The organism is Rhodococcus sp. HNM0563 (assembly GCF_012726195.1).
Classification (GTDB): Bacteria; Actinomycetota; Actinomycetes; order Mycobacteriales; family Mycobacteriaceae; genus Rhodococcus.
Window position 1 is genome coordinate 115,344 of record NZ_JAASAF010000001.1, and the last position, 690,419, is coordinate 805,762.

650 protein-coding genes, 9 tRNA genes, 2 other RNA genes, 5 pseudogenes and 1 riboswitch (1 of these 667 only partly in view) are annotated in these 690,419 nt (G+C 65.7%); of the genes and pseudogenes, 416 read left to right on the forward strand and 250 right to left on the reverse strand.

Translation table 11 applies throughout. The annotated features are described in order from the left end of the window. The 4 genes in view from HCA61_RS00540 to sdhC are tightly spaced (at most 15 nt apart) and all read right to left on the reverse strand, a layout consistent with a single transcriptional unit that may run on beyond the window. Window positions 1–78, reverse strand: partial view of a succinate dehydrogenase iron-sulfur subunit gene (locus tag HCA61_RS00540; RefSeq protein WP_169685677.1) — the 5' portion only. 702 nt of this gene lie to the left of the window's left edge; the window shows 78 of its 780 coding nt (coding positions 1–78); it begins with the start codon at window positions 76–78; the stop codon falls past the left edge of the window. Continuing rightward, window positions 78–1,829, reverse strand: coding sequence for a succinate dehydrogenase flavoprotein subunit (gene sdhA / locus HCA61_RS00545; RefSeq protein ID WP_169685679.1), 1,752 nt, complete (start codon window positions 1,827–1,829; stop codon window positions 78–80). The genes HCA61_RS00540 and sdhA overlap by 1 nt, the downstream gene beginning before the upstream one ends. Before the next feature lie 15 nt (window positions 1,830–1,844). Beyond that, a complete protein-coding gene (locus HCA61_RS00550) occupies window positions 1,845–2,285 on the reverse strand; it encodes a succinate dehydrogenase hydrophobic membrane anchor subunit (protein WP_169685681.1) in 441 nt (146 codons plus the stop codon). Window position 2,286: 1 nt separating this feature from the next. Next, a complete protein-coding gene (gene sdhC, locus HCA61_RS00555; protein ID WP_169685683.1) occupies window positions 2,287–2,694 on the reverse strand; it encodes a succinate dehydrogenase, cytochrome b556 subunit in 408 nt (135 codons plus the stop codon). Between the two features lie 252 nt (window positions 2,695–2,946). Between sdhC and HCA61_RS00560 the strand changes: the two genes are divergently transcribed. From HCA61_RS00560 to HCA61_RS00570, 3 genes are read left to right on the forward strand one after another with little or no spacing between them, the layout of a single operon-like run. Next, window positions 2,947–3,366: a cytidine deaminase gene (locus HCA61_RS00560; protein ID WP_169686780.1), complete on the forward strand. Its 420-nt coding sequence runs from the start codon at window positions 2,947–2,949 to the stop codon at window positions 3,364–3,366. Continuing rightward, window positions 3,359–4,642, forward strand: coding sequence for a thymidine phosphorylase (locus HCA61_RS00565; RefSeq protein WP_169685684.1), 1,284 nt, complete (start codon window positions 3,359–3,361; stop codon window positions 4,640–4,642). The genes HCA61_RS00560 and HCA61_RS00565 overlap by 8 nt, the downstream gene beginning before the upstream one ends. An 18-nt stretch (window positions 4,643–4,660) precedes the next feature. Next, complete coding sequence (locus tag HCA61_RS00570; protein WP_169685686.1) at window positions 4,661–5,749, forward strand: adenosine deaminase; 1,089 nt, start codon at window positions 4,661–4,663, stop codon at window positions 5,747–5,749. 33 nt (window positions 5,750–5,782) lie between these two features. Here the strand turns inward: HCA61_RS00570 and HCA61_RS00575 are convergent, their stop codons facing one another. The 5 genes from HCA61_RS00575 to HCA61_RS00595 all read right to left on the reverse strand — a co-directional run bounded on the left by HCA61_RS00575 (window position 5,783) and on the right by HCA61_RS00595 (window position 9,197). Then, the gene (locus tag HCA61_RS00575; protein ID WP_169685688.1) at window positions 5,783–7,009 is read right to left on the reverse strand and encodes a primosomal protein; all 1,227 of its coding nucleotides are present in this window, start codon (window positions 7,007–7,009) and stop codon (window positions 5,783–5,785) included. Between the two features lie 57 nt (window positions 7,010–7,066). After that, window positions 7,067–7,366 carry a YbaB/EbfC family DNA-binding protein gene (locus tag HCA61_RS00580; RefSeq protein WP_169685690.1) on the reverse strand — a complete coding sequence of 100 codons (300 nt, stop codon included), beginning with the start codon at window positions 7,364–7,366 and terminating at the stop codon, window positions 7,067–7,069. A 40-nt stretch (window positions 7,367–7,406) separates the two neighbouring features. Next, on the reverse strand, window positions 7,407–7,721 hold the full coding sequence (locus HCA61_RS00585) for a hypothetical protein (RefSeq protein WP_247274713.1): 315 nt from the start codon (window positions 7,719–7,721) through the stop codon (window positions 7,407–7,409). A gap of 82 nt (window positions 7,722–7,803) precedes the next feature. Then, window positions 7,804–8,820, reverse strand: coding sequence for a C40 family peptidase (locus HCA61_RS00590; RefSeq protein ID WP_169685693.1), 1,017 nt, complete (start codon window positions 8,818–8,820; stop codon window positions 7,804–7,806). Then, the gene (locus HCA61_RS00595) at window positions 8,820–9,197 is read right to left on the reverse strand and encodes a type VII secretion target (RefSeq protein ID WP_169685695.1); all 378 of its coding nucleotides are present in this window, start codon (window positions 9,195–9,197) and stop codon (window positions 8,820–8,822) included. Before HCA61_RS00595 ends, HCA61_RS00590 begins: the two co-directional genes overlap by 1 nt. Window positions 9,198–9,287: 90 nt before the next feature. Here HCA61_RS00595 and upp point away from each other — a divergent pair, with 90 nt between their 5' ends. Then, entirely contained in the window at window positions 9,288–9,911 is a 624-nt protein-coding gene (gene upp / locus HCA61_RS00600; protein ID WP_169685697.1) for a uracil phosphoribosyltransferase, read from the forward strand. 177 nt (window positions 9,912–10,088) lie between these two features. Beyond that, on the forward strand, window positions 10,089–10,784 hold the full coding sequence (locus tag HCA61_RS00605; RefSeq protein ID WP_169685699.1) for an MspA family porin: 696 nt from the start codon (window positions 10,089–10,091) through the stop codon (window positions 10,782–10,784). A 7-nt stretch (window positions 10,785–10,791) separates the two neighbouring features. Here the strand turns inward: HCA61_RS00605 and HCA61_RS00610 are convergent, their stop codons facing one another. Both HCA61_RS00610 and HCA61_RS00615 read right to left on the reverse strand, forming a co-directional pair. After that, window positions 10,792–12,267, reverse strand: a complete 1,476-nt coding sequence (locus HCA61_RS00610) for a phospho-sugar mutase (RefSeq protein ID WP_169685701.1) — start codon at window positions 12,265–12,267, stop codon at window positions 10,792–10,794. Continuing rightward, on the reverse strand, window positions 12,264–13,103 hold the full coding sequence (locus HCA61_RS00615; RefSeq protein ID WP_169685703.1) for a purine-nucleoside phosphorylase: 840 nt from the start codon (window positions 13,101–13,103) through the stop codon (window positions 12,264–12,266). Before HCA61_RS00615 ends, HCA61_RS00610 begins: the two co-directional genes overlap by 4 nt. A gap of 65 nt (window positions 13,104–13,168) precedes the next feature. Here HCA61_RS00615 and HCA61_RS00620 point away from each other — a divergent pair, with 65 nt between their 5' ends. From HCA61_RS00620 to HCA61_RS00660, 9 genes are all read left to right on the forward strand, one after another. Then, entirely contained in the window at window positions 13,169–13,867 is a 699-nt protein-coding gene (locus HCA61_RS00620) for an enoyl-CoA hydratase/isomerase family protein (RefSeq protein WP_169685704.1), read from the forward strand. A gap of 63 nt (window positions 13,868–13,930) precedes the next feature. Further along, window positions 13,931–15,091 carry a M20 family metallopeptidase gene (locus tag HCA61_RS00625; RefSeq protein ID WP_169685706.1) on the forward strand — a complete coding sequence of 387 codons (1,161 nt, stop codon included), beginning with the start codon at window positions 13,931–13,933 and terminating at the stop codon, window positions 15,089–15,091. Continuing rightward, a complete protein-coding gene (locus HCA61_RS00630; RefSeq protein ID WP_169685708.1) occupies window positions 15,088–16,248 on the forward strand; it encodes a M20 family metallopeptidase in 1,161 nt (386 codons plus the stop codon). The genes HCA61_RS00625 and HCA61_RS00630 overlap by 4 nt, the downstream gene beginning before the upstream one ends. An 80-nt stretch (window positions 16,249–16,328) precedes the next feature. Next, window positions 16,329–17,627 carry a sensor histidine kinase gene (locus HCA61_RS26720; RefSeq protein ID WP_206039462.1) on the forward strand — a complete coding sequence of 433 codons (1,299 nt, stop codon included), beginning with the start codon at window positions 16,329–16,331 and terminating at the stop codon, window positions 17,625–17,627. Next, on the forward strand, window positions 17,624–18,280 hold the full coding sequence (locus HCA61_RS00640; protein ID WP_169685711.1) for a response regulator transcription factor: 657 nt from the start codon (window positions 17,624–17,626) through the stop codon (window positions 18,278–18,280). The genes HCA61_RS26720 and HCA61_RS00640 overlap by 4 nt, the downstream gene beginning before the upstream one ends. 86 nt (window positions 18,281–18,366) lie before the next feature. After that, a complete protein-coding gene (locus HCA61_RS00645) occupies window positions 18,367–19,584 on the forward strand; it encodes a glycosyltransferase 87 family protein (RefSeq protein ID WP_169685713.1) in 1,218 nt (405 codons plus the stop codon). Next, on the forward strand, window positions 19,581–20,687 hold the full coding sequence (locus tag HCA61_RS00650) for a glycosyltransferase family 4 protein (protein ID WP_247274718.1): 1,107 nt from the start codon (window positions 19,581–19,583) through the stop codon (window positions 20,685–20,687). Before HCA61_RS00645 ends, HCA61_RS00650 begins: the two co-directional genes overlap by 4 nt. A 107-nt stretch (window positions 20,688–20,794) precedes the next feature. Further along, window positions 20,795–21,439, forward strand: a complete 645-nt coding sequence (locus HCA61_RS00655) for a hypothetical protein (protein ID WP_346777457.1) — start codon at window positions 20,795–20,797, stop codon at window positions 21,437–21,439. After that, window positions 21,436–22,110, forward strand: coding sequence for a hypothetical protein (locus tag HCA61_RS00660; RefSeq protein WP_169685715.1), 675 nt, complete (start codon window positions 21,436–21,438; stop codon window positions 22,108–22,110). Before HCA61_RS00655 ends, HCA61_RS00660 begins: the two co-directional genes overlap by 4 nt. A gap of 6 nt (window positions 22,111–22,116) precedes the next feature. Here HCA61_RS00660 and HCA61_RS00665 read toward each other — a convergent pair whose 3' ends face one another. The 8 genes from HCA61_RS00665 to HCA61_RS00700 form a co-directional block, all read right to left on the reverse strand. Further along, window positions 22,117–22,329: a DUF4287 domain-containing protein gene (locus tag HCA61_RS00665; RefSeq protein WP_169685717.1), complete on the reverse strand. Its 213-nt coding sequence runs from the start codon at window positions 22,327–22,329 to the stop codon at window positions 22,117–22,119. 209 nt (window positions 22,330–22,538) lie between these two features. Then, window positions 22,539–22,943 (reverse strand): hypothetical protein, encoded by a 405-nt coding sequence (locus tag HCA61_RS00670; protein ID WP_169685719.1) that lies wholly within the window; start codon window positions 22,941–22,943, stop codon window positions 22,539–22,541. Window positions 22,944–22,962: 19 nt separating this feature from the next. Beyond that, on the reverse strand, window positions 22,963–23,469 hold the full coding sequence (locus HCA61_RS00675) for a hypothetical protein (RefSeq protein WP_169685721.1): 507 nt from the start codon (window positions 23,467–23,469) through the stop codon (window positions 22,963–22,965). After that, window positions 23,441–24,250, reverse strand: coding sequence for an ABC transporter ATP-binding protein (locus tag HCA61_RS00680; RefSeq protein WP_169685723.1), 810 nt, complete (start codon window positions 24,248–24,250; stop codon window positions 23,441–23,443). Before HCA61_RS00680 ends, HCA61_RS00675 begins: the two co-directional genes overlap by 29 nt. Beyond that, complete coding sequence (locus tag HCA61_RS00685; RefSeq protein ID WP_169685725.1) at window positions 24,247–25,938, reverse strand: dipeptide/oligopeptide/nickel ABC transporter permease/ATP-binding protein; 1,692 nt, start codon at window positions 25,936–25,938, stop codon at window positions 24,247–24,249. Before HCA61_RS00685 ends, HCA61_RS00680 begins: the two co-directional genes overlap by 4 nt. After that, window positions 25,935–26,945, reverse strand: a complete 1,011-nt coding sequence (locus HCA61_RS00690) for an ABC transporter permease (RefSeq protein ID WP_169685727.1) — start codon at window positions 26,943–26,945, stop codon at window positions 25,935–25,937. Before HCA61_RS00690 ends, HCA61_RS00685 begins: the two co-directional genes overlap by 4 nt. After that, window positions 26,945–27,139, reverse strand: a complete 195-nt coding sequence (locus HCA61_RS00695) for a hypothetical protein (RefSeq protein ID WP_169685729.1) — start codon at window positions 27,137–27,139, stop codon at window positions 26,945–26,947. The genes HCA61_RS00690 and HCA61_RS00695 overlap by 1 nt, the downstream gene beginning before the upstream one ends. 45 nt (window positions 27,140–27,184) lie before the next feature. Further along, complete coding sequence (locus HCA61_RS00700; protein ID WP_169685731.1) at window positions 27,185–28,543, reverse strand: ABC transporter substrate-binding protein; 1,359 nt, start codon at window positions 28,541–28,543, stop codon at window positions 27,185–27,187. A gap of 300 nt (window positions 28,544–28,843) precedes the next feature. Here HCA61_RS00700 and HCA61_RS00705 point away from each other — a divergent pair, with 300 nt between their 5' ends. Together HCA61_RS00705 and tnpB are read left to right on the forward strand one after the other, a co-directional pair. Next, window positions 28,844–29,134 carry a hypothetical protein gene (locus HCA61_RS00705; protein WP_206039465.1) on the forward strand — a complete coding sequence of 97 codons (291 nt, stop codon included), beginning with the start codon at window positions 28,844–28,846 and terminating at the stop codon, window positions 29,132–29,134. Then, window positions 29,134–30,612: an IS607 family element RNA-guided endonuclease TnpB gene (gene tnpB, locus HCA61_RS00710; protein ID WP_169685735.1), complete on the forward strand. Its 1,479-nt coding sequence runs from the start codon at window positions 29,134–29,136 to the stop codon at window positions 30,610–30,612. Before HCA61_RS00705 ends, tnpB begins: the two co-directional genes overlap by 1 nt. A 49-nt stretch (window positions 30,613–30,661) precedes the next feature. On the opposite strand, the gene HCA61_RS00715 is transcribed toward tnpB, so the two are convergent. Further along, on the reverse strand, window positions 30,662–31,132 hold the full coding sequence (locus tag HCA61_RS00715) for a gamma-glutamylcyclotransferase (protein WP_169685737.1): 471 nt from the start codon (window positions 31,130–31,132) through the stop codon (window positions 30,662–30,664). Window positions 31,133–31,330: 198 nt separating this feature from the next. On the opposite strand from HCA61_RS00715, the gene HCA61_RS00720 reads away from it, so the two are divergent. From HCA61_RS00720 to HCA61_RS00735, 4 genes are all read left to right on the forward strand, one after another. Further along, window positions 31,331–32,728 (forward strand): NAD(P)H-quinone dehydrogenase, encoded by a 1,398-nt coding sequence (locus HCA61_RS00720; protein ID WP_169685739.1) that lies wholly within the window; start codon window positions 31,331–31,333, stop codon window positions 32,726–32,728. 71 nt (window positions 32,729–32,799) lie between these two features. Then, a complete protein-coding gene (locus tag HCA61_RS00725; RefSeq protein ID WP_169685741.1) occupies window positions 32,800–33,228 on the forward strand; it encodes a VOC family protein in 429 nt (142 codons plus the stop codon). A gap of 10 nt (window positions 33,229–33,238) precedes the next feature. Next, window positions 33,239–34,060, forward strand: a complete 822-nt coding sequence (locus tag HCA61_RS00730; RefSeq protein ID WP_169685743.1) for a MerR family transcriptional regulator — start codon at window positions 33,239–33,241, stop codon at window positions 34,058–34,060. Window positions 34,061–34,271: 211 nt separating this feature from the next. Then, window positions 34,272–35,720, forward strand: coding sequence for an ABC transporter substrate-binding protein (locus HCA61_RS00735; RefSeq protein ID WP_346777458.1), 1,449 nt, complete (start codon window positions 34,272–34,274; stop codon window positions 35,718–35,720). Window positions 35,721–35,724: 4 nt separating this feature from the next. Here the strand turns inward: HCA61_RS00735 and glpK are convergent, their stop codons facing one another. Then, window positions 35,725–37,239 carry a glycerol kinase GlpK gene (gene glpK / locus HCA61_RS00740; RefSeq protein ID WP_169685745.1) on the reverse strand — a complete coding sequence of 505 codons (1,515 nt, stop codon included), beginning with the start codon at window positions 37,237–37,239 and terminating at the stop codon, window positions 35,725–35,727. A gap of 101 nt (window positions 37,240–37,340) precedes the next feature. Here glpK and HCA61_RS00745 point away from each other — a divergent pair, with 101 nt between their 5' ends. Further along, the gene (locus tag HCA61_RS00745) at window positions 37,341–39,071 is read left to right on the forward strand and encodes a glycerol-3-phosphate dehydrogenase/oxidase (RefSeq protein ID WP_169685747.1); all 1,731 of its coding nucleotides are present in this window, start codon (window positions 37,341–37,343) and stop codon (window positions 39,069–39,071) included. A gap of 53 nt (window positions 39,072–39,124) precedes the next feature. On the opposite strand, the gene HCA61_RS00750 is transcribed toward HCA61_RS00745, so the two are convergent. After that, on the reverse strand, window positions 39,125–39,661 hold the full coding sequence (locus tag HCA61_RS00750; RefSeq protein WP_169685749.1) for a hypothetical protein: 537 nt from the start codon (window positions 39,659–39,661) through the stop codon (window positions 39,125–39,127). 187 nt (window positions 39,662–39,848) lie between these two features. On the opposite strand from HCA61_RS00750, the gene HCA61_RS00755 reads away from it, so the two are divergent. Next, the gene (locus tag HCA61_RS00755) at window positions 39,849–40,430 is read left to right on the forward strand and encodes a TetR/AcrR family transcriptional regulator (RefSeq protein WP_169686789.1); all 582 of its coding nucleotides are present in this window, start codon (window positions 39,849–39,851) and stop codon (window positions 40,428–40,430) included. On the opposite strand, the gene HCA61_RS00760 is transcribed toward HCA61_RS00755, so the two are convergent. From HCA61_RS00760 to HCA61_RS00785, 6 genes are all read right to left on the reverse strand, one after another. After that, window positions 40,415–41,200 (reverse strand): Fpg/Nei family DNA glycosylase, encoded by a 786-nt coding sequence (locus tag HCA61_RS00760; protein ID WP_169685751.1) that lies wholly within the window; start codon window positions 41,198–41,200, stop codon window positions 40,415–40,417. The two genes, HCA61_RS00755 and HCA61_RS00760, sit on opposite strands and share 16 nt — an antisense overlap. A 1-nt stretch (window position 41,201) precedes the next feature. After that, entirely contained in the window at window positions 41,202–45,764 is a 4,563-nt protein-coding gene (locus tag HCA61_RS00765; RefSeq protein ID WP_169685753.1) for an ATP-dependent helicase, read from the reverse strand. Window positions 45,765–45,816: 52 nt separating this feature from the next. Continuing rightward, window positions 45,817–46,371, reverse strand: coding sequence for a hypothetical protein (locus tag HCA61_RS00770; protein ID WP_169686791.1), 555 nt, complete (start codon window positions 46,369–46,371; stop codon window positions 45,817–45,819). An 89-nt stretch (window positions 46,372–46,460) separates the two neighbouring features. Next, entirely contained in the window at window positions 46,461–47,834 is a 1,374-nt protein-coding gene (locus HCA61_RS00775) for an FAD-linked oxidase C-terminal domain-containing protein (protein ID WP_169685755.1), read from the reverse strand. Then, window positions 47,831–49,375, reverse strand: coding sequence for an AMP-binding protein (locus tag HCA61_RS00780; protein WP_169685757.1), 1,545 nt, complete (start codon window positions 49,373–49,375; stop codon window positions 47,831–47,833). Before HCA61_RS00780 ends, HCA61_RS00775 begins: the two co-directional genes overlap by 4 nt. Before the next feature lie 157 nt (window positions 49,376–49,532). Continuing rightward, window positions 49,533–51,038, reverse strand: coding sequence for an aldehyde dehydrogenase family protein (locus HCA61_RS00785; RefSeq protein WP_169685759.1), 1,506 nt, complete (start codon window positions 51,036–51,038; stop codon window positions 49,533–49,535). A 35-nt stretch (window positions 51,039–51,073) separates the two neighbouring features. Between HCA61_RS00785 and HCA61_RS00790 the strand changes: the two genes are divergently transcribed. The 3 genes from HCA61_RS00790 to HCA61_RS00800 all read left to right on the forward strand — a co-directional run bounded on the left by HCA61_RS00790 (window position 51,074) and on the right by HCA61_RS00800 (window position 53,520). Then, window positions 51,074–51,523: an Lrp/AsnC family transcriptional regulator gene (locus HCA61_RS00790; RefSeq protein WP_169685761.1), complete on the forward strand. Its 450-nt coding sequence runs from the start codon at window positions 51,074–51,076 to the stop codon at window positions 51,521–51,523. A gap of 68 nt (window positions 51,524–51,591) precedes the next feature. After that, window positions 51,592–52,929, forward strand: a complete 1,338-nt coding sequence (lat, locus tag HCA61_RS00795; RefSeq protein WP_169685763.1) for an L-lysine 6-transaminase — start codon at window positions 51,592–51,594, stop codon at window positions 52,927–52,929. A gap of 216 nt (window positions 52,930–53,145) precedes the next feature. After that, entirely contained in the window at window positions 53,146–53,520 is a 375-nt protein-coding gene (locus HCA61_RS00800; protein WP_169685764.1) for a pyridoxamine 5'-phosphate oxidase family protein, read from the forward strand. A gap of 90 nt (window positions 53,521–53,610) precedes the next feature. Here HCA61_RS00800 and HCA61_RS00805 read toward each other — a convergent pair whose 3' ends face one another. Next, the gene (locus HCA61_RS00805) at window positions 53,611–54,804 is read right to left on the reverse strand and encodes an HNH endonuclease signature motif containing protein (protein WP_169685766.1); all 1,194 of its coding nucleotides are present in this window, start codon (window positions 54,802–54,804) and stop codon (window positions 53,611–53,613) included. 154 nt (window positions 54,805–54,958) lie between these two features. Here HCA61_RS00805 and HCA61_RS00810 point away from each other — a divergent pair, with 154 nt between their 5' ends. Continuing rightward, complete coding sequence (locus tag HCA61_RS00810; RefSeq protein WP_169685768.1) at window positions 54,959–55,795, forward strand: tyrosine-protein phosphatase; 837 nt, start codon at window positions 54,959–54,961, stop codon at window positions 55,793–55,795. A gap of 10 nt (window positions 55,796–55,805) precedes the next feature. On the opposite strand, the gene HCA61_RS00815 is transcribed toward HCA61_RS00810, so the two are convergent. From HCA61_RS00815 to HCA61_RS00850, 8 genes are all read right to left on the reverse strand, one after another. Next, entirely contained in the window at window positions 55,806–56,102 is a 297-nt protein-coding gene (locus tag HCA61_RS00815; protein WP_169686793.1) for a VanZ family protein, read from the reverse strand. A gap of 99 nt (window positions 56,103–56,201) precedes the next feature. Further along, window positions 56,202–56,606, reverse strand: a complete 405-nt coding sequence (locus HCA61_RS00820; RefSeq protein ID WP_169686795.1) for a DUF1707 domain-containing protein — start codon at window positions 56,604–56,606, stop codon at window positions 56,202–56,204. A 73-nt stretch (window positions 56,607–56,679) separates the two neighbouring features. Continuing rightward, window positions 56,680–57,054, reverse strand: coding sequence for a DUF1707 domain-containing protein (locus HCA61_RS00825; RefSeq protein ID WP_169685770.1), 375 nt, complete (start codon window positions 57,052–57,054; stop codon window positions 56,680–56,682). Window positions 57,055–57,089: 35 nt separating this feature from the next. Further along, the gene (locus HCA61_RS00830; RefSeq protein WP_169685772.1) at window positions 57,090–57,347 is read right to left on the reverse strand and encodes a hypothetical protein; all 258 of its coding nucleotides are present in this window, start codon (window positions 57,345–57,347) and stop codon (window positions 57,090–57,092) included. A gap of 109 nt (window positions 57,348–57,456) precedes the next feature. After that, window positions 57,457–59,247, reverse strand: coding sequence for an acetyl/propionyl/methylcrotonyl-CoA carboxylase subunit alpha (locus HCA61_RS00835; protein WP_169685774.1), 1,791 nt, complete (start codon window positions 59,245–59,247; stop codon window positions 57,457–57,459). Between the two features lie 120 nt (window positions 59,248–59,367). Further along, complete coding sequence (locus HCA61_RS00840) at window positions 59,368–60,837, reverse strand: condensation domain-containing protein (protein ID WP_169685776.1); 1,470 nt, start codon at window positions 60,835–60,837, stop codon at window positions 59,368–59,370. Between the two features lie 6 nt (window positions 60,838–60,843). Further along, on the reverse strand, window positions 60,844–61,257 hold the full coding sequence (locus tag HCA61_RS00845) for a SufE family protein (protein ID WP_169685778.1): 414 nt from the start codon (window positions 61,255–61,257) through the stop codon (window positions 60,844–60,846). Then, on the reverse strand, window positions 61,254–62,147 hold the full coding sequence (locus HCA61_RS00850) for a sulfurtransferase (protein ID WP_169685780.1): 894 nt from the start codon (window positions 62,145–62,147) through the stop codon (window positions 61,254–61,256). The genes HCA61_RS00845 and HCA61_RS00850 overlap by 4 nt, the downstream gene beginning before the upstream one ends. 65 nt (window positions 62,148–62,212) lie before the next feature. On the opposite strand from HCA61_RS00850, the gene HCA61_RS00855 reads away from it, so the two are divergent. Then, window positions 62,213–62,602, forward strand: a complete 390-nt coding sequence (locus tag HCA61_RS00855) for a group III truncated hemoglobin (RefSeq protein ID WP_169685782.1) — start codon at window positions 62,213–62,215, stop codon at window positions 62,600–62,602. 62 nt (window positions 62,603–62,664) lie between these two features. On the opposite strand, the gene HCA61_RS00860 is transcribed toward HCA61_RS00855, so the two are convergent. The 4 genes from HCA61_RS00860 to HCA61_RS00875 are packed head-to-tail and all read right to left on the reverse strand — an operon-like array spanning window position 62,665 to window position 65,856. Further along, entirely contained in the window at window positions 62,665–63,243 is a 579-nt protein-coding gene (locus HCA61_RS00860) for a hypothetical protein (protein WP_169685784.1), read from the reverse strand. Continuing rightward, window positions 63,236–63,898, reverse strand: a complete 663-nt coding sequence (locus tag HCA61_RS00865) for a nucleoside triphosphate pyrophosphatase (RefSeq protein ID WP_169685786.1) — start codon at window positions 63,896–63,898, stop codon at window positions 63,236–63,238. The genes HCA61_RS00860 and HCA61_RS00865 overlap by 8 nt, the downstream gene beginning before the upstream one ends. Before the next feature lie 3 nt (window positions 63,899–63,901). Next, a complete protein-coding gene (locus HCA61_RS00870) occupies window positions 63,902–64,219 on the reverse strand; it encodes an acyl-CoA carboxylase subunit epsilon (protein WP_169685789.1) in 318 nt (105 codons plus the stop codon). Continuing rightward, complete coding sequence (locus HCA61_RS00875) at window positions 64,216–65,856, reverse strand: acyl-CoA carboxylase subunit beta (protein ID WP_169685791.1); 1,641 nt, start codon at window positions 65,854–65,856, stop codon at window positions 64,216–64,218. Before HCA61_RS00875 ends, HCA61_RS00870 begins: the two co-directional genes overlap by 4 nt. 117 nt (window positions 65,857–65,973) lie before the next feature. On the opposite strand from HCA61_RS00875, the gene HCA61_RS00880 reads away from it, so the two are divergent. From HCA61_RS00880 to HCA61_RS00895, 4 genes are read left to right on the forward strand one after another with little or no spacing between them, the layout of a single operon-like run. Then, the gene (locus tag HCA61_RS00880; RefSeq protein ID WP_169685793.1) at window positions 65,974–66,822 is read left to right on the forward strand and encodes a biotin--[acetyl-CoA-carboxylase] ligase; all 849 of its coding nucleotides are present in this window, start codon (window positions 65,974–65,976) and stop codon (window positions 66,820–66,822) included. 23 nt (window positions 66,823–66,845) lie between these two features. Next, window positions 66,846–67,409, forward strand: a complete 564-nt coding sequence (locus HCA61_RS00885) for a PH domain-containing protein (protein WP_169685795.1) — start codon at window positions 66,846–66,848, stop codon at window positions 67,407–67,409. 48 nt (window positions 67,410–67,457) lie between these two features. Next, on the forward strand, window positions 67,458–68,141 hold the full coding sequence (locus HCA61_RS00890) for a response regulator transcription factor (protein WP_169685797.1): 684 nt from the start codon (window positions 67,458–67,460) through the stop codon (window positions 68,139–68,141). A 12-nt stretch (window positions 68,142–68,153) separates the two neighbouring features. Then, window positions 68,154–69,461, forward strand: coding sequence for a HAMP domain-containing sensor histidine kinase (locus HCA61_RS00895; protein ID WP_169685799.1), 1,308 nt, complete (start codon window positions 68,154–68,156; stop codon window positions 69,459–69,461). A 6-nt stretch (window positions 69,462–69,467) separates the two neighbouring features. On the opposite strand, the gene HCA61_RS00900 is transcribed toward HCA61_RS00895, so the two are convergent. Beyond that, the gene (locus HCA61_RS00900) at window positions 69,468–69,953 is read right to left on the reverse strand and encodes a GtrA family protein (protein WP_169686797.1); all 486 of its coding nucleotides are present in this window, start codon (window positions 69,951–69,953) and stop codon (window positions 69,468–69,470) included. A 250-nt stretch (window positions 69,954–70,203) separates the two neighbouring features. Here HCA61_RS00900 and HCA61_RS00905 point away from each other — a divergent pair, with 250 nt between their 5' ends. Next, complete coding sequence (locus HCA61_RS00905) at window positions 70,204–71,475, forward strand: 5-(carboxyamino)imidazole ribonucleotide synthase (RefSeq protein WP_169685801.1); 1,272 nt, start codon at window positions 70,204–70,206, stop codon at window positions 71,473–71,475. 23 nt (window positions 71,476–71,498) lie between these two features. Then, window positions 71,499–72,002, forward strand: coding sequence for a 5-(carboxyamino)imidazole ribonucleotide mutase (gene purE, locus HCA61_RS00910; RefSeq protein ID WP_169686799.1), 504 nt, complete (start codon window positions 71,499–71,501; stop codon window positions 72,000–72,002). A gap of 11 nt (window positions 72,003–72,013) precedes the next feature. On the opposite strand, the gene HCA61_RS00915 is transcribed toward purE, so the two are convergent. After that, the gene (locus HCA61_RS00915; protein WP_169685803.1) at window positions 72,014–72,493 is read right to left on the reverse strand and encodes a MarR family transcriptional regulator; all 480 of its coding nucleotides are present in this window, start codon (window positions 72,491–72,493) and stop codon (window positions 72,014–72,016) included. Between the two features lie 147 nt (window positions 72,494–72,640). On the opposite strand from HCA61_RS00915, the gene HCA61_RS00920 reads away from it, so the two are divergent. Together HCA61_RS00920 and HCA61_RS00925 are read left to right on the forward strand one after the other, a co-directional pair. Continuing rightward, window positions 72,641–74,083, forward strand: coding sequence for an MFS transporter (locus HCA61_RS00920; RefSeq protein WP_169685806.1), 1,443 nt, complete (start codon window positions 72,641–72,643; stop codon window positions 74,081–74,083). Window positions 74,084–74,287: 204 nt separating this feature from the next. After that, window positions 74,288–74,641 carry a hypothetical protein gene (locus HCA61_RS00925; protein WP_169686801.1) on the forward strand — a complete coding sequence of 118 codons (354 nt, stop codon included), beginning with the start codon at window positions 74,288–74,290 and terminating at the stop codon, window positions 74,639–74,641. Between the two features lie 675 nt (window positions 74,642–75,316). On the opposite strand, the gene HCA61_RS00935 is transcribed toward HCA61_RS00925, so the two are convergent. The 6 genes from HCA61_RS00935 to HCA61_RS00960 form a co-directional block, all read right to left on the reverse strand. Next, window positions 75,317–75,976 (reverse strand): hypothetical protein, encoded by a 660-nt coding sequence (locus HCA61_RS00935; protein ID WP_206039469.1) that lies wholly within the window; start codon window positions 75,974–75,976, stop codon window positions 75,317–75,319. An 81-nt stretch (window positions 75,977–76,057) separates the two neighbouring features. Beyond that, complete coding sequence (locus tag HCA61_RS00940) at window positions 76,058–76,690, reverse strand: hypothetical protein (protein ID WP_169685812.1); 633 nt, start codon at window positions 76,688–76,690, stop codon at window positions 76,058–76,060. Beyond that, window positions 76,687–77,937 (reverse strand): putative T7SS-secreted protein, encoded by a 1,251-nt coding sequence (locus HCA61_RS00945; protein WP_169685814.1) that lies wholly within the window; start codon window positions 77,935–77,937, stop codon window positions 76,687–76,689. The genes HCA61_RS00940 and HCA61_RS00945 overlap by 4 nt, the downstream gene beginning before the upstream one ends. Further along, window positions 77,937–78,329, reverse strand: a complete 393-nt coding sequence (locus HCA61_RS00950) for a hypothetical protein (protein WP_169685816.1) — start codon at window positions 78,327–78,329, stop codon at window positions 77,937–77,939. The genes HCA61_RS00945 and HCA61_RS00950 overlap by 1 nt, the downstream gene beginning before the upstream one ends. 83 nt (window positions 78,330–78,412) lie before the next feature. Beyond that, the gene (locus tag HCA61_RS00955; protein WP_169685818.1) at window positions 78,413–79,123 is read right to left on the reverse strand and encodes a TIGR03089 family protein; all 711 of its coding nucleotides are present in this window, start codon (window positions 79,121–79,123) and stop codon (window positions 78,413–78,415) included. Window positions 79,124–79,157: 34 nt separating this feature from the next. Continuing rightward, entirely contained in the window at window positions 79,158–80,684 is a 1,527-nt protein-coding gene (locus HCA61_RS00960) for an LCP family protein (RefSeq protein WP_169685820.1), read from the reverse strand. A gap of 237 nt (window positions 80,685–80,921) precedes the next feature. Here HCA61_RS00960 and rfbD point away from each other — a divergent pair, with 237 nt between their 5' ends. From rfbD to HCA61_RS00980, 4 genes are read left to right on the forward strand one after another with little or no spacing between them, the layout of a single operon-like run. Beyond that, window positions 80,922–81,788, forward strand: coding sequence for a dTDP-4-dehydrorhamnose reductase (gene rfbD, locus HCA61_RS00965; protein ID WP_169685822.1), 867 nt, complete (start codon window positions 80,922–80,924; stop codon window positions 81,786–81,788). Between the two features lie 59 nt (window positions 81,789–81,847). Further along, window positions 81,848–82,765: a glycosyltransferase family 2 protein gene (locus HCA61_RS00970; protein ID WP_169685823.1), complete on the forward strand. Its 918-nt coding sequence runs from the start codon at window positions 81,848–81,850 to the stop codon at window positions 82,763–82,765. Next, window positions 82,762–83,847 (forward strand): NDP-sugar synthase, encoded by a 1,086-nt coding sequence (locus HCA61_RS00975; protein ID WP_169685824.1) that lies wholly within the window; start codon window positions 82,762–82,764, stop codon window positions 83,845–83,847. Before HCA61_RS00970 ends, HCA61_RS00975 begins: the two co-directional genes overlap by 4 nt. After that, window positions 83,840–84,625, forward strand: coding sequence for an SGNH/GDSL hydrolase family protein (locus HCA61_RS00980; RefSeq protein ID WP_169685825.1), 786 nt, complete (start codon window positions 83,840–83,842; stop codon window positions 84,623–84,625). The genes HCA61_RS00975 and HCA61_RS00980 overlap by 8 nt, the downstream gene beginning before the upstream one ends. Window positions 84,626–84,644: 19 nt before the next feature. On the opposite strand, the gene HCA61_RS00985 is transcribed toward HCA61_RS00980, so the two are convergent. The 3 genes from HCA61_RS00985 to cofD are packed head-to-tail and all read right to left on the reverse strand — an operon-like array spanning window position 84,645 to window position 87,558. Next, entirely contained in the window at window positions 84,645–85,196 is a 552-nt protein-coding gene (locus tag HCA61_RS00985) for an NUDIX domain-containing protein (protein ID WP_169685826.1), read from the reverse strand. 2 nt (window positions 85,197–85,198) lie between these two features. Further along, on the reverse strand, window positions 85,199–86,569 hold the full coding sequence (locus tag HCA61_RS00990) for a coenzyme F420-0:L-glutamate ligase (protein ID WP_169685827.1): 1,371 nt from the start codon (window positions 86,567–86,569) through the stop codon (window positions 85,199–85,201). Next, window positions 86,569–87,558, reverse strand: a complete 990-nt coding sequence (gene cofD, locus HCA61_RS00995; RefSeq protein WP_169685828.1) for a 2-phospho-L-lactate transferase — start codon at window positions 87,556–87,558, stop codon at window positions 86,569–86,571. Before cofD ends, HCA61_RS00990 begins: the two co-directional genes overlap by 1 nt. Window positions 87,559–87,903: 345 nt before the next feature. Between cofD and HCA61_RS01000 the strand changes: the two genes are divergently transcribed. Then, on the forward strand, window positions 87,904–88,164 hold the full coding sequence (locus tag HCA61_RS01000) for a WhiB family transcriptional regulator (protein WP_169686803.1): 261 nt from the start codon (window positions 87,904–87,906) through the stop codon (window positions 88,162–88,164). A gap of 128 nt (window positions 88,165–88,292) precedes the next feature. Here HCA61_RS01000 and HCA61_RS01005 read toward each other — a convergent pair whose 3' ends face one another. Next, window positions 88,293–88,790: a metallopeptidase family protein gene (locus HCA61_RS01005; protein WP_169685830.1), complete on the reverse strand. Its 498-nt coding sequence runs from the start codon at window positions 88,788–88,790 to the stop codon at window positions 88,293–88,295. A gap of 104 nt (window positions 88,791–88,894) precedes the next feature. Between HCA61_RS01005 and HCA61_RS01010 the strand changes: the two genes are divergently transcribed. The 14 genes from HCA61_RS01010 to secA all read left to right on the forward strand — a co-directional run bounded on the left by HCA61_RS01010 (window position 88,895) and on the right by secA (window position 106,621). After that, window positions 88,895–89,290 carry a DUF3499 domain-containing protein gene (locus HCA61_RS01010; RefSeq protein ID WP_169685832.1) on the forward strand — a complete coding sequence of 132 codons (396 nt, stop codon included), beginning with the start codon at window positions 88,895–88,897 and terminating at the stop codon, window positions 89,288–89,290. 77 nt (window positions 89,291–89,367) lie between these two features. After that, complete coding sequence (locus HCA61_RS01015; RefSeq protein ID WP_169685834.1) at window positions 89,368–90,738, forward strand: phosphomannomutase/phosphoglucomutase; 1,371 nt, start codon at window positions 89,368–89,370, stop codon at window positions 90,736–90,738. Window positions 90,739–90,832: 94 nt separating this feature from the next. Beyond that, window positions 90,833–91,915: an SIS domain-containing protein gene (locus tag HCA61_RS01020; RefSeq protein WP_169685836.1), complete on the forward strand. Its 1,083-nt coding sequence runs from the start codon at window positions 90,833–90,835 to the stop codon at window positions 91,913–91,915. Then, window positions 91,915–93,153: a mannose-6-phosphate isomerase, class I gene (gene manA / locus HCA61_RS01025; RefSeq protein WP_169685838.1), complete on the forward strand. Its 1,239-nt coding sequence runs from the start codon at window positions 91,915–91,917 to the stop codon at window positions 93,151–93,153. The genes HCA61_RS01020 and manA overlap by 1 nt, the downstream gene beginning before the upstream one ends. Window positions 93,154–93,339: 186 nt before the next feature. Next, window positions 93,340–94,605, forward strand: coding sequence for an alkane 1-monooxygenase (locus HCA61_RS01030; RefSeq protein WP_169685840.1), 1,266 nt, complete (start codon window positions 93,340–93,342; stop codon window positions 94,603–94,605). Beyond that, a complete protein-coding gene (locus HCA61_RS01035) occupies window positions 94,602–94,787 on the forward strand; it encodes a rubredoxin (RefSeq protein ID WP_169685842.1) in 186 nt (61 codons plus the stop codon). The genes HCA61_RS01030 and HCA61_RS01035 overlap by 4 nt, the downstream gene beginning before the upstream one ends. Window positions 94,788–94,833: 46 nt before the next feature. Next, window positions 94,834–95,451: a TetR family transcriptional regulator gene (locus tag HCA61_RS01040; RefSeq protein WP_169685844.1), complete on the forward strand. Its 618-nt coding sequence runs from the start codon at window positions 94,834–94,836 to the stop codon at window positions 95,449–95,451. Window positions 95,452–95,671: 220 nt separating this feature from the next. Next, window positions 95,672–97,141 (forward strand): adenosylhomocysteinase, encoded by a 1,470-nt coding sequence (gene ahcY, locus HCA61_RS01045; RefSeq protein ID WP_169685846.1) that lies wholly within the window; start codon window positions 95,672–95,674, stop codon window positions 97,139–97,141. A gap of 38 nt (window positions 97,142–97,179) precedes the next feature. Further along, window positions 97,180–97,845 (forward strand): dTMP kinase, encoded by a 666-nt coding sequence (locus tag HCA61_RS01050; RefSeq protein ID WP_169685848.1) that lies wholly within the window; start codon window positions 97,180–97,182, stop codon window positions 97,843–97,845. Window positions 97,846–97,850: 5 nt separating this feature from the next. Continuing rightward, window positions 97,851–100,301, forward strand: a complete 2,451-nt coding sequence (mtrB, locus tag HCA61_RS26115) for an MtrAB system histidine kinase MtrB (RefSeq protein WP_240958879.1) — start codon at window positions 97,851–97,853, stop codon at window positions 100,299–100,301. Beyond that, window positions 100,298–102,082 (forward strand): MtrAB system accessory lipoprotein LpqB, encoded by a 1,785-nt coding sequence (gene lpqB / locus HCA61_RS01065; protein WP_169685850.1) that lies wholly within the window; start codon window positions 100,298–100,300, stop codon window positions 102,080–102,082. Before mtrB ends, lpqB begins: the two co-directional genes overlap by 4 nt. A 30-nt stretch (window positions 102,083–102,112) precedes the next feature. Further along, window positions 102,113–102,757, forward strand: a complete 645-nt coding sequence (locus HCA61_RS01070; RefSeq protein ID WP_169685852.1) for a ComF family protein — start codon at window positions 102,113–102,115, stop codon at window positions 102,755–102,757. A 278-nt stretch (window positions 102,758–103,035) separates the two neighbouring features. After that, entirely contained in the window at window positions 103,036–103,641 is a 606-nt protein-coding gene (gene raiA / locus HCA61_RS01075) for a ribosome-associated translation inhibitor RaiA (RefSeq protein ID WP_346777478.1), read from the forward strand. A gap of 142 nt (window positions 103,642–103,783) precedes the next feature. After that, window positions 103,784–106,621 (forward strand): preprotein translocase subunit SecA, encoded by a 2,838-nt coding sequence (gene secA, locus HCA61_RS01080; protein ID WP_308198783.1) that lies wholly within the window; start codon window positions 103,784–103,786, stop codon window positions 106,619–106,621. Between the two features lie 6 nt (window positions 106,622–106,627). On the opposite strand, the gene HCA61_RS01085 is transcribed toward secA, so the two are convergent. After that, window positions 106,628–106,972 carry an Rv3235 family protein gene (locus tag HCA61_RS01085; RefSeq protein ID WP_247273548.1) on the reverse strand — a complete coding sequence of 115 codons (345 nt, stop codon included), beginning with the start codon at window positions 106,970–106,972 and terminating at the stop codon, window positions 106,628–106,630. A gap of 325 nt (window positions 106,973–107,297) precedes the next feature. Between HCA61_RS01085 and HCA61_RS01090 the strand changes: the two genes are divergently transcribed. From HCA61_RS01090 to HCA61_RS01115, 6 genes are all read left to right on the forward strand, one after another. Then, window positions 107,298–107,750: an HAD-IA family hydrolase gene (locus HCA61_RS01090; protein ID WP_169686805.1), complete on the forward strand. Its 453-nt coding sequence runs from the start codon at window positions 107,298–107,300 to the stop codon at window positions 107,748–107,750. Next, a complete protein-coding gene (locus HCA61_RS01095) occupies window positions 107,747–109,159 on the forward strand; it encodes a wax ester/triacylglycerol synthase family O-acyltransferase (RefSeq protein WP_169685860.1) in 1,413 nt (470 codons plus the stop codon). The genes HCA61_RS01090 and HCA61_RS01095 overlap by 4 nt, the downstream gene beginning before the upstream one ends. Window positions 109,160–109,162: 3 nt before the next feature. Beyond that, the gene (locus HCA61_RS01100; RefSeq protein WP_169685861.1) at window positions 109,163–109,666 is read left to right on the forward strand and encodes a hypothetical protein; all 504 of its coding nucleotides are present in this window, start codon (window positions 109,163–109,165) and stop codon (window positions 109,664–109,666) included. Between the two features lie 92 nt (window positions 109,667–109,758). Beyond that, window positions 109,759–110,889 (forward strand): ferredoxin reductase, encoded by a 1,131-nt coding sequence (locus HCA61_RS01105; protein WP_169685863.1) that lies wholly within the window; start codon window positions 109,759–109,761, stop codon window positions 110,887–110,889. A 45-nt stretch (window positions 110,890–110,934) separates the two neighbouring features. Next, window positions 110,935–112,230: a fatty acid desaturase gene (locus HCA61_RS01110; RefSeq protein ID WP_169685865.1), complete on the forward strand. Its 1,296-nt coding sequence runs from the start codon at window positions 110,935–110,937 to the stop codon at window positions 112,228–112,230. A 62-nt stretch (window positions 112,231–112,292) separates the two neighbouring features. Next, the gene (locus HCA61_RS01115) at window positions 112,293–113,528 is read left to right on the forward strand and encodes a fatty acid desaturase (protein WP_169685867.1); all 1,236 of its coding nucleotides are present in this window, start codon (window positions 112,293–112,295) and stop codon (window positions 113,526–113,528) included. A gap of 74 nt (window positions 113,529–113,602) precedes the next feature. Here the strand turns inward: HCA61_RS01115 and rsgA are convergent, their stop codons facing one another. Next, on the reverse strand, window positions 113,603–114,622 hold the full coding sequence (gene rsgA / locus HCA61_RS01120) for a ribosome small subunit-dependent GTPase A (RefSeq protein ID WP_169685870.1): 1,020 nt from the start codon (window positions 114,620–114,622) through the stop codon (window positions 113,603–113,605). Further along, window positions 114,589–115,875 (reverse strand): 3-phosphoshikimate 1-carboxyvinyltransferase, encoded by a 1,287-nt coding sequence (gene aroA, locus HCA61_RS01125; RefSeq protein WP_169685872.1) that lies wholly within the window; start codon window positions 115,873–115,875, stop codon window positions 114,589–114,591. Before aroA ends, rsgA begins: the two co-directional genes overlap by 34 nt. Window positions 115,876–115,954: 79 nt before the next feature. Here aroA and HCA61_RS01130 point away from each other — a divergent pair, with 79 nt between their 5' ends. Further along, window positions 115,955–116,701 (forward strand): SOS response-associated peptidase, encoded by a 747-nt coding sequence (locus tag HCA61_RS01130; protein ID WP_169685874.1) that lies wholly within the window; start codon window positions 115,955–115,957, stop codon window positions 116,699–116,701. Window positions 116,702–116,724: 23 nt separating this feature from the next. Here the strand turns inward: HCA61_RS01130 and ybaK are convergent, their stop codons facing one another. Beyond that, entirely contained in the window at window positions 116,725–117,222 is a 498-nt protein-coding gene (gene ybaK, locus HCA61_RS01135; RefSeq protein WP_169685876.1) for a Cys-tRNA(Pro) deacylase, read from the reverse strand. A 236-nt stretch (window positions 117,223–117,458) separates the two neighbouring features. Between ybaK and HCA61_RS01140 the strand changes: the two genes are divergently transcribed. Together HCA61_RS01140 and rsrA are read left to right on the forward strand one after the other, a co-directional pair. After that, window positions 117,459–118,109 carry a sigma-70 family RNA polymerase sigma factor gene (locus HCA61_RS01140; protein ID WP_169685878.1) on the forward strand — a complete coding sequence of 217 codons (651 nt, stop codon included), beginning with the start codon at window positions 117,459–117,461 and terminating at the stop codon, window positions 118,107–118,109. Then, complete coding sequence (rsrA, locus tag HCA61_RS01145; protein WP_169685880.1) at window positions 118,106–118,384, forward strand: mycothiol system anti-sigma-R factor; 279 nt, start codon at window positions 118,106–118,108, stop codon at window positions 118,382–118,384. Before HCA61_RS01140 ends, rsrA begins: the two co-directional genes overlap by 4 nt. 113 nt (window positions 118,385–118,497) lie before the next feature. On the opposite strand, the gene HCA61_RS01150 is transcribed toward rsrA, so the two are convergent. Continuing rightward, on the reverse strand, window positions 118,498–118,641 hold the full coding sequence (locus tag HCA61_RS01150; protein ID WP_169685499.1) for a hypothetical protein: 144 nt from the start codon (window positions 118,639–118,641) through the stop codon (window positions 118,498–118,500). A gap of 34 nt (window positions 118,642–118,675) precedes the next feature. On the opposite strand from HCA61_RS01150, the gene HCA61_RS01155 reads away from it, so the two are divergent. Together HCA61_RS01155 and HCA61_RS01160 are read left to right on the forward strand one after the other, a co-directional pair. Beyond that, window positions 118,676–118,891, forward strand: coding sequence for a biotin/lipoyl-binding carrier protein (locus HCA61_RS01155; RefSeq protein ID WP_169685882.1), 216 nt, complete (start codon window positions 118,676–118,678; stop codon window positions 118,889–118,891). Window positions 118,892–118,908: 17 nt separating this feature from the next. After that, complete coding sequence (locus HCA61_RS01160; protein ID WP_169685883.1) at window positions 118,909–120,381, forward strand: PAS domain-containing sensor histidine kinase; 1,473 nt, start codon at window positions 118,909–118,911, stop codon at window positions 120,379–120,381. 112 nt (window positions 120,382–120,493) lie between these two features. Here HCA61_RS01160 and HCA61_RS01165 read toward each other — a convergent pair whose 3' ends face one another. Next, window positions 120,494–120,748 (reverse strand): WhiB family transcriptional regulator, encoded by a 255-nt coding sequence (locus HCA61_RS01165; protein WP_132470936.1) that lies wholly within the window; start codon window positions 120,746–120,748, stop codon window positions 120,494–120,496. 17 nt (window positions 120,749–120,765) lie between these two features. Between HCA61_RS01165 and HCA61_RS01170 the strand changes: the two genes are divergently transcribed. Next, entirely contained in the window at window positions 120,766–120,966 is a 201-nt protein-coding gene (locus tag HCA61_RS01170; protein WP_169685885.1) for a hypothetical protein, read from the forward strand. Window positions 120,967–120,972: 6 nt separating this feature from the next. Here the strand turns inward: HCA61_RS01170 and HCA61_RS01175 are convergent, their stop codons facing one another. Continuing rightward, window positions 120,973–121,935: a diacylglycerol kinase family protein gene (locus HCA61_RS01175; protein WP_169685887.1), complete on the reverse strand. Its 963-nt coding sequence runs from the start codon at window positions 121,933–121,935 to the stop codon at window positions 120,973–120,975. Window positions 121,936–121,982: 47 nt separating this feature from the next. Here HCA61_RS01175 and HCA61_RS01180 point away from each other — a divergent pair, with 47 nt between their 5' ends. Beyond that, complete coding sequence (locus HCA61_RS01180; RefSeq protein WP_169685890.1) at window positions 121,983–122,456, forward strand: hypothetical protein; 474 nt, start codon at window positions 121,983–121,985, stop codon at window positions 122,454–122,456. On the opposite strand, the gene HCA61_RS01185 is transcribed toward HCA61_RS01180, so the two are convergent. After that, window positions 122,436–122,906: a GNAT family N-acetyltransferase gene (locus HCA61_RS01185; RefSeq protein ID WP_169685892.1), complete on the reverse strand. Its 471-nt coding sequence runs from the start codon at window positions 122,904–122,906 to the stop codon at window positions 122,436–122,438. The genes HCA61_RS01180 and HCA61_RS01185 overlap by 21 nt on opposite strands. Window positions 122,907–123,016: 110 nt before the next feature. Between HCA61_RS01185 and HCA61_RS01190 the strand changes: the two genes are divergently transcribed. Beyond that, the gene (locus HCA61_RS01190; protein WP_169685894.1) at window positions 123,017–123,817 is read left to right on the forward strand and encodes an AAA family ATPase; all 801 of its coding nucleotides are present in this window, start codon (window positions 123,017–123,019) and stop codon (window positions 123,815–123,817) included. A 35-nt stretch (window positions 123,818–123,852) separates the two neighbouring features. Here the strand turns inward: HCA61_RS01190 and HCA61_RS01195 are convergent, their stop codons facing one another. Together HCA61_RS01195 and HCA61_RS01200 are read right to left on the reverse strand one after the other, a co-directional pair. Continuing rightward, window positions 123,853–125,085: a hypothetical protein gene (locus tag HCA61_RS01195; protein ID WP_169685895.1), complete on the reverse strand. Its 1,233-nt coding sequence runs from the start codon at window positions 125,083–125,085 to the stop codon at window positions 123,853–123,855. 4 nt (window positions 125,086–125,089) lie between these two features. Then, a complete protein-coding gene (locus tag HCA61_RS01200; RefSeq protein WP_169685897.1) occupies window positions 125,090–126,766 on the reverse strand; it encodes a DEAD/DEAH box helicase in 1,677 nt (558 codons plus the stop codon). A gap of 202 nt (window positions 126,767–126,968) precedes the next feature. On the opposite strand from HCA61_RS01200, the gene HCA61_RS01205 reads away from it, so the two are divergent. Further along, window positions 126,969–127,673, forward strand: coding sequence for a ferritin-like fold-containing protein (locus HCA61_RS01205; RefSeq protein WP_169685899.1), 705 nt, complete (start codon window positions 126,969–126,971; stop codon window positions 127,671–127,673). A gap of 46 nt (window positions 127,674–127,719) precedes the next feature. Beyond that, on the forward strand, window positions 127,720–127,950 hold the full coding sequence (locus HCA61_RS01210) for a DUF3107 domain-containing protein (RefSeq protein WP_132470929.1): 231 nt from the start codon (window positions 127,720–127,722) through the stop codon (window positions 127,948–127,950). A gap of 82 nt (window positions 127,951–128,032) precedes the next feature. Here the strand turns inward: HCA61_RS01210 and HCA61_RS01215 are convergent, their stop codons facing one another. Beyond that, complete coding sequence (locus HCA61_RS01215) at window positions 128,033–128,695, reverse strand: TetR/AcrR family transcriptional regulator (RefSeq protein WP_054719363.1); 663 nt, start codon at window positions 128,693–128,695, stop codon at window positions 128,033–128,035. A gap of 307 nt (window positions 128,696–129,002) precedes the next feature. On the opposite strand from HCA61_RS01215, the gene HCA61_RS01220 reads away from it, so the two are divergent. From HCA61_RS01220 to HCA61_RS01255, 8 genes are all read left to right on the forward strand, one after another. After that, window positions 129,003–129,983: a DUF3152 domain-containing protein gene (locus HCA61_RS01220; RefSeq protein WP_240958909.1), complete on the forward strand. Its 981-nt coding sequence runs from the start codon at window positions 129,003–129,005 to the stop codon at window positions 129,981–129,983. Between the two features lie 81 nt (window positions 129,984–130,064). Then, on the forward strand, window positions 130,065–131,249 hold the full coding sequence (moeZ, locus tag HCA61_RS01225; RefSeq protein ID WP_169686807.1) for an adenylyltransferase/sulfurtransferase MoeZ: 1,185 nt from the start codon (window positions 130,065–130,067) through the stop codon (window positions 131,247–131,249). A 139-nt stretch (window positions 131,250–131,388) separates the two neighbouring features. Continuing rightward, complete coding sequence (locus HCA61_RS01230) at window positions 131,389–132,243, forward strand: TIGR02569 family protein (protein ID WP_169685901.1); 855 nt, start codon at window positions 131,389–131,391, stop codon at window positions 132,241–132,243. 143 nt (window positions 132,244–132,386) lie between these two features. Next, entirely contained in the window at window positions 132,387–133,817 is a 1,431-nt protein-coding gene (locus tag HCA61_RS01235; protein WP_169685903.1) for a nitrate/nitrite transporter, read from the forward strand. Window positions 133,818–133,867: 50 nt separating this feature from the next. After that, entirely contained in the window at window positions 133,868–136,402 is a 2,535-nt protein-coding gene (gene nirB, locus HCA61_RS01240) for a nitrite reductase large subunit NirB (protein ID WP_169685905.1), read from the forward strand. A gap of 88 nt (window positions 136,403–136,490) precedes the next feature. Beyond that, window positions 136,491–136,928 carry a nitrite reductase small subunit NirD gene (nirD, locus tag HCA61_RS01245; protein ID WP_169685907.1) on the forward strand — a complete coding sequence of 146 codons (438 nt, stop codon included), beginning with the start codon at window positions 136,491–136,493 and terminating at the stop codon, window positions 136,926–136,928. Then, entirely contained in the window at window positions 136,925–138,058 is a 1,134-nt protein-coding gene (locus HCA61_RS01250) for a uroporphyrinogen-III synthase (RefSeq protein WP_169685909.1), read from the forward strand. Before nirD ends, HCA61_RS01250 begins: the two co-directional genes overlap by 4 nt. Further along, a complete protein-coding gene (locus tag HCA61_RS01255; RefSeq protein ID WP_169685911.1) occupies window positions 138,055–138,789 on the forward strand; it encodes a sirohydrochlorin chelatase in 735 nt (244 codons plus the stop codon). The genes HCA61_RS01250 and HCA61_RS01255 overlap by 4 nt, the downstream gene beginning before the upstream one ends. On the opposite strand, the gene HCA61_RS01260 is transcribed toward HCA61_RS01255, so the two are convergent. Genes HCA61_RS01260 through HCA61_RS01270 form a run of 3 tightly spaced genes read right to left on the reverse strand, consistent with a single transcriptional unit; the run spans window position 138,778 to window position 141,648 of the window. Then, complete coding sequence (locus HCA61_RS01260; protein ID WP_169685913.1) at window positions 138,778–140,520, reverse strand: NTP transferase domain-containing protein; 1,743 nt, start codon at window positions 140,518–140,520, stop codon at window positions 138,778–138,780. The genes HCA61_RS01255 and HCA61_RS01260 overlap by 12 nt on opposite strands. 43 nt (window positions 140,521–140,563) lie before the next feature. Beyond that, on the reverse strand, window positions 140,564–140,857 hold the full coding sequence (locus tag HCA61_RS01265) for an MGMT family protein (protein ID WP_169685915.1): 294 nt from the start codon (window positions 140,855–140,857) through the stop codon (window positions 140,564–140,566). Between the two features lie 2 nt (window positions 140,858–140,859). Next, window positions 140,860–141,648 (reverse strand): alpha/beta fold hydrolase, encoded by a 789-nt coding sequence (locus tag HCA61_RS01270; RefSeq protein ID WP_346777459.1) that lies wholly within the window; start codon window positions 141,646–141,648, stop codon window positions 140,860–140,862. Window positions 141,649–141,733: 85 nt separating this feature from the next. Between HCA61_RS01270 and HCA61_RS01275 the strand changes: the two genes are divergently transcribed. The 3 genes from HCA61_RS01275 to HCA61_RS01285 are packed head-to-tail and all read left to right on the forward strand — an operon-like array spanning window position 141,734 to window position 149,123. Next, window positions 141,734–145,087 carry an ATP-dependent DNA helicase gene (locus tag HCA61_RS01275; RefSeq protein WP_169685918.1) on the forward strand — a complete coding sequence of 1,118 codons (3,354 nt, stop codon included), beginning with the start codon at window positions 141,734–141,736 and terminating at the stop codon, window positions 145,085–145,087. Further along, window positions 145,084–148,434, forward strand: a complete 3,351-nt coding sequence (locus HCA61_RS01280) for a UvrD-helicase domain-containing protein (protein WP_169685920.1) — start codon at window positions 145,084–145,086, stop codon at window positions 148,432–148,434. The genes HCA61_RS01275 and HCA61_RS01280 overlap by 4 nt, the downstream gene beginning before the upstream one ends. Before the next feature lie 5 nt (window positions 148,435–148,439). Further along, window positions 148,440–149,123, forward strand: a complete 684-nt coding sequence (locus HCA61_RS01285) for an alpha/beta fold hydrolase (protein WP_169685922.1) — start codon at window positions 148,440–148,442, stop codon at window positions 149,121–149,123. Between the two features lie 8 nt (window positions 149,124–149,131). Here HCA61_RS01285 and HCA61_RS01290 read toward each other — a convergent pair whose 3' ends face one another. Next, on the reverse strand, window positions 149,132–149,521 hold the full coding sequence (locus HCA61_RS01290) for a hypothetical protein (RefSeq protein ID WP_169685924.1): 390 nt from the start codon (window positions 149,519–149,521) through the stop codon (window positions 149,132–149,134). 74 nt (window positions 149,522–149,595) lie between these two features. On the opposite strand from HCA61_RS01290, the pseudogene HCA61_RS01295 reads away from it, so the two are divergent. Continuing rightward, window positions 149,596–150,291 (forward strand): annotated as a pseudogene (locus HCA61_RS01295) (NAD(P)-binding protein); the annotation flags it as partial. 10 nt (window positions 150,292–150,301) lie between these two features. Continuing rightward, window positions 150,302–151,201, forward strand: coding sequence for an NAD(+) diphosphatase (nudC, locus tag HCA61_RS01300; RefSeq protein ID WP_169685926.1), 900 nt, complete (start codon window positions 150,302–150,304; stop codon window positions 151,199–151,201). On the opposite strand, the gene HCA61_RS01305 is transcribed toward nudC, so the two are convergent. After that, a complete protein-coding gene (locus HCA61_RS01305) occupies window positions 151,191–151,808 on the reverse strand; it encodes a TetR/AcrR family transcriptional regulator (protein WP_169685928.1) in 618 nt (205 codons plus the stop codon). The genes nudC and HCA61_RS01305 overlap by 11 nt on opposite strands. A 118-nt stretch (window positions 151,809–151,926) precedes the next feature. Here HCA61_RS01305 and HCA61_RS01310 point away from each other — a divergent pair, with 118 nt between their 5' ends. Then, window positions 151,927–152,772, forward strand: a complete 846-nt coding sequence (locus HCA61_RS01310) for an SDR family NAD(P)-dependent oxidoreductase (protein WP_169685930.1) — start codon at window positions 151,927–151,929, stop codon at window positions 152,770–152,772. Window positions 152,773–152,837: 65 nt separating this feature from the next. Here the strand turns inward: HCA61_RS01310 and HCA61_RS01315 are convergent, their stop codons facing one another. Further along, window positions 152,838–153,092 (reverse strand): mycoredoxin, encoded by a 255-nt coding sequence (locus tag HCA61_RS01315; RefSeq protein ID WP_277874478.1) that lies wholly within the window; start codon window positions 153,090–153,092, stop codon window positions 152,838–152,840. A 145-nt stretch (window positions 153,093–153,237) separates the two neighbouring features. Here HCA61_RS01315 and HCA61_RS01320 point away from each other — a divergent pair, with 145 nt between their 5' ends. Continuing rightward, window positions 153,238–155,373, forward strand: coding sequence for an ATP-dependent DNA helicase UvrD2 (locus HCA61_RS01320; RefSeq protein WP_169685931.1), 2,136 nt, complete (start codon window positions 153,238–153,240; stop codon window positions 155,371–155,373). Between the two features lie 33 nt (window positions 155,374–155,406). Here HCA61_RS01320 and HCA61_RS01325 read toward each other — a convergent pair whose 3' ends face one another. Further along, window positions 155,407–156,297: an alpha/beta hydrolase family protein gene (locus tag HCA61_RS01325; protein WP_247273541.1), complete on the reverse strand. Its 891-nt coding sequence runs from the start codon at window positions 156,295–156,297 to the stop codon at window positions 155,407–155,409. A 256-nt stretch (window positions 156,298–156,553) separates the two neighbouring features. After that, entirely contained in the window at window positions 156,554–156,913 is a 360-nt protein-coding gene (locus HCA61_RS01330) for a VOC family protein (RefSeq protein WP_169685933.1), read from the reverse strand. A 135-nt stretch (window positions 156,914–157,048) separates the two neighbouring features. Here HCA61_RS01330 and HCA61_RS01335 point away from each other — a divergent pair, with 135 nt between their 5' ends. Then, window positions 157,049–157,189 (forward strand): hypothetical protein, encoded by a 141-nt coding sequence (locus tag HCA61_RS01335; protein ID WP_169685935.1) that lies wholly within the window; start codon window positions 157,049–157,051, stop codon window positions 157,187–157,189. A gap of 173 nt (window positions 157,190–157,362) precedes the next feature. Next, window positions 157,363–157,623: a WhiB family transcriptional regulator gene (locus tag HCA61_RS01340; RefSeq protein WP_308198788.1), complete on the forward strand. Its 261-nt coding sequence runs from the start codon at window positions 157,363–157,365 to the stop codon at window positions 157,621–157,623. A 48-nt stretch (window positions 157,624–157,671) separates the two neighbouring features. On the opposite strand, the gene HCA61_RS01345 is transcribed toward HCA61_RS01340, so the two are convergent. The 3 genes from HCA61_RS01345 to HCA61_RS01355 all read right to left on the reverse strand — a co-directional run bounded on the left by HCA61_RS01345 (window position 157,672) and on the right by HCA61_RS01355 (window position 161,443). Continuing rightward, the gene (locus HCA61_RS01345) at window positions 157,672–158,997 is read right to left on the reverse strand and encodes an AarF/UbiB family protein (protein ID WP_169686811.1); all 1,326 of its coding nucleotides are present in this window, start codon (window positions 158,995–158,997) and stop codon (window positions 157,672–157,674) included. Between the two features lie 38 nt (window positions 158,998–159,035). Continuing rightward, complete coding sequence (locus HCA61_RS01350) at window positions 159,036–159,923, reverse strand: TOMM precursor leader peptide-binding protein (RefSeq protein ID WP_169685939.1); 888 nt, start codon at window positions 159,921–159,923, stop codon at window positions 159,036–159,038. 92 nt (window positions 159,924–160,015) lie between these two features. Next, window positions 160,016–161,443, reverse strand: coding sequence for a zinc-dependent metalloprotease (locus HCA61_RS01355; RefSeq protein WP_169685941.1), 1,428 nt, complete (start codon window positions 161,441–161,443; stop codon window positions 160,016–160,018). An 87-nt stretch (window positions 161,444–161,530) separates the two neighbouring features. Here HCA61_RS01355 and HCA61_RS01360 point away from each other — a divergent pair, with 87 nt between their 5' ends. Continuing rightward, the gene (locus HCA61_RS01360) at window positions 161,531–162,556 is read left to right on the forward strand and encodes a PDZ domain-containing protein (protein WP_169685943.1); all 1,026 of its coding nucleotides are present in this window, start codon (window positions 161,531–161,533) and stop codon (window positions 162,554–162,556) included. 32 nt (window positions 162,557–162,588) lie between these two features. Here HCA61_RS01360 and HCA61_RS01365 read toward each other — a convergent pair whose 3' ends face one another. Then, on the reverse strand, window positions 162,589–163,188 hold the full coding sequence (locus HCA61_RS01365) for a PPA1309 family protein (RefSeq protein ID WP_169685945.1): 600 nt from the start codon (window positions 163,186–163,188) through the stop codon (window positions 162,589–162,591). Window positions 163,189–163,352: 164 nt separating this feature from the next. Between HCA61_RS01365 and HCA61_RS01370 the strand changes: the two genes are divergently transcribed. Continuing rightward, on the forward strand, window positions 163,353–166,364 hold the full coding sequence (locus tag HCA61_RS01370; protein WP_247273586.1) for a UPF0182 family protein: 3,012 nt from the start codon (window positions 163,353–163,355) through the stop codon (window positions 166,362–166,364). Between the two features lie 88 nt (window positions 166,365–166,452). On the opposite strand, the gene HCA61_RS01375 is transcribed toward HCA61_RS01370, so the two are convergent. Next, entirely contained in the window at window positions 166,453–166,971 is a 519-nt protein-coding gene (locus tag HCA61_RS01375; RefSeq protein ID WP_169685949.1) for a transglycosylase family protein, read from the reverse strand. A gap of 424 nt (window positions 166,972–167,395) precedes the next feature. On the opposite strand from HCA61_RS01375, the gene HCA61_RS01380 reads away from it, so the two are divergent. Beyond that, a tRNA-Met gene (locus HCA61_RS01380) sits at window positions 167,396–167,472 on the forward strand. 22 nt (window positions 167,473–167,494) lie between these two features. Here the strand turns inward: HCA61_RS01380 and HCA61_RS01385 are convergent. The 4 genes from HCA61_RS01385 to hisN form a co-directional block, all read right to left on the reverse strand. Beyond that, window positions 167,495–169,150 (reverse strand): acyl-CoA synthetase, encoded by a 1,656-nt coding sequence (locus HCA61_RS01385; protein WP_169686812.1) that lies wholly within the window; start codon window positions 169,148–169,150, stop codon window positions 167,495–167,497. 249 nt (window positions 169,151–169,399) lie between these two features. Continuing rightward, a complete protein-coding gene (locus HCA61_RS01390) occupies window positions 169,400–170,611 on the reverse strand; it encodes an acyl-CoA dehydrogenase family protein (protein ID WP_169685951.1) in 1,212 nt (403 codons plus the stop codon). 29 nt (window positions 170,612–170,640) lie between these two features. Further along, window positions 170,641–172,032: an acyl-CoA dehydrogenase family protein gene (locus HCA61_RS01395; RefSeq protein WP_169685953.1), complete on the reverse strand. Its 1,392-nt coding sequence runs from the start codon at window positions 172,030–172,032 to the stop codon at window positions 170,641–170,643. A 166-nt stretch (window positions 172,033–172,198) separates the two neighbouring features. Further along, the gene (gene hisN / locus HCA61_RS01400; RefSeq protein WP_169685955.1) at window positions 172,199–172,987 is read right to left on the reverse strand and encodes a histidinol-phosphatase; all 789 of its coding nucleotides are present in this window, start codon (window positions 172,985–172,987) and stop codon (window positions 172,199–172,201) included. Window positions 172,988–173,026: 39 nt separating this feature from the next. On the opposite strand from hisN, the gene prfB reads away from it, so the two are divergent. The 14 genes and pseudogenes from prfB to HCA61_RS26540 all read left to right on the forward strand — a co-directional run. After that, window positions 173,027–174,145 (forward strand): peptide chain release factor 2, encoded by a 1,119-nt coding sequence (prfB, locus tag HCA61_RS01405; RefSeq protein ID WP_169685957.1) that lies wholly within the window; start codon window positions 173,027–173,029, stop codon window positions 174,143–174,145. Between the two features lie 103 nt (window positions 174,146–174,248). Then, window positions 174,249–175,085, forward strand: a complete 837-nt coding sequence (locus HCA61_RS01410) for a mechanosensitive ion channel family protein (RefSeq protein ID WP_206039556.1) — start codon at window positions 174,249–174,251, stop codon at window positions 175,083–175,085. Further along, window positions 175,082–175,531, forward strand: coding sequence for a hypothetical protein (locus HCA61_RS01415; protein ID WP_169685959.1), 450 nt, complete (start codon window positions 175,082–175,084; stop codon window positions 175,529–175,531). The genes HCA61_RS01410 and HCA61_RS01415 overlap by 4 nt, the downstream gene beginning before the upstream one ends. 32 nt (window positions 175,532–175,563) lie before the next feature. Further along, complete coding sequence (ftsE, locus tag HCA61_RS01420) at window positions 175,564–176,253, forward strand: cell division ATP-binding protein FtsE (protein WP_169685961.1); 690 nt, start codon at window positions 175,564–175,566, stop codon at window positions 176,251–176,253. Window positions 176,254–176,307: 54 nt separating this feature from the next. After that, complete coding sequence (gene ftsX / locus HCA61_RS01425; protein WP_169685963.1) at window positions 176,308–177,213, forward strand: permease-like cell division protein FtsX; 906 nt, start codon at window positions 176,308–176,310, stop codon at window positions 177,211–177,213. A gap of 68 nt (window positions 177,214–177,281) precedes the next feature. Beyond that, entirely contained in the window at window positions 177,282–177,755 is a 474-nt protein-coding gene (gene smpB / locus HCA61_RS01430) for an SsrA-binding protein SmpB (protein ID WP_169685965.1), read from the forward strand. A gap of 8 nt (window positions 177,756–177,763) precedes the next feature. Further along, the gene (locus HCA61_RS01435) at window positions 177,764–178,606 is read left to right on the forward strand and encodes an EamA family transporter (protein WP_169686815.1); all 843 of its coding nucleotides are present in this window, start codon (window positions 177,764–177,766) and stop codon (window positions 178,604–178,606) included. A gap of 121 nt (window positions 178,607–178,727) precedes the next feature. Then, window positions 178,728–179,098, forward strand: a transfer-messenger RNA (tmRNA) gene (gene ssrA, locus HCA61_RS01440). Between the two features lie 278 nt (window positions 179,099–179,376). Further along, window positions 179,377–181,005, forward strand: coding sequence for a phosphoglucomutase (alpha-D-glucose-1,6-bisphosphate-dependent) (gene pgm, locus HCA61_RS01445; RefSeq protein WP_169685967.1), 1,629 nt, complete (start codon window positions 179,377–179,379; stop codon window positions 181,003–181,005). 62 nt (window positions 181,006–181,067) lie between these two features. After that, a complete protein-coding gene (locus tag HCA61_RS01450) occupies window positions 181,068–182,303 on the forward strand; it encodes an MFS transporter (protein WP_169685969.1) in 1,236 nt (411 codons plus the stop codon). Between the two features lie 25 nt (window positions 182,304–182,328). Continuing rightward, the gene (locus tag HCA61_RS01455; protein WP_169685971.1) at window positions 182,329–182,859 is read left to right on the forward strand and encodes a MauE/DoxX family redox-associated membrane protein; all 531 of its coding nucleotides are present in this window, start codon (window positions 182,329–182,331) and stop codon (window positions 182,857–182,859) included. Beyond that, the gene (locus HCA61_RS01460) at window positions 182,856–183,605 is read left to right on the forward strand and encodes a DsbA family protein (RefSeq protein ID WP_169685973.1); all 750 of its coding nucleotides are present in this window, start codon (window positions 182,856–182,858) and stop codon (window positions 183,603–183,605) included. Before HCA61_RS01455 ends, HCA61_RS01460 begins: the two co-directional genes overlap by 4 nt. 125 nt (window positions 183,606–183,730) lie before the next feature. Beyond that, window positions 183,731–183,803: transfer RNA gene (locus HCA61_RS01465), tRNA-Ala, on the forward strand. Window positions 183,804–183,855: 52 nt separating this feature from the next. Continuing rightward, window positions 183,856–183,963: pseudogene (locus HCA61_RS26540) on the forward strand (helix-turn-helix domain-containing protein); the annotation flags it as partial. A 73-nt stretch (window positions 183,964–184,036) separates the two neighbouring features. Here the strand turns inward: HCA61_RS26540 and HCA61_RS01475 are convergent. Continuing rightward, on the reverse strand, window positions 184,037–185,038 hold the full coding sequence (locus HCA61_RS01475) for an SDR family NAD(P)-dependent oxidoreductase (protein WP_206039477.1): 1,002 nt from the start codon (window positions 185,036–185,038) through the stop codon (window positions 184,037–184,039). 21 nt (window positions 185,039–185,059) lie between these two features. Here HCA61_RS01475 and HCA61_RS01480 point away from each other — a divergent pair, with 21 nt between their 5' ends. Further along, complete coding sequence (locus HCA61_RS01480; RefSeq protein WP_247273535.1) at window positions 185,060–186,067, forward strand: AraC family transcriptional regulator; 1,008 nt, start codon at window positions 185,060–185,062, stop codon at window positions 186,065–186,067. Here the strand turns inward: HCA61_RS01480 and HCA61_RS01485 are convergent. Next, the gene (locus HCA61_RS01485) at window positions 186,062–186,937 is read right to left on the reverse strand and encodes a LysR substrate-binding domain-containing protein (protein ID WP_169685975.1); all 876 of its coding nucleotides are present in this window, start codon (window positions 186,935–186,937) and stop codon (window positions 186,062–186,064) included. The two genes, HCA61_RS01480 and HCA61_RS01485, sit on opposite strands and share 6 nt — an antisense overlap. A 70-nt stretch (window positions 186,938–187,007) precedes the next feature. Between HCA61_RS01485 and HCA61_RS01490 the strand changes: the two genes are divergently transcribed. After that, on the forward strand, window positions 187,008–187,373 hold the full coding sequence (locus HCA61_RS01490; RefSeq protein ID WP_206039478.1) for a nuclear transport factor 2 family protein: 366 nt from the start codon (window positions 187,008–187,010) through the stop codon (window positions 187,371–187,373). On the opposite strand, the gene HCA61_RS01495 is transcribed toward HCA61_RS01490, so the two are convergent. Further along, complete coding sequence (locus HCA61_RS01495; RefSeq protein WP_169685977.1) at window positions 187,352–188,881, reverse strand: AMP-binding protein; 1,530 nt, start codon at window positions 188,879–188,881, stop codon at window positions 187,352–187,354. The two genes, HCA61_RS01490 and HCA61_RS01495, sit on opposite strands and share 22 nt — an antisense overlap. A 64-nt stretch (window positions 188,882–188,945) precedes the next feature. On the opposite strand from HCA61_RS01495, the gene HCA61_RS01500 reads away from it, so the two are divergent. Beyond that, entirely contained in the window at window positions 188,946–190,223 is a 1,278-nt protein-coding gene (locus tag HCA61_RS01500) for a LuxR C-terminal-related transcriptional regulator (protein ID WP_169685979.1), read from the forward strand. Window positions 190,224–190,264: 41 nt separating this feature from the next. Here HCA61_RS01500 and HCA61_RS01505 read toward each other — a convergent pair whose 3' ends face one another. Further along, a complete protein-coding gene (locus tag HCA61_RS01505; RefSeq protein ID WP_169685981.1) occupies window positions 190,265–192,064 on the reverse strand; it encodes a cutinase family protein in 1,800 nt (599 codons plus the stop codon). Window positions 192,065–192,308: 244 nt separating this feature from the next. Between HCA61_RS01505 and HCA61_RS01510 the strand changes: the two genes are divergently transcribed. The 3 genes from HCA61_RS01510 to HCA61_RS01520 all read left to right on the forward strand — a co-directional run bounded on the left by HCA61_RS01510 (window position 192,309) and on the right by HCA61_RS01520 (window position 195,181). After that, window positions 192,309–193,394 carry an S-(hydroxymethyl)mycothiol dehydrogenase gene (locus HCA61_RS01510; RefSeq protein ID WP_169685983.1) on the forward strand — a complete coding sequence of 362 codons (1,086 nt, stop codon included), beginning with the start codon at window positions 192,309–192,311 and terminating at the stop codon, window positions 193,392–193,394. Beyond that, window positions 193,391–194,029 (forward strand): MBL fold metallo-hydrolase, encoded by a 639-nt coding sequence (locus HCA61_RS01515; RefSeq protein WP_169685985.1) that lies wholly within the window; start codon window positions 193,391–193,393, stop codon window positions 194,027–194,029. The genes HCA61_RS01510 and HCA61_RS01515 overlap by 4 nt, the downstream gene beginning before the upstream one ends. 129 nt (window positions 194,030–194,158) lie before the next feature. Continuing rightward, a complete protein-coding gene (locus tag HCA61_RS01520; RefSeq protein WP_169685987.1) occupies window positions 194,159–195,181 on the forward strand; it encodes a GTP-binding protein in 1,023 nt (340 codons plus the stop codon). Between the two features lie 41 nt (window positions 195,182–195,222). On the opposite strand, the gene HCA61_RS01525 is transcribed toward HCA61_RS01520, so the two are convergent. The 4 genes from HCA61_RS01525 to glp all read right to left on the reverse strand — a co-directional run bounded on the left by HCA61_RS01525 (window position 195,223) and on the right by glp (window position 199,529). Then, window positions 195,223–196,662: a DEAD/DEAH box helicase gene (locus HCA61_RS01525; protein WP_169685989.1), complete on the reverse strand. Its 1,440-nt coding sequence runs from the start codon at window positions 196,660–196,662 to the stop codon at window positions 195,223–195,225. Window positions 196,663–196,943: 281 nt separating this feature from the next. Further along, the gene (locus HCA61_RS01530) at window positions 196,944–197,360 is read right to left on the reverse strand and encodes a molybdenum cofactor biosynthesis protein MoaE (RefSeq protein WP_169685991.1); all 417 of its coding nucleotides are present in this window, start codon (window positions 197,358–197,360) and stop codon (window positions 196,944–196,946) included. Next, the gene (gene moaCB / locus HCA61_RS01535; protein ID WP_346777460.1) at window positions 197,353–198,339 is read right to left on the reverse strand and encodes a bifunctional molybdenum cofactor biosynthesis protein MoaC/MoaB; all 987 of its coding nucleotides are present in this window, start codon (window positions 198,337–198,339) and stop codon (window positions 197,353–197,355) included. Before moaCB ends, HCA61_RS01530 begins: the two co-directional genes overlap by 8 nt. Further along, entirely contained in the window at window positions 198,336–199,529 is a 1,194-nt protein-coding gene (glp, locus tag HCA61_RS01540; RefSeq protein ID WP_169685993.1) for a gephyrin-like molybdotransferase Glp, read from the reverse strand. Before glp ends, moaCB begins: the two co-directional genes overlap by 4 nt. An 87-nt stretch (window positions 199,530–199,616) precedes the next feature. Between glp and moaA the strand changes: the two genes are divergently transcribed. Further along, on the forward strand, window positions 199,617–200,675 hold the full coding sequence (moaA, locus tag HCA61_RS01545) for a GTP 3',8-cyclase MoaA (protein ID WP_169685995.1): 1,059 nt from the start codon (window positions 199,617–199,619) through the stop codon (window positions 200,673–200,675). A 4-nt stretch (window positions 200,676–200,679) separates the two neighbouring features. After that, window positions 200,680–200,943, forward strand: coding sequence for a MoaD/ThiS family protein (locus HCA61_RS01550; RefSeq protein WP_169685997.1), 264 nt, complete (start codon window positions 200,680–200,682; stop codon window positions 200,941–200,943). Window positions 200,944–200,946: 3 nt separating this feature from the next. On the opposite strand, the gene nadE is transcribed toward HCA61_RS01550, so the two are convergent. Then, window positions 200,947–201,786, reverse strand: coding sequence for an ammonia-dependent NAD(+) synthetase (gene nadE / locus HCA61_RS01555; RefSeq protein WP_169685999.1), 840 nt, complete (start codon window positions 201,784–201,786; stop codon window positions 200,947–200,949). A gap of 116 nt (window positions 201,787–201,902) precedes the next feature. Here nadE and HCA61_RS01560 point away from each other — a divergent pair, with 116 nt between their 5' ends. After that, window positions 201,903–202,451, forward strand: a complete 549-nt coding sequence (locus HCA61_RS01560; RefSeq protein ID WP_169686001.1) for a nucleosidase — start codon at window positions 201,903–201,905, stop codon at window positions 202,449–202,451. Between the two features lie 27 nt (window positions 202,452–202,478). On the opposite strand, the gene HCA61_RS01565 is transcribed toward HCA61_RS01560, so the two are convergent. Both HCA61_RS01565 and HCA61_RS01570 read right to left on the reverse strand, forming a co-directional pair. Next, complete coding sequence (locus tag HCA61_RS01565) at window positions 202,479–203,273, reverse strand: META domain-containing protein (RefSeq protein ID WP_169686003.1); 795 nt, start codon at window positions 203,271–203,273, stop codon at window positions 202,479–202,481. A 44-nt stretch (window positions 203,274–203,317) separates the two neighbouring features. Beyond that, window positions 203,318–203,914, reverse strand: a complete 597-nt coding sequence (locus HCA61_RS01570) for a TetR/AcrR family transcriptional regulator (protein WP_169686820.1) — start codon at window positions 203,912–203,914, stop codon at window positions 203,318–203,320. A 108-nt stretch (window positions 203,915–204,022) separates the two neighbouring features. Here HCA61_RS01570 and HCA61_RS01575 point away from each other — a divergent pair, with 108 nt between their 5' ends. After that, a complete protein-coding gene (locus tag HCA61_RS01575; RefSeq protein WP_169686005.1) occupies window positions 204,023–204,586 on the forward strand; it encodes an NAD(P)H-dependent oxidoreductase in 564 nt (187 codons plus the stop codon). A 93-nt stretch (window positions 204,587–204,679) separates the two neighbouring features. On the opposite strand, the gene fepB is transcribed toward HCA61_RS01575, so the two are convergent. Further along, complete coding sequence (gene fepB, locus HCA61_RS01580) at window positions 204,680–205,540, reverse strand: Fe2+-enterobactin ABC transporter substrate-binding protein (RefSeq protein WP_346777461.1); 861 nt, start codon at window positions 205,538–205,540, stop codon at window positions 204,680–204,682. Between the two features lie 340 nt (window positions 205,541–205,880). Between fepB and HCA61_RS01585 the strand changes: the two genes are divergently transcribed. The 7 genes from HCA61_RS01585 to nrdF all read left to right on the forward strand — a co-directional run bounded on the left by HCA61_RS01585 (window position 205,881) and on the right by nrdF (window position 213,939). Continuing rightward, a complete protein-coding gene (locus tag HCA61_RS01585; RefSeq protein ID WP_169686007.1) occupies window positions 205,881–206,456 on the forward strand; it encodes a 2Fe-2S iron-sulfur cluster-binding protein in 576 nt (191 codons plus the stop codon). Beyond that, window positions 206,456–207,457, forward strand: a complete 1,002-nt coding sequence (locus HCA61_RS01590; protein WP_169686822.1) for a xanthine dehydrogenase family protein subunit M — start codon at window positions 206,456–206,458, stop codon at window positions 207,455–207,457. Before HCA61_RS01585 ends, HCA61_RS01590 begins: the two co-directional genes overlap by 1 nt. Beyond that, the gene (locus tag HCA61_RS01595) at window positions 207,454–209,544 is read left to right on the forward strand and encodes a xanthine dehydrogenase family protein molybdopterin-binding subunit (RefSeq protein WP_169686009.1); all 2,091 of its coding nucleotides are present in this window, start codon (window positions 207,454–207,456) and stop codon (window positions 209,542–209,544) included. The genes HCA61_RS01590 and HCA61_RS01595 overlap by 4 nt, the downstream gene beginning before the upstream one ends. A gap of 327 nt (window positions 209,545–209,871) precedes the next feature. Continuing rightward, complete coding sequence (locus tag HCA61_RS01600; RefSeq protein WP_169686011.1) at window positions 209,872–210,102, forward strand: redoxin NrdH; 231 nt, start codon at window positions 209,872–209,874, stop codon at window positions 210,100–210,102. Between the two features lie 81 nt (window positions 210,103–210,183). Then, complete coding sequence (gene nrdI / locus HCA61_RS01605; protein WP_169686013.1) at window positions 210,184–210,636, forward strand: class Ib ribonucleoside-diphosphate reductase assembly flavoprotein NrdI; 453 nt, start codon at window positions 210,184–210,186, stop codon at window positions 210,634–210,636. 94 nt (window positions 210,637–210,730) lie between these two features. Further along, complete coding sequence (gene nrdE, locus HCA61_RS01610) at window positions 210,731–212,887, forward strand: class 1b ribonucleoside-diphosphate reductase subunit alpha (RefSeq protein ID WP_169686015.1); 2,157 nt, start codon at window positions 210,731–210,733, stop codon at window positions 212,885–212,887. Between the two features lie 50 nt (window positions 212,888–212,937). Then, complete coding sequence (nrdF, locus tag HCA61_RS01615; RefSeq protein WP_169686017.1) at window positions 212,938–213,939, forward strand: class 1b ribonucleoside-diphosphate reductase subunit beta; 1,002 nt, start codon at window positions 212,938–212,940, stop codon at window positions 213,937–213,939. Window positions 213,940–214,033: 94 nt separating this feature from the next. Here the strand turns inward: nrdF and HCA61_RS01620 are convergent, their stop codons facing one another. Genes HCA61_RS01620 through HCA61_RS01630 form a run of 3 tightly spaced genes read right to left on the reverse strand, consistent with a single transcriptional unit; the run spans window position 214,034 to window position 216,690 of the window. Beyond that, the gene (locus HCA61_RS01620; RefSeq protein WP_169686019.1) at window positions 214,034–214,510 is read right to left on the reverse strand and encodes an NUDIX domain-containing protein; all 477 of its coding nucleotides are present in this window, start codon (window positions 214,508–214,510) and stop codon (window positions 214,034–214,036) included. Window positions 214,511–214,529: 19 nt separating this feature from the next. Beyond that, window positions 214,530–215,648, reverse strand: a complete 1,119-nt coding sequence (locus HCA61_RS01625; RefSeq protein WP_169686021.1) for an HtaA domain-containing protein — start codon at window positions 215,646–215,648, stop codon at window positions 214,530–214,532. Next, complete coding sequence (locus tag HCA61_RS01630; protein WP_346777462.1) at window positions 215,632–216,690, reverse strand: iron-siderophore ABC transporter substrate-binding protein; 1,059 nt, start codon at window positions 216,688–216,690, stop codon at window positions 215,632–215,634. The genes HCA61_RS01625 and HCA61_RS01630 overlap by 17 nt, the downstream gene beginning before the upstream one ends. A 323-nt stretch (window positions 216,691–217,013) precedes the next feature. On the opposite strand from HCA61_RS01630, the gene ctaD reads away from it, so the two are divergent. The 3 genes from ctaD to HCA61_RS01645 all read left to right on the forward strand — a co-directional run bounded on the left by ctaD (window position 217,014) and on the right by HCA61_RS01645 (window position 220,955). Further along, window positions 217,014–218,783 carry a cytochrome c oxidase subunit I gene (ctaD, locus tag HCA61_RS01635; protein WP_169686026.1) on the forward strand — a complete coding sequence of 590 codons (1,770 nt, stop codon included), beginning with the start codon at window positions 217,014–217,016 and terminating at the stop codon, window positions 218,781–218,783. Window positions 218,784–218,908: 125 nt separating this feature from the next. Beyond that, window positions 218,909–220,198 (forward strand): phosphoserine phosphatase SerB, encoded by a 1,290-nt coding sequence (gene serB, locus HCA61_RS01640; protein ID WP_169686028.1) that lies wholly within the window; start codon window positions 218,909–218,911, stop codon window positions 220,196–220,198. Beyond that, entirely contained in the window at window positions 220,191–220,955 is a 765-nt protein-coding gene (locus HCA61_RS01645) for an aminoacyl-tRNA hydrolase (RefSeq protein WP_346777463.1), read from the forward strand. Before serB ends, HCA61_RS01645 begins: the two co-directional genes overlap by 8 nt. Window positions 220,956–220,995: 40 nt before the next feature. On the opposite strand, the gene glgX (HCA61_RS01650) is transcribed toward HCA61_RS01645, so the two are convergent. Further along, window positions 220,996–223,146: a glycogen debranching protein GlgX gene (gene glgX / locus HCA61_RS01650; RefSeq protein ID WP_346777464.1), complete on the reverse strand. Its 2,151-nt coding sequence runs from the start codon at window positions 223,144–223,146 to the stop codon at window positions 220,996–220,998. 42 nt (window positions 223,147–223,188) lie between these two features. On the opposite strand from glgX (HCA61_RS01650), the gene HCA61_RS01655 reads away from it, so the two are divergent. The 5 genes from HCA61_RS01655 to HCA61_RS01675 all read left to right on the forward strand — a co-directional run bounded on the left by HCA61_RS01655 (window position 223,189) and on the right by HCA61_RS01675 (window position 227,944). Then, window positions 223,189–224,022: an ABC transporter ATP-binding protein gene (locus tag HCA61_RS01655; protein WP_169686030.1), complete on the forward strand. Its 834-nt coding sequence runs from the start codon at window positions 223,189–223,191 to the stop codon at window positions 224,020–224,022. A 43-nt stretch (window positions 224,023–224,065) separates the two neighbouring features. Beyond that, the gene (locus HCA61_RS01660) at window positions 224,066–224,902 is read left to right on the forward strand and encodes an NUDIX domain-containing protein (RefSeq protein ID WP_169686032.1); all 837 of its coding nucleotides are present in this window, start codon (window positions 224,066–224,068) and stop codon (window positions 224,900–224,902) included. 73 nt (window positions 224,903–224,975) lie between these two features. After that, window positions 224,976–225,755 carry an enoyl-CoA hydratase-related protein gene (locus HCA61_RS01665; protein WP_169686034.1) on the forward strand — a complete coding sequence of 260 codons (780 nt, stop codon included), beginning with the start codon at window positions 224,976–224,978 and terminating at the stop codon, window positions 225,753–225,755. A 53-nt stretch (window positions 225,756–225,808) separates the two neighbouring features. Beyond that, window positions 225,809–226,786 (forward strand): class I SAM-dependent methyltransferase, encoded by a 978-nt coding sequence (locus tag HCA61_RS01670; protein ID WP_169686036.1) that lies wholly within the window; start codon window positions 225,809–225,811, stop codon window positions 226,784–226,786. Beyond that, window positions 226,787–227,944, forward strand: coding sequence for a class I SAM-dependent methyltransferase (locus HCA61_RS01675; RefSeq protein ID WP_169686038.1), 1,158 nt, complete (start codon window positions 226,787–226,789; stop codon window positions 227,942–227,944). A gap of 25 nt (window positions 227,945–227,969) precedes the next feature. Here the strand turns inward: HCA61_RS01675 and HCA61_RS01680 are convergent, their stop codons facing one another. Next, the gene (locus HCA61_RS01680; protein ID WP_169686040.1) at window positions 227,970–229,277 is read right to left on the reverse strand and encodes a PQQ-binding-like beta-propeller repeat protein; all 1,308 of its coding nucleotides are present in this window, start codon (window positions 229,275–229,277) and stop codon (window positions 227,970–227,972) included. A 117-nt stretch (window positions 229,278–229,394) separates the two neighbouring features. Between HCA61_RS01680 and HCA61_RS01685 the strand changes: the two genes are divergently transcribed. From HCA61_RS01685 to HCA61_RS01695, 3 genes are read left to right on the forward strand one after another with little or no spacing between them, the layout of a single operon-like run. Then, on the forward strand, window positions 229,395–230,159 hold the full coding sequence (locus HCA61_RS01685; RefSeq protein WP_169686042.1) for an acyltransferase: 765 nt from the start codon (window positions 229,395–229,397) through the stop codon (window positions 230,157–230,159). A gap of 23 nt (window positions 230,160–230,182) precedes the next feature. Then, window positions 230,183–231,688 (forward strand): amidase, encoded by a 1,506-nt coding sequence (locus HCA61_RS01690; protein WP_169686044.1) that lies wholly within the window; start codon window positions 230,183–230,185, stop codon window positions 231,686–231,688. Between the two features lie 30 nt (window positions 231,689–231,718). Next, a complete protein-coding gene (locus tag HCA61_RS01695; protein ID WP_346777465.1) occupies window positions 231,719–232,288 on the forward strand; it encodes a GNAT family N-acetyltransferase in 570 nt (189 codons plus the stop codon). Between the two features lies 1 nt (window position 232,289). On the opposite strand, the gene HCA61_RS01700 is transcribed toward HCA61_RS01695, so the two are convergent. From HCA61_RS01700 to HCA61_RS01710, 3 genes are read right to left on the reverse strand one after another with little or no spacing between them, the layout of a single operon-like run. Beyond that, window positions 232,290–233,561 carry a glycosyltransferase family 4 protein gene (locus HCA61_RS01700; RefSeq protein WP_169686046.1) on the reverse strand — a complete coding sequence of 424 codons (1,272 nt, stop codon included), beginning with the start codon at window positions 233,559–233,561 and terminating at the stop codon, window positions 232,290–232,292. After that, a complete protein-coding gene (locus tag HCA61_RS01705) occupies window positions 233,558–235,105 on the reverse strand; it encodes a glycoside hydrolase family 57 protein (protein WP_240958880.1) in 1,548 nt (515 codons plus the stop codon). Before HCA61_RS01705 ends, HCA61_RS01700 begins: the two co-directional genes overlap by 4 nt. Next, window positions 235,102–235,935 carry a class I SAM-dependent methyltransferase gene (locus tag HCA61_RS01710; RefSeq protein ID WP_346777479.1) on the reverse strand — a complete coding sequence of 278 codons (834 nt, stop codon included), beginning with the start codon at window positions 235,933–235,935 and terminating at the stop codon, window positions 235,102–235,104. The genes HCA61_RS01705 and HCA61_RS01710 overlap by 4 nt, the downstream gene beginning before the upstream one ends. A gap of 173 nt (window positions 235,936–236,108) precedes the next feature. Here HCA61_RS01710 and HCA61_RS01715 point away from each other — a divergent pair, with 173 nt between their 5' ends. The 8 genes from HCA61_RS01715 to ligA all read left to right on the forward strand — a co-directional run bounded on the left by HCA61_RS01715 (window position 236,109) and on the right by ligA (window position 245,267). Beyond that, entirely contained in the window at window positions 236,109–236,894 is a 786-nt protein-coding gene (locus HCA61_RS01715) for an electron transfer flavoprotein subunit beta/FixA family protein (protein WP_169686050.1), read from the forward strand. 48 nt (window positions 236,895–236,942) lie between these two features. Further along, window positions 236,943–237,899, forward strand: a complete 957-nt coding sequence (locus tag HCA61_RS01720) for an electron transfer flavoprotein subunit alpha/FixB family protein (protein ID WP_169686052.1) — start codon at window positions 236,943–236,945, stop codon at window positions 237,897–237,899. Between the two features lie 127 nt (window positions 237,900–238,026). After that, entirely contained in the window at window positions 238,027–238,848 is an 822-nt protein-coding gene (locus HCA61_RS01725) for a GNAT family N-acyltransferase (RefSeq protein ID WP_169686053.1), read from the forward strand. Next, entirely contained in the window at window positions 238,845–239,735 is an 891-nt protein-coding gene (locus HCA61_RS01730) for a lysophospholipid acyltransferase family protein (protein ID WP_169686055.1), read from the forward strand. Before HCA61_RS01725 ends, HCA61_RS01730 begins: the two co-directional genes overlap by 4 nt. Window positions 239,736–239,776: 41 nt before the next feature. Further along, complete coding sequence (locus HCA61_RS01735; RefSeq protein ID WP_169686831.1) at window positions 239,777–241,015, forward strand: cysteine desulfurase family protein; 1,239 nt, start codon at window positions 239,777–239,779, stop codon at window positions 241,013–241,015. Further along, window positions 241,012–242,103, forward strand: coding sequence for a tRNA 2-thiouridine(34) synthase MnmA (gene mnmA / locus HCA61_RS01740; protein ID WP_169686057.1), 1,092 nt, complete (start codon window positions 241,012–241,014; stop codon window positions 242,101–242,103). Before HCA61_RS01735 ends, mnmA begins: the two co-directional genes overlap by 4 nt. Then, window positions 242,100–243,128: a methionine synthase gene (locus HCA61_RS01745; protein ID WP_247273512.1), complete on the forward strand. Its 1,029-nt coding sequence runs from the start codon at window positions 242,100–242,102 to the stop codon at window positions 243,126–243,128. Before mnmA ends, HCA61_RS01745 begins: the two co-directional genes overlap by 4 nt. Window positions 243,129–243,164: 36 nt before the next feature. Continuing rightward, window positions 243,165–245,267 (forward strand): NAD-dependent DNA ligase LigA, encoded by a 2,103-nt coding sequence (gene ligA / locus HCA61_RS01750; RefSeq protein ID WP_169686059.1) that lies wholly within the window; start codon window positions 243,165–243,167, stop codon window positions 245,265–245,267. 18 nt (window positions 245,268–245,285) lie between these two features. On the opposite strand, the gene HCA61_RS01755 is transcribed toward ligA, so the two are convergent. Continuing rightward, the gene (locus HCA61_RS01755) at window positions 245,286–245,927 is read right to left on the reverse strand and encodes a hypothetical protein (RefSeq protein ID WP_169686060.1); all 642 of its coding nucleotides are present in this window, start codon (window positions 245,925–245,927) and stop codon (window positions 245,286–245,288) included. A gap of 185 nt (window positions 245,928–246,112) precedes the next feature. Between HCA61_RS01755 and HCA61_RS01760 the strand changes: the two genes are divergently transcribed. From HCA61_RS01760 to HCA61_RS26725, 5 genes are all read left to right on the forward strand, one after another. Then, on the forward strand, window positions 246,113–247,393 hold the full coding sequence (locus HCA61_RS01760) for an amidohydrolase family protein (RefSeq protein ID WP_169686062.1): 1,281 nt from the start codon (window positions 246,113–246,115) through the stop codon (window positions 247,391–247,393). 91 nt (window positions 247,394–247,484) lie between these two features. Next, window positions 247,485–248,267, forward strand: a complete 783-nt coding sequence (locus tag HCA61_RS01765) for an ATP-binding cassette domain-containing protein (protein ID WP_240958881.1) — start codon at window positions 247,485–247,487, stop codon at window positions 248,265–248,267. A gap of 3 nt (window positions 248,268–248,270) precedes the next feature. Beyond that, window positions 248,271–250,256, forward strand: coding sequence for a YhgE/Pip domain-containing protein (locus tag HCA61_RS01770; protein ID WP_169686064.1), 1,986 nt, complete (start codon window positions 248,271–248,273; stop codon window positions 250,254–250,256). A gap of 86 nt (window positions 250,257–250,342) precedes the next feature. Beyond that, a complete protein-coding gene (locus HCA61_RS01775) occupies window positions 250,343–251,725 on the forward strand; it encodes a glutamate decarboxylase (RefSeq protein ID WP_169686066.1) in 1,383 nt (460 codons plus the stop codon). A 248-nt stretch (window positions 251,726–251,973) separates the two neighbouring features. After that, a complete protein-coding gene (locus HCA61_RS26725) occupies window positions 251,974–254,484 on the forward strand; it encodes a helix-turn-helix transcriptional regulator (protein WP_169686068.1) in 2,511 nt (836 codons plus the stop codon). Window positions 254,485–254,488: 4 nt separating this feature from the next. Here the strand turns inward: HCA61_RS26725 and HCA61_RS01785 are convergent, their stop codons facing one another. Next, window positions 254,489–255,139: an amino acid-binding protein gene (locus HCA61_RS01785; protein ID WP_169686070.1), complete on the reverse strand. Its 651-nt coding sequence runs from the start codon at window positions 255,137–255,139 to the stop codon at window positions 254,489–254,491. 344 nt (window positions 255,140–255,483) lie between these two features. On the opposite strand from HCA61_RS01785, the gene gatC reads away from it, so the two are divergent. Both gatC and gatA read left to right on the forward strand, forming a co-directional pair. After that, on the forward strand, window positions 255,484–255,783 hold the full coding sequence (gatC, locus tag HCA61_RS01790) for an Asp-tRNA(Asn)/Glu-tRNA(Gln) amidotransferase subunit GatC (protein ID WP_169686072.1): 300 nt from the start codon (window positions 255,484–255,486) through the stop codon (window positions 255,781–255,783). After that, a complete protein-coding gene (gatA, locus tag HCA61_RS01795; RefSeq protein ID WP_169686074.1) occupies window positions 255,780–257,255 on the forward strand; it encodes an Asp-tRNA(Asn)/Glu-tRNA(Gln) amidotransferase subunit GatA in 1,476 nt (491 codons plus the stop codon). The genes gatC and gatA overlap by 4 nt, the downstream gene beginning before the upstream one ends. Window positions 257,256–257,325: 70 nt before the next feature. On the opposite strand, the gene HCA61_RS01800 is transcribed toward gatA, so the two are convergent. Further along, on the reverse strand, window positions 257,326–258,591 hold the full coding sequence (locus HCA61_RS01800) for an alpha/beta-hydrolase family protein (protein WP_247273508.1): 1,266 nt from the start codon (window positions 258,589–258,591) through the stop codon (window positions 257,326–257,328). 131 nt (window positions 258,592–258,722) lie between these two features. Further along, window positions 258,723–259,487: a hypothetical protein gene (locus tag HCA61_RS01805; protein WP_169686075.1), complete on the reverse strand. Its 765-nt coding sequence runs from the start codon at window positions 259,485–259,487 to the stop codon at window positions 258,723–258,725. A gap of 152 nt (window positions 259,488–259,639) precedes the next feature. On the opposite strand from HCA61_RS01805, the gene HCA61_RS01810 reads away from it, so the two are divergent. Next, complete coding sequence (locus HCA61_RS01810; protein ID WP_169686836.1) at window positions 259,640–260,827, forward strand: histidine kinase; 1,188 nt, start codon at window positions 259,640–259,642, stop codon at window positions 260,825–260,827. An 80-nt stretch (window positions 260,828–260,907) separates the two neighbouring features. After that, on the forward strand, window positions 260,908–261,603 hold the full coding sequence (locus tag HCA61_RS01815) for a response regulator transcription factor (protein ID WP_308198780.1): 696 nt from the start codon (window positions 260,908–260,910) through the stop codon (window positions 261,601–261,603). On the opposite strand, the gene HCA61_RS01820 is transcribed toward HCA61_RS01815, so the two are convergent. After that, window positions 261,590–261,745 carry a hypothetical protein gene (locus tag HCA61_RS01820; protein ID WP_169686077.1) on the reverse strand — a complete coding sequence of 52 codons (156 nt, stop codon included), beginning with the start codon at window positions 261,743–261,745 and terminating at the stop codon, window positions 261,590–261,592. The two genes, HCA61_RS01815 and HCA61_RS01820, sit on opposite strands and share 14 nt — an antisense overlap. A 20-nt stretch (window positions 261,746–261,765) precedes the next feature. Between HCA61_RS01820 and HCA61_RS01825 the strand changes: the two genes are divergently transcribed. From HCA61_RS01825 to HCA61_RS01835, 3 genes are read left to right on the forward strand one after another with little or no spacing between them, the layout of a single operon-like run. Then, a complete protein-coding gene (locus tag HCA61_RS01825; RefSeq protein ID WP_169686079.1) occupies window positions 261,766–262,797 on the forward strand; it encodes a 6-phosphofructokinase in 1,032 nt (343 codons plus the stop codon). Between the two features lie 27 nt (window positions 262,798–262,824). Further along, on the forward strand, window positions 262,825–264,336 hold the full coding sequence (gatB, locus tag HCA61_RS01830) for an Asp-tRNA(Asn)/Glu-tRNA(Gln) amidotransferase subunit GatB (protein ID WP_169686081.1): 1,512 nt from the start codon (window positions 262,825–262,827) through the stop codon (window positions 264,334–264,336). 25 nt (window positions 264,337–264,361) lie between these two features. Beyond that, window positions 264,362–265,591 carry a cation:proton antiporter gene (locus HCA61_RS01835; protein WP_169686082.1) on the forward strand — a complete coding sequence of 410 codons (1,230 nt, stop codon included), beginning with the start codon at window positions 264,362–264,364 and terminating at the stop codon, window positions 265,589–265,591. Here HCA61_RS01835 and HCA61_RS01840 read toward each other — a convergent pair. Continuing rightward, window positions 265,558–266,703, reverse strand: a complete 1,146-nt coding sequence (locus tag HCA61_RS01840) for a PQQ-dependent sugar dehydrogenase (RefSeq protein ID WP_169686084.1) — start codon at window positions 266,701–266,703, stop codon at window positions 265,558–265,560. The genes HCA61_RS01835 and HCA61_RS01840 overlap by 34 nt on opposite strands. Before the next feature lie 76 nt (window positions 266,704–266,779). Here HCA61_RS01840 and HCA61_RS01845 point away from each other — a divergent pair, with 76 nt between their 5' ends. After that, complete coding sequence (locus HCA61_RS01845) at window positions 266,780–267,523, forward strand: DoxX family protein (protein ID WP_346777466.1); 744 nt, start codon at window positions 266,780–266,782, stop codon at window positions 267,521–267,523. Between the two features lie 67 nt (window positions 267,524–267,590). On the opposite strand, the gene ilvD is transcribed toward HCA61_RS01845, so the two are convergent. Further along, window positions 267,591–269,432, reverse strand: a complete 1,842-nt coding sequence (gene ilvD / locus HCA61_RS01850; RefSeq protein WP_169686088.1) for a dihydroxy-acid dehydratase — start codon at window positions 269,430–269,432, stop codon at window positions 267,591–267,593. Between the two features lie 109 nt (window positions 269,433–269,541). Next, on the reverse strand, window positions 269,542–270,060 hold the full coding sequence (locus tag HCA61_RS01855) for a PH domain-containing protein (protein ID WP_169686838.1): 519 nt from the start codon (window positions 270,058–270,060) through the stop codon (window positions 269,542–269,544). Between the two features lie 263 nt (window positions 270,061–270,323). Here HCA61_RS01855 and HCA61_RS01860 point away from each other — a divergent pair, with 263 nt between their 5' ends. The 4 genes from HCA61_RS01860 (at window position 270,324) to sulP (ending at window position 275,725) form a co-directional block, all read left to right on the forward strand. Further along, a complete protein-coding gene (locus HCA61_RS01860) occupies window positions 270,324–272,261 on the forward strand; it encodes an acetolactate synthase large subunit (RefSeq protein ID WP_169686090.1) in 1,938 nt (645 codons plus the stop codon). Then, a complete protein-coding gene (gene ilvN / locus HCA61_RS01865) occupies window positions 272,258–272,761 on the forward strand; it encodes an acetolactate synthase small subunit (RefSeq protein WP_169686092.1) in 504 nt (167 codons plus the stop codon). The genes HCA61_RS01860 and ilvN overlap by 4 nt, the downstream gene beginning before the upstream one ends. Window positions 272,762–272,811: 50 nt before the next feature. Beyond that, window positions 272,812–273,813 carry a ketol-acid reductoisomerase gene (gene ilvC, locus HCA61_RS01870; protein ID WP_206039570.1) on the forward strand — a complete coding sequence of 334 codons (1,002 nt, stop codon included), beginning with the start codon at window positions 272,812–272,814 and terminating at the stop codon, window positions 273,811–273,813. Between the two features lie 118 nt (window positions 273,814–273,931). Continuing rightward, window positions 273,932–275,725, forward strand: a complete 1,794-nt coding sequence (gene sulP, locus HCA61_RS01875) for a sulfate permease (protein ID WP_169686095.1) — start codon at window positions 273,932–273,934, stop codon at window positions 275,723–275,725. A 111-nt stretch (window positions 275,726–275,836) separates the two neighbouring features. Here the strand turns inward: sulP and tnpA are convergent, their stop codons facing one another. Continuing rightward, window positions 275,837–276,238 carry an IS200/IS605 family transposase gene (gene tnpA, locus HCA61_RS01880; protein WP_169686839.1) on the reverse strand — a complete coding sequence of 134 codons (402 nt, stop codon included), beginning with the start codon at window positions 276,236–276,238 and terminating at the stop codon, window positions 275,837–275,839. A 39-nt stretch (window positions 276,239–276,277) separates the two neighbouring features. Between tnpA and HCA61_RS01885 the strand changes: the two genes are divergently transcribed. From HCA61_RS01885 to HCA61_RS01895, 3 genes are all read left to right on the forward strand, one after another. Continuing rightward, window positions 276,278–277,528, forward strand: coding sequence for a transposase (locus tag HCA61_RS01885; protein WP_346777467.1), 1,251 nt, complete (start codon window positions 276,278–276,280; stop codon window positions 277,526–277,528). 257 nt (window positions 277,529–277,785) lie between these two features. After that, on the forward strand, window positions 277,786–279,378 hold the full coding sequence (gene serA / locus HCA61_RS01890; RefSeq protein ID WP_169686097.1) for a phosphoglycerate dehydrogenase: 1,593 nt from the start codon (window positions 277,786–277,788) through the stop codon (window positions 279,376–279,378). Window positions 279,379–279,457: 79 nt separating this feature from the next. Further along, window positions 279,458–280,471 carry a 3-isopropylmalate dehydrogenase gene (locus HCA61_RS01895; RefSeq protein ID WP_169686099.1) on the forward strand — a complete coding sequence of 338 codons (1,014 nt, stop codon included), beginning with the start codon at window positions 279,458–279,460 and terminating at the stop codon, window positions 280,469–280,471. A 50-nt stretch (window positions 280,472–280,521) separates the two neighbouring features. Here the strand turns inward: HCA61_RS01895 and HCA61_RS01900 are convergent, their stop codons facing one another. After that, window positions 280,522–281,697: an MFS transporter gene (locus HCA61_RS01900; RefSeq protein WP_169686101.1), complete on the reverse strand. Its 1,176-nt coding sequence runs from the start codon at window positions 281,695–281,697 to the stop codon at window positions 280,522–280,524. 110 nt (window positions 281,698–281,807) lie between these two features. Here HCA61_RS01900 and HCA61_RS01905 point away from each other — a divergent pair, with 110 nt between their 5' ends. The 5 genes from HCA61_RS01905 (at window position 281,808) to HCA61_RS01925 (ending at window position 284,762) form a co-directional block, all read left to right on the forward strand. Continuing rightward, entirely contained in the window at window positions 281,808–282,584 is a 777-nt protein-coding gene (locus tag HCA61_RS01905) for a fumarylacetoacetate hydrolase family protein (RefSeq protein WP_169686103.1), read from the forward strand. Between the two features lie 85 nt (window positions 282,585–282,669). Further along, window positions 282,670–284,142, forward strand: coding sequence for a glutamate--tRNA ligase (gltX, locus tag HCA61_RS01910; RefSeq protein WP_169686105.1), 1,473 nt, complete (start codon window positions 282,670–282,672; stop codon window positions 284,140–284,142). Window positions 284,143–284,367: 225 nt separating this feature from the next. Further along, window positions 284,368–284,439, forward strand: a tRNA-Gln gene (locus tag HCA61_RS01915). Between the two features lie 85 nt (window positions 284,440–284,524). Continuing rightward, a tRNA-Glu gene (locus tag HCA61_RS01920) sits at window positions 284,525–284,600 on the forward strand. 89 nt (window positions 284,601–284,689) lie between these two features. Next, window positions 284,690–284,762 (forward strand) — tRNA-Glu (locus HCA61_RS01925). Between the two features lie 48 nt (window positions 284,763–284,810). Here HCA61_RS01925 and HCA61_RS01930 read toward each other — a convergent pair. The 3 genes from HCA61_RS01930 to HCA61_RS01940 form a co-directional block, all read right to left on the reverse strand. After that, a complete protein-coding gene (locus HCA61_RS01930; protein ID WP_169686107.1) occupies window positions 284,811–284,978 on the reverse strand; it encodes a DUF5302 domain-containing protein in 168 nt (55 codons plus the stop codon). A 67-nt stretch (window positions 284,979–285,045) separates the two neighbouring features. Next, on the reverse strand, window positions 285,046–285,558 hold the full coding sequence (locus tag HCA61_RS01935) for a PPOX class F420-dependent oxidoreductase (RefSeq protein ID WP_169686109.1): 513 nt from the start codon (window positions 285,556–285,558) through the stop codon (window positions 285,046–285,048). 75 nt (window positions 285,559–285,633) lie between these two features. Continuing rightward, on the reverse strand, window positions 285,634–286,335 hold the full coding sequence (locus tag HCA61_RS01940; protein WP_169686111.1) for an IclR family transcriptional regulator: 702 nt from the start codon (window positions 286,333–286,335) through the stop codon (window positions 285,634–285,636). Window positions 286,336–286,464: 129 nt separating this feature from the next. Between HCA61_RS01940 and leuC the strand changes: the two genes are divergently transcribed. From leuC to HCA61_RS01955, 3 genes are all read left to right on the forward strand, one after another. Next, a complete protein-coding gene (leuC, locus tag HCA61_RS01945) occupies window positions 286,465–287,883 on the forward strand; it encodes a 3-isopropylmalate dehydratase large subunit (protein WP_206039486.1) in 1,419 nt (472 codons plus the stop codon). A 24-nt stretch (window positions 287,884–287,907) separates the two neighbouring features. Beyond that, window positions 287,908–288,504, forward strand: coding sequence for a 3-isopropylmalate dehydratase small subunit (gene leuD, locus HCA61_RS01950; RefSeq protein WP_169686116.1), 597 nt, complete (start codon window positions 287,908–287,910; stop codon window positions 288,502–288,504). A gap of 169 nt (window positions 288,505–288,673) precedes the next feature. Beyond that, window positions 288,674–289,330, forward strand: a complete 657-nt coding sequence (locus HCA61_RS01955; protein WP_169686118.1) for an HU family DNA-binding protein — start codon at window positions 288,674–288,676, stop codon at window positions 289,328–289,330. A gap of 135 nt (window positions 289,331–289,465) precedes the next feature. Here HCA61_RS01955 and HCA61_RS01960 read toward each other — a convergent pair whose 3' ends face one another. Both HCA61_RS01960 and HCA61_RS01965 read right to left on the reverse strand, forming a co-directional pair. After that, window positions 289,466–290,389, reverse strand: a complete 924-nt coding sequence (locus HCA61_RS01960; protein WP_247273498.1) for an NUDIX hydrolase — start codon at window positions 290,387–290,389, stop codon at window positions 289,466–289,468. Window positions 290,390–290,400: 11 nt separating this feature from the next. After that, window positions 290,401–292,593 carry an RNA degradosome polyphosphate kinase gene (locus HCA61_RS01965; protein WP_169686122.1) on the reverse strand — a complete coding sequence of 731 codons (2,193 nt, stop codon included), beginning with the start codon at window positions 292,591–292,593 and terminating at the stop codon, window positions 290,401–290,403. Window positions 292,594–292,624: 31 nt separating this feature from the next. On the opposite strand from HCA61_RS01965, the gene HCA61_RS01970 reads away from it, so the two are divergent. Beyond that, on the forward strand, window positions 292,625–292,810 hold the full coding sequence (locus HCA61_RS01970; RefSeq protein WP_169686124.1) for a hypothetical protein: 186 nt from the start codon (window positions 292,625–292,627) through the stop codon (window positions 292,808–292,810). A gap of 52 nt (window positions 292,811–292,862) precedes the next feature. Here HCA61_RS01970 and cofC read toward each other — a convergent pair whose 3' ends face one another. Further along, window positions 292,863–293,534: a 2-phospho-L-lactate guanylyltransferase gene (gene cofC, locus HCA61_RS01975; RefSeq protein WP_169686126.1), complete on the reverse strand. Its 672-nt coding sequence runs from the start codon at window positions 293,532–293,534 to the stop codon at window positions 292,863–292,865. A 182-nt stretch (window positions 293,535–293,716) separates the two neighbouring features. On the opposite strand from cofC, the gene HCA61_RS01980 reads away from it, so the two are divergent. The 14 genes from HCA61_RS01980 (at window position 293,717) to holA (ending at window position 308,477) form a co-directional block, all read left to right on the forward strand. Then, on the forward strand, window positions 293,717–294,715 hold the full coding sequence (locus HCA61_RS01980; RefSeq protein ID WP_169686128.1) for an NAD(P)H-dependent glycerol-3-phosphate dehydrogenase: 999 nt from the start codon (window positions 293,717–293,719) through the stop codon (window positions 294,713–294,715). Between the two features lie 4 nt (window positions 294,716–294,719). Continuing rightward, complete coding sequence (locus tag HCA61_RS01985; protein ID WP_169686130.1) at window positions 294,720–295,844, forward strand: cystathionine gamma-lyase; 1,125 nt, start codon at window positions 294,720–294,722, stop codon at window positions 295,842–295,844. A gap of 53 nt (window positions 295,845–295,897) precedes the next feature. Then, on the forward strand, window positions 295,898–297,004 hold the full coding sequence (locus HCA61_RS01990) for a D-alanine--D-alanine ligase family protein (protein ID WP_169686133.1): 1,107 nt from the start codon (window positions 295,898–295,900) through the stop codon (window positions 297,002–297,004). A gap of 82 nt (window positions 297,005–297,086) precedes the next feature. Further along, window positions 297,087–298,382: a glutamate-5-semialdehyde dehydrogenase gene (locus HCA61_RS01995; protein WP_169686135.1), complete on the forward strand. Its 1,296-nt coding sequence runs from the start codon at window positions 297,087–297,089 to the stop codon at window positions 298,380–298,382. Window positions 298,383–298,430: 48 nt separating this feature from the next. Next, window positions 298,431–299,327, forward strand: coding sequence for a MoxR family ATPase (locus HCA61_RS02000; RefSeq protein ID WP_169686137.1), 897 nt, complete (start codon window positions 298,431–298,433; stop codon window positions 299,325–299,327). A 1-nt stretch (window position 299,328) separates the two neighbouring features. Beyond that, window positions 299,329–300,777 (forward strand): VWA domain-containing protein, encoded by a 1,449-nt coding sequence (locus HCA61_RS02005; protein ID WP_169686139.1) that lies wholly within the window; start codon window positions 299,329–299,331, stop codon window positions 300,775–300,777. 128 nt (window positions 300,778–300,905) lie between these two features. Continuing rightward, window positions 300,906–301,583 carry a nicotinate-nucleotide adenylyltransferase gene (nadD, locus tag HCA61_RS02010; RefSeq protein WP_308198779.1) on the forward strand — a complete coding sequence of 226 codons (678 nt, stop codon included), beginning with the start codon at window positions 300,906–300,908 and terminating at the stop codon, window positions 301,581–301,583. Continuing rightward, entirely contained in the window at window positions 301,583–301,984 is a 402-nt protein-coding gene (rsfS, locus tag HCA61_RS02015) for a ribosome silencing factor (RefSeq protein ID WP_169686141.1), read from the forward strand. The genes nadD and rsfS overlap by 1 nt, the downstream gene beginning before the upstream one ends. A 29-nt stretch (window positions 301,985–302,013) precedes the next feature. Then, window positions 302,014–302,634 (forward strand): histidine phosphatase family protein, encoded by a 621-nt coding sequence (locus HCA61_RS02020; RefSeq protein WP_169686841.1) that lies wholly within the window; start codon window positions 302,014–302,016, stop codon window positions 302,632–302,634. Next, window positions 302,621–303,388 carry a diglucosylglycerate octanoyltransferase gene (octT, locus tag HCA61_RS02025; protein ID WP_169686143.1) on the forward strand — a complete coding sequence of 256 codons (768 nt, stop codon included), beginning with the start codon at window positions 302,621–302,623 and terminating at the stop codon, window positions 303,386–303,388. Before HCA61_RS02020 ends, octT begins: the two co-directional genes overlap by 14 nt. Before the next feature lie 5 nt (window positions 303,389–303,393). Beyond that, window positions 303,394–304,212 (forward strand): DegV family protein, encoded by an 819-nt coding sequence (locus HCA61_RS02030; protein ID WP_169686145.1) that lies wholly within the window; start codon window positions 303,394–303,396, stop codon window positions 304,210–304,212. Window positions 304,213–304,309: 97 nt separating this feature from the next. Further along, window positions 304,310–305,122, forward strand: a complete 813-nt coding sequence (locus tag HCA61_RS02035; RefSeq protein WP_169686147.1) for a ComEA family DNA-binding protein — start codon at window positions 304,310–304,312, stop codon at window positions 305,120–305,122. Beyond that, window positions 305,119–307,509 (forward strand): DNA internalization-related competence protein ComEC/Rec2, encoded by a 2,391-nt coding sequence (locus HCA61_RS02040; protein WP_169686149.1) that lies wholly within the window; start codon window positions 305,119–305,121, stop codon window positions 307,507–307,509. Before HCA61_RS02035 ends, HCA61_RS02040 begins: the two co-directional genes overlap by 4 nt. Next, on the forward strand, window positions 307,506–308,477 hold the full coding sequence (gene holA, locus HCA61_RS02045) for a DNA polymerase III subunit delta (RefSeq protein WP_169686151.1): 972 nt from the start codon (window positions 307,506–307,508) through the stop codon (window positions 308,475–308,477). The genes HCA61_RS02040 and holA overlap by 4 nt, the downstream gene beginning before the upstream one ends. A 92-nt stretch (window positions 308,478–308,569) precedes the next feature. Here the strand turns inward: holA and rpsT are convergent, their stop codons facing one another. Beyond that, on the reverse strand, window positions 308,570–308,830 hold the full coding sequence (rpsT, locus tag HCA61_RS02050) for a 30S ribosomal protein S20 (protein ID WP_169686152.1): 261 nt from the start codon (window positions 308,828–308,830) through the stop codon (window positions 308,570–308,572). 217 nt (window positions 308,831–309,047) lie between these two features. Here rpsT and HCA61_RS02055 point away from each other — a divergent pair, with 217 nt between their 5' ends. Then, window positions 309,048–309,833, forward strand: a complete 786-nt coding sequence (locus tag HCA61_RS02055; protein ID WP_169686154.1) for an aquaporin — start codon at window positions 309,048–309,050, stop codon at window positions 309,831–309,833. A gap of 53 nt (window positions 309,834–309,886) precedes the next feature. Here the strand turns inward: HCA61_RS02055 and HCA61_RS02060 are convergent, their stop codons facing one another. Beyond that, entirely contained in the window at window positions 309,887–310,453 is a 567-nt protein-coding gene (locus HCA61_RS02060; RefSeq protein WP_169686156.1) for a type II toxin-antitoxin system PemK/MazF family toxin, read from the reverse strand. A 162-nt stretch (window positions 310,454–310,615) separates the two neighbouring features. Here HCA61_RS02060 and lepA point away from each other — a divergent pair, with 162 nt between their 5' ends. The 3 genes from lepA to HCA61_RS02075 all read left to right on the forward strand — a co-directional run bounded on the left by lepA (window position 310,616) and on the right by HCA61_RS02075 (window position 314,476). Next, on the forward strand, window positions 310,616–312,457 hold the full coding sequence (lepA, locus tag HCA61_RS02065) for a translation elongation factor 4 (protein ID WP_169686842.1): 1,842 nt from the start codon (window positions 310,616–310,618) through the stop codon (window positions 312,455–312,457). 23 nt (window positions 312,458–312,480) lie between these two features. Beyond that, window positions 312,481–313,413, forward strand: coding sequence for a nitronate monooxygenase (locus HCA61_RS02070; protein WP_169686158.1), 933 nt, complete (start codon window positions 312,481–312,483; stop codon window positions 313,411–313,413). A 67-nt stretch (window positions 313,414–313,480) separates the two neighbouring features. Beyond that, window positions 313,481–314,476 (forward strand): ABC transporter substrate-binding protein, encoded by a 996-nt coding sequence (locus tag HCA61_RS02075; protein ID WP_169686160.1) that lies wholly within the window; start codon window positions 313,481–313,483, stop codon window positions 314,474–314,476. Window positions 314,477–314,482: 6 nt separating this feature from the next. Here HCA61_RS02075 and HCA61_RS02080 read toward each other — a convergent pair whose 3' ends face one another. Beyond that, window positions 314,483–316,423, reverse strand: a complete 1,941-nt coding sequence (locus tag HCA61_RS02080; RefSeq protein WP_169686162.1) for a glycoside hydrolase family 15 protein — start codon at window positions 316,421–316,423, stop codon at window positions 314,483–314,485. 67 nt (window positions 316,424–316,490) lie between these two features. Between HCA61_RS02080 and HCA61_RS02085 the strand changes: the two genes are divergently transcribed. The 5 genes from HCA61_RS02085 (at window position 316,491) to HCA61_RS02105 (ending at window position 320,906) form a co-directional block, all read left to right on the forward strand. Continuing rightward, window positions 316,491–316,724, forward strand: a complete 234-nt coding sequence (locus HCA61_RS02085) for a hypothetical protein (protein ID WP_169686164.1) — start codon at window positions 316,491–316,493, stop codon at window positions 316,722–316,724. 468 nt (window positions 316,725–317,192) lie between these two features. Continuing rightward, on the forward strand, window positions 317,193–318,227 hold the full coding sequence (locus tag HCA61_RS02090; RefSeq protein ID WP_169686166.1) for a sulfate ABC transporter substrate-binding protein: 1,035 nt from the start codon (window positions 317,193–317,195) through the stop codon (window positions 318,225–318,227). Between the two features lie 20 nt (window positions 318,228–318,247). After that, the gene (cysT, locus tag HCA61_RS02095) at window positions 318,248–319,099 is read left to right on the forward strand and encodes a sulfate ABC transporter permease subunit CysT (protein WP_169686168.1); all 852 of its coding nucleotides are present in this window, start codon (window positions 318,248–318,250) and stop codon (window positions 319,097–319,099) included. Next, window positions 319,096–319,905 (forward strand): sulfate ABC transporter permease subunit CysW, encoded by an 810-nt coding sequence (gene cysW / locus HCA61_RS02100; RefSeq protein ID WP_169686170.1) that lies wholly within the window; start codon window positions 319,096–319,098, stop codon window positions 319,903–319,905. The genes cysT and cysW overlap by 4 nt, the downstream gene beginning before the upstream one ends. Then, window positions 319,902–320,906 carry a sulfate ABC transporter ATP-binding protein gene (locus HCA61_RS02105; protein WP_169686172.1) on the forward strand — a complete coding sequence of 335 codons (1,005 nt, stop codon included), beginning with the start codon at window positions 319,902–319,904 and terminating at the stop codon, window positions 320,904–320,906. The genes cysW and HCA61_RS02105 overlap by 4 nt, the downstream gene beginning before the upstream one ends. Window positions 320,907–320,915: 9 nt before the next feature. Here the strand turns inward: HCA61_RS02105 and HCA61_RS02110 are convergent, their stop codons facing one another. The 7 genes from HCA61_RS02110 to HCA61_RS02140 form a co-directional block, all read right to left on the reverse strand. Then, window positions 320,916–321,773 carry a universal stress protein gene (locus tag HCA61_RS02110; protein ID WP_169686174.1) on the reverse strand — a complete coding sequence of 286 codons (858 nt, stop codon included), beginning with the start codon at window positions 321,771–321,773 and terminating at the stop codon, window positions 320,916–320,918. 100 nt (window positions 321,774–321,873) lie between these two features. Further along, complete coding sequence (gene ppk2 / locus HCA61_RS02115) at window positions 321,874–322,764, reverse strand: polyphosphate kinase 2 (protein WP_169686176.1); 891 nt, start codon at window positions 322,762–322,764, stop codon at window positions 321,874–321,876. A 131-nt stretch (window positions 322,765–322,895) separates the two neighbouring features. After that, the gene (locus HCA61_RS02120) at window positions 322,896–323,642 is read right to left on the reverse strand and encodes a sirohydrochlorin chelatase (protein WP_169686178.1); all 747 of its coding nucleotides are present in this window, start codon (window positions 323,640–323,642) and stop codon (window positions 322,896–322,898) included. Further along, entirely contained in the window at window positions 323,639–324,937 is a 1,299-nt protein-coding gene (locus tag HCA61_RS02125; protein WP_169686180.1) for a GTP-binding protein, read from the reverse strand. Before HCA61_RS02125 ends, HCA61_RS02120 begins: the two co-directional genes overlap by 4 nt. A gap of 2 nt (window positions 324,938–324,939) precedes the next feature. Further along, on the reverse strand, window positions 324,940–325,884 hold the full coding sequence (cysD, locus tag HCA61_RS02130) for a sulfate adenylyltransferase subunit CysD (protein WP_169686182.1): 945 nt from the start codon (window positions 325,882–325,884) through the stop codon (window positions 324,940–324,942). Next, window positions 325,881–326,588, reverse strand: a complete 708-nt coding sequence (locus HCA61_RS02135) for a phosphoadenylyl-sulfate reductase (RefSeq protein WP_169686184.1) — start codon at window positions 326,586–326,588, stop codon at window positions 325,881–325,883. Before HCA61_RS02135 ends, cysD begins: the two co-directional genes overlap by 4 nt. Then, window positions 326,585–328,306, reverse strand: a complete 1,722-nt coding sequence (locus HCA61_RS02140; protein ID WP_169686186.1) for a nitrite/sulfite reductase — start codon at window positions 328,304–328,306, stop codon at window positions 326,585–326,587. Before HCA61_RS02140 ends, HCA61_RS02135 begins: the two co-directional genes overlap by 4 nt. Before the next feature lie 407 nt (window positions 328,307–328,713). On the opposite strand from HCA61_RS02140, the gene hemW reads away from it, so the two are divergent. Further along, on the forward strand, window positions 328,714–329,913 hold the full coding sequence (hemW, locus tag HCA61_RS02145; protein ID WP_240958924.1) for a radical SAM family heme chaperone HemW: 1,200 nt from the start codon (window positions 328,714–328,716) through the stop codon (window positions 329,911–329,913). Here hemW and HCA61_RS02150 read toward each other — a convergent pair. Continuing rightward, on the reverse strand, window positions 329,910–330,287 hold the full coding sequence (locus HCA61_RS02150; protein WP_169686190.1) for a type II toxin-antitoxin system VapB family antitoxin: 378 nt from the start codon (window positions 330,285–330,287) through the stop codon (window positions 329,910–329,912). The two genes, hemW and HCA61_RS02150, sit on opposite strands and share 4 nt — an antisense overlap. A 144-nt stretch (window positions 330,288–330,431) precedes the next feature. Here HCA61_RS02150 and hrcA point away from each other — a divergent pair, with 144 nt between their 5' ends. From hrcA to HCA61_RS02170, 4 genes are read left to right on the forward strand one after another with little or no spacing between them, the layout of a single operon-like run. Further along, on the forward strand, window positions 330,432–331,475 hold the full coding sequence (gene hrcA, locus HCA61_RS02155) for a heat-inducible transcriptional repressor HrcA (RefSeq protein WP_169686192.1): 1,044 nt from the start codon (window positions 330,432–330,434) through the stop codon (window positions 331,473–331,475). Between the two features lie 44 nt (window positions 331,476–331,519). Next, complete coding sequence (gene dnaJ / locus HCA61_RS02160) at window positions 331,520–332,668, forward strand: molecular chaperone DnaJ (RefSeq protein WP_169686194.1); 1,149 nt, start codon at window positions 331,520–331,522, stop codon at window positions 332,666–332,668. A gap of 9 nt (window positions 332,669–332,677) precedes the next feature. Beyond that, a complete protein-coding gene (locus HCA61_RS02165; RefSeq protein WP_169686196.1) occupies window positions 332,678–333,436 on the forward strand; it encodes a 16S rRNA (uracil(1498)-N(3))-methyltransferase in 759 nt (252 codons plus the stop codon). Between the two features lie 15 nt (window positions 333,437–333,451). Further along, the gene (locus HCA61_RS02170) at window positions 333,452–334,234 is read left to right on the forward strand and encodes a prolyl oligopeptidase family serine peptidase (RefSeq protein ID WP_169686198.1); all 783 of its coding nucleotides are present in this window, start codon (window positions 333,452–333,454) and stop codon (window positions 334,232–334,234) included. Window positions 334,235–334,251: 17 nt separating this feature from the next. Here HCA61_RS02170 and HCA61_RS02175 read toward each other — a convergent pair whose 3' ends face one another. Next, window positions 334,252–335,868 (reverse strand): MFS transporter, encoded by a 1,617-nt coding sequence (locus HCA61_RS02175; protein WP_169686200.1) that lies wholly within the window; start codon window positions 335,866–335,868, stop codon window positions 334,252–334,254. Window positions 335,869–335,990: 122 nt separating this feature from the next. On the opposite strand from HCA61_RS02175, the gene HCA61_RS02180 reads away from it, so the two are divergent. The 6 genes from HCA61_RS02180 to HCA61_RS02205 all read left to right on the forward strand — a co-directional run bounded on the left by HCA61_RS02180 (window position 335,991) and on the right by HCA61_RS02205 (window position 341,254). Continuing rightward, on the forward strand, window positions 335,991–336,623 hold the full coding sequence (locus HCA61_RS02180; protein WP_169686843.1) for a TetR/AcrR family transcriptional regulator: 633 nt from the start codon (window positions 335,991–335,993) through the stop codon (window positions 336,621–336,623). A gap of 138 nt (window positions 336,624–336,761) precedes the next feature. Then, window positions 336,762–337,826, forward strand: a complete 1,065-nt coding sequence (locus HCA61_RS02185; protein ID WP_169686202.1) for a PhoH family protein — start codon at window positions 336,762–336,764, stop codon at window positions 337,824–337,826. A 49-nt stretch (window positions 337,827–337,875) separates the two neighbouring features. Next, on the forward strand, window positions 337,876–338,418 hold the full coding sequence (gene ybeY, locus HCA61_RS02190; RefSeq protein ID WP_169686204.1) for an rRNA maturation RNase YbeY: 543 nt from the start codon (window positions 337,876–337,878) through the stop codon (window positions 338,416–338,418). A gap of 65 nt (window positions 338,419–338,483) precedes the next feature. After that, on the forward strand, window positions 338,484–339,803 hold the full coding sequence (locus HCA61_RS02195; RefSeq protein ID WP_169686206.1) for a hemolysin family protein: 1,320 nt from the start codon (window positions 338,484–338,486) through the stop codon (window positions 339,801–339,803). A 43-nt stretch (window positions 339,804–339,846) separates the two neighbouring features. Then, entirely contained in the window at window positions 339,847–340,764 is a 918-nt protein-coding gene (gene era / locus HCA61_RS02200; RefSeq protein WP_169686208.1) for a GTPase Era, read from the forward strand. Window positions 340,765–340,870: 106 nt separating this feature from the next. Continuing rightward, a complete protein-coding gene (locus HCA61_RS02205; protein WP_169686210.1) occupies window positions 340,871–341,254 on the forward strand; it encodes a hypothetical protein in 384 nt (127 codons plus the stop codon). Between the two features lie 25 nt (window positions 341,255–341,279). On the opposite strand, the gene HCA61_RS02210 is transcribed toward HCA61_RS02205, so the two are convergent. Both HCA61_RS02210 and HCA61_RS02215 read right to left on the reverse strand, forming a co-directional pair. Then, a complete protein-coding gene (locus HCA61_RS02210; RefSeq protein ID WP_169686212.1) occupies window positions 341,280–341,837 on the reverse strand; it encodes a TetR/AcrR family transcriptional regulator in 558 nt (185 codons plus the stop codon). Between the two features lie 2 nt (window positions 341,838–341,839). Beyond that, complete coding sequence (locus HCA61_RS02215) at window positions 341,840–343,258, reverse strand: amidase (RefSeq protein WP_169686214.1); 1,419 nt, start codon at window positions 343,256–343,258, stop codon at window positions 341,840–341,842. Between the two features lie 121 nt (window positions 343,259–343,379). On the opposite strand from HCA61_RS02215, the gene recO reads away from it, so the two are divergent. From recO to HCA61_RS02230, 3 genes are read left to right on the forward strand one after another with little or no spacing between them, the layout of a single operon-like run. Further along, window positions 343,380–344,195, forward strand: a complete 816-nt coding sequence (recO, locus tag HCA61_RS02220; protein WP_247273483.1) for a DNA repair protein RecO — start codon at window positions 343,380–343,382, stop codon at window positions 344,193–344,195. Then, window positions 344,152–344,958, forward strand: coding sequence for an isoprenyl transferase (locus HCA61_RS02225; protein ID WP_169686218.1), 807 nt, complete (start codon window positions 344,152–344,154; stop codon window positions 344,956–344,958). The genes recO and HCA61_RS02225 overlap by 44 nt, the downstream gene beginning before the upstream one ends. Beyond that, window positions 344,955–345,377, forward strand: coding sequence for a hypothetical protein (locus HCA61_RS02230; RefSeq protein WP_169686220.1), 423 nt, complete (start codon window positions 344,955–344,957; stop codon window positions 345,375–345,377). Before HCA61_RS02225 ends, HCA61_RS02230 begins: the two co-directional genes overlap by 4 nt. Before the next feature lie 4 nt (window positions 345,378–345,381). Here the strand turns inward: HCA61_RS02230 and HCA61_RS02235 are convergent, their stop codons facing one another. Continuing rightward, complete coding sequence (locus HCA61_RS02235; protein WP_169686844.1) at window positions 345,382–345,798, reverse strand: Fur family transcriptional regulator; 417 nt, start codon at window positions 345,796–345,798, stop codon at window positions 345,382–345,384. Between the two features lie 8 nt (window positions 345,799–345,806). Beyond that, window positions 345,807–346,220: a metalloregulator ArsR/SmtB family transcription factor gene (locus HCA61_RS02240; protein WP_240958882.1), complete on the reverse strand. Its 414-nt coding sequence runs from the start codon at window positions 346,218–346,220 to the stop codon at window positions 345,807–345,809. 164 nt (window positions 346,221–346,384) lie between these two features. Here HCA61_RS02240 and HCA61_RS02245 point away from each other — a divergent pair, with 164 nt between their 5' ends. Beyond that, a complete protein-coding gene (locus tag HCA61_RS02245) occupies window positions 346,385–347,776 on the forward strand; it encodes a glycine--tRNA ligase (protein ID WP_169686224.1) in 1,392 nt (463 codons plus the stop codon). A gap of 84 nt (window positions 347,777–347,860) precedes the next feature. Here the strand turns inward: HCA61_RS02245 and HCA61_RS02250 are convergent, their stop codons facing one another. Further along, window positions 347,861–349,225 carry a cytochrome P450 gene (locus HCA61_RS02250; RefSeq protein ID WP_169686845.1) on the reverse strand — a complete coding sequence of 455 codons (1,365 nt, stop codon included), beginning with the start codon at window positions 349,223–349,225 and terminating at the stop codon, window positions 347,861–347,863. A gap of 126 nt (window positions 349,226–349,351) precedes the next feature. After that, window positions 349,352–351,355 carry a TPM domain-containing protein gene (locus tag HCA61_RS02255; RefSeq protein ID WP_169686226.1) on the reverse strand — a complete coding sequence of 668 codons (2,004 nt, stop codon included), beginning with the start codon at window positions 351,353–351,355 and terminating at the stop codon, window positions 349,352–349,354. A gap of 184 nt (window positions 351,356–351,539) precedes the next feature. Here HCA61_RS02255 and HCA61_RS02260 point away from each other — a divergent pair, with 184 nt between their 5' ends. From HCA61_RS02260 to dnaG, 3 genes are read left to right on the forward strand one after another with little or no spacing between them, the layout of a single operon-like run. Then, window positions 351,540–352,136: a YdcF family protein gene (locus tag HCA61_RS02260; RefSeq protein ID WP_308198787.1), complete on the forward strand. Its 597-nt coding sequence runs from the start codon at window positions 351,540–351,542 to the stop codon at window positions 352,134–352,136. Between the two features lie 29 nt (window positions 352,137–352,165). Beyond that, entirely contained in the window at window positions 352,166–353,437 is a 1,272-nt protein-coding gene (locus tag HCA61_RS02265; RefSeq protein ID WP_169686846.1) for a deoxyguanosinetriphosphate triphosphohydrolase, read from the forward strand. A gap of 48 nt (window positions 353,438–353,485) precedes the next feature. Beyond that, window positions 353,486–355,405: a DNA primase gene (gene dnaG, locus HCA61_RS02270; RefSeq protein ID WP_169686229.1), complete on the forward strand. Its 1,920-nt coding sequence runs from the start codon at window positions 353,486–353,488 to the stop codon at window positions 355,403–355,405. A 2-nt stretch (window positions 355,406–355,407) separates the two neighbouring features. Here dnaG and HCA61_RS02275 read toward each other — a convergent pair whose 3' ends face one another. Next, on the reverse strand, window positions 355,408–355,650 hold the full coding sequence (locus HCA61_RS02275) for a hypothetical protein (protein ID WP_169686231.1): 243 nt from the start codon (window positions 355,648–355,650) through the stop codon (window positions 355,408–355,410). 153 nt (window positions 355,651–355,803) lie between these two features. Between HCA61_RS02275 and HCA61_RS02280 the strand changes: the two genes are divergently transcribed. The 3 genes from HCA61_RS02280 (at window position 355,804) to HCA61_RS02290 (ending at window position 357,193) form a co-directional block, all read left to right on the forward strand. Beyond that, window positions 355,804–355,876 (forward strand) — tRNA-Asn (locus HCA61_RS02280). Window positions 355,877–356,119: 243 nt separating this feature from the next. Beyond that, window positions 356,120–356,193 (forward strand) — tRNA-Ile (locus HCA61_RS02285). A gap of 16 nt (window positions 356,194–356,209) precedes the next feature. Then, window positions 356,210–357,193 carry an endonuclease/exonuclease/phosphatase family protein gene (locus tag HCA61_RS02290; RefSeq protein WP_240958883.1) on the forward strand — a complete coding sequence of 328 codons (984 nt, stop codon included), beginning with the start codon at window positions 356,210–356,212 and terminating at the stop codon, window positions 357,191–357,193. A 10-nt stretch (window positions 357,194–357,203) separates the two neighbouring features. On the opposite strand, the gene HCA61_RS02295 is transcribed toward HCA61_RS02290, so the two are convergent. The 5 genes from HCA61_RS02295 to HCA61_RS02315 form a co-directional block, all read right to left on the reverse strand. Beyond that, window positions 357,204–358,784, reverse strand: coding sequence for an ABC transporter substrate-binding protein (locus HCA61_RS02295; RefSeq protein WP_169686233.1), 1,581 nt, complete (start codon window positions 358,782–358,784; stop codon window positions 357,204–357,206). Between the two features lie 67 nt (window positions 358,785–358,851). After that, window positions 358,852–359,622 (reverse strand): glucose 1-dehydrogenase, encoded by a 771-nt coding sequence (locus HCA61_RS02300; protein WP_169686235.1) that lies wholly within the window; start codon window positions 359,620–359,622, stop codon window positions 358,852–358,854. 52 nt (window positions 359,623–359,674) lie between these two features. Next, a complete protein-coding gene (locus tag HCA61_RS02305; protein WP_169686237.1) occupies window positions 359,675–360,493 on the reverse strand; it encodes an SDR family oxidoreductase in 819 nt (272 codons plus the stop codon). Then, entirely contained in the window at window positions 360,477–361,304 is an 828-nt protein-coding gene (locus HCA61_RS02310) for an SDR family NAD(P)-dependent oxidoreductase (protein ID WP_169686239.1), read from the reverse strand. The genes HCA61_RS02305 and HCA61_RS02310 overlap by 17 nt, the downstream gene beginning before the upstream one ends. 40 nt (window positions 361,305–361,344) lie before the next feature. After that, window positions 361,345–363,315: an NAD(P)/FAD-dependent oxidoreductase gene (locus HCA61_RS02315; RefSeq protein ID WP_169686241.1), complete on the reverse strand. Its 1,971-nt coding sequence runs from the start codon at window positions 363,313–363,315 to the stop codon at window positions 361,345–361,347. A 101-nt stretch (window positions 363,316–363,416) separates the two neighbouring features. Here HCA61_RS02315 and HCA61_RS02320 point away from each other — a divergent pair, with 101 nt between their 5' ends. From HCA61_RS02320 to HCA61_RS02330, 3 genes are all read left to right on the forward strand, one after another. Continuing rightward, the gene (locus tag HCA61_RS02320) at window positions 363,417–364,313 is read left to right on the forward strand and encodes a helix-turn-helix domain-containing protein (protein ID WP_169686244.1); all 897 of its coding nucleotides are present in this window, start codon (window positions 363,417–363,419) and stop codon (window positions 364,311–364,313) included. A gap of 23 nt (window positions 364,314–364,336) precedes the next feature. Continuing rightward, window positions 364,337–365,152 carry an alpha/beta hydrolase gene (locus HCA61_RS02325; RefSeq protein WP_169686246.1) on the forward strand — a complete coding sequence of 272 codons (816 nt, stop codon included), beginning with the start codon at window positions 364,337–364,339 and terminating at the stop codon, window positions 365,150–365,152. 82 nt (window positions 365,153–365,234) lie between these two features. Further along, window positions 365,235–366,170, forward strand: coding sequence for a cyclase family protein (locus HCA61_RS02330; protein ID WP_169686248.1), 936 nt, complete (start codon window positions 365,235–365,237; stop codon window positions 366,168–366,170). 127 nt (window positions 366,171–366,297) lie between these two features. Here the strand turns inward: HCA61_RS02330 and HCA61_RS02335 are convergent, their stop codons facing one another. Both HCA61_RS02335 and HCA61_RS02340 read right to left on the reverse strand, forming a co-directional pair. Next, complete coding sequence (locus HCA61_RS02335; protein ID WP_169686250.1) at window positions 366,298–367,446, reverse strand: thiolase family protein; 1,149 nt, start codon at window positions 367,444–367,446, stop codon at window positions 366,298–366,300. Window positions 367,447–367,480: 34 nt separating this feature from the next. Next, window positions 367,481–367,900 (reverse strand): OB-fold domain-containing protein, encoded by a 420-nt coding sequence (locus HCA61_RS02340; protein WP_169686253.1) that lies wholly within the window; start codon window positions 367,898–367,900, stop codon window positions 367,481–367,483. A 130-nt stretch (window positions 367,901–368,030) separates the two neighbouring features. On the opposite strand from HCA61_RS02340, the gene HCA61_RS02345 reads away from it, so the two are divergent. From HCA61_RS02345 to HCA61_RS02360, 4 genes are all read left to right on the forward strand, one after another. Beyond that, window positions 368,031–368,546, forward strand: a complete 516-nt coding sequence (locus HCA61_RS02345; RefSeq protein ID WP_169686255.1) for a DinB family protein — start codon at window positions 368,031–368,033, stop codon at window positions 368,544–368,546. A 90-nt stretch (window positions 368,547–368,636) separates the two neighbouring features. Further along, window positions 368,637–369,764, forward strand: coding sequence for an NDMA-dependent alcohol dehydrogenase (locus HCA61_RS02350; protein ID WP_169686257.1), 1,128 nt, complete (start codon window positions 368,637–368,639; stop codon window positions 369,762–369,764). 54 nt (window positions 369,765–369,818) lie between these two features. After that, window positions 369,819–370,649 carry a serine hydrolase domain-containing protein gene (locus HCA61_RS02355; protein WP_169686259.1) on the forward strand — a complete coding sequence of 277 codons (831 nt, stop codon included), beginning with the start codon at window positions 369,819–369,821 and terminating at the stop codon, window positions 370,647–370,649. Between the two features lie 101 nt (window positions 370,650–370,750). Beyond that, on the forward strand, window positions 370,751–371,257 hold the full coding sequence (locus tag HCA61_RS02360; protein WP_169686261.1) for a DUF3145 domain-containing protein: 507 nt from the start codon (window positions 370,751–370,753) through the stop codon (window positions 371,255–371,257). Between the two features lie 76 nt (window positions 371,258–371,333). On the opposite strand, the gene HCA61_RS02365 is transcribed toward HCA61_RS02360, so the two are convergent. From HCA61_RS02365 to aceE, 6 genes are all read right to left on the reverse strand, one after another. Beyond that, window positions 371,334–372,767 (reverse strand): carboxyl transferase domain-containing protein, encoded by a 1,434-nt coding sequence (locus HCA61_RS02365; protein WP_169686263.1) that lies wholly within the window; start codon window positions 372,765–372,767, stop codon window positions 371,334–371,336. 94 nt (window positions 372,768–372,861) lie between these two features. Continuing rightward, a complete protein-coding gene (locus HCA61_RS02370; protein ID WP_169686265.1) occupies window positions 372,862–374,115 on the reverse strand; it encodes a KasA/KasB family beta-ketoacyl-ACP synthase in 1,254 nt (417 codons plus the stop codon). After that, a complete protein-coding gene (gene acpM / locus HCA61_RS02375) occupies window positions 374,112–374,390 on the reverse strand; it encodes a meromycolate extension acyl carrier protein AcpM (protein ID WP_169686267.1) in 279 nt (92 codons plus the stop codon). Before acpM ends, HCA61_RS02370 begins: the two co-directional genes overlap by 4 nt. 152 nt (window positions 374,391–374,542) lie before the next feature. Further along, window positions 374,543–375,460, reverse strand: coding sequence for an ACP S-malonyltransferase (locus tag HCA61_RS02380; protein WP_169686269.1), 918 nt, complete (start codon window positions 375,458–375,460; stop codon window positions 374,543–374,545). Between the two features lie 128 nt (window positions 375,461–375,588). After that, a complete protein-coding gene (locus HCA61_RS02385; RefSeq protein WP_169686848.1) occupies window positions 375,589–376,839 on the reverse strand; it encodes a helix-turn-helix domain-containing protein in 1,251 nt (416 codons plus the stop codon). A gap of 133 nt (window positions 376,840–376,972) precedes the next feature. Further along, on the reverse strand, window positions 376,973–379,840 hold the full coding sequence (aceE, locus tag HCA61_RS02390; protein ID WP_169686271.1) for a pyruvate dehydrogenase (acetyl-transferring), homodimeric type: 2,868 nt from the start codon (window positions 379,838–379,840) through the stop codon (window positions 376,973–376,975). 335 nt (window positions 379,841–380,175) lie between these two features. Between aceE and HCA61_RS02395 the strand changes: the two genes are divergently transcribed. The 3 genes from HCA61_RS02395 to HCA61_RS02405 all read left to right on the forward strand — a co-directional run bounded on the left by HCA61_RS02395 (window position 380,176) and on the right by HCA61_RS02405 (window position 381,206). After that, a complete protein-coding gene (locus HCA61_RS02395) occupies window positions 380,176–380,598 on the forward strand; it encodes a DUF3052 domain-containing protein (RefSeq protein WP_169686273.1) in 423 nt (140 codons plus the stop codon). A gap of 35 nt (window positions 380,599–380,633) precedes the next feature. Further along, window positions 380,634–381,098, forward strand: coding sequence for a peroxiredoxin (locus HCA61_RS02400; protein ID WP_169686849.1), 465 nt, complete (start codon window positions 380,634–380,636; stop codon window positions 381,096–381,098). A 33-nt stretch (window positions 381,099–381,131) separates the two neighbouring features. Then, window positions 381,132–381,206, forward strand: a tRNA-Val gene (locus HCA61_RS02405). A gap of 56 nt (window positions 381,207–381,262) precedes the next feature. Here the strand turns inward: HCA61_RS02405 and HCA61_RS02410 are convergent. Together HCA61_RS02410 and HCA61_RS02415 are read right to left on the reverse strand one after the other, a co-directional pair. Continuing rightward, a complete protein-coding gene (locus tag HCA61_RS02410; protein ID WP_169686274.1) occupies window positions 381,263–382,123 on the reverse strand; it encodes an ABC transporter permease in 861 nt (286 codons plus the stop codon). Then, entirely contained in the window at window positions 382,120–383,085 is a 966-nt protein-coding gene (locus HCA61_RS02415; protein ID WP_169686277.1) for an ATP-binding cassette domain-containing protein, read from the reverse strand. The genes HCA61_RS02410 and HCA61_RS02415 overlap by 4 nt, the downstream gene beginning before the upstream one ends. A gap of 106 nt (window positions 383,086–383,191) precedes the next feature. Between HCA61_RS02415 and HCA61_RS02420 the strand changes: the two genes are divergently transcribed. Then, on the forward strand, window positions 383,192–383,926 hold the full coding sequence (locus tag HCA61_RS02420; protein WP_206039492.1) for a TetR/AcrR family transcriptional regulator: 735 nt from the start codon (window positions 383,192–383,194) through the stop codon (window positions 383,924–383,926). A gap of 36 nt (window positions 383,927–383,962) precedes the next feature. On the opposite strand, the gene HCA61_RS02425 is transcribed toward HCA61_RS02420, so the two are convergent. The 3 genes from HCA61_RS02425 to HCA61_RS02435 all read right to left on the reverse strand — a co-directional run bounded on the left by HCA61_RS02425 (window position 383,963) and on the right by HCA61_RS02435 (window position 386,142). Next, complete coding sequence (locus HCA61_RS02425) at window positions 383,963–384,337, reverse strand: DUF5655 domain-containing protein (protein WP_169686850.1); 375 nt, start codon at window positions 384,335–384,337, stop codon at window positions 383,963–383,965. Between the two features lie 53 nt (window positions 384,338–384,390). Next, a complete protein-coding gene (locus HCA61_RS02430) occupies window positions 384,391–385,275 on the reverse strand; it encodes an SURF1 family protein (RefSeq protein ID WP_169686281.1) in 885 nt (294 codons plus the stop codon). Window positions 385,276–385,443: 168 nt separating this feature from the next. Continuing rightward, on the reverse strand, window positions 385,444–386,142 hold the full coding sequence (locus tag HCA61_RS02435; protein ID WP_169686283.1) for an HAD hydrolase-like protein: 699 nt from the start codon (window positions 386,140–386,142) through the stop codon (window positions 385,444–385,446). Window positions 386,143–386,235: 93 nt separating this feature from the next. On the opposite strand from HCA61_RS02435, the gene HCA61_RS02440 reads away from it, so the two are divergent. The 4 genes from HCA61_RS02440 to HCA61_RS02455 all read left to right on the forward strand — a co-directional run bounded on the left by HCA61_RS02440 (window position 386,236) and on the right by HCA61_RS02455 (window position 390,055). Beyond that, window positions 386,236–387,375, forward strand: coding sequence for a Nif3-like dinuclear metal center hexameric protein (locus HCA61_RS02440; protein WP_169686286.1), 1,140 nt, complete (start codon window positions 386,236–386,238; stop codon window positions 387,373–387,375). 93 nt (window positions 387,376–387,468) lie between these two features. After that, complete coding sequence (locus HCA61_RS02445; protein WP_169686288.1) at window positions 387,469–388,206, forward strand: C4-type zinc ribbon domain-containing protein; 738 nt, start codon at window positions 387,469–387,471, stop codon at window positions 388,204–388,206. Beyond that, entirely contained in the window at window positions 388,164–389,282 is a 1,119-nt protein-coding gene (locus HCA61_RS02450) for a bifunctional RNase H/acid phosphatase (RefSeq protein ID WP_206039494.1), read from the forward strand. The genes HCA61_RS02445 and HCA61_RS02450 overlap by 43 nt, the downstream gene beginning before the upstream one ends. A 257-nt stretch (window positions 389,283–389,539) precedes the next feature. Next, window positions 389,540–390,055, forward strand: a complete 516-nt coding sequence (locus HCA61_RS02455; protein WP_169686292.1) for a hypothetical protein — start codon at window positions 389,540–389,542, stop codon at window positions 390,053–390,055. A gap of 7 nt (window positions 390,056–390,062) precedes the next feature. Here HCA61_RS02455 and HCA61_RS02460 read toward each other — a convergent pair whose 3' ends face one another. After that, entirely contained in the window at window positions 390,063–390,584 is a 522-nt protein-coding gene (locus HCA61_RS02460; RefSeq protein WP_169686294.1) for a DUF1697 domain-containing protein, read from the reverse strand. 57 nt (window positions 390,585–390,641) lie between these two features. Here HCA61_RS02460 and rnpB point away from each other — a divergent pair. The 4 genes from rnpB to HCA61_RS02480 all read left to right on the forward strand — a co-directional run bounded on the left by rnpB (window position 390,642) and on the right by HCA61_RS02480 (window position 393,540). After that, window positions 390,642–391,062, forward strand: an RNA gene (gene rnpB, locus HCA61_RS02465) — RNase P RNA component class A. 231 nt (window positions 391,063–391,293) lie between these two features. Beyond that, window positions 391,294–391,473, forward strand: a complete 180-nt coding sequence (locus HCA61_RS02470) for a hypothetical protein (protein WP_054807486.1) — start codon at window positions 391,294–391,296, stop codon at window positions 391,471–391,473. Between the two features lie 46 nt (window positions 391,474–391,519). After that, complete coding sequence (locus HCA61_RS02475) at window positions 391,520–392,938, forward strand: RNB domain-containing ribonuclease (RefSeq protein WP_169686296.1); 1,419 nt, start codon at window positions 391,520–391,522, stop codon at window positions 392,936–392,938. After that, window positions 392,935–393,540, forward strand: a complete 606-nt coding sequence (locus tag HCA61_RS02480) for a CHAP domain-containing protein (protein ID WP_169686298.1) — start codon at window positions 392,935–392,937, stop codon at window positions 393,538–393,540. The genes HCA61_RS02475 and HCA61_RS02480 overlap by 4 nt, the downstream gene beginning before the upstream one ends. A gap of 7 nt (window positions 393,541–393,547) precedes the next feature. On the opposite strand, the gene pip is transcribed toward HCA61_RS02480, so the two are convergent. From pip to panB, 3 genes are all read right to left on the reverse strand, one after another. Then, window positions 393,548–394,510 carry a prolyl aminopeptidase gene (gene pip / locus HCA61_RS02485; protein ID WP_169686300.1) on the reverse strand — a complete coding sequence of 321 codons (963 nt, stop codon included), beginning with the start codon at window positions 394,508–394,510 and terminating at the stop codon, window positions 393,548–393,550. 3 nt (window positions 394,511–394,513) lie between these two features. Further along, window positions 394,514–394,933, reverse strand: a complete 420-nt coding sequence (locus HCA61_RS02490; protein WP_169686302.1) for a hypothetical protein — start codon at window positions 394,931–394,933, stop codon at window positions 394,514–394,516. Window positions 394,934–395,150: 217 nt separating this feature from the next. Beyond that, window positions 395,151–396,002: a 3-methyl-2-oxobutanoate hydroxymethyltransferase gene (panB, locus tag HCA61_RS02495; RefSeq protein ID WP_169686304.1), complete on the reverse strand. Its 852-nt coding sequence runs from the start codon at window positions 396,000–396,002 to the stop codon at window positions 395,151–395,153. Window positions 396,003–396,175: 173 nt separating this feature from the next. Between panB and HCA61_RS02500 the strand changes: the two genes are divergently transcribed. From HCA61_RS02500 to HCA61_RS02510, 3 genes are all read left to right on the forward strand, one after another. Then, the gene (locus HCA61_RS02500; protein WP_169686306.1) at window positions 396,176–397,726 is read left to right on the forward strand and encodes an alpha/beta hydrolase; all 1,551 of its coding nucleotides are present in this window, start codon (window positions 396,176–396,178) and stop codon (window positions 397,724–397,726) included. Between the two features lie 84 nt (window positions 397,727–397,810). Continuing rightward, on the forward strand, window positions 397,811–399,148 hold the full coding sequence (locus tag HCA61_RS02505; RefSeq protein ID WP_169686308.1) for a glutamine synthetase family protein: 1,338 nt from the start codon (window positions 397,811–397,813) through the stop codon (window positions 399,146–399,148). Window positions 399,149–399,153: 5 nt separating this feature from the next. Continuing rightward, window positions 399,154–402,183 (forward strand): bifunctional [glutamine synthetase] adenylyltransferase/[glutamine synthetase]-adenylyl-L-tyrosine phosphorylase, encoded by a 3,030-nt coding sequence (locus tag HCA61_RS02510; protein WP_169686310.1) that lies wholly within the window; start codon window positions 399,154–399,156, stop codon window positions 402,181–402,183. 18 nt (window positions 402,184–402,201) lie between these two features. On the opposite strand, the gene HCA61_RS02515 is transcribed toward HCA61_RS02510, so the two are convergent. Beyond that, complete coding sequence (locus HCA61_RS02515; protein ID WP_169686311.1) at window positions 402,202–402,891, reverse strand: GntR family transcriptional regulator; 690 nt, start codon at window positions 402,889–402,891, stop codon at window positions 402,202–402,204. Between the two features lie 97 nt (window positions 402,892–402,988). On the opposite strand from HCA61_RS02515, the gene HCA61_RS02520 reads away from it, so the two are divergent. From HCA61_RS02520 to HCA61_RS02530, 3 genes are all read left to right on the forward strand, one after another. Continuing rightward, entirely contained in the window at window positions 402,989–403,936 is a 948-nt protein-coding gene (locus HCA61_RS02520) for a rhodanese-like domain-containing protein (protein WP_169686313.1), read from the forward strand. Between the two features lie 88 nt (window positions 403,937–404,024). Next, the gene (gene thiM, locus HCA61_RS02525; RefSeq protein WP_169686315.1) at window positions 404,025–404,879 is read left to right on the forward strand and encodes a hydroxyethylthiazole kinase; all 855 of its coding nucleotides are present in this window, start codon (window positions 404,025–404,027) and stop codon (window positions 404,877–404,879) included. Continuing rightward, the gene (locus HCA61_RS02530) at window positions 404,879–405,988 is read left to right on the forward strand and encodes an LLM class flavin-dependent oxidoreductase (RefSeq protein WP_169686317.1); all 1,110 of its coding nucleotides are present in this window, start codon (window positions 404,879–404,881) and stop codon (window positions 405,986–405,988) included. The genes thiM and HCA61_RS02530 overlap by 1 nt, the downstream gene beginning before the upstream one ends. 88 nt (window positions 405,989–406,076) lie before the next feature. Here the strand turns inward: HCA61_RS02530 and HCA61_RS02535 are convergent, their stop codons facing one another. The 3 genes from HCA61_RS02535 to glnA all read right to left on the reverse strand — a co-directional run bounded on the left by HCA61_RS02535 (window position 406,077) and on the right by glnA (window position 409,544). Beyond that, window positions 406,077–406,406, reverse strand: a complete 330-nt coding sequence (locus tag HCA61_RS02535) for a PASTA domain-containing protein (RefSeq protein WP_169686319.1) — start codon at window positions 406,404–406,406, stop codon at window positions 406,077–406,079. A 267-nt stretch (window positions 406,407–406,673) separates the two neighbouring features. Further along, window positions 406,674–407,987 carry a ClC family H(+)/Cl(-) exchange transporter gene (locus HCA61_RS02540; protein WP_169686321.1) on the reverse strand — a complete coding sequence of 438 codons (1,314 nt, stop codon included), beginning with the start codon at window positions 407,985–407,987 and terminating at the stop codon, window positions 406,674–406,676. A 120-nt stretch (window positions 407,988–408,107) separates the two neighbouring features. Further along, the gene (glnA, locus tag HCA61_RS02545; protein ID WP_169686323.1) at window positions 408,108–409,544 is read right to left on the reverse strand and encodes a type I glutamate--ammonia ligase; all 1,437 of its coding nucleotides are present in this window, start codon (window positions 409,542–409,544) and stop codon (window positions 408,108–408,110) included. A 213-nt stretch (window positions 409,545–409,757) separates the two neighbouring features. Here glnA and HCA61_RS02550 point away from each other — a divergent pair, with 213 nt between their 5' ends. After that, a complete protein-coding gene (locus HCA61_RS02550; protein ID WP_169686325.1) occupies window positions 409,758–410,234 on the forward strand; it encodes an RDD family protein in 477 nt (158 codons plus the stop codon). 89 nt (window positions 410,235–410,323) lie between these two features. Here the strand turns inward: HCA61_RS02550 and HCA61_RS02555 are convergent, their stop codons facing one another. The 5 genes from HCA61_RS02555 to HCA61_RS02575 all read right to left on the reverse strand — a co-directional run bounded on the left by HCA61_RS02555 (window position 410,324) and on the right by HCA61_RS02575 (window position 416,960). After that, a complete protein-coding gene (locus tag HCA61_RS02555) occupies window positions 410,324–411,064 on the reverse strand; it encodes a DUF4191 domain-containing protein (RefSeq protein WP_169686327.1) in 741 nt (246 codons plus the stop codon). Window positions 411,065–411,124: 60 nt separating this feature from the next. Next, complete coding sequence (gene lipA / locus HCA61_RS02560) at window positions 411,125–412,135, reverse strand: lipoyl synthase (RefSeq protein WP_169686329.1); 1,011 nt, start codon at window positions 412,133–412,135, stop codon at window positions 411,125–411,127. A gap of 54 nt (window positions 412,136–412,189) precedes the next feature. Then, on the reverse strand, window positions 412,190–412,969 hold the full coding sequence (gene lipB / locus HCA61_RS02565; RefSeq protein ID WP_169686331.1) for a lipoyl(octanoyl) transferase LipB: 780 nt from the start codon (window positions 412,967–412,969) through the stop codon (window positions 412,190–412,192). Window positions 412,970–413,078: 109 nt separating this feature from the next. Then, window positions 413,079–415,139: a 2-oxoglutarate dehydrogenase, E2 component, dihydrolipoamide succinyltransferase gene (gene sucB, locus HCA61_RS02570; RefSeq protein ID WP_169686334.1), complete on the reverse strand. Its 2,061-nt coding sequence runs from the start codon at window positions 415,137–415,139 to the stop codon at window positions 413,079–413,081. A 309-nt stretch (window positions 415,140–415,448) separates the two neighbouring features. Next, window positions 415,449–416,960 carry a leucyl aminopeptidase gene (locus HCA61_RS02575; RefSeq protein ID WP_169686336.1) on the reverse strand — a complete coding sequence of 504 codons (1,512 nt, stop codon included), beginning with the start codon at window positions 416,958–416,960 and terminating at the stop codon, window positions 415,449–415,451. A gap of 129 nt (window positions 416,961–417,089) precedes the next feature. Between HCA61_RS02575 and gcvT the strand changes: the two genes are divergently transcribed. Together gcvT and HCA61_RS02585 are read left to right on the forward strand one after the other, a co-directional pair. Then, entirely contained in the window at window positions 417,090–418,190 is a 1,101-nt protein-coding gene (gene gcvT, locus HCA61_RS02580) for a glycine cleavage system aminomethyltransferase GcvT (protein ID WP_169686338.1), read from the forward strand. Window positions 418,191–418,222: 32 nt separating this feature from the next. Beyond that, on the forward strand, window positions 418,223–419,329 hold the full coding sequence (locus HCA61_RS02585) for a branched-chain amino acid aminotransferase (protein ID WP_169686339.1): 1,107 nt from the start codon (window positions 418,223–418,225) through the stop codon (window positions 419,327–419,329). A 57-nt stretch (window positions 419,330–419,386) separates the two neighbouring features. Here HCA61_RS02585 and HCA61_RS02590 read toward each other — a convergent pair whose 3' ends face one another. Both HCA61_RS02590 and cobT read right to left on the reverse strand, forming a co-directional pair. Further along, a complete protein-coding gene (locus HCA61_RS02590; RefSeq protein WP_169686341.1) occupies window positions 419,387–420,148 on the reverse strand; it encodes an adenosylcobinamide-GDP ribazoletransferase in 762 nt (253 codons plus the stop codon). Then, the gene (gene cobT / locus HCA61_RS02595; protein WP_247274539.1) at window positions 420,148–421,218 is read right to left on the reverse strand and encodes a nicotinate-nucleotide--dimethylbenzimidazole phosphoribosyltransferase; all 1,071 of its coding nucleotides are present in this window, start codon (window positions 421,216–421,218) and stop codon (window positions 420,148–420,150) included. The genes HCA61_RS02590 and cobT overlap by 1 nt, the downstream gene beginning before the upstream one ends. A gap of 138 nt (window positions 421,219–421,356) precedes the next feature. On the opposite strand from cobT, the gene HCA61_RS02600 reads away from it, so the two are divergent. After that, window positions 421,357–421,662, forward strand: coding sequence for a hypothetical protein (locus HCA61_RS02600; RefSeq protein WP_169686343.1), 306 nt, complete (start codon window positions 421,357–421,359; stop codon window positions 421,660–421,662). Between the two features lie 28 nt (window positions 421,663–421,690). Here HCA61_RS02600 and HCA61_RS02605 read toward each other — a convergent pair whose 3' ends face one another. Further along, entirely contained in the window at window positions 421,691–422,365 is a 675-nt protein-coding gene (locus HCA61_RS02605) for a DUF3043 domain-containing protein (protein WP_169686345.1), read from the reverse strand. Between the two features lie 155 nt (window positions 422,366–422,520). Between HCA61_RS02605 and HCA61_RS02610 the strand changes: the two genes are divergently transcribed. Together HCA61_RS02610 and HCA61_RS02615 are read left to right on the forward strand one after the other, a co-directional pair. Further along, window positions 422,521–422,871 (forward strand): iron-sulfur cluster assembly accessory protein, encoded by a 351-nt coding sequence (locus tag HCA61_RS02610; RefSeq protein WP_169686347.1) that lies wholly within the window; start codon window positions 422,521–422,523, stop codon window positions 422,869–422,871. A gap of 145 nt (window positions 422,872–423,016) precedes the next feature. Continuing rightward, window positions 423,017–423,985, forward strand: coding sequence for a carbohydrate kinase family protein (locus tag HCA61_RS02615; protein ID WP_169686349.1), 969 nt, complete (start codon window positions 423,017–423,019; stop codon window positions 423,983–423,985). Between the two features lie 105 nt (window positions 423,986–424,090). Here HCA61_RS02615 and asnB read toward each other — a convergent pair whose 3' ends face one another. Then, on the reverse strand, window positions 424,091–426,016 hold the full coding sequence (gene asnB, locus HCA61_RS02620; protein ID WP_169686351.1) for an asparagine synthase (glutamine-hydrolyzing): 1,926 nt from the start codon (window positions 426,014–426,016) through the stop codon (window positions 424,091–424,093). Between the two features lie 310 nt (window positions 426,017–426,326). On the opposite strand from asnB, the gene HCA61_RS02625 reads away from it, so the two are divergent. Further along, on the forward strand, window positions 426,327–427,382 hold the full coding sequence (locus HCA61_RS02625) for a cytochrome c oxidase subunit II (RefSeq protein ID WP_169686353.1): 1,056 nt from the start codon (window positions 426,327–426,329) through the stop codon (window positions 427,380–427,382). Window positions 427,383–427,412: 30 nt separating this feature from the next. Beyond that, window positions 427,413–427,829, forward strand: coding sequence for a cytochrome c oxidase subunit 4 (locus HCA61_RS02630; RefSeq protein WP_169686355.1), 417 nt, complete (start codon window positions 427,413–427,415; stop codon window positions 427,827–427,829). 968 nt (window positions 427,830–428,797) lie between these two features. Here the strand turns inward: HCA61_RS02630 and HCA61_RS02635 are convergent. The 4 genes from HCA61_RS02635 to HCA61_RS02650 form a co-directional block, all read right to left on the reverse strand. Further along, window positions 428,798–430,477: a cytochrome bc complex cytochrome b subunit gene (locus tag HCA61_RS02635; RefSeq protein ID WP_169686357.1), complete on the reverse strand. Its 1,680-nt coding sequence runs from the start codon at window positions 430,475–430,477 to the stop codon at window positions 428,798–428,800. Further along, window positions 430,474–431,601 (reverse strand): ubiquinol-cytochrome c reductase iron-sulfur subunit, encoded by a 1,128-nt coding sequence (locus HCA61_RS02640; protein WP_169686358.1) that lies wholly within the window; start codon window positions 431,599–431,601, stop codon window positions 430,474–430,476. Before HCA61_RS02640 ends, HCA61_RS02635 begins: the two co-directional genes overlap by 4 nt. Further along, the gene (locus tag HCA61_RS02645; RefSeq protein WP_169686360.1) at window positions 431,598–432,434 is read right to left on the reverse strand and encodes a cytochrome c; all 837 of its coding nucleotides are present in this window, start codon (window positions 432,432–432,434) and stop codon (window positions 431,598–431,600) included. The genes HCA61_RS02640 and HCA61_RS02645 overlap by 4 nt, the downstream gene beginning before the upstream one ends. A 104-nt stretch (window positions 432,435–432,538) precedes the next feature. Next, window positions 432,539–433,153 carry a heme-copper oxidase subunit III gene (locus tag HCA61_RS02650; protein WP_169686362.1) on the reverse strand — a complete coding sequence of 205 codons (615 nt, stop codon included), beginning with the start codon at window positions 433,151–433,153 and terminating at the stop codon, window positions 432,539–432,541. A 139-nt stretch (window positions 433,154–433,292) separates the two neighbouring features. Between HCA61_RS02650 and HCA61_RS02655 the strand changes: the two genes are divergently transcribed. Continuing rightward, window positions 433,293–433,739: a hypothetical protein gene (locus HCA61_RS02655; protein WP_169686364.1), complete on the forward strand. Its 447-nt coding sequence runs from the start codon at window positions 433,293–433,295 to the stop codon at window positions 433,737–433,739. 137 nt (window positions 433,740–433,876) lie between these two features. Then, window positions 433,877–434,941 (forward strand): anthranilate phosphoribosyltransferase, encoded by a 1,065-nt coding sequence (gene trpD / locus HCA61_RS02660; protein WP_169686366.1) that lies wholly within the window; start codon window positions 433,877–433,879, stop codon window positions 434,939–434,941. Between the two features lie 90 nt (window positions 434,942–435,031). Here trpD and HCA61_RS02665 read toward each other — a convergent pair whose 3' ends face one another. Together HCA61_RS02665 and HCA61_RS02670 are read right to left on the reverse strand one after the other, a co-directional pair. Next, window positions 435,032–435,307, reverse strand: a complete 276-nt coding sequence (locus tag HCA61_RS02665; RefSeq protein ID WP_169686368.1) for an Lrp/AsnC ligand binding domain-containing protein — start codon at window positions 435,305–435,307, stop codon at window positions 435,032–435,034. Window positions 435,308–435,357: 50 nt separating this feature from the next. Further along, window positions 435,358–437,106: a DEDD exonuclease domain-containing protein gene (locus HCA61_RS02670; protein WP_169686370.1), complete on the reverse strand. Its 1,749-nt coding sequence runs from the start codon at window positions 437,104–437,106 to the stop codon at window positions 435,358–435,360. Window positions 437,107–437,556: 450 nt separating this feature from the next. After that, a riboswitch (cyclic di-AMP (ydaO/yuaA leader) is annotated at window positions 437,557–437,719 on the forward strand. A 15-nt stretch (window positions 437,720–437,734) separates the two neighbouring features. On the opposite strand from HCA61_RS02670, the gene HCA61_RS02675 reads away from it, so the two are divergent. The 12 genes from HCA61_RS02675 (at window position 437,735) to HCA61_RS02730 (ending at window position 448,632) form a co-directional block, all read left to right on the forward strand. Then, on the forward strand, window positions 437,735–438,307 hold the full coding sequence (locus HCA61_RS02675; protein WP_169686372.1) for a C40 family peptidase: 573 nt from the start codon (window positions 437,735–437,737) through the stop codon (window positions 438,305–438,307). 184 nt (window positions 438,308–438,491) lie between these two features. Next, window positions 438,492–439,538: a C40 family peptidase gene (locus HCA61_RS02680; RefSeq protein WP_169686374.1), complete on the forward strand. Its 1,047-nt coding sequence runs from the start codon at window positions 438,492–438,494 to the stop codon at window positions 439,536–439,538. A 72-nt stretch (window positions 439,539–439,610) separates the two neighbouring features. Then, complete coding sequence (locus HCA61_RS02685; RefSeq protein ID WP_169686376.1) at window positions 439,611–440,945, forward strand: hypothetical protein; 1,335 nt, start codon at window positions 439,611–439,613, stop codon at window positions 440,943–440,945. A gap of 64 nt (window positions 440,946–441,009) precedes the next feature. Then, window positions 441,010–442,179 carry a glycosyltransferase family 4 protein gene (locus HCA61_RS02690; RefSeq protein ID WP_169686378.1) on the forward strand — a complete coding sequence of 390 codons (1,170 nt, stop codon included), beginning with the start codon at window positions 441,010–441,012 and terminating at the stop codon, window positions 442,177–442,179. Between the two features lie 37 nt (window positions 442,180–442,216). Then, window positions 442,217–442,612: a polyketide cyclase / dehydrase and lipid transport gene (locus tag HCA61_RS02695; protein ID WP_169686380.1), complete on the forward strand. Its 396-nt coding sequence runs from the start codon at window positions 442,217–442,219 to the stop codon at window positions 442,610–442,612. Window positions 442,613–442,735: 123 nt separating this feature from the next. Further along, window positions 442,736–443,173 carry an SRPBCC family protein gene (locus tag HCA61_RS02700; protein WP_169686382.1) on the forward strand — a complete coding sequence of 146 codons (438 nt, stop codon included), beginning with the start codon at window positions 442,736–442,738 and terminating at the stop codon, window positions 443,171–443,173. A 35-nt stretch (window positions 443,174–443,208) separates the two neighbouring features. Further along, entirely contained in the window at window positions 443,209–444,393 is a 1,185-nt protein-coding gene (locus HCA61_RS02705) for an ArsA-related P-loop ATPase (protein ID WP_277351977.1), read from the forward strand. Further along, entirely contained in the window at window positions 444,390–444,800 is a 411-nt protein-coding gene (locus HCA61_RS02710) for a hypothetical protein (protein WP_346777468.1), read from the forward strand. Before HCA61_RS02705 ends, HCA61_RS02710 begins: the two co-directional genes overlap by 4 nt. 17 nt (window positions 444,801–444,817) lie before the next feature. Then, the gene (locus HCA61_RS02715; RefSeq protein WP_169686386.1) at window positions 444,818–445,798 is read left to right on the forward strand and encodes an ROK family protein; all 981 of its coding nucleotides are present in this window, start codon (window positions 444,818–444,820) and stop codon (window positions 445,796–445,798) included. A 130-nt stretch (window positions 445,799–445,928) separates the two neighbouring features. Then, window positions 445,929–446,678 carry a lysophospholipid acyltransferase family protein gene (locus HCA61_RS02720; RefSeq protein WP_169686388.1) on the forward strand — a complete coding sequence of 250 codons (750 nt, stop codon included), beginning with the start codon at window positions 445,929–445,931 and terminating at the stop codon, window positions 446,676–446,678. 30 nt (window positions 446,679–446,708) lie between these two features. Continuing rightward, entirely contained in the window at window positions 446,709–447,200 is a 492-nt protein-coding gene (locus HCA61_RS02725) for a polyadenylate-specific 3'-exoribonuclease AS (protein ID WP_169686390.1), read from the forward strand. Window positions 447,201–447,246: 46 nt separating this feature from the next. Next, window positions 447,247–448,632 carry a 3-deoxy-7-phosphoheptulonate synthase class II gene (locus tag HCA61_RS02730; protein ID WP_169686393.1) on the forward strand — a complete coding sequence of 462 codons (1,386 nt, stop codon included), beginning with the start codon at window positions 447,247–447,249 and terminating at the stop codon, window positions 448,630–448,632. Window positions 448,633–448,695: 63 nt separating this feature from the next. On the opposite strand, the gene pknB is transcribed toward HCA61_RS02730, so the two are convergent. Beyond that, window positions 448,696–450,735 carry a Stk1 family PASTA domain-containing Ser/Thr kinase gene (pknB, locus tag HCA61_RS02735; RefSeq protein ID WP_169686395.1) on the reverse strand — a complete coding sequence of 680 codons (2,040 nt, stop codon included), beginning with the start codon at window positions 450,733–450,735 and terminating at the stop codon, window positions 448,696–448,698. A gap of 112 nt (window positions 450,736–450,847) precedes the next feature. On the opposite strand from pknB, the gene HCA61_RS02740 reads away from it, so the two are divergent. Next, window positions 450,848–451,219: an Rv2175c family DNA-binding protein gene (locus HCA61_RS02740; RefSeq protein WP_169686397.1), complete on the forward strand. Its 372-nt coding sequence runs from the start codon at window positions 450,848–450,850 to the stop codon at window positions 451,217–451,219. Here HCA61_RS02740 and HCA61_RS02745 read toward each other — a convergent pair. The 4 genes from HCA61_RS02745 to HCA61_RS02760 form a co-directional block, all read right to left on the reverse strand. After that, entirely contained in the window at window positions 451,216–452,175 is a 960-nt protein-coding gene (locus HCA61_RS02745) for a phytoene/squalene synthase family protein (protein ID WP_169686398.1), read from the reverse strand. The two genes, HCA61_RS02740 and HCA61_RS02745, sit on opposite strands and share 4 nt — an antisense overlap. A 44-nt stretch (window positions 452,176–452,219) precedes the next feature. Beyond that, window positions 452,220–453,785 carry an alpha-(1->6)-mannopyranosyltransferase A gene (locus HCA61_RS02750; RefSeq protein WP_169686400.1) on the reverse strand — a complete coding sequence of 522 codons (1,566 nt, stop codon included), beginning with the start codon at window positions 453,783–453,785 and terminating at the stop codon, window positions 452,220–452,222. Window positions 453,786–453,912: 127 nt separating this feature from the next. Next, window positions 453,913–455,448 (reverse strand): phytoene desaturase family protein, encoded by a 1,536-nt coding sequence (gene crtI, locus HCA61_RS02755; protein ID WP_169686402.1) that lies wholly within the window; start codon window positions 455,446–455,448, stop codon window positions 453,913–453,915. Further along, window positions 455,448–456,521, reverse strand: coding sequence for a polyprenyl synthetase family protein (locus HCA61_RS02760; RefSeq protein ID WP_169686404.1), 1,074 nt, complete (start codon window positions 456,519–456,521; stop codon window positions 455,448–455,450). The genes crtI and HCA61_RS02760 overlap by 1 nt, the downstream gene beginning before the upstream one ends. Window positions 456,522–456,763: 242 nt before the next feature. Here HCA61_RS02760 and HCA61_RS02765 point away from each other — a divergent pair, with 242 nt between their 5' ends. Then, entirely contained in the window at window positions 456,764–457,684 is a 921-nt protein-coding gene (locus tag HCA61_RS02765) for a methylenetetrahydrofolate reductase (protein ID WP_169686853.1), read from the forward strand. 28 nt (window positions 457,685–457,712) lie between these two features. Here HCA61_RS02765 and HCA61_RS02770 read toward each other — a convergent pair whose 3' ends face one another. The 3 genes from HCA61_RS02770 to HCA61_RS02780 form a co-directional block, all read right to left on the reverse strand. Next, window positions 457,713–458,348: a DUF3153 domain-containing protein gene (locus tag HCA61_RS02770; protein ID WP_206039607.1), complete on the reverse strand. Its 636-nt coding sequence runs from the start codon at window positions 458,346–458,348 to the stop codon at window positions 457,713–457,715. A 194-nt stretch (window positions 458,349–458,542) separates the two neighbouring features. Further along, window positions 458,543–460,150, reverse strand: coding sequence for an NAD(P)/FAD-dependent oxidoreductase (locus tag HCA61_RS02775; RefSeq protein ID WP_169686406.1), 1,608 nt, complete (start codon window positions 460,148–460,150; stop codon window positions 458,543–458,545). Beyond that, window positions 460,147–460,764, reverse strand: a complete 618-nt coding sequence (locus tag HCA61_RS02780; protein ID WP_169686408.1) for a GNAT family N-acetyltransferase — start codon at window positions 460,762–460,764, stop codon at window positions 460,147–460,149. Before HCA61_RS02780 ends, HCA61_RS02775 begins: the two co-directional genes overlap by 4 nt. A 170-nt stretch (window positions 460,765–460,934) precedes the next feature. On the opposite strand from HCA61_RS02780, the gene HCA61_RS02785 reads away from it, so the two are divergent. From HCA61_RS02785 to HCA61_RS02900, 24 genes are all read left to right on the forward strand, one after another. After that, window positions 460,935–461,417 (forward strand): SAV_6107 family HEPN domain-containing protein, encoded by a 483-nt coding sequence (locus tag HCA61_RS02785; RefSeq protein ID WP_169686409.1) that lies wholly within the window; start codon window positions 460,935–460,937, stop codon window positions 461,415–461,417. 176 nt (window positions 461,418–461,593) lie between these two features. Continuing rightward, entirely contained in the window at window positions 461,594–462,016 is a 423-nt protein-coding gene (locus tag HCA61_RS02790) for a DUF3040 domain-containing protein (RefSeq protein WP_169686410.1), read from the forward strand. Between the two features lie 432 nt (window positions 462,017–462,448). Beyond that, window positions 462,449–462,880, forward strand: coding sequence for a division/cell wall cluster transcriptional repressor MraZ (gene mraZ / locus HCA61_RS02795; protein ID WP_169686855.1), 432 nt, complete (start codon window positions 462,449–462,451; stop codon window positions 462,878–462,880). 240 nt (window positions 462,881–463,120) lie between these two features. Beyond that, window positions 463,121–464,131 carry a 16S rRNA (cytosine(1402)-N(4))-methyltransferase RsmH gene (gene rsmH / locus HCA61_RS02800; RefSeq protein ID WP_169686411.1) on the forward strand — a complete coding sequence of 337 codons (1,011 nt, stop codon included), beginning with the start codon at window positions 463,121–463,123 and terminating at the stop codon, window positions 464,129–464,131. Window positions 464,132–464,134: 3 nt separating this feature from the next. After that, complete coding sequence (locus tag HCA61_RS02805) at window positions 464,135–465,016, forward strand: hypothetical protein (RefSeq protein ID WP_169686412.1); 882 nt, start codon at window positions 464,135–464,137, stop codon at window positions 465,014–465,016. Next, window positions 465,013–466,923 carry a penicillin-binding protein 2 gene (locus HCA61_RS02810; RefSeq protein WP_169686413.1) on the forward strand — a complete coding sequence of 637 codons (1,911 nt, stop codon included), beginning with the start codon at window positions 465,013–465,015 and terminating at the stop codon, window positions 466,921–466,923. The genes HCA61_RS02805 and HCA61_RS02810 overlap by 4 nt, the downstream gene beginning before the upstream one ends. Before the next feature lie 214 nt (window positions 466,924–467,137). Further along, window positions 467,138–468,721 (forward strand): UDP-N-acetylmuramoyl-L-alanyl-D-glutamate--2,6-diaminopimelate ligase, encoded by a 1,584-nt coding sequence (locus tag HCA61_RS02815; protein ID WP_169686414.1) that lies wholly within the window; start codon window positions 467,138–467,140, stop codon window positions 468,719–468,721. Further along, entirely contained in the window at window positions 468,718–470,244 is a 1,527-nt protein-coding gene (murF, locus tag HCA61_RS02820) for a UDP-N-acetylmuramoyl-tripeptide--D-alanyl-D-alanine ligase (RefSeq protein ID WP_169686415.1), read from the forward strand. Before HCA61_RS02815 ends, murF begins: the two co-directional genes overlap by 4 nt. Then, entirely contained in the window at window positions 470,241–471,320 is a 1,080-nt protein-coding gene (mraY, locus tag HCA61_RS02825; protein ID WP_169686417.1) for a phospho-N-acetylmuramoyl-pentapeptide-transferase, read from the forward strand. Before murF ends, mraY begins: the two co-directional genes overlap by 4 nt. Before the next feature lie 4 nt (window positions 471,321–471,324). Then, entirely contained in the window at window positions 471,325–472,863 is a 1,539-nt protein-coding gene (murD, locus tag HCA61_RS02830) for a UDP-N-acetylmuramoyl-L-alanine--D-glutamate ligase (RefSeq protein WP_169686419.1), read from the forward strand. A 56-nt stretch (window positions 472,864–472,919) separates the two neighbouring features. Continuing rightward, complete coding sequence (gene ftsW / locus HCA61_RS02835; RefSeq protein ID WP_169686856.1) at window positions 472,920–474,380, forward strand: putative lipid II flippase FtsW; 1,461 nt, start codon at window positions 472,920–472,922, stop codon at window positions 474,378–474,380. Then, window positions 474,377–475,531 (forward strand): undecaprenyldiphospho-muramoylpentapeptide beta-N-acetylglucosaminyltransferase, encoded by a 1,155-nt coding sequence (murG, locus tag HCA61_RS02840; RefSeq protein WP_169686421.1) that lies wholly within the window; start codon window positions 474,377–474,379, stop codon window positions 475,529–475,531. The genes ftsW and murG overlap by 4 nt, the downstream gene beginning before the upstream one ends. After that, window positions 475,528–477,057: a UDP-N-acetylmuramate--L-alanine ligase gene (murC, locus tag HCA61_RS02845; protein ID WP_169686423.1), complete on the forward strand. Its 1,530-nt coding sequence runs from the start codon at window positions 475,528–475,530 to the stop codon at window positions 477,055–477,057. Before murG ends, murC begins: the two co-directional genes overlap by 4 nt. A gap of 131 nt (window positions 477,058–477,188) precedes the next feature. After that, on the forward strand, window positions 477,189–477,851 hold the full coding sequence (locus tag HCA61_RS02850; RefSeq protein WP_247274534.1) for an FtsQ-type POTRA domain-containing protein: 663 nt from the start codon (window positions 477,189–477,191) through the stop codon (window positions 477,849–477,851). A 185-nt stretch (window positions 477,852–478,036) separates the two neighbouring features. Continuing rightward, window positions 478,037–479,263, forward strand: a complete 1,227-nt coding sequence (gene ftsZ, locus HCA61_RS02855; protein WP_169686425.1) for a cell division protein FtsZ — start codon at window positions 478,037–478,039, stop codon at window positions 479,261–479,263. Then, entirely contained in the window at window positions 479,260–479,994 is a 735-nt protein-coding gene (gene pgeF / locus HCA61_RS02860; protein WP_169686428.1) for a peptidoglycan editing factor PgeF, read from the forward strand. The genes ftsZ and pgeF overlap by 4 nt, the downstream gene beginning before the upstream one ends. Continuing rightward, window positions 479,991–480,728: a YggS family pyridoxal phosphate-dependent enzyme gene (locus HCA61_RS02865; RefSeq protein WP_169686430.1), complete on the forward strand. Its 738-nt coding sequence runs from the start codon at window positions 479,991–479,993 to the stop codon at window positions 480,726–480,728. Before pgeF ends, HCA61_RS02865 begins: the two co-directional genes overlap by 4 nt. 32 nt (window positions 480,729–480,760) lie before the next feature. After that, window positions 480,761–481,417, forward strand: coding sequence for a cell division protein SepF (locus tag HCA61_RS02870; protein WP_169686433.1), 657 nt, complete (start codon window positions 480,761–480,763; stop codon window positions 481,415–481,417). A 134-nt stretch (window positions 481,418–481,551) separates the two neighbouring features. Continuing rightward, complete coding sequence (locus tag HCA61_RS02875) at window positions 481,552–481,842, forward strand: YggT family protein (RefSeq protein WP_169686435.1); 291 nt, start codon at window positions 481,552–481,554, stop codon at window positions 481,840–481,842. Window positions 481,843–481,993: 151 nt separating this feature from the next. Continuing rightward, window positions 481,994–482,848 carry a DivIVA domain-containing protein gene (locus tag HCA61_RS02880; protein WP_169686437.1) on the forward strand — a complete coding sequence of 285 codons (855 nt, stop codon included), beginning with the start codon at window positions 481,994–481,996 and terminating at the stop codon, window positions 482,846–482,848. 44 nt (window positions 482,849–482,892) lie between these two features. Next, window positions 482,893–483,135 carry a hypothetical protein gene (locus tag HCA61_RS02885; protein ID WP_169685500.1) on the forward strand — a complete coding sequence of 81 codons (243 nt, stop codon included), beginning with the start codon at window positions 482,893–482,895 and terminating at the stop codon, window positions 483,133–483,135. Window positions 483,136–483,448: 313 nt separating this feature from the next. Continuing rightward, a complete protein-coding gene (ileS, locus tag HCA61_RS02890) occupies window positions 483,449–486,595 on the forward strand; it encodes an isoleucine--tRNA ligase (RefSeq protein ID WP_169686439.1) in 3,147 nt (1,048 codons plus the stop codon). A gap of 107 nt (window positions 486,596–486,702) precedes the next feature. Beyond that, window positions 486,703–488,040, forward strand: coding sequence for a DNA polymerase IV (locus HCA61_RS02895; RefSeq protein ID WP_169686442.1), 1,338 nt, complete (start codon window positions 486,703–486,705; stop codon window positions 488,038–488,040). A 142-nt stretch (window positions 488,041–488,182) separates the two neighbouring features. Continuing rightward, window positions 488,183–488,683, forward strand: coding sequence for a hypothetical protein (locus tag HCA61_RS02900; RefSeq protein WP_169686444.1), 501 nt, complete (start codon window positions 488,183–488,185; stop codon window positions 488,681–488,683). Window positions 488,684–488,763: 80 nt separating this feature from the next. Here the strand turns inward: HCA61_RS02900 and HCA61_RS02905 are convergent, their stop codons facing one another. Continuing rightward, window positions 488,764–489,738: a hypothetical protein gene (locus tag HCA61_RS02905; protein ID WP_346777469.1), complete on the reverse strand. Its 975-nt coding sequence runs from the start codon at window positions 489,736–489,738 to the stop codon at window positions 488,764–488,766. Between the two features lie 65 nt (window positions 489,739–489,803). Here HCA61_RS02905 and lspA point away from each other — a divergent pair, with 65 nt between their 5' ends. From lspA to dnaE, 9 genes and pseudogenes are all read left to right on the forward strand, one after another. Continuing rightward, on the forward strand, window positions 489,804–490,460 hold the full coding sequence (gene lspA / locus HCA61_RS02910; RefSeq protein ID WP_169686446.1) for a signal peptidase II: 657 nt from the start codon (window positions 489,804–489,806) through the stop codon (window positions 490,458–490,460). A 14-nt stretch (window positions 490,461–490,474) separates the two neighbouring features. Next, entirely contained in the window at window positions 490,475–491,383 is a 909-nt protein-coding gene (locus HCA61_RS02915; protein WP_206039500.1) for an RluA family pseudouridine synthase, read from the forward strand. 3 nt (window positions 491,384–491,386) lie between these two features. Continuing rightward, the gene (locus HCA61_RS02920; protein WP_169686450.1) at window positions 491,387–492,025 is read left to right on the forward strand and encodes a hypothetical protein; all 639 of its coding nucleotides are present in this window, start codon (window positions 491,387–491,389) and stop codon (window positions 492,023–492,025) included. A 145-nt stretch (window positions 492,026–492,170) separates the two neighbouring features. After that, a complete protein-coding gene (locus tag HCA61_RS02925; protein WP_169686452.1) occupies window positions 492,171–492,815 on the forward strand; it encodes a type IV toxin-antitoxin system AbiEi family antitoxin in 645 nt (214 codons plus the stop codon). Then, window positions 492,812–493,591 carry a nucleotidyl transferase AbiEii/AbiGii toxin family protein gene (locus HCA61_RS02930; RefSeq protein WP_169686454.1) on the forward strand — a complete coding sequence of 260 codons (780 nt, stop codon included), beginning with the start codon at window positions 492,812–492,814 and terminating at the stop codon, window positions 493,589–493,591. The genes HCA61_RS02925 and HCA61_RS02930 overlap by 4 nt, the downstream gene beginning before the upstream one ends. Further along, window positions 493,588–494,172: pseudogene (locus HCA61_RS02935) on the forward strand (anti-phage BREX system Lon protease BrxL). The gene HCA61_RS02930 and the pseudogene HCA61_RS02935 overlap by 4 nt, the downstream one beginning before the upstream one ends. Then, window positions 494,169–494,825 (forward strand): ankyrin repeat domain-containing protein, encoded by a 657-nt coding sequence (locus tag HCA61_RS02940; RefSeq protein ID WP_169686456.1) that lies wholly within the window; start codon window positions 494,169–494,171, stop codon window positions 494,823–494,825. Before HCA61_RS02935 ends, HCA61_RS02940 begins: the two are co-directional and overlap by 4 nt. Window positions 494,826–494,988: 163 nt before the next feature. After that, window positions 494,989–495,909, forward strand: a complete 921-nt coding sequence (gene rarD, locus HCA61_RS02945) for an EamA family transporter RarD (RefSeq protein ID WP_346777470.1) — start codon at window positions 494,989–494,991, stop codon at window positions 495,907–495,909. 102 nt (window positions 495,910–496,011) lie between these two features. Further along, on the forward strand, window positions 496,012–499,551 hold the full coding sequence (dnaE, locus tag HCA61_RS02950) for a DNA polymerase III subunit alpha (protein WP_169686460.1): 3,540 nt from the start codon (window positions 496,012–496,014) through the stop codon (window positions 499,549–499,551). Between the two features lie 18 nt (window positions 499,552–499,569). On the opposite strand, the gene HCA61_RS02955 is transcribed toward dnaE, so the two are convergent. Then, window positions 499,570–499,800 carry a hypothetical protein gene (locus HCA61_RS02955; protein WP_169686462.1) on the reverse strand — a complete coding sequence of 77 codons (231 nt, stop codon included), beginning with the start codon at window positions 499,798–499,800 and terminating at the stop codon, window positions 499,570–499,572. Window positions 499,801–499,918: 118 nt separating this feature from the next. Between HCA61_RS02955 and HCA61_RS02960 the strand changes: the two genes are divergently transcribed. The 3 genes from HCA61_RS02960 to ilvA all read left to right on the forward strand — a co-directional run bounded on the left by HCA61_RS02960 (window position 499,919) and on the right by ilvA (window position 503,539). Further along, window positions 499,919–500,353 carry a nitroreductase family deazaflavin-dependent oxidoreductase gene (locus HCA61_RS02960; protein WP_169686464.1) on the forward strand — a complete coding sequence of 145 codons (435 nt, stop codon included), beginning with the start codon at window positions 499,919–499,921 and terminating at the stop codon, window positions 500,351–500,353. 7 nt (window positions 500,354–500,360) lie between these two features. After that, window positions 500,361–502,127, forward strand: coding sequence for a pyruvate dehydrogenase (locus HCA61_RS02965; RefSeq protein ID WP_169686466.1), 1,767 nt, complete (start codon window positions 500,361–500,363; stop codon window positions 502,125–502,127). A gap of 92 nt (window positions 502,128–502,219) precedes the next feature. Further along, window positions 502,220–503,539, forward strand: coding sequence for a threonine ammonia-lyase IlvA (ilvA, locus tag HCA61_RS02970; protein WP_169686468.1), 1,320 nt, complete (start codon window positions 502,220–502,222; stop codon window positions 503,537–503,539). A gap of 16 nt (window positions 503,540–503,555) precedes the next feature. Here ilvA and HCA61_RS02975 read toward each other — a convergent pair whose 3' ends face one another. Both HCA61_RS02975 and treZ read right to left on the reverse strand, forming a co-directional pair. Next, the gene (locus HCA61_RS02975) at window positions 503,556–503,846 is read right to left on the reverse strand and encodes a hypothetical protein (protein ID WP_169686470.1); all 291 of its coding nucleotides are present in this window, start codon (window positions 503,844–503,846) and stop codon (window positions 503,556–503,558) included. A 122-nt stretch (window positions 503,847–503,968) separates the two neighbouring features. Further along, a complete protein-coding gene (gene treZ / locus HCA61_RS02980; protein ID WP_169686471.1) occupies window positions 503,969–505,696 on the reverse strand; it encodes a malto-oligosyltrehalose trehalohydrolase in 1,728 nt (575 codons plus the stop codon). Window positions 505,697–505,782: 86 nt separating this feature from the next. Here treZ and HCA61_RS02985 point away from each other — a divergent pair, with 86 nt between their 5' ends. Further along, window positions 505,783–506,430, forward strand: a complete 648-nt coding sequence (locus HCA61_RS02985) for a helix-turn-helix domain-containing protein (protein WP_169686473.1) — start codon at window positions 505,783–505,785, stop codon at window positions 506,428–506,430. Between the two features lie 28 nt (window positions 506,431–506,458). Here the strand turns inward: HCA61_RS02985 and HCA61_RS02990 are convergent, their stop codons facing one another. Beyond that, a complete protein-coding gene (locus HCA61_RS02990) occupies window positions 506,459–506,833 on the reverse strand; it encodes a YchJ family metal-binding protein (protein WP_169686859.1) in 375 nt (124 codons plus the stop codon). Between the two features lie 132 nt (window positions 506,834–506,965). Here HCA61_RS02990 and HCA61_RS02995 point away from each other — a divergent pair, with 132 nt between their 5' ends. Then, window positions 506,966–507,586 (forward strand): FHA domain-containing protein, encoded by a 621-nt coding sequence (locus tag HCA61_RS02995; protein ID WP_247274493.1) that lies wholly within the window; start codon window positions 506,966–506,968, stop codon window positions 507,584–507,586. Here the strand turns inward: HCA61_RS02995 and HCA61_RS03000 are convergent. Beyond that, window positions 507,567–508,526, reverse strand: a complete 960-nt coding sequence (locus tag HCA61_RS03000) for an alpha/beta hydrolase (RefSeq protein WP_169686477.1) — start codon at window positions 508,524–508,526, stop codon at window positions 507,567–507,569. The genes HCA61_RS02995 and HCA61_RS03000 overlap by 20 nt on opposite strands. A 36-nt stretch (window positions 508,527–508,562) precedes the next feature. Here HCA61_RS03000 and HCA61_RS03005 point away from each other — a divergent pair, with 36 nt between their 5' ends. Continuing rightward, the gene (locus HCA61_RS03005) at window positions 508,563–509,108 is read left to right on the forward strand and encodes a TIGR00725 family protein (RefSeq protein WP_308198829.1); all 546 of its coding nucleotides are present in this window, start codon (window positions 508,563–508,565) and stop codon (window positions 509,106–509,108) included. 19 nt (window positions 509,109–509,127) lie between these two features. Here the strand turns inward: HCA61_RS03005 and HCA61_RS03010 are convergent, their stop codons facing one another. Next, window positions 509,128–510,414, reverse strand: coding sequence for an amidohydrolase family protein (locus HCA61_RS03010; protein ID WP_169686478.1), 1,287 nt, complete (start codon window positions 510,412–510,414; stop codon window positions 509,128–509,130). 328 nt (window positions 510,415–510,742) lie between these two features. Here HCA61_RS03010 and HCA61_RS03015 point away from each other — a divergent pair, with 328 nt between their 5' ends. From HCA61_RS03015 to HCA61_RS03025, 3 genes are all read left to right on the forward strand, one after another. Further along, window positions 510,743–512,335 carry an ABC transporter substrate-binding protein gene (locus HCA61_RS03015; protein ID WP_169686480.1) on the forward strand — a complete coding sequence of 531 codons (1,593 nt, stop codon included), beginning with the start codon at window positions 510,743–510,745 and terminating at the stop codon, window positions 512,333–512,335. Window positions 512,336–512,471: 136 nt separating this feature from the next. After that, window positions 512,472–512,690 (forward strand): helix-turn-helix transcriptional regulator, encoded by a 219-nt coding sequence (locus HCA61_RS03020; RefSeq protein ID WP_169686482.1) that lies wholly within the window; start codon window positions 512,472–512,474, stop codon window positions 512,688–512,690. Then, window positions 512,690–513,193: a DUF2029 domain-containing protein gene (locus HCA61_RS03025; protein ID WP_169686484.1), complete on the forward strand. Its 504-nt coding sequence runs from the start codon at window positions 512,690–512,692 to the stop codon at window positions 513,191–513,193. Before HCA61_RS03020 ends, HCA61_RS03025 begins: the two co-directional genes overlap by 1 nt. Here the strand turns inward: HCA61_RS03025 and treY are convergent. Genes treY through HCA61_RS03040 form a run of 3 tightly spaced genes read right to left on the reverse strand, consistent with a single transcriptional unit; the run spans window position 513,190 to window position 520,021 of the window. Continuing rightward, window positions 513,190–515,610: a malto-oligosyltrehalose synthase gene (gene treY, locus HCA61_RS03030; RefSeq protein ID WP_169686486.1), complete on the reverse strand. Its 2,421-nt coding sequence runs from the start codon at window positions 515,608–515,610 to the stop codon at window positions 513,190–513,192. The genes HCA61_RS03025 and treY overlap by 4 nt on opposite strands. Then, window positions 515,607–517,892: a glycogen debranching protein GlgX gene (glgX, locus tag HCA61_RS03035; RefSeq protein ID WP_169686488.1), complete on the reverse strand. Its 2,286-nt coding sequence runs from the start codon at window positions 517,890–517,892 to the stop codon at window positions 515,607–515,609. Before glgX (HCA61_RS03035) ends, treY begins: the two co-directional genes overlap by 4 nt. Window positions 517,893–517,945: 53 nt before the next feature. Next, window positions 517,946–520,021: an acyltransferase family protein gene (locus HCA61_RS03040; RefSeq protein WP_169686490.1), complete on the reverse strand. Its 2,076-nt coding sequence runs from the start codon at window positions 520,019–520,021 to the stop codon at window positions 517,946–517,948. Between the two features lie 139 nt (window positions 520,022–520,160). Here HCA61_RS03040 and HCA61_RS03045 point away from each other — a divergent pair, with 139 nt between their 5' ends. The 3 genes from HCA61_RS03045 (at window position 520,161) to bioD (ending at window position 523,435) form a co-directional block, all read left to right on the forward strand. Further along, window positions 520,161–521,447 carry an adenosylmethionine--8-amino-7-oxononanoate transaminase gene (locus tag HCA61_RS03045; protein ID WP_169686492.1) on the forward strand — a complete coding sequence of 429 codons (1,287 nt, stop codon included), beginning with the start codon at window positions 520,161–520,163 and terminating at the stop codon, window positions 521,445–521,447. Between the two features lie 66 nt (window positions 521,448–521,513). Further along, window positions 521,514–522,653: an 8-amino-7-oxononanoate synthase gene (locus tag HCA61_RS03050; protein ID WP_169686493.1), complete on the forward strand. Its 1,140-nt coding sequence runs from the start codon at window positions 521,514–521,516 to the stop codon at window positions 522,651–522,653. After that, window positions 522,650–523,435, forward strand: a complete 786-nt coding sequence (bioD, locus tag HCA61_RS03055) for a dethiobiotin synthase (RefSeq protein ID WP_169686495.1) — start codon at window positions 522,650–522,652, stop codon at window positions 523,433–523,435. Before HCA61_RS03050 ends, bioD begins: the two co-directional genes overlap by 4 nt. Here bioD and HCA61_RS03060 read toward each other — a convergent pair. After that, window positions 523,342–523,974 (reverse strand): class I SAM-dependent methyltransferase, encoded by a 633-nt coding sequence (locus tag HCA61_RS03060; protein WP_169686497.1) that lies wholly within the window; start codon window positions 523,972–523,974, stop codon window positions 523,342–523,344. The genes bioD and HCA61_RS03060 overlap by 94 nt on opposite strands. A 118-nt stretch (window positions 523,975–524,092) precedes the next feature. Between HCA61_RS03060 and HCA61_RS03065 the strand changes: the two genes are divergently transcribed. The 5 genes from HCA61_RS03065 to HCA61_RS03085 all read left to right on the forward strand — a co-directional run bounded on the left by HCA61_RS03065 (window position 524,093) and on the right by HCA61_RS03085 (window position 528,648). Further along, window positions 524,093–524,380 (forward strand): hypothetical protein, encoded by a 288-nt coding sequence (locus tag HCA61_RS03065; protein WP_169686860.1) that lies wholly within the window; start codon window positions 524,093–524,095, stop codon window positions 524,378–524,380. Beyond that, complete coding sequence (locus tag HCA61_RS03070; protein ID WP_169686499.1) at window positions 524,377–525,186, forward strand: hypothetical protein; 810 nt, start codon at window positions 524,377–524,379, stop codon at window positions 525,184–525,186. Before HCA61_RS03065 ends, HCA61_RS03070 begins: the two co-directional genes overlap by 4 nt. An 83-nt stretch (window positions 525,187–525,269) precedes the next feature. Further along, complete coding sequence (locus HCA61_RS03075) at window positions 525,270–527,201, forward strand: fumarate reductase/succinate dehydrogenase flavoprotein subunit (protein ID WP_169686501.1); 1,932 nt, start codon at window positions 525,270–525,272, stop codon at window positions 527,199–527,201. 1 nt (window position 527,202) lies between these two features. Then, window positions 527,203–527,949, forward strand: a complete 747-nt coding sequence (locus HCA61_RS03080; RefSeq protein ID WP_169686503.1) for a succinate dehydrogenase/fumarate reductase iron-sulfur subunit — start codon at window positions 527,203–527,205, stop codon at window positions 527,947–527,949. A 60-nt stretch (window positions 527,950–528,009) separates the two neighbouring features. After that, window positions 528,010–528,648, forward strand: coding sequence for an MSMEG_1061 family FMN-dependent PPOX-type flavoprotein (locus HCA61_RS03085; RefSeq protein ID WP_169686505.1), 639 nt, complete (start codon window positions 528,010–528,012; stop codon window positions 528,646–528,648). A gap of 12 nt (window positions 528,649–528,660) precedes the next feature. On the opposite strand, the gene HCA61_RS03090 is transcribed toward HCA61_RS03085, so the two are convergent. From HCA61_RS03090 to HCA61_RS03120, 7 genes are all read right to left on the reverse strand, one after another. Beyond that, window positions 528,661–529,644, reverse strand: coding sequence for an iron-siderophore ABC transporter substrate-binding protein (locus tag HCA61_RS03090; protein ID WP_169686507.1), 984 nt, complete (start codon window positions 529,642–529,644; stop codon window positions 528,661–528,663). 82 nt (window positions 529,645–529,726) lie between these two features. Next, the gene (locus HCA61_RS03095; RefSeq protein ID WP_206039619.1) at window positions 529,727–530,857 is read right to left on the reverse strand and encodes a VWA domain-containing protein; all 1,131 of its coding nucleotides are present in this window, start codon (window positions 530,855–530,857) and stop codon (window positions 529,727–529,729) included. 98 nt (window positions 530,858–530,955) lie between these two features. Beyond that, window positions 530,956–533,145: a DUF5682 family protein gene (locus HCA61_RS03100; RefSeq protein WP_169686512.1), complete on the reverse strand. Its 2,190-nt coding sequence runs from the start codon at window positions 533,143–533,145 to the stop codon at window positions 530,956–530,958. Further along, window positions 533,142–534,245, reverse strand: a complete 1,104-nt coding sequence (locus tag HCA61_RS03105) for an AAA family ATPase (protein ID WP_169686514.1) — start codon at window positions 534,243–534,245, stop codon at window positions 533,142–533,144. Before HCA61_RS03105 ends, HCA61_RS03100 begins: the two co-directional genes overlap by 4 nt. Then, window positions 534,242–535,675 (reverse strand): DUF5691 domain-containing protein, encoded by a 1,434-nt coding sequence (locus HCA61_RS03110; protein ID WP_169686516.1) that lies wholly within the window; start codon window positions 535,673–535,675, stop codon window positions 534,242–534,244. Before HCA61_RS03110 ends, HCA61_RS03105 begins: the two co-directional genes overlap by 4 nt. Beyond that, entirely contained in the window at window positions 535,672–536,988 is a 1,317-nt protein-coding gene (locus HCA61_RS03115) for an SWIM zinc finger family protein (protein ID WP_169686518.1), read from the reverse strand. The genes HCA61_RS03110 and HCA61_RS03115 overlap by 4 nt, the downstream gene beginning before the upstream one ends. 43 nt (window positions 536,989–537,031) lie before the next feature. Further along, window positions 537,032–537,658: a TetR/AcrR family transcriptional regulator C-terminal domain-containing protein gene (locus tag HCA61_RS03120; RefSeq protein WP_169686520.1), complete on the reverse strand. Its 627-nt coding sequence runs from the start codon at window positions 537,656–537,658 to the stop codon at window positions 537,032–537,034. 112 nt (window positions 537,659–537,770) lie between these two features. Between HCA61_RS03120 and bioB the strand changes: the two genes are divergently transcribed. After that, window positions 537,771–538,784, forward strand: a complete 1,014-nt coding sequence (gene bioB, locus HCA61_RS03125) for a biotin synthase BioB (RefSeq protein ID WP_169686522.1) — start codon at window positions 537,771–537,773, stop codon at window positions 538,782–538,784. Between the two features lie 2 nt (window positions 538,785–538,786). Further along, complete coding sequence (locus tag HCA61_RS03130; protein ID WP_169686524.1) at window positions 538,787–538,987, forward strand: hypothetical protein; 201 nt, start codon at window positions 538,787–538,789, stop codon at window positions 538,985–538,987. 48 nt (window positions 538,988–539,035) lie between these two features. On the opposite strand, the gene HCA61_RS03135 is transcribed toward HCA61_RS03130, so the two are convergent. Next, complete coding sequence (locus tag HCA61_RS03135; RefSeq protein WP_169686526.1) at window positions 539,036–539,554, reverse strand: nuclear transport factor 2 family protein; 519 nt, start codon at window positions 539,552–539,554, stop codon at window positions 539,036–539,038. A 148-nt stretch (window positions 539,555–539,702) separates the two neighbouring features. Beyond that, a complete protein-coding gene (locus HCA61_RS03140) occupies window positions 539,703–540,137 on the reverse strand; it encodes a nuclear transport factor 2 family protein (RefSeq protein WP_169686528.1) in 435 nt (144 codons plus the stop codon). 217 nt (window positions 540,138–540,354) lie between these two features. Here HCA61_RS03140 and HCA61_RS03145 point away from each other — a divergent pair, with 217 nt between their 5' ends. From HCA61_RS03145 to HCA61_RS03165, 5 genes are read left to right on the forward strand one after another with little or no spacing between them, the layout of a single operon-like run. Further along, entirely contained in the window at window positions 540,355–541,521 is a 1,167-nt protein-coding gene (locus tag HCA61_RS03145) for an acyl-CoA dehydrogenase family protein (protein WP_169686530.1), read from the forward strand. After that, window positions 541,518–542,531 carry an OB-fold domain-containing protein gene (locus HCA61_RS03150; protein ID WP_169686532.1) on the forward strand — a complete coding sequence of 338 codons (1,014 nt, stop codon included), beginning with the start codon at window positions 541,518–541,520 and terminating at the stop codon, window positions 542,529–542,531. The genes HCA61_RS03145 and HCA61_RS03150 overlap by 4 nt, the downstream gene beginning before the upstream one ends. Next, window positions 542,531–543,643 (forward strand): acyl-CoA dehydrogenase family protein, encoded by a 1,113-nt coding sequence (locus tag HCA61_RS03155; protein WP_169686534.1) that lies wholly within the window; start codon window positions 542,531–542,533, stop codon window positions 543,641–543,643. Before HCA61_RS03150 ends, HCA61_RS03155 begins: the two co-directional genes overlap by 1 nt. After that, window positions 543,640–544,080, forward strand: coding sequence for a MaoC family dehydratase (locus HCA61_RS03160; protein ID WP_169686536.1), 441 nt, complete (start codon window positions 543,640–543,642; stop codon window positions 544,078–544,080). Before HCA61_RS03155 ends, HCA61_RS03160 begins: the two co-directional genes overlap by 4 nt. Next, window positions 544,080–545,258 (forward strand): lipid-transfer protein, encoded by a 1,179-nt coding sequence (locus HCA61_RS03165; protein WP_169686538.1) that lies wholly within the window; start codon window positions 544,080–544,082, stop codon window positions 545,256–545,258. The genes HCA61_RS03160 and HCA61_RS03165 overlap by 1 nt, the downstream gene beginning before the upstream one ends. A 70-nt stretch (window positions 545,259–545,328) precedes the next feature. On the opposite strand, the gene HCA61_RS03170 is transcribed toward HCA61_RS03165, so the two are convergent. Both HCA61_RS03170 and HCA61_RS03175 read right to left on the reverse strand, forming a co-directional pair. Continuing rightward, a complete protein-coding gene (locus HCA61_RS03170) occupies window positions 545,329–546,276 on the reverse strand; it encodes an aldo/keto reductase (protein ID WP_169686540.1) in 948 nt (315 codons plus the stop codon). A 69-nt stretch (window positions 546,277–546,345) separates the two neighbouring features. Continuing rightward, window positions 546,346–547,056, reverse strand: a complete 711-nt coding sequence (locus HCA61_RS03175; RefSeq protein ID WP_169686541.1) for an NUDIX domain-containing protein — start codon at window positions 547,054–547,056, stop codon at window positions 546,346–546,348. An 83-nt stretch (window positions 547,057–547,139) separates the two neighbouring features. Here HCA61_RS03175 and nadA point away from each other — a divergent pair, with 83 nt between their 5' ends. The 4 genes from nadA to HCA61_RS03195 all read left to right on the forward strand — a co-directional run bounded on the left by nadA (window position 547,140) and on the right by HCA61_RS03195 (window position 552,185). Next, entirely contained in the window at window positions 547,140–548,171 is a 1,032-nt protein-coding gene (nadA, locus tag HCA61_RS03180; protein ID WP_169686543.1) for a quinolinate synthase NadA, read from the forward strand. Beyond that, a complete protein-coding gene (locus HCA61_RS03185) occupies window positions 548,168–549,742 on the forward strand; it encodes an L-aspartate oxidase (RefSeq protein ID WP_169686545.1) in 1,575 nt (524 codons plus the stop codon). The genes nadA and HCA61_RS03185 overlap by 4 nt, the downstream gene beginning before the upstream one ends. A gap of 1 nt (window position 549,743) precedes the next feature. After that, entirely contained in the window at window positions 549,744–550,610 is an 867-nt protein-coding gene (nadC, locus tag HCA61_RS03190) for a carboxylating nicotinate-nucleotide diphosphorylase (protein ID WP_169686547.1), read from the forward strand. 156 nt (window positions 550,611–550,766) lie between these two features. Then, on the forward strand, window positions 550,767–552,185 hold the full coding sequence (locus HCA61_RS03195) for a wax ester/triacylglycerol synthase family O-acyltransferase (protein ID WP_206039504.1): 1,419 nt from the start codon (window positions 550,767–550,769) through the stop codon (window positions 552,183–552,185). A 144-nt stretch (window positions 552,186–552,329) separates the two neighbouring features. Here the strand turns inward: HCA61_RS03195 and HCA61_RS03200 are convergent, their stop codons facing one another. The 5 genes from HCA61_RS03200 to HCA61_RS03220 form a co-directional block, all read right to left on the reverse strand. Next, window positions 552,330–553,475, reverse strand: coding sequence for a family 1 glycosylhydrolase (locus tag HCA61_RS03200; RefSeq protein WP_346777480.1), 1,146 nt, complete (start codon window positions 553,473–553,475; stop codon window positions 552,330–552,332). A gap of 52 nt (window positions 553,476–553,527) precedes the next feature. Next, window positions 553,528–554,649 carry an alpha/beta fold hydrolase gene (locus tag HCA61_RS03205; RefSeq protein WP_169686551.1) on the reverse strand — a complete coding sequence of 374 codons (1,122 nt, stop codon included), beginning with the start codon at window positions 554,647–554,649 and terminating at the stop codon, window positions 553,528–553,530. Between the two features lie 67 nt (window positions 554,650–554,716). Further along, window positions 554,717–555,112, reverse strand: coding sequence for a hypothetical protein (locus HCA61_RS03210; protein WP_169686553.1), 396 nt, complete (start codon window positions 555,110–555,112; stop codon window positions 554,717–554,719). 105 nt (window positions 555,113–555,217) lie between these two features. Then, window positions 555,218–556,906 carry an alpha/beta fold hydrolase gene (locus HCA61_RS03215; RefSeq protein WP_169686555.1) on the reverse strand — a complete coding sequence of 563 codons (1,689 nt, stop codon included), beginning with the start codon at window positions 556,904–556,906 and terminating at the stop codon, window positions 555,218–555,220. A 176-nt stretch (window positions 556,907–557,082) separates the two neighbouring features. Further along, window positions 557,083–557,469, reverse strand: coding sequence for a helix-turn-helix transcriptional regulator (locus HCA61_RS03220; protein WP_169686557.1), 387 nt, complete (start codon window positions 557,467–557,469; stop codon window positions 557,083–557,085). 140 nt (window positions 557,470–557,609) lie between these two features. On the opposite strand from HCA61_RS03220, the gene hisD reads away from it, so the two are divergent. The 8 genes from hisD to helR all read left to right on the forward strand — a co-directional run bounded on the left by hisD (window position 557,610) and on the right by helR (window position 565,262). Next, the gene (gene hisD / locus HCA61_RS03225; protein WP_169686559.1) at window positions 557,610–558,932 is read left to right on the forward strand and encodes a histidinol dehydrogenase; all 1,323 of its coding nucleotides are present in this window, start codon (window positions 557,610–557,612) and stop codon (window positions 558,930–558,932) included. Then, window positions 558,929–560,059: a histidinol-phosphate transaminase gene (locus HCA61_RS03230; RefSeq protein WP_169686561.1), complete on the forward strand. Its 1,131-nt coding sequence runs from the start codon at window positions 558,929–558,931 to the stop codon at window positions 560,057–560,059. Before hisD ends, HCA61_RS03230 begins: the two co-directional genes overlap by 4 nt. After that, complete coding sequence (hisB, locus tag HCA61_RS03235; protein WP_169686563.1) at window positions 560,056–560,670, forward strand: imidazoleglycerol-phosphate dehydratase HisB; 615 nt, start codon at window positions 560,056–560,058, stop codon at window positions 560,668–560,670. Before HCA61_RS03230 ends, hisB begins: the two co-directional genes overlap by 4 nt. Window positions 560,671–560,673: 3 nt before the next feature. Next, on the forward strand, window positions 560,674–560,829 hold the full coding sequence (locus HCA61_RS03240; protein WP_169686566.1) for a hypothetical protein: 156 nt from the start codon (window positions 560,674–560,676) through the stop codon (window positions 560,827–560,829). Between the two features lie 31 nt (window positions 560,830–560,860). Further along, window positions 560,861–561,991 (forward strand): MFS transporter, encoded by a 1,131-nt coding sequence (locus tag HCA61_RS03245; RefSeq protein ID WP_169686862.1) that lies wholly within the window; start codon window positions 560,861–560,863, stop codon window positions 561,989–561,991. An 11-nt stretch (window positions 561,992–562,002) separates the two neighbouring features. Further along, a complete protein-coding gene (gene hisH / locus HCA61_RS03250) occupies window positions 562,003–562,638 on the forward strand; it encodes an imidazole glycerol phosphate synthase subunit HisH (RefSeq protein ID WP_169686567.1) in 636 nt (211 codons plus the stop codon). After that, window positions 562,635–562,886 (forward strand): hypothetical protein, encoded by a 252-nt coding sequence (locus HCA61_RS03255; RefSeq protein ID WP_169686569.1) that lies wholly within the window; start codon window positions 562,635–562,637, stop codon window positions 562,884–562,886. The genes hisH and HCA61_RS03255 overlap by 4 nt, the downstream gene beginning before the upstream one ends. 162 nt (window positions 562,887–563,048) lie before the next feature. Continuing rightward, window positions 563,049–565,262: an RNA polymerase recycling motor ATPase HelR gene (helR, locus tag HCA61_RS03260; RefSeq protein WP_169686571.1), complete on the forward strand. Its 2,214-nt coding sequence runs from the start codon at window positions 563,049–563,051 to the stop codon at window positions 565,260–565,262. A 19-nt stretch (window positions 565,263–565,281) separates the two neighbouring features. On the opposite strand, the gene HCA61_RS03265 is transcribed toward helR, so the two are convergent. Genes HCA61_RS03265 through HCA61_RS03275 form a run of 3 tightly spaced genes read right to left on the reverse strand, consistent with a single transcriptional unit; the run spans window position 565,282 to window position 567,181 of the window. After that, complete coding sequence (locus HCA61_RS03265) at window positions 565,282–565,719, reverse strand: MaoC/PaaZ C-terminal domain-containing protein (RefSeq protein ID WP_169686573.1); 438 nt, start codon at window positions 565,717–565,719, stop codon at window positions 565,282–565,284. Then, on the reverse strand, window positions 565,716–566,162 hold the full coding sequence (locus tag HCA61_RS03270) for a MaoC family dehydratase N-terminal domain-containing protein (RefSeq protein ID WP_169686575.1): 447 nt from the start codon (window positions 566,160–566,162) through the stop codon (window positions 565,716–565,718). The genes HCA61_RS03265 and HCA61_RS03270 overlap by 4 nt, the downstream gene beginning before the upstream one ends. Then, complete coding sequence (locus HCA61_RS03275) at window positions 566,150–567,181, reverse strand: WYL domain-containing protein (protein ID WP_169686577.1); 1,032 nt, start codon at window positions 567,179–567,181, stop codon at window positions 566,150–566,152. The genes HCA61_RS03270 and HCA61_RS03275 overlap by 13 nt, the downstream gene beginning before the upstream one ends. A 61-nt stretch (window positions 567,182–567,242) precedes the next feature. On the opposite strand from HCA61_RS03275, the gene HCA61_RS03280 reads away from it, so the two are divergent. From HCA61_RS03280 to HCA61_RS03310, 7 genes are all read left to right on the forward strand, one after another. Further along, window positions 567,243–569,489, forward strand: a complete 2,247-nt coding sequence (locus tag HCA61_RS03280; RefSeq protein WP_169686580.1) for an ATP-binding cassette domain-containing protein — start codon at window positions 567,243–567,245, stop codon at window positions 569,487–569,489. Between the two features lie 108 nt (window positions 569,490–569,597). Further along, complete coding sequence (priA, locus tag HCA61_RS03285; RefSeq protein WP_169686582.1) at window positions 569,598–570,332, forward strand: bifunctional 1-(5-phosphoribosyl)-5-((5-phosphoribosylamino)methylideneamino)imidazole-4-carboxamide isomerase/phosphoribosylanthranilate isomerase PriA; 735 nt, start codon at window positions 569,598–569,600, stop codon at window positions 570,330–570,332. A gap of 5 nt (window positions 570,333–570,337) precedes the next feature. Beyond that, complete coding sequence (locus HCA61_RS03290; RefSeq protein WP_169686584.1) at window positions 570,338–571,165, forward strand: inositol monophosphatase; 828 nt, start codon at window positions 570,338–570,340, stop codon at window positions 571,163–571,165. Further along, the gene (hisF, locus tag HCA61_RS03295; protein WP_169686586.1) at window positions 571,162–571,935 is read left to right on the forward strand and encodes an imidazole glycerol phosphate synthase subunit HisF; all 774 of its coding nucleotides are present in this window, start codon (window positions 571,162–571,164) and stop codon (window positions 571,933–571,935) included. Before HCA61_RS03290 ends, hisF begins: the two co-directional genes overlap by 4 nt. After that, window positions 571,932–572,273: a phosphoribosyl-AMP cyclohydrolase gene (gene hisI / locus HCA61_RS03300; RefSeq protein ID WP_169686588.1), complete on the forward strand. Its 342-nt coding sequence runs from the start codon at window positions 571,932–571,934 to the stop codon at window positions 572,271–572,273. Before hisF ends, hisI begins: the two co-directional genes overlap by 4 nt. Before the next feature lie 626 nt (window positions 572,274–572,899). Beyond that, a complete protein-coding gene (locus HCA61_RS03305; protein WP_169686590.1) occupies window positions 572,900–573,730 on the forward strand; it encodes a glycoside hydrolase family 19 protein in 831 nt (276 codons plus the stop codon). 43 nt (window positions 573,731–573,773) lie between these two features. Continuing rightward, entirely contained in the window at window positions 573,774–574,004 is a 231-nt protein-coding gene (locus HCA61_RS03310) for a 4-oxalocrotonate tautomerase family protein (RefSeq protein WP_308198828.1), read from the forward strand. Between the two features lie 57 nt (window positions 574,005–574,061). On the opposite strand, the gene HCA61_RS03315 is transcribed toward HCA61_RS03310, so the two are convergent. Both HCA61_RS03315 and HCA61_RS03320 read right to left on the reverse strand, forming a co-directional pair. Beyond that, window positions 574,062–574,700 (reverse strand): GNAT family N-acetyltransferase, encoded by a 639-nt coding sequence (locus tag HCA61_RS03315; protein ID WP_169686592.1) that lies wholly within the window; start codon window positions 574,698–574,700, stop codon window positions 574,062–574,064. A 21-nt stretch (window positions 574,701–574,721) separates the two neighbouring features. Further along, entirely contained in the window at window positions 574,722–575,207 is a 486-nt protein-coding gene (locus HCA61_RS03320) for a MarR family transcriptional regulator (protein WP_169686594.1), read from the reverse strand. 150 nt (window positions 575,208–575,357) lie between these two features. On the opposite strand from HCA61_RS03320, the gene HCA61_RS03325 reads away from it, so the two are divergent. The 10 genes from HCA61_RS03325 to HCA61_RS03370 all read left to right on the forward strand — a co-directional run bounded on the left by HCA61_RS03325 (window position 575,358) and on the right by HCA61_RS03370 (window position 585,899). Continuing rightward, window positions 575,358–576,125 (forward strand): class III extradiol ring-cleavage dioxygenase, encoded by a 768-nt coding sequence (locus tag HCA61_RS03325; protein ID WP_169686863.1) that lies wholly within the window; start codon window positions 575,358–575,360, stop codon window positions 576,123–576,125. A gap of 66 nt (window positions 576,126–576,191) precedes the next feature. Next, on the forward strand, window positions 576,192–577,775 hold the full coding sequence (locus HCA61_RS03330; RefSeq protein WP_169686596.1) for an anthranilate synthase component I: 1,584 nt from the start codon (window positions 576,192–576,194) through the stop codon (window positions 577,773–577,775). Then, entirely contained in the window at window positions 577,775–578,491 is a 717-nt protein-coding gene (locus HCA61_RS03335; RefSeq protein ID WP_169686598.1) for a TIGR02234 family membrane protein, read from the forward strand. Before HCA61_RS03330 ends, HCA61_RS03335 begins: the two co-directional genes overlap by 1 nt. A gap of 90 nt (window positions 578,492–578,581) precedes the next feature. Then, entirely contained in the window at window positions 578,582–579,391 is an 810-nt protein-coding gene (gene trpC / locus HCA61_RS03340) for an indole-3-glycerol phosphate synthase TrpC (RefSeq protein WP_169686601.1), read from the forward strand. Window positions 579,392–579,529: 138 nt separating this feature from the next. Continuing rightward, window positions 579,530–580,783 (forward strand): tryptophan synthase subunit beta, encoded by a 1,254-nt coding sequence (gene trpB / locus HCA61_RS03345; RefSeq protein WP_169686864.1) that lies wholly within the window; start codon window positions 579,530–579,532, stop codon window positions 580,781–580,783. Further along, window positions 580,780–581,583, forward strand: coding sequence for a tryptophan synthase subunit alpha (gene trpA / locus HCA61_RS03350; RefSeq protein WP_346777471.1), 804 nt, complete (start codon window positions 580,780–580,782; stop codon window positions 581,581–581,583). Before trpB ends, trpA begins: the two co-directional genes overlap by 4 nt. Continuing rightward, window positions 581,580–582,671 carry a prolipoprotein diacylglyceryl transferase gene (gene lgt / locus HCA61_RS03355; RefSeq protein WP_169686605.1) on the forward strand — a complete coding sequence of 364 codons (1,092 nt, stop codon included), beginning with the start codon at window positions 581,580–581,582 and terminating at the stop codon, window positions 582,669–582,671. Before trpA ends, lgt begins: the two co-directional genes overlap by 4 nt. Before the next feature lie 71 nt (window positions 582,672–582,742). Beyond that, window positions 582,743–583,525: a TM2 domain-containing protein gene (locus tag HCA61_RS03360; RefSeq protein WP_206039629.1), complete on the forward strand. Its 783-nt coding sequence runs from the start codon at window positions 582,743–582,745 to the stop codon at window positions 583,523–583,525. Between the two features lie 68 nt (window positions 583,526–583,593). Further along, window positions 583,594–585,015 carry a pyruvate kinase gene (gene pyk / locus HCA61_RS03365; protein WP_169686610.1) on the forward strand — a complete coding sequence of 474 codons (1,422 nt, stop codon included), beginning with the start codon at window positions 583,594–583,596 and terminating at the stop codon, window positions 585,013–585,015. Continuing rightward, window positions 585,012–585,899, forward strand: a complete 888-nt coding sequence (locus HCA61_RS03370; RefSeq protein ID WP_169686612.1) for an acyl-CoA thioesterase II — start codon at window positions 585,012–585,014, stop codon at window positions 585,897–585,899. The genes pyk and HCA61_RS03370 overlap by 4 nt, the downstream gene beginning before the upstream one ends. A gap of 71 nt (window positions 585,900–585,970) precedes the next feature. Here the strand turns inward: HCA61_RS03370 and HCA61_RS03375 are convergent, their stop codons facing one another. Beyond that, complete coding sequence (locus HCA61_RS03375; protein WP_169686614.1) at window positions 585,971–586,582, reverse strand: DJ-1/PfpI family protein; 612 nt, start codon at window positions 586,580–586,582, stop codon at window positions 585,971–585,973. Window positions 586,583–586,681: 99 nt separating this feature from the next. Here HCA61_RS03375 and HCA61_RS03380 point away from each other — a divergent pair, with 99 nt between their 5' ends. The 3 genes from HCA61_RS03380 (at window position 586,682) to HCA61_RS03390 (ending at window position 588,322) form a co-directional block, all read left to right on the forward strand. Continuing rightward, entirely contained in the window at window positions 586,682–587,245 is a 564-nt protein-coding gene (locus HCA61_RS03380) for a GNAT family N-acetyltransferase (protein WP_346777472.1), read from the forward strand. Window positions 587,246–587,372: 127 nt separating this feature from the next. Further along, a complete protein-coding gene (locus HCA61_RS03385) occupies window positions 587,373–587,789 on the forward strand; it encodes a GNAT family N-acetyltransferase (RefSeq protein ID WP_169686618.1) in 417 nt (138 codons plus the stop codon). Window positions 587,790–587,902: 113 nt separating this feature from the next. Beyond that, window positions 587,903–588,322 carry an NUDIX domain-containing protein gene (locus tag HCA61_RS03390; protein WP_169686620.1) on the forward strand — a complete coding sequence of 140 codons (420 nt, stop codon included), beginning with the start codon at window positions 587,903–587,905 and terminating at the stop codon, window positions 588,320–588,322. Between the two features lie 222 nt (window positions 588,323–588,544). On the opposite strand, the gene HCA61_RS03395 is transcribed toward HCA61_RS03390, so the two are convergent. Next, the gene (locus HCA61_RS03395) at window positions 588,545–588,889 is read right to left on the reverse strand and encodes a hypothetical protein (protein ID WP_169686623.1); all 345 of its coding nucleotides are present in this window, start codon (window positions 588,887–588,889) and stop codon (window positions 588,545–588,547) included. Between the two features lie 155 nt (window positions 588,890–589,044). Next, window positions 589,045–589,788 carry a class I SAM-dependent methyltransferase gene (locus tag HCA61_RS03400; RefSeq protein ID WP_169686865.1) on the reverse strand — a complete coding sequence of 248 codons (744 nt, stop codon included), beginning with the start codon at window positions 589,786–589,788 and terminating at the stop codon, window positions 589,045–589,047. 175 nt (window positions 589,789–589,963) lie between these two features. Between HCA61_RS03400 and HCA61_RS26730 the strand changes: the two genes are divergently transcribed. From HCA61_RS26730 to HCA61_RS03435, 6 genes are all read left to right on the forward strand, one after another. Then, window positions 589,964–590,791 (forward strand): NUDIX domain-containing protein, encoded by an 828-nt coding sequence (locus tag HCA61_RS26730; protein WP_346777473.1) that lies wholly within the window; start codon window positions 589,964–589,966, stop codon window positions 590,789–590,791. Window positions 590,792–591,206: 415 nt separating this feature from the next. Next, complete coding sequence (locus tag HCA61_RS03415; RefSeq protein ID WP_169686625.1) at window positions 591,207–592,229, forward strand: isopenicillin N synthase family oxygenase; 1,023 nt, start codon at window positions 591,207–591,209, stop codon at window positions 592,227–592,229. A gap of 64 nt (window positions 592,230–592,293) precedes the next feature. Beyond that, entirely contained in the window at window positions 592,294–593,130 is an 837-nt protein-coding gene (locus HCA61_RS03420) for a MetQ/NlpA family ABC transporter substrate-binding protein (protein ID WP_169686627.1), read from the forward strand. Continuing rightward, a complete protein-coding gene (locus HCA61_RS03425; protein ID WP_169686629.1) occupies window positions 593,130–594,149 on the forward strand; it encodes a methionine ABC transporter ATP-binding protein in 1,020 nt (339 codons plus the stop codon). The genes HCA61_RS03420 and HCA61_RS03425 overlap by 1 nt, the downstream gene beginning before the upstream one ends. Next, the gene (locus HCA61_RS03430) at window positions 594,146–594,814 is read left to right on the forward strand and encodes a methionine ABC transporter permease (RefSeq protein WP_169686631.1); all 669 of its coding nucleotides are present in this window, start codon (window positions 594,146–594,148) and stop codon (window positions 594,812–594,814) included. Before HCA61_RS03425 ends, HCA61_RS03430 begins: the two co-directional genes overlap by 4 nt. Before the next feature lie 7 nt (window positions 594,815–594,821). After that, window positions 594,822–595,595, forward strand: a complete 774-nt coding sequence (locus HCA61_RS03435; RefSeq protein WP_169686633.1) for a 2-phosphosulfolactate phosphatase — start codon at window positions 594,822–594,824, stop codon at window positions 595,593–595,595. 91 nt (window positions 595,596–595,686) lie between these two features. Here HCA61_RS03435 and HCA61_RS03440 read toward each other — a convergent pair whose 3' ends face one another. After that, window positions 595,687–595,827, reverse strand: a complete 141-nt coding sequence (locus tag HCA61_RS03440) for a hypothetical protein (RefSeq protein ID WP_169686635.1) — start codon at window positions 595,825–595,827, stop codon at window positions 595,687–595,689. Between HCA61_RS03440 and HCA61_RS03445 the strand changes: the two genes are divergently transcribed. Then, the gene (locus HCA61_RS03445) at window positions 595,826–596,275 is read left to right on the forward strand and encodes a hypothetical protein (RefSeq protein WP_240958887.1); all 450 of its coding nucleotides are present in this window, start codon (window positions 595,826–595,828) and stop codon (window positions 596,273–596,275) included. The genes HCA61_RS03440 and HCA61_RS03445 overlap by 2 nt on opposite strands. Here the strand turns inward: HCA61_RS03445 and HCA61_RS03450 are convergent, their stop codons facing one another. Further along, window positions 596,276–596,818 carry a hypothetical protein gene (locus HCA61_RS03450; RefSeq protein ID WP_169686637.1) on the reverse strand — a complete coding sequence of 181 codons (543 nt, stop codon included), beginning with the start codon at window positions 596,816–596,818 and terminating at the stop codon, window positions 596,276–596,278. Window positions 596,819–596,905: 87 nt separating this feature from the next. Between HCA61_RS03450 and HCA61_RS03455 the strand changes: the two genes are divergently transcribed. Further along, window positions 596,906–597,403: a MarR family transcriptional regulator gene (locus tag HCA61_RS03455; RefSeq protein ID WP_169686639.1), complete on the forward strand. Its 498-nt coding sequence runs from the start codon at window positions 596,906–596,908 to the stop codon at window positions 597,401–597,403. 42 nt (window positions 597,404–597,445) lie between these two features. Here HCA61_RS03455 and HCA61_RS03460 read toward each other — a convergent pair whose 3' ends face one another. After that, the gene (locus HCA61_RS03460) at window positions 597,446–598,480 is read right to left on the reverse strand and encodes an iron-siderophore ABC transporter substrate-binding protein (RefSeq protein WP_169686642.1); all 1,035 of its coding nucleotides are present in this window, start codon (window positions 598,478–598,480) and stop codon (window positions 597,446–597,448) included. A 163-nt stretch (window positions 598,481–598,643) separates the two neighbouring features. On the opposite strand from HCA61_RS03460, the gene HCA61_RS03465 reads away from it, so the two are divergent. The 3 genes from HCA61_RS03465 to HCA61_RS03475 all read left to right on the forward strand — a co-directional run bounded on the left by HCA61_RS03465 (window position 598,644) and on the right by HCA61_RS03475 (window position 602,705). Beyond that, complete coding sequence (locus tag HCA61_RS03465; RefSeq protein ID WP_346777474.1) at window positions 598,644–600,365, forward strand: ABC transporter ATP-binding protein; 1,722 nt, start codon at window positions 598,644–598,646, stop codon at window positions 600,363–600,365. A gap of 5 nt (window positions 600,366–600,370) precedes the next feature. Beyond that, the gene (locus tag HCA61_RS03470; RefSeq protein ID WP_169686869.1) at window positions 600,371–602,167 is read left to right on the forward strand and encodes an ABC transporter ATP-binding protein; all 1,797 of its coding nucleotides are present in this window, start codon (window positions 600,371–600,373) and stop codon (window positions 602,165–602,167) included. Between the two features lie 235 nt (window positions 602,168–602,402). Further along, complete coding sequence (locus HCA61_RS03475) at window positions 602,403–602,705, forward strand: hypothetical protein (protein WP_169686644.1); 303 nt, start codon at window positions 602,403–602,405, stop codon at window positions 602,703–602,705. Window positions 602,706–602,766: 61 nt separating this feature from the next. Here the strand turns inward: HCA61_RS03475 and HCA61_RS03480 are convergent, their stop codons facing one another. Further along, window positions 602,767–603,249 carry a hypothetical protein gene (locus HCA61_RS03480; protein ID WP_169686646.1) on the reverse strand — a complete coding sequence of 161 codons (483 nt, stop codon included), beginning with the start codon at window positions 603,247–603,249 and terminating at the stop codon, window positions 602,767–602,769. Between the two features lie 411 nt (window positions 603,250–603,660). On the opposite strand from HCA61_RS03480, the gene HCA61_RS03485 reads away from it, so the two are divergent. The 16 genes from HCA61_RS03485 to nuoN all read left to right on the forward strand — a co-directional run bounded on the left by HCA61_RS03485 (window position 603,661) and on the right by nuoN (window position 624,582). Beyond that, a complete protein-coding gene (locus HCA61_RS03485; protein WP_169686648.1) occupies window positions 603,661–606,018 on the forward strand; it encodes an Hsp70 family protein in 2,358 nt (785 codons plus the stop codon). Between the two features lie 139 nt (window positions 606,019–606,157). After that, window positions 606,158–607,972 (forward strand): Hsp70 family protein, encoded by a 1,815-nt coding sequence (locus tag HCA61_RS03490; protein WP_169686650.1) that lies wholly within the window; start codon window positions 606,158–606,160, stop codon window positions 607,970–607,972. A gap of 84 nt (window positions 607,973–608,056) precedes the next feature. Continuing rightward, on the forward strand, window positions 608,057–608,482 hold the full coding sequence (locus HCA61_RS03495) for a response regulator transcription factor (protein ID WP_169686652.1): 426 nt from the start codon (window positions 608,057–608,059) through the stop codon (window positions 608,480–608,482). A gap of 200 nt (window positions 608,483–608,682) precedes the next feature. Then, the gene (locus HCA61_RS03500) at window positions 608,683–609,042 is read left to right on the forward strand and encodes an NADH-quinone oxidoreductase subunit A (protein WP_169686870.1); all 360 of its coding nucleotides are present in this window, start codon (window positions 608,683–608,685) and stop codon (window positions 609,040–609,042) included. 84 nt (window positions 609,043–609,126) lie between these two features. Next, on the forward strand, window positions 609,127–609,681 hold the full coding sequence (locus tag HCA61_RS03505; RefSeq protein WP_169686654.1) for an NADH-quinone oxidoreductase subunit B: 555 nt from the start codon (window positions 609,127–609,129) through the stop codon (window positions 609,679–609,681). Continuing rightward, on the forward strand, window positions 609,678–610,427 hold the full coding sequence (locus HCA61_RS03510) for an NADH-quinone oxidoreductase subunit C (RefSeq protein ID WP_169686656.1): 750 nt from the start codon (window positions 609,678–609,680) through the stop codon (window positions 610,425–610,427). The genes HCA61_RS03505 and HCA61_RS03510 overlap by 4 nt, the downstream gene beginning before the upstream one ends. Window positions 610,428–610,441: 14 nt before the next feature. Then, window positions 610,442–611,743 (forward strand): NADH dehydrogenase (quinone) subunit D, encoded by a 1,302-nt coding sequence (nuoD, locus tag HCA61_RS03515; RefSeq protein ID WP_169686871.1) that lies wholly within the window; start codon window positions 610,442–610,444, stop codon window positions 611,741–611,743. Further along, on the forward strand, window positions 611,740–613,848 hold the full coding sequence (nuoF, locus tag HCA61_RS03520) for an NADH-quinone oxidoreductase subunit NuoF (protein ID WP_169686658.1): 2,109 nt from the start codon (window positions 611,740–611,742) through the stop codon (window positions 613,846–613,848). The genes nuoD and nuoF overlap by 4 nt, the downstream gene beginning before the upstream one ends. Further along, window positions 613,845–616,295, forward strand: a complete 2,451-nt coding sequence (locus HCA61_RS03525; RefSeq protein ID WP_169686660.1) for an NADH-quinone oxidoreductase subunit G — start codon at window positions 613,845–613,847, stop codon at window positions 616,293–616,295. Before nuoF ends, HCA61_RS03525 begins: the two co-directional genes overlap by 4 nt. After that, the gene (gene nuoH, locus HCA61_RS03530) at window positions 616,292–617,602 is read left to right on the forward strand and encodes an NADH-quinone oxidoreductase subunit NuoH (RefSeq protein WP_169686662.1); all 1,311 of its coding nucleotides are present in this window, start codon (window positions 616,292–616,294) and stop codon (window positions 617,600–617,602) included. The genes HCA61_RS03525 and nuoH overlap by 4 nt, the downstream gene beginning before the upstream one ends. After that, complete coding sequence (gene nuoI / locus HCA61_RS03535) at window positions 617,595–618,149, forward strand: NADH-quinone oxidoreductase subunit NuoI (RefSeq protein WP_169686872.1); 555 nt, start codon at window positions 617,595–617,597, stop codon at window positions 618,147–618,149. Before nuoH ends, nuoI begins: the two co-directional genes overlap by 8 nt. Beyond that, a complete protein-coding gene (locus HCA61_RS03540) occupies window positions 618,146–618,979 on the forward strand; it encodes an NADH-quinone oxidoreductase subunit J (RefSeq protein WP_169686664.1) in 834 nt (277 codons plus the stop codon). The genes nuoI and HCA61_RS03540 overlap by 4 nt, the downstream gene beginning before the upstream one ends. Beyond that, window positions 618,976–619,275, forward strand: coding sequence for an NADH-quinone oxidoreductase subunit NuoK (nuoK, locus tag HCA61_RS03545; protein ID WP_054719375.1), 300 nt, complete (start codon window positions 618,976–618,978; stop codon window positions 619,273–619,275). Before HCA61_RS03540 ends, nuoK begins: the two co-directional genes overlap by 4 nt. 52 nt (window positions 619,276–619,327) lie before the next feature. Next, the gene (nuoL, locus tag HCA61_RS03550; RefSeq protein WP_169686666.1) at window positions 619,328–621,220 is read left to right on the forward strand and encodes an NADH-quinone oxidoreductase subunit L; all 1,893 of its coding nucleotides are present in this window, start codon (window positions 619,328–619,330) and stop codon (window positions 621,218–621,220) included. A gap of 15 nt (window positions 621,221–621,235) precedes the next feature. Further along, window positions 621,236–622,936 (forward strand): NADH-quinone oxidoreductase subunit M, encoded by a 1,701-nt coding sequence (locus HCA61_RS03555; protein WP_169686668.1) that lies wholly within the window; start codon window positions 621,236–621,238, stop codon window positions 622,934–622,936. After that, window positions 622,933–624,582: an NADH-quinone oxidoreductase subunit NuoN gene (gene nuoN / locus HCA61_RS03560; protein WP_169686670.1), complete on the forward strand. Its 1,650-nt coding sequence runs from the start codon at window positions 622,933–622,935 to the stop codon at window positions 624,580–624,582. The genes HCA61_RS03555 and nuoN overlap by 4 nt, the downstream gene beginning before the upstream one ends. A gap of 65 nt (window positions 624,583–624,647) precedes the next feature. Here the strand turns inward: nuoN and HCA61_RS03565 are convergent, their stop codons facing one another. Beyond that, the gene (locus HCA61_RS03565; protein WP_169686672.1) at window positions 624,648–625,319 is read right to left on the reverse strand and encodes a hypothetical protein; all 672 of its coding nucleotides are present in this window, start codon (window positions 625,317–625,319) and stop codon (window positions 624,648–624,650) included. Between the two features lie 336 nt (window positions 625,320–625,655). Continuing rightward, window positions 625,656–625,732: transfer RNA gene (locus HCA61_RS03570), tRNA-Leu, on the reverse strand. Window positions 625,733–625,843: 111 nt separating this feature from the next. Between HCA61_RS03570 and HCA61_RS03575 the strand changes: the two genes are divergently transcribed. Next, the gene (locus tag HCA61_RS03575) at window positions 625,844–626,455 is read left to right on the forward strand and encodes a response regulator (RefSeq protein ID WP_169686674.1); all 612 of its coding nucleotides are present in this window, start codon (window positions 625,844–625,846) and stop codon (window positions 626,453–626,455) included. 66 nt (window positions 626,456–626,521) lie between these two features. Beyond that, entirely contained in the window at window positions 626,522–629,254 is a 2,733-nt protein-coding gene (gene polA, locus HCA61_RS03580) for a DNA polymerase I (protein ID WP_169686873.1), read from the forward strand. An 84-nt stretch (window positions 629,255–629,338) separates the two neighbouring features. Here the strand turns inward: polA and trxA are convergent, their stop codons facing one another. The 3 genes from trxA to HCA61_RS03595 form a co-directional block, all read right to left on the reverse strand. Beyond that, on the reverse strand, window positions 629,339–629,710 hold the full coding sequence (gene trxA / locus HCA61_RS03585) for a thioredoxin (protein WP_169686676.1): 372 nt from the start codon (window positions 629,708–629,710) through the stop codon (window positions 629,339–629,341). A 112-nt stretch (window positions 629,711–629,822) separates the two neighbouring features. Then, on the reverse strand, window positions 629,823–630,836 hold the full coding sequence (locus HCA61_RS03590) for a helix-turn-helix domain-containing protein (protein ID WP_247274431.1): 1,014 nt from the start codon (window positions 630,834–630,836) through the stop codon (window positions 629,823–629,825). A 75-nt stretch (window positions 630,837–630,911) separates the two neighbouring features. Beyond that, window positions 630,912–631,430, reverse strand: a complete 519-nt coding sequence (locus tag HCA61_RS03595; protein ID WP_169686678.1) for a 2'-5' RNA ligase family protein — start codon at window positions 631,428–631,430, stop codon at window positions 630,912–630,914. Between HCA61_RS03595 and HCA61_RS03600 the strand changes: the two genes are divergently transcribed. From HCA61_RS03600 to HCA61_RS03615, 4 genes are all read left to right on the forward strand, one after another. Further along, window positions 631,429–632,562: an isocitrate/isopropylmalate family dehydrogenase gene (locus tag HCA61_RS03600; RefSeq protein ID WP_169686680.1), complete on the forward strand. Its 1,134-nt coding sequence runs from the start codon at window positions 631,429–631,431 to the stop codon at window positions 632,560–632,562. The two genes, HCA61_RS03595 and HCA61_RS03600, sit on opposite strands and share 2 nt — an antisense overlap. Before the next feature lie 101 nt (window positions 632,563–632,663). Next, window positions 632,664–633,578: an ABC transporter substrate-binding protein gene (locus HCA61_RS03605; protein WP_169686682.1), complete on the forward strand. Its 915-nt coding sequence runs from the start codon at window positions 632,664–632,666 to the stop codon at window positions 633,576–633,578. A 12-nt stretch (window positions 633,579–633,590) separates the two neighbouring features. Continuing rightward, window positions 633,591–634,568, forward strand: a complete 978-nt coding sequence (locus HCA61_RS03610) for an amino acid ABC transporter permease (protein ID WP_169686684.1) — start codon at window positions 633,591–633,593, stop codon at window positions 634,566–634,568. Between the two features lie 38 nt (window positions 634,569–634,606). Beyond that, the gene (locus HCA61_RS03615; protein WP_169686875.1) at window positions 634,607–635,362 is read left to right on the forward strand and encodes an amino acid ABC transporter ATP-binding protein; all 756 of its coding nucleotides are present in this window, start codon (window positions 634,607–634,609) and stop codon (window positions 635,360–635,362) included. 16 nt (window positions 635,363–635,378) lie between these two features. Here the strand turns inward: HCA61_RS03615 and HCA61_RS03620 are convergent, their stop codons facing one another. Continuing rightward, the gene (locus HCA61_RS03620) at window positions 635,379–636,275 is read right to left on the reverse strand and encodes a class I SAM-dependent methyltransferase (RefSeq protein WP_169686686.1); all 897 of its coding nucleotides are present in this window, start codon (window positions 636,273–636,275) and stop codon (window positions 635,379–635,381) included. A gap of 340 nt (window positions 636,276–636,615) precedes the next feature. Between HCA61_RS03620 and rpsA the strand changes: the two genes are divergently transcribed. After that, window positions 636,616–638,082 (forward strand): 30S ribosomal protein S1, encoded by a 1,467-nt coding sequence (gene rpsA / locus HCA61_RS03625; protein WP_169686688.1) that lies wholly within the window; start codon window positions 636,616–636,618, stop codon window positions 638,080–638,082. Window positions 638,083–638,271: 189 nt separating this feature from the next. Here the strand turns inward: rpsA and HCA61_RS03630 are convergent, their stop codons facing one another. Continuing rightward, on the reverse strand, window positions 638,272–638,484 hold the full coding sequence (locus HCA61_RS03630) for a hypothetical protein (RefSeq protein WP_169686690.1): 213 nt from the start codon (window positions 638,482–638,484) through the stop codon (window positions 638,272–638,274). A 214-nt stretch (window positions 638,485–638,698) separates the two neighbouring features. Between HCA61_RS03630 and coaE the strand changes: the two genes are divergently transcribed. From coaE to HCA61_RS03645, 3 genes are all read left to right on the forward strand, one after another. Further along, on the forward strand, window positions 638,699–639,916 hold the full coding sequence (gene coaE / locus HCA61_RS03635; RefSeq protein WP_247274430.1) for a dephospho-CoA kinase: 1,218 nt from the start codon (window positions 638,699–638,701) through the stop codon (window positions 639,914–639,916). 117 nt (window positions 639,917–640,033) lie between these two features. After that, window positions 640,034–641,188, forward strand: a complete 1,155-nt coding sequence (locus tag HCA61_RS03640; RefSeq protein ID WP_169686694.1) for an LLM class flavin-dependent oxidoreductase — start codon at window positions 640,034–640,036, stop codon at window positions 641,186–641,188. Then, window positions 641,185–641,808 carry an FMN reductase gene (locus tag HCA61_RS03645; protein WP_169686696.1) on the forward strand — a complete coding sequence of 208 codons (624 nt, stop codon included), beginning with the start codon at window positions 641,185–641,187 and terminating at the stop codon, window positions 641,806–641,808. The genes HCA61_RS03640 and HCA61_RS03645 overlap by 4 nt, the downstream gene beginning before the upstream one ends. A gap of 98 nt (window positions 641,809–641,906) precedes the next feature. Here the strand turns inward: HCA61_RS03645 and HCA61_RS26130 are convergent, their stop codons facing one another. The 3 genes from HCA61_RS26130 to HCA61_RS03655 form a co-directional block, all read right to left on the reverse strand. After that, window positions 641,907–642,038 (reverse strand): putative transporter small subunit, encoded by a 132-nt coding sequence (locus HCA61_RS26130; RefSeq protein ID WP_240958888.1) that lies wholly within the window; start codon window positions 642,036–642,038, stop codon window positions 641,907–641,909. Next, a complete protein-coding gene (locus HCA61_RS03650; protein ID WP_169686698.1) occupies window positions 642,035–643,732 on the reverse strand; it encodes a sodium:solute symporter family protein in 1,698 nt (565 codons plus the stop codon). Before HCA61_RS03650 ends, HCA61_RS26130 begins: the two co-directional genes overlap by 4 nt. A 487-nt stretch (window positions 643,733–644,219) precedes the next feature. Next, window positions 644,220–644,729, reverse strand: coding sequence for a DUF402 domain-containing protein (locus HCA61_RS03655; protein WP_169686700.1), 510 nt, complete (start codon window positions 644,727–644,729; stop codon window positions 644,220–644,222). Between the two features lie 93 nt (window positions 644,730–644,822). Between HCA61_RS03655 and uvrB the strand changes: the two genes are divergently transcribed. The 3 genes from uvrB to HCA61_RS03670 all read left to right on the forward strand — a co-directional run bounded on the left by uvrB (window position 644,823) and on the right by HCA61_RS03670 (window position 648,525). Next, window positions 644,823–646,982 (forward strand): excinuclease ABC subunit UvrB, encoded by a 2,160-nt coding sequence (gene uvrB / locus HCA61_RS03660; RefSeq protein WP_169686702.1) that lies wholly within the window; start codon window positions 644,823–644,825, stop codon window positions 646,980–646,982. A 59-nt stretch (window positions 646,983–647,041) separates the two neighbouring features. Continuing rightward, the gene (locus tag HCA61_RS03665) at window positions 647,042–647,914 is read left to right on the forward strand and encodes a hypothetical protein (protein WP_169686704.1); all 873 of its coding nucleotides are present in this window, start codon (window positions 647,042–647,044) and stop codon (window positions 647,912–647,914) included. Window positions 647,915–648,072: 158 nt separating this feature from the next. Next, a complete protein-coding gene (locus HCA61_RS03670; RefSeq protein ID WP_169686706.1) occupies window positions 648,073–648,525 on the forward strand; it encodes a universal stress protein in 453 nt (150 codons plus the stop codon). A gap of 2 nt (window positions 648,526–648,527) precedes the next feature. On the opposite strand, the gene HCA61_RS03675 is transcribed toward HCA61_RS03670, so the two are convergent. The 4 genes and pseudogenes from HCA61_RS03675 to HCA61_RS03690 all read right to left on the reverse strand — a co-directional run. Then, window positions 648,528–648,902 carry a DUF732 domain-containing protein gene (locus HCA61_RS03675; RefSeq protein WP_346777475.1) on the reverse strand — a complete coding sequence of 125 codons (375 nt, stop codon included), beginning with the start codon at window positions 648,900–648,902 and terminating at the stop codon, window positions 648,528–648,530. A gap of 62 nt (window positions 648,903–648,964) precedes the next feature. Further along, the gene (locus HCA61_RS03680; RefSeq protein ID WP_169686877.1) at window positions 648,965–651,256 is read right to left on the reverse strand and encodes an ATP-binding domain-containing protein; all 2,292 of its coding nucleotides are present in this window, start codon (window positions 651,254–651,256) and stop codon (window positions 648,965–648,967) included. A gap of 178 nt (window positions 651,257–651,434) precedes the next feature. Continuing rightward, a complete protein-coding gene (locus HCA61_RS03685; protein ID WP_206039506.1) occupies window positions 651,435–652,460 on the reverse strand; it encodes a DoxX family protein in 1,026 nt (341 codons plus the stop codon). 404 nt (window positions 652,461–652,864) lie between these two features. Further along, window positions 652,865–653,059, reverse strand: a pseudogene (locus HCA61_RS03690) (MBL fold metallo-hydrolase); the annotation flags it as partial. Between the two features lie 36 nt (window positions 653,060–653,095). Between HCA61_RS03690 and HCA61_RS03695 the strand changes: the two are divergent. Both HCA61_RS03695 and HCA61_RS03700 read left to right on the forward strand, forming a co-directional pair. Further along, window positions 653,096–653,350 (forward strand): recombinase family protein, encoded by a 255-nt coding sequence (locus HCA61_RS03695; RefSeq protein WP_206039507.1) that lies wholly within the window; start codon window positions 653,096–653,098, stop codon window positions 653,348–653,350. A gap of 55 nt (window positions 653,351–653,405) precedes the next feature. Then, window positions 653,406–654,089 carry a recombinase family protein gene (locus HCA61_RS03700; protein ID WP_346777481.1) on the forward strand — a complete coding sequence of 228 codons (684 nt, stop codon included), beginning with the start codon at window positions 653,406–653,408 and terminating at the stop codon, window positions 654,087–654,089. Window positions 654,090–654,316: 227 nt separating this feature from the next. Here HCA61_RS03700 and HCA61_RS03705 read toward each other — a convergent pair whose 3' ends face one another. Continuing rightward, window positions 654,317–655,366, reverse strand: coding sequence for a DNA cytosine methyltransferase (locus HCA61_RS03705; protein ID WP_169686714.1), 1,050 nt, complete (start codon window positions 655,364–655,366; stop codon window positions 654,317–654,319). 113 nt (window positions 655,367–655,479) lie between these two features. On the opposite strand from HCA61_RS03705, the gene HCA61_RS03710 reads away from it, so the two are divergent. After that, window positions 655,480–656,370 carry an NgoMIV family type II restriction endonuclease gene (locus HCA61_RS03710; protein WP_346777476.1) on the forward strand — a complete coding sequence of 297 codons (891 nt, stop codon included), beginning with the start codon at window positions 655,480–655,482 and terminating at the stop codon, window positions 656,368–656,370. Between the two features lie 17 nt (window positions 656,371–656,387). Here the strand turns inward: HCA61_RS03710 and HCA61_RS03715 are convergent, their stop codons facing one another. Beyond that, a complete protein-coding gene (locus HCA61_RS03715; protein ID WP_169686718.1) occupies window positions 656,388–656,717 on the reverse strand; it encodes a hypothetical protein in 330 nt (109 codons plus the stop codon). A gap of 62 nt (window positions 656,718–656,779) precedes the next feature. Next, window positions 656,780–657,016 carry a hypothetical protein gene (locus HCA61_RS03720; RefSeq protein WP_169686720.1) on the reverse strand — a complete coding sequence of 79 codons (237 nt, stop codon included), beginning with the start codon at window positions 657,014–657,016 and terminating at the stop codon, window positions 656,780–656,782. A 117-nt stretch (window positions 657,017–657,133) separates the two neighbouring features. Here HCA61_RS03720 and HCA61_RS03725 point away from each other — a divergent pair, with 117 nt between their 5' ends. Further along, the gene (locus HCA61_RS03725; protein WP_346777477.1) at window positions 657,134–658,165 is read left to right on the forward strand and encodes a NaeI family type II restriction endonuclease; all 1,032 of its coding nucleotides are present in this window, start codon (window positions 657,134–657,136) and stop codon (window positions 658,163–658,165) included. A gap of 162 nt (window positions 658,166–658,327) precedes the next feature. On the opposite strand, the pseudogene HCA61_RS03730 reads toward HCA61_RS03725, so the two are convergent. Beyond that, window positions 658,328–659,748 (reverse strand): annotated as a pseudogene (locus HCA61_RS03730) (IS3 family transposase). 191 nt (window positions 659,749–659,939) lie between these two features. Then, entirely contained in the window at window positions 659,940–660,437 is a 498-nt protein-coding gene (locus tag HCA61_RS03735; RefSeq protein WP_169686722.1) for a hypothetical protein, read from the reverse strand. A gap of 387 nt (window positions 660,438–660,824) precedes the next feature. Here HCA61_RS03735 and HCA61_RS25950 point away from each other — a divergent pair, with 387 nt between their 5' ends. Further along, window positions 660,825–661,337, forward strand: coding sequence for a hypothetical protein (locus HCA61_RS25950; protein ID WP_206039508.1), 513 nt, complete (start codon window positions 660,825–660,827; stop codon window positions 661,335–661,337). Between the two features lie 139 nt (window positions 661,338–661,476). Here the strand turns inward: HCA61_RS25950 and HCA61_RS03745 are convergent, their stop codons facing one another. The 5 genes from HCA61_RS03745 to HCA61_RS03765 all read right to left on the reverse strand — a co-directional run bounded on the left by HCA61_RS03745 (window position 661,477) and on the right by HCA61_RS03765 (window position 665,844). After that, a complete protein-coding gene (locus HCA61_RS03745; RefSeq protein WP_169686724.1) occupies window positions 661,477–661,962 on the reverse strand; it encodes a hypothetical protein in 486 nt (161 codons plus the stop codon). Window positions 661,963–661,998: 36 nt separating this feature from the next. Beyond that, window positions 661,999–662,907 (reverse strand): hypothetical protein, encoded by a 909-nt coding sequence (locus HCA61_RS03750; RefSeq protein ID WP_169686726.1) that lies wholly within the window; start codon window positions 662,905–662,907, stop codon window positions 661,999–662,001. A 306-nt stretch (window positions 662,908–663,213) separates the two neighbouring features. Next, window positions 663,214–664,029: a hypothetical protein gene (locus tag HCA61_RS03755; protein WP_169686728.1), complete on the reverse strand. Its 816-nt coding sequence runs from the start codon at window positions 664,027–664,029 to the stop codon at window positions 663,214–663,216. Window positions 664,030–664,102: 73 nt separating this feature from the next. Beyond that, window positions 664,103–665,023, reverse strand: a complete 921-nt coding sequence (locus tag HCA61_RS03760) for a hypothetical protein (RefSeq protein WP_169686730.1) — start codon at window positions 665,021–665,023, stop codon at window positions 664,103–664,105. A 131-nt stretch (window positions 665,024–665,154) separates the two neighbouring features. After that, a complete protein-coding gene (locus HCA61_RS03765) occupies window positions 665,155–665,844 on the reverse strand; it encodes an MBL fold metallo-hydrolase (protein WP_169686731.1) in 690 nt (229 codons plus the stop codon). A 126-nt stretch (window positions 665,845–665,970) separates the two neighbouring features. On the opposite strand from HCA61_RS03765, the gene uvrA reads away from it, so the two are divergent. Then, window positions 665,971–668,904, forward strand: a complete 2,934-nt coding sequence (gene uvrA, locus HCA61_RS03770) for an excinuclease ABC subunit UvrA (RefSeq protein WP_169686733.1) — start codon at window positions 665,971–665,973, stop codon at window positions 668,902–668,904. A 27-nt stretch (window positions 668,905–668,931) separates the two neighbouring features. Here uvrA and HCA61_RS03775 read toward each other — a convergent pair whose 3' ends face one another. Next, complete coding sequence (locus HCA61_RS03775; RefSeq protein WP_169686735.1) at window positions 668,932–669,297, reverse strand: DUF1844 domain-containing protein; 366 nt, start codon at window positions 669,295–669,297, stop codon at window positions 668,932–668,934. Window positions 669,298–669,693: 396 nt separating this feature from the next. Between HCA61_RS03775 and infC the strand changes: the two genes are divergently transcribed. The 19 genes from infC (at window position 669,694) to tyrS (ending at window position 690,035) form a co-directional block, all read left to right on the forward strand. Then, entirely contained in the window at window positions 669,694–670,347 is a 654-nt protein-coding gene (infC, locus tag HCA61_RS03780; protein ID WP_169686879.1) for a translation initiation factor IF-3, read from the forward strand. Window positions 670,348–670,415: 68 nt separating this feature from the next. Then, entirely contained in the window at window positions 670,416–670,610 is a 195-nt protein-coding gene (rpmI, locus tag HCA61_RS03785; RefSeq protein ID WP_169686737.1) for a 50S ribosomal protein L35, read from the forward strand. 63 nt (window positions 670,611–670,673) lie between these two features. Further along, entirely contained in the window at window positions 670,674–671,054 is a 381-nt protein-coding gene (rplT, locus tag HCA61_RS03790) for a 50S ribosomal protein L20 (RefSeq protein ID WP_169686739.1), read from the forward strand. Window positions 671,055–671,092: 38 nt separating this feature from the next. Further along, complete coding sequence (locus HCA61_RS03795; protein WP_169686741.1) at window positions 671,093–671,905, forward strand: RNA methyltransferase; 813 nt, start codon at window positions 671,093–671,095, stop codon at window positions 671,903–671,905. An 81-nt stretch (window positions 671,906–671,986) separates the two neighbouring features. After that, window positions 671,987–673,057, forward strand: a complete 1,071-nt coding sequence (gene pheS, locus HCA61_RS03800; RefSeq protein ID WP_169686743.1) for a phenylalanine--tRNA ligase subunit alpha — start codon at window positions 671,987–671,989, stop codon at window positions 673,055–673,057. A gap of 79 nt (window positions 673,058–673,136) precedes the next feature. Next, entirely contained in the window at window positions 673,137–675,623 is a 2,487-nt protein-coding gene (gene pheT, locus HCA61_RS03805) for a phenylalanine--tRNA ligase subunit beta (RefSeq protein ID WP_169686745.1), read from the forward strand. A 65-nt stretch (window positions 675,624–675,688) separates the two neighbouring features. Then, on the forward strand, window positions 675,689–676,105 hold the full coding sequence (locus HCA61_RS03810) for a hypothetical protein (RefSeq protein ID WP_169686747.1): 417 nt from the start codon (window positions 675,689–675,691) through the stop codon (window positions 676,103–676,105). Between the two features lie 66 nt (window positions 676,106–676,171). Then, window positions 676,172–677,245, forward strand: a complete 1,074-nt coding sequence (argC, locus tag HCA61_RS03815) for an N-acetyl-gamma-glutamyl-phosphate reductase (RefSeq protein ID WP_169686748.1) — start codon at window positions 676,172–676,174, stop codon at window positions 677,243–677,245. Beyond that, the gene (gene argJ / locus HCA61_RS03820; RefSeq protein WP_169686750.1) at window positions 677,242–678,498 is read left to right on the forward strand and encodes a bifunctional glutamate N-acetyltransferase/amino-acid acetyltransferase ArgJ; all 1,257 of its coding nucleotides are present in this window, start codon (window positions 677,242–677,244) and stop codon (window positions 678,496–678,498) included. Before argC ends, argJ begins: the two co-directional genes overlap by 4 nt. Before the next feature lie 40 nt (window positions 678,499–678,538). Then, window positions 678,539–679,450, forward strand: coding sequence for an acetylglutamate kinase (gene argB, locus HCA61_RS03825; protein WP_169686752.1), 912 nt, complete (start codon window positions 678,539–678,541; stop codon window positions 679,448–679,450). Continuing rightward, complete coding sequence (locus HCA61_RS03830) at window positions 679,447–680,637, forward strand: acetylornithine transaminase (RefSeq protein ID WP_169686754.1); 1,191 nt, start codon at window positions 679,447–679,449, stop codon at window positions 680,635–680,637. Before argB ends, HCA61_RS03830 begins: the two co-directional genes overlap by 4 nt. 2 nt (window positions 680,638–680,639) lie before the next feature. Then, on the forward strand, window positions 680,640–681,569 hold the full coding sequence (gene argF, locus HCA61_RS03835; protein ID WP_169686880.1) for an ornithine carbamoyltransferase: 930 nt from the start codon (window positions 680,640–680,642) through the stop codon (window positions 681,567–681,569). Window positions 681,570–681,571: 2 nt separating this feature from the next. Next, window positions 681,572–682,081 (forward strand): arginine repressor, encoded by a 510-nt coding sequence (locus HCA61_RS03840; protein WP_169686756.1) that lies wholly within the window; start codon window positions 681,572–681,574, stop codon window positions 682,079–682,081. Between the two features lie 48 nt (window positions 682,082–682,129). Then, window positions 682,130–683,329 (forward strand): argininosuccinate synthase, encoded by a 1,200-nt coding sequence (locus HCA61_RS03845; protein WP_169686759.1) that lies wholly within the window; start codon window positions 682,130–682,132, stop codon window positions 683,327–683,329. A gap of 2 nt (window positions 683,330–683,331) precedes the next feature. Further along, the gene (gene argH, locus HCA61_RS03850; protein WP_169686761.1) at window positions 683,332–684,756 is read left to right on the forward strand and encodes an argininosuccinate lyase; all 1,425 of its coding nucleotides are present in this window, start codon (window positions 683,332–683,334) and stop codon (window positions 684,754–684,756) included. A gap of 129 nt (window positions 684,757–684,885) precedes the next feature. Next, window positions 684,886–687,873 carry an alpha/beta fold hydrolase gene (locus tag HCA61_RS03855; protein ID WP_247274422.1) on the forward strand — a complete coding sequence of 996 codons (2,988 nt, stop codon included), beginning with the start codon at window positions 684,886–684,888 and terminating at the stop codon, window positions 687,871–687,873. Between the two features lie 38 nt (window positions 687,874–687,911). Then, window positions 687,912–688,133 (forward strand): Trm112 family protein, encoded by a 222-nt coding sequence (locus HCA61_RS03860; protein WP_169686763.1) that lies wholly within the window; start codon window positions 687,912–687,914, stop codon window positions 688,131–688,133. After that, on the forward strand, window positions 688,130–688,735 hold the full coding sequence (locus HCA61_RS03865) for a DNA-3-methyladenine glycosylase (RefSeq protein WP_206039647.1): 606 nt from the start codon (window positions 688,130–688,132) through the stop codon (window positions 688,733–688,735). The genes HCA61_RS03860 and HCA61_RS03865 overlap by 4 nt, the downstream gene beginning before the upstream one ends. Window positions 688,736–688,757: 22 nt before the next feature. Further along, on the forward strand, window positions 688,758–690,035 hold the full coding sequence (tyrS, locus tag HCA61_RS03870) for a tyrosine--tRNA ligase (RefSeq protein WP_169686768.1): 1,278 nt from the start codon (window positions 688,758–688,760) through the stop codon (window positions 690,033–690,035). 31 nt (window positions 690,036–690,066) lie between these two features. Here tyrS and HCA61_RS25955 read toward each other — a convergent pair. After that, on the reverse strand, window positions 690,067–690,419 hold a 353-nt coding region (locus HCA61_RS25955; protein WP_206039509.1), incomplete at its 5' end, for a hypothetical protein.

Sequence of the window (690,419 nt, forward strand, 5' to 3'; positions counted from 1 at the left end):
CGTGATCATGGTCGCGCCCTCGGGCACGGGAGGCAGCTCGGACGCGGGGGCGTTGTCGTTCTTCTCGATGGTTGTCATCAGTACTTACGCTCCATGGGCTCGTACCGGGTCTGGACCACCGGCTTGTAGTCCAGGCGGATGTCGGAGATCAGGTCCTCGCCCACCTTGTAAGCCATGGTGTGCTTCATGTAGGTCGCGTCGTCCCGGTCCGGGTAGTCCTCGCGGGCGTGACCGCCGCGCGATTCCTTGCGGTTGAGGGCACCGACGACGGTCACCTCGGCCATCTCGAGCAGGAAGCCGAGCTCGAGGGCCTCGAGCAGGTCGCTGTTGTAGCGCTTGCCCTTGTCGTGGACGGTGATCTCCTTGTAGCGCTTCTTCAGCTCATGGACATCATTGAGCGCCTGTGTCAGCGTCTCCTCGGTGCGGAACACCGATGCGTTGTTGTCCATCGACTGCTGGAGGTCGCGGCGGATATCGGCGACGCGCTCACTGCCACCCTGGTGCAGGATGAGGTCGAGCCAGTCGTCGACGTACTTCGTGGGGTTCTCGGGCAGATCCACGTGCTCGGAGCTGTTCGCGTATTCGGCGGCAGCGATTCCGGCGCGACGACCGAACACGTTGATGTCGAGCAGCGAGTTGGTGCCGAGGCGGTTGGCGCCGTGCACCGACACGCATGCGCATTCGCCGGCCGCGTACAGACCCTTGACGATCTCGTCGTTGTTGCGCAGGACCTCGCCCTTGACGTTGGTGGGGATACCACCCATGACGTAGTGGCAGGTCGGGTACACCGGAACGAGCTCGGTGACGGGGTCGACGCCGAGGTAGGTCCGAGCGAACTCGGTGATGTCGGGGAGCTTCTCCTCGAGGACTTCCTCGCCGAGGTGGGTCACGTCGATGTAGACGTAATCCTTGTTCGGTCCGGCACCGCGGCCCTCGAGTACCTCGAGCACCATCGAGCGCGCGACGATGTCGCGAGGTGCGAGGTCCTTGATGGTGGGGGCGTAGCGCTCCATGAAGCGCTCGCCATCGACGTTACGGAGGATGCCGCCTTCACCGCGGACAGCCTCGGAGATCAGGATGCCCAGGCCCGCGAGTCCTGTCGGATGGAACTGGTGGAATTCCATGTCCTCGAGCGGCAGGCCCTTGCGGAAGATGATGCCGAGGCCGTCACCGGTGAGGGTGTGGGCGTTGGACGTCGTCTTGTACATGCGACCCGAACCGCCGGTCGCGAACACGATCGACTTCGCGTGGAAGACGTGGATCTCACCGGTGGCGAGTTCGTACGCAATCACGCCGGTCGCGACGGGCCCGTCCGGGGTCTCCGTCAGAGAGATGTCGAGCGCATAGAACTCGTTGAAGAACTCGACGTCGTGCTTGACGCAGTTCTGGTACAGCGTCTGCAGGATCATGTGTCCTGTGCGGTCGGCTGCGTAGCACGCGCGACGGACCGGGGCCTTGCCGTGGTCACGGGTGTGGCCACCGAATCGACGCTGGTCGATCTTGCCCTCGGGCGTCCGGTTGAACGGAAGGCCCATCTTCTCGAGGTCGAGGACCGCGTCGATGGCTTCCTTCGCCATGATCTCGACAGCATCCTGGTCGGCGAGGTAGTCGCCGCCCTTGACGGTGTCGAATGTGTGCCACTCCCAGTTGTCTTCCTCGACGTTCGCCAGGGCAGCACACATGCCACCCTGTGCGGCGCCGGTGTGGCTGCGAGTGGGATAGAGCTTGGTCAGAACCGCGGTGCGGGCCCGGGGGCCTGCTTCGATCGCGGCGCGCATTCCGGCGCCGCCTGCACCGACGATGACCACGTCGTAACGATGTTCCTGCATGAAGTCTTGGCTCCCCTAGCTCGCAACGATGTTGGGATCGAAGGTGAAGATCACGTAGGTACCCAGACCCATGATCAGGATCATCGACACGACCAGGATCGTGTTGAGCCAGAACCGGGTGGAGTCCTTACGTGCGTAGTCCGCGATGACGGTGCGCAGACCGTTGCCACCGTGCAGCTGTGCGAGCCACAGCATCGACAGGTCCCAGACCTGCCAGAACGGGCTGGACCATCGACCCGCAACGAAGGCGAAGTTGATGCGGTGCACGCCGTCGTCGAGCATCAGCATGATCAGCAGGTGGCCGAGCACCAGGATGATCAGTGCGACGCCGGACAGTCGCATGAACATCCACGCGTACAGCTCGAAGTTGTTCTTCGCCGAGCGGCGCGGAGACCGCGGATTGTCGAGGCTGGCCGGGCGGTCGTACGACGTGCCCAGGGTCTTCGCTTCGGTCATGTCAGTGCCCCGCAAACATGTTGTAGAAGATGCGAATGGTCGCGGGGATCATCACCACGAACCAGATCGCCAGGATCGTCCAGAGCATCACGCGCTGGTACTTCGGGCCCTTGGACCAGAAGTCGATCAGCATGACGCGCAAGCCGTTGAGAGCGTGGTAGAGCACCATGGCCACCAGGCCGAGCTCCATCAGGCCGACGATCGGGTTCTTGTAGGTTTCGATGACCGCGTCATAGGTCTCGGGATTGACCCGGACGAGTGCGGTATCGAGGACGTGGACGAATAGGAAGAAGAACGTCGCCACGCCGGTGATCCGGTGTAGAACCCAGGACCACATGCCGGGGTCCCCCCGGTATAGCGACCGTGTGCGCCCCGCCGGTGCGGGGGCGGCTTCAGTCGTGCTGCTCATCGAGTGCTGTGCCTCCAACGTCAATGGTGGACGCGTCGAGCCGCTCTCGCTGTGGAAATCCGCAGTACCGGGCCCGACGTGAAACCTGAACCGACTTGGCTCGACTCTAAACCCATCGCAAAGCCGGGAACTAATCTCCCGGCTGATTCGTACGGGGGTGAAATCATAAGTTAGGTTTGCCTTTCCAACTGTGATCACGGGCGGTGGGGGTGTCGAAGCGTTGCATGGACCACCATGAAAGGATGGGAAACCGTGCCGGAAATCGACTGGAAGTCCTTGCGCGCCAAAGCACATGAGGTGATGGATCGTGCCTACGCTCCCTACTCGAAGTTCCCGGTGGGGGCTGCGGCTCTCACTGTGGATGGCCGGATTGTGAGCGGGTGCAATGTGGAAAATGTCTCACACGGGTTGGGTCTTTGTGCCGAATGCGTACTCGTCGGTAACTTGATCTCTGGTGGTGGAGGGCGTCTTCGAGCGGTCGCCGTGTGCGACGGCCGCGGGGAAATACTGGTGCCATGCGGCCGATGCAGGCAGGTCCTTCTCGAGCACGGTGGCGCCGGTCTGCTCATCGACACCACCGCCGGTCCCCGGCCGATGTCGGAACTCCTTCCCGATGCCTTCGGTCCCGGGCACCTCGCCGCGGTGGGCCCCGAAGGTGGTGGTCATGCCTGAGATCGCTTCGATCATCCGGAGAAAACGCGACGGCTTCGAGCTGACCGGATCCGAAATCGACTGGGTGATAGAAGCGTTCACTCACGGGATCGTTGCCGACGAGCAGATGTCCGCGCTTGCCATGGCCATCTACTTCCGCGGAATGAGTCGCCCCGAGACTTCACGCTGGACGACGGCGATGATCGACTCGGGCCGGCGGCTCGACTTCACCGGCCTGGGGCTCCGTACCGTCGACAAGCATTCGACCGGTGGCGTGGGGGACAAGATCACCTTGCCGCTCGCTCCGTTGGTGGCCGCGTGCGGCGTAGCGGTGCCCCAGCTGTCGGGTCGCGGTCTCGGACATACCGGGGGCACACTCGACAAGCTCGAATCGATTCGCGGGTGGCGTGCCGAGCTGAGCACCGCCGAGATGGCCGAGATCCTCACCGACCCTGCCGTCGGGGCCGTCGTCTGTGCCGCCGGCGCGGATCTGGCGCCTGCCGACCGGAAGCTCTACGCGCTGCGCGACGTGACCGGCACCGTCGAATCGATCCCACTGATCGCCAGTTCGATCATGAGCAAGAAGATCGCCGAAGGTACCGGAGCGCTCGTTCTCGACGTGAAGGTCGGCAGCGGGGCATTCATGAAGGAACTCGGAGAAGCCCGGGAACTCGCCAGGACGATGGTGGAACTCGGTTCCGATGCCGGTCTGCGTACCACTGCCCTGCTCACTCGGATGGACACACCGCTCGGGCGCACCGCGGGCAATGCCCTCGAAGTGGGCGAGGCGATCGAGGTGCTCGCAGGCGGTGGCCCCGAGGACGTCGTCGAACTGACGCTCGCACTCGCCCGCGACATGCTCGCAGCGGCGGGCGTCGACGATATCGACCCTGCCGATCGGCTTCGCGACGGGTCCGCGATGGACCGCTGGCGTTCGATGATCGTCGCTCAGGGCGGCGACCCCGATGCACCGCTGCCGACTGCGTCCTGCACCGAGACCGTGTACGCCGAGTCGGACGGGGTCCTGGTCGGCCTCGATGCCATGGCCGTCGGACTCTGCGCGTGGCGGCTCGGTGCGGGCCGCACGCATCAGGGCAGCGCTGTGCAGGCAGGCGCGGGTGTCGAACTGCACGTGGTACCCGGCGATCCGGTCCGTGCCGGACAGCCGATCGCGACGCTCCATACCGACACGCCGCAGACCTTCCCGACCGCGCTCACGAGTCTGCGCGACGGAGTGCAGATCGGAACAGAGCCGGCGGAGCAGCGTCCGCTCGTCATCGAGCGGATCACGGAGTAGGCGACTACCGTCCGAGACATGAACGAGCAGCCGGGTGGGGCGCGGCTCCGGATCGCGCCCAAAGTGGTCCTGCACGACCACCTCGACGGCGGGCTGCGGCCCGAATCGATCCTTCAACTCGCCGGGGAGTGTGGTCATCGACTGCCTGCCGATACCGCAGACGGACTCGCCTCGTGGTTTCGTGACTCCGCCGACAGTGGGTCGCTCGAACGCTACCTGGAGACCTTCGAACACACCGTTGCCGTCATGCAGACCCCCGAAGGTCTCGAGCGGGTCGCGCGGGAATGCGTCGTCGACCTCGCAGGGGACGGCGTCGTCTACGCCGAGGTCCGGTTCGCGCCCGAACAGCATCTCGAGCGGGGCCTGAGTCTCGACCGTGTGGTCGAGCATGTCCTCGAAGGATTCCGGGCCGGGGAGTCGGAAGTAGCAGCGGCGAGTGGACGACGCATTCGGGTGGGATGCCTGCTCACCGCGATGCGGCATGCTGCGCGTTCTCGGGAGATCGCCGAACTGGCCGTGCGCTACCGCGACCGCGGGGTCGTCGGATTCGACATCGCGGGGGCCGAGGCCGGAAATCCTCCGAGCAGACATCTCGATGCCTTCGAGTACACCCGCGCCGCGAACGCACACTTCACCATTCACGCCGGTGAGGCGTTCGGCCTGCCGTCGATCCACGAGGCGGTCGCATTCTGCGGTACCGACCGTCTCGGGCACGGCGTACGCATAGTCGACGACATCACCGTCGGCCCGGATGGTGAGGCAACCCTCGGGCTGCTTGCGAACTACGTGCGGGACAAAAGAATTCCGTTGGAGCTGTGCCCCAGCTCCAATGTGCAGACCGGTGCGGTGCGAACGATCGAGGAGCACCCCTTCGACCTGCTCGCCCGCCTGCGCTTCCGCGTGACCGTCAACACCGACAACCGGCTGATGAGCGACACCACGATGACGCGGGAGATGTCTCGGCTCGTCGCGGCGTTCGGCTACGGGTGGTCGGATCTCGAGCGTTTCACCATCAACGCGATGAAATCGGCGTTCCTCCCGTTCGACCAGCGCCTCGAACTGATCGACGAGGTCATCAAGCCCGGATACGCAGTGCTCGTGGGATGAGCACCTGCTAGGCACCGGCCCGCGCGGAGAACCTCATAGCTTGCGCAGGTGGGCCTCGAACTCACGCTCGAGGTCGCGCCACGCGACGGCCTCCGCATCGAACGGGGCGCTCGGCGCGGGCCTGCTCGTATCCGGTTCGATCACGTAGTTGACGAACCAGCCGAGCTCGGTGGACCCGGCCAGGGCGGCGTCGGTTGCGTCCTCGCCGACGTAGTTCGCGGCATCGGTGAACAGCTCGACGGCGAGTTCCATCTGCTCGGGATCGACCGCGGCTACGCCTTCGACGATGTCGTCGGCGATGCCTGTGAGCACGTAGACATTGTCCTCGGTGACCGCGACTTCGAGTGAGCCGTCGGTGGCGGCGTGCCTGATGGTCTCGTAGGTCTCCAGCGGTGCCAGATCATGGTCGTGGTTGTCGGCAAGGTACCGGCCGAGCGCGCGTTCGGACCCGAATACGAGAATCGAGCCTTCGGAGCCGAGGAACACGGCGTCGTCATCGAGATAGCACCGCAGCGTGAACCACGTACCCTCACTGGTGATGATCTTGATGGGATCGATGCCCACGGACGTCCAGAAGTCGTCGCCCGCCTCGTCGTCGACGTACTCGTATTCGTCGTCCTCGGCATCATCGACCGCGTCATCCGCCTCGACATCGTTCTCGTCGACCGCGACCAGTTCGGATTCGATCTCCGAGACGGCTGCCTCGTCCGTGTCGGGGGTCGTGACGACCGCGTCGAGCGCGTCGATCACGTCGTCCCAATCCTTGACCACCGCGGCACCGAGCTCGTTCCACAGATCCGCGCCGGTGCGGTCGTCGAACGCAGCGACACCGTAGCGAAGGACCGTGTCCACTTCGGGTCGTTCGAAGAACTTGGTGACCACGTCGAGCTCGCACACGTCGCCGAGAATGCTGACGATGTCGAAGGTGTCCTGGAGCTCCGAGACGAAGACCGGGTCGAGGTCGCCCGCCACCAGCTCCGGGACTCCCACCAGATCGAATGCATGTGCCTCGTCCGGCTCGAACTCGACGGCGGCGAGCTTCGACACGACGGGCCACGCCGGATGCTCGACGAGATCGTTGTCGTTGTTCGCGCGCACGAACGCGACGAGGTGCGCGACCGACGGGAACCCGTACAGGTCGTCGCCGTGGCCGAGGAAGGCCTCCCACTCGTCGTCACCTTCGCGCCACTTCGGCGCCCACAAGGTGACGAGGTCGCCGTGGGTGAGACCGAGTTCGATCGGGACGATGTCTCCAGCCATGGCGCGAAGCCTAGCCATTGCGGCGTCGAAGATATAGCGGGGGAGGGGAGAAAAGCGTCACGCGAGTGCACTCCGCAGGTCTTGGAGCAGACGGGCACGTTCGGCGCCGGCTCGGCGCGCGGCCTCGTGAGCGGTTGCGAGAATCTCGGATCCGAGCTCGACCGCGTCGCGACGGGTCACCGATTCTGCCAGTTCCAGGCATGTCAGGGCGCCGCGACCGTCGACGTACGCGACGATGCTGCCGTCCACGTTCTTCGCGGAACCCTGCACCGTGCGGAGTCCGTCGAGTGTGTGCTCCAGCGCGCCGAGCTGTGTTCGTACACGGTCGACGATCTGCTCGACCTGTTGTTCACTCATGAGTTGCTGTCCTTCCGGACTCGTGGTGCCGGGTTGCCGGTCACAGAGGGCGGTGGGTGATGGGCGGGTGCGGGACGTGACCTTCGTGGTCGTGTTCGATGTCGGGGAGGTCGGCGCGGGTGGGCATGCCCATCCGGTCGAGAACGTCGCCGTGAACGCCCTGTGCCGAGAGCTGCTCGCGCCGCAGAATCGCCGCTTCGAGCGCTGCCCGGCGATTGAGCGCCACGATGGATTCGGCGAGTTGTGCGGCTGGGAACCGCAGTTCGCGCGGGTCGATCCGCAGATCGATCGGGAGGCCTTCGTCGGTGGAGCGGACCCGGATCGTGCCCGCAGTGTTCTGTGCTGTGGCTGTCACCGGGACTGTCTTGTTGGTGTCCATACACCGTTGGACGCATCAGGCGGCGTATCGGTTCCCTCCGCGGCCAGGAAAGGTTCGGTCACTCGGTGGGCCGATAGAAGCCCTGGAAGCCCATCCCGCCGTTCGTGGTGCGGATCGGGGTCACCGAGACGGGGTCGCCTGCCTCGATCATCATCCCGCCACCGACCACCATCGCGACGTGCCCGTCCCAGACGGCGAGGTCGCCCGGAAGGACGGACCCGGCGTCGACAGGCGTCCCGACATCCTGTTCCTGTGCGAGACGCGGAATCTCGACACCGGCTTCCCCGTACGCCCACTGGGTCAGGCCGCTGCAGTCGAGCCCGCGGCCGGGAGTGGTGCCACCCCATACGTACGGAGTCCCCTGCTGGTCGAGCGCGCGACGAACGGCTTCGGCGGCGGTCGGGTTCGGAGCATGCGCGACAGAGCCGTCGGGCAGCGCCACAGCGACCCCTGCGCGGTCCTCGGCTGCCGAGCCGCTCATCGTGGAGATCTCGCCGTATTCCGTCGACTGTCCTCCTGGTGCGGCCGGTACGGTGCCACTCACCTCCGGAGGCAGAACTCCGGCCGGTGGCTCGGGGAGCAATGCTGTCACCTTCGCGGTGAGTTCGGCGAGCGACGAAGTCACTCGGGTGAGAACGTCCAGACCCTCGACGATGTGCTCGATCGCAGCGGTGATCAGCATCAATTGGCCCTGCGGGAGCGCCAGCGCGGGTGTCGCCTGCTGGGCGAGCGTGACGAACGAATCGATGATGCGCTTCAACTCGGCTGCCCCGGTGGCAACCGTGACGGTCGCCTCGAGCACGCTCTGGGCAAGCACGATGCCTCGGTCGACGGCGTCGACGGTGTCGGCGAGAAGCCGCTCCCCGCTGCCGATTGCCGCTTCGGCGGCGGTGCCGGTCCACCCCCACGAGAGCTCGGCGAGCGCGTTCCGGCAGCCGGCTCGGGCTTCTTCTGCCAGCGCGCATCCCGCGCGCAGGCCGCTGCCCGGGTCGTAGCCTGCCGGCGCCTCGGAACCGAGGGTTCCGAGCAGATCATGAAGGGGCGAGACAAGGGCGTCTGCGCCCACCCCGGCCATCACCGGGCGCCCTCGGTGCTGCCGTGCAGGTCTGTGTTGCCCTGCAGGTCGGTGCTGCCGTGCAGAGCAAGGACCGTTTCGTTTTCGGTGCGTTCGTAGGCGGCTGCGGTCAGCGTCGCCATCGTGCTCATCCCCGAGAAGGCCTCGCGAATCCGATCGAGTTCGCGAGAGTGGCCGTCGTATGCGGCGGTGAAGGCGGCGAGGAAGTCGGCGCCGACCGGGCCGAGCAGGGGTGTGAGCCCGGTCGGGTCGCTCGACCCGGTACGGAGTCCGGCCCGGTCGATCTGTTCGGTGAGTTCCGCGGCGACGCGACCGAAGCCCGCGATCACCCCTGTGTCGGCGTGAAGTGTTCCTGTATCGGTCTGTGGGTGGGGCACCGCTCGTCTCCTCGTTCACCGATGGATCTGTGTCACATTGTTTCGACGCACCGGACGGCACTTCGGTTCCGTCGTTCTATCCTTCGATTCATGGATTCGCTCGTGGTCGACCACCCGCTCGCCGCTTCCCTGCTCACAATTCTTCGGGATGAACGCAGCGACAATGCTGCATTCAGGCATGCTCTGCGCCGACTCACTCAGATGTTGATCTACGAGGCGGTGCGCGATGCCCCGCTCGAGACGTTCGACGTTCGGACTCCCGTCACCGTCACGACCGGCGTCCGGTTGAAGCAACCGCCGCTGCTCGTTCCGGTACTGCGTGCCGGGCTCGGCATGGTCGAGCAAGCGCACGCCCTGATACCGCAGGCGCAGGTCGGGTTCGTGGGGCTTGCCCGCGACGAGGAGACGTTCGAACCGGTGCCGTATCTGGAATCGCTACCCGAGGATCTGTCGGGGCTGCCGGTGTTCGTGCTCGATCCGATGCTCGCGACCGGTGGCTCGATGGTGCAGACGCTGGACATGCTCGCGTCGCGCGGCGCGACCGACATCACCGCGGTGTGCGTGGTGGCTGCGCCGCAGGGAGTCGAGACGCTTGCCGCGTCGGGGCATCCGGTACGTCTGGTGACCGCGTCGATCGACGAGGGGCTCAACGAGGCGAAGTACATCGTGCCGGGGTTGGGAGACGCAGGCGACCGACAGTTCGGACCGCGCTGATACCAGCGGGGGGTATGTTACCAATGTGTTCGGTGGGTCTGGTGTGACGCAAGAGTGTTTCTGATTCGTAATTGAACGGTGATCGGCTTTGCGGTGCCGCGGCTGCGACATCGTTACGCTGCTGGCTGTTCGCAACGTCCGTTGCGACGAATTACCTCTGCGGAACAGGGAAATGCGATGCGCAACAGACTGTCCTACGCATGTAAGAAACCAGCTTTCCGAGTGGCCGTACTCGGTGCGGCCGCGGCCCTCGGAGTGTTCGCCAACCCGGCCGCCGCGAGCGCCGCTGTCGACAATGCGAGGGTCCTTCCGCTCGACGGTGGCCGCGCTATAGAAGTGGCTCAGGCCGACACGTCCATCCAGTGGTACCCCCCACTCGACAGCTCACCGCTCAGCGTCGAATTCTTTGCCGACGGAACGACAACCGTCCGGATCACCGGGTACGAGGCGGCTCGAGCGACGGGGACGAAGCTCACCGTCGGGTATCAGATCGGCTATCCGGCCGCGCTCCCCGGCGCGGTCGCCCACGTCATCACCCCGGGTCTGAACATCGGTGGAGACAATACCGCCGACCTGGGCGTGGAGATCATCCCCGACCTCGCGGTGGGAGTCGATCTCGGTACCGGAACCGGCTGGGATGCCTCGATCATTCCGGAGCAGGAACTGGAGGTCGACCTCCAACCCGGCGGTATCACCGACATACCGATCATCGAAGATCACCAATTCGACGGCGACACGGCCACAGTGCGGTTCGCGGGCATCCACGGTTCGGTCTCCGGTGCGCTCGGTCCGGTCACCTTGCGGCCGTATGCGAAGGCGGTGACCTCTTCCAATGATGTCGTCATCACCTACGGTGCACCGCACCGCTTCTGACGCGCGTCTACTGGGGCATCAGGCCGGCTGCCCAGTGGCGTAGTGCCTCCAGCGAGGTGCTCGCAGCCTCGCGATCGCCGCCCCGGGACACGGCTTCGAGGTAGCACTTGAGCTTCGGCTCGGTGCCCGAGGGCCTGACCACCATGCGGACCGTGCCACCCTCGAAAACGAGTGCGTCGGTGTTCAACGGGCCAGGGGCGGCGGCGAGGTCGGTCACGGTCACCGGTTGCGATGCGAGTTCGGACGGGGGGTGGGCCCTCAATCCGGACATGATCGTGTCGATCTGCGCGGGATCGGCGACACGGATCGACACCTGGTCGCCCACGTGCACCCCGAACTCGCGATGCAGGTCGTCGAGTGCATCGACGAGGGTTCGATCCGATGCTTTCAACTCGGCCGCATAGTCGGCGACCACGACTGCTGTACCGATTCCGTCCTTGTCGCGCACGAACTCGGGATCGACGCAATGCCCGATCGCTTCCTCGTACGCGTAGACCAGTCCTTCACCGGCGCGGGCGAGCCACTTGAAGCCGGTGAGAGTCTGGGCGAATCGGGCTCCGCGCGCGGCAGCCAGTGTGCCGAGCAGGGTCGACGAAACGATGGTCGTCGCCACCAGTGACCCGGCCGGTGCGCTCCCGAGGATGCGGTCGCCGAGCAGCACGCCGGTGTCGTCGCCGCGCAGCATCCGCCACCCGGCAGGGGTGGGTACTGCGACTGCGCACCGGTCGGCGTCCGGATCCAACGCGATCGCGATGTCGGCGTGGACGTCGGCGGCGAGGTCGAGCAGGGCATCGACAGCACCCGGTTCCTCCGGATTCGGGAATGCGACCGTCGGGAACGCGGGATCGGGTTCGAACTGCGTAGCGACGACGTGCACATCGGTGAACCCGGCCGCGTGGAGCGCGGCGACGGCGGTTGTGCCTCCGACGCCGTGCAACGGCGTCAACGCGATTCTCAGGTTCCGGTGCGGCGAGCGCGGCAGTGTCGACACCCGCGCGAGATAGCGGTCGACCACGTCGTCGCCCGAGGTCGTCACTGCTGCACGAGGAACCGAGTCGGCGTCCGGTGCGTCGTCGATCGCTGCCTCGATCTGCCTGTCGGCCGGCGAGACGATCTGGGCTCCTCCCGCTAGGTACACCTTGTAGCCGTTGTCGGATGCCGGGTTGTGTGACGCGGTGATCTGAACTCCTGCAACCGCATTCATCTCGCGAACGGCGTAAGCGGTGACCGGAGTCGGAAGCGGCCGGGGGAGAGCGACGACGTCGAATCCAGCGGCGGCGAGGACTTCGGTGGTCGCGGCGAAGAACTCGGCGGACCCGGTGCGCGCGTCGCGCCCTACGACAACTGTGCCGCCGCGACAGCCCTGCTCGACCAGCCATGCCGCGAGACCTGCTGTCGTGCGCACGACGGTTGCGACGTTCATGCAGTCCGGCCCGTCGCCGACGGGTCCGCGCAGCCCTGCTGTCCCGAACCGCAGGGTCATGACCTGGCTGCCAGGTCGCGCAGCAGATCGCCCATGCGGATCGCGGCGTTTCGTCCTGCTGCGAGGACCTCCTGGTGGTCGAGGGGGGCGCCCGTGATGCCTGCCGCCGCGTTGGTGACCAGCGAAAGCCCGAGGACTCGCGCGCCTGCCGCGCGCGCGGCGATTGTCTCGTGCACCGTCGACATACCCACGAGATCCGCGCCGAGCACACGCAGCATCCGGATCTCGGCGGGGGTTTCGTAATGGGGCCCGGGCAGACCGGCATAGACACCCTCAGGCAGGGTGGGGTCGATCTCGCGGGCGAGTGCGCGCAACTCGGGGCAGTATGCGTCGACGAGATCGACGAACTGGGCTCCGACCAGTGGTGATCGTCCGGTGAGATTGAGGTGGTCGGAGATGAGCACGGGCTGTCCCACCTCGTATTCGGGATCGATGCCACCGGCCGCGTTGGTCAGGATCACAGTGTGGGCTCCCGCCGCAACCGCGGTGCGCACCGGATGGACCACCCTGCTCAGGTCATGGCCCTCATAGGCGTGGGTGCGTCCGGCAAGGACGAGCACTGCCTTGTCCCCGACCGTGAACGAGTGGACGGTACCGGGGTGCCCGGCAGCGGTGGGAGGCGCGAAGCCCGGCAGGTCGCTCATGGGGATGCTCGCGTCGGGTTCGCCGAAGCGGTCGACGGCGGCGCGCCAGCCCGAACCGAGGACGACGGCGATGCTGTGTGCGGTGATGCCGGTGCGTTCGGCGACGACGTCGGCCGCGGTCTTCGCTGCCGAGACAGCATCGGCTGCGGCCTTTGCCGCGGCGGCAGGATCGAGGATCTCGGGGGTTTCCATGAGGTCAGACCCTATCGGCAACGCGGAAGTTACTCGCGAGTAAGGAAGGGGGTATTCTCGTGGTCATGCCATACCTCGAACGCGACGGCGACGTCTTCGTCCTCTATCTCGGCAACCAGGGCGAAGAGATCAACGAGAATCGTTTCCACCCCGACATGCTGATCGAACTGCACCGCAGGCTCGACGAGGTCGAGGAGCACGACGGCCCCACCGCCCTCGTCACCGCTGCAACCGGAAAGTTCTGGAGTAACGGCCTGGACACCGACTGGATCTTCGGCAACCTGGCGGACCTGCCCGGCTATCTGGATTCGGTGCACGAACTCTTCGTGCGGCTCCTGACCTTCCAGGCACCCACGGTCGCGGCCGTACAGGGCCATGCCTTCGGGGCGGGCGCGATGCTCGCCCTCACCCACGACTTCCGGGTGATGCGCGCCGACCGCGGTTTCTGGTGCCTGCCCGAGGTGAACCTGAACATGCCGTTCACCGTCGGCATGTCCGCGCTGATGCGTGAGCGCCTCCCCAGCCGGACCGCGGTCGACGCGATGACAACGGGTCGCCGGTTCGGTGGCGTCGATGCAGTCGCCGCAGGCATCGCCGACCAGCACGTGGACGGCGACGGTGTCCTCGCCGCCGCTGTCGAGAGGGCGGCAGCACTGACCTCGACGCGCGGCAAGAATCTGGGCGGAATCAAGCAAGGACTGCATGCACTGCTGATCGAGGCACTCCGGACGAAGACGGACGAGTCGAACTTCCGCCTGGGCTGACCACCCGACAGGATCGCGTGGCATCGTCGAACACGGCTGTCCGGGCATGACAGACTGGGCAATGTGACGACCGAATCCGACAGTGCGATCGAGACTGTGTCAGACAGCTTGATCGCACTGTCGCATTCGATCCACGCGGAGCCGGAACTGGCGTTCGACGAGCACCGAAGCGCCGCCAAGATCATCGAGGTCCTGCGCGACGCCGGGTTCGAGGTCCGCACCGGCGTTGCCGACCTCCCCACCGCATTCGACGCCCGATACGGCAGCGGTGAGCTCGTGCTCGCTTTCTGTGCCGAATACGACGCGCTCCCCGGCATCGGGCATGCCTGCGGACACAACATCATCGCGGCCTCGTCTGTCGGTGCAGGGATCGGATTGGCCGCGCTCGCGGACGAACTCGGCGTGACAGTCCGTGTGATCGGCACTCCGGCCGAGGAAACCGGTGGCGGCAAGGTCCTCATGCTGGAGCGGGGCGAGTTCGACGGTGTCGGTGCCGCACTGATGGTCCATCCGGGTCCCTTCGACATCACCGGGGCCACGTCGCTCGCGCTCGCCGATATCGCCGTCTCCTACATCGGACGGGAAGCGCATGCCTCCGCGGCACCTGAATACGGGCGCAATGCGGCCGACGCCGCAACCGTCGCGCAGGTCGCGGTAGGTCTCATGCGGCAGCACCTGATGCCGGGGCAGCAGATCCACGGCATCGTCAGCGACGGTGGGGCAGCACCCAACATCGTGCCCGGGCACTCCGAGATGCTCTACTACCTGCGCGCGACCAGCGCAGACCTGCTCGACGATCTCCGCGAACGTGCCGGACGCTGCTTCGAGGCCGGCGCCCTCGCCGCCGGCTGTACCCACAGCATCCGAACCGTGTCACCGACCTACACCGAACTCACTCCCGACCCGTGGCTGGTGCAGGCATATCGTGAAGAGATCATCGGTCTAGGGCGCGCACCGCTGCCCGTCGAAGAGGAAGGGTTCCGCCCGCTGGGCAGCACCGACATGGGAAACGTGACGAACGTCGTGCCAGGAATACACCCCGTCATCGGTCTCGACTCGGGTGGCGCCGTCACACACCAGGAAGCCTTCGCGGCCGCGTGTATCACCGAGTCTGCCGACCGCGCTCTCCTCGATGGTGCTCGTGCACTCGCCGCAACCGCAGCCCGAGTCGCCATCGACCCCGCTCAGCGTGCGCGGCTGCTCGAAGGGGCGGCCCGCCGATGAACCCCTACGTGGAGAAGTGGCTCGACGAGCACGGCGGAGATCTGATCGCGTGGCGCCGCCACATCCACGCGAACCCCGAGCTGGCGCGGCAGGAGTACGCCACCACCGAACTCGTCGCGACCGAGCTGACAGCTGCCGGACTCGCACCCAAGGTGCTCCCACGCGGAACCGGTCTGATCTGCGATCTCGGGCCGACGGACGGGCCACGCATCGCCCTGCGCGCCGACATGGATGCCCTTCCGCTTCAGGAGATGACAGGTCTTACCTTCTCGTCGACTGTTCCCGGCGTCTCGCACGCGTGCGGGCACGACGCACACACCACCGTGTTGCTCGGGACGGGTCTGGCGCTCGCGTCGGTTCCCGAACTCCCCGTCGGTGTCCGGCTGGTGTTCCAGCCCGCGGAGGAGGTCATGCCCGGTGGTGCTCTCGATGTCGTCGCGGCCGGAGGTCTCGACGGGGTGTCCAGAATCTTTGCGTTGCACTGCGACCCGCGGCTCGAAGTGGGAAAGGTGGGAATGCGGGTCGGGGCGATCACCTCGGCGGCCGACACCATCGAACTTGTCCTCGATTCACCCGGCGGGCACACGTCGCGTCCGCATCTGACGGGCGACCTCGTCTACGGGCTCGGCACCGTGATCACCGGACTTCCCGGCATGCTCAGCCGCCGCATCGATCCGCGCACGGGCACCGTCATGGTGTGGGGTGCGGTCAGCGCGGGGAAGGCCCCGAACGCCATCCCACGTACCGGCATGCTCGCGGGTACCGTGCGCACGGGTGACCATGAGACCTGGGAGTTGCTCGAACCGATGGTCCGCGAGATTGTGCACGGTCTTCTTGCGCCCACCGGAGTGAGCTACGAACTCCACTACCGCCGCGGTGTGCCGCCCGTCGTCAACGACGAGGCTTCCGCGCGGATGTTCGAGAATGCCATTCACGCTGCAGGCCCCGGCATGCTCTCCGATACACCGCAATCCGGTGGCGGGGAAGATTTCTCGTGGTACCTCGAACAGATCCCGGGTGCGATGGGGCGGCTCGGCGTGTGGTCGGGGTCGGGCCCGGAACTCGACATCCACCAGCCGACGTTCGATCTCGACGAACGGGCACTTCCGGTGGGTGTGCGGGTACTGACCAACCTTGCGCTCGGGCCGGTCGGATAGCTTCACCGCGCGACGGTGCGGACTCCTCGGCAGGATAAATAGCTCTCCGGGGGGATGTCCGACGACGAACCATCGACCTAGTGTCGGGTGTGCTCCATACGAGACCGAGGGCGAGCGCCCCATCATCACGTGTCCGGGATGTCGCCTCCGGCCAGGTCCGGGCCGTTGTCGAAGCGTGGACACCGGAGACGTCCTACGCCCCACTGCGCCCGCGCGGACGCAGCGGGACACCGGGTCTCGTCTGTGCGGTGCTGTTGCTGACCCTGCTGTTCGGCACGTCGGTCGGACAGCTGACCGACATGGTGCCGTGGGTCGTGGCGGCCTACTTGCTCGGGGCGGTACAAGTGCTTCCGCTGGTGTTCGTATTCGCGAGCCCGCTGGTGACCTGGCAATTGATGACCTTCGGGTTTGCTGCGGGCACGGTCTCGGGGCTGGCCCAGGACGAAGTCGTGCCATGGCCGGTCGCAAGTTGCATCGCGGCCGCGATAGCACTGATCGCACTCGCCTCGGACCGGCCGCTCCGGGTGGTGTCGGCTGCGGCGTCGACGTCGCTGATCCTGGTCGTCCTCCCTGCAATGTGGACGGTCGGTCTGCCGCTGCATGCGGTTGCGATGATTGCCGTTGCCGCCACGGGGATCGTGTCTGCCGGCGCGGTCTTTCGGCGACTGCGCGCGGCCGAGACACATCTGGTCGTGGAACGAGGGCTGCGCCGCGAACAGGAACACCGCGAAGCCATCGCCCGCGAGCGCACTCGCATCGCACGTGAGTTGCACGACGTGGTTGCCCACCATATGTCGATGATCGCGGTTCAGTCACAGGCCGCGACATTCACACATCCGGAACTGCCGGCCGGTGTTCACTCCACATTCGACGACATCCACGCGGCGGCAGCGACCGCGTTGACCGAGATGCGCAGGGTCGTCGACGTCCTCCGAGGCCCCGAAACGGAGGGCGGATCGGAGGCCCCCACACTCGACGCACTCGACGACCTGGTCGCGAGATGGTGCGGTTCATCGGGGCAACAGGTGGACCTGCGAGTACACGGGGATCCGGACACAGTACCGACGGAGATATCGTGCGCGATGTACCGCATCCTCCAGGAAGCGCTGACCAATGCACATCGGCACGGTGCAGGAAACGGCGTGGCCGTCGAGATCCGGATCGGAGCGGGACATTCACGCCTCACGGTGGGTAACGCCATCGTGCCGGGCCACCCGGCGTCCGACGGTGGCGGGCACGGGCTCATCGGAATACGCGAACGGGTCGCCGCGTACGGCGGGACCGCGGAGACGGGCCCCGACGAGAACGGACGGTTCGTCGTCGATGTCGAGTTCGACCATCGTGCTGTGGCACACGCCGGACTCAGGAAGGAGCGGTGATGATTCGCGTGGTGGTGGCCGACGACCAGGCACTCGTCCGCGACGGCATTGCCGCGGTACTGAACACTCAGAGCGACATCGACGTGGTGGGATCTGCGGAGGACGGCGCGGCGGCGGTCGAGCTCATTGCAGCGTCGGATCCCGACGTCGCGGTCCTCGACATCCGCATGCCCAGGCTCGACGGAATCCGCGCTGCGGAGGCGATACTCACCAGGCCGGGCAATCGCACCAGAGTGCTGATGCTGACCACCTTCGACCTCGACGACTACGTGTACGACGCGCTGAGTCTCGGCGCCAGTGGATTCCTCCTGAAACAGTCGCCCGCATCGGATTTCATCAGCGGAGTCCGCGCGGTGGCAGCGGGGGAGCCGATGCTCGCGCCGTCGGTCACCACGCGCCTGATCGCCGAATTCGCCAGGCGCAAGGGCACTGCGGTCGTGGAATCCGGTCGGGCGTCGGTGTTGACGCCGAGGGAACAGGAAGTCCTGCGGGTGATGGCGCGCGGCATGTCGAATCCGGAGATCGCGTCGGAGCTGTCGGTGGCGGAGGAGACGGTGAAAACCCACATCGGGCGAATCCTCGGGAAGCTGGGCCTGCGCGACCGCACTCAGGCGGTCGTCTACTACTTCGAGCATGTCCAGGGCCGGGCCTGAGCGCTCGGGGTAGCTCGCCCGAGCTACCCCGAAAATCGCTGTTGCAGGGGATGTTCGGATGATCATGCGTCCGTAGCGTTTTCCGCATGCTACTCGAGCGCATGCACATTCAGGACCGGGCACGTTTCATCCCGGCCGGTCTGTTCGCCCATCGATGGACCCTGACCTATACGGCCTTTTCCGTGGTCGTTCTCGCCTACGGGGTAGTGACGCAGCTGCATCCGCATCGCGTCTGGGCGCTGTGGGCAGTCGCCGGATATGCGGTGGCAGCTGTGCTTGCAGCGAGGCGGCGCCTCACAGCGGCCGCGGTGTCTGCGGTGATCGGCGCCGTGGTGGCGCCGGGAACGGCGCTGATCACTACACGCACCGCGCAGCTCGAGGTGTCGGTGGTCGCGGAGTCGGCCGCTTCCCTGATCGCCACGGGCAGCCCCTACGTTCCGGGCCCGTCGGTGCTCGCCGAGTACAACCCGTACGGCCCTGCGATGACCCTCTTCGGCGCACCTTCGCAGCTTCTTCCGGAGAACAGGATCGGTGATCCGCGAATCTGGTTCGCACTGATCTTCGTCATGGGTGTCCTGCTGGCGTCGAAGCTGGTCCTGGCGCGGCCGCTTCCGCGACGTTCCCGAACGCAGCTCATGGTTCTGATCGCGTCGCCCGTGGTTGCGCTGCCCATGGTGGTCGGAGGAGTCGATCTTCCGGTTGTCGGTGGAGCACTTCTCGGTCTTGCGGCGGCGACCCGAGGCAAGGTGGTGACGACGGCGGTGTCGTTCGCCTTCGCCTGCGCTCTCAAGCCGCTCGCGGTCCCGGTTCTCGTGGTCGCGTTGGTTCTGATGTGTGCGCGATACGACCGCCGGACGGCCCTGCGGGCAGGGTCGGCATGCACCGCCCTGACGTTCGTGTTCCACATTCCGGTCTTCGCCGATCCGGCGGCCTTCGTCCGGCACACGCTGCTCTTCCCGTTGGGGCGCACGGACGTCGTGACCCCGGCCGGAGAGTCGCTCGTCGGAGGGGCACTGACGCGTCTGGTGCCGTACGGCGCGACGCTCATCTCGGCCGTTCTGGCCGTCGCAGTGGTCTGTGCTGCAGTGGTGCTGGTGCGGAATCCGCCGGACACCTTCGTTCGAGCCGCCTCGTTCGCCGCGGCGGGCCTCACGGTTCTCTTCCTGCTCGCACCCACTTCGCGGTTCGGGTACTTCGTCTATCCCCTGGTGCTCGGTGGAACGGCAGCAGTGTGCGCCTTGGAATCGACCCGTCGCTCCGTGGGGACAAGGGCGCTCCCGGGCCGGATGGAGGTGTCCCGGTGAACTCGAAGAACCGCATCCTGGTCGTGACCAACGATTTCCCTCCCAGACAAGGGGGTATCGAAACGTTCGCGTTCGAAATGGTCCGCCGCTTCGATCCGGCTGACGTGATCGTCTACACCTCAGCGGAACCGGGTGCCTTCAATCATGATGAGCAGATGCCGTTTCGGGTGATCAGGGATCGTTCGCGCATGCTCCTTCCCACTAGGGGTGTGGCACGGACGGTGCAGTCGATCGCGATCGAGTTCGGGTGTGATCGTGTCTGGTTCGCCGCGGCCGCGCCGCTCTCGTCTCTTGCACGTCCCCTCCGCGCGGTCGGTGTGAAGCGCATGATCGCCTCCAGCCACGGGCACGAAACCTGGTGGGCGAAACTGCCGCCGACCCGGGCATGGTTGCGGCACATGGCTGACGGTGTGGATGTGTTCACCTACATCAGCGACCACACCGAGGCAGTGCTGCGGTCTGTCGTACCCGACCGAACGTGCTTCACGAAGCTGTCCCCGGGTGTCGACGTCGGCCTGTTTGCGGCACCGAAACGACACCGTCCCGATCGGGCACACAGGGCACCGGTGATCGTGTGCGTTGCGAGACTCGTGCGCAGAAAAGGACAGGACGCTTTGATCCGGGCTATGCCGATGATCCGCGACCGCCACCCGGGCACCCGTCTCGTGTTGGTCGGCGACGGGCCGCGCCGTCGTGACCTGCAGGCGCTTGCGCAGCGACTCGGCTTGATCGACGCGGTGACCTTCGCCGGCGGTCTTCCTCACTCTCGGATTCCCGCCGTGCTCGCAGCATCGGACATCTTCGCGATGCCCTGCCGAACTCGCCGGGCGGGGTTCGAGGAGGAAGGACTCGGCATCGTGTTCCTGGAGGCGTCCGCGGCAGGACTTCCGGTCATTGCGGGAAACTCGGGTGGTGCGCCGGAAACTGTCCGCGCAGGTGCAACAGGCTTGGTGACGGCGAACGATGCAGAGTTGTCGAGGGCTTTGCTCATGCTGCTCGACGACGCTGACGCTGCGGCCCGAATGGGCAGCGCCGGACGGGAGTGGGCGCAGGGCTGGTCATGGGATGCGACCTGGAGGACGCTCGCCGGTCTCCTGCAGTGAGACCGTTGAGGAGAGGCATGAAAGTTGACCTTCTGTTAAGAAAGCCTTACCTTATGTGTCGTTGCGTCACCTTACGAGCGTCCTGCTCGACCTAACGGAAGAGTCCTGTGTCAGCACCTGAACGCATCGCTCCCGACCCAGGCGAATCCGCCTCCGCCGCAGTCGCTCCGGTCCTACGAATCACCATGGGAAGCGACACTCTCGCGGGGGGCGTCCACGGCGACCCCCGGCTCGGGGAGGTCGACCTCTACCGCCTCCCGAACACGGACCTCTCGTCGGTGCGGGGCCTGATCGTCGGTGGCGGTTCCGACCAGATCTTCCTCGAGCGGAACCGGGAACTGCTCACCCGGTTCGTGACCTCTGGTGGCCGAATCGCGGTCATGGGTCATGTGCTCACCGATTTCCTTCCGGGACTGGGTGTGTGGCGCAAACTGGCCTACACGGGACCGAAGGATCTGGCGATCACCCTCGGCGATCCGCATCCGGTCTGGGACGGGGTCGACCCGGTCGACCTGAGCACGCGCAAAGGCGTCACAGGCTTCTATGCGCGCGGCTATATCGACAAGCTCCCGGAAGATGCGATTGTCACCACCCGGATCGGACGCCACGCCCTCCCTCTCGACTACGTCTACCCACTGGGGGAGGGGCAGGTACTTGCGCACGGCGGCAACGACCTCACCGGCTGGGCGAACGACCCCAACAGCTCCTCGAAACTGACCACGCAACTCATCGATTGGCTGGTGCAGCGGTGACAACCATCGAACCTTTCGCTCGCACCGACCGCGCCTTCCGGAGTGGCAAGCGACTCGCAATCGTCCACGGCGGCACCTACTACCACCTGCAGACGATGAAGGACCCCGCTGTATTGGCATACCAACCGGACTTCCTCTATCTCCCGGAACTCGACGACGGTGATCTGGACGGATACGACACCGTCATCATCGGTGAGCGTCTCCATCCGGAACTTGTCGCGAAGAACGCCGCGCAGTTCAGATCTGTGGCCGAGCGCGGCGCCACCGTTGTCGCCCTCGGTGAAAGCGGCGCCCACAACTGGCTTCCGGGTGTGCAGTGGGAACAGCGACCCACGAATTTCTGGTGGTGGCTCACGAAAGAGGATCCGATGATCCGCACACGCAGCCACGACCACGAATCGTGGCAGTACCTGACCTCGAAGTCGGTCATCTGGCACCACCACGGCATCTACAACACCGATGCCGACGTCGTGCCTTTGCTCGTGTCGGAAGAGCCCGACGCCGAAGGTAATCCGCACGACGCAGGCATGATGCTGTACGAGGACACCGTCACCACCGCGGGCCGCATCATCGCGACCACACTTGATCCGATGTACCACCACGGCAGCAACTTTATGCCGGGCGCGACCCGATTCCTCTACGCGCTCCTGCGTTGGGTCGACAACACCTGAGTGCGGCTACTGAGCTCCGGATTCCTTCAGGGTATGGGCCACAAGCGCATTCGCGTGACCGTGGCCCATACCGTGATGGGCTTTCAGCCAATTCACGAGCTCCATGTGTTTCGTCATATCGGATGAGCGGATCAAGGTCTTCCACTCTTCGATCGGGCGGCCGTATTTCTTCTCGATCGATGGGAAATACGATTCGGGGCCCTTCGTCTTCTCGGTCATGATCGAGAGGTTAGCGGTTGGGGATGACACAGAATCACGGGTTGACCGTATCCGCGCCAGCGCATGCATGGTCGTCGGGGGACGGCGAACGCACGTTGTCGTTCCAGGTGGTCACCTGCTCGCGGTTCTCGACATCGACACCATGGACGGACTCGTCAGCCGGTCCAGATCATCCGAGCGTGAGCGCGCACGCCTGTCGCGATGCCACCTCACCGTCTTGACCGGTACGCGTTCTGCGCGAATCGGGTGAGGACCGCGACGATCGTCAGGCCGGTGATCATGCCGAGGACCAGCAGGGTCAGCCCTATTGCCCACAAGCCGCTCGAATCCGATGATGCCGCATCGCGCGCCCACACTGCTGCGAACCCCGCGGTGACGCATGCGATCACCGCGATGCTGCCCCTGACCGAACAGCGCAGCGCTACGCATCCCGCGACGACGATGCAGGCGATCGTCGCTCCGCACGCGATCACCTGCATCGACGAATAGGGCCCCTCCACACTTCCGTCCGGCAGTTCGCGGTAGCCAGAGTCCCAACCGAGCCACGCGAACCAGGCCGCCGCGGATGCAGCGCTGACGACGAGCAGGGTCAGCGCTGTGCGATTGGTGGGCATGGTCGTACGGTACGGGGACCTACCCGATGATGTCGTAGATCTCATCCGCGGGCGCCGCGAGCAGGCGATCGGCCATCTCCTGCTTGAGGACCGTGAGTCGTGCATTCTCGGTCTCGGTGCGATCCGCCTTGCGTCCGAGGCTGATGAATTCGTCGGTGACGAACCCTTCCCGGATCTCGAGGCGCACGGTGGTGCCGCGGTAGGTCAGCACGAATACGTAGCGTTCGAGGGTCGAACCTCGGTCGGAGCGCTCGAGCGTCGAGTCGACAGCGAACCGTTCCTCCGTGACGGCGCGTGTCACCGCTTCGAACGTGTCGCGCACGCCTTGGCCGCGGTGCGCAGTGGCGACGGTGATCTCGCGACGTTCCGCTGGGGAGTCGGGGCTCAGAACCGGCAGGGCACGCTCGAGCACCTTGACGGCATGCGCGACGCCCCCGGGGAATCCTGGGCCGTGGTACTTCATGACATCGTCGACGGTGAAGTCGATTCTCATGCCGTCATCGACGAGTTGCAGTGGTGCAGACATTTCTTCTCCTGTAGGGCGGTTGGAGCGCGCCGGTCGCGGCGGCCACCAGGGACGCCGTGTACTGGTGCGAGGGGCTGGTGAGAATGTCGGTGGCACTTCCTATTTCGACGACCATCCCATCCTGCATGACCACGAAGGTGTCGCAACTCCGGGCCGCGAGTGCCAGGTCGTGGGTGATGTGGAGGACCGCGAGATCCTGGGTGCGCGCAAGTTCCGACATCAGATCGACGATCTCCACGCGAAGGGACGCGTCGAGTCCGCTGGTGGGTTCATCGGCGAGCAGGAGCCGGGGCCGGGTCACGAGTGCCCGCGCGAACGCGACGCGTTGTCGCTGCCCACCCGACAACTCGTGCGGGTAGCGATCGACGAAATCGGCAGCCGGTGCGAGCCGTACCGACGCGAGTGCATCCAGCACAGCGTCTCGCCGGCCGGCCTTGTCGCCGATGCGGTGGATCACCATCGGTTCCGCGACGATGTCGCCCACCCGCATGCCGGGTGGGAGCGACGCATACGGGTCCTGGAACACCAGGTGCATACCACGGCGAAGCGCCCTGCTCGTGCGCCGTGGTGCGGACACGAGATCGACACCGTCGAAGACGATGCTGCCGGACATCGCGGTCACGAGGCCTGCGATCGCGCGGGCCACCGTGGACTTCCCGGCACCCGAACCGCCCACCAGAGCAATGGATTCCCCGGACTCGATCCGCAGACTCACGTCGGTGACCGCAGGCACCCCACCGAATACCACAGACAAGGAGTCGGCCTCCAGCAACGGGCTCATCGGACCACCTCTTCCCGGAGGAAATCGAGCCTTGGCGCGGACTCGACGAGAGTGCGGGTGTAGGAATGCTGCGGATCGGTGGAGATCTGCGAGGCCGTGCCGATCTCGACGAGATCGCCGTCCTTCATCACCGCGATACGATCGGCGATCCGTTCGATCACCGGCAGATTGTGCGTGACGATGAGCAGTGCGAGCGAATAACGCGTGCGCAGGTCGTCGAGCAGTGCCAGTACCTCCGCCTCACGGAGGACATCGAGGCCGCTGGTCGGTTCGTCGGCGATCACCACATCCGGCTCGTTGGCCAACGCCATCGCGATCACGACCCGCTGTCGCATACCGCCGGAGAGTTGGTGCGGATACGAATCGGCACGATCGGCTCCGAGCCCCACCTGGGTCAGGAGTTCGGCGGTTCGATCCCGAGCTTCACGTCGTGTGCACCTGCGGTGTGTACGAATGGCCTCGTCGAGCTGAGACCCGATGGTGCGCACGGGGTTCAGTGCGCTCAAAGCCTCCTGCGGGATGAGGGAGATCCGGTTCCCGCGTATTTCTCGGAACTCGTCTTTCGACAGTGTTGCGACATCTCGGCCGGACACGAGGATCCGTCCCGAGGTGATCTGTGCGGCGGAAGGCAGCAGTCCGATCGTGGCAGCGGCCACGGTGGACTTGCCGCTGCCCGACTCGCCGACGAGACCGACGAGTTCACCGGGCGCAACGGTGAAGGAGACATTCGTTGCGCCGCGGCCGTTCTCGCCGTACACCACCGTCAAATCGTCGACGATGAGGGGTGCGGTCGGATTCTCCTCGGTCACAGGGATATCGACCGGGCGAGTCTTCCGGCGCAGACGTGACCGCGCACGGGTGAGAACCGGGCGTGACCGCTCTTCGATAGCGTTCCCGAGCAACGCGAACCCGAGTACCGTGACCGCGATGGCGATGCCGGGTGGCAGGACCCACCACACCCACGCGTCGGTGAGAAACGCATTGCGTGCGTGTGCCATCGACAGCATCGAACCCCAGCTCGCCGCCGAGATGTCGCCGAGTCCGAGGAATGCCAGTGACGCTTCGAGCAGGATCGCGGTCTTGACGGTGAGCACGAACTGCGGGATCACGAGCGGGAAGATGGCCGGGAGAATGTGCCGGCGTAGCACATACAGCGGGCCGGCGCCCATTGCCCGTTCCGCCTGGATGTAGTCCCTCTCGCGCAGCGTGAGCACCTGCGACCGCAGTTCCCGGGCCAGGCCCGCCCACAGCACCGCCGAGATCACTGTGATCTGTGTGGTCAGGCCGGGGCCGGCGAAGACTCCGATGACGATGGTCAGCGGCAGTACCGGCAACGACAGGATCACGTCGACGACGCGCATCAGGATTGCATCGGTGGCTCCGCGCAGGTATCCGGCGGCAATGCCCACCACGGTGCCGATCGTCGTTGCGACGAGTGCGGCAACCACGCCGACGAACAGCGAGATCTGGGCGCCGTGGATGAGCATCGACAGCAGATCGTGTCCCACGTCGTCCGCGCCGAGAAGGTGCTCGGCCGACGGCTTGGAGAACGGTCGTGTGACGCGCTCGGTCGGGTCGTACGGCGCGAGCCACGGTGCGGCGACCGCGCACAGCAGAGGGATGCCCAGAATGACGGTGCCCACGAGTGCGAGGCGCTGCGAGCGGGTTTTCGTGCCGAGAAGCGTCATGCCGGTATCCCTTCCGGTGATCGAGCGTCGTGCCGCTTCGCTGCGGTCCGGTCCTTGCGCACCCGCGGGTCCAGCAACGGATACGTCAGGTCCGCGAGCAGATTCGCCGCGATGATGCCGACGGTGGCGAGCAGGAACGCACCCTGAAGCAGCGGATAGTCACGTGCGGTGACAGCGTCGAAGGTGAGCTTGCCCAGACCGGGATAGGCGAAGACGGACTCGACGACGACAGCTCCCGACAGCAGCACACCCACGGTGAGGGTGAGCGTGGTGTACACGGGCAGCAGAGCGTTGCGCAGGGCGTGTCCGACCGCGACACGGAACTCGCCGAGTCCCTTCGCACGGGCGAGCCGGATGAACGGCTCGTCCAGCACGCCCACCATCGACGCACGGGTCATGAGGAAGAACCCGCCGATACCGGCGATGGTGAGCGTCGCGACGGGGAGAGCCATGCGGGACGCGACTTCGGCGAGCCATTCGAATCCGGTGGCATCGAATGAGGCCGCGCCGTACGACGGGAACCACCCGAGGGTCACCGAGAATACCGCGATGAGGATCATGCCGATCCAGAAACCGGGCATCGAGTCGATCGCGAGGACCGTGACGACGGTCCCGGTTTCCTTCGCGGAGCCACGGCGCCATGCCGCCCATGCGCCGAGCAGAGAGCCGATGACGAATGCGAGTAGCGTTCCGATGCCGACCAGTGCGATCGTCCACGGAAGCTTCTCCCACAGCACATCGAGAACGGGACGATTGTGCTGCACGGACATTCCGAGATCTCCGTGCACCAGACCGGACCAGAAGGAGACGTACTGTTCGAGGATCGGCCGGTCGAGCCCGTAGTCTGCGCGCATCTGCGCGATGTACTTCGGGTCGAGCGACTGCTGGTCGCCGCCGTAGAGATAGTTGACGGGATCACCCGGTGCCAGGTGCGGTAGCGCGAAATTCAACGTCACCGCGGCCCACAGAACCAGGGCGTACTGCCCCGCCCGGCGCAGGACGGTCATCAGTCCTGCGGCGCTTCCGCGTTCGCGGCGTCGACGACGTCGAAGGGCAGGAACGACCACTTGTGGACGATGCCGTAGCCGGGGGTCTCGACCCATCCGGCGAATCGGTCGGAGCGGAACGCCCAGGTCTCGTCCGGGTAGTACAGGGCGATGGCGGTGGGCTGGCGGTTGAACAGTTCCTGCATCTCCTGCATTGCTGCGATGCGCGACTCATTGGTCTCGGTGACGCGCCACTTCTCTTACAGCGCATCGAATTCCGGGTAGGCGAGATCGGGATGCTTCCACAGGTTTCCCGAGCGGTGCGACATGATGAACTGTGTGGAGTCGGCCACCGCATGTGGGCTGTTCGTAGTGACGTAGAGGTCGAAGTTCTTCTTCGCAGAGGCGTCCGAGAGCGACCCGGCGTCGAGCGGGCTGACGACGACGTCGATACCGACCTCGGCGAAGTCCTCCGCAATCAATTCGGCGGCGCGGACCTGCGGCGCGTCACCACCGTTGACGATCAACGTGAACGCCGCGGCCTCTCCGGCCGGGTTCTCGCGCGTACCGTCGCCGTCCACGTCCTTCCACCCGAGTGAGTCGAGCAGCGCGGTGGCCTGAGCCGGGTCGTACGGGGTGTTGGCGTCCGGATCGGCGAACGGTGCATCCGGATGGACGTAGCCCTGGGTGCCGGGGCGGCCCTGACCGAGGCCGACGATGTCGAGCATCTGATCGCGATCCACCGCGAAGTTCAGTGCGGCACGGAAGTCGGCCTGTGCGAAGGGTTCACGGGTGAAGTTGAGCTTCAGCTCGGGGTAGGTCAGCGGCGCCACGGTGATGGTGCCGATGTCGTTCGATGCGGTGAACTGATCGACCAACTCCGGGGTGAGCGCGCGATCGACCGCGTCGACCTGGCCGGAGCTGAGAGCGGTGAATGCGGCCGAAGAATCGGCGATCACCGGCATGACCAGTTCGTCGACCGTCGGAGCACCGGGGAAGTAGTCGGCGTTGGCCTCGAACTTGTACCCGGTGGTGGGGCTGTAGTCGACAAGCTTGAACGGCCCGGTGCCGATCGGGAGGTCGGTCACCTCCTTCGCCTTCGAGGGGTCGACCTTCGACCAGATGTGCTCGGGGAGGACGGGAAGATCGGCGAGCGTGACCGTGCCGAGTTCGGGGCAAGCGTAGTCGCACACGAACCGCACCGAGGTCGGGCTCGTCGCTTCCACCGTCGAGATCGACGGTGTGTCGTTGACGTGGTGTGTGAAACGTCCGGTCGGCGCGGCATGCATGTAGTGGAAGCTGAAAGCGACATCGTCGGCGGTGAACGCTTCGCCGTCGTGCCAGTTCACGTCGTCCCGCAGATCCACCTCCCAGGTCGTGGCGTCGACCTGTCGGACCTCGGTGGCCAGCCACGGCTGCGGTTCGGCGACGTACGGCGAGGGGGAGAGCAACTTGTCGTAGACGAGCTCGGTCATCTGGTCGGACGCACCGGCGAAGATGTTGAGGGGTCCCGTGTCCTTCGCGACGGCGACTGTCAGGGACTCGGCTTCGGCCGGCCCGTTCGCGCTGGACGATGACGTGTCGGACGAGCCGCATGCGGCCGCGAGAAGCGCGGGCATCAGGATCAGTGCGGGTACGGCAGAGCGCGCTCCCGCCGATCGGGGCGTGGCGGGTCTACGCCGGTTACTACGAATCACGAGGGGTCCACACTCTTTCTCGATGCCAAGATTGGCTTACCTAAGTTTGGTTAGCGTGACCTTATATCACCGCTCGACAATGCAGAAAGGTGTGGTTCCGAACCCGGTATCCGGGCTCGGAACCACACCTTCGAGAAAGGGGTTACGAACTGCTCGACATTCTGTGAGCAAATGTGAACAAACATGATCGAAGGTGTTCACAATGCGTGTGAAGCCGACCGAATGGGCGCACCCACAGGCTACATGTCGGACCCCTCTGCGAGCATGATCATCGTGACGTACCGCAACCGTCCGGTCCGGCTCGGAGCCCTGCACCCAACGGCGGCCCTGCCGGCGCAGGGCTGCCGCAGGATCGTGGCGGGCGACCATGGCCAGCAACACGATCCGGTGCGGGACCTCATCGAGGATCCGACCTCGAGGTGTCCCCGCCTCTACCGCCACAGCCACGCGCGCACTCGTGCGATGCGGCCGGTCACCACCACGCATCACCGGCCTGTCGAGGCGAGATCCTGATGGCCAGATTCGAGATCCCCGACGGCTGGACCGCGCAGGCCTACACGTTCGCGCTCGACCCCACACCCACCCAGATACGAGCATTCCGCTCGCACGCCGGCGGGGCCCGTAAAGCGCACAACACGATGCTCGCCGCCGTGAAAGCGGTCATGAACCAGCGGCAAGCCGAACGCACCTACGGCCTCGACGAGGACGAGTTGACACCCGCATTGGGGTGGTCACTGCCTGCGTTGCGCAAGCAGTGGAACGCCCGCAAACACGAGGTGGCGCCGTGGTGGGCCGAGAACTCCAAGGAGGCATACAACTCCGGGTTGGACGCGCTCGCTCGGGGATTGGACGCGTGGTCGAAGTCCCGCAAAGGTACGCGGGCCGGGAAAACCATCGGGTTCCCGAGATTCAAGACTGCGAAGTCCCGCAGGTCGGTGCGGTTCACCACCGGCACCATCCGTGTCGAGACCGACCGGCATCATGTCACCCTGCCGAGGTTGGGGCGGATCCACACCTGCGAATCGACCCGGAAACTGGCCCGCCGGATCGAGGCGGGCACCGCCCGGATCCTGTCTGCCACCTTGTCCGAGGATTCGGCGGGTCGGTGGCATGTGGCGTTTCAGGTTCTCGTGCACCGTGCTGTCGCCGTGCCGGGGCATGTCGGTGAGGGTGAGTCGGTGGTCGGTGTCGACGTCGGCGTCAAAGCCGACTCCCTGATCGTTGCAACACCGGACGGACGCGAACTCGACCGGGTTCCGGCACCGAAGTCGCTGACCGCTGCCCAAGCCCGGCTGCGGGTATTGCAGCGCAGGGCCGCGCGGCAGCGTGGTCCGTACGACCCGTCGACCAAGACGAAACGGCGGCCGTCGAAGCGGTGGGTGCGGCAGCAACGCCGGATCGGGCGCACCCATGCGCATGCGGCGGCGGTGCGACGCGACGTGGTGCACAAGCACACCACCGCCCTGGCCCAGCGGCATCGGGTGATCGTGGTGGAGACGTTGAATGCGTCGGGGATGCGTTCGGCAGGTGGTAGCCGGAAGAAGGGCCTGAACCTGGCCCTCGCGGACGCGGCGTTGGCGCAGATCCGCCGGATGCTCGACTACAAAACCCGCTGGTACGGCTCCACGTTGGTGGAAGCCGGCCGGTACTTTCCCTCCAGTAAATTGTGTTCGGGGTGTGGCAGGCGAAAATCAAACCTGACCCTCGCGGACCGAACGTATGTGTGTGACCACTGCGGCCTGACGATCGATCGTGATCATAATGCCGCGATCAACCTCGCCCGCCTCGGCGAGACCCACCGCACGGGTGCAACGGGGACCGGTACCGGGAGTAGTCCGGCCGCCACTGTTTCGGGTGGAGACGGACGTGGAGCCACGCGGGAGTCCGCGACTACGCCAGTGGTCAACGCTGCAGGCGAGGAAGCGTCAACCCGGCACCAGCAGTTGCTGGGTGAGTCCGGGACTGTCTCATCGGAAGGTGAGGCTGCCTGATGAAGAAGCAAACAGAGCGTGCTCACGTTTGCTCACCAGAAGGCAACGGCTAGAAGGAGTCGGGACGCCCCGGGCCGACGTTGCGGCTGTTGCGGGTGCGCAGGTTCATCACATAGTCCGACGGAGCGCCTGCGATCTCTGCGGCGTCGGCCATGACGCCCAGATATCGAGCGGACGGGAGCCCGCCTTCGTATCCGTCGACGACATACAGCCAGGCCAGGGTGGGGCCGTCGGCGGTGTCGATGCGGACGCGGATCTTGCGGTGGAAGCCGAGTTCGGCACCCTCCCAGCGGTCGAGACTGCGCTCGTCGTCCTCGGGGACGTCGTACAACACCACGAACACCTTGGAATCGGCGTCCTCCACAACGGTGGCCAGTGCGCCTTCCCAGCCGATATCGGCGCCCGCGAACGTCAGCCGCCACCCGTGCAGCCAGCCGGTGCCGGACATCGGCGAGTGCGGGCAGCGCGTCAGCATCTGCTCCGGATGCATGTTGGACCCGTAGGCGGCGTAGATCGGCACGTCCACAAGGCTAACGGTTCGGTCTCGATTGCACCGTGCCGGGCGTCGTCAGCGGTGACCGGGTTGTCGACACTGTTGCGTGGTCCGTCTGCGCAGTGCGCCCGCGGTGGCATAGCGTTGTCGCGGGCGTTCGCACACCCCAGCGGATGCCCGAGTACGGCCCGATACCCTGATTCGGAATCGATACAGAGGAGAACAATGACTCGGATTGTCATCATCGGCGGCGGACCCGCCGGTTACGAGGCTGCGCTCGTGGCGGCGCAGTACGGCGCATCGGTGTCTCTGATCGATTCGGATGGCATCGGCGGCGCATGCGTTCTCTTCGACTGCGTCCCATCCAAGACCTTCATCGCCTCCACCGGTATCCGCACCGACATGCGCCGCGCCGCCGACCTCGGCATCGAACTCGAACGCACCTCCGTCGCATTGCCGCAGGTGCATGCGCGTGTCAAGAGCCTTGCGCGTGCACAGTCGGCCGACATCCGCACGAAACTCGAGGCTGCAGGAATCTCGCTGCTGTCCGGGTACGGCGAGCTCATCGATCCCGAGATCGGGATGGCGGCCCACAAGGTCCGCGCCAAGCTGTTCACCGGTGAAGACAAGGTGCTCGACGCCGATGTGGTGCTGATCGCGACCGGCGCGAGTCCGCGCGTTCTTCCCAACGCAGAACCCGACGGCGAGCGCATCCTGACGTGGCGTCACCTCTACGACCTCGACAAACTCCCCGAGCATCTCGTGGTGGTCGGCTCCGGTGTGACCGGCGCGGAGTTCGTCTCGGCATACACCGAGGTCGGGGTCCAGGTCACTGTGGTCTCCAGTCGCGACCGCATCCTTCCTCACGAAGACGAAGACGCGGCGCTCGTACTCGAGGAAGTGCTCACCGAACGCGGCGTCACCCTCGTCAAGCACGCGCGCGCCGATTCGGTCGAACGCACCGGCAACGGTGTCCGGGTGCTCCTCTCGGATGGTCGCGTCGTCGAGGGTAGTCACGCTCTCATGACGGTCGGATCGGTCCCGAACACCCAGGGCCTCGGGCTCGACAAGGTAGGACTAGAACTCGACCGGGGCGGCTACCTGCCCGTCGACCGTGTGTCGCGCACGTCGGTGCCGGGAATCTACGCCGCGGGCGACTGCACCGGCCTCCTGCCGCTCGCCTCGGTCGCCGCGATGCAGGGGCGCATCGCGATGTACCACGCGCTCGGCGAGGGTGTGAGTCCCATCAAACTCAAGACGGTTGCGGCGGCGGTGTTCACCCGCCCCGAGATCGCGGCCGTGGGTGTCAGTCAGGCAACCATCGACAAGGGCGAGATCCCGGCCAGGACAGTGATGTTGCCGCTCAACACCAACCCGCGGGCAAAGATGTCCGGGTTGCGACGCGGCTTCGTCAAGATCTTCTGCCGCCCCGCGACCGGTGTGGTGATCGGCGGTGTGATCGTCGCGCCCAACGCATCCGAACTCATCCTGCCGATCGCATTGGCGGTACAGAACAACCTCAATGTGACAGACCTCGCGCAGACCTTCTCGGTGTACCCGTCGCTGAGCGGCTCGGTGACCGAGGCTGCTCGGCAGCTGATGCGGCACGACGACCTGGGTTGATCGACCGGTCACGCGTGATGGAGGCGCCCGGTGTTGACTCTCCCCTCGGGGGAGGGAAGACGGTGAGATGTATGAGCACCTTCACAACACGGAGTACCTCCGTCACGCAGAGCATCTTTCCCGTCGTCCCGGTCGCCGACATCGGCCGTAGTCGCGACTTCTATGTCGGCCTCCTGGGTCTGACCGTCGTGTACGACAGCGACTGGTACGTCCAGCTGCAATCATCGACCACCGAATCGGTGCAGCTCGGGCTCGTCATACAAGACCACGACACGATCCCGGAGGGTTTCCGCGGACCGCCCGCGGGAGTGCTCGTCTCGGTCGAGGTCGACAACGTCGACGCGGTCCACGACTGTGCGAGGGCGGCAGGACTGCCCATCGCCTCGACTCTGCGCAGTGAGGACTTCGGGCAACGGCACTTCATGACCGTCGACCCCGACGGGCTCCTCGTCGATGTGATCACGGTGATTCCGTTCACGGAAGGCGTCGACGCGACATGACCGATCCGACATGACCGATCCGACGCAGTGGATGAGTATCGGTGAGTTCGCGCGGGCGTGCCGGCTCACTGTGAAAGCCCTGCGTTACTACGACCGCGAGGGACTCCTGCCCCCGGGTCGAGTCGATCCGCACACCGGATACCGGTACTACACGCCCGCCCAGCTCGCGTCGGCGCTGAGGATCGGCCTCCTTCGTCGCGCCGGAGTTTCTGTCGCCGCGATCCGCAGCATCGTCGACGATCCGGAGCGCGGGGCGGATGTGCTGGCCGTCGAGCGTGCCCGTATCGAGCACGAGGCCGAGCGGGCAATGCGTTCGCTCGCCCTCGTCGGGTCGCTCGAAGAGCTTGCCGCAATGGAACTTCCCGTTCGGCTGCGCCACATCGACGATCAGGTCGTACTGTGGCGCGAAGGCAGTGCTGAGGCGGATGATCTCGACAGCACCGTCGCTGCGTCGATCGAAGGCCTCCTCGCGGATGCAGCTGCGCTCGGTGTCGATACGGAGGCGCCGGTGGTCGGTCGATATCCGGTAGTGCTCGAGGGGACCGTCGACTTCGGGGTGGGTATCGAAGTCGCTCCCGAATCCGGCGTCGAGGCACTTCTGATGCCCGGCGGTCTCTTCGCCGCCGTGGACTTCACCGGACCGGCGGCGCTTCTGCCCGTTGCCTATCACGCTCTGTTCGCAGACCTCGCGGACCGCGGAGTCGATGCCGTGGGCCCCGTGCGCGAGTACTACCTCACCGATCCGGCAGAGGTCGGTGCCGAGAACATGCTCACGAGGGTTGTGCACCAGGTGCCCGGACTCGATCCAAAACCGCCGACGCCACCGCAGTAAATCTTATGGTGAGCATTACAGTAATAACGTAGTCTCGGTCTCGTCCAGACGAGGATGCCGGGAGATGCCAATGTTTCGAGGAAGACGGTCATGGAGGCGGCGCAGTATCGGTGCGGCGGCCGCCGCGGTCTGTTCCGTCCTGCTGCTGAGTGCGTGCGGCGGGTCGGATTCCGGTCGCGCAGAAAATGATCCGGCGGAGGTTGGTGAACCGGTGGCGGGCGGGGTCGCGACCGTCATCCAGATGGGCGAGCCGCGCACTCTCGACCCCGCGGCCATGAGCAACACCTATGCGGGATCGTCCCTGCTGGGAAACGCGCTGTACGGCACATTGATGACCACCGACGTCGACACCCTCGAGATCGGATACGGCCTGGCCACCGATTTCTCGAGCGACGACGGCGGCGCCACGATGCTGCTCACGCTCCGGCCCGACGTGACGTTCTCCGACGGAACACCGTTCGATGCCGGGGCGGTCAAGTTCAACTGGGATCGGTTGCGCGACCCCGCCACCGCGTCGGGATCGATCGGTGAAGCATCGCAGATCGCATCGACCGAGGTGCTCGACCCGACGACACTCCAGGTCACGTTGACCGCACCGAACCCGAACTACGCACACAGCGTGATCGTCAGTTCGATGAACTGGATCGCTTCGCCGGCGGCACTGCAACAGGGCGCGGCAGCATTCGACGAGAACCCGATCGGTGCAGGTCCTTTCACGCTCGCAACGTGGTCCCGGCAGAACGTCATCGAGCTCGAGAAGAACCCGCGGTATTGGGACGCGCCCCGCCCTTACCTGGACGGCCTCACGATCCGCACGTCCGCCGACACCACACAACGACTCAATTCGATCACCACCGGCGGCGCCGATCTCGCCTCGGACAGCAATTGGAACACCCTCGCCAAAGCCGAGAGCGCCGGAACGGCCGTCGAGGTCGTGCCGATGGGCGGTGGGCAGTATCTGGGTATGAACAACCGCCGCGCACCCTTCGACGATCCGCGTGCCCGACGGGCGGTGGCGCTCGCCGTGGACCTGGACGCGATGAACACGACCGTCTACAACGGCGAAGGTGTCGTTCCCGAGACCCTCTTCCTGGAAGAGTCTCCGTGGTACTCCGACATCCCGCTCGGTCGCCACGATGCAGACGCCGCACAGCAACTGTTCGATGAACTGGCGGCGGAAGGAAAGCCGGTGTCGTTCACATTCACCACCTTCCCGACCGTGGAGAACAAAGCGGTCGCGGAGACCGCGCAGGCACAGCTGAGAGCATTCGACAACGTCGACGTCGAGGTCGAGGTCCTCGATTTCCCCGCAGCCTTCGCGCGATTCGGTACGCGCGACTTCGACATGATGGTCCACGGGGTGACCATTCAGGACCCCGATCACTCGCTCTGGTCGAGTTTTCACTCGACGTCGAAGGGGAACATCGTGGGAATCGACGATCCCGACCTCGATGCGGCGCTCGATGCCGGTCGTGTCGGCACGACCGTCGAGGAGCGTGCCGCCGCGTACGAGGTCGTGCAGCAGCGCTTGGCGGAGCTGACCCCAGGCGCGTGGTACGTCCGGCCGGCGCCGGCGGTGCTCATCGGCGACCAGGTGCACGGGATCCGCCTCTCCGGTCTCGGTGCGCCGATTCCCGACGGCATGTGGGTCACCGGGTAGGTCGTCACGCCCAGTTGTAGGTGCGTTCGACCGCCTTGTTCCATGCGGCGAAGAGACGCTCACGTTCGGCCGTGGTCATGTGGGGTTCCCACGTCTTGTCGGCGGCCCAGTTCCGTCGGATGTCGTCCTCGCCACTCCAGTAGCCGACGGCGAGACCGGCTGCATAGGCCGCGCCGAGCGCAGTGGTCTCCGGCACGATCGGACGAACCACCGGCACGGCGAGCATGTCGGATTGGAACTGCATGAGCATCTCGTTCGCGACCATTCCGCCGTCGACCTTGAGCGTGCTCAGTTCGACCTGCGAATCGGCGCGCATCGCCTCGAGCACCTCCCGTGTTTGGAATGCCGTGGCCTCCAGGGCGGCTCGGGCCAGGTGGCGCTTGTCGACGAACCGCGTAAGTCCCACGATCACTCCGCGGGCGTCGGGTCGCCAGTGCGGCGCGAACAGTCCGGAGAACGCCGGAACGATGTAGGCGCCGCCGTTGTCGGGCACCGCCGACGCGAGGGTCTCGACCTCGGCAGCGGAGTTGATGATGCCGAGGTTGTCGCGCAGCCATTGCACGAGGGAACCGGTCACCGCGATCGACCCTTCGAGGGCATACACGGCGTCGGCGTCACCGATGCGGTAACACACGGTGGTGAGCAGGCCGTGGGTGCTGTGCACCGGCGTGGTACCGGTGTTGAGAAGCAGGAAGTTGCCGGTGCCGTAGGTGTTCTTGGCCTCCCCGGGCGACAGGCACGCCTGACCGAAGGTTGCGGCCTGCTGGTCGCCGAGGATGCCGGCGACAGGAACCCCGGCGAGCGGGCCCCGCTCGCGCGCATATCCGTAGACCTCCGACGAACTACGAATCTCCGGCAGCATGGACATGGGGATCCCGATGTCGTCACAGATCTGTGGATCCCACTGCAGGGTCTCGAGATCCATCAGCATCGTGCGCGACGCGTTGGTGACGTCCGTGACGTGGACGCCCGGTGGGTTGCCGTCCTGCCCACAGCCGCCGGTGAGGTGCCACAGGATCCAGGTGTCGACCGTGCCGAACGCGAGACGGCCCGCCTCGGCTTTCTCCCGCGCCCCGTCGACGTTGTCGAGGATCCACCGAACTTTCGGGCCGGAGAAGTAGGTGGACAGCGGCAGCCCTGTAGTGGCGCGATACCGATCGGGGCCGGCATCTCCTGCCAGTTGCTCCACCAGCCGATCGGTCCGGGTGTCCTGCCACACGATCGCGTTGTACACCGGCTTCCCGGTGGTGCGATCCCACACGATCGTGGTTTCACGCTGGTTGGTGATCCCGATCGCAGCGATGTCCTTCCTGCGCAGATCAGCCTTCGCGAGAGCCGCAGCACCCACTTCGCGAGTGTTGAGCCACAGTTCCTCGGGGTCGTGCTCGACCCAGCCGGCCTGCGGGAACACCTGCCGATGCTCCTTCTGAGCAACAGATACGACGCGCCCGTCGTGGTCGAAGATGATGCATCGACTGGACGTGGTGCCCTGGTCGATCGCGGCGATGTACTGGTTCACGGGAGTCCTCGAGGTATCGGAAGAGTGTTCACTGCACAGCACTGTGCGGTCGAACCTACTAGCGTTGTACCGGACATGTCGGCGACTGAGGGAGCGGTGTGGTGACCAACCGATCAGGTGTGCAGATTCTCGGTCCGCGGCAGCGCGAGGACGCATGGCGACGCCTCGGCGACGAGCAGTTCGACATCGTGGTGATAGGCGGTGGTGTCGTCGGGGCGGGGACTGCTCTGGACGCCGCGACCCGTGGCCTGCGCGTGGCACTCGTCGAGGCTCGGGACTTCGCGTCCGGCACGTCGAGCCGGTCGTCGAAGATGTTCCACGGGGGCCTGCGGTATCTCGAGCAACTGGAGTTCGGCCTGGTCCGCGAGGCGCTGCGCGAACGCGAACTGTCGCTGTCCACGCTCGCTCCGCACCTGGTCAAGCCACTGAAGTTCCTGTTTCCCCTCACCCATCGCGGTTGGGAGCGCCCGTACATGGCGGCGGGCATCTTCCTCTACGACCGGATGGGTGGAGCGAAATCCGTTCCCGCACAGAAGCATCTGACACGCGCGGGCGCCCTGCGCATGGCGCCGGGACTCAAGCGCAACTCCCTCGTCGGTGGGATCCGCTACTACGACACCGTTGTGGACGACGCCCGCCACACCATGACGGTTGCGCGGACGGCCGCCCACTACGGCGCGGTGGTGCGAACCTCGACCCAGGTCGTCGGATTCCTGCGTGAGGCCGACCGTGTGTCGGGTGTGAGGGTGCGCGACAGCGAGGACGGTTCTGTCACCGAAGTGCGTGCCCACGTGGTCATCAACGCGACCGGCGTGTGGACCGACGAAATCCAGGCGTTGTCGCGTGAACGCGGCCGATTCCGGGTGCGCGCATCGAAGGGCGTGCACATCGTGGTTCCGCGCGACCGCATCGTGAGCGACTCGGCGATCATTCTGCGGACCGAGAAATCGGTGCTGTTCGTCATCCCGTGGGGAAACCACTGGATCATCGGCACCACCGACACTGACTGGAACCTCGATCTGGCGCATCCCGCCGCGACGAAGGCCGATATCGACTACATCCTCGACCACGTCAACAGTGTGCTCGTCGTCCCGCTCACCCACGACGACATCGACGGTGTGTACGCGGGCCTGCGTCCGTTGCTGGCGGGGGAGAGCGACGAGACCTCGAAACTGTCGCGCGAACACGCGGTCGCCCGGGTCTCGCCGGGCCTGGTAGCGATCGCAGGGGGCAAGTACACGACCTACCGGGTGATGGCCGAGGACGCGGTGGATCTCGCGGCCGAGGACATTCCGGCCCGCATTGCGCCGTCGATCACCGAGAAGGTGCCGCTGCTGGGTGCGGACGGATACTTCGCCCTGGTCAATCAGACGATGCACCTTGCTGAGCAGCACAGCCTCCACCCGTACCGGGTCAAGCATCTCCTCGACCGGTACGGCTCACTGGTCGAGGACGTGCTCGCGTGCGCGGAGGGCAGGCCCGAACTGCTCGAGCCGATCACCGATGCTCCGCTGTATCTTCAGGTCGAGGCCGTCTATGCGGCATTCGCCGAGGGCGCGCTGCACCTCGAGGACATTCTTGCCCGCCGGACCCGGATCTCGATCGAGTATCCGCACCGGGGCGTGCATTGCGCGGAACAGGTCGCGCATCTGGTAGCGCCGATCCTCGGCTGGGACGAGGCCGCGATCGACCGGGAGATCGAGACGTATCGGGCCCGGGTGGAGGCAGAGGTCGATTCGCAGAGCCGGATCGACGACGAATCAGCTGATGCGTTGCGCGCGGCCGCTCCGGAGGCGCGCGCCGAAATTCTCGAACCGGTGCCTGTGAAGTGAGCAATGTCCGTGAACCGATCGGTGTCTTCGAACTGATCGGTGTTTCGAACTGATCAGTGCGTGAGCAGTACCTTGACCACCACGACAGTCGCACCCACCAGGGTGAGCGCGGCCGCAGTCATCAGCAGTCGGGTGCTGGGGCGATCACCGTTGAGTCGTCCGATCACGAACGCGATGCCGCCGATTCGCACCAGGACCGCAAGCTCCGCCAGCAACTGAGCGGTACGCGGCTCGATCCAGCCGAGCCAACCGATCGCGAGGACGACGCACGGGACCACTGCCGAGGTGAGAATCGGCACGGAGTCGCGTACTTCGGCCCGCCGTTCGGCGCCGGTGAGGCGGCTGCCCTGCCGGACGCTGTGCCCCACCGATTCCGCGAAGGCGTGCGCCACGAACGTCGACAAGGCGGTGCCGAGGACGATCGCGATTCCGACGTAGTTCGGTCCCGGGACGATCGGGATGAGCGCCGCCAGCACCAGCACGTTCCCGTAGACATACGCGCTGATGCGGCTTGCGGCATTGGTACGGTCGAGTGGCGTACTTCGGGAGAACAACGGCCCGTGGAGTAATGCGTTGGCGTCGAGTCCCATATCGACAGCGTGGCATGTGTCGGCGAAAATCTCAGCGTTGTTCGGAAAGGTCCTGCCGTCGCGGCCGACGTCGGCTCAGCTCCGGGCGACGAGCGCTGACTACGTATGTTGCCAGAGTAGGATCCGATCAGACGTAGTCGACGACGGGAATCGCACAGTGGACACCACGCGCCGAAGCTGGGCGGGAATCGGCCTGGACGAGCGTCGGCGTGTCCGAAGGGAACGTCTCCTAGGCGCAGGGATCGCCCTCATCGGTGCGCCCGACGGATCCGCCGCGAATGTGCGCGCGGTGTGCCGGGCCGCCGAACTCACCGAACGCTACTTCTACGAGAGCTTCACCGACCGCGACGCATTCGTCCGGGAGGTGTATGAACTCGTGGGTGACCGCGCCCGCGACGTGCTCGTCGCAGCAGTGACCTCGGCGGCGCACGCCCGCCGGGCCGAAGCGGCGGTCCGGGCATTCGTTGCGCTGATGGTCGACGAACCGGCGATGGGTCGCGTGCTTCTGCTCGCACCGCTGCGCGAACCCGCAATCAGCGGCAGGGGCGTCGAACTCGCACCGGTGTTCGTCGCACTCGTCAGTGCCCAGCTCACCGAGATCGGAGACGACGCCGTCCGCAACATGGTGGCGGTAGGGCTCGTCGGTGCCTTGACCAGCTTGTTCATGGGGTACCTGGAAGGGGCGATCGCCGTCCCACGGGAAGCGTTCGTGCAACACTGCGTCGCACTTCTCGAGCGCGCCGCGCACGACGCTCAGCGCAGGGGTTGACACCCGGGGCAGTGGTAGACCACGCGATCGAGATCGGATGGACCGGCCAGGCGTCGCGATTCGATGGGCCGCCCACAGCGCAGGCATGGCCTGCCGGCGCGTCCGTACACCCACAGTCCGCGACCACGGCGCGCATCGCCGGTCGTGACCCGCGAGGTCCTGTCCCGGTTGGCGTACAACACACGGTGGGCGAGTTCGGCCCAGCCGGCCGGGTCGCCGGCCTCCCGTACCGGTGTCGCGGGATCCACCCCGCGCAGGAAGCACAGCTCACTACGGTAGACGTTGCCCACTCCGGCCATGATGCGCTGGTCGAGCAGTGCAAGCCCGATCGGGCGGGCAGGCTCACGCACGAGATTGGCGGCCGCAAGCACCGGATCCCAGTCCGGTCCGAGCAGATCCGGTCCGAGGTGCCCCACCGCGTCGCTCTCCTTGTCCCGGGGCAGCACTTCGACGATGCCGAGATCGAACCCCACCGCCTGCACCTGCTCGGTGCCGAGCACCGCACGAGCCTGGAAACCCGGCTTGCGCCAGCGTGTTCCGCGCTCATACACGTGCCACTGGCCGTCCATCATCAAATGTGAGTGAAAAGTGTGATGCGGCAAGCGAACCAGAATGTGCTTGCCTCGTGCGGCCACTTCCTCCACCGTTTCACCGGTGAGATCGACGGTCGCGAAGCGGGGGACCCGAAAATCGCTCTCGGTCAGGATGTTTCCCGCAAGCGCCGCGTGCAGTCGTGCAGCGGTCCGGAACACCGTATCGCCTTCGGGCACGTCAGGACCTCAACCGATATCCGCGCGGTGTCGCGGAGAACCCGGCCTCGCCGAGCAGTTCCGCAAGGGCGTGACCGTGGATCGAGACGCCGTCGATCTTTTCGACGACGATCTTGTCGACGCCACCGCTCTTGACGGTGTGAGCGAGCGATGCGAACGCGGTGCGGAGCCGACCGGGATCGTCGGTGAAGGTGAGCAGAGTGCGCCCACCGCGCTCGACGAACACCACGAGGCTGCCGTCGACCAGCACCACGAGGCCGCCGGCCTTCCGGCCGGGCCGGTGTTTCGACGTGCTCGCCGCCTCTGCCGCTGCCTTGGGCCACGGGAGTGCGGCGCCGTACGGATTGGCGGGATCGCACGCGGCGAGCGTCACCGCCTCGGTGCGGGTATGGCGACCCTCGAGGGAATCGGAGAACGAACGCAGCCGATCCACCACGTCCGGGGTCGAGAACTGTGCGCCGCCGAGAGAATCGACGAAATACCCCCGCCGGCACCGACCTGTTTCCTCGAACCGGCTCAGCACCTTGTACATGAGCGCAAACCCCCCGGGGACGGCCTCGCTCGTCACGGCGCCCCGGGTCACCACGCCGTACCGCTCGAGGAACAGTTCGGCCCTCGTGTGCGCCCGCACCGTCGGGTCGGTCTCACGCTCGGGCAGCAGCGACCACCGGCCCGCCACGGTCGGTGGCCCGGTCCGTGACGGAATGGCCGGACGCGCCCGATACATGCGAGCCCGCGGAGCCCTCCGCGGCACCCGATGTGCGGGCGTGGCCCGTGATGTATCGCCGATGAGGGCGCGGAGCGGTGCGAGCGTGTCGCCTGCGATGTGCCCACTCCAGACCAGATCCCACAGCGCAGCACTCACAGCCGTATCGGTCGCGTCCGGCTCGAGCGCTTTCACTGCCTCCCCGAGTTGCCGTACGAAATATGCGCCCCCACCCGCGAGAGCCTCCAGGATCGCCGAGTGGATCCCCGTCATCTCGATGTCCTCGGCAGGTGCGAGTGTGGCGGGGGCGAGGTCGGCGGGATGCAGCGCGATCCAGCCGTCCTTTCTCGAGATCGAGCCGGCGCCGGACCAGATGATCTCGCCGTTCGACGTCAACTCGTCGAGCATCGCGGGCGAATAGTCGCGCACCCGAGGCGCAAGGATCAGCGGTTCGAGGGCGCTTGCGGGAACGGGCACACCCGCGAGCTGCTCGGCGACGGCTGCGACACCATCGAGACCGTAGAGCGCGCTCGCGCCGGGCCCGCGTCCGAGATGGTGCCAGTCGGGCAGGAAGCGGCCGAGGGTTGCGGTGCTCACCGGTTCGACCTCGTGTCGTGCCGCGGCCAGGGAGCGTCGCCGCAGACGGCGCAGGACCTCGCTGTCGCACCACTCCGCTCCGGTGGCGCCAGGACGGAATTCGCCCGAGGTGACACGCTTGTCGTCGGCCAATCGCTGCAGCACGGATTCGACGACGGCAGCGCCGAGACCGAAGCGCGCCCCCGCTGTTGCCGTGGTGAACGGCCCGTGTGTGCGGGCGTAACGAGCGACGAGGTCGCCGAGCGGATCCGCGACCGGTTCCACGAATGCCGTGGGCACCCCGATCGGTAGCGGTACCCCGAGCGCATCGCGCAAGCGTGACGCGTCTTCGATTGCCGCCCACCACTTCCGGCCTGCGTACGACACCTGCAGAACGCGTCGCTGGGCCGACAGTTCGGCGAGCCACGGAGCACAGTCGTCGGTACTGCGCTCGCGCAGTTCGGCATCGGTCGACGGCCCCAGCAAACGCAACAGATCCGCAACGCCCTCCGCATCCCGAGCACGCCGCTCGGGCACCAGGCGCTGCAACTCGAGCTCCGCCTGCTCGATCACGTCGGCGTCGAGCAAGTCGCGCAACTCGACCCGGCCGAGCAACTCCGCGAGCAACGTCGAATCCAAAGAGAGCGCAGCTGCGCGCCGCTCGGCGAGCGGACTGTCGCCCTCGTAGAGGAACGCACCGACATAGTCGAACAGCAACGACGCGGCGAACGGTGACGCTGTGGGTGTCTCGACCTCGACGAGCCGGATCTGGCGCTGCGCGACACGGCCGAGCAGGTCGCGCAGCGCGGGTAGGTCGTAGACGTCCTGCAGGCATTCGCGCACTGTCTCGAGCAGGATGGGGAAACTCGGGTACCGGCGGGCCACGTCGAGCAGTTGCGCGGAACGCTGACGTTGCTGCCACAGCGGCGCGCGCTTACCGGGGTTGCGCCGCGGCAACAGCAACGCGCGCGCCGAACATTCACGGAACCGGGACGCGAACAGGGACGAGCCACCCACCTGTTCGGTGACCAGATCCTCGATCTCGTCCTGGTCGAAGACGAAGATGTCGGCGCCGGGCGGATCGTCCTCGGTATCGGGTAGCCGGACGATGATGCCGTCGTCGGACGGCGAAGGATGTGCCTCGATGCCCAACCGGTCCAGCAGTCGCGCTCCGACTGCGAGAGCCCACGGTGCGTGGACACGCAGACCGAACGGGGAATGCAGGACGAGACGCCAATCGCCCAGTTCGTCGCGGAAGCGCTCGACGACGAGGGTGCGATCGGTGGGGAGATGACCGGTCGCGGTGCGTTGCTCGTCGAGGAGGCCGATCAGATTCGCGGTCGCGTAGTCGTCGAGTCCGCCGGATCGGCATCGCGCGACGGCGTCGTCGGGTGCAGCGTGGCCGAGCTCGCGGATGAACGCACCGAGCGCCGCGCCGAGTTCCGCAGGACGTCCTTGGTTGTCGCCGTGCCAGAACGGCAGACGCCCGGCGCGCCCGAATGCGGGGGACACGAGCACCCGGTCGAAAGTGATCTCCTCGATTCGCCAGCTGGTCGCGCCGAGCGCGAAGACATCGCCGACCCGGGACTCGTAGACCATCTCCTCGTCGAGCTCTCCCACGCGGGTGTTCTTCTCACCCACCATGTACACGGTGAACAGACCGCGGTCCGGGATGGTGCCGCCGGAGGTGACGGCCAGGCGTTGTGCCCCCGGCCTGCCGGTCAGTGTGCCGTCGGTGCGGTCCCACACCACGCGGGGACGGAGTTCGGCGAACTCGTCCGACGGGTAGCGGCCCGAAAGCAGATCGAGCACCGATTCGTAGACGCCCCGCGACAGCGACGTGAACGATCCGCTCCGCCGGACAGTGTCGAACCAGTCATCGACCCCGATGGGTTCGAGTGCGGCCGCTGCCACCGTCTGCTGTGCGAGGACGTCGAGAGGATTCGCCGGGACCTGCAGGGCCTCGATGTGCCCGGCGACCATCCGCTCGACGGTGACGGCGCAATGGATCAGGTCGGTGCGGTGCTTGGGGAACAGCACTCCGCGCGAGGTCTCACCGACCTGGTGCCCTGCCCGCCCCACTCGTTGCAGCCCGCTCGCCACCGACGGCGGTGCCTCCACCTGGATCACGAGATCGACCGCGCCCATGTCGATACCCAGTTCGAGGCTGGAGGTAGCCACGACGCAGCGCAGCCGACCGGACTTCAGATCATCCTCGATGAGAGCGCGTTGGTCTTTGCTCACCGAACCGTGGTGGGCACGGGCCAGGACCGCTTCGGCGCCGTAGGTCACCTCGGTGGATGCACCGAGGAGCGCGGGCGGTGCGGTCTCGCGGTCGACGGTGCTGCCGAGGCGTTCGGTGTAGATCTCGTTGAGCCGACCGGTCAACCGCTCCGACAGTCGGCGCGAATTCGCGAACACGATCGTCGAACGGTGAGTGGTGACGAGATCGACGATCTGTTCTTCGACGTGCGGCCAGATCGATCCTGCCTTGGGAGCGGACGATTCGGAGTCCTCATTCGGATGGGACCCTCCGAGCTCGGTCATGTCCTCGACCGGAACCTGGACGGTGAGATCCCAGGTCTTCGCCGTGGGCGGGGCCACGATCCGGATGGGTGCTCCGCCGACGAGGAAGCGGCCCACCTCTTCGTGCGGACGCACGGTTGCGGACAGCCCGATCCGCTGCGCGGGCTTCGGCAGCAGCAGGTCGAGACGTTCGAGGGACAGCGCCAGATGCGCGCCACGTTTGGTTCCGGCGACAGCGTGCACCTCGTCGACGATCACCGATTCGACGCCAGCGAGGCTCTCGCGTGTGGCCGAGGTCAGCATGAGGAACAGCGATTCGGGGGTGGTGATGAGGATGTCGGGGGGAGTGCGGGCGAGCTTGCGCCGGTCGGCCTGCGAGGTGTCGCCCGAGCGGACACCCACGGTGATCTCGGGCGGCGCCAGACCGAGCCGCTTCGCGGTCTGAGTGATGCCGACGAGCGGCGACCTGAGGTTGCGCTCGACGTCGACCCCGAGCGCTTTCAGAGGCGAGATGTAGAGGACCCGGGTGTGGTGTTCGCGTGGCGCGTCGGTTGTCTCGGGGCGAGCAGCGAGCCTGTCGAGTGACCACAGGAACGCCGACAGCGTCTTACCCGACCCGGTGGGCGCGACGACGAGAGTATGCGCACCCGACGAGATCGCATCCCACGCGCCGAGCTGGGCGGGTGTAGGTGTGTCGAATGCGCCCGCGAACCACTCCCGGGTGGGAGCGGAGAAGCGGTCGAGGACATCGGTCACCAGTCCATGGTGCACCCGATGTCCGACAGTCTCGGGAATTACGCGTTGCCGGTCACTCCAGTGCGAACATGGCGAGCTGCGGGCAGTGCCAATCCGCCCAGTGGTTCCTGCCGTTCTGCATCAGCCGGCGGACGAGATCGTGCGCCGCAGGCCGCCACGGGAGCGCATCGAACTGCTCGCGACTCGCCGGTATCTCACTCCACCCGATCGACACCTGATCGCCGCGACGGCGGAAACTCAGCGCGGGGGAACTTGCCGTGATCCGATCGAGGTCGGCGCCGCACGACTGCTCGAGGATTCGTATGTCGACTATCACGAAGCCACCGATCTGCCTGTCCTCGCGGACACTGGTGTCGACGTACAGGCACGCGATTTCCTGATCACCGGCATGGACACTGATCATCCGATGTCCCTCGTCCGATGCTCCGACCGACGGCAGACACACGACGGACCAGTACTCGCGTTCGCTGATGCGTGCATTCTCGATCGTGGAGCGGACGTAGTCGCGCAACCACGCGGTGACGAAGTCGAATTCGGGGTAGAGCTCGAGCTCCCGATAGCGGGTATCGCGCAATGGAAGATCGGTAGCGGGTTCTGGTGTACGCATGTTCACGCCCCGATTATGGCGGTTTCTCTGCCACGGTGGCGCCGAGGTGGGGATCGGCATGGTCGCGGGGTCGGGCGGTCGGATATTCGTCACAGGACAGCCCCTGGGTTGAGGATCGAACGGGGGTCGAGGGTGTTCTTGATCAGGCGGGTCAACGCCATCACGTCGGGGCCCACCTGATCGGGTAACCAGGGCTTCTTGAGCCTGCCCACGCCGTGTTCCCCGGTGATGGTGCCACCGAGCTCGATCGCGAGGTCCATGATCTGACCGAACGCAGCGTGTGCTCGCTCCAGCATCTTCTCGTCATCGGGGTCGTAGACGATCAGCGGGTGGGTGTTTCCGTCTCCCGCATGCGCGATCACCGCGACGGTCACCGCATTGCGCTCGGCGATCTCGGCGACGCCGGCGACCAGGACCGGGAGCATCGGCAACGGTACTCCCACATCCTCGAGGAGAAGGCTTCCGAGGCGTTCGACCGCGGGAATCGCCATCCGCCGCGCAGCGGTGAACGCGGCGCCCTCATCAGGATCGGACGTGTCGAAGACGTCGTGAGCCCCGGCGTCCCGGCACGCACGCACCATCACCTCGATTTCGTGCTCCGCGGCCGCACCCGGAGCGTCGGATTGTGCGATCAGCATGGCCTCGGCGCCGCGGTCCAGATCCATCCGCAGTGCGTCCTCGACGGCGTTGATCGTGGTGCGGTCCATGAATTCGAGCATGGCCGGGCGAAGTGTTGCGGTGATCGCGATGACGGCGTCCGCCGCGGACTTCACCGAACCGAAGGTCGCGACCATCGTCGATGCCGGTGGCTGCGGTGGGATCAAGCGGAGCGTCACCTCGGTGATCACTCCGAGAGTGCCCTCACTACCTACGAACAGTTTCGTCAGCGATAGACCCGCGACGTCCTTGAGCCGGGGGCCACCGAGCCGCACCGCGGTGCCGTCGGCGAGAACCACTTCGAGCCCGAGCACGTAGTCGGAGGTCACCCCGTACTTGACGCAGCACAGCCCACCCGCATTGGTCGCGGCGTTGCCGCCGATCGAGCAGATCTCGAACGACGACGGATCCGGCGGATACCACAGGCCGTGTTCGGCTGCGGCTGCCTTGACCTCGGCATTGAGCAGACCCGGCCCCGCGACGGCGGTGCGTGTGGCCGGGTCGATCGTGATATCACGCATCTTCTCGGTGCTGAGAACGATTCCGTCGGCGAGACCGCCGGAGCCTCCGGACAGGCTCGTTCCGGCGCCGCGGGGCACCACCGGGACACGGTTCTCGTACGCCCACCGCAACGTGGTCTGCACATCAGCGGTGGAGGTCGCGCGGACGAGCGCGAGCGGCACGGCCGCGTCCGGGTCGATCGCACGATCGTGCCGGTACCCCGCGAGGATGTCGGGATCGGTGACGAGGACCCCGGCCGGAAGCTGCCCGGCCAGGGCCGTCGGGTCGGCACGCGGTGACGTCACGACACAGCCGGAACGTACCGGGCGCGCAGCTTGTGTTTGACGAGCTTGCCGGTCGGAGTGCGAGGCAGGTCGTCGGAGAAGTCGATGCTGCGCGGGGCCTTGAACTTCGACACCTTGGACCGCACGTACTCGAGTAGTTCCTGCTCGACCTCGGGTCCGGGTTCGACACCTTCAGCGAGTTGCACCACGGCCTTGACCTCTTCGCCGAACTCTTCGTTCGGCACGCCGATGACCGCGACGTCGAACACCTTGGGATGAAGGGTCAGGACGTTCTCCGATTCCTGCGGATAGATGTTCACACCGCCCGAGATGATCATGAATGCAGCGCGGTCGGTGAGATACAGGAACCGATCCTCGTCCAGATATCCGATGTCGCCGCTGGTCGTCCACGTGGGGTGATCGGGATGCGTTGCCTTCTCGGTCTTCTCGGGGTCGTTGTGGTACTCGAACGGACGCTCGTCGCGCTCCCACCACACCGTCCCGATTGATCCCGTGGGTAGTTCCTGGCCGTCCTCACCGCAGATCCGGACGTGGCCCATCACGCCGTCGTGTCCGACCGAACCCGGACGAGCGAGGGCCTGTTCGGAGTTGATGAAGGTCACGCCGGAGCCTTCGGTGGAGGCGTAGTACTCGTTGATCACCGGCCCCCACCACTCGATCATCGCCCGCTTGATCTCGGGTGGGCACGGTGCTGCAGCGTGAATTGCGACCTTCATGCTCGACACGTCGTACTTCAGGCGGGTTTGCTCGGGAAGTTTGAGCATGCGCACGAACATCGTCGGCACCCACTGGCTGGCGGTGACCTCGTACCGATCGATCAGCGCGAGCGCTTCTTCCGCATCGAACCGGTCCATGAGGATCACCGTGCCACCCACCGACTGGATTGTGCCGCAGAACCGCAGTGGCGCAGCGTGGTACAGCGGTGCGGGGCACAGGTACACCGTGTCCGAATCGAAGCCGTACATCGGGGCGAACACAGCTGTGTACGGGTCGGGAATGTCCTGGACCTGCCCGTCCCGCAGCTTCGGCTTGATGCCTTTGGGGCGGCCCGTGGTGCCGGACGAGTACAGCATGTCCTGGCCGCGCGGCTGATCGTCGAGAGGTGTGGTGTCGAAGCGTTCGACGGCCCGTGCGTAATCCTCGAATCCGGGCAGCGTTCCGCCGTACGCGAGCCGGTGCTCCACGTTCGGATATGCGTCGGCAGAGGTGTCCACCGCGTCGGCGGCATTCGCGGAGACGATCAATGCCTTCGCGCCGCAGTCGTCGACCACATATGCGGCTTCGTGAGCGGTGAGGTGCCAGTTCACGACGGTGATGTACAGGCCGGAGCGCAGTGCGGCCCAGTACACCTCCATCACGCGGAGGTCGTTGTCGGAGATGAGGGCGATGTGGTCACCAGGTTTCAGTCCTAGTTCGCGCAGGTACTTCGCGAGCCGGAGCGAGTTCTCGTCGAGTTGTCGGTAGGTCAGTGACTCGCCAGTGGCGGGGCGCACGATAGCGGCCTTGTTCGGTGAGGTGGCGACGAAGTTACCTGGGTACATGCACCCTGGTTTATCACAGGTTGTGGCGCGCGCCACAGTGTCCGTTCCGGTTGGACGATCGAGTGGTACTCCGACATGAAAAAGAGCGAGCTCATCGACGCGCTGGGCAACCGTTGACGCCGCGGGTGGCCACAGAAATTCATCCGAACTCGACTGTTCACCCGAACTCGACGCCCTGGGCGAGCGGAAGCTCGTCGGAGTAGTTCACAGTGTTGGTCGCGCGACGCATGTACGCCTTCCAGGAGTCGGAGCCGGATTCGCGCCCCCCGCCTGTCTCCTTCTCCCCGCCGAACGCGCCGCCGATCTCGGCGCCGGACGTGCCGATGTTCACGTTGGCGATACCGCAGTCCGAACCCGCAAGAAAGCGCTCGGCCTCGCGTTGGTCGGTGGTGAAGATCGACGACGACAATCCCTGGGGAACATCGTTGTGCAGAGCGATCGCTTCGTCGAAGTCGTCGTAGGGGAGCACATACAGGACAGGTGCGAACGTCTCCTCGCGTACGACGTCGGTCTGCGCGGGCATCCGTACGAGCGCTGGAGAGACGTAGATGCCGTCCCCGAGCACCTGCACCCGTTGCCCACCTGCCACGAGGATGCCACCGTCGAGTTCTGCGCGGTCGAGGGCCGATCGCATCGCATCGTACGCGCGTGAGGAAATCAGTGGTCCCACGAGAACGCCGTCGTCGAACGGGTTCCCCACCCGGAGTCCGCGGTATACGGTCGCGAGGCGCTCCACGAGATCGTCGATGACGGAGCGATGCACGATCAGCCGGCGCAGCGTGGTGCAGCGTTGTCCTGCGGTGCCTGCCGCGGCGAACACGACTCCCCGCACCGTGAGTTCCAGATCTGCCGAGGCGGTCACGATCGCGGCGTTGTTGCCACTGAGTTCGAGCAGACAGCGGCCGAACCGTGCGGCGACGCGGGGCGCGACTATCCGTCCCATCGGGACCGAACCGGTGGCGCTGACCAACGCTATCCGTGGATCGTCGACGAGCGCTTCACCTGCGGTAGCGTCGCCGAGCAGCACATGATGCAGGCCGGCGGGCGCATCGACGTCCGCCGCGGCACGACGCAGCAGTGCGTCACACGCGAGAGCGGTCAGCGGAGTGGTCTCCGAGGGCTTCCATACCACGGGGTTGCCACACACCAACGCGATCGCGGTGTTCCACGACCACACCGCCACCGGGAAGTTGAACGCGGATATCACGCCGACCACACCGAGGGGGTGCCACGTCTCCATCAAGCGGTGGCCGGGTCGCTCGGATGGCATCGTGCGTCCGTAGAGCTGCCGCGACAGGCCCACGGCGAAGTCGCACACGTCGATCATTTCCTGGACCTCGCCGAGTGCCTCGGACGGAATCTTTCCGACCTCGAGCGTGACGATCTCGGCGAGATCATGCTTGTGCTCGACGAGTAGATCACCGAACCGGCGGACGAGTCGGCCTCGTACAGGAGCGGGGACGTTGCGCCACTGCTCGAATGTGTCTGCGGCAGAGGTTATGGCCGTGTCGATCCGGGCCGCGGTGTGAGGTTCCAGCTGTGCGAGTTCGGTGCCGTCGATGGGTGTGGCGACCGCCAGAGCACCACCGTCGTCGGGCAGCGTGGCGCCGCACCTCTGCACAGCGGTGCGCGCACGATTACTGAAAGTGTCCGTTGCATTCATCGGTGGGTCCTTGGTCGCTCGGTTAACCTGCGCTGGTGCCGGAATCTTCGAAAGAATCGCTGGACGAGATCGATAGGTTGCTGTTGCGCGAACTGATTGCGGACGGACGCGCCACGTTGTCGGTGCTTGCCGAGAAAGCCGGGTTGTCGATTTCCGCGGTCCAGTCGCGAGTGCGCAGACTGGAATCCCGGAACGTGATTCGCGGCTACACCGCGAAAGTGGACCCGGAAGCGCTCGGCCTCATGCTGTCGGCGTTTGTCGCAATCACCCCTCTCGACCCGTCCCAGCCCGACGACGCGCCCTCTCGTCTACGTCACATCGAGGCAATCGAATCGTGTCACTCGGTGGCGGGCGATGAAAGCTATGTGCTGCTTGTGCGTGTTGCGACGCCGCGGGAACTCGAGTATCTCCTCCAGGAGATCCGCGCGACCGCGAATGTTGCCACTCGAAGCACCGTCGTGCTGCAGACATTTTACGAGAAGTGACGTATCGACGCTTTGTTCTTCAATTGAAACCACGGCTGGACTGAAAATATTCGCGTACCCTCGCGAATATGAGCACTGCATTCCGTGATCGGGACGGTGCCGATGTTGTGGCACCCGACCGGGTACACGCCGTCCTCGGGTCGCACATGCTGACCGACGGGTTTCCCCTTGTCCTGGATCTCGAACGCTCGAGAGGGGTGCGCCTCGTCGACCGCCGCGACCGCACATGCTATCTCGACATGTTCGGCTTCTTCGCGTCATCCGCACTCGGAATGAACCATCCCGACATTGCCGACGATCCCGAGCTTCGGGACGAACTTGCCGCGGTTGCCGCCAACAAACCCAGCAACTCCGATATCTACACAGTGGTGATGGCCCGTTTCGTCGACGCATTCGCGCGAATACTCGGCGATCCGGCACTACCGCACCTGTTCTTCATCGACGGTGGCGCACTCGCGGTCGAGAACGCACTCAAGGCCGCGTTCGACTGGAAGAGCCGGCTGAACGAATCGCACGGTCGCGATCCTGCACTGGGGACCAAGGTTCTGCACCTGACAGAAGCGTTCCACGGGCGCACCGGATACACGATGTCGCTGACCAACACCGACCCCGTCAAGACCGATCGATTCCCGAAATTCGACTGGCCTCGCATCGACGCTCCGTACCTGCGTGACGGTGGCGCCGTCGAGGAGGACGAAGCACGCGCGCTCGCGCAGGCGCGTGCTGCTTTCGCGGACAATCCTCACGACATCGCGTGCTTCATCGCCGAACCCATTCAGGGTGAAGGCGGCGATCACCATTTCCGGCCGGAGTTCTTCCAGGCGATCGCGGCACTCTGCCGCGAGCACGATGCACTGCTGGTCGTCGACGAGGTGCAGACCGGAGTCGGCATCACGGGAACGATGTGGGCGTACCAGCAGTTCGGCATCGAGCCCGACATCGTTGCGTTCGGTAAGAAGACCCAGGTGTGCGGGATCATGGCCGGTGGGCGTCTCGACGAGGTCCCGGACAACGTCTTTGCGGTGTCTTCGCGGCTGAACTCCACCTGGGGTGGCAATCTCACCGACATGGTGCGTGCCCGCCGGATCTTCGAAGTGATCGAGCGCGATCGACTGGTCGATAACGCGCGGACGACCGGCGCGCATCTGCTGGCTGCGCTGCGGCAGCTCGCGGCGCAGCATCCGATCGTCACCGAGCCGCGGGGCCGTGGGCTGATGTGCGCGATCACATTGCCATCACAGGAATTTCGTGATCGAGTACTTGCTCGTCTCTACCGCGAAGAGCAGGTCCTCATGATCGGCTCGGGGTCGCGCGGAATCCGCTTCCGGCCGCCGCTCACCGTCACCTCCGCCGAACTCGACGAGGCGGTTACCGCGCTCGACAGGGTGCTCGCGGCTGTCGTCTGAACAAGAGCTGTCGTCTGAGAAGTGTTGTGCTCGAGGTGTGCTTGCCTCGAGATGTCGTAGCACCCTGGGCCATGAGCGTGAGCACCTCGCGTTCCCCTCGCCGACAGGTCAGTGGTACCCGCGTGACTGTGGAATCGGCAGCGACAAATGCAGCAGTTCAGGGGACGTGTCTCGATGGGATTGACCTCCCGTCAAGCAGAAGGAACGCTTGGCGGTATGAGCATCAAGGTCGACCTCGACGCACTCGACGCCGCGCTCGGTGACTTCGAGTATGCCTACCTGCTGACCACCGGTACCGACGCCAAGCCGCACGCGGTTGCGGTGACTCCGGTCCTCGTCGATGGTGTGTTCCGCATCGGCGAACCGGGTCGCCGGACCGGTACCAACGCGCAGGTGCATCCGGGCGTCTCACTCGTTTACCCACCGGCGATCCCGGGCGGATACTCGTTGATCGTCGACGGGGAGGCGGAACTGGATGGGTCGGTGTTGCATGTCCGGCCGACCTCGGGAGTGCTGCACCGGCCCGCCACCGCCGAGCATCCCGCGATCAACCCTGGGTGTGATGCCGACTGCAGACCACTGGCGAACTAGAAGTTGAGCCGGCCGCCGTTACCAGGACACACGAGTGCCCTGGTAACTGTGGCTGATTCTGTGTTCTGTGGTGGAGGTTCTGTGATGGAGCTAGGCGACCAGATCCGGCCGGTTCCCCGGGATCGGTGCCTGGAACAGATCCACACTCGCCGGCGGGATGAACTGCGGCCGACGCTCGCCGGTCATCTCCACCTCCCACTCGGTGTGATGCATCAACCGATGGTGATGACCACAGAGCAACACCAGATTGTCGAGATCGGTATCACCACCATCGACCCAATGGTGAAGATGATGCGCATCTGCCCATGCCGGGGGTGTCGAACACCCCGGGAAAGCGCATCCACCGTCACGGACTGCCAGGGCTCGACGCTGCTCCCGGCTCGCGGTGCGGCGGGTCTGCCCGTGCGCGAGCAGCACCCCGTGTTCGTCGAGAAGGATCCGGGTGACCTGACAATCACACGCAAGCATCCGGGCAGCGTCGATCGACAACGGCCCGGCCCACGGCTCGGTCGCATATCCAAGCTCGGGACTGTTCGCGAATAGTTCTTTCACCGCAGTGTTGTTCGTCAGGTCGTTGATCGACGCGGTGACCGTCACGTGCGGTTTCACGCCGCCCTCGACGGGGACAAGTCCGGCGGCCTCGACGAACTGCAGGAGTTGATCGAACGCGTCGGCGTTGCGTTTCGACGCCGGCCGGTCATCCTTGACGCCATTTACCTCCGGTCGTGGTGCGGCCAGCGGGGACAGCGGATGCCGCAGACGCGCGCCGGTGACGGCATCGAACTCGCCTTTGATGACGACCCGGCCGTGCCAGGTGGTCGAGACGAACAGTTCGTTGCGGCCCGAGTCCTCACCCGGTGGTGGCCCGTCGCCGGTGCCGTAGAGGTGTTCGAGTCGGCGGATCAATGCCCTCACGGTCGCTGTGGTCGCGACGTTCGTGCCGGCGTGCTCGATCAGGATGTCGCGGGCCTTCTCGAACTCGCAAGGGTTCATGGTGCGGGGATAGTGCTGGCAGAAGTAGGCGATCTGCCGTGCCTTCTGTGCATCGAGCAGGCCGGATGAATAGGCTTCGCGGACTTCCGGTTCCAACCGTAAGAGCCGAGCGAGTGTTTCGATGCGGTGGCATTCGCCGAGTTCGAGATTCGTCGCTGCGCACAACCAGTGGGCGGGGCTGCGGTAACCATGGTCTTTGACGGTTTCGCGTTCGAACATCGCGATCATCAGATCCACTCGCTGCACCTGCACGGTGTGGATCTCGGCGGAGACGGCGAGCGTCTCGGCCATGAGTTTGTGCGTCGTTGTATTTCCAGAGGTCCCCACCCATGATCGAAGCCTATCGAACAAGCGATATACAAGGAAAATCGAACAATTGATCTACTGCAACGAAAGCCGGGACCGTGTGCTGCTGGATCGGATCATGTTGCGTAACTTGGGTGGCATGACCGATGCCGTGGATGCAACCGATGTCACGCCGACCTTTGCGGTTCCGTCGCTGGTCAACCTCCGAGACATCGGTGGCCGAGCGAGCTCGTTCGGTGGTGTCATTCGCACCGGTGTGGTCTTTCGCTCGACAGCGTTGGCCGATCTCACCGACACCGACATCGATGTGCTCACCTCGCTGCAGATTTCGGCTGTGTACGACCTCCGGACGGCTGCGGAACGTGAGCGACGTCCGGACCGGCTACCCGACGGCGCGAAACTCATCGGTCTCGATGTACTCGCGGATCGTCCGACGGGCTCGGTCGCGGGATCCCTCGCCGACGTGGTCGCCGACCCTGTCGCTGCCGCAACTCACTTGGGGGACGGGCGCGCCGAGCAGCATCTGCTCGGCACCTACCGGGAACTCATCACCCTGCCGAGTGCAGTGACCTCGTACCGTCAGCTGTACACCGGTATCGCCCACGGAGATGTTCCGGCGCTCATTCACTGCACCGCAGGCAAGGATCGCACGGGTTGGGCCGCCGCAGCGCTGCTCATGTTCGCCGGCGCGACCGAGCAGGACGTCTTCGACGACTACCTGTTGACGAACGAGATGCTGCTCCCGAAGTTCGAGGAGATGTTCGCCAGGTTCGAAGCCGCCGGCGGCGACCGCGCTCTGTTTCTCCCACTGCTCGGAGTCCAGCGCGCTTATCTCGAGAGTGCCTTCGACGAGGCGCTCCGTCGGTACGGCACGATCGACGAGTATTTCGCAGCCGGTCTCGGACTCGACGACGACAGCCTGCAGGCGTTGCGTACCCGGATGATCGACACCGAGAACGCCCGGCCTGTCGAATAGGGCTTGTGGTCTACGGCGTCCGGCCGGCACGAACTCGCCGCCCGATGCCGGCGGCGATCGCAAGGCCGATGGCGATACCCACCAGATCGGCGCACCAGTCCCACACCGACCCGGACCGCCGCACCGCGACCGTGGCCTGCAGGATCTCGGTGACGATCCCGTAGGCCGCGAGCCACGCCACGGTGATGGCAGGGGAGATGCGGGCGGATCGAGAGCAGTAGGCCAGCACGGCGAACATCAATGCGTGCGTGACCTTGTCGGTATGAGGCGGGCCACTGGGGACGGTGCCACCGGGTGTGAGCAGCATGAAGGTGATGATGACGGTGGCGAGTACCAGCGGGACGACGCGATACGAGACACCCTGGAACGGGGAACGCCAGCGATCCTGGGACACACAGGACACGGGTCAGTTCTTCTTTTTCTTCTCGGGCTTGTCGTCATCGTTGTCTCGTCCCGCATACAGGACGATCGATACGGCCGGAACGAGAAGGAACCAGAGCCACGTGTCGAATACGAAGAACAGTACGAGAGCCAGGAGCGGCGTCAGGCCCATCACGATCTCTCGCCAATGATCGAGGGTGCCCGATGCATTGTCCTTCTCCTGCACGGTCTCCGGCACGTTCGCCGTTACTGCGGGGAGATCGGTGAACAGGATCTCGAGTTCCCCGCGGGTGGTCGCAGACGTAGCCTGCGCGCTTCGTTCCTCGAACTCGGACAGGTTGAGGCGGCCGTGGCTGAAATGCTCGCCCAGCAGATTCAACGCTTCGGCTCGCTCGTTGTCGCCGACGCGGATTTCGGGGGAGTCCATGATCAGAGCCTAGATCACGACATTCTGCTCAGTGCTCGCTGCGGCGACGAAATCGTCCCGTGGGTCGGCCCGACGGTTACCCGGTTCCGGAATCACGCATCAGTCGCAGTCCGCGCCTGACGACCATGAACAGGATTACGAAGCTCAGCAAGATGGCGATCGGATGGCGGACCGCGATCATGATGACCAATGCCACGAGCGCGAACGGCACCAACGTGAGGAGGTCCGTGGCGACGTTTCCCGCTGCGGGTGTGTGCAGGAACGACGGTGCTGACGGTAGGTCCGAGAACAACGGAACGAGATCGGCGCGAGTGACGGCCTGTGTCGCAAGCGCGACTCGATCATCGAACTCGACGAGTGACAGCCGACCGGCCGAGAAGTGTTCACCGAGCAACGCGATCGCTTCTTCGCGCTCCGCGGTGCCGATCCGGATCTCGGGCAGTTCGGCCATACGCCCAGAGTAGTAGGAGCCGGGCGACGGGTGGATCACTCACCGCGCACGGTCAGGCCCAGCGCTCCCGTGGCAAATCTCGTGACCGCGGCGCGGGCAGCGTCGAGCGCGTCGGTGTGTCCGTCGATCGCGGTCCCGCTCAACGCACCGTCGGGCAACAATGTGATGATGGCCTGCACGCCGGCGGTCGTCGACTCACACACCGACCAGCCGTATGCGGTGTCGTCGGCCCACGCGTCGAGCTCACGCGCGAGGAGGTACCAGTTGCCGGCGTTGATCTCGACAGGTTCCATCGAATGCCTTCCGAACTTCTGTGAGGTGGAGAAGCGACGGCGCCCGATCCCCTGTGCGGGGACGGGCGCCGTCGATGGTGTTCAGCGCGCGTGATAACTCAGCGCGTCATCACTTGAGTTCGGCGAGGACCGTCCCCTGGGTGATGGCTGCACCCGGCTCCACCGACAGACCGGTGACGACACCGGCCTTGTGTGCGGTGACCGGGTTCTCCATCTTCATGGCCTCGAGCACTGCGATGAGGTCGCCCTCGGCGACTTCCTGTCCCTCGGCCACCGCGACCTTGACGACGGTGCCCTGCATCGGAGCGGTCACGGCATCACCCGACGCCTTGCCGCCACCGGCGCCGCCGCGCTTGCGTGCCTTCGGCTTCTTGCGGATCGCGCCTGCGGCGCCGCCGTTGCCGCTGAGCGAGAACTGCCCGGGCAGCGACACCTCGACGCGGCGACCGCCGACCTCGACGACCACATTCTGACGCGGCAGGGCCTCGTCCTCGTCATCGGCTGCACCGCCGCCGGTGAACGGCTCGATGGTGTTGTCCCACTCGTTCTCGATCCACTTGGTGTAGACGTCGAAACTCTCGCCGTCGCCCACGAAGGCGGGGTTCTCGACGATGTGGCGGTGGAACGGGATGACCGTGGCGAGGCCGTCGACCTCGAACTCGGCGAGGGCGCGGGCGGCGCGCTGCAGAGCCTGCTCGCGGTTCTCGCCGGTGACGATCAATTTGGCGAGCATCGAGTCGAACTGACCGCCGATGACGTCGCCCTGGACGACACCCGAGTCGACGCGCACGCCCGGGCCCGTCGGCTCCTTGTAGACGGTGATGGGGCCGGGGGCGGGCATGAAGCCACGGCCGGCGTCCTCGCCGTTGATGCGGAACTCGAAGGAGTGGCCGCGCGGCGTCGGGTCCTCGGTCAGCTCGAGCTTCTCGCCGTTGGCGATACGGAACTGCTGGCGAACGAGATCGATGCCTGCGGTCTCCTCGGTGACCGGATGCTCGACCTGCAGGCGGGTGTTGACCTCGAGGAACGAGACCGTGTCGCCCTGAACCAGGTACTCGACGGTGCCCGCGCCGTAGTAGCCGGCTTCCTTGCAGATGGCCTTGGCGGACGCGTGGATGCGACCACGCTGGTCGTCGGTGAGGAACGGTGCGGGAGCCTCCTCGACGAGCTTCTGGAAGCGACGCTGCAGCGAGCAGTCGCGCGTGCCCGCGACGATGACGTTGCCGTGCTGGTCGGCGATGACCTGTGCCTCGACGTGGCGGGCCTTGTCCAGGTACTGCTCGACGAAGCACTCGCCGCGACCGAAGGCGGCAATGGCCTCGCGGGTGGCGGACTCGAACAGCTCGGGGATCTCTTCGATGGTCTGCGCGACCTTCATGCCGCGACCGCCACCACCGAAGGCCGCCTTGATGGCGACGGGCACGCCGTACTGCTTGGCGAACTCGACGACCTCGTCGGCGTCCTTGACCGGGTCCTTGGTGCCTGCTGCCATCGGAGCGTTGGCCCGCTCGGCGATGTGGCGTGCCGTCACCTTGTCGCCCAGGTCGCGGATGGACTGCGGCGACGGGCCGATCCAGATCAGGCCCGCGTCGATGACCGCCTGCGCGAAGTCGGCGTTCTCGGAGAGGAAGCCGTAGCCGGGGTGGATCGCGTCGGCGCCGGACTTGGCCGCGGCGTCGAGGATCTTGTCGAACACCAGGTAGGACTCGGCCGAGGTCTGGCCACCGAGGGCGAACGCCTCGTCTGCGAGCTTCACGAACTGTGCGTCTGCGTCGGGTTCGGCGTAGACCGCGACACTTCCGTAGCCTGCATCCTTGGCGGCTCGGATGACCCGCACAGCGATCTCGCCGCGGTTCGCGACGAGCACCTTCGAGATCTGCGCGCTGGCATGACTGGGCACGGAGCCTCCTGTTGATCGATCGTTAGGTTATTTCAGTCGTCGGCAGTCTAAGCGCCAATCGGATAGACGATGTAACCGGATGGCCTCTACACACTACGGCGCGCACTCGAACGCACAATGCTACTGACCAGTAGCTGGAAGGCCGGCGTGCTCCAGGTCGGGTGCCCACGGTCCGGATGTGTTGAGCCGGTCCATGAGCAGGCGGACACGTTCCAGGAATCGCGGAACGTTCGTCGTCGCCTCGGGATTGTCGGGGAATCTGGCGGAGACATTGATTCCCTCGGGTGTCCGATTGATCCATACATAGACGTCGTGCGTGTAACTGCGGCTACGCAGCGCCCGGGCGTTCGTTTCCGGCCATTGGGCCGCCATGGGCACGAACCGGACGTCCATATACGACACGAGGAACCGAGGGCGGATCGGTACGCCGAGCAGTTCAGCAACCCTGTCGAACGGAATGCGCGCACTCGCGCGAGTTCGGTGCAACTCCCGTGCTGATCGGCTCGCGAGGGTGACGAAACCGGGCGAACCTCCGAGGTTGAGATCGATCGGCCGGAGCCCGACGAACCACCCCAGAGAACCCGCCCACATCGGTCCGGTCCGGGTATGCGAGGGAACGACGGTGCGGAAGTGGCCGGCGTCCGTGAGGTCCGTGGTGGCCTGAGCGAAACACGCCAGCACCCCTGAGAAGAATCCGGCATCGGCGTCACGGCATCGTTCCGAGAACCGGGTCGCATCCTCGCTGTCGAACCATCGCTCGGACAGACGTGCCTGGGGAGAGGTTCTGGTGGTGCGTCGGCCGATCGGCAGCGGGAACTCCGGGATCACGCCTCCGCTCTCTTGCAGGGTGGTGCGCCAGATCCGGACCGCCTCGTGATTGACGTCGAGGTCGCTGGCGTTGGCACGCTCGGACGCTCCGAAATCGATGTAACTGCCGACGGGGAACAGATCGGCCGGTCGGCCGGTCCTTTCCTCCTCGTACAGTGCCGTGATCTCGTGCGCCACGAGCACGATGGAGTAGCCGTCGATGATCGAGTGATCGGCTCCGAAGAACACCGTGAAGGCCCGGTCGGCGTCCCGCTCGCTCTGCCCGCCTGATTCCCCGTGCGAATGGGCGGATTCGTGAGTCAGCGTCGCGAAGACATACGCGGGCCACAGCTGTGGTGTCGTGTAGTCGTCGTACAACGAATGGAGCAGAGTCCGGATGGTGGCGGAATCCGCCGGGTCGTGTTGCACCCGCCGCACCGCAACCTTTCCGGGTGGTGCTGTCCGGCGGATCAGCGCGCTGCCCGGATTGCCCTTCGAGGCGAACGTCGCCTGACTGCGCAGTGGCTCATGACGGTCGATCCACCGTTGGAGGGCGCGACCGAAGACCTCCGGGTCGAGTGGGCCCGCAATCTCGAATGCGGTGCCCAACCACGATTCCCGGCCCTGGCCGGTCCGCGGATCAGCAGACCGGCGCAGGTGCGCCTCGTGGATGTACGACGCTGGACGAGGATCCTGACGCCAAGCGTCTTCCGCGGCGCAAGGCAACCACTCGGTCAAGATCCCCGCCGGGATGGAGTAGTCGGCGAGCTCCGTGAACTCCATGGCCTTTCAGGCTCGCAGATGCCGCTTGATACGTGCGAGCATCGCGCTCATGCCGCGAAGCCGCAGCGGACTGACCGCGTCGGCGAGACCGAGATCGGAGTAGAAGTCGTCAGGGACGTCGAGGATCTCCTGTGCGCTGAGGCCGTCGAGTCCCTGGTGCAGGATCGATGCGAAACCACGCGTGGTGGGTGCCTCGGCGGGCGCACTGAAATGCAGCTTCACGTGCGCCCGGTCGGCGGCATCGACCGAAAGGAACAGGGGCGACTGGCATTCGGGGACCGGCTCCATCGCTGCTTCCTCGAGTTCGGCAGGCAGCGGAGGCAACTCGCGGCTGAACTCGAGGAGCAACTGGAGTTTGTCCTGACCCTCGACGGCGGCGAAGTCGTCCACGATCTCGGCGAGCGGTGCGGGGATGCTCATGACGCCGGGAGGCTTCCGGGCTCCTCGCCCCGGGCGATCGGGACGCGCACGGCGTTGCCCCATTCGGTCCACGAACCGTCGTAGTTCCGCACATTCGGGTAGCCGAGCAGATGGGTCAGGACGAACCAGGTGTGGCTCGACCGCTCACCGATTCGGCAGTACGCGACGGTGTCGTCGTCCTTGCTGATACCTGCATAGATCTCGTCGAGTTCGCCGCGCGAACGGAATCGGCCGTCAGGCGCCGCAGCCTTCGCCCACGGGATCGACACGGCGGTGGGGATGTGGCCACCGCGCAGCGCGCCTTCCTCCGGGTAGTCGGGCATATGGGTGCGCTCACCGGTGTACTCCTGCGGCGACCGGACATCCACCAGCGGACCCTTACCCAGGTGGTCGAGCACGTCGTCTTTGAAAGCCCGGATGGGAGCGTCGTTGCGTTCGACGACGGGGTAGCCGCTGGTCGTCGTGACGGGAATGTCGAGGGTGGTATCGCGGTTCTCGGAGATCCACGCGTCGCGGCCGCCGTCGAGCAGGCGGACGTCCTCGTGACCGAACAGCGTGAACACCCACAGTGCGTATGCGGCCCACCAATTGGACTTGTCGCCGTAGATCACGACCGTGTCGGTGCGCCGGATTCCCTTGCGGTCCATGAGCGCGGCGAACGCAGCACCGTCGATGTAGTCGCGGGTGACCGGATCGTTGAGGTCGAGATGCCAGTCGATCTTCACCGCGCCGGGGATGTGTCCGACGTCGTAGAGAAGCACGTCCTCGTCGGACTCGACGACCTTCACCTCGGGGTGGCCCAGATGAGCGGACAGCCACTCGGAGGACACGAGGCGGCCGGGATCTGCGTAGGCAGCGAAGGAGGGGTGGGGGTCGGGCGCGACGGGCACAGGGGCTCCTGAGGCAGTGGTGGCAGGTGCGTCGTCGATTCTAGGCGGTACCTTCGATCGGTGTGATGTCCAGTCGACCCGGCCCCGCCGAACTGTCCTCGCGTGCTGATATCGACCGCTTGGTCGAGTTCTTCTACGAACGGGCGATGGCCGACCCCCTGCTCGCCCCGGTCTTCGAAGTCCTCGCCATCGTAGGGCTCGACGAGCACCTCGTGGTCGTCGGTGATTTCTGGGAACAGATCCTCTTCCGCACGACCCGTTACGAGGGGGCGTTCACCCCCGTTCACCGTGCATTGCACGGGAAATACGGCCTCACCCCCGAGCATTTCGAGCGCTGGCGCGAGCTGTGGCACGACTCGGTCGACGAACTCTTCATCGGCGTCGACGCCCACCGAGCGAAGTCGAAAGCGGACGCCATGGTCACGGCACTGCGACGCGCGACGATCGGAGTGTGACCGACCACCAGTTCGGCGCAACGGACTCGAAGGACGGCAGCTGTGGGCGCGCGATCGGAAGGTCAGTCGTCGTCTTCCATTGCGTCGAGCACATACTCCGCAAACCACGGGTTGTGAGACCGGGCATGAGAGCGGCCGCCGCTGTCGGCCAGCAGCGCGGCAAGAGGTCCGATCGTGGACTCGTCGAGCGGCAGCGTGAAGAACTGATCGTCGGCACCCTCGTCGGAGAGGAACCAGTCGATCGCCACAGCGTCCCCTTCCGCAGCCGCATTCTCGACCGGCCGGAAACGCAGCAGCGGGTAGCGCGCGGGGAGTTCGTCGAGTCGACGTCCGAGTTGTCGCAGGAGAGCGGAGGTCGAGATGACCATCACGGTGTGGTAGTCGACCGTCTCGCCGTTCTCGGTGTATCGGTCGACGTAGAGCACATCGAGCGACCCGAGGCCGAGTGAGAACAGACGGGTCGCCCCGGACGGTGCGTCGACGGCCGGGAGGCAGCTCAACGTCCACTTCTCGCCCGCGACCGAATCCGGATCGTCGAATGCGGTGGCAAGGTAGCCCGCGACGAGATCGACGACCACCTCGAAGAACGGTTCCGCGCGGAGGCGCTCGAAGCTTCCCTCCGTCGCGCTGCCATCACTCATCGGCGAAGGAGTTCGAGGACCAGAGGTCTGCGATGGAGACCCCGACATCGAGGAGGAGGCGCCGGACGAGCGGCAGGCCGATTCCGATCACCGACGACGGATCGCCTTCGATACCGTCGATGAACCAGCCACCGAGTCCGTCGAGTGTGAACGCTCCGGCGACGCCGAGCGCCTCACCGGTCGCGAGATAGGCTTCGAGGTCGGCATCGGATGGAGTGCCGAAACGCACTGTCGTGCCGGAATGGTCGTCGACCTGCGAGACGATCTGCCCGCCGCGTGCACGCAGCACACTGTGCCCGGTCAGCAATTCTGCGCTGTGCCCGGACATTCGCTTCCATCGGGCCCGGGCCATGTCGACGGTGCCGGGTTTTCCCTGGAGCTTCCCGTCGAACAACAGCATCGAATCGCAGCCGATCACCACGAGATCCTCGAGTTGGTCACGGGCGCGACCGTCCGCGGTGAGTGCACGAAACACGTCGGTTGCCTTGGCGCGGGCCAGTGTGGTGACCACAGCTTCGGGTGCCGCGGTGGGGCTGAGTTCCGCGATGAGTGCGTCCTCGTCGACTTCGGAAACCTGGACGAGCGGGTCGACCCCGGCGCCGCGCAGCACGGACAACCGTGCCGGCGACGCCGAGGCGAGGACCAAGCGGGGCATGGATCAGCCGCGGTTGGGGTAGGAGTACGGCGAGAACGGCGCCCACTGCCGATGCATCCGGGTGGGTGCCCCCCATGTCTCCGGCGGTTTTCCGTCGCCCTCGGGGGCGGCGCCGGCGCTCGCGGCCGCGAGCACTGTGACCAACGCTGCGACATCGGCGTCGGTCGGGTTTCCCTTCACGATCCGGATCGCGGGCGCGTCGGGAGTCGCTGCCGGCTCCGTGTCCGAAGGCGCCGAGGTCTCGGTGCCCTCGAGGGCACCGTCGGTCACGGCGGTCAACTCTGCGTCAGTGATGATCTTTTCCTCGGTCAGCGCGGTCACAGCGGAATGTTCCCATGCTTCTTCGGCGGGAGCGAGACCATCTTGCGTTCGAGGAGTCGCAGTGCGGACACGATCTGGCCGCGGGTATGCGACGGCGGGATGACCGCGTCGACGTAGCCGCGCTCTGCCGCGACGTACGGGTTCACGAGAGTGTCCTCGTACTCGTTCTGCAGTTCGAGGCGCAGTGCGTCGACGTCCTGACCGTTCGCGGCGGCCTCCTTGAGCTTGCCGCGGTACACGAATCCGACGGCACCGGAGGCGCCCATGACGGCGATCTGCGCGGTCGGCCAGGCGAGGTTCACGTCGGCGCCCATGTGCTTCGAACCCATCACGTCGTACGCTCCGCCGTAGGCCTTGCGGGTGATGACGGTGATCTTGCCGACGGTGGCTTCGCCGTATGCGTAGAGGAGCTTCGCGCCGCGGCGGATGATGCCGTTGTACTCCTGCTCGGTGCCGGGGAGGAAGCCCGGGACGTCGACCAGCGTGATGATCGGGACGTTGAACGCGTCGCAGGTGCGGACGAAACGGGCAGCCTTCTCGGAGGCGTCGATGTCGAGGCAGCCGGCGAACTGTGTCGGCTGGTTGGCGACGATGCCGACGCTGCGGCCGTCGACGCGACCGAAGCCCACGATGACGTTCTGGGCGCGCTCTGCCTGGACCTCGAGGAACTCGTCGTCGTCGAGCAGACGACGGATGACCTCGTGCATGTCGTACGGCTGGTTCGCCGAATCCGGGATGATCGTGTCGAGCTCGAGATCCTCGTCGGTGAGCGAGTCCTCGATCGATCCGGAGATCGGGTCGGTCGGCGCCATGCGCGGTGCTGCGGCCTGGTTGTTCGACGGCAGGTAGGAGAGCAGATCCTTGACGTAGTCGAGGGCGTCCTGCTCGTCGCTGCCGACGTAGTGGGCGACACCCGACTTGACCATGTGGGTGTGGGCGCCACCGAGGTCTTCCATGGTGACGTCTTCGCCGGTGACGGTCTTGATGACGTCGGGGCCGGTGACGAACATCTGGCTGGTCTGGTCGACCATCACCACGAAGTCGGTCAGGGCAGGGGAGTAGACGTGCCCACCGGCAGCCGGGCCCATGATCAGCGAGATCTGCGGGATCACGCCGGAGGCCTGCACGTTGCGGTGGAAGATCTCGCCGTAGAGGCCGAGGGAGACGACGCCTTCCTGGATGCGGGCGCCCGCGCCTTCGTTGATACCGATCAGCGGTCGGCCGGTGCGCAGCGCCAGGTCCATCACCTTGACGATCTTCTCGCCGTAGACCTCACCGAGGCTGCCGCCGAAGACGGTCGCATCCTGGGAGAACACACAGACGTCGCGACCGTCGACGGTGCCGTAGCCGGTGACGACGCCGTCACCGACGGGACGGTTGTCGGCGAGGCCGAAGTTGGTGCTGCGGTGGCGGGCAAGCGCGTCGATCTCGACGAACGAGCCTTCGTCGAGGAGCGCAGTGATGCGCTCGCGGGCGGTCATCTTGCCTTTGGCATGGACCTTCTCGATGGCTGCTTCACCGACCGGAGCCTGAGCCTTGGCCTGGCGTTCGCGCAGGTCTGCCAGCTTACCGGCGGTGGTGTGGATATCGGGCGTACTCGCCGCCTCGGGCGCGGACGGCTCCTGGACAGTGGTCATGGGCAGTCAGCTTAGCGATCGTCAATCTGCGCCGCCGCACGGAGGTCCGTGTGCGTTGAATTATTGAACTGGAGCTACCCGCGAGTAGTTGTTTCCGGTCACTTTAGGCTGGGGCGCATGTCCCGCAACCCCGAATTGCCGAATGATTCCGACCTGCGTGTTCCGCTCGACGTGTCGCAGCTGCGACGCGTGCTGGTGGACGGCGCAGGAGGTGGCGAAGGGTTCTACGAACGCGTCGACGTCGTCGACGAAACGGGGTCGACGAACGCCGACCTCCTCGCCGAGGCCGCATCCGGCGACCGTCGCGTTCTGCTCGCCGAGTTCCAGAGCGGAGGGCGCGGACGGCACTCGCGTGCCTGGAACGGAATTCCCCGGGCACAGGTGATCGTGTCGGTGCTGCTGAAGCTGCCCGGTGTCGCCCTTCCGGATCTCGGTTGGCTTCCGCTGCTCACCGGTATCGCGATCGTCGATGCGGTCCGTGAAGTCACCGGTGTTCCGGCAGAGCTCAAGTGGCCCAATGACGTCCTCGTCGACGACCGTAAGCTTGCGGGCATCCTTGTCGAGGTAGCGTCGACAGCCCCGGTTCCCACAGTCGTCGTCGGTGTGGGGCTCAACGTCACGCTCACCGACGACGAACTGCCCGTACCCACTGCGACGTCACTGCTGCTCGCCGGTGCGAACGAACTCGATCGCACGAGGCTCACAGAGGCTCTGCTGGCTTCGTTCGCCGAGCGCATCCGGCAGTGGGAACGGCACGGCTGGGATCCGACGGCCGCCGCGGACGCGTACCGGGATCGGTGCAGCACCATCGGCAGGCGGGTGCGCGCAATCCTGCCCGGCGACACAGAACTGCACGGCAAGGCCGTGAACATCGACGAGCAGGGTCGCATCGTCATCCAACCGGACGGCGAAGGTGAGCCTGTCGCGGTGGCGGCGGGCGACATCACGCACCTGCGGCCGGTGTAGGGCGGTGTGCCATCGTGGTGTCCATGGGATACCCGGAGGATGCTCTCGCACCGGATGAGAATCTGCTGCTGCACCGGCATCCGCACGCGAAGATGCTGATCGTTCCGGTCGTCGTATTCCTACTGGCCACGGCCGTCACGGGGTTCCTGGTCGGGCTTGCGCAGACCCGCCTCGACGGCGGTGCATCCGCAGCTCTGGTGATAGCGGTGCTGGTGTTGTGGGCGATCCTCGTGGGGTGGCGCTGTCTCGTCCCCTTGATTCGGTGGCTGACCACCCATTTCATCGTTACGGATCGGCGAGTGCTCGTGCGCCAGGGCGTGATCACTCATACCGGCATCGACATCCCGATGGGGCGCATCAGCAATGTGCAGTTCCGGCACGGGCTCGTCGACCGGATCCTGCGCACGGGCACGCTCGTGGTGGTCTCTGCCGCTGACGACCCCCTCGAGTTCGACAACATTCCCGACGTCCAGAAGGTGCACGCCCTGCTGTACCGGACGGCGTTCGAGGCACAGGACGGTTCGCCTACCGGCCGTCCCGCGGCGCAACCTTCCGGCGAAGGTGAAGGACATCGCAAGGCATGGTGACTGGCGTGGTGATCCGGTTTCGCGTCGGCCTGTCCGTAGGCTGAGCGAGTGACTGCCGTTCTGCTAGCGGAAGACGATGAAGCAATCGCTGCGCCTCTGTCCCGAGCGCTGGGGCGCGAGGGCTACGACGTGACCGTCGAGGCCACCGGCCCCCGAGCGCTCGAACAAGCGCTTTCCGGGAACTACGAGTTGCTGATCCTGGACCTCGGGTTGCCGGGCATGGACGGCCTCGAAGTGTGCCGTCAGATCAGAGCGAATCGTTCCGACCTGGCGGTGCTGATGCTCACAGCGCGCACCGACGAGGTCGATTTCGTGGTGGGGCTCGACGCAGGCGCCGACGACTATGTCGGTAAGCCGTTCCGGCTCGCCGAACTGATGGCGCGGGTACGCGCGCTGCTGCGCCGCCGCGGGGGCGGTGACGCGGACGAAGTTGTCGAGGTCTCCGGGATCCGCCTCGAACGCGCAGCGCGGCGTGTTCTTGTGGACGGCTCCGAGGTGACTCTTGCGAACAAGGAGTACGAACTCCTGCGTGTCCTGCTCGAGCACGCCGGGCAGGTCGTCTCGCGCGACGCAATCCTCGACGAGGTGTGGGGCGACGCCGATCTCCGAGGTTCGAAGACCCTCGACATGCACATGTCGTGGCTGCGTCGGAAGATCGGCGACGAGGGGCCGGCCGGGGAACGACGCATCGCGACCGTGCGCGGGGTCGGTTTCCGACTGAACACCGACTAGAAGGGGCGGACGGTGCGCAGGCGCATCCTCAACGCCGTCCTGGCTGCGGTGCTGCTCGTCGCCCTTCTGCTCGGGATCCCACTCGCTTTCACCGCTTACCTGTTCGTGGAGGACACCACACGCAGAGACCTCCGAAATCGGCTCGAGCGGATGTCGGACGAGATCATTGCGCAGGAAGGCACGGACGGCCTCGTGGTGGGAGGACTCGATACCGGTTCGTTGCGGCTTCTCGTACCCGACGGCGGGCGCGTGGTCGTGGTCTATCCCACTCCTGAGAACGAGGCAGCGCGTCTCGACATCGGTGACGTCACCCCGGAGTATCCCCTCGTCGAATCCTTGTCGATGGGTACCTCCGGGTCGCTGCGGATCGAGGCCCCCTCCGAGAACATGCGCACGCTGCAACGACAGGTACTCGCCGCGGTCGGCTTCCTTGTCCTGTTGTCCGTTGCAGTAGGGGCGCTGGTGGCGGTGGCTACCGCCAGACGGCTGGCCTTCCCGCTGCGTGATGTGGCCGCGCGCGCAGCCAGGCTCGCCGAGGGAGACTTCAAACCGGTGCCGCAGCGTCATTCCATTGCCGAGCTCGACCGGGTCTCGGATGTGCTGGACTCCGCTGCGGTGGAGATCTCCGGCCGCCTGCAACGCGAGCATGCGCTGGTCGGTGACGTCTCCCATCAACTCCGCTCCCGCATGACCGCGATCCGCCTTCGACTCGACGAGCTGTCCACGCACGAGGATCCGACAGTGGTCGAGGAGGCCGAGGCGGCGATGGCTCAGGTCGACCGCCTGACCACAGCCATCGCCGGGCTCGTGCGTCAGTCTCGGAACAGTGGAGCCGAACTACGGACCGAAGTCTCCGTGGTGGGTGAGCTTGCCGGCGTAATCGCGGACTGGCGCGGTCCGTACCACGATGCAGGTCGCGATCTGGTCCTTCGGGGCGACCCGTCCTTGCGCTCGTCCGTGACGGCATCGCGTCTGCGTGAAGCAGTTGCCGTCCTCGTCGACAACGCTCTTGCTCACGGCGGCGGCACGTGCACGGTATCCGTGCGGCGTGTCGCCATGCGGGGGGATTCGACGGTGTGCGTCGAAGTCAGCGACGAAGGCGAGGGCGTCGGCGACGACCTCGTGCCGCACATCTTCGATCGAGGTTTCTCAGGACGAGGATCGACCGGGGTCGGTCTCGCGCTCGCTCGTGCGCTCGCGGAGGCAGACGGTGGGCGACTCGAATTGCAGCGACGGCGACCAGCCCTGTTCGCGCTGTTCCTCGGCGCGGCGCGCGACTGGACGTCGGTGCACATGGACGGAGTCCGGGAACCGAGGTGAAGGCGGTCAGGTCCGGTCGAGGTCGGACTTGTCCAGTTCGTCCACCGTGCGCACATCCGGGACGGTTTCGTCAGGGAATACGAACCGCTTGAAACAGTAGAAGCGGAAGAACATCTGCAGCAGGTTTCCGATGATGTACGCACTGACGAAGTCGGCGATGTTCTCGACGGCAAGGCTGACCTCGGGTACCCGCAAGTTGAAGACGTAACTCGAGATCCACAGCGGAATGAAGCTGAGAACCACTCCGATCCCGCTGACGAAGAAGAACAGGAACGCCTCGTGCGCCCGTTCTCGTCCCCCGCGGTTTCGGAACGACCATTCGCGGTTGAGGATGTACGAGCAGATCACTGCAACCACACCGGCGATGATCTTCGCGGTGACGGGCTTCTCCGCGAGGACCGTCAGCTTCAAGGTGTAGAAGATCCCGGAGTCGATCAAGAAGGTCGTGCCTCCGACGATCGCGAACTTGATGAGTTCGCGGTGACGCAGCATCAGCTCCCGTAATGGTGCGGGAAAGCGGCTCAGAGCATCATCGACGACGGACACTCGGCCGAGTCTACGAAACATGGAGCGATTTCCACGAACTACATCGAAAATTTTCAGACTTACCACAGGAAAGTGACGATTCGGAATATTCGTCCCGAAATGTTCGCCGGGCCGCGAAAGTGATCGGTCCGGTGACCCGGGGCGGCTTGCTTGCCCTGTCACGACGGCGCTCCGGCCTGTGACACCATTGTCAACCGTGACCGGTAGACCTGACTCGCTCCCCAGATCCGACTCTCCCCGCGCGCTGACTGCGGGGATGCCCGTCGTGACGATGATCGGCGGTGGCCAGCTCGCGCGGATGACGCATCAGGCTGCGATCGCGCTCGGCCAGACGCTGCGTGTACTCTCGGGCAGTGAGGACGAACCGGCCGCTCAGGTGAGCCCCGACGTCGTATTCGGCAGCCACGACGATCTCGACGCGCTGCGGCGCGCCGCCACCGGTGCCCATGCGCTGACCTTCGACCATGAAGGCGTTCCGACCGAACACCTCGAAATTCTGCAGAGCGAGGGCGTCGCAGTACTGCCTCCGCCGCAGGCGCTGATCTTCGCGCAGGACAAGATCGCGATGCGTAAGCGGCTCGGCGCGTTCGGTGCGCCCATGCCGAAGTTCGCGGAGATCACTTCGATCGGCGACCTAGCCTCGGCTCGTGAACACCTCGGATGGCCGTTCGTGCTCAAGGCCGCCCGCGGCGGGTACGACGGCCGCGGGGTGTGGATCGTCGACGAGGTGGCCGAACTCGAGCGGATCGTCTCCGAGCAACTCGACCGCGGTGTGCCGCTGCTAGCGGAGGAGAAGGTCGCATGGCGTCGGGAGCTGTCGGCGATGGTCGCCCGCTCACCGTTCGGGCAGGGCGCAAGCTGGCCGGTCGTGGAGACTGTGCAACGAGACGGCCAGTGCTCCGTCGTGATCGCACCGGCACCGGGTCTGCCCGCCCACCTTGCCGCTGACGCGGAGCAGCTTGCGTTGCGGATCGCAGGTGAGCTCGGGGTGGTCGGTGTGATGGCCGTCGAACTGTTCGAGACTCAGGCCGGCGAGCTGATCGTCAACGAGCTCGCGATGCGCCCACACAACTCGGGACACTGGGGAATGGACGGTGCGCGAACGGGCCAGTTCGAGCAGCATCTGCGCGCGGTGCTCGACTACCCCCTCGGCGACACGACTCCCCTCGCACCCGTCGTGGTGATGGCCAACGTCCTCGGTGCTCCGGAGGCTCCGGCGATGAGCATGGACGAGCGACTCCATCATCTGTTCGCCCGGATGCCCGACGTGCGTGTACACCTCTACGGCAAGGGCGAACGCAAGGACCGCAAGATCGGGCACGTCAACCTGCTCGGCGACCCGTCCGGCTCACTCGACGACCCCGAGTACGTCGCAGCGGTTCGGGAACGCGCCGAACGTGCCGCGCATTGGCTCTCGCACGCACAGTGGACCGACGGCTGGAACGAACACACGGGAGAATCAGAATGACGGACACGGCACAGGGGACCCCGATGACGCAGGGCGCACAGGTCGGCCTGATCATGGGCAGCGATTCGGATTGGCCCACGATGGAAGCCGCTGCCGAGGCGCTGGCCGAGTTCGGTATCCGATTCGAGGTCGGTGTCGTCTCCGCCCATCGCACTCCCCAGCGCATGCTCGACTATGCGAAGGACGCCGCCGGTCGCGGGATCAAAGTCATCATCGCCGGCGCCGGCGGTGCAGCTCACCTGCCGGGAATGGTCGCGTCCGCGACCCCACTGCCCGTGATCGGGGTTCCGGTTCCGTTGAAGTACCTCGACGGAATGGACTCACTGCTGTCGATCGTGCAGATGCCGGCCGGTGTTCCCGTGGCCACCGTGTCGATCGGCGGGGCACGTAACGCCGGCCTGCTCGCGGCCCGCATCCTCGGGGCTGCCGACCCGGCGCTGCGTGAACGCATGGAGCGGTTCCGGGCCGGACTCGAGAGCATGGTGCTCGACAAGGACGAGGCGTTGCGGCAGAAGCTGCTCGGCTGACGGCCGGGTGGTCACGAACTCTTCGGGTGCCCGATATCGGCGCGCCGGGTCCACGGCGAGCCGGACAAGCGTTCGATGTCGGTGTTGAACCGTTCTAGATAGCGCGCGAATTCGGCCACGTCGTCGGCGTCCCAATCGACCAGAACGCGTTCGAGTGATTCGATAGCTCGGGCGCGTTCGTGGTCCAGGCGTCGGGCGCCGTCCTCGGTGATCTGGAACTTGCGTGCGATGCCCCCGTCAGGGTCGGGGATGCGCTCGGCCAACCCTGTCTTCAACAGTGCCGAGGTCTGGCGATTGACCGTGGATGAATCGAGTCCGAATGCGTCGCTCAGCTGGCCGATGCTCATCGGTCCCTGGGCTGAGAGGCGACTGAGCATGGTGTACGCACTGCGGTCCAGACGTCCGGCATCTCGCCGGCGGGGGCCGAAGAAGTTGAGATGCCGCCCGACGAGCATCATTTCGAACTCGATCAGGTGCGTCGGCTTGTCCATCTGTGTGTCTCATCACTCCTAGGTCGCGTTTTCCCAGTATGGGCGAACTCGGTGTTGACCCGTGTATATGCATCATGCATACCATGTGCTCAATACATATTACCCGCTGGTTTGGGTTTTTCTTTACTCGAAGACGGAGTTCGTTTCATGCAAGGTTCTGTCGAGGCGCCGGACGTGCGCCCCTCACTGCTGGTGGGGGTGCTCGCGTTCACTGGAATCGCCGGTGCCCTCACACAGACGCTGGTGGTTCCCCTCATCGGGCAGCTGCCCGTGATGCTGGACACGACCGCGTCCAACGCATCGTGGGTGATCACCATCACCCTGCTCACGGGCGCGGTCGCGACGCCCGTCATCGGACGCCTCGGCGACACGTACGGCAAGCGCCGAATGCTGCTGATCTGCACGGTTCCGTTGATCCTCGGCGCCATCATGTGTGCGCTGTCGTCATCGCTGCTGCCGATGCTTCTCGGTCGCGGACTGCAGGGGCTCGGTGTCGGCCTGATCCCGCTGGGCATCAGCCTGCTACGTGACGTCCTCCCGCCAGAGCGTCTTCACTCGTCGATCGCTCTGATGAGCGCGTCGATGGGTATCGGCGGCGCCCTCGGCCTCCCGGTCGCTGCAGCTGTCGCCGAGAACACGAGCTGGCGGGTGCTCTTCTGGGCAACGGCAGTCCTGAGTGCGGTTGTCTTCGTACTGCTGTGGAACGTGGTGCCCGATCGTCCCGGCAAAGCGAATCCCGGGCGTTTCGACATGGTGGGGGCCATCGGCCTGGGCATTGCGCTGACGGCTTTGCTGGTTGCCGTGTCGAAGGGCGCCGACTGGGGGTGGGGGAGTGCGACGACACTGGAACTGTTCGCTCTCGCTGCGGTCGTGCTGGTGGCATGGGGCTGGTGGGAACTGCGCCGTCCCGAACCCCTCGTCGATCTGAGAATCGCGGCCCGGCCCGCAGTGTTGCTGACCAACGCGGCATCGGTCGTCGTCGGTTTCGGGATGTACGCGCAGTCGCTGATCATTCCCCAGTTGCTTCAGCTGCCCACCGAAACCGGATACGGACTCGGCCAGTCGATGCTGGCGATGGGTCTGTGGATGGCGCCGGGCGGACTGATGATGATGGCGGTCTCGCCGATCGCGGGCAAACTGTCGTCGGCCCGCGGGCCGAAGGTCTCCCTGTTCGTAGGATGCGTGATCATCGCGATCGCGTACGGCTCCTCCCAGCTGCTCATGGGCTCGACGTGGGGCCTGATGATCGTTGCGGCGATCTGCAGCACCGGCGTCGGGTTCGCTTACGGTGCAATGCCCGCGCTGATCATGGCGGCGGTGCCGCAGACCGAGACGGCGTCGGCCAACAGCGTCAACTCCCTGATGCGCGCGATGGGCACGTCGATCTCGGCCGCTGTCGTCGGCGTCGTACTGGCACAGATGAGTGTTCAGGTGGGTGCCTACACCATTCCGACCGAATCGGGCTTCCGGACCGGTCTGCTCATCGGATGCGGTGTCGCACTGGTCGCTGCCGTCATCACGCTCACGATTCCGGTGGCCAAGCGGAAGCAACTCGACAAGGTCGACGAAGCGGTCCCTGTCCGGGTCTGAAACGTGTCGCGGTGGGCGGTCATCGTATGAAGGTCGCCCACCGCACGACACTTTCCTCCCGTTGCCTGGGTTGCCGTAGGTCGTGAGGCAACGGAAACTCGGACAAGTGGGGGAAAGTGTCGAGGTGGGCGGTCCTCGTGGGAGGCCGCCCACTGTCGTCGCTAGGCTCGAGGCGTGTCGAGAACAGGCCGCAGTCCACACCGTATGACGCGAGCGTCGCGGGGAGTCCCCTCCGCTCGTATCCCGACTGCCCTCGCCCTGACCTGGGCACGTCTCTGGGGCGGTGCGGTGACGTTCGACGACGAGTTCGGTCTCTACGTGAGTACCGGTATGCGTGGCGGATTCGCGCGCGGCGGCACCACCATCGGGGGAGTGTTCCTCACCCGCACGATGCCCTCGCGTCGGCTGCTTCGCCACGAGGCCGTCCACGCCGATCAGTGGGCACGTCACGGACTCGGTTTCGCGGTGCGCTATCTGTGGGAGGAAGTACACAACCCCGGTTCGCGCAACAAGTTCGAAATCGAAGCGGGGCTCGAGGACGGCGGCTACCGCACCTGAAGACGCTACGTTTGCGAATTGAATCCGACGCTTCAATTCACACGGCTGGATGCCTGGCCAGGTACTCGTCGATCGCAGCTCGAATGACAGCACTCATCGGCCGCCCAGTCCGTTCGGCGTACTCCGCCAACCGACGCCGATCGGTCTCGGTGAGTCGAACGGCAAGGGCCGGGTTTCTTCGGCAGCATCCCCACTGCGGGGCCGGCCGGGGCGATAGTCCGGACGCACCTCAACCGAGTTGTCGAGCACGTCATACTCGCCGACCTCCACCGCATCAGCGAGACGGGATCCCAATGCGTGCGGAGAATATCGGCATGCTCTGGTGGTAGATATACGGAGGTGTTCGTCCCAGTGGATCCGAAGGGGCGTCCTTTCGCCCAGCGCCGCGGCAGATGCGGTATTCGGGGTGGTGGAGGTTCAGAAAGGCGTTGGAACTCCACTCGTATGCTCCCGAATCTGTTTCCGCACTCATTGACGTAGTGATACCCGAACTCGTTTGCAATGCCATTGATTCGGGCCACTGTGAGGGTGAACTCGCGCGGATCGAGCGTGACGAGGGCCGCGGCCCGTTCTCTGCGACCGTCTTCTTGGAACGGGTGAGTCCGTCACGGCGAGTGGGCCTCGACAGCATGAGTAGCTCACCCTCGAGGTTGGGGCGGCCCCGAAACGAGCGCGTCATTCGGCGGGGTAGAGACGGCGAAAGCAGAAGCACGGTGCGTTTTTCGACGATCGGATTCTGGGCATATACGACCATGCGAAGGCATATCCGCGCTCGTGTGCAATGTCGGCGAGGTATACCGGATCCTCCAAGGGGCCCCGTACGCGTACGAGGTCGCGGCCGTCGAAAAAGTACCTGGTCGCTCTGTATAGATCCGGACGCGGCGAGCTGGTTGCGGCCCGAATTCCGTTATGCGCTGAAAACCCCTGTGGGTAACCGGCGTGCTGCGTGCCGGTGGGGAAGTGCTGGGGGTGCGTCGCGGTCGGAACCTGGGGAAGGGGGGACGGTCGCCAACGAATCGAAACGATAGGGATCCGCGGAGGGGGGCGGCAGGGCAGGAACTGGAACGCGATTCGAGTGCTGCCATAGGCATGGCCGCGTTCTCCTATGTAGTGGTAGCCATAGGTGTTGGCGATACCGTTCATGCGAGCCACTGTGACCGTAAATTCTCTGGGGTCGATTGTGGCAATGGGGCTGCCGTCGAAAATTGCGCGGATCTGTGTTTCTTGAATGTCGATAGCAGGTGCTTTTTTGATACCTCTTCGTACCTTCCAGCGGTGACCGACTCGATAATCGTAGAAGGCAACGTAATACAGAAAGGCCACGAGCAGCGCCACGCTTGCCCACCAGCTGGCGGTGTAAGCGCCGGTATCGCCTGATGCGACTATTGCGGTCAATGGTGTCGGCAGATGCAACGCTCACCTCTCGGCTCGGTCGGAGTGGGCATCGTCGGAGGATCCGATGCGGATGCTGTCGACCATCGTCAGCGCGATGTCCACGAACCGGGGCCACAGTTCGCGCGATGAACTACTGAGATCGAGCACAGCCATCTCGGCACCTCCAGGCAGCGGAACCAGGGCTTGGAACGAATCGGAAGTGATCAGGACCGCTTTGCCGTTGACCGTCATGTCCCCCGGCAGATCGAACAGGGATGCCCTCAGCGCGAGGACGACCGGTCCGCATCCGAGTCGGCGGTATTGAACCACCGCGGCAGGGTTGGCCCGAGCCAGTGTGTCCGCCAATGCTCGTGCGAGTTCATCCCGTGCTTCGGGTCGATTGAAGGGGCCGCGTCTGTCAGGAAGGCGCCGAACGGCCAGCGTCACAGCGGCGAACTCGCTCGGCTCGGAATCAGGCAGGGCGAGGGCGCCGGCCAGCACCAGGTCGCAATGCGACAGGAGTTCGCTTGTTGCGAGAACACTGGAGATGTCGGCCTTCGAGTCTTGTGTAGTGGCTGAGGCGACAAGAGCCTCGGCTGCGGCTGTCCTCAGCGGAATATCCCTTTGGAGCGGAATGAGAGAGAGCCCTGACGGGAGATCGAGTTGCAGTCTCACGACGACTCCCGAACAAGAGTGTTGAAGGCTGAACCGGATATCGGACCGAAAATGAGAGTGCTCAATTGTTCGGAAGGGGTATCAGGGAGTACGTACTTGTTGACGTCCTGAAAGATGTTGGTCACCCCTTCAGCGCCGGTCAGTTGTGCAGCAATCGGGACGGTAAGTGCGGTACCCGCGCCGGTCCTGCCTGCTGCTTTGTCGACCACTTCAAGCTGCGCTTGCCGGACGGCCGCGGCAGCAGCGCCCGGGGCGTCCCCGATGCTGTCGGCGCCTTTGACGACCATCCCGGCGCCGTCTCCCAGCGTCGAAGCAACCTTGCCGATCCCGCCTGTGGCGACCCCGACGATATCGACCACGAATGTTGTTGCGGTCACTTCGGCTCCGGCTGCCTTCGCGAGTGCGTGCCCCGCGAGCGCAGCGACGCCCAATCCGAGAGCCGCCGTTCCGAGCGGTCCGCTGATGGCGGGAAAGTAGAACGTGACCGCTGCCGCAGCGCCGAGGACAGAACTCAAAGTAGCGAGGGTGTTCGACAACTCGTTGATGAGATCGGCATTGTCCTGCACGTAATCCCAGATGTCCTCGAACAGCTCGCCGACGTCGTCGAGGAAGTCGTCGAGGCGACGCCCGAGCCGTTCGAAGAGTCCTTCGTCGGGTGCCTGTTCGGCGGCCTTACGGAGGACACGTGTGGTCTCGTCCACGAGTCCGCGATGTTGCGTTCGGAGCGATTCGGCGCGCGCGATGATGTCGTCGAGTGTGGTGCGGGCGCGGTCCAACTCCGCGACGGCACTGTCGAGCCGGGCCTGTGCAGCTGCCAACCGGTCGGGATCGGAGTACGTGCGATGACGTTCCTGCAGCGCAGGATTGGATTCCGCCGCAGCAACATTGCTGCGTGCGACCCGAGCAAGCTCTTCGAGGCTCACTGCCTTTTTCTGCAGCGAGACAAGGTCGTCGCTCCATGCCTCGAGCGCCCGACCGGCCTGCTGGAGTGAGGAGCCGGCGGTGTCGAGTATCGGTGGAAGTTCGGCGCTTCGAGCGCGGAATGCTGTCGCAGCGGTCGACCGCCAGATGCCGTCGCTGTGCCCCATCCGGGCCAGTGCTCGGTGCGCCTCGTCGAGCGTGCGTGCGGTGGTGCGCAGTTGGGTAGCGACCGAACCGACCGTGGCCGGATTGCCCGGGGCAGGGTCGAAGCCGAGGTTCGGGAACAGCGCGGCATTCGAATCGCCCGACGTGCCGGGTGCCGACATCAGAAGTCTCCCAGCAGTACGACAGGGGGCCGGGCGGGTGGAGGTGCGGCATTCCCGGCGGAGTCGTCCCCGTCGGGCAGTGCCGAACCGACCGCGCCCAATGCTGCAGCGGTGGCATGAACCTGAGCGCTGTAGGCATCGCACGTCTCTGTCAGTGCGACCGCGAGGCCGTCTGTGGCCGACGCGATCTTGCGGATACCGTCCTGCCAGCGGTCACGGAAATCGGCTGCAGCGCGATCCAATTCGGCGCAGCCGAGGTCCTGACCGCTGATCGATCCGAGGACATCGACCGCCGCCGACATGTCGTCCGATGCCGTGTCGAGCGTCGACGCGAGCATGGCAACGGCCACGACGTCGATGAACAGTTCTTCTGATGGTGAGCCCCCCGGCACGAATCCCCCTACGTGTCTTCTCCGGCGAGGAGACTACCGCACGGGGCCGACCTCACTTCCATGGTGCGGAACGAGGGTGTGCGTCATGCGTCCAATCGTGCGGTGATCTTCTCGCTCTCGACGCGACGGCCGATCGCGGCACGGTCGGGATTGCTGACCTGGACCAGGGAAGCTCCGACGGAGAGCACCGAGATCAACCCGTCGACGAGTTCGTCGACGGTGGTCCAGTCGCGACTCGACAACACACGGTCGGTGCCGGTGATCCCGGATCGTGACGCAGACTCCTGTGCTGCCGCAAGGAGATCGGCGACCGTGCGACCGTCGAGCGCGGCATCGCCGGCGCCGGACGGACGGAACTGGTCGCCGTGCAGTCGCACATTGGTGGCGTAGTCGGTGACACCGGGCGGCAGATCGGGGACAGGACGTCCGAAAGCGTCGAGGGACAGCGCGGCCACCTCGGCGACGTCGTCGACCTCGTCGAGTCGGTCCGGGGTGACGAGCGCGAGCTCCGCGTCGGGGTCGGCGTCGAGGACGACCTCCGCACCGGCCCACCACGCGCCGAGCAGAACTGCCGCGCTCTGCCAATGCGCGGGTAGCAGCACCGACACCCGGCCGCCGGGCAGGATCCCGAACTCGTCACGGATCATGTTGGCGGTCTTGGCTGCCCAGTTCGCGAGCGTGATCGCAGACAGTTCGATCCGTGCGCCGGTCGCGTCGTCGTACCACGTGATGCGCGGACCGGCGGGATCGGACGCAAGGATCGGGTCGAGCAGGGCGGCGGTCAAGGTGGTCACGGAAACCTCGTTCTGGGAGTCGTATCGGGATGGATCAATTGACGCAGCGCGGCCCGTCGGACCCGGCGTCGATGGGCGGTGCGGCCGGAGCGGGCGTCGCCGACTCACCTGCAGGCATCACGTCGGATTGCGTCGTCGTGCCCGACGTGTAGGACGAGCTCGACCCGGAGTAGGACGACGAACCGGGTCCGGTGTAGTCGTCGGCGAGCACGAGCTCGACGGTGCCTGCCGGGAGGCTCGGGTCGGAGTCGATGTCGACATCCCCGAGTGCCGCCGCGACGGCCAGCGCCTCGTCGGAGTCGGGGTCGGCTGCATACAGCGTGGTCGAGGACATCGCGGAGCCCGCGTAGTTACCGACCACACCTTCGCGGTAGCCTTCGGAACTCATCGCCAGCGACACCGCGGACGCCAATCCGGACACGTTGCCCGCGTTGGAGACGTTCACGGTCACGGACGACGGATCGATGTCAGGCACAGGCGAGTCGCTGGTGGTCGTCTCCGATCCCTCGTAGTCCCCACCCACCAGAGCAGCGACATACTCGCGCACCTCATCGGGATCGACCTGGACGACGGACTCGCCGTAGTCGGTCATCGCATTGATGTCCTGCACCGGAATCGTCGAGAACTTCACCGCACCACCCGCGAGATCCTGCATCTGGGTCGCGAGTTGCACGATGTCCCAATCCGAATCGAGCACCACCGAGCGTTGCACCGCTGCGGTCAATTGCCCCACCTTCGACGGATTGCTCAATGTCTTCGCGCTGAGAACCTTCTGCACGAGCGACGCCATGAACACCTGCTGACGCACGATCCGATCCAGATCTCCGCGCGGCAGGTCGTGACGCTGGCGGACGAAACTCAGCGCGTCGGACCCCTGAAGGGTCTGCTCGCCTGCTGCGAAGTGGGCGCCCGACAACGGTTCGTCGACCGCGGCGTTCAGACACACATCGACGCCGCCGACCGCATCGGTGAGCAGGACGAACCCGAGCAGACCGACCTCGGCGTAGTGATCGACCGTCACGCCGGTCAGGTCCGCGACCGATTCGATCAGCGCATCCCGGCCTGCCTTCGTGGAGGACTTCTCGACCGCCGCTTCGTCCTCGCCGGATTCGACGGCCTCGAGCCGGGCGAGTTCCTTCGTGGCGCCGTATGCGGCGTTGATCTTGGACATCCCGATGTCCGGCACCTCGACATACGTGTCACGGGGAATGGAGATGGCCGTCGCGGAACTTCCGTCGTTCGGCACCCGGATCAAGATGATGGTATCGGTGTTGTTGGCGACCTCCTCGCCGGCACGCAGTGCATCGAGTTCGCGCTGCGACAGAGGGTTGCCGTGCGCGTCGGTACGGCTGTCGGTACCCACCAAGAGAATGTCGAGCGCGCCGTCCTTGCCGTTTCCGAGGTTCAGGCCGTCGACCGATGCGAGCGAAGATGCGAACGAATCGTAGGTGCGCCATCCGACGCCGGTGGCGATCAAGACGAGGGCGGCTGCGACCGCGGCAGCGAACTGGCGTGGTCGCCCTGTGAACACCCGCGAGACACCCTGGGTGGCCTGGGGCATGGCGCGGTCACCGGCGGCGCGCCGCGAGGTGCTCGGCTCTCGTACGGGCCTGGACGACGAGCGCGTCGGACGCGTCCTGCGCCGCTCATCCGTGCTGGGGCGCCCCCTGGCACTGCGGCGGGGCGGCTCTGACGGCACGTGCGGTCCTCCTTCGGCTTGCGTCCGGGTACTCGATGAAGGTTACTGGTGGAATTCCCCGACGGGCGTGTTCGACACCGGCGTGCCAGACTCGGCCACGTGCGTAACGTTCTCGTGACCGGGGCCCACGGTCAGCTCGGTAGCCATGTGATCGACCTGGGGACGTCTTCGGGAAGTCCTGTTCGTGGCGTGGGCTCGGCCGAACTCGACATCACCGACGAGGCGGCGGTGGCTGCGGCCGTCGCGCCGGGGTCGGTGGTGATCAACTGCGCCGCATACACCGCGGTCGATGCAGCAGAGACCGACGAGGACACGGCCACGGCCGTCAACGGGCACGGTCCGGCCGTGCTTGCCCGGGCGTGCGCCGACGTCGGCGCGGCCCTGATCCATGTCTCCACCGACTACGTGTTCGCCGGCGACGCAACACAGCCGTATCCGGTCGATGCGCGCCCCGATCCGCGTAGCGCGTACGGGCGGTCCAAGCTGCTCGGTGAGCAGGCCGTTCGCGCGATCCTGCCGTCCGCGCACGTCGTGCGGACCGCGTGGGTCTACACCGGTGAGGGAAACGACTTCGTCGCGACGATGCGACGTCTCGAACGTGACCGCGACACCGTGCGGGTCGTCGACGACCAGCTGGGATGCCCCACCTATGCGCGCGATCTCGCTGCCGGCCTGCTCGAACTCGCCTTTCGCGCCGACTCCGATCCGGTGCCCGGGGGGATCCTGCATGCGACCAACGGGGGTGAGGCCACGTGGTACGACCTGGCGTGTGCGGTTTTCGCAGGTGTCGGCGCCGACCCGCACCGGGTCCTGCCCTGCACCAGCGACGAGTTCGTCCGGCCGGCTCCGCGTCCCGCGTACTCGGTGCTGGACGGGCGGGCCTGGTCGGCGGCCGGTCTCACGCCGCTCCGGCCGTGGCGGGAAGCGTTGGAGGCGGCGCTCGGCGCGCTGGATGCGCACGCGTGAGCTTCGCGAAGTCTGCCCGTGAGTCGTCGCACACTGCTTCGGCCGCTATGGTTGCGCGCGTGGATTCGACGCTGGCCGTGGTGACGGTGACCTACTCGCCCGGCGAGCACCTGGAGAACTTCCTGACTTCGCTCACGACGGCGACCTCGCTGCCGACTCGCGTGATCATGGCAGACAACGGCTCGACCGACGGCACGCCGGAAGCGGCGGCGAAGGCGCATTCGAATGCGACCCTGCTGCATACCGGGGGAAACATCGGCTACGGCGGCGCAGTCAACCGTGCGGTTGCCGAGATCGACGAGTCGGCGGAGTTCGTGGTGGTCGCCAATCCCGACGTGCGCTGGGGCCCGGGATCACTGGACACCCTTCTCGATGCGGCGCAGCGGTGGCCGCGCGCCGGTTCGCTGGGGCCGCTGATCCGTGAACCGGACGGGACCATCTATCCGTCCGCGCGTACGGTGCCGACGCTGTCCTCCGGGGCAGGTCACGCATTGCTCGGTACGGTATGGCCCACGAACCCGTGGACGCAGCGTTACCGACAGGAGAACGAAGCGATCAGCGAGCGGCCCGTAGGTTGGCTTTCCGGATCCTGCTTGCTTCTTCGCCGTGCCGCGTTCGACAGCGTCGACGGATTCGATTCCCGATACTTCATGTACATGGAGGATGTGGACCTCGGCGATCGTCTCGGGCGAGCCGGCTGGCACAACGTCTATGTTCCGTCCGCGGAGGTCACTCACGCGAAGGGACATGCCGCAGGACGCCACCCGGAATTGATGCTTCCGGCGCACCATGAGAGTGCGTACCGATTCCAGGCAGATCGGCATCCGCATCCGTGGCAGGCACCGTTGCGCTGGGCGCTGCGTGGTGGCCTCGCGGTGCGATCCAAGATGGTGGTTGCTTCGGCTGTACGCGAGCGCGATGCAGGCAAGGTCGGTCATGAGGGGACCGATCTCGACGAGAAACAGGGGAGACCATGACGAGTGCTGCCGCACCGCATACCGACGCGGTGATTCTGGTCGGGGGCCAGGGAACGCGGCTTCGCCCGCTGACCCTGTCGGCGCCGAAGCCGATGCTGCCCACCGCGGGACTGCCGTTCCTGACACATCTGCTCGCGCGGATTCGTGAGGCCGGAATCAAGCATGTGGTTCTCGGCACGTCGTTCAAGGCGGAGGTTTTCGAGGAACACTTCGCGGACGGATCGGATCTCGGCCTCGAGATCGAGTACGTCACCGAAACCGAGCCGCTCGGGACCGGCGGGGGCATCCGCAACGTGCTGCCGAAGCTTCGCGCAGAGAACGTCATGGTGTTCAACGGCGACGTGCTCGGTGGAACAGATCTCGGGGCCGTACTCGACACCCACGTCCGCACCGAGGCGGATGTCACCTTGCATCTTGTTCGCGTGGGCGACCCCCGCGCGTTCGGCTGCGTGCCGACCGATGCCGACGGCCGGGTCACCGCTTTCCTCGAGAAGACCCAGGATCCGCCGACCGATCAGATCAACGCGGGCTGCTACGTGTTCCGTCGCGAGATCATCGAGGCGATCCCCGAAGGCCGTCCGGTGTCGGTCGAGCGCGAGGTGTTCCCCGCCCTCCTGACGGAGGGCAGGAAGCTTTTCGGCCACGTCGACGCCGCGTACTGGCGCGACATGGGCACCCCGGAGGACTTCGTCCGTGGTTCGGCCGATCTGGTGCGCGGTATCGCTCCGTCACCGGCACTGCCGGGGCAGCGCGGTGAGTCGCTGGTGCATCCCGGTGCGTCCGTTGCGCCGGGGGCGTTGCTCATCGGTGGCACAGTGATCGGCCGCGGCGCCGAGATCGGCGCGGGTGCGCGCCTCGACGGTGCGGTGATCTTCGACGGCGCGCGGGTCGAGGCCGGTGCGGTGATCGAGCGCACGATCGTCGGTTTCGGCGTGCGGGTGGGTCCGCGTGCATTGATTCGAGACGGTGTGATCGGCGACGGTGCCGATATCGGTGCGCGCTGCGAACTGCTACGAGGTGCGCGGGTATGGCCCGGGGTCCAGATCCCGGATGGAGGAATCAGGTTCAGCACAGATGTCTGACTTCGAGACTGCCACGACCTACACGAAGTACGTGGCGTTGGGGGATTCGTTCACCGAGGGCGTGGGAGACGATGATCCGTCCCGCCCGAACGGTGTGCGCGGGTGGGCCGACCGTGTCGCTGAGCAGCTCGCTCGCGGCAACGACGGATTCGGCTATGCCAACCTCGCAATCCGTGGTCGGTTGCTCCGGCAGATCCTCGACGAACAGCTCGATGCTGCACTTGCACTCGAACCCGACCTCGTGACGATCTATGCGGGCGGCAACGACATCATGAGGCCCGGCCTGGATCTCGATGTGCTCGTCGCGCAGTACGAGGAGGCGATCGCCGCGCTCACCGGCTCCGGCGCCCGGGTGCTGATGTGGACGGCGTACGACGTCGGCTGGGCCCCGGTGTTCCGGCATCTGCGGGGACGGGTCGCCATCTACAACGAACTCGTCCGTGAGGTCGCCGACCGCCACGGTGCGACGCTGGTCGACTATTGGCGGTTCTCCGAATACCGGGACTACCGCATGTGGGACTTCGATCGCTTGCACATGTCGCCGGAAGGGCACCGCAACATGGCGATCAGGGTGTTGGACACGCTCGGAGCGCAACACGAGATCGAGCCTGTGGAACTCGGACCGGCAGCGGTCGTGGCTCGCCCGGAGCAGCGTCGAGCCGACGCCAAGTGGGCGCGCGAGTTCTTGATGCCGTGGGTCCGGCGACGCGTCCGCGGCGAATCGTCGGGGGACGGGATCGCTCCGAAGCGTCCGGTCCCCGCGCCCATCGACCTGTAGCGGGCCGTCCGCCGGTAGATCAGCGGCGGGCGGCAGCGAGCCGTACGAGGTGTTCGATCGTCTCGTGTTCGGCATCGGCAGGCAACGCGTCGACCGGCCACCACTGCAGGTCGGTCGACTCGTTGCTGCGGACCGGTACCGAGCCCACCGGTGCGGTGACGAGGAACCTCAGATCGAGGTGTCGTGTGGGCTTGCCGAGTGAGCACGTGATCGGATGCGTATGCGCCGAGAGCAGGTTCGGGTCGATCGTGAGGTTGTCGATCCCCGATTCTTCCGAAGCCTCACGAAGTGCGGCATCGACGACGGTCTCGTCGCTTTGTTCGCAGTGCCCACCGAGCTGGATCCACCTGCCCACCCGCGGATGCAGCGTGAGCAGCACATTGCGATGATCGGCGTCGAGTACGAGCGACGACGCGGTGATGTGCCCGGGAACGTGCGAACGCAGGCAGCCGCCGGGTGCGGAATCGAGGAACGCGAGCATCGTGTGTTTCAAGGACTCTGCGTTCTCCGAATCCGTGCGCCACGCGTCCAGGCGCTCGAGTGCGGATGCGTGCAACGACTCGGCCGACACGGTTACAGCTCCCGCAGGGAGTCGCCGGGCTCCGAGACCTCGCGAGGCCGCGGCTCGTCTTTCGGGTATCCCACCGCGATCGCGCCGAGAGGCGACCAATCGTCGGGAAGATCGAGTTCTCTACGCACGACCTCGGGCGCGAAGATCGTCGATCCGATCCAGCAGCTACCCAGGCCACGTGTGGCGAGTGCGACGAGTAGACCTTGTACGGCAGCGCCCGCGGCGACGGTGAACATCGTGGCTTCGGCGGCGGTGCGGCGCGCATCCGGGTACTCGTGGGCCCCGTCGGGAACCCAGAACGGCACCAGCACTTCGGGCGCGTCGTAGAGGATCGATCCGCGTGCGAGACGGCGTTCGATGGCCACGGGCTCGAGTCCGTCGCCTGCGAGGTCGTCGGCCCAGCGGTCGCGCATGCCGTCGAGAAGACGTCGTCGTACCTGTTCGGTGCGCACCCATACGAACCGAACCGGGCGGGTGTGGTGGGGCGCCGGCGCGGTGAGTGCTTCGGCAACTGCGTCGCGTAGGTCTTCGGGGTCGACGGGGTCGGTGGAGAATTCGCGTACCGACCGGCGCAACAGCAGTGCTTCGCGTCGGCCCCGTTCGAGCGCCTCGGCGGTGCCGAGCCAGAAGAGGTCGTCCTCTCCGCCGCGTAGGAGTGCGCGTGCGGTGGAACCATCGTCGGGAAGGTCGAGGCCGCGAATCACTGCGACCGGGACCCCGCCGAGCTTGCCCTTGACGAGATCACCCGCGGCCGCGATCTCGTCGGCGAGTGCGACCGACGTGACCATGAGTTCGTTGCCCTGCGAGTCGTGGGAGCCCTCGTAGCCGTGGAGCACCGGTAGCCCGGCGGATCCGATCGCAGAGTCGGTCTGGCCGACACGCCACGCGCGGCCCATGGTGTCGGTGACCACCACGCCGACCCGCGCTCCGAGCAGTTCCAGGATCCGAGCACGCAGCGTCGCTGCGCTGGCATCGGGATTCTCGGGCAGCAGCGCGAGTTCCGCGCCGTCGACGTTGGAGCCGTCGATGCCTGACGCGGCCTGCACTATGCCGAGCTTGTTCTCGGTGATCAGTGTGCGGCCCTTCTGGGCGAGCACCCGCACCGCTTCCTGGGTGACGAGGCGTCGCCGCAGTGCGTCGCGTGCGTCGGGGTCGGTGGGGGAGGGCACGATGCGCCCCTCGGTCTTCGACAGGACCTTGCTGGTGACCACCAGGATGTCGCCGTCGACGATCCACGGCGCGGCGGCGGCGAGCGCAGCTGCGAGGTCGTCGCCGGGTCGGAACTCCGGTAGGCCGGTGACCGGTCGGATCTCGACCGGGCCGCCCGGTGCGTGGTCACGCACAGAGGTGCCGGTCGCGCTGTCTGCGGGCATCACAATTGCACTCCGGCGAGTTCCAGTGCGGCGCGGGCCATATCAGCGGTCGCGTCGACGTCGGTCATCAGTAGCGGCACGCTTCGTACCTCGACGCCGGGAACCTCGGCCTCATCGGTCGAATGCACGAGCCAGCCGTCGAGGATTCCGGTGCCACTGCGGGCTCCGTAGTGCCTGCCCACTGCCTCGGCGGTGGTGGCGACTCCGATCACGTCGAGGCACGCGTCGGCCATGCCTCGTAGCGGCTTACCTCCGATCACGGGGGACAGGCCGACGACCTTCGCCTTCGTGGTCCGTAGTGCGCCCCGGATGCCCGGCACGGCGAGGATCGCACCGACGCTCACGACGGGGTTCGACGGCGCAAGAACGACCGCGTCGGCGGACTCGATGGCTTCGAGGACGCCGGGTGCTGGTTTCGCGTCGTCGGCACCGATGTGGGCGAAGCTGTGGGTAGGAACCTGGGCGCGGTGACGCACCCACCATTCCTCGAAGTGGATGGCGCGCTGCATGCCGTCGGCGGGATCGGTGATCACCACGTGGGTCTCGCTGCGGTCGTCGGATGCCGGTAGCAACGTCACGCCGGGCTTCCATCGTGCACACAGCGCTTCGGTGACAGCGGAGAGTGGATATCCCGTGCGCAGCATCCTCGTGCGGATCAGGTGGGTGGCGATATCGCGGTCGCCGAGACCGAACCAGTCGGGGTCTGCGCCGTAGGCTGCGAGTTCTTCCTTGGCATTCCAGGTTTCGGCCTTTCGGCCCCATCCGCGCTCGGAGTCGATGCCGTCGCCGAGCGTGTACATGCATGTATCGAGATCGGGACAGATCCTCAGGCCGTGCATCCACACGTCGTCACCGACGTTGACGACGGCAGTGATCCGATGCGGTGCGTCGGGGTCGATGTCCGAGCCCTGTGCGATGCCGAGGAATTCTCGCAGTCCTGTGAGGAAACGGGCACCGCCGACACCTCCGACCAATACAGTCACATTCACGGGGGCCAGCCTATGCGGTGCGCGTGGTACCCCGGCGAGCGCCGTCCTAAACCAAGAAATTGCAAAGTCGTCGATCGTAAGCGAGAAAATTCGTTCCGCTTGACCGCGACACGCCCGGCGTGTCTAATCACATATGTGTCATTCCGAATTTCCGGATCGGGATCGATTGTGACGACGTCGCATTCGAGCAAGATTCGGGGGGTGGCAGAAAGATCCCGATCCGCGAAAGTTGCGGCGCTGCAGGTGAGGAGGCGGAGGATGGCCGACGAGCGCGAAGTTTTCGAGATCTCTCGGATCGATACTGCAGTCGAGAGTGTCTGCGACGACTCCGACAGTGGCACACCGATTCTGCAATTGATTACAGGATTTGGTGATTCGACGGACGTCGAGGAGCAGTGGCAGGAACGTGCACTGTGCGCACAGACCGACCCGGAGGCGTTCTTCCCTGAAAAGGGTGGTTCGACGCGGGAAGCGAAGCGCATCTGCCTGGGGTGTGAGGTTCGTGACGAATGTCTCGAATACGCCCTTGCTCACGACGAACGTTTCGGAATTTGGGGCGGGCTGTCCGAAAGGGAACGGCGGCGCCTCAAGCGCGGCATCGTCTGACGGTCTGGTCCGGCCCGGTACGGGGAGTACGGGCTTGATTCATCGGTGTCCGGGGACGATCCATGACGAAGGCCGGGTACTCGGGCGACCGAGTACCCGGCCTTCGCTGTATTCGCCTCCCGCCGGCGTCAGTTCTCGTCGCCGAGATCGCCCAGTTCCGGATCGATGACCTCCGGTTCGATGCCGAGATATGTCGCGACCTGATGGACGAGAACGTCGTGCACGAGGTCGGTGAGATCGTCGGGATCCTCGGCGCGGAGCTCGAGCGGGCGGCGGAACAACACGATCCGTGCGCGAGTCGCGGCGCCCCTGCGGTCGATCCCTGCGGGGACGAGCCGCGACAGTGGGACCGGCCCGTCGGCGACGACTTCGTCGGGCCAGTTCACCGAGTCGGGGTCGCGCGCGCGAATCTTGGGGACGTCGTCGACCGCAAGGTCGAGTTTCGTGAGGCGATCGTGCCACTGAGCGTCGATCGGCGCGAACGCGCTGAGGACGAGGAGGTCGAACTTCTCGGCTCGGGACTTGCGCGCAGGCAGGTCGTGGGGAAACAGCGGTCCGCGGATTCCGCGACCGCGTCGCGTCACCGTGCGGGACGACACGGGAGTGGTACGACGTGCTCGGGCCATGCAGTGGAGATTACGACAGGGAGATTGCGGCAGCCGAAATCGGAGGGCTGCTCCCCGGTGTGTCCGAATAGTCCCGGGGCCGGTGACACGCTACGCTCCGAGGCGTGAGATCACTGCGTCGATGCTGCCGGCCTGGGTGCAAGAACCCTGCTGTTGCGACGCTGACCTACGTGTATTCGGACTCGACCGCTGTTGTGGGGCCTCTTGCCACGGTCGCGGAGCCGCACTCGTGGGATCTGTGCGAAACGCACGGCTCGAGAATCACCGCGCCGAAGGGTTGGGAACTCGTCCGGTACGAGGGGGCGTTCGACACCGCCACCCCCGACGAAGACGATCTCACCGCCCTCGCTGAAGCGGTGCGCGAGGCAGGCATGGGCGAACGCAACCGGCCCGAAACGGACCCGGCAGTGGCCGAGGTCGCGCCGCGTGCGGTGGTTCCTTCGGCTGCGCGTACGGGCCGCCGAGGCCACCTGCGAGTGTTGCCAGATCCCACGAGCTGACCTCGTCGCATTAGGCTGATCGCGGACCTGCGCCACGAGGATGGCGTGGCGCAATTCGACGATCAGGAGCGGAAACAGTGGCGAGATCTGCCGAATCGGTTGCAGCCGTGATCAAGGCGTACGACGTTCGCGGCGTGGTGGGGACGCAGATCGACGAGGATTTCGTCCGCGAGGTCGGTGCGTCGTTCGCCCGGCTCGTCCGCAGCGACGGCACTACAACCCGCGTGGTGATCGGTCACGACATGCGTGAATCGTCGCCGGTTCTGTCGAACGCCTTCGCCGAGGGTGTCGTCGCACAGGGGCTCGACGTGGTGCTCATCGGTCTTGCCTCCACCGATCAGCTGTACTTCGCCTCCGGCATCCTCGATGCCCCCGGTGCGATGTTCACCGCAAGCCACAACCCGGCCGAGTACAACGGCATCAAACTGTGCCGGTCCGGCGCGAAGCCGGTCGGTCAGGAGACCGGACTCGGAACAATCTCCGCCGAGGTGATCGAAGGGGTACCGGCCTATGACGGCGCCCCCGGCACGATCAGCGAACAGGACGTGCTCGAGCAGTACGCGTCGTTCGTGCGGGGACTGGTCGACCTGTCGCAGATGCGCCCGCTCAAGGTTGCAGTCGACGCGGGGAACGGGATGGGCGGTCACACCGTCCCGGCCACGTTCGGCGCGCTACCGATCGAGCTGGTCCCGTTGTATTTCGAGCTCGACGGAACGTTCCCCAATCACGAGGCCAATCCGTTGGAGCCTGCGAACCTGGTAGACCTGCAGCGCCTCGTCGTCGAGTCCGGTGCCGATGTCGGCCTCGCCTTCGACGGCGACGCAGACCGTTGCTTCGTCGTCGACGAGCGTGGTGAACCCGTGACCCCGTCTGCCGTTACCGCTCTGGTCGCGGCCCGCGAACTCGGCAAGGAACCGGGCGCGACGATCATCCACAATCTGATCACCTCACGTGTCGTCCCCGAACTGGTCACCGAACTCGGCGGCAAGCCGGTGCGTACTCGGGTCGGCCACTCGTTCATCAAGCAGCAGATGGCCGAGACCGGTGCGGTTTTCGGCGGGGAACACTCCGCTCACTACTACTTCCGCGACTTCTGGGGCGCCGACTCCGGCATGCTCGCCGCCCTGCATGTCCTGGCCGCGCTCGGGGGCCAGGACGGTTCGCTGTCCGACCTCATGGCGTCCTACAACCGGTACGAGGCGTCAGGGGAGATCAACTCCACCGTCAGCGACGCATCGGAACGGACAGAGGCAGTGGTCGCCGCGTTCGCCGACCGTGCTCGGTCGGTCGACCGGCTCGACGGTGTGACCGTCGACCTTCCTGACAATGCGTGGTTCAACCTGCGTGCGTCCAACACCGAACCGTTGCTGCGGTTGAATGTGGAGGCGCCCACCCGCGCAGAGGTCGACGCGCTGGTCGAGGAAATCCTGGCCGTCGTGCGTGCGTGACGGAAGTATTCGTGGCAGCGATAATCGAGGTACCCGGTGCGCATGCCGTATCGTGGCCGACTCGATTCTGTGAGGAGAGAAAGGGGGCACGGTCGTGACGGCTCCCTCGCCGCTGTTCGACTTCGATGACGCGAGTGCACTCATCGAGGCCGATGTCGATGGAATCCTGCGTAGCGCCGCACTCGGGGGTGCGCAGATTCGCGCGAGCGTGGCTGCTGCCGAGGAGGGCGTGCGCGACCGTCTTCATGGTGTCCATCCACGCAGCGTCGTCCTCGTCGGTGGGGACGTCCGCGCCGGTCGCGCTGCAGAACTTGTGGTCGCGCTCTTCTCGGATCGCTGTGCAGTGCCACTCGTTGCCGCTCCTGCCACACCACCGTGGGTGGGTCCACTCGATATCGTCGTCGTCGCAGGGGACGACGCGGGTGATCCAGCGCTCGCCGCGTCCATCGACGGTGCGCTCAGGCGAAGTGCGGAGGTCGTGGTGGACGCCCCCGACGAAGGGCCCGTCCGATCGGTGGCTGCGGGTCGCGCGCTGGTGCTCGCGCCGCGCGTACATGTGCCGACCGCCTATGCATTCACGCGGCACCTCGCTGTGTTCTGCGCGGTGCTGGACTCGCTGGAAGCCTCCCGTCTCGGCAGCGCACTCCCCGATCTCGGGAGGATCGCCGATTCGGTCGACGCAGAGTCTGCGCGTGACCACCCGTCGAACGAGGTCTTCGAGAACCCGGCGAAGTCGCTGGCGACGCGGATGTTGTCGCGCCGCGTGGTGATTGCGGGTGATTCGCAGACCACCGCGGTACTGGCGCGACACGCCACGGATTCGTTGTTGATGGTTGCCGGTGTGATCGCCACCCCGGCGGCGCTACCGGACGCGCTCGTGGCACGAAATCGTCTGCTCGACTCGTCCGCCGGTCCCGACGCGTACGACCCGTTCTTCCACGATGAAGAACTGGACGGGCCCGCACCGGCCGCACCGGTACGGGTGTTCGTGCTCAGCACGGACGAGGACCGACCGGCCGCGCGACGCCGAGCCGCGGCACTACCGGATATGGAATTGGTGTCTGTTGTGGGGGAGTTCGAAGCCCGTGAGGTCCCATCTGCGCTCGAGCAGGTGGCCGTACTGACCGCGAGACTGGAATTGGCTGTGGCCTACCTGCGACTGGCCGGTGGTCGGTAGTGCACCGTCTCGAAGGTGCGGTGCGCTCCTACGCGTGGGGTTCGCGCACTGCCATTGCCACGTTGTGCGGCAGGACCGTGCCGTCCGATCATCCCGAGGCGGAACTGTGGTTCGGCGCGCACCCGGCGGATCCGGCCCGGGTGGTCGACAACGGTCAGGCGCCGGTGTCATTGCTCGAACTGCTCGATGACGACCCTCCCGCGCAGCTCGGTGACGACAGCGTCGAACGGTTCGGGCCGAGGTTGCCGTTCTTGTTGAAACTGCTCGCAGCAGAGGAACCGTTGTCCTTGCAGGCGCATCCCAGTGCTGTGCAGGCCGCCGAGGGCTATGCGCGCGAGGAAGCGCTCGGTGTGCCACTCGATTCGTCGGTGCGCAATTACCGCGACCCGAACCACAAGCCCGAACTGGTTGTGGCGTTGACGCGTTTCGAGGCGCTCGCGGGGTTCCGCGATGCGGCTCGCACCGTCGAGTTGCTCGAGGCGCTGCGCGTGCCCGAACTCGATCCCTATGTGGGCCTGCTTGCGGGACAGCCGGACTCCGACGGCCTCCGTGCTTTGTTCACCACCTGGATCACGTTGCCCGCGCAGGCGCTGTCAGCGCTCGTTCCGCGCGTCCTGGATGGATGCGTGACATATCTCGCGACCGGAGGTGATGATCCCCGCGAGTTCGTCGCAGAGGTGCGGACCGCGTTGCAGCTCGCCGAGATCTATCCCGGTGATGCGGGTGTCCTCGCATCGTTGTTGCTGAACCGGATCACTCTGGAACCGGGGCAGGGACTGTATCTCGATGCAGGGAACTTGCACGCTTATCTGCACGGGATGGGAATCGAGATCATGGCGAACTCGGACAATGTCCTGCGCGGTGGCTTGACTCCCAAGCATGTGGATGTACCGGAACTGTTGAGAGTGCTCGATTTCGGTTCACCGGAGGTCCCTGTCCTCGAGGCCGACCCGGTGGGCACGCATGAATGGCGGTATCGCACGCCGGCGCCGGAGTTCGCTCTGTCACGCCTCGAACTCGAGGCGGGTGAGACGGTGTCGCTGGCGCCGTGCGGACCGCAGATCCTGCTGTGCACGTCAGGGTCGACGACGGTCGAGTGCGGCGGAGAGAGCATCGAATTGGGGCAGGGCCGCTCGGTGTGGCTTCCCGCGTCCGATCCGAAGCTGGATGTCATTGCCGGCGATGTCGATGTGCAGGTGTTCCGTGCCCGTCTCGGGTGGGACCGCGCGGATAGGTGATCTCGCGAGAGCACCGGCTCGGACGAATCGGATCTGTCGAATGAGGGCGCTCCTGCGGGAGCGCCCTCATTCGTGCCTATGACGGGTTACAAACTCCTCAATTTGTCTAGACTACGTACGTCAACGCGGGTAATGTCAACAAGTGAGTGATATAGGTCATTGATCTCCGGCTGAAGGGGAATGGGCATGGCCACGCGCACAGAAGGGGTCCCGAACCCCTCCGCATCGCAATGGCGAGACCGCAAGCGATACCTCTGGCTGCTCGGTCTCGTCCCGCCGACAGCGGTCTTCATGGCCACTGCGTTGGTCTGGGGCGGTAACCGGCTGGGGCTCGACTCGGTCACACCGGTTCTCTGGTGGATCGGGCCGATCCTCGTGTTCGTGCTCGTCCCCGCCCTCGATCTTGTCGTCGGTCCCGATGGTGAGAACCCGCCCGACGAAATCGTCGAGGCGCTCGAGAACGACCGGTTCTACCGGTACTGCACCTACCTCTACCTGCCGTTCCAGTTCGCGACGCTGGTCTGGGCGTGCTACCTGTGGTCGTCCGAGGACCTGTCGTGGCTCGGTATCGACGGTGGCCTCGGCGTCGTCTCGAAGATCGGACTCGCGATCTCGGTGGGTGTAGTCGCCGGCATCGGCATCAACACCGCGCACGAGCTCGGGCACAAGACCGTCCGCCTGGAACGACGGCTGTCGCGGATCGCGCTCGCGCAGTCCTTCTACGGTCACTTCTACGTCGAGCACAACCGCGGCCACCACGTCCGGGTGTCGACACCTGAAGACCCGGCCTCGGCTCGGTTCGGAGAGAGCTTCTGGGAGTTCCTGCCGCGCAGTGTGGTCGGGAGCCTGCGTTCGTCCTGGCGGCTCGAACGTGACCGGCTGGAGCGTCTCGGTCGCCCCGTGTGGTCGCTGCGCAACGAGGTGCTGAGTGCATGGCTGATCTCGGTGGTCCTGTTCGCCGCGCTCATCGCAGCGTTCGGGATCGGGATCGCACCGTATCTCGCGATTCAGGCCGTATTCGGTTTCAGCCTGCTGGAAGTCGTGAACTACCTCGAACACTACGGATTGTTGCGTCAGCGGACGCCAAGCGGCCGGTACGAGCGGTGTACCCCTGCGCACAGCTGGAACAGCGACCACCTCGTGACGAATGTCTTCCTCTATCACCTGCAGCGACACAGCGATCACCACGCGAATCCGACACGGCGTTACCAGACGCTGCGCAGCATGGAGGTCTCCCCTCAGCTGCCTGCGGGCTACGCGACGATGCTCACGCTCGCCTATTTCCCGCCGCTGTGGCGCAAGGTGATGGACCACAGAGTTCTCGAGCACTACTCCGGCGATATCTCCCGGATCAATGTGCACCCCAGGCGCCGGGAAAAGATCCTCGCCCGTCACCGCGCTACATCGAATGCGGATCAGGGCCGCACGCCAGACTTCGGGGAGGAATCATGACCGACGAGTACCGACTGTTCCGCTGCCTCGTCTGCGGATTCGAATACGACGAAGCGCAGGGCTGGCCCGAGGAGGGTATCGATCCGGGCACCCGGTGGGGCGACATCCCTGACGATTGGTCGTGCCCGGACTGCGGCGCGGCGAAGGCCGATTTCGAGATGATCGAGATCGTCCGGCGATGAGCTGTGCGCTTTGACGCACCCGCACGGTCGTGAAATTGTCACGGTCATGGCACCGGTGCGCGGACAGTCCCCTCGTCACTTCCACGAGGCAAGCCGGGTCCTCCTGCGCACGACGATCCTCGACGCCATGCGCGGGCTGCTTCTCGAACGGGACTGGTCTTCGGTCACCATGAGCGAGATTGCCCGCGCAGCCGGGATCAGCCGGCAGACGCTCTACAAGGAATTCTCGTCCCGGAACGGGCTCGCCCAGGGTTACGCGCTGCGCCTCGTGGACGAATTCGCTGATGCGGTGGGGGATTCGGTGTATGCACACGTCGGTGACGTGCGCGCAGCCCTCGTCGACGGCTTCGCGTCGTACTTCGTCGCTTCTGCGGCAGACCCGCTCGTGCGGTCATTGCTCGACGGCGAGGCCAAACCCGACCTGCTGCGCTTGATCACGACCGACGCCGCGCCGATTCTCGAGCGGGGCGCAGGCAGACTCGCCGACACTTTCGCGAACAGCTGGATCGCGGCACCCGCCGAGGACGCCGTGATGCTGGCCCGCGTCGTCGTGCGCGTGGCGCTGAGTTTCATTTCGATGCCCCCGACGTCGGGGTCGGATGTCGCGGCCGAGCTCGCCGACATCCTTGTGCCCTTCGTCGAGAAGGTTGCCGTGACGGACTGAGCACTGCGGTCGGGACGGCTCGTCGATGCTGTGGCCGGACCGGAACGACGGGACGTGACCGGCCTCCGATGTGGCCATGCAATCCTCTCCTCCGGTGTGTCGGGGTGTTCTGCGGTTCGTTGGGACACGGGAAGGTGCTATCGAGTACCTGACGTCCCGTCCGCTGTTGTTAGCCTGGTGGGCATCCACCGATTTGCCGATAGGAAGAGGCATCCGCACAGTGTCTGACACCACGCTTGTCGCAGACCAGATCAACGGGCTCGATTTCAAGGTCGCCGATCTCTCGCTTGCCGAGTTCGGCCGCAAAGAGATCCGCCTGGCCGAGCACGAGATGCCGGGATTGATGGCGCTGCGCCGTGAATACGCCGAGGTCCTGCCGCTGAAGGGCGCGCGTATCTCCGGTTCGCTGCACATGACGGTGCAGACCGCGGTCCTGATCGAGACACTCGTCGCTCTCGGTGCCGACGTCCGGTGGGCATCGTGCAACATCTTCTCCACGCAGGACCATGCTGCGGCAGCCGTGGTGGTGGGCCCGCACGGCACCACCGACGAGCCCAAGGGTGTGCCGGTGTTCGCGTGGAAGGGTGAGACGCTCGAAGAGTACTGGTGGGCGGCCGAGCAGATGCTCACGTGGCCCGGCGACCCGGCCAACATGATTCTCGACGACGGTGGCGACGCCACGATGCTCGTCCTCAAGGGTGCCCAGTTCGAGAAGGCCGGTGTCGTGCCGCCGACGGACGAGGAGCAGGACTCCACCGAGTACCAGGTGTTCCTGCAGTTGCTGCGCGAGTCGCTCGCCGCGGACTCGAAGAAGTGGTCCACCGTCGCCGAGTCCGTGCAGGGCGTCACCGAAGAGACGACGACGGGTGTGCTGCGGCTCTACCAGCTGTCGGCTGCCGGTGAGCTGGCGTTCCCGGCGATCAACGTCAACGATTCGGTCACCAAGAGCAAGTTCGACAACAAGTACGGGACCCGCCACTCCCTGCTCGACGGTATCAACCGCGGCACCGACGTCCTGATCGGCGGCAAGGCCGCACTGGTCTGTGGCTACGGCGACGTCGGCAAGGGCTGCGCCGAAGCGTTGCGTGGCCAGGGTGCACGTGTGTCCGTCACCGAGGTCGACCCCATCAACGCGCTGCAGGCGATGATGGACGGCTTCGACGTTGTCACCGTCGAGGATTTCATCGGCCGGGCCGACATCGTGATCACCTCGACAGGCAACAAGGACATCATCACCTTCGAGCACATGAAGGCGATGAAGCACCAGGCGATCCTGGGCAACATCGGTCACTTCGACAACGAGATCGACATGGCAGGGCTCGAACGTGCCGCCGATGTCACGCGGGTCAACATCAAGCCGCAGGTCGACGAGTTCCGTTTCGCGGACGGCCACACGATCATCGTGCTGTCCGAGGGACGTCTGCTGAACCTCGGCAACGCCACGGGTCACCCGTCGTTCGTCATGTCCAACTCGTTCGCGAACCAGGTGATCGCGCAGATCGAACTGTGGACGAAGCCGGACGAGTACGACAACGAGGTCTACCGCCTGCCCAAGCATCTCGACGAGAAGGTAGCGCGGATCCACGTCGAGGCGCTCGGTGGCACGCTCACCAGGCTCACCAAGGAGCAGGCCGAGTACATCGGCGTCGATGTCGAGGGCCCGTACAAGCCCGAGCACTACCGCTACTGATACGGCTACGGTCCGGAGCTACGAGAAACTCGAACCGCATGGGTGTTCTGATCGTCGTCGAAGGTCTCGACGGGGCGGGTAAGCGGACGCTGTCCGCCGGCCTCGTCGAGACCTGGCGTGCGCACGGTGCGTCGGTGGCGACGCTCGCCTTTCCCAGATACGGGAAATCCGTGCACGCCGACCTCGGGGCCGAGGCCCTGCGAGGCGGGCACGGCGACACCGCCTCGAGCATCGAGGCGATGGCACTGCTGTGGGCGCTGGATCGCCGCGACGCGGGAGGCGAGCTCCGAAAGCTTCTCGCCGACAACGATATTGTGTTGCTCGATCGGTATGTGGCATCGAACGCCGCGTATACCGCTGCCCGGCACCACGAGTCGGCATCGGGGCCGTCCGTCGAGTGGGTGGGCGATCTCGAGTTCGGCAGGTTCGGCCTTCCGAGACCGGATTTGCAAGTGCTGCTGCGGGTCCCCGTCGATCTCGCCGCCGAGCGCGCACGCACGCGCGAGGCCGCCGATTCCACGCGCGAGCGCGATGCCTACGAACGCGACACCGACCTGCAGGCGCGCACCGGTGCGGTATACGACGGGCTTGCGGCGGACCGGTGGGCGTCGGAGTGGATTGTGGCCGGACCTGATTCCGACCCGCGACAACTCGCCGTTCGGATCTCAAATCTGCTTCACAACGGTCGAGGAGTGACACGATAGAGGTCATGAAGCCGAGGATTCTGGTTGTCGACGACGATTCTGCGCTCGCAGAGATGCTCACGATCGTCCTGCGTGGTGAAGGGTTCGAACCCTTCGTGGTGGGCGACGGGACTCAGGCTCTCGGGGCGGTGCGCGAGATCCGCCCCGATCTCGTCCTGCTCGATCTGATGCTCCCAGGCATGAACGGGATCGACGTGTGCAGGGTGCTCCGGTCGGATTCGGGCGTGCCCATCGTCATGCTCACTGCGAAGTCGGACACCGTGGACGTCGTCCTCGGTCTCGAGTCCGGCGCCGATGATTACATCGTCAAGCCGTTCAAGCCGAAGGAACTCGTCGCGCGGGTGCGGGCGCGGTTGCGCCGCACCGAGCAGGAGCCCGCCGAGATGTTGTCCATCGGCGAGATCGCGATCGACGTCCCCGCACACAAGGTGAGTCGCGGTGAGGAGCAGATCTCCCTCACGCCGCTCGAATTCGATCTGCTCGTCGCACTCGCCCGGAAGCCGCGGCAGGTGTTCACACGCGAGGTGTTGCTCGAGCAGGTGTGGGGATACCGTCACGCCGCTGATACCCGACTGGTGAACGTTCACGTGCAGCGTCTGCGCGCGAAGGTGGAGAAGGATCCCGAGAATCCCGAGGTCGTACTGACTGTCCGGGGGGGTCGGCTACAAGGCCGGACCGCCGTGATCCGTGCTTACCGTCTGCGGCGGAGGATCACACGGAGAACTCTGCCGCTGCTGAGGTGGTCACGCACGCTGAGCAGTGGGCTCGCACATACCTGGCGTCGATCACTTCAGCTGAGGGTCGTTGCATCGACCCTTTCCCTCTCACTGATCGTGATGCTCGTGTTGGGGGTCGTCCTCACGAGCCAGATCACCGACCGTCTCCTCGAAGTCAAGATCGATGCGGCTACCGAGGAGATGGAACGCTCTCGCGCGCTGGTGGAAGCCCAGCTCGCGGGAGCCGACGATTCCGGTTCGCTCACGGTCCGGCTCGACGGTGCTGCCGCGAGCCTGACCAACCGGGGAAGTGATGCAGGGCAGGACACCGGGGTCGCCGGGACGTTCGATCCGGTGCTCATCGTCCCCGGTGACGGGCCACGTGCGCCGACGTCGAGCGGGCCGGCCGACCAGATCCCGCAGAATCTGCGCGCGTTCGTGCAGAACGATCAGATCGCCTACCAATTCGCGCCGGTTGACGACCCGGACGGATATTCCGGTCCGGCACTGATCATGGGTAGCCCGACCGAGTCCGACATCTCGACACTCGAGCTCTATCTGGTATTTCCGTTGGCCGGCGAGGAACGCACCCTCGCGTTGGTCCGCGGAACCCTTCTCGTCGGTGCCGGTGTGCTTCTGGTGTTGCTGGCAGCGATATCCATGATCGTCGCCCGACAGGTGGTTCTGCCGATTCGCTCGGCCTCGCGTATCGCGGTGCGCTTCGCGGACGGCCGGCTCAAGGAACGCATGCCGGTGCGCGGTGAGGACGACATCGCTCGCCTGGCGATGTCGTTCAACGAGATGGCGGAGAGCCTGTCGCGGCAGATCACCCAGCTCGAGGAATACGGCAACCTGCAGAAGCGGTTCACATCCGACGTCAGCCACGAGCTCCGCACTCCGTTGACCACTGTCCGGATGGCTGCCGATCTCATCCACGACGGCAGCGACGAGCTGGATCCCTCCCTCAAACGTGCATCAGAACTGCTGGTCGCCGAACTCGATCGGTTCGAGTCGCTGCTGAACGACCTCCTCGAGATCAGCCGCCACGACGCCGGAGTGGCAGAACTCGCGTCCGAACAGCTGGACCTGCGCATGTGTGCGCGGGCGGCGATCGGGACGGTCCGTCATCTCGCGCGCGAGACGGCCACCGAATTGATCGTGGATCTGCCGGACGATGCAGTCAACGCGGACGTCGATCCGCGTCGCGTCGAGCGGATCCTGCGCAATCTCCTCGCCAACGCCATCGACCACGGCGAGGGCAAACCGATCTTGCTGCGCCTACGCGCCGACGACAATGCGGCCGCGTTCGTCGTGCGCGACCAGGGTGTCGGCCTGCGTCCGGGGGAGGAGAAGCTCGTCTTCAACCGGTTCTGGCGCTCCGATCCGTCGCGGGTACGACGCTCTGGTGGCACCGGCCTGGGACTGGCGATCAGTGTGGAGGACGCGAATCTGCACAACGGCAAACTGGAAGCGTGGGGTGAGCCGGGGCGAGGCGCGAGCTTCCGGTTGACGTTGCCACTTGTGCGGGGGCGCAAGGCGGGCCGTAGCCCACTCCCGCTCGTCCCCACTGCGGTTCGTGCGGTCCAAGGCAAGCCCCCGCCGGAACTGCCGGCGGGCGAGAACGCGGGAGTCGTCGAGAATACGGCCGGTCCGGAAAAGGCCGGAACGAGCGAGAACACCGGGCCCAGCGACAGCACCGGAACGAATGAGCCTGCACCATCCGAAGGAGCCGCAACATGAGCCACCGCCGCTCACGTGTGCTCGGTTGCGTGATCGCCCTGTTGTCGGCGCTCGCGTTGGTGGTGCCCGGTTGTGCGAGCCTTCCCGATTCCTCATCGCCCCAGGCCATCGGAACGATCGACCGCGGACCGGCGACGACGGAGGTGCCCGCGCCGGAACCGGGACGCGAGCCCGACCTGCTTTTGAGAGACTTCCTCCAGGCCAGTACCAACCCCGCCAACCGCCACGTCGCGGCTCGCCAGTTCCTCACCTCGGAGATGTCGGCGCGGTGGGACGACGCAGCCAGTGCCACGATCGTTGACAAGGTCGATGTTCTGGCCGAGGAGCGTGACGGCAACACCGCCACGTACGTCGTGCGCGCGAACATCGTCGGGCATCTCGAGGAGGGCGGCCTCTACCGCGCCGACAACGGTGATCTCGAAGCGAAGTTCTCGCTGGTCCGGGACAACGGCGAATGGCGGATCGACGAGACGCCGCCGGGCGTGATCATGGACAAGGCTCGATTCCTCAACAGTTACCAACGTCGATCGTTGTACTTCGTCACTCCAAGCGGCAGCACCGTCGTTCCCGATCCGCGGTGGATATCCGGAACACCCGAGCAAGCGGCGACGCAGCTGATCGGGCTTCTCATCGAAGGACCCAAACCTTCGCTTGCGCCCGCCGTGCACAACGAGCTGGCCGACACGACGATCCTCGGTCCGATCACCAAGGCGGACGGCCGGACCAGTCAGGTCGGCGTGGGCCTCGGCGGGATCCGGGTGGACTTCGGCGGACTAGCGTCGCTGGCGGAACCGGCAAGGGAACTCCTCGCAGCCCAGGTGATATGGACGCTGGCCAACGCCGAGATAGCGGGGCCGTACGTCCTCCTCTCGGACGGACAACCGCTGGACGAGCGCTACCCCAACGGGTGGACCACAGCCGATGTGGCGACGATGAATCCACTGGCGACTTCGGGGACACCGATCGGGTTGCATGCGCTTCTCGGCGGCAGTCTGGTCAGTGTCGCGGAAACCGGCGTCACACCGGTCCAGGGCTTCTTCGGTTCGGTCGACAATCTTCGTTCGGTGGGGATGTCGCGCGACGGAGCCCTTCTTGCGGCCGTAGCGGACACCGGCCGGCCGGCACCCGAGCCTGCCGCGGAGCTCGTGGTCGGTGCGTACAACGACGGATCGCCGGAACCGGCTGTCGAAGGAGCGTCCATCACCCGGCCGTCGTGGGCACCCGACGGCAATTCCGTGTGGGCGGTCGTCAATGGCACTGCCGTGGTGAGGGCGGTCCGAGAACCGGGCAGCGGACGCGTCACGGTCGTGGGGGTCGAGGCCGGAGCGATCCGCGCACTCGGCGGCCGCATCAGCGAATTGCGTCTGTCGCGCGACGGCGTGCGCGCCGCGATGATCATCGACGGACGCGTGTATATCGCGATCGTGGTGCAGACCCCGAACGGTGAGTTCTCGCTGACGAGTCCACGCGAGATAGCGTTCGATCTGGGCGGGCCCGCCTTGTCGCTGGACTGGAGCACTTCCGACACAGTCGTGGTCTCCCGGTCGGCCTCCGACATTCCCGTCGTTCAGATCGCGATCGACGGATCGCGGATGGACGCGCTTCCGAGCCGGAACCTGACACCACCGGTCGTCGCGGTCGAGGCATCGACGACCACCGAGTACGTGGCCGACACGAGAGCGGTCTTCCAACTGAACAACAGCGATCCTGCAGGCGACCGGTACTGGCGGGAAGTACCCGGCCTGGCCGGGTTGACCGCGGAGCCGGTGTTGCCCGGCTGATCTGTCGTACCGGCCCGGCACACTGTGCAGGTGCTCTCAGCGCTCCTCGACCTGGTGCTGCCCGTCCGCTGTGGCGGTTGTGAGACGGCGGGCACTCCGTGGTGCCGGAGGTGCGCTGACACTTTGAACGACTCGCCTGCCCGGGTGCGTGCGCGGGTCGATCCGGGGGTGCCGGTGTGGGCGCTCGGGGCGTACTCCGGTGCTCGGCGCAATGCTGTCGTCGCGGCGAAGGAGCGTGGTCGCCGCGACCTCGCGACACCACTGGGATTGGCGGTGGCGGTCGCGATCGCCCGATTGCGACGCTGGGGTGAGATCCCCAGCGGACCGCTGCTCGTGGTGCCTGCACCGAGCCGAGCCAGGGCAGCGAGAGCGCGCGGCGGAGACCCGGTCACCCGGATGGCCCGGTGCGCGGCTTCTCACGATCGGTCGCTCCACGTGCATCCCGTATTGGTCACCGATGCCGGGGTGCGCGACTCCGTCGGTTTGTCGGCGCGTCAGCGGCAGGCCAATCTTGCCGGACGCATTTCGATTCGGGCGGGTTCGATACCACGAGGACTTCCCGTGCTCGTGATCGACGACATCGTCACCACCGGCGCAACCGCGGCCGAGGCTGTCCGAGTGCTCCGAAAAGAGGGGTTTCGGACGTCCGGAATCCTGGCGATCTCACATGCCTGAACGGGTCTGTGTGATAGGCGGCGAACTGCCGAAAAAGTGAATTCGATCGGAACAGTGGCGGACCTTCCGGTTACGTACTACCGTCGGCGGCAGACCCGGAAACAACAAGGTAGACGGGTAGAAATACTCGATCTTCCCTGTTTCGGGCAGAGCGCCCAAGCGCTCATCGATCCTGCCGGTGCGCGTGCTGCGCCGGCCGTACTCGGGAGGTACGAGTGACGAACCCTTCGAATTCCACCGTCGCGGTCGCCGAGACCGGCGAGTCCGCTCCGCAGACCGTGAACGCCGACGTCGTGGTGAAAGGCCGCAATGTCGAGGTGCCGGATCATTTCCGGATCTACGTGTCGGAGAAGCTAGCTCGGCTCGAACGGTTCGACCCGACGATTTTCCTGTTCGACGTCGAACTACAGCACGAACGCAATCGTCGCCAGATGAAGAGTTGTCAGCGGGTCGAGATCACCGCTAGAGGTAAAGGGCCCGTCGTTCGCGCGGAGGCTGCGGCCGACAGCTTCTATGCCGCCTTCGAGTCGGTGACGGCCAAGCTCGAGTCTCGTCTGCGTCGCACGAAGGACCGCCGTAAGGTCTCCTACGGCGACAAGACCCCGGTTTCGGTTGCAGAGGCAACAGCCGAGCTCGCGCAAGACGACTCGCTCGGAATCTCGCCGGATGTCAGCCTCAACGGATACGAACAGGAGCCGGAGGGTCCCGGCCGGATCGTCCGGACCAAGGAGCACAGGGCAGATCCGATGACGGTCGACGACGCACTGTACGAGATGGAACTCGTAGGCCACGACTTCTACCTTTTCCACGACAAGGAGACCGACAAACCGTCGGTGGTGTACCGCCGCCATGCGTTCGACTACGGGTTGCTCAGACTCGGATGACGTCTGTGTGAGACGGCGATGAGGTAGTCGCCATCGCCGTCCGCTCGAGAGAACGCCTACCATGGAATCCGGCCGGGGTCCGAAAGGCCTCGGCCGGATTTCTTGTCCGTGCAGGTACCCGAGATTGAGGACGAACACACCAGTGCTGTCGCTGACGAAGCTGCTCCGATTCGGTGAAGGTCGCATGGTCAAGCGGCTCAAGCACATCGCAGAGCACGTCGAATCCATCGCCCCGGACTTCGAAAGCCTGACCGATGAGGAGCTGCAGGCCAAGACCGCAGAATTCCGCGGCAGGCTCAGGGACGGGGAAACCCTGGACGACCTGCTGCCCGAGGCGTTCGCAACGGCTCGGGAAGCATCGTGGCGCGTCATCGGTCAGAAGCACTACACCGTGCAGATCATGGGTGGCGCGGCCCTGCACTTCGGCAATATCGCCGAGATGAAGACCGGTGAAGGCAAGACTCTCACCTGTGTTCTTCCGGCCTACCTCAATGCTCTGTCCGGCGACGGCGTCCACGTGGTCACCGTCAACGACTACCTCGCCAAGCGCGACTCCGAGTGGATGGGGCGTGTTCATCGGTTCCTCGGCCTCGAAACGGACGTGATCCTCTCCGGACTCACTCCGGCCCAGCGCCGCGCCGCATATGCGGCCGACATCACATACGGCACGAACAACGAGTTCGGCTTCGACTATCTGCGCGACAACATGACGCATTCCCTCGACGATCTCGTGCAACGCGGGCACAACTTCGCCGTCGTCGACGAGGTCGACTCGATCCTCATCGATGAGGCGCGCACGCCGCTGATCATTTCGGGACCGGCCGATGCGTCGAGCAAGTGGTACGCGGAGTTCGCGCGCATCGTGCCGATGCTCAAGGCCGATGTCCACTATGAGGTGGACATCAAGAAGCGCACGATCGGTGTGCACGAGGCCGGCGTCGAGTTCGTCGAAGACCAGCTCGGCATCGACAACCTCTACGAGGCGGCGAACTCACCGCTGGTCAGTTACCTCAACAACGCGATCAAGGCGAAAGAGCTCTACACCAGGGACAAGGACTACATCGTCCGCGACGGCGAGGTCGTCATCGTCGACGAGTTCACCGGGCGTGTGCTCTCGGGCCGCCGGTACAACGAGGGCATGCACCAGGCGATCGAGGCCAAGGAGAAGGTCGAGATCAAGGCGGAGAACCAGACCCTCGCCACCATCACGCTGCAGAATTACTTCCGGCTCTACGACAAGCTCTCGGGCATGACCGGTACGGCCGAGACCGAAGCCGCCGAACTCCACCAGATCTACGACCTCGGCGTCATCCCGATCCCGACGAACCGCCCGATGATCCGCGTGGATCAGGGCGATCTGATCTACAAGTCCGAGGAGGCGAAGTTCGCCGCCGTGGTGGACGACGTCGTCGAGCGGCACCAGAAGGGCCAGCCCGTTCTGATCGGTACCACCAGCGTCGAACGTTCGGAGTACCTGTCGAAGCAGTTCACCAAGAAGGGCGTGCGCCACAGCGTCCTCAACGCGAAGTTCCATGAGCAGGAGGCTCAGATCATCGCCGAGGCGGGCCGGTCCGGCGCGGTCACTGTGGCGACCAACATGGCCGGCCGTGGCACCGACGTCGTACTCGGTGGCAACCCCGATATCCTTGCCGACATCGCATTGCGTAAGCGCGGTCTCGACCCGGTCAATACACCGGAGGAGTACGAGGCCGCGTGGGACCCTGCCCTCGAACAGATCAAGGCCGAGGTCAAGGCCGACGCCGAGCGGGTGCGCGAGGCGGGCGGGTTGTACGTCCTCGGTACCGAGCGGCACGAGTCACGGCGTATCGACAATCAGCTGCGCGGTCGTTCCGGCCGTCAGGGCGACCCGGGTGAGTCCCGGTTCTATCTGTCGCTCGGCGATGAATTGATGCGACGGTTCAACGGCGCGGCCCTCGAATCGATCATGACACGTCTCAATCTGCCCGACGACGTCCCGATCGAGGCGAAGATGGTCTCGAAGGCGATCAAGAGCGCGCAGACTCAGGTCGAGCAGCAGAACTACGAGATCCGCAAAAATGTTCTCAAGTACGACGAGGTGATGAACCAGCAGCGCACCGTCATCTACGAGGAGCGTCGCCGGATCCTGCGTGGTGAGGATCTCGAAGGCCAGGTCGAGCACATGCTCACGGATGTCGTCACCGCGTACGTGGACGGTGCGGCTGCCGAAGGGTACGTCGAGGACTGGGACCTCGAGCAGCTGTGGACTGCTCTCAAGACGCTCTACCCGGTTGCTGTGGACTACAAGAAGCTCGTCGCGGAGAACGAGGATCTCGATCGCAATGAGCTGCGCGAGATCCTGCTGCAAGACGGACGCGACGCATACGCGCGCCGCGAGACCGAGATCGAGAGCATCGCAGGTGAGGGCGCGATGCGGGAACTCGAGCGCCGTGTCTTGCTCTCCGTGCTGGACCGCAAGTGGCGTGAGCACCTCTATGAGATGGACTACCTGAAAGAGGGCATCGGTCTGCGGGCGATGGCCCAGCGCGACCCGCTCGTCGAGTATCAGCGGGAAGGCTTCGACATGTTCACCGGCATGCTCGAAGGCCTCAAGGAGGAGTCGGTCGGTTTCCTGTTCAACCTGCAGGTCGAGGCGAATGCATCCCAGCCGCAGGCGCCGGGCGGCGGAGTTGCCGTCACCCCCGCGTCCGCGGCCGCGGCTGCCCGCAACGCGCCCTCGTTGACCAAGCCCGCACAGCCCCAGGAGCAGCAGCCCGTGCCACCGAGGCCGCAGCCTGCTCCGGTCGCCCTGCGGGCGAAAGGACTCGACGAGACCGAGCGTCGATTGACCTACACCGGTCCGGCCGAGGACGGCCGTGCCCATGTCGCCCGCAGTACCGGCCCGAGCGAAGGCTCAAACCCCCAACAGGGCGGGACGCGTCGAGAACGCCGTGCCGCTGCACGCAAGGACGCCAAGACCAAGACGAACCGGCAAGGCTGATCCACTTCAGCCGAGCCACAGGGTCGTGATCACCCATCCGTGACGGGTGTGTCCGCGTGCCGGTGCACGTACGACCCGTCCGGCCATCGCGAACACCCGATGCCCGCGCGCGTAGGACCCGAACAGTTCTGCCGTGCGGGCATCGACCGTCTGCAGACGTGCCCGAAGCACGACTGCCGAGTCCGCGTCGCCTCGCACACGACGCGCGGCACCGAAGGTCTGGACCAGCGCCGGCGTGAGGACCGTCGCGAGCTGGGCGTCCGGTCGGCGGCCGTCCACGACTTCCAGAACGAGCCGCACGGCGAAGTCTGCGAACCGGTGCGCGCTCGCATCGACGTTCCTGTTCGGCACCGTCTGCGCGGACCGGTGCGGTCGCCGCCGCTCCGCTGCTGTGCGGGTTCGCCCGGACCGCCCGGAGTGCGGGGTGGTCCGGGGGAACGCATGCGACCGGTGCGCGGCGCAGGGCTCATGAACCGGAGGCTCGAAATGTGGAACGGGCCGGATGAAGCGACCGGACTGTAGAGGTGACATACGCGAGACTCCCGGGCGTCGGCTGGTACCGGCCGGCGGACGCCGGTCGGTGGCAGGCTCCGGGAGAGGGCGGAACCGGGGATATCGTGACATATTGTCGCGCGGTAGGCCCGGGTGTCGCGATCGGAAGCCGAGGAGAAGAGTGCTGCGCGGGTTGATCTTGGATTTCGGAGGGGTCCTCGCCGGACCGGGTACAGAGCCTCGGGCGCTGTGGACGATTGTGGCCGAGTTGCGCAGTCGCGGTGTGCGCACGGCGATCCTGAGTAACGATCCAGGCGGAGCGGGGCCCGGTGCCCGTGCGCTGCGTCGCCTGCGGACAGACCGGATGGTCGACGAGGTCGTCCTGTCGGGCGACGTCGGCGTGGCGAAACCCGATGCAGCCAGTTATCTTCTCGTGGCACAACGGTTGGCACTGGAACCGTCGCAATGTGTGTTCGTCGACGATCTCGTCGTGAACGTGCGCGGGGCCGCCGCGGTGGGGATGGTCGGTGTCCACCACCACGTTCCGCGCGCGGCGAGGGAGGAGTTGGCCGTACTCTTCAATATCGGTGTGGCATCGGAAGATGCCGACGGGATCGAGGGGGGCGCTTCGCAATGACCAGCCGAATGACGGCGCAGGACGCATCGTTCTACTACCTGGAGACGAGCAACACCCCGATGCACATCGGATCGTTGGCGATCCTCGAACCGCAGGAGGGCGGGCTCGACTACGAGAACGTCGTCCGCCTCGTGGAAACGCGTCTCCCGGAGGTCGCGAGATACCGGCAGAAAGTCCGCGAAGTGGCCTTCGGTATGGCACGTCCGGTCTGGGTGGATGATCGGGACTTCGACATCACCTACCACGTGCGACGCTCGGCGCTGCCGCGCCCCGGATCGGACGAACAGCTGTTCGATCTGATCGCGCGTCTGATCTCCCGTCCGCTCGATCGCACGCGCCCGCTGTGGGAGATGTATCTCGTCGAAGGCCTTGCCGATGGCCGGGCAGCGTTGTTCACCAAATCCCACTCGTCACTCGTCGATGGTGAGGACTCCCTCGAGATCGGGCAGGTGCTCTTCGATCGCACGCCCGAGCCGCGCGAGGTCGCCGAAGAACTCTGGATGCCTGAGCGGGAGCCGTCCGACCTCGCGCTGCTTGTGGGTGCGTTTGCGGGTGTGGTGGCGCGGCCGGGGGAGGGCGTGGCAGCGGTGCGCGCCGCGTTGGGTGATGTCGCGTCGACGGTTACCGAAACTGTCGATGTGGTGGGCAGGCTGGCGCGGACTGCTGCGCAGTCCGCGCCGGAATCGCCGCTGAACGCGTCCATCTCGCGCAGCAGGCGGTTCACGGTCGTGCAGTCCGGTCTCGAACCCTATCGAAAGATCCACGCCCGCTACGGATGCACGATCAACGACGTGGTCCTTGCCGTCATCGCGGGCGCGTTACGTTACTGGCTGTTGTCGCGCGGAGAACCGCTCACCGAAGCGACGACAGTCCGCGCGATGGTGCCGATGTCGGTGTACGTACAGAAACCGGAGGAGTCGGCCGCCGCAAGTGACACCATTCAGGTCCATCCGCAGGGCGAGGTGTCGTCGTTCCTGGTGGATCTACCGGTTGGCGAACCGAACGCGGTGGTACGTCTGTCCCACATCTCGCACGCCGGGGAGGCGTATTCGCGGCAGCGTCGCCGGATCGCCGCGCAGACGATGATCAGGCTGTCGGGCTTTGCGCCCGCCACGATGCACGCCGTGGGTGCGCGGGTGGCGACGGGGTTTTCGCAACGAATGTTCAACCTCATGATCACCAACGCGCCAGGACCCCAGCACCCGTTGTATCTCGCGGGAGCCCGCGTCCTCGCGATGTACCCGGTGTCGCCGTTGCTCAAGACGCAAGCGCTCAGCGTTGCCCTCACGTCGTACGACGGCAACATCTATTACGGTTTGAATGCGGACCGCGATGCCATGCCCGACGTGGATGTCCTCGCATCATTGCTGCACGAGTCGCTCGAGGAGTTGTTGGATGCCAGTAGGTGAGAAGTGACGCGCGTCTATGTGCCGGCGACGCTCGCGATGTTGCAGCGGCTCGTGGCCGACGGCCGGCTCGAGGCCGTCAGCGGGACGGCCTTCGCTGTCACTGCTGCGTTGCGTGAGGCGTACACGGCGGGGGACGACGACGAGCTGGCCGAGGTTGCGATGAGAGAGGCAGCCAGAGCCTCGTTGCGCCTGCTCGCAGCAGAGGACGACGAGGGGACGTTCGGACCTCGGCGCGTCGTGATCGCGGCAGACGTCGAAGGCGCGACGCCCCGCCCCGATCTCGACGATGCGGTGATCAGGCTCGACGCGCCGGTTCCGATGTCGGCTCTCGCGTCGGTCCATGTCGATCTGGGCGCGGCCGAGAGCGATGTTGCACGGGCCGTGGCGGTGATCGACGCGGCGGATCTCGGTGACGAGGAAGCGGAGTTCGTGCTCGGCGACGCCGAGGATCACGAACTCGCGTGGTACGCCGCTCAGGAGGTGCCTTTCCTCCTGGAGCTGCTCTGAGATCTGGAGCTGCTCTGCGATCTCGTAACCTACGCTACCGTAGCTTCTGTTAACCTACGGTGGCGTAGGAGTCGGCGAGGAGAAGGTGTCGGATGGGTTTGAAGGAATGGATCGAGAAGCCGGCGGCGCATGTCGTGTCCTCGGAGCGGTCCTTGTCGAATGTGCTGCGCGGTGCCGTCGCACGTGTGACGACGCCATTGCTGCCCGACGACTACCTTCATCTGGTCAATCCGCTCTGGTCGGCACGTGAGCTCCGCGGCCGAATCGTGGAAGTGCGTTCCGAGACGCCCGACTCCGCCACGATCGTCATCCGCCCGGGGTGGGGTTTCGACTTCGAGTACGAGCCGGGCCAGTACGTAGGTATCGGACTGCATATCGAGGGGCGCTGGCACTGGCGGTCGTATTCACTGACCTCCACGCCCGTTCGCGACGACAAGCTCATCTCGATCGCTGTGAAGGCGATGCCGGAAGGTTTTCTCTCCAGTCACCTGGTCAGCGGTGTTCCGGCCGGTACCGTTGTTCGGCTGGCGGCCCCGCAAGGAGACTTCGTCCTTCCGGATCCGCCCCCCGAGAAGATTCTCTTCCTCACGGCGGGTAGTGGTATCACGCCGATCATGTCGATGCTCCGGACGCTCGATCGTCGCGCGACCGAACGAGGTGCTGCGATCTCGGACGTCGTTCATGTCCACTCGGCGCCCACGGCCGACAGCGTGATGTTCCGCTCGGAACTGGAGGGGTTCGACGAAAGCCACGAGCAATTCCGTTCGCACCTGCAGTTCACGCGCGAGCAGGGCAAGTTCGCTCTGTCGAGCCTCGACGAGGTGTGCCCGGATTGGCGCGACCGTACGGTCTGGGCCTGCGGTCCTCAGGCGATGCTCGACGATATCGCTGCGTTCTGGAAGCGCGCGGGTCTCGACGAGAGACTCCACCTCGAGCGTTTCGCAGTATCCCGGGCCGACACGTCGGGATCCGGCGGTACGGTGACCTTCGCCAAGTCGGGCAAGACGGTCGCCGTCGACGGCGCAACAACCCTGCTCGAGGCAGGGGAGAGTGTCGGTGCTCTCATGCCGTTCGGCTGTCGCATGGGAATCTGTCAGACTTGTGTTGTGCCGTTGGCAAAGGGGCACATCGTCGACCTTCGGTCGGGCAAGGAGCATGCAGAGGGCGAACGTGTCCAGACCTGCATCTCTGCGGCCGCGGGCGATTGCACGCTCGACGCCTGACCGCGTCGTTCAACAGGTCGTTCAACACAGGGGGAAGGGCCCCGTTTGGCTATCAGCGATATTCGCGAATTCGCGCATCTGACCGATGCCGATGTCGAGGCGCTCGGACGTGAGTTCGACGCGATTCGAACAGATATCGAGCGGTCGCGCGGTGTGCGCGATGCGCGGTACATCCACAACACCATCCGGCTGCAGCGGACACTCGAGGTCGTCGGTCGCCTGGCGCTGTTCCGGTCCCGAGAGCGGGCGTGGTGGTTGTTGGGCACCGCATCGCTGTCCCTGTCGAAGATCATCGAGAACATGGAGCTCGGGCACAATGTGATGCACGGGCAGTGGGATTGGATGAACGACCCCGAGATCCATTCGACATCCTGGGAATGGGATCAGACGGGTCCGTCCGAACATTGGAAGCGTGCCCACAACTACGCGCACCACACGTACACGAACATCGTGGGGATGGACGACGACGTCGGATTCGGGATCCTCCGGATGACCCGCGACGACAAGTGGCGTCCGATCAACCTCCTGCAGCCGGTGGCGAACGTGATCCTTGCTGCGACCTTCGAGTGGGGCATCGCGCTGCACGATCTGTCGGCAGCCAAGGAGATTTCGGGTGTTCCTCGTATGCAATGGAATTCAGGTCCGAACAAGGAGTTCGCCGTCAAGGCGGGCAAGCAGGTCCTCAAGGACGGCGTGTTGTTCCCCGCAGTCACCGGTCCTGCATGGCGATCGACACTGAAGGCGAATCTCACTGCGAATCTCGTGCGCAATCTCTGGGCGTACGCGGTGATCTTCTGCGGGCATTTCCCCGACGGCGCGGAGAAGTTCACTCCCGGCGAGTTCGAGCGAGAGACGCGCGGGCAGTGGTATCTGCGCCAGTTGCTCGGTAGCGCGAACATCTCGGGCGGCAAGATCATGGGCTTCATGACGGGCAATCTGAGTTACCAGATCGAGCACCATCTGTTCCCGGATCTGCCGAGTAATCGGCTTCCCGAGATCGCGGCCCGGGTTCGTGCGTTGTGTGGCAAGTACGATCTCCCCTACACCACGGGATCGCTGGGGCGTCAGTACTGGCTCGCTCTGCGGACGATTCACAAACTTGCTCTTCCCGACCGGTTCTTGAAGGCGACATCCGACGATGCGCCGGAGACATCGTCCGAGCGCAAGTTCCGGCACGCACGAGCGAATGTGGGATTGCCTGCCATCGCCACAGATCCGATCACGGGCCGGCGACGAGGTCTGCTCACCGCGTTGCGGGCGCACGCGGAGGGCGCCGTGGCGGAACGACGCATGAAGGCTGCTGTGCGACACGGGAAGACGCACGCACACGGCGGCGAGTGATTCCGGTCACAGAGCAGAAATCCGTTAACCTACGGAGTCGTAACCTACGGTAGGGTAAGTGCATGGCGATTTCGGATGTCAAGGAGTATGCGCACCTCACCGAGGCCGACGTCGAGGCTATCGGTCGCGAACTCGACGCGATCAGGCGCGATGTGGAGGACTCGCGCGGTGAGCGCGATGCCCGCTACATCCGCAACACCATCCGGCTGCAACGTGGTCTCGAGATCGGGGGGCGCGTGGTGCTGCTCGGGTCGCGGAAGCGTCCGCTCTGGATTCTCGGGACGACCATGCTGTCCCTGTCGAAGATCATCGAGAACATGGAGCTCGGGCACAATGTGATGCACGGGCAGTGGGATTGGATGAACGATCCGGAGGTGCACTCGGCGAGCTGGGAGTGGGACAACGTCGACCCGTCGGCGCACTGGAAGACAACCCACAATCACCACCACCACAAGTACACCAACATCCTGGGCATGGACGACGATGTCGGATACGGATTGCTCCGCGTCACCCGCGATCAGCGATGGAAGCCGTTCTACCTCGGCAACGTCGCATACAACGCGATCCTCGCCTCACTGTTCCAATACGGCATCGCGATTCAGCTCCTCGAACTCGGCAAGGTCATCCAGGGTCGTGACGATCGTGAACTGACGAAAGCACGTGGCAAGGAAGTGCTCGCCAAGATCGGCAAGCAGAACCTCCGCGACTACGTGGTGTATCCGGCGCTGACCGGCAAGGCATGGAAGTCCACGATCAAGGCCAATGCCACCGCGAACTTCGTCCGCAACGTGTGGACCAACGCCGTGATCTTCTGCGGGCACTTCCCTGACGGAGCCGAGAAGTTCACCAAGCAGGACATCGAGAACGAGACCCACGCCGAGTGGTACCTGCGGCAGATGCTCGGGTCGGCGAACATCTCGGGTGGCAAGGTCATGGATTTCATGACCGGAAACCTGAGCTACCAGATCGAGCATCACATCTACCCGGACCTACCGTCGAACCGGTACGCCGAGATCGCCGTGCGGGTGCGGCAACTCTGCGACAAATACGACCTGCCGTACACGACAGGTCCGCTCGCGGTGCAGTACTGGAAGTCATGGCGGACCATTGCCAAGCTGTCGCTGCCCGACAAGTACCTCAAAGACACCCGCGACGCCGCGCCCGAGACGGCCTCCGAACGTGGTTTCGGCGGGTCTGCCGAGGTGGATCCGGTCACCGGCCGCAGGCTGGGGCTGGCGACCGCCATCGAGAAGACCCGCAAACGTGGTCTCGTCCGCCGTGTGCTCGGGATGCGCTGACCAGAGCACATCGCACGGAAACACCAGAGCCCGGCTTCGTTTCGACGAAGCCGGGCTCTGGTGCGTAGCTCAGCTCACCAGGAGTCGTTGGTGGCGAGCGCGGCCAGCAGTTCCCGCACGGCCATCGCGCGGCGGAACGACTGGCCTTCGAGTTTGTCGAGGGCACATTCGGGATCTGCCGGCGGTCCGAGATGGGTGCACCCGCGGGGGCACTGCTCGACGGCGACCGCAAGATCGGAGAATGCGCCGACGACGTCGTCGGGTTCGATGTGTGCGAGTCCGAACGACCGGATACCCGGTGTGTCGACGACCCATCCGCCGTCGGGGAGCGGCAGTGCAACGGACTGCGTGGATGTATGACGTCCCTTGCCGACCCCGGAGACGACACCGGTGGCGCGTGCGGCGTCGGGGACCAGCCGATTCACCAGGGTCGACTTACCCACCCCGGAATGGCCGATCAGCGCCGTGACACGGCCGTGCAGGAGTGCGGTCAGCTCAGTGAGGTCGTTGTCCTGCCCGACGAGCATCACCGGAACGGCGAGGTCTGCGAAGTGTGCGGCGAACTCGTCGGGATCGGCCAGGTCGCTCTTCGTCAAGCACAGCACCGGCGTCAACCCGCCGGTGAACGCGGCCACCAGTGCGCGCTCCACGAGACCGGTGCGCGGGGGAGGATCGGCAAGCGCGACGACGATCAGCAGATGTGAGGCGTTGGCAACCACTACCCGTTCGTACGGGTCGGTGTCGTCCGCGGTGCGACGTAGCACCGTGGTGCGGTCGTCGACGCGCACGATCCGGGCCAGCGTATCGGGACGGCCCGACAGATCACCGACCACGCCCACTTGATCGCCGACAACGATCGGAGTCCGGCCCAGTTCGCGGGCGCGCATCGTGGTGACAGCGCGTTCGGGGTCGCCGCCGAGGACCACACCCCATCGACCGCGGTCGACGGAGACGACCATTCCGTCCATCGCATCGCGGTGGGCCGGTCGATCCTTGGTACGCGGACGTGAACCTCTGCCCGGGCGGACCCGGACATCGGACTCGTCGTACTGCCGCCGTTTCAGGAGCGCACTCCCGTCAACATCGATCCCCACAGCGCCTCGAAGCCGGGCAGCGTCTTCGCTGTCGTGCCGATGTCCTCGACGTCGACGTCGTCGATCACGAGACCTATGATCGCGCCGGCTGTGGCCATCCGGTGATCCGCGTACGACCGCCACACACCACCGCGGAGCGGCGTCGGCTCGATTCGCAGGCCGTCATCGGTCTCGCTGACAGATCCGCCGAGACCGTTGATCTCGGCGGTGAGAGCGGCGAGCCGGTCGGTTTCGTGGCCACGCAGGTGAGCGATCCCGCGCAGGTGCGACGGGGTGGTCGCGAACGCGGCGAGCGCAGCGACGGTGGGAGTCAACTCTCCGACGTCGTGCAGGTCCACGTCGATGCCGACGAGTTGCTGCGGTCCGCACACGGTGAGGGCACCGTCGGCCAATGACACGTCGGCGCCCATCTGCTCGAGAATGCCGCGGATCGCATCCCCGGCCTGGGTGGTGCTCGTAGGCCACAGCGGCACCGAGACGGTGCCGCCGGTGACTGCCGCGGCGGCGAGGAACGGTGTGGCGTTCGACAGATCGGGTTCGACCGTCACGTCGTGGGCCTTGATCGTGCCCGGCGCGACCCGCCACGTATTCGCCTCGGACGTGTCGACGGAAACCCCTGCCGCCCGAAGCATTTCGACGGTCATCTCGATATGCGGCATCGACGGCACCGGCTTGCCGTCGTGATGCACGACGACACCGGTGTCGAAGGAAGCGGCCGACAGCAGCAGACCCGAGACGAACTGTGAGGACCCGGATGCATCGATGGTGACACTGCCGCCGCGTACTCTGCCCTCGCCTCGTACGGTGAACGGAAGTCCGTCGCCGTCGATGTCGACGCCGAGGCCACGTAACGCGTCGAGGACAGTGCCCATCGGACGGACCCGTGCCTGTTCGTCGCCGTCGAAGTGCACGTCGCCGTCGGCCAGCGCAGCCAACGGCGGTACGAACCGCATGACCGTGCCTGCCAGGCCGCACTCGACCGAACCGCCGTGCAACGTGCCGGGTGTGACCTCGAGTGTCGTGCCCCCGTCGCGTTCGGTGATGGTGGCACCGACCGCGCGCACGGCCTCGATCATCAGGTCGGTGTCGCGGCTGCGCAATGCCCCGGTGATCGTCGACGTCCCGTCGGCCAGTGCAGCCAGGATCAGGGCGCGGTTCGTGATCGACTTCGATCCGGGCAGGGCAACAGACGCGTCGATCGGGTTCACGGCTCGAGGTGCTCTCCACAGGCTCACCCGACCATCTTCGCCCATCGACCGGGCGGACCTCGACTGCGGATGGTCCGGTGCGGCGAAATGGCGAGGTACAGGGTTCGGCTGACACACTCGTGGCATGTGCGGCAGGTATGCGATCACGGCGGATCCGGCGACGTTGGCAACCGAGCTCGACGCGATCGACGAGACGGGTGACGCAGAGATCCTGCCCGAGTACAACGTGGCACCCACGACCGGTGTGCTCACCGTGGTGGCACGACACGATCGTGACGATCCGGAGAGCGCCGCTCGACGCAGAATCCGCCGGATGCGCTGGGGCCTGGTGCCGTCCTTCGCGAAGGAGGTCGGCACGAGTGCGCCGTTGATCAACGCCCGTTCCGAGTCTGTCGCGAGCAAACCGTCGTTCTCACAGTCGCTCCGCTACAAGCGCTGCCTGGTACCGATGGACGGCTGGTACGAATGGCAGCTCGAACCGGCGTCCGGCGGCAAGACCCGCAAGATTCCGTACTTCATGTCGCAGGGAGACGGTTCACGCCTCTACATGGCAGGGGTGTGGGCGGTGTGGCGTGATCCGCGCACCCCCGACGCACCACCATTGCTCAGTACTGCGATCCTCACCGCGGATTCGATCGAGCAGCTGAGCAATGTGCATCGACGGATGCCTCTGATCATGCCTCCCGAACGGTGGGATGCGTGGCTCGACCCCGACAGCCTCGGGCATCCTGACCTGATCGTGCCCAGCACGGAGGTGGTCGCCGGAATCGAGATTCGGCGCGTATCCGACAAGGTGAACCGTGTTCGGAACAAGGGGCCCGAACTGGTGGAACCGTACGACGGCAGCGGTGACCAGCTGGCCTTGCTCTGAACGGCCCGGGTATCGACCGGTCGTCAGCGCCCCGAAGTGACGGGTGCCACCACAGCGTCGGTGAGACGGATCAAATCGGCGGGCGCGAGTTCGATCTCGAGACCCCGTCTGCCTGCACTGCACAGCACGCGCTCCCACTGCGCCGCGGAGGCATCGACAACGGTGCGCAAGCGCTTGCGTTGACCGAGCGGTGAGATTCCACCCAGTACGTACCCGGTAGCGCGTTCGGCCGCCGTGCGTTCGGCCAGGACGGCCTTGCCGCCGCCCAGTGCCCCCGCCGCGGCCTTGAGCGACAACATGTCGGGGACGGGGATGACCGCGACCGCGAGCGACGAGTCGGACAACGAGATCACCAGTGTCTTGAAGATCTGCGCGGGAACGACCCCCAGTCGCTCCCCGAGGACGTCCACCGCTTCCGCGCCGTACGAGCCGGACTTCGGGTCGTGCGAATATTCATGGACCAGATGCTCGACCTTCTCCCGCTTCAGCAGAGTGGTCGCAGGTGTCGACGTCGAGGCCATGAGTATCACCCTAGGAGTGGATGTCGAGAGGACGTCGGGAGGCCCGCGAATCCGGGGTTTCGGGAACAACTCGCCCCGGAGCGTTGTTGATCCCCGTGGGCCGCAGGTCGACGAGTTCGGTCCGGCCGAGCGAACCATATCGAAGCGAGTAGATCGGAGCACCGGTGCCAGTACTGAGTCCTCCCCGCCGTCCCTCCCGCCCGGATCCCGACTGCCCGGTAGCCTTCACCGAGGGGATGAGTGAAGGGATCGGTGTGGTCGAGGAGTCTGCAGAACAACTGGCCGAGCGGTTCGAGCGGGATGCGATGCCCTTGCTCGACCAGCTCTACGGCGCCGCATTGCGGATGACCCGCAATCCTGCAGACGCCGAAGACCTGGTGCAAGAGACCTACATCAAGGCATTCTCGGCGTTCAGATCGTTCCGGGAAGGCACCAATCTCAAAGCCTGGATGTACCGGATTCTGACGAACACGTACATCAACACGTACCGGAAGCGTCAGCGCCAGCCGGCCCAGTACCCGACGGACGAGATCACCGACTGGCAGCTCGCGGCCACCGCCGAGCACTCGTCGACCGGTCTGCGGTCCGCGGAGGTCGAAGCGCTCGATGCACTGCCCGACGACGACATCAAGGCGGCACTGCAGGAGCTTCCGGAAGACTTCCGGATGGCTGTGTACTACGCAGATGTCGAGGGTTTCCCCTACAAGGAGATCGCCGAGATCATGGGTACCCCGATCGGCACCGTGATGTCCAGGCTGCACCGGGGTCGCAAGCAACTGCGGGGACTCCTCGCCGATGTCGCGCGTGAACGCGGGTTCCACCGCGGGCGCGGCTCCGGCGAGGTGACCACCATCGGTACCGAGGGTCAGAAGGGAGTCTCGCAGTGAGCGAGCAGGCAGATTTCGAGCAACTCGACTGCTCAGCGGTCATCGCAGACGTGTACCTGCTCCTCGATTCGGAGTGCGACGAAGCGTCGAGAACGCGACTGCAACGACATCTCGACGACTGTGGTTCGTGCCTGGAGACGTACGGCATCGAGGAGAAGGTCAAGGCCTTGCTCAGCCGCAAGTGCGGGGGTGAACACGCGCCGGAGGGGCTGCGGGAACGCCTGATGATCGAGATCCGGAGAACCGTCGTGGTGAACGTCAGAGAATCCGACTAGAACGGACGACACCTCCGACGCTGTCTACTGCAGCAGTTCTGCTGCAGGCGCAGTTCGACGTCGAGGGGGCCGGAAAGCAGTGCTTTCCGGCCCCCTCGACGTCTGTCTACGTGTCAGGCGTTGGGACGCTTGCCGTGGTTTGCGGCGTTACCCTTACGGCTGCGCTTCTTGCGACCTCGCTTACCCATGGTGGGATCTCCTTTCTGGTTGATTACAGTGTTCCACGTGCGGTCGAGTGGCCCTGTCAGCAGGTCCACCGTCCGGGCTCCGGAGCAGCGAATCGAGGTTTCGATGGCAGAGGATGTGCGCGCCGAAATGGTCTCCACCGTCTTCGAGGTGGTTGTCAGTGAAGGCGATGTGGTGGCAGAGGGAGATACCTTGGTAATCCTGGAGTCGATGAAGATGGAGATTCCGGTGATCGCTGAGAACGCGGGCACCGTGACCTCGGTCGACGTCTCGGTCGGCGACGTCATCCAACAGGGTGACCTCATCGCGGTCATCTCCTGAGCACGGAAATTCGGACGGTGTCGACGCTCAGCGCGCTGCTCGCAACCCATACCGACCTGCCGGGCGCCGCCGTTGACCACCTCCAGCGGGTGGTGGGGGAATGGCAGTTGCTCGCCGACCTGTCGTTCGCCGATGTGCTGTTGTGGGTGAGTGCAGAGCCCGGAGGCATCGTGTGCGTCGCCCAGTGCCGTCCGACCACGACCTCGACGGTGCTGCCGGAGGACGCGGTGGGAACCATCGTCTCGGACGACGAGCACCCGTACGTACGTGAAGCGTTCGAAACGGGGCGGATCGTCACTGCGCAGCCCGGTTCCGGCGATGCGATCAACATGCGGCAGGCCGTTCCGGTGCGATGGGGCGACGACATCGTGGCAGTCCTCAGCCGGGACGCCGCGCGCGTGTCGAGACGGTCGGCGAGCGCACTGGAGACCGCCTATCTGGAATGCGCCGATGCGCTCTACCGGATGATCAGTGAAGGTAGTTTCCCGACTGCCGAGGCACGTTCCGACACGAAGTCGAGTCCCCGCGCCGGTGACGGCTTCATCCGGCTCGATCGGGAAGGGCGCGTGGTCTACGCGAGTCCGAACGCCCTGTCGGCGTATCACCGCATGGGATTCAACGCCGATCTACGCGGGCAGGATCTGATCGAGACGACTCGGGCACTGGTCAGCGACCCCTTCGAGAGTCGTGATGTCTCCGACTATCTGAGGAGCGCGGTGGAGGGCCGCAACGGGCAGCGCATGGAGGTCGAGGCCCGCGGCGCAACGGTCCTGATCCGTGCCCTCGTTCTGACTCCTGGGGGCCGGATCGATGGCGCGGCTGTCGTCATCCGCGACGTCACCGAGGTCAAGCGGCGCGACCGTGCGCTGATGAGCAAAGACGCGACGATCCGGGAAATCCACCACCGGGTCAAGAACAATCTGCAGACCGTCGCAGCGCTTCTGCGACTGCAGGCGCGCCGCACGAGCAACGGGGAAGCTCAGCAGGCACTCGGCGAGGCTGTCCGCCGCGTGACGTCGATTGCGTTGGTGCACGAAGCACTGTCGATGTCGGTCGACGAGGAAGTCGATCTCGACGACGTCTTCGATCGGTTGATTCCGATCGTCGTCGATGTGTCGGCGGTCGGCAGCCAGGTACGAGTGCATCGAGAGGGCGATCTGGGCGTGTTTCCCGCAGATCGGGCGACCCCGCTCGTGATGGTTCTCACCGAACTCGTGCAGAACGCCGTCGAGCACGCGTTCGATCCGGGTACACACGGCACGGTGACCGTGACGGCGCACCGTTCTGCTCGGGTGCTCGATGTGGTGGTGCACGACGAGGGCAAAGGGCTGCCCGACGGTTTCCGCCTCGAGGATTCCGATCGTCTCGGCCTGCAGATCGTCCGGACTCTCGTCGCAGCAGAGTTGGGAGGGTCGATCGAATTGGAAACGAGCAGTTCCGGGGGAACGGAAGCCCGGCTGAGCCTGCCGCTGGGGAAGCGGCCGACGTGACGACCAACTTGTGGAAGCCGACGTAGAACATGACTCAGAGCGCACAAAGGCCCGGCACCCGAAGTGGTGCCGGGCCGTGCGTCGGACTTCGATGCCTCAGGCAGGAGTCAAATCAGACAGCGGTGCGTGCCCGGGTCCGTGCGTTGCGACGCTTGAGCGCGCGGCGCTCGTCCTCGCTCATACCGCCCCACACGCCGGCGTCCTGGCCGGACTCGAGTGCCCACGAGAGACATTCGGTGGTGACCGGGCAGCGGTTGCACACGAGCTTGGCATCAGCGATCTGCGCGAGCGCCGGGCCGCTGTTTCCCACCGGGAAGAACAGTTCCGGATCCTCGTCGCGGCAGATGGCCTTGTGGCGCCAGTCCATGCTTCTACTCTCCTTCGATGGTGCTGCGCGCACCGGATGATGGTCTTGTCGAGTTCATGCTGGAGTCGCGAAGTATTTCCGCGGAGTTACTTGTGAATGCTTTCACGAACGAGCGTGAAGTCAATAGAATCGACCACGACCGTGGGGAAGCTCACGCCGACATTGATGCCGCGTTGTTCTCGAAGTACATTTTTACACCCTGGCCAGCGGTGATGTAAGACGAATCACAGAATTTCCCGCTTGGTTTCAGACGCCGGGGCCACTACGTCCAGTAAGTCCGGAACCGAAACGAATTCGACGTCGGTTCGCATTCCCAAGTAATCGCCGTCGACCTGAAGTCCGATCGGGCGCGTGGATACTGCCCGTACCCGCGGGGTGTCGTCGACACGAATCAGATGCGGGGATTCCGGTTCGCCGCGTGGGGCCAGCAATTGACGTACCACTCTCAGGCTCGCAGCCACCCGAGTGGTGGTCATGGCGAATACACCCAGTCCGGTATCGAAAGACGTGCCGGGATTGGTGTGCACCGGTCGCTTGTCGAGGAAGGTCCACGGACTCGAGTTCGACACGAAGACGTAGTACACACCGTCGACGCGATCACGGCCGGGAATCTCGAGCGCCAGCGCGGGCGCCACCTTCTTCGATTCGAAGAACTGTTTGACGGAGTGCCTCACGTACCGCGCGGACGTGACCTTCTTTCCGGAAGACCGCGACAGGTCGATGGCCTCGCACACCTGAGCGTCGAGTCCCAGGCCCGCGTTGAACACGAACCAGCGGTCCTCGCAGAATCCGAGCCCGATCCGGCGGCGGGACCGCTCGGAGAGCAGCGTCAGCAGTTGCTCGGTGGCCTCCATCGGATCGGCGGCGATCCCCAACGAGCGCGCGAATACATTCGCCGAACCGCCGGGAACCACAGCGAGCAGAGGCATCGAGGGATCTGCGGTCCGAGGGGACGGGTCGCCGAGCATCCCGTTGACGATCTCGTTGACCGTGCCGTCGCCCCCGTGAGCGATGACCACGTCCATACCGTCGGCGTGCGCAGATCGGGCAAGGTCCGCAGCATGCCCGCGGTGTGTCGTATGCGCCACGGTCAGCGCGACCCGGCCTGCCAGAGCGTGAGCGAGTCGGTCGCGACCGGCCGGTGTGGTCGTCGTCGCGTTGGGGTTCACGATCAGCAGTGCACGCACGGAAGATCAGCCTAAGTGGTCCTGGTCGGGTCCACTACGCTGGCCGGGTGACCACCGAATCTTCCCGCAGTGCCATTCCGTCGACGGTCCGTATCGCCGGCATACTCGTCGTTCTCGAGGGTGCAGTGGCGATGGGGTTCGCGGTGTACTCGATCTTCCGCGCTGCATCGGGTGAACACGACCAGTCGGTGACGAACGGCTACGGGTTCGCGATGTGGCTGGGACTGTTGTTCGGTGGTGTCCTGGCCGCCGGCATCGCGTTGTTGCGGGGCGTGCGGTGGGGTCGAGCGGTAGCGGTCGTTGCACAGATCCTTCTGCTGCCGGTGGTGTGGTCGCTGCTCACCGACTCGCATCAGCCCCTGCTCGGAACGTTGATGGCAGTGATCGTGATTCCGGCCTTGGTGTTGCTGTTCGCACCCGCGACAACCGGATGGCTCGCGCAGGACTATGCACCGGACGCACCGCCGGAATCGGACACCGACACAGGTGCCGGCAGCGGTTCAGGTTCCGAGCGCACGTAATGCTTCTCCGCTGAGCCGGAAGGTCGTCCACTCGTCCTGAGGCTCCGCGCCGAGCGATCGGTAGAAACCGATGGACGGCTCGTTCCAGTCCAGCACAGACCAACTCAGACGTGTGTAACCGCGTTCGACGCACTCGCGGGCGAGGGCCGCGAGCAGGCCGCGCCCGTATCCCGCGCCTCGGTGCTCCGGGAGGACGAAGAGATCCTCGAGGTAGATGCCGTGTACGCCGTCCCACGTCGAGAAATTCCGGAACCACAGCGCGACGCCTACCACCGAGCCGCCTGGTTCTTCTGCGACGTGAGCGAATACCGAGGGGTCCGGCCCGAACAGCGCGGTGTGGACCTGCTCCGGAACCACCGTGCACAGTTCCCGCGCGTGTTCGTACTCGGCGAGGGCGTAGATCAGGTCGGTGACAGCGGTGATGTCGTCGGGACGGGCGCGGCGGATCACGGGCGTGGTGCCTCCTGGTGTCGTGTCGAACGGCGCACCGGTGATTCGCCCGGGCAACCGTGGATTCGTCAAGTCTCGCGCGCGGTGCCTCAATGAGCGAGGATCGACGCGTGGCAACAGTACTTGCGGTGGCAAATCAGAAAGGTGGCGTCGCCAAGACGACCACTGTCGCGTCACTCGGCGCTGCCCTGGTGGATCTCGGGCAGCGCGTCCTCGTGGTGGATCTCGACCCGCAGGGATGTCTGACATTTTCCCTGGGACACAACCCGGATCGGCTCGAGCGATCTGTGCACGACGTGCTCATGGGCGACGCCGAGATCGGGCAAGTGCTCCTGGAGACGGGGGAGGGGCTGACACTGCTGCCCGCGACGATCGACCTCGCGGGGGCGGAAGCGCTGCTGCTGATGCGTCCCGGACGCGAGTACGTCCTCAGGCGCGCTCTTGCCGCGACCGAGGACGATTACGACGTCATCATCGTCGACTGTCCGCCGTCCCTCGGCGTCCTCACCCTCAACGGCCTGACCGCCGCCCGCTCGGTCCTGGTACCGCTGCAGTGCGAGACCCTTGCGCACCGAGGCGTCGGGCAGTTACTGCGCACCGTCGACGAGGTGAAGCAGATCACCAACCCGGATCTGGAGATGCTCGGAGCCCTACCGACCTTGTACGACGCGCGGACCACGCACAGCCGTGACGTGCTCGCCGACGTGTCGGATCGGTACGGCCTGCCTGTCCTCGCACCCCCGATTCCGCGGACCGTGCGGTTCGCCGAAGCGTCGGCGTCGGGCGCGACGGTGCTGTCCGGGCGCAAGAACAAGGGTGCGCAGGCATACCGGGAACTCGCCGAGAACCTGCTGGCGTGCTGGACGAGCGGTGCGAAGCCGGCCACGCTCGCCGTCCAGGCCGAGGCGTAGGCCGGAAACCGATCAGCAACGGCGGATCGGCTGCGTCAACGTCGACCGCTTTCGGTCAGCGCGACCACGTCGTCTCCTCGCTGTTCGAGAACCGTCTCGCCCGCGACGGACAACGAGACCGTGGCGTCCGTGTCGCGGTCGACCTCGATGGTCCGGGCGATCTCGCCGCTGACCGGATCGACCACCGCAATCGCGTCGTCGACCGGCAGCAGCACCGATCCGGCCATCTCGGAGCCGTGCCCGAGCGTGCCCTCGACGGTCCAGAGCGGCGTGAAATCCTCGGTGTCGAGCGCGATCGTGTCGGTACCCGTCCACCACAGGAGCAGATCGTCGAACTTGTCCGCCGGACCGGTGTCCACTCCGGATTTCGTCACCTGCGGCAACTCGTATCGGTCGACTGCCGAACCTGAGCCGTCGAACACCTCGAGGCGTGCACCGCCATCGGGGCCGGCAGGGAGATAGACCGCGGTGTGGTCGTCGACCACCGCGACTATCTGCGCGGCGCCGTCCGGCACCGCGGCAGGCAGGATCGAGGATGCGAACTCCTCGGGTTTCTGGCTGTCCTCGGGCGTGGTGTCGAGCAGCGTCAGCCGCGCGGCCGGCTCCTTGGAACACTGCTCGAGAACTGCGAGGTGACTGCTGTCTGCGTCCGCAGAACGGAGCGCGCAGCCGCTGCGAGGCTGTGCGCCGGGGTTCACCGGAGCATCGACCCGGCCGTACTCGACCGTGCGCACCAGATCCGACCGCCACATCTCCAGGCGCGTGTCGCCGAGTGCGATCAAGTGTGTCCCGGTATCGATGAGACGCACCTCGCTGTCGGTATCACTCGAACGTTGTGCTCCACGGGCACCGGTGTCTGCGTCGAGCGCTGTCACTTGGCCGCATCCACGGGGGTCGTTGTAGACCGACACGATGTGCCCCCAGGCTCCGATCGCGGCGCACAGGGGGCGGTCGCGTCGGTAGCTCCATCGTTCGACGCCCGTCTGCAGGTCACGGCCGACAACGGTGTCGCCGTCGGCAGTGGCAGCGGTATCGGCGATCACGACGGCATGTGCCGTCGCAGCACTTCGCGCGCGCCACGACTCTGCGAGGGTGTCAGGCACGAACTTCGCGACAGGAGGGGCGCTGGTCGCCCCGTCCCAGGTGATCGACGTGGTCCCGCGTGCGTCCGACCGCAGCCACACGACACTCGCCGCCGCCAGGACGGCGGCAACGAGTATCGCTGCAATGATCAGGTCGGCCCGCGTGCGACGTTCGGGCGCGAGCACGTGGCTAGCCGGCCGAGTTGCTCGACACTGCGTTCGTCACGTCGTCGGCGTTCGACGGCGTGCTCGCGGAGGCGTCGCCTTCGGCCGGCTTGCGGCGGCGCCTGCGGCGTCTGCGGCCGGCCGAAGCGGAGCCATCGGAAGTGGTTTCACCTGTGCCGGCGTCGGAACCGGCAGGAGTCGCCGTCGGAGCCTCGGCTGCGGCGGTATCCGCCTGTTCGGTGCTCGCGGTGGTGGCAACCTTGCCGCGCACCGTGCGACGACGGGTCCGTGTGCGTTTGGGTCGCGTCGGGCCCTCGCTACGAGCAGGACGGTCGCCCGGGCCGCCCTCGGTCTCGGTGCGGGTGGTCGCAGGCTTACGAATCCGGCCCGTCGATCCCTCGGGGATACCGAGGTCCTCGAACAGGTGCGGAGAGCTCGAGTACGTCTCGACAGGCTCCGGTATGCCGAGGCCGAGGGCCTTGTCGATGAGCTGCCAGCGCGGGACATCGTCCCAGTCGACCAGTGTGACGGCGATGCCCGTGCGACCCGCACGACCCGTGCGGCCGATCCGGTGTACGTACGTCTTCTCGTCTTCGGGGCACTGGTAGTTGATGACGTGGGTGACGTCGTCGATATCGATGCCACGTGCGGCGACGTCGGTGGCGACGAGAACGTCGATCTTGCCGTCCCGGAACCGTCCGAGCGATTTCTCGCGGGCGATCTGACCGAGGTCGCCGTGGACCGCGCCCACCGCGAAACCGCGTTCGGCGAGATCGTCTGCGACCTTCTGCGCTGTCCGTTTGGTGCGGGTGAAGATCATCGTCGCGCCGCGGCCTTCGGCCTGGAGGACGCGAGCGACGAGCTCGGCCTTGTCGAGGGCATGAGCCCGGTAGATGAGCTGGCTTGTGCGCTCGTGCACCGCGGAGGACTGGGGTTCCTCGGCACGGATGTGCGTCGGCCGGGTGAGGAAGGTGCGGGCGAGGGTGATGATCGGCCCGGGCATCGTTGCCGAGAACAACATCGTCTGACGCTTGTCGGGGACCATCCCGAGGATCCGCTCGATGTCGGGGAGAAACCCTAGGTCGAGCATCTCGTCGGCCTCGTCCATCACGAGCACACCGATCTTGCCGAGAATCAGGTGTGACTGGTTGGCGAGGTCGAGCAGACGACCAGGGGTGCCCACGATGACGTCGACACCCTTCTTCAACTGGTCGATCTGCTGCTCGTAGGGGCGGCCACCGTAGATGGCGAGGACCTCGAGGCCCTTCTTGCCGCTGCCGGGCAGATACTTCGATGCGTTCTCGAGGTCTTGTGTGACCTGGATGCACAACTCGCGGGTCGGGACGATGACCAGCGCGCGCGGCGTGCCGTCGAGCGGAGCGGTGCCGGAGGCGGTGGTGGTGACGCGATGCAGCAGGGGTACGCCGAATCCGAACGTCTTGCCCATGCCGGTGCGGGCCTGGCCGATGAGGTCGTCGCCGGCGAGTGCGAGCGGCAGCGTCAGTTCCTGGATGGCGAAGGTACGTTCGATGCCCGTCTCGGACAGCGCCCGGACGATTTCGTCGCGAACACCGAGTTCGGCGAATGTGGGGGCAACGTGAGTGTCGTCGAGTTGTGCGGAGACGGTCTTCTCGCTTGCGTCGTCTTCGTGGTCGATGGTGATCTTGCTCAGGGGTCTGGCCTTCCTGGTCTCGGCACGCACGCACGAGGTGGACAAGGCGACCGGCCTGCGAATTCACGCGAGCTTGTAGACGGGCCCGCGAGCGCGGCAGCGATCCTCAAACGGGTGCGCGCACATTATCGTCGAAGACCGCGGGCCACGGTGAGCGGCTCGATGCGCGGTCTTCTGAGCCCATTGTACCGCGAGGGGCGCGTTCGCCGAGGTAGTACTACGCTTTGTCGTCATGGGAGCCGAAACATCGCCGTCCGCAGCAGAACCTCGCCTGTCTCCGCCTGCGACTCCTCTACCGGCAGATCATCCGGGTGTCTCGGAATTGTTCTCGGTGCTCGCAGCCGGTGAGATCGCAGCGTTCTACCGGCTCGCCGACGAAGCGGCGTTTGCGCCGTCGCTCCAGGGGAAGGTCGCATTCGCGCAGATGGCGACCTCGGAGATGGGTCATTTCGAGATCTTGCGCACAGCGCTCGAAGAGCGAGGTGTGGACATCTACGAGGCGATGGAGCCCTACCATCAAGTGCTCGACGCCTATCACGAGTCGACAACACCATCGACGTGGCTCGAGTCGTTGGTCAAGGCCTATGTCGGTGACCGGATCGCGGCCGACTTCTATTGTGAGATCGCCGACATGCTCGATCCGCAGGTCGCCACCGTGGTGCGCGGAGTACTCGCCGAGACGGGACACTCGGAGTTCGTAGTACATGAGGTCAGGTCGGTCGTCGAACGCAGCAGTACTCAGAAGGACCGGCTCATGTTGTGGGGCAGGCGTCTGCTGGGCGAGGCGATCACGCAGGCTCAGTACGTGCTCGCGCAGCGCGAAGAACTGGCCGAACTCGTCATTCTCGCGTCGGGAGACCTATCCAACATCGCGGCACTCATCGATCGTATGCAGGTCGAGCACGCCAAGCGGATGGCAGTGCTCGGATTGCACTAACCTGACGAGGACAAGCAGTCCAGCCTGAGAATCTCGGAGGTCTTTCGTGGAGGTCAAGATCGGTGTCGCGGACAGCCCGCGCGAAATCGTCATCGTCAGCGAACAGACACCCGACGAGGTGGAGGCGCTCGTGACCGATGCCCTGAACGGCGGAAACAAGGGTGTACTCGCGCTGGTCGACGAGAAGGGCCGCAAGGTCCTCGTGCAGGCCACGAAGGTCACCTACGTCGACATCGGTCCCGGTACCGCCGGCAAGGTCGGATTCGCCGCGAACTGACGTCGATCGCGCCGAAGGGGCCGGAACGCACTCGGGTGCGTCCCGGCCCCTTCCGCGTATCCAGGTATCCGTCGTGCGGGAGTCAGCGCTTCTGCAGCTCGGGCTGCAAGGGGACGTGCTTGAGGCCGCCCCAGGCGAGCGCGACGGTGGTGTCGACTGCGTCGTCCTTGGAAATAGGCCGCGCCGCATCGAGCCAGTAGCGTGCCGTGAACTGGCTCGTACCGACGAGACCCACCGCGAGGATGCGCGCACGATACGGATCGAGACCCGAATCGTGGGCAACGAGGTCGAACACGGCGTCGACACATGCCTCGGTGGCCTGCTCCACGCGATGCGCTACCTGGGGCTCGCCCATCAGATCGGATTCGAAGACCAACCGGAAACCTTGGCTGTCGTTGTCGACGAAATCGAAGAATGCCTGGACCGCGGCACGGACGCGCTGCTTGTTGTCGGTGGTCGAGCGCAGGGCCTGTCGGACCCCGTTGATCAGGATGTCGACGTAATTTTGGAGAACAGCACAGTACAGCTCCAGTTTGCCGGGGAAATGCTGGTACAGGACCGGCTTGCTGACCCCGGCGCAGTCGGCGATCTCGTCCATGCCCGCGGCGTGGTAACCCCGCGTGACGAACACTTCACTGGCAGCCTCGAGCAACTGAGCGCGTCGCTCGTCCCTCGGCATGCGAGAGCCCCGTTTCGTGCCGTTGGTGTTTCCTCGTCCCGAGGCTCGTGCGGCGACTTCGGTCATGCTTGCTCCCAATCTGCACAAGCGACGATCGTGACCATTGCCACGTCGACGCGAATCATCTCTGCAGGTTACAGGTCGGTGTCGATGCAGGCGGACGGCCCTACCGTCGAGTATCCGCCTTTTCGAATCGTGCTGTAGGTGCTTGCGTGAGAAGTGAGGACCCGTCACGGACAGCCCGTCCGATCGACCGCGGTGTGACATTCTGGCAACCGTGATCGACCGAGGAGGAGCACGTACGACCCGCACAGCGCACGGCTCGGCCCTGCCACAGCAGGACTCGCAGCAATCACAGGACTCCCGTCCTCATCTGCGCCGGTCACCCGAGGGTGCAGGTCCGCATCCAGGATCGAGGCAACCGCTCCGGGCGCAGTGGGATCCGGTCGAAGGCGACCGTCGTCCGCCGCGCAGGCCTCGACCGGCGCGAGATGTGCGCAAGCAGAGCCGGCTCGGGCGCTTCGTCGCGCGGTACGGGTGGCGCGCCTACGCAGTACCGGTGCTCACCGCGGTGACCGTGTTCGTGGTGTGGGATGCGGTGCAAGGCGATGCAATGGGTGCGGGCGCGGACGGCGAGGACAGTGCAGAGGTCGTGGCCGACGCCACCGTCGTAGATTCGCCCCTCGCGGACGGAAGCTTCCCGGCCGGCCTGGAATCCGGCGCGCTTCCCGAGGGAGGCGCCTTCACCGAGCGCGGTGCAGGCACCTGGCGGATGGTTCCGGGAGTCACCGAGCAGACCGGATTCGGCGAGCGGCAGGTTTTCACCTACACGGTCGAGATCGAGGACGGTGTCGATACCACCGCGTACGGCGGAGACGATGCGTTCGCGAAGATGGTCGACGAGACGCTTGCCGATCCGAGGAGCTGGACGGCCGACCGCGCGTTCGCATTCAGGCGGGTCGACAGTGAGACGCCGGATTTCCGGATCTCACTCACCTCTCAGATCACCCTCCGGCAGTTCTGCGGATTCGACATCGAACTCGAAGGCTCGTGCTTCAATCCCGGCGTCGAACGTGTTTTCGTGAACGAGCCACGCTGGATTCGTGGAGCAGTGGCGTTCGACGGCGACATCGGTTCCTACCGCCAGTACCTGATCAACCACGAGGTGGGGCACGCGGTGGGTTACGCCGCACACGAAGGGTGCACCACCGACGGTGGGCTCGCGCCGATCATGATGCAGCAGACGTACGGCACCTCGAACGACGATATCTCCCGACTGGACCCCGAAGGGATCGTTCCCGCAGATGGGAAGGTCTGCCGATTCAACCCGTGGCCGTTTCCCCGCGGAGCATGACCACTTCGGAGTGAGGTCGTCGACGGTGGGACAATCGGCGGCGTACCCGCAGAGGAGGAGATCGTGACCACACTGCCGTCGGTGGAACCGAACCTTGCCCTACCGCCATTGGTGGAACCCGCAGGTGAACTGACCCGTGAGGAGATCGCGAGATACAGCAGGCACCTGATCATTCCCGATGTCGGGGTCGCGGGACAGAAACGGCTCAAGAACGCCGAGGTTCTGTTCATCGGTGCCGGAGGTCTCGGTTCGCCAGCGCTGCTCTACCTCGCGGCAGCCGGTGTCGGCACCATCGGCATCGTCGAGGACGACCACGTCGAAACTTCGAACCTGCAGCGGCAGATCATCCATGGGCAGGCGGACGTCGCGCGTTCCAAGGGCGAGAGCGCGCGCGACAGCATCCTTGCCATCAACGACAACATCACGGTGCGCCTGCATCCGGAGCGGCTCGATTCGAGCAACGCCGTGGCGCTGTTCGCGCAGTACGACCTGATCCTGGACGGCACCGACAACTTCGCGACCCGCTACCTCGTCAACGACGCCGCGATCATTGCCGGGAAGCCGTACGTGTGGGGGTCGATCTTCCGGTTCGAAGGGCAGATCTCGGTGTTCTGGGAGGATGCTCCCGGTGGACGCGGACTCAACTACCGCGATCTCTATCCCGAAGCTCCGCCCCCGGGCATGGTGCCGTCGTGCGCAGAAGGTGGTGTGCTGGGTGTCCTTCCCGGGACCGTCGGCACGATCATGGCCACCGAGGCGCTCAAGCTGATCACGGGCATCGGCGACCCCCTGTTGGGCCGGCTGATGATCTACGACGCCCTCGCCATGAACTTCCGAACCGTCACGCTACGCCGTGACCCCGGGCGAGTACCGGTGACCGAACTCGTCGACTACGAGGAGTTCTGCGGGATCGTGCCGGAGGATGCGGTGGCGGCGGGGGTGGATGCGACGATCACCGCGAGCGAGCTGCGGGTGATGATGGATTCGGGGCGAGACGTTGCGCTGATCGACGTCCGCGAACCCGTCGAGTGGGAGATCGTGCGCATCGAGGGGGCGCGACTCGTTCCGAAAGATCGGATCCTGTCCGGCGACGCGCTCGCCGAGCTACCTCAGAACACACCGCTCGTCCTGTACTGCAAAACAGGCATCCGTTCGGCAGAGGCGCTCGCTGTGCTCAAACGGGCCGGATTCGCAGACGCGAGTCACTTGCAGGGCGGTGTGGTGGCCTGGGCCCAGCAGGTGGACACATCCCTTCCGCTGTACTGACGACGGTGGGTGGCGATTCAACCGGCGCCCGGCTCTTGCGCAGAGGCGCAAGATCGCACGGCGGATCGGTGTCAACTTGTGACCTGAGGGTCGGGGCGCCTTCCCTAGGGTGCCGCATGCCGGCGGTACGGTTGGCCACGTGAGTTCGCTCGAACCCCCGCAACACGTGTGCTCCACGTTCGGTCTCCGCGATGTCCAGCCGGTCCCGCTCGGGGCGGACTGGGACGGAGGATACCGATGTGGAGATGTGGTCCTGTCCAGGGTCGCCGACCATGCACGTGCAGCGTGGTCGGCGAAGGTCCGGGAAACCCTCACTGTGGACGGAGTGCGGCTGGCCCGTCCGGTCCGCGCAACCGACGGACGCTACGTGGTTTCCGGCTGGCGTGCCGACACCTACATCGTCGGCACATCCGAACCTCGACACGACGAAGTGGTGTCCCTGTCGCTACGGCTGCACGCAGCCACATCCCAGCTCGAGCGTCCTCGATTCCTGATGCAACCTCCGGTCGCACCGTGGGCGGACGTCGACGTCTTCGTCGCGGCGGACCGCGCCGCGTGGGAGACGGTGCCGCTGCGTTCGGCACGTGCCGCCGGTGCGCCGGAAACGGTCACCCCTGACGGACGTAAGAGTCTCGACCTGATCGCCCAGCTCGCCACGTTTCGCAAGCCCGTCCACCTTCCGGATCAGCTCGTCCATGGCGATCTGTTCGGCACGGTGTTGTTCGCGGGACGGGCTGCTCCGGGGCTGACCGATATCACTCCCTACTGGCGACCGGCGTCGTGGGCCGCGGCGGTGGCCGTCGTCGACGCATTGTCGTGGGGCGGGGCCGACGACGCACTGATCGGCCGGTGGGAGGATCTGCCGGAATGGCCGCAGATGCTCCTGCGCGCGGCGATGTTCCGTCTTGCCGTGCACGCGTTGCACCCGCGGTCCACCGAGGAAGCGTTCCCCGGTCTCGCACACACCACTGACCTCGTGCGCCTGCTCCTCTGACGCCGCCCCACACCGGACACGCCCTCACACCGGACATCGGGGGCCGGTGAGGAACTCTTGACTTTCCAGTCACCGCGGGCAGCACCGCGGCAACACCCGCGCCATACCTTGGGTTCATCAGAAACCTGAGAGAGGTGGCCGGCGTGAGTGTTGCACTCGAAAAAGAGCCGCTGCGAAGCAAGTTCGCGCGCAAACACTACATCGACAAGTGGGACGCCGAGGACGTCGACGCATGGGAGGCCGGCGGCAAGGACGTCGCCAAGCGCAACCTGATCTGGTCGGTGATCGCCGAACACGTCGGTTTCTCGGTGTGGTCGATCTGGTCGGTGATGGTGCTGTTCATGCCCACCGAGATCTACGGCATCGATGCCGCAGGCAAATTCTTCCTTGTCGCGGTGCCCACCCTCGTCGGATCTGTCCTGCGCATCCCGTACACGGTGGCCACCGCCAAGTTCGGAGGACGCAACTGGACGATCTTCAGTGCGCTGGTTCTGCTCGTCCCGACCGTGGCCACGCTGTATCTGATGTTGAACCCCGGCCACTCCTACACCACGTTCATGCTGGTTGCAGCATTGGCGGGCGTAGGCGGCGGAAACTTCGCGTCGTCGATGACGAACATCAACGCGTTCTATCCGCAGCGGCTCAAAGGCTGGGCACTGGGTCTGAACGCGGGCGGCGGCAATATCGGCGTTCCCGTGATCCAGCTGATCGGCCTGCTGGTCATCGCGACGGTCGGAAATACCGCACCGTGGATCGTCTGCGCGATCTACCTCGTTCTCTGCTCGGGTGCAGCGCTCGGCGCAGCGTTGTTCATGGACAATCTCGGCGACCAGCACGCAGATCTCCGTGCGATGGGCGAGTGCTTGAAATTCAGTGACTCGTGGGTCATCGCCTTCCTCTACATCGGCACCTTCGGCTCGTTCATCGGATTCAGCTTCGCGTTCGGGCAGGTACTGCAGATCAACTTCCTCGCCGGGGGCGACACCCCCGCACAGGCAGCCCTTCACGCCGCGCAGATCGCCTTCATCGGCCCCCTGCTCGGCTCGGTGGCCCGCCCGCTCGGCGGAAAACTCGCCGACCGGATCGGTGGGGGACGCATCACCGTCTGGACGTTTTCCGCGATGGCCCTCGCTGCCGGTGTCCTCATCGCCGCGGGAACCGTCGACGACGCCACCGAAGGCGCCGCATCCGGTGGAATCCTGGTCGCATTCGTCCTCGGTTTCGTCGCACTGTTCCTCCTGTCCGGACTCGGCAACGGTTCGGTCTACAAAATGATCCCGTCGATCTTCGAAGCGAAGGCGCAGGGCCTCGAGCATCTCGACCGAGCCGAGAAAGCAGCGTGGTCGCGCAGCATGGCTGGTGCGCTCATCGGCTTCGCCGGTGCCATCGGTGGTCTCGGCGGAGTCGGCATCAACCTGGTCCTCCGGGCCTCGTACTCGGGTGAGGCCCAGTCCGCGACGATGGCCTTCTGGGTGTTCGGAGCCTTCTATCTGGTCTGCATCGTCGTGACCTGGAGCGTCTTCCTGCGTGTGCCGCGGCAGGCCGCAGCACACGAGCCGGCTGCGACCCCCTGACCGGCACCACCAGTACCAGCACCACCTGCACGAAGAGAAAGTGAACAACCATGAGCCGCAAGAACGTACTCGTCGCCGGTCACGGTATGGTCGGCCACCGTTTCGTCGAAGCGCTGCGCGCCCGCGACGATCAGGATGCCTGGTCGATCACGGTGCTGTGCGAGGAAACAGAGCCTGCTTACGACCGTGTCGGTCTGTCGTCGTACGTCGGTTCGTGGGACCGCAAGGAACTTGCTCTTGCCGGCAACGACTACCGCGGTGACGATCTCGTCGATCTCCGGATCGGGACGCGTGCCGCGTCGATCGACCGATCGGCGCGCACGGTCACCACGTGCGACGGAGAAATCCTGCCTTACGACGCGCTCGTCCTCGCTACCGGTTCCTACGCGTTCGTTCCGCCTGTCCCCGGCCACGACCTGACCGGTTGTTTCGTCTACCGGACCCTCGACGACCTCGACGGGATCCGCGAGGCCGCAGCACGGACGGTCGCCGCCGCCGAGGCCACCGGAGGCAGCGCCGACGGGGTGGTGGTCGGGGGCGGCCTGCTCGGGCTCGAAGCGGCGAACGCCCTGCGCGGTATGGGCCTGACCGCACACGTCGTCGAGTACAACGACCGGCTCATGCCTGCCCAGGTCGACGAGGGCGGCGGCAAGGTGCTCGATCGGCTCGTCACGGGCCTCGGTCTCGTTACACACACGGGAGTCGCCACCGAGAAGATCGAGCCGACGACCGCGGGCCTGCGGGTGTCGCTGTCCGACGGCAGCACGATCGACGCAGGCCTGGTCGTGTTCTCGGCGGGCGTTCGTCCCCGTGACGATCTGGCGCGGGAGGCCGGACTCGAGCTCGCAGGCCGTGGCGGTGTGCTCACCGACCTCTCGTGTCGCAGTACCAACGACGAGACCGTGTATGCGATCGGTGAGGTAGCCGCCGTCGACGGCGTCTGCTACGGCCTCGTCGCGCCCGGGTACAGCACCGCCGAGGTCGTCGCCGATCGTTTGCTCGGTGGCGACGCCGAGTTTCCCGGTGCAGACATGTCGACCAAGCTCAAGCTCCTCGGCGTCGACGTCGCGAGCTTCGGCGACGCGCACGCACGGACCCCCGGCGCGCTCGAGGTGGTGCTGTCGGACTCCGCCAAAGGGACCTACGCGAAGCTCGTCGTCTCGGACGATGCCAAGGTCCTTCTGGGTGGCATTCTGGTCGGTGATGCGTCGGCGTACGGATCGTTGCGACCCCTCGTGGGGCGTGAACTACCCGGTGACCCGGCGTCGCTGATCTCACCGGCCGGCGAGAAGCCGGGAGCGGGAGCACTGCCCGATGATGCCGAAGTGTGCTCGTGCAACGGCGTCAGCAAGGGTGCGATCTGCGGGGCGATCGCCGAGGGCGCATGCGATATCGCGCAGATCAAGGCGTGTACCAACGCTGGAACCACCTGCGGCGGGTGTCTTCCCACCGTCAAACAGCTGCTCGCGTCGTCGGGTGTGGAGATGTCGAAGGCGCTGTGCGAGCACTTCGAACAGTCCCGCGCCGAGTTGTTCCAGATCGTGCAGGCCACGGGGATCCGCACGTTCTCGACGCTGATCGAGCGCCACGGTACCGGCCGTGGTTGCGACATCTGCAAGCCGGTCGTCGCCTCGATCCTCGCTTCGACGGACTCCGACCACATCCTGCATCGCAGCCAGGCGGGCCTGCAGGACACCAACGACCATTTCCTCGCGAACATCCAGAGGAACGGCACCTATTCGGTTGTGCCGCGGATGCCCGGCGGTGAATGCACGGCGGAGCAGCTCATCGTGATCGGCGAGGTGGCCCGCGACTTCGGGCTCTACGTGAAGATGACTGGTGGCCAGCGCGTCGACCTGTTCGGCGCCCGCGTCGAGCAGTTGCCGCAGATCTGGAAGCGGCTGGTCGACGCGGGTATGGAGTCCGGTCAGGCCTACGGAAAGTCGCTGCGGACCGTCAAGAGCTGCGTCGGCTCGACCTGGTGTCGCTACGGTGTGCAGGACTCGGTGGGCATGGCCGTCGACCTCGAGAACCGGTACCGGGGATTGCGGTCTCCGCACAAGCTCAAGTTCGGTGTGTCCGGGTGCGCGCGCGAATGTGCCGAGGCCCGAGGAAAGGATGTGGGCATCATCGCCACGGAGGGCGGATGGAACCTCTATGTCTGTGGCAACGGTGGCCAGTCGCCCAAGCACGCTCAGTTGCTCGCCGGTGGTCTCGATGACGAGACGCTCGTCAAGTACATCGACCGGTTCCTCATGTTCTACGTTCGGACCGCTGATCGGCTCCAGCGCACCGCACCGTGGCTCGATGCACTCGACGGTGGGCTCGAACACCTCCAGGCCGTCGTCTGCGAGGACAGTCTCGGCATCGGTGACGAACTCGAGGCGTCGATGGCCAAACACGTCGCCGGTTACAAGGACGAGTGGGCGGGCGTACTCGAGGACCCGGAGAAGCTGGCCCGATTCGTCTCGTTCGTCAATGCTCCCGACGAGGCCGATCCCACCGTGCAGTTCGATGAATCCGGTGCACGTAAGGTCCCTGTTCTGATGGGAATGCCTGCAATCAGGGCCGCGGATGCGGGGTAGGCCGTGATTACCCGGCGGGAACCGCGGGGTAACGCGGTCGAAACACCGCAGGATCAGAATTTCGGGTAACAAGTCTCGAGGAGGACCCATGACTGTCATCGCGATGCCGACCGCGGAGACCACGACACGCGACAGCGTGCTGAACGGCCGGCTGGAATGGACGTCGGCCTGCCCGCTGAGCCACCTCATCCCCGGGCGGGGAGTGGCGGTGTTGCTACGAGGGGGAGAGCAGGTGGCGTTGTTCCTGCTCGACGACGGCACGCTGCGTGCGGTCGGCAACATCGACCCGATCGGTCACGCCGCTGTGATGTCGAGAGGAATCGTCGGTGACCGTGCAGGTGAACCGACCGTCGCGTCGCCGTTGCTCAAGCAGGTCTACTCGCTCGACGACGGTCGCTGCCTCGACGACCCCACCGTGGGCCTTCCGGTCTACAAGGTTCGTGTGTGGGCAGGTGTCGTACAGGTTCACAGCCCACTCCGCGGGCGCAGGAGCGCCGAAGCCGTGGACAGCGGCGTCGTTTCGTGAGCTCCGAGAACACGCCGCTGCGCGGGTTCACCATCGGAGTCACGGCGTCGCGGCGCGCGGACGAGTTCGCGACGCTGCTCACCCGCCGAGGCGCCGACGTCGTCCGCGCTCCCGCGATCCGGATAATCCCACTGTCCGACGATGCCGAACTCGAGCACGCCACGCGTGCCATCGTCACAGATCCGCCGGACGTGACCATCGCGACCACCGCGATCGGCTTCCGCGGATGGATGGGTGCGGCGGAAGGGTGGGGTCTCGCGGACGAGTTGTCGCGGGCACTGAGCGCGAGTCGCATCCTCGCGCGGGGGCCGAAGGTCACGGGCGCGATTCGAGCTGCGGAACTGCGGGAGGAGTGGTCGCCCGAGTCGGAGTCCTCCAGCGAGGTTCTCGAGCATCTCCTTGCCGAAGGCGTCACGGGAAAACGGATTGCCGTGCAACTCCACGGGGAGCGAACCGAGTGGGAACCCGGAGATGACCTGTGCGACGTGCTGTGCGCTGCCGGGGCCGACGTGGTACCGGTTCCCGTCTACCGCTGGACCCCACCCGAGGATTCGACGTTGCTCGACCGGATGATCGAGCAGATAAGCGACCGCGCACTCGACGCCGTCACCTATACCAGCGCTCCAGCGGTCGCGTCGATGCTGATGAGGGCCAAGGCAATCGGAATGCTCGAACCGATGCTCCAGGGGTTGCGTGCCGGAGTGACTGCGGTATGTGTCGGCCCCGTGACCGCTGCGCCGCTGCTCGAACTCGACGTTCCCGTGACGATGCCGACGCGGGCGAGACTCGGATCTCTCGCCCGCCACATCGCGGAGGATCTGCCTCGGCGAGCGGTCCGGATCAACATCGGCGCGCACGTTCTCGGGCTGCAGGGCCGATGCGTTCTCGTCGACGACGAGGTGCGCTGCCTTGCCCCCGCAGGCATGGCGCTGATCCGTGCGCTGGCGACAAAGCCGGGAAACGTGGTCTCCCGTGAGGAACTGCTGACAGCCCTGCCCGGAGGTGGCGGCGACACCCACGCCGTCGAGACCGCGGTGGCACGGCTGCGTTCGGCACTCGGTACGCCCGGGCTCGTACAGACGGTCGTCAAACGTGGATACCGGCTCGCGGTGGAATTGGAGGAACTATGAATTCGACCGCTCCGGCATTGCTCCTCGTCGCCCACGGCACCCGGAATCCTCGGGGGGTCGAGATGATCGCGCGGCTCGCGGGCGAGGTGTCGCGGACTGCTGGACCGACGCGTGTGGCATTCGTCGATGTCCTTGGGCCGTCGCCCGCCGAGATTCTGCGGGACAGCGACCGCCCGACCGTGCTCGTGCCTGCGTTTCTTGCGTCGGGCTATCACGTGCACACCGACGTTCCCCGAGAGGTCGCCGACAGCGGTCACCGCGATGTCGTCGTGACGGATGCTCTCGGCCCGGATCCCGCATTGGCGAGGGTGCTGGTGTCCCGCTTGCGGGATGCAGGATGGTCTCCCGGCGACACAGTGGTGCTTGCGGCGGCAGGATCGTCCGATCCGCGCGCAGTGTGTGACGTCAGGGCGGCAGCGCGGATGCTGGAAGTGCTGACCCGCAGCGCGGTCGGGATCGGTTACGTCGCAACCGGAACTCCTCGGGTGGCCGAGGTCGTGGATGATCTGCGGGCGCAGGGGGCCCGCAGAGTGTTCATCGCGTCGTACCTGCTCGCCGAGGGGTTGTTCCACAGCCGGCTGTTCGAGTGCGGCGCCGACGGAGTCGCCGCACCGCTCGGGGTGACCGACTCGATCGTCGAGCTGGTCGCGCGGCGGTACCGGACCGCGATCACCGCGGTGCTCCCGCCGGACGCCGCAGTCGCGTACCCGCTGACGGTGTCATCGGGGTAGCAGCACGAGTTCCACTGCATCGCCGTCGGCGGTATCCGGCGGTACCAAGGCGATCGCAGGACGCCCGATGAGACCTGCCAGATGTGAGGTTCGAATCATGTTGTCGCATATCCATTTTCCGTCTGCCAGCTGTCGCGCGGGGAGGTAGCGGGTGACGTCTCCCGCAACCTCCGCGGCGTTCGCCAGTGGCGCGGTCAGTGGTGTCGCCGGAATGCGGACCGTGCGACCGTCGATGATCGCGGGCAGCATCACCAACAGAGTTGCCAGTGCCGCAACAGGGTTGCCGGGAAGGCCCAGCACTGCTCGGCCGTCCGGAAGTATCGCGGCAACCTGAGATCCCCCGGGCTTGCACCGGACCCGTTCGACCACCACCGATGCCCCCGCGCGATCGAGAGCACCGCGCAGCTGATCCGCCGCCCCGCGACCGGTTGCGCCGACGATCACGATCGCGTCGGCCTCGGTGCTCGTGCGCAGCAGGACGTCGAAGGCGTCGGCCGTGTCGCGGAGATGGACCTCGCCTGCGACCTCTGCTCCGCACCACGACACGAACTGGGGAAGAACCGGCCCGAGTGAATCACGGGTCTGCCCCTCGCGCAGCGGGCCGCTGCGACGGATCTCGTCGCCGGTGAGTGCGAGATGGACCCGCAGGGGGCCGCGCACGTCGATGTGCGACACTTCGCCACTCGCAGCTGTCGAGACGACCGCGGGCGTCACGGCCGATCCCGCTTCGGCCAGTACGTATCCGGGTTCCCACTCTTCACCGATGCGGCGGAAGTCGTCGCGGATCGGAGCGTCCGGGAGTCGTGTGACGACCCCGTCGTCGACGGTGACGTACTCGTCGCGTACCACGGATGTCGCGCCCCACGGCAGGTGCGCGCCCGTGGCGATGCGGGCGGCCTCTCCAGGACGGAGCGCGAACTCGTCTGCTGCCCCCGCGTATCTGACTTCTGTCCGCAGCGTCCACGGGCTGTCCCCGCACACGGCGTATCCGTCCATCGCGGACGTCGCGGCCGGCGGCAGCGACGCTGCGGCAACCAGCGGGGAGGCAAGCGTGGATCCGACGGCCTCGTCGCGCGCGACACTGCGAACAGGCATCGGACGCTGAGCACTCCGGAGCCGCCGTCGTGCCTCGTCCGGGTCGGCATGGCTGCTCGTGGCCACTCGGGCGCGATGCAGATCATCGGGTGTGTCGCAGTCCTCGGTTCCGGGCACGACGGCCGTGACGTAACGCTCCGGAAGCAGTGCCTTCATCGGCTGATCGGATGGGTCGGCTCCGAGTGCCGACAGGCGCGCAGCAAGCGCGTGCCCACGCCACGCGGCGAGCAGGAACTGCAGATTGCCGCCGTCGTCGACTGCAAACGCCGCGTCCGCGTCGGGGGCGGCGTCGAGCGCACCGACCAGGGTGGCGATCGACTCGGCGCTCACGAACGGAAGGTCGGATGCGAGGGTTACGACGATCTCTGCGGTGGGTCGCGCGGACGCCAACGCGGCGACGGGCCCGCCACCGGGCGGAGACTCCTGAACCTGGACGACCGCGGGGTCGAGGCCGTGGCGGTGGGGGCCCACGACCGTGATGCGGGCGGCACCGGCCACCGCGGCGAGTGCCGTGTCGAGCATCGATCGGCCCGCGACGACGAGCGCGGGCTTGTCGACGCCACCCATCCGGGTCGCTCGCCCTCCCGCAACGATGACGGCCTCGGACCCGGACGCAGATTCGGACAGCGTGGACATGCCCTCATGCTGCCCGAGACCGCGCGAGGACGCGCGTGCGCCTTCAGAAAGTGTGACGCGCTCGGTGCATATCGACCCGGTCATCGGTGACGGGCGCGCCCTCGGCTGCGAGTCGGGACAACTGACGATGGGCGAGGTGGGCGACGGGTTTGCCGGACGCCGGGACCACGCGGTGCCAGGGCAGGTCGGAACTGTCGGTCCGCATGATCCATCCGACGGTGCGAGGGCTGGACATCCCTGCCGCGTCAGCGATGTCGCCGTAAGTTGCCACGAACCCGGGGGGAATCGACGCGACCAGGGCGCGTACGTGCTCGATCTGAGCGTCTGTCGTCACCATGCCTACAACACTTTCCTGACCAGTTCGGCCGTACTCGCGGGCATCGCCTGGTCGATCATGTGGTCGCAGTCGAGTTCGAGCATCGTCAGATGCGGTCCGAGTTGCTCGGCCAGCGCTGTTCGGAACGCGTCCGAGGTGTAGGCGGGACGAACCCTGCCTGCACGTGCAAGGACCGTGGGTAGGTGGCTGGGTGGCAGCACGAACTCACGTGCGAGTTCGCCCCACGACGCCACCAGCGCAGGTACGCAGTAACGCCAGTTCACCCGGCCGGAATCGAGTGCGACCAGGTGTTCCGCGATCTCGGCATCGAGAAGCTCCGGGGCCACCTGGCCCCAGTCGCCGTGTACCTTCTCCGAACGAGCCTCGGCCGCATCCGTGTAATCGGGAAACCGCACGGTGAGATCTGCGATCTCGAGTAGTCGATCGGGTGGCAGTGCGATCGCAGGATCGAGTAGAACGAGCGCCCGGACACGGTCGGGTTCCGCGGCGGCGAGGTGGAGCGCCAGTGCGCCACCGAACGAGTGTCCGACCACCGTGACGGGCTCGCGGGTGTGAGCGTCGAGAACACCCAGCAGATCGTGGACGTGGGATTCGAAACTCCACGGCGGCTCCCACGGCGACCGGCCGTGGCCCCGCAGATCCGGCGCGATCACGCGGAGATCCGGAAGGTGCCGCTCGGCCAGGTTCTGCCAGCGTCTGCCGTGGCCGGTCAGGCCGTGCAGAGCCAGCACCCCAGGGCCGTCGGCGGGGCCGAACAGATGTGTGTGGAGGGGCGATGCGGAGGCGCTCACCTCGTTCACTATGGCACCCCGGATACGGCCACGGGCGACCGAGGCGGTGCGCCGCCCTGTCGGACCCATCTGCTGGGATGTCGATATGACCGACGCCGATCTCCGTACCGGACTGCGTGGAGCGCCCGAGCGCCCGCGCCGCGCGGCCGCGCGGCTCGTCCGGCGGCCGGAGGACACGTCCACGGCCCGGAAGTGGACGCAGGATGTCCAACAGGTCTTCGCCGACGCTCCGCCCGCGTCGCAATGGCGGCCATGGCAGGTCCTCGGTGGTCCGGGTACCGGAAAGACGTCCTTGCTCGTGGATCTTGCGGTGCATCGCATCGCGTCGGGGGCTCAACCCGACTCGGTGCTCGTGCTCACCCACTCTCGGCGTGCCGCCACCGCGGTGCGAGAGGCGATCACCGCGGGACTGCTCAGTGTCGGGGCGGCAACCGACCCACGTGCCACCCGCGAGCCGCTCGTCCGCACGGTCCACTCCTATGCGTTCGCTGTGCTGCGCTTGCAGGCTTCCGCACACGGAAATCCTCCCCCGCGGTTGATCACGGGTGCCGAGCAGGACGCCGTTCTGCGTGAGCTGTTGCGCGGCGACATCGACGACGGCGCGACGATGTGGCCGGAGCGTCTCAGGCCCGCACTCGGCATGACCGGTTTCGCCGTGGAACTGCGCGATCTGATGTTGCGGGCAAACGAGCGCGGTCTCGGCCCCGAAGACCTCGTCGAGCTCGGTGAACGTCGTGAACGCCCAGAATGGGTGGCGGCCGGGTTGTTCGCGCAGCGGTACGAGCAGGTGATGCTCCTGCGCGGAGCAGTAGGGCTCGAAGCTCCTGAAGCCACGGCTCCGGCACTCGACGCCGCAGAACTCGTGGGCGCAGCGCTGGCGGCGTTCGCGACCGATCCCGAGTTGCTTGCGGGGGAGCGCAGCCGCATCCGGCATCTCCTCGTCGACGACGCCCAGCATCTCGATCCGCAGGCCGCGCACCTCGTGCGGGTCATCGGCACGGGTACACGTACGAGCACGATCGCGGGAGACCCGGATCAGAGTGTGTTCACCTTCCGCGGAGCCGACCCGGAGTTCCTCACCGGACTCGCCGAGCACGATCCGCAGCGACGCATCATCCTGGGCACCGATTTCCGTGCAGCAGCGGCCATCGCGTCCGTCACTGGCGCGATAGCCGGACGTCTTCCCGGGCTTCCGCCGCACCGCGGCGCCTCGGTACCCGATGCTGCCGTCCCCGGCGAGAGTGCGCAGCTGCCCGATCCGGCAGGCGCACCGGGACAGGTGCGCGTGGCGGTGATGTCGTCCCAGGCCAAGGAAGCTGCCGTCGTCGCCGACGCTCTGCGACGTGCCCATCTGATCGACGGGGTGCCGTGGTCGAAGATGGCCGTCATCGTCCGATCCGTTCCGCGTGTGCTCGCGCCACTTCGCCGCGCACTTCTCGCAGCCGGTGTGCCGATGACCACTGCTGCATCCGAACTGCCGCTCGCCAGGCAGCACAGCGTCGCGGGGATGCTGCTGGTGTTGAGGGCGGTCTCCGAACGCCGCTTCGGTCCCGAGGAAGCGCTTGCGTTGTTGTCGGGTCCGGTCGGTGGCGCCGAGCCGGTTGCGCTGCGTCGGCTCCGGCGCGGATTGCGTCGGGCCGAACTCGCATCCGAAGGCGACCGGGACTCCGCCGAACTCCTCCGAACCCTGCTCGTCGAGGATTCCGCCGAATCCGACCGTCTGATGCGAGGCCTGACCGACGTGGAGGCCGCTCCGCTGAAACGGGTGCTGTCGGTGGTGGCCGAGGCGCGATCGGCGTTGCTGCGCGGCGGTGGTCTGGAGGACGTGCTGTGGGCGGCGTGGCAGGCGACAGGCCTCGAACGGCGCTGGGTAGCGGCGTCCGCGCGCGGCGGTCCGGTCGGTGCGCAAGCCGACCGCGACCTCGACGCCGTGGTGGCGCTGTTCGACGCGGCAGCAGACTACGTAGACCGGCTTCCGCGCGCCCAGATCTCCGGATTCGTCGACTACCTCACCGAACAGGAGATTCCGGGCACGGTGCGCAGCCGTGCCGCAGCAGAATCCGAGGCCGTCACCATCTCGAGCGCGCACTCTGCGGCGGGACGGGAGTGGGATGTCGTCGCGGTCGCCGGCGTGCAGGAAGGGTTGTGGCCGAGCCTGCGGGCGCGTGGCACCTTGCTCGGTATCGAAGCGCTCATCGACGCGGTGTCCGGGGCCGACGGCGGCGATGGCAGCAGCACCCGGCTCTCGCGTACAGCGCCTCTGCTCGCCGACGAGCGGCGGTTGTTCCTCGTCGCCTGCAGTCGTGCCCGCACGAGCCTACTCGTGACCGCGGTCGATTCGGTCGGCGGCGACACCGAACTCGTGCGGTCGCGGTTCGTCGACGAACTCCTCGGGTCCGACGACCAGAGCACCTCCGATGAGCCGTCGGTGCCCGACGAAGTGCGCACGCGGGTGCTCGCGTTGCCGACGCTCGTCGCGGAATTGCGTTCCGTCGTGTGCGATCCGGTGCTCGCGCTGCACGAACCCGACCGCGTGCATCGTGCTGCCGTTCAACTCGCCAGGCTCGCTCGCGCAGGAGTGCAAGGGGCTCACCCCGAAAAGTGGTACGGCACAGCAGATCCGAGTACCGACTTGTCGCTGTGGGAACCGGACGATGCGGTACGCCTGTCGCCCTCCACCGTCGAACAGCTCGTCACGTGCCCGCTGCGCTGGATGTTCGAACGACACGGCGGATCCGACGGCGAGAATTCGCACGCGGTGACGGGCACTCTCGTGCACACCCTCGTCCAGGCGCTCGCGGGGCGAATCCCTCCGGACCGGATCGATCAGGCGCTCGAGAACGCCTGGAGTTCCGTCGACCTCGGTTCCGACTGGTATGCGCGTCGCGAACTCGAACGCACGCGCAGAATGCTCGACACCTTCTCGACCTGGCTGCAGGGAACCCGCAGCGAACTCGAGGAAGTGGGAGTCGAGGTCACTGTCGACGGCATGATCGAACCTCGTGAGGCAGGCGCGCCCCGCGTCCGGCTTCGCGGGCGCATCGACCGGCTCGAACGCGACCCCGAGGGCCGTCCCGTGGTGGTCGACGTCAAGACCGCGAAGAATCCCGTGTCGAAGGACGCCGCGCGCGACCACGCGCAATTGGCGACCTATCAGGTGGCAGTCGCCGAGGGTGCCGTCGAGGGCGAACCCGCCGCGACACCGGGCGGGGCGCGATTGGTCTTCGTGGCCAAGCCTCACAACAAGGAAGGGGCTACTCAGCGGGTTCAGCCACCCCTCGACCAGGAAGGGCTCGAGCACTGGCGCGGCGTGATCCACGAAGCGGCGGCCGCGACCCGCGGACCGCAATTCCTGGCGCAGGTCAACGACGGGTGCCGGCATTGTCCGGTCCAATCGAGTTGTCCCGCACACGATGAAGGCAGGCAGGTGACCGGATGAGCCCGGACCGGGTGAGCGCGGAGCAACTTGCCGAGGCACTCGGCCAACCACCGCCGACCACCGAACAGACCGCGGTCATCGAGGCGCCGATGGGCCCGGCCCTCGTCGTGGCCGGCGCGGGGGCAGGCAAGACGGAAACCATGGCGGCGCGGGTGGTATGGCTCGTCGCGAACGGCGTCGTGGAGCCCGAACAGGTCCTCGGTCTGACCTTCACACGCAAGGCCGCGCAACAGCTGACCACCAGGATCCGTCGGCGGCTCGCGAAACTGGCCGGGTCACCGCTGGTCCGCGACCTCGACCCCACAGGTGGTCTTCGCAATCGGATCCTGGGCAGCGAGCCAGAGGTCGGGACGTACCACGCATACGCGGGGCGCCTGCTCGGCGAGCACGGGCTGTTGCTGCCGATCGAGCCGTCGGCGGCGTTGCTCTCGGAAACCGAGCTGTGGCAGATCGCGCACCGTGTGGTCAGCGCGTGGGACGGCGAGCTCGACACCGATCGGAACCCCGCGTCGGTCACCGAAACCGTCCTCGCGCTGTCCGGTCAGCTCGCCGAGCACCTCGTCGATCCCGAACAGCTGGCCGAAGCGCATACCGAACTCGGCAAGCTGATCCACACCTTGCCGGGTGGGCCGGGACAACGGGGTGGGCCGTCGAAGACGCTCCTCGGCTACCTCGAGACACAGGACGCCCGCGTGCAACTGCTTCCGCTGGTACAGCGGCTCGCCGAAACCCTGCGCCGTGAAGGTGCGCTCGACTTCGGTAGTCAGATGTCGCTCGCGGCACGCGTTGCCCGCGATCACGCGGAAGTCGGAGCAGGCGAACGCGAGCGATTCCGTGTGGTCCTGCTCGACGAGTATCAGGACACCGGACACGCTCAGCGGATCCTGCTGTCGGCACTGTTCGGCGGTGGCCAGGACGGTGGTCTTGCCGTCACGGCAGTGGGAGATCCGATGCAGTCGATCTACGGGTGGCGCGGAGCCTCTGCCGCGAATCTTCCGCGCTTCGCAACCGATTTCGAACTCCCCGACGGCGAACCCGCACCGAAGCTGGAACTTCTGACCAGCTGGCGCAATCCGCCGGAGGCGCTCGAACTCGCCAACGTGTCGTCCGAGCCGCTGCGCGAGCGCGGCGTAGCCGTGAGCAGGTTGAGGTCGCGTCCCGATGCGGTGCCCGGCGACGTGCGGATCGCCATGCACCGCGACGTCGACGCCGAGCGCAGGTGGGTGGCCGACCGGATCGAAGCCGAGTACGCGGCCGCGCGCGCCGAGAATGTTCCGCCGCCCACAGCTGCGGTTCTGGTGCGCCGCAACGCCGATGCAGCACCGATGGCAGAGGCGCTCCGTGCCCGCGGATTGCCTGTCGAGGTGGTGGGTCTCGGTGGTCTTCTGCACACACCCGAAGTCGCCGACGTGCTTGCGATGCTGCGTCTGGCCGCAGACCCGATGGCAGGCAGTGCCGCCGTACGGGTCCTGACCGGCGCACGGTGGCAGCTGGGCGCCGCAGATCTACGTGCTCTGTGGCGCAGAGCGCAGGAACTGGCGATCACCGGCCGGCACGGCGTCACCGGTGCTGTCACCGATCCTGACGCCCTCGACGACGCTCTCGACTCGGCTCTGCCCGGTGAGTACGCCGATCAGGCCGGGCTGGCGGATGCGATCTCCGACCCCGGGCGGCCGGAGCAGTATTCGAAGTTCGGATTCGCGCGGATCACGGCGCTGGCCCGCGAGCTCGCCTCGTTGCGCGAACGACTGGGGCAACCGCTGACCGAGCTCGTAGCCGAGGTCGAACGCGTCCTCGGCATCGGTATCGAGGCGCAGGCCCGGGTCGGCAGCAACAGCGGAGTGGCAGGTCGCGAACACCTGGACGCCTTCGCAGACGTCGTTGCGTCCTTTGCCGGTCGCGGCCATGCGACATTGCCCGGTCTGCTCGCCTACCTGTCGGCAGCCGAAGAGATCGAACAAGGACTCACCCCGGGGGAGGTCGAGGTCGATCCCGAGCGGGTGCAGATCCTCACGGTGCATTCGGCGAAGGGCCTCGAATGGCAGGTAGTGGCCGTCCCACACGTGAGTACCGGAATCTTCCCGTCGACGACCGGACTGTCGACGTGGCTCGGTGCGCTCGCCGAACTCCCGCCTGCGCTCCGTGGCGACCGTGCTCAACCGGGTGACGAACCGGGCGGGGGTACCGACGGTGTACCGGTGCTCGATCTCGACGACGTCTCGGACCGCAAGATGGTCGAGAATGCGATCGATGCCCACAAGGACGCACTCAAACGGCGTAAGCACGATGAGGACAGGAGACTGTTCTACGTTGCGCTGACCCGGACGGAGCGGGCGCTGTACGTGTCCGGACACCACTGGGCCGACACCGGGTCGGAGCCCAAGGGCCCGTCGGAGTTCCTCACAGAGCTGCATGCGCTGCTGACCGAACGCCCGGAACTCGGCGTGATCGATCAGTGGGACTCCGCACCCGAGCCGGGCACCGCCAATCCGATGACCGAGACGCCGCGCAGCGCTGTGTGGCCACGCGACCCCCTCGGATCGAGGCGCGCCGACGTCGAACGCGGTGCTGCGCTGGTCCTCGACGCCGTTGCCGCCGGCGAACCCGAGCCGCTCGACCAGCCCGAGGACGACCCCGACGAGTGGGCGGCAGACGTCGATGCGCTGCTTGCGGAACGCGACCAGCGCGCTGAACGCGGTGCCGAAGTGGTGATGCCCGCACAGCTGTCGGTCAGCCAGCTCGTGGATCTTGCCGCGGATCCGGACGCTCTCGCGGCACGCCTGCGCCGGCCCCTGCCGTTTCGGCCCAACCCGCTCGCGCGGCGGGGAACGGCGTTCCACGCGTGGCTCGAACGTCGCTTCGGTGCAACCCGGCTGCTCGACCTGGACGAACTGCCCGGCGCCGACGACGAAGGCGGCGACGAATCCGACTTCGACAGGTTGCAGGAAGCGTTCCTGCGGTCGTCCTGGGCCGCCCGGAATCCGATCGAGGTCGAGGTACCTTTCGAAACGTCCTTGGCCGGCACTGTGATCCGCGGGCGGATCGACGCGGTCTTCGAGGATCCGGACGGCGGATGGACGGTCATCGACTGGAAGACCGGCGCCGAACCGGACGCCGACAAGCTCGCCTCGGTGGGGATGCAGCTTGCGGCCTACCGGCTGGCGTGGGCGAGATTGATGGCGGCGAGGACCGCGCGTATCACCGGGCGCCCCGCCGACATTCCTCTCGACAAGGTCCGTGCGGCATTCCATTATGTGAGGACGGGCCGGACGGTGGCGCCCGACGATCTGCCCGGCGCAGACTTCCTCGAACGGCTCGTGCGGTCTGCCGGCGCCGAGAACGGGTGAGAGTGATGTCGACGTTCGTATTGTTGCCCGGCGCGGGCTCCGATTCGTGGTACTGGCATCTGGTGGTGCCGTTGCTTGCGCAGCACGGACACACGGCGATGCCGGTCGACCTTCCGTACGGCGACGATCAGGCCGACCAGCGCACCTATGCCGACATCGTGGTCGCCGCGATCAGAGGTGCCGAGGGACCGCTGATCGTCGTGGGACAGTCGATGTCGGCGTTCACCGCAGTACTCGTCGCCGAGCGTGTTCCCGTCGACGAACTGATCCTGGTGGCACCGATGATCCCCGCACCCGGCGAATCACCCGGACTGTGGTGGGGCAACGTCGGGCACGAGGAGGCCAAGCGCACCCAGGACGTCCTCGACGGACGTGATCCCGACGCGGCACCCGATCCTCTGGAACTGTTCTTCCACGATGTGCCTGCGGAGTTGCGCGACGAAGCATTCGCGCGTGAGGAGAGTCGGTTGTCGGACAAGGCTTTCGAACCGCGGTGGGAGGCGGAGAGTTGGCCCGACGTGCCGGTGAGAGTGGTCGCCGGGCGCCACGACCGGCTCTTTCCGCTTCCGTTCCTCACCAGGTTGGCGAACGACAGGCTCGGCGTCGAACCGGAGACGGTCGACAGCGGACATCTGCCCGCGCTCGTGTGTCCGTCGGAGCTCACCGAACTCCTACTGGCGCGCCGTTAGGGGGAGAGTCACCTCCCGGCGGTACGCCGGACCTTCAACGCTTCGGTGACGAGTGGGATCTGCAGGGGAAGTCGAGCCACCGCGACCGCCTTTGCAGCGGGGGAGACACGGTTGCTTCGAAGCCAGCTCACCGCCATCTGCACGTTCGCAGGAAACACGGCGACGAACAAGAACGCGGCAAGGGTGCCACCGAGCCGGCGGGTGCGGGGGACCGCCAGCGTCGCCGCGACGGCCAGCTCGGCGACGCCCGACGCGTAGGTGTAGTGGCGAGCCTCGCCCGGTAACTGTTTCGGCACGATGCTGTCGAACTGCGCGGGCAGGACGAAGTGCATGACACCGGCGCCGGTGAGGAGCGCGGCAAGCCGCAGCGCGGGGCCACGGGAACGTTGCGTGGACATGCACGTCACACTAGCGCCCGGCGCGTAGGCTGCCGTTCTGGTCGGTGCGACACCCCTGCCGGCCGGTAACTCCCCGACAGGCATTCGAGATTCAGTGATGGAGGCTCCCCGTGCGTAATCACACCGTCGTGATCGGCTACGGCACCAAGGGGCATACTGCCGTCGACGCGATGCTCGGCGACGGGGTTCCCCCGTCCGAGATCGTGGTGGTGGACACCGACCCGCGCGTGCTCGAGGCCGCCGAGCGGCAGGGGCTCGTCACGGTGCAGGGCTCGGCGACCAAGTCCGATGTGCTGCGACTCGCGGGTGTCCAGCACGCCGCCGCAGTTATCGTCGCGGCGAACCGCGACGACACCGCGGTCCTGGTGACTCTCAGCGCGCGGGAGATCGCGCCGAAGGCGAAGATCGTCGCAGCGATCCGCGAATCGGAGAACACCCACCTGATGCGACAGTCGGGCGCTGATTCGGTGGTGATCTCGTCCGAGACCGCGGGCCGGCTTCTCGGGATCGCCACGACCACCCCGAACGTCGTCGAGATGATCGAAGATCTGCTGACACCCGAGGCGGGTTTCGCGATCGCTGAACGTGATGTGGACGAGAGCGAAGTGGGGGGCTCACCCCGTCATCTCAAGGACATCGTCCTGGCGGTGGTGCGCGACGGTCGCATGTGGAGGATCGGGTCTCCGGAGATCGATGCGATCGAGCCCGGCGACAAACTCCTGTACATCCGGCTGGTGTCCGGTTCGGCTTCCGGAGCGATGCGCGGTTAGTGTGCACGGTGTGACGGCTTTCGCATTGGGTGAGACACCGCTGTTGTCGCGCACCGTCGTCGACCGTGCCGAGGAACTGCGATCCGACGTCGACGCGCTTCGTGCCGGATGGGCAACAGCGAAGCTCTTGCGGATCGATCGCCGAGGCCAGGCGCCTGTCGTCGGATCGGTTCTCGTGCTGGCCGAGGCCACCGAACTGGGGCCGGAACCTGTATCCGGAGCAGTGTTCCTCGGGATTCGCGACGGTCTGCACGTGTGGGCGGTCCGTGTGCTCGCACAGACCGGAACGGTCGCCGACCTCCGCCGGGTGGGCGAAGATCTCGGTGATGCCGACGCCGATCTGATGGTCAGTGCAGTGGCGCTGCTGAACTGGCACGACCAGGCCGCGTTCAGCGCTGTCGACGGTTCCCCCAGCGAGCCCACGGTCGCCGGCTGGTCGAGGATCAGCACCGTGACCGGTCACGAGGAATTCCCCCGAACCGATCCGGCCATCATCTGTCTCGTCCACGACGGCGATGGCCGGGTCCTGCTTGCCCGCCAGCCGTCGTGGCCCGAGCGTCGTTTCTCCGTGCTGGCGGGATTCGTCGAGGCAGGGGAGTCGCTCGAAGCCTGCGTGGTTCGTGAGATCCGCGAAGAGGTCGGTGTCGACGTCCACGACGTGCAGTACCTCGGAAGTCAGCCGTGGCCGTTCCCGCGCTCGCTGATGCTCGGGTTCTCCGCAGTGGCGGATCCGGACCAGAGGGTCGAGTTCCTGGACGGAGAGATCGCTGAGGCACGGTGGTTCACGCGCGAGGAAGTGCGCGCTGCCCTCGCCGTAGGCGACTGGGCGTCGCCGGAAGACGCACCGTTGTTGCTGCCCGGCTCGATCTCGATCGCGCGCGGACTGATCTCCGGCTGGGTCAACGGCTGATCACCGTATCGGTACGGCGTATTCCGTCCAGCGCGACTTCGACCATGCGGTCGGCGTAGTCGGCCGTCAGTGGCCCGGTACGGAACAACCATCGCTGGGTCAGAGGCGAGAAGATCGCGTCGAGTGCGGCGTCGAGGTCGAGGTCGTCCGGTAGCTGACCGGATTCCTGTGCCGTTCGGAGTCGTTGCTTCTTCATCTCTCGTGTGGGTGCCTCGAACCGCCGCAGATACTCCTCGGCGAGTGCGTCGTCGGTGAGGACCGCGACGGTCAGTGCGCGGAGGGGTTTCTCGAATGCGGGGTCGTGTAGTTCCTCGATCGACGCGCGCATCACCGTTTTCAGGTCCGCGTCGAGGTCGCCGGTGTCGGGTAAGCCCGGCGAATTCTCGGAATCGCCGGTGTTCTTGCGGAGGAATGCGTCGAGGAGCACCGCCCCCTTGGACGGCCACCACCGGTAGATCGTCTGCTTCCCGACACCGGCGCGTGTGGCGATTGCTTCGATCGAGAGGCGCGCGTAGCCGACTTCGGCCACGAGTTCGACGGCCGCATCGAGTATTGCGGTGTGGGAGGCGGCGCTGCGTCGCGAACGGTCCGGTTCGATGGAGGGCATGGCGCGATCATACGTTCCAGTCGAGACGAGACGGACCGTATTGACTCGCGCAAGGGGCGGGGTTACCATTTCGATCATAACGAGACGGAACGTCTCGTCTTATTTCGAGGAGGTGCAAATGACTCGATCGGATACGCGGGAGCGCGTGTGGTTCGTCACCGGAGCGAGCCGCGGTCTGGGTAGGGCATTCGTCGATGAAGCGCTCGCGGCGGGCGACCGTGTGGTCGCCGTCTCCCGCACGATCGACACCGTCACCGATCTCGACGACGACAGAGTGCTCAGGCTTCCCGTCGACGTCACCGACCGCGCGGCGGTCTTCGGGGCGGTCGATACCGCCGTCGAACGTTTCGGTCGCATCGACATCGCGATCAACAACGCCGGAACCATGTGGTCGGGATTCGTCGAGGAATTCGACGAAGCGCAGGTGCGCGCTCAGATCGAGACGAACTTTTTCGGGGCGCTATGGGTGAGCCAGGCGGTGGCGGGTGTGATGCGGCGCCAGCGAGGTGGCCACCTCGTGCAGATCTCGAGCATCGGCGGTGTCGTCACCGGACCGACCTCCGGAATCTACAGCGCGAGCAAGTTCGCACTGGAAGGCGCGAGTGAGGCACTTGCTGCGGAACTTGCGGGCTTCGGCGTCGACGTCACCATCGTCGAACCCGGCGGATACTGGACCGACCTCTACACCGGGATGGGATTCACCGAGCCGTCCGACGACTACGCGCAGCTCCGCGCCGACATCGCCGAACAGTTCGCCGATGCCAGTATCGACAGCGAGCCGGCCCTTGCTGCAACGGCGATCAGCGCACTCGTGGACAGTGATGCGCCGCCATTGCGTCTCATTCTGGGCAGCGCGGTCCTCGACGCGGCCATCGACGCAGCGAAACAGCGTGTCGACACCTGGTCGGCGTGGCAGGAGGTGAGCCGGGCGGCAGAATCGGCTGTCCCGGCTCCCGGTGGATGAGTGCTCACCGAATGAGTCGGGCGGTGCAGGTCCGTGACCCGCACCGCCCGACCCGACCGGCCGATCTACAGACCCAGCGCCCGCTTGACGGCGGACAGCGGCGGATTGGTTGCGGTCGTCCCGTCCGCGTACTTCACCGTCGGGACGACATGGTTTCCGTCGTTGACGCTGCCGACGAACTCCGCGGCAGCGGGGTCGGACTCGATGTCGATCTCGGCGTAGCCGATGCCGTTCTCGTCGAGTTGCTTCTTGAGGCGCTTGCAGTACCCGCACCATGTGGTCGAGTAGATGGTGAGCGCGTGCGTGTCGGCGGTCGAAATATCGGAGGTCGTCATGACGGCGACAACGTCGCGCAGCCCCCGATCTGTTCCCTTTCCCCTCGAATGTGTTCTCGGGCACAGTTGGCACGCACGGTGATGATGCCGGTAGGTCGCGATGTCGGTCGGCACTGTCATGATGGGGGTCATGCGTGTGGAAGCGGCGGTGGACGGTCTCGACCCGGAACAGGCAGCAGCAGTCCTCGCACCCCGGGGTCCGGTGTGTGTTCTCGCCGGCGCCGGTACCGGCAAGACCCGCACCATCACGCGCCGGATCGCTCACCTCGTCTCCGACGGCCATGTCTCGGCGGGGCAGGTCCTCGCTGTGACCTTCACGGCGCGCGCCGCGGGCGAGATGCGTTCGCGTCTCCGGGAGCTCGGGGTCGGCGGATCGGGTCCGCAGGTTCAGGCCCGCACCTTCCACGCTGCCGCTCTTCGGCAGCTGCGTTACTTCTGGCCGCAGGTCGTCGGCGATATTCCGTGGCATCTGCTCGACCGCAAGTTCGCGGTGGTGTCCCAGGCAGCACATCGCGCAGGTTTCCCGACCGACACCGACACGGTCCGCGACCTGCTGTCCGAGATCGAATGGGCGAAAGGGTCACTCCACGCGCCCGAGGACTACCCTGCGGCCGCCGCCCGGGCACGGCGTGAGCCGCCCGCCGACGCCGAGCGGGTCGCGAAGGTCTACGCGGGATACGAATCCCTGAAGAACCGGGGCGAAGACGGTATCTATCTCGACTTCGACGATCTGCTGCTACAGACTGCCGGCGCTCTCGAAGGAAACCCGACGGTGGCGGAGGAGTTCCGCGACCGGTATCGGTGTTTCGTCGTCGACGAATACCAGGACGTCACACCGCTGCAGCAGCGCGTACTCGATGCGTGGCTCGGCGAACGGGACGATCTGACGGTGGTCGGCGACGCCAACCAGACGATCTACTCGTTCACGGGAGCGTCGCCCAAGTATCTGCTCGACTTCTCCCGCCGGTTTCCCGAGGCCACCATGGTCCGGCTCGAACGCGACTACCGATCCACTCCACAGGTCGTCGACCTCGCGAATCGGGTGATCGGTCAAGCGCGGGGCCGGATCGCCGGCACCAGGCTCCAACTGATCGGGCAGCGTCCCGCGGGGCCCGAACCGGTCTTCGCCGAATACGACGACGAACCCGCCGAAGCGAAAGCCGTCGCGAAGGCCATCGCCAAGCTGCTGCGCGACGGCGTCGCGGCCTCCGAGATCGCCGTGTTGTACCGGATCAACGCTCAGTCCGAGGCCTATGAGCAGGCCTTCACCGAGACCGGCATTCCCTATCAAGTTCGAGGGGGCGAGGGGTTCTTTCAGCGCGCCGAGGTGCGCCAGGCGGTCAACGCCCTGCGCCAGACCGGCTCGCGCGACGACCTGCCCGAGGACGCGGATCGCGGAAGCAACCTCGTCAACCTGGTCCGTGCCACCTTCGTTCCGCTCGGCCTGACCGACACCGAACCTGCCGGTACCCAGGCGCGCGAGCGGTGGGCGTCGCTCACCGCCCTCGTGCAACTCACCGAGGAACTCCTCGAACACGAACCGGATCTGACGCTCGCGAGCCTGCTGCGCGATCTTGCGGCGCGCGCCGAAGCACGGCAGCCACCGACCGTGCAGGGCGTGACCCTCGCGTCGTTGCACGCGGCGAAGGGGCTCGAGTGGGATGCCGTGTTCCTCGTCGGGCTCACCGACGGCATGTTGCCGATCACTCACGTCACCGGCGACAAGGACACCGCACCCGACGAAGCCGGCATCGAGGAGGAACGCCGGCTGCTGTATGTAGGGGTGACACGCGCGCGTGTGCATCTGCAACTCTCGTGGGCGTTGTCGCGCACGGAGGGTGGGCGCAAGACCCGCCGCCGATCACGATTCCTGCTGGGGTTGATCCCCGATAGTTCGCCGGCATCGAAGATCATCGAACCGGCACCGCCGAGGCGGAAGCGGCCGCAATGCCGGGTCTGTGGCAAACCGTTGATGACGTCGACCTCCACGAAACTCGGCCGGTGCGAAGGGTGCCCATCGAACCTCGACGAGGACCTGCTGGTGGCATTGAAGGACTGGCGACGCGACCGGTCCAAGGAACTCTCGGTTCCCGCTTACGTGGTGTTCACCGACAACACGTTGGTCGCGATCGCAGAACAACAACCCGCCGACAATCGGGCGCTCGTCGCCATCCCGGGGATCGGCGCGAGAAAACTCGAACAGTTCGGGGCCGACGTCCTCGCACTCGTGCGCGGTGAGCGAGCAGGCGACACCCTCGATCTGTAAGACCCAGAACAGTAAGACCCAGAACTGAGGGACTCAGCGGGTCTGCAGAGCCGGGGCGATCGTGGTGCTCCACGCTTCGCGCAGCTGATCTTCGAACAAGGCCCAGGTGTGGGCGCCGGTATCACGCATCGACACCGTCGCCGGGACACCCGCTGCTTCGAGCGAATCGACGAACATTGCGGTGCATCGGTGCACGAGTGCTTCGACGACCATGCCGCCGACCGGCGGGATCGCGCCCTCCGGGATCCGGTCCACCGCACCCACAGCCCCGCGGGACGCGCTGACGTACACGGCGGTACCGGCGAGTTTCGCGGCATTGGCAGCGGGGTCGTGCGCTTTCCACCCCCGGCTGCCAGGCGGGCCCCACATGTTGAACGGGTTGTTCAGCCCGCTGGCGATCATGGTCGAGATGCCCACGCTGGCAAGGAGGTTGCTCGGTGCAGGACATCCGCTGAACGATGCAGCAGCCTGGTACAGATCGGGCGCCTGGATCGCGAGATCCAGAGCGGGCCCACCGCTCATCGACAATCCCGCGACTGCGTTCAGTCCGGTCCCGCCGAACTCGCGGTCGATCACACCCGGAAGTTCCCGGGTCAGATACGTCTCCCACATATTGATGCCCAGGATCGGATCTGGGGCGCCCCAATCCGTGTAGAAGCTGAACCGCCCGCCGATCGGCAGTACGACGGTCACGTTCTTGTCGGCGAAGAACGCGGGGGCCTGTGAATTGTTCATCCAGCCGACTCCGTCCTCACCGCCGAGAGCCCCGTTGAGCAGGTACAACGTAGGCAGCGATCCGCCGTGTGCCGGCCGGAGAACGTCGTTGGAGATCACCCGATCCATTGCCGGGGAGTAGACGTCGACGACGGTGTGAGTGGGGGAGATCTCCCGGGTCTCCACCACGTGTGGAGCAATGTCCGACACCGCGCTGGTTCCAGGCGGCTGTGGCTCCGCACTCGGCTGAGCCGCGGCAAGCCCGCCGAACCCGATGCTCGAGGCCAGCACTATAACCGACGACGCAGACAACACACGTAACATTGACCTCACACACAACTTCCGCATCAACCGATCGTCGCATTCGACAAGAGCGCGGGGGTTGCGCGACGGTGTTCGGTCGGTTGCAATACGGTCTCGGTCGGCGTTCGGTCACCGATCTCCGATCCGGCGACGCGAAGTCCTGTCAGCAGGCACAGAGGCAGAAGTAATGGCCCGCTGGGTCGCGGAACACACGAAACGTCGGGGTTGCCGATGGGCCGTGAACGCGGGTGGCGCCGAGGTCGAGTGCAACTCCCTCGGCCTCGTCCAGATTCGGAACGCTGAAGTCGAGGTGGGCGCGAACACCTTCCTCCGGCCATCGCTGCGGAACGAAGTCGGGGGCGAGCTGGAATGCGATCGCGGTGCTGTCGTCGCGGGCAAGCTCGAACCATTCGTCGCGGTCCGTCACGATCCGCCAGCCGAGTAGGTCGCGATAGAAACCGGCGAGCGCTCGCGGGTCGGGGCAATCGAGCACGGGGATGAATCTTGTCGTCGCGAGTGTCATGCGTCCAACGTAACCGCCGCGGAAGTGTGAAACCGCAGGTAGAAAATAACTTGTGTCATCCGCGGGGGCATCACTACTCTGAATGACGATGTCACGGGAGAGCCCGTGCACGAATCACGGTAGGAGGTAGCACCGATGCTCGGCTTCACAGCGCTCGCACTCATCGCTGCCCCCGCCGCCGGGGCAGCCGACGTGGCTGCTCCGCGTGCCCGTCGTGTGCGTGCAGCAGCCGTCTCGTCCGTGGTCAGGATTCTGCCCGAGGTTCGCCTCCGGTAGACGATTCCGATTCCAGGCCACGGACCCCGCCCAGCGGACCGTGGCCTTCTTGCTTTTCGGCCGGGGTTCGCACCGCATTTCATCCGAACCATCGAAAAGGAGCTCTCGTGCCGAGCGACACCCTGTCGACCGCCCCGCACGATTCCGACGGAGATACCGGTGCGCGTGCCGGAATCCTGCCGTGCCACAACTACGACCCGGACCTGTGGTTCGCCGAGACACCCGCCGACCTCGAACGTGCCAAGGAACTGTGTTCCGCATGCCCCGTGCGTTCGCGGTGCCTCGCAGCCGCCCTCGATCGCGAGGAGCCCTGGGGAGTGTGGGGCGGCGAAATCCTCGACCGTGGAACGGTCGTCGCACGCAAGCGCCCCCGGGGGCGTCCGCGCAAGCATCCCGTCGTCACCGATCCCGACAAGGAATTGGTGTGTGCATGATCTACTCAGGCGGCCGGGGGAGGGTCATGCTCCGGCCGCCCGGGGTGGTCACTCGTCGACGAACCCCGGCATCCACTCGGTGAGGATCCGCATGTAGGGCGCGTATGCGTCCAGTTGAGCGCAGATCCCCACCGAACCCAACAGAACCCGGAAGATGCTCAGATACTCGGGCGGAAGATTCAACGTGCGGGCGGTCCGGAACTGAGGACCGGAGAAGTCGGTGGCCACACCCGCGACCTGCTGCAACCACGATCGGGTGAAGTGGAACGACTCTGTCCGGATGGGGTCGGTGAACGGCCGGAGATAATCGGCGATCTCCCGATCCGTGACCGTCCGGCCGGGCAATACGAACTTGTTGTCGTACAGCAGTTGCGTCAGCTCGTCGAACCGCTCGTCGACGGCGAGCCGGACCATCCGGCCCAATACCGGCGGGAAACCGTCCGGCATCGCTGCGGTGGCGCCGAAATCGATGACACCGAGCCGCCCGTCGTCGAGCAGCATGAAGTTGCCCGGGTGCGGATCGCTGTGCAGCATCCCCACTCGCGTCGGGGAGGAGAAGTGGAACTCGGCGAGCAGAGCGCCCGCGCGATTGCGTTGCTCCTGTGTCCCGCCGGTGATGATCGAAGACAAGGGCGTAGCGGAAAGCCATTCGGTGACAGTAACTTTGGGCGCGCTTGCGACCACGCGAGGTACGAGGAACTGCGGATCGTCGGCGAAGGCCTTAGAGAACGCACGCTGATTGTCGGCCTCGATGCGGTAGTCGAGCTCCTCCTCGGTGCGCGCCGAGAGTTCGTCGAGGATTGCGCGGACGTCGGTGCCCGGCATCACGGTCGAGAACAGGCTCGCGAACCGCGACAGGGTCTTGAGATCTGCGCGCAGCGCCTCGTCGGCGCCCGGGTACTGCACCTTCACCGCAACCTCCCGACCGTCGGACCACACCGCCCTATGTACCTGACCGATGCTGGCCGAGGCGGTCGGTACGTCGTCGAACGAGGTGAAGCGTTCGCGCCATTTGGTGCCGAGCTGCTGGTCGAGTACGTGGTGCACGGCCTTTGCGGGCAGCGGCGGCGCCTCCGCCTGGAGTTTGGTGAGAGCCTCTCGATACGGTTCGGCGAATTCCTCGGGGACCGCAGCCTCCATCACGCTGAGCGCTTGCCCGAGCTTCATGGCGCCGCCTTTGAGCTCGCCAAGCACGGTGAACAGCTGCTCGGCGGCTTTCGCTGCCATCTCGGCGTCGATCTCGTCGCGATCGCCCCCTGCCAGACGCCTACCGAAGCCCATCGCGGCGCGTCCCGCGATCCCCAACGGGATACTCGCGAGTTTGGCGGTGCGGGAAGAGCTTTTGCGAGGGATGTCGGCCACGCACACCATCATGCCTGACCGGTCCCACATCATCTTCGACCCGGGGCGGGTCACATCGACATCGAACACTCGCAGTCGGGGTGACGGAACCAGCGGCGTTTCGACAGCCGGAACGACGACAGATCGATCTCCACCGTGTGATCGGCCACAGCGAGCGGCAGGGACCCGGCAAGAATTACATCGAGCTCGGCCAGTGCGAAGGCAGCGGTGGCGAGAACCACCGCGCGCGCGGCGTGGCCGGGCCGGTCCCACAGCTGGGCGGCGAGAACGGGCCATGACGGATCGAGATCCGTGCGGGTCAGGTCGGCGCACCGTAGGCAACTCGTGCTGCCAGGGACGACGAATGGACCGACGATTCCTCGGCCGTCCCGTGTGCGGACCACAAGGTGCGGGACACGGTGCCGCATGAGGTCGCGCACCACGAGCGGATCGGGCACCTGGATATCTGCGAGGACCACGCACGCGAGACCCTCCTGGAGACGTTCGTCGCCGGTGTATCTACCCGCGCGGGACCATTTGGTATCCCGCAACGCCAGCTGCGCGCACAGTGCATCGGCGAGCGGGCCATCGCCGTAGACCCTGATCCGATGCGCGGGCGTCGGGGCGACACGGGTCTTGGTCGATGCCGTCCCTCGGACGAGTCCGGTTGCCACCAGATCGTCGAGCAACAACCGCACGCCGCCGGCATCTGCGCCTCGCTCGACGGCCGTCTCGACGATCTCGTCGTCCGTGTGCGCACCGTCCAGCAACTGCAGGACGGTCCGCACATCGAATTCATCGAGGCCCGCGGGCGGCACGATGACGCGACCGGTCTCGGGTCCCCACCCCACCTGCACGCGACCGTCGGCGCGTCTCAACACCAGTAGTGCGGGATCGAATGAAAGGCCGGTGTCGCTACCGGTGTCAACCTGCGCTTCGGCACGAACGGAACTGGTCATACCGGGAAGCTTCGCAGCCGCGGTGGTCCGGCCGAGGGCAGATCACTGAGTTATCCACAGGGCTGAACGCCTGTGACCAGAGTAAACAGGTCTCAGTTCGATGCGTCGGGATTCTCGTCGTCCGAGTTGTCGTCGCGCTCGGCCTTCTCGCGTTCCATGGTCGCCTTCAGCTGCGCGATGGGGTCGTCGAATGCATCGGTTCCGCCCCCGATCACCCGGTCGACGAATGCCGTGGGATTGTCGAGGTCGGAGGAATCCGGAAGCAGGTCGGGGTGTGCCCAGACCTTGTCGCGTGCGTCGGCACCGGCATCGGTGGTGAGGCGTCGCCACAGCGTCGCGGCCTCCCGCAGCTTCCGTGGCCGGAGCTCGAGGCCCACCAACGACGCAAAGGTCTGTTCCGCGGGACCACCCGTTGCGCGTCGACGGCGGAGAGTCTCACTCAGTGCTGCGACCCCGGGAAGGCGATCACCGAGAGCGTCGGAGACGACGATCTCGACCCAGCCTTCGACCAGCGCGAGCATCGTCTCCAGCCGCTCGAGCGCGGCCTTCTGTTCCGGCGTGGTCTGAGGTTCGAACGCGCCCTGGCCGAGGAGTTCCTGGATCTTCGACGGGTCGGTCAGTGCCGCCGGATCGATGCCCTGCGCAAGATCCTCGATCGCCGAGAAATCCATCTTGATTCCGCGCGCGTACTCCTCGACCGCACCGAGCAGACGCTGCCGCAACCACGGCACATGACTGTAGAGCCGCTGGTGGGCGGATTCGCGCGCCGCAAGGAAGACCAGTACCTCCTGAGCCGGCTGTTCGAGTCCCTCTCCGAAAGTTTCGATTGCCGCGGGCATCAACGCCACGGTGCCTTCGGGGCCGAGCGGGATACCGATGTCGGTCGAGGTCAGCACTTCCTTCGAAAGCTGACCGAGCGCCTGGCCGAGTTGCGAGCCGAACGCGATTCCGCCCATCTGGGCGAACATGCCCATCATCGGCCCGACCATTGCTCGGGCCTCTTCGGGAAGACCCTGTGCCATCATGCCGTTGACCTGCTCCGCGATCGGATCGGCGAGGCGCTTCCACGTGTCGAGCGTGTTGTCGAGCCAGTCGACCGGCGTCCATGCCACGGCCTTCGTGGCGCCGGCGGGGAGCGTTGTCGCTGCGTCGAGCCACAATTCTGCGAGGCGCGCGGCGTCGCGCACAGCGTCGGTCGTGCCCGCCGACACGGGGGTCACCGATCCGATCTGCTGACGGGCCAGCTTGGTGGCCACCTCGTAGTTGACGGGACCGGACTCGCCTGTGCCCATTGCGCTGCCCATGCCGCTGAGCATCTGGCCGAACTGGCTCAGCATCTGCCCGAACTGGGAGGGGTCGAAGCCCTGTGCACCGAACGGGTTGTCGCCGCCGCTGCCGGGAACTCCGAAACCGAACGGGAATCCGCCTTCGGAGCCGCTTGCACCGCCGTCGGACCCCCCGTCCTTCTTGCGGTCGGGATCGTCGTCGGGGTTCGAGAATCCGAAGGGGGTGTCGCTCATACCGTCAACGGTACAAGGGGACGGAGTCGGAAACGGCCGGTGCGGTCACGCTGAACGCGAACAGCGCGCGCCCGCTACCCTGGCCGGGTGAATCGACGCCTCGTGTTGCCCGTTGCCGTTCTGCTCCCGGTATTGGTCCTCGCGGTGCTGGCATTCAATGTGCGTGTGCCCTATGTTGCGCTCGGTCCGGGGCCGACCTTCGACACGCTCGGCGAGGTCGACGGGACACCGGTCATCGAGATCGAGGGCGTCGAATCCGACCCCACCACCGGTGAACTGGTCATGACCACGGTGGGGGTCACCGACAACCTCACGCTCGCTCAGACAGTTCTGGCCTGGTTCAGCGGACGCTACGGTCTGGCGCCGCGCGAACAGGTGTACCCGCCGACGCGCAGCAAGGACGAGGTCAAGGCGGCAGATCACGCACAGTTCGCGCAGTCCGAGCGGAGTGCCGAACTCGCTGCGCTCCACTATCTGGACATGCCCGTCACGCTCCGCGTTGCGCAGGTGGCCGATGATGCCCCGGCAACGGATCTGCTCCGTGAAGGCGACCGGATCCTCGCGGTGGGCGGTGAGGTGGTCAGCACCGCCGGTCAGGTCCAGCGCGTGGTCGGCGACACCGCGCCGGGCAGTGATCTGGAGATCACGGTCGAACGGGACGGCGTCGAGGAGGTTGTTCCCGTCACGGTGGGGGGACGCCCCAGCGACCCCGACAAGGGCTTTCTCGGAATCGGTACGGAGGAACTCCCGGATGTCCCGTTCTCCGTCACGTTCAACCTCGCCGACGTCGGTGGCCCGTCGGCGGGCCTGATGTTCAGCCTCGCGCTCGTCGACAAACTCAGTGAGGGCGAACTCAACGGTGGAAAGCACGTCGCAGGTACCGGGACCATCGATTCGGACGGTGCCGTGGGACCGATCGGCGGTATCACCCACAAGTTGACGGCGGCCGCCGAGGACGGCGCCGAGTTCTTCCTGGTTCCGGCCGACAACTGCGCCGAAGCGCTGTCCGACACGCCCGACGGTATCCGGCTGATCGAGGTGGAAACACTCGAGGGTGCAATCGACGCCCTCGCGGCCATCACCTCAGGAGGCGACGCGCCCACCTGCGGCTGATTCTCGCTGACCGGACACCGCGCGGGTGCCGCTCAGTCGTCCTCGCTAGCCTCGAGCGTCGCATACAACGCCTCGATGACATTCGGCGCGAGGTCGTCGGCGACGCGCAGTTCGGCGCCCGCGAACGGATCGTCGTCCGTGGGACGCAGCTCGAGCAGGCTCATCGACGGGCCGTCGCGTAGCACCGCAGAGATCAATCGCGCCTCGCGGCGATCCGGGTGCGCATGTGCTGCGCCGAGGGCGGCATCGTCGGCAGCATGTCTGTCGGCCAGCAGAGGGACGAGCGCCTCATCCAGGTCGGTTTCCGCGGCAGGGGGGAGCACGACGATCTCTTGCACCAGGGCACACCCGGATACCGAAGCCGGCCAGCTTGTTGTCGCGAGGAACTCCTCCAGTGCGGGACTGCCGCCCTCGATGTCGTCGGGCAGCAGATCCTGCACGATCGGCGTGTACTGGTGGCCGTCGTCGAGTTGGTCGCTGAGGGTCGGTTCCGCGGCTGCGAGCAAGGCCGTGGGGACGAGGGCGAACATCACCGGAGGTCGGTCCCAGCCCTCCGCATCGACGAAATCGATGATCTCGTGGACGGCATGCGAGAGCGCATCGGGGGAAGGAACAGGAAGGTGATCGTTCACATGCCTATCCTGACATTCGACAGTCCCGGATGTGTCCACCGGAGCGGTGGGTGCACCCGCGGCGCGCGGTTTCCGTAGAGTAGGGCGAAACGGTCACCGGATTGTGACACGAGGTGGAGACGGCGCGGATCGCCGCGTCGCCGTACGAGTTGGGAGCGTGGCACGTGGGCATGAGGCCCCCGACCGGAGTACCGAGTCTGTCGAAGCGGAGCAAAGCTCTGTTGATTCTCGCCTTGGTGGTGGCCGTGCTGCTGCTTCTCGGCCCGAGAATCCTGGATACCTATACCAATTGGCTGTGGTTCGGCTCCGTCGATTTCCGCGGCGTGTACGTCAAAGTTCTTCTGACGCGAGTTGTGCTGTTCTTCGTCGTCGGCCTCGTGGTGGCGGCGGTGCTGTGGCTTGCACTGTTCCTCGCCTACCGATCGCGACCGGTGTTCGTGCCGACAGCCGGTCCCGGCGATCCGATCGCGCGGTATCGCACGACCGTCATGACCCGGATGCGTGCCTTCGGGCTCGGTATCCCGATCGGCATCGGCGTGTTGTCCGGCCTGATCGCCCAGTCGAGCTGGGTGACCGTCCAGATGTTCTTCAACGGGGGGTCGTTCGGCACCACCGACCCTCAGTTCGGCTTGGACGTCGGGTTCTACGCGTTCGACCTGCCGTTCTTCCGTTTCGTCCTCAACTGGTTGTTCGTCGCGATCATCCTGTCGTTCTTCGCGAGTCTGGTCACCCACTACATCTTCGGCGGAATCCGCCTCGCGGGGCGGGGCGGTACTGGTGGCCACATCTCCAATGCGGCTCGGATTCAGCTGGCGGTCCTTGCGGGCCTGTTCGTCGCCTTCAAGGCGGTGGCCTACTGGTTGGACCGGTACGAACTGCTGTGGAGCGGCCGGAAGGAACCCACGTTCAGCGGCGCAGGTTTCACCGACATCAATGCGGTTCTGCCCGGCAAGCTGATCCTGATGGCGATCGCCATCATCTGTGCGATCGCGTTCTTCGCGGCGATCGTGTTCCGCGATCTGCGGATCCCTGCTCTTGCAACGGCGCTTCTGGTGCTGTCGTCGATTCTTGTGGGCGCGATCTACCCGCTCATGGTCGAGCAGTTCTCCGTCCGGCCGAACGCTGCCGACAAGGAACGCGAGTACATCGAACGGAACATCGCGGCCACGCGTGAGGCATACGGAATCACCGATGACAAGGTGACGTACAAGGACTATCCCGGAGTAGGCACAGTCTCTCCCGAGGAGGTTCCCGCCGATATCACGACGATCGCGAACACCCGTCTACTCGACCCGAATGTGCTCCCGCGCACCTTTACTCAGCAGACTCAGCTCAAGAACTTCTACGGTTACCCCGAGTCTCTCGATATCGACCGTTACGAGGTCGAGGGGCGTGTCGAGGACTACATCGTCGCCGCACGTGAGTTGTCTCCGACGAGCCTGACCGGCAACCAGACCGACTGGATCAACCGCCACACCGTGTACACCCACGGCAACGGTCTGGTCGCCGCTCCTGCGAATCGAGTCAACGCCGCCGCCAGCACCTCGGCGGAAGAGGCTGCGAACAGCAACAGCGGCTACCCGGTCTATATGATCAGCGACCTCGCCTCTCAGGCGGCAGGCAACCAGGTCATCCCCGTCGAGCAGCCGCGCATCTACTTCGGTGAGGTGATCGCCGAGGCCGACCCGGATTACGCGATCGTCGGTGGCAGTGAGGGCGCAGCACCGCGCGAGTACGACACCGACACCGAGACCTACACCTACACCGGTGAGGGCGGCGTCGATATCGGCAACTGGATCAACCGGTTCGCATTCGCCGCGACCTATGCCGAGCGCAATATCCTCTTCTCCAGCGCGATCGGTGGCGACTCGAAGATTCTGTACAACCGCGACCCCCGCGACCGCGTAACGAAGGTTGCGCCGTGGCTCACCGCCGACGGCGACGCCTACCCGGCAGCAGTGGATGGCCGCATCGTGTGGATCGTCGACGCGTACACCACGCTCGACAACTATCCGTATGCCCAGCGCAGCTCGCTCGAAGGTCTCCTCGAGGACAGCATCGATCAGAACACCGGACGTCTGCTGCCTCGCAAGGAAGTTTCGTACATCCGTAACTCGGTGAAGGCCACCGTCGACGCGTACGACGGCACTGTCACGCTCTACCAGGTCGACGAGCAGGATCCCGTTCTCAATGCCTGGATGGGGGTCTTCCCGGATGCAGTGACTCCGCAGGATCAGGTCTCCGACGAGCTTCGTTCGCACTTCCGTTACCCGGAGGATCTGTTCAAGGTTCAGCGCGAGATGCTCGCGAAGTACCACGTCGACGAGCCACTCGAATTCTTCACGAACAACGCGTTCTGGTCGGTCCCGGCAGACCCGACGGTGGACACCACCGCCAATCAGCCGCCGTACTACCTGTTGATGGGTGATGAGGACACCGCTGACGCCAGATTCCGGTTGACGTCCGCGATGGTGGGCTACAACCGTCAGTTCCTGTCTGCGTACATCTCGGTGGAGGCAGATCCGGAGAATTACGGGCAGTTCACGATCCTGCAATTGCCGACCGACACGCAGACCTTCGGTCCGGAGCAGACACAGAACGCGATGATCTCCGACACTCGTGTCGCCTCCGAGCGGACGTTGCTCGAAAGATCCAACCGGATCCAGTACGGCAACCTGCTCACGTTGCCGATTGCCGAGGGCGGCATCCTGTACGTCCAACCGATGTACACCGAGCGCAATCCGACAGCGGGCAGTACATCGACGTTCCCGCAGCTGTCGCGCGTGCTGGTCAGCTACCGTGAGCCGGGCTCGGGCGGCGGCGTGCGGATCGGATACGCACCGACCCTGGCCGCGGCCTTGGATCAGGTATTCGGTCCCGGTGTCGGCGACGCCGCGACGGCTCCCGGTGGGTCAGCGGTGTCGAGCGCGGAGGTCGAGGACGACACTCGCTCCGAGCCGGTCGAGGGTGCGGTGCCCGACGAAGGTCAGCAGCCGGAACCGGGGTCGCCGCCGGTAGCGGTGCCACCGGCGAGCCGTGAGGCTGCAGTGACCGAACTGGATTCGGCGCTCGATGAGCTCGCGAACGCGCAGCGCAGTGGCGACTTCGACGCTTACGGCAATGCCCTCGCGCGGGTGCAGCGCGCGGTCGAGAGCTACCAGTCGAGTGGCGGCTGAGTAGCAGCTGGGATGTTCGGTGGCCTGGTGCCATATGAGACGACGAGGCCCTGCCGGTGGCATGGCCTCGTCGTTGTTCGCGGCGGGATCAGAGTCCGGCGACGCTGACGAGCTGCGAGAACTGCGCGTCGAAGCCGTGCTGCGCGGCGAGGTCGCCCGCAGCGTCGATCGCCTGCTGGACCTCGGCGGGGAGAGCTGGCACCTCGGCGATCGGGGCATCGGGCACGACCGGGGCGGCAGGTGCCTCGGGTGCGGGTGCTGCCGGTGCGGTCTCGGTGGTCAGGTATTGGCCGCAGGTGGGCCATGCGCCGGGGCCCTGGGTCTGCAGCGTGTTCTCGGCGACCCGGATCTGTTCTTCCTTCGAAGCATTGGCGGGGTTACCGGTGCCGCCGTTGGCTTCCCAGGTGCTCTGGGAGAACTGAAGACCGCCGTAGTAGCCGTTGCCGGTGTTGATCGCCCAGTTGCCGCCGCTTTCGCACTGCGCGACACCGTCCCAGTTGTTCGGAGCGGCGGAGGCGGTGCCCGCAGCAAGGCCGAGCGGGATGGCGGCGAGTGCGCCTGTGACGATGACGGTGCGAAGTGCGTGCTTGTTCAACAGTGTGGTCATGCTGGGTGGTCCTCTCGCGCTCGCAGCAACCGCACGACATCGACAACCGATCGGGTTGCGGTGGTAGTGCGTGTGCCTCTGCCCCTCCGAAGGTCTTCGTAGGCACCGGTTCCCGCGGGCAGATTCGGCGGCTGCGGGCCGGTGGTGGTCCGGCGGATTCGAACCGGGACCGACCGTACAAGTGAATGGGGCGAGGCGTCATCCTGCAGATTTCAACTATCGATGTCCAAAATGTGAGACTCGGGGATGCGTCAGTGCAGGTGAGGCGCGAAGTTTGCGGCCTAGTTGCACACTTGTTATTCATTCGTTATGTGTGGGGGATCACGACAGGAAAGTGGCTCAGGTCACCGAATCCGTGCCAAAGCGCCGGTATCCCAGGCGATTTGCCTTTCGTTTCCCTGCTCGTGTAGCTTTGGACATGCAACGCGGGGTGGAGCAGCTCGGTAGCTCGCTGGGCTCATAACCCAGAGGTCGCAGGTTCAAATCCTGTCCCCGCTACCAACGCGAAGGCCGGTCTTCCGAATCAGGAGACCGGCCTTCGCTTTTCGTCGTCTCCGTGCTCGTCGTCAGGCGCAACCGGATCCATTTCTTCGAGTACTCGACGGAGAAGCTTGCCGGTCGCATTGCGGGGTAGTCGGTCGACGAACACTACGTCGCGCGGAACCTTGTAGCGGGCGAGGTTGGACCTGACGAATGTCTTGATCTCGTCGGCGGCGGGCCGGGAATCTGGGTCCGGCACCACGAAGGCCCGCAGCCGGTGACCGAACTCGGGATCGGGAACACCGACCACAGCCACATCGAGTACATCCTCGCGTTCGGCCAGCACGTTCTCCACCTCGAGTGGGTACACGTTCTCTCCGCCGGAGACGATCATGTCGTCGTCGCGGCCGTCGACGAACAGATAGCCCTGTTCGTCCCAGTGCCCGACGTCGCCGGTGGAGAGCAGGCCGCGGAGGCGTTCCTTGTCGCGGCCGTCGGTGTAACCCGCGAAGCTCAGTCCGCTCTTGACGAAGATCCTGCCGATCACGCCCGGTGTGGTGATGCGGCCACCATCGTCGTCGAACAGTTCGACGTGGCAGGTCACCGGTGCACGACCCGCAGTCCCCGGTGCGCGACGAAGATCCTCGGGCGTTGCGACGGTCGCGACCGCGCATTCGGTCGAGCCGTACAGGTTGTGGAGGACGTCGCCGAACGACTCTCTGGTGCGGCGGCAGATGTCGGGAGACAGTGCCGAGCCGGCCGAGAAAATGATGCGCAGGCTCGCGGTATCGAACTCGGCGATCTTCGGTGCGCCCAGCGCGAGGATGCGCTGGAGCATCGTGGGGACGACGACCAGGATGTCCCCGCTGTGGGTCTCGATCGCTCGCAGGGTGTCGATCGGGGAGAAGCGGCGCACCATCACCACCGTCTGCCCGAGTGCCAGCGCGAGTGCCAGCTGCGAGACCCCGGTTCCGTGGAAGGCCGGTGCCGCCATCACCATCGTCTGTCCTTCACACAACGGGACTCGGTCGACGAATTGCGCGGAGGCCAGTGGTGACGTGCGCGCGCGGGGGGCGCCCTTGGGTGTGCCGGTGGTGCCGCTCGTGAGCAGGACGAAGCCGCCGAAGTTCTCGGGCGGAGGAACAGCGGAGCGGTCGAAACCCGCGGCCGCGGAATCGAGGGTGGGAATCCCCTGAACGGGATCGTCCTGCCACGAGAGATATCTTCGGACATCGGCGGGTAGCGCTGCGGCGACGGCCGCGAACTCCGAATCGAACACGAAGGCCGACACCTGCTCTCGGGCCGCAACCTCGACGAGTTGCCGCGGCGCGAACCCCGTGTTCATCATCACCAGTCGCGCGTCCAGTTTTGCTGCAGCCACCATCGTCAGCACCAGGCCCCGGTGGTTGCGGGCCATCACACCGACAATGGATCCGGGTGTCACCCCGTCGGATATCCATGCGCGGACCAGCGCGTTCGAAGCCGCGTCGAGTTCTATATACGTGACACCACCGCGTTCGTCGGAGATCGCCGTGGCGTCGAGGCCTCGAGTGGCGTGGGCATGCACCGCGCCGGCGAAGGGACCGTACTTCCTGGCGGCGGCCATGGTCGCGAGGCTTCGATCGATGCGCGGGAAATGCAACAGGCCGCAGCGGTGCATGACCGCGAGGGCGCCGAGACTGTCGGTGATCTGACGCATGCTCGCGCGACCACCTGTGAGTCGTTCCAGAACGTCCTGCTCGGGCACGGGACCCCCTCGGCTGCGGTGAACTTCACCACACGCTAGCGGCGCCAGGGACCCTCGTGAGGGGAAATGTCTGGATCTCGAGGAGCCCCGACAAGGCGAAACCCTCGCCGCACTCGAGTGCGGCGAGGGTTTCGCCTGCCTCCCCTGGGGAGCGTCGAGCCGTGTTGCAGGGTCTACGTCGGCTCGGTCACTTCAGCTCGGTCACTTCAGCTCGGAAGACGACTTCCCGAGCACACGGCGGGCCACGATCAGCTGCTGGATCTGCTGTGTGCCTTCGAAGATGTCGAGAATCTTGCTGTCGCGGGCCCACTTCTCGAGCAGCGGGCGCTGCGAGTACCCGTAGGTGCCGGCGAGTTCGACGGCTTTGAGTGAGACCGCGGTACCCGTACGACCGGCCTTCGCCTTCGAAATCGATGCCTCGAGCGAGTTGGGCTTCTTGTTGTCTGCCATCCACGTCGCCCGCAGGGCGAGCAGATAGGAGGCTTCCCAGTCGGCTTCGAGTGCGAGGAACTCGGCGGCCGCGGCGTGCTGGTTGTTCGCAGGAGTGTCGTAACTGACCTCCACCCCCGCCTCAGACAGAATGCCCCTCAGTTCCTCGAGTGCTGCGCGACCGAGACCGATCGCCATGCCTGCGACGATCGGGCGGGTGTTGTCGAAGGTCTGCATGACCCCGGCGAAGCCCTGCTCGACGTTGACCTCGGGCGAACCGAGGATGTTGTCCTTGGGAATGCGGCAGTCCTGCAGCAGCAGTACCGCAGTATCGGAGGCCTTGATACCGAGCTTGTGCTCGAGTCGCGCGACGCTCAATCCGGGCGCATCGCGGGGAACGACGAACGACTTGATCGCGGCCCGGCCCTTCGACTTGTCCACCGATGCCCAGACGACGACGTGCGAGGAGCGCTCGCCGGAAGTGACGAAGATCTTCTCGCCGTTGAGGACCCACTCGTCGCCGTCGAGAACGGCAGTGGTGGTGACTGCGGCCGAGTCCGATCCGAAGCTGGGTTCGGTGATCGCCATCGAGGCCCACACCTTGCCGAATCGTTCGAGTTGCTCGTCGGTGGCGACCGCGGCGATAGCCGAGTTGCCGAGGCCCTGGTAGGGGATGGACAGTGTCAAGCCGACGTCGCCCCAGCAGGTTTCGATGACATTGAGAAGGCCGGCCATGTTTCCGCCGTTGGCGTTGTTGCCGTCGGACTTCTTTTCTTTGCCTTCGCGGCCGAGCGTCGCACCCGCTGCGCCCTGGCCGGAATCGTTGAGCGCCTCGACCATTGCCGCCATCGTGTCGAGCTCGACGGGATACTCGTGTTCCGCGAGGTCGTACTTGCGGGAGACGGGTCGGAAGATCTGGGCGGCGACCTGATGGGCCTGATTCGCGGAAGCCTTGAGCTTCTTGGGAAGTTCGAGATTGATCATCACAGGTTCCTTGTGTGTGTCAGGGCCGCTCAGACGAGGACGACGCCCTCGGCGACGCCGATGGCGCGCAGGTCGCGGTACCAACGCTCGACGGGATGTTCCTTGGTGAAGCCGTGGCCGCCGAGTAGCTGGACGCCGTCGAGACCGATCTGCATTCCCTTGTCCGTCGCCAGTTTGCGAGCGAGCGCTGCTTCGCGAGCGAACGACAGGCCCTGCTCGGCGCGGGCTGCGCCGCGGAGGGTGACGAGACGGAGGCCGTCGAGTTCGATCTTGATGTTCGCGACCATGAACGCGACCGCCTGGCGGTGGCTGATCGGCTCACCGAATGCCTCGCGCTCGTTGACGTACGGGACCACGTAGTCGAGTACGGCCTGCCCGGTGCCGATGGCGAGCGACGCCCAGCCGAGGCGCGACAACCGGACCGCGTCGGCGTACTGCTCCGCACGAACGTCCGGGTTCTCGTCGCCGAGTAGCGCGGATTGCGGCACGGCGACATCCTCGAGCAGGAGGCGGCCGAGGCCGGCGGCGCGCAGGCCCATGCTGGGATCGGCCTCGATGACGACACCTTTGCTCTTCGCTTCGACAATGAAGAACGAGGGCTTACCGTCGAGTTCTGCTGCCACGATGAACAGTTCGGCGCTACCGGCCGCCGGAACGAGGGCCTTGACTCCGTTGAGCCGGTACCCGCTCGGGGATCGGGTGGCCTTCGTGCGCAGCGCGAACGGATCGAACAGTGCGCGGGGCTCCGCGATGACGACGGATGCCTGCGGAACATCCTCGCCGGCGAATGCCGGCAGGTACGTCTTCTGCTGGTCGTCGGTGCCCCACTCGGTCAGTGCTACGGCGACGCCGCTCGGCGCGAGGATCGGCAGCGCAAGACCCATATCGCCATGTGCGAGGGCCTCGGCGACGAGGCTGTTGGTGACCACTCCGCGTTCGGCGGCTGCGCCGTCGAACGCTTCGGGCACGTTGACGAGCGTGATGCCGAGCTCGGCGGCGCGTGCGAGCAGGTCGGCGGGTGCGGCTGCAGCTTCGTCGGCGTCGTGTGCGGCCGGACGCAGGATCTCGGCGGCGAAGTCGCGCACGGTTTCCGAGATCATCTGCTGGTCGTCGGTAGGGGTGAGGTCGAAGTAGTCGGCGTTCTTCGCGGTGGCGAGGCGCTCGGGGCCGTTGCCGCCGGACACCTTCTTGAACGTGCGGGTCGCGGCGCCGAGGGTCTTGAATCCGGTCTTGGTGGACTCGTACGTGACCCGGTCGATCGTCTGCCGGAAGTTGTAGCGGTCGGCGAGTTCGGACCCGGTGATCCGCGTGAGTACGCGCATCGCTGCTCCCATGGCGTCCCGTTTGATCGGGTTGAGGCCGACTGCGGACGTGTCTCGGGGGGTGTTCCGGGCCACACTGTCTTGCTTGCTCATGATCACCAGAAGTTTCTTGTATCGGAGCGGACAGGAGTCAATCTTACTCTTGAGTAAGGTATGTGTCTACTCTCGAGTAAGTTCACAGCTGTCCGGGCAGGACGACACTGCCCGCGCCGCAGGTGAAATGCAGCGCGGGCAGGGCCAGATGGGCATCAGGGTCGGATGGGCATCAGGACCTGAGGCGGCTCAAGACCTCGTCGTGGAGCGCGCCGTTCGTCGCCACCGCACTTCCGCCGTGCGGTCCTGCCGTGCCGTCGAGATTCGTGAACACCCCACCCGCTTCGCGGACGAGCACATCGAGCGCTGCCAGATCCCAGAGCGACACTTCGGGTTCGAGCGCGATCTCGAGCGCGCCTTCCGCCAAGAGGCAGTAGGAGAAGAAGTCGCCGTAAGCGCGTACGCGCCACACCTCGTCAGTCAGGTCGATGAACCGGTCACGAATGTTGCGGTCGTTCCAGCCGGAGAGGCTCGAAAAGCTCAGCGACGCCGACGCGAGCGATCCGACCCCGGACACCGCGATGGCACGAGGTTCGCTGCCGTCGTGCGAGGACCACGCGCCGGCCCCCGAGCACGCCCACCACCGGCGGTGCAGCGCCGGAGCGCTGACCACGCCGACAACCGGGACACCGTCGACGATCAGTGAGATGAGGCTCGCCCACACCGGCACACCCCGCACGAAGTTCTTGGTGCCGTCGATCGGATCGATCACCCATTGGCGGCCTTCGAAGACCGGATCGCCGCCGAATTCCTCCCCGAGAATCGCGTCGTCGGGCCGCTCGGAGGAAAGTGTCTCCCGCACCAGGCGTTCCACCGCGAGATCGGCGTCGGACACCGGTGTCAGGTCGGGTTTGTCGTCGACCTTCAGGTCCAGCGCGCGGAAACGGTCGCGGGTGACGGCGTCTGCGGCGTCGGCGAGACGCAGTGCGAGTTCGAGATCGGCGGTGTAGTCGGTGGCCATGCGTCAGACGCTAGCCCCTAGCCGGTAGCCTAGAGAATCGTGCATCCCGATGTTTCCGCAGACCTGGCCGAGCTCGCGACGACCCTCCGGACGGTGGAGTCGGTTCTCGATGTGGAAGAGCTGCGCCGCCGTATCGACGAGCTCGAACATCAGGCGGCCGATCCCGACCTGTGGAACGACCAGGAGCATGCCCAGCAGGTCACCAGCCAGCTGTCGCACGCGCAGAGCGAACTGCGCCGCGTCGAAGAGTTACGTCAGCGGCTCGAGGACCTTCCCGTGCTCTACGAGCTCGCCGAGGACGAAGAGGGTGAAGCGCAGGCAGCTGCGCTGGCCGACGCCGACTCCGAGCGCGAGACCCTGCGCGCCGACATCGAGGCGATGGAAGTGCGGACGTTGCTGTCGGGCGAGTACGACCAACGTGATGCCCTCGTCAACATCCGTTCCGGTGCCGGCGGCGTCGACGCCGCGGACTGGGCCGAGATGCTCATGCGCATGTACATCCGATGGGCCGACAAGCACGGCTACGGCGTCGAGGTGTACGACACCTCCTACGCCGAAGAAGCAGGCATCAAGTCGGCGACCTTCGCGATCAAGGCCCCTTACACCTACGGCACTCTGTCGGTCGAGATGGGCACGCACCGCCTCGTTCGAATCAGTCCGTTCGACAACCAGGGCCGACGCCAGACCTCGTTCGCCGAGGTCGAGGTGCTGCCGGTGGTCGAGACCACCGACCACATCGATATCGACGAGAACGACGTCCGCGTCGACGTCTACCGGTCGTCCGGCCCCGGCGGGCAGTCGGTCAACACCACCGACTCCGCGGTCCGCCTGACGCACGTGCCAACCGGCATCGTCGTCACCTGCCAGAACGAGAAGTCGCAGTTGCAGAACAAGGTGTCTGCGATGCGTGTCCTCCAGGCCAAACTCCTCGAGCGGAAGCGTCAGGAAGAGCGCGCCGAGATGGATGCCCTCAAGGGTGACGGCGGCAGTTCGTGGGGAAACCAGATGCGCTCCTACGTGCTGCACCCGTACCAGATGGTCAAGGACCTGCGCACCGAGTACGAAGTCAACAACCCGTCCTCGGTTCTCGATGGCGACATCGACGGCTTCCTCGAAGCCGGCATCCGCTGGCGGATGGGCGAGGAACAGAACGCGTGAGCCGGTAGGTTCGGGTCGGGCAGGATCCCGGCCCGGGTCCCTTTCGAAGGAATGAACGCTGTTTCCCACCGATGTCCTGCTGAACTGGGTCACCACCCGCGGACTGCTGATCGCTCTGACGATCCTCGGTGCCGTCATCATCGCCCGGTTCGTTTCGTGGACCGGCGGCCGGGTGACCCGGCGGATCGACGATCGCTACCGGCAGTCCGACGACCTCGTGCGCTCGGAGGCGACCAAGCATCGTCATTCGGTCGCACAGGTCGTGACGTGGATGGTGATCGCGTTCGTCTACATCGTTGCAGCGCTCAAGATCTTCGACTATCTCAACCTGCCGATCGGTTCGCTCGTGGCACCGGCAACCGTGGTGGGTGCTGCGGTCGGTTTCGGCGCGCAGCGCATCGTGCAGGACATTCTCGCCGGCTTCTTCATCATCACCGAACGTCAGTACGGATTCGGTGACACCGTGCAGATCTCGGTGACAGGGTCGTCCGAGGACGCCGTAGGCACCGTCGAGGACGTCACCCTCCGGGTGACTCGGGTCCGCAGCGCGGCCGGCGAAGTGATCACGGTGCCGAACGGTCAGATCAACAAGGCCATCAACCTGTCGAAGGACTGGGCGCGCGCCGTAATCGACGTCCCGATTCCGGTCAGTGCCGATATCGGTGCGGTCAGTGACATCCTCCGAGATGTGGGCGTCGCCGCGTACAACGAGCCGCGCGTGCGAGAACTCCTGCTCGACGAGCCGAGCGTGATGGGTGTCGAGAGCCTCGAGGTCGACCAGGTCAGTATGCGGATCGTCGCCCGAACTCTGCCGGGGAAGCAGTTCCAGGTCGGTCGTCTGCTCCGCGCGCGCATCGCGGGGGCGCTTCGCGCCAAGGGAATCACAGTGAGTCCGCAACTCGACACCGCAAGCGTCGTGGAACGATCGGGGGAACCGTGACCGACGACCAGCGATCGCACCGTATCCGGATCCCGACCCATCTGTTCCGCGGCCGGGTACGCACCAGCACCCTCGTGCTGTGCATCGTGTGGCTCGGGCTGTGGGCGGCATATCTGACTCTCAATCAGGACAAGAGCCAGGCCGACGGAACAGGAACGCCGCCCACCGGAGCAGTCATCATCTCCGAGACACCGTTCGTGCCGTACGTTCCACCCGCGTCGAGCACCGAACAGGCGCCTCCGACCACCACTACCGACGTTGCGCCCTCGTCCGAACCGACGACTGCCACGACGACACCGGGCGACACGCCCGCCCCGATGACCGGGACGCAGCCCCCCGAGACCACTACTGCCGATGCGAATCCCTTCCGATTGCCGCAGATCCCGGGACTCCCAGGATTCGACGGGGAGTCGGGCACAGAACCGACCGGTGAGCCGGGGCAATAGGTCACCATCCGGTAACGGCTAGCATTGCCGTCGTGATCCGCCTGGAAAATGTGTCCAAGTCCTACAAGACGTCGACCAGACCCGCATTGGACGGCGTGTCCGTCGAGGTGGACAAAGGCGAGTTCGTCTTCCTCATCGGCCCGTCCGGCTCCGGGAAGTCGACCTTCATGCGCCTGCTGCTCCGCGAGGACACACCCACGAGCGGCGAGATCCACGTGGCGGATTTCCACGTCAACAAGTTGTCGGCGCGGCGGGTCCCGAAACTGCGCCAGAATCTCGGCTGCGTCTTCCAGGACTTCCGTCTGTTGCAGCGCAAGACCGTGGCGGAGAACATCTCGTTTGCGCTCGAGGTCATCGGCAAGCCCCGTTCCGTGATCGAACGGACCGTGCCCGAAGTCCTCGACCTCGTCGGATTGTCCGGCAAGGCGGGGCGCCTTCCCACCGAACTGTCCGGTGGTGAGCAGCAGCGTGTTGCGATCGCACGCGCGTTCGTGAACCGGCCGCTGGTTCTGCTGGCGGACGAGCCCACCGGCAATCTCGATCCCGAGACCAGCCAGGACATCATGCTGCTGCTCGAACGGATCAACCGCACCGGCACCACGGTGCTCATGGCCACGCACGATCACCACATCGTGGACGCAATGCGGCGCCGCGTCGTCGAACTCGACCTGGGCCGGGTGGTCCGCGACGAAGCACGCGGCGTGTACGGCGTGGGTCGCTGACCCGGTCGCCCGTTCCGAGACCAGTCCATCCGGCAACCGAAGGACCTTGACCCCATGCGCGTCAGCTTCCTGTTCAGCGAGGTCACCACCGGCCTGCGCCGCAACCTCACCATGACCGTTGCGATGATCCTCACCACCGCCATCTCACTTGCGCTGTTCGGTGCGGGTCTGCTCGTCGTCCAGATGGCCGACAAGACGCAGAAGATCTTCCTCGACCGGGTGGAGATCCAGGTGTTCCTCACCGAAGACATCTCGTCACTCGACCCGGAATGTGAACAGGAACTCTGCAGCACCCTGCGCACCGACCTCGAGAACACCGACGACGTGGTGTCCGTCCAGTACCTCAGTCGCGACGATGCGGTGCTCGACGCCACCGAGCGTGTCTTCGCGGACCAACCCGAATTGGCCGAGCTCGTCAGTCCCGAGAGTTTTCCCGCATCGTTCAAGGTGAAGATGTCCGATCCGTCGAGCTTCGCGATCATTCAGACCGAGTTCGCGGAACGGCCGGGTGTGGACAGCATCCTCAACCAGCAAGACCTGGTCGAGCGGTTGTTCGGTGTGCTCGGCGGCATCCGTAACGCGGCCTTCGCGATCGCGACTATCCAGGCCGTCGCGGCGATCCTGCTCATCGCCAACACCGTGCAGATTGCCGCCTTCACCCGCCGCACCGAGGTCGGCATCATGCGCCTCGTCGGTGCGACCCGCTGGTACACCCAACTGCCGTTCCTCCTCGAAGCCGTCGTGGCCGCGATCGTCGGCGCAGCCCTTGCCATCGGCGGATTGTTCGCTGCGAAGTCGCTGTTCGTCGACGACATGCTTGCCGAGGTCTACGGCGCGAACATCGTCGCGCGAATCACCGACAGCGACATCCTGCTCGTCGCTCCGTTCCTCGTACTCGTCGGCGTGGGCATGGCAGCGATCACCGCGTACGCGACACTGCGCCTGTACGTGCGTGAATAACGATTTGTGCGGGTTCCTATGCTGGACTGTGTTCCACTTCGACCGATTTGAACCTGAAAGGCCTGCACGTGAAGGAAAAGGGCCGGAAGGTCATCGCCACGAACCGTAAGGCGCGGCACAACTACGCCATCCTCGATACGTACGAGGCGGGCATTGCGCTTGTCGGTACGGAGGTGAAGGCCCTACGGGAAGGGAAGGCGTCACTCGTCGACGCGTTCGCGACGGTCGACGACGGCGAGGTGTGGCTGCGCGGGCTGCACATCCCGGAGTACGGGCACGGCACCTGGACCAACCACGCTCCGCGTCGAACCCGCAAACTGCTGCTGCACCGGCGTGAGATCGACGCGCTGGTCGGCAAGACCCGTGAGGGCAACCAGACGTTGGTACCGCTCTCAATGTACTTCTCCGACGGCAAGGTCAAGGTCGAGTTGGCACTCGCCAAGGGCAAGCAGGACTACGACAAGCGGCAGGATCTCGCCCGTCGCACTGCCGAACGCGAGGTGACCCGCGAACTCGGCAGGCGGGTGAAAGGTATGCGCTGACCTCGGTCCTGTTGGCTCTCGTGGCCGCGGTCGGCTACGGAGTCAGCGATTTTCTCGGTGGTGTCGCTTCTCGGCGGGCCACCGCACTGTCGTTCGTCGTTGCGTCGTATCCGCTGTCGCTGGTGATCGTCCTTGTGATCGCACCGATCGCGGGCGGCGACGTGACCGCGGAATCGCTGATCTGGGGTGCCGCGTCGGGCCTGTTCGGTGGCTTCGCGGTGTGGTGGTTCTATCGTGCCCTCGCATCCGGCCCGATGTCGGTGGTATCGCCGGTGACTGCGCTGCTCGTAGCTGGAATCCCCGTCCTTGCCGGCCTCGTCACAGGGGAGCGTCCAGGGCCGCTCGCCGGGGTCGGGATCGTCGTCGCGCTCATTGCGGTCGTGCTCGTCAGCAGGGAGTCGAAAGAAACCGTCGGTGGCGACGAGCATCCGGCCTTCACCCTTCGTGTCGCGGGACTCACTGCAGCGGGGGGTGTGGCATTCGCGCTCACCTTCATCTCGCTCGATCAGGTCCCCGACGGAACCGGCCTCTGGCCGCTGGTGTTCCAACGTCTCTCCGCGACCGCCGTCGTGTGGGCCGTTGCCGTGGCCGTACGGCAGTTCACGGGTCCGCCGCGGTTGCTGTACCGGCATGTCGTCGCCGTCGCGCTGCTCGACGTGGTGTCGAACGCCGCGATGATGTTCGCGTTCCAGGGTGGGATGCTCTCGCTGGTGAGCGTCGTCGGGGCTCTCTACCCCGCGGCCACCGTGCTGCTCGCGCTCGTCGTGCTGGGAGAGCGACTCGGTCGCGGCCAATACACGGGCATGATCCTCGCGTGTCTGTCGGTCGCGATGATCACCTTCGGGACTTGAGTGCTCGTCTCGGTCATCGGGGCGTTGTGAGCGGCGTCATCCGACAATCCTGGAAATGGGAATGACATCGGGTGCGGGTGACGTTAATGTAGGTAGTCCTGCGAACGTCGCAGGCGCGTACGGGGCTGAACGGTTTCGACTACGTACGTTGAGTCAAGGGAAGCGTGTCGGTGCAGGCAAGAGACCACCGTAAGCGTCGCTGCAACCAATTAAGCGCCGATTCCAATCAGCGCGACTACGCTCTCGCTGCCTAAGTAGCGAAGCGTGTCTGTCAGTCCGATCTCGCCCTCGGGTCGGGTACTGGCATCAGCTAGAGGGCTTCACCTACCGGCTCGGTCACGGAGTCGGATGGGACATCAAACAGTGACTGGGATCGTCATCACGGCTTGTTCGCGAGACCGGGAGATCCAAGTAGAGACATAGCGGACTGCACACGGAGAAGCCTTGGCGAGGCGGCGGAGGACCCGGGTTCGATTCCCGGCAGCTCCACCGAATACCCCGGGTGAAAGGCCAGACAAGGTCTTTCACCCGGGGTATTTTCATGAGCTCGCGAGGCCGCCGAGCTTTACACCCCGGGTTCATGCATCGATCGGTTCCACGTTGACCAGCGGTTACCTGCACGTTCACGATGTCGGATTCGCCGTTCGGCACCTTTGCCGAATGCGGGTGACGAGCAGCCCCACGGATCCGACGCGAACGACACAGGACGGCCGCGTGGATACAGCACCGCAGGCAAGATGGTCACCACACGCGTTCGACGAGGAGGACCCATGGCGCACGAACGAGCGGGGCAACCGGCAGCACCCGAGGATCTGGTCGACCTCGCGCATCTGGTGACGGCCTATTACACGGTCCGTCCGGATCCCGAGAACCCGCTTCAACAGGTGGCGTTCGGAACGTCAGGGCACCGCGGGTCGAGCCTCGACGCGGCCTTCAACGAGCAGCACATCCTCGCCACCACCCAGGCTATCGTCGAGTACCGCGCAGCACAGGGAACGACCGGGCCGCTGTTCCTCGGCCGCGACACGCACGCATTGTCCGAGCCCGCGTGGACCACCGCGCTCGAGGTTCTGATCGCCAACGACGTCGACGTCGTGATCGATTCGCGTGATCGGTACACACCGACCCCGGCGGTCAGCCACGCGATCCTGCGCCACAATTCCGGCGGCAGTGTGTCCGCCGACGGCATCGTCGTGACGCCGTCCCACAACCCGCCCCGCGACGGGGGCTTCAAATACAATCCGCCGCACGGTGGACCCGCCGGCACCGACGCCACCTCCGTCATCGCGGCCCGCGCCAACGAACTCCTCGCGGCGGGCCTCGCAGGCGTCAAGCGCGTATCAGCGGTCGCCGCACTTGCGGCGGCCGGCCGCTACGATTTCCTCGGCACCTACATCGACGACCTCCCGAACATCGTGGATCTCGACGCGATCCGGGGTGCGGGGGTGCGCATCGGAGCCGATCCGCTCGGTGGTGCGTCCGTCGACTATTGGGGCGAGATCGCCGACCGGCACCGCCTCGACCTCACCGTCGTCAACCCCCTCGTCGACGCCACATGGCGATTCATGACACTCGACACCGACGGCAAGATCCGGATGGACTGCTCGTCACCGAACGCAATGGCATCGCTCATCGGCGCACGCGACAAATACGACCTTGCCACCGGCAACGACGCGGATGCGGACCGCCACGGCATCGTCACCCCCGACGGTGGCCTGCTCAACCCCAACCACTATCTTGCGGTGGCCATCGACTATCTCTTCGGGAACAGGCCGGGCTGGTCGGATGGAAGCAAGGTCGGCAAGACTCTCGTGAGCTCGTCGATGATCGATCGCGTCGCGGCCGGACTGGGACGTGAGTTGCTCGAAGTGCCAGTGGGCTTCAAATGGTTCGTGCCGGGGCTGCTCGACGGGAGCCTCGGGTTCGGGGGCGAGGAAAGCGCGGGGGCTTCCTTCCTGCGTCGCGACGGCGCGGTGTGGTCCACCGACAAGGACGGCATCGTGCTCGCGTTGCTGGCCGCCGAGATCACCGCGGTAACCGGTGCGACGCCCTCGCAGCGTTACGCCCAGCTCGCCGGACGGTACGGGGATCCCGCCTACACGCGGGTCGACGCGCCTGCGACGCGAGAGCAGAAGGCGATCCTCGCGCAGCTGTCGCCCGAGCAGGTAAGTGCCACCGAGCTCGCGGGCGAGACGATCACCGCGACGCTCACGGAGGCGCCAGGAAACGGCGCGGCGATAGGTGGACTGAAGGTGACGACCGAGAACGCGTGGTTCGCGGCGCGTCCGTCCGGCACCGAGGACGTGTACAAGATCTACGCCGAATCGTTCAACGGCCCTGAACATCTCGCTCAGGTCCAGGACGCGGCACGTGAACTGGTGTCGTCGGTATTGGGCTGACCCGCGGCGCACGTCGGGCTCGCACCGAGCACAGTCGTGTGCATCGCTAACATTGCCGCATCATGCGCACACGTGACGTGGCTCTGCCGCGGGAAATCTGGGTACTCGTCGCGGCGAGCTTCGTCATCGCCCTGGGCTTCGGTCTCGTCGCTCCCGCGTTGCCGCAATTCGCACGGAGCTTCGACGTCGGAATCACCGCGGCCACGGTCGTCATCTCGGCGTTCGCGTTCATGCGACTCGCCTTCGCTCCGGCCAGCGGATTGCTCGTCCAGAAACTCGGCGAGCGGCCCATCTACATCACCGGTGTTCTCATCGTCGCGGTGTCCACGGGCGCGGTCGCTTTCGCCCAGACCTATTGGCAGCTCCTGGTCTTCCGGGGGCTCGGCGGCATCGGTTCGACGATGTTCACCGTGGCTGCGCTGGGGCTGCTCGTGCGTATCGCACCGCCCGATGCGCGCGGTCGCGTGTCCGCGCTGTACGCGACGAGTTTCCTGCTCGGCAACATTGGAGGGCCACTGCTCGGCGGAGCCCTCGTCGGCCTCGGCCTGCGAGCACCTTTCCTCATCTACGCGGTCGCGCTGCTCTTGGCGGCCTCCGTGGTCTGGATCAGTCTTCGCAAGTCTCACCTCGCGCAACCGGCATCGGCTGATGGCGCTCCCGTGATGAGGCTGCGCACCGCACTCCGGTCGTCGACCTACCGCGCGGCGCTCACCTCGAACTTCGCCAACGGATGGGTGGTGTTCGGTGTCCGCGTCGCGATGGTGCCGCTGTTCGTCGTCGAAGCCCTGAACCAGAGCGAAGGGATCGCGGGTGTCGCACTGACCGCGTTCGCGGTGGGTAATGCGCTCGTGCTGGTCAAGTCGGGTGCATGGTCCGATAGATACGGGCGGCGACCGTTCGTGCTCACCGGGCTCGTCGTCTGCGGTGTGAGCACCGTCATGATGGGTCTGTCGTCCGACCTCACGGTGTTCCTGATCACGTCCGCCGTGGCCGGCGTGGGATCCGGCCTGATCAACCCGTCGCAGCAGGCTGCGATCGCCGATGTGGTGGGCAGTAAAGCGCGAGGGGGACCGGTACTCGCCACGTTCCAGATGACCTCGGACATCGGGGCAGTGGTCGGCCCGATCGCGGCCGGCATGATCGCTGAGCGCTGGTCCTATTCGGTGGCGTTCGGTGTGACGGGGGCGATCATGCTGGCGGCGGTGATTCCCTGGGCCCTGGCGCGGGCACCGCGTCAGGATGCGCCGGCGACCGAACCCGTCGTCCAGAAGCCTGTGACCGGCGATACGGATCGCTGACGGGCCGAGATGTAAGGTCGTTCCCGTGTGGATTCGTATCGTCTCCGCAGCGGCACGGCTGGGCCTCGCCGCGGTGTGGCTGATCTCCGGATGGATCAAATTCGCCGATCCTACGCAGACCGTGGTTGCAGTGCGGGCCTATCAGCTTCTTCCCGCCGAACTGGTGAGGCCCGTGGCCGCGGTACTCCCGATGGTCGAACTCGTTCTCGGGGTCCTGCTGCTGGTAGGGCTGGCGGTGCGGCCTGCCGCGATGCTGTCCGGAGTGACGCTCGTGGTTCTCATCGGCGCGATCATCTCGGCCTGGAGCCGAGGGCTGTCGATCGACTGCGGATGCTTCGGAGGCGGCGGCGTGGTGGAAGGGATCGACGCCGGAGACTATGTTCGCGAGATCACACGTGATGTCGTCTTCCTCGCCATGTCGGTATGGCTGGCTGTCTTCCCGCGCACACCCCTTGCGCTCGGTCCGCATTCCCGAGTGGCTCTCAGGAGGAACTCAGACCCCGGTGGCAAAGTGGAGCCGGACAATTCACCGATGAACGAAGGACAGCATTCGTGAGTGCGAAGAAGGTCAAGCCGGTCAAATATTCGCCGGAACCTACATCGAACACGTCCACCTACATCCTGGGTGGTATCGCGGTCGTGATCATTGCGGTCCTCGTCATCGGAGGAGTGCTGTGGCAGTCGGGAAGCACCGATTCCCGCAATGACGGGTACGGCACCGTCAGCAACGCTGCGGTCGACGTCACGCTCGACGACGACGGCACGATTCTGCTCGGATTGCCGGACGCCGCTACCACCATCGACATCTTCGAAGACCCGATGTGCCCGTACTGTGCCGAACTCGAGCACGAGCACGGACAGGAACTGGCGCAGGCGATCGACGAAGGTACGGTCGCGGTGCGGTACCACATCCTTGCGTTCCTCGACCGATTGTCGAGCAGCGGCGACTACTCGACCCGCGCGGTCGCAGCCAACCAGTGCGTTGCGGAGACCGGTGACGCGATCGCATTCTCGGCGTTCCATGCCGCGATCTTCTCCCCGGACAATCAACCGGCAGAGGGCGGGGACAGCGATCACAGCAACGAGCAGCTGGCGCAGATCGCCCGTGATGCCGGAGCGTCCGAGGACGCGGTGACGTGCATCGCGGACGGCGCCCGAGTCGAGCGGGCAACGGTGTCTGCGGAGGCCGGTCGGCAGCTTCTTGCCACCACAGGAGCGGCGGGCACTCCCGCCGTCATCCAGAACGGAACTGTCATCGATGCGCTCGGCAACGACAACTGGGTGTCCGAGCTCGCAGGCTGAGGCGACGGGCGGTGACGAGCGCTCGTGCTTGTCACCGCCCTGACCAGGCGATTTGTTGGCTCAGAGAGCAATGGTGTAGTTTTTCTTTCAGCGCAAGGGGGTCGCCCCGGCGCAAAAAAGAATATGGGGCTATGGCGCAGCTGGTAGCGCACCACACTGGCAGTGTGGGGGTCAGGGGTTCGAGTCCCCTTAGCTCCACAATCACGAACCCACTCCGGCCCAGTCGGAGTGGGTTCGTCATCGTCGAGAGGTGCTCGAGCGATACCGCTACCGCGCCTATCCCACAGGGGACCAGCACAGGGCGCTGTCCCGAGTGTTCGGGTGCTGCCGGGTGGTGTTCAACGAGGCCCTCGCCTACCGGGCCGATGCGTCGCACGGGGCACGATGGTCGCGCTCGCCGCTGGGGCTGAACTCCTGCGACGTGAATTGTCCTAGCGACTCGGCAGACCTGGCGTCCCGAGGCTCTGATCGACCGTCAGCCCGACCATCCGCGCACTGTCGTTCCACAACGCGCGCGCCACGTCGTCCCTACGTGCGAGCGTCGACGGATCCGGGAAGCTCAAGCGCCCGCTGCGCAGCGCCGCATAACAGCGGCCGGGTGGAGGTGTCGTCCTGCCGGAGACGAGAGATGCCAGGGCCAGTCCCGCAGCGGCGCGTGTGTTCATCGTGCGGTCGAGCCGCCGCAGTGGAGCGCCGAGGGCCGTCCCGAACACCGACCATGCGATACGTCGTGGACGCGGCAGGCTTCGAACCAATCCGGTGCCGAAGACCTGCCCGGGGTCGTACGCGAGCGCTGTGATGTGCCGGGCACGGATGTCGGGATGTACGCTCAGCGCTCGCACGGTGAGCACGTTGCACAGTTTCGACGCGCTGTAGGCATGCTGTCCGGCCCGCTGCGGTACCAGGTGTCGCTCGGTGTCGCGGTCCGGGTGCGCGAGCAGGTCGGCGTCGGCGTGCCGCGGCGCCTCCAGTCCGGTGCGGAGGGTCGGGTCGTGTGTTCCACTCGTGGTGATCACGATGCGGGCTTCCTCTGCGAATGAAGGCATCAACAGGCGCACCAGCAGATAGTGCGCGAGATGGTTGACGGCGAAGGTCGTCTCGAACCCGTCGTGGGTACGTTCGGCATCGTTGGGGAGAATCAACCCGGCGTTGAGTACCAGTGCGTCGAGAGGCGTGTCGCCGAGACGTTGCCGGACCGTCGCGGCGAACGCGCGGACCGAGTCGAGGCACGCCAGATCCACCGGAATGAAGTTCGTCGACACCGTGCGCGCGCCGGCGAGCACATCTGCGCCCTTTTCACGCGCCAGCCGTGCGGCGATCTCTCCGAATCCTGAACTGCTGCCGGTCATCACGATGATCGCCATGACGGTGCCTCCAGTTCGCTCGGTTGCGGTGATGTGCCCAGTCAACCTGGCCTGCGGAGGGCGATCCATCTCTGTGACTCTCGTACGTATGTGTGCGCGTCCACCGAGTCGACGGACCAGCCGTTCTACGATTGCCACATCGACCTTCTGACCGATCTTCTCGATGGGGTCCGAGCCCGCGGTGCGGTGCTCTACCGGGCCGGGATGGCCCGTGGCTGGTCGATCCGTATCGCCGACGGCGCACCGCTGATGCTCGTCGCGGTGATCGAAGGTCACATGTGGGTGCTCGTCGACGACGCCGAGCCGGTTCGAGTCGGGCCGGGCGACGTCGCGATCGTCAGCCTTCGGTCGCCGTACACGGTGGCCGATGCGCCGGGAATCGCGCCGCAACTCGTCGCACTGCCCGGCGATCGCTACACGACACCCGGCGGGGTCGACGTCACCGAAAAGCTGCGGACCGGTCGGCGAACTGCCTCGGCGACACCGGGCGCCGACACGACGGTCGTAGTGTACGGCACCTACCAAGTTGCAGGCGACGTCGACGACAGATTGCTCGCGGCTCTGCCGGACGTGCTGGTCGTGCCCGCCGGTGAGGTTCCGGACTGGGTGGTGTGTCGACTCGCGGACGAGGTCGTTCAGGACGCGCCGGGCCAGCAGCTCGTGCTCGACCGGCTGCTCGACCTGACGCTCATCGTCGCGTTGCGAGCCTGGTTCGCGCGACCGGACGCCCCCGTCCCAGGGTGGTACCGCGCGCAGACAGACCCGGCCGTCGGACAGGCGTTGACGCTGATCCACGAGCATCCTGGCTACCCGTGGACTGTCACGGACCTCGCTGCCGAAGCGGGGGTGTCACGCGCGTGGTTCGCTCGGCGCTTCACCGAACTGCTCGGCGAATCCCCGATTCGGTATCTGACCGGGCGACGCATGGCAATCGCCGCAGATCGGCTTCGCGGCACCGACCCCACGATTGCCGGTATCGCTCGCGAGGTCGGCTACGCAGACGCGTTCTCCTTCAGTGCGGCCTTCACGCGGACCGCGGGCGTCCGACCCTCGGACTACAGGAACGCGTACCGCACCGGCCATAGCGTGGAGTCATGAGCCGAAGGCGTGCCGGAGATGGGTGAGCAATACTCCCAGCGCGGGACTTGCCGGTACCGACCAGATCAGCGACAACGTCGCAGGGACGTCGACGTCGTCGATGACAGCGATCGAGAGTCCTGGTCGAGGTACCACCATCGACTCGCTCAGAATCGCAACGCCGAGGCCCCGTGCGGCGAGATCGACGACCGCATCGGGTGCACTCGCCTGCATCGCCATGGCCGGTTCGATACCGCGAGCACGGCATGCAATGTCGAGGACCGATCGGATACCGGTACCGATGGGCAGGCACACCAGCGGGTGGGACGTGGCCTCGGCGAGCCTGATGTCCGGCCGCCGCGCCAGCGGATGCTCGTCGGGTATCACCGCGACGAGCCGGTCCTGGATCAGGAGGATCGACTCGAGGTCGTCGGGAGGGCCGTACGGCGTGCCGACGAGCGCAACATCCATCTCGCGTGACCGCACCCGCTCGACGAGGCGATCGGACGAGTCCTCCAGCAAGGCGATCTCGACGCGGGGGTGGGCGCGGTGGAACAGCGACAGCGCGTCGAACAGAGGCGTCACCGTGCACGCGGTGACCATTCCGACAGTCAGCTCGCCTCGGATCACCGCCCCGACCTCATCGACCGCGGTCTTCACCGACTTCGCGGAATTCAGCGCGGCCCGGGCATGTTCGAGCGCGGCCTTGCCTGCCGTGGTGAGGGTGGCGGTGCGCGCGGAACGCTCGAACAGTGGGGCGCCCAGTTCGCGTTCGAGCTGCCGGATCTGCGCGCTCACGCCGGACTGGCTGATGTGAACCCGTTCTGCAGCGCGGGTGAAATTGCATTCCTCGGCGACCGCGACGAAGTACTCGAGCTGCCTCAGTTCCATAACCACAGATTCTAGTTCCGATAAGAACAATCTGTTGGAGTTCTCAATCGGAGTGCTCGATGCTGGAGATATGACGCAGAAGATGCAGTACGAGAAGGCCTACCGGCCAGAGGACCTCACCAGGTTCTTCGTCGAACGGTCCAACGCGGGCGACGCGGACGGCGTGGCAGCGCTCTACGAAGAAAATGCAGTGATGGCGTATCCGCCGGGGCAGACGACCGTCGGACGGGCTGCGATCCGGGAACTGTGGGCTACAGTCCTCGCGAACGCGCCACGATTCGAACCGGAGGCGCCGCTCCCGACACTGGCCAGCGGGGATATTGCGCTGACCAGCACGCCTCCCGGCGACGGTGCCGGGGCGCGAGCCCAGGTGGTGCGTCGACAGTCGGACGGCAGCTGGCTACGCCTGCTCGATCAACCGGAATTCCGGAACTGACCGCGCTCGTACAGGCCGGAAGTGACTGTGGCGTAACGCGTAAGCACCCGCTCGCGGATCGGTCTACCGGCCTTGCTCTGGTCGTGCGTGTCCAGCGGCGTGCGGATCACCGAGAACCGGCGGACCTTCTCCCAGCGGTTCAAGGTTGTATTCAACCGGTCGAGGGCGGCATCCACCACCGGATCGGGGAGTGAGGTGAACACGAGGCCCACACAGTACGGGCGTAATTCACCGTCGACGACGAGTTCGGCACCCGGCAGCACTGCACGAAACCGTTCGGAGATCGCTGCCGGGCACACGTATTTGCCAGTGCTGGTCTTGAAGACCTCCTTCTTGCGCCCGGTGACCGTGACGAACCCGTCGGCATCGATTCGAGCGAGATCACCCGTGTGGAACCAACGTTCGGAGTCGAGCGCTGCGGCCGTCTCTGCCGGGTCGTGGTCGTAGCCGGTCATCACCCCGGGGCTGCGGATGAGCAGTTCGCCGGCCGCGTCGATGCGAATCCGTGTTCCGGGCAACGGAACACCGACCGTACCCACGCGCCGCATGTCGGGACGGTTCGCGCATGCCGGTCCGGCGGTCTCGGTGATCCCGTAGCACTCGAGGACGGGTATCCCGCGACGATCGAAGCGCTCGATCACCTCGCCGCTCAACCGTGCAGAACCCGAGATCGCGAAACGCAATCGACCACCGAGATCCTCACTGTCGAGGGTGCAGACCTTGGTGAGCACGTGAGGAACCGATCCGAGAAACGTCGGCCGGGTGGCCCGCAGATTGTCTGCCACGCGGTCTGCACGACCGTCGACTGCGGTGGGGAAGCCGACCCGGATCCCCATCAGCAGCAATGCACGACCGAACACGTGCGCAAGGGGGAGCCACAGCAGCTGGCGGTCGGCCGGGGAGACGATGCCGGTCTGTGCCACCGCGACGGCGCCGTAGGTCGCGGCGCGGTGGGTCAGGCACACGCCTTTGGTCCGGCCGTCGTCGCACGCCGTATAGATCAGCCACGCCGGATCGTCCGCGGTCAGTGCCGCGATCCGGCGGGACACCGCTCCGGGGTCCGACGCCAGCAGTGCTCGGCCTTCCGCGGCGAGATCGTCGAGACGATCCAGGTGTTGAACGGGACTGCTGAGAACCGGCCGGTCGGCGAACGTGAGCACAGCGCCGGCCCGATGGGTCTGCGTGCGAGTTTCGTCGTCCCGGGTGGCCGGATAGATCGGGACCGCGACACCGCCGGCACAGGCGATGGCGAGATCGGCGAGGATCGCAGAGAAGCTCGTGGCAGCGCATATCGCGACCCGCTCACCGGCGACGACACCGCGGGCGATCAACCCCGCAGCCAGCGGCACGACCGCGGCGTACACATCGGACCACGTGACGGCGTGCCACTCGTCGCGATCCGGATACGTGTATGCCTCTGCGCCGGGAGTCCGACGTACTCGGTCGAGCAGCAGGTGCGGCACAGTTCCGGGCCCGTGGTCGATACTCGGAGTGATTCCGGCGTCCATACCCGAACACCTCCTACCGCGACTGGGGGGTAAATCGGATGATACCGGCCGATATCGTGGGTCCGTGAGTACTGCACGGCCTCGTCCCGACATCCTGATCACCGACACGAGGGACGTACTGGTGGGCCCGTTGACCGAGATCGGCCAGCGCTTCTCGGTGTTGATCGGCGCCCTCGTTCCGCACAGCGCACTCGTGGTGTTCACACGTGAATGCACCGGACGGCCGCGCAAGGTCGCGGGCGATCCCACAATCGTCGATCGGGTCACGATTGCGGAGCTCGACCGGATCCGAACCGAGTTGACGGTAGGGGAGATCCGGCGAGGTCCGGCGCGGGTTGCGGGGCGGGACCGGGACGTATGCGTGATGCTGGATCGCACCGACACCCTTCTCGTCCTGGTACCACGCGGAGCACGCGCTTCCGCTGCGTCTCTCGAGCTCGTGCGGTCGCTGTTCGCGATCGTCGCGACCGGCATCCAGCTACAGGTACACAGTGCGAGCCCCGCGTACCTTGCCGAATCGAGGGCGGCGTCCGCGGAGCGTGCGCGTACCGTCGCCGAACTCACGGAAGCGCACGCGCTCACCCTGGAAACGATCCTGGCGACCCTGCGTTCGAAGGATCTCGACGACAGCCGTGCCCGCGCCACGGCACGCGAAACCGCGACGGGAGCATTGATCGCACTGCGCTCGGCCGTCGACGCGCACCGTGAACTGGCCGAAGAGGCGGTGACGACAGCGTTCGCCCGGATGCACGGCGAATTGCGCTCTCTCGTCCGTCACCGTGACCTCGAATTGGAAATGGTGAGTCCACCCGTCCACGGACGAGCGCTGCCCGGCGAGGTCGCGCACGCTGCCCGCGCGCTGGCTCGCGGAGCGGTCCTCGCCATGTCGGCGCAGAGCGAGGTCACGCGTATCAGGGTTGCGTGGAGCTGCGACGGCGCACAACTCGGCGTCGATATCCGCGACGACGGGCAAGGCGAGGTCGACGCGGCCGACCTCGAACGCCGGCTACGTGACCGGGTCGAAACGATGGGCGGCACCATCGAATCCGAGTCGACGGCCGGATGGGGCTGCCGCGTGAGTGCGACGTTGCCCCTGGACCTCCCGATACCGACACCCGGGGGAGCCGCGGCCGATGCTCTGGCACGACTCGGCGCTCGTGAGATCGAAGTTCTCGAACACCTCGTCGCGGGGCGGCGAAACCGGGTGATCGCAGAGCGGTTGGGAGTCAGCGAATCCACGGTCAAGTTCCACGTCGCGAGCCTCATGAGAAAACTCGACGTCAGTACCCGCGGCGAGGCAGCGGCACTCGGTGCGGAAGCCGGTGTCAAAGCCGCGGGCTGACGTCGAGTTCGTGACTCGGACTTTGTTTCTCGGGTCGTAGGTCAGGCTGCTGCGGGTTCCCGCACCGACGTGGTGGTGGTTGGCTGCGGTGCCTTCGTTGTTGCAGTGGATCCCGGGACCTGCTGGTCGGGGGAGGTCACGCTGCCGTCACCCGCGGGAGGTGCGGGTGTGGTCGCTGTGGGAGCCGGGGTCAGTCCGGGCGCCGGGATGTCGAGCCCCTCGGCCGGTGGGGTCGCACCGGGAGCGGGTACGGCGAGCGGGTCCACCGGTGCGGTGCCATCGACAGGCGCGGTGCCATTGACAGGCGCGGTGCCCTGGACCGGTGCGGGGACGACTGCCCCCGGCGCCGGTGCAATGCCGTCGGTCGGGACGGCGGCGTCGGTCGAGACGGTGGCATCGGTTGCGGGAACCTCGGAAGGTGATGTCGTGGCGGTGGAGGTGGTTTCGACCGCGAGAGCCTCATCGCTCGCGATGCCGAGCTTCGCGGTTTTCGGGTCGACGTCGGTCTTCACCGGCTCACCGTTCTTCGCCTGCTCGGCGAGGTGGGTCAGCCATGCGGCCGCGTACTCGGCGGAGGTCAACGGCTTGCCCTCGCCGTTGTCGCGCCAGTAGTCGAAGTGGTGTCCGGTGTCGGGGCCGAGGGTCTGCTGGTACGGATCACTCAGCGCCACCTGGAGAGTGTTCTGGTTGTCCTCGATGAAACCGACGACCTCCTTGAACAGTTTCTCGGGCAGGTACGCCAGGTTCGCGAGACGGTCGGCGGGAATCGGCTCCTCGGTACCATCGGTCGAAACATTCTTCACCGCAGGATCGTTCGGGACGTACGTGGGATCCGAGACCTTGATCAGCACATCGAGGAAGGTTTCGTCCGATTGCATCCACTCGTCGTTCGCGGAAATGTCGGCGAGGGCGGCCAGTGCCACGCCGCTGAGAACCTGGGCGACGTTCATACCGGTTTCCGGGGTGAGCCCGTCACGCTGCAACGCATCGATGTTGAGTTGCCGTCCGACGTTGATCGCGAGTTGCAGGAGTGCGATGTTCTCGGGCGCCGAGCACGTCAGGTCGCCTTCGGAGCAGAACGATGCGACCTTGCCGTCGAGTGCACCGAATCCGCCGCCGGTGTCGGGCAGTGCACCACTTCCGGATGCGCTGTCCTTGCCGTCCTGGTACTTCCGGTCGAATCCGTCGGGATTGCCGTATTCGTTCTCGGCGCCGGGGAATTGCCCTTCACCTGCAGCGCGTCCGGCGTCGGCGAGAATCACCACGCCCACGACCGAATCAGGATCGATGATGTCGTACGACCCGTCCTCGTTCGGTTTCTGGTTGCCGATTTCCTGGGCGGCCCGGCGCGCGACATCGGCGCCCTGGCTGTAGCCGACGATGGCGAACTTCGTGTCGGGGCACGAAACCTGGATGGCCTGGATGATCGTCTTCGTGTTTTCGACGCCGCCGTTGACGGCCTCCTCATAGGAGTCCATGTGAGCCGGGTAGTCGACATAGACGGCTGCGTAGGACTCGTCGCCGACCGTGTCCCGCGGTGCGTTGACCACCGGGTCCACCCAATGGCTGTGGTAATCGTCCGACAGCGCTGCGGGCAGCGTGGTCCCGTCCGGCGTGACCAGCATCTTGCTCTGGTCATGCGGCGCGTCGCCTCTGCCACCGAGCGAGATGGTCACCATGTCGTAGCAGTCCTGTGTCGACACGACGAGTGCCGGATCTGCGGTGGTGGGCACGTTCGGCTGCGCCACTGTGATCGCGACGATGGCCGCGACGCCGAGAGTGACAGGAGCCATGACGCCGGCCAGAATGCGGCGTCGGGACGACGAGTTATGAGTTGCCATGGGCAATTACCATTCCGATCTCACCATTCGGAAGAATCCGGGCGGGAATTACGAGCGGGTCACCACACACGTCGCGGAAACTTACTGCCGCGTTACATATCGACGGATATTCGCCGAAAGCAGCGGCTGGTCGTTCGGATAGGTGGGTCCCGCCCTTCGATCAGGTTCGGAGAGCTCGGCGGGTCGATATGGTCGTGGCGGAGGCCGATCAGGCTCCGTACACCGTCACGAAGGAGACACCACCATGTCGCAGACAGTCCGGGGAGTTGTTGCACGTGCGAAGGGTGCGCCCGTCGAGGTCGTGCCCATTGTCATTCCGGATCCGGGACCGGGTGAGGTCGTTGTCGCGATCGCCGCGTGCGGCGTGTGCCACACCGACCTGCACTACCGTGAAGGCGGCATCAACGACGAGTTCCCGTTCCTGCTCGGTCACGAGGCGGCGGGTGTCGTCGAATCGGTCGGTGACGGCGTCGACTCGGTGGAGGTGGGCGACTTCGTCGTCCTGAACTGGCGCGCCGTGTGCGGTCGGTGTCGCGCGTGCAAACGAGGCCAACCCCAGTACTGCTTCGATACCTTCAACGCCACTCAGAAGATGACCCTCGAAGACGGAACCGAACTGAGCCCCGCCCTCGGTATCGGCGCGTTCGCCGACAAGACGCTGGTACACGCAGGCCAGTGCACCAAGGTCGACCCGACCGCCGATCCCGCGGTCGTGGGGCTGCTCGGCTGCGGCGTGATGGCCGGTCTGGGTGCTGCAGTCAACACCGGCGGCATCACCCGAGGCCAGTCCGTCGCCGTCATCGGCTGCGGCGGTGTCGGCGACGCCGCCATCATGGGTGCGCGTCTCGCAGGTGCGGGCACGATCATCGCCGTCGACCGCGACGACAAGAAGCTCGAGTGGGCCACCGATCTCGGCGCCACCCACGTGATCAACTCGACGAACGTCGACGCGGTCGAGCGCATCCAGGAGATCACCGGAGGATTCGGCGCCGATGTGGTCATCGATGCGGTCGGCCGCCCCGAGACGTACAAGCAGGCGTTCTACGCCCGCGACCTCGCAGGCACGGTCGTCCTGGTCGGCGTACCGACCCCGGACATGACACTCGAGATGCCGCTGATCGACTTCTTCTCGCACGGCGGGTCGCTCAAGAGTTCGTGGTACGGCGACTGCCTGCCCGAACGCGACTTCCCGACCTACGTCGACCTGTACCAGCAGGGACGGCTTCCGCTCGAGAAGTTCGTCACCGAGCGCATCGGTATCGACGATGTCGAGAAGGCATTCGAGACGATGCATCGCGGTGAGGTTCTGCGTTCGGTGGTGGTGTTGTGAGCGCGACGAGCCCCATCAGGATCGACCGGGTCGTCACGTCCGGTGTGTTCGCGCTCGACGGCGGCCAGTGGCAGGTCGACAACAACATCTGGCTCGTCGGCAACGACGACGAGGTGGTGGTGATCGATGCTGCGCACAGCGCACAGCCCATCATCGACGCCGTCGATGGTCGCAAGGTCGTGGCGATCGTGTGCACACACGCGCACAACGACCACATCACCGTTGCACCGGAGCTCTCGGAGCGCCTCGACGCACCGATCCTGCTGAACCCGGCCGACAACATGCTGTGGGAGATGACCCATCCGGGCGTCGCGCACGGGACGCTGGAGGATGGTCAGCGGATTGCTGTTGCGGGTACCGACATCCAGGCGATCGCGACGCCGGGCCATTCGCCGGGCTCGACCTGCCTGTACGTGCCGGAGGCCGGAGAACTGTTCACCGGCGACACCCTGTTCTCGGGTGGTCCGGGCGCGACCGGACGCTCCTTCTCGGACTTCCCGACGATCATCGGGTCGATTCGCGACAAGCTGTTCGCTCTGCCTGCCGAGACGACAGTGCACACCGGGCACGGCGACGGCACCACCATCGGTACCGAGTCGCCGCACCTGGAGGAGTGGATCAAGCGAGGTAGCTGACTACCACCCGTGCGTGGTTCCGGTAGCGCCTGCTACCGGAACCGCGCACGGCACGTCGAGGGCGGGTGGCCCCCTCGGCCGGGTCACGTCCTAGCATGGGCCGGACGAACGACGGTCGAGGAGGAACACATGGCGAAACGGAAGATTCCGGTCGTCGTTGTCGCCGGTTTCCTCGGGTCGGGTAAGACCACGTTGCTCAACCATCTGCTGCGAAACACCCGGGGTGCACGAATCGGGGTGATAGTCAACGACTTCGGCTCGGTCAATATCGACTCGATGATGGTTGCCGGTCAAGTCGACTCCATGGTGTCGCTCAGCAACGGATGTCTGTGCTGTGCGGTCGACGTCAGCGACATGGACGCGATGCTCGACAGACTCGCACACCCGAAATCCGATCTCGACGTCATCGTCGTCGAAGCGAGTGGGCTGGCCGAACCACGCAACATGGTGCGGCTCGTCGTGAGCTCGGAGAACGAGTACATCACCTACGGTGGCCTGGTCCTCGTGGTCGACGCCTACGAGTTCGACAACACGCGGGAGCGGCATCCCGAACTCGACCAGCACGTTGCAATGGCCGATCTGATTCTGCTCAACAAGACCGATCGCGTCGACGCGGACGCCCACGACGACCTGCTCGGCCGCCTGTGCGGACTCAACGCACGTGCGGCGGTGGTCTCGACCGAGCGTGGTCGGATCGACCCGGGTCTGCTGTTCGATTTCTCCGGGCGTGCCGAACCACGAGCCGGCGAACAGCTCACCCTCGACGACCTCCTCCGCGAAGAGGACGAGCACGATCATCGGCACCTGCACGACGGGTACGACTCCATCACCTTCGAAAGCGACGCACCCTTGCATCCGCGCGCGCTCGTAGATCTCCTGGAGAACCAGCCGGCCGGAGTATTCCGGATCAAGGGCTATGTGACGGTCACCGCGGGCCTGCGCTCGACCCGATACCTGTTGCAGACGGTCGGCGACCATATCCGATTCGAACCACCCGGTCGCGGCGACGACGCCCCGGAAACCACCCGGCTCGTCGTCATCGGGGCCGATCTGGATTCCGACGCCGTTCGCGAGCAGCTGCATCGCTGCGTGGCGGGCGAACCGGTGTCGGCGGACGCGATGTACGCCGTCCACCGGTTCACGCCGCGCTGAGAACCTGTTTACGTACTCGGCGGCGCAACCGCGGGGTGTTTCTAGTGGGCAGCTGTGTTGCGGCGCGGTGCCCGACGTCGGCCGCCGCCCGCTGCGCCCTGGCCTGCTGCTGCGGTACGACGACCCCCCGCCGCGCCCTGGCGTGCGGCGGAACCGTTGCGTGCCCCCGAGCCCTGACGACCCGATCCGCCTTGGCGTGCTCCACCTTCGCTGCGTGTACCGGTGCCCTGGCGAGAGCCGCCGTTGCGGCGAGCACCGGAACGAGCCGGGCGGTTCGACCCGGATGTCGCCGCCTGCTTCGGAGCGGGCGGCACGTGCGGCGCGATCTCGCCGACAAGCGCGAGGACGTGCTCGGAACTGGCGGTGGTCTTCACCGGAGTGACATTGATCGACGCCTTGCGCATGATGGTCGCGAGGTCCTTGCGCTGGTCCGGGAGCACGAGGGTCACCACATCGCCTGCGCTGCCTGCGCGCGCGGTCCGTCCGGACCGGTGCAGGTAGGCCTTGTGTTCGGCAGGCGGATCCACGTGCACGACCAGTTGTACGTCGTCGACATGCACACCACGTGCCGCAACGTCGGTGGCAACGAGCACGCGTGCCTCACCTGATGCGAACGCCGCCAGGTTCCGGTCGCGTGCGTTCTGCGACAGGTTGCCATGCAGATCCACCGAGGGGATACCGGAGTCGGTGAGCTGCTTGGCGAGCTTGCGGGCCTGATGTTTGGTGCGCATGAACAGGATTCGACGACCCGTCCCCGACGCGAGGGTGCGCACGAGGTCCTTCTTCGCATCGACGCCTGCGACGTCGAACACGTGGTGCGTCATCGCGGCAACGGGAGAGTTGGCCTCGTCGACCGAATGGAGGATCGGGTTGCTCAGGAACTTCTTGACGAGCTTGTCGACACCATTGTCCAGCGTCGCCGAGAACAGCAGTCGCTGCCCGTCCTTTGCGGTGGCGTTCAGGATACGGGTGACGCCGGGCAGGAATCCGAGGTCGGCCATGTGATCCGCCTCGTCGAGGACGGTGACCTCGACCGAATCGAGGCTCACGAAACCCTGACGCATCAGGTCCTCGAGGCGGCCCGGGCAGGCGATGACGATGTCGACGCCGCGCCGGAGGGCTTCGACCTGACGGTTCTGGGACACGCCACCGAAGATCGTGGTGACCCGTAGACCCGCGGTGTGGGCGAGGGGCTCGACCACAGCGGCGATCTGGGTGGCGAGTTCGCGGGTGGGGGCGAGCACCAGGCCGCGGGGGCGTCCGGCAGCGCGCGTCGAACCTCCTGAGAGGCGGGCAGTCAGTGGGATCGAGAAGGCGAGGGTCTTGCCGCTGCCCGTGCGGCCGCGGCCGAGGACGTCGCGACCCGCGAGCGAATCGGGAAGGGTATCCGCCTGGATGGGGAACGGACTGGTGATGCCCGAGTCGCTCAGTGCGGCGACGAGGGGACGGGGAACCCCGAGATCGGAAAAGGATGTGGTCATAGAACAGCGCTGCCTTTCACTGCGGCGTGTGTGCACGCATACGGGAGAGATCCCGAGATGGTGCGGTGTGATCGCCGCGAGGAAAGCCGATGAAGTGCGCTTGCGGGCCGGGCACGATCCCGGGCCGCCGGTATCCCACGACGGTGGATGTCGTCGTGACACCCGAACCGGGTCAGCCTACCCCACGCGTCGCCGAACCAGCGTCCCCGCATGCGAGCGAATGGCACCGTCACCGTGTCGGAGGCGGGGACGGTGCCATCCGCTCGGAAGCGGAGGGATGGTCAGCAGACGCCGACCCACTCGGAGAGGCCGTCGGCGAACTGCTGCCGTTTCCAAATGGGCACTTCATGTTTGATGCGTTCGACTAGTTCGGCGCACGTCGCGAACGCCTCTGCTCGGTGCGGTGCGGCGACCGCCGTGACGATCGCGAGGTCGCCGATGGTGAGTTCGCCCACCCGATGGACCGCCGCGACCGGAAGACCGGATTCCGCGGCGACCTCCTCGCAGACGCGCCGCAGGAACGACTCGGCGTCCGGGTGCGACTTGTACTCGAGCGCCGTCACTGCCTTGCCGCCGTCGTGGTTGCGCACCGCGCCGGTGAACACCACCACTGCGCCGTGCTCGGGTCCGGCGACCGCGGCGTCCACCGCGGCAGGATCCAACGGCTCCGACGAAATTCTTGCAAACAGGTCACTCATGGGCTCCGCCTCCGGATACTTGCGCCAACAGGTGATCGAGGATGGGGTCGAGTGCGGCGAGCCCGTCCTTGACCCCGCCCGGCGACCCGGGCAAATTCACCACGACCGTGGATCCGGCGAGGCCGGCGACTCCGCGGGAGAGCACGGCGTGCGGTGTGACGTCGAGGCCGCGCCGTCGGATGGAGTCGGCGACACCGGGCAGTTCGCGGTCGAGGATCGCGAGGGTGGCTTCGGGCGTGCCGTCGGTGGGGGACGCTCCGGTGCCGCCGGTGGTGATGAGCAGGGCGGGGCCGCCGGTGAGGGCGTCGGCCAGGCCCGAGGCGATCTCCGCGTCGGCGTAGATCAGCGGTCCCCGTACGGAGAACCCCCGCTCGGTGAGCCACTTCTCGATCGTCGGGCCGGTCTTGTCCTCGCGGGTACCTGCGGCCACGCCGGTGGAGGACACCACGACGACGGCGGATCGTGCCGCCGCCGGTTCGGCTACCGACGCATCGGATTGCTCGGGTGCGTCGTCACGGAACCACCGCCCCCGCTTGCCGCCTTCCTTCGACACCAGCCGCACACCGTTGAGTACCGCCGCGGGATCGACGGCTTTGACCATGTCGTGGAGAGTGAGGCCGGCGACGGCCACCGCGGTGAGTGCCTCCATCTCGACTCCGGTCGGGCCGGTGGTCTTTGCGACGGCCTCGATCGTGATCGTCGTGTCGGTGAAACCGAACGTCACTTTCACCGTCGACAGGGCAAGCTGGTGGCACAAGGGAATCAATTCCCACGTGCGCTTGGCGGCGCCGATGCCTGCGATGCGGGCGGTGGCCAGTACGTCTGCCTTCGGCATGTCGTCGGCGCGGACGAGCGCGATCACCTCGGCGGTGGTCGCCAACTCGCCTGCAGCGACGGCGACTCGATGCGTATCGCTCTTCGTCGAGACGTCGACCATCCGCGCGCGGCCTTGGTCGTCGAGGTGACTCAATTCGCTCACAGTGGAAGCACTTTCACGAGATCTCCGGATTCGAGGGTGGTGGTGTCGGGGTCGACGTCGATCAGCGCATCCGCGGTGGCCAGTCCCGCAACCAGATGAGAACCGTGTCCGGGCAGCGGCACCACATTGTCACCATCGAGACGGGCGCGCAGGAACTGACGACGGCCCGGGATGGACTTGATGCCATCGGCAAGCGGTCGCGTGCCGGGAACGATCGCAGGTAGTCCCGCGAGGTCGCGCAGGAGCGGACGGGCGAAGACCTCGAACGAGACCAGCGCGCTCACGGGGTTACCGGGGAACGTCAGGATAGGTACGCCGTCGACGACAGCGGTGCCCTGCGGTCCGCCCGGTTGCATTGCCACCGACAAGAAGGTGCCGCCACGCGGCTCGAGGGTGTCCTTGACGACCTCGAAATCGCCCTTCGAGACGCCGCCGGAGGTGAAGACGACATCGGCGACGGCCACGGCGTGGGCGATCATGGCAGCGAACTCCTCGGGATCGTCCTCGCAGTGAGCGATCGAGGCGACCTCGGCGCCGTTCGAGGCGGCACTCGCCGCGAGAGCGGGACCGTTCGAGTTGTAGATCTTCCCGGGCTCGAGTGCTTCGCCGGGGGTGACGAGCTCACTGCCGGTGGAGATCACCGCGACACGGGGACGCCGCCGAACAGGCACGTCGGTCAGGCCCACTGCGGCGAGGACCGAGATGTGCCGGGCCGCGAGAACCGTGCCGGCGGGGAGCAGAAGCTCCCCGGCGTGCACATCGCTGCCGGCCTCGCGCACGTACGTGCCGGAGGTGGCCGTGCGATGCACGGTGACGGTGCCCGCCGCGTCGTCTGTCTCGGTGTCCTCGACCGGAACGACCGCATCGGCACCGTCGGGGATCGGAGCACCGGTCATGATCTTGAGTGCGGCGCCTCCGTTCAGGGTGGAGACTGCGTCGCCGGCAGCGATGACGGCCTGCACGGTCAGCGTGACGGGCACGGAGGCGACCGACGCTGCGTCGACGGCGTAACCATCCATCTGAGAGTTCCGGAACGGAGGAAGCGAGATCGGTGCGTGGACCGGCTCGGCCAGTGTCCGGCCCAGCGACCGTGCAAGCGGCACCTGGACAGAAGGTACCGACCGGAGCGGTTCGAGAAGCTCCGCTACGTGCTGTGCATGTTCCTCCACGGACCGCCTGCCGCCTGCCATGGCGACTACCGTACCGGTGCCTTCCGTGGCATTCGTATCGCCGGGCGCGTTCGATAGGCATACTGGCGGCATGAGGCCGGTGATTCTGTGACTGCCGTGGATGTGGGAATGCCGTCCGTGCGCGGGGGGACCGACGACGTATCGGACCGCCCCGACGTGCCCGACCTGCTCGACCGCTTCGGGCGCGTCGCACGGGACCTGCGCGTCTCCATCACCGAAAAATGCTCCCTGCGCTGCACCTACTGCATGCCCGAAGAAGGCCTACCCCCGATCCCGCGCGAGCAACTGCTCACCACCGCAGAAATCGTGCGCCTGGTCGGAGTCGCCACCGGCCGACTCGGCGTACAGGAAGTGCGGTTCACCGGCGGTGAACCCCTCATGCGCCGCGACCTCGAAGACATCATCGCCGGCTGCCGCCGCATCGCCCCCGACGTGCCCCTGGCGCTGACCAGCAACGCCGTCGGACTCGCCCACCGCGCACAGGGCCTCCGCGACGCCGGACTGTCCCGCATCAACATCTCCCTCGACACCGTCGACCGCGATCATTTCGCCCGGCTGACCCGCCGCGACCGACTCGACTCGGTCCTCGCAGGCATCCGCGCGGCCAAGACCGTCGGATTCACTCGGGTCAAGGTCAACGCGGTCCTCATGCCCGAAACCCTCGACGGCGCCGCCGACCTCCTGCAGTGGTGCCTCGACGAAGGCGTCGAACTGCGGTTCATCGAGGAGATGCCCCTCGACGCCGACCACGAATGGGCGCGGACGAACATGGTCACCGCACAGCGTCTGCTCGAGGTGCTCGGTGCCCGCTTCACTCTCACCGAGACCGCCCGTGAGGACCCGTCGGCTCCCGCGGAACGGTGGTCCGTCGACGGGGGCCCCGCGACGGTGGGGATCATCGCCTCGGTGACCCGGTCGTTCTGTTCGGACTGCGACCGCACGCGTCTGACGGCGGAGGGCACCGTACGGTCGTGCCTGTTCAGTGATCGGGAGACCGATCTGCGGGCGGCGATCCGTGGTGGTGCGACCGACGACGAGCTTGCCGCGTTGTGGCGCGGCGCGATGTGGAACAAGTGGGCCGGACACGGCATCGACGCGGCGGATTTCGTTCCGCCGGAACGCAGTATGGGAGCAATCGGTGGTTGATCAGATGACCGGGATCGAGGTGCGGTACTTCGCGGCGGCAGCCGACGCCGCGGGACGGGAGAAGGAGACGGTCGACCTCGCGGTCGGCTCCGACCTGGCAGCACTGCGCGCGGCTCTGATCGAGCGACACGGCGCCGACATGGAACGGGTCCTGTCGGTCGCCGCGTACCTCGTCGAACCGGGAGCGGGGGGTGGCGAACTCACCCGAGATCTGACCTACCCGGCGGGGGCGAAGGTGGACGTGTTACCGCCCTTCGCCGGCGGGTAGCGCTCAGCGCCACCAGGTGTCGTACGGAGTGACCGGCACCGTCCGCTTGTGCCTCGTCGCGAGGAACATGCGCTCGACCTTTTCTGCCACCTCCGCGGTGACGTCCTTGCCTTCGAGGTAGTCGTCGATCTCGGCGTAGGTCATGCCGAGTGCGACTTCGTCGGGCAGGGCCGGCCGATCGTCCTCGAGGTCTGCGGTCGGAATCTTCTTCCACGTCGTCTCCGGCGCACCCAGTTCGCGTAGGAGCGCCGCGCCCTGTCGCTTCGTCAGACCGGTGAGCGGGGTGATGTCGACCCCGCCGTCCCCGAACTTGGTGAAGAAGCCGGTGACGGCTTCTGCCGCGTGATCTGTGCCGACCACCAGGTAGCCGAGCTGGCCCGCAATCGCGTATTGCAGCATCATGCGCTCGCGGGCTTTGATGTTGCCGCGGACGAAGTCGCGGAGTCCGGTCTCGGGTCCGAGGAGCTCTCGGATGCCCTCTGCAGCTTCGGCCGCCGTCGCGTCGGCACCGGGCTTGACGTTGACGCGGAACTCGCGGTCCGGCCTGATGAAGTCGAGTGCGATCCGCGCATCGTGTTCGTCGGCCTGTTCACCGTAGGGGAGGCGGACAGCGACGAACTCGGCCTCGTGCCCGTCGGAGCGCAGTGACTCCGCCGCGAGCTGCACGAGGCGACCCGCCAGGGTGCTGTCCTGTCCTCCGCTGATTCCGAGCACGAAGCCTCTTGCCGGGGTGCTGCGCAGGTAGTCCGCGAGAAACTGCACGCGCGCGTCGATTTCGGCCCGCGGGTCGAGGGTGGGTCGGACTCCGAGTTCATCGATGATGCGATCGCGAAGATTCTCCATGCGGGAACTCTAGGTCATGTCGCCGACGTGCGATGAGCCGCGATACGGTGCGGGAAACTGGTTGTTGCTGCACCGGGTGGTGCGCGCGCAACCGATCGGACCGGGAAGGGCAGCGTATGAAGGGGATTCTCGTCGTATCCGCGACGAAGGCCGAAGCGGCGCATGTGGCAGACCGGTACGACGTCCTGATCACCGGCATCGGGAAGGTCACCGCGGCAGTTGCGGTCACTGCGGCGCTTGCGCGCTACCCCGAAGACGCACGGCCGCTCGTCGTCAACATCGGTACGGCGGGTGCGCTGCACGGTCATCACGGCGGACTCTACGTGCCGTCGACGGTGATCAATCACGACATCAGCAGCAAGGTGCTGCGCAGTCTCGGGCATCCGGTCGAGGACGAACTCTCGGTCGATGAGGGTGACGGCACCGTCCTCGCGACGGGCGACACGTTCGTCTCCGACGCAGAGGTCCGTGACGCGTTGGCAGCGCGTGCCGATCTCGTCGACATGGAAGGGTTCGCGGTGGCGTCCGCTGCGTGCCATATGGGGACGCGAACGCGGTTGGTGAAGTACGTCAGCGACCACGCCGACGAGTCGGCAATGGACTGGCCGAAGCAGATCGACGTCGCCGGACGGGCCCTCGCACAGTGGCTCGAGGAGCGGTTCTGACGACACTGGTTCCGACGACACTGGGGCCTAGCGGGCGCGGTAGCCCAGCCCATCGACACCGTTCGACGCGGTGAGTGTCATCTCGGCCCCGTCGATCACGTAGGTCGTTTCACCCGAGAGGACCGCGAGGACGTGGTTTTCGATCTCGGTGAGTTCGGGGTCGGTGCACGCGGCGCGGGTGGTCGCCAGCGGACCGAACACGATGGTGCCATCGCTGACTTCGGCGGTTCCGGTGAACCGGTTGCATCCGGTGCTGCCCGAGACCTGTCCGTCCTCCGTGACCACCAGTTCAGGGGCGGTCTCATCCAGCGCGGCCGACGACATGACCGCGTCGGAGGTGCGCACGGTTGTGACGAACCATTCGGTTCCGCTGATCGGCCGGTCGGGGTCGACGACCTTCTTGTCGGTGAGAAACACCGTCGTTCCGTCACCGGTGAGGGTGAGCGCGTCGCCGTCGAGGCTCCACTGCGGAGACTCGGCGACGAGGGAACTCAGCCATCCGTCGGCTCCGTCGCGAGGGGGCGGGCACGCCATCATCGTGCTCGCAAGATCAGGGGAACGCAGGGTGCTGTCAGCGAGATCGACCGCACCGGCGAAGCGGTTGCACCCGGCGGTCGCGGCGAGTCGGCCGGGTTCCGGGAATTCCACGACGAGTGGCCCACCGCCGGGAATCGGACTGCCGTTCACCTCGGTCGAGATGAACGTGCGACCGGTGAGATCGTCGGCAGAACCGGATCCGGAGGGATCGGATGCGCCGGTGCTGCATGCGGAGACAGCGACTGCCACGGAACACAGCGCTAGGAGGCCGGGGATGCGAGTCATCCGCTCACGCTACGTGGAGTGTTCTGCACTCGGGTTCATCTGGACTACTCGGTGCTCGGAATACCGTCGCCGGTGACGACCCTGTGCGCGAGGTCGGCCCAGTTGTCGGCGAGTTCTTTCAGCGAATGGCCGAGCTCGCGCCACTGGTACAGGATCAATCCGGGGTCGAGTGCGGCCAACAGCGAGTGGGCGAGCAGGCCGGACCGGGTGCCCATCCCGATCGTGCGCAGGAGCATTTCGAGGTGGATGAGCGAGACCTGCCTGGGAGCGTTGCCGTGGCGGGTCTCGACGGAGCTCTCCGCCGCGCGGAGGAGTTCGCCCTGGACTTCGACGAGTTCGATGCGCGCCCGGCCGAATGCGATCAGCCGCGCGATCGGCGCGGCGTCGGGCCCGAGCGGGGGAGGACCGTACATGCAGGCGTACTGGAATGCGGACTCGCTGTGATCGAGGAGCGCAGCCATGAGTCCCGCACGTGAGCCGAAGCGACGGAACACCGTTCCCTTGCCGACGCCGGCGCGCGCTGCGAGGGCGTCCATGGTCACCGCGTCAGGTCCGCGTTCGGCGACGAGCATCGCGGCGGCGTCGAGGAGGCGCTGTCGGTTGCGTGCGGCGTCGCACCGTTCGGTGCTTTCGCTGGCCATGGGTAGCGGGGTGTTCACAAGGCCACACTTTATCCGACCCGGAATGGAATCGGACCGCAGTCCGGTTATGCTCGGCGTAGTTGCTTCCCAGATTTTAAGGATCCGATCATGGCCCAGACCCGAGTTCTCGCCCTCGTCGGCAGCCTGCGTACCGCAGCTGTCACCCGCCAGCTTGCGGAGACCGCCGTCGCAGTTTCGCCCGACGAAGTCGAGGTCACCGTGTACGAGGGCCTCGCAGAGGTCCCCTTCTACAACGAAGATCTCGACGGCGAGACCGTTCCGGCCGCTGCTGCTGCGCTGCGCGATGCTGCCGCGGACGCGGACGCGTTTCTGCTCGTCACGCCCGAGTACAACGGCACCATCTCTGCCGTTCTCAAGAACGCCATCGATTGGCTCTCCCGGCCGTACGGTGTGGGCGCGATGACAGGCAAGCCGGTCGCTGTCGTGAGTCAGTCGCCGAGCCAGAACGCAGGCAAATGGGCGCTCGAAGACACGACGAAGGCTGCCGGTATCGCCGGTGGCAAGGTCATCGAGGGTGGATCACTCACCATCGGAGAGACCTTCGGTAAGTTCGGCGAGGCGCATGCCAAGGAGCACGCTCAGACCGCCGAGCAGATCTCTGCCGTGGTGGTCGCGCTCGCCGATGCGAAGGCAGCTCTCGCCAGCGCCTGATCATGACTTTCGCATGGGAACGGGCCGGAAACCTCAGAGGCTTCCGGCCCGTTCCCATGTCGATATCGGAGCGCGTCGCCGCCGGGTGCTGGGTCAGCCGAGCGCGTCGACGATGCGATCGATGACGTTGGTCGCGCTGTAGTAATCGAGACGGAAGCTGTCGTAGCCGAGCGCGTAGACGGCGTCGTTCTGGACCGACTTCGTGTTGGCCAGCGTCGGATCGGTCTTCAAGCGGTCGGCGTCCTCCGGTAGGGCGTTGATGATGAACGTGTTCGCTCCGGTCAGCGCCAGCGACAGGTTCTCGGTCGCCACGGCGATGATGTCCGAGCGTCCCGCAGCGGCTGCTCCTGCCGTCTCGGGAACGGACGCGATCTCGAATCCCAGCCGGGTGGCGAGGCGGCCCTGAGCGGACTCGCCGGTGAAGACCCGGGAATCCTCTGGGGAGTTGTAGGTGAGGATGCTCACCGTGTTCTCCTCGGCGAGTGCGGGTGCGATCGCGGTCTTCGCTTCGTCGACCTTGGTGTCGAACTCGTGAAGAAGCTCGTCCGCCCGCTCCTCTGCGCCGACGGCCTCGGCCATCTGCACCGTCAGGTCCTGCCACGACTTGTCCGAGTAGTCGTAGACGAGGGTCGGTGCAATCCGGGAGAGAAGTTCGACCTGATCGAGGGTGGAATCTGCACCGCTCGACGAGACGACGATGAGATCCGGTGTCGCTGCGGTGATCGCCTCGATATTGGGCTCGCCCTGGTAGAGGGTCTCGACGTCGCGGTCGGCTGCGATATCGGCCCATTGTGTGAACAGGCCGTTCTCGTCGGTGACTGTGCTCGGCGGCTGCGCGGCGGTGCCGTACAGCGGTGCATCGAGGGCGAGCAGGGTACCGGTGAGGGTCACGCTCGTCGACACGATCCGTTCGGGTTGGGCATCGAGGGTGACGGGGCCCTCGGAGGTCTCCACGGTGCGCGGCCATTCCCCGCTCGATTGGGTGGCAGGCTCGAAGCCTCCTCATTCGACTCGGTACCGGACGAGCACGCCGTCATGGTGACTCCGAGTGCCAGGGCGCCGGCGGCCGCCACCAGGCGGGCGCCGCGACTACGGCGGCGGTGCAATGTTGTGGACAAGATCTTCCTCCTGCGTGCTGATGCCGAGACCGGCATTGCAATCCTACGGTTAGGCCAGCGTTACCTAAATCACGGGGTTGCCATGGCTCGATATCTGCGATTCCGCCGGCAAACGATTGGAACGAGTCGCCGACGGGAATGCCCAGTGCACAGCCCACCGTTCGGAAGGTTCGCTCATGGCAACGGAAAACGTATCGGCCTCCGTCTCGAACGGATACGAGCGCGACATAGTGCTCCATGTCGACGGCGCAGAACGGCGCGTCAGGGTCGATGTGCGTACCACTGTTCTCGACGCGCTTCGCGATCGTCTCGACATCATCTCTGCAAAGAAAGGGTGCGATCACGGTCAGTGCGGGTCGTGCACCGTACTGCTCGACGGCCGCCGTGCCGTGGCCTGTCTCGCTCTCGCGGTCTCCCACGAGGGGGCGCATATCGTCACTGCCTCCGGGCTGTCCTCCGAGGGCAAGTTGCATCCACTTCAGCAGCGGTTCATCGACGACGATGCGTTCCAGTGCGGGTACTGCACGCCCGGTCAGATCTGTTCTGCAGTCGGGATGCTCGACGAGGCTGCGCACGGAAGTCCCAGCTACGTCACCGAGGATCTCGACTCGACTGTCGCTCTCGACGGCAACGAGATCCGTGAGCGAATGAGCGGAAATCTGTGCCGGTGCGGGGCATATCCGAACATCGTTGCTGCGATCGCCGAGATCGCGCGAGAAAGACCGGGCGTATCGACCGGAGGGCGCGAGTGATGAAGCTGTTGCGCTACGAACGGGCTACGGACCCAGCCGGTGCGGTCGCGCTCGTCCATGACAACCCCGATGCCACATTTCTTGCAGGAGGGACCAATCTCGTCGACAACCTGAAACTCGGAGTCGAGACACCTGGCCTGCTGGTCGATATCTCGCGACTGTCGCTCGACGACATCGTCGACGCTGCGGACGGTGGCGTCCGCATCGGCGCCAACGTGCGGAACAGCGATCTCGCCGCGCATCGGGTGGTGCGGCGGCGCTATCCGATGCTGGCCCGTGCGTTGCTCTCGGGCGCTTCGCCGCAGCTGAGGAATTCGGCGACCACGGGAGGCAACCTTCTGCAGCGCACCCGGTGTGTGTACTTTCGTGACCTGTCGACGCCGTGCAACAAGCGCGAACCCGGCAGCGGATGTTCGGCCCTCGGCGGCTACACGCGGTATCACGCGCTGTTCGGGGCGTCCGATCGATGCGTCGCGACCCACCCGTCCGACATGGCGGTGGCGATGCTCGCTCTCGATGCCGAAGCCGTCGTCCTCGGTCCGGAAGGGGAACGGGCCATCCCGATCGAAGAGTTGTACCGACTGCCCGGGGACACACCCGAACTCGACACCACTCTTGCCCGCGATGACCTCGTTGTAGGCGTCCATATTCCCGCACCGCAGGGTAGTGCCTCTGACTACCGCAAAGTGAGGGATCGCGCAGCGTTTGCGTTCGCCCTGGTGTCGGTCGCGGCGGAACTGACCGTGAGCGACGGTGCGATCAGTGGTTGCCGACTCGCGTTCGGTGGAGTGTCGCACAGGCCATGGCGTGCACACCGTGCCGAGGAGATGCTGCTCGGGCAGTCCCCGAGTGACGAGGCGTTCACCGCGGCGGCGGACGCCGAACTCGCCGCCGCCCGGCCGGTCGACGGGAACGCCTTCAAGGTGACGTTGCTTCGGCGCACCGTCGTCGCTGTACTGCGCGACCTCGCCCACCGCATCTCTCGGGAGGAGTTCGCATGAGGCGCCTCGAAAACCGTGCCATCGGCACGTCGACTGCACGGGTGGACGGATCGAGAAAGGTGACGGGAACCGCGCCGTATGCATACGAGCATCACGTTTCCGATCCTGCGTATCTCGTACCTGCGACCGCGACGATCGCGCGCGGCCGTGTGCAGACCATCGACACGGTAGCGGCACGGGCGGTTCCCGGAGTGCTGGCTGTGCTCTCTCCCTTCGATGCCCCACGTCTTACCGCCGAAGCGGAAGGCGAGTATTTCGTCCTTCAGAGCCCGGATGTCCTGTATCGGGGGCAGATGGTTGCGGCTGTGATCGCGGAGACGCCCGAAGTGGCCAGGCAGGCTTGCGATCTGTTGATCATCGACTACGCGCCGCAGCCGCATGATGTGGCATTTCGGCACGATCACCCGGCGATGTATGCGCCGGAGAAAGCCAATGGCGGTTATCCCGCAGACAGCGAACGCGGCGACGTCGACGCTGTGTTCGATACTGCTGAGATCGTTGTCGACCAGTGGTATTCGACCCCCGAGGAACACAACAATCCGCTCGAACCACACACGGTGGTGGCGTTGTGGGAACACGACGAGTTGACACTCTACGATTCGACTCAGCACCCGCACGGAGTGGTGGACGCACTCGCGCCCGTTCTGGGTATCGATCCCGCGCAGATCCGCGTGATCTGCCCGTATATCGGTGGGGGATTCGGATCGAAGGGCGCGCCCCATGCGCATGACGTGCTCGCCTCCATGGCCGCACGCATGCTACCGGGACGCGCGGTGAAGTTCGCGGTCTCACGACAGGACATGTTCGGCTACGTCGGATACCGAGCCCCGACGTCGTCACACGTGCGTATCGCGGCCGATCGCAACGGCAGGCTCGAGGGAATGATCCACGAGGCATACACGCAGTCGTCGCACGTCGCGGAGTTCGTCGAGCAGGCCGCGGTGTCGGCCAGAAGCCTGTACCGGGTACCGAACCTGAGGACCGCCCACCGGGCGGTGGCATTGGACGTGCCCGCGCCGTTCTGGATGCGGGCTCCCGGTGAGGCACCCGGGATGTACGCCGGGGAAGTTGCGATGGACGAACTCGCGACCGCGTGCGGAATCGACCCGATCGAACTGCGTATTCGTAACGAACCCGAGGTGGACCCGGAGACCGGGGCGACGTGGTCGTCGCGGAGGCTGGTCGAGTGCCTCCAGGAGGGTGCACGACGGTTCGGCTGGGATCCGGACGATCGCGAACCAGGGCTTCGACGTCACGGGCGGTGGCTCACCGGCACGGGTGTCGCGGTCGCCACATATCCGCATATGGTCAATCCCGGCTCGGGAGCAACGATCCATCACGAAGGCGACGACCGGTTCATTGTGCGGATCGCTGCAGCGGACCTGGGGACAGGTGCGTGGACGGCCTTGACCCTCATTGCCGCGGACGCGCTCGGCTGCAACGTGGAGAACGTGCGCGTCGAGATCGGCGACAGCGCGTTGCCCAACGCGACCGTCGCCGGAGGGTCGTCGGGTACCTCATCGTGGGGCACCGCGATCGTCACGGCTGCCGAGGAATTCCGGAAACGATTCGGAGACCGACCCGAAGCCGGCGCCGAGGTGACAGCGACGGCAGGGGAGAATCGAGAGCTCGAGCATCACCGTGCTCAGTCGTACGGCGCACATTTCGTGGAGGTCCACGTCGATTCCGACACCGGTGAGATCAGGGTGCCGAGAATGCTGGGAATGTTCTCCGTGGGGCGGGTGATCAATCCCCGCACGGCCCGCTCCCAGTTCATCGGGGGAATGTGCTTCGGCATCTCGATGGCGCTGTTCGAGGAAAGCGTTCGTGACGATCGCTTCGGGCACGTCGTGAATCACGATCTGGCCGAGTATCACGTGCCCACCCACGCCGACATCGGCGAGGTCGACGCCGGGTGGCTCGATGAGGACGATATGCGGGCCACACCAACGGGGTCGCGAGGCGTCGGGGAGATCGGCATCGTCGGGAGTGCAGCTGCTGTCGTCAACGCGTTGTGGCACGCGACGGGAGTTCGGGTGAGAGATCTGCCCGCACGCCTCGAGGACGTGTTCCAGGCGCTGCCCTGACCGCAACGGTGACGCGTCCCACCGCACTTGTCGGTGGATCGCGTCACACTGTGTGGAAACGCCCGTGAAAGGCGGTGCCGACACGCCGCTCGAGCACCTGATCCGAAGGCGGGAAAGTCAGGCGACCTGCGAATATCAAGAATGTAACTCACAACATCCTGGGTTCTATGTATCCGTCGGGCACAAGGTGTAGTGTCTAGACCGTTGGAAGCCCACAACGTGATCGATCCCTCGGGGAAGTGGGATCGAGTTGGTTCGATGGGCGTTCCTCCGTCGCGCAGCAGTCAGTCTTCCGGCCGGTCAGGGCCGTGTGAAAGAGGGGTTTTCATGAGCATCACCGTCTACACCAAGCCTGCTTGCGTCCAGTGCAATGCCACCTATCGTGCCCTCGACAAGGCCGGTATCGACTACTCGGTCGTCGACATCTCCGAGGACCCCGAAGCCCGCGATTACGTGATGGCGCTGGGCTACCTCCAGGCGCCCGTTGTGGTGGCCGGCGAGGATCACTGGTCGGGGTTCCGTCCCGATCGCATCAAGGCGCTTGCGGTCGCAGCCTGACCCCACGCGGCCCGCCGCGGCAGTACGACCACCGCAATCCGGACCGGTCTTCACAATCGACCGAAAAGTTGGTGAGTACCGATGACCTCGCAGGGATCAACCCCGGGGACGTCTCTGGTCTACTTCTCGAGCGCATCCGAGAACACCCACCGGTTCGTGCAGAAACTCGGGATCCCGGCAATCCGGATCCCGCTGCACGACCGCGGGGTCGCGTTCGAAGTTCACACTCCGTACGTATTGATCCTGCCTACGTACGGGGGCGGCACCAACATCACGGGTCGCGACACGAATTTCGTGCCCAAACAGGTGATCCGATTCTTGAACAACGAGCACAACCGGAGTCTTATTCGCGGGGTGATCGCGGCAGGAAACACCAATTTCGGTGAATCGTTCTGTTTCGCGGGCGACATCGTCTCGCGAAAGTGCAAGGTGCCGTATCTGTATCGGTTCGAATTGATGGGCACAGCCGACGACGTCGAGCGCGTTCGAGATGGTCTCGCGCAATTCTGGGGGCAGAGCCTCCGGACGGCATAACGCACAGGCGGGCTGCGGCCCGCAGTTCTCGAGTACCGCGCGCCCGCCGGCTGCGCGGCTGATTTCATACCTTCCGATATGTAGGGGCAGCACTGTGACCATTACCGATCCTGCTCGGACGACGAGCGCAGCGGCAGACGAGTCGCTCGACTACCACGCACTCAACGCGATGTTGAACCTGTACGGCCCGAACGGCGAGATCCAGTTCGACAAGGATGTGGCCGCCGCACGCCAGTACTTCCTGCAGCATGTCAACCAGAACACAGTCTTCTTCCACAACCTCGACGAGAAGCTCGACTACCTCGTAGAGGAGAAGTACTACGAGCCCGAGGTTCTGGACAAATACTCGCGCGACTTTGTCAAATCACTGTTCCAGCAGGCGTATTCGAAGAAGTTCCGCTTCCCGACGTTCCTCGGTGCATTCAAGTACTACACCTCGTACACGCTCAAGACGTTCGACGGCAAGCGATACCTCGAGCGTTTCGAGGACCGCGTGTGCATGGTGGCGCTGACCTTGGCCGACGGCGACGAGATCCTCGCCCGGCACCTCGTCGACGAGATCATCTCCGGCCGTTTCCAGCCGGCGACCCCGACCTTCCTCAACTCCGGCAAGATGCAGCGCGGCGAGCCCGTGTCGTGCTTCCTGTTGCGCATCGAGGACAACATGGAGTCGATCGGTCGCTCGATCAACTCGGCGTTGCAGCTGTCGAAGCGCGGTGGTGGAGTTGCCTTGCTGCTCACCAATATCCGTGAGCACGGTGCGCCGATCAAGAAGATCGAGAACCAGTCGTCGGGTGTCATCCCGATCATGAAGCTGCTCGAGGATTCGTTCTCGTACGCCAACCAGCTCGGTGCCCGTCAGGGTGCCGGTGCGGTGTACCTGCATGCGCACCACCCCGACATCTACCGCTTCCTCGACACCAAGCGTGAGAACGCCGACGAGAAGATCCGCATCAAGACGTTGTCGCTCGGTGTCGTGATCCCCGACATCACGTTCGAGCTGGCGAAGCGGAACGAGGACATGTACCTCTTCTCGCCGTACGACGTCGAGCGCGTCTACGGTGTGCCGTTCGCCGACATCGATGTCACTGAGAAGTACTACGAGATGGTCGACGACAAGCGCATCCGCAAGTCGAAGATCAAGGCACGCGAATTCTTCCAGACGGTCGCGGAGCTGCAGTTCGAGTCCGGTTACCCGTACGTCATGTTCGAGGACACTGTCAACCGCGCGAATCCCATCGCGGGCAAGATCACCCATTCGAACCTGTGCTCCGAGATCCTCCAGGTCTCGACGCCGTCGGAGTTCAACGACGACCTGTCCTACAGCCATGTGGGCAAGGACATCTCGTGCAACCTCGGCTCGCTCAACATCGCGAAGACCATGGACTCACCTGACTTCTCGCAGACCATCGAGGTCGCGATCCGTGGCCTGACCGCGGTTTCCGACCAGACGAGCATCGCGTCGGTGCCGTCGATCGAGAAGGGTAACAACGAGTCCCACGCCATCGGCCTCGGCCAGATGAACCTGCACGGCTACCTGGCGCGCGAGCGCATCTTCTACGGCTCGGCCGAGGGTATCGACTTCACGAACATCTACTTCTACACGGTGCTGTTCCACGCGCTGCGCGCATCGAACCGCATCGCCATCGAACGCGGCACCCATTTCAAGGGGTTCCCGGAGTCGAAGTACGCGTCGGGTGAGTTCTTCGACAAGTACACCGAGCAGGCCTGGGAGCCGGAGACGGATCGCGTGCGCGCCCTGTTCGCCGACGCAGGCGTAACCATCCCCACCCAGAGCGATTGGCGCGAGCTGAAGGCGTCCGTGCAGGAGCACGGCATCTACAACCAGAACCTCCAGGCCGTTCCCCCGACCGGATCGATCTCGTACATCAACAACTCCACCAGCTCCATCCACCCGGTGGCGTCGAAGGTCGAGATCCGCAAGGAAGGCAAGATCGGTCGCGTCTACTACCCCGCGCCGTACCTGACCAACGACAATCTGGACTACTACCAGGACGCGTACGAGATCGGGTACGAGAAGATCATCGACACCTACGCGGCGGCCACGCAGCACGTCGACCAGGGCCTGTCGCTGACTCTGTTCTTCAAGGACACGGTCTCCACCCGCGATGTGAACAAGGCCCAGATCTACGCGTGGCGAAAGGGAATCAAGACGTTGTACTACATCCGCCTGCGTCAGATGGCCCTCGAAGGGACCGAGGTGGACAACTGCGTCTCCTGCATGTTGTGACCTCTGTCGAGACAGTCCTTGCACCAGCACACAATTCAGGTAGGTAACCGATGACTGCAGCAGCGCACACGCCGGCCGACGGCACACGCGTCAAGCTGATCGACCGCGTCTCCGCGATCAATTGGAACCGCGTCCCCGACGAGAAGGACGCCGAGGTGTGGGACCGCCTCACCGGTAACTTCTGGCTGCCCGAGAAGGTGCCGGTGTCCAACGACATTCCGTCGTGGGGCACGCTCACCGAATACGAGCAGCAGCTCACCATGCGGGTGTTCACCGGCCTGACTCTGCTCGACACGATCCAGGGCACCGTCGGTGCCGTCTCGCTGATCCCCGACGCGGTCACGCCGCACGAGGAAGCGGTGTTGACGAACATCGCGTTCATGGAGTCGGTGCACGCCAAGAGCTACTCGCAGATCTTCTCCACGCTCTGCTCGACTCGCCAGATCGACGATGCTTTCCGGTGGTCGGAGGAGAACGAGAACCTGCAGCGCAAGGCGCAGATCATTCTCGACTACTACCAGGGCGACGATCCGCTCAAGCGCAAAGCCGCCTCGACGCTGCTCGAGTCCTTCCTGTTCTACTCGGGCTTCTACCTGCCGATGTACTGGTCCTCGCGGGCCAAGCTCACCAACACCGCCGACGTGATCCGCCTGATCATCCGAGACGAGGCGGTGCACGGCTACTACATCGGTTACAAGTACCAGAAGGGCCTCGAAAAGGTTTCGCAGGCAGAGCGTGACGAACTCAAGGAGTGGGTCTTCGATCTGCTGCTGGAGCTGTACGACAACGAGACCCACTACACCTCGGACCTGTACGACGAAGCGGGGCTGACCGAGGACGTCAAGAAGTTCCTGCGCTACAACGCCAACAAGGCGCTGATGAACCTCGGCTACGAGGCGCTGTTCCCGAAGGACGAGGCGGACGTGAACCCGGCGATCCTGTCGGCATTGTCCCCGAACGCCGACGAGAACCACGATTTCTTCTCGGGGTCGGGAAGCTCGTACGTGATCGGCAAAGCTGTCGTCACCGAAGACGAGGACTGGGACTTCTGATTCCCGTGTAGAAGCCCCACATACGGACATGCACCCCCTTCCGCCTGGAAGCGGGTGCATGTCTGTAACGGTTGCAGGAGTCCCGAGGGGGCTGTCAGGGGGAGCGGAACCACGCTTCCCTGCGGTCCGCGAGCGCTTTCTCCAGGCGCAGGGCCGACGTTGTAGCGAGAGGCGTCGGCAACTCGTCCGGCGCGAACCACGCCACCTCGAGATTCTCGTCGTCGGCGACCCGGGCCGACCCACCGGTCGCGCGCATCACGAACGAGACGTCCAGATATTGCGCGACGTCTCCGTTGGGATAGGTGATCGGCTCGGTGACGTCGACGCTCGTGAGCCGGAGAATCTCGGCGTCGACCCCGGTTTCCTCCGCCACTTCGCGGACCGCCGCAGCGGCCGGCTCCTCACCGGGCTCGAGAATGCCCGACACCACCGCCCACTTGCCGTTGTCGGCGCGGCAGGTGAGCAGGACGCGCCCGTCATCGTCGAGGACGATTGCGCTCACCCCGGACAACCACAGCGGGTCATGGCCGACGTGAGTGCGGAGGGCAGCGACGAAATCAGGGATGGGCATGCGTGTCTATCCGAACGCCTCAGAAGTGGAACGACACTGGGGAGGCGGTCTGCCCCGAGTACGGCAGCAGGACGGTCGGCTGCAGCGGCACCGCGAACTGGGCGGGAACATCGCTCCACTGGGTGCGTCCGCCCTCGGCCGGCGTATCGAGGCGGGCCAGCGTGATCCGGCTCATCGAGTCGGTGCCGACCTGATCGCCGGTCGAGGACTCCGCGGTGAGGTAGGTGCCGTCGGTGGTGAACTCGATCCACGGATTCGCGAGCGCGATCTCGAGTAGATGGAAGCGCGTGAACGACACAACGGTGCCGCGGTACTCGATGCGGCCGAGGCCCGTGGCGGTATCGATCCGTGCGTCGGAGAGTTCGAAGGTCATCGTCCCGTCGTCGCGGACCGAGGCGCCGTCGCTGCCGACGACCGAACCCTGCGTGGTTCCGGTGACGAGATCGCTGTATCCGGGTGCGAATCCCCACACGAGATCCGGGGACGGCGCAACCGGGGCATTCGGCCCGGGGGAGGGGTCGAAGTTCACCGGCACCGCAAGCTCCTGCTCGGCGTTGACAGCGTCGGCCGCTCCGAAGGTGTAGATGCCGTACCGGGCGTCGTCGGGAACGGTCTCGGGGGCGTCGATGGTGATCGTGGCCGTGAACGATCCGTCGTCGGCGAGCGGAACCCATTGCTGCCGCACCGTGCGGCGCATGTCGAACGGACGATCCGGGACCTGGTTCAGTGCACGCTCCGACAACACCCACGCGTTGGTGGAGCGCACCGTGGCGCGATTCTCGGTGGGAGCGGCCTCGGACGGCCGCCAGTGCTCGGAGAAACCGCCGAACGAGACGAACGTACCGTGCGGCACACCGGGCGGCACCGGCACCGGCAGCCCGCCGGTGCGGTTGGCCTCGGGGTCGAACCCGATACCGCGAACCACCACCGTGTCGCCCTCGTGGACGGGAGTGTCGCCGAGCGGAGTGATCCCGTCGGCAGCGAATACCTCGATGTCTGCTCGGACGGCAGGCTGGGCTGTTGCCGGCGTGATACCCAGCATGCCGAGGGTCAGTGCGCCCGCCAGGGTGATCCCGATCCGGTGGATACCTGCAGTGTTGTCAGTTCGACCTGCAGTGTTGTCAGTTCGAATAGCCATTGAGTGAGTGCCTCAGATCTGTCAGTACTGCGTGGGCCGCGACCGGACCGGCCGTGGACCACACCTCGTCCGAGACGGAGAACAGCCGGTTGTCGGTGACAGCACCGAGATCGAGCCACTCGTCCCGCTTCATGTATTCCGTACCCCGATCGAGGCCGTCCTGTCCGTCGAATCGGACGAAAATCACATCTCCGTCGGCGGGCGAAGGGTCCTCGGTGTCGACCGGTCGGTATGCGCGGCCGTCCTCGACTCCGAACCGCTGGGGGGCCGGTCTCTCGGCTCCCAGATCGGCAAGGACCTGACCGGGGAAGGATGCGGTGCCGTCGATGGTGGGTCCGTCGCTGGTGAAGCGGACGAGAGATGCTTGTGTCTGCGAGGAAGTGAGTTCGTTGCCGAGTTCACGCGCCGCCACCGAATATTCCTCGAGCACCTGGCGTGCCGCGCCCGACCGGCCGAGTGATTCGCCGACGCGCTCGAACTGTTGCCGCCAGAACACCTGGTCGGCCCCGACTATTACGGTCGGCGCGACGGACGACAACGATTCGTAGAGCCCGGTGTCGGCCGATGCGCCGAGGATGAGATCCGGTTGAGCCTGCTCGACCGCAGCGAGATCGGGGGAGCCGGGCGAACCGACCGCAGGAATCTCCGCGACACCGGTTCCGAGGTAGTCGGGGCGCTCGTCCGGAGCGCTACTCACGCCTACGACACGTTCCCACAGACCCAGCGCGCACACCGCATCGAGCGAAGCCGCATCGAGAACGACGATCCGCTGCGGATCGTTCGGGACCTCGGACACACCGGCCGTGTGGATGACCGCGTGTGTGCCATCGGCGGGCAGGCCCGGATCGGGGGAGCTCGGTAGTGCACACGCCGTCGTCGTGTCGCGTTCGATACCCACCACGGCGGCGCCTGCGATGCGAGTGGTGGTGCGCACGATCTCGGAGGCCGGGTCGTCGGCCGGAGCCGAACAGCCGGCGACCGTGAGGGCAGCCGTGGCGGCGGCGAGAGCGACGATGCGGACACGGTGCGCGGGCAATTCCACCACTTCCTGTAGAGGGGACGAATCAGGCTATCGCTTGTGTAGATCGGCCCCGGCGATCCTGCCACAGCGGGCCGCGTCGAGAACGGCGCTCTACGCGGGCACTTCTCTGGAAAGTGATGTGCGTCACTCGGGGTGCATCGCGTGCTGGACGCGGCGATTCGCTCATGTGCGAATCGCGGGTTCAGCGGTAGTGTGGCGGCCGAGTACGACAGCGAGTAGGACCCGGTTAACGAGTGGTGCGCGCACGGTCTACGATTCGATGAGCGCAAGCCAGAGAGACCGTTCGCCTCCAGCCCGAGTCGAGCGCGCATTCAGGAGGATTAGTGACTGCCGTAGCGCCCCAGCCAGTCCCAGAGATAGCTGCAGCAAGGCCATACCCGCCGCGGCAGGGACCAAAGGGTTCGTTCATCTACAAGATGATCACCACCACAGATCCCAAGGATCTGGGGATCATGTACTTGATCACCTCGGTGTCGTTCTTCCTCATCGGTGGCCTCATGGCCCTCCTGATGCGCACCGAACTCGCGGTTCCGGGGCTGCAGTTCCTGTCGAACGAGCAGTTCAACCAGCTGTTCACCATGCACGGCACGATCATGCTGCTCATGTACGCGACGCCGGTCGTGTTCGCGTTCGCGAACTACATCCTGCCGCTGCAGATCGGTGCGCCGGACGTGGCGTTCCCGCGACTGAACGCGTTCAGCTACTGGCTGTACCTGTTCGGCGCGACGATCGTGATGCTCGGCTTCGTGACCCCCGGCGGCGCTGCCGACTTCGGTTGGACGGCATACACGCCGCTCACCAGTGAGCTGCACTCCCCGGGCGTCGGTGCGGACTTCTGGATCCTCGGCCTCGGTGTCATGGGTCTGGGCACCATCCTCGGTGGCGTCAACTTCATCACCACCGTCGTGTGCCTCCGTGCCCCCGGTATGACGATGTTCCGGATGCCGATCTTCACCTGGAACATCCTGATCACCAGCATCCTGATCCTGCTGGTCTTCCCGCTGCTGACCGCCGCTTTCATGGGCCTGTTCGTCGACCGTCACCTCGGTGGCCACATCTACGACCCGGCCACCGGTGGTGTGCTCCTGTGGCAGCACCTGTTCTGGTTCTTCGGCCACCCCGAGGTCTACGTCATCGCGCTGCCGTTCTTCGGCATCGTGTCCGAGATCTTCCCGGTCTTCAGCCGTAAGCCGATCTTCGGTTACACCGGCCTCGTCTACGCGACGATCGGTATCGCTGCGCTCTCCATCGCCGTGTGGGCTCACCACATGTACGCAACCGGCGCCGTGCTGCTCCCGTACTTCTCGTTCATGACGTTCCTGATTGCTGTGCCGACGGGCGTGAAGTTCTTCAACTGGATCGGCACCATGTGGCGAGGCCAGATGACGTTCGAGACACCGATGTTGTTCTCGGTCGGCTTCCTGATCACCTTCCTGTTCGGCGGTCTGTCCGGCGTCATCCTCGCGAGCCCGCCGCTGGACTTCCACCTGCACGACACCTACTTCGTCGTCGCGCACTTCCACTACGTCGTGTTCGGCACCGTCGTGTTCGCCACCTACGCCGGCATCTACTTCTGGTTCCCGAAGATGACGGGCCGGATGATGGACGAGCGTCTCGGAAAGTGGCACTTCTGGCTGACCTTCGTCGGCTTCCACCTGACGTTCCTGGTGCAGCACTGGCTCGGCAACGAGGGCATGCCCCGTCGCTACGCGGACTACCTCCCGACCGACGGTTTCACCAACCTGAACATCGTGTCGACGATCGGTGCCTTCATCCTCGGCGCCTCGACGCTGCCGTTCATGTGGAACGTCTTCAAGAGCTACCGTTACGGCCAGGTCGTCACGGTCGACGATCCGTGGGGCTACGGCAACTCGCTCGAGTGGGCTACCACCTGCCCGCCGCCGCGCCACAACTTCACGGAACTGCCGCGCATTCGCTCGGAGCGTCCCGCATTCGAACTGCACTACCCGCACATGGTGGAGCGGATGCGCGCCGAAGCGCATGTCGGACCGGGCAGCCACAAGCACAACGTGAACGTGCTCGAAGGTGCGGATCGCACTCCCGGCGACCATCCGCGAGCCGGCGAAGACTAGACACGCCACCCCTGAAGAGCTGTAACGAAGACCCCGCCCCACCGGCGGGGTCTTCGCCTTCTGCGGCCCGAGTCGATTCGCAGGGCCAGAACCCCCGCACGTCAGGGACACACGCGACTGCAACAATGGACGGGCACGTGTTTCGGCCGTGCACGATTCGACTGACGAAGATCGGAGACGTAGTGGCGTCTGAGACCACTGTGCTCGTGACGGTGACGGGCCCGGACCATCCCGGTGTGACCTCGGTGCTGTTCGCCGCGTTGAGCCGCCACGACGTGGACCTGCTCGATGTCGAGCAGGTTGTCATCAAAGGGCGGCTCACGCTCGGCGTCGTCGTGGTGTGCCCCGGCGATCCCGAGGCCCTGCAGGACGAGGTCGAGGCAGCGATGGCCACCATCGGTATGAACGCCGACGTCGAGGTCGGCGCCCGGCCGGTGAACGGCCGCGCTGTCTCCACCCATGCGGTTGTCGTGCTCGGTAGCCCCGTCAGCGCCCGCGCCATGCGCTCTGTCGGCCGTACGCTCGCCTCGCTCGGAGCGAACATCGACTCGATCCGCGGCATCGCCGACTACCCGCTCACCGGCCTCGAGTTGATGGTCACAGCCACCGACCAGGGCGCCGTCGCCGACGAAGCCCTGCGCAAGGCACTCGCAGAACTCGCGGCGGGTCTGGACGTCGACATCGCCGTCGAGCGTGGTGGTCTCGCCCGCCGATCGAAGCGCCTGATCGTGTTCGATGTCGATTCGACGCTCGTCCAGGGTGAGGTCATCGAGATGCTCGCCGCACACGCCGGTGTCGAGGACAAGGTCCGCGCCGTCACCGAGGCCGCGATGCGCGGGGAACTCGATTTCACCGAATCGCTCGAGCAGCGAGTGGCCACCCTCGCGGGCTTGCCCGCCAGCGTGATCGACGAGGTGGCCGAGCAGATCGAACTGACGCCCGGTGCACGCACCACCATCCGGACGCTGCGTCGTCTCGGATTCCGGTGCGGAGTCGTCTCGGGTGGCTTCCGTCAGGTCATCGAAGGCCTCGCGCACGACCTCGAACTCGACTTCGTACGCGCCAACACGCTGGAGATCGTCGACGGAAAGCTCACCGGCAGGGTCGTCGGAGACGTCGTGGACCGCGCGGCGAAAGCACGCGCGCTCCGGGAGTTCGCCGACGACGCCGGCGTCCCGATCGAGCAGACCGTCGCGGTGGGCGACGGCGCCAACGACATCGACATGCTCAGCGCAGCCGGTCTCGGTATCGCCTTCAACGCGAAGCCCGCGCTGCGTGAGGTCGCCGACACCGCGCTGTCCTACCCGTATCTCGACGCCGTCCTGTTCGTCCTGGGCGTGACGCGGGAGGAGATCGAGGCAGCAGACCGCGGCGACGGAACGCTCCGGCGCGTCCCACTCGAGCACGGTGCCTGAGCCGCACCCGGTTTTCGCCGATCCCGGATTCCGATCCAGGCACGGGGTACTCGCGGGCGGCTACGGACACCGCGACGACCCGGACGATCCGTCCGCTGTGCTCGCGATGCCGCTCGTCCTGCACATCCCGAAAGCCGAACCTCCTGCCCGCAGCGCGCTGCTCGAGGCCGCGGCCGTCGCGACAGTGGCGCTGTGTCTGGACCCTCGGGTCGGCGCCGGAGAAGACGGTGGACCAGGCGAGTGGCAGGACGCGTTCCTCGCGTGGAACGACGCCCGGATCCGCAAGGTGAGCCGTCGTGCCCGCGGGGCGCAGTGGCGTGCCGTGCAGGAGATCGATGGGGTGACCGTCGACCGCGGTGGAGCGCAGGCCCGTGCGCTCGTCCCCGGCCCGGTGGGCGACCTCGATCCTCGTATCGCGCGACTGCAGATCGGTGGTACGGATCTGCCTCACGACGATCCTGTCGCTGCTCCCGCCGGCGTGCCGGTGCTGTGGGTGAACGCGGCACTCGGAATGACGGTCGGAAAAGCTGCCGCTCAGGTCGGCCACGCCTCGATGCTGCTGGCAGGGGCCCTCGACGTCGACTCGGCGCGCGCATGGGCGGCGACCGGCTTTCGGTGCGCGGTTCGTGACGCCGACCCCGGCCGGTGGAGTGAGCTCGCAGTCGGAGTCGCCGAAGGTGCGGGCGTCGCAGTGCGTGACGCCGGTTTCACCGAGGTCGAACCGGGCTCGATGACCGTGATCGCCACCGTGTCCTGACCAGGCACCGTCCTGCCCGAAACCCTCGCTGCCTCGCTGGTCAGTTCTCGGCCCGGAACACCAGTACGGTCGGTCCCGTCAGCGAGAACGACGACCCCACGCGGTACGCGGCCGAATCGATCGGACGGCCATCGGACGTGGAGGAATCGAACACACACCGGATGTCGCCGTGGTACCACTCGGGGCTTGCCAACGTCACCGCCATCGAGTCGCCGGCGTGCAGGACGAACAGGCCGCTGGTGTCCGGAAGAGGTCTGCCCGTCGACGACATCGTCGCCAGGCCCGATCCGTCCAGCCACGCCTGCACTGTGTGACGGCCGTCGTCGTGCCAGTCGGCATCCTGTAGTTCGTTGCCATCGCCCCCGAACCACACGAGGTCGGGATAACCGACCGTGCGGGCCCGGCCTTCGAAGAATCGACGTTGCCGGAGCACGGGCACTCTGCGCCGTAGTTCCAACAGGAAACGAACGAACTCGATCCGTTCGTGGTCGGCGCGTTCCCAGTCGAGCGGCCACGCCTCGGACACCGGCGTCCCGGCGGGGACACAGTACGCGTTGTTGTTGCCGCGCTGGGTGTGGCCGAACTCGTCGCCCGCGAGGAGCAGGGGAGTGCCCGCCGACAGCAGCAATGTGGCGAGCAGGGCACGGACGTGTCGAGCGCGCGCGGTGAGGATCGCGACGTTGTCGGTCGGCCCTTCGATGCCGTGGTTCACCGACTCGTTGTGGTCGGAACCGTCCCGGCCCTCCTCACCGTTCGCGGCATTGTGTTTGCGAGTGAACGAGACTGCGTCGGCGACGGTGAACCCGTCGTGGGCGGTGACGAAATTGATCGACGACGACGGCCGGCGGCCGGAATGCCGATACAGGTCCTCCGAGCCCGTCAGGCGAGTGGCGATCTCACGCACTCCGGAACGTCGCGCCCAGAAGCGTCGGGTTGCGTCGCGGTAGCGATCGTTCCACTCGGACCATTGGACACCGAACCGGCCGAGCTGATAGCCCTCGGACGTCGCATCCCACGGTTCCGCGATGAGTTTGCATTCGGTGAGCACCGGGTCGGTGGTGATGGCGGTGAACAATGCGGCGCGGGCGTCGAACGCACCGCCGTGCGGGCGTCCCAGGGCACTCGCGAGATCGAACCGGAAACCGTCCACGCCCATGTCCGCTGCCCAATAGCGAAGGCTGTCGCAGATCATCCGCACCGTGATCGGCGACGTGCCGTCGACTGTGTTGCCGCAGCCGGTCAGATCGATATCGTGGCCGGTGTCGTTCAAAAGGTAGTACCCGGGAGCATCGAGCCCGCGCCACGACAAGTTCGGCCCGGCCACCGACCACTCGCACGTGTGGTTGAAGACGACGTCGAGGATCACCTCGATCCCGGCGTCGTGCAGCGCCGTGACCATCGTGCGGAACTCTGCGATCTCGTTGCCGGGTACCGCGGCGTAGCCGGGGTGCGGCGCGAAGAACGACGCGGTCGAATACCCCCAGTGATTGCGCATTCCCCTGGCCCGCACCAAAGGTTCGGTGACGAATGCATGCACTGGCAGGAGTTCGACCGCGGTGACACCCAGGTGTACGAGGTGGTCGATCACCGTCGGGTGCGCCAACCCGAGATAGGTACCCCGCAGCGCGTTCGGTACGCCGGGATGTGCGGCCGAATACGAACCGACGTGCAATTCGTAGATGACGGTGTCCTCCCACGGGATGCGTGGTCGGCGATGCTGTGCTGCCTCGGGCGAGGCAGCCGAGGTGACGACCGACAAGGGCGTGTGCCCGAGCGAATCGACACAGGACATCGAGCCGAACGGGTCGTCGTCGTACGCGAGCAATCGCCCGGTGTCGCCGACATCGCCTCCGGTGACCTGTCGGCCCCACGGGTCGAGCAGGATCTTGTGCGGATTGGTTCGCAGGCCGGCGCGGGGGTTCCAGGGCCCGTGCGCGCGATAGCCGTACCTGCAGCCCGGACCGACATCGGGGATCGTGCCGTGCCAGATACCGAACGTGCGGTCGGGCAGGTCGACGCGACGTTCCCGACCGTCGTCGCCGATCAGACAGACCTGCACGCGGTCGCACTGCGGAGCGTGGACAGCGAAGTGAGTACCCCCGTCGCCCGGTGCTGCGCCGAGGGGAAACGGTGATCGATCGGCCTCGGCCGTGCGATCGGCAGAGGCGTGCACACGAGTGGATGACGACACGAAGGAGATCCTGCCGTGTCCCGCCCGGGGACGTGAGCGAAGATGGACGGCGTGGCACAACCTGATCCCGATCTGCTCATCGAATTCGAAGATGTTTTGGTGCGGCGAGGAGGAAACGTCCTCGTCGGCCCCGTGACCTGGAAGGTGGAACTCGACGAGCGTTGGGTGGTGCTCGGTCCGAACGGCGCAGGTAAGACATCATTGCTGCGTGTCGCCGCTGCCGAGGACTTCCCGACCTCCGGTACCGCGCACGTGCTGGCCGAGACATTCGGCCGCACCGACCTGTCGGAGCTGCGGCCTCGCATCGGACTGTCGTCGTCGGCACTCGCCAATCGCGTCCCTCGCGACGAGTTGGTGGTCGATCTGGTGATCTCCGCCGGATACGGTGTGCTCGGCCGGTGGCGGGAGAAGTACGACGACATCGACACCTCGCGTGCGGTCGAAATGCTCGAGAGCCTCGGCGCCGAGCATCTGGCTCAGCGCACATACGGAACCCTCTCCGAGGGGGAGCGCAAGCGGGTGCTGATCGCGCGGGCGCTCATGACCGATCCGGAACTGCTGCTGCTCGACGAACCTGCCGCAGGCCTGGACCTCGGCGGACGTGAGGAACTGGTGGCGCGGCTCGCGACACTCGCCGCCGACCCGGACGCGCCTGCGACAGTCCTGATCACCCACCATGTCGAGGAGATCCCGCCGGGCTTCACCCACGCGATGCTGCTCAAGGAGGGCGGTGTGGTCGCGCAGGGCCTGATCGACGATGTGATCACTGCGGAGAATCTGAGCGCTGCCTTCAGCCAGTCGATCACTTTGGACAAGGCCGACGACCGCTTCTTCGCTCGCCGCACGAGCGAACCGGGGCGGCACCGCCGCGGGTGATACAGGGCGGGTTCGTACAGGCCTGATCGATTAGGCTCCGAGCATGGCTAACGAACGCTCGGCAACCACCTTCGACCCCGAATCCGTGCCGGTGAAGGACGCGTCCACCGTCATGCTCGTCCGTGACTCGGCACGGGGGGTCGAAGTCTTCCTCCTGCAGCGTGTCGTGGGAATGGACTTCGCAGGCGGCATGACCGTGTTTCCCGGCGGCGGCGTCGACCGCAGTGACAGCGAGGTGTCGCTGCGGTGGACAGGGCCCGATGTGGACTGGTGGGCGCGACGCTTCGACGTCACGCAGGCACGGGCGCAGGCACTTGTGCTGGCCGCGGTTCGTGAGACCTTCGAAGAGTGCGGTGTTCTCCTGGCAGGCGAGGACCCCGATTCGGTGATCGCCGACACCACCTCCCACGCGCAGGCACGCGCGCAACTCGAAGCACGCGAACTGTCGTTCGGTGATTTCCTCACCCGAGAAGGACTTGTCCTGCGCGCAGACCTGCTGCGCCCGTGGGCGCGCTGGGTCACACCGTTGGGGGAGCGTCGCCGCTACGACACGCACTTCTTCGTGGCTGCCGCGCCGGACGGACAGAACGCCGACGGCCAGACCAGCGAGGCGGAGCGAGTGCTCTGGCAGACTCCCGCTGAGGCGCTGGAGCACTGGAGATCCGGTCGGTCGGTGCTGCTTCCCCCCACCTGGTCTCAGCTCACCGAGCTGTCGAAGTGCGCCTCGGTCGCCGAAATCCTGGCGGCCGAACCGGAGATTCCCACGATCCTGCCTGTCATGAGCCGGACCGACGCCGGAATCCACATCGCGTTCGACGGCGATGAGGGCTACTACGAGGGAGGCGGCCCACACCCCTGGGCGAATCGCAGTGACATCTGACTCGGCTCGCCGAGGACGACATCTGACTCGGCTCGCCGAGACGGCGCCTGCGACGACCTCTAGGCTGGGGCACATGGCTGAATTCGTGACACTCGAGGTTTCCGACGGCATCGGCACGATCCGACTGGACCGCCCCCCGATGAATGCCCTGAACCGGCAGGTCCAGGAGGAGATCCGGGACGCCGCGCGCGAAGCTACCGTGCGCGACGACGTCAAGGCCGTGATCGTGTACGGCGGCGAGAAGGTCTTCGCCGCCGGCGCCGACATCAAGGAGATGGCCGACCTGAGTTACGTGCAGATGAGCAAGATCATCGAGGATCTGCAGTCCGCGCTCGGGGCCGTCGCCGACATCCCCAAACCCACGGTCGCGGCGCTCACCGGGTACGCACTCGGTGGCGGACTCGAGCTGGCACTCGGCGCGGATCGCCGTATCGCCGGCGACAACGTCAAGGTCGGCACCCCCGAGGTGCTGCTCGGAATCATCCCGGGCGGCGGTGGAACCCAGCGACTGGCGCGTCTCGTCGGACCGTCGAAGGCCAAGGACATCGTCTTCACCGGCCGCTTCGTAGGAGCCGACGAGGCCCTCTCGATGGGGCTCGTCGACGAGGTCGTTGCACCCGATGCCGTCTACGATGCCGCACGCACGTGGGCCGCGCAGTTCACCAAGGGCGCAGGCCGCGCGCTTGCTGCAGCGAAAGCTGCGATCGATCAGGGATTGGAGACCGATCTCGACACCGGTCTGAAGATCGAGCAGCACGTCTTCGCGGGCCTGTTCGCCACCGAAGACCGTACGATCGGTATGAAGTCGTTCATCGAGAACGGGCCGGGTAAGGCCGAATTCCTCGGTAAGTAAAGTGCTGGGACGGACCACTTGTCGAGAGCTTACTGCCGGGTAGGATCTGCGTCATGACTGCAAGCAGGACCGACGGGACCGATCCCGCGCCGAACCCGCACGCCACCGCCGAGCAGGTCGCGGCTGCTCTCGAGGACTCCAAGCTCGCTCAGGTGCTCTATCACGACTGGGAAGCCGAGACCTACGACGAGAAATGGTCGATCTCCTACGACGAACGATGCATCGACTACGCTCGCGGTCGCTTCGACCTTGCGGCCGGTGAGCAGCAATTGCCGTACGAGCGCGCACTGGAACTCGGGTGCGGCACCGGCTTCTTCCTGCTCAATCTCATGCAGGGCGGGGTCGCGAAGAGCGGGTCGGTGACCGATCTGTCGCCCGGCATGGTCAAGGTTGCGCTGCGCAACGCGGAGAACCTGGGCCTCGACGTCGACGGCCGCGTTGCCGATGCCGAAACCATTCCCTACGAGGACGACACCTTCGACCTCGTCGTCGGCCACGCGGTGCTGCACCACATCCCCGACGTCGAGCAGTCGCTGCGCGAGGTGCTGCGTGTGCTCAAGCCGGGCGGACGTTTCGTCTTCGCGGGCGAGCCCAGCACCGTCGGCAATTTCTACGCGCGGTGGCTCGGTCGCATCACGTGGGAGGCGACCACGACCATTACCAAGCTGCCGTTCCTGAGCGACTGGCGCCGCCCGCAGACCGAACTCGACGAGTCCTCGCGCGCCGCTGCGCTCGAAGCGGTCGTCGACCTGCACACGTTCGACCCCGCGGATCTCGAGAAACTTGCCACTTCGGCGGGTGCGGTCGAGGTCCAAGCGTCGAGTGAAGAATTCGCGGCTGCACTGCTCGGTTGGCCGGTCCGCACGTTCGAAGCGGCGGTCCCCGAGGAGAAGCTCGGCTGGAATTGGGCCAAGTTCGCATTCGGCGGCTGGAAGACCCTCAGCTGGGTCGACGAGAACGTGCTCAAGCATGTGGTGCCGCGCAACTTCTTCTACAACGTGATGATCACCGGCGTGAAGCCCGGCAAGTAGTTGGGCTACGAGTTCACGCTCACCGACGTCGAGTATCTGACGTCGGGTCCCGGCGTTGCAGCACTGTCCGATGTCGACGCCCGGGAGCTGTCGACGCGTACGCGCCTGTCGGATATCGACTGGGCGCGTACGCGTTTCGGTGACCACGCAGCGCCACTCGTCGAGACGGTGCTGGCGCGTCGCAAGGCCGCAACCAAGCTGTGGGGCGCGCACGTGTGGTTGCTCACCGACGACGCGGCGCAACAGGCGACCCCGTCGCCGGTCGCAGCGCACCGAGCGCGCCGCCTCGCCGGTCGACAGGTTCACGACGTGACCTGTTCGGTGGGCGCAGAACTGGCCGCGTTGGTCGGTGTGGCCGACACCGTCGTCGGGAGCGATCTCGACGAGGTGCGTCTAGCGATGGCGGTCCACAATGTCCCCGGCGCCCACGTGGTTCGGGCCGATGCATTGCGGCCGGTGACACGCGGAACCACGGTGATCGCCGATCCGGCGCGCAGATCCGGTGGCCGGCGTACCCACGATCCGGCCGCGCTGCAGCCTCCGCTTCCGGACCTGCTCGACGTCTACTCCGGTCGCGATCTCGCCGTGAAGTGCGCTCCTGGCCTCGATTTCGACAAACTTGCATGGGACGGCGAGGTCGAGGTCGTCTCGCTCGACTCGGGTGTTCGTGAGGCCTGCCTCTACTCGCCCGGCCTGACCGAGGCGGGAATCCGTCGTCGCGCCACCGTTCTGAGGTCGGACGGGCCGGCTGTCGAGATCACCGATGCGATGGACGACGAGATCCCGGAGCAGGCTCCCGGCGAATGGATCATCGACCCGGATGGCGCGATCGTGCGTGCAGGCCTCGTGCGGCACTACGCCGCGAGACATGGGCTGTGGCAACTCGATCCGCGCATCGCTTATCTCACCGGTGATGTACTTCCCGACGGTGTGCGTGGTTTCCGGATACTCGAGCAGCTGAAGTATTCCGAAAAGAACCTGCGACAGGCCCTCGCTCGACTCGACTGTGGTTCGGCCGAGATCCTGGTGCGCGGGGTCGACGTCGACCCCGCCCGGCTGCGCCCGCGACTGAAACTGCGCGGCACCGACGCCCTGAGCATTGTGCTCACCCGTGTGGGTCGGACGCCCGTGGCTTTCGTGTGCCGCGCGAGCCGCTGACACCCCGCTGCCCGGCAGGTGCGGCTCAGTCCTCGGCGCCGTCCAGCACGTGCAACTCACCGTTCACGGTCGTGGCGACGAGCTGACCGTCCGGACCGACAGCCGTACCTACGGAGAACCCGGTCGTCCCGGGGAGTATCTCCTCGTCGAGAGTCCGTCCGTCGGCCGCGTCGAACACGAGCGCAGTGAGGCCGTCGTCGCCCGAAATGATCGTGTAGCCGCGACCGTTCGCCGTGAGTGCCGGGACACCGGCCTGCCGGAGGTCGTCGCGCTCCCAGGCGGCCTCCGCGGCGTCGCCGGTGTCGCGCAGGGCGATGAGCGCGCCGGGGCCACCGGCCGACAGCACGAGCAGGCCGTCATCGGTGACGGCAGGACCGGTCGCCGGCGTGTATCCGAGGTCGTGACTCCATCGAGCCTGTCCGGTCTCGGCGTCGACTGCCCACAATGCGCCTTCGCCGTCGTGGACGTACACCGTGGTGCCGTCGGCCGAGAGTACCGGACTTGTCGTGGCACCGCCCGGAAGATCGACGTTCGACCATTCCTCGCTGACGACGGGGGCCTCGCCCCCCGGGTATCGCAGGGCGACCAGTGCGGCGCGGTCGGCGGCGGGACGCCACACCGTGGTGAAGATGCGGCCGGTGTCCTGGTCGACGGCGGGGGTGGTCGCGACGGGGCAATCCGGGGAGCCACCGAAGCAACCGGCCAATCCGTGGTCGGGTTGCCGGCGCGGAATATTGCTACCGTCCTCGACCCCGGGGATCGGGACCAGATCGAACAGCGGTGCACGGAGCATTCCGGTCTGTGGATCGACGATGTTGACCTGACCGAAATGGGTGATCACGACCAGGCTTCCGTCACCGGCGAACTGCACGGTGCGGGGAGTGCCGCTCACCGGGATCCGCCAACGGCGCTGGCCGTTCTCGGTGAACGAGAGCAGACCACCGGCCTCACCGACGTACACGTTGGCGACATCGTCAGCGACCGGGCTGATGTCCGCCACTCCCGGGCCGAGTCGTGTACACCAGCGTTTGCGTCCGTTGTCCATCTGGTACGAGAAGATGTTGCATCCTGCGTCGGTAGCCGACGTGATGGTGACCTGACCGTTCGGTGCCACCGTCGCTGGGGACCCGACAGCGCCACCGGTCGCCCGCGACCACGACGACGTGACGTCGTCGAGCCCGTCGCTGACAGTCGTGTTGCTGTTGCGCGCGTCCGAGTGGCGTCCCGGCCACGCGCCCGCCGAGTACGGTCCACCGTTGTCGCCGCCACCGCACCCGCTCAACGCCAGTGCTGCCGTTGCCGTCAGCACTGCAGCTCGCAGGGCACCCCGCATCGCTCAACTCCTTCAGGACTTTCGGATTCGAGTCGCCAGCGTATCGGGCCGGGTGTTTCACGTAACGGGCGAGGCAGACCGCAGACGGCGTGTCTCGACGCCGTAGGCTTGCGTGCTATGACGAGCATGTGGGGTGCACCGTTGAGCACCAGGTGGCGCGGTTCGCGGCGGCGTGATCCGGACCAGGCCCGATTCTTGACACCGTCCTCGCTGCGGTGGGTGATGAGCAACAAGGCGTATACCCCGTGGTACCTCGTACGGTACTACCGGCTGGCGAAGTTCAAGCTGGCGAATCCGCATGTGGTGCTGCGCGGGATGGTCTTCCTGGGGAAGAATGTGGAGATCCACGCGACACCGGAACTGGCGCGGCTCGAGATCGGTAAGTGGGTCCACATCGGCGACGGCAACGCCATCCGGTGCCACGAAGGATCCCTGCGTATCGGCGATAAGGTCGTCTTCGGCAAGGACAATGTGGTGAACACCTACCTCGATATCGAGATCGGCGCGTCGACCCTCGTCGCCGACTGGTGCTACATCTGCGACTTCGACCACCGCACCGAGGACATCACCTATCCGATCAAGGACCAGGGCATCGTGAAGAGCCCCGTCCGGATCGGCCCCGACACCTGGATCGCGGCGAAGGTTTCCGTGCTGCGCGGTACCCGGGTCGGTCGGGGGTGTGTGCTCGGTGCCCACGCTGTCGTCAAGGGTGACGTCCCCGACTACGGCATCGCCGTCGGGTCTCCCGCCCGGGTCGTGAAGAATCGCAAGGACGCCTGGGAGGCCGGCGCGGCCGATCGCGCAGCCTATGTTGCGGCACTCGAGGACATCGCACGCAAGAAGGCAGGCGACCCGCCCGTCGACGCGAACACTGGAACCTGACGGACCTCTGGAAGGAAACGACGGTGGAGTATGCCGAGTATCGCCGCTACGACGCGGTGGGGCTCGCGGGACTCGTGGCCGGGGGCGAGGTGTCGCCGGTCGAGTTGCTCGACGCGGCGCTCGCGCGCCTGGACGCCGTCGACCCGACCCTGAACACGGTCGTGCAGCGACTCGACGATCGGGCCCGGGTGCGCGCGGACGGCCCACTGACGGGGCCGTTCGCGGGCGTGCCGTTCCTGGTCAAGGACCTCCTGCAGGATGTGATCGGAACGCCCACCGGAAGTGGCTCCCGAGCCCTCACTGATCTTCCGGCGGCTCAGAACGCTGTGGTGGTGGACCGCTGGATCGACGCGGGCCTCGTCATCTTCGGCAAGACCAACACACCGGAGTTCGGTGCGAAGGGCATCACCGAGCCGGAATCCGGTGGGGTAACCCGTAATCCGTGGGATCGTGCGCTTACTCCCGGCGGCTCTTCGGGTGGTTCCGCGGCTGCCGTGGCCGCTGGTGTCGTTCCGGTGGCGGGTGCGAACGACGGCGGCGGCTCGATCCGTATCCCAGCGGCCTGCTGTGGTCTCGTCGGTCTCAAACCCGGCCGGGGCGTGGTACCCACGGGGCCGGTCGGGGGCGAACCGTTGCACGGCGCCGTGTCGAACGGTGTGATCAGCCGAACGGTCCGCGACTCGGCCGCGATGCTCGACGTGATGGCCGGGGCATATCCGGCGGCACCGTATACCACCGGTGGTATTCCCGGTTCCTATGCGGCGGCGTTGGAGACACCACCCCGGCGTCTACGGATCGGTTACGCGACAGACTCTCCGATCGGTACCGGCGTCCACACCGAGGCCATCGCCGCAGTCGATCGCGCGGTGGTGCTGCTCGACGAACTCGGACACCACGTGGAACCTGCAGAGACCGGGATCGACGAGCGCCGCCTCGCCGCCGACTTCCTGACCATGTGGTTCGCGTCGCTCGCGCTCGAGGTCGACGAGGCCAGGCGCCGCACCGGTTGTGGGCCGGACGGGTTCGAGTTCGACACCCGTTTTCTCGCCGAACTCGGCCGAACGGTGTCGGCGCCGGATTATCTTGCCGCACATGCCCGCTGGGCGGGCTACGTTCGCGACCTCGCCGCGTTCCACGAACGCTACGACCTGCTGCTCACACCGACACTGGCGTATCCGCCGGCTCGGGTCGGCGAACTGGCAACGCCGAGGTGGATGCGAGCACTCGGCTCAGCCCTCATGGCGACCCGGATGGGACGACTCGCGCGCTGGAGTGGGTTGATCGACAAGGTGATCGACGACAACCTCGGCCGCACCCCCTATACACAGCTGGCCAACATCACCGGCCGTCCGGCCATCTCCGTGCCGCTGCACTGGACGAGTGAGGGAGTGCCGCTGGGGGTGCAGTTCGTGGGCCCGCTCGGCGGCGAGGCACTGTTGCTCGCACTCGCCGGTGAACTCGAGCAGGCCGACCCGTGGTTCGACCGGCAACCTCCGTTGCTGCCCGCGTCGGATGTGTCCCCGAAATAGTCAGTCCGAACGGGCCAGTGGAATCGAGGTGTGGTGGAGAAGGTGACGATGCAGGCGGTGCGGATCACCGAGTTGCACGCCGGTGCGGGTACCGACGTGCAGGCAACGGTCGCGGACCTCGTCAATTCCGTCTACGCGGTCGCGGAAGACGGGATGTGGATGAGCGGGACGACCCGTACGAGTAGCTCGGAGGTCGACGGGATGATCCGGGCCGGTGAGATGGTCGCAGCGTGGCTCGGCGACACGCTCGTCGGGTGCATACGGGTGGTCCGGCTCGACGCTGCGACTGCGGAGTTCGGGATGCTCGCCGCCGCGCCCCGCTTCCGCGGGCACGGCATCGGGCGCAGACTCATCGGTTTCGCCGAGCAGCGTTGTGCAGCAGCGGGTTGCGACGTGATGCAACTCGAGATCATCCGTCCCCGCGACACCGAGTTGCCGTCGAAGCGGCTTCTGGCGCGGTGGTACACCGCGCTCGGATACCGGCCGGTCCACACCGGCCCCGTCGACGCGGCGCACCCGGAACTCGTCGCCATGCTCGCCGTACCCTGCGAGGTCGATACCTACCGCAGGGATCTGCGCCTCGACGAGGACGGCGTGTAGCTCAGCCGCGATCGGGCAGGGGACGCTGCGGGATCGTCGGCCGCGCGATCGGATGCCGGACCCGGCGCTTCGCGGCGGCGTAGACCTCGACGGTCTCCTCGGCGACCACGCCCCAGTCGAAGTCGTCGGTGAGTCGTTCACGTGCTGCACGCGCCCGCTCCTGCGCTGCGACCGGATCGTCGAGGGTCTCACGTACCGCGGACACCAGACCTGCGACATCGCCGGGCTGGAACGACAATCCCGTCGCGCCGTCGACCACCGCTTCACCGAGGCCGCCTGCGGTGGACGCGACGAGCGGAGTGCCCGCTGCTGCCGCTTCGAGGGCGATGATGCCGAACGGCTCGTAGCGGCTCGGCAGGACGATGGCGTCGGCGCCGTGCAACCAGCCGAGCAGTTCGGTGTGGTCGAGGTTGCCGACGAAGGACACCGACCGCGCCACCCGGTGCAGGCGTGCCTGTTCACGCAGCCACTCGAACTGGGTCCCCTCACCGGCGACGACGAGCGTGGTGCCCGGATGTGAGCGCCGGATCTTCGGCAACGCCGCGATCGCGTCCTGCACACCTTTCTCGTACTCGAGTCGGCCGACGTACAACAGTTGTGCCGGAACGGTCCGGGGTTGCCGTTCCCGGTAGGACCAGGTGGTGATATCGATGCCGTTGCGGATCACCGAGATCTTGGGCAGCGAGGGACCGTACAGTTCGGTGACTTCGTCCCGCATCGATGCCGAACACGTGATAAGCGCATCCGATTCGTTGGCCAGCCACCATTCCACCGAGTGCACTTGCCGGTTGATGCGACCCGACAGCCATCCGCTGTGCCGGCCCGCTTCGGTGGCGTGGAGGGTGGAAACCAATGGAACGTCGAAGTATTCGGCAAGGGCGATTGCGGGGTGCGCTACGAGCCAGTCGTGCGCGTGCACGACGTCGGGTTGCCAGCCGTCGCCGATGCCACCGCGGCTGAGCCCGACTCCTGCGCGGACCATCGCGTGGCCCATCGCGAGTGTCCAGGCGAGCATGTCGGTGCCGAACTCGAAGTGCGGCGCGTCCTCGGCCACGGCGACGACGAGGACGCCCTCGGAGATGTGTGTGATCGTCGGATGGGTCGATGCGTCGGTGCCCGTGGGGCGGCGTGACAGCACCACCACCTCGTGTCCGACTGCGGCAAGTTCGGTCGCCAGATGATGCACGTGTCTGCCGAGTCCGCCCACCACGACCGGGGGGTATTCCCATGACACGAGGAGGATCTTGAGCCGGCGAGCGTTCGTCGTTGTCACAGGGGACCTCCGTGTCGTCCGGGAAGGCGCCGCGCGTCGAGTCCGGGAAACAGATTGTCTGCTCTGTTCCATGCGTCGGCGAGTCGGGTCGCGGCGGCAGTACGGCCTTCCGCGACCGCGGCCGCGATCTCACGTGTGGCATGGGCGTGCTTGTGGGCGCGGTCGCGCGCGTAGCCGGCAGCGGTGTCCTTGCTGACCATGAATGCCCAGTCGCTCGAAACGGTCATCAGTGCTTCACGCAGAATCTGGTCGTGCACCCGGTTCCGTAAGGCCGGGGCGTTCGATCCGAGTGCGTCGCGAGACTTGTCGATGGTGTCGAGTGCCGTGGCGACGACCTCGTCGTTGAGGTGGACGAGATCGGAGACCTGATCCCCGGCCCACACCCGCCAGTCCTTTCCCGATCCCCACGACGAGTCCTCGAGATCGACCGGTCCGCCGACGTATCCGCGGTCGCGTGCATCGCCGAGGGTGCCGACGTCGATCCCGGCTTCGGGAAGGGCGCGCAGTAGTCGTTCCAGGAAGATTGGTCCTTCGTACCACCAGTGCCCGAACAGTTCGGTGTCGAACGCGGCGACGACGAGGGCGTCGCGTCCGATTCGGGCAGATTCGCTGCGCAGGCGCTTTCGGATGGTGTCGACGAAATCCGCGACGTGACGATCGAGGGCCGCCGATGCGAGGTCGGGGTCGTAGGGGGCTTTGTCCTCCGATGCGACAGTACGTCCGGTCACGCGTGAGGGCTTGAGACCCGTGTCGTGGCAGTAGGTGTGGAAGTCGCGGTACGCCGAATGCCCGGGGTATCCGGATTTCGGAGACCACACCCGGTAGGAGACCTGCAGATCACGGCCGAAGCACACGACCTCGGACTCGCGGACGGTCCGTCCGAGTGCGGTGTCGCCGTGCAGTGCGGGCCCGTCGACCATGAAGTGCTCGACACCCGCTGCTGCGTAGCCTTCTTCCATGCCGGGGGTGAATCCGCATTCGGGCCCCCAGATTCCGCGTGGGGTGTGTTGCCACCGTCGGCGTGCGTCCTCCAGCCCTTCGGACAACGAGAACGCCCGGAGTCGGGGATCGAGCAGCGGCTGGAACGGATGCGCGAGCGGTCCGCCGAGGAGTTCGATCGTGTCGGCGTCGATGAGGCTGCGGATGACGGGTGATCCGCCGTGGCGCCACTGGGTTTCGAAGGTTTCGAGTGCCTGGTCGGCAGCCCGATGTTCTCGCGCGCCGAGTGCGCGATAGGACTGTTCGGCCATTGCGGCCGCCTCGTGTGCTCGCAGCTTCCAGTTGCCGAGCCAGTGGTGCATTCCGGTGAGGCTGTGTGGATCGTCGAGCTGCGCGGCGAGCACGGGTGTGATGCCGAGGGTCAGCAGCCGCGTGCGTCCCTCGTCGGCGAGGCGGCGCAGGACGTCGACAACGGGAAGGTAGGTCGCTGCCCAGGACTGGTACAGCCATTCTTCGCCGACCGGCCACCGGCCGTGGTTTGCGAGCCAGGGCAGATGAGAGTGGAGGACCAGGGCGAACATCCCGGGTTCGCGTGCGGATCTCATGGGGCGGGATCTTTCACCGCGATCGCGACCAGGTCGAGGCTGTCGTCGATGTTCTCGGAGTAGAGCGCGAAGTCGTCGGAGGTGATGGCCGCGACGTCGGTGGTGAGTTCGTCGGGCCACGGCTCACCGGCGAGGGCGCGTTCGATCTGCGCATCGATGAACGAGCCGCCGTATTTGGCGTCGAGTGCGCGCAGAGTGCTGCCGTGGTGGACCCCGGTGACGAGTTCGACGCGGAAGCCCGCGTCCACGAGGAGTTCGGTGAGCTCGGTGGCGTCGAGTTCGCGGGTGTGGAAGGGGTTGAGCGGGGTGTCGCGCCCGGGGGAGAAGGTGATGCGGTTGGGGGTGCTGATGAGCAGCTCGCCTCCGGGCGTCAGGACGCGGTGGCATTCGCGGAGGAATTGATCCTGGTCCCAAAGGTGTTCGATGACTTGGAAATTCACGATAGTGTCGACGGAGGCGTCGTCGAGGGGGAGGTCCGCGAGGTTGCCCTGGCGGATGTCGACGCGCGGGTAGCGGGCGCGTATGTGCGCGACAGCGCTCTCGTCGTAGTCGAGTCCGATGACACGTGTGGCGACGTCGGCGATCATGTCGGCTCCGTACCCCTCGCCTGCACCGGCTTCGAGGACGGTGCGGCCGGCGCATCGCGGAAGCAGGTCGCGGTAGACCACTTCGTGGCGGCGGAACCAATAGTTCTCTTCGGCGATGCCGGGGACGGTCCGTTCGCCGGTCAGTGGCAGCTGTTGCGCGCCGTCGGCGCGGACGGTGGAGTCGCTCACCGCCCCGAGAGTAGACCCACCGTGTGTGGCGTCGGACTCGGTGGTCCAGATCACAGCCATCTCGCTCCTCGTCTGCAGTTATGGTGAACCGTGAATTCTGCTAAGTTACCACCCGGTAACTTAGCGTTTGGTAACCTGACGCACGCAGCGTGCGACAGGCACGAGTAGTCGGTTCAGGCATCGCCTCTCCGATCCGAAGCAGCTACACAGGAGGTCGACGTAGACCCATGACGAACATCGTCGTTTTGATCAAGCAGGTCCCCGACACGTGGTCCGAGCGCAAGCTCACCGACGGCGACTTCACCCTCGACCGTGAAGCAGCCGATGCCGTGCTCGATGAGATCAACGAGCGGGCCGTCGAAGAAGCCCTGCTCATCAAGGAGCGCGACGGCGGCGAGGTGACCGTCCTCACGGCCGGACCCGACCGCGCCACCGATGCGATCCGCAAGGCGCTGTCGATGGGTGCTGACAAGGCCATCCACCTCAACGATCCCGCTCTCCACGGATCGGACGCCATCCAGACCTCGTACGCGCTTGCTGCTGCGCTCGGTCAGATCGAGGGCGTCGAGCTGGTCATCGCAGGTAACGAAGCCACCGACGGCCGGGCTGGTGCTGTGCCGGCGATCATCGCCGAGTACCTGGGCCTGCCCCACCTCACCCACCTGCGCAAGCTGACCGTCGCCGACGGCAAGGCTTCCGGCGAGCGCGAGACCGACGAGGGCCTCTTCGGCATCGAGGCTCCGCTGCCCGCCATCATCTCGGTCACCGAGAAGATCAACGAGCCGCGCTTCCCGTCCTTCAAGGGCATCATGGCCGCGAAGAAGAAGGAAGTGCAGACCCTCACGCTCGCCGAGATCGGTCTCGACCCGGAGATCTTCGGTGTCGCCAACGCTGCCACCACCGTCACCGGTGTCACGCCGAAGCCCGCGCGCACCGCGGGTGAGCGCGTCGCGGACGAGGGCGAGGGTGGCAACCAGATCGCCACGTACCTGGTCGGCCAGAAGATCATCTGATCGCGCCCCACGGCACACAGCAGACATATCTAGGGAGAGAAGCAAGCAATGGCAGAAGTACTCGTGCTCGTCGAGCACGCCGAGGGTGCACTGAAGAAGGTCAGCGTCGAGCTCATCACCGCCGCACGCGCACTCGGTGAGCCGTCCGCCGTCGTCGCAGGCCCTGCGGGCACCGCAGACAAGCTGCAGGAAGCGCTCGCCGCGGCCGGTGCCGCCAAGGTCTACGCCGCCGAGTCCGACCTCGTCGACGGCTACCTGGTGACCCCGAAGGTCGACGTTCTCGCCGCCCTCGTCGAGTCCACCAGCCCCGCCGCCGTCCTCACCGCAGCATCGGTCGAGGGCAAGGAGGTGTCCGGCCGTCTCGCCGCGCGTATCGGCTCGGGCCTGCTCGTCGATGTCGTCGACGTCAAGGCCGACGGTTCGGCAGTCCACTCGATCTTCGGTGGCGCGTTCACCGTGGACGCCAAGGCCAACGGCGAGGTTCCGGTCATCTCGGTTCGCCCGGGTGCCATCGAGTCCGCTCCGCAGGCCGGTGCCGCAGAGCGCGTCGACGTCGAGGTTCCGGCGCAGGAAGAGAACGCCGTCAAGGTCACCTCGCGTGAGCCCGTCGTCGGTGGCGACCGTCCCGAGCTCACCGAGGCGTCCATCGTCGTCTCCGGTGGCCGCGGCGTCGGCAGTGCCGACAAGTTCTCGGTCGTCGAGGAGCTCGCCGATTCGCTCGGTGCCGCAGTCGGTGCCTCGCGCGCCGCTGTCGACTCCGGCTACTACCCGGGCCAGTTCCAGGTCGGCCAGACGGGCAAGACCGTCTCGCCGCAGCTCTACGTGGCGCTCGGCATCTCCGGTGCCATCCAGCACCGCGCAGGCATGCAGACCTCGAAGACCATCGTCGCGGTCAACAAGGACGAAGAGGCCCCGATCTTCGAGATCGCGGACTACGGCGTCGTGGGCGACCTCTTCAACGTCGCACCGCAGCTGACCGAGGCAATCAAGAAGCACAAGGGCTGAGAAGGTCCTACTCCACGCGGCCCCCTCCCGGACTCCCGGGGCGGGGCCGCGTGGTTGTTCCACCCTGTTCACGAACGAGACACCGCACCGCTGCCGAGGTGCCGCACCGCCGCGCTACACCTGCACCATGACCACAACAGCGGTGCTGTCACACACGCGAGAATCCACGGTTCCGGTGCTGTCCGGTCCGCGATACTCCCTGAGCATTTCCACCGAGGCACACCACCGGGAAGCCGCTCAGCGGCTACGGCGCCGAGTGTTCGCCGCCGAACCCGGTTTCGCACTACCCGCGGACGGCAGCGACCTCGACGCCGACCCGTTCGACGACTTCTGCGACCACCTGCTCGCGCACGAGAACGGCACCGGCGAACTCGTCGGTTGCTACCGGATGCTGCCGCCGCGCGCCGCGTTCGAGGCAGGCGGCTACTACACCGCCACCGAGTTCGACCTCACAGCCCTCGACCCTCACGGTCTGCGTGCTGTCGAGATGGGTCGCGCGTGCGTCGATGCAGCCCACCGTTCCGGATCCGTCCTGACGCTCATGTGGGCCGGGATTCTTCGCTACCTGGAGCTGACGGGCCACGATCGGGTCATCGGCTGCGTCTCGGTGCCGATGCAGCTCCACCCCGGCGAGGCTGTGGGAACAAACGTGCGGGGTGTGCGCGACATGGTGCTCGCACGTCACGGCATCGAGCCCGAACGACGGGTCCGTCCCCTGAACCCGGTGACCGTCGACGGTCGATGCCTGGACGAAGTCGACGAGCCCGCGCGGGTGACCGTTCCGCCGCTCATGCGCGGATATCTACGACTCGGCGCCCGGATCTGTGGTGAACCCGCACACGATCCCGGCTTCGGCGTAGCGGACTTCGTCGCAATGCTGAGCCTGCACGACGCGAACATCCGCTACCTCGAGCGCCTTCGGAGCGCCGCGGAAAGCAGCGAAGCATGACCACACGCGCGCACGCGTGGATGCCGGCGAGCCCCTGCGGCGAGGGTTGTCTTCCCGCGGCGTCACGTCGCGTAGCGTGGCCGATCGTCGTCATGCGTGCGTTCAGCGTCGTGGTGCTCCTGGCCTGCGCCCCGATTCTCGCAGCGACCCGGCTCGCCCCGGCCTCTGCACGAGAGGCGATCCTGCGCGCGGGTGCTCGCGGCCTGCTGCGGTGCGTGGGAATGCGCGTGACCGTCACGGACCAACGCGACAGGCGCGGATACGAGGGGGGACTCCTCGTCGTGGCCCCTCACGTGTCGTGGATCGACGTGCTGGTGATCATGACCGTCTCTCCAGCCGGGTTCGTGGCGCGCGCCGACCTGCTGGACTGGGGCACCCTCGGGTCGCTGGCGCGGCGAATGCGCGTGATTCCCATCGAACGTGAACGCCTGCGTGCTCTGCCCGGTGTCGTCGACGTCGTCCGCACGCGACTGGAAGCCGGTGAGCGTGTCGCGGTCTTCCCCGAGGGGACGACCTGGTGCGGTCGCGCCTACGGAGGGTTTCGCTCAGCGCTCTTCGAAGCCGCGATCGATGCGGAGTGCCCGGTGCAGCCGATCGGGTTCGCGTACCTGGACCACACCGGCGTGCGGACCGCCGCGCCTGCGTTTGTGGGTGAGGAGACGATCGGAGCCTCGATCGCCCGGCTCGTGCGCTCGCGCGGGTTGGTCGCGTCGGTGACGGTGGCACCGCTCGAGTGGCCGGGTTCCGATCGCCGCGACCTCGCTGCCCGGTGTGAACGGGCGGTACGGTCGTCCGGACGGGACGGCGTCCCGCACCTGGTCCGGGCAGCAGTGCCCGAACAGGCGCCGAGCGCGGACACGGAGGTGAGCGCACCGTCACCCAGGTGACCGCAACAGTCGCCCGATCCACCGGCTATCCTGGATCGGTCATGACCTTGCCCGCCGCCGGTCCGTCCGGCACCTCGAAGACCACCGTCTATCTCGACCACGCCGCGACCACGCCCATGCTGCCCGCGGCGATCGAGGCGATGACGGAAGTGTTCGCGACGGTCGGAAACGCATCGTCCCTGCACGGTTCCGGACGTGCCGCCAGGCGCCGTATCGAGGAGGCCCGCGAGTCGATCGCGGCGGATCTCGGTGCGCGTCCGTCCGAGGTGATCTTCGTCTCGGGCGGTACCGAGGGCGACAATCTCGCCGTCAAGGGCATCTACTGGGGCCGGCGTGCGCAGGACGCGCGGCGCCGCCGCATCATCGCGAGCGCCGTGGAGCACCACGCCGTGCTCGACGCCGTCGAATGGCTCGTCGAACACGAGGGTGCGGACGTGACCTGGCTGCCCGTCGACGAAGTCGGGCGCGTGGATCCGCGCACATTACGGGAAGCGCTCGAGGCCCACGCCGACGAGGTCGCGCTCGTCACGGTCATGTGGGCGAACAACGAGGTCGGCACCGTGATGCCGATCGCCGGGCTCGCTGCGGTGGCCGCAGAGTTCGGTGTCCCGATCCACAGCGATGCGGTCCAGGCGGTCGCGCACCTGCCCGTCGACTTCGCAGCGAGCGGGTTGTCGGCCCTGACCGTGGCTGCGCACAAGTTCGGCGGTCCTCAGGGCGTCGGTGCGCTGCTGCTCGGCAGGCAAGTGCCGTGTGTGCCGCTTGCGCACGGTGGCGGCCACGAACGAGACGTGCGGTCCGGGACACAGGACGCCGCGTCGATCGTGGGCATGGCCGCCGCCCTTCGATACGCGACTGCCGAATTATCCTCGCGTACTGCAGAACTCGAATCCCTACGGGATGCGCTCATTTCCGGTGTCGAGCGAGTGGTTCCCGGCGCGGCGCTCAACGGTCCCGTCGGCGCCGATCGGTTGTCGGGTAATGCGCATTTCACCTTCGCCGGGTGTGAAGGCGATTCGCTGTTGATGTTGCTGGACGCCGCCGGGATCGAATGTTCGACGGGTTCGGCATGCACCGCTGGCGTGGCGCGGGCGAGTCATGTGCTGGTAGCGATGGGGTGTGACCCTGTCGTATCGCGCGGATCCTTACGTTTCTCGTTGGGGCACACTACAACCCAAGATGATATCGATGCTCTGCTCGCGGCGCTGCCGCAGGTGGTGGAGCGGGCGCGCGCCGCCGGGATGGCGAGCGTCGGCAGACGAGGAGGTGACCGAGAATGAGGATTCTTGCGGCAATGAGCGGCGGTGTGGATTCGGCGGTTGCCGCGGCCCGTGCTGTCGATGCCGGACACGACGTGGTCGGTGTGCACCTGGCGCTGTCCGCGGCGCCGGGCACGCTGCGTACGGGCTCGCGCGGGTGCTGCTCGAAGGAAGACGCGGGCGATGCGCGCCGCGCTGCTGATGTGCTCGGAATCCCTTTCTACGTATGGGATTTCGCCGATCGCTTCAAAGAGGACGTGATCGACGATTTCGTTGCCGCCTACGCCGCGGGGCAGACCCCGAACCCGTGCCTGCGCTGCAACGAGAAGATCAAGTTCTCGGCTTTGGCGGATCGCGCTGTCGCCCTGGGCTTCGATGCGGTCGCGACCGGTCACTACGCGCAACTCGCCGACGGTGTCCTGCGTCGCGCAGTCGACGCAGACAAGGACCAGTCGTATGTACTGGCAGTGCTGACCGCCGGACAGCTCTCGCGTGCAATGTTCCCCGTCGGAGACACCCCGAAAGAGCAGATCCGTGAAGAGGCCGCGGAGCGTGGCCTGGCGGTGGCGAACAAGCCGGACAGCCACGACATCTGCTTCATTCCCTCCGGCGACACCCGCGCCTTCCTCGGGGCGCGGATCGGTGTCCGACCGGGTGCGGTGGTCGACGCCGACTCGGGCGACGTTCTCGCCGAACACGAAGGGGTGCACGGCTTCACGATCGGCCAGCGTAAGGGCCTCGGGATCGCGGGCCCCGGTGCTGACGGTCGCCCTCGCTACGTCACCGAGATCGAACCCGAGACCGGCACCGTGAAGGTGGGAAGTGCCGAACGCCTGCAGGTGTCGTCGATCCGGGCCGAACGGGCAGTGTGGACAGCGGGTTCCGCGCCGGCCGGGCCGATCGAATGCGTCGTGCAGGTACGTGCGCACGGCGGTCTCGCGGCAGCGGTCGCCGAAGACGTCGCCGGCGGAATCGACATTTCGCTTCGCGAACCCCTGACCGGTGTCGCGGCAGGCCAGGCCGCAGTTCTCTATCGACCGGACCCGGCCGGCGACATCGTCCTCGGGAGCGGCACGATCGCGGCGACCCGAGCGACCGGAGACCAGTGACGACAGAGCGGGAACACGTGAACCCCTGGGCGGGCCTGGCCACCGGAATCGGCTCATGGCCGGGCACCGACGCTCGTGAGGCCGCCGCGGTGATCGTCGGGGAACTCCCTGCACTGCCGCACCTGGTGGAACTGCCCGCGCGGGGACTCGGTGCCGACATGATCGGTCGTGCGAGTGCTCTGCTCGTCGACATGCACCTCGACACCACGACCACTGGCTACCGCCTGCGCGCCGGGCGTGGTGCGGTCGCACGTATCGCCGAAGACCTGCTGAAGCAGGATCTCGACGCGTTCGAAGAAGCATGGGAACTCGCGGGCGCCGGCGCCGATCGCACCGTCAAGGTGCAGTCGATCGGCCCGTGGACTCTTGCCGCGCACGCCGAACTGGCGACAGGTCGACGTGCTCTCGTCGACCGGGGCGCCGTACGAGACCTGTCGGAGTCCTTGGCCGAAGGTATATCGCGGCACTCGGCGGAGCTCCACCGGCGTCTGGGCGTCTCCGTCGTCGTTCAGATCGACGAGCCTGCCTTGCCCGCGGTCCTCGCGGGCACACTGCAGGGGCGCACGATGCTCGAAACCGTACCTGCCGTGCCCGAACCAGAGATTCAGCAGGTTCTCGATACGACACTCGGTGGCCTCGGCTCCCCGGCGGCGGTGCATTGCTGTTCGGGCGGACTTCCCGCAGACCTGTTCCGGCGCAGCGAGGCAGCAGCCGTTTCGTTCGACTTCGCGCAGCTCACACGGGCCGAGCTCGACCCGGTAGGAGAACTGCTCGACTCGGGCACGATTCTGTTGATGGGCCTCGTTCCGACGGTCGCCCCGGAGAAGATTCCGACCTGGAGGGAACTTGCCGAGCCCGCAGTCGCGTTGATCGACCGGCTGGGTTTCTCGCGCACGACGCTGCGGTCGGTGTCGGCGACGCCGGCGTGCGGTCTCGCCGGCGCCGACCCCGCGTGGGCCCGCACGGCGCTCCGGATGGCGAGCGACATCTCCGCAGCATTCTCCGAAGATCCCGAATCGCTCTGACGGGATCGTCGGTCCCCTCGACTAGGCTTACAAGCTGTGAGTGAACCGACGGACGTGGCCCACACAGCTCCACCCGAAGTGCGCGAGCGCTGGCAGCAGCTCGCAGAGGAAGTGCGTGAGCACCAGTTCCGCTACTACGTGCGCGACGCTCCGATCATCTCCGACGGTGCATTCGATCAGCTGCTCGGGCAACTCGACGCGCTCGAAGACGAGTACTCGGACCTGCGCACCCCCGAGTCGCCCACCCAGCTTGTCGGTGGCGGTTTCGCCACCGACTTCACGGCGGTCGATCATCTCGAACGCATGCTCAGCCTCGACAACGTCTTCGACGAGGACGAACTGCGCGCCTGGCTCTCACGCGTCGAATCCGAGGCGGGATCGAATCTGCACTACCTGTGCGAGGTCAAGATCGACGGCGTCGCACTGAACCTCGTCTACGAGGACGGACGGCTCGTTCGTGCAGCCACGCGTGGAGATGGGCGCACCGGCGAACTGGTCACCCTCAACGCCATGACGATCGACTCCGTCCCGGAACGACTCACCGGTACAGACGAATACCCGATTCCTTCGGTCCTCGAAGTGCGCGGCGAGGTGTTCTTCCGGCTCGAGGATTTCCAGGCCCTCAACGCCGGCCTCGTAGCCGAGGGAAAGCCGCCGTTCGCCAACCCCCGGAACTCGGCTGCGGGGTCGTTGCGACAGAAGAACCCGGCGGTGACGGCGAAGCGCCGACTCGGCATGATCTGCCACGGCCTCGGCCGGATCGAAGGGTTCCGTCCCGAATCTCAATCCGATGCCTACGATGCGCTCGCGGCCTGGGGCCTACCTGTTTCACCGCACACCTTGCGGGTCACCGGCGCCGACGCGGTGATCGACCGGATGAAGTACTGGGGCGAGCACCGCCACGACGTCGAACATGAGATCGACGGTCTCGTCGTGAAGATCGACGAGATGGCACTGCACCGTCGCTTCGGGTCGACATCACGTGCTCCACGCTGGGCGATCGCCTACAAGTACCCGCCCGAGGAAGTCACCACCAAATTGCTCGACGTCCGGGTCAGTGTCGGGCGCACCGGCCGCGTGACACCTTTTGCGTATATGGAGCCGGTCACGGTCGCCGGATCCACGGTGTCGCTCGCGACTCTGCACAATGCGTCCGAAGTCCGACGCAAAGGTGTCCTGATCGGCGACACCGTCGTGCTGCGCAAGGCCGGTGATGTGATCCCGGAGGTCCTCGGGCCTGTGGTCGACCTGCGCGACGGCAGCGAACGCCCGTTCGTGATGCCCAGTGAGTGCCCCGAATGCTCGACTCCTCTGGCCCCGGCGAAGGAGGGCGACGTCGACCTTCGCTGCCCGAACCAGCAGTATTGCCCGGCCCAGCTGCGCGAGCGGGTCTTCCATGTGGCCGGCCGCGGTGCCTTCGACATCGAGGCTCTCGGGTACGAAGCGGCAACAGCCTTGCTCGAGTCCGAGGCGATCGGAGACGAAGGCGACCTGTTCTCACTCACCGCCGACGATCTGATGCGCACATCCATCTTCAAGACCGGCAAAGGTGTGTTGTCCAAGAACGGCGAGCGTCTGCTGCAGAACCTCGCCAATGCGAAGCAGAAACCGCTCTGGCGCGTCCTCGTCGCACTGTCGATTCGGCACGTGGGGCCCACCGCGGCCCGAGCCCTGGCCACCGAGTTCGGGAGTCTCGACCGAATCCGGTCGGCGTCCCTCGACGAACTCGCCGCGGTCGAAGGTGTCGGCGGAACCATCGCTGCTGCCGTCGTCGAATGGTTCACCGTCGACTGGCACGTGGCGATCGTCGACAAATGGGCCGACGCCGGTGTCAGCATGGAGGACGAGCGCGACGAATCGATCGAGCGCACCCTGGAGGGAATGTCGATCGTGGTGACGGGCACTCTCGCGGGGCTCTCACGCGACGAGGCCAAGGAAGCGATTCTCGTGCGGGGCGGGAAGGCAGCGGGCTCGGTATCGAAGAAGACCGCCTTCGTCGTGGTCGGTGATAATCCTGGATCCAAGGCCGACAAGGCGTCGGATCTGGGCATCCCGATTCTGGAAGAGGACGCATTCCGTGTCCTGCTCGAGCAAGGGCCAGGGGCAGTCCTCGGTTCGCTCGGCGACGCCGAGGCCTGACTCCGGGGTCGCGAGACTTCAGGTGGCCACTGATCGGGTCGGCTCGGGTGCGTTCCGGCTGCCCAGAAAGACCGCCGACGCAACAAGGAAACACAGGGCACCGACAAACGTTCCGATACTGGCGAGGCTCGGGTCGAGTGTGTTACCGGTATCGAGGACGTACGAGCCGACCGCCGACACACCGAAGGCGATGGACCCGAGCATATTGAGCCATACGCTCTGCCAGTCCTTCGACCGCGGCAACCAGTATCCCTTCTCGCGCCACAGGATCAGTACGGCGAGCGCGCTCGAGACGAGAAAGCACAGTGACCCTTCGAGGTTCGGGTTCCACACCAAATGCTCTTCGCCCTTGACTGTGTGCGCGTGCAGAGCTGCGCCGGTGCTCACATTGAACAGAAGAGTTCCGAGGAACTGGATCATCGCCGAGAGCCACTCGGCGCGAATTCCGACGCCCTGCTTGTCCGACACGGTCGCGGCGCCGCTGAGCATGAGCTGGACGAACGCTGCGCCTGTGAAGAACCACGAGCCGACGAAGAACGAAGTATTTGCACCGGCAGTCCCCAGCGCACTCGAGATTCCCGGCGCGGAACCGAGCGCGAACAGGAAAGCGCCGACAACGAATCCCCATGACTGCACGCGCAATGTCGGGCGGATCAGCATGGCGGCAGTGTAGAACACTGTTCCGCACGACACGCGGGATATCAGGAGGCCGATCCGGGCCGAAAGTCCCTGTTCGGGAAAGGTTCTCCGCGGTGAGGGCGATGAGGGTGAAGTGGTGGGGTGAATTCCGTGTCCGTCGGTTGGATCGGGCGCGCGCCGGGAATATCCGGATTAGCGTCCGGCTCATGACGGCAACCCCCGATTTCGACAATCGTCTGCTATTTCGCAATGTTCGCGTGTTCGACGGTCACTCCGGTGACTTGCTCGGTGGCGATGTGCTGATCGACGGAGACACCATCAGCGCGGTGTCCGACTCGCCGATCGGCGACGAACCGGGTCGCGACACCATCGTCGTCGATGGGGCGAATCGAGTGTTGATGCCGGGGATGAGCGATGCTCATGTCCACCTCGTCGGCAACGCCAACTCCTACGTCGACATGGTGATGGGTTCCGAGGCTCATATCGCCTTGAACGGCCTCGCGGAGGCGAAGAACATGTTGCACCGAGGTTTCACCGCGGTGCGGGACATGGCCGGTGATACCGCCAGCATCAAGTCGGTGATCGACCGCGGTTTGTTCGAAGGGCCGAGGATCTACCCCTCCCAGGCGGCGCTTTCTCAGACCAGCGGGCACGGTGACTTCGGGTTCGTCTACCAATGCCCGACGGTATTCGGTGGTGATCAGAGCCGCGCCGAGCAGATCGGGTTCATGCGGGTCGCGGACGGAGAGGATCAGGTTCTCGCCGGCGTGCGAGAACAACTGAAGAAGGGCGCGTCCCAGATCAAACTGATGGTCGGTGGTGGGGCGGCCTCGATGTACGACCCCCTGTACACGGTTCAGTTCATCGACAAGGAACTTCGGGCCGCGGTGAACGCGGCGACCGACTACGGCACCTACGTAGCGACCCACGTCTACAACGTCACCGGGATCCGGCGGGCGCTCGCGGCGGGCGTCCGTTCCATCGAGCACGGCCACCTCGCGGACGAAGAGACCATCGCGCTCATCGCGGAAAAGGAGGTGTGGTTGTCGATGCAGCCGTTTGCGCTGGGCGACCACCACTATCCCGACCCTGATCGCGCGGAGAAGGATCGGGAGATCTGCACCGGAGTGGACCATGTCTACGAGTGGGCGAAGAAGTACGGTGTCAAGACGGCGTGGGGCACCGACCTGCTGCTCGAGCCGCAGATCGCTCCTCGGCAGAGCGAGATGGCAGCCCGGCTCGGTGACCACTACACCAACCTCGAGTCCCTGAGGATGTTGACGTCGGGGAACGCGGAACTGTTCCGCCTCGCCGGCGAGAGGGACCCGTATCGGCAGGCCCTGTTCGGGGTGATCCGAAAGGGCGCGTGGGCCGACGTTCTGCTCGTGGACGGAAATCCCCTCGATGACCTGACACTGCTGGCGGATCCCGAGAAGAATCTATCCGTGATCGTCAAGAACGGCCGGATCGTCAAGAACCAGCTCTGAAGCGGGGTCTCGGTATATGACGTCCCTTCGTGAGTGCACGGCCGGGGATGTCCGGACATCGATGAACATGACTCGGAATGTGGGATGAGCTTTGGCCGAAACGAATCTCGAAGAATCCGGAGCCGAGGAATACGACGATCCCGGCGCGTTCGACGTGGACCGGTCCGAATGGACGCACATTCCGGGCAGTCTCGTGTCCGCGCGAGCCATCGAACTCCACGGTCCGTGGGGGCACGTGTTCGGCCCCCTCGACCTGGATATCGATCAGGGGGGTGTGACGGTGGTGGCGGGGCAGGCCGGCGCCGCGCGCACGGCGCTGCTGATGGCGTTGTGCGGGAGGATGCGGCTGACGCGGGGATCTCTTACCGTCCTCGGTTTCGAGAACCAGCCGAGGAAGGTGCTCGCCCGTTCTGCCATCGCCTGCATGAACGAACTCGACGAGGTCCAGCCGTCCGTCACCGTGCGTGATCTCGTGACCGAGCAGAAACGTTGGAACTCACCGTGGTACAAGTTCGTTCCGCGCGTCGACGAGGAGGGCGTCGCCGACATGTGCTCGGAGGTCTTCGGGGACGTACCGATTCCACCGCTCAACGCGTTCGTCGACGACCTGCCGGAGATTGCGCAGTTACTGCTGCGCATCGCGGTGGCCAATACCCACCGACCGCCCCTTCTGGTGGTGGGACGGATCGACAAGATCGCCGACGATGCGGAGCGCGAGACCTTGCTGGAGCGACTCGTCGCCCTCGGAGAGCAGCAATCGGTGATCACCGCCGACGTGAACCCGCAGAAGCCGGATTCGGGGGTGCGGGCGGTGGTCGACCTGCACGGACTCCTCGGACCGGGCGACATCGGCGTCATGACCGAAGGTAGGTGACCGATGCTGGCAGGAGTTTCCCTCGGTAGTGATTCGAAACGGTACTTCCGCGGCACCATGCCGCGTATCGCTATTGCAACGATCATCCTCATGCCGCTTCTGTACGGCGCCATGTATCTGTGGGCCTTCTGGAACCCGTTCGGTGCGGTCGACAAGATTCCGGCCGCGATCGTCAACAACGACACCGGGCTTTCCGCAACAGGTCAGCAGGTCGACGCGGGTGATCAGGTCGTCGAGTCGCTCATCGCGTCCGGGCAGCTCGATCTGCACGAGGTGTCGGAGAGCGATGCGACCGACGGTCTGGCGAGCGGAAAGTACTACTACACGATCACCATTCCGGAGAACTTCACTGCGGCGGTGGAGTCGCCGAACGGCAGCAATCCCGAGAAGGCGAATCTGACCTTCACCTTCAACGATGCCAACAACTACCTCGCGACCATCATCGGCCAGGATGCGTCGGAACAGGTGATCAGCCAGGTCAACTCGACGATCGGCGCCCAGGGCGTCGGGCAGGTGCTCACCGGGCTGGAAACTGCGGGCTCGGGCCTGAAGCAGGCGGCCACCGGCGCGGGAACGCTCGCTTCGGGAGTCGACACCGCGACGGAAGGGGCAGATCAGCTCGACGCGGGCGCCACCGAACTCGCCGACAACATGGTCACCGCGCGCGACGGGTCGGCTCAGCTGGCTGCCGGTGCGGATCAGCTCGCCACCGCGATCGACGGTGTCACCGGTCCACTCCTGAACGCTCTCGACAGCGGGCAGTTGTCGAACGTTGGAAGTCAGGCCTCACAGCTTCGAGCATCGATCGTCGCGCTGGAAGACCGGATACCTCAACCGGCGCAGGCCTCAGCGGGGATCGCGGTTCAACAGGTCATCGACATCCTGGGGCAGAGTTCGGACCCGATCGTCCAGCAGGCCATCACCGCATTGACGCCGTTCACTGCACAGGAGGTGGTCTCCGATACCGAGGCGTTGCGCGCCGAGATCGTACGACTGCAGGGGGATGCGCGGGCTCTGGAATATGAGCTGAACGATCCGAACAGTCCCCTCCAGAGCGGTCTGGCGATGCTCCAGGGCGGCGGGCTCGCGGCCGAGGTCGGCGAGCTGCGCAGTGGTGTGAACGAGCTGAATTCGGGTGCGGCAACGCTGCATTCGGGCCTGATTCAGCTGACCGACGGCAGTTTCCAGTTGTCGGACGGTGCCGGACAGCTCTCCTCTGGAATGGTCGAACTGCAGTCCGGCTCGCATGAACTTGCTGATGCGCTCGCCAAGGGGGCGCAGCAGGTACCGAGCTGGACCGATCAACAACGCACCGCGACGGCGGACACATTGTCGACGCCGGTCGCGCTGCAGCAGCACACGACCAACGAAGCATCGACGTTCGGCACCGGGTTTGCTCCGTTCTTCCTCTCGCTGGCGCTGTTCGTCGGCGGTATCATCACCTGGATGCTGCTGACTCCGCTGCAGTCACGGCCGACAGTCGCGGGTGTCGGGCTGTACCGGACGGTTCTGGCGTCGTACTGGCCCGCGTTGCTCGTCGGTGTGCTCCAGGTGGTGGTCATGTACACGGTCGTTCATTTCGGTGTCGGGCTCGACGTGAAGCACGTGGCGGGAACGATCCTGTTCCTGATGTTGGTGTCCGCGACCTACTTGGCGATGATCCAGGCGTTCAACGCGGTATTCGGAGTTGCGGTCGGACGTGTCGTCACCCTGGCATTTCTGATGTTGCAACTCGTGTCCGCCGGTGGCATCTATCCCGTGCCGACCACAGCGACACCGTTCCAGTACATCCATCCCTTCGACCCGATGACATACACGGTCAACGGCTTGCGCCAGCTCACGGTGGCCGACCAGATCGATTCGCGCTTGTGGATCGCGACTGCCGTCCTCATCGGGATCCTGCTCGTGTCCTTGTCCGCGAGTGCGCTCTCCGTTCGACGTAATCGCCGCTACACGATGGAAAGGCTCTACCCGCCGATCGAGGTCTGATCGCAGCGTGACCGGTTCAGACGAAATCCAGTCCACAACAGGCATCGGATCGGACAGAGATTCGATGCCGAGTATCGGAGGAAGAGATGTCAGATCACATTGCCGCCCCTTCGGAGACGCTCGCGCCCGCCTACACAGGTCGTCTCGGAACCGACCCGATTCCGGCGCTTCGACTCCCGAAGATGGAAACCGAGCCCGAGGCGGCCTACCGGTTCATCCACGATGAACTCATGCTCGACGGAAGCTCGCGCCTGAACCTGGCGACGTTCGTGACCACGTGGATGGATCCACAGGCCGACCGCCTCATGGCGGAAACCTTCGACAAGAACATGATCGACAAGGACGAGTACCCGGCTACGGCAGAGATCGAGACCCGGTGCGTGAATATGGTGGCGGCACTCTTTCATGCCGAGGGTCTGTCCCCGACCGATCCGGCTTCGGCGACCGGCGTCTCTACCGTGGGGTCGTCCGAAGCTGTGATGTTGGCGGGCCTCGCGCTCAAATGGCGGTGGCGGCAGAAGCGCGCCGCGGCGGGTCAGGACTCCGCCAGGCCCAATCTGATCATGGGTAGCAACGTTCAGGTCGTCTGGGAGAAGTTCTGCAGGTACTTCGACGTCGAACCCAAGTATCTGCCCATGGAGCAGGGGCGGTATGTCATCACTCCGGAGCAGGTCCGCGATGCCGTCGACGAGAACACCATCGGTGTGGTGGCAATTCTCGGGACGACCTTCACCGGAGAGCTGGAACCGGTTTCGGAAATCGCCGAGACCCTGGACGAGATTGCTGCCGGTGGGGGTCCGGACGTCCCGTTGCATGTGGACGCGGCGAGCGGGGGGTTCGTCGTACCCTTCCTGCACCCGGAGATGGAGTGGGATTTCCGGATTCCTCGGGTCGTCTCGATCAATGTCAGCGGACACAAGTACGGAATGACTTATCCGGGCATCGGATTCGTTGTGTGGCGTTCGAAGGAACACCTCCCCGAGGAACTCGTGTTCCGCGTCAACTATCTCGGCGGGGACATGCCGACCTTCACGCTCAACTTCTCCCGATCCGGTAACCAAGTGGTCGGCCAGTACTACAACTTCATCAGGCTCGGGGTCGCCGGCTACACCCAGATCATGGAGTCGCTGCGGGACACCGCATTGATGCTGTCGCGCGAGATCTCGGGAATCGACGACATGGAGATCATCACGGATGGGTCGGCGATACCCGTTCTCTCGTTCCGGCTGGTGGGTGATCCGGGATTCACGGTCTTCGACATCTCCCACGAACTGCGCGCTCGTGGATTTCAGGTTCCCGCATACACCATGCCCGCCGACGCCGAGGAAATCGCTGTGTTGAGGGTGGTCCTGCGGGAGGGCTTCAGTCGCGACCTCGCGTACAAGTTGTCCGAAGCGATCACGGATGTCGTCGATCGACTGCGCGCAGGTGTGGGCACCGGGCATACCGCGCAGGGTTTCGCGCACTGATCGTCGGCGCGGGGAGGTCGTTCGCCTTGTTGCCTTCCCGCGCGTCGCTGTCCGCTGCGAGGGCTCCGGTGTATCGGCCGGGTGAATATGTTCGACATCGGTCGCGAGCAAAGGGATTTCTGCATTCGCTCCGTATCACGGTAATTCGTCCCCATTGTTGTTACGCTGTGCATAAGCTCGATTACGGGATTGAAGATGCGGGCCTGCGGGGGTGTTGCGCACCTTCTGAGCAGGAGGATTTCGCATAGGTGCCCCAAATACTGCCACTGTTTCGCAGCCGGCTGTTCTCACTGTTGTCGAGTTCGGCGACCTTGATCGTGGTGTACGGCAACCGATTCGCCGGTAAGACCACATTGGTTCGCACATGGCTCATGGCGGATCCCGTTTCCGCTGCAGTCCCGGTCTTCGTGGAGGCGCCATCGGCCGATGTGACGAAGGACGAGTACTGGTCTGGCGTCCTACGCTCCGTGTGCGCATACCTCGGTAGTGCGCCGCTGGACCACTGCGGTGCTGGTTTCGAGGAGCTGCGTTCGTTTCTCGCCGCGCAGCACCGCCCGATTGTGCTGATTCTCGACGGAATAGGTGCCGTCGAGTCGGCCGAGGAACATGTCGGTGATCTGCTCGCCCGGTGCCCGCGGTTGAGAGTTGTTGTCACAACACGAGTTGCGGGACAATGGTGTCGTTACGTCGACAGTGTTCCCGACCGGATGATGCTCACCTCGGATGTACTTGCCTTCACGGATGGGGAGGCCAGCGCTTTTCTGCGCGCATCCGCGGTGCCGCACGGTTCTCGCGTGGTTCGGCGAATCGTGCGACGCACGGGAGGGTCACCGGCGCTCATCGCTGCCGTATGCGAGGTGCTGAAAGCGGACAGTGTGCAGGTGCCGGACGGCGAGAATCGTATCGATCGCCTCATGGACACCGCTGTCGACACCGCAATTCTGCGAGCCATTGCCATCGACCCCCTGCTTGCGTCGCAGTTTCGATCCGTTCTGATGTCGGCCGCCATCGCGACTCCGCTCGCTTCGTCTGCGGGAGTTTCGTCCGCGGGAGTATTGCCTTCGGTGGTGGACCCCGTGGAATTCGTCGACGTACTCGAGTCTGCCGGAATGGTCGAATCGGAACCGGGAACCGACCTGTCGATGCGGACGTACCCCGGCGCCGTTCGAGAATCGCTCTTACGCTCGGCCGAGGCCGAATGCTCCGACGAACTCCGGGGCGCCCGGACCGCTCTGATCCGATTCTGGCTGGAGCACTCGAACGCACACAATGCCCTCGTGCAGGCGGTGGAAAGTGGCAGTTGGGAATGTGCGGTGACGATAGTGGAGGAACATTGGGCCACCCTGTACTCGGGTGGATTCCTTCTCACCGTCAGCGAGGCCCTGGTGAACAGGATTCCTGTCGGAGTCGTCGAGAACAATCCGACAGTGGCGGCAATCCGGCGGCTGCATCGCCGGCTCACCGAACCCCACGACATTCCTGGGTCGATCGGCGACCGGGAGTGTCCTCCCCCCTCCTTGCCGGAGCCTGCCCCAACACTGATGCGAGCGATCGATCTGCGCCTCGGAGGTCACTTCGCCGAGGCGGCCGCGGCATGTGAGGATGTTGCCGGCGAGTTGGTGCGGGCATCCGACGACCCGGATGTCGCCACGCCGAACGCCGGGGCCCTTGATCACCTGCACATCGGGTTCACCTTTCTGCTCGCGGGCCGCATCGATGACGCGCCGGTGTTGTTCCGGCTCGCTCATCGTCTCGGAAGCGCCACCTTCGTGGAGCGAACCGCAGCGGGTGTGCTCGCGCTGACCCACGCGCTACATGGTTCGATCACCGACGCTCGACTCTGGATCGACGAGGAGCATCGGCATGAGCCGCTGCCTGCCGACGAGGAGGCGATCGTGAGGCCACCTGGCCTGGTCGCGTCGGCACTCGTCGCCCTGGACCGACTCGATCCGGATGGCGCGTTCGACATCCTCACGGAGCTGGGATCACCCGATGACAACGAGGAGGGCTGGGCATTCACTCTGTATGCGAACGGGCAGCATGCACTTCTCGCCGGACTGCCCGCCGACGGCCTGCAGTACATCGAGTCCGAGATCAAGCGTTTTTCCCGGTTGTACGGCGGGATGTCCGGCCACTTGCTCGATGCGGTCCGCGCTGACCTCAATCTGGCGATCGGTCGCCCGGACGAGGCTCGGCGAGTCGTGGCGCGGTCGACCGACACGCTCACGGCAGCTGCGCGTGCACGGGTCCGCCTGTTCGCCGGCGATCCCGCAGGCGCCGAGGCCATCGGGCATCACTATCGCGACGACCCGAGTTGCCCACCGCGGGTGTCGATGGAGCTGGCCGTTGTCGGCGCGGCAGCAGCATGCGCGCTGGGCAGGCGAAACGATGCTCGCCGCTGCATGTTCCGTGCCGCCGCGCTGTCGCGACAGACCGGGATGCTGAGGCCGTTCACCGGCCTTGCTCCGTCGATGGTTCGGAACATCACGGATCTCGGTGTCGACCTCCCGGTCGATCTGGAACAGATCGCGCTCGACTTCGGCACCTTTCGCACGACACAGCCGACGGTGCGGCTGACCCCGCGGGAATCGGCAGTTCTCGAAGCACTGGTCGCAGGTGGCAATGCTGGGACGATCGCTGAGGCACAGTTCGTCAGTCTCAATACCGTCAAGACCCAATTGCGGTCGCTCTACCGCAAACTGGGTGTGCACTCCCGTCGGGACGCGATCGCGGTTGCTCGCCGGTTGGTGCTCGACTGAAAAGTCAGCCGAGCACCGTGCCGATGATTCCCGCGAGGTAGCCCATCCGCGCAACCTCCGATGGCCGGAATTCGGGACCGCCCGGCCTTCCCAGCATGAGAACTCGATCCGATCTGCCAAGGGGCGCCGCCGCGAGCATCGTGTCCATGTCCCGCCACAATCGAGGCACCCACTCGGCTTCATGATCGAGCAGTGCCGGCTTCTCGAGAGGCATCCACGGGGTGTCGGCGGGCCGTGTTTCCGGAGCCCCGGGACTTCCGACGATGCGGTACGTGCCGTGCGCCCCGACTCCGAGGACAGTGGCCCAACTCACCCGCAGTACACGAGGCGCGCCATCCACGAGCACCTGCAGGCGGTCGTCGCGTGCCGCCGAAACCTGATCGATGAGCTCGAGCTCGCGGTGAGTGTCGAGGATGCCCGCGTACGGGCGGATCGAGTCGACGGTGACGCCGTCCAAGGCCTCCGCGGCGGTGATCAAAGTGTCGGGCAGCTTCCCCGGTTCCACGTCGACCACGAGGTCGTCGATGGCGAAGCCGGCACCACGATCGACCACGTCGAGCGACAGGATGTCTGCGCCGACCGAACCCAGAGCCAACGCGAGTGCGCCGAGGCTACCGGGACGGTCGGGAAGCTGGACACGTAGCAGGTACGACACGTGCGTCCTTTCCCACATTCTTCGCCGACGCGTGAACACGCCGGCCCAGGGGTGCAGGTCGCACAACCATGACAGCAGTCGGAACCCCCGGCATCGTCCATCTTTTCACTCGCGCAGCGCGCGTAGGAACGCTCGTCGGGGGAATCGTGACCTAGCGCCGGAAAATGCCCGGTCATAGGTGGCGGCGTCACATGAATGAAACAAAGGTTTCCCCCATGTGCAATGCAGCGGGCCGATTCGGGTGGTGCCCGAACCGAGTACACGGCCGCCACGGTGGGGCATTACCCTGGACAGGACGTTCGAACGCCAGATGATCCATCACCACTGGAAAGGGGCCACCTACGGTGCCTGCCATTTCCCGTGACGAGGTTGCGCACCTCGCCCGGTTGTCCCGCCTTGCGCTGACCGATGCGGAACTCGACGAGTTCTCCGGCCAGCTCGATTCCATCCTCAGCCACGTCAAGGCGGTCTCCGAGGTTGCCGCGGACGATGTGGCGCCCATGGCGAACCCGAACGCAGTCACCAACGTGACCCGTGCCGACGTCGTGCTGCCCGGACTCACGCCCGACGAGGCTCTGTCCGGCGCTCCCGCTGTCGAAGAAGGACGCTTCGCCGTCCCGCAGATCCTGGGGGAGGGCGAATGAGCACCGATCTCACCAAACTCGACGCCGCCACGCTCGCGTCACGCATCCACGCCGGCGAGGTGTCCTCCGTGGAGGTCACGAAGGCGCACCTCGACCGGATCGCCGAGGTCGACGGTGAATACAACGCGTTCCTGCACGTCGGCTCCGAGCAGGCACTCGCCGCCGCAGCCGACGTCGACCGTGCGGTGGCTGCAGGCGAGAAGCCGGCGTCGGCCCTCGCGGGCGTTCCGATCGCGCTCAAGGACGTGTTCACCACCACCGACATGCCCACCACGTGCGGCTCGAAAATCCTCGAGAACTGGGTCTCGCCCTACGACGCGACACTGACGACGAAGCTCCGTCAGGCGGGTATCCCGATTCTCGGCAAGACCAACATGGACGAGTTCGCGATGGGATCATCCACCGAGAACTCAGCGTACGGACCCACCCGCAACCCGTGGGACACCACGCGGATCCCCGGCGGATCGGGTGGCGGATCCGCGGCCGCTCTCGCGTCGTATCAGGCGCCGCTCGCCATCGGCACCGACACCGGCGGCTCGATCCGTCAGCCTGCAGCCGTCACTGCGACGGTCGGGACGAAACCCACGTACGGCACGGTGTCGCGTTTCGGTCTCGTTGCGTGCGCATCTTCGCTCGATCAGGGTGGTCCGTGCGGTCGCACCGTTCTCGACACTGCATTGCTGCACGAGGTGATCGCCGGACACGATCCTCGCGACAGCACCTCCGTCGACGCAGCGGTTCGTCCCGTGGTCGAGGCCGCGCGACAGGGTGCAGCCGGCGACCTGTCGGGCATGAAGATCGGCGTCGTCAAGGAACTGCATTCCGACAGCTACCAGCCCGGTGTGATTTCGTCGTTCGACGCTGCCGTGGCGACCCTCACCAAGCTCGGTGCCGAGGTCGTCGAGGTGTCGTGTCCGCACTTCGAGTACGCACTCGCGTCCTACTATCTGATCCTGCCCTCGGAGGTGTCGTCCAACCTCGCTCGTTTCGACGCAATGCGGTACGGCATGCGCGTCGACGACGGTTCGATGAGTGCCGAGCAGGTCATGGCCGCGACCCGCGCCGCCGGATTCGGCAAGGAAGTCAAGCGTCGCATCATGATCGGCACCTACGCACTGTCGTCGGGCTACTACGACGCCTACTACGGTCAGGCGCTTAAGGTGCGTTCGCTCATCGCGCAGGACTTCGACAAGGCCTACGAACAGGTCGACGTCCTGGTCTCGCCCACGAGCCCGTTCACCCCGTGGAAGCTCGGCGAGAAGGTCGACGATCCGCTCGCGATGTATCTGTCCGACCTGTGCACCCTGCCGACCAACCTGGCGGGTCACTGCGCGATGTCGGTGCCATCGGGCCTGTCGGCGGACGACGGACTGCCCGTCGGGCTGCAGATCATGGCTCCCGCGCTGGCCGATGAGCGGCTCTACCGTGTCGGAGCGGCATTCGAAGCTGCCCGCGGACCGATCGTCGCCTGACTTTTCCGATCGACCGACCGGCGGTGCCGTGGGCCTGTGCCTACGACACCGCCGGTTCGCATCGGCGCGGCTACGACACCGCCGGTTCGCACTGCGCCTGTTCGGTTCCGTAGCGATGCCCGTGTCCTGGAGCCGAGTCGAGTGAGGTGAACAGGTCGACGGTGGTCTGCAGGAACCCCACCACCGGCAGCCACGTCGGTACGGGCGCGTCCTGCACCGCACGCGACAGATCCGGTGGCGACCACAACAGCGACGGCTGCCACCACACGACGGGATCCGACGTGTTCGCCAGCACCGTCGCCCCGTCGGTGCGCACCGATCCGGCCGGCGGACCCGCCCACAGTGCGTCGCACAGGCCCGGTTGGATGTCGTCGAACACGGCGCTGCCACCGATCGAGCCGAGGCTCTGTCCGTATACGTGCAGGTCGGGTCGCTGATCGGGAGGCATCGTGGCGATGTGCTCGCGCACGGCAGAGACAAGCGCCCGGGCGGACCGGGAGGCTGCGTCGCGGTCGAAGACGAACGTGACCCAGCTCGGCGTGTCCGAGTACTGCTGTGCCGCGATGGCGACGTCGTCGCCCCAGCGGTCCTCGAATCCCTGCACAGCATTGGCATCGACCCACCCGGACCCGGTGGGAATCGCGACGACAAGGTGCTCCCGTTCGAACCCGCCGGTGCGTTCGAGTTCCCGGACCGCGAGCGCCGCGCGCGACTCATCGTCTGCGGCTGCAGCCAACCCGACGTAGACCCGCACGGGCGACCCCGAGGATTCGATCGAGACGAATCGTCGCCCTTGCGTGCCGAGACTGTTCCAGTTCACCAGTGAGATGGGGGAGCCGGACACCCCAGGGTCGAGCGTGGCTACCGGAGTGGATGCCGATGCCGTATCCGGCGACGGGGAGACGACCGAGGTGATACCCCACGCGAGAAGGATCGCTGCCGTCGCCAATGCCGCGATCGAGCGCGTACGACCGGCCATTCGGACCAGGGTGCGGATGCCTGTGGCGCCTCCCACGAGAATCGATGCCGTCACGACGGCTCCGGCGAGTACTTCGAGCCAGTAGTGCAATCCGATCGGTGCCACCTCCATCGCGGCACGAAGTGCGTTCTGCCAGTGATGCGCCCACGTCGCACTCACCGCGACCATTGCAGTCGCGACTGCTGCTGCGAGCCAGCGAGCCTCCGCCTCGCGTGGACCGTGCTGCGCTCGAACCCGATGGGGCACAAGGCGTCGACTCAACGCCGTGACTGCAAGTGCGACTGCGATGAGGACCCCGGTGAGGACCCCTTGGGTGAGGGAGTCCCTCGGCAACAGCGACGGTGCGAGCGAGACCACAGCCGCGAGGGTCGCGGCCACAGTCGAGCCCAGGCGGGGTCCGAAAGCTTTGTGAGGGAATAGGGTACGAGGGTGTGGGGTATCCCCACCCGGATTATCAGCCGCCGGTGCGGGGTGGGTCAGGTCGATCGTCACCGGTTCGTCCTCCTCAGGAAAGTGCTGCCCGCGACGACCGCCGCACCGGCTGCAGCCAGATAGGGCACCGGCGACTCGGATTCAGGCAGGCGGTAACCCTGGCGCCACGAGTTGATCTGCACCGCCGCAGAGGCGATTCCCGCCATCACGTCGCACCGCGGTTCCACCCCGGCAGTGACATCCCCCGTCGCTTCGCTCGCCTCGGTGACATCCCCCGTCGCTTCGCTCGCCTCGGTGACATCCCCCGTCGCTTCGCTCGCCTCGGTGACATCCCCCGTCGCTTCGCTCGCCTCGGTGACATCCCCCGTCGCTTCGCTCGCCCCGGTCGCGCACGCGGCGTTGAGGTTCCGTTGCAGGTGCGCATCGAGGTCGCGCCGGGCCTGCGGCCCGAGCTCGCCGCCGATGTCGCGTGCATACCGGAGCAGGTCGTACCCGAGATCGTGGCTACGGCACGCAGGTTCGAAATCCGAGGGGAGCGCGACAGGTGACGAGCAGTCACCGTCCGGGTCGGTGAGTACACCGTCGATGGTGTTGCCCGGTTCGATCGACGGGTGGTATCCCATGACCTCGGCGAAGCCGTCCGGGAACGCCGCGAGCGCACCGACAGTATCGTCGGCCACAAGTGCGGCGACGGTAGCCGCAACTGCCGGGTCCGCGGTCGTAGCGGTACTCGCGGGGGATGCGGCACCGACGCAGAGAGCGGCCCCGGCACCGAGTAGTACGGTGGCCGCCGTGCGGCGTGTTGCGGTTCGGTTGATCATGATTCAGACGGTATGAACGACCTCCACCACGCCGGATCACGCGCGGGAGTGGTTCCGGGAAGCCATCCTCATACCGCAGGGTTGCTGCGAACTCACTCTCAGGTATGAGGACAGGCAAGACACGTACTCCTAGCGTGGAGGGCGTGAAAACGATGATGCGTACCGGAGCGACCTCCGCAGTGAAGACCACTGCGAAACTGGGACGCGGTCGCTGGCCGACGGTCATCGCAGTCGTCGTCACGCTGATCCTGTATGCGGTTGCGTGGCCGACACTGCCACTCACCCACGACACGATGCCGCAGCTGATGCCGCTCGTCGCCGGCTTCGCAGTGTTCCCGTTCGTGTTCGTGTTCAGCCGCCCGGCGTTGGGCTGGGCTGTCACCGCACTCGCCGCGCTGGTGATCCCGCTGGCGTTCGAGAGGGTCGGGGACTACACCTACCCTTGGCAGGTAGTGCACATCATCGTGCTCCTCGCGCTCGTCCTCGCCGTGTCCGTTCTGGAAGAGATCCGCGTCGTGCTCGTGGTGTGGATCGCGACGGTGCTGTTGTTCTTCCTGTACATGCCGGGAGACGACGGATGGGGCTGGATGGTGGGGCTCACCGCCCTCGTCGTGTTCGGTCTACTGGTGCGCTGGTTGGTGATCTCGCGGCGGCAACTGGCCCACGAGGAGGAGGTCAGCGAACTCGAGCGCGCGCGCCGCGCGGTACTGGAGGAGAAAGCGCGTATCGCGCGCGATCTCCACGACATCGTCGCCCACCACATGTCGATGGTTGTCGTGCAAGCGCAGAGTGCCCCCTATCGGTTGACCGACGTCACCGACGAGGTTCGAGCCGAATTCGACTCCCTGGGCGCGACCGCCCGCGAAGCACTCAATGAGGTGCGCAGCCTGCTCGGTGTACTGCGCAGTGACGGTTACACCCCGGAGAACGAACCGCAACCCGGCGTCGAGCGAATCGGTGAATTGCTTGCCGCGTCGCAACGTGCCGGTGTGCGGCTGAACACCGAGATCACCGGTGAGCCGGTCGGCGTCAGCGACGGTGTGGGTCTGGCGGTGTACCGGATCCTCCAGGAATCGTTGACCAACAGTGCTCGGCATGCTCCGGGTGCAGCGGTCGACGTCCGCATCCGATGGAGCCCCGGCACAGTGGAGATGGCCGTGACCAACGGCCCGCGTACGGAGGCCGTGGAGGCGGTGGTGCTGTCGGATCGGAACGGGGGCAGTGGCATCAGGGGTATGGGAGAGCGCGCAGCAACGGTCGGTGGCCGGCTCGTTGCGCATCCGCGACCCGACGGCGGATTCGAGGTCCACGCGGTGCTGCCTACGGTCGTCGCAGTATGACGCGTCCGCAGTCCTCCCCGAACCGCACTCGCCGGGGCTGCAACAAGATCAACGCACGAATGCGGTACTAGGCTGTGGCCGTGACCGAGCCGACCTCCCTCGCCCCAGCGTCCGCACCCACCACGGTGTTCATCGCCGACGACCAGGCCATGGTGCGGCAGGGTTTCGGTGCGCTGCTCGCGGCGCAGCACGACATCAGCGTAGTCGGCGATGCGCCCGACGGGCGCACCGCGGTGTCCGAAGTGGCGAGGTTGCGCCCCGACGTCGTGCTGATGGACGTGCGGATGCCCGAAATGAACGGTCTCGACGCGGCACGTCGGATCCTCGCCGACACACGCGAACCGAAGACTCGCGTGCTGATGCTCACGACCTTCGACCTCGACGAGTACGTGTACGAGGCACTTGGAATGGGTGCAAGCGGGTTCATGCTCAAGGATGCGCCGGCCGACGAACTCGTCCGGGCCGTTCGCGTGGTCGCCGAGGGACAGGCGCTGCTCGCGCCGACGGTCACCCGCAGACTCATTGCCGACGTCACCAGTCGGCGTGCGCCTGCGCGTGGTCGCGCCCGTGCGCTCGACGTCCTGACCCCGCGTGAACTCGAGGTTCTCGAACTCATCGCACACGGCCTGTCGAATCAGGAGATCGCCGCGAAACTGTTCGTCGCAGAGCAGACGGTCAAGACCCATGTCGGGAAGGTGCTCGGCAAACTGCACCTCCGCGATCGCGCTCAGGCAGTGGTCCTCGCCTACGAATCCGGTGTCGTCACTCCGGGCTGAACCTTCCCGCGCGGTCGTCGGCTTCCCACATCAGCAGCTGCTGCCGCGGGAAGCGGGCAGGGTCGCGGGAACTGTGGTGATGTCCGATCGACATGCCGTCGGTGCCCTCAGCGGGCAGGATGTCGAGACGGCACGATTCCACGCGGCGGAAGGTTTCGGCGAATGACCAGGATCGGCATTCTCACCAGCGGCGGCGATTGCCCCGGACTCAATGCGGTGATCCGCGGGGCGGTCCTGAAGGGAACCGAGGTGCACGCCCAGGAGTTCGTCGGATTTCTCGACGGCTGGCGGGGGCTTGTCGACGGTGACGTGATCCCCTTGGATCGCAGCCGGGTTCGGGGCCTCGCCCAGCAGGGTGGCACCATCTTGGGTACGAGCAGATTCGGCCCGTATCAGGGACCGAACGGGGGAGCGCAGAACATTCAGGCCACACTCGACCGGCTCGGTATCGACGCGGTCGTCGCCATCGGTGGTGAAGGCACCGCGTCCGCATCGAAACGTCTGTTCGAGGAAGGCATCCGGATCGTGGGGGTTCCCAAGACGATCGACAACGACCTCAGCCGCACCGACTACACATTCGGCTTCGACACTGCTGTCGAGATCGCCACCGTCGCGATCGACAGACTTCGGACCACCGGGAACTCCCACAAGCGTTGCATGGTGCTCGAGGTGATGGGACGGCACGCCGGATGGATTGCATTGCACTCGGGCACTGCCGGGGGAGCGCATGCCATTCTCATTCCCGAACAACCCGAAAGTCTCGAGCAGATCTGCGAATGGGTCACCAGTGTGCGAGACCGGGGTCGCGCACCGATGGTCGTCGTCGCGGAAGGTTTCACCCTGCCCGAAATGACGCATGCCCACTCCACCAAGGGACTCGACGGATTCGACCGGCCCCGCCTCGGTGGCATCGCCGAGGTGCTCGCACCGCTCATCGAGGAACACACCGGGATCGAGACGCGTGCGACGGTGCTCGGGCACATCCAGCGCGGTGGCGTCCCGACCGCGTTCGATCGGGTCCTCGCCACCAGGCTCGGGATGGCCGTCACCGACCTGGTGGCAGACGAAGAATGGGGGCATATGGTCGCCCTGCACGGCACAGACATCGCCCGAGTCGGTTTCGAGGAGGCGCTCGCCGATCCCAAGTACGTCCCGGACGAGCGCTACCAGGAGATGCGGGTCATCTTCGGCTGACACCGGTGGCCGTCTAAAATCGTGAGCATGACTGCCTCCGTGTCTGCTGACCTGCTCGCCTACGACGACGTGCTCGCGAAGTTCGAGCCCGTGATGGGCATGGAGGTGCACGTCGAGCTGCACACCGCCACCAAGATGTTCTGCCCGTGCCCGACCGAGTTCGGCGCCGAGCCGAATACGCAGGTATGCCCGGTCTGCCTCGGCCTTCCCGGTGCCCTGCCGGTGGTGAACCAGCAGGCGGTCGAATCGGCAATCCGAATCGGCCTCGCGCTGAACTGTTCGATCACCCCGTGGGGACGGTTCGCGCGGAAGAACTACTTCTACCCGGATCAGCCGAAGAACTACCAGATCTCGCAGTACGACGAACCGATTGCCACCGACGGCTACCTCGATGTCGTTCTCGACGACGGCACCACCTGGCGAGTCGACATCGAGCGCGCCCACATGGAAGAGGACACCGGCAAGTCGCTGCACGTCGGCGGCGCCACCGGACGTATCCACGGTGCCAGCCATTCGCTGCTCGACTACAACCGCGCCGGTGTTCCGCTCGTCGAGATCGTCACCAAGCCGATCACCGGCGCAGGAGAGCGTGCCCCCGAGGTGGCTCGCGCCTATGTCACGGCCTTGCGTGATCTGCTGAAGGCACTCGATGTGTCCGACGTCCGGATGGATCAGGGCTCGATGCGCTGCGACGCCAACATCTCGCTCATGCCGATCGGTGCGAAGGAATTCGGCACCCGCACCGAGACGAAGAACGTCAACTCGCTCAAGTCCGTCGAGGTCGCTGTCCGCTACGAAATGCGCCGCCAGGCCGCCGTGTTGACCAGTGGCGGCGAGGTCATTCAAGAGACCCGCCACTTCCAGGAGTCCGACGGCACGACGTCTCCCGGTCGCCGTAAGGAAACCGCCGAAGACTACCGGTACTTCCCGGAGCCCGATCTCGAGCCGGTCGCGCCGGACGCCACATGGATCGAGGAGCTGCGCGCAACCCTGCCCGAGCTGCCGTGGCTGCGCCGCGCGCGTATCCAGGCCGACTGGGGTGTCTCGGACGAGGAGATGCGCGATCTCGTCAACGCGGGTGCTCTCGAACTGGTCATCGCGACCACCGAGGCCGGAGCGCCCGCGTCCGAAGCACGGTCGTGGTGGGTTGCCTACCTCGCTCAGCAGGCGAACACCCGCGGCGTCGAACTCGTCGAGCTGCCCATCACCCCGGCGCAACTCGCACAGGTCATCGCGCTGGTCGCCGAGGGCAAGCTGACGAACAAGCTCGCGCGCAAGGTCGTCGACTACGTTCTCGAAGGCGAGGGCGAGCCCGCACAGATCCTCGAGGCGCACCCCGAACTCGTCGTCGTGCGCGACGACAGCAAGCTTCAGGCCGCCGTCGACGAGGCACTTGCCGCGAACCCTGACATCGCCGACAAGATCCGCTCGGGCAAGGTTGCGGCCGCAGGCAAGATCGTGGGCGACGTCATGAAAGCAACTCGTGGACAGGCCGACCCTGCCCGCGTCAAGGAACTCGTGATCGCCGCGTGCAGCTGATCTTGGGTCGCTAATGTAGCGATCCATGGACGCTGCCGTCGCCACCTCGCTCCTCTGGATCACGGTGGCGGCGGTCCTCGCGCCGCTCATTGCCGGTGTGCTGCCGCGTCGACTCGTACCCGAGGTCGTGCTGCTGCTCGCCGCCGGAGTCGTGATCGGGCCGTACGCGCTCGGGATCGCGTCGGTCGACAGCGAGATCGAGATGTTGCGCGAACTCGGACTGGGACTGCTGTTCCTGCTCGCGGGCTACGAGATCGACCCCAAGGAACTGACAGGGCGTGGTGGACGCCGCGCACTCATCACCTGGATGGTGTGTTTCGGTCTCGCCGCCGGTGCGGTCGCGGTGTTGTCTTCGGCAGGTGTCGTACATGCCGGCGTCGCTGTGGCAATCGCACTCACGTCAACGGCATTGGGCACTTTGCTGCCGATCCTCGCCGACCGCGGTCTCGTCGCGACCCGGCTGGGCCGCTCGGTGCTCAACCACGGGGCGGTCGGTGAGCTCCTTCCGGTGATCGCTATGGCAGTGCTGCTGGGGACGCGCGGTGCGCTCGGATCCCTCATCGTCCTGGCCGTGTTCGCCCTTGTAGCCGTGGTCGTCGCGGTCCTGCCCCGATGGGCCCTGCGGGAGGGGTCGCAGTTTCTGCAGTTCGTCCGCAGTACATCGGACACCACCGCACAGACACCGGTCCGGCTGGTGATGCTGCTGCTTGTCGGACTGATTGCGGTGGCCGCAGTGTTCGATCTCGATGTGATCCTCGGCGCGTTCGCTGCCGGCTTCATTCTGCGCCGGGCAGTTCCCAAGGGCGATGAGCAGCTCGAGTCGAAGTTGGACGGCCTCGCATACGGATTCATGATCCCCGTCTTCTTCGTCACCTCCGGAATGGCCATCGACGTAGGCGCGGTCGCGAGCGAACCCGGAGTGCTGATCGCATTCCTCGTGCTCCTGGTGCTCGTGCGCGGGGTGCCGGTGTTCGTCGCGTCGCGATTCGATCGGGGTGAGAACGGAATTCGGTTCGCCACGTCCGAGCAGCTGCAGATCGCGTTGTATTCCACGACAGGTCTGCCGCTCATCGTCGCGGTCACGGGTGTCGCGGTGTCGGCGGGGCACATGTCCACTGCCAGCGCGTCGATCCTGGTCGCCGCTGGAGCGATCACCGTGCTGATCATGCCGACGCTTGCCGGGCTGCTACCCGAGCGTCGGGAAACCGCCGGCGCGGACCGTCAGTCGAATCCGCCACCACCGGCGGGGAACTGAATCCGAATGACGCGGTCGTCGTTGGGCCCGGGTTCGTCGCCCGACTTGTTGACGGTCGAAACCCACAGCAGGCCATCGGGTCCGGCGGACGCACCACGCAGCATGCCGTAGCGGTCTTCGAGCGTGACGGTCGGCGCGGCCGTCACAGCACCCGTTCCGGGATCGATCGGCAGTACTGCCACGGCCTTCCCTCCCGTGAGTGACACCGCGAGACCCTCGGGGGACGCGGCACATCCTGCGACTCCGGGTTTCTCCGGCCAGGTCCACGCGGGCCCGGCTGCTGCCGCGCCGTCCATGCTCACCCGCTGCAACCGGTCCTCGAGCACGGTGCGGTCGGTGATCCACAGGTTGCCGCTCGGGTCACGACACACGTCTCCGGCCTCACCGACACCGGACAGTGTGACGGTCGGTGCCGCGGTTGCGCCGGGCGCGGGCAGCGGAAGCGACAGGAGTTTTCCGGCCAGCGATGAAGGGTTGTCCGCAGCGGCCGGATCCCCCGTATTGCCGGTGAGGACCGCGAGTTCGGTCGGCGAGACGAATTCGAGTGCCCCCGCATTTCCGGTGGCGCCGCGCGGGATCCCGGTCAGGATGTCCTTGGGAACGTCGCCCGCCGCGATTCGCACCACCCGATTGTCGGATGGCGTGGTGATGTAGGCGTAGAGCAGGCGGTCCTCGTTGTACGTGGGCGACAGAACGACGTCGTGCAGCCCGCCGTCTCCCGAGCCGTCGACGGGCACAGTCGCCACTTCGACGGGTTCCTCACCGACGGTGACCCGCAGAATACGGCCCGTGCGCCGTTCGGTCACGAGCGCGGAATTGCCGTCGGGGAGAGCGATCAGACCGCCGGTGGTATCGAGGCAGGTAGCGATCACTGCGGGATCGGGATCGACACACGGTCCAGGAGGGACCGGCGGTGTGCTCGGTGTGGTGGTCGTGCTCGGTGATTGCTCGGGTGCGATGCCCCCCGCGTCGAACGACGGGGCGGAGGTGAACGGGGTGGTGGCTGCGTCGTCGAACTGTGCGCATGACGGAACGAGAAGCACCCCGATTGCGAGGGCCACCGCGCTCGTACGTATCTTCCACGAACCTGCCGACCGCGCGCCCCTCGTCATGCAGCAAACGTTACCGGGACGACGCGCGGCGGCGCGTATGCCGGGTACGGGCGGCTCGGAGACCTACCCTGGAACCGTGGCCGACAAGGAAACCGGCGGCGAGCCGGACACAGGTTCGAGTCCCTTCGACGACCCGACGTTGCAGATGCGCCGGGAACGTCCCTCGATGCTCGAATCCGAGGACGATCTCGGCTTCGACAACTCAGCACTCGACAATTCCGGGTACAGCGCGCCCTACGCGGCGCCGACCGAGCAGATTCACCAGCCTGCTGCGGCGGGTCCGGTGGACACCGGGCAACCGCCCGTCGTCAAAGCCCGTCGCGGAACTCTCGACCTGGGCCTTTTCATCCTGCGGCTCGCGGTCGGCGGAATCCTCATCGTCCACGGGCTGCAGAAGCTGGTGGGCCTGTGGGGAGGTCCCGGCCTGGACGGGTTCGAGGAGACACTCCGAGAGGCCGGATACCAGCAGCCGAACATTCTCGCGATCGTCGCCGCTGCCGGTGAGCTCGCGGCGGGTGCTTTCCTCGTACTGGGTCTGCTGACGCCACTTGCCGCAGCGGCAATAGTCGCGATCATGATCAACGCGGTGTTGTTCAAACACGAACTCGAACCCGGTCTGCAGTTCTTCGCGAGCGAGCAGACGGGATTCGAATTCGAAGCGCTTCTCGTGGCCGCCGCGGTGTCGCTCACCCTCACCGGCCCGGGCCGGATCGCAGTGGACGGCCCCCGCAAGTGGGCGACCCGCCCGTTCCTCGGGTCGTTCGTTGCGCTGCTGCTCGGGGTCGCGGCGGGTGTGTGTCTGTGGATCTTCGGCCGCTGAGCCCGTCCGGACGAGAACAGGCCGCCACGATCGGATGATCGCGGCGGCCTGTTCTTCAGCTGAGGGATTACGGCAGCTGCCGGACCGCTCCCTTGTCTGCGGATGTGGCCAGTGCCGCGTAGGCGCGCAGTGCCTTCGAGACCGTGCGTTCACGGTCGACGGGCTGCCACGGACGCTCCGATGCCTCCATCTTCGCGCGACGCTCGGCGAGCACATCGTCGTCGACGAGCACCTCGAGGGCGCGGGTCGCCACATCGATGCGGATCCGGTCGCCGTTTTCGATCAGGCCGATGACGCCGCCCGACGCTGCCTCGGGGGAGACGTGACCGATGGACAGCCCCGACGTACCGCCGGAGAAGCGTCCGTCGGTGATCAGGGCGCACACCTTGCCGAGTCCGACACCCTTGAGGAACGACGTGGGGTGCAGCATCTCCTGCATGCCCGGGCCGCCGGCAGGTCCCTCGTAGCGCACGACGACGACGTCGCCGGGCTTGATCTTCTTGCCCAGGATCACCGAGACCGCTTCTTCCTGGGATTCGACGACGAAGGCGGGGCCCTCGAAGTGGAAGAGGTCTTCGTCGATGCCTGCGGTCTTGAGGATCGCGCCGTCCGGGGCGATGTTGCCGCGCAGCACGACGAGTCCGCCCTCGACGGTGTAGGCGTGTTCGATGTCGTGAATGCAACCGCCGACGGCGTCGGTGTCGAGCGACGACCAGCGGTTGTCGGTCGAGAACGGTTCGGTGGTGCGCACTCCGCCGGGAGCGGCATGGAAGAGTTCGAGTGCTTCGTCCGTGGCCTTGCCGGAGCGGATGTCCCAGTCGTCGAGCCACTGATCGAAGCTCTCGGTGTGGACGGTGTGCACGTCGGTCTCGAGCAGTCCGCCGCGGCGGAGTTCACCGAGGATCGCGGGGATTCCGCCGGCCCGGTGCACATCCTCCATGTGGTAATCGGAGTTCGGTGACACCTTCGCCAGGCACGGCACCTTGCGGCTGATCGCATCGATCGTGGAGAGATCGAAGTCGACCTCGCCTTCCTGCGCCGCGGCGAGGGTGTGCAGCACCGTATTGGTCGAACCGCCCATGGCGACGTCGAGGGCCATCGCGTTACGGAACGCAGCGGGCGTAGCGATGTTGCGGGGCAGGACCGAGTCGTCCTCGTCGCGGTAGTAACGCAGTGCCGCCTCGACGACGGTGGTGCCCGCCCGCTCGAACAGCGCACGACGCGCCGCGTGGGTCGCGAGAGTCGATCCGTTGCCCGGCAATGCGAGACCGAGTGCCTCGGTGAGGCAGTTCATCGAGTTCGCGGTGAACATGCCCGAGCATGAACCGCACGTGGGGCACGCGCTGCGCTCGACCTCGTCGAGACCGGCATCGTCGACAGCTTCACTCGCGGACGCGGAGATCGCGGTGATCAGGTCGGTGGGTGCCTGCGCCACACCGTTGACGACGACGGCCTTGCCTGCCTCCATCGGCCCGCCGGAGACGAACACCGTCGGGATGTTCAGGCGCATGGCCGCATTGAGCATTCCGGGTGTGATCTTGTCGCAGTTGGAAATACACACGAGTGCGTCGGCGGTGTGTGCGTTGACCATGTATTCGACCGAGTCGGCGATGATCTCGCGGCTCGGAAGCGAGTACAGCATTCCGCCGTGGCCCATGGCGATGCCGTCGTCGACGGCGATCGTGTGGAACTCGCGTGCGACGCCACCCGCGGCCCGTACGGCGTCGGCGACGATCTCACCGACGTCCTTGAGGTGGACGTGGCCGGGAACGAACTGGGTGTACGAGTTCGCGATGGCGACGATCGGCTTGCCGAAATCGGAGTCGGTCAGGCCGGTGGCGCGCCACAGGGAGCGCGCGCCGGCTGCATTACGTCCGACGGTGGTGGTGCGTGACCTCAACGGGGGCATGGGCTGACTTCCTTGACGGGGCTTTGTGGTGCGGCGCATTGACCTGGTGCGCCCCGATTGCCGGGCTGTGACGGGACTGGGGCGCGACGAGTTCGAATCTACTCCCGTGCTATTTGCTACCCGGATCCGACTCGGACTCGGCCGGTGTATCGGATATCACGTCGTCGTCCTCCGGTTCCTTGTCCGCTTCCGCGAGCTCAGCCTCCCGAGCTGCCGCGTACGGGTCGGTGATCCGTCCGCCGCTGGCCTCGGCCAGTTGAGGCAGGCGCCCGAAAGTGACCACGGGAAGGGCGACCTCGGTGTCGTCGGTGAGGGTCGCGCGTGCCCAGCCGCGTTTGGGGAATCGGATGCCTTTCAGTGAATCCCAGCCGATTCTCGTCGTCGAGAACGTCGCGCGCGCGACTATGCCGTCGGGTCCGACGACGGTGCGTACCCGCAGTACCCATGCGACGACGAGGATTGGGATCACCAGCATCCACGAGAAGGCGGCGGGCCACGCCATTGCGGGGGACAGCACCGCGAGGAACAGGAGGCCGCACGCGAGGAAAGAAAGCCGCGAGATCTGGATGACCTGCGTCGTCGGTTCGGTCGTGGGCTCGGGAGTGTGGGAGGATGGGCTCGGTGGCACGGGCTGCTGTGGAGATGACACCTCACCATCTTCTCACCGCAGCCATGGCATCTCACATTCTGGGACAGTGACCGAACCAAGTTGACTGTTCTACTCCACGCGCCTACCGTCGATCGCGTGAATCAGAATGGGTTGCTCGTAATCGGCCGGCGCGTCGTCGCCTGAGCCGCTTATTGCAACTCGCCCACGACGCGCCACCCTCGTACAGCACAATGCTGACGAGGGTTTTTTGTTGCCCGGAGCCAGAATCAGAGGAATTCGTAGTGAGCGCACCAACCGCACGTCCTCAACCCTCGCCGCGGAAGCCGGGGTCTGCAAGCCCGACTCCCGCAGCGGCCGCGACACAGCCCGCCGGCCGACGCTCGGTAGCCCCCGAGCGGGTCACCGGTGCCCAGGCCGTAGTCCGGGCTCTCGAAGAGCTCGAGGTCGACACGGTATTCGGTATTCCCGGTGGTGCGATTCTTCCCGTGTACGACCCGCTCTTCGACTCGAAGGGCGTGCGCCACGTGCTCGTCCGTCACGAGCAGGGCGCAGGCCACGCGGCGACCGGATACGCGCAGGCAACCGGCAAGGTCGGTGTGTGCATGGCGACGTCCGGCCCGGGCGCGACCAACCTGGTCACCCCGCTCGCCGACGCGCAGATGGACTCGGTCCCGGTCGTTGCAATCACCGGCCAGGTCGGGCGTCCGCTGATCGGTACCGATGCGTTCCAAGAGGCCGACATCTCGGGCATCACGATGCCCATCACCAAGCACAATTTCCTCGTCACCGAAGGCACCGACATCCCCCGCATCCTCGCGGAGGCGTTCTACCTGGCGTCCTCGGGTCGGCCGGGCGCTGTGCTCGTCGATATACCGAAGGACATCCTGCAGGCGCAGACCACGTTCAGCTGGCCGCCGGAGATGCATCTGCCCGGCTACCGTCCCGTCACCAAGCCGCACGGCAAACAGGTCCGCGAGGCCGCGCGCCTGATTGCCGATTCCAAGAACCCCGTCCTGTACGTCGGTGGCGGTGTGATCAAGGCCGACGCCTCCGCGGAGCTGCTCGAGCTCGCTGAGCTGACCCGGATCCCCGTGGTCACCACACTCATGGCGCGTGGTGCATTCCCCGACAGTCACGAGCTGCACTGCGGGATGCCCGGCATGCACGGCAACGTCGCAGCCGTGGCGGCGCTCCAGAAGAGCGACCTGCTCATCACTCTCGGTGCCCGGTTCGACGACCGCGTCACCGGTCAGCTCGACACGTTCGCTCCCGACGCCAAGGTCATCCACGCCGACATCGATCCGGCGGAGATCGGCAAGAACAGGCACGCCCACGTGCCGATCGTCGGTGACTGCAAGGAGGTCATCGTCGAGCTGCTCGAAGCGGTCCGTGCCGACCTCGCGACAGGCACGACGCTCGAGTACGGGCAGTGGTGGGTCTACCTCGACGACCTCCGTAGCACGTACCCGCTGTCCTACGACCGGCATACCGACGGCACTCTCTCGCCGCAGTACGTGATCCAGGCCGTCGGCAAGCTCGCCGGACCTGACGCGATCTACTGCGCAGGTGTGGGTCAGCACCAGATGTGGGCTGCGCAGTTCGTCGACTACGAGAAGCCGCGTACCTGGCTGAACTCCGGTGGCCTCGGCACGATGGGCTACGCGGTGCCCGCTGCGATGGGTGCCAAGATGGGTAAGCCCGAGGCCGAGGTCTGGGCGATCGACGGCGACGGCTGCTTCCAGATGACCAACCAGGAGCTCGCAACCTGCGCGGTCGAAGGTGTGCCGATCAAGGTCGCGTTGATCAACAACGGCAACCTGGGCATGGTGCGCCAGTGGCAGACGCTGTTCTACGAGCAGCGGTATTCGAACACCGACCTGTCCACGCATACCCTGCGTATCCCCGATTTCGTGAAGCTGGCCGAGGCGCTCGGCTGCGTGGGCATCCGTGTCGAGCGCGAGGAAGACGTCGAGGACGCGATCCGCCAGGCCCAGGCCATCAACGACCGTCCCGTTGTCATCGACTTCATTGTCGGCAAGGACGCCCAGGTGTGGCCGATGGTGGCTGCGGGAACCAGCAACGACGAGATCATGGCTGCCCGCGACATCCGTCCGTTGTTCGACGACGACTCCGCCGACGACCCCACCGTGATCCACGAGACCATCGAGCGCGACCGTGCGCGCAGTGAGCAGGCTGCCGCCGAGGAGGAAAACAAGTGAGCACGAGCCACACCCTCAGTGTCCTCGTCGAGGACAAGCCGGGCGTGCTGGCCCGAGTCGCATCGTTGTTCTCGCGGCGCGGCTTCAACATCGAATCGCTCGCCGTCGGTGGCACCGAGGTCCCGGAGATCTCCCGGATGACGATCGTGGTGACGGTCGACGAGTTCCCCCTCGAGCAGGTCACCAAGCAGCTCAACAAGCTCGTCAACGTCATCAAGATCGTCGAGCAGGAGGACGAGGCATCTGTCGCCCGCGAACTTCTGCTGATCAAGGTGCGCGCCGATGCCAGCGTGCGCACACAGGTCATCGAGACAGTGAACCTGTTCCGCGCCAAGGTGATCGACGTCTCGCCCGAGTCGCTGACCATCGAAGCCACCGGCACCCGGTCCAAGCTCGATGCGCTGTTGCGCATGCTCGAACCGCACGGCATCCGCGAGATAGTGCAGTCCGGAGTCGTTGCGGTCGGACGCGGTCCGAAGTCCATCACGGCGACCCGTTAGCCTGAACACACCCATATTTTCTGAAAGAGGTAACCACTGTGGCAGTCGAGATGTTCTACGACGACGACGCCGACCTGTCGATCATCCAGGGCCGTAAGGTCGCGGTCATCGGATACGGCAGTCAGGGGCACGCGCACTCGCTGAGCCTGCGCGACTCCGGCGTCGAGGTTCGCATCGGCCTGAAGGAGGGCTCCAAGTCGCGGGCCAAGGCCGAAGAAGCGGGCCTGACCGTCGGCACCCCCGCCGAGGTTTCGGAGTGGGCCGACGTCATCATGGTGCTCGCTCCCGACACCGCGCAGGCGTCGATCTTCAAGGATGACATCGAGCCCAACCTGAAGGACGGCGACGCGCTGTTCTTCGGCCACGGCCTCAACATCCACTTCGACCTGATCACGGCTCCGGCGAACGTCACCGTCGGCATGGTCGCGCCGAAGGGCCCCGGTCACCTCGTGCGTCGCCAGTTCGTCGACGGCAAGGGCGTTCCGGCTCTGATCGCAGTGCACCAGGATCCCAAGGGCGAGGGTCAGGCGCTGGCACTGTCCTACGCCAAGGGCATCGGCGGCACCCGCGCCGGCGTCATCAAGACCACCTTCAAGGAAGAGACCGAAACCGACCTGTTCGGTGAGCAGGCCGTGCTCTGCGGTGGCACCGAAGAGCTCGTCAAGACCGGTTTCGAGGTCATGGTCGAGGCGGGCTACGCCCCCGAGATGGCCTACTTCGAGGTTCTCCACGAGCTCAAGCTCATCGTCGACCTCATGTACGAGGGTGGCATTGCCCGCATGAACTACTCGGTGTCCGACACCGCGGAGTTCGGTGGTTACCTCTCCGGTCCGCGGGTCATCGACGCGGGCACCAAGGAGCGCATGAAGGAGATCCTCGCGGACATCCAGTCCGGTGAGTTCACCCGTCGTCTCGTCGCCAACGTCGAGAACGGCAACACCGAGCTCGAGGGTCTGCGCAAGGCCAACGCCGAGCATCCGATCGAGGTCACCGGCAAGAAGCTGCGCGACCTGATGAGCTGGGTCGATCGCCCCATCACCGAAACCGCATAGTCGGTCCGGGCTTCCGGCGGCCCGGTGCACCACACGGTGCACCGGGCCGCTGCGTTTCTGCAGGGCTGCCGATCCGGTACCGCACTCGCGCATACCGCGCGGAAGAGATACTGAATTGATGTCGTTCTGGACCGCTCCCGGCCGGCTCCCTGGCGTAGCCGTGGCACGCACCTACCAGCGTCGGTGGTTGCGCAGCGACATCACCGCCGGACTGGTCCTGAGCGCACTCCTGGTACCTGCCGGGATGGGATACGCGCAAGCTGCAGGCCTGCCTCCCTACACCGGCCTGTACGCGACGATCGTGCCGATGCTCGTGTACGCGCTCGTGGGGCCGTCCCGAATTCTCGTTCTCGGACCGGATTCCGCGCTCGCCCCATTGATTGCAGCCGCCGTGGTCCCGCTCGCGTCCGGTGGCGATCCGCAACGTGCGATTGCCCTTGCCGGCGTCCTGGCGATTCTTGTCGGCCTGATACTCCTGCTCGCGGGTATCCTGCGTTTCGGGTTCGTCACCGAACTGCTGTCCAATCCGATCCGCATCGGTTTTCTCAACGCGATCGCGGTCATCGTCATCGTGGCCCAACTGCCGTTGCTGCTCGGCACAGGAGACGACGAATCCGGTGTGCTGCCCGAGTTCGCGGATGTCGTCGACGACGTGATCGAGGACGGCCCACAGTGGTACGCGCTGTCGATGGGCCTGGCCTGCATCCTCACGATCCTGGTGGTGCGCAGATTCGTTCCGGTGATACCGGGCGTCCTCATCGCCGTCGTCGGGGCCGGACTGGTGACCGCGGTGTTCTCCCTGACCGACCGGATGGCGATGGTGGGAGAACTACCCGCGGGCTTCCCCGCGCCGGCGCTCGGCGGCGTCGGATGGAACGATGTGGCCGAACTGCTCGGTCCGGCCGTTGCGATCGCGCTCATCGCGTATGCCGACACGGCGGTCCTGTCCCGGACGTTCGCATTGCGGCACGGTGAGGACGTCGACGGAAGTTCGGAGATGCGTGCCCTCGGCGCGGTCAACGTCGCGGCGGGCCTCACGGGCGGCTTCCCCGTGTGCGGGAGTGGCAGCCGAACGCCGGTCGTCGAGGATGCCGGGGGCCGCACACAACTCGTCGGTGCGGTAGGAGCGCTCACGGTTCTGGCATTTCTTCTGATGGCGCCCGGATTGACGGCGTACCTTCCGCAGGCCGCGCTCGGTGCAGTGGTGATCGTGGCGGCGAGCGCTCTGATCGACGTGAGGGCCGTCCGGCATCTGTGGAAGGTCAGCAAGGTCGAATTCGGATTGTCGATCGCGGCGTTCGCCGGCGTCGCATTCGCCGGAGTCCTGCAGGGCGTCCTCGTCGCAATCGGCCTGTCGTTGATCGTCGTCGTCGTGCGGGCTTGGCAGCCCCACCGCACCGAACTCGTGGAACTGCGCGACGTCGCGGGATATCACGACATCGATCGGCACCCCGAGGGCCATCGGATCGAAGGGCTGGTGCTGGTCCGTTTCGATGCGCCGCTGTTCTTTGCCAACGGGGCGATTCTCACGCGATACGTGCGCGAGCGGGTTTCCCGCGCCGAACATCCCGTGAAGTGGGTCATTCTCGCAGCCGAACCCATCACCGATCTCGATACCACCGCAGTGGAGGCCCTCGAGGAACTCGACGAAGATCTCCGGCGCAAAGGGGTCCGACTCGATTTCGCGGCGATGAAGGGACCGGTCAAGGATCGACTGCGGAGAATGGCCACCGGCGGCCGCTTCGGCGACGACCGGTTCCACCCGACGGTCCGGGCCGGAGTCATCGCGTTTCGTCACCGCGATGACGAGGGTATCGGTCGCACTGAAGTCGACGCACCGCCCCGCGATGTTGTCGACGGTAGTGCTGTATCAGGGGACGGCAGCGCCGAATCCGGTGACGGCCAGGAGTGACCCGATGGATCATCGGTGTCCGGATTGTCACCGATGTTGTTGGTGTGGCGACGTTGTTTCTACCTGTTCGGGTGAGAGTGCACCATCGTTCACGGTGGAGGTGAATCACTATCACGCAGGCCGGCGTTGGGACTTCACGTACTCGGCGATCACGGACAGGGGCGCACCACCGGCCGTGCCACGGCAATACGACCGCGACCATAAATGCCCGCCCCACAGATACCGAGACACATGCTCCACATGGTCGCGGCGCAGGTGCCGCGAGGACACCCCCTTGAGCGAGTTCACCAGCTTCGACAACTGCACCGTCGCGGGGAACTCCACCAGCAAGTGCACGTGGTCGTCTTCCCCATTAAACTCCCGCAGCTCGCACCCGAAGTCGGCGCACACCTTCCGCATGATCTGCTCGCAGTCCGTCAAGATCGGACCGGTGAAGGCGCCGCGGCGGTATTTTGTGACGAACACCAAATGTACACGACAGTTCCAAATTGCTTGTCTACCAACTCTGATGATCTCTTACTTACCCATGGCACCAAATGCTATCGTGCTGGCGTGTTGAAGCGATACCGCTACCGCGCCTACCCGAGCGGAGAACAGCAGAAGTCGCTGTCCCAGCTGTTCGGGTGCTGCCGGGTCGTGTTCAACGACGCCCTCGCCGCGAGGGAATCCGCCCGCAAAACGGGCCGGTCGATCCCGAGCAAGAGCGAGTTGTCAGCGGCGCTGACCGCCGCGAAAACAACTCCCGAACGGGCGTGGCTCGCGGAGGTGTCCTCGGTGCCGTTGCAGCAGTCCCTGGCGGACCTGCACCGCGCGTACGCTAACTTCTTCGACTCCCGCACCGGCAAACGCAAGGGCCGCAAGGTCGGCGCTCCCAGGTTCAAGAAGCGGACACACCGGCAGTCTGCTCGTTTCACCCGCAACGCCGGGTTCTCGGTTCTCGAGCCGGGCGGCGGTATCGGGCTGGTGCGCCTGCCGAAGATCGGGCGGATCCGGTATGAGGCGTCGCGACCGTTGCCGGCGGATCCGTCGAGCGTGACGGTGATCCGCGAGGCCGACGGCCGCCACTACGTGTCCTTCGTCGTCGACGAACCCGTGCCCGCTGTGGTTGTCCCGCAGCCGGCTCCGACCCGATGCGCGGGTGTCGACGTCGGGTTGACCGATCTTGCGGCGATCGTCTACGACGATGGGACCCGCGAGAAGATTGCCAATCCCCGCTGGCTGCGATCGAAGGAACGTCGGCTGGTCCGCGCCCAACGGGCCTACTCGCGCACCACGAAAGGATCGAAGAATCGGGACAAGGCGCGCCGAAAGGTTGCCGCGGCGCACCGGAAGGTGCGCGAGACGCGGTTGGATCATCACCACAAACTCGCTCTTCGGCTGATCCGCGAAAACCAAGCGGTCGCTCTCGAGGGGTTGTCGGTGGCGGGTTTGGCGCGTACGAGGGTGGCGAAGTCGGTGCACGATGCCGGTTGGTCGAGCCTGACCTGCCTGATCGGCGAGAAGGCTGCCCAGCACGGCCGGGCGGTGCACACCGTCAGCCAGTGGGAGCCGACTTCGCAGGTGTGCTCTGGGTGTGGGGTGCGGGACGGGAAGAAGCCGTTGAATGTGCGGGTGTGGGTGTGCCCGTCGTGCGGTATGCGGCTGGATCGGGACTATAACGCTGCTGTGAATGTGATGCTCGCCGCCGGGCTGGTGGAGAGGGTAAACGCTTGTGGAGGGAGCGTAAGACGTGTGCTTGCATGCGCGGACCCGGTGAAGCAGGAACCCGCTGAACAGACCTCACCACCTGGTGCGGCTGCGTAGGAATCCTCCGCGTTCACGCGGAGGTGGAAGTCAAGACGAGGATGTGCCCACATTCACACCCGAGCAGACCATGACTGTCGAGCCGAAACCGGTGTTCGTGTCGTTCCAGTGAGTACCGGCGAGTACTGCGGCATCCCCGTGGGCCCGCTGAGACCGCAGGGGCACTAAACTATGGGCGGTCACGGCTTGAACACGCCTACCGTCAGGTACCCGCGCCGTCGACTGTTCACCACCTACACGACACAGGGAGTTTGCACGTGAGCCAGAATGGCCGTCCAGTTGTCCTGATCGCCGACAAGCTTGCGCAATCGACCGTCGATGCCCTCGGTGACGGAGTCGAGGTGCGCTGGGTGGACGGCCCGGACCGCCCGGCCCTGTTGGCTGCGGTGCCCGACGCGGACGCATTGCTGGTGCGGTCGGCCACGACCGTCGACGCCGAAGTCCTCGCCGCAGCTCCGAAGCTGAAGATCGTCGGCCGCGCCGGTGTGGGTCTCGACAACGTCGACATCGCCGCCGCCACCGAGCGAGGCGTGATGGTGGTCAACGCTCCCACTTCGAACATCCACTCCGCCGCCGAGCACGCCGTCGCACTGCTGATGTCTGCAGCACGCCAGGTGCCCGCCGCCGACCGCACGCTGCGTGAGCGCACCTGGAAGCGCTCGAGCTTCAACGGCACCGAGATCCTCGGCAAGACGGTCGGTGTCGTCGGCCTCGGCCGGATCGGTCAGCTGTTTGCACAACGTCTCGCCGCGTTCGAGACCCACGTCATCGCGTACGACCCCTACCTGCCTGCCGCTCGCGCCGCACAACTCGGCATCGAACTCGTCGACATCGACGAGCTCGTCTCGCGCGCCGACTTCATCTCGGTTCACCTGCCGAAGACGAAAGAAACCGCGGGTCTGATCAACGCGGAGCGTCTCGCCACGGCGAAGGACGGCGTGATCATCGTCAACGCTGCGCGCGGTGGGCTCATCGACGAGGACGCACTGTACGACGCGCTCGTGTCGGGCAAGGTTCGTGCAGCCGGTCTCGACGTGTTCAACACCGAGCCGTGCACCGATTCGAAGCTGTTCGACCTCGACAACGTCGTCGTGACCCCGCACCTGGGTGCCTCGACCGCAGAAGCGCAGGACCGCGCAGGCACCGACGTTGCGAAGAGTGTGCTCCTTGCGCTCGCCGGCGAGTTCGTTCCCGACGCGGTCAACGTCTCCGGTGGCCCGGTCGGCGAAGAGGTTGCACCGTGGCTCGAACTCGTCCGCAAGCTCGGTCTGCTCGCAGGCACCCTGTCGCCGGAAGCCGTCCAGAACGTGCAGGTCATCGCGAGCGGCGAGCTGTCGGTGGAGAATGTCGAGATCCTCGGTCTCGCGGCGCTGCGGGGCCTCTTCTCGGCCAGCAGCGACGAGCCGGTCACCTTCGTCAACGCTCCGCAGCTCGCCGAGCAGCGCGGCGTCAGCATCGAGGTCGAGAGCGTCAGCGAGGCCCAGACCCACCGCAGTTCGGTCGAGGTACGCGCTGTGGCCGCCGACGGTGGCGTCACCACCGTCGCGGGCGCCCTCACCGGACTCCAGCAGGTCGAGAAGATCGTGAACATCAACGGCCGCAGCTTCGATCTGCGTGCCGAAGGGCACAACTTCATCGTCCACTACCAGGACCGGCCGGGCGTTCTCGGCACCCTCGGTACCGTGCTGGGTAACGCCGGCATCGATATCCAGGCTGCAGCACTGAGCCAGGACGCCGAAGGCCCCGGCGCAACTGTCATCCTGCGCGTCGCGCAGCTCGTCCCGGAGACAGAGGTCGCGCAGATCGTCGAACAGCTCGACGCGCGCGTGGCGCAGGTCGACCTGTCCTGATCATCGCTTTGCACCGTTCAGTGGCCGCGACCGTCCCGGACGGTCGCGGCCACTGTCGCACAGGAAGAGAGCACATAAAATGAAACTTGCGGTCATCCCCGGTGACGGCATTGGTGTCGAGGTCACGGCCGAGGCGCTGAAGGTCCTGAACAAGCTTGTTCCGGACCTCGAGACCACCGAGTACGATCTCGGTGCGCGCCGGTACAACGAGACCGGTGAGCTTCTGCCCGAGGCCGATCTCGCGGCGATCCGCGAGCACGATGCGATCCTGCTCGGTGCGATCGGCGACCCGCGGCTCGTCGGCCCCGGTATCCTCGAGCGGGGCCTGCTGCTGAACATGCGGTTCGCGCTCGACCACCACGTGAACCTGCGTCCGTCGCGGCTGTACCCGGGTTCGAAGTCTCCGCTCGCGGCAAATCCGGACATCGACTTCGTCGTGGTGCGAGAAGGCACCGAGGGGCCGTATACCGGCAACGGCGGTGCGATCCGCGTCGGGACCCCGCACGAGATCGCCACCGAGGTGTCGGTGAACACCTGGTTCGGTGCTGAGCGCGTCGTGCGTTATGCGTTCGAGCTGGCGCAGACCCGCCGCAAGCACCTCACGCTGATCCACAAGACGAATGTGCTGTCCAACGCCGGCGCGATCTGGACCCGCGCGGTCGAGACGGTCGGCAAGGAGTTCCCGGAGGTGGAGACCGCGTACTGCCACATCGACGCGGCGACCATCTACATGGTCGACGACCCGTCGCGTTTCGATGTCATCGTCACCGACAACCTGTTCGGCGACATCATCACCGATCTCGCGGGTGCGGTCACCGGCGGTATCGGCCTGGCTGCGAGCGCCAACATCGATGCGTCGGGAACGAACCCGTCGATGTTCGAGCCGGTCCACGGCTCGGCGCCGGACATCGCCGGCAAGGGCATCGCCGATCCGACGGCCGCGATCCTGTCCACGGCGCTGCTGCTGCGTCACCTGGGACGTGACGAAGATGCCGCGCGTGTCGAGTCCGCGGTCGAGGCAGATCTGGCCTCACGCGGTGATTCGCCGGTCGTGACCACCGAGATCGGCGACCGTATCACCGCCGCACTCTGAGCGACGGTGCGTGGTTCCGATGGCAGCTGCCATCGGAACCACGCACGACCTCAGTCCCGCTTCGGCACCACCAGAATCGCGGCCGCGGGTGCGATCGCCGACAGAGTGAATGCCAACGGAAAGCCGACCGTCGCGATGAGCGCACCGAATACCGGACCCACGGCGGCGGCGAAGACGAACTGACCGGTGTTCTGGACGCCGAGTGCCCGTCCACCCCAATAAGGTCCCGCTATTTCGGCGACCGCCGTGAACGCGAGGCCGTTCGGACTCGACGATGCGACCGAGGCGAGGAGCAGCACCGCAACAGCTGCGGGGGAGTCTGCGAGTGAGGTTGCTGCGAGTGCCAGCATCGACACCGCGGTGATCGCCGACACGATCCGCAGCGGGCCCAGTCTGCTGCCGACACGGTCCGACCACGCGCCCACCACGACTCGCGCGAGCGCCCCGAGAATCTGTGCCGCGGTGATGACCAGCCCGGCGCCGGTCTCGTCCCATCCGCGGTCGGCGATCAGCCAGACCAACGCGTATGTCCACACGACGTATTGGGGAATCACGAGCAGGATCGATGCGACATGGATACGGGTCAGCTCAGCGCCGGTCCGGTACGGGTTCGTCAACGCTCCGGTGCGCGCTGCCTCGGCCCGGTCGGGACGAGGCGGGTCGACGATCCCCACTGCGCACGCCACGGCGGCGACGCCGCATACGATCGCGGGAAAGGCCAGTGCCCAGGCGGTCCCGTGCTCGCGTGCCAGTTGCGGAATGACGAGTGCGGAGGCGGCGACGCCGAGCGGCACCGACATCTGACGGATACCCATTGCGAGCCCGCGCTGATGTATCGGAAACCAGCCGACCACGACGCGACCGCTCGCAGCGTTGGCACTCACTGCGCCCGCGCCGGCACACGCGAGAAGAACTCCGAGGGCGGCCGGTGACGTGGTGAACGTCGCAGCGGTGACTGCGGTGGCCGTGATCGCCATGCCTGTGGACAGGGCGAGGCGTTCGCCGAAGCGATCGGCGAGGGCACCCCACGCGACGAGGGTGAACATTCCGCCGAACAGTGGTGCGGCAGCAAGGGTTCCCGACTGAGCGAGGGTGTATCCGGCGTCGTCGTGCCAGGTGGGGATGAGGAATGCGGCACCGTTGACCACTGTCGCCTGGGCGGTCTGGGCGAAGACGCCCAGCGCCAGGATCAGCCATCGTCGGTTCCCGATGGTGAGGACACTCATTGTTTCTCACTATCTGAGATAAAAATCCCGTTATTTGAAACCTGGGAGAACTCTATACCTGCGGGGGCCGCGCGTCGATCCAAGGGTCGGGCGACCGATAGACTCCCGGCATGCGCCTTGGTCGAATTGCCAGTCCGGACGGTGTCGCCTTCGTCAGCATCGAAGGCGAGGGAGACTCTGCGATCGCGAAAGAGATCGCCGAGCACCCGTTCGGTACGCCCACGTTCACCGGCCGGAGCTGGCCGCTTGCGGATGTGCGATTACTCGCACCGATCCTGGCGAGCAAGGTCATTGCGGTCGGGCGCAACTACGCGGCCCACGCGGAGGAGATGGGCAACGATGTCCCCGAGGAACCTGTGATCTTCCTCAAGCCCAACACCTCCATCATCGGACCGGGGGCGCCCATCGTGATTCCGCGGAACACGTCGCTCGTGCACCACGAGGCCGAGCTGGCGGTGGTGATCGGTCGCCCGTGCAAGGACGTCACCGCGGCGAAGGCCCGCGAGGCGATCCTCGGCTATACGGTCGCCAACGACGTGTCCGCCCGTGACCATCAGGCGAAGGACGGTCAATGGGGCCGCGCCAAGGGGCACGACACGTTCTGCCCCCTCGGGCCCTGGATCGAAACCGATCTCGACGCCTCGGATCTCGAGATCTCTGCCGAGGTCAACGGACAGCCTCGTCAACGCAGCCGGACTTCGATGATGGTGCACGATATTCCCGCACTCGTGGAATGGGTATCGGCGATCATGACCTTGCTGCCGGGCGACGTGATCCTCACGGGTACGCCGGAGGGCGTCGGGCCGATCGAGGCCGGCGACACCGTCTCGGTCACGGTCGAGAAGATCGGAACGCTCACCAACCCCGTGGTCGGCAAGGGCGCCTGAGCTGTCGGTCCGCCGTTCCCGCGGCGCGGTCGAGGGCTAGCCTGGGAGGGTCTTTGAATTTCCGTCCCTCGACCCGAGTGAGCCGATGACCACCAGCGAAGTTCGCGTCCGTTTCTGTCCGTCCCCGACCGGCACCCCGCATGTCGGCCTTGTGCGCACCGCCTTGTTCAACTGGGCATTCGCGCGGCACCACGGCGGCACGTTCGTCTTTCGTATCGAAGACACCGACGCCGCCCGGGACAGTGAGGAGTCGTACCAGGCAATCCTCGACGCATTGCGTTGGCTCGGTCTCGAATGGGACGAGGGTCCGGAGGTGGGTGGCCCCTACGAGCCCTACCGGCAGTCGCAGCGACGGGATCTGCATCTCGACGTCGTCGCGAAGCTCCTCGCGGCCGGTGAGGCCTACGAGTCGTTCTCGACGCCCGAGGAGGTCGAAGCGCGGCACAAGGCGGCGGGCCGCGATCCCAAGCTGGGATACGACAATTTCGACCGTGACCTGACCGCCGAACAGAGGCAGGCCTACCTCGACGAGGGGCGCAAGCCGGTCGTGCGGCTCCGGATGCCCGCCGAGGATCTGACCTGGAACGACCTCGTGCGCGGTGAGACAACGTTCAAAGCGGGTACCGTGCCCGATTTCGCACTCACCCGAGGCAACGGGATCCCGCTGTACACGCTCGTGAACCCGGTCGACGACGCTCTGATGAAGATCACACATGTGCTGCGGGGCGAGGATCTGCTCTCCTCGACGCCTCGTCAGCTCGCGCTGTACGCAGCACTGCAGCGCATCGGTGTGGCTGATTTCACGCCTGAGTTCGGGCATCTGCCGTTCGTGATGGGCCAGGGCAACAAGAAGCTGTCCAAGCGCGACCCGGAGTCGAACCTCTTCCTTCACCGGGACCGCGGATTCATTCCCGAGGGCCTGCTCAACTACCTCGCACTCCTCGGCTGGGGGCTCGCCGACGACCGTGACGTGTTCTCGCTCGAAGAAATGGTCGCAGCGTTCGACATCTCCAAGGTCAACTCGAATCCGGCCCGTTTCGACCAGAAGAAGGCAGATGCGATCAATGCCGAGCACATCCGGTTGCTTGCGCCCGCCGACTTCGCGACCCGCCTGAAGGCATTCCTTGTCGAGCACGGGCACATCACCGCAGACGTCGACGACAGACTCTTCGCAGTGGCCGCAGACCTCGTCCAGACCCGCATCGTCGTCCTCAGCGATGCGTGGGGCCTGTTGAAGTTCCTGTTCGTCGACGAGGCGGACTTCGAACTGGACGAATCATCCGCGGCGAAGAACCTCAAAGACGATGCCGCGGCGGTGCTCGACGCGACGATTGCGGCCGTCGAGGGCCTCGACGCATGGACCACCCCAGAACTCGAGGGTGCGCTCAAGACGAAACTGATCGACGATCTCGGCCTCAAGCCGCGGAAGGCGTTCGCGCCTGTTCGCGTTGCCGTGACGGGCTCGCATGTGAGCCCGCCGCTCTACGAGTCGATGGAACTGCTCGGCCGCGAGCGGTCGCTCGCGCGTCTGCGGGCGGCCCGCGCCACGATCGTCTGACCGATGCTGAGGTCGGATCGGACCGACCCTCAGGAGAAGGGCAATCGCCGGTACGGGCGGTTGCCCTTCGGGGCTTCCTGGGGGATGGACCCGTTCGGGGAAGGCGAGCAAACTTATGGCTCTGAACAGGCGATTTGTGGTTCCGTACCCCCTTGGTGTTAATCTTCTTCTCGGTTCGGAACGGAGGCCGGAGCGCGAACAGCGCAGGCCGAAGGAACAGACCATTGGGGTATGGTGTAATTGGCAACACAGCTGATTCTGGTTCAGCCATTCTAGGTTCGAGTCCTGGTACCCCAGCTGCGATACGGTGATTTGCTATCGTATCTCTGCCGGTTTAGGCTGGCTGAGCTTCCTCCGGGGAGCGCAAACAGAAGAAGATCCTGGCCCCGTCGTCTAGCGGCCTAGGACGCCGCCCTCTCACGGCGGTAGCGTGGGTTCGAATCCCATCGGGGCTACCATGGATCTCCTCCGACCTCCGGGTCGGAGGGATTCTTCTTCTGTAGGGTTCGATCGCCGGACACGGTCGATCGAGTCCGGGTAAGTTCTCGGCCCCGTCGTCTAGCGGCCTAGGACGCCGCCCTCTCACGGCGGTAGCGTGGGTTCGAATCCCATCGGGGCTACAACGAAGAAGACCCTCCGGATCTCCGGAGGGTCTTCTTTCGTTTCCATCACCCGCTCTTGCGCCGGAACTGCCGATGATGATCGGCGTTCGCGTGCGGCCCGTGCGCCTTCGACGTCGCGTCGAGGTGTGCGGTGCCGCCGTTCTTGTTCTGCTTCTTGCGTTCGAGTGCTGCGAGGAACTCTGCCCTGATGCGTTCTTTTGCCGGGTCGGTCATTGTCCTACCTCCCTCCTGATGGCGAATGTAGCGCGACGGGAGCGGACTTGTCGCGTGAATATTGCAGTCAGCGACCGGCGCGAGGAAGATACGCGGCTGTCGTGCCGCCGAGAGGAACCGCGGGCATTCCGAGCTTGCGGTGGTCCCAGGACCGAACGCGTTGCGGTACCACCCGCACCGCCACCCTCTTGTGCATCATCTGTTCGACGGCTTGGCGCATGGCATCGGTGTACGGGCCGGTGTAGCGTTCCCACACGTCCTTGCAGACGTCGAACAGGATGTCGCGATCGTCGACGATCTCGGCACGGCCTTCGATCGAGACGCCGCGCAATTGGTCGTACGTATCGCCGGCCTCGACGAGTGCCGTGATGCGATGGTCGCGGCGAAGGTTGACGACCTTCTGCGATTTCGCCTTCGTCTCGAACCAGATCTCGCCGTTACGCACGGCGTACCACATGGCCACCAGATGTGGTGCGCCGTGCGGTCCCAGCGACGCCAGTGTGGCAACGCGGCTCTGGTGTAGGAAGTCGCTGATTTCCGGTTCTGTCATCGTGATCTCTGCGCGGCGATTCGTTCCCATGCGCAGAACTGTGGCACACCCCGCTGGGGTGTGCCACCAACGCGTCCAGCGTTGCGGCGACGTGAAACCCGCGGATTACAAGCGCTTGTGCAGAGCGTCTGCGGCGGCGAGCAGGTCGGCGGCCCAGCGGGCCCCCGGCCGGCGGCCCATTCTGTCGATCGGGCCGGAGACCGAGATCGCTGCCACGACTGTGCCATTGCTGTCACGTACCGGCGCAGCCACGGAGGCTACACCTGGCTCGCGTTCGGCTGCGCTCTGCGCCCACCCTCGCCGACGGACTTCGGAGAGCACGCGTTCCCCGAATGCGGCATCGGGGAGGAGGGTGCGCTGGGTGGCCGTATCGGCCCATGCGAGCAGAACTTTGGCGCCGGATCCGGCCGTCATGGGCAGACGCGCGCCGACGAGAACACTGTCGCGTAGGCCGGTCGGAGGTTCGAGCGCGGCGATGCAGATGCGCTGGGTGCCGTCCCGGCGGTACAGCTGCACGCTCTCTCCCGTGATCTCGCGAAGGCGGGGGAGGACCAGTGAGGCGGCTTCGAGGAGCGTATCGCCCGCGCCCGCAGACAGTTCGGCCAGACCGGGCCCCGGGCGCCATTGGCCGTCGCCGTCACGCATGAGCAGGCGATGTACCTCGAGCCCGACCGCGAGGCGGTGGGCAGTTGCGCGCGGTAGACCGGTGCGCGCACACAGCTCGTTGAGGTTGCATGGTTGCTCCGCTACCGCATGGAGCACCGCCATAGCTTTGTCCAGCACGCCGATCCCGCTATGCTGTCTCATAGGTCGATACATCCGTCTCGCATAGTGGGAAGCATAGCGCATCCGATTCGAGACGGACACGGCACCAGGCGCGACTCGGACAGCCCTGAGATCCGGGTTCGCGCACGGCACGTACGACAGGTGGAGAAGATGGCTGGAAAGACTCTGGCAGAGAAGGTGTGGGACCAGCACGTGGTTGTGCGCGGTGAGGGAGAGGGATCGGCGCGTAGACCCGACCTGATCTACATCGACCTGCATCTCGTACACGAGGTAACGAGCCCGCAGGCGTTCGACGGTCTGCGGCTGGCCGGACGAGGCGTGCGTCGTCTCGATCTGACGATTGCGACCGAAGACCACAACGTCCCGACAATCGACATCGACAAGCCGATTGCTGATCCGGTGTCGCGCACGCAGGTCGAGACGCTGCGCCGAAACTGCGAAGAGTTCGGCGTGCGCTTGCATCCCATGGGCGACCTCGAGCAGGGCATCGTCCACGTGGTCGGACCTCAACTCGGACTGACCCAGCCCGGCATGACGGTGGTGTGCGGCGACAGCCACACTGCCACCCACGGTGCGTTCGGCGCGATCGCGATGGGTATCGGCACCAGCGAGGTCGAACACGTTCTGGCGACACAGACCTTGTCGCTGCGCCCGTTCAAGACGATGGCGATCAACGTCGATGGCGAACTGCCACCGGGTGTCACGAGTAAAGACCTGATTCTCGCGATCATCGCTCAGATCGGTACCGGCGGCGGACAAGGTTATGTGCTCGAGTATCGCGGTGAGGCGATCCGCAAGCTGTCGATGGAATCTCGGATGACCATCTGCAACATGTCGATCGAGGCGGGTGCCCGCGCAGGAATGATTGCACCCGACGACATCACCTACGAATTCCTCCAGGGACGTCCGCACGCACCGCAAGGTGCCGAGTGGGACGCTGCGGTGGCCGAGTGGGAACAGCTGAAGACGGACGAGGACGCCGTTTTCGACGCCGAGGTCCACATCGATGCCAACGCATTGACCCCGTTCGTGACGTGGGGAACCAATCCGGGGCAGGGGCTTCCGCTCGGCGGAGCGGTGCCGATTCCGGATGAGATCGCCGACGAGACCGAACGCCTGGCAGCCGAGAAGGCAGTGCGCTACATGGACCTCGAGCCGGGGATGCCTTTGCGCGAGATCAAGATCGACACAGTCTTCGTCGGATCGTGCACCAACGGCCGTATCGAAGATTTGCGGGCAGTTGCGGACGTTCTGAAGGGCCGCAAGGTCGCTGAGGGTGTTCGGATGCTCGTTGTACCCGGATCGATGCGTGTTCGTGCTCAGGCCGAGTCCGAAGGTCTCGGTGAGATCTTCGTTGCGGCAGGCGCGGAATGGCGTCAGGCCGGCTGCTCGATGTGCCTGGGAATGAACCCTGATCAGCTTGCGCCCGGCGAGCGCTCCGCATCCACGTCGAACCGCAATTTCGAAGGCCGCCAGGGCAAGGGTGGGCGAACGCACCTCGTGTCCCCGGCTGTGGCGGCCGCCACAGCCGTTCGCGGCACACTGTCCGCTCCGGCGGATCTGGACTAGAGCACGGGACGAGGAGAGAATTCGATGAAAGCCTTCACCACCGTAAAAGGCATCGGCGTTCCGCTACGCCGGTCCAATGTCGACACCGATCAGATCATCCCTGCCGTCTACCTGAAACGGGTCACCCGCACGGGATTCGAGGACGGACTGTTCGCCGGATGGCGCACCGATCCGGCGTTCGTCCTCAACACGCCACCGTTCGACCGCGGAAGTGTTCTCGTTGCAGGCCCGGATTTCGGAACGGGATCCTCCCGAGAGCATGCCGTCTGGGCCCTGTCCGATTATGGGTTCCGGGTGGTGATCTCGTCGCGTTTCGCCGATATCTTCCGCGGCAACGCCGGAAAGGCCGGATTGCTCGCCGCTCAGGTGAGTCAGGACGATGTCGAATTGCTCTGGAAACTCATCGAACAGCAGCCGGGTCTCGAACTCGAGGTGAGTCTGGAGAACAGGACTGTGACCGCTGGAACAACCGTGGTGCCGTTCACCATTGACGACTACACCCGGTGGCGTCTGATGGAAGGTCTTGACGACATCGGCCTGACATTGCGCCAGGTAGAGGCGATTTCCGAGTACGAGAAGGCAAGGCCTTCTTGGAAACCGCGCACCATCTCAGCGCCCTGATCGAAGGCTTTCGACGCCGCCTGGCAGGCCCGAGCCGAACCGTTGTTCGGCTCGGGCCTGCCGTGTATTTGCATGAGAATTGGCGTGGCACATAGACTCTTGACCGTTTGCGGGGCTACCGTGGACTCGAGTCGGTCTGACGGTGGACCGTGATATGCGGAGGAAATCAATGAACAAGGCAGAATTGATCGATGTTCTGACCGAGAAGCTCGGTTCGGACAGGCGCACCGCGACGGACGCTGTCGAGCACATCGTCGACGCGATCGTTCGCGCCGTACATGCCGGCAACAGCGTCACCATCACCGGTTTCGGTGTCTTCGAGCAGCGTCGTCGCGCGGCTCGTGTTGCTCGCAACCCGCGGACGGGTGAGACCGTCAAGGTCAAGCCGACGTCGGTTCCGGCGTTCCGTCCGGGTGCTCAGTTCAAGGCGGTCATTGCCGGGACACAGAAGCTTCCGGCGAGCGGTCCGGCAGTCAAGCGTGGTGCCGCTGCTGCAGTGAAGAAGGCTGCCGCGGCGAAGAAGGCCGCGAAGAAGACCACGGCGGCCAAGAAGACCACCGCGGCCAAGAAGACCACCGCAGCCAAGACCACGGCGGCCAAGAAGGCCACCGCGGCCAAGACCACGGCAGCCAAGAAGACCACGGCAGCGAAGAAGACCACCGCGGCGAAGAAGGCTCCGGCCAAGACCACGGCGGCAGCGAAGAAGACCACCGCGGCGAAGAAGGCTCCGGCCAAGAAGACCACGGCGGCAGCGAAGAAGACCACCGCGGCGAAGAAGGCTCCGGCCAAGAAGACCACGGCGCGCAAGGCCGCAGGCAAGAAGTAGGCCTGTCCGGTATCTGATCGGCCCGTCCACTGCGGGCTGAGTCCTCCGGCGGCTATCGGGAGATCCGGTAGCCGCCGGAGGTGTATCCGGTGGAAGTCGAGTACCGGGATTCGCGTCGGCGAATTCCAGTAGCGCTCAGGGACGATCGGATGCGAACGGAGTGTCCAGATATTCGGCCGCAACGAGCTTCCCGTCGTGGAACGACAGGACCCACGTGCTCGCCTTACGGGTACGTCCCTCGGGGAGGTCGAATCCCGACTTTTCCGCCCACCACTGGAGCAGGCCCGGAATCACGCCGCCCTGACTGCACAGGACGGGTACCTTCCCGTTCTCGATGACCTCCGCAATCCGTTTGTGAGCGAGCGAGGGATCGGCTGCGTAATCCTCTTCCGAGAGCATCGGCTCCAGAGCGATTTCGAGATCGAGGTGATCAGCGAGCGGCTCGATGGTCTCGATACACCGCGTACGGTCTGCGGAGAAGACGGCATCGGCGCCGAACGCGGACAGCTGGGGTACAAGTGCCGCGGCCTGTCGCAGACCCTTTTCCTCGAGCGGGCGGGCCCGGTCGTCGCCGTCGTAGTCCTTACGACTACCCGCCTTGGCGTGGCGTACCAGGAGCACTGTCCGAGTATCGGGAGGCAACTCCAGGAACCGGCGCAATACAGTGTGATCCATCGAGTACGACAGCTCGTCGAAGGCGATATCGGGCGAAACCCATCGGAGTATGTCCACTTCGTCGTTCGGGACGAACTCGCCCGAGGTGCACCGCGCGGTCCAGTAATCGACCTGCTTGCGCTGATCCGTACCGGGCATCGGATAGGTGACACGTCCGAGGCCACGTCCGAGCTCGGCCCGGAATCCGGTCTCCTCCTCGGTTTCCCTCAGCGCCGCAATGATCGCCGTCTCCCCGGGGTCGAGTTTGCCTTTCGGGAGAGTCCAGTCGTCGTACCTCGGCCGGTGGACCATGGCCAACTCCAGGCCGCTCGCGCTCGGCCTCCAGAGCAGCGTCCCCGCCGCGAAAATGTCCGTGGGTGACGAATTGTCCGATGCCTCGGCCACCTGTCCTCCGTTCACGAGGTGCGAATTCTCATGAGCTCGACCTGATGGTCGCGCGCGGCGGTTCCCGGCGCGGGGCTCGCGGACCAGACACCATCGGATTCCAAAGTCCAGCATCGAGTTGCAGGATCCAGCGCCGAGTCGAAGATCTGACCCAGCTGCAAGCACAGTTGGGGATCCTTCACCTGGACCATGACTTCGACGCGGCGGTCGAGATTTCGGTGCATCATGTCGGCGCTGCCGATCCAGAACTCGTTGCTGCCACGGAAATGAAGGATGCGGGAGTGCTCGAGGAATCGTCCCAGAATGGAGCGTACGGTGATGTTCTCGCTCAACCCCGGCACACCCGGCTGAAGCGCACAGATACCGCGAACGACGATCTCCACGGAGACGCCGGCACGTGAAGCGCGGTACAGCGCGTCGATGACCTGTTCGTCGACGAGCGCGTTGGCCTTGAGGCGGATTCCGGTGGGCTTGCCTGTCGCGTGATGCTCGATCTCGCGCTCGATGCGCTCGATGATGCCCTTCCGAACGCCGTGCGGAGCGACGAGGAGGTTGCGGTACTGCGCCTTTCGGGAGTACCCGGTGAGCGTATTGAACAGATCGGTCAGGTCGGAACCGATCTCGGGTGAGCATGTGAGAAGACCCACATCCTCGTACAGACGAGCAGTTTTCGGATTGTAGTTGCCTGTGCCGATGTGGCAGTAGCGCCGGATCGTCGACCCCTCACGGCGCACCACGAGCGAGGTCTTGCAGTGTGTCTTGAGGCCCACCAGCCCGTACACCACGTGCACGCCTGCCTGCTCGAGCTTGCGAGCCCACTGGATGTTCGCCTGCTCGTCGAACCTCGCTTTGATCTCGACAAGCGCGACGACCTGTTTGCCTGCCTCCGCTGCTGCGATGAGTGCATTGACGATGGGGGAGTCTCCGGAAGTGCGATACAGCGTCTGCTTGATGGCCAGCACCTGGCTGTCGGCAGCCGCCTGTTCGATGAAGCGTTGCACGCTCGTCGAGAACGACTCGTACGGATGATGAACGAGCACGTCGCCCTCACGCAGTGTCGAGAACACGCTCTTCGGGGTTTCGCGTTCACCGAAGGCCGGGTGGGTCGCGGGCACGAACGGAGCATCCTTGAGATCCGGGCGGTCCACAGCGTGCACCTGCCAGAGACTGGACAGATCGAGCAGACCCGGCAGTTGCACTACATCGGACGGATCCACATCGAGCTCTCGCAGCAGCAATTCGAGCATGTGCTCGGTCATGTCGTCGGAGACCTCGAGGCGCACGGGAGACCCGAAGCGCCGGCGCGCGAGTTCACGTTCGAGGGCCTGCAGCAGATCTTCGTCGCGATCCTCCTCGACATCGAAATCCGCGTTACGGGTGACTCGGAAGGCGTGGTGCTCGACGACCTCCATGCCGGGGAACAGAACGTCGAGGTGCGCAGCGATCAGTTCTTCCAGCGGGAGGAAGGCCGGAATCCGGTGTGACGTGTCGACCTGGTCGACCCGGACATAGCGGTCGACGTTGTCGGGGACCTTCACGCGTGCGAAATGCTCGCCCGCTGAATTCAGGTCTTTCACAGTGACAGCAAGATTCAAGCTCAACCCGCTGATATACGGGAACGGGTGGGCCGGGTCCACGGCGAGCGGGGTCAGGACGGGAAAGATCTGCTCGGCGAAATATCGTGTCAACCGCGTCTTCTGGGGCTCGTCCAGATCCGACCAACGGATGATCGAGATGCCTTCGGCGGCAAGAGCGGGAAGCACCGATTCGAGGAAGACCTGGGCCTGGCGGCCGGCGAGCTCCTGTGTGCTCGACGCTATCAATGCGAGTTGTGCCCTCGGCGACAGGCCGTCGGCGGAGCGTACCGACAGCCCTGTTTCCGCGCGCCGTTTGAGGCCTGCGACACGCACCATGTAGAACTCGTCGAGATTGGACGCGAAGATCGCCAGGAACTTGGCTCGCTCGAGCAACGGTATCGATTTGTCCTCGGCGAGTGCGAGTACTCGCGCATTGAAATCGAGCCAGCTCAGTTCGCGGTTGAGGTATCGGTCGGCCGGGAGTCCCTCCGTGCCGAGCGTGCGATGTTCGGCTGCGGCGGGCGGGGCGGCGGGTGTTGCGGTGCCTCGCACTGGTCGGGAAACGGCGCGGGCGGGGACTGCATCTTCGAATCCGACATTCGAGTCGGTGGTATCGCCGTGGGTCACCACCTCATTGTTGCAGGAACACCGTGGATCCGTGACCACACCGTCGTCGGTGCTCGCCGTTCCGTCGATCGTGTGCCGTCGGGGTGGCGGTGCGGTGCGTCGCAAGGACGATCGGCAATCGATCCGGCTCACCCGCAACGGGTTCAGCATCCGAGGCAACCGGAAGCTGTGCTCGGTGGGGAGTGTGACTCGTCGGAACAAGAACTCACTGAGGTGACGTGTAGCGCTGCGGCAGGAATCCCGGTTGTTCGAGGCCGGGAGGACGTCACTCAGTGGACGCCGGGAGATCGCTCCGTGAGCGCGAACCCGATCCGGTCCAGAACTCGGCTCGTGGCATCGCCGGTGCCGAGCCGGACGGCGGCCTCGAGATCGTCGAGGGTATCGACGTCCAAACGCAATCCGTCCAGAGGTTCCGTCAGAGCCCTTGCCCCGGACCGGACGTGTCGTCGTGCGGAGTCGATACCGAACATCGGCTCGAGCGGGCGACCAGGCGTGCATTGGAACAGCGCAGCAGTTCCGTCTCCGGTGTGGTCCGCGACGATCGCTCTGCCGAACCGCCTCGATTCGGTGAGCGCGGCCGCGAGTTCCGATGATCGCAACGCCGGAAGATCCGCATGGAGCGCGACGAGATCGGTTTCGGGTGATTGCGCGCGGATGCGTGCCGCTGCGACCCCGAGCGCCGCGTTGAGGGGATCGGATTCCCCCCGGTAGGCAGGATCGGGCAGGACTCGTGCGCCGTGCGCGAACGCGACCTCGGTCGCGACCGGATCCGACGTCACCACGGTCGCGACGGAACCGGGTAACTCCAGTGCTGAGGCAAGGGTGTCGATGAGCATCGCAACAACCAGGTCGGAGCGCGTGGCCGGGTCGAAGACGTGCGCGAGCCGCGTCTTCGCCAGGCCCAAGGCCTTGACGGGGACGAGCACGTGCACAGCAGTCATGTCGTGGATTCTGCCAGTTCCGCCACCGGATGCATCCCGGCGTCCCGTCTCGCGGTGCACCCATCCCGTTTGGGCGATACTGGACGCACCCGTGGTGGAGACATGCATCCGGCGGGGCCGTGATGCGGTGAGACGACAGCGCGGCGAGACGACTGCGCAACGAGACGAATGAGGGGGACCGTGTGACCAAAGCGGCGATTCTGGGGGCGGGTTCATGGGGGACGGCGTTCGCGAAAGTTCTCGCCGAGGCGGGTACCGACGTGACCGTCTGGGCGCGTCGGGAGGAGATGGCACGTGCGATCGACGAGCGGCACGAGAATCCCGACTACCTCCCCGGTGTCCGTTTGCCCGCGACCCTGTCGGCGACCTCCGATCACCGGGCGGCGCTGGACGGAGCCGACTTCGTCGTCCTCGCAGTCCCGTCCCAGGCGCTGCGCAGCAATCTCGCCGAGTGGCGGGACGACATCGACTCGGGCACGACCCTACTCAGTCTCGCGAAAGGGATCGAGAGCGGCACGCTGATGCGGATGAGCCAGGTGATCGGTCAGGTCACGGGGGCGGAACCGAACCGGATCGCGGTGCTGTCCGGGCCGAATCTCGCGCGTGAGATCGCCGCGGGTCAACCCGCAGCCACGGTGATCGCGTGCCCCGATTCCACCCGCGCAATGCAGATTCAGAAGTCCTCTGCCACAGGTTATTTCCGTCCCTACACGAACACGGACGTCGTCGGGTGCGAGATCGGCGGCGCGTGCAAGAACGTGATCGCACTCGCGTGCGGGATGGCTGCCGGTGTGGGGCTGGGAGACAACACGGTGGCGAGCATCATCACCCGCGGCCTGGCCGAGATCATCCGCCTCGGAACCGCGCTCGGGGCGAAGCCTGCGACGTTGGCGGGTCTGGCGGGGGTGGGTGATCTCGTCGCCACCTGCACCTCGCCGCTCTCGCGCAACCGCACCTTCGGTGAGCGGCTCGGTCGGGGCGGGACCCTCGAGAGTGCGCAGGAGGCGACGCACGGCCAGGTGGCCGAAGGAGTCAAATCCTGCACATCGGTGCGGGAACTCGCCGCCAGTTACGATGTCGAGATGCCTCTCACGGATGCCGTGCACCGCGTCTGCCACGAGGGTATGTCGGTTCAGGACGCGATCGGGTTGCTGCTCGGCCGCCGCATCAAGCCGGAGTGACCCGATGCTCGGAGATTCGACCCGCTGTGTCGAAGCTGTTGCCGTAGAAGGTGTTCCGGGAGATCCGTTGCAACCCGGCCCGGTGCTCGCGGCGCCGTATCGACTCGGTGAGGACGAAAGCGCCGCGTCGGACACCTACGCCCGCGCGTCGAACCCCGGGTGGCGCCACCTCGAACGGGCGCTCGCGAGCCTCGAGGGCGCGTCGTCGGCTCGCGTCGTCGGCTCCGGAATGTCCGCGATCACCGTCGCGCTCCGTTCGCTCGCGTGCCCCGGCGGAGTGGTCGTGGTCCCGTCGGACGGGTACTACCAGGTTCGCAAGTACGCGCGTGACTGTCTCGAACCGTTCGGTGTGGTGGTCCGCGAGCTATCTGTGTCCGAGTTCGGTGACGGCACACTCACCGCAGTGCTCGCGGACGCGCACGCGGGTGCGCTGGTTCTCGTCGAGACTCCGTCCAACCCGGGACTCGACACCGTGGACCTCACTGCGACGGCGGCGACGTGCCGTGCGGTAGGCGCCCTTCTCCTCGTCGACAACACCACCGCCACACCGCTCGGACAACAACCGCTCGGTCTCGGTGCGGACGTCGTGGTCGCGAGCGGTACCAAATCACTCAGCGGACACAGTGATCTCCTGTTCGGATACATCGCGGTGCGTGACGATGCGCTGCTTCCACGGCTCGACCGTGAACGGTTGCTGTCGGGGACGGTGTTGGGGCCGTTCGAGACCTGGCTCGCCCATAGGAGTCTCGGAACGGCAGGTCTGCGCTTCGAGCGACAGTGCGCAAACGCGCAGGCCATCGCGCAGATGTTGGCCGAGCATCCCGCTGTCGCGGACGTGCGCTATCCGGGCCTGCCGACGGATCCGGCCCACCCGGTTGCTGCGGCGCAGATGCGCAGGTTCGGCCCGCTCGTGACCTTCCTACTGGACGACTCCGACTGCTTCCACCGGTTCGTTCGAAGGTCGGAGTTGGTGGTCTCTGCAACCAGCTTCGGAGGCATCCATACAACAGCGGATCGGCGCGCCCGCTGGGGCGATCCGGTACCCCCGGGGTTCGTGCGCCTATCGTGCGGTATCGAGGACACCGAGGATCTGCTCTCCGATCTCGACGTGGCGCTGCGCACCTCGTGAACGACGGGAAACCGGCTGGGGCGAGGACCGGTCCTACCGGTACCGTGTGTGCCGTGAGTAACCCCCGCACCCGGGTGGCTGTCGTGTTCGGCGGCCGCAGCAACGAACATTCCGTCTCCTGCGTCTCGGCAGGCAGCGTCCTCCGCAACCTGGATCCCGACCTCTACGAAGCCGTCCCGGTCGGGATCACCGAGGACGGTGCCTGGGTACTCGCAAGCTCGGATCCGGAGAAGCTCGCGATGGCCGGGCGCGAACTGCCCGTCGTCGACACGACCGGTTCCGCACTTGTGCTCACCGCCGACCCGACCCGAAGCGGCGACCTCGTGGCCCTCGACGAAGGTGACTTCGGCAAGGTGTTCGCATCGGTCGACGTCGTTTTTCCCGTGTTGCACGGCGCCAACGGCGAGGACGGCACCCTCCAAGGTCTGTTGGAGCTTGCAGGAATTCCGTACGTCGGGCCGGGCGTTCTCGCCAGTGCGGCGGGTATGGACAAGGAATTCACCAAGAAGTTGCTCGCAGCCGAAGGTCTGCCGGTGGGCTTTCAGATCGTCCTCCGCCCAGGGGTCGCGACGCTCACCGACGAGCAGAAGGACAGCCTCGGCCTGCCCGTGTTCGTCAAGCCCGCGCGTGGTGGATCATCGATCGGTATCAGCCGAGTAACCGACTGGCCGTCGTTCGACGCCGCAGTGGACAAGGCACGCCTGCACGATCCGAAGGTCATCGTCGAGTCGGCGATCGTCGGCCGCGAGGTCGAATGCGGCGTCCTCGAGTTCCCCGATGGAGAAGTCCGGGCCAGCGTCGTCGCCGAGATCCGCATGCCGGATTCGTCGGGCAACCACGAAGCGTTCTACGACTTCGACACCAAGTACCTCGACGACGTGTGTGAATTCGACGTCCCGGCCAAGCTCGACGATGAGATCTCCGCCGAGATCCGCGACCTGGCGGTGCGTGCCTTCCGCGCACTCGACTGCCAGGGACTCTCCCGGGTGGACTTCTTCGTCACCGAGGACGGTCCGGTGATCAACGAGATCAACACCATGCCCGGATTCACCTCGATCTCGATGTATCCGCGGATGTGGGAGGCTGCAGGCATCGACAACCGCGAACTCGTCTCGACGCTGATCCGCACTGCACTCGCTCGGGGAACCGGGCTGCGCTGACCATCGACCCGGATCCGGTACCGCCGGCGATCCGGTACGGCCGGCCTGTCGGCTCCGTCACCGACGCGACTACGCTGTGGTCATGACTGCCGTGACCCCTGACTCCACCGCATCCGATTCCGCGGAAGCCCAGGCGATCGACACACGCGAAGCGGTACACGCTGCCGCACGCGCCGCCCGTGTCGCCTCCCGGCGTCTCGCCCTCCTCACCACCGCGCAGAAGGACGCTGCGCTCCACGCCGCAGCCGATGCAGTTCTCGCGGCATCGGATGCGGTTCTCGCGGCCAACGCGGTCGACATCGACACGGCGCGTGCGGGCGGTACCGAAGAGTCGCTCCTCGATCGACTGCGCCTGACCGAGGCTCGTATCGAGGGCATCGCATCGGGTCTGCGTCAGGTCGCGGGGCTGCCCGATCCGGTCGGCGAAGTGGTGCGCGGTTCCACGTTGCCCAACGGCCTCGAACTCCGCCAACTCCGTGTGCCACTCGGCGTGGTGGGCATGGTCTACGAGGCGCGGCCGAATGTCACCGTCGACGCGTTCGGTCTAGCTCTCAAGTCGGGCAACGCAGCGTTGTTGCGCGGCTCGTCGTCCGCGGCACACTCGAATGCGGCGCTTGTCGAGGCGCTGCGGAATTCGCTCGCCGCTCAGGGACTCCCCGAGGATGCCGTGCAGTTGCTGCCGAGCGCCGACCGGTCGTCGGTGACGCATCTGATCCAGGCCCGCGGGCTCGTCGACGTGGTCATCCCGCGCGGCGGCGCCGGCCTGATCGCGGCCGTGGTCCGCGACGCGACGGTGCCCACCATCGAAACCGGTGTGGGCAACTGCCACGTGTACATCCACTCTGCCGCCGACCTGGAGATGGCCGAGAAGATCGTCGTCAACGCGAAGACACGGCGTCCGAGTGTGTGCAACACCGTCGAGACGATCCTCGTGGACAAGGCCATCGCCGACACCGCGGTGCCGAAGCTGTTGCAGGTGCTGCAATCCCACAGCGTCACCGTGCACGGCGACCTGCCCGGACTGGTGCCTGCAACCGAGGACGATTGGACCCAGGAGTACCTCACGCTCGATGTGGCGCTCGCGCTCGTCGACGATCTCGAGGCCGCAGTCGGGCATATCGACACGTACGGCACCGGCCACACAGAAGCGATCGTCACGTCGGATCTCGCTGCGGCCCGAGAGTTCACCGCTCGTGTCGATGCGGCGGCCGTGATGGTCAATGCCTCCACCGCGTTCACCGATGGTGAGCAGTTCGGGTTCGGTGCGGAGATCGGCATCTCCACTCAGAAACTGCATGCTCGGGGCCCGATGGGACTGCCCGAACTCACCTCTACGAAATGGGTGGTGTGGGGCGACGGCCACACGCGTCCCGCCTGACCAGCCCGATCAGCACGACGACCGATCAGCACGACGAAAGGACACAGCGTGGATCGTGCGCTGCCGACCACTCCGCCGATCTTCGCGGACGTCCAGGACGTGATCGACCGGCTCGCCGAGACCGGCTACCTCGCCGACAAGGCCACGGCCACGTCGGTGTTCCTCGCCGACCGGCTCGACAAGCCGCTGCTCATCGAAGGCCCCGCCGGCGTCGGCAAGACCGAACTGGCGAGGGCCGTTGCGCAGACCTCCGGTGCCGAACTGGTCCGGCTGCAGTGCTACGAGGGTGTCGACGAATCCCGCGCGCTCTACGAGTGGAACCACGCGAAACAGATTCTCCGTATCCAGTCGGCGGGCGCCGACGCCGCAGCAGACGGATCGTGGGATTCGACGAAGGAGGACGTCTTCTCCGAGGAGTTCCTGCTGTCGCGTCCCCTGCTCACCGCGATCCGGCGCGACGACCCGACGGTGCTACTGATCGACGAGGTCGACAAGGCCGACGTCGAGATCGAGGGCTTGCTCCTCGAGGTACTCAGCGACTTTGCCGTGACGGTCCCCGAACTCGGCACCATCCGGGCGTCCCGTAAGCCGTTCTCGGTCCTGACGTCCAACGCGACCCGCGAATTGTCCGAGGCCCTCAAGCGGCGATGCCTCTTCCTCCACCTCGATTTCCCGGATGCCGATCTGGAACGAAGGATCCTCGCGAGCCGGGTCCCCGAGCTGTCCGAAGCGGTCGCCGAGCAACTCGTCCGCACCGTCCATGTGTTGCGCGGCATGCAGCTCAAGAAAGTGCCATCGGTCGCCGAGACGATCGATTGGGGCCGGACGTTGCTCGCACTGGGGATGGACACCCTCGATGATGCGGCCGTACGCACCACTCTCGGGGTCGTCCTCAAGCATCGGTCCGATCAGGACCGTGCGGCAGCCGAGCTCCGGCTGAACTGACATGGCCGACGCACCGACATCCGGTCCGGGTGCAGCGCTGCGGGCCCCGTACGGCATTCCAGGTCATCTCGTCGGATTCGTCGAGGCACTGCGTCGTCGCGGCATCGCGGTGGGTCCGTCCGAGACTGTCGATGCAGGGCAGGTCATGTCGGTGATAGACCTGCTCGACCGGGAAATCCTCCGTGAAGGGCTGGCGTGCACACTCTTGCGTCGGCCGACCCACCGCCCGACCTTCGACGCGTTGTTCGATCTGTGGTTCCCCGCCGCGACCGGCAGGCGTGGCGCCGACGGTGCAGAGTTCACGTTGCCTCGAACGCCCTCCGGCGAGATCGACCTCGAGGCGGTCCGCGACCTGATCGCCGAACTCCTCGCCGACGATTCCCCGGACGCGCTTGCCGCGACCGAGATGCTCACCGCACAGCTCGTCGAAGCGCTCGGCCAGTACAAATCGTCGAACGGGCCGTCGTTCTCGGCGTACCAGACTCTGCGCGACGTCTCCCCGGAGACTCTGCTCACTCGAATTCTCGAGGGGCTCCTCGGCAACGGGTCCCGCGACGACCGCGACAGCGGTGACTACGAGACCGAGGTCGCGCGGCAGACCGCCGCACGCCGGATCGCCGACTTCCGGGCGATGATCGAACGGGAAACGCGCCGTCGCACCGCCGAACAACTCGGTCGCGAGCGAGTCGAGAAGTACGGGGTTCCGAAACTCGCGGAAGAAGTCGATTTCCTGCGCGCGTCCGACTCGGAGCTCGTTGCGTTGCGCCGACAGGTGATGCCGCTCGCACGTCTGCTCGCGAGCCGGCTCGCCGCGCGGCGCCGCCGGAGTCGCGCCGGTGCCATCGATCTGCGACGCACGCTGCGCAAGTCGATGTCAACAGGTGGTGTGCCTATCGATCTGGTCAATCGCAAGCCCCGCCCCGCGCGACCGGAACTCGTCGTCCTGTGTGATGTCTCAGGCTCGGTCGCGGGGTTCTCGCACTTCACGCTGCTGCTGGTCCACGCACTGCGCGAGCAGTTCTCGCGCGTCCGGGTGTTCGCGTTCATCGACACCACCGACGAGGTGACCCATCATTTCGCCGCAGGCATCGACCTCGGGACAGCGATGTCGCAGATGCTCCGCGAAGCGGAGCTGATCACATACGATGGCCACTCCGACTACGGCAACGCCTTCGCCACCTTCAACGAGAGGCACGCGCACAGCCTCACCAGCCGCAGTTCCCTCCTGATCCTCGGAGACGGGCGGAACAACTACCGCAACCCCAACCTCGATGCCCTCGGGCACATGGTCCAGGTGGCGCGGCACGCGCACTGGCTCAACCCGGAGCCGCGTGGGCAATGGGGCGCCGGGGACTCGGCAGCGCGGGTGTACAGCGAGGTCATCACCATGCACGAATGCCGTTCGGCGAAACAATTGGCCGAGGTGGTGGCTGCTCTGCTGCCGGTCTGATCGGACGGCCCCGCGGGCGCATGCCGGTCGTTCACCGCCGGGGCGCCCGGCCCCTGGCACCGCCGGCTGCGGGAGAAATCCCCGGTCAGTCATAGCGTGACGGACGTCAACCCGTAAGCTGGACAACCGTGCCTCAGCCATCCGACCGACACCCGGGGTCCCCGCGACGCCTGGGCGTGATGGGCGGAACATTCGATCCCATCCACAACGGTCACCTCGTCGCCGCGAGCGAGGTCGCCGCCAGATTCGGTCTCGACGAGGTGATCTTCGTACCGACCGGCCAGCCATGGCAGAAATCGGGTCGGCGAGTCAGCGCCGCCGAAGACCGGTACCTGATGACCGTCGTCGCGACCGCGTCGAACCCCCGATTCACGGTCAGCCGCGTCGATATCGATCGCGGTACTGCGACCTACACCGTCGATACCCTTCGCGACCTGCGAGAACAGTATCCGGACTCGGAACTGTATTTCATCACCGGCGCTGATGCCCTCGCCTCGATCCTGTCATGGCAGGACTGGCCGACGTTGTTCGAGCTCGCACGTTTCGTGGGGGTCTCCCGCCCCGGCTACGACCTCAGCGTGGAACACCTCGCCCCGCACCTCGAGGGACTTCCGGCCGAAGCGGTGAGCCTCGTCGAGATCCCGGCGCTGGCAATCTCCTCGACGGACTGCCGTACCCGAGTCAACAATCACCGTCCGGTCTGGTATCTCGTGCCCGACGGTGTGGTGCAGTACATCAGTAAGCGTCACCTCTATGTGGATGCACCCACATCGAACCACGTGAACACCGAGAGAAAGAGCACCTAGTGAGCGCAACGGCAGAAGCCCTCGAGATGGCCCGGATCGCGGCCCTCGCGGCAGACGAAAAGCTGGCGACCGACGTCGTAGTGCTCGACGTGTCGGAGCAACTGGTGATCACCGATTGCTTCGTCATCGCATCGGCCCCCAATGAGCGTCAGGTCAATGCGATCGTCGACAACGTCGAGGAGAAGCTGCGCGACGCCGGGCACAAGCCGGTCCGTCGCGAGGGCACACGTGAAGGACGCTGGACCCTGCTCGACTACATCGACGTCGTCGTTCACATCCAGCACGAGGAAGAGCGCAACTTCTACGCCCTCGAGCGTCTGTGGAAGGACTGTCCGACGGTCCCGGTCGACGGAATCGGCGGCCCGCGTTCCGCGGCGGACGACGATACGGGGCGTGAGTGAGTGCGCCGGTGCGGGTGCGGCACTTGATCATGCTGCGCCACGGACAGACCGAGTACAACGCAACCAGCCGGATGCAGGGCCAGCTCGACACCGACCTGTCGGACCTCGGTCGTCGCCAAGCGCTGGCGGTGTCCCACACGGTTGCCGCTTTCGATCCGATCACGATCGTCTCGTCGGATCTGCGACGTGCCTACGACACCGCAACGACGATCGGCGATCGCTCAGGGCTGCCGGTCGAGATCGATCCCCGGCTGCGTGAAACACACCTGGGACAGTGGCAGGGGTTGACCCACGCCGAGGTCGATGCGAGCCACCCGGGCGCGCGTGCGCAGTGGAGAGGAGATGCGACGTGGGCGCCGCCGGGCGGTGAGAGCCGCGAGGACGTCGCCCGACGAAGCCGGCCCGTCGTCGATGAGCTGCTCGCCAAGCACGAGCAGTGGAGCGACCGGCCGATCGTGCTCGTCGCACACGGTGGGTTGATCGCCGCGCTGACCGCGTCGTTGCTCGACCTGCCGGTCGAGCGATGGCCGGTTCTCGGGGGGCTGGGGAACACCGGCTGGGTGCAGCTCAGCGGCTACGGTGATTCGCCGACCTGGCGGCTCGATGTATGGAACGCGTCGGCAACGGTGTCGCCCGATGACGCTCTCTGAATCCGGAACGGCCGCGCCGAGGCCCTCGCTGCTGGTGATAGGCGACTCCCTCAGCTATTACGGGCCCAAAGGCGGCCTACCGGCCGACGATCCGCGAATCTGGCCCAATCTCACGGCAGCCGCCCTCGGGTGGGACGTCGACCTCATCGCACGCATCGGCTGGACCACCCGTGACGCATGGTGGGCGATGACACAGGATCCCCGCGTGTGGGCTGCCATTCCACGCGCCGGTGCGGTCGTACTCGCTGTCGGCGGGATGGACACGTTGCCGTCGCCGTTGCCCACGGCCCTGCGGGAAAGCATGCGCTATGTCCGGCCTGCCTCGCTGCGGAGGACCGTGCGTACCGCATACGGCTGGGCCCAACCGCGGTTGTCACCGCTCGGTTGGCCGGTCGCGCTTCCTCCTCGGGTGAGTGTCGAGTATCTCGAAACCATCCGGGAATCCCTCGCGTACATGCGACCGGACCTGCCGGTGATCGGGACATTGCCGTCCGTCCATGACAGCGAGCAGTACCGGTCGGTGCATCGTGGGCGGCGCCCTGCTGCCCGTGCGATTTCACGGTGGGCCGACGAAAAGTCGGTTCCCCTGGTCGATCTCGGCGAAGCCGTACGCGAGAACGTCTTCTCGGACGAGGCGAACCCCGACGGAATCCATTGGGGATGGGACGGGCACCGCAAGGTTGCCGAGGCGATGATCGACGCGGTGCGGATGGCTCGTCCGGATGCGCATCCCGCCTCCGACGGCATACGGTAGGTGCCGTGTCAGTAGTGGTGGTCACCGACTCGTCGTGTTGTCTCGATCCGGAGATGTCGGAGCGATACGACATCCGGATCGTTCCCCTGCACGTGATCTCCGAGGGGCGGGATTTTCGCGAGGGTATCGATGAGCTTCCCGAAGATCTGTCGGGAGTGACCACGTCCGGCCCGTCGCCGGCCGAACTGCTCGAGGTCTACTCGCGTGCACTCGACGACAGCGACGGCGACGGGGTAGTGGCGGTACACCTGTCGCGACTGCTGTCGGGCACCTGGGAGGCTGCGAAGCACGCCGCCGACTCGCTCGGCGATCGGGTGCGGCTGATCGATTCACAGAACACCGCGATGGGTTTGGGATTTGCCGCACTCGAAGCGGCGCGTGCGGCCGAACTCGGCGCCGATCTCGACGAGGTGTACTCGCGTGCAGTCGAGGTGGCAGCATCCGGACGGACTCTGCTGGTGGTCGACCGACTCGACCACCTGCGCCGCGGCGGTCGCATCGGTACGGCCACCGCACTGCTCGGCACGGCTCTTGCGATGAAACCCGTTCTCCATCTCGTCGACGGGAAACTCGTGCTGCGTGAGAAGACTCGGACGATGACGAAGGCGCTTTCGAAACTGGTCGACGGAATCGTCGCCGAGGCCGGGCCCGCCCCACTCCTCGCGGTGCATCATCGTGGAGCACCCGAACGCGCAGATCTGCTGGCGGAGCAACTTTCCGAGCGGATCCCCGACGCGTCCGAACTCCTCATCTGTGAGATCGACGGAGTGCTCGGTGCACACGTCGGTCCGGGGGCGATCGGGATCGTCGTGGCACAGCGCTGACCGGACGGTTATCCACAGCTGCTCCATCCATCCACAGATTTCGCGTCACGGTGGTCCGCGAGCGCTTCACCGCCCGGGCCGGCGTTAGCGTCACGGCATGGGCAGCGACGGAGACCTCGCGAGAACGCGGCTGGATGCCATCGTGCGATCCGAGACGATCGGTCGGGCCGGGAACGGCGACCAGGACGAGCTCGACGACCTGTTCACAGACCGTTCGCGACCTGATGAGGCCGGTGAGTCACTGAGCGTCCTCGAGCGGATGCGTACGGCGCGCTGGGACGCCGGCCGCGGTGGTGGTAAGGCGCTCGCAGCGGTGGCGGTTGTGGCAGTTCTCGTCGCGGTCGTCGTCGTGTGGCGGGACCGTCCGGTACCCGAATCCGTTCCGCCGCTGCCTGCTGTCGAAGTGCTCGCGACGTCGTCGCATGCTCCGGTGTCCGAGCAGCAGGCGGAAATAGTGGTCAGTGTGGTCGGGCTCGTGACCCAGCCGGGATTGGTGCAGCTGAGCCAGGGTGCGCGAGTCGCGGATGCACTAGAAGCGGCGGGCGGCGCCGGTGAAGGCGCAGATCTGCTCGGTCTGAACCTCGCTCGACGGGTGGCCGATGGCGACCAGATCATCGTCGGAGTAGCGCCGCCGCACCCGGTTCCCGAAGGCAGCGCGGTGTCCGGGACGGGCGGTGGCGTTGCGGATGGGGCCGATGGTGAACCTGGTCAGGCCCAGAATCCGTTGAATCTCAACACGTCCGACGAATCCGCCCTCGATGCGCTGCCCGGCGTGGGTCCTGTCACCGCAGCGGCGATCGTCGCGTGGAGACGCGACAACGGACCGTTCACCGACGTAGAGCAGCTCTCCGAGGTGGATGGGATAGGCCCCGCCAGACTGGCCCGGTTACGCGAGTTGGTGGCCGTGTGACCGTACCGGTCTCCGTGGACGCCCGACTCCTGCCGTGCACCCTCGCGGTGTGGGCTGCAACCCTGATCGGTCTCTGTTGGGGTTGGAGGATCTCGGTGCTCGTGGCCGCGCTTGCCGCGGTGGGGGCACTGGTCGTCGCACTATTGGCGGCGGGTACGGGAGCCTCGTGTAGGCGAACGCGCAGGGGGCGTTCGTCGACACGAGGCCCGGTGCTGCGGGGAGTGGTCGTCGTTCTGGTCGTCACTGCAGGATGCGGCAGTGCTGTCGCCGTGCGGATGTGGTTCGTCGAGAACCATCCGCTTGCGACGGCACCGGCCGATGCGTGGACCACCGCAGTGGTGGAACCGACCGACGATCCACGGTTGATTCGGAGTTCACCGTTCGGTGGTGAACCACAGGTGCGTGTTCCTGTCGCGATACGCCACGTGACGTTGGGCGGCGAGTCGATGGCAGTCGGGGGCACAGCGGTGGTATTCGCTCCCGCCGACGGATGGGAACATCTGTTGCCGGGGCAGCGAGTCACCATGCGGGGCAGGGTATCCGAGAACGCGGCCTCGGGAGACATGGATCCGGGGACCTCGGTGGCGGTCCTCCGGGCCGACGGCGCACCGCGCGCGACGGAAGCGCCTTCGGCTCTTGCGGAATGGGCAGGCGGCATCCGGGAGGATCTGGCCGAGGTGTCGGCACGAGCACTGAGTCCTTCTGCGGCCGGACTGTTCCCAGGACTGATCGTCGGTGATACGAGCCGACTCCCGGACGACGTGCGCGAGGACTTCCGAGTGTCGGGTCTGACGCACCTGACGGCGGTGTCCGGCGCGAACGTCAGTATCCTGCTCGGGGCGATTCTGTTGCTGGTCAGGTTCGTCGGAATAGGCCCGCGGACGGGCGCTGTCCTGGCGGGTACGGCACTGGTGCTGTTCGTGATCGTCGTGCGTCCGTCGCCGAGCGTGTTGCGTGCCGCGGCGATGGGAGGGGTCGCGCTCCTGGCGCTCGTCGCGGGGAGGCAGAGGCAGGCACTTCCCGCACTGTGCACGGCAATCGGGCTTCTGGTGCTGGTGTGGCCGGACCTCGCGGTCGACGTGGGATTCGCGTTGTCTGCATCGGCCACCGCCGGACTCGTGCTCATTGCGCCGGTCTGGGTCGCGTCGATGCAGGCGCGTGGATGGCCCCGGGCGGTGGCCGAGGTGTGCGCGGTATCGTGCGCGGCGTACATCGTGACCGCACCGATCCTCGCAGCTGCGACGGGGACCGTCAGTGTCGTGGCGGTGGCCGCGAATATTCTGGTGACGCCGGTGCTTGCGCCGCTGACCGTTCTCGGTTCGCTCGTGGCAGTGTGCGCGCCGGTGGTCCCAGGTGCCGCCGAGTTCCTCGCGCGGGGCGCAGCACCGATGCTGTGGTGGCTCATTGCCGTCGCCGCTCGCGCAGCATCAGTGCCCTCGGCGGAGTTCTCGCTGCCGGACGGGCCTTGGAGGGCGGCGGTGGTCTGCTGCGCGGCTTTTGCTGGCTGTGTCCTCCTGCGTTACAAGAGAATTCGGTATCCTGCCGGTGTCGCGGCGGCCTCGGTGCTCGCGGTGTGGATTCCCGTACGCCTGTTCGCCCCCGGCTGGCCGGCGAACGAGTGGGTGTTCGCGGCCTGCGATGTGGGGCAGGGCGACGCAGTGGTGCTCGCTGCCGGTGACGGTACTGCGGTGGTCGTGGACTCGGGGCCGGAGGCCACACCGGTGGATCGGTGCCTTCGACGATTGCATATCGACTCGGTGCCGGTCGTGATCGTCTCGCACCTGCATGCCGATCACATGGGTGGTGTGCGCGGGGTGTTGCAGGGTCGCAGGGTGGGGGAGGTGATCGTCGGCCCGGGTGCGATGGGCCGAGACACGGTGGCAGACCTGACCGACCAGGCCACCGAGTTCGGAGTGCGAATCCGAGAGGCGGCGGCCGGGGAGGTACTGCGCGTCGGTTCGGTGACGATCCGGATCCTCGGTCCCCCCGCTGAACGCTCCGGCGATTCGGAGAACGACCTTTCGCTGGTGATGGTTGCCGAGACAGCAGTGGGACGCATCCTGCTTCCGGGTGACGCGGAGGCACCCGCACTCGACGCGTTGATGCGCAGCGGGGTCGATGTGCGCGCCGACGTCCTCAAGGTTCCTCACCACGGCTCGCGGACGACGTCGGAAGCCTTCCTGGCCGCGGTACGCCCCCGCGTCGCGGTGATCAGCGCGGGACGCGACAACACGTTCGGGCATCCGCACCTCGAGATCGTCGAGGCCCTGCACGAGGTGGGCTCCCGGATACTGCGTACCGACCTGCACGGAGATATTGCCGTGGTGCGTGCCGGGTCCGGGGCGCTGGCCGTAGTGTCGGACTCACGTGGCACGATCGGTCCGTGAGCGACACACCCCTGCACCTGGTTCTCGGCGACGAAGAACTCCTGGTCGACCGCGCGGTCACGAAGATCATCGCGACGGTACGGGCCCGCAGCGGTGCAGGCGCAAATCTTCCGGTCTCGCGGTTGCGCGCAGGGGATGCGGGCGTTCCGGAACTGGCCGAACTTCTGAGTCCGTCACTGTTCGCCGAAGACCGGGTGGTCATCCTCGAATCCGCCGCCGACGCAGGCAAAGATGCGGTGGCCCTGATTCTCGACGCGGCTGCAGCACCCCCTGACGGGGTCACCCTGGTCATCCTGCACACTGGTGGAGGACGCACGAAGGCGATGGTGGGGGCGCTGCAGAAGTGCGGTGCCGAAGAATATGCGTGCCAGGTCCCCGGCAAGGCAGGGGAGCGCGCGAAATGGGTGCGCGCATTCGTGCACCAGGAGTTCCAGGCGGCCGGCGTGCGGGTTGCGGGAGACGTCGAACAACTCGTGATCGACTCGGTCGGCTCCGATCTCCGCGAACTCGCGGCGGCATGCAGTCAGCTGGTGGCCGATACCGGCGGCAAGATCGACGCGAACGCGGTCCGCCGCTACTACTCGGGCAAAGCGGAAATCACCGGATTCGACGTTGCCGAGAAGGCAGTGGCAGGAGATCTCCCCGGAGCGATGGAAGCGTTGCGATGGGCGATGCACCGGGGCGTCGCACATGTCCTGCTGGCCGATGCCCTCGCCGATGCTGTGCACACCATCGCGAAAGTGGGATCGGCCGGGCGGGGAGATCCGTTCTCCATGGCGTCGGGGCTCGGCATGCCGCCGTGGAAGGTCAAGAAGGCGCAGGGGCAAGCGCGTCGGTGGGCACCGGAATCGATCGGAACCGCACTCGGGGTGGTCGCGGCACTCAACGCCGATGTCAAGGGTGCGGCAGCCGACGCCGACTATGCGGTGGAGTCCGCGGTCCGTACCATCGCGGAATTGGTCGCCTGAAGACCCGCCACCGATACGACCGAAGGCCGCACCTCCGAAAGGTGCGGCCTTGTGTCAGCAGAGCTTGCGTCCTCTACCTCGGAGCTGAGGGCTCAGAGCTTGTTGGCAAGCTTCGCGAGAGCAGACTTCTTGTTCGCAGCCTGGTTGGCGTGGATGACGCCCTTGCTGGCTGCTTTGTCGAGCTGACGGCTGGTGGCGACGAGGAGCTCGTTGGCCTTGTCCTTGTCTCCAGCGGCCGCGGCCTCGCGGAACGAACGGATCGCAGTGCGCAGCGAGGACTTCACCGACTGGTTCCGGAGCCGGTTGCGCTCGTTGGTGCGAATCCGCTTCACCTGGGACTTGATGTTGGCCACGCGTAAAATCCTGTCGTCTTGCTGGTAGTTGATAGGAAAGCTCTGGGTGCGCTAGGGCACGACGGTCGACGATACCAGCGTTGGCCGTCAATGCCCAAACCGATCCGACAGTATCGCCCCGGCGCTCCGGCGATCTGTGGGGCAAAAAATATCGTCTATCTCACAACAAGGGTGCGAGTCGGCCACGCGTCACAGGTATCGGCGTGACACTGACGGCATGACGTCAGAACATGAAACTGCCCAGGAGGCGGCCGGTCCGAACGACTTCTCGGATGTCAGGAAGTACATCGCCGAAGCCATCGGCACATTCGTGCTCGTATTCTCCGCAGTCGGAACTGCAGTGTTCGCCGGAGCGAAAGTCGGCAACCTCGGCGTTGCGCTCGCGTTCGGTCTGACGCTGCTCTTCCTCGTCTACACGATCGGCCCGATCTCGGGATGCCACGTCAATCCGGCGGTCACGTTGGGCCAGCTCATCGTCGGGCATGTCACGCCCGTTCGCGCTGTCGGATATTGGATCGCTCAGGTCGTGGGCGGTCTCATCGCCGGTGTCACGATCTTCGCGGTCGCGTCGTCACTGCCATCCTACGACCGGGCAGCCGACGGACTGGGAGCGAACGGATGGGGCCCGCACAGCCCCTCCGCGATCGAGGGACCACTCGGCGGAGTCATCGAGAACGGATACGGAATCGGCGCCACGATGATCATCGAGATCCTGCTCACCGGCCTGCTGGTCTTCGTGGTGCTCGCCAGCACCGATCAGATCTCCGATGTGCTCAACGCGGGACTCGCGATCGGATTCTCACTTGCGGTGATCCACCTGATCGCCATCCCGATCGACAACACCTCGGTCAACCCGGCACGCAGTCTTGCAGTGGCGTTCTATCAAGACGGTGCGCTTGCGCAGCTGTGGCTGTTCATCGTGTTCCCGCTCATCGGAGGCGCGCTCGGTGCGCTCGTCTACACGTTGTTGTTCGGCCGTAATCAGGGATTGCGCGCCTCGTAGAACAGCAGCCCGCTGTCCTGAACTGTATGTCCGGCTTTCTGGGTCCAGTCTTTCTAGGCCCAGTCGAAATCCGCGCGGAGGCGCGATGCGACCCGATCGAAACGGGAACGCTCGAGGATCGCGCCTTCGCGGCGGATGCCGTCTTCCGGAACATCCAGGATGCGGTCGAGTCGGATCCAGCTCGGTCGGTTCTCGCGATCCCACGGGCCTGTGCCGATCCCGACCCAATCGGGGTGTCCGTCGCGGTCGCCGTTGGACGAGAGCATCAGGCCGAGCAGCGTCGAACCTTCGCGTCCCACGACGAGGACGGGACGGTCCTTGCCTTGGCTCGCATCTTCTTCGTACTCGACCCACGTCCAGACGATCTCGCCGGGATCGGCGTTTCCGTCGAGATCGGGTGAATACTCGATCGTGCGGGCACGCTGCGCCGTCGGGCTGGTACGAGAAGCCACGGGACGACCGGGAGTAGGTGCGGGCGCAGCTCGGCCGGAGTCCTGAGTCAGTGCACCCTTCGCGCGGTCGAGTGCTCCCGACTGCTGCAACTGCTTGTACAGCCGCGGGCCGTGTTCGACCGCAAGACGTCCGAGTTGCTTGCCCATTTGCATCCACTTGCCAGCCACGATCGGCCAGTGTAACCACGCTTCCGAGCATGAGCAGTCGTGCGGGTACACACGAGGTACCTACCTGTCGGCACAGCCGACGACTCGGCGATTGCGACTCTTGGATATTCTTCAAGATGACCGCGGCCCCAGGCCGCTGCCGGCCCGAGTCAGGAGCACGACATCACCACGTTCGCCGACACCACCTTCACGGATCCCGCGAAGATCCGGAACTTCTGCATCATTGCGCACATCGACCACGGCAAGTCGACGTTGGCGGACAGGATGCTGCAGCTCACCGGCGTGGTCGAGGAACGGCAGATGCGCGCCCAGTACCTCGACCGGATGGATATCGAGCGTGAACGCGGTATCACGATCAAGGCGCAGAACGTGCGGCTGCCGTGGAAACTCGACGGCGAAGACTACGTCATGCACCTGATCGACACCCCCGGCCACGTCGACTTCACCTACGAGGTCTCGCGCGCGCTCGAGGCGTGCGAGGGCGCCGTGCTCCTCGTCGATGCCGCGCAGGGAATCGAGGCGCAGACCCTGGCGAATCTCTACCTCGCGCTCGACAAGGACCTCACGATCATTCCGGTTCTCAACAAGATCGATCTGCCCGCCGCCGATCCCGATCGGTATGCGGGTGAGATAGCCAACATCATCGGGTGCGAGCCCTCCGATGTGCTGCGTGTCTCCGGCAAGACCGGCGAGGGAGTCCCCGAGCTGATCGACGAGGTGATCCGGCAGATTCCCGCGCCTGTCGGTGATTCCGATGCACCTGCCCGCGCGATGATCTTCGACTCGGTGTACGACACCTATCGCGGTGTCGTGACCTACGTTCGCGTCGTCGACGGCAAGATCATGCCGCGCGAGAAGATCAAGATGATGTCGACCGGCACCACCCACGAGCTGCTCGAGGTCGGCATCGTGTCACCGGAGCCCAAAGCGGCAACCGGCCTCGGTGTCGGAGAGGTCGGCTACCTGATCACGGGCGTGAAGGACGTGCGTCAGTCGAAGGTGGGCGACACGGTGACGCTCGCGCGCGGTGGAGCCTCGGAGCCGCTCACCGGCTACCGCGAACCGCGGCCCATGGTCTATTCCGGCCTGTACCCCGTGGACGGTTCCGATTACCCGGTGTTGCGCGACGCTCTCGACAAGCTCCAGCTCAACGACGCCGCGCTCACCTATGAACCCGAGACCTCCGTTGCGTTGGGCTTCGGATTCCGGTGTGGATTCCTCGGTCTGCTGCACATGGAGATCTCCCGTGAGCGGCTCGAACGCGAATTCGGCCTCAACCTGATCTCCACCGCCCCGAACGTGGTGTACCGCGTCGTCCTCGAGGGTGGTGAGGAAGTCATCGTGACCAACCCGTCGGTGTGGCCCGAAGGCAAGGCCCGCGAGATCTACGAGCCCATCGTCAAGTGCACGATCATCGCGCCGAGCGAGTTCATCGGCTCGATCATGGAGCTGTGCCAGTCACGGCGCGGTGAGCTCGGAGGCATGGACTATCTGTCCGAGACCCGCGTGGAACTGCGCTACACCCTGCCGATGGCCGAGATCATCTTCGACTTCTTCGACTCCCTCAAGTCGCGCACGCGCGGATACGCGAGCATGGACTACGAGGAAGCCGGAGAACAGGAAGCTGCCCTGGTCAAGGTCGATATCTTGCTGCAGGGAGAAGCGGTCGATGCCTTCAGTGCGATCGTGCACAAGGACGCCGCGGCAGCGTACGGCAACAAGATGACGACCAAGCTCAAGGAACTCATCCCGCGCCAGCAGTTCGAAGTGCCGGTGCAGGCCGCTATCGGCTCGAAGATCATTGCGCGCGAGAACATTCGCGCGATCCGCAAGGACGTGCTTGCCAAGTGCTACGGCGGCGACATCAGTCGTAAGCGCAAACTGCTCGAGAAGCAGAAGGAAGGCAAGAAGCGCATGAAGACGATCGGTCGCGTCGACGTGCCGCAGGAAGCATTCGTTGCGGCCTTGTCGTCGGAGGCGTCCTCGGACAAGCCCAAGAAGTAACCGCTCGGCGAAAGGACCCCATCGTGCTCGAGACCTGGCTGACACGTGAATTCGGAATCACGATTCCGCTCGTGGGGGCGCCGATGGGTGGACGGGCCGGTGGGGCTCTCGCCGGTGAGGTCACCAAGGCCGGGGGCCTGGGGCTGATCGGAGCGGCGAGATACAACAACGCCGAGTGGCTCGAGCAGCAAGCCCGGACGGCACGCGAGATCGGCGGCGGGCTTCTCGGCTTCGGTCTCATGACGTGGTCTCTGTACGACGACGATTCACTTCTGGGTGCGGTCCTCGCGCACCGTCCGCAGGTGGTTGCTCTGTCGTTCGGCGACCCCGCTCCGTATGTCCAACGGGTTCACGATGCCGGTGCCACCGTGATCTCCCAGATCAACACCCTCGAGGATCTTCGAGTGGTCGAGGCCGCGGGAGTCGACGCGGTGGTTGCGCAAGGTCACGAGGCCGGTGGTCACACCGGGAGGATCGGGACATTGCCATTGCTGCAGGAAGTGCTCGAGTCCACCGAACTTCCGGTACTCGCTGCCGGGGGCATTGCGTCGGGTCGCGGGCTTGCCGCCGTGCTCGCGTCCGGGGGAGTCGGTGCTCTGGTGGGGACTGCTCTGCTTGCCAGCCCGGAAACTGTAGGACCGGATTATGCTCGCGCTCGGTTGATCGCGGCCGGAAGTTCCGACACCGTGTACACCGATGTGTTCGACAAGGCCCGCCACCAGCCGTGGCCGGCCCGGTGGGGCGGCCGCGCCCTGGTCAACAGCTTCACCGAGACATGGCATGGCCGTGGGGCGGACGAGCAGACCCTTGCCGATGAATACGCCGGCGACGATCCGGATATCGGAGTCGTCTACGCAGGGGAAGCAGCAGGGCTCGTCCGGGCCGAGCGGCCCGCGGGCGAGGTGATTCGCGGTATCGGCGCGCAGGCGGAGACGTTGCTCGGCCGCTTCCGTTGAAGCAGTTCCCTTTCCGCCGCCCGCAGATTAAGGTATGCCTGACCTAAATCTGAAGGGTGGTTCTGCAATGCGTGTGAGATTCCTGTCGGTGTGTGCCGCAGCCGTTCTGGTCGGTGTCGGGCTGGCCGGGTGCTCGACCACGGACGACGCGGACACCGACTCGGTGGGGGCCAACGAGACCGTTTCGGTGGAGCACGCTTTCGGAACCACCACGATCGAGGGCACCCCGGAGCGCATCGTCGCGACATCGAGCCAGTGGGTCGATGCGCTTCTCGAACTCGGCGTCCAACCCGTCGGCTACCTCAGCGCGGGGTCGGCGGGTGACGAGCGCGGCCTGTACCCCTGGCAGAGTGACGTATCGGCAGACGCCGTCAACCTCACGGCCGGAAACGACGCGACCATGCAGGGGCCACTGCCGATCGAACCGATCGCAGCACTCGAACCAGACCTGATTCTCGGGAACTGGCAGATCACCTCCGCCGATTCGTACGACACTCTGACCGAGGTGGCACCCACGGTCGCTCCGCTCGGTGAGACCGGCGTCGACAACTGGGACGACCAACTCCGCGCCCTGGGGACCCTGCTCGATCGCTCCGGCGACGCCGAGCGGATCATCGCCGAGAGGAACGCCGAGATCGACGAGTATGCCTTCCCTGAGCTCGAGGGCAAGACCGCGGTCCTGTCCCAGTTCATGTTCGCCGATCAGCAGTTCGTCGTCGTCGCCGATCCGTCCGACGGCGCGTCGGCCCTCTTCGAACAACTGGGGATGACGCTTCCGCAGGCGCTGGTCGAGGAGGCCGGTGTCTCCTCCGGTCGCGTGATGCTCAGTCCCGAACGTGTCGACGCGCTGGTCGCCGACCTGCTCGTCATACTTCCCAATGGCGGGACCGAGGAAGATCTGATGGCCCTGCCCGGTTTCGATCGGTTGCCGTCGGTGGCGAACGGTGGGCTGGCTGTGGTCGACTATCCGACCGTTGCCGCATTCAATGTTCCCTCGTCGTTGTCGATCGGGTACGCGCTCGACGAGCTTCGCCCGCAATTGGAGGCCCTCGCGGGTTCGTGACCGGGCTCAGTGCCGCGCATGCGCGGGCTTGAATTCACCTGATTCGGTGCGTTGTTCGGCGCGGATTACGTGCACGATCGCATTGATCTGAGCGAGATGGGTGAAAGCCTGGGGGAAGTTGCCCAGGTGTTGCCCGGTCGCCGGGTCGATCTCCTCGGCATACAGCTTCAGCGGGCTCGCGAAATCGAGCAATCGACCGCACAGCATCGATGCCCGTTCGACCTCGCCGATCTCGACGAGTGCGGACACCAGCCAGAACGAGCAGATGGTGAATGTTCCCTCCTGTCCGGAAAGTCCGTCATCGGTGTCTTCGACCCGATAGCGAAGCACGAGACCGTGCTCGGTCAGTTCGTCCGCGATCGCGAGTACCGTTGCGCGCACCCGCGGATCATCGGACGGGAGGAATCGGAGCAACGGAATCAGCAGGTTCGACGCGTCGAGTGCCGGATCGCCGTACCGCTGAGTGAAAACGCCGCGTTCGTCGACGCCGTGCTCGAGGATGTCCGATTTGATCTCGTCGGCGACTGCCGACCAGCGCGCCGCGTGGTCGGGTTGGCCGTGCATCTCGGCGAGCTTGGCGCCGCGGTCCAGCGCGACCCAGCACATCACCTTCGACGAGGTGAAATGCTGAGGCTCGCCGCGCACTTCCCACATCCCGCGATCGGGTTCCCGCCAGTGCGCGGCCGCCTGCTCGACCTGGTTGCTGAGCAGCGGCCACAGGGATTCCGGTATCTGCTCGCGCGACTTCACGTGTAGATACACCGAGTCGAGGAGGGCGCCCCACACGTCGTGCTGGCGTTGCCGGTATGCATCGTTGCCGATGCGCACGGGTCTGGCATTGTTGTAGCCGCTCAGATGGTCGAGTTGCGATTCTTCCAGTACGCGCTCGCCCCCGACTCCGTACATGACCTGTAGGGGATGGTGGTCCTTGCCGTCGGCGCCCCGGGACACCTCGAGGATGAACGAGAAGAAGTCGTCGGCCTCGCGATCGAGGCCCAGGGTGTACAGGCCCCACAGGGCAAAGGTGGAGTCGCGCACCCAGGCGTATCTGTAGTCCCAATTACGTTCACCTCCAGGTGTTTCCGGGAGAGAGGTGGTGGCGGCTGCGAGGAGAGCGCCGGTCGGGGAATACGTCAGTCCCTTGAGGGTCAGTGCACTGCGTTCGAGATAGGTGCGCCACGGGTGATCAGGGAACCTGCCGGTCGTGACCCACTCGCGCCAGTAGTCCTGAGTCGTGAGCATTTTCGTGGCGGCTTCTTCGAAGGTGCGCGGCGGCGTCTGATCGCCCCACGACAGGGCGACGAAGACGGTGTCACCTTTTCTCATGCGGGTCCGGGCACGCGCTTCCCGGCCCTCGATGCCGAGGCGCATGTTGGAGGTCAGGCGCAGCCGCGGGTGTTCGTCCGGTGCGTCTGCGCACACGGCCGTCGCCTCCTCGTACACGTCGCCGGTGTACTCCCACTGCGTGCCGCCGCGATGGTAATCGAAGGCGGGTTCGCAACTCATGTTCAGTTCGACCGTGCCATTCACGCACCGAACAGTGCGCAGGAGAATATGCTCGGCTTCCCAATCGGACGGAGTCCTGCGTTGGATGGGGGAGCGTCGGTGAAGGTCGTACCACGGTCCCATGGCCAGCGCGTCACGGACGACGATCCAACCGGTCTCGGTCTGCCACGTCGTCTCCAGTACGACTCCTCCCGGAAGATACCGGCGGGCCGCGGGCACCGACCGGTCGTGCGGCCCGATGCGGAAGTGACCTGCGCTGCGATCGAGCAGTGAGCCGAACACACTCGGTGAATCGGGGCGCGGCACGCACAACCATTCGACGGAACCGTCGCGCGCAACCAGACATGACGTCTGGCAGTCCGACAGGAACCCGTAGTCGCCGATCGGAGGGAACGGTGTGCGGTTCGGCAGGGACGACGGTGTGTGTGCGGCGGAGGTCATCTCTCCATGATCGGTCCGGCGCGGGTGTGACGCAGGGCAAACGGGCGGACGCACTACAGTGGGCGGGATGGAACGGGCGGCATCGTGGTGGGACGGGTTCGAACTGTGGCTCACGGGCCTGTCGTTCGTGCCCCAGACCGCTTTGGTGCTGATCGTGATGGTGCCGCTGGGTGGTGCGGTGGCCTGGGTGCTGGACCGCGTCATCGCGACGGGTTTCGCCGCGCTGGGGCGAGGCGAACCCGGACCGTCTCCACGGAACGGAGACACAGCACCATCGGCACCGAACATGGAGGATTGTTGACATGCCACGCTCGCGAGTGACCCTGGCGCTCATCGCGCTTCTCGTTCTCGTAGTCGTCGCGTGGTTGCTGACGCTGTAGAACTCGGGCGTCGAACTTCCTGCTGGACCCCCGTTCAAGCTCTGCTAGAGTCTGCCGAGTGTCTGCAAACGCATTGCCCAGCGCACGCCATGAACTGGCGTTGATTGCTGTGGGCATGCCGTCTGTTGCCGACATCGACTGTTGTTGTCGCTGATCCACCCGCGCCGATGTCAGCGGTTCCACCGCACCGGCAACCGGGTTCGCGACCCCGTGGTATCGCCTGTCGTCGGTTCTCCAATGGACCGGCTTCGGACGAGTGCTGTGCCCTGCCCGATTCTGTGAGGCGGGCGACCGTGGCTGCGGTCTCGTGATGACATCGACCCGGATTTCCCGAATCCCAGATCTGTCCGCTCTGTTCCGTCCGGAACAGCCTGCAGGAGGCACCCACGATGACGATTCGTTCCACATTTCTCGGCCTGGCGGCGCTCGCCGTCGCGACGTCCACATTCTTGACCGCGTGCTCGGGCGGCGGAGCCAGCGATACCGTCGGTGGTGACACGGGCGCCGATGGTTCCGGCGGCACCGTCAACCTGTATGCGTACGCGGTGCCGAAGACCGGTTTCGACCTGTTGATCCCGGCATTCCAGGAGACCGAGGCAGGTGAGGGAGTCGTGTTCCAGCAGTCCTACGGCCCCTCGGGCGACCAGTCGCGCAAGGTACGCGATGGCGCCGCCGCCGATTTCGTGAATTTTTCCGTCGAACCCGACATCACACGACTCGTCGACGCGGGTCTCATCGACGAGGGCTGGAATACCGGCGCAGACAAGGGCGTGCCGTTCGGTTCCGTGGTGACGATCGTCGTGCGTGAGGGCAATCCCAAGAATATCCGGACCTGGGACGACCTTCTGCGTGATGACGTCGAGGTCGTTACACCGAATCCGTTCAGCTCGGGATCGGCGAAGTGGAACCTGCTCGCCCCCTACGCTGCGAAGAGCAACGGTGGGCAGGACCAGCAGGCCGGGCTCGACTACGTGACCGCCCTCGTCCAGGACCACGTGAAAGTGCAGCCCAAGTCCGGTCGCGAGGCCACCGAAACGTTCCTGCAGGGCACCGGAGACGTGCTACTCAGCTACGAGAACGAGGCACTGTTCATCGAGCGCAACGGCGATCCGGTCGAGCATGTGACGCCGCCGGTGACCTTCAAGATCGAGAACCCGGCTGCGGTGATCAGCGATTCAGCGAACGCGGAAAAGGCCCAGGCATTCCTCGACTTCCTCTACACAGAGGACGCCCAGCGCCTGTGGGGTGAAGCCGGATTTCGGCCCGTCGACCCTGCCGTTGCAGAGGAATTCTCTGCGGACTTCCCGGAACCCGAAACGTTGTGGACGATCGACGACCTCGGTGGATGGGGTGCCGTCGATGAGGAGCTCTTTGCCGAAGGCACCGGCGCCATCGCCGTGATCTACGACAACGCAACGAAGTAGAGCCGGAAGCAGAACCGACCGTGAGTACGCCAGTAGAAGCGCCCGCCCCGAAGCAGCGTGGGCGAACCGCCGCGAAAGTAACCGGGGCCGTAGGCCCGCTCGGAATCGGCATCGCCACCCTGTGGCTGAGCATCATCGTCCTGCTACCACTCGCGGCCCTGGCCACCGAAGCCTTCGCGGAAGGCTTCGGTGGATTCTGGGACGCCGTAACTACACCGAACGCGCTGGCCACCCTTCGCATCACGGTCACCGTGTCCGTCGTGGTGGCGTTGATCAACGCGGTGATGGGCACATTGATCGCGTGGGTACTCGTACGGGACGAGTTTCCGGGCAAGAAGATCGTCAACGCACTGATCGACCTGCCGTTCGCTCTTCCCACGATCGTGGCGAGCATCGTGCTGCTCGCGCTGTACGGACCGCAGAGCCCCGTCGGTCTCCAGCTCAACGCGACACAGCCCGGTCTGGTCGTTGCGCTTGCGTTCGTCACGCTGCCGTTCGTGGTGCGGTCGGTCCAACCCGTCCTGATCGAGGCAGACCGAGAGGTCGAGGAGGCCGCGGCATCACTCGGTGCCGACAACTTCACGACTTTCCGGACCGTGGTGCTACCGACCTTGGCGCCCGCGATCCTCGGCGGAGTCGGGCTTGCGTTCGCCCGCGCAATCGGGGAGTACGGCTCGATCGTGCTGATCGGAGGGAACATTCCCGGCCGGACTCAGGTGGCATCACAGTACATTCAGCAGCAGATCGAGATCGACCGGCCCGTCAACGCCGCGGCGGTCTCGGTGGCACTGTTGCTCATCGCGTTCGTGGCACTGTTCGTGCTGCGGCTCGTCGCGAACCGCGGTCGTGTCCGTGAGGAGAGCGACGCGTGAAACTCTCTCCGCTCTCGCGTATCTCGCTGCGTGTGATCGCTCTGGGCTATCTGGTGGCACTGCTGGTCGTACCGATCGGCGTCATCCTCTACCGCACCTTCGAGAACGGTGTGATGGCGTTCGTCGACTCGATCTCGACGCCCGCAGCGATCTCCGCGCTCAACCTGTCGTTGCTCATCGTCGCGATCGTCGTCCCCGTCAATGTCGTGTTCGGCATCGTCGTCGCGCTCGCGCTCGTGCGTGGACGATTTCCGGGACGCGGACTTCTGCAGTCCGTCGTGGATTTGCCGTTCGCGGTGTCGCCGATCGTCGTCGGTGTCGCGCTGATCATGCTGTGGGGTGCGGGCGGCTGGCTCGGCGGGCTCGAATCCTTGGGATTCAGAGTAATTTTCGGACTTCCCGGCATGGTCATTGCGACGATCTTTGTCACCCTGCCGTTCGTGGTGCGCGAGGTCGAACCTGTCCTCTACGAGATCGGAGAGGAACAAGAGCAGGCCGCCGCGACGCTGGGTGCGGGCAAGTGGCAGACGTTCCGGCGAATCACCCTGCCGGCAATTCGCTGGGGGTTGACGTACGGCATCGTCCTCACCGTCGCCCGCGCGCTCGGCGAGTTCGGTGCGGTCATCATGGTTTCGTCCGGGTTTCCCGGGGTATCTCAGACCCTCACGTTGCTCGTTCATGCTCGCTACATCGACGACCACAACACCTTCGGCGCGTACAGCGCGGCCACCCTGCTCATGGCCATCGCAGTGCTGGTCCTGCTGCTGATGACATTGCTCGACCGCAAGAGGAGCACCAAAGCATGATCACCGTTACCGGGGCGTTCAAGAACTACGGCGACTTCTCCGCGCTCGACGACGTCTCCCTCGACATCCCGCCCGGCTCGTTGACGGCCCTTCTCGGTCCGTCCGGCTCGGGTAAATCGACGCTGCTGCGATCGATCGCCGGGCTCGAATCCCTCGACGGCGGCACCGTCCACATCGCGGGCAACGACGTCACGCACGTATCGCCGCAGAAACGTGGGATCGGCTTCGTGTTCCAGCATTACGCTGCCTTCAAGCATATGACGGTTCGTGAGAACGTCGCGTTCGGTCCGAAGATCCGCAAGCTCCCGAAACAGCAGATCAGGGCGAAGGTCGACGAACTCCTCGAGGTCGTCGGCCTGGACGGATTCCAGCATCGGTACCCCGCACAGCTCTCGGGTGGGCAGCGGCAGCGTATGGCGCTCGCCCGAGCTCTGGCGGTGGACCCTCAGGTGCTACTGCTCGACGAGCCGTTCGGCGCGCTCGACGCGAAGGTACGCGCCGACCTGCGGACCTGGTTGCGCCGACTCCATGACGAGGTTCACGTGACCACTGTGCTGGTCACACACGACCAAGAGGAAGCGCTGGATGTCGCCGACCGCATCGCCGTGATGAACCGAGGACGGATCGAGCAGGTCGGGACGCCGGAGGATCTCTACGACCGCCCGGAGAACGACTTCGTGATGTCGTTTCTCGGGAACGTCTCGAAGTTCAACGGCAGGCTCGTGCGGCCGCACGACATCCGGCTCGGTCACGAACCCGGACTCGAGGTCGCGCAGGCGTCGGGTACGGAGGAACTCGGTGTCGCCCGCGCCACCGTCGAACGGGTGGTGCATCTCGGGTTCGAGGTGCGCGTCGAGTTGACGAACGCCGCCACCGGCGAGCCGTTCATCGCGCAGATCACCCGTGGCGATGCGCGTGCACTCGGTCTGAAGGCCGGAGATACGGTGTACGCGCAGGTCACTGCCGCACCCGGTGGGCCCGTTGTGGTGAGCGCCGACTAGGCGGGAGCCTCAGCTACGGCAGATGAGGACCGGGCACATCGAGTGGTGGATCAGATTCTGACTGGTCGAGCCGAGCAGCGCGGACGCGATGGTGCTGCGTCCGTGACTGCCGACGACCACCAGCTGTGCGTGCGCGGAATGTTCGAGAAGCATCACATCGGGTTTGCCGCGCTCGACGCTGTACGAGATCTCGACGTCGGGATGCTTCTCGCGGTAGCCTGCCAGGCTCTCCGCGAGTTCCGCGGTCCGGTGCTCCTGGTAGGCCTCCCAGTCGGTGAATCGTGAGCCTTCGCCGTACGTGAGGGTGGACTGTTCGGTCCAGGTGTGCACCGCGGTGAGCGGCGCGCCCGCCTTGTCCGCGATCTCGAAGGCATGGGCGATGGCTTTCGCGCTCAATGCGCTGCCGTCGACCCCCAGAACGATGGGTTTGCCGTCGAGTTCGGTCGGACCGGGCTCGCCGCGCCATGACACGACCGGACAGTGCGCATGGTTCGCAGTGCGCACGACATCGGACCCCGCGAACATGGACTGCAGCTCACTCGTCGTCGTGTGGCCGAGCACGATCATGCGTGCGGCATCCGACCTCTCGACGAGGGCTTGTGCGGGCTTACCCACTTCGATGGTGCGTTCGACGACGACCTCGGGTTGCGCAGCACGCACCGCGGCCTCCGCCGCGTCGAGCGCATTATCTCCTGCCGGGCCTGCAGCGGCACCGTTGCTCGATGGTCGTTCCGGCACGACGTGTGTCAGCTGAAGAGGTTCGCCGAAGCGGAGCGCGATCGATGCGGCCCAGCGCGCCGCACCGAGCGCACTGTCGGAACCGTCGACGCCCGCCACGATTCCCCGTTTGTTCGGTGTAGTGCCCATGGTGGTCTCTCCTTACTCTGCCACCAGTGTGGTACAGACCACATCGGGCCGCCAGGGATCGAGGATCTCGGTACCTGACGGACACCGCCGCGCACTGTGTTCAGTCGCCGACCGCGTCCTTTCCGCGCTGCACGATCTTGGGGTCGGCCGCGAACACGACCTGGCTGTCCTTGTCGTCGTAGTCGAACTGGTTGAGGAAGAAGCGCATGGAATTGATGCGGGCGCGCTTCTTGTCGTTGGACTTGATGGTGGTCCACGGCGCGTGGTCGGTATCGGTACGCCGGAACATCACTTCCTTCGCAGCGGTGTACTGATCCCACTTGTCGAGGGATTCGAGGTCCATTTCCGACAGCTTCCATCGACGGACAGGATCGAGCTGGCGAATTGCGAAGCGGGTGCGCTGCTCGTTCTGGGTCACCGAGAACCAGAACTTTGTCAGTGAGATTCCCGCGTCGATGATCAGCTGCTCGAACAACGGCACCTGTCGCAGGAACCGCTTGTACTCCTCGTCAGTGCAGAACCCCATCACGCGCTCGACGCCCGCGCGGTTGTACCAGGAGCGATCGAACATCACCAGCTCGCCTGCGGTGGGAAAATGCTCGATGTACCGCTGCATGTACCACTGTCCGGACTCGCGGTCGGACGGCTTGTTCAAAGCGACCACACGCGCATGCCGAACGTTGATGTACTCCTGGAAGCGTTTGATCGTGCCACCTTTGCCGGCGGCGTCACGGCCTTCGAACACGATGATGTGTTTCGACCTGTTTTCCTGCGCCCACGCCTGGAACTTCAGTAGCTCGATCTGAAGGAGGTATTTCTCGACCTCGTAGGTTGCGCGGTCCATCCGCTTCTTGTAGGGGTAGTTCTCACGCCAGGTGTCGACCGCGCGTCCGTGGGTGTCGATGAGGTCGGGATCCTCGCCGTGATCGTCCCGGACCGAATAGCCTTCGGTGCGGAGACGGTCGATGTAGTGCCGTAGCTCGTTCTGCACGCGTTCTCCTCGCGGATCGGGATTCCCGGCGAACGGGTTGCCCACGGACGGATATCTACCGTTCTAGCCGAAGAAGGTGAATACCGCGCGAACACTCGCAGTGGCGGATGCCGTGTCTCGTGTGACCTCCGTCAGGCGGCGACGAGCATGCGGGACGCAGCGACGGCGGCCAGGTAGCGGGCGACGATCACGTCACCGATGGCCGCATGATCGGTGAGGGTCGCCGCGATGTGCACGCCCCGAAGAGATTCGGCTGCGGCGCACGCCCGATCCCACAGCAGTCCGGGCGCCAGCATCCACGGCACGAGCACGAGTGTGCGCGCACCCGCGCGGGAGAGTTCCGTCAGTGCCGTTTCCACGGACGGCTCGGTCGCCGTCGCGAAGCATGTTCGGCCCGAACTCCACTCGGTCCCGGCCAATACGCGTGGTGTGACCATCGCGGTCGACGAATTCGCACCGGCCCGGCGCGAACCGACCGCACAGAGCGCGACTCCGACCGCCGGATCGTCCCGCGACACACCCGCGGCAACAATGTTGTCGCGCGCCGCCGACACGAGCAGTTCGTCGTCGCCCAGGATCTCGGAGGTCACGATGTCGAGGTAGGGGTTGCGGATCGCGGATTCCGCGAGCAGCGCCGGAAGATCGATACGCGCGTGGAACGCGCTGCCGAGCAGCAACGGAACGACAACAGCCTGTCGATGCCCTGCGGCGGCCACCGTATCGAGCACCTGCGGGACCGACGGGCTGTTCAGATCGAGGAACGCGAGCCGGACATCGAGTTCGGGATGCCGGTCGCGGACCGCTGCGAGCGCGGCAGCCACGGCCCGCGCTGAGCGCGGGTCACGGCTGCCGTGCGCGACAGCGATCAGCGGGATCATGCGGGAACGTGATCCCCGAGCTCGATGTCGGAGAGCCCGTTCCCGACCAGACCGGCCGCAAGGGTGTTGCCACCGGCCGGATCGATGAGGAGGAAACTTCCGGTGCGGCGGTTGACCTTGTAGTCGTCGGCAGCGATCGGTTCGGCGACGCGCACCGAGATCCGTGCTATCTCGTTGAGTTCCAACGATTCCGGGTTGGGGACAGAGGTCAGGTTCTGCTCGTCGAAGCGCTCCTCGAGAGTGCCGACGATCGCCTGCGTTGTGCGCGTGCCGTGCTTGAGCAGCAGACGAGCACCCGGACGCAGCGGCTTCTCGGCAAGCCAGCACACGGTCGCCTCGAATTCGCCGATCGGCTCCGGTGCTCCAGGCGCTGCGATCACGTCGCCACGTGAAACGTCGACGTCGTCGGCCAGAATCAACGTCACCGATCGACCGGCATGCGCGACGTCGAGTTCACCGTCGGCGGTGTCGATGCGCTCGACCGTCGTGCGGATACCGGACGGCAGGATCACGACCTGGTCGCCGGGACGGACCGAACCGGCGCCGATCTGACCGGCGTAGCCGCGATAGTCGGGGAACTGAGCAGTGCGGGGCCGGATCACGTATTGGACCGCGAACCGCAGGCCGACATCGTGCCGTCCGTGCGTATCGGCGTCGACCGGGACGGACTCGAGGTGCTCGATGAGGGTCGGGCCGTCGTAATACGGGGTGTTCTGCGAGCGGGTGGCGACGTTGTCCCCGTGCAACGCCGACACGGGAATCTCCTGTACGTCCTCGGCGGCCCAGCCGAGTGAGCGCGTGAGCGAGGTGAATTCGTCCCTGATGTCGGCGAAGACCTGTGCCGGGTCTTCGACGAGGTCGATCTTGTTGACAGCGAGAACAAGTTTGGGCACGCCGAGAAGTGCGAGCACGGCTGCGTGCTTGCGGGTCTGTTCGATCACACCCTTGCGTGCGTCGACGAGCAGCACGACGAGCTGCGCGGTGGAGGCGCCGGACACAGTGTTCCGCGTGTACTGCACGTGACCGGGGGTGTCGGCGAGCACGAAACTGCGCTTCGGGGTGGCGAAGTACCGGTAGGCAACGTCGATGGTGATGCCCTGCTCCCGCTCGGCGCGCAGGCCGTCGACGAGGAGCGACAGGTCGGGTGTATCGAGGCCACGGTCGACGGATGCACGGGTCACGGCATCGATCTGGTCGGCCAGAACGGATTTTGTGTCGTACAGCAGGCGGCCCACGAGGGTGGACTTGCCGTCGTCGACACTCCCGGCGGTAGCCAGGCGAAGGAGGTCGCTCATGATCAGAAGTAGCCCTCTCGCTTGCGGTCTTCCATGGCCGCTTCGGAAACTCGGTCGTCGCCACGAGTAGCGCCGCGTTCGGTCAGGCGCGATGCCGCAACCTCGGCCAGGATGGCCTCGTTGTCGGCGGCGTCGGACAGCACGGCGCCGGTAGTGGAGCCGTCACCCACCGTGCGGTAACGCACCGAGAGAGTCTGCAACTCCTCGTCGTCCTTCGGGCCGCCCCACACACCGGGCGTCATCCACATACCGTCACGCTGATAGACGGGGCGTTCGTGCGCGTAGTAGATGCTTGCGAGTTCTACGTTCTCGCGCGCGATGTAGCGCCAGATGTCCAGCTCGGTGAAATTGCTCAGCGGGAACACACGCACCTGTTCACCGGGGGCATGCTTGCCGTTGTAGAGATTCCACAGCTCGGGGCGCTGGCGCTTGGGATCCCACTGGCCGAATGCGTTGCGCAGCGAAAAGATCCGCTCCTTTGCGCGTGCACGTTCCTCATCGCGACGGGCGCCGCCGAAGACGGCATCGAAGCGGTTCTCCGAGATCGCGTCGAGGAGAGGCACTGTCTGCAGGGGGTTGCGGATTCCGTCGGGCCGCTCGGTGAGGCGGCCGTCGGCGATGTACTCTTCGACGCTCGCGACATGCAGCCGCAGGTTGTACTTCTCGACGACGTGGTCGCGGAATGCGAGCACCTCGGGGAGGTTGTGGCCGGTGTCGACATGCAGCAGCGCGAAGGGCAGTGGTGCAGGCCAGAAGGCCTTGATCGCGAGATGCAGCAGAACGGTCGAATCCTTGCCCCCCGAGAACAGGATCACGGGACGCTCGAACTCGCCCGCAACTTCGCGGAAGATGTGGATCGCTTCGGACTCGAGGGCGTCGAGGGTGTCGAACTTGTTGCCGTCGAGCTTGATTCGTTCTTCGTTGGGCTTCGTATCGATGAGTGTCATGAGGAGTGCAACCCGCATTCGGTCTTGGCTTGGCCGGCCCAGCGTCCGCTGCGCGGATCGGCCCCGGGAAGTGGCTTGTTCGTGCACGGGGCGCACCCGATGGACGGGTAGCCCTCGTCGACGAGGGGATTGACGAGAATCCCGTGCTCGTCGATGTAGTTCTGCATGTCCTCGTCGGACCATGCGGCGATCGGATTGATCTTCACGAGTCCGAACGCTTCGTCGAACGAGATCAACGGTGCGTTCGCTCGCGTCGGCGATTCGACTCGCCGGATGCCGGTGACCCACGCGCGATACCCGCTCAGGGACTCCTTCAGAGGCACCACCTTGCGCAGCCGGCAGCACTCGTTGGGCTCGCGGGCGAACAGATCCTTGCCCAGCAGTGCGTCCTGCTCGGCAACGGTCTGCTTCGCTGCGGCATTGATCACGTTGACCCCGTACACCTGCTCCACGGCGTCACGGGTGCCGAGGGTCTCGGGGAAGTGGTAGCCGGTTTCCAGGAACAGGACGTCGACGCCGGGGTGGATCTGGGCGGCGAGGTGCACCAGCACCCCGTCCTGCATGTTCGACGCGACGATGTACGAGTCACCGAACGTGTCCTCGGTCCAGCGAAGCAATTCCTGAGCCGACGCACCTGCGAGGTTTGCCGCCCCCTGCGCGGCGAGCTCTCGCAGGTCGTCGGTGGTGTGTGTCGATGTGGTCATCGAAGATCCGCCTCATCTGCTCGTACGGTCCACTCGGCGAAGCGTTCGCCTGCGTTCCTGTGCTTGATGAAATTGCGTACGATGCGCTCGATGTAATCGGTCGCCTCGTGCGCGAGGATGCGGTGCTGACGCAGCTTGCGTCCGAATCCGATATCGAACCCGAGGCTGCCACCGAGGTGTACCTGGAACCCCTCGATCTGGTTTCCGTCACCATCGTCGACCAGCATTCCCTTGAACCCGATGTCGGCGATCTGAATGCGCGCGCAGGAGTTGGGGCAGCCGTTGAAGTTGAGCGTGATCGGCACGTCCAGCTGGGAATTGAGCTCGGCGAGGCGCTTCTCGAGTTCCGGCACGAGGTTCTGAGACCGGCTCCGGGTCTCGGTGAACGACAGCTTGCAGTATTCGAGGCCGGTGCAGGCGATCAGGTTGCGGCGCCACCGCGACGGACGCGAGCTCAGACCCACGCCTTCGAGAGCACTGTCGAGGCCGGCGATCTTGTCGTCCGGAACGTTGACGACGATCAGCTTCTGGTACGGGGTCAGCCGCAGCGAGTCCGTGCCCGCCTCGTCCATCGCGTCGGCGATCACGTCGAGCGTCGTGCCGGACACTCGACCCGACACGGCGGAGAATCCGACCGCGTTGAGTCCGTTGGTCTGCTTGGTGAGGCCGACGTGGTCGATCGGATGGAGCGGTGTCTCGGGCGCCGGCCCATCGATCAGCGGCCGCTTCAGGTACTCCGTCTCGAGTACCTCGCGGAACTTCTCGATGCCCCAGTCCTTGATGAGGAACTTCAGACGTGCCTTGGAACGCAGCCGACGGTAGCCGTAATCGCGGAAGATCGCGACGACGCCTTCCCACACATCGGGGACCTCATCCAGCGGAATCCACGCGCCGGTGCGTTCGGCGAGCATCGGATTGGTCGACAGACCGCCGCCGACCCACAAGTCGAAGCCCGGGCCGTGTTCGGGATGAACGACGCCGACGAACGAGACGTCGTTGATCTCGTGTACGACATCGGGCTGTCCGGAGATCGCAGTCTTGAACTTGCGAGGAAGGTTCGAGTATTCGGGGTTGCCGATGTAGCGGCGCTTGATCTCGGCGAGCGCCGGGCTCGCGTCGATCACCTCGTTCGGGGACAGACCGGCGAGGGGGGAGCCGAGCATTCCGCGGGGGCAGTCGCCGCAGGCCTCGGTGGTCTCGAGTCCGACGGCCTCGAGGCGACGCCAGATCTCCGGCACGTTCTCGATCTCGATCCAATGGAACTGGATGTTCTGGCGGTCGGTGATGTCGGCGGTATCGCGCGCGAAATCCTTCGAGATGCCCGCGATCGCGCGCACCTGTGCGGTGTTGAGAACGCCGCCGTCGGTGCGGACCCGCATCATGAAATACGGGGCCTCGAGGAGATCGGCGTTGTCGTCGCCGGTCCACGTACCGTCGTATCCTTCGGCCCGTTGCGTGTACAGGCCCATCCAGCGGAAGCGGCTGCGGAGGTCCGCCTTGTCGATGTTGTCGAATCCGACATGCTGGTAGGTGTCGATGATCCGCTGTCGAACGTTGAGCGGGTTGTCGTCCTTCTTGGTCTGCTCGTTCGGGTTGAGGGGCTCGCGGTAACCGAGCGCCCACTGGCCTTCTGCGCGGCGCTTGGTGGGCTTCGCCGAGCGGCGGCGAGCCGGGGGTGCCGTGTCGGCGGCGGGAGCGACGTCGGTGGTCGACGACATGCAGTTCTCCTGGATTCGAAGGACCGGATCGAAGGCGCGAGGGGGCTGACCTCATGCGAACACGCCTCGACCCGGCGGGATCTGGGATGTGCCGGGGATAGTGCCGAAACTAGCGACAGGCGGCGCAGGGCAGACAGAAAGACGCACAGACACGCTTGAGGTCGACGTGGCGTCGCGCCACGAGTCGCACTCCGAGTCCGGTCATGGCGAACATTGTGCCATGTCACGGGGCTGTTTCCGAATCCGGAAGGCATTTCCACCAAAAATCGGGGAAATGTCGAGGTAGGCGCGCTGCGCCGACGGGAGCTCGCCGGGTCTCTGGAACACTGGAGGCTGTGAGTGAGACGAGAACCGGCAGTGCACTAGGTGCTGAACGCACTGCGCCCGGTGCGGGACACGGGTTCGAACTGCCGGCGAGCGCACTCGACGGCGTCGGCAGCAGACCGTTCGGGGTGTACGTGCATGTGCCGTTCTGCGCGACCCGCTGTGGTTACTGCGACTTCAACACCTACACCGCGGGTGAGCTCGGGTCCGCGGCCTCGCCCGAGTCGTGGCTGGAAGGACTCCGGCGCGAACTCGACGCAGGCGCCGAAATGCTCGACCGCAGCGGCCGCGGTACCTCGGCTGCGGAGACCGTGTTCGTCGGTGGCGGGACGCCGTCCCTGCTCGGCGCCGACGGGCTTGCCGACGTGCTGAGTGCGGTCCGATCGTCGTTCGGGCTCGCACCCGGTGCCGAGGTGACCACCGAATCGAACCCCGAGTCGACGTCGCCCGAGTTCTTCGCTCGGATTCGTGACGCCGGCTACACCCGAATCTCCTTGGGTATGCAGTCGGCGGCCTCCCACGTACTCGCGGTGCTCGACCGCACGCACACTCCGGGGCGTCCCGTCGCCGCGGCGCGTGAAGCTCGCGAGGCCGGATTCGGACACGTCAATCTGGACCTGATCTACGGCACACCGGGCGAGACCGACGCCGATCTCGATGCGTCGCTCGATGCCGTGCTCGACGCCGGCGTGGATCACGTATCGGCCTATGCGCTGATCGTCGAGGACGGAACCGCACTGGCCCGCCGGGTCCGGCGGGGTGAACTCCCTGCGCCCGACGACGACGTACTCGCGTCTCGGTACGAACGCATCGACCGCCGGCTCGCGGAAGCTGGACTCACCTGGTACGAGGTCTCCAATTGGGCTCGCGCCGAGGACCGTTCGGCAAGATGCGGTCACAATCTCGGCTATTGGGAGGGCGGGGACTGGTGGGGGGCAGGTCCGGGGGCACACAGTCACGTCGGCGGAGTGCGCTGGTGGAACGTCAAACACCCCGGGCGCTATGCGGGCGTGCTCGCCGAAGGGCAGCTACCGGTTGCCGGTAGCGAGACCTTGACCGCTGCCGACATCCACACCGAATCGGTGATGCTCACCGTGCGGCTGCGCACCGGACTTCCACTGGCAGAGCTGGACGCCGGTGAACTCGACGCGGCGCGGACGGTCGTCGACGACGGCCTCGCCGTCGTAGCCGATGATCACCTGATCCTCACCGACCGCGGCCGATTGCTCGCGGACGGGGTGGTGCGGACCATCCTGCTCGGCACCGACCCGCGAATGAGCTAGAAAAACCGGGGTTCGCCGAGGATCTCGGGACCGGCCGGATCGGTCTGCTCGGGGGAGGCCGCTCCCGAGAGCGGGGCGAGTGCGTCGTAGTCGAAGACACGAGCGTGGAGTACCGGCCTGTTCCGTAGCGCGGACTGCACGGCCCGGTGCAGCCCGTCCTCGAGGTACAGCACCCCTTTCCACTGCACAGCGTGAGGAAACAGGTCGCCGTAGAACGTCGAGTCCTCCGACAGGAGTCGATCGAGCTCGAGAACCTTCGTGGTGGTGACGATCTCGTCGAGGCGAATCTGACGTGGAGGAATCCTCGACCAGTCGCGCAGCGACAGGCCGTGATCGGGATACGGCTTTCCGTCCCGGACGCCCTTGAAGATCATGCGCCCACACTACGCACGGGGTGGCGGATGGGTCTGTTCGGTTCCCGCACGATTAGACTGATCGGGTACGGCACACTGCGCCCGCGTGCATCGCGCGCGAGGTGCACGTGTTCGGGCATGCACGTGGGGAACGGAGGTGGGCAGATGTCGAGCACCGAGGAACGGAGATTCCAGGTTCTGCGGGCGATCGTGGCGGACTATGTGTCCACCAAGGAACCGATCGGGTCGAAGACACTCGTCGATCGTCACAATCTGGGTGTGTCGAGCGCAACGGTCCGGAACGACATGGCGGTCCTCGAAGCCGAGGGATACATCACGCAGACACACACCAGTTCGGGACGGGTACCCACCGACAAAGGCTACCGGCAGTTCGTCGACCGGATCTCCGAGGTCAAGCCACTGTCTGCGGCCGAGCGTCGCGCAATTCTGCAGTTCCTCGAATCCGGTGTCGATCTCGATGACGTGTTGCGTCGAGGGGTCAGGCTGCTGGCGCAACTGACTCGGCAGGTAGCCGTGGTGCAGTACCCGACCCTGTCGTCGTCGTCCGTGCGACATCTCGAAGTGGTCGCCTTGACCCCGGCGCGTCTGCTCCTCGTACTCATCACCGACTCCGGACGTGTCGATCAGCGGATCGTCGAACTTGGGGACGTCCTCGAAGACGACGACCTCGTGCGGCTACGCGATCTGCTCGGCAACGCGCTGAGCGGAAAGCGGCTCGCCGCTGCATCGATCGCGGTCTCCGAACTTGCGGAGGACGCACCGGAAGACCTTCGTGACGTCGTGATCCGCTGCGCCACCGTGCTGGTGGAAACTCTCGTCGAGCACCCCGAGGACCGGCTCGTGCTCGGCGGTACCGTGAACTTGACTCGCAACGCCGCCGATTTCGAAGACCTGCCCGGCATGCCGGGTTCGTTGCGGAACGTCCTCGAGGCACTCGAGGAGCAGGTGGTGGTCCTCAAACTGCTCGCTGCCAGCCAGGACGCCGGACGGGTCACCGTCCGAATCGGCGAGGAGACCCAAGTCGCCGAGATGCGCAGCACCTCCGTGGTGTCCACCGGTTACGGTGCGGCCGGGACGGTTTTCGGTGGGCTCGGTGTACTCGGCCCCACCCGGATGGATTACCCGGGAACCATCGCGTCGGTCGCAACCGTTGCGAGATATATCGGTGAGGTGCTCGGCGAGCGCTGAGCATGCCCAATTCTGTGTAGACGAAGTAAGGACGAGAACCAAACGTGGACTACTACGGGACGCTCGGCGTGTCCAAGGATGCGACCGACCAGGAGATCAAGCGGGCGTATCGCAAGCTGGCACGCGAGCACCATCCTGACGTCAACCCGGACGAGTCGGCGCAGAAGCGATTCCAGGAGATCTCTGCCGCTTACGAAGTGCTCTCCGACCCGGAGAAGCGGCGCATCGTCGACCTCGGAGGCGACCCGCTCGCGTCGGGTGGCGGCGCGGGCGCCGGCGGATTCGGCGGAGCAGGGTTCGGTGGCCTCGGCGACGTGTTCGAGGCGTTCTTCGGCGGTGGCGGGGGAGGCGGATCCCGCGGGCCTCGCGGCCGTGTCCAGCCGGGTGCGGACTCGTTGCTACGTACGCGGCTGACCCTGGACGAATGCGCCCGGGGGGTCACCAAGAGTGTGACGGTCGACACCGCGATTCTGTGTGACTCGTGCACGGGTTCCGGCACTCACGGCGATTCCAAGCCTGTCCGCTGTGAGACCTGTGGTGGCGCCGGTGAAGTGCAGTCCGTGCAGCGTTCGTTCCTCGGGCAGGTCATGACCTCGCGACCGTGCCCCACATGTCGCGGTGTCGGTGAGACCATCCCCGACCCCTGCCACAAGTGTGGCGGCGACGGCCGCGTGCGCGCCCGCCGCGAGATCACGGTGAAGATCCCCGCCGGGGTCGGCAACGGAATGCGCATCCGTCTCGCGGCGCAGGGAGAGGTCGGTCCGGGCGGCGGTCCGGCAGGCGACCTGTACGTCGAGGTCCAGGAACAACAGCACGACATCTTCGTCCGCGACGGCGACGACCTGCACTGCACCATTCGCGTGCCGATGGTCGACGCCGCCCTGGGAACTTCCGTGAGCCTCGACACGATCCTCGATGGAACCGTCGACATCACCGTCGACGCCGGAACCCAACCAGGCTCGGTGTCGGTCATTCGTGGGCACGGCATGCCGAAACTGCGCTCGGGCGCGCGCGGTGACCTGCACGCACACCTCGAAGTGGTGGTGCCGACCAAGCTCGACCACAAACAGACCAAGATCCTGGGTGAGTACCGGACCGTGAGCGACCGGGACCGTGTCGAGGTCGTGTCGAAGTCGTCTCAGCATTCGTCGGGGCTGTTCTCGCGTCTCCGCGACGCGTTCAACGTCCGCTAGGCGACCACGGTGGCTGCGACGCTGTTCTATCTGGACCCGCTGCCGGAGATCGGGGCGCTTGCAGTCCTCGACGGTAAAGAGGGCAGGCATGCGGCGACGGTGCGTCGCATCCCCGTCGGAGAACGGCTCGTGTTCTCCGACGGAAGGGGTGGCGTCGCCGACGTCGAGGTGACGGCCGTGGCCAAGGACCGGCTCGAAGCCACCGTCCTCCGGCGCGGCATGATCGAACCGCCGCGCCCGGTCGTGACCGTGGTCCAGGCCCTTCCGAAATCCGACAGGTCGGAACTTGCCATAGAACTCGCGACGGAGGCGGGCGCCGACGGGTTCGTGCCGTGGCAGTCGTCACGTTGCGTTGCGCGGTGGGATTCCAAGGCAGACAAGGGTTTGGCGAAGTGGAAGGCGACGGCGACGGCCGCCGCGAAGCAGTCCCGTCGGGCATATGTGCCCGAGGTGGACTCACTACACCGCACCGCCGAAGTCGTTTCCCGGGCGCGGGCGACCGTCGAACGCGGTGGTGTCGTCGCGGTGCTGCACGAATCGGCCACCGTTCCGTTCTCGTCGCTGCCCCTTGCGCAGGCCCCCGAACTCGTTCTCATCGTCGGCCCCGAAGGCGGGCTCGACGATGCGGAGGTCGAAGCGCTCGTCGGAGCAGGCGCGACAGCGGTCTCGCTCGGTCCGACGGTTCTGCGTACCTCGTCGGCCGCTGCCGTCGCGCTCGGTGCAGTGGGTGTGCTCACCGATCGGTGGGGCAGGCAGCCCCTGAGCTGATCGATAATGCTGGGTATGCCACGCCTCCGCATCGACTACGGTTCCGAGCCTGCCCAGTTCGGGCACCTGTACACCCCGCCCGGGGCTGACGGCCCGGTCCCTGTCGTCATGCTGATTCACGGCGGCTATTGGAGCGCCGACTTCCACCTCAATCTGGCGACGACGTTGGGTGCGGAACTCGCTCGGCGAGGGGTGGCGGCGTGGAACGTCGAATACCGTCGGGTCGGTGCCGGTGGGGCCTGGCCGGAAACGAGCGCAGACATCGAGGCGGCGCTCGCCGCGACCCGGACGTTGCTGCCCGCAGCGTCGCCGACTCCGCTCGATACCGGCGATGTCCGGATCGTCGGGCATTCCGCAGGTGCCCAACTTGCGCTGTGGGTGGCGGGGCAGCGGGAATGCCCGGTGCGGCCGAGTCGCGTGATCTCCCAGGCCGGGGCACTCGACCTCGCGTCCCGAGCCGCCACCCGGAGTGGGGGCGCCGCACTCGAAGCCCTCTTCGGAGCGTCTTATGCGGACGACCCGCAGGTCTATCGCGATGCGTCGCCGCTGCATCGGGTACCGAGCGGCGTGCCCACGGTCTGCATCCACGGCAGTGAGGACCTGCAGGTGCCGGTGGCTGCCAGCCGCGCCTACGCGACGGCCGCAGGCGCTGCCGGCGACCGGGTCGTGCTGTGGGAGGTACCTGGGGAAGGCCACAATGCCTTCCTCGACCGCAGCACTCGCAGCTGGGACCTCACGATGAAGGCGGTGCTCGATGAAGACCCGTGGCTCGACGAAGACCTGCCGGTGGGTTCGTGAATCGGTCCGCTGAGCGACTACTTTCTGGAGACGAGCTCGATGTGATCGTGTGGGCTTCGGTCTGCTGAGGGCAGCATCGTCGCGACCAGCAGAGTCCCGACCGCCAGTGCAATACCCCCGACAAGGCTCGCCTGCCCGATGGCGTCGGAGAACGCGGAGCCCGCAGCTTCTCGCAACGGTTCCGCGTGCTGCGAGGCAAACGGATTCGTGGCGAGTTCCTCCGCGACGATGGAGGCACCGCCCACGGAGTCGCCCGCTGCGGCAACGGCCAGTTCTGCCTGTTCGGCCATGGGACCCGTCAGCTGTCCGAACGGCAGCTCCGAGAGGAAGCCTGCGATCGACTGATGGTAGGTGGTGGCGAGAACCGAGCCGAGCAAAGCGATTCCGAGTGAACCACCGAATTCGACAGCGGTGTCGTTGAGTCCGCCGGCTGCACCGAGCTCGTTCTCGGGGAAACCGGCCATGATCAGGTCGGTGGCAGGCGGCGTGGATATGCCGATGCCGATGCCCAGGAGCAGCAGGCACGCAAGGTAGATCCCGTACCCGGAATCGGAGTGGGACTGCGTGAGCACCAGTACCCCGGCCGTAGCCGCAGCCATCCCGGCGGTCACCGTCACCCGTGAGCCGAAGCGGGGTGCGAGGCGAGAGCTTGCGGCCGCGCCCGCGGACACCGCCCCGGCGAGCGGAAGCAGGTGCAGGCCTGTTTCGAGCGGTCCGTAGTCCAGCACGAACTGGAACTGCTGCGCAACGAAGTAGATGACCCCGAAAGTTGCGAAGAACAAGAGCAACACCGCGATACACGCTGCCCCGACCGTCCGATCGGCGACCAGCCTGAGCTCGAGGAGTGGTTGCGGGTGCCGCAATTCCCACACGACGAATGCCACCGCTGCAGCGACGGACACCGCCATGATGCCGAGAGTCGCTGTGCTCCAGCCGAAGTGGAATCCGTTGATGATCGCGTAGACGAGACCGCCGACGGTGAGGATCGACAACAACCCCCCGATCCAGTCGGTGCGGTCGACGTTGTCTGCGCGGGACGGTGGGACGAGGATCAGGGAAGCGATTGCCGCGGCCGCGGCAATCGGCACGTTGATCAGGAATGTCGAGCCCCACTCATGTGATTCGAGTAGCCATCCGGCAAGCAGGGGACCGAGCGCGATGGCGAGTCCGGAGGTTGCGGCCCATGCCGCGATCGCGCGGGTGCGCTCGTGTGCCGGGAACATCGCCACGAGGAGCGAGAGGGTTGCGGGCATGATCACCGCAGCGCCGACCCCCATCACGATGCGGGCGGCGATCACCTCGGTGGCGCTGTCTGCCAGGCTTCCGTACACGGCTCCGGCGGCGAACACCATGAGCCCGACGAGGAGTGCGCGTCGTCGACCGAACCGATCGCCGAGAACGCCGCACAGGAGCATCAGCGCCGCGTACGGAACGGTGTATCCGTCGATGACCCACTGCATGTCGGTGCTTGTGAGCTGCAGATCGCGAAGCATGCCGGGTGCCGCGACGATCAGGGCGGTGTTCGCCATCACCACGATGAGCAAGCTCAGGCAAAGGATTGCCAGGCCGGCCCAACGCCTGGGATAGGGGTCCGGTTCGGCGGTTTTCCGAGCATCCGGGACGGTGTCGGTCATGCGGTTCTCCTCGGGCGAGCCCGGACACCGGGCCGTAATTGCACAGTCATGTGCAATGTAACTAGTTGCACATGAGTGTGCAACTAGACTGGACGGTGAATCACATCTGTGGCGAAGCGAGGATGAGCAGCGTGGAGGAATCGGTCCCCAGTCCGCGGAAGCGTGCCAACGCGAACCGCTCGCGGATCCTCGACGCGGCGATGCGATGTTTTGCAGCGAACTCCGATGCGAGCATGGACGACGTCGCGAAAGCAGCAGGCGTGGTGCGACGCACCGTATACGCGCACTTCCCGAACCGCGACGCGCTCGTCGAAGGGCTCGCGGACGAGGCAGGGACGGCGCTCGCGGCGTCCGTCGAGCAGCCCGAGCCCGAGGATGCTGACGTGGCGCTTGCCGTCGGAGTGCTGCGCCTGAGTCCTGTCGGCGATCGATACCGGGTGTTGCTGTCTTTTGCCAGAAAGGAAGTCGGCGAGGAACGCATCGCCGAGCTGATCGCGCCGGTCCGCACCCACACGTGCGGTGTGGTGGAACGGGGACGCGCAGCGGGGGTGTTCTCCGCCTATCTGCCGACCGTTGTCCTCGTGGGGATGATGGAAGGCCTGACCATGGCCACGCTCGAACAGGCCAATCACGGGGTGGTCGACGATGCGAGCCGTGCCATGGCGCTCGGCGTGCTGGTCCTCGCCGGCGTGACTCCCGATCGCGCCGCCGAAGTGGTCGCATCGGCGCAGCGGTGGCTGCACGCAAGGGCGTGATTCCGGGGTCGCGATGCGGAGCCCGGGCGCCGGCCGCAGCAATGCCGTGAAGCCGCGCACCGTACGGCGCTAGACTGGGCTACGGACACGACGCCCGTCGTGTCCGTATCTGACCCGAAAGCAGGCCGTTCCGTCCACGTGAGTGAACCAGACCGCACACGCGACCCCGACGACGCAGGCCGGATCCCGGTCCGATCGAGCCTGGATCTTCCGCCAGAGGCTGCAGCTCCCCTGGTCGGCACAGCCGACGAGAACCTCATCGCACTCGAAGCGGCCCTTGCCGCCGACATCCATGTGCGAGGCAACACCGTCAGCCTCAGTGGTACGCCCGCTGACGTAGCCCTTGCCGAACGGGTGATCGGTGAACTGGTCACGCTGGTGCGCCGAGGTCAGCAACTGGGGCCCGATGCCGTGCGCCGCACCGTCGGAATGCTCACGAACGGGCTGTCCGAGTCGCCGGCGGAGGTGCTCAGCCTCGACATCCTGTCGCGACGTGGAAAGACGATCCGTCCGAAGACGCTCAATCAGAAGAGGTACGTCGACGCGATCGACGCCAACACGATCGTGTTCGGTATCGGTCCGGCGGGCACCGGCAAGACGTACCTGGCGATGGCGAAGGCAGTGCAGGCTCTGCAGGCCAAGCAGGTCACCCGCATCATCCTCACCCGCCCCGCGGTCGAAGCAGGTGAACGCCTCGGGTTCCTGCCGGGAACTCTCCACGAGAAGATCGACCCGTATCTGCGTCCGCTGCACGATGCCCTGCACGACATGATGGATCCCGAAGCGATTCCGAAGCTCATGCAGGCCGGGGTGATCGAGGTCGCGCCGCTGGCGTACATGCGTGGTCGGAGCCTCAACGACGCCTTCATCATCCTCGACGAAGCGCAGAACACCACTGCTGAGCAGATGAAGATGTTCCTCACCCGTCTGGGCTTCGGGTCGAAGATCGTCGTGACCGGCGACATCACTCAGGTGGACCTGCCCGGGGGCGCCCGGTCGGGTCTCGCCGCTGTTGCCGAAATCCTCGACAACATCGACGACATCCACTTCGCACGGCTCGACAGCAGCGACGTGGTGCGTCACCGGCTCGTCTCCGACATCGTCGACGCCTACGGGCGCTTCGAAGCCGAGCGGGCCGGCGAAACGGGCATCGGCAACCGAGCCCAGCGTCGCGCCGCACAACACCGGATCCAGCGCCGGTGAACATGCCGCACAACCCGAATCCGTCAGAAGTGCAGAAGGAACGACAGACATGAGCATCGAAATCTCGAACGAGTCCGGGATGGAGGTCGTCGAGGAAGAACTGCTCGACGTTGCCCGTTTCGTCATCGCCCGAATGGACGTGCATCCCGCCGCGGAGCTGTCGATGGTGCTCGTGGATTCCGACACCATGGCCGATCTGCACGTGCGTTGGATGGATCTACCCGGACCCACCGACGTGATGTCGTTCCCGATGGACGAACTCGAGCCCGGTGGCCGACCGGACGCACCTGAGCCGGGCCCGTCCATGCTCGGCGACATCGTGTTGTGTCCGGCCTTCGCCGCAGACCAAGCGGAGAAGGCCGGTCATTCCCTGGACCACGAACTTGCTCTGCTCACGGTGCACGGAATGTTGCACCTGCTCGGCTACGACCACGCCGAGCCGGAGGAGGAGAAGGAGATGTTCGGCCTCCAGAACCAGTTGCTCGCCGAGTGGTACGAGGAACTGCGCCTTGCCGAGCGTGACGCACGGCTTGCCGCGCGCGATCAGCAGTTGCTCGGAAAGGCCGGATTCGTCGACAATCCGGAGATCTGAACCGTGTGCTCGGAAGATGGGACGCGATGTGAGCTCCTCGGCATCACTACCGGAGTGAGGTCGGCGTGAGCACCGTGATCTCCTACGTCCTCGCGGTACTGCTCGTCGTGATCGGCGGGCTCTTTGCGGCCGTCGATTCTGCGCTCAACACGGTCTCGCCTGCGCGCGTGGACGACCTCGCGAAGGAAGGCCGCGCGGGTGCCCGCCGGCTCCGCGCAATCCTCGAAGAGCGGCCTCGATACGTCAATCTTGCTGTGCTGCTTCGTATCCTGTGTGAGATCACGGCGACCGTCGTGCTCGCCGGGGAGCTGCTCGGTCATTTGAATCGTACGGCGGCTCTTGCGATCAGTGCCGCGGTCATGGTCGTGATCGACTATGTCGTGATCGGTGTGGGGCCGAGGACGCTCGGCCGGCAGCACGCCTACACGATCGCACTCACCGCTGCTGCGCCGCTGCGCGTGCTGGGTGTGGTCCTCGGCCCCATCAGCAGGGTCCTGATCCTTGTGGGTAACGCCGTCACCCCCGGCCGCGGGTTCCGTAACGGTCCGTTCGCCAACGAGATCGAGCTGCGCGAGCTCGTCGACCTGGCGCAGGAACGCGGAGTGGTGGCCGATGACGAGAGGCGAATGATCCAGTCGGTCTTCGATTTCGGCGACACCACCGCGCGCGAGATCATGGTGCCCCGACCGGAGATGGTCTGGATCGAGAGCACCAAGACCGCAGGGCAGGCGACGTCTCTCGCCGTGCGCAGCGGACATTCCCGCATCCCGGTGATCGGCGAGAACGTCGACGACATCTGCGGGGTCGTCTATCTGAAGGACCTCGTACAACAGACCTACGACGCGAGTGACGGCGGGCACAGTGTCTTGGTCGCCGAGGTGATGCGTCCGCCGGTGTTCGTGCCCGATTCGAAGCGTCTCGACGACCTCTTGTCCGATATGCAGCGCGACCGCAATCATATGGCCGTGCTCGTCGACGAATACGGCGGCATCGCGGGTCTGGTCACGATCGAGGATCTCATCGAGGAAATCGTGGGCGAGATCGCCGACGAGTACGACGTCGGGGAAATCCCCGATATCGAGGCTCTCGGTGATGGCACCTATCGTGTCTCCGCGCGCCTCCCGGTCGAAGATCTCGGCGATCTGTTCGGCATCGAGATCGACGACGCCGAGGTCGACACCGTCGGCGGACTACTCGGCTACGAACTCGGGCGCGTTCCGCTGCCGGGGTCGCAGGTGCACACCCACGGACTCATCCTGCGCGGCGAAGGCGGCCCGGATGTCCGCGGCCGCGTCCGCGTCAATACCGTGTTCGTCCGGCGCGTTCCGGAATCCGACGACTCACCCACCTCACGAAAGGAGGACGGCGCGTGCTCTGCATCGTGAACGAGGACGTAGCAGCGTCGAACACCAGATGGCAGAACACAGTATGAGCGACTCCGAATTCCGTTCCGGATTCATCTGTTTCGTGGGGCGTCCCAATACCGGCAAGTCGACGCTGACGAATGCTCTGGTGGGCAGCAAGATTGCCATCACGTCGTCGCGACCGCAGACCACTCGCCATACGATTCGAGGAATCGTTCACCGTGATCACACGCAGTTGATCCTCGTGGACACGCCGGGACTGCACCGGCCCCGGACCTTGCTCGGTCAGCGGCTCAACGACCTCGTACGCGACACATACTCCGAGGTCGACGCCATCGGCATGTGCTTTCCCGCCGATGAGAAGATCGGCCCAGGCGACCGCTGGATTCTCGAACAGGTCCGCACCGTGGCGCCGCGCACTCCGCTGATCGGCATCGTGACCAAGATCGACAAGGTGGGCAAGGAGCAGGTCGCAGCGCAGCTACTCGCTGTGTCGAAGTTGCTTGGCAGCGAGACCGACGTGGTTCCCGTATCGGCGACCTCGGGGGAGCAGGTCGAAGTCCTCGTCGACGTTGTCGCCTCGCACATGGAGCCGGGGCCTGCCTTCTACCCCGACGGTGAACTCACCGACGAACCCGAAGAAACCCTCATGGCGGAGCTGATTCGAGAGGCGGCACTCGAGGGCCTCGGCGACGAGCTGCCACATTCGCTTGCCGTGGTGATCGAGGAGATCCGAGAGCGTGAGGGGCGCACCGAGAAACAGGGTGAGATGCTCGATGTGCACGCTTTGCTCTACGTGGAACGCCCGAGCCAGAAAGGCATCGTCATCGGTAAAGGTGGCGCGCGTCTGCGCGAGGTCGGCACGGCGGCGCGCACTCAGATCGAGAAGCTGCTCGGGGTGAAGATCTTCCTGGATCTGCATGTCAAGGTCGCCAAGGATTGGCAGCGGGATCCCAAGCAACTCGGTCGCCTCGGATTCTGACCCCCGTCGCTGCCGCGTTCGGATGATCTTCCCGATGGAAGACGTAGATGTCGGATATGTCCGATGGAGCTAGGGTCTCCGCATCGTTGTCGATGCGGAGGTCCGAATGCGTGTATATGCCCCTCTTGCGGTTGCCGCGGCGTCGCTGCTCTTCGTCGCCGGGTGTCTCGCGGAAGACGAAGTCGCGGTGGGTCCGGTCACGTTCCCTGCGGGAGAAGAGATTCTCGTCGACCTGTCGATGAAGCCGAGCAACGTCGGTGGACGCAGCAGCCCATTCTTCTCCGGATATCGCCCACAGGTGTCCTTTGCGTCGGCGGACGCGATCACCTGCACGATCAAGGGGCCTGCGCATGGTGAGCCGTTCGCACCGGGGACGAGGTCGACCGTTCCGATCGTATGCACAGCCGAAGTCACCGTCGATTCGGAGGACGTGGAAGTCGGTGTCCTGGAGGGCGGTAGGGAAGTGGGTAGCGGAACGGTGCAACTCTGAGGAAGACGTAGCGTAACGCGGTGGATCAGGGTTGCGTTGCTCCCTGGAGCAGGAGGAGTGTCGCGGCGGCAAGATCCGCGCCGGACCCGGTCGACAGACGCCGCAGTTGCAGTCCGGCGATCGTCGCGACCAGGATCGGCCCGATCACCTCCGCGTTCGGGACGTCGAGGGCGCGGAGAATCGCCACGGTCAGTGCGTCGTACGCTGACCAGCATTCGTCCGCAGTTGCACGCAGATCCGGATCCCGGCCCGCCTGGATCCACAGTTCGTACGGTGCGATCCGTTCGGCGGTGAATGCGAGATCCTCTGCGACCCGCTCGGTGAGAGCCGCGGCTTCCATGACCGACAGTGTCTGAGAACGATACGTGTCGGCGATCGTGCGCAGTCGTTCGGTCTCTTCATCGACGAAGGTCGTGAGCGCCGCCTTCAGCAGATCGGATTGGCTGGGGAAGTGGTAGGTGATCGACCCCAGCGACACCTCGGCGCGGGACGCGATGCGCCGATTGGTGATTCCCGCGATTCCGTCCGTTCCGACGAGATGCAGTGTTGCCTCGATGATTCGGTGCCGGGCATCGGTGGCCACGACTACCACCACCTGACCGGGCTCTGTTCGTCCCAGCGCAATACCGATTCGAGTTGCGCTGCGAGCGAGACGAGCATCGGCTCGGAGTCGTCGTGCCCGAGAAGTTGTGCACCTACGGGCAATCCTTCGTCGGTGAAACCGGCAGGAACGTTCACTCCGGGCCATCCGAGTACGTTCCAGGGCCACGCATACGGGCACGCTGCGGTGATCACCTTGTCGGTGGCCCAGCCACCGAGGCCGTCGATCGCACCGATCGGCGGCGGCGGTGTCGCGGTAGTAGGTGTGAGGACGACATCGACCCGGTCGAATATCCGGCCGACACGGCGCCGTAGCCTGGGCTCGGCGGCTCTCGCGGCGCGAAGCGGAAATCCGTGCAGGAGTTTGCCGGTGCGGGCATTGCCACGTGTGCGCGGGTCGGTCAGGGACGGGTCGGACAACGCGCTCACCCAGTCGTTGATTCCGGCCATCGACCGCGGAAGAAAATTCAGACCGAACATGATTCCGTAGTCCGGGTCGGCGAGGATCACCTCGTGTCCGAGATCGCGGAGGGTCGCGGCGAGTGCGGTGATGCGGACACGTACCCGAGGATCGAGCTGTCTCGGCGTGGCGGTGAACGGAAGCTTCAGTGACAACGCGATTCTCAGTCGTCCGGGGTCGCGTCCTACCGCGTCGGAGACGGCCATCGGCTCGCGCCGATGGAGATCGCCTGCGCGATTGCCGCTCACCACGTCGAGGAGAAGCGCAGCGTCGGCGACCGTGCGGGCGAGTGGTCCGTGCGTGGTCAGCCCATAGAACGCCTCGGGATGGGGCCACATCGAGATCCGACCGCGCTGCGGCTTGATGCCCACCAGATTGGTCCAGGCGGCCGGGATCCGAACCGAACCGGCGCCGTCGGAGCCGAGTGCTGCGGGGACCAGTCCGGCGGCGACCGCCGCGGCGCTCCCGCCGGATGATCCGCCAGGTGTGTGCCCCCGTGACCAAGGGTTGCGTGTGTATCCGTAGGTGGAGTTCCCGGTCAGGGGCCACTGACCGACCTCGGAGGAATGGGTCTTGCCGACGATCACTGCACCGGCGTCGCGCAGACGGCGGACCACCTCGGCGTCGTCGTTGCGAACCGGGAGTTCGCCCGGGCAGCCGAACGCTGTGGTCTCACCGGTGACGTCGGTGTCGTCCTTGACTGCGATCGGGACGCCGAGCAGGGGACCGCGTTCGCCCGCGGCGCGGCGTCGATCGGCCTCGGCTGCCTCGGTCAGCGCTGCTTCCCGCCGTGCGACGCGGAAAGCGTTGAGTGTGGATCGGCTCGCGTCGATCCGGTCGAGTGCGACGCGGACGAGTTCGACCGAGGTGGCGATGCCGGCGTCGAGTGCGGCAACGGTCTCGGTCAGCCCGGCGGATCGGGTGGTTACGTCGTGCGTGGTCATGCATCCCCCAAGTTGTTCGTTCGAACGAACAGTAACGCGTTTCAGTATCGGTGTCGAGGTTCCCGACGCGGGGTCGCGCACCGCGAAGGCGTTGTCGTTGCGACATGACACACTCGGATGCGTGAAGTTGTACAGGGACAACGCTGTGGTGCTGCGCCAGCACAAGCTGGGTGAGGCCGACCGCATCGTCACCCTGCTCACCCGCCGTCACGGGCTGGTCAGAGCCGTCGCGAAGGGGGTTCGCCGCACCCGCTCGAAGTTCGGTGCGCGCCTCGAACCTTTCGCTCACATCGATGTGCAGTTGCACCCCGGGCGCAATCTCGATGTCGTCACCCAGGTCCAGACACTCGACGCGTTCGCAATCGGCATCGTGGACGACTACGGGCGCTATACCACCGCGTGTGCGATTCTCGAGACGGCCGAACGCCTTGCCGGCGAGGAACGCGCTCCCGTTCCGCGGCTCCACGGGCTGACCGTCGGTGCCCTGCGCGCGGTGTGCGACCGCACGCGTCCTCCGGAGTTGGTGTTCGACGCCTACTTGCTGCGCGCCATGCTCTACGCAGGCTGGGCACCCGCGATCACACACTGTGCCCGTTGTGACCGTCCGGGACCACACACGGCGTTCCATGTAGGAGCGGGCGGTGCCGTCTGTGTCGAATGCAGGCCGCCGGGAGCGGCGACGCCCGCGCCGGGAGTGCTGGAGCTGATGGATGCGCTCAATCGGGGGAACTGGGAGGTCAGCGAATCTGCATCGGCCTCGGTACTGAGTCAGACGAGCGGTCTGATCGCTGCGCATCTGCAATGGCACCTCGAGCGTCAACTACGGACACTGCCGCTCATCGAACGTGGCGGTCCGCACGCGGGCGGGAGCCCGGAAGTCGGCGTCAGGCAGGATGGAGACCGTGATTCGACGACGCGAACCGCACCGACCGGCTGACCGCACCATCCGCCCACCAGACCCGCATCCGTCGGGGGCGCGTGCCCCGATCATCCAGCCCGAGCTGATTCCGCAGCACGTCGCGTTGGTCATGGACGGAAACGGTCGCTGGGCGCAGGAGCGCGGATTGCCGCGCACCGCCGGCCACGAACGAGGCGAAGCAGTTCTCATGGACGCCGTGTGCGGCAGCATCGAGGTGGGCGTCAAGTGGTTGTCCGCGTACGCGTTCTCCACCGAGAACTGGAAGCGCAGCCCCGACGAGGTCCGGTTCCTCATGGGTTTCAACCGTGACGTGATCCGCCGCCGCCGCGACGAGATGCACGAGATGGGTGTGCGCGTCAGGTGGGCCGGGCGTCGCCCGCGCCTGTGGCGCAGCGTGATCAAGGAACTCGAGATCGCCGAGGAGCTCACCAAGGACAACGACGTGATGACTCTCGTCATGTGCGTCAACTACGGTGGCCGAGCCGAGATCGCCGATGCGGCCCGCGAGATCGCACGTCGCGTCGCGGCCGGCGAGATCGATCCCGAGAAAGTGACCGAAGCGACGGTGGCCCGCTATCTCGACGAGCCCGATATGCCCGATGTCGATCTGTTCCTTCGGCCGTCAGGGGAACAGCGGACCTCGAACTTTCTGCTGTGGCAATCGGCTTACGCCGAAATGGTATTCCAGGACAAGAACTTTCCCGACTTCGACCGACGCGACCTCTGGTCGGCCTGCGTCGAGTACGCGTCCCGCGACCGTCGGTTCGGCGGTGTGAAATGACGGTTTTCCGAGAGCGGATTGCCGGTCTGCTCGCCCCGTTCGTCGACCTGCGCACCTCCGGGCCGAATGGCGACGAGGCCCTCGGATTCGATTACGGCGCGGTCCCGTTCGCGGCACAGGTGGTCACCCTCACCGACGGGCTCGATGTCGTGTCGCTCACCGGGGTCCTCGGCTGGGACCTTCCCCTCGACGACGACGTGCGCGCTCGGGTGGTCACGGCTGCCGACGCCGTGCAGTTCGGTTCGGTTCATCTGATCGAACGAGACGCCGAGGCCGACGTCGTCCTGCGTTACTCGTTCCCCATCAGCGGCCTCGAAGACACCGCACTGACGACGATGCTCCTGCTGGTACTCGACGGTGCTGCGAGCGCTCGGGAGGCCGTCGGCGCAGGCGCCGGTTCTACAGACGAAACGCCATGACCGATCAGTCCTCGGCGAATGCGCAATCCTTGCACGTGCCGAAGATCTCGATGGTGTGACTGACGTCGACGAATCCGTTCGCGTCGGCCATCTCGTGTGCCCAGCGCTCGACCTCGGGTCCGTCCACCTCGACGGTGAATCCACAGCGGCGGCACACGAGATGGTGGTGATGACCCGAGGAACAGCGTCGGAACATCGACTCCCCGGTATCGGTGCGGAGCACATCGACGCTGCCCGCCTCGGCGAGCGACTGCAGTGTTCGATACACGGTGGTCAGGCCGATCGCGTCTCCGCGCTTGCGGAGTTCGTCGTGGAGGTCCTGGGCCGTCCGGAACTCTTCGGTGTCGTCGAGCAGGGCGACGATCGCGCTGCGTTGTTTGGTCGAGCGAACCCCGACGAGGGGCTTGCGGGCGGAGGTCAAGGTGGACGTCAACCTTCCTGTTCAGGTGTTCCCAGGGCGATTGTGCCCTGGGCGGTAGGTTCCTGGGCATGGGCGACAGCGTCGACGACGATGTGGGCGAGATGTTCGTCGGAGAGTCGGTAGAGGACTTCACGTCCGGATCGGTCTCCGCGGACGACACCGGCGGTCTTCAGGACACGTAGGTGCTGGCTGATCAGTGGTTGGGTGACGCCGAGTGCGCCGACGAGCTCGTGCACGCATCGCGCGGATTCCCGTAATTGAAGGACGATCGCGATTCTGATCGGCGCGGACAGTGCACGGAGCAATTCGCCCGCGGTGACCAAAGTGTCGGGGGGGATCGGCTGCCGGATCTCGCAGGGTTCGTGCGGTTCGGAAGTGCGAGCGCTCACCGTGCAGTCGTGTTGACCGGAGTCGAGACTCAAGGATGCTCCTTCGGAGGCGGACAGCGCACTATTGCAAACCGATCTCATTTTGATATGCATGGATGTGCATGTCAACCGCCGCGTGTTCGGTGCCCGGCCACCGAACGATAGTCTTGGAGATCGACGCATGCTGCGAACCCGCATCCGAGATGGAGAGAATCCGAGTGGCACCCAAATCCAAGATCGATACCGTTGCCAACCTCGCCAAGCGCCGTGGGCTGGTCTATCCCTGCGGTGAGATCTACGGCGGCACCAAGTCGGCCTGGGACTACGGCCCGCTCGGCGTGGAACTCAAGGACAACATCAAGAAGCAGTGGTGGCGCAACATGGTCACCAGCCGTGACGACGTCGTGGGCCTCGATTCGTCGGTGATCCTGCCTCGTCAGGTGTGGGTCGCCTCCGGCCACGTCGGTGTCTTCAACGACCCGCTCGTCGAGTGCCTGAGCTGTCACAAGCGCCACCGGCAGGACCACTTGCAGGAGGCGTACGCCGAGAAGAACAAGCTCGACGACCCGGACTCCGTCGCGATGACCGAGATCGCGTGCCCCGACTGTGGCACCAAGGGGCAATGGACCGAGCCCCGCGACTTCAACATGATGCTCAAGACGTACCTAGGCCCGATCGAGAGCGAAGAGGGTCTGCATTACCTGCGGCCCGAGACCGCTCAGGGCATTTTCGTGAACTTCGCAAACGTGCTCACCACGTCGCGCAAGAAGCCGCCGTTCGGTATCGGCCAGATCGGCAAGAGCTTCCGCAACGAGATCACCCCGGGCAACTTCATCTTCCGCACGCGTGAGTTCGAGCAGATGGAGATGGAGTTCTTCGTCAAGCCGGGTGAAGACGAACAGTGGCACCAGTACTGGATCGACTACCGGATGGACTGGTACACCGGCCTCGGCATCAACAAGGACAACCTGCGCCTGTACGAGCACCCGCAGGACAAGCTGTCGCACTATTCGAAGCGCACCGTCGACATCGAGTACCGCTTCCACTTCCAAGGCAGCGAATGGGGTGAGCTCGAGGGCGTCGCCAACCGCACCGACTTCGATCTGTCCACCCACGCACAGCATTCGGGTGCCGACCTGAGCTTCTTCGACCAGACCACCAGCGAGCGCTACACGCCGTACGTGATCGAACCGGCTGCAGGCCTCACCCGGTCGCTGATGGCATTCCTCGTCGATGCCTACACCGAGGACGAAGCGCCCAACGCCAAGGGCGGCGTCGACAAGCGCACCGTGCTGCGCCTCGACCGCAGGCTCGCGCCGGTCAAGGCAGCGGTGCTGCCGCTGTCCCGCAACGCGGATTTGAGCCCGAAGGCCAAGGATCTCGCCGCCCGTCTTCGCCAGAACTGGAATATCGAGTTCGACGACGCGGGCGCGATCGGTCGTCGCTACCGTCGCCAGGACGAGATCGGCACGCCGTTCTGCATCACCGTCGACTTCGACACCCTCGACGATCAGGCCGTCACCGTCCGTGAGCGCGACACGATGGCGCAGGAGCGCGTGAGCCTCGATCAGGTCGAGGGCTACCTCGCGCAGCGTCTGATCGGGTGCTGATAGCCGGTACCCGCGCTGGGTGATCCCAGGCACAAAGCAGAAGGCAGGCCCACCGCGTCGACGCGGTGGGCCTGCCTTCTGCGTCTACTGCGACTTTCCGGTCTGCGCTGTGATGGGCTCGGCGAGTCCTTGCTCGTCGCACTCCGTCTGAAGTCGGGCGAGCGTCTCGTCGAGACCGGCGCCCAGTCGGGGGCCGGGAGTGAAGGTTGCGGGAAGGTTCCGCATTCCCTGGATGATCCCGATGGTCTCGTAATGCACGGCCTCGGTGGGGTCGCAGTGGAAGTCCGGCATTCGGTCCAGTACCGCGACGAGCATCCGTTTGAACACTGTCCGCGCGACGTTGGATCCGATGCAGCGATGAATCCCGAGTCCGAAACTGAAGTGGCGATTTCCTTTTCGTTCGAGATCGATGTTGTGAGGATCGTCGAACAGCGCCGGATCACGGTTGGCCATCGCCCACGAGAGCCACAGTCGTTCGCCTTCTTGGAACTGTGCTCCTGCGTATTCGCAGTCGGCCGAGAAGGTACGCCCGTCTCCGGAGGCGGGTGTGAAGAATCGCAGGAATTCCTCGGTTGCGGAGTCGAGTAAGGTCTCCCGCTCGCGGCTCAGCAGTTCTCGCTGGTCCGGGTTGTGTGACAGCCATTCGAGTGAGTGCGCGGTGAGTGCGGTCGTCGTATCGAATCCTCCGCCGATCAACAGCGACAGCATGCCGAGGACTTCCACATCGGGCGGATTCTCGCCGTCGATATCCGCATGCACCACCGCATTCACAAGTCCGGGACGTGGATCCACGCGAGCCTGCGCGACAGCGGCGTAGAGGTCGGCTCCCATCGCGCGTTGCAGGTCTGCGACGCGGGCTCGATCGGGGGAGTCGGGCGGGGTATACACCGACGCGTGCACCGGTTCGTTGTAGATCGCCCATTTTTCGAGCGGGATGCCGAGCATTCCGAGGGTGAGCACCGCAGGCACGATATTTGCGAGATCGTCGACGAAGTCGATCCGTCCGGTGGTGATCTTTTCGTCGAGACACGCGCGGACCACCTCGTCGATGACCGGAATCCATCGTTTGACAGCCGCCGGTGAGAGGTAGGGGTTCAGCGTCTGGCGGTAGTACCGATGCTCGGGCGGGTCCATCTCGAGCATGCCGCCGCGTGCGCCGTTCGGCAGTTCTCCGGTGGGAATCGTGATGCCACGGTATCCGCGCCGGACGCCCTGGACGTCGTTGTCGTTGGAGATGTCTTCGGACCGGGCGAGGTGGAACACCTCGTCGGCCCCGGCCGCGACCCAATGCCCACCGTGGGTGTCGGTCCACGCAATGGGACAACCCGCGTGCATGTCCTTGGTGATCGACTCGAACTGTTCTCGATACGCAGGGGCGTGTCGATCGAAGTGGATGCGATTTCTGCCGGAATCCGTCTGCGTCACGACAAGGAGCTCCTCACGTGGAATGTGGCATTCATCACCTATTCGGCGGTTGACGGGCAAGCTACCAGGGATCTCCGAAACAAGAAAGCAATTCGGTGGTGGCGAGAGTGATGTTCTCGCATCACTGATGGTGTGGGCTCGGCGTGTTCTCTAGAAACGGCCCCCGCTCGACCCGCCGAAACCACCGCCGCCGAAACCGCCACCGCCGCCGAAACCGCCACCACCGCCGAAGCCACCGCCTCCGCGGCCGCTGTTCAGGACGCTGTTGATGAGGATGCCGCCGAGGATCGCGCCGGTCATGTTGCCGCCCGAGGAGCCTCCACCCGGGGGCCGCTGCTGCCGGTCCCACTTCTGCACATCGTTCTGAGCCGACTGCAACGCCTTCGCAGCCAGGTTCGCGGCGGACTGCGCGTGCTGCATCGCGGCGGCGGAATCGGAGTGCTCCAGTTGCTGTGCTGCTTGCAGGTGACGCTCGGCCTCGGACAACCGGGTGCGGGCCTGCGCTCCGACGACACCGCGTCTCGTGCCGATGAAATCCGACGCAGCGGTGACCTGTGCTCGTGCCGCTGCAATGTCCTGTTGCAAGCGTAGCCGGGCCTGCTCCGCGGCTTCTTGCGCCTCACGGGTCCGAGCCCGCAACGCGTCGAGTCGTGCATCGGTTTCCACCACGCGTGTGAAACTGCCCAGCGGGTCGTTGTGCTGCTCGGCCCGCGCACGATCGAGCGCGTCCTGGGCTGCCCTCCGTGCTTCGTCGAGTTCCGGTCCGCCCGCCGCTGCGAGCTGCGCAGCATCTGCGATGCCCTGTGTCGCATCCTCCATCGCGGCGGGGAGCGTTGCGATGGCTCGTCGGATGTCCTCGGCCGCATGATCGAGGGAGTCGAGCAGCGTGGTCGCATGACCCAGGCCGCCCTCGGCTTCGCGGATGGCGCGTACCGCGTCGCCCTGCTCGCCTGCGGGTCGCGCGACCGCGGTCCGGCCCTCGTCGATTGCCTTCTCGGCAAACGAGATTTCCTCCCGCGCGAGTTCGACATTGTCGGCGACCGGGGCCAGCGCACCGGCAGGGAACTCGCCGCGCAGCTGGGTGAGGACCGTCTCGGACCGGGGGAGCCGCGCCCGCAGCCCGATTGCGCGCTGAGTCAGCGCGTCGAGGCGTTTCGGGGCATCGAGAAGCAGATTGCGCATGGTGTCGAACGCCTCGACCTGCGCGTCGAGATCGTTGTTCGCCTTACCGCACGACGAGATCAACTGCACGAGCATGTCGCGCTGCTGCTGCGGGGTATCCGGGATGTCGTCGTCGAGACGCTGCCTGATCTCGAACGCGGAAGTCAGAGCAGCTCTGGCCTGCTCGTAGGCCCGGTCGAACGGTTGCACCGCCGACGGCCCGAACTCGCCGCGCGCCAGCTCGAGAGCTTCAGAACTCGATCGCACCGCGTTGTCGGTCTCGACGAGTACCTCCTGCGCATACAGTTCGAGACCCTCGAGCGGCAGCGAACGCAGACTGCCTACGTCATTGGGGTCGAGCTGGGCCGCCTGCGCGGCACCGGCCTCCGCGCGCTTGCTCTTCGACCGCCGTGAGTACAGGTACACCCCGCCGGCACCTGCGGCGATGACACCACCGCCGACCAGCAGCGTCGTCACGGGTGCGCTCGAGGGGGTCAGGGCGTTGCCGAGGCCTTCGGCGGCGGCCACTGCGGCTCCCGCCCAGTCGCTCGTGCGCAACGCTGGCGTGACGTCGTTCGTCGCGATCCGGTCGCGTTCGGACGAGCTGATCTCGGATCCATTCGGAGTCCACAGTGCGAAGTCGCGATCGTCGGTCGCGACAGCGAGCAGGGCGGTGTCCGAGCCGAATCCGCTGGCTCGCGCAGTTGTCTGGGCCCAGGTATCGCGGTCGTACCCGTCGAACGTCGACACGTACGTGACCCACAGCTGCAGCTGATGCTCGTCGTACAAGACATTCGTCGCGGCCTGGATGCGGGCGGTGTCGTCGTCGCTCAGTACACCCGCTGTGTCGGTGATCGGTTGCGGAAGTCGCGACGGCGGCTCGGCGGAGGCCAGTGCAGGAGCCATCAACCAGGCTGCGACCGCGAGCAGGACGGGAATGAGGGCGAGTGCGGCAGGCGTGAGATGCCGTTGCGCGGCCGGTGGGTGAGCCATGGGACGAATCTATAGGTTTCGTGCGTCCGGATGGTTCCGTGGTGCGTGTCCGCAAGGGTGTCCGGGCGGACACTGGCAGAATCGGGGAGTGAGCACCGCATCCCGCCGCCCCGACATCGCCACGAGCGTCGCCGACGACCAGCGCAGTCTCGGGGCTCGACTCGCTCGGTGGTGCCGTCGACTGATTGCCGGAGTGATCCTCGCTGCGCTCCTGGTGGTGGGCGGCACGGCAGTGCGGGTGTGGCAGGTTGCGCGCATCGATGACTGGACACCGGCCGACGCCATCGTCGTCCTCGGTGCCGCTCAGTACTCGGGAACTCCGTCGCCGGTGTTCGAGGCGCGCCTCGAGCAGGCGCGCAAACTCTACGAACACGGTGTCTCCGACACGATCGTCACGGTCGGTGGCAAGCAGGAGGGCGATCTGTTCACCGAAGCGGCCGCGGGCAAGAACTACCTCATCGAGTCCGGCGTGCCCGCGGACGCCATCGTGGCGGTCGAGGAGGGGTCCGACACCCTCCTGAGCATCAAGGCGGTCAGCGAGGAGATGAGCGAGATGGGTCTGTCTTCCGCCGTCCTGGTGAGCGACCCCTGGCACGGCCTGCGCACGCGGACGATGGCACGCGATGCCGGGCTCGATGCATGGACCGCACCCACTCGGCAGGGTCCGGCAGTATTCACACGCGAGTCGCAGTTCCACGGCATTGCCCGGGAAACCGGGGCGCTCATCTGGTACCAGATCACGCATTACTCGGCGGATTTCGAATACACGGCAGACCAGTGAGCAGAAGCGCAACGACGAAGGGCGGTGGGATGCCGGGATACAGCGAACACGACCTCGCGCGGCGTGCGGAGGAAGCGCCGAAACGATCGGGACTTGCCGGTGCGGAAGCCGCTGCGGCCGATCGCACCGCCTTCGCGCGCGACCGCGCCCGCGTCCAACACTGCGCTGCTCTACGCCGCCTCGCGGACAAAACGCAGGTGGTGGGTCCCCGCGACGGCGACACCCCACGCACCCGGCTCACCCACTCGATGGAGGTAGGCCAGATCGGTCGTAGCATCGCCGAAGGACTCGGGGCCGACCCCGACGTGGTCGACCTGGCAGGACTCGCCCACGACATCGGTCACCCGCCCTACGGCCACAATGGTGAACGCGCGCTCGACGAGGTCGCGGCGCCGTGCGGGGGCTTCGAAGGAAATGCCCAGAACCTGCGGATCCTCACTGCACTCGAACCGAAGATCCTCCATGCGGACGGCACGAGCGCGGGCTTGAATCTCACTCGTACCTCGTTGGACGCGACGCTCAAATATCCGTGGATCCGCCCCGCGCCGGGAGCGAAGTTCGGCGCTTACGACGACGACGCCGACGAACTGGACTGGATCCGCGACGGTGCTCCCGAGCGTCGCCGGTGCCTCGAGGCGCAGATCATGGATTGGTCCGACGACGTCGCCTACTCGGTGCACGACGTCGAAGACGGTGTGATCGACGGTCGCATCGACCTGCGGATCCTCGGCGACGCCGACTCCGTGGCCGGTCTGATCGCACTGGGCATGAAAGAGTTCTCCGGCCTCGACCCGGCCGAGCTCGAGGAGGCCGCGCAGCGCCTGTTCACTCTGCCTGTCGTGGTCGGGGTGGGAACATACGACGGCACGCTCACCAGCTCTGTCGCGCTCAAACGGCTCACCAGTGAACTCGTCGGCCGTTATGCGACGGCCGCGATCAGCGGTACCCGTGCCGCCACCGGCGATGCGCCGATCACCCGCTACGACGCCGACCTGGTGATCCCGTCGATCGTGGCGTCCGAGGTCGCGTTGCTCAAGACCATGGCTCTGCAGTTCGTGATGTCCGACAGCGCTCATCGAACGAGGCAGGCGGGCCAGCGCGAACGAATCCATCGGGTGGCCGAATGGTTGCTGCGTACGGCGCCGGTAGGCCTCGACCCGATCTACGTCGCGGAGTGGGAGGCCGCGCCCGACGAGGCAGCCAAGGTGCGTGTCGTCGTCGATCAGATCGCGTCCTGTACCGAATCGCGACTGGAGCGGATCGACCGCGACAGTCTCGCCGCGCAGGCCAGTTGGGGCTAGCAGCGTCCGCTGCCGGACGTGGTGTGATCACGGCCTAGACTCGTCGTCGTGGCCGGCAGAATTTCAGACAGAGACATCGCGGCCATTCGCGACCGCGTTCGGATCGAAGACATAGTGGGCGACTATGTCGCCCTCAAACGTGGGGGCGCCGACTCGATGAAGGGGCTGTGCCCCTTCCACGACGAGAAGTCGCCGTCGTTCCACGTCCGACCCAACCACGGGCATTTCCACTGCTTCGGTTGCGGTGAGGGTGGCGACGTGTACTCGTTCATCCAGAAGATCGAACACGTCAGCTTCGTGGAGGCGGTCGAGCAGCTCGCCGAACGTGTCGGCTACACCCTCAGCTACGAGGGCGGCGGCCCATCCGTGCAGCGCGATCGCGGTACCCGTGCCCGTCTGGTTGCCGCGAATGCCGCTGCGCAGCAGTTCTACGCCGAACAGCTCCGCAGCCCCGACGCGCAGGCCGCGCGCGACTACCTCACCGAGCGCAGCTTCGACCAGTCTGCCGCCGAGATGTTCGGCTGCGGGTACGCGCCGGCGGGCTGGGATCAGCTCACCAAGCACCTTCTCGGCCGCGGATTCGAGTTTGCGGAACTCGAGGTGGCGGGATTGTCGCGGCAGGGGCGTCGCGGACCGATCGACCGGTTCCACCGCCGGTTGCTCTGGCCCATCCGCAATCTCGCAGGCGATGTCATCGGATTCGGTGCCCGCAGGCTCTACGACGACGACACCATCACCGCCAAGTACATGAATACGCCGGAAACGGTGCTGTACAAGAAGTCTCAGGTGCTGTTCGGTCTCGACCTCGCGAAGCGGGAGATCGCCAAATCGCATCAGGCGGTGATCGTCGAGGGCTATACGGATGTCATGGCCATGCACCTCGCCGGGGTGAGAACCGCTGTTGCCTCGTGCGGTACCGCGTTCGGTGATGAGCACCTCGCGATGCTGCGGCGCCTGCTCATGGACGACAGCTACTTCCGCGGCGAGGTCATCTACACCTTCGACGGTGACGCCGCCGGGCAGGCCGCGGCCATGAAAGCGTTCGAGGGCGACCAGAAGACGGCAGCGAAGACGTACGTGGCGATCGCACCGGAAGGTATGGATCCGTGCGAGCTCCGGCAGGCATCCGGCGACACCGCTGTCCGTGATCTCGTCGCGCGGCGCACCCCGATGTTCGAGTTCGTGGTGAAGTCGATCCTGCTCGAACACGATCTCGACACGGCGGAAGGGCGCGTCGAAGCGCTCCGTCGCTGTGTACCGGTTGTTGCCCAGATCAAGGACCGCTCCCTGCGGGACAATTACGCGGTGCAACTGGCCCACTGGGTGGGCTGGGACGACATCCCCATGGTTCGCCGCCGAGTCCAGGAAGACGCGCGTCGCGGGAGCAGCCGGGCATCAGCGCCCCGATCGCGGGCCGCCGCGGTCGACAAGAGTTCCTCGTCGCAGGAGTCGGCGATGCGCCGTCCACGGCCGGGCGACCCTGCGCTGTGGCCGCAACGAGACGGCCTCAAGGCTGCGCTGCAGTATCCGGGTATCGCGGGCACGGTGTTCGATTCCTTGCCCGCTGAGACGTTCACCGACCCCGCGTATTCTGCCGTGCGGGAGGCGATCGCTCGCGTCGGTGGCGTCGGTTCGGGAATGGGCGGTGCCGAATGGGTCGACGCGGTCGGTCGCGCCGCAACCGACCCGGTTGTGCACTCGCTGGTGACGGAACTCGCAGTCGAGCCGATCCCCGCGGAAGAGGACCGCATGCCCCGCTACATCGGGGGAGTGCTCGCGCGTCTGCAGGAAGTATGGGTAGGCGAGCAGGTCGCAGAGCTCAAATCGAAGCTGCAACGCATCTCGCCGGCCACGGAGTCGGACGAATTCCATGCGCTGCTCGGCGACCTCGTCGCATTGGAACAGTATCGGCGTAGCCTGCTCGACCAGGCCATCGGCGATTCGGGCAGCGATGGCCTGGCCGGCTGACGCTACTTCTTGAGCTGATCTCGCGGGATCATGACCGTCGTCGTCTCGTCGATCGGCTTCATCGGTTCGAGCTTCGGCTGCGGGTTCAATGAGTCCGAGAGCTTCTGGCGTCCCACCTCGATGGCCTTTTTGGTGACCGGACTGGCGGCCACCGCCTTGGCGGTCTTGCTGATCTGTTCGTATCGGGCTCGGCCTGCCCGGGTGCCGAGCACGTATCCCGCGGCAACCCCGACCAACAATCCCATCAATGTGTCGTCCTTCCACCCTGTGTGCGCGTCTGCTCCATCCTGCCCGATGACGCTCCGCATGCCCACATGCAGGCGATTTGGTGCTGCGGTGGGAGGGGCGCTATGGTTTTTCACGCACCGGGGGAAACGCCCCGGAGCACCGCAGGTCAATCCCCTGTAGCTCAATTGGCAGAGCATTCGACTGTTAATCGAAGGGTTGCTGGTTCGAGTCCAGCCGGGGGAGCGCACGAAATCCTCCCACCCCACGCGGGGTGGGAGGATTTCTGGGTTGTAGGCCAGGTTCGCGACTTTCCCCCACGTTCTCGGGTTTCCTCGCGTCGACAACCTGAGGAGACCCGAGTAAGCGGGGGAAGGTTTCTCAGAGGGGTCGCGACCCCCGATGCGTCGGAAGGTATCTGCTGCCGGGTACCATGCGTACGCGCTGTCCGGTACGGGAGAGTGCTCTGCGGCGACGTGTCGCTGCAGAGGGGCGGTAGCTCAGTCGGTTAGAGCCGTGGACTCATAATCCATTGGTCGCGGGTTCGAGCCCCGCCCGCCCCACATCCTCTCTACATCTTTGCGTGCTTTGCTGTCGGGTGTGATGGTGACGGCGTTTCGGTGGGCTGCGGCGGTCGTGGCGGGTCTCGCGACCCTCGTCGGCGCGGTCGGGGTCGGGTTGCACTACAGCACCTCGTCGGCGCGACTTCCTGTCCTCGCGGCATCCGCGGCGTCGTACCTCATGGTGGGTGCTGTGGTCGGCGCGGTGGTCTTCGCGCTGTTGCGGTATCGCGTTGCTACCGCGGTGGCGCTGCTGATCGTCGTCGCCGCAGTGTGGATCCAGGCGCCCCGATACATCGGGGAATCGGCCGGTGGCGGGGGAGAGGTGCTCACCGTGATGCAGGCCAACGTTCTCTTCGGTGAAGCCGATCCGGCAACTGTGGTCTCCGAAGTCGAGGAGCGCCGCGTCGATCTGCTGACCGTGAGTGAGCTGACACCCGAAGCGGTCGAAGCCTATGCGCGCGAAGGCCTCGATCGGATGTTGCCGTATCACTTCGTGTCGCCGGAGCCCGGTGCGGGCGGGACCGGGATCTGGAGCCGGTACCCGCTGTCCGACGAGGTCGAGTACGACGGCTTCGTCATGAACCAGGTTTCGGCGACGGCAGCCGTGCCAGGGGGCGGCCCCGTCGCTGTCTACGCGTTCCATCCGGTGCCGCCGGTCTACGACACCCACGTCTGGGCAGATGAATTGTCACGCCTGCAAGGGATACTCGAATCTGCGCCACCGGCGGTCCCGGTGGTCGTAGGAGCGGACTTCAACGCGACCTATGACCACACGCAGTACCGGGCGATGCTCAGCGGCCGCCTCCGGGACACTGCAGAACAGGTGGGCGCAGGTTTTCTGTTCACCTACCCGACCGACAAGCGGATTCCGCCGCTGGTCGGCATCGACCACATCCTTGTTGCTGGGGGACGTGCGACGTCCGTGGAGACAGTGACGCTGCCAGGGTCGGATCACCGGGCGGTGGTCGCGCAGATTCGGCTCGACCGGCCGCCGCGATGACGGCGTCGGATCACTCCGAGATCCACATGCCGTCGGGTAGTGGTGATCCCATGCCGTAGAGACGGACTCCGTGAATGTCGGTGCCGGAGATCGTGGCGGGAGGGGACTGGATGAACCAGACCCCGGGGACGAGTTCGGTCAGCCGCTTCTGGGCAGCGTCGTACGCGGCCTTTCGCTCCTCTGTTGTGGTGCCGACTCGACCTGCCTCCAGGGCGGCATCGAGCTGATCGTCGTCGATACCTGTGGTGTTTCCCTGCGAACTGCTGTGGAAGGCGGACCAGAGGGGGCCATCCGGATCCTGGATGTTGGCGGACGAGATGGTCATGTCGAAGTCTCGCGAGTTGACTCGTGTTTGCGCTGCGGCGAAGTCGAGGGTTTCCACCGCGACCTCGACGTTGTCGAACGCGCGCAGCTGCGCCTGCAGTGCTTCTGCCGCCGCTCTGGATTCGACCAGGGAGTAGGTCGTGAAGGTGAAGGACAGCGGCTTGCCTTCTGCGGCGAGCTCGTCGAACAAGCGTTGTGCCTCTTCGGCATCGCTCTGCTGGAGCGAGATGTCCTCGTAAAAGGGTGATCCCTCGGGGAAGAGGGTCTGCGGGACGACGCCGGTGCCTTCGAAAGCGACAAGGTTGACGTTTTCCATGTCGGCGGCCAGGTTCACGGCTCGTCGGGCGCGTTCGTCGTCGAACGGAGCGCGGCGGGTGTTCATGGCGAAGTACTGGCCGCCACCCATCGGAACGATCTCCGTGTCGAGGCCGAGGTCGTCCGCTCTGGACAGGTTCAGCCAATTCGATTCCGACGCGAGATCCGTGCCCCCGGTGGACAGTGTGTTGAGGCGTTGATCGGCGGCAGGAACCGTGCGCAGCGTGATTCCATCCAGATAGGGTCGGGGTGCGTCCCAGTATCCGGGGTTCTCGACCAGCTGGATGACGTCCTGACGGGCCCATTCGGTGAGAGTGAACGGACCTGCGCCGACCGGATTCTTGTCGAACGCCTCCCTGCCCTGTTCGAGGGCGGTCGGCGATGCGATCCAGTTGAGGGCGGACACGAGCAGGGAATTCGGGAAGTTCGGGTTCGGCGACACCAGCGTCACGGTCAACGTCTCTGCGTCCACGGCCTGCACGTCGGCGATCTGTTCGGCCTGACGGAACGACGCCGAACCCCTGCTCGGGTCGCGTAGCCGATCCCAGTTGTACTCGACTGCGGCAGCATCGAGCGGAGTCCCGTCAGTGAACATCAGTCCAGGGCGTAGTTTCAGGGTGAACGTCTGCCCGCCATCGTCGGTCGAGAAATCGGTGGCCATCGAATACTCGATTTCCTGCGTCTCGACATTGTTGGTGATCAACGTGCCGTACAGGGCATTGCCCAGCAGCGGGGAGTGTGTCCAGACGTTGGAGATGTCCGACGGATCGAGGCTGATCGGCTCTCTGCCCTGGATCGCCTGCAGTGTGCCGCCGGCGACCGGATCGCCCACCGGAGCATCGCTGCCACCGGAACCGTTTCCGCTCTCGGGAGCACTGCAGGAGGTGAGCGCCAACGTAGCTGAGCACAAGGCGGCGACCGCCGCGGAGATGAGACGCTTGCGTCTGATCATCGGTTACCTCTCGTAGGGCGGGATGCAATGAACGTGGTGGGGGTGCGTGCTCCCTGCGATGCCCGGGTCACATCGGATCCCGGTGCGGACCGGCGAGCTGGCCACCGTCGACGACGAGGGATGTGCCTGTGCAGTACGAGCTCTCGTCCGATGCGAAGAACAGGACGGCGTTCGCGATGTCCTCCGGCGTACCGAATCGGGTGATCGGTTGCTTCTGGATCGCCGATTCGAGCCGGGCTTTCACCGCCCCGGTGTGCTTGGCCGTCATCGGCGTCCGGATGAATCCCGGGTGGACCGAGTTGATGCGCACGTTGTGGGGGCCGCCTTCGAAGGCCACCGTTCTGGTCAGGCCTGTGACCGCGAACTTCGATGCGGCATACGACGTCATCCCTTCGACACCGACGAGTCCGTCGATCGACGAGATGTTGACGATGGACCCGCCACCATGCGCTCCCATGACCGGCAGTGCGGCGCGGGTACCCATCCACACCGACGAGAGATTGAGATCGAGGATCGCGCGGTGCCCCTCGTAGACTTCGTCGACGATCTTGCCGACACCGCGTCCGCCTCCTGCATTGTTGACAAGCACATCGAGTGGCGCGAAATGCGCGCTCGTCGTCGCCAGTAGATGAGTCCAATCGCCTTGGTCGGTGACGTCCGCGTGGACGAACAGCGCAGCCGAGCCCAATTCGTCGGCGACGGTCTTCCCCCGTTGATCGTCGACATCGGCGATGACGACACGCGCTCCCTCACCGATGAACCGCCGCACGGAGGCCTCGCCGATGCCGCTGGCGCCGCCCGTGACCACTGCAACCTTGCCTTGAAGTCTTCCGCTCATGTGAGGCTCTCCTCGTCTGTGGGACCTACGGATACTCGGATCTGCTCGACGCTCACGCCATGAACGATCCGCCGTTGATCCGCACTACCTGGCCGGTGACGAACGAGCCTGCCCCCGAAGCAAGTTGAAGAACGGTCAACGCTATGTCGCGGGTAGTGCCGACGACCCCGAGCGGCGACGCCGCGGCCATCATCTGCACATACGCAGCCCGCTTCTCGTCGTCGACAATGCCGTCGGTGTCGGTCCAGTGCTGGTTGGTCATACCCGTTTCGACCCATCCGGGTGCGATGGAGTTGACTCGGATACCTGCGGGCGCGAGTTCCAAGGCGAAGGTGCGGGTGGCTTGGACGATCGCGCCCTTGGACATCGCATACGTGATTCGTCCGGGGCTGGTGCGGTCGATGATGCTCGAGGCGAGGTTGATGATGCTCCCGCCGGAATTCATGACCCGGCCCGCAGCCTGGCATGCGTAGAAAGTGCCGCCGACATTGATCCGGAGGACGCGGTCGAGCTCATCGGGAGTCACGTCGAGCGCATTTCGCATGACCATGATCCCCGCGGCGTTGACGAGGATGTCGAGGTGCCCGTATTCCGCGACGGTTTCGTCGACGACGCGCGCTACCGCTACGGGGTCGGACACGTCCAGGCGCTGTGTGGCGATCGGGGATTGCTGCTCTTCGCCGTGTGCGCGTGTCTCCGCGAGACCGGCCTCGTTCACGTCGGTCGCGACGACGTGCGCGCCCGCTGCCGCAAGGACGAGCGCAGCCTCCCGGCCTATGCCGCTACCGCCGCCGGTGACGAGCGCGACCTTCCCGGTGACGAGGAATGCGTCGGTGATCGAGGGCATGCCGTCCTCAGTCCTGCGTGGCATTGGAGAAGGCAATGTTCCGGCCGATGTGTTCTTCCTTCATGCCCCACGGGCTCAATGCCAGTGCACCTCCGTCGACGACGAGGGTTTGGCCGGTGACCTTCGCGGACAGTCGCGATGCGAGAAACAGCACGGCGTCGGCGATGTCGCGGCCCCGTGGCGGCGCGAGAGCATTGACGACATCCTCACCGAAGGCAACCTCGGGAAGATCCCAGTTTCCGCCTCCGACGTTGCCCGGTGCGACCGAGTTGACCCGCACGCCGTCCTTGCCGTACTCGTCCGCGAATGTCTTCACGAGCGACATGACGCCGGCTTTGGCGGCGCCGTATGCAGCGTGGAACCGCGACGAGCCGATCCCGTCGACCGAGGTCAGCGCTATGAGCGATCCGCCTCGTTCGTTGGCTGCGAGATGTGGGACGGCCGCTTTGAAGACGTAGAAGACCTGCGTGAGGTTGACCAGGAGCTGCGCGTTCCACTCGTCGTCGGAGAACTCGGCGGCCTTGCTCCACATGGCCTGACCGACTATGTCGACGCACACATCGAGGCCGCCCATCCGGGAGGTGGCCTCGTCGACCGCGCGACGAGCTCGATCGGAGTCGAGCACGTCGGCGACGATCGCAAATGCCTTGCCGCCTTCGTCGTTGATCTCACGGACGATCCGCTCGGCCCGTTCAGCGTTCTTGTCGACACACGCCACGGTGGCGCCGGCGCGGGCCAATTGCAGTGCCGAGCCGCGGCCGTGTCCGGCACGCATCGGCACGAACCCGGCGCCGATGACGATGGCCCGGGCGCCGTCCAAACCTAGATCGATCATGTGGGTGCAACTCTCTTGTCGGTGGAGTGGGTGTGCCGGATCAGGACACCGTGACGAACGATGGCTGTTCTTCTTCGGTGTTCGTGCCGGAATGGATTCGGGTGAACACGAAGTCGTCACGAGAGAAGCCGAGGAAGCGTGTCGCGAGGTCGAGGCCCGGCAGGGGGGTGCTCGTGCTGAGCCTGCCGTGTTCGTTGACGTAGTAGTTCTTCTCCGGGTTCGCGGCGGGATCGAGCCAGATGAGCCTGCTCGCTTCGTCGTCGACCGCGTTGTTGTACTCCCAGAACGCGGCATCGGTCACCTCGGCGCAATGATGGCCGTCCTCGATGACCGCAATCATGACCCGGGCGATGTACCCGACCCACGACTCCATCCACGCGGGAAGGCCGCCGAGTCCTATTCCACCGCCCGTCGCCGGCTGCGCGTTGGGGCCGTAGAGCACGAACATGTTCGGGAACTCCGGGATGGCCAGCCCCTGGAAAGCGCGGGGGCCTCCGTCCAGGTTCCATCGATCCTCGATGTGTACACCGTCGCGGCCGCGGAAATCGATGGGCCAGAGCCACTTCGTGACTTCGAATCCGACGGCGGTCAGAACGAGATCGACCTCGCGGACGGTGCCGTCGGAGGTGACGATGCCGGTGTCGGTGAACTTCACGATGCCGTCCGTCACCAGTTCGACGTTGTCGCGGGTCAGGGACCGGTACCACTTGTTGTCCACGACCGGACGACGTGCTGCCGGCGTGTAGTCGGGGATGAGGCGCTCGACGAGATCCGATCGATCGTCGACCTGAGTTCGGATGTACTGGGTCAGGTTCGCCCGGAGTTTGTCGTTGCTCTCGCTGAACTGACCTCCGGCGGCGCGCCATTCGGGATCGGGCGTGATTGTGCCGCGGGGGTCGGCGGGCTTGAGGGCGGTGGTGCGGGCCCAGTTCCAGTAGTGCGGAATATTGTCGAGCACCCACCGCATTTCCTCGGTCACCGGTTCGCCGTAGCCTTCGCGTGGTGCGATCCACTGCGGAGTTCGCTGGAACACATAGACCTGGTCGGCGCCCTCGGCGATCCGGGCCAGTAGTTGGACGCCGGTGGAGCCGTTGCCGATGATCGCGGCGGTCTTGCCTTCGACGGTGTGCCCTTCGGTCCACTCGGTCGTGTGGAGAATCTCGCCCGTGAAGTCGTCGATACCGTCCGTGTCCAGCTTTTTCGGGGTGGAGAACAGTCCGGTGGCCGTGACGGTGAAATTGCAGGTCACGGTTTCGGTCTTGCCGGTCGCGTCGGTCACGAGTAGAGACCACGTGGCGGTCTCCTGGTCGAAGTCGGCCGACAGAACTTCATGTTCGAAGCGAATGCGGTCGTATACGCCGTAGGTCTTTGCGACCGTCTCGATGTAGCGGCGCACTTCGGGTTGCCGCGCGTACTGCTCCGACCAGGGATAGTTCTTCACGAAGCTGTATTCGTAGGTGGTACTGGCAGTGTCGACGCGCGCATCCGGGTAGGTGTTGATTGCCCAGGTTCCTCCGACATCCGGGCGTCGCTCGTAGATCACGTACGAGATCCCGAGTTGTTCGAGTTGTACGCCCATCGCAATGCCGCAGAGTCCGGCTCCGACGATGACGGCGCTGAAGTCGTCCGCGCGTCGGGGACGCTCACGGCTCCATTGCGAGAAGACCGGAAACTCCTCGAGGGCAGGCATCGTCCGTGCGACGAAGAACTCCTCGTCCGTGAGTTCCTGCCCGAGTGCGAGTTCCATCATCGTGCGTACCCGGTTCTCGTCCAATTGCTCGGGGACATAGTCGGCAGCTTCCGTTGCCACGAACTTCTCGGCCCGTCGGAGTAGTTCTTCGCGGTGTTCCTCCGCGATGGTCATCTCGAATGCGGCGCCGCTGCGAATCGGGACGAGTTCGAGTTTCATCGCGGCGAGGGCCGGGTCGCCGGTGGCGTGAAGCAACGCCAACCGCAAGGCGTGGAGATTAGAACCGGCCAGAGCGCGTCGAATGAATGTATTTTCTTCCACCGGAGTCTCTTTTCAGTATATCGAAAAGTGTTTCAGGACTTGGTGGAATACGCTAGCGTCAGCTGGTATCGACGTCAACGATCTTCGAGAAAAGGATGTGGATGGCTCTCTCGGCGCGTCGCGCACTTCAAGTGCTCGACTTCCTCACCGCGAATCAGCGGGGCACGTTCACGCTGAGCGAGCTCTCCCGGGCGCTGGATGTGAGCCCCGGATCGATGTTCGCGGTGCTCAAGGTGATGAACGATGAGGGATACGTCTCGCGGCATCCGCGTCACAAGACGTACACACTCGGTCCTGCCGCGGCGGCGGTCGGCCATGCGGCAGCCGACGCCCTCCCCGTCATCGACCTCGCTCGTATCGAGATGGTCAACCTGGCCGAGGCCACGGGTCTCGAATGCTCCGGCACGGTCCAAGTGGGACGTGACGTGCTCTGCATTGCGGTGGAGGGAAAGCCGACAGGGCGATCGGTCGAGCTTGCGCCGGGGCAGCGCATTCCGCTTCAGCCACCGATCGGGCAGCCGTTCCTGGCGTGGATGCCGCCGGCGGAAGGGCGCGAATGGATCGCGGAACTACCCGAGGAACTGCAGGAACGCGTCGCCGAGTATCTCCGAGCATACGGTTCGGTGGTTCGGCAGCGGGGTTATTCGATCGGACTCGACGACCTGCGTCCCGGTCGGCCCTCGGTGTCGCAGAAGCTGGCGGAGCGTCCGAACGATCGCGATCTGCGAGAATCCCTGCTGGAGCAGTTCTTCGAGCAGCTGCCCGACTACGCGGTGCTGGAGTTCGAGCCGGACGCCGTGTACAACATAGGAAACATTGCGGTTCCCGTGTTCGATCCCGATGGGCGCGTTGCGTTCTGCCTCACGCTTCTTCACCTCGGTGAGATGGACGGCAGGTCGATTCCCGCTGCCGCGCAACCGGTGATTGCGTCGGCTCAGCTCCTGACCCGGCAGATCGGCGGCCGTGCGCCGAACCATGATTGGGGCGAGCCGCTCTGACGATGTGACAAACGAGGATGGTTATGACCGACACAGAACCCGCGTCGACGAGTGGGCGCCTGGGCGTCGAAATCGAGGCGCTCGATTCCGCGCCGGTGCCGATACTGCGGGTGCGGCCCGTCGACGCTCGACCGGATGCAGCGCTGCTGCATTTCCACGGCGGCGGCTATCGGAAGGGCTCGCCGCAGATCTTTGCCGACAGTATCGCCCGGATTGCGGCGCGGTGCGAGACGCAGGTGTTCGCGGTCGGGTACCGGCTCTCCGGCGAATGTGCGTTCCCAGCAGCCCTGGACGACGCGGTCACGGCGTACCGGTGGGTGGCTGGATCGGTACCGGGCGAACGTCTCGCGCTGTGGGGCGATTCTGCGGGAGGTGGGCTCGCGGCGGCGTTGTCGCTGCGTCTTCGGCAGCTCGAGATCCCACCACCTGCCTGCGCATTTCTCTACTCGCCGTGGGCCGATCTGCGCAACACCGCGAGTAGTTTCCTGGAGAACCAGCACACTGATGAGCGGTTCTCGCTGGAGCAGGCAACGGAGGCGGCGGCCGCGTACCTGGCCGGTCATCCTGCGGTGGATCCGATGGTATCGCCGGTGCTCGGTGACTGGAAAGGTCAGCCGCGCCTCATCGTGCAGTGCAGTGATTCGGAGGTTCTGCAGGATGACACATTGTTGTTGGCGCGCACGGCGGAGGACGCCGGAGTCGATGTGCGCGTGAAGGTGCACGAGGGTGTGCCGCACATCTGGAATCTGTCCTACCCCGCGACGACTGCGTCAGAGGCGGCGATTTCGTACATGGCGGAACAGCTCGACGAGTTGTTCGGATCGAATGCTCGGCGCTGAAGGGTTGCCCACGACCACCGAGAGAATTATGTTCTCCTGGTGCCGGATCTGAATTCTGGTGTGCGACGACGGGGAGGCCGGGTTGGCGACGATCGACATGGACGGGATCCGCGAGCTCGGGCGCGAGCTGAGCAACTGGGGTCGTTGGGGTACCGAAGATCAGCGCGGCACACTCAACCTGCTCACGCCGGCAAAGGTCCAGGCGGCCGCCGCGACGGTCCGGCGTGGGACGTCGTTCTCGTTGTCGATGCCCGCCGATGAGCACGGTCCTCACGACATCCGGACCAGCGGACGCTTCAATCCGATCCACACCATGACGCGATATCGCGGTGATATGCCGAAAGGTCAAGTCCTCGAGGTGTGTTCGTCCGAGGACATGCTGATTCTCGGAACCCATTCGACGACGCATTTCGATGCTCTGGCACACGTCTGGTACGACGATCTGCTCTACAACGGCTTCCATCACGACACCGTCACCGCATGGGGTGCAGAGCGTCTCTCCATTCAGAATCTGGTGGCAGGGGTCGTGTCCCGCGGAATCCTCGTCGACGTACCACGTCACCTCGGTGTCGACTATCTCGAGCCGGGGACCCGGGTCACGCCGGAGACCCTCGACGCCGTACTGGACGACGCACGAATCACCGTGTCCGAGGGCGACATCCTGTTGTTGCGTACCGGCACGTATCCGCAGCATCGGCGCGGAGCCGACGTCGGACTCAGCGGATCGCCGGGCCTCACGTGGGAATGCGCCCGGTGGGTTCGTGACCGTGGCATTGCGGCCGTGTGTGCGGACAACCTCGCAGTGGAGGCGCTCGGCGTGAACTCGGGTGGGCCGATGATTCCGTTCCACATGGTCGCGCTCCGCGACATGGGCCTGCTCTTGGGTGAGATGTTCGACTTCGAAGCCCTTGCCGAGGACTGTGCCGCCGACGGCGTGTACGAGTGCATGTTCGTTGCCTGCCCGCTCAACATCCCGGGCGGTGTCGGCTCCCCGCTCAACCCCATCGCAGTCAAGTAGCGGCGCGCTGCTCACGGCCGGGCCCGCTGTGACGTGCCCTATCGGCCGACTCCGAAACGAGCTGGGCGGGAGGGCCGCCCACGGAACACTCGTGGGTGGCCCTCCCGCTACCGGTCGGTGCTGGTGTTCAGAGCGACAGGATCGACGCGGCCGCGGTACCGGGCGCGCCGTAGACCTGTGCGAGTCCGACGCGCGGGTTGCCGGGAACCTGACGTTCGCCTGCGGTGCCGCGGAGCTGGTGGACGAGCTCATGTACCTGGCGAATGCCCGAGGCGCCGATGGGCTCGCCGTTGGCGATGAGACCGCCATCGGTATTCACAGGCAGCGATCCACCGATCTCGGTGGCGCCCTCGGCAATGAGCTTCTCCTGGTCGCCATCGGCGCACAGACCCGTCTCGGCCATGTGGATGACCTCGGCACCCGCGTCGGTGTCCTGCAGCTGTGCGACATCGACGTCCTCGGGACCGATTCCCGCGGCCTCGTACGCTGCCTTCGCTGCGTACACGGTGGGGGAGACATCCTCTTCGGTGGCGGCCCACGTCGCGTGTACTTCGTAGGCCCCGTATGTGCGGGTGCGGATCGCCGTCGACCGCAGGTATACGGGCTTGTTCGACGAGAACTTCGCCGCGAGATCCCCGCGGCACATGATGACTGCGGCAGCGCCCTCGTCGGGGGCGCAGAACATCTTGGCGGTCAGCGGGTAGTTCAGCATCGGCGACGAGAGGATCTCGTCGAGGCTGAACTCGGTGCGGCGGAACGCCTTCGGGTTCTTGCCCCCGTTGCGGTAGTTCTTCGCGGCGACTCGGGCCAAGGTCTCGTGCGAGATGTTGTGGTCGATGACGTACCGGTTGGCCTTCATGCCGAAGAACTTGGTGGTGACGAACTGGCCGTTCTCGGCGTACCAGGCCGGAAGGCCGAGCATCGCGGGATCGGCGGTGAAGGCGCCGCGGGGATGCTTGTCGGTGCCGACGGCGATACCGATGTCGTACTTGCCGGAGCGGATGCCGTCGGCGGTCTGCTCGATGGCGCTGGCCGATGTGGCGCACGCGTTGAACACGTTGGTGAAGGGGATTCCGGTCAGGCCCACCAGGCGGGTGACGGCATCGGTGTTGTCGACTTCGTAGCTGCCGCCGATGCCGAACTGGATGTCTCTCCACGCCACGCCCGAATCTTCGAGCGCGAGCTGGATCGCGTCAGCGGCCATCTCGATGGCCGACTTGGCGCCGAATCTGCCGAACGGGTGAAGGCCCACACCGATGATGGCAACGTCGTTCATAGTTCTTTGGACTCCTCGATCGGGTGTAGGTAGATCAGATCGGCGCGAACGCCCAAGTGACGATGTCGGTTCCCTCGGCGTCCGTGTAGAAGGGCACGAAGGTGAGTTCGAGTTCCATGCCGGGCTTCAGCTTCGCCGGATCGTTCTCGGTGAGACGTGCCTCGACGCGGACCACGTCGCCGAGCTCGATGAGACCGAACGCGAACGGTTCGAAATTCTCAGCAGTCTCACTGCCGGCATAGGGCTGCTTGGGGACGAATCCCTGAGTGGTCCATGCCACGAGAGTTCCGCGGCGTGGGAGCAGCAGCTCGGAGATGTTGGCGCCGCTGCAGCGGGCACACCGGGGCTGTGCCGGCCACATCGTCGCTGCGCAGTCGTCGCAGCGACTGCCGATCAGCTGCGGGTCTGCCGCCGGCCATGTGGATACGTCGGGCGCGAGCGCCTTCGTCGTCATATGTCGTCCTCCGTTGTCCGATGCCGTCGCGTCGCTTCTTGCCGCATACCGGCATGATGTTCACGTTAGACGGAAATGCCATTCTCTACAATGAGAGTGTGCTGTTCCTATCGGTCTCTACGATCGGAGCATGGTGATCCGACCGGACGGCAAGGACTGGACCTGGGTGGTCGAGCGCGCGTGCGCCGACTGTGGGTTCGACCCGGGTGCGATGCCCTACGACCACATCCCCGGCCTTGTGCGCAGCAGTTCTGAGCGGTGGCCTGCAGTCTTGTCGCGTGACGATGCCGCACTGCGGCCGAATGACGCCTCGTGGTCGGCGCTCGAGTATGCAGCGCACTTGCGTGATGTTGCCCGGGTGTGTCAGGCCCGACTCGAATCGATGCTTGCCCAGGACGATCCGCCGTTCGAGGACTGGGATCAGGATGCCGCCGCGGTCGACGACGCGTACGGAGATCAGGACCCCGCGACCGTCGCTCGCGAGTTGACGGAAGTGAGCGGCCGAGCGGCGCAGGCCTTCGCGGGGGTGCCGGTGGCACTACGTTCGCGGAGCGGACGACGAGGTGACGGGGCGAGGTTCACCGTCGGCACTCTGGCGCTGTATTTCGCCCACGAGCACGTCCATCATCTGTGGGATGTGCGGTAAGAAAGAATTCCGGTAGAACCTGTTCCAATTCTGGCGTTTTGTGGTTAGTGTCACGTGCACAAGCTGCAATGTGATGGAGGGCGTAGCCAGATGAAGACCAAGGGTGCACTGCTGTGGGGGCTCAACGAGCCGTGGTCGGTCGAGGAGATCGAGCTCGGTGATCCGGTTGCGGGGGAAGTGCAGATCCGCATGGAAGCCGCAGGCATGTGCCACTCGGATCACCACATCGTCACCGGCGCGACTCCGATGCCGTCCTATCCGGTGATGGGTGGTCATGAGGGGTCCGGTGTCATCACCAAGGTCGGTGACGGCGTCGTCGGGCTCGAGGTGGGAGACCATGTCGTCCTGTCGTTCATCCCGGCGTGCGGACAGTGTCCGTCGTGTGCCATCGGGCAATCGAACCTCTGCGATCTGGGAGCGGGACTCCTCAGCGGCCAGGCGATCTCCGACGGCAGCTACCGCATGCAGGCGCGCGGCGAGAACGTCATCCCGATGTGCCTCCTCGGCACATTCTCGCCGTATATGACGGTCAATCAGACCCAGGTCGTGAAGATCGGCGAGGACATCCCCTTCGAACTTGCCGCACTCGTGGGTTGCGGCGTTCCCACCGGCTGGGGCTCGGCGACGCACATCGCCGACGTGAAGGCGGGAGACTCCGTCGCAGTGATCGGCATCGGCGGTGTGGGTATGAGCGCCCTGCAGGGGGCCGTGGCTTCCGGTGCGCGCCACGTGTTCGCGATCGATCCGGTGCCGTGGAAGCGCGAACAGGCTCTGAAGTTCGGCGCTACTCACGCATACGCATCCATCGAAGAGGCGATCGTGCCGATCATGGAGATCACGTGGGGCCGGATGTGCCAGAAGACGATCATCACCGTCGGTGAGATGACCGGCGATCTCGTTGATCCCTCGCTGACCCTTACGGCGAAAGGCGGCAAGTGTGTCGTCACCGCGATGGGCTACATGGCGGACATGGACGTCAAGTTGAACTCGTTCTTGTTCTCGATGCTGCAGAAGGACCTCAAGGGCAACATTTTCGGTGGCTGCAACGCACGGGTCGACATCCCGAATCTTTTGGATCTGTATCGCTCCGGTCAGCTCAACCTGGCCGACATGGTCACACGTACGTACAGCCTCGAGCAGATCAACGAAGGCTACAAGGACATGCTCGACGGCAAGAACATCCGCGGCGTCATCCGGTACACCGAAGCCGACTGGTGACGAGGCATACGGGTGATCTCGCAGGTTGATCGGGTGCCCCCGTAGTCTGTTCTGGTGCGCAGCCTCTCTCTGATCCCCGACTGGCCCGTCGATCACGCCGCCGGCGCGGTTCTCACCCGCGACGGCGGCGTTGTCGGGTCCGTGGGTGATCCGGCCGAGGTGTACGCCCTCGCGTCGGTGACCAAGCCGCTGGTCGCGTACGCACTTCTCGTGGCCGTCGAAGAGGGCGCGATCGAGCTTGATCAGCCCGCAGGCCCGCCGGGGTCCACGGTGCGGCACCTGCTCTCGCATGCCTCGGGGCTCGCCTTCGGTGACCGGACCGTCCAGGCCGAGCCGGAACGTAAACGCATCTACTCGAGTGCCGGATTCGAGGTCCTCGCGGATCTCGTCGAGAGTGAGACCGAGATCGGGTTCGCCGACTATCTTCACCAGGCCGTGTTCGAGCCACTCGGCATGCGGTCGTCGACGTTGTCGGGGTCGGCGGGGCATGGTGCCAGTTCGTCGGTGGATGACCTGGTTCGATTCGCCGCGGAGCTGTTGAATCCTGTTCTCGTGTCCCCCCGGACCCTCGGCGAGGCGACTCGGGTGCAGTTTCCCGGACTGAACGGAATCGTGCCGGGATACGGGATGTTCAAGCCGAACGACTGGGGTCTCGGTTTCGAACTGCGAGGGGAGAAGACTCCGCATTGGACCGGCACTGCGCATTCGCCGCGCACTTTCGGTCATTTCGGTCAGTCGGGAACGTTTCTCTGGGTTGACCCCGAAATCGACACAGCGTGCGTAATACTCACAAACCGGGCGTTCGGTGAGTGGGCGAAGCCGCTGTGGGCCGAGTTCAACGACGCCGTACTGGGCGAGATCACAAAAACCTCTGCCGTTCGCTAGCGAAACAGGCGCAACACCGGCACACTGTCGATAGCTGCATTGCATCGCCTTCAGGAAGAGGTCGTTGGGGAAGACGTCCTCGTCTGATCGGAGGTGAATGTATGCGCGCATCGAACCAGTTCGCGGATGCGACGACCGGGGTGGTCTATGTCCATTCGTCGCCTGCTGCGGTGTGTCCACACATCGAATGGGCATTGGCGTCCACGTTGGACAGCCGCCCCGATTTGACGTGGACAGGCCAGCCCGCGGGGGAGGGGCTGCTGCGCACTTCAGTGGATTGGACCGGGCCGGTCGGCACTGCAGCCAGGTTGGTCGAAGCGTTGAGGGTATGGCCCATGCTCAGGTTCGAGATCACCGAGAACCCGAGCGAGGGAGTCGACGGTGAGCGGTACAGCCACGTACCGCATCTGGGACTGTGGCGCGGCAATACCAGTGCGAACGGCGATGTCGTGATCGGCGAGATGCGCCTGCGGGCGATCCTGGCCTCCTCGGACGTCGAGGGCGAGATCCACCGTTGCCTGGGCACCGCATGGGACGATGAACTCGAACCCTTCCGAAGCGGCGACGACGGCGCCGAAGTCACGTGGCTTCGCCGCGACGTCGGCTGATCGAGATCCACCAGCGACACGCGTATGAGTCGGGGCCTGTCATCCACAGATGACAGGCCCCGACTCATACGCGGAGCTACAGCGGAATGTTCTTGTGCCTGCCGCGGCGTGCCGGTGCTGCGGCGAGCGCTGCCGCAAGTGTGCTGCGGGTCTTCGACGGCTCGATCATCTCGTCGACCACCCCGATCGACATCGCCCGGCCGACCCCACCTGCCAGCGCCTCGTGCTCGGCTGCGAGACGGTCGTGCAATGCCTCGCGCTCGTCGTCGGGTGCTGCGGCGAGCGCCTTCTTGTGCAGAATTCCTACCGCAGCCTTCGCTCCCATGACGGCGACCTCCGACTCCGGCCATGCGAACACTGCAGTTGCGCCGAGCGCACGCGAGTTCATGGCGATGTAGGCACCGCCGTAGATCTTGCGGGTCACGAGCGTCACGCGCGGCACGGTGGCTTCAGCGAAGGCATGTAGAAGCTTGGCTCCGCGCCGCACGACGCCCTCCCATTCCTGGCTCACGCCGGGCAGGTAGCCGGGAACATCGACCACGACGACGAGGGGCACGCCGAAGGCATTGCACATACGGACGAATCGGGCAGATTTCTCGGCACTCTCGGAATTGAGGCAGCCACCGAGACGCAAGGGGTTGTTCGCGATGACTCCGACGGTACGACCGCCGAGACGCCCGAACCCTGTGACGATGCTGCGTGCCCAATTGCCCTGAAGCTCTTCGAAGCTCGATTCTCCATCGACGTTGTCGAGCAGTTCGTGGACGATCGGCCGCACGTCGTATGCGCGACGCGCGGACTCGGGCATCAAGGCACGGAGATCGGTGTCGCCGCGTTCGGCGGCTGCAACATCGAATCGACCTTGCTCTGCGAGCATCGACACGAGGCGGCGGGCGCGATGAAGCGCGTCCTCCTGGTCGTGGGCCGCGATGTGGGCCACGCCGGATTTCTTGGTGTGGGTGTCGGGGCCGCCGAGGGCCTCCATGTCGACCTGCTCCCCGGTGACGCTCTTCACCACGTCGGGGCCGGTGACGAAGACACGGCCCTCGGGCGCCATGATGACGATGTCGGTGAGGGCCGGACCGTAGGCAGCGCCGCCCGCGGCGAAGCCGAGAACGACCGAAATCTGGGGGACGTGGCCCGAGGCGCGGACCATTGCTTCGAAGACGAGGCCGACCGCGTGGAGGGCCTCGACGCCCTCGGCGAGACGGGCACCGCCGGAATGGAACAGTCCGACGACGGGATGTTCGTTGTCGATCGCAGTGTCGATCGCGTGGACGATGTGCCGGCATCCTTCGACGCCCATCGCACCGCCCATCACGGTCGCGTCCGAACAGTAGGCGACGGTGCGCACACCGTCGATGCGACCGATCGCAGCGAGGACGCCGGAGTTGTCGCGCGGGTGGAGCAGTTCCACCGATCCCGGATCGAACAGCTTCTCGAGGCGGGCCAGCGGATCGCGGGGGTCCACTGCGCTGTCGCGCTGGTTGACTGGATCCAGAATTGTCATCGGGTGCTCCTCGGGCGAAACGCGGTGAGGGGTGGGTGCGGTGGAGGCTCCGAAACGGAACCTCCACCGCATGTGCGGCGTTGTGCCGGTCGGGTCAGGCCCGACCGAACGCGATAGCGACGTTGTGCCCACCGAAACCGAACGAGTTGTTCAGCGCGAAATCGATCTGTCCGTAGCGCGGTTCACCGTGCACTACGTCCAGGTCGATATCTGGATCCTGGTTTTCGAGATTGAGCGTGGGAGGAATGACTCCGTCACGCAGAGCCAGGACCGTGAGTACTGCCTCGAGTGCACCGACAGCGCCGATCGAGTGACCGAGTGCGGACTTCGGTGCGTAGATTGCGGCTTGATTTCCCACCGCAGCGCCGATGGCCTTGGCCTCGGCGATGTCTCCGATCGGGGTGGACGTCGCATGAGCGTTGACGTGCCCGATGTCGGACTTGGACAACCCGGCGGTCTCGATTGCACGGGTCATCGCACGGGCTGCGCCCGTACCTTCCGGATCGGGTGCCACGATGTGGAACCCGTCCGACGTGATTCCGGAGCCGAGGACGCGAGCGTGAATGGTCGCGCCACGTGCCTTGGCGTGCTCCTCCGACTCGAGGACCATCAGTGCGCCGGCTTCGCCGAAGACGAATCCGTCGCGGTCCTTGTCGAAGGGCCGCGAGGCGCCCTGGGGGTCGTCGTTGCGGGTGCTCAGCGCGCGCATCATGGCGAAGCTGGCGGTGGCTACCGCATCGAGTCGTCCCTCGACACCGCCGGTGACGACGATATCGGCGTCGCCCATGGCGATCATCCGGTGGGCGTTCGCGATGGCCTCGGATCCCGAGGAGCATGCCGAGACGGGGGTAAGGACTCCCGCACGCGCACCGAGTTCGAGGCCCACGGTGGCCGACGGGCCATTGGGCATGACCATCTGCACCACGAACGGGGACACCTTGCGGTATCCGCCGTCGCGGAGCTTGTCGACGGCGTCGATGAGTGCGTCGCCGCCACCGAGGCCGGTGCCGATGACGACACCGAGACGGTCCTGGTCGACCTCCGGGCTACCGGCGTTCGACCAGACCGTGCGGGACAGAGTCAGCGCGAGCCGTTCGACGAAACTCATCCGCCGGATCTCGACCCGCGACAGTGAATCGTCGGGGTCGACCTTCAGCGTGCCGCCGATGCGGACGGGAAGGTCGAAGTCGTCGACGAACCCGCTGAGCGTGCCGATCCCGCTCTCGCCGGCGAGGAGGCCCTTCCATGTGGCATCCACATCACCTGCGATCGACGTCGTGGTCGCGAGAGCCGTGACGACGACGTTTCGTAGCGTCCGAGGAGAAGGGGAGGTCACGGCTGTGCTCATTCGCCGTCGTTGGTGGCCTGAACGCCCTCGGCCTCGAGCTTCTGGATGTACGAGACAGCGTCACCGACGGTGCGCAGGCTTGCGAGGTCCTCGTCGGGGATCTTCACGCCGTACTTGTCCTCGGTCTGGACGGCGATCTCGACCATGGAGAGCGAATCGATGTCGAGATCGTCGACGAAGGACTTCTCGATGGTCACCTCGGAGGGCTCAATACCGGTGACCTCTTCGATGATCTCCGCGAGACCGGTGATGATTTCTTCCTGGGTGGCGGCCACTTCGTGGCTCCCTTCTTGGGTTTGTCGACTGTGTCGTGTGAAACCGGGGGGACGGCGTCCGCCCGGTGCCCGGGTTGTACCGGGAGTCTTCGAGTGCTGGTACTGCGGTGTTGCGCGCGCTGCCTTGTTGCGTGCACAGCGCGCGCAGCAACCTAACCGAGAACCAGCGTTTCGGCCAACGTGTCGATGTCGGCGGGGGTCTTCAGTGCGGTGTTGGGAGTGCCACGCATCTCGCGTTTGGCGATGCCCACCAACGTCCCGGCCGGCGGCAATTCCACCACCGCGGAGACCTGAGCGGACTTCAAGTACGCGGTGCACAGATCCCAGCGGACCGGGCGGGTGACCTGCGCGGCAATTCGCTCGAGGGCATCGGATCCCGAGGTGGCGAGAGCTCCGTCGAAGTTCGACAACAGCGGACGTACCGGATCGCTCGGTGTGATCTTCGCTGCTGCCGCGGTGACTGCATCCTGCGCGGGAGCCATGAAACGGGTGTGGAAGGCACCGGCCACGGGGAGTGACCGAATACGCGCCTTCGCGGGCGGGTTCGCTGCGAGTTCCTCGAGCGCGTCGAGGCGTCCTGCAGCGACGATCTGTCCTGCCGCATTCATGTTGGCGGGTGTCAGGTCGAGTTCTTCGAGTCGGGCGAGCACTTCGTCCTCGGCGCCGCCGAGGACTGCAGACATCCCCGTCGGCTCGAGCGCGCATGCCTTGGCCATTTCCGCGCCGCGGATCGCGGCGAGGGAGACGGCTTCGTCGGCGGTGATGACGCCTGCGACGGCAGCTGCTGCGAGCTCACCGACCGAGTGGCCGGCAGAGATGGTGTCTGCGGCGATCGCGCCGCGTGCCTCCAAGGCCTCGAACGCGAGCAGTGCTGTCGCGACGACCAGTGGCTGGGTGACGGCGGTGTCTGTGATCTCCTCGGCGGTAGCGGTGGTGCCGAGACGCTCGAGGTCGAGCCCCGATGCCTTGGACCAGAGCTCGATTCGATCGCGAGCACCGGCCTGCTCCAACCACGGAGCAAGCATTCCTGGTGTCTGAGACCCCTGACCGGGGGAAAGCAGCGAAATCACGATGATCAGAGAACACCCTGAAGGCGCTCTTCCGAGATGTCGGTGGGAATGAAAGGTGGAAGCAGGATTTGTAGGGTTCCTACAAATTCCCACGTCGGCGTTCTCCATCGGTAGCTTGCCCGTAACCGTTACGTGTCCTGTTCGCGAATTGTGAATCGAGTGACTGGTGGTGTGGGGGATCGGAGTTCGTTATGGCTTTGTGCCAGACGACCAACGGTTGCCGCGATTCGGAGCACGTATGCATCACGCGGATTTGTCGGGTCCCGACCCGTTACTTCGGTGATTCGCCTCAACCTGTACCGGACGGTATTTGGATGAACAAACAGCTTTCGGGAGCAGGACTCGACAGCACCGCCGCTGTCGAGGTATGCGTCCAAGGTGTCGGAGAGGGCCGAACCGGCGGCCGCGAGCGGTGCGACGACTTCGTCTTCGAGCGCCGTGATTGCTCCCGGGTCGCCCAGGAGCGCGCGTTCGGGTAGCAACTCGGTTGCGTGCACCGGACGCGGAGCACCAGGCCAGCCGACGACCGCCTCCATCCCCGCCATCGCCTCGACCGCCGACGCGTGCGCCGACGCGAGCGACGGTGTTGTCGGGCCGATGACGACGGGATCGCCGGAGAAGCTGTACATGAGCTCGTCCCGGAATGCGACGGCCTCGGGGCTGCCGTGTAGCTCCCCGCTGACCACCATCACCAGATGTTCGCCCTGGACTACTGCCAATGCCGCGCGGCCGTGTGCGCGCGCGATCGTGTGCACCGTGGTTACAGCGGACACCCCCTCTTCGGGCGGGGGTGAACCGATGAGCACGGTCGCGGGCGCGGTTGCGTCCCAGTTGAGCGTGGCGGCACGGGACTGCATGTCGGATCCCGTGTCGCCACGAACGACTGCGTCCACCACGAGCGCCTCGAGGCGGGTGTCCCAGGCTCCCCGCGACTCGGCAGCGCTCGCGTACACCGACGCGGCCGCGAATCCGAGTTCACGGCCGTATCGGAGGATCGCCTCGGTCAACGCGATCAGCTGTTCTTCGTTCCGGGCCAAGGCGGGCAGCCACTGCTCGAAGAACTCCATCGCCGCGCGAACCATGTCGACGGTCTGACGGAAGGTGAGCCTGCGCGCCAGATCCTGCGGAATTGCCTGGAATGCGTCGAGACTGAACGAGATGTCGCTCTCGGGGTCGCGCACCCATTCGAGGAAATCCACGACCGATGTCTGGATGATCAGCTGAACGTTCGAACGTTGCGAAGCATCGAGGTCCGCGAAGAACGGCAACTGTTCCTGCATGACGTGCACGGCCTCGGTGGACATCCGCCCCGAAAACTGCTTGACGCGCCGCAACAGAGCATCGGGCAGCGGAGCGCGCTCGGGGCGCTCCGGCGGCATCGGGCGTCCCGCGGGGACACCCGATGCGCGCATCGTTCGGCGCGGTTCCGGCTCGTCGACCATGCGAAGAACCTACCCGGACGGGGCCCGGGCAGGTTCACCGATGCGCGAGACTAGCGCAACCGCGTGAGCGTCAGGCGACGCCCGGATCCGACGTCGGGGTGGGAGCGGCTGCGACATCGTCGATCCCGTACTTTGCCGCTGCCTCGACCGCCCGAGCCGGATCGATTGCACCCTCGCGGCCGAGCGCTGCGAGTACCGCGACGACCGTCGACTCCGCGTCGATGTTGAACACTCGGCGCGCTGCCGGGCGGGTATCGGAGAAGCCGAACCCGTCGGCCCCGAGCACGGTGTAGTCGCCCGGTACCCACTGACGGATCTGGTCCGGGACTGCACGCATCCAGTCGGACACCGCCACGAACGGGCCTGCCGCGTCGTTGAGGACCCGCTGCACGTACGGGACGGCAGGATCCTTACCGGGTTCGAGCAGGGCCTGACGGTCGCACTCGATACCTTCGCGGCGAAGCTCGCCCCACGACGTCACCGACCACACGTCGGCCGAGACGCCCCACTCCTCGGCGAGCATCTGCTGGGCGCGCAGCGCCTCGGGCATGATCACGCCGGAGGTCAGGATCTGCGCCTTCGGACCCGACGCTGCACCACGCTGGTACAGGTAGATGCCTTTGAGCAGGCCCTCGACGTCGAGGTTCTCGGGCTCTGCCGGCTGTGTGTACGGCTCGTTGTAGATGGTGATGTAGTAGAAGATGTTCTCGCCGCCGAAGCCCGGCTCGAGCGTTCCGTCCGCGGCCTTCGTGCCGCCGTACATGCGACGCAGACCATCGCGCACGATGTGGGCGATCTCGTAGGAGAACGCCGGGTCGTACGTGACAGCCGCCGGATTGGTGGAGGCGAGCAGCAGAGAGTGCCCGTCTGCGTGCTGGAGGCCTTCACCGGTCAAGGTGGTGCGTCCTGCGGTGGCACCGAGCACGAAACCGCGTGCCATCTGGTCGGCTGCTGCCCACAGGCCGTCGCCGGTGCGCTGGAAGCCGAACATCGAATAGAAGATGTACACGGGGATCATCGGCTCGCCGTGCGTTGCGTACGAAGTACCGACCGCGGTGAACGACGCCGTCGAACCGGCCTCGTTGATGCCCTCATGAAGGATCTGACCGACCTCGCTCTCCTTGTAGGCGAGCATCAGTTCCGCGTCGACCGAGGTGTACAGCTGGCCGTTGCGGTTGTAGATCTTCAGCGAGGGGAACCACGAGTCCATGCCGAACGTGCGGGCCTCGTCCGGGATGATCGGCACGATGCGCTTGCCGATCTCCTTGTCGCGGAGCAGCTCCTTGAGCACGCGCACGACCGCCATGGTGGTGGCGACCTCTTGCTTGCCCGAGCCCTTCCGGACCACGTCGTACGTCTTCTCCTCGGGCAGCTTCAGCGGCGCTGCCTTCGTGCGGCGCTCGGGAAGGAAGCCGCCGAGATTCCGGCGACGCTCGAGCATGTACTGGATCTCGGGTGCGTCGAAACCGGGGTGGTAGTACGGCGGCGCCTTCGGATCCTTCTCGAGCTCCGCGTCGGAGATCGGAATCCGCTGGACGTCGCGGAAGTACTTGAGGTCTTCGAGAGTGAGCTTCTTCATCTGGTGGGTCGCATTACGACCCTCGAAGTGCTTACCGAGCGTGTACCCCTTGATCGTGTGGGCAAGGATGACCGTCGGCTGGCCCTTGTGCTCCATCGCGGCCTTGTACGCAGCGTGGATCTTGCGGTAATCGTGCCCGCCGCGCTTGAGGTTCCAGATCTGCTGGTCGGTGAGATGCTTGACCAGTTCCTTGGTGCGAGGGTCGCGTCCGAAGAAGTGCTCGCGGACGAACGCGCCGTCGTTGGCCTTGTAGGTCTGGTAGTCGCCGTCCGGGGTGACGTTCATCAGATTGACGAGCGCGCCGTCCTTGTCGGCGTGCAGCAACGCGTCCCACTCGCGACCCCACACCACCTTGATGACATTCCAGCCGGCGCCGCGGAAGAACGATTCCAGTTCCTGGATGATCTTGCCGTTGCCGCGGACCGGACCGTCGAGACGCTGCAGGTTGCAGTTGATGACGAAGGTCAGGTTGTCGAGGCCCTCGGTGGCGGCGACATGTGCGAGGCCGCGCGATTCGGGTTCGTCCATCTCGCCGTCGCCGAGGAACGCCCACACGTGTTGCTGCGAGGTGTCCTTGATGCCGCGATCTTCCAGGTAATGGTTGAAACGTGCCTGGTAGATGGCGTTCATCGGGCCGAGGCCCATCGACACCGTCGGGAACTCCCAGAAGTCGGGGAGAAGTCGCGGGTGCGGATACGACGGCAGTGCGCCGCCCTTGGCCAGGTGGCTGTGTTCCTGACGGAATCCGTCCATCTGCTCCGCGGGTATGCGACCCTCGAGGAAGGCGCGAGCGTAGATGCCGGGTGAGGCGTGGCCCTGGATGAAGATCTGGTCGCCACCACCGGGGTGATCCTTACCGCGGAAGAAGTGGTTGAACCCGACCTCGTACAGGGCAGCGGACGAGGCGTAGGTGGAGATATGGCCACCGACCCCGATCCCGGGCCGCTGCGCGCGGGTCACCATGATCGCGGCGTTCCAGCGGATGTAGGCGCGGAATCGGCGCTCGACCTCTTCGTCACCGGGGAACCACGGTTCGCTCTCGGTGGGAATGGTGTTGACATAGTCGGTCGAGGTCAACGCCGGAATCGACACGTGGCGCTCACCGGCGCGCTCGAGCATGCGCAACATCAGGTAGCGGGCTCGGGAGGGCCCGGCCGCTTCGAGCATGCCGTCGAACGACTCGAGCCACTCGGCGGTTTCCGCCGGATCGATATCCGGCAGGTAGGAAGCCACGCCCTCGCGGATGACCCGAACCCGGTTGCCCGTGGTGGGGGCTGGGGTGTCGGTCGAGGGGCCCGTACCCGAAACGTCTGGTGTGGCGTTCGCACGGGAATCGGGTCCGTGGATCAGGTCTGTCAACGTCAGCTCCTCATCGTGGTGGGGCGCGCAGGTGTAGCGCCCACTCCGTAGGCCGGCCCTTGTGGGGGCCGACTCATCGACATCTGAACATGATGCACCCCTCATCTTCCCCCATCGTGCCGGGTCGGGCACGATGCGGCCCGGCAGATCGGGCCAGGATTGCGGCTGGATGTATGCATTCGGAAGAGTGCGCGTAGCGTCGTTCTCGAAGATTCTCTCGAAAATCGCAGCGTTTCGGGTTGCGTTCAGGCGCCCGACCATGTTCGCTTTGATCAATCGCACGTCACATCGGTCTGCGGAAACCTCCGCGACCACAACCTTGAGGAGGAACCACCGTGGTCGCCGCGGCGGATGCCAAGAACTACGTTTCGAAGCTCGGTATCAAGCACGACCACGTGGTGCAAGAACTTGGCTGGGACGAGGATACCGACGACGAGTTGCGTGCAGCGATCGAAGAGGTCACCGGCACGGAGCTGCTCGACGAGGACTCCGACGAGGTCGTCGACACCGTGCTGTTGTGGTGGCGGGAAAGCGACGGTGATCTCGTGGACGCTCTCATGGACGTCGTGAGCCCTCTCGCCGAGGACGGTGTCGTGTGGGTTCTGACCCCGAAGACGGGTCGTCCCGATCATGTCGAGCCCAGTGAGATCGCCGAGTCGGCGACTACCGCAGGCCTGACTCAGACCTCGGCGACCAATCTCGGCGATTGGATCGGTAGTCGGCTGGTGCAGCCGAAGACCGGCCGTCCGCGCCGCTGAGCCGCCACTACCTCCGAATGAAGGACACCATCCCCATGGCGATCGCCGTGGGCGCCGAGGCGCCCGATTTCACACTCAAGGACCAGAACAACCAGGAAGTGACGCTGTCGAGCTTCCGGGGCGTCAAGAACGTACTGCTGGTGTTCTACCCGCTCGCGTTCACCGGCGTGTGCCAGGGCGAACTGTGCGCGGTGCGCGACGACCTGCCGACGTTCGAGAACGACGACACCGCGATCCTCGCTGTGTCGGTGGGTGCGTCTCCGACCCACAAGATCTGGTCGGCGGAGCAGGGTTACACCTTCCCGCTGCTGTCGGATTTCTGGCCGCACGGTGAGGTGGCCCAGGCGTACGGCGTGTTCAACGACAAGCTCGGCTTCGCGAACCGTGGAACGTTCGTGATCGACAAGGCCGGAATCGTGCAATTCGCGGAGGAGAACGGCCCCGGAGAGCCCCGTGACCAGCAGGCTTGGGTCCGGGCGCTCGCCGCGCTAAAGTCCTGATGTGAAATCGGCAGCCTCCGGTTGCCGATTTTCGGGCGTGTAGCTCAGTGGTAGAGCTCTGGTTTTACACACCAGCGGTCGGGGGTTCGAAACCCTCCGCGCCCACCAGTCAGTGCGGGGGAGGGGCGCTTCCGGGAAACCGTGAGGCACCCTTTTTCGGTGATCTACCTGCTCAGTGCCTTGAACTGGCGGACCGCCAACGGCCCGAAGATCAACATGATCACCACAGGCCAGATGAAGGCCGCAGGCAGAGCGTGGCCGTCGATCCAGTAAGCCGGGTCCAGGTAGTCGATCCCCGGGGTCTGGAACAGTTCACGGATTGCCGTCGCCGTCGACGACACGGGATTCCACGCCGCGATCGCGCCCAGCCAGCCGGGCATCATTTCCGGAGGCGTGAAGACCGACGAGATGAATCCCAAGGGAAACGCCACTGCGAAGAGCATTCCAGCGGTTTCGGTATTGGTGATGCATAGCCCCAGGTAGATGCCCACGAGTATCAATGCCAGTCTCAACCAGAGCAGCAGCACGAAGGCCAGCAGCGTTGCCCCGAGACTGCCGCCCGATCGCCAGCCGATCAGCAAAGCCACCCCGGCGATGATCACCAGGTCCAGGGCCGCTCGGATGACATCGGACACTGCACGCCCGGTCACCGGCGCGGAAGGGGACATCGGCATCGACCGGAATCGATCCATGAAGCCCTTCTCCTTGTTGTGGGTCACCGCATACGCGGTGTCCATGAACCCCAGAGCCATCGTCATGGCAAACATTCCGGGCATGGCGAAATCCACATAGCCTTCACCGGCGCCCTCGCCGGTGACGTCCATCGCCGACCCGAAAACGTAGACGAACATCAGCACCATCACCACCGGGAAGCCGATTTGCCAGGCAAACGTGCTGGGCTGACGGATCAGGTGCGTGAATTCTTGGAGCACAATGGTCCAGCAGTCGCGTGCGGCCCAGATCAGCCGTGAACCGATGGTCTCCGCAGCTGAGGTTTCGGCGAGCGAGTGTGTCGTTGTGGTCATCGCGTCTCCTCGAGAGTGTTCTTCGCGGCGGAGGTCAGGTACAGGAATGCCTCGTCGAGAGTCGGGCGGCGCAGTCCGATGTCGGCGATGTCGATGTCTTCGGCTCGGATGGCGGCAGCCACTGATGTCAGCGCTGCCACGCCGTCCGGCACGGGGATGCTCAGGCGCGCCTCGGCCTCTTCCACGTCCGGCTCGGCGTCGAGGACGCGGACGACGACCGTGGCGGCTCTGGCCAGTTCGATGGGGTCGTGGGCGACCAGTTCCAGCCTTTCGTCCCCGATCTGCCGTTTCAGCCCGGCGGGGGTGTCCTCGATGAAGTTTCGACCCCGGTCGATCACACTGATCCGGTCGCACAGCTTGTCGGCCTCATCCAGATAGTGGGTGGTCAGCAGCACGGTCGTGCCCGCGTCCGCCAGGTTCCGCACTGCCTCCCACACCTCCCGGCGTCCCGCGGGGTCGAGGCCGGTGGTCGGTTCGTCGAGGAACAGGACCTGGGGGGCCAGGATCATCGAGGCTGCGAGGTCGAGTCGGCGGCGCATGCCACCGGAGAACTTCTTGGGGGATCGGCCGGCGGCGTCGCTGAGGCCGAAGACCTCCAGCAGTTCGTCGGCGCGGCGCTGAGCGTCCGTCTTTCCGAGCCGGAAGAGTCTGCCGAACATGGTGAGGTTCTGGCGCGCCGTCATCAGGTCGTCCACGGCGGTCTGCTGGCCTGTCAACCCGATTCTGCGGCGGACTTCACGGGGCTGGTTCGCGACGTCGAATCCCGCCACGCTGGCGGTACCGCCGTCGGGGTCGGTCAGCGTGGCCAGGATTCGCACCGCTGTGGTCTTTCCCGCGCCATTGGGTCCGAGTAGACCGTGGACGGTTCCGCGGGGTACGAGGAGGTCGACTCCGTCGAGCGCGACCTTGTCTTTGTACCGCTTGATCAGGCCGGTGGCCTCGACGGCCGGTCCTGAACTCATCTCTGCATCTCCCCTCGTTGTTGCGTACGGAGTACGCCATACGATGCACGCAGCACGGTAGCGTACGGTGTGCGCAGTAAGCAAGGGTTCAACGCGAGGAGTGTTCGTGACCGATCGGAATCCGCTGGCCAGGAGCCTTCAACTGCTGTGGCAAGGCCTTCCTGAGCGGGCGAAGGGTCCGAAGTCCAGGCTCACGCTGGGGCAGATCGTCACCGCAGGTATCGAACTCGCGGACGCCGACGGGATCGACGCGTTGTCGATGCGGAACCTGGCGCAGAAGCTCGGCGTGGGCACCATGTCGCTGTACCGCTACGTGCCCGCGAAGGCGGAACTGCTGGACCTGATGCTCGATGCAGTGGTCGGTCCTTCGCAAGCCAGGAGGGCTGCCGCTGAGCGGGGGTGGCGGGAGTTCTTGGTCACAACCGCCCGCGAGGCACGGAAGCTCTACCTCACTCACCCGTGGGCGCTGCAAGCGAACTGGAGCCGGCCGGTATTGGGACCCAACAGTGTCGCGGACCTGAATCTCTTCTTCGCCGGAGTGAAGAACTTGTCCTTGAGTGACCAGGAGAGGATGAACCTTGCGACAGCGATCGACTCCTACGTCACCGGCGCCGTGCGGCAGGAACTCCTGTGGCTCAACGCCTCGTCGGAGTCGGGAATGTCGGACGACGAGTTCTGGACCTACCAGCTGCCCACTTTGAATCGAGTGATGAGTTCTGGGCGATTCCCCGAAATGGCAGACCTGTCCGACGACACGTTCGATTCCACCTGGGAGGAGAACTTCGAATTCGGGCTCGAGTTGATCCTGAACGGACTCGAGACGCGGCTGAGGCGACCGTAACAGCGGAGGATGCCCGGCGCACCGGACCGTCCGAAACTAGCCGGCGGTCGTCGTGGCGGCGTTGTATGCCTCGGCCAGCAGGGCGCAGAATGCGTCGTCCAGGTCGTCCGCCGACGCGAGACTCAAGCGATGAGTGGTGACCCTGCCCGTCGTGGGGTACGCCTCACGCAACGTCGGGTGGTGGACGCGCCGGGAGAGATCCAGGGCCACCTCGAGACGGGTTGCGTACAGGAATGCGGCAGCGAACCCCCTCGGCTTCGACGAGGACGCCCGAGCCCACGAGATCTCAGAGGTGTGCACCGTCTCCTCGACGTCGTCGCCGAGTGCGAGGACGAGGGCGCGGAACTTGCGGAACGCATCGACGGCCACAGGGTCCTTGTCGGCCAGGTAGTCGTCGACGGTCGAGTACATCGGGAACTCCTCGTTCGGTGAAACACCGGGCAGAGACATGTCGTAGTGCGTGGTCACCTGCGTCCGCCATAGCGGTCGGCCAGCTTGTCGCTGGTGGTACGAGCTGTCGAGGTGGAACGTACCGAACCGGAACGCACGATCGTGGCCTTGTTCGAGGTGGGCTTCGGCTCCGACGAGATGACCTCATCGGAGTTGCGCGCCTTGGCCTTGCGGCGTTCCCGAATCTCTGCCCAGACGAAGTATGCGAGCCCGAGGGGCGCCATGATGCCGAATGCGAGCCACTGCAATCCGTAGGACAGGTATGGGCCGGCATCGAGCTGAGGCAGTGCCTTCGCCTCGAGGACACCGGGCTGCTCCGGATCGAGCTGAAGGTAGCCGTCCGCGAGATCGAGTCCGGAAGCCTCGGCGATCTGGCCGGAGTCGATGAAGTAGACCTGCAAGTAACCGGCGTCGGTGAACGGGTCCTTACCTTCGACCGTGCCCTCCGACATGCGGATTCTGGCTTCGAGAGTGACCGGCCCGGTCGGAGCAGCGAGAATCTCGGGCACTGCAGTGCCCTCGACCGGACGCACATAGCCCCGGTCGACGAGGATGGTGTTCCCGTCGTCGAGTACGAACGGGGTGAGCACCTCGTAGGCGGGCTTCGACTCGGTGCTCCGCAGCCGCACCAGGACATCCGAATCCGGAAGATAGCTGCCGTCGGCGATCACTCGTCGCCATTCGGTGTCGGTCGTTGCTCCGCCGTTGCCGAACAGGTCGTCCACGGGGAGCGGGTCCTGCGACACCGACTCCGCGATGCGGTCGTTGCGCGCCTCGGTGCTCGTGTTCTTGCCGAGCTGCCACGGCGCCAGCACAGTGAAGCATGCATAGGCGAAACCAACCACTACCAGAGCGAGGACCAGCCAGCTCGGGCGGAGGAGAAACGACAGTCGGCGCACACGTCCACGGTAGACCGTGATGCGTATCTCACTGCTGTCGCACCCGTTCGAGCAGGCCCGGTACACACACTTCGATCTCATCCCGTACCTGCTCGAATGCGTCCGATCCGTCCGTACTACGGGTCGGGCAGCCGAGTGCCGTCGGAGCCGACGCTCGCTTCCGCTGGATCATCGCCCGCCGGTCAGGAGGCGCTGGAGTTCGTCCACGGTGGCGACGGTCTTCGCTGCTACGGCACCTTCGGACCCGGTGCCGTAGCCCCACTCGACGAAGAGGGTGGGAATACCGAACCGGCCGGCTCCGTGGATGTCGTGTTCGCGGTCGCCGACCATCACGACATCGGACGTACCGCCGTGCGCGGCGTCGACGGCTTCGATGCCGAGCGCGGCGAGGCTGTGCGCGACAACGTCGGCCTTCGCGCGCCGGACACCGTCTTCGCTCGCTCCTCCGATGAACTCGAAATGATCCGCGATCCCGAAATGCTCGAGAATCCGCACAGCGGCGGACTCGTTCTTCGATGTCGCCACGGCGAGGCGAGTTCCGGTATCGCGGACGGCGGCGAGCATCGTGCCGACGCCGTCGAACAGGGCGTTTTCGGACCAACCTGTGTCCGTGTAGTACTCGCGGTATGCCGTCAACCCACGCTCGACCTCGTCGTCGCCGAGGCCGAAGGAGCGCAACGTGTCGCGCATCGGAGGGCCGAGGAGCCACTCGAGGTTGCCGTCGGGCACCCCGAAACCGACGACCGCGGCTGCATGGAGGAAGCCGTTGATCACGCCCGTCGCGGAATCGGTCAGGGTGCCGTCGAGATCGAACAGGACGACCGGGGCAGGCAGCGTCAGCGGGTGCGGATCGACGAGAAGAGTCACCCCGACATTGTCCCCGGTCGCCGGAGAACCTCAGCGTAGGGTCGTCGGCGGAGATCGGAACTGTGAGTAGCGCGACCGAGTGCAGGAGGATTCGTGACGGCCACGCTTCGTGAGGTGATCAAGGTGCTCGACACGGCGTATCCGCCGTCGTTGGCGGAGTCGTGGGACTCCGTGGGTCTGGTCGCGGGTGATCCCGACGACCCGGTCAGCAAGGTGTTACTCGCCGTCGACGCTACCGCCGCCGTCGTCGACCAAGCTCTCGAATGGGGTGCCGACCTGCTGCTTGTGCACCATCCGCTGTTGCTCCGCGGTGTCGACACCGTCGGGGTGCACACATCCAAGGGAGCGCTCATCCACCGGTTGATACGGGGCGGCTGCGCACTGTTCACCGCGCACACCAACGCTGACCGCGCAGACCCGGGCGTATCCGACGCGTTGGCGAACGCGCTCGGACTGACCGATTTGAGGCCGATCGAGCCCAAGCCGGAACCGGCCAGCGACAAGTGGGTGGTGATGGTGCCCGCCGAGGCATCCGCCACCGTGCGTGACGCGTTGTTCGAGGCCGGTGCCGGCGCCCTGGGCAACTACCGGCAATGCTGCTGGACGACGTCGGGGACCGGCCAATTCCGTCCTGTCGACGGTGCCGATCCGGCGATCGGAGCGGTCGGTGAACTCGAGCAGGTCACCGAGGACCGCATCGAGGTGATCGCCCCTCGTCGAGCCCGCACCGCGGTGCTGGCGGCGCTTCGCAGCGCCCACCCCTATGAGGAGCCCGCGTTCGACGTGTTCGAGCTCGCCGAACTGCCGAGCAACCGTGGTCTTGGCCGGGTGGGGGAGTTGCCTCGGACTCAGACACTGCGCGAGTTCACCGAGACGGTCGCCGCGGCGCTCCCACCCACCGAGTGGGGTGTACGCGGCGCGGGCGATCCCGAGCGTCCGATCCGGACGGTGGCAGTGTGCGGCGGGTCCGGCGACTCGTTCCTCGGTCGGGTTTCTGCACTCGGCGTCGATGCATATGTGACGGCCGACCTGAGACATCACCCCGCGGACGAGCACTTGCGAACCGGTGGTCCCGCTCTCGTCGACGTCGCGCACTGGGCCAGCGAACAGCCGTGGTGTGCGCAAGCGAGCGCGATCCTCGACGAAGCATTCGGTGATCGCGACGGGTGGCACTCCCGAGTCACCGACCTGCGCACCGACCCCTGGACGACAGCAGCCCGCGCGGTACGGTAATCAGCTACGAGACCGTCGTCGCGGTCCGGCCGCGACCAGTGCCGTCGTACGGCCAACTCCCGAGTCGAGAACCCGAAAGCAGGAACCACCCGAGTGAACGTCGAACCCGCAGTGCAGGCAAGGCTCCTTTCCATCGCCTCAGTGGACAACGAGCTCAACCGTCTCGCGCACCGTCGCCGCACCCTGCCGGAACAGCAGGAAGTGGATCGGCTCCAGGCCGAGCGGGCGTCCCGGAAGGACGCGGCCGTTGCCGTCGAGATCGTGATCGACGACCTCGACCGCGACATCCGCAAGGTCGAAGGCGAGATCGAGGCCGTACGCCAGCGCGCGCAGCGCGACCGCAACCTGCTCGAAGGCGGCACCATCGGCTCGAAGCAGCTGACCGAGCTGCAGCACGAGCTCGGTAGCCTCGAACGCCGCCAGGCCGCACTCGAGGACGACCAGCTCGAGATCATGGAACGGCGCGAGGCGTCGAAGGCCGATCATGATCACGCCGGCGCGCAGGTGTCGCAGATCGACGAGCAGCTCGGCGACGCGACGCGCGCTCGGGACGAGGCTCTCGCCGACATCGAGGTTGCCGAAGACCGGTGCCGAAATGATCGCGACACGCTGGTCGGCTCGTTGCCCGCGGAGTTGGTTGCCGTCTACGAGAAGCAGCGTGAGCGGTCGGGAATCGGCGCGGCACTGCTGCAGGCCCGCCGGTGCGGCGCGTGCCGAATCGAACTGGACCGCGGCGAGATCGCCCGCATCACTGCCGCACCGGCCGACGCGGTCGTCCACTGCCCGGAATGCAACGCGATCATGGTGCGTACCAAGGAATCGGGTCTGTGAGTCGGGTCGTTGTCGAGGCCGACGGCGGTTCGCGCGGAAATCCTGGACCGGCAGGCTACGGTGCCGTCGTCTTCGACTCCGAGCACCGGACCGTGCTGGCCGAACGCAAGGCGAGCATCGGACGCGCCACCAACAACGTCGCGGAGTACCGAGGATTGATCGCGGGGCTGACCGCAGCGGCCGAGCTCGGTGCCGACGAAGTCGATGTGCGGATGGATTCGAAGCTGGTCGTCGAACAGATGTCGGGTCGCTGGAAGGTCAAGCATCCCGACATGATCCCGCTTGCGGCGCAGGTGCAGGCCTTGGCGTCGAAGTTCTCGCATGTGAACTACACCTGGATACCCCGCGCGGAGAACGGTTACGCCGACCGGCTCGCGAACGAAGCCATGGACGCCGCCGCGATCCCGGACACGGGTACGGACAAGGTCGAGGTGCCGAAGGCGCCCGGATGGACCGGTGCGACCGGCGCTCCGACCCGGATGCTGCTTCTACGCCACGGCCAGACCCCGCTGTCGGTGGAACGCCGCTACTCGGGGCGCGGGAATCCTGAGCTCACTGAACTGGGTCGCGGCCAGGCGTCGGCGGCCGCGCGCATGCTCGCGGGCCGTGGTGACATCTCCGCAGTGGTGTCGTCGCCGCTCGGACGGGCACGCGAGACAGCTGCTGCTGCCGCCGCCGCGTTGAATCTCCCGGTGACCGTGCACGACGGCCTGATCGAGACGGACTTCGGCGAGTGGGAGGGGCTCACCTTCGCGGAAGCAGCCGAGCGCGACGTCGATGTGCATGAGAAGTGGCTCTCCGACACCTCGGTACGGCCGCCGGGGGGTGAGAGCTTCGATGACGTGCGCATACGCATCGCGGGCGTCCGGGCAGACCTGACGGCAGAGCATCCGGGCTCGACCGTGCTCGTGGTCTCGCACGTGACACCGATCAAGACGCTGCTGCAGTTCGCACTGGATTCCGGTCCGTCGCTGTTGTACCGCCTACATCTGGATCTGGCGTCGTTGAGCATCGCGGAGTTCTATCCGGACGGTGGATCGTCGGTGCGCTTGGTCAACGACACGTCGTACCTGTGACGTCGCGCCGGGCCTGAAAGCCGGGGTTCTCCAGGGCCGGCCCACCCGAGAGCCGAAAAGTGGCCGCGCAGGCATGTCGGGGGTGTGCCTGCGCGGCCACTCATGAGGTCTATCGGGAACCCGCTCGACTTGTTACACACTTTTCCGAGAATCTTTGTCGTCGGTCCTCGGGCCGGGGTGTGACGACGTCGTTGTGGCAGGAAGCGGACGAATTCTGCAAAAATGTGTTCATCACGCGAGCCCCGGGAGGAACAGCGATGAGCGGATACCGGATCGACGCATATGGGCCGCATCCTGCTGCTGCGGTGTCGTTCGCTGCCGCGCCTGCCCCGGAATTCTTCGTGGATCGGCGGCCCTGGTGGAGGCGCCACCCGATTCTCACCACCTTGGGGGTGCTGTGGCTCGTCGGGTTCGCGCAGGAGGAACCCGCGGTGGCTACGGTGCTGCTCGTTCTCGTACTGGCCGTGATCGGCGCGGGAGTCCGTCGTCGTTCCCGAGATGAGCGTCGCAGGGAGGAAGCGGCCATTGTCGCTCGCGCTGATGCGCAGCATCAGGCGTACCTCAGCGGTGATCCTCGGGGCATCTACGGATTCCCCGCCGAACCTGCGCCCGTGCCGGAGCCGATTCCGTATTACCGTCCCGCTGCCCAACAGCCCTGGGTTGCGCCCTACCCTCAGCAGCAGCCGTACGCGCCGCGTATGCAACCGTGGTCCGCTCATGCCCATCACGGGCAGTACCGTCGATACCACCACTGGAGCAACAACTCACGCTGACTCGACGTCACAACAGTTTGCGCACGGTCCGAAGGTTGCGGTTGGTGGTCACCGTCTTGAATCGTGACGCGCCGACCTTCTTTCCGAAGGCGCTACCGATCGTCTCACCCTTCACGACTTCCCAATAGACGACGCCGTCACCGACAGCGATCTGTTCGACCGCAGGATCCAAGGTGGCGCCGATCCCCGCCAGTTCGTCGAGCACCGAATCGTCGGCTACGAACACGGCATACGCGTGCCGGCCATCGATGTTCTCGTCGAACGGGTACGCATCGACAACAGCAGCCAGGTACGACTGAGGATGGACGAACACGTACGCGTCGTACGCGAAGGTGTCGGAGAGCGCACGTTCGATCCGCGCTTTCAGGTCGGGAGCGGTGCCGTCCGCGTCGAACAGGACATTTCCCGAAGCGAGGACTGTCCGGACATTGTCGAAACCGAGGTCGGTGAACAACGCGCCCAGGTCGGCCATCTTGATCCTGACCCCACCGACATTGATCCCGCGCAGCAGCGCCACAAATCGAGTCATGCTTTCCGACCGTAGTTCGCGTCGGCGGTGTTCGGCGGGCTATTCTGTTCGCGCGGATGAGTCGGCCGGGCGACCGCGGAGCAGGGAACCGGCACCGAACGGTGCCAGGCCCTGAATCGAGGAAAGTCCGGACTCCACAGAGCAGGGCGGTTGCTAACGGCAACCCGAGGTGACTCGCGGGACAGTGCCACAGAGAACAGACTGCCTGCCCTCCGGGGTAGGTGAGGGTGAAACGGTGCGGTAAGAGCGCACCAGCACCCCGGGCGACCGGGGTGGCTAGGTAAACCCCGCCCGGAGCAAGGTCGAAGGCCGCACCGAACCCCTCGGGGAACCGGTGCGGCTGCGCAGGTGTTCGAGGGCTGCTCGCCCGAGCCTGCGGGTGGACCGCTCGAGGCACCCGGCAACGGTGTGTCCAGATGGATGGTCGTCACCCTGTTTCGACGGGGGACAGGATCCGGCTTACAGGCCGACTCGTCCGCACAGCCCCACGTATGGTGATCTGTCGCTCACAAGGGGCCGACGACCAGCAGATGTGCCCAGTACGAGGCAGCTTCCGGCCCGATGTACGGAAGAAGGGTGTCGAAGAGAATGTACGACATGTGCTGCGGCTCCTCATGGATGACGGTCTGTGATGTCGGGCCGACCGTACCAGCCACGCCGGACCGCGTGTAGCGGCAAAAAGTCGACCCTGTTCGGGCACACTTGAACCATGAGCGATGAGGGCTGGTACTACGACGTGAGCACAGGCAAGGTCAGCCAGGGCAAGGATCCGGGTGCCCTCAACCGCATGGGTCCGTACCCGGACAAGGACACCGCCGAGCGCGCTCTGCAGATTGCCGCCGAGCGAACCAAAGCGGCCGACAAGGCCGACGACGAATGGAACAACTGATTCAGCGGCACGCACGACTGCTACGGCGCGCAGGAGAAGTACAACAGTGGTGAGAGCACCCTTCGTCGTTGCACCCGCGATCGACTTCGCTTCAGTACGTTCCGAATTCGGACTCGACGACGGATATCCGGTGGATGCGCTCGCGGAGGCCCGCGCCGGCACGGACCGGTACGGGGGCGATCGTGAGGACCGCACCGATCTGCCTCTGGTGACCATCGACCCACCGGGGTCGATGGACTTGGATCAAGCGCTCCACCTGGAACGCACGACCGAGGGCTTCGTCCTGCACTATGCGATCGCCGACGTGTACGCCGTCGTCGAACTCGGCGGTGCGCTCGAAGCGGAAACCCATCGCCGAGGCCAGACGTTCTACCTACCGGACAGGTCCGTTCCGCTGCATCCGCGGGAACTATCGGAGGGCACGGCCAGCCTCCTCCCCGACACCGTTCGTCCCGCCGTGCTGTGGCGGATCGAGACGGACGAACGCGCTGAGCCCGTGGCAGTCACGGTGCGCCGTGCATCGGTCCGATCCGTCGCGCGACTCGACTACGCAGGCGTGCAACGCGACTTCGATGCCGGGACACTGCATCCGTCCATCGCAGCGCTGCCCGAGTTCGGGCGTTTGCGCGCGGCGGCGGCACTCGACAGGGGAGCTATCGAACTGCGCCTGCCCGAACAGGACGTGGCTCCCCACGGCGACGGGTGGACGCTGACGGTGCAGCCTCGGACAGAGGCCGACGACTGGAACTCTCAGGTGTCGCTGCTGACCGGAATGTGCGCGGCCGAACTCATGCTCGACGCGAAGGTCGGCCTGCTCCGTACGCTGCCGCCTGCGGACGCGGAGGTTGTCGAGGCGCTTCGGAGAAAAGCATCCGCGTTGGGGGTGCCGTGGCCCGATGATGTGCCGGTCGGCGCATTCCTCGCAAGCCTCGACGCGAACGAACCCTCGACGCTCGTACTCATGAGCGAGGCTCCGACCCTGTTGCGCGGTGCGTCGTATACGGCGTTCGACGGTGCGCTGCCCGAGTCGAGTCTGCACGGTGCGATCGGTGCGCCGTATGCGCATGTGACCGCTCCGCTGCGTCGTCTCTCCGACAGGTACACGACCGAGGTGTGTCTGGCGGTGTCGGCAGGCACACCGGTGCCGTCGCACGTCCGCGATACCCTTCCTGCGCTGCCGAAGATCATGTCGGCGTCGGACTCCCTGTCGGGGAAGATCGGGCGCGCCTGCATCGACCTGACCGAGGCCGTCGTGCTCTCACCCCGGGTGGGCGAGCAGTTCGAGGCGACCGTGCTCGAAGGCGCCACCGACCGGCGCGACGCCGAGGTATTCGTGGCTTCCGAAACCGTCATTGCGCCGTGTGAAGGGCGGCCACGCGAAGGGGAACGCATCACGGTCCGTCTCATCCGGGCAGACACTGCCGCTCGCGAAGTGAAGTTCGCCTACGATTCCGGCCGAACATGAGTACCGAGACCCGGAGTGCGGGTAGGGGCAGGCGAGCGACGAGAATGATCGCTGCCGTGGTCGCCTCGGTCGTGCTGTTGTTCGTGGCAGTTGTGTGGTGGTGGGCACCGAGCAGGTATCTGCCCTGGGATACCGCGTCGTTCCCCGCAACCGACACCGCCTCGTTGTCGACGGAACAGGTGGCGGTCGTGGATCTGCTCGAAGTCGAGCACCGGACACAGCGGCCCGGCACCTTCTTCTCGGAAGGTGTCGAAGAGGAGTGGTGTGCAGACTTCGTCAGCTGGATCATGCGGGAAGCCGGTATGCCGCTGTCGAATCCGCACTCGGGACACTGGCGGATCCCCGGTGTGTACACGCTGCAGGAGTACTACGAACAGCAGGATCGCTTCGAGCCAGTGGAGTCGGGCTATCGGCCCGAGGTGGGCGACGTCGTCCTGTATGAGAACACCGCCGGCTTCGGGCAGCACACCAACATCGTCGTCGCGGTCGATGGTGACGAGGCGATCACCGTGGGCGGAAACGAGTTCGGCCGAATCCGTGTCCACACCCTCGAGTGGTCGGACGACTCGGCAGTGGTCGGATTCGGCCGGCTCCCGAAATGACGGGGTTTCATCGGAACAGATCGGTCGCTTCCACAAGATGATGGGTGATGCCGGGTTCGTACGCGGAGTGTCCGGCGTCGTCGACAATGTGCAGCGTCGAGTCGGGCCAGGAGCGATGGAGGTCCCATGCACTCGTCGCGGGGCACACCACGTCGTAACGTCCCTGCACGATCACGCCCGGAATGCCGTGCAGGAGATGCGCGTCCCGCAGCAGCTGTCCTTCGGTGAGGAATCCGCGATGATAGAAGTAGTGGTTCTCGATCCGTGCGAAGGCGAGCGCGAAGCGGGGTTCCGCGGTGTTTGCGACGTGGTCGGGCTGCGGTAGCAGTGAACTGGTTCCGCCCTCCCATGTCGACCACGCGACCGCTGCGCGCAACGCGACGTCCGGGTCGGGGGAGTGCAGCAGCCGGTGATAGGTGTCGACCGGGTGTGCCCCCGGTTCGCTGCTTGCCAGGGGTGCGAGGAAGGCTTCCCACAGGTCGGGGAACAGCGCCCCGGCACCACCGTTGTAATACCAGTCGATCTCGCTGCGGCGCAGCAGGAAGATCCCGCGCAACACCAATTCGGTCACGCGGTCGCGATGACGCTGTGCGTAAGCCAGGGCGAGCGTCGATCCCCACGATCCACCGAAGACCATCCATCGTTCGATGGACAGGAATGTGCGTAGACGTTCGATGTCGGCGAGCAGATGGTCGGTCGTGTTGACGGACAGGTCGGCCCCATCGGCGACGTGCGGCCGCGACCGGCCGCAGCCCCGCTGGTCGAACATCACGATCCGGTAGGCGGAAGGGTCGAAGAATCGACGTTGCTGCGGTGATGTGCCGCCGCCCGGACCGCCGTGCAGGAACACGACGGGTTTACCGTCCGGATTTCCGCTGACCTCCCAGTACACCTCCTGGTCGTCGCCGACGGCGAGAAAGCCGTGGTCGTACGGCGCGATCGGAGGGTAGAGCTCGCGTAGGTTTGCCATTACCTAGAACCCGACCAGGGCCGATGCAAGATCGGGAATCTGCAGGGCCGTCAACGTCTCGTCGCGCACGGATGAGCACTGCTCGGTGGTGATGGTGTCGACGCGTGCGCGATCGCCTGCAAGCGCAATCAGATCGATTCCGTTCGCTGCGCCCCATTCACCGACGAGGATGTTCAGGCCGCCCTTCCCGACCGAAGGCGTGTAGGTGCGCCAACTCTGCAACTGGCCCTCGATGCGGGTGCACAGGTCGGCGGCCTGGGCTTCGGTGACGCCCCCCGGTGCCTGTGTGGATTCCGCTACGGAGGGCGCCGCGGTGTTCGACGGCGTCGGATCCGAGGTGGTTCCGGAGGCGCACGCGCCGAGCAGGCCGATCATGGCTGCAGCTGCGGTAGCAACGACGGGGACGCGTCGGAATCGGGTCATAGGGGGCACCTCGCGGTTCGGTGGTCGTGGTCGCCGTCGAGTGTGCCATCGAATCGTGAAACGCCGACGAGTGCCCTTTCTCGGACCTGAGATGCGGGCGGACGCCTCGGGTCGGGTGGGGGTCCACCCGACCCGAGGGTCTGTCACGACGTGTTCGTCACCTGCATTCGACCGCGGCATCGTCGAAGCCTGCGCTGCCGCGGGTGATGGAGGAACCTCAGAAGGAGTGCTCGGGGCCGGGGAAGCTCCCGCCGGCTACCTCGGAGGCGTATTGTGCTGCGGCATTGCGCAATTCGTCGCCGACAGCCCCGAACTGCTTCACGAACTTCGCGGTCTTGCCGCTCGTGTACCCGGCCATGTCCTGCCAGACGAGGACCTGCGCATCGCATTCGTTTCCGGCGCCGATGCCGACGGTGGGAATGGTCAGCTTACGAGTGACCTGGCCGGCGAGTTCTGCGGGAACCATCTCCATCACGACGGAGAACGCGCCTGCTTCCTGGACGGCGATGGCATCGGCGATGAGTTGCTCGGCGCCGTCGCCGCGTCCCTGTACTCGGAATCCGCCGAGGGTGTTGACGGATTGCGGGGTGAAGCCGATGTGGGCCTGCACGGGAATGCCTGCCGCGGTGAGCGCGGCGATCTGGGGTGCAATGCGTTCGCCGCCTTCGAGTTTGACGGCGTGTGCGCCCCCCTCCTTCATGAACCGGATGGCGGTGGCGAGAGCCTGCTCGGGAGATGCCTCATAGGTACCGAACGGGAGGTCGGCGATCACGAGTGCGTGCGGAGCCCCGCGAACGACGCCGCGGACCAGCGGAAGCAACTCGCCGACGGTGACCGGCACCGTGGTGTCGTAGCCGTAGACGACGTTGGCCGCAGAATCGCCGACCAGGAGCACCGGGATCCCGGCTTCTTCGAAGATGCGGGCAGTGGAGTAGTCGTACGCGGTCAGCTCTGCCCAGCGGACACCTTCGGCCTTCATCGCCTGCAGATGGTGGACCCGCGTCTTACGCTTCGGAGTGTCTGCCGGGGCGGAGCCGCCTCCGTACACGGACGTCATATTTTCCGACATCGTTGTCTCTTTCTTCCTCGAGGCCCTTCTGAGGGTCCCCGGGCGGGTGATGACAGTCTCAGTGTGCCACCGGGCTCGGCCACAGCTAACCCTCGGCGGCGGTGGGGTTGGTCACATGAGGACCCACGTGATCACCCCACGAGGCCGGATAGCGGGCATGGCACGATCCACAGGTGCCGGTTTCCGCGCGTGTGCGCCCCCGTCGTCTGTTCGCTGCCCTTCTCGCTGTGAGCGCTCTGGTGCTGGCAGGGTGTGCCGACACCGCGACAGACGAGCGCGAGCCGTCGACCGTCGCGGTGCCCGAGGAACTGACGCAGTTCTATCGACAGGGCGTCGACTGGGGCGACTGCGGTGGCTACGGCATCGACGGTCCGCTTCTGGCTCGCAGCGGTGCGCAATGCGGCCGGGTCTCGGTCCCGCTCGACTACGACGCCCCGGACGGACAGACGGTGACCCTGGCGGTGTCGCGGATCGAGGCGGACGGCGACCGGATCGGATCGCTTCTGGTCAATCCCGGCGGGCCCGGCGCCTCGGGGCTGTCCACCGTGCTCGCCGCGGCAGGGACCGAACTGGCCGGACGGTTCGACATCGTGGGATTCGATCCGCGCGGCATCGGTTCGTCCGATCCGCAGGTCCGGTGCTTCACCGCCGCGGAGACCGACGCCGATCGCGCCATCGACGATGGAGATCGAAGTCCGGAAGGAATCGAGGCATCCGAGAAGCGCAACCGCGAGTACGCGCAGCTGTGTGCCGAACGCACCGGAGAGGATCTGCTCGCCCATGTCGGCACCGCCGACGTGGTGCGTGACATGGATGTCCTTCGAGGGGTGCTCGGCGACGACGCCCTGAACTTCCTCGGATATTCGTACGGAACCAGGCTCGGCACCGTCTATGCGGAAACCTTCCCGGACCGGGTGCGCGCGATGGTCCTGGACGGCGCCATCGACCCCGAACAGGACCCGGTCGAGGAGATAGTGCTGCAGGCCGAGGGGTTCCAGAAGGCGTTCGACGAGTTCGCGGCCGACTGCGCGACCCGCAGCGACTGTCCGCTGGGCAACGATCCCGCGCAGGCATCGACCCGGTTCCGCGGGCTCGTCGCCCCCTTGATCGAGACGCCCGCCCAGACCACCGATCCGCGCGGCCTGAGCTACCGCGACGCGATCACCGGAGTGCAGCAGGGCCTGTATTCGTCCGCGCTGTGGGGGTCGCTGCGCGGTGGCCTGGCCTCCCTCGCCGACGGCAACGGGGACACCCTGCTTCGCCTTGCCGACCTGTACGAGGGGCGGGAGGAGGACGGCACCTACAGCAACATCAACGACGCGTTCAACGCCGTCCGATGCGTCGATGACCAGCCGATCACCGAACGCGCGGTCGCCGGTGAACTCGATACGCGATTCCGGCTGGCGGCACCGTTCCTCGACGATGGCCGCGGAACCGGTGAGGCGCCCCTCGACGTGTGCGCGTTCTGGCCTGTCCCCGCCACGGGGGAACCGCACACCCCGGTTGTGCCGGGGCTCCCGCCGGTCCTCGTGGTGTCGACGACCGGTGATCCCGCCACGCCGTACCAGGCGGGGGCGGACCTGGCGCGTCAGCTCGGGGGTGCGCTGGTGACCTTCGACGGAAACCAGCACACTGTTGTGCTGGACGGAAATCCCTGTGTCGACGACGCTGTGACCAGGTACTTCATCGATCTCGAGGTGCCCGAGACCGATCCTCATTGTTGACTCGACGCCGGTGTGATCGACACGCCACAGATGGGAACGGCGGATGTAACACGGAATTAACGGATCATGCCTACGCTCGCCGATATGGATCGCCAGAAGGAGTTCGTGCTCCGCACCCTCGAAGAGCGCGACATTCGGTTCGTGCGCCTGTGGTTCACCGACGTCGTCGGGACCCTCAAATCCGTGGCGATCGCCCCGGCCGAACTCGAGGGTGCCTTCGAAGAGGGCATCGGCTTCGACGGTTCGGCCATCGAGGGTTTCTCCCGCATTTCCGAGGCGGACATGGTCGCGCGCCCCGATGCCACGACCTTCCAGGTGCTGCCCTGGACCGACGACCGGGGACACCAGTACTCGGCTCGCATGTTCTGCGACATCACCATGCCGGGTGGCACGCCGAGCTGGGCCGACCCGCGCCACGTGCTGCGTCGTCAGCTCAACAAGGCCGGAGATCTGGGTTTCAGCTGCTACGTGCATCCCGAGATCGAGTTCTTCCTCGTCGAGAACGGCGAACCGGGCGCCCCGCCCGTTCCGGCCGACGACGGCGGCTACTTCGACCAGTCGGTGCACCGTTCCGCGCCGCATTTCCGCCGCCATGCCATCGACGCCCTCGAGTCGATGGGAATCTCCGTCGAGTTCAGTCATCACGAGACCGCGCCCGGGCAACAGGAGATCGACCTGCGGTACGCCGACGCGCTGTCGATGGCCGACAACGTGATGACTTTCCGCTATGTGGTCAAGGAGATCGCCATGGCGGAAGGCGTGCGAGCAACGTTCATGCCCAAGCCTTTCCAACAGCACGCGGGATCGGCCATGCACACCCACATGTCGCTGTTCGAGGGCGAGACCAATGCGTTCCACGATCCCGACGACCCGTTGCAGCTCTCGGCGACGGGCAAGGCGTTCATCGCGGGTATTCTCGAGCATGCTCCCGAGATCAGCGCGGTGACCAATCAGTGGGTCAACTCCTACAAGCGCATCGTGCACGGCGGTGAAGCGCCCACCGCGGCATGCTGGGGGCCATCCAACCGGTCGGCGCTCGTCCGTGTTCCGATGTACACCCCGAACAAGGCGTCATCGCGCCGAGTCGAGATCCGCACTCCCGACTCGGCCTGCAATCCGTACCTTGCGTTCGCCGTGCTCGTCGCGGCAGGTCTGCGTGGTATCGAGAAGGGCTACACGCTCGCTCCCGAGGCCGAGGACGACGTGTGGGCCTTGACCGGTGCCGAACGCCGCGCCATGGGATACAAGGAACTGCCGACCGATCTCGACATCGCGTTGCGCGAGATGGAGAATTCGGAGCTGGTGGCCGAGACCCTCGGTGAGCACGTGTTCGACTACTTCCTGCGCAACAAGTGGCGGGAATGGGAGAACTACCGGAGTCAGGTGACCCCGTTCGAACTCGAGCAGTACCTGGGGTTGTAGGCGCCATGGTGAAGCCGCCCCCTGCGCGCTCTGCCGTACCCGGTCCCGGTCGACTCGGTCTCGTCGAACCCACCGCTGCCGACGAGCTGGCGCAACTGGGATGGACGGACGTCGAGAGCATCGAATTGATGTGGGCGTTGTCCCGGGCGCCCAACGCCGACCTCGCGTTGCGGACGATGAGCCGTCTCGCCGACGTGCTCGGACCTCAGGGATGGGCCGAACTCGACGCGACGTTGCGCACGGACAAGAGCCTGCGGGGTCGACTGCTCGCCCTTTTCGGGTCCTCGGCGGCCTTCGGCGACCACGTGGTCGCGCATCCTGATCGGTGGCGGATGCTTGCCGGTCCGCTCGAGCTGCCGGACCGGCACACCTTCACGGTCCGCATGCTCGACTGTGTCGAGTCGGTCCCCGAGACCGGGGGGCGCGCCAACCGGCTCGTCCACCGAGCGGGAATCACAGGCCCGGACGCGGTTGCTGCACTGCGGACGACGTATCGCGATCAGCTGATGCTCATCGCCGCAGCGGATCTCGCTGCGACGGTCGAGAACGAACCTGTCGTGCCGTATCTCGAGGTGGGGGAGAGGCTCGCCGACCTCGCCGACGCCGCATTGACGGCCGCACTCGCGGTGGCGTTCGCCACTGTCGTCCCGGACGGACCGTGCCCCAATGACATCGCGGTCATCGCGATGGGCAAATGCGGTGCGCGCGAACTCAATTACGTCAGCGACGTCGACGTGATCTTCGTCGCCGAGCCTGCCGACGCGCGAGCCAGCCGTATCGCAGGCGAGATGATGCGTATCGGAACGTCGGCGTTCTTCGAAGTCGATGCTGCGCTGCGGCCGGAGGGTAAACGCGGCGAATTGGTGCGCACCCTCGAATCCCATGTGGCCTACTACAACAGGTGGGCCAAGACATGGGAGTTCCAGGCGCTCCTCAAAGCACGGCCGATGACCGGCGACCTCGACCTGGGCCGCCGTTACGTCGAAGCCTTGAGCCCATTGGTATGGACGGCATCGGAGCGCGACGACTTCGTGCCGGAGGTGCAGGCCATGCGCAGGCGGGTCGAGGCGCTCGTCCCCGCGGATCTGCGGGAGCGCGAACTCAAACTCGGGAAGGGCAGCCTGCGCGACGTCGAATTCGCCGTCCAACTGCTGCAGATGGTCCACGGACGCACCGACGAATCGTTGCGCGTGCCCAACACCGTGGAGGCATTGTCCGCCCTCGCCGACGGCGGATACGTCGGGCGTGATGACGCCGCGAATCTGCGCGCGTCCTACGAGTTCCTCCGATTGCTCGAGCACCGCCTTCAGCTGCAGCGACTCAAGCGCACTCACACGCTGCCCCCTCCCGATGACCGTGAGAACCTGCGCTGGCTCGCGCGGGCGGCGCACATGCGGCCGGACGGACGGAACGATTCGCTCGGCGTCCTCCAATCCGAGATCAAACGCAACTCCGCACGGATCCGCAGGCTCCATGCACGATTGTTCTATCGCCCGCTGCTCGAGTCGGTGACCCGGCTCGACAAGGACGCGGTGCGGTTGTCGCCGGATGCGGCTGTGCGGCAGCTCGCGGCCCTGGGCTACACGGCACCGGAGCACGCCCTCGAACACCTCACCGCGCTGTCCGGCGGGGCTTCACGCAAGGCGAGGATCCAAGCCCTCCTGCTTCCTCAACTGCTCGAATCTCTCGGTGAGACAGTCGATCCGGATGGCGGTCTGCTCGCCTACCGGCGCCTGTCCGACGCGTTGTACGACACAGTGTGGTTCCTGCGGGTGCTGAGAGACGAGCCGTCGGTCGCGGAACGTCTGATGAAGGTGCTGGGTACGTCGGCGTATGTACCCGAGCTGCTCATCAAGTCACCGGACGTCATCCGCCTCTACGCCGACGCCTCCACGGGGCCACGCCTTCTCGAGGCCAAACCCGCCGAGGTGAAGAGAGCGATCGTGACGTCGTCGTCGCGATACGACGATCCGGCGCGGGCGATCGCGGCGGCACGTTCCTTGCGTCGGGCGGAGCTCGCGCGGATCGCGAGCGCCGATCTCCTCGGGATGCTCTCGGTTCCCGAGGTGTGCGAAGCGCTCTCGTCCGTCTGGTCGGCAGTCCTGGAGGCGGCACTGGCCGCGGTGATCCGAGGATCCGTGCGCACGAAGGGACCGGCGCCGGCACGCATCGCGGTGATCGGTATGGGCCGGCTCGGCGGTGCGGAACTCGGCTATGGATCCGATGCCGACGTGCTGTTCGTCTGTGAACCGCTGCCCGATGCCGACGAGACCGTCGCAGTGAAATGGGCGGTCTCCATCGCCGAGCAGGTTCGCAAACTTCTGGGGGCGCCGAGCACCGACCCGCCACTCGAAGTCGATCTGGACCTGCGTCCGGAGGGGCGTAGCGGCGCGCTGGTGCGCACGCTCAAGTCGTACGAGGCCTATTACGCGCAGTGGGCAGAAGCGTGGGAGGTTCAAGCGTTGCTGCGTGCCCACACGGTCGCGGGCGATCCCGATCTCGGGCTGCGATTCCTCCACATGATCGACCGCGTCCGCTACCCCGAAGGCGGGGTCACTCAGGAGGCGGTGCGGGAGATCCGCCGGATCAAGGCTCGGATGGATTCCGAGCGGCTTCCGCGCGGCGCCGACCCTGCGACCCATACGAAACTGGGTCGCGGCGGACTGTCCGACGTCGAATGGACCGTGCAGTTGTTGCAGCTCCAGCATGCGCACGAGATCGGTTCGTTGCGCAACACGTCGACACTCGAGACGCTCGATGCGATCGGTGCGGCCGAACTCATCAGCGCAGCTGACGTCGATCTGCTCCGGGACGCGTGGATCACCGCGACCCGCGCCCGCAATGCTCTCGTCCTGGTGCGGGGAAAGCCGAGCGATCAGCTTCCTGGCCCGGGGCGCCAGCTTGCGGCCGTGGCGAGCGCTGCGGGCGAACACAGCGATGACGCGTCAGAGTTCCTCGACAACTACCTACGGGTCACGCGTCGTGCGCGTGGCGTCGTCGAGCGGGTGTTCGGCGGGGAAACGAACGGGCACTGACTCTTTCGTTCTTCGTCTTCACCCGCTGGCGAACATCTTGATGCGAAGTTCTCGGCTGCGTTCGAGGTGTGCGCGCATGTGCTCGCGGGCGGCCGCCTCGTCGCGCGCTCGCAGCGCGGTCAGGATGAGGTCGTGCTCGTGGTTGAGGACGTCGGGTTCGCCGTAGGTCGAGGGTGGGCCCGAATCGTAGATCCGCAGTTGAGTGGTCAGCCGGATGAGAAGCGCAGTGATGGTGGCATTGTGCGCGGCCTGCCACAGAGCTTCGTGGAATCGGAAGTTACCGGCTCGGACGTCGGTGTCGTCGGAGGCCGAGCAACAGAATGCGTGGAGCTGTTCGAGCCGCGCGAGGTCGAGCTCGGTGTGCCGGGTTGCTGCTGCTCCCGCAGCTTCGGATTCGAGGGCTACGCGGGCGGCGTAGATCTCTATGACGTCCTCGGGGGTACCCGACCGAACCCGGAACCCGCGGGTGGCGCGCTCGAGCAACCCGTCGTGGGCGAGCCAGTTCAGGGCTTCCCGAATCGGGGTGCGCGAGGCGCCGTAGGTCTCACTGAGCTGGGTTTCGTGCAGTGCGGCGCCGCTCGGGAATTTGCCTGCGAGGATGTCGGCGCGCAGCCGTAGGTACTGCTTCGACGTCTGATCGTCGCGTCCGGTGGGAAGCTCGCCGAGCAATGAGCCGATCAGGTCGGTTGTGGTGTCCCGGTCGGGCATCGCACTCCTGTCCTCGGGTTCGGTGTCTTCGGAGATTATGCCATCGTCAACGAGCGAATACTTGCGTATACGTTATTCGTCGTTTAGCGTCGCTGACATGATCGAGGAGAAGCCGGGGGTGATACGGGGCCGCGATTCCCGGGGCGACAATGATTCCTGGGGCGACAATGATTCCTGGGGCGACAATGCAGTGGTCGCCGCCGAGGACCTTGCGCGCGACCTCGCGGCTGTCGTGGTGCTCGATGCCACCGTGTCGTTTCCGAAACCGCGGTTCGACGGCGACTACCGCCCAGAATCCGGGTACGCCACCTGGGCGGATGCGCACATCCCGAACTCCGTGCACATCGATCTACTCGGCGAGTTCAGTGCGTCGGGGGCTCCGCTGCACTTCACGCGACCGGAACCCGAGCATCTGGCTGCCGCACTCGCCCGCATCGGTGTCGGCAAGGGCACCGACATCGTGGTGTACGACGCCGGTGAGATGACCTGGGCGTCACGGGTGTGGTGGATGCTGCGCAACATCGGTGTTCCCGCGCGAGTCCTCGACGGCGGGCTCGCACGCTGGACCGATCTCGGACTTCCGCTCTCCTCGGATCTGTCGGCGCCGCCTGCGGCGGTGAACCCGGTGAACATCACCGACCACGGCCTGTGGCGGGACCGAGACGACGTTCTCGAAGTCAGTGCGGGCCGGGCGGCGGGAACGTTGCTCTGCGCACTCGATCCCGAGCACTTCGCGGGCACCGCAACGACCCGTTATGCGCGACGCGGACGGATTCCCGGCAGTCGGAACCTTCCTGCCAAGAGCCTCCTCGGCGGGGGAGTGCTGCGCCCTCGCGCGGAACTGGCAGTCCTGTCGGAGACTGTGTCGGCCGAGTCGGATAGCCCCCTGATCGTCTACTGCGGCGGTGGTGTGTCTGCGTGCCTGGTGGCGCTCGCTCTGGTGCAGGCAGGTCGCGACGACGTCGCGGTGTACGACGGCTCTCTCGCCGAGTGGACTGCCGATCCGGCGCTGCCGATGATCTCGGATGAGGAAGGAAACACCTGATGCGATATCTCGACTCGCGATGTCCCGCCCAGCGTGCGTGCCCACTCGAACATCCGGCCCTCCCCGACACCTCTGTGACAGGAACCTCATGAGCTCCACGACGAACGCGCCGACACTCGACGACCTCGCTGATGCCCTCGATGCGTTACGTGCACGAACCCCGCTGGTGCAGTCGTTGACCAACATCGTGTCCGCGAACTTCCTGACCAATGTTCTGCTCGCGGCGGGTGCCAGCAACGTGCACATCGACAACGTCCACGAGGCAGGTGGCTTCGCGCGGATCGCGGGCGGAGTACTGGTCAACCTCGGCACACCCGATGACGGAACCGCCGTTGCGTTCACCGCCGCTGCCGAGGCGGCGCACGACGCGGGGACCCCGTGGGTGCTCGACCCGGTCGGTGTCGGAGGGTTGCCATGGCGTACCGGACTCGCCGCGGATCTGCTCACCTACCGACCCACCGCGATCCGTGGCAACGCCTCCGAGATCATCGCGCTCGCAGGCCTCGGCGGCGACACTCGTGGTGTCGACAGCGCAGACGAAACTGCGACAGCGATCCCGGCCGCGCTCGCCCTGCTCGACTACTCCGACGCGGTGTCCGCGTCGGGACCTGTCGACTACCTGGTGGGTCGCGGCAGTGACGGTGCTGCCACCGGACTGCGTGTCGCAGGCGGAAGTGCCATGCTGCCGCGCGTGACGTCCACCGGATGCTCGCTCGGTGGACTCGTCGCCGCCTACCTCGCGATCGCTCCTACTTCGCTGATCGGTCTGGCCGCGGCGCACGCGCACGTTGCCGTCGCAGCCGAGATCGCCGAGCAGAATTCGAGTGGTCCTGGTTCGTTCGCGGTGGCCTACCTCGACGCGCTCTACACCGTCGACGCCGACACATTGCGCCGATGCGCCCGTATCGAGCCATTCGAACTGCCGAAGAAGGACGAGAACTGATGGGCATCAAGACATTCTGGTACCTCACCCAGGCCGACGGCGATTATCCGTGGAGTCCCGGCGGATTGTTTCCCGTCGACGGGCAGCGCCAGATCGAGCTCGCCAGGACCATCGACGACGGCGGCTTCGACGGGGCGCTCGTCGCGACGTGGCCGAACGACCCGTTCATCTCGGCAACCTGGGCGGCCGCGCACACCAGCCGAATGAAATTTCTCGTCGCCGTGTACGCCAACATGACACCCGCTCGGTTGCTCGCCGAGAAGGCGCTCACCTTCGACGCATTCAGCGGTGGCCGTTTGATGATCAACTCCGTGAACGGTCGCGAGAACATTCTGACGAAGTACGACATGCTCGTGGAGCACGATCGGCGCTACGAACTCGGCGAGCAGTACTGGGCCGACTTCCGCCGTTTCTACGCGGAAGGGACAGAATCCAACTTTCCCAACACGCCGTTGCGCATCGACCCGCCCGCCGGTGGGCATACGGTACCGCTGTGGGGGACCGGTGATTCGCAGGCCGGGCTCGAGAACGCCGGTAAGGTTCTCGACGCCTACCTGATCATGTTGCGTGAGACGGCGTTCGTCGATGCGAAGTTCACAGCGGCTCGCGACTCCGCGGCTGCGGAAGGACGTGAATACACAGACTTCGGGGCGCTGTCAGGCGTCATCGTGCGGCCGACGCGGGCCGAAGCGCTCGACAGGTTCCGATCGTTGTTCGTGGATGCCGGGATCGACCGGATCAGTGACGTGCTGAACAACGCGGTTCGTCGACGTACACACGGACAACAGGATCTGAGGACGTTCACCGCCCGCGACGCGCAGCGTCAGGGCTGGGTGGACACTCTCAACGCAGGTAAGCTGCCCGAACCCGAGGACCTGTATCTCGGCGACGGCCTGTACGCAGGTATCACCGCGTGGTCCCCACTCGACATCTTTGCGACAGGGTCATCGGCGGTCTACTACGTGGGCACGCCGGACGAGATCACCGGACACGTCGGTGCTCTACGTGACAAGACCGGACTGACCAGTCTCATCCTTGCGGGCTGGCCGCTCATCGACGAGGCGAAGCAGGTTGCCGAGCAGTTGATTCCGAGGTTTCGCGAACTCTGAGAGCCCTGCGGGCGAAGCCTTGTCGGTTGTTCGTCAGCGGCCCCCGGACGCGCTCGGATTCCAGCGCATACTTCGGGTCGTTCTCGTCTCAGTTGCACACGATGATCAGTCCGACACCGCGCCAGACGTCGACCGTCACGTCCTTCCACTCTTGTTTATCGGAATCCCATTCGCTCTCGGTCTCGGTGTCATAGCCCAGGTCGCGTTGCTCGGTCACTGTGCATTCCTGGAGTGTGCTGCCGGACCGGCTGACGATGTGCCACGGCACGCCTGCCTCGTCCAACGCGGCAGCCGCTTGGTCCTGGGACATTCCGACAGTGTTCGGGGCTGACTGTGCCGTTGCAATTCCCGCCGCGAGGGGACTCAGAAGCAGGGCGCCGGCGGCTGCACACGCCGCGGCCGAGATGGTCGTACGCATGACGGCCTCCTTTCGGAGACAGGTCGGTATGGAGTGCTCTGCCCGGGCATGCCCGGTGATCGGCGGACGGCGGGCGGCTCAGCGCCCGTCGACCGGATGCGCGGCATTCCTCCCGGCACGTTCGTGCCCCGACTCATCGTCCGCGGCAGGCGGGTGATCAGCGCATCGTCGACAGTTGTGTCGCAACGTCGGCCAACTGTGTCGTACATCACCAACTGTACGCGCGTGTGCAAGTCCGGGCCCGGGTGCGACTCTCGCGCAGCGTTCTTACCCGGGCGTTGTAGGGGTTGCGAGCATCCGCTCGCGCAAGCTGTCGTAGATCGGGGCGACACCGGCGAGATGCGCAACGATCACCGCTGCCGCCGACGCGATAAGCATGGGGACGGTGACACTCGTGGTAGCGGTCATCTCGACGACGAGAGCGATTCCGGTGAGCGGTGCCCGCACGGAGGCGCTGAACAGTGCCGACATCCCCACGATCGCCATCGGAATCGCGATCGATGAATCGATCACGGGGACAACCGCTTCCACGATGCGCGCGTACAGGAAGCCCCACAGCGCGCCGAGTGCGAGCAGTGGTGCGAACAGTCCGCCCGGGGTTCCTGCCGCATACGACAGCGGACCGGCGAAGAAACGCATCACGACGTACCAGCAAACGAGCGGAAGTGTGAGGGCGCCGCCGGCCAGCACGTGCTGTGAGATCGCATCGCCGCCGCCTGCAGCGAGCGGTGCGAGTGAGGCGAGCAACCCTATCCCGGCGCCGATCAGTGCGGCCTTCCATGCGGGCGGCAGAGCCTGCACCGCATCGACGAGATCGAGTGATCCGACCACCACGCGGTTGTAAGCCGCTCCGAGTATCCCGGTCAGAAGACCGAAGACCAAGAACACCGGCAGCAGGGTGATCGACGGTGTGCCGAGCGTCTCGACATCGAAATCCGGTCGATCCCCGAGTATCAGACGTGAGCACGCGACTCCGGCGCCGACCGACAGCAGGACGGGGACGACCGTCCGGAACCGGAACACTCGGGTCACCTCTTCGAAGACGAACAAGGCACCCCCGACCGGGGCGTTGAAAGCGACTGCCAGTCCGGCGCCCGCCACCGCGTTGTGCATCGCGCGGATGTGATCGTCATCCATGCGCGCCCGTCGCGCCGTCTCGGAACCGACCGCCGCACCCATGTGCACGATCGGGCCTTCTCGGCCGAGAACGAGTCCGGAACCGATCGAGAGCACACCTCCGACGAATCTGGCGGGCACCACCCGAAGCGGTGGCGGCGTAGCCTCGCCGCGTTCCACTGCCTCCACGTGCTGGATGCCGCTTCCAGAGGCGAGAGGGACACGCCTGACGATGAGCGCGGCGGTCATTGCACACAGAGCGGTGACGGCCATGGGAACCAGCCAATCGGGCCCGGGCAGCGAGGCGGACCAGTCGAGGACGTCGCCCCGCCATCGGTCCGCGACTCGCAGGCACCACCGGAAGGCTCCTCCGACGAACCCGATCACCGCGCCGGCGATCGTCGCCACTGCGCAGATCACGAGCAGTTCGCGGCACGCCGCGGAACGCGCCTCCGGGTTCTCCATCGAGTGCCATTCAACTCGCTCGATCGAGTTGGTGGAGCCGGAATCGGCAGGCCACGAAACGAAACCGGTCCGCTCACCCAATCGAGGGCGCGCGGACCGGTTTCGGAGCAGTGACGAGACTCAGCAGTCGAAGTACAGCTGGAACTCGTAGGGGTGCGGACGCAGGTTGACCGGAGCGATCTCCTGCTCGCGCTTGAGCGAGATCCAGGTCTCGATCAGGTCGGTGGTGAATACGCCGCCCTCGGTGAGGTACTCGTGGTCCGCCTCGAGACGGTCGATGACCGCGGGGAGCGACGTCGGAGCCTGCGGGATGTTCTTGGCCTCCTCCGGCGGAAGCTCGTAGAGATCCTTGTCGACCGGCGCGAGCGGCTCGATCTTGTTCTTGATGCCGTCGAGGCCGGCCATCATCTGCGCTGCGAAGTTCAGGTACGGGTTACCCGAGGAGTCGGGGGCCCGGAACTCGAGACGCTTGGCCTTCGGGTTGTTGCCCGTGATCGGGATACGCACTGCCGCCGAACGGTTGCGCTGGCTGTACACGAGGTTGATGGGGGCTTCGTAGCCCGGCACGAGGCGGTGGTAGGAGTTGATCGTCGGGTTCGTGAACGCGAGCAGCGACGGTGCATGGTGCAGGATGCCGCCGATGTACCAGCGCGCGAGATCCGACAGGCCCGCATAGCCGGCCTCGTCGTGGAACAGGGGCTTGCCGTCCTTCCACAGAGACTGGTGCACGTGCATGCCCGAGCCGTTGTCGCCGAAGAGCGGCTTCGGCATGAAGGTCGCGGTCTTGCCGTGCTGCCACGCGGTGTTCTTGACGATGTACTTGAACAGTTGCAGGTCGTCGGCAGCCGACAGCAGCGTGTTGAACTTGTAGTTGATCTCCGCCTGGCCTCCGGTGCCGACCTCGTGGTGGCCGCGCTCGAGCTCGAAGCCCGCATTGGTCAGGTTGGTGGAGATGGCGTCACGGAGATCGACGTAGTGGTCGTAAGGAGCGACGGGGAAGTAACCACCCTTCGCGCGGACCTTGTAGCCGCGGTTGGCGGAACCGTCGGCGTTGTACTCGGCGCCGGTGTTCCAGCCACCCGAGATGGAGTCCACCTCGTAGAACGAGCCGTTCATCGCGGAGTCGTAGCGGACCGAGTCGAAGATGTAGAACTCCGCCTCGGCTCCGAAGAATGCGGTGTCGGCGATGCCGGTGCTGAGCAGGTACTCCTCGGCCTTCCGGGCGACGTTACGCGGGTCGCGGCTGTAGGACTCGCGGGTGAACGGGTCGTGGACGAAGAAGCTGATGTTCAGCGTCTTGGCTGCGCGGAAGGGGTCCAGGCGCGCAGTGGTCACGTCGGGAAGGAGCAACATGTCGGACTCGTGGATCGACTGAAATCCGCGGACGGACGATCCGTCGAATGCCAATCCGTCTTCGAAAACATCCTGGTTGAATGCCTTCGCCGGAATGGAGAAGTGCTGTTCGATGCCGGGCAGGTCAGTGAAGCGGACATCGACATACTCGACGTTTTCGTCCGCGATGAACTTGATGACCTCTTCGGCCGTGGTGAACGCCACGCTTGTGCTCCTTCAGTCGGTGCGCGCCATTTGGTGCTGGGCGCCTGCGTCGGATCAGACCGTATTGACCCGGTGTTGCCCGGTCGTCAAACCTATGTTTCGCCGGTGTTACACATCAGGTTGCCCTGGTGTGAGGACCCTGGAACGTGGTAGAGGTCACCGACGGGTGCATGGGTCTGCCCTGGTCCGCACGTACCAGACTATCCTGGACCCATGGCGCGGATGACGGGTAGTTGGCTATCGGGCCCCTCGGCGGCCCTTCCTCCGGGACAGGCTGGGGAACAGAAGTATCCCGGGGAGTGGCTCGGACTACCTGAACACGGTCCGGGTTCGCTCGTCTCCTCTGCGAGACGCGTCCTCGCGCTGGCCATCGACTGGTTCTCGTCGATGGCGATCGCGATGGTGCTGGTGGGCGACAACCCGCTCGAGAGCCCATCGCTGTCGGCGTACACGCTTCTCATCTGGTGTGGCGTCGGCATCGTCACAGTGACGTTGTTCTCGTTCACGCCGGGGCAGTTCATCGCCGGGCTCCAGGTGGTGCGCGTGGATGCGCCCGTCCGCGTCGGGTTGATTCGGGCCCTTGCGCGACAGGTCCTGCTCGTCTTCATTGCTCCCGCTCTGGTCAACGACATCGACGGCAGAGGCTTGCAGGACCGCGCGACCGGCACCGCGCTCGTGCGTTCGCGCTGACCTCTTCCTGCAACGGCTGGGTTCCTGCAACGGCTGAGGGCCGTCGTCCCGATCGGGACGACGGCCCTCAGCCGTTCGGACACTGTGGTTCAGCGGCGGCGCATAGTGCGCTGGACGCTCCGCATCTTCGCGCCCGCAGGCAGCGGACCCTTCGGCATCGCCGGACCACTCTTCTTGGTGCTCAGCGCCGACAAACGGCCTTCGATTGCATCCATCCGTTTGGTATCGATGTTGCGCGGAAGCTTGTTCAACTGCTTCTGCAGCTGTGCAAGCGGAACCTGGCCTTCTTCGTTGCCGACGGTGAACTCGTAGATCGGAGTGTCGCCGATGAGGCGCGCAACACGCTTCTTCTCCTGCGCCATCAGGGGCTTGATCCGGCCCGGGTTGCCTTCACCGACGAGGATGACCCCCGGACGGCCGATCACTCGATGCAGTGCGTCGAGCTGGGTGGTACCTGCCACGGCCTGTGAGACACGCCATGCACCCTGGAGATTGTCGAGTGCCCACGCTGCTGCGCCGGCTTGCCCGTCGGCCTTCTTGTAAACGGACTTCTGAACGCGACGGCCGAAGATGATGAACGCTGCGAGCACACCGACGAGGATGCCGATCGGCAGCAGGAACCACTCGATGCCGAAGATCAGCCCGATCACGAAGAATACGACGATCGATGCAACGAGAGCGCCGATCATCCACGGCAGAAGCGCCTTGTCTTCCTTGCGCTGGATCTGGAAGGCCTGCCACAGCTGTGTGCGACGCTCCTTCGATGCCTGCTTGCGAGCGGCTTTCGCCGCTGCCTTCGCTTCCTTGTCGGTCTTGCTGCCCTTCGCCATGCCTACCAGGATACTTTCCCCGCGATGGACCGCTTGCCACCGCGGGTACAGTCCCGGTTTCTAGCTGCCGAAGCGGGCTAGAACCGAGCTGGCTTCCTGGCTTGCCGAGCCCTCCTGAGCCAGATGCGCCTGACCGGCAGGAAGTTCGCGGCCGTGGTGGGCCATCGCCTGGGCATACAGCCGGCCCGCGCGATACGACGACCGCACGAGCGGCCCCGCCATCACGCCGGCGAAGCCGATCCTCTCGGCGGTCTCCGAGTGAGCAACGAACTCCTCGGGCTTGACCCAGCGCTCGACAGGATGATGCCGCGGCGACGGGCGCAGGTACTGCGTGATCGTGATGATGTCGCAGCCTGCGCTGTGCAGGTCGTGCAGGGCTTCGGTGACCTCGTCCGGCGTCTCACCCATACCGAGAATCAGGTTGGACTTGGTGACGAGTCCGAACTCGCGCGCCGCAGTGATCACGTCGAGGGACCGTTGGTAGCGGAATGCGGGACGGATCCGCTTGAAGATGCGCGGGACGGTCTCGACATTGTGTGCGAGAACCTCGGGCCGCGACTCGAAGACTTCCTGCAGCAGTTCGGGCTTGCCGTTGAAGTCCGGAATCAGATTCTCGACGCCGGTTCCGGGGTTGAGCTCGTGAATCTTCCGGACGGTCTCCGCGTACAGCCACGCGCCGCCGTCCGGGAGATCGTCGCGCGCGACGCCGGTGATCGTCGAGTAGCGCAATCCCATCGACTGCACCGATTCGGCGACGCGACGCGGCTCGTCACGGTCGAGGGCGGCAGGCTTGCCCGTATCGATCTGGCAGAAGTCGCAGCGACGGGTGCACTGCTCACCACCGATGAGGAAGGTGGCTTCGCGGTCTTCCCAGCATTCGTAGATGTTGGGACACCCGGCCTCCTCGCAGACCGTGTGCAGGCCTTCACGCCGCACGAGGCCTTTCAGCTCGGTGTACTCCGGACCCATCTTGGCTCGGGTCTTGATCCAATTGGGCTTACGTTCGATGGGCGTCTGCGCGTTCCGGGTCTCGATCCGCAGCAGCTTGCGTCCTTCTGGGGCGACAGTCACGCCATCGATGGTACGCCCGAGCACCTGGTGAAACTTCTTCCGGGTGTGGGCATGTCAGAACCGGTGAGTAGTGAACTCCGGTGTCGTCCGGTTCGGTGCCGTAGTCGATACGGCCTGCTCGAAAGTGACCCGCTGGATAGTGCACTCGGTGACCGGAAGTCGGCCGTCGAGCGCAGCGACGACAGCGTCGGTCACTGCCGGAACGACCTCGCGGACGGTCACATCGCGGCCCAGTTCGCCGGTGAGAGAGGTGACTCCTGCGTCGCGGATGCCGCACGGGACGATCGAGTCGAAGGCGTCGAGCGCCGAGTCGCAATTGAGGGCGAACCCGTGCATCGTGACACCGCGTTGCACACGAATGCCGATAGCCGCGACCTTTCGTTCGGCGAGCCACCGCCCGTCGCGCAGTTCGGCGGGCAACCACACACCGGAACGCCCCTCGACGCGTCCACACGCCAGCCCCAGGTCGGTGCACACCGTGATCAGTGCCTGCTCGATCCGCCGGACGTAGCCGACAACGTCGATCGGCTCGGCGAGCCGGACGATCGGGTAACCCACCAACTGACCGGGTCCGTGCCAGGTGATCTTCCCGCCACGGTCGACGTCGATGACCGGAGTGCCGTCGGAGGGCCGGTCGGAATCCTCGGTCCGCCTCCCCGCGGTGTACACGGGCGGGTGCTCGAGGAGCAGCAATGTGTCCGAACCGAGGCCGTCTGCACGGTCGGCTGCGAGCTCGCGCTGACGCTCCCATGCTTCGAGATAGCCGACCGATCCCAGCCGAGCAACAACGACCGGGGTGGAGTCGAGTCGTGCCGAAGTTGTGGCCTTGCTCATAGGTGCCGACACTACGCCTCGACACAGCGAAAGACGCGGGGGTGCCGCCGAAAGACGACACCCCCGCGCCCGGTCACGCCGGTCCTGCAGCTATCGCTGCACTACCGGTTCACAGTCCGAGATCGGCCTCGAATGCGCCCTCCTCGAGACGGTGCTTGATCGTCTTGAGGAAACGTCCCGCATCGGCGCCGTCGACCAGCCGGTGGTCGTACGTGAGCGGCAGGTAGCACATCGACCGCACACCGATCGACTCGTTGCCGGTCTCGTCCTCGACGACAACCGGACGCTTGACGATCGCACCCGTACCGAGCATGGCCGCCTGCGGCGGAACCAGGATGGGCGTGTCGAACAAGGCGCCCTGGCTACCGATGTTCGTGATCGTGAACGTGCCACCGGAGAGTTCGTCGGGCTTGAGCCCACCGTTGCGCGAACGATCGGCGATATCCGCGATCGCGCGGGCGAGAGCACCCATCGACATGTTGCCGGCGTTGTGGATCACCGGGGAGAGCAGGCCCTGCTCGGTGTCCACTGCGATACCGAGGTGCTCGGCCGCGTGGTAGGTGATCTGCTTGTTCGCCTCGTCGTACGACGCGTTGACATTCGGGTGCAGCCGCAACGCCTCGACAACGGCCTTGGCGAAGAACGGCAGGTACGTCAGATTGACACCCTCGCGCTCAGCGAACGCCTTCTTCGCCTGGGTGCGCAGCTGCGCGATCCGGGTGACGTCGACCTCGAAGGTCTGCGTGAGCTGCGCGGTGGACTGCAGTGACTCGCGGGTCTTCGTGGCAGTGATCTGGCGGATGCGATTGGCCTTCTGCGTGGTACCACGCAGCTTCGCGAGCTCGGGACGCACACCCGGAGCAACTCCGGACGACGCTGCTGCCGCGGGCTTTGCCGCAGGAGCGGGTGCCTTCTCGGTCTCGGCGGCTGCGAGCACATCCTGCTTACGGATACGCCCGCCGACGCCGGTGCCCTTCACCTTCGCCAGGTCGACATTGTGCTGTGAGGCGAGCTTGCGCACGAGAGGGGTGACGTACGGCGTGGCGTCACCCGACGGCGCAGCGGTCTGCTCGGCCTTCGGTGTCGCGGCGGCAGGAGCAGCCTTCGGTGCAGGCGTCGCAGCCGGTGCCGGTGCTGCGGCCGCGGCGGGAGCGGCCTCTGCGGGCTTCTCGGCTGCGGGGGCCGGTGCGGCCGGTGCTGCTGCGGTCTGCTGCGCGGGGGCCTCGGAGCCGATGACAGCGAGTTGGCCGCCGACCTCGACGGTGTCGTCTTCCTGCGCGGAGATCTCGGTGAGGATTCCGGCGACGGGGGACGGGATCTCGGTGTCGACCTTGTCGGTGGAGACCTCGAGGAGGGGTTCGTCGACAGCGACTTCGTCGCCGATGGCTTTGAGCCAGCGGGTGACGGTGCCTTCGGTGACGGATTCGCCGAGTGCGGGCATGGTGACGGGGGTGCCCGAGCCGTTGCTGGTCGACGGGGCGGGGGTTGCTGCGGCGGGAGCGGCCTCGGCGGGCGCGGCCTCTGCGGGCTTCTCGGCTGCGGGGGCCGGTGCGGCCGGTGCTGCTGCGGTCTGCTGCGCGGGGGCCTCGGAGCCGATGACAGCGAGTTGGCCGCCGACCTCGACGGTGTCGTCTTCCTGCGCGGAGATCTCGGTGAGGATTCCGGCGACGGGGGACGGGATCTCGGTGTCGACCTTGTCGGTGGAGACCTCGAGGAGGGGTTCGTCGACAGCGACTTCGTCGCCGATGGCTTTGAGCCAGCGGGTGACGGTGCCTTCGGTGACGGATTCGCCGAGTGCGGGCATGGTGACGGGGGTGCCCGAGCCGTTGCTGGTCGACGGGGCGGGGGTTGCTGCGGCGGGAGCGGCCTCGGCGGGCGCGGCCGCGGCAGGCTCCTCGGCGGCGGGAGCCGGGGCGCTGCCCGCGGACTCACCGGCTTCGCCGATCTGTGCGAGTTCGCCGCCGATCTCGACGGTGTCGTCTTCCTGAGCGACGATCTTGATCAGCACGCCGGCAGCGGGGGACGGGATCTCGGTGTCGACCTTGTCCGTGGAGACTTCGAGCAGCGGTTCATCGACTTCGACCGTGTCTCCTTCCTGCTTGAGCCATCGCGTGACAGTTCCCTCGGTGACGCTCTCACCAAGCGCTGGCATCTGGACGGAGAAGGCCATGTCTGTTGACTCCTCGACGGTTGTGTTCGGGTGTGTTGAGTTGTACCGACTCGTGGGTGTCGACCATTGTGTGGTCGCGCTCCATTGTGCTCGAGGCCGGGGACTCGTGCGGTTGCTTCAGGTGTTCTCGTGGGCCGATACCGGAGGAGGCATGCCCGGAACCATCCTTGCACTCGCCGCGGTCTCATGTTCGACGAGGGGCGGAACTGCTCACAGCGCTTTCGCGATGTGTGCGGCCCCACGCGGCCATCCCTCCCCGTTCGGAGGGGACGGCCGCGTCGAACCCACGACGGTGATGGGCGGCGGTCGTCATCCTTGTTCTGCGACGTCCTCGATCACCGCGAGCATCGTGCGTACCGGCACACCGGTACCACCCTTGCCGACGTAGCCGAACGGGCCGCCGGTGTTGAACGCGGGGCCGGCCACATCGATGTGCACCCACTGGACGCCTTCGGAGACGAACTCTTTCAGGAACAGCCCTGCGGTGAGCATGCCGCCCCAGCGATTCGGGCTCACGTTGGCGAGGTCGGCGACTCGCGACTCGAGATCCGAGCGCATGTACTGCGGCAGCGGCATCGCCCAGCCGTTTTCACCGACCTCCTGTGACAGCGCAGCGACCCGGTCGCGGAACTCCTCGGTGCCCATGACTCCGGGAGTGCGTGTGCCGAGCGCCACCATCTGCGCCCCGGTCAGTGTCGCGGTGTCGATCAGGTAGTCGGGTTCGTCTTCGCATGCGCGCACGATGGCGTCGGCGAGAATCAGACGCCCCTCGGCATCGGTGTTGATCACCTCGACGGTGGTGCCGCCGTACTGGGTCAGGACATCCCCGGGGCGCTGCGCGGTCGAGGACGGCATGTTCTCGGCCATCGGCACCGTGGCGGTGACGTCGGCGGCAACCCCCAGCTTCGCGGCGAGTACCACGGTCGCGACGACGGCTGCGGCGCCTGCCATGTCCGAAGTCATCGCTTCCATGCCGGCGGCCGGCTTGATCGAGATGCCGCCTGTGTCGAACGTTACGCCTTTGCCGACGAGCGCGATCTTCGGAGCCGCGCGCTTCTTGGCGGAGTACGAGAGACGGACGAGCCTCGGCGGCCGCGACGACCCCTTGCCGACTCCCACGATGCCGCCGAAGCCCTTCTTCTCGAGAGCCTTCTCGTCGAGCACCTCGACCTTCAGTCCCGCTGCCTCGCCCAGAGCCTTCGCGCGCTCAGCGAACGACGCCGGATACAGGTGGCTGGGCGGAGTGTTGACGAACTCGCGAGCTGTCGCGACGGCTTCCGCGATCGCTGTGGACCGCGCCAGCGCTGCCTTGGCGGCGCGGTCACGGGTGGAGGTGACGAGCAGTTCGATTCGGGTGGGCGGCTTCTTGTCGGCGCCCGGCGCCGACTTCTCGGAGCGGAACTCGGTGTAGGTGTACGCGCCGAGAGCAAAGCCCTCTGCGGCGGCACCGAGGTCGACGGCCGACAGAGTGGTCGCCACCGTGGTCACACCGGCCAGTGCACGGGACGCGGCACCCGCCGCGCGGCGCACCTGTTCGGCGTCGATGCCGTCGGCGGCGCCGAGGCCGACAGCCACGACGCTCGCCACAGCGAGCCCGGCGGGCGCAGGTACGCGGGTGATCTCCTCGGCGCGACCGGTGGCTCCGACGGCCTGCACCGAGTCGAGAATGCTCCCGAGCACATCTTCGTCGATCACGCCGTCACCGAGAAGGACCTCGGGGTTTCCGTCGGACGAGGTGAGTCCGACGACGAGAACGTCGGCTCGCTTCGATATCGAGCCGGCGAGAACGAGTTCGGGCAACTCCGGGGTCGGTGCGCTCACAGGGCAACTCCTATGCAGACGGGATGACAGACGCGGTGGTCCCGAACGATGCTAGTGATCGTTCAGGGATGTCGCCGGTGAGGCCGCACGGAACCCCGTCGTCCAGCAGGTCGACTAGCCTCATGTGACATGAGCGACCAGGAATTGCAGCGGGGACCCATCCACGCCGTTCACGTCGAACTCGGTGCGACGTTCGCGCCGTTCGGCGGTTGGGAGATGCCTGTCTCCTACGCGGGCACCGTGGCCGAGCACAACGCGGTCCGCGAGAGCGTCGGCCTGTTCGACGTCAGCCATCTCGGCAAGGTGTCGATCGAGGGGACCGGAGCCGCAGAGTTCGTGAACTCGGCTCTGACCAACGACCTGACGAAGATCGGGCCGGGCAAGGCTCAGTACACGTTGTGTTGTACCCAATCCGGCGGTGTAGTAGACGATCTCATCGTCTACTACGTGTCGGACGAGGAACTGTTCCTCGTGCCGAACGCCGCGAATACCGCAGCCGTCGTCGCGGAACTCGCCGCGAAAGCGCCGGACTCGATCACCGTCACCGATCAGCATCGCGACTACGCGGTTCTGGCAGTACAGGGACCGAAGTCCGCCGACATCCTGACCGAACTCGGGCTGCCCACGGACATCGCCTACATGGGGTTCGTCGATGCGGAGTGGCAGGGCACAGTCGTGCGCGTGTGCCGCAGCGGGTACACCGGTGAGCGCGGATTCGAGGTCCTGCCGGTGTGGGACGGCGCCGAGGCCTTGTTCCGTGCGCTGGAAACCGCGGTGAAGGCCGCTGGAGGGCAGGTCGCCGGTCTCGGTGCCCGCGACACCCTGCGAACCGAGATGGGGTACCCCCTGCACGGCCACGAATTGTCGCTCGCGATCTCGCCGCTGCAGGCCCGCACCGGCTGGGCAGTCGGCTGGAAGAAGCCGGAGTTCTGGGGTCGGGAAGCGTTGCTCGCAGAGAAGGAGGCGGGTCCGAAACGCCGCCTGTGGGGTATCAAAGCACTCGATCGCGGAGTGCTCCGGCAAGGCCAGACGGTTCTGAAGGACGGTGTGGCAGTGGGCGAGACCACCTCGGGAACGTTCTCGCCGACCCTCAAGGTCGGAATCGCACTGGCCTTGCTCGAGACAGGCGCAGAGTTGGCGGCGGGCGACGAGGTGAGCGTTGACGTGCGTGGTCGTGCGCTCCGGGCCGAGGTGGTCTCGCCGCCGTTCGTCGAGGACCACACCAAGTAGGCCTCGGAGGCGGTTGGTTAACATTGTCCTTCATGACAGGTGTCCTCGAATTCGCGCGCGTCCCGCATCCCTCACCGACTTCCGCGGAGCGGCGCCAGGAGATCCTGGCCGATCCCGGATTCGGCCGGTACTTCACCGACCACATGGTCTCGATCACCTATACCGAGGGCACCGGCTGGCATGACGCGAAGGTAGAGCCCTACGCGGCCATTTCGCTGGATCCCGCCGCCATGGTGCTGCACTATGGCCAGTCGATCTTCGAGGGCCTCAAGGCGTACCGGCAGAGTGACGGCAGCATCGCGTCGTTCCGCCTCGATGCCAACGCTGCCCGGTTCAACCGGTCGGCCGACCGCATCGCGATGCCACACCTGCCCGAGGAACTGTTCGCCCGGTCGATCACCGAACTGCTCGACGTCGATCATGAATGGGTCCCCGAGGCCGGAGGTGAAGCGTCGCTGTACCTTCGCCCTTATATGTTCGCGACCGAGCCGGCACTCGGGGTTCGTCCGGCAGCCGAGTACAAATACCTGCTCATCGCTTCGCCCGCAGGCGCGTACTTCCCGCGCGGTGTCAAACCGGTGAGCGTGTGGCTCTCGCGTGAGCACGTTCGCGCCGCACCGGGCGGTACCGGGGCCGCCAAGTTCGGGGGAAACTACGCGGCCTCGCTGGTCGCGCAGGCGCATGCCGCAGAGCAGGGTTGCGATCAGGTCGTTTGGCTCGACGCCATCGAACGGAAGTACGTCGAAGAGATGGGCGGCATGAACCTCTACTTCGTGTACGGGTCGGGCCCGGACGCGCGCCTGGTCACCCCGGAGCTGTCGGGGTCGCTGCTTCCGGGTATCACCCGTGATTCGTTGCTCACGCTTGCGATCGATTCGGGCCTGTCGGTCGAGGAACGGCGCATCAGTACCGAGGAATGGCGTGAGAAGGCGGCCTCCGGCGAGATCACCGAGGTGTTCGCGTGCGGTACGGCTGCCGTGATCACACCGGTCGGCAGCGTCAAGGACCGCGACGGTGAGTTCAGCATCTCCGGTGGAGAGCCCGGACCGATCACGATGGCATTGCGCGACACGCTGACCGGAATCCAGCGGGGCACGTTTGCCGATACACACGGCTGGATGACCACTCTGCGCGCATGAGTCGGACATGGGAGGGGCGTGCCCGCCGAAGACGGGCACGCCCCTCCCATGACGAAATCAGACGGCACATGCGGCGACAACCGCGAGCAGAGCCACGCATCCTTCGGCCGTCGCACCGAGAACATCCCCGTTCAGGCCGCCGAATCGTGTCGCGCAGTGCTGCACGAACCACCACGCGAGCGCCAGCGCCACGCCTAATGTCACCGGGCCGAGCCACAGAGGCCCCGGCAGACACATGACCGAGACGGCCATCGCGATGAGGCTCCACGCCCCGATCACCACCGGCCCCTGGGTATCGGCGACGAGCGCACCGAATCGGCTGCCCTCGGCGGCATGGAGTCCTCGTCTACAGGCGGGCACAACCGCCGCGCGGCCGAACGCGACGGCGAACCCGATCGCTGCCCACGAATCCGCGTCGGCGAGGGCACCGATCGCCACCGCTTGCAGGGCGAGCACGACGATCAACGCAGTCACACCGAACGGTCCCGCGCCCCCGGACTTCATCACCTCCCGGGCACGTTCGGGAGGGCCGTAACAACCCAGGCCGTCCGCGGTGTCGGCAAGGCCGTCGATGTGCATACCCCGGGTCGCGACGGCCAGGAATCCGACACAGACGAATCCGATGATCCCCGCGCTCGCCCCAGCAGTGGAGACCACCCACGCCACCGCGGTTGTTGCTGCGCCGAGGAACACCCCTGCGACTGGCGCCGCCCCGATCGCTCTACCCGCAACCGCCCGATCGACTTCGTGCGGACCCGGAACGGGTGCGATTGTCAGCCACGACAGTGCGAGTGCGACACCGCCGAGCGCACGGCGCATCAGCTGTCTGCAGGTTCGGCTGGGGAGGCGGCGGCGTCACGGGTTGTCACGCCTGCTTCGGCGAAGGTCGCCATGTTCGCGAGGACGGAGACAGCACCCCGAAGGATGGGTAGCGCGGTGACGGCGCCGGATCCTTCGCCGAGTCTCATGTCGAACTCGACGATGGGCTCGAGCCGGAGATGACGGAGCGCGACGCTGTGCGACGGCTCCGACGACCGATGTCCCGCAACCCACCAGCGGCGCGCACCCGGTGCGAGTTCTTCTGCGACCATCGCTGCCGCGGTGACGACCACGCCGTCGAGGACAACGGGTGTGCGACGAACCGCCGCCTGTGCGAGGTACCCGGCCATCGCCGCGAGATCGGCACCGCCTGCGGTACGGAGCAGCGCGATCGGATCCTTCACGAAGGGCCGTGCCCGCCGCATCGCATCTCGGATGGCGGAGACCTTGCGCATCCACCCGGCATCGTCGATTCCGGTTCCTCGTCCCACCGCTGCGACCGGTTCGGTGGAGGTCAGGGTGGCGATCAAGACAGTCGCCGGGGTGGTGTTGCCGATGCCCATGTCGCCGGCGATCAAGAGATCCGCGCCTTCGTCCACCTCACGGTCGGCGATCGCGCGACCCGCGGCGATCGCGCGCATCGTCTCTTCGTGGGTCATCGCATCCTCGCGGTCGATGCAGCCGCTCGACCTCCGGATCTTGTAGGCCGACACCTCAGGGGGCGTGTCGCAATCGACCGCGATATCCACAACCCGGACTTGTGCGCCGGCATTGGCAGCCAGCACATTCACTGCGGCGCCGCCTGCGGAGAGATTCGCGACCATCTGTGCAGTCACTTCGGGCGGATACGCCGAGACCCCGGTACGGGCGACACCGTGGTCGCCGGCGAAGACCACCACTCGCGGCTGCCGGAACTGATGGGGTGGGACTTCGCCCTGGCATGAGGACACCCAGCAGCCGAATTCCTCGAGCCGCCCGAGTGATCCGGCCGGTTTGGTGAGATCACGCTGCCGTGCCTCTGCCTGCAGGTAGGTTTCGCGGTCGGGCGTGACGATTGCGGGAAAGTCGATGTCGACGGAATCAGCCGTCTCGTCCGGCCCGGTCGTCTCGTTCGGCCCGGTCGTCTCGTTCGGCACTGGTGTGGAACCGCTGCTCACAGGTCACCTCTCACGTGGGTCTTCACCGGCTAGACGCTATCAACCGTGGAAATGGCAGAAAAACGCCGCAATATGTCGTTTCTGCCACTGTCGACCGGTGGGGTCGGCGCGAAGGATCGAACCATGATGGAACTGGCCTTGATTGCGGTCGTGATGACGGTACTCGCAGGCGGCCTCGAAATCGCCCGGCGCGTGCGCACCACAGCTCCGCGCTGGGTAACCCGAGCGTCGCTGCGCTACAACTACTTCCGTCCTGCTGACGCGACACGGCCGCGGTCTCGTGCGTCGGGTGACGCCGATTCCGCGGCCGAAGTCCTGCCTGTCGTGCTGCAGTCGCGCGCTGCGCCGCACCACTGACGGGCCTGTGACCATCGATAGAGGTCGGTCAGATCGCGTCGCCGGGCTTGACCCGGGGGAGCGGCGCCCGCAACTTCCGGATCTGCGATGCGCGCACGAACGCGTACCAACCCAGCCCGAAGCCACCGTCGGTGGATTCCGGGAATCGCGCTCGGGACTTCTTGTTGACCATCCGCCCGAGATAGATGCCTTCGATGACCATCAGCAGCATCATCACGAACATTGCGAGCGTGACGTACTGCTGGATGACCGGACCCAGGAACATGGTCATGATGAGCACCAGTGCGAGGGGCATGAACAGACCGACGAGATTGCGACGGCTGTCGACGATGTCGCGGACGTATGCGCGCACCGGACCGCGGTCACGCGGGAGAAGGAATTTCTCCTCACCGGCCAGCATCCGATTCCGACGCTCGGATGCGTCGGCGCGCCGCTGCGCGGACTCCGCTTTACGCTCGTCCTTCGACTTGGACTTCCGCGCTGCCTTGCGTCGCGCGCGTGCCTCCTTGGCCGTAAGGGGTGCCGGAGCCACCGGGCCGCGACGCTTGCCTTCGGCATCGCGCCGTTTGGGGGTCGGGCGTCCCTTGCCTTCGGTAAGCTTCGGGGACGCTGCCTGCGGCACGTCCGCTTCGGCGGGCGTCGCGGGTACGGACACCTCGGGCTTGTCGGAGTCGTCGGAACCACCACGGCGTAGCAACTTCACCCTTCCAGGCTATATGGCTACGCGCGGGAACCGGAACGCCGCCCATCGGAGCACGGCCGAGACGTACCGAATGTGAGCAACTCCTGCATGAGGAATAGATTCCCGCGCGGTACCGTTGACACATCCGGGTTGAATTCGAACGACAGGGAGCGCCCATGACTGTCCAGCAAGAGACCGCCGCCCACGGCGTCATCATGACCGAGGCTGCCTCCGCGAAGGCGAAGGCTCTTCTCGACCAGGAGGGTCGCGACGATCTCGCGCTGCGCATCGCTGTGCAGCCGGGTGGTTGCGCCGGCCTTCGTTACCAGTTGTTCTTCGACGATCGTTCGCTCGACGGTGACCTCACCGTCGACTTCGGCGGCGTTGCTCTTGCCGTCGACCGGATGAGCGCCCCCTATGTCGAGGGTGCGTCCATCGACTTCGTCGACACGATCGAGAAGCAGGGCTTCACGATCGACAATCCGCAAGCCACCGGATCCTGCGCCTGCGGCGATTCGTTCAACTGAGCTCGACCCGTCAGGACCCCGGCACGCGACCGTGCCGGGGTCCTGACGTATCCGCCGGGTACCGTGGGAACGCTGCGGCCGCTGCTCGATGCGCCGTATCGACTCTCCACTCCCAGATTTCGACAACGCGGAAAGGCTCTTCCACGTGACCATCGCCGTCACCGGCTCCATCGCCACCGACCACCTCATGCGGTTCCCCGGACGATTCGCGGAGCAGCTGCTCGCGGATCAACTCGCGCACATCTCGCTGAGCTTTCTCGTCGACGACCTTGTCGTCCGGCGCGGCGGTGTGGGAGGCAACATCGCTTTCGCCATGGGCGTCCTCGGCGGTGCGCCGGTGTTGGTGGGTGCCGTCGGCGCCGATTTCGCCGACTACCGCGGCTGGCTCGAGCAGCACGGCGTCGACTGCGATGCCGTCCACACGTCGACGACAGCACACACGGCACGGTTCGTGTGCACCACCGATGAGGACATGGCGCAGATCGCCTCGTTCTACCCGGGAGCGATGTCGGAAGCCCGAGAGATCTCTCTCGCCGAGATCGTCGAGAGTCGTGGTGTCGACCTCGTGCTGGTCGGCGCGAACGACCCCGATGCGATGATCCGTCACACCGAGGAGTGCCGTCGTCTCGGAATCCCGTTCGTGGCCGATCCGTCGCAGCAGCTCGCGCGGCTCGACGGCAAGCAGGCGGAGGCGCTCATCGACGGCGCCGAGTACCTGTTCACGAACGAGTACGAGTGGGGCCTGCTCAAGCAGAAGACCGGTCTGACCGACGACGAGATCCGCGCCAAGGTCGGTATGCGGATCACCACCCTCGGCGGTGACGGTGCCCGCATCGTCGACGCCGACGACAACTGGGTCCAGGTCGGTGTCGTGCCTGAGCGTGCCAAGGTCGATCCCACCGGCGTCGGCGATGCTTTCCGCGCAGGCTTCCTCCTCGGTCACCGCGCCGGACTCAGCGTCGAGCGGGCAGCACAGCTCGGATCGCTCGTTGCCGTGCTCGTGCTCGAAACCACCGGTACGCAGGAATGGGTCTTCGACCGTGCCGATGCGCTCGAGCGCCTCGCCGACGCATACGACTCCACCGCGGCCGAGGAGATCGCCGCGATCCTCTGACGGCCTGCATCCGTATGAACTCCGGACGGGATGACGCCCCTCATCGCACTCGATGAGGGGCGTCGTCCCGTCCAGGAGTCCCGTATTTCAGGACGGCTGCGCGTTCTAGAGTTCGACCGGGTAGGCCGGCTCCTGGATCTGCGGCACGATGCGCTTCTCCACGAAGATGCCGTGCCAGATCATGAATACCAGCAGTGTCCACAGTCGCCGGCTGTGATCGATCGGTCCTTCACGATGGGCCTGCAACATCTTCGTGATCGCGGCCTTGTTCAGGATGTGATCGGTCTGCGACTCGGCGATCACCAGGTGAGCCCAGTCGAACAGCTCCGTGCCTGCGAGCCAGTGGCGCATCGGCACAGGGAAACCGAGCTTCGCGCGATGCAGCACATGCGGCGGGACGATGCCTTCGAGTGCCTGACGCAGCGCGTACTTCGTCGTCTGCTTCGTGATCTTCTGCTCCAGCGGAACCTGTGAAGCCACACGGAAGACCTCGGAGTCGAGGAAGGGCACGCGGAGCTCGAGGGAGTTCGCCATCGTCATCTTGTCGGCCTTGACGAGGATATCGCCGCGCAGCCACGTGAACAGGTCCAGGTGCTGCATCCGTGCAACCGGGTCCCAGCCGGCGGATTGAGCGTAGATGGGGGCGGTCACATCCTGATGGGTCCATTCCGGACGGAACTCACGAAGGACCGACCGCAGTTGTGTGTCGTTGAAGCTGCGAGCATTGCCGTAGTAGCGCTCCTCGAGGGGCATCGACCCTCGATTGAGCAGGCTCTTCCCGCGGGTTCCCTCCGGGATGCGATCTGCCAACTTTCCTGCGGCGCGTCGCAGCATCGACGGCAGATACTCGAACGGCTTCAGCGACAGCGGTTCGCGGTAGATCGTGTAGCCGCCGAACAGTTCGTCGGCGCCCTCGCCGGAGAGCACGACCTTCACGTGCTTGCGGGCTTCTCGCGCGATGAACCACAACGGCACCAGCGCCGGATCGGCGACAGGATCGTCGAGGTACCAGACGATCTCCGGGATCGCTGCGGCGAACTCGGAGGGTGAGACGACCCGAACGATGTGTCGGGCACCGATGGCCTCGGCGGATTCCGCCGCGACGTCCACCTCGGAGTATCCCTCGCGCTCGAAACCTGCGGTGAACGTGATCAGGTTCGGGTTGTGTCGCTTGGCCAGGGCTGCGATGGCCGTCGAGTCGATTCCGCCGGAGAGGAACGAGCCGACAGTCACGTCAGCGCGCATGTGCTTGGCGACCGAGTCCTCGAGGGCTTCGGCAATCTCGCGGTAGCGGTCCTTCTCGCGTCCGACCGCGAACGGACGTACCGGGAAAGTCGGGGAGAAGTAGCGAGTCGTCTGCGGCTCGGAACCTGGTCGCACGCGGGCGTACGAGCCCGATTCGAGACGCGTGATGCGGCGGTGCAGGGTCTCGGGTTCCGGCACGTACTGCAACACCGTGTAGTGCTCGATCGCGCGCGCGTCGAGCTCGGTGTCGATACCGATGACGTCGGCGAGCTCGAGCAGGCTCTTCTTCTCACTGCCGAACGCGGTGCCTGCCGGGCCCGTCGCAAGGAAGAGCGGTTTGATGCCGAACGGGTCGCGCGCGAGGAAGAGCTCGCGAGTCTCGGTATCCCAGATCGCGAACCCGAACATGCCCCGCAGGCGGCGTACCGCGTCGGCGCCCCAATAGTGGTAGGCCGCGACGATCGTTTCGCTGTCGCCTTCGGTTGCGAACTTCGCACCGTGTTCCTCGGCCAGTTCTTTGCGCAACTCGAGATAGTTGTAGATCTCTCCGTTGAAAGTCAGCGCGTATCGATCGGGCTGCTCCGGGGGGCCCCACCGCAGTGGTTGGTGTGAATGGGCGATGTCGATGATCGACAGCCGATTGAAGCCGAGGACGAGGTCGGCGTCGTGCCAGGTGCCGTGTTCGTCCGGTCCGCGGTGACGCAGGCAGTGCAGTGCGTCGCCTACGCGCGAGACGGCGTCATCGCTGGTGCCGTCGTTGGTCAGAAACCCGAGCAATCCGCACACGGAGTTCGGTACCTCGATTCCAATCGGGATGGGGTCGATCCCATGGCGTTCACATCACGCATGGACGCGGGAACTCTGAATCGGGATCCGACGTTGGTCACTGTGGAGTATGCCGCAGATCGCCGATCGGGTTCATCATCGGGATCGCGCAAAACACGTCGTCACCCGCAACTGCATCCGGCCTACCCATCCGGCGCGACACGATCTTCGTGCCCCGAGGATGGATTGCGGTCGGCTTTGGTCTACGCTGCGTAGTAATTGGGTCTGCCCTTCGGGTGTGCCCTAATGGAATTGCGGCGATCAGGAAGGCGTGAACGTGGCGCAAGGTCGGATCCTTCGGCGGTTCGGGCTCGCAGCATCACTCGGCATTGCAGCCTTGGTGTTGACGGGGTGCTCGAGCGAAGAAGTTCTTCGTTTCGGCTGGCCGGAGGGTGTTACTCCCCAGGCCGAGCGTATGCGCGAGTTGTGGACGTGGTCGGTTCTCGCCGCCCTCGTCATGGGCATTCTTATGTGGGCCCTGATGTTCTGGACGATCTTCTTCCATCGGAAGAAGAAGAACTCGCCGGAGTTCCCGCGGCAGACGGCCTACAACGTCCCGCTCGAACTTCTCTACACCGCAGCGCCCTTCGTGGCGGTCTGTGTCCTCTTCTACTTCACGGTCGTGGTCCAGAACTACGTGCTCGAGAAGGAAGACAATCCCAACGTCGTCGTCGACGTCACCGGGTTCCAGTGGAACTGGAAGTTCGGTTACCGCACCATCGACATGGGTGGCTCCGTCTACGACGGTACGGACTACGAAGCGGAAGAAGCCACGGCATCCGAGCCGTTCGATCCGGCCGAAGCCGGCCACGACGCGGAACCGGGTCCCATCCACGGCTCGGGCGTCACGGATCTGTCGTACCTGAACTACGACAAGATCGAGACTGTCGGCACCACCGAGGAAATCCCTGTCCTGGTGCTCCCGACCGGCAACCGGATCGAGTTCAACCTCGCCTCGTCCGATGTCATCCACGCGTTCTGGGTTCCCGAGTTCCTGTTCAAGCGTGATGTGAACCCCAATCCGCTGAACAACAACTCCGACCCGGTGTTCCAGATCTCCGAGATCGAACGAGAAGGTGCATTCGTCGGTCGCTGCGCCGAGATGTGCGGTACCTACCACGCGATGATGAACTTCGAGGTGCGCGCTGTGTCCCCGGAGAAGTTCGCGGAGTACATCGAGTTGCGTAAGCCTGTCGAGGACGGTGGCGAAGGTCTGACCAACGCCCAGGCGCTCGAAGCAATCGGCGAGTCGCCTGTCGCGATCACGACCCACCCGTTCAAGACCGACCGCACGGACCGCTCGGCGAGCGTCGCTGCGGGCGAGTGACACCTCTCATCGACAAGGACAAGTGCTGAAATGAATCTCGAAGCCAAGATCTTCGAACTCGTCACGGTGTTCTTCGTGCTCGTCGCCATCGTGTACGGCACCTTCACAGGGTTGTCGGACAAGGGCATCGAGTGGGCAGGTCTCACCGCGCTCGTGCTGTCCGCAGGGCTGACGCTCATCATCGGAACCTACTTCCGATTCGTTGCACGTCGTCTCGACACGCGTCCCGAGGACTTCGAGGATGCGGAGATCAGCGACGGTGCAGGCGACCTGGGCTTCTTCAGTGCCGGCAGCTACTGGCCGATCCTGCTGGCCGCAGCCGCTGCGTTCGCTGCGATCTCCCTCGCGTTCTTCCAGGGCTGGCTGATCGTGGTCGCGGTCGTGCTGGTCATCGGAGCGTCCGCAGGCCTGGTGTTCGAGTACCACCTGGGCCCCGAGAAGCACTGACCCTTCCTGAGCTGACGACGGCGGGCGCCGCACCCACGACGGGTGCGGCGCCCGCCGTCATTCGTTTTCGCCGATGACGCTGCAAGTGTGGGACGAATCCTCGTCCGATTCGCCGTTCGTCCGCCGACAACGGCAAAGGGCACAGCGGAGGCGCGCGACGAGTGCTGACGGCAACGAGGGGCCGGCCGCAGAGCGACTCGCTGCCGTTCGTGTACGAACGAGGGGAGAGGGGCGCGGTCAGCTCCCGCGGCAGAGTGGTGCGATGTCCTAGACCAGGTGGATGACGGCCCACCCGAGGAGCTGAGCCGGCGTGCCGATACTGCACGGCGGCGATGCGTCCGGCTGCCGCCGACTCGGGCATCGTCCGAATGTCGGGTCCGGTCGAAAAGTGAGCAGATCCTCCGGCCGAAAATGAGCAGGTTCAGGTTTCCGAGTCTGCCTCACCTGCGGCAGCAGCCGAAGGCTGTCGACAGCACCGTCGTCGGCATCGCCGGATAGGTGCTCAGTAGGGTTCGTACGGCTGGTTCGGTCAGCGCCCACGCCGATCTCTGGGAACAGGCGCGGTCGTACTTCGGCGGGGCTTGTGTGCGCAAGACCTTGGCTACGGTGTTGCGCGAGAGCCCCGCTTGCGGGCGATAGCGGTCTGCGTCCTTGGCCCCGAATTGTGCAGCTGACGGATCAACGCCCAGTCCTCCACAGTGATCACTCCTTCGGGCCAGGAGAACACTGATCACCGGCACGCCCCGAGCTGGCGCGCTATCACGCGAAGCGGGTCGGAACCCGTGCTTCACCCGCCGCCGAAAGTCAGCATCCCACTCGGTGCCGTCGTTTGATGCTCGGTGCCGTCGTCCGATCCGATGCCACCGTAGCGGCGCACACGGAATCGATGTGGCAGGTCCGGAAGACGGCCAGAGGGCCCCGAACCGATCCGGTTCGGGGCCCTCTGGGGGTAGAGCAGGTGGAACGTGTCAGTGCACGTCGCCGTCGCTGTCCTTGTCGGACAGCGCCTTGGAACCATTTCCGTCGGCCTCGCTGTGGATACGGTCCTGGTATTCCTTCAGGATCGTACGCAGCTCTGCCTCGCTCTCGTGATGAGCAGCTTCGAGTGCAGCCGACTCGTCGGCCGGATCTGCGCTCCACCAGCTACCAGCGCCGGGCTTACCGGCACTGCCGAGACGGTTCATCCGCTTGGGCACCGTAGCGCCCTGGTAGTCGAGCGGAACCGGGTGGCCATGGTCGTCCACCGGGCCGAGCGGCTGGTGGATCTCGATGTACTCGCCGTGGGGCAGTCGACGGACGATGCCCGTCTCGATGCCGTGCTCGAGCACCTGGCGGTCGCTGCGCTGCAGCCCGAGGCAGAACCGGTAGGCGATGTAGTACGCGAGCGGCGGCAGGATCACCAGTCCGATACGGCCCATCCACGTCGTGGCGTTGATGGAGATATCGAACTTGTACGCGATGATGTCGTTGATGCACATGAGCGTGGCGACGGTGTAGAAGGCGAGAGCCATCGCACCGAGGCCGGTACGGACCGGGACGTCACGCGGACGCTGCAGCAGGTTGTGATGCGCGTCGTCCTTCGAGAACTTCTTCTCGATCCAGGGGTAGACGATCAGGACCGTGAATACCAGGCCCATGAGCAGCGCGATCCAGAACGGCTGCGGGATCGTGTACCGGTCGAACAGGTACAGCTCCCATGCCGGCCAGATTCGAGCCAGACCGTCGGTCCACATCATGTAGAAGTCCGGCTGCGATCCTGCGGAGACCTGTGAGGGATTGTACGGGCCGATGTTCCAGACCGGGTTGATCTGCAACAGGCCGGACATCAGGGCCAGCACCGCAAACGTCATCGCGAAGAATGCGCCGGACTTGACCGCGAACACGGGGAGGATGCGCACACCCACCACGTTCTGTTCGGTGCGGCCGGGGCCGGGGAACTGCGTGTGCTTCTGGTACCAGACCAACGCGAGGTGCGCGGCGATCAGCGCCAGGATGATGCCCGGGACGAGGAGCACGTGCAGGACGTAGAAGCGCGGGATGATCAGCTCGCCGGGGAAGTCTCCGCCGAAGATCATCCAGTGCAGCCACGTACCGACGATCGGAACCGACAGTGTGATGCCGGAGAATGCGGCGCGAAGACCGGTACCGGACAGCAGGTCGTCGGGCAGCGAGTATCCGAAGAAGCCCTCGAACATCGCAAGGATCAGCAGGAGCGAGCCGATGACCCAGTTCGCCTCACGTGGGCGACGGAACGCGCCGGTGAAGAAGATACGAAGCAGGTGGACGATGATCGACGCCGCGAACATCAGCGCGGCCCAGTGGTGGATCTGTCGGACGAACAGTCCGCCGCGAACCTCGAACGAGAGATTCAGTGTCGTCTCGTATGCGCGGGACATGCCGACACCGCGGAGCGGCGTGTAGACACCGTCGTAGGTGACGTGGGCCAGCGACGGGTCGAAGAACAGCGTCAGGAAGACACCTGAGATCAACAGGATGATGAAGCTGTACAGAGCGACTTCGCCGAGAAGGAACGACCAGTGGGTGGGAAACACCTTGTTGATCTGACGGCGAATGCCGGCAGAAAGGTGATACCGCGAGTCGAGGTTCTCGCCTGCTTTTGCAGCGTGTGATTGAGTTGCAGTACTCACGGGCGACGCTCCCAAAATGCCGGGCCGAGAGCTTCGATGAAGTCACCGTTGGCGACGAGGAAGCCCTCTTCATTCACTGTAATAGGAAGCTGCGGAAGAGCGCGAGCAGCGGGACCGAAGATCGGCTTGCCGTACTCGAGTGCATCGAACTGCGACTGGTGGCACGGGCACAGAATCCGGTTGGTCTGCTGCTCGTACAGCGAGGTCGGGCATCCGAGGTGGGTGCAGATCTTCGAGAAGGCGAAGTAGTCGCCGTAGTTGAAGCTCTCCTGACCCTTGCGCTTGATTGCACGCTCCGCGTCATCCGTCCGCAGACGGATGAGCATCACGGCGTTGCGGATCCCGCGAAGGCCGTCGAGCAGCGCGTGGTCATCGCCGCGGTCGGCCTCACGGAACGGGAAGACTGTCTCCATGCCGCCCGCATCGAGATCCTCGGGCCGCACCAGGACGATGTCCTGCGGCCGGCCGGTGTCGCGGCGCAGGTAGATCGTTTCGCCCTGGTAGCGGGGGGTCCAGCCGGACACCCAGAGCGACGAGTCGTCGCCCTCGGCCCACGGATTCTTGATCAGTCCGCCGAGCGGCATGATCAGCCCGACTCCCAGCGCGCCGCCACCGAAGATCGCGGTCCGCTTGACAAGCTTGCGGCGCGTGAACGTCGACGTCTCGAGCGAATCGGTCAACTCAGCGACGATCGTCTTGCGATCGACCTCGGCCGACGGGCCGTCGTGACGATCCTGGATCGACACCTCTTCGGGGATGAACTTCTTAGTGAACTGGACCGCGCCGACACCGACTCCGAGGATCGACAGACCGAGGGTCAGGCCGAGCAGCGGGGTGTAGAGGTTGTACCAACCGTACTGCGGGTCGTCGATGCTCTGGTATTCCCACGGCCAGAACAGGTAAATGCCGATGAAGGCAAGACCGGCGATACCCGCGAGGATGAACCACGCAGCCACATTGCGCTCCGCGCGCTTCTCTGCGCGGGTGCCCTCGACGGGCCACCGATCCTTGCGGAACGCGACATCGACGCCGTCGAGGTTCGTGCCGAGCTCGACGAGATCGTCGCGACTCATCTGATCGAGGTTCTCGATCGAATGCTTGTTCGGCGTGTCGCCGCTACTCATGACCTTGCTCCGATCCACAGTGCAGCACCGACAACCGCGACGATGCCAACGGCGAACATCGTGGGACCTTCAGCACCGGGTCCGAAGCCTCCGAGGCCGTATCCGCCCGGATCCTGGGTCTCGCTGACGGACTTGATGTACGCGATGATGTCTTGCTTCTCCTCGATCGTCAGCTGACGATCGGAGAACTTCGGCATGTTCTGCGGCCCGGTGAGCATGGCAGTGTAGATCTGCTGCTCGTTGGCCGGATCGAGATTGGGTGCGAACTTGCCGGACGAGAGGGCTCCACCGCGGCCGGTGAAGTTGTGGCATGAAGCGCAGTTCTGACGGAACAGTTCGCTACCGCGTCCGATGTCGTTGCCACGAAGCGACGACTGGGCGATCTCCCCGTTCTCGTCGCGGATCACCGTGGGGCCACCACCGTTGGCCTGGATGTACGCGCCGAGAGCGTCGGTCTGCCTGGTGTCGAACTTCGGGTCCTTCCGCACGGCCTGGGCCTCGTTGCGGACGGCCGGCATACGACCGGAGGAGACCTGGAAGTAGACCGCGGCTTCGCCGACGCCGATCAGCGTGGGACCGCGATCCTCGATGCCCTGCAGGTTGACACCGTGACAGGTCACGCAGGAGGTCTCGTAGAGCTGCTGGCCCTCGCGGATCAATGCGCTCTGGTCGTCCTGAGCAGTGGCCACCTGTGGGTCGGGTGTCAGCGCAGAAGCAAGGAAGCCTGCGCTGAGGAGGCCGAGCGCGAGTACCAGGGCACCGGTGACGCGGCGCCTGAGCTTGCGCTGACGGCGGGACGTGGCAGCCGAAGCTGCCGAGGATCGACCGGGCATGTCGTCACCCTCGGGTGCGAGAGGTGGGGATGAACTCATCTGTATCCCTTATATGTAAGTCGGGACTGACTGGACGTCAGGGGGCTGCCTAAGCGTTCAGCTGGCTAACGGATGAAATAGATCGTGGCAAACAGTGCGATCCACACGATGTCGACGAAGTGCCAGTAGTACGACACGACGATTGCTGCGGTGGCCTGCGCGGGGGTGAACTTGCTGACCTTGGTGCGGAACAGCAGGAACACGAATGCGATGAGTCCACCGATCACGTGCAGGCCGTGGAAGCCGGTGGTCATGTAGAACACCGAGCCGTACACACTGCCCGCGATGGTGGTGCCGTGCTGGACCAGGGTGATGTATTCGTAGCCCTGGCCGAGCACGAAGAACGTGCCCATGCCGAGGGTGATGATGTACCACCGCCGGAGGCCGAATACGTCGCCGCGCTCTGCTGCGAACACACCGAGCTGGCAGGTGAAGGACGATGCGATCAGCACCGCCGTGATCGGCACCGCCAGCCACAGGTTCAAATGGGTGGGCGGCGGAGGCCACATGCCCTCCGGAGCCTGTGCCCGCGCCACGAAATACATGGCGAAGAGCCCTGCGAAAAACATGAGCTCACTGGACAACCACACGATGGTGCCGACGCTGACCAGGTTGGGCCGGTTCAACGAGTGCACGCGCTGTGTGATTGCAGATCCTGAAGTCCCTACTGCGCTCGTCACGCTGGCTAGTATGACCCGTCGTAGTACGTGTTGGGCAATCGGGGCCGAAATCGGCGCGTCATTGCTGCTCTCGGGGCGAGAAATGCCGAGTTCCGGGACCCGGACGGGTTGCAGGGGTGACGGATGTGAAGGTGGCGGTATGAGTGAACAACCGGGTGTGCTGGGAAGAATCCGTCGACTCTTTGCGCGCCGTGTCCCCGAGCGTCTCGACATCACCCGATCGGATCTCGCGGTCGTCGTCGAGTCGTTCGACGACTCGGAGGCCTGCTCCACCGCACTGGATCGTGGCGCGCAGGACGCGCCGCATTGGGCCGAATCCGACGACGCAGTACTGAGGCACCATCTGGAACTGCCTGCGGAGGCGGTCGAGGAGGCACTCGCACTGGCCGGTCAGGACGGTTACGTCGCCGCTGCACCTCCCTCCCCGGTACCTTCCGAGGACGGAGTGACCCGAGTCTCCCTGATCTTGCAGCGGGTTCAGCTCCTCGACGCGATGCATTGTGCTCAAGAGAAGTCGCGGATGGCCTCGCTGGCGCAACGGCTCGGTGGCGATGCCCGCGGATGGGACGCTCTTCAGCCCGAATGACGCGGCCTTCGGTCGTGCGGGCAGCGCCGCAGTGGGAATCCCGGTTGTTCACGGCCGGGAGGACGTCAATAAGCTCTCCGAGCGGAGGGCACAACAGTGCTCCGGTAGCGAGTCGGATGTGGTGAAGGGTGGGTGCGATGAACGCGAGGCAGGCGGCGGACGAGGTGGTTGCCAGCTGGCCCGCAGTGCTCGGATCTCTGACCGCAGGTCGTGATCTGACGCGACCCGAGGCCGTCTGGGCCATGGACGAGATCTTCTCCGACAACGCGACCCCCGCGCAGATCGCGGCGTTCGGTGTGGCACTCAAGATGAAGGGCGAGACGTCCGACGAATTGCGGGCGCTCGCGGACACGATGCTCGGTTACGCCAACCTGGTGCCGGTGGACGACGACACGGTGGACATCGTGGGTACCGGCGGCGACCGCGCCAACACGGTGAACATCTCGACGATGTCAGCGCTCGTGGTGGCAGGAGCGGGCGTCCGGGTGGTCAAGCACGGCAACCGCGCCGCCTCGTCCAAGAGCGGCGGCGCCGACGTACTCGAAGCACTCGGGGTCCATATCGATCTGGGTCCGGAACAGGTTGCGCGCTCGCTCGACGAAGCAGGCATCGGATTCTGCTTCGCGCCGGTGTACCACCCGGCGCTGCGGTTCGCGGCTGCGCCACGCAAGCAGATCGGCATCCCGACCGTGTTCAACGTCCTGGGCCCGCTCACCAACCCTGCGCGCCCCCGCGCCGGTCTGATCGGCTGTGCCTTCGAGTCGTTGGCTCCGACCATTGCCGGCGTGCTTGCACAGCGGGGCAATTCGGCGCTGGTCGTTCGGGGCGACGACGGTCTCGACGAGTTGACGACGTCGACGACGTCGACCGTGCACATCGTGCGCGACGGTGCCGTCGAGACCCGCACGCTCGATCCGACGCGGCTCGGGATCCCGCGGGTCCCGCTCGAAGCGCTCCGGGGCGGCGACGCCGCCGAGAATGCGGTGATCGCTCGGGCCTGCCTTGCCGGCGAGACCGGACCCGTCCGGGATGCGGTGCTCCTCAACGCAGCGGGTGCGATCGCTGCGTTCCAGGGCCTTGGTAGTGGGCTCGAAGATGCGCTTGCATCCGGACTCGAAGTGGCTGCGACCTCGATCGACAGCGGTGCGGCCGCGCAGGTGCTCGAGAAATGGGCTGCGGTGACCACCCGACTCGGGGTCTAGGGCCAGCGCTGACCGCGACGACCTCGGTGTGACGGTGGTGCCCGCGCGCCGACCGCGGGCGCCACTCGATCCGTCTGTGCTCGCGGACGATCAGTTCCCGATGGAGAAGCCGGCCTCGATGTCGGAGCTCGAATAGGACTGGAAGGCGATGTGTGTGACCGTCTTGGTCACGCCGTCGACCTTGTTGATGCCCCGCGTGACCACCTCGGCGATCTGCTCGTGGTCGCGGACACGCACGATCGCTACGAGATCGACGTCCCCGGCGCACGAGTACACCGTGTCGACTCCGGCGAGGTCGGCTACCGCCCGAGCGGTTTCCGGTATGCGGTGGGCGTCGGCGTCGATCAGAACGATGGCGTTGATCATGGGGGCTCCTTGTCTGTACTCCGGTGGCGCAGGTCTTCTTCCGGTGACGATCAGCCTATGCGGTGACCATCCGGTTCAGGGACCGCCCCGGACGCCGCTCGTGCCAACTCGGCCCATTCGCTCCACCGACCGGCACCCTCGACAGGTTCGGACCACCCGTGGGAGGTTCGCACGATGCGCACCCCGTCGGAATCCAGCCACCGCGCGACCAGGCCTATCTCTTCCGAGGCCGCACCGCGCAGCGGACCCGGACCGGGCAATACCGTTTCCGCACTGGCAGCGATCGCTTCGACGACCGGCATGGGTCGTACGCCGCGTTCCGCAACACCCGCCGACGCGAGCCGGCCGGAGCGCACCACTGCGAAATCCCACCCGCCTTCGGGGCGCGGGCGGGCAGCGATCAATTCGTCGATGGCTGCGAGTGCCGCGAGGCGCTGCGTGCGTCGTAGCGCACGGATCGCGTCGGCAGTGCGGTCGCGTAGCCGTGCCGCGTTCTCGAACAGTTCCTTGCCTGCCAACTCGTCGATGCGTTCGTGGGCCTGCGCGATAGAGGAGGCATCCTGGCCACGCAGGAGCGCACGTGCCCGCAGAACCTGAGCGGAGTACTCCTCGGGGCTCTGCGGCCCGAAGGAGGCTGCCGAGCAGGCGCCGACGGCGTCGGGTCGGCAGCGGTCGCCGTGGCGAGCGGAACGGCCGATCCGGCGGGTGCAGGTGCGTAGTCCGGTGAATTCGGCAAGGGTCGCCGCCACATCGGCGGCACTGTTCCGGACGGAGAACGGGCCGAGTGCGTCGGGCGAGGGCGTCCGCGAGATCGCCAGGCGTGGAAACGGTTCGTCGGTGAGCGTGATCCACCACCCACGGGTGGGGTATTTGGAACGTCGATTGTATGGGGGCGTGTGGGCGGCGATGAGCCGGAGTTCGCGAACCCCGGCTTCGAGGCCGTGCGCGCATTCGACGTGGTCGATGCGAGTCGTCAGCGCGACCATCTCGCGTAGACGCGGTCGGGTTTCCGAACCCGTGAAGTAGCTGCGGACACGACGACGTAGATCTACGGCCGTGCCGATATAGAGTGCCTCGTCCGAGGGGCCCCGGAACAGGTACACGCCGGGGCGCTGTGGCAGATGTGCGGCGAGGGTGCGTTTGGCACGCTGTTCCGCCGTGACGGCGGGGAGGTAGTCGCGTAGTTCGGTGAGGCTGTGGACCCCCTGGTTGCCGACGCGCTCGATGAGGGCGTGCAGGACGTCGACGGTTGCGCGCGCGTCGTCCAGTGCGCGGTGTGTGGGCCGTGTCGAGACGCGGAACAGTTCGGCGAGTGCAGAGAGTTTCACCGAGGGTGCCTCGTCGCGCCCGAGGACCCGCCGGGCCAGTTTGACGGTGCAGACGACGGGGAACCGCGGCCACGGAACATCGCACTGGGCGGCCGCGGCGCGGAGGAAACCGGTGTCGAACCCGGCGTTGTGCGCTACGAGGACCGAACCGGTGGCGAATTCGAGGAAGGCGGGAAGCACTTCCTCGATGCGTGGCGCCTGATAGACCATCGCCGTGGTGATACCTGTGAGGCGGACGATCTCGGGAGGGATGGACCGGCCTGGGTCGACCAGGGTCGCGAACTCGCCGAGGACTTCACCGCCGCGCACCTTCACTGCGCCGATCTCCGTGATGGCGTCGTCGCCGGAGCGTCCACCGGTGGTCTCGAGATCGACCACGACGAAGGTGGTGTCGCGGAGGGGAGTGTCGAGCTCGTCGAAACTGAGTTGGACACCGTGGACGGTGTCGGAGGCGGTAGGGGACGACGTCATGCGCATGAGGGTAGAAACCGCCTCCGACACCCACGGAAACCGGACTTTCCGGCACCGATGAGACGAGGATCACAGGACGCCTGGAGGGGGTGGATCGGATCGGTGTCTGCGAGGCGCTGCCTTCGGGGCGGGAAGCGGTCGCCGTACTGTGTTCGCGTGGTCGCTTCGGGGGCTGCAAAGAGGTTGCGAGACGCTCTGAGCTGGGATGAGTTACGGCGGTGTGCAGACTGTTCGCGTGGGCCATCCGGATCGGGCCGACACCCGAGGATAGTGACCCTCAGTGCCGTTATCGGGTTGTTATCAATGTGGCCCAATTCGAGTCCCAAACCGCGCGAAACAGACTTAATGCGCATTTTCGGCGAGTTCGGGTTGGCCTCGGTGATGCAGTTTCGTAACCTTCCTGAGACCAAGCGGAATAGTTCGTCCGGCCCACTCCCGAGGGTCGGAGCCGCTAGGTAACCGCCTAATCGGCCGCTCGACATGAGCGTCCGAGCCGGGGACCCACACGTGTTACTGGGGTGAATCCCTTCCGTCGCACTCGCGGCGAGGGGTAGGGCTGATCTTCCGGCCCGAATCCGTCAGCTAACTCGGTCGGCGGGTGAACGGAAGAATTGGAGAACAACCCCTCGTGGTCTCGCAGAACAACAAGCGTGCAGTGCGTCGCGCCCTCGTCGCCGGTGCCCTCGCGCTCGGTGCAATCACCGTCACCGCCGGACCGGCGATGGCAGAGCCCGTCACCATCCCCGGTGTCGGCACTTTCGAACTTCCCGCAGGTGTGACCCTGCCTCCGGAGGTCACCAACCTCATTCCGCCTGCTCCTGAAGCCGCCCCCGCCGCCCCGTTCACCGCGCCGTTCAGTTCGGTCGGTCAGCGGGCAGCCGACGCCGCGCTCAGCAAAGTCGGCTCTCCGTACGTCTACGGCGCCACCGGCCCGAACGCGTTCGACTGCTCGGGTCTTGTGCAGTGGGCGTACCAGCAGGTCGGACTCAGTGTCCCGCGTACGAGCTACCAGCAGGCCACTGCGGGTCAGGCTGTGTCGGTCGGTGCGCTGCAGCCCGGCGACGTCGTCTCCTTCTACGGCGGCAGCCACACCGGTATCTACATCGGCAACGGCAACATCGTGCACGCCTCGACCTCGAGCCAGCCGGTGAAGGTCGCTCCGCTGGACTCGATGCCTGTGGACGGCGCTCGCCGTTTCTGATCGACGAGCAGTGCCTTGTGAGGGTGGATCGGTGGCTACCGGTCCACCCTCACTTCATTGACGGGTGCGGCCTATGGTGGCGAACACCGCAAATAACGAATTGCGATGCGCTACCCGTGGGTAGACACGAAGCTATACGGTTCCGTAACCTGATCGAGATCTTTGCGAAAGGAAGACAAGCGTCGTGTTCTCCGTTCCCGTCAGACGGTCCGTTCGCACTGCTCTCACCGCATGGGTACTTCTCCTCCTTGCTCTGACCTCCGCGCCGGCCGTGGCCGACCCCATCGGCGACAGTCCCACCGCCAAACTCGAGCATCTCGCCGACCTGTCACGTCGGTCCGAGCAGGCCACCGAAGCGCTGCACCACGCAGGGGTCGAACTGGAAGCCCGGCTCGCGGAGCAGCGCGACCTCGATGCTCGTGCCGCCGCCGATCGCGACGCGCTCGCCGTAGCTCAGGCCGAAGTGGCCCGCTTCAAACCCACTGTCGACAAGCTCGCCCAGGCCAACTACCGAGGTTCGCGCACCAATCGTCTCTTCGCCGTGATGGTCAGCGACTCGCCCCAGCAGTTGCTCGACCAGATGGTGATGCTCGACGTCCTCGGCGCGCAGACCGATCGTGAGATCGAAGGGTTCCGCCGGGCGACCGACGCAGCAGTGGCCGCCGCGTCGGCATCTCAGGACTCGGCCGAAGCCGCGCGCGTTGCAGCCGAACAGGCGCAGACGCTGCGCGACGACCTCCAGCGTCAGGAAACCGAACTCGAAGTACAGATCGCCGCTGTTCTCGAGGCCTTCGACAACCTGAGCGACGAGGAGAAGTCGATCCTCGCAGGGACCCCGTTCCCACCCGGTCTCGACGCCGACCGCATCATGCAGCACCTCATCCCCGGCAACGGCGCGGGAGCCCTTCGAGCCGCACTCACCCGGATCGGCGACCCCTATGTGTGGGGAGCCACCGGACCCGACCAGTTCGACTGCTCCGGACTCGTGGTCTGGGCGTACCAGCAGGTCGGAAAGACCGTGCCGCGATCAAGTCAAGCGCAAGCTCAGGGCGGAACGCCGGTCTCGCGCGAGAACCTCCAGCCCGGCGACGTCATCATCTTCTACAACGACGCCTCCCACGTAGGCATCTATGCGGGGGATGGAAACATCGTGCATGCCTCCACGTTCGGTGTCCCCGTCAAGGTGCAGTCGATGGACAGCTTCCCGTTCCACAGTGCGCGGCGCTACTGACCGTCTCCGGAGACCTACCGACACGACAGTCGGCACAGAGCATGGCGGGAGACGCCGCATACACTTGCCGCCGTGCCCGCGCCGGAGACCCTGCCCCGAATCCGTCGTCGACTGCCGTGGGAATGGATCGGGCTCGCCGCCCTCGTGGTTGCGGCGACGACAGTCGGAGTGCTGTTCGTCGACCTCGACGCAGATGAGCAATCCGAATCCGCCGTCCGTGTGGAGTTGCAAGCGCTTCTCGATTCCTGGGCGGAAGCCGTACGTACCGACGACCGTGCAGCATTCGCCGGGATTGTCGACACCGGTACCGGTACCGGTCCCGAGTTGCTCGAGGCGGAGGTCGACCGTGCCCGGGCGCTTCGCAGCGTGCCGTTGGCCGATTTCGGATACGAACTCGGCGCCGAACCGACAGTCGGTGTTCCCGGTGAGGTGAGCGACCGGTTCGGAGGCGACCCCGTACGGTCGCTCACGGCGCTGCTGCGGTACGAGATCGCCGGCGTCGACGAGGCGCCGACGCGTAAGCCCGTCACACTGCTGGTGGTTTCTCGCGACGACGGATGGAAGATCGCGTCCGACCGACCCCTTCCCGATTCGGTGTCCACGACGTGGAGAGGCCCGTGGGATCACGGACCGCTCGACGTGACGACGACCGCGACGGCGGGTGGCACGTCGATGATCCTCGCTCACCCCGACACGGCCGACCTTGCCGCTGACATCGCGGACGAACTGCCCTCCGCTGTCGACGCGGTCTCGAAAGTATGGGGGGCCGACTGGCCGAAACGATCGCTCATCTGGGTTACCTCGAGTCGCGACGAGTTCACCGACCTGGTGGGCACTGCCCACAACGGTGACGAGATCGCAGCGGTCGCGATCTCCGATGCGGTCGACCCCGAGCGCGACAGAGCAACCGGCCAACGCATCGTCTTCAGCCCGGCGGCCGGCAGTCGACTTTCGCGACAGGGTCTGCGCGCGGTGCTCCGGCACGAGTTGACGCACATCGCGGCGCGGCCGCGAACTGTGGATGGATCACCGCTGTGGATCCTCGAGGGATACGCGGACTACATCGGCTACCGGTCCGACGACGGGGTGCCCGTGACCGGCGCAGATCTCCGCCGCATCGCCCCGAACCTCGCCGAGGATGTCGTTCTCCGTGGCGCACCGTCGCAGATCCCCACGGACGACGACTTCGCTGACCCGGACCGATCCCGCACCGCCTACGAGACCGCGTGGAGTCTCGCGGCATTCCTTGCCGAAGAGCACGGCCGAGATCAGCTGACCGCCCTGTACCGTGCACTCGCCGACGGCCCCGCAGGCGACGACCTGAGCCATGACTTCGCCGCTACTGTGGGAGCGAGTGTGGATGAGGTCGTCGACCGGTGGGGCGAGTGGCTCTCGAACCGACTCTGACACGCTCTCCCGTCGACGGGGCCCCCGTACAGCGGGCCCGAACTCCACGCCCTACGGTAGAGCCATGTCGCGAACGCTGCTGGTGACCAACGACTTTCCGCCCCGGCCTGGAGGCATCCAGTCGTACCTGAGGTTGTTCGCGGCGCAGTTGCCCGCCGACGAGATCGTCGTGTATGCACCGCGATGGCGCGGAGACAGCCACGTCCGCTACGACGCGGACCAGCCGTTCGAAGTCGTGCGGCATCCGACCACCCTGATGCTGCCGACTCCCGCGGTCGCGCGTCGCGCGTCTCGTCTGCTCGCCGACACCGGGTGTGACACGGTGTGGTTCGGTGCCGCCGCGCCGCTGGCATTGCTGGCTCCCGTACTGCGGCGCTCCGGCGCCGAACGGATCGTGGCGAGCACACACGGTCACGAAGTGGGTTGGTCGATGGTGCCCGGCGGCCGGCAGGCGCTGCGTCGGATCGGCAACGAGACCGACACCGTTACTTTCGTCAGCCGGTACACCCGAGGCCGGTTTGCGGCGGCGTTCGGTCCCCAGGCCGGCCTCGAACACCTGCCGTCGGGCGTCGACACCGAGGTGTTCCGGCCGGACCCCGCAGCGCGTGCCGAACTCCGCGACCGGTACGGACTCGGGGACAGGCCGACGGTGCTGTGCCTGTCGAGGCTGGTGCCGCGGAAAGGTCAGGACGTTCTGATTCGGGCACTGCCCGAAATCCGACGTCGCATCGACGGCGCCGTGCTTGTGATCGTCGGCGGAGGCCCGTACGAGAACACGCTGCGTGAGCTGGCGCGTAAGAACGGCGTCGAGGACCACGTCGTCATCACCGGCGGTGTGCCCGCCGCAGAGCTTGCAGCACATCACACGATCGCGGACGTGTTCGCGATGCCGTGTCGCACCCGCGGTGCCGGACTCGATGTGGAAGGTCTCGGGATCGTCTACCTCGAAGCTTCCGCCACAGGTGTCCCGGTGGTTGCGGGGAGGTCCGGCGGTGCTCCCGAGACGGTCCGGGACGGGGAGACCGGATTCGTCGTCGACGGCACCTCGGTGTCCGCTGTCGCGACCGCGATAACCGGTGTCCTTGCCGACCCCGACCGGGCAGCGGCGATGGGAGCTGCCGGTCGGCGGTGGGTGTCGACCCAGTGGCGCTGGGATGTTCTCGGTGCCAAGCTGCGGGAGCTGCTGAGCGGAGCGCCGCAACGACCGGGAATCACGCACCGAACTGCGGGGTGACGAACCGACGGGGTGCCGTGTATGTGAAGCTGTCCGCGTGAGCAGCATTCAGGTGTCGGATCAGAGCTTCATCGCGGCGGACCCCGTCCACATCGCTGCGGAGATCGCAGCGCCGGACCGCTGGCGGGTGTGGTGGCCGGACCTCGCGTTGACCGTCCGCGAGGACCGCGCCGAGCAGGGAATCCGATGGGCCGTGTCGGGTTCGCTGACCGGGACGATGGAAGTGTGGCTCGAGCCCTCACTCGACGGTGCGATCATCCACTACTTCCTGCACTGCGAACCGACCGGCATCGCCCCCGAACGGGTGACCGAACTCGACCTGCCGGCCATGAACCGGGAACGCAGGGTCGCGGGGAAGAAGATGACCTTCGAGGTCAAGGCTCGGCTCGAAGCGGGACGCCCCGCCGGGGAGGCTCCCAGCGACCGGTCCTGAGCGGACCGATACCGTGTCGATACGGTATGTGGTAGACAACGGCGTCGGTATCGGCTCCTCCGAACATGGAGGCGGCCGCGCACCTTCAGTACACGGGACGGACTGAGAAGGAGTCTTCGTCGAATGGCCGAGAAGACCAAGAGGTCGATCACCATCGATGCACCGGCAGATCAGGTGATGGCTGTGATCGCGGACTTCGACGCCTACCCCACCTGGGTGGAGTCGGCCAAGACCGTCGAGGTCCTCGAGCGGAGGCCTGACGGTCGCGCGGAAACTGTCCGGTTCGTCCTCGACGCCGGGATCGTCAAGGACACCTATGTCCTGCGATACCGCTGGGCGCCGGACGGCCGCGCAGTCAGCTGGAAGCTCGAGAGCGGCGAGATCCAGAAGGCTCAATCGGGTAGCTACGTCCTCGGGGATGCCCCCGGCGGGGGCACAGTGGTCGACTACGAACTCACCGTCGACCTGACCATCCCGATGATCGGCCTGTTCAAGAGAAAGGCCGAGAAGGTGATCACGGATACCGCACTGAAAGAACTGAAGAAGCAGGTGGAAGGCTGAGCGCCGAGAGCGGGACGGCACCCGCCCGCGTAAGGCTGTTCCTCGGTAAGGGAGGAGCGGGTAAGACCACTCTCGCAGCAGCAACGGCTCTGACCGATGCGCGCGCCGACGGCTCCGTGCTCCTCGTCTCCATAGATCAGGCGCACTCGCTGGCCGATGTTCTCGCGGTCGATGCGGGGTCCGGTCTCACGTCCGTGTGCGACGGTCTCGACATCCTCGAAGTCGATTCACTCGGGTTGCTGGAGCAGCACTATGCGAGCCTGCATCGACTCGCAACCTTCGCGGGGGGACACGAACACGCCGGCCAGTTCGATCTACCGGCCCCCGAGGAACTCATCGGATTGCCTGCAGTGCAAGAGCTTCTCGCGCTCACCGAAGTGGCCCGCCTCGCCGCTGACGGACGATGGCGCACCGTGATCGTCGACGCACCCGCATCTGCCGACGCATTCCGCTCGATCGCATCGCCCCGCACGTTCGCCGACTACATGGATCGAATCTGGCCGCAACACAGTCGGATTGCCGCCGCGACCGGATCCGACCCCCGATTGATGATGGTCGTGGCCCTCTACGACAGGATTCTGGGAGGACTCGGCGCGCTACGCGACCTGCTCGACGATCGCACCCGTACAGGCGCGACACTTGTGACGACTCCGGACCGCGCAGGGTTCGCCGAATTGCGTCGGCTTCGTTCCTGGACCGCGATGGCCACCTTGCGGCTCGACGCCGTGATCGTCAACGGGCTCCTGCCCGACCTCGGCGACGACGGGTCCGCCGCCGAGTGGGTCGCAGCTGTGCGGGCGGCGCAGTCCGCCGTCGTGGACGAGATCCGTGTGCTGGTCACCGAGGCTCCGGTAGTCGTATACGAGCGGCGGAACAACGAACCGATAGGCTTACGGGCGCTCGGCGAGATGGCGCAGGACCACCGAGACGACCGGGATCCGCCGCGGCCGGGGAGAGACGTCGAACCGGTCCGGATCGGTCACGACACTGGAACAGGGGTGGACGCGGTGTACACGATGCGAATGCACCTCCCGGTCGCCGACCCTTCGTCACTCACCCTGGGCAGGGTGGCCGACGACCTCGTCGTGGGCGCCGACGGAATTCGTCGCCGGCTGCGTCTGGCATCCGGCCTGCGTCGGTGCACGGTCTCCGAGGCAGAATTCGACGGAACCGACCTGCTGCTGCGATTCGTCCCTGATCCGGCGGTGTGGCCGAAGTGAGTTCGGATCACGACGACCTCCTGAACGACCTGAGGATCCTCGCCGATACCGTCCTCGACCGTGTCGAGGCCCTGGTCGATCAGGTGACGGCGCAAGACGGTGCGGCGCAGACGGACGCGGCGACGAACAACGATGCGGCCGAGTCGAGTGCACCTGCACCTTCTGCAGGAGGTTGTACCTGGTGCCCGCTTTGCGCGGTCGCAGCTCTCGTCCGGGGTGAGAACCACGAGTTGATCGCCAAGCTGGCATCGCAACTCGCTGCGCTGATCGCGATCGTCCGCGAGCTGCTAGCGCGTTTCCTGCCCCCTCCGCCGACCGAGCCCGGCAGCAGTCCGGACGGTACACCGCCTCCGGAGCCACCCGATCGAGGTGGTTTCGTACCCATCTCCGTCACTATCCGTCCCTGACAGCGGACACTGGCGATATGGCGCAACCCGAACGGCACACCATCGGTATCGACGTGGGCGGCACAAGCATCCGTGCCGCCGTGGTCGATGCGTCCGGTGCGGTGATCGACTCTGCTCGAGCACCGACACCGGGTTCGGTGCCGGTGCTCGAGGACGCGCTGCACAGGGTCGTGCGGCTACTCGGCGACCGCAACGACGTCTCGGCAGTAGGGCTGGCAGTCGCCGGATTCCTCAGCGCGGACTGCCGCACCGTCCGATTCGCCCCACACCTGCCGTGGGTCGATGCCCCGATCGCAGAACGGCTCACCGCCCGGTTCGGACTTCCGGTGATCCTCGAACACGACGGGAATGCGGCGGGCTGGGCCGAGTACAGGTTCGGTGCTGCCGCGGGCAGTCGCATCGCGGTGCTGGTAGCGCTGGGCACCGGCATCGGCGCCGCGTTGATGCTGGACGGCCGAATCTTCCGAGGCGCGCACGGAGTGGCTCCCGAACTCGGCCACCTGCAGGTGGTGCCGGGTGGCAGGCCCTGTCCCTGCGGTAAACGAGGGTGTTGGGAGCGATACTGCAGCGGCACCGCGCTGGTCGACATCGCAGTCGAGATGCTCGCCGCAGATCCGGGGCGTTCGCAATTGGTTGCCGGAACGACTGCGGATCCGGGATCGCTGACCGGTCGCCGGATCGCCGGTGCTGCGCAGGACGGAGATCCTCTCGCGCTGGCAGCCATGGCCGAGTTCGCACGCTGGCTGGGGGTGGGGTTGTCGATCGTCGCCGATGTGTACGACCCGGAACTCATCGTTGTCGGCGGGGGAGTGTCGGGGTCGGCGTCGCTGTTCCTCGACGACGCGCGAGAGCACTACGCGGCGGCGTCGACCGGGGCCGGACACCGACCTCTTGCCAGGGTTCGCGCCGCACAACTCGGGGACGCCGCAGGACTGATCGGTGCTGCTGACCTCGCACGCCGGGCCATGGCGGACGGTCACGAACCCTCGGTGTTCTGAGATTCTCGTCACTTACTGCTCGTTCGCGTGGAGCCGGGCACGTCGGCGGTGTGCGTGTGACCCTCGAATCGACGTAGAGTCGACCGGCGGGCTTTGTGAGCCCGCGTCGACGATCCCGGGAAGGTTTGCCATGTGGTACTGGCTGTTCAAGTACGTCCTGCTGGGCCCACTGCTTTGGCTTATGGGCAGGCCCAAGTTCGAAGGCGGCGAGAACATCCCGACGGGTGGACCCGCCATTCTCGCCAGCAACCATCGCGCCGTGCTCGACTCGTTCTATCTGCCGTTACTGGCGAAACGACGTATCACCTTCCTTGCCAAGAGCGAGTACTTCACCGGCACCGGGCTCAAGGGGCGATTCCAGCGCTGGTTCTTCTCCTCCGTCGGCCAGGTTCCGATCGACAGGACGGGTGCGGATGCCGCGCAGGACGCACTGAACGCCGGCGCGCGGGTTCTCGCGCAAGGCAAGCTACTCGGTATCTACCCGGAAGGCACTCGTTCGCCCGACGGACGTCTGTACAAGGGCAAGACCGGACTGGCGCGTCTCGCACTCGAGACAGGAGTACCCGTCATTCCCGTCGCGATGATCGGTACCGACAAGATGAACCCGATCGGCTCCAAGATGTGGAAGCCGGCCAAGATCACTGTTCGGGTCGGTGAGCCGATCGACTTCTCCCGGTTCGAGGGAATGGGAGGAAACCGCTTCGTCGAGCGCACTGTCACCGACGAAGTGATGTACTCCCTCATGCGGCTGTCCGGTCAGGAGTACGTCGACGTCTATGCCGCCTCGTTGAAGGACGTGTCTCCGAAGGCTACGGCGACACCGACCGACCCTGCCGTCACACCCGAGGCCGACCGCATGCCCGACACCCAGGCGGGGTGACGCACGGCGTCGCGGGCATAATGTGACGACGTGCGCTACTTCTACGACTGCGAGTTCATCGAGGATGGACGCACCATCGAACTCGTATCGATAGGTGTGGTCTGCGAGGACGGGCGCGAGTTCTACGCGGTGTCCACCGAGTTCGACCCGGAGCGTGCAGGCCCGTGGGTTCGTCGCAATGTTCTACCCAAGTTGCCGCCCCAGAACCACCCTGCCTGGAAGTCGCGGAGCCGCATCCGAGACGACCTCCTGAAATTCCTCGTGCCCCGTGTGGGTATTCGGCCCGAGTTGTGGGCGTGGATCGGTGCATACGACCATGTGGCGCTGGTCCAGCTGTGGGGGTCGATGCCGGAGCTTCCCGATGTACTGCCCCGTTTCACACGTGAGCTGCGGCAGCATTGGGAACAACACGGGTCCCCGGTGCTCCCGCCGGTGCCCGACGACAACCACGATGCGCTGACGGATGCGCGTCACAATCTCGCGAAGTTCGACGCAATCGAGGTGGCCCGCCGGACGCGATGAGCCGGGTCTGTGTGACCGGCTGCGGTCGGGGCCATATCCTGGTGGAGTGAACTGGACCGTCGACGTACCGATCGACCGCTTGCCCGAACTTCCGCCGCTGCCCTCGGAACTGCGCGAAAAGCTCGACATCGCGTTGTCCAAGCCTGCGCTGCAGCAGCCGACATGGCCTGAAGACCAGGCCGCGGCAATGCGGACCGTCCTCGAGAGCGTCCCGCCGATCACCGTGCCCCGCGAGGTAGAGGAACTGCAGAATCAACTCGCGGCCGTCGCGAGGGGTGAGGCCTTCCTGCTGCAGGGCGGTGACTGCGCCGAGACGTTCATGGACAACACCGAACCGCACATCAAGGGCAACATCCGCACACTGCTGCAGATGGCTGTCGTCCTGACCTACGGTGCGTCGACCCCGGTCGTCAAGGTCGCGCGTATTGCCGGGCAGTACGCCAAGCCGCGCTCGTCCGACACCGACGCCCTCGGGTTGCCGTCGTACCGCGGCGACATGGTGAACTCCATCGTCGCCGACGCGGCTGTCCGCGGGCACGACCCATCCCGTTTGGTCCGGGCGTACGCCAACGCAAGCGCCGCGATGAACCTGGTGCGTGCAGTCACCTCCGGTGGCGAAGCAGACCTGCATCGCGTCCACGACTGGAATCGCGAATTCGTCGCGTCGTCGCCGGCCGGAGCCCGCTATGAGGCACTGGCCTCGGAGATCGATCGTGGCCTGCGATTCATGGACGCCTGCGGGGTCATCGACCCGAACCTGCGCGCCGCGACCATCTACGCGAGTCATGAAGCGCTCGTGCTCGACTACGAGCGCGCGATGCTGCGCCTCGACACCACCGGAGACGAGCCCCGCCTGTACGACCTGTCGGCCCACTTCCTGTGGATCGGCGACCGGACCAGGCAGCTCGACGGTGCCCACATCGCTTTTGCGGAGCTGCTTTCCAACCCGATCGGTCTGAAGGTCGGTCCCAGCACCACGCCCGAGATGGCCGTGGAGTACGTCGAACGCCTCGACCCCCACAACAAGCCCGGTCGGCTCACCCTGATCTCGCGGATGGGGCACTCGAAGGTCCGCGACCTGCTGCCCGGCATCATCGAGGCCGTCGAGGCCACCGGTCACAAGGTCATCTGGCAGTGCGACCCGATGCACGGCAACACCCACGAGTCGTCGACCGGGTACAAGACCCGCCATTTCGACCGGATCGTCGACGAGGTCCAAGGTTTCTTCGAAGTGCACCGTGCCCTCGGCAGTCACCCGGGCGGGATCCACATCGAGCTGACCGGCGAAGACGTCACCGAATGCCTGGGCGGAGCACAGGACATCTCCGACGTCGACCTGCACGGGCGGTACGAGACCGCGTGTGATCCGCGACTGAACACACAGCAGTCCATCGAGTTGGCGTTCCTCGTCGCCGAGATGCTGCGCGGTTGAGCCGACGGGCGAGCCCGGCCGGTCCATCCGGCCGGCCAACCGAGGACCGTGGAGCAGAACGGATCAGGGCACGGCGGTCAGCACGACCGTAGTGCCCGGTTCGGTTCTGCTCCCGGCAGCGGGACTCTGCCCGATCACCACGGATCGGTCCGAGTCGGCGAGCTGTCGCACTTCCACATCCAGTCCCAACCGCTCCAGTTCTTCTCGTGAAGACCCGACCGAACGCCCCATCATGGACGGCACCTTCACCGCGTTCGACACGAGCAGTGTCACTGTGCCGCCCGCTCCGACCCGGTCACCCTCGGATGGATCGGTTCCGGAGACCCGGCCCGCGTCGACATCGGGATCGAACACCTCTCGTTCGTCCTGGACTGTCAGGCCGGCCTTCTCGAGTGCCGCGCGCGCGGCGTCGACCGTTCGGCCCTCCAGATCGGGAAGTTCCACTGGTGCAGCACCCTTGCTGATGATCACCTCGACCTTCGCGCCGACCGGGAGCACGGTGCCCGGGGCGGGATCGAGCGCCGCCACCGACCCCTCCGGGACCGATGTGCTGAACGCCGTCCCGCCGTCGACCGGTTCGAACGTGCGCCGCCGCAGTTCGTCCTCGACCGTGTTCCGGTCGCCCCCTCCAGGGACCCCCGGCACCGTCGGTCGCCCCAACGATACGAGCAGCGCGACGGTGTCGCCGCGCGGAACCTGCGAGCCCGCCGCCGGATCGGTACCGAGCACCGTGTCGATCGGAACCGCGTCCGAATACTCACCGCGGGTCTCCACCACCGCACCGGCCGTCTCGACGGCTGCGGCAGCCGCGGCAGCATCCATGCCCTGTACCGCAGGAATGTCGATCATCCGCCCCGACCCGAGCCACCATCCGGCCAGGCCCATGAACAGTGCGAGTACGACGATCCCGACGATCCAGCCGGTGGTGGTGCGTCGGGAGGCACGTCGGTTCGCACGGTAATCGACCTGCGTGCTGTCGCCGGCTCCGGGACCATCGTTGTGACGTCCCTGGATTTCGTCTCGGGCGTGCTCTCGCGTGACGACCTTGGTGTGCTGCGGTTGGGCGTGGCCCTGCGGGGTCGGCGAAGCCGCCGCCCGATGGACCACGGTCGGGGCCGCATCCGCGGTAGCCGCAGCCTGCGGCCTGATCGCGGTGGTCTCGGGAACTGCGCTCCCCGTGAGCGACGGCGGTGTGGGGGCCGAGGCAGTCTTCGCCGTGATCGCGGATTTCCGGGGCGCCGGGACCCGGTAGCGAGGAAGATCGAGTGCGTCGCTGAGGTCGGTGAGGGCATCGGCCATCGCACCCGCATCGGCGTATCGTTCGGCCGGCTCACGTTCTGTCGCACGACGTACCAGTGTGTCGAACTCTTCCGGAACACCGTCTATCCAGGTTCCGGGATCGGGTACGTCCTTCTCGACGCGCTGATACGCAACCGACAGCGACGTATCGCCAGTGAAAGGGGTGCGTCCGGTCAGCATCTCGAAGATCAGTACGCCGGTCGAGTACACGTCGCTGCGCGCGTCGGCATTACCGGTTGTGACCTGCTCCGGCGAGAGGTAGGCGGCCGTACCCAAGATCACACTGCGCGAGGTCGTATTCGCGGCCGCCACTGCGCGGACAAGCCCGAAATCGGCGATCTTCACCTCGCCGTTCCGAGAGATGAGGATGTTCTCGGGTTTGACGTCGCGGTGCACGAGGCCGGCCCGATGGGCTACCGCGAGCGCACCGAGCACGGGCGCTGCCACAGCAGCGGCGGCGTGCGGAGGCATGGGTCCGCGCTCGCGAAGTAGCTCGCGAAGTGTGCCTCCTTCGACGAGTTCCATGACGAGGAATACGTCGTCACCATCTTGTCCTTGGTCGTATACCGCGACGAGACCCGGATGGTTGAGTCGCGCCACCGACCGGGCCTCGAACTCGAACCGCGCGAGGAACTGGGGGTCGGCAGCGAACTGGTGGTCCATGACCTTCACCGCGACCGGGCGATCGAGACGTTGGTCGGTAGCGCGGTACACGGTCGACATGCCACCGCGGGCAATCCGTGCTTCGATCAGATAGCGCCGGTCGAGGAGCTTGCCGACCACGTGGTCGCCTCCAGCGGTCACCCGGTGTACCCCCGTTGTCTCTGTGTCCCGATTTCGTCCCTGTCGATCGTAGTCATGGCGCCGACAGGTGGTCGCGTACGTGCCCTCCATTCATCGGCGATACGGTGGAACTGTGAGCACTATTCCGTACTGCGACGATGTCCTCGACCGGACCGTTCCCGTTTTGCAGCTCGTCGACGTGGCCAAGCAACTCGATCTCGCCATCACTCGCGTTCATCAGTTGTTGCGCGACCGCCAGCTGATCGCGTTCAAACGAGACCGCGTTCCCGTCGTTCCCGAGGTGTTCTTCGATGACACCGGGGCGATCGCCAAGGGCCTTCCGGGACTCATCGCGGTGCTCCACGACGGGGGATTCGCCGACACCGAGATTCTGGAATGGATGTTCCGGGAGGACGACAGTCTCCCCGGCGGAAATGCCATCAACGCGATGCACACCGATTCGATGAGGGAAGTGATCAGGCGGGCGCAGTCGTCGGCATTCTAGGACGCTCGGCCTTCCCGCACACCGGGTGAGGTCTTCCGGGGTCGTCCCGCTATCGCGCCCGAGGCTGCCTGCATCGCTGCGACGGACATCCGTGTGCGGCGCGGGACCACCACGCGTCGATCCAGGACCCGGTAACCGCTGTGCTCGACCTCGTCGAGGATTCGGCTGTACAGCACGAACGCGGTGCGGATTCCCGGTCGGACGCGGCGGGGAAGCAGATCCAGTCCGGGTTCGGCTTCGCGGTAGCGGTCCCTCGTCAACGCAACGGCGTGTGCGAGGGCACGTCGTACCCGAGGATCGGGGCGACGGTGGCTCCTGCTCGCGCGGAGCAGGTCGTCGTCGACACCGAATGCCGTCCACAGATCGTTCGGCAGGTACACGCGGTCGCGTTCGAGGTCCTCACCGACATCACGGATAAAATTGGTGAGCTGGAACGCTTCGCCGAGGGCACTCGCATACGGCCCTGCCCTGTCGATGTCATCGACGCCGAACACCGTGAGCAGCTGCAGGCCGATCACAGCGGCCGATCCGTACATGTACTCGCGCAGCTCTGCCATGTCGCGATATCGGACACGGTGTTCGGTGGTGCCGGGGATGTCCATGCGCATCGACCGGAGGAAGGCCTCGAAGTACGTCACAGGGATGTCGTAGCGAGCGATGGTCGCGGCGAGCGCCCGGACCACCAGGCCGGTCGGATCAGGTATCCCAGGATTGCCCTTCAGGGCTTGATGTAGACGTGCGTCCGCGTCATCGACCCCGCGCGCAGCCGCAGCCGGATCATCGACAGCGGTGACGTCGACTATGTCGTCGACGATGCGCGCGAAGCCGTAGAGGGCGTGCACCGCTCGCCGCCGCTCTTTCGGCAGCAACCGAGCGGCGAGGTCGTAGGTGCGACCGTGTGCGGCGGTCAGCGACGCACAGTGCGCGAACGCGTCGTCGAGGTGGCCTGGTGTCACCGGACCATGTTCGTTCCGCGCGCGTGGTGCAGGCACGGCCGTGCTCACCGCGTGGTTGTGCGCAGGTGCAGTGGGTCGGGACTGCGCAACGACAGCGCGGCGACGACTGCAGCGAACACAGCGAGTGCAACGTGTGCGATGTTGTACATCCCGATCGAGCCGTCCGGATTGAAGATCAGCATCAGCCACGTCGACAACGCGACGAGGATCATCAGGGTGCGTGTCGACATCCTGAACGCCGCCGCAACGACGAGCGGCCACGAGTAGTACCAGGGCAACGCAGCCGGCGACAGAAGCGTCACGGCCGTGAGTGCGATGACGATGCCGAGGACGGCGTCGCGTTCGGTGCGGCGGAAACGCCACCATGCGTAGACCAGGATGATGGCGAGAGCGATCATGCAGAGCATCCGGGTCACGTCGAGTACGGAACCCAGACGCCACGGTGTGAACCAGGTGATCGCATGGCCCATCATCGTCGGAAGCGAAAGCCAGTTGATGATCTTCGACGATCCGGACAGTGCTGTCAGCCACCCGATGCCGACTCCGGCGATCAACGAGGTACCACCGAACACGAAGACGAACACCGCGACCCCGATGCCGACTGTCTTGACGAACGATTTGATGGGGGACAGGGGTTCGCGGCCTTCGGCGAGTGCGCGGTCGCGTTCATGGATCATCCACACCCACACCAGGAAGGGCAGCGCGAGTCCGGCAGTGGCCTTGATCGCGGCACCCAGCGATACCAGCGCGAAGCCACTGAGATGGCGTCCTTCGAGCACGAGCACGATCCCGGCGAGCATCAGCCCGACCATCAGCAACTCGTTGTGCACACCCCCGACGAGGTGTACGAGGACGAGGGGGTTGAGGACCGCCAGCCACAACGCCACCGTGGGATTGCCGCCCATCCGGCGTGCGAGCCGGGGCACGCCCCAGGCCATGAGTACCAGACCGGGCAGCATGAGTAGACGCCACAGCCACGTGCCCGTCACGACGTTGTCGCCGGTGACCGATGTGATGCCGGCTCCGAGCAGTAGATGGACCGGACCGTAGGGGGTGGTCGTCGTTGTCCAGACGTTACTCACGTTGTCGAGCAACAGGCCCGGGTTGACGACGGGGCCTTCCGAGTACGGATCGAAACCCTCGCGCAACATGGCGCCCTGAGCAAGATACGAGTAGGCGTCCCGGCTGAACATCGGGGTGGCGACCAGCAGTGGAACGGTCCATGTGGGCAGGACCTTCCAGAGGTCGCGGACCGATGCTCGGTCGGCGAGCACCGCACGCCCCAGCCGGACCCATGCACCGATCATCAGCAGGACACCGATCCAGATGATGATCGTGGAGATCAGATGACCGTGTCCGAATCGCAGCCACGAGAGGTACATGTCTTCGAGCAGCGGGTCGACTCGGCGCACACTTCCTGCGCCGAAGCTGCCGAAGGTTACGAAGGCTGCTCCGCAGGCTCCGAGAATCGCCGCATTGCCGGCAGGGCCACGAAGGAAATCGGCCGCACTACGGCGACGTCCGGGCGGTTCCGGGGACGGAATTTCCGTTGCCGGTTCGATGGCCGACCGATCACCGGGATCGGCTTCGGAAGCGGCAGGGGACGACATGGGTACGATTCCTCCCCCGGAAGTCGCGTTGGTGCTGGGCGCAGCTGACAAGAACGATGACACAGTTTAGTGGAGCCGGAAAAGGCGGCGCGTCCGCCTCGGCGACGGCGTGGCGCGGACCTCAGTGCTACTGCCGGCCGACACCGAGGCGCTCGGCAGCGAGCCGACCCGACAACAGCACCGTAGGGACCCCCACACCCGGCACGGTTCCGGACCCCGCGAGAACGACATTGGGATGCTGCGGGTCCAAATTGCGACGACGGAACGGGCCGGTCTGCCGGAACACGTGGGCACTTCCGAAGGGACTCCCCGCCGACATACCCTGGGCTGCCCACGTCGCGGGTGTGTCGATGTGATCGACGTCGAATCCCGAGGTGATTCCCGCGTATCCGCGGGCGTCCAGAGTGGCGAGCAGTTCCTTGGAGTAAGGACCTGCGAGCGCATCCCACGCCAACGGCGCGCTGTCGAGGTTGGGGCAGGGCGCGAGTACGGACAGTGGTTCGTGCTCGGCCCCGTTGCGGCGGAGCAACAAGTCCGGATCCGATAGTGCAGGCCGCGTGACGAGCAGCGATGGATCGGTCATCAGCCGTCCCCGCCCACGGGGGGCGGTGATCTCGCGGAAGGTGCCGTCCCACCGCGCACCGAACTCGATGACGTGATGGTGCTTTGCCTGCCACGCACTGCTGACTGCGGTAGGTACGGTGCCGTGCAGGACGACCGCCGACGGGGACGCGAGTGTCCTCCGGAACCGTGGGGAAGGCATGAGCGCATCGACTACGGGCAGGTCGGGAGTCAGGACCGTGGCGTCACACGGGTAACAGGTTCCGTCCGCGGTATGAACGCTGCAGACGCGATCACCTGCGAACCGCAGTTCGGTGACCTCGGCTCCGAGCTGCAATCTGCCCCCCGCACGAACGAAGGCATCGGCCATCGCGCGGGCAACGGTGCGCATCCCCCCGTCCACGGCGTAGACACCGAGTGAGGTGTCCATGTGCGGGATCGCGCCGTACACCGCGAGGGCGCGTGCAGGGGTCACTCCCGCATACAGTGCCTGGAAGGTGAACACCTTCCGCAACCGAGGATCGTGTATCCGGCGGTTCACCTGTTTACCGAGCCTGCCGAACCCGCCGAGCCGGACGAGTTTCACCAGGTCGTGCAGGGCCGCCGGTGAGGAAACCAGGTCGAGCGGCGAATCGAAGTTCGCGTTCATGAACCGGTCGAACTCGGTGTCGAAGATGTCCGCGAGCCATCGCCGCAATGTCAGGTATCGGCGCGCCTCCTCAGCGCCGCACACCCGGGTGATCTCGGCGACCATCGAGTCCGGGTCCGAGTGCACGTCGAGCGTGCTGCCATCGGCGAACCGGGCGTGATAGGCGGGGGAGAGCCGAGTGGTGTGCAGCGGCGGGTGCAGGGTGCTGGCGTCGGCGCCGACGGCGGCGAGCGCGTCGTCGATCAGTTCGGGCATCGTCAGGACGGTCGCCCCGTTATCGATCTCGTAGCCGGGACCGGTGTGGACACCGACGCGGCCGCCCACCGCATCGCCACGTTCGAGCACGGTCACATCTCGTCCGGCGCCACGCAGGTGCAGGGCAGCGGACAGCCCCGCCAGGCCGGCGCCCACCACAACCACTCGCTGTGCGTCGGGAACGGTACGGACGGCCATCACGCCGCGCGCCGCGTCGCGGCCAAAGCCGCCTCACGCAGGAGTGCCGCGCCCTCCTCGGTTGCCCCCGAGGACCCAAGGGTGGCGAACGCCCGCTCGGTGAGCTCGGTGATCTGCTGCTCTACCTTGTCGACAGCGCCGACCTCGACGAGCACGTTGCGTACGTGCTCGACCTGCTCATCGCTCAGATCGGTGCCGATCGACTCCCTCAGGGTCGCTGCGGCAACCGGATCGTCGGCATCTGCTGCTTCCAGCGCCAGCGCGTACAGCACCGTCCGTTTGCCCGAGCGCAGATCGTCGCCGGACGGTTTACCGGTGACCGCCGGATCGCCGAAAACGCCGAGAAGGTCGTCGCGCAGTTGGAACGCAAGGCCGATATCGGTGCCGAAACGGCGGTACGCGTCGATCAACGACTCGTCGGCACCAGCCAGAACTGCGCCGAGATGCAGAGGGCGTTCGATCGTGTACGCGGCGGTCTTGAATCGGTTGACGCGGGCTGCGGCCTCGACCGACTCGTCTGCTGCGGCCTCTCCCGCGATATCGAGATACTGGCCGCCGAGGACCTCGGTGCGCATGGCCGACCAGACCGGGCCGAGCCGCGCTGCAGCCCCGCTGGGGAGTCCGGCCTCGCGGACCATGTCGTCCGCCCACACCAACGCGAGATCGCCGAGCAGGATCGCGACGGCCTGACCGAACTCTGCCGGCGCCCCGCGCCACCCGTTGTCGCGGTGCAGCCCGGCGAAGTCGACGTGCACGGTGGGAAAGCCGCGACGCGTGGTGGACGCATCGATGATGTCGTCGTGGACCAGCGCACCCGCCTGCACCAGTTCGAGTGCCGAGCACGCCTGTAGCACCGCGCCGGCGTGCGGCCCGGCCGGGTCCCCGCCGGCACCGAGCCAGCCGGACCACGCGAACGACGGACGAATCCGCTTACCCCCGCGGAGAACGAACGACTCCAGCGCGGCGACCGCCTCTGGGTAACCTCCACCGACGGTCTCCACGATGGGGGCCTTGGAAGCGAAGAACTCCCGCAGCGCGCCTTCGACGAGTTCGGGGAGCGGGACGGGGGGCACGGTTGCGGGTCCGGTGGACAGGGGATTCCTCCTGGTCGAATGCGGCGAGCGTCGCGCGACGGGTCGCGCGGCACCTGCACCGAGCCTATCCGGCGCCTCTCGCCGTCGCCGGTGACCGGTGGCCGGTCGGCGCACCCTATGCTGGACGCGTGGTAGTCGATTTCAGGGGGACCAGTGGGGGCGCGGTGACCGGCGGCGCCGAGCGAGTCGAGCAGGACGGTGACTCGCGCACGCCGTCGATCGTGCATCGACTCGGTGATCCGCGTGGCGGGCGGATCCCGTTCTCTGTCGAATTCTCTCCGCCGCGCGATGCGGACGCCGAGGCACGCCTGTGGCGCGCCGTCCGGGTATTCGAGCGGCTCGGTCCCGCGTTCGTCTCGATGACGTACGGCGCGGGAGGTTCCACGCGCGACCGAACAGTCCGCGTGACCGGGGAACTCGCGGAAGCGACGACGCTGCTGCCGGTGGCGCACCTGACCGCTGTCGGACACAGTGTCGACGAACTTCGGGCGATGGTCGGTGCGTACGCGGATCGCGGTATCACGAATATTCTGGCGTTGCGCGGCGACCCTCCCGGCAACCCGCTCGGCGAGTGGGAACAGCACCCCGAGGGGCTCGCACACGCCGACGAACTGGTGCGACTCGTACGAGACCTCGGTGACTTCCATGTCGGGGTGGCCTCGTTCCCCGAGGGGCATCATCGTTCACCCGACCTCGATCACGACACCCGGTTTCTGGTGCACAAGCTCCGCTCGGGTGCCGAATACTCCATTACCCAGATGTTCTTCGACGTGGAGCACTACCTGAGGTTGCGCGACCGCGTCGCCGCGTTCGACGCAGAGCAGGCCGCCAAGCCGATCATCCCCGAGATCATGCCGATCACGTCGCTGCGATCGGCGCGCCGCAGCTTGGAGTTGTCCGGATCGAAGCTCCCCGCGGCGCTGGAGGAACGTCTCGTGCGGGCAGCTGGTGACGGGCCGGACGAGAACCGGGCAGCTGTGCGCGAGGTCGGCATCGATGTGGCCACCGAGATGTGCGAACGCCTCATCTCCGAGGGCGCTCCCTGTCTGCACTTCATCACGCTGAACTTCGCGCGGGCCACCAGTGAGGTGCTCACGCGCCTCGGCATCGAAATGCCGGCAACTGCGGCGCAACCGGCCTGACCGCCGTATCGCCTGGCGGTTGCGCTGGTCAGGACCGGCTCCGACCGTTCGATGACGGTCGTGCGGCAGAGGGATTGCGAGTGAACCAGGCCAATGCGCCGATCAGGAGCGTGACGGCCGTGGCGCCGCCCGCCACGATCCCGGCCCATCCCGCGAATCCGCGGGTGTTGGGGTCGGAGTAACGCACTTCTGCGCGCAGCGTGCTCACTTCACCTGCGGGGAGTTTCCACGAGACGATCGAATCGGACTCGCGGTCGCCGTTGGTGGTGGCCACGCGCGCGGGGAAGGCGATGGTGAACTGGACGTCGGTGCCGCGTTCAGGAGCCGCTTCGAGATCGACGCGCCCGGTGAGCGACACGAGGTCGCCTGCACGCTGCAGGGAGAGCTGGAAGGATCCGGCGCTCTGATCGGACATGGTCGCGAGTTGCTGCACCTCGCCGAAGGTCAGGTCGCTGAAGAAGACCTGGCTGCCGACGTATCCGTCCTGTGCGTACTCCTGAATGCGTACTTTTCCGGCCAGGGCCGAGGGAACGGTGAGTTCGGGGCCCTTGTCGTTCTCGTCGATCGGGATCGTCGCCGCGACGACCTGGCCGGAGACCCGATCATCGGATGAGATCCCCATCGACGTCTGGACACGAAGACAACCGGTGAGAGCAGGAACCATCAGGATCAGAAGTCCGAGGGCGGCGATGACCCGGCGGGCGGCGGTCTGGCGAGGGGCGGCCTGGCGGGGGGTGGCTGCGGGGCGAACGGATGTGGAGGACGGCGGCACAGGGATATGGTGCCAGGCCGACGTCGTGCGGTCTGACCATCGGGTCGGATCCGGCGCGTCGTCGGGCTCTCGCGTGAACCTCCGGATCACCGTGAGAGCCGGCCGAGTGTTCTGCGCAGCAGGCCGCCACCACTGTCGGCGAGTGCGACGCGTGCGGCGCTGCGGCCGCTCGATCCCGACACGCCGCCTCCGGGATGCATCGATGCACCTGTGAGATACAACCCGGACGCACCCGGCACGCGGTAGCCCGACAGTTCGGGGACAGGACGCCAGAAGAACATCTGATCGAGTGTCATCTCCACGTGCATGACATTGCCGCCGATCAGTCCCATTTCACGTTCGATGTCTTCGGGCGTTTGCGTGTGTACGTGGCGGATACCCGCGGTGAAGCCGGGGGCCCGGTTCTCCATTTCGGCAATGATCCGGTCGGTCTCGGCGGCGGCTTCCGACTGCCAGCTACGTCCATTGCCGAGCCGGTAGGCGTACCACTGGGACCACAGAGTGATCTGGTGTTCTCCAGGCGGTGCGATCGACGGGTCGAGCGCGGAGAAGCTCATCGCCAGGACAGCGGGCGTCGGCGGCAACTCTCCCGCAAGCGCCGCGCCGTGCGCGAGACGAAGCTGAGCGCGGTCGTCGACGAGCAGTTGCAGACCGGTGGTGTCACCACCGTCGTCGGGTGCGCCGCGATAACGGGGAAGCGAATCGGTTCCGAGTCGGAGCACCATGCCTATGCCAGGACCGACGCGAATCCGTCGTCTCCACGCGCCGATTCGCGAGGCGTCGAATCCGCCCTGTTCGAGCATGTCGAGTGTGGTGAGAATGTGGCATCCGGCGATGACGGTTCGGGCCTCGATGATTCGCCCGGACTCTGTGCGGACCGTCCAGAGATCGCCGGACCGACGGATCTCTACTGCGGCGTCGCCGCACGTCACGGTGCCTCCGTCGGAGGCGAGCCTGGACGTCAGGGCGCGTGTGAGGGCACCACTGCCACCAACGGCTCGTCCGGGCGGCAATGTGTGCATCAGTGCGGCGAATCCGACCATCGGTGCGGTGCCCGGCTCGGACATCGGTGGCCCGGACTGTGCTCCGAACCAGGCAAGTGCGGCCTTGAGCGGTTCGTCGTCGAAATACTCGTCGAGGAGGGAATCACCGGAGGTGAGGAATCGCCGTGACAGGTCGAGCGCGCCCCCGCCGAGGTCGAGCCCACGGAACGACGGGACGAGATGACGGGCGGTTGGTGGCGCTGCGAACGATCGCATCACCGCAGCTGTGCGCGGACCCCACTCGCGCACGAAGCGGAGATATGCCTCGGCGTCGCGTCCCCCGCAGGCCGCCTCGATCGACGCGCAGGTGTGATCGAGGTCGCGGCGGAAGACGATGCCGGGTCGGCCGCTCCCTGTCGGAGGCGGGGCGAATGCCCACGGATCGCAATCGATGTAGCGCAGACCGTGCGAAGCAAGATCGAGTTCCTCGAGAATGCCGGAGTGCCGGATCATGATGTGAGCCGACGACCCGCGGTCGACGGCGTATCCGGGGAATCGTTCCACGGTCGAGACTGCGCCGCCGATCACGGTGTCGCGCTCGACGACCTCGATCGACCAGCCTTCGCGTGCCAGGTAGCAGGCCGAGACGAGTGCATTGTGCCCGGAACCGATGACGACGGCGTCGAGCACCGAACTACCTGCGGGGGTCATCCCGGTGCCTCCGAGGGGTCTGCCTCCATCGGGAGCGCGCGACCGAGAACAGCGAAGGGGCGGGCGTCCCCGGTGAATACGAATCGTCGGACCACATCGCGGAAGCCGAAACGCCGGTAGAGACGCCACGCGCGGTTGTCTTCTTCTGCGATCTCGGGTGTCGACAGCATGACGGCCTCCTCTGGGCGATCCCGGAGCAGTCGTCGCAGGAGTGCCTCGCCGATGCGATGGCCCTGAGCGTCGGGCCGAACGTGCAGTTCGGTCAGTTCGAAGTAATCGCGGAGCAGTGCGTCGATCGAGCCCGGGGACATTCCCGAGTGCCGCATTCCTGCGCGTACCTGCTGGTGCCACCACTGATGGGGGTGCCCGTGGTAGCCGTAGGCGATCCCGACGAAAGTGCTGGGGTTGCCCGGCATCATTGCGGCGACGGCGCGCCATCCGTCGCGATCGGCGTGCTCCGACCACATCGGCGCGCGGTGGTGCTCGGTGCCTCGGGGGTATCGCATGGCGGTGACGTAGACGGACAGGAGATCGGGCAGGTGGGTCCGGAACTCCGCGGGGGTGAGGTCGACGAGTACCGGCTTCGGGTCGTGCCGATTCGGGTCAGTGCTCATATGGGGACGGAGACCGCCTTCCCTTGACGACGTGTCGGTGGGTCCAGCTATATTGAATACGTCGAACCTATGTTCGATGCCGGTGATCCGGGGATGTTCGAGGGAAGCGAACATCCCCGGATCGTCCGGGCTGGAGCCGCACTGCGGCAGGGCAGGAAGGTGCACGAGCCATGGCAGCCCCGCACACCTCGAGATCAAGATCACATAGGTTCGCCGGGGAGGCTGTGCACGCGGGTTGTGTGGGGCCGTCCAAGTCGGCCCGTGCTGCGTCGCAGTTGCGCAAGGCAGACGAACTCCTGTCCGGGGCTGCAGGTGCAGACGCGCCCGGCGAACGGTTCCGCTTGTCCTATCTCGCCGCATTGCGCGGCGCAGGCGCGGTGATTGCAGCCGCCGAACTGAGGGCGCCGCAACGACCCAAACGGAGGCCTGCGACCCGAAATGCCTGGGTGATGATGATGCGCGCCGATGAATCGTTCGCCGGCTGGGCAGATTTCTTCGCTGACCGATCGGCTGCACGCGCCGCGGTCGAGGCCGGGGTGCAGCGGGTTGTCGATGCCGAAGACGCATCGGCCTTCTTCGACGAGGTCGGACGTTTCCTGCACGACGTCGAGAGCTACTTGTCCGCTGAGAGCGGAACTGCGTCTCGCATGTGACCTCGGCCCCTGGCCGAACAGTGCTTTTCGACCCGGGAGAGCGAACCAACTTTCGTAGTTGGTGGTCCCGGAGGAAATGTGCTCGTATCATTGACTCAGGCGGCCGTGATGTCGGCGCCCCGCCGGATTCGTCCCACCGGGTCCGGCGGCCACCGTTTAGTGCCGGGGGAGGTACCGTGCCACTCTCCGAGCACGAGCAGCGCATGCTCGATCAGATCGAGAGCGCGCTCTATGCTGAGGATCCCAAGTTCGCCTCGACCGTTCGCGGAAAGCGACTGGGTATGGCGTCCAACAGGCGACGGCTGCAGGCCGGCGCGCTGTTCGTTTTGGGTTTGACGTTGCTTATTGCGGGAGTTGCCCTACCGGTCAAACCGGGTGGGTTCCCGATCATCAGCCTGCTCGGATTTCTCGTGATGTTCGCTGCGGGAGTTCTCGTGCTGGTCGACGGACGGCATCGGTCCGCATCGGGTGCAGCATCCGGCGGAGCGGATTCCGGAAAGCGCGGTAAGACTTCTTCCACTCGTGGTCGGAAGAAGTCTTCGGAGGGCTTCACCCACCGGATGGAGGAGCGGTTCCGGCGTCGCTTCGAACAAGAGTGATCTGACGCGCACAACGCCGCACCTACAGCAAGGGCGCGACCCCCATGGGGGTCGCGCCCTTGCTGTAGGTGGGGGTGTTGCCGCACCGGTGGGCATACGGCCCGACCTGCCTCATCGCCCCACTGCGCCCCACAGCAACTCGTCCTGTGTGTTTCGATGCCGCCCTCCACCATGCGGACCTGCGATTTCCTGCGATTCGCTGTCCTCGGGTGCGCATCACAGGCGGGTGCGAGCGCGGTAACCGTCACAGGCGCGCACGGTGCCCCACCGCCACCACGTCCGCTGACCAGGAATTTCAAGAACAACACGCCCATCGGACGCCGGTTAATCGGATATTCGTGGGGTGAAGTGGGGTACTGTGGGGCGCGGCGGGGAGCGAGAGTGTCTCCGTCGCACGACGCAGAGTCCGTCCGGCAAGGCGGGAGGTACCGGGTGTTTCTCGGCACCTACACGCCGAAGTTGGATGACAAGGGCAGGCTCACCCTGCCTGCGAAGTATCGAGACGAACTGGCGGGAGGGTTGATGATCACCAAAGGGCAGGATCACAGCCTGACCGTGTATCCACGCGATGAGTTCACCTCGCTCGCGGAACGGGCGGCGGCGGCGTCTCGCAGCAACCCCAACATGCGTGCCTATCTGCGAAACCTCGCGGCAAGCACGGATGAACAGCGTCCCGATTCGCAAGGCCGCATCACTTTGTCCATGTCGCATCGGACATACGCGGGGCTCACCAAGGACTGCGTTGTGATCGGTTCTGTCAACTATCTCGAGATCTGGAACGCCGAGTCGTGGGAGGCATACCTGGCCGAGCACGAGGAGGGTTTCTCCGAAGCAAGGGACGAGGTACTTCGCGACATATTGTGACGGATCTTCGGCTCTGCGCGGCGAGTGCCGTGAGGCCTCTGCCCGGGACCGACCCTGACGCACTTCCCCGGCGCCAGGTACGGAACGGAAGCCCTGACACACTTCCCCAGTGTCAGGTCTCCGGGATCGGACAGAGACCTCCTGGCATTCGCCGCCGCCGTATCCAGACCATCCGACCGACCACCAAGATCGAATGGCCCGCGTGGCCCGCATCGAACGAGCAGGATTTCGGAGGACCACATGGTGGACGGCGAGGATGACGCCGAAACGACCGACACTGATGGCTTCGGCCATGTTCCGGTACTGCTCGATCGCGCCGTAGAGCTGCTGGGGCCGGCGATCGAGGCAGCAGGGCCCGGCGGGGCAGGGGCGGTATACGTCGATGCAACTCTCGGTCTGGGTGGTCACTCCGCGCATTTCTTGCGCACCTTTCCCGGGCTGAGGCTGGTAGGGCTCGACCGGGATCCCGACGCCCTGGCTATTGCGCGCGGACGCTTGGCCGAGTTCTCCGGTCGCACCGACTTCGTCCACACCCGTTACGACGGTATTGCCGACGCGCTCGAAAGGGTGGGGCTCGACCGTGTCGGGTCGGTGCACGCAATCCTGTTCGATCTCGGCGTGTCGTCGATGCAGCTCGATGAGGCCGACCGCGGATTTGCCTATTCGAAGGATGCGCCGCTGGACATGCGGATGGATCCCACCACCGGGATCACGGCCGCCGACGTGCTCAATACCTATGGCCACGGTGATCTCGCCCGCATCCTCAGTACCTACGGCGAGGAGCGATTCGCCGGGAAGATCGCGTCCGAGATCCTGCGAGCGCGCGAGAAGTCGCCCTTCCGGAACAGTGGCGAGCTCGTCGAGTTGCTGTACCGGACGATTCCGGCCGCATCGCGCCGCACCGGCGGGCACCCCGCCAAGCGCACCTTCCAGGCCCTTCGGGTGGAGGTCAACGGCGAGCTCGACTCGTTGCGCAGCGCGATTCCGGCGGCACTCGATTCCCTCGCGATCGGGGGGCGAGTGGTGTTCATGTCCTACCAGTCCCTCGAAGACCGTGTCGTCAAGCAGGAGCTCGCACCGCGCTCGAAATCCCGCAGTCCTGAGGGTCTTCCGGTGGAGCTGCCCGGAATGGGTCCGGAACTTCGCATCCTCACACGGGGCGCCGAACGCGCGTCCGACGACGAGATCGACAAGAATCCACGCTCGGCGCCCGTCCGGCTGCGTGCCGCGGAACGAATCGCCAGGAGGTAGAAGATGACCCTGCAGGTGCCATCCCCGCCCCGACCTCGGCAGGCTCGATCGACGGCAGCGCAGCGTGCCTACCAGCGCCGCAATCAGCGGTCTGCACAGCTGGTCTCGCCGGCCGAAACTCGCGGGCGCACCACAGGTGCGCGCCGTGTCGCGACACGCATTCCGTTCGTCGCGAGCATCATCGCGCTGCTCGCGGTCGGGATGATGGTGACCCTGTTTCTGACGACACGGGCTGCAGAGGACTCCTACGAGCTCGGTGCTGCCCGCGCACACAACGAGAGTCTCCTTCAACAGCGAGCAGTGCTGCAGCGTGACGTGGAAGCGGGTCTGACAGCTCCGGTGCTCGCGCAGCATGCCGCCGAACTCGGCATGATCCCCTCTGGACAGGCAGCGAGGCTCGTTGTGGGTGAGGACGGCTCGGTGCGAGTCGTCGGTGAACCGGTGGCCGCGCAGGGTGCACCGCCGGTGCCGTTGAATGCTCCGGAGTCGCGGGGCGATGTGCAACCTCCGCTTGCAGGCAGCGCCGGGCGTGAGAATCCCCGTCCGTTGTCGCCGTCGGGCGAGCAGCATGCACCTCGGGACGCTGTGGAATCGCCTGAAGCAGTGGACCCGGAAAGCCGCGCCGCGGCGGCAGCAGAGGCGCCGCGCGCCTCCGAGCCGGCAGCGCAAACCCCTGTCGGAGAGCCCGCACCGGGCGCTCCCGCCGGTCCTGAGCCCGAGGCCACCGCGGGCGCGGGAAGCCGGGAGGGTGGCGCCGCGCCGCAGCCCGCGAATGTCACGGTTCTTCCCGACGAAGCGGAACAATCGATGCCTGTGAGTGAACTGCCGCAACCCGAGGCTTCCCGGACGGGTGAGCCGTCAGTATCGGAGGCCGGACAACGGTGAGGAACGGCGCCACCCCTCGCCGTGCGGCTCGGCCGCGCGGTAGTGCTCCCCGGCCTCGGCCCGCATCGAGAGGGGCGGGATGGCGACCGAGTCGCCGTCGCACCGACACCACGGCGTTCCAGTTCCGAAACAAGCTCGGTCTCTGGGCGATTTTTGCAATCCTCGGTCTCGCGGGTGCCCAACTGTTGTCGATCCAACTGTTCCAGGCGCCGACATTGTCTGCAGAGGCGGCAAGTCAGCGCACGACCCGACTCGTCGAACCCGCAACTCGCGGAACGATCAGCGACCGCAACGGTAATCCGCTCGCCTACACGATGGAAGCCAAAGCGATCACGTTCCAGCCTGTACGCGTCCGAAAGGAACTTAGCGAGGCCCGGGCCAAGGATCAGACCCAACCAGAGGTCGCCGAGTATCTCGAGGGAGTGGCCGACGCATTGCATGATGCTCTCGGCGCCGCAGCACCCAAGAAAGAGGTGCTCGAGAAACTCGAGAGCGACGAGACGTTCGTCTATCTCGCTCGCGGGGTGGATCCCGGTGTAGCGGCAGCCATCGTCGACGAATACAGCATGGTGGGGCTGGAGCGGCAAGACATCCGGCTGTATCCCGGCGGGTCGCTCGCGGCGAACATCGTGGGTGCTACCGGGTGGGACGGGTACGGACTGATCGGCCTCGAGGCCTCCATGGACTCGGTCCTCGCCGGTACCGACGGATCGTCCACCTACGACCGTGGTTCGGATGGTGTGGTTATTCCGGGAAGTTGGCGCGACCAGCACCCCGCTGTGGACGGTTCGTCCGTCGAACTCACGATCGACAACGACATCCAGTACCACGTGCAGCAGCAGGTGCAACGAGCGAAGGATCTGTCCGGTGCCGACAACGCGTCAGCGGTGGTGCTCGATGCGCACACCGGCGAGGTGCTCGCGATGTCCAACGACAGCACGTTCGACCCCTCCATCGGTGTCGCCAACAATCCGCCTTCGGCAGAGCAAGGCAATCCGGCGGTTGCCTCACCTTTCGAACCCGGATCAGTGAACAAGATCATCACCGCTGCCGCCGCGATCGAGGACGGACTCACGACACCCGACGAGGTCCTGCAGGTCCCAGGCAGCATCGATATGTCGGGTGTCACGGTCAAGGACGCTTGGGACCACGGCGTCGTCCCGTACACCACCACGGGAATCTTCGGGAAGTCCTCCAATGTGGGCACACTCATGCTCGCAGAACGCATCGGTGAAGACAGGTTCGCCGAGATGCTCGACCTGTTCGGCCTCGGTCAGCGCACCGAGGTGGGCCTCCCCGGTGAGTCCGCCGGATTGGTGCCCAGTCGAGAACAGTGGTCGGGTGGTACGTTCGCGAACCTTCCGATCGGGCAGGGTCTGTCGATGACACTGCTGCAGATGACCGGGATCTATCAGGCGATCGCCAACGACGGTGAGCGCATCCCGCCCCGCATCGTCGACGCGACGATCGGGCCCGACGGCACCCGCACCGAAACGGAATCGCCCGATCCGATCCGGGTGGTGAGTCCACAGACAGCAGCTACGGTGCGCGATATGTTCCGGTCGGTCGTCCAATCCGATACGGGAAATCAGCAGGGTACGGGGGCGCAGGCAGCGATCGAGGGATACCAGATCGCAGGTAAGACCGGTACCGCCCAGCAGATCGACCCCAACTGTGGGTGCTACTCGAATTCGGACTACTGGATCACCTTCGCGGGTATCGCGCCGTCGGACGATCCGAAGTACGTGATCGGGATCATGCTCGATGCGCCCACGCGCAGCTCGGACGGTACCGGCGGTCAGTCTGCCGCTCCGCTGTTCCGAGACATCGCCTCGTGGCTGCTGCAGCGCGCCGCAGTGCCATTGTCGCCGGAACCGGGTGGCAAGCTGATTCTCCAGGTCGATTGAATCCTGATGTTCATATCGTCGCCGGGAGCTCGGACGGGTGTCGGTGCAGCTTTGCGGTCTGGGTAACCTGACACGTCGGTAACGTGACACTGCGGTGTAGTCAGGCACCGATCGAGAGCAGCAGCGGGATGCCGCAAGAGAGGAACTTGTACCTGTGCCATCGAGTCCGGATCCGTCTCCCCTCGCGGAGGGCCGCCGACCCGAGAATCCGCCGATGACGTCCCTTCGGGATCTGGCCGCCACCATCGGCGCCGACCTCCTCGCGGTTGGATCCGATGCCGCCTCCGACGGTGCCGCTCAGACAGGCGCGGTCGTGACCGGGATCGACCTGAATGCGCAACGGATCCGACCGGGCGACCTCTTTGCCGCTCTGCCGGGTGCTCGTGCGCACGGGGCGGCCTTCGTCGGCGCCGCACTCGATCGCGGTGCCGTAGCCGTACTCACCGACGCGGCAGGGGTAGAGGCGATCGCGACGGCAGCCCGAGAGGCCGGCCCGGTGCAGGTGCTCGTGCATCCCGAGCCTCGCTCCGTGCTCGGCCTCGCATCGGCCACGGTCTACGGACACCCGTCCGAGCGGATGCAGGTCATCGGGATCACCGGAACGTCGGGCAAGACCACGACGGCGTACCTCGTCGAAGCGGGCCTCGGTGCCGCGGGGCGGGTCACCGGTCTCGTCGGCACCGTCGAAACGCGCATTGCAGGCCAGCGAGTACCGAGCGCACTGACCACCCCCGAAGCCCCGCAGCTTCACGCGTTGTTCGCAACCATGCTCGAACACGGTGTCGACACGGTAGTGATGGAAGTATCGAGCCACGCGCTTGCACTCGGTCGCGTTGCCGCTACCGATTTCGCGGTCGGTGGGTTCACGAACCTGTCGCAGGATCACCTCGACTTCCACAAGGACCTCGACGATTACTTTGCTGCAAAGGCACGCCTGTTCGCGCCCGAGTCGCCTGTTCGAGCACACCGCGCCGTCGTATGCGTCGATGACGACTGGGGCATGCGCATGGCCGAGATCGCGCGCTCTGCAAACAACGGTGATCCCGTCGGCGTACGGACGGTGTCGACCAGCGAGACCCGGGGTGCGGTTGCGGACTGGTCGGTGACCGACGCCGAATCAGATCCTGCAGGCACCCAGGAATTCGGATTGACCGATCCCGAGGGGCGGACCCATCGAGTGAGCGTGCGGTTGCCCGGGCGGTACAACGTCGCCAACGCGGCGCTCGCAGTTGCCCTCTGCTCTGCGGTCGGAGTCGATCCCGACGTGGCCGCTCGTGGAATCGCAAGCGTCGACGTCCCGGGCCGCGTCGAGCGAGTGGATTGCGGACAGAATTTTCTCGCGGTCGTCGATTACGCGCACAAACCGGCGGCGCTCGAAGCTGTCATCTCCACACTGCGGCGCAGTACGACGGGACGTATCGCCGTCGTTGTCGGCGCGGGTGGTGATCGTGACCGAGGAAAACGTCCGCTGATGGGTGCGGTAGCGGCCTCGGCCGAGCTGCTCGTCGTCACTGACGACAACCCCCGCACCGAGGATCCCGCATCGATTCGGGCCGCGGTCCTCGAGGGCGCCCGAGCACTCGAGCACGGGTCTCGCGGTGAGATCCGGGAGATCGGCGACCGGGCCGCCGCGATCGACGCAGCGGTCGCGTGGGCGCGTCCCGGCGACGTCGTGCTCGTCGCAGGCAAGGGCCACGAGCGGGGCCAGGAAATCGACGGAGTCAAGCATCCGTTCGACGATCGCGAGGTACTCGCGGAAGCGATCGAACGGCATCAGCGCAGCGGAGGCACGGAATGATCCCGATGACACTGGCTCGGATCGCGGAGGCAGTCGGGGGCACCCTGCACGACGTCGACGACCCGGCTGTCGAAGTCACCGGCACAGTCGAGTTCGATTCGCGACGGATTGCCGAGGGCGGCCTGTTCCTTGCGCTGCCCGGTGCCAAGACCGACGGCCACGATCATGCAGCGGCCGCGATCGACGCGGGCGCGGTCGCCGTCCTCGCGGCGCGCCCGGTCGGTGTGCCCGCCATCGTCGTCCCATTCATGCCCGCGGCCGAGACCAACGCCCTGGCCCTCGAGCACGACCCGGACGGATCCGGTGCTGCTGTCCTCACCGGCCTTGCGAAACTCGCCAGGACAGTCGTCGACGAACTCGTCGACGACGGACTGACCGTGATCGGAGTGACCGGGTCGTCCGGGAAGACCTCCACGAAAGATCTCATCGCAGCGGTACTCGCACCGCTCGGGCCCGTCGTGGCACCACCGGGTTCCTTCAACAACGAACTCGGTCACCCCTGGACTGCGCTGCGCGCCACCCGCGACACCCGCTTTCTCGTACTCGAGATGTCGGCGCGTGGACCAGGACACATCGCAGCCCTCGCGCAGATCGCCCCGCCGAGAATCGGTGCAGTCCTCAACGTCGGCACAGCCCACCTCGGTGAGTTCGGTTCGCGGGAGGTGATCGCGCAGACCAAGGGGGAACTCGTCGAAGCGCTCCCGGACGAAGCCGACGGTGGCGTCGCCATCCTCAACGCCGACGACACCCTCGTAGCACGTATGGCCGCGCGGACCCACGCGCGGGTGGTCACTGTCGGAAGCTCCGGTAGCGCCCAGGTCGCGGCCACCGACATCACCCTCGACGGCGACGCTCGACCCACCTTCACCCTCGCGATCACCGACCGCGTGACCGGAACCGAGCAGCGCCTGCCCGTCACACTTGCGGTACACGGGGAGCACCAGGTAGGAAACGCACTTACCGCGATCGCAATCGCGCTCGAATGTGGTGCCACACCGGAACAGGCCGGCGCCGCCCTTGCCGGAGCGGCCCCGGTCTCTGCCCATCGGATGGCCGTCACCACCCGCGCCGACGGCGTCACCGTCATCGACGACGCATACAACGCGAACCCGGACTCGATGCGAGCCGCGCTGAAGGCACTCGCAACAGTGGCCCGCAGCGGACCTGCCAGACGACGCACCTTCGCCGTCCTCGGCGAAATGGGAGAACTGGGCGACGAATCCGTCGTCGAACACGACGCGATCGGCCGGTTCGCGGTGCGCCTCGATATCTCCCGCATCATCGCGGTCGGTGCGACGAGACCGGTCCGGGGTCTGTTCCAGGGTGCCGTGATGGAAGGATCCTGGGGCGAGGAAGCAAGCCACGTGCTCGATGCCGACGCAGCAATCGAGCTGCTACGCGACGAGATCGGCCCAGGCGACATCGTATTGGTGAAAGCGTCGCAGTCGGTCGGCCTGTGGTCGATAGCTGAGGCCCTGCTCGGAGATGACAACGCTGTTCTGGAGACGGAGGCTGCACGGTGAGACAGATCCTATTCGCCGCGGGTATCGCACTCGCGGTGTCGATTCTGCTCACGCCGGTGTTGATCAAGGCGTTCTCCCGGCAAGGCTTCGGTCAGGAGATCCGGGTCGAGGGGCCGCAGAGTCATCAGGCGAAGCGCGGCACTCCCACCATGGGTGGTGTGGCAATCCTCGCGGGTCTGTGGGCAGGGTACTGGGGCTCGCACCTGATCGGCCTGGCATACGACGCAGAAGGGCCGTCGGCCTCAGGACTACTGGTACTCGGACTGACCACCGCACTGGGCGGTGTCGGGTTCCTCGACGACTTCATCAAGATCCGCAAACAGCGCAATCTGGGCCTGAACAAGACAGCAAAACTGGTCGGTCAGCTGATCGTCGCGGTGGCGTTCGGTATCCTGGCACTCCAGTTCCGTAATTCCGATGGCCTGTCCCCGGCGAGCACCGATCTGTCGTACGTGCGCGACATCGCGACGGTGTCGATGGGATCGATCGTCTTCATCCTGTTCGTCTACCTACTCGTGAGCGCCTGGTCGAACGCGGTGAACCTCACGGACGGCCTCGATGGCCTCGCCGCGGGGTCGATGGCACTCGTCCTCGGTTCATACGTGATCATCACCTTCTGGCAGTACCGGAACGCATGTGCGGTCGAACCGACGGCCGGCTGCTACGACGTGCGCGACCCGCTCGACCTGGCACTGCTGTGCGCAGCAGGTGGCGCCGCCTGCCTCGGGTTCCTGTGGTGGAACGCAGCTCCCGCGAAGATCTTCATGGGCGACACCGGTTCGCTCGCCCTCGGCGGCATGCTCGCGGGCCTGTCTGTGACCACCCGCACCGAACTCCTCATGGTCGTCATCGGCGCACTGTTCGTCGCCGAGGCAGCCTCGGTGGTCATCCAGGTGGCAGTGTTCAGATCCAGCAGACGCCGCGTCTTCCGGATGGCACCGTTCCATCACCATTTCGAACTCGGCGGATGGGCCGAAACCACGGTGATCATCAGATTCTGGTTGCTTGCCGGAATCGCCTCGGCCATGGGCCTCGCCCTGTTCTACAGCGAGTACCTCGCGGCGATCGGAGACTGACCTCGTGACGGATGAACTGCAGCGACTGCGAGGTGCGCGCGTTCTCGTCGCAGGCGCCGGAATCTCGGGCCGCGCCACCATCAGGCCACTGCTCGACCTCGGGGCTCGCGTGACCGTCACCGACCGCAATCCCGAGGCACTGGCACGCTCGGCCGAGCTCGGTGCAGAGACAGTCGAACTCGACACCCTGCTCGGCGCCGCCGCGCTCGACGATGCTGCGTCCATGCGCGACTACGCCCTCGTCGTGACCAGTCCCGGATTCCCGCCCGACGCGCCACTGCTTTCACGTGCGGCGGGCGCCGCTGTTCCGATCTGGGGCGACATCGAACTCTCGTGGCGGATCGACCAGGCCGAGCTCTACGGCCCCGCCCGGCGATGGCTCGTCGTAACCGGGACGAACGGCAAGACCACCACGACGATGATGCTGCACGCGATCCTCGAATCGGCAGGCATCTCCTCCGCGGCATGCGGCAACATCGGCCTGCCCGTACTGGACGCGCTGCGCCGCGACGACCGGCGGGCCGACGTCCTTGCTGTCGAACTGTCGTCGTTCCAACTCCACTGGGCCCCGTCTGTGCGACCAGCGGCCGGAGTCATCCTCAACATCGCCGAAGACCACCTCGACTGGCACGGCGGCATCGAGAACTACATCGACGCCAAGCTCGGCGCACTCACCGGCGCGGTGGGGATCCTCGGACTCGACGACCCGATCGCCGGTGGACTCCGCGAGCGGTCGCGGTCCGTCCTCACTGTCGGGTTCACCCTCGGATACCCGGACGCAGGCCAACTCGGCATCAGCGGAGACGTGCTCGTCGACCGAGCCTTCGCCGACTCCGCGGTCCTCGCGTCGGTGACCGACGTGACTCCGGCAGGCCCGGCCGGTCTGTCCGACGCGCTGGCGGCTGCAGCATTGGCGCGCGCGATCGACGTACCGGAAGCAGCTGTACACGACGGGCTACGCAGGCACCAGGTCGGTCCTCACCGTGCCGCACCGGTGGGCACCGTCGACGGCGTCGATTACATCGACGACTCGAAGGCCACCAATCCGCACGCGGCCCGAAGCTCCCTTCTCGCGCGCGACGCGGTTGTGTGGATAGCAGGCGGACTCCTCAAGGGCGCGCGCGTCGACGACCTGGTCGCCGACGTTGCCCCGCGGCTGACCGGGGCAGTTCTGCTCGGGCGGGACGCGGGCTCGATCGCAGATGCGCTGGCACGACACGCCCCCGGCATCCCCGTGGTCCTGGTCGACACGCGCGACGATGGGGAAATGAGCAGTCAGGACAGCGGGCTCGAGCCCGGCAGCGAACTCGGACAGGATGGTGGGGCCACACCGGAACCCCGTCGGGTGAGCGCACGCGGCGTCGACGGACCCGAAGCGATGCGCATCGCGGTTCGTGAGGCTGCCGCCCTCGCAGCACCGGGGGACGCCGTCCTGCTGGCGCCCGCGGCCGCGTCACTCGACATGTTCGTCGATTATGCCCAGCGTGGCCGCAGTTTCGCGGCAGCGGTCGACGAAATGCGCGGGGGCGGGACAGTCCGGTGACCTCGCCGAAGGGCAGCGCACCGTCACCGACCGCGCGCGGCCGGATCGGGCAGTGGATGGCGCGACCCCTCGCGTCGTTCCACCTCATCGTCACCATCGCCGTCCTGCTCATGGTGCTGGGGCTGGTGATGGTGCTGTCGTCGTCGAGTGTGGAAGCGGTAGCGGCCGAGGACTCGCCGTACCGAATGTTCACGTCGCAGATCGTGTTCGCCCTTGTCGGCTTCGTCGCGTTCTACGTCGCCTTGCAGATCCCTGTGCGCATGATGCGCCGGTTCGCCTTCCCTGCCTTCGCAATGTCGGTGGTGCTGCTCGTACTCGTACTGATACCCGGTATCGGAACCGAATCGCAGGGCACCCGGGGATGGTTCGTCGTCGGCGGCATATCCCTGCAACCGTCGGAGATCGCGAAGATCACGATCGCCTTGTGGGGCGCCCATTTGCTGGCTGCGAGGCGCGGAGAGAACTCCACCCTCAAAGAGATGATCGTGCCGCTCGTTCCCGCGGCACTGTTGGTGACCATCCTCATCGTCCTGCAGCCCGACCTCGGGACGACCGTCTCCCTCGTCATCGTTGTACTCGCCCTGCTGTGGTTCGCGGGGCTGCCCTTGAAGATCTTCGTCGGAATCGTCGGCACCGCCATCGCCAGTGCCGCCGTCCTTGCATTGACCGCCGGATACCGCTCCGCGCGCGTCCGAGCGTTCTTCAACCCCGGCGACGACCCCCAAGGCGCCGGGTACCAAGCGCGGCAGGCGCGCTTTTCGCTCGCCGACGGAGGAATCTGGGGTCGCGGCCTCGGTCAGAGCCGCGCCAAATGGAGCTACCTCCCGAACGCTCACAACGACTTCATCTTCGCGATCATCGGCGAAGAACTGGGCTTCATCGGCGGTCTCGCGGTCATCGGCCTGTTCGCGCTCTTCGCCTATGTGGGACTGCGTATCGCCATGCGTTCGGTCGATCCGTTCCTCCGCCTGTTCACCGCAACCGCCACCGTGTGGATCATCGGCCAGGCATTCATCAACATCGGCTACGTCGTGGGATTGCTGCCCGTGACCGGTCTGCAGCTTCCGCTCGTCTCGGCAGGTGGCACCTCCACCGCTACCACCCTGCTCATGTTCGGCCTGATCGCCAACGCCGCCAGACACGAACCGGAAGCGATCGCAGCCCTACACGCAGGCCAGGACGGACGACTGGCACGAATCATGAAGATCCGCAAACCTGAGGCCTACCGACCCGGACGTGGTGATGTACATGGTGGATCGCTCCGCGGAGCGAAGCCGCCGCGCCGCCGAGGCAACCCTCGCCCCGGCGGAACCGCGGTTGCGACGCGGGCGCGTCGCGCACCCGCCGCAGCGACGACCGGACGACGCTCGGCCGACAGCGCCCGCGCGCGTGACACCGGAGGCGCTCGCGCGCGTGGCGCCGAACGACAACGAACGAAGAACAGCCGCGCGACTTCGCAGCAACCACGAAAACGCAACGGCAATGGCAGGACCGGAGAGCGAGGAAATCGTCGGTGAGTGGGGACAAGCCAGGACTGTCCGTCGTGGTGGCAGGAGGCGGCACGGCAGGACATATCGAACCGGCGCTCGCGGTAGCGGACGCGATACGTGACCTGATGCCGGATGCCGTGGTGACCGCGCTCGGAACTTCACGTGGCCTGGAGACCACGCTGGTGCCGCGCCGCGGATATCCGCTCGAATTGATCCCGCCGGTACCGCTGCCGCGCAAGCCGACCCGCGACCTCTTCGCGCTCCCCGCGCGGGTGGTTTCATCCGTTCGCCGGACCCGCGAGGTACTCGACCGTGTCGAAGCGGACGTCGTCGTCGGATTCGGCGGTTACGTCGCACTGCCCGCGTATCTCGCGGCAAGCGGGGGAGCGTTGCGCCGCCGACGTCGTATTCCCGTTGTCGTGCACGAAGCCAACGCCAGCGCCGGAATCGCCAACAAGATCGGTGCTCTGCGCGCCTCCCGGGTACTCGCCGCCGTTCCGGGATCGGGTGTCAAGAGGAACAGCGAGGCCGACATCGTGGGGATCCCAGTACGATCCTCGATCACCGAACTCGACCGCGCGTCGCTGCGGGCCGATGCACGTCGCCACTTCGGTCTCCCTGACGACGTGCCGGTTTTGCTGGTGTTCGGCGGATCGCAGGGTGCTCGGTCCCTCAACGAGGCGGTGGTCGGTGCCGCGGCAAGCCTCGCCGAGGCCGGAGTCGCTGTTCTGCACGCGCACGGTCCGAAGAACACCGTCGACGTTCCGGCCCATCCGGGTCATGCAAAGGCCCCGTACGTGGCTGTCCCGTATCTGGAACGAATGGACCTTGCCTACTCGGCGGCGGACGCGGTGGTCTGCCGCTCCGGAGCAATGACCGTGGCGGAAGTCTCCGCTGTCGGACTACCGGCCGTGTACGTTCCCTTACCGCACGGTAACGGCGAACAAGAGCTCAACGCTCGGCCGGTCGTGGCAGTAGGTGGTGGAATGATCGTGGCAGACGCCGAGCTCACGTCGGCGTTCATGGCCGATACGGTCACGCCGTTGCTGGGTGACCCCGGCCGGCTCGCCGAGATGGGACGAAACGCGGCGGCTGCGGGACATCGCAGTGCCGCAGCCGAAGTGGCCCGTATCGTGCTCGAAGTCGCCGACGTGGAACCGAACAGGAGTCGAGAATGAGCGCGCAGCTGCCCGCGGAGCTTCAGCGGGTGCACATGGTGGGGATCGGCGGTGCGGGCATGTCGGGCATTGCCCGAATCCTGCTCGCTCGTGGTGGGGAGGTGTCGGGATCGGATGCCAAGGAGAGCCGGGGAGTCCTCGCACTGCGCGCGCGAGGAGCGCAGGTACGGATCGGTCATCATGCGGACGCACTCGACCTGATCGACGGCGGGCCGACCGCGGTCGTCACGACGCACGCCGCGATTCCGAAGGACAATCCCGAACTTGTGGCCGCCCGCGAGCGCGGCATACCCGTTCTTCTTCGCCCCGCGGTGCTCGCTGCCCTGATGCACGAGTACCGCACATACTTGGTCTCCGGCACGCACGGCAAGACCTCCACCACCTCGATGCTGGTGGTGACTCTCCAACATTGCGGGTTCGACCCGTCCTTCGCAGTCGGCGGTGAACTCAACGAATCCGGGACCAATGCGCACCATGGCAGTGGCGACGTATTCGTCGCAGAAGCCGACGAGAGTGACGGCTCACTGCTCCGATACGATCCGAACGTCGTCATCGTGACGAACGTCGAACCGGATCACCTCGACTTCTTCGGCACCCCTGAGGCGTACACCGAGGTGTTCGACGATTTCGTTGCCAGGATTGCCCCGGGTGGCCTGCTCATCGTCTGTCTCGACGATGCAGGATCCGCGGCACTCGCTGAGCGCGTGGTCGCACTCGGTCGTACCGATCTCCGGATCTCCGGATACGGCACGGCCGAGGTCATCGGGACTTCCGCGGCCGTCCGAGGTGTCCCGGTCGGGGTGCGATTGCTCGCGTGGGAGCCGAAGGACATCGGCGGTGTCGCCGAGTTCCATCTCGCCGACGAAGACACTCCGCGCACGGTCCGTCTGTCGGTACCGGGCAGGCACATGGCCCTCAACGCGCTTGCGGCCCTTCTCGCAGCACTCGAGGCAGGCGCGTCCGTGGACGAGGCGATCGAAGGACTCGCAGGCTTCGGCGGTGTCCACCGGAGGTTCCAGTTCAGCGGGCGTGAACAAGGTGTGCGGGTCTTCGACGACTATGCGCACCATCCCACGGAGGTGCGCGCCGTGCTCGCAGCAGCTGCGGAACTCGTGGCGGGCGAGCCGTTGCGCTACACGGAGTCGGGAACCGAGCGTCCTCGAGTGATCGTCGTGTTCCAGCCGCACCTGTATTCACGCACCGAAACCTTCGCGACGGAGTTCGGCGCTGCTCTCGACCTGGCCGACGAAGTGGTGGTTCTCGACGTCTACGGAGCGCGCGAAGAACCGATTCCCGGGGTGAGCGGGGCGCTGGTCGCCCAAGCGGTGTCGAAACCGGTGCTCTACCAACCGGACCTGTCTCTCGTACCGCGCCAGGTGGCTCGGTTGAGCCGCCCCGGCGACATCGTCATCACCATGGGTGCGGGAGACGTCACGATGCTCGGACGCCAGATCCTCGACGCCCTGCACAGTAAACCGGGACGTTTCCGGTCGGCGGGCCTCGGAACGGAGTCGAGCGGTTCGTGACACCCGATTCCACGAAGACCACCGAACGTAGAGCGCCGCGGAGCAAGCGTGCCGGTCGCCGTGCCAGGATGTCCACGCGGGACGAGGCCCTCGGAGCGAACAACTCGGCACGGCGTCCCTCTGGCCGTTCCGTGCGTCTGCGCACGGTGCTCATCGGCGGAGTCGTGGTGGTCGCCCTGCTCGCAGCGATTGTGGTGGCGTGGACCTCGCCGTTGCTGTCGGTGCGCTCGGTGGAAGTGACCGGCAACGACATCATCACCCGCGAAGAAGTGCTTGCGAGCCTCGATGTCGCCGACGGCACGCCGCTGCTGCAGGTCGATACCGCTGAAGCCGCGCAACGTGTCGCCTCGGCGCTTCCCCGCGCCGCGTCGGTCAGGGTGCAGCGGTCGTACCCGTCGACGGTGCGGGTGACCATCGTCGAGCGTGTCGCCGTGGTCTACTTCGACGGACCGGACGGCACACACTCCGTCGATGCGGAAGGCGTGGACTTTGCGGTCGAGCCGCCTCCGCTGATGACCCCCCGGCTCGTCACAGCATCTCCGGGTACCGGTGACCCCGCGACAGCTGCGGCGGTAGAGATCATCGGACTACTGCCGCCGGAACTCGCCGTGCAGGTAAAGGAGGTCGCGGCAGGTTCGGACTCGGATATATCCCTCATCCTGGCGGACGGTCGAGTGGTCGTGTGGGGCGGGGTGGAGCGTTCGGATCGCAAGGCCGCCGTGATCCTGCCCCTGCTGACCCAGCCAGGGCAGCAGTTCGATGTTGCCAGTCCGGACCTTCCGACGGTCCGGTGAGGAGGTCGGTGTGAAATTGGTGGCGTGTCGTCGGCGAGTCTGCTGGCGGATTCGGGCTGCTGTGCCATAGCGTTTCGCAGCAGTCGGGTACTTGACATAACCTTCAAGCTATGGTTGAGGGTTTGACAGGTACCTAGGAAGATCGATCGAAGTGTGAACCCGAAATCCCAGGAAGGCGAGAGCCCATGACGCCCCCGCACAACTACCTCGCCGTAATAAAGGTCGTCGGTATCGGCGGTGGCGGCGTGAACGCGGTCAACCGCATGATCGAGCAGGGACTTAAGGGAGTCGAGTTCATCGCGGTCAACACCGATGCACAAGCACTCCTGATGTCCGACGCCGACGTCAAGCTCGACGTCGGACGTGAGTTGACTCGCGGCCTGGGCGCAGGCGCAGACCCCGAAGTGGGTCGTAAGGCTGCCGAAGACCACAAGGACGAGATCGAAGAGGTGCTCAAGGGCGCCGATATGGTCTTCGTCACCGCCGGCGAGGGCGGTGGCACCGGCACCGGTGGCGCGCCCGTTGTGGCGAGCATCGCGCGCAAACTCGGCGCACTGACGGTCGGTGTCGTCACCCGCCCCTTCTCCTTCGAAGGCAAGCGGCGTGGCGGTCAGGCAGACACAGGCATTCAGACGCTGCGCGAATCGTGCGACACCCTCATCGTGATCCCCAACGACCGGTTGCTCCAGCTCGGCGACGCAGCGGTCAGCCTCATGGACGCTTTCCGGTCCGCCGACGAGGTCCTCCTCAACGGTGTTCAGGGCATCACCGACCTCATCACCACCCCGGGCCTGATCAACGTCGACTTCGCCGATGTCAAGGGCGTGATGTCCGGAGCGGGCAGTGCACTCATGGGCATCGGTTCGTCGCGGGGCGAAGGGCGTGCGATCAAGGCCGCGGAAGCTGCGATCAACTCGCCGCTCCTCGAAGCCTCGATGGAGGGTGCGCGAGGCGTGCTGCTGTCGATCGCAGGCGGCTCCGACCTCGGATTGTTCGAGATCAACGAGGCAGCCTCGCTGGTGCAGGAAGCTGCGCACATCGACGCGAACATCATCTTCGGCACCGTCATCGACGACTCACTCGGCGACGAGGTGCGTGTCACGGTGATCGCGGCGGGCTTCGACGGCGGCACTCCGACTCGACGTCCCGTCGAGGCAGGCCCCGGCCAGCAGCAGGGACAGCAGTCGCAGCAGAACCCGCAGCAGAATGCGCGACCGGGCGCCATCGGCGCCGGTCGAGCAGGCGAGCTGGGCCGTCCCGATCGTGACGGTACCGACGAAGCGCCGGCCCGTGAGCCTGTGCCGGCGTCGAGTGGCCTTCCCCCAGCCGGTAGCAGCAGCGCTGCGCGGGCGGTCGAAGTCGACGACGACGGCGATGACGACGTGGACGTGCCTATTTTCATGCGGCGTTGACAGCGCCTCACTCGGGAGTGCGTGCCCGCCGGGTCGTGACCACACGGACCGGCGGGGTCTCGGCTCCCCCCTACGACTCCTTCAACCTCGGTGACCACGTGGGGGACGATCCCGCAGCTGTCGCAGCCAACCGGCAGCGCCTGGCCGAAGTCATCGGATTGCCACCCGAACGATTCGTGTGGATGGAGCAGATTCACAGCCGCAACGTCACCGTGGTGGACGGCCCTGTCACTGAGCGCGTAGCCGCGACAGACGCTCTCGTCACCACCGCGACCGGGCTCGCACTTGTTGCCCTCAGCGCCGATTGTGTGTCGGTGTTGCTGTCCGATGAGGAAGCCGGTGTCGTGGCCGCGGCACACGCGGGGCGTGTCGGCGCACGTATCGGCATCATCCCGCGGGTCCTCGAAGCGATGGTCGAACTCGGTGCACGCGCGGACCGGATCGGGGCATTTCTCGGTCCTGCCGCGAGTGGACGCCGGTACGAAGTACCTCCTGCGATGCGTGATGATGTGGAGGCGCATCTACCCGGTAGTGCAACACGCACAGTCGCCGGCACGGCCGGGCTGGATCTCCGCGCGGGCCTGCGCAGGCAACTGATCGAACACGGCGTTGCGGCCGTAGCCGAAGATCCGCGGTGCACAATCGAGGACCCGACCCTGTTCAGCCACCGCCGAGGTGCGCCGACCGGCAGGTTGGCCTCCATCATCTGGCTCGAGGACACTTCGCAATGAGTGATACAGCGCGGCAGGGCCGGCGTGACGAACTCGCCCGCGGGCTCGACTCGGTTCGACGTCGGTTGGACGACGCGGCCCGTGCCAGCGGACGCGACCCCTCCGAGGTCGGCTTGTTGACCGTCACCAAGTACTTTCCGGCGTCGGACGTGGTTCTGTTGCACGAGTTGGGATGCCGCACTTTCGGGGAGTCCCGTGAGCAGGAGGCGCACGCCAAGATCCAGCAGTTCCGGGAAGAGGTACCTGACCCGGCGGTGCAATGGCACATGATCGGCCGGCTGCAGCGGAACAAAGCCCGTGCTGTTGCGCGCTGGGCGCACACGGTGCATTCGGTCGACAGCATTCGACTGGCGGGGGCTCTCGCGGCGGGGGTCGCGGCAGCCCTGGACGCCGGTGAACGATCCGCGCCGTTGCGCGTGCTGCTGCAGGTGAGTCTGGACAGTGACCCGCAACGTGGTGGTGTCCCCGCCGACGGCCTCGATGCTCTCGCCGATGCGGTGGTTGCTGCCGACGGCCTCGAGTTGGCGGGGCTGATGGGAGTGCCTCCGCTCGGCGCTGATGCCGACGCTTCGTTCGAGGCACTCGCGCAGCTGGGGGTGAGGTTGCGGCAGCGATACCCCGAAGCGCGTGAACTGTCTGCGGGGATGTCGGGTGATCTCGAACACGCCGTACGCCACGGTTCGACATGCGTGCGTGTCGGAACGGGAGTGTTGGGTGCGAGACCGTTAGCCTGAATCTCAACCGCCGCGCGAGGGAAAGGCGATCGATGAGCACGCTCCACAAGTTCAAGGCCTACTTCGGAATGGTCCCGCTCGAGGATTACGAGGACGACTACCTCGACGAGCCGGCGAGCCCACGTCGTGAGCGCGACTACGGTGAACAGCCGTACGGCGCGTACGCGGCGCCGCGCCGCGACGAATACCCCGCTCCGCGTCGCGACGAGGTCGAGCGTGATTTTCCCCAAGACGACTTCGATCGGTACGACCCCCCGCCGCGCAGTGCCCGCGTCGAGCCGATCACTGCCCGCGCCCCGCGTCCGGCGGCGGCACCGGTGCGCTCTCCGGCACGGTCTACGATGGCCGCGGAGTCGCGACTCGAGCGGACCGAGGCACGGCGCGGCGCGCTGTTCGATGAAGGAGGTCCGTTGTCGAAGATCACGACGCTGCGTCCACGCGATTACGGCGAGGCGCGCACGATCGGTGAGCGGTTCCGTGATGGAACCCCGGTGATCATGGATCTCGTCGAAATGAGCAACGCCGACGCGAAACGGTTGGTCGACTTCGCGGCCGGGCTGGCGTTTGCGTTGCGCGGCTCCTTCGACAAAGTTGCGACGAAGGTCTTTCTACTTTCGCCCGCCGATATCGACGTGTCGGCGGAAGAGCGCCGCCGAATCGCCGAGACCGGCTTTTACAGTCAGCAGTAACCCACGCGGTGCCGGTTCTCGGCACCGCACGCGTCTCCCTCGAACGCATATCGAAACGCCCGGCGTGATGCAGATAACTGCAGGCCGGGCGTTTCGGTTTGGAAGGGTTCGGGTTCGTCGGGCAGAGTGGGCGGGTGGCCGTATTCGATGTGCTGTACTTCCTGCTGTTCATCTTCTGGCTTCTGCTGATCGGACGAATCATTGTCGAGTTCATCAGAACCTTCGCGCGGGATTGGAAGCCGGCGGGATTCGTCGTGGTGATCCTGGAAGCGATATTCACGGTCACCGACCCGCCGGTGAAGCTGCTCAGGCGTCTTATACCCCCGCTCAATCTGGGCGGGATCCGGCTCGATCTATCCATCATGGTCTTGCTGTTCATCGTGTACTTCCTGATGGCGTTCATCCCTCGGAGCGGGGGAATCTGATGCGCCGTCGTGGTGCCGTCGCAGGGCGTTCGCGCGCTCCGATGTGCCAGAATGAAAGGCAATATACAGTGGGTTCTGATACGCGTGACGCACTGTTTGAACTACGGAACGCCTGCTTGACCGCTTATTTGACGCGTGAAGGGATCCTTCCATGCCGCTGACACCAGCTGATGTGCACAATGTCGCGTTCAGCAAGCCTCCGATCGGGAAGCGCGGATACAACGAGGACGAGGTCGATGCTTTTCTCGATCTCGTCGAGCAGGAGTTGACGGCCCTGATCGAGGAGAACGCAGACCTGCGCCAGCGCGTCGCGGAGCTCGATCAGGAGCTTGCCGAGGCGAAGAAGGCACCGCGCTCTGCCGCACCGGCCGTTTCGCAGGCAAAGGCGGAACCGGCGCGTGTGGTCGAGGCCCCCAAGCCGGATCCCACCCCGCCACCTGCACCGGCGCCCACGCCCGCTCCGGTCGCAGCGGCTGCGCCGGCCAGCGGCGATGCGAGCATGCAGGCCGCGAAGGTGCTCGGGCTCGCGCAAGAGATGGCAGATCGTCTCACCGGCGACGCGAAGTCGGAGGCCGAGGAGCTGGTGCGCAATGCTCGCACGAACTCCGAGCAGCTCGTCTCGGATGCGCGTACGCGCAGCGAGGCGATGATTGCCGATGCTCGCCAGAAGTCCGACGCGATGCTCTCCGACGCGCGCACGCGATCCGAAACGCAGCTCCGTCAGGCCAAGGAGAAGGCCGATGGTCTTCAGGCCGATGCAGAGAAGAAGCACACCGAGATCATGGCGACGATCAACCAGCAGCGTTCCGTTCTCGAGGACCGGATCGAACGTCTCAAGACGTTCGAGCGTGAGTACCGCGTGCGCCTGAAGTCGTACCTCGAATCGCAGCTCGAAGAGCTCGAGCAGCGCGGTTCCGCGGTGCCGGTGGACAGCGGTGCGGATGCTTTCAACCAGGCCAACTCGTCGTCGTTCGGTTCGTCGTCCTTCGCCAAGGGCAACAGCTGAGCGAGGGCCCCGGGCCTGTTCCCCACCTCGGTTGAGGAGGTGTCGTGCTCGTCGTGACGTTGGTTCTCGCCGCGATCGGATTCGGTCTTCTCGTCATCGCCTTGATGACCGGATCCATCGCGTGGGCCTGGGGCTGCATCGCGGTGTGTGTCGTGGGCGCGGTGCTCTTGCTCGGCAGTTCCCTCACGTCGCGGGAAACCCCGACTCGCGGGGAGGTCGCCAGGCAGCGTGCCACACCGAGTGCGCGCCGCACTCGAGGCGATGACCAGCAGGATTCACGAGAATGACGGGCACTGCCTACAATGGCTCCACAGGTACTGTGCGGTAGAGGTCAGTACCCGTGTTGCTGGTTCCCGCGGGTGCGGGATGGTGTCGATCCGGCTATCACCGGGGAGCCTTCGGAAGAACGGCACCGCGCGAATGCACATGTATTCGCGAGGCGCTCAGTAGAACCGAACGGGTAGGGCCCGTGACAGCCCAATGAAGTGGCACATCGCGGATACTTCCGCGATGTGCAAGCGGGGTGGTACCGCGGTGACCGCGCAGAATGCGCCGTGATCGTCCCCGTGCCGAGAATGTGAGGCACGGAGGAGTTACGCGGTGACCGAGAACGTCAATTCCACTGCACCGACCGGCGGGTATCCGAAGGTCGACTACGGCGTCGCCAGGGACACCGGCGTCGACTTCCCCGACCTCGAGGAACGGGTCCTCGCGCGCTGGGCCGAGGACGACACCTTCAAGGCATCCATCGCCAATCGCGACGGTGCCGAGGAATTCGTCTTCTACGACGGCCCGCCTTTCGCGAATGGACTCCCGCACTACGGACATCTGCTCACGGGTTACGTCAAGGACGTCGTTCCGCGCTTCCAGACGATGCTCGGCAAGAAGGTCGACCGGCGATTCGGATGGGACACCCACGGGTTGCCGGCCGAGCTGGAGGCCGAGAAGCAACTCGGTATCAAGGACAAGTCCGAGATCGACACGATGGGCCTGGCCGAGTTCAACGCGTACTGCAAGCAGTCGGTGCTGCGTTACACGGGCGAGTGGCGCGACTATGTCACCAGGCAGGCCCGCTGGGTGGACTTCGACAACGACTACAAGACGCTCGACCTGGACTTCATGGAGTCGGTCATGTGGGCGTTCAAATCGTTGTACGACAAGGGGCTGATCTACCAGGGTTTCCGTGTGCTGCCGTACAGCTGGTACGAGCAGACACCGCTGTCGAACCAGGAGACCCGGCTCGACGATGCGTACAAGATGAGGCAGGATCCGGCGGTCACCGTCGACATGGTGCTGCGCGCACCGGGCACCGAGCTGGACGGTGCCAATGCCCTGATCTGGACCACGACGCCGTGGACATTGCCGTCGAACCTGGCGGTCGCGGTTCACCCCGAGATCACCTACGTCTCGGTTCGTGCGGGCGAGGGCGTCGATGCGAAGACATACCTGCTGGCGAAGGATCGACTGGGCCACTACGCGCGCGAGCTGGGCGACGAACCCGAGGTGCTGGCCGAATACGCCGGAAGTGACCTCGTGGGCCTCGCGTACGAGCCTCCGTTCGACTTCTTCGTCGGCCGGGAGAACGCCCACCAGGTGATCGCCGCGGATTATGTGACCACCGAGTCCGGCACCGGAATCGTCCATCTCGCACCGGCGTTCGGTGAGGAGGACATGGAGTACTGCCAGCGCAACGGTATCGAACTGGTACAGCCGCTCGACCCGGGTGGCAAGTTCACCTCGATGGTGCCGCCCTACGAGGGCCTGCAGGTCTTCGACGCGAACCCGGTCATCATCAAGGATCTCAAGGCCGCCGGAAAACTGTTGCGGCACGAGACGATCGAGCACTCCTACCCGCACTCGTGGCGCTCGGGTCAACCGTTGATCTACATGGCCGTGCCGTCGTGGTTCGTGGCCGTCACCCGCTTCCGCGATCGCATGGTCGAGCTGAATCAGGAGATCACGTGGGTCCCCGAACACATCCGCGACGGTCAGTTCGGTAAATGGCTCGAAGGTGCCCGCGACTGGAACATCAGCCGCAACCGCTACTGGGGTAGCCCCATCCCCGCGTGGGTCTCCGACGATCCCGAGTACCCCCGGATCGACGTCTACGGTTCGCTCGACGAGCTCGAGCGCGACTTCGGTGTGCGCCCGGACGATCTGCACCGCCCGATGATCGACCAGCTCACGCGACCCAACCCGGACGATCCGAGCGGGAAGTCGACGATGCGTCGCGTGCCGGAAGTTCTCGACTGCTGGTTCGAGTCGGGTTCGATGCCGTTCGCGCAGGTGCACTACCCGTTCGAGAACCAGGACTGGTTCGACTCGCATTACCCCGGCGATTTCATCGTCGAGTACAACGGGCAGACCCGCGGCTGGTTCTACACGCTGCATGTCCTCGCGACCGCGTTGTTCGATCGTCCGGCGTTCAAATGTGTTGCTGCACACGGTATCGTCCTCGGAGAGGACGGGCTCAAGATGAGCAAGTCGAAGGGCAACTATCCGGACGTCAACGAGGTGTTCGCGCGCGACGGCTCGGACGCCATGCGCTGGTTCCTCATGTCGTCGCCGATCCTGCGCGGCGGCAACCTCGTCGTCACCGAACAGGGGATCCGCGAGGGGGTGCGGCAGGCACTGCTGCCGCTGTGGAACGCGTGGAGCTTCCTGCAGTTGTACGCACCGAAGTCCGGCACGTGGCGCACCGACTCCACCCATGTGCTCGATCGGTACATCCTGGCGAAACTCGCCGAGACCCGCGAGGCCGTGACCGAGGCACTCGAGGTGATCGACATCGCGGGCGCGTGCGACGAGGTGCGGACCTTCTGCGACGCACTGACCAACTGGTACGTGCGGCGGTCGCGGTCACGGTTCTGGGACGAGGACGCCGATGCGATCGACACACTGCATACGGTGCTCGAAGTGGTCACCAGGCTCGCGGCGCCGCTGTTGCCGCTGGCGACCGAGGTGATCTGGCGTGGCCTGACCGGTGGACGCTCCGTACATCTGGCCGACTGGCCTGCTGTGGATGAGCTCCCAGCCGATCCCGAGCTCGTATCGGCGATGGACGACGTGCGAGCGGTGTGCTCGACGGTGCTGTCGCTGCGCAAGGCCCAGCAGCTTCGGGTGCGGCTGCCGCTGCCGCAGGTCACCGTCGCCAGTGCCGTTGCGGCAGCGTTGGAGCCGTTCGTCGATCTGATCAAGGACGAGGTCAACGTCAAGGACGTCGTCCTCACCGACGACGTCGAATCGCATGGCAGGTTCGAGGTCGTCGTCAACGCCCGCGCGGCAGGTCCGAGACTCGGCAAGGACGTCCAGCGAGTGATCAAGGCCGTCAAATCCGGAGACTGGAGCGAGAACGCCGACGGCACTGTCACCGCAGCGGGCATCACGCTGCTGCCGGAGGAGTTCACCACACGGCTCGTGGCCGCCGAACCCGAGTCGACCGCAGCATTGCCCGGCGGTGCCGGACTTGTGGTGCTCGACGCCGCGGTCACCGAGGAACTCGAGGCCGAGGGGTGGGCGAAGGACCGCATCCGCGAACTGCAGGATGCGCGACGCAACCTCGGACTGGACATCTCGGATCGTATCTCCGTGCAGTTCGAGGTCTCTGCGGACCGCGCCGAGTGGGCGGCCCGCCACCGTGATCTGATCGCCGGTGAGATCCTCGCAACGACGTTCGAGCTGGTCGCAGCAGAGACCGATCCGATCGAACTCGGAGAAGGTGTGCGCGTGTCCATCGTCAAGGCGTAGCAGCGCGCGCTTTCGCTCGCCGGTGCGGCGACCGTGCCTCAGCATCCCGCTCGCGCGTTCGAACGCCCGGCAACGAGCGTGTTGGCGTAGCCCTCTAACCTGGGGAGATGACCACCGCCGCGAACCGGCGCTGGGTCCTCCACGTGGACCTCGACGCCTTCTTCGCGTCCGCCGAGCAGCTCACCCGGCCGACTCTTCGGGGTCGGCCGGTACTGGTCGGTGGTCTCGGGGCGCGCGGGGTGGTAGCGGGCGCGAGTTACGAAGCGCGCCAATTCGGTGCGCGTTCGGCGATGCCGATGAGTCGCGCACGCAGGCTCGTCGGGGCGGGCGTAGTGGTGCTGCCGCCCCGGGGGGTCGTGTATCGGGAGCTGAGCACCGCGGTGTTCGACACGCTCCGTTCCCGAGTGCCTGTGCTCGAGACGCTCTCGCTCGACGAGGCGTTCGCCGAACCCGCGGAATTGGCCGGTGCCTCCGCCGAGGAAGCCGACCGCTTCTGTACGGAACTGCGGGCAGAGGTGCTGCAGAAGACCGGTCTCGTCGCGTCCATCGGTGCGGGGTCGGGGAAACAGATCGCGAAGATCGGGTCCGGGCTCGCCAAACCGGACGGACTGCTCGTTGTGCGCCCGGAGAAAGAACTCGCGTTGCTGCACGGCCTTCCTGTGCGCAGTCTGTGGGGTATCGGGCCGGTCGCAGAGGAACGGCTACGCAAGCTGGGGATCGACACCATCGGCCACCTTGCGGCACTTCCTGTCACCGAGGTCGCGTCCATTCTCGGTACAACGATCGGCCCTGGCCTGCACAGGCTGGCAAACGGTCTCGACGACCGGCCCGTGGTCGAACGCGCCGAGGCGAAACAGGTCAGTGCCGAAACCACCTATGCGACAGACATCGTCGCGTTGCCGTACCTGCGGCGCGCGGTGACCACCAGTGCGACCGCTGCGCACGAGCGGCTACGCAAGGACGGGCGCGCCGCGCGGACCGTCGTCCTCAAACTGCGTAAGTCCGACATGTCGATTCTCACCAGGTCGACGACGTTGCCCTATCCCACGGAAGACGTGCAGGTACTCACAGCCGCGGCGCAACGTCTCGCTCTCGACCCACTCGAGATCGGGCCGATCAGGCTTGTCGGCGTCGGGTTCGCCGGGCTGTCTGCAATTGCGCAGGATTCACTCTTTCCGGAACTCGATGCGCTCGAATCGGAACCGTCGCGAGCCGACCCGGTCGGCGACGGTGTGTCCGAGCCGGCGCAGGCGCCGGACCGGCGATGGAGGCCCGGAGCCGACGTCCGGCATCCGGACTTCGGACACGGCTGGGTACAAGGGTCGGGCCACGGTGTCGTCACGATTCGGTTCGAGACGAGGTCCACCGGCCCGGGACCTGCACGGACGTTGGACGAGGCAGATCCGTTGCTGGACCACGCCGATCCACTCTCGAGCCTGCAGTGATACGTGTTCCAGCTGCCCTCATGGATCTCTCGATACCGCCGGGTACTCTTGCGGACGACCCGCCTGTCGCGGTGGACGCATCCGTCGCTGGATGACCGAGCACGAAGGTCGTGTTCGTTCGAGAACGAGAAGGACGAGAATTTTGAAGCTTCGCAAGATCACCGTCGCTACGGTGGCGCTCGCCGCCGCCCTCACGATGACTGCCTGCAGCTCGGATGACGGAGGCTCGACCGAGACGACCGCGGCAAACTCGACAGTAGAGACCACGACGTCGGAGGCCGCTGCGTCGGACTACCCGCCGGTGCCCACCGTCGAGGAACTGCAGACCATGCTCGACCAGGCCTTCGACGGCAGTATTCCGGCCGAGGAGAAGCAGAACCTCGTGCAGGGTGCAGAGCTCGATCCGACCCTGATCGACCAGGTCGCGGCGGCCGCGCAGCAGGCCGGTGCGAAGGTCACCATCATCGATATCAACGACAACGAGGACGGCACCGCGACCGCGGGTATCGAGACCGCCATCGGCGATCAGGTCTCCACCGGCACGGTCATGTTCGTTGCCGAGGACGGCTACTGGAAGCTGTCGCAGGACAACGCGTGCGCGATCGTGTCGCTGGCGGCCCTGCAGACGCCTGCGTGCCCGTAATTCCTGAGCGCGACCTCACTTCGTGAGATGACGGCGGTGGCCGACGCGGAGATCCGCGTCGGCCACCGCCGTCTCGTCGGCTAGTTGTTCGTGCCGGCCCAGGATTCGGGAGTATGCCAGCCGACCCGGTCCACCTGGGACTGCGACAACCGAGTTTCGCCATTCGGGTCGAGATAGGTCTGATCGCCGCTCACCGTGAAGTCGCCCTGAACGGGCAGTGGCTTATTCGGGTCGATCGTCATCGTTCCGCTGCCCGCCATCGTGTACTCCTCGACGGACAGCTGCCCTTGCCCGTTGGGCAACATCCAGGTCGACTCCTGCGGAATCTGTTCGACGCGGACATCGACGCGAATCCGGTCGTCGTCGCGAGAGACGAGAGTGGCCGTGCCGACCTGATCGATCGTGATTCCCGCGCTCATCACCTGTTGGTGGCTCTCCCACACCGCGCCTACACCGATCGCCTCGTCGGGGAACGCCACCATCCGGTAGACCGCTTGGTAGAAGGCCTGTTCGAGTGCTGAGCGCGCCACGTTGGGTACCGCGGTCCCCGGTTCGAGTCGCAGCGCACTGACCGCACCGTTGGGGCCCATCGTCAGCCCGGCTCCGGAGCCCTGCACCTCGGTGAGGGATGTCTCGAGGTGGGGGTCGGGAGTACTGACATTTCCGAGTATCAGGTCGACCACGGTGCCGGGTGCTCCCTCGGTCACCGACTCGGTGACTGTCGCGGACAACGGTGTCGTCAGTTCAGGGGTGGAGAAGTCCTGTGCCGCTTGATCGCCGATCTGCTGGTGCACCTCGGAGCGTGTGGTCAGAATCACACTCTGTTCGGTGCCGGTTGCGGGCGTCAACCGCACAATCTCGCGGGGCTCGGCTCCCGCATCGAGCACTGTCGCGGTCACAGCGGACACGGGCACCGTCACCTCGGTCGCGGACGCGGCGGTCACGGCGGGAGTGCCATCAGGCGAATCCCCGCATCCCGTGACGAGCGCGGTGAGCGACAGGACGGCAGCGAAGGCGCACGGCCTCGTATAGGCGAATCTCGACAGCACAGGCACGTCACCAGGGTAGCCACGACGGGCGCGGTGGCCGCTCCCTCGGCTGGGTAGGGGATGATGGCGGAGTGAGTGACGAAGCTTCCCGGCCCGATCCTGCGTCCGATACGCCGGAACCGCCCGCACCGGATCCCCCGGCGAAAGCGCAGGCGGGACCGAGGCGGCTGCGCAATCTGCTCGTCCTGGCAGCGGTGATCTACGTGGCCGATCTGATCACGAAGATCGCCGCGGTCCACTACATCGACCCGTCCGATCCCATCTCCGTCATCGGCGACACCGTGACATTGACGCTGATCCGCAACCCCGGTGCCGCGTTCTCGATGGCGACCGGCATGACATGGGTGCTCACGCTGGTGGCGATCGGTGTCGTCATCGGTGTGATCAAGATCGGCCGGACGCTGCGCTCGCGGTGGTGGGCACTGGGGTTGGGGTTGGTGCTCGGCGGTGCGCTCGGAAATCTCACCGATCGGCTGTTCCGCTCTCCCGGGCCGCTGCAGGGGCATGTCGTCGACTTCGTGTCGGTCGGATGGTGGCCCGTGTTCAACGTCGCCGATTCGGCGATCGTGTGCGGCGCGATCCTGCTCGTCGCGTTGACGGTGTTCGGCGTCGAGCCCGACGGAACACGTGCGAACTCCGGGGAAACAGCGACACCGGCAGACGCCGCCGTACCGGACAGCACAGGGGACAGCGAATCGGAATCCACCGGAAAGGAAGAACGTCAGTGAGGGAAACCCGGGCCATGCCCGTACCGGACGGACTCGACGCGATGCGGGTCGATGCCGGACTGGCCCGCCTGCTCGGCTTGTCCCGCACGGCGGTCGCTGCGCTCACCGAAGAAGGCTCCGTGATCATGGACGGTGCGCCGATGGGCAAATCGGATCGACTCTCGGCGGGATCGTGGCTCGAGGTCGTCCTGCCCGAGCCGCCACGGCCGTTGACCATCGACGCGAAGCCCGTCGAGGGTATGGAGATCCTCTACTCCGACGACGACATCGTCGCGGTCGACAAGCCGGTCGGTGTGGCCGCGCATGCGAGTGTCGGCTGGACGGGTCCGACGGTCATCGGTGGTCTGGCCGCCGCTGGCTTCCGCATCTCGACCTCGGGTGCACACGAACGGCAGGGCATCGTGCACCGGCTCGACGTCGGCACCTCGGGCGTCATGGTCGTCGCGACCTCCGAGCGGGCGTACACCGTGCTCAAGCGAGCTTTCAAGCAGCGCACCATCGACAAGCGGTATCACGCACTCGTGCAGGGCCACCCTGATCCGAGCAGCGGCACCATCGATGCCCCGATCGGGCGGCACCGCGGCAGCGACTGGAAGTTCACGGTCACGGCGGACGGCAAGCCCAGCATCACGCACTACGACACCGTCGAAGCGTTCCAAGCGGCGAGCCTGCTCGACATCCACCTCGAGACCGGCCGCACCCACCAGATCCGTGTGCACTTCTCCGCTCTACGGCACCCGTGTTGCGGAGACCTCACCTACGGTGCCGATCCGCGTCTCGCGGCTCGTCTCGGGTTGGAACGCCAGTGGCTGCACGCACGCTCCCTCGGATTCGCACATCCGACCCGCGGGAACTGGGTCGAGATCACCAGCAAATACCCGGCCGACCTCGAGAACGCACTCGACGTATTGCGCAACGCCTGAGCCATGGCCCGGATCGTGTCATGGTCGGCGACGGCCGCATTGGTGCTCGCGGTGCTCCTCGCCGGTGTGCTCAATCCGGTCCGTCCGGCGTCGGTGCGCACCGACGCGCTCGGCCCCGACAGCGGCGAGCCGGTCGCGGACTACCTGCGCCGCGCCGAGTCGACTCTGGCCGAACTCGGACAGGACCCGAGCTGGGCACTCGTGTCGTTCGTCGAACCGCTGGATGTCGCCGCAGTTGCCGAGCTGCCCGGCAATGTGCGTGTGGGCCAGGTTCTGTTCCGGGTGCCGATTGACCGGGTGCAGACCCCGCTCGTCACCGTGGCGGTGTCGGCGCACCCGGAGGCGCTGCGACGGGCTCCGGGTGTGGCGGCAGGTCGCTTGCGCGGCCCCGCCGAGGGGACGGGCCGTGCCGCCCGGGTCGCCGAGGTGTCCGCGGAGCGGCTCGCGAGCGGGTGCGCCTGTGTGGTGGGACTCGTCGTCCGGGGCACAGGCGAGCAACTGCGGGAGGTTGCGGACGATCCGGCGGTGCGGGCTGTGGACGCGTTGCCGTCGGACGCGGTGGCAGGCAGGTTCTCGGTGAGACCGCTGCTGCCCGAACACGTGGAGGTCGTGGCGCCGGGCCCGGACGACGGGGAACCCTGACACCTGTCGTGGCACGCACCGAGTACCGCCACACCACCGCGTCGCTGCAGCGTGGATTCGGCGGCTTCTTCGATCCGCTGTGATTGCCCTTTTAGTACGCATTTCGTAGGGTGGGGGCCTACGGAATGCGTACTGAAGGGGTGAGATGGAGCAGACGCGTGGAACGCCACTGCCGGCCGCGCTGGCACGGACTGCCCTGCGCACCATCCGCCCACGGGACGCCACCGAGGTGTACGCCCACCCCCGCCCTGAACTGGCCCGGCTCGCCGACCGAGGCGTCCTGCATCGCGTCGCCCACGGCTACTACATCGTCGTCCCACAGGATCAGGTCGGAAGGGCATGGCTGCCGGGTCTCGAAGCGGTTGCTGCGGGGATCGCATCGACGATCTACGGGGCCGACAATGTGGTGGCGATGGGGGTCAGCGCCGCCCGGCTACACGGCGCCATCCCGCGAGCACTCGCCACCGCGATCGTCGCCGTCCCGTACCGGCACCGGCCGATCGACCTGGCCGACCGCCCCGCCACGCTTCGCTTCGTTCAACGCGACACGGACGGGCTCGACGCGGAACGCCTCGACACCGCGCTCGGGCCCGTTCTGGTCACCACACCCGAACAGACCGTGCTCGACCTTTCGCGACGGCCACTCCTCGGCAATTCGGAAACAGAGATCCCCGCCGCTATTGCGACGCTCTACCGTCGCAGTGATCGCGACCGACTCGAAGAACTGGCACAGCAGCAGCGGATGGGGGCCAGCCTACGGCGTGTCGAGATGTGGGCGGAGACGCCGTGAACCTGGACGAACGCGACGCTGTCGCAGTCAGGTTCGGTGTGTCACCGGAGCAGGTGGCACGTGACCACCTGGTCTCACACCTGCTCGCCGCGCTCTCCGCGCCTTTCGCGGATCGACTCCACTTCATCGGCGGCACCGCGCTCGCCCGCACCCACCTGGTGAACGGTCGCCTCAGCGAGGACATCGACCTGGTCGCTCTCGGCAATCGCACCACACTGGCGACGGACATCGACTCGGTGCTTCCGCGGGCTGTTTCGCGAACCCACGGGCGATTGAGTTGGGAGCCCGCGCTGAGCGAGGTGCGAGACACAGAACCTGCGTTCCTCCGAACCGACGGCGGCCTGTCGGTGAAGGTGCAACTGCTGTCGTCGAAGGACCGGACAGTCTGGCCTGCTGAACTGCGCAGCATCGAACAACGCTACGGCGACGCTGCTCACGCGCAGCTGTGGGTGCCGACACTCCCGGCTTTCGTCGCGTCGAAGACCACGACCTGGCACCACCGACGCGCATCCCGGGACCTCTGGGACCTGTGGTCGCTGGCAGCACTCGGCGCAATCGACGGCGACGCCGCCGTGCTGTACGCGCGACACGGGCCGACGAACAGGCTTCCCACCCGCGAACTGTTCGCGACTCCGCCAGACGAGGCCGACTGGACAGCTCAACTGGCGGGCCAGACCCGACTGGACGTGACCGCCCGAGCGGCCACGGCGATTGTTCGCGAATCCTGGGCGCGCGTGACCCAGCTCGACACCATGCAGGAAGATGGAGAACGGTGACCGATACCGCCTACGACCCCGCAGCCGAGCAGCCCCGCCTCACCGCGCTCGACACCAAGGCCGACACGCAGTTCCCCGGCCTCGTCGTCCGGAAGGATCTCGTCGGTTGCGTCCGGGGCAACGCTGTCGTCCCCGGGTATGTCCTCGAGTTTCTCCTCGCCCAGTACTGCGCCACCGACGACGAAGCGACGATCGACGCCGGCATCGAGAGCGTGCGCAACATCCTGTTCCAGCACTGAGTGCATCGCGGCGAAGCCGAACTGGTGAAGTCGACGATCCGTGATCGTGGCCGTCACCGCGTAATCGACAAGGTTTCCGTCGTCCTCAACGACAAGAAGGACATCCACACCGCGGCCTTCTCCAACCTCGGCCTCAAAGCGGTGCCCATCGACGACCGCACCGGGGCCAAACCGGCAGAGGAGACCGTCGTCGTGCACGTCTGTCCCGCTCAGGAGACCGAGCGGGACGACCGGAAGAAGGCACAGCTCATCGGCCTGTCCGACATCAGGAGTCGCCGTCAGGATCGTCGCCGGACCAAGGCATGCACACTCACCTACCTGAAGGAGGAACCCCGGAGATGACGTTGACCTGGGATGGCCTGGCCCAGCCGGCCGAAGCCCTGTTGCCCCCTGACGTGCTTCGCACGCGACATGCGCTCGCCGACGCTGCGAAACGATGCGACTGGAGTGCTGTCATGGAGTTGTTGGACGAATCTCCGCAACTGGTGAACACCTCGAGGCCAGGTGGAGCGTCGCTCTTCGCGCCCCTTCACCAGGCTGCGTACAGTAACGCGCCGACCGAGGTGATCAAGGACCTCGTAACCCGAGGCGCCTGGCGCACCCTGGAGAACGCTCGTGGCGAGCGGGCAGTCGACGTCGCAGTCGGACGCGGCCACGACAAGGCGGCGGCAGCGCTCGCGCCGCGGCTCGTACGCATCGTTCCGCACGGTGTGCTGATGAAGATCCAACAGTACCTGCACGCGATGATTCGCAGTCAGGAGGCGGCGCTGATCGAGCGGTACCCGCTGCGGCTACCCGAGCTTCAGCCGTTGCTGGAGGTGGGCCGAGACGACATCTTCTTCCAGGTGCCGGGCATGTACGGCGGCTTCTTCTACCGTCTGGAGGAGGACGGCGTGGCGGCGAACCTCGTGGCGATCGCCTCCTCTCGCATGGGCGGATCGAGGTACTACGAAATCACGTCGGCGGGAAGTGAACTGGTGAGTGAAGGGCCCTGATCTGGAGGGCCTTGCTGCAGCGGACGTATCGTCGCCGACGGGCGGTTGTCAGGGCCAGTCATCGAGAGGTGCTGACGGAGAACGCCTTCCTTCCCTCCGGGGGATGGAGGCATACCCGGAGGTCCGAGCGGTCCTTCTGCTGCCCACGCCGTACGGTTGGTCGGTGTCAGCGTTCGCACGTCCTCTGCCGGCGACCGGAGTTCTGTGCGGAATCGGCGCCTACCTGAGTTGGGGCCTGTTCCCCGCCTTCTTTGGGTTGCTCGCGCCCGCGGGGGCGGTGGAGATCCTCGCCCATCGCGTGGTGTGGACGCTCGTCCTGATGCTGATTCTGCTCGCGATTCTCGGTCGTCTGTCCGGCCTGCGTCATCTCGGAGCGCGGACCTGGGCGCTCGTTGCGGCAGCCTCGACGGCGATCGCCGTCAACTGGGGTGTCTATATCTACGCGGTGGTCTCCGGTCAGGTCATCCAAGCCGCACTCGGATACTTCATCAACCCGCTCGTGAGTGTCGTGTTCGGTGTGTTGTTCTTCCGCGAGCGGCTCCGGCCCGCGCAGATCGTGGCACTGATCGCCGCTGCCGTCGCAGTGGTCGTGATCACCGTCGATTACGGGCGCCCCCCGTTCCTCGCGCTGATCCTGGCGTTCTCGTTCGCGTCCTACGGCGTGATCAAGAAGATCGTGCCTCTCGACCCGCGGACGTCTCTGGCAGGCGAAGGCGTCGTAGCGATGCCCTTCGCAGTGGCCTATCTCGTCTTTCTCGGCGTCACCGGTTCCGGAACCTTTGTCGGGTACGGCATCGGGCATTCGCTGTTGCTGATGTCGGCGGGTCTGGTGACTGCGGTGCCGTTGTTGCTGTTCGGGGCTGCGGCGCATCGGGTGCCACTCGCGACGATGGGCATGCTGCAGTACCTCACACCCAGTCTGCAGATGGCATGGGGTGTCCTCGTCCTGCACGAGGACATGCCGGCGTCACGGTGGATCGGATTCGCATTGATATGGGCGGCGCTGGTGGTGTTCAGCACCGACGCGCTGATCCGGGTGCGGCGTGAGCGCGGCCTCCGCGCGACGGCGATGAGTGTGGAGTAGCCGTAGCACCGTGTGCCGTCGGACACCGGTGTGCCTGTCCGATTGCGTCGTGCCGAGCGCCTAGACTCGTCGTTGCCCACAGACTTTCCGGGAGAGGCACGCGTGGCTGACTCGTTCGTTCATCTGCACAATCACACCGAGTACTCGATGCTCGACGGCGCGGCCAAGCTCGGGCCGTTGTTCGCCGAGGCCCAACGGCTCGAGATGACGGCGGTCGGCATGACCGACCACGGCAACATGTACGGCGCGAGTGAGTTCTACAACTCCGCGACGAAGGCGGGCATCAAACCGATCATCGGGATCGAGGCCTATGTCGCACCCGAGTCGCGGTTCTCCACCAAACGCGTGAAGTGGGGCGACCCCAGCCAGAAGTCCGACGACGTATCGGGCTCGGGCGCTTACACGCACATGACGATGGTCGCAGAGAACGCGACCGGCCTGCGCAACCTGTTCAAGCTCTCTTCGCTCGCGTCGATCGAGGGGCAGCTCGGCAAGTGGGCCCGCATGGACGAAGAGCTCATCGCGCAGCACCACGAGGGGATCATCGCGACCACCGGCTGCCCGTCCGGTGAGATCCAGACGCGCCTGCGTCTCGGGCACGATCGCGAAGCCCTCGAAGCCGCCGCGAAATGGCAGGAGATCTGGGGCAAGGACAACTTCTTCCTCGAATTGATGGACCACGGCCTGTCGATCGAGCGCCGTGTCCGGGAAGGGCTTCTCGAGATCAGCAACAAGCTCGGGATCCCGCCGTTGGCGACCAACGACTGCCACTACGTGACGAAGGACGCTGCGGAGAACCACGAAGCTCTGCTGTGCATCCAGACCGGTAAGACCCTCTCGGATCCCACCCGCTTCAAGTTCGACGGTGACGGGTACTACCTCAAGTCCGCGCAGGAGATGCGCGAACTCTGGGACAGCCAGGTTCCCGGTGCATGCGACAACACCGTGCTGATCGGCGAGAGGGTGCAGTCCTACAAGGAGGTGTGGGAGCACCGCGATCGGATGCCGATCTTCCCGGTTCCGGAGGGAGAGACGCAGGCCAGCTGGCTGCACAAGGAAGTCATGCGCGGCCTCGACCGCCGGTTCCCGCACGGGCCTGTCCCCGAGGAGTACCTGCGGCGCGCCGAATACGAGATCAGTGTCATCAACGAGATGGGGTTCCCCGCCTACTTCCTCGTCGTCGGTGACCTGATCAACCACGCCAAGGAAGTCGGGATCCGAGTCGGCCCCGGTCGAGGCTCAGCGGCAGGATCGCTCGTCGCGTACGCCATGGGTATCACCAATATCGACCCCATTCCGCACGGTCTGCTGTTCGAGCGATTCCTCAATCCTGAGCGCGTGTCGATGCCCGATATCGATATCGACTTCGATGATCGTCGTCGCGGCGAGATGGTGCGCTACGCCACCGAGAAGTGGGGCAGCGACAAGGTCGCGCAGGTCATCACCTTCGGCACCATCAAGACCAAGGCCGCGATCAAGGACGCAGCACGCGTCCAGTTCGGCCAGCCGGGCTTTGCCATCGCCGACCAGATCACCAAGGCGCTTCCTCCGCCGATCATGGCCAAGGACATCTCGGTCTCCGGCATCACCGACCCGTCGCACGAGCGGTACAAGGAAGCCGTCGAAGTCCGATCGCTCATCGACTCGAACCCGGACATCGCGAAGATCTATCAGACCGCCAAGGGACTCGAAGGTCTGATCCGCAACGCGGGTGTGCACGCGTGCGCGGTGATCATGTCGTCCGAGCCGCTGATGGATGCGATCCCACTGTGGAAGCGCGCGCAGGACGGTGCGATCATCACCGGCTGGGATTACCCGTCGTGCGAAGCCATCGGCCTGCTCAAGATGGACTTTCTGGGGCTGCGCAACCTCACCGTCATCGGTGATGCGATCGACAACATTCGGGACAACCGCGGGATCGAACTCGATCTCGACACGTTGCCGCTCGAAGATCCTGCGACCTACGAACTGCTTGCGCGCGGCGACACCCTCGGGGTGTTCCAGCTCGACGGTAGCGCCATGCGCGACCTCCTGCGGCGCATGCAACCGACGGGTTTCGAAGACATCGTGGCAGTGCTCGCGTTGTATCGCCCGGGTCCGATGGGTATGAACGCGCACAACGACTATGCGGACCGCAAGAACGGACGGCAGGAAGTCAAGCCGATCCACCCGGAGCTCGAAGAGCCCCTGAAGGAGATCCTCGCGGACACCTACGGTCTGATCGTCTACCAGGAGCAGATCATGCAGATCGCTCAGAAGGTTGCCGGTTACTCTCTCGGACGCGCAGACATTCTGCGTCGCGCCATGGGTAAGAAGAAGGCCGAAGTGCTCGCCGCGGAGTTCGACGGTTTCGAAGCGGGCATGCTCGCCAACGGATACGGCAAAGACGCGATCAAGGCGCTGTGGGACACCATCCTCCCGTTCGCCGGCTACGCGTTCAACAAGTCCCATGCGGCCGGTTACGGCCTCGTATCCTTCTGGACGGCGTACCTCAAGGCGAACTACCCCGGTGAGTACATGGCGGGACTCCTGACGTCTGTGGGTGACGACAAGGACAAAGCTGCTGTGTATCTGTCCGACTGCCGCAAGATGGGCATCACGGTGCTGCCGCCGGACGTCAACGAGTCGCACACCAACTTCACCTCGGTCGGTGAGGACATCCGGTTCGGGCTCGGCGCGGTCCGCAACGTCGGTACGAATGTCGTGGCGTCCATCGTCAGGGGGCGCGAGGAGAAGGGTCGGTACGTCGACTTCTCCGACTACCTGGGCAAGATCGACACGGTCGCGTGCACCAAGAAGGTCACCGAATCGCTCATCAAGGCGGGCGGATTCGACTCGCTGAAACATCCCCGCAAGGGCCTCATGCTCGTGCATGCCGACGCCATCGATGCCGTGATGAGCACCAAGAAGGCCGAGGCCATCGGACAGTTCGATCTGTTCGGTGGTGCGGACGCCGACGAATCGGTTGCGTCGGTGTTCAACGTCCGGATCCCCGACGAGGAGTGGGACAGCAAGCACCTTCTCGCGCTCGAGCGGGAGATGCTCGGACTCTACGTGTCCGGCCACCCGCTCAACGGTGTCGAGCACGTGCTCGCCTCTCAGGCCGACACACAGATCCCGGCGATCCTCGAGGGCGGTCTCAAGGACGGCACTCAGGTCACGGTGGGCGGAATTCTCGCCTCCGTGAACCGCCGTATCAACAAGAACGGTCTTGCGTGGGCGTCCGCACAGCTCGAGGATCTCACCGGTGGGATCGAGGTCCTCTTCTTCCCCCAGTCGTACGCGGTGTACGGCATGGATGTCGTCGAGGACTCGGTCGTGCTCGTCAAAGCACGCGTGTCGATCCGTGACGACCGCATTTCGTTGATCGCCAATGATCTCGCGGTGCCGGATCTTTCCCAGGTGGGTGTGGCCAAACCGGTGTCGGTGGCGATGCCGACCCGGTTGTGCACTCCCGACAAGGTCGGAGCGCTCAGGAATGTACTGACCAGGCACCCCGGCACCGCGGACGTCCACGTCCGGCTGATCACAGGCAGCAAGGTGACTCTGCTCAAGCTCGACGAGAGTCTGCGCGTGGAACCGTCGTCGGCATTGATGGGCGACCTCAAGGCACTGCTCGGACCGGGATGTCTCGCGACCTGAGGTCGCGGGCGGTGGCCGCTAGTGGGAAGTGCGCCGGTAGTACGCCAGGCGCACCCACCACGTGATGGTGGTGGCCGCCGCGGCGGTGAGCACAGCGATCTGTGCGGTACCTGTGATGACGAACAGGGCAATGAGCAGCAGGGCGCCGACAGCAAGAGCCTCGAGTTTGTAGAGCGGCCATTCGGTGCCGGCGATGTCGACACCGGCCACGCGAGCGGTCCTGCGGGGCTGCAGGTCGAGGGTCGTCATGGAGTGGCACCTCCGGTCGAGGAAAGTCTTCCTTCAGGGTAGACGCATAGAAGAATTCGGGTCAACGAACTTCTGGTCCTGGGTGTGTCGGATCACCCCGCGGTGTTCACTGGTATGTATGCCTCTCACCGGAGAATACGAACCCAGCCCGTCGAAATGGGCCGCCGACCAGGTCGAAGCCTACGAGTCTTCCGGCGGTACCGCCGGTACCACCCTCAATGGCAAGCCCGTCGTCGTCCTCACCACGCGCGGCGCCAAGACCGGAAAAGTACGCAAGACTCCGTTGATGCGAGTCGAACACGACGGGGAGTACGCGGTTGTGGCCTCGCTCGGCGGGGCACCGAAACATCCCGTCTGGTACTACAACGTCGTTGCGAACCCTCAGGTGGAACTGCGAGACGGTACCGAAGTGTATGACATGGTGGCGCGCGAACTGCACGGCGACGAGAAGACGCTGTGGTGGGACCGAGCGGTGGCTGCATTCCCCGACTACGCCGACTACCAGGCCAAGACCGATCGCCAGATCCCCGTTTTCGTCCTCGAACGGAAGTAGGCCGGGCATGGCTGCGCGGACCGTCGCGGATCAGCTGGTCGGTCAACTTGTCGATGCGGGTGTGCGCCGCATCTACGGGATCGTCGGTGACAGTCTGAACCCGGTCGTGGATGCCGTGCGTCGCACCGGCGGCACCGCGTCGGGCGGTATCGACTGGATCCACGTGCGTCATGAGGAGGCTGCGGCATTCGCTGCTGCGGCGGATGCACAGCTCACCGGGGAGCTGGCGGTGTGTGCGGGATCTTGTGGGCCGGGCAACTTGCATCTGATCAACGGGCTCTACGACGCGCACAGATCCGGAGCGCCGGTGCTGGCCATCGCCTCACACATTCCGTCCACCCAGATCGGCTCCGGATACTTTCAGGAAACCCATCCCGACCGTCTGTTCGTCGAATGCTCCACCTACACCGAGCTGATCAGCGCTGCAGCGCAAGCTCCTCGGGTGCTGCAGAGCGCGATGTCGCACGCACTCGCCGGACCGGGTGTCGCCGTCGTCACCCTGCCCGGTGACATCGCGGCACTGCCCTCGGAAGGGCCGGCGCCGCGACTGGTCCGTACAAGTGCCCCGACCGTCGTGCCCGCAGAATCGGACGTACGAGCGCTGGCCGAGGCGATCGATGCCGCCGACAAGATCGCGATCTTCGCTGGCGCGGGTGTTCGCGGTGCACGCGAAGAGGTCTTGGACCTCGCGGAGACAGTGGCAGCGCCGATCGGGCACAGCCTGCGCGGCAAGGAATGGATCCAGTACGACAACCCGTTCGATGTAGGAATGACCGGCCTACTCGGCTACGGCGCCGCACACGACGGCATGCACGGTGCCGACCTGCTGTTGCTCATCGGCACCGACTTCCCCTACGAGCAGTTCCTCCCGGACGTGCGCACGGCGCAGATCGACATCGATGCGAGCAGGCTCGGCCGTCGCACCGAGTTGGATCTCGCAGTGCACGGCGACACCGCCTCGACCTTGCAGGCGTTGAAACCGCTGATTCGGCGCAAGACCGACCGGAAGTTCCTCGAGCGCACACTCGAGCGTCACCGCGATCTGATGGACAAGGTGGTCGGCGCGTACACGACACCTGTCAAGCAGCGGAAGCCGATTCACCCCGAGTACGTCGCGTCGATTCTCGACGACCTCGCCTCCGACGACGCGGTGTTCACTGCCGATACCGGTATGTGCAACGTGTGGTCTGCCCGGTATCTCACCCCGAACGGTCGCCGACGTTTTCTGTCGTCCGCACTGCACGGGTCGATGGCCAATGCGCTGCCGCACGCGATCGGTGCCCAGTTCGCGGCACCCGACCGGCAGGTGATCTCCGTCAGCGGAGACGGTGGTCTGTCGATGTTGCTCGGGGAACTGATCACCGTGGTCATGCATCGGTTACCGGTCAAGATCGTCCTGTTCGACAACGCGACCCTCGGCATGGTGAAACTCGAGATGCTCGTCGACGGCCTCGCAGACTTCGGCGTGGATGTGCCGGCAGTCGACTATGCGCGGGTGGCCGAAGCGCTCGGGTTCTACGCGCGCCGAGTAGCGGACCCAGGGGAGGTGGAGCAGACACTGCGCGGCGCATTCGCTCATCCCGGACCGGCGCTGATCGACGTCGTGACCGATCCGCTGGCGCTGTCGCTCCCCCCGACGATCACCGGTGAGCAGGTGAAGGGCTTCGCTCTCGCCATGTCGAGGCTGGTGATGAACGAAGGGGTGGGTGAAGCGGTGAAGATGGCGAAATCGAATATCCGCAACCTGCCGAGACCGTCCCAGTTCCGATCCTGACCGACCGCGAAGGGGGTCGCGTGGGCAGTCCGAGCGGCAAGTGGCAGCATTGAACAGTGACCTCCACCTCGCGAACCGCTGAACCAACGCACATGACTGCCGTCCCGACTGCGGCCGATATCGACATTGCGGCGGAGCGAATTGCGGAGGCAGTTTCACCCACCCCTATCGAACTGAGCCCTCGGCTGTCGGCTCTCACCGGTGCGCACGTCTACCTCAAGCGCGAGGATCTGACGCGTGTGCGCTCGTTCAAACTGCGTGGCGCCTACAACGCGATGGCCCAGCTGGACGATAGGGAACGTGCTGCCGGCGTTGTGACGGCCAGCGCGGGTAATCATGCGCAAGGTGTCGCGTACGCGTGCCGGACGATGAGAGTCGCAGGCCGCATCTACGTGCCCGCTCGGACCCCGAAGCAGAAGCGTGACCGCATCCAGGTGCACGGTGGTGAGTTCGTCGAACTGATCGCCGTGGGCGATACTTTCGACGCGGCCGCTGCTGCAGCGGCCGACGACGCGGAACGCACCGGAGCGACCATGATCCCGCCGTTCGACGACGTCCGTACTGCAGCGGGGCAGGGGACCATTGCGCGCGAGATCATCGACCAGCTCCCGGGCGACCTGGATGTCCTCGTGGTACCGGTCGGCGGTGGGGGACTGATCGCGGGTATCGCGGCCTACCTGCGCGAGCGATCCCCCCGTACCGCGATCGTCGGCGTCGAACCCCGGGGTGCGGCATCCATGACCGCTGCACTGGTCGCCGGTGGCCCCGTGACCCTCCCCGAGGTGGAACCGTTCGTCGACGGCGCCGCTGTCAAGCGGATCGGCGACGTCCCGTACGCGGTGGTGTCGCAACTCGGCGCCGAGGTGGTGTCGCACTCGAGTCTGCCGCTCGTCGCGAGCCTGCGTGCGGAAGGTCTGGGGCACGCCCCATTCGGCATGACCCAGGTCGACGAGGGTGCGGTGTGCACGTCGATGCTCGACCTCTACCAGAACGAGGGCATCATCGCCGAACCCGCGGGCGCACTCGCGGTCGCGGCGCTCGAGGATCTGTCGATCGAACCGGGTGCAACGGTCGTGTGTCTGGTCTCCGGAGGCAACAACGACGTGTCCCGGTACGGAGAGATCGTCGAACGATCACTCGTTCACCGGGGTCTCAAGCACTATTTCCTCGTGAACTTCCCTCAGGAGCCGGGAGCGCTGCGGCGGTTCCTCGACGAAGTGCTCGGCCCCGATGACGACATCACCCTGTTCGAGTACGTCAAACGCAACAACCGCGAGACCGGTGCGGCGTTGGTCGGTATCGAACTCGGTGCAGCGGAAGACCTTTCGGCGCTCTTGCATCGAATGGACACCTCGCCGCTCGAGGCAGGCCGACTCGAGCCGGGTTCACCCGCCTACCGCTACCTCACGTAGGATTCGTTGCCCGAACTCACCAGGGCATGCATACGAGCCAGGGGCCGAACCAGAAGCAATTCGGACGCCAGAAGTTCCCGCGATTCCAATCGTTGTGTCCGCGATCCCAATCGCGGTGGTTGCGGTCCTTGTTCCAATTGTTGTCGTGGTGCCCTCCTCGGTCGTGACCCCAGCCGCGGTCGTTGTGTCTGACATCGACTACGCCCGGAGCCGAGTCCGTTGCCGGGGCTGCGGTGGCCACGGCCATCGGTGTGAAGACAAGAGCGGTCGTGAGAAAGGCGCTCGCCAGTACTTTCTTGGGTTCCATCACGATTCACCTCGAAAAATTTCGGCGCTATTCCTGACGGTACGCGTGGTCTCGAGGCTCGATCAAGAGGGTCCCTGTGGGCAGATGTTCGGCAGATGTTGACTGTTCGGTCAACCGACAGTTCAGGATTCGAGTATGACGAACGAATGTCCCGGCACCAGTACTGCCGATTTCGTCCGGTTCATGACGGGGTCGTCCCACCAGAGCAGTGGTCGGCCACCGACAGGAACGGTCACAGGGTCGCCACCGAGATTGCATACCACGCGAATCGCACCGCGATGCACCACGATCCAGCGTTCGTCCTCGTCGTACGTCAACTGCAGGTGCTCGAGCCAGGGGTCGGTGAGTTCGGCGCGGAAGCGACGCAACTCGAGCAGTTGCCGGTAGCAGTCGAGCAAGCGCGCATGCTCGGGATCGGTGCGCTCGTCCCAGCGAAGGATCGACCGGCGGAAGGTCTCCGGATCCTGAGGATCCGGCACATCGTCGATGTCCCATCCGTGTTCACCGAACTCGCGTCGGCGTCCCTCGACGACGGCCCTGGCGAGTTCGGGTTCGGGGTGCGAGGTGAAGTACTGGAACGGGGTGCTTGCCCCCCATTCCTCGCCCATGAACAACATCGGGGTATACGGCGAGGTGAGAACGAGTGCGGCCTTCACCGCGAGTTGCCCCCGATCGAGATAGCCGCCCGGCCGGTCGCCGCGGGCTCGGTTGCCGACCTGATCGTGGGTGCACGTGTACGCGAGCAGCGAACTGGCAGGTACCCGCCGCACATCGAGTGGGCGTCCGTGCACGCGGCCACGGAACGACGAGAACGTGCCCGCGTGGAAGAAGCCGTGCCCGAGGGTCCGTGCCAGACATTCGAGGGAGCCGAAATCACCGTAGTAGCCTTGGCTCTCGCCGGAGACTGCGGTGTGAATCGCATGGTGGATGTCGTCGTCCCACTGTGCGTGCATGCCGTATCCGCCTGCGGACCGTGGTGTGATCGTTCGGGGATCGTTGAGGTCGCTCTCGGCGATCAGGCTCAGGGGACGACGGAGATGGGCGGATAGACGCAGAGTTTCGACCGACAGCTCCTCGAGCACATGCACCGCGGTCTGATCGATCAGCGCGTGGGTGGCGTCGAGTCGGAGCGCGTCGATGTGGAACTCGCTGAACCAGCGCAGGGCGTTGTCGATGATGTAGCGACGCACCTCACCGGATCCGGGACCGTCGAGATTGATGCTCTCGCCCCAGGTTCCCGGTTTCTCCGACACATAGGGACCGAATCGGCCCAGGTAGTTCCCCGAGGGGCCGAGATGGTTGTAGACCACGTCGAGCGCCACACCGATACCGTGGGCGTGGGCGGCATCGACGAACCGTTGCAGTGCGTCGGGGCCGCCGTACGGCTCGTGGACCGCATACCAGAGCACGCCGTCGTAACCCCATCCGCGGGGGCCGTTGAAGGCATTGACAGGCATCAACTCGACGAAGTCGATTCCGAGGGCCACGAGGTCGTCGAGATGCTCTATGGCGGCGTCGAGGGTGCCTTTCTCGGTGAACGTGCCGATGTGCAGTTCGTAGAGCACGCTGCCTGCGAGTTGTCTTCCGGTCCAGGCGCGGTCGGTCCAGTAGTCGGGATCGATCCCGTGTAACTGCGACAGTCCGTGTACGCCGTCCGGCTGCCGCTGGGAACGGGGGTCGGGCAGTACGGTCTCGTCGTCGTCGAGAACGTAACCGTAGCGGGACCCGGGTGAGGCATCGACGTCGGCGCGCCACCAGCCGTCGTCCCCCCGATCCATCGGATGGAGCTCGCCGTCGACGTGGAGGCGAACGGTCGACGGGATCGGAGCCCAGACCTCGAAGGTGTGCACGAGGCCAAGCATGCCCTGTTCGTGAGCGTGGCGCAGCACCTTTCCGGTGCACCGGCGATGCAGTCGATACTGTTAGGCTGAACTCGATGTCGGCAGCCAAGAGAACGTACAGCTCACCGTTGCGGGATGAGGCTGCGCGCCGCACACGCACAACGATCCGAAATGCCGCGGCGACGTTGTTCGAGCGCAGCGGGTACGTGAGCACCACCGTCAAACAGATCGCCGCCGAAGCGGGTGTCGCAGTGCGAACGGTCTTCACCGCCTTCCCGGAGGGCAAAGCCCAGCTGTTCCGGGAAGCGCTCGACGCCGCCGTCACCGGTGATGCGGCCGACGCCGACCTGGGTGCTCCCGGCTCGCCTCAGTCGCGGTCACCGCGCGCGTCCGGCGCCGCAGCCGCCGTCATCGACCAGGTGGTGGGGTACGGAGCGGCGATGCTCGAGCGTGCCGGTGGCCTACTCATCACGTCGATCGAATCGTCGGGCGCCGACCCCGACATGTTGCGGTTTGCCGAGGACGACGCGCGCGCTACCGCAGAGAATGCGCGAACCCTCGCCGAAGGGCTGCACCGCAGCGGATGGCTACGTACCGACGTCACCGTCGACCATGCTGCAGACGTGCTCTACACCCTCAGCTCCCCGCAGGTACACGCGTTGCTGCGGCGCGATTGCGGATGGGACGTCGACCGGTATCGCACGTGGCTCGCCGACACCCTGCGAACGACGTTGCTGCGCTGAGACCCGAATCGCAGAAACCTGCCCACACCTACCGGCCGCCGGTTGCGTCCAGGTACAGCCAGACGCCGTCTTCACGGACGAAACGGCTGTGTTCGTGCAGGACGTCGGCACTTCCGCTCTCTGTGTAGTGCGCCCGGAACTCCACCGTGCCCTCGGTATGAAGGAACCCGCCGCCGGTCGTCCGCAGCACCTCGAGACCGGTCCACCTGGTGCCGGGGTCGAGGTCGAGCGATGCGGGCCGGGACGACGGATGCCATGTCCGTAGCAGGTAGGCGGTGTCACGGAGGACGAACGCCGTGTACCGCGACCGCATCAACTCCTCGGGTCGGGATGCGACACCGCCATCGAGTAATCGCCCGCAGCAGTCGGAGTATCGGATTCCGCGTCCACACGGGCACGGCATATCGGTAGCTGGCTTCTGGTCGCGATGTCGGCTCACCTGACCATTGTCGTCGAGCGTGCGGGACGAGTGGCAGCGTGTCCTTGCCGAACACCTCACGCGGGCGCACGATTGATCCGTGTGCAGGAGATCTCTGTGAGCGACGCGCTCGATCCGCGCCTGACGTACCTCGACGAACGTGGGCATCAGCACCACGTGGTGTTGACGTCGCAGACTCCGCGGGTGACGATCGGCCGCGCCACCGACGCCGATGTCGCATTTCCCGGCGACGACGAGGTCTCGCGCCTGCATGCGGTGGTCGAGTGGCTCGGCACCAACTGGACCATCCTCGACGACGGACTCTCGCGCAACGGAACTTTCGTCAACGGTGAACGGATCGCTGGGCGCCGGCGGTTGCGCGAAGGCGACAGCATCCGTATCGGTTCGCATCGCCTGCGCTTCCAGGAGATCGGGGCCGGGCCCGACGAGGCTACCCGCATGGCCACAGAGCTACCCACGGTGAACTCGTTGACGGAGACCCAGCGCGGGGTCCTGCGTGCACTGTGTCGTCCGTACAAACACGGGGTGGCCTTCGCGTCGCCCGCGTCGAACCAGACCATCGCTTCGGAGATGTATCTCAGTGTGGACGCCGTGAAAACACATCTGCGGACACTGTTCGCGAAGTTCGGGGTCGAGGATCTACCGCAGAACCGCAAGCGAGTGCGTCTCGCCGAACTTGCAATGCACACAGGTGTGGTCAGCGAACGTGACCTGTGACCTGTGTTGCGGTTGTTAGGGCACGGGACACCCGATCGGCCAGATCCCTGAGCGCAGCGGCCACCGCGTCGGGATGCTCGACCGTGACCGAATGACCGGCACCCTCGATGCGTACGAGTTTCGAGTGCGCCAGCCGCGCCGCCACACCGACGGACAGCTCGAACGGTGTCAGCTCGTCGTGGGATCCGCACAGAACAAGTGACGGGAGGTGAGTCAGAACGGAGAGAGCCGCGGCTTCGTCGAGCACTGCGAAGGACCGGAGAAAGCCCGCGATCGTGACCACCGACGTGTCGCTACACAGCAATGCGAGCACCGTAAGCAGCCAGGCATCCGACCTCGGCGACACGGTGCGGCGACGATGCAGCGCACCGGCTACGGGCAATCCCACTCGGCCACTCCACCGCGCGATTCGCTGTGTGGTCTCCGGTGCCCGGGACACAGCCCGGCGGAACAACTCCACCACCGGGCTGTGCAGATACCGCCCGAGCCCGGAAAGCGCGAGATCGTCGGCCGCGGTGGAGATCAATGCGACTCCCGCGACGCGCGTGCCGATGTCGGTCGAATGTTGACGAGCGTAGGACAGGATCGCCATGCCGCCCATCGAATGCCCCACCAGGACGATGGGCCCGGAAGTGGCGGCGTCGAGCACCACACCCAGATCGCGCCCGATCCGGTCGAGGGTGTACGTCTCGGCGGGCGCTGCACCGGACCGGCCGTGGCCACGATGATCGAAGAACACCATCCGCATCGGCCGACCCATCGCGAAGGACAGGGCCTGACGCAACCGAGTCCAGATGTCGGTGTCGTGACAGTGGCCGTGCACGAACACGAACGTCAGTTCCGCTGTGTCGGGGCCGGCGGCGGTGACTGCGAGGGGCACGCCGTCGTCGGTGTACACGGTAGCGTGCCGCAGACGAGTCGAAGGGTGGGAAGCGGACATGTCACCAGGGTGCGTGCCTTCCCGAGGTGATATGAGATCCCCTGCCGGTGGAACCCCAAAACCGGGGATAGGTGCCCTTTCACCCTTGGGGTAGTGGACAATCCCGATATGCATTCGCAGCGCTATGTCGGTGTCGTCGGTCCGGGTGAGGCGACACCCGAGCAACGGCGAGTCGCCCGTCAGGTCGGCGGTCTGCTCGCCGGCCGCAGAGCAGTCGTGGTCACCGGCGGGCTCGGCGGGGTCATGGCCGCGGCCTCCCGGGGGGCGATCGAGGCGGGTGGGACAACGCTCGGGTTGCTTCCCGACGACGACCGGGTCGTGGGTAATCCGTACCTGACGGTTGCGATCCCGACCGGTCTGGGAGAGATGCGTAACGCCCTGCTCGTGCGCAGCAGCGACGCGCTCGTCGTTGTCGGCGGGAGCTGGGGAACGATGAGCGAGATCGCGTTGGCCGTACGCACGGGCGTACCGGTCGTGTCGATCGGAGGCTGGAAGATGCCCGCGGGGGGCGTACTCGACGTCGAATCGCCGGAGGAGGCGGTCGAGTGCCTGCACGCGTTGCTATGGCGTAAGGACGCCTGACGCTTCACGTTCCGGACGGTTACGAACCGGCCGCTGCCGAGCTTGCGAGCTCGTATCGCCGGCGGTATTCCTGCTTGGACGTTTCACTGATGTCGACGTCCTTCGCGCGGGCCCGCAGGGCACCGACGGTGGCCTGCTCGCGCGGGGTGTGCTCGAACGGATCCCAGCTGAAGAACCGTGCGGCGTTCTCGAAGGTGACCTTGTCGATCTCCTCGTCGGTGAGCTCGGCCGCGACGAGTTCCTCCATCAGCATCTCCGGCGACCGAGGCCAGGTGGAATCCGAATGGGGGTAGTCGCATTCCCAGGCGATGGTGTCGATGCCGAGACGCTGTCGGTTGTTCAGGCCGCTGGGCTCGGTGATGTAGCAGGCGAGGAAGTTGTTCTTCCACACGTCGGTGGGCGACATACCTTTCGGCAGGAAACTCGCGCCGGTCCAGGACTGGTTGACGATGTGGCGTTCGAGGCGGTCGAGCCAGGGTGCGACCCAGCCGACGCCGCCTTCGCTCATGGCGACCTTGAGGTCGGGGAACTTCTGGAATGCGCCGCTGAGCATCATGTCGGTCGCGGCGATCGTCGAGATCAGCGGGGTGAGCACCATCATGTCGTCGAGGTTGAACGCCTCTGGTCGTTTGACCAGGCCCATGCCGCCGCCGATGTGCAGGCTGAGCACGATGTTGTGCTCGACGCAGGCCTTGAAGATCGGGTCCCAGTATCCGGATTTGAAGTCGGGGTAGCCGTCGCCGACGCCGTAGGGGGTTTCGGGGATGGAGATGGAGCGGCAGCCCATGGCGGCGAGGCGGTGGATTTCCGTGACGGATTCGTCGACGTCGTAGAACGGGATGATGCCGAGGGGGATGAAGCGTCCGGGGTGGGTGTCGGGGACTTCGCCGACGACCCAGTCGTTGAAGGCTTTCAATGCCGCGAGGGAGAGCTTCTTGTCGGGCAGGGTGGCGAGGTGGGTGCCTGCGAAGCCGGGGAAGGTGGCGAACAGTGTGGCGGCGAGGGTGCCGTTGGCGTCCATGTCGCGGACGCGCATGTCCATGTCGTAGACGCCGGGTCGCATTTCGGCGTAGCCGGTGGGGTCCATGCCCCATTCTTCTTTGGGCCAGGAGACGACGGCGTTGAGGCCGGAGCTACCGACGACGCTGCCCTGGAACAGCCATGCTTCGACGTTGGGGTTGCGGGGGTGGGCGGTCAGCGTCGGGGCCTGGTCCATAAGGCTCTTCGGAAAGTGCTTCTCGAAGATGTCCCGGGGTTCGACCACGTGGTCGTCGATGCTGACCATCACCATGTCATCGATGTTCATCTTTATCCTCTCGTGAGCCTGCGGGACGAGAATTCGTGCTGCGGAGCTGCGCCACGGTGTGTGTCCGGACCGACCCGGTCGACCGGTTGGCATGTGACGAAAATCTCCTTACTGCTTTGCGAGAAGACTAATCTCGCAGGGATGTCCCCGCAAGATCGGGAGCAGGTGACGCTGCGGGCCGGATGGCGCGCGACCGGGGTGACTTGCAGTCGCCTGCGAATGTGATGCTTGCCACAGGGGTGACGACAGCCTATTCTCACAATTCAGAATTGCATTCCAGATTCGAAGAGTGGGACCTGTGCTCCTCGTCCCCCCACGAGAGGGTGAAATGCTCCGATCGAAACGTGTGCTTGCAGTGGTGGTGGTGGCATGCGCCACCGCGCTGATCTCGACATCCTGTGGTGGCAGCGGTGCCGACAACTCCGGTACAGGAACTTCCGGTTCAGGGAGCCTCGAAGAAACGACGGACCCGGTGGCGGGTGGTTCTCTCGATGTCATCCAGATGGGTGAACCGCGCAGTCTCGACCCTGCCGCGTTGTCGAACACCTATGCGCACCAGCCCGCTCTGGGCAACGCCCTCTACGGCTCACTGATCGTCAACGATCTGGAGACGCAGGAGATCGAATATGTGATGGCCACCGACTTCGCCAGCACCGATGGGGGCGCAACCTTCACCCTCACGCTGCGCCCGGACCTCACGTTCACCGACGGCACGCCGTTCGATGCCGCTGCGGTCAAGTACAACTGGGACCGGCTTCGCGATCCGTCTCTCGGCTCCACTGCGATCCGGGTGGCGGGTCAGATCGCTGGAGTCGAGGTGAAGGATCCCACGACGGTGTCGGTTGCGCTGGTGAGCCCCAACCCGCACTTCCCGCAGAGCATGCTCACCACTTCGATGAATTGGATCGCCTCGCCGACCGCTCTCGAGAAGGGGCGTGAGGCATTCGACGAGAACCCGGTCGGGGCCGGGCCGTTCACCCTGGTCGATTGGGTCCGTCAGGGTGCGATCGAACTGGAGAAGAACCCGAACTACTGGGATGCGCCCAAGCCGTATCTCGACACGCTGCGGATAACCACCGTGGCGGACACGAGCCAGCGATTCAATGCCGTCTCCACCGGTACTGCAGACCTGGCGTCGGAAGCCAGTTGGGCCACCCTCGACAAGGCCGAGCAGGCGGGTGTGGGCACCGAGCTCGTGCCCACCGGCGGTGGTCAGATCATGGTGATGAACGCGGCGCGCGCACCGTTCGACGATGTCAGGGCCAGGCAGGCGGTCTCCATGGCCGTCGACCGTGATGCCCTGAATTCGGTGGTGTACAACGGAGTCGGCGAGGTTGCGGATTACCTGTTCGTGGACGGTTCGCCGTTCTTCGAGGACGTTCCGTTGTGGACACACGACAAGGATGCCGCTCAGGTACTGTTCGATGAACTGGCGGCCGACGGCAAGCCGCTGTCGTTTACCTTCCTGTCCTATCCGACGCAGGAATCCCGGGCGGCGGGCGAGGCGTTGCAAGCGCAGCTGAATGCCTTCGACAATGTCGAGGTCGCAGTCGAGGTCGCGGACTATTCCACACTCACGGCCCGCGCGGGTGGTCGTGACTTCGACATGATCATCTCGTCCGCGATCGTCCAGGACCCGGACTACGCGCTGTGGACCGCCTTCCATGGTGATTCGCCCGGAAACTTCTCCGGCCTCGACGACCCTGCACTCAACGATGCGTTGGACGCCGGACGTCTCGCGGAATCGGACGAAGAGCGCAAGGCGGCATACAGCACGGTCCAGGCCCGATTGGCCGAACTCGTGCCGGGCGTGTGGTACATCAAGGCGTCGCCTTCCGTCCTGTACGGCGAGAACGTGCACGGGATCGATCTGTACACCCTCGGCTCGCCGCGGCCCGAAGAACTCTGGGTGACGGAGTAGGGCATCATCACTCATTCGCACTGTCTCGATCATCCAGAGGCACGGACCGAGGCGATGCCGGTCACCGGATAAGTCCGACTCCACGAAAAGACAAGCATTCTTGACAAACTATGTCAAGAATGCTTGTCTTTTTCATGTGGCGAACAGGCCGAGGGACAACCGGGTCCGTGAATTTCGCAAAGAGAAGCGGCTCACTCAGGCCGAGCTCGGTGCGCAGGTCGGGGTCAGCAGGCAGAGCATCGTGTCGACGGAGAAGGGCGACTACGCGCCCAGCGTCTACCTCGCATTGCGGCTGGCGGAGAGTCTCGGCACCACTGTCGAAGAGTTGTTCCCATTGTCCGAAGAGGAGTTGTGATGGCCGTGTTCATGAAGCTTGCCCGAATCATCGGCGACCTGGACGACGAGTTCTACCGCGACGAGCGCCAACGCGATGTGTGGAACGAGGCCTCGGCAGTGGGATTCCAACTGGCTCAATGGGCTGCGCTCGTCGGAGGAGCAGTTCTTCCGTGGCTTGCCGGGCGGGCCGGTGCGCAGATTGCGATCGGAGTACTCGCACTGTGGTTCCTGATCTCGATGGCGGTGATCATGTATGCGCGCGCTCGGGATGTCGATGTGTATGACACAGCGAAGACATGGACACCACGCGTGTTCGTGGCGTGCCTCGTCTACCTCGCAGGCATCGTCGGGATCTATGCACAGTTGTCGACCCCGCTCGATCAGGATCCGGCAACGTGGGCGGGGGCTGTCGTCGGCGGATTGGTAGGCGGCGGTACGGCAGTCGCCCTGATCGCGTGGTATCGACACCGTCAGCGCCGTCGGTGGGCCGAGGAGGATGCCCGCGATCTGGCGGACCGCTAGGCGATCGGAGCCGACGGCCGGACCCGGCTCAGTGCAGCGACCGGAAGCTCGGCGAAGAGGTTGTCGAATCGTACTCGCCCCGAGAACGTCCGCTCGGTCAGCAGGTCGATCCAGTCTCCGGGAGGTAGATCGAGTACCGTACCGGACCATCCCTGCGCGCCGAGAGAGACCGTGTGTCGCGAGACCACCGCTACCACATCGACCTCGTCGGCATGCGGACCGCGACCGTAGGCGAGCACGTGGTGCGCCGCCGGACCACAGGCGCGCAGCGGCACATACGCGCCGCCGACGAAGCTGGCGGGTTTCTCGCGACGCAACCGCAGCGCTGCGCGCACGACCGCGAACTTGGCCGGCACCTCGCCGGCGTCGAGCAGCCGTCGGCGTTCGACGTAGTCGACGGGTCGGCGGTTGTCGGGGTCGACCAGCGAATCGCTCCACAGTTCGGTGCCCTGGTAGATGTCCGGGATCCCGGGCCCGAGAAGCTGGAGAAGCTTCTGGCCCAGCGCATCCGATGACCAATGCGGCTCCAGGCCGGCGACGAACTCGGACATCCCGGCACCACACGGGCCGTCGCACACCGTATCGAGCCAGGCCAGAACCGCACCCTCGAAGTCGTCATCCACCTCGGTCCACGATGTGCGGGTGCCGTTTTCCCGCAACGCCTTCCGGAGGTAGTCACGCAGGCGAGTGCGCAATGAATCGGTGACGACGCCGTCGACGGGCCAGACGCCGAACAACGTCTGCCAGAGGAACGCTCCGATCGCCGGGTCGGGGCTCGGTGCCACCGTCTCCCACTCTGTGACACAGTCGGCCCACAGCCGCGGCACCTGCGACAGGACGCCGATGCGCGCTCGGACGTCTTCACTGCGTTTGGTGTCGTGTGTCGACAACGTGGTCATCGTCCGCGGCCACGAGCGTGCGCGCTGGGCCCACGTGAGGTGGAACTCGCTCGGATCGAGACCGAAGCGTCCGGGCGTCCCTCCTACTTCTTGCAGGGAGATCAGGCGGGCCGCGCGATAGAACAGGCAGTCCTCCACGGCCTTCGCCGTTGCAGCGCCGCATACCTGGCCGAACCGTGCGGCCGATTCGGGATCCGTGGACAACGCCTGAACCAGCACCTCCAGAGCGGGCTCCAACGCGGTGTCGCTGCCTCCCACCCGGCCGACGATGCGCGGCAACAGGGTGCTCAACGGCGCGTAGTCGGCTCGGTACACCGGGACCTGCGACACCACTGCGATCACGGCGTCACGAACCATGGTCTCGGTGAGCGGGGTCTCGGTGAGTACGGTGTCGGTACCCGCGGTGTTGCCGGTCGAGCGCAGGATCGTGCGCACGAGACGATGAAGCTCCGCCGCAAGTCCGGCCTCGAGTACCTGCCGCCCCAGCAGATGCTCCTGCGTCTGCACCCACTCCGCGTCGCCGTCGGCGCCGGTGAATGTGCGCGAGAGCGCGCTCAGCTCGCTTTCGCCCCGCGGATCGACGAACACCGCGGCAAGTTCGTTGAGCGCGTCATAGCCGGTGGTGCCATCCACGGGAAGTGTTGCGTCGAGGGGTTCGCCCTCGGCGAGGATCTTTTCGATCACGAGCCATCGGTCCGGGCCGATCAGGTCGCGGAGCCGCTGGAGATAGCCCGAGGGATCTGCCAGACCGTCGGGATGATCGACACGAACGCCGTCGATCAGATCGTCCGAGATCCACGAGGCGACTTGGGCATGCACGGCATCGAAGACTGCGGGATCCTCCACCCGGACGGCGGCGAGGTCGCTGACGGTGAAGAATCGCCGGTAACCGATCAGACCCGAATCCCACGGCACCAGCCGATACGACTGGCGATCGTGGATCTCGGTCGCCGTGCCGGAATCGGTGCCCGGTGCGATGGGAAACCGCTTGTCGTAGTAGGCGAGCATCGGTTCCGTGCCGGATCTGTCGACGGTGCACTCGTGCACGTCGTCGCCCGAAGCCAGAACGGGCAGCGCGACCTTGCCGTCCGCGCCGTTGTCGGCTGCAGTATCGAAGTCGAAGAAATCCGCGTACGCGGACTCGCTGCCGTGGCGGAGAGCATCCCACCACCAGAGATTCTGGCGTGCGTCGGCGACACCGACATGGTTGGGGACGATGTCGACTATCAACCCCATGCCGCGTGCCCGTGCGGCGCCGGCCAGTGCTACGAGTCCGGAACGTCCGCCGAGCCCGCCCGAGACGGTGCTCGGATCCACCACGTCGTATCCGTGAGTGGAACCGTCCGCCGCGGTGAGCACCGGCGACAGATACAGGTGGGAGACACCCAGGGCGGCGAGGTAGTCGACCAGATCCACCGCGTCGGCGAAGGTGAACGCGTCGGGGCGCATCTGCAGGCGGTAGGTGGCCGTCAGCGGGACCGGGTTCGCCGCACCAGCGGTCACCGGCGTGGCGTTCATGCCGTCTTCCTCAGCACGAGCACCGAACGAGCTTGCACGGTCACCGATTCCCCCGCCGCGACCGTGGTCGGGTCGCGTCGGCCGTCCGCAATATCGGTGTCGAGGGTCGGTGTCCATTCCTGCGCGTGCGGCCCGTCGGGGGTGACGAAGTCCAGCGGTTCGTCATGAGCGTTGAAACAGAGGAGGAACGAATCGTCGACGACCCGCTGACCCCGCTGATCGGGTTCCGGAATGCCCTCGCCGTTGAGGACGACGGACAGAGACTTCCCGAATCCGCTGTCCCAGTCTTCGGGCGTCATCTCGTCGCCTGCGGGGGTGAGCCATGCGATGTCGCGAGATTGGTCGCCGCTGCGGATCGGACCTCCTTCGAAGAACCTGCGACGCCGGAACACCGGATGCTCCGTGCGCAACGCGATGACGTTGCGCGTGAACTCCAGCAGGTCGGCGTTCGTCTCGGCGAGTGTCCAGTCCATCCAGGACAATTCGTTGTCCTGGCAGTACACGTTGTTGTTGCCGTTCTGGCTGCGGCCGATCTCATCTCCATGCGCGATCATCGGAGTACCCTGCGACAACATCAATGTTGCGAGGATGTTGCGTTGCTGGCGCGCGCGGAGCTCGAGGACGTCCGGGTCGTCGGTGGGGCCCTCGACACCGCAGTTCCACGAGCGGTTGTGCGACTCGCCGTCGCGGTTGTCCTCGCCGTTGGCGTCGTTGTGCTTCTCGTTGTAGGACACCAGATCCGCGAGCGTGAATCCGTCGTGCGCGGTGACGAAGTTGATCGAGGCACTCGGACGCCTCCCGGTGTCCTCGTAGAGATCGGAGGAGCCCGTCAGCCGCGACGCGAACTCGCCGAGTGTCGCGGGCTCGCCGCGCCAATAGTCGCGCACCGTGTCGCGATACTTTCCGTTCCACTCGGTCCATAGTCCAGGGAAGTTCCCGACCTGGTAGCCACCTTCGCCGACGTCCCACGGCTCGGCGATGAGCTTGACCTGCGACACCACCGGATCCTGTTGGACCAGGTCGAAGAATGCGGACAACCGGTCGACGTCGTGCAGTTCACGCGCGAGCGTCGATGCGAGATCGAATCGGAACCCGTCGACGTGCATCTCGGTGACCCAGTATCGGAGCGAGTCCATGATCAGCTGGAGAGTGTGTGGGTGTCGGGCGTTGAGACTGTTTCCGGTTCCGGTGTAGTCCATGTAGTGGGTTCTGTCGTCCTCGACGAGCCGGTAGTAGGCGGCATTGTCGATGCCACGGAACGAGATCGTCGGGCCGAGATGGTTGCCTTCGGCGGTGTGGTTGTAGACGACGTCGAGGATCACCTCGATACCGGCTTCGTGGAAGGTGCGCACCATCGCCTTGAATTCGGCGACGACTCCGCTCGGTTTCGAGGCCGACGAGTACGCGGCATGAGGGGCGAAGAACCCGAAAGTGTTGTACCCCCAGTAGTTACTGAGCCCCTGGTCGCGCAGCGTCTGGTCGTGCATGAACTGGTGCACTGGCATCAGTTCGATTGCGGTGACGCCGAGTAGGAGCAGGTGCTCGATGACTGCCGGGTGAGCGAGACCGGCGTAGGTGCCGCGCAGGTAGTCCGGGACCTCGGGGTGGGTGGCGGTCATGCCCTTCACATGGGCTTCGTAGATGACCGTCTCATGGTAGGGGCGACGCGGATGTCGATCGGACGCCCAGTCGAAGAACGGATTGATCACGACGGTGGTCATGGTGTGCCCGAGCGAATCGAACCGGGGGAGGCCGTCGCTCGAATCCTGTTCGTTCCCCGGGCTGTCCGCCTGCGGGTCGTCGCCGGTGCGGGTGGACGAACCTGACTCTGCCGCGGACTCCGGTGCCGGTCCGGATTCGGGAACTGTGGCCCCGCTGTCGGGATCCGTACCGGGCAGTGTGTATGAGTACAGGGACGCGTCGTCGTCGAAACCGCCGTCGAATGCCTTGCCGTACGGGTCCAACAGTAGTTTGCTCGGGTCGCATCGATGTCCCTCGGCGGGGTCGAACGGACCGTACACGCGGTAGCCGTAGCGCTGGCCGGGCGAAACGGTCGGGAGATACGCGTGCCACACGTATCCGTCGACCTCGTCGAGCGCGACCCGTTTCTCGGTCCCATCGCGGTCGATCAGACACAACTCGACCTTCTCGGCGACCTCCGAGAACAGGGCGAAGTTGGTGCCGGCGCCGTCGTAGGTGGCTCCCAGCGGGTAGGGGTGGCCGGGCCACACCGGAACGGGCTCCGCCGCATCCCGGGTGGTGTTGCTGTCGCTGGGTGCCATGGCTGCTCAGCGTAATGCCAGAAGATGTGGCTCACCCACCGGAGCGAATTCGTTCACCACCATCCGGTCGCAGGACCGAGTTGACGGCCCAGGTCGGGCGTCAAGGTCCGCACGTACGTGGTCGTGAGATGGTCGTCGTCGCGATAGACGAGTACGTTGCCCTCGACGACTCGGCACACTTGTTGTCGGCACAACGAATCGGTCAGATCTATCAGCGTCACCGACGGAAGGTGCGCCGCGGCGGCACGGGCCGGATCGACCGGATCGAGCGCGGCAGCGCGGTCGATGCCGCACGACTCGGAAGTGCCCCCCGAAGCCAGACAGTCCGACGCGTTGTACTGGACCTCGTCGTCGATGAGCCACGGGTTGTCGCGGATCGCCACCACGGGGATGCCGTAGTCGGCGAGCGTCTCCCACAGTTCCACGTACCAGAACGGGGTGAAGTCGCCCGGTCCTTCACCCGGGTCCTTCGTTCTGGTCGAGGTGGTGAACAGCACGTCGGGCGGATATGCCGCAAGTTCGGCAAGCACCTTCACCGACCAGGAGTCGCATTCGAAGGTCGGGGAATCCTCGGTCAGCTCGGCTGCGGGATCGGACAACGGGCAACCGACTTTGAGGTAGGTGTCGAGGCGGAAGCCGTGCTCGCGACCGAGTTCATCGAGCGCCGCGAGCCAGTGCTCGGAGTGCGAACCCCCGGCGAGCACCATGCGACGCGTCGACATCGGGTCGCCGTAGACACAGGTCAAGGCGTCACGGTTGGTGTGCTGCGCGATACAGCCGTCGATGGTCGCGGGCGGAAGATCGTCGGCGGCCACGATCAGGGGCGGGTAGACCGGCTGATGCTCGACCTCGGGCAGTCCGATCGCTGCGGCGCCGGGATAGAGAGCGGGATCGGGGCGGGCGGAATGAGAGAACTGACTCACCGTGCGATCGATATGGACGGTCCACCAGGTCGTGCCCGCGACGAGCGCAACACCGATCAGTGCGAGACCTGCAACCAGGGTGGTGCGCCACCGTCCCGGAACCGAGCGCCGAATCGGGGTCTCGATGAACCGCGTGGTGGCTTCGGCGAGGACGAGGGAGATGCCGATCACGACCAGTCCGCCGACGAGTCCGACCGAGGGACGGTCGCGCACCAGCAGGTAGCCGATCAGCACGGGCCAATGCCACAGATACAGCGCGTACGCAATGCTTCCGAGACGGATCAGCGGCGGCGACGACAGGAATCTCGAGGTGGGAGTGTCGGCTCCCGTGGCGCCGGGGACTGCTCCCGCAACGACCAACGCCATTGCGGCCCCCACCGGCACCAACGCCCACGGACCAGGGAAGTGGGCGTTGCCGTTGAGAGCGAATCCGCACGCGAAGAGAATCGCAAGCCCTGCGATGCCCAACGCGGATCGAACGAACTTCGGCGCCCGCAGCCACGGCACGACACACACCAGGACGGCGCCGATCGTCAGTTCCCACACTCGGGCCGCGCTGTCGTAGTACGTCCACGATTGCGGGGCAGTGGAGAACGCCGCGTACGTCAGCGAGGCCACGGTGATGAGCGACAGGAGCACGGTCAGCGGCACGCGGACAGGAATCCGTGCCCGCCGCAGTAACCACGCCGAGGTGAAGACCACTATCAATGCCGCGAGATAGAACTGCCCCTGCACCGAGATCGACCACAGGTGTTGCAGGGGGCTGACCATGGGATCGGCAGCGAGATAGTCGCTTGCGGTGCGCGCCAGTTCCCAGTTCTGTACGAACAGCAACGACGCGCGTGTCTGTTCTGCGACCCGGTTCCACTGGGGGAACGGGAGCAGGATCAGTGCGGCGAGTGTGGTGCCCGCCAGGACGAGAACGAGCGGTGCGAGTAGCCGACGCCCGACTCGTCGCAACACGGGCCTCGGATCGAGCGGTGCGCCCGACTCCGCGACCCGGAGCAAGGAGCCGACGAAGAAGAAGCCGGACAGCGCGAGGAAGACATCGACGCCGCCGGATACGCGTCCGAACCAGACGTGGAAGACCACCACCAGGGCGATTGCGAGTCCGCGGACACCGTCGAGATCGGCGCGGTAGCCGGGGCGAGCAGATGCTGGGGCGGCACTGATGCTCACGGCTGAATGCGACGTATGGACGGACATGGCGCTGGTAGTACCCCTGGTGCGTGCGGGCTCGGCGGCCGAGTCATCCGTCGAGCTGTTCTTGTGAGCAACCTTCACACGAACCTAGGCAGACTACGGGGTGCGACTTCGTGATCACCAACCGCTTAGAGTCGGGCGGGTGTCATCCACCACCTCTTCCGCTGCCCGTATCTCGTCTCTCGACGCAGCGCACCTCTGGCATCCCTACGGTGCGTTTCCGCCGTCGACCGAACCGCTCGTGGTCGACCAAGCGCATGGCGCGCGGCTCGTCCTGGCCGACGGGCGTGAGCTCGTCGATGGAATGAGCTCATGGTGGGCGACGGTGCACGGATACCGGCACCCGGTGCTCGACCGCGCTGTCACCGAGCAGCTGTCCAAGATGAGTCACGTCATGTTCGGTGGGCTGACGCACGCGCCCGCGGCACGTCTGGCCGAACTGCTGGTGGAGATCACGCCGGACGGACTCGACAAGGTGTTCCTCGCCGACTCGGGCTCCGTGTCGGTCGAGGTCGCAATCAAGATCGCGTTGCAGTATCAGCGTGCAGTCGGGGCACCCGCGCGGCACCGTCTGCTCACATGGCGCGGCGGCTACCACGGCGACACATTCGCGCCGATGAGCGTGTGCGACCCCGAAGGCGGCATGCATTCGATGTGGACGGACGTGCTCGCGCAGCAGGTGTTCGCCCCCGCGCCACCGGCCGAGTTCGACGCCGCCTACGTCGAGACCTTCGAATCGATCCTCACCGAGCACACCGACGAACTCGCCGCAGTGATCGTCGAACCGGTCGTGCAGGGGGCCGGTGGCATGCGCTTCCACGATCCCGCCTACCTGCGCGAACTGCGCCGCATGTGCGACGAACACGGACTGCTGCTCATCTTCGACGAGATCGCCACCGGGTTCGGTCGCACCGGAGAGCTGTTCGCTGCAGACCACGCGGGTGTGTCGCCGGACATCCTGTGCGTCGGTAAGGCGCTCACCGGCGGGTATCTGACCCTCGCTGCGGTCCTGTGCACGTCGGACATTGCCGAGGCGATCAGTGCCGGCGAAGGCGGCGGCGTGATGCACGGCCCGACCTTCATGGGTAATCCACTCGCGTGCGCCGTGGCGGTCGCATCCACCGAACTGTTGCTCTCACGAGACTGGCGCGCCGAGGTCGCCGCGCTAACCTCGGGACTGGAAGCCGGACTCGCGCCGGCTCGGGACATCCCCGGGGTCGTCGATGTTCGGGTCCTCGGGGGGATCGGTGTCCTGGAGCTCGCGGAGCCCGTCGACATGCGTGCTGCGACCGATGCGGCGGTCGGCGCCGGAGTGTGGCTCCGGCCGTTCCGCAACCTCGTCTACGCCATGCCGCCGTACGTATGCACCGCCGACGACGTGGCCCGGATCTGCGAGGGCATGCTCGCGGCGGCCCGGAGTGGGCGCTGAGCCCGCGCCGGACGCCGCACGGTCTCCGCTCGACGACTTGAACGGTGTTCAAGTATGGTGCTGAGCATGACTGCATTCCCTGCGCTCGCATGGCTCGACACCGCCGCCGACGCTCGGCGCCGCGCAGGACTGCACCGAGACCTGATTCCACGCACCCCATCGGCGCCGGTCGTCGATCTCGCCTCCAACGACTATCTCGGACTCGTCCGCCATCCCGAAGTGCTCGCGGGCGCCACTGCCTCGCTCCGTCGTTGGGGTGGCGGCGCCACCGGGTCGAGGCTGGTCACCGGAACCACGGCTGAGCACGAACTGCTCGAACGTGAACTCGCGGAGTTCGTCGGTGCCGAGACCGGGCTGGTGTTCTCCAGCGGCTACGCTGCCAATCTCGGTGCGGTCACGGCGCTCGCGGGACGCGACGCCCTCGTCGTGTCCGACGCCGGATGCCACGCCTCCCTCGTCGATGCGTGCCGGCTGTCGCGTTCGCGCATCCACGTGACTCCGCACAACGACGTCGACGCGGTGGCGGCCGCCCTCGCCGCGCGCACCGAACCCCGCGCCCTCGTCCTCACCGACTCGGTGTTCAGTGCAGAAGGAGATCTCGCACCGCTGCTCGCATTGCACAAGGTGTGCCGCGAACAGGGCGCGATGCTGCTCGTCGACGAGGCCCACGGTGTCGGAGTTCGTGGCGCAGGGGGCCGCGGACTCGTCCACGAAGTGGGTCTCGCCGGCGAGCCGGACGTGATCGTCACGGCCACACTGTCGAAGTCCCTCGCATCACAGGGCGGCATCGTGCTCGCCGATGCCCGCGTGCGGGAACACCTCATCGACACTGCCCGCACCTTCATCTTCGACACCGGACTTGCGCCCGCCGCCGTCGGCGCCTCGCGGGGTGCGTTGAAAGTGCTCCGCGCCGAGCCCGGACGTGCGGGTGCGGTTCTCGACCGGGCACGCCACCTCGCTGCTACCACGGCAGCGGCGACCCCCGAATCGGCGGTCGTATCGGTGATCCTCGGCGACCCCCACGTCGCGGTCGGAGCAGCCCGTGAGTGCCGCGAGCGTGGTCTGCACGTCGGCTGCTTCCGCCCGCCGTCGGTGCCTGCCGGAACGTCGCGGCTGCGATTGACCGCCCGCGCCGACCTCACCGCCGCAGACCTCGAGTTGATCGACCGTGTCCTCACCGACGTACTGGCAGGAGTGCATTCGTGAGCGCGTTGTGCGTCACGGGTACCTCGACCGATGTCGGGAAGACCGTGGCGACCGCCGCGCTGGCGGCGCTCGCGCTGTCGTCGGGAAAGACGGTGGCGGTGTGTAAACCCGCGCAGACCGGCGTGGCAGACGGAGAACCCGGAGATCTGCACGAGATCGAACGGCTCACCGGATCGCGCATCGACGCTCTCGAACTCGCCCGCTACCCGGAACCACTCGCGCCCGACACCGCCGCGCGCCGAAGCGGTCGCCCGCTCCTCGCCCTCGCCGAGGTCGTCCAGGCGATCAGGGAACTCGACGCGACCCACGACCTCACCCTCGTCGAAGGCGCTGGGGGAGTGCTCGTGCGACTCGGCGCCGACGGATTCACTCTCGCGGACGTCGCAGCCGCGTTGAACGCGCCCGTTGTGATCGTGGCGGCGCCCGGCCTCGGCACCCTCAATCACACCGCGCTCACCGCTGCCGCATTGCGTGCGGCAGCGGTGGACTGCGCCGGTGTGATCGTCGGATCGTGGCCGGATGCACCGGATCTCGCCGAACGCTGCAACCTCGACGACCTCCCCGATGTCGCGGGCGTCCCGGTGCTCGGCCGCATCCCGGAAGGTAGCGGTGCACTCGCGCCGGACGAGTTCCTCGCCGGCGCCACGACATGGTTGCCGGATCTCGAACCCCGGACTCCCGGCCCGGTTCATTCCGGCTTGTGCGCGAGTACCCGGAAACAATTGCCGCCCAGTCCGGTTCGATCGACGCTGTCGATCACGAAGCCTGTGTCCTCGAGGTAAGGAACGGGGTCTCGCACCAGATGATCGGCCATGAACCTCAGGGTCAGGGGCTCGATCGTGCGCATTAACCAGGTCAGGACCCGATTGGTCGAGGGGCCGTGCTCGACGAGCACGAACCGCCCTCCGGGTACGAGTACCCGCATGGCCTCGGCGCTGGCCGCTGCGGGATCGGGGATCGTGCAATAGGACAGGGTCGAGACGACGGTGTCGACGGATTCGTCCGCGAGATCCAACGCCTGGACGTCCCCGCGTCGTACCTCGCAGTGCGTGAGCCGGTGCTCGGTGATGCGCTGCTGTGCGTGCGCGAGCATGCCCGCGGACAGGTCGATCCCGGTCACCGCAGTCACGTCGGGTCCGTACAGCGGAAGATTCAGCCCGGTGCCGACTGCGATCTCGAGGACGCGACCCGACGCGTGCCCGATGGCCCACCGGCGTGGATCTCCGAGTAGCCGTCGCTCCGAGAATCGGATCTGCCTGTCGTATTGCGGTGCTGTCGCATCGAAGACCTCGGCGATGCGGGCGTTGTCGGGTCGAGCCACGGATGTCCTCCATTCGGTGGCGCGAAACCACGCTCGGTGACAGCGGATCTATCGTACTGTGAATGGTGTCACATCGTGTCGGCCGGCGTCGACGTGCCGACCGCTGGGTTCGGAGGTACTGATGTCCACCGAAATGCAAGAACTGCAACGGACCATCGGTCATCTGCGTCACTGCGTCGGATCCTTGCGTTCGCGCTACGGCGACGCTACCGCTGTGCAGCGGCTGGCGAACGATCTCGAACGCCTCCATATCGACGCGCACGACCTCGCCGAGCGCCCTCCGGCGGAGGCACGCGTGTATTCGGGTGAGCGCATCCCGGTTCCCAACGAGCCGTACGACGACTCGTTGTTCCGTGGCGTGGATGTCGACGACGAGGGCCTCGGCGGTCTACACGGAGATCGGTGAGCGCCCCCGCGGCGACCGGTGTGCGGTCCGCGACCCGCGCGCGGATCGCGGCCCGGACGCTGCGCACCGATCGCTGGTGGAAATCCCCGCTGCTGACGGCCCTAGGACTTCTCGTCTTCGTCGTCTACGCCACGATCCGCTCGTTCGTCCGGTCTGCCTATTACGTCGAGGACTACCACTACCTCACGCCGTTCTACTCGCCGTGCGTGAGTGACTCGTGCGTCGAAGGTGCCCGGCATTTCGGCACCTGGGTCGGCGAGCTCCCGATGTGGATACCTCTCGCGTTCCTGTCGCTGCCGTTCCTGCTCGGATTCCGGTTGACCTGTTACTACTACCGCAAGGCCTACTACCGCTCGTTCTGGCTGGCACCCGCCGCGTGCGCAGTGGCCGAACCGCACGCCCGCTACACGGGGGAGACCCGACTGCCGCTGATCCTGCAGAATGCGCATCGCTATTTCTTCTACGCGGGCGTCGTCGTCTCGCTGATCAACACGTACGACATGGTCGTAGCGTTCCGGAGCCCGAGCGGATTCGGGTTCGGCCTCGGCAATGTGATCCTGCTGATCAACGTGATCCTCCTCTGGGGGTACACCGTCTCGTGCCACTCATGTCGGCACGTCACCGGAGGGCGTCTCAAACATTTCTCGAAACATCCTGTGCGATACCGTATCTGGACATTCGTATCGAAACTCAACACCCGCCACATGCAGTTCGCGTGGATCACGTTGGGCACGCTGATGATCACGGACTTCTACATCATGCTCGTAGCCAGTGGCACCATCTCGGACCTTCGGTTCGTCGGCTGACGACTCGTCGGGCACGCACGACACGCATCGCAACGACACGCATCGCAACGACACGCATCGCAACGACACAGGGGAGGGCACGGATGGTGGAAGTCGAGCGGCACAGGGTCGACGTGGTGGTGATCGGGGCCGGTGGGGCGGGCCTGCGTGCGGTCATCGAGGCCCGCCAGCGGGGGCTTTCCGTCGCCGTGGTGTGCAAGTCGCTGTTCGGCAAGGCCCACACCGTCATGGCCGAGGGCGGGTGCGCTGCCGCGATGGGCAACGCCAACCCCCACGATTCGTGGCAGGTGCATTTCCAGGACACCATGCGCGGCGGTAAGTTCCTCAACAACTGGCGAATGGCAGAATTGCACGCACGAGAAGCTCCCGACCGAGTGTGGGAACTCGAAACCTATGGCGCGTTGTTCGACCGCACGCCCGACGGGCGCATCAGCCAACGCAACTTCGGCGGCCACACCTACCCGCGTCTCGCGCATGTCGGTGACCGAACAGGTCTGGAACTGATCCGCACGATGCAACAGAAGATCGTGTCGCTGCAGCAGGAGGACCACGCCGAGCACGGCGATTACGAGGCACGGGTGAAGGTCTACGCCGAGTGCACTATCACCGAACTGCTGAAGGATTCCGAGGGCCGGATCGCCGGGGCATTCGGATATTGGCGCGAGACCGGCCGGTTCGTGCTGTTCGAGGCTCCCGCTGTCGTCGTGGCAACCGGCGGTATCGGGAAGTCCTGGAAAGTGACGTCGAACTCGTGGGAGTACACCGGAGACGGGCACGCCCTCGCGCTTCGGGCGGGCGCGGCACTGATCAACATGGAGTTCGTCCAGTTCCATCCCACCGGAATGATCTGGCCGCCCAGCGTCAAGGGCATCCTCGTCACCGAAGGGGTTCGCGGCGACGGCGGGGTCCTGAAGAACACCGACGGCGACCGGTTCATGTTCTCCTACGTCCCACCGGTGTTCAAAGGCCAATACGCCGAGACGGAGGAGGAAGCAGACCGCTGGTACGACGACCAGGAGAACAATCGCCGCACACCCGACCTGCTGCCACGTGACGAGGTGGCCCGCGCGATCAACTCCGAGGTCAAACAAGGCCGGGGGACACCCCACGGCGGTGTGTTCCTCGACATTGCATCCCGGATGCCCGCGGCCGAGATCATGCGGCGACTGCCATCGATGCACCACCAGTTCAAAGAACTCGCCGACGTCGACATCACCGCCGAGGCGATGGAGGTCGGACCCACCTGCCACTACGTCATGGGTGGGATCGAGGTCGATCCCGATACCGGTGCCGCATCGGTGCCGGGTTTGTTCGCAGCCGGCGAATGTTCCGGAGGAATGCACGGTTCGAACCGGCTCGGCGGGAATTCGCTGTCGGATCTGCTGGTGTTCGGTCGGCGGGCGGGTCTCGGTGCCGCCGACTACGTACTGGGGCTGAATGCGCGTCCGGTCGTCACTGACGCCGATGTCGAGATTGCCGCGAGAGTCGCGTTGTCCCCGTTCGACGCGGCCGATGCCGGCGGCGAGGGATCCGGCCGGGTGGAGAACCCGTACACCTTGCATACCGAACTACAGCAGTCGATGCACGACCTGGTGGGGATCATCCGTCGCGCCGACGAGATCGAGCGCGCGCTGGACGAACTGCAGAGGCTGCGCGCTCGGATTCGCCAGGTCGCGGTGGAGGGACACCGGCAGTTCAATCCCGGCTGGCACCTCGCGGTGGACCTGCGCAACATGCTGCTGGTGTGCGAATGTGTGGCCGAATCGGCCTTGCAGCGCACCGAAAGTCGAGGCGGCCACACCCGCGACGACCATCCGTCGATGGACCCGCAGTGGCGTCGCACGCTCCTGGTGTGCCGTGTGAGCGGTGGCGATCCCGTGATTCCCGATGTGTCGGTGACCGCGCATCGGCAGGAGCCGATGCGCCCGGATCTGCTCGAACTGTTCGACATCGACGAACTCGGCAAGTACTACACCGACGAGGAACTCGCGGACCATCCGGGACGGAAGGGCTGACATGGGTTATGAAGCGGCGTTCCGGATATGGCGCGGAGATGCCGACGGCGGAGACCTGCAGGACTACACCGTCGAGGTGAACGACGGCGAGGTCGTGCTCGATATCCTGCACCGACTCCAAGCCACACAGACCCCGGACCTCGCGGTGCGGTGGAACTGCAAGGCCGGTAAGTGCGGATCATGTTCGGCGGAGGTCAACGGGCGCCCTCGGCTCACATGCATGACCCGCATGTCGGTGTTCGATCCGGGCGAGACGGTGACCGTGACCCCGATGCGCACCTTCCCGATCATCCGTGACCTCGTGACCGACGTGTCGTTCAACTACGCCAAAGCCAGGCAGATTCCCTCGTTCACCCCTCCGGCGGATCTGGCACCGGGGGACTATCGAATGCAGCAGATCGATGTGCAGCGGTCCCAGGAGTTTCGCAAATGCATCGAGTGTTTCCTGTGCCAGAACGTGTGCCATGTCGTGCGTGACCACGAAGAGAACAAGGAAGCATTCGCGGGCCCGCGCTTCTTCATCCGACTCGCTGAACTCGAGATGCATCCGCTCGATGTGGCCGACCGCCGGGATACCGCACAGGACGAGGACGGGCTCGGGCTGTGCAATATCACGAAGTGCTGCACCGAGGTGTGTCCGGAGAACATCCACATCACCGACAACGCCATCATCCCGATGAAGGAACGCGTTGCGGGTCGCCGCTACGATCCGATCGTGTGGTTGGGCAACAAACTCTTCCGCCGCTGACAGTGCTGGGCGCTGCGCCCACCGGACCGTTGGGTATCGTCCGGGGCGGAGGTGGCGCCTGTGGAGGCAAGCAGGATCGATGATCTCGTCCGCGAGAGGATCGACACGGTCGAACAACTCGAGGCAGCGGTCGGCGAACCGTTCCCGGCGATGAAAGAGAAGACGACGCCGTTCACGACGCCGTTGATGCGCGAATTCATTGCGCAGGCACGGTTCTTCGTTCTCGCAACATCCGATGCGGCAGGCAACTGCGATTGCTCACCACGCGGCGACCTGGTCAGCACGGTGCTCTTCCCTGACGAGAAGACTCTGATCCTGCCGGATCGCCCCGGAAACCGTCGCGCAGACTCGTACAGAAACATACTCGAGAATCCCCACGTCGGAATTCTGTTCATCGTGCCGGGCAACGAAGAGGTTGTGCGCGTCAACGGTACGGCGACGCTGTCCACTGATCCGGAACTCCTCGCCGAACTGGCGATGTCCGGCAAACCGGCCCAGCTCGCGGTGATCGTGCGTGTCGACGAGGCCTACCTTCACTGTGCGCGGGCGCTGCTGCGCGCAAAGTTGTGGGCACCGTCGACGTGGCCCGCTCAGGACTCCGTCCCAGCGATCCGCGACATGGTCGCGCAGCAGCACAACCTCGACGTCTCCCAACTCGAACCGGCTCGCCAGGAGTCGTACCGCGAGTTCTTGTACTGACGCCTGCCCGCGTCAGGCGGGGACGTGCTCCGAAATCTGCGGCAGGAGTTCCTCGAGGGCGAACGGGATCGACAGCGCCGAGTTCAGCGATATGGCGTTGGCGACGTCGGAGCCGCTGTCGAGGACGAGTGCTCGCCCGTCGCTCACCGCGGGAATCTGCTGAAACAGTGGATTGTCGGTCACCTCGGCGGAATCGACGTAGATCGGCATCACGACGAGCAGATCGGCGTCGAGCATGCCCAGGTTCTCATCCGAGATCGGAATGAAGAAGTCCTCGGTTGCGGTGGCCTCCACCTCCGGATTGTTCACGAACCCGAGATCCTGCATGAACTGCACACGTGCGTCGCGGGAGACGTAAGCGCCCCAACCGTCGGCGGTGTACGACGCGACCGTGACCGTCTTGCCCGCGAACTGCGGGTGAGCGGCGGCGGCCTGCGTGAATTGCGCGTCGATGTCGCTCACCACCTCGTCGCCCTTGTCGGGGACACCGAGTGCGGTCGCGACCATCGTGATCTGGTCGTCGCGCGGTGTCAGGTACGCCGTGGCGCCTTCCGGCGGACCGACCGTCGTGGCGATCTGGGAGAGCGTGTCGTAGCGCTGCTGCTCGCCGGAGCTGGCTGTGTCGAGAATCAGATCCGGCGCGAGCGCGGCGATCTGCTCGAACGACGGCTCCATGGTGCCGATGATCTCCGGTGACTCGGTGTACAGCCCGTCGGCCCAGGGACCGACGCCGTCGCCCCCGAATGCGAGCCAGTCGCTCGCAGCCACCGGTTGCACACCGAGGGCGAGCGCGGTCTCCGCGTCGCCCCACCCGAGCGCAGCCAACCGCTCGGGTGCGGACTCGACGGTCACCTCACCGAACATCGTGTCGACGGTGGCGGGGAAGGCGCCGTCCCCGGTTGTTCCGGTGCCGCCGGAGGGCTCGTCGCTGCCAGAACTGCAGCCGGCCACGACCAGGGTCGCGGCGGCGATGAAGGCCGCACTTCGAAGTTTCACAGGTGTCCTCGTTCCGTCGACCGAAGCCGGAGTCAGCCAGGTCAGGACATCCTAACTCTGCGACCGGTGTCGTCGGGTGTGGTCAGAGAGACTGCGACCACCTGCCGATGTCGCCGCGTTCGAGTGCCAGAGCCAACAGCTCCGGGAACTTGTCCGGTGTGCACGCGAACGCCGGAATCCCGAGTCCGGCCAGCGCCATCGCGTTGTCGCGGTCGAACGACGGAGCACCGTCGTCGGACAACGCGAGCAGCACCACCACCTGGACACCCGCGTCCTTCATCGCCGCCATCCGTGTGAGCATCTCCGCGCGGATACCACCTTCGTACAGGTCGGAGATGAGCACGAACATCGACTCGGTGGGGCGTGTGATCAGTGATTGGCTGTACGCGATTGCCCGATTGATGTCGGTACCGCCGCCGAGCTGGGTTCCGAACAGCACATCGACCGGGTCGGCCAGCTTGTCGGTCAGATCCACCACGGCGGTATCGAATACGACCATCGATGTCCGGAGCGCCCGCATCGACGCGAGCACCGCACCGAACACGGACGCATACACCACGCTCGACGCCATCGACCCCGATTGGTCGATTGCCAGCACCACATCGCGTTGTACCGCCTGCGATCGTCGTCCGTAGCCGACGAGACGCTCCGGGACCACCGTTCGGTGCTCCGGCAGATAGTGAGCGAGATTCGCGCGAATCGTGCGGTTCCAGTCGATGTCCCGCAGTTTCGGGTTCGTCGTGCGCGCGGAGCGATTCAGTGCGCCTGTCACTGCCGTACGGGTGTTCTGGGCGATACGTTCTTCGATCGCGCGGACCACCTTCTCGACCACCGATCGCGCGGTTGCCTTGGTGGTCTCGGGCATCACCCGATTCAGGCTGAGCAGGGTTCCGACGAGATGAACGTCCGGTTCGACGGCATCGAGCATCTCGGGTTCGAGGAGCAGCTGGGTCAAACCGAGCCGATCCATCGCGTCGCGCTGCATCACCTGCACCACCGAGGTCGGGAAGTAGGTGCGGATATCGCCGAGCCACCGCGCCACCCGCGGTGCCGACGAACCGAGACCCGCACTCCGTGGACCACTTCCGTCGGCGGAGTCGCGACGGTCGTAGAGCGCGGCGAGGGCGCCGTCCATCGCGGCATCGCTCGAGGATTCGAGGGCACACGTCGATTCTTGCGCGGCCCCGCCGAGCAGCAGCCGCCATCGGCGCATCCGCTCCTGGTCTGCTGTTCCTACCTCGACCGGGGGCGCGGAACTCTCCGGTATCACTGCATCGACCGGTTCGGAGGAGGCCGAAGGTACTGTCATGCTCACACTCCCAGGATCAGGGCCGTTGCGGCTGTGGCCCGCGTACCGCGTTCGACGTCGACGGCGGCGGTTGTGCGGACCGCTGCGCCGCCACGCAGGATGGCGCCGAGCGTCGCGCGTTCGGCCGATTCGAATCCCCCGAATGTGCGCCGCAATACCGGCAGGATGTCGACGAAGTCTTGTCTGTGCAGCCCCGACACCCAGCGGTCGATCAGGGTCAGCAATCCTCGATCATGGATGAGCAACAGCGCGCCATCGCCGACGAATCCGTCGATCCAGCGTGCTTTGGCTGCGGGTTCGCTGCCGATCGACAACGCACGGGACGCACGCACCGCGGTGTCCTGTTCGTCGATGCGACCCATATCGCGCAGTAGTCGGACGATCCGGCCGGTGAGCATGCCATCGACCTCGTCGCGACCGGCGATGCCGGCGAGGGTGTCGAGCCAGCGGTTCGTGGACTCGGTGTCATTGCGCAATGCGAGCGCGGAGTGGACCGCATCGATCTCGCGCCGGAGCACGTCGGCCGCGTCGGTGTCGAGACCGGCCGTCGCAGCCGGCAGGCCCGCGCAGATCCGCACGAGGAGAGCGTCGGCAACATGCGAGAGCGACGACAGGTCGGTGCCGCGTACGTCGCCGTACCGCAAAGTGCGGATCAATGTGGGCAAGGCCGCCATCAGGTGCGCGATGTCGTGATCGAGCGCCGCTGCGGTGTCGATCGACCGGAGGAGTTCGGGAATCGCGTCGCGTAGATCGGCGAGAAGCGCCTCGTCGAGGAGAACCACCACCTGTGCCAGAGTGGCGTTGCGGTCGCAGGCACGCTCGAGAACGAGTGCGTGGGCCGCTGATTCGACGGTGGTGCCCCAACAGGACGCCTCCACGATCGAGACCGACAACTCGGGTTCCCACTGCAGCGTCCAACTCTCACGAAACGTACCCGTCGATCGCACATCGCTGACCCGCGGCGTGCCCCAGGGGATTCCGAGTACCCGCAATCGGTGCAGCAGCCGCGAGCGCGCCAGGTCGGTCTGTTTGCGCAGATCCAGATCGAGAGCCTTGCTGTGCGCAGAGCGCTTGAGCCGCAGCGTCTTCGAGGTGGCCTGTAGATCGGCATCGAGAGGCACTGTGGGAGTGGTGTCGGGGACACTGCCGAGGGCCTCTCCGACGACGAGCGTGCGGGTGACGAAGTCGAGCAGCACATCGTCGCCGTCGCAGAGCACCGCGCGGGTGGCTTCGGTGATCTCGGCGAGTCCGGCCAACGGTCGATTGCGCAACGCCGCCAGGGATCCGGCCAGCCGGGTTGCTTCGATCACGTGTGCGCTCGACACCGGAAGGTCGTGTTCTCGCAATGTCCACGCGACCCGGGTGAGCCACCGTGTGACCGTGTCCTCCTGCTGGGTGAACAGATGGTGATACCAGCCGGGGGAGGTGATGCCTGCGCCGTAACCCGAGGCCGATGTCAGTCGCGAATGAGTCCACGGAACCCACGTCAGCGATGTTCTGACCTTGGGCAGACCCTTGAGCAGCCGCACATCAGGCGCCGCCGGACCGAGTGCGCCCGTCAGCGCGGGAGCGTGCATCGCACCGCAGACCACCGCGATCTTCAACGCTCCGGCCTTGACGGTGCTGCGCAGCACCTGGCGCATGTGCGCCTCGCGCCGGACCGTGTGGCCGTCGAGTTCGATGTCCTCGCGGAGCGCGGCCATGGCTTCCGCGATTGCGTCGAAATCGGCCGAATGGTCGTGGTCGCCGTCCGTCGTCCCCGACTCGATGACGGTGTCCCACCACTGTTCGAAGTCGTCGTATCCACCGGCAGCGGCGAGCGCGCCGAGCGGATCCGGCCGGTCCTGTCCTGGCTCCCTGTCGAGGGCGAGTTGCTGTGCCGCGGGAAGGTCGCAGAATCGCACGTCGGCGTCGTGCATGATTGCCCAGCGCAGCGCCTGCCATTCCGGTGAGAATGCGGCAAACGGCCAGAACGCTGAGTTTGCGGGCTCGCCTGTGGCATAGGCGAGCAACGCCACAGGGGGTTGCATATCGTCGGAGGCGATCAGTGCAGCCAGCGGATCGGCATCTGACGGACCCTCGATGAGGACGGTATCGGGTTCGAATTCGGCGAGGGCGCGCATGACCGCGCGGGCGGAACCGGGGCCGTGATGACGGATACCGAATACCCGTACCTGAGCAGACTCCGTCACCCGGTGACCTCACGGCAGGCCCGGTAGAAGCCGGCCCAGTCCTCGCGCTCACGGACCACGGCCTCGAGGTATTCGATCCAGACCTGACGGTCGGCGGTCGGGTCTTTCACGACCGCACCGAGGATCCCCGCAGCGACGTCGGACGGGCGCAGTACACCGTCGCCGAAATGCGCCGAGAGCGCAAGACCGTTGGTGACCACCGAGATCGCCTCGGCGGTGGACAGCGTGCCCGACGGAGACTTGAGCTTGGTACGTCCGTCGGTGGTCACCCCCGCCCGCAACTCCCGGAACACGGTCACGACGCGCCGGATCTCCTCCGCGGCGGCAGGTACCCGGGGAAGCTCGAGCGACATTCCGAGTTGCTCCACTCGCCGTGCGACGATCGCCACCTCGTCCTCTTCGCTGCCGGGCAACGGCAGCACGACGGTGTTGAATCGTCGGCGCAATGCGGAGGACAGATCGTTGACTCCGCGGTCGCGATCGTTGGCAGTGGCAATGACATTGAATCCCTTGGCCGCTTGCACTTCCATGTTGAGCTCGGGTACGGGCAATGTCTTCTCCGACAGCACGGTGATCAAAGCGTCCTGCACGTCCGCCGGTATGCGAGTGAGCTCCTCGACGCGCGCAATCGCGCCGTCGCGCATCGCGGTCACGATCGGTGACGGCACGAGCGCTGCCGGAGACGGTCCCTCGGCGAGTAGCCGCGCATAGTTCCAGCCGTACCGGATCGCTTCTTCTGAGGTACCTGCAGTGCCCTGCACCAGCCGGGTCGACGATCCGGAGACGGCCGCCGCGAGGTGTTCCGAGACCCAGGTCTTCGCTGTGCCGGGAACGCCGAGGAGCAGCAACGCGCGATCGGTCGCGAGGGTTGCCACGGCGACCTCCATCAGGCGTCGCGGCCCGACGTACTTCGGCGAGATCATCGTGCCGTCGGAGAGCTCGCCTCCGAGCAGATAGGTCACGACCGCCCACGGGGACAGTTGCCACGACGGTGGGCGCGGGCGGTCGTCGAGCCGGGCGAGTGCCGCGAGTTCGTCTGCGTACTGCTGTTCCGCATGGGGACGCAGCATGCTCTGTTCGTCGATGACGATGTCGGTCAACTCAACTCCTCGTGAAGGGTACGGCGTTGGCTCAGGATGTCTGCGGCGGTGGCGAAGCGGTTCAGTCGGTCGAGATCGTCGGTGCGGGTCGCGGCGTCGGCGAACAGATCGCCGACCTCGTAGGGCGCGCGGTGTGCCAGAAGGGCAGTCAGCGAACGAAAGGTGTTCGACTTCGGTGCCGCGGCGGAGTAGAGCGCTGCGAGAACCTTCTCGGCGACATCGGTCGGCCACGGAGCAGGGAGCGCGTCGAGCAGGGTCGTGTCGAGCAACTGCTCGCCGGAGCTCCCGCGCAGGTGCTCGACGAGAACGGGGCGGGGGAGTGCCTCGGCAACGTGATCGCCGACCTTCCCGTCGCGGTGGAGCATCGCACTCGCCCATTGTTCATTGCGGTGGCAGGCGGTGGCGGTCTCCCAGCCTCTTCGAAGTGGGACGTCGAGACCGTCGGCGACCTGCAAAGCGAGGACCTCGGTGGGGGTGCGGTCGGAGTCGCACCATGCCGAGAGCGGCGCTGACGCCGCCAGCGACCACAGTCGATGTGCGGCGACCGTCGCCAGACCGCCCGGGCCTCGGAGATCGAGGCCGTCCCGGACGGCGTCGGCGTCGAGGGTCTCGGGGACAGCGATCTGCAGGGCCGAGCCGCACACCTGTGCCCAGTCGCGTACGCGCTGCGTCATGCGGCGACCGAACGCGGAGTCGGGTAGTCGGCGCAGGAACCGGATGGCAACCTCGCGGACTCTTCCGCTGCGATCGTCCAGGGCTCGTTCGAGCAACTCTTCGTCGTAGGGGCCGAGTCCGGGGGACAGTGCTTCGAGCAGGGCGAGTCGTGTCGCTGCGTTCTCCGATTTCCACACGGCTGCCAGCCGTGCGGTGGCACAGGCAGGGTCGGCTGCGCGCAGATTCTCGAACCACGAGCGCCGCTTGGCCGGAGTGCCGTGCAGCCACGGGTCGTCGTCGGTCAGGTCGGGTGCGACCAGAGGCGCCCACGCCGGATTCTGTGCCGCGACCCATTGGCCGCGTGGGCCTGCAAGTGCGAGCAACGCTGCGCGGTGGGTGCTGCCTCCGAGCGAGGCTCCACTGAGCAGATCCACGATGAGTTCGGCGGGAGCCTTGAATCGTTCTGCAGCACAGAACCATTCGTCCAGCAGATCGGATCGGACGGTGAGCAGGCCGCGTAGTCTCTCCGTCGCTGCGGGGGGAAGTTCGGGTCGGGGATCGTCGGGGGCGGCCGCGGGGCGCGGGTGCGGGGTCGGCAGGGTTCCGCCTGCGAGAAAGACCGCTTCGAGTGCTGCGGCGGCGAGCAGTCGGTGCTCGGCAGTACCGATCACCGCACCGGCAGCGTCGGCGGTGTATAGGGCATCGAAGGTAGGTGTTGCGCGCGCGGTACCGAGAAGGGCAGTCGTGGTGAGTGTTTCGATACCGGTACTGTTCACGGCCGTGACCCTTCGGTGCTGTCGGACAGGTCGGTGGGGGAGTACATCGCGGCGGGGACAACGCTGCATCCGTCCCAATCGCCACACACCGTCAACGGGCGTCCGCCCGCAACCGCGAGTAGCCGCCACCGGTCGGTATCGTCGCCCCCGAGGGGCAGAGCCCTGCCGTGCTCGTCGACGAGATGCCAGCCGTCGGCGGCGTGGGTGGGGGTCACGGCGTCGAGAAGCATAGGCCACGACCGGGTCCACGGGTCGGCGGCGAGTGCATCGGCGTAGTCGCCCAGTGCCTCGTCGAGATCGGTCCCCGGAAGAGTCGAGATCGACGTCGGTGGCCCGTGGCAGATGCCGAGTTGAGCGCGCAGGGGCGCGCCGGCGGGATGGAAATGCAGGTCGGCATCGATGGTGGTGCCGACCACAGGAGCCGCGTCCGGGAACCGTTGTGTGCCGTGGGTGAAGTCGAGCAGGATCGCCCAGCGTCTGCTGTCCCGCCCGCGTAGCCAGACCTTCCGGGTGTACACCCGGTTGTCCTCGGTGACGCGACATGCCAGTACGTGCCAGTGGTCGCGGACGGCCGGCTCCCGTCGAACCTCGTCGATCTTCGTCGGGAACCCGATGTGGGTGCGCACGGACCGGGCAAGCGGCTCCGGTAGCGAATCTACATCCCGGTACGCGCGGATGAGTAGATGGATGCGGCCGTACTCGACCAGTAGTCGTGTGGGCCAATCGGTTCCGGATCTCGCAATGCTCGGGAGCGTGCGCAGCATTGCAGCGACCCCCGGGGCCTGTGCGTCGACCATCCGCGCGGCGACCGCGTCGTAGGTGCCGTAGTCGTGCGCAATCGAACCCAGTCCGCTGCGGACCCGGTCGGTGAGCCAGCGTTCGAGGTCTGCGAGGCCTGCTGTGACGCGTTCGGCACGCTTCAGGGCTGTCGCGGGGTCGGATGTCTTGGGTGGCCCCCCGGAGTCGATTGCGGTGCGCGCTTCGGTGCTCTTCGCTGCCCGTGCGTCGAGCCACTCCGCCGCGGCGTCGGGCTCCGGACCCTCCGGAACGTTGCCTGCTGCCCACAGGGTCAGCAGGCTCAGTGCGTGCTTGCAGGGGAACTTGCGGCTCGGGCATGAACAGCGGAACGCAGGGCCGGTGAGGTCCACCACCGTGGTGTACGGCTTCGATCCGCTGCCGCGGCACAGTCCCCAGAGCGACCGTGCGGAATGCCCGGGGTCGGACCATGCGGACGAGAGCCGACGGGCAGCCGACATCGACGCCTGATCCGGCGCTGCTGCGGTGATCTGTTCGAGGGTCCAGGGGGCTGTCACGGTGAAGAAAACTACGGCAGCACTCCGACAGATCCGTAAACGATCAGGACGATGCGTGTTCGGTGAGGCGGCCACGGATCCCATCGACGAACAAGGTCAACCCGAAGTCGAATCGGATGGCGGGGTCGCCGTCGAGCAGGTCGTCGTCCGACGTCGCGGCGTTCTCCGTTGCGGTATCGGGGGCGATCGGCGCGCGGGTGAGCGCGCCGAGTTCGGCGAGTTGGAGACGCGATTGCTCGTCGACGGTGTGTCCGAGGACATAGTGCAGCAGCGCGTACCCGGTGAGTTCGGCGTGTGCGCGGGACAGGCCGGCGCGCAGAGCGGCCGAGACGAAACTGTCGCGGGCGCCGGAGGTGGTCAAGCGTGAGGCGTAGGTCGCGGCGACCAATTCCGCACCGTCGCGGTGGGCGAGCAGTGCGCCGCGGAAACGGTAGGCGAGTTCGGTGAGTGCGTCGTCCCACGTGTCGGCGGCCGGCGGGGCATCGACGCCATCGAGGATTCGGTCGGCCATTGCGCCGAGCAGGGTCTGCTTGTTGGGGAAGTGCCAGTACAGCGCGCCGGGCTGTATCCCGAGTGAGGTCGCAAGTTTGCGCATAGTCAGATCGCCCAAACCGTACTCGTCGAGTATCGCCATGGCGCCGTCGAGGACGTCGCCGCGTCGCAGCTGCACTGGTGTCGCTCCCTGTCTCGTTCGCTGTCTGCGTTGACACTATCGGACCGCGACCTTAACCTGAACGGCGTTCAAGTGAACGGTGTTCAAGTTTTGATCCTCAGGAGTCCCAGTGACGCAAGCCCCCGCCCGAGCCGACATCCTCGAACAGGCACGCGACCAAGTGCTACGGCGTGGCCTCGGACTCGACCGAGCGCAGACGGTGGAGGTGCTCCGCCTGCACGACGACCGGCTCGATGAGCTGCTGTCCTTGGCCCATGAGGTGCGGATGACGTGGTGCGGACCCGAAGTGGAGGTCGAGGGCATCATCAGCCTCAAGACCGGCGGGTGCCCCGAAGACTGCCACTTCTGTTCCCAGTCCGGACTGTTCGCCTCCCCTGTCCGCTCGGCCTGGCTCGACATTCCCGCACTGGTCGAGGCAGCCAAACAGACCGCCAAGACCGGAGCGACCGAGTTCTGCATCGTCGCTGCGGTCCGCGGTCCCGATGCCCGGCTGATGGCGCAGGTCGCGGCGGGCGTGGAAGCGATACGCGGCGAGGTCGACATCCAGGTCGCGTGCTCGTTGGGCATGCTCACCCAGGACCAGGTCGATCAGCTCGCTGCCCTCGGCGTACATCGCTACAACCACAACCTCGAGACCGCGAAATCCTTCTTCCCCAACGTCGTCACCACACACACGTGGGAAGAGCGGTGGGAGACGTTGCGCATGGTCCGCGAGGCAGGCATGGAAGTCTGCTGTGGCGGAATCCTCGGCATGGGCGAAACCCTTGAACAACGCGCCGAATTCGCTGCAGACCTTGCCGCGCTCGAACCCGACGAGGTCCCCCTCAACTTCCTCAATCCGCGGCCCGGCACGCCGTTCGGCGACCTCGACGTTCTCCCTGCCTCGGAGGCGCTCAAAGCCGTTGCGGCATTCCGCCTCGCCTTGCCGCGCACGATTCTTCGCTTCGCCGGTGGGCGAGAACTCACTCTCGGAGACCTCGGCGCGAAACAGGGAATCCTCGGCGGAATCAACGCCGTCATCGTCGGAAACTATCTGACGACGCTCGGTCGACGGGCCGAGACCGACCTCGACCTGCTCGGCGAACTGAAGATGCCGATCAAAGCACTCGGCGAGAGCATCTGACCATGTTCGATGCCTTCACCGGTGCCGAGAGCGCCGTGGCCGACCCGGCACAGCGACCCGTTGCCGCAGTAATGGGTCTCGAGCCGCCCCGCTACTGCACGCAGTGCGGACGCCGGATGATCGTGCAGATCGCACCGGACGGGTGGTGGGCGCGATGTTCCCGACACGGGACGATCGACTCGTGGCGTGACGAGCAACGCTGAGTTCGACCCGGACCGACTCCGCGACCGCATCACCGGTCCGGGGTGAGGTCACATCCGGTTCGCGATGCGGGACCGTAGAACGGTCAGCAGGTCCGATGAGTCCCGGCTTCCGCGCGGACCGCGTCCCTCCGGGGCGATCATCCGGCCCGCGTCCGAGCGGGTCCACTCCCGCACCGCCCACCGTTCGGCGATCGCCCAGCGCCCGTCCCTTCGTTCCATCCGGTCGACGAAACGCGCGCCACTGGTGAAATCGTCGCGATCCGGGTGTCCCCAGTGCGTATTGGTGGAATACGCCTCGCTGATCGCGACGTCGCCTAACAATTCGACGAAGTGGTTGCCGACGTGGTGCATCGTGCCCCCCAGTAGCTTCAGTCTCGGTTCCACCCAAGCGATGTACGCGTCGACATCACCGTCGAAACCGGTGTGGTGATCGACCCCGTCCGGGTGGTAACACTCGCGTACCAGCTCGAAGTCGAGCCGGTCGATGCCACGGCAGTACTTCAGCACTACCTCCCGGATCTCCTGCTTGTCGACAAGATCCTGTAGTGCTCGTTCTGCGTCGGTCATTGCGTTCCCTCCTCGAGCCCGACCATCCGGTCGAGTGGATCCGGCATGCGGTCCGAGTCGATTCCGAACGCCTGCGGATTTCTGCGAAGGATCACACTGGTGCGTCCACGTGTGGAAGCTACTTCCACTGAACGGGACTCGGCCGCCGTCAGAGTCCGGGCACGGTGACCGCGTGGTCCTCGATGTAATCGACGACGAGTTCCCGGCGCGCAATCTTCCAGCTGCCATCCACCTGCCTGTAGTGGTCCCGGTAACGGATGGCGATCGCATTGTCGCGCATGCCGTCGCGACCGCGATACAGGTGATGCGCCAGGCAATACACCCAGCCCCAAGCTGTGTCGCCGTCGAGGTCGATCACCGTCTGGTGCACAGTGTGGTGCGTGGCGTGCAGGTGAGCGGTGCCGTCGAGCACGACCGCGACGATAGCGTCGGCACCGGCTGTGACCACATTCTCGGTTCCGCGTGTCACGGCGGGAGGTTGCACGAACTCGGCGTCCGCGGTGAACAGCGACCTCAAGGCGAGACGGTCTCGAGCGTCGACTGCAAGTGCGTATCGACCGGCCAGATCCGATGGGTTGTCCATGGCGACGAGTATGCAGTCATCGTGGCTGCCGGTCGCCTCTGAACCCGCTCAGCGGAACCGGTATCGAGCGGCCGTCGACCCCGGATACAGGCGTGTTCCGTCCCGGCTCGTGGACTCGAACGCGAGAATCTACCGCTCAGTGAGACCGGGCGGGACCCGCTGCGAATACCTCCTTAGCGTCCGAGTTTCGCGGATTGCGATGAATGGGAGTGCATCGATGGAGTTGAGGGAGTCGTCGGAGCAGCTGGAGCTGCGACGGGAATTGCGTGCGTACTTCGCGCGCCTGTTACCGGAAGAGAAGCGCCGCAGAGCGGGCGAACAGGGTGTGGGCGGCGAGTATTTCCGCGAAGTCGTCAAGCTGCTGGGTCAGGACGGCTGGCTGGGTATCGGCTGGCCCGAGGAATACGGCGGGCAGGGCCGGTCCATCGAAGAACAGTTCGTGTTCTTCGACGAGGTGCAGCGCGCGGGCCTCCCGTTTCCCTTCGTTACCGTCAACACCGTCGGCCCGACCCTGATGAAGTACGGGACCGAGGAGCAGAAGGCACGCTTCCTGCCGGGAATTCTCGCAGGCGACATAGTCTTTGCAATCGGCTACACCGAGCCCGAAGCGGGTACCGATCTGGCATCGCTCAGGACGCGTGCCGTCCTCGACGGTGACGAGTGGGTGGTCGACGGCAACAAGATCTTCACCTCCGGTGCGAACACCGCCGACTTCGTGTGGCTCGCCTGCCGCACCGATCCCGAGGCTCCCAAACACAAGGGCATTTCGATCCTGGTCGTACCCACCGACGATGAAGGATTCTCGTGGTCGCCGATCGACACGGTCGGTGGGCTGATGGTGACCTCCACCTACTACAGCGGAATCCGCATCGGCGCCGAGAACGTGATCGGCGATATCAACGGGGGCTGGCAGTTGATTGCTGCGCAGCTCAACCACGAGCGCATCGGCCTCGCGGCAATCGGGGGGCGTACGTACGGACTCTGGCATCAGGCACTCGAGTGGGCGAGGGAGAACGGTGTCATCGAGATACCTTGGGTACAACAGGAATTCGCACGTACCCACGCCAGCCTCGAAGCGATGCGCCTGTTGAACTGGAAAATGACGGCATCGGTCGCGGCGGAGACGCTCTCCGGCGCGGATGCGGGTGCCACGAAGGCTTATGGCACCGAAACCCACATCGACGTCTACCGCACATTGCTCGCGATCCTCGGGGCTGCCGGGCGGATCCGGCCGGAGTCGCCGGGTGCGCTGCTGGCCGGCCAGATCGAACAGATATCCCGCCAGGGCATGGTGAACACCTTCGGTGGCGGGGTCAACGAGGTGCTGCGCGACATGGTGGGGACGATGGGTCTCGGGCTCGTGCGGGAGAAGAGGGTCAAGTGAGCGAATTCCTCACCGAACTCGGCGCTTTCGAGGGGCAGGTACTCACGCCTACCACCTGGGCCCCGGACGAGGTCAACGTACCGATGATCCGGCACTGGGTCGAAACGATGGGGGACACGAACCCCATCTACCTCGATGACGGCGCTGCTCGCGCCACCGGTCGGGACGGAGTCGTCGCCCCGGCGCTGATGGCGCAGGTGTGGACGATGCGGACGTTCACCGACAAGATGGCGAACAACGATCCGTCTCAGGTGTGGACCGATCTGATCGCGACGCTCGACTCCGCGGGCTTCACCTCTGTCGTCGCGACCGACTCGGACTTCGAATTCTTTGCGGAACTGCGTCCCGGCGACCGAGTATCGCTCACCGAGGTGATCGAGCACATCTCCGAGGAGAAGAGTACGGGTCTCGGTGTCGGACACTTCGTCACGACCCTCAAGACGTATCGCCGCGGCGGCGGTGCCGCGAGTTCGCACCGCGGCGGTGTCGACGCGGATTCGCACGGTGGTGATGACGAGATCGTCGCAACTCAACGCTGGCGCACCCTGCGTTTCAGGCCGAAGGGAAGCGAGACCGCCGAGAAGCCTGCGGCCCAGATCCCGGGCCTGCGCCCACGTCCTGCGCTCAACGCGGACAACGCTTTCTGGTTCGAGGCTGCCAAGGATCACCGCTTGGTGATCCAGCGCTGCACCGACTGTGGTGCGCTTCGCCACCCCACTGGACCGATGTGCGGGACGTGTCGGTCGCTCGAGTGGGACACTGTCGATGCTTCGGGCCGGGGCACCGTGTACAGCTTTGTCGTCAACCACCACCCTCGTATCCCCGGATTCGAGTACCCGCTCATTGTGGCCACGATCGAACTCGAAGAGGGCACGCGACTCATCGCGAACATGACCGGCATCGCACCGGAGGATGTCGAGATCGATATGCCGGTGGAATTGGACTGGATCGACGCCGACCCGGATCTGACGCTTCCCGCGTTTCGGCCGGCAGCACGGGAGGAGCACTGATGGACTTCAACTTCAGCGAAGAGCAAGAGGCGATTCGCAACCTCGCCGACGAGGTCTTCACCAGCAAAGCCGACATCGAGCGCGTCAAACAGGTCGAACTCGGCGACGAGCGTATCGACCGGGACCTGTGGCGCGAACTCGCGAACACGGGTCTGCTCGGAATCGCGCTGCCCGAGGATCTGGGAGGCGGTGGCCTGGGCCTGTCCGAGCTGTACGTCCTGCTCGAGCAGCAGGGGCGGCACGTCGCGCCGGTGCCGATCTGGCAGTCGGCCCTCGCAGCCCTTGCGGTCGCCGAGTTCGGCACCGACGCCCAGCGCGCGGCGCTGGTTCCCGGTGTCGCCGAGGGCAGCAGTTTCCTGACGATCGGGCTCGAAGAGTTCGGTCCGTACGTCGACGATGAACCGAGGACCACCGCCACCGAGGTCGACGGTCAGTGGACCCTGAGCGGCGCCAAGGCCGTCGTCCCGGTCACGCACGTCGCAGACCACGCGATCGTCGCCGCGACCACTCCCGACGGTGCGGCACTGTTCGTGGTGGATTTGGCCGGTGCGGGTGTCGCGGTGGAGCAGACGCAGTCCACCAACTGGGAGATCTGCGGCAACGTCACACTGGAGTCGGCTCCCGCGGAACTGCTCGGTTCTGTCGACGGCAGTACTGTGCGGTGGCTTCTCGACCGCGTCGAGCTGGCACTGGCCGCGATCCAGATCGGTGTGGGCTCCGGCGCTGTGCAGCAGGCCGTCACCTACCTCAACGGCCGGCACCAGTTCGGCAGGCCGCTCGCGACGTTCCAGGCCGTCAATCATCAACTGGCCGACTGTTACATCGACCTCGAGGCGATGCGTGTCACGCTGTGGCAGGCGGCATGGTTGCTGGCCGAGGGGCACGATCCCGGAACGTCGGTGCTCGTCGCCAAGTGGTGGGCGACCGACGGTGGCCAGCGCATCGTGCACCGTACCACCCATCTGCATGGCGGGATGGGTGTCGACACCGACTACCCTGTGCACCGGCATCTGCTGTGGGGCAAGCAGATCGGTGCAACTCTCGGTGGCTCCGCCTCCGACTTGGCCCGTCTGGGCGCGCTGCTCGCTTCCGGCGTCGAGGTGGTCGCATGACGGCCACCGCCTCGGGCCGGAGCTACGACGACATCGTCGTCGGCGAGGTGCTGCCGGATCTCGCGATTCCGCTGACCCGCACGCTGATCGTGTCCACCGCGATCGCGACCCGAGACTTCCAGGATGTGCACCACGATCCGGAGCTGGCGCGTGAGCGCGGTTCGAAGGACGTGTTCATGAACATTCTCACCAGCAACGGGTTGGCCGGCCGGTTCGTGACGGACTGGGCCGGACCACACCCGACGCTGCGTCGGGTGAAGATCCGTCTCGGTGCCCCGAACTACCCGGGCGACACCATGACCATGACCGGTGAGGTGGTCTCGAAGGACAACGGGCTCGTCGAGGTGAAGGTCGTGGGCACGAACAGTCTCGGCAACCATCTCGCCGGTACTGTCACCGTGGCCTACTCTGCTGTCAGCGAAGGGGAGGACGCCTGATGGCCGTCAGTCCGCTCTCGGGTGCCGCCGCGATCGTCGGTATCGGCGCCACCGAGTTCTCGAAGAAGTCAGGTCGTTCCGAACTGCAACTCGCGTGCGAGGCCGTCACCGCAGCCCTCACGGATGCGGGAATCGACCCGTCCGAGGTCGACGGTCTGACGACGTTCACGATGGAGACCAACGGGGAGATCCTGGTCGCCCGCAACTGCGGACTCGGGGAGCTGAAGTTCTTCTCCCGCATCGGGTACGGCGGCGGTGCCGCGTGTGCGTCGGTGCAGCAGGCGGCTATGGCTGTCGCGACCGGCGTCGCCGACGTCGTCGTGGTCTACCGGGCGTTCAACGAGCGCTCCGGAATGCGCTTCGGCGCAGGTCAGCATGACCGTCCGATGGATTCGACCGCGGACCGCGCAGCCTATGCGTGGCTGACTCCGCAGGGACTGGCGACGCCGGCCCAGTGGGTCGCGATGTTCGCTCGACGGTACATGCACCAGTACGGTGCCACAAGTGAGGATTTCGGCCGGGTCGCGGTCGTGGCGCGCAAGCACGCCGCGAACAACCCGAATGCGTGGTTCTACGGCAAGCCGATCACGCTGGAGGACCACCAGAACTCCCGGTGGATTGCCGAGCCGCTGCATCTGCTCGATTGCTGTCAGGAGACGGACGGTGGTCAGGCCCTCGTGATCGTCTCTGCCGAGCGCGCCGCGAGCCTGCGTCAGAAGCCTGCGATCATCAAGGGCGCTGCGCAGGGCAGCGGCAAGGATCAGCACATGATGGCGAGCTATTACCGTCCCGACATCACCGGTATTCCGGAGATGGGGCTGGTCGGACGTCAGCTCTATGCGCAGGCCGGTCTGTCGCCGGACGACATCGACGCCGCGATCCTCTACGACCACTTCACTCCGCTCGTACTTCCACAGCTCGAGGAACTCGGCTTCTGCGGCGTGGGTGAGGCCAAGGACTTCATCCGCGAGGGCAATCTGGAGATCGGTGGACGGCTGCCGAGCAATACACACGGCGGTCAGGTGGGGGAGGCATACCTGCACGGTGTCAACGGCATCGCCGAGGCGGTTCGGTTGTTGCGGGGCACCTCCACCAACCAGCCGGCACACGCCGAGAATGTGATCGTGACGGCGGGAACCGCGGTTCCCACGAGCGGACTGATTCTCGGCGCCGCCTGACCAGGAGCACCACCGGAACGGTATGCGTCGACGGCGCCCCGAAAGGGCGCTGCGACGCATACCGTTCTGCTTATGCGTCGACGGCGTTCGACAATGAGGTGAGACGATCGAATTCGAGGTCGGTGAGAACGAGCCTGGTGGAGTCGAGCATTGCGGGAAGCTGCTCGATGCGGCTGGCGCTCGCGATCGGCGCGACGATACCGGGTCGCTTCGACAGCCACATGAGCGCGACGGTCGGTATCTCGACGGCGTGCACGGTTGCGATCTCGGCGAGCGCGTCGATCACGGCGAGCCCCGAGGCGGAAAAGTACTGCGACGCCATACGCGCGCGAATACCGGAGTCGAGATCTGCTGCCGTTCGATACTTTCCGGTGAGGAAGCCGGAGGCGAGTGCGAAGTAGGGCAGGACACCCAGGTTGTGTTCGGCGACCAGGGGTGCGTACTCCCGCTCGTATTCTGCGCGGTGCACGAGGTTGTAGTGCGGCTGAAGCGAGACGGGCCGTGCAAAGCCGCCGTCGTCAGCGATCGCCAGCCATTCGGCGATACGGGAGGGGGAGTAGTTGGACAGACCGATGTATCGGACCTTGCCGCTTCGGACGAGCGCGTCGAATGCTTCGATCGTCTCCTCCAGCGGTGTCTCCGGATCATCGGCATGCGCGTAGTACAGATCGATGTGATCGGACTGCAGGCGCTTGAGCGACGCGTCGGCGGCAGCCGCGACGTTCTGCGGGGCCAGGCCCGCGAACTCGGGGTGCTGCCCGACTTTCGTGGCCACCAGGACCTCGTTGCCGATGCCGCGCGCGGCCTTCCAGTTGCCGATGATGGTCTCGGATTCGCCGCCCGAGTTGCCGGGTGCGAACGCCGAATACGAGTCGGCGGAGTCCACGAAGTTGCCGCCCGCCGCCATGAATGCGTCCAGAATCTCGAACGATGTAGCTTCGTCCGCCGTCCATCCGAGCGTGTTACCGCCCAGCGCGAGGGGGAAGATCTCGAGGTCGGAATTACCGATTGTTGCCACTGCGCTCCCGTCGTAGGTGTTGTGGTGTTCTCGCGCACCCTATCCGGAGGTCCGCTCGGGAACCGTTGATCATCCCGGTGGGCGCAATGCGGCAAACTCGTCGGTAACCCGCAGGCGCGAGTCGGTGAATCGATACAGCGCGGGTGGCCGGCCCCCGCTTTTGCCCGACGGAGCGGTGTTGCCGGTTCGGGTGAGGACGTCTCGGCGGGCGAGGACTCGCTGAAGATTTGTGGCATCGACCTGGTAACCGAGTGCAGCGCAATAGATGTCGCGCAACGTCGACATGGAGAACTCGGCGGGTGCGAGTCCGTAGGCAATGTTGGTGTAGGACAGTTTCGCGGCGAGGCGGGCGTGCGCGTTGGCGACCATGATCCGGTGGTCGAACGACATCTCCGGGAGATCGGCGACCGGATGCCACGAGGTGTCGTCGGGTAGGCGTGGGTCGGAGGTGATCGGAACCAGGCCGAGATATGTGGAGGCGATGGTGCGTGGACCAGGTACTCGATCGGGGGCGGAGAACACCGAGAGTTGCTCGAGATGTGCAACTTCGCGCACGTCAACCTTCTCGGCGAGCTGACGCCGTGCCGAGGACGTGAGGTCCTCGTTGTCGCGGAGTCGGCCACCGGGCAGGGACCAGGTGCCGGATTGCGGATCGAGTGCGCGTTGCCACAGTAGAACGCCGAGTTCGGGGGCGGATCGAGGTGTTCCTGCGGTGGCGGGGAAGTGGCGAACCTGGAACACCACGATGAGCACTTCGTGACCGGTGTTACTATATGGCATGTTTTCGACCCTAAGTCGAAAACCTTGAGAACGGAAATCCGAGCACAGCCCGCCCGGATTGCACTCCACGAAGGAGCAACGCCATGACCACGACCGAGTGGGCAGGAACCGCCGCAATCGTCGACGGACCGAATGGCTACTCCGGCATCGAGGCGACGCCGGAGTGGGCCGACGAAGTTCGCAGGCTCGCCCGCGAACGGAACGCGACACTGCTCGCGCACAACTACCAGCTGCCTGCCATCCAGGACATCGCCGACCATGTCGGCGACTCCCTGGCGCTCTCGCGCATCGCCGCTGAGGCCGAAGAGGGCACCATCGTGTTCTGCGGGGTGCACTTCATGGCGGAGACCGCCAAGATCCTCAGCCCGGACAAGACCGTGCTGATCCCCGACGAGCGGGCCGGGTGTTCACTGGCCGATTCCATCGACGCGGATCAGCTGCGTGAGTGGAAGGCGGACCACCCGGACGCCGTCGTCGTGTCCTACGTCAACACGACCGCCGAGGTGAAGGGTCTGACAGACATCTGCTGCACGTCGTCGAACGCCGTCGACGTCGTCGCGTCCATCGACCCCGACCGCGAGGTGCTTTTCCTGCCCGACCAGTTCCTCGGCGCACACGTCAAGCGGATCACCGGCCGGGACAACATCCACATCTGGGCGGGTGAATGCCATGTGCACGCGGGCATCAACGGTGACGAACTCGCCGCCCAAGCCCGGTCGCACCCCGACGCCGACCTGTTCGTCCACCCGGAGTGCGGCTGCGCCACCTCAGCGCTCTACCTCGCAGGTGAAGGATTCGTGCCCGACGACAAGGTCAGAATCCTCTCGACCGGTGGCATGATCGACGCCGCTCGTGAGACCGGTGCCAAGCAGGTCCTCGTGGCAACCGAGGTCGGCATGCTGCACCAGTTGCGCAAGGCTGCGCCCGGCATCGACTTCCAGCCGGTCAACGATCGTGCGTCGTGCCCCTACATGAAGATGATCACCCCGGCCGCGTTGCTGCGCTGCCTCCGTGAAGGTAAGGACGAAGTCCACGTCGACCCGCAGGTCGCGGAGCGGGCACGCCTCTCGGTACAGCGGATGATCTCCATCGGTAACCCGGGCAGCGGAGAGTGACGTCCACCGTGAGCGCCGGCGTGTGCTGGGAAGACCACGCCGACCTCGTCGTGGTCGGCGGTGGCGTCGCCGGGCTCACCGCCGCACGCGCCGCCTCCCTGCGAGGCCTGCGGGTGCTCACGGTGAGCAAGGGCGGGGCGACCGACACCGCGACGCAATACGCACAGGGCGGCATCGCTGTCGTCGCACCGACCGGCGACAGCGTCGGATCCCACGTCGCAGACACCCTCGCCGCAGGCGGCGGTCTCTGTGACGAGAACGCGGTCCGCTCGATCGTGACAGCCGGGCCCGCCGCGATCGCCGCTCTGACCGATCTCGGAGCAGTCTTCGACCGCGGGCGCGACGGCGATGTCTCCAGGACCAGGGAGGGCGGGCACAGCACCCGCCGGATCATCCATTCCGGTGGCGACGCCACCGGAGCCGAAGTCCAGCGGGCCCTCGGATCCGCCGGGCTCCCGGTTCTGTTCGGCGCCGCCGTCGCACGGGTACTGACCGACGAGCGAGGCGTCACCGGAGCGCTTGTCCTCGACGAACGTGGATTCGGTGTCGTCCACGCTCCCGCAGTGCTCCTCGCGACCGGCGGGCTCGGACAACTGTACGCGTGCAGTACGAACCCTTCCGGTGCGACCGCCGACGGAATCGCCCTCGCATTGCACGCCGGCGCGAGGGTCGCGGACATCGAGTTCGTGCAGTTCCATCCCACGGTACTGTTCGCCGCGGAAGGCCGCGGGCGCCGTCCGCTCATCAGCGAAGCCGTTCGAGGGGAGGGCGCAACCCTGGTGGACTCGCGTGGTCGCTCCGTCACCGACGGCGTGCACCCACTCGGCGATCTCGCCCCACGTGATGTGGTCTCCCGAGCAATCGCCGAACGCCTCGCCGCACTCGGCGAAGACCACGTGTTCCTCGATGCGCGTGACCTGCAGGGGTTCGCCGACCGGTTCCCGACCATCACCGCGTACTGCGCTGAGGCCGGACTGGATCCCACGCGGGACCTGCTGCCGGTCGCACCGGCAGCGCACTATTCGTGCGGCGGCGTCGTCACCGACGTGCACGGTCGAACAGATACCCCAGGTCTGTACGCGGCGGGCGAGCTCGCGCGTACAGGGCTGCACGGCGCCAACCGTCTCGCGTCCAACAGTCTGCTCGAAGGCCTCGTCGTGGGAGAGCGCGCAGGCGCCGCCGCGGCCGCAGAACGCGGCGGACTGCGTGTCGAAGCTCTCGACGCGACGGCTCCGGTGCTCCCGCGTCTCGAACGCGCCGAACTGCAGCGCGCGATGACGCGCGATGCCCTCGTCGTCCGCGACGAAACCGGTCTCCTCGCGGCGACCACGACCCTGTCGGGGGCCCACACACAGCTGTGCGACAGCGTCTCCGGCCTCGAGGACGCCGCACTCACGCTTGCGGCCCGAGCCCTCGTCGGTGCGGCGCTGCGCCGCACCGAGTCGCGCGGCTGCCACACCCGACGCGACCATCCGATTCCGGATCCCGCGCAGGCCTGGTCCGTCGACCAGCGCCTGGACGACGAGGGAGAACTCGTCCTGACCACACCTCAACTCACAGGAGCGAACTGACATGGCCACCGTGCTGCCCCCCGGGCTCGACATCGATGAGACCCGCGCCCTCGTGCGACAGGCTCTCGACGAGGACCTGCGGTACGGACCGGACGTCACCACCGACGCGACTGTTCCGGCCGACGCGGTCGCCGTCGCGACGATGGCGCCCCGGCAAGCGGGCACCGTCGCGGGACTGGACGTGGCGTTGCTCGTGCTCGACGAGGTGCTCGGCACCGGCCGCTACACCGTGCGCAGCCGTGTCGAGGACGGGCACCGCGTGGTCGCAGGCGAGCCCGTCCTCACCCTCGAGGCGCCTACCCGTGGCCTTCTCACTGCCGAACGCACCATGCTCAACCTCGTGTGTCACCTGTCGGGGATTGCCACCACCACGTCGCACTGGGTCGACGCGGTTGCGGGCACAGAGGCGAAGATCCGGGACAGCCGCAAGACCCTTCCGGGTCTGCGGGCGCTGCAGAAGTACGCGGTGCGTGTCGGTGGGGGCGTCAATCACCGGATGGGGCTCGGCGACGAGGCCCTGATCAAGGACAATCATGTGGCCGCCGCCGGGTCGGTCGTCGCTGCGCTGCGCGCAGTGCGGGCGCACGCCCCCGGCATCGCCTGCGAGGTCGAGGTCGACAGTCTCGAGCAGTTCGACGAGGTCCTGGCCGAGAACGTGGAATTGATCCTGCTCGACAACTTTCCGTTGTGGCAGACACAGATCGCAGTGCAGCGCCGCAACACCCACGCGCCCGGCACGCGACTGGAATCGTCGGGCGGCCTCACCCTCGAGGTCGCAGCGGACTACGCGCGGACCGGCGTCGATTACCTGGCGGTCGGTGCGTTGACCCATTCGGTCACCATCCTCGATCTCGGCCTGGACATGTAGGGGCAGCTGCCCGGGGGTGAGTTCGACCTGTGGGTTTCGGGTGGCGCAGCGGGGGACCATGACGTAGAACTACGAGTGGGGTCCCGCGTGAGTTCGCTCACCGGAGCTATCGGCGGGTCAGGGGGCTCGCCGCACAGGGGAGTAGAAGGACGAAACATGCGGCTGCCGATGTCACCGACGGATTCGGTGTTCCTGCTCGGTGAGACTCGCGAGCACCCGATGCATGTCGGTGGTCTCGTCATGTTCGAACCGCCCGAGGGCCGCACCGCGAGCGATCTGCGGCAGATGTTCGTCGATGCGATCGCCCGGAGTGATGTCGAAGACGCTGCACCGTTGTGGCGTAAGCGGGCGGTACGTACGCTGGCCACATTCGGTCAGTGGGCGTGGGAGGACGACCCGTCGTTCGACCTCGAATACCACGTGAGGTTCACCGCCCTGCCGCGCCCGGGCTCCACCGTCGAGTTGCGCGAGCTGGTTTCTCGTCTGCATGCGCCGGTGCTCGATCGTAGTCGTGCCCTGTGGGAGATGTACCTGATCGAAGGGCTCGCCGACGGCAGGTACGGGCTCTACATGAAGATGCATCATGCGCTCGCCGACGGTGTGGGCGCGATGCGGCTGCTCCGTCGTGCATTGAGCACGGATCCCCGCGAAACGGGTATGCCGGCGCCATGGGCGGCTTCCGATACCTCGGACCCCCAGCGTTCCGCCATCGGTACCGCCCTCGAGATGCCGGGTACGGCGCTGCGCGCTGCCCGCGGAGTGATCTCGGAGGCGTTCGGGCTCGTGCCCGCGATTGTCGGCACCGTAGACCGTGCGATGCACGATCGGGGTGGATCGTTGTCGCTCGCGGCTCCGCAGACGATTCTCAACGTGCCCATCGCGGGATCGCGACGGTTCGCCGCGCGCGCCTGGGAACTCGAACGCCTCCGATCGGTTGCCAAGGCATCCGATTCGTCTCTCAACGATGTGGTGCTCGCGATGTGTTCGGGAGCGCTGCGAGCGTTCCTGGCCGAGCGGGATTCGCTTCCCGAAGAATCGTTGGTCGCGATGGTGCCCGTCGCATTGCGCAACGGCAAGGACACCGGGAACGACCTCGGTGTGCTGGTGTGCTCACTCGGCACCGATCGACCCGAGGCAGCGCAGCGACTCGACGGTGTGCGGGCCTCGATGTCGGAAGGGAAGGAGTCGATGAGTGGGATGTCGACCGCGTCCCGTCTCGCCGCCAGCGCGGTCGGAGTGGTTCCGTTGGCGTTGGGTGTATTGACCGGGAATCGTGTGTTGTCGCGTCCCGGATTCAACGTCATCATTTCGAACGTGCCAGGCCCCGACACCGCACTTTATTGGAACGGTGCCCGGGTGGACGCGGTGTATCCGCTCTCGGTTCCGCTCGACGGGCAGGCCCTGAATATCACGTGCACCAGTACCGACGATCGGATTGCATTCGGGCTCACCGCTTGTCGGCGTACGGTTCCGGATATCGGAACGCTGCTCGATCACCTCGATGCCGAACTTCTCGCACTCGAACATGCGGTGGGGATCTCTGTCGGGGTGGATGTTGCCGAGTCCGGGTTCTGATCCGGCTCAGGTGGTGACCGACCTCCGGCGCGTCCTGCTGTTGACATCTCGGGCGTGGTGGACGGGGATCAGGTGTGGCCCTGTTCACCGCGTAAGCCGTGGAGGTGCTGGTCTTGTTCGCTGCTCGGCACTCAGGTGGAGCGCCTACGAGAACCGGGTCTCGGCGATGATCGTCCGGTAGGTCTCGACCGCATCGGTCGGCCGCCGAGTGAGGTTCGGATCGGTCTGTACATCGACGCTGTACAGGCCGAATCGAGGTGTGTAGTCGCCCCACTCGTAGTTGTCGGTGAGGGACCAGTAGTTGTATCCGAACACCGGGGCGCCGTCGGCGATCGCACGACCCAGTGCGTCGACATGCTCGCGCAGGTGCCGCGACCGGGTCCAGCCGTCGGCGCGCGGAGACCCATCAGCGGTGGCCATTCCGTTTTCCACGACGTAGAGGGGGACCCCCGGGTACCGATCGGCATAGTCCATCAGAGCGTCGTACAGACCCTGAGGGTGCGGCACGACCGACGCGTAATCGCCCACAGCAGCGTGGATCGCCGTCGGATTCTGCAAAGTCACGCCGTAGTAGTAATCGACACCGACATAGTCGAGGTCGGTGCGAACCCGGTCGAGAAACCAGGTGTCGAGAAAGGGCTGTGCACCGGGGATGTACGCGGCGTTCGAGGTCACCAGCGCGTCCGGATCGGCACGATGGATGGCCTGGTACGCGCCGCGATGAGCCTCGACCAGCCGATCGAACATGGCCGGCAGCTCGGCCGCTGGGAGACCACCGTTCGTCACCTCTTGCCACACATATTGAGTGGGTTCGTTGAACGTCACCCACAGGGCGTCCGCGTCCGCGTAGCGGCCGGCGACCGTCTCGGCATGCGCGAGCCAGGAGCGCACCGTGTCGGGGTCCGACCAGCCACCACGGTCGGCGATCCAGCCCGGATACACCCAGTGATCGAGTGTGAGCATCGGCGTCATGCCGTGGGCACGGATCTCTCGCACCACGTCGTCGTAATAAGCGAGTTCTGTCTCGTCCCAGCCGTGTGGGGTGGGCTGGATGCGTGCCCATTCCACGGAGATCCGGTAGACGTCCACGCCGAGTTCCGCGGCGCGAGCGATGTCCTCGCGGTACCGGTGCCGAAAGTCGACGGCCGACCCGACCGGATCGTGGCGTGAGTCGTTCGAATATCGCAGCCAGTTGCTGTCGGGTGGGTAGCCCTCGGCCTGGAACCCGGAACTTGCGACACCCCAGAGAAATTCGTTCGTCTGGGAATGAGCGGGTGGGGCATGGGGGATGCCGAGTGCTGCGGTGAGTGCGAGGACCGTCAGGAACGCTCTCACTGCGGCCTCAGGAGATCGCGGTGAGTGATCGAGCGAACGGGGTCCATACGTCGGTCAGGGCCTTGCGTCCGATGAACAACCCGATGTGCCCGGTGTCGGCGATCGCTGTCACGATGTCCGAGGGCGGGGTGGACACGTGATTCGTCAGCGCCGTGACCTGTGTGGGTGTGGCGATCATGTCCGACCGGCCGGCGATCAGGTGCACTGGACACGTGATCTTGGACAGGTCGACGACAGTGCCTTCGGCTTCGAGGGTGCCGGCGACGAGCTCGTTGCGGATGAACAGGTGCCTGATGATCCATTCGCGGAACACGGCGGGAATCTCCTGCCGCCAGGTGAACCAGCGCCGCTCGGCCTCCATGCGTGCCACCTCGTCCGGGTCGTTCAGAGCGCCGAGCAGGGCCATTGCCCGTTCGATCTCGCCGATCGGGTTGGTGGAGTGCATGCCTGCGGCTCGTGCGGTGCCGTAGAACAAGTCGACCACCGAGGTTGCTGCGGCTGTCGGTGCATGCGCGAGGGCCGCGAGGGCGGGCTGCTCGGCGTGGAAGTCGATCGGGGTGCCCGCCACGGTCAGTGTGTGTACGGCGTCGGGGTGCAGCGCGGCGTAGATCGTGCCGATCCAGCCACCTTGGCTGTCGCCGACGATGTTCACTCGGCCGCCGAGATGATCGACGGCGTCGGCGATCACGGCGAGGTGCTCGTCGATCGAGGCCGAGTCGGTAGCTGGTGTCGCAGGCGTCCACTCCAGGCAGTGCAGCCGGGTGAGGCCGCCTGCCCGAAGCGCTTCGACCTGGCTGCGGCCCGGGGAGTGATCGACTATGCACGAGTGGGTGCCTGCCTGCGGTGGGAGCAGGAGGGTCGGCACGGTTTCCCGACCGGTGGCGTCGGGTGCGCTGCAGTCGCGCAGGTGCGCGAGTGGCCAGCGGCGAATCACAGGCCACGCGTGCGCCCAGGTCGGAGGTGTGGTGTCGGTCAGGGCCCCGTAGTAGCGGCCGATGTCCGATGCGATGGTCCAGGGTGTGGGGCCGCGTTGCGCCAGCCCGATGAGGTAGGAGCTCCAACCGGAGATCGCCGCGACCCCGAGTCGAATCGGGGTCGCGGCGATCTGTAGATGCGTCACCGGAGCCATGTACCGCACCGTAGAGCGCTGCTGTGGCGCGTGGGCGGAATTTCGGTTCGCACGTCGCGATCGTGTCCTACTTGAGAAGGTCGCGTGCCGTGGTGGTGACAGTGCTGGTGAGCTCACGGGCGAACGAGACCTGCGCCTTGGCGATGTCGGCGACCCACTCGACCGGGGTGGCCTCGGCGAACTTCTCCTGCATATCCAGGATGCTGCCGACTGCCTTCTCGTAGGTGTCGACACCGAGGTTGCCGCTCTGCTTGGCGGCCTCGACGAACTTGGCGTTGAACTCGTTGACACGCTCGGTGGTCTCGTCGACCGTCTTGGTCAGCTCGGCAGCAGCCTTGTCGGCGGCGGCCGCGGCGCTTGCCGTGAGCTTCTCCGCAGTCTTCTGCGCGGTCGCGGTGGCGTCGGTGGCGGCCTTGGCGGCGGTCTCGGTGGCCTTGGCGGCGGGCTTGGCGGGAGCAGTCATGGTGTTTCCCTTCGTTGAGCGCGGAAGTGGAGCGCTGTATGAGGTCGGTGCGCCGCGAATGACGCTGTTAGCAGGTTAGCAAAATGATTGCTAACGCGCAAGGGGTCAGCTGAAGACGTACGTCCCGGGTGCATCGCCGAGGACCGGATGTTCCTTGCTGCCCATGGAGGGAGGTGCAACCAGGCTGCCTGCACGCTTGGTCGACCACACCGTCCAGTCCTCCCACCACGATGCGGCTGTGTGGCGAGTGGCCTTCTCATGCCACGACTTCGGATCCGAAGGAAGCGCGACCGGTTCGTCGTCGGGGGCGCCGACCGCCTCGAACCAGGCCTTCGGATTGGGCGGATTGACTGCGCCTGCAACGTGTCCGCCGCTCGTGAGTACGTACCGCACATCGCCACCGAGCAGATTCACGGCCTTGTACGACGACGTCCACGGCACGATGTGATCGTTGATCGCACCCACGATGTACGTGTCGCAGGTGACGTCCGACAGATCGAGGGTGGACCCGTCCAGTTCGTACTTCTTCTCGGCGAGTTCGTTGCGTCCGTAGAGGGTTCGCAAGTAATGCGAGTGCATCGCCGCGGGCATACGAGTGCTGTCTTCGTTCCACGCGAGGATGTCGAACGCCGCAGGCTTCTCGCCCTTCATCCACCGGGACACCCAGTAGTTGAAGATCAGGTCCTTCGCGCGGATCATGTCGAAGGTGCCGCCCATCTCCGACCCGGACAGGAACCCCTGCCTGCTCATGCGGAATTCGACCTTGTCGAGAGTCGCAGGGTCGGTCAGCAGGGCGAGTTCGCCGACCTCGCTGTAGTCGAGAAGAGTGTTGAGCATCGTGAACGCGCTGATCCGCTTGTCGCCGATCGCGCCCATCTTCGCCGCGGCCATCGCCGCTACCGCACCACCGAGGCAGATCGAGAGCACCTCGATCCGCGAGGCGCCGGTGATCTCCTCGACGACGTCCAGGGCGGTGGCGATGCCCAGTCGGTAGTAGTCGTCCATCGTGATGTCCTGCATCGTCTCGTCCGGGTTGCGGTACGAGATCATGAACACCGTCCGATTGCGCTGGATCGCCCACTCTGCCAGGCTGCGCCCCGGGGCGAGGTCGAGGATGTAGTACTTGTTGATCCACGGCGGCGCGGCCAGGATCGGGATCTCATGGACCTTCTCGGTCTGCGGGGCATACTGGATCACTTCGATCAGATCGTTGCGGAACACGACCTTGCCCGGGGTGGCTGCCATGTTCTCGCCGAGGGTGAACGCCTCACGATCCACCTTCAGCGGAATTCCCTTGCGATGCACCAGATCATCCACGGCGAACTTCGCCCCGCGGACCAGGCTTGCGCCACCGGTGTCGAGTGCGCGCACGAGCACACCGGGATTGATCAGGAAGTTCGACGGTGCCAGCGCATCGAACATCAGGTTCGCGAACTGGCGTGCCTTGGCGTCGGCCAGTGCATCACCCTCGCCCGCGTCGACGAGCTCTTCGACGTACTCGCGGGTGGCAAGGTAGCTCTGCAGCAACGAGAAGTACGCGGGATTCTCTTTCCAGGCCGCATCGGCGAAGCGTCGATCCTTCGGGTCCGGCGGCACCGGGGCTTGGGGTTCGCTCGCATTCCACACGCGGGTCGCCGCCGCCGGAATATGTGCGAGACGGTTGGCGTACTCCGTGGTGGCTTCGGCGATCGCACGCGGATTCTTCGCGGCGCGGCCGGCGACGGACGCGACCGCCGGCCCCCACCCGATGGGGTCGAGCGACGACGAGATCTTCTTCTGCAGATTGTTGAGCACCGGGGCAACTCCAGAACTGGGTCGGTTGTTACCTCGAGGCTGACACCTCCGTGGCGGCCGCGCACCTTACCGCAAGGTACATGCCGAGTGCACGTTGGGGTAGGCGCGGCCCATACGGTCCTGACCTGCCGCCCAACCGTGAGTAAAACCCCTGACCTGCGCAAATGTGAATCTGCTCACTCGACGTCGGAGTTCGCCGATTCACCACCGCGTCGTCGCTTGGCGACAGTGACCTCCCGGAACGCTTCGTACATCTCCTCGAGAGACCGCCGCTGGGCATTGGTCAGATCCGGATCCTCGCGAAGTGCCTTGGTCACCGCCGACTCTCCGTCGGTGTCCGGCGTGACCTGCGACACCAGCGCATCCGCCGACATATGCAACTGTTCGGCGATCGCATGGAGGACACGATCGCTCGGCGCCCGCAGGTTTCGTTCGATCTGCGACAGATACGGGTTCGAGATGCCCACCATCGACGCCAGCTGGCGCATCGGGAGTTCCGCGAGCTCGCGCTGGCGTCGGATGAGTTCGCCCAGAGTGGTCGGGCGCTCGTCGTCCTGGTTCATTCCGCCAGCATAAGGTCGGTGCGGCAGCGAACCGGCTCTTCGGGTGACCCACTCACGCGGGCGTCCCACCCGCGTGTGCTCTATCTACTGTCTATGCGGATAATGGACAGTGCTCCCTGATCAGCGAGAGAGGACACCTCATGCTTGCCCGCACCGACCTGCGCGGTCGTACTCCCACCACTGCGGAGCTGAGGGGCGCACTGCCCCGCGGCGGAGTGGATGTGGACGCGGTGCTGCATCACGTTCGTCCCGTTGTCGACGATATCCGCGACCGCGGTGCCGAGGCCGCGCTCGACTACTGCGAGAAGTTCGACGGCGTACGACCCGACAGCGTTCGCGTGCCTGCCGCCGAACTGGAAGGCGCCCTCGCCGAGATCGATCCCGCGGTACGTGCGGCCCTCGAGGTTGCCATCGAACGCACCCGTAAGGTGCACGCCGACCAGCGACGCGCCGACACCGTCACCGAGGTGGTGCCCGGCGGCACCGTCACCGAACGCTGGGTGCCGGTCGACCGGGTCGGACTGTACGTACCCGGCGGAAACGCTGTGTACCCGTCTTCCGTCGTCATGAACGTCGTCCCCGCGCAGGCCGCGGGCGTCGAATCGCTCGTGATCGCGTCGCCGCCGCAGAAGAACTTCGGCGGCCTGCCCCACCCGACCATCCTCGCGGCGGCCGCACTGCTCGGCGTCGACGAGGTCTGGGCGGTGGGCGGCGGCCAGGGCATCGCATTGCTGTCCTACGGCGGCACCGACACCGACGGCGCCGAACTCGCCCCCGTCGACATGATCACCGGCCCCGGCAACATCTACGTCACCGCCGCCAAGCGACTGTGCCGATCGGTGGTCGGTATCGATGCCGAGGCGGGTCCCACCGAGATCGCGATCCTCGCCGACCACACCGCGGACGCCGTGCACGTCGCAGCCGACATGATCAGCCAGGCCGAGCACGACGTCATGGCGGCATCCGTGCTGGTGACCACGAGCCCCGCACTTGCCGACGCCGTAGACGCTGCGCTCGCTGCGCAGCTCGAACTCACCAAGCACCGCGAGCGTGTGGCCACCGCACTGTCCGGAAGCCAGTCCGGCATCGTGCTGGTCGACGACATCGCGCAGGGCCTGAGCGTGGTCAACGCCTATGCGGCCGAACACCTCGAAATCCAGACGGAGGACGCAGCCGGCGTCGCCGCGCAGGTCCGGGCGGCCGGAGCGATCTTCGTCGGCCCGTGGGCCCCGGTCTCGCTGGGCGACTACTGCGCCGGCTCGAATCACGTACTGCCCACCGCCGGCTGCGCGCGGCACCAATCCGGGCTGAGCGTGCAGACGTTCCTGCGGGGAATCCACGTCGTCGAGTACGACGAAGCGGCTCTGAAAGACGTGTCCGGCCACGTGATCACTCTTGCGAACGCAGAGGACCTGCCTGCACACGGCGAGGCCGTGCGACTGCGCTTCGAGGCACTGAAGTGAGCGCGGTGGTACCGGGTGATTCCGTCACACTCGACGACCTGCCACTGCGCGAGAACCTGCGCGGCAAATCGCCGTATGGTGCCCCCCAGCTGACGGTGCCCGTTCAGCTCAACACGAACGAGAACCCGCACCCGCCGACGAAGGCTCTCGTCGACGACGTCGCAGAGTCGGTTCGTGAGGCCGCGACACAACTGCACCGCTACCCCGACCGCGACGCCGTCGCCCTGCGCACCGATCTCGCTGCGTACCTCACTCGGCAGACCGGTATCGCGGTAGGGATCGAGAATGTCTGGGCAGCAAACGGATCCAACGAGGTGCTGCAGCAGATCCTGCAGGCTTTCGGCGGACCCGGCCGCAGCGCAATGGGATTCGTGCCCTCGTATTCGATGCACCCCATCATTGCCGACGGAACACAGACCGAATGGCTGCCCACCTACCGGCGCGACGATCTCACCCTCGACATCGAGGCCTCCGTCACCGCGATCCGCGACCGGCGACCCGACGTCGTGTTCGTCACGAGCCCCAACAATCCGACGGGACACAGCATCCCGCTCGACGAGCTGCGCACGATCCTCGACGCTGCCCCGGGGATCGTGATCGTCGACGAGGCATACGCCGAGTTCTCCGCCGTGCCGAGTGCGCTGGCGCTGATCGACGAGTACCCGGCGAAGATCATCGTCTCGCGAACCATGAGCAAGGCCTTTGCATTCGCCGGTGGTCGACTCGGCTACCTCGCCGCGGCCCCGGCGGTGATCGATGCGTTGCTGCTCGTGCGCCTGCCGTACCACCTGTCGGTGATCACACAGGCTGCCGCACGGGCAGCACTGCGCCACGCCGACGCCACCCTCGGATCGGTTGCCGAACTGGCCGCGCAACGTGATCGCGTCGCCGCCGAACTCACCCGGGTCGGATACGACGTGATCCCGTCGGACTCCAACTTCATCCTGTTCGGGCGCTTCGCAGACGCCGCCGCCACCTGGCAGCGATACCTCGACCACGGCGTCCTGATCAGGGACGTCGGAATCCCGGGCTATCTGCGCACCACAATCGGACTCGCACACGAGAACGACGAACTTCTGCGGGTCAGTGAGTTACTCGCCGCAACGGAAATCGAGGCACACCGATGACGGACCGCATCGCCAAGGTCGAACGCACCACGAGAGAATCGAGCATCATCGTCGAGGTGAACCTCGACGGAAGTGGACGCACCGACATCGCAACGGGTATTCCGTTCTACGACCACATGCTCACCGCACTCGGTCAGCACGGCTCGTTCGACCTGACCGTGCACGCCAAGGGCGACATCGAGATCGAGGCGCACCACACCGTCGAGGACACGGCGATCGTCCTCGGACAGGCGTTCAACCAGGCTCTCGGCGACAAGCGTGGAATACGCCGATTCGGCGACTGCTTCATTCCGATGGACGAAACCCTTGCGCATGCGTCCGTCGACGTCTCCGGACGCCCCTACTGCGTGTTCACCGGCGAACCCGACTACATGGCCCACTCGGTGATCGGTGGATACCCGGGTGTGCCCTACTCGACCGTCATCAACCGGCACGTGTTCGAGTCCTTCGCATTCCACGCGCGCATCGCGCTCCACGTGCGCGTCCTCTACGGCCGCGATCCGCATCACATCACCGAGGCCGAGTTCAAGGCCGTCGCGCGCGCACTGCGCGAGGCCGTCGAACCGGATCCGCGCGTGAGCGGTGTGCCGTCGACCAAGGGCAGCCTGTAATCGATGGACGTTCTCCTCACCTACGCCTGTTTCCTCGCCGCAGGGATCACGGCCGGCGGCACGTGGTCGATGTGGAAATCCCGGAATCTCCTGTTCGCCGGAGTTCTCCTTGCGATCACGGTGCTGGCCGTGATCGCGGGTGTGCTCAGGTTGACCTGACGTGACGCAGGACCGTCCGGCACTGCTTCGCGTGCGCGGGCTCCCTGCCGCGTGGATACTGGCTGCCGCAGCGTTCGGCGGATTCTCCCTGCTGCTGCCCGTCGTGCCCTGGGCCATCGCCGAAGCGGGGGGATCCGACACACTCGCGGGATCCGTGACAGCGGTGTTCATGCTCACCACGGTTCTCACTCAGATCGCCATGCCGCGGCTGATGCGGACGTACGGTCACCGTGCCACGCTCATCGCCGGCTGCCTGCTGCTCGGTCCGCCGTCGTTGCTGTTTCTCCTGTCGGTGGCTCCGGCCGCCGTCCTCGGGATCTCCGCGGTGCGCGGGATCGGATTCGGCATGATCACCGTCGCCGCATCCGCACTCGTGGGCGAACTCGCACCTCCACGCCTGCTCGGCCGGGCGACGGGGGCGCTCGGTGTCGGGATCGCTGCGTCGCAGATGATCGGCCTGCCCGCCGGGCTGGCGATCGCCGAACGCTTCTCCACCACGCCGGTGTTCGTTCTCGGCGCGATCGCCACTTCGGCTGCTCTCGTTGCGGCATTCCGGCTGCCGCAGACACCCAAGCGCGCTGCCACGCCGAGCGGCCGCATCCCGCTGCGGGTGCTGCTGTTCCCCATGGTGGCGGTCGGATCGGGAGCCATCGCCTACGGCGGTCTGACATCACTGCTGCGGATCGCTGTCGCCGATCTGCCAGTCCCGACCGCACTGGCCGTGCTCAGTGCGTCCACGCTCGTCGGACGGTTCGGGGCGGGTGCCCTCGCCGACCGGTTCGGCGCGGGCAGGATGCTGCCCGTCGGCCTCGGCCTCGCCGCGGTCGCAATGGTGCCGTTCGCTCTCGTCGCCGACGGTCGAACAGGCACGGGCGCCCTGATCGGAGCCTCGGTGTGCTTCGGGCTCGGCTTCGGCATCGTGCAGAACGAGGCACTGCTCGTCGCGTTCCGACGCGCCGGCTCCGAGCACATCGGATCCGCGAGTGCCGCATGGAACATCGGCTTCGATGCGGGCACCGGAGCCGGATCCTTCGCACTCGGAGCAGTGGCCGCCGCATCCGGCTACCCGGCGGCCTTCGTCGTCGCGGCCCTGCTGGTCCCCACACTTCCATTGCTCGCGAGGCTCGCCGGCCCGTCCGAACGTCCCCGTCCCTCCACATAGAATCGACAACCATGAGCGCAACCACGGTGGCCGTCCTCGACTACGGCTCGGGAAATCTCCACTCCGCGACACGGGCACTTGCCCGCACCGGCGCGCACGTCGAGGTCACCTCCGACCCCAAGATCGCGCTCGCCGCGGACGGTCTCGTCGTCCCGGGCGTCGGCGCATTCGACGCCTGCATGCGCGGCCTGCGCAGCGTCGGCGGCGAGAAGATCATCGGTACCCGCCTCGCAGGGGGACGCCCGGTACTCGGCATCTGCGTCGGCATGCAGATCCTGTTCGAGAAGGGCGTCGAACACGGCATCGAGACCGAGGGGTGCGGTGAATGGCCCGGGACCGTCGAGCGTCTCGACGCCCCCGTGCTGCCCCACATGGGTTGGAACACCGTCGAGGCGGCGAAGGACTCCGTCCTGTTCGCCGGAATGGACGCCGACACGCGTTTCTACTTCGTCCACACCTACGCGGCGCAGACCTGGGAACTGCCCGAACCCGAGCGTCTCGCCCCGCCGCGCCTTACCTGGGCCGAGCACGGCAGCCGATTCCTCGCCGCAGTCGAGAACGGTCCACTCTCGGCGACGCAGTTCCACCCGGAGAAGTCCGGTGACGCCGGTGCCGTGCTGCTGCGGAATTGGGTGACCTCCTTGTGAGTACACCTGGCGAGGGGAAGCAGCCCGACGAGCCGACCGGCGATCTGTCGATCGGAAAACTCGCGATGTCGGCGCTCGGCGCGGCCGCGGCGGTGCTGCTCGTCGCCACCCTTGTCATCGTGGTGCTGAAGCCGGAACCGGTGATCGGTCTGATCGTGGCGCTCGTCGGGGTGATCGGCGCGATCACGGCCATGGGGATCGTGTCGAAGCGGATGACGCGGAAAGCGTTCGGTCCGGAAAAGAAATAGGACGTTGCACTGGGCAAATTCCCACTGCTACGTCCTTCCCTCTTCAACATATATCTCACCCGGGGGCTTGCGGCAAGACCCCCGGTGTACCCCAGAATCATCCTCCTGGCCGTATCCGTGCACGTCACGGTTGTTCCCGGCCGGGAGAGGGGAAATATCGTCATGACGTTCGACGACATACACACGACTCGACGCGAACAGCAGGAGAGGCACGAAAAGGAGCTGAACTCCGAACGGCGGTACGTGGCACGGCTCCACGCACAGCTGGATTCGGAACGGGCCGACGCATCGGCACGATACGAGGCGGCGCTGCGTGACAGTGGGTACTCACCGATGGAGCGCGACGTCGAGGTACGCTCGCAGGCCCGGGCGATCGCACGATTGGACGTGGCAGACGCCGGACTGTGCTTCGGCCGGTTGGACGCAGCGTCAGGCGAGCGCTCGTACATCGGCAGGATCGGGCTCCTCGACGAGGCGAACGACTACGAGTCGTTGCTGCTCGACTGGCGGGCGCCGGCTGCACGACCGTTCTATGTGGCAACCGCGGCGAATCCCGAGGGCATGCGTCGACGCCGCCAGTTCCACACCCGTGGACGGGAGATCGTCGACTTCACCGATGAATCGCTCGGGCGTCCGTCGGACGACGACACCGGGGACTCGGCGCTGCTTGCCGCGGTGACCGCGCCGCGCGGCGACGGAATGCGCGACATCGTGGCGACGATCCAGGCCGAACAGGACGCGATCATCCGACTCGACCACCCGGGCGTACTCGTCATCGAGGGAGGGCCCGGCACCGGCAAGACGGTGGTGGCGCTGCATCGTGTGGCCTACCTGCTCTACACCCAGCGCGAACGGATGGAACGCCACGGCGTGCTCGTCGTCGGACCCAACCCGCAGTTCCTGCGGCACATCGGGCACGTGCTGCCGTCGCTCGGTGAGACCGACGTGGTGTTCACGACCACGGGAGACCTGGTTCCCGGACTGCATGTCACCGCAGAGGACGCGCCGGACGTGGCGCGGCTCAAGGGATCGTCGACAATTCTCGACCTGCTGGCAGCAGCGATCGCCGACCGGCAGCGGCAACCGCACGACCCGATCATGATCGAGTTGACCGATGTCACAGTGCGGATCGACGCCGAGACCGCGCAATGGGCGATCGACGAAGCGCGGGCGAGCGGCCTGCCGCACAACGAGGCCCGCGCGGTTTTCGCGGACATCGTCACGTGGGTGCTCACCGAACGGGCCATCGCACGGATCGGCCGCGGATGGCTGGATCGGTCCGACAAGCAGGCATGGGAGGACATGCGCTCGGATCTGAGCGTCGAACTCGAAGAGCACGAACGGTTTACGGCCGCGTTGGACGAACTCTGGCCGATCGTCACGCCGGAGGAGTTGTTGGCGCAGCTCTACACGTCGGAGGCACGGCTGCGCGCAGCCGGTGCCGATCGGGCGCTGTGGCGCGCCGACGGCCACGCGTGGACGGTCTCCGACGTGCCGCTACTCGACGAACTCGTCGACCTCCTCGGACGCACCGGCCCCGTCGATGACACCGCGGAACGCGAACTCGCGGCCGAGGCCGACTACGCAGCGGGAGTGCTCGACGTCCTGGTGAACCGTGAAGACCACATGGACGACGAAGACCACCTGTTCGCGCAGGACCTGCTCTACGGCTCCGATCTGGCGGGGCGCTTCACCGCGCGTGACACCCGCGACCTCGCCGAACGCGCGGCAGCGGATCGGGAATGGACCTACCGACACGTCGTCGTCGACGAAGCTCAGGAACTGTCCCAGATGGACTGGAGAGTGCTGATGCGTCGCTGTCCGGGGCGATCCTTCACGATCGTCGGTGATCTCGCTCAGCGTCGATCGGCCGCGGGGGCGACGTCGTGGAGCGAGATGCTCGAGCCGTACGTTCCAGGACGGTGGATGTACCGATCGTTGACCGTGAACTACCGGACACCCGCCGAAATCATGACCGTTGCCGCCGGCGTGCTCGCCGACTTCGCGCCTGGCATCGCACCGCCGGAGTCGGTCCGCGAGGCGGGGGTGGCACCCTGGTCCAGGCTGGTGAGTAGCGACGAACTAGACAGCGCCGTAGAGGAATTCGTGCGTGTCGAAGCCCTCGAAGAAGGAACGAGCGTCGTGATCGGACCGTCGGACGTCCCCGGCTCGGTCCTGCCCTCGGAGACCAAGGGCCTCGAATTCGACGCGGTCCTCATCGTCGAACCCGAACGGATCCTTGCCGAATCACCGTGCGGAGCAGCGGATCTGTATGTCTCACTGACTCGTGCCACCCAGCGGCTCGGGGTGCTGCACCGCGCACCGTTGCCGGAGGTCCTGTCCGGTCTCACGGACAGGACCCCGCTCACGCGGTGAACGAGGACCGACACTCCGGTCAGGACGAGAACCGGATCTGGGCCTGCGTCTTTCCGAGGACGGTGCGACCCTCGTAGCTCACTGTGATGTCGATCCGCGCCGTGTGTTCGCCAGGGTCGAGTCGGGCGACCTTGGCGGAAATCGACAGTGTGGCGCCGTCGACCGGATCGACGACCACGGGCCGCGTGAACCGGGTCTCGTACGAGATCACCGCGGTGGGATCGCCGATCCAGTCCACCACCGTCTGCAGCGCCAAGGCCGCAGTGAGCATCCCGTGCGCGAGCACCCCGGGAAGTCCGACCTCGGCTGCTGTGACGTCGTTGTAGTGGATCGGATTCAAATCGACCGATGCGCCCGCGTAGCGCACCAGGTCGTCGCGGGTGATCCTCGGTTCGGCCTTGGCGACGACGGCACCGACCTCGAGATCGCCGAACGCGCGGCGGGTGGGCAGGCTCATACGTCACCTCGATGCAGGAAACTCGAGGTCACCGTTGCGACCAGTGCACCGGTCTCGTCGCAGACTTCGCAGATCGTCGAGAGGAAGGAATTACCCGCGCGCTCGGACACGTCGACGATGGTCAACGTGGTCGACAGGTCGTCGCCGGCGACGATGGGCCGACGGTATTCGATCTTCTCCGAACCGTGGACGACCCGGTGCAGCTCGATGCCGGTGCCGGGGGACTCCATCAGCTGGGTCACGGCCGGACCCAGCACCACGGTGCTGAAAGTCGGTGGTGCGACCACATCGGAGAACCCGGCTGCGCGGGATGCCTCGACGTCGTGATGGAGCGGGTTCGTCGAGCGCACAGCGCGGGCGAATTCACGGATCTTCTCGCGGCCGACGAGATAGTTCGTCGGTGGGAATACCCGACCTGCGAGATCAGGGTTCAGTGGTGCCATCCGCCGAGCTTATCGGGCGGCAAGGCCGGGTCGGTGCGGGAATCGTCCGTTGCGGCAGACAGTCGCTGCGCGAACAGCCGGCACGAGCGGAGAAGAGCCTCGCTGCCATCGATCCTGAAGTCGGCATCGACGAAGGCGAGGATGTGGACGAGCCACTGCCACGAGTCCACATCGAGGCCGACAGCGGTGCAGTCGTCGTTCACGGAGCGGATCCGGGCTTCCTGGAACTTCAGTGTGTCGGCGACGTGCTCGACCGGCGCGTCGACCAGCAGATCCACCGCTTCCTTGCCTCGGCGGAGGTTATGGCGAAGGTATTCCGACGCCGAGTCGGCCGGAAGATCCCGTATCGGGTAGCGGTGGCCGGTACGGACCGGTTCGTGCAGGCGGTCGACCCGGAAGACGCGCCAGTCCTTGCGGCGGGTGTCCCAGGCCAATAGGTACCAGCGCAGGAGGTGGTGGATCTGGCGGTACGGGTCGACGCGTCGCTCGGTGGTGTTCCTCGCTGCGTCGATATAGCGGAAGGTGATCGTCTCCCGATGCGCGATGGCCTCGGCGATGGTGCTCAGGTGCTGTGCGGTCACCGTCGGTGCCTGCTGGGGACTGGTCTCCAGTCCGGCACGGATCGCGGTGAGCAGCGGTCGGAGTCGAGTGGGAAGGAACTGGTCGAGTTTTCCGTACGCGCGGGACGCCGCATCGTCGATGCCGTCGGTCGCCGCATCGTCGCTGCCGCCGTCCGCGAGCCCCACCGAGGCGAGTGAGGCGAGTGCCAGCAGCGTGGCGACGGCCTCGTCGTCGTCGAGAACGAGCGGTGGCATCGTTCGCCCGGCGGCGAGTCGGTAGAAACCGCCGGGACCGGGCTGCGTCTCGACCGGGTACCCGTACCCGCGCAGGCGGTCGACGTCGCGGCGCAGCGTCCGCGGACTGACTTCGAGCCGGCGTGCGAGTTCGTTGCCACCGATCGAGCGACCGGTCTGCAGGAGAGACAGCAGCGCGAGCATCCGTTCCGTCACGTCGGCCATGTGCCGATTCTTCCCGAAAATGCGGTCAGGATGCGGCCGCATTCGGTCGTACCGTCGAGGCATGACAGCTACGCGACACATCACTGTTCGCAGGGCACACACCAACAACCTGGCCGACCTCGACCTCGACATCCCGCGCCACCGGCTGGTCGTCGTCGTCGGGGTGTCCGGCTCGGGTAAATCGTCACTGGTGTTCGACACGATCGCCGCCGAGGCGGGGTACCAGCTGGGCGAGACGTTCCCGCCGTTCACCAGGAACCGACTGCCGAAATGGAGCCGGCCCGCCGCCGAACACATCGCAGGTCTGACCCCGGTGATCGTCATCGATCAGCGCAGGATCGGCGGAAACGCCCGCTCGACCGTCGGCACCATCACCGACACGTGGACCTACCTGCGATTGCTGTACTCGCGCATCGGGACACCGCACGTAGGCGAATCGAATCGCTTCTCGTTCAACGACCCCGCGGGAATGTGCCCCACCTGCTCGGGCCTCGGGGAAGTCGTCGCCAGTGCGGTCGAACGCTTTCTCGACCTCGATAAGTCGCTCGCCGACGGCGCCATCGTGCTCCCGGGTTTCGGCGACGGCGGGTACTGGTACTCGTTGTACGCCGACATCGGAACATTCGACGCCCATACCCCGCTGCGGCAGTGGAGCGAGGCCGAACGCGACGCACTCTTGTACGGCGGTGAGGCCGCGGCGAAACTGGGCCGCAGGACGCCGAAAGAGTACGAGGGCGTCGTACCGCGATTCGAACGCATCTACCTGCACACCTCCGACAATCTGTCCGAACGCAAGCAGGACACAATCCGCCGCTTCACGAGATCGCAGACCTGTCCCGAGTGCGACGGCGACCGGCTGAACAAAGCCGCCCGCACCGCGGTCGTGCTCGGTCGTACCCCAGGCGAGATGTCCCGTCTCGAGATTGCCGAACTTCTCGACCTCGTCCGCACCATCGATTCAGCCCATGTCGCGCCGGTCGTCGTCGCGCTGACGGAACGGCTCGACGCCATGGTGAAGATCGGACTCGGGTACCTGACACTTGCCCGCCCGACCACAAGCCTGTCCGGCGGCGAATCCCAGCGCATCAAGACGGTCCGACATCTCGGATCGAGCCTGACCGAGATGACCTACGTGGTCGACGAACCGACAGTGGGGCTGCACCCGAGCGATGTCGAGTCGATGGTCGAATTGCTCGAACACCTCTGCAGCAGTGGTAACAGCGTGCTGGTCGTCGAACACGATCCCGCGGTGATGGCCCGGGCGGACGAGGTGATCGAGATCGGACCGGGCGCCGGCGCGGCCGGCGGCCGACTCGTGTTCCAAGGGACATTCGACGACCTGCGCCGCGCCGATACTCCGACCGGGCGTGCCCTGCGTCGACGAGCACTGCCCGAGCGTGCGCCACGGCCCGCGGCCGGCTACCTCACCGTCGCCGACGCACGACGAAACAATCTGCAGCATCTCACCGTGCAGATCCCCAGAGGCGTGATGACCGTGCTCACCGGCGTTGCGGGATCCGGGAAGTCCAGTCTGGCTACGGAACTCGTCGACCAACACGAGGCAATCGTGATCGACCAGAAGCCCGTGAGCACAAACCGGCGCTCTACCCCGATCACCTACACCGGCATCGCACCCTCAATCCGGAGACTGTTCGCGCGCCGCAACGACGTGCCCTCGACTCTGTTCAGTGCCAATTCCGACGGCGGGTGCCCGGATTGCATGGGCACCGGCGTCATCTACACCGATCTCGCGTTCATGGAGGGACAGGAAGTCGTGTGCGAGACGTGCCACGGACGTCGATTCACGCCCGAGGTCCTCGCGCACACCGTCGACGGGCTGTCCATCGCGGACGTGGACGATCTGACCGTCGCGCAGGCCGTCGCCCGCTTGCCCGACAAGGGCATCGCTCGCGCGCTGGAACAGCTCGCGGCGGTCGGCCTGGGCTATCTGCGTCTGGGGCAGTCGTTGAGCACGCTCTCGGGAGGCGAATGCCAACGAGTCAAGATCGCCAAGGAACTGCGGCAGGTGGAACAGACCACCACCTATGTCCTCGACGAACCGACCACCGGGCTGCACATGAGCGACATCGACGCCTTGCTGCACGTTCTCGACACCCTCGTCGAGGCCGGGAACGATGTGGTGGTCGTCGAGCACAACCTCGACGTCATCCGCCGCGCCGACTGGCTGATCGACCTCGGCCCCGGGCCCGGCCGACACGGCGGGACCGTCCTGTTCGAGGGACACGTGGCCGACTACACCGGATACGACACGCCCACGTGTCGTGCACTGGCGGAGGCCCTCGAATGAGCCCCGGCGCGCCCGCGTCGGTGACGCCGGACCGGTGGCGGTCTCCGGTGGCTCGATCCCGCCGAGTCGCTTTCGAGGTTCGAGGAGGCAGGCACTACTGTAGGCCCGGTGAGCCTGGTCCTTTTGCCTGCAGTCGACGTAGCCAACGGTGAAGCAGTTCGCCTCGTCCAGGGAGAGGCGGGCAGCGAAACCGGCTACGGTTCTCCGCGCGACGCCGCCTTCGAATGGCAGAACGCCGGTGCCGAATGGGTGCACATGGTCGACCTCGACGCGGCGTTCGGCCGCGGCGACAACCGTGAACTGATCGCGCAGGTCGTCGGGGAACTCGATGTGAAGGTCGAACTCTCCGGTGGTATCCGCGACGACGCGACCCTCGCAGCGGCCCTTGCGACCGGCTGCGCGCGGGTGAACCTCGGCACCGCCGCCATCGAGAATCCCGAGTGGTGCGCACGCGTCATCGGTGAGCACGGCGACCGCATCGCCGTCGGCCTGGACGTCAAACTCATCGACGGCGAATGGCGTCTTCGCGGGCGCGGCTGGGTGTCCGACGGCGGCGACCTCTGGGAGACACTCGAGCGGCTCAACAGCGAGGGGTGTTCCCGATACGTCGTCACGGACGTGACCAAGGACGGCACCCTCAGCGGCCCCAACCTCGACCTGCTCGGCTCGGTGTGCAACGCCACCGACGCTCCCGTCGTGGCGTCCGGCGGCGTCTCGACCGTCGACGATCTGCGTGCGATCGCCACGCTCGTCGACGAAGGAATCGAAGGCGCGATCATCGGCAAAGCGCTCTACGCCGGCCGGTTCACTCTTCCCGAAGCACTCGACGCGGTTTCGCGCTGACGTCGATGGCCGCGAACCCAGACCGCGAACGCCTCCTCGCTGTTGCGAGCGAGGTGCTCGACGGTGTGTCCGGGCGGTTCGTCGCCGGCCATGGAGCACCGCGGTCGGTGGACAAGGGGCGCAACGACTTCGCGACCGACCTCGATCTCGAACTCGAACGCCGCATCAGCGGTGAGCTCGCCGAGCGCACAGGTATCGCTGTGCACGGCGAGGAGTTCGGGGGGCCATCGGCGAGCAGCGGGACAGTGTGGCTACTCGATCCCATCGACGGCACCGTCAATTATTCGGCGGGACTCCCCACCGCGGGAATCCTGCTGTCGCTCGTCGAGGACGGCGAACCGGTGCTGGGCTTGACATGGATGCCGCTGATCGGCCACAGGTTCTCCGCGGTGGTCGACGGTCCGCTGCTGTTCAACGGTGAGCCCCGAAAGCGTCTCGAACCTCAGCGGCTCGAGGACCACATGATCGCTGTCGGCAGCTTCGACGTCGACAGTCGCGGTCGTGTTCCCGGACGCACCCGGCTGTCCGTCATCACCGAACTGAGTCGCCGGGTCGCGCGGCTGCGGATGCACGGCTCGACAGGTATCGATCTCGCCTACACGGCGTCGGGGGCGCTCGGCGGAGCGGTCGTGTTCGGTCACCACCCGTGGGACAACGCGGCCGGGGTGGCGCTGGTCCGTGCGGCAGGCGGGATCGCCACCGACTTCGAGGGCAGGCCCTGGCGCATCGGGAGCGGATCGGTACTGGCCGCAGCTCCCGGAATTCACGACGAAATATCGGACATTCTGAGATCCGTGAGGACGGAGTCTCGTTCAGAAGGAGAATCCCAATGACGCTCGCCGTGCGAGTGATCCCCTGCCTCGATGTCGACGCCGGACGGGTCGTCAAGGGAGTCAACTTCGAGAATCTGCGCGATGCCGGCGACCCCGTCGAACTTGCCGCCCTCTACGACGCCCAGGGCGCCGACGAACTGACCTTCCTCGATGTCACCGCCTCGAGCGGTGATCGCGGCACGATGCTCGATGTCGTCACCCGTACCGCCGAGCAGGTATTCATTCCGCTCACGGTCGGCGGCGGAGTCCGCACGGTCGACGACGTCGACCGACTGTTGCGGGCGGGTGCCGACAAGGTCTCGGTGAATACTGCGGCGATCGCGCGGCCGGAAGTGCTGCGCGAGATGTCCGAGAGGTTCGGCTCCCAGTGCATCGTGCTGTCCGTCGACGCCCGCACTGTTCCGGACGGTCAGGAACCCACCCCGTCGGGCTGGGAGGTCACCACCCACGGTGGCCGCCGCGGCACCGGTATCGATGCGGTGGAGTGGGCTCGGCGCGGTGAAGAACTGGGGGTGGGGGAGATCCTGCTCAACTCGATGGACGCCGATGGAACCAAGACCGGCTTCGATCTGAAGATCATCGAGTCCGTGCGTGCGGCGGTGCGCGTCCCCGTCATCGCATCGGGCGGCGCCGGTGCGGTAGAGCACTTCGCGCCGGCCGTACAGGCGGGCGCTGACGCGGTGCTCGCGGCGAGCGTGTTCCACTTCCGTGAACTCACGATCGGGCAGGTCAAGGATGCGATGCGCGCGGAAGGAATTGTGGTCCGATGAGCACTATCCTGAACCCGGAGATTGCGGCCAGGCTCAAGCGTAACGAGGCCGGGTTGTTCGCGGCGGTCGTGCAGGAGAAATCCACCGGGGCGGTCCTGATGATGGCGTGGATGGACGACGAGGCGCTCGCGCGCACGCTCGCCACACGCAAGGCCACATATTTCTCGAGATCCCGCAATCAGTATTGGGTCAAGGGTGAGACCTCGGGACACACCCAATACGTGCACGAGGTCCGGCTCGATTGTGATGGTGACACCGTGTTGCTCGTCGTCGACCAGGTCGGTGCGGCATGCCATACCGGTACGCACACGTGTTTCGACACCGACGTCCTGCTCTAACCCGAGAAGCGTAGTTAATCGACGAATGTGCCCGACCGCCCGCGATGCGGGGTCGGGCACGTTCGTCATTGCGCCGTTCGCGGGTGAAACCTTGTCATCGCCCTGTGATGACGTGTCATCGACGAGTGCATTTGATCTGTGTGATGTAACACAAAGCGGTGTTGATCGGGGCCCCCGGATGTCCATGCGGGATCCGGATCCGATGTGGTGGTCCGGACCGGTGCGTGCCAGCATCGCTGTCGGTCGGCGAATGCCGCGCAGTCGTTGACACCCTTCGGTCTGTGGCTGAATTGCCTTGCGGTGCAATCGATGATTCGCGTCGGCCGCTAGGGCATGCGTCCGGAGCGGGCGTACCTGGGTGCTGCGAGGTGCGGCATCCGGGCGGCGCATCGAATGTCGCTGATGTGAATGATGTGCTTCGAGTGTGGCATGGAGCATGTTCATGGCGGCGGAGTTGGCTCGGGCACGATCGCTTGAAGGTCTTACTACCTGCAGCGTTACCTGGTTGTGACCTCAAGGCCGCCGAATTGTGACCCTCCGGGATGGACGACTTCCTTCGGTGAACGTGCGCGGCCCCCCATTTCCGGAGGCCGAACCGAACTCGGTCGAATTTTGGAGCACGACCCATGTCCCTTACATGCTCGCGGCACGTCCGTGTCGCGATCGCAGCCGTGGCGTTGATCGGTACGGCAACCTCTGCCGTTCTCGGTTTCGGCGCGGCCGATGCCCAGGCCACTCCGGTGGCTCCGGCGCCCACCCGGTACGACGCGTCGAGCAACCTGCTCGAGGTGCTGGAACTCGCCACTCTTGCCGAGAGCGGGTGGGCTGTCGCCGACGACCCTTCGGCTCCGATTCCGGCCGAGGCCTCGGATGCCTCCGCCGACGCGTCGGAGGCTGCCCCGTCAGAGGCTCCTGCTCCCGCACCACCGGCTGTCACCACCGACGATCTGAGGATGATCGTGCCGCAGATTCCAGCCGAGAGGATCGACCAGTACATCGCTCCGTTGAACGAGGCGATGACACGCAACGGTATCGACACGCCGGTCCGCCAGGCGGCGTTCATCGCACAACTCGCGGTCGAGTCCGACTCCTTCCGGACGTTCGAGGAGTATGCGTCCGGTCGTGCCTATGAAGGCAGGGCCGATCTCGGCAACACCCAGCCCGGAGACGGTGAGCGATACAAGGGCAGGGGAGCGATCCAGGTCACCGGTCGTCACAACTACGAGGAACTGAGCCGGCACACGGGGGTGGACTTCGTCGCGAACCCCGAGTTGCTCGCCGCGCCGGAGAACGCTTTCGCCAGTGCAGCCTGGTATTGGACGTCGCGTGATCTCAACCAGGTTGCGGACACGGCGGGGATCGTCCGGGTATCCGAACTCGTCAACGGCGGTCACCATGCCCTCACTCGTCGGATCGCCGACTTCGAGCGGGGCCTCGACGTGCTGCTCGCGCCGTAGGACGCGAGCGTAGGGTTCGAGCGACGGCGAACCCGATGCAGCGATCGCCGATGCGACGTCACAGCTTCGCCCTCCCTGTGATTACAGTGCGTCCATGCCTCTTATCCAGATCAGCCAGACGCCCGGACTCACGAGCGAGCAGAAGGCCGAGGTGATTGCCGCGGTCACCCGCGCCTACGCCGAGGCCGCAGGCAAGAGCGAGTCGTCGGTGTGGGTGACGCTTACCGAGGTGCCGCGCGAGAACTGGGGCGTCGGCGGGACGCCGCTGGGGTGACTGTGGGACGCCGCTGGGGTGACTGTGGGACGCCGCTGGGGTGAGTGCAGCCAGTGGTCAGAATGATCGGACCATGGTGAGTTGGTGTACGCGGGCGCCCTCGTAGCGAAGTCCGGGAACCGGTGGGGTGCTGCCGTGTGCTGCGAATCCCATCCGTTCGAAGAACCTTGCTGCCCTGGTATTTTCGACCAGTGTCTGGAGGTGGCAACCCGGCACTTGTTCCGAGCGTAGGCGATCGAACCAGGCGTCCATCAGTCCGGAAGCTGCGCCCGTGCCGCGCGCCTCCGGCGCAACGTTGATGTGCAGGTGCGCAGGCCACCGTGGATCGTGGATCTCGCCTGCCGTCGGGGTCCGGCGGATTGCTGCTGCGGCCGCGTCGAGCATGCTGCGCCCGAAGAACATGACGGCCTGCCTGCTGCGAAACGGCCGGTGTCGACGGAGGGAGTCGGTGATGAGTGTGTCCTCGCTCGGGAATGCCGCGGTGTCGACGCACCCGGCGAGGTAGCCGACGAGTGCTCCGTCGTGCTCGGCGACGAACAGGGAAGCGGGTTCGAGGTCCATGTACGGATCGAGATAGACCGCTGCTTCGGAATCAGTGTGACCCCACAGTGATTCGGTGGGGGATCCTTGTCCCGCGCGTGCGAACAAGGTGCGTAGGTCGGGGCGATCGTTCTCGGTGAATGTCCGAATCCGCATTCGGACAAGCTACCGCAACGTTCAGGCCTTGCCGGTGCCTTCGGCGATGCCCTTGTCGAGTTGGGTCAGCAGGGCGGTTCCGATGGTCTCGAGGGTGCTCACCTGTTCGTCGTCGAGACCGTCGAAGACGAGTCGTTGGACCGTATCGACATGTGCGGGTGCGGTCTCGACGACCTTGGTGTAGCCGGTGTCGGTGAGGACGGCATACGACCCTCGGCTGTGTGGGATCGCTTCACGGCAGACCCAGCCGCGTTTGGCGAGCCGGGTGACGACGTGGGAGAGCCGGGACAGCGACGCGTTGGCCTCCTCGGCGAGCGCAGATAGTTGCAGGCGACGGTCCGGGGCCTCCGAGAGGACGGCGAGGACGAAGTACTCGAAGTGGGTGAGGTCGGCGTCGCGCTGCATCTGGGTGTCCAGTGCTGCGGGCAACCGGGTGATCACTGCCACGAGCGAACGCCAGGCTTTCTGTTGGCGGTTGTCGAGCCACCGGGGTTCGTCGCTGCTCATGGTCGAACAAGCCTCTTTTCGAGTCGTCGTGATCTGTCCAGACTGCCAAACCGGAATGCTGTGCCCTGCGGTGGGGAATGAAATCCGTTCAGGGGAGTGTTCTCCGATATGATGCTTGAAGCTTCAATATAAGGAGATGTTGTGAACGCGATGCCCGCCCTGTTCGTCAGTCATGGCGCCCCACCGCTCGTCGACAGCGAACTGTGGGTGTCCCAGCTGGAGAAATGGTCGTCGGACCTGCCGCGCCCCACCGCGATCCTGATCGTGTCCGCACACTGGGAATCGGCGCCGCTCACCATCGGCGCGACCACCACGGGCACTCCGTTGGTGTACGACTTCGGCGGTTTCCCGCGCCGCTTCTACGAAGTCACCTATGAGTCACCGGGCGCACCCGAACTGGCCCGCAAGGTGGCGGCGCTCATGCCCGACGACGAACCGGTGGTGCAGCAACCCCACCGCGGACTCGACCACGGCGCATACGTCCCCCTCACCGTGATGTATCCGGCCGCCGATATCCCCGTCCTGCAGATCTCGCTGCCCAGCCTCGATCCGAAACGGCTGCTGGCACTGGGGGAGCGGCTACGGCCCCTGCGCGACGAGGGGGTCTTGATCATCGGGTCGGGTTTTACCACCCACGGGCTGCCGTTCCTGAGGGATATGCGTCCGGAGGCGCCCGCGCCGGGCTGGTCCGCCGAATTCGACCACTGGACTGCCGAAAGTCTTGCCGCCGGAGACATCGATTCACTACTCGACTTCCAGCGCCGGGCACCGGGGATGCCGTATGCCCACCCGTCCACCGAGCATTTCGCGCCACTGTTCGTGACCCTCGGCGCGTCCAGTGACCCCGGTCAGCGGCCGGACCAGGTCATCGACGGTTTCTGGCTCGGTCTGGCGAAACGCTCGTTCCAGGTCGTATAGACCTGTCGACGCGCCGCAGCCACCCGCGGCGCAGACCCTCTGCTCGGTGCCTGGGATGATGGGCGCATGTCCGGCGAGCCCACCACCATTCCCTCAGCCACCACGACCGCGTCCGCCGGGGGGCGGTCCGATACGACGACCTCCCGTGCGCAGTTCAGGGCCCTCGCAGCCGAGCATCGCGTGGTCCCGGTGACCCGCAAGGTGCTCGCCGACGCGGAGACTCCGCTGTCGGCCTATCGGAAGCTCGCGGCCGACCGGCCCGGCACCTTCCTGCTCGAGTCCGCGGAGAACGGCCGGTCCTGGTCTCGCTGGTCGTTCATCGGCGCGGGGAGTCCGGCTGCGCTGACCGTCGTCGACGGTCAGGCGGCATGGTTCGGTCACGTACCCAGTGGTGCGCCATCGGGTGGGAATCCGATCGAGGTGCTCCAGGAGACCCTCTCGTTGCTGCATACGGACCGCATGCACGGCCTGCCGCCGCTCACTGGCGGCATGGTCGGTTATCTCGGCTACGACATCGTCCGTCATCTCGAGAAGCTGCCCTCGCTCGCGGTCGACGATCTTCGAATCCCCGAGATGGTCATGCTGCTGGCGACCGATCTCGCGGCGGTCGACCACCACGAGGGCACGATCTGGCTGATTGCGAACGCGGTCAACTGGGACGGCTCCGATGAGCGTGTGGACGAAGCCTACGACGATGCGCTCGCGCGACTCGACCGCATGACCGCCGACCTGGCGGCACCCGCGCGCTCGACCGTCGCCACCTTCTCGAAGCCGGAACCCGACTATCGGCGTCAGCGCACCACCGAGTCGTTCTGTGCCGACGTGCGCAAGCTCATCGGAGATATCGAAGCGGGTGAGGCATTTCAAGTCGTGCTCTCGCAGAGATTCGAAATCGATTGTGAAGCAGAGCCGTTCGACGTGTACAGAATGTTACGTGCCTCGAACCCGAGTCCGTATATGTTCCTGATGCACATCCCCGACGCCGACGGCCGAAGGGCGTTCTCTATCGTCGGATCGAGCCCCGAGGCGCTCGTGACCGTTACCGACGGCGTTGCCACCACCCATCCCATCGCAGGCACTCGCTGGCGCGGTAAGGACGAAGAGGAGGACATCCTTCTCGAGAAGGACCTCATTGCCGACGAGAAGGAGAACGCCGAGCACCTCATGCTCGTCGATCTCGGCCGCAACGACCTGGGGCGCGTGTGTGAGCCCGGCACCGTGAAAGTGCACGACTACCGGCACATCGAGCGTTACAGCCATGTCATGCATCTCGTGTCGACCGTGACGGGACATCTTGCCGAGGGCCGAGACGCCCTCGACGCGGTGACCGCATGTTTCCCCGCCGGAACGCTGTCGGGTGCGCCCAAGGTCCGCGCCATGGAACTGATCGAAGAACTCGAACCGACCCGCCGCGGCATCTACGGCGGGATCGTCGGATACCTCGACTTCGCAGGTGATGCCGACACCGCCATCGCTATCCGCTCGGCCCTCGTCAAGGACGGGGTCGCCTATGTGCAAGCCGGCGCCGGTGTGGTTGCCGATTCCGTGCCGGGGGCAGAGGACACCGAAGCGCGGAACAAGGCGATGTCCGCGCTCGCTGCGGTGGCCGCAGCGGCCACAGTGACCCCGTTCGGAGGCGACGTCGAGTGATGGACCGGGAACCTACGCAGCCGGAGCCGGCATCCGACGCAGGCGTCGGCCGGCCGGTGAGACGCCGTTCACCCACGCTGGCAGCGCTACTCCTCGTCGTAGCGGCCGCGGCCTTGTGGGCGTCGAGTCGTATGACCTGGGTGCAGGTGGACTCGGCCGACGGTCTCGGAGCCGACCGGGTCACCGACCTGGACGGCGGCACCTGGGCGGCTGCGACCACGCCGCTGGCGTTGGCATTGCTCGCCGCGGTGGCTGCGGCATTCGCGGTGCGCGGTCGCGCGGTTCGTATCGTGGCGGGCGCAGTGGCGCTGGTGGCGGTGGCGGCCGCGATTCCGGTGGTGCAGTTGTTCGGCTCGGGCGTGGATCCGGACGCTGCCGCGCGGGTTGCCGACCTCCCCGACCGGGCCACGGTGGTCGCCACCGAGATCTTCCCGTTGCCCGCAATCCTCGCGGGCCTCGGTGCGTGCGTGGCACTGGCGGCGGCTGTCGCACTGTGGCGCACCCCGAGCGCTCAGGCCGGTCTGTCCTCGAAGTACGACGCTCCGGCCGCACGCCGTGAAGCCGCCGCGCGCGGCGCCGGGGCGGACGAGCCGTTGACCGAGCGAACCCTGTGGGACAGCATCGATGCGGGGCACGATCCGACTGTCGGCGACGAGGACGACGATGCCGATAACGGCGCCGATGAGGATTCGGGCGAATCGGGGACCCGCCGCTGAGTCCTGTCCCGAGACGGACTAGGCTGGACCGTACTTCCGATGAAGTTGATCACATCGGGATTGACATGGGGCGAAAGGACTCGAGCCACGATGACAGTTCTCGACTCGATTCTCGAAGGAGTGCGCGCAGACGTCGCAGCTCGGGAGGCGGCCGTCGATTTCGCTTCCGTTAAAGCCGCCGCGGCCGCCGCGCCCTCGCCGATCGACGCCAAGGCAGCGTTGCTCGAACCGGGCATCGCGGTAATTGCCGAGGTGAAACGTGCGAGCCCGTCGAAGGGTGCGCTCGCCGATATCGGCGATCCGGCAGAGCTGGCGATGGCGTACGAGGCCGGTGGTGCACGCGCGATCAGCGTGCTGACGGAGGAGCGTCGCTTCCGCGGTAGTCTCGCCGATCTCGACGCGGTGCGTCGCGCTGTGCGTATTCCGGTGCTGCGCAAGGATTTCGTGGTTGGCCCGTACCAGATTCACGAGGCCCGCGCCCACGGCGCCGACATCGTGTTGCTGATTGTCGCCGCACTCGAACAGACCGTGCTGCACTCGCTCATCGAGCGCGTCGAATCGCTCGGGATGACCGCCCTCGTCGAAGCGCACACCGAGGAGGAGGCCGACCGCGCGCTCGAAGCCGGTGCCAGCGTCATCGGAATCAACGCGCGGAACCTGAAGACCCTCGAGGTCGACAAGAACACCTTCGGTCGCATCGCGCCCGGGCTGCCCTCCGACGTCCTCAAGATCGCCGAGTCCGGCGTTCGGGGACCGGCGGACCTGCTCGCGTACGCGGGTGCGGGGGCGGACGCAGTGCTCGTAGGTGAAGGCCTCGTCACCAGCGGCGATCCTCGTCAGGCCGTTGCGGAGCTCGTCACCGTGGGTACGCACCCGTCGTGCCCGAAGCCTGCGCGCTGAGCGTCGCCTCCGCGCGCGGTCCACACCGGCGCCGGATCCGCGCAACCCGGCGGTGAACATACGCCGGCGGTGGGGCAGACTGGTCGGGTGACTGCAGACGATCCCGCACTGTCCGCCAAGGGGCGCGGACTTCCCCTCATGAGCGAAGCTGTCTCGACTTCGACCGCGCATGAACCCGATTCCGGAGGGCATTTCGGCGTATTCGGCGGGCGCTATGTTCCCGAGGCGCTCATGGCGGTCATCGAGGAGGTCACCGCGGCGTTCGAGAAGGAGCGCACCGATCCGGGTTTTCTTACCGAACTCGACCGGTTTCAGCGCGATTACACCGGGCGTCCGTCGCCCGTCTACGAAGCCGCTCGCCTGAGTGAGCATGCCGGGGGCGCCCGCATCCTGCTCAAGCGCGAAGACCTCAACCACACCGGCTCGCACAAGATCAACAACGTGCTGGGTCAGGCGTTGCTCGCCAAGCGTATGGGCAAGACCCGCGTCATCGCCGAGACCGGAGCGGGCCAGCACGGCGTCGCGACTGCCACCGCGTGCGCCCTGCTCGGGCTCGAATGCCGCGTGTACATGGGTGAGGTCGACACCGAACGCCAGGCACTCAACGTCGCCCGTATGCGCCTGCTCGGCGCCGAGGTGATTCCCGCGAAGACCGGCTCGCGCACCCTCAAGGATGCGATCAACGAGGCGATGCGCGACTGGGTCACCAACGCCGACAACACCTACTACTGCTTCGGCACCGCTGCCGGACCGCACCCGTTCCCCGCGATGGTCCGCGATTTCCAGCGCATCATCGGGCTCGAGGCGCGCGCGCAGGTCCGCGAGCTGACCGGCCGTCTGCCCGACGCTGTCGTCGCGTGCGTCGGCGGCGGATCCAACGCGATCGGAATCTTCCACCCCTTCATCGACGACGCGTCGGTCAAGCTCGTCGGCTTCGAAGCCGGCGGCGACGGCGTCGAGACCGGCCGTCACGCCGCGACCATCGGGGGCGGTACCCACGGTGCGCTGCACGGCGCGTACTCGTACCTGTTGCAGGACGAGGACGGCCAGACCATCGAATCGCACTCGATCTCGGCGGGGCTCGACTATCCCGGCGTCGGGCCCGAGCATTCGTGGCTCAACGACAGCGGTCGTGCGGAATACCGAGCGATCACCGACGCGGAAGCGATGAACGCTTTCGGGCTGCTGTGCCGCACCGAGGGGATCATTCCTGCGATCGAGTCCGCACACGCCGTCGCGGGCGCACTGAAGCTCGGACCCGAGCTCGGAGACGGCGCGATCATCCTCGTGAACCTGTCGGGACGCGGCGACAAGGACGTCGACACCGCGGCCAAATGGTTCGGGTACCTCCCGGCCGACAACGACACCAGCACCGAAGGAGCAGCGCAGTGAGCGCCCCGCACGAACGCCTCAGCGAGATCTTCGCGACCTGCCGCGCCGAGAAGCGTGCTGCACTCGTCGGATATCTCCCCGTCGGATACCCCACGGTCGGCAAGTCGATCGAGGCCATGGGCACCCTCGTCGAGGGCGGGTGCGACCTCATCGAGGTCGGCATCCCCTACAGCGATCCGGTGATGGACGGCACCACCATTCAGGACGCCGCGTTCGAGGCGATCGCGAACGGCGTGCGAGTGCGCGACGTGTTCACGGCCGTCGAGGCCATCACCGCGGCCGGCGGTGCGGCCGTCGTCATGACCTACTGGAATCTCGTGATGAAGTACGGCGTCGAGAACTTCGCCCGCGACCTCGCGGCCGCTGGCGGACTCGGCATCATCACCCCGGACCTGATCCCGGACGAGGCCGCCGACTGGATCGCCGCGTCCGACAAATACGGACTCGGGCGCACCTTCCTCGTGGCGCCGTCGTCGACGAACGAGCGCCTGGTGAACACCCTCGAGCAGTGCCGCGGATTCGTCTACGCCACATCCACGATGGGTGTGACCGGTGCGCGCGACGCCGTCGACAATCGTGCACCCGAACTCGTCGCCCGGGTTCGTGCGCACTCCGACATCCCGGTCGGTGTCGGACTCGGTGTCCGCAACGGTGCTCAGGCCGCCGAGATCGCCGCTTATGCAGACGGTGTCATCGTCGGATCGGCGCTTGTCAGCGCTGTTGCTCAGGGGCCCGACGCGCTGCTGGCCCTGACACAGAATCTCGCGAAGGGCGTGCGCTCCGCTACCGTGGCGTCGTGACTTCGACCGCAACCGTCCTGGCCTACCTGCCCAGCCCACCACAAGGCGTCTGGTACGTGGGGCCGTTGGCCCTCCGTGCCTACGCGCTCTGCATCATCGTCGGCATCATCGTCGCGATCTGGTGGGGCGATCGCCGTTGGGTCGCCCGCGGAGGCCGGGCCGGCACGGTCCTCGACATCGCGGTGTGGGCGGTGCCCTTCGGTCTTATCGGCGGTCGCCTCTACCACGTCGCGACCGACTGGCAGAAGTACTTCGGTGAGGGCGCCGATCCCATCGATGCCTTGAAGATCTGGGAGGGTGGCCTCGGCATCTGGGGGGCGGTGGCCTTCGGCGCGGTCGGCGCCTGGATCGGCTGCCGCCGGAGGGGGATCCCGTTGCCGGCGTTCGGTGACGCCCTCGCGCCCGCGATTCTGCTCGCGCAGGCCATCGGCCGGCTCGGAAACTGGTTCAACCAGGAACTCTACGGCCGCGAGACCACGGTGCCGTGGGGCCTCGAGATCTACGAGCGCACCGACGACGCCGGCCGGAGCGCACCGGGTCTGATCGACGGCGTCTCGACCGGTGAGGTCGCGTTCGTCGTCCACCCGACGTTTCTCTACGAACTGTTGTGGAACGTGGCGATCGTCGTTCTGCTGGTGCTCGTCGATCGTAAGTTCGCGATCGGTCACGGCCGTCTATTCGCGCTCTACGTGGCAGGGTACTGCGCCGGCCGATTCTGGATCGAACTCATGCGCGCCGACACCGCGACCGAGATCGCCGGTATCCGCGTCAACACCTTCACCTCCGGCATCGTGTTCGTGCTCGCCGTCGCGTACGTGATCTTCGCGCGCAAGGGCAGGGAAGCACCCGAGACTCTCGACCCCTCTGCATCGAAGTCCGACGATGCCGCAGTGAGCAGCGCGGCGACCGGGGAAGGAGCAGCCGGTAAGGACGGGGACGCCGGTAAGGACGACACCGATACCGAGAGGACCGATCGTGGTGAGCAGCACTCGAACACGAGGGGCGAGACACCGGATCCGGACAAGTCCGATTCCGCCGGTAAGGTCGGGAACGGCACGCCCGGCACCAGCAAGGGGGAGACTCAGTGACCACACCCGATTCCGGTAACTCGGACAAGCGCGGCGACGCGTCGGAGCGCGATTCTGTCGACGGGCCGGATCTGCGTAAGAAGAGCGACTCCGCACCGCAGTCACCTCCGGAGAACTCTGCCGAGGTCACCCACGAGTTCGGCAGGACCTTCGACTACGACGCGACTGCGCAGGCATCATTGTCCGAGCAGCCGCCCACCCCGGAATCGCTCGGTGGATCCGTCGGTACGCCGGGGCCGGGGTGGGATACCTACTCGGGAATGGGCAACGGCCCGGGGTGGGGTACGACACCGAGCTACCCGCCGCCGTCGGAGAACCCGCAGTCCGACTATCCTGCGCCCGGAAGCGCCGAGTTCGGTGCAGCTGCACCACACTCGTACCCGAACGGTCCGCAGCAGGGGTTCCCGCCGCAGTACGGCACGCCGGGTCCGGTCTACGGCACTCCCGATCCGCAGTACCCGATCGGCGGCGCCCCCGGGTATTTGCCGCCGAACCCGCCCGGTGTCCCGCATGATCCCTACGGAAACCCGCAACCGTACGGTGCGTACGGACCACCGCCCGCCTACCCCGGCGGACCGGCCGGATTCGTCGATCCATCCGCACCCTACGGCCGCGATCCCTACACAGGTGAGCCGTTCTCCGACAAATCCAAGGTCACAGCGGGTCTTCTCGAGATTCTGCTCGGCGCATTCGGTGCCGGCCGCTTCTACCTCGACCAGCCCGGGATGGCGATCGCCCAGATCGCTGTCACGTGGCTGACCTGCGGTATCGGCGGCATTTGGCCGCTGATCGACGGCATCATGATGCTCACCGGCAAGGTGCGCGACAACCATGGACGTCCGCTGCAACCTTAGTGAAGCGGCTACCAGCCGGTAACCGATGCGAAATGGTGGCGCAGGATAGAGGGGACTAGGCTCGTCTCGTGACCCGACGCACCAAGATTGTTTGCACCATGGGGCCCGCGACTGCCGATCCCGATGTTCTCCGAGAACTCGTAGATGCCGGCATGAACGTGGCCCGACTCAACTTCAGCCACGGAGAACATTCAGAACACGAGGGCCACTTCAACCGTGTCCGCGCGGCCGCCGAGGCCACCGGGAACGCAGTGGGTGTCCTCGCCGACCTGCAGGGCCCGAAGATCCGTCTCGGACGCTTCGCCGAGGGGCGCACCGTGTGGGAGAACGGCGAGATCGTGCGCATCACCGTCGACGATGTCGAGGGCACGCACGATCGGGTGTCGACCACCTACAAGCAACTCGCGGCGGACGCTGTCGCGGGCGACCGGCTCCTCGTCGACGACGGCAAGGTCGGTCTCGTCGTCGAGTCCGTCGAGGGCAACGACGTGATCTGCCGCGTCACCGAGGGCGGACCGGTCAGCAACAACAAGGGCGTGTCCCTTCCCGGCATGAACGTGTCCGTTCCGGCGTTGTCGGAGAAGGACATTGCCGATCTCGAGTTCGCGCTCCGGCTCGGAGTCGATTTCATTGCCCTCTCGTTCGTCCGCTCCCCGGCGGACATCGAACTCGTGCACGAGGTCATGGACCGGGTCGGGCTTCGCCTCCCGGTCATCGCCAAGCTCGAGAAGCCCGAAGCGATCGAGAACCTCGAGGCCGTGGTTCTTGCCTTCGACGCGGTGATGGTGGCGCGCGGCGACCTCGGTGTGGAGCTTCCCCTCGAGGAGGTGCCGCTGGTGCAGAAGCGCGCCATCCAGATCGCGCGCGAGAACGCCAAGCCGGTCATCGTCGCGACACAGATGCTCGAGTCGATGATCGAGAACTCTCGGCCGACCCGCGCCGAGGCCTCGGATGTCGCCAACGCGGTGCTCGACGGTGCCGACGCGGTGATGCTTTCCGGTGAGACATCTGTCGGCAAGTTCCCGATCGAGACGGTCAAGACCATGGCGCGGATCGTCTCCGCGGTCGAGTCGGACTCGACGGACGTGCCTGCGCTGACCCACGTGCCGCGCACCAAGCGCGGCGTGATCTCCTACGCGGCGCGCGACATCGGTGAGCGCCTCGACGCGAAGGCTCTGGTGGCGTTCACCCAGTCGGGCGACACCGTTCGCCGCCTCGCGCGCCTGCACACCCGGCTGCCTCTGCTTGCGTTCACGCCCGTACCGCACATCCGCAACCAGCTCGCGCTGACATGGGGCACCGAGACGTTCTCGGTCGAACCGGTGGACACCACCGATCAGATGGTCGAACAGGTCGACCTCGCGTTGCTGTCGCTGGGCCGGTACCAGCGCGGCGACCTCGTCGTCATCGTCGCTGGCGCGCCTCCGGGACGCTCCGGGTCGACGAACCTCATCCACGTGCACCGACTGGGGGAGAAGGACACTCGGTGACAAACCATGAGTCCGCGGGGGATACTTCCCGCGACCTCGACGTGCTCCTCGGTCTGCTCGATCTCGAGCAGACCGAGGAGCACGTCTTCGTGGGGCAGCACCCGAAGCAGACCGGGTCTCGTACGTTCGGGGGTCAACTCGTCGCACAAGGGCTCATCGCCGCCGGGCGCACAGTCGGTGATCGGCCGGTGCATGCGCTCAACGCCCATTTCATCCGGGGTGGCGACGTCAAAGCACCGATCGAATATCACGTCACCTCGCATCGTGACGGCCGCGATTTCGCCAACCGCATGGTCACCGCCGTGCAGGACGACCGTGAGCTGTGCGTGATGCTCGTGGCATTCCAGCGCTGGGGTAAAGGCCTCGAACATTCCGTCGAGGTGCCCGAAGTGCCTATGCCGGAAGCTCTTCCGCCGATCGGTGACAGGCTTCGCGGCTTCGAAGAGCAGTTGCCGCACTTCGTCGGTGCACTCAAGCCCATCGACATGCGTTACGCGAACGACCCGGCGTGGGTGCTTCGGGGCACCGGTGAACGCCTGAACCACAACCGGGTGTGGATGCGCCCCGATGGCGACCTACCCGACGATCCGATGCTCCATGTCGCAACGCTCGCCTACGGGTCCGACACCACGGTGCTCGATTCGATTCTGACGACGCACGGGCTGTCGTGGGGGCTGGATCGCATCGTCGCCGCCACGGTCAATCACTCGATCTGGTTCCACCGCCCGCTGCGTTTCGACGAATGGCACCTGTACGCCACGGAATCTCCGGTGGCCGCGGGATCGCGGGGCATGGCGACGGGTCGCTACTTCACCCTCGAAGGTGAATTGGTGGCGACGGTAGTGCAGGAAGGGCTCGTGCGGCACTTCCCACGTCGCTCCTGAGTGCGATCGCCGATGCGGATCAGTCCTCGGCGATCGAGTCGAGTCCGGTCTGGGTCGGTCCGGCGTGGTCACTACTGCTGTTCCATCAGCGCATAGAAGCCCGCGGGGTCGCGGTCCGCGTACAACGCGAACCATGCGTCGAGGACCTCCGGTTCGTAGATGTCGAGCTGGTCGAATATGGCGCGCGCGAAATGGACGGGAGCAACACCGGAGGCGGTGATCAGGCCCCGATCGGCCACCGCGGGTTCGTCACGGTAGAGGGCGCTGCCTCCATAGCCGACTTCTTCGAGGAACTCGGCCGCGTTGCTGGTGTGGGTGCGATCGTCGAGTAGGCCGGCGGAGGCCAGGGCGCCGGTGGCGCCACAGATCGCAGCGACCGGGACATCTGCGTCGAGGAACTCGCGGGCCTTGCCGGTGAACGGGGCGTACGCGTCGGTATTCCAGATGTCGTTGCCCGGAAGGATCAGCATGGCGCTGTCGTGCGGCCGGAGTTCATCGACGGTCAGATCCGGGATGATCCGTAACCCTCCTCTCGTCGTGATCGGAGCGCGGGTTGCGCCGACCGTGGTGACGGCGAAACTTCCGGGGCTCTTCTGGAACTCGGGATTGTTGATTCCCGCGACGGCGTATCCGTATTCCCAGTCGGCGAGTGTGTCGTACAGGGCAAGGTGAACTGTTCGCATAATGACAGTGTCGTGCCATTGAGGCAGTGTGCTGTCAATAATTGTCGATCATCTCGGGTGCGACGTGACCCGCGCTGCAGACCAGAGCGTTCGCGTGCCGTGCGGTGCCGCGCCTGTTCCCGGTCCGAGTCCGGTAGGTCGTCGGCGAACTGGTCTACTGGGCTGCCCCCGCAATCCGATTCCCGACGCGGTGTCATCCGCATTGCACTGAGGAAAACCATGACTGTAGAAATTCAGCAGGTCAGCGAAGTCACCGAGGAGATCGTCGCCGCCTTCGCGCGTCTGGTTCCTCAACTGTCCCGCTCTGCCGCACCGGTGACGGTCGAGACGCTCCGCAACGTCGTCGGGTGCCCGGCGAACACTCTCTTCGTCGCCCGGCTGGACGGCCGCGTTGTCGGGACCTTGACCTTGGTGGTCTTCCCCATCCTGACCGGAGTCCGGGCGTGGATCGAGGATGTGGTGGTGGACGCCGAAGCGCGGGGGCAGCAGGCGGGCGCCGCGTTGACCCGTGCCGCGATGGACCGGGCAGCCGAACTCGGCGCCCGGACGGTCGATCTGACCTCGCGTGCGTCGCGGGAGGAGGCCAACCGCCTCTACCGCCGGTTGGGCTTCGAGGAGCGGGACTCCAACCTGCTTCGGTATACCCCGAGCATCCGTGTCTGATCACCTGTTGACCCACCGAGGTGGCGGCGCTGTCGAGGGATTCACCGTCGCCGGCCCTTGCATGATTGTGTTGTGACCTGGGTGATGGCATGCCTCCGGGGTGCAGGTGTCGTCGTAGCGTGTGGTGATGGTTGTGTGGGTGGTCGAGTCGGTCGACGGTGTGGACGCGACGGTTGTTGCTTTGTTGGAGTTGGCGATCGGTGGAGGCAGCGATCGCGTATCTCGGGCGTTGGAGCCGTACCGATTCGGGCGGGTGAGTGTGGCTGTAACGCGTGCTGCTGGGGATGTTGTCGGCGTGGTGGGCTACATCCCGGGCTGTGAGCGAACTGAGCTGGTGCACATCGCTACTGCCCCGCAGGTTCGTCGCTCGGGTGCGGGCGCGGCGCTGGTCGAGTGGGTGCGTGAGCACTGCGAGTCGGGGGTGGTCGAGGCGCAGACCGATGGCGAATCGCTGGGTTTCTATCGGGCGTTGGGGTTCGAAGTGGAGTCGTTGGGGGAGTTGTATCCGGGTGTCGAGCGGTTCGCAGTGACGCTGCGGCGCTGACGAGAATGGGGTGGGGCGGCGGATCTACCTGGTGAGGTGGAGTAGGGGCAGGTCTCGCCGTGATCCTGCACTGGTCTAGGCGGTGGGGGATTGCGTAGTCCTACAGTGAACGCGTGCCATCGATCAGGAACATCTCGGTAGGGCTGCCCAACCGCTCGGGGCACGTTCTCGTGCTCGAGGGTATGGACCGGGTGACCGGCGAAGCGTTTCACCGCGCGATCGGAGGTGGCATCGAATTCGGCGAGACTGCCGAGGCCGCGCTGCGACGGGAGTTCACTGAGGAACTGGGCGTCACGCTCGGAGCTGTCGAACTACTTGCAGTGGTCGAGAACATCTTCGAGTACGAGGGCAAGCCGGGACATGAGATCGCTCATGTCTTCGCGGTTGAGTCAGCAGAGATCGATGCGATTCCATTGGATGCGCGGCTGCGGGTGCTTGACGAAGGAAGCCCGATTCGATGGGTTCCGATCAGTGAGCCGCACCGACCCTTCTACCCGACCGGCGTTGCCGAGATCCTGGACGGGCTTGTGTGACGGACATGTCGGGCGGCAACGGAATTCAGCACCATTGCACGGGCCAGGTAGCAACGAGCGAGACCGTCGCGATCATCGCAGACGAGGCTTTCCCTCTGGTCGAGCGTTCATCGCGGTCGATGGCGTCGATGGGAGCGGTAAGAGCACCTGTTCGGAAGGGCTGGTCTGTACGACACCGACATCTGTCCAAGGTTGCTGCACGCCCCGGCGGATGCGCTGGTGCTATTTCTCTACGAGCTTCGCAGAGTCGTCGGCGGAGACTGCCAGCAGCCACTGATCGATAGGGACCTCGATGAGTACTCGTGGGTGTCTCGAGCGCATCGGCCGTGTCCCAGCCGTGGTGCCCGGTGAACGTCCCACCAGCCCTTTGTATCTGGGCCACTGCTTCGGCACCGTCACCGAACGCGTGCCCTGCACGACCTCGGTGTGGACACCGTCATCATCCTCGCGGGCTATCGGGTTGTCACCGACCGCGGCGCCGTCGGTCAGGTCCGCGGCAACGTCTGCAGTGCAGTGCTGGATTACCTGGCTGCCTCCAGTTCCTTTGGTCGTAGCGGTTCGGCTCACCGCAACCACGACAGCCTCGGGGCCGTGTCATCAATCAAGGCGGGAACGGTGGCGGCAGTTCGTTGTACGCGTCGGCGTTGAGTACCCGGCGGGACAGAGACGACTTGCCCCAACGTCGGTTCGCCGCCGTCGGCTTGGTCAACAGGATTTGGCGATCACGCGGGCGGTTCTATCGTGATGGCTTTTCGTGTGCGGCTGCATCGGGTGATGTAGGGCAGGTCGATCCCGTCGCGGCCGGCGAGGTCCGGGTGGCTGTCGACAAGCGCCTCGACGCGAGCGAGCACCTTCGCGCGTGACACCGGATCCATCGTGATGATGTAGCTGCGCGAGGCGACCAGATCAAGCAATCCCGAGCGGGTGAGGCGGAACGTCCATTCGAAGTCTGCACGTTCGAGTTCCGCGAATGGCGGGCCAACTATTGGATTATCGGTGCGCATATCGATCTCCTCGCTGGTGCGCATGATCTCGCCCATCTCGGCGACCCAGTCCACGCGCTCATCACGGACATTCCACAGTAGGCCGAGCTGCCCGCCGCTCCGCAGGACACGAGCCACTTCCGGCACCGCGAGAACAGGGTCGACCCAATGCCATGCCTGGGCGACCAACACGGCATCGACGGACTCGTCGTCGAGTGGGATGTGCTCTGCAGATCCGGCATGCACCGGAGTATCAGGAAGGGCGAGTGTGAACTCCTCGCGCATGCCAGCGGACGGCTCCACGGCCACGATGTCCGGGACGTGCTCGATGAGGCTGCGGGTGAGCTGACCGGATCCGGCACCGAGATCGAGCACCCGGTCCGCCCCCGTCGGCAGTAGCCACCTCACCGCCTCTGACGGATACGACGGACGCCCCGTCCGGTACGCGGATGCCGCCGCACCGAAGGAGCGTGCCTGCATCATCGAGTTCACACCGTCTCCGTTCGATCCGTTGACTGCCGACCATCTACTGGCAGCCCAGACTAAACGCGGGCTGCGCCGCGGTGCTTCTGGACACTCCCGAGCGGTGGTGTAGTCGACGCGAGTCGAAGGGGCGCCTCTGTGATCATTGCGGCCGCTTTGAATATGGTGGTCGACCGTGGCACCGCAGAAGCGTTCGACCTCACGTGTTCTCCTTGTCGACGACTGCGATCGGCTGCTGTTGTTGTGTGGCCGCGATCCACGTACACCGGGCGCGCGGTGGTGGTTCACGGTCGGTGGCGGCGTCGAAGCAGGTGAAGACCCTGTGCAGGCCGCTGTACGGGAGGTGTGGGAGGAAACCGGGCTGACGATTCCGGCGTCGCGCCTGGGCCCGGTGGTGTGGACTCGGCAGACGCTGTTCAGCGTCGATGGTCACCGCCTCGACCAGTACGAGGAGTACCGACTCGGCCGCGGCGCTTCTGAACAGGTGCTCTCTCTGGCGTTGTGTGTCGCCGGTGCCCGTTACCGTGTGCGGGTGAATGATCGCTTTCAGCTGGTACCGGCTGTCTATGTGGTGTTCCGTCGTGAGTGTGGCGGTCGTGAGCAGGTCCTGCTCCAGTTGCGCGAGGGGACCGGCTACTTGGACGGGCATTGGGCTCACGCTGCTGCGGGCCACGTCGAGCGGGGTGAGTCGGTTTTCGATGCTGCTGTTCGTGAGTGCGCTGAGGAGCTCGGAATGGTGGTTGATCCCGGTGATCTCGTGGCGCTGACTACATTGCATCGTCGGCAGCGTCCCGGTCTCTCCTACAAGGATCACCGAGTGGACTTCTTTGTCGAGTGCCGTCACTGGTCGTCCGAGCCGCGACTGATGGAGCCGGAGAAGGCGGCAGATCTGAAATGGTTCGATGGGGAGGAACTTCCGACTCCGATGGTTCCGCACGAAGGGTTTGTGCTCGACGCACTGCGCACCGGCCACCTGGAGCCCCTTCACTGCATCGGATTCTGAGCTTGTTCGTGCGCGGCGTTTTCCCCATCGGCAGGGTCGTGGCCACGATCGGTCTCGGATGCGCACGGATCCGCGCCGGAGCCTGACGGGCAGCGTTCCGATCTTCGATATGCAGTGCGGTCCCGACGAATGGGGGCCCTCCCGACGAATGAGGCAATTTGCCCTCCGGATGCTTTCGGGGCTAGCGTTGAGCACCATGTTCGGGAAAGATCGCGCGCAGTTCGTGAGCACACGCATGGTGGGCGTCGTCGCTCCCGCGTGTCGCTGTTGCCGCTGCTTCTGACAGGCCTGCGCGAGCGACCTCCCGAATGTTCTGCCTGTTCCGGCCACCGGGTTCGATCTCGGCGCCGGAATAATCCCGTGATTGCACCCGTTCTGTTCCGCGACGGTGCGACTCGGCTCGAAAGGATCCACCATGCCCGGCTCGGCAACATTGCCCATCATCGACCTCACCGACCTCGACGGCGGTAAGGACACACGCGCGGCACTCCTCGAGCGGCTGAGGATCGTCACCCACGAGATCGGATTCTTCTACCTCGCCGGACACGGTATCGACGAGACGCTTGCGCAGCGCCTCATCGCTGCATCACGCCAATTCTTCGCTCTCCCCGATGTCGACAAACTCGAGATCGAGAACTCGTACTCACCCCACTTCCGTGGGTATACCCGCGTCGGCGGCGAGCGGACTCAGGGCTACATCGACTGGCGAGAGCAACTCGACATCGGGCCCGAGCGCGCTGCGGTCACGAGTATCGACCCCGAGCGACCCTGGGACGTACTGCACGGGCCGAACCTGTGGCCGTCGCAAGTGCCGCAGCTGCGCGACCTGGCGCTGGAATGGATCGCACGCTCCAGCGACGTCGGTCTGATCCTGCTCCGCGCATGGGCCGAATCACTGGGCGCCCCAGCAGGATTCTTCGACGACGCGTTCGCCGATCCCGATCCGCTTCTCAAGATCGCCCGGTACCCAGGGCACGACCGGACCGTCACGGGTCAGGGCGTCGGCAGCCACAAGGACGTCGGTGCGCTCACCCTGCTGTACCCCGAACCCGGCAGCGGCGGATTCCAGGTCGAACGTGACGGCGAGTGGCTCGACATCGACCCGCTTCCAGGACACTTCATCGTCAACATCGGTGAACTACTCGAAGTGGCGACCGGTGGTTACCTCAAGGCCACTGTGCACCGCGTGCTGCCGCCGCCCGCAGGGTCGGACCGCGTGTCGTTACCGTTCTTCCTCAACCCCGGACTCGACAAGGCCTTGCCCACCGTCCCGCTGTCCGCAGACCTGGCCGCTGCCGCGAAAGGCGTGGGCACCGACGTCCACGGCGGTACCTTGCATTCTGTGTACGGACTCAACGCCTTGAAGTCGAGACTGCGGGCACACCCCAACGTCACCGAGCGCTACCACGCAGAACTGGCCAGTGCGTTCGTCCGGTGATTCATCGCCGGCTCCACCCGGTACCGCGCCGCGGACCGGTCTCCACCCATGGAAGGTAGAAACGATGTTCCTGCGCCGCACCGCCGCCGCATCGGCAGCTGTTGTCCTCGGTCTGGGCCTGGCGGCCTGTGGCTCCTCGGGCGGTGACGAGAACACCCTCGTGATCTCCGCGTCCTCCACCCCGCACGTCGAGATCCTCGAGCAGGTCGTGAACAGCGGTGCCCTCGGCGACTACTCGCTCGACATTCGTGAGGTCACCGGTGAGATCGACCCGAACGAGCTGCTCGCCGCCGGCGATGTCGACGCCAACTTCTTCCAACACGAGCCGTACCTCGTGGACTGGCAGAAGCAGAACGGAGTCGACGACCTCGTCGCCGTCGCCGATGTGCACCTCGAGCCGATCAGCCTCTACTCGAACAAGGTCAAATCGCTCGACGAGATCGCCGACGGCGACTCGATCGCGATCCCGCGCGACACCACGAACTACGCGCGTGCGCTGTACCTGCTCGAATCCGCCGGCCTGATCAAGATGGATGTGCCGTTCACCGAGGCCGACCTGTCCGTCGTCACCGAGGCGAATATCACCGAGAACCCGAAGAACCTGCAGTTCATCCCGATCGAGCGCCCCCAGCTCGCGCGCCAGCTCGACGACCCGCAGGTCACCGCCGCGGTGATCAACTCCAACTACGCGCTCGAAGCGGGTCTGACCCCGACCGACGATTCCATCTACACCGAAGAGGTCGAGAACAACCCGTTCTCCAACCTCCTCGTGGTCCGCGCCGAGAACGAGAACGACCCGATCGTGGTTGCGCTCGCCGACGCACTCGAATCCCCCGAGACTGCCGCCTGGATCGACGAGACCTATGCGGGTTCCGTGGTCCCGGTGCACCCGGCGAACTGATGATCGTCGTCGACTCCCTCGTCAAGACCTTCCCCGGTGCCGGTGGCGCCGGGGAGGTCGCGGCGCTGCGTGGCATCGACCTGGAGATCGGCGACGGCGAGATCTTCGGGGTCGTCGGACCGTCGGGGTCGGGCAAATCGACACTGCTGCGCTGTCTCAACCTGCTGGAGAAACCCACCTCGGGACGGATCCTGCTCGGCGGGGACGACCTGTCGACGTTGTCGGGAAGCGAGCTACGGTCGGCGCGGCGCCGCATCGGGACGGTCTTCCAGCAGTTCAACCTCCTGCACTCGCGCACCGTGGTCGGCAACATCGAGTTCCCCCTCGAAGTCGCCGGAGTCGGCAAAGCCGATCGACGGGCACGTGCCAAGGAGCTCATCGATCTCGTCGGTCTCACAGGCAAAGAGAAGTCGTACCCCTCGCAACTTTCCGGTGGACAGCAGCAACGCGTGGGTATTGCGCGCGCGCTCGCCGCCGAACCCGACGTGTTGTTGTGCGATGAAGCAACGAGCGCGCTCGATCCCGACACCACCGACCAGATCCTCGATCTCGTCGCGGAGATCAACCGCCGCCTGGGAGTCACCGTCGTCATCATCACCCACGAACTCGGCGTACTCCGGCGGGTATGCACCTCCGCGGCCAGGCTCGAAGCCGGCCGCATCGTCGAAACCGGTCGCATCGCCGATCTCGTTGCGGACCCCGGCTCGGCGCTGGGCGCCGCGATCGTACCGGTGGGCGACGATCCGTCGGCCGGGGCGATCAGCGACACTGCGCTCGTCACCGCGATCGGCGACGACGCACACGGGCCGTGGCTGTCGGAGATGATCCGCGAACTCGACACCGGCGTCGCCGTGGTCGGCGGTCGCGTCGAGAAGGTCGGCGACAGTACCGTCGGCAGGCTGCGCCTGCGTTTCGACGTCGGCGTCGATCGCGCTCGGATCGCCCGATTCGTCGACGAACGTGAGCACCTGACGCTGTCGTGGGGGACCGACACCGACCTCGAGGGGTTGTCCGAATGAACAAGACCGCCTGGTACGAGGTATTTCCCGAAGTCTGGGTCGCGACACTCGAGACGCTCTACATGGTCGGGGTCTCGTTTGTGCTCACCGTGATCGGCGGAATACTCGTCGGGATCATCCTCCAGATCACCGGTCCGACGGGGCTGTGGCCACAGCCGCTGATCAACGGTGTACTCGGGGTGGTCGTCAACCTGTTCCGCTCGCTGCCGTTCCTGATCCTGCTCATCGCCCTGATCGGCGTGACCCGGTTCATCGTCGGCACCGCGATCGGACCCACCGCCGCGATTGTGCCACTGACGATCGGCGCAATCCCGTTCTTCGCGCGCATCGTCGAATCCGCGTTGCGCGAAGTGCCCCGCGGACGCGTTGAGGCGGCGGAGGTGATGGGTGCGACGAACACGCAGATCGTGCGCAAGGTGTTGCTTCCGGAGGCGACGACCGCGCTCGTGTCCGGCGCGACACTCACCCTGGTCCTACTCGTCGGATACTCGGCGATGGCGGGTGTGATCGGGGCAGGCGGTCTCGGCGACTTCGCGCTCGTCTACGGCTACCAGCGCTTCAACACCCCGGTGCTGCTCGTCGCCGTGGTCGTGCTGATCGTGATGGTGCAGATCATGCAGTCGATCGGCGACACGATCATCAGACGAATGGCACACCGACGTTGATGCTCGGATGAACACCACACATAGGCAGTTCGATTCGCGGATCCGATTCGACTGGGGTGCGACGGGCGCCGCTGCGATCGCGGACACAGCGGATGTCGCGGTCGTGGTGGATGTCCTGTCGTTCACCACGACGCTGTCCGTCGCGCTCGACGCAGGCATCGAGGTTCTGCCGTACCGCTGGAGGGACGAGACCGCGGCGGACTACGCGGCCGCACACGACGCCGCGCTCGCGGTGCGGCGCAGTGAAGGCACCGAAGGCACGGTGAGTCTGTCGCCCGGCACGATCCGCGCGGCCCGCGGAATCGAGCGGCTGGTGTTGCCGTCGCCGAACGGATCGTCGATCGCCTACACACTGCAGTCGGCGACGTCGATATGTCTCGGTGCGTCGCTGCGGAACTTCCATGCCGTGGCCGAGTGGATCACGCGGCAGCATCCGACCGCTGTGGTCGCTGTCGTCGCGGCGGGGGAGAAGTGGCCTGACGGCTCTTTGCGGCCGGCAGTGGAAGATCTGTGGGGCGCGGGCGCGGTGATCGCCGAATTGGTGGAGACATGCGGACCGCAGTCGTTGTCACCCGAAGCCGATCAAGCGCGCTGCGCATGGGCCGCAATCGCCGATCGAGTCACCGGTGCCCTCCGCGACTGTGCTTCGGGTCGAGAACTCGCCTCGATCGGATTCGCTGACGACGTTGCGATCGCCTCGGAGGTGCGAGGCAGCACGTGCGTTCCGACACTTCACGATCACCGGTTCGTCGATGCCTCGAGTACCGGGTGTGCACGATGAGGATCTCCGTCACCAGGCGATGATGGTCCGGTCGGCAAGCTCGGTTCGAGTGGGCGGAGTGATAGGGCAGGAGCCCACGCGTATGTCAGCGTCAGCTGAGTCCGCCGGAACCTGTGGTCGCGTCCGCGGCACCGCTGGAACCCGCGGTCGCGTCTGCGCCGCCGTCGATTGCTCCGGTGGTGGACCAGCGACGTAGTCGGTTCGCTCGGAGCTGGAAGTTGTTGGCGACCATGGGAGTTCTGCTCGTATTGGTCGCGACTGTTCTCGTGGCAACCCAGTTCTCGCCGTTCGATTCGAATGAGTCGTCCGCGTCGGCGACCTATTCCACAACGATGCTGGGTGCCGACGGAGTCGAGTACACGGTGTCGGGAAGCCTTCTGGAGAAATATTCCGCAGCGACCGCGCCTCAGAAGGCGGACCTCGGACAGCCGTTGGGTGCCGAGAAGACCAACCCTGACGGAAAATACCAGTGGTTCGTCGGTGGTGTGATCATTCAAAAGGACGGTAACCCGCCGTATATCGTCTGGGGCGAGATACGCAACAAGTGGAACGTGCTCGGTGGAAGTCAGGGGGCACTGGGCTACCCGACGAGCGATGAGATCGATATCGATGGAGTGAAGGTCAGTGCCTTCGAGAACGGCACGATCACTTTCGACGACGGCATCGTCACCGTCCGCTGATCACCACACCAGGGTTTCACCGCCCACGCGAACTCGGCCGAAGAAGCGTTTACCGATATCCGCGCCGTCGCGGTTGTATCGGTTCATGAGGTCGGCGAGTTCGTCGACGAGCGCTCGTAGTGCTGGGCCGACGGTCGCGATGCCGTATTCCGGAACCCATCCCCATTCCTGCGGGACGTTGTCGAGAGCGATGACGATCTCGGAATCATGGGGAGCCGAGACCGTGTAGATGATCTCGGCGGGGGCATCGGCGATCGGGTCGGACATGGCGGGTTGTCCTGATTGCGTCGACGTTGTGAAGGCCACGCGCGTGAGTGCGATGTCCTCACGGATCATCTCGGCTATGCGCGACACGCTCGCGTGTCGGCCGGCACGGTGGTGCCTCGTGCCGTATGTCCGGTCGCCGGATCCCTGCGGGATGCGCGTGGTGGTCAGGATCCGGTCGAGCATGCGCTGCGCCGCGGCGCGTTCACCGTCGCCGGTACGAGGATGGTCGATCAGTGCTCGCAGACGCACTATTCGCATGCTCACGTTCCCGGCCATGCACGAAGACTATCGCGAGACCGTACCGAGGTCCGCGGACGCACCGCCCCCGCAGGGGACGAGAAGCGGGTTGCGACAATATCTGTCATGAGCAGTTCCCGCGGGGTGGAGGACGCCGACGACATTCGGTCGTGGTTCGTCGAACGATTCGCCGACTACTGGCAGACAGGTGGAGCATCGAGAATCGAAGGGCGCATCGCGGGATACCTCCTCGTCGACGAATCCGGTGGGGTCAGTGCCGACGAACTCGCCCGCGCTCTGGGAACCAGTCGAGGCTCGGTATCGACGTACACACGGCGTCTCGTCGCGCGCGGGTTCGTGCAGCGGGTCCGCCGCACGGGCGAGCGCGCTCACTTCTTCGTGATGGCCGACGACGTCTGGGGCGGCTTCCTCGACATCGAGGAAGAGTATCTGCGTAGCCAACGGGCCCTCGCCGAGGAAGCGCTCGCGCGGGTGAACCCGGAATCGGCAGCGCATGTCCGGGTCGAGAACATGCGCGACTACATGGGCTGGCTGCTGGACAACCGCAAACTCGGTGCCGAGTGGAAGCGGTTCAAGGCGGCACGCGACGACGAAAGAGGGTGAGGCGGAGCAAAGTCCGCCTCACCCTCTCGGTGTGCCGGCCGGCTACCGGTCGAGCTTCGCAATAGCCTCGTCGATCAGCGGAACGTAACGGTCGAGGGCCCACGGCACCGTGAGCGGGTTGATGATCGACGACCCGGTGACGAACGGCTGTTCTTCGGGAGCCACGATCGAACCCCGCGAGATTGCCGGGATCTGCTGGTAGACCGGCTGTGCCTCGATCTCGGCGCGATTGCCGGGATCGCTGTAGAAGGTGAAGATCAGGTCGGAGTCGGCGAGCAGATGCGCGTTCTCGAGTCCGATGACCGACGAGTCGGTGCCCTCGGTCTCCTCGAGGGTGTCCACGACCGGGTCGACGGTGAGTCCGAGTCCACGGACCATCGCGACACGCTGCTCGTCTGCGAGGAACACGCCGAGCGTCGCGGGGCCGGTGTTGTAGATGTAGGAGAAGCTCACGTCCTGGTATTCGGGATGCTCGGCGGCTGCATCTGCGAACGTGTCGTCGATCTCGGTGATGAGGTCGAGGGCCTCGTCGTGCTTACCCATCGCGGTGCCGATCGTCTCGATCTGCTCCTGCCAGGTGATGGTCCAGGGCAGTTCCGGGTAGGCGACGGTCGGTGCGATGCCCTCGAGCATGTCGTACTGATCCTGGGTGACTCCGGACCACGGAGCGAGGATCAGATCGGGTTCCAGCGCTGCGATCGCTTCGATATCGACTTCCGTTCCGCCGGTGAACTGGGCGGGTAGTTCTTCGCCGCGCTCGGTCAGTTCTTCGTGGATCCACGGCAGATAACCGGTCTCGTCGCTGCCCCACGGGTACTCTTCGATACCCACCGGGACCGTGCCGAGTGCGATCACTGTCTCCGCGGATCCCATTCCGAGCGTGACGATGCGTTCGGGGGCCTCGGTGATCTCGGCAGTGCCGAGAGCGTGTTCGATGGTCACCGGTTCGAAGTCGCCGGACGCGGCAGTGTCGGATCCGCTGTCACCGCTCGAGCATGCCCCGAGCAGGAGTGCACCGGCTGCGACCATCGCGATGAGCTGGGGCCGGCGCAGGGCACGGCCGAGTCTGTTGTGCATGGATACCTTTCGACGGGGCGGGGCGAGGGGACGTCCCACCGAACTGTCGGGTCAGCCTAGCCTTACCTAGCTATGACTTTCAAAAATTCTGAAACTTCAGGCGGCGGACGAGTCCTCGGCACCTTCCTCACCTAGGGTGAACCCGGCACAGACAGGAGATTCGGTGGACAAGCTGCACCAGGCGGTGCGCGGAAACGCGCTGATGTGGCAGATCCTGCGTCGACACCGCGCACGCATGACCGTTGCCGTGGTGCTGTGCGGACTGCACCAGTTGTTCGAGGCGCTCGTCCCGGTCGCCATCGGCGCGATCGTCGCGAACGCAATCGCCCCAGGCGACCGGACCGCGATGGTGGGCTGGTTGATCGCACTCGCATTGCTGTTCACTGCCCTCACCTACTCCTGGCGTCTCGGCGCGCGCCTCGTCGTTGCAGCGATGGAAGGCGAAGGCCACCGGCTCCGCGTCGAGGTCACCGACACCCTCCTGCGCCCGCGCGGTGTCCGCACCGAGATGCGCGCGGGAGAACTGCTCTCCGTTGCCACCTCGGACGCCGATCGCACAACATGGATCCTCGACCTCGTCGCCCGGGCTGTTGCGAGCGCGGTCGCGGTGATCGCGACGGCAGTGATCCTGTTCGTGATCGATGTGCCGCTCGGGCTCGGCGTTCTCGTCGGCACCGCCGCGCTCCTGGCGGCACTGCACTTCGCCGCACCTGTCATCGCACACCGTACGGCCGAGCAGCAGGCCCGCATCGGAACCGCGTCGGCCGTCGCGACAGACCTCGTCACCGGACTGCGTCCGCTGCGCGGCATCGGCGGTGAGACCGAAGCAGGGCAGCGATTCCGTGCTGTCAGCGCCGACGCGCTGACCGCCACGCTCAGCGCGGCGAAGGTCCGCTCGCTGTTCGCGGGTGTCTCCACCGCCTCGAGCGCATTGCTTGCCGTAGCGGTCGCAGGCTGGGCGGGGTGGCTGGCACTCAGCGGCCGGATCGGCCTCGCCGAGGTGATCACGGTCGTGGGCCTTGCTCAATTCCTGATAGAGCCGCTCACTACGTTGGCTCGGGTCCCAGCGATCGTCGCAGCGTCACGCGGGTCGGCCGACCGCGTGGCGCGCGTGCTCGATAGCGCGCCGCTGCTGCACCCCGGCAACAACGACGTGACCCACAGTGAGCGGGGGCCGGTACTCGAACTCGCCGATCTCCGGTACCGGACGCTCGAGGGTCTCGACCTCACCGTCGAACGCGGTGAGTTCGTCGGAATCGTGGCGTACCGGCCGGAGGACGCCGACGCAGTGTTCGCGCTGCTGTCCTCGCAGGTCCCTGCTGACGACTACAGCGGCACGTTCACTGTCGGATCGGTGCCCGCCCGCGATCTTCCGATCGAGCTGGCCCGCACCCTGATCCTTGCCGAACCGCACGATACGTTCCTGTTCGCGGGCACCCTGGGATCCAACATCACCGCGGGACGTGGTCCTTCCACGTCGGTCGACCTCGAACGCGCGCTCGACGCATCCGCTGCCCGCGACGTCGTGGACCTGCATGCCGCCGGACTCGATCACCCGGTCGGCGACGACGGCACGACGCTGTCCGGCGGTCAGCGGCAGCGCATCGCACTGGCGCGGGCGCTCGTCGCCGACCCGCCGGTGCTTGTCCTGCACGACCCCACCACCGCGGTGGACTCGGTCACCGAATCGAACATCGCGGAGGGCCTCCTCGAACTCCGGCACGGAACTGACCCGCGTACCACGATCGTCCTCACCTCGAGCCCCGCGTTTCTCGCCGCCGCCGACCGTGTCGTCGTGATCGACGACGGTCGCGCGGTCGTCACCGAGACTCATCACCGACTCGCCGAGACCGACGCGGTGTACCAGGCGGCGGTCATTCGATGACCGAGATGAGCCCCGACGCCGACCGCCGCCTACTTCCGGTCGCTACCGCGCGCGAATCGTGGGCCTGGCTCGGTCGGGCGGTTCGCCGGAAATCAGCGGTCGCTGCAGCGGCAGTCGTCACGGCCGCGCTGGGCGCCGCCGCCACCGTGCTACCCGTCTACATGTTCGGGGTACTCGTCGACCGCGTTCGAGAGTCGGCGCCGATGTCCGCACTCGGCGGGATCGTCGCGATCATCGCGATTGCGGCGATCGCAGCGGGCGTGTTCACCGGCCTTGCCGGGTATTTCGTCGCGGTGCTGGGGTCCACTGTGCTTGCGCGCCTGCGCGAAGCGGTGGTGATACGCGCACTGGGACTACCGATGCGCACAGTCGAGCAGGCAGGCAAGGGTGACGTTCTCGCCCGTGTCGGCGACGACGTCGCCGTGATCGACAAGGCGGTCTCCGAGGCTGTTCCGCCGGTGATCTCCGCGCTGTTCCTCGTCGCGGTGAGCTTGACGACGATGGTCGGAATCGACTGGCGCCTGGGACTGGCCGGCGCGATCGCCGTGCCGATGTACACGTTGGCGCTGCGGTGGTACCTGCCCCGGTCCGCTCCTCGATACGCCGCGCAGCGTGTGGCGATGGGAGCGCGATCCCAGGCCCTGATCAGCAGCATCCAGGGGCAGCGCACCGTTCGGGCCTATGGAGCCGAAGCTGTACACCGAGACCGCGTGGACCAAGCGTCCGACCGCGCGCGGCTGCTCGGCATCGATGTGTTCTCGATCTTCGCGCGCTTCGCGAGCCGCGGAAATCGCGCCGAGTTCGTGAGCCTGGCATGCATCCTGGCCGCGGGCTTCGTACTGGTCGACGACGGGTCGGTCTCGGTCGGTCAGGTCACCGCCGCGGCGCTCCTGTTTCACCAGTTGTTCAATCCGCTCGGTGCGATCCTGTTCACCTTCGACGAAGTGCAGTCGGCCGGTGCGAGTCTGGCGCGGCTGGTCGGCGTCGTCTCGATCCAGGACACGCGGCCGGTGGCCGACCCTCGCGTACCTACCGATTCGGGCCTGCGGCTGAGCGGCATCCGCCACGGTTACGACGGGCACGAGGTACTCCACGGCATCGACCTGACGATTGCCCCTGGCGAGCGGATCGCACTGGTCGGCCCGACCGGGTCGGGCAAGAGCACACTCGCGGCGATTGCAGCAGGCAGCATCACCCCGGACTCGGGTGAGGTGTTGCTGGGCGGAGTGCCGCTTGCCGAGCTCGCAGCAACACTCCGCGATCGTCTCGTGATCGTGACCCAGGAGGTACACACCTTCGCAGGTACACTGCGCGACGACCTGCGACTTGCCGTGCCGCACGCTGACGACCGGATGGTCGATGCTGCGCTCGCCGAGGTGGGTGCGTCCGGCTGGGTTCGTGCGCTGCCCGGCGGCATCGACACGGTGGTGGGCGAGGGCGGTCATCGGCTCACTGCCGCACAAGCGCAGCAACTCGCGCTCGCCCGCGTCCTTCTTGCCGACCCCGCGATCGTGATCCTCGACGAGGCGACTGCCGAAGCCGGAAGTGCTGGGGCCAGGGATCTCGAGAGTTCGGCGGCCGTCACGGTGCTCGGCCGGACCTCGCTGGTGGTAGCGCACCGGCTTACCCAGGCGGTCACCGCGGACCGGATCGTCGTGCTCGAGCACGGACTCGTCTGCGAATCGGGAACCCACGAAGAATTGATTGCTGCAGGAGGGCAGTATGCGCGGCTGTGGGCCACCTGGTCGGGCAACGACGCGCCGGAGGGCAGGACGCCCGAGGGCGCGACGAATGACGAATGACGAATAAGGCCGGTCTTCCCCTCGTTACAACAGCTTGGTGACGCACCACAGGGTAGTTGCGAGATTTTCATCACATTTGGTAGTGTTTTGTTATCCGCTACGATGCCGGCCCGGCCCTGGCGGATGAAGAGCGGAACTTTCGGTCCATTCGGATACCGCGGTCGCGTCGGTCAGGCTCGGCTCTGTCGACGAGATGCGATCGAGTCCGCTCCGGGGTGGGAAACGGGAGGGAATCATGGGCGAACATCACGCCGAGTCGGGGGACCGGTCGTCACAGGGCAGAGCGTTGGCCATCCTCGTTCTGTCCGCAGCACTCATCGTCGGAACGACGGTGGTCATGGTCACCGGATCCGTTGTGGCAGGTGTTCTCTACGGTGCGCTCACGGGTGTGGGCGTCGTCGTGGCGTACCTGATGATCACGCCGGGGCCGGCAGCAGGTCGGCTGCACACCGCTGGTGAACGAGTCCGGAACCTGCGCCGAACGCATCCGCGGGGAGCAGTCGCAGTACGGGGGCGTGGTAAACACTCCGTCGCCTAGACGCAGCGCAGCTGTAGGTTCGTGCCGAGCGTGTCAGTAGGGCGGCGAACTGACTCGCGGTTCAGCCGCACAGCGCACCGATTTCGGCGATCACGTGATCAGAACTGCGCACCACCCACACAGCGTGTCCGTCGCGGCACGTCGGCATCAACATTCGTTGTTCGTTGATTGGCCACTGTACGAACGGCATCCCGCTGGCCAGCTGATCTTGCACCTCACCGGCGATGAGGACGGTCAGCTCCTGCACCGATTGCTCGACGTGTAGACCGCCAAATCCGAAACCCTTCAGCGCCACGGTACCCGTCGTTTTGCGCCGTGGCCGCGGCCCGGCTTCGAGCATGAGGTGACAGTAGTCGGTGTCGAGAAGCGACACCGTCCACAGGCAGTTCTGCACGTAGGTGTCGGGGCCGTGCCAGCGGCACTGCAGATCTCGCCCCACGGCGTGGCACGCACCGACGATATTCATCGGAGCGTCGTCCGGTGCATCCGGTCCGGTGATCGGAAACGTCCAAACATTCAGGTAGTTCGTCTCAGGTGAGAACACACTCTCAGCTTCGCATGGCGACGGCCGAAGAAGGTGGTGCCGGATCCGATGAGGACGCCATCCGGTGGTCCTCTCGGGCAGTACCGAGTGGACTACCTGGAATAGAACCTACCCGTGCGGGCCCGCGGCGTCGGCCGTTGCGGCAAGGCGCCGGAGTCCTGCACGTACCCGACCTCAACCTCGCTGGTCCAGGCAGTCTTTTCAGGGTCCCGCTACTGACACGAAATCGAGAAAGCGACACGCCACTTACAGGCAACTGACACGAGATCGAGAAACTGACATCGAGAACGGGAACCTACAGCAGCGGCCCGGGGAAGTCTCCGTCACGCAGCAACGCTCGATCGGTGTTCCGCGCGCCGGAGGCGCCACGGGGTCTGTATGGTCGCGTGCCGTCGCCTACTCTCGTGAGCCATGAGCATCGGAGAATGGTCGCTGGCGGTCGATTTCGGTACGTCCAACACAGCTGCCGCCGTGACCGATGCACGAACGGGCATCCATACGCTCTCGTTGACACATCAAAGCAATCTCATGGCGTCGTCCGTCTTCGTCCGGTCGGTGCCGGTGCGGTCGCTCGGCGACATCCTCGTCGGCGATGCCGCGGTCAATGCTGCTGATTCTGACCCGGGCGCGTTCGTTCCGTCACCGAAGCGACTCGTGAGTCTGCCTGCCGTCTCGGTCCGCGGCACGCCCGTTCCCCGCACAGCCCTGTTCGCAGCAGTGATCGGCACGGTCTACCACCGCGCACTGCGTCACAACAACAGCATCCCCCCCTCCCGCGTCGCACTCACGCACCCCGAAGGATGGTCGGCGGACGTGGTTGCTGTGCTCACCGATGCAGCCGCCCAGGGAGGCATCGATCCATCGACTGTGGTGACGGTGTCCGAACCGCGCGCCGCCGCGCATTTCTACTCCCGCAGCACTCCCGTCCCGGCAGGATCCGCGATCGCCGTGTTCGACTTCGGCGGCGGCACTGTCGACGTAGCGATCCTGCGTAGTACCCCGGATGCCGAATTCGAGGTCGTCACCGCCGTCGGCGACAACGGACTCGGCGGTAAGAACTTCGACGCTCTCGTCCGCAACTGGGCCGAGTCCCAGCTCGCTGACCTCAACCCTGAACTCGCCGAGTACCTGCGCGGATCCGGTCCCGACCAGTTGCAGGCGCGACGGGCCCTGGAGGAGTCCGCGCGTCGCGCCAAGGAAGTGCTCTCGGATGCGCCGTCCGCGACGGTATCCGCCGCAGGCGGCCCGTGGCGCGAGAATCTGCTCCTGACTCGTGGGGAGTTCGAAGACCTGATCGCCCCCCAGGTCGAGCAGGCTGCCGCCCTCGTCCGCACCGCGCTGACCCAGGGGCGAGTCCCGCATGATCGCTTGCAGGCCATCTATCTTACCGGTGGTTCCTCACGGATCCCCTTGGTGCACAGCATGCTTGGGCAGGTCGGCCCTGTCGCGACCCTCGACGACCCGAAAACCGTCGTCGCGCGGGGCGCGCTCGTCGCCACTGGCCGCTCCGGCAGGCCCGCGGCTGCCCCCACCGTGCCGGTGCGTGCGCCTCGGCCGGAGCCGGACCGTATCCGCACGTCCGCCCGAACTCTCACGGTGCTCGGTGCGGTAGTGGCGGTGATCGCTGCCGCCATCGGTGTGGCGGTCTACTGGCCTGATTCGGGCGCCGGTGACGGCGGTACGGCCAGCGGAGGGCCTGCGCCGTCGCTTGCGGAGAACGACGTGTTCACCGTCTCCGCAGGAGGATGGTTCACCTGCGCAGATTCTCGGGGTGATGTCAGCTGCTGGGGCCTCAACGCCTCCGGTCAACTCGGCGACGGAACCACCGATTCCCGATACTCACCTGTCTCGGTCGAACTCCCCGGACCCGTTTCCGCACTCGGCACGGGTCGCGAACACACCTGCGCGTCACTCGACAATGGCGAAACCTACTGCTGGGGATACAACACGTTCGGTCAGCTCGGCACGGGCACCACCGACCCGAGTTCAGAACCGGTGCGGATCGACATGCCTGCCGCAGTCTCCGCACTGAGCGCAGGGGAAGACCACACTTGTGCCCTCACCGACGGCGGCGAAGGCTACTGCTGGGGCCGCAACACCAACGGCCAGATCGGCGAGGAGGGGACGGACCTGATCGAATCGCCCCACCGCATCGACCTGCCCACCATGACGTCGCTGGCAGCAGGTGGCAACCACACGTGCGCGTCCACCGTCGTCGGCGACGTCTTCTGCTGGGGCGCGAATACGTCCGGCCAACTCGGCCGCGGATACACCAACGACTCCGACGTCGCGATCGCCGACCCGCTGCAAGTGGAACTCCCCGGGCCCGCCGCGTTCGTCGCGGCGGGGCGGGGACACACCTGCGCCGCACTCGAAGACACCCGGACATACTGCTGGGGTGAGAACGGCTGGGGCCAGCTCGGGGACGGCACCACCGACTCGCGATCCGAACCCGTGCAGGCTTCGCTGTCCGGGGCCGCTGCGCTCGCGGCGTCCCTGCGGCACACCTGCGCGCTGACCGAAGACAGCGCCGTCTCTTGTTGGGGCACGACGGACTGGGGTCAGCACACCAGCGCGCCCGGCACCCACTCGACCGAAGCGACTCGCGTGACACTGCCTGCAGCAGCCACGGCCATCACGACCGGTGCCGTGCACACCTGCGCGACCACGGTTGACGAGCAGGTGTTCTGCTGGGGCGAGAACGGAAACGGGGAACTGGGCAACGAATCGACGACGGCGAGTGCGGTACCGGTGCGAGTTCCCGTCTGACCACGTGAAGTACCGGGTCACTGCACCGACGCTTCGAGGCCTTCCCCCGATCGCGCGGGTCACCGTTGCCTCGCGACCCACGGCAACCCGGGCACGGGCCAGAAGTTTCGTGCGGAGCGTAGTACTAGTCTCCTGAATCATGAGTGATGAACGATGGTGGCTCGCGATCGATTTCGGGACGTCGAACACAGCGGCCGCACACACCCGTACAGGCGACGGCTCGATCCATCCGGTATCGCTCACCCATCGCTCGAACCTATTGCCCTCGGCGGTGTTCGTACGCGCGGACAGCGAGATTCTCACCGGCGCCGCCGCCCAGAATGCGGCAGCCGGCCACCCGGAGGGTTTCGTGCCCGCGCCCAAACGCCTGATCTCGCAGCCGTTCATCCGGACCGGCCATGTGGACCTGACACCGCCACAGATGATCGCGGCAGTGTTGCGCAGCGTGATGCGTCGAGCGGCGGTACTGCACAACGGCGTGCCGCCCGAGCGCGTCGTACTCACCCACCCCGAAGCGTGGTCGCATGCCACTGTCGCGGTGCTGGTGGACGCGGCCTCGCGAGCGGGAATCGAACCGTCCACGATCACCACCGTGTCGGAACCCCGCGCGGCCGCCTACTACTACACCCGCACCGCTCGGCTGCCGCCCGGTACGGCGATCGCCGTGTTCGACTTCGGCGGGGGAACCGCTGACGTCGCGGTACTGCGGATCGCAGACTCCGGGGCGTTCGACGTCGTGGCCGCACGGGGCGACAATGCTCTAGGAGGCAAGAACTTCGACGCACTCATCCGACGCTGGGCCCTCGACCATGTGGCCGACCGCGACGCCACAGCACGCGCCGAATTCGCCGACGGGGCGCCCGGAAGCATCGAGGCGATCCGCGCCCTCGATGAGGCTGCCCGCGGCGCCAAGGAAGTGCTCTCCGAGACACCCTCGGCAACGATCACGGTCGTCGGATCCAGATCCCGGACGACCCTGTCGCTGACCCGGCCGGAGTTCGATTCGCTGATCCGCCCGCAGGTGGAGTCGGCGGTGGACCTCGTCCGAGACACGCTCGCTGATGCCGGTATCACGCCCGGTTCCCTGCACGCCCTCTACCTGACCGGCGGATCGTCGCGGATTCCGCTTGTGCACCAGGAATTGTCGCGGATCGCTCGGGTCGCGACACTCGACGATCCCAAGACCGTGGTGGCGCAGGGTGCGCTGATCGCTGCACGGCACATGTTCGCGTCGGACCGCGACCCTGTAACGGATCAGAACCCGGGTGCAGCCCCGAGCCGTGTCGCCGCCCGACCGTCCACGACCCCTGTGGCGGGTCCGAACCTTCCCGAGCCGTCGTCCAGTACTTCCACGCGCAACAGTCGTCGGGGACTGATCGGGGGCGCGGTCGCCGCGCTCGTCGCCGTCGGTGTCGTGATCGCGTGGGCCGCTACGCGCAGCGATTCGGTGGATCCGCAGACGGTTGCCGGTCCATCGACGGGCGTCAGCACAGTGACGGTCGCCCAGGAACCCACGACAACGCGCGCCCCGACGACGGCACCTGTGTCGACCACCCACGCCCCGCTCACGACCGCATACGTCACCACGGCACGGACCACCAGCGCGAACTCGCCGCGGGGAGTTGTCACGGTGGCCGACGCGGACGCACAGGGTTTCGTCGACGAGGTGGGTCCGCGGTGCAACGCGGACAACGAGGCCCTCGGTATCGCACGCACCACGGCCTCGCTCATCGTCGTATGCAGGACCGGCGCCGACCGCCTGTACTACAAGGGGATCAGGGTCGAGGACGGATCCGGCATAGAGATAGACGACCCGATCGTGGTCGCGGACGGATTCGAAGTCACCAACGCCGGAGTGACCTACCGGTTCGACGACAGGGCCCTGCTCATCACCGAAGGGGGAACGGAACTGGCGCGAGAACCCATGCTCGAATTCTGGTCGGTCTACGACTGAGCAGGCCGGCCGGTTCGGCGCGACACGCCGTACGGGTCCGACCGAACGGTCCGGTGGCGTCGGTGACGATCTAGCATCGGGCCCGTGAGTGATGCCGAGAGCCGTCCCGCAACTCTGAAGATCCTCGTGTACAGCGACGACGCCACTGTGCGCAGCCGCGTACAGGCTGCCTTGGGCACGACCCTGCACCCCGACCTTCCACCCCTCGAGTACACCGAGGTCGCAACCGCCCCCGTCGTCCTCTCGCACCTCGACGCGGGCGGGATCGATCTGGTGATCCTGGACGGTGAGACTGCGCCCGCCGGTGGCCTGGGGATTGCGAAGCAACTCAAGGACGAGATCGACCCGTGCCCGCCGGTCGTTGTGATCATCGGGCGTCCCGACGACACCTGGCTCGCATCGTGGTCGCGGGCCGAGTCCGTCGTAGCGCACCCGATCGACGCGATGAAGCTCGGTCGCGAGGTCGTCCGCCTCCTGCTGCCCGGCGCCGATCCGGCACCCGCACGCTGATCCGATCCGCCTCTGCCGGGGCGCAGAGACTACTCCTCCTGAGGAGCCCGAACGGGCGGACACGCCGCGCCGAAGAATGCGTGTCGAATCCTGGACAAGTCCCGCGTCATCGGCACTAGTGTGTGTGCCGTGGCTCACAGGATGTCCGAATGTCCGACGGCCACACGACCGGGGTTCGACGTTCGGAACCGGAGGTGCCGATGAACGTCTACGTGCCGATTCTGGTGCTCGGCGCAATTGCGCTCGCGTTCGCGCTCTTCTCCGTCGTGGTGGCGAGCATCGCCGGTCCGAGTCGCTACAACCGGGCGAAGCTCGATGCCTACGAATGCGGCATCGATCCGACACCGCAGCCCACCGGAGGCGGCCGATTTCCGGTCAAGTACTACCTGACGGCCATGCTGTTCATCATCTTCGACATCGAAATCGTCTTCCTGTACCCCTGGGCGATCCATTTCGATGCGCTCGGGATGTTCGGTCTGCTCGCCATGGCCCTGTTCATGTTCAACGTGTTCGTTGCATATGCCTACGAGTGGAGACGCGGTGGCCTGACATGGGATTGACGGAAGTCCTCCGAAGAATCACTCCGTAAATCGATTGCACCCGAATAAGATCCACAATCTTGTCGAAGGTGGTAAGAGTCGGATATGGGTCTCGAAGAGAAGGTCCCGAGCGGATTTCTGCTCAGCACGGTCGAAGTCCTCGCCGGCTTCGCCCGTAAAGGGTCGTTGTGGCCCGCCTCGTTCGGTCTGGCCTGCTGCGCAATCGAGATGATGTCGACCGCGGGGGGACGTTTCGATATCGCCCGATTCGGTATGGAGGCCTTCCGAGCATCACCGCGACAGGCCGACGTAATGATCGTCGCCGGACGTGTAAGCCAGAAGATGGCACCTGCACTCCGTCAGGTCTACGACCAGATGGTCGAACCGAAATGGGTTCTGTCGATGGGCGTGTGCGCATCATCAGGGGGCATGTTCAACAACTACGCGATCGTGCAGGGGGTCGACCATGTGGTGCCGGTCGACATCTACCTGCCGGGATGTCCACCGCGCCCGGAGATGCTGATCAACGCGATTCTGGCGTTGCACGACAAGATCCAGCACATGCCGCTCGGAGCCAACCGTGAAGAAGCGGTGCGCGCGGCAGAACAGGCCGCGCTCGCTCAGCGTCCGCTCATCGAGCTGAAGGTGCCGCGCCGATGACCGACCCCAACTCACCGGATTCGGCTGCGCCGGAAGTCATCGCGCAGCGCCGCGGGATGTTCGGTATCCACGGGAGCGGGGACACCAGTGGATACGGCCGGCTCGTGCGCCGTGTCGCTCTGCCGGACAGCAGCCCGAGACCGTTCGGTGGTTACCTCGACGATCTCGCCGACACCGTCGAAGATGCCCTCAACGACGCGGGCGTCGAAGATGCCCCTAACGACGCGGGCGTCGAAGATGCCCTCTACGACGCGGGGCCCGCCGGATTCGAGGCCGCCGTGGAGAAGATCGTCGTGTTCCGGGGAGAGATGTCGGTGCACGTGCGCCGCGAACATCTCGTATCGATCGCCCGCACCCTGCGCGACCATCCCGCCCTACGCTTCGAGCTGTGCCTCGGCGTCAGCGGCGTTCACTACCCCGAGGACACCGGCCGCGAACTGCACGCGGTATATCCGCTGATGTCGATCACCCACAACCGTCGCATCCTCGTCGAGGTCGCCGTGCCCGACGCAGATCCGCACATTCCGTCGCTACACACCGTCTACCCGACAACGGACTGGCACGAACGTGAGGCATACGACTTCTTCGGTCTGGTCTTCGACGGTCATCCGTCGCTCACCCGGATCCAGATGCCCGACGACTGGAACGGACACCCGCAACGCAAGGACTATCCGCTCGGTGGAATCCCCGTCGAGTACAAGGGTGCACAGATCCCGCCACCGGACGAGCGGAGGGCCTACAGTTGACGAACGACGCTGCGATGGAGTCGGACACGGGAACAACCGTCTACGACGCGGTGGGCCAGGACTGGGACGAGATCAGTGCTGCAGCACGCGCCGCAGGAGAAGACCACATCGTGGTCAACATGGGCCCGCAGCACCCGTCCACCCACGGCGTACTGCGTCTGATACTCGAGATCGACGGCGAGATGGTGACCGAAGCCAGATGCGGAATCGGTTATCTCCACACCGGAATCGAGAAGAATCTCGAGTTCCGCAACTGGACGCAAGGCGTCACGTTCGTGACCCGCATGGATTACCTGTCGCCGTTCTTCAACGAGAGCGCCTACTGCCTCGGTGTCGAGAAGCTCCTCGGCATCACCGATCTGATCCCCGAACGCGCGTCGATCATCCGTGTGATGCTCATGGAACTCAACCGCATCTCGTCTCACCTCGTGGCCCTCGCCACCGGTGGCATGGAACTCGGCGCCACCACACCGATGTTGTTCGGGTTCCGTGAACGCGAACTCGTCCTCGAAGTGTTCGAAATCGTCACCGGTCTGCGCATGAACCATGCCTACATCAGGCCCGGTGGTCTCGTGCAGGACCTCCCCTCCGAGGCCGTGCCCAAAATCCGCGACCTGCTGAAACTCATGCCGAGCCGATTGCGCGACATGGAGTTACTGCTCAACGACAATCCGATCTGGAAGGCGCGGACCGAGGGGATCGGATACCTCGACCTCACCGGGTGCATGGCGCTCGGCGTCACCGGCCCCGTACTGCGCGCCACGGGACTCCCGCACGATCTTCGCCGGGCACAACCGTACTGCGGATACGAGAATTACGAATTCGACGTCGTCACCCACACCGGAAACGATTGCTACGGCCGCTACCTGATCCGGGTAGAGGAGATGTGGGAGTCCCTCAAGATCGTCGAACAGTGTCTCGATCGGCTGCGGCCGGGGCCGGTGATGGTGCAGGACAGGAAGATCGCGTGGCCGGCGCAACTGGCGCTCGGCGCCGATGGACTCGGCAACTCGCTCGAACACATCCGCACGATCATGGGCACCTCGATGGAAGATCTCATCCATCATTTCAAACTCGTCACCGAAGGTATCCGGGTGCCCGCCGGTCAGGTGTACGTCGCGGTCGAGTCGCCCCGTGGAGAACTCGGAGTGCACATGGTCAGCGACGGCGGTACCCGCCCCTATCGAGTGCACTACCGCGACCCGTCGTTCACGAATCTGCAGGCAGTCGCCGCGATGTGCGAGGGCGGCATGATCTCCGACGTGATCGCCGCGGTCGCCAGCATCGACCCGGTGATGGGGGGAGTGGACAGATGAGCAGTACCGAGCACATCGTGCCGGCCGAACCGGTGTTGATTCCGTTCGGCCCGCGCCCGGAGGAAGACGTCCTGCTCGTACGGCCGGGCGATCGTCGTAGCTATCCCGACGATGTCCGCGTCCGCCTCGACGTCGACGCCCTGGAGATCATCGCCCGGTATCCGCAGAGCAGGTCGGCGCTGTTGCCGCTGCTGCACCTCGTGCAGTCCGAAGACGGTTACGTCTCCCCGGCGGGTATCGAGTTCTGTGCCGGGCATCTCGGGTTGACCGGGGCCGAGGTAGCCGCCGTCGCCACGTTCTACACGATGTACCGCAGATCTCCGACCGGCACCTACCACGTCGGTGTGTGCACCAACGCGTTGTGCGCGACCATGGGCGGCGACGACATCTTCGCCACGCTCTGCGACCGCCTCGGTGTGGACAACGGCGAGACCACGACCGACGGCGCGATCACGCTCGAACACATCGAATGCAATGCCGCATGCGACTACGCGCCGGTGATGACCGTCAACTGGGAACTGTTCGACAATCGCACCGTCGACTCGGCAACGGCGCTCGTCGACGATCTGCTGGCCGGGACGCCCCCCGAACCCACACGCGGCGCGCCGTTGCGGACTTTCCGCGACACCGCGCGTCTCCTTGCGGGGTTTCCGGATACTCGTCCAGGGGCACTCGAAGCCGGAGGCAGCGCTGGTGAGCCGTCGGTCGTCGGTCTGCGCGTCGCTCGAGACAAGAAGATGAAGGCGCCTCCCGTCACCGACGACCCCGTCGTGCACGATGAGCCACTCGACTCCACCCTGACTCCCGTGCTCACCGAATACTGGGACGAGGACCGGTCCTGGACTCTCGAGACATACCGGCGCCACCGCGGGTACGAGGCACTGCAGGTCGCGCTGCACAAGGATCCCGACGAGGTCATCGACGACGTCAAACAATCCGGTCTGCGTGGACGCGGTGGGGCCGGATTCTCGACCGGCACCAAGTGGTCGTTCATTCCTCAGGGCGACGGAAAGCCGCACTACCTCGTCGTCAACGCCGACGAATCGGAACCGGGCACCTGCAAAGACATCCCCCTGATGCTCGCGACCCCGCACGCGCTCATCGAAGGTGTCATCATCTCGGCGTACGCGATCCGCGCAGCGCGCGCCTTCATCTATCTACGCGGTGAAGCGGTACCGGTACTGCGACGGCTGCAGGCCGCCGTCGCCGAAGCCTACGACGCCGGATATGTCGGCCGCGACATTCTCGGCTCCGGCTTCGACCTCGAACTGGTTGTGCATGCGGGCGCCGGTGCATACATCTGCGGGGAGGAAACCGCCCTGCTCGACTCCCTCGAGGGCCGTCGCGGACAGCCACGTCTGCGACCGCCGTTCCCCGCGGTCGCGGGTCTGTACGCATGCCCGACCGTGGTCAACAATGTCGAATCCATCGCGAACGTGCCACCGATCATCCGCAACGGTGTCGAGTGGTACCGCTCGATGGGTACCGAGAAATCCCCTGGCTTCGCCATGTTCTCGCTGTCGGGCCACGTCAACAACCCAGGTCAGTACGAGGCCCCGCTCGGTATCACCCTGCGCGAACTACTCGACCTCGCCGGTGGCGTGCGTCGCGGGCACCGTCTCAAGTTCTGGACACCGGGGGGCTCGTCCACTCCGATCTTCACCGACGAACACCTCGACGTTCCACTCGATTACGAGAGTGTGGGGGCAGCCGGGTCGATGCTCGGCACCCGCGCACTGCAGATCTTCGACGACACCACGTGTGTCGTCCGCACCGTGCTGCGGTGGACGGAGTTCTACGCGCACGAGTCGTGTGGGAAGTGCACCCCGTGCCGCGAGGGGACGTACTGGCTCGAACAGATCCTGCACCGGCTCGAACACGGACGCGGCACCGAAGCCGACCTCGAGAAACTACTCGACATCGCCGACAACATCCTCGGCCGCGCCTTCTGTGCGCTCGGTGACGGCGCCACCAGCCCGATCACGTCCTCACTCGCCTACTTCCGCGATGAATACATCGCACATTTCGAGCACGGAGGATGCCCGTTCGAGCACCGCCTGGCAACGCTGCCCGGTGTGCACGCGATCGGAGGAGAAAGCCGATGACCGCCGCAGCCGAGACGGGAGCCGACGGCACGACCCCCGTCGACCTCGTCACCGCCACAATCGACGGAAGCGAGATCACAGTCCCCAAGGGGACTCTGGTGATCAGGGCCGCCGAACTCATCGGTATTCAGATCCCCCGGTTCTGCGACCATCCGCTCCTCGACCCGGTCGGAGCGTGCCGACAATGCCTCGTCGAGGTCGAAGGACAGCGCAAGCCGCTTGCCTCCTGCACCACCGTCGTCACCGACGGGATGATCGTGCGTACGCAGGCCACATCGCCCGTGGCCGACAAAGCGCAGCAGGGCGTGATGGAACTGCTGCTCATCAATCACCCTCTCGACTGCCCGGTGTGCGACAAGGGCGGTGAATGCCCGCTGCAGAACCAGGCGATGTCCAACGGCCGACCGCAGACCCGCTTCGAGGACGTCAAACGTACCTATCCCAAACCGATCGCCATCTCGTCGCAGGTTCTTCTCGACAGGGAACGATGTGTGCTCTGCGCCCGGTGCACCCGGTTCTCCGATCAGATCGCCGGCGACCGGTTCATCGACATGCTCGAACGAGGTGCCCTGCAACAGGTCGGTATCTACACCGAGGAACCATTCGAATCGTATTTCTCCGGCAACACCGTGCAGGTCTGCCCGGTCGGTGCGCTCACCGGCAGTTCCTACCGATTCCGGGCCCGGCCGTTCGACCTGGTCTCGACCCCGAGTGTGTGCGAGCACTGCGCCGGAGGCTGCGCGCAACGCACCGACCACCGTCGCGGATCCGTGATGCGCCGTCTCGCCGGCGACGATCCCGAGGTGAACGAGGAATGGAACTGCGACAAGGGACGATGGGCGTTCACCTATGCCGGTGAACCCGACCGGCTCACCGGACCGATGATCCGAGACTCTGCAGGAGTCCTGGTCCCGGCGTCGTGGCCTGCCGCGCTCACCGTTGCGGCCAGGGGGCTCACTGCCGCCCGCGGCAACGCGGGTGTGCTGACCGGCGGACGCCTCACCTGGGAAGAGTCCTACGCATACGCCAAATTCGCACGCATTGCGCTCGGGACCAACGACATCGACTTCCGGGCACGCGTACACACCGGAGAGGAGACCGGATTCCTCGGGAGCCGGATCGCAGGTACACGGATGTCCGTGACATACGGCGACCTCGAGAAGGCCCCTGCCGTGCTCCTGGCCGGTCTCGAACCGGAAGAGGAGTCACCCCTGATCTTCCTGCGGTTGCGCAAGGCCGTCCGAAAGCGGGGGACGGCGGTGTGGTCGGTGGCGTCGCATGCGAGCCGAGGGTTGGAGAAGATGTCCGGGGCCCTTCTCGAATGCGTCCCCGGTGATGAGGCCCGAGTGTTCGACGACCTGTGCTCCGGGGGGTGTCCGGAACTCGCTGGGCAGCTGCGGGGGGACGGCGCGATCATTCTGGTAGGGGAGCGGCTCGCTGCAGCGCCCGGCGCACTGAGCGCGATCGTGCGCGTCGCCGACGTGACCGGTGCACGGCTCGCGTGGGTGCCTCGCCGCGCGGGCGACCGAGGTGCGCTCGAAGCAGGCGCTTTCCCGACCCTCCTTCCAGGTGGACGGGCAGTCACCGATGCCGAGGCGCGACGCGAAGTCGAATCGGTTTGGGGCACAGGCCCCGACATACAACCGATACCCGAGGGTCCCGGTCGCGACACTGCGGGCATCCTCGCTGCCGCGGCAGCCGGCGACCTCGCCGCGTTGGTGGTCGCGGGCGTCGACGTCGCCGACCTACCCGATCCGCACGCTGTCCGCGCCGCACTCGACTCCGCGGCGTTCCTCGTCGGCCTCGACATCCGCCGCAGCGACATCACCGACCGGGCCGACGTCGTTTTCCCGGTCGCCCCCGTCGTCGAAAAGGCCGGAACCTTCCTGGACTGGGAAGGACGTGAGCGGCCGTTCCCGGTCGCACTACGCGACACCGGGGCATTGTCCGACCTGCGCATCCTCGACGCACTTGCCGAGACGATGGGCATCCCGTTCGGCATTCGCGATGCGACAGCGGCCCGAGCCGAACTCGTCGAATTGGGGCAACGGCGCAGTTCCCACGTCGAGTTTTCTCCAGCAAGGCCGGTAGCGACACCGAAACCTGTTCTGGGTGAGGCGGTTCTGTCGACGTGGCGAATGCTCCTCGACGCCGGACGCATGCAGGACGGCGAACCACACCTTGCCGGGACCGCGCGGGCACCCGTCGCGCGCATGTCCGCCGCGACCGCTGACGAGGTGGGTGTGCGTGAGGGCGACCCACTGACGGTATCGACGGAGCGTGGCGAGATCACCCTCCCCGCGGTGATCGATACCCTCCCTGATCGCGTCGTGTGGATTCCCATGAACACTGCCGGGTCGGAAGTGCACGAACGACTCGCCGTCGACGCAGGAGCGATCGTGCGGATCCGCGCCGCAGCAGCCGCCGGTGAGGAGGCACGACAATGACCGTCGGAGCATCCCCGAGCGTCAGCGCGCACGAAGTCGACCTGTCGATGTTCGGCATCGATCCGTGGTGGCTGGTGATAGCCAAGGCAATCGTGATCTTCGCGTTCCTCGTTCTCACCACGCTCGTGCTGATCCTGGCCGAACGTAAAGTCATGGCCTGGATGCAGATGAGGGTGGGGCCCGACCGGGTGGGCCCGAAAGGCCTGCTCCAAACCGTCGCGGACGGTATCAAACTCGGCCTCAAGGAAGGCATCACACCTACCGGCGTCGACAAACCGATCTACTTGCTGGCACCGGTCATCGCGACCGCACCCGCGTTCATGGCCTTCGCAGTGATCCCGTTCGGTCCTTCGGTGTCGGTGTTCGGACACATCACACCGTTGCAGTTGACCGATCTTCCGGTCGCCGTCCTCTACATCCTGGCTGTCACCTCGGTGGGGGTCTACGGCATCGTCCTTGCAGGCTGGGCGTCCGGGTCCACCTACCCACTCCTCGGTGGGCTGCGTTCGACGGCGCAGGTGATCTCCTACGAGATCGCGATGGGCCTTACCTTCGCGGCGGTGTTTCTGCTGTCCGGCACGATGTCGACCTCGGGGATCGTCGCCGCGCAGGACGGCCTGTGGTACATCGTGCTGCTGATTCCGTCGTTCGTGATCTATTCGGTGTCGATGGTCGGCGAAACCAACCGTGCACCGTTCGATCTCCCCGAGGCCGAAGGCGAACTCGTCGGAGGTTTCCACACCGAATACTCGTCGCTGCGCTTTGCCATGTTCATGCTGGCCGAATACGTGAACATGATCACCGTCTCGGCGCTGTCGACCACGATGTTCCTGGGCGGCTGGCACGCACCCTGGCCCTTCAACATGGGTAGCTGGGCGAACTCCGGATGGTGGCCGGTGCTGTGGTTCATCCTCAAGGTGTGGGCTGTGCTGTTCGTCTTCGTATGGCTGCGCAGCACGCTTCCGCGACTTCGATACGACCAGTTCATGGCATTGGGATGGAAACTGCTCATCCCGATCGCCGTGATCTGGGTGATGGTCGTCGCCGTCGTACGACAACTCGCAGGCGACGACATCCTCCCTCGCTCAGCGACCCTCATCGTCGCCGGCGCGCTCCTCACGGCAGTGTTGTTCGCCTACCTGACATTCCGTTCCCGCCGCGGCGATCGACAACGGCCCGCGCCGCGCCCGCCGAGTAGGTCCGACTTCGACCCGATGGCAGGAGGATTCCCGGTTCCGCCGATCCCGGTTCCGTCCGCGCAAGCCACATCCAAGGAGGCGAGCGATGCCCGAAAAATCGATGTCTGAACTGTTGGGTCCGCTGGCGGGTTTCGGTGTGACCCTCTCGACCATGTTCAAGAAGCCGAACACCGAGTTCTACCCCGAGGTGAAAACGCCGACCGCACCGCGCTATCACGGCAGGCATCAACTCAACCGTTATCCGGACGGGCTGGAGAAATGCATCGGCTGCGAGTTGTGTGCATGGGCGTGCCCGGCCGACGCGATCTTCGTCGAGGGTGCCGACAACACCGAGACCGAGCGTTACTCACCGGGTGAACGGTACGGCCGGGACTATCAGATCAACTACCTGCGCTGCATCGGCTGCGGCCTGTGCATCGAAGCGTGCCCCACGCGTGCGCTGACGATGACCAACGATTTTGAGATGGTCGATGACAACCGCACCGACCTCATCTACACGAAGGACCGGTTGCTCGCTCCCCTCCAACCCGGAATGGCTGCCCCGCCGCATCCGATGGCGCCGGGAGCAACCGACGACGACTACTACCGCGGTACCCTGCCCGCGCCCGACGCCTCCCCGAACCGGCCCGACGGTGACGCGGAGCAGGCATCGTGACCGCCGCTGCGCTCGCGGCCGACGCGACGTCGACCGGGGAGGCGGTGCAGTTCTGGATCCTCGGCACGGTCGCTGTGGTCGGGGCGCTCGGTGTGGTCGGCGCAGCGAAAGCGGTCTACTCCGCGCTCTTCCTCGCCATGACCATGATCGTGCTCGCGATCTTCTACATCGCTCAGGGCGCACTGTTCCTCGGTGTGGTCCAGGTGGTCGTCTACACCGGTGCCGTCATGATGCTGTTCCTGTTCGTGCTCATGCTGGTCGGCATCGACTCGTCCGACTCACTCGTGGAAACCCTTCGAGCGCAACGCCTTCTCGCCATCGTGGTCGGACTCGGATTCGGGATCCTGCTTGTCGGTGGCCTCGGGAACGTAGCGACCACAGCGTTCGTCGGTCTCGACGACGCGAACGAGGCGGGCAACGTCGAAGCGCTCGCCGAACTGCTCTTCCTCGACTACGTGTGGGCCTTCGAACTCACCGGAGCGCTCCTGATCACCGCAACGGTCGGCGCGATGGTGCTCGCACACCGCGAACGCGTCCGGCCGCGGGAAACACAACGGGAGTTGGCCGAACGCCGGTTCAGAGAGGGCGGTCGGGTCACCCCACTGCCCCCGCCCGGCGTGTATGCACGGCACAACGCAGCCGACGTCCCGGCGCTGCTGCCCGACGGCTCGTTCTCCGACGAGTCCGTCGGTCCACTCCTCCGGCGGATCGGCCGTGGTTGGGAACCAACCGACCTGGGTGTGCCCGGTCCGGCGACCCTTCGGGAGAGGGGACGCCCCCTGGAGGAAGACCCGGTCCGGCAGACCACGGAGAAGGGGGATCAGGGGTGAATCCGGAGAACTACCTGTATCTGTCCGCACTGCTGTTCACGATCGGCGCATCCGGAGTGCTGCTGCGACGCAACGCGATCGTCGTGTTCATGAGCATCGAACTGATGCTCAACGCCGCCAATCTGGCGTTCGTCACTTTCGCCCGGATGCACGGCAATCTGCACGGCCAGGTGTTCGCGTTCTTCACGATGGTCGTGGCGGCCGCGGAAGTGGTGGTGGGACTCGCGATCATCGTCACGATCTTCCGGAGCCGCCGTTCGGCGTCGGTCGACAACGCCAATCTCCTCAAGTACTGACCGTCAGGACGGTGAGTGTGACCGCACAGCAAGCGACGAGAGGACGTGCGTCATGAGCTCCTCGATCGCCACGATCATCTGGCTGATTCCGGTTCTGCCGCTCGTGGGCGCCGCCGTACTGCTGCTGGCCGGGCGCCGCAGTGACCCGTGGGGGCATCTGCTCGGATGCGCCACCGCGCTCGCCTCGTTCGTACTCGGACTCGTCGCCTTCGCCGACATGCTCGGCGCCGCGACCGCGGAACGCACAGCACAGAAGACCCTGTTCGTGTGGGTTCCCGTGGAGAGCCTGCAGGTCGACTTCGGTCTGCAGCTCGATCAGCTGTCGATGTGCTTCGTCCTCCTCATCACCGGGGTGGGTTCGCTGATCCACCTGTACTCGATCGGCTACATGGCACACGACGCCGCCCGGCGCCGTTTCTTCGCGTACCTGAACCTGTTCCTCGCCGCGATGTTGCTGCTCGTGCTCGCCGACAACTTTCTCGGCCTCTATCTCGGCTGGGAGGGCGTCGGATTGGCGTCGTACCTCCTCATCGGGTTCTGGCAGCACAAACCCACCGCCGCTACCGCGGCGAAGAAGGCATTCGTGGTCAACCGTGTCGGCGACATCGGTCTGCTCGTCGCCCTCATGGTCATGTTCGCGACTTTCGGCACGCTGTCGTACGACGAGGTGTTCGCTGCAGTGCCCGCCGCGAGCGAAGGCACGATCACTGCACTGGGCTTGGCGTTGCTGCTCGCCGCATGCGCGAAATCCGCGCAGCTGCCCCTCCAGTCGTGGCTCGGCGACGCGATGGAAGGCCCCACACCGGTGTCGGCTCTGATCCACGCCGCGACGATGGTCACCGCAGGTGTCTATCTCATCACCCGTGCCCACGCGATCTTCGATGCAGCACCCGTGGCGCAACTCGCGGTTGTCGTCGTGGGCACCGCGACACTCTTGTTCGGTGCGATCATCGGCTGCGCGAAGGACGACATCAAGAAAGCGCTCGCTGCGTCGACGATGAGCCAGATCGGGTACATGGTGCTCGCGGCGGGGCTCGGTCCGGCCGGCTATGCCTTTGCGATCCTGCATCTGCTCACTCACGGATTCTTCAAGGCCGGCCTGTTTCTCGGCGCCGGATCGGTGATGCACGGGATGAACGACGAGACCGACATGCGACGCTACGGCGGTCTGCGCACGCTCATGCCACTGACGTTCATCACATTCGGACTGGGGTATCTCGCGATCATCGGTATCCCTCCCTTCGCAGGCTTCTTCTCCAAGGACAAGATCATCGAAGTGGCGTTCGCCGAGCCCGGCGCGAAAGGCGTGATTCTGGGTGCCGCTGCTCTGCTCGGCGCAGGCCTGACCGCCTTCTACATGAGCCGCGTGATGATCATGACGTTCTTCGGGGAACGTCGTTGGAGTGACGAGGCCGATCCCCACGAATCCCCGGGCATCATGGTGTGGCCGATGATTCTGCTCGCCGTGGGCTCGGTGGCCGCCGGTGGTCTGCTCGTTCTCGGTGGGTCGCTGCAGCATTGGCTCGAACCGGTCGTCGGATCCGCGCATCACGAGGGTGGTCTGCCGGTGTGGCTGGTCACGCTCATGACACTCGCCGTGGTCCTCGCCGGTGTCGGAGTTGCGTACCGCGAGTATGTGACCCGCCGGATCCCCGACACGGCTCCCGACGATGTGTCGGCGCTGACCGTGGCCGCGCGCAACGACCTCTACGGCGATGCGTTCGACGAAGCGGTGTTCATGCGACCTGGTCAGGGCATGGTGCGCACGCTGGTCGCGGTCGAGAACACCGGTGTGAACGGCGTCGTCTCCGGAGTTTCGGGTGTTGTCGGTGCCCTGTCCAGTTCGTTGCGACGCCTGCAGACCGGCTTCGTCCGGTCGTATGCCCTGTACATGTTCGCCGGTGCGGCCGTTGTGGTCGCAGCGATGATGTTGGTGCGGTTGTGAGGGGGTGAGCCGAGCATGAACGAAGTTCCGTGGTTGACGATTCTGTGGGTGCTCCCGGTTGTCGGTGCTGTCGTCGTTCTCGCGTTGCCCGCGCGGATGCGGACTTTCGCCAAGAGCGTCGCTGTCGTTGCCGGTCTGCTGACCCTCGTGGTCGCGGTGGTGCTCGCGGCGTTGTTCGAACCCGGTGGTGAGCAGTTCCAGTTCGTCGAATCGCACACGTGGATCCCCGCGTTCGGCGCCGGCTACACGCTCGGCGTCGACGGCATCGCGCTGGTACTCGTGCTGTTGACCGCGGTGCTGGTACCGCTGCTCCTCGTCGCCGGATGGGACGACGATCGCCATGCCAGCGTGGAGGCCGCCCCCGCTTCCCGCCCCCGCGCCGCGCACACCTACACAGCGTTGATCCTGCTCGTCGAGGCGATGGTGCTCATCTCCTTCGTCTCCCTGGACATCCTGCTGTTCTACATCTTCTTCGAAGCGATGCTCATCCCGATGTATTTCCTCATCGGCGGCTTCGGTGGTCGCGGCAGTGAACGGGCCCAACGCTCCAGAGCGGCGGTGAAGTTCCTGATCTACAACCTGTTCGGCGGTCTGATCATGCTGGCCGCGGTCATCGGGCTGTATGTGGTCACCGCGCAGGCCGGGCTGGGGGAGTCGGGCACCGTCGGCACGTTCGACTTCCGACGCATCGTCGACGCAGCATCGTCGGGTGAGCTCGGCGCGACCCCCGCCGTCCTCAATGCGCTGTTCCTCGGATTCATGTTCGCGTTCGCCGTCAAAGCGCCGCTGTGGCCACTGCACAGCTGGCTACCCGACGCCGCAGTGCAGACCACCCCGGTGTCCGCGGTGCTGATGATGGCGGTGGTCGACAAGGTCGGCACATTCGGGATGCTCCGGTACTGCCTGCAACTGTTCCCCGACGCCTCGGTCTACTTCGCACCGCTGGTCGTGACCCTGTCGGTGATCGGCATCGTCTACGGCGCGATGCTCGCAATCGGGCAGACCGACGTGATGCGACTGATCGCGTACACCTCCATCTCGCACTTCGGGTTCATCATTCTCGGGATCTTCGCGATGACCAGTCAGGGCCAGGCCGGGTCGACGCTGTACATGGTCAACCACGGCATCTCCACCGCTGCGCTGTTCCTGATTGCAGGGTTCCTCGTCTCGCGGCGCGGATCTCGTGCGATCGCGGCGTACGGAGGAGTCCAGAAGATCGCCCCGATTCTCGCAGGAACGTTCCTCGTCGCGGGTCTCGCGACGTTGTCATTGCCGGGTCTCGCACCGTTCGTCAGCGAATTCCTCGTCTTCGTCGGCACCTATCCGCGGTATCAGGTCGCGGCGATCATCGCGACCATCGCGCTGGTCTTGTCTGCGATGTACGTCCTCTGGCTCTACCAGCGCATGATGGGCGGACCGGTGCGCCTCTATCCCGGATCAGCACCGGAGGCGCCGCAGGACCAGGATGCGGTCGAGACGCACGGAACCTCGATCACCGATCTCGTCCCCCGCGAGATCCTCGTCGTGGCCCCTTTGATCGCCCTGCTGATCGTCCTCGGGATCTACCCGAGACCGGTGCTGGACGTGATCACTCCCGCGGTGGACCACACGCTCGTGACGGTCGGCGAGCAGGATCCCGCACCGCTTGTTCCACCCGAGACACCAGTGGCCGAAGGTGAGACCGTCGTCGGCTCCGGAGGAGGTACGCACAAGTGAGATCCTTCGACAGTCTCGACCGCACTACCGTTCTCGCGCAGGCACTTCCCGCGCCCGAAATCGACTACGGCGTCCTCAGCCCGATGCTCATCGTGTTCGGGGTCGCGGTGGTGGGTGTCATCGTCGAGGCGTTCGTACCCGCTCGCGGACGTTACGCGAGCCACCTCGTGCTGACGTTCGGGGGACTCATTGCAGCGCTCGTTGCGGTCGTCCTGCTTGCGGGGACCGAGAGCACGACTGCCGCCGGTGCGGTCGTGATCGACGGCCCGGCACTGTACCTGCAGGGCGCGATTCTGGTCGTATCGATCCTCGCGGCACTGCTCATCGCCGAACGCGGTATCGAGGGTGCCCGGACCGCGGTGGATGCCGTGGTCGCCTCGGACGCCGCAGGAGCATCGGTCGGTGCGGGATCGACCCGGGCCTCGACCGACGCGTTCGCTCCGCAGGCCGCGGCGGTACCCGGCAGCGCCGCCGAACGCGAAGCCATCGAGGCGGGCATCGCACGTACCGAGGTGTTCCCGCTGGCGTTGTTCGCAGTCGGTGGCATGATGCTCTTCCCAGCCTCGGATGACCTGTTGACGATGTTCATCGCACTCGAAGTGCTCTCCCTGCCGCTGTATCTGCTGTGTGGGCTGTCGCGGCGACGTCGACTGCTGTCGCAGGAGGCGGCACTCAAATACTTCCTCCTCGGCGCGTTCTCGTCGGCGTTCTTCCTCTACGGTGTCGCGTTGCTCTATGGCTACGCGGGAACGATCTCGCTGACAGGAATTGCCGACACCGTGGAGTCCGGTGGTGGCAGTGACAACATCGCCCTGATCGGTGTGGGTCTGCTGTCGGTGGGCCTGCTGTTCAAAATCGGTGCGGTGCCGTTCCATTCGTGGACACCCGACGTCTACCAAGGCGCGCCCACCGCAGTGACCGCATTCATGGCCGCAGCGACGAAGATCGCGGCGTTCGGGGCGCTGCTCCGCGTGCTCTATGTCGCGGTGCCGGGGCTGAGCGAGGAGTGGCGCCCGGTCCTGTGGGCCGTGGCCATCGCCACGATGCTTGTCGGGGCTGTTCTGGCAGTGACGCAGACCGATGTCAAACGGATGCTGGCGTATTCGGCGATCAGCCATACCGGCTTCGTGCTCACCGGTGTCGTCGCTGCCAATGAGCAGGGCATCTCGTCGACGCTGTTCTATCTCGTCGTCTACGGGATCGGCACCATCGGTGTGTTCGCGGTGGTCACCCTGATCCGCGACCCCGACGGCGAAGCCTGGGACCTGTCGCGCTGGGAGGGACTGGGACGTCGTTCACCGGTGCTCGGCGGCGCGTTCGCACTGTTCCTGTTGTCGATGGCAGGGATCCCACTCACCGGCGGCTTCATCGCGAAGCTGAGCGTGTTCAGCGCTGCGATCTCGGGCGGCGCGGTGCCGCTGGTGATCGTCGGTGTGGTCGCGAGCGCGATTGCCGCCTACTTCTATGTGCGGGTGATCGTGCTCATGTTCTTCCGCGATCCACCGTCGGATGCGCCCGCGATCGTGATGCCGAGCGTGCTCACGACGGTCACCATCGCGGTGACCGCCGTGATCACGCTGCTGCTCGGTATCGTGCCGCAGCCGCTGCTCGATCTTGCCGGGCAGGCAGCCGTCTTCCTGTCGTGAGCGGTCCGGCCACGTGATCGGTTCGAGTGAGACCATTTGTGGCGCAGCCGATCACGCTGCAGACATCAATCTGCGCGGCCGAGTGGATTCCGATATGCGGTGGAGCAGCCGTTCTCGCGAACGAGAACATCGTCGAATGCAGCGATCAGGCCGTCCGGGAACCACCGCGCCCCATGATCGCTGCTGGTCGCGACGACCGTCAGGTTGCGGGTTCGTGCCGTGGTCACCAGGCCGGTCAGACGCTCACGGTCGGGGGGATCCAACTTCGCGATCGTCGTGGAGAGTCCTGCGAGGAGCAGTAATCGTCGTGGCCCGGCGCCTGCTGAGTCCAACTCGGCGAGCATGCGACCGATCTCATCCGGGGCCGCTGCCCAGGACGAGACCCGGTCTCCTGCGTCCCGGTACCCGGCGAGCCAGTGATGGCGATGATGCGGATCGGCGACGAACAATTCGTGGGTACCTCTGGACAGGACGCCCGTTGCCATGAGGGTGAGTGGCAGGTTGGGGAAGTTCTCCGTGTCGCGTTGGTGCACGAGGAGGTTGCGTCCGGCAGTCACTGTCCACGCCACGGTGTTGCCCTCGCCGTCGCGCCCGAAGGGGATGGCGAGACTGTCCGCCCGATCCTGTGAGCGGCACACCGTGTTGATCCGGGCGTTGTCGGCGCGGGGCCGGCCGGAATACGACCGAACCGCGTTTGAACAGCTTCGATGCGTGGGCGGGATGACGGGATGCGTCATGTCGTGGTCCGTTCCATGTCGGCGATGTCCGAATCTGTGTTCGATACCGCAGTCAGGCTAGCCGCGCCCACCGACAGGTTCCTGTGCGCGCTGCAACTCCTCGACGACCGCCACGATGAACGACGTCGGAGGGTGGGGCGGCGTTGCTCTGTGTCGCCAGGGTTTGCCGCTTCGGGTATCGCCGTCGGAGTTCGAGTCGTACGGTCCCTTCGCGGCGGCTACGCGGCAGCGGGGGATTCGCCGGCAGACGCGTGTGGCCGCGATGGCTCTGGCAGGTGCGCTTCTGGTGGACCGAGGCTGCGACTGTTCGGCCCCGGCCGGAGGCCGACGATGTCCTGGTGCCCCCGGTGAGACTCGAACTCACACTGGACGGGTTTTGAATCCGTTTCCTCTGCCAATTGGGATACGGGGGCGTGGTGCGGAGACCACTGTAAGGGATGGGTGTGCGGGAGGCGAACACCGGTACCCTTCTAACGTTCGATTCCCTCACGGGGGCATCCGCAGCGAGAGGGGAAGGGTCCGCCATGACAGCCGTGCCGCAGGACGACAACGCCGGGGCGAAGAGAGTCGTCGTCGCCGAAGACGAGGCGTTGATCAGGCTCGATCTGGTCGAAATGCTGCGCGAAGAGGGATACGACGTGGTCGGCGAAGCGGGCGACGGGCAACGCGCCGTCGAACTCGCCGAGGAGCTGAGACCCGACCTCGTGATCATGGATGTGAAGATGCCGCGCCGCGACGGAATCGACGCCGCATCGGAGATTGCGCAGAAGCGCATTGCCCCTGTGGTCATTCTCACAGCATTCAGTCAGCGCGAACTCGTCGAGCGCGCGCGCGATGCGGGGGCGATGGCGTATCTCGTCAAGCCGTTCTCGAAGAGCGATCTGGTTCCGACCATCGAGGTGGCGGTCAGTCGGTTCGCCGAAGTCCGTGAACTCGAACGCGAAGTACAGGGGTTGTCCGAGCGGTTCGAGACCCGCAAGCTCGTCGACCGGGCCAAGGGAACGTTGATGGACAAGCATGCGATGACCGAGCCGGAGGCGTTCCGCTGGATCCAGCGCGCGGCGATGGACCGGCGCACCACGATGAAGCAGGTCGCCGAGGTGATCATCGAGAGCTTGGGGGAGACCGCCGGCTGAGTGTCGACGCGGGTCGCACCGCGCAGTTCGTCCGGGTGGTCGTGGACGTCGTACGCGGTCCCTAGACTGACACGCGTGACCCGTGCATCCGCTTCTCCCTCGACCACCCCGGCCGCCGACGACCGCCCGACCCTTCTGCTGCTCGACGGCCATTCGCTGGCGTTCCGCGCGTTCTATGCGCTGCCGGCCGAGAACTTCAGAACTACCAGCGGGCAGACCACCAACGCGGTGTACGGGTTCACCTCGATGCTCATCAATCTTCTGCGCGACGAGAAGCCGTCTCACGTCGCGGCAGCATTCGACGTGAGCCGCAAGACGTTTCGGGCCGAGATGTATGCCCCCTACAAAGCGCAGCGCAGCGCAGCACCCGACGAGTTCAAGGGCCAGATCGACGTCACCAAAGAGGTACTCGGCGCCATGGGCATCCCCGTCATGGCGGAGGAAGGGTACGAGGCCGACGACATCATCGCGACCCTCACCACCCAAGCCACCGCCCTCGGTTACAAGGTGCTCATCGTCACCGGCGATCGCGATGCTCTGCAGTTGGTCACCGACGACGTCACCGTGCTCTATCCGAAACGGGGCGTTTCCGAACTGACGCGCTTCACCCCCGAAGCCGTCGAAGAGAAGTACGCACTCACCCCGGCGCAGTACCCGGACTTCGCCGCGCTGCGCGGCGACCCCAGCGACAACCTCCCCGGCATCCCCGGAGTCGGCGAGAAGACCGCCGCCAAGTGGATCCGCGAGTTCGGTAGCCTCACCGACCTCGTCGACCGGGTCGACGAGGTGCGCGGAAAGACCGGGGATGCGCTCCGCGAGAACCTGTCGAACGTGCTGATGAATCGTCAGCTCACCGAGATGGTGCGGGAAGTGCCGCTGCCGTACACACCGGAGGCTCTCGCGCTCGCACCATGGGACCGAGACAAGATCCACCGGCTCTTCGACGACCTCGAATTCAAGGTCCTGCGTGATCGACTCTTCGAGACCCTCGCGTCTGCCGAACCCGAAGCCGACGAAGGATTCGAGGTGCGCGGCGGCGTCGTCGAGCCGGGTGCCCTCGGCGACTGGCTCGCGGAGCACGCCGTTGCAGGGCGGCGGCACGGACTGTCCGTTGCCGGGCCGGGTACTCCGTACGGCGGCGATGCAGTGGCCGTCGCGATCGCGGCCGACGACGGAGAGGGCGCCTACGTCACGACCGTGGCCCTGACACCGGAAGACGACAGTGCGCTCGCTGCATGGCTCGCCGACGCCGCCGTGGAGAAGGCCCTACACGAGGCCAAGTCGGCCATGCACGCGCTGCGTGGGCGGGGCTGGACTCTCGCCGGAGTCACCAGCGACACGGCGCTGGCGGCGTATCTTGTGCGCCCGGGGCAGCGCAGCTTCAAACTCGACGATCTCTCGCTGCGCTATCTCAAACGGGAACTGCGAGTGGAAGATTCCGGCGCCCAACAACTTTCCCTGCTCGACGACGAAGACGCGGCGGACAACCAGGCCGCAGAAGGTGAAATATTGCGGGCTCGCGCGGTCGTCGACCTCGCGGCGGCGCTCGACTCCGAACTCGCAGACATCGAATCGGTGCGGCTACTGACCGAGATGGAGTTGCCGTTGCTCGAGGTCCTGGCCGATCTCGAGGCCACCGGCATCGCCGTCGACGCCGATCACCTGCACGACCTGCAGGCAGGCTTCGCCGCCGACGTCGCCGCCGCCGCGAACTCCGCGTACGAGGTGATCGGTAAGCAGATCAACCTCGGTTCGCCGAAGCAACTGCAGGTCGTGTTGTTCGACGAACTCGAGATGCCGAAAACCAAGAAGACCAAGACCGGCTACACCACCGACGCCGATGCTCTGCAGAACCTCTTCGAGAAGACGGAACATCCGTTTCTCGAGCATCTGCTCGCGCACCGTGAATCCACCAAGATGAAGACCACCGTCGACGGTCTCATCAAGTCGGTGGCCGACGACGGCCGCATTCACACCACGTTCAACCAGACGGTCGCGGCGACCGGACGACTGTCGTCCACCGAACCGAACCTGCAGAACATCCCGGTCCGCACCGACGCAGGCAAACAGATCCGCAACGGCTTCGTCGTCGGCGCCGGATACGACCTGCTCCTGACTGCCGATTACAGCCAGATCGAGATGCGCATCATGGCGCATCTATCCGGCGACGAAGGCCTGATCGAGGCGTTCAACACCGGAGAGGATCTACACAGTTTCGTCGGTGCCCGAGCGTTCGGCGTGCCGATCGAAGAGGTCACCCCCGAACTACGCCGACGGGTCAAAGCAATGTCCTACGGTCTGGCGTACGGTCTGAGCGCTTACGGTCTCGCGCAGCAGCTCAAGATCTCCACCGACGACGCCCGCGAGCAGATGGAGGCATACTTCACCCGTTTCGGTGGTGTGCGCGACTACCTCCACAACGTCGTGGAAGAGGCACGCAAGGTCGGGTACACCTCCACCCTCTACGGGCGTCGCCGGTACCTGCCCGACCTGACCAGCGACAACCGGCAGCGGCGCGAGGTCGCCGAGCGAGCCGCGCTCAACGCGCCGATCCAGGGCACCGCAGCCGACATCATCAAAGTTGCGATGATCGAGGTGCAGAAAGCACTCGACGACGCAGGCCTGCGCTCACGGATGTTGTTGCAGGTCCACGACGAACTCGTTCTCGAAGTCGCCGAAGAGGAGCGTGAACGTGTCGAGGAGATGGTCCGCAGCAAGATGGACTCGGTGATCGACCTGTCGGTGCCGCTGGAAGTATCGGTCGGCTACGGCCGCAGCTGGGACGCCGCCGCCCACTGAGCCAAGCGCCCGCGCAGGAGTGCCACTCACAGCGACGCGGCTCGATTCCCGTACAGGAATCGAGCCGCGTCGCGGTCGTCCGAGTCAGCTCTGAGCGTTCGACGCTTCGTCGATCTGCTTGCGCACATCGTCCATATCGAGAGCCTTGACCTGTGAGACGAGGTCTTCGAGTGCTGCAGGTGGCAGTGCACCTGCCTGGTTGTACACCAGAATTCCTTCACGGAAAGCCATGATCGTCGGGATCGAGCGAATGTTCGCGGCTGCCGCGATCGACTGTTCGGCCTCGGTGTCGACCTTTGCGTGCACAACGTCCGGATGCTGCTCGGACGACGATTCGAAGGTCGGTGCGAACTGCTTGCAGGGGCCACACCAATCGGCCCAGAAGTCGACGAGCACGATGTCATTGCTGGTGACGACCTCGTCGAAGTTCTGCTGAGTGAGAGCTTGGGTTGCCACGGTGGTCCTTTCGGTTCGGGCGTGTCGACGGGTGCAACAGCGAGCCGCCCCCATTTCTTCCGCCACGCTACGCGAGGTGGGCAACCCGGGGGTGGCGGTTGCGGGGTTCACGTCACTCCACCGGGGCCGACTCCGCGGATCGAAAGGTTCGGCGGTACTCGTGGGGAGTGGTGCGGCGAAGACGCAGGAAATGCTGCCTGAGCACCGGCGCGGTGCCGAAGCCGACTCGGTCGGCGACGACATCGATCGGCAGATCCGTGCTTTCGAGAAGCTGCTGCGCTGCGAGCACCCGCTGCCCGCGTATCCACCGCGCCGGGGTGGTGCCGGTTTCCTCCGTGAACCGTCGCGCGAAGGTCCTGGGCGACATGTGTGCCTGCTCGGCGAGCACGGTCACCGGCAGTTCGCGGTGCAGATTCTCGGCGATCCAATCGAGCAGCGGGCCGATCGAGTCATCGGTGCACTCGGGAAGTGGTCTGGATATGTACTGGGCTTGCCCGCCGTCGCGGTGCGGTGGTACGACCATGCTCCGCGCGATCGTGTTGGCGACCTGCGAACCCTGGGTGCTACGCACGATGTGCAGGAGCAGATCGATGCTGGCGGCGGTGCCCGCACTCGTCAGCACCGGATGCTCGTCGACGTAGAGCACATCGCGATCGACTCGGGCCGACGGATACATCGAGGCGAGCCGGTCCGCGTACCGCCAATGGGTGGTGCATCGGCGGTCGTCGAGGAGGCCGGCGGCGGCGAGAACGAATGAGCCTGTACACAGACTCGCTACCGGAGTGCCCCGATCGACCGCGGTCCGCAGTTTCTCGAACAGCGGCTCGAGGACAGCTAGGTCGGAGCTCCCGCTGCGCACGAACTCGGGATCGGTCAGGTCGCCGGCCTCGGTGCCGCCGGGCGGCACGATGATCAGGTCGGCGTCGTCGAGGCGGTCGAGGTCGTACGGCACATCGATGGAGTAGCCGTACTTCGTGGTGACGGGTTCGGTGCTACCTGCGACGTGCACGAACTCGTAGTCGGGCAGGCCGTCGTCCGCGAGGTCACCTCCGAAGACCTCGCAGGCAACGCCGAGTTCGAACATCACGATGCGTGGGAGGACGGGCACGACCACGTTGCGGAGCACGAAACCCAGTCTCCCCGCGCAGTGGCAGAAAATCGAACGATTGCCTGAAATCTGCCACCGAGGCCGTCGGTCGGGTCAGCAGAGCCGCCACTCCCGTTTCGCGGTGCCGTCCCAGCGCCGGATTCGGTCCGCCGTACCGGCCGGGTCACCCGGGGTCAGGTGGGCGGCGACCACTGCGGCGCCGACCCGATCGGCGGGGACCCGCCGTGCCAGCGTCACATGCGGAGTCCATTCACCCGGACGGATGTGCGCGGGAATCCCGGGACACTGCGAGAACGTGGCGAACAACCGGGCCTGCAGGTCCAGCAACGGCGCCGAGGGCACAACGAGGCGCGCCACCGTCGCGTGGCGCCCCCCGAACAGCACCACACCGCCGAGGAGTATCGGCAGTTCGACACTCGAGACGGCTTCACTCGCAGCCTCCTCCACAGCAGGCGAAATCGTTTCCGCCACGAACAGCGTGACGTGTGGCCGATTCGATTCGGCCCGGACCCGCTGCTGACTGTCGATACCGGCCGTGTGCAGGCTCTCCCACTGCGCGCGGACATAACCGTCGAGGCGGTCATCGAGTAGTAGCTCCACCGACTGCACCATGATGCGCAATGATGGCGCGGTGACCCACGAGACTGCAACGGCAAACCATGAGACTGCACTCTCGCAGCCCCAGCGCATCGGCCTGATCGAAGGTGATGGCATCGGCCACGAGATCGTTCCCGCAACCCGCCGTGTCGTCGACGCGGCGGTCGCCGCTGCGGGAGGGCCGGGCGTCGAGTGGGTGCCGTTGCCGCTCGGGGCCGATGCCATTGGCAGTCACGGCACCCCGGTACCGGAATCGACTCTCGAGGTGCTGACCGAGCTCGACGGCTGGATCCTGGGGCCGCACGACAGCGCGTCCTACCGCGACCCCTTTCGCACAGCGCTACCTCCGGGTGGCCAGATCCGGAAGCACTTCGACCTGTACGCGAACATCCGTCCCGCCCGAGCGCTGCCGGGCACCGGCGCCGTGGTACCCGAGATGGATCTGGTCGTCGTACGCGAAAACACCGAAGGCTTCTACGCCGACCGCAACATGGCGGAAGGCAGCGGTGAATTCATGCCGACACCCGACGTCGCCCTCGCCGTCGGTGTTGTCACCCGTGCGGCCTGCGAACGAATTGCGCACACCGCCTTCGATCTGGCCTCACGTCGACGAAAACGAGTCACCATCGTGCACAAGGCGAACGTGCTGTCGAAGACGACCGGGTTGTTCAGGGATGTGTGTCGCGAGATCGGACGCATGTATCCGAGCGTGGACGTCGACGACGAGCACGTCGATGCGATGGCCGCGCTGCTCGTCCGACGCGGCGGTGAGTTCGACGTTATCGTGACCGAGAACCTCTTCGGAGACATCCTGTCCGACCTCGCAGGTGAACTGTCCGGCTCACTCGGCAGCGCCCCTTCGATCAATGCGTCCGCTCGTAGGACGATGGCGCAGGCGGTCCACGGCGCCGCACCCGACATCGCCGGATCAGGTCGCGCCAATCCGACCGCCCTGTTCCTGTCCTCGGCGATGCTCCTCGACCGCCTCGCCGTCAGCGGGGACCCGTTCCTCGGCGGTGCGGCGCGCGCGCTCGAGCGAGCCGTCACGGAGACGATCGGAGCCGGTGTCGCCACCGCAGACCTCGGCGGGAGGGCATCGACAATCGAGTTCACGGATGCGGTGATCGAGCAGATCAGCGCCCCATGAGGGAGTGCGTGCGACGTTCGTAACACGGCACTGGATCGGCCCGCGACATCACACAGCACAGATTTGCAGACACACAGAGCGCTCCGGTCTACTGTGCGGATGTGGATGGACCAGCTCACTCTCGTGCCCGACGGCCCCGGCTCGCCGGCGTCGTAGCCGCAGTGCTGCTGCTCCTCGTGGCCGTGACGGGTTGCGTGGTCAACACCGAATCCACCGTGCCTCCCGGCGACCGGGTACATGCCCAGCGCGTCGATGCGCTCGCTGCGCAGCTCCCACCCTCGACGGCGGCGGCAGGCGTATTGAAGGTCGGCGCGAATGTGCCATACGCACCCAACGAATTCAAGGACGACGACGGCACCATCGTCGGGTTTGCCGTCGAACTCGTGCAGGCCCTCGGCGATGTGCTCGGTGTCGAAGCCGTGTTCTACGAGTCGGACTTCGACCGGATCATTCCCGCAGTGCAGTCCGGTACCTTCGATGTCGGCTCGTCGTCGTTCACCGACACTCTCGAGCGCGAGCAGTCCGTCGACTTCGTCACCTACTTCAGCGCAGGAATTCAGTGGGCGCAGCGGGTCGGTGAACCGGTCGACCCCGACAACGCCTGCGGATTGAGAGTGGCCGTGCAAACGACCACCATCGAAGACATCGAAGAGGTCCCCGCGAAGAGCGAGGCCTGTGTGGAGGCGGGCCTTCCGCCCATCGAGAAGATCAAGTACGACAGCCAGGACGAAGCCGCCAACGCCCTGATCCTCGGCCGCGTCGACGCGCTGTCCGCCGATTCCCCGGTGACCGCCTACGTGATCGAGCGCAGTGAGGGCCGGCTCGAATCTGCCGGCCCGCTGTTCGACGCCGCACCCTACGGATTCGTCGTCGGAAAGGGTGCTCCGATCGGCCCTGTCCTGCAGCAGGCGATGCAGCACCTGATCGACTCGGGGACGTATCAGCAGATCGCCGACCGCTGGGGCATGACCGAGGGGACGATCACCATGTCGCAGATCAATGCGGCGACGAGCTGAGGAAGGGTTCCGATGAGCCAGCACACGCACTCCGGTGCGGCCGAATCCGAACCGGAACCGATCCGGGCGGTCCCGCTCCGTCGTCCCGGTAGGTGGATCGCGGGCGTCGTCGTCGTGATCGCGGTGGTGTTGCTCGCGTGGGGGGCAGCCACCAACGACGCCTACCGCTGGGACATCTACGGGCAGTACCTGTTCGACCGCCGGATCACCGAGGCGGCATGGAACACGGTGCAGTTGACCGTGCTTGCCATGTTCATCGCCGTCGTGCTCGGCGTGATCCTCGCCGTGATGCGCTTGTCGTCGAATCCGGTGCTCAAATCTGTGGCGTGGGTGTATCTGTGGGTCTTCCGCGGCACTCCGGTGTACGTCCAGCTCGTGCTTTGGGGTTTGTTCCCGTCGATCTACAAGCAACTCGACATCGGAATCCCGTTCGTGCATCAGTTCTTCCACATCGATCTGCAATCGCTCAATGCGGCATTCCTGTTCGCTGTGATCGGCCTTGCGCTCAACGAGGCCGCGTACATGGCCGAGATCGTCCGCGCCGGAATCGGTTCGGTGCCCGAAGGTCAGCTGGAAGCCTCCACTGCGCTGGGAATGTCGTGGTCGCAGACGATCCGACGGACGGTGCTCCCTCAGGCCATGCGTGTGATCATCCCGCCCACAGGCAACGAACTCATCAGCATGCTCAAGACCACCTCGCTGGTCGCTGCCGTCCCGTACACCGCCGAGCTGTACGCCCGGGCGCGAGACATCGCGGGCGCGAACTTCCAACCGATTCCGTTGTTCCTCGTCGCAGCGACCTGGTACCTGGTGATCACCAGCATTCTCATGGTCGGTCAGTACTTCGTCGAGAAGCACTATTCGAAGGGCATGACCCGACGCCTGACCGCACGCCAGCTCCAAGCCATCGCCGACGCCGAGGGCAAGGCCGTCGTCATCCAACCGGAACCGCCGACAGACCCGACCATCCCCGGAGGTGAGCGCAAATGACCGCGCCAGGCCAGATGACCGAGCCGGAGAACGCTCCCATGGTGCGGGCCGATAGGGTGTGCAAGAACTACGGTGCCGTCAAAGTGCTCAAAGGTATCTCGCTCGAGGTGCAGCGCGGGCAGGTCACGTGCCTGATCGGCCCGTCTGGCTCGGGTAAGTCGACGTTCCTGCGGTGCATCAACCACCTCGAACGCGTGAACGCCGGACGGCTCTATGTCGACGGCACGCTCGTCGGCTACGCCGAACGCGGAGGCAAACTCCACGAACTGCATCCCCGCACGGCCGCGAAACAACGCCGCGACATCGGGATGGTCTTCCAGCATTTCAACCTGTTCCCGCACCGGACGGTGCTCGCCAACGTCATCGAGGCGCCGATCCTGGTGAAGAAGATGCGTCGCAGCGAAGCCACGGAGCGGGCACATGATCTGCTGTCGAAGGTCGGGCTGGGCAACAAGGCCGACGCCTATCCGGCCCAGCTGTCGGGTGGTCAGCAGCAGCGTGTCGCGATAGCGCGAGCGCTGGCGATGGAACCGAAACTCATGCTGTTCGACGAACCCACCTCGGCGCTGGATCCGGAACTGGTGGGGGAGGTGCTCTCCGTGATGCGCGATCTCGCCGATGGCGGCATGACCATGGTGGTGGTCACCCACGAGATGGGGTTCGCTCGGGAGGTCGCCGATCAACTGGTGTTCATGGACGGCGGAGTCGTCGTCGAGGCAGGGCTGCCCCGGGACGTGCTCAGCAATCCGCAGCAGGAGCGGACCCGCGAATTCCTCGCCCGCGTGCGGGGTTGACGACGAATAGCCGAGATCAGAGCCCGGATACCGGGCTCGACTCCCCACTGTTCGCGATGCGGGCGCAGAAGATCGCGGTGCCGGGAAAGATCTCGCCGCGCAGCGGGCTCCACTGGCCCCACTCCCGGTCGAGATGTTCGGGCCAGTCGGGTTCGACGATGTCGTAGACCTCGAAACCGGCTGCGACCAGTTCCCGGACCCGATCGCCGATGGTGCGGTGATGCTCTACGTAGGTGGCGACGCCGTCGTCGTCGACCTCCACATACGGGGTGCGGTCGAAGTAGGGGAACATTGCGACCAGTCCGCGCTCGCCCGGATCATCGGGGAATATCCACCGCATCGGGTGGTTGACCGAGAACACCCACCGTCCGCCGGGACGCAGCACCCGCGCGACCTCCCGCATCACCTGTGCCGAATCGGCGACGAACGGGACCGCACCGAAGGCCGAACACGCGATATCGAAACTGTTGTCGGCGAACGGCAGGTTCTCCGCGCCGGCCTGCACGAGAGGCACGTGCGGACCACCCCGGTTCATCGCGTCTACGCCCCGCGAGAGCATGCCCATCGACAGGTCGAGTCCGACGGCACGGGCACCCTCCTCGGCGAGCCAGCGTGCGCACGGTGCAGACCCGCAGCCCAGTTCGAGGATGTCCTTGCCGTGGACGTCACCGAGGAGATGGACATCGCCTTCGTGCAGGCCCTCCGGGCACCACACGAATTCGCCCGCGACCGAATCCACTCCGAGGAACTCGCCGTGTGTGCGGTGGTAGTCGCCGGCGTCGGCGTCCCACCAGGTGCGACTCGCGTGTTCACTGTCGCGGCTGCCCACGCGTGCGCGGCCGGCCTTCGATGTGCCGAGCAGTGCGTTGGCGGTGGCGTGACGAGGATCGGGTGGCAGGGGCGCGTCGGACATGTAAACAGCGTAGGACGTGCACTGTAGACGGTTCCCCATCGGGATTCGCAATTGGAAGGCGTTGCCGTGAATGGCGCGCGATGATGCAGGAGCAGAGCAGAGAATCGGGTCTGATGACCATCATGCTCGCGGAACGCGGGGCGGTTCCTGCCGGGTGAGTTTGCCGGGGCGATACCGGACCGCGTAGCCTGGTGCACGCGAGTATCCCGAGTTCTGTCCTTCACCGGCCTGCACGAGGGTACTCGTGGTGGAAAGCGCGTGATGTGCACGTCGGCGCCGGTCCACCTGTCCGAAAGCGTTAATCAACCGACTATCAACCCGTCCGGAGCAACTCAAACACATGGCCTCCACCACCGTCACCTCGCCGCAGGTAGCCGTCAACGACATCGGCTCCGCCGAGGATTTCCTCGCCGCCATCGACGCCACGATCAAGTACTTCAACGATGGCGACATCGTCGAAGGCACCATCGTCAAGGTCGATCGCGATGAGGTGCTGCTCGACATCGGTTACAAGACCGAAGGCGTCATCCCGTCCCGCGAGCTCTCGATCAAGCACGACGTCGACCCCAATGAGGTCGTGTCGGTGGGCGACGAGGTCGAGGCCCTGGTCCTCACCAAGGAGGACAAGGAAGGCCGCCTGATCCTGTCCAAGAAGCGTGCGCAGTACGAGCGCGCGTGGGGCACGATCGAGGAGCTCAAGGAGAAGGACGAGGCGGTCAAGGGCACCGTCATCGAGGTCGTCAAGGGCGGCCTGATCCTCGACATCGGTCTGCGCGGCTTCCTGCCCGCATCGCTCGTCGAGATGCGTCGCGTCCGCGACCTCCAGCCGTACGTCGGCAAGGAGATCGAAGCCAAGATCATCGAGCTCGACAAGAACCGCAACAACGTGGTTCTGTCGCGCCGCGCATGGCTCGAGCAGACCCAGTCCGAGGTCCGCAGCGAGTTCCTGCACCAGCTCCAGAAGGGCCAGGTCCGCAAGGGCGTTGTGTCCTCCATCGTCAACTTCGGCGCCTTCGTCGATCTCGGCGGTGTCGACGGCCTCGTGCACGTCTCCGAGCTGTCCTGGAAGCACATCGACCACCCGTCCGAGGTTGTCGAGGTCGGCACCGAGGTCACCGTCGAGGTTCTCGACGTCGATCTCGACCGCGAGCGCGTGTCCCTGTCGCTCAAGGCGACGCAGGAAGATCCGTGGCGTCAGTTCGCCCGGACCCACGCGATCGGCCAGATCGTTCCGGGCAAGGTCACCAAGCTCGTTCCGTTCGGTGCGTTCGTCCGCGTCGAAGAGGGAATCGAAGGCCTCGTGCACATCTCCGAGCTGGCCGAGCGCCACGTGGAGGTTCCGGACCAGGTTGTCGCAGTCGGCGACGACGCGATGGTCAAGGTCATCGACATCGATCTCGAGCGTCGTCGTATCTCCCTGTCGCTCAAGCAGGCGAACGAGGACTACACGGCCGAGTTCGACCCGTCGAAGTACGGCATGGCCGACAGCTACGACGAGCAGGGCAACTACATCTTCCCCGAGGGCTTCGATCCCGAGACCAACGAATGGCTCGAGGGCTTCGAGAAGCAGCGTGAGGAGTGGGAGTCCCGCTACGCGGAGGCCGAGCGTCGTCACAAGATGCACACTGCGCAGATCGAGAAGATGGCTGCCGACGAGGCGGCCGAGGCTGCTGCAGGCGTGTCCAGCAGCAACTACTCCTCGGATTCGGCCCCCGAGGCCGGCGAGGCCGAGACCACCGGTGGCGGCTCGCTCGCCAGCGATGCTCAGCTCGCTGCACTGCGCGAGAAGCTGTCGGGCAACGCCTGATAGAGCGCTTAGATGGACGACCCCGCACCGGAAGGTGCGGGGTCGTCCGCTTTTTCCGGGACCGTGTGGCATGGCGCAGATGGGCCGGGGGAGTGAGCCCCTGTGACGTCGACGGCCCCTCCCGCAGGGGAGGGGCCGTCGGTCGAGTCGTGCCCGGCATCCGTGTGGTGTCGGATGCTCTCCGGGTGATCAGCCCACAGCGGGTGTCGCCCACTGGGCAGGCAGTCCGGTTGCGCGCTTACGAATGGCGGCCTGGCTGTGGCGCGCGTTGGTCAGGAGCATCGTGAACCAATTGCGTCGGTGCTCTGTGAGTGCGGCGGCCACCTCGGGGATGAGGATGCAGTGAACACCGTTTTCCATACCGAGGCGATGCCGACCGGGTGATGACTGGGAGGATCGCATTCTTGCCTTCTCGAGTGGACTGGACTCCGTGGTCGGACGCTTCTGGACGACGATATCCGACCGAGAGACGCGAATGCTGCATTTGGCGCAGGTGAGAGGCGTGTTTCACTCGCGGTGGATCAGTCGCGATCGGCCTGTGACCCGCTCGTGACCGCGATGTGACTGCGGCAGCCCGAGTTCCGGTATCACGGTCGGTGATGCAAGACTGGGCGACGTGTTGCGAATGGGGTTGACCGGAGGCATCGGCGCGGGGAAGTCGACCGTGGCGAGGGAGCTTGTTGCACTCGGAGCGGTTCTCGTCGACGCCGACGTGATCGCGCGGGAAATCGTGGCGCCGGGATCGGAGGGGCTCGAAGAACTCGTCGATGCGTTCGGCGACGAGATCCTGCTTCCGGACGGTTCTTTGAATCGCCCGGTGCTGGCGGAGAAAGCGTTCGTGACCGACGAAGCGCGCGCGGTGCTCAATGCGATCACGCACCCCCGGGTCGGTCGTCGTACGGTCGAACTCGTCGAGGAAGCCGCAGACGATGCGATTGTCGTGCAGGATATTCCGCTGCTCGTCGAAGGTTCCATGGCCCCCTCGTTCCACCTCGTCGCGGTCGTGCATGCCGGTGAGCAGGAACGCCTGCGTCGCCTCGTGACGCTGCGGGGTATGCCCGAATCCGATGCGAAGGCCCGGATCCGCGCGCAGGCCACAGAAGAGCAGCGTCGTGAAGTTGCCGACATCTGGCTCGACAACACCGGTGAGCCCGACGCCGTTGTCGAGGTGGTCCGACAGCTGTGGGAGCAGCGACTGGTGCCGTTCGAGGAGAACCTCCGCACCCGCACAGCCGTGTCGGCCGAGCCGGTTCTCGAACCGGCACAGGCTCGATGGGAGCCGGAGGCCCGGCGTCTCGTAGCGCGACTGGCTCTCGCGTGTGGTGGGCTTGCGGTGCGCATCGACCACGTGGGATCGACCGCGGTGCCCGAACTCGACGCGGTGGACATGCTCGATCTTCAGGTCACCGTCGCCGATCTCGCGGACGCCGATGCATTGCTCGAGCCGCTCGCGGCGGCGGGCTTCCCGCGGATCGAGCAGATCGACCATGACACCCCGAAGCCGTCCTACAGTGCGAGCGGTGAGACCGATCCCGCAGTGTGGTCGATGAGGTTGCACGGTAGTGCCGATCCCGGCCGCCCCGCGCGGGTGGCGCTGAGAGTTGAAGGGTGGCCCGGGCAACGGTTCTCCTTGCTTCTGCGAGATTGGTTGCGGGCCGACGCGGAGGCCGCTCAGGAGTATGCGGAAGTCAAGCGCGCAGCGGCGCGGTCGGCTGCCGACGAGCCCGATCCCCTGCGTGCCGCGGCGGTGTACCGAGAAATCAAGGAGCCGTGGTTCGACCGGGCTTACCGCCGGGCGTCGGATTGGGCTGACGCAACCGGCTGGTCGATCTAGTACCTTAGGCATCGACGAGGCAGGTCGTCGCGCCGAGCGAACGCAGTCAGGGAACAAACCGCCGAAGCGGACCGTTAAGGTAGTTGACTGTTCAACGATCTAACGGAGGTTCGGGGCATGCAATTCGGGATTTTCACCATCGGAGACGTGACCCGCGATCCCACGACGGGGCAGGTACCCACCGAACACGACCGCATCGTCGCCATGACGAAGATCGCTCTCAAGGCCGAAGAGGTCGGGCTCGATGTCTTCGCCACCGGCGAGCACCACAATCCGCCCTTCGTGCCGTCCTCTCCGACGACGATGCTCGGCTGGGTTGCAGCCAGGACCGAGAACCTGGTCCTCTCGACAGCGACGACCCTCATCACCACCAACGATCCGGTCAAGATCGCCGAAGACTACGCGATGTTGCAACACCTCTCCGGCGGGCGCGTCGATCTGATGATGGGACGCGGCAACACAGGGCCGGTCTACCCGTGGTTCGGCAAGGACATCCGGCAGGGCATCCCCCTTGCGATCGAGAACTATCACCTGCTGCGCCGCCTGTGGCGTGAGAAGGTCGTCGACTGGGACGGCAAGTTCCGCACCCCGCTGCACGGCTATACCTCCACACCGATGCCCCTCGACGGCATCCCGCCCTTCGTCTGGCACGGATCGATCCGCTCACCCGAGATCGCCGAGCAGGCCGCCTTCTACGGCGACGGGTTCTTCCACAACAACATCTTCTGGAACAGGGAATACATCCAGCAGATGATCTCGCTCTACCGCACCCGATTCGAGCAGTACGGGCACGGCGCCGCGGAGCAGGCAATCGTCGGGCTCGGGGGACAGGTGTTCATGGCCGACACCGAAGCTGAGGCCAAGAGCCGCTTCCGGCCGTACTTCGACAACGCACCCGTGTACGGGCACGGACCGTCGCTCGAGGAGTTCGGTACGATGACGCCGCTGACGGTCGGTACGCCCGAGCAGGTCATCGAGCGTACCCTCGGATTCGCCGACTACGCCGGAGACTACCAGCGTCAACTCTTCCTCATGGACCATGCGGGTCTGCCGCTCGATGTCGTTCTCGAACAGATCGAGATCCTGGGTCGCGAGGTGGTTCCGGTGCTGCGTACCGAGTTCGAGCGTCGCCGTCCGGCGCACGTGCCTTCGGATCCGCCGACCCATGCCTCCTTGCTGGCGGCCGGACCGGACTCGCCGCATCGGCTCGTCGTGCCCGCCACGATCGACACGGAGACCACCGGAGCGTCGACCACGGGAGCGTCGAAGTGACTCGCCGCGTGATCGTGGTCACCGGGGGGCTGTCGCAACCGTCGTCCACCCGACTGCTGTCCGATCGGATCTCCGGCGCGGTGATCGCCGCGATCGAGGCGCGCGGTGAATCGCTGGACGTCGATATCGTCGAACTGCGTGACGTTGCCGGAGACCTTGCAACCATGATGAGCACGCAGGTGGCGACATCCGCGCTGGCCGACATCCGTGAACGCGTGTCACGCGCGGACGGGCTCATCGCTGTGACCCCGGTGTTCACCGCAAGCTACAGCGGACTGTTCAAGATGTTCTTCGACGCCCTCGACCCCGATGTGCTGCGCGGCACGCCGACGATCATCGCGGCCACCGCGGGCAGTGCACGGCACTCGCTCGTGCTCGACCACGCGATGCGCCCGTTGTTCGCGTTCCTGGGCGCGGTCGTGGTGCCTACGGGAATCTTTGCCGCCACCGAAGATTTCGGGGGCGGGGCGAACCGGGGTGAGGACGGACTGCCGCGACGTATCTGCCGAGCCGCCGACGAACTCGCGGCGATGATGGTGACCGGCAACACCGCGTCCGGTGTGTCGGAGGACAGGAGCGGTTCGGCATTCGAAGCGTTGCTCGGGTCTCATCTGAAGTGACCACTGTCCTTGCGTGACTAGGCCCTTGAGTGACTCGGCCCGCAGGACGACGGCAGTGTCGTTCCTGCGGGCCGAGTCGGATGCGCCACGAAGGTGGATCAGACCAGATCCTCACCGTTCCGCCGGGATTCGAGCCATTCCTTGGCGAAGCCGCGGCCGAGAACGAGTAACACCAGCGCCACCAGAAGCGGCCAGATCAGGACGTAGATGGTCAGGGCAACGGTACTCATGCGCGGTCCTTCGTCAGGGTCGGGTCGTTGTCGGGATCCTCGTCGGAGTTGGCCTCCGCGGGGTCGAAATCGCCGACACGCTGTGCGATGACATCGAAATCGAACTCTTCCTTGCTGTTCACCGACATTGCCCAGCACGCCACCGTGCTCACCGCGTACGCCACCAGCGACGCGCTGAGGACCGCGTAGTCGTGCAGGAAGCCGATCGAGAACGGAGCGGCGATCAGCGCGGCCACGACGCCCACGATCTGCGCGACCCGCAGTCCGAAGAAGCCGAATGCCATCAACCCGGCGATCACGCCTACGCCGACGACCGAGACGACATCGACGAGGTAGCCGACCGCGCCGTCCATCGCGATCCACTCGAATCGCACCGGAAGGAACAAGGCGAGTGCGAGCACCACCGAGGTGGTGAACGCCTTGTTGGTGACCTTGCCCCAGTAGAAGCTGGCGATCACGGGAAAGACGAGTGCGCCCCACAGCGCGCCGACGAACACCAGCAGGTCGAGGATGTTCAGGCGCATACTGGCGAATCCGACTGCTGCCGCGGTGGCAAGCACCATCGTGGCCCGACCTACGAACAGCATGCGCTGGGGGTCGGCGTGCTTCTTGCCGCCGGCGATGTTCTGGCCGTACACATCGGCCATCATGATCGACGAAAGGGCGGCGAGATCGGAATCCGCCGTCGACGAGAGTGCCCCGATGATCATGACGAAGAACAGCACCACCAGGACCGTCGGTAGATACGAGGCGACCATCTGCGGAATGATGTTGTTGACGTCCCCGTCCATCGGGTCGATCCCGAGGTACAGCGCGAGGACACCGAACATTCCGACGCCGATGACCGTCGCGCCGTAACCCACGGTTGCGGTGATGAACGTGGGCTTGATCAGGTCTTCACGTACCGCGAACAGACGCTGTGCGATGGTCTGGTTTCCGATCGCATAGGCGAGCACCGCTGCGATATAGGGGGCACCCTGGTTGAGGAACGCGTCGCTGGAGAAGAAATTGCTCTGCTGCTCGCTGAGGTTGCTCGCACCTGTCTCGAAGGCGCCGGGGAATCCTGTGATGAAGAAGACGGCCGGGATGATCACCACAACTGCTCCGAGCATCGCCACCACTTGGACGAAGTCGGTGAGTACCGACGCTCGGAACCCCGACCACAGCGTGTACAGGAGCACGCCGGCTGCGATGAACACGATGCCCTGGACGAACGAGAACGGCGAAAGCATCGAGATGAGGACGCCGCCCGCGATGAAGTTCGACATCAGACTGATGAGGCTGCCCACCACATTCGATCCGGCGAGCATCAACTGGCTCGACGCGCCGTGTCGAGCGTACATCACCTCGGCCAGGGTGTGTGCCTTGGGTGCGACCGCGCGGATCCTCTTGCCGAAGGGGTAGATGAACAGAATCATCAACGCGCCCCAAAGTCCGTAGTGGATAGGACCGGAGATTCCGTAGGTATATCCCGAGGTTGCGGACGCGTAGAGCGAGGACGCCCAGATCCACGTGGCCGTCATACTCGCGGCCGAGACGCCGAATCCAATTTTGTTTCCGGCAGTCATGTACCCGTCGGCATTTTCTTCTTTTTTGCCGATCCGGGCCGAAATGATAAAAGTTCCACCATAGAATAAGACAAGCAACAGAACAACTGTCACGGCACTGAACTGAACGAGCTCGGTGCTGTTCAATGCAACCTCCTTCGTATCGACATGGTGCCCGGCGCGGGCACAGTGCGACTCGAAATCGGTTTCGGCTATCCACCGGTGGGCGGACGGTATACCCGTACGGCCAGGGGATGCGACGCTGCCGCGGCCCGCTCCGGACACGCGGGGCACGTATCCTGCTGGTCAACGCCCATTTGTGGGCGCACGTCAACGGGACAGCAGCGGTGCTGCTGCGCGCTCGAGAAAGTGTTTCGGCGCCACGCGTGCCGGCAGGAAGGGGTTTCCTCGCTCTGCCGGCACCGATTGCCCTCCGGTCGTTCGTCCGGAGATTTTTCACGTGTGATGCAAATGCTCGCTGACCGCGAAACAGTAACATGCGGGGTCTGCAGATATTTGCGTGGGTCTCGTCGCGGCTGTCGAATTATGCGATTTCCAGGGGTTTTCGGATGTTATGCCCAGCGATATCGCGCGAGAATGCGTGTGAACGGTTCATTGTGCGCATCGAATCGTTTCAGCGCCATTCGACAGGAAAGCCCTGGGCGGTGAGCCACGCGTCCAGATCATGACCGTGGGAGGCGATTCCGTCGACCGCCGCGACAGTGGTGGCGACCGCTCGCTCGGCATCGTCGGTGTCGAGCACACCGGCTGCCACGGCCGCGAACAACTCGTCGATGTCTTCGACACGGGTGCTGCGCCCCGTCGAAACCACCAGATCGAGGTAGTGGTCGCGTGAATGCCAGACGTCACCGTCGCGCCAGAAGGCTCCGACGTCGACGTAGCGGTCCTGATCGCGTTCGTGTCCGGGCCGGAAGTGGAAGATCGATGCTCGCAGATGCAGAGAGGGCAACAGCCAGGATTCGAGGTAGTCGAACTGGACATGATCTGCGGTTCGGGCCATGTACAAGCCCCACGGAAGCACTCGGAAACACTCGACCGGTCGCACTGTGCCCTTCGGGTCGGTGTTGGTCCGGGCGGTCACGTCGAATCGTTCCACCTTGATCGGATGAAGACGGTGCGCCATGTGGGCACGCTACCGCGACCTGTTGCCGGCCAGTGCGGGACCGTGTGCTCGGTGGTGCCGGAATTGTCGGTGGCAGCGCCTACCCTGGATCGCATGGCGTTCGCAAGCGAGCATCCTGTTGTTGCCCATTCCGAGTTCCGCCCGGTCGGAGAGATCGAGCGCACCGACGCACGTTTCGAAGTGGTCAGCGAGTACGAGCCCGCGGGCGACCAGCCCGTCGCCATCGACGAACTGGAGCGCCGCCTGAAGTCGGGGGAGAAGGACGTAGTACTCCTCGGTGCCACGGGCACCGGTAAGTCCGCGACCACCGCGTGGCTGATCGAGCGGGTGCAGCGCCCCACCCTGGTGATGGCACCGAACAAGACTCTCGCCGCGCAGCTCGCCAACGAGCTGCGCGAGATGCTTCCCCACAATGCGGTCGAGTACTTCGTGTCCTACTACGACTACTACCAACCCGAGGCGTACATCGCCCAGACCGACACCTACATCGAGAAGGACTCGTCCATCAACGACGACGTCGAACGATTGCGGCACTCCGCCACCTCGGCGCTGCTCTCGCGGCGCGATGTCGTGGTCGTTGCGTCCGTCTCGTGCATCTACGGACTCGGCACGCCGCAGTCCTATCTCGACCGGTCGGTGCAGCTGGAGGTCGGTGTCGAAGTACCCCGTGACGCCCTGCTCCGTCTGCTGGTCGACGTGCAGTACACGCGCAACGACATGGCATTCACGCGCGGATCTTTCCGCGTGAAGGGCGACACCGTCGATATCATCCCTGCTTACGAAGAGCTCGCAGTCCGCATCGAGTTCTTCGGTGATGAGATCGACGCCCTCTATTACCTGCATCCGCTCACCGGCGACGTGATCCGCAAGGTGGATTCGCTACGCATCTTCCCCGCAACGCACTACGTGGCGGGTCCCGAACGCATGGAACGCGCCGTGAACTCGATCGAATCCGAACTCGAGGAGCGTCTCGCCGATCTCGAGAACCGCGGAAAGCTCCTCGAGGCGCAACGGCTTCGGATGCGCACACAATACGATCTCGAGATGATTCGTCAGGTCGGCTTCTGCTCGGGCATCGAGAACTACTCGCGACACATCGACGGGCGCGGTCCGGGGTCTGCGCCCGCCACCCTCATCGATTACTTTCCCGAAGACTTCTTGCTGGTCATCGACGAGTCCCATGTGACAGTGCCGCAGATCGGCGCGATGTACGAGGGCGACATGTCGCGCAAGCGCAACCTCGTCGAGTTCGGGTTCCGGCTTCCGTCCGCCGTCGACAATCGTCCCCTGACCTGGGAGGAATTCTCCGAACGGATCGGCCAGACCGTGTATCTGTCGGCGACCCCCGGCGAGTACGAACTCGGGCAGGCCGGCGGCGAGTTCGTCGAACAGGTCATTCGTCCCACCGGGCTCGTGGACCCGAAGGTTGTCGTCAAACCCACGAAGGGGCAGATCGATGATCTTCTGCACGAGATCAGGGGGCGTGTCGAGCGCGACGAACGCGTTCTCGTGACCACTCTGACGAAGAAGATGGCCGAGGACCTCACCGACTACCTTCTCGAGCTCGGGGTGCGCGTACGGTACCTGCACTCCGATATCGACACCCTGCGGCGCGTGGAACTGCTCCGCCAACTCCGACTCGGGGAATACGACGTCCTCATCGGCATCAACCTTCTTCGAGAAGGTCTCGATCTTCCCGAGGTGTCGCTCGTGGCGATCCTCGACGCTGACAAGGAAGGTTTCCTCCGCTCGACCCGGTCGCTGATCCAGACGATCGGTCGTGCGGCCCGCAACGTTTCCGGCGAAGTTCACATGTACGCCGACAAGATCACCGACTCGATGGCGCGCGCCATCGACGAAACCGAACGGCGCCGTGAGAAGCAGATCGCGTACAACGTCGAGCACGGTATCGATCCGCAACCGTTGCGCAAGAAGATCGCCGATATCCTCGATCAGGTCTACGAGGAGGCCGAGGACTCCGAGAAGATCGAGGTGGGCGGGTCGGGCCGCAACGCCAGCCGCGGCCGCCGGGCCGCAGGCGAATCGGGCAGGACCGGCAGTGCAGGTGTGGTCGAGGGTCGCGACGCGAAATCGATGCCTCGCGCGGAACTCGCCGATCTCGTACAGCAACTGACCGACCAGATGATGCAAGCGGCTCGCGACCTGCAGTTCGAGCTCGCCGCCCGTCTACGCGACGAAATCTCGGATCTCAAGAAGGAGTTGCGAGGTATGGACGCCGCTGGACTCCAGTAATCACCCCCGACGGTAATCACGTCCGGGTCGCGCCGCCGGGTGCCGTAGTGTCCCGATTCATGGATTCTGCTGCCGCCGGTCGCGCCGCTCGCGCCCTCGAGCTCCTTCATTCGTTCACGTATTTCGCTCCGGAAGTGCATTCGGAGCTGGGGGAGCTCGGGCTGAAGGGCTCTGCGATGAAGTATGTGGCGTCGCGGGTCGCGCCGATGGGCACGGTCGGGCCGGCTGTTGCGACCGCCACCTTCTACAACTTCGCGCCGCGACTGATCGGCGCGGCGTTGCCCGCGGCATGGGAGATCGCCGCACCGTCCGCGGTGTATGCCGCTCGCGTACGTGGAGTGGATGCCGCGATGACCCGGTGGCTCGGAGCGGATGTCATCGCTTCACCGGAGATGGTCGAGGCCGCGGAGTTGGCTGCGACCATTGCCCGGTCGATCCCCGGCGTCGACGGCAGGGCACTCTACGCCGGGTACGCCGATCAGCCGTGGCCGGAGGCGCCGCACCTGGTGTTCTGGCACGCGTTGACCCTGCTTCGTGAATACCGTGGGGACGGACACGTCGCAGTGTTGCTGGGCGCCGGGCTCACGGGACTCGACGCGCTCGTCACACACACCGCCAGCGGGATCGGTTTCACCGCAGAATTCGTGAAGGCGAACAGAGGCTGGACCGCCGAAGAATGGGACGGGGCCGAGTCCGCCTTGCGTGAGGCGGGACTGCTCGACCGCGCAGGTGCGTTGACTGGCGACGGATTCGAAGTGCGTGAGCTGGTCGAGGACCTCACCGACGATCTCGGGGTTGCGCCGTGGGCGGCAGCCGGTGAGGAGGTGGTCGAGCGGCTGCTCGACCTTGCCGTACCGTGGCGCGACACGATCGCCGATGGCGGGCCGCTCCCCGGAGGCATGTTCGGACCACGTTTCGGTGACGCGAGGTAACACACACAATGGGGGCGGATGAGGTGTCCACCCCAAACACCCCACCTGTATCCCCGCGACCGCTAGTGTCTTTGCCAGCATCAGGTGTGGGGGATCGCCTGTTCGATCCGTCGCCACCGATCGGCCACCGCGCCGACACATCATCGATGGAGGACTGAATGACCGCTTACCGGACCATTGTCGTCGGCACCGACGGCTCGGAGTCGTCGTACCGCGCCGTGGAGAAGGCAGCTGCTCTCGCTGCGGACGCCGGGGCCAAACTGGTGATCGCATGCGCGTACTACCCTGTTGACGCCCGTGATACCGCCCAGGCGGCCGACGTCCTCCGCGACGAGGCGTACCAGGTCACCGGGTCCGCACCGACCTACGACATCCTCCGCACCGCTCGGGAGAAGGCGACGGTAGCGGGTGCGAAGGACGTCGTCGAGCGGCCGATCGTGGGCGCGCCCGTCGACTCCCTGCTGACCCTCATCGAAGAGGTCGAAGCAGACCTCGTCGTCATCGGCAATCGCGGACTCAACACTCTGACCGGTCGCCTTCTCGGGTCGGTGCCGTCGGACGTTGCCCGCAAGTCCACCTCCGACGTGTTGATCGTGCACACAGTGCGCTGACGTCAGCAGAACTTCTCGCGCGTGATCATGATGTAATGCCGGGCGGCGTCGTCGCCCGGCATCGTCGTCTCCGAGACCGTCGCGGCATACGCCGCGATCGGTCGGACCATCCCGATCACCTCGTCCTCCGGAGCGCCGGATGCCAGTCGACTGCACACCCCTCGGCCCACGGCGAGCAGTGTCTCGTCGGGTACGCCGGCTGCCAACCCGGAGTCGGCCAACGCATTCTTGAACCGAAGGGCATGCGCATCGAGTAACGGCGCCTTCTGCTCCGGACGGGCAGTCGTCGTCGAGGTCGTGGCGGCGGCGTGTGCGTGTTCCACGTGATCGGGGGAGTCGGCACACGAGGCCGCCGCGGCGACGAACCCCCCCAGCACCGCCAGCACCATCGGCCGAGCTACTCGACGGCCGACCTCCCGGGGCGACGATCGCCCACGGATCAGCACGGCGCCGGATTCTCCGCCGCGTCACTCGCCCCGACCGAGGTCGCGAGCCCGCCGAGTACCTGTGGGAGTGGTGCAGTGTGGACCACCCCGAGGCGCTGGGTCGCGCGCGTCAACGCCACATACAGGTCGTTGAGTCCGCGCGGAGATTCCTCCTGGATCTCGGCCGGCTCGACGAGCACCACTGAATCGAATTCGAGTCCCTTCACATCCTTGACGGTTGCCACCCGCACCGACTCCGAGGCCAGGTGCGCCCATTCGTGCACCAGGCGCGGCGGAACGATCACCGCCGTGAGGCCGGGGCCGACCTCGGCATCGAGGGCCTCGCGGACCACGTCGACGAGGTGATTCCGATCGACTTGGCGTGCCCAGGGCTCGAATCCGGAATCGCGCACCGAGCGAGGCGGAACCTGGTCGGGATCGATCTCGGCGAGCACGTCGTGCGCGATTCGCATGATCTCGGCGGGTGTCCGATAGTTGACCGTCAGCTCTGCCTTGCGCCACCGGTTCTTCACGTAGGGCTCCAGGATGCGGTGCCACGACGAGGTTCCGGCAGGGTCACCTGTTTGAGCGGTGTCTCCCACCAGGGTCATCCACCGGTTCGGGATCCGGCGCATCAGCATGCGCCACGCCATGGCCGACAGTTCCTGCGCCTCATCGACGATCATGTGCCCGTAGGTCCAGGTGCGGTCACCCGCCGCTCGCTCGGCCGTGGTCCGGTGCTGCTTCATATCCTGACGCTCGGCGAGTTGCGACGCATCGATCAGGTCGTATGCCATCAACAGTTCGGGATCGAGTTCGTCCTCCAGATCCTGTGGCGCCGAACCGGTGAGGATGTCCAATGCACCTTGGGCGTCGGCGATCTGCCTTCGCCACCGTTTGGCGGCCCCTTCGCGTTCTGCCGCATCGTCGATGCCCAGCAGTTCGGCGAGCTCGTCGAGCAATGGCGCGTCCGCGGCACTGAAACCGGCGTGCGGACCTGGGCGATGGAGGGCGTCGATCTGCGCTTCGGTGAGACCGGGGGCGGCTGTGGTCAGACGCTTCTTCGACGCCAGCAGGTCTGACAGCACGCGTTGCGGTGACAGTGTCGGCCACAGTGCATCGATTGCGGTCACGATGTGGGGATCGGACCGCATCTCCGAGCGGATGTCGTCGATGTCGTCGCGGCTCAGGAGATTACCGCCATTGACGAGATCCGCTCCGATGAGCTCCGCCATCTGATCGGCGAGCGCTTCGATGACAGCGGAGACGAAGATGGGCCGTGCCAGATTGTGGGGGCGACGGGACGACCGCGCGCGGCCTCGGGCGCGCGTGACGATCTTGCGGTCGAGCGTGAGTCGATAGGTGTCGAAGGTGAGGGGCACGGGCTTCGGTGGCACTTCCTGCCGGTCGCGGACCGCCGTCTTCAGGATGTCCACCATGTCGAGGGAGCCTTTGATCGCACCGGCCTCGAAGCCGTCGTCGAGGGTGGCCGTGACCCCGGGATAGAGGTCGCCGACAGTGGACAGCAGCACGCCGGTTTCGCCGAGGGACGGAAGCACCTGACCGATGTAGTCGAGGAACGTCGAGTTGGGCCCGACGATGAGCACACCACTCTTGGCGAGTTGTTTGCGGTAGGTGTACAGAAGATAGGCGGCGCGATGCAGAGCGACCGCGGTCTTGCCGGTGCCGGGCCCGCCTTGAACCACGAGCACGCTCTTGTGCTCGGAGCGGATGATCGCGTCCTGTTCCGATTGAATGGTCGCGACGATGTCGTGCATCTGCCCCGTGCGGGCTGCGTTGAGCGCGTCGAGGAGCGCAGACTCACCGGCCATGCCACCTGCGGAGCTGACGCTCGCGTGCTCGCGTGCAGTGTCGAGGTCGAGGTACTCGTCGTTGAGGGCACTCACGGTGCGGTTGCGGCTGCGGATGTGTCGGCGCAGTACCACCCCCTCCGGTGCTGCGGGTGTGGCCAGATAGAAGGGTCTGGCGAGAGGAGCGCGCCAGTCGAGCAACAACGATTCGTAGTCGTTGTCCTCGTCGAGGATGCCGATGCGTCCGACGTACCGCGCTTCTATGCTCTTGCTGTCACCGTCCGGATCGCCGTTGTGTGCTGATTCACGGACGTCGACGCGGCCGAAACACAGTCCGTGTTCGGCCGCGTCGTACTTGGCGAGATCCTCGGTGTACATCTGGGTGAACGATTCACGCTCGCTACGCGCCTGGGGGGTGCCGCCCGTCTCCAGTAGCACTCGCTTCAAGCGCGTGCCGGTGTACTCCCGCAGCGCGTCGAGGTGTGTGTACAACATCGACAGGTAGCGCTGCTCGTGCTCGAGGTCGGGATGGGGCGCGCCATCATCCGGCACATGAACTCCTCGGGTTGGAACGATTCGAACGCGCAGGCACGTCGAGGAAAGTGTCCAAGGAGTCTAGTTCGGCGGGCGCCGGTGTGCAGAAATCTCGGTGTGTCAGCCGAGGCTCCGGTCGCTATCCGAGTTTCTTCTGAAGCGTCTTCTCGGCCTTCGCTCGCGCTTTCTCTGCCTTCGTCCGCGCCTTCTCCGCGCGTGCTTGTGCCCGGTGCGCGTTCTCGAGCGCTTTCGCGTTCAGTTCCGAGGTTCGTTCCTCGGCCAGATGCGCCAGTTCGGTCCCTCGATCGCGGGTTGTCTCCCACAATTTCGAGCCGCGCCGACGCGCGACCTCGGCGTACCCGGGGGCGCGGTTTCGTGCACGTTCGAGCAGTTCGCTGCTGCGATCCTTTGCGGCGTCCGTGAGCTCAGGGGTGTGCTCCCTGGCTGCGTCGATAAGCTCGGCGCCGCGTTCACGCGCGACCGAGGCGAGCTCAGGACCTCGCTCACGGGCAACCCCCAGGATCTCCGTTCCGCGCTCGCGCGCTACCTCGGCGAGTTCGGGTGCACGTTCCTTGGCCTTCTCGAGGAGAGCGCTTCCCTGCTGGCTCGCGTCATCGGTGAGCGATTTCACTCGCTCGGAAACAGTGTGCAGGGCGTCGCCGGTCGCATGGTCCGACGTCGATCCGGGCAAGGCTGCCACAACGGCTTCCTGGGCATGACGCGCGGCGCGCCTGCCTCGCCAGCCGAGTGACGGCTTGCCTTCGGTATCGACGGATGCGAGGAGCAGTCCACCGAGTAGACCAACGTTCTTGAGGAACTGTGTGCGGTGCTGGGCGCGTGCGGCTGGGTCGTCGTAATTCCAGAAATCGTGGCCGGCGATGGTGGTCGGGACAACGGAGCCTGCCAAGGCCAGGGCAGAGATCCGGGGCCACTTGCCGATGGCGAGAAGCGCGCCGGCTCCGATCTGGACCGCGGCGTTGATCTGCACCAAGGTCTCCGGATTGCTGGGTAGCCGGTCGGTCACCGAATCGGGTGCGACGCCGAGCATCTGGTCCAGCCCTGTCTGGGCCGCGGTGGCCTTCGGGGTGGGATTGCGCAGGGCATCGACTCCTCCTGCGATGAAGATGGATGCGAGCATCGGGCGAGCAATCCTTCGGACGATCATGTGCAGCCTCTTTCTCCGCGGTCGCTTGTTTCAGACCCTGCCATGTGTACCCGGATCGGGTCGGAAGTATGCGAGATCTTGCTGCCGGATGTGCTCTCACCGAATTTCGGATAGGACGGAATCGCAGAATATATCGAACAAATGTCGGTGGGTGACTACTCGCCGCCCCCCGACGGCCTCGCTCATGATCCCGGTCCGCGTCTCCCGCCGGTCATCCTCGAATCGATGAAGCGACACGGATGGACAGGCGGGAGACACGCGTTGCGCTTCCGTGAACGCGCGGAGGTGGAGTGCTGGCACCGATATGTGCGTATGCGGTTGTGCTCCTGCAGGATCCGGGATCGGGCAGACGGGTCGACTCAGGATGTCCGGCGGTGATCGTCTCGGAGGCTACCCCTGCGACGTCACCAGCCGCGCTCACGCCACTGTTGCAGATGCGGACGCTCGGCTCCGAGCGTGGTGTCCTTGCCGTGGCCGGGGTAGATCACCGTGTCGTCACCGAACCGTCCGAAGAGCTTCGCCTCGACATCGTCGAGCAGTGAAGTGAACTTCTCTGTGTCGGCGGTCTTTCCGATCCCACCGGGGAACAGCGAGTCGCCTTAGGGGGTAACATAGCTGTGACGAAAGGGCAGTTCATGGGCGTTAAGATGACCGAGGCGACGCCCATGAGGGCTGCGATCTACACCCGAATCTCTGAGGATCCGAAGGGCCTGCAGAATGGCGTGTCCCGGCAGCAAGAGGATTGCGAGGCGCTTGCTGCCTCCCGCGGCTGGAAGGTTGTGGCCTGCTACTCGGACAACGATATTTCGGCGCTCAAGGGCAAGTTCCGTCCGGGCTACGCTGAGCTGATGGCGGCTGCCGAGCGTGGGGAATTCGACCATTTACCGTAAAGTGGAACTTGTGACAAGTCCTCGTCGCCGCAAGAGCGCAGCCCCTGCTGACCGAGTGGTTGCCTATATCCGGGTGAGCACTGACGAACAAACTGAGTCCGGCGCAGGCCTCGACGCCCAGCGCGCCGCCATCACTGCCGAGGTGGATCGCCACGGGTGGACCGTTACCGCTTGGTATTCGGATGAAGGCATCAGCGGAACGAAGTCGGCCGCGCAACGTCCAGGGCTGGCGGCCGCTCTTGAAGCAGTGCAGTCGGATGTGGCAGGAACACTCGTTGTCGCGAAACTCGACCGCCTTGCCCGTAACTTCCGGTACGCCGTGAACCTCATCGCAGATGCTGAGGAACAAGGCTGGAATGTCTACTCGTGCGACGGAACCGTGGACATGACGACGCCCGCGGCACGCTTTCAGACGCGAGTGATGATCGGCGTCACCGAGCTGGAGCGCGACATGATCGCTCAGCGCACCCGAGACGCGCTCGCCGCCAAGAAGGCCCAAGGGATACGACTGGGCCGCCCGTCGGTACTACACCGCGAGGTGGTATCCCGAATCGTCACCGAACGGGAAGAGCGCAGGAGTCTTCGAGCAATCGCTGAAGGTTTGACCGCAGACGGAATCCCCACTGCCCGAGGCAAGACGCAATGGTCGACTTCCTCCGTGCAGGCCGTCCTTGCTGGCCAGGATGCCGCCGCAGTTCGGACCGCCCGAGGACTAGCTCACACCCTTACTCGTGAGTGATGCGGTCCGACCGTAGCTACGCTTGCACGCGCCTAGGGAGAGAGCGACCTTCCGAGCGACGTATATCGCGCGGTCCGTCCCTCGCCGAGCATGCACCGAACAAGGTCGCAACGCCGAGGGAGTCGAACTCGACAACGTGCCCTGCAGAGCCGCGGAGGAACGCTGCTCGACGAGGAGCGCAGATTGGTGGTCAATGCCTGCCTGGCACAACCGTCCACCTCGGCAAACTAGAGCAACGATTTCAGGTGTCTGGCCAGGGCTTGAGCGAGTCGGGGAGGAACGGCATTACCAATCTGTCGGGCAACCTCAATCTTCTTGCCTTCAAACTCGAACGTGTCCGGGAATGACTGCAGGCGGGCAGCCTCGCGATGAGTGATTGGCCGGTCGGCTACCGGGTGAAGGTATCGCCCCTTCTCCGGCTTAAAAAACTCGGTGCGGATAGTGACGGATGGACGGTCCCACCACAACCGCCCCATGACATCAGTCGTCCCAGTTGGCTTGTTGGCCCAGCAGTTAGGAAGCAGATCCGGGCGGTTACGCGCGAGGTCAAAGCGGTTACCGCCCTCAGGGATGGCTTGGTAGCGAGCGAGGCTGGTCGGGCGCGCGTTTCGCCCGATGTGAAGATCCTGGCGGCCTTCGACGAACTCGATCTCTGTCCGGGCAGTGGTTAGGGGGAGATCAGCGACTGCATCGCGCACAGTGACATAAGGCGTCTTGCTCACTGCTTCGGGTCCATGCGTCGGTGGAGGTGGCCAAGGCACCTCGGCTCGATCGCGGACAGCGACGAAGATTCCCCGTCGACGACGCTGAGGAACGCCGTAGTCGGCGGCGTTCAATACGCCGTATGCGTACCCGTACCTACTCAGATCCGGGTCGGTTTCCATCAGTTCCAGAAGCCGAGCGAACTGTGCGCTCTTTTGAAACTCAGGGACGTTCTCAATGACAAACGCCCGAGGCTTCACCTGGTGCACCGCACGCAGGTAGTGCTGCCACAGTTCGTTCAACTGGGCTCTGGATGTGTCATCGCGGTCTCGTCCAAGAGGCGAGAAGCCCTGGCAAGGGGGACCGCCAAGTATCACGTCGGCGGTCTCAAAGCGTTCGAGATCTTCGATAGGTCCGTCGTAGACGGGGCATCCGAAGTGCCGCTTGTACGTGCGTGCGGCAGCTGAGTCAATCTCAACAGCATGGACGGGCTCGAAGCCCAAGTCAGCCTGCTCAAAGCCGAGGGACAGGCCGCCAGCTCCTGCGAACAGGTCCAGCGTACGAATAACCGACATTGGCCACCTTCCGAGATCGATCCGATCGTACGACGCATGTTGCCCTGACCCTCTGACATGTTCGGCGTGTCGCTGTCGCGGTGCGACAGGGATCACTGGCACAGTCGACGGATGTGACTGCGCCCTTCGCCGCCGAACTGTGCGGGTATCGACCCACCAATGGAAACCCTTCGACTTCGGACAACAATGACAAGGGGTCGATCGAACTGGGGCATGCACTGTTTGAGGCACTAGGCGTACCGAAGGGAACCCCTGGGGTTGAGGACATAGGGTCAGCAATGGAACAGAAGGTCGCAGACCATCTGAGCAAGGTGCGCCCGGACCTGGTCGTAGCACAATCGCGGTCGGCTATCGAGTTCGAGCAGTACAAACACTTGAATGTCTTCAAGACCTTCACCAAGAACTACAAGGGACCCGCTGGCGAACTGGACAAGATCCTCGCTGAACTTCCGGAGTCGCCGGAGTTGAAGCCGGTACGCACTCGATTGCTGAAAGCCAAGACTGCCTCGGAGAGAGACCATGAGCTCGTAACGCAGCTTCAAGAGATGATGCCTGAGGAATCGTTCCTCAAGATTGATGTAGCACTGGCCCCACCGGAACCTGCGGACAGACTCCTGGTCGCGCTTTCGTCGAAATGGTCGCTGCGGACCGACAGAGCGCAGGACTGCGTTTCGCAGGGCTCGAAGCTCGTCAGTCTTCGTCGAGGCCACATGCCTCACTACGCGGTGGTAACGATGGAGCCTCGACCGGCCATGTTGAAGTACCTGGCGTACGGGTCGGGAGCAGTCGACTGCGTGTACCACCTAGCTTTGCCGGAGCTGTTGGAGGCTACGGATGCAATTGATCGAAAGCGCGGCCCGAAGGGTTGGTCGCCGCGGAAGGTCCTTCTGCGTATGGTTGCTCAACGGCGAGTGCGCCCATACGAAGACCTCGTTGCAGAAGTGCAGCGTCTCACCGCATGGAACTACTCTCCGTCCGCAGATGCGCCTGACGGAGCAAACTGACGCCGACTTCAGACGAATCAGTCAGTAGTCGGGGGCAGAAGTGGTGCCAGAGCCTCCAATGATCCGTCGTCCGTCGATTCGAGTGCGATCTCCTCGGAGGTATCCGCGACGTCGTAGATTGCCACAGTCCAGCCCTGATGGTCGCTGCGCTCCCAGGACAGGGGGCCGTCACAGTCCACGATCAGGGCGAACCTGTCTGGGTTGAGGTCGAGTTTGATGGCGGCGCACATCCCACCGGTCTGGGCGAACTCGGCGCGGTAGCCCCGTTCTTCAAGGAGGGCCAGCACGTCGGCGTACTCGTGCTGGCCGAACTCCATAGCCTGGCGGTAATCGTCGAGGTCGCTCACATAGCCCCTTTCTTCGCTGACCTGCACAGACAGTCTCGCACGTGCCCGTGAAGCACTGGGATTCAGAAGTCCTCGGGGGAGGCAGTGAACCCATCGGCCCCGGTGATGTCCGTGAACGACACGCCCGTCATCAGCATGGCGACGACGGCAGCCGCGTCCTTTTGAGAGATCAGTCTGTCCCTACCGTCGGGAAAGATCACCCGGACGAACTGCTCGCCATTACGTACAACGGTCTGGACGCCCAGCCGGTCGCCGCCCTTGCCTTCGAGCCACTGGATGTCTCCACCGTCCTCTGTCATACAAAGACCGTAACCGCGTTGCGTTGCCTTCAGGTCTTTGGGGATGGCCTCGTATGTGCCAGGCCGCACGCACGATTTCTCCGCCCTGTGACCTTGGCGCCATTTCTGCTCTCACCGGTGAGTCGGCGGGAAAGTCTTCTGGATTTGGTGTCTCTTTTCCTCGTCGATTTTCAAAGCGAGGTAGGTATGGACGCCTTGACGGACGTGGCGCCGCCACATGGTGAAGACCCAGGTCTAGACGCTGTAGAAGCCGAACTTCTTCGCCTGGATCCCACCGGGGACCGGGTTGCATCGGTACTGCGTGACACGCTCGATCAGCTGTACGACGGTCAACACACCGGGCGATGGAGTTTCGACCAGCTGCACAAGACTGAGAAAACCCACATGGGCACGCTGGTGGAGATCAATCTTCACCGCGAGTTCGGGTTCGAAGACGGCGATGCTACCGACTACCGCATCGCGGGTATCGAGGTCGACTGCAAGTATTCGATGAGGTCGGGCGGGTGGACGTTGCCTCCGGAGGTTATCGGGCACGTAGCCTTGCTGATAACCGCCGACGATTCAAAGGCGGCTTGGCGAGCTGGGATTGTTCGTGTCGAGACCGAGCATCTCAACGTGGGTCGCAATCGCGACCAAAAGGGAACCTTGTCGGCTGCTGGACGCAACCGTATCCGGTGGCTCTGGCCAGCACATGGAAGGTTGGCACCCAACCTCTTTCTGAACCTGGATGCTGGAACGCGGGACCGAATTTTCAGCGCCCGCGCCCCTTGGGGAAGCCATCACGGGCAGGCTCGTACAAACGAACTGTTCCGCAGCGTACAGGGACAGATCATCCGTAGGGCGGAGGTAGCTACGGTGGCTCAACAAGACGATTCTATGAAACGCGCGCGGGGAGCCCGAGACAAGCTTCGAGCGGAAGGGATTCTCGTACTTGGTCATCAGGACAACGATCCGTTAGTGGCGCGTGCGCTTGGCCTGCCCGTACCGCGTAAGGGCGAACTGGTTTCAGCACGTGTGGTCCGTGCCCAACCTGGATCTTCTGCTGCGGTAGCGACTGTCGAAGGCATCGGCTGGACGCTTGCTCACGCCGATGACCCAGTAGTACCGGCTCCCGTTCTACCGCGAGGAAAGGGCAGCGAACAAGCCTGAGAGGTCGGTGAGCGTCAGGTAGCCACAAGCTTGGTCGCGACTGCCTTGACTCACGGGGCTCGCTTCCCACCGCGCTTGAGACGCACCTTGATTTCTCGCACTGTGTAAGGGTCCGGTTTGCGGCGATGCGGAACTTGTCAAGGTGATTGAGTCCAGCAGGTGTTACGCGGCGGCTTGATCCGTCATGGTTTCGAGGCCGTCGCTGGTGGCGGGATTGTTGATCCAGGCTTCGGAAGGCAGGTCGAGGATCTTCGGTCCTCGTTTCGAGGTGCAGAATCGCTCAGGGTGACTCCGTCGGGCCTGGTCGAGCACGGTGGAGCGTTCGGCAGCCTTCTGCGAGGCCAACCCGAAGTGGACGTCGGCCGGGGTGTGCAGGCCGATGCCGGTGTGGCGGTGTTCGTGGTTGTACCAGTGAACGAACGAAGCCATGAACTCGCGCGCGTGGTAGAGGGACCCGAAGCGTTCGGGGAACTCGGGTCCGTACTTGAGGGTCTTGAACAGCGACTCGGAATACGGGTTGTCGTTGGAAACCTTCGGTCGCGAATGCGAACGGACCACCTCGAGGTCGGCGAGCAGGGTCGAAACCTGCTTGCTGGTCATCGACGTACCCCGATCCGCGTGCACCACATCTGGAACCCCATGCACTGCAAAGATTTCTGTCATGAACTCCGCTGCGAGGATGCCGGACTCGCGGGTCTGCACATGCACTCCTACGATGTAGCGGGAGTAGATGTCGATCATCACGTAGGCGTCGTAATAGACCCCGCGGGCCGGGCCGGGCAGTTTCGTAATGTCCCAGGTGTAGACCTGCCGCGGTGCGGTGGCCACCAGTTCCGGGCATGCCCGGGCGGGATGTCGGGCCTGGCGGCGTCTGTCTTTGACCTGCGTGTTCTCGCGCAGGATCCGGTACATCGTCGATATCGAACACAGGTAGGTGCCCTCGTCGAGGAGCGTCGCGTAGACCTCGAGCGGAGCCTGGTCGACGAATCGGTCGCAGTTGAGCATGGACAGCACGGCGTGGCGTTCTTCCCTGGTGAGCTTGTTCGCCGGCGCCTTCTTCATCGCAGCGGTGGTCGGCGCCGGTTCCATCCGGTGTTTCTTGTCCCGTGCAGCAGTCGACCGCGTTACCGAAGTCCATGTTGTTGCTTCCCTGGTGGTCACACCGGCGGCAGTGAGTTCGTGATGGGCCGCCATCAACGTTTCTTGCGCGGCTCGTCGGTGTCCGCGCTCTCGGAGAGAGATTCCAAGAGCGCATGCGCTTTTCCCATGATCGACAGGGCTGTCTCGGTCGTCTCGAGCCGCTTGTTGGCCCGATCCAACTCTCGTTTGAGGCGCGCGATCTCGGCCTGCTCGGCGGTGAGCTTGCCGACCTTTGTGCCGGGCTGCTTGCCCTCGAGCACGCCCGCATCGCGTTGCTTGCGCCACTCACTGATGAGCGACGAATACAAACCCTCACGCCGCAGATACGCCCCACCCTCGTTCGTCTCGCAGGCCTGCTCGTACGCGGCCAGGTGCGCGAGTTTGTCTGCCGGGGTGAACGTACGCCGGCGCGGGCCGTCGGAACGCGGATGTGAGGGGTCCATGCGGGTATTCTCCCCGGCCGTGGCCAGTCTGGAAATCGTCATAGTCGGGTTGATCCGTATCTCGCCCTGCAGGCGGGGTTGCTGTGAAGCAGTGGACTCAACTCACCCTGACACGCAGGGCACGGGCGACTCGTTGCTGGGGAGAGTGATCTCGTAAGGGTTGCTGCGCGCTTATCAAGCAACATGGACTGCTACTTCGTCACGTAGCCAAGCGCTACGGCGAGCTGGTCGAGAATGCGCGCACCGTCAGTCTCTGCCTTCGCGGCGTCTAAGTCTTCCTGAATTGCCCTGGGTCGCTCACCACGTGCAGATGGTTGCATTCGGTTCCACCGTTGCAGGCGGTGCTCCGCGTTCAGCCGCTGACGTTTCACGCGAGGTGAGATATCAAGGTCAAAATCTGCCACTGCATCCCGGCCGTGGGGTGTCGCGACGCCACTCCTGAACAAGACAAGGTTGTCTCGCAGCAAGTCCGATTGCGCTCGACGAAGAAGCTCTCTTCCGATCTTGTACCCTTTGAGCTTGGAATACAAGTAGCTGATAGTCGCGTGCTCGTCCCAGTCCTCCTCGGCTGAGGTGCGGTTAGCAGAGAGGAAAGCAACGGCTATGTCTTGATGCAACCCCACCCATACCCAGGTATAGCTGCAAACGTCGACTGAACGGACAATCTTAAGATCCACGGAGGTGCCCACCGCAGGATCGTGCCACACAGTCAACTGACGGCGCCGGGCGTACGGTCTCTCCTCCTGTTGGCGCGATCCTGGCCGCCGCTCTTCCGCTCGCGTCGTTGAGGCCTGGGGTTTCAGTCCACGGCCCTGCGGGGGAGGCCGTCTGAGCTGGAACTGTGCGATGTCAGAGACCGAACAGTGCGGGAATTGAAGACTTGTGCCGGGTCCGACTTGAGATGGAGCGGGCCAGCGTCTCTGGTAGGTGCCGTGCGTATGCTTCCGGCATGATGCCCCCGTCCTGAGAAGCCTCTCATCGATGTTCTGACTGAAGCGCACAGGCGTTACCCGAGCCCGGAAAGCGGCTCGCCTTACGATGAGATTCTGTCCGAGGTTCAGGGCCGAGCAGAGCGGATGGGTTCGATCGGTAAGGCAGACATCGGCTCGTTGATGCTCTGGAAGAGGCTGAACCTAAGCACCATTTGGAGCCGTGAGCTTAACGAGTGGTCAGACCGCGACGGGCGGGCAGTCACCGGTGGTGCATTCGATCTTGCGCGGGACGCTTCCAGGTCGATTCCCGAGGCTGCTGGCGCTGCGCGTAGCGCGCTGCTCACGCTCCTGGGATGCAGACAGGGCGCTGCGATTGCGTCAACGCTGCTCACTGCCGGGGCGTCCGACAGAATGGCGGTGTACGACCGCCGCGCAGTCGACGAGCTCCGTATCCTCGGATATTCAAGCCCCAACGGCTTCTGCAGCAGGTTCATGGTGACCATGTGCGAACTAACCGAGTCAGTGAACAGCACCGCTGGTTTCAAGTGGTGTCCCGCGACGTGGACAAGGCATTGTTCATGCTCGGTGGCGATAGTGTCCGGGCCCTACCTCCTGAACGAGGAGGAGAGTGACTGGGGCCTTGTAAGGATTCGCTAGTCCGCCGATGCACGCGTCAAGCGTTCGAGTTGCGGCTCGGGTCATCGCTGATCGCGGCTAAGAGCACCTCAGCTGGTTGGCGAGCCGAAGATCCCGGACGCGGCCACTCGGCGCAGGTGGAGGGAGAAGGTGCAGGTCGCTACGGCACAGGCGTCTGCTTTTGACTCGGTTCGAGTGTGTGTGCTGCTTGAACGACAGTGGCCAACACTCCTCGTGTGACTATTCCCGCCCTTGTGAGCTTCGCGATCGCCAGGATAGTGAGGAACAGGACAAATACACGGGAGCCCCAGCCGTCGGCGTACACACCGCAAACGGCGCTGCCCAATGCGGCTAGCAGCAGGACGAAAGTAGCTCCCAGCAGAGTGTCGTTCAACTCCGAACCGTGTTTCCTGCGCACCGTCTTCATAGTCGGGTTGTCGATGCCTGCGGTGAACAGCAGTGCGGCGCTAAGAAATCCAGCCATAGTCCCGAATACGGTGGCACCGGCGAACATCGCGCCTGCCACGTTGCTACCGTCAGGGACGGCACCCGCACGTACAAGCGCCCACGCGGTGGCGGCCGTTAGTGTGGCAGACGCCAGCCAGTCGAGAACTGGCAGTTCAAGTAAACGAACGAACGAACGCACCAAGCACCTCCACTGACAGTATTGCGGAGTGGTCTGTCAGGAAACCGGTACTCCGATAGCAGCGTGAAGCTGATCGCGCAGGTGATCCTCTGCTTCGCGGATCGCGTCGATGGCGGAGGTCTCATCAAGCCCCTTGCCCTCCTCCTTTGCGATCAGGACTTCACGATCCATGGTGAGGCGCTGTTCGATGAGGTTGATTGGCTCAACAGATCCGCCGTTTGCGGGGATGCCGTTGACGACAGCCTTCTCAATACCGAATGGGTTTCCTTCCCGAAGGAGCCCGTTGATCTCCAGGGTTTCCTCTAGTAGGCGACGGCTCTCTGGCTTGTCCCTGCTCTTGCCTGCAACGACGCGAAGCTCGACGCGGACACCTGGCCCTATACCTTCAACGGCTCCGAGCATTGAACCGAGTAGTCCTGATGCTTGGCCCGACGCGTTGCTTGGCTTGAGGGCAAAAGTTGCGAGCGAGACACCCCGCATCTCCGACAGTCGGTGATACATCTCCCGAGACACGATTGGCTTGGCGTAATACCGCTCCTGCGGCTGAACTGTTCGATTCAGCCATCCGGCCAGAGCGGCATGGCTTGGCGCGGACTGGTTCGAACTGACCATTCCAACCACGTTATGTTCAAAGAACGCAACGAAGGATTCCTCAATGACTTCCCACGAGTCCCCATTTGTGAGGAGGGGAGCACGTTTGTTGCTGGACCGGTCGCGTTGCCGAGGAGCGAGGTCGCGTTCCACATCTAACTCTAGATAGCGGTGCTGTCCCAGCTGAAAAACTTCGCCTCGAATATCCCGGTTGTTCAGCGTATGGGTTGCGGTGCTCGGAGTGATCCGTGCTAGTACCTGCTGCCAGTTGAGCCCAGGGAAAGAATCGCCGTCCTCTTGCTTCACGATCTGATAGAACGACACCCTACGACACTTCGTCTTCCGGTCGGCCACGCTGCTCCTCGTCACGATCGGTGTGTCCGGGGCTGTTAGGTGCTCTCGGGTATGCGGAACATTACGGTCAGCGGGTCGAGGAACCAAGTGACTACAACTTGTGCCATTGTGGTCCGGGCATTGAGACGCGCGTTCTGGGCAAAAGGGCGATTTCCCGAGAGGTTCCTACGTTGTGCCGTCTCTGGTACAGAGAAGGCCCCCAAGTACGTGGAGGCACGCCGTATGAGGAGGCCAGATTCTAGGTCCAGTCGAGCGGATCCCTCTCAATGACGTGCAAAGTAGGGGAAGCCTCGGACATGTCCGGCCTCAGCTGAAACCAACGATTTGGTCCAGCATGGCCGACGCACGTTGGCTATACGTACGTAGTACGTCTTCGAGTAAGTGCAGGCCGACAAGGACTACAAGCAAGGCCGTCCCCGAGCTCGCAGTCATCTTGATGTTGACAACTGAAGATTCGGTCGTTGCGTAGATGTCTCTTTCTGATGCCCCGAGGTAAGCCCAGGGGCGACCATGTGCGTACCCCGAGCACAGGCGCCAGCAAAGAAGCGCGCTCTTTGCTTTCACGCCGTTTTGGTCTGCATACTTGACAACCTCCGTACTGGTGAAGCCGCTGCGGACCGTTGTGACGATTCCCGGACGGCGATCCGCGACAGCGTCGAGTTTCGACAGCTTTCCCTCCAGCGGGGTGTAGTCAGGTTGCGACAGTGGGGCGAGGGCCCTGTCCTTGTCCTTAAAGTTTTGGGCGTGCCATCGCAGGGTCCGCTCGATACGAGAGTCCCGAGAAGTCGGGTGCACTATCCAATACGCAGCGGACAGGGTTTCCAATGCACCGCGGGCGAGAGAGAATGGTGCGGCAATATGAAGGATCCGATCGTCATTCACGAGGACCTTCGCCGCATGGAGATGGTCCACACCGGCGGTAACACAGTGCCTCACCGCATGCGAAACGCGGTACGGATCGCTCGCTCTATCATCACCGCAAAGCGACGAGCCTTTGCTCACCGGAAATTCGTCTCTTGAACCCACGCGCTCCATCGCGCGCTCGATTAGCGGAGCGATCTCTGCCCACTTCGCCGAGATCTCCGCTTCATTTAGCCCCTTACCAACGTTGTTCTCGCCCATGTCGATAGTGCAACATAAGCGAAGATCGGACGCCCGTTGAACAGCCAGTTCGAAGCCTGGTGAGTCGGGGAAGCTAGTTGTTTTCCTGCTCGCTGTCTGTGTGGGGGATATCCGGGAAGAGCCACATACCCAGTTTGTAGCCAGCCTGCCAGAGTGTTAGCGCGCCGATGCCGGTTCCGCCGACAGCCAAGAGAACTGAGTCTGGGAGAGCAAGTGCAGCAAGATAGTAAGAATATGTCCATATGCCGCCGAACCAGGCCGCGAGCATCAGGCGGCACGCCCGTGCCCCATACCGGGTCTGCAGCCGTTGGCGTGTCTCGTCCAGCTCAGGACTTGCTCCGTAGAGTGTCTCGACCTCGTCGATCAGTTGATCGACTGCTTCCTCGACCTCAGGGTCATCGAGGTCTATAGGGCTGAGCCTGGCAGCGATATCATCCCAGACGTCGTCGGTGGGAAGTTGGAGGTCGAGATCCTTGAGCTCGAAGCCGTTGAACTCCGCGAGCTGGATCTGGTTCGCAGCAAGGCTCTCTCGCAACCGTGCCAGGTGTTGGTCGAGCGCGCTCGTGGGCGTTGCATGAATGACGGTCTCCGCGATGCTGCGGATGGCTTCGGTTACTGCCGGATCTGGACGTATATCGAGTTGGGCGAAAGCAGAGTTAGCGCAGGCTTCCGGAACTGACACTTGTGTTAGTCGATCCCGGAGGGCAGAACCGCCTGAACGGCCCTCAGATGGGACCAAGTACTGATCGAAGTTCCCGACCTGAGCGATCTGACGACGAAGTTCTTCAAGTGCCGAGGTGTTCGTCGCTGCAACCTCGAAAGCCTTCATCGCCGGTATCCGAACAGTCCGAAGGTTTCTTCTGAGCTCGGCGAGAGGGGAATCAACGCTGTCGACGGCCGTTCGGAGCATCTGCTGCCAGTTCCGGCCATAGGTGCTGCTGAGGCTTTGCGATACTTCCCGACGGAGGCGCCGCTGGTATTCATCACTTGTCATTTAAAGGTCTCTCGATGGCGGGGTCGAACAGTTGTTGACTCGTCCAGCGGGAACGCGCAGAAGACCAGGTGCGCCGCGTTGCGCCGAGAGTGTCGTCATGGCGCCGGGGCATTCACCCGGGCGTTGGTTTATCACCAACCGCGTTCGCGCCACTCTGCGAGATGCGGACGCTCCGCGCCGAGGGTCGAGTCCTTGCCGTGTCCGGGGTAGAACACCGTCTCGTCGTCGAACCTGTCGAAGATCTTGGCTGTGACGTCCTGGTACAGCGAATCGAAGTCCTCCGGTTTTGTAGTCCGGCCAAGACCCCCGGGGAAAAGGCAGTCGCCGGTGAACACGTGATGACGTCCGGTACCGGCCTCCTCGAGCACGAGTGCGATCGAACCGGGGGTGTGCCCGGACAAGTGCAGCACCTCGAGGTCGAGCTCGCCGATCCGGATGGTGTCGCCCTCTTCGAGGAGACGATCCGGGGTCACCGGCAGCGGTTCGGCGTCGAGCGGGTGCGCAGCGGTCGGTACCTTCGTGGCGGCGGCGACCTGCTCCAGCCCTTGCCAATGGTCCCAGTGCTGATGCGTGGTGAGGATGAGTTCGAGATTCGGCGCGTGCTCGGCAAGATAGGGCACGAGCAGGTCCGGTTCGTTGGCTGCGTCGATGAACAGCGATTTGCCGGTTCGGGTGTCGGTGATGAGGTAGGTGTTGTTGTCCATCTGGCCGACCGAGAGCTTGACGATGGTGGCACCGGGGATGCTGCGTCGCTGCGCGGGGCCGCCTGGGGAGACCTCGCCGGTGTAGTGGTCATCGATGATGAGGGGCTGCTGCGTCATGTGCCGCACGTTACCTCTGCGCCGCATCGCCCGAGGTCGAGTGGTCGCAGACCGGAACGTGTCGGTGCACGCGCCTACGATGGGCAAGGGCCCGAATGCGGCCTTGTCGACAAGGAAGGAACTGGCGTGGCGGATCGCCTGATCGTACGAGGGGCGCGCGAACACAACCTGCGCGGTGTCGACCTGGATTTGCCGCGCGACAGCCTCATCGTGTTCACCGGCCTCTCCGGGTCGGGTAAGTCGAGCCTTGCATTCGACACGATTTTCGCGGAGGGCCAGCGCCGCTATGTCGAGTCGCTGTCCGCGTATGCGCGGCAGTTCCTCGGCCAGATGGACAAGCCGGATGTCGACTTCATCGAGGGGCTTTCGCCTGCGGTGTCGATCGACCAGAAATCGACCAACCGGAACCCCCGTTCCACTGTCGGCACCATCACCGAGGTCTACGACTACCTCCGACTGCTGTATGCGCGTGCCGGTACCCCGCATTGCCCCGTGTGCGGCGAGAAGATCGCCCGCCAGTCGCCGCAGCAGATCGTCGACCAGGTTCTCGAAATGGAAGCCGGCCTGCGCTTCCAGATCCTCGCTCCCGTGGTCCGGACCAGGAAAGGCGAGTTCGTCGACCTGTTCGAGCACCTCACCCTGCAGGGCTACTCCCGGGTCCGGGTGGACGGGGTGGTGTACCCGCTCTCCGAGCCGCCCAAGCTCAAGAAGCAGGAAAAGCACGATATCGAGGTTGTCGTCGACCGTCTTGCGGTGAAGCCCTCCGCCAAGCAGCGTCTCACCGATTCCATCGAGACCGCGTTGCGCCTCGCGGAAGGCATCGTCGTCCTCGACTTCGTCGACCGCGACGAGGACGCCCCCGATCGTGAACGTCGCTTCTCCGAATCGCTGGCCTGCCCGAACGCGCACCCCCTCGCGATCGACGACCTCGAGCCGCGCTCGTTCTCCTTCAACTCTCCGTACGGTGCGTGCCCCGACTGCGCCGGCCTCGGCGTACGTAAAGAGGTCGATACCGACCTGGTGGTACCCGACCCGGACCGCAGCCTTGCCGACGGCGCGATCGCGCCCTGGTCGATGGGGCAGAGTTCCGAATATTTCACCCGTCTGCTGACCGGACTGGCCGACGTCATGGGCTTCGACATCGACACACCGTGGAAGAAGCTGCCCGCAAAGGTTCGTAAGGCGGTACTCGAGGGCAGTACCGAGCAGGTGCACGTCCGCTACAAGAACCGTTACGGCCGCGTCCGCTCCTACTACGCCGAATTCGAAGGCGTGATGCCGTTCCTGCATCGCCGCATGGAGCAGACCGAGTCGGAACAGATGAAGGAACGCTACGACGGGTACATGCGCGACATTCCGTGCCCGACGTGTAGCGGCACCCGGCTACGACCCGAGATCCTGGCGGTCACGATCACCGCGGACGACCTCGGCGCCAAGTCGATCGCCGAGGTGTGCGAGCTGTCGATCGCCGAGTGCGCCGACTTCCTGAACAGCCTCACCCTCGGGCCCCGGGAGGCGGCGATCGCCGGCCAGGTCCTCAAGGAGGTGCAGGCACGTCTCGGGTTCCTGCTCGACGTGGGTCTCGATTACCTCACCCTCGCTCGAGCGGCCGCTACCCTGTCCGGTGGCGAAGCTCAACGTATCCGGCTCGCTACCCAGATCGGCTCAGGTCTCGTCGGTGTCCTCTACGTACTCGACGAGCCGTCCATCGGTCTACATCAGCGCGACAACCGTCGATTGATCGATACTCTCACCCGGCTGCGCGATCTCGGAAACACCCTGATCGTCGTGGAACACGACGAGGACACCATCCGCGCGTCGGACTGGGTGGTCGATATCGGACCGCGCGCCGGGGAGCACGGTGGGCAGGTCGTCCATAGCGGCACCTACAAAGGGCTTCTCGACAACTCCGCGTCCATCACCGGCGCGTTCCTGTCGGGTCGCGAATCGATTCCCGTTCCACTCGTGCGCCGACCCGCGGACCCGAAACGTCAGGTCACCGTGATCGGTGCCAGGGAGAACAACCTCCGTGAGATCGACGTCGCATTCCCGCTGGGGGTACTCACCTGCGTGACCGGCGTGTCGGGCTCCGGCAAATCGACGCTCGTCAACGAGATTCTCGCGACGGTGATGGCCAACAAGCTCAACCGTGCGCGGCAGGTGCCCGGTCGGCATACCCGCATCAATGGCCTCGATCAGCTCGACAAGCTCGTGCAGGTCGACCAGTCACCGATCGGGCGGACACCGCGGTCGAACCCCGCGACCTACACCGGAGTGTTCGACAAGATCCGCACCCTCTTCGCTGCGACCACCGAGGCGAAGGTACGCGGTTATCAGCCGGGACGTTTCTCGTTCAATGTCAAGGGCGGCCGTTGCGAAGCGTGCTCGGGCGACGGCACCCTCAAGATCGAGATGAACTTCCTCCCCGATGTGTACGTGCCGTGCGAGGTATGCCATGGCGCCCGCTACAACCGGGAAACGCTCGAGGTGCATTACAAGGGCAAGACGATCGCTGAGGTGCTCGACATGTCGATCGAGGAGGCAGCCGGGTTCTTCGAGCCGGTCACCTCGATCCACCGCTACCTTGCGACCCTCGTCGAGGTGGGTCTCGGATACGTCCGACTGGGCCAGCCGGCGACGACGTTGTCCGGTGGTGAGGCTCAACGCGTCAAACTCGCCGCCGAACTGCAGAAACGTTCCAACGGACGAACCGCCTACATCCTCGATGAGCCGACTACCGGTCTGCACTTCGACGACATCCGGAAGTTGCTCGGCGTCATCAACGGTCTCGTCGACAAGGGCAACACGGTCATCGTCATCGAACACAATCTCGATGTGATCAAGACATCGGACTGGATCATCGACATGGGCCCGGAAGGTGGATCGGGCGGCGGCACCGTAGTTGCGGAGGGCACCCCCGAGGACGTTGCGGCAGTCGAGCGCAGTTACACCGGTCGATTCCTTGCGGAATCTCTCGCCGAGTCCGCTCCGGCCCCGCAGAAGAAGCCCGCTCGTCCCGCCCGCAAGCGTGCGCCACGGAAGAAGGCCGCCGCCGGCTGAGCAAGCGGGACGAGCACGCGCCGAACGTCAGTAGACGGGGCCGGTGTATTTTTCGCCGGGGCCCTGACCGGGTGAATCGGGCACCGAGGACGCTTCGCGGAAGGCTTTCTGAAGCGCCTGTAGGCCCTCACGGATCGGACCGGCGTGCGGGCCGAGGTATTCCACCGAGGCAGTGACCAGCCCGGCGAGGGCCGTGATCACGCGGCGTGCCTCATCGAGGTCCAGGCGGTCGCTCGCGTCGGGATCGTCGTCGGCGAGGCCCAGCTTCTCCGCGGCGGAGCTCATCAGCATCACCGCAGCGCGGCTGATCACCTCGACTGCGGGAATGTCGGCGAGGTCGCGAATATCTGCGGGCTGATCATCGTGGCGGGGGGCATCGGGGGTGTCGGTCATGTCCTCGAGGATCCCACCAGCGCAGCGGTGCTCGTGTTCCGGGTGCGTGCTCCGAGGTCCGATTCGGCGCCGACGTGCATCTTTTGTTAGACTGATCGCCACGACCGCCTGCGCGTACCCGCGCGGGCAGCAAGTGGAGTCCGACTCCCACCTCTGGCCGCGTGTTTCTTGCGGCGCAGTGGTCCGGTCCTTCGAGCGTTACGGCGCTCGGAGAGTCCATGCCCTCGAGGGTATGGAACGTTGGTCGCGGCGGTGCCGCGTCGCGTCGACCGGTCGGTACGGACCCCGCCAGGTGTATCAGCACTGCAGCGGGGTTTTTTCGTCGAGGAATCGCCGGGCCCCGCGTGCTGCGGTGCGGTCAGCAAGACCACACCGCATTTCTACCTAGGAGGCCCCATCAGCGCTGAGACCCGCATCAACGAACGCATCCGTGTTCCCGAGGTCCGACTCGTCGGACCGGGTGGTGAACAGGTCGGAATCGTGCGTGTCGAAGATGCACTCCGCCTGGCCATCGAAGCCGACCTCGACCTCGTCGAGGTGGCCCCCGACGCCCGCCCGCCGGTCTGCAAGATCATGGACTACGGCAAGTTCAAGTACGAAGCCGCGCAGAAGGCGCGCGAATCGCGCAAGAACCAGCAGCTGACCGTGATCAAGGAGCAGAAGCTCCGCCCCAAGATCGACGACCACGACTACGAGACCAAGAAGAAGAACGTCGTTCGCTTCCTCGAGGCCGGCTCGAAGGTCAAAGTGACCATCATGTTCCGCGGTCGTGAGCAGTCGCGGCCCGAACTCGGATTCCGTCTGTTGCAGCGTCTCGGCGCCGATGTCGCCGACCTGGGATTCATCGAGACGTCCGCGAAGCAGGACGGCCGCAACATGACGATGGTCCTGGCCCCGCACAAGGGAGCGAAGACCCGCGCCAAGGCTCAGGAAGCCGCGCACGCCGCTCCGGCCAAGTCTTCCCGGCCTGCCCCCGCGGCACCTGCAGAACCCGCCGCACCTGCGGCGCAGGAGCAGCAGGGTCAATCGGGAGAGGCACAGACCAGCTAGCCGCTCCGGCAGCACATCCGGTGCTGCGCGCGAGCACCGATGTATCCACGACAAGAACTGAGGACTCCATGCCCAAGTCGAAGACCCACAGCGGCACCGCAAAGCGTTTCAAGGTGTCCGGTAGCGGAAAGATCCTGCGCCAGAAGGCCGGTCGCCGCCACCTGCTCGAGCACAAGTCCTCGCGTGTCACGCGTCGCCTCGACGGGACCGCCGTCGTCTCGCCCGCCGACGCGCCGCGCATCAAGCGCCTGCTCGACATCTGAGCCTTCCCGACCGATCATCCCGGGGGCCGAGTACCAGCCCCCCGAACCTGACAGGACATATCAGTGGCACGCGTGAAGAGGGCCGTCAACGCCCAGAAGAAGCGCCGTTCGATTCTCGAGGCCTCCAAGGGCTACCGCGGGCAGCGCTCGCGTCTGTACCGCAAGGCCAAGGAACAGCAGCTTCACTCGCTGACCTACGCCTACCGCGACCGTCGCGCGCGCAAGGGCGACTTCCGCAAGCTGTGGATCACCCGTATCAACGCTGCGGCCCGCGCGAACGACATCACCTACAACCGGTTCATCCAGGGCCTCAAGGCTGCCGGTGTCGAGGTCGACCGCAAGATCCTTGCTGAGCTTGCCGTCTCCGACGCCGAGGCATTTGCCGGCTTGGTGGCTGTTGCGAAGGCTGCGCTGCCCGCCGACGTCAACGCTCCGGCTGCCTGAGCGCGACGCTGAACGAGAATCCAGCACAGGAACGGCCCGTGGACCCGCTCACCGAGCGCACCCCACGGGTCGTTTCTGCTGTCAAATTGCTCCGCGCCGCTGAGCGGCGTAGAACCGGACGCTTCCTCGCGGAAGGTGAGAACTCGGTCACCGCGGCCCTCGCCACGGGGGTGGTGCACGACATATTCGTGACCGAAGGCGCCGCCGAGCGCTACCGGGATCTCGTCACCACCGCGCAGAACCGCGGCATCCGCGTGGGCCTCGTGACCGACCGCGCCGGCGGGCGACTGTCCGACACCGTCTCACCGCCGGGACTCGTCGCGGTGTGTGACACCCTCGACGTGCCCCTCGACTCGGCGCTCGACTCCGGGGCGCGGTTGCTCGCGATCCCGGTCGAGATGGGGGAGCCCGGCAACGCAGGGACCCTCATCCGCGTCGCCGACGCTGTCGGTGCCGACGCGGTGATCCTCGCTGGAGACAGCGTCGATCCGCACAACGGAAAATGCGTGCGCTCCTCGGCAGGCAGCGTGTTCCATCTGCCGCTCGTGAGAGAACGCGACACCACCCGCGTGCTCGACGCGGTGACCGCCGCAGGAGTTCGGGTCCTCGCGACCGCGGCCGACGGTGAGGTCGATCTCGACGAGGCCGACGAACTGCTCGCAGGTCCCACCGCTTGGCTCTTCGGCAGTGAAGCCCACGGGTTGCCGCCCGAGGTCGCCGCCCGCGCCGATCATCGGGTGCGCATTCCGATCCGCGGTCGTGCCGAGTCCCTCAACCTCGCGACCGCCGCCGCGATCTGCATGTATGCAAGTGCCAGGGTGCAGCATCGGTCGGCTACGCGCTTAACCTAGGATTTCTACGGTGCAGCCTTGCTGTACCCGCTTCACCCACCGACGAAGAACCGTTCGCCCCAAGAAGGAGTTGCACCGGTCGTGGCCAAGAAAGAGGGCGGCACTCCGCCGGCAGTCGATCCCCGAGCGCTGACCGAGGACGCCCTCGCGGCGGCACAGAAAGCGGCCCTCGAAGGATTCGGTGCGGCCCGCAACCTCGACGAACTCGCCCAGGCGAAGATCGCGCACCTGGGGGACAAGGCGCCTATCTCGTTGGCGAAGCGTGCGCTCGGCTCCCTGCCCGGTCCCGAACGCGCCGACGCCGGGAAACGCGTCAACGTCCACCGCACCGCAGTGCAGGCTGCCTTCGACTCGCGTCGCGAAGAACTGCAGGCGCAGCGCGACGCCGCGGTGCTCGTCGCCGAGTCGATCGACGTGACCCTCCCCGCGACCCGCCGTGCGCTCGGCGCGCGACATCCCATCACCATCATCTCCGAACAGGTCTCCGACGTGTTCGTTGCGATGGGCTGGGAGATCGCCGAGGGGCCCGAAGTCGAAACCGAGCACTACAACTTCGACGCACTGAACTTCTTGCCCGACCACCCGGCCCGGACGATGCAGGACACGTTTCACATCGCCCCCGAAGGGTCGAGGCAGGTGTTGCGCACGCACACCTCCCCGGTGCAGGTCCGCACGATGCTCAGCCGGGACATCCCGATATACGTGGTGTGCCCCGGGCGTACCTTCCGCACGGACGAACTCGACGCTACCCACACCCCGGTGTTCTCGCAGATCGAGGGACTCGCGGTCGACAAGGGCCTGACCATGGCGCACCTCAAGGGCACACTCGACGCCTTCGCCCGTGCCCTGTTCGGTCCGGAGACCACTACTCGGATGCGGCCGAACTACTTCCCGTTCACCGAACCGTCCGCCGAGGTCGACGTGTGGTTCCCGAACAAGAAGGGTGGCGCAGGCTGGGTCGAGTGGGGCGGCTGCGGAATGGTCAACCCCAATGTGCTCCGCGCGAGCGGTATCGACCCCGATGTGTACGGCGGATTCGCGTTCGGCATGGGCCTCGAACGCACCCTGCAGTTCCGCAACGGTATCTCCGACATGCGCGACATCGTCGAAGGCGACATCCGCTTCACCCTTCCCTTCGGGGTGCAGGGCTGACGCCCTGACCCGTGACCGACGGGATCCGGCGCCGATGCCCCGACCCGTGACCGACATCGAACGAGAAAGCTGAGCTCAAGTGCGAGTAGCGCAATCGTGGCTGGCGGAAATCCTGCAGCGCGCCACCCCCGAGTGGAACGTCACCCCGGAGGAACTCGACGCAGGCTTCGTCCGGGTGGGTCTCGAGGTCGAAGACATCGAGACGCTGGGGCGCGTCGACCATCTCGTCATCGGACGTGTCGTGGAGATCACCGAACTCGAGGGCTTCAAGAAGCCCATTCGGTTCTGCCAGGTCGACGTCGGTGAAGACGCTCCCCGCGGAATCGTGTGCGGTGCCCGTAATTTCGCGGTAGGCGACCTCATCGTCGCCGCGTTGCCCGGCGCGGTGCTCCCGGGCGGGTTCGCCATCGCGTCGCGCAAGACGTACGGCCAGGTGTCCGACGGCATGATCTGCTCGGTCGCCGAACTCAGCATCGGCAAGGACCATTCCGGCATTCTCGTCCTCGAGGCGGGATCCGGAGAACCCGGTGACGACGCGAACGACCTGCTCGGACTCGGCGATACCGTCATCGAACTCAACATCACCCCCGACCGCGGTTACTGTTTCTCCCTGCGCGGCCTCACCCGCGAACTCGCGTGTGGTTTCGACCTCGAGTTCCTCGATCCGGCGCAAGTCCCGTCGCTGCCGTCCGATGGCGGACCGAGCTACCCGATCCGGCTCGAACCAGAAGCAGGAGCGACGCGATTCGCGGCGCGGAAGGTTACCGGTATCGACCCCACCGCGGTCACACCGTGGTGGATGCAGCGTCGCCTGCACACCGCTGGTGTCCGCCCGATCTCACCGGCTGTCGACGTCACCAACTACGTGATGCTCGAACTGGGCCAGCCCCTGCACGCGTTCGACGCCGCGACCTTGCAGGGCGAGATCGTCATCCGTCGCGCTGTCGCGGGGGAGAAGCTCACCACGCTCGACGGGGTGGAACGCGTGCTCGATCCCGAAGATGTCGTCATCGCCGACGACAGCGGTGTCATCTCCCTCGCCGGAATCATGGGTGGCGCCACCACCGAGGTCGGGGACGACACCACCGACATCCTCCTCGAGGCTGCGACCTGGGATCCGCTTGCGGTCTTTCGCGGCAACCGCAGGCACAAGCTCAGCAGCGAGGCAGGCAAACGGTTCGAGCGCACCGTCGACCCCGAGGTTGCGCTTGCGGCGCTCGACCGTGCGGCGTCGCTGCTCACCTCGATCGCGGGCGGTCGTGTCGAGTCGACACTGACCGACATCTCCGTGCCGACCGAGAGCGTTTCGATCCGGATGGATATCGACCTCCCCGACCGCACCGCCGGTGTCGGCTACGCGAACGGCACCGCCGCACGGCGACTCACACAGATCGGGTGTGCAGTCGAGGTCGGTGTCGCTGACGACGGGAAGGGCCAATTGGTCGTCGCGCCTCCGTCGTGGCGTCCCGATCTGCGCCAGCCCGCGGATCTCGTCGAGGAGGTCCTTCGTCTCGAGGGACTCGAGCAGATCCCGTCTGTCGTTCCCGCCGCACCCGCGGGACGCGGACTGACTCCGAGTCAGCGTCGTCGTCGCGCGGTGGGTCGCGCGCTCGCTTCCGACGGCTACATCGAGGTACTCGCTCCGGTGTTTCTGCCTGCGGGCGTGTTCGACACGTGGGGGCTGGACGCTGAAGACCCGCGCCGCACCACCACCAAAGTCCTCAACCCGCTCGAGTCGGATCGACCCGAGTTGGCGACAACCCTGCTGCCGGGCCTGTTCGAAGTGCTTTCGCGCAACGTGTCGCGCGGTCAGCGTGACGTCGCGCTGTTCTCGATCGCGCAGGTGGTCCATCCCGGCCCCGAGACAACCTCGGTCGCGGCGCTCCCCGTCGATCGGCGCCCCACCGACGGCGAGATCGCGCTCCTGGAACGGTCCCTGCCCGAGCAACCCGTGCATATCGGCGGTGTCCTGTCCGGTTTGCGGGAGCCCGCAGGCCCCTGGGGGCCGGGCCGGGTCTCCGACGCGGCCGACGCGTTCGCAGCCGCCGAGACCGTTGCCCGGGCTGCCGGCGTGCAACTCGAGCGTCGGCAAGCGCAGTACCTGCCGTGGCACCCGGGTCGTTGCGCGGAACTGATCGTCGACGGGGTCGTCGTCGGCCACGCCGGTGAACTTCACCCGGCCGTCGTCGAACGATCCGGGCTACCCGCCCGGACGTGCGCCTTCGAGCTGAATCTCGATGCGCTGCCGATCGTGGAGTTGCTGCCCGCCCCCATCGTGTCGCCGTTCCCCGCAGTTCTCCAGGACGTCGCGGTCGTGGTCGCCGACGAGGTGCCTGCTGCGCGAGTGGAAGCGGCTTTGCGTAGCGGTGGCGGCGAATTGCTCGAGGACATCCGGTTGTTCGATGTCTTCACGGGCTCCCAAGTGGGCGACGGACGCAAGTCACTGGCCTTCGCACTGCGGTTCCGTGCGTACGACCGCACCCTCACCGAGGATGAGGCGAGCGCGGCTCGTGACGCTGCTGTCGCTGCTGCGTCGGCCGCGGTAGGAGCGGAACTTCGCGGCTGACGCGGCAGTGGCGATTCGCGGCTGACGCGGCAGCGGCGAGCGGGTGCGCGACGTAGCCTGAGGAGATGAGCACGCACGAATCGTCTCCCGGGCGCGTACCGGATCCCGACAATCCGGAGGAACCAGTACCGGACGTGACACCGGCGGGGCCCGAGACGCCGTCGGTGCCCGATGTGCCGCCCGGCCCATCGATACCCGACGTTCCACCTCTCGATCCGGAACCGTCGCCCGATCCCGACATCACACCGAGCGGGACACGAGCGCCGACGATCGAGGAGGTGACCGGGTACACCGAGGGCGGGGTACCGACGTTCGACTCGGTACGCGACAAGATCGAGCGGCGAGTCGGTACAGCGACCGGAATGGAGGAGCTGGCCCACGAGAGTGCCGCCGGACGGAGCCTCGAGGAGAAATACGAGGAGCGCAAGAAGGCCGCAGCCGACCGATTGGACGAGATCCGGCAGTCGATGAAGAAGACCTGACCGGGGAAAGCCCGGTATGACAACCCAGTGATGAAATAATTTGCATGAGCGTGCATAATCAATCGTATGGGTAACTCACCGGCATTCACAGCGACACCGCAGTCGCCACTCCGGGTCGCAGTAGCGGGCGCCAGCGGCTATGCGGGTGGCGAGGTTCTGCGCCTGCTGCTCACGCACCCCGCCTACCTGGACGGATCTCTGGTCATCGGCGCGCTGACCGCGGGTGGCAACGCGGGCGCCGCCCTGCGCGAGTTCCATCCGCACCTGCACCCGCTCGCGGAGCGAGTGCTGGCGCCGACCGACCTCGACTCGCTTGCCGGCCACGACGTCGTCTTCCTCGGCCTGCCGCACGGCCATTCCGCCGCCCTTGCCGAACAGCTCCCGGATACCACTGTCGTGATCGACTGCGGCGCAGACTTCCGGCTCGAGAGCGCCGACGATTGGCAGCGCTGGTACGGAACCGACCATGCCGGCACGTGGCCCTACGGACTTCCGGAACTCACCGGAAAGCGGGAGCAGCTCACCGGTGCCACCCGCATTGCGGTCCCCGGCTGCTACCCGACGTCCGCGACACTCGCGCTGGCCCCAGCCGTCGCGGCAGGCCTCGTCGAGCCGGCCGTCCAAATCGTCGCGGTCTCCGGAACCTCCGGCGCAGGTAAGTCCCCGCGGGTCGACCTGCTCGGTTCCGAAGTGATGGGCTCGGCGCGCGCCTACGGCGTCGCGGGCGCACATCGGCACACACCGGAGATCAAGCAGAATCTGTCCGCGCTCGCAGGCACACCGGTGACGGTCTCGTTCACCCCCGTGCTGGCCCCTATGCCGCGCGGGATCCTCGCGACGTGCACGGCACCGACCGCAGCGTCGGCTGCAGAGGTGCGCACCGTATACGAAAAGGCCTATGCCGACGAACCATTCGTGCATCTGCTTCCCGACGGCGTGCTCCCCGCGACCGGTGCAGTCGTCGGATCCAACGCCGTGCAGATCTCGGTCACCGTCGACACCGACGCCGGACTTCTCGTCGCAATCGCCGCGATCGACAATCTCACCAAGGGCACCGCAGGTGGTGCCGTCCAATCCATGAACCTCGCCGTCGGTCTACCCGAGACCGCAGGCCTGCCCACCGTGGGAGTCGCACCGTGACCGAGAGCACCGACAAGCACGCCGACCACGTCTACAGCGACGCGGTCGACACCGCCGGGGGACGACTCATCCGCACCCAGGGCGTCACCAGCCCCGCCGGATTCCGCGCCGCAGGTATCCCCGCAGGTATCAAGGTCTCCGGCAGGCCCGATCTCGCACTCGTGGTCAACGAAGGCCCCGACCTCACCGCCACCGGTGTGTTCACGGCAAACAAGGTCAAGGCCGCACCCGTCCTGTGGTCCCAGCAGGTGCTGGCCTCGCACGCACTACGCGCCGTGGTCCTCAACTCCGGTGGAGCCAACGCATGCACCGGACCCGGCGGATTCCAGGACGCCCACGCCACCGCCGAAGCCGTCGCCGAGGCGCTGAGCAACTGGGGTACCGAGACCGGCGCCGGCGAGGTCGCCGTGTGCTCGACCGGACTCATCGGCGACCGATTGCCCATGGACAAGGTCCTCTCCGGCGTCCACGACATCGTGCACGAACTTGCCGGCGGCATCTCCGGCGGAACCGACGCCGCCTACGCCATCATGACCACCGACACCGTGCCCAAGCAGGCTGCTCTGCACCACGCCGACAAGTGGAATGTGGGTGGCATGGCGAAGGGCGCGGGCATGCTGGCACCAGCGCTTGCCACCATGCTGTGCGTGGTGACCACCGATGCCGTCGCCACCGCAGACCAACTCGGCCGAGCGCTGCGCGGCGCGACCCGCATGACATTCGACCGACTCGACATCGACGGTGCCACCAGTACCAACGACACGGTCCTGCTCCTCGCATCCGGCGCCAGCGGTGTGGTCCCGACCCAGGACGAACTCGATGCTGCCGTCCTCGCCGTATGTGACGACCTGGCAGCGCAGATGATGGCCGACGCCGAAGGCGTCACCAAGCGCGTCACCGTCACGGTGCGCGGTGCCGCCTCCGAGACCCATGCCCTGATCGGCGCCCGCACGGTCGCCCGCGACAGCCTCGTCAAGACCGCGCTTTTCGGCTCCGATCCCAACTGGGGCCGTGTCCTCGCTGCGATCGGCATCGCCCCCATCGAACTCGACCCCGACAAGATCTCGGTGACGTTCAACGGAAGCCCGGTGTGCATCGACGGCGTCGGCGCTCCCGGCGCCCGTGAGGTGGACCTGTCCGGCATCGACATCGCGTTGGAGATCGACCTAGGTGTCGGCGAGGCCGAGGCCTCCATCCGCACCACCGACCTCTCGCACGCCTACGTGGAAGAGAACTCGGCCTACTCGTCCTGATCGAGCGGCCCCCAGATCACCGGTCGATACAGGAGACCCCATGACAGACGACCTCATCGCGAGCCTGACCTCGCACCAGAAGGCGTTCGTACTCGCCGAAGCTCTGCCGTGGCTGCAGAAGTTCCGCGACAAGATCGTCGTCGTCAAATACGGCGGCAACGCCATGACCGACGATGCCCTCAAAGTTGCGTTCGCCGCCGACATGGCGTTCCTGCGCACCGTCGGCATCCACCCGGTGGTGGTGCACGGCGGAGGCCCGCAGATCAACACCATGCTGAAGCGGCTGGGCATGGAAGGCGAGTTCCGCGGCGGTTTCCGCGTGACCACCCCCGACGTCATGGATGTCGTACGCATGGTGCTGTTCGGGCAGGTCGGCCGCGAACTCGTCGGCCTGATCAACAGCCACGGACCCTACGCGGTCGGGATCTCCGGTGAGGACGCGCAGCTGTTCACCGCGACCCGGCGCACCGTCGTCGTCGACGGAACCGACACCGACATCGGGCTCGTGGGCGACGTCACCACCGTCGACCCCGCGGCCGTGCTCGACCTCATCGCGGCAGGTCGCATCCCCGTGGTGTCGACCATCGCTCCCGACGCGGACGGCGTCGTGCACAACATCAACGCCGACACCGCGGCCGCAGCCCTCGCCGAAGCGCTCGGCGCGGAGAAACTCGTCGTCCTCACCGACGTCGAAGGTCTCTACACCGACTGGCCGGACCGAAGCTCGCTCACCTCGTCGATCGACACCGCCGCACTCGAGGTGCTCCTGCCGTCCCTCGACTCCGGCATGGTCCCGAAAATGGAGGCGTGCCTGCGCGCCGTGCAGGGCGGAGTGCCCAGCGCGCACGTCATCGACGGGCGCCAGCCCCACTCCGTTCTGCTCGAACTGTTCACCGAAGAAGGTATCGGCACCATGGTGGTGCCTGCCCACGACCAGGAAGGCGCCGCATGACCGGCACGTCCGAGCTCCAGCAGCGCTGGGCCGGCTCACTCATGAACAACTACGGGGTGCCGAAGGTCGCGCTCGTCGCGGGCGACGGCGCCGTCCTCACCGACGCCGACGGTAAGCAGTACCTCGATCTGCTCGGCGGCATCGCCGTCAACAGCCTCGGTCACCGGCACCCCGCCGTCATCGATGCCGTCACCGCGCAATTGGGCCAACTCGGGCACGTGTCGAACTTGTATGCGTCGCAGCCGGTCCTCGACCTTGCCGAGCAACTCCTCGGTCTCTGGGGTCACCCGGGTCGCGCGTTCTTCTGCAACTCCGGCACCGAAGCCAACGAGGCCGCGTTCAAGATCGCGCGGCTCACCGGTCGCCCCAAGATCATCGCCGCAGAGAAGGCGTTCCACGGCCGTACCATGGGGGCCCTCGCACTCACCGGTCAACCGGACAAGCGCGCCCCGTTCGAACCGATGCCCGCCGGTGTCGAATTCGTCCCTTACGGCGACCTCGACGCACTCACCGCTGCGATCGACGACACCACCGCCGCAGTGTTCCTCGAACCGATCATGGGCGAGTCCGGTGTCGTCGTACCGCCCGAGGGATACCTGGCAGGCGCTCGTCGCCTCACCTCCGAACACGGCGCGCTGCTCGTGCTCGACGAGGTGCAGACCGGCATCGCCCGCACCGGCACCTTCTTCGCACACCAGGCGGCAGGAATCGTCCCGGATGTGATGACCCTTGCCAAGGGGCTCGGCGGAGGCCTGCCCATCGGCGCGGTCCTCGCAACCGGGCCCGCCGCCGACCTACTGACGCCCGGCAAGCACGGCACCACCTTCGGCGGCAACCCGGTGTGCGCCGCCGCCGCGCTCGCCGTGCTGCGCACCATCGACGAGCAGAATCTGCTCGACCACGTGGATTCGGTGGGCAAGACACTCTCCGCCGGAATCGAAGAACTCGGCCATCCGCTCGTGGATCACGTGCGCGGTTCGGGGCTACTCCTCGGCATCGTGCTCACCGACACCAAGGCCGGTGCCGTCGAAACTGCCGCGCGCGACGCGGGATTCCTGGTCAATGCGGCCGCATCCGACGTGATTCGTCTCGCGCCACCGCTCATCCTCACCCAGGAACAGGCGGCCGGATTCGTCACCGCACTGCCAGGCATCCTCGACACCGCATCCCAGGAAGGGGGCCGGTGACCATGGTCAGGCATTTCCTCCGCGACGACGATCTCACTCCTGCCGAACAGAACGAGGTCCTCGAACTCGCCGCCGAGTTGAAGAAGAACCCGCTCTCACGTCGTCCCCTCGAAGGCCCGTACAGCGTCGCCGTCCTGTTCGACAAGACGTCCACCCGGACCCGCTTCTCCTTCGACGCGGGCATTGCACAACTCGGCGGACATGCGATCGTCGTCGACACCGGCGCCACCCAGATCGGGAAGGGCGAGACGCTGGAGGACACCGCCCGCATGTTCTCCCGCTTCACGAAGGCGGTGGTGTGGCGCACATACGGTCAGGACCGTGTCGAGACGCTCGCGGCCCACTCCGAGGTGCCCGTGGTCAACGCCCTCACCGACACCTTCCACCCCTGCCAGGTCCTGGCCGATCTACAGACCATTCGAGAGAACAAGGGCAGTACCGCAGGTCTGACGATGACGTACTTCGGTGACGGTGCGAACAATATGGCGCACTCGTTGATGCTCGGCGGCGTCACTGCAGGCATGCACGTCGTCATTGCCACCCCGGGCCGGTTCGCACCCGATCCGGCGGTCGTCGAGGCCACCCGCGCCCGCGCCGAGCAGACCGGCGGAAGCGTCACGGTCACCGATGACCCACGGGCGGCAGCTGAGGGCGCCGACGTCCTCGTCACCGACACCTGGGTGTCCATGGGGCAGGAGAACGACGGCCTCGACCGCGAGGTGGTGTTTCGGCCGTTCCAATTGAACGACGAGATCGTGGCACTGTCGAAATCCGATTCGATCGTGTTGCACTGCCTTCCCGCTTACCGCGGCAAAGAGATCACAGCCGAAGTCATCGATGGTCCCCGCGCGGTCGTGTGGGACGAAGCGGAGAACCGTCTGCACGCGCAGAAAGCGCTGCTCGTGTGGCTGCTCGAACAGAGCCGGAGCTGACGATGAGCACCGCGCCCGACCGAGACGACATTGCGGTGAGCGCTCCGACCCGGGCCGCCCGGCAAGCACGCATCATCGCGCTGTTGGCCACCCGCGCGGTGCGCAGTCACACCGAGCTCGCGGCCATGCTTGCCGACAACGGCATCGAAGTCTCGACCGCCACGCTCTCCCGCGATCTCGAGGAACTCGGAGCCGTCAAGCTCCGGGCGGCCGACGGGGGAGCGGGCGTGTATGTCGTCCCCGAGGACGGAAGTCCGGTCCGCGGCGTCACGGGTGGCACCGACCGACTGTCGAAACTTCTCGGCGAACTGCTCGTGTCGACCGACTCGAGCGGCAACATCGCGGTGCTTCGTACCCCGCCCGGAGCAGCGCACTATCTGGCCAGTGCACTCGATCGTGCATCATTACCGGAAGTGGTCGGCACGATCGCGGGTGACGACACCATCGCGGTGATTGCCCGGGAACCGAACACCGGAGCCGACCTGGCTGCGAAAATCGAATCACTCGCCTGACCTACCACTGATCGACAGACATCAAAGATAAGAAGGAGCACAATCACCATGGCCGATCGCGTCGTACTCGCCTACTCGGGCGGGCTGGACACCTCCGTTGCCATCAGCTGGATCGGCAAGGAGACCGGCAAGGAGGTCGTCGCCGTCGCCATCGATCTCGGCCAGGGCGGCGAGGACATGGAGGTCGTGCGTCAGCGCGCCCTCGACTGCGGTGCCGTGGAATCCGTGGTCGTCGATGCCAAGGACGAGTTCGCCACCGAGTACTGCCTGCCGACCGTGCAGGCCAATGCTCTGTACATGGACCGCTACCCGCTGGTGTCCGCGATCAGCCGCCCGCTGATCGTCAAGCACATCGTGCAGGCTGCACGGGAGCACGGCGGCACCATCGTGTCGCACGGCTGCACCGGCAAGGGCAACGACCAGGTTCGCTTCGAGGTCGGTTTCGGTGCCCTCGCTCCCGACCTGCAGGTCATCGCCCCGGTCCGCGACTACGCCTGGACCCGCGAGAAGGCCATCGCATTCGCCGGTGAGCACGGTCTGCCGATCAACGTGACGAAGAAGTCTCCGTTCTCTATCGATCAGAACGTGTGGGGTCGCGCTGTCGAGACCGGCTTCCTCGAAGACCTGTGGAACGCTCCGACCAAGGACGTCTACGACTACACCGAAGACCCGACCCTCAATTGGCAGGCGCCCGACGAGGTCATCATCAGCTTCGAAGCGGGACGTCCCGTCGCCATCGACGGCAAGCACGTCACCACGCTCGAAGCGATCCAGCAGCTCAACAAGCGTGCCGGCGCCCAGGGGGTGGGCCGACTCGACATGGTCGAGGACCGTCTCGTCGGCATCAAGAGCCGTGAGATCTACGAGGCTCCCGGCGCGATCGCGTTGATCACGGCTCATCAGGAGCTCGAGCACGTCACTCTCGAACGCGAACTCGGCCGCTACAAGCGTCGCGTCGAAGAGCGGTGGAGCGAGCTCGTCTACGACGGCCTGTGGTTCTCCCCGCTCAAGTACGCGCTCGACGCATTTGTCGAGAAGACACAGGAACGCGTCACCGGCGACATCCGCATGGTCATGCACGGCGGTCATATCTCGGTCAACGGTCGCCGCAGCCCCGAGTCGCTGTACGACTTCAACCTCGCCACCTACGACGAGGGGGACAGCTTCGATCAGTCGAACGCCAAGGGCTTCGTGCAGATCCACGGCCTCTCCTCGAAGGTCGCGGCCAAGCGCGATCTGGGCTTGTAACAATGACCCAGGCTCACGGCACCAACGAAGGTGCCCTGTGGGGCGGTCGGTTCGAATCGGGACCGGCCGCCGCCATGGCGGCTCTGAGCAAGTCCACGCACTTCGACTGGGTGCTTGCCCCGTACGACGTGCGCGCCTCGCAGGCCCACGCGAAGGTCCTGCACCGTGCGGGACTACTGACCGAGTCCGATCTGGCGACGATGCTCGACGGACTCGAACAACTCGCCACGGACGTCGCCTCAGGGGCGTTCACGCCGGCAGAATCCGACGAGGACGTCCACGGTGCGCTCGAACGCGGACTCATCGAGCGCGTCGGTCCCGAGATCGGTGGGCGGCTGCGGGCGGGACGGTCGCGAAACGATCAGGTCGCCACGTTGTTCCGTATGTGGCTCCGAGACGCGGCCCGGCGAATCGGTGACGGAGTTCTCGACGTCGTCGAGGCGATCGCCGGGCAGGCTGCGGCGCATCCGGACGCAATCATGCCGGGCAAGACGCACCTGCAGGCCGCGCAGCCTGTGCTCCTCGCACACCACCTGCTCGCGCACGCGCATCCGCTGCTGCGAGACGTCGACCGCCTGCGCGATTTCGACAAGCGCGCGGCCGTGTCGCCGTACGGGTCGGGTGCGCTGGCGGGGTCGTCGCTGGGGCTGGATCCGGACGCGATCGCCGAAGATCTGGGATTCGCCTCCGCTGCGAACAACTCGATCGACGCGACCAGTTCGCGCGACTTCGCGGCCGAGGCCGCGTTCGTGTTCGCGCAGATCGCGGTCGACCTGTCGCGGATGGCGGAAGAGGTGATCCTATGGAGCACACCCGAATTCCGGTACGTCACACTCGCCGATGCGTGGTCGACAGGGTCGTCGATCATGCCGCAGAAGAAGAACCCCGATGTGTCCGAGCTCACGCGCGGAAAAGCCGGGCGCCTGATCGGCAACCTCACCGGCCTGCTGGCCACGCTCAAGGCACAACCGCTCGCCTACAACCGAGATCTCCAAGAAGACAAGGAACCGGTCTTCGATTCGGTCGCGCAGCTCGAGTTGTTGTTGCCCGCCATCACGGGGCTGATCGCGACACTGACGTTCCACACCGACCGCATGGCAGAACTCGCGCCGGCCGGTTTCACTCTCGCCACCGACATCGCCGAGTGGATGGTCCGGCAGGGTGTGCCCTTCCGGGTCGCACACGAAGCGGCCGGGGCGTGCGTACGTGTCGCAGAAGCACGCGGGGTCGGACTCGCTGACCTCACCGACGACGAGCTCGCTGCGGTCGATCCCGCCCTCACTCCTGCTGTTCGTGAAGTGCTCACGGTCGAGGGATCGGTGGCCTCGAGGAATGCGCGCGGTGGCACGGCAGGTGTCCGCGTCGCCGAGCAACTCGACGATGTCCGGGCCGAAACGCAGAGCCTGCGCTCGTGGGTGCGCGCCTGACCGGGTAGAGCTCGAACACGACCGTTGCCATCGAGCGACACTTCGTCGGGCGCCACCGACAGGGGCAGGCCGTGTGGCACTCTGAGACCGTGAACCGGGACGTCGGACGCCAGGTGGAGGGGGCGGTAGGTGGAACTCAGTGGTGACGCGGTGATCGGGTCCCTGCGGCGCATCATTGCCACGGCACAGAACGGTCTCGAGGTGGTGCGTTTCGGCGGCCTGGAATCGGGGGCAGCGCCGTCTCCGTTCCAGGTCGTCGTGCGTACCCCGATGTACCGGCTCCGTCGGTACTTTCCCGAAGCCGATACCGCTCGCTCGGGAATTCCGATCGTGCTCGTGCCGCCGATGATGATGGCGGCCGATGTATACGACGTCACCCCCGACACGGGTGCTGTCGGTATGCTGCAATCGCTGGGACTGGACCCGTGGGTGGTCGATTTCGGGTCGCCCGACCAAGAAGAAGGCGGGTGGGGACGCACGCTGACCGATCACATCGTGGCCCTCGACGACATCATCGATCGGGTCCACGAATACACGGGTCGTGACGTCCACCTGTCCGGATACTCGCAGGGCGGGATGTTCTGTTATCAGACTGCGGCATACCGGCGGAGCCGCAACATCGCGAGCCTCGTGACCTTCGGCAGCCCCGTCGACACCCTGGCAGCGCTCCCATTCGGCATTCCCGATGCCCTCGCGGTCAGATCCGCGGACTTCCTGGCCGACCACGTGTTCAACCGGCTTGCGATCTCGGGCTGGATGGCGCGCACCGGCTTCCAGTTCCTCGATCCCGTCAAGACCGTGCGCTCACGCATCGACTTCCTCATGCAGTTGCACGACCGTGAGGCACTACTGCCGCGTGAACCGCAGCGCAGGTTCCTCGATACGGAAGGCTGGGTGGCATGGTCGGGCCCGGCCGTCGCCGAACTGCTGCGACAGTTCATCGCGCACAACCGGATGATGAGCGGCGGGTTCGTGATCAACGACCGCGCAGTCAGTCTCGCGGAGATCACCTGCCCGATCCTCGCGTTCGTCGGTGAGGTCGACGACATCGGCCAGCCGCTCGCGGTTCGCGGCATCCGCAAGGCCGCGCCCCGCGCCGACGTGTACGAGTATTCGCTGCGCGCGGGTCATTTCGGTCTTGTCGTGGGATCGGCTGCTGCACAACAGACGTGGCCTGCCGTGAGCGAATGGGTGCACTGGCGTGACGGCCACGGAGACCGGCCCGTCGGAGTGGTTCCGATGGAAACACCGGATCCGCACGGAGAAGACGAGACCGGTGTGACAATCGGTAGTCGCATCACCCATACCGCCACGACGATCGCCGAGGTCGGTACCGAACTCGTCGAAGGCGTCGCAGACATTGCCGTCGGCGCTGTGCGGGGTGTCCGCGAATTGTCGGGGGAAGCGGTACGGGCCCTGCCCCGGCTTGCTCGGTTGCGGCAACTCGAATCACACACTCGGGTCTCTGTCGGGGGACTGCTGGCTGAACAGGGCCGTAAGGCCGCTCAACGCGAGTGCTTCATCTACGACGACCGCGTCTACACGTACGCGGTCGTCAACGCTCGAATCGACACCATCGTCCTCGGCCTCGTTAGTTGTCGAATTCGCCCCGCCATGCACGTCGGCGTCCTGATGGGAACTCGTCCCAGCGCGATGGCGGCTGTTGCTGCGGTGTCGCGGCTCGGCGGGGTGTCGGTGATGCTGGCCCCGGGCCCGGACCTCGCCGAGTCCATCAGGCTCGGCGCCGTCGAGAAGGTCATCACCGATCCGGAGAACCTCGACCGCGCCGCCTCCACCGGTCTGCCCGTGTTGGTTCTCGGCGGTGGCGACGTTCGCGACCTGGATGTTCCGAACGGTGCCGACGTCGTCGATCTCGAACGGCTCGACGTGTCGGCCGTGGAGCTGCCGGGCTGGTACGTGCCGAACCCGGGGCTCGCTCGCGAACTGGCATTCATCTTGTTCACCGGTAGCGGCGACGCACTCGAGATGAAGCGGATCACGAATCACCGATGGGCGTTGTCGGCCTTCGGTACTGCGACCGCGGCGGCCCTCGACCGCGGCGATACCATGTATTGCCTTGCGCCTCTGTATCATTCGTCGGGCCTGCTGGTCGGGCTCGGGGGAGCTCTCGCAGGGGGCGCCCGAATCGCGCTGTCGCGGGAATTGGACCCGGCGCGGTTCCGCGAGGAAATCCACCGCTACGGGGTGACGGTGGTGACCTACACCTGGTCGATGCTCCACACTGTCCTCGACAGCTCCTCCTGGCATTCCGACGATATCCACCCCATCCGATTGTTCCTCGGGTCCGGTATGACACCGGGCCTGTGGCGGCGCACCCTGGAGCGATTCGCGCCGGCGCGGGTCCTCGAGTTCTACGCGTCAACCGAGGGCGACATCGTGCTGGCGAATGTGTCCGGGACCAAGATCGGTTCGAAGGGGCGTCCTTTGCCGGGCAGCGCCGAGGTCCGATTGGCTGCCTACGACCCGATTGCCGGACGGCTCGTCGAAGGCGACCGCGGGTTCGTCCGTGAATGTGACCCCGATGAAGTCGGGTTGCTGCTCGGCAGGCGGGGCCACTCGGCGGAGAGCCTCACCGCAGTGATGCGCGGTGTGTTCGAGGCGGGCGACAGTTGGGTCCCCACCGACAATCTGTTCCGGCGCGATGCCGACGGGGACTTCTGGCTCCTCGACAACAAGCGCTCGGTCATCGTGACACCGCGCGGCCCGGTCTACGCGCAACCGATCGTCGATGTTCTCGGTAGTCTCCCGCGCGTCGACCTTGCAGTCGCGTACGGAGTGTCCGTCGGTCATGCCGACATCGCAGTGGCGGCAATCACCCTTCGCGAGAATCGGGCGCCGACCGCGTCCGAGATCACAGTGGCCCTCGACGCCCTGCCGGTCGACGAGCGACCGGATCTGGTTCACGTGGTCGCCGAGATCGCTCTCGGACCGTCGTATCGCCCGGTCAGCGAGGCTCTGCGTGCACGAGGGCTACCTGCTCCCAGCGTCCGGTCCTGGTACGCCGACCCGGCGACGGGGGCGTACCGACGGTTCACCAAGGCGGTATGGACGAAGTGGACGTCGGGCACGGACCGCTCCGGCCCGGTTGCGCGGTAGCCTGAGCGCGTTCACCACCCACCGTCGAGAGGACCTCCGTGGCCGTCGATCCCGCACTGTTGAGCATCCTGGCCTGCCCGCAGGACAAGGGTCCGCTTCTACTCGTCGACGACACGGTGCTCTACAACCCGAGACTGCGTCGCGCTTATCCCATCGAGAACGGAATTCCGGTTCTGCTCGTCGACGACGCACGTGACGTCTCCGACGCCGAGCACGAGGATTTCGTCGCGCGCGGTGTCGCCGGATGGGTGGCGAGCTGAGCTCGGACCGCCTCTCGACGCTCGATCCGATTGCTGCAGCGCGCGCCCTGCTGGCTGCTCACATCAGAGTTGGCGAGGTGACACTGCGTGTTACCGAGGTCGAGGCCTACGGCGGACCCGAGGACGGTCCGTGGCCGGATCCGGCCGCGCATTCGTATCGGGGCCCGACCGGTCGCAATCGGGTCATGTTCGGTCCTGCCGGTCACCTGTACGTCTATCGGAGTTACGGAATCCATCACTGCGCGAACATCTCGATCGGTGCCCCCGGCGTGGCGTCCGCGGTGCTGTTGCGCGGTGCCGAAGTGATCACCGGTGAAGCAGCAGTACGGACCCGGCGGACTCCCGGCACCCCGGTGGGAAATCTTGCGCGGGGTCCGGGAAATCTCGCGCAAGCACTCGGGCTGACCCTCGAGGACAATGGTCTGGATGTATTCGCGCCCGGTGCGCGGGTATCCGTCACCCTCGCCGAAGTGGTGACACACGTGGAGGCGGGGCCGAGAGTGGGAATCAGTGTCGCTGCCGACCGGCCGTGGCGGTTCTGGATCCGTGGTGGGATCGGTGTCTCCGCATACCGAAGGAGCCCACGCGCTCCGATCCTCTGAGTCGTAGTGGGATGATCGAACGGTGACTGAGCAAATTCTGGACGAACTGACCTGGCGCGGGCTCATTGCCCAATCGACCGATCTCGACGCACTTCGACGGGACCTCGATGCAGGTCCGGTCACGCTCTATGCCGGATTCGATCCCACCGGGCCGAGCCTGCATGCAGGTCACCTCGTGCCGCTCCTCGCACTCAAGCGTTTCCAGCGAGCCGGCCATCGGCCGATCGTGCTCGCCGGTGGTGCGACCGGCATGATCGGCGACCCACGTGACGTGGGGGAGCGCACCATGCAGTCCGCCGATACAGTCGCCGATTGGTCTGATCGCATCCGCGGACAACTCGAACGGTTCGTCGATTTCGGGGATCCGGACACCGGCGCGGTAGTGGTGAACAATCTCGACTGGACCGGTCAGCTCAGTGTCGTCGATTTCCTGCGTGATGTCGGTAAACACTTCTCCGTCAATGTCATGCTCGCGCGCGACACGGTCAAGCGTCGCCTCGAGGGCGACGGAATCTCGTACACGGAGTTCAGCTACATGCTGCTCCAGGCCAACGACTACGTCGAGCTTCGCCGCAAACACGGGTGCGTGCTCCAGGTCGGCGGCTCCGATCAGTGGGGCAACATCATCGCGGGCGTCGAACTGAACCGGCGCACCGACGGAGCCTCGGTGCATGCCTTGACCGTTCCGCTCGTGACCTCATCGGACGGCAAGAAGTTCGGAAAATCGACCGGCGGTGGAAGCCTGTGGCTCGACCCCGAGATGACGAGCCCGTACGCGTGGTACCAGTACTTCGTCAACGCGGCAGACGCCGACGTCATGAAGTACCTGCAATGGTTCACATTCCTCTCGCAGGAGGAACTGGCCGAGCTCGCGACCGCGACCGCTGAACGCCCCCACGCACGCGAGGCCCAGAAGCGTCTCGCAGCAGAGATGACGACCCTCGTCCACGGTGAAGCGAACACTCGCGCGGTCGAACACGCCAGCCGCGCATTGTTCGGGCGTGGTGAACTCGCGGAGCTCGACGAGGGGACGCTGGCTGCCGCGTTGACAGAGGCTTCGGTCGCCGAAGTCCGGGCCGGCGATCCCGACACCATCGTCGACCTCCTGGTCGCAACGGGACTGTGTGAGAGCAAGGGAGCGGCTCGACGGACAGTCAAGGAGGGCGGTGCGTCGGTCAACAACGTCCGCGTCTCCAGCGAGGACTGGACGCCGTCGGACAACGATCTGCTCCACGGCGAGTGGATGGTCGTACGTCGCGGCAAACGGAACTTCGCCGGTGTGCGTGTCGTGAAGAGCTGACAACGTAGCAGCGCCACCGCTCGCAGGCCGTCTACCAGGCGATTTGACGCTCTGTTAGCGGTGGCGTAACTTTGTCGTTGTTCGAGCGACAGGGACACCAACCCGAACCGACAGGGTCGGGGATATGGTAGTGTTCAAGTCCGCAAGAGCGATCACGGTCAGAGGCGAACGAGGGTTTGCGCCCCGGATGTTGGCTGTGATAGGTTGGAACGGTTGCCCCGGAGCTGGTCGAAGAAAATTCGAACAGTGATGGTGTGCGCGTGTTCTTTGAGAACTCAACAGTGTGCCGATGAATGTCAGTGCCAAATATTTTTGGTGCGATCACCGAAATTGTTTCGGTGATCGAATTGTGCTGATCATCACATTCTTCCGTCTGTGGTGGTC

Coding starts and splice junctions, on each gene's coding strand:
- sdhA (WP_169685679.1), bottom strand. CDS start 1,829: ATGCAGGAACATCGTTACGACGTGGTCATCGTCGGTGCAGGCGGCGCC.
- HCA61_RS00550 (WP_169685681.1), bottom strand. CDS start 2,285: ATGACCGAAGCGAAGACCCTGGGCACGTCGTACGACCGCCCGGCCAGC.
- sdhC (WP_169685683.1), bottom strand. CDS start 2,694: ATGAGCAGCACGACTGAAGCCGCCCCCGCACCGGCGGGGCGCACACGG.
- HCA61_RS00565 (WP_169685684.1), top strand. CDS start 3,359: ATGCCTGAGATCGCTTCGATCATCCGGAGAAAACGCGACGGCTTCGAG.
- HCA61_RS00570 (WP_169685686.1), top strand. CDS start 4,661: ATGAACGAGCAGCCGGGTGGGGCGCGGCTCCGGATCGCGCCCAAAGTG.
- HCA61_RS00575 (WP_169685688.1), bottom strand. CDS start 7,009: ATGGCTGGAGACATCGTCCCGATCGAACTCGGTCTCACCCACGGCGAC.
- HCA61_RS00580 (WP_169685690.1), bottom strand. CDS start 7,366: ATGAGTGAACAACAGGTCGAGCAGATCGTCGACCGTGTACGAACACAG.
- HCA61_RS00590 (WP_169685693.1), bottom strand. CDS start 8,820: ATGGCCGGGGTGGGCGCAGACGCCCTTGTCTCGCCCCTTCATGATCTG.
- upp (WP_169685697.1), top strand. CDS start 9,288: ATGGATTCGCTCGTGGTCGACCACCCGCTCGCCGCTTCCCTGCTCACA.
- HCA61_RS00605 (WP_169685699.1), top strand. CDS start 10,089: ATGCGCAACAGACTGTCCTACGCATGTAAGAAACCAGCTTTCCGAGTG.
- HCA61_RS00610 (WP_169685701.1), bottom strand. CDS start 12,267: ATGACCCTGCGGTTCGGGACAGCAGGGCTGCGCGGACCCGTCGGCGAC.
- HCA61_RS00615 (WP_169685703.1), bottom strand. CDS start 13,103: ATGGAAACCCCCGAGATCCTCGATCCTGCCGCCGCGGCAAAGGCCGCA.
- HCA61_RS00620 (WP_169685704.1), top strand. CDS start 13,169: ATGCCATACCTCGAACGCGACGGCGACGTCTTCGTCCTCTATCTCGGC.
- HCA61_RS00630 (WP_169685708.1), top strand. CDS start 15,088: ATGAACCCCTACGTGGAGAAGTGGCTCGACGAGCACGGCGGAGATCTG.
- HCA61_RS00645 (WP_169685713.1), top strand. CDS start 18,367: ATGCTACTCGAGCGCATGCACATTCAGGACCGGGCACGTTTCATCCCG.
- HCA61_RS00665 (WP_169685717.1), bottom strand. CDS start 22,329: ATGACCGAGAAGACGAAGGGCCCCGAATCGTATTTCCCATCGATCGAG.
- HCA61_RS00670 (WP_169685719.1), bottom strand. CDS start 22,943: ATGCCCACCAATCGCACAGCGCTGACCCTGCTCGTCGTCAGCGCTGCA.
- HCA61_RS00675 (WP_169685721.1), bottom strand. CDS start 23,469: ATGTCTGCACCACTGCAACTCGTCGATGACGGCATGAGAATCGACTTC.
- HCA61_RS00680 (WP_169685723.1), bottom strand. CDS start 24,250: ATGAGCCCGTTGCTGGAGGCCGACTCCTTGTCTGTGGTATTCGGTGGG.
- HCA61_RS00685 (WP_169685725.1), bottom strand. CDS start 25,938: ATGACGCTTCTCGGCACGAAAACCCGCTCGCAGCGCCTCGCACTCGTG.
- HCA61_RS00690 (WP_169685727.1), bottom strand. CDS start 26,945: ATGACCGTCCTGCGCCGGGCGGGGCAGTACGCCCTGGTTCTGTGGGCC.
- HCA61_RS00695 (WP_169685729.1), bottom strand. CDS start 27,139: ATGCAGGAGATGCAGGAACTGTTCAACCGCCAGCCCACCGCCATCGCC.
- HCA61_RS00700 (WP_169685731.1), bottom strand. CDS start 28,543: ATGCCCGCGCTTCTCGCGGCCGCATGCGGCTCGTCCGACACGTCATCG.
- HCA61_RS00705 (WP_206039465.1), top strand. CDS start 28,844: ATGGGCGCACCCACAGGCTACATGTCGGACCCCTCTGCGAGCATGATC.
- tnpB (WP_169685735.1), top strand. CDS start 29,134: ATGGCCAGATTCGAGATCCCCGACGGCTGGACCGCGCAGGCCTACACG.
- HCA61_RS00720 (WP_169685739.1), top strand. CDS start 31,331: ATGACTCGGATTGTCATCATCGGCGGCGGACCCGCCGGTTACGAGGCT.
- HCA61_RS00725 (WP_169685741.1), top strand. CDS start 32,800: ATGAGCACCTTCACAACACGGAGTACCTCCGTCACGCAGAGCATCTTT.
- HCA61_RS00730 (WP_169685743.1), top strand. CDS start 33,239: ATGACCGATCCGACGCAGTGGATGAGTATCGGTGAGTTCGCGCGGGCG.
- HCA61_RS00750 (WP_169685749.1), bottom strand. CDS start 39,661: ATGGGACTCGACGCCAACGCATTACTCCACGGGCCGTTGTTCTCCCGA.
- HCA61_RS00770 (WP_169686791.1), bottom strand. CDS start 46,371: ATGCGTACACCAGAACCCGCTACCGATCTTCCATTGCGCGATACCCGC.
- HCA61_RS00780 (WP_169685757.1), bottom strand. CDS start 49,375: ATGTACCCAGGTAACTTCGTCGCCACCTCACCGAACAAGGCCGCTATC.
- HCA61_RS00785 (WP_169685759.1), bottom strand. CDS start 51,038: ATGAATGCAACGGACACTTTCAGTAATCGTGCGCGCACCGCTGTGCAG.
- lat (WP_169685763.1), top strand. CDS start 51,592: ATGAGCACTGCATTCCGTGATCGGGACGGTGCCGATGTTGTGGCACCC.
- HCA61_RS00800 (WP_169685764.1), top strand. CDS start 53,146: ATGAGCATCAAGGTCGACCTCGACGCACTCGACGCCGCGCTCGGTGAC.
- HCA61_RS00805 (WP_169685766.1), bottom strand. CDS start 54,804: ATGGCCGAGACGCTCGCCGTCTCCGCCGAGATCCACACCGTGCAGGTG.
- HCA61_RS00810 (WP_169685768.1), top strand. CDS start 54,959: ATGACCGATGCCGTGGATGCAACCGATGTCACGCCGACCTTTGCGGTT.
- HCA61_RS00815 (WP_169686793.1), bottom strand. CDS start 56,102: ATGCTGCTCACACCCGGTGGCACCGTCCCCAGTGGCCCGCCTCATACC.
- HCA61_RS00825 (WP_169685770.1), bottom strand. CDS start 57,054: ATGGCCGAACTGCCCGAGATCCGGATCGGCACCGCGGAGCGCGAAGAA.
- HCA61_RS00830 (WP_169685772.1), bottom strand. CDS start 57,347: ATGGAACCTGTCGAGATCAACGCCGGCAACTGGTACCTCCTCGCGCGT.
- HCA61_RS00840 (WP_169685776.1), bottom strand. CDS start 60,837: ATGGAGTTCACGGAGCTCGCCGACTACTCCATCCCGGCGGGGATCTTG.
- HCA61_RS00845 (WP_169685778.1), bottom strand. CDS start 61,257: ATGAGCATCCCCGCACCGCTCGCCGAGATCGTGGACGACTTCGCCGCC.
- HCA61_RS00855 (WP_169685782.1), top strand. CDS start 62,213: ATGTCCAGTCGACCCGGCCCCGCCGAACTGTCCTCGCGTGCTGATATC.
- HCA61_RS00860 (WP_169685784.1), bottom strand. CDS start 63,243: ATGAGTGATGGCAGCGCGACGGAGGGAAGCTTCGAGCGCCTCCGCGCG.
- HCA61_RS00865 (WP_169685786.1), bottom strand. CDS start 63,898: ATGCCCCGCTTGGTCCTCGCCTCGGCGTCGCCGGCACGGTTGTCCGTG.
- HCA61_RS00875 (WP_169685791.1), bottom strand. CDS start 65,856: ATGACCACTGTCCAGGAGCCGTCCGCGCCCGAGGCGGCGAGTACGCCC.
- HCA61_RS00880 (WP_169685793.1), top strand. CDS start 65,974: ATGTCCCGCAACCCCGAATTGCCGAATGATTCCGACCTGCGTGTTCCG.
- HCA61_RS00885 (WP_169685795.1), top strand. CDS start 66,846: ATGGGATACCCGGAGGATGCTCTCGCACCGGATGAGAATCTGCTGCTG.
- HCA61_RS00900 (WP_169686797.1), bottom strand. CDS start 69,953: ATGCTGCGTCACCGCGAACTCATCAAGTTCGCGATCGTCGGAGGCACG.
- purE (WP_169686799.1), top strand. CDS start 71,499: ATGACGCAGGGCGCACAGGTCGGCCTGATCATGGGCAGCGATTCGGAT.
- HCA61_RS00915 (WP_169685803.1), bottom strand. CDS start 72,493: ATGGACAAGCCGACGCACCTGATCGAGTTCGAAATGATGCTCGTCGGG.
- HCA61_RS00920 (WP_169685806.1), top strand. CDS start 72,641: ATGCAAGGTTCTGTCGAGGCGCCGGACGTGCGCCCCTCACTGCTGGTG.
- HCA61_RS00925 (WP_169686801.1), top strand. CDS start 74,288: ATGACGCGAGCGTCGCGGGGAGTCCCCTCCGCTCGTATCCCGACTGCC.
- HCA61_RS00945 (WP_169685814.1), bottom strand. CDS start 77,937: ATGTCGGCACCCGGCACGTCGGGCGATTCGAATGCCGCGCTGTTCCCG.
- HCA61_RS00960 (WP_169685820.1), bottom strand. CDS start 80,684: ATGCCCCAGGCCACCCAGGGTGTCTCGCGGGTGTTCACAGGGCGACCA.
- HCA61_RS00975 (WP_169685824.1), top strand. CDS start 82,762: ATGACGAGTGCTGCCGCACCGCATACCGACGCGGTGATTCTGGTCGGG.
- HCA61_RS00980 (WP_169685825.1), top strand. CDS start 83,840: ATGTCTGACTTCGAGACTGCCACGACCTACACGAAGTACGTGGCGTTG.
- HCA61_RS00990 (WP_169685827.1), bottom strand. CDS start 86,569: ATGCCCGCAGACAGCGCGACCGGCACCTCTGTGCGTGACCACGCACCG.
- HCA61_RS01005 (WP_169685830.1), bottom strand. CDS start 88,790: ATGGCCCGAGCACGTCGTACCACTCCCGTGTCGTCCCGCACGGTGACG.
- HCA61_RS01030 (WP_169685840.1), top strand. CDS start 93,340: ATGGCCACGCGCACAGAAGGGGTCCCGAACCCCTCCGCATCGCAATGG.
- HCA61_RS01035 (WP_169685842.1), top strand. CDS start 94,602: ATGACCGACGAGTACCGACTGTTCCGCTGCCTCGTCTGCGGATTCGAA.
- HCA61_RS01040 (WP_169685844.1), top strand. CDS start 94,834: ATGGCACCGGTGCGCGGACAGTCCCCTCGTCACTTCCACGAGGCAAGC.
- HCA61_RS01050 (WP_169685848.1), top strand. CDS start 97,180: ATGGGTGTTCTGATCGTCGTCGAAGGTCTCGACGGGGCGGGTAAGCGG.
- mtrB (WP_240958879.1), top strand. CDS start 97,851: ATGAAGCCGAGGATTCTGGTTGTCGACGACGATTCTGCGCTCGCAGAG.
- lpqB (WP_169685850.1), top strand. CDS start 100,298: ATGAGCCACCGCCGCTCACGTGTGCTCGGTTGCGTGATCGCCCTGTTG.
- HCA61_RS01095 (WP_169685860.1), top strand. CDS start 107,747: ATGACCAGCCGAATGACGGCGCAGGACGCATCGTTCTACTACCTGGAG.
- HCA61_RS01105 (WP_169685863.1), top strand. CDS start 109,759: ATGGGTTTGAAGGAATGGATCGAGAAGCCGGCGGCGCATGTCGTGTCC.
- HCA61_RS01115 (WP_169685867.1), top strand. CDS start 112,293: ATGGCGATTTCGGATGTCAAGGAGTATGCGCACCTCACCGAGGCCGAC.
- aroA (WP_169685872.1), bottom strand. CDS start 115,875: ATGGGCGAAGATGGTCGGGTGAGCCTGTGGAGAGCACCTCGAGCCGTG.
- HCA61_RS01130 (WP_169685874.1), top strand. CDS start 115,955: ATGTGCGGCAGGTATGCGATCACGGCGGATCCGGCGACGTTGGCAACC.
- ybaK (WP_169685876.1), bottom strand. CDS start 117,222: ATGGCCTCGACGTCGACACCTGCGACCACTCTGCTGAAGCGGGAGAAG.
- HCA61_RS01140 (WP_169685878.1), top strand. CDS start 117,459: ATGAGTGAAGGGATCGGTGTGGTCGAGGAGTCTGCAGAACAACTGGCC.
- HCA61_RS01155 (WP_169685882.1), top strand. CDS start 118,676: ATGGCAGAGGATGTGCGCGCCGAAATGGTCTCCACCGTCTTCGAGGTG.
- HCA61_RS01165 (WP_132470936.1), bottom strand. CDS start 120,748: ATGGACTGGCGCCACAAGGCCATCTGCCGCGACGAGGATCCGGAACTG.
- HCA61_RS01170 (WP_169685885.1), top strand. CDS start 120,766: ATGGTGCTGCGCGCACCGGATGATGGTCTTGTCGAGTTCATGCTGGAG.
- HCA61_RS01205 (WP_169685899.1), top strand. CDS start 126,969: ATGGGAGCCGAAACATCGCCGTCCGCAGCAGAACCTCGCCTGTCTCCG.
- HCA61_RS01215 (WP_054719363.1), bottom strand. CDS start 128,695: ATGACCGAAGTCGCCGCACGAGCCTCGGGACGAGGAAACACCAACGGC.
- nirB (WP_169685905.1), top strand. CDS start 133,868: ATGAGCCGCAAGAACGTACTCGTCGCCGGTCACGGTATGGTCGGCCAC.
- nirD (WP_169685907.1), top strand. CDS start 136,491: ATGACTGTCATCGCGATGCCGACCGCGGAGACCACGACACGCGACAGC.
- HCA61_RS01255 (WP_169685911.1), top strand. CDS start 138,055: ATGAATTCGACCGCTCCGGCATTGCTCCTCGTCGCCCACGGCACCCGG.
- HCA61_RS01260 (WP_169685913.1), bottom strand. CDS start 140,520: ATGTCCACGCTGTCCGAATCTGCGTCCGGGTCCGAGGCCGTCATCGTT.
- HCA61_RS01265 (WP_169685915.1), bottom strand. CDS start 140,857: ATGGTGACGACAGACGCTCAGATCGAGCACGTACGCGCCCTGGTCGCG.
- HCA61_RS01275 (WP_169685918.1), top strand. CDS start 141,734: ATGACCGACGCCGATCTCCGTACCGGACTGCGTGGAGCGCCCGAGCGC.
- HCA61_RS01280 (WP_169685920.1), top strand. CDS start 145,084: ATGAGCCCGGACCGGGTGAGCGCGGAGCAACTTGCCGAGGCACTCGGC.
- HCA61_RS01285 (WP_169685922.1), top strand. CDS start 148,440: ATGTCGACGTTCGTATTGTTGCCCGGCGCGGGCTCCGATTCGTGGTAC.
- HCA61_RS01290 (WP_169685924.1), bottom strand. CDS start 149,521: ATGTCCACGCAACGTTCCCGTGGCCCCGCGCTGCGGCTTGCCGCGCTC.
- HCA61_RS01305 (WP_169685928.1), bottom strand. CDS start 151,808: ATGCCCTCCATCGAACCGGACCGTTCGCGACGCAGCGCCGCCTCCCAC.
- HCA61_RS01310 (WP_169685930.1), top strand. CDS start 151,927: ATGACTCGATCGGATACGCGGGAGCGCGTGTGGTTCGTCACCGGAGCG.
- HCA61_RS01320 (WP_169685931.1), top strand. CDS start 153,238: ATGCGTGTGGAAGCGGCGGTGGACGGTCTCGACCCGGAACAGGCAGCA.
- HCA61_RS01330 (WP_169685933.1), bottom strand. CDS start 156,913: ATGACACTCGCGACGACAAGATTCATCCCCGTGCTCGATTGCCCCGAC.
- HCA61_RS01335 (WP_169685935.1), top strand. CDS start 157,049: ATGCTCGGCTTCACAGCGCTCGCACTCATCGCTGCCCCCGCCGCCGGG.
- HCA61_RS01345 (WP_169686811.1), bottom strand. CDS start 158,997: ATGATGGTGTGCGTGGCCGACATCCCTCGCAAAAGCTCTTCCCGCACC.
- HCA61_RS01350 (WP_169685939.1), bottom strand. CDS start 159,923: ATGACCAGTTCCGTTCGTGCCGAAGCGCAGGTTGACACCGGTAGCGAC.
- HCA61_RS01355 (WP_169685941.1), bottom strand. CDS start 161,443: ATGAGCGACACCCCCTTCGGATTCTCGAACCCCGACGACGATCCCGAC.
- HCA61_RS01375 (WP_169685949.1), bottom strand. CDS start 166,971: ATGACCACACTGTTGAACAAGCACGCACTTCGCACCGTCATCGTCACA.
- HCA61_RS01385 (WP_169686812.1), bottom strand. CDS start 169,150: ATGCGTCAGATCACCGACAGTCTCGGCGCCCTCGCGGTCATGCACCGC.
- HCA61_RS01390 (WP_169685951.1), bottom strand. CDS start 170,611: ATGATCAATCTCGAACTTCCCAAGAAGCTCAAGGCTTCCGCGAATCAG.
- hisN (WP_169685955.1), bottom strand. CDS start 172,987: ATGGCCACCGACTACACCGCCGATCTCGAACTCGCACTGCGTCTCGCC.
- ftsX (WP_169685963.1), top strand. CDS start 176,308: ATGCGCGTCAGCTTCCTGTTCAGCGAGGTCACCACCGGCCTGCGCCGC.
- pgm (WP_169685967.1), top strand. CDS start 179,377: ATGGCGCACGAACGAGCGGGGCAACCGGCAGCACCCGAGGATCTGGTC.
- HCA61_RS01450 (WP_169685969.1), top strand. CDS start 181,068: ATGCGCACACGTGACGTGGCTCTGCCGCGGGAAATCTGGGTACTCGTC.
- HCA61_RS01475 (WP_206039477.1), bottom strand. CDS start 185,038: ATGGATCGCCCTCCGCAGGCCAGGTTGACTGGGCACATCACCGCAACC.
- HCA61_RS01485 (WP_169685975.1), bottom strand. CDS start 186,937: ATGGAACTGAGGCAGCTCGAGTACTTCGTCGCGGTCGCCGAGGAATGC.
- HCA61_RS01490 (WP_206039478.1), top strand. CDS start 187,008: ATGACGCAGAAGATGCAGTACGAGAAGGCCTACCGGCCAGAGGACCTC.
- HCA61_RS01495 (WP_169685977.1), bottom strand. CDS start 188,881: ATGGACGCCGGAATCACTCCGAGTATCGACCACGGGCCCGGAACTGTG.
- HCA61_RS01505 (WP_169685981.1), bottom strand. CDS start 192,064: ATGGCAACTCATAACTCGTCGTCCCGACGCCGCATTCTGGCCGGCGTC.
- HCA61_RS01510 (WP_169685983.1), top strand. CDS start 192,309: ATGTCGCAGACAGTCCGGGGAGTTGTTGCACGTGCGAAGGGTGCGCCC.
- HCA61_RS01520 (WP_169685987.1), top strand. CDS start 194,159: ATGGCGAAACGGAAGATTCCGGTCGTCGTTGTCGCCGGTTTCCTCGGG.
- HCA61_RS01525 (WP_169685989.1), bottom strand. CDS start 196,662: ATGACCACATCCTTTTCCGATCTCGGGGTTCCCCGTCCCCTCGTCGCC.
- HCA61_RS01530 (WP_169685991.1), bottom strand. CDS start 197,360: ATGAGTGACCTGTTTGCAAGAATTTCGTCGGAGCCGTTGGATCCTGCC.
- glp (WP_169685993.1), bottom strand. CDS start 199,529: ATGGCAGGCGGCAGGCGGTCCGTGGAGGAACATGCACAGCACGTAGCG.
- HCA61_RS01550 (WP_169685997.1), top strand. CDS start 200,680: ATGACCGGGATCGAGGTGCGGTACTTCGCGGCGGCAGCCGACGCCGCG.
- nadE (WP_169685999.1), bottom strand. CDS start 201,786: ATGGAGAATCTTCGCGATCGCATCATCGATGAACTCGGAGTCCGACCC.
- HCA61_RS01560 (WP_169686001.1), top strand. CDS start 201,903: ATGAAGGGGATTCTCGTCGTATCCGCGACGAAGGCCGAAGCGGCGCAT.
- HCA61_RS01565 (WP_169686003.1), bottom strand. CDS start 203,273: ATGACTCGCATCCCCGGCCTCCTAGCGCTGTGTTCCGTGGCAGTCGCT.
- HCA61_RS01570 (WP_169686820.1), bottom strand. CDS start 203,914: ATGGCCAGCGAAAGCACCGAACGGTGCGACGCCGCACGCAACCGACAG.
- HCA61_RS01575 (WP_169686005.1), top strand. CDS start 204,023: ATGGCCCAGACCCGAGTTCTCGCCCTCGTCGGCAGCCTGCGTACCGCA.
- HCA61_RS01585 (WP_169686007.1), top strand. CDS start 205,881: ATGGCAACGGAAAACGTATCGGCCTCCGTCTCGAACGGATACGAGCGC.
- HCA61_RS01590 (WP_169686822.1), top strand. CDS start 206,456: ATGAAGCTGTTGCGCTACGAACGGGCTACGGACCCAGCCGGTGCGGTC.
- HCA61_RS01595 (WP_169686009.1), top strand. CDS start 207,454: ATGAGGCGCCTCGAAAACCGTGCCATCGGCACGTCGACTGCACGGGTG.
- HCA61_RS01600 (WP_169686011.1), top strand. CDS start 209,872: ATGAGCATCACCGTCTACACCAAGCCTGCTTGCGTCCAGTGCAATGCC.
- nrdI (WP_169686013.1), top strand. CDS start 210,184: ATGACCTCGCAGGGATCAACCCCGGGGACGTCTCTGGTCTACTTCTCG.
- nrdF (WP_169686017.1), top strand. CDS start 212,938: ATGACTGCAGCAGCGCACACGCCGGCCGACGGCACACGCGTCAAGCTG.
- HCA61_RS01620 (WP_169686019.1), bottom strand. CDS start 214,510: ATGCCCATCCCTGATTTCGTCGCTGCCCTCCGCACTCACGTCGGCCAT.
- HCA61_RS01625 (WP_169686021.1), bottom strand. CDS start 215,648: ATGGCTATTCGAACTGACAACACTGCAGGTCGAACTGACAACACTGCA.
- serB (WP_169686028.1), top strand. CDS start 218,909: ATGGACGGGCACGTGTTTCGGCCGTGCACGATTCGACTGACGAAGATC.
- HCA61_RS01655 (WP_169686030.1), top strand. CDS start 223,189: ATGGACGGCGTGGCACAACCTGATCCCGATCTGCTCATCGAATTCGAA.
- HCA61_RS01660 (WP_169686032.1), top strand. CDS start 224,066: ATGGCTAACGAACGCTCGGCAACCACCTTCGACCCCGAATCCGTGCCG.
- HCA61_RS01665 (WP_169686034.1), top strand. CDS start 224,976: ATGGCTGAATTCGTGACACTCGAGGTTTCCGACGGCATCGGCACGATC.
- HCA61_RS01670 (WP_169686036.1), top strand. CDS start 225,809: ATGACTGCAAGCAGGACCGACGGGACCGATCCCGCGCCGAACCCGCAC.
- HCA61_RS01680 (WP_169686040.1), bottom strand. CDS start 229,277: ATGCGGGGTGCCCTGCGAGCTGCAGTGCTGACGGCAACGGCAGCACTG.
- HCA61_RS01685 (WP_169686042.1), top strand. CDS start 229,395: ATGACGAGCATGTGGGGTGCACCGTTGAGCACCAGGTGGCGCGGTTCG.
- HCA61_RS01705 (WP_240958880.1), bottom strand. CDS start 235,105: ATGAGATCCGCACGCGAACCCGGGATGTTCGCCCTGGTCCTCCACTCT.
- HCA61_RS01715 (WP_169686050.1), top strand. CDS start 236,109: ATGACGAACATCGTCGTTTTGATCAAGCAGGTCCCCGACACGTGGTCC.
- HCA61_RS01720 (WP_169686052.1), top strand. CDS start 236,943: ATGGCAGAAGTACTCGTGCTCGTCGAGCACGCCGAGGGTGCACTGAAG.
- HCA61_RS01725 (WP_169686053.1), top strand. CDS start 238,027: ATGACCACAACAGCGGTGCTGTCACACACGCGAGAATCCACGGTTCCG.
- HCA61_RS01730 (WP_169686055.1), top strand. CDS start 238,845: ATGACCACACGCGCGCACGCGTGGATGCCGGCGAGCCCCTGCGGCGAG.
- HCA61_RS01735 (WP_169686831.1), top strand. CDS start 239,777: ATGACCTTGCCCGCCGCCGGTCCGTCCGGCACCTCGAAGACCACCGTC.
- mnmA (WP_169686057.1), top strand. CDS start 241,012: ATGAGGATTCTTGCGGCAATGAGCGGCGGTGTGGATTCGGCGGTTGCC.
- HCA61_RS01755 (WP_169686060.1), bottom strand. CDS start 245,927: ATGCTGATCCGCCCGACATTGCGCGTGCAGTCATGGGGATTCGTTGTC.
- HCA61_RS01760 (WP_169686062.1), top strand. CDS start 246,113: ATGACGGCAACCCCCGATTTCGACAATCGTCTGCTATTTCGCAATGTT.
- HCA61_RS01770 (WP_169686064.1), top strand. CDS start 248,271: ATGCTGGCAGGAGTTTCCCTCGGTAGTGATTCGAAACGGTACTTCCGC.
- HCA61_RS01775 (WP_169686066.1), top strand. CDS start 250,343: ATGTCAGATCACATTGCCGCCCCTTCGGAGACGCTCGCGCCCGCCTAC.
- gatA (WP_169686074.1), top strand. CDS start 255,780: ATGAGCACCGATCTCACCAAACTCGACGCCGCCACGCTCGCGTCACGC.
- HCA61_RS01805 (WP_169686075.1), bottom strand. CDS start 259,487: ATGATCAACCGAACCGCAACACGCCGCACGGCGGCCACCGTACTACTC.
- HCA61_RS01810 (WP_169686836.1), top strand. CDS start 259,640: ATGATGCGTACCGGAGCGACCTCCGCAGTGAAGACCACTGCGAAACTG.
- HCA61_RS01825 (WP_169686079.1), top strand. CDS start 261,766: ATGACCAGGATCGGCATTCTCACCAGCGGCGGCGATTGCCCCGGACTC.
- gatB (WP_169686081.1), top strand. CDS start 262,825: ATGACTGCCTCCGTGTCTGCTGACCTGCTCGCCTACGACGACGTGCTC.
- HCA61_RS01835 (WP_169686082.1), top strand. CDS start 264,362: ATGGACGCTGCCGTCGCCACCTCGCTCCTCTGGATCACGGTGGCGGCG.
- HCA61_RS01840 (WP_169686084.1), bottom strand. CDS start 266,703: ATGACGAGGGGCGCGCGGTCGGCAGGTTCGTGGAAGATACGTACGAGC.
- ilvD (WP_169686088.1), bottom strand. CDS start 269,432: ATGCCCCCGTTGAGGTCACGCACCACCACCGTCGGACGTAATGCAGCC.
- ilvC (WP_206039570.1), top strand. CDS start 272,812: ATGTTCTACGACGACGACGCCGACCTGTCGATCATCCAGGGCCGTAAG.
- sulP (WP_169686095.1), top strand. CDS start 273,932: ATGTCGTTCTGGACCGCTCCCGGCCGGCTCCCTGGCGTAGCCGTGGCA.
- HCA61_RS01895 (WP_169686099.1), top strand. CDS start 279,458: ATGAAACTTGCGGTCATCCCCGGTGACGGCATTGGTGTCGAGGTCACG.
- HCA61_RS01900 (WP_169686101.1), bottom strand. CDS start 281,697: ATGAGTGTCCTCACCATCGGGAACCGACGATGGCTGATCCTGGCGCTG.
- HCA61_RS01905 (WP_169686103.1), top strand. CDS start 281,808: ATGCGCCTTGGTCGAATTGCCAGTCCGGACGGTGTCGCCTTCGTCAGC.
- gltX (WP_169686105.1), top strand. CDS start 282,670: ATGACCACCAGCGAAGTTCGCGTCCGTTTCTGTCCGTCCCCGACCGGC.
- HCA61_RS01930 (WP_169686107.1), bottom strand. CDS start 284,978: ATGACCGACCCGGCAAAAGAACGCATCAGGGCAGAGTTCCTCGCAGCA.
- HCA61_RS01935 (WP_169686109.1), bottom strand. CDS start 285,558: ATGGGAACGAATCGCCGCGCAGAGATCACGATGACAGAACCGGAAATC.
- HCA61_RS01940 (WP_169686111.1), bottom strand. CDS start 286,335: ATGAGACAGCATAGCGGGATCGGCGTGCTGGACAAAGCTATGGCGGTG.
- leuC (WP_206039486.1), top strand. CDS start 286,465: ATGGCTGGAAAGACTCTGGCAGAGAAGGTGTGGGACCAGCACGTGGTT.
- leuD (WP_169686116.1), top strand. CDS start 287,908: ATGAAAGCCTTCACCACCGTAAAAGGCATCGGCGTTCCGCTACGCCGG.
- HCA61_RS01955 (WP_169686118.1), top strand. CDS start 288,674: ATGAACAAGGCAGAATTGATCGATGTTCTGACCGAGAAGCTCGGTTCG.
- cofC (WP_169686126.1), bottom strand. CDS start 293,534: ATGACTGCTGTGCACGTGCTCGTCCCCGTCAAGGCCTTGGGCCTGGCG.
- HCA61_RS01985 (WP_169686130.1), top strand. CDS start 294,720: ATGCTCGGAGATTCGACCCGCTGTGTCGAAGCTGTTGCCGTAGAAGGT.
- HCA61_RS01995 (WP_169686135.1), top strand. CDS start 297,087: ATGACTGCCGTGACCCCTGACTCCACCGCATCCGATTCCGCGGAAGCC.
- HCA61_RS02005 (WP_169686139.1), top strand. CDS start 299,329: ATGGCCGACGCACCGACATCCGGTCCGGGTGCAGCGCTGCGGGCCCCG.
- HCA61_RS02020 (WP_169686841.1), top strand. CDS start 302,014: ATGCTGCGCCACGGACAGACCGAGTACAACGCAACCAGCCGGATGCAG.
- octT (WP_169686143.1), top strand. CDS start 302,621: ATGACGCTCTCTGAATCCGGAACGGCCGCGCCGAGGCCCTCGCTGCTG.
- HCA61_RS02035 (WP_169686147.1), top strand. CDS start 304,310: ATGGGCAGCGACGGAGACCTCGCGAGAACGCGGCTGGATGCCATCGTG.
- HCA61_RS02055 (WP_169686154.1), top strand. CDS start 309,048: ATGACGTCAGAACATGAAACTGCCCAGGAGGCGGCCGGTCCGAACGAC.
- HCA61_RS02075 (WP_169686160.1), top strand. CDS start 313,481: ATGCGTGTGAGATTCCTGTCGGTGTGTGCCGCAGCCGTTCTGGTCGGT.
- HCA61_RS02080 (WP_169686162.1), bottom strand. CDS start 316,423: ATGACCTCCGCCGCACACACACCGTCGTCCCTGCCGAACCGCACACCG.
- HCA61_RS02085 (WP_169686164.1), top strand. CDS start 316,491: ATGGAACGGGCGGCATCGTGGTGGGACGGGTTCGAACTGTGGCTCACG.
- HCA61_RS02090 (WP_169686166.1), top strand. CDS start 317,193: ATGACGATTCGTTCCACATTTCTCGGCCTGGCGGCGCTCGCCGTCGCG.
- HCA61_RS02105 (WP_169686172.1), top strand. CDS start 319,902: ATGATCACCGTTACCGGGGCGTTCAAGAACTACGGCGACTTCTCCGCG.
- HCA61_RS02110 (WP_169686174.1), bottom strand. CDS start 321,773: ATGGGCACTACACCGAACAAACGGGGAATCGTGGCGGGCGTCGACGGT.
- HCA61_RS02120 (WP_169686178.1), bottom strand. CDS start 323,642: ATGATCCCGCTGATCGCTGTCGCGCACGGCAGCCGTGACCCGCGCTCA.
- HCA61_RS02125 (WP_169686180.1), bottom strand. CDS start 324,937: ATGAGCGACCTCCTTCGCCTGGCTACCGCCGGGAGTGTCGACGACGGC.
- cysD (WP_169686182.1), bottom strand. CDS start 325,884: ATGACACTCATCGATACGAAGCCCAACGAAGAACGAATCAAGCTCGAC.
- HCA61_RS02135 (WP_169686184.1), bottom strand. CDS start 326,588: ATGACCACATCGACACACACCACCGACGACCTGCGAGAGCTCGCCGCG.
- HCA61_RS02140 (WP_169686186.1), bottom strand. CDS start 328,306: ATGTCGTCGACCACCGACGTCGCTCCCGCCGCCGACACGGCACCCCCG.
- HCA61_RS02150 (WP_169686190.1), bottom strand. CDS start 330,287: ATGATCTTCAAGGGCGTCCGGGACGGAAAGCCGTATCCCGATCACGGC.
- hrcA (WP_169686192.1), top strand. CDS start 330,432: ATGTCGAGCACCGAGGAACGGAGATTCCAGGTTCTGCGGGCGATCGTG.
- HCA61_RS02170 (WP_169686198.1), top strand. CDS start 333,452: ATGCCACGCCTCCGCATCGACTACGGTTCCGAGCCTGCCCAGTTCGGG.
- HCA61_RS02175 (WP_169686200.1), bottom strand. CDS start 335,868: ATGACCGACACCGTCCCGGATGCTCGGAAAACCGCCGAACCGGACCCC.
- HCA61_RS02180 (WP_169686843.1), top strand. CDS start 335,991: ATGAGCAGCGTGGAGGAATCGGTCCCCAGTCCGCGGAAGCGTGCCAAC.
- ybeY (WP_169686204.1), top strand. CDS start 337,876: ATGAGCATCGAAATCTCGAACGAGTCCGGGATGGAGGTCGTCGAGGAA.
- era (WP_169686208.1), top strand. CDS start 339,847: ATGAGCGACTCCGAATTCCGTTCCGGATTCATCTGTTTCGTGGGGCGT.
- HCA61_RS02205 (WP_169686210.1), top strand. CDS start 340,871: ATGCGTGTATATGCCCCTCTTGCGGTTGCCGCGGCGTCGCTGCTCTTC.
- HCA61_RS02215 (WP_169686214.1), bottom strand. CDS start 343,258: ATGACCACGCACGACGTAACCACCCGATCCGCCGGGCTGACCGAGACC.
- HCA61_RS02225 (WP_169686218.1), top strand. CDS start 344,152: ATGGAGACCGTGATTCGACGACGCGAACCGCACCGACCGGCTGACCGC.
- HCA61_RS02230 (WP_169686220.1), top strand. CDS start 344,955: ATGACGGTTTTCCGAGAGCGGATTGCCGGTCTGCTCGCCCCGTTCGTC.
- HCA61_RS02255 (WP_169686226.1), bottom strand. CDS start 351,355: ATGGCTCACCCACCGGCCGCGCAACGGCATCTCACGCCTGCCGCACTC.
- HCA61_RS02265 (WP_169686846.1), top strand. CDS start 352,166: ATGCCGGGATACAGCGAACACGACCTCGCGCGGCGTGCGGAGGAAGCG.
- HCA61_RS02275 (WP_169686231.1), bottom strand. CDS start 355,650: ATGGGATTGTTGGTCGGGGTTGCCGCGGGATACGTGCTCGGCACCCGG.
- HCA61_RS02295 (WP_169686233.1), bottom strand. CDS start 358,784: ATGATCAGACGCAAGCGTCTCATCTCCGCGGCGGTCGCCGCCTTGTGC.
- HCA61_RS02300 (WP_169686235.1), bottom strand. CDS start 359,622: ATGAGCGGAAGACTTCAAGGCAAGGTTGCAGTGGTCACGGGCGGCGCC.
- HCA61_RS02305 (WP_169686237.1), bottom strand. CDS start 360,493: ATGCCACGCAGGACTGAGGACGGCATGCCCTCGATCACCGACGCATTC.
- HCA61_RS02310 (WP_169686239.1), bottom strand. CDS start 361,304: ATGATCGATCTAGGTTTGGACGGCGCCCGGGCCATCGTCATCGGCGCC.
- HCA61_RS02320 (WP_169686244.1), top strand. CDS start 363,417: ATGGCTCTCTCGGCGCGTCGCGCACTTCAAGTGCTCGACTTCCTCACC.
- HCA61_RS02325 (WP_169686246.1), top strand. CDS start 364,337: ATGACCGACACAGAACCCGCGTCGACGAGTGGGCGCCTGGGCGTCGAA.
- HCA61_RS02335 (WP_169686250.1), bottom strand. CDS start 367,446: ATGAACGACGTTGCCATCATCGGTGTGGGCCTTCACCCGTTCGGCAGA.
- HCA61_RS02340 (WP_169686253.1), bottom strand. CDS start 367,900: ATGACGACGAAGGCGCTCGCGCCCGACGTATCCACATGGCCGGCGGCA.
- HCA61_RS02345 (WP_169686255.1), top strand. CDS start 368,031: ATGGTGATCCGACCGGACGGCAAGGACTGGACCTGGGTGGTCGAGCGC.
- HCA61_RS02350 (WP_169686257.1), top strand. CDS start 368,637: ATGAAGACCAAGGGTGCACTGCTGTGGGGGCTCAACGAGCCGTGGTCG.
- HCA61_RS02360 (WP_169686261.1), top strand. CDS start 370,751: ATGCGCGCATCGAACCAGTTCGCGGATGCGACGACCGGGGTGGTCTAT.
- HCA61_RS02365 (WP_169686263.1), bottom strand. CDS start 372,767: ATGACAATTCTGGATCCAGTCAACCAGCGCGACAGCGCAGTGGACCCC.
- HCA61_RS02370 (WP_169686265.1), bottom strand. CDS start 374,115: ATGAGCACAGCCGTGACCTCCCCTTCTCCTCGGACGCTACGAAACGTC.
- HCA61_RS02385 (WP_169686848.1), bottom strand. CDS start 376,839: ATGCCGCCGGAGCGCCCCGAGCGCGCTCCGCTGCCCGATGCTCTGTTG.
- HCA61_RS02400 (WP_169686849.1), top strand. CDS start 380,634: ATGGCGATCGCCGTGGGCGCCGAGGCGCCCGATTTCACACTCAAGGAC.
- HCA61_RS02410 (WP_169686274.1), bottom strand. CDS start 382,123: ATGACCACAACGACACACTCGCTCGCCGAAACCTCAGCTGCGGAGACC.
- HCA61_RS02415 (WP_169686277.1), bottom strand. CDS start 383,085: ATGAGTTCAGGACCGGCCGTCGAGGCCACCGGCCTGATCAAGCGGTAC.
- HCA61_RS02425 (WP_169686850.1), bottom strand. CDS start 384,337: ATGTACTCGACCGTCGACGACTACCTGGCCGACAAGGACCCTGTGGCC.
- HCA61_RS02450 (WP_206039494.1), top strand. CDS start 388,164: ATGCAACGCGATCATGGTGCGTACCAAGGAATCGGGTCTGTGAGTCGG.
- HCA61_RS02455 (WP_169686292.1), top strand. CDS start 389,540: ATGAGCGGATACCGGATCGACGCATATGGGCCGCATCCTGCTGCTGCG.
- HCA61_RS02460 (WP_169686294.1), bottom strand. CDS start 390,584: ATGACTCGATTTGTGGCGCTGCTGCGCGGGATCAATGTCGGTGGGGTC.
- HCA61_RS02470 (WP_054807486.1), top strand. CDS start 391,294: ATGAGCGATGAGGGCTGGTACTACGACGTGAGCACAGGCAAGGTCAGC.
- HCA61_RS02480 (WP_169686298.1), top strand. CDS start 392,935: ATGAGTACCGAGACCCGGAGTGCGGGTAGGGGCAGGCGAGCGACGAGA.
- pip (WP_169686300.1), bottom strand. CDS start 394,510: ATGGCAAACCTACGCGAGCTCTACCCTCCGATCGCGCCGTACGACCAC.
- HCA61_RS02490 (WP_169686302.1), bottom strand. CDS start 394,933: ATGACCCGATTCCGACGCGTCCCCGTCGTTGCTACCGCAGCTGCAGCC.
- panB (WP_169686304.1), bottom strand. CDS start 396,002: ATGTCGGAAAATATGACGTCCGTGTACGGAGGCGGCTCCGCCCCGGCA.
- HCA61_RS02505 (WP_169686308.1), top strand. CDS start 397,811: ATGGATCGCCAGAAGGAGTTCGTGCTCCGCACCCTCGAAGAGCGCGAC.
- HCA61_RS02510 (WP_169686310.1), top strand. CDS start 399,154: ATGGTGAAGCCGCCCCCTGCGCGCTCTGCCGTACCCGGTCCCGGTCGA.
- HCA61_RS02515 (WP_169686311.1), bottom strand. CDS start 402,891: ATGCCCGACCGGGACACCACAACCGACCTGATCGGCTCATTGCTCGGC.
- HCA61_RS02520 (WP_169686313.1), top strand. CDS start 402,989: ATGATCGAGGAGAAGCCGGGGGTGATACGGGGCCGCGATTCCCGGGGC.
- thiM (WP_169686315.1), top strand. CDS start 404,025: ATGAGCTCCACGACGAACGCGCCGACACTCGACGACCTCGCTGATGCC.
- HCA61_RS02530 (WP_169686317.1), top strand. CDS start 404,879: ATGGGCATCAAGACATTCTGGTACCTCACCCAGGCCGACGGCGATTAT.
- HCA61_RS02535 (WP_169686319.1), bottom strand. CDS start 406,406: ATGCGTACGACCATCTCGGCCGCGGCGTGTGCAGCCGCCGGCGCCCTG.
- HCA61_RS02540 (WP_169686321.1), bottom strand. CDS start 407,987: ATGGAGAACCCGGAGGCGCGTTCCGCGGCGTGCCGCGAACTGCTCGTG.
- HCA61_RS02550 (WP_169686325.1), top strand. CDS start 409,758: ATGGCGCGGATGACGGGTAGTTGGCTATCGGGCCCCTCGGCGGCCCTT.
- HCA61_RS02555 (WP_169686327.1), bottom strand. CDS start 411,064: ATGGCGAAGGGCAGCAAGACCGACAAGGAAGCGAAGGCAGCGGCGAAA.
- lipB (WP_169686331.1), bottom strand. CDS start 412,969: ATGAGCAAGGCCACAACTTCGGCACGACTCGACTCCACCCCGGTCGTT.
- sucB (WP_169686334.1), bottom strand. CDS start 415,139: ATGGCCTTCTCCGTCCAGATGCCAGCGCTTGGTGAGAGCGTCACCGAG.
- gcvT (WP_169686338.1), top strand. CDS start 417,090: ATGAGCGACCAGGAATTGCAGCGGGGACCCATCCACGCCGTTCACGTC.
- HCA61_RS02585 (WP_169686339.1), top strand. CDS start 418,223: ATGACAGGTGTCCTCGAATTCGCGCGCGTCCCGCATCCCTCACCGACT.
- HCA61_RS02590 (WP_169686341.1), bottom strand. CDS start 420,148: ATGCGCCGTGCGCTCGGCGGTGTCGCACTCGCACTGTCGTGGCTGACA.
- HCA61_RS02600 (WP_169686343.1), top strand. CDS start 421,357: ATGGCAGAAAAACGCCGCAATATGTCGTTTCTGCCACTGTCGACCGGT.
- HCA61_RS02610 (WP_169686347.1), top strand. CDS start 422,521: ATGACTGTCCAGCAAGAGACCGCCGCCCACGGCGTCATCATGACCGAG.
- HCA61_RS02630 (WP_169686355.1), top strand. CDS start 427,413: ATGAATCTCGAAGCCAAGATCTTCGAACTCGTCACGGTGTTCTTCGTG.
- HCA61_RS02640 (WP_169686358.1), bottom strand. CDS start 431,601: ATGAGTAGCGGCGACACGCCGAACAAGCATTCGATCGAGAACCTCGAT.
- HCA61_RS02645 (WP_169686360.1), bottom strand. CDS start 432,434: ATGCCCGGTCGATCCTCGGCAGCTTCGGCTGCCACGTCCCGCCGTCAG.
- HCA61_RS02655 (WP_169686364.1), top strand. CDS start 433,293: ATGAGTGAACAACCGGGTGTGCTGGGAAGAATCCGTCGACTCTTTGCG.
- trpD (WP_169686366.1), top strand. CDS start 433,877: ATGAACGCGAGGCAGGCGGCGGACGAGGTGGTTGCCAGCTGGCCCGCA.
- HCA61_RS02665 (WP_169686368.1), bottom strand. CDS start 435,307: ATGATCAACGCCATCGTTCTGATCGACGCCGACGCCCACCGCATACCG.
- HCA61_RS02670 (WP_169686370.1), bottom strand. CDS start 437,106: ATGACGTCGTCCCCTACCGCCTCCGACACCGTCCACGGTGTCCAACTC.
- HCA61_RS02690 (WP_169686378.1), top strand. CDS start 441,010: ATGTCGCGAACGCTGCTGGTGACCAACGACTTTCCGCCCCGGCCTGGA.
- HCA61_RS02700 (WP_169686382.1), top strand. CDS start 442,736: ATGGCCGAGAAGACCAAGAGGTCGATCACCATCGATGCACCGGCAGAT.
- HCA61_RS02715 (WP_169686386.1), top strand. CDS start 444,818: ATGGCGCAACCCGAACGGCACACCATCGGTATCGACGTGGGCGGCACA.
- HCA61_RS02720 (WP_169686388.1), top strand. CDS start 445,929: ATGTGGTACTGGCTGTTCAAGTACGTCCTGCTGGGCCCACTGCTTTGG.
- HCA61_RS02750 (WP_169686400.1), bottom strand. CDS start 453,785: ATGTCGTCCCCTGCCGCTTCCGAAGCCGATCCCGGTGATCGGTCGGCC.
- crtI (WP_169686402.1), bottom strand. CDS start 455,448: ATGGCCGTCCGTACCGTTCCCGACGCACAGCGAGTGGTTGTGGTGGGC.
- HCA61_RS02770 (WP_206039607.1), bottom strand. CDS start 458,348: ATGGTTCCTGCTCTCACCGGTTGTCTTCGTGTCCAGACGTCGATGGGG.
- HCA61_RS02775 (WP_169686406.1), bottom strand. CDS start 460,150: ATGACCCCCGCAGGTAGTTCGGTGCTCGACGCCGTCGTCATCGGTTCC.
- HCA61_RS02780 (WP_169686408.1), bottom strand. CDS start 460,764: ATGAGCACTGACCCGAATCGGCACGACCCGAAGCCGGTACTCGTCGAC.
- HCA61_RS02785 (WP_169686409.1), top strand. CDS start 460,935: ATGGCAGCCCCGCACACCTCGAGATCAAGATCACATAGGTTCGCCGGG.
- rsmH (WP_169686411.1), top strand. CDS start 463,121: ATGGTGGACGGCGAGGATGACGCCGAAACGACCGACACTGATGGCTTC.
- HCA61_RS02805 (WP_169686412.1), top strand. CDS start 464,135: ATGACCCTGCAGGTGCCATCCCCGCCCCGACCTCGGCAGGCTCGATCG.
- HCA61_RS02815 (WP_169686414.1), top strand. CDS start 467,138: ATGACGTCCCTTCGGGATCTGGCCGCCACCATCGGCGCCGACCTCCTC.
- murF (WP_169686415.1), top strand. CDS start 468,718: ATGATCCCGATGACACTGGCTCGGATCGCGGAGGCAGTCGGGGGCACC.
- ftsW (WP_169686856.1), top strand. CDS start 472,920: ATGGCGCGACCCCTCGCGTCGTTCCACCTCATCGTCACCATCGCCGTC.
- murC (WP_169686423.1), top strand. CDS start 475,528: ATGAGCGCGCAGCTGCCCGCGGAGCTTCAGCGGGTGCACATGGTGGGG.
- ftsZ (WP_169686425.1), top strand. CDS start 478,037: ATGACGCCCCCGCACAACTACCTCGCCGTAATAAAGGTCGTCGGTATC.
- HCA61_RS02865 (WP_169686430.1), top strand. CDS start 479,991: ATGAGTGATACAGCGCGGCAGGGCCGGCGTGACGAACTCGCCCGCGGG.
- HCA61_RS02870 (WP_169686433.1), top strand. CDS start 480,761: ATGAGCACGCTCCACAAGTTCAAGGCCTACTTCGGAATGGTCCCGCTC.
- HCA61_RS02880 (WP_169686437.1), top strand. CDS start 481,994: ATGCCGCTGACACCAGCTGATGTGCACAATGTCGCGTTCAGCAAGCCT.
- HCA61_RS02895 (WP_169686442.1), top strand. CDS start 486,703: ATGACCACCGCCGCGAACCGGCGCTGGGTCCTCCACGTGGACCTCGAC.
- HCA61_RS02915 (WP_206039500.1), top strand. CDS start 490,475: ATGCCCGTACCGGACGGACTCGACGCGATGCGGGTCGATGCCGGACTG.
- HCA61_RS02920 (WP_169686450.1), top strand. CDS start 491,387: ATGGCCCGGATCGTGTCATGGTCGGCGACGGCCGCATTGGTGCTCGCG.
- HCA61_RS02925 (WP_169686452.1), top strand. CDS start 492,171: ATGGAGCAGACGCGTGGAACGCCACTGCCGGCCGCGCTGGCACGGACT.
- HCA61_RS02940 (WP_169686456.1), top strand. CDS start 494,169: ATGACGTTGACCTGGGATGGCCTGGCCCAGCCGGCCGAAGCCCTGTTG.
- HCA61_RS02955 (WP_169686462.1), bottom strand. CDS start 499,800: ATGACGACCCTCGACCTGCAGCCCCGCAGGACCGCTCGCGTGGCCGGT.
- HCA61_RS02960 (WP_169686464.1), top strand. CDS start 499,919: ATGCCTCTCACCGGAGAATACGAACCCAGCCCGTCGAAATGGGCCGCC.
- HCA61_RS02965 (WP_169686466.1), top strand. CDS start 500,361: ATGGCTGCGCGGACCGTCGCGGATCAGCTGGTCGGTCAACTTGTCGAT.
- ilvA (WP_169686468.1), top strand. CDS start 502,220: ATGACTGCCGTCCCGACTGCGGCCGATATCGACATTGCGGCGGAGCGA.
- HCA61_RS02975 (WP_169686470.1), bottom strand. CDS start 503,846: ATGGAACCCAAGAAAGTACTGGCGAGCGCCTTTCTCACGACCGCTCTT.
- HCA61_RS02985 (WP_169686473.1), top strand. CDS start 505,783: ATGTCGGCAGCCAAGAGAACGTACAGCTCACCGTTGCGGGATGAGGCT.
- HCA61_RS02990 (WP_169686859.1), bottom strand. CDS start 506,833: ATGCCGTGCCCGTGTGGACGCGGAATCCGATACTCCGACTGCTGCGGG.
- HCA61_RS03000 (WP_169686477.1), bottom strand. CDS start 508,526: ATGTCCGCTTCCCACCCTTCGACTCGTCTGCGGCACGCTACCGTGTAC.
- HCA61_RS03010 (WP_169686478.1), bottom strand. CDS start 510,414: ATGAACATCGATGACATGGTGATGGTCAGCATCGACGACCACGTGGTC.
- HCA61_RS03015 (WP_169686480.1), top strand. CDS start 510,743: ATGCTCCGATCGAAACGTGTGCTTGCAGTGGTGGTGGTGGCATGCGCC.
- HCA61_RS03025 (WP_169686484.1), top strand. CDS start 512,690: ATGGCCGTGTTCATGAAGCTTGCCCGAATCATCGGCGACCTGGACGAC.
- treY (WP_169686486.1), bottom strand. CDS start 515,610: ATGAACGCCACGCCGGTGACCGCTGGTGCGGCGAACCCGGTCCCGCTG.
- glgX (WP_169686488.1), bottom strand. CDS start 517,892: ATGGCACCCAGCGACAGCAACACCACCCGGGATGCGGCGGAGCCCGTT.
- HCA61_RS03040 (WP_169686490.1), bottom strand. CDS start 520,021: ATGTCCGTCCATACGTCGCATTCAGCCGTGAGCATCAGTGCCGCCCCA.
- HCA61_RS03050 (WP_169686493.1), top strand. CDS start 521,514: ATGACTGCATTCCCTGCGCTCGCATGGCTCGACACCGCCGCCGACGCT.
- HCA61_RS03075 (WP_169686501.1), top strand. CDS start 525,270: ATGGTGGAAGTCGAGCGGCACAGGGTCGACGTGGTGGTGATCGGGGCC.
- HCA61_RS03080 (WP_169686503.1), top strand. CDS start 527,203: ATGGGTTATGAAGCGGCGTTCCGGATATGGCGCGGAGATGCCGACGGC.
- HCA61_RS03095 (WP_206039619.1), bottom strand. CDS start 530,857: ATGCGCCGATGGCGGCTGCTGCTCGGCGGGGCCGCGCAAGAATCGACG.
- HCA61_RS03130 (WP_169686524.1), top strand. CDS start 538,787: ATGTTCGATGCCTTCACCGGTGCCGAGAGCGCCGTGGCCGACCCGGCA.
- HCA61_RS03135 (WP_169686526.1), bottom strand. CDS start 539,554: ATGACCGACGCAGAACGAGCACTACAGGATCTTGTCGACAAGCAGGAG.
- HCA61_RS03140 (WP_169686528.1), bottom strand. CDS start 540,137: ATGGACAACCCATCGGATCTGGCCGGTCGATACGCACTTGCAGTCGAC.
- HCA61_RS03145 (WP_169686530.1), top strand. CDS start 540,355: ATGGAGTTGAGGGAGTCGTCGGAGCAGCTGGAGCTGCGACGGGAATTG.
- HCA61_RS03155 (WP_169686534.1), top strand. CDS start 542,531: ATGGACTTCAACTTCAGCGAAGAGCAAGAGGCGATTCGCAACCTCGCC.
- HCA61_RS03160 (WP_169686536.1), top strand. CDS start 543,640: ATGACGGCCACCGCCTCGGGCCGGAGCTACGACGACATCGTCGTCGGC.
- HCA61_RS03165 (WP_169686538.1), top strand. CDS start 544,080: ATGGCCGTCAGTCCGCTCTCGGGTGCCGCCGCGATCGTCGGTATCGGC.
- HCA61_RS03175 (WP_169686541.1), bottom strand. CDS start 547,056: ATGCCATATAGTAACACCGGTCACGAAGTGCTCATCGTGGTGTTCCAG.
- nadA (WP_169686543.1), top strand. CDS start 547,140: ATGACCACGACCGAGTGGGCAGGAACCGCCGCAATCGTCGACGGACCG.
- nadC (WP_169686547.1), top strand. CDS start 549,744: ATGGCCACCGTGCTGCCCCCCGGGCTCGACATCGATGAGACCCGCGCC.
- HCA61_RS03195 (WP_206039504.1), top strand. CDS start 550,767: ATGCGGCTGCCGATGTCACCGACGGATTCGGTGTTCCTGCTCGGTGAG.
- HCA61_RS03205 (WP_169686551.1), bottom strand. CDS start 554,649: ATGGCTCCGGTGACGCATCTACAGATCGCCGCGACCCCGATTCGACTC.
- HCA61_RS03210 (WP_169686553.1), bottom strand. CDS start 555,112: ATGACTGCTCCCGCCAAGCCCGCCGCCAAGGCCACCGAGACCGCCGCC.
- HCA61_RS03220 (WP_169686557.1), bottom strand. CDS start 557,469: ATGAACCAGGACGACGAGCGCCCGACCACTCTGGGCGAACTCATCCGA.
- hisD (WP_169686559.1), top strand. CDS start 557,610: ATGCTTGCCCGCACCGACCTGCGCGGTCGTACTCCCACCACTGCGGAG.
- hisB (WP_169686563.1), top strand. CDS start 560,056: ATGACGGACCGCATCGCCAAGGTCGAACGCACCACGAGAGAATCGAGC.
- HCA61_RS03240 (WP_169686566.1), top strand. CDS start 560,674: ATGGACGTTCTCCTCACCTACGCCTGTTTCCTCGCCGCAGGGATCACG.
- hisH (WP_169686567.1), top strand. CDS start 562,003: ATGAGCGCAACCACGGTGGCCGTCCTCGACTACGGCTCGGGAAATCTC.
- helR (WP_169686571.1), top strand. CDS start 563,049: ATGACGTTCGACGACATACACACGACTCGACGCGAACAGCAGGAGAGG.
- HCA61_RS03265 (WP_169686573.1), bottom strand. CDS start 565,719: ATGAGCCTGCCCACCCGCCGCGCGTTCGGCGATCTCGAGGTCGGTGCC.
- HCA61_RS03270 (WP_169686575.1), bottom strand. CDS start 566,162: ATGGCACCACTGAACCCTGATCTCGCAGGTCGGGTATTCCCACCGACG.
- HCA61_RS03275 (WP_169686577.1), bottom strand. CDS start 567,181: ATGGCCGACGTGACGGAACGGATGCTCGCGCTGCTGTCTCTCCTGCAG.
- HCA61_RS03280 (WP_169686580.1), top strand. CDS start 567,243: ATGACAGCTACGCGACACATCACTGTTCGCAGGGCACACACCAACAAC.
- HCA61_RS03290 (WP_169686584.1), top strand. CDS start 570,338: ATGGCCGCGAACCCAGACCGCGAACGCCTCCTCGCTGTTGCGAGCGAG.
- hisF (WP_169686586.1), top strand. CDS start 571,162: ATGACGCTCGCCGTGCGAGTGATCCCCTGCCTCGATGTCGACGCCGGA.
- hisI (WP_169686588.1), top strand. CDS start 571,932: ATGAGCACTATCCTGAACCCGGAGATTGCGGCCAGGCTCAAGCGTAAC.
- HCA61_RS03305 (WP_169686590.1), top strand. CDS start 572,900: ATGTCCCTTACATGCTCGCGGCACGTCCGTGTCGCGATCGCAGCCGTG.
- HCA61_RS03315 (WP_169686592.1), bottom strand. CDS start 574,700: ATGCGGATTCGGACATTCACCGAGAACGATCGCCCCGACCTACGCACC.
- HCA61_RS03320 (WP_169686594.1), bottom strand. CDS start 575,207: ATGAGCAGCGACGAACCCCGGTGGCTCGACAACCGCCAACAGAAAGCC.
- HCA61_RS03325 (WP_169686863.1), top strand. CDS start 575,358: ATGCCCGCCCTGTTCGTCAGTCATGGCGCCCCACCGCTCGTCGACAGC.
- HCA61_RS03330 (WP_169686596.1), top strand. CDS start 576,192: ATGTCCGGCGAGCCCACCACCATTCCCTCAGCCACCACGACCGCGTCC.
- HCA61_RS03335 (WP_169686598.1), top strand. CDS start 577,775: ATGGACCGGGAACCTACGCAGCCGGAGCCGGCATCCGACGCAGGCGTC.
- trpC (WP_169686601.1), top strand. CDS start 578,582: ATGACAGTTCTCGACTCGATTCTCGAAGGAGTGCGCGCAGACGTCGCA.
- trpB (WP_169686864.1), top strand. CDS start 579,530: ATGAGCGAAGCTGTCTCGACTTCGACCGCGCATGAACCCGATTCCGGA.
- HCA61_RS03375 (WP_169686614.1), bottom strand. CDS start 586,582: ATGCGAACAGTTCACCTTGCCCTGTACGACACACTCGCCGACTGGGAA.
- HCA61_RS03385 (WP_169686618.1), top strand. CDS start 587,373: ATGGTTGTGTGGGTGGTCGAGTCGGTCGACGGTGTGGACGCGACGGTT.
- HCA61_RS03400 (WP_169686865.1), bottom strand. CDS start 589,788: ATGATGCAGGCACGCTCCTTCGGTGCGGCGGCATCCGCGTACCGGACG.
- HCA61_RS03415 (WP_169686625.1), top strand. CDS start 591,207: ATGCCCGGCTCGGCAACATTGCCCATCATCGACCTCACCGACCTCGAC.
- HCA61_RS03420 (WP_169686627.1), top strand. CDS start 592,294: ATGTTCCTGCGCCGCACCGCCGCCGCATCGGCAGCTGTTGTCCTCGGT.
- HCA61_RS03425 (WP_169686629.1), top strand. CDS start 593,130: ATGATCGTCGTCGACTCCCTCGTCAAGACCTTCCCCGGTGCCGGTGGC.
- HCA61_RS03430 (WP_169686631.1), top strand. CDS start 594,146: ATGAACAAGACCGCCTGGTACGAGGTATTTCCCGAAGTCTGGGTCGCG.
- HCA61_RS03435 (WP_169686633.1), top strand. CDS start 594,822: ATGAACACCACACATAGGCAGTTCGATTCGCGGATCCGATTCGACTGG.
- HCA61_RS03445 (WP_240958887.1), top strand. CDS start 595,826: ATGGGAGTTCTGCTCGTATTGGTCGCGACTGTTCTCGTGGCAACCCAG.
- HCA61_RS03440 (WP_169686635.1), bottom strand. CDS start 595,827: ATGGTCGCCAACAACTTCCAGCTCCGAGCGAACCGACTACGTCGCTGG.
- HCA61_RS03450 (WP_169686637.1), bottom strand. CDS start 596,818: ATGGCCGGGAACGTGAGCATGCGAATAGTGCGTCTGCGAGCACTGATC.
- HCA61_RS03455 (WP_169686639.1), top strand. CDS start 596,906: ATGAGCAGTTCCCGCGGGGTGGAGGACGCCGACGACATTCGGTCGTGG.
- HCA61_RS03460 (WP_169686642.1), bottom strand. CDS start 598,480: ATGCACAACAGACTCGGCCGTGCCCTGCGCCGGCCCCAGCTCATCGCG.
- HCA61_RS03470 (WP_169686869.1), top strand. CDS start 600,371: ATGAGCCCCGACGCCGACCGCCGCCTACTTCCGGTCGCTACCGCGCGC.
- HCA61_RS03475 (WP_169686644.1), top strand. CDS start 602,403: ATGGGCGAACATCACGCCGAGTCGGGGGACCGGTCGTCACAGGGCAGA.
- HCA61_RS03485 (WP_169686648.1), top strand. CDS start 603,661: ATGAGCATCGGAGAATGGTCGCTGGCGGTCGATTTCGGTACGTCCAAC.
- HCA61_RS03490 (WP_169686650.1), top strand. CDS start 606,158: ATGAGTGATGAACGATGGTGGCTCGCGATCGATTTCGGGACGTCGAAC.
- HCA61_RS03500 (WP_169686870.1), top strand. CDS start 608,683: ATGAACGTCTACGTGCCGATTCTGGTGCTCGGCGCAATTGCGCTCGCG.
- HCA61_RS03505 (WP_169686654.1), top strand. CDS start 609,127: ATGGGTCTCGAAGAGAAGGTCCCGAGCGGATTTCTGCTCAGCACGGTC.
- HCA61_RS03510 (WP_169686656.1), top strand. CDS start 609,678: ATGACCGACCCCAACTCACCGGATTCGGCTGCGCCGGAAGTCATCGCG.
- nuoD (WP_169686871.1), top strand. CDS start 610,442: ATGGAGTCGGACACGGGAACAACCGTCTACGACGCGGTGGGCCAGGAC.
- nuoF (WP_169686658.1), top strand. CDS start 611,740: ATGAGCAGTACCGAGCACATCGTGCCGGCCGAACCGGTGTTGATTCCG.
- HCA61_RS03525 (WP_169686660.1), top strand. CDS start 613,845: ATGACCGCCGCAGCCGAGACGGGAGCCGACGGCACGACCCCCGTCGAC.
- nuoH (WP_169686662.1), top strand. CDS start 616,292: ATGACCGTCGGAGCATCCCCGAGCGTCAGCGCGCACGAAGTCGACCTG.
- nuoI (WP_169686872.1), top strand. CDS start 617,595: ATGTCTGAACTGTTGGGTCCGCTGGCGGGTTTCGGTGTGACCCTCTCG.
- nuoL (WP_169686666.1), top strand. CDS start 619,328: ATGAGCTCCTCGATCGCCACGATCATCTGGCTGATTCCGGTTCTGCCG.
- HCA61_RS03555 (WP_169686668.1), top strand. CDS start 621,236: ATGAACGAAGTTCCGTGGTTGACGATTCTGTGGGTGCTCCCGGTTGTC.
- HCA61_RS03565 (WP_169686672.1), bottom strand. CDS start 625,319: ATGACGCATCCCGTCATCCCGCCCACGCATCGAAGCTGTTCAAACGCG.
- HCA61_RS03575 (WP_169686674.1), top strand. CDS start 625,844: ATGACAGCCGTGCCGCAGGACGACAACGCCGGGGCGAAGAGAGTCGTC.
- HCA61_RS03600 (WP_169686680.1), top strand. CDS start 631,429: ATGATGCGCAATGATGGCGCGGTGACCCACGAGACTGCAACGGCAAAC.
- HCA61_RS03595 (WP_169686678.1), bottom strand. CDS start 631,430: ATGGTGCAGTCGGTGGAGCTACTACTCGATGACCGCCTCGACGGTTAT.
- HCA61_RS03610 (WP_169686684.1), top strand. CDS start 633,591: ATGAGCCAGCACACGCACTCCGGTGCGGCCGAATCCGAACCGGAACCG.
- HCA61_RS03615 (WP_169686875.1), top strand. CDS start 634,607: ATGGTGCGGGCCGATAGGGTGTGCAAGAACTACGGTGCCGTCAAAGTG.
- HCA61_RS03620 (WP_169686686.1), bottom strand. CDS start 636,275: ATGTCCGACGCGCCCCTGCCACCCGATCCTCGTCACGCCACCGCCAAC.
- rpsA (WP_169686688.1), top strand. CDS start 636,616: ATGGCCTCCACCACCGTCACCTCGCCGCAGGTAGCCGTCAACGACATC.
- HCA61_RS03630 (WP_169686690.1), bottom strand. CDS start 638,484: ATGCGATCCTCCCAGTCATCACCCGGTCGGCATCGCCTCGGTATGGAA.
- HCA61_RS03640 (WP_169686694.1), top strand. CDS start 640,034: ATGCAATTCGGGATTTTCACCATCGGAGACGTGACCCGCGATCCCACG.
- HCA61_RS26130 (WP_240958888.1), bottom strand. CDS start 642,038: ATGAGTACCGTTGCCCTGACCATCTACGTCCTGATCTGGCCGCTTCTG.
- HCA61_RS03655 (WP_169686700.1), bottom strand. CDS start 644,729: ATGGCGCACCGTCTTCATCCGATCAAGGTGGAACGATTCGACGTGACC.
- uvrB (WP_169686702.1), top strand. CDS start 644,823: ATGGCGTTCGCAAGCGAGCATCCTGTTGTTGCCCATTCCGAGTTCCGC.
- HCA61_RS03665 (WP_169686704.1), top strand. CDS start 647,042: ATGGATTCTGCTGCCGCCGGTCGCGCCGCTCGCGCCCTCGAGCTCCTT.
- HCA61_RS03670 (WP_169686706.1), top strand. CDS start 648,073: ATGACCGCTTACCGGACCATTGTCGTCGGCACCGACGGCTCGGAGTCG.
- HCA61_RS03680 (WP_169686877.1), bottom strand. CDS start 651,256: ATGTTGTACACACACCTCGACGCGCTGCGGGAGTACACCGGCACGCGC.
- HCA61_RS03685 (WP_206039506.1), bottom strand. CDS start 652,460: ATGATCGTCCGAAGGATTGCTCGCCCGATGCTCGCATCCATCTTCATC.
- HCA61_RS03695 (WP_206039507.1), top strand. CDS start 653,096: ATGGGCGTTAAGATGACCGAGGCGACGCCCATGAGGGCTGCGATCTAC.
- HCA61_RS03705 (WP_169686714.1), bottom strand. CDS start 655,366: ATGTCGGTTATTCGTACGCTGGACCTGTTCGCAGGAGCTGGCGGCCTG.
- HCA61_RS03720 (WP_169686720.1), bottom strand. CDS start 657,016: ATGACAGAGGACGGTGGAGACATCCAGTGGCTCGAAGGCAAGGGCGGC.
- HCA61_RS25950 (WP_206039508.1), top strand. CDS start 660,825: ATGGGTTCGATCGGTAAGGCAGACATCGGCTCGTTGATGCTCTGGAAG.
- HCA61_RS03755 (WP_169686728.1), bottom strand. CDS start 664,029: ATGGGCGAGAACAACGTTGGTAAGGGGCTAAATGAAGCGGAGATCTCG.
- HCA61_RS03760 (WP_169686730.1), bottom strand. CDS start 665,023: ATGACAAGTGATGAATACCAGCGGCGCCTCCGTCGGGAAGTATCGCAA.
- HCA61_RS03765 (WP_169686731.1), bottom strand. CDS start 665,844: ATGACGCAGCAGCCCCTCATCATCGATGACCACTACACCGGCGAGGTC.
- HCA61_RS03775 (WP_169686735.1), bottom strand. CDS start 669,297: ATGACCGACACCCCCGATGCCCCCCGCCACGATGATCAGCCCGCAGAT.
- rpmI (WP_169686737.1), top strand. CDS start 670,416: ATGCCCAAGTCGAAGACCCACAGCGGCACCGCAAAGCGTTTCAAGGTG.
- HCA61_RS03810 (WP_169686747.1), top strand. CDS start 675,689: ATGAGCACGCACGAATCGTCTCCCGGGCGCGTACCGGATCCCGACAAT.
- argC (WP_169686748.1), top strand. CDS start 676,172: ATGGGTAACTCACCGGCATTCACAGCGACACCGCAGTCGCCACTCCGG.
- argB (WP_169686752.1), top strand. CDS start 678,539: ATGACAGACGACCTCATCGCGAGCCTGACCTCGCACCAGAAGGCGTTC.
- HCA61_RS03830 (WP_169686754.1), top strand. CDS start 679,447: ATGACCGGCACGTCCGAGCTCCAGCAGCGCTGGGCCGGCTCACTCATG.
- argF (WP_169686880.1), top strand. CDS start 680,640: ATGGTCAGGCATTTCCTCCGCGACGACGATCTCACTCCTGCCGAACAG.
- HCA61_RS03840 (WP_169686756.1), top strand. CDS start 681,572: ATGAGCACCGCGCCCGACCGAGACGACATTGCGGTGAGCGCTCCGACC.
- HCA61_RS03845 (WP_169686759.1), top strand. CDS start 682,130: ATGGCCGATCGCGTCGTACTCGCCTACTCGGGCGGGCTGGACACCTCC.
- argH (WP_169686761.1), top strand. CDS start 683,332: ATGACCCAGGCTCACGGCACCAACGAAGGTGCCCTGTGGGGCGGTCGG.